The 915,770-nt window shown below is 61.3% G+C and carries 808 protein-coding genes, 7 tRNA genes, 6 rRNA genes, 9 pseudogenes and 2 riboswitches (1 of these 832 cut by a window edge); of the genes and pseudogenes, 473 read left to right on the top strand and 357 right to left on the bottom strand.

All coding sequences use genetic code 11. From position 1 onward, the window contains the following. Nucleotides 1-158 precede the first annotated feature (158 nt). The 4 genes from ACOSV0_RS36030 to ACOSV0_RS36015 all read left to right on the top strand — a co-directional run bounded on the left by ACOSV0_RS36030 (nucleotide 159) and on the right by ACOSV0_RS36015 (nucleotide 4,867). Nucleotides 159-818, top strand: a complete 660-nt coding sequence (locus ACOSV0_RS36030) for a sugar dehydrogenase complex small subunit (RefSeq protein WP_434112750.1) — start codon at nucleotides 159-161, stop codon at nucleotides 816-818. Between the two features lie 113 nt (nucleotides 819-931). Then, a complete protein-coding gene (locus ACOSV0_RS36025) occupies nucleotides 932-2,533 on the top strand; it encodes a GMC family oxidoreductase (RefSeq protein WP_434112749.1) in 1,602 nt (533 codons plus the stop codon). A 20-nt stretch (nucleotides 2,534-2,553) separates the two neighbouring features. Continuing rightward, nucleotides 2,554-3,981, top strand: coding sequence for a c-type cytochrome (locus ACOSV0_RS36020; protein ID WP_434112747.1), 1,428 nt, complete (start codon nucleotides 2,554-2,556; stop codon nucleotides 3,979-3,981). Nucleotides 3,982-4,129: 148 nt separating this feature from the next. Beyond that, nucleotides 4,130-4,867, top strand: a complete 738-nt coding sequence (locus ACOSV0_RS36015) for a metallophosphoesterase (RefSeq protein WP_434112745.1) — start codon at nucleotides 4,130-4,132, stop codon at nucleotides 4,865-4,867. Between the two features lie 13 nt (nucleotides 4,868-4,880). Here ACOSV0_RS36015 and ACOSV0_RS36010 read toward each other — a convergent pair whose 3' ends face one another. Both ACOSV0_RS36010 and ACOSV0_RS36005 read right to left on the bottom strand, forming a co-directional pair. After that, entirely contained in the window at nucleotides 4,881-5,582 is a 702-nt protein-coding gene (locus tag ACOSV0_RS36010) for an RES family NAD+ phosphorylase (protein WP_434112744.1), read from the bottom strand. After that, nucleotides 5,579-6,016, bottom strand: coding sequence for an MbcA/ParS/Xre antitoxin family protein (locus ACOSV0_RS36005; RefSeq protein WP_434112742.1), 438 nt, complete (start codon nucleotides 6,014-6,016; stop codon nucleotides 5,579-5,581). The genes ACOSV0_RS36010 and ACOSV0_RS36005 overlap by 4 nt, the downstream gene beginning before the upstream one ends. Nucleotides 6,017-6,128: 112 nt before the next feature. Here ACOSV0_RS36005 and ACOSV0_RS36000 point away from each other — a divergent pair, with 112 nt between their 5' ends. Continuing rightward, nucleotides 6,129-6,734, top strand: coding sequence for a hypothetical protein (locus ACOSV0_RS36000; RefSeq protein WP_434112741.1), 606 nt, complete (start codon nucleotides 6,129-6,131; stop codon nucleotides 6,732-6,734). Between the two features lie 38 nt (nucleotides 6,735-6,772). Here the strand turns inward: ACOSV0_RS36000 and ACOSV0_RS35995 are convergent, their stop codons facing one another. Continuing rightward, nucleotides 6,773-6,922 carry a hypothetical protein gene (locus ACOSV0_RS35995; protein WP_434112739.1) on the bottom strand — a complete coding sequence of 50 codons (150 nt, stop codon included), beginning with the start codon at nucleotides 6,920-6,922 and terminating at the stop codon, nucleotides 6,773-6,775. Then, a complete protein-coding gene (locus ACOSV0_RS35990; protein WP_434112738.1) occupies nucleotides 6,903-7,754 on the bottom strand; it encodes a LysR family transcriptional regulator in 852 nt (283 codons plus the stop codon). The genes ACOSV0_RS35995 and ACOSV0_RS35990 overlap by 20 nt, the downstream gene beginning before the upstream one ends. 100 nt (nucleotides 7,755-7,854) lie before the next feature. Here ACOSV0_RS35990 and ACOSV0_RS35985 point away from each other — a divergent pair, with 100 nt between their 5' ends. Next, a complete protein-coding gene (locus ACOSV0_RS35985) occupies nucleotides 7,855-8,238 on the top strand; it encodes a tautomerase family protein (protein WP_171927053.1) in 384 nt (127 codons plus the stop codon). Nucleotides 8,239-8,421: 183 nt separating this feature from the next. Next, complete coding sequence (locus tag ACOSV0_RS35980; protein ID WP_434112735.1) at nucleotides 8,422-9,258, top strand: TOBE domain-containing protein; 837 nt, start codon at nucleotides 8,422-8,424, stop codon at nucleotides 9,256-9,258. A 100-nt stretch (nucleotides 9,259-9,358) separates the two neighbouring features. Here ACOSV0_RS35980 and ACOSV0_RS35975 read toward each other — a convergent pair whose 3' ends face one another. The 4 genes from ACOSV0_RS35975 to ACOSV0_RS35960 form a co-directional block, all read right to left on the bottom strand. Further along, nucleotides 9,359-10,060 carry a sulfate/molybdate ABC transporter ATP-binding protein gene (locus tag ACOSV0_RS35975; protein ID WP_434112733.1) on the bottom strand — a complete coding sequence of 234 codons (702 nt, stop codon included), beginning with the start codon at nucleotides 10,058-10,060 and terminating at the stop codon, nucleotides 9,359-9,361. 1 nt (nucleotide 10,061) lies between these two features. Then, nucleotides 10,062-10,736 (bottom strand): molybdate ABC transporter permease subunit, encoded by a 675-nt coding sequence (modB, locus tag ACOSV0_RS35970; protein ID WP_325042973.1) that lies wholly within the window; start codon nucleotides 10,734-10,736, stop codon nucleotides 10,062-10,064. Between the two features lie 18 nt (nucleotides 10,737-10,754). Continuing rightward, nucleotides 10,755-11,528: a molybdate ABC transporter substrate-binding protein gene (gene modA, locus ACOSV0_RS35965; protein WP_434112732.1), complete on the bottom strand. Its 774-nt coding sequence runs from the start codon at nucleotides 11,526-11,528 to the stop codon at nucleotides 10,755-10,757. Nucleotides 11,529-11,695: 167 nt separating this feature from the next. After that, on the bottom strand, nucleotides 11,696-12,397 hold the full coding sequence (locus ACOSV0_RS35960; protein WP_434112730.1) for a phosphatase PAP2 family protein: 702 nt from the start codon (nucleotides 12,395-12,397) through the stop codon (nucleotides 11,696-11,698). 357 nt (nucleotides 12,398-12,754) lie between these two features. Between ACOSV0_RS35960 and ACOSV0_RS35955 the strand changes: the two genes are divergently transcribed. Together ACOSV0_RS35955 and ACOSV0_RS35950 are read left to right on the top strand one after the other, a co-directional pair. Then, nucleotides 12,755-13,948: an extracellular catalytic domain type 1 short-chain-length polyhydroxyalkanoate depolymerase gene (locus ACOSV0_RS35955; protein WP_434112728.1), complete on the top strand. Its 1,194-nt coding sequence runs from the start codon at nucleotides 12,755-12,757 to the stop codon at nucleotides 13,946-13,948. A gap of 107 nt (nucleotides 13,949-14,055) precedes the next feature. Further along, nucleotides 14,056-14,232 (top strand): DUF3563 family protein, encoded by a 177-nt coding sequence (locus tag ACOSV0_RS35950; RefSeq protein WP_434112726.1) that lies wholly within the window; start codon nucleotides 14,056-14,058, stop codon nucleotides 14,230-14,232. A gap of 156 nt (nucleotides 14,233-14,388) precedes the next feature. On the opposite strand, the gene ACOSV0_RS35945 is transcribed toward ACOSV0_RS35950, so the two are convergent. From ACOSV0_RS35945 to ACOSV0_RS35920, 6 genes are all read right to left on the bottom strand, one after another. Then, a complete protein-coding gene (locus ACOSV0_RS35945; RefSeq protein ID WP_434116192.1) occupies nucleotides 14,389-14,514 on the bottom strand; it encodes a hypothetical protein in 126 nt (41 codons plus the stop codon). A 351-nt stretch (nucleotides 14,515-14,865) separates the two neighbouring features. Further along, the gene (locus tag ACOSV0_RS35940) at nucleotides 14,866-15,285 is read right to left on the bottom strand and encodes an organic hydroperoxide resistance protein (RefSeq protein WP_434112724.1); all 420 of its coding nucleotides are present in this window, start codon (nucleotides 15,283-15,285) and stop codon (nucleotides 14,866-14,868) included. A 172-nt stretch (nucleotides 15,286-15,457) separates the two neighbouring features. Continuing rightward, nucleotides 15,458-15,910, bottom strand: coding sequence for a MarR family winged helix-turn-helix transcriptional regulator (locus tag ACOSV0_RS35935; RefSeq protein ID WP_434112723.1), 453 nt, complete (start codon nucleotides 15,908-15,910; stop codon nucleotides 15,458-15,460). A 313-nt stretch (nucleotides 15,911-16,223) separates the two neighbouring features. Beyond that, nucleotides 16,224-17,030: a BPSS1780 family membrane protein gene (locus ACOSV0_RS35930; RefSeq protein ID WP_434112720.1), complete on the bottom strand. Its 807-nt coding sequence runs from the start codon at nucleotides 17,028-17,030 to the stop codon at nucleotides 16,224-16,226. Beyond that, entirely contained in the window at nucleotides 17,021-18,016 is a 996-nt protein-coding gene (locus tag ACOSV0_RS35925) for a homoserine kinase (protein ID WP_434112719.1), read from the bottom strand. The genes ACOSV0_RS35930 and ACOSV0_RS35925 overlap by 10 nt, the downstream gene beginning before the upstream one ends. 296 nt (nucleotides 18,017-18,312) lie before the next feature. Beyond that, a complete protein-coding gene (locus tag ACOSV0_RS35920) occupies nucleotides 18,313-18,708 on the bottom strand; it encodes a hypothetical protein (RefSeq protein WP_115778934.1) in 396 nt (131 codons plus the stop codon). Nucleotides 18,709-18,908: 200 nt separating this feature from the next. Here ACOSV0_RS35920 and ACOSV0_RS35915 point away from each other — a divergent pair, with 200 nt between their 5' ends. Beyond that, nucleotides 18,909-20,435, top strand: coding sequence for an AMP nucleosidase (locus ACOSV0_RS35915; RefSeq protein WP_434112717.1), 1,527 nt, complete (start codon nucleotides 18,909-18,911; stop codon nucleotides 20,433-20,435). A gap of 130 nt (nucleotides 20,436-20,565) precedes the next feature. Here the strand turns inward: ACOSV0_RS35915 and ACOSV0_RS35910 are convergent, their stop codons facing one another. Both ACOSV0_RS35910 and ACOSV0_RS35905 read right to left on the bottom strand, forming a co-directional pair. Continuing rightward, entirely contained in the window at nucleotides 20,566-21,096 is a 531-nt protein-coding gene (locus ACOSV0_RS35910; protein WP_434112715.1) for a chromate transporter, read from the bottom strand. Continuing rightward, on the bottom strand, nucleotides 21,093-21,665 hold the full coding sequence (locus ACOSV0_RS35905; RefSeq protein WP_434116025.1) for a chromate transporter: 573 nt from the start codon (nucleotides 21,663-21,665) through the stop codon (nucleotides 21,093-21,095). The genes ACOSV0_RS35910 and ACOSV0_RS35905 overlap by 4 nt, the downstream gene beginning before the upstream one ends. Nucleotides 21,666-21,762: 97 nt before the next feature. On the opposite strand from ACOSV0_RS35905, the gene ACOSV0_RS35900 reads away from it, so the two are divergent. Further along, nucleotides 21,763-22,680 carry a transcriptional regulator GcvA gene (locus ACOSV0_RS35900; RefSeq protein ID WP_434112713.1) on the top strand — a complete coding sequence of 306 codons (918 nt, stop codon included), beginning with the start codon at nucleotides 21,763-21,765 and terminating at the stop codon, nucleotides 22,678-22,680. Nucleotides 22,681-22,766: 86 nt separating this feature from the next. Here the strand turns inward: ACOSV0_RS35900 and ACOSV0_RS35895 are convergent, their stop codons facing one another. Beyond that, complete coding sequence (locus ACOSV0_RS35895; protein WP_073428625.1) at nucleotides 22,767-23,510, bottom strand: TIGR00730 family Rossman fold protein; 744 nt, start codon at nucleotides 23,508-23,510, stop codon at nucleotides 22,767-22,769. 1 nt (nucleotide 23,511) lies between these two features. On the opposite strand from ACOSV0_RS35895, the gene polA reads away from it, so the two are divergent. The 3 genes from polA to ACOSV0_RS35880 all read left to right on the top strand — a co-directional run bounded on the left by polA (nucleotide 23,512) and on the right by ACOSV0_RS35880 (nucleotide 28,744). Then, a complete protein-coding gene (gene polA, locus ACOSV0_RS35890; RefSeq protein ID WP_434112711.1) occupies nucleotides 23,512-26,253 on the top strand; it encodes a DNA polymerase I in 2,742 nt (913 codons plus the stop codon). Nucleotides 26,254-26,428: 175 nt separating this feature from the next. Continuing rightward, nucleotides 26,429-27,778 (top strand): NAD(P)/FAD-dependent oxidoreductase, encoded by a 1,350-nt coding sequence (locus tag ACOSV0_RS35885; protein ID WP_434112709.1) that lies wholly within the window; start codon nucleotides 26,429-26,431, stop codon nucleotides 27,776-27,778. Between the two features lie 93 nt (nucleotides 27,779-27,871). Next, entirely contained in the window at nucleotides 27,872-28,744 is an 873-nt protein-coding gene (locus ACOSV0_RS35880; protein ID WP_434112707.1) for a dienelactone hydrolase family protein, read from the top strand. A 165-nt stretch (nucleotides 28,745-28,909) separates the two neighbouring features. Here the strand turns inward: ACOSV0_RS35880 and ACOSV0_RS35875 are convergent, their stop codons facing one another. Together ACOSV0_RS35875 and ACOSV0_RS35870 are read right to left on the bottom strand one after the other, a co-directional pair. Then, the gene (locus ACOSV0_RS35875) at nucleotides 28,910-29,779 is read right to left on the bottom strand and encodes a sulfurtransferase (protein ID WP_434112706.1); all 870 of its coding nucleotides are present in this window, start codon (nucleotides 29,777-29,779) and stop codon (nucleotides 28,910-28,912) included. 188 nt (nucleotides 29,780-29,967) lie between these two features. Further along, complete coding sequence (locus ACOSV0_RS35870; protein WP_434112704.1) at nucleotides 29,968-31,074, bottom strand: aromatic ring-hydroxylating oxygenase subunit alpha; 1,107 nt, start codon at nucleotides 31,072-31,074, stop codon at nucleotides 29,968-29,970. Nucleotides 31,075-31,360: 286 nt separating this feature from the next. Here ACOSV0_RS35870 and ACOSV0_RS35865 point away from each other — a divergent pair, with 286 nt between their 5' ends. The 4 genes from ACOSV0_RS35865 (at nucleotide 31,361) to folE2 (ending at nucleotide 35,639) form a co-directional block, all read left to right on the top strand. Continuing rightward, nucleotides 31,361-31,669, top strand: coding sequence for an exodeoxyribonuclease VII small subunit (locus ACOSV0_RS35865; RefSeq protein ID WP_434112702.1), 309 nt, complete (start codon nucleotides 31,361-31,363; stop codon nucleotides 31,667-31,669). Further along, on the top strand, nucleotides 31,666-32,547 hold the full coding sequence (locus tag ACOSV0_RS35860) for a polyprenyl synthetase family protein (protein ID WP_434112700.1): 882 nt from the start codon (nucleotides 31,666-31,668) through the stop codon (nucleotides 32,545-32,547). The genes ACOSV0_RS35865 and ACOSV0_RS35860 overlap by 4 nt, the downstream gene beginning before the upstream one ends. Before the next feature lie 85 nt (nucleotides 32,548-32,632). Beyond that, entirely contained in the window at nucleotides 32,633-34,540 is a 1,908-nt protein-coding gene (dxs, locus tag ACOSV0_RS35855) for a 1-deoxy-D-xylulose-5-phosphate synthase (protein WP_434112698.1), read from the top strand. 292 nt (nucleotides 34,541-34,832) lie between these two features. Next, nucleotides 34,833-35,639: a GTP cyclohydrolase FolE2 gene (gene folE2, locus ACOSV0_RS35850; RefSeq protein ID WP_434112696.1), complete on the top strand. Its 807-nt coding sequence runs from the start codon at nucleotides 34,833-34,835 to the stop codon at nucleotides 35,637-35,639. Here folE2 and ACOSV0_RS35845 read toward each other — a convergent pair whose 3' ends face one another. Together ACOSV0_RS35845 and tsaD are read right to left on the bottom strand one after the other, a co-directional pair. Then, entirely contained in the window at nucleotides 35,640-35,810 is a 171-nt protein-coding gene (locus ACOSV0_RS35845; protein WP_434112694.1) for a hypothetical protein, read from the bottom strand. A 25-nt stretch (nucleotides 35,811-35,835) separates the two neighbouring features. Continuing rightward, nucleotides 35,836-36,864: a tRNA (adenosine(37)-N6)-threonylcarbamoyltransferase complex transferase subunit TsaD gene (tsaD, locus tag ACOSV0_RS35840; RefSeq protein WP_434112692.1), complete on the bottom strand. Its 1,029-nt coding sequence runs from the start codon at nucleotides 36,862-36,864 to the stop codon at nucleotides 35,836-35,838. A gap of 120 nt (nucleotides 36,865-36,984) precedes the next feature. On the opposite strand from tsaD, the gene ACOSV0_RS35835 reads away from it, so the two are divergent. From ACOSV0_RS35835 to ACOSV0_RS35800, 8 genes are all read left to right on the top strand, one after another. Next, on the top strand, nucleotides 36,985-38,202 hold the full coding sequence (locus ACOSV0_RS35835; RefSeq protein ID WP_434112691.1) for an NAD(P)/FAD-dependent oxidoreductase: 1,218 nt from the start codon (nucleotides 36,985-36,987) through the stop codon (nucleotides 38,200-38,202). A gap of 68 nt (nucleotides 38,203-38,270) precedes the next feature. Beyond that, entirely contained in the window at nucleotides 38,271-38,483 is a 213-nt protein-coding gene (rpsU, locus tag ACOSV0_RS35830; protein ID WP_120348843.1) for a 30S ribosomal protein S21, read from the top strand. A gap of 261 nt (nucleotides 38,484-38,744) precedes the next feature. Beyond that, nucleotides 38,745-39,191 (top strand): GatB/YqeY domain-containing protein, encoded by a 447-nt coding sequence (locus tag ACOSV0_RS35825; protein WP_028196181.1) that lies wholly within the window; start codon nucleotides 38,745-38,747, stop codon nucleotides 39,189-39,191. Nucleotides 39,192-39,269: 78 nt separating this feature from the next. Beyond that, entirely contained in the window at nucleotides 39,270-41,141 is a 1,872-nt protein-coding gene (gene dnaG / locus ACOSV0_RS35820; RefSeq protein WP_434112689.1) for a DNA primase, read from the top strand. A gap of 93 nt (nucleotides 41,142-41,234) precedes the next feature. Next, a complete protein-coding gene (rpoD, locus tag ACOSV0_RS35815) occupies nucleotides 41,235-43,625 on the top strand; it encodes an RNA polymerase sigma factor RpoD (RefSeq protein ID WP_434112687.1) in 2,391 nt (796 codons plus the stop codon). Between the two features lie 154 nt (nucleotides 43,626-43,779). Beyond that, nucleotides 43,780-43,867: transfer RNA gene (locus ACOSV0_RS35810), tRNA-Ile, on the top strand. A 1,378-nt stretch (nucleotides 43,868-45,245) separates the two neighbouring features. Further along, complete coding sequence (locus ACOSV0_RS35805; protein WP_434112685.1) at nucleotides 45,246-46,388, top strand: porin; 1,143 nt, start codon at nucleotides 45,246-45,248, stop codon at nucleotides 46,386-46,388. A 269-nt stretch (nucleotides 46,389-46,657) separates the two neighbouring features. Further along, the gene (locus ACOSV0_RS35800) at nucleotides 46,658-47,011 is read left to right on the top strand and encodes a transposase (protein WP_434112683.1); all 354 of its coding nucleotides are present in this window, start codon (nucleotides 46,658-46,660) and stop codon (nucleotides 47,009-47,011) included. Between the two features lie 5 nt (nucleotides 47,012-47,016). Here ACOSV0_RS35800 and ACOSV0_RS35795 read toward each other — a convergent pair whose 3' ends face one another. Further along, a complete protein-coding gene (locus ACOSV0_RS35795) occupies nucleotides 47,017-48,573 on the bottom strand; it encodes a methyl-accepting chemotaxis protein (RefSeq protein WP_434112681.1) in 1,557 nt (518 codons plus the stop codon). A gap of 257 nt (nucleotides 48,574-48,830) precedes the next feature. Further along, nucleotides 48,831-49,577, bottom strand: a complete 747-nt coding sequence (locus ACOSV0_RS35790) for a Crp/Fnr family transcriptional regulator (RefSeq protein WP_434112679.1) — start codon at nucleotides 49,575-49,577, stop codon at nucleotides 48,831-48,833. Between the two features lie 156 nt (nucleotides 49,578-49,733). Between ACOSV0_RS35790 and ACOSV0_RS35785 the strand changes: the two genes are divergently transcribed. Further along, a complete protein-coding gene (locus ACOSV0_RS35785) occupies nucleotides 49,734-51,365 on the top strand; it encodes an acyl-CoA synthetase (RefSeq protein ID WP_434112677.1) in 1,632 nt (543 codons plus the stop codon). Nucleotides 51,366-51,460: 95 nt separating this feature from the next. Here ACOSV0_RS35785 and ACOSV0_RS35780 read toward each other — a convergent pair whose 3' ends face one another. The 3 genes from ACOSV0_RS35780 to ACOSV0_RS35770 form a co-directional block, all read right to left on the bottom strand. Continuing rightward, nucleotides 51,461-51,685, bottom strand: a complete 225-nt coding sequence (locus tag ACOSV0_RS35780) for a hypothetical protein (RefSeq protein WP_434112676.1) — start codon at nucleotides 51,683-51,685, stop codon at nucleotides 51,461-51,463. A gap of 290 nt (nucleotides 51,686-51,975) precedes the next feature. Beyond that, on the bottom strand, nucleotides 51,976-52,179 hold the full coding sequence (locus ACOSV0_RS35775) for a cold-shock protein (RefSeq protein ID WP_007178877.1): 204 nt from the start codon (nucleotides 52,177-52,179) through the stop codon (nucleotides 51,976-51,978). 304 nt (nucleotides 52,180-52,483) lie between these two features. Then, nucleotides 52,484-53,119 carry a LysE family translocator gene (locus ACOSV0_RS35770; RefSeq protein WP_434112675.1) on the bottom strand — a complete coding sequence of 212 codons (636 nt, stop codon included), beginning with the start codon at nucleotides 53,117-53,119 and terminating at the stop codon, nucleotides 52,484-52,486. A 462-nt stretch (nucleotides 53,120-53,581) separates the two neighbouring features. Between ACOSV0_RS35770 and ACOSV0_RS35765 the strand changes: the two genes are divergently transcribed. Beyond that, nucleotides 53,582-53,845, top strand: a complete 264-nt coding sequence (locus ACOSV0_RS35765; RefSeq protein ID WP_434112673.1) for an H-NS family nucleoid-associated regulatory protein — start codon at nucleotides 53,582-53,584, stop codon at nucleotides 53,843-53,845. Beyond that, nucleotides 53,846-55,054 (top strand): serine hydrolase, encoded by a 1,209-nt coding sequence (locus tag ACOSV0_RS35760; protein WP_434112671.1) that lies wholly within the window; start codon nucleotides 53,846-53,848, stop codon nucleotides 55,052-55,054. Between the two features lie 154 nt (nucleotides 55,055-55,208). On the opposite strand, the gene pcaG is transcribed toward ACOSV0_RS35760, so the two are convergent. Together pcaG and pcaH are read right to left on the bottom strand one after the other, a co-directional pair. Next, on the bottom strand, nucleotides 55,209-55,796 hold the full coding sequence (gene pcaG / locus ACOSV0_RS35755) for a protocatechuate 3,4-dioxygenase subunit alpha (protein WP_434112669.1): 588 nt from the start codon (nucleotides 55,794-55,796) through the stop codon (nucleotides 55,209-55,211). A gap of 3 nt (nucleotides 55,797-55,799) precedes the next feature. After that, nucleotides 55,800-56,504, bottom strand: a complete 705-nt coding sequence (gene pcaH / locus ACOSV0_RS35750) for a protocatechuate 3,4-dioxygenase subunit beta (RefSeq protein WP_434112668.1) — start codon at nucleotides 56,502-56,504, stop codon at nucleotides 55,800-55,802. A 107-nt stretch (nucleotides 56,505-56,611) separates the two neighbouring features. Between pcaH and pcaQ the strand changes: the two genes are divergently transcribed. From pcaQ to ACOSV0_RS35730, 4 genes are all read left to right on the top strand, one after another. Then, entirely contained in the window at nucleotides 56,612-57,610 is a 999-nt protein-coding gene (gene pcaQ / locus ACOSV0_RS35745; protein WP_434112667.1) for a pca operon transcription factor PcaQ, read from the top strand. A 352-nt stretch (nucleotides 57,611-57,962) separates the two neighbouring features. Then, complete coding sequence (locus ACOSV0_RS35740; RefSeq protein WP_434112665.1) at nucleotides 57,963-59,090, top strand: 4-hydroxyphenylpyruvate dioxygenase family protein; 1,128 nt, start codon at nucleotides 57,963-57,965, stop codon at nucleotides 59,088-59,090. 178 nt (nucleotides 59,091-59,268) lie between these two features. Continuing rightward, complete coding sequence (locus tag ACOSV0_RS35735) at nucleotides 59,269-60,306, top strand: DUF1338 domain-containing protein (RefSeq protein ID WP_434112663.1); 1,038 nt, start codon at nucleotides 59,269-59,271, stop codon at nucleotides 60,304-60,306. A 51-nt stretch (nucleotides 60,307-60,357) separates the two neighbouring features. Continuing rightward, entirely contained in the window at nucleotides 60,358-63,378 is a 3,021-nt protein-coding gene (locus tag ACOSV0_RS35730; RefSeq protein WP_434112661.1) for an FAD-binding and (Fe-S)-binding domain-containing protein, read from the top strand. Nucleotides 63,379-63,480: 102 nt separating this feature from the next. Here ACOSV0_RS35730 and ACOSV0_RS35725 read toward each other — a convergent pair whose 3' ends face one another. Further along, nucleotides 63,481-64,113 (bottom strand): helix-turn-helix domain-containing protein, encoded by a 633-nt coding sequence (locus ACOSV0_RS35725; protein WP_434112659.1) that lies wholly within the window; start codon nucleotides 64,111-64,113, stop codon nucleotides 63,481-63,483. Between the two features lie 272 nt (nucleotides 64,114-64,385). Here ACOSV0_RS35725 and ACOSV0_RS35720 point away from each other — a divergent pair, with 272 nt between their 5' ends. Both ACOSV0_RS35720 and ACOSV0_RS35715 read left to right on the top strand, forming a co-directional pair. Continuing rightward, the gene (locus tag ACOSV0_RS35720; protein WP_434112658.1) at nucleotides 64,386-65,258 is read left to right on the top strand and encodes an AraC family transcriptional regulator; all 873 of its coding nucleotides are present in this window, start codon (nucleotides 64,386-64,388) and stop codon (nucleotides 65,256-65,258) included. A gap of 64 nt (nucleotides 65,259-65,322) precedes the next feature. Further along, on the top strand, nucleotides 65,323-66,348 hold the full coding sequence (locus ACOSV0_RS35715) for an alpha/beta hydrolase (protein ID WP_434112656.1): 1,026 nt from the start codon (nucleotides 65,323-65,325) through the stop codon (nucleotides 66,346-66,348). Between the two features lie 94 nt (nucleotides 66,349-66,442). Here ACOSV0_RS35715 and ACOSV0_RS35710 read toward each other — a convergent pair whose 3' ends face one another. Further along, a complete protein-coding gene (locus ACOSV0_RS35710; protein WP_434112655.1) occupies nucleotides 66,443-67,645 on the bottom strand; it encodes a porin in 1,203 nt (400 codons plus the stop codon). Between the two features lie 876 nt (nucleotides 67,646-68,521). On the opposite strand from ACOSV0_RS35710, the gene ACOSV0_RS35705 reads away from it, so the two are divergent. From ACOSV0_RS35705 to ACOSV0_RS35685, 5 genes are all read left to right on the top strand, one after another. Beyond that, nucleotides 68,522-68,935, top strand: a complete 414-nt coding sequence (locus ACOSV0_RS35705) for a GFA family protein (protein ID WP_434112653.1) — start codon at nucleotides 68,522-68,524, stop codon at nucleotides 68,933-68,935. Nucleotides 68,936-69,239: 304 nt separating this feature from the next. Continuing rightward, nucleotides 69,240-69,698: a cupin domain-containing protein gene (locus tag ACOSV0_RS35700; RefSeq protein ID WP_434112652.1), complete on the top strand. Its 459-nt coding sequence runs from the start codon at nucleotides 69,240-69,242 to the stop codon at nucleotides 69,696-69,698. Nucleotides 69,699-69,884: 186 nt separating this feature from the next. Further along, nucleotides 69,885-71,330 carry a DEAD/DEAH box helicase gene (locus tag ACOSV0_RS35695; RefSeq protein ID WP_434112650.1) on the top strand — a complete coding sequence of 482 codons (1,446 nt, stop codon included), beginning with the start codon at nucleotides 69,885-69,887 and terminating at the stop codon, nucleotides 71,328-71,330. 162 nt (nucleotides 71,331-71,492) lie between these two features. Next, nucleotides 71,493-72,014: a shikimate kinase gene (locus ACOSV0_RS35690; RefSeq protein ID WP_434112648.1), complete on the top strand. Its 522-nt coding sequence runs from the start codon at nucleotides 71,493-71,495 to the stop codon at nucleotides 72,012-72,014. 133 nt (nucleotides 72,015-72,147) lie between these two features. Continuing rightward, nucleotides 72,148-73,827 carry an ABC-F family ATP-binding cassette domain-containing protein gene (locus ACOSV0_RS35685; protein ID WP_434112646.1) on the top strand — a complete coding sequence of 560 codons (1,680 nt, stop codon included), beginning with the start codon at nucleotides 72,148-72,150 and terminating at the stop codon, nucleotides 73,825-73,827. A 506-nt stretch (nucleotides 73,828-74,333) separates the two neighbouring features. Here the strand turns inward: ACOSV0_RS35685 and ACOSV0_RS35680 are convergent. From ACOSV0_RS35680 to ACOSV0_RS35645, 8 genes and pseudogenes are all read right to left on the bottom strand, one after another. Further along, nucleotides 74,334-74,475, bottom strand: a pseudogene (locus ACOSV0_RS35680) (DUF2182 domain-containing protein); the annotation flags it as partial. Further along, a pseudogene (locus ACOSV0_RS35675) lies at nucleotides 74,472-74,597 on the bottom strand (DUF1326 domain-containing protein); the annotation flags it as partial. The pseudogenes ACOSV0_RS35675 and ACOSV0_RS35680, both read right to left, overlap by 4 nt. 194 nt (nucleotides 74,598-74,791) lie before the next feature. Then, nucleotides 74,792-75,055: a DUF4148 domain-containing protein gene (locus tag ACOSV0_RS35670; RefSeq protein WP_434112645.1), complete on the bottom strand. Its 264-nt coding sequence runs from the start codon at nucleotides 75,053-75,055 to the stop codon at nucleotides 74,792-74,794. A 286-nt stretch (nucleotides 75,056-75,341) separates the two neighbouring features. Next, complete coding sequence (gene pstS / locus ACOSV0_RS35665; RefSeq protein ID WP_434112644.1) at nucleotides 75,342-76,526, bottom strand: phosphate ABC transporter substrate-binding protein PstS; 1,185 nt, start codon at nucleotides 76,524-76,526, stop codon at nucleotides 75,342-75,344. Between the two features lie 167 nt (nucleotides 76,527-76,693). Continuing rightward, nucleotides 76,694-77,281 (bottom strand): LuxR C-terminal-related transcriptional regulator, encoded by a 588-nt coding sequence (locus ACOSV0_RS35660; protein ID WP_434116023.1) that lies wholly within the window; start codon nucleotides 77,279-77,281, stop codon nucleotides 76,694-76,696. A gap of 58 nt (nucleotides 77,282-77,339) precedes the next feature. Beyond that, the gene (locus tag ACOSV0_RS35655) at nucleotides 77,340-79,010 is read right to left on the bottom strand and encodes an MASE1 domain-containing protein (protein ID WP_434112642.1); all 1,671 of its coding nucleotides are present in this window, start codon (nucleotides 79,008-79,010) and stop codon (nucleotides 77,340-77,342) included. 518 nt (nucleotides 79,011-79,528) lie between these two features. Next, a complete protein-coding gene (locus ACOSV0_RS35650) occupies nucleotides 79,529-79,969 on the bottom strand; it encodes a hypothetical protein (protein ID WP_434112641.1) in 441 nt (146 codons plus the stop codon). Between the two features lie 283 nt (nucleotides 79,970-80,252). Continuing rightward, the gene (locus ACOSV0_RS35645) at nucleotides 80,253-80,873 is read right to left on the bottom strand and encodes an NADPH-dependent F420 reductase (protein ID WP_434112639.1); all 621 of its coding nucleotides are present in this window, start codon (nucleotides 80,871-80,873) and stop codon (nucleotides 80,253-80,255) included. A gap of 160 nt (nucleotides 80,874-81,033) precedes the next feature. Here ACOSV0_RS35645 and ACOSV0_RS35640 point away from each other — a divergent pair, with 160 nt between their 5' ends. Further along, on the top strand, nucleotides 81,034-81,486 hold the full coding sequence (locus tag ACOSV0_RS35640; RefSeq protein ID WP_434112637.1) for a winged helix-turn-helix transcriptional regulator: 453 nt from the start codon (nucleotides 81,034-81,036) through the stop codon (nucleotides 81,484-81,486). Nucleotides 81,487-81,717: 231 nt separating this feature from the next. Here ACOSV0_RS35640 and ACOSV0_RS35635 read toward each other — a convergent pair whose 3' ends face one another. Beyond that, nucleotides 81,718-82,287, bottom strand: coding sequence for a cysteine dioxygenase (locus tag ACOSV0_RS35635; RefSeq protein WP_434112635.1), 570 nt, complete (start codon nucleotides 82,285-82,287; stop codon nucleotides 81,718-81,720). A 92-nt stretch (nucleotides 82,288-82,379) separates the two neighbouring features. Then, nucleotides 82,380-83,036: a peroxiredoxin gene (locus ACOSV0_RS35630; protein ID WP_434112633.1), complete on the bottom strand. Its 657-nt coding sequence runs from the start codon at nucleotides 83,034-83,036 to the stop codon at nucleotides 82,380-82,382. A gap of 203 nt (nucleotides 83,037-83,239) precedes the next feature. On the opposite strand from ACOSV0_RS35630, the gene ACOSV0_RS35625 reads away from it, so the two are divergent. The 4 genes from ACOSV0_RS35625 to ACOSV0_RS35610 all read left to right on the top strand — a co-directional run bounded on the left by ACOSV0_RS35625 (nucleotide 83,240) and on the right by ACOSV0_RS35610 (nucleotide 87,052). Further along, nucleotides 83,240-83,857, top strand: a complete 618-nt coding sequence (locus ACOSV0_RS35625; protein WP_434112631.1) for a response regulator transcription factor — start codon at nucleotides 83,240-83,242, stop codon at nucleotides 83,855-83,857. After that, a complete protein-coding gene (locus ACOSV0_RS35620; protein ID WP_434112629.1) occupies nucleotides 83,841-85,583 on the top strand; it encodes an ATP-binding response regulator in 1,743 nt (580 codons plus the stop codon). Before ACOSV0_RS35625 ends, ACOSV0_RS35620 begins: the two co-directional genes overlap by 17 nt. A 332-nt stretch (nucleotides 85,584-85,915) precedes the next feature. Beyond that, entirely contained in the window at nucleotides 85,916-86,665 is a 750-nt protein-coding gene (locus ACOSV0_RS35615) for a nicotinamidase (RefSeq protein ID WP_434112627.1), read from the top strand. 156 nt (nucleotides 86,666-86,821) lie between these two features. Then, nucleotides 86,822-87,052 (top strand): DUF3592 domain-containing protein, encoded by a 231-nt coding sequence (locus ACOSV0_RS35610; RefSeq protein ID WP_434112625.1) that lies wholly within the window; start codon nucleotides 86,822-86,824, stop codon nucleotides 87,050-87,052. A gap of 224 nt (nucleotides 87,053-87,276) precedes the next feature. On the opposite strand, the gene ACOSV0_RS35605 is transcribed toward ACOSV0_RS35610, so the two are convergent. Then, complete coding sequence (locus ACOSV0_RS35605) at nucleotides 87,277-88,527, bottom strand: MFS transporter (RefSeq protein ID WP_434116021.1); 1,251 nt, start codon at nucleotides 88,525-88,527, stop codon at nucleotides 87,277-87,279. Nucleotides 88,528-88,640: 113 nt separating this feature from the next. Here ACOSV0_RS35605 and ACOSV0_RS35600 point away from each other — a divergent pair, with 113 nt between their 5' ends. After that, entirely contained in the window at nucleotides 88,641-89,552 is a 912-nt protein-coding gene (locus ACOSV0_RS35600; RefSeq protein WP_434112623.1) for a LysR family transcriptional regulator, read from the top strand. Between the two features lie 516 nt (nucleotides 89,553-90,068). On the opposite strand, the gene ACOSV0_RS35595 is transcribed toward ACOSV0_RS35600, so the two are convergent. The 4 genes from ACOSV0_RS35595 to ACOSV0_RS35580 all read right to left on the bottom strand — a co-directional run bounded on the left by ACOSV0_RS35595 (nucleotide 90,069) and on the right by ACOSV0_RS35580 (nucleotide 95,849). Then, complete coding sequence (locus tag ACOSV0_RS35595; RefSeq protein ID WP_434112621.1) at nucleotides 90,069-91,103, bottom strand: DUF3466 family protein; 1,035 nt, start codon at nucleotides 91,101-91,103, stop codon at nucleotides 90,069-90,071. A gap of 467 nt (nucleotides 91,104-91,570) precedes the next feature. Continuing rightward, nucleotides 91,571-92,236 carry a glutathione S-transferase family protein gene (locus ACOSV0_RS35590; RefSeq protein WP_434112619.1) on the bottom strand — a complete coding sequence of 222 codons (666 nt, stop codon included), beginning with the start codon at nucleotides 92,234-92,236 and terminating at the stop codon, nucleotides 91,571-91,573. Nucleotides 92,237-92,608: 372 nt separating this feature from the next. Beyond that, complete coding sequence (locus ACOSV0_RS35585) at nucleotides 92,609-94,786, bottom strand: alpha-galactosidase D (RefSeq protein ID WP_434112617.1); 2,178 nt, start codon at nucleotides 94,784-94,786, stop codon at nucleotides 92,609-92,611. 301 nt (nucleotides 94,787-95,087) lie between these two features. Continuing rightward, a complete protein-coding gene (locus ACOSV0_RS35580; protein WP_434112615.1) occupies nucleotides 95,088-95,849 on the bottom strand; it encodes an alpha/beta fold hydrolase in 762 nt (253 codons plus the stop codon). 105 nt (nucleotides 95,850-95,954) lie between these two features. Between ACOSV0_RS35580 and ACOSV0_RS35575 the strand changes: the two genes are divergently transcribed. Both ACOSV0_RS35575 and ACOSV0_RS35570 read left to right on the top strand, forming a co-directional pair. Beyond that, nucleotides 95,955-96,764: an AraC family transcriptional regulator gene (locus ACOSV0_RS35575; protein ID WP_434116019.1), complete on the top strand. Its 810-nt coding sequence runs from the start codon at nucleotides 95,955-95,957 to the stop codon at nucleotides 96,762-96,764. Between the two features lie 265 nt (nucleotides 96,765-97,029). Beyond that, nucleotides 97,030-97,216, top strand: a riboswitch (yybP-ykoY riboswitch). 10 nt (nucleotides 97,217-97,226) lie between these two features. Then, entirely contained in the window at nucleotides 97,227-97,817 is a 591-nt protein-coding gene (locus tag ACOSV0_RS35570) for a TMEM165/GDT1 family protein (protein ID WP_434112613.1), read from the top strand. 143 nt (nucleotides 97,818-97,960) lie between these two features. On the opposite strand, the gene ACOSV0_RS35565 is transcribed toward ACOSV0_RS35570, so the two are convergent. From ACOSV0_RS35565 to oxlT (ACOSV0_RS35530), 8 genes are all read right to left on the bottom strand, one after another. Continuing rightward, on the bottom strand, nucleotides 97,961-99,175 hold the full coding sequence (locus tag ACOSV0_RS35565) for an acyl-CoA dehydrogenase family protein (protein WP_434112612.1): 1,215 nt from the start codon (nucleotides 99,173-99,175) through the stop codon (nucleotides 97,961-97,963). A gap of 11 nt (nucleotides 99,176-99,186) precedes the next feature. Next, complete coding sequence (locus ACOSV0_RS35560; protein ID WP_434112610.1) at nucleotides 99,187-100,191, bottom strand: NrtA/SsuA/CpmA family ABC transporter substrate-binding protein; 1,005 nt, start codon at nucleotides 100,189-100,191, stop codon at nucleotides 99,187-99,189. A 34-nt stretch (nucleotides 100,192-100,225) separates the two neighbouring features. Continuing rightward, the gene (locus ACOSV0_RS35555; RefSeq protein WP_434112608.1) at nucleotides 100,226-100,969 is read right to left on the bottom strand and encodes an ABC transporter ATP-binding protein; all 744 of its coding nucleotides are present in this window, start codon (nucleotides 100,967-100,969) and stop codon (nucleotides 100,226-100,228) included. Next, complete coding sequence (locus ACOSV0_RS35550; RefSeq protein WP_434112606.1) at nucleotides 100,966-101,805, bottom strand: ABC transporter permease subunit; 840 nt, start codon at nucleotides 101,803-101,805, stop codon at nucleotides 100,966-100,968. Before ACOSV0_RS35550 ends, ACOSV0_RS35555 begins: the two co-directional genes overlap by 4 nt. Before the next feature lie 349 nt (nucleotides 101,806-102,154). Continuing rightward, the gene (locus tag ACOSV0_RS35545) at nucleotides 102,155-102,586 is read right to left on the bottom strand and encodes a PAS domain-containing protein (protein WP_434112604.1); all 432 of its coding nucleotides are present in this window, start codon (nucleotides 102,584-102,586) and stop codon (nucleotides 102,155-102,157) included. Nucleotides 102,587-102,703: 117 nt separating this feature from the next. Beyond that, entirely contained in the window at nucleotides 102,704-103,954 is a 1,251-nt protein-coding gene (frc, locus tag ACOSV0_RS35540; protein ID WP_434112602.1) for a formyl-CoA transferase, read from the bottom strand. A 25-nt stretch (nucleotides 103,955-103,979) separates the two neighbouring features. After that, nucleotides 103,980-105,722 (bottom strand): oxalyl-CoA decarboxylase, encoded by a 1,743-nt coding sequence (gene oxc / locus ACOSV0_RS35535; RefSeq protein ID WP_434112600.1) that lies wholly within the window; start codon nucleotides 105,720-105,722, stop codon nucleotides 103,980-103,982. A gap of 63 nt (nucleotides 105,723-105,785) precedes the next feature. After that, complete coding sequence (gene oxlT, locus ACOSV0_RS35530; protein ID WP_434112598.1) at nucleotides 105,786-107,117, bottom strand: oxalate/formate MFS antiporter; 1,332 nt, start codon at nucleotides 107,115-107,117, stop codon at nucleotides 105,786-105,788. Between the two features lie 460 nt (nucleotides 107,118-107,577). Here oxlT (ACOSV0_RS35530) and ACOSV0_RS35525 point away from each other — a divergent pair, with 460 nt between their 5' ends. Together ACOSV0_RS35525 and ACOSV0_RS35520 are read left to right on the top strand one after the other, a co-directional pair. After that, on the top strand, nucleotides 107,578-107,967 hold the full coding sequence (locus ACOSV0_RS35525) for a hypothetical protein (protein WP_434112596.1): 390 nt from the start codon (nucleotides 107,578-107,580) through the stop codon (nucleotides 107,965-107,967). 194 nt (nucleotides 107,968-108,161) lie between these two features. Further along, a complete protein-coding gene (locus ACOSV0_RS35520; protein WP_434116017.1) occupies nucleotides 108,162-108,593 on the top strand; it encodes a DUF1801 domain-containing protein in 432 nt (143 codons plus the stop codon). Between the two features lie 88 nt (nucleotides 108,594-108,681). Here ACOSV0_RS35520 and ACOSV0_RS35515 read toward each other — a convergent pair whose 3' ends face one another. Then, nucleotides 108,682-109,587: a LysR substrate-binding domain-containing protein gene (locus ACOSV0_RS35515; RefSeq protein ID WP_434112595.1), complete on the bottom strand. Its 906-nt coding sequence runs from the start codon at nucleotides 109,585-109,587 to the stop codon at nucleotides 108,682-108,684. A 192-nt stretch (nucleotides 109,588-109,779) separates the two neighbouring features. Here ACOSV0_RS35515 and ACOSV0_RS35510 point away from each other — a divergent pair, with 192 nt between their 5' ends. The 9 genes from ACOSV0_RS35510 to ACOSV0_RS35470 are packed head-to-tail and all read left to right on the top strand — an operon-like array spanning nucleotide 109,780 to nucleotide 118,079. Continuing rightward, a complete protein-coding gene (locus tag ACOSV0_RS35510; RefSeq protein WP_434112593.1) occupies nucleotides 109,780-110,820 on the top strand; it encodes an ABC transporter substrate-binding protein in 1,041 nt (346 codons plus the stop codon). Between the two features lie 11 nt (nucleotides 110,821-110,831). After that, nucleotides 110,832-111,902 carry an ABC transporter ATP-binding protein gene (locus ACOSV0_RS35505; RefSeq protein ID WP_434112591.1) on the top strand — a complete coding sequence of 357 codons (1,071 nt, stop codon included), beginning with the start codon at nucleotides 110,832-110,834 and terminating at the stop codon, nucleotides 111,900-111,902. After that, nucleotides 111,895-112,815 carry an ABC transporter permease gene (locus ACOSV0_RS35500; RefSeq protein ID WP_434112589.1) on the top strand — a complete coding sequence of 307 codons (921 nt, stop codon included), beginning with the start codon at nucleotides 111,895-111,897 and terminating at the stop codon, nucleotides 112,813-112,815. The genes ACOSV0_RS35505 and ACOSV0_RS35500 overlap by 8 nt, the downstream gene beginning before the upstream one ends. Before the next feature lie 4 nt (nucleotides 112,816-112,819). Next, the gene (locus tag ACOSV0_RS35495) at nucleotides 112,820-113,614 is read left to right on the top strand and encodes an ABC transporter permease (protein ID WP_434112587.1); all 795 of its coding nucleotides are present in this window, start codon (nucleotides 112,820-112,822) and stop codon (nucleotides 113,612-113,614) included. An 8-nt stretch (nucleotides 113,615-113,622) separates the two neighbouring features. Continuing rightward, on the top strand, nucleotides 113,623-114,750 hold the full coding sequence (locus tag ACOSV0_RS35490) for an NAD(P)/FAD-dependent oxidoreductase (RefSeq protein ID WP_434116015.1): 1,128 nt from the start codon (nucleotides 113,623-113,625) through the stop codon (nucleotides 114,748-114,750). Beyond that, complete coding sequence (locus tag ACOSV0_RS35485) at nucleotides 114,740-115,099, top strand: (2Fe-2S)-binding protein (RefSeq protein WP_434112586.1); 360 nt, start codon at nucleotides 114,740-114,742, stop codon at nucleotides 115,097-115,099. Before ACOSV0_RS35490 ends, ACOSV0_RS35485 begins: the two co-directional genes overlap by 11 nt. Continuing rightward, nucleotides 115,089-116,537 carry an NAD(P)/FAD-dependent oxidoreductase gene (locus ACOSV0_RS35480; protein ID WP_434112584.1) on the top strand — a complete coding sequence of 483 codons (1,449 nt, stop codon included), beginning with the start codon at nucleotides 115,089-115,091 and terminating at the stop codon, nucleotides 116,535-116,537. Before ACOSV0_RS35485 ends, ACOSV0_RS35480 begins: the two co-directional genes overlap by 11 nt. After that, entirely contained in the window at nucleotides 116,534-117,688 is a 1,155-nt protein-coding gene (locus tag ACOSV0_RS35475; protein ID WP_434112582.1) for an NAD(P)/FAD-dependent oxidoreductase, read from the top strand. The genes ACOSV0_RS35480 and ACOSV0_RS35475 overlap by 4 nt, the downstream gene beginning before the upstream one ends. Before the next feature lie 37 nt (nucleotides 117,689-117,725). Then, entirely contained in the window at nucleotides 117,726-118,079 is a 354-nt protein-coding gene (locus tag ACOSV0_RS35470; protein ID WP_434112580.1) for a RidA family protein, read from the top strand. Between the two features lie 89 nt (nucleotides 118,080-118,168). Here the strand turns inward: ACOSV0_RS35470 and ACOSV0_RS35465 are convergent, their stop codons facing one another. Then, nucleotides 118,169-118,777: a LysE family translocator gene (locus ACOSV0_RS35465; RefSeq protein WP_434112579.1), complete on the bottom strand. Its 609-nt coding sequence runs from the start codon at nucleotides 118,775-118,777 to the stop codon at nucleotides 118,169-118,171. Nucleotides 118,778-118,910: 133 nt separating this feature from the next. Here ACOSV0_RS35465 and ACOSV0_RS35460 point away from each other — a divergent pair, with 133 nt between their 5' ends. Then, nucleotides 118,911-119,810: a transcriptional regulator GcvA gene (locus ACOSV0_RS35460; protein ID WP_434112577.1), complete on the top strand. Its 900-nt coding sequence runs from the start codon at nucleotides 118,911-118,913 to the stop codon at nucleotides 119,808-119,810. Between the two features lie 29 nt (nucleotides 119,811-119,839). On the opposite strand, the gene ACOSV0_RS35455 is transcribed toward ACOSV0_RS35460, so the two are convergent. The 5 genes from ACOSV0_RS35455 to ACOSV0_RS35435 form a co-directional block, all read right to left on the bottom strand. Beyond that, the gene (locus tag ACOSV0_RS35455) at nucleotides 119,840-120,259 is read right to left on the bottom strand and encodes a cupin domain-containing protein (RefSeq protein WP_434112575.1); all 420 of its coding nucleotides are present in this window, start codon (nucleotides 120,257-120,259) and stop codon (nucleotides 119,840-119,842) included. Nucleotides 120,260-120,332: 73 nt separating this feature from the next. Further along, nucleotides 120,333-121,409: a polyamine ABC transporter substrate-binding protein gene (locus tag ACOSV0_RS35450; RefSeq protein ID WP_434116014.1), complete on the bottom strand. Its 1,077-nt coding sequence runs from the start codon at nucleotides 121,407-121,409 to the stop codon at nucleotides 120,333-120,335. Between the two features lie 817 nt (nucleotides 121,410-122,226). After that, nucleotides 122,227-122,532 (bottom strand): DUF4148 domain-containing protein, encoded by a 306-nt coding sequence (locus ACOSV0_RS35445; protein WP_434112573.1) that lies wholly within the window; start codon nucleotides 122,530-122,532, stop codon nucleotides 122,227-122,229. A 172-nt stretch (nucleotides 122,533-122,704) separates the two neighbouring features. Further along, nucleotides 122,705-123,790: an aldose epimerase family protein gene (locus ACOSV0_RS35440; RefSeq protein ID WP_434112572.1), complete on the bottom strand. Its 1,086-nt coding sequence runs from the start codon at nucleotides 123,788-123,790 to the stop codon at nucleotides 122,705-122,707. A 33-nt stretch (nucleotides 123,791-123,823) separates the two neighbouring features. Further along, the gene (locus tag ACOSV0_RS35435) at nucleotides 123,824-125,041 is read right to left on the bottom strand and encodes a XylR family transcriptional regulator (RefSeq protein ID WP_434112570.1); all 1,218 of its coding nucleotides are present in this window, start codon (nucleotides 125,039-125,041) and stop codon (nucleotides 123,824-123,826) included. Nucleotides 125,042-125,314: 273 nt separating this feature from the next. Here ACOSV0_RS35435 and xylA point away from each other — a divergent pair, with 273 nt between their 5' ends. The 4 genes from xylA to ACOSV0_RS35415 all read left to right on the top strand — a co-directional run bounded on the left by xylA (nucleotide 125,315) and on the right by ACOSV0_RS35415 (nucleotide 130,693). Further along, nucleotides 125,315-126,637 (top strand): xylose isomerase, encoded by a 1,323-nt coding sequence (xylA, locus tag ACOSV0_RS35430; RefSeq protein WP_434112569.1) that lies wholly within the window; start codon nucleotides 125,315-125,317, stop codon nucleotides 126,635-126,637. Between the two features lie 174 nt (nucleotides 126,638-126,811). Continuing rightward, nucleotides 126,812-127,840 carry a D-xylose ABC transporter substrate-binding protein gene (xylF, locus tag ACOSV0_RS35425; RefSeq protein ID WP_434112567.1) on the top strand — a complete coding sequence of 343 codons (1,029 nt, stop codon included), beginning with the start codon at nucleotides 126,812-126,814 and terminating at the stop codon, nucleotides 127,838-127,840. A gap of 88 nt (nucleotides 127,841-127,928) precedes the next feature. Next, nucleotides 127,929-129,497, top strand: a complete 1,569-nt coding sequence (xylG, locus tag ACOSV0_RS35420; RefSeq protein WP_434112566.1) for a D-xylose ABC transporter ATP-binding protein — start codon at nucleotides 127,929-127,931, stop codon at nucleotides 129,495-129,497. After that, nucleotides 129,494-130,693 carry a sugar ABC transporter permease gene (locus tag ACOSV0_RS35415; protein ID WP_434112564.1) on the top strand — a complete coding sequence of 400 codons (1,200 nt, stop codon included), beginning with the start codon at nucleotides 129,494-129,496 and terminating at the stop codon, nucleotides 130,691-130,693. The genes xylG and ACOSV0_RS35415 overlap by 4 nt, the downstream gene beginning before the upstream one ends. 85 nt (nucleotides 130,694-130,778) lie before the next feature. On the opposite strand, the gene ACOSV0_RS35410 is transcribed toward ACOSV0_RS35415, so the two are convergent. Next, on the bottom strand, nucleotides 130,779-132,200 hold the full coding sequence (locus tag ACOSV0_RS35410) for an aldehyde dehydrogenase family protein (RefSeq protein ID WP_434112562.1): 1,422 nt from the start codon (nucleotides 132,198-132,200) through the stop codon (nucleotides 130,779-130,781). A gap of 100 nt (nucleotides 132,201-132,300) precedes the next feature. Here ACOSV0_RS35410 and ACOSV0_RS35405 point away from each other — a divergent pair, with 100 nt between their 5' ends. Continuing rightward, the gene (locus ACOSV0_RS35405; RefSeq protein ID WP_434112560.1) at nucleotides 132,301-133,188 is read left to right on the top strand and encodes a LysR family transcriptional regulator; all 888 of its coding nucleotides are present in this window, start codon (nucleotides 132,301-132,303) and stop codon (nucleotides 133,186-133,188) included. 272 nt (nucleotides 133,189-133,460) lie between these two features. Here the strand turns inward: ACOSV0_RS35405 and ACOSV0_RS35400 are convergent. Further along, nucleotides 133,461-133,733, bottom strand: a pseudogene (locus ACOSV0_RS35400) (helix-turn-helix domain-containing protein); the annotation flags it as partial. Continuing rightward, entirely contained in the window at nucleotides 133,730-134,065 is a 336-nt protein-coding gene (locus tag ACOSV0_RS35395; protein WP_434112558.1) for a type II toxin-antitoxin system RelE/ParE family toxin, read from the bottom strand. The pseudogene ACOSV0_RS35400 and the gene ACOSV0_RS35395, both read right to left, overlap by 4 nt. 412 nt (nucleotides 134,066-134,477) lie before the next feature. Here ACOSV0_RS35395 and ACOSV0_RS35390 point away from each other — a divergent pair, with 412 nt between their 5' ends. Then, on the top strand, nucleotides 134,478-136,748 hold the full coding sequence (locus ACOSV0_RS35390; RefSeq protein WP_434112556.1) for a molybdopterin cofactor-binding domain-containing protein: 2,271 nt from the start codon (nucleotides 134,478-134,480) through the stop codon (nucleotides 136,746-136,748). A 26-nt stretch (nucleotides 136,749-136,774) separates the two neighbouring features. Continuing rightward, a complete protein-coding gene (locus ACOSV0_RS35385; RefSeq protein WP_434112554.1) occupies nucleotides 136,775-137,236 on the top strand; it encodes a (2Fe-2S)-binding protein in 462 nt (153 codons plus the stop codon). A gap of 298 nt (nucleotides 137,237-137,534) precedes the next feature. Here ACOSV0_RS35385 and ACOSV0_RS35380 read toward each other — a convergent pair whose 3' ends face one another. From ACOSV0_RS35380 to ACOSV0_RS35355, 6 genes are all read right to left on the bottom strand, one after another. Then, a complete protein-coding gene (locus ACOSV0_RS35380) occupies nucleotides 137,535-139,061 on the bottom strand; it encodes an efflux transporter outer membrane subunit (RefSeq protein WP_434112553.1) in 1,527 nt (508 codons plus the stop codon). Continuing rightward, the gene (locus ACOSV0_RS35375; RefSeq protein ID WP_434112552.1) at nucleotides 139,058-140,089 is read right to left on the bottom strand and encodes an efflux RND transporter periplasmic adaptor subunit; all 1,032 of its coding nucleotides are present in this window, start codon (nucleotides 140,087-140,089) and stop codon (nucleotides 139,058-139,060) included. The genes ACOSV0_RS35380 and ACOSV0_RS35375 overlap by 4 nt, the downstream gene beginning before the upstream one ends. Then, complete coding sequence (locus ACOSV0_RS35370; RefSeq protein WP_434112550.1) at nucleotides 140,086-140,295, bottom strand: DUF1656 domain-containing protein; 210 nt, start codon at nucleotides 140,293-140,295, stop codon at nucleotides 140,086-140,088. Before ACOSV0_RS35370 ends, ACOSV0_RS35375 begins: the two co-directional genes overlap by 4 nt. A gap of 43 nt (nucleotides 140,296-140,338) precedes the next feature. Continuing rightward, nucleotides 140,339-142,441 carry an FUSC family protein gene (locus ACOSV0_RS35365; RefSeq protein ID WP_434112548.1) on the bottom strand — a complete coding sequence of 701 codons (2,103 nt, stop codon included), beginning with the start codon at nucleotides 142,439-142,441 and terminating at the stop codon, nucleotides 140,339-140,341. 6 nt (nucleotides 142,442-142,447) lie between these two features. After that, complete coding sequence (locus tag ACOSV0_RS35360; RefSeq protein ID WP_434112546.1) at nucleotides 142,448-142,906, bottom strand: MarR family winged helix-turn-helix transcriptional regulator; 459 nt, start codon at nucleotides 142,904-142,906, stop codon at nucleotides 142,448-142,450. 100 nt (nucleotides 142,907-143,006) lie between these two features. Then, the gene (locus ACOSV0_RS35355; protein WP_434112545.1) at nucleotides 143,007-143,915 is read right to left on the bottom strand and encodes a LysR family transcriptional regulator; all 909 of its coding nucleotides are present in this window, start codon (nucleotides 143,913-143,915) and stop codon (nucleotides 143,007-143,009) included. A gap of 201 nt (nucleotides 143,916-144,116) precedes the next feature. On the opposite strand from ACOSV0_RS35355, the gene ACOSV0_RS35350 reads away from it, so the two are divergent. The 4 genes from ACOSV0_RS35350 (at nucleotide 144,117) to ACOSV0_RS35335 (ending at nucleotide 148,737) form a co-directional block, all read left to right on the top strand. After that, nucleotides 144,117-145,172 (top strand): porin, encoded by a 1,056-nt coding sequence (locus ACOSV0_RS35350; RefSeq protein ID WP_434112543.1) that lies wholly within the window; start codon nucleotides 144,117-144,119, stop codon nucleotides 145,170-145,172. A gap of 77 nt (nucleotides 145,173-145,249) precedes the next feature. Next, entirely contained in the window at nucleotides 145,250-146,326 is a 1,077-nt protein-coding gene (locus ACOSV0_RS35345) for an alpha/beta hydrolase (RefSeq protein WP_434112541.1), read from the top strand. Further along, nucleotides 146,323-147,681, top strand: coding sequence for an MFS transporter (locus tag ACOSV0_RS35340; protein ID WP_434112539.1), 1,359 nt, complete (start codon nucleotides 146,323-146,325; stop codon nucleotides 147,679-147,681). Before ACOSV0_RS35345 ends, ACOSV0_RS35340 begins: the two co-directional genes overlap by 4 nt. Before the next feature lie 42 nt (nucleotides 147,682-147,723). Next, entirely contained in the window at nucleotides 147,724-148,737 is a 1,014-nt protein-coding gene (locus tag ACOSV0_RS35335; protein ID WP_434112537.1) for an alpha/beta hydrolase, read from the top strand. A gap of 90 nt (nucleotides 148,738-148,827) precedes the next feature. Here ACOSV0_RS35335 and ACOSV0_RS35330 read toward each other — a convergent pair whose 3' ends face one another. Beyond that, nucleotides 148,828-149,412 carry a histidine phosphatase family protein gene (locus ACOSV0_RS35330; RefSeq protein WP_434112536.1) on the bottom strand — a complete coding sequence of 195 codons (585 nt, stop codon included), beginning with the start codon at nucleotides 149,410-149,412 and terminating at the stop codon, nucleotides 148,828-148,830. An 87-nt stretch (nucleotides 149,413-149,499) separates the two neighbouring features. Continuing rightward, nucleotides 149,500-149,589: riboswitch (adenosylcobalamin (AdoCbl) riboswitch) on the top strand. A gap of 52 nt (nucleotides 149,590-149,641) precedes the next feature. Between ACOSV0_RS35330 and ACOSV0_RS35325 the strand changes: the two genes are divergently transcribed. Both ACOSV0_RS35325 and ACOSV0_RS35320 read left to right on the top strand, forming a co-directional pair. Next, nucleotides 149,642-149,863, top strand: a complete 222-nt coding sequence (locus tag ACOSV0_RS35325) for a CbtB domain-containing protein (RefSeq protein ID WP_434112534.1) — start codon at nucleotides 149,642-149,644, stop codon at nucleotides 149,861-149,863. Between the two features lie 11 nt (nucleotides 149,864-149,874). Further along, nucleotides 149,875-150,621: a CbtA family protein gene (locus tag ACOSV0_RS35320; RefSeq protein ID WP_434112533.1), complete on the top strand. Its 747-nt coding sequence runs from the start codon at nucleotides 149,875-149,877 to the stop codon at nucleotides 150,619-150,621. A 375-nt stretch (nucleotides 150,622-150,996) separates the two neighbouring features. Here ACOSV0_RS35320 and ACOSV0_RS35315 read toward each other — a convergent pair whose 3' ends face one another. Together ACOSV0_RS35315 and ACOSV0_RS35310 are read right to left on the bottom strand one after the other, a co-directional pair. Further along, nucleotides 150,997-152,913 carry an FUSC family protein gene (locus ACOSV0_RS35315; RefSeq protein WP_434112532.1) on the bottom strand — a complete coding sequence of 639 codons (1,917 nt, stop codon included), beginning with the start codon at nucleotides 152,911-152,913 and terminating at the stop codon, nucleotides 150,997-150,999. 412 nt (nucleotides 152,914-153,325) lie between these two features. Beyond that, complete coding sequence (locus ACOSV0_RS35310; RefSeq protein ID WP_434112530.1) at nucleotides 153,326-154,150, bottom strand: 2OG-Fe(II) oxygenase; 825 nt, start codon at nucleotides 154,148-154,150, stop codon at nucleotides 153,326-153,328. A gap of 253 nt (nucleotides 154,151-154,403) precedes the next feature. Between ACOSV0_RS35310 and ACOSV0_RS35305 the strand changes: the two genes are divergently transcribed. Next, the gene (locus ACOSV0_RS35305; protein WP_434112528.1) at nucleotides 154,404-155,246 is read left to right on the top strand and encodes an FAS1-like dehydratase domain-containing protein; all 843 of its coding nucleotides are present in this window, start codon (nucleotides 154,404-154,406) and stop codon (nucleotides 155,244-155,246) included. A 77-nt stretch (nucleotides 155,247-155,323) separates the two neighbouring features. On the opposite strand, the pseudogene tssM reads toward ACOSV0_RS35305, so the two are convergent. Next, nucleotides 155,324-157,657, bottom strand: a pseudogene (gene tssM / locus ACOSV0_RS35300) (type VI secretion system membrane subunit TssM); the annotation flags it as partial. Here tssM and tssE point away from each other — a divergent pair. From tssE to ACOSV0_RS35230, 14 genes are all read left to right on the top strand, one after another. Then, nucleotides 157,655-158,212, top strand: a complete 558-nt coding sequence (tssE, locus tag ACOSV0_RS35295; RefSeq protein ID WP_434112526.1) for a type VI secretion system baseplate subunit TssE — start codon at nucleotides 157,655-157,657, stop codon at nucleotides 158,210-158,212. The pseudogene tssM and the gene tssE sit on opposite strands and share 3 nt — an antisense overlap. A 55-nt stretch (nucleotides 158,213-158,267) precedes the next feature. Then, nucleotides 158,268-160,148 carry a type VI secretion system baseplate subunit TssF gene (tssF, locus tag ACOSV0_RS35290; protein ID WP_434112524.1) on the top strand — a complete coding sequence of 627 codons (1,881 nt, stop codon included), beginning with the start codon at nucleotides 158,268-158,270 and terminating at the stop codon, nucleotides 160,146-160,148. Next, on the top strand, nucleotides 160,148-161,191 hold the full coding sequence (gene tssG, locus ACOSV0_RS35285) for a type VI secretion system baseplate subunit TssG (RefSeq protein ID WP_434112522.1): 1,044 nt from the start codon (nucleotides 160,148-160,150) through the stop codon (nucleotides 161,189-161,191). The genes tssF and tssG overlap by 1 nt, the downstream gene beginning before the upstream one ends. Before the next feature lie 15 nt (nucleotides 161,192-161,206). Next, the gene (locus ACOSV0_RS35280) at nucleotides 161,207-162,301 is read left to right on the top strand and encodes an ImpA family type VI secretion system protein (protein WP_434112520.1); all 1,095 of its coding nucleotides are present in this window, start codon (nucleotides 161,207-161,209) and stop codon (nucleotides 162,299-162,301) included. A 377-nt stretch (nucleotides 162,302-162,678) separates the two neighbouring features. Beyond that, entirely contained in the window at nucleotides 162,679-164,178 is a 1,500-nt protein-coding gene (gene amaB / locus ACOSV0_RS35275) for an L-piperidine-6-carboxylate dehydrogenase (protein WP_434112518.1), read from the top strand. A gap of 155 nt (nucleotides 164,179-164,333) precedes the next feature. Next, the gene (locus tag ACOSV0_RS35270; RefSeq protein WP_434112516.1) at nucleotides 164,334-165,506 is read left to right on the top strand and encodes an NAD(P)/FAD-dependent oxidoreductase; all 1,173 of its coding nucleotides are present in this window, start codon (nucleotides 164,334-164,336) and stop codon (nucleotides 165,504-165,506) included. 125 nt (nucleotides 165,507-165,631) lie between these two features. Then, nucleotides 165,632-166,837, top strand: coding sequence for a PLP-dependent aminotransferase family protein (locus tag ACOSV0_RS35265; RefSeq protein WP_434112514.1), 1,206 nt, complete (start codon nucleotides 165,632-165,634; stop codon nucleotides 166,835-166,837). A gap of 481 nt (nucleotides 166,838-167,318) precedes the next feature. After that, nucleotides 167,319-169,109, top strand: coding sequence for a DUF2138 domain-containing protein (locus tag ACOSV0_RS35260; RefSeq protein WP_434112512.1), 1,791 nt, complete (start codon nucleotides 167,319-167,321; stop codon nucleotides 169,107-169,109). Nucleotides 169,110-169,265: 156 nt separating this feature from the next. Continuing rightward, a complete protein-coding gene (locus ACOSV0_RS35255) occupies nucleotides 169,266-169,967 on the top strand; it encodes a DUF1175 domain-containing protein (protein WP_434112510.1) in 702 nt (233 codons plus the stop codon). Beyond that, nucleotides 169,964-174,763 carry an alpha-2-macroglobulin family protein gene (locus ACOSV0_RS35250; protein ID WP_434112509.1) on the top strand — a complete coding sequence of 1,600 codons (4,800 nt, stop codon included), beginning with the start codon at nucleotides 169,964-169,966 and terminating at the stop codon, nucleotides 174,761-174,763. The genes ACOSV0_RS35255 and ACOSV0_RS35250 overlap by 4 nt, the downstream gene beginning before the upstream one ends. Nucleotides 174,764-174,774: 11 nt before the next feature. Then, a complete protein-coding gene (locus ACOSV0_RS35245) occupies nucleotides 174,775-176,667 on the top strand; it encodes a DUF2300 domain-containing protein (RefSeq protein WP_434112507.1) in 1,893 nt (630 codons plus the stop codon). A 158-nt stretch (nucleotides 176,668-176,825) separates the two neighbouring features. After that, on the top strand, nucleotides 176,826-177,650 hold the full coding sequence (locus ACOSV0_RS35240; RefSeq protein WP_434112505.1) for a YfaP family protein: 825 nt from the start codon (nucleotides 176,826-176,828) through the stop codon (nucleotides 177,648-177,650). A 22-nt stretch (nucleotides 177,651-177,672) separates the two neighbouring features. Then, a complete protein-coding gene (locus ACOSV0_RS35235) occupies nucleotides 177,673-178,470 on the top strand; it encodes a DUF2135 domain-containing protein (protein ID WP_434112504.1) in 798 nt (265 codons plus the stop codon). A gap of 429 nt (nucleotides 178,471-178,899) precedes the next feature. Next, entirely contained in the window at nucleotides 178,900-179,280 is a 381-nt protein-coding gene (locus ACOSV0_RS35230) for a hypothetical protein (protein ID WP_434112502.1), read from the top strand. Nucleotides 179,281-179,377: 97 nt separating this feature from the next. On the opposite strand, the gene rpoD (ACOSV0_RS35225) is transcribed toward ACOSV0_RS35230, so the two are convergent. After that, complete coding sequence (gene rpoD / locus ACOSV0_RS35225; protein WP_434112501.1) at nucleotides 179,378-181,372, bottom strand: RNA polymerase sigma factor RpoD; 1,995 nt, start codon at nucleotides 181,370-181,372, stop codon at nucleotides 179,378-179,380. Nucleotides 181,373-182,178: 806 nt separating this feature from the next. Between rpoD (ACOSV0_RS35225) and ACOSV0_RS35220 the strand changes: the two genes are divergently transcribed. From ACOSV0_RS35220 to rrf (ACOSV0_RS35200), 5 genes are all read left to right on the top strand, one after another. After that, nucleotides 182,179-183,709, top strand: a 16S ribosomal RNA gene (locus tag ACOSV0_RS35220). Nucleotides 183,710-183,786: 77 nt separating this feature from the next. Continuing rightward, a tRNA-Ile gene (locus ACOSV0_RS35215) sits at nucleotides 183,787-183,863 on the top strand. 69 nt (nucleotides 183,864-183,932) lie between these two features. After that, nucleotides 183,933-184,008 (top strand) — tRNA-Ala (locus ACOSV0_RS35210). A 340-nt stretch (nucleotides 184,009-184,348) separates the two neighbouring features. Beyond that, nucleotides 184,349-187,227: ribosomal RNA gene (locus ACOSV0_RS35205) — 23S ribosomal RNA — on the top strand. Between the two features lie 196 nt (nucleotides 187,228-187,423). Continuing rightward, nucleotides 187,424-187,536: ribosomal RNA gene (rrf, locus tag ACOSV0_RS35200) — 5S ribosomal RNA — on the top strand. The 16S, 23S and 5S rRNA genes sit together here with 2 tRNA genes alongside, the layout of an rRNA operon. A gap of 308 nt (nucleotides 187,537-187,844) precedes the next feature. Here rrf (ACOSV0_RS35200) and ACOSV0_RS35195 read toward each other — a convergent pair. Together ACOSV0_RS35195 and ACOSV0_RS35190 are read right to left on the bottom strand one after the other, a co-directional pair. Continuing rightward, the gene (locus tag ACOSV0_RS35195) at nucleotides 187,845-188,309 is read right to left on the bottom strand and encodes a hypothetical protein (protein WP_434112499.1); all 465 of its coding nucleotides are present in this window, start codon (nucleotides 188,307-188,309) and stop codon (nucleotides 187,845-187,847) included. 481 nt (nucleotides 188,310-188,790) lie between these two features. Beyond that, nucleotides 188,791-189,636, bottom strand: a complete 846-nt coding sequence (locus ACOSV0_RS35190; RefSeq protein WP_434116012.1) for a FadR/GntR family transcriptional regulator — start codon at nucleotides 189,634-189,636, stop codon at nucleotides 188,791-188,793. 265 nt (nucleotides 189,637-189,901) lie between these two features. Between ACOSV0_RS35190 and ACOSV0_RS35185 the strand changes: the two genes are divergently transcribed. The 9 genes from ACOSV0_RS35185 (at nucleotide 189,902) to dhaK (ending at nucleotide 199,678) form a co-directional block, all read left to right on the top strand. Then, nucleotides 189,902-191,110, top strand: a complete 1,209-nt coding sequence (locus tag ACOSV0_RS35185; protein ID WP_434112498.1) for an ABC transporter substrate-binding protein — start codon at nucleotides 189,902-189,904, stop codon at nucleotides 191,108-191,110. 92 nt (nucleotides 191,111-191,202) lie between these two features. Continuing rightward, nucleotides 191,203-192,063, top strand: a complete 861-nt coding sequence (locus tag ACOSV0_RS35180; RefSeq protein WP_434112496.1) for a branched-chain amino acid ABC transporter permease — start codon at nucleotides 191,203-191,205, stop codon at nucleotides 192,061-192,063. Next, complete coding sequence (locus ACOSV0_RS35175; protein WP_434112495.1) at nucleotides 192,060-193,124, top strand: branched-chain amino acid ABC transporter permease; 1,065 nt, start codon at nucleotides 192,060-192,062, stop codon at nucleotides 193,122-193,124. Before ACOSV0_RS35180 ends, ACOSV0_RS35175 begins: the two co-directional genes overlap by 4 nt. Continuing rightward, on the top strand, nucleotides 193,121-193,888 hold the full coding sequence (locus tag ACOSV0_RS35170; protein ID WP_434112493.1) for an ABC transporter ATP-binding protein: 768 nt from the start codon (nucleotides 193,121-193,123) through the stop codon (nucleotides 193,886-193,888). The genes ACOSV0_RS35175 and ACOSV0_RS35170 overlap by 4 nt, the downstream gene beginning before the upstream one ends. Beyond that, complete coding sequence (locus tag ACOSV0_RS35165; protein ID WP_434112492.1) at nucleotides 193,885-194,586, top strand: ABC transporter ATP-binding protein; 702 nt, start codon at nucleotides 193,885-193,887, stop codon at nucleotides 194,584-194,586. The genes ACOSV0_RS35170 and ACOSV0_RS35165 overlap by 4 nt, the downstream gene beginning before the upstream one ends. A 32-nt stretch (nucleotides 194,587-194,618) precedes the next feature. Further along, the gene (locus ACOSV0_RS35160) at nucleotides 194,619-195,899 is read left to right on the top strand and encodes a Zn-dependent hydrolase (protein WP_434112490.1); all 1,281 of its coding nucleotides are present in this window, start codon (nucleotides 194,619-194,621) and stop codon (nucleotides 195,897-195,899) included. After that, nucleotides 195,896-197,386: a M81 family metallopeptidase gene (locus ACOSV0_RS35155; RefSeq protein ID WP_434112488.1), complete on the top strand. Its 1,491-nt coding sequence runs from the start codon at nucleotides 195,896-195,898 to the stop codon at nucleotides 197,384-197,386. Before ACOSV0_RS35160 ends, ACOSV0_RS35155 begins: the two co-directional genes overlap by 4 nt. 124 nt (nucleotides 197,387-197,510) lie before the next feature. Next, nucleotides 197,511-197,587: transfer RNA gene (locus ACOSV0_RS35150), tRNA-Val, on the top strand. A 357-nt stretch (nucleotides 197,588-197,944) separates the two neighbouring features. Next, nucleotides 197,945-199,678: a dihydroxyacetone kinase subunit DhaK gene (gene dhaK, locus ACOSV0_RS35145; protein WP_434112486.1), complete on the top strand. Its 1,734-nt coding sequence runs from the start codon at nucleotides 197,945-197,947 to the stop codon at nucleotides 199,676-199,678. Here the strand turns inward: dhaK and ACOSV0_RS35140 are convergent. Further along, nucleotides 199,582-200,496, bottom strand: coding sequence for an amidohydrolase family protein (locus ACOSV0_RS35140; RefSeq protein WP_434112485.1), 915 nt, complete (start codon nucleotides 200,494-200,496; stop codon nucleotides 199,582-199,584). The two genes, dhaK and ACOSV0_RS35140, sit on opposite strands and share 97 nt — an antisense overlap. 2 nt (nucleotides 200,497-200,498) lie before the next feature. Next, nucleotides 200,499-201,797, bottom strand: a complete 1,299-nt coding sequence (locus ACOSV0_RS35135; protein WP_434112483.1) for an MFS transporter — start codon at nucleotides 201,795-201,797, stop codon at nucleotides 200,499-200,501. A 155-nt stretch (nucleotides 201,798-201,952) separates the two neighbouring features. Between ACOSV0_RS35135 and ACOSV0_RS35130 the strand changes: the two genes are divergently transcribed. Further along, a complete protein-coding gene (locus ACOSV0_RS35130; protein WP_434116010.1) occupies nucleotides 201,953-202,696 on the top strand; it encodes a GntR family transcriptional regulator in 744 nt (247 codons plus the stop codon). A 180-nt stretch (nucleotides 202,697-202,876) separates the two neighbouring features. Next, nucleotides 202,877-204,187 carry an MFS transporter gene (locus ACOSV0_RS35125; protein ID WP_434112481.1) on the top strand — a complete coding sequence of 437 codons (1,311 nt, stop codon included), beginning with the start codon at nucleotides 202,877-202,879 and terminating at the stop codon, nucleotides 204,185-204,187. A 156-nt stretch (nucleotides 204,188-204,343) separates the two neighbouring features. On the opposite strand, the gene ACOSV0_RS35120 is transcribed toward ACOSV0_RS35125, so the two are convergent. The 3 genes from ACOSV0_RS35120 to selD form a co-directional block, all read right to left on the bottom strand. After that, nucleotides 204,344-205,399, bottom strand: a complete 1,056-nt coding sequence (locus ACOSV0_RS35120; protein WP_434112479.1) for a permease — start codon at nucleotides 205,397-205,399, stop codon at nucleotides 204,344-204,346. Between the two features lie 29 nt (nucleotides 205,400-205,428). Further along, nucleotides 205,429-206,496 (bottom strand): tRNA 2-selenouridine(34) synthase MnmH, encoded by a 1,068-nt coding sequence (mnmH, locus tag ACOSV0_RS35115; protein WP_434112478.1) that lies wholly within the window; start codon nucleotides 206,494-206,496, stop codon nucleotides 205,429-205,431. A 129-nt stretch (nucleotides 206,497-206,625) separates the two neighbouring features. Then, on the bottom strand, nucleotides 206,626-207,690 hold the full coding sequence (gene selD, locus ACOSV0_RS35110; RefSeq protein WP_434112476.1) for a selenide, water dikinase SelD: 1,065 nt from the start codon (nucleotides 207,688-207,690) through the stop codon (nucleotides 206,626-206,628). Nucleotides 207,691-207,944: 254 nt separating this feature from the next. On the opposite strand from selD, the gene fdnG reads away from it, so the two are divergent. From fdnG to ACOSV0_RS35075, 7 genes are all read left to right on the top strand, one after another. Then, entirely contained in the window at nucleotides 207,945-211,013 is a 3,069-nt protein-coding gene (gene fdnG, locus ACOSV0_RS35105; RefSeq protein ID WP_434112474.1) for a formate dehydrogenase-N subunit alpha, read from the top strand. A 9-nt stretch (nucleotides 211,014-211,022) separates the two neighbouring features. Beyond that, nucleotides 211,023-211,955 carry a formate dehydrogenase subunit beta gene (gene fdxH, locus ACOSV0_RS35100; protein WP_434112472.1) on the top strand — a complete coding sequence of 311 codons (933 nt, stop codon included), beginning with the start codon at nucleotides 211,023-211,025 and terminating at the stop codon, nucleotides 211,953-211,955. Continuing rightward, nucleotides 211,942-212,607 (top strand): formate dehydrogenase subunit gamma, encoded by a 666-nt coding sequence (locus ACOSV0_RS35095; protein WP_434112470.1) that lies wholly within the window; start codon nucleotides 211,942-211,944, stop codon nucleotides 212,605-212,607. The genes fdxH and ACOSV0_RS35095 overlap by 14 nt, the downstream gene beginning before the upstream one ends. A gap of 127 nt (nucleotides 212,608-212,734) precedes the next feature. Then, nucleotides 212,735-213,730: a formate dehydrogenase accessory protein FdhE gene (gene fdhE, locus ACOSV0_RS35090; protein ID WP_434112468.1), complete on the top strand. Its 996-nt coding sequence runs from the start codon at nucleotides 212,735-212,737 to the stop codon at nucleotides 213,728-213,730. 24 nt (nucleotides 213,731-213,754) lie between these two features. Then, complete coding sequence (gene selA, locus ACOSV0_RS35085) at nucleotides 213,755-215,185, top strand: L-seryl-tRNA(Sec) selenium transferase (RefSeq protein WP_434112466.1); 1,431 nt, start codon at nucleotides 213,755-213,757, stop codon at nucleotides 215,183-215,185. Beyond that, the gene (selB, locus tag ACOSV0_RS35080; protein ID WP_434112464.1) at nucleotides 215,182-217,095 is read left to right on the top strand and encodes a selenocysteine-specific translation elongation factor; all 1,914 of its coding nucleotides are present in this window, start codon (nucleotides 215,182-215,184) and stop codon (nucleotides 217,093-217,095) included. Before selA ends, selB begins: the two co-directional genes overlap by 4 nt. Before the next feature lie 79 nt (nucleotides 217,096-217,174). Beyond that, a tRNA-Sec gene (locus ACOSV0_RS35075) sits at nucleotides 217,175-217,270 on the top strand. Nucleotides 217,271-217,272: 2 nt separating this feature from the next. On the opposite strand, the gene ACOSV0_RS35070 is transcribed toward ACOSV0_RS35075, so the two are convergent. Next, entirely contained in the window at nucleotides 217,273-218,178 is a 906-nt protein-coding gene (locus ACOSV0_RS35070) for a LysR family transcriptional regulator (RefSeq protein ID WP_434112462.1), read from the bottom strand. Nucleotides 218,179-218,273: 95 nt separating this feature from the next. On the opposite strand from ACOSV0_RS35070, the gene ACOSV0_RS35065 reads away from it, so the two are divergent. The 6 genes and pseudogenes from ACOSV0_RS35065 to ACOSV0_RS35040 form a co-directional block, all read left to right on the top strand. Further along, nucleotides 218,274-219,224 carry a ketopantoate reductase family protein gene (locus ACOSV0_RS35065; RefSeq protein WP_434112460.1) on the top strand — a complete coding sequence of 317 codons (951 nt, stop codon included), beginning with the start codon at nucleotides 218,274-218,276 and terminating at the stop codon, nucleotides 219,222-219,224. Beyond that, the gene (locus ACOSV0_RS35060) at nucleotides 219,221-219,613 is read left to right on the top strand and encodes a VOC family protein (RefSeq protein ID WP_434112458.1); all 393 of its coding nucleotides are present in this window, start codon (nucleotides 219,221-219,223) and stop codon (nucleotides 219,611-219,613) included. The genes ACOSV0_RS35065 and ACOSV0_RS35060 overlap by 4 nt, the downstream gene beginning before the upstream one ends. 1 nt (nucleotide 219,614) lies before the next feature. Beyond that, nucleotides 219,615-220,073, top strand: coding sequence for a MaoC family dehydratase (locus ACOSV0_RS35055; protein ID WP_434112456.1), 459 nt, complete (start codon nucleotides 219,615-219,617; stop codon nucleotides 220,071-220,073). Continuing rightward, the gene (locus ACOSV0_RS35050; RefSeq protein WP_434112454.1) at nucleotides 220,073-221,293 is read left to right on the top strand and encodes a CaiB/BaiF CoA transferase family protein; all 1,221 of its coding nucleotides are present in this window, start codon (nucleotides 220,073-220,075) and stop codon (nucleotides 221,291-221,293) included. Before ACOSV0_RS35055 ends, ACOSV0_RS35050 begins: the two co-directional genes overlap by 1 nt. After that, a complete protein-coding gene (aroE, locus tag ACOSV0_RS35045) occupies nucleotides 221,293-222,126 on the top strand; it encodes a shikimate dehydrogenase (protein ID WP_434116008.1) in 834 nt (277 codons plus the stop codon). The genes ACOSV0_RS35050 and aroE overlap by 1 nt, the downstream gene beginning before the upstream one ends. 19 nt (nucleotides 222,127-222,145) lie before the next feature. Next, a pseudogene (locus ACOSV0_RS35040) lies at nucleotides 222,146-222,226 on the top strand (type II 3-dehydroquinate dehydratase); the annotation flags it as partial. On the opposite strand, the gene ACOSV0_RS35035 reads toward ACOSV0_RS35040, so the two are convergent. Next, nucleotides 222,222-225,149: an FAD-dependent oxidoreductase gene (locus ACOSV0_RS35035; protein WP_434112452.1), complete on the bottom strand. Its 2,928-nt coding sequence runs from the start codon at nucleotides 225,147-225,149 to the stop codon at nucleotides 222,222-222,224. The pseudogene ACOSV0_RS35040 and the gene ACOSV0_RS35035 sit on opposite strands and share 5 nt — an antisense overlap. Nucleotides 225,150-225,293: 144 nt before the next feature. Between ACOSV0_RS35035 and ACOSV0_RS35030 the strand changes: the two genes are divergently transcribed. Genes ACOSV0_RS35030 through ACOSV0_RS35010 form a run of 5 tightly spaced genes read left to right on the top strand, consistent with a single transcriptional unit; the run spans nucleotide 225,294 to nucleotide 230,102 of the window. Then, nucleotides 225,294-226,187, top strand: a complete 894-nt coding sequence (locus tag ACOSV0_RS35030) for a dihydrodipicolinate synthase family protein (protein WP_434112450.1) — start codon at nucleotides 225,294-225,296, stop codon at nucleotides 226,185-226,187. A 26-nt stretch (nucleotides 226,188-226,213) separates the two neighbouring features. Next, nucleotides 226,214-227,056, top strand: coding sequence for an ABC transporter substrate-binding protein (locus ACOSV0_RS35025; RefSeq protein WP_434112448.1), 843 nt, complete (start codon nucleotides 226,214-226,216; stop codon nucleotides 227,054-227,056). Between the two features lie 42 nt (nucleotides 227,057-227,098). Then, nucleotides 227,099-227,848 (top strand): amino acid ABC transporter permease, encoded by a 750-nt coding sequence (locus ACOSV0_RS35020; RefSeq protein ID WP_434112447.1) that lies wholly within the window; start codon nucleotides 227,099-227,101, stop codon nucleotides 227,846-227,848. A gap of 25 nt (nucleotides 227,849-227,873) precedes the next feature. Further along, nucleotides 227,874-229,316, top strand: coding sequence for a dihydropyrimidinase (hydA, locus tag ACOSV0_RS35015; RefSeq protein WP_434116006.1), 1,443 nt, complete (start codon nucleotides 227,874-227,876; stop codon nucleotides 229,314-229,316). A gap of 36 nt (nucleotides 229,317-229,352) precedes the next feature. Then, nucleotides 229,353-230,102 (top strand): GntR family transcriptional regulator, encoded by a 750-nt coding sequence (locus ACOSV0_RS35010; protein WP_434112445.1) that lies wholly within the window; start codon nucleotides 229,353-229,355, stop codon nucleotides 230,100-230,102. Nucleotides 230,103-230,425: 323 nt separating this feature from the next. Here ACOSV0_RS35010 and ACOSV0_RS35005 read toward each other — a convergent pair whose 3' ends face one another. Continuing rightward, the gene (locus ACOSV0_RS35005; protein ID WP_434112443.1) at nucleotides 230,426-231,556 is read right to left on the bottom strand and encodes a porin; all 1,131 of its coding nucleotides are present in this window, start codon (nucleotides 231,554-231,556) and stop codon (nucleotides 230,426-230,428) included. A gap of 826 nt (nucleotides 231,557-232,382) precedes the next feature. Here ACOSV0_RS35005 and ACOSV0_RS35000 point away from each other — a divergent pair. Then, on the top strand, nucleotides 232,383-233,378 hold the full coding sequence (locus ACOSV0_RS35000; RefSeq protein ID WP_434112441.1) for a LysR family transcriptional regulator: 996 nt from the start codon (nucleotides 232,383-232,385) through the stop codon (nucleotides 233,376-233,378). A gap of 171 nt (nucleotides 233,379-233,549) precedes the next feature. On the opposite strand, the gene ACOSV0_RS34995 is transcribed toward ACOSV0_RS35000, so the two are convergent. After that, complete coding sequence (locus ACOSV0_RS34995; RefSeq protein ID WP_434112439.1) at nucleotides 233,550-233,903, bottom strand: hypothetical protein; 354 nt, start codon at nucleotides 233,901-233,903, stop codon at nucleotides 233,550-233,552. A gap of 262 nt (nucleotides 233,904-234,165) precedes the next feature. Between ACOSV0_RS34995 and ACOSV0_RS34990 the strand changes: the two genes are divergently transcribed. The 7 genes and pseudogenes from ACOSV0_RS34990 to ACOSV0_RS34960 all read left to right on the top strand — a co-directional run bounded on the left by ACOSV0_RS34990 (nucleotide 234,166) and on the right by ACOSV0_RS34960 (nucleotide 240,384). Next, a complete protein-coding gene (locus ACOSV0_RS34990; protein WP_434112437.1) occupies nucleotides 234,166-234,408 on the top strand; it encodes a transposase in 243 nt (80 codons plus the stop codon). Between the two features lie 178 nt (nucleotides 234,409-234,586). Further along, nucleotides 234,587-235,057, top strand: a pseudogene (locus tag ACOSV0_RS34985) (Tar ligand binding domain-containing protein); the annotation flags it as partial. 21 nt (nucleotides 235,058-235,078) lie between these two features. Beyond that, nucleotides 235,079-236,179, top strand: a pseudogene (locus ACOSV0_RS34980) (methyl-accepting chemotaxis protein); the annotation flags it as partial. Between the two features lie 639 nt (nucleotides 236,180-236,818). Next, entirely contained in the window at nucleotides 236,819-238,033 is a 1,215-nt protein-coding gene (locus ACOSV0_RS34975; protein ID WP_434112435.1) for a diguanylate cyclase, read from the top strand. 331 nt (nucleotides 238,034-238,364) lie between these two features. Beyond that, on the top strand, nucleotides 238,365-238,583 hold the full coding sequence (locus ACOSV0_RS34970; protein ID WP_434112433.1) for a hypothetical protein: 219 nt from the start codon (nucleotides 238,365-238,367) through the stop codon (nucleotides 238,581-238,583). Between the two features lie 298 nt (nucleotides 238,584-238,881). After that, nucleotides 238,882-239,172 (top strand): hypothetical protein, encoded by a 291-nt coding sequence (locus ACOSV0_RS34965; protein WP_434112432.1) that lies wholly within the window; start codon nucleotides 238,882-238,884, stop codon nucleotides 239,170-239,172. Nucleotides 239,173-239,178: 6 nt separating this feature from the next. Then, complete coding sequence (locus ACOSV0_RS34960) at nucleotides 239,179-240,384, top strand: MFS transporter (protein ID WP_434112430.1); 1,206 nt, start codon at nucleotides 239,179-239,181, stop codon at nucleotides 240,382-240,384. A gap of 307 nt (nucleotides 240,385-240,691) precedes the next feature. Here ACOSV0_RS34960 and ACOSV0_RS34955 read toward each other — a convergent pair whose 3' ends face one another. Next, the gene (locus ACOSV0_RS34955) at nucleotides 240,692-241,033 is read right to left on the bottom strand and encodes a zinc ribbon domain-containing protein YjdM (RefSeq protein ID WP_434112428.1); all 342 of its coding nucleotides are present in this window, start codon (nucleotides 241,031-241,033) and stop codon (nucleotides 240,692-240,694) included. 295 nt (nucleotides 241,034-241,328) lie between these two features. On the opposite strand from ACOSV0_RS34955, the gene ACOSV0_RS34950 reads away from it, so the two are divergent. After that, nucleotides 241,329-241,538 (top strand): twin transmembrane helix small protein, encoded by a 210-nt coding sequence (locus tag ACOSV0_RS34950; RefSeq protein WP_133665215.1) that lies wholly within the window; start codon nucleotides 241,329-241,331, stop codon nucleotides 241,536-241,538. Between the two features lie 105 nt (nucleotides 241,539-241,643). Here ACOSV0_RS34950 and ACOSV0_RS34945 read toward each other — a convergent pair whose 3' ends face one another. Beyond that, complete coding sequence (locus ACOSV0_RS34945) at nucleotides 241,644-241,976, bottom strand: hypothetical protein (protein WP_434112426.1); 333 nt, start codon at nucleotides 241,974-241,976, stop codon at nucleotides 241,644-241,646. A 352-nt stretch (nucleotides 241,977-242,328) separates the two neighbouring features. On the opposite strand from ACOSV0_RS34945, the gene ACOSV0_RS34940 reads away from it, so the two are divergent. Then, nucleotides 242,329-242,859, top strand: a complete 531-nt coding sequence (locus ACOSV0_RS34940) for a universal stress protein (protein WP_434112425.1) — start codon at nucleotides 242,329-242,331, stop codon at nucleotides 242,857-242,859. Between the two features lie 147 nt (nucleotides 242,860-243,006). On the opposite strand, the gene ACOSV0_RS34935 is transcribed toward ACOSV0_RS34940, so the two are convergent. Genes ACOSV0_RS34935 through hyfB form a run of 6 tightly spaced genes read right to left on the bottom strand, consistent with a single transcriptional unit; the run spans nucleotide 243,007 to nucleotide 250,169 of the window. Beyond that, entirely contained in the window at nucleotides 243,007-243,534 is a 528-nt protein-coding gene (locus ACOSV0_RS34935; protein ID WP_434112423.1) for an NADH-quinone oxidoreductase subunit B family protein, read from the bottom strand. After that, nucleotides 243,534-245,096 (bottom strand): NADH-quinone oxidoreductase subunit C, encoded by a 1,563-nt coding sequence (locus ACOSV0_RS34930; protein WP_434112421.1) that lies wholly within the window; start codon nucleotides 245,094-245,096, stop codon nucleotides 243,534-243,536. Before ACOSV0_RS34930 ends, ACOSV0_RS34935 begins: the two co-directional genes overlap by 1 nt. A 3-nt stretch (nucleotides 245,097-245,099) precedes the next feature. Next, a complete protein-coding gene (locus ACOSV0_RS34925; protein WP_434112419.1) occupies nucleotides 245,100-246,560 on the bottom strand; it encodes a hydrogenase 4 subunit F in 1,461 nt (486 codons plus the stop codon). After that, the gene (locus tag ACOSV0_RS34920; RefSeq protein WP_434112417.1) at nucleotides 246,553-247,212 is read right to left on the bottom strand and encodes a formate hydrogenlyase; all 660 of its coding nucleotides are present in this window, start codon (nucleotides 247,210-247,212) and stop codon (nucleotides 246,553-246,555) included. The genes ACOSV0_RS34925 and ACOSV0_RS34920 overlap by 8 nt, the downstream gene beginning before the upstream one ends. After that, nucleotides 247,213-248,163 (bottom strand): respiratory chain complex I subunit 1 family protein, encoded by a 951-nt coding sequence (locus ACOSV0_RS34915; protein ID WP_434112415.1) that lies wholly within the window; start codon nucleotides 248,161-248,163, stop codon nucleotides 247,213-247,215. Then, nucleotides 248,160-250,169, bottom strand: coding sequence for a hydrogenase 4 subunit B (gene hyfB / locus ACOSV0_RS34910; RefSeq protein ID WP_434112413.1), 2,010 nt, complete (start codon nucleotides 250,167-250,169; stop codon nucleotides 248,160-248,162). Before hyfB ends, ACOSV0_RS34915 begins: the two co-directional genes overlap by 4 nt. A 690-nt stretch (nucleotides 250,170-250,859) precedes the next feature. Between hyfB and ACOSV0_RS34905 the strand changes: the two genes are divergently transcribed. The 7 genes from ACOSV0_RS34905 to ACOSV0_RS34875 all read left to right on the top strand — a co-directional run bounded on the left by ACOSV0_RS34905 (nucleotide 250,860) and on the right by ACOSV0_RS34875 (nucleotide 254,792). Then, nucleotides 250,860-251,621, top strand: a complete 762-nt coding sequence (locus ACOSV0_RS34905) for a YoaK family protein (protein WP_434112411.1) — start codon at nucleotides 250,860-250,862, stop codon at nucleotides 251,619-251,621. A 366-nt stretch (nucleotides 251,622-251,987) separates the two neighbouring features. Beyond that, nucleotides 251,988-252,434 (top strand): hypothetical protein, encoded by a 447-nt coding sequence (locus tag ACOSV0_RS34900; RefSeq protein ID WP_434112409.1) that lies wholly within the window; start codon nucleotides 251,988-251,990, stop codon nucleotides 252,432-252,434. Nucleotides 252,435-252,492: 58 nt separating this feature from the next. After that, nucleotides 252,493-252,756 carry an HPr family phosphocarrier protein gene (locus tag ACOSV0_RS34895; protein WP_434112407.1) on the top strand — a complete coding sequence of 88 codons (264 nt, stop codon included), beginning with the start codon at nucleotides 252,493-252,495 and terminating at the stop codon, nucleotides 252,754-252,756. Between the two features lie 66 nt (nucleotides 252,757-252,822). Beyond that, nucleotides 252,823-253,590: a fused MFS/spermidine synthase gene (locus ACOSV0_RS34890; RefSeq protein WP_434116004.1), complete on the top strand. Its 768-nt coding sequence runs from the start codon at nucleotides 252,823-252,825 to the stop codon at nucleotides 253,588-253,590. An 81-nt stretch (nucleotides 253,591-253,671) separates the two neighbouring features. After that, nucleotides 253,672-253,899 (top strand): hypothetical protein, encoded by a 228-nt coding sequence (locus ACOSV0_RS34885; protein ID WP_434112405.1) that lies wholly within the window; start codon nucleotides 253,672-253,674, stop codon nucleotides 253,897-253,899. 168 nt (nucleotides 253,900-254,067) lie between these two features. Then, a complete protein-coding gene (locus tag ACOSV0_RS34880) occupies nucleotides 254,068-254,265 on the top strand; it encodes a ribbon-helix-helix protein, CopG family (protein WP_085481413.1) in 198 nt (65 codons plus the stop codon). A 185-nt stretch (nucleotides 254,266-254,450) separates the two neighbouring features. After that, nucleotides 254,451-254,792: a hypothetical protein gene (locus tag ACOSV0_RS34875; protein ID WP_434112403.1), complete on the top strand. Its 342-nt coding sequence runs from the start codon at nucleotides 254,451-254,453 to the stop codon at nucleotides 254,790-254,792. A gap of 146 nt (nucleotides 254,793-254,938) precedes the next feature. Here the strand turns inward: ACOSV0_RS34875 and ACOSV0_RS34870 are convergent, their stop codons facing one another. Continuing rightward, on the bottom strand, nucleotides 254,939-255,766 hold the full coding sequence (locus tag ACOSV0_RS34870; RefSeq protein ID WP_434112401.1) for a fused MFS/spermidine synthase: 828 nt from the start codon (nucleotides 255,764-255,766) through the stop codon (nucleotides 254,939-254,941). A gap of 32 nt (nucleotides 255,767-255,798) precedes the next feature. Continuing rightward, on the bottom strand, nucleotides 255,799-256,008 hold the full coding sequence (locus ACOSV0_RS34865) for a hypothetical protein (protein ID WP_434116190.1): 210 nt from the start codon (nucleotides 256,006-256,008) through the stop codon (nucleotides 255,799-255,801). Between the two features lie 137 nt (nucleotides 256,009-256,145). On the opposite strand from ACOSV0_RS34865, the gene ACOSV0_RS34860 reads away from it, so the two are divergent. Next, on the top strand, nucleotides 256,146-256,307 hold the full coding sequence (locus ACOSV0_RS34860; RefSeq protein ID WP_434112399.1) for a hypothetical protein: 162 nt from the start codon (nucleotides 256,146-256,148) through the stop codon (nucleotides 256,305-256,307). 76 nt (nucleotides 256,308-256,383) lie between these two features. Beyond that, nucleotides 256,384-258,513, top strand: a complete 2,130-nt coding sequence (gene rpoD, locus ACOSV0_RS34855; RefSeq protein ID WP_434112397.1) for an RNA polymerase sigma factor RpoD — start codon at nucleotides 256,384-256,386, stop codon at nucleotides 258,511-258,513. 186 nt (nucleotides 258,514-258,699) lie between these two features. Here rpoD (ACOSV0_RS34855) and ACOSV0_RS34850 read toward each other — a convergent pair whose 3' ends face one another. From ACOSV0_RS34850 to ACOSV0_RS34840, 3 genes are all read right to left on the bottom strand, one after another. Beyond that, a complete protein-coding gene (locus ACOSV0_RS34850) occupies nucleotides 258,700-259,299 on the bottom strand; it encodes an NADPH-dependent F420 reductase (protein ID WP_434112395.1) in 600 nt (199 codons plus the stop codon). A gap of 45 nt (nucleotides 259,300-259,344) precedes the next feature. Then, nucleotides 259,345-259,506, bottom strand: coding sequence for a hypothetical protein (locus ACOSV0_RS34845; protein ID WP_434112393.1), 162 nt, complete (start codon nucleotides 259,504-259,506; stop codon nucleotides 259,345-259,347). A 102-nt stretch (nucleotides 259,507-259,608) separates the two neighbouring features. Then, nucleotides 259,609-260,343: an SDR family NAD(P)-dependent oxidoreductase gene (locus ACOSV0_RS34840; RefSeq protein WP_434112391.1), complete on the bottom strand. Its 735-nt coding sequence runs from the start codon at nucleotides 260,341-260,343 to the stop codon at nucleotides 259,609-259,611. A 129-nt stretch (nucleotides 260,344-260,472) separates the two neighbouring features. On the opposite strand from ACOSV0_RS34840, the gene ACOSV0_RS34835 reads away from it, so the two are divergent. Next, nucleotides 260,473-261,048 carry a TetR/AcrR family transcriptional regulator gene (locus tag ACOSV0_RS34835; RefSeq protein WP_434112389.1) on the top strand — a complete coding sequence of 192 codons (576 nt, stop codon included), beginning with the start codon at nucleotides 260,473-260,475 and terminating at the stop codon, nucleotides 261,046-261,048. A gap of 117 nt (nucleotides 261,049-261,165) precedes the next feature. Here ACOSV0_RS34835 and ACOSV0_RS34830 read toward each other — a convergent pair whose 3' ends face one another. The 6 genes from ACOSV0_RS34830 to ACOSV0_RS34805 form a co-directional block, all read right to left on the bottom strand. Further along, a complete protein-coding gene (locus ACOSV0_RS34830) occupies nucleotides 261,166-262,437 on the bottom strand; it encodes an RNA polymerase sigma factor (protein ID WP_434112387.1) in 1,272 nt (423 codons plus the stop codon). After that, nucleotides 262,434-262,805, bottom strand: a complete 372-nt coding sequence (locus ACOSV0_RS34825; protein WP_434112385.1) for a YciI family protein — start codon at nucleotides 262,803-262,805, stop codon at nucleotides 262,434-262,436. The genes ACOSV0_RS34830 and ACOSV0_RS34825 overlap by 4 nt, the downstream gene beginning before the upstream one ends. Before the next feature lie 209 nt (nucleotides 262,806-263,014). Next, the gene (locus ACOSV0_RS34820; RefSeq protein WP_434112383.1) at nucleotides 263,015-263,410 is read right to left on the bottom strand and encodes a cupin domain-containing protein; all 396 of its coding nucleotides are present in this window, start codon (nucleotides 263,408-263,410) and stop codon (nucleotides 263,015-263,017) included. A 78-nt stretch (nucleotides 263,411-263,488) separates the two neighbouring features. Beyond that, on the bottom strand, nucleotides 263,489-264,646 hold the full coding sequence (locus ACOSV0_RS34815) for a 2Fe-2S iron-sulfur cluster-binding protein (RefSeq protein WP_434112381.1): 1,158 nt from the start codon (nucleotides 264,644-264,646) through the stop codon (nucleotides 263,489-263,491). Nucleotides 264,647-264,656: 10 nt separating this feature from the next. After that, nucleotides 264,657-265,913, bottom strand: coding sequence for an aromatic ring-hydroxylating oxygenase subunit alpha (locus ACOSV0_RS34810; RefSeq protein WP_434112379.1), 1,257 nt, complete (start codon nucleotides 265,911-265,913; stop codon nucleotides 264,657-264,659). A gap of 142 nt (nucleotides 265,914-266,055) precedes the next feature. Then, nucleotides 266,056-266,985 carry a LysR substrate-binding domain-containing protein gene (locus ACOSV0_RS34805; protein WP_434112377.1) on the bottom strand — a complete coding sequence of 310 codons (930 nt, stop codon included), beginning with the start codon at nucleotides 266,983-266,985 and terminating at the stop codon, nucleotides 266,056-266,058. Nucleotides 266,986-267,531: 546 nt separating this feature from the next. Here ACOSV0_RS34805 and ACOSV0_RS34800 point away from each other — a divergent pair. The 19 genes from ACOSV0_RS34800 (at nucleotide 267,532) to ACOSV0_RS34710 (ending at nucleotide 290,517) form a co-directional block, all read left to right on the top strand. Next, nucleotides 267,532-268,821 (top strand): quaternary amine ABC transporter ATP-binding protein, encoded by a 1,290-nt coding sequence (locus tag ACOSV0_RS34800; RefSeq protein WP_434116002.1) that lies wholly within the window; start codon nucleotides 267,532-267,534, stop codon nucleotides 268,819-268,821. Further along, nucleotides 268,818-269,714 (top strand): ABC transporter permease, encoded by an 897-nt coding sequence (locus tag ACOSV0_RS34795; protein WP_434112375.1) that lies wholly within the window; start codon nucleotides 268,818-268,820, stop codon nucleotides 269,712-269,714. Before ACOSV0_RS34800 ends, ACOSV0_RS34795 begins: the two co-directional genes overlap by 4 nt. A 112-nt stretch (nucleotides 269,715-269,826) precedes the next feature. Next, nucleotides 269,827-270,708, top strand: a complete 882-nt coding sequence (locus ACOSV0_RS34790; RefSeq protein ID WP_434112373.1) for a glycine betaine ABC transporter substrate-binding protein — start codon at nucleotides 269,827-269,829, stop codon at nucleotides 270,706-270,708. Between the two features lie 165 nt (nucleotides 270,709-270,873). Further along, the gene (locus ACOSV0_RS34785; protein ID WP_434112371.1) at nucleotides 270,874-272,175 is read left to right on the top strand and encodes a serine hydroxymethyltransferase; all 1,302 of its coding nucleotides are present in this window, start codon (nucleotides 270,874-270,876) and stop codon (nucleotides 272,173-272,175) included. A 156-nt stretch (nucleotides 272,176-272,331) separates the two neighbouring features. Next, on the top strand, nucleotides 272,332-273,222 hold the full coding sequence (locus ACOSV0_RS34780; RefSeq protein WP_434112369.1) for a dihydrodipicolinate synthase family protein: 891 nt from the start codon (nucleotides 272,332-272,334) through the stop codon (nucleotides 273,220-273,222). 5 nt (nucleotides 273,223-273,227) lie between these two features. Next, on the top strand, nucleotides 273,228-274,559 hold the full coding sequence (locus ACOSV0_RS34775) for an NAD(P)/FAD-dependent oxidoreductase (protein WP_434112367.1): 1,332 nt from the start codon (nucleotides 273,228-273,230) through the stop codon (nucleotides 274,557-274,559). Nucleotides 274,560-274,576: 17 nt separating this feature from the next. Continuing rightward, the gene (locus ACOSV0_RS34770) at nucleotides 274,577-276,070 is read left to right on the top strand and encodes an aldehyde dehydrogenase (protein ID WP_434112366.1); all 1,494 of its coding nucleotides are present in this window, start codon (nucleotides 274,577-274,579) and stop codon (nucleotides 276,068-276,070) included. A gap of 151 nt (nucleotides 276,071-276,221) precedes the next feature. Continuing rightward, entirely contained in the window at nucleotides 276,222-277,220 is a 999-nt protein-coding gene (locus ACOSV0_RS34765) for a LysR substrate-binding domain-containing protein (RefSeq protein ID WP_434112364.1), read from the top strand. 83 nt (nucleotides 277,221-277,303) lie between these two features. Beyond that, entirely contained in the window at nucleotides 277,304-278,344 is a 1,041-nt protein-coding gene (locus ACOSV0_RS34760; protein ID WP_434112362.1) for a GlxA family transcriptional regulator, read from the top strand. A 245-nt stretch (nucleotides 278,345-278,589) separates the two neighbouring features. Beyond that, entirely contained in the window at nucleotides 278,590-279,441 is an 852-nt protein-coding gene (locus tag ACOSV0_RS34755) for an N-formylglutamate amidohydrolase (protein WP_434112361.1), read from the top strand. Between the two features lie 71 nt (nucleotides 279,442-279,512). Continuing rightward, nucleotides 279,513-280,514, top strand: coding sequence for a LysR family transcriptional regulator (locus ACOSV0_RS34750; RefSeq protein WP_434112359.1), 1,002 nt, complete (start codon nucleotides 279,513-279,515; stop codon nucleotides 280,512-280,514). Between the two features lie 241 nt (nucleotides 280,515-280,755). Next, nucleotides 280,756-282,366 (top strand): L-glutamate gamma-semialdehyde dehydrogenase, encoded by a 1,611-nt coding sequence (gene pruA / locus ACOSV0_RS34745; RefSeq protein WP_434112356.1) that lies wholly within the window; start codon nucleotides 280,756-280,758, stop codon nucleotides 282,364-282,366. Between the two features lie 430 nt (nucleotides 282,367-282,796). Next, the gene (gene dapA / locus ACOSV0_RS34740; protein WP_434112354.1) at nucleotides 282,797-283,822 is read left to right on the top strand and encodes a 4-hydroxy-tetrahydrodipicolinate synthase; all 1,026 of its coding nucleotides are present in this window, start codon (nucleotides 282,797-282,799) and stop codon (nucleotides 283,820-283,822) included. A gap of 28 nt (nucleotides 283,823-283,850) precedes the next feature. Then, on the top strand, nucleotides 283,851-284,921 hold the full coding sequence (locus tag ACOSV0_RS34735) for a polyamine ABC transporter substrate-binding protein (RefSeq protein ID WP_434112352.1): 1,071 nt from the start codon (nucleotides 283,851-283,853) through the stop codon (nucleotides 284,919-284,921). A gap of 56 nt (nucleotides 284,922-284,977) precedes the next feature. Then, nucleotides 284,978-285,814 carry an ABC transporter permease gene (locus ACOSV0_RS34730; RefSeq protein WP_434112350.1) on the top strand — a complete coding sequence of 279 codons (837 nt, stop codon included), beginning with the start codon at nucleotides 284,978-284,980 and terminating at the stop codon, nucleotides 285,812-285,814. Next, on the top strand, nucleotides 285,811-286,665 hold the full coding sequence (locus tag ACOSV0_RS34725; RefSeq protein ID WP_434112349.1) for an ABC transporter permease: 855 nt from the start codon (nucleotides 285,811-285,813) through the stop codon (nucleotides 286,663-286,665). The genes ACOSV0_RS34730 and ACOSV0_RS34725 overlap by 4 nt, the downstream gene beginning before the upstream one ends. 14 nt (nucleotides 286,666-286,679) lie before the next feature. Next, on the top strand, nucleotides 286,680-287,861 hold the full coding sequence (locus ACOSV0_RS34720) for an ABC transporter ATP-binding protein (RefSeq protein ID WP_434112348.1): 1,182 nt from the start codon (nucleotides 286,680-286,682) through the stop codon (nucleotides 287,859-287,861). Between the two features lie 7 nt (nucleotides 287,862-287,868). Continuing rightward, the gene (locus ACOSV0_RS34715; protein WP_434112347.1) at nucleotides 287,869-289,311 is read left to right on the top strand and encodes an FAD-binding oxidoreductase; all 1,443 of its coding nucleotides are present in this window, start codon (nucleotides 287,869-287,871) and stop codon (nucleotides 289,309-289,311) included. Nucleotides 289,312-289,320: 9 nt separating this feature from the next. Next, the gene (locus tag ACOSV0_RS34710; protein ID WP_434112346.1) at nucleotides 289,321-290,517 is read left to right on the top strand and encodes an alpha-hydroxy acid oxidase; all 1,197 of its coding nucleotides are present in this window, start codon (nucleotides 289,321-289,323) and stop codon (nucleotides 290,515-290,517) included. Between the two features lie 115 nt (nucleotides 290,518-290,632). On the opposite strand, the gene ACOSV0_RS34705 is transcribed toward ACOSV0_RS34710, so the two are convergent. The 8 genes from ACOSV0_RS34705 to dapA (ACOSV0_RS34670) all read right to left on the bottom strand — a co-directional run bounded on the left by ACOSV0_RS34705 (nucleotide 290,633) and on the right by dapA (ACOSV0_RS34670) (nucleotide 299,284). After that, nucleotides 290,633-291,562: an electron transfer flavoprotein subunit alpha/FixB family protein gene (locus ACOSV0_RS34705; protein WP_434112344.1), complete on the bottom strand. Its 930-nt coding sequence runs from the start codon at nucleotides 291,560-291,562 to the stop codon at nucleotides 290,633-290,635. Then, on the bottom strand, nucleotides 291,563-292,312 hold the full coding sequence (locus tag ACOSV0_RS34700) for an electron transfer flavoprotein subunit beta/FixA family protein (RefSeq protein WP_434112342.1): 750 nt from the start codon (nucleotides 292,310-292,312) through the stop codon (nucleotides 291,563-291,565). Nucleotides 292,313-292,395: 83 nt separating this feature from the next. Beyond that, the gene (locus tag ACOSV0_RS34695; RefSeq protein WP_434112340.1) at nucleotides 292,396-293,583 is read right to left on the bottom strand and encodes an NAD(P)/FAD-dependent oxidoreductase; all 1,188 of its coding nucleotides are present in this window, start codon (nucleotides 293,581-293,583) and stop codon (nucleotides 292,396-292,398) included. 131 nt (nucleotides 293,584-293,714) lie between these two features. Continuing rightward, nucleotides 293,715-294,737, bottom strand: coding sequence for a LysR family transcriptional regulator (locus ACOSV0_RS34690; protein ID WP_434112337.1), 1,023 nt, complete (start codon nucleotides 294,735-294,737; stop codon nucleotides 293,715-293,717). 162 nt (nucleotides 294,738-294,899) lie between these two features. Continuing rightward, nucleotides 294,900-295,670 (bottom strand): pyrroline-5-carboxylate reductase, encoded by a 771-nt coding sequence (locus ACOSV0_RS34685; RefSeq protein WP_434112335.1) that lies wholly within the window; start codon nucleotides 295,668-295,670, stop codon nucleotides 294,900-294,902. Between the two features lie 88 nt (nucleotides 295,671-295,758). Continuing rightward, complete coding sequence (locus tag ACOSV0_RS34680) at nucleotides 295,759-297,201, bottom strand: FAD-binding oxidoreductase (protein WP_434112333.1); 1,443 nt, start codon at nucleotides 297,199-297,201, stop codon at nucleotides 295,759-295,761. An 86-nt stretch (nucleotides 297,202-297,287) separates the two neighbouring features. Continuing rightward, on the bottom strand, nucleotides 297,288-298,334 hold the full coding sequence (locus tag ACOSV0_RS34675) for an ABC transporter substrate-binding protein (RefSeq protein ID WP_434112331.1): 1,047 nt from the start codon (nucleotides 298,332-298,334) through the stop codon (nucleotides 297,288-297,290). Nucleotides 298,335-298,360: 26 nt separating this feature from the next. After that, nucleotides 298,361-299,284, bottom strand: coding sequence for a 4-hydroxy-tetrahydrodipicolinate synthase (dapA, locus tag ACOSV0_RS34670; protein ID WP_434112329.1), 924 nt, complete (start codon nucleotides 299,282-299,284; stop codon nucleotides 298,361-298,363). Nucleotides 299,285-299,641: 357 nt separating this feature from the next. Here dapA (ACOSV0_RS34670) and ACOSV0_RS34665 point away from each other — a divergent pair, with 357 nt between their 5' ends. The 5 genes from ACOSV0_RS34665 (at nucleotide 299,642) to ACOSV0_RS34645 (ending at nucleotide 304,342) form a co-directional block, all read left to right on the top strand. Next, nucleotides 299,642-300,793: a porin gene (locus tag ACOSV0_RS34665; protein WP_434116000.1), complete on the top strand. Its 1,152-nt coding sequence runs from the start codon at nucleotides 299,642-299,644 to the stop codon at nucleotides 300,791-300,793. A 247-nt stretch (nucleotides 300,794-301,040) separates the two neighbouring features. Further along, nucleotides 301,041-301,823: an ABC transporter substrate-binding protein gene (locus ACOSV0_RS34660; protein ID WP_434112327.1), complete on the top strand. Its 783-nt coding sequence runs from the start codon at nucleotides 301,041-301,043 to the stop codon at nucleotides 301,821-301,823. Nucleotides 301,824-301,915: 92 nt separating this feature from the next. Then, nucleotides 301,916-302,815: a dihydrodipicolinate synthase family protein gene (locus tag ACOSV0_RS34655; RefSeq protein ID WP_434112325.1), complete on the top strand. Its 900-nt coding sequence runs from the start codon at nucleotides 301,916-301,918 to the stop codon at nucleotides 302,813-302,815. Between the two features lie 16 nt (nucleotides 302,816-302,831). Further along, nucleotides 302,832-303,551 carry an amino acid ABC transporter permease gene (locus ACOSV0_RS34650; protein ID WP_434112324.1) on the top strand — a complete coding sequence of 240 codons (720 nt, stop codon included), beginning with the start codon at nucleotides 302,832-302,834 and terminating at the stop codon, nucleotides 303,549-303,551. Nucleotides 303,552-303,556: 5 nt separating this feature from the next. Then, complete coding sequence (locus ACOSV0_RS34645) at nucleotides 303,557-304,342, top strand: amino acid ABC transporter ATP-binding protein (RefSeq protein ID WP_434112322.1); 786 nt, start codon at nucleotides 303,557-303,559, stop codon at nucleotides 304,340-304,342. A gap of 127 nt (nucleotides 304,343-304,469) precedes the next feature. Here ACOSV0_RS34645 and ACOSV0_RS34640 read toward each other — a convergent pair whose 3' ends face one another. Continuing rightward, on the bottom strand, nucleotides 304,470-305,108 hold the full coding sequence (locus tag ACOSV0_RS34640) for a TetR/AcrR family transcriptional regulator (RefSeq protein ID WP_434115998.1): 639 nt from the start codon (nucleotides 305,106-305,108) through the stop codon (nucleotides 304,470-304,472). A gap of 227 nt (nucleotides 305,109-305,335) precedes the next feature. On the opposite strand from ACOSV0_RS34640, the gene ACOSV0_RS34635 reads away from it, so the two are divergent. Continuing rightward, the gene (locus ACOSV0_RS34635; protein ID WP_434112320.1) at nucleotides 305,336-305,737 is read left to right on the top strand and encodes a nuclear transport factor 2 family protein; all 402 of its coding nucleotides are present in this window, start codon (nucleotides 305,336-305,338) and stop codon (nucleotides 305,735-305,737) included. 40 nt (nucleotides 305,738-305,777) lie between these two features. Beyond that, the gene (locus ACOSV0_RS34630; RefSeq protein WP_434112317.1) at nucleotides 305,778-306,533 is read left to right on the top strand and encodes an SDR family oxidoreductase; all 756 of its coding nucleotides are present in this window, start codon (nucleotides 305,778-305,780) and stop codon (nucleotides 306,531-306,533) included. Between the two features lie 116 nt (nucleotides 306,534-306,649). On the opposite strand, the gene ACOSV0_RS34625 is transcribed toward ACOSV0_RS34630, so the two are convergent. After that, nucleotides 306,650-307,654 carry an aldo/keto reductase gene (locus ACOSV0_RS34625; protein ID WP_434112315.1) on the bottom strand — a complete coding sequence of 335 codons (1,005 nt, stop codon included), beginning with the start codon at nucleotides 307,652-307,654 and terminating at the stop codon, nucleotides 306,650-306,652. A 544-nt stretch (nucleotides 307,655-308,198) separates the two neighbouring features. Between ACOSV0_RS34625 and ACOSV0_RS34620 the strand changes: the two genes are divergently transcribed. From ACOSV0_RS34620 to ACOSV0_RS34605, 4 genes are all read left to right on the top strand, one after another. Beyond that, complete coding sequence (locus tag ACOSV0_RS34620; protein ID WP_434112314.1) at nucleotides 308,199-308,918, top strand: carboxymuconolactone decarboxylase family protein; 720 nt, start codon at nucleotides 308,199-308,201, stop codon at nucleotides 308,916-308,918. A gap of 199 nt (nucleotides 308,919-309,117) precedes the next feature. Beyond that, complete coding sequence (locus ACOSV0_RS34615) at nucleotides 309,118-310,020, top strand: LysR family transcriptional regulator (RefSeq protein ID WP_434112311.1); 903 nt, start codon at nucleotides 309,118-309,120, stop codon at nucleotides 310,018-310,020. 122 nt (nucleotides 310,021-310,142) lie between these two features. Beyond that, nucleotides 310,143-310,904, top strand: coding sequence for a glucose 1-dehydrogenase (locus ACOSV0_RS34610; RefSeq protein ID WP_434112309.1), 762 nt, complete (start codon nucleotides 310,143-310,145; stop codon nucleotides 310,902-310,904). A 52-nt stretch (nucleotides 310,905-310,956) separates the two neighbouring features. Further along, nucleotides 310,957-311,751 carry a shikimate dehydrogenase family protein gene (locus ACOSV0_RS34605; RefSeq protein WP_434112307.1) on the top strand — a complete coding sequence of 265 codons (795 nt, stop codon included), beginning with the start codon at nucleotides 310,957-310,959 and terminating at the stop codon, nucleotides 311,749-311,751. Between the two features lie 142 nt (nucleotides 311,752-311,893). Here the strand turns inward: ACOSV0_RS34605 and mug are convergent, their stop codons facing one another. Then, a complete protein-coding gene (mug, locus tag ACOSV0_RS34600) occupies nucleotides 311,894-312,481 on the bottom strand; it encodes a G/U mismatch-specific DNA glycosylase (RefSeq protein ID WP_434115996.1) in 588 nt (195 codons plus the stop codon). 175 nt (nucleotides 312,482-312,656) lie between these two features. Between mug and ACOSV0_RS34595 the strand changes: the two are divergent. Continuing rightward, nucleotides 312,657-312,749: pseudogene (locus tag ACOSV0_RS34595) on the top strand (helix-turn-helix domain-containing protein); the annotation flags it as partial. A 253-nt stretch (nucleotides 312,750-313,002) separates the two neighbouring features. On the opposite strand, the gene ACOSV0_RS34590 reads toward ACOSV0_RS34595, so the two are convergent. Beyond that, nucleotides 313,003-314,454 (bottom strand): MmgE/PrpD family protein, encoded by a 1,452-nt coding sequence (locus ACOSV0_RS34590; RefSeq protein WP_434112305.1) that lies wholly within the window; start codon nucleotides 314,452-314,454, stop codon nucleotides 313,003-313,005. Between the two features lie 137 nt (nucleotides 314,455-314,591). Between ACOSV0_RS34590 and ACOSV0_RS34585 the strand changes: the two are divergent. Further along, nucleotides 314,592-315,940 (top strand): annotated as a pseudogene (locus ACOSV0_RS34585) (MFS transporter). Continuing rightward, nucleotides 315,940-317,172 (top strand): amidohydrolase family protein, encoded by a 1,233-nt coding sequence (locus ACOSV0_RS34580; protein ID WP_434112304.1) that lies wholly within the window; start codon nucleotides 315,940-315,942, stop codon nucleotides 317,170-317,172. The pseudogene ACOSV0_RS34585 and the gene ACOSV0_RS34580 overlap by 1 nt, the downstream one beginning before the upstream one ends. A 108-nt stretch (nucleotides 317,173-317,280) precedes the next feature. Here ACOSV0_RS34580 and ACOSV0_RS34575 read toward each other — a convergent pair whose 3' ends face one another. From ACOSV0_RS34575 to ACOSV0_RS34545, 7 genes are all read right to left on the bottom strand, one after another. Further along, nucleotides 317,281-318,570, bottom strand: a complete 1,290-nt coding sequence (locus ACOSV0_RS34575) for a hypothetical protein (protein WP_434112302.1) — start codon at nucleotides 318,568-318,570, stop codon at nucleotides 317,281-317,283. A gap of 54 nt (nucleotides 318,571-318,624) precedes the next feature. Further along, the gene (locus ACOSV0_RS34570) at nucleotides 318,625-319,575 is read right to left on the bottom strand and encodes a glycosyltransferase family 9 protein (protein WP_434112301.1); all 951 of its coding nucleotides are present in this window, start codon (nucleotides 319,573-319,575) and stop codon (nucleotides 318,625-318,627) included. Then, nucleotides 319,572-320,555, bottom strand: a complete 984-nt coding sequence (locus ACOSV0_RS34565) for a glycosyltransferase family 9 protein (RefSeq protein ID WP_434112299.1) — start codon at nucleotides 320,553-320,555, stop codon at nucleotides 319,572-319,574. Before ACOSV0_RS34565 ends, ACOSV0_RS34570 begins: the two co-directional genes overlap by 4 nt. Before the next feature lie 100 nt (nucleotides 320,556-320,655). Continuing rightward, entirely contained in the window at nucleotides 320,656-322,971 is a 2,316-nt protein-coding gene (gene bamA / locus ACOSV0_RS34560) for an outer membrane protein assembly factor BamA (RefSeq protein WP_434112296.1), read from the bottom strand. 103 nt (nucleotides 322,972-323,074) lie between these two features. Further along, the gene (locus ACOSV0_RS34555; protein ID WP_434112293.1) at nucleotides 323,075-323,473 is read right to left on the bottom strand and encodes a hypothetical protein; all 399 of its coding nucleotides are present in this window, start codon (nucleotides 323,471-323,473) and stop codon (nucleotides 323,075-323,077) included. 340 nt (nucleotides 323,474-323,813) lie between these two features. After that, nucleotides 323,814-324,578 carry an amino acid ABC transporter ATP-binding protein gene (locus ACOSV0_RS34550; protein ID WP_434115994.1) on the bottom strand — a complete coding sequence of 255 codons (765 nt, stop codon included), beginning with the start codon at nucleotides 324,576-324,578 and terminating at the stop codon, nucleotides 323,814-323,816. A 14-nt stretch (nucleotides 324,579-324,592) separates the two neighbouring features. Further along, nucleotides 324,593-325,261 (bottom strand): amino acid ABC transporter permease, encoded by a 669-nt coding sequence (locus ACOSV0_RS34545; RefSeq protein ID WP_434115992.1) that lies wholly within the window; start codon nucleotides 325,259-325,261, stop codon nucleotides 324,593-324,595. Between the two features lie 545 nt (nucleotides 325,262-325,806). On the opposite strand from ACOSV0_RS34545, the gene ACOSV0_RS34540 reads away from it, so the two are divergent. Continuing rightward, on the top strand, nucleotides 325,807-326,481 hold the full coding sequence (locus ACOSV0_RS34540) for an aspartate/glutamate racemase family protein (RefSeq protein WP_434112291.1): 675 nt from the start codon (nucleotides 325,807-325,809) through the stop codon (nucleotides 326,479-326,481). A gap of 82 nt (nucleotides 326,482-326,563) precedes the next feature. Here ACOSV0_RS34540 and ACOSV0_RS34535 read toward each other — a convergent pair whose 3' ends face one another. Then, nucleotides 326,564-327,400 (bottom strand): transporter substrate-binding domain-containing protein, encoded by an 837-nt coding sequence (locus ACOSV0_RS34535; protein ID WP_434112289.1) that lies wholly within the window; start codon nucleotides 327,398-327,400, stop codon nucleotides 326,564-326,566. Nucleotides 327,401-327,680: 280 nt separating this feature from the next. On the opposite strand from ACOSV0_RS34535, the gene ACOSV0_RS34530 reads away from it, so the two are divergent. Beyond that, nucleotides 327,681-328,874, top strand: a complete 1,194-nt coding sequence (locus tag ACOSV0_RS34530; protein ID WP_434112287.1) for a phytanoyl-CoA dioxygenase family protein — start codon at nucleotides 327,681-327,683, stop codon at nucleotides 328,872-328,874. Between the two features lie 8 nt (nucleotides 328,875-328,882). On the opposite strand, the gene ACOSV0_RS34525 is transcribed toward ACOSV0_RS34530, so the two are convergent. Both ACOSV0_RS34525 and ACOSV0_RS34520 read right to left on the bottom strand, forming a co-directional pair. Beyond that, nucleotides 328,883-329,524, bottom strand: a complete 642-nt coding sequence (locus tag ACOSV0_RS34525; protein WP_434112285.1) for an MAPEG family protein — start codon at nucleotides 329,522-329,524, stop codon at nucleotides 328,883-328,885. Nucleotides 329,525-329,927: 403 nt separating this feature from the next. Next, complete coding sequence (locus tag ACOSV0_RS34520; protein WP_434112283.1) at nucleotides 329,928-330,218, bottom strand: hypothetical protein; 291 nt, start codon at nucleotides 330,216-330,218, stop codon at nucleotides 329,928-329,930. Between the two features lie 110 nt (nucleotides 330,219-330,328). On the opposite strand from ACOSV0_RS34520, the gene ACOSV0_RS34515 reads away from it, so the two are divergent. Then, nucleotides 330,329-331,294: a GlxA family transcriptional regulator gene (locus ACOSV0_RS34515; RefSeq protein WP_434112281.1), complete on the top strand. Its 966-nt coding sequence runs from the start codon at nucleotides 330,329-330,331 to the stop codon at nucleotides 331,292-331,294. Between the two features lie 28 nt (nucleotides 331,295-331,322). On the opposite strand, the gene ACOSV0_RS34510 is transcribed toward ACOSV0_RS34515, so the two are convergent. From ACOSV0_RS34510 to ACOSV0_RS34500, 3 genes are read right to left on the bottom strand one after another with little or no spacing between them, the layout of a single operon-like run. After that, on the bottom strand, nucleotides 331,323-332,225 hold the full coding sequence (locus tag ACOSV0_RS34510; protein WP_434112279.1) for a metal-dependent hydrolase: 903 nt from the start codon (nucleotides 332,223-332,225) through the stop codon (nucleotides 331,323-331,325). Nucleotides 332,226-332,265: 40 nt separating this feature from the next. Next, nucleotides 332,266-334,080: an SDR family oxidoreductase gene (locus ACOSV0_RS34505; RefSeq protein ID WP_434112277.1), complete on the bottom strand. Its 1,815-nt coding sequence runs from the start codon at nucleotides 334,078-334,080 to the stop codon at nucleotides 332,266-332,268. Nucleotides 334,081-334,091: 11 nt separating this feature from the next. Then, the gene (locus tag ACOSV0_RS34500) at nucleotides 334,092-334,964 is read right to left on the bottom strand and encodes a M24 family metallopeptidase (RefSeq protein WP_434112275.1); all 873 of its coding nucleotides are present in this window, start codon (nucleotides 334,962-334,964) and stop codon (nucleotides 334,092-334,094) included. 276 nt (nucleotides 334,965-335,240) lie between these two features. On the opposite strand from ACOSV0_RS34500, the gene ACOSV0_RS34495 reads away from it, so the two are divergent. Continuing rightward, nucleotides 335,241-335,594 carry a DUF1428 domain-containing protein gene (locus ACOSV0_RS34495; RefSeq protein ID WP_408392867.1) on the top strand — a complete coding sequence of 118 codons (354 nt, stop codon included), beginning with the start codon at nucleotides 335,241-335,243 and terminating at the stop codon, nucleotides 335,592-335,594. A 50-nt stretch (nucleotides 335,595-335,644) separates the two neighbouring features. Here the strand turns inward: ACOSV0_RS34495 and ACOSV0_RS34490 are convergent, their stop codons facing one another. The 3 genes from ACOSV0_RS34490 to ACOSV0_RS34480 all read right to left on the bottom strand — a co-directional run bounded on the left by ACOSV0_RS34490 (nucleotide 335,645) and on the right by ACOSV0_RS34480 (nucleotide 339,137). Next, nucleotides 335,645-336,730, bottom strand: a complete 1,086-nt coding sequence (locus tag ACOSV0_RS34490; RefSeq protein WP_434115990.1) for an alpha-hydroxy acid oxidase — start codon at nucleotides 336,728-336,730, stop codon at nucleotides 335,645-335,647. A 184-nt stretch (nucleotides 336,731-336,914) separates the two neighbouring features. Then, nucleotides 336,915-338,339 carry a pyridoxal phosphate-dependent decarboxylase family protein gene (locus ACOSV0_RS34485; protein WP_434112273.1) on the bottom strand — a complete coding sequence of 475 codons (1,425 nt, stop codon included), beginning with the start codon at nucleotides 338,337-338,339 and terminating at the stop codon, nucleotides 336,915-336,917. 105 nt (nucleotides 338,340-338,444) lie between these two features. After that, nucleotides 338,445-339,137, bottom strand: a complete 693-nt coding sequence (locus ACOSV0_RS34480; RefSeq protein ID WP_434112271.1) for an NnrU family protein — start codon at nucleotides 339,135-339,137, stop codon at nucleotides 338,445-338,447. A gap of 430 nt (nucleotides 339,138-339,567) precedes the next feature. On the opposite strand from ACOSV0_RS34480, the gene ACOSV0_RS34475 reads away from it, so the two are divergent. Next, nucleotides 339,568-340,236, top strand: coding sequence for an RraA family protein (locus ACOSV0_RS34475; protein ID WP_434112270.1), 669 nt, complete (start codon nucleotides 339,568-339,570; stop codon nucleotides 340,234-340,236). A 164-nt stretch (nucleotides 340,237-340,400) separates the two neighbouring features. On the opposite strand, the gene ACOSV0_RS34470 is transcribed toward ACOSV0_RS34475, so the two are convergent. From ACOSV0_RS34470 to ACOSV0_RS34460, 3 genes are all read right to left on the bottom strand, one after another. Next, entirely contained in the window at nucleotides 340,401-341,435 is a 1,035-nt protein-coding gene (locus ACOSV0_RS34470; protein ID WP_434112269.1) for an L-idonate 5-dehydrogenase, read from the bottom strand. Between the two features lie 366 nt (nucleotides 341,436-341,801). Beyond that, nucleotides 341,802-342,914: a porin gene (locus ACOSV0_RS34465; RefSeq protein WP_434112266.1), complete on the bottom strand. Its 1,113-nt coding sequence runs from the start codon at nucleotides 342,912-342,914 to the stop codon at nucleotides 341,802-341,804. A gap of 123 nt (nucleotides 342,915-343,037) precedes the next feature. Further along, complete coding sequence (locus ACOSV0_RS34460) at nucleotides 343,038-344,246, bottom strand: aspartate transaminase (RefSeq protein WP_434112265.1); 1,209 nt, start codon at nucleotides 344,244-344,246, stop codon at nucleotides 343,038-343,040. 273 nt (nucleotides 344,247-344,519) lie between these two features. Here ACOSV0_RS34460 and nac point away from each other — a divergent pair, with 273 nt between their 5' ends. From nac to ACOSV0_RS34390, 14 genes are all read left to right on the top strand, one after another. After that, the gene (gene nac / locus ACOSV0_RS34455) at nucleotides 344,520-345,446 is read left to right on the top strand and encodes a nitrogen assimilation transcriptional regulator NAC (protein ID WP_434112263.1); all 927 of its coding nucleotides are present in this window, start codon (nucleotides 344,520-344,522) and stop codon (nucleotides 345,444-345,446) included. A 223-nt stretch (nucleotides 345,447-345,669) separates the two neighbouring features. Continuing rightward, nucleotides 345,670-346,170, top strand: a complete 501-nt coding sequence (locus ACOSV0_RS34450; protein WP_434112261.1) for an acetyl-CoA carboxylase biotin carboxyl carrier protein — start codon at nucleotides 345,670-345,672, stop codon at nucleotides 346,168-346,170. A 6-nt stretch (nucleotides 346,171-346,176) separates the two neighbouring features. Beyond that, the gene (gene accC / locus ACOSV0_RS34445) at nucleotides 346,177-347,529 is read left to right on the top strand and encodes an acetyl-CoA carboxylase biotin carboxylase subunit (protein WP_434112259.1); all 1,353 of its coding nucleotides are present in this window, start codon (nucleotides 346,177-346,179) and stop codon (nucleotides 347,527-347,529) included. 83 nt (nucleotides 347,530-347,612) lie between these two features. Further along, nucleotides 347,613-348,284 (top strand): 5-oxoprolinase subunit PxpB, encoded by a 672-nt coding sequence (pxpB, locus tag ACOSV0_RS34440; protein ID WP_434115988.1) that lies wholly within the window; start codon nucleotides 347,613-347,615, stop codon nucleotides 348,282-348,284. Then, nucleotides 348,281-349,297: a biotin-dependent carboxyltransferase family protein gene (locus tag ACOSV0_RS34435; protein ID WP_434112258.1), complete on the top strand. Its 1,017-nt coding sequence runs from the start codon at nucleotides 348,281-348,283 to the stop codon at nucleotides 349,295-349,297. The genes pxpB and ACOSV0_RS34435 overlap by 4 nt, the downstream gene beginning before the upstream one ends. Before the next feature lie 23 nt (nucleotides 349,298-349,320). Next, nucleotides 349,321-349,764 (top strand): biotin/lipoyl-containing protein, encoded by a 444-nt coding sequence (locus ACOSV0_RS34430; protein WP_434112256.1) that lies wholly within the window; start codon nucleotides 349,321-349,323, stop codon nucleotides 349,762-349,764. Nucleotides 349,765-349,849: 85 nt separating this feature from the next. After that, entirely contained in the window at nucleotides 349,850-350,617 is a 768-nt protein-coding gene (locus tag ACOSV0_RS34425; RefSeq protein ID WP_434112254.1) for a LamB/YcsF family protein, read from the top strand. A 228-nt stretch (nucleotides 350,618-350,845) separates the two neighbouring features. Continuing rightward, nucleotides 350,846-351,604, top strand: a complete 759-nt coding sequence (locus ACOSV0_RS34420) for an SDR family oxidoreductase (protein WP_434112251.1) — start codon at nucleotides 350,846-350,848, stop codon at nucleotides 351,602-351,604. Nucleotides 351,605-351,764: 160 nt separating this feature from the next. Next, nucleotides 351,765-352,775 carry a 2-hydroxyacid dehydrogenase gene (locus ACOSV0_RS34415; protein ID WP_434112249.1) on the top strand — a complete coding sequence of 337 codons (1,011 nt, stop codon included), beginning with the start codon at nucleotides 351,765-351,767 and terminating at the stop codon, nucleotides 352,773-352,775. A 336-nt stretch (nucleotides 352,776-353,111) separates the two neighbouring features. Then, nucleotides 353,112-353,813 (top strand): amino acid ABC transporter permease, encoded by a 702-nt coding sequence (locus ACOSV0_RS34410; protein WP_434112246.1) that lies wholly within the window; start codon nucleotides 353,112-353,114, stop codon nucleotides 353,811-353,813. A gap of 1 nt (nucleotide 353,814) precedes the next feature. After that, nucleotides 353,815-354,564: an amino acid ABC transporter permease gene (locus ACOSV0_RS34405; RefSeq protein ID WP_434112244.1), complete on the top strand. Its 750-nt coding sequence runs from the start codon at nucleotides 353,815-353,817 to the stop codon at nucleotides 354,562-354,564. A gap of 27 nt (nucleotides 354,565-354,591) precedes the next feature. Continuing rightward, on the top strand, nucleotides 354,592-355,320 hold the full coding sequence (locus tag ACOSV0_RS34400; RefSeq protein ID WP_434112242.1) for an amino acid ABC transporter ATP-binding protein: 729 nt from the start codon (nucleotides 354,592-354,594) through the stop codon (nucleotides 355,318-355,320). A gap of 102 nt (nucleotides 355,321-355,422) precedes the next feature. Further along, nucleotides 355,423-356,271, top strand: coding sequence for a transporter substrate-binding domain-containing protein (locus ACOSV0_RS34395; protein ID WP_434112239.1), 849 nt, complete (start codon nucleotides 355,423-355,425; stop codon nucleotides 356,269-356,271). A 111-nt stretch (nucleotides 356,272-356,382) separates the two neighbouring features. After that, complete coding sequence (locus ACOSV0_RS34390) at nucleotides 356,383-357,138, top strand: glucose 1-dehydrogenase (RefSeq protein ID WP_434115986.1); 756 nt, start codon at nucleotides 356,383-356,385, stop codon at nucleotides 357,136-357,138. Between the two features lie 54 nt (nucleotides 357,139-357,192). On the opposite strand, the gene phnY (ACOSV0_RS34385) is transcribed toward ACOSV0_RS34390, so the two are convergent. Together phnY (ACOSV0_RS34385) and phnA (ACOSV0_RS34380) are read right to left on the bottom strand one after the other, a co-directional pair. Continuing rightward, nucleotides 357,193-358,647: a phosphonoacetaldehyde dehydrogenase gene (gene phnY / locus ACOSV0_RS34385; protein WP_434112237.1), complete on the bottom strand. Its 1,455-nt coding sequence runs from the start codon at nucleotides 358,645-358,647 to the stop codon at nucleotides 357,193-357,195. Nucleotides 358,648-358,660: 13 nt separating this feature from the next. After that, entirely contained in the window at nucleotides 358,661-359,896 is a 1,236-nt protein-coding gene (gene phnA, locus ACOSV0_RS34380) for a phosphonoacetate hydrolase (protein ID WP_434112235.1), read from the bottom strand. Nucleotides 359,897-360,170: 274 nt separating this feature from the next. Here phnA (ACOSV0_RS34380) and ACOSV0_RS34375 point away from each other — a divergent pair, with 274 nt between their 5' ends. From ACOSV0_RS34375 to ACOSV0_RS34355, 5 genes are all read left to right on the top strand, one after another. Then, nucleotides 360,171-361,181 carry a putative 2-aminoethylphosphonate ABC transporter substrate-binding protein gene (locus ACOSV0_RS34375; protein ID WP_434112233.1) on the top strand — a complete coding sequence of 337 codons (1,011 nt, stop codon included), beginning with the start codon at nucleotides 360,171-360,173 and terminating at the stop codon, nucleotides 361,179-361,181. Between the two features lie 140 nt (nucleotides 361,182-361,321). After that, a complete protein-coding gene (locus tag ACOSV0_RS34370; RefSeq protein ID WP_434115984.1) occupies nucleotides 361,322-362,437 on the top strand; it encodes a putative 2-aminoethylphosphonate ABC transporter ATP-binding protein in 1,116 nt (371 codons plus the stop codon). Next, on the top strand, nucleotides 362,434-364,161 hold the full coding sequence (locus ACOSV0_RS34365) for a putative 2-aminoethylphosphonate ABC transporter permease subunit (RefSeq protein WP_434112232.1): 1,728 nt from the start codon (nucleotides 362,434-362,436) through the stop codon (nucleotides 364,159-364,161). Before ACOSV0_RS34370 ends, ACOSV0_RS34365 begins: the two co-directional genes overlap by 4 nt. A 34-nt stretch (nucleotides 364,162-364,195) precedes the next feature. Then, nucleotides 364,196-365,326, top strand: coding sequence for a 2-aminoethylphosphonate--pyruvate transaminase (locus ACOSV0_RS34360; RefSeq protein ID WP_434112230.1), 1,131 nt, complete (start codon nucleotides 364,196-364,198; stop codon nucleotides 365,324-365,326). 106 nt (nucleotides 365,327-365,432) lie between these two features. Further along, entirely contained in the window at nucleotides 365,433-366,821 is a 1,389-nt protein-coding gene (locus tag ACOSV0_RS34355) for an FAD-dependent oxidoreductase (RefSeq protein ID WP_434112228.1), read from the top strand. A 146-nt stretch (nucleotides 366,822-366,967) separates the two neighbouring features. Here the strand turns inward: ACOSV0_RS34355 and ACOSV0_RS34350 are convergent, their stop codons facing one another. Beyond that, nucleotides 366,968-367,681: a phosphonate utilization associated transcriptional regulator gene (locus tag ACOSV0_RS34350; RefSeq protein ID WP_434112226.1), complete on the bottom strand. Its 714-nt coding sequence runs from the start codon at nucleotides 367,679-367,681 to the stop codon at nucleotides 366,968-366,970. A gap of 104 nt (nucleotides 367,682-367,785) precedes the next feature. Between ACOSV0_RS34350 and ACOSV0_RS34345 the strand changes: the two genes are divergently transcribed. Beyond that, nucleotides 367,786-368,184, top strand: coding sequence for a DUF302 domain-containing protein (locus ACOSV0_RS34345; protein ID WP_434112224.1), 399 nt, complete (start codon nucleotides 367,786-367,788; stop codon nucleotides 368,182-368,184). Nucleotides 368,185-368,300: 116 nt separating this feature from the next. On the opposite strand, the gene ACOSV0_RS34340 is transcribed toward ACOSV0_RS34345, so the two are convergent. Continuing rightward, nucleotides 368,301-368,594: a DUF1330 domain-containing protein gene (locus tag ACOSV0_RS34340; protein ID WP_434112222.1), complete on the bottom strand. Its 294-nt coding sequence runs from the start codon at nucleotides 368,592-368,594 to the stop codon at nucleotides 368,301-368,303. Nucleotides 368,595-368,890: 296 nt separating this feature from the next. Between ACOSV0_RS34340 and ACOSV0_RS34335 the strand changes: the two genes are divergently transcribed. From ACOSV0_RS34335 to ACOSV0_RS34300, 8 genes are all read left to right on the top strand, one after another. Then, a complete protein-coding gene (locus ACOSV0_RS34335) occupies nucleotides 368,891-370,054 on the top strand; it encodes a porin (RefSeq protein ID WP_434112220.1) in 1,164 nt (387 codons plus the stop codon). A 78-nt stretch (nucleotides 370,055-370,132) separates the two neighbouring features. Then, the gene (gene dapA, locus ACOSV0_RS34330) at nucleotides 370,133-371,020 is read left to right on the top strand and encodes a 4-hydroxy-tetrahydrodipicolinate synthase (protein ID WP_434112219.1); all 888 of its coding nucleotides are present in this window, start codon (nucleotides 370,133-370,135) and stop codon (nucleotides 371,018-371,020) included. 52 nt (nucleotides 371,021-371,072) lie between these two features. Continuing rightward, nucleotides 371,073-372,242 (top strand): iron-containing alcohol dehydrogenase, encoded by a 1,170-nt coding sequence (locus ACOSV0_RS34325; RefSeq protein ID WP_434112217.1) that lies wholly within the window; start codon nucleotides 371,073-371,075, stop codon nucleotides 372,240-372,242. Then, nucleotides 372,239-374,569 carry a 4-hydroxythreonine-4-phosphate dehydrogenase PdxA gene (gene pdxA / locus ACOSV0_RS34320; protein ID WP_434112215.1) on the top strand — a complete coding sequence of 777 codons (2,331 nt, stop codon included), beginning with the start codon at nucleotides 372,239-372,241 and terminating at the stop codon, nucleotides 374,567-374,569. The genes ACOSV0_RS34325 and pdxA overlap by 4 nt, the downstream gene beginning before the upstream one ends. A gap of 129 nt (nucleotides 374,570-374,698) precedes the next feature. Further along, nucleotides 374,699-376,114: a sodium:solute symporter family protein gene (locus ACOSV0_RS34315; protein WP_434112213.1), complete on the top strand. Its 1,416-nt coding sequence runs from the start codon at nucleotides 374,699-374,701 to the stop codon at nucleotides 376,112-376,114. Nucleotides 376,115-376,139: 25 nt separating this feature from the next. After that, nucleotides 376,140-377,327 carry a sialidase family protein gene (locus tag ACOSV0_RS34310; protein WP_434112212.1) on the top strand — a complete coding sequence of 396 codons (1,188 nt, stop codon included), beginning with the start codon at nucleotides 376,140-376,142 and terminating at the stop codon, nucleotides 377,325-377,327. A 150-nt stretch (nucleotides 377,328-377,477) separates the two neighbouring features. Continuing rightward, nucleotides 377,478-378,245: a DeoR/GlpR family DNA-binding transcription regulator gene (locus ACOSV0_RS34305; RefSeq protein WP_434112210.1), complete on the top strand. Its 768-nt coding sequence runs from the start codon at nucleotides 377,478-377,480 to the stop codon at nucleotides 378,243-378,245. A gap of 45 nt (nucleotides 378,246-378,290) precedes the next feature. Further along, the gene (locus ACOSV0_RS34300; RefSeq protein ID WP_434112208.1) at nucleotides 378,291-378,986 is read left to right on the top strand and encodes an SDR family NAD(P)-dependent oxidoreductase; all 696 of its coding nucleotides are present in this window, start codon (nucleotides 378,291-378,293) and stop codon (nucleotides 378,984-378,986) included. A 157-nt stretch (nucleotides 378,987-379,143) separates the two neighbouring features. Here ACOSV0_RS34300 and ACOSV0_RS34295 read toward each other — a convergent pair whose 3' ends face one another. The 3 genes from ACOSV0_RS34295 to ACOSV0_RS34285 form a co-directional block, all read right to left on the bottom strand. Then, nucleotides 379,144-380,454 carry an MFS transporter gene (locus ACOSV0_RS34295; protein ID WP_434112205.1) on the bottom strand — a complete coding sequence of 437 codons (1,311 nt, stop codon included), beginning with the start codon at nucleotides 380,452-380,454 and terminating at the stop codon, nucleotides 379,144-379,146. A gap of 122 nt (nucleotides 380,455-380,576) precedes the next feature. Next, on the bottom strand, nucleotides 380,577-381,479 hold the full coding sequence (locus ACOSV0_RS34290; RefSeq protein WP_434112203.1) for an HpcH/HpaI aldolase/citrate lyase family protein: 903 nt from the start codon (nucleotides 381,477-381,479) through the stop codon (nucleotides 380,577-380,579). Next, a complete protein-coding gene (locus ACOSV0_RS34285; protein WP_434112201.1) occupies nucleotides 381,476-382,708 on the bottom strand; it encodes a Zn-dependent hydrolase in 1,233 nt (410 codons plus the stop codon). Before ACOSV0_RS34285 ends, ACOSV0_RS34290 begins: the two co-directional genes overlap by 4 nt. 141 nt (nucleotides 382,709-382,849) lie before the next feature. Between ACOSV0_RS34285 and ACOSV0_RS34280 the strand changes: the two genes are divergently transcribed. Beyond that, nucleotides 382,850-383,803 carry a LysR family transcriptional regulator gene (locus tag ACOSV0_RS34280; protein WP_434110116.1) on the top strand — a complete coding sequence of 318 codons (954 nt, stop codon included), beginning with the start codon at nucleotides 382,850-382,852 and terminating at the stop codon, nucleotides 383,801-383,803. A 112-nt stretch (nucleotides 383,804-383,915) separates the two neighbouring features. Here the strand turns inward: ACOSV0_RS34280 and ACOSV0_RS34275 are convergent, their stop codons facing one another. The 4 genes from ACOSV0_RS34275 to ACOSV0_RS34260 form a co-directional block, all read right to left on the bottom strand. Next, nucleotides 383,916-384,842 (bottom strand): 2-hydroxyacid dehydrogenase, encoded by a 927-nt coding sequence (locus ACOSV0_RS34275; protein WP_434112199.1) that lies wholly within the window; start codon nucleotides 384,840-384,842, stop codon nucleotides 383,916-383,918. A 22-nt stretch (nucleotides 384,843-384,864) separates the two neighbouring features. Beyond that, complete coding sequence (locus ACOSV0_RS34270) at nucleotides 384,865-385,641, bottom strand: class II aldolase/adducin family protein (RefSeq protein WP_434115982.1); 777 nt, start codon at nucleotides 385,639-385,641, stop codon at nucleotides 384,865-384,867. Between the two features lie 137 nt (nucleotides 385,642-385,778). Further along, a complete protein-coding gene (locus ACOSV0_RS34265; protein WP_434112197.1) occupies nucleotides 385,779-386,432 on the bottom strand; it encodes an RraA family protein in 654 nt (217 codons plus the stop codon). 9 nt (nucleotides 386,433-386,441) lie between these two features. Further along, nucleotides 386,442-387,800 carry an MFS transporter gene (locus ACOSV0_RS34260; RefSeq protein WP_434112195.1) on the bottom strand — a complete coding sequence of 453 codons (1,359 nt, stop codon included), beginning with the start codon at nucleotides 387,798-387,800 and terminating at the stop codon, nucleotides 386,442-386,444. A 298-nt stretch (nucleotides 387,801-388,098) separates the two neighbouring features. Here ACOSV0_RS34260 and ACOSV0_RS34255 point away from each other — a divergent pair, with 298 nt between their 5' ends. From ACOSV0_RS34255 to ACOSV0_RS34210, 10 genes are all read left to right on the top strand, one after another. Beyond that, complete coding sequence (locus ACOSV0_RS34255; RefSeq protein ID WP_172313504.1) at nucleotides 388,099-388,440, top strand: PadR family transcriptional regulator; 342 nt, start codon at nucleotides 388,099-388,101, stop codon at nucleotides 388,438-388,440. Then, nucleotides 388,437-389,597, top strand: a complete 1,161-nt coding sequence (locus tag ACOSV0_RS34250) for a DUF1700 domain-containing protein (RefSeq protein ID WP_434112193.1) — start codon at nucleotides 388,437-388,439, stop codon at nucleotides 389,595-389,597. Before ACOSV0_RS34255 ends, ACOSV0_RS34250 begins: the two co-directional genes overlap by 4 nt. A gap of 56 nt (nucleotides 389,598-389,653) precedes the next feature. Further along, a complete protein-coding gene (locus ACOSV0_RS34245) occupies nucleotides 389,654-390,451 on the top strand; it encodes a BPSS1780 family membrane protein (RefSeq protein ID WP_434112191.1) in 798 nt (265 codons plus the stop codon). Nucleotides 390,452-390,574: 123 nt separating this feature from the next. After that, nucleotides 390,575-391,570 (top strand): ABC transporter substrate-binding protein, encoded by a 996-nt coding sequence (locus ACOSV0_RS34240; RefSeq protein WP_434112189.1) that lies wholly within the window; start codon nucleotides 390,575-390,577, stop codon nucleotides 391,568-391,570. Nucleotides 391,571-391,865: 295 nt separating this feature from the next. Beyond that, complete coding sequence (locus tag ACOSV0_RS34235; RefSeq protein WP_434112187.1) at nucleotides 391,866-392,585, top strand: FadR/GntR family transcriptional regulator; 720 nt, start codon at nucleotides 391,866-391,868, stop codon at nucleotides 392,583-392,585. Between the two features lie 90 nt (nucleotides 392,586-392,675). After that, nucleotides 392,676-393,443 carry an SDR family oxidoreductase gene (locus ACOSV0_RS34230; protein ID WP_434112184.1) on the top strand — a complete coding sequence of 256 codons (768 nt, stop codon included), beginning with the start codon at nucleotides 392,676-392,678 and terminating at the stop codon, nucleotides 393,441-393,443. Between the two features lie 80 nt (nucleotides 393,444-393,523). Continuing rightward, nucleotides 393,524-394,816 carry an MFS transporter gene (locus ACOSV0_RS34225; protein ID WP_434112182.1) on the top strand — a complete coding sequence of 431 codons (1,293 nt, stop codon included), beginning with the start codon at nucleotides 393,524-393,526 and terminating at the stop codon, nucleotides 394,814-394,816. 107 nt (nucleotides 394,817-394,923) lie between these two features. Then, entirely contained in the window at nucleotides 394,924-396,252 is a 1,329-nt protein-coding gene (locus ACOSV0_RS34220) for an MFS transporter (protein ID WP_434112180.1), read from the top strand. Nucleotides 396,253-396,310: 58 nt separating this feature from the next. Beyond that, the gene (locus ACOSV0_RS34215) at nucleotides 396,311-397,351 is read left to right on the top strand and encodes an L-idonate 5-dehydrogenase (protein ID WP_434112178.1); all 1,041 of its coding nucleotides are present in this window, start codon (nucleotides 396,311-396,313) and stop codon (nucleotides 397,349-397,351) included. A gap of 55 nt (nucleotides 397,352-397,406) precedes the next feature. Next, nucleotides 397,407-398,654, top strand: coding sequence for an enolase C-terminal domain-like protein (locus ACOSV0_RS34210; protein WP_434112177.1), 1,248 nt, complete (start codon nucleotides 397,407-397,409; stop codon nucleotides 398,652-398,654). A gap of 14 nt (nucleotides 398,655-398,668) precedes the next feature. Here the strand turns inward: ACOSV0_RS34210 and ACOSV0_RS34205 are convergent, their stop codons facing one another. Continuing rightward, nucleotides 398,669-399,241 (bottom strand): chromate transporter, encoded by a 573-nt coding sequence (locus tag ACOSV0_RS34205; RefSeq protein ID WP_434112176.1) that lies wholly within the window; start codon nucleotides 399,239-399,241, stop codon nucleotides 398,669-398,671. Between the two features lie 2 nt (nucleotides 399,242-399,243). Continuing rightward, nucleotides 399,244-399,810, bottom strand: coding sequence for a chromate transporter (locus tag ACOSV0_RS34200; protein ID WP_434112174.1), 567 nt, complete (start codon nucleotides 399,808-399,810; stop codon nucleotides 399,244-399,246). Between the two features lie 268 nt (nucleotides 399,811-400,078). Here ACOSV0_RS34200 and ACOSV0_RS34195 point away from each other — a divergent pair, with 268 nt between their 5' ends. Then, nucleotides 400,079-400,792 (top strand): alanyl-tRNA editing protein, encoded by a 714-nt coding sequence (locus tag ACOSV0_RS34195; protein ID WP_434115980.1) that lies wholly within the window; start codon nucleotides 400,079-400,081, stop codon nucleotides 400,790-400,792. A gap of 28 nt (nucleotides 400,793-400,820) precedes the next feature. Beyond that, nucleotides 400,821-401,675, top strand: coding sequence for an AraC family transcriptional regulator (locus tag ACOSV0_RS34190; protein ID WP_434112173.1), 855 nt, complete (start codon nucleotides 400,821-400,823; stop codon nucleotides 401,673-401,675). 134 nt (nucleotides 401,676-401,809) lie between these two features. Here the strand turns inward: ACOSV0_RS34190 and ACOSV0_RS34185 are convergent, their stop codons facing one another. From ACOSV0_RS34185 to ACOSV0_RS34130, 12 genes are all read right to left on the bottom strand, one after another. Further along, nucleotides 401,810-402,208, bottom strand: coding sequence for a hypothetical protein (locus ACOSV0_RS34185; RefSeq protein ID WP_434112172.1), 399 nt, complete (start codon nucleotides 402,206-402,208; stop codon nucleotides 401,810-401,812). Nucleotides 402,209-402,365: 157 nt separating this feature from the next. Next, complete coding sequence (locus ACOSV0_RS34180; protein ID WP_434112170.1) at nucleotides 402,366-403,046, bottom strand: RraA family protein; 681 nt, start codon at nucleotides 403,044-403,046, stop codon at nucleotides 402,366-402,368. Then, nucleotides 403,043-404,083, bottom strand: a complete 1,041-nt coding sequence (locus ACOSV0_RS34175) for an amidohydrolase family protein (protein ID WP_434112169.1) — start codon at nucleotides 404,081-404,083, stop codon at nucleotides 403,043-403,045. Before ACOSV0_RS34175 ends, ACOSV0_RS34180 begins: the two co-directional genes overlap by 4 nt. 96 nt (nucleotides 404,084-404,179) lie before the next feature. Then, nucleotides 404,180-405,502 (bottom strand): MFS transporter, encoded by a 1,323-nt coding sequence (locus tag ACOSV0_RS34170; protein WP_434112168.1) that lies wholly within the window; start codon nucleotides 405,500-405,502, stop codon nucleotides 404,180-404,182. Nucleotides 405,503-405,745: 243 nt separating this feature from the next. Beyond that, entirely contained in the window at nucleotides 405,746-406,645 is a 900-nt protein-coding gene (locus ACOSV0_RS34165) for a LysR family transcriptional regulator (RefSeq protein ID WP_434112166.1), read from the bottom strand. Beyond that, the gene (locus tag ACOSV0_RS34160; RefSeq protein ID WP_434112164.1) at nucleotides 406,642-407,583 is read right to left on the bottom strand and encodes a LysR family transcriptional regulator; all 942 of its coding nucleotides are present in this window, start codon (nucleotides 407,581-407,583) and stop codon (nucleotides 406,642-406,644) included. Before ACOSV0_RS34160 ends, ACOSV0_RS34165 begins: the two co-directional genes overlap by 4 nt. 29 nt (nucleotides 407,584-407,612) lie before the next feature. After that, nucleotides 407,613-408,329 (bottom strand): EthD family reductase, encoded by a 717-nt coding sequence (locus ACOSV0_RS34155; RefSeq protein WP_434115978.1) that lies wholly within the window; start codon nucleotides 408,327-408,329, stop codon nucleotides 407,613-407,615. A 2-nt stretch (nucleotides 408,330-408,331) separates the two neighbouring features. After that, entirely contained in the window at nucleotides 408,332-408,904 is a 573-nt protein-coding gene (gene hpaC, locus ACOSV0_RS34150) for a 4-hydroxyphenylacetate 3-monooxygenase, reductase component (RefSeq protein WP_434112162.1), read from the bottom strand. Nucleotides 408,905-408,913: 9 nt separating this feature from the next. Next, nucleotides 408,914-410,131, bottom strand: a complete 1,218-nt coding sequence (locus tag ACOSV0_RS34145) for an acyl-CoA dehydrogenase family protein (protein ID WP_434112161.1) — start codon at nucleotides 410,129-410,131, stop codon at nucleotides 408,914-408,916. Nucleotides 410,132-410,203: 72 nt separating this feature from the next. Beyond that, entirely contained in the window at nucleotides 410,204-411,553 is a 1,350-nt protein-coding gene (locus ACOSV0_RS34140; protein ID WP_434112160.1) for an MFS transporter, read from the bottom strand. A 286-nt stretch (nucleotides 411,554-411,839) separates the two neighbouring features. After that, a complete protein-coding gene (locus tag ACOSV0_RS34135; protein WP_434112158.1) occupies nucleotides 411,840-413,312 on the bottom strand; it encodes an NAD-dependent succinate-semialdehyde dehydrogenase in 1,473 nt (490 codons plus the stop codon). A 269-nt stretch (nucleotides 413,313-413,581) separates the two neighbouring features. Further along, the gene (locus ACOSV0_RS34130) at nucleotides 413,582-414,601 is read right to left on the bottom strand and encodes a LacI family DNA-binding transcriptional regulator (protein WP_434112157.1); all 1,020 of its coding nucleotides are present in this window, start codon (nucleotides 414,599-414,601) and stop codon (nucleotides 413,582-413,584) included. Between the two features lie 205 nt (nucleotides 414,602-414,806). On the opposite strand from ACOSV0_RS34130, the gene ACOSV0_RS34125 reads away from it, so the two are divergent. The 6 genes from ACOSV0_RS34125 (at nucleotide 414,807) to ACOSV0_RS34100 (ending at nucleotide 422,446) form a co-directional block, all read left to right on the top strand. Beyond that, nucleotides 414,807-415,946: an ABC transporter ATP-binding protein gene (locus ACOSV0_RS34125; protein ID WP_434112155.1), complete on the top strand. Its 1,140-nt coding sequence runs from the start codon at nucleotides 414,807-414,809 to the stop codon at nucleotides 415,944-415,946. 108 nt (nucleotides 415,947-416,054) lie between these two features. Then, nucleotides 416,055-417,308 (top strand): ABC transporter substrate-binding protein, encoded by a 1,254-nt coding sequence (locus ACOSV0_RS34120; RefSeq protein WP_434112153.1) that lies wholly within the window; start codon nucleotides 416,055-416,057, stop codon nucleotides 417,306-417,308. Nucleotides 417,309-417,383: 75 nt separating this feature from the next. Next, nucleotides 417,384-418,289: a carbohydrate ABC transporter permease gene (locus tag ACOSV0_RS34115; RefSeq protein WP_434112151.1), complete on the top strand. Its 906-nt coding sequence runs from the start codon at nucleotides 417,384-417,386 to the stop codon at nucleotides 418,287-418,289. A 19-nt stretch (nucleotides 418,290-418,308) separates the two neighbouring features. Then, nucleotides 418,309-419,160: a carbohydrate ABC transporter permease gene (locus ACOSV0_RS34110; RefSeq protein ID WP_434112149.1), complete on the top strand. Its 852-nt coding sequence runs from the start codon at nucleotides 418,309-418,311 to the stop codon at nucleotides 419,158-419,160. A gap of 37 nt (nucleotides 419,161-419,197) precedes the next feature. Continuing rightward, a complete protein-coding gene (locus tag ACOSV0_RS34105; RefSeq protein WP_434112147.1) occupies nucleotides 419,198-421,162 on the top strand; it encodes a beta-galactosidase in 1,965 nt (654 codons plus the stop codon). Nucleotides 421,163-421,285: 123 nt separating this feature from the next. Next, on the top strand, nucleotides 421,286-422,446 hold the full coding sequence (locus ACOSV0_RS34100; protein ID WP_434112146.1) for a glycoside hydrolase family 53 protein: 1,161 nt from the start codon (nucleotides 421,286-421,288) through the stop codon (nucleotides 422,444-422,446). An 84-nt stretch (nucleotides 422,447-422,530) separates the two neighbouring features. On the opposite strand, the gene ACOSV0_RS34095 is transcribed toward ACOSV0_RS34100, so the two are convergent. The 5 genes from ACOSV0_RS34095 to ACOSV0_RS34075 form a co-directional block, all read right to left on the bottom strand. Continuing rightward, nucleotides 422,531-422,860, bottom strand: coding sequence for a hypothetical protein (locus ACOSV0_RS34095; RefSeq protein WP_434112145.1), 330 nt, complete (start codon nucleotides 422,858-422,860; stop codon nucleotides 422,531-422,533). Nucleotides 422,861-422,995: 135 nt separating this feature from the next. After that, nucleotides 422,996-424,354 (bottom strand): MFS transporter, encoded by a 1,359-nt coding sequence (locus tag ACOSV0_RS34090; protein ID WP_434112144.1) that lies wholly within the window; start codon nucleotides 424,352-424,354, stop codon nucleotides 422,996-422,998. A gap of 322 nt (nucleotides 424,355-424,676) precedes the next feature. Then, nucleotides 424,677-425,021, bottom strand: a complete 345-nt coding sequence (locus tag ACOSV0_RS34085) for a cupin domain-containing protein (RefSeq protein WP_434112141.1) — start codon at nucleotides 425,019-425,021, stop codon at nucleotides 424,677-424,679. Between the two features lie 34 nt (nucleotides 425,022-425,055). Then, nucleotides 425,056-426,057 carry a succinylglutamate desuccinylase gene (locus ACOSV0_RS34080; RefSeq protein WP_434112140.1) on the bottom strand — a complete coding sequence of 334 codons (1,002 nt, stop codon included), beginning with the start codon at nucleotides 426,055-426,057 and terminating at the stop codon, nucleotides 425,056-425,058. 45 nt (nucleotides 426,058-426,102) lie between these two features. Further along, on the bottom strand, nucleotides 426,103-427,185 hold the full coding sequence (locus ACOSV0_RS34075; protein ID WP_434112138.1) for a tartrate dehydrogenase: 1,083 nt from the start codon (nucleotides 427,183-427,185) through the stop codon (nucleotides 426,103-426,105). Nucleotides 427,186-427,329: 144 nt separating this feature from the next. Between ACOSV0_RS34075 and ACOSV0_RS34070 the strand changes: the two genes are divergently transcribed. Then, nucleotides 427,330-428,271 (top strand): LysR substrate-binding domain-containing protein, encoded by a 942-nt coding sequence (locus tag ACOSV0_RS34070; RefSeq protein WP_434112136.1) that lies wholly within the window; start codon nucleotides 427,330-427,332, stop codon nucleotides 428,269-428,271. Nucleotides 428,272-428,339: 68 nt separating this feature from the next. On the opposite strand, the gene ACOSV0_RS34065 is transcribed toward ACOSV0_RS34070, so the two are convergent. Then, entirely contained in the window at nucleotides 428,340-429,044 is a 705-nt protein-coding gene (locus ACOSV0_RS34065; RefSeq protein ID WP_434112134.1) for a response regulator, read from the bottom strand. 4 nt (nucleotides 429,045-429,048) lie between these two features. Beyond that, the gene (locus ACOSV0_RS34060; RefSeq protein WP_434112132.1) at nucleotides 429,049-430,719 is read right to left on the bottom strand and encodes an ATP-binding protein; all 1,671 of its coding nucleotides are present in this window, start codon (nucleotides 430,717-430,719) and stop codon (nucleotides 429,049-429,051) included. A 424-nt stretch (nucleotides 430,720-431,143) separates the two neighbouring features. Between ACOSV0_RS34060 and ACOSV0_RS34055 the strand changes: the two genes are divergently transcribed. Continuing rightward, the gene (locus ACOSV0_RS34055; protein WP_434112131.1) at nucleotides 431,144-431,341 is read left to right on the top strand and encodes a DUF2866 domain-containing protein; all 198 of its coding nucleotides are present in this window, start codon (nucleotides 431,144-431,146) and stop codon (nucleotides 431,339-431,341) included. 122 nt (nucleotides 431,342-431,463) lie between these two features. Beyond that, entirely contained in the window at nucleotides 431,464-431,802 is a 339-nt protein-coding gene (locus ACOSV0_RS34050; RefSeq protein ID WP_434112129.1) for a hypothetical protein, read from the top strand. Between the two features lie 270 nt (nucleotides 431,803-432,072). Here ACOSV0_RS34050 and ACOSV0_RS34045 read toward each other — a convergent pair whose 3' ends face one another. Together ACOSV0_RS34045 and bamA (ACOSV0_RS34040) are read right to left on the bottom strand one after the other, a co-directional pair. Next, the gene (locus tag ACOSV0_RS34045) at nucleotides 432,073-432,855 is read right to left on the bottom strand and encodes a winged helix-turn-helix domain-containing protein (protein WP_434112128.1); all 783 of its coding nucleotides are present in this window, start codon (nucleotides 432,853-432,855) and stop codon (nucleotides 432,073-432,075) included. 322 nt (nucleotides 432,856-433,177) lie between these two features. Continuing rightward, entirely contained in the window at nucleotides 433,178-435,487 is a 2,310-nt protein-coding gene (gene bamA, locus ACOSV0_RS34040) for an outer membrane protein assembly factor BamA (protein ID WP_434112126.1), read from the bottom strand. 337 nt (nucleotides 435,488-435,824) lie between these two features. Here bamA (ACOSV0_RS34040) and ACOSV0_RS34035 point away from each other — a divergent pair, with 337 nt between their 5' ends. From ACOSV0_RS34035 to ACOSV0_RS34025, 3 genes are all read left to right on the top strand, one after another. Then, nucleotides 435,825-436,007: a hypothetical protein gene (locus tag ACOSV0_RS34035; protein WP_434112124.1), complete on the top strand. Its 183-nt coding sequence runs from the start codon at nucleotides 435,825-435,827 to the stop codon at nucleotides 436,005-436,007. Further along, entirely contained in the window at nucleotides 436,000-436,398 is a 399-nt protein-coding gene (locus tag ACOSV0_RS34030) for a hypothetical protein (RefSeq protein ID WP_434112122.1), read from the top strand. Before ACOSV0_RS34035 ends, ACOSV0_RS34030 begins: the two co-directional genes overlap by 8 nt. A 146-nt stretch (nucleotides 436,399-436,544) precedes the next feature. Further along, entirely contained in the window at nucleotides 436,545-438,830 is a 2,286-nt protein-coding gene (locus tag ACOSV0_RS34025) for an LPS-assembly protein LptD (protein ID WP_434112119.1), read from the top strand. A gap of 14 nt (nucleotides 438,831-438,844) precedes the next feature. Here ACOSV0_RS34025 and ACOSV0_RS34020 read toward each other — a convergent pair whose 3' ends face one another. The 4 genes from ACOSV0_RS34020 to ACOSV0_RS34005 all read right to left on the bottom strand — a co-directional run bounded on the left by ACOSV0_RS34020 (nucleotide 438,845) and on the right by ACOSV0_RS34005 (nucleotide 442,787). Beyond that, nucleotides 438,845-439,342 carry an Lrp/AsnC family transcriptional regulator gene (locus tag ACOSV0_RS34020; protein WP_115778119.1) on the bottom strand — a complete coding sequence of 166 codons (498 nt, stop codon included), beginning with the start codon at nucleotides 439,340-439,342 and terminating at the stop codon, nucleotides 438,845-438,847. 53 nt (nucleotides 439,343-439,395) lie between these two features. Beyond that, on the bottom strand, nucleotides 439,396-440,793 hold the full coding sequence (locus ACOSV0_RS34015) for an aspartate aminotransferase family protein (RefSeq protein WP_434112117.1): 1,398 nt from the start codon (nucleotides 440,791-440,793) through the stop codon (nucleotides 439,396-439,398). Between the two features lie 182 nt (nucleotides 440,794-440,975). Then, nucleotides 440,976-441,902 carry a 2-hydroxyacid dehydrogenase gene (locus ACOSV0_RS34010; RefSeq protein ID WP_434112116.1) on the bottom strand — a complete coding sequence of 309 codons (927 nt, stop codon included), beginning with the start codon at nucleotides 441,900-441,902 and terminating at the stop codon, nucleotides 440,976-440,978. Nucleotides 441,903-441,908: 6 nt separating this feature from the next. Further along, nucleotides 441,909-442,787, bottom strand: a complete 879-nt coding sequence (locus tag ACOSV0_RS34005) for a GNAT family N-acetyltransferase (RefSeq protein ID WP_434112115.1) — start codon at nucleotides 442,785-442,787, stop codon at nucleotides 441,909-441,911. Nucleotides 442,788-443,065: 278 nt separating this feature from the next. Here ACOSV0_RS34005 and ACOSV0_RS34000 point away from each other — a divergent pair, with 278 nt between their 5' ends. The 11 genes from ACOSV0_RS34000 (at nucleotide 443,066) to ACOSV0_RS33950 (ending at nucleotide 455,640) form a co-directional block, all read left to right on the top strand. Beyond that, complete coding sequence (locus ACOSV0_RS34000; RefSeq protein ID WP_434112113.1) at nucleotides 443,066-444,556, top strand: aldehyde dehydrogenase family protein; 1,491 nt, start codon at nucleotides 443,066-443,068, stop codon at nucleotides 444,554-444,556. A 279-nt stretch (nucleotides 444,557-444,835) separates the two neighbouring features. After that, entirely contained in the window at nucleotides 444,836-445,504 is a 669-nt protein-coding gene (locus ACOSV0_RS33995; protein WP_408198843.1) for a haloacid dehalogenase type II, read from the top strand. Between the two features lie 39 nt (nucleotides 445,505-445,543). Next, nucleotides 445,544-446,818, top strand: a complete 1,275-nt coding sequence (locus ACOSV0_RS33990) for an NAD(P)/FAD-dependent oxidoreductase (protein ID WP_434112110.1) — start codon at nucleotides 445,544-445,546, stop codon at nucleotides 446,816-446,818. A gap of 80 nt (nucleotides 446,819-446,898) precedes the next feature. Continuing rightward, nucleotides 446,899-448,515, top strand: a complete 1,617-nt coding sequence (locus tag ACOSV0_RS33985; protein WP_434112108.1) for an ABC transporter substrate-binding protein — start codon at nucleotides 446,899-446,901, stop codon at nucleotides 448,513-448,515. A 123-nt stretch (nucleotides 448,516-448,638) separates the two neighbouring features. Beyond that, nucleotides 448,639-449,592, top strand: a complete 954-nt coding sequence (locus tag ACOSV0_RS33980) for an ABC transporter permease (protein WP_434112106.1) — start codon at nucleotides 448,639-448,641, stop codon at nucleotides 449,590-449,592. After that, nucleotides 449,589-450,545, top strand: a complete 957-nt coding sequence (locus tag ACOSV0_RS33975) for an ABC transporter permease (protein ID WP_434112105.1) — start codon at nucleotides 449,589-449,591, stop codon at nucleotides 450,543-450,545. Before ACOSV0_RS33980 ends, ACOSV0_RS33975 begins: the two co-directional genes overlap by 4 nt. Next, nucleotides 450,545-452,389, top strand: a complete 1,845-nt coding sequence (locus ACOSV0_RS33970; RefSeq protein ID WP_434115976.1) for an ABC transporter ATP-binding protein — start codon at nucleotides 450,545-450,547, stop codon at nucleotides 452,387-452,389. Before ACOSV0_RS33975 ends, ACOSV0_RS33970 begins: the two co-directional genes overlap by 1 nt. After that, nucleotides 452,386-452,700: a (2Fe-2S)-binding protein gene (locus tag ACOSV0_RS33965; RefSeq protein ID WP_434112103.1), complete on the top strand. Its 315-nt coding sequence runs from the start codon at nucleotides 452,386-452,388 to the stop codon at nucleotides 452,698-452,700. Before ACOSV0_RS33970 ends, ACOSV0_RS33965 begins: the two co-directional genes overlap by 4 nt. Then, on the top strand, nucleotides 452,685-454,055 hold the full coding sequence (locus ACOSV0_RS33960) for an FAD-dependent oxidoreductase (RefSeq protein ID WP_434112101.1): 1,371 nt from the start codon (nucleotides 452,685-452,687) through the stop codon (nucleotides 454,053-454,055). Before ACOSV0_RS33965 ends, ACOSV0_RS33960 begins: the two co-directional genes overlap by 16 nt. Further along, the gene (locus ACOSV0_RS33955) at nucleotides 454,052-455,221 is read left to right on the top strand and encodes an NAD(P)/FAD-dependent oxidoreductase (protein ID WP_434112099.1); all 1,170 of its coding nucleotides are present in this window, start codon (nucleotides 454,052-454,054) and stop codon (nucleotides 455,219-455,221) included. The genes ACOSV0_RS33960 and ACOSV0_RS33955 overlap by 4 nt, the downstream gene beginning before the upstream one ends. Continuing rightward, a complete protein-coding gene (locus tag ACOSV0_RS33950; protein WP_434112097.1) occupies nucleotides 455,218-455,640 on the top strand; it encodes a helix-turn-helix domain-containing protein in 423 nt (140 codons plus the stop codon). The genes ACOSV0_RS33955 and ACOSV0_RS33950 overlap by 4 nt, the downstream gene beginning before the upstream one ends. Here ACOSV0_RS33950 and prpR read toward each other — a convergent pair. Continuing rightward, a complete protein-coding gene (gene prpR / locus ACOSV0_RS33945; RefSeq protein WP_434112095.1) occupies nucleotides 455,597-457,561 on the bottom strand; it encodes a propionate catabolism operon regulatory protein PrpR in 1,965 nt (654 codons plus the stop codon). The two genes, ACOSV0_RS33950 and prpR, sit on opposite strands and share 44 nt — an antisense overlap. A 290-nt stretch (nucleotides 457,562-457,851) precedes the next feature. Between prpR and prpC the strand changes: the two genes are divergently transcribed. The 3 genes from prpC to prpF all read left to right on the top strand — a co-directional run bounded on the left by prpC (nucleotide 457,852) and on the right by prpF (nucleotide 463,239). Beyond that, entirely contained in the window at nucleotides 457,852-459,021 is a 1,170-nt protein-coding gene (gene prpC / locus ACOSV0_RS33940) for a bifunctional 2-methylcitrate synthase/citrate synthase (protein ID WP_434112092.1), read from the top strand. Between the two features lie 395 nt (nucleotides 459,022-459,416). Continuing rightward, nucleotides 459,417-462,014, top strand: coding sequence for a Fe/S-dependent 2-methylisocitrate dehydratase AcnD (gene acnD, locus ACOSV0_RS33935; RefSeq protein WP_434112090.1), 2,598 nt, complete (start codon nucleotides 459,417-459,419; stop codon nucleotides 462,012-462,014). 40 nt (nucleotides 462,015-462,054) lie between these two features. Beyond that, nucleotides 462,055-463,239: a 2-methylaconitate cis-trans isomerase PrpF gene (prpF, locus tag ACOSV0_RS33930; protein ID WP_434112089.1), complete on the top strand. Its 1,185-nt coding sequence runs from the start codon at nucleotides 462,055-462,057 to the stop codon at nucleotides 463,237-463,239. Nucleotides 463,240-463,309: 70 nt separating this feature from the next. Here prpF and ACOSV0_RS33925 read toward each other — a convergent pair whose 3' ends face one another. The 3 genes from ACOSV0_RS33925 to ACOSV0_RS33915 all read right to left on the bottom strand — a co-directional run bounded on the left by ACOSV0_RS33925 (nucleotide 463,310) and on the right by ACOSV0_RS33915 (nucleotide 466,335). Further along, on the bottom strand, nucleotides 463,310-463,696 hold the full coding sequence (locus ACOSV0_RS33925) for a hypothetical protein (protein ID WP_434112088.1): 387 nt from the start codon (nucleotides 463,694-463,696) through the stop codon (nucleotides 463,310-463,312). 526 nt (nucleotides 463,697-464,222) lie between these two features. Continuing rightward, nucleotides 464,223-465,047: an SIR2 family NAD-dependent protein deacylase gene (locus ACOSV0_RS33920; protein WP_434112086.1), complete on the bottom strand. Its 825-nt coding sequence runs from the start codon at nucleotides 465,045-465,047 to the stop codon at nucleotides 464,223-464,225. Between the two features lie 487 nt (nucleotides 465,048-465,534). Further along, nucleotides 465,535-466,335: a helix-turn-helix transcriptional regulator gene (locus tag ACOSV0_RS33915; RefSeq protein ID WP_434112084.1), complete on the bottom strand. Its 801-nt coding sequence runs from the start codon at nucleotides 466,333-466,335 to the stop codon at nucleotides 465,535-465,537. Nucleotides 466,336-466,447: 112 nt separating this feature from the next. Here ACOSV0_RS33915 and ACOSV0_RS33910 point away from each other — a divergent pair, with 112 nt between their 5' ends. Further along, complete coding sequence (locus ACOSV0_RS33910; protein ID WP_434112082.1) at nucleotides 466,448-467,542, top strand: alcohol dehydrogenase catalytic domain-containing protein; 1,095 nt, start codon at nucleotides 466,448-466,450, stop codon at nucleotides 467,540-467,542. A gap of 198 nt (nucleotides 467,543-467,740) precedes the next feature. Here ACOSV0_RS33910 and ACOSV0_RS33905 read toward each other — a convergent pair whose 3' ends face one another. Further along, nucleotides 467,741-468,352: an NIPSNAP family protein gene (locus tag ACOSV0_RS33905; protein ID WP_434112080.1), complete on the bottom strand. Its 612-nt coding sequence runs from the start codon at nucleotides 468,350-468,352 to the stop codon at nucleotides 467,741-467,743. Between the two features lie 115 nt (nucleotides 468,353-468,467). On the opposite strand from ACOSV0_RS33905, the gene ACOSV0_RS33900 reads away from it, so the two are divergent. Then, nucleotides 468,468-469,358 carry a LysR family transcriptional regulator gene (locus ACOSV0_RS33900; RefSeq protein WP_434112078.1) on the top strand — a complete coding sequence of 297 codons (891 nt, stop codon included), beginning with the start codon at nucleotides 468,468-468,470 and terminating at the stop codon, nucleotides 469,356-469,358. Between the two features lie 181 nt (nucleotides 469,359-469,539). On the opposite strand, the gene ACOSV0_RS33895 is transcribed toward ACOSV0_RS33900, so the two are convergent. Together ACOSV0_RS33895 and ACOSV0_RS33890 are read right to left on the bottom strand one after the other, a co-directional pair. Beyond that, the gene (locus ACOSV0_RS33895; protein ID WP_434112076.1) at nucleotides 469,540-469,890 is read right to left on the bottom strand and encodes a DoxX family protein; all 351 of its coding nucleotides are present in this window, start codon (nucleotides 469,888-469,890) and stop codon (nucleotides 469,540-469,542) included. Next, complete coding sequence (locus ACOSV0_RS33890; RefSeq protein WP_434112074.1) at nucleotides 469,887-470,810, bottom strand: NAD-dependent epimerase/dehydratase family protein; 924 nt, start codon at nucleotides 470,808-470,810, stop codon at nucleotides 469,887-469,889. The genes ACOSV0_RS33895 and ACOSV0_RS33890 overlap by 4 nt, the downstream gene beginning before the upstream one ends. Nucleotides 470,811-470,938: 128 nt before the next feature. Between ACOSV0_RS33890 and ACOSV0_RS33885 the strand changes: the two genes are divergently transcribed. Beyond that, a complete protein-coding gene (locus ACOSV0_RS33885) occupies nucleotides 470,939-471,544 on the top strand; it encodes a TetR/AcrR family transcriptional regulator (protein ID WP_434112072.1) in 606 nt (201 codons plus the stop codon). Between the two features lie 132 nt (nucleotides 471,545-471,676). After that, on the top strand, nucleotides 471,677-472,240 hold the full coding sequence (locus ACOSV0_RS33880) for an isochorismatase family protein (protein ID WP_434112070.1): 564 nt from the start codon (nucleotides 471,677-471,679) through the stop codon (nucleotides 472,238-472,240). An 860-nt stretch (nucleotides 472,241-473,100) separates the two neighbouring features. Here ACOSV0_RS33880 and ACOSV0_RS33875 read toward each other — a convergent pair. Both ACOSV0_RS33875 and ACOSV0_RS33870 read right to left on the bottom strand, forming a co-directional pair. Beyond that, a complete protein-coding gene (locus ACOSV0_RS33875; RefSeq protein ID WP_434112068.1) occupies nucleotides 473,101-473,700 on the bottom strand; it encodes a hypothetical protein in 600 nt (199 codons plus the stop codon). Nucleotides 473,701-474,062: 362 nt separating this feature from the next. Further along, the gene (locus ACOSV0_RS33870; protein WP_434112066.1) at nucleotides 474,063-474,983 is read right to left on the bottom strand and encodes a LysR family transcriptional regulator; all 921 of its coding nucleotides are present in this window, start codon (nucleotides 474,981-474,983) and stop codon (nucleotides 474,063-474,065) included. 258 nt (nucleotides 474,984-475,241) lie between these two features. Between ACOSV0_RS33870 and ACOSV0_RS33865 the strand changes: the two genes are divergently transcribed. Beyond that, nucleotides 475,242-476,015 (top strand): SDR family oxidoreductase, encoded by a 774-nt coding sequence (locus ACOSV0_RS33865; RefSeq protein ID WP_434112064.1) that lies wholly within the window; start codon nucleotides 475,242-475,244, stop codon nucleotides 476,013-476,015. Nucleotides 476,016-476,377: 362 nt separating this feature from the next. Here the strand turns inward: ACOSV0_RS33865 and ACOSV0_RS33860 are convergent, their stop codons facing one another. Further along, nucleotides 476,378-476,923 (bottom strand): arsinothricin resistance N-acetyltransferase ArsN1 family B, encoded by a 546-nt coding sequence (locus tag ACOSV0_RS33860; protein ID WP_434112062.1) that lies wholly within the window; start codon nucleotides 476,921-476,923, stop codon nucleotides 476,378-476,380. A 185-nt stretch (nucleotides 476,924-477,108) separates the two neighbouring features. On the opposite strand from ACOSV0_RS33860, the gene ACOSV0_RS33855 reads away from it, so the two are divergent. From ACOSV0_RS33855 to arsH, 6 genes are read left to right on the top strand one after another with little or no spacing between them, the layout of a single operon-like run. Next, nucleotides 477,109-477,441: an ArsR/SmtB family transcription factor gene (locus tag ACOSV0_RS33855; protein WP_434112060.1), complete on the top strand. Its 333-nt coding sequence runs from the start codon at nucleotides 477,109-477,111 to the stop codon at nucleotides 477,439-477,441. Beyond that, a complete protein-coding gene (locus ACOSV0_RS33850; RefSeq protein WP_434112058.1) occupies nucleotides 477,438-477,878 on the top strand; it encodes an ArsI/CadI family heavy metal resistance metalloenzyme in 441 nt (146 codons plus the stop codon). The genes ACOSV0_RS33855 and ACOSV0_RS33850 overlap by 4 nt, the downstream gene beginning before the upstream one ends. A 27-nt stretch (nucleotides 477,879-477,905) precedes the next feature. Further along, a complete protein-coding gene (locus tag ACOSV0_RS33845) occupies nucleotides 477,906-478,427 on the top strand; it encodes an arsenate reductase ArsC (protein WP_434112057.1) in 522 nt (173 codons plus the stop codon). After that, on the top strand, nucleotides 478,414-479,499 hold the full coding sequence (arsB, locus tag ACOSV0_RS33840) for an ACR3 family arsenite efflux transporter (protein WP_434112056.1): 1,086 nt from the start codon (nucleotides 478,414-478,416) through the stop codon (nucleotides 479,497-479,499). Before ACOSV0_RS33845 ends, arsB begins: the two co-directional genes overlap by 14 nt. Next, complete coding sequence (gene arsC, locus ACOSV0_RS33835) at nucleotides 479,496-479,918, top strand: arsenate reductase (glutaredoxin) (RefSeq protein ID WP_434112054.1); 423 nt, start codon at nucleotides 479,496-479,498, stop codon at nucleotides 479,916-479,918. The genes arsB and arsC overlap by 4 nt, the downstream gene beginning before the upstream one ends. Next, on the top strand, nucleotides 479,918-480,682 hold the full coding sequence (gene arsH, locus ACOSV0_RS33830; RefSeq protein ID WP_434112052.1) for an arsenical resistance protein ArsH: 765 nt from the start codon (nucleotides 479,918-479,920) through the stop codon (nucleotides 480,680-480,682). The genes arsC and arsH overlap by 1 nt, the downstream gene beginning before the upstream one ends. Before the next feature lie 451 nt (nucleotides 480,683-481,133). Here the strand turns inward: arsH and ACOSV0_RS33825 are convergent, their stop codons facing one another. The 3 genes from ACOSV0_RS33825 to ACOSV0_RS33815 all read right to left on the bottom strand — a co-directional run bounded on the left by ACOSV0_RS33825 (nucleotide 481,134) and on the right by ACOSV0_RS33815 (nucleotide 482,939). Further along, on the bottom strand, nucleotides 481,134-481,442 hold the full coding sequence (locus ACOSV0_RS33825; RefSeq protein ID WP_434112050.1) for a hypothetical protein: 309 nt from the start codon (nucleotides 481,440-481,442) through the stop codon (nucleotides 481,134-481,136). A 296-nt stretch (nucleotides 481,443-481,738) separates the two neighbouring features. After that, nucleotides 481,739-482,245, bottom strand: a complete 507-nt coding sequence (locus ACOSV0_RS33820; RefSeq protein ID WP_434112048.1) for a GNAT family N-acetyltransferase — start codon at nucleotides 482,243-482,245, stop codon at nucleotides 481,739-481,741. Nucleotides 482,246-482,282: 37 nt separating this feature from the next. Next, a complete protein-coding gene (locus ACOSV0_RS33815) occupies nucleotides 482,283-482,939 on the bottom strand; it encodes a GntR family transcriptional regulator (protein ID WP_434112046.1) in 657 nt (218 codons plus the stop codon). Nucleotides 482,940-482,971: 32 nt separating this feature from the next. On the opposite strand from ACOSV0_RS33815, the gene ACOSV0_RS33810 reads away from it, so the two are divergent. From ACOSV0_RS33810 to ACOSV0_RS33800, 3 genes are all read left to right on the top strand, one after another. After that, on the top strand, nucleotides 482,972-484,129 hold the full coding sequence (locus tag ACOSV0_RS33810) for a pyridoxal phosphate-dependent aminotransferase (RefSeq protein ID WP_434112045.1): 1,158 nt from the start codon (nucleotides 482,972-482,974) through the stop codon (nucleotides 484,127-484,129). A 159-nt stretch (nucleotides 484,130-484,288) separates the two neighbouring features. After that, on the top strand, nucleotides 484,289-484,717 hold the full coding sequence (locus tag ACOSV0_RS33805; RefSeq protein ID WP_434112043.1) for a RidA family protein: 429 nt from the start codon (nucleotides 484,289-484,291) through the stop codon (nucleotides 484,715-484,717). Nucleotides 484,718-484,889: 172 nt separating this feature from the next. Beyond that, nucleotides 484,890-485,300: a GFA family protein gene (locus ACOSV0_RS33800; RefSeq protein WP_434112041.1), complete on the top strand. Its 411-nt coding sequence runs from the start codon at nucleotides 484,890-484,892 to the stop codon at nucleotides 485,298-485,300. Nucleotides 485,301-485,309: 9 nt separating this feature from the next. Here the strand turns inward: ACOSV0_RS33800 and ACOSV0_RS33795 are convergent, their stop codons facing one another. After that, complete coding sequence (locus ACOSV0_RS33795) at nucleotides 485,310-485,717, bottom strand: GFA family protein (RefSeq protein WP_434112040.1); 408 nt, start codon at nucleotides 485,715-485,717, stop codon at nucleotides 485,310-485,312. Nucleotides 485,718-485,984: 267 nt separating this feature from the next. On the opposite strand from ACOSV0_RS33795, the gene ACOSV0_RS33790 reads away from it, so the two are divergent. Beyond that, entirely contained in the window at nucleotides 485,985-486,695 is a 711-nt protein-coding gene (locus tag ACOSV0_RS33790) for a hypothetical protein (RefSeq protein ID WP_434112038.1), read from the top strand. Nucleotides 486,696-487,676: 981 nt separating this feature from the next. Here ACOSV0_RS33790 and ACOSV0_RS33785 read toward each other — a convergent pair. After that, a complete protein-coding gene (locus ACOSV0_RS33785; protein WP_434112036.1) occupies nucleotides 487,677-488,438 on the bottom strand; it encodes a hypothetical protein in 762 nt (253 codons plus the stop codon). 298 nt (nucleotides 488,439-488,736) lie between these two features. On the opposite strand from ACOSV0_RS33785, the gene ACOSV0_RS33780 reads away from it, so the two are divergent. Together ACOSV0_RS33780 and ACOSV0_RS33775 are read left to right on the top strand one after the other, a co-directional pair. Next, entirely contained in the window at nucleotides 488,737-489,156 is a 420-nt protein-coding gene (locus tag ACOSV0_RS33780; protein WP_434112034.1) for a hypothetical protein, read from the top strand. 1,207 nt (nucleotides 489,157-490,363) lie between these two features. Next, complete coding sequence (locus tag ACOSV0_RS33775; protein ID WP_434112032.1) at nucleotides 490,364-491,404, top strand: S66 family peptidase; 1,041 nt, start codon at nucleotides 490,364-490,366, stop codon at nucleotides 491,402-491,404. Between the two features lie 102 nt (nucleotides 491,405-491,506). Here ACOSV0_RS33775 and ACOSV0_RS33770 read toward each other — a convergent pair whose 3' ends face one another. Further along, nucleotides 491,507-492,130 carry a LysE family translocator gene (locus ACOSV0_RS33770; protein WP_434112030.1) on the bottom strand — a complete coding sequence of 208 codons (624 nt, stop codon included), beginning with the start codon at nucleotides 492,128-492,130 and terminating at the stop codon, nucleotides 491,507-491,509. 238 nt (nucleotides 492,131-492,368) lie between these two features. Between ACOSV0_RS33770 and ACOSV0_RS33765 the strand changes: the two genes are divergently transcribed. Further along, nucleotides 492,369-493,682 carry an MFS transporter gene (locus ACOSV0_RS33765; protein ID WP_434112028.1) on the top strand — a complete coding sequence of 438 codons (1,314 nt, stop codon included), beginning with the start codon at nucleotides 492,369-492,371 and terminating at the stop codon, nucleotides 493,680-493,682. A 206-nt stretch (nucleotides 493,683-493,888) separates the two neighbouring features. Further along, nucleotides 493,889-494,374 (top strand): GNAT family N-acetyltransferase, encoded by a 486-nt coding sequence (locus ACOSV0_RS33760; RefSeq protein ID WP_434112026.1) that lies wholly within the window; start codon nucleotides 493,889-493,891, stop codon nucleotides 494,372-494,374. Nucleotides 494,375-494,594: 220 nt separating this feature from the next. On the opposite strand, the gene arsN2 is transcribed toward ACOSV0_RS33760, so the two are convergent. Further along, nucleotides 494,595-495,038, bottom strand: a complete 444-nt coding sequence (gene arsN2 / locus ACOSV0_RS33755; protein WP_434112024.1) for an arsenic resistance N-acetyltransferase ArsN2 — start codon at nucleotides 495,036-495,038, stop codon at nucleotides 494,595-494,597. Nucleotides 495,039-495,299: 261 nt separating this feature from the next. Here arsN2 and ACOSV0_RS33750 point away from each other — a divergent pair, with 261 nt between their 5' ends. From ACOSV0_RS33750 to ACOSV0_RS33735, 4 genes are all read left to right on the top strand, one after another. After that, nucleotides 495,300-495,851, top strand: a complete 552-nt coding sequence (locus tag ACOSV0_RS33750; RefSeq protein WP_434115974.1) for a GNAT family N-acetyltransferase — start codon at nucleotides 495,300-495,302, stop codon at nucleotides 495,849-495,851. Between the two features lie 103 nt (nucleotides 495,852-495,954). After that, the gene (locus ACOSV0_RS33745) at nucleotides 495,955-496,581 is read left to right on the top strand and encodes a tyrosine-type recombinase/integrase (RefSeq protein WP_434112022.1); all 627 of its coding nucleotides are present in this window, start codon (nucleotides 495,955-495,957) and stop codon (nucleotides 496,579-496,581) included. A gap of 837 nt (nucleotides 496,582-497,418) precedes the next feature. Continuing rightward, nucleotides 497,419-498,003: a hypothetical protein gene (locus tag ACOSV0_RS33740; protein WP_434112020.1), complete on the top strand. Its 585-nt coding sequence runs from the start codon at nucleotides 497,419-497,421 to the stop codon at nucleotides 498,001-498,003. A 179-nt stretch (nucleotides 498,004-498,182) separates the two neighbouring features. Further along, nucleotides 498,183-498,527, top strand: coding sequence for an antibiotic biosynthesis monooxygenase family protein (locus ACOSV0_RS33735; protein ID WP_434112019.1), 345 nt, complete (start codon nucleotides 498,183-498,185; stop codon nucleotides 498,525-498,527). Nucleotides 498,528-498,734: 207 nt separating this feature from the next. Here ACOSV0_RS33735 and ACOSV0_RS33730 read toward each other — a convergent pair whose 3' ends face one another. Continuing rightward, entirely contained in the window at nucleotides 498,735-499,244 is a 510-nt protein-coding gene (locus ACOSV0_RS33730) for a dihydrofolate reductase (RefSeq protein WP_434112017.1), read from the bottom strand. 207 nt (nucleotides 499,245-499,451) lie between these two features. Here ACOSV0_RS33730 and ACOSV0_RS33725 point away from each other — a divergent pair, with 207 nt between their 5' ends. The 4 genes from ACOSV0_RS33725 (at nucleotide 499,452) to ACOSV0_RS33710 (ending at nucleotide 503,875) form a co-directional block, all read left to right on the top strand. Continuing rightward, nucleotides 499,452-499,847, top strand: coding sequence for a VOC family protein (locus ACOSV0_RS33725; protein WP_434112015.1), 396 nt, complete (start codon nucleotides 499,452-499,454; stop codon nucleotides 499,845-499,847). Nucleotides 499,848-500,217: 370 nt separating this feature from the next. Beyond that, on the top strand, nucleotides 500,218-500,682 hold the full coding sequence (locus ACOSV0_RS33720) for a hypothetical protein (protein ID WP_434112014.1): 465 nt from the start codon (nucleotides 500,218-500,220) through the stop codon (nucleotides 500,680-500,682). 398 nt (nucleotides 500,683-501,080) lie between these two features. Continuing rightward, the gene (locus tag ACOSV0_RS33715; RefSeq protein WP_434112012.1) at nucleotides 501,081-501,602 is read left to right on the top strand and encodes a cysteine hydrolase family protein; all 522 of its coding nucleotides are present in this window, start codon (nucleotides 501,081-501,083) and stop codon (nucleotides 501,600-501,602) included. 710 nt (nucleotides 501,603-502,312) lie between these two features. Continuing rightward, complete coding sequence (locus ACOSV0_RS33710) at nucleotides 502,313-503,875, top strand: FAD-dependent monooxygenase (protein WP_434112010.1); 1,563 nt, start codon at nucleotides 502,313-502,315, stop codon at nucleotides 503,873-503,875. 37 nt (nucleotides 503,876-503,912) lie between these two features. On the opposite strand, the gene ACOSV0_RS33705 is transcribed toward ACOSV0_RS33710, so the two are convergent. The 3 genes from ACOSV0_RS33705 to ACOSV0_RS33695 form a co-directional block, all read right to left on the bottom strand. Next, entirely contained in the window at nucleotides 503,913-504,686 is a 774-nt protein-coding gene (locus ACOSV0_RS33705; protein ID WP_434112008.1) for an ABC transporter substrate-binding protein, read from the bottom strand. 87 nt (nucleotides 504,687-504,773) lie between these two features. Next, complete coding sequence (locus ACOSV0_RS33700; protein WP_434112006.1) at nucleotides 504,774-505,889, bottom strand: DUF2817 domain-containing protein; 1,116 nt, start codon at nucleotides 505,887-505,889, stop codon at nucleotides 504,774-504,776. 4 nt (nucleotides 505,890-505,893) lie between these two features. Next, nucleotides 505,894-506,973 carry a Rieske 2Fe-2S domain-containing protein gene (locus tag ACOSV0_RS33695; RefSeq protein ID WP_434112004.1) on the bottom strand — a complete coding sequence of 360 codons (1,080 nt, stop codon included), beginning with the start codon at nucleotides 506,971-506,973 and terminating at the stop codon, nucleotides 505,894-505,896. A 154-nt stretch (nucleotides 506,974-507,127) separates the two neighbouring features. Here ACOSV0_RS33695 and ACOSV0_RS33690 point away from each other — a divergent pair, with 154 nt between their 5' ends. Beyond that, nucleotides 507,128-508,078, top strand: a complete 951-nt coding sequence (locus tag ACOSV0_RS33690; RefSeq protein ID WP_434112002.1) for a LysR substrate-binding domain-containing protein — start codon at nucleotides 507,128-507,130, stop codon at nucleotides 508,076-508,078. A 147-nt stretch (nucleotides 508,079-508,225) separates the two neighbouring features. Here ACOSV0_RS33690 and ACOSV0_RS33685 read toward each other — a convergent pair whose 3' ends face one another. Together ACOSV0_RS33685 and ACOSV0_RS33680 are read right to left on the bottom strand one after the other, a co-directional pair. Further along, the gene (locus tag ACOSV0_RS33685; RefSeq protein WP_434112001.1) at nucleotides 508,226-508,783 is read right to left on the bottom strand and encodes a DapH/DapD/GlmU-related protein; all 558 of its coding nucleotides are present in this window, start codon (nucleotides 508,781-508,783) and stop codon (nucleotides 508,226-508,228) included. Beyond that, a complete protein-coding gene (locus ACOSV0_RS33680) occupies nucleotides 508,773-509,132 on the bottom strand; it encodes a sugar ABC transporter ATPase (RefSeq protein ID WP_434112000.1) in 360 nt (119 codons plus the stop codon). The genes ACOSV0_RS33685 and ACOSV0_RS33680 overlap by 11 nt, the downstream gene beginning before the upstream one ends. Nucleotides 509,133-509,436: 304 nt before the next feature. Here ACOSV0_RS33680 and ACOSV0_RS33675 point away from each other — a divergent pair, with 304 nt between their 5' ends. Continuing rightward, nucleotides 509,437-511,059 (top strand): methyl-accepting chemotaxis protein, encoded by a 1,623-nt coding sequence (locus ACOSV0_RS33675; protein WP_434111999.1) that lies wholly within the window; start codon nucleotides 509,437-509,439, stop codon nucleotides 511,057-511,059. 91 nt (nucleotides 511,060-511,150) lie between these two features. On the opposite strand, the gene ACOSV0_RS33670 is transcribed toward ACOSV0_RS33675, so the two are convergent. After that, nucleotides 511,151-512,065: a hypothetical protein gene (locus tag ACOSV0_RS33670; RefSeq protein WP_434111996.1), complete on the bottom strand. Its 915-nt coding sequence runs from the start codon at nucleotides 512,063-512,065 to the stop codon at nucleotides 511,151-511,153. Nucleotides 512,066-512,461: 396 nt separating this feature from the next. Here ACOSV0_RS33670 and ACOSV0_RS33665 point away from each other — a divergent pair, with 396 nt between their 5' ends. Further along, nucleotides 512,462-512,914 (top strand): MarR family winged helix-turn-helix transcriptional regulator, encoded by a 453-nt coding sequence (locus tag ACOSV0_RS33665; protein WP_434111995.1) that lies wholly within the window; start codon nucleotides 512,462-512,464, stop codon nucleotides 512,912-512,914. Between the two features lie 102 nt (nucleotides 512,915-513,016). Beyond that, nucleotides 513,017-513,346 (top strand): hypothetical protein, encoded by a 330-nt coding sequence (locus ACOSV0_RS33660; protein ID WP_434111993.1) that lies wholly within the window; start codon nucleotides 513,017-513,019, stop codon nucleotides 513,344-513,346. A gap of 100 nt (nucleotides 513,347-513,446) precedes the next feature. Here the strand turns inward: ACOSV0_RS33660 and ACOSV0_RS33655 are convergent, their stop codons facing one another. Beyond that, nucleotides 513,447-514,448, bottom strand: a complete 1,002-nt coding sequence (locus ACOSV0_RS33655) for an AraC family transcriptional regulator (protein ID WP_434111991.1) — start codon at nucleotides 514,446-514,448, stop codon at nucleotides 513,447-513,449. A gap of 251 nt (nucleotides 514,449-514,699) precedes the next feature. On the opposite strand from ACOSV0_RS33655, the gene ACOSV0_RS33650 reads away from it, so the two are divergent. The 9 genes from ACOSV0_RS33650 to ACOSV0_RS33610 all read left to right on the top strand — a co-directional run bounded on the left by ACOSV0_RS33650 (nucleotide 514,700) and on the right by ACOSV0_RS33610 (nucleotide 523,438). Continuing rightward, a complete protein-coding gene (locus ACOSV0_RS33650; RefSeq protein WP_434111988.1) occupies nucleotides 514,700-515,755 on the top strand; it encodes a 3-keto-5-aminohexanoate cleavage protein in 1,056 nt (351 codons plus the stop codon). Nucleotides 515,756-515,813: 58 nt separating this feature from the next. Continuing rightward, nucleotides 515,814-517,157 (top strand): MFS transporter, encoded by a 1,344-nt coding sequence (locus ACOSV0_RS33645; RefSeq protein ID WP_434111986.1) that lies wholly within the window; start codon nucleotides 515,814-515,816, stop codon nucleotides 517,155-517,157. Between the two features lie 90 nt (nucleotides 517,158-517,247). Beyond that, nucleotides 517,248-518,228, top strand: coding sequence for a quinone oxidoreductase family protein (locus ACOSV0_RS33640; RefSeq protein WP_434111984.1), 981 nt, complete (start codon nucleotides 517,248-517,250; stop codon nucleotides 518,226-518,228). Between the two features lie 10 nt (nucleotides 518,229-518,238). Further along, nucleotides 518,239-519,087 (top strand): TauD/TfdA dioxygenase family protein, encoded by an 849-nt coding sequence (locus tag ACOSV0_RS33635; RefSeq protein WP_434111982.1) that lies wholly within the window; start codon nucleotides 518,239-518,241, stop codon nucleotides 519,085-519,087. Between the two features lie 97 nt (nucleotides 519,088-519,184). Beyond that, nucleotides 519,185-519,745 (top strand): RBBP9/YdeN family alpha/beta hydrolase, encoded by a 561-nt coding sequence (locus ACOSV0_RS33630; protein WP_434111981.1) that lies wholly within the window; start codon nucleotides 519,185-519,187, stop codon nucleotides 519,743-519,745. Further along, nucleotides 519,732-520,106 (top strand): Rieske (2Fe-2S) protein, encoded by a 375-nt coding sequence (locus tag ACOSV0_RS33625; protein WP_434111979.1) that lies wholly within the window; start codon nucleotides 519,732-519,734, stop codon nucleotides 520,104-520,106. The genes ACOSV0_RS33630 and ACOSV0_RS33625 overlap by 14 nt, the downstream gene beginning before the upstream one ends. Before the next feature lie 42 nt (nucleotides 520,107-520,148). After that, nucleotides 520,149-521,777 carry a 3-(methylthio)propionyl-CoA ligase gene (locus tag ACOSV0_RS33620; protein WP_434111977.1) on the top strand — a complete coding sequence of 543 codons (1,629 nt, stop codon included), beginning with the start codon at nucleotides 520,149-520,151 and terminating at the stop codon, nucleotides 521,775-521,777. 98 nt (nucleotides 521,778-521,875) lie between these two features. Further along, nucleotides 521,876-523,021 carry a porin gene (locus ACOSV0_RS33615; RefSeq protein ID WP_434111975.1) on the top strand — a complete coding sequence of 382 codons (1,146 nt, stop codon included), beginning with the start codon at nucleotides 521,876-521,878 and terminating at the stop codon, nucleotides 523,019-523,021. A gap of 30 nt (nucleotides 523,022-523,051) precedes the next feature. Beyond that, nucleotides 523,052-523,438, top strand: a complete 387-nt coding sequence (locus ACOSV0_RS33610) for a BON domain-containing protein (RefSeq protein ID WP_434111973.1) — start codon at nucleotides 523,052-523,054, stop codon at nucleotides 523,436-523,438. Between the two features lie 129 nt (nucleotides 523,439-523,567). Here the strand turns inward: ACOSV0_RS33610 and ACOSV0_RS33605 are convergent, their stop codons facing one another. Then, nucleotides 523,568-524,251, bottom strand: coding sequence for a class I SAM-dependent methyltransferase (locus ACOSV0_RS33605; RefSeq protein WP_434111971.1), 684 nt, complete (start codon nucleotides 524,249-524,251; stop codon nucleotides 523,568-523,570). A gap of 24 nt (nucleotides 524,252-524,275) precedes the next feature. Beyond that, nucleotides 524,276-525,184: an NAD(P)-dependent oxidoreductase gene (locus ACOSV0_RS33600; protein ID WP_434111968.1), complete on the bottom strand. Its 909-nt coding sequence runs from the start codon at nucleotides 525,182-525,184 to the stop codon at nucleotides 524,276-524,278. Nucleotides 525,185-525,459: 275 nt separating this feature from the next. Here ACOSV0_RS33600 and ACOSV0_RS33595 point away from each other — a divergent pair, with 275 nt between their 5' ends. Continuing rightward, nucleotides 525,460-525,774 carry a 3-phosphoglycerate dehydrogenase gene (locus ACOSV0_RS33595; protein ID WP_434111966.1) on the top strand — a complete coding sequence of 105 codons (315 nt, stop codon included), beginning with the start codon at nucleotides 525,460-525,462 and terminating at the stop codon, nucleotides 525,772-525,774. 102 nt (nucleotides 525,775-525,876) lie between these two features. After that, nucleotides 525,877-527,529, top strand: a complete 1,653-nt coding sequence (locus tag ACOSV0_RS33590; protein WP_434111964.1) for an alkaline phosphatase family protein — start codon at nucleotides 525,877-525,879, stop codon at nucleotides 527,527-527,529. Between the two features lie 100 nt (nucleotides 527,530-527,629). Here the strand turns inward: ACOSV0_RS33590 and ACOSV0_RS33585 are convergent, their stop codons facing one another. Next, nucleotides 527,630-528,223 (bottom strand): TetR/AcrR family transcriptional regulator, encoded by a 594-nt coding sequence (locus tag ACOSV0_RS33585; RefSeq protein ID WP_434111962.1) that lies wholly within the window; start codon nucleotides 528,221-528,223, stop codon nucleotides 527,630-527,632. Nucleotides 528,224-528,357: 134 nt separating this feature from the next. On the opposite strand from ACOSV0_RS33585, the gene ACOSV0_RS33580 reads away from it, so the two are divergent. Further along, a complete protein-coding gene (locus ACOSV0_RS33580; RefSeq protein WP_434111960.1) occupies nucleotides 528,358-529,422 on the top strand; it encodes a saccharopine dehydrogenase family protein in 1,065 nt (354 codons plus the stop codon). Nucleotides 529,423-529,483: 61 nt separating this feature from the next. Here the strand turns inward: ACOSV0_RS33580 and ACOSV0_RS33575 are convergent, their stop codons facing one another. Next, a complete protein-coding gene (locus ACOSV0_RS33575; RefSeq protein WP_434111959.1) occupies nucleotides 529,484-529,921 on the bottom strand; it encodes a MerR family transcriptional regulator in 438 nt (145 codons plus the stop codon). Between the two features lie 70 nt (nucleotides 529,922-529,991). On the opposite strand from ACOSV0_RS33575, the gene ACOSV0_RS33570 reads away from it, so the two are divergent. Then, a complete protein-coding gene (locus tag ACOSV0_RS33570) occupies nucleotides 529,992-531,227 on the top strand; it encodes an NADH:flavin oxidoreductase/NADH oxidase family protein (protein ID WP_434111957.1) in 1,236 nt (411 codons plus the stop codon). Between the two features lie 10 nt (nucleotides 531,228-531,237). Here the strand turns inward: ACOSV0_RS33570 and ACOSV0_RS33565 are convergent, their stop codons facing one another. The 5 genes from ACOSV0_RS33565 to ACOSV0_RS33545 all read right to left on the bottom strand — a co-directional run bounded on the left by ACOSV0_RS33565 (nucleotide 531,238) and on the right by ACOSV0_RS33545 (nucleotide 538,733). Further along, nucleotides 531,238-534,291, bottom strand: a complete 3,054-nt coding sequence (locus tag ACOSV0_RS33565; RefSeq protein WP_434111955.1) for an efflux RND transporter permease subunit — start codon at nucleotides 534,289-534,291, stop codon at nucleotides 531,238-531,240. Between the two features lie 12 nt (nucleotides 534,292-534,303). After that, entirely contained in the window at nucleotides 534,304-535,455 is a 1,152-nt protein-coding gene (locus ACOSV0_RS33560; protein ID WP_434111953.1) for an efflux RND transporter periplasmic adaptor subunit, read from the bottom strand. Nucleotides 535,456-535,567: 112 nt separating this feature from the next. Beyond that, complete coding sequence (locus ACOSV0_RS33555; protein WP_434111951.1) at nucleotides 535,568-537,076, bottom strand: efflux transporter outer membrane subunit; 1,509 nt, start codon at nucleotides 537,074-537,076, stop codon at nucleotides 535,568-535,570. A 424-nt stretch (nucleotides 537,077-537,500) separates the two neighbouring features. Continuing rightward, nucleotides 537,501-537,761, bottom strand: a complete 261-nt coding sequence (locus tag ACOSV0_RS33550) for a hypothetical protein (protein WP_434111949.1) — start codon at nucleotides 537,759-537,761, stop codon at nucleotides 537,501-537,503. A 117-nt stretch (nucleotides 537,762-537,878) separates the two neighbouring features. Beyond that, nucleotides 537,879-538,733, bottom strand: a complete 855-nt coding sequence (locus tag ACOSV0_RS33545; protein ID WP_434111947.1) for a helix-turn-helix transcriptional regulator — start codon at nucleotides 538,731-538,733, stop codon at nucleotides 537,879-537,881. A gap of 208 nt (nucleotides 538,734-538,941) precedes the next feature. On the opposite strand from ACOSV0_RS33545, the gene ACOSV0_RS33540 reads away from it, so the two are divergent. After that, on the top strand, nucleotides 538,942-539,697 hold the full coding sequence (locus ACOSV0_RS33540) for an SDR family NAD(P)-dependent oxidoreductase (protein ID WP_434111945.1): 756 nt from the start codon (nucleotides 538,942-538,944) through the stop codon (nucleotides 539,695-539,697). 16 nt (nucleotides 539,698-539,713) lie between these two features. On the opposite strand, the gene ACOSV0_RS33535 is transcribed toward ACOSV0_RS33540, so the two are convergent. The 3 genes from ACOSV0_RS33535 to ACOSV0_RS33525 all read right to left on the bottom strand — a co-directional run bounded on the left by ACOSV0_RS33535 (nucleotide 539,714) and on the right by ACOSV0_RS33525 (nucleotide 544,822). Beyond that, nucleotides 539,714-542,824: a bifunctional diguanylate cyclase/phosphodiesterase gene (locus tag ACOSV0_RS33535; RefSeq protein ID WP_434111943.1), complete on the bottom strand. Its 3,111-nt coding sequence runs from the start codon at nucleotides 542,822-542,824 to the stop codon at nucleotides 539,714-539,716. Then, nucleotides 542,821-543,615, bottom strand: coding sequence for a substrate-binding periplasmic protein (locus ACOSV0_RS33530; RefSeq protein WP_434111941.1), 795 nt, complete (start codon nucleotides 543,613-543,615; stop codon nucleotides 542,821-542,823). Before ACOSV0_RS33530 ends, ACOSV0_RS33535 begins: the two co-directional genes overlap by 4 nt. 346 nt (nucleotides 543,616-543,961) lie before the next feature. After that, the gene (locus ACOSV0_RS33525; protein WP_434111940.1) at nucleotides 543,962-544,822 is read right to left on the bottom strand and encodes a class I SAM-dependent methyltransferase; all 861 of its coding nucleotides are present in this window, start codon (nucleotides 544,820-544,822) and stop codon (nucleotides 543,962-543,964) included. Nucleotides 544,823-545,192: 370 nt separating this feature from the next. On the opposite strand from ACOSV0_RS33525, the gene ACOSV0_RS33520 reads away from it, so the two are divergent. From ACOSV0_RS33520 to ACOSV0_RS33485, 8 genes are all read left to right on the top strand, one after another. Continuing rightward, on the top strand, nucleotides 545,193-545,702 hold the full coding sequence (locus ACOSV0_RS33520; protein WP_434111938.1) for a DUF1993 domain-containing protein: 510 nt from the start codon (nucleotides 545,193-545,195) through the stop codon (nucleotides 545,700-545,702). A 93-nt stretch (nucleotides 545,703-545,795) separates the two neighbouring features. After that, a complete protein-coding gene (locus ACOSV0_RS33515; RefSeq protein WP_434111937.1) occupies nucleotides 545,796-546,278 on the top strand; it encodes a cupin domain-containing protein in 483 nt (160 codons plus the stop codon). 141 nt (nucleotides 546,279-546,419) lie between these two features. Next, entirely contained in the window at nucleotides 546,420-547,061 is a 642-nt protein-coding gene (locus ACOSV0_RS33510; RefSeq protein ID WP_434111935.1) for a DsbA family oxidoreductase, read from the top strand. A gap of 305 nt (nucleotides 547,062-547,366) precedes the next feature. Beyond that, a complete protein-coding gene (locus tag ACOSV0_RS33505) occupies nucleotides 547,367-548,878 on the top strand; it encodes a sugar ABC transporter ATP-binding protein (protein WP_434111933.1) in 1,512 nt (503 codons plus the stop codon). Nucleotides 548,879-548,902: 24 nt separating this feature from the next. After that, nucleotides 548,903-549,928, top strand: a complete 1,026-nt coding sequence (locus ACOSV0_RS33500; RefSeq protein WP_434111932.1) for an ABC transporter permease — start codon at nucleotides 548,903-548,905, stop codon at nucleotides 549,926-549,928. A 94-nt stretch (nucleotides 549,929-550,022) separates the two neighbouring features. After that, a complete protein-coding gene (locus tag ACOSV0_RS33495; RefSeq protein WP_434111931.1) occupies nucleotides 550,023-550,964 on the top strand; it encodes an ABC transporter substrate-binding protein in 942 nt (313 codons plus the stop codon). Between the two features lie 172 nt (nucleotides 550,965-551,136). After that, the gene (locus tag ACOSV0_RS33490; RefSeq protein WP_434111930.1) at nucleotides 551,137-552,435 is read left to right on the top strand and encodes an L-fuconate dehydratase; all 1,299 of its coding nucleotides are present in this window, start codon (nucleotides 551,137-551,139) and stop codon (nucleotides 552,433-552,435) included. 87 nt (nucleotides 552,436-552,522) lie between these two features. Continuing rightward, nucleotides 552,523-552,975: a hypothetical protein gene (locus tag ACOSV0_RS33485; RefSeq protein WP_434111928.1), complete on the top strand. Its 453-nt coding sequence runs from the start codon at nucleotides 552,523-552,525 to the stop codon at nucleotides 552,973-552,975. 45 nt (nucleotides 552,976-553,020) lie between these two features. Here ACOSV0_RS33485 and ACOSV0_RS33480 read toward each other — a convergent pair whose 3' ends face one another. The 4 genes from ACOSV0_RS33480 to ACOSV0_RS33465 all read right to left on the bottom strand — a co-directional run bounded on the left by ACOSV0_RS33480 (nucleotide 553,021) and on the right by ACOSV0_RS33465 (nucleotide 556,994). Then, a complete protein-coding gene (locus ACOSV0_RS33480) occupies nucleotides 553,021-553,404 on the bottom strand; it encodes a hypothetical protein (RefSeq protein WP_434111926.1) in 384 nt (127 codons plus the stop codon). A 119-nt stretch (nucleotides 553,405-553,523) separates the two neighbouring features. After that, a complete protein-coding gene (locus ACOSV0_RS33475) occupies nucleotides 553,524-554,981 on the bottom strand; it encodes an NCS1 family nucleobase:cation symporter-1 (protein WP_434111925.1) in 1,458 nt (485 codons plus the stop codon). A 317-nt stretch (nucleotides 554,982-555,298) separates the two neighbouring features. Next, entirely contained in the window at nucleotides 555,299-555,745 is a 447-nt protein-coding gene (locus ACOSV0_RS33470; protein WP_434111923.1) for an SRPBCC family protein, read from the bottom strand. Between the two features lie 163 nt (nucleotides 555,746-555,908). Continuing rightward, nucleotides 555,909-556,994 (bottom strand): helix-turn-helix domain-containing protein, encoded by a 1,086-nt coding sequence (locus tag ACOSV0_RS33465; protein ID WP_434111921.1) that lies wholly within the window; start codon nucleotides 556,992-556,994, stop codon nucleotides 555,909-555,911. A gap of 203 nt (nucleotides 556,995-557,197) precedes the next feature. On the opposite strand from ACOSV0_RS33465, the gene ACOSV0_RS33460 reads away from it, so the two are divergent. Then, the gene (locus tag ACOSV0_RS33460; protein WP_434111919.1) at nucleotides 557,198-558,820 is read left to right on the top strand and encodes a tetratricopeptide repeat protein; all 1,623 of its coding nucleotides are present in this window, start codon (nucleotides 557,198-557,200) and stop codon (nucleotides 558,818-558,820) included. A gap of 55 nt (nucleotides 558,821-558,875) precedes the next feature. Here ACOSV0_RS33460 and ACOSV0_RS33455 read toward each other — a convergent pair whose 3' ends face one another. The 6 genes from ACOSV0_RS33455 to ACOSV0_RS33430 form a co-directional block, all read right to left on the bottom strand. Then, nucleotides 558,876-560,300 carry an efflux transporter outer membrane subunit gene (locus ACOSV0_RS33455; RefSeq protein WP_434115972.1) on the bottom strand — a complete coding sequence of 475 codons (1,425 nt, stop codon included), beginning with the start codon at nucleotides 560,298-560,300 and terminating at the stop codon, nucleotides 558,876-558,878. 191 nt (nucleotides 560,301-560,491) lie between these two features. Further along, nucleotides 560,492-563,815: an efflux RND transporter permease subunit gene (locus tag ACOSV0_RS33450; protein ID WP_434111916.1), complete on the bottom strand. Its 3,324-nt coding sequence runs from the start codon at nucleotides 563,813-563,815 to the stop codon at nucleotides 560,492-560,494. Further along, nucleotides 563,812-566,943: an efflux RND transporter permease subunit gene (locus tag ACOSV0_RS33445; RefSeq protein ID WP_434111913.1), complete on the bottom strand. Its 3,132-nt coding sequence runs from the start codon at nucleotides 566,941-566,943 to the stop codon at nucleotides 563,812-563,814. Before ACOSV0_RS33445 ends, ACOSV0_RS33450 begins: the two co-directional genes overlap by 4 nt. 15 nt (nucleotides 566,944-566,958) lie before the next feature. Beyond that, nucleotides 566,959-568,263, bottom strand: a complete 1,305-nt coding sequence (locus tag ACOSV0_RS33440; protein ID WP_434111910.1) for an efflux RND transporter periplasmic adaptor subunit — start codon at nucleotides 568,261-568,263, stop codon at nucleotides 566,959-566,961. Between the two features lie 656 nt (nucleotides 568,264-568,919). Then, on the bottom strand, nucleotides 568,920-570,896 hold the full coding sequence (locus tag ACOSV0_RS33435) for a DUF3857 domain-containing protein (RefSeq protein ID WP_434111908.1): 1,977 nt from the start codon (nucleotides 570,894-570,896) through the stop codon (nucleotides 568,920-568,922). Nucleotides 570,897-571,147: 251 nt separating this feature from the next. Next, nucleotides 571,148-571,588, bottom strand: a complete 441-nt coding sequence (locus ACOSV0_RS33430; protein ID WP_434111906.1) for a DUF3761 domain-containing protein — start codon at nucleotides 571,586-571,588, stop codon at nucleotides 571,148-571,150. A gap of 478 nt (nucleotides 571,589-572,066) precedes the next feature. Between ACOSV0_RS33430 and ACOSV0_RS33425 the strand changes: the two genes are divergently transcribed. From ACOSV0_RS33425 to ACOSV0_RS33415, 3 genes are all read left to right on the top strand, one after another. Further along, complete coding sequence (locus ACOSV0_RS33425; RefSeq protein WP_434111905.1) at nucleotides 572,067-572,189, top strand: hypothetical protein; 123 nt, start codon at nucleotides 572,067-572,069, stop codon at nucleotides 572,187-572,189. Between the two features lie 254 nt (nucleotides 572,190-572,443). Continuing rightward, complete coding sequence (locus ACOSV0_RS33420) at nucleotides 572,444-573,085, top strand: MHYT domain-containing protein (RefSeq protein WP_434111903.1); 642 nt, start codon at nucleotides 572,444-572,446, stop codon at nucleotides 573,083-573,085. Between the two features lie 123 nt (nucleotides 573,086-573,208). Further along, nucleotides 573,209-574,960, top strand: a complete 1,752-nt coding sequence (locus ACOSV0_RS33415; RefSeq protein WP_434111901.1) for an IlvD/Edd family dehydratase — start codon at nucleotides 573,209-573,211, stop codon at nucleotides 574,958-574,960. Between the two features lie 71 nt (nucleotides 574,961-575,031). On the opposite strand, the gene ACOSV0_RS33410 is transcribed toward ACOSV0_RS33415, so the two are convergent. Continuing rightward, nucleotides 575,032-575,970: a LysR family transcriptional regulator gene (locus ACOSV0_RS33410; protein WP_434111899.1), complete on the bottom strand. Its 939-nt coding sequence runs from the start codon at nucleotides 575,968-575,970 to the stop codon at nucleotides 575,032-575,034. A gap of 98 nt (nucleotides 575,971-576,068) precedes the next feature. Between ACOSV0_RS33410 and ACOSV0_RS33405 the strand changes: the two genes are divergently transcribed. Continuing rightward, the gene (locus tag ACOSV0_RS33405) at nucleotides 576,069-576,572 is read left to right on the top strand and encodes a hypothetical protein (protein ID WP_434115971.1); all 504 of its coding nucleotides are present in this window, start codon (nucleotides 576,069-576,071) and stop codon (nucleotides 576,570-576,572) included. 76 nt (nucleotides 576,573-576,648) lie between these two features. On the opposite strand, the gene ACOSV0_RS33400 is transcribed toward ACOSV0_RS33405, so the two are convergent. The 3 genes from ACOSV0_RS33400 to pcaB form a co-directional block, all read right to left on the bottom strand. Continuing rightward, the gene (locus ACOSV0_RS33400; protein WP_434111897.1) at nucleotides 576,649-577,488 is read right to left on the bottom strand and encodes an alpha/beta hydrolase family protein; all 840 of its coding nucleotides are present in this window, start codon (nucleotides 577,486-577,488) and stop codon (nucleotides 576,649-576,651) included. A gap of 138 nt (nucleotides 577,489-577,626) precedes the next feature. Then, nucleotides 577,627-579,042, bottom strand: a complete 1,416-nt coding sequence (locus ACOSV0_RS33395) for a cation:dicarboxylate symporter family transporter (RefSeq protein WP_434111895.1) — start codon at nucleotides 579,040-579,042, stop codon at nucleotides 577,627-577,629. Between the two features lie 34 nt (nucleotides 579,043-579,076). Next, nucleotides 579,077-580,447: a 3-carboxy-cis,cis-muconate cycloisomerase gene (gene pcaB / locus ACOSV0_RS33390; RefSeq protein WP_434111893.1), complete on the bottom strand. Its 1,371-nt coding sequence runs from the start codon at nucleotides 580,445-580,447 to the stop codon at nucleotides 579,077-579,079. A 165-nt stretch (nucleotides 580,448-580,612) separates the two neighbouring features. On the opposite strand from pcaB, the gene ACOSV0_RS33385 reads away from it, so the two are divergent. Further along, the gene (locus ACOSV0_RS33385; RefSeq protein ID WP_434111891.1) at nucleotides 580,613-581,344 is read left to right on the top strand and encodes a GntR family transcriptional regulator; all 732 of its coding nucleotides are present in this window, start codon (nucleotides 580,613-580,615) and stop codon (nucleotides 581,342-581,344) included. A 145-nt stretch (nucleotides 581,345-581,489) separates the two neighbouring features. On the opposite strand, the gene ACOSV0_RS33380 is transcribed toward ACOSV0_RS33385, so the two are convergent. Continuing rightward, complete coding sequence (locus ACOSV0_RS33380; RefSeq protein ID WP_434111890.1) at nucleotides 581,490-582,629, bottom strand: MBL fold metallo-hydrolase; 1,140 nt, start codon at nucleotides 582,627-582,629, stop codon at nucleotides 581,490-581,492. 83 nt (nucleotides 582,630-582,712) lie between these two features. On the opposite strand from ACOSV0_RS33380, the gene ACOSV0_RS33375 reads away from it, so the two are divergent. Beyond that, the gene (locus tag ACOSV0_RS33375) at nucleotides 582,713-583,327 is read left to right on the top strand and encodes a TetR/AcrR family transcriptional regulator (RefSeq protein WP_434111888.1); all 615 of its coding nucleotides are present in this window, start codon (nucleotides 582,713-582,715) and stop codon (nucleotides 583,325-583,327) included. A 162-nt stretch (nucleotides 583,328-583,489) separates the two neighbouring features. Here the strand turns inward: ACOSV0_RS33375 and ACOSV0_RS33370 are convergent, their stop codons facing one another. The 3 genes from ACOSV0_RS33370 to eno form a co-directional block, all read right to left on the bottom strand. Further along, a complete protein-coding gene (locus ACOSV0_RS33370; protein ID WP_434111886.1) occupies nucleotides 583,490-584,887 on the bottom strand; it encodes a hypothetical protein in 1,398 nt (465 codons plus the stop codon). Between the two features lie 500 nt (nucleotides 584,888-585,387). After that, nucleotides 585,388-585,909, bottom strand: coding sequence for a PH domain-containing protein (locus ACOSV0_RS33365; protein ID WP_434111884.1), 522 nt, complete (start codon nucleotides 585,907-585,909; stop codon nucleotides 585,388-585,390). A 288-nt stretch (nucleotides 585,910-586,197) separates the two neighbouring features. Continuing rightward, a complete protein-coding gene (gene eno / locus ACOSV0_RS33360) occupies nucleotides 586,198-587,496 on the bottom strand; it encodes a phosphopyruvate hydratase (RefSeq protein ID WP_434111882.1) in 1,299 nt (432 codons plus the stop codon). Between the two features lie 255 nt (nucleotides 587,497-587,751). On the opposite strand from eno, the gene ACOSV0_RS33355 reads away from it, so the two are divergent. Next, nucleotides 587,752-588,621: a LysR substrate-binding domain-containing protein gene (locus tag ACOSV0_RS33355; RefSeq protein WP_434111880.1), complete on the top strand. Its 870-nt coding sequence runs from the start codon at nucleotides 587,752-587,754 to the stop codon at nucleotides 588,619-588,621. 88 nt (nucleotides 588,622-588,709) lie between these two features. Here the strand turns inward: ACOSV0_RS33355 and ACOSV0_RS33350 are convergent, their stop codons facing one another. Beyond that, nucleotides 588,710-589,858 carry an acyltransferase family protein gene (locus ACOSV0_RS33350; protein WP_434111879.1) on the bottom strand — a complete coding sequence of 383 codons (1,149 nt, stop codon included), beginning with the start codon at nucleotides 589,856-589,858 and terminating at the stop codon, nucleotides 588,710-588,712. 427 nt (nucleotides 589,859-590,285) lie between these two features. Here ACOSV0_RS33350 and yfcF point away from each other — a divergent pair, with 427 nt between their 5' ends. After that, on the top strand, nucleotides 590,286-590,918 hold the full coding sequence (gene yfcF, locus ACOSV0_RS33345) for a glutathione transferase (protein ID WP_434111877.1): 633 nt from the start codon (nucleotides 590,286-590,288) through the stop codon (nucleotides 590,916-590,918). Nucleotides 590,919-591,099: 181 nt separating this feature from the next. Continuing rightward, complete coding sequence (locus ACOSV0_RS33340; RefSeq protein ID WP_434111875.1) at nucleotides 591,100-591,825, top strand: transporter substrate-binding domain-containing protein; 726 nt, start codon at nucleotides 591,100-591,102, stop codon at nucleotides 591,823-591,825. Nucleotides 591,826-591,829: 4 nt separating this feature from the next. On the opposite strand, the gene ACOSV0_RS33335 is transcribed toward ACOSV0_RS33340, so the two are convergent. Next, the gene (locus ACOSV0_RS33335) at nucleotides 591,830-591,970 is read right to left on the bottom strand and encodes a hypothetical protein (RefSeq protein WP_434111873.1); all 141 of its coding nucleotides are present in this window, start codon (nucleotides 591,968-591,970) and stop codon (nucleotides 591,830-591,832) included. Nucleotides 591,971-592,055: 85 nt separating this feature from the next. Here ACOSV0_RS33335 and ACOSV0_RS33330 point away from each other — a divergent pair, with 85 nt between their 5' ends. Next, the gene (locus tag ACOSV0_RS33330) at nucleotides 592,056-592,775 is read left to right on the top strand and encodes an ABC transporter substrate-binding protein (protein WP_434111871.1); all 720 of its coding nucleotides are present in this window, start codon (nucleotides 592,056-592,058) and stop codon (nucleotides 592,773-592,775) included. Nucleotides 592,776-592,808: 33 nt separating this feature from the next. Here ACOSV0_RS33330 and ACOSV0_RS33325 read toward each other — a convergent pair whose 3' ends face one another. Then, entirely contained in the window at nucleotides 592,809-593,693 is an 885-nt protein-coding gene (locus tag ACOSV0_RS33325; RefSeq protein ID WP_434115969.1) for a LysR substrate-binding domain-containing protein, read from the bottom strand. 251 nt (nucleotides 593,694-593,944) lie between these two features. Here ACOSV0_RS33325 and ACOSV0_RS33320 point away from each other — a divergent pair, with 251 nt between their 5' ends. The 6 genes from ACOSV0_RS33320 to ACOSV0_RS33295 all read left to right on the top strand — a co-directional run bounded on the left by ACOSV0_RS33320 (nucleotide 593,945) and on the right by ACOSV0_RS33295 (nucleotide 599,587). Beyond that, complete coding sequence (locus ACOSV0_RS33320) at nucleotides 593,945-594,712, top strand: ABC transporter permease (protein ID WP_434115967.1); 768 nt, start codon at nucleotides 593,945-593,947, stop codon at nucleotides 594,710-594,712. Nucleotides 594,713-594,716: 4 nt separating this feature from the next. Then, nucleotides 594,717-595,763 carry an ABC transporter ATP-binding protein gene (locus ACOSV0_RS33315; protein ID WP_434111870.1) on the top strand — a complete coding sequence of 349 codons (1,047 nt, stop codon included), beginning with the start codon at nucleotides 594,717-594,719 and terminating at the stop codon, nucleotides 595,761-595,763. Between the two features lie 30 nt (nucleotides 595,764-595,793). Beyond that, nucleotides 595,794-596,894, top strand: a complete 1,101-nt coding sequence (locus tag ACOSV0_RS33310; RefSeq protein ID WP_434111868.1) for an extracellular solute-binding protein — start codon at nucleotides 595,794-595,796, stop codon at nucleotides 596,892-596,894. A 10-nt stretch (nucleotides 596,895-596,904) separates the two neighbouring features. Continuing rightward, nucleotides 596,905-597,735 carry an ABC transporter permease gene (locus tag ACOSV0_RS33305; RefSeq protein WP_434111866.1) on the top strand — a complete coding sequence of 277 codons (831 nt, stop codon included), beginning with the start codon at nucleotides 596,905-596,907 and terminating at the stop codon, nucleotides 597,733-597,735. Between the two features lie 58 nt (nucleotides 597,736-597,793). Beyond that, the gene (locus tag ACOSV0_RS33300) at nucleotides 597,794-598,282 is read left to right on the top strand and encodes a TIGR00725 family protein (RefSeq protein WP_434115964.1); all 489 of its coding nucleotides are present in this window, start codon (nucleotides 597,794-597,796) and stop codon (nucleotides 598,280-598,282) included. Between the two features lie 105 nt (nucleotides 598,283-598,387). After that, the gene (locus ACOSV0_RS33295) at nucleotides 598,388-599,587 is read left to right on the top strand and encodes a porin (RefSeq protein WP_434115962.1); all 1,200 of its coding nucleotides are present in this window, start codon (nucleotides 598,388-598,390) and stop codon (nucleotides 599,585-599,587) included. A gap of 56 nt (nucleotides 599,588-599,643) precedes the next feature. Here ACOSV0_RS33295 and ACOSV0_RS33290 read toward each other — a convergent pair whose 3' ends face one another. After that, nucleotides 599,644-599,835, bottom strand: coding sequence for a hypothetical protein (locus ACOSV0_RS33290; protein WP_149667994.1), 192 nt, complete (start codon nucleotides 599,833-599,835; stop codon nucleotides 599,644-599,646). A gap of 231 nt (nucleotides 599,836-600,066) precedes the next feature. Between ACOSV0_RS33290 and ACOSV0_RS33285 the strand changes: the two genes are divergently transcribed. Next, nucleotides 600,067-601,923: an ABC transporter transmembrane domain-containing protein gene (locus ACOSV0_RS33285; RefSeq protein WP_434111865.1), complete on the top strand. Its 1,857-nt coding sequence runs from the start codon at nucleotides 600,067-600,069 to the stop codon at nucleotides 601,921-601,923. 294 nt (nucleotides 601,924-602,217) lie between these two features. Continuing rightward, nucleotides 602,218-602,679: a CHRD domain-containing protein gene (locus ACOSV0_RS33280; RefSeq protein ID WP_434111862.1), complete on the top strand. Its 462-nt coding sequence runs from the start codon at nucleotides 602,218-602,220 to the stop codon at nucleotides 602,677-602,679. Nucleotides 602,680-602,723: 44 nt separating this feature from the next. Here ACOSV0_RS33280 and ACOSV0_RS33275 read toward each other — a convergent pair whose 3' ends face one another. The 6 genes from ACOSV0_RS33275 to ACOSV0_RS33250 all read right to left on the bottom strand — a co-directional run bounded on the left by ACOSV0_RS33275 (nucleotide 602,724) and on the right by ACOSV0_RS33250 (nucleotide 608,218). After that, a complete protein-coding gene (locus tag ACOSV0_RS33275; RefSeq protein ID WP_434111861.1) occupies nucleotides 602,724-603,416 on the bottom strand; it encodes a cytochrome b/b6 domain-containing protein in 693 nt (230 codons plus the stop codon). Between the two features lie 169 nt (nucleotides 603,417-603,585). After that, on the bottom strand, nucleotides 603,586-604,662 hold the full coding sequence (locus tag ACOSV0_RS33270; protein WP_434111860.1) for a LacI family DNA-binding transcriptional regulator: 1,077 nt from the start codon (nucleotides 604,660-604,662) through the stop codon (nucleotides 603,586-603,588). A 140-nt stretch (nucleotides 604,663-604,802) separates the two neighbouring features. Beyond that, nucleotides 604,803-605,762: a dihydrodipicolinate synthase family protein gene (locus tag ACOSV0_RS33265; protein ID WP_434111858.1), complete on the bottom strand. Its 960-nt coding sequence runs from the start codon at nucleotides 605,760-605,762 to the stop codon at nucleotides 604,803-604,805. A 48-nt stretch (nucleotides 605,763-605,810) separates the two neighbouring features. Continuing rightward, entirely contained in the window at nucleotides 605,811-607,130 is a 1,320-nt protein-coding gene (locus tag ACOSV0_RS33260) for an MFS transporter (RefSeq protein ID WP_434111856.1), read from the bottom strand. 389 nt (nucleotides 607,131-607,519) lie between these two features. Further along, entirely contained in the window at nucleotides 607,520-607,918 is a 399-nt protein-coding gene (gene copM, locus ACOSV0_RS33255) for a CopM family metallochaperone (protein WP_434111854.1), read from the bottom strand. Between the two features lie 102 nt (nucleotides 607,919-608,020). Then, the gene (locus tag ACOSV0_RS33250) at nucleotides 608,021-608,218 is read right to left on the bottom strand and encodes a heavy-metal-associated domain-containing protein (protein WP_434111853.1); all 198 of its coding nucleotides are present in this window, start codon (nucleotides 608,216-608,218) and stop codon (nucleotides 608,021-608,023) included. Between the two features lie 463 nt (nucleotides 608,219-608,681). On the opposite strand from ACOSV0_RS33250, the gene ACOSV0_RS33245 reads away from it, so the two are divergent. Then, nucleotides 608,682-609,650 carry a hypothetical protein gene (locus ACOSV0_RS33245; RefSeq protein WP_434111851.1) on the top strand — a complete coding sequence of 323 codons (969 nt, stop codon included), beginning with the start codon at nucleotides 608,682-608,684 and terminating at the stop codon, nucleotides 609,648-609,650. Nucleotides 609,651-609,812: 162 nt separating this feature from the next. On the opposite strand, the gene ACOSV0_RS33240 is transcribed toward ACOSV0_RS33245, so the two are convergent. Beyond that, nucleotides 609,813-611,414: a hypothetical protein gene (locus ACOSV0_RS33240; protein WP_434115961.1), complete on the bottom strand. Its 1,602-nt coding sequence runs from the start codon at nucleotides 611,412-611,414 to the stop codon at nucleotides 609,813-609,815. Between the two features lie 307 nt (nucleotides 611,415-611,721). On the opposite strand from ACOSV0_RS33240, the gene ACOSV0_RS33235 reads away from it, so the two are divergent. From ACOSV0_RS33235 to ACOSV0_RS33215, 5 genes are all read left to right on the top strand, one after another. Then, nucleotides 611,722-611,973: a hypothetical protein gene (locus ACOSV0_RS33235; RefSeq protein WP_434111850.1), complete on the top strand. Its 252-nt coding sequence runs from the start codon at nucleotides 611,722-611,724 to the stop codon at nucleotides 611,971-611,973. A gap of 858 nt (nucleotides 611,974-612,831) precedes the next feature. Next, entirely contained in the window at nucleotides 612,832-613,377 is a 546-nt protein-coding gene (locus tag ACOSV0_RS33230) for a fimbrial protein (RefSeq protein WP_434111848.1), read from the top strand. A 131-nt stretch (nucleotides 613,378-613,508) separates the two neighbouring features. Beyond that, the gene (locus ACOSV0_RS33225; protein ID WP_434111847.1) at nucleotides 613,509-614,243 is read left to right on the top strand and encodes a fimbrial biogenesis chaperone; all 735 of its coding nucleotides are present in this window, start codon (nucleotides 613,509-613,511) and stop codon (nucleotides 614,241-614,243) included. 2 nt (nucleotides 614,244-614,245) lie between these two features. Then, the gene (locus ACOSV0_RS33220) at nucleotides 614,246-616,873 is read left to right on the top strand and encodes a fimbria/pilus outer membrane usher protein (RefSeq protein WP_434111846.1); all 2,628 of its coding nucleotides are present in this window, start codon (nucleotides 614,246-614,248) and stop codon (nucleotides 616,871-616,873) included. Then, the gene (locus tag ACOSV0_RS33215; protein WP_434111844.1) at nucleotides 616,870-617,910 is read left to right on the top strand and encodes a fimbrial protein; all 1,041 of its coding nucleotides are present in this window, start codon (nucleotides 616,870-616,872) and stop codon (nucleotides 617,908-617,910) included. Before ACOSV0_RS33220 ends, ACOSV0_RS33215 begins: the two co-directional genes overlap by 4 nt. 76 nt (nucleotides 617,911-617,986) lie before the next feature. Here ACOSV0_RS33215 and ACOSV0_RS33210 read toward each other — a convergent pair whose 3' ends face one another. Beyond that, nucleotides 617,987-618,610: an ABC transporter ATP-binding protein gene (locus ACOSV0_RS33210; protein ID WP_434111843.1), complete on the bottom strand. Its 624-nt coding sequence runs from the start codon at nucleotides 618,608-618,610 to the stop codon at nucleotides 617,987-617,989. 328 nt (nucleotides 618,611-618,938) lie between these two features. Here ACOSV0_RS33210 and ACOSV0_RS33205 point away from each other — a divergent pair, with 328 nt between their 5' ends. Beyond that, nucleotides 618,939-620,249 carry an MFS transporter gene (locus ACOSV0_RS33205; RefSeq protein ID WP_434111841.1) on the top strand — a complete coding sequence of 437 codons (1,311 nt, stop codon included), beginning with the start codon at nucleotides 618,939-618,941 and terminating at the stop codon, nucleotides 620,247-620,249. On the opposite strand, the gene ACOSV0_RS33200 is transcribed toward ACOSV0_RS33205, so the two are convergent. Then, on the bottom strand, nucleotides 620,173-621,288 hold the full coding sequence (locus ACOSV0_RS33200; protein ID WP_434111839.1) for a helix-turn-helix transcriptional regulator: 1,116 nt from the start codon (nucleotides 621,286-621,288) through the stop codon (nucleotides 620,173-620,175). The genes ACOSV0_RS33205 and ACOSV0_RS33200 overlap by 77 nt on opposite strands. Before the next feature lie 294 nt (nucleotides 621,289-621,582). Here ACOSV0_RS33200 and ACOSV0_RS33195 point away from each other — a divergent pair, with 294 nt between their 5' ends. After that, nucleotides 621,583-621,864 carry a hypothetical protein gene (locus tag ACOSV0_RS33195; RefSeq protein ID WP_434111838.1) on the top strand — a complete coding sequence of 94 codons (282 nt, stop codon included), beginning with the start codon at nucleotides 621,583-621,585 and terminating at the stop codon, nucleotides 621,862-621,864. 284 nt (nucleotides 621,865-622,148) lie between these two features. On the opposite strand, the gene ACOSV0_RS33190 is transcribed toward ACOSV0_RS33195, so the two are convergent. Together ACOSV0_RS33190 and ACOSV0_RS33185 are read right to left on the bottom strand one after the other, a co-directional pair. Next, entirely contained in the window at nucleotides 622,149-622,943 is a 795-nt protein-coding gene (locus ACOSV0_RS33190; protein ID WP_434111836.1) for a TSUP family transporter, read from the bottom strand. Between the two features lie 193 nt (nucleotides 622,944-623,136). Next, nucleotides 623,137-624,321 carry an acyltransferase family protein gene (locus ACOSV0_RS33185; RefSeq protein WP_434111834.1) on the bottom strand — a complete coding sequence of 395 codons (1,185 nt, stop codon included), beginning with the start codon at nucleotides 624,319-624,321 and terminating at the stop codon, nucleotides 623,137-623,139. A 233-nt stretch (nucleotides 624,322-624,554) separates the two neighbouring features. On the opposite strand from ACOSV0_RS33185, the gene ACOSV0_RS33180 reads away from it, so the two are divergent. The 7 genes from ACOSV0_RS33180 to ACOSV0_RS33150 all read left to right on the top strand — a co-directional run bounded on the left by ACOSV0_RS33180 (nucleotide 624,555) and on the right by ACOSV0_RS33150 (nucleotide 632,127). Further along, entirely contained in the window at nucleotides 624,555-624,830 is a 276-nt protein-coding gene (locus ACOSV0_RS33180; protein WP_434111832.1) for a hypothetical protein, read from the top strand. A gap of 77 nt (nucleotides 624,831-624,907) precedes the next feature. Next, nucleotides 624,908-626,014: an OpgC domain-containing protein gene (locus ACOSV0_RS33175; RefSeq protein WP_434111830.1), complete on the top strand. Its 1,107-nt coding sequence runs from the start codon at nucleotides 624,908-624,910 to the stop codon at nucleotides 626,012-626,014. A 101-nt stretch (nucleotides 626,015-626,115) separates the two neighbouring features. Beyond that, nucleotides 626,116-627,708 (top strand): tannase/feruloyl esterase family alpha/beta hydrolase, encoded by a 1,593-nt coding sequence (locus tag ACOSV0_RS33170; protein ID WP_434115959.1) that lies wholly within the window; start codon nucleotides 626,116-626,118, stop codon nucleotides 627,706-627,708. 206 nt (nucleotides 627,709-627,914) lie between these two features. Next, the gene (locus ACOSV0_RS33165) at nucleotides 627,915-628,841 is read left to right on the top strand and encodes an ABC transporter ATP-binding protein (protein ID WP_434115956.1); all 927 of its coding nucleotides are present in this window, start codon (nucleotides 627,915-627,917) and stop codon (nucleotides 628,839-628,841) included. After that, nucleotides 628,838-629,599: an ABC transporter permease gene (locus tag ACOSV0_RS33160; protein ID WP_093633049.1), complete on the top strand. Its 762-nt coding sequence runs from the start codon at nucleotides 628,838-628,840 to the stop codon at nucleotides 629,597-629,599. The genes ACOSV0_RS33165 and ACOSV0_RS33160 overlap by 4 nt, the downstream gene beginning before the upstream one ends. Nucleotides 629,600-629,854: 255 nt before the next feature. Beyond that, on the top strand, nucleotides 629,855-631,636 hold the full coding sequence (locus ACOSV0_RS33155; protein ID WP_434111827.1) for a type III effector HrpK domain-containing protein: 1,782 nt from the start codon (nucleotides 629,855-629,857) through the stop codon (nucleotides 631,634-631,636). A 23-nt stretch (nucleotides 631,637-631,659) separates the two neighbouring features. Further along, nucleotides 631,660-632,127 (top strand): GNAT family N-acetyltransferase, encoded by a 468-nt coding sequence (locus tag ACOSV0_RS33150; RefSeq protein WP_434111825.1) that lies wholly within the window; start codon nucleotides 631,660-631,662, stop codon nucleotides 632,125-632,127. Between the two features lie 54 nt (nucleotides 632,128-632,181). Here ACOSV0_RS33150 and ACOSV0_RS33145 read toward each other — a convergent pair whose 3' ends face one another. Together ACOSV0_RS33145 and ACOSV0_RS33140 are read right to left on the bottom strand one after the other, a co-directional pair. Next, nucleotides 632,182-632,421, bottom strand: coding sequence for a hypothetical protein (locus ACOSV0_RS33145; RefSeq protein ID WP_434111823.1), 240 nt, complete (start codon nucleotides 632,419-632,421; stop codon nucleotides 632,182-632,184). Nucleotides 632,422-632,426: 5 nt separating this feature from the next. After that, nucleotides 632,427-633,428, bottom strand: coding sequence for an autoinducer binding domain-containing protein (locus ACOSV0_RS33140; protein WP_434111821.1), 1,002 nt, complete (start codon nucleotides 633,426-633,428; stop codon nucleotides 632,427-632,429). Between the two features lie 184 nt (nucleotides 633,429-633,612). Here ACOSV0_RS33140 and ACOSV0_RS33135 point away from each other — a divergent pair, with 184 nt between their 5' ends. Further along, nucleotides 633,613-634,524: a helix-turn-helix domain-containing protein gene (locus ACOSV0_RS33135; RefSeq protein ID WP_434111819.1), complete on the top strand. Its 912-nt coding sequence runs from the start codon at nucleotides 633,613-633,615 to the stop codon at nucleotides 634,522-634,524. Between the two features lie 1,045 nt (nucleotides 634,525-635,569). After that, complete coding sequence (locus ACOSV0_RS33130) at nucleotides 635,570-638,410, top strand: YadA-like family protein (RefSeq protein ID WP_434111817.1); 2,841 nt, start codon at nucleotides 635,570-635,572, stop codon at nucleotides 638,408-638,410. 94 nt (nucleotides 638,411-638,504) lie between these two features. Here the strand turns inward: ACOSV0_RS33130 and ACOSV0_RS33125 are convergent, their stop codons facing one another. The 3 genes from ACOSV0_RS33125 to shiA all read right to left on the bottom strand — a co-directional run bounded on the left by ACOSV0_RS33125 (nucleotide 638,505) and on the right by shiA (nucleotide 641,837). Beyond that, nucleotides 638,505-638,633 (bottom strand): MFS transporter small subunit, encoded by a 129-nt coding sequence (locus ACOSV0_RS33125; protein ID WP_408441073.1) that lies wholly within the window; start codon nucleotides 638,631-638,633, stop codon nucleotides 638,505-638,507. Between the two features lie 10 nt (nucleotides 638,634-638,643). Then, nucleotides 638,644-640,047 carry an L-lactate MFS transporter gene (locus tag ACOSV0_RS33120; protein ID WP_434111815.1) on the bottom strand — a complete coding sequence of 468 codons (1,404 nt, stop codon included), beginning with the start codon at nucleotides 640,045-640,047 and terminating at the stop codon, nucleotides 638,644-638,646. A gap of 461 nt (nucleotides 640,048-640,508) precedes the next feature. Continuing rightward, on the bottom strand, nucleotides 640,509-641,837 hold the full coding sequence (gene shiA / locus ACOSV0_RS33115) for a shikimate transporter (RefSeq protein WP_434111813.1): 1,329 nt from the start codon (nucleotides 641,835-641,837) through the stop codon (nucleotides 640,509-640,511). Nucleotides 641,838-642,203: 366 nt separating this feature from the next. Between shiA and ACOSV0_RS33110 the strand changes: the two genes are divergently transcribed. From ACOSV0_RS33110 to ACOSV0_RS33090, 5 genes are all read left to right on the top strand, one after another. Next, nucleotides 642,204-642,425, top strand: a complete 222-nt coding sequence (locus tag ACOSV0_RS33110; protein WP_434111811.1) for a hypothetical protein — start codon at nucleotides 642,204-642,206, stop codon at nucleotides 642,423-642,425. Continuing rightward, nucleotides 642,403-643,122: a GntR family transcriptional regulator gene (locus ACOSV0_RS33105; RefSeq protein ID WP_434111810.1), complete on the top strand. Its 720-nt coding sequence runs from the start codon at nucleotides 642,403-642,405 to the stop codon at nucleotides 643,120-643,122. Before ACOSV0_RS33110 ends, ACOSV0_RS33105 begins: the two co-directional genes overlap by 23 nt. A gap of 546 nt (nucleotides 643,123-643,668) precedes the next feature. Beyond that, nucleotides 643,669-644,916: a formyl-CoA transferase gene (gene frc / locus ACOSV0_RS33100; RefSeq protein ID WP_434111809.1), complete on the top strand. Its 1,248-nt coding sequence runs from the start codon at nucleotides 643,669-643,671 to the stop codon at nucleotides 644,914-644,916. Nucleotides 644,917-644,947: 31 nt separating this feature from the next. Beyond that, nucleotides 644,948-645,733 (top strand): fumarylacetoacetate hydrolase family protein, encoded by a 786-nt coding sequence (locus tag ACOSV0_RS33095; RefSeq protein ID WP_434111807.1) that lies wholly within the window; start codon nucleotides 644,948-644,950, stop codon nucleotides 645,731-645,733. Next, nucleotides 645,730-646,407, top strand: a complete 678-nt coding sequence (locus ACOSV0_RS33090; protein ID WP_434111805.1) for an NAD(P)(+) transhydrogenase (Re/Si-specific) subunit beta — start codon at nucleotides 645,730-645,732, stop codon at nucleotides 646,405-646,407. Before ACOSV0_RS33095 ends, ACOSV0_RS33090 begins: the two co-directional genes overlap by 4 nt. Before the next feature lie 59 nt (nucleotides 646,408-646,466). Here ACOSV0_RS33090 and ACOSV0_RS33085 read toward each other — a convergent pair whose 3' ends face one another. Continuing rightward, nucleotides 646,467-646,772, bottom strand: a complete 306-nt coding sequence (locus tag ACOSV0_RS33085) for a hypothetical protein (protein ID WP_434111803.1) — start codon at nucleotides 646,770-646,772, stop codon at nucleotides 646,467-646,469. Between the two features lie 108 nt (nucleotides 646,773-646,880). Further along, nucleotides 646,881-647,828 (bottom strand): LysR family transcriptional regulator, encoded by a 948-nt coding sequence (locus ACOSV0_RS33080; protein ID WP_434111801.1) that lies wholly within the window; start codon nucleotides 647,826-647,828, stop codon nucleotides 646,881-646,883. A 385-nt stretch (nucleotides 647,829-648,213) separates the two neighbouring features. On the opposite strand from ACOSV0_RS33080, the gene oxlT (ACOSV0_RS33075) reads away from it, so the two are divergent. The 3 genes from oxlT (ACOSV0_RS33075) to ACOSV0_RS33065 are packed head-to-tail and all read left to right on the top strand — an operon-like array spanning nucleotide 648,214 to nucleotide 652,012. Continuing rightward, nucleotides 648,214-649,554 (top strand): oxalate/formate MFS antiporter, encoded by a 1,341-nt coding sequence (gene oxlT / locus ACOSV0_RS33075; RefSeq protein ID WP_434111799.1) that lies wholly within the window; start codon nucleotides 648,214-648,216, stop codon nucleotides 649,552-649,554. Nucleotides 649,555-649,590: 36 nt separating this feature from the next. Then, nucleotides 649,591-650,571 carry a LysR family transcriptional regulator gene (locus ACOSV0_RS33070; RefSeq protein ID WP_434111797.1) on the top strand — a complete coding sequence of 327 codons (981 nt, stop codon included), beginning with the start codon at nucleotides 649,591-649,593 and terminating at the stop codon, nucleotides 650,569-650,571. Then, entirely contained in the window at nucleotides 650,561-652,012 is a 1,452-nt protein-coding gene (locus ACOSV0_RS33065) for an aldehyde dehydrogenase family protein (RefSeq protein WP_434115954.1), read from the top strand. Before ACOSV0_RS33070 ends, ACOSV0_RS33065 begins: the two co-directional genes overlap by 11 nt. Nucleotides 652,013-652,105: 93 nt before the next feature. Here the strand turns inward: ACOSV0_RS33065 and ACOSV0_RS33060 are convergent, their stop codons facing one another. Next, complete coding sequence (locus ACOSV0_RS33060) at nucleotides 652,106-653,083, bottom strand: 2-dehydropantoate 2-reductase (protein WP_434111795.1); 978 nt, start codon at nucleotides 653,081-653,083, stop codon at nucleotides 652,106-652,108. Nucleotides 653,084-653,418: 335 nt separating this feature from the next. Between ACOSV0_RS33060 and ACOSV0_RS33055 the strand changes: the two genes are divergently transcribed. From ACOSV0_RS33055 to ACOSV0_RS33015, 9 genes are all read left to right on the top strand, one after another. Then, nucleotides 653,419-654,828 (top strand): undecaprenyl-phosphate glucose phosphotransferase, encoded by a 1,410-nt coding sequence (locus tag ACOSV0_RS33055; protein WP_434111792.1) that lies wholly within the window; start codon nucleotides 653,419-653,421, stop codon nucleotides 654,826-654,828. 205 nt (nucleotides 654,829-655,033) lie between these two features. After that, on the top strand, nucleotides 655,034-656,188 hold the full coding sequence (locus tag ACOSV0_RS33050) for a polysaccharide biosynthesis/export family protein (RefSeq protein WP_434115952.1): 1,155 nt from the start codon (nucleotides 655,034-655,036) through the stop codon (nucleotides 656,186-656,188). Continuing rightward, nucleotides 656,185-656,691, top strand: coding sequence for a low molecular weight protein-tyrosine-phosphatase (locus ACOSV0_RS33045; protein ID WP_434111791.1), 507 nt, complete (start codon nucleotides 656,185-656,187; stop codon nucleotides 656,689-656,691). The genes ACOSV0_RS33050 and ACOSV0_RS33045 overlap by 4 nt, the downstream gene beginning before the upstream one ends. 31 nt (nucleotides 656,692-656,722) lie before the next feature. Continuing rightward, nucleotides 656,723-659,011 carry a polysaccharide biosynthesis tyrosine autokinase gene (locus tag ACOSV0_RS33040; RefSeq protein ID WP_434111789.1) on the top strand — a complete coding sequence of 763 codons (2,289 nt, stop codon included), beginning with the start codon at nucleotides 656,723-656,725 and terminating at the stop codon, nucleotides 659,009-659,011. Next, nucleotides 659,011-660,246: a glycosyltransferase gene (locus ACOSV0_RS33035; protein ID WP_434111786.1), complete on the top strand. Its 1,236-nt coding sequence runs from the start codon at nucleotides 659,011-659,013 to the stop codon at nucleotides 660,244-660,246. Before ACOSV0_RS33040 ends, ACOSV0_RS33035 begins: the two co-directional genes overlap by 1 nt. Further along, nucleotides 660,246-661,400, top strand: coding sequence for a polysaccharide pyruvyl transferase family protein (locus ACOSV0_RS33030; protein ID WP_434111785.1), 1,155 nt, complete (start codon nucleotides 660,246-660,248; stop codon nucleotides 661,398-661,400). The genes ACOSV0_RS33035 and ACOSV0_RS33030 overlap by 1 nt, the downstream gene beginning before the upstream one ends. Nucleotides 661,401-661,412: 12 nt before the next feature. Next, the gene (locus ACOSV0_RS33025) at nucleotides 661,413-662,708 is read left to right on the top strand and encodes a polysaccharide biosynthesis protein (RefSeq protein ID WP_434111783.1); all 1,296 of its coding nucleotides are present in this window, start codon (nucleotides 661,413-661,415) and stop codon (nucleotides 662,706-662,708) included. Then, entirely contained in the window at nucleotides 662,698-663,837 is a 1,140-nt protein-coding gene (locus ACOSV0_RS33020) for a hypothetical protein (RefSeq protein ID WP_434111782.1), read from the top strand. The genes ACOSV0_RS33025 and ACOSV0_RS33020 overlap by 11 nt, the downstream gene beginning before the upstream one ends. Further along, complete coding sequence (locus ACOSV0_RS33015) at nucleotides 663,834-664,826, top strand: cellulase family glycosylhydrolase (RefSeq protein WP_434111780.1); 993 nt, start codon at nucleotides 663,834-663,836, stop codon at nucleotides 664,824-664,826. The genes ACOSV0_RS33020 and ACOSV0_RS33015 overlap by 4 nt, the downstream gene beginning before the upstream one ends. 12 nt (nucleotides 664,827-664,838) lie before the next feature. Here ACOSV0_RS33015 and ACOSV0_RS33010 read toward each other — a convergent pair whose 3' ends face one another. From ACOSV0_RS33010 to ACOSV0_RS32995, 4 genes are all read right to left on the bottom strand, one after another. Beyond that, nucleotides 664,839-664,973: a hypothetical protein gene (locus tag ACOSV0_RS33010; protein ID WP_434111778.1), complete on the bottom strand. Its 135-nt coding sequence runs from the start codon at nucleotides 664,971-664,973 to the stop codon at nucleotides 664,839-664,841. Nucleotides 664,974-665,006: 33 nt separating this feature from the next. Then, entirely contained in the window at nucleotides 665,007-665,630 is a 624-nt protein-coding gene (locus ACOSV0_RS33005) for a LysE family translocator (protein ID WP_434111777.1), read from the bottom strand. A gap of 156 nt (nucleotides 665,631-665,786) precedes the next feature. Then, nucleotides 665,787-666,329, bottom strand: a complete 543-nt coding sequence (locus ACOSV0_RS33000; RefSeq protein WP_434115950.1) for a hypothetical protein — start codon at nucleotides 666,327-666,329, stop codon at nucleotides 665,787-665,789. A gap of 177 nt (nucleotides 666,330-666,506) precedes the next feature. Continuing rightward, on the bottom strand, nucleotides 666,507-667,091 hold the full coding sequence (locus tag ACOSV0_RS32995) for an IMPACT family protein (protein WP_434111775.1): 585 nt from the start codon (nucleotides 667,089-667,091) through the stop codon (nucleotides 666,507-666,509). 158 nt (nucleotides 667,092-667,249) lie between these two features. On the opposite strand from ACOSV0_RS32995, the gene ACOSV0_RS32990 reads away from it, so the two are divergent. After that, the gene (locus tag ACOSV0_RS32990) at nucleotides 667,250-667,876 is read left to right on the top strand and encodes a LysE family translocator (protein ID WP_434111773.1); all 627 of its coding nucleotides are present in this window, start codon (nucleotides 667,250-667,252) and stop codon (nucleotides 667,874-667,876) included. A gap of 64 nt (nucleotides 667,877-667,940) precedes the next feature. On the opposite strand, the gene ACOSV0_RS32985 is transcribed toward ACOSV0_RS32990, so the two are convergent. Beyond that, entirely contained in the window at nucleotides 667,941-668,309 is a 369-nt protein-coding gene (locus ACOSV0_RS32985; protein ID WP_434111771.1) for a hypothetical protein, read from the bottom strand. Between the two features lie 358 nt (nucleotides 668,310-668,667). Continuing rightward, complete coding sequence (locus ACOSV0_RS32980) at nucleotides 668,668-669,348, bottom strand: TetR/AcrR family transcriptional regulator (RefSeq protein WP_434111769.1); 681 nt, start codon at nucleotides 669,346-669,348, stop codon at nucleotides 668,668-668,670. 65 nt (nucleotides 669,349-669,413) lie between these two features. Here ACOSV0_RS32980 and ACOSV0_RS32975 point away from each other — a divergent pair, with 65 nt between their 5' ends. After that, entirely contained in the window at nucleotides 669,414-670,052 is a 639-nt protein-coding gene (locus tag ACOSV0_RS32975; RefSeq protein ID WP_434111768.1) for a glutathione binding-like protein, read from the top strand. A gap of 22 nt (nucleotides 670,053-670,074) precedes the next feature. Here the strand turns inward: ACOSV0_RS32975 and ACOSV0_RS32970 are convergent, their stop codons facing one another. Further along, nucleotides 670,075-670,332 carry a DUF2866 domain-containing protein gene (locus tag ACOSV0_RS32970; protein WP_093632986.1) on the bottom strand — a complete coding sequence of 86 codons (258 nt, stop codon included), beginning with the start codon at nucleotides 670,330-670,332 and terminating at the stop codon, nucleotides 670,075-670,077. Between the two features lie 320 nt (nucleotides 670,333-670,652). Here ACOSV0_RS32970 and ACOSV0_RS32965 point away from each other — a divergent pair, with 320 nt between their 5' ends. After that, on the top strand, nucleotides 670,653-671,780 hold the full coding sequence (locus tag ACOSV0_RS32965) for a diguanylate cyclase (protein ID WP_434111765.1): 1,128 nt from the start codon (nucleotides 670,653-670,655) through the stop codon (nucleotides 671,778-671,780). Between the two features lie 61 nt (nucleotides 671,781-671,841). Here the strand turns inward: ACOSV0_RS32965 and ACOSV0_RS32960 are convergent, their stop codons facing one another. From ACOSV0_RS32960 to ACOSV0_RS32950, 3 genes are all read right to left on the bottom strand, one after another. Further along, nucleotides 671,842-673,305 (bottom strand): catalase, encoded by a 1,464-nt coding sequence (locus ACOSV0_RS32960; RefSeq protein WP_434111764.1) that lies wholly within the window; start codon nucleotides 673,303-673,305, stop codon nucleotides 671,842-671,844. 187 nt (nucleotides 673,306-673,492) lie between these two features. After that, nucleotides 673,493-675,307, bottom strand: a complete 1,815-nt coding sequence (locus ACOSV0_RS32955) for a peptidoglycan D,D-transpeptidase FtsI family protein (protein WP_434111762.1) — start codon at nucleotides 675,305-675,307, stop codon at nucleotides 673,493-673,495. Between the two features lie 771 nt (nucleotides 675,308-676,078). Then, the gene (locus ACOSV0_RS32950) at nucleotides 676,079-677,620 is read right to left on the bottom strand and encodes a methyl-accepting chemotaxis protein (RefSeq protein ID WP_434111761.1); all 1,542 of its coding nucleotides are present in this window, start codon (nucleotides 677,618-677,620) and stop codon (nucleotides 676,079-676,081) included. A 416-nt stretch (nucleotides 677,621-678,036) separates the two neighbouring features. Between ACOSV0_RS32950 and ACOSV0_RS32945 the strand changes: the two genes are divergently transcribed. Further along, the gene (locus ACOSV0_RS32945; protein ID WP_434111759.1) at nucleotides 678,037-678,276 is read left to right on the top strand and encodes a hypothetical protein; all 240 of its coding nucleotides are present in this window, start codon (nucleotides 678,037-678,039) and stop codon (nucleotides 678,274-678,276) included. A 350-nt stretch (nucleotides 678,277-678,626) separates the two neighbouring features. Here ACOSV0_RS32945 and ACOSV0_RS32940 read toward each other — a convergent pair whose 3' ends face one another. After that, entirely contained in the window at nucleotides 678,627-679,016 is a 390-nt protein-coding gene (locus ACOSV0_RS32940) for a hypothetical protein (protein ID WP_434111758.1), read from the bottom strand. Here ACOSV0_RS32940 and aepX point away from each other — a divergent pair. The 3 genes from aepX to ACOSV0_RS32925 are packed head-to-tail and all read left to right on the top strand — an operon-like array spanning nucleotide 678,995 to nucleotide 682,958. Then, nucleotides 678,995-680,716: a phosphoenolpyruvate mutase gene (gene aepX / locus ACOSV0_RS32935; RefSeq protein ID WP_434111756.1), complete on the top strand. Its 1,722-nt coding sequence runs from the start codon at nucleotides 678,995-678,997 to the stop codon at nucleotides 680,714-680,716. The two genes, ACOSV0_RS32940 and aepX, sit on opposite strands and share 22 nt — an antisense overlap. Next, nucleotides 680,713-681,879, top strand: a complete 1,167-nt coding sequence (aepY, locus tag ACOSV0_RS32930; protein ID WP_434111754.1) for a phosphonopyruvate decarboxylase — start codon at nucleotides 680,713-680,715, stop codon at nucleotides 681,877-681,879. Before aepX ends, aepY begins: the two co-directional genes overlap by 4 nt. An 11-nt stretch (nucleotides 681,880-681,890) precedes the next feature. After that, entirely contained in the window at nucleotides 681,891-682,958 is a 1,068-nt protein-coding gene (locus ACOSV0_RS32925; protein WP_434111753.1) for a 2-aminoethylphosphonate aminotransferase, read from the top strand. 72 nt (nucleotides 682,959-683,030) lie between these two features. Here the strand turns inward: ACOSV0_RS32925 and ACOSV0_RS32920 are convergent, their stop codons facing one another. From ACOSV0_RS32920 to ACOSV0_RS32880, 9 genes are all read right to left on the bottom strand, one after another. Continuing rightward, nucleotides 683,031-683,183, bottom strand: a complete 153-nt coding sequence (locus ACOSV0_RS32920; protein ID WP_165614491.1) for a hypothetical protein — start codon at nucleotides 683,181-683,183, stop codon at nucleotides 683,031-683,033. Between the two features lie 141 nt (nucleotides 683,184-683,324). Beyond that, nucleotides 683,325-684,032: a PIG-L family deacetylase gene (locus ACOSV0_RS32915; RefSeq protein ID WP_434111751.1), complete on the bottom strand. Its 708-nt coding sequence runs from the start codon at nucleotides 684,030-684,032 to the stop codon at nucleotides 683,325-683,327. Between the two features lie 335 nt (nucleotides 684,033-684,367). Beyond that, nucleotides 684,368-685,921 (bottom strand): UdgX family uracil-DNA binding protein, encoded by a 1,554-nt coding sequence (locus ACOSV0_RS32910; RefSeq protein ID WP_434111750.1) that lies wholly within the window; start codon nucleotides 685,919-685,921, stop codon nucleotides 684,368-684,370. A 143-nt stretch (nucleotides 685,922-686,064) separates the two neighbouring features. Beyond that, nucleotides 686,065-686,652, bottom strand: a complete 588-nt coding sequence (locus ACOSV0_RS32905) for a nucleotidyltransferase family protein (protein ID WP_434111748.1) — start codon at nucleotides 686,650-686,652, stop codon at nucleotides 686,065-686,067. 104 nt (nucleotides 686,653-686,756) lie between these two features. Beyond that, nucleotides 686,757-688,979: a xanthine dehydrogenase family protein molybdopterin-binding subunit gene (locus ACOSV0_RS32900; protein WP_434111747.1), complete on the bottom strand. Its 2,223-nt coding sequence runs from the start codon at nucleotides 688,977-688,979 to the stop codon at nucleotides 686,757-686,759. Next, nucleotides 688,976-689,977 (bottom strand): FAD binding domain-containing protein, encoded by a 1,002-nt coding sequence (locus tag ACOSV0_RS32895; RefSeq protein ID WP_434111745.1) that lies wholly within the window; start codon nucleotides 689,975-689,977, stop codon nucleotides 688,976-688,978. Before ACOSV0_RS32895 ends, ACOSV0_RS32900 begins: the two co-directional genes overlap by 4 nt. Before the next feature lie 13 nt (nucleotides 689,978-689,990). Then, nucleotides 689,991-690,752 (bottom strand): 2Fe-2S iron-sulfur cluster-binding protein, encoded by a 762-nt coding sequence (locus ACOSV0_RS32890; RefSeq protein WP_434111743.1) that lies wholly within the window; start codon nucleotides 690,750-690,752, stop codon nucleotides 689,991-689,993. A 372-nt stretch (nucleotides 690,753-691,124) separates the two neighbouring features. Next, the gene (locus ACOSV0_RS32885) at nucleotides 691,125-691,214 is read right to left on the bottom strand and encodes a hypothetical protein (RefSeq protein WP_434111741.1); all 90 of its coding nucleotides are present in this window, start codon (nucleotides 691,212-691,214) and stop codon (nucleotides 691,125-691,127) included. Between the two features lie 9 nt (nucleotides 691,215-691,223). After that, complete coding sequence (locus ACOSV0_RS32880) at nucleotides 691,224-692,135, bottom strand: LysR family transcriptional regulator (RefSeq protein ID WP_434111740.1); 912 nt, start codon at nucleotides 692,133-692,135, stop codon at nucleotides 691,224-691,226. A gap of 90 nt (nucleotides 692,136-692,225) precedes the next feature. Here ACOSV0_RS32880 and ACOSV0_RS32875 point away from each other — a divergent pair, with 90 nt between their 5' ends. Beyond that, the gene (locus tag ACOSV0_RS32875; RefSeq protein ID WP_434111738.1) at nucleotides 692,226-693,314 is read left to right on the top strand and encodes a zinc-binding dehydrogenase; all 1,089 of its coding nucleotides are present in this window, start codon (nucleotides 692,226-692,228) and stop codon (nucleotides 693,312-693,314) included. Nucleotides 693,315-693,332: 18 nt separating this feature from the next. Here ACOSV0_RS32875 and ACOSV0_RS32870 read toward each other — a convergent pair whose 3' ends face one another. Both ACOSV0_RS32870 and ACOSV0_RS32865 read right to left on the bottom strand, forming a co-directional pair. Next, nucleotides 693,333-694,796: an amino acid permease gene (locus tag ACOSV0_RS32870; RefSeq protein WP_434111737.1), complete on the bottom strand. Its 1,464-nt coding sequence runs from the start codon at nucleotides 694,794-694,796 to the stop codon at nucleotides 693,333-693,335. Nucleotides 694,797-695,036: 240 nt separating this feature from the next. Further along, on the bottom strand, nucleotides 695,037-696,329 hold the full coding sequence (locus ACOSV0_RS32865; RefSeq protein ID WP_434111735.1) for an aspartate carbamoyltransferase: 1,293 nt from the start codon (nucleotides 696,327-696,329) through the stop codon (nucleotides 695,037-695,039). Between the two features lie 420 nt (nucleotides 696,330-696,749). Between ACOSV0_RS32865 and dapA (ACOSV0_RS32860) the strand changes: the two genes are divergently transcribed. The 5 genes from dapA (ACOSV0_RS32860) (at nucleotide 696,750) to ACOSV0_RS32840 (ending at nucleotide 700,115) form a co-directional block, all read left to right on the top strand. After that, complete coding sequence (dapA, locus tag ACOSV0_RS32860; RefSeq protein WP_434111733.1) at nucleotides 696,750-697,694, top strand: 4-hydroxy-tetrahydrodipicolinate synthase; 945 nt, start codon at nucleotides 696,750-696,752, stop codon at nucleotides 697,692-697,694. 229 nt (nucleotides 697,695-697,923) lie between these two features. Continuing rightward, nucleotides 697,924-698,133 (top strand): hypothetical protein, encoded by a 210-nt coding sequence (locus ACOSV0_RS32855; RefSeq protein ID WP_434111731.1) that lies wholly within the window; start codon nucleotides 697,924-697,926, stop codon nucleotides 698,131-698,133. Further along, nucleotides 698,133-699,110 carry a M23 family metallopeptidase gene (locus ACOSV0_RS32850; RefSeq protein ID WP_434111729.1) on the top strand — a complete coding sequence of 326 codons (978 nt, stop codon included), beginning with the start codon at nucleotides 698,133-698,135 and terminating at the stop codon, nucleotides 699,108-699,110. The genes ACOSV0_RS32855 and ACOSV0_RS32850 overlap by 1 nt, the downstream gene beginning before the upstream one ends. Continuing rightward, a complete protein-coding gene (locus ACOSV0_RS32845) occupies nucleotides 699,103-699,501 on the top strand; it encodes a hypothetical protein (protein ID WP_434111728.1) in 399 nt (132 codons plus the stop codon). The genes ACOSV0_RS32850 and ACOSV0_RS32845 overlap by 8 nt, the downstream gene beginning before the upstream one ends. A gap of 182 nt (nucleotides 699,502-699,683) precedes the next feature. Further along, nucleotides 699,684-700,115: a bactofilin family protein gene (locus ACOSV0_RS32840; RefSeq protein WP_434111727.1), complete on the top strand. Its 432-nt coding sequence runs from the start codon at nucleotides 699,684-699,686 to the stop codon at nucleotides 700,113-700,115. A 16-nt stretch (nucleotides 700,116-700,131) separates the two neighbouring features. Here the strand turns inward: ACOSV0_RS32840 and ACOSV0_RS32835 are convergent, their stop codons facing one another. Beyond that, nucleotides 700,132-700,938: a hypothetical protein gene (locus tag ACOSV0_RS32835; RefSeq protein ID WP_434111726.1), complete on the bottom strand. Its 807-nt coding sequence runs from the start codon at nucleotides 700,936-700,938 to the stop codon at nucleotides 700,132-700,134. A 116-nt stretch (nucleotides 700,939-701,054) separates the two neighbouring features. Continuing rightward, nucleotides 701,055-703,124 (bottom strand): putative bifunctional diguanylate cyclase/phosphodiesterase, encoded by a 2,070-nt coding sequence (locus ACOSV0_RS32830; protein ID WP_434111724.1) that lies wholly within the window; start codon nucleotides 703,122-703,124, stop codon nucleotides 701,055-701,057. A 486-nt stretch (nucleotides 703,125-703,610) separates the two neighbouring features. On the opposite strand from ACOSV0_RS32830, the gene ACOSV0_RS32825 reads away from it, so the two are divergent. From ACOSV0_RS32825 to ACOSV0_RS32750, 16 genes are all read left to right on the top strand, one after another. Continuing rightward, entirely contained in the window at nucleotides 703,611-703,892 is a 282-nt protein-coding gene (locus ACOSV0_RS32825) for a hypothetical protein (RefSeq protein ID WP_434111722.1), read from the top strand. 334 nt (nucleotides 703,893-704,226) lie between these two features. After that, nucleotides 704,227-704,805, top strand: coding sequence for a glycine zipper 2TM domain-containing protein (locus ACOSV0_RS32820; RefSeq protein ID WP_434111721.1), 579 nt, complete (start codon nucleotides 704,227-704,229; stop codon nucleotides 704,803-704,805). A gap of 371 nt (nucleotides 704,806-705,176) precedes the next feature. Continuing rightward, on the top strand, nucleotides 705,177-705,872 hold the full coding sequence (locus ACOSV0_RS32815) for a phosphatase PAP2 family protein (protein ID WP_434111720.1): 696 nt from the start codon (nucleotides 705,177-705,179) through the stop codon (nucleotides 705,870-705,872). Between the two features lie 249 nt (nucleotides 705,873-706,121). Continuing rightward, nucleotides 706,122-706,301: a hypothetical protein gene (locus ACOSV0_RS32810; protein ID WP_434111719.1), complete on the top strand. Its 180-nt coding sequence runs from the start codon at nucleotides 706,122-706,124 to the stop codon at nucleotides 706,299-706,301. Nucleotides 706,302-706,495: 194 nt separating this feature from the next. Beyond that, the gene (locus ACOSV0_RS32805) at nucleotides 706,496-706,750 is read left to right on the top strand and encodes a hypothetical protein (RefSeq protein ID WP_434111716.1); all 255 of its coding nucleotides are present in this window, start codon (nucleotides 706,496-706,498) and stop codon (nucleotides 706,748-706,750) included. A gap of 176 nt (nucleotides 706,751-706,926) precedes the next feature. Then, nucleotides 706,927-707,337, top strand: coding sequence for a rhodanese-like domain-containing protein (locus ACOSV0_RS32800; protein WP_434111714.1), 411 nt, complete (start codon nucleotides 706,927-706,929; stop codon nucleotides 707,335-707,337). A gap of 132 nt (nucleotides 707,338-707,469) precedes the next feature. Next, nucleotides 707,470-708,435 carry a transcriptional regulator FtrA gene (gene ftrA / locus ACOSV0_RS32795; protein WP_434111713.1) on the top strand — a complete coding sequence of 322 codons (966 nt, stop codon included), beginning with the start codon at nucleotides 707,470-707,472 and terminating at the stop codon, nucleotides 708,433-708,435. A gap of 154 nt (nucleotides 708,436-708,589) precedes the next feature. Then, nucleotides 708,590-709,543 carry a hypothetical protein gene (locus tag ACOSV0_RS32790; protein WP_434111711.1) on the top strand — a complete coding sequence of 318 codons (954 nt, stop codon included), beginning with the start codon at nucleotides 708,590-708,592 and terminating at the stop codon, nucleotides 709,541-709,543. A 9-nt stretch (nucleotides 709,544-709,552) separates the two neighbouring features. Then, nucleotides 709,553-710,320: a hypothetical protein gene (locus tag ACOSV0_RS32785; RefSeq protein WP_434111709.1), complete on the top strand. Its 768-nt coding sequence runs from the start codon at nucleotides 709,553-709,555 to the stop codon at nucleotides 710,318-710,320. A gap of 52 nt (nucleotides 710,321-710,372) precedes the next feature. Next, entirely contained in the window at nucleotides 710,373-711,590 is a 1,218-nt protein-coding gene (locus ACOSV0_RS32780; RefSeq protein ID WP_434111708.1) for a DUF2252 domain-containing protein, read from the top strand. A 286-nt stretch (nucleotides 711,591-711,876) separates the two neighbouring features. Further along, the gene (locus tag ACOSV0_RS32775) at nucleotides 711,877-713,286 is read left to right on the top strand and encodes a GH1 family beta-glucosidase (RefSeq protein WP_434111707.1); all 1,410 of its coding nucleotides are present in this window, start codon (nucleotides 711,877-711,879) and stop codon (nucleotides 713,284-713,286) included. 122 nt (nucleotides 713,287-713,408) lie between these two features. Then, nucleotides 713,409-714,650, top strand: a complete 1,242-nt coding sequence (locus ACOSV0_RS32770) for an ABC transporter substrate-binding protein (RefSeq protein ID WP_434111705.1) — start codon at nucleotides 713,409-713,411, stop codon at nucleotides 714,648-714,650. A 9-nt stretch (nucleotides 714,651-714,659) separates the two neighbouring features. After that, nucleotides 714,660-715,601 (top strand): carbohydrate ABC transporter permease, encoded by a 942-nt coding sequence (locus tag ACOSV0_RS32765; protein ID WP_434111703.1) that lies wholly within the window; start codon nucleotides 714,660-714,662, stop codon nucleotides 715,599-715,601. After that, nucleotides 715,601-716,512 (top strand): carbohydrate ABC transporter permease, encoded by a 912-nt coding sequence (locus tag ACOSV0_RS32760; RefSeq protein WP_434111701.1) that lies wholly within the window; start codon nucleotides 715,601-715,603, stop codon nucleotides 716,510-716,512. The genes ACOSV0_RS32765 and ACOSV0_RS32760 overlap by 1 nt, the downstream gene beginning before the upstream one ends. Nucleotides 716,513-716,527: 15 nt before the next feature. Continuing rightward, a complete protein-coding gene (locus ACOSV0_RS32755) occupies nucleotides 716,528-717,718 on the top strand; it encodes an ABC transporter ATP-binding protein (RefSeq protein ID WP_434111699.1) in 1,191 nt (396 codons plus the stop codon). A 62-nt stretch (nucleotides 717,719-717,780) separates the two neighbouring features. After that, nucleotides 717,781-718,842: a LacI family DNA-binding transcriptional regulator gene (locus tag ACOSV0_RS32750; protein WP_434111697.1), complete on the top strand. Its 1,062-nt coding sequence runs from the start codon at nucleotides 717,781-717,783 to the stop codon at nucleotides 718,840-718,842. A 106-nt stretch (nucleotides 718,843-718,948) separates the two neighbouring features. On the opposite strand, the gene ACOSV0_RS32745 is transcribed toward ACOSV0_RS32750, so the two are convergent. Next, entirely contained in the window at nucleotides 718,949-719,806 is an 858-nt protein-coding gene (locus tag ACOSV0_RS32745) for a PA4780 family RIO1-like protein kinase (RefSeq protein ID WP_434111695.1), read from the bottom strand. Nucleotides 719,807-719,992: 186 nt separating this feature from the next. After that, the gene (locus ACOSV0_RS32740; RefSeq protein ID WP_434111693.1) at nucleotides 719,993-720,358 is read right to left on the bottom strand and encodes an antibiotic biosynthesis monooxygenase family protein; all 366 of its coding nucleotides are present in this window, start codon (nucleotides 720,356-720,358) and stop codon (nucleotides 719,993-719,995) included. 472 nt (nucleotides 720,359-720,830) lie between these two features. Here ACOSV0_RS32740 and ACOSV0_RS32735 point away from each other — a divergent pair, with 472 nt between their 5' ends. Beyond that, on the top strand, nucleotides 720,831-722,543 hold the full coding sequence (locus ACOSV0_RS32735) for a SulP family inorganic anion transporter (protein WP_434111691.1): 1,713 nt from the start codon (nucleotides 720,831-720,833) through the stop codon (nucleotides 722,541-722,543). Between the two features lie 31 nt (nucleotides 722,544-722,574). Here ACOSV0_RS32735 and ACOSV0_RS32730 read toward each other — a convergent pair whose 3' ends face one another. Then, nucleotides 722,575-722,961 carry a hypothetical protein gene (locus ACOSV0_RS32730; RefSeq protein ID WP_434111689.1) on the bottom strand — a complete coding sequence of 129 codons (387 nt, stop codon included), beginning with the start codon at nucleotides 722,959-722,961 and terminating at the stop codon, nucleotides 722,575-722,577. 68 nt (nucleotides 722,962-723,029) lie between these two features. Continuing rightward, nucleotides 723,030-723,668, bottom strand: coding sequence for a LysE family translocator (locus ACOSV0_RS32725; protein WP_434111687.1), 639 nt, complete (start codon nucleotides 723,666-723,668; stop codon nucleotides 723,030-723,032). 565 nt (nucleotides 723,669-724,233) lie between these two features. Between ACOSV0_RS32725 and ACOSV0_RS32720 the strand changes: the two genes are divergently transcribed. The 5 genes from ACOSV0_RS32720 (at nucleotide 724,234) to ACOSV0_RS32700 (ending at nucleotide 732,445) form a co-directional block, all read left to right on the top strand. Beyond that, a complete protein-coding gene (locus ACOSV0_RS32720; RefSeq protein WP_434111684.1) occupies nucleotides 724,234-727,473 on the top strand; it encodes an efflux RND transporter permease subunit in 3,240 nt (1,079 codons plus the stop codon). Nucleotides 727,474-727,508: 35 nt separating this feature from the next. Beyond that, nucleotides 727,509-728,732, top strand: a complete 1,224-nt coding sequence (locus tag ACOSV0_RS32715) for an efflux RND transporter periplasmic adaptor subunit (RefSeq protein ID WP_434111681.1) — start codon at nucleotides 727,509-727,511, stop codon at nucleotides 728,730-728,732. 35 nt (nucleotides 728,733-728,767) lie between these two features. Next, on the top strand, nucleotides 728,768-730,258 hold the full coding sequence (locus ACOSV0_RS32710; RefSeq protein ID WP_434115949.1) for an efflux transporter outer membrane subunit: 1,491 nt from the start codon (nucleotides 728,768-728,770) through the stop codon (nucleotides 730,256-730,258). A gap of 79 nt (nucleotides 730,259-730,337) precedes the next feature. After that, entirely contained in the window at nucleotides 730,338-731,024 is a 687-nt protein-coding gene (locus tag ACOSV0_RS32705) for a heavy metal response regulator transcription factor (protein ID WP_007176723.1), read from the top strand. After that, nucleotides 731,021-732,445, top strand: a complete 1,425-nt coding sequence (locus ACOSV0_RS32700; protein WP_434111678.1) for a heavy metal sensor histidine kinase — start codon at nucleotides 731,021-731,023, stop codon at nucleotides 732,443-732,445. Before ACOSV0_RS32705 ends, ACOSV0_RS32700 begins: the two co-directional genes overlap by 4 nt. Before the next feature lie 42 nt (nucleotides 732,446-732,487). Here the strand turns inward: ACOSV0_RS32700 and dinB are convergent, their stop codons facing one another. The 15 genes from dinB to ACOSV0_RS32625 form a co-directional block, all read right to left on the bottom strand. Then, a complete protein-coding gene (gene dinB, locus ACOSV0_RS32695) occupies nucleotides 732,488-733,633 on the bottom strand; it encodes a DNA polymerase IV (RefSeq protein ID WP_434111676.1) in 1,146 nt (381 codons plus the stop codon). A gap of 118 nt (nucleotides 733,634-733,751) precedes the next feature. After that, on the bottom strand, nucleotides 733,752-734,624 hold the full coding sequence (locus ACOSV0_RS32690) for a LysR substrate-binding domain-containing protein (protein ID WP_434111674.1): 873 nt from the start codon (nucleotides 734,622-734,624) through the stop codon (nucleotides 733,752-733,754). 92 nt (nucleotides 734,625-734,716) lie between these two features. Beyond that, a complete protein-coding gene (locus ACOSV0_RS32685) occupies nucleotides 734,717-735,958 on the bottom strand; it encodes an NAD(P)/FAD-dependent oxidoreductase (RefSeq protein ID WP_434115947.1) in 1,242 nt (413 codons plus the stop codon). A 66-nt stretch (nucleotides 735,959-736,024) separates the two neighbouring features. Next, nucleotides 736,025-737,314 (bottom strand): MFS transporter, encoded by a 1,290-nt coding sequence (locus ACOSV0_RS32680; RefSeq protein ID WP_434111672.1) that lies wholly within the window; start codon nucleotides 737,312-737,314, stop codon nucleotides 736,025-736,027. Nucleotides 737,315-737,426: 112 nt separating this feature from the next. Further along, nucleotides 737,427-737,912, bottom strand: a complete 486-nt coding sequence (locus ACOSV0_RS32675) for a flavin reductase family protein (protein WP_434111670.1) — start codon at nucleotides 737,910-737,912, stop codon at nucleotides 737,427-737,429. A gap of 44 nt (nucleotides 737,913-737,956) precedes the next feature. Further along, a complete protein-coding gene (locus tag ACOSV0_RS32670) occupies nucleotides 737,957-739,291 on the bottom strand; it encodes an LLM class flavin-dependent oxidoreductase (RefSeq protein ID WP_434111668.1) in 1,335 nt (444 codons plus the stop codon). Between the two features lie 306 nt (nucleotides 739,292-739,597). Further along, the gene (gene rfbB, locus ACOSV0_RS32665) at nucleotides 739,598-740,623 is read right to left on the bottom strand and encodes a dTDP-glucose 4,6-dehydratase (RefSeq protein WP_434111667.1); all 1,026 of its coding nucleotides are present in this window, start codon (nucleotides 740,621-740,623) and stop codon (nucleotides 739,598-739,600) included. Nucleotides 740,624-740,854: 231 nt separating this feature from the next. Next, nucleotides 740,855-741,418 carry a dTDP-4-dehydrorhamnose 3,5-epimerase gene (rfbC, locus tag ACOSV0_RS32660; protein WP_434115945.1) on the bottom strand — a complete coding sequence of 188 codons (564 nt, stop codon included), beginning with the start codon at nucleotides 741,416-741,418 and terminating at the stop codon, nucleotides 740,855-740,857. A gap of 2 nt (nucleotides 741,419-741,420) precedes the next feature. After that, nucleotides 741,421-742,317: a glucose-1-phosphate thymidylyltransferase RfbA gene (gene rfbA / locus ACOSV0_RS32655; RefSeq protein WP_434111665.1), complete on the bottom strand. Its 897-nt coding sequence runs from the start codon at nucleotides 742,315-742,317 to the stop codon at nucleotides 741,421-741,423. A gap of 84 nt (nucleotides 742,318-742,401) precedes the next feature. Beyond that, complete coding sequence (locus ACOSV0_RS32650) at nucleotides 742,402-743,784, bottom strand: MFS transporter (RefSeq protein ID WP_434111663.1); 1,383 nt, start codon at nucleotides 743,782-743,784, stop codon at nucleotides 742,402-742,404. Then, nucleotides 743,781-744,500: an ABC transporter ATP-binding protein gene (locus ACOSV0_RS32645; protein ID WP_434111661.1), complete on the bottom strand. Its 720-nt coding sequence runs from the start codon at nucleotides 744,498-744,500 to the stop codon at nucleotides 743,781-743,783. The genes ACOSV0_RS32650 and ACOSV0_RS32645 overlap by 4 nt, the downstream gene beginning before the upstream one ends. Continuing rightward, entirely contained in the window at nucleotides 744,497-745,282 is a 786-nt protein-coding gene (locus tag ACOSV0_RS32640) for an ABC transporter ATP-binding protein (protein WP_434111659.1), read from the bottom strand. The genes ACOSV0_RS32645 and ACOSV0_RS32640 overlap by 4 nt, the downstream gene beginning before the upstream one ends. Continuing rightward, nucleotides 745,279-746,166 carry a branched-chain amino acid ABC transporter permease gene (locus tag ACOSV0_RS32635; protein ID WP_434111657.1) on the bottom strand — a complete coding sequence of 296 codons (888 nt, stop codon included), beginning with the start codon at nucleotides 746,164-746,166 and terminating at the stop codon, nucleotides 745,279-745,281. Before ACOSV0_RS32635 ends, ACOSV0_RS32640 begins: the two co-directional genes overlap by 4 nt. Continuing rightward, a complete protein-coding gene (locus ACOSV0_RS32630) occupies nucleotides 746,159-747,052 on the bottom strand; it encodes a branched-chain amino acid ABC transporter permease (RefSeq protein ID WP_434111655.1) in 894 nt (297 codons plus the stop codon). The genes ACOSV0_RS32635 and ACOSV0_RS32630 overlap by 8 nt, the downstream gene beginning before the upstream one ends. Nucleotides 747,053-747,078: 26 nt before the next feature. After that, nucleotides 747,079-748,182, bottom strand: a complete 1,104-nt coding sequence (locus ACOSV0_RS32625; RefSeq protein ID WP_434111653.1) for an ABC transporter substrate-binding protein — start codon at nucleotides 748,180-748,182, stop codon at nucleotides 747,079-747,081. Between the two features lie 305 nt (nucleotides 748,183-748,487). On the opposite strand from ACOSV0_RS32625, the gene ACOSV0_RS32620 reads away from it, so the two are divergent. The 10 genes from ACOSV0_RS32620 to ACOSV0_RS32575 all read left to right on the top strand — a co-directional run bounded on the left by ACOSV0_RS32620 (nucleotide 748,488) and on the right by ACOSV0_RS32575 (nucleotide 757,030). After that, the gene (locus ACOSV0_RS32620) at nucleotides 748,488-748,835 is read left to right on the top strand and encodes a RidA family protein (protein WP_434111651.1); all 348 of its coding nucleotides are present in this window, start codon (nucleotides 748,488-748,490) and stop codon (nucleotides 748,833-748,835) included. 11 nt (nucleotides 748,836-748,846) lie between these two features. Next, on the top strand, nucleotides 748,847-750,091 hold the full coding sequence (locus ACOSV0_RS32615; RefSeq protein ID WP_434111649.1) for a D-amino acid dehydrogenase: 1,245 nt from the start codon (nucleotides 748,847-748,849) through the stop codon (nucleotides 750,089-750,091). Then, nucleotides 750,088-750,879: a maleate cis-trans isomerase family protein gene (locus tag ACOSV0_RS32610; protein ID WP_434111647.1), complete on the top strand. Its 792-nt coding sequence runs from the start codon at nucleotides 750,088-750,090 to the stop codon at nucleotides 750,877-750,879. Before ACOSV0_RS32615 ends, ACOSV0_RS32610 begins: the two co-directional genes overlap by 4 nt. A gap of 81 nt (nucleotides 750,880-750,960) precedes the next feature. Continuing rightward, entirely contained in the window at nucleotides 750,961-751,674 is a 714-nt protein-coding gene (locus ACOSV0_RS32605; RefSeq protein ID WP_074296133.1) for a GntR family transcriptional regulator, read from the top strand. A gap of 143 nt (nucleotides 751,675-751,817) precedes the next feature. Then, complete coding sequence (locus ACOSV0_RS32600; protein ID WP_434111645.1) at nucleotides 751,818-752,702, top strand: glycosyltransferase family 2 protein; 885 nt, start codon at nucleotides 751,818-751,820, stop codon at nucleotides 752,700-752,702. Nucleotides 752,703-752,807: 105 nt separating this feature from the next. Then, nucleotides 752,808-753,743 (top strand): dihydrodipicolinate synthase family protein, encoded by a 936-nt coding sequence (locus ACOSV0_RS32595; RefSeq protein ID WP_434111644.1) that lies wholly within the window; start codon nucleotides 752,808-752,810, stop codon nucleotides 753,741-753,743. A 48-nt stretch (nucleotides 753,744-753,791) separates the two neighbouring features. Next, nucleotides 753,792-754,970 carry an L-rhamnonate dehydratase gene (rhmD, locus tag ACOSV0_RS32590; RefSeq protein WP_434111642.1) on the top strand — a complete coding sequence of 393 codons (1,179 nt, stop codon included), beginning with the start codon at nucleotides 753,792-753,794 and terminating at the stop codon, nucleotides 754,968-754,970. Nucleotides 754,971-755,004: 34 nt separating this feature from the next. Continuing rightward, nucleotides 755,005-755,787, top strand: a complete 783-nt coding sequence (locus tag ACOSV0_RS32585) for an SDR family NAD(P)-dependent oxidoreductase (protein ID WP_434111641.1) — start codon at nucleotides 755,005-755,007, stop codon at nucleotides 755,785-755,787. Nucleotides 755,788-755,797: 10 nt separating this feature from the next. Then, on the top strand, nucleotides 755,798-756,112 hold the full coding sequence (locus tag ACOSV0_RS32580) for an L-rhamnose mutarotase (RefSeq protein ID WP_434111639.1): 315 nt from the start codon (nucleotides 755,798-755,800) through the stop codon (nucleotides 756,110-756,112). A 21-nt stretch (nucleotides 756,113-756,133) separates the two neighbouring features. Next, the gene (locus ACOSV0_RS32575) at nucleotides 756,134-757,030 is read left to right on the top strand and encodes an amidohydrolase family protein (protein WP_434111638.1); all 897 of its coding nucleotides are present in this window, start codon (nucleotides 756,134-756,136) and stop codon (nucleotides 757,028-757,030) included. Nucleotides 757,031-757,135: 105 nt separating this feature from the next. Here the strand turns inward: ACOSV0_RS32575 and ACOSV0_RS32570 are convergent, their stop codons facing one another. The 3 genes from ACOSV0_RS32570 to ACOSV0_RS32560 all read right to left on the bottom strand — a co-directional run bounded on the left by ACOSV0_RS32570 (nucleotide 757,136) and on the right by ACOSV0_RS32560 (nucleotide 761,014). Beyond that, a complete protein-coding gene (locus ACOSV0_RS32570) occupies nucleotides 757,136-758,284 on the bottom strand; it encodes a substrate-binding domain-containing protein (protein ID WP_434111636.1) in 1,149 nt (382 codons plus the stop codon). 130 nt (nucleotides 758,285-758,414) lie between these two features. After that, on the bottom strand, nucleotides 758,415-759,416 hold the full coding sequence (locus ACOSV0_RS32565; RefSeq protein WP_434111635.1) for an ABC transporter permease: 1,002 nt from the start codon (nucleotides 759,414-759,416) through the stop codon (nucleotides 758,415-758,417). Then, the gene (locus tag ACOSV0_RS32560; protein WP_434111633.1) at nucleotides 759,413-761,014 is read right to left on the bottom strand and encodes a sugar ABC transporter ATP-binding protein; all 1,602 of its coding nucleotides are present in this window, start codon (nucleotides 761,012-761,014) and stop codon (nucleotides 759,413-759,415) included. The genes ACOSV0_RS32565 and ACOSV0_RS32560 overlap by 4 nt, the downstream gene beginning before the upstream one ends. A 250-nt stretch (nucleotides 761,015-761,264) precedes the next feature. Here ACOSV0_RS32560 and deoC point away from each other — a divergent pair, with 250 nt between their 5' ends. The 7 genes from deoC (at nucleotide 761,265) to ACOSV0_RS32525 (ending at nucleotide 770,828) form a co-directional block, all read left to right on the top strand. After that, on the top strand, nucleotides 761,265-762,275 hold the full coding sequence (gene deoC, locus ACOSV0_RS32555) for a deoxyribose-phosphate aldolase (RefSeq protein ID WP_434111632.1): 1,011 nt from the start codon (nucleotides 761,265-761,267) through the stop codon (nucleotides 762,273-762,275). Nucleotides 762,276-762,291: 16 nt separating this feature from the next. Beyond that, nucleotides 762,292-764,685: an aldehyde dehydrogenase family protein gene (locus ACOSV0_RS32550; protein WP_434111630.1), complete on the top strand. Its 2,394-nt coding sequence runs from the start codon at nucleotides 762,292-762,294 to the stop codon at nucleotides 764,683-764,685. Nucleotides 764,686-764,859: 174 nt separating this feature from the next. Continuing rightward, on the top strand, nucleotides 764,860-765,822 hold the full coding sequence (rbsK, locus tag ACOSV0_RS32545) for a ribokinase (RefSeq protein ID WP_434111628.1): 963 nt from the start codon (nucleotides 764,860-764,862) through the stop codon (nucleotides 765,820-765,822). Nucleotides 765,823-765,868: 46 nt separating this feature from the next. Next, complete coding sequence (locus ACOSV0_RS32540) at nucleotides 765,869-766,939, top strand: ABC transporter permease (RefSeq protein ID WP_434111626.1); 1,071 nt, start codon at nucleotides 765,869-765,871, stop codon at nucleotides 766,937-766,939. A gap of 112 nt (nucleotides 766,940-767,051) precedes the next feature. Next, nucleotides 767,052-768,056, top strand: a complete 1,005-nt coding sequence (locus ACOSV0_RS32535; RefSeq protein ID WP_434111624.1) for an autoinducer 2 ABC transporter substrate-binding protein — start codon at nucleotides 767,052-767,054, stop codon at nucleotides 768,054-768,056. A gap of 120 nt (nucleotides 768,057-768,176) precedes the next feature. After that, complete coding sequence (locus ACOSV0_RS32530; protein WP_434111622.1) at nucleotides 768,177-769,754, top strand: sugar ABC transporter ATP-binding protein; 1,578 nt, start codon at nucleotides 768,177-768,179, stop codon at nucleotides 769,752-769,754. A 15-nt stretch (nucleotides 769,755-769,769) separates the two neighbouring features. Beyond that, entirely contained in the window at nucleotides 769,770-770,828 is a 1,059-nt protein-coding gene (locus tag ACOSV0_RS32525) for an ABC transporter permease (protein WP_434111620.1), read from the top strand. A 57-nt stretch (nucleotides 770,829-770,885) separates the two neighbouring features. Here the strand turns inward: ACOSV0_RS32525 and ACOSV0_RS32520 are convergent, their stop codons facing one another. From ACOSV0_RS32520 to ACOSV0_RS32500, 5 genes are all read right to left on the bottom strand, one after another. Then, nucleotides 770,886-771,611 (bottom strand): DeoR/GlpR family DNA-binding transcription regulator, encoded by a 726-nt coding sequence (locus tag ACOSV0_RS32520; protein ID WP_434111618.1) that lies wholly within the window; start codon nucleotides 771,609-771,611, stop codon nucleotides 770,886-770,888. 194 nt (nucleotides 771,612-771,805) lie between these two features. Further along, nucleotides 771,806-772,417, bottom strand: a complete 612-nt coding sequence (locus ACOSV0_RS32515; protein WP_434115944.1) for a hypothetical protein — start codon at nucleotides 772,415-772,417, stop codon at nucleotides 771,806-771,808. Nucleotides 772,418-772,918: 501 nt separating this feature from the next. Continuing rightward, nucleotides 772,919-773,497, bottom strand: coding sequence for a YceI family protein (locus tag ACOSV0_RS32510; protein ID WP_434111616.1), 579 nt, complete (start codon nucleotides 773,495-773,497; stop codon nucleotides 772,919-772,921). A 46-nt stretch (nucleotides 773,498-773,543) separates the two neighbouring features. Continuing rightward, a complete protein-coding gene (locus ACOSV0_RS32505; protein WP_434111614.1) occupies nucleotides 773,544-774,107 on the bottom strand; it encodes a YceI family protein in 564 nt (187 codons plus the stop codon). Nucleotides 774,108-774,247: 140 nt separating this feature from the next. After that, a complete protein-coding gene (locus tag ACOSV0_RS32500; protein WP_434111613.1) occupies nucleotides 774,248-774,802 on the bottom strand; it encodes a cytochrome b in 555 nt (184 codons plus the stop codon). Between the two features lie 275 nt (nucleotides 774,803-775,077). Between ACOSV0_RS32500 and ACOSV0_RS32495 the strand changes: the two genes are divergently transcribed. Further along, a complete protein-coding gene (locus ACOSV0_RS32495) occupies nucleotides 775,078-776,328 on the top strand; it encodes an arsenic transporter (RefSeq protein ID WP_434111611.1) in 1,251 nt (416 codons plus the stop codon). A gap of 6 nt (nucleotides 776,329-776,334) precedes the next feature. On the opposite strand, the gene ACOSV0_RS32490 is transcribed toward ACOSV0_RS32495, so the two are convergent. Both ACOSV0_RS32490 and ACOSV0_RS32485 read right to left on the bottom strand, forming a co-directional pair. Beyond that, entirely contained in the window at nucleotides 776,335-776,580 is a 246-nt protein-coding gene (locus ACOSV0_RS32490) for a hypothetical protein (protein ID WP_434111609.1), read from the bottom strand. Between the two features lie 379 nt (nucleotides 776,581-776,959). Next, nucleotides 776,960-777,298, bottom strand: coding sequence for a hypothetical protein (locus ACOSV0_RS32485; RefSeq protein WP_434111608.1), 339 nt, complete (start codon nucleotides 777,296-777,298; stop codon nucleotides 776,960-776,962). A gap of 443 nt (nucleotides 777,299-777,741) precedes the next feature. Here ACOSV0_RS32485 and ACOSV0_RS32480 point away from each other — a divergent pair, with 443 nt between their 5' ends. The 3 genes from ACOSV0_RS32480 (at nucleotide 777,742) to ACOSV0_RS32470 (ending at nucleotide 780,249) form a co-directional block, all read left to right on the top strand. Further along, on the top strand, nucleotides 777,742-778,035 hold the full coding sequence (locus tag ACOSV0_RS32480) for an EF-hand domain-containing protein (RefSeq protein WP_434111606.1): 294 nt from the start codon (nucleotides 777,742-777,744) through the stop codon (nucleotides 778,033-778,035). 112 nt (nucleotides 778,036-778,147) lie between these two features. Further along, nucleotides 778,148-778,861 carry a response regulator gene (locus ACOSV0_RS32475; protein WP_434111604.1) on the top strand — a complete coding sequence of 238 codons (714 nt, stop codon included), beginning with the start codon at nucleotides 778,148-778,150 and terminating at the stop codon, nucleotides 778,859-778,861. Next, nucleotides 778,858-780,249 (top strand): ATP-binding protein, encoded by a 1,392-nt coding sequence (locus tag ACOSV0_RS32470; RefSeq protein WP_434111602.1) that lies wholly within the window; start codon nucleotides 778,858-778,860, stop codon nucleotides 780,247-780,249. Before ACOSV0_RS32475 ends, ACOSV0_RS32470 begins: the two co-directional genes overlap by 4 nt. Here the strand turns inward: ACOSV0_RS32470 and ACOSV0_RS32465 are convergent. The 3 genes from ACOSV0_RS32465 to ACOSV0_RS32455 form a co-directional block, all read right to left on the bottom strand. After that, nucleotides 780,194-780,460 carry a hypothetical protein gene (locus ACOSV0_RS32465; RefSeq protein ID WP_434111600.1) on the bottom strand — a complete coding sequence of 89 codons (267 nt, stop codon included), beginning with the start codon at nucleotides 780,458-780,460 and terminating at the stop codon, nucleotides 780,194-780,196. The genes ACOSV0_RS32470 and ACOSV0_RS32465 overlap by 56 nt on opposite strands. Nucleotides 780,461-780,821: 361 nt before the next feature. Further along, nucleotides 780,822-781,181 carry a tautomerase family protein gene (locus tag ACOSV0_RS32460; protein ID WP_434111599.1) on the bottom strand — a complete coding sequence of 120 codons (360 nt, stop codon included), beginning with the start codon at nucleotides 781,179-781,181 and terminating at the stop codon, nucleotides 780,822-780,824. Between the two features lie 105 nt (nucleotides 781,182-781,286). Then, nucleotides 781,287-782,087 carry an acetoacetate decarboxylase family protein gene (locus ACOSV0_RS32455; protein WP_434111597.1) on the bottom strand — a complete coding sequence of 267 codons (801 nt, stop codon included), beginning with the start codon at nucleotides 782,085-782,087 and terminating at the stop codon, nucleotides 781,287-781,289. 524 nt (nucleotides 782,088-782,611) lie between these two features. Here ACOSV0_RS32455 and ACOSV0_RS32450 point away from each other — a divergent pair. The 4 genes from ACOSV0_RS32450 to ACOSV0_RS32435 all read left to right on the top strand — a co-directional run bounded on the left by ACOSV0_RS32450 (nucleotide 782,612) and on the right by ACOSV0_RS32435 (nucleotide 788,035). Beyond that, nucleotides 782,612-783,178 (top strand): fimbrial protein, encoded by a 567-nt coding sequence (locus tag ACOSV0_RS32450; RefSeq protein WP_434111595.1) that lies wholly within the window; start codon nucleotides 782,612-782,614, stop codon nucleotides 783,176-783,178. A gap of 93 nt (nucleotides 783,179-783,271) precedes the next feature. Next, nucleotides 783,272-784,015, top strand: coding sequence for a fimbria/pilus periplasmic chaperone (locus tag ACOSV0_RS32445; RefSeq protein WP_434111593.1), 744 nt, complete (start codon nucleotides 783,272-783,274; stop codon nucleotides 784,013-784,015). 230 nt (nucleotides 784,016-784,245) lie between these two features. Further along, nucleotides 784,246-786,891, top strand: coding sequence for a fimbria/pilus outer membrane usher protein (locus tag ACOSV0_RS32440; RefSeq protein WP_434111592.1), 2,646 nt, complete (start codon nucleotides 784,246-784,248; stop codon nucleotides 786,889-786,891). Between the two features lies 1 nt (nucleotide 786,892). After that, entirely contained in the window at nucleotides 786,893-788,035 is a 1,143-nt protein-coding gene (locus ACOSV0_RS32435; protein WP_434111591.1) for a fimbrial protein, read from the top strand. Between the two features lie 240 nt (nucleotides 788,036-788,275). On the opposite strand, the gene ACOSV0_RS32430 is transcribed toward ACOSV0_RS32435, so the two are convergent. From ACOSV0_RS32430 to bcsD, 7 genes are read right to left on the bottom strand one after another with little or no spacing between them, the layout of a single operon-like run. Continuing rightward, nucleotides 788,276-793,057: a cellulose synthase subunit BcsC-related outer membrane protein gene (locus ACOSV0_RS32430; RefSeq protein ID WP_434111589.1), complete on the bottom strand. Its 4,782-nt coding sequence runs from the start codon at nucleotides 793,055-793,057 to the stop codon at nucleotides 788,276-788,278. Next, nucleotides 793,048-794,256 carry a cellulose synthase complex periplasmic endoglucanase BcsZ gene (gene bcsZ, locus ACOSV0_RS32425; protein WP_434111587.1) on the bottom strand — a complete coding sequence of 403 codons (1,209 nt, stop codon included), beginning with the start codon at nucleotides 794,254-794,256 and terminating at the stop codon, nucleotides 793,048-793,050. Before bcsZ ends, ACOSV0_RS32430 begins: the two co-directional genes overlap by 10 nt. Nucleotides 794,257-794,266: 10 nt before the next feature. Next, the gene (gene bcsB, locus ACOSV0_RS32420) at nucleotides 794,267-796,834 is read right to left on the bottom strand and encodes a cellulose biosynthesis cyclic di-GMP-binding regulatory protein BcsB (protein ID WP_434111585.1); all 2,568 of its coding nucleotides are present in this window, start codon (nucleotides 796,832-796,834) and stop codon (nucleotides 794,267-794,269) included. Between the two features lie 3 nt (nucleotides 796,835-796,837). Further along, nucleotides 796,838-799,042 (bottom strand): UDP-forming cellulose synthase catalytic subunit, encoded by a 2,205-nt coding sequence (gene bcsA / locus ACOSV0_RS32415; protein WP_434111584.1) that lies wholly within the window; start codon nucleotides 799,040-799,042, stop codon nucleotides 796,838-796,840. Then, the gene (bcsQ, locus tag ACOSV0_RS32410) at nucleotides 799,039-799,827 is read right to left on the bottom strand and encodes a cellulose biosynthesis protein BcsQ (protein ID WP_434111583.1); all 789 of its coding nucleotides are present in this window, start codon (nucleotides 799,825-799,827) and stop codon (nucleotides 799,039-799,041) included. The genes bcsA and bcsQ overlap by 4 nt, the downstream gene beginning before the upstream one ends. Next, entirely contained in the window at nucleotides 799,824-800,603 is a 780-nt protein-coding gene (gene bcsP / locus ACOSV0_RS32405; RefSeq protein ID WP_434111581.1) for a cellulose biosynthesis protein BcsP, read from the bottom strand. Before bcsP ends, bcsQ begins: the two co-directional genes overlap by 4 nt. A 60-nt stretch (nucleotides 800,604-800,663) precedes the next feature. Beyond that, nucleotides 800,664-801,119, bottom strand: a complete 456-nt coding sequence (gene bcsD / locus ACOSV0_RS32400; RefSeq protein WP_434111579.1) for a cellulose biosynthesis protein BcsD — start codon at nucleotides 801,117-801,119, stop codon at nucleotides 800,664-800,666. Between the two features lie 543 nt (nucleotides 801,120-801,662). Between bcsD and ACOSV0_RS32395 the strand changes: the two genes are divergently transcribed. After that, nucleotides 801,663-803,993, top strand: coding sequence for an EAL domain-containing protein (locus tag ACOSV0_RS32395; RefSeq protein ID WP_434111577.1), 2,331 nt, complete (start codon nucleotides 801,663-801,665; stop codon nucleotides 803,991-803,993). Nucleotides 803,994-804,832: 839 nt separating this feature from the next. On the opposite strand, the gene hpaI is transcribed toward ACOSV0_RS32395, so the two are convergent. From hpaI to ACOSV0_RS32360, 7 genes are all read right to left on the bottom strand, one after another. Beyond that, nucleotides 804,833-805,636, bottom strand: coding sequence for a 4-hydroxy-2-oxoheptanedioate aldolase (gene hpaI / locus ACOSV0_RS32390; protein WP_434111575.1), 804 nt, complete (start codon nucleotides 805,634-805,636; stop codon nucleotides 804,833-804,835). Between the two features lie 20 nt (nucleotides 805,637-805,656). Continuing rightward, nucleotides 805,657-806,460: a 2-oxo-hept-4-ene-1,7-dioate hydratase gene (gene hpaH, locus ACOSV0_RS32385; protein ID WP_434111573.1), complete on the bottom strand. Its 804-nt coding sequence runs from the start codon at nucleotides 806,458-806,460 to the stop codon at nucleotides 805,657-805,659. Between the two features lie 254 nt (nucleotides 806,461-806,714). After that, a complete protein-coding gene (locus ACOSV0_RS32380; protein ID WP_434111571.1) occupies nucleotides 806,715-807,113 on the bottom strand; it encodes a 5-carboxymethyl-2-hydroxymuconate Delta-isomerase in 399 nt (132 codons plus the stop codon). 21 nt (nucleotides 807,114-807,134) lie between these two features. Then, nucleotides 807,135-807,998, bottom strand: coding sequence for a 3,4-dihydroxyphenylacetate 2,3-dioxygenase (gene hpaD / locus ACOSV0_RS32375; RefSeq protein ID WP_434111569.1), 864 nt, complete (start codon nucleotides 807,996-807,998; stop codon nucleotides 807,135-807,137). A gap of 61 nt (nucleotides 807,999-808,059) precedes the next feature. Then, the gene (gene hpaE, locus ACOSV0_RS32370; protein WP_434111567.1) at nucleotides 808,060-809,517 is read right to left on the bottom strand and encodes a 5-carboxymethyl-2-hydroxymuconate semialdehyde dehydrogenase; all 1,458 of its coding nucleotides are present in this window, start codon (nucleotides 809,515-809,517) and stop codon (nucleotides 808,060-808,062) included. 102 nt (nucleotides 809,518-809,619) lie between these two features. Next, entirely contained in the window at nucleotides 809,620-810,378 is a 759-nt protein-coding gene (locus ACOSV0_RS32365) for a fumarylacetoacetate hydrolase family protein (protein ID WP_434111565.1), read from the bottom strand. After that, entirely contained in the window at nucleotides 810,375-811,148 is a 774-nt protein-coding gene (locus tag ACOSV0_RS32360) for a fumarylacetoacetate hydrolase family protein (RefSeq protein WP_434111563.1), read from the bottom strand. The genes ACOSV0_RS32365 and ACOSV0_RS32360 overlap by 4 nt, the downstream gene beginning before the upstream one ends. Before the next feature lie 171 nt (nucleotides 811,149-811,319). On the opposite strand from ACOSV0_RS32360, the gene hpaR reads away from it, so the two are divergent. Next, a complete protein-coding gene (gene hpaR / locus ACOSV0_RS32355) occupies nucleotides 811,320-811,727 on the top strand; it encodes a homoprotocatechuate degradation operon regulator HpaR (protein WP_434115943.1) in 408 nt (135 codons plus the stop codon). 63 nt (nucleotides 811,728-811,790) lie between these two features. Here hpaR and ACOSV0_RS32350 read toward each other — a convergent pair whose 3' ends face one another. From ACOSV0_RS32350 to ACOSV0_RS32340, 3 genes are all read right to left on the bottom strand, one after another. Continuing rightward, entirely contained in the window at nucleotides 811,791-812,927 is a 1,137-nt protein-coding gene (locus tag ACOSV0_RS32350; RefSeq protein ID WP_434111561.1) for a DSD1 family PLP-dependent enzyme, read from the bottom strand. Beyond that, nucleotides 812,924-813,610, bottom strand: coding sequence for an HAD family hydrolase (locus ACOSV0_RS32345; RefSeq protein ID WP_434111559.1), 687 nt, complete (start codon nucleotides 813,608-813,610; stop codon nucleotides 812,924-812,926). The genes ACOSV0_RS32350 and ACOSV0_RS32345 overlap by 4 nt, the downstream gene beginning before the upstream one ends. A 129-nt stretch (nucleotides 813,611-813,739) precedes the next feature. Continuing rightward, nucleotides 813,740-814,645, bottom strand: a complete 906-nt coding sequence (locus ACOSV0_RS32340; RefSeq protein WP_434111557.1) for a LysR family transcriptional regulator — start codon at nucleotides 814,643-814,645, stop codon at nucleotides 813,740-813,742. A gap of 343 nt (nucleotides 814,646-814,988) precedes the next feature. Here ACOSV0_RS32340 and ACOSV0_RS32335 point away from each other — a divergent pair, with 343 nt between their 5' ends. Beyond that, nucleotides 814,989-816,128 (top strand): hypothetical protein, encoded by a 1,140-nt coding sequence (locus ACOSV0_RS32335; RefSeq protein WP_434111555.1) that lies wholly within the window; start codon nucleotides 814,989-814,991, stop codon nucleotides 816,126-816,128. A gap of 182 nt (nucleotides 816,129-816,310) precedes the next feature. After that, nucleotides 816,311-817,834: a CoA-acylating methylmalonate-semialdehyde dehydrogenase gene (locus ACOSV0_RS32330; RefSeq protein WP_434111553.1), complete on the top strand. Its 1,524-nt coding sequence runs from the start codon at nucleotides 816,311-816,313 to the stop codon at nucleotides 817,832-817,834. 149 nt (nucleotides 817,835-817,983) lie between these two features. On the opposite strand, the gene ACOSV0_RS32325 is transcribed toward ACOSV0_RS32330, so the two are convergent. The 5 genes from ACOSV0_RS32325 to ACOSV0_RS32305 all read right to left on the bottom strand — a co-directional run bounded on the left by ACOSV0_RS32325 (nucleotide 817,984) and on the right by ACOSV0_RS32305 (nucleotide 823,231). Further along, entirely contained in the window at nucleotides 817,984-819,324 is a 1,341-nt protein-coding gene (locus ACOSV0_RS32325; protein ID WP_434111551.1) for an MFS transporter, read from the bottom strand. Nucleotides 819,325-819,376: 52 nt separating this feature from the next. Further along, nucleotides 819,377-819,940 (bottom strand): isochorismatase family protein, encoded by a 564-nt coding sequence (locus tag ACOSV0_RS32320; RefSeq protein WP_434111549.1) that lies wholly within the window; start codon nucleotides 819,938-819,940, stop codon nucleotides 819,377-819,379. Nucleotides 819,941-819,956: 16 nt separating this feature from the next. After that, the gene (locus tag ACOSV0_RS32315) at nucleotides 819,957-820,421 is read right to left on the bottom strand and encodes a MarR family winged helix-turn-helix transcriptional regulator (protein ID WP_434111547.1); all 465 of its coding nucleotides are present in this window, start codon (nucleotides 820,419-820,421) and stop codon (nucleotides 819,957-819,959) included. Between the two features lie 151 nt (nucleotides 820,422-820,572). Next, the gene (locus ACOSV0_RS32310) at nucleotides 820,573-821,715 is read right to left on the bottom strand and encodes a porin (protein ID WP_434111545.1); all 1,143 of its coding nucleotides are present in this window, start codon (nucleotides 821,713-821,715) and stop codon (nucleotides 820,573-820,575) included. A gap of 607 nt (nucleotides 821,716-822,322) precedes the next feature. Continuing rightward, nucleotides 822,323-823,231, bottom strand: coding sequence for a LysR substrate-binding domain-containing protein (locus ACOSV0_RS32305; protein ID WP_434111543.1), 909 nt, complete (start codon nucleotides 823,229-823,231; stop codon nucleotides 822,323-822,325). Nucleotides 823,232-823,352: 121 nt separating this feature from the next. On the opposite strand from ACOSV0_RS32305, the gene ACOSV0_RS32300 reads away from it, so the two are divergent. From ACOSV0_RS32300 to ACOSV0_RS32280, 5 genes are all read left to right on the top strand, one after another. Beyond that, the gene (locus ACOSV0_RS32300) at nucleotides 823,353-824,240 is read left to right on the top strand and encodes a HalD/BesD family halogenase (protein WP_434111541.1); all 888 of its coding nucleotides are present in this window, start codon (nucleotides 823,353-823,355) and stop codon (nucleotides 824,238-824,240) included. A gap of 40 nt (nucleotides 824,241-824,280) precedes the next feature. Next, entirely contained in the window at nucleotides 824,281-825,507 is a 1,227-nt protein-coding gene (locus ACOSV0_RS32295) for a M24 family metallopeptidase (protein WP_434111539.1), read from the top strand. Nucleotides 825,508-825,601: 94 nt separating this feature from the next. Further along, entirely contained in the window at nucleotides 825,602-826,639 is a 1,038-nt protein-coding gene (locus ACOSV0_RS32290) for an ABC transporter substrate-binding protein (RefSeq protein ID WP_434111538.1), read from the top strand. A gap of 104 nt (nucleotides 826,640-826,743) precedes the next feature. Continuing rightward, nucleotides 826,744-827,712, top strand: coding sequence for an ABC transporter permease (locus tag ACOSV0_RS32285; protein ID WP_434111536.1), 969 nt, complete (start codon nucleotides 826,744-826,746; stop codon nucleotides 827,710-827,712). Nucleotides 827,713-827,745: 33 nt separating this feature from the next. Beyond that, a complete protein-coding gene (locus tag ACOSV0_RS32280; protein ID WP_434111534.1) occupies nucleotides 827,746-828,573 on the top strand; it encodes a quaternary amine ABC transporter ATP-binding protein in 828 nt (275 codons plus the stop codon). Nucleotides 828,574-828,578: 5 nt separating this feature from the next. On the opposite strand, the gene ACOSV0_RS32275 is transcribed toward ACOSV0_RS32280, so the two are convergent. Beyond that, on the bottom strand, nucleotides 828,579-828,710 hold the full coding sequence (locus tag ACOSV0_RS32275) for a hypothetical protein (RefSeq protein ID WP_434111532.1): 132 nt from the start codon (nucleotides 828,708-828,710) through the stop codon (nucleotides 828,579-828,581). A 319-nt stretch (nucleotides 828,711-829,029) separates the two neighbouring features. Between ACOSV0_RS32275 and ACOSV0_RS32270 the strand changes: the two genes are divergently transcribed. The 7 genes from ACOSV0_RS32270 (at nucleotide 829,030) to ACOSV0_RS32240 (ending at nucleotide 836,965) form a co-directional block, all read left to right on the top strand. Then, nucleotides 829,030-829,239 (top strand): DUF3311 domain-containing protein, encoded by a 210-nt coding sequence (locus tag ACOSV0_RS32270; RefSeq protein WP_434111531.1) that lies wholly within the window; start codon nucleotides 829,030-829,032, stop codon nucleotides 829,237-829,239. Nucleotides 829,240-829,257: 18 nt separating this feature from the next. Continuing rightward, nucleotides 829,258-830,643: a sodium:solute symporter family protein gene (locus ACOSV0_RS32265; RefSeq protein ID WP_434111530.1), complete on the top strand. Its 1,386-nt coding sequence runs from the start codon at nucleotides 829,258-829,260 to the stop codon at nucleotides 830,641-830,643. A gap of 38 nt (nucleotides 830,644-830,681) precedes the next feature. Beyond that, complete coding sequence (locus ACOSV0_RS32260; protein ID WP_434111528.1) at nucleotides 830,682-832,343, top strand: amidohydrolase; 1,662 nt, start codon at nucleotides 830,682-830,684, stop codon at nucleotides 832,341-832,343. Then, nucleotides 832,336-833,301 carry a CobW family GTP-binding protein gene (locus tag ACOSV0_RS32255; protein ID WP_434111526.1) on the top strand — a complete coding sequence of 322 codons (966 nt, stop codon included), beginning with the start codon at nucleotides 832,336-832,338 and terminating at the stop codon, nucleotides 833,299-833,301. Before ACOSV0_RS32260 ends, ACOSV0_RS32255 begins: the two co-directional genes overlap by 8 nt. A 155-nt stretch (nucleotides 833,302-833,456) precedes the next feature. After that, entirely contained in the window at nucleotides 833,457-833,861 is a 405-nt protein-coding gene (locus ACOSV0_RS32250; RefSeq protein WP_434111525.1) for a nuclear transport factor 2 family protein, read from the top strand. Between the two features lie 19 nt (nucleotides 833,862-833,880). Further along, nucleotides 833,881-835,296 (top strand): NAD(P)/FAD-dependent oxidoreductase, encoded by a 1,416-nt coding sequence (locus tag ACOSV0_RS32245; protein WP_434111523.1) that lies wholly within the window; start codon nucleotides 833,881-833,883, stop codon nucleotides 835,294-835,296. Nucleotides 835,297-835,537: 241 nt separating this feature from the next. Then, nucleotides 835,538-836,965 carry an amino acid permease gene (locus ACOSV0_RS32240; protein WP_434111521.1) on the top strand — a complete coding sequence of 476 codons (1,428 nt, stop codon included), beginning with the start codon at nucleotides 835,538-835,540 and terminating at the stop codon, nucleotides 836,963-836,965. A 99-nt stretch (nucleotides 836,966-837,064) separates the two neighbouring features. Here ACOSV0_RS32240 and ACOSV0_RS32235 read toward each other — a convergent pair whose 3' ends face one another. Then, nucleotides 837,065-837,916, bottom strand: coding sequence for an IclR family transcriptional regulator (locus tag ACOSV0_RS32235; protein ID WP_434111519.1), 852 nt, complete (start codon nucleotides 837,914-837,916; stop codon nucleotides 837,065-837,067). A gap of 219 nt (nucleotides 837,917-838,135) precedes the next feature. Here ACOSV0_RS32235 and ACOSV0_RS32230 point away from each other — a divergent pair, with 219 nt between their 5' ends. From ACOSV0_RS32230 to ACOSV0_RS32215, 4 genes are all read left to right on the top strand, one after another. Continuing rightward, nucleotides 838,136-839,797: a GMC family oxidoreductase gene (locus ACOSV0_RS32230; protein WP_434111517.1), complete on the top strand. Its 1,662-nt coding sequence runs from the start codon at nucleotides 838,136-838,138 to the stop codon at nucleotides 839,795-839,797. Between the two features lie 201 nt (nucleotides 839,798-839,998). Beyond that, nucleotides 839,999-841,303: an MFS transporter gene (locus tag ACOSV0_RS32225; RefSeq protein ID WP_434111516.1), complete on the top strand. Its 1,305-nt coding sequence runs from the start codon at nucleotides 839,999-840,001 to the stop codon at nucleotides 841,301-841,303. A 178-nt stretch (nucleotides 841,304-841,481) separates the two neighbouring features. After that, the gene (locus ACOSV0_RS32220; protein WP_434115942.1) at nucleotides 841,482-842,468 is read left to right on the top strand and encodes an AAA family ATPase; all 987 of its coding nucleotides are present in this window, start codon (nucleotides 841,482-841,484) and stop codon (nucleotides 842,466-842,468) included. Then, on the top strand, nucleotides 842,468-844,405 hold the full coding sequence (locus ACOSV0_RS32215; RefSeq protein ID WP_434111515.1) for a cobaltochelatase CobT-related protein: 1,938 nt from the start codon (nucleotides 842,468-842,470) through the stop codon (nucleotides 844,403-844,405). Before ACOSV0_RS32220 ends, ACOSV0_RS32215 begins: the two co-directional genes overlap by 1 nt. Before the next feature lie 123 nt (nucleotides 844,406-844,528). Here the strand turns inward: ACOSV0_RS32215 and pta are convergent, their stop codons facing one another. The 5 genes from pta to tauA form a co-directional block, all read right to left on the bottom strand. Further along, on the bottom strand, nucleotides 844,529-845,569 hold the full coding sequence (gene pta / locus ACOSV0_RS32210; protein ID WP_434111513.1) for a phosphate acetyltransferase: 1,041 nt from the start codon (nucleotides 845,567-845,569) through the stop codon (nucleotides 844,529-844,531). Between the two features lie 167 nt (nucleotides 845,570-845,736). After that, nucleotides 845,737-847,539, bottom strand: coding sequence for a sulfoacetaldehyde acetyltransferase (gene xsc, locus ACOSV0_RS32205; RefSeq protein WP_434111512.1), 1,803 nt, complete (start codon nucleotides 847,537-847,539; stop codon nucleotides 845,737-845,739). 486 nt (nucleotides 847,540-848,025) lie between these two features. Further along, complete coding sequence (locus tag ACOSV0_RS32200) at nucleotides 848,026-848,946, bottom strand: ABC transporter permease subunit (protein ID WP_434111510.1); 921 nt, start codon at nucleotides 848,944-848,946, stop codon at nucleotides 848,026-848,028. After that, a complete protein-coding gene (locus ACOSV0_RS32195; protein WP_434111508.1) occupies nucleotides 848,939-849,754 on the bottom strand; it encodes a taurine ABC transporter ATP-binding protein in 816 nt (271 codons plus the stop codon). Before ACOSV0_RS32195 ends, ACOSV0_RS32200 begins: the two co-directional genes overlap by 8 nt. Nucleotides 849,755-849,786: 32 nt before the next feature. Beyond that, on the bottom strand, nucleotides 849,787-850,821 hold the full coding sequence (gene tauA / locus ACOSV0_RS32190) for a taurine ABC transporter substrate-binding protein (protein ID WP_434115940.1): 1,035 nt from the start codon (nucleotides 850,819-850,821) through the stop codon (nucleotides 849,787-849,789). Between the two features lie 323 nt (nucleotides 850,822-851,144). Here tauA and ACOSV0_RS32185 point away from each other — a divergent pair, with 323 nt between their 5' ends. Further along, nucleotides 851,145-852,671, top strand: coding sequence for a PLP-dependent aminotransferase family protein (locus ACOSV0_RS32185; protein WP_434111507.1), 1,527 nt, complete (start codon nucleotides 851,145-851,147; stop codon nucleotides 852,669-852,671). 173 nt (nucleotides 852,672-852,844) lie between these two features. Here ACOSV0_RS32185 and ACOSV0_RS32180 read toward each other — a convergent pair whose 3' ends face one another. Beyond that, the gene (locus ACOSV0_RS32180; protein WP_434111505.1) at nucleotides 852,845-853,597 is read right to left on the bottom strand and encodes an IclR family transcriptional regulator; all 753 of its coding nucleotides are present in this window, start codon (nucleotides 853,595-853,597) and stop codon (nucleotides 852,845-852,847) included. Nucleotides 853,598-853,833: 236 nt separating this feature from the next. Further along, nucleotides 853,834-854,598, bottom strand: coding sequence for an IclR family transcriptional regulator (locus tag ACOSV0_RS32175; RefSeq protein ID WP_434111504.1), 765 nt, complete (start codon nucleotides 854,596-854,598; stop codon nucleotides 853,834-853,836). 201 nt (nucleotides 854,599-854,799) lie between these two features. Here ACOSV0_RS32175 and sauS point away from each other — a divergent pair, with 201 nt between their 5' ends. From sauS to ACOSV0_RS32145, 6 genes are all read left to right on the top strand, one after another. Next, the gene (gene sauS, locus ACOSV0_RS32170; RefSeq protein WP_434111503.1) at nucleotides 854,800-856,245 is read left to right on the top strand and encodes an acylating sulfoacetaldehyde dehydrogenase; all 1,446 of its coding nucleotides are present in this window, start codon (nucleotides 854,800-854,802) and stop codon (nucleotides 856,243-856,245) included. After that, complete coding sequence (locus tag ACOSV0_RS32165) at nucleotides 856,242-857,912, top strand: AMP-binding protein (RefSeq protein WP_434111502.1); 1,671 nt, start codon at nucleotides 856,242-856,244, stop codon at nucleotides 857,910-857,912. Before sauS ends, ACOSV0_RS32165 begins: the two co-directional genes overlap by 4 nt. A gap of 143 nt (nucleotides 857,913-858,055) precedes the next feature. After that, a complete protein-coding gene (locus ACOSV0_RS32160) occupies nucleotides 858,056-859,438 on the top strand; it encodes an MFS transporter (protein ID WP_434111501.1) in 1,383 nt (460 codons plus the stop codon). A 163-nt stretch (nucleotides 859,439-859,601) separates the two neighbouring features. After that, a complete protein-coding gene (locus ACOSV0_RS32155) occupies nucleotides 859,602-860,063 on the top strand; it encodes a VOC family protein (RefSeq protein ID WP_434111499.1) in 462 nt (153 codons plus the stop codon). Nucleotides 860,064-860,066: 3 nt separating this feature from the next. Next, nucleotides 860,067-860,405, top strand: a complete 339-nt coding sequence (locus tag ACOSV0_RS32150) for an ArsR/SmtB family transcription factor (RefSeq protein ID WP_434111498.1) — start codon at nucleotides 860,067-860,069, stop codon at nucleotides 860,403-860,405. Further along, the gene (locus ACOSV0_RS32145) at nucleotides 860,402-860,899 is read left to right on the top strand and encodes an SRPBCC family protein (protein ID WP_434111496.1); all 498 of its coding nucleotides are present in this window, start codon (nucleotides 860,402-860,404) and stop codon (nucleotides 860,897-860,899) included. The genes ACOSV0_RS32150 and ACOSV0_RS32145 overlap by 4 nt, the downstream gene beginning before the upstream one ends. Nucleotides 860,900-861,093: 194 nt before the next feature. Here the strand turns inward: ACOSV0_RS32145 and ACOSV0_RS32140 are convergent, their stop codons facing one another. Further along, nucleotides 861,094-861,741, bottom strand: a complete 648-nt coding sequence (locus tag ACOSV0_RS32140) for a VTT domain-containing protein (RefSeq protein ID WP_434111494.1) — start codon at nucleotides 861,739-861,741, stop codon at nucleotides 861,094-861,096. Between the two features lie 153 nt (nucleotides 861,742-861,894). Between ACOSV0_RS32140 and ACOSV0_RS32135 the strand changes: the two genes are divergently transcribed. Further along, entirely contained in the window at nucleotides 861,895-862,422 is a 528-nt protein-coding gene (locus ACOSV0_RS32135) for a GNAT family N-acetyltransferase (RefSeq protein WP_434111492.1), read from the top strand. A 191-nt stretch (nucleotides 862,423-862,613) separates the two neighbouring features. Here ACOSV0_RS32135 and ACOSV0_RS32130 read toward each other — a convergent pair whose 3' ends face one another. From ACOSV0_RS32130 to ACOSV0_RS32120, 3 genes are all read right to left on the bottom strand, one after another. After that, the gene (locus ACOSV0_RS32130; protein ID WP_434111490.1) at nucleotides 862,614-863,675 is read right to left on the bottom strand and encodes an alkene reductase; all 1,062 of its coding nucleotides are present in this window, start codon (nucleotides 863,673-863,675) and stop codon (nucleotides 862,614-862,616) included. Between the two features lie 85 nt (nucleotides 863,676-863,760). Continuing rightward, nucleotides 863,761-864,063, bottom strand: coding sequence for an ArsR/SmtB family transcription factor (locus tag ACOSV0_RS32125; RefSeq protein ID WP_325044586.1), 303 nt, complete (start codon nucleotides 864,061-864,063; stop codon nucleotides 863,761-863,763). Nucleotides 864,064-864,296: 233 nt separating this feature from the next. Then, a complete protein-coding gene (locus ACOSV0_RS32120) occupies nucleotides 864,297-865,058 on the bottom strand; it encodes a CerR family C-terminal domain-containing protein (protein WP_434111489.1) in 762 nt (253 codons plus the stop codon). 177 nt (nucleotides 865,059-865,235) lie between these two features. On the opposite strand from ACOSV0_RS32120, the gene ACOSV0_RS32115 reads away from it, so the two are divergent. The 3 genes from ACOSV0_RS32115 to ACOSV0_RS32105 are packed head-to-tail and all read left to right on the top strand — an operon-like array spanning nucleotide 865,236 to nucleotide 869,450. Continuing rightward, the gene (locus ACOSV0_RS32115) at nucleotides 865,236-866,378 is read left to right on the top strand and encodes an HlyD family secretion protein (RefSeq protein WP_434111487.1); all 1,143 of its coding nucleotides are present in this window, start codon (nucleotides 865,236-865,238) and stop codon (nucleotides 866,376-866,378) included. Then, nucleotides 866,371-867,966 (top strand): MDR family MFS transporter, encoded by a 1,596-nt coding sequence (locus ACOSV0_RS32110; protein ID WP_434111486.1) that lies wholly within the window; start codon nucleotides 866,371-866,373, stop codon nucleotides 867,964-867,966. Before ACOSV0_RS32115 ends, ACOSV0_RS32110 begins: the two co-directional genes overlap by 8 nt. Before the next feature lie 17 nt (nucleotides 867,967-867,983). Continuing rightward, nucleotides 867,984-869,450 (top strand): efflux transporter outer membrane subunit, encoded by a 1,467-nt coding sequence (locus tag ACOSV0_RS32105; RefSeq protein ID WP_434115938.1) that lies wholly within the window; start codon nucleotides 867,984-867,986, stop codon nucleotides 869,448-869,450. Nucleotides 869,451-869,603: 153 nt separating this feature from the next. Here ACOSV0_RS32105 and ACOSV0_RS32100 read toward each other — a convergent pair whose 3' ends face one another. Next, nucleotides 869,604-871,610 carry a VTT domain-containing protein gene (locus ACOSV0_RS32100; protein ID WP_434111484.1) on the bottom strand — a complete coding sequence of 669 codons (2,007 nt, stop codon included), beginning with the start codon at nucleotides 871,608-871,610 and terminating at the stop codon, nucleotides 869,604-869,606. A gap of 128 nt (nucleotides 871,611-871,738) precedes the next feature. Then, a complete protein-coding gene (locus ACOSV0_RS32095) occupies nucleotides 871,739-872,449 on the bottom strand; it encodes a glycine zipper 2TM domain-containing protein (RefSeq protein WP_434111482.1) in 711 nt (236 codons plus the stop codon). A gap of 286 nt (nucleotides 872,450-872,735) precedes the next feature. Here ACOSV0_RS32095 and ACOSV0_RS32090 point away from each other — a divergent pair, with 286 nt between their 5' ends. Beyond that, the gene (locus tag ACOSV0_RS32090) at nucleotides 872,736-873,080 is read left to right on the top strand and encodes a hypothetical protein (protein WP_434111481.1); all 345 of its coding nucleotides are present in this window, start codon (nucleotides 872,736-872,738) and stop codon (nucleotides 873,078-873,080) included. A gap of 15 nt (nucleotides 873,081-873,095) precedes the next feature. On the opposite strand, the gene ACOSV0_RS32085 is transcribed toward ACOSV0_RS32090, so the two are convergent. Further along, the gene (locus ACOSV0_RS32085; protein ID WP_434111479.1) at nucleotides 873,096-873,737 is read right to left on the bottom strand and encodes a GntR family transcriptional regulator; all 642 of its coding nucleotides are present in this window, start codon (nucleotides 873,735-873,737) and stop codon (nucleotides 873,096-873,098) included. Nucleotides 873,738-873,846: 109 nt separating this feature from the next. Between ACOSV0_RS32085 and ACOSV0_RS32080 the strand changes: the two genes are divergently transcribed. Then, nucleotides 873,847-874,323 carry an OsmC family protein gene (locus ACOSV0_RS32080; RefSeq protein ID WP_434111477.1) on the top strand — a complete coding sequence of 159 codons (477 nt, stop codon included), beginning with the start codon at nucleotides 873,847-873,849 and terminating at the stop codon, nucleotides 874,321-874,323. Nucleotides 874,324-874,471: 148 nt separating this feature from the next. Here ACOSV0_RS32080 and ACOSV0_RS32075 read toward each other — a convergent pair whose 3' ends face one another. The 3 genes from ACOSV0_RS32075 to ACOSV0_RS32065 all read right to left on the bottom strand — a co-directional run bounded on the left by ACOSV0_RS32075 (nucleotide 874,472) and on the right by ACOSV0_RS32065 (nucleotide 878,119). Continuing rightward, nucleotides 874,472-876,148 carry an NRAMP family divalent metal transporter gene (locus tag ACOSV0_RS32075; protein WP_434111475.1) on the bottom strand — a complete coding sequence of 559 codons (1,677 nt, stop codon included), beginning with the start codon at nucleotides 876,146-876,148 and terminating at the stop codon, nucleotides 874,472-874,474. 1,204 nt (nucleotides 876,149-877,352) lie between these two features. Further along, the gene (locus tag ACOSV0_RS32070) at nucleotides 877,353-877,586 is read right to left on the bottom strand and encodes a hypothetical protein (RefSeq protein WP_097396989.1); all 234 of its coding nucleotides are present in this window, start codon (nucleotides 877,584-877,586) and stop codon (nucleotides 877,353-877,355) included. A 65-nt stretch (nucleotides 877,587-877,651) separates the two neighbouring features. Beyond that, the gene (locus ACOSV0_RS32065; RefSeq protein WP_434111473.1) at nucleotides 877,652-878,119 is read right to left on the bottom strand and encodes an Lrp/AsnC family transcriptional regulator; all 468 of its coding nucleotides are present in this window, start codon (nucleotides 878,117-878,119) and stop codon (nucleotides 877,652-877,654) included. Between the two features lie 156 nt (nucleotides 878,120-878,275). On the opposite strand from ACOSV0_RS32065, the gene ACOSV0_RS32060 reads away from it, so the two are divergent. Both ACOSV0_RS32060 and ACOSV0_RS32055 read left to right on the top strand, forming a co-directional pair. Beyond that, the gene (locus ACOSV0_RS32060) at nucleotides 878,276-878,905 is read left to right on the top strand and encodes a LysE family translocator (RefSeq protein WP_434111471.1); all 630 of its coding nucleotides are present in this window, start codon (nucleotides 878,276-878,278) and stop codon (nucleotides 878,903-878,905) included. A gap of 145 nt (nucleotides 878,906-879,050) precedes the next feature. Beyond that, the gene (locus ACOSV0_RS32055) at nucleotides 879,051-879,371 is read left to right on the top strand and encodes a YnfA family protein (RefSeq protein ID WP_011491341.1); all 321 of its coding nucleotides are present in this window, start codon (nucleotides 879,051-879,053) and stop codon (nucleotides 879,369-879,371) included. A gap of 139 nt (nucleotides 879,372-879,510) precedes the next feature. On the opposite strand, the gene ACOSV0_RS32050 is transcribed toward ACOSV0_RS32055, so the two are convergent. Further along, the gene (locus ACOSV0_RS32050; RefSeq protein ID WP_434111469.1) at nucleotides 879,511-880,020 is read right to left on the bottom strand and encodes a DUF1993 domain-containing protein; all 510 of its coding nucleotides are present in this window, start codon (nucleotides 880,018-880,020) and stop codon (nucleotides 879,511-879,513) included. Nucleotides 880,021-880,326: 306 nt separating this feature from the next. On the opposite strand from ACOSV0_RS32050, the gene ACOSV0_RS32045 reads away from it, so the two are divergent. The 6 genes from ACOSV0_RS32045 (at nucleotide 880,327) to ACOSV0_RS32020 (ending at nucleotide 885,826) form a co-directional block, all read left to right on the top strand. Beyond that, nucleotides 880,327-881,883, top strand: coding sequence for a S53 family peptidase (locus ACOSV0_RS32045; protein WP_434111467.1), 1,557 nt, complete (start codon nucleotides 880,327-880,329; stop codon nucleotides 881,881-881,883). A gap of 210 nt (nucleotides 881,884-882,093) precedes the next feature. Further along, entirely contained in the window at nucleotides 882,094-883,755 is a 1,662-nt protein-coding gene (locus ACOSV0_RS32040; RefSeq protein WP_434111465.1) for a S10 family peptidase, read from the top strand. A gap of 261 nt (nucleotides 883,756-884,016) precedes the next feature. Further along, nucleotides 884,017-884,676: a hypothetical protein gene (locus tag ACOSV0_RS32035; RefSeq protein WP_434111464.1), complete on the top strand. Its 660-nt coding sequence runs from the start codon at nucleotides 884,017-884,019 to the stop codon at nucleotides 884,674-884,676. A 100-nt stretch (nucleotides 884,677-884,776) separates the two neighbouring features. Continuing rightward, complete coding sequence (locus ACOSV0_RS32030) at nucleotides 884,777-885,127, top strand: hypothetical protein (RefSeq protein WP_434111463.1); 351 nt, start codon at nucleotides 884,777-884,779, stop codon at nucleotides 885,125-885,127. A gap of 277 nt (nucleotides 885,128-885,404) precedes the next feature. Beyond that, a complete protein-coding gene (locus tag ACOSV0_RS32025; RefSeq protein WP_434111461.1) occupies nucleotides 885,405-885,551 on the top strand; it encodes a hypothetical protein in 147 nt (48 codons plus the stop codon). A gap of 5 nt (nucleotides 885,552-885,556) precedes the next feature. Further along, nucleotides 885,557-885,826: an RNA-binding protein gene (locus ACOSV0_RS32020; RefSeq protein WP_434111460.1), complete on the top strand. Its 270-nt coding sequence runs from the start codon at nucleotides 885,557-885,559 to the stop codon at nucleotides 885,824-885,826. Between the two features lie 125 nt (nucleotides 885,827-885,951). On the opposite strand, the gene nadE is transcribed toward ACOSV0_RS32020, so the two are convergent. Continuing rightward, nucleotides 885,952-886,812, bottom strand: a complete 861-nt coding sequence (nadE, locus tag ACOSV0_RS32015; protein ID WP_434111458.1) for an ammonia-dependent NAD(+) synthetase — start codon at nucleotides 886,810-886,812, stop codon at nucleotides 885,952-885,954. Between the two features lie 330 nt (nucleotides 886,813-887,142). Here nadE and ACOSV0_RS32010 point away from each other — a divergent pair, with 330 nt between their 5' ends. After that, on the top strand, nucleotides 887,143-888,267 hold the full coding sequence (locus ACOSV0_RS32010) for a L,D-transpeptidase (protein ID WP_434111456.1): 1,125 nt from the start codon (nucleotides 887,143-887,145) through the stop codon (nucleotides 888,265-888,267). 138 nt (nucleotides 888,268-888,405) lie between these two features. Here the strand turns inward: ACOSV0_RS32010 and ACOSV0_RS32005 are convergent, their stop codons facing one another. Both ACOSV0_RS32005 and ACOSV0_RS32000 read right to left on the bottom strand, forming a co-directional pair. After that, nucleotides 888,406-889,278, bottom strand: coding sequence for a DMT family transporter (locus ACOSV0_RS32005; RefSeq protein ID WP_434111454.1), 873 nt, complete (start codon nucleotides 889,276-889,278; stop codon nucleotides 888,406-888,408). A gap of 138 nt (nucleotides 889,279-889,416) precedes the next feature. Further along, entirely contained in the window at nucleotides 889,417-890,976 is a 1,560-nt protein-coding gene (locus ACOSV0_RS32000; protein WP_434111452.1) for an ABC1 kinase family protein, read from the bottom strand. A gap of 181 nt (nucleotides 890,977-891,157) precedes the next feature. Here ACOSV0_RS32000 and ACOSV0_RS31995 point away from each other — a divergent pair, with 181 nt between their 5' ends. Further along, a complete protein-coding gene (locus ACOSV0_RS31995; protein ID WP_434111450.1) occupies nucleotides 891,158-891,913 on the top strand; it encodes a DeoR/GlpR family DNA-binding transcription regulator in 756 nt (251 codons plus the stop codon). Between the two features lie 188 nt (nucleotides 891,914-892,101). On the opposite strand, the gene ACOSV0_RS31990 is transcribed toward ACOSV0_RS31995, so the two are convergent. Beyond that, complete coding sequence (locus tag ACOSV0_RS31990) at nucleotides 892,102-893,214, bottom strand: 2-aminoethylphosphonate--pyruvate transaminase (RefSeq protein WP_434111449.1); 1,113 nt, start codon at nucleotides 893,212-893,214, stop codon at nucleotides 892,102-892,104. Between the two features lie 357 nt (nucleotides 893,215-893,571). Here ACOSV0_RS31990 and phnS point away from each other — a divergent pair, with 357 nt between their 5' ends. The 13 genes from phnS (at nucleotide 893,572) to rrf (ACOSV0_RS31925) (ending at nucleotide 907,692) form a co-directional block, all read left to right on the top strand. Further along, nucleotides 893,572-894,663 carry a 2-aminoethylphosphonate ABC transporter substrate-binding protein gene (gene phnS, locus ACOSV0_RS31985; RefSeq protein ID WP_434111447.1) on the top strand — a complete coding sequence of 364 codons (1,092 nt, stop codon included), beginning with the start codon at nucleotides 893,572-893,574 and terminating at the stop codon, nucleotides 894,661-894,663. An 87-nt stretch (nucleotides 894,664-894,750) separates the two neighbouring features. Beyond that, entirely contained in the window at nucleotides 894,751-895,851 is a 1,101-nt protein-coding gene (gene phnT, locus ACOSV0_RS31980) for a 2-aminoethylphosphonate ABC transport system ATP-binding subunit PhnT (protein WP_434111446.1), read from the top strand. Then, a complete protein-coding gene (locus ACOSV0_RS31975; RefSeq protein WP_434111445.1) occupies nucleotides 895,829-896,770 on the top strand; it encodes a 2-aminoethylphosphonate ABC transporter permease subunit in 942 nt (313 codons plus the stop codon). The genes phnT and ACOSV0_RS31975 overlap by 23 nt, the downstream gene beginning before the upstream one ends. After that, nucleotides 896,760-897,623: a 2-aminoethylphosphonate ABC transport system, membrane component PhnV gene (phnV, locus tag ACOSV0_RS31970; protein WP_434111443.1), complete on the top strand. Its 864-nt coding sequence runs from the start codon at nucleotides 896,760-896,762 to the stop codon at nucleotides 897,621-897,623. The genes ACOSV0_RS31975 and phnV overlap by 11 nt, the downstream gene beginning before the upstream one ends. Before the next feature lie 85 nt (nucleotides 897,624-897,708). Beyond that, nucleotides 897,709-898,443 carry a phosphonate utilization associated transcriptional regulator gene (locus tag ACOSV0_RS31965; protein WP_434111441.1) on the top strand — a complete coding sequence of 245 codons (735 nt, stop codon included), beginning with the start codon at nucleotides 897,709-897,711 and terminating at the stop codon, nucleotides 898,441-898,443. Nucleotides 898,444-898,498: 55 nt separating this feature from the next. Beyond that, nucleotides 898,499-899,758, top strand: a complete 1,260-nt coding sequence (gene phnA / locus ACOSV0_RS31960) for a phosphonoacetate hydrolase (protein WP_434111439.1) — start codon at nucleotides 898,499-898,501, stop codon at nucleotides 899,756-899,758. Continuing rightward, the gene (gene phnY, locus ACOSV0_RS31955; protein ID WP_434111438.1) at nucleotides 899,755-901,206 is read left to right on the top strand and encodes a phosphonoacetaldehyde dehydrogenase; all 1,452 of its coding nucleotides are present in this window, start codon (nucleotides 899,755-899,757) and stop codon (nucleotides 901,204-901,206) included. The genes phnA (ACOSV0_RS31960) and phnY (ACOSV0_RS31955) overlap by 4 nt, the downstream gene beginning before the upstream one ends. Nucleotides 901,207-901,210: 4 nt before the next feature. After that, nucleotides 901,211-901,771, top strand: a complete 561-nt coding sequence (locus ACOSV0_RS31950) for a phosphonate degradation HD-domain oxygenase (RefSeq protein WP_434111436.1) — start codon at nucleotides 901,211-901,213, stop codon at nucleotides 901,769-901,771. Nucleotides 901,772-902,334: 563 nt separating this feature from the next. After that, a 16S ribosomal RNA gene (locus ACOSV0_RS31945) occupies nucleotides 902,335-903,865 on the top strand. A 77-nt stretch (nucleotides 903,866-903,942) separates the two neighbouring features. Continuing rightward, nucleotides 903,943-904,019, top strand: a tRNA-Ile gene (locus ACOSV0_RS31940). Between the two features lie 69 nt (nucleotides 904,020-904,088). Continuing rightward, nucleotides 904,089-904,164, top strand: a tRNA-Ala gene (locus ACOSV0_RS31935). A gap of 340 nt (nucleotides 904,165-904,504) precedes the next feature. Then, a 23S ribosomal RNA gene (locus tag ACOSV0_RS31930) occupies nucleotides 904,505-907,383 on the top strand. A gap of 196 nt (nucleotides 907,384-907,579) precedes the next feature. Then, nucleotides 907,580-907,692: ribosomal RNA gene (gene rrf, locus ACOSV0_RS31925) — 5S ribosomal RNA — on the top strand. A 229-nt stretch (nucleotides 907,693-907,921) separates the two neighbouring features. On the opposite strand, the gene ACOSV0_RS31920 is transcribed toward rrf (ACOSV0_RS31925), so the two are convergent. Then, on the bottom strand, nucleotides 907,922-908,863 hold the full coding sequence (locus tag ACOSV0_RS31920; protein ID WP_434111435.1) for a LysR family transcriptional regulator: 942 nt from the start codon (nucleotides 908,861-908,863) through the stop codon (nucleotides 907,922-907,924). A 199-nt stretch (nucleotides 908,864-909,062) separates the two neighbouring features. Between ACOSV0_RS31920 and ACOSV0_RS31915 the strand changes: the two genes are divergently transcribed. From ACOSV0_RS31915 to ACOSV0_RS31905, 3 genes are all read left to right on the top strand, one after another. Next, nucleotides 909,063-911,234 (top strand): FUSC family protein, encoded by a 2,172-nt coding sequence (locus tag ACOSV0_RS31915; RefSeq protein ID WP_434111433.1) that lies wholly within the window; start codon nucleotides 909,063-909,065, stop codon nucleotides 911,232-911,234. Nucleotides 911,235-911,403: 169 nt separating this feature from the next. Next, nucleotides 911,404-911,619 (top strand): hypothetical protein, encoded by a 216-nt coding sequence (locus ACOSV0_RS31910; protein ID WP_434111431.1) that lies wholly within the window; start codon nucleotides 911,404-911,406, stop codon nucleotides 911,617-911,619. A 189-nt stretch (nucleotides 911,620-911,808) separates the two neighbouring features. Beyond that, the gene (locus tag ACOSV0_RS31905) at nucleotides 911,809-913,323 is read left to right on the top strand and encodes an acetyl-CoA hydrolase/transferase family protein (protein WP_434111430.1); all 1,515 of its coding nucleotides are present in this window, start codon (nucleotides 911,809-911,811) and stop codon (nucleotides 913,321-913,323) included. Nucleotides 913,324-913,388: 65 nt separating this feature from the next. On the opposite strand, the gene ACOSV0_RS31900 is transcribed toward ACOSV0_RS31905, so the two are convergent. Together ACOSV0_RS31900 and ACOSV0_RS31895 are read right to left on the bottom strand one after the other, a co-directional pair. Further along, nucleotides 913,389-913,643, bottom strand: a complete 255-nt coding sequence (locus tag ACOSV0_RS31900) for a GlsB/YeaQ/YmgE family stress response membrane protein (protein ID WP_028197420.1) — start codon at nucleotides 913,641-913,643, stop codon at nucleotides 913,389-913,391. 162 nt (nucleotides 913,644-913,805) lie between these two features. Beyond that, nucleotides 913,806-914,513, bottom strand: a complete 708-nt coding sequence (locus tag ACOSV0_RS31895; RefSeq protein ID WP_434111427.1) for an MgtC/SapB family protein — start codon at nucleotides 914,511-914,513, stop codon at nucleotides 913,806-913,808. A 663-nt stretch (nucleotides 914,514-915,176) separates the two neighbouring features. Between ACOSV0_RS31895 and ACOSV0_RS31890 the strand changes: the two genes are divergently transcribed. Continuing rightward, a complete protein-coding gene (locus tag ACOSV0_RS31890; protein WP_434111426.1) occupies nucleotides 915,177-915,701 on the top strand; it encodes a hypothetical protein in 525 nt (174 codons plus the stop codon). A gap of 15 nt (nucleotides 915,702-915,716) precedes the next feature. Here the strand turns inward: ACOSV0_RS31890 and ACOSV0_RS31885 are convergent, their stop codons facing one another. Next, nucleotides 915,717-915,770, bottom strand: partial view of a metallophosphoesterase gene (locus ACOSV0_RS31885; protein WP_434111424.1) — the 3' portion only. Its footprint extends 1,110 nt past the window's final position; the window shows 54 of its 1,164 coding nt (coding positions 1,111-1,164); the start codon falls outside the window, past its right edge; the stop codon is at nucleotides 915,717-915,719.

The raw sequence follows: 915,770 nt of genomic DNA, 5'->3' as shown, positions 1-915,770 counted from the left end.
TGCGGCTCGCGTTGGCATCGCGCGGCCATACAAGATCGCTTAAGCGGCGCCAGACCAGATTTTGGGGTAGAGAACGACGCAACGCGTGAACGGCATCACGCCACGGCCGCGTTGCTCGTTGAGAATGACTCACGATCGACTCACCATCTGGAGCCCCCATGACAGATGTTCCTGAGAAAGAAGATGCGCACCACGAAGTGACGCACTCGACCAGGTTTTCGTCACCAGTTTCGTCCTCGCGGCTTTCTTCGCCGAGGTCCTCGCAGTCACCTTCGTTGCACGTCTCGCGTTCATTTCCGTTCTCGGCCTCGCGCAGAACATGGGTGCTGGGCGCATGCGCCACGGCTGTCGCGCTCGCGTTTGCCGGCGCGGGCCGCTCGCTCTCGTGGATTGCCCCGGCGTTCGCTGATACGCCCGCAGGCGGCGGACTCGATGCCTTCCTTGCACTCTCGCAGCGTCTCACCGGCCACACGGGCTTTGACGCCGTGCTCGGCAAGCGGGTCTATGAGGCTCTCGCCAGATCCGACAGTCAGTTCTCCCAGAACGTCGCCGCACTCAACACGTGGCTGCAAGGCCATGGCGGCGTGCCGTCCGATACCGTCACGCAGGCCTTGCAGGTGGACCAGCCGGCGCTCGCGAAATCCGTGAGCGCGATCATGCGGGCGTGGTATCTCGGTCTCGTGGGCGACATGCCGCATGTGGACGTGGTTGCTTATGAAAAGGCGCTGATGTTCGAGCCCGTCAAGGACGTGCTGACGATTCCATCTTATTGCCGCGACGTGCCGTTCTACTGGACGCAGAAACCGGTGGTCGCCTGAACGAACGACGTGCCTCTCGCGCGTGCCTTGTCGCCGTATCGTCTGATTGAGTAGTTCGACGAAACGCCGGTACGCGAAATCAGCAAGCAACGATAAGCCAGAAGAGGGCAGCAATGGCAAACTCAAATTCCGCCGACATCGTCGTGGTCGGGTCGGGCGTGGCAGGCGGACTGGTCGCGCATCAGATGGCGCTGGCCGGCGCGTCGGTGATTCTGCTCGAAGCCGGGCCGCGCATTCCACGCTGGCAGATCGTCGAGAACTTCCGCAACTCGCCGGCCAAGTCCGACTTCGCAACACCCTATCCGTCCACGCCGTACGCGCCGCATCCCGAGTACGCACCCGCTAACAATTACCTGATCCAGAAGGGCGACTATCCCTACAACTCGCAGTATGTGCGGCTGGTCGGCGGCACGACGTGGCACTGGGCCGCCGCGGCGTGGCGGCTGTTGCCGTCGGACTTCCAGTTGCACAAGCTGTATGGCGTGGGACGCGATTGGCCTTATCCCTATGAAACGCTGGAGCCCTGGTATTCAGCGGCGGAAATGCAATTGGGCGTTTCCGGTCCGGACAGCACGATCGATCTCGGTTCGCCGCGCTCCAAACCGTACCCGATGAGCGCGTTGCCGCTGTCGTACATGGATCAGCGCTTTAGCGACGTGCTCAACGCGCAAGGCTTCAAGGTCGTGCCCGAACCGGTGGCGCGTAACAGCCGTCCGTACGATGCGCGGCCCACCTGCTGCGGCAACAACAACTGCATGCCGATCTGCCCGATTGCCGCGATGTACAACGGCGTGGTGCATGCGGAAAAGGCCGAGCAGGCCGGCGCAAAACTGATTCCCCAGGCGGTCGTGTACCGTGTCGAAGCGGACAACAAAGGGCTCATCACCGCAGTCCATTACAAGGATCCGAACGGCAACAGCACACGCGTAACCGGCAAGCTGTTCGTGCTCGCCGCGAACGGTATCGAAACGCCGAAGCTGATGCTGATGTCGACCACCGACAAATTCCCGCATGGCATCGGCAACAGTTCCGACCAGGTGGGCCGTAACCTGATGGATCATCCGGGCACGGGTGTCACCTTCCTCGCGAACGAACCGCTGTGGCCTGGACGCGGGCCGATGGAGATGACCTCGATCGTCAACTTCCGCGACGGCGCATTCCGCTCCGATTACGCGGCGAAAAAGCTGCATCTGTCGAATGGCGTGCCGACCATGAGCGTGACCGCCGACCTGTTGAAGAAAGGCCTCACCGGCGCCGAACTCGACCGCCAGATTCGCGACCGCGCGGCACGCACGTTGAACATCAACAGTTTTCACGAGCATCTCGCGGAGCCGCAGAACCGCGTGGTGCCCTCGGCGGATCACAAGGATGCGCTCGGCATTCCGCAGCCCGAGATCTACTACTCGATCAACGACTACGTGAAGAAGAGCGCGGCGAACACGCATGAACTGTATGCGCAGATCGCCTCGCTGTTCGGCGGCGCCGAGGTCTCGTTCGACGATACGTTCGCGCCGAACAATCACATCATGGGTACCACGATCATGGGCAGCGATCCTGGGGATTCGGTCGTCGATGCGGACTGCCGCACACACGATCACTCGAATCTGTTTATCGCCAGCAGCGGTGTGATGCCGACTGCCGCCTCCGTGAATTGCACGCTGACGATCGCGGCCTTGTCGCTGAAACTGGCCGACAAGCTCAAGCGTGAAATCTGAGCCCTGAACGGAGAGCCACAATGACGAAGAACACCTCTCGCGTGCAGCCGGCCGATGCGCTTGTTCAGGGCGCGCGTCGCCGCCACTTCCGGGTGGCGACGCTGGCGGCCGCCTTTTCGCTGTTTGCACTGTATGTCGCCTGGCACGAAGCGCACGGGCCAACTGTGCGACACAACGACGAGCTGCCGATCACGCAGGCTCACGCGGACGACGCCTCGCAACCGGCCGTCGCGGTGGTCACGCCGGCGCCGGAGGCCAGCAGCGATCTCGTGAAACGCGGTGAATACCTCGCGCGTGCCGGCGATTGTGTCGCGTGTCACACGGCTGACAAGGCACGCCCGTTCGCGGGCGGCCTGCCGATCAATACGCCGTTCGGCACGATCGTGACACCGAACATCACGCCTGACCCGGACACCGGCATCGGCCAATGGAGCGACGCCGATTTTCTGCGCGCGATGCACGAAGGTATCGGCAAGGGCGGCGAGCGGCTTTATCCCGCTTTCCCGTACGCGGAGTACACCAAGGTCACCGATCGAGACGTGCTGGCAATTCGCGCGTATCTGAACACGCTGACGCCGATCCATTACGCGCCGCCGAGCAATAACCTGAAGTTCCCCTTCAACCAGCGTTGGCTGATGGTGTTCTGGAATCTGTTCAATTTCGATGAAGGCCGCTTCGTCCCCGATCCGAAACAGAGTGCCGAGTGGAATCGCGGCGCGTATCTGGTCCAGGGTCTCGCGCATTGCGAGGAATGCCATACGCCGCGCAATTTCACACAGGGATTGAAGACCAGTTCACGCTTTTCCGGCGCGATACAGGCCGGCTGGCACGCGTACAACATCACGCCGGACAAGAACAGCGGCGTGGGTAACTGGAGCGATGACGAACTGGCGGCGTATCTGTCGACCGGGGCGGCGCCGGGCCGTGCCAACGCGGCGGGTCCGATGGCCGAAGTCGTAGCAGACAGCACGCAGTATCTGACGCACGAGGACGTCGGCTCGATCGTTACGTATTTGCGCTCGGTGCCGCCGATCAGTGGCGGTGAATCGCGTCCGCGCGACCAGTGGGGCAATCCGGCCGTCGACGACGTCACTGCGTTGCGTGGCACCACGATCAATGCAGTAAATGGTGCGCAACTGTTCATCGCCAATTGTGCGACGTGCCATAACTGGACCGGTCAGGGTGTGGGCGCCAGTGCGCCGGGCGCGTATCCGTCGCTGATTCATAACTCGGCGGTCGGCGCGAGCGACGCCAATAATCTCGCGATGGTGATCCTGCACGGCGTCAGTCGTACGACGAAACAGGCTGACGTGTTGATGCCCGCGTTCGGCACCCAGCTCACCGACGATCAGGTGGCCGCCATCACCAATTACGTGACCAAACAGTTCGGTAATCCGCAGTCCACCGTAACGGTGGATCAGGTCGCCAAGCTGCGCACACAGCAATAGTGACGGTGCGGAGGGCGCGTTTTCCGGCAAATCCTGCCGGCGACGCGCCGTTTTCGCGTCGTTTCTACGCTATTCGAGCGACACGGGACGACAGGATAAGATAGGCAGCGCGCATACGCACTTGCGGATGCCGAACTATCATGAGCGAATGGCTTCCGTACTCGTCAACTCCGTCCAGCATCATGCGGCCAATAGGAGCGGCCGCGACTTTGTCGTCGGCGATTTGCATGGCTGTGTCGACGCATTGCGCTATCTGCTGCGCGATATCGCGTTCGACCCGGCGCACGACCGGCTCTTTTCGGTCGGCGATCTGGTAGATCGCGGCGAACATTCCGAGCAGGCTTTGGCCCTGCTCGACAAGCCGTGGTTTCACGCGGTGCTCGGCAATCACGAAGACACCTTGTGCGCCGTCGCCGATGGGCGCTTGCGGCGCCAGTGGTGGTATGGAATTGGCGGGATATGGGCGGCAAATTTGTCGGACGAACGGTTGCAACACTATGCCGAACGTCTGCGGCCGCTGCCGCTCGTGCGTGTGGTCGGCAGCGGCAAGGAGCGCTTTAACATTCTGCATGCCGAATTCTTCGGCACGGACGCCGAACTCGATGCCGGTAATTTTTCTGCCGAAGCGCGGCAACAATTGCTGTGGGGGCGCGATCTGGCCTTGGGCAATGGCGATCCGGAGCGGCAGAAGGGTCTTTCGCTGACCTATTGCGGTCACACGCCGATGCGCGAAATCCAGCAGATCGGCTCGCAGATTTTCATCGACACGGGCGCGTTCGGGCCTGGCGGCAAGCTGACGATCGTGGAGCCTCAGGCGCTGCGGCGCTGGTCGATCTCGGTTGAGGCGGCGCGGGAGAGCGGGGCGGCGGCGTTGGCGCTGCCTTGATGATTGCGATTGCCTAGCCGACCTGGTTGAGCTCGAACACCACATCGATGCTCGTGCCATTCCAGTTGTATTCCAGGTACGCCGCGTGATGGCAGTCGCGCAGTAGCGTGGTCCTGAACGCGGCGAGGCACTCGCCTTCGTCATCCCGCACCGACGGATACACGATGCCCGGCGCACCGGCCTCGCGCACGGCACGGCCGAGCGATTGTCCGGCGACATAGTCGTCGGGCGACAACACCGCGAGATCGAGCGATACATCGGCGCGAATATCGACCACGTTGCCTTGCGCCACGACCGTGTAGAGCCGCATCTGTTGCCGCATGGGCGGCTCGGCGGTCGCCTCCAGAAACTTCCCCGTGTGATAGCGCGTTTCAGCGATCGCAGTGGCACGAGAGCGGGCGCAATAGAACACGCCATACGTGCCGTCGGAGAAGCGGCTGCCGAGCGGATTCAGGTGCGTCAACGCGGCCATGATCGGCCCATAGCCCGGACCAAAACGGCGCTCTTCGCGCGGGATGAGATCGAGTTCGCCGACTTCGGTGCGCAGGCGATCATTGGTCATTGCTTCGAGCGCGTACAGGGCGTCGAAATCTTCCGGCGATGCAACCCGGTCGAACAGATTGACGGCCGGAAAACGCGTTGGAATCACGCGATACGCGGGCGACCAGTCGAGCGGCGCGCTGCGCCAGCGGTGCTGCCAATGCGGTTCTGTCACGCCCAGCCGCCTCGCATCGCGTCGAGATACTGGCGTACGGCCACGAGGTCGCTGATGTTGCCGGCCAGCATGCGGTCCAGCGCGCGGCGGCCGCCGAACGGCGGCGCGCTGTTGGGACGCTTGATCCAGGTGTCGGCGGCGTTGGGTTGCGGCAGCAGGATTTGCAGCGCCTTATAGATGCCGAGCAGCAGCGACAGGCGTTCCAGCGTGTCGCGCCCCAGACGTGCCGTTCCCGGTGCGGATTTCCATTTGAAGTAGGTGGAGCGGCCCGGGGAGCCGAGCAACACGATCTGCTCTTCGGCGCTCAAGTCCCAGTCTCGCGCGATGTTGAAGAACGCGCGCAGACCCGCCGCCGACATCTCCGTAAGCGTGGGTTCCGGAACCGGCCGACGGATCGGCGGTTCGGGCTGAGTGGCGCGGGCAGCGTGAGCCATGATGGGGTGAGTCCTTATATGTACTTGTTGTTGATATTAGTCTAAAAATGGATTTTTGCAAGGGAATATAATCCCGGCTCGTTATAAAGCCGAAGATGAGGAGAAGCAGGAGATGTGGGTTCGAGCAGTCGCAACAGCAGTTGCAGTGTGGTGTGTGTCCGGTGTGGCAATGGCTGCTGGTTATACGGAAGTGTGGAATCCGCCCGAGTCGGCTGGGCATACGGCGAAGCACGCCGGGAAAACGGCGGGTGCCGCCAAGGTCAAGTCTGGCGCCGGTGTGAAGGCGGTTTCGAAGCACGCGGCGAACAGTCAGCATGGGGCGCAGCGGGTCGCGTCGGCGTCGAAGAGTGGCGCCAGGCCGGTAGCGCACGGCAGCGTGAAGAAGGTCGCGGCCGGGAACGTTACCCATCGGGGCGTAGTCAAGGGTACGGGCAAGCCTAAGTCGAAGGCCGCCGTGATGGCGCAGGGTAAAAAGCCGGGCGCACGGGTTGCGCAGGCGAAACCGGGTCAAGGCAGGATCATGCGCGCCAACCTGGTTCAAGGCCATACGGCGCATGCCCACGTGGTCAAGGTGGCGGCGAAAACCGGCGCAGCCAGGCCTGCCGTGGTCCACACGAATGCGCCTGCCAAAGCTGCAAACGTGACGGCGAGTCCCGCGGCTGCAGCCGTAAATCCTGCTACCGCCGGTAGCGGCTCGTTGCCCCCGATTCTCCACTGAGATCCGGCTCAGGCGGCTTTGCGTGATGCTGAGCCGCCTCACGCAGCCTTTCGCGGACGGCCACCTTTCTTGCCGTTCTCGCGGGCAGCCGCCGACTTCGCTTCGGATTTCACGCTGCCGCCGCTGCGGCCGATCTCGCGCATCCATGCGATGAATCCGTCGAATACCTCAACTGCCGTCCAGCCCATTCGTCACCAACCGCAACGTCTCCAACGATCGCTTATCCCTCACCCGCGCATGCAAGGTCACGCGTGATTCCGGCAGCGGCGGCAAGCCCAGCCGCGCGCCGACATCGACCAACCCTCGCGGCGCGACTCTGCGCGCCAGCGGCGACACCGCCAGGCCGGCCGCAACCGCGGCGCCGACCGCTGCTACGCCTCCACCGACGAACACCTCCTGCCAGGCAAGCCCCGCGTCATTGAGCGTTTGCAGCGCGACGTCGCGCACATTGCATGGCGGACTCAGCAGCGCGAGCGCCAACGGCTCGCCGACGCGCGGCAGCCAGTCCGGTGTGGCCAGCCAGCCCAGCGGCTCGCTGAACAGCACCTGTGCGTCGTCACGCGGTGGTTCATCGGCGCCATAGCGAACGATCACTGCGTCGAGGCGCCGTTCGTCGAACTGCGCGAGCAGTGCCGCGGACATGCCCAGATGCAATTCGACCACCAGCCCCGGATCGTGCGCGTTGAGTCGCGCAAGCAACTGCGGCAAGTTCGTTCCCGCGACATGTTCGCTCAGCCCCAGCGTGAGCCGCCGACGTTCCACCGACAGCGAGCCCAGCGCCCGCTCGTGCGCGTTCAGCAGATCGCGGGCCGCGCCGAGGAACGCGTTGCCGTCCGCGGAAAGGCGCACGACGCGTGGCGTACGCTCCAGCAATTGCTTGCCGAGGTGCGCCTCCAGCCGCTTGAGCTTGAGACTGACGGCGGATTGCGTGGTGTCGAGCGCGTCGGCGGCCCGCGTGAAACTGTGCAGATCGGCGACCAGCACGAAGGCGCGCACCGCATCGAGATCGAGGACTTTCATTTCAGATGAATATAGATGAAATAGCCAGTGATGGCTGTTTATTATGACTGAGCGCGCCTAAGCTGTGTTTACCCAATCACTGCAACCAAGGAGTTTCATCATGCCGCTCACACGAATCGCATTGCGCGCCGGCAAGCCGGTGGAATACCGGAAGGCGCTGACGGAAAGCATTCAGCGTTCACTGGTGGAGACCTGCAATGTGCCGAAAGACGACATCTTCATGCTTATCACCGAGCACGAAGCCGGCAATTTTGTGTATGACAAGCAGTATCTGAACATCGAACGTAGCGACGATCTCGTGGTGATTCAGATCACGTTTAACAACACGCGCACGCTCGAACAAAAGAAGGCGCTGTACAAGCGCATGGCGGATGAACTGGCGGAGTCGCCGGGGCTGCGACGAGAGGATGTGTTCATCAATCTCGTCGAGGTGCTGAAGGAGAACTGGTCGTTTGGAAATGGGATCGCACAGTACGCGGTTTGAGTGGCGGATGGACGCGTTGATCCGAGCTCATTTGAGGCGAGGGAGTGAATGCGCGGGGCTGCACCGGTGGCCGCCGGTGCCTGCGACGTGGCACGTGCGCGGTCGTTAACGGGGCGCTGTGGGGGCGTTGCGTCGCTATAATGGTTCGCTGTCCTTTTCTAACTCACCGAGCCGTCTGCCGCCATGACATCCGATCGCGTCGATCCGTCCCATGAAGCCCTTGAGATTGGTGGCTCCGTCTGGTTTCAGGCGGGCGCGCAAACGCTCGGCGGCGCGGCGCGGATCGCGCTGCTGGCGGCGATCGGCGAGACCGGTTCGATCACCAGTGCGGCGAAAGCCGTCGGCATGAGCTACAAAGGTGCGTGGGACGCCGTCGACGCGATGAACAACCTCGCCGGCGAGCCACTCGTCGTGCGCCTGACCGGCGGCAAAGGCGGGGGCGGCACGACGCTCACGCCGCGCGCGGTGAAGCTGATCGATACGTTTCGGGCGGTCGAGCGCGAGCATCGGCGGTTTCTCGAACGTGCGGGCGCGGCGATCGAAGGCTTTGCGACGGATTGGGATCTGATCGGCCGCATCGGCATGAGAACGAGCGCGCGCAATCAGCTTTATGGAACGGTGTCGGCGATCACGCGCGGAACGGTCAACGACGAAGTGTCGCTGGCGCTGCCGGGCGGCCATACGATCGTCGCGGTGCTCACGCATGAAAGTACCGAGACGCTGGGGCTTGTGACGGGCGAGGCGGCGTTCGCGTTGATCAAGGCGTCGTGGGTGGTGCTGGTCGTGGAGAACGAAAACGGTGCGCCGTTGAAACTGTCCGCGCGCAATCAGCTACGCGGCACCGTGCAGAGCGTGAAGCGCGGGGCGGTCAACGCGGAGGTGTCGTTGGTGCTGGACGGCGGCGCGGTGATTACCGCAGTCGTCACGAATGAAAGCGTCGATACGCTTGGGCTGGTGGAAGGCGGGACTGCGGTCGCGGTATTCAAGGCGTCGAGCGTGATTCTCGGCGTGAAGGATTGAGGGTTGAGGGGTTTGGCTCCAGGCTCTTGGGTTCGGAGTTCGGAGTTCGGAGTCCAGAGTCCCATAGATCCCTGACAGCTCCGATGGCGCCCGCTTAAACTCAAGACTCGCTGCGCGCATAGCCCGCAAACGCCTGATTCTCGCGCACGCAACCATCGCTGACCTGCACGACCTGATCGCCGAACGCGGCGACATCGTCGGGATCGTGCGTGATCAACACCATCGGAATATCGAGCCGCGTTTGCAGGTCCGATAGCTCGCTCCGCATACGCTGACGCAGTGCGCTATCGAGCGCGGAAAACGGTTCGTCGAGCAACAGCAACTGGGGTTGCGCAACCAGCGCTCGCGCCAGCGCCACGCGCTGTTTCTGTCCACCCGAAAGCTGCGCCGGATGATTCCCCGCCACGCTTTTCAACTCGAGCGCATCGAGCCAGTAGTCGACTTGCGGATGCGAGATCCGCGCGCGCGGATTGAGCCAACCCTGCCGCAACCCGAAGCCGATGTTCTGCCGCACGTTCAGATGCGGAAACAGCGCGTAGTCCTGAAACAGATACGCAATCTTGCGCGCCTGCGGTTTCCGATCGATGCCGCGCGCGCTGTCGAATAGCGCGTTGCCATGCAGCGTGATCGCGCCTTCGTCGGGACGCAGCAGGCCGGCGATGGCCTGTAGCGTCAAACTCTTTCCCGCACCGGACGGCCCGAACAGCACCAGGCGCTGCGTGGTCGCCTTGAATGAGACGTCGAGCGTGAAATGACGCTCGGCGCTCTCGAAAGTCTTGCGGATGTCGACGGCGAGCGGCATATCAGCGGGACGCCAGAAGCGTGTGCTGCGGCACCAGACGGCCCGCGAGCAACAGAATCACGACGCACGTCACCGAAGTCACGAGCACGAGGAAATTGGCGGTGCTGTCGTCGCCGGCTTGCACGGCTGAATAGACCGCGACCGAAAGCGTCTGGGTGCGCCCCGGCAAGTTGCCCGCGATCATCAGCGTTGCGCCGAATTCGCCAAGCGCCCGCGCAAACGCCAGCAGGCCGCCGGCGAGAATGCCGCGCGCGGCGAGCGGCAGCGTCACGCGAAAGAAGATCGCCGTCTCGCTGACGCCGAGCGTGCGTGCGGCTCGCTCGAGTTGCGGATCGACGGCTTCGAAGGCGGCGCGCGCCGATTTCAGCACGAGCGGAAACGCCACCACCGTCGACGCGATCACCGCACCCTGCCAGGTGAACACCAGCTGGATATCGAAGCGGTCGAGCCAGCCGCCGATCACGCCGCGCCGGCCGAGCAACACGAGCAGGTAGTAGCCGAGCACGGTGGGCGGCATCACGAGCGGCAACATGAGCAGCGAATCGATCACGTCGCGCGCGCCTGAGCGCCAGCGCGACAAACCGAAACCGGCCGCGACGCCGAATACCAGATTGAGCGCGGTGGCCCAGCCCGCCACTTTCAGCGAGAGCAGGAGCGGGATCCAGGCCTGTTGCATGAGCGTGCGGTACCTGAATTAATGCGCGGGCTTGAAGCCGTACTTCGCGAGCACGGCCTGGCCGGCCGGCGAAAGCACGAAGGCCATGAAGGCCTGCGCGTCGGCCGCGTGGCGGCTGCCTTCGACTTGCGCGATCGGATAGGTGATCGGCGTTTGCGTCGGCACGTTCATCGCGACCTTGACCTTGTCCGGCATGACCGCGGCGTCGGTACTGAACACGAAGCCGGCGTCGACTTCGCCACGCGACACGTAGTCGAGGCTCTGGCGTACGTTCGATGCCAGCACGGCCTTCGCATTGACCGCGTCCCACACGCCCGCGGCCTGCAGCGCGCCTTGCGCATAGCGGCCAATCGGTACCGAAGCCGGATCGCCGTAGGCCACACGCTTCACATTCGCCGACGTCAGATCGTTCAGCGAGGCCGGCGCGAAATGGCTGTCAGTCGGCACGATCAACACCAGTGAATTGGCGGCGAAGTCCTTGCGCGTGGCCGGAACGATGACTTTTTCCGCGGCGGCTTTGTCCATTGCTTTCTGATCCGCGGAGGCGAATACGTCGGCGGGTGCGCCTTTGGCGATTTGCTGCATCAGCACGTCGGACGCGCCGAAGTTCAGCAGCACTTTGGTACCGGGATGCTGCTGTTCGAAGACCTCGCTAACCGCTTTGAAGGCGTTGGTCAGGCTGGCGGCGGCGGAGACTACCAGTTCGTCGGCACGTGCGTTGGCGCTGACGGCAACGGAGATGGCGCTGGCAATGAACAGCGCGTGTTTCGCAAGGCGGCGGGACAGAGTCATGGAGGCTGGGATGTCCGGTGTGGGCCGGAGTGGCGGGTTAAAACGCTATCGTAATATATGAAAGGTTATAGCGGTACCCATGACTGTTATTCAGTTGCGCGCATAAAGCGCGCATGAGCCGGCGGGCTGGGTTTCAGCCGGACGGGCAGCAATCAGCCGGGTGTGCTTCAGATATCCGACGAAGGCGGTGGCGTCAGCGTGTTGAGCGTCTGCGACAGCGGCGCCGTGGCGGGGCGCACGTCACGCACGGCCCGCCACTTGGCACGGATGAACGGCCGGTCGTGACCGGACACCTTCAACGCGATATGCGTGACCCAGCGCTGTGTCGGCACGTGCACGCCGTGCATCAGTATCGCGAGGACCATCAGACTTGCGGTGACGGGCAACGCCGACAACCGGCCCGGCTCGAGATTCCACGCCATGCGCACGAAGAACAGCGCCGCCAGCGCGCCGACCAGGCAGCCGGTGACGGCCTCAGAAGGCGAGTGAGCGCTCAGCACGACGCGCGATAAGCCGACCGCGATGCCTGCAGCCAGACCCAGTAAAACGCCAAGCAGACGAATCGACGGACGCGCCGGCAGCAGCATCAGGAACAGCGCGACCGGATAGACGGCGGTAGACAGCATGGCGTGACCGCTGACGCCGGTGAAATCCAGTTCGCGCACGCCGACGCCCCAGCCGAGAAAGGCCAGTTTGGTCACGGTCACAATGCCGATGGCCGCGCCGAGCAGCAGCAACCAGCCGGCAGCCATGCGCCACGTGTAGCCGAGCGCCAGCCAAAGCGCGATAGCGATCGCAAGCGGCAGCGTCATGCCGGCGCCGCCGAGGCTGGTGATCGAGTACCACAGATGGACGGGTAAATCGGGCATGGCAAAAGAGCGACCAAGGCCGCGTAGAATCGGGTTGGTAATGGGTTAACGCGCGAACGGCATGAAACGCCGACGCAGCCGGGGCGTGTATCGAAATTATTTACCCGCCAGTATAGACGGGTGCTACGAGCCCGATTCGCCAGGCGCCAAGCTTTTTGTGACGGGGCGTGGGCTGGCGAACAAGCTTTGCAACGGTTTGACGTTGGTATGGCTGCAAGGTTCGCCCGGCGGAAAATTCGGTGTCCGGCAGCGGCTCGGGTCTCCAGCATCGCATGAGGATTGGTGTTATTGTGCATTGCACAACAAAGCGTCGTTCTATCGAACGACACCTGTCCCTTTTTGCGAGGTTACCCGCCGATGGCAAAAAGTCTATCGAAAATCTGGCTGCGCGGTCTTAAGCGGCTGCTCGCCATTCAAACCGAGCAGGCGCACACCACCAGGCGCGCTGCCACGCGACCGGCACGAACTGCCACCAGCAAGCCTTCGGCCAAGGTCCGTCCTGCCAAACCGGTGGCTGCGCTGCGCGCATCCGCGAAACGCGAAGCGCCGCGCGTGGCGCCACGGGAGTCGCGGGTTCGTCCGCGTGCTTCGGCATGGGCAAGCGGTTCGTGGACGCGCTCGTTCCATTCGGCGCCTGTCGCGCCCGGGCGGCTCGTCAATCACCTTCAGTACGGTTTGTATATCCCGTCCGGTCATGCGGGCGAGTCGATGCCTCTGGTGGTGATGCTGCACGGCTGTACACAGTCGATTGATGAATTCGCCGAAGGCACGCGGATGAACGTGCTCGCGGACCGGTTCGGCTTTGCCGTGGTTTATCCGGAACAGTCGAAGCACGTGCACTCGCATCGCTGCTGGCACTGGTACGACGCCAGCGACAGCGCCGGCGGCGCCGAGGCGCGTGCGGTCGTCTCGCTGGTGGACTCGCTGGTTGCCCAGCATGGCTTCGACAGCGAGCGTGTGTATGTCACGGGAATCTCCGCCGGTGCCGGCCTGACGGCGCTTCTGGCTGTCAACTATCCGGAGCATTTCGCCGCGGTCGCGTTGCATTCCGGCCCGGCTTTCGGGGAAGCTCGCTCCGGCATTGCGGCGATGGACGTGATGCGACGCGGCGCGCGACGCGAACCGGCCGAGTTAGTCGACGAACTCGTTAACGTGGCGGAATACCCCGGCATGCCGGCCATCATCCTTCATGGCGACGCCGACCATGTGGTCGCGCCGGTCAATGCGGACCAATTGGCGGAGCAGTTTCTCCGCCTGAACCGGATCGTCGACGAGAAAGGCGCGCGTAAATCCGGTGAAGTCAAGGAGGAGCGCAAAGGTGGCGTGGTGATGCGCGACTATCTGCGTGGCGGCCGACGCGTGGTGCGGCTGTGCCGTGTGCAAGGACTCGCGCACGCCTGGAGCGGCGGCGACGACGCCGTACCGTTCCATTCCGCCAAAGGACCGGACGCAAGCGCTCTGGTGTGGGAATTTTTCAGGCACCAGCGCCGTGTTGGGGCCGGCAGTGCCGCTGAAAGCACCGTCACAGAAGCCTCGGCGGCCGTACGGTGACGTTGGGGCAACACTTCGAAATGAGTGTTGGCACAATCCTAGGGTTTTCCCTATAATACGGGTTATCCCTTAGGTGTAAATGCCTAAACTCATTGTCGAGGTCGACCATGTATCTGCTTAGCCGCCTGTTTCTGTTCCTGACCAAATCGCCCGATCAACTCGCGAAAGAACGCGCTGACGCTTTCCTCGCAGAAGCAACGGATCTGTACGATCTGGAATTCCGTATGCGTAAGTTGGATCGCGAAGCGACCACCCGCCAACCGGCGTGGATGAGCCAGCACTAAGCTGCGCAAGTTTGAAGCATCGGCGCGTAGTGAAGAACGCCGATGTTTGGGGCGCGGCGCCCAAGCTCCCACAAGTTGCTGGAAGCAATGCCGACCTGCACATCCATCAGTTAGTCTCTTTCAGACGCTCTTGATCGAATCGGTGTGAGCACACGCTTACTTGCCGAAACGCGCCAGCGTGCGCTGCCGTGCTTTGGCATGGCCGACGATCGGCGCTGGATAATCCTTGCCCAATATCACGCCGAATTCCGTGAGCCGCGCTGTGCCCGCGAGCCACGGCATGAGATCGGCGCGGATCGCCGTACGGTACGACGAGGCGCGCCACCTTTGGCGCGCAAGGTTTCGTCCAACTCCCCCAACGCAGCAAGAATGAACTCAACGCGGCGGTCCTGCACTTGCGTGTCCGGATGCTGAACTGCGCGTTTACTCACAAAGCGACGGTCGAAGTCGCGTGACGGCAGATGATGGGCCGAACCGGTGACGCACATTGCGTGCCGCGTCCGCGAATGCCTGTTGCGCCGCCGAATGGCACAACGCCCGCGCCTGGTTTGCAGGATGCGGGCGTTGTTCATGACGGCGCGGTTGTGCCGCGCGTCAACGATCCATTGGCAATTCGTTCAAGCCGCCAAGACCTTACGCGACTTGCAGGCGCACCGCGACGTTGTTGCGCGTGGCGTTCGAGTACGGGCAAACATGATGCGCTGCGTCGACCAGTTCCTTGGCTGCATCGGCAGCGAGGCCCGGCAACGAGATCCGCAGATCGATGTCGAGCGCGAAGCCGCCGTTGTCGTTCGGGCCGATCCCCACTTCTGCCGTGACTTGCGTGTCAGCCGGCAAAGCTTGCTTGCGCTGGCCGGCGACGAACTTCATCGCGCTCAGAAAACATGCCGAGTAGCCGGCGGCAAAGAGTTGTTCCGGGTTCGTGCCCGCTGCGCCATTGCCGCCCAGTTCACGCGGGGCCGCCAACTTCACGTCCAACGCATTGTCCGACGATACTGCACGGCCGTCACGGCCACCGGTGCTGGTTGCGCTTGCTTTGTAGAGGATGTTCATTTTGCTGCTCCTTAGTCTGGATTGTCAGGGTCTGCAGGTTTGCCGCACCTTGCTTGCCCGCCTCTTTGGCGGCGCGCTATCGAAGCGGCACGTGATAAAGATAGTACACAAATCATTTGTGTGCAAATGAATTTTTGCATCACGCCGATAGCGTGCCTTTGGAGCAAGGCGGCTAGTGGTCCATGTAATCGTTCAGCGTAGTGCGCAGACGTGTCAAATCGTCACGTAGACGAAGCAGGAATTCCGGCGTCTGCTGGGTCGCGCAGAAGATTTCCGCCGGCACTTCGCGTGCCTGACGCTTCAGCGCGGTGCCTGCTTTGGTGAGCCGGATATAGACGAGCCGCTCATCTTCGACGCCGCGTACCCGTTCCAGGTAGCCCTGCGTCTCGAGGCGCTTGAGCAGCGGCGTGACCGTTGCCGAGTCGAGATTCAGCCGCGCGGCCATGTCCTTTACCGTGACGTCGTCGGCTTCCCAGAGCACCAGCATCGCCAGATATTGCGGATAGGTGAGTTCGAGCTTGTCGAGCAACGGCTTGTAAGCTTTCGTCATCGCAAGCGAGGTCGAATAGAGTGCGAAGCAGAGTTGCTCGTCGAGCGTGAAGGGCAAAGCGGGGCGCTGGGTCATGATGCATCTCGTCTAAAAAGAGCGTGCAAATCGATTGCACGCAAACCATTGTGCCGCAAGTCGAGGCGAATTGCCGGGTGCGGATGGTGATTTGACGAAGCGACGGAAGCGGAAGGTGCCCTGAAACCGATGTGCCGAGGGCGTTAGGGCGGGGAGCGTCTAGATCCCAAAGACTGGCGCGTGGGCCGCCGGGGCGGGACTGCGGCGGGAGGGCGCCCAGGCGAAAGCGGGCGGACAGTGCGCTGGATGACTGAAACCACTCAGGCGCCGAAAAAGCGTCCGCGCCTGACCGCAGGCCGCGCCTAGCCGACGCTCAAGCCGCCGGCGTGGTCGGCAGGTCCGGTGCCTCGGGCGTTTGCACGCCGAAGCAGCCTCGATAGGTCGCGTAGAACGAGCAATACAGCATGGTCGTGACGATCATCGTGGCGGGCATCAGGATCGCGAACGCGAAGTCGCCCGCGCCCAGCGCCTGCATCAGCGCGGACAAGCCGAACGAGACCGTGGTCGCCACCGCGAACCACAATGCGCCGAACACGATGAACGCGCCGCGATTGCGCCAGCAACTGACGATACTGAAGAACATCGCCTTGACGGGCGGCACGTCGTGCCACGCGATGAGAATCGGCGAGAACCAGAAAATCATTGCTACCGGGATGTAGAGCGCGAATGCGGCGATTACCGCGAGCGGGATATTGCTGTTGGCGATCGCGTCCTGATCCATTGTGGCGGCGCCAAGCATGACTTTGAGCAGCATGCCGCCGTCGGCGAGCGCCGAGCCGGCCAGTACCAGCGCCATTGCGACGACATACAGCACGCCCAGTACCAGCAGACGTTTGGCGACCACGGGGCCGTACGAATGAAAGCCATCCACCAGAATGGTCGGGAACACCGGCTTGCCCGCGATGGTGTTGCGGCACGCCGCCATGAAGCCGACCGCGACACCCGGAATGAAGGCGAGCGGCAGCACGCCGCCGATTACCGGAATCTGCGACATCAGCGTCATGACCAGCAGATAGGTGAAAAACAGCGTCAGAAACGCGAGCGGGTTCTTGCGGAACAGCCAGATACCCTGCCGGAACCAGACATAGCCGGTTTTCGCGGGGACTTCGATCAGTTGCATGAGGTATGAATGCCTGGAAGTGCAACGCCGGACAGGCGTTCGCGCAGAATGCGTTCGAAATGGCCGGGGTCGTGCGGTTTGAGCAACTCGGCCGCGCGCGGCAAATGAAAATCATACAGGCGCGAGACCCAAAAGCGGTAAGCGCCCGCACGCAGCATGTCGCCCCAATGGCGGTTTTCTTCGACGGTGAACGGGCGCACGGTCTGGTACGCGCGCAGCATGGCTTCGGTGCGCGCGTCGTCCAGCTTGCCGGTGGCGAGGTCGACGCACCAGTCGTTGACCGTTACCGCGACGTCGAACAGCCATTTGTCGCAGCCGGCGAAATAGAAGTCGAAGAAGCCGCCCAGGCGCACCTCGTGACCGGTGTCCGGCGCGGCATGCGCGAACAGCGCGTTGTCGCGGAACAGGTCGGCGTGGCAGGGGCCTTCGGGCAGCGCCGCGTAATCCGCCGACGCGAAGAAAGCCTCCTGATGCGCCAGTTCGGACGACAGCAGGTCGCGTTGCGCGCCTTCCAGGAACGGCAGGATGGTCGGTACGGTTTCCTTCCACCACGGCAGGCTGCGCAGATTCGGCTGATAGCGTGTGTAATCGCGCCCCGCCAGATGCATGCGCGCGAGCATGTGCCCGACCTCGATGCAGTGTTCGACCTGCGGCGCCAACTCCGGCGCGCCTTCGAGCTTGGTCACGATAGCGGCGGGCTTGCCGTGCAGCGTGCCGAACAGCGCGCCGTCTTCGCGCGGCATGGGATCCGGCACGGGCACGCGGTGCGCGGCCAGATGCTGCATCAGATCGAGATAGAACGGCAGTTGCCCGGCCGTCAGCTTTTCGAAAATCGTGAGGACGTATTCGCCGCGCGTCGTCGTCAGAAAGAAGTTGCTGTTTTCAATACCGGACGGGATGCCGCGAAACTCGACGACGTCGCCGAGATCGTAATGACGCATCCATTCTGCTAGTTGGGGTTCGGTGACAGCGGTGAAGACAGCCATGCGGGAAACGTCGGATCAGGTTAGTCGGGCTGGCGCGATGCGGCCAGTGCGAGGTGCGGCAAATACGTTTCAGGCAGCGCGATCAGGGTCAATCCGGGCAGCAGATCGCGGCCACTGGTTCTAGCCACCCGTCCCGGGCATCGGTCAGGGCCGCAAAACGCCGCGGCAATTCAACGCGGTATCGCCGAGCTGCAGGCGAGGCTGAAAGTTGGCCAGCAGGATGAAAGCCCGAGGTGACACCCGCGGGCCGTACGGATTCGGGGGGCGGCTCACGCCGTGCCGCCGCCCGGCACGCATCAATAAGTCAGATTCACCGACGGCAAACGCGTGCTTGCACGACCGTTGTCGCGCACGGTAGGCGACGTGTCGAGCGGCGCGCTCATCTGATAGCGTGTGCCGAGATTCGAATGCACGTTGATTTCAACGGGCTTGCCTTTATCGCGGTATTCGGTGATTTCGGTGCCGTTAGCGCTGCGTTCATAGAAGCTCGGCGTGCGCGGGACGTTGATTTCGACCTTCGAGCTGACCTCGGCGGCCGGACGATTGATCTTCTCCAGGTCGGGCAGGCCGGCCCGTTCATTGGCGGACTGGGGCGCGCCGGCGGGCGGAGTGTCATCGACAGGCTGGGCAGCCATCGCGGCGTTGCCAAAGGCGAAGGCCAGTGCAACGGCGACGGGAAGGAGCGGCTTCATGGTGATTCTCCAATATGGTGCCCCGATTCTAGCAAATCCAGCCTTGCCTACGGGCGCGATCGCCTTATTTTGCGCCGCTTTCGCGCGACGTGCGCGCAATCTTGCGACCGCTGTTGCGGCAGTTATGGTAGGCGCCGCGAGGTCATTTGGTGATCACGGGTTCCGTGGTAATGTCATCTCATCAATAGAGGTGAATGAAGATGAACAACGATACCAATCAACGCGCGGTGCAGACTCCCGCCAACAGCTTCCCAACCGAATCCTTCGACGACGCGACCGACGCCGTCACGCGTCTATCGGCGATTTACGAAGCGAATACCTCGTTCCTGCGCGATGCCTTCGCGCGCTATCGCCGCAACGAACTGTTCGAAAGCCGGGTGCGTGCCTGCTATCCGTTCGTCCGCGTGCGCACCGAAGTCAACACGCATATCGACTCGCGCCGCTCTTATGGTTTCGTCGCGGGTCCGGGCGTGTTCGAGACTACCGTCACGCGGCCGGATCTGTTCGGCAATTACTATCGCGAACAGTTGCGTCTGCTGGCCAAAAACCATCATGTGCAGATCGAGGTTGGCGTGTCCGATCAGCCGATTCCGATTCACTTCGCGTTCGCTGAAGGCATCCACCTCGAAGGCGATCTGGATCGCGAGCGCCTGTTCCTGATGCGCGACGTGTTCGACACGCCCGACCTCGCGCTGCTCGACGACCGCATCGTCAACGGCACGTACGAGCCGCCGCCGGGCGAGCCGCATCCGCTCGCGCTGTTCACGGCGGCGCGGGTGGATTTTTCGCTGCATCGGCTGAAGCATTACACCGCGACTTCGCCCACGCATTGCCAGAACTACGTGCTGTACACGAACTACCAGTTCTATATCGACGAGTTCGTCAAACTCGGCCGCACGATGATGGCCCATACCGACGACGAAGAGCTGCGCGCCTATCGCAGCGAATACACGTCGTTCGTCGAACCGGGCGACGTGATCACGTACAACGAGAATCTCGGCGAGCAGGCGCAGGAAGGCACGGCGCCGCCGCGTTTGCCGCAGATGCCCGCGTACCACCTGAAGCGTGCCGACGGCAGCGGCATCACCATGGTCAACATCGGCGTCGGGCCGTCGAACGCGAAGACGATCACCGACCACATTGCCGTGCTGCGTCCGCATGCGTGGATCATGCTCGGCCATTGCGCGGGTTTGCGTAACACGCAGCGTTTGGGCGACTACGTGCTGGCGCACGGCTATGTGCGCGAAGATCACGTACTCGACGACGATTTGCCGCTGTGGGTGCCGATTCCTGCACTTGCCGAAGTGCAGGTGGCGTTGGAGCGCGCAGTCGCGCAAGTCACGCAACTGGATGGCGTGGAGTTGAAGCGCGTGATGCGCACGGGTACGGTGGCGAGTGTGGATAACCGCAACTGGGAACTGCGCGATCATCGCGAACCGGTGCAGCGGCTGTCGCAAAGCCGCGCGGTCGCGCTCGATATGGAAAGCGCGACGATCGCCGCCAACGGGTTTCGTTTCCGCGTGCCTTACGGCACCTTACTTTGCGTGTCGGATAAACCGCTGCATGGCGAGTTGAAGCTGCCCGGCATGGCGGATCAGTTTTATCGCGCGCAGGTCGATCAGCATCTGCAAATCGGCGTGAAGGCGATGGAGTTGTTGCGGATGAATGGGCTGCATCGTCTGCATAGCCGCAAGTTGCGCAGCTTTGCGGAAGTGGCGTTTCAGTAAAACGATTCTTCGGGCAAGGCGTGCGCCGGTTCCGCTCGCCTTGCCCGCAGTTCGATAAACCCGATGCCTGATGGGAATTGACAGTCCACAGCATCGGCGATCCGCGCAAAGCTCGTGTAAAGCGTGACGGCTAGAGCTGCCCAAACCCCGTCAACCCGATCAAACTCCCGGCCGCCAGCAACCACAGCGGATGAATGCGCGTTTTCAACGCCAGCACCGCGGTAAACGCGCAGATTGCCCACGCAATCGCCGTCGGGTTCGACGCCTCGGCGATCAGCGCCGCGCTCGCCGCGACGATGCCTGCCGTCACCGGCACCAAGCCCATTTGCGCGTAACGCCGCCACGGACGGTCCTTGAACCGTTCCCACGCATGCAGCGCGAGAATCGTCACAAGCGAAGACGGTCCGAACTTCGCCACTGAAGTCACCAGCATCCCGGCCCAACCCGCCACGTGCCAGCCGACCAGCGTGACGATCATCAGATTCGGCCCCGGCGCCGCTTGCGCGAGTGCGAACAATGCGCTGAATTCGCTGGCCGGCATCCAGTGATGCACGTCCACCACCTGACGCTGCATCTCCGGAAGAATCGTGTTGCCGCCGCCAAACGCCAGCAGCGAAAGCTGACTGAAAATGATGGCAAGAGAAATGAGCGTGTCGTTCATCGTGCGGCCCTCGACGCGATGTAGATGCTGAGCGGTGTAAGCACCAGCATCGTAGGCAGAAGCGGCAGTCGCATGATGGCGATCGCGATGAAGCCGAGCGCCGCGATGAGCGCGGCGATCGGTTTATCCCGCAGCGGTAGCAGAATTTTCACGGCCATCGAGATCAACAGACCGGACGCGGCCGCCGCGAGACCGGCAAACAGATGGCGAACATGCGGGTCGTTTTGTGTGTGTTCGTACAGCACGCCAAGGCCGATTACCATCAGCGAAGGTCCGGCGATCAACCCGAGCAGACCCGCCAACGCACCGGGAACGCCGCGAAAGCGCATCCCGATCGCCACGGAAAGATTGATCACATTGCCGCCCGGCAAGAATTGGCACAGACCGAGCAAGTCGGTGAATTCCGCACCGGTCAGCCAGCGCCGTTGCTCGACCAGAGCACGCCGCGCCAGCGGCAGTGCGCCGCCGAACGAGATCAGCCCGAGGCCGAGAAAGCCGCCGAAGATTTCCCGCAGTGTGGGCTTGGGCGCGAGGGCAGCGGCCTCGGTCGAGGTGAGTTCGTGATCCATGTCGTTAAGCATCCAGTTCAAGCCCAGCAGGTTAGCGCCGAACCGGCGGTGAGCAAAACGATTTTTGAGCGTGCCTTTGTGATCTAGAATCACAAGCATGGCTCGCAATCTTCCTCCCTTTCCGGCGCTCCGTGCCTTCGAAGCTGCCGCGCGGCATGAAAGCTTCACCGCCGCCGCGAACGAATTGCATGTGACGCACGGTGCAATTAGCCGGCAAGTCGCGGCTTTTGAAACATGGCTCGGCGTGCAGGTATTTCATCGCCGCGGCAAGCGCGTGCGTCTGACCGACGACGGCCGCCGCTATCTGGGCACCGTCCAGGCCGCGTTCGACAGCATCGCGCTTGCTACGGACCAACTGCGCGATACGGGCGTCGTCCACGTCTTAAGGGTGAATGCGTTGCCGACCTTCGCGATGAAATGGCTGTTGCCGCGGCTTCATCAGTTTCAGCGCAAGGTGCCGAATGTGGAATTGCGCCTGTCGACTTCAAATGCGCCGGTCGAAACCCTGGACAGCTTCGACGTCGCCGTGCGGCGCGGGCCGGCGCATTGGCCGAACTGCGTGAGCGGTCATTTCCTTGGTGAAAGCGAGCTTCCGGTGTGCAGTCCCGCGCTCCTGCAACGCTCGCCGGTCAACGTTGCCGACGATCTCGCGAAGCACGTGCTGCTGCACTCGGACACGCGGCCCGACGCGTGGAGCAACTGGTTATCGGCAGCGGGCGTAACGGCGAAATGCCGGAAGAAGCAGTCGTTCGATCACTTCTATCTGGCTTTGCAGGCGGCGGTGGATGGTCTCGGCGTAGCGCTCGGTCCGCTGCCCTTGCTGTCCGATGAGCTGGCATCGGGGCGGCTCGTCGTGCCGTTGGCCGGCCCGCGTATCGATGCACGCGGCTATTGGTGGGTGGCGAGGCGGGAGGTCGCGCAGGCGCCGCTCGTGGCGCTGTTCTGCGAATGGCTGCAAGCGCAAGGGGATCAGACCGATGTCGCGGAAGCGAGCGACCTGGAGGCCGCCCGCTAGCATTTGCGCGCGTTGCTCAAAGCGTCTGCAACATCGCCCGCTTGCTTGATGTGCTTACTTCGCGCACGAGGCGCGAAGATCCGGCATTACAGATAGAACATCCGGTCTTCATCCGACTTGGCCGGATGCGGCTCGGCTTCTTCGCGGTCTTCGTAGAACTTCAGCACCGCTTCGAGCACCTGATCAGGATCGTCGATCACCTGCATCAAATCCATATCCGTCGGATTGATCAGGCCCATCGGCGTGAGCGAGTTTTTGAACCACGCAAGCAGGCCTTCCCAGAACTCTGCGCCCACCAGAATGATCGGCACGTGGCGCGACTTCTTGGTCTGGATCAGCGTAAGGACTTCGGCGAGTTCGTCCAGCGTGCCGAAGCCGCCCGGCATGACGATCACCGCATCCGAGTTCTTCACGAACGTGACCTTGCGCGTGAAGAAATGGCGGAAGCGCAGCGAGATGTCCTGCCATTGATTGCCCGATTGCTCGTGCGGCAGTTCGATGTTCAGGCCGACCGAAGGAGCTTTGCCCGCATGGGCGCCCTTGTTGGCCGCTTCCATAATGCCCGGGCCGCCGCCGGAGATCACCGCGAAGCCGGCGTCCGACAGCTTGCGCGCGATTTGCGTGGCGAGTTTGTAGTAAGGCGAGTTCGGTTTCAGGCGCGCTGAACCATAGATGCTGACAGCCGGACGAATCTCCGAGAGGTACTCGGTCGCCTCGATAAACTCTGCCATAATCGTGAACATCTGCCACGATGCGCGGGCCTTCTTAGCCGTAGCGCGCTCTTGATCTGCGAGTGATCGCAGACTCGGAATCACTTTTCTCTTAGTCATAATGCCTGAAGAACGAAGCCTTGAAGGTAAGACCCTGCTATTGGTAGACGGTTCGAGTTATCTGTACCGGGCCTACCATGCGATGCCTGATCTGCGCGGACCCGAGGGCGGGCCGACGGGTGCGCTCTATGGAATGATCAACATGCTGCGGCGCATGCGCAAGGAAGTCACAGCAGAGTATAGCGCGTGCGTGTTCGACGCCAAGGGCAAAACATTCCGCGACGACTGGTATGCCGACTATAAGGCGAACCGCCCGTCCATGCCGGACGATCTCTCGCGCCAGATCGAGCCGATTCACGTCGCCGTGCGCGCGCTCGGCTGGCCGCTGCTGATGATCGAAGGCGTCGAAGCCGACGACGTGATCGGCACGCTCAGCACCGCAGCGGAAAAGCGCGGCATGAAGGTGATCGTGTCGACTGGGGACAAGGATCTGGCGCAGCTCGTGTCGGATCATGTCACCCTCATCAATACGATGACCAACGAAACGCTCGACCGCGAAGGCGTGATCGCCAAATTCGGCGTGCCGCCGGAGCGCATCATCGACTACCTGTCGTTGATCGGCGATACCGTCGACAACGTGCCGGGCGTCGAGAAATGCGGCCCGAAAACCGCGGTCAAATGGCTCGCGCAGTACGAGACGCTGGATGGCATCGTCGCACATGCGGGCGAGATCAAAGGTGCGGTAGGAGACAATCTGCGCCGCGCGCTCGATTTTCTGCCGATGGCGAGGAAACTCGTCACGGTCGAGCGCAATTGCGATCTGACCGGCCATATCGTGTCGATCGAAGAAAGTCTGCCGAGCCGGCCGGAGTCGCGCGAAGAACTGCGCGACGTGTTCACGCGATACGGCTTCAAGACGTGGCTGCGCGAGGTGGAAACCGCTGAGGCGGAGGAAGGTCCCGGGACCGACGTGCCGCCGGCGCTCACCGTGGATGTCGAACGTCACTACGACACCGTGCAGACGTGGGAACAATTCGATGCATGGCTCGAGAAAATCAACGCCGCCGAGTTGACCGCATTCGATTCGGAAACCACCTCGCTCGATCCGATGACGGCGCAAATCGTGGGCTTGTCGTTCTCGGTTGAACCGGGCTATGCCGCATATGTGCCGGTCGCGCATCGCGGCCCGGACGCACCCGTGCAACTGCCGCGCGACGAAGTTCTCGCGAAGCTCAAACCATGGCTGGAAAGCGCCGAGCACAAGAAGGTCGGCCAGCACATGAAGTACGACGAGCAGGTGCTGGCGAACTACGGCATCGAAATGCGCGGCGTCGAACACGACACGATGCTGGAATCGTACGTGCTCGAATCGCATCGTACGCACGACATGGACAGCCTCGCGCTGCGCCATCTCGGCATCAAGACGATCAAGTACGAAGAGGTGGCGGGCAAGGGTGCGTCGCAGATCGGCTTCGATGAAGTCGCGCTGGAAACGGCCGCCGAATACGCTGCGGAAGATGCCGACATTACCTTGCGTCTGCATCAGGCTTTGTACCCGCAAGTGGCCGCGGAGAAAACGCTCGACTACGTGTATCGCGACATCGAAGTGCCGACCTCGCGTGTCTTGCGCAAGATGGAGCGCACCGGCGTGCTGATCGACGCCGAGAAGCTGCGCACGCAAAGCAGCGAAATCGCCGCGCGTCTGATTCAACTGGAAAGCGAAGCGTATGTGCTGGCCGGCGGCGAATTCAATCTGGGTTCGCCCAAGCAGATCGGCCAGATTTTCTTTGAGAAGCTCGAATTGCCGGTGGTCAAGAAGACGCCGAGCGGCGCACCGTCCACCGACGAAGAAGTGCTGCAAAAGCTCGCCGAAGACTATCCGTTGCCGAAGATTCTGCTTGAACACCGTGGCTTGTCGAAGCTGAAATCGACCTACACGGACAAGCTGCCGCGCATGGTCAACGCCGAAACAGGCCGCGTGCATACGAACTATGCGCAGGCAGTGGCGGTGACGGGGCGGCTGGCGTCGAACGATCCGAACTTGCAGAACATCCCCGTGCGCACTGGCGAGGGCCGCCGCATCCGCGAGGCGTTTATCGCGCCGCCGGGCCACAAGCTCGTCTCCGCCGATTACTCGCAGATCGAATTGCGCATCATGGCGCACATTTCCGGCGACGAATCCCTGCTGCGCGCGTTCTCGCAAGGTGAAGACATTCACCGCGCCACCGCAGCCGAAATTTTCAGCGTGACGCCGCTCGAAGTGTCGAGCGATCAGCGGCGTGTCGCGAAGGTCATCAACTTCGGCCTGATCTACGGCATGAGCGCGTTCGGGCTTGCCGCGAATCTCGGCATTACACGCGACGCAGCCAAGCTGTATATCGACCGCTACTTCGCCCGTTATCCGGGTGTCGCGCGTTATATGGACGAAACGCGCTTGAGCGCGAAGGCCAAGGGTTACGTGGAAACGGTGTTCGGCCGCCGCTTGTGGCTGCCGGAGATCAACGGCGGTAACGGTCCGCGCCGTCAGGCAGCCGAGCGCGCAGCCATTAACGCGCCGATGCAAGGCACGGCCGCCGACCTGATCAAGCTGTCGATGATCGCGGTGCAGAAGTGGATCGAAGACTCGAAGGTCGGTACGCGCATGATCATGCAGGTGCACGACGAACTGATTCTCGAAGTGCCGGACACGGAATTGTCCGAGGTACGTAAGCGCTTGCCGGAACTCATGTGCGGTGTCGCCGCGCTGAAAGTGCCGCTGGTCGCCGAAGTGGGCGCCGGGATGAACTGGGAAGAAGCGCATTGACGTGCATGTGACGGAGCGCATGATCGGCGATAACGTCGTGCGCATGTCACATATGCGTATTGATGGCTTGTGACAACCCGTGCCGCTCACGGACAATCGATAGAACAGACGGCGCGCCGCATGTTTCATGCGCGCCGTCGCGACGCATAACCCATCGGCAAATACGGAGAGTTCAATGCATCGATTTATCGTGGTTGGCGGGGGCGCGGGGGGACTGGAGTTGGCGACACGTTTAGGCGATCGCTATGCACCCCACAAGAACAAAGGCGGCGTGCGTGCGCAAGTGACGCTCGTCGACCGTAATCCAACCCATATCTGGAAGCCGCTGCTGCATGAAGTGGCAGCCGGCAGCATGGACCCGTTCACCCAGGAACTCGAATATGCGGCGCAAGCGCGCTGGCACGGCTTTGAGTTTCAGCAGGGCGAGTTGACCGGTCTGGACCGTGCGAACAAGCGTCTCACGCTCGGCACGGTGCTCGACGACGATGGCGCCGAACTGCTGCCCACGCGCGAGCTCGAATACGACACCCTGATTATCGCGATCGGCAGCACCACGGCGTTCTTCGGCGTGAAGGGCGCGCCGGAGTTTTCTCTCGCGCTCGATACGGTCAGTCAGGCGGAGCGCTTCCGCAAACGCCTGATCGCGGCCTGCATGCGCGCGGAGCATCAGGTGCATGAACCCGTCGAAACGGGATCGGGCACGTCGCCTTCTTCGGAGCCGCGCATCCAGGTGGCGATCGTCGGCGGCGGCGCGACGGGCGTCGAACTCTCGGCTGAATTGCGCAATACCGCGCAGGTGTTGTCGGCGTACGGCTTGCATAAGCTCGATCCGCGGCACGATGTCGGCATCGTGCTGATCGAGGCGGGACCGCGCATTTTGCCGGCCTTGCAGGAGCGCGTGTCGACGGCCACCGCCGAATTGCTTACCAAGCTCGGCGTCAAGCTGATGACCGGCGAGACCGTAGCCGAGGTTGCGCCCGGCATGATCCGCACGGCCAGCGGTAAGACCGTGCGTGCCGATCTGACGGTGTGGGCGGCGGGCATCAAGGCACCCGCCGTCCTGAGTCAGCTGGATGGCTTGCCGGTCAACCGTCTGGGGCAACTCATCGTGCGCCGTACGCTGCAAACCGAAATCGACGACAACGTCTTTGCGCTCGGCGATTGCGCGGCTTGCCCATGGCCGGGCAACGAGCGCAACGTGCCGCCGCGTGCGCAAGCGGCTCACCAGCAGGCGAGCTTCCTGATGAAGGCGCTCGCGGCCCGGCTCGACAACAAGCCGCTGCCTGAATTTACCTACCGCGACTTCGGCTCGCTGGTGTCGCTCGGGCACTTCAGCGCGGTCGGCAATCTGATGGGCGGCGTGATCGGCGGCAATATGCTGATCGAAGGCCTGTTCGCGCGCTTCATGTACATGTCGCTGTACCGGCTGCATATCGCGGCGCTGCACGGCTACGCGCGGATGGTGCTCGATACCTTCGCGCACTGGCTGCGGCGCACCACGCTGCCGCGGGTCAAGTTGCACTGAAGAAGGCCGGCCGCGCCTGAGAAGGTTGCAGGTGCAACAGGACACAGACGAAGCGTATCCTGTTGCATCCAACCTTCACCCGAGGAGCGCCGCATGCTGAAACCCGACATCGACAGCCTGGTCCCGCACGTTCCCTTCAATCGCCGTACTTTCATCAAAGCCGCGCTCGGCACCGGTTTCGCCGCGGCCGTTCTGCCCGTGTCGGCACAAACCATCTATACCGATAGCGACGGCCTCGAAGCCGGTGAGATCGGCGTGCGTTCGGGCGACACGCTCGTGCCGGCGTATCGCGCGCAGCCGAAGGGCAAGACGCATCTGCCGGTAATCATCGTGATCCATGAGGCGTTCGGCGTGCACGAGCATATTGCCGACGTGTGCCGGCGTTTTGCCAAGCTCGGTTATCTGGCGATCGCGCCGGACCTGTTCGTCCGTGAGGGCGATCCGTCGACGCTGCCGACCATCCAGCAGATCAGCAGTCAAATTCTGAGTAAAGTGCCGGACGAGCAGGCGCTGGACGATCTCGACGCCACGGTCGCGTGGGCGGGCGAGCACGGCGGCGATCTGAACCGGCTCGGCGTGAACGGCTTTTGCTGGGGAGGACGTATCGCGTGGCTGTATGCCGAGCACAATCCGCGACTGAAGGCGGCCGCGGCATGGTATGGCCGGGTCGGCGGCGATCACAGCGCAACGAACCCGGCGAACCCGCTCGATCGTGTGGCTGATCTGCACGCACCGGTGCTGGGTCTATACGGCCGCCAGGACCAAAGCATCCCGCAAGACACGCTCGAGCAGATGAAGCAGGCCATCGCGCAGGGTCCGCAGGCGGGGCGCGGCTCGCAATTCGTTGTGTATGACGATGCAGGCCATGCGTTTTTCGCGGACTATCGGCCGAGCTATAAAAAAGCAGACGCTGAAGACGGCTGGCGCCGGGTGCTGGTGTGGTTCAAGCAGCACGGTGTTGCTTGATGAGCACAAGGACACGTGTTCGCGTGGCCTGGCGCGTTCAACACGGCCGCTAACGCATCGTAAGGATGTGCCGATGTGTTCGGCGTATCTAATAAGTGAAAAAGGCCGTAACCGCTGAGCAGCGGCCACGGCCTTTTTTATTAATCGGCTCGTTTGATCGGCCGATTAAGGATTCGGGCCCGTAGCAACCGGCCGCTTCGGGTCAGAGCTCCATTCGCTCCAAGATCCCGCATACAGCGCTGCGCCATGCATGCCGGCGATCTCCATGGCGAGCGCGTTCACACATGCCGTCACGCCCGAGCCGCATTGCAGCACGACGTGTTCCGGCGACGTGTCGCCCAGCAACGCATGGAATTCCTCACGCAGCGTGTGTGCCGGTTTGTAGCGGCCGTCGGCGGTGAGGTTGTCCTTGAAGAACCGGTTGAGCGCGCCAGGAATATGGCCGCCCACGCGATCCAGCGTTTCGTTCTCGCCACGATAACGATCGTTCGCGCGCGCATCGACCACGACGCGTTCTTTCGTGCCGAGATTACGCTCGACGGTCTGCGCATCGACGGTGACAGAAAGCGGTGCGGCCGCTTTGAAGTCGCCGGTGTTCTGCGCCGGGACGTCTTGCGTCAGCGGGTGACCGGCGGCCTGCCAGGCTTGCAGTCCACCGTCGAGCAGCGCAACCGCGTCGTGGCCGAGCCAGCGCAGCAGCCACCAGGCGCGCGCGGCGTACATGCCACCCTGCGCGTCATAGGCGACGACCTGCTGACCCTGCTTGAGCCCGCGAGATTCCAGCGTCTCCACCAGCCGCGCACGATCTGGCAGTGGATGGCGGCCATTGCTGCCGTTTTTCGGTCCTGACAGATCGCGATCGAGGTTCAGATAGTGCGCACCCGGCAAATGCCCGGCCAGATAGGCTTTCTCGCCTGCTCCGGTGTCGGCCAGATCGAAACGGCAATCGACGACGAACACGCTGCCCGGCGCGGCGGCCAGCCGTTCCGCGAGGTTGGTTGCGGAGATGAGAGTGGTGTAGTGAGTGTGGGGCATGACGTCTCCTCAAGCTGGCGATTGCGGCGTTTGCCGGCGGTTTGGCGCCGTTAGCAAATGACCGAACGATACTGATAGTCTAAACAAAAAAAGACGGGCCGAAGCCCGTCTTCCATGTTTTGATGCAGTTCGCGCAAGGGTCGGCTCAAATGCCGATGCATGCGGAGCATGCGCAGGCCGCGCGCGAATCAGATCGCGCCGAGCTCACGCCGCAAGAACTCGTGGAAGTGCTGCATGCCGTCTTCCATCGGGCTCTGATACGGGCCGACCTGCGATTCGCCGCGTTCCATCAGCGCGCGGCGGCCGGCGTCCATGCGCTCGGCGATCTCGTCGTCTTCGCGGGCCGTTTCCATGTAGGCGGCGCGCTCGGCTTCGACGAACTCGCGTTCGAACAGCGCGATTTCCTCAGGGTAATAGAACTCCACCACATTGGTGGTTTTCTGCGGACCACGCGGAATCAGCCACGACACGACCAGCACGTGCGGATACCACTCGATCATGATGCCGGGGTAGTACACCATCCAGATCGCGCCGAAATCGGGCGGATTGCCGCCGCGGAAGCGCAGGACCTCGTCGTGCCACTTACGGTACGTCGGGCTGCCCGGCTGCTCCAGATCCTTGTGAACGCCGACCGTCTGCACGCTGTACCACTCGCCGAACTCCCACGTCAGATCGTCACAATTGACGAAGCTGCCGAGGCCCGGATGGAACGGCGCGACGTGGTAGTCCTCCAGATAGACCTCGATGAAGGACTTCCAGTTGTAATTGCACTCGTGCACTTCGACGTGATCGAACATGAAGCCCGAAAAGTCGAAGTGTTGCTTGGTGCCAAGTCGTGCCAGATCCCGCGCGACGTCGCGCCCCTGCGTTTCGAACAGCAGGCCTTGCCAGTTCTGAAGCGGCGTGGCGCCGAGATTCAGGCAGGGGTTATCCGCAAAATGAGGCGCACCGAGGAGCTGGCCGTTCAGGTCGTACGTCCAGCGATGCAGGGGGCAGACGATGTTCTCCGTCTGGCCGCGGCCGTTGAGCATGATGGCTTGCCGGTGGCGGCACACGTTCGACAGCAGTTCGACTTGCGACTGCTGGTTACGGACGAGCACACGCCCTTCGCTCTCGCTAGGCAAAGCAAAATAATTTCCCGCTTCGGGCACCATGAGATCGTGGCCGATGTAGCGAGGACCTTTCTTGAAAAGGGTGTCGATTTCGCGCGTTAGAAGCGCTTCGTCAAAGTAAGCCGTGACTGGCAGCTGGCTGTGGACAGACCGCAACTGCAATGCATTGCTCAGATTGGACATTCCCACTCCCGTGAAGACGTGAAAGCAGTGAACAACCCAACCATCGATAGATTCGATTTAGGGAGCCCGCGATTATACCCGATTCCCCTTCCCCGGGGCGCTTAAGTGCCTGATTTGGGTCAAAAATGTCAGGGAAGTTCACGGTTTTCGCCGCAGACCAATCGATTTTTTTCTGCGAGACTGAAGGGCCGGTACGGGGGCAAAGGCGGGGCGTGGGCGGGCGATGAGATCGGAAATGTCGCTTTTGCCGTAGAATGTCCGACTTGTTTTAATTTTGCGACTATTCATGGCGAAGACCGCGTCGAAAGATACTGCTGCCACGCCTGCGGAAGGCGTCGACACCACGCCGTTGCCCGAGAACTACGAGGCGGCTCAGGCCGAGCTGGAAGGGCTGGTTGCGCGCATGGAAAGCGGCAATCTGAGCCTCGAGGAGTCGCTCGGCGCGTATCGGCGCGGTGCGGCTCTCGTCGCGTTTTGCCAGCAGCAGCTCGAGAAGATCGAGCAGCAGGTTCGCGTGCTCGATGGCGAGACGCTCAAGCCGCTGCCTATGAATACCGCAGGCACAGCCGCTACTGAAAGCGGGGACGACCTATGACATTCGAACAATGGACACGCTCGGTGCTCGAGCGCGTCGAATCGGCACTAGAACATTACCTGCCCACGGAAGCGACCGAGCCGGCCAAACTGCACGAAGCCATGCGCTACGCGGTGCTGGGCGGCGGCAAGCGGGTGCGCCCGCTGCTGTGCCATGCGGCCGGCGAGCTGACCGGCGCGCGCGCCGAATGCCTGGATGCGGCAGCGGCAGCGCTGGAAATGATCCATGTGTACTCGCTCGTGCACGACGACATGCCCTGCATGGACGACGATGCACTGCGTCGCGGTAAACCCACGGTACACGTCAAGTATGACGAAGCCACGGCGCTGCTGGTCGGCGACGCATTGCAGTCGCAAGCGTTCGTCGCGTTGACCTCGGACGTGCTGGCGCCGGCGCAGCAGGCCTCGCTGGTGCGTGAACTGGCCCTGGCGAGCGGCTCGATCGGCATGTGCGGCGGCCAGGCTATTGATCTCGCGAGCGTCGGCCATACGCTGACGCGCCCGCAACTGGAAACCATGCACCGGATGAAAACCGGCGCCTTGCTGCGCGCCGCGGTGCGCATGGGCGCGCTGGCGGGTGAAACGCCGAATGCGGACGCCATGCGTTCGCTCGACGCGTATGCGGCCGCTGTCGGCCTCGCGTTTCAGGTTGTCGACGACATTCTCGACGTCACGACCGATTCCGCGACGCTTGGCAAGACGGCAGGTAAAGACGCGAAGGACGGCAAGCCGACCTACGTGTCGATTATTGGGCTGGATGCGTCACGTGCGCTCGCAGCGCAACTGCGCAGCGACGCCCACGCTGCGATTGCGCCGTTTGGCGCGCGCGCGCAGCGTCTGGCCGAATTGGCCGACCTGGTGGTGAACCGGGTTAGCTGAACGCGAAAGCCCGCCGCCGCGCACCTTTGCTACGGGGTGCATGTATGAAGTGCGGGCGCGTAAGTTTTCCTACAATGGAACGACGATGTACGACTTGCTGAAAACCATCGACGACCCGGCTGCCCTGCGCCGCCTCGATCGCCGCCAATTGCAACCGCTTGCAGACGAGTTGCGTGCCTTCGTGCTCGACAGCGTATCGCAGACGGGCGGCCATCTTTCGTCCAATCTCGGCACGGTCGAGTTGACCATTGCTCTGCACTATGTGTTCGACACGCCACGTGACCGGATCGTATGGGACGTCGGCCATCAGACCTACCCGCACAAGATCCTGACGGGCCGCCGCGACAAGATGCACACGCTGCGTCAGTTGGGCGGCATCTCGGGCTTTCCGAAGCGTGATGAGTCGGAATACGACACCTTCGGCACCGCGCACTCCAGCACGTCGATCTCGGCTGCGCTCGGCATGGCCGTTGCCAGCAAGCTGCAGGGCGAGAACCGCATGGGCATCGCCGTGATCGGCGACGGCGCGATGACGGCCGGCATGGCCTTCGAGGCAATGAACAACGCCGGTGTCGAAGACGACGTGCCGCTGCTGGTCATCCTCAACGACAACGACATGTCGATTTCGCCGCCGGTCGGCGCGCTGAATCGCCATCTGGCGCGCCTGATGTCGGGCCGTTTCTACGCTGCCGCGCGGGCGGGTGTGGAACGCGTGCTGCGCGTCGCGCCGCCTATGCTCGATCTGGCCCGCAAGCTCGAAGAGCACGCGAAGGGCATGATCGTGCCGGCCACGCTGTTCGAAGAGTTCGGTTTCAACTACATCGGTCCGATCGACGGTCATGACCTCGATTCGCTGATCCCGACGCTGCAGAACATCAAGGAACTGCGCGGTCCGCAATTCCTGCACGTCGTCACGAAGAAGGGCCAGGGCTACAAGCTGGCCGAAGCCGATCCCGTGCTGTACCACGGCCCGGGCAAGTTCAATCCGGCCGAGGGCATCAAGCCCGCCACCACGCCGTCGAAGAAGACCTACACGCAGGTGTTCGGCGAATGGCTGTGCGATGCGGCCGAGCTGGACCATCGCGTGATCGGTATCACGCCGGCCATGCGTGAAGGCTCGGGCATGGTCGAGTTCGAGAAGCGTTTCCCGGATCGCTACTTCGACGTCGGCATTGCCGAGCAGCATGCGGTGACGTTCGCCGGCGGCCTGGCCGCGGACGGCATGAAGCCGGTGGTCGCGATCTACTCGACCTTCCTGCAACGTGCTTATGACCAGCTGATCCACGACGTCGCGCTGCAAAACCTGCCGGTGGTGTTCGCCATCGACCGCGCGGGTCTGGTCGGCGCGGACGGCGCAACGCACGCGGGCGCTTACGATCTGGCGTTCCTGCGCTGCATTCCGAACATGACGGTGATGGCGGCATCGGACGAAAACGAATGCCGTCAGATGTTGTACACCGCATTGCAGCAGCCGAATCCGACGGCGGTGCGCTATCCGCGCGGCGCCGGCACCGGCGTGGCCACGGTCAAGCAAATGACGGCGCTGCCGCTCGGCAAGGGCGAGATCCGTCGCGAAACGTCGCAACCGGCCGGCAAGCGGATTGCGATTCTGGCCTTCGGTACGATGGTCGCGCCGTCGCTGGCGGCGGCCGAGCAACTGGACGCCACGGTGGCGAACATGCGCTTCGTGAAGCCGCTGGATGCCGAGCTGGTTCGCCAGCTGGCCGAAACGCACGACGCCATCGTCACGGTCGAAGAAGGCTGCGTGATGGGCGGCGCGGGTTCGGCTTGCGTCGAAGCCCTGCTTGAGAGTGGGGTTATCCGGCCCGTACTACAATTGGGCCTCCCGGATCGCTTCATCGATCATGGGGATCCGGCCAAGCTGCTCGCTGCCTGCGGTCTGGACGGTGCGGGTATCGCCAAGTCGATTCGCGAGCGCTTTCTTTCCACCGGCGCGGTTGCCGGTCAAACCTCGGTGAAGCGCGTCGCCTAGTTGTGTCGCCGAGCCGCCCTGCCGTGTGCTATGTCGCGGCTATGGCGGCGATAGCGATCTCCAACTTGAATCGATGAACCTTCGGGTTCATCATCCAACGCCGGCAAGGGCCGGCGTTTGCCGTTGCGCGACCTGATTCGCACGGTCGCTCAAAGCCCTCAAACGTGTCGCTTTGCGACACCCTCTGATGGGGCAATCCTCCAATCCCTGAAGGAGACTTTCTTCGGTGCGGGGGACTTCCCGTGGAGCGGAAAACGTGGGACGGCCCGACGTTTCCTGAAAGGACAAGAATATGAACCAGATGAACCCCGCCTTTGTGATGCCCGACGTGCAGAGCACGCCCGATACGCGTCAGATTCCGATTCAACGAGTCGGCGTCAAGGCAGTGCGTCATCCGTTGACGGTGCGCACGCAAGGCGGCGAAGTGCAGCCGACGGTCGGCACGTGGAATCTCGACGTGCATCTGCCCGCCGATCAGAAGGGCACGCACATGTCGCGCTTCGTCACGCTGCTTGAAGAGAACAAGGCGCCGCTCGAGGCCGCCACGCTCCGCACCATGCTCGCCGCGATGCTCGAAAAGCTCGAGGCCGAGGCGGGTCGCATCGAAGTGTCGTTCCCTTACTTCGTGAATAAGACCGCGCCGGTGTCGGGCGTGCAAAGTCTGCTCGACTACGAAGTGACATTGACGGGCGAGACCCGCAATGGCGCGACGCGTCTGTTCCTGAAGGTGCTGGTGCCGGTCACGAGCCTGTGCCCGTGTTCGAAGAAAATTTCGCAGTACGGCGCGCACAATCAGCGCTCGCACGTCACGATCAACGCCGAGCTGGCGGGCGATGTGGCGGTGGAAGAACTGGTGCGTATCGCCGAAGAAGAAGCTTCGTGCGAACTGTGGGGCTTGCTCAAGCGTCCGGACGAGAAGTTCGTCACCGAACGTGCTTATGAGAATCCGAAGTTTGTCGAGGACCTGGTGCGCGATGTCGCGCAACGTCTGAATGCGGACGAGCGCATTGTCGCTTATGTGCTTGAGGCCGAGAACTTCGAATCGATTCACAATCACAGCGCGTATGCCGTGATCGAGCGGGATAAGCGGGTGGCGTGATCACGTTTTAGCTTCCTGCTTGCCGCAAATAGAAAAAGCCGCTTTCGAAGCGGCTTTTTCTATGGAGTTGCCATCGCCATCGCCATCGCCATCGCCATCGCCATCGCCATCGCCATCGCCATCGCCATCGCCATCGCCATCGCCATCGCCATCGTCTTGCCCGGTATGCAACGGGCGCCGCGGACTCGCTGCGCGCTCAGCGTGCGAGTGAAGTCAGGTCCCAGCGTGGCTTCACCGTGAACGCGTAGTCTTTGCCCGATTGATCGGGCCAGCGCTGCAATCGCAATGCGCCGGCCAATGCGATCATCGCGCCGTTGTCCGTACACAGCGACAAATCCGGGTAGTGCACAAAGAAATTGCGCTTCTTCGCCGCGGCGGAAAGCGCCTCGCGCAGTTGCCGGTTCGCGCCCACGCCGCCTGCCACCACCAGTCGATTGAGCTTGGTGCGCTTGAGCGCGGCCAGCGATTTCGCTGCCAGCACGTCTACGGCAGCGTCGACGAAACTGCGCGCCAGATCCGCTTTCGCCTGCTCGCAGATATTCGCGCCGCCGAGCTTCTTGGCGTGTGTGAGGACAGCGGTCTTCAGCCCGCTGAAGCTGAAATCGAGGTCGCCGGAATGCAGCATGGGGCGCGGCAGGACCACGGCGCCGGGCGTGCCGAACTCGGCCATCCGCGACACTTCCGGGCCGCCCGGATAGCCGAGGCCCAGCAGCTTGGCGGTTTTGTCGAAGGCTTCGCCGGCAGCGTCGTCCAGCGTTTCGCCCAGTGTCTCGTAGACGCCCACGTCAGTCACGCGCATCAACTGCGTATGGCCGCCCGACACCAGCAGCGCGACGAACGGAAACGGCGGCGGCTCGTCCACCAGCAGCGGCGACAGCAGGTGACCTTCGAGATGGTGGATGCCGATGGTCGGCTTATCCCACGCCATGGCCAGCGAATTGGCGACGCTCGCGCCGACCAGCAGCGCGCCCGCGAGGCCGGGGCCTTGCGTATAGGCGATCGCGTCGATGTCGCTGCGTACCGCGCCGGCACGTTCCATCACTTCTTCGAGCAGCGGCAGCGCGCGCCGGATATGGTCGCGCGACGCCAACTCCGGCACCACGCCGCCATACTCCCGGTGCATCGCAATTTGCGAATGCAGCGCGTGCGCGAGCAGGCCGCGCTCTGTGTCGTAGAGCGCGAGACCGGTTTCATCGCAGGAGCTTTCGATGCCGAGAACGAGCATGATGGGTCGCTTGAACAGGCGCGTGAGTGAAGACACCCGGCGCCCAAAAGTGAAAAGGCAAGCCTGAGAGTATAGCAGCGCGGGCAGGGCGCCGCAGACGCGCAGGTACAATGCGGCCCCATGGAATCCTTTGATATCGCAGTGATCGGCGCGGGCGCGGCCGGCATGATGTGCGCGGCCGTGGCCGGGCAACTCGGCCGCCGCGTGGTGCTGATCGACCACTCGCAGCGCCTCGCGGAGAAAATCCGCATTTCCGGCGGCGGCCGGTGCAACTTCACGAATCTGTACGCCGGGCCGGCCAATTATCTGTCGGCCAACCCCCACTTTTGCCGCTCGGCGCTCGCGCGCTATACGCCGCGCGACTTCATGGCGCTGCTCAAGCGTCATCACGTGACGTGGCACGAGAAGCACAAGGGGCAGTTGTTCTGCGACCAGTCGAGCGACGCGGTCATCAATGTGCTGAAGAGCGAATGCGACGCGGGCCGGATTGCGTGGCGCACGCCGCTGGCGATCGAGCAGGTCCGCCATGATGCCGAAGGACGGTTCACGCTGGACACCCACTCGGGTCCGATCGTGGCTCGCGCGCTCGTGGTGGCGACCGGCGGGCTGTCGATCCCCAAGATCGGCGCCACCGATTTCGCCTACCGCCTGGCCAAGCAATTCGGCCACAAACTCATCGACACCCGCCCCGCGCTGGTTCCACTGACCTTTGCCCCGGCCGACTGGGAGCCGTTTGCGGCGCTTTCCGGCGTGTCGCTCGAGGTGCAACTGGCGACCGGCAACAAAAAGACCGGCGCCGAGTTCAACGAAGACCTGCTGCTTACGCACCGCGGGTTATCAGGCCCCGGAGTTCTGCAGATTTCGAGCTACTGGCAGCCCGGCGAGCCGGTCCACATCAATTTGCTGCCCGAGCAGGACGCCACGAACGCCTTGCTGGAGGCCAAAACCGGCACGAAGCGTCAGATCGCCAATCTGCTCTCGGAATGGGTGCCGCAACGGCTCGCCCATGTCTGGCTGGAAACCCACCAGATTCCAGCCGAAGCGCGCGTAGCCGACCTGCCGGACAAGACGCTGCGCCGCGTCGGCGAGGCCCTGTCGCGCTGGACGCTCACCCCAAACGGCACCGAAGGCTACCGCAAGGCCGAAGTCACGCGCGGCGGCATCGACACGCGCGACCTGTCGTCGGCGACGATGATGAGCGCCCGCACGCCGGGTTTGTACTTCATCGGCGAGGCGGTCGACGTGACCGGCTGGCTCGGCGGCTACAATTTCCAGTGGGCGTGGGCCTCCGGCGTGGCGGCCGGCCAGGCGGCCGCGGAGTACGTTCCAGGGGCTTGACGGCGCATTAGCTTTGTGAGAAAGCTCTGCTATACTCCTGAACCTTTACAAAGTTCCGTTATTGAAAAATGACGACCATCCTCGTAAAAGACAACGAGCCGTTTGAAGTTGCCATGCGGCGCTTCAAGCGCACGATGGAGAAAAACGGGTTGCTGACGGAGCTTCGCGCCCGCGAGTTTTACGAAAAGCCTACGGCTGAGCGCAAGCGCAAGAAGGCGGCTGCGGTTAAGCGTCATTTCAAGCGTCTGCGCAGCCAGATGCTGCCAAAGAAGTTCTACTGATTCTGGCGTTGCCGCGGTTCCCGTCGAACGGAGCGGCGACATCCAACGGTGACGGCACAGCAGGTGCCGTTGCGGAAAACACGGCCCTTCGGGCCAGCCGGCAGGGTCGCATCCATTACGCAAAATCGCGCTAACCCGCTTGAGGAAGCAGTCCCAAGCGGGCGTTTGTGTTGGATTCGGCGCCTTGACGCAGCGTATTGGCGCGGCGCACGGGTACCGTCAGCGGCCGGTTTCTAAATTTTCAACGCATTCAGGTGAGTGATGAGCCTCAAGGACCAGATCAACGACGACATGAAAGCTGCCATGCGGGCGCGCGAGACCGAGCGTCTTGGCACGATCCGCCTGCTGCTCGCCGCGGTCAAGCAACGTGAAGTCGACGAACGCGTCACCCTTGACGACGCGGCGATCACCGCCGTCATCGACAAGATGATCAAGCAGCGCAAAGACTCGATCAGCCAGTTCGAAGCCGCTGGCCGCACGGATCTCGCCGACAAGGAAAAGGCCGAACTGGCCATCCTGTCCGCCTATATGCCGGCGCAGATGTCCGAAGCGGAGATCGTTGCCGAAGTTCAGGCCGCGGTCGCGCAAACCGGCGCTGCCGGCCCGCAGGACATGGGCAAGGTGATGGGCGTGCTCAAGCCGAAGCTGGCCGGCCGCGCCGACATGACCGCTGTCTCGGCGCAAGTCAAAGCCGCGCTCGCGAAGTAATTCCTGTATTTCCGGTCTGCGCGCACCGTTGTTCGACGGCGTGCGCAGCCTTGAGCTTTTTAGGTAGCGTCATTCACTGTGATTCCACCGTCATTCCTGCAGGACCTGCTCAACCGCGTCGATATCGTCGACGTGGTCGGCCGGTATGTGCAGTTGAAAAAGGGCGGCGCGAACTTCATGGGGCTGTGCCCGTTTCACAACGAGAAGAGCCCTTCGTTTACGGTTAGTCCGACTAAGCAGTTCTATCACTGCTTCGGCTGCGGCGCGCACGGTACGGCGATCGGTTTTCTGATGGAGCACGTCGGTTCCACGTTTCCCGAGGCGGTCAACGAACTCGCGCAATCGGTCGGGTTGGCCGTGCCGAACGAGCCTTCGCCGGGCTATGGCGGCGGTGGCGGCTCCGGCGGGTATTCGCCGGGTGCGTCCAAGGCGGTCACCACGGCGCTGTCCGATGTCATGCAGACTGCCTGCGATTTCTACCGCAAACAGCTACGCGGCGCGCCGGTCGCGATCCAGTATCTGAAGAAGCGTGGCCTGACCGGCGAAATCGCCGCCCGTTTCGGGCTGGGCTATGCACCGGACGGCTGGCAGAACCTCGAGCCTGCATTCCCCAATTATCGGGACGATGCGCTGGTCGAATCAGGTCTTGTGATCGTCAGCGAAAAGTCGGATGCGCAAGGTCAAAACCGCCGATACGACCGCTTCCGCGAGCGGATCATGTTCCCGATCCGCAATGTGAAGGGGCAGGTGATCGGCTTCGGCGGGCGCGTGCTGGACAGCGGTGAGCCGAAGTATTTGAATTCGCCGGAAACGCCTCTATTTAACAAAGGCAGCGAGCTTTACGGGCTGTTTGAGGCCCGTCTGGCGATTCGTGAACAGCATTACGTGCTGGTGGTCGAAGGCTACATGGACGTGGTCGCGCTGGCCCAATTGGGGTTCCAGAACGCGGTAGCCACGCTCGGTACGGCCTGCACGCCGATTCATGTGCAGAAACTGATGCGCCAGACCGATACGGTCATCTTCAGCTTCGACGGCGATTCGGCGGGGCGCCGCGCCGCGCGCCGTGCGCTGGACGCCTGTCTGCCCCATGCGGCGGATAACCGGACTATCCGGTTCCTGTTTCTGCCGTCGGAGCACGATCCGGACAGCTACGTGCGCGAATTCGGCACGGAAGCGTTCGCCGAGCAGGTCGAGCGAGCCATGCCGCTGTCGCAGTTCATGCTGAATGAGGTGCTGACCGGTAAGGAACTGGACCAGCCGGAAGGCCGCGCCCGCGCACTGTTCGATGCAAAGCCGCTGCTGCAGCAACTGCCGGCCAATGCATTGCGCGCGCAGATCATGCATATGTTTGCCGATCGGCTCGATGTGCCGTTCGACGAAGTGGCCGCCTTATGCGAAGTCGACGCACGGATTGCCGCGGCCGCCCGATCGGCGCCAGCCCGCAAGGACCGGCGCAGTGTGACCGGGATCGAAGAAAAAACGCTGCGCAATCTGGTGATGTATCCGCGGACGGTGGCGGTGCTCGACGAGGAAGCCGAACAGGCGCTTCTGAGCGTCACACGGCATGGCGAACTGTTCGAAGAAGTGACGACGCATGCGCGTGCGCTGGGCGATTCGGCGGAGTTTCAGTTGCTGTCCGACCTATTGCGAAACGGCGCAAATGCCCCAACTTTCGAGGAAATCTTTCGCAAAATTCTAGACTATGATGAAAACGTCCGGGATTTGCTGCTGAAGGACCCGGAGGATGCGACCGTCATCGAGGAACGGCGCGAGCAGGAACGGATCGTCGGCGAGGAGCTGAAAGCGGCGATTCTGAAGATGCGATACGACGCTTACTGCGATCGCCTCGAGCAGCTTTCGCGGCAGTCCCGGCACACGCCGGAAGAGTTTGCGGAGCTGACGGGCCTGAATCAGAAGCGGGCCGAGATGAAGCGCCAGCTCGGGCTGTAAGCGGGATGGCAGAAAGCTGAGTGCTATAATAAAAGGTTTCTAGCGGTTTGTTTTTTCAATGGTTTTCCTAGCAAAGGCGAAAAGGCGATTGCGATGGCAAAGACACCAGGCGGAAAAAAAGCAACGGGCACAGGTTCGAACGAGCCGACCAGAAAGGTCACCGAGGCCAAGTTAGCTTCTTCCCCCAGAAAAACGTCTGCCGCGAGCGTCACACCTGCTGCCGGGAAGAAATCCTCGACCACTTCCGCTGCGCGAGCGGAACAGGTCAGGGCGGCGAAAGCTGTACCACCACCGGCCACAAAACGGCCGGGTGTCAGAAGCGCAAGGGAAGCGCCTGCCGCGCAGGACGATGCGGTAGAGCGTGAGACTCCAGTATCCACGGTTCAGCCGGCTGTTGTCCAACAGCCGCGAGTCGAGACTACAGCCGGTACGACGAACTCCATGACGAAAAAGCTGAACGAAACACCCGTCGACGACGACGCAACCCAAAGCGAAGAAACCCCTGCGGCCGTTCCCGGCAAGGTGGAAAAGGTCAAGGCTCGCGATCGTCGTGCAAAGGAAAAAGCGCTGCTGAAAGACGCGTTCGCGTCATCGCAGCCGGGCACCGTCGAGGAACTCGAAGAGCGCCGCGCCAAACTGCGCGCGTTGATCAAGCTCGGTAAGGAGCGCGGCTTCCTCACGTACGCGGAAATCAACGACCACCTCCCGGACAACTTCACCGAGACCGAGGCGATCGAAGGCATCATCAGCACGTTCAACGACATGGGCGTGGCCGTGTACGAGCAAGCGCCGGATGCCGAAACGCTGCTGCTGAACGACAACGCACCCGCCGCTTCGTCGGACGACGAAGTGGAAGAGGAAGCGGAAGTCGCGCTCTCCACTGTCGACTCCGAATTCGGCCGCACCACCGACCCGGTCCGCATGTATATGCGTGAAATGGGTACGGTCGAGCTGCTTACGCGCGAAGGCGAAATCGAAATCGCCAAGCGGATCGAAGACGGCCTCAAGCACATGGTGATGGCGATCTCCGCGTGCCCGACCACGATCGCCGACATTCTGGCGATGGCTGAGCGCGTCGCGAACGAGGAAATCCGTATCGACGAACTGGTCGACGGCCTGATCGACGCCAACGCGGAAGATGCGGACGGCTTCTCGGCGCAGGAAGCGGAAGCGATCGAAAGCGAAGACGAGGAAGCCGAGGAAGAGGAAACGGACGACGAGGAAGAAGACGACGGCGCGGCACAAGCCACGGCCAACGCAGCGCAGATGGAAGCGCTCAAGCGTGCGTCCCTCGAGAAGTTCGCCCTGATCAGCGAATGGTTCGACAAGATGCGTCGCGCGTTCGAGAAGGAAGGCTATAAGTCCAAGTCGTATCTGAAGGCGCAGGAAACGATCCAGAACGAGCTGATGACGATCCGCTTTACCGCGCGTACCGTCGAGCGTCTGTGCGACACGCTGCGTGCACAGGTGGACGAAGTGCGTCAGGTCGAGCGTCAGATCCTGCATACGGTGGTCGACAAGTGCGGCATGCCGCGTGCGGAATTCATCGCGCGTTTCCCGGGCAGCGAAACGGATCTCGAGTGGTCGGAAAAGATCGTCGCTGAAGGTCATGGGTATAGCGCAATCCTCACGCGTAATATTCCGGCCATTCAGGAACAGCAGCAACGCCTGCTCGATTTGCAGGCGCGTGTCGTGCTGCCGCTGAAGGATCTGAAGGAAACCAACCGTCAAATGGCGGCCGGCGAACTGAAGGCGCGTCAGGCCAAGCGCGAAATGACCGAGGCGAACTTGCGTCTCGTGATCTCGATCGCGAAGAAGTACACGAACCGTGGTCTGCAGTTCCTCGACCTGATTCAGGAAGGCAATATCGGCCTGATGAAGGCGGTGGACAAGTTCGAATATCGTCGTGGCTACAAGTTCTCCACGTATGCAACGTGGTGGATCCGTCAGGCCATTACACGTTCGATTGCTGACCAGGCGCGTACGATCCGGATTCCGGTTCACATGATCGAAACGATCAACAAGATGAATCGCATCTCGCGTCAGATCTTGCAGGAAACCGGTCTCGAGCCGGATCCGGCAACGCTGGCCGAGAAGATGGAAATGCCGGAAGACAAGATCCGCAAGATCATGAAGATCGCGAAGGAGCCGATCTCGATGGAAACGCCGATCGGTGACGACGACGATTCGCATCTGGGCGACTTCATCGAAGATACGAACACGGTTGCGCCGGCCGACGCTGCTTTGCACGCCAGCATGCGCGATGTCGTGAAGGACGTGCTCGACTCGTTGACGCCGCGCGAAGCGAAGGTGCTGCGCATGCGTTTCGGTATCGAGATGAGCACCGATCACACGCTCGAAGAAGTCGGTAAGCAGTTCGACGTAACGCGTGAACGGATCCGTCAGATCGAGGCGAAGGCACTGCGCAAGCTGCGTCATCCGAGCCGTTCGGACAAGCTGAAGTCGTTCCTCGAAGGGAATTGATCGAAGCTGGCGGTCGCGGGAAATGACGTAGCAGTTTGAAGGGGCCTTTTCTGGTTGTTTCGCTTAAGCGAAGCGGTTGCGAAGGCCCCTTTTTCGTGTAGTATGTCGGCCAATCAACGAATTGGCCCGGCCTTCATGACCGGGTCTTTTTCTTGGGCCGGACGCCGTGCTGGTTGCAGGCAGCGGACTCATAATCCGCCTCCGAAAGGACACCGTCGGTTCGACTCCGACCCGGCCCACCAAAGTTGTGAAAAAGGGTTCCGAGTTTTCGGAACCCTTTTTTGTTTTGTGGTGAGAATCCAATATCTGATGCGGCAATATGCCACTTCCACTGCACTATTAATCTGGTCGAGTTGAATTCGGCTCAGTTTGCTGGAAAGACGCTGGCCGCAGTCTCGGGCGGCTTGGAGGATGTTCTCAATCCATCTTCTTTGGCTCGATCGCGCGTATTAAGCGTTGCATTTCCTCTCCACGGCACTTTCGCGATTCGTTTCATTCGGCATCGCGGCAAAATTCTCACGATCTAATCGCCTTCTTCCGCCGTTCAGATGAATTTGAATTATGAGCGAGTAACGCGCGCTCCTGAAGTGCAGCGGACAGTGAGTGCCGGCTGTCGACGCTGCGTCGGTTTCGCGCGATGCGCCATCGAGGTGGCGACCAGGAAGTAGGGAAACTCCGTGTAAAAAAGCGCACGGCTGTGCCGTTAAATAAATACGGAAGGCGGTTCGATCTATGCCGTCCGCTTTCAGCACGGGTCTTTGTCACGCGGCGGTCGGCGCCGCAGCTCACCTCCGGGCAACGCCCGTGCTGAAGCTTCACTTTCTCCGTGGGACGGGCTCTGTAGAACAAGCGCTCTGCCGGCAATGCTCTAACAAGAATTCATAAACCGCCTGACGGCGGTTTTTTGTTGGCTGATTCATCAGGCCATGTTGTCTGCAACGGTGCGAAGCACGTCGACCGGGAGCGCGTGGCGGCGGTCAAGATCAAGAAGATAAGAGTTGGGGCCGGCATCGGGCTAAGCACTGCATCCAATCCTGTTCACCGTGTTCTCCGGATAAAGCCATGCGGCAATTCGTCGCCATTTTTAATTCATAGCTAATGCGGAGATTCGCTGAGCGAAGAGCCATTCGCGCCTCGCAAAATAGACGACTGCATTAAATCAATTAAGTTCCCACTTTTCTTAAATAAATTTACATCGCGTGGAATTGAACCTATTTCAATTGCCTGATTTCCGGGCAATCAGATGTATCTCAGTTTTCAAACGTTCCGACCCGATTACGTCATTCATATTAAATGCTGTTGCATACACACAACTTTAATATTGAGATGTTGCAAATAACTTTTGTCCAGCGTGGATGTGACGGAGTCGTGATTTCACGATAAATGTCTGAAAAACAAAGACTTAATGCCGATCACGATTTGATTGTTGCGGATTCTGAAAAATCCTGTTGTGTAAATTGCGGACGTCGCTACCAGGGTGTCCCCCTACACTCACGCTTCGTTTAAAGGGTGCCCAGCTGATCCGGAAACGGTTCGGCAAACGGGTGGCAGCGAATGATGGTTGCGCTGCTGAGGCAGGTCCCGCTCCCCGCGTAAATTTATCGAACTGGAGTCCCACGCATGAAAAAGAGTCTTATCGTTGTTGCGGTTGCCGCATCGTTCGCTTCCGTCGCTCACGCACAAAGCAGCGTGACCCTGTATGGTCTGCTCGACGCGGGCCTGACGTACACCAGCAATGTCAACCACAATGCAAAGTGGGCAGAAGGTAGCGGCGGCATCAACCAAAGCATGTTCGGTCTGCGTGGTTCGGAAGATCTGGGCGGCGGTCTGAAGGCAATCTTCACGTTGGAAAGCGGCTTCAACATCAACAACGGCAAGTTCGCTAACAACAATGGCATGTTCAACCGTCAAGCGTTCGTCGGTCTGTCGAGCGCGCAATTCGGTACGGTCACGCTGGGTCGTCAATATGACGCAGCACAAGACTACCTGGCACCGCTGACCGCAACGGGCAGCTGGGGCGGTACGTACTTCGCGCACCCGTTCAACAACGACAACCTGAGCACGAACGGCGGCCTGTCGGTCAACAACTCGATCAAGTACTCGAGCGCTAACTACGCTGGCTTTACGTTCGGCGGCACGTACGGCTTCTCGAACCAGGCTGGCGCATTCGCAAACAACCGCGAATACAGCGTTGGTGCTGCATACCAGTTCCAAGGCCTGCGTTTGGGCGCTGCTTACGCACAGCAGAACAACCCGGCTGCAAACGCCAGCGGTTCTTCGGATGGCGTACTGGCGAACACGTCCGGCGTCATGACCGGCAACTTCCGTCAACGTGAGTTCGGCGCAGCTGCTTCGTACTCGTTCGGCCCGGCTACTGTCGGTGCGGCATTCACGCAATCGCGTGTGGACAACCTCGTCGGCGCAGCTGTGGGCCAACGTCAAGGCCGTTCGAACAACTACGAAGTCAACGCCAAGTACAACCTGACGCCGGCTCTCGGCCTGGGCGTTGCTTACACGTTCACGGACGCACGTGGTTATGGCGTCAATGCTGACGGTAACGACATGAAGACCCGTTACCACCAGATCGGCGTGCAAGCCGACTACGCGCTGTCGCGTCGTACGGACGTCTACGCTCAAGCCGTGTACCAGCACGCAATGGGCGACGGCGGTGTCGCTTCGATTTACAGCGGCGACAATTCGCAACTGCCGTCGTCGTCGAAGAACCAGACGGCTGCTACGATCGGTCTGCGTCACCGCTTCTAAGCTTCAGCAGAAGCTAGTTGTAGTTGTTGAAAAAGGTGCCGTTCGCGGCACCTTTTTTTATGAGCGCGCGGATAGCAGACCGCCGCCTTCATCGCGCACTAATCCCTGTGTACGAAAACGTGCCGCGATTCCTGACAATTGCGCACACGAGCCTGACAATAATTGACTTTCGCGAAAGCGAGCTTGGGGTAGTCTGAAACGGTTAAGTTATAGACACTATTTTTCGCGGTGACGCTAGCACGTGTGCTGCAGCTGCGCGTTCCTACTGCATGAATACTCCCGCTTCAAACCCACTGGCTCGCTCGCCAGCCATTCAGGATCTCACCGACGAGCAATGGCATCGCATCGTGCCGCTTCTGCCCGAAATGAAAGACCACGGGCCTCGGCGCGGCCGCCCCAGCATCGACATCCGTTGCGTGGTGAACAGCGTGCTCTGGGTGCTGCACACGGGCAAACCGTGGCACGCGATGCCTGACCGGTATGCGCCTTATCAGACTGCGCATCGCTACTATCTGCGCTGGAAGAATTCGGGCGTGCTGGCCAATATCGCTTTTGCGCTGTTCGACACCGATGCCATGCTGGCGCGGCCTGTCACTCGCAGGAGCGGTCCGCGCACTGCATAGCAGGCTCAGTGTTGTTCGACCTTGAACACTGCAACCGCATTTCGCAGACGTTCGGTCTGCTCATCGAGTGAACCTGCCGCAGCCGCTGCCTGCTCGACTAACGCGGCATTGCGCTGCGTCACGTCGTCCATCTGGCGGATCGCCAGATTGACTTCGCCGATACCCGAGCTCTGCTCTTTCGAGGCCGCGGAGATCTCGTTCATGATTGCAGTCACGCGACGCACGGCGTCGACCACCTCGCCGATCGTGCTGCCGGCCGTGCCTGCCAGCACCGAGCCTTCGCCGACCTGCGTGACGGACTGATTGATCAGCACCTTGATCTCCTTGGCCGCCGTCGCGCTGCGCTGCGCGAGATTGCGCACCTCGCCCGCGACGACCGCGAAGCCACGACCCTCTTCACCGGCGCGCGCGGCTTCCACCGCGGCATTCAGCGCCAGGATATTGGTCTGGAACGCGATACCTTCGATCACGCTGATGATCTCGCCGATCTTGTGCGAACTATCGGTGATGCCAGCCATTTTCTCGACGACGTCGTTGACCACCTGGCCGCCGCGCGCGGCGATGTTCGATGCGTCCGCCGCGAGCTCCGACGCGGTCGCTGCGTTGTCGGCGTTCTGCGTGACGGTCTTGGTGAGCTCGTCCATGCTGGCGGCGGTTTGCTGCAACGAAGCCGCCTGTTCTTCGGTACGGCTCGACAGATCCAGGTTGCCCGCGGCAATCTCTTTCGAGGCGATCGTGATCGTCTCGGCGGATGTCTTGATCCGCGCGATGGTCGCGGCAAGTTGGTTGCGCATCTCGCGCAGCGAGAACAGCAGGCTTGAGTTGTCGCCATGACGCAAGTCGATGTGAGTGCCAAGATCGCCGCGAGCGATCTGCATTGCAATCGCCGCCGCTGTAGAGGGCTCACCACCGATTGAGCGCGATACGTTGCGCACCACGCGCGAGGCCACGAACGACACCAGCACGCCCAATAGCACCAGCATGCCGGCAGAACGCTCGAGGGTTGCGTAGAACTGCGCCTGGATGTCGTCCATATAGGCGCCGGCGATAAAGTCCCAGCCCCACGGGCCGAAGCGCTTCACATAGCCGATTTTTTCGCTCGGCGCCGTCTCGCCGGGTTTCGGCCACCAGTAGCGCAGATAGCCCGCGCCGGCCGCCGAGCCGCCTGCCTGTGCGATGTCGTGATACAGCGCGTTGCCCTTGGCGTCGCGGAAACTGCTCATGTCCTTGCCGTTCAGCTTCGGGCTGATCGGATGAGCCACCATGACCGAATCGCTGCGCACGATCGTCACGTAGCCCGACGCGCCGTAGCGTTGCGCATTGACGCGGGCAATGGCCTGTTGTTTGGCCTCGTCGACCGAAAGCTTGCCCGTGTCCGCCTGTTTCGCATAATCCGCGACGATCGATACCGCCATGTCGGTGACGTCGGCTAGATCCGCGCGCCGTGCGTCCATTTGGGCGTTTCTCGCATCGAATGCGTTCACAACGGTAACGATCAGGAGCGCTACCCAGCAGAGCAGTATCGGCACCCACAATTTCTGTTTTAGTGTCAGACGGTTCATTATCGGTTTCGACAATACGTTGAACTCGGAATAGGGAGGATCTGCAATCTACGTTGCATAGTCGGCATAACGGCTGTGGCTGCGGATTCTTTATTCGGGTATCCGAAATTCCGGCCTGGAACGCGAACGTCCGCTCTGAAGCGGTTGATGAAAAGCGGGGAACGTCGAGGAAAATCGAGGAAAGTGGAGCCAAACCCGTAGCAACTCACAGGAAGCCGCGGCCGGGCTGAAGCAGGGCCCCGGTGCACGCGTTGGTGCTAGATCTGTTCCTGACCAAACGCGCACAGACGTTCGAGGTCCAGCACGTCGATCTGGTTGTACGAGAGGCGCAAAATCTGCAGCTTTTCGAGGTTTTGCAGTGCCTGGTTGATCCGTTGCCGCGACACGCCCGCGAGCAGGCCGACTTCTTCCTGCGAAATGGCCAGCGTCCGTCCGGTGTCGGGATAGAGGTCGGGATTGAACAGTTGTGCGAGCGACTGGGCGACGCGTGCGTCGACGTCCAGCAACCGGCTATTCTGGATCGACGCGATGAATTCACCCATGCGGTTGTTCAACTGCCGGATCACAAAACCGGTGAACGGCAGACTCGAGTCGAGCAGCGCATGAAAAGTCTCCGATGGCACGAACATCACGAGCGAAGGTTGAATCGCGGCGACGTCGTACTTGCGCAATTCGCGCTTGATGACACTGCCTTCGCCGAACCAGCCGCCGGGCGGCACGCCGGAGAGGGTGCAACTCCGTCCAGAGGCGTTGTAGATGGCAAGTTTGATAAGGCCGGAATGGACGCCGATCCAGTAATCCGACGGCTCCTGGCGGCGCGCGATCCACGCGCCGCCTTCCAGACGCTCCGCGTGCGCGCTGGCGAGGACCATGGCCTGATGCTCGGCGGCGAGCGCCCTGAACCAGGCGCAGGTGCCGAACAGCCGCGGCAGATCGGTGCGCGGAACCCGTTCCGGCCGGTGCGAGCCGACGTCTGGGCGGGCGGTGAACGGAGCGTCATCCATAAGCGGCCGGCGTGGGGTATGCGGGTGGAGTCGGTTGAGAAGCGTCAGGGCGCGCCACTCTGTCATTTGAATGACAGACAGTTCACCATGACAGTTGCTAGGCTAGCTTACCAATCAAAAAACCGACGGCGCAGGCAGCGCCTCAGGAGACAGGCGATGAAGCATATGTTCGAAGAAGGCCTCCAGCGGCGCGAGGCCAACTATGTCCCACTGACGCCCATCGATTTCATCGTGCGCGCAGCGGAAGTCTACGGTGAGCGGCTGGCGGTCGTCCATGGGGAGATTCGCCGCAACTGGCGCGAAACCTACGAGCGCGCGCGGCGTCTGGCCAGCGCGTTGCGGCAGGCCGGTATCGAACGTGGCGACACGGTTGCCGCGCTGCTGCCGAATATTCCTCCGATGATAGAAGCGCATTTCGGCGTGCCGATGGCCGGGGCCGTGCTCAATACGCTGAATACGCGCCTCGACGTGCCGTCGCTGCTCTTCATGTTGCGTCATGGCGAGGCGAAGGCGTTGATCGTCGATACGGAGTACAGCGAATTGGCGCACCGCGCGGCGCTGGAATTCCCCGAGTTGCGCGTGATCAGCGTAGCGGACGCGATGCCCGCCGACGCCGGCAAGTTCATCCGCGCAACCGACTACGAAGCGTTCCTGCAAACCGGCGATCCCGAATTCGCCTGGACTTTGCCGGCTGACGAGTGGGACGCTATCGCGCTCAACTACACCTCGGGCACGACCGGCGATCCGAAGGGCGTGGCCTACCACCATCGCGGTGCCTATCTGAATGCGCTCAGCAATATCCTCGAATGGGATATGCCCAAGCATGCGGTCTACCTGTGGACCTTGCCGCTTTTTCACTGCAACGGCTGGTGTTTCCCATGGACCGTTGCCGCGCGTGCCGGCGTCAACGTCTGTCTGCGAAAATTCGACGCGAAGACGGTGTTCGAACTGATTCGCCGCGAAGGCATCACGCATTATTGCGGCGCGCCGATCGTGCAAAGCGCGCTCGCGAATGCACCCGCCGAGTGGCGTGACGGCATCACGCATCGCGTGTCGACGATGGTGGCCGGCGCGGCGCCCGCGCCGGCCGTGATCGCCAAGATGAAGGAGATTGGCTTCGATCTGACGCACGTATATGGATTGACCGAGACCTACGGCCCGGCCGCTGTCTGCGCAAAACAGGAGGAATGGGAAACGCTTGACGACAACGCACGCGCAGAAATGAACGCGCGGCAAGGTGTGCGTTACCACCTGCAGGCAGCGATAGCGGTGCTCGACCCGGACACGCTCGCCCCCGTGCCTGACGACGGCGAAACGCTCGGCGAGATCATGTTCCGCGGCAATATCTGCATGAAGGGATATCTGAAGAACGAGCGCGCCACGGAAGCGACCTTCCGCGGCGGCTGGTTCCACACGGGAGACCTGGGTGTGCGGATGCCTGACGGTTATGTCCGCATCCGCGATCGCAGCAAGGACATCATCATTTCAGGCGGCGAGAACATCTCGAGCATCGAAGTCGAAGACACGTTGTACCGTCATCCCGCGGTGTCGGTTGCCGCCGTGGTGGCGATGGCCGATCCGAAGTGGGGCGAGGTACCGTGCGCCTTCGTCGAACTCAAGGAAGGCGCTCAGGTGAGCGCCGAAGAGATCATTGCGCACTGCCGGCTGTTTCTTGCGGGATACAAGTTGCCGAAAGCGGTGCGCTTCGGCGAATTGCCGAAGACGTCGACGGGAAAAATTCAGAAGTTCGAACTGCGCGCGCGGATCAAGGCGGAAGAAACCGAATAGACCGCGCGCAATGGTCTGGCGCGCCTCATGACGCGCCATGTCGTGTTGAACGATGCAAGCGCGGTGTTCCCGCGCGCATCAGGGGTGACTCGCGCTTAACCGCGCGTGTCGACCCAGTGGTGTGCCCAGCGTGCCGAGTGCTGCAGTGCCTGTTCTTCGTTCGTGAAGTAGTCGAGCGAATAGAACTGGTAGCGCCCTTCGGTACGCGCGCTGTCAGCGCGTTCGAGCAACAGGTTGGATGAAAAGCTACCGTCGGGCAAGCGATGCGCCGAGGGTTTGACGGCATAGCCGTTGTAATGATGAATATGTTTGTTTTGCATTTTATATTTTAATAATGTTCGAGTGCGCGCCTGCCGTGCGAGCCGTTATACGGGTCACGTGGACGAGCTGATTCAAGCCATTGCGAGCCGAATCCAAACGCAGTCGGAAAGCTAAAAAGGGCGTTAAAGCCAGAGGGGGAGAATGAGGTGCAACGAGGCGTTTGGCGCTTAGGGCTTGCTGCTGAAAAACACATGCAGCTAAAAGCGATCGCGCCAACTGTGGGAGACAAAGCTCCGCGAGGATGTCGCTGCAGCCCGATGTCCGTTGCCGGACACCGAGCCCTTCAAACTTACATCGGCTTGATGTTAGCCGCTTGCAGACCCTTCGGGCCTTGCTTCGTTTCGAAGCTCACCTTCTGATTTTCAGCCAGCGTCTTGAAGCCGTCGCCGCTGATTTCGGAGAAGTGCGCGAACAGGTCGTCGCCGCCCTTGTCCGGGGTGATGAAGCCAAAGCCTTTGCTGTCGTTGAACCACTTAACGGTACCGGTATCCATAAAGAATCCTTGAGTAAGAATAGAAAAATTTGCTCTGTTGAGGAGCGCGGGAAGCGTCAAGGAGGGAGAGGACAACGAATACCGCTGAGGAGCGAGACATTGATGAACAGCAATCGAACTTCTTGAACTTCGGACGCCACAGTAACCGCCGGGCCTGTAAGCGTCAACACTTATCTTGTAACTGTTTTGTCACGCCTGAATTGCTCAGCCTGGGCGCGTGACGATGCGGCCCTCGTTGTCGGCTTGCCGTGTCCGTACCGTGCTGGGTGGCACAACAAGCCGTTCAAGCGGGATTTCAGCGTCTTCAGATGCCCACTTTATGTGCCGTCAGGATCAGGCGCAGTCCGAGCGCGGCAACGGCGCTCGCGGCGACGCGATCGATCCAGGCCTTCCACTGCAGATAGACTTCGCGCGGCCGCTTGCTCGAAAAGCACATCGCGACCACCGTGTACCAGCCGGCTTCAATGGCGAAGATCGCAGGGGGCAACGCAAAGTAGCACCACAGCGGCGGATGTTGCGGAAGCAAGGCCGCGAAGATACTGCCGTAGTAGACCGCGGTCTTCGGATTGCTGAGTTGCGTGCTCAATCCGACCCAGAAGGACTTGCGCACATTGGCGGTGGCGGCTTGCGTTGCATCGAACGCGAGCGGTTTGGCCGCACCGCGCCAGATCTTCGACGCAAGGTAGATCAGATAAAGGCCACCGGCTACTTTCAGGCCAACGTACAGCCATTCCACCGTCGCCAGCACAGTGTACAGACCGAGCAGGGCGATGCCGCTGAAGAACACGCCGCCTATTCCCATGCCTGCGGCTGTCGCGAGACCGTCACTACGGGAAAGTCCAATCGCATTGCGGGCAACGATGACGAAGCTGGGTCCAGGGCTCATCGCACCGAGTAGCAGTGCGGCCAGGATTGTGACGATGGCGGTCGAAGCGGGCATTTTTGTGTGTCTCCTGAGGCGGCGATGCGGATCACTGAAACATAGCATGAGCGGACGGTAATTTGTTTTTCGACCCGTACCAATAGAACCGGTAAGAACCGGCAAGAATCGAATAGACCCATGCCGAATGCAATCGGAATGACAAGGAAAGCTGATCGTCGCAGGAGGCGATCAGTTGCTGCAGGCAGCGGAAATTGGATGCTAGAATCACTTTCCATACGCTGAAGCAGCCTTGGAACACCGAGGCCAATCACGGGCGCGATCCGAACCGTTTGCCGTCGAATTCCCCTCAATCCAGGATTTATTGGACATGAATTCCAGATGCGAGTTGTCATGCATCGGGAGAGGCATCGTGAGTTCGATTTGCACTCAAGCCATCTGATTCACGCATAGGCTTCGCGTTGTTTAGCGAAGCCTTTATTTTTCGAACGCGCGCGTTATCAGCCGCGAAACCGGTACGTTATGAAAGAGCGAGAAGAACAACGGCTGTTCGACCTCGACGGGAATGCGCGTGAGCGCCTGATCGTGTGGATCCGCCGGCGCATGGACGAATACGGCATCACAATGGAAGCGCTCGCCGAATCGATCGAGGCCGACAAGACCGCGATCCGGGCCGTGATGTATCGCGACGCCTACGGTAATACGTGGGACGGCCACGGCGACAAACCGGACTGGCTCGCGCGCGCGATTTACGCTGGACAGAACATCGACCATTTCCGCTGTTAAGTGACTTCAGTTTCCTCCGCCAATCGTTCTCCTGCGTGGCTCCGCTACATCGTGTTGTTCGGATTGGTGTGGCTGAATATCGGCTGGTCGTTCGGTGCGGCCCATGAGCCTGTGCGCCATCCGTCCGCCCGCATGAGCCGGCACGTTACGCCACCCACCAGGCACACGTCCAAAGCAAAAGCGAAAACGCCAGGCAAAGCGAACAGGCAAACCGCCGGCAAGGCACGGCGGCGTGTCGCGCACAAGCGAAAGCAGGTGGCGACTGCAGAGCAGCCGATGCATATCAGCAAGCTCACTGCAAAACAGCGCCGGCAGGCTGCGCGCAATGCGCGAGAACCGCGCGGCGCGAGGCGTCCCGTGGGGCTGGCAGCGGAGCGCCGTGCGCAGCCCACAGCGGGGTCCCGTTCATCTTTGCATTCATCGCTTCGTCTATTGGCGCGTTGCGGCTATACGCCTAAATCGCGCGCATTGCTCCGTGCCAAAGCCGTTTATGTCGTCGACGAGCGAACGCATACCGTGCTCACTGAAAAGCAGGCTGATCGAGTCCTGCCGATTGCTTCGATATCCAAACTGATGACCGCCGTGGTGTCGCTCGATGCAAAGCATGCCCTGAATGCACCGCTCAACGTCACTGTTCAGGATCAGGATTTCGACAAGTTCACCGGCTCCCGGTTGAGTGTCGGGTCGAGATTGTCGCGTCATGACATGCTGCACATTGCGCTGATGTCATCTGAGAATCGCGCCGCCGCAGCACTCAGCCGCGACTACGCGGGTGGGCGGCCGGGTTTTGTTGCAGCGATGAATGCGAAGGCGCGCGCACTCGGAATGCGGCATACGTCGTTCGTCAATGGCACGGGGTTGTCGCCGCGGAACGTTTCTACCGCGCGGGATTTGTCGTTGCTGGTTGCGGCTGCGAGCCGGTATCCGCTGATCAAGGCTTATTCGACCGACTCTGCGCAGGTTGTCGCGCCGGGCAGCGGCCGGGCGCGGTTGAGTTATCACAATTCGAATGCGCTGGTGAGAGGTGGCGATCGGTCGATCGTGCTGCAGAAGACGGGCTTTATCAATGAAGCCGGACATTGCGTCGTCGTGCGCATGCTGGTGCATGGCCGGCCGGTCGATATCGTCGTGTTGGGCGCGCCAGGCGCGCGGGACCATATCGCCGACGTGGTGAGGATTAGCCGCTGGTTGCGGTGTTCCCTGAAGTGAACGGCGTTGCTGTACAGACGCAGCGGAAACAACGCAGAAACGAAAAAAAAGCCCGCGCGGGGCGGGCTTAACTACTCGGAGTTTCGCGATCCAGTCGCTAGACGGATCATCTTCAGTGTATGTGAAAGCTAGATGAAAGTATAGAAAATCCGCATCACAGGTCGAAAAACACGGTTTCCTTGTCACCCTGCATATAGATATCGAACCGGTACACATTGGCCGTATTCGGGTCGCGGCGTGCGATCAGCGTGCCGCGCCGGTCCGCTGGAACCGCTGCCAGCACAGGATCCTGAGCGTTAGCCTCGGCTTCGTCTTCGAAATAGATGCGTGTGAAGGTGTGCAGCAGCATGCCGCGCATGGTCACGATCACATTCAGATGCGGCGCTTCGTCCGGGTTTGCGCGGCCCGGTTTCACCGTTTCGACGACAAAGCGCTTCTGCGGGTCCGTCCCCGTACCGACGCGGGCGAAGCCACGGAAACCCGTCTTCAGGATTTCCTCGCGTGATTCCGGATAGTGGCCTTGCGCATCCACTTGCGACACTTCCAGCATGGCGTCGCCGACCACCTTGCCGTCGCCGTCGAACAGTTGGCCGACGATCGTGATGTGCTCGCCGGCCGCTTCGCGCTCAGCCAGAACCGGCGTAAACAGGCTCTTGAAATCGAAGTCGTATTGCTGCGGGCACAGACCGTAGGCGAAGTACGGTCCAACCGTTTGCGAAGGCGTTTGCTTGAGGGTCGTCATGGCTTAGCGCTCCATCGGGGTTTCGTTGCGGCCGCGCAGCACGATGTCGAAGTCGTAGCCGAGCGCATAGGCCTCTTGCGTCGTATCGAGCGAGAAGTTTGCAATCAGGCGGTCGCGGGCGTGTTCAGGCGTGCCCTGGAAGATCGGATCGAAGGCCAGCAGCGGGTCGCCGGGGAAGTACATCTGCGTGACGAGGCGCGAGCCGAAATGGTCGCCGAACAGCGAGAAATGAATATGGTTCGGACGCCATGCGTTCGGGTGATTGCCCCAAGGATAAGCGCCCGGTTTGATCGTCAGAAAGCGGTAGCGGCCTTCGTTGTCGGTAATACAGCGGCCGGCGCCGAGAAAGTTCGGGTCGAGCGGCGCGTCGTGCTGGTCGTTCTTGTGCACATAGCGGCCGGCAGCGTTCGCTTGCCAGATCTCGACCAGCGTATTGCGCACCGGACGGCCGCCTTCATCGAGCACACGGCCCGTCACGATGATGCGCTCGCCGAGCGGTTCGCCGTTGCGCACCGCATTGCGCGTCAGATCGTGATCGAGCGCGCCGAGATCCTCGGTGCCGTAGACCGGTACGCGTTGATCGCGCAGCTTTTCTTTCAGCGGAATCAGCGGACGTGTCGGGCCGCGTTTGACCGAGGAGCCGTAGCCGGGATAGATATAAGCGGGGTGCGACGCGAAGTCGCGCGCGGTGAGAAAGGACTCGTCCATCAGTGTCTCCTTCGAGAATTGTGGGATACGGCTTTATGGAGCGACTTTATCTAACCTGAGAGGTTATGCAAAATGACGTTTTCGCTCATTTCGTATAACCTGTCGTTATGCAACGCAGCCTCGCGGACAGCCGCGTCAAATTCCGTCATCTCCAGTGCTTTCTGGCTGTCGCCCAGTTCGGCGGCGTGCAGCGGGCCGCCGAGAGTTTGTCCATCACACAGCCCGCGGTCTCCAAGACGGTCGCGGAACTGGAGGCGATTCTCGGCGTGAAGTTGTTCGAGCGCGGCCGCCACGGCGCCGTGCCGACCCGCGAGGGACAGCTCTTCATGCCGCATGCGAGCGCCTGCGTCAGCGCGTTGCGCCAGGGCGTCGATTTGCTGGCGCACTCGGAAGGCGCGGCGGCGGCCACGCTGGAAATCGGCATTCTGCCGACCGTCGCGGCTGCACTGGTGCCGCCGGTGCTGAAGCTGTTCGCCCCGCTTTGGCCGCGCGTGATCGTGCGCCTCGCCACCGGTGCCAACCCCGAATTGCTCGAACGGCTGAAGGCCGGCACGATCGAATTCGCGATCGGGCGTCTGGCGGATCCGGAACGGATGGTCGGGCTGAGTTTCGAGCAGCTTTTCAGCGAGCCGTTGATTGCCGTGGTGCGGGCGGGGCATCCTTTGGCGCGAGGGGCGGGTTTGCCGGCGACGTCGCTGGAAGATTTTCCGGTTGTGTTGCCGCCGTTCGGCACGCTGATCCGGCAATCGGCCGAGAGCCTGTTGAGCGCGTGGGGCGTGCCGCCGTTGTCTGGGTTTGTCGAGGTGCTGTCGGTGTCGACGGGGCGCGCGTTGACGCTCGAGAACGACGCGGTGTGGTTCGTGCCGCTGAGCGCTGTCGAATATGAACTGGCGCACGGCATGCTGGTGCGTTTGCCCTTGCCGTTCGCTGGCACCGGCGAGCCTGTGGGGCTGATCCGGCGCTCGGACACGCAGCCGTCGCCGGTGGGGCGAGCGTTTATCGACGCCGTGCGCGAGGTCGCGCAGCAACGCATGGCGGCTGCCGCTGGCAAGCCGGCGGCGAAACGGGCGTCGAAGCGCAGCCGCGGCGGCACGCCCCAAACCTGACGCACGCCGCCAGGCAAAGGCAAAACAAGAACCACCAGAACCAGGGCAGCCGCGAGAGAAGCAGGAGAAGCAGGAGAAGCAGGAGAGGCGGGAGCAGCGACAGAAGCACAAAGCGCAGCAAACGCACGCAGCGGCCCGATCCACCACGCGTGAACCATTCAGTACAAAATGAAGGTTGCGAACGCCCGGCTACCCGGTGTACAAACACGGTGCAAAAGCCGTCGCACGCAGCATTGCTGCGACACACCACGCACGCGGTGTCACACTGCGGACAATTGACGGCCTGCGCCAAACAGCAGAAACATCACGAACACCCGCAACAGCGTACGAACGACTGTACAAGGAGATTGCCATGCCCAGCGACTTGCCCACTCCGGACGCCGCGCTGCGCGCCGTGTCGGCGCCTGAGCACAATCCGCTCGGCACCGCCGGCCTCGAATTCGTGGAGTTCGCCTCGCGCGAGCCGAAGGCACTCGGCGAGACCTTCACGAAACTCGGCTTCAAGGCGATTGCGCGCCATATCAGCAAAGACGTCACGCTGTATCGCCAGGGCGAGATGCATTTCCTGATCAACGCCGAGCCGGATTCGTTCGCCGAGCGCTACGCCGAAGAATATGGCGCGGGCATTTGCGCGATCGGCATTCGCGTAGCCAACGCGCAGCGCGCCTTCGACCGCGCGATCGAACTCGGCGCATGGGCGTTCGAAGGCGAACGCCTCGGCGCGGGCGAACTGCTGATTCCGGCGATCCAGGGCATTGGCGACTCGCACATCTATTTCGTCGACCGTTGGCGCGGCCGCGGCGGTCAGCGTGGCGGCCTTGGCGACATCTCGATCTTCGACATCGACTTCCGTCCGATCGAGATCGATACCGCGCACGCCGATCTGAGTCACGTGGGCACCGGGCTCGTCGCAGTCGATCATCTGACGCAAACGGTCGGGGAGGGCCGGATGCAGGAATGGCTCGATTTCTATCGCGACCTGCTCAACTTCCGGGAGATTCACGAACTGCACGCGAACTGGCATGTGTCGGCGGAATCGCGCGTGATGGTGTCGCCGTGCGGCGCGATCCGCGTGCCTTTGTATGAAGAAGGCACGCGCCGCACGAATCTGATGCACGAGTACCTGCCGGATCATCCGGGCGAAGGCGTGCAGCACATCGCGCTCGCCACCGACGACATCTTTGCGTGCGTCGAGCAACTTCTGGCGAACGGCGTCGAATTCGTCGAGCCACCGCCGCGTTATTACGCGCAACTCGATGCGCGCTTGCCAGGGCATGGTCTCGATGTCGAGCGGCTCAAGCGCACGCATGTTCTGGTGGATGGCGAGATCGGCGCCGACGGCGTGCCGCTGCTGTTCTTTCAGACCTTTGTACGTCGGGGCGCCGGCGAGATCTTCTTTGAAATCGTGCAGCGGCAAGGGCATCACGGGTTTGGCGAAGGCAATTTGAGCGCGCTGGCGCAGGCGCGCGCAGAATCTTGAACGTTCGCACGTTAATTCCAAAAACGCATCAAGTGGCGATTTAATCTCGCTTTACGGCGGCGCGGCGGATTTGAATAATCGTGTATCCAACGATATCGCGCTTGCGTCTTGAAGCCTGGCCGGCAGGCTGTCTTCAAACACACGAACGCGCGTTCACCGCACTCCGCCGGGAATCAATATGCGAAACATCAAAAATGCGAATGTCGAACAACTCCTGCTGAAACTGCTTGGCGCCGAGAAAACCGCGAGACTCTTCGCCACGCTAAACCATCCGCAGATCCTCAACGAATGGGAAGACGGCGCCGTCACACGTGCTGAACTGGCCCAGGCGCTGAACATGGTGCTATTCGAAGGCCTTCTGGCGCGCTCGGCGAATGGCCGCCAGTACACCGAGGAGACGATCGCCGCCGGCGGCAGCGTCTATTTCGACCACGGCGCACTGCGTACGGTGCGCTGGGCAGAGAGCGGTGCGTTGCCACCGGGCGAAGCCGCTTTCTCACGCATCTTGCGTCCGCTCGGTTTCAGCATCAACGGACGTTATCCGCTTGATCGTCTCGGCATGACCGGCCGCGCCTGGGCGCACGACGATGCCCCTGACGAGATCGCGCAGTTCTTCCTCAGCGAATTGCACCCGGAGCGTTTCTCGGCGGAATTCCAGCAGGCGGTGACGAACGTGATCGGCGACTCGCGCGATCCATTGACGCCGCAAGCCGTCGGCCAGCTGTGGGAACTCGAACGTGACGGCGTGTTGCCGCTCGAGGCGGCACATGCCTTGCTGCCGGTGATCGTCGGCGCGTTCGCGCGTCAGCACGAGACGCCACGCGAAACCGATTACGAAGTATTGTTGAAAGAGTCGGCGGAAATGGCGTGGATCGCGACCGAAGGCAACGCCTTCAATCACGCCACCGATCGCGTCGCCGACGTATTCAAACTTGCCGACGACGAAAAGGCGAAAGGTCGTCCGATGAAGCCGGAAGTAGAGCGCTCGCGTTCGGGCCGCGTATTTCAGACCGCGTATCGCGCGGATATCGTGCGGCGCGAATTCCGTGCGGCCGACGGCAGCACCGTGACGCGCGACGTGCCGGGCTCGTTCTACGAGTTCATCACGCGCAAGCGGACTTTCGATCAGGATACGCGCCGCTGGGAAACGGACCTGCGTTTCGACGCGGGCAACGCGCAGGGCATCTTCAAGATGACCGCGAACCAGGCTGCGTGATGTGCAGCTTAGGTCGTCGCGCGGGCGTTGGACATGAGACGTGAGGGAGCAGTGGGAACGTCATTGGATGAAGCGCCGCAAGAAGGCGTGAGTGCCTCGCAGAGCGGTGCAGCGGATAGGATGTCGATGGCACCGCGCGTCGCCGCCACGCCCTTTTCGGGTACCGCTGCCGTCATGCACGCGCTCGAAGCAGATTTGCGCCGGCACGTGCGCGGCGAAGTGCGTTTCGACCAGGGATCGAAAGCCCTGTATGCGGCGGATGCGTCGAACTATCGGCAAGTCCCGCTCGCGGTGGTGGTGCCGGCGGACGTCGACGATTTGCTGGAAACGCTCGCTGCGTGCCGCCGCAATGACGTGCCGTTTCTCCCGCGCGGCGGCGGCACCTCGCAGAATGGCCAGTGCGTGAACGTCGCGGTGGTGGCCGACGCGAGCAAGTATGTGAACCGCGTCGTGTCGGTCGATCCTGTGGCGGGCGTAGCGATCGTCGAGCCGGGCGTGGTCTGCGATACCTTGCGCGATGCCGCCGAAGAGCACGGTCTCACCTTCGCGCCCGATCCCGCGACGCACAGCCGCTGCACGCTCGGCGGCATGATCGCCAACAACTCGTGCGGCGCGCATTCGGTGATGGCCGGCAAGACGGTCGAAAACGTCGAGGCGCTGGAAATCGCGACCTTCGACGGTGCGCGTTTCTGGGTCGGGCCGACATCCGACGACGAACTTGAACGAATCATCGCCGCAGGTGGCCGCCAGGGCGAAATCTACGCCGCGCTCAAGCAACTGCGCGACACCTACGCGGACCAGATCCGCGCGAAATTCCCGCAGATCAAGCGGCGCGTGTCGGGCTTCAATCTCGATCAACTGCTGCCGGAAAACGGCTTCAATGTCGCGCGTGCGCTGGTCGGCACCGAGGGCACCTGCGCGGTGACGCTGCAGGCGAAAGTGCGGCTCGTGAAGAGTCCGGCGAAACGCGTGATCGTCGTGGTCGGCTTCGCGGATATCTATACCGCCGCGGACGCCGTGCCGCATTTCATGCACTGCGGGCCGATCGCGATCGAGGGACTCGACCGCGCGATCATCCGCGGCTTGCAGGCGCGTGGTTTGAAGAAGGACGAAATCGCATTGCTGCCGGAAGGCGACGCCTGGGTCGTGCTCGAATTCGGCGCGGATACGCAAGACGACGCCGTGCGCCAGGCGGAAACCGCAGCGGCGTATTTTTTGTCGGGCGAAGCAGGGCCGAACGTATCGGCGATGCTCGTTGAAGATCGCGCGTTGCAGGCGAAGGTGTGGTCGATCCGCGAGACGGGCGCGTCGGCGGTGGCGTTGTCGGTGGAGTCGGGCACGCCCGATCCGGTGGTCGGCTGGGAAGACGCGGCGGTTGATCCGATGCGTCTCGGCGACTATCTGCGCGCATTTCAGGCACTGGTGGATCGTTACGGCTACGAGACGAGCCTGTACGGCCATTTCGGCGATGGCTGCGTGCATGCGCGTATCACCTTCGATTTGCGCAGCGTGGAAGGCGTCGCAACGTGGCGCAAGTTTCTGCGCGAAGCGGCGGAACTGGTGGTCGAATTCGGCGGCTCGCTTTCGGGCGAACATGGCGATGGTCAGGCCAAGGCCGAATTTCTGCCGATCATGTATGGCCCTGAGCTGATGCAGGCCATGGAGCAGTTCAAGGCGATCTGGGACCCGGCCAATCGATTGAATCCCGGCAAGGTGGTGCATGCGTATCGCGCCGATGAAAATCTGCGCATGGGTCCCGCCTACAAACCGGTGACGTTGCAAACGAAGCTCACGTTCGCGAGCCAGGAGGGCGACGGTTTTCAGCGCGAGATCGAACGATGCATTGGCATGGGCAAATGCCGTTCGCTCGAAGGCGGCACGATGTGCCCGAGCTATCGCGCGACACGCGAAGAGAAATATTCGACGCGTGGCCGCGCGCATCTGTTCTGGGAAATGTTGCAAGGCGACGTGATCGTCGGCGGCTGGCAAAGCCGCGAAGTGAAAGAGGCGCTCGATACCTGCCTCGCGTGCAAGGGCTGCAAATCCGATTGCCCGACGCATACGGATATGGCTTCATACAAGGCGGAATTTCTTTCGCATTACTACGAGACGAATCGCCGTCCGCGGCAGGCGTTGTTCATGGGGCGGATCGGCGAATGGGCGCCGTGGGCGGCACGGTTTCCCAAGCTGACGAATTTTATGACGTCGGCGCCGGGCCTGGCTTCGGTTGGGAAGTGGGTTGCCGGAGTGGCGCAGTCGCGTGAATTGCCGAAGTTCTCCGTGCAGACGTATCGGCAGATTGCGCGGCGCTCGCCTCAGGCTGTGCGCGCTGTCCGCTCTGATGACGAGATCAGGAAAGTCATCCTATGGGTCGATACCTTCAACGACCACTTCACGCCCGAGATTGCGCAGGCCGCTGCCGATGTGCTGACGCAAATGGGCTGGCACGTCGTGCTGCCGAAGAACCGTTTGTGTTGTGGACGTCCGCTGTATGACTTCGGTTTGCTCGACCGTGCGCGTGAGTTGCTGACCACGATTCTCGATGACCTCGGGGACGATATAGCCGCTGGCGTGCCGTTGGTCGGTCTTGAGCCTGGTTGCTTATCGGTATTCAAGGATGAACTGCTGAAGCAGTTTCCAGGTCATGCTTTAGCGAAACAACTGTCGGCGCAAACCTTTCTGTTTTCCGATTTCGTCGCCCGTCAGCCGTTCAATTGGCCGACGCTTGCAGCGGACGTGATCGTGCACGGGCATTGTCATCAGAAAGCGCTTTTTGGCATGCAAGGCGATACCGCGCTGCTGAACAAGCTCGGCGTGAAGTGGACATTGCTCGATACGGGATGCTGCGGCATGGCGGGATCGTTCGGCTTTAACGAAGCGCATCACGCGCTCTCGGAGAAGATCGGCGAGGACACGCTGTTTCCTGCCGTGCGTGCCGCCACTGCTGCGAACGCGGAGACGATTGTGCTGACCAACGGCTTCAGTTGCCGTGAGCAGATCGAGCAGGGCACCGGGCAACACGCGATGCATATCGCGCAACTGGCGCAGCGGGCGTTGGCGGCGCGTTGTTAACGCGCTTTAACGGTGGCAGTCGCAGTGGCACTAGCGCTGCCGTCGGCACTGGTTTTCGCCTGTGGCGGTGACAGGTTTTGTGGCGCGGTCCACGCACCTCGGCTATTTCTTTGCCGGTTCGGCGGTGGCCGCTGCTTGCGGGACGTCGACGCTGGTCGCCATCCACAATACTTCGGCGTCTTCTTCGCTTGTGGAGACCGCGGCGTGGCCGGTGCGGCTGTCGAAGTACAGACTGTCGCCAGCATTCAGATGCGTCGGCGCGTACAACTCGGAATACAGGCACACGCTGCCGCTGATCACGTACAGGAATTCTTCGCCTTCGTGGCGGCCCCAGTCATCGAACGCGTCCAGTGTGTGCGCCGAGATGCGGATGCGGAACGGCAACATCGCTTTGTGCGCCAGATCCGTGGCGAGTAGCTCCATCTGATAGCCGCGGTAGGCGTGGCGCTGGCCTTCGTCTTTGCGGGTCAGTGCGCGACGGCCGCTGGCGCTGACTTTGGGTGTCGAGCCGAACAGCTCGCCGATTTCAATCTTCAGTCCGAGGACGATTTTCTGCAGGACGTCGAAGGTGGGGGACATCAGGCCGTTTTCGACTTTCGACAGCGTCGAGCGCGAGACGCCGCAGAGGCGGCTCGCGGTTTCGAGCGTCAAATCCTGTGCCTGGCGGGCGGCGCGGACGCGGCGGCCGAGGTCGGTTGTCGATGGGTCGGCGGGTTTGGTGAGATGAGTGTCCATGGGGTCCAACGGCTTGATTGCGCGCCTTGGTCGGCGGGTCGTGTTTCCGATAATAACATTTGAGAAGGGCCGGCCTGGGTAGCGCTCGGTTCAGGCGATCAGCAAGGGGGCTTTCCCATCGGAAACATGGCGCTGCGAGATTGATGTGGTCTGTTCTAATCTCGCGTGGCGATATCAGAAACACCGCCTGAAGATCCAGCAAGAACGGCTAGGTGCAACGTCCTCATTCTGAGCGACCATATTGCAAATCGCACGATCCAGACATCCAGACCATGCAAGCTCACGCCGACGCCTTACGCGTCTACACGCAGCGCTTCGACGCCGTACTCGCTTACGTTGATACGAACCTCGAGGGCGACCTGTCGGTGGACGCGCTGAGCCGCATCGCAAACTTCTCGAAGTTTCATTTTCATCGCCAGTTTGCCGCTTATGTGGGGATGCCGGTTGCACGCTACGTGCAACTGATGCGCCTGCGCCGAGCTGCCCATCGCCTCGCCTCGCGCGAGTCCTGCTCGGTGCTCGATGCCGCGCTCGACGCGGACTTCGACAGCCCTGAAGCCTTCTCCCGTGCGTTCAAGCGTGCGTTCGGCACCACGCCAAGTTTGTTCCGGCGGCATCCGAACTGGCAAATCTGGAGTGCGACATTTGTTGTCCCCTATCTCTCAAGGAAACTGGCCATGCAAGTGCGAATTGTCGATTTTTCTGCAACGCGTGTCGCCGCGCTTGAACACTGTGGACAGATTGGACTCGTCAACGAGAGCGTGCGCAAGTTCATTGACTGGCGCAAGCAATCTGGGCAATCTCCGCCGCCATCGAGCAGGACCTTCGGCATCCCGCGCAGCAACCCGGATACCACACCGGCGGACGGGTTCCGCTTCGATATCTGCGGAGAGATTGACGAGCCGGTCGCGCCGAATGACTACGGCGTTCGCGAACTCGTCATTCCAGGCGGTCGATGCGCGGTGGTCCGGCATGCGGGATCGACCGACCATATTGGCGAAACGATCTATCCGATCTATCGCGACTGGCTTCCTGCAAGCGGAGAAGAACTGCGGGATCAGCCATTGTTTTTCCACTACCTGAGCGTCTATCCGGACACGCCGCAGGATCAGTGGCAGACCGACATCTACATTCCCCTCGTGTGAGGCGCACTGTTTGTTGCCGCGAGCGCTGCGCTCGCGACAGCTCAATCGGAAGCCGGAGGTACCTTTGACGCTTTTACTCGGAATGGCAATCCTCGTTGCCGTGATGGTGTCGGTCGTCGGTATTGCGGTGGCCATGGTAGCGACTTCGCCGAGTCCGGAGCCGGAGGAGAAAGACGTTTTCGGCTTTGCTTCCTTGCAACCGACGCCCGACTCCAGCTTGCCGCCACTTCTCCGATACCCCGCCCGAGACGGCGAACAACTTGCCTATCGTTTCTATGATTCTTCAGCGGACCAGTTGCTGATTTTCGTGCATGGTTCGTCCCATCACGGACGCTCCTATCATGCGCTAGCTTCAGCCGTGAGCGCATCCGGTGCAGCGAAGGTCATACTGCCGAACCTCCGTGGCCACTATCAATCCGGCCGCCATCGCGGAGACGTTGGATACGTCGGCCAGTTAGAAGACGATATCGCCGATCTGATTGCCGAGTTGAGAAGACAGGACCATCGAGGCGCCGTCGTCCTCGGCGGGCATTCCAGCGGCGGCGGATTCGTTATCCGCTTCGCGGGCGGCGTGCACGCCCCTCTCGTTTCACGGTTCCTGCTATCGAGTCCCGTCATCCCGCGTTCACCGACGCTCAGAGGCGGTTCAGCCGGCGGTTGGGCCCGCGTCCATATGCGTCGCCTCATTGGCCTCACTATCCTGAACGCATTTCACATTCGTGGGCTCAATGGACTTCCGGTCATAGACTTCAACAAACCCGTACGCTTCTGGGACGGCACCGAGACGCTTTCCTACTCCTATCGTCTTACGGTGTCGTTGCACCCTCGCGATCGCTACGTGTCGGATGTGCGAAAGTTGGCGGCCGGCGCAGCCGTTTTTATTGGGGAGGATGACGAGGCCGTCGACGCTCAGCGCCTGAGAAAGTTGTTTGATCGAGAATCTCCTGCAACTCAGTTCAACATCCTCTCCGGCACGAACCACTTCGGCATCTTCACGAGCGACCGCGTGCTCAACATGCTGACCGGATGGCTAACAGGTGTTGAAACTCAACCATCGGTCAAGGCGGTCAATACTGTTGATCTGGCGTAGCCGATTTACGGCTATTCGGCGATATCTCTTCAAAGACATCCGAAGATCGGCATCGCTTTGAACACCGGCCGCTCGAGAGCGGCCGGACTCCTGATTAGAACCGATGCGTCATGCCGACGATACCGGCGAGTTGGTGGTTGTTGCCCGAGTAGGCACTGCCGTTAAGATCGGCAACGGCCTGCTTACCCGTTGAGTCGATACCCGAAGCCGTTTCGTAGAAACCGATCGCGTAGAACGACGTGCGCTTCGACAGCGCGTAGGTCGCGCCCAGGTTGAACTGGTTATATTTCGCGCTGCCCAGGTTGTCCGCACCGCTGTTGTGCGTGTAAATGTACGCGCCGGCGAGTTGCAGCGCGGGGGTCACCTGATACTTCAGGTTGATTTCTCCCGAGTTGAAGGTTGCGGTGCCGCCCGTGTACTTCTGGCCGGCAATCGCGCCGACTGCATTGACCGAACCAAGGTTCTGGAACTGCGTGTTCGAATACAGCAGGCCGATGGTCGCCGGGCCGAGTGCATATGAACCACCCGCCACGATGATCTGTTGCGAACCAGCCGACGCATAGCCGCCGAAGATCTTGTTGTTCATGTTGTCGTTCGCGCCCGTGGCGGAAGACGACGGTGTCGACGAATTTCCCTGATTGCCGAACGTCGCGTAATACGGATCCTTGACGAACGTATAGCCGGCGCCGAGGCTGAGCGGGCCGTTCGTGTACGAGACCGCTGCGTCCACGACCGAGTTCTGCGAGAAATTGCCGGCCTGGCCGCCCAGGCTGTACAGCACGCCCACTTGCAGGCCATGGTAGTTCGGGCTCATGTACTTGATCGAGTTCTGAACGCGGTTCGAGGTATCGACGTTATCGACGTCGCTCGCGCGCGTGCCGTAGCCGAGTCCGGAAGCGGCCCAGTCGGCGCCCGACGCGAACGTGGAAGTCAGATCGTTGCTTGCCGAATACTGACGACCAGCCGTTACCGTACCCCAGTCCTTGCTGCTCAATCCGACGAAAGCCTTACGGCCGAACAGAAGGCCGCCCTGGCTAAGCGTGCCGGTGCCGGAAGTAAAGCCGCTCTCGAGGGTGAAGATCGCAGAGAGGCCACCGCCCAGGTCTTCCACGCCCTTCATGCCCCAGCGCGACGACGTTGCTTGCGAGAATGCGTACTCGTGCAAACCTTTGATGTTGTTGTTGAAAAGAATGCCTGTATCGACAATGCCATACAGGGTCACGCTGCTTTGTGCGTGCGCTGCGCTACCGAGCGCGCCAAGCGTGAGGAAGGCCACCGTAGTCTTGGTCAGTTTCATCTGTTTTTCACTTTATTTGGGTATGGGTCCATCGCTCCCGTAGTGAGCGTGACCCGATTGATTTTGGTGGCTTGATGCAAGTATCGTAAGGAATGCCACATAAGCTACTTGCACTAGCCTACCTTCTACGCACAAGAACGAACCAGCATCGGTCTTGCTATTCCCGTTCGCGCTCGAAGCGCTGACGTTTTCGATTGGATATGCTGCGTCGCCAAATCAAAACTCGGCAAAAATAGCCCACGCTGAATTGTTTAGGGAGCGAAATTTTTGCCTTGTCTGATGCTCGCAACGGACGCGAAACGGATCAAATTTTTCACCATGTGTGATGCAATAGCGTCACAAAAGGCAGCTATAAGCGCGTGCGCGTCAGTGGACGTTGGTGGATAGGCCAACGCCGATGAGCGTATGGCGGCTTCGACTGAGCACTGCCTACCCTCGTCCTACCACCTCTTGTCCATTCGGCTAAAACAAACATTTCGCCTACAGGATTGAAGGCGAGCGAGGTGGTGTTGTACCAGGTGATCGCACTCGATGCGAAGGCTGTGGTGCACAGCCGTCTCACTGCAAAGCAGGTGGCAAACCTGCTTGCGGAGGCGTCGTAGAGAGCGAGGGAAGCTGACGCCACTGCAAACGTTCCGGAAGACAAAAACTCGTCATCAGGAAGCACCGCAACGTCAAAGGCGGATGTACTGCAGCGATCGGTTGTAACGGCGCACTGAGCTATCGGGAAGGTCGACGCGCGGTGGAGGGGGTGTCCGAATCGTTCGGAGGTTCGTGCGCTGAGACGGTTGTTGTCCGTCTCAGTGCGGCCAGAAGCGGCCATTACAAAAAGTTGTAGACTCGCGGCTAATCTAGCTATCGATTGACGAGCGCAATATGAATATTCCTTTTTCAGGCGGGTGCGCATGCGGATCGGTTCGCTATGCATGTGTGCGGGAGCCCGTAGCCATGATCAACTGCCATTGCAGAGACTGTCAGCTCTCAAGCGGCGCTCCTTTCGCGTCAGGCGTCATCGTCAAGACTGCCGACCTTGAGATCAGTGGTAAGCCGAAAACATATGCAGTTCCTGCAAGCAGCGGTGGTCTTACCACTCGTAGTTTTTGCCCTGACTGTGGAACCCCTTTGTTCACGCAAAGCGCAACTTATCCTCAAGTCACTTCTATCCGATTTCCCTCGCTAGATGACACCTCTGACTTTAAACCAACGCTAGACATATATACCGCTAGTGCGCAACCGTGGGTTTGTTTGGATCAAACAATTCCTCACTTTCCTCAGTCACCGCAGCAGTGAAAAGAACCTGCTGTCTAACTGGGTTTTTACCAAACCACGTTAGATCGATCCTATTCCGATGGTGCATGCCAACGTCCGCTTGCCAGTATCTGCCTTATCTAAGGTCGCGCGGTATTGATTGCGGTCGGTCAGCGTTCGGCCAATACCGACCTTTCGCCGCTCACGTACAAAATACGTTCCTCAGAGGCGCATAATCATTCATTGAATTGCGCTTCCTTCGGTCGCCAGAAGCGGCCGCAAGCAGCGCACCCTACCTGCTGCATTTGCGGAACGGCGAGAATCCTCAATTTGAAGGAGTCTGAGAATGACTATCAGCGGCGTGGCGCCGGGCGAGCCAATCAACGTTGGTCAATTGAGCATTCAGTACCTGATTGATGGAACCGCCACAGGCGGGATGGGCGTTTTTGAGTTGACTGTGCCCCCTACCTCGCAAGTTCCGCCGCCACACAGCCACACACATAACGAAGAGTGCGTCTATGTGCTGGAGGGCATGCTTCGGTATTCGGTCGACGGGGTAGTCCGGGACCTAACGCCGGGAGAATGGATGTTTACCCCACGCGGATCGGTCCATCACTTTAGCAACCCGCACAATGGCACGGCCCGCGCGCTGATCGTCTTGACGCCCGACATTGGTGCCCAATATTTTCGTGATGTCGGAGCAATCGTAAATACCGGCGGCCCGCCCGACCGCGAGAAGCTTATCGGTGTCATGTCCAGGTACGGACTCGTGCCGGCGCCGCCACCGCCGCCACCGCCACAATAAACAGCGGTCACCCAACGATTGCCTGCAGAGGACTGCGGCTCCGCGGAGCCTTTGAACCCAGACGTCGGTCGCCCGGCACCGCTACGTTTTTCAGTGGCGATCAACGTCGATCTTTTTGACCATTGATCTGCGCGGTGCAATCAGGCGGTAACCGCTAGAATTGCGGCTTTAGCCCGGAATACGCCAATGTCTTTTGCCTCGCTTGGCCTGATCGATCTCTTGCTGCGTAATGTGCAGGACCTCAATTACCAGACACCTACGCCGGTGCAGGCCAAGGCGATTCCTGCGGTGCTCAGCGGCAAGGACGTCATGGCTGCAGCACAGACCGGCACTGGAAAAACGGCGGGTTTTGCGCTGCCGCTGTTGCAACGGTTAGTGCAACACGGCCCGGCGGTGTCCAGCAACCGCACGCGTGTTCTGGTGCTGGTGCCCACGCGTGAACTGGCCGAACAGGTGCTGCAAAGCTTTATCGTTTACGGCAAAGGCCTCGATTTACGATTTCTGGCCGCTTACGGCGGCGTGAGTATCAACCCGCAGATGATGAAGCTGCGCAAAGGCGTGGATGTGCTCGTCGCCACGCCGGGCCGTTTGCTCGATCTCCATCGCCAGAACGCAGTGCAGTTTGATCAGGTACAAACGCTGGTGCTGGATGAGGCCGACCGCATGCTGGATCTGGGCTTTGAGCGCGAACTCAACGCCGTCTTTGCTGCCTTGCCCGCTCAGCGTCAGACTCTGCTGTTCTCTGCCACGTTTTCCGACGAGATCCGCGCGATGGCGGCGGGCATTCTGCGTGGCCCGATCAACATCAGCGTCAGCCCGCCCAACGCCACGGCCAGCAAGATCAAGCAGTGGGTGGTGACGGTGGATAAAAAGAACAAGCCCGACCTCTTCATGCACCTTGTGGCTGAGAACAACTGGGAGCACGCGCTGGTGTTCGTCAAAACCCGCATTGGCGTGGATTATCTGGCGGCCATGCTGGATGATGCGGGCTATGCGGTCGACACCATCCACGGCGACAAACCGCAGCCTGCGCGCCTGCGTGCGCTGGAGCGCTTCAAGACGGGCGAAGTACATATGCTGGTCGCCACCGATGTGGCTGCGCGCGGGCTGGATATCGACGACCTGCCGCTGGTGATCAACGTTGATCTGCCGATCGTGGCGCAAGACTATGTGCACCGTATTGGCCGTACCGGCCGCGCGGGGGCCAGCGGCGTGGCGGTGTCCCTTGTGTGTGCCGATGAAGCGCCGCAACTGGCCGCGATTGAGGCATTGATCCGGCAGACGCTGCGCCGTGAAGAAGAGCCGGGCTTTGAAGCCGAACACCGCGTGCCGCAAACTAGCGCGACGGGCCAGATCATCAAGAAACCCAAAAAGCCTAAGAAGCCGAAAGTGCCGCAAGCTGCGCCGGGCGCCACGCAGGTGCTCAGCAACAAACCGCGTCCGCAAAGTGGCGAAAACAAACGCAAGCCAGCAGCGCAACGCGCTGTGGCCGAAGGTAGTAGCACAAGCTTTACAAGCGGTAGCCCGTTCAGCGTGCAAAAGCCGCGCAGCAAACCCGCCAGCAAGCCCGCTGCGGGTTCACATAAGCCGGCTGGCAAACCCGCTGGTGGCCGCGGCAAACGCCAACCCTGATCCGTGGGGATGAGTAACGCTAGCCCTGGAACAGGCTGGCGGTTTGCGGCCCGCTGGCAGACAGCGGCGCGGCTTTGGCGTGCATCAGGTCAAATTTGAACCGATTTCTCACGATGGTCACGTTCCGCGTATGGCGCAGCTAACCTGGTTAAAAAATCCGCTATGAATACGGCACCTGATCTCGAAGATGGCAGGGCGCTGTCCGTGATCCACATAAATGGTCCGATCAACAGCGGTAAATCGACTGTAGCGCATGCTCTCGCGTTAATACTGCCCAACGCAAGATTCATTGACGGTGATGACCATGACGCAGTAGCGATGCACCCCGGCACCAACAAATGGGCGGCCGCCATAGCGCGTATTGAACGCCAGATCGAGATCGCCGACTGTCGATATCTGGTGGTGGCGTATCCCATCGACGATGAGGAGTTCGAGCAGCTTCTCGCCACCTGCAAAAGGCGTTCAGCTCGATTCTTTGTGGTAACGCTGAATCCGCCTCTTGAGACAGCGTTGTCTGATCGAGGCGCGCGGAAGCTTACCGCGTGGGAAAAGAAGCGAATTGTTGAAATGTACAAGGAAGGTTACCAGGCACGTGCGTTCAGCAGTTTGCTTATCGATACTTCTTGTCGCTCGCCACAGGATTGTGCAAGGACAATTTCAAGCTATGTCGAGGGGGCTGATTAGCGATTGAGGTTGCTCGATATGCGGCCGGTGGGCGCCGCAAAGCGCAAGCGGCTTTGCACTCGTGCGGCCGGAAAAGAGACAGCCCTGTACGTCCGGTGGGCTATCATGCCTATCCTCTCCGAAGTAGCTCCTTATGATTTCCATCCGTAATGTCACGCTGCGCCGTGGCGTCAATGTCGTACTCGACCGCGCGTCCGTCACCTTCACCCCCGGCGAAAAGATTGGCCTTGTCGGCCGCAATGGCGCCGGCAAGTCGTCTTTCTTCGGCCTTCTCAACGGCACGCTGCACGAAGACGGCGGCGAGTTCTCGATCCCCGCTGCATGGAAGATGGGCCAGGTCGCGCAGGAGATGCCGGAAACCGAGCAGAGTGCGACCGACTTCGTCATCGACGGTGACACCATCCTGCTGGCCGCGCAGGCCGAAGTAACCGCCGCTGAGGCCAGCGACGACGGCATGCGCATGGCGCACGCCTACATGGCCCTGCACGACGCCGGTGCACATGATGCCCCCGCGCGTGCCCAGGCGCTGATCCTGGGCCTTGGGTTCAGTGCTGCGCAGCTTAGCCAGCCGGTCAACAGTTTCTCGGGCGGCTGGCGCATGCGACTGCAACTGGCGCGCGCGCTCATGTGCCCGTCCGACTTGCTGCTGCTCGACGAACCGACCAATCACCTCGACCTGGACGCGCTGGTCTGGCTGGAAGCGTGGCTCAAGCGCTACGAAGGAACCATGGTCGTGATCAGCCACGACCGCGAATTTCTCGACGCGGTGACGCAGGTGACCGTGCACGTCGACAACGCCAAGCTGGTGCGTTATGGCGGCAACTACAGCAAGTTCGAAGAGATGCGCGCCGAGCAACTGCTGTTGCAGCAGGCCGCGATGGCCAGACAGGCGGACAAGATCGCCCACCTGCAGAAATTCATCGACCGTTTCAAGGCCAAGGCCTCGAAGGCGAAGCAGGCGCAGAGCCGGGTCAAGGCGCTCGAACGCATGGAGAAGATCGCACCGGTGCTTGCCGACGCGGAGTTCACCTTCGAATTCAAGGAGCCGCTCAACGTCCCGAACCCGCTATTGTCGATGCTGGACGCGAGCTTCGGCTATCCCGCGCCGACCGACGCAGCGCCGGACACGCCGCCGACGCTCATTGTGCGGGGCATCAACCGCTCCGTGCTGGCCGGGCAGCGCATCGGCATTCTCGGCGCCAACGGTCAGGGCAAGTCGACACTGGTGAAGACGGTGGCGCACGAGCTGGCGCCGATTGCCGGCGAAATCAGCGAAGGCAAAGGCCTGAACATCGGCTACTTCGCACAGCAGGAACTCGACGTGCTGCGTCCCCTCGACACGCCGCTGGAACACATGATCCGCCTTGCGAAGGACACGCCGGCGCACCTGCGTGCCCCCGGCCAGAGCGGCACCGAACAATCGCTTCGTACCTTCCTCGGCACCTTCAACTTCAGTGGCGACATGGTCCATCAGGCGGTCGGCACGATGAGCGGCGGCGAAAAGGCGCGGCTCGTGTTGTGCATGATCGTGTGGCAGCGCCCCAACCTGCTGCTGCTCGACGAGCCTACCAACCACCTCGACCTGGCCACACGCGAAGCGCTAGGCATGGCACTCAACGAATTCGAAGGCACAGTGATGCTGGTCAGTCACGACCGGTCCCTGCTGCGCGCGGTATGTGACGAGTTCTGGCTCGTCACCAAGGGTGGCGTCGAGCCCTTCGACGGCGATCTGGACGATTACCAGCAGTTCCTGCGCGACGAAGCCCGTCGCATGCGCGAGCAGGCTGCCGGGGAGCAGAAGGTCATCGCCTGAGTTACTCCCTGCAGTTCCAGTTTGGAAGCTGCCATAGCGCTCGCATCGAGTCGAATGGCCGCTTAGGGCCGTCCTGAGCCGGTCATCATCGGGCTCAATTCGGCCACAAGCGGTCATTCGCCGGCGCATTCGGCCGGCCGCTGGAACGTCCGGTGCGCCCCACGCCGTTGCCGTTTGCGAAAGTGGATGATAGCGCCGTGACGTTGCGCCTTGTGCCGTTCAGGTTTTCATCGAACGGGAGTTCTCAGCTTCAAGCTTCGTCGAACCGGCGCCACACAATCCTTCGGACGTCCACAGACTGGGTTCTTACAGGGACGCGTAACACCGACCGGGAGAGGTCCGATTTACGTAAAGCGCCGAAGCCACGCCAGATCGTCTGGGTATTTAATGAGGTCCTGTGTGGCGGGACACACCTCTATTAACAGTCCAGCAGTTTGGTCATTTGAATGACCGTGTGCGACGAGAAAAGCCGATCACACCAGCAAGGTGACGTCTGCCCAGGCGATCAACGCGACGGCCGTCATCTCGAGTGCGGACATGCCGATTCCGGCGCCCGTCCACAAGTAGGCCCACGACAACGCGACGACGGCGACGATGCCGAGCGGTGATGACGCGCTCACGTCCGAGGATATTTTCGACGCTGCTCATGCGGCAGCGCGATGCCGGATCGGCCCTTTGTTATTCAAGTGCAGTCGCGCGAACTGCACGTGAGTCTCCTTAAGATCCAGTGCGATGTTTCCTTGCGAACGGCGGGTACCGGAGCCGATTTCGCCAGGGCACGGATAGGCGAGAAGCACAGTGAACGTCTTGATCATCGGGTAACCTCCGATTCGGACGCGCACACGTTGAGCCACCAGCGAAGCACGACAAAGCGGGTGAAAGCCGTCATGCCAGAACGGCTTCACCCATTGGCAATAATCATCATTGTGGTGAGCAATCAGGGGCGGGCATTCCGTGCCTCTGCTCACTGCCCGCCGTAAAGCGCGTTCAAGCGATCCAGCGTGCCGTCCTTCTGGGCGCGCTGCAATTCCTGAATGACTTCCGCGCGAGTCTTGCCATGGATGGCGCCGCTCCCGCTACTGCCCGCGGGCGTACCGCCGACGGCGTCCGACGTCATCGCTGCGTTGCTGTCGGAGGCCGTGCTGGATGTGTCAGTGGTGTCGCCCGCATAGGCGAGCGTGGTGCACAACGTCAATGCGGCAATCGGGATCAAAGTCAGAGTGTTCATCGTATTCTCCACATGGTGCATGACATGCCCGACGCCAATCGAATCACGCATTGCGCCGGGATTTCGTGCCGCCTCGAAAGGCATCGAAGGCTCTTGCGAGGACGTGGCACGCTCTTGCAATACCAGGGCAGAATGTCCTTTATTCTCGAGTTATCTCCTTTTTTATCTCCTGCAACTTGCTGCCTTGGTGTCTATGGATGTTCTGCTGGTTGTTTTCGCCGGAACGATTGTGGAATTATTTGTCTGATCCGTAAGCAGAACGTTGGTGTAACTGGCGCAAGCCAACTCAAGGCGCCGTCCCGATGGGCAAGTCAAATCTCCCACGGCCCATCATGCCTGTCCGGCTCTTCGGCGAGCCGACGGCTGCGACTCCGATAACTTGTCCATTGGTCAGGTTCTGGGCCCAATACGCTTCTATTTTCCCGACCAGGTCCGGCGGCGGGGTGCCGTAATTTTCAACGGCTGCCTCTCCCCGGCCCTCAATGAGAGCCCACCGGAAGAACGCTAGTGCAGCGTTCGCATCAGCCTTGTCCTTGGAGTCGGCTTTCAGCAGGATGAATACGACGCCAGGAATCGGCCAGGCCCGGTCGCCCGGCGGATTGGTGACGAGCTGGTAGAAATCATCCGCACGGCCCCACGCCACTGTTTCCACCGCAGCCCTGAAACTCGCGGCCGATGGCTCGACAAACGCGCCAGTTTTATTCTGAACGGTTGCATAGGTGAGGGGCGCGGGACCCGTGTAGGCTAGTTCGACATAGCCGATCGCGCCTGTGATCCGCTTGACATAGGTGGCGACGATCTGGCTGCCTGAGGCGTTGAGCCCCACGGGCCATTTGACCGTCAGGCCGCTGCCCACCTGCTCGCGCCATTGCGCACTCACGGCGCTCAGGTAGCTCGTCCAGTTGAAGGTCGACCCGGACCGGTCACCGCGATGCACCACGACGATTTTCAGATCAGGGAGCGCGAGCCCGGGGTTGACTGCCTTGATGGCCGGGTCGTTCCATTCGGTGATCTTGCCCAGATAGATGTCCGCCAGCAGCGCACCCGTCAAGCGAAGCTGTCCCGGCGCAATGCCATCGAGGTGGACCACCGGCACGAGGCCGCCCGCCGCCACCGGAAATTGGATAAGTCCGAATGTGCGCAATTCGTCGGGTTTCAACGGCATGTCCGAGGCACTAAAACTCACCGTAGCCGCTTTCAGCTGATCAATGCCGTTCCCGGAGCCAGTCGGACGAAAACTCACCTGCTGGCCGGTTTTGTCGTAATAGGAGGCGGCCCATTTCTGCGCCAGGGGATCGAAGAAGCTCGAGCCGGCGCCCGTGATACCTCCTGCGGCTTGCGCGGCCAGCGCATGACTCGCGACGAGGCATGCAACCGCGATCCGACGAAACACCGGCCGCAGGTCGCGGGCCGTTCCAGCAATAAGTGCGGAGATGAGAGCGACAACAGTTCGCTGGAATCTGGCGTTCATGGCGGCGACCCCCATCGAGATTTTGGGCTACGCCTGCCCACCCCGCTCAAGGATTGCGGCACGCCGGCAGGTACCCCTGCACTGTATGCGCTGACCCCATTCGTATTAATAAGGCAACCTTCCTAAACGAGGCTAGGGGATTGCCTTATTCGGTAACCGGGCTCCGCCTATTGGCTCTCGATCCATTGAATTGCGAAGCGCATCAGCTCCTTGCCGTTACGGATATTCAGCTTTTCTTTGATGTTGGCGCGGTGTGCCTCGATGGTCTTGACGCTCCGATTCAGTTTCTCGGCGATTTCGCGGGTACTGAAGCCGAGTCCGATCAGGTGCAGGACCTCGAATTCCCGTTCCGAAAGGCTCGCAATTGGGCCCGCCGGCATTCTTCTGGGGCCCGCAAGAGACCGCGCCAGCGTTTCATGCATGGCGGCGCTCAAATAAATATTGCCGGCCAGCACTTCGCGGATGGCGCTCACGACATGCTCTGTGGCCTCGAGTTTCATCAGATACCCGTTTGCTCCGGCTCGTAGTGCGCGTTCGGCAAACAGGCTTTCGTCATGCATGCTGAGGACGAGGATGGCCAGATCGGGATAGCGGTGGCGGAGGGTTTTGACAAGATCCACGCCGGAGTCCGATTGCAGACTGATGTCCACAATGACCATGTCGGGCTGGCAGGTCATCGCCGCCAAGGCTCCTTCGGTGCTGCCGGCCGCGCAGCAGACGTGCAGATCCCCTTGCAGATTCAGCAAGTGCGTCATCCCCTCCCGGATGATGGGGTGGTCATCCACGATCAGAATTTGAGTTGCACGGCCAGGGCTAGACGATTTCCCGTGCATGGTCCGGACCCTCCGGTAGCGGATAGCTGATGGCGACCGTGGTGCCGCCCAAAGCATTGCGGGCCACCATGCAAGAGCCGCCTAGAAGGCTCGCCCGGTGACGCAGGTTGTGAAGTCCCAGTCCTGAGGCTCGCCCCATTTGCTCCGGGCCGACGCCCAGCCCGTCGTCACTGATCGACAGCGTCTGCAAACTGCCTATGCGCTCCAGGTCGATCCAGATGTGACGGCCTCCGCTATATTTCAGCGCGTTGTTGACTGCTTCCTGTGCGGCACGGTAGAGGTTGATCTGCGTCGGCGCATCCAGCAAGTCCACATCTGGCCTGATCCGAAGCACGCAGTCTATGCCATTGAGCGTGCGAGCCGTCTCCGCCAGCGCATGCAGTGCGGCCGCAAGGCCACCATATTCCATGGCGACCGGGTCCAGGCCATGGGCAATCCTGCGGGTCATCAAGGACGCCTGCTTCACCAATCCGACAATGGTAGCGGCATCGTCGGCGGCCGGGTGGCCTTGCATCTGCAATTTCTGATTCAAGGCGGTGCTGTACAGACCCAGGCTGGTCAGGTGTTGCCCAAGTCCGTCATGCAGTTCCCGGCCGAAGAGTCTCTGCTGCTGATCGCCAATCTGGATCAGTTCTCCTTCCAGTACACGGCGCCGCGCCATCTCCTCCTTTAGTTCGTTGTTTGTCTTCTCCAGGTCTTCGGTTCGCTCCTGGACGCGCCGCTCCAATTCGATATGGGATGCCTGCAGCAGGCTATGGACGCGCTGCTCCTGGGCACGTACCGCCACCAGCAGCAGTCCGGTTACCGCCATGACGTTCGCGAAGGTGCACCACCTCACGAGGCTGTCCACCGGAGATTCGGCGGCGAAGGGGCCCGTGCCGTGGGTGGTACCCCAGATGGCCACGACTGAGACCATCAAGGTCGCGATGCTGGTGCCCAGGTGATCGAAGCGCAGAGCCGCCCAGATGATGAACGGAAAGATCGCCAAGGCTGCGGGATAGTAGCCGTGACCGGCAAGTTGCGGGGCGCCGAAGATAAGGTAGCTCACCCAGAAGGTCGCAATGGTCAGCCCGCACGCCTCTACGATCTGCTCCGCGGAGCGGACAGGGTTCGAATACGTGAGGAAGCTGAGCAGAGGCGGGGCCACGACCAGGACCCCCATCATGTCACCGAGCCACCATTTCAGAAACGCTGCGCCGTACTCGGTGAGCGGCACCAGACCGCCTCCGAATAATGCGGTCGCGCCAATTAGCGCACTCACGGCCGTGCTGAGCGTCGCCGCCAGGACGATGAGGGCTAACACGTCCTTGATGCGGTCGAGGGTGATCTGGAATCGGGCTACACGGTTCAGCAGTATTGCTGCAGTCAAGGCTGCAACTGTCGCGCCGGCGCTAATCGCCGCGGCCACTGGCAACGGCACGCCCACCGACACGTTGGCCAGGAAGGAGCCAATGACGATTCCGGGAGCAATTTCGAAGCCCAGAGCGAGCAGCGCAACAAGGGCGATGCCGCTGGAAGGCCACACCAGAGACACTGCGCCGCCCACTACCGCATAAGCAAGTCCTACTTTTGCGCCGGCGTAGTACACCAATGCCACGAGCCCGGTGTGCAGGAAGAGCCTAAACCCGGAATTGCTCCGAATAATGACCATTGTTCGCTTCAAACCCTCTACGCGAGCGACGCCTCATGCGCCGCGGCACAGCCAGCAAGCAGCAATCCTGAGGAACCTCTCAGTATGGCGAATTTGATGCCGGGATGACGCAGGTCACACACCTCATATCTACTATGAACCTACGTCAGAATTCTTCTGCGCGCCATCGCACATGCGAGGGGTCATCATGGCAGTGCAAGGTGAGTTCGTTCAGGCGGATGTCATTCCGCCTGACCAGGACTTCGGGATCGAGAGACGGTGATTTCCGATCAAGGGGCCATGCCCGGATTCGAGGCGGCGCCGGATAATCGGGAAGAGTCGCCAAAGTCGGTTGCCTCGTGGCCGGGCAAAAGACATGCGAGTTACCACCACTCCTCGTGATGGCGATTGAAGAGGCTGGCGTGGTTCATCAAGCGCAGGTTCCGGCTCACTTGTGAATCGCCCCTGCAGCGCTGCGAAAGGTATTCGCCGTTTCGGGCTTAACCTTTGATTGAACCACGCCGTTTTTTACTCAACGTTCAGTCATGGTGGCGACGTTTGTGATGGCGCTTGTCCGGTCGGTAGCCGCGGGCATAGTCGTCCGCGTACGAATTGGACCGCGACATGTTGCCGCCAAGTGCTGAACCCGCGCCGCCGCCCACCGCCGCGCCGACGAGGCCGCCTGTGCGGCCGCCCATCGCATTGCCTGCCGCAGTGCCGGCACCGCCCCCGAGCGCGCCACCGATGATGGCGCCCGTGCGCTCCCTGCGGTTTGACGTGACTGCGCCGCCGGCGCCGCCGCCGACTGCACCGCCAATGACGGAACCCGTGCTGCCGCCTACCGCGCCACCCAGGGCAGCGCCGGCTACGCCGCCGAGCGCGCCGCCAAGCGCATTGTTCATATCGCTCGCCACTGCCGGTAACGATGCTGCAGTGGAGAGCGCTGCAATGGCAACCATCTGGAAGATTCTCTTCGACATAAAAGGTCTTTAGTTTTTGGGACGGCGCCGAGTATAACTGCTCTCCGAAAGGTTTTTGTAACTTGCCGGCTAGGACCCCGGTAAGAGGTGTAACAAAATGATCCGACGGCTTTTTAGTGAAACGCTTTCGGCACCATTGGCGTCAGGCAGCCAGGAAGCGACCTTCACTGGAGATCCGTCACGGACACTGGAATGGCCGTTACCACGCCAAACCGTGGATAGGCGCGACGGCCACGAAGATAAATAACGGCAGGTCAATGCGAAGCGCCACGATTCCACCCGGTCAGTCGATCGTAGGGAGGACGAACCGTTCACTGAACGTAAGATTAACCCCCACGAGCGGTCCGCCGAGTTGCTGAAGCCGGCCGCCCTCTGCGAGAGAACCTAGATTGAGACTGTAGAAACCGATCTCCTCAATCAGGTCGCTCACCGTCTTTTTGGCGCCGGTATCGTCCCCGGACACGAAGAACGCGGTCTTCCGCTTTGACGGCGAGAAATCCGAGATCCAGGACATCGGAACGGTGTTGAACGCCTTGACGACCTTCGCTCCCGGCGCGAGATCGGCGACGATCTCGCTCGACGTCCGACCGCTTATGTCGCCCAGCATCAAAGGCTGAGCGCTGGCAACGCGGTTGGTTGTATCCACGAGGATCCGGCCCGTCCAGTCGCCGACCGAAAACAACGCCGCCTGTACGTTCCACCATTTGACGGCAAGCACGACGAGGTCCTGCTCCGCAGCCTCTTTCGCCGTTCCGGCGGTAGCGCCGGAGCCCAACTCCGCCACAAGGGCGGCGAGTGAATCAGGCTCACGCGAGTTGCTGAGTACAACCTGGTGGCCTGCCAATAGGGCGTGCTTGGCGATCGTTTGGGCGACAGGCCCGGCGCCGATAAAGCCGATTTTCATTTCGAATTTCCTTGCTGATATGGGGTTGATCATTCATGGAGTGCCGGCGCAATCCGGCGACCGCGCTCAACGTTCAAACCATGCTAGCCATATTACTTGCAAAAAACAAGTAAACAACGGAAATTTACTTGCGACGTGCAAGTGATGTTAGGATCTATCCATGAAGACGACATGCAAAGAAGACGTTCGGTCCCATTGCGCCGTGAACTACGGCGTGGAGATCTTCGGCGACCGGTGGTCGCTCCTGATCGTTCGCGACATCGTTTTTGCTGGCAAGAAGACGTATGGCGAGTTCCTGAAATCGGAAGAGGGAATCGCGACCAATGTCCTTGCTTCCCGCCTTGCCTTTCTTGAGGAGCAAGGGATTCTATCGAGGGCGCCCAACCCCGACGACGGGCGCAAGGACTTCTACACTCTGACCGAGAAGGGCCTGGACCTCATTCCCATCGTGCTTAACATCGTCCTTTGGAGCGCGAAGCACGATTCGAAGTCGTACGTGCGGCGCAGCAAGCAGTTCGTCGCTCGATTAAGTCGAAACCCCATGCAGGCGAGTGAAGAGGTGAAGGCGCTGGTCCGCAATGGCGGATGTATCTTTCCTGAGAGCAAGGAATGAGCAAAACGGCAAGCACGTCCCGTCACATCCCACGAACGATATGCACACATCACCGGCTACAAGGTGCGGCGACTAGCGGGGCCGATGTCCGAAACGGTCCTGGAAACCGCCATTAATGTTTCACCAACCCCAGCGGCTGTTCAGGGTCGAAGTGAGCCGGTTATCATCGGGCAGGGTTCGGCCAGTTACGGTCATCCGAAGGGGCACTCCGACCCAACGTGAGCACTCGGGCTAGCTCTCGTTATGCGCGACCGTTATGCGGCGACGGGTGCGGGCCTCAACGTCGTACATGTTGAAGTCATTCATCGTTCTGCCATAGAGGTGCAGGCCGACTGCGCGAGAGCGCTCTTTTGGTACACCGGTAACGTGAATGTGATCGGGATTGGGTACGAAGCTGGTTACTGAACCGTGCCGTAGCAGGACAATGCCCCCACGCACCAGGTCGATTTCTTCGTCGGCTCCGCGATCTGGTGACAGCCTCACATAACTACGTTCCTCCAGAACGCCTTCGACCACGCCAACGACACCCCAACTCCCGTGATCATGCACTGGCGTCCACTGACCAGGAAGCCAAACGAGCGAGTACAGTGAGAGACCTTTGTCCGGGGCCTCGTAGATGAGGTTACGGGTATAGCTCACGTCGCTGCTTCGATAGTGACGGGGTTGCAGAAACGTACCGGCATGGTCGATCAGATCGAGCATCAGCGGCGCGAGCGCGAGCACACAGTCGGCCGGGATTGACTGTAGATGGCTTTGAGCGGTGGCCTGGTTGAAGAAGCCTTCGAGAACGTGAGAGGTCATGGGTAATTGGTGGCTCCGGCCGGTTTGCGGGCGACTCGCGACGCCAGGTGGTCAGCGGCGCGACCCGCGCCGTTGACTGGCCGTCATCGGCGTTATGTCGGCTGCCTGGTGATGCGCAAGTAGGGCTTGATCGTCTTGAAGCCTGGGAAAGTCTTCTCGGCTTCTTCGTTGCTGACCGCCGGTGTGATGATGACATCTTCTCCTTGCTTCCAGTTCACCGGCGTCGCCACTTTGTGCCTGGCGGTGAGCTGCATCGAATCGAGCACACGCAGGATCTCGTCGAAATTGCGGCCGGTTGTCATCGGGTAGGTCAGCATCAGCTTGATACGCTTGTCCGGGCCAATGATGAACACCGAGCGCACCGTTGCATTGGTGGCGGCGGTGCGGCCTTCAGACGTGCCTTCTTCCTCTGCGGGCAACATGTTGTACAGCTTGGCAACGGCAAGATCGGTATCGCCGATCATCGGGTAGTTGACCTTGGCACCCTGCGTTTCTTCGATATCGGCCACCCATTTGCCATGGCTTTCGACTGCATCGACCGACAGGCCAATCAGCTTGGCGTTGCGGCGCGTGAACTCCGGCTCGATGCGGGCCATGTAGCCCAGTTCGGTCGTGCACACCGGGGTGAAGTCCTTGGGGTGCGAGAACAGGATGGCCCATTGATCGCCGATCCAGGCGTGGAAATCAATCGTCCCCTGGGTGGTATGGGCGGTGAAGTTGGGCGCGATGTCGTTGATGCGGAGTGACATGGTAGTTTCCCCCATGGAGTGCGCGGGTTTGAACGAAGCAGCCAGGCATGCGTGGTGCAATACAGTTCAGGTGCGTGCGGAGGTGCTTGCGGCAGCTGACGAAGCCTTCTCGCCAGAACCAAGGATATCGGTTACGAGCATCTTCGGACACGGTCAAAATTGACTGATTGACTTTCTTTATACCCAGGTGGTGCAATGCTCCCATGCCTGACTTTCGTCTGTTATTAATCGATGACCATGCCTTGTTTCGAGAAGGGCTCTGCCTGGTCTTGCGCCGGCATTTTCCTGAGGCGAGCATTGTCGAAGCGATTTCCGTGACCCAGGCGATTAACCTGGTGAAGGATGCGCCTGATGTGATCCTTTTGGACATCCTGTTGCAGGGGCCGGACGGCATCGAAGGCGTAGCGATATTTCGTCAGCGCTGGCCTCAAGTGCCGGTGATCATGCTGTCATCGATGGCAGCTCCTGAGACTATTGCGGAAGCTTTGGAGCGCGGTGCGTTTGCATTCGTTTCGAAAGCCGACAGCAGTAGTGCAATTGTCCAGACTGTTGAGCGCGCCCTTGTGGCGACCGAACCGGGCATCGCCCGCGATAGCGCGGTTTCTTGCGCAGGCGAGAATCAGTTGATCAGGCTGACGGCCAGACAGTCGGAAGTTCTGCAGCTTTTATGCGATGGATTGCCAAACAAGGTCATTGCCAGACGCATGTCACTATCCGAATTCACCGTGCGTGGCCATGTGCAGGCAATTTTCGGTCTGTTGGGCGTCACCAGCCGCACCCAAGCCATCGTCTCTGCGCGCAAGCATGGACTGGTCGCCTGACTTACGAAAACTCTGGAAGTTGCCGGAGGACCGCCTGCTGGTTGAGCAGTTGCGGCTGTTGTATGGCAACGTGGGCGTGTCCGTCATCCCAGCAATCTTATTGGCGCTGTTACTGGTTTACGCCCTGCAAAATGATGTGAACTACCGGGCCTTGATGCTTTGGTGCCCAGCCGTAATCTTTTCCAAGCTCTACGCTGCATTCGACGCTCGCAAGCGTCTGGCCGGTGTCATCGCACCCGCTCAGGCCCGCAAGCTGGTCATCAACCTGGTCGTCATGCATGCCGTGGATGGCGTTGCATGGGGGGCGCTGGCGTGGGTGGCCCTGGGTAGTACGACCACGACCGGAAGCATCATGGTGCTTGCGGTACTGACGGGCATATTGGGCAGTTCGATGTCCTTGCTTGCCCCGGTATTGCCCGCCTTCTTCTCATTCTCGTTGGCCGTGATATTGCTGGCGACGTCGTGGCTATGGCTGTCGGGGGACTCGGCTTATCGGGCACTGTCACTGACAGGATGGCTATACGCGGTCAGCCTGGTTGGGCAGGCCCGTAACAGCAATGTCGCGGCGTTGGCCGCCATCAGGCTGCGCTTCGAAAATCTTGACCTGATCAGGGCCGCCGAGGACGCTAGACGCACGGCTGAATATGCAAATCTGGCCAAAACCAAGTTTCTCGCCGCCGCCAGCCACGACCTGCGTCAACCGATTCACGCGCAGGGCTTATTTCTCGATGTCCTGGCGCACAGTGGACTATCGATGCATCAAAGTGACGTGCTGAACAGTGCCCAATCCGCCTGGCAGGCATCCAGTGACATGCTTGATGCATTGCTCGACTTTTCCCGCATTGAAGCAGGCGTGGTTCAGCCATGCCGCCTACCCTTCGATCTACAGGGCCTATTGAACAAGGTTGAGAATGACCTGGCCCCGCTGGCCGATGCCAAAGGCCTGGTTTATCGTTCGCGCGAGACCAGCGTGACGGTGGACTCCGACGCCCGCCTGGTTGAAATGGTTCTACGCAACCTCGTCTCGAATGCGATCCGCTACACGGCGCATGGTGGCGTTCTGATAGCGTGCCGTCGCCGGGCGCAGCATGTCCAGGTGGAGGTTTGGGACACCGGGGTGGGCATTGCTGAGTCTGATCAGCAAGATATCTTTCGCGAGTTTCATCAGCTTGGTAATCCGGAACGGGACCGCAACAAGGGGCTGGGCCTAGGCCTGGCTATCGTACAGGGCTTATCTACCGCAATGAACCTGGAGCTCTCGCTTTCTTCGCGACCTGGTAAAGGGAGCGTATTCAAGTTCGTCTTGCCATTGACTGAACTGGATTCGCCACTACAAGCGCCAGGGCCCCTCGGTACGTTGCCTAAAGATTTGCGTGTGCTGGTGATCGACGATGACGAAGCGGTCTGTTCGGGCATGGTGCGTTTGTTGGAGAGCTGGGGATGCCAATGTCAAGCGGCAAGCTCTGTTAAGGACGCGATAGCTGCTGCACGTGTGTGTGCACCGTCGATCATCATCAGCGACTATCGACTTCGCGAACAACAGACTGGGGCACAAGCCATTAGTGCTTTGCGCGCCGCAGCAGGGATGAATCTACCGGCATTGATTATCACGGGAGATACGGCTCCCGAGCGACTTCGCGAGGCGTCCGCAAGTGGCGACCCACTGCTGCACAAGCCTGTTAAGCCCGAACAGCTTTATCAAACATTGATGAGACTCGTTGTTTGAATTCGGCGCGCGCCTCGGACTGAGTCAGCTTGATCAGGCGATAGGACGTGTTGCCGAGCGCTACGTACGCGAACAGGTTGCGCGGTCTGGCGGCTAGCGCGGTCTGGCAGGCGCGGTTTGCCAGGGCCGGCAAATCGTGTGCGTTGAGGCCAGCGTACTGTTCTGTAGACCGTATTAATACTATCTCTGTCGCGACAATAAATTTGTCAACCGCGGAGCCTGGTGCCACTGGACCAGGCGGCGGGATTCGTCGAGGCAGATGAATCACGATGAAGTCTCGAATAAATTTGGCGCATCTATGATTGTGCTTTCAATCAAAATGGAGATACACCATGGGAGAGAACCATCGCAGGACACTGATCAAGTCGACCGCGGCGCTCGGTCTGGCCCATCTTTGTGGCCTTGGAAGCCTGAGCGCTTTGGCAGCGTCGGCTGTGTCGGGCAAACACATCAAGCCCGGGAGCAACTCTGCATTGATCGTCGTGGACGTGCAAAATTGTTTCATTGATGGCGGAACGCTGCCCGTAAAAGGCGGCGCCGAGGTCGTTCCACTCATCAACGAGTTGGCTGGCAAGTTCGAGAACATTGTTATTACGCAGGACTGGCACACGGCGGGACACGCGTCGTTCGCCAGTTCTCATCCCGGTAAGAAGCCGTTCGAGACGGCGCAGTTATCGTACGGTACCCAGGTCTTGTGGCCGGACCATTGCGTGCAAGGCACCGACGACGCCGCACTCGACAAGGACCTCAAGCTGCCGACTGCACAGATAATCATACGCAAGGGTTTTCACAAGGACATGGATAGTTATTCCGCATTTGAGGAAGCCGATCACAAAACAGAAACCGGCCTCTCGGGATACCTGAAGCAGCGGCGTATCGACACCGTGTTTGTGACCGGACTGGCGACTGACTTCTGCGTTGCATGGACAGCAATGGACGCCCGCAAGGCGGGGTTCAAGGCTTATGTCATCGAAGACGCAACGCGTCCGATTGACCTCAACGGCTCCCTTGCGGCTGCGCGAAAAAACATGGATCGCGTGGGCGTAAAGCGGATTCAGTCAAAGGATATCTTGTCGACGTGAGCGGACGGCTCAGATTACTGCCCTGGATATCGCACAACCTTGCAGGCTAAGGTTGTGCCTTGGGTGTCGGACGTGTCCAGGAATGCTTCAATATTTGGATGGTAGGTTGTCGGCGGATATCAGGCCGAAAGCACCGCCATTGCTTACGGCTACGACGTGAACTGGTACGACTTCGAATCAGCTGCCGCCCGTGACGGTTCATCCCGAGCGGTCGGATCCGCCGTCCATGCCTATTACGATCCGGGTAACCCGTCACGCTCCATGTTGGACCGGGCTACGTTTGACCTGGTGGACGCGATAAATATGGGGATCTTTATTCTGGTGCTTGCCAGGACTGTGGACTTTCTGCGCTCGGGGCGACGGCGTACCGAACGCCGGTCCCGTTGATGTAATGCGCTAGTTCCGTTCGCCCGGCCATTGGCTCAGTTGGCGGCGATCAATGGCTGCTTTGCGGCACGGCGAAAATGGTCGGCGCAGGTTGCGGCTGCCAATCGCTGGCAGGCAGAGTTCGGCCACAAGCGGACCTTTGCGTTAACCTATTGAATTGTCGACAATTCCGAATTTTGTTTCGCCGCCTGATGCGTACTACCGCAAACTGCGTGCGCCCGCAGTCAGAGGGTGACCTCGGTGCCTGCAGCCGCACGTGTACGCCCATAGGCGAGCAACATCATAAAACTGAGCAGGAAACTGAACCCGCCGATCAGCAAGAGGCCAATCTCCCCAAAAACGGGTAGCAGATTTGTCAGAAACCCCGTGACAACCCATGCGATCGCCATTATGGATCCCGCAACGCCGAGCGCCCAACCCTGCCGGTCTTCACTGACCGCGTCAGAGAAAGCCGTGTACATCGTCGTGTAGGCAACCATGTCGAAACATCCGACCAGTGCCGCGAGACACCAGAGCGCTATCTCATGAGGAAACAACGCGGAGAGAATCTGGCAGACGCCGGCGATCAACAGCCCGGTTTTGGCAATCTCGACCACGCTCCAGAAGCGAAGCATCAGTCGCACGATAAACAGCAGCCCGAGCACAAAGCACAAGCCGATCAATCCGCTAAACAGGCCGAGCCCGGAGCTGGTGTAATGGAACTTCGCTTGCAACAGCAGCATGATCGTCTGCAGGTAGAGCCCGTAGCCGACTTGCATCAGGAAGAACACGATCGAGAGAAATGCGACGCTCCTATGCATCGCCGCCTGATAAATGATGCGCAACGGCAGCATCAGGTCGATGTGAACCCTTCCAGACGCCGGTGCGGTGTCCCGATAGGATACGGCTGTCCAGATCGCACAGACAATCGAAAGCGCCCCCACAAGCAGGAAAGGCGTTCCGTAGTTGAAGATCGGCGCGATGGTCCTGTCCGACGCTATGCCGCCTAGTACTGGTCCGACGATCACGCCTGCACTGAAAGCTAGCGACATGATGCTCATGTTGTACGCTTTGTTCTCCCGCGTGCTGAGGTCGGTGATGGCCGCCTGCGCAATTCCCTGACATCCAGCCATCAAACCGCTCAAGCCGCGACCGATCAGCAGAAGCCATACACTCGGCCATAGAACTCCGAGCGCCATCAGGAAATAGCTGACGGCCAGCCCTGAAACGCAGAGAAGCAGGATCTTTCGACGCCCGTAGCCATCGGAAAGCTCGCCCATCAACGAAGATCCGAAGAACATACAGAACGGATAAATGCCATAACCAAGCCCAAGATAAAAGTTGCGCGCTTGCGGGCTGGAGCCGTTGGCAAGCATGCCTGCGTGCGGATCGCTGAATATGGCCGACATCATCGGATAGACCAATCCAAAGCCCATAGCGTCAATGGCGATCGCTAACAGGCACGGACCGAGGAGTTTCAGGTTGAGTTTTGACATGTGCGTTTTGTCGGGCGTGTAGATGTTGTTCGCTACAGTAGCGTTCACTCTGATCGCCCGGTAGCCCTTCACGAGCGATAACGCTTATCAGAGAAACTGATAGGATCAACGGCATGGATATATTGGCGGCGATGCGGATATTTGTTCGGGTGGTAGAACGCGGCAACATGTCGAGGGCTGCGCGCGACCTGGGAATTGGACAACCCGCGGTAAGCGATCGTATTGACCGATTAGAGAAACATCTTGGCGTGAAACTGCTTCGCAGAAGCACGCGAGTCGTGTCGTGCACTGACGAAGGCACCCTGTTCTACGAGCGCAGTAAGCAGGTCATCGAAGCCGCGGAAGAAGCCTGTGCAGTGGCGTCGCATCGGGATCGCACGCTTCAGGGGGTATTGCGAATCGCTGCCCCGCAGGGACTTGGCGAAGTGGTTATGCCGCACATCCTGATGGGGATACGCGAGGAGCACCCGAAACTCAATCTCGATCTGATCCTGAACGACCAGATCGTCGACCCTATCACCGAAGGTGTCGATATCTCCTTGCGACTCGGTCAGCTTGGCGAAGGCAGCTATATCGCCCGTCGGATTGGCCATGTTCGAAGGGTGCTCGTCGCATCGCCAGACTATCTGGGACGCACTGCCGAGCCGCATGGTCCGGAAGACCTCATTAGTCACCCGTTTATCCGGGTGATGGGCGTGTTCGGCGACGGCATCCTTCGTCTCGTCGACCCACGGGATCGCCTCGTTCCAGCTCGTATCAAAGCAGCGGTCAACATGAGCCACTGGCGCCCTGTCTACGAGTCACTAGTCGCTGGCGCCGGCATTGGCGTACTGCAAGAGCCGGTTTGTGCACAAGCGATCGCCAGCGGCCGCCTGGTTCGATTACTCCCCCGGTACACCGTGCCGGGTTTTGACTTGCATGCTCTGGTTGCGCGTCCCGTTTCTTCAAAGACGCGCACCATCATGACAGTGCTTGAAAAGGAATTGCAGGCGGCCCTCCAACGCCTTACCTCTCAATCAGAATAGCTTTCGATTCAAATGTAGTTCGAAACTCTTGCGTGGATGAGGGGCATCCCGTTGAGCGATCTCATGCGGGTGATGAGCCAGTGAATGTGCCACGTCTGCAGACGCCCAATCAGCGAGTGCCGTTGCGCTTCGTATGATTGCGGTTGCAGATCCGATGGACACGGTCTGAGTCGAGGTCGTGAACTGAAGCGTTGAACGACCGCTATCGGAAGTCGCGAACATCCCTAACGGGTCGATCAGAACCGGTCATCATCGGGCAGAGTGCGCTCAACTACGGTGCGCTGGCACCAACTTCCGCGCGGACATGTGAATGGCAGCTTCGTCCGGAAAACGGCCCGCCGCATTTCTACCGCAACTGCCGCGCCGTCAGCCAAAGCATCCCGCCTGGGTGTGAAAGGTAAGCGGCGGCCACTGACCGCTCCACACACAGCACGTCAGAGCGAAAACGCTGCGAGACCACGCGCCATACTCGTCCCGCGACTTCAACATGATTCGTGAACCACTAGAAACCGGCAATCATTTTTCTCGTGTCCAAAGAATAGCGTGCAATGTGGAGTTACCCGCGATGTCGCCGCGCCCGGTGATCCCGACACCTTCGCTGAAATTGTCCCCGGGGAGCGTGCCCAGATCGGTCATCGCCCCGCGTTCAAACAGAAACGCGTGCGGCAAGTACGGGTTGGTTCCGGCATCCGACTCGCCGACCACCTGGCCGCGGTTGTTGATCCCGAAAGCGTTACTATTGCTGCGGCCTGGGAGCGTGCCCAGATCAGTCATCGTCCCGTTTTCGTACAGAAAGCCGTGCACGTCCCCGTTTGCGGTAGACGATATGCCGACCACCTGGCTGCGATCGTTGATCGCCTGAGCATGGCTGAGTCCGGGACTCTGGAGCGCGCCCAGGTCGGTCATCACCCCGTGGTCATACAGAAAGGCGTGCGCGTATCCGCTTGCGGTGGACGAATAGCCGACCACCTGGCCGCGGTTGTTGATCGCCAAAGCCCCACTGTCGCTGCCACCGGGAAGGGTGCCCAGATCGGTCACCACTCCGTTTTCAAACAGGGCAGCGTGAACGTACCCGCGCAGGTTGGACGCGGAGCCGACGACCTGGCCGTGTTCGTTGATCGCGGTAGCGGAGCTGACGTTGCCACCGGGGAGGGTGCCCAGGTCGGTCATGACCCCGCGTTCGAAGAGAAAGGCGTGATCGTTCCCGCGTGCGTCGCTCGAAGTACCGACCACCTGGCCGCGATTGTTGATCCCGCTAGCTGAGCTGTAGCTGCCACCAGGGAGTGTGCCCAGGTCGGTCACCACCCCCTTCTCAAACAGACAGGCGTGCATGTACCCGGCCGCCGTGATCGAGAAGCCGACCACCTGATCGCGTTCGTTGATCGCGAGCGCGTTGCTGTAGTTATATTCACCGGGGAGCGCGCCGAGATCTTTGATGACGAGGCTTTGGCCTGCGGCAGGCTGGAATGCAGCGACCGCGATCAGAGTGAAAACAATCAGAGCGCGGCGGACATACCGCACATGGCCAGTCACTTTGCATGCGAGTTGCATAGTGATCTCCTTTCCTGGAATAAAACCCGGATCGAGATAAATTCATATACAACATAACGAGGCACAACTTGCGTCTCGATATAGGTACAGATCGAAATAAAGTCGAGTCTTTTGCAGAATAAAAATCTGCTATAGATTCCTCTCGCACCTCTCTATCAGGATAGATTGCGCTGGCTTGCAGCGGAAAGCGGCCATGGTTAGTTCGGATTACTAGCCGACACAACTTAAGCACTAGAGCTGGTCCGCCGAAGGGCACAGTGATCAATGACGCGATTGCCTGTTATCCGCTTTCGGCGTTGGAGATTCGAATAGGTATGCAGATGGAAGTTACGGATCACTCTAGTCTATGGAATGCCTTGTTTCAACTTATTAAATAGCAAGGCAAATTAATGACAATGCAAAATTGCGATGAGCGACCGGTCGACATGACCGCGTAAATGACAATATTGAGGCAGAGCTGACCTTCATCAGCCGCTCGGTGGCGTGCCGGTGAAAACCGCCAATTGCGCGTCGAAAGCGCGCTTATACGCGGGCCGGGCCTCGCCGCGGGCAACATAGGCGGAGAGGTTCGGATATTCGTCGAGCAAACCCGATGCTTTCAACCTGAGCAGCACGGATACCATCATCAGGTCGCCCGCGCTGAACGCACCGTCGAGCCAGTCGGCGCTGCCAAGGCGATCGGAAAGCTCGCCGAGCCGGTCACGGATGCGATCCTCGACAATAGGCAGGCGCTGCTCGTACCAGGTCTTGTCGCGCTCCATGAACTTTGTGGTTTGGAGATCGAGAATCGGTGGCTCAATCGTGTTGAGCGCGGCAAACATCCATGTGATCGCGCGAGCCCTGGCATTCGCATCGTCAGGTAGCAGGCCTGCATGGCGCTCTGCGATGTGGAACACGATTGCCCCCGATTCGAACAGGACAAGATCGCCTTCTTCATAGGTCGGAATCTGCCCAAAAGGATGAAGCGCTCGATGCGCGGGTTCCTTCATGGCACTGAACGAAACAAGGCGAACCTCGTAAGGCTGGTTCACTTCTTCAAGCGCCCAGCGAACACGCGTGTCGCGCGCTAGTCCTTTGCCGCGATCGGGCGACCGTTCAAAGGCGGTGATAATGGGGAGCAGTGGAGAGGTCATGCTGATTTCTCCTTGGTCGGATGTCTAGTTTAGTGCCGGATGCGCAATCCAGCGCATACCTGCTCGACGTTCGAGATCGGGCTAAATCGACATCCCCGGACTGCTTTTTTATCGGCTTCAAATCAAATTAGACAACCCAATTGCAGACCTTCGTGGCAGGCAGGTCAGGGTCGGCTTTTGTCCCAGACCTCACGTCGTGCTTCGGTTCCATACGGGCGCAAGTTGGACCCCGCAGACGCAATTGCGCATACGAAGAGTGAGCGGCAGCTCACCGCCCGCGGTCCCGCAGGTAGCGCTCCCAACGTTGCCTGTTTCCCTGGTTTGGCGTTTGCGCCGCCGCTGGAGACGGCGGCGCAGGCTCTTCAGCTGAAGCTATTGCGCTACCGGCGCGCCAATGCCGTCGATATCCGGTGCCCAACCCGAAGGATTCGAGAAGATCAGCGCGTTGGTGTTGCCCGACTTGAATGTACCCGTCACGGCGAGAGTCGAGACGGTGCTCCACCCACCGCTCGGCGGAAACGACACGGTGACAGGCGTTGATCCGTTAAAGCTGATGTCCGCGGAGCGCGGCGCCGAGTCGCCGTTCGCATAACCTACCAACACGGTATAGGTGCCATCCGCGGGGACGCTGATGTTGTTGATCGTCAACGTCCCGCCGTTGCCGATATAGCCGACGTCCGAGCCGCCCGAACAACTGCTGCATGCCGAAATACGCGCGCCACCGGCGAGTACGCTGCTCGACGCTTCTGCCTCGTAGGCTGCCTTGAACGGCGGTAGCGTGACCGGGCCGGCAACGACAGAGACTGTGCCAATCTCGGGCGTAGGCGCGGTGCTGTCGGCGCTCGACAGCGTCAGCGAGTTAGCCCCGGACTGCAGCGGCACGTAGACCGTGATTGTGCCAATGCGCCCTTCGCCGCCGGTCGGTGGAAATGCCACGGTGGTCGCCTGGCCGCCGTTTGTCGAGAGTTGCGCGGTCAGCGTTTCGCGAGAGCGGTTCGCATAGGCAATTTCAACGTAGCCGCCGGTGCCGGTCGATGCGACGTTGCCGAAGGTGACAGTGCCAAGTCCCCGAACGATCTTGCCACCGTCGCAGTCCGAGCAGTGCGTATACGATGCGCCACCGCCAAGCGAGGTCGGCTGGTACGTCGTCGCGGCGACATCCTGTCCGCTTACCGAGAGCATCACGACGCCGCCCGCCGGCACTGTGGGTGCCGTGTACGAGTTGGCAAACGAGCCGAGTTGCTTGCCGGCCCACAGATCACGCACGCTCGCGCGCGCGTTCGGCACCAGGCCGAGTTGCTGCCACGTGACCGTCATCGGCGCGTCCGTCGTGCCGTTGTTGAACAGCACGACAGCACGCTGTCCCTGGCCGGCCAGAAGCTTCGCCCATACCTGCTGTGCGCCGGACTGTGCGACCTTCACGCCTTGTGTGCCAAGCAGGTCCTGGTCGACCGCAATGACGTCGGTGTTGGTCATCAACTGCGTAGCATCCGCGGTTAGCGGCTTCGACAGGTCGTTGCCGAGAATCAGCGGTGCGCCGGCGATCGCCCACAGGCTCATATGCGCCTGATCGTGAACCGCCGTCATGCCCATGCCGACCACCATCATGTCGGGGTCGTTGTAGAAGCCGGTGTGCTGGCCCTCGGGGTGATAGTTGCCAAGAAAGTTGCCGGTTACGCTACCGAAGTTCGGCGCGCCGCTGTTCGGCCCATAGATGTCGCCCGTCGTTCTCCACATCCGGCCAACCCCGGCGGCCCACGCCCACGGTCCCTCGTTGAAGTCGGGGTACGTGCTGTTATTGGCGATGGTTCCCCAGTCGCAGATGCTGAGCGTCACGCGGTGGCCGGTCTGCACGTATGCCTTGTCGATCGCATCGGCGATGGCGGTATAGGCTTGCTGCGGATCATAGCCGGCTGCGCTGCCCCCGCAAAAGTCGACCTTCACGAAGTCGAATCCCCACTGCGCGAATTGCAGGAAGTCGTGATCGTAGTGCGCGAAGTCGCTACCGACGAAATGCGTGCCGTTGGTTCGCGTGCCGCAACCCTGCGGGCCGGCGTCGATGTAGATGCCCGCTTTCAGTCCCTTGCTGTGGATATATTGCGCGATGGCCTGCATGCCGCCCGGCCATTGGGTATTGTCGATAACGAAGTTGCCGTCGGCGTCCCGTGTTCCTGAGGTCCACCAGCCTTCATCGGTGTTCACGTACTCGTATTGCGCACCGGATTTTATCTGCGCATTCAGTGCGGAAAGACCATCGGCTTCGGCTTTGATCGTGTTGTAATTCACGTTCTCCGCAAGGCTGTTCCATGACGACCATCCCATTGGCGGCGGCACCACGGCGATTTGACGCGAGAGGCGGCGGTTTTGCTGCGCCGCCGCGGATTCGCTTTGCGCGGCAGCGGCCGCCGCGGTTTGTTGACTCTTCAGCGATGCGGCGGCGCTACTGCCGTCCGACGCATCGCCGCCACAACCCGATAAACCCAGCGACACACTCACGGTTAATGCGGTTAACAGCGAAATGACACAACGTCTGTACATGAGCAGGTTCATGTCTGTCTCCTGGTTGAACGCTTGACTCTTGCGGCAGGGCTGTTTTCGGGAATGACTATATTCAGGTCTGCTCGGGAATTCCAAAATTTTTTTGTTATCCCAGCACGTGGGAATGTTTAGGGATACATAAATATATGCATAAAGGATAAAAGCACACGTATTTGATTGATCGGCGCGGTGACGTTATTCGAGCGACAGGATGTGCTCGAAACGATGAGGGTGTTTAACGGGAATGTCCGTGGCAGTTCGCCCCGATATCTCTTTTCACCAGCGGTCTGCATTCGCCAACAACGCGGCTTCGCTATTCCCCTTGATCCAGGAGAAATCGCTCAATGAGTTGTGCCAATGCCAGCGGTGTTTCGTTCATAGGGTAATGTCCAGCATTGCCGATCACCTCAACGCTGGCGAGCGGATACCGGCGCAGATACGTTTTTGCCATCAGTTCCATATTGAATATCGGATCATGCTCTCCAACTAATACCTTGGTGGGATGGCGTCCAGTAATCTCACTGCTGAAGTCTGTATCCGCCCATGCACGCAGGTATGCTGCGAACGCTTTGCTGGAAGAGCGTGTCGACGAATATGCCGCTTTCCATTTAATCCACGATGAGGGCAGGCGATTCCCCGTGCTGCGATCGATAATCGTCTCCCGGTATGCCTGTCGATTGGCAGCGCCGTCGAACAATGCACGCCCGTCACTATGGAACTGGATGCCGCCGCAAGGCACAGGCGTCACAGGAACAAGAGCCCGCACACGCTGAGGTGCGATTACCGCGATCCTTTCGATCGCCATTCCGCCCATTGAGTGACCAATCAGGCTGAACCTGGAAAATCCGAGCTCGTCCGCAAGGGATAGCGCGTCCAGGGCTATCTCGTCGATGGAGTATTCGCCATCGGCATCCTTCATCCCACCGTAACCCCGGTAGTCCATGAAGACATAAGTGAACAGATCTCCTGATAGCCACGCCTCAATGGGCTCGAAGGCGCGCGCGTCCCCAAACCAGCCATGCAGCACAAGGACGCGATGGGGACCATTCCCCACCTGGTGGTACGTATTGGGCATGTCGACTCCAGACAAAGAAACTGCGTGAGCAGCGAGTTCTCAATCGTAGCGATCTCCCAACTGGCCCGCTTTCGGCATCAGGCCAAAAAATGTAGAGTTTGGGCCATGCGAAATACACCACTAGATCCTCACGAAGACATTCCCAGAAGCGTGGTCGTGACCGCAAACGAGTATCCACCCGGCTTCACGTTCCCCGCGCACTCGCACCGGCGAGGGCAATTTGCGTTTGCCTCTCATGGCGCAATCACGGTCGCGACATCAGAGGGAAACTGGCTGGTTCCACCCCTGCGGGGTTGCTGGGTGCCAGCGGGCGTCGTCCACGAGATGACTATGAGCGGTAAGGTAACGATGCTGAATACGTTCGTCTCGGACCAGGCCGCGCAGACGGTAGGGCTGGCAGCACGATGCGGCGTATACGGCGTTTCGCCGTTGCTGAGGCAATTGCTCGAGGACGCCGTAGATCTGCCGGCGCTATACGACGAAGACGGGCGTGATGGAAAGCTGATGGCATTGCTGGTCGCAGAGATAGCGGACATGCCGCAGCTATCCCTGAATGCCCCATTACCCGGAGATCAGCGTCTTGCGCGAGTATGCCGACGCATGTTCGCGGAACCCTTGATTACGCTTGGTCTCGAAACCTTCGCGGTCGAAGCAGGAATGAGCCGGCGGACCTTCACCCGTCTATTCCGCGAGCAAACAGGCGTGAGTTTTGGAGAATGGCGCCAGCAAGTCTGTCTACTGGCCGCGATCGAGCGGTTGAGTTGCGGGCAGTCGGTAACCCAGGTTGCACTGGACCTGGGATATTCAAGTCCCAGTGCCTTTGCGGCTGCATTCCGCCGCGTACTCGGCGAAGCGCCAAGCCAATACATCGGCACGCTGCGACGACAGACTTCAAATCCTGTTGAGGAAAGCTGACCCGATTCGAGTTCGCCAGGTCTCGGACAATGCGGTAAATCGCGCCCTTGGGACCGGGTTCGATGAATCACAACCGATAGGGAACGTTGCGACGAGCACATTGCGATCGAAAGCAATATGTAATGACTTTCATGTGACACGCGGCGCTGCGATCCGCGGTATCGGGCTATCTGACGAGGTCGTCCAGCCGAGGCGTAACTTTCGTCACCGCTACGAATTCCAGACCGATCGACTTGATTCTGCAACGGGCGCTGCGATAGAATCGCGACTTCTCATTGGGGAGTAGCCGCCTCGAACGCGATGTTCGGGGGCGCACGTCAACATACTTGGCGGGTCGCAAGACTCATCATGGCGTGCGCAGCTTAGTGCCTGGCAAGACCGATGACACACATTCCGACCTAACCGGGTCGCCGGAATGTGCGTCATCGCGTTTTTCAGCGCGGCCCGGGTACAACATTCCCCATGCAATCGTTCCTCGTCTCAGCCAGCGTTGTCGGCCTCGCCGAAATTGGCGATAAAACGCAACTCCTGTCCCTCGTGCTCGCCGCGCGATATCGCAAGCCGATTCCGATCATTCTGGGTGTCCTTGCCGCCACACTCGTCAATCACGCCGCGTCCGGCGCTCTGGGTGCGTGGCTCGCAAGCATTTTGAGTCCGAACATTCTGAACTGGGCGGTCGTCGCTTCGTTTGCGGTCATGGCAGTGTGGATTCTCATTCCAGACAAGCTGGACGACGCCGACTCGGTGTTGACCAAAGATTCGATGGGCGTATTCGGTGCGACGGCGGTGACGTTCTTTCTCGCGGAGATGGGCGACAAGACACAAATCGTGACTGTGGCCCTGGCCGCACGCTTTCACGAGTTCTTCGGTGTTGTCGCCGGTACGACGCTCGGCATGATGCTGGCGAATGTGCCCGTTATCTATCTTGGCCACAAATTCGCCGACCGTTTGCCGACGAAGGCGGTTCACGTCCTCGCCGCCATTATCTTTGTTGTGCTAGGTGGACTGGCGCTGCGAACGGCGCTCTATCCGACAGCGCACCCGCTGTTTTAACTAGCCTTGTTCGCCCCGGGCGGATGCAGGAACGGCTGCTTCATCTCGAGAAGCGGCCGGTCCTTATCAGGCAACGAATGACGCTTCGGGGTCGCGTGTCGTTCGAGGGTCCCGGCTATCTGCACGCGCGACGGGTTGTGCGATCAGAAGAACGCGCCGGTGGGCGGAAGCTGTCCGGTCAGCAGGTTCTGCCCGAGTAGCCGTTCTTTGTATAGACGCGGATTGTGCGAAGCAATCACCTTGATGTTGCGCCAATGCCGGTCCAGCGCGCCCGTGCGCGATACGACCGAGCCCGATCCAAGGTCGATCAGCCAACTGGCGATCTGCGGGGCGAGATCGTCGATCACGACTTTGGCTTCCGCCGCCGAGAGCGTGGCGGCCAGCGTGGTGTCGTATTCGTCGGCCGTCTCATAGTTATCCCAGGCATGCTGAAGCGCGGCCACAGCACGATCGGCAGTTGCCTCGACGCTGGCTGCATAGGCGCGAATGCGGCCAAGCAGCGTTTGCAGGACAGGCTCGTCGGCGGGATGCACGGCGTCGCCGTGATAGAAATTGCGCCCGCGTGCACGCAAAACGTCGACGGCGTCCAACGCTACCCGCCGCACGATACCTGCGATGCAGTTGGTCAGATAGACCTGATGAAAGGTGTATCCCCACGGCGCCGCTTCGTTCGTGCGCGGCGGATCTGTCGCATAGACGTGCGTCGCGGGCACCGTCACCGCATGAAACTTCGCCGTGCCTGAGGCCGTCAGGCGTTGACCGAATCCCTGCCAGTTGTCATCGGCGCCGACACCTTCGCCGCGGTCGAGCACGTATTGCACAGTCCGGCCTTCGCGGCTTTCCACCGCGAGCCCAACGAATGCGTCGTTGTAGAGGTTGCCGGTCGCGTAGACCTTCTCGCCTGAGCCGATATACGTACCTCGCGCTTCGTCCCATTCGAGCCGGCTCAGCACCTGACTTGGACGCGCGCCGGCCGCCACGGCATCGGTGTCCGTGAAACTGAGGCCGACGGTTTTCTTCTTGCTGCTCAGATCGAGAACGTGCGCATGAAACGGGTGCCCCCGATGTCTGAGCGCCGATTCGACCTGCCACAGATGATTGCGAAAAGCGTGGGCGATGTTGGAATCCGCCGCCGCAACGTCGCGCGCTACGACGAAAAGCTCACGCAACGACACGCCGTGCCCACCGGCGTCGGCCGGCAGGCGCAGCGCGCCGAAGCCGAGCGCCTTGAGCGTCGCGATCTCCTCGTGCGGCAAACGATGATTCCGTTCCCGCTCCGCGGCGGTCAAGGCGATATGGGCGATGGCTTCAGCGAAGCCGAGCGTGGCCGACAATGGCGAGACGAGCGTGGTTCCCATCGTATGTCCAATCAAACCTTGACGCTGTAATCAGCGACCTTGATTCGCGATTTGATGATCTTGCGTTCCGCGAGCCAGTCGGCGGCGCGTTGGAACTGCGCGATGAACGCGGCATCGTCGGGTTCGTGGAACTGATTCACGCGCTTCAGGCTCGTCAGATAGTCGCGCACCTGATCCGGATATTTGGCTTCTCTCTGTACGAGCTGTTCGGATTCCGCAGAATGCGCCGACTGCCACGCGCCTTCCACGTAGTACGCATCGATCACGGCGCGAATCAGCTCGGAATTCTCTTCGGTAAATTTTCGACGCGTCACGAGCGAGCTGTAATCGATCAGGAAATCGAGGTCGCGTCCTTCGTTGAAAATGTCCTTGGCGTCGTTCGCATGGCGTGCGATGTCGACGGCCGGCGACCACATCGACCACGCGTCGACCACGCCTTGTGCGAATGCCGGCGCGGCATCGGGTGGATTCAGGTAGACGAACTCGACCTTGCTGCGGTCAATGTGGTTCTTTTCCAGCGCTGCAATCAGCAGAAATTCACCCAATCCCGACCGGTTGATCGCGACCTTGCGGCCCACGAGATCCGCCACCGAATTGATCCCGCTCGATTTCTTCACGATGATTGCAGTCGAGCGCGGCGAATAGATGTCGAACGCATTGAAGACGAGCGGCGAGCCGGCCAGCATCGCGGCCAGCGCCGGTGTTGTCGATCCCCAGAAGCCGAAATCCGCGCTACCGCCGACGACCGCCTGAATCGACGGCGCATGATTCGGGAACGGCCCGACCCATTCGACCTTGATGCCCTTTGCAGCCAGCGTCTTTTCGAATACACCACGCTGCTTCGCAATGTCCGGCAGGGCACCGTAGCCCCATCCGACGCGAACCGTATCGGTGTTGCGTGTCAGCTTGCGCGGCTCGGCTGCGCGAGCCGGAAACAGGCTGCCGGCGGCGGCACCGGCCAGCAGTCCACCCGCCGCGCGCAACAGTTGGCGGCGGCTCAGCGAAGAATCGTTCATTCTTGTCAGGTCCTTGGAGTCATGCGGAAAACGCTCAGTGAGACTGAACGCCGAGTTCTTCGAGCAGAATCGGCCGCAGTGTCTGCGGCGTGTGGTTGTTGGGTTGGAAGGAAGCCGCGATGCGTCCCGAGCGCATGACGAGGATCCTGTCGGCGAGCGTAAGCGCTTCGTCGACGTCGTGCGTTACGAGCAGCACACCTGGGTGATGGCGCGCCACCAGTTCCTTGACGAGTGCGTGCATCTTGATCCGCGTGAGCGCGTCGAGCGCCGCGAACGGTTCGTCGAGCAGCAGCAAGGCGGGATCGCTGACGAGGCCACGCGCCAGCGCCACGCGTTGCGCCTGACCGCCTGACAGATTGCGCGGCCAGTCGTCTTCCCGGCCGGACAGACCGACTTCGGCCAACGCATGCGCTGCTCCGGCACGGCCGACTGTCGTTTCATGACCGAGCGCTACGTTTTCCCACAGCGTCGCCCAAGGCAGCAGGCGGTGCTCCTGGAATACGACGGAAGGACGTTCGGGCGCGCGGATCTGGCCGGCGTCGGGCAGATCGAGCCCGGCCAGCGCACGCAACAGGGTGGTCTTGCCACAGCCGCTTTCCCCAAGCAGCGCGACAAATTCACCCTCATGGATATCGAGGTCCAGCGTATCGATGACGACACGGCTGCCATAGCGGCGCTGCAGGCCACGCACCGAGACAGCGAGCGGCGGCCGGTTCACTTTCTCTTCGGTGAAAGCCGGAACCGTGGCGTCCCGGGACAGTGCAAGATTAGCGCTCACGTGCGCGCTCCTTTAGTGTAGTTCGCGTGCCACGAGAGGAAATGCGCTTCGAGCAACCGCACCAGCGCGTCCGCCACGACGCCGATGATCGCGTAGATGATCATGGTCAGCAGAATGACGTTGGTCTGGAGAAATTCGCGGGCATCCATCGCCAGAAAGCCGATGCCTTTTGTCGTCGCGAGCGTTTCGGCAATGACCAGCGCGAGCCAGGCATGAGCGAGCGCATAACGCACGCCGGTCAGGATCGACGGCATGGCGCCGGGCAGAATGATCCGCCGCACGACCGCGGTCCAGTCCAACCCGACCACTTTCGCGAGTTCCATCAGCTTTGGATCGATCTGTCGAATCCCAAGCATCGTGTTGATGTACATGGGAAACAGAACCGCCAGCGCGACCAGAAAGATTTTTGCCACTTCGCCGACCCCGAACCAGACAATGACGAGCGGCAGCATCGCAAGGAAAGGAATGGCGCGCACCATCTGGATCGAGCGATCCAGCAGCGCCTGCGCGAGCGGCGAGAAGCCGACCAGGATGCCGAGCGCAAGTCCGATCGTTCCACCGATTGCAAACCCCGCAGCGGCACGCAGCAGCGAAACGCCGAGGTGAACGAAGAGTTCGCCGTTGCTTGCCAGTTCCAGCGCGGTTGCCGCGACGCTGCTCGGGGCCGGAAGCACCTGAGGGGGAATCAGCCCAAGGCGTGCCACTACTTGCCACAACACGAGCAGCAGGGCCGGAACGATCCAGGAAAGCCACCTGTAAAACGTCGCTTTCGAAACCCCGAGATACTGCCGGGTCGAAGCGACATCGCTGTGGCGAGAATAAGTGACGTCGGCCATACCGGTCCCGAATGAGCGATGGAAAAGGATTGCCCCGAGATGGTGCGAGTGCAGGCCAGCACACCTCAGGGTGGATTCACTTTGCCCAGCGATCCGGATAGCGAACATCCGTCGGCGAAAGGCGCAGCCTCGCGAATGCGAGCTTGCTATTAAAGGCCGACTGGTATCGAGATGACAAACAGTTTTTTATGCTTTGCTTTTTCGTTCTGACGCATTGTTCGATGTGGCCGGTACCTACCGCCTGACGACGGGGTCGTTGCGGTAGGGGGCGGCTGTTCGCACGCCGAGGCTCAAGTAGCGCAACGCTCGCTTCGCGTTCAACGCCCCGGCTTGCGTTAGCGTTTGCCGCTCACGCGCCTGCGGCCGCTTCCAGTTCCGCAAGACGCTTGCGCAGCAAACGGTCCTCCTGGAATCGGCTGGTTTCGTCACGGATCACGGCGACGATGCCGGTGAGTTCGTTCTGCGGCGAATGCAGCAACGCCACCGTAAAGGCAATCGACAGCGACCGCCCGTCCTTGTGCGCGGCGGGGACCCGCAGTAAGTCGTTGCCATAACGGGTTTCGCCCGTTGCCATGGTCTTGTGATAGCCGTCCCAATGGCGGCCGCGCAAGCGTTCCGGAATGATCAGGTCCAGTGATTTTCCCAGTGCCTCGCTTTGCGTAAAGCCGAACATGCGTTCGGCCGCGGGGTTCCACAGCGTAATGCTGCCGCCGGCATCGGAGATGATGACCGCGTCGCCGATAACATTGACGAGTTGCTCGAAGTCGATAGCATTTTTCATGACGCTCCCCGAATATAAAAACGCAAATCCCTGGATCGGGTACGGCGCCTGTGAGAGTGACGGACACCGTACCCACCACAGGCCCGAGTATTCAAACGGGCCTGTGGCTTAACTCCGTTACACCGCTCTGATTTCACGCAGGTTGAAGATATCCTGCTTGCTGTAGCCGAGGCTCGCCAGCACTTCATCCGTGTGTTCGCCAAGCAGCGGCGACGCGGTCACTTCGGGCTTCATATCCGAGAACTTGATCGGACTGCCGACCGTCAGATACGAGCCGCGTTTCTTGTGCGGCACTTCGACGATCGTGCCGCTCGCGCGCAACGACGGATCGTTGGCCAGTTCCTTCATTGTCAACACCGGCGCGCACGGAATGTCGAACTTGCGCAAGATGTCGACCGCTTCAAACTTGGTCTTGTCGGCGAGCCACGCTTCAATGGTTCCGAAGATCTCGAAGATATGCGGTTGACGGGCTTCAGCGGTTTTGTAGGCGGGATCGTCGATCCATTCGGGTTTGCCGAGCGCCTTGCAGATCGGCTCCCACGCATGGCCCTGGATCGTGAAGTAGATATACGCGTTCGGATCCGTTTCCCAGCCCTTGCACTTGAGCACCCAGCCCGGCTGGCCACCGCCGCCCGCATTGCCGCCGCGCGGCACCACGTCGCTGAATTCGCCGTGCGGATACTGCGGATATTCCTCGAGATACCCCACGCGCTCCAGCCGCTGCTGGTCGCGCAGCTTCACGCGGCACAGGTTCAGCACGCTATCCTGCATCGACACCGCGACCTTCTGGCCCTTGCCGGTTTTATCGCGTCCCAGCAGCGCGGTCAGAATGCCGATGGCCAGATGCATGCCGGTGTTGCTGTCGCCGAGCGCCGCGGCGCTGATGGTCGGCGGGCCGTCCCAGAAGCCGGTGGTGGAGGCCGCGCCGCCCGCGCATTGCGCGACGTTTTCGTAGACCTTCAGGTCGTCGTAGTGATGGCCGTCGCTGAAGCCCTTCACCGAAGCAACGATCATCTTCGGATTGAGTTCGTTCAGGCGTTCCCATGAAAAGCCCATCCGGTCCAACGCGCCCGGGCCAAAATTTTCGACCAGCACGTCGGATTCGCGAATCAGTTTTTCGAGTACTTCCTTGCCTTCGGGTTTTTTCGTATCCAACGTCAGCGACTTCTTGTTGCTGTTGAGCATGGTGAAGTACAGCGCGTCGGCGTCGGGGATGTCGCGCAACTGGTTACGCGTCACGTCGCCCGAACCCGGCCGTTCAACCTTGATCACGTCGGCGCCGAACCAGGCGAGCAACTGGGTGCACGCAGGGCCCGCCTGAACATGGGTGAAGTCGATGATCTTGATGCCTTCGAGAGGTTTGGTCATTTGCTATCTCCGTGGTTACGGTGGATCACTTTTTCATTGCCGCGCTTTGCGGATTCAGATTGGTCAGGCGACCGCTTTCGGTGCCGGCCGCTTCATCGATGACGGCATTGATCAAGGTCGGCTTGCCCGATGCAATCGCTTCAAGCAGGGCTTTCGTCAGTTCTTCCGGGGTGGTCGCGTTGTAGCCGACGCCGCCGAATGCCTCGATCATCTTGTCGTAGCGCGCGCCCTTCACGAATACGGTCGGTGCGACGTCTTTGCCGCCCGTCGGGTTCACGTCGGTGCCGCGATAGACGCCGTTGTTGTTGAACACGATCGTGCAAACCGGCAGGTCGTAACGGCAGATGGTTTCGAGTTCCATGCCGCTGAAGCCGAACGCGCTGTCGCCTTCGATCGCGACAACCGGTTTGCCGCTCGTCACCGCTGCGCCGATCGCGAAGCCCATGCCGATGCCCATGATTCCCCACGTGCCCGAATCGAAGCGTTTGCGCGGCTCGTACATATCGATGATGCTGCGCGCGTAGTCGAGCGTGTTCGCGCCTTCATTGACGACGTTGATGTCCGGGCGCGTCTTCAGCACATCGCGGATCGCACGCAACGCACTGTGGAAATTCATCGGCGACGGGTTCTTGGCGAGTGTCTCGGCCATCTTCGCGAGGTTCTTGCTCTTGCGCTCGGCGATCGCGCCGGTCCATTCGGCGGCCGGCTTTGCGTAGCTCGCATCGAGGCCGGCACGCAATGCGGCCACGCACGAACCGATATCGCCGATCACAGGCGCGGCAATCGCGACGTTGCTGTCGATTTCGGTCGGCGAAATATCGACCTGGACGAACTTCTTCGGCTCCGCGCCCCACGTCTTGCCCTTGCCGTGCGAGAGCAGCCAGTTCAGACGCGCGCCGATCAGCACGACCACATCCGCTTCCTGCAGCACGAACGAGCGTGCCGCCGACGCCGATTGCTCGTGCGTATCGGGCAACAGGCCCTTGGCCATCGACATCGGCAGATACGGAATGCCGCTTTGTTCGACGAACGCGCGGATCTCGGCATCAGCCTGTGCGTACGCCGCGCCTTTGCCGAGCAGGATCAGCGGACGCCTGGCGCTCCTCAGCACATCGATCGCGCGCTTGACCGATTCCGGCGCCGGCAACTGACGCGGCGCGGCGTCGACAACCTTGACCAGCGATTGCTGCGCCTTCACGACATCGAGCGTTTGCGCGAGCAGCTTGGCCGGCAAATCCAGATACACGCCACCAGGGCGGCCCGACACCGCGGCACGGATCGCACGCGCCACGCCGATGCCGATGTCTTCCGCATGCAACACGCGATACGCGGCTTTCGCGTACGGCTTGGCCGCATTCAGTTGATCCATCTCTTCGTAATCGCCCTGCTGCAGATCGACGATTTCGCGCTCGCTCGAGCCGCTGATCAGGATCATCGGGAAGCAGTTGGTGGTCGCGTTGGCGAGTGCGGTCAGGCCGTTCAGAAAGCCCGGCGCCGACACGGTCAGGCAGATGCCGGGCTTCTGCGTCATGAAGCCGGAAATGGCCGCTGCGTTGCCCGCATGCTGTTCATGACGAAAACCGATGAACCGCATCCCTTCCGCTTGTGCAAGTCGCGCGAGGTCGGTGATCGGGATGCCGACCAGTCCAAAGATGGTGCTGATGTCGTTCAGTTTCAGCGCGTCGATGACGAGATGGAATCCGTCGGTCGTTTCGGCTGCCTGTTGTGTCGGGCTATCTTCTACTGTTTGCCGGTCGGCTTCTGCCATGATGTTGCTCCTTGGTCGCGGGACGTTATGGGTTCGTCGTGAGTGGCGGGCTCACGTTGTGGTTCATTCAGGCGAGCCGCCGGACGATGGCTGCAGGCGCGCTTCAGCGACGGCCACGCCGGCTGTCGCGCCCGAGTTTTCGATCCAGCGTTTTCTCATGGGTGCGAGGATGAATTTGGCGGATACGGCTGCCGCGATCGAGATCACCGCCGCCGAGATGAACACCGTGCTCCATCCGCCGTTCGCGGACAGCACCGATGCGATCGGCACCAGCATCGACGCGGTACCCTTCGCGGTATAGAGCGTCCCCGCATTGGCCGCGGCGTATTTGCTACCGAAGGTGTCCGCGCAGGTCGCCGGGAAAATCGAAAAGATCTCGCCCCAGCACAGGAACACGGCGGCGGCGAAGAACATGAATGCGTAGGGGTTGTGGCCGAACTGCATGAGTCCCAGCAGCGCGACGCCTTCGCCGAGAAAGATCATGAACATCGTGTTTTCGCGGCCGATTCTGTCCGACAGAAAACCGCACAACGGACGTGTGAAGCCGTTGCACAGATTGTCGATCGACAGCGTCATCGTGAGCAGCGGCAGCGTGATGCCCAGCAGACTCACCGGCAGTTTGGCAAAGCCGTATTCCTTCGCGATCGGACCAAGCTGCGCGGTCGCAATGATGCCGCCGGCCGCGACGAACACGAACATCAGATACAGCACCCAGAAGAGCGGTGAACGGATCATCTCGCCGGGCGTGTAGTCGATCTTGCTTGCGACCACGCGTTTGGCCGCGACCGCGAATGCGGGCGGCTTCGGCCGTACCAGCATGGTGGCGAGCAGCAGAATGCAGACGCCCTGGAAAATGCCGAAGAACATGAACGTGTGCTCGTAACCCGAGCGCTGGATCATATTGGCGATGGGAATCACGGTGACGGCCGCGCCGGCGCCGAAACCCGCCGCGGTCAAACCTGCTGCAAGACCGCGCTTGTCCGGAAACCACTTGAGCGCCGTGCCGACGCAGGTGCCATACACGCAACCGGCACCGATACCGGCGATCACGGCCGCGATGTAGAGCTCGGCGAGACTGCTCGCATGCGCGTCGATAATCCAGCCGAGTGCCGCGCACACCGAACCGCCGATCACAACCGGGCGCGGCCCGAACTTGTCGACGAGCCAGCCTTCTATCGGCACGAGCCAGGTTTCAGTGACGATGAAGACCGTGAATGCGGTCTGAATGGCGGCCTGGCCCCAGTGGTGGGCGTTGTCCATCGGTACAACGAACAGCGTCCAGGCATATTGCAGATTCGCGACGAGGCCCATGCATACGATGCCGATCGCTAGTTGCACCCAGCGGTTTTGCCGGAACGGCGTACTGCCTGTCCCGGATACGTTGGAAAGTCCCATGTCCTTCGTCTCCTGTATATTCCGTCGCGCTCGAGCGGCGCGTTGGACTTACGTGATCGAATCGCTTCATCGCCGGTTTGTCTGTTGGCAATCAAGCGCCAGTGGTCGGCCAGAGGGAATTGCACTGACGAAAATCCTTGCCCGTCGATCTCACGACAACTGGGTAAAAGGCGTTTCGCGTGGAGCGCGTCTGAAGGATGCTGCGCGCGAACAGCAATAAGAGAAAGTTAAAACATTTTATGGTTTGTATTAGGCATGCCTAATAGCTGGGTCTGACACTTCTGGCTGTGGGGATTGTGAGGAAGGCGGTGGGGCTGTCCAGGCACCGGATTCCGTTACTGTCGTTTACGAGGAGTTGATGTATAAACAATAGATTATTGTTTTTCGAAATAACTTTAACTATTGTTTATTGATGCCTCGGCCTATTCTTGGTCATGCCTTTTTCCTTGAGGAGACGACCATGAACCCGTCCCAGTTCGATGTTTGCGACAGCGCGCATGATGCGGAAATCGAGGCGCAACTGTGCGCCTACAACAGCACATTTGATGAACTTGGCCTGCGCTTCCGTTGGGATGCGAGCACGCTGGCGTCACTGGCCACGATAGACGGCGAGGAGGCGCGGATTGCTGCGTATATCGAAGCACACCATCCACACCTGCTGAAAGCGTATAGCGCCGGGTTTCTGAGCCGGGCCATTCTCGAGAAGAAAAACGCTCGCTATCCCGCGTGCGTATCGATGCGCGTCGAAAGCGCGCCGCCACTGAACCATGTGGAACGTCAGCCGCAGACGAGCAGCCGGCGCGAGCGCGTGTCGTACGAGATCGCGCTGCCGGCGCTGGCTGGTGTTTAGACGCGTCGCGCGCCGTGCGCGAAAGCGAGAGCGAGGAGATTGAAGTGCATTGAAGGGCAGGGTCCGGTCCAGCGATTACAATGGCCAAGCCGTCGACGTCCCCCGCAGCTTGCGTCTCATCGGATCATGTAGCTGCTGCATGATCCGATTGTGATCGCATAGAACGAGACCGGAATTCAATGCAAAAAGACGAAATGAATCCATCGGAACGTATTGACCAGCTGATCGCAGGAATCACAGACTGGCGGGGCAAGACGTTCGCCAGCGTTCGCAAGAGCATCCTTGAGGCCGACCCCGAGATCATCGAGGAATGGAAGTGGATGGGCAGCCCGGTGTGGTCTCGCGACGGAATGATCGCGGTCGCCGACGCCCACAAGGGGAAGGTGAAGCTGACCTTTGCCCACGGCGCAAGCCTCGCGGATCCCGACAAACTCTTCAATGCGGGCTTCGAAGGCAACGCGAGACGGGCGATCGATTTCCTCGAGGGCGACAAGGTGAATGAGCGCGCGCTGAAAAATCTCGTCCGTGCCGCGATCGACTACAACCAGAAGAATTTAAAGAAGAACGCGCCTGCGATCACGCGAGCAAAAGCAGCCGCGAAGGTATCCAAAAGTCAAAAGGCCTGAAGCACTCGCAGCAACACGCTGTGCAGGAAGCTATGAACGCGTGTCAATTTGTGCCACGCGCCGCCTGTTGTGCTGCGAGCTAAAGCCCCTACAGCATTGCATCCTTCGGCAACTGTGCGTGCGCAAACGCTCGCACATGTGCCACAAACTTCTTCACCAGCAACGAAGGCGGCCGTTGCGATGGCAACAGCACGGAGAAGTTCGTGCCGATCACCGGCTCGAAGCGCCGGAAGACGAGATCCGTGCCGCGATACTCCAGCGCGGTGACCGGATCGATGATCGCGACGCCCATGCCCGCGGAGACAAAGGCGCAGATGCCCGCGGACGTCTGCGTCTCCACCATCAGCTTGCGCTCGACACCATGCGAGGCGAATAACGCATCGGTTTCATAGCGCGATTGGAGACCGCGCCAGTGCGACACGAATGGTTCGTTGCGCAGATCCTCAGGCACCACCGTGGTTTTCGCGGCGAGCCGATGGGTTGCCGGCATTGCGCAGACCATGCGGGTTGTCATCAATAGTTCGCCATGCGCGCTTGGCGTGCTCAACGCCAGAATCACAAAGCCGACGTCGCAGCGATGTTCGACCACCAGGTCGAGCACGTTACGCGACGCATGCGCGGCAAGCGAAATCTCCACACCCGTATGCATCGCGCTGAACTCCGCAATCGCGCGAGGCAGAAACGATAGCGCCAGCGCTGGCGCACTCGCGATCTGCAGCATGCCGCGCTGCGCCGCGCGAATCTCCTGCGCGGCGCGTTCGATCCGCTCCACGCCGACCAACGAGCGCTGCACTTCTTCGTGCAGCGCAAACGCTTCGGGCGTCGGCTGCAAACGTCCGTGTGTGCGGTCGAACAGCGCAAAACCGGTGCTCTCCTCCAGATCGCTGACGAGCCGGGTCACGGCAGGTTGCGAGACATGCAGCATCTCCGCCGCGCGTGTGACGGTGCGGCACACCATGACTGCATTGAACGCTTCCAGCTGCCGGATCTTCATGAAGGTTACCGCTCAAAATGTATAAGCGAATGTTATACGACACAGAAAAAATTCGATTTCACGCCGCTTTTTTTTCTCAATAAGCTGGGTTCGCTGCTGGATTCGTGGCGTATTCACGACATGGCATGACGATAACTTGGTGATATCCCTGATGAAACTGGCGTGCTACGGGCGCCGCTGAGGAGAAGAAAGATGGCTACACGTTTGAGGTGGGTGCTGGGTGCCGTCGGTGGTCTGGTCGCCGGTTGTGCATTGCCCGCACTGGCGACGCCGACGCTGTATCTCGGCTCATACGGCGGTTCCACGCAAGACCTGTTTCAGAAGAAAATCATCCCGGCGTTCGAGGCCAACCACGACGTCAAGATCGTCTACGTGCCGGGTAACTCGACCGATACGCTTGCCAAGCTGCAGGCGCAAAAGTCGAAAGAGGAACTCAATGTCGTCCTGCTGGACGACGGCCCGATGTATCAGGCCACGCAGTTCGGTTTCTGCGACAAGTTGCAGGATGCGCCGGTCTACAAGGACCTGTACGACATCGGCAAGATGAACGCGAATGCGACGGCGGTGGGCGTGGTGGCTACCGGTCTCGTCTACAACACGGAAGCGTTCAAGAAGGCCGGCTTGCCGAAACCGGATTCGTGGGAAGCGCTAACCGACAAACGCCTGCGCCAGAAGATCGCGATTCCGCCGATCAACAACACCTACGGCCTGCACACGTTGCTCACCTACGCGCGGCTGCGCAAAGGCAGCGATCACGACATCGATCCGGGTATGACGGCGCTGGCGAAGGAAGTCGGCCCGAACGTGCTGGCGTGGGAACCGTCGCCGGGCAAGATGACGGAGATGTTCCAGAACGGCGACATTACCCTGGCCGTATGGGGCAGCGGCCGCGTCGCGGCGCTGAAGGCCACCGGGTTCCCGGTTGAATTCGTCTATCCGAAAGAGGGCTCCCCCGCGATGTTCATCGGGGCGTGTCCGGTCGTCCAGAACAATGTCGCCGCGCTCTCGCAGCAGTTCGTCCAGTTCCTTTTGACGCCGCAGGTGCAGGCATGGCTTGCCGAAGGACAGGGCTGGGGGCCCGTCAACAAGAACACGAAGCTCACGCCGCAAATTGCCGCGACCGTGCCGTACACGCCGGAGCAGATCGGCAAGCTGGTGAAAACCGACTGGCCTTACGTCAACGAAAAGCGTTCTGACTGGACCAATCGCTGGAATCGCACCGTCGAACGGTAAGGCATAACACCATGAGCTTCCTCACTCTGGATGGCCTCGGCAAGGCTTACGGCGAATTCAACGCGGTGGACAGTATCAGCCTGTCGATCGAACGCGGCGAATTCGTTTCGCTGCTCGGCCCGTCGGGCTGCGGCAAGACCACGACGCTGCAGATGGTCGCGGGTTTCGTCGACCCGACCCGCGGCCGCATTCTGCTGAACGGCGCCGATATCACGCGTGAGCGGCCGGAAAAGCGCGGCATGGGCATCGTGTTCCAGAGCTACGCGCTGTTTCCGCACATGACGGTCGGCAATAACGTCGGCTTCGGTCTCGACATGCGCAACGTGACGCGCGGCGAACGCGCCACGCGCATTGCCGAAGTGCTCGAGATGGTGCGGCTCACCGGCCTCGACAAGCGCTATCCGCGTGAACTGTCGGGTGGGCAGCGGCAGCGCGTCGCGATTGCCCGCGCGCTGGCGATCCGCCCGCAAGTGCTGTTGCTGGACGAGCCGATGTCGAATCTCGACGCCAAGCTGCGCGAAGACATGCACGTGGAACTGCGCGCGATCCAGAAGAAGCTCGGCATTACGACGATCCTCGTCACGCACGATCAGGTTGAAGCCATGACGATGAGCGACCGCATCGCGGTCATGCACGGCGGCCGTATCGTGCAAACCGGCTCGCCGTTCGATGCCTATGAAAAGCCGGAGTCGGTGTTCGCTTCCGGTTTTCTCGGCAAGACGAATGCCTTGCGCGGCACCGTCGAGCAGATGAACGACCGTTGCGCAGTGGTGCGGGTTGGTGCGAGCGTGATGAAGGTGCCGCATGGCGGCCGACGCTTCGAGGGTGACGTGCAGTTGTATGTGCGGCCCGAACGCGTGGCGTTGACCGATTCGTCGGCAGCCGATGCGACGCTGCAAGGCCGCGTGACGACCTGTCTGTTCCTCGGCAACCACTGGATGCTGCAGATCGAGACGCCGCTCGGCATGGTGCGCGCGAGTTTGCCGAATCTCGGCACCACGCCGCCGGGCGAAGGCGAAACGGTGGGCGTGCATTGGTCCGACGACGCCGTGCGGATTCTCGCGGAGACCGCGCATGGCTGATTCCTCGCATTCGCCACTCCCGGCGCCGGTTCAGGCTGCGCCCCGGTTGAACGCCGAGCGGGCCAATGCCGCGCCCTGGCTGCTCGCCGGTCCCGCACTGCTGCTGTTCTGCGGCCTCCTGCTCGTGCCGTTGCTGCTGACGGCCGTGCTGTCCTTCCACGCATTCGACGGTACCCGCGGCGTGTTGCCGACCTTCACGCTATCGAACTACGTCGAAGTATTGAGCGACGGCTACTACCACGAGATCTTTCTGCGCACGGGCGGCATGGCGCTCGCGGTGACGCTGCTATGCGTGGTGCTCGGCGTGCCGGAGACCATCATTCTCGCGCGGATGAAGAGCCCGTGGCGGTCGATCTTCTTGATCGTGATTCTGGGTCCGCTGCTGATTTCAGTGGTGGTGCGCACGCTCGGCTGGGCGATCCTGCTGGGCAACAACGGCTTGCTCAACGGCGCGTTGCAGGCGCTCGGCATTACCAGCGAACCGGTCAAACTGGTCTTCACGATGACCGGCGTGATTATCGGCCTCACGCACGTACTGGTGCCGTTCATGGTGATCGCCGTGTGGGCCACGCTGCAAAAGCTCGATCTGCAAATCGAAAATGCCGCGCGTTCGCTGGGTGCGCAGCCGTTCGCGGTATTTCGCCGGGTGGTGTTACCGCAATTGCTGCCGGGCGTGCTGTCGGGGTCGATCATCGTGTTCGCGCTGGCGGCGTCCGCGTTTGCCACGCCGGCGCTGCTCGGCGGCCGCCGTCTGAAGGTCGCCGCGACCGCGGCCTACGACGAATTTCTCAATACGCTGAACTGGCCGCTCGGCGCGACCATCGCGGTGCTGCTGCTGATTGCGAATATCGTCATCATTCTGGGCTGCAACCGCTGGATCGAGCGGCGCTTCCGCGCGGTCTTCGAGGGCTGACGTCATGCGCAAAAACAACTGGCTCGCGCTGTGCTATCACACGCTCTTCGTGCTCTTCATCGTTGCACCGTTGCTGGTGGTGATCGCCGTGTCGTTCACCGACAAGGGCTACATTTCGATGCCCACCACGGGGCTGTCGCTGCGCTGGTTCCGCGCGATCGCCGACGCGCCGGACATCATCGACGCGTTCTGGCTCTCGCTGCGCCTCGGTCTCGCTTCGGCAACCGTAGCCGTGCTGTTTGCGGTGCCGAGCGCGCTGGCGCTGACGCGTTATCGCTTCCGCGGACGCGGCGCGCTGTCGGCCTTCTTCCTGTCGCCGCTGATGATTCCGAACGTGGTGCTCGGCGTGGCGTTCCTGCGTTTCTTCACCACCGCGGGCATGTCCGGCTCGTTCTTCTGGCTGACGCTCACGCACGTTACGGTGATCTTCCCGTACGCACTGCGTTTGACGCTGGCCGCCGCTACCGGTCTCGATCGTGACGCGGAACGCGCGGCGCTCTCGCTCGGCGCGAAACGCTTCACTACCTTTCGTCGTGTGATTCTGCCGATGATCCTCCCCGGCGTCGTGGCAGGCTGGATGCTCGCCTTTATCCAGAGCTTCGACGAATTGACGATGACTGTATTCGTTGCGACGCCAGGCACCACGACGTTGCCGGTGGCGATGTACAACCAGATCGCGCAAACCATCGACCCGCTCGTCGCTTCGGTGTCGACCGTGTTGATCGTCGGCACCGCGATTCTGATGGTGGTGATGGACCGCATTGTCGGCCTCGATCGCGTGCTGATCGGCAAAAACTGAAACAGATGATGAACTCTTCCGATGTACTGGTGATCGGCGGCGGCCTGGTGGGGACGGCCGTTGCCTATGGACTTGCCCGCGAGGGGCTGAAGGTTGGCGTACTCGACGAAGGCGACGACGCATTCCGTGCGTCTCGCGGCAACTTCGGGCTCGTGTGGGTGCAGGGCAAGGGCTATGGCATGTCGCCGTACGCGACATGGACGCGCGGTTCGGCGACCCGTTGGCCGATGTTGCGCGAATACCTGCTCAACGACACCGATATCGACGTGCAACTGCAGCAACCCGGCGGCTTCCATTTCTGCTTCAGCGAAACGGAGTGGCAGGAACGCGCCGCGCGGTTGCAGGCAATCCGCGACGATCTGAACGGCGACTATCCGTTCGAGATGATCGATCACGCCGAATTGAAACGCCGCTTGCCCGCGATCGGCCCGCAGGTGATCGGCGCCAGCTATTCGCCGATGGATGGCCATACGAACCCGCTCAAGTTGCTGCGCGCGCTGCATACCGCGTGCGGCAAGCGGGGCGTGACGATGACGGCGGGTGTCCGCGCTCAACGTATCGAACGCGATGGCAGCGGTTTTGTCGTCGATACAGGCGGGCAGCGTTTTCATGCGGGACGTGTGGTGCTGGCCGCGGGACTCGGCAATCGGGCGCTGGCGCAGCAGGTCGGCATTCATGCGCCGGTTGCGCCGAATCGCGGGCAGGTGTTGATCGCCGAACGTGTCGCGCATTTCCTCGATTTCCCCACCACCTATGTGCGGCAGACCGACGAAGGCACCGTGCAGATCGGCGATTCGATGGAAGACGTCGGCTTCAACGACGGTGTGACCGCCGACGTCGTGAGTCATATCGCGTGGCGCGGTGTGCGCAGTTTTCCCGCGTTGGGCGAAGTGAAGCTGGTGCGTGCATGGGGCGCATTGCGCGTGCTGAGCCCCGACGGCTTTCCGATCTATCAGCAATCGGCCACGTGCCCAGGCGCGTATGTCGTGACCTGCCATAGCGGCGTCACGCTCGCGGCAGCCCATGCATTGCGCGTTGCGCCGTGGATTGCGAAAGATCTCGTGCCTGAAGGTATCGAACATTTCTCCGGCGAGCGTTTCTTGCAGACCGACAAGGTATTCACACATGGTCACTGACAGTCTTTTCAAAGTGTTGCCCGCGGAGGCCAAGAGCAGCGCAACCGGCACCGTCACTATCTCGTTCGACGGAAAGCCGCTGCGTGTGCCGCAAGGCGCGAGCGTTGCCGCCGCCTTGCTCGCGGCCGGTGTCGAGCGTTTTCGCACGACGCCGGTGAGCGGCGCGCCCCGTGCGCCGTATTGCATGATGGGTGTGTGCTTCGAATGTCTTGTCGAAATCGACGGCGTGGCGAACCGGCAGAGCTGTCTCGTGCCGGTGGCCGAAGGCATGACGATCCGTTCGCAGCTCGGCATGCGCGAACTGAACGACTTCATTACGTTGGCAGGAGACACGCGCGATGAACGCTAATTACGCCGATCTGGTGATCGTCGGCGCGGGGCCGGCGGGTATGGCCGCCGCCACCGTCGCGGCGCAACGCGGTTTGAGCGTGACCGTGCTCGACGAGCAGGCCGCACCCGGCGGGCAAATCTATCGCGCGATCACGCAGACCAATGCGCGGCGTCTGAATATTCTCGGTCCGGACTATGCCGCGGGCAGTGAGCTGGCAAACGCTTTTGCCGCGAGCGGTGCGAAGCACGAACGCGGTGCTTCGGTATGGCAGGTGACGGCTGAGCGCAGCATCGATTACGTGCAGGACGGTGTCGTGAAGTCGCTGCAAGCCGGTTCGATCATTCTTTGCAGCGGCGCGATGGAGCGGCCGTTTCCGATTCCGGGCTGGACACTGCCGGGCGTGCTGACGGCCGGCGCCGCACAGATTCTGTTGAAGAGTGCCGAGGTCGTGCCGTCGCAGCCGGTCGTGCTGGCGGGCTGTGGGCCGTTGCTGTATCTGCTTGGCTGGCAGTATCTGCGCGCGGGTGTGCCAATCCGCGCCATTGTCGATACGACTGCGAGTACCGACTATCGCCGTGCGCTCGCGCATCTGGGCGGCGCGTTGAAGGGTTGGCGGCAACTTGCGAAAGGGTTGAAGCTGATGCGCGCATTGAAGCGCGCCGGTGTACCGTTTTATCAAGGTGCGACGAACCTCGCGCTCGAAGGCACGGACGCGCTCACCGCGGTACGTTTCACCGTCGGCGGCAATGCGCAGCGTATTCCCGCCGAGGTCGTGCTGTTGCATCAGGGCGTCGTGCCGAATACGCAGATCAGCTGGTCGTTGCGCGCGCAGCATAAGTGGGACGACGCGCAACTGTGCTGGATACCCGTTACCGACGCATGGGGCGAGCTCGACGTGCCCGGCATCTACGTGGCGGGCGACAGCCGCGGTATTGGCGGCGCGCAGGCTGCGGCGGAACAGGGCCGGCTCGCGGCGCTGGAGATCGTGCATCGGAGCGGCCGCATCGACGAAATCACGCGCGACGCGTTGGCCGCACCGGTGAAGCAGGCATTGCGCGAGACGTTGCACATCCGCCCGTTTCTCGATGCACTTTACCGGCCGAAGGACGCCAATCGTATTCCCGCGGACGAAGTCACCATTTGCCGTTGCGAAGAAGTGACCGCGGGACAGTTGCGCGACTTCGTGAAGCTCGGCTGCCTTGGCCCGAATCAGGCAAAGTCGTTTGGCCGTTGTGGCATGGGGCCATGTCAGGGCCGTCTTTGCGGACTGACCGTTACTGAGGTGATAGCTGACGCGCGGGGCGTATCGCCTGCCGAGGTCGGTTATTACCGTGTGCGTCCGCCGATCAAGCCCGTCACGCTCGCCGAACTCGCGGCCGCGCACGACGCGGCGCTGCAGCGCGCGGCGCGGCCGGCTGCCACGTCCGCCGAAGCCCACGACACCGCCGCACGATGAACAGCGCGACCGGAGCCGTGGGTGCCGATGTCGTGGTGATCGGCGGCGGCTTGCATGGCTTGTCGAGCGCGTTGCATCTGGCGCGGCGCGGTGCCAGCGTGGTCGTGCTGGAGAGTGACGTGTGCGGGCGCCATGCATCGGGTGTCAATGCGGGTGGCGTGCGTACGCTCGGACGTCACGACGCCGAGATTGCGTTGTCGCTGGCTTCGCGTGGCCTGTGGTTCAGACTCGCCGAACTGATTGGCGACGATGCCGGTTTCGAGCCTTCAGGTCAGTTGAAAGTGGCTGAGAGCGAAGCGGAGCTTGCGGCGTGCCGCGCACGCGTTGCGCATCTGCAAACGCTTGGTTTCACGCACGAAGTTATGGTCGATGCGAGTACCGTTCGAGACCTCGTACCGAGTCTTGCGCATCACGTTGTGGGTGGAGTTTGGGTCGAACACGACGGCCACGCATTGCCGTTTCGCGCGGTCACGGCATTTCGGCTCGCGGCGCAACAAGCGGGTGTCGAGATTCATGAGCAATGCGCGGTCCGCAGCATCGTGCGCCGCGATGGGCAATGGGATATCGAAGCAGCAAACGGACGATGGCGTGCGCCGCACGTTGTCAATGCCGCGGGCGCGTGGGCAGGCGAATTCGCACGACAGGCGGGCGAGCCGGTGCAGGTCGAGCCGCGCGGCTTGATGCTGATGGTGACGCAAGCGGTGCCGCCTTTCGTCAAGCCGGTGCTCGGCGCAACGGGACGTCCGCTGTCGTTCAAACAGTTCAGCAATGGCACGGTGGTGATCGGCGGTGCGCTCGAATGCACTGCAGATATGAGTGCACGGCAATGTGCGCTCGATTTTCCGCAGTTGGGCAAAAGCGCGCGCACGGTCACCGATCTGTTTCCGCACTTGCAGCATGTCGTGGTCAACCGTGCATGGGCCGGTATCGAAGGATTCATGCCTGATGGCATTCCAGTGATTTCCCGTAGCGGCACGCAAGATGGTCTCGTGCACGCGTTCGGCTTTTCGGCGCACGGGTTTGAGCTTGGACCGATTGTCGGCAGCGTGGTAGCCGAGTTGGTGTGCGATGGACGCAGTACGCACGACGTCGGCGCATTCCGGATTGGCCGCTTCGCGGCATTGGCGCGTGCGCAGTCCGAAACGCATTAGATCTCTTCATTTTTTCAACCCACTCAAGAACCAGACAATGAGCGATATTCAACGTTTCGAAACCAATCCGCGCCTCTCGCGCATCGTGATTCACAACGGCACGGTGTACGTTGCCGGCCTGACGGCGACCTCGCGCGACGGTGACGCGAAGGCGCAAACCGAGGAGATCCTGAGTAAGCTGGACGGGCATCTGAAAACCGCCGGCACCGATAAAACACGTCTATTGTCCGTGCAGATCTGGGTGGCCGATATAGCGCGCGACTTCGCTCCGATGAATGCCGCGTGGGAAGCCTGGGTGCCGGCCGATGCAACACCGGCGCGTGCGACTTGCGAAGCCGCGTTGGCTTCGCCGGATATTCGTGTGGAAGTGATCGTGACCGCGGCGCTGTAAGCGCGTAGGTTGAATTGCGCGGTTGAATTTTGCGGAGCGCGCGCTGGGGGTAGCGGTTGCGCGCTTCACTTACTGCGTTGCGTTGCGCTTCAAGCAAAAGCGACATAGCCCGCCACGAGAATCATGCAAATACCGAACACATATCCCTGAACCTGCACTGCGCGTGCTGATCGAAACCGGCGGAGAATCAACTGGCCGCCATAGATCCACGGAAAATGGCAGACCACACATACGACGAGAAACGCAGCCGCGAATTGGAAGACTTGTGCCGGGAGCGGTTTTGCCGGGTCGAGAAACTGCGAAAACATCACGAGAATCATCGAGTGAATCTTGGGATTCAGCGCCACGGATAGAAATCCATCCCCGATGCGCAGGCGTGAACTATCCGGCTCGCTGCTGTTTGCGGATCCAGCCGACGAACGAACAAATCCCCAGGCAAGATAGAGCAGATAGACGGTACCCGTCCATTTGAGCACCATCTGGATCTCCGGGTGGCCATGCAATACCCTGCCCAGGCCCATTCCGTAAATGAGGCACAACGCCAGATTCGCCAACTCGAAGCCGGTCCAGAATGGAATCGAACCCGTCACGCCGAAACGACCGCCAGCGGTTGCGAGGACCGTGTTGCCGGGGCCGGGGCTCACGACCATGGGTATGGTGTAGCCGAGAAACAGGACCCAGATGTTCCATGCAATCATCAATCAGCCTCATGTCGGCAGGGCGCCGGGGCAGCGGGTCTGCCCTGGGACTGTGTGATTAGATGCGACTTCCTCCGGCGTCACAAACGGGTTATCTTCATGCTCTCGATAAAATAAAGTAATCGACAAGCCCATGCGACGCCTGCCTCCGCTAGGTGCGCTGCGTGCCTTTGAGGCGGCGGCGAAGCACCTGAGCTTTACCCGCGCTGCCGCCGAGCTGTGTGTGACGCAGGCGGCCATCAGTCATCAGATCCGTCAGCTCGAAGATTGGCTAGGCATCCGTCTTTTCGAGCGTCGTGGGCATGCGCTGACGCTCACCGCAAAGGGGCAAACCTATCTTCCGGAACTGACCGGCGCGCTCGATCGCATCGCGGCGGCGACGCTGCGTTTGATGGAGCCTGATGAGCGGCCGTTGCGCATTACCGTTCTGCCGTCGTTCGCTTCGCGATGGCTGGTGCCGCGTCTTGAAGCGTTTCGAGCCCTGCATCCGGAAATCGACGTGCGCCTCGATAGTTCGGCCGAGGTCTGGTCGTTTGCAACGGAGCGCTTCGATCTTGGCATTCGCTCCGGACTCGGGAAATGGACAGGTCTGAAGACTGACCTGATCGCCCGTGAAACACTGAGTCCGGTCTGTAGCCCGATGCTTGTCAACGGACCGCCCGCCATTCGTGTTCCGGCTGACTTGCGACATGTCCGCTTGCTGCATGACACGCCGCGGGAAGCGTGGCGACGCTGGTGCGACGAGGCCGGGGTGGAAGGATTCGATCTGGATGCGGGGGCATCGTTTAACGACGCAAGCCTCGCCTTGCAGGCCGCGGTGGATGGCCAGGGGGTTGCGTTAGGCCGACTCGTGCTTGCCGCCGACGATCTGCGTAGCGGCAAACTGGTACGACCTTTCGACCTTGTGCTGCGCAACGACTACAGCTATTGGCTTGTCTATCCGTCTGCAGCGCTGGAACGCCCTAACGTCCTGGCTTTCCGGACATGGCTGTTGTCGGAGGCGAAGCAGCGGGAGGAGCCGGTTCCGGTCTAGGATCGGTGGCTGCTCCAGGTCGCGAAGCACTACCCCTTAAACTCAACCGAAACAAACACCTTCTTGCACGGCTCAATCACTTCCCACGTCCCCTTAAATCCCGCCGGAATCAAAAACCGGTCGCCGGCACGCACAGTCTTACCCGTGCCATCCGCATCGCGAATCACGGATACGCCCTCAAGAATCTCGCAGTATTCGCTCTCGGTGAAGTTCACCGTCCACTGACCGCAAGCGCCCTCCCAAACTCCCGCTGCGAGCTGCCCGCACGGACTGGCAAAATGCGTGTGAACCGCTTGCAAAGGATGGCCGGCAAGAACCGCTTCCGCCTTCGGCAAGTACTCAACACTTTCCTTGGCAGGCAGCGAAAAATCTACAATGTTCAAAATGCTCATAATGGCTCGAATGCAAACGAAGTTAAAAATAAAGGCTTCAAAAAGGGCGTAGCGCACACACCCACTGCATGCGCCACGCTCAAAAAAGGAGACACCTACCGGCAACAGACCACAACAGCTAAACCCGAATTCAGGTTCCCGACTTCAACTGCGCCCACAGCCGGTTCTCAAGCCGCATGATCGGCGCAGGCTGCGGCCGCATCAGCGTCATTTTGTTCAGCACAGCCTCAGGCGGATACACATTCGCATCCTGTTCAATAGCCGGCGTCACAAACTGCCGCGCGGCCCGATTCGCCGTCGGATAGAAGACTTCGTTGGTAATCGCTGCGCTTACCTTCGGATCTTCGATGTAGTTCATCCATTTCATCGCCGCTTCCGGATGCGGCGCATCTTTCGGAATTGCCATCACGTCCATCCAGATGAGGCCCGCATCCTTGATGTTCGAAAAGCGCACCTCGTACGAGCGCTTGGCTTCCGATGCGCGTCGCCGTGCAATCCCAACGTCACCCGAATAACCCAACGCCACGCAGATATCGTTGTTCGCCAGATCGTTGATATAGCCGGAAGAATTGAACTGCGTGATATACGGTCGAATTTTCTTCAGCATTTCATACGCGGCCTGGTAGTCGCCGGGATTGGTGCTGTTCGGGTCCTTGTGCATGTACTGAAGCGCGGCTGGGAAAACGTCCGCCGCCGCGTCGAGGAACGACACGCCGCAGCTTTTCAGCTTGGAGAGATTGGCCGGGTCGAACACGAGAGACCAGCTATCCAGTGGCGCATCGGGGCCGAGCGCTTTCTTCACGGCCTGAACGTTATAGCCGACGCCGTCCGTGCCCCACGCCCACGGCACACCGTATTGATTGCCGGGGTCCGCGTCGGCAATCAGTTTCATCAAACCCGGATCGAGGTTCGCGAGGTTCGGCATCTTCGATTTGTCGATCTTCTGATACACGCCGGCTTCGATCTGGCGCGCCATATAACTCGATGTGGGCACCACGATGTCATACCCTGAACTGCCCGCAAGCAGCTTCGCCTGCAGCGTGTCGTCGCTATCGTAGCTGTCGTATTTCACCGTGATGCCGGATTGCTTTTCGAAGCCGGAAATCGTGTCTTTGGCAATGTAGTCCGACCAGTTGTAGACGTTGATCGTCGTATCCGCGGCGTGTGCAGCGTTCATCGGGGTTAAAGCGGTCAACGAGCACAGCATCGTGCCGGTGAACGAGAGAAGCTTGGCATGACGAATCTTCATTCGACTATCTCCTTGGTTTCGATCTTCAGTTTTCGCCGCAGCGTTGGCCCCGATACAGGGGCGTGACGACCCGCACGTCCGTACATCTCGCAGGAATGCGCACGAGAAAGAGACGCGACGCCGCCTGCCGCGACGCAAGCGCACAGCAGAGCAAAAAGGAACGCAGAGAGGCGAGCGCTATAAGCCGGCCAACGCTGGCAAGACAACTTGCCAGACGCGGACAGGCAAACGCATTGCAGACAACCGACCGCTAAAAGAACGGTCTATTGCGTGCAACGCGGGCTCGCGAAAAGAGAAGGGGGCTAAGGCAGAAGCGACGCGATTTCGTCAGTTCGCACGCCAATGGCTGCGGGCGCTGCAATGACGTTGTGCCGGCGCACGGAGCGACGCGACAACACGGTATCGATAGACAGGGGGCGGGATGGCGAAGCGCAGTTGCTCCCCTGATGAGCGATCGAACAGCCGGACAGGAAGGTTCTTTCCCGACCAGGCTGGTATCTCACCAATGGACCACGGACTTTCACGATGGAACCCGAAGCGACGTTGAGTAGAAGTCCTCGCTGATGCAGACGCCGTTACCGATCGACCGCGCTGCGAGAACCACCAAACTGCCGCCTTAGGATATATGAGCCATTATTTTCGTCAAAGGATTTTCTGACATTGTGCCGTCATAGTCGCGCAGACCGGAACGCGTTCATGCGAGCGCATGCTTCAACATGCATGGCTCGCATCGGACGATACAACGACAGACCCAACGACAGACAACGCTAGCGTTTTACTGACCGTCCATCGGCGCGGGTTGAGCCGGCATCGCGGGCGCGGTTGTGCCGGTTTGCGACGACCCGTTTGCCGAGGAACCATAGCCGGTGTCATGCTGTGCCGCTACGCGTGCTTCAGCCGCCTGAATGTCGGCGGGGTAGGTCGAGTCGGTTGCAACAGCGGGGTTGTAGCCGGCCTGTTCAATCTGAACCAGTTGCGCCCGGACTTCCGCGCGCGTCAGCGGTTGTTCCGACTGTGCGAACGCAGCCACCGGGGCTGCGAAAACAACGAGCAGTGCGACTGCTTTGACCAGTGATTTCATGATGCTTCCCTCCGAGAATTGTTTTGTGGCGCCGCAACAGGTGTTCGGCGACCTATGGAGGGATTCTAGGAAGCGGGTGATCTAGGGCAAACCCCTAAACGGGTAATTCAGTCTTGCAGCAAACGATAAGTCGGCGTTCTGTAATGAACTTCGTAAGATATGAAAAATCGTTTCAGACTCCAGAACGTACGCCTACTCGATACGCCGTCACCTGCCGGTATGCGCTGCCCGGCCGTACGATGACCTGTTCCTGCGCGGCCATATTGACTTCGTTCGGAAAGCCGCCCGCTTCGAGACAAAGTCCGGCGTGCGCCTGGTAGGCGATACCGCCGCGTCCTGTGTCGCCCTTCAGGAAATTGCCGGTGTAGAACTGTAAGCCGCGCTGATCGGTCGATACGGTTAATTCGCGCCCGCTACCGGGGTCATAGGCGCATGCAACCGGACGTACCTGCGGCACGCGGTCGGCCATCGTGGCGTCGGCCGTGTCACGCAGCATGTAGCAGTGATCGAAGCCGCCGGCTTTCGCGAGCTGTGCGTGCGGCCAGTCGAGCCGTGCGCCGATCGGCGCGCTCTGCCGGAAGTCGAACGCATTGCCTGCTACGTCGGCAAGCTCGCAAGGAATCATCGACGCGTCGACTTCGAAGAACCGGTCGGCATCGATCGACAGCACATGTCCGCGAATATCTGTACCCCGCCGGCCCGTCAGGTTGAAATAGGGGTGGCTCGTCAGGTTGAGCGGCGTCGCTGCGTCTGTAATGGCTTCATAGGCGATCGTCAACGTGCCGTTGTCGTCGAGCGTGTAACGCACTTGCACCGTTACGTTGCCCGGAAAGCCGGCGTCGCCTTCGGGCGATTCCAGACGCATGACCAGCGCGCCATTGTCTTCGCTTACATCCCACAGCGCACGGTGAAAACCTTGCGTGCCGCCGTGCAGCAGATTCGCACCTTCGTTGCGATCGAGCGTGTACTCGATGCCGTCGAGCGTGAAGCGTGCATCGGCAATGCGATTTGCCCACCGGCCGATCAGTCCGCCCATGTAGGTTGTGGCCGCAACGTATTCGGCGGGCGTGTCGTGGCCGAGCAGAATATCGCCGAGACGGCCCGCGCGGTCCGGCGCATGCCACGAGATCAACGTTGCGCCCAGGTCGCTGATGGCGACTTTCATGCCGTGCGCGTTGCGCAGCGTGAAAAGCCGCACACGATCGCCACCGGGCAATGCGCCCCATGGCTCAGAAGAAAGAGGTGCGATGCTGATCATGTCGTTGGTGGAGAGAGAAGATGAAAGGCATGCTCAGCCTGGCTCGGCCGTCGAATTTACGCGGTCCTGGTATTCGCGCGGCGTACAGCCGAGTTCGCGGCGAAACACCGCGTACATGTATTGCAGCGACGTGAAGCCACAACGGATCGCTACCTCCGCGCTCGACGCATCGCGTTTCGCAAGCAGCGCTTTCGCGACATCGAGTTTGTGGCGCAGGATTTCCTGATGCACGGTGCACTGCCGTTCGCGCCGGAAGTACTCTTCGAGCGACGAACGCGACACGCCCACGTAATCGGCGACCTGCTCGGTACGAATGCCCTGACACGCATACTGGCGGATGAAGTGCCGTGCGCGCATCACATATGGACTCGCCAGCGGCTGATGCTTTGTCGATTCGAGCACATTGATACCGACCGGCGGCACGAGAATGCGCCGCCCCGGAAAACGCGCGCCGTGCAGCATCTGATGCAGCAAGTGAGCCGCCGTGCGGCCCATTTCCTCAGTGCCTTGAATCACGGAGGAAAGCGGAATACGGGTCAATGTACGCGTGAGCGGATCGTTGTCGATGCCGATGATCGCCACTTCTTCAGGTACTGGGATACCCGCGATCAAACACGCTTGTAGCAGATGCCGCGCGCGGGCGTCCGTCACGGCGATGATGCCGACCGGCTTCGGCAATTGGGCGAGCCATGCAGTGAGTTGCTCGGTAGCCTGATTCCATGAGGGGGCGCTGGTCGACAGGCCGCGATAGATCTCGGTGCCGATCTGCTCGGCGCTGTGGCCGTCCGCGCTGCGCAGATGAGCGAAGGCCAGTTCACGTTGTTGCGCCCACCGATTTTCCTGCGCTTGCGGAAGGCTATACAACGCGAAGTGCTCGAGTCCCGCGCCGATCAGATGCGTGTAGGCGAGTGAAACGAGCTTCGAATTATCAGTTGCGATATAGGGTAAGTCCGGAGGGTAGTGTGCCGGATCTTCGAACGATGAACCGACCGCCACCACCGGCAACGGACAATCTCGCAGCGCTTCGCCCACAGCGGGATCGTCGAAATCCGCGATGATGCCGTCGCCGTCGAAACGTTCGATACCCGTCAACCGGCAGCGGAAATCTTCTTCGAGAAAGAGATCCCAGGCCACGCGCGTCGACAGCAGGTAGTTGCCGATACCGGTAATGATCTCGCGGTCGTAGACCTTGTTCGCGTTGAACAGCAGCGCGATCCGGTGGGTCGTCTGTGGTGTTTGCGGACGGGTCATGGCAGTGGGCGTGGTGCGGATCGTTGGACTCGCAACGCGATCGTCTCCTGTTGAGTGCGCTCCGAAGGTGGCACTGTTTTTAAGCGTCTGGTTATTCTAGGCCGCGAACCTCGCGCCCGTGTGAAACAAACGCATGGGCGGTAAGAAACATCAAGCACGCTGCGCAATTTCGCAATTGCCGATGCATCGGGCAAGCGGCAGCATGGCGTCACCTTGTCGACCGGCGCGGCGACGTCGCACGGGTTGCAGTGCAGCATAAAACTGGAGACGCTGATGTCCTATTTCGAACACATTCCCGAGATCCGTTACGAAGGTCCGCAATCGGATAACCCGCTTGCGTATCGCCATTACGACAAGAGCAAGCGCGTACTTGGCAAAACACTCGAAGAACATCTGCGCATTGCGGTGTGTTACTGGCATACGTTCGTCTGGCCCGGCGTGGATATTTTCGGGCAAGGCACTTTCAAGCGCCCATGGCAGCAAGCCGGCAACGCGATGGAGCGGGCGCAGCAAAAGGCGGATGCGGCGTTCGAGTTCTTCTCGAAGCTCGGTACGCCGTACTACACGTTCCATGATACCGACGTCGCGCCGGAAGGCGACAGCCTGAAGGAATACAGCGAGAACTTCACACGCATCGTCGATTATCTGGCGCGCAAGCAGGAGAGCACGGGTATCAAGTTGTTGTGGGGCACCGCGAATCTGTTCTCGCATCCGCGTTATGCGGGTGGTGCGGCAACCAGCCCCGATCCGGAGATTTTTGCTTTTGCTGCGACCCAGGTTCGTCATGCGCTCGATGCAACGCAACGGCTCGGCGGCGACAACTACGTGCTATGGGGCGGCCGCGAAGGCTACGACACGCTGCTCAATACCGACCTCGTTCGTGAACGCGACCAGCTCGCGCGGTTCCTGCATATGGTCGTCGAACACAAGCACAAGACCGGTTTCAAGGGCGCACTGCTGATCGAACCGAAGCCGCAGGAGCCGACCAAGCATCAATACGACTACGACGTGGCGACCGTACATGGCTTCCTGCTGCAGCACGGGCTGGAAAAGGAGATTCGCGTGAACATCGAGGCCAATCACGCGACGCTTGCCGGCCATTCGTTTCATCACGAAATCGCGACGGCCTACGCGTTGGGTATTTTCGGCAGCGTCGACGCGAATCGCGGCGATCAGCAAAACGGCTGGGATACGGACCAGTTTCCGAACAGCGTCGAAGAACTCACGCTGGCCTTCTACGAAATTCTCAAGCACGGCGGCTTCACCACCGGCGGCATGAACTTCGACGCGAAAGTACGGCGGCAGAGCGTCGATGCGGAAGATCTGTTCTTCGGCCACATCGGTGCAATCGATAACCTCGCGCTCGCCGTCGAACGAGCCGCGACGCTGATCGAAAATGACCGGCTCGAACAATTCAAACGCGAGCGCTACGCGGGCTGGGAGTCGGAGTTCGGCCGCAAGATTCTGGCGGGCGACTTTTCGCTCTCGGCGCTGGCTACGGACGCATTGACGCGTGACCTGAATCCGCAGCACGCGAGCGGCCGGCAGGAGCAGTTGGAAAACGTTGTTAATCAGGCGATTTATAGCAGGCGCTAAAACGCGGTCACGAAGTAACGCCTGAAAGAAGGCACGCAGTACACAAAAAAAATCGCGCGGCCACGCTGATCGCGCGAATCAGAAAAAGCTTTGGGTTGTCGCTTGTCCGGTTCTGTGGCTCGCAGCACAGACCGTCCAATCCGGTATTCCGGCTATCAGAACAAGGAGTGAGACATGAAATTTGCAACGCGTCGTACTGTGCTGAGTTCGTTCGTGTGTGGAGCGGTGCTCGCCAGCCTGTCGCTTGCGGCGCCGCTCGCGCATGCAAGCAAGGACCACCCGGAAATCGGGTTCTGTATCGACGATCTGCGCGTCGAACGCTGGTCGCGCGATCGCGACTATTTCGTCGCAGCAGCAGAAAAACTCGGCGCCAAGGTGTCGGTGCAGTCCGCCGATGCGAGTGAAGAGCGACAGATTTCGCAAATCGAGAACCTGATCTCGCGCGGCGTGGACGTGATCGTGATCGTACCGTTCAATTCGAAGACGCTCGGTAATGTGGTTGCCGAAGCGAAGAAAGCGGGTATCAAGGTCGTCTCGTATGACCGGCTGATTCTCGACGCCGATGTCGATGCCTATATCTCGTTCGACAACGAGAAGGTTGGCGAACTGCAGGCACAAGGCGTCTACAACGCTCAGCCGAAGGGCAACTACTTCATGCTCGGCGGCGCGCCGACCGACAACAATGCAAAGATGCTGCGCGAAGGCCAGCTCAAAGTGCTGAAGCCCGCGATAGACAAGGGCGACATCAAGATCGTCGGTCAGCAATGGGTGCCGGAATGGAGCGCGTCGACTGCGCTGCGTATCGTTGAAGATGCACTTACGGCGAACAACAACAAGATCGACGCGATCGTTGCCTCGAACGACGGCACCGCGGGCGGCGCGATTCAGGCGCTCGCTGCGCAGCACATGGCGGGCAAGGTACCGGTGTCGGGACAGGATGCCGATCTGGCGGCGGTGAAACGCGTGATCGCCGGTACGCAGACGATGACCGTGTACAAACCGCTGAAGCTGATCGCCGGCGAAGCGGCGAAACTTTCCGTCGCGCTTGCGAAGGGCGAGAAGCCGGCCTTTAATGCACAGTACGACAACGGCAAGAAGAAGGTCGACACGGTGCTTTTGCAACCCACGTTGCTTACCAAGAGCAATGTTGATGTGGTCGTCAAGGACGGCTTCTATACCCAGGCCCAGCTCGCGAGCCAATGAGCGTAACGTGTGCGCAGTAAAAGCCGGTGTGCCTGGTATGCGTCAGGCACATCGGCGCGACCGCGCGCCCTGCAGCGAGGCATAGCGAATGAGTGAACCATTACTGACGATGCGCGGCATCGTCAAAGCGTTTTCCGGCGTGAAGGCGCTCGACGGCATCGACCTGACCGTGTCTCCAGGCGAGTGCGTGGGCTTGTGCGGAGAGAACGGCGCGGGCAAATCGACGCTGATGAAAGTGTTGTCCGGCGTCTATCCCCACGGCACCTGGGACGGCGAAATCACCTGGGAAGGCGAACCTCTGAAAGCCGCGAGCATAAGGGACACCGAACGCGCCGGTATCATCATCATCCACCAGGAGTTGATGCTGGTGCCGGAGCTTTCGGTCGCGGAGAACATCTTTCTCGGCAACGAAATCACGCTGCCCGGCGGCAGAATGAATTATGCCGCGATGTACCAGCGCGCCGATGAATTGCTGCACGAGCTCGGCATAAGCGGAATCAACTCCGCACAACCGGTGATGAATTACGGCGGCGGCCACCAGCAGCTGATCGAGATCGCAAAGGCCCTGAACAAGCGCGCGAAACTGTTGATCCTCGATGAACCGTCGTCGTCGCTGACCGCTACGGAGATACACATTCTGTTGGACATCGTGCGCGATCTGAAGCGGCGCGGTGTCGCCTGTGTGTACATCTCGCACAAGCTCGACGAAGTAGCGGCCGTGTGCGACACGATCAGCGTGATTCGCGACGGCCGCCATGTTGCGACCGAGCCCATGCGCGCGTTGACCACCGACCGCATTATCTCCCTGATGGTGGGCCGTGAAATCAAGAACCTGTTTCCGCGGGAACCGCATCCGATCGGCGACGTGATCTTCGAAGCGCGTCACGTGACCTGTTTCGATGTCACCAATCCGCGCCGCAAGCGGGTGAACGATGTGTCGTTTGCATTGCGGCGTGGTGAGATTCTCGGCGTTGCCGGTTTGGTTGGCGCTGGACGCACGGAGCTGATGCAGGCGATTTTCGGCGCCTATCCCGGTGTGAGCGAAGCGACTGTGCTGATGGAAGGCAAGCCGCTGAAAATTCGCGCACCTGTCGACGCGATTCGTGCCGGCATCGGCATGGTGCCGGAAGACCGCAAGCGCCACGGCATCGTGCCGGGCCTGAGCGTCGGTCACAACATTACGCTGGCCGTATTGCAACGCTTCGCGAAGGGTGGCCGGATCGATTCCGCCGCCGAACTCGACACGATCCATACGGAGATGAATCGGCTATCGGTGCGCGCGGCGCATCCCATGCTCTCGATCGCGAGCCTGTCCGGTGGCAATCAGCAGAAGGCCGTGCTGACGCGCATGTTGTTGACCGACCCGAAGGTGCTGATCCTCGACGAACCGACGCGAGGTGTCGACGTTGGCGCGAAATTCGAAATCTACAAACTGATTTTTCAACTGGCCCAGCGCGGCATGTCGATCGTGATGGTGTCGTCCGAATTGCCCGAAGTGCTCGGCATCAGCGATCGCGTGCTGGTGATCGGCGAAGGCGAACTGCGAGGCGATTTCGTCAACGACGGCCTCACACAAGAGGACATTCTCAGCGCTGCAATCCGTCCTGTGCAGCGATCCCTCAACCCGAACGCATCAACCGCAGCGAGTGCCGCATGACTCCCGACGTCACTTCCCAATCCGCAGAAGGCGCCGCGCCGCGAGGCGCATTCGGCGGCACGCAGCGTATCCAGCAACTGTTCGCGCGCTACAAGATTCTCGCGTTGCTGATCGCCGTGGCCGTGATCTGGATTTTCTTCTCCTTCCTGACGCACGGCGCGTTTGTGACGCCGCGCAATCTGTCGAATCTGCTGCGGCAGATGTCGATTACCGGCATGCTCGCGTGCGGCATGGTGTTTGTGATTATCGCCGGTGAAATCGACCTGTCGGTCGGGTCGCTGCTCGGTTTGCTCGGTGGCGTGGCGGCGATTCTCGATGTGAACCGGCACTGGCCGATCGGCGTCACGGTGCCTGTGGTGATGCTGCTTGGCGTGCTCGTCGGCATGTTCAACGGATGGTGGTCGACGTACCGGCGTGTGCCGTCGTTCATTGTCGGCCTGGGCGGCATGCTGGCGTATCGCGGCATTCTGCTCGGCGTCACTGGCGGTTCGACGATTGCGCCGGTCTCGGACAGTTTCGTGTTCGTTGGCCAAGGGTATTTGCCGCGTCTTGCGGGCGATACGCTGGCGGTCGTGTTGTTTGTGGTGCTGGCGTTTCTGACGATAAGGCAGCGAAGCAACCGCGAGCGTTACAAGCTGCGGGTGGTGCCGATCTGGCAGGACGTAGTGAAGGTGGTCGGCGCGGGCGTGATTCTGGCCGGGTTTGTCGCGACGCTCGATCGTTACGGTGGGATTCCGGTGCCGGTTCTGCTGCTGCTCGCGCTGCTGGGCATTTTCACGTGGATCGCGACACAAACCGTTTTCGGGCGGCGCATCTATGCGGTGGGTTCCAACCTGGAAGCCACGCGGCTTTCCGGCGTGAATACCAATCGCGTGAAGCTGACCATCTTCGCGCTGATGGGACTGATGTGCGCGTTCGCCGGGATCGTCAATACGGCGCGGCTCGCGGCTGGTTCACCGTCGGCGGGATCGATGGGGGAACTCGATGCGATTGCCGCGTGCTTTATCGGCGGGACGTCGATGCGCGGTGGTTCCGGAACGGTCTACGGTGCGTTGATCGGCGCACTGGTGATGGCGAGTCTGGATAATGGCATGTCGATGCTGGATGTCGACGCGTACTGGCAGATGATCGTGAAGGGCAGCATTCTCGTGCTGGCCGTGTGGATCGATGTGGTGTCGGGATCGAACCGGCGATGAAACCGCAGGCGGTGCGTCATACAAATGCCGACGCACCGCCTGCTGAGCAATCAGACGCTCCCGTCCAATCAGCAGGGCGCTGTCTTTAGTTCACGCCGAGCAACGACTTCGGCTCCATGAAGGCTTCCAGCCCGAACGTGCCATATTCCCGCCCGATGCCCGATTGCTTGAAGCCGCCGAACGGTGCGGCCGGCTCGTGTGCCAACGTGTTGATCATGACGCGTCCTGCGTCGATGCGAGTGGCGACTGCGCGAGCTCGCGCTGCATCGGCCGAGAGTACGTAGGCTTGCAGCCCGTAGCTCGTGTCGTTGGCGATTGCAATCGCTTCCTCGGTATCGCGATACGTAATGATCGACAGCACCGGCCCAAAAATCTCCTCGCGGGCAATCGTCATGTCGTTGCTGACGCCGCTAAATACGGTCGGACGCACGAACCAGCCGTGCTCCACGCCTTCCGGCCGGCCCTCGCCACCGGCAATCAAGCGCGCACCTTCGCCGATGCCGATACCGATGTAGCGCTGCACGCGCTCCCACTGCTTGCGGCTGACCATCGGACCGATCTGCGTAGCCGGATCGCGCGGATCACCGGCTTGCGTGCGAGCAACTTCAACGCGCACCTTCTCTTCGAATTCCGCAAGGCGGCTCTGCGGCACGAGAATCCGCGTACCGGCGATACACGCCTGACCGCTGTTCATGAACCCTGCCTGGAGCGCCAACGGCACCGCTTCCGCGAAATCGGCGTCGTCGAGTATGACCATCGGCGATTTGCCGCCCAACTCCAACGTGACGCGTTTCAATGTCTCCGCGCCGGTGCGCAGGATCGTCTTGCCGACAGCCGTCGATCCGGTGAAGGAAATCTTCGCCACGTCCGGATGCGCGCTGATTTCCGCCCCCACCGTGTCGCCCCGGCCCGTGACGATATTGAACACGCCCGCGGGCAAGCCGGCTTCGTGCAGCGCCTCGGTAATGATGCGTGTCTGGATCGCGCTCATTTCGCTCGGCTTGATGACGGCCGTACAGCCGGCTGCAATCGCCGCAGCCAGTTTCCCGCAGATAAAGCCGCCGTTGCTATTCCACGGCGTGATCAATCCGGCGACGCCGAGCGGTTGCATGACGACGTCGGCCGTGCCGGCGCGTCGCGTGAAATCATAGGTCCGCAAGACCTTGATGACTTCCGCGAGTACGTCCGCGGGGTATTTCGCCATCCAGCGCGCGCGTGACATCGGCGCACCGTATTCCTCGACGATTGCTTCGAACAGGTCGTCTTCTCTCGCCTGAACCGCGGCGTGCATGCGTTCGAGCAGCGCGATCCGCTCTTCCTTGCTGGTGCGGGAAAACGCTGGGAAGGCGCGTTTGGCGGCTGCGATCGCGCGGCGGGCGTCTTCCGCGTCGGCCAGACGCACCTTGCCGATCACCGTTTCCTTAGCCGGGTTGTGAAGATCGAACCACTCTTCGCCGTGCGGCGTGACGAACGCGCCGTCGATATAAACCTTGTCGATTTGTTGCATGAAAGCTCCTACCCAGGAAGTTGTTGCCTCAAAGATAGGTCCAATGGATTAAGCCGACTAGCCATATAATCAAGGATGATTCGTTGAGCAGGATGGGATAATGAAGACGCCTGGTTTGAGCGAACTGGAAGGCGTGCTTGCGGTGGCGCGCCATCGCAGTTTCCGCGCAGCGGCGACGGAGCTTGGCGTGTCGACTTCGGCGCTGAGCCATGCGATTGCGGCGTTGGAGGCGCGCATCGGCGTGCGGCTCTTTAATCGGACCACGCGCAGCGTGTCGTTGTCCGAAGCGGGCGCGCAATTCGTCGACAGTGTGGCGCCGGCGTTGTCGACCATCCGCGTGGCCATCGAGCAGGCCGGCAGCTTTCGCGACACGCCGGCGGGCACGCTGCGCATCAATACATCGACGGGCGCGGCGCGGCAAGTGATGCCTGTACTGCTGGAATACCTTAGGCGTTATCCGGAGATGAAGCTGGATCTCGTCACCGAGGGGCGCATGATCGACATCGTGGTGGAGGGCTTCGATGCCGGCATTCGGTTGGCTGAGATTGTGCCGCAAGACATGATCGCGGTGCCGTTCAACCTGCCGCAGCGTTTTGCAGTCGTTGGGAGTCCCGCCTATTTCGCCGAAAATCCGAAGCCGCGCAAGCCGGACGATCTGCGTGCACACCGCTGTATCCGCATGCGCTTGCCGAGCGGGCGTATTTATCACTGGGAGTTCGAGCGGCGCGGTCAGGCAATCAGCGTGGATGTGCAGGGCATGCTGACGCTCGACGAGCCGCTGCTCATCATGGAGGCGGTCCGCGAGGGCTTCGGGCTGGCGTACATGACCGAATGGAATGTGGCGGCGGATCTGGAAGCGGGCACGCTGCAGCGAGTGCTGGAAGATTGGACGCCGGCGTTTGATGGATTGTGTCTTTACTATCCTGGGCGGCGCCATGTGCCGGCAGGGTTGCGGGCGTTGATTGAGATGATTCGGGAGGGCAGGTGAATTTGGGGGCGTTGGGTTGTATTTAGTACTTGGGTATCTAGTGACAAACATGCGGCCTTGACGGACAAGACAATGTTCAGGCTCTAGCGCCTGCCCCGATGAGTCACTGGTCAGCGAGGATGCGCGATAGCTGCGCCGTCTTTCTTACTGCGTCGGGCTGGTGCCTTAGCTGCGGCCTTCTTTGCCGCCACCGGATCTTTGGCCGGTAGTGTCGGCTTCTTGCGTGCTGCCGTCTTGACGCTCGCGACGCCGGCACCGCGCTTCGCGGGTGTGTCCGACACGCGCATCTCGATACGCATATTCGCCGCTGCCGCCATATTGACCAATGCATCGAGCGCGAACAGGTTGATCTTGCCACGCATGAGGTCAGACACGCGCGGCTGGGTGACGCTGAAATGCCTGGCAGCTTCTGCCTGACTCATTCCGGCACGGGTGATATGGTCTTTGAGCGCGATCATCAGGACCGATCGAAGCTTCATGTTTTGCGCCTGTTCTGGCGTATCTTCGATTGCGTCCCAGACGCTGGAAAATGTTTGGTTGCTCATGGCTTAACCTCTTTCAATTCACGGTAGCGCGCGGTGGCTAGATCAAGATCAGTTTTGCTGGTCTTCTGCGTCTTTTTCTGGAAGCAATGAAGCACATAAACCGCGTCGGCGAATTTGGCCAGGTAGATGATCCGGAATGCGCCGTTCACATCTCGAATCCGGATTTCCCGCACCCCTGGGCCTATCGTGTTCACTGGTTTCCAATCGTCGGGATTTCGACCGCGCTGCACTTGATCGAGTTGATGGCCTGCGTCACGCCGAGCCGGGAGCGGGAATTCGCGCAAGTCGTCCAGTGCGCTACCGCAAAACCTCAATGGTTTCGCATCGATCATATTGGATTATACAAAAATTTGTATGAATGGAAAGCCGGCTTAGCCGGGAAGCCGTTGTTTATATCCCGGATGTATGGGGTGTGAGGGGCGTGTATGGACTCCATTTGCGGTCGATCAACTATGTCGCCGTCGGCGGAATACGCCGTGTCTTGCCCATGCGCAGATTGGCGAAGTTGCATTGCAGCGTGTCGCCGCGTGACAAATGACGTTTAATGAAACAACACGCGGTTTGTGCCCTGCGTTTGTAGCTTCCACCGCTCTCGTCCGTACCTGCGGCACCGAATGACTTAAACATCCGAATTTAAGTCGCACACTCACTCGCACGTCTTACTACTGTTCTGATGTACTAACCCCGGCGGTGCCCACGCCGTTCCAACGTCACCGCCACCGTGCAAGCTGATCGAGCCATACGATGTTAAAGCGCAGAACCTTCCTGCTAGGCGGCGCCGGCGCGCTCGGTGCGCTGCTGGTCGGCTGGTCGGTGCTGCCGCCGGGGCAGCGTCTGACTCCCGCTACGCCGCTGCCGGCTGAAGGCAACCAGGCCGCGCTCAACGGCTGGGTCAAAATCGCCGCGGACAACACCGTGACGATCGTGATGTGCAAAGCGGAAATGGGGCAGGGGATCCACACCGGTCTCGCCATGCTGCTGGCCGAAGAACTCGACGCCGACTGGTCGCAGGTTCGCGTGGAAAACTCGCCGATCGACAAGATCTACAACAGCGTGCAGAACGTCGTCGACGATCTGCCGTTTCGTCCCGACGACGACAGCACCGTGAAGCACGCCACGGTCTGGATGACCCGCAAGCTGGTGCGCGACGCCGGCACGATGATGACGGGCGGTTCATCGAGCATCAACGATCTATGGACACCGATGCGCGAAGCCGGCGCCTCGGCGCGCGCGATGCTGATCGGCGCGGCGGCGGCGCAATGGAAGGTGCCGTCCAGCGAATGCCGCACGGAAGGCGGCTACGTACTGCACGCTTCGGGCCACAAGGCGAGCTTCGGCGAACTGTCCACGATGGCCGCGCAGCAACCGCTGCCGCGCAAGGTTGCGCTGAAAGATCCCGCGGACTTCAAACTGATCGGCAAACCGATGCGACGCATCGAAGCCGCGTCGAAAATCAACGGCACGGCGCGCTTCGGCATTGACGCGCTACCCGACGGACTCATCTACGCAAGCGTGGTGATGTGCCCCATCTTAGGCGGTACCGTGGCGCATTTCGACGCCTCGCCTGCCAGGAACATGCCCGGCTTCATCAAGGCGTTTTCGCTGAAACCCTACGCTGGCGGCAGCGGCGCCGTCGCGGTCATCGCGGACAATCCCTTCCGCGCGATGAACGCGGTCAGCGCGATCAACGTGACATGGAACGACGGCCCCGCAGCCGCGCTGTCGAGCGCGAGTGTGGACGCCCAGCTCGCGCAAGCACTGGACGACAGCGACGGCCACGCCTATTACCATCGCGGCGACGTCGACGCCGCATTGAGCCGCGCGGCGCGAACCCTTACCGCCGAGTACCACGCGCCGTATCTCGCGCATGGCGCGGTCGAGCCGGTGAACTGCACGGTGCAGGTCGCTGACGGCGCGGCCACCGTTTGGGTCTCCACGCAGATGCCGGCTCTCGCGCGGCTGCACGTCGCGAAAGTGTTGAACATCGATGCCGGCAAGGTCGACGTGCAGGCACAACTGCTCGGCGGTGCTTTCGGGCGCCGTCTCGAGCTCGATTTCATCGCGCAGGCTGCGGCGATTGCGCGCGAGGGCGGCGGCCGTCCGGTGCAAACAATCTGGTCGCGGGCGCAGGACTTTACTCACGATTTCTATCGTCCGGCGTGCGTGTCGCGACTGAAGGCCGGTTTCGACAAAGACAATCAACTGGTCGCGTGGCACGCCACTTCAGCGAGTCAGGCGATCGTGCCGGAAGCGCTAGCGCGTTACTACGGTGTGCCGCGCATTCCCATCGACAAAACGACCTGCGAAGGCGCGTTCGATCAGCCCTACGAATGGCCCGCCGCGCGCGTGGCGCACAAGATCGTCGAGTTGCCGGTGCCGGTTGGGTTCTGGCGGTCGGTCGGGCATTCGCATCAAGCGTTTTTCACGGAGGGTTTTACCGACGAACTCGCCGTAGCCGCCGGTCAGGACCCGATTGCGTTTCGCGCGGCGCTGCTCGCGCAGCATCCGCGTCATCTGGCGGTGTTGAAGCGCGTGGCGGCCTTGTCGGATTGGGCGCATCCCATAGCGCGTGCCGCAGACGGCACAAAGCGGGCACGCGGCGTCGCGCTGCACGAGGCGTTCGGCAGTGTCGTCGCGCAGGTGGTGGAGGTATCGGTTGGCGCCGGCAAACAGATCCGCGTGCATCGCGTGGTCTGCGTGATCGACTGTGGACTGCCGGTGAATCCCAACCTGATTCGTCAGCAGATGGAGAGCGGCATCGTGTTTGGCCTCTCGACAGCATTGCAGGACGAAATCACCATCACCGGCGGGCAGGTGACACAGAAGAATTTCGTCGATTTCCCCGTCGTGCGGATGAACGATTGTCCGCTGATCGAAACCGACATCATGCCGAGCCAGATGCACCCGCAGGGCGTCGGCGAAGTGGGTGTGCCGCCGGTCGCGCCGGCGGTGGCCAACGCAGTGTTTGCGCTGACTGGACAGCGCTTGCGCGCGTTGCCGTTGAGGCTCGCGTGAAACGCGCCGGATTGACGGAGAAGAACATGGGATCGCTGAACATCAACGGCCGGGCAGTGGCCGTGCAAGCCGAACCGGACATGCCGCTTCTGTGGGTGTTGCGCTGCGACCTCGGCATGACCGGCACCAAGTTCGGCTGCGGCGTGGGCATTTGCGGCGCGTGCACGATTCATCTGGACGGCAAGGCGGGTCTCGCCTGCCAGACGCTTATGTCGAGCTTGCACGCACAGAAGATCACGACCATCGAAGGCGTGCAGGGTGCCGAAGCGCAAGCGCTGAAAGCGGCATGGATCGATCTGGACGTGGTGCAGTGCGGTTATTGCCAGAGCGCGCAACTGATGGCCGCCTGCGCGCTGCTCAAGCAGAAACCCAATCCCACCGATGCCGACATCGACGCGGCGATGTCCAACATCGTGTGCCGTTGCGGCACGTATCCGAGGGTTCGGGCCGCGATTCATCTGGCGGCCGCGAAACGTCGGCCCGCTTAGGGCCGACAACGCTGCGGCAGGTGCGGGAACCTGCGTAAGCCGATCACTCGCCAGTCATGAGCCAGTGACGAGGAGCTTGTGACGGCCCACCGGGCTCAGTTCGCCAGCATCTCCACAACCGCGACAACTACCGTAAAAACGCCGATACAGCCGCCCAGTGTGGCTGCGCCTTGCATGAATTGCGACATACGTGACCCCGTAACGTGTGGTGTTGAGGCTCGTATTTAACCTGAATTGAAAGGCAAAAGAAAGCTTGTCAATAATAGCGATTTACCCGGATGAGGCGAAGCGACGAGGTTTAGGGCGCTTTGGCCGCCGCCGTCGGCATCGCTTTAGCCGGTGCGGTAGCAGCAGAAGTCGTAGCGTTAGGCAACGCCGCTGCCGGCGCCGTCTGCGCATCCGTCTCCCATCCACCGCCAAGTGCGAGGAACAGATTGACCTGATCGATTGCCACCTGGCCTTCCGCGGCCGCGACTTGAGATTTCGTCGATGTCAGCGTGCGGGTCGCGTCCAGATCCGAAATGAACGACTCGCGTCCGGCGCGGTACAGCCGATGCGTTTCATCCGCCGATTCGCTGGCTGACTTCAACGCGGCACGCAAAGCATCGGCGCGGGCATAGTCGGACGCATAGGTCGCGAGGCTGGTTTCGGTTTCGCGCAACGCGGTCAACACCACGCCGTCGAATTTCGCGAGCGCCACGTTGCTCGACGCTTCAGCCTCGCGCACACGGCCTCGCGCGCCATTGGTGGGGAAGGTCCAACTGATTAGCGGACCGAAGCCCCAGCGCGCCGTCGGCGACGTGCCAAGGTCTTCCAGGACCCCCGTCAAGCCCGCCGATGCACCGATGCTCACCGTCGGATACAACGCGCCCGTTGCCACGCCGATTCGCGCCGTCGAAGCCGCCAGTTGACGCTCGGCTTCGCGCACGTCCGGGCGGCGTTTGAGCAGCGCAGCGCCGTCGCCGACCGGAATCGGTTGACGGATCTGCGGCAGCTTGCTGCACGCCAGAACCGCGGGCGGCAAATCGGACGGTGCACGGGCGAGCAGCGCCGCGAGCCGGTATTGAGCGATCTGTCGACGCGCCGTGTAGCGCGGAATATCCGCTGCCAGGGTGTCGACCTGAGTTTGCCCGCGCGTCACGTCAGGCTGATTGCCACGACCCGCGTCACGCAAACGGCGCGACACGTCCACCCGCTGTTTCTGCAATGCCAGTGACTGCTGCGCGATCCTGAGTTCCTCGGCGGCCGAGCATTGGTCGACATACGAGCGTACTACGTCTGCAACCACGGTGATCCGCGCGAGATCGCCGGCTGCCTGGACGGATTCCGTATCGGCCGCCGCCGCTTCGACACCACGCCGCAGCTTGCCGAACAGATCGATTTCGTACGAGATGCTGATACCGATGTCGCCTTCATTGACGACCGGCAGTTTCTCGGTAAGCAGGTACTGCTCGGCCGATTCCTGCGCCCGTTCGATAAGCGCTGAGGTCTTGCCGGAGAACCCGCCTTGCGCCTGCGCAACACCCAGCGCTTCGCGCGAACGCGCGAGGTTCGCCGCTGCGACGCGCAAGTCGGTATTCGATTGCAGCGCTTCGTCGACGAGGCTGTTCAGCACGGGATCGTCGTAGAGTTTCCACCAGACCTCGGGCACGTTCTGCCGCGTGGTCAGTTTGGCATCGGCGCCTTCGATCGGTGCATTGGCAAGCGGTGCGTTGATCAGCGCCTGCTTCGGCAGCGAGTAGTTGGGACCGACGTTCATGCAACCGTTGAGCGCGACGGCTAAAGGTAACAGCGGCAATAAGGGCAGGGCGCGCGACAGCTTCATTGCGAGGCGCCCGAAATAACCGCAGCCGACGCCGGTTGCCTGGCAGAAGCAGCCGAGGCAGCCGGAACAGCGGATGTAGCCGAGGCCGTAGCCGCCGTCGAAGCCGCTGACGCATCCACAACACCCGACGCACCGGCAGCCGGATGCTTCTTGCCGTTCGGCGACAGATCGCGCACCGACACTGTCGCGGTGCGTCCGGCGATCATGCGGAAGTCGGCCGGGACTTCGTCGAGTGCGACCCGCACCGGAATCCGTTGCGCGAGCCGCACCCAGCTGAACGCCGGGTTCACGTTCGGCAGCAGATTCGACCCTTGCGTGCGGTCGCGATCTTCAATCCCCGCGACGATGCTTTGCACGTGCCCGCGCAGCACGTTCGGCTCGCCCATCACCTGGATATCGACCGCCTGGCCGATGTCGATGCCGCGCATCTTGGTCTCTTCGAAATAACCGTCGACGCGGAACGAATGCATATCCACCACCGCCACCACTGCGCGGCCCGCGGAGACGAATTCGCCGGTACGCGGCGCGCGGTCGTTCAGATAACCGTCGACCGGGCTCACGATGGTCGTGCGTTGCAGATTCAGCTTGGCGGTATCGATTGCGACGTTCGCGTCGGCGAGCGCGGCCTCTGCCGTTTCGACGCGCGAGCGGCTTTCTTCGGCGACTTCCGCCGCGACGAGGTTGCCGAGCTGACGGTTACGCGCGTCTTCGCGGCGCGCCTGATCGAGCGTGGCGCGCCGCTGCAGCGCGGTGGCCTCCGCCTGGCGCAACGCGAGTGCATAGCGGGCCTGATCGATCACGAACAGCACCTGGCCTTGCTTGACCTGCTGGTTGTCCACCACCTCGACCGATGAAATCAGCCCCGAGATATCCGGCGCCACCTGGATCACATCGGCGCGCACGTGTCCGTCGCGAGTCCACGGCGCGAACATGTAATACGCGACCAGTTTCCACAGCACGAAGGCTGCAACCACGACGACGACCAGGGTCAGCAGAATTTGACCGACGGAGAACCAGGTTTTTTTCACGTTATTAGTCTGTGCGAAACGACGACGACAAGGCCCAGCACCAGCACATAGATGCCGAGATCGAAGATGGAACGGTGCCAGACGAAGCGGTAGAAGCCGATGCGTGCGAACACCGTGCGAATGGCCAGGTTGATCAGATAGGCGATCAACATCAGCACGAGCACAGCCGGCACGAACACGCCGAAGATATCGATTTCACCGATCATCGCGGGAACTGGCGGAGAGAGATTGGATTGCGGGACGGGCGCATCAGGCAGCGGTCTCCGGTTCGGGCGGCGTGGGCGTGACTAGCGTGGCCGGAAACAGCGAAAGACGCAAGCCGACCAGCGCGTGCAGCGCCTCGCGCAATCTACGCGCCGAGGTTTGCGCGGTCGGGCTCGGCGCGCCGGCATTGGCGAGCCCTTGTGCCGTGACGTGCGCCACGGCTGCGTCGATGGACGACATCAGACTCGCCGGCACCGGTTGACGCACGCGCCGGTCGATGCAGGTTTCGAAGTATTGGCTCACATCTTCGAGCACCTGATCGATGGAGGCCGGCGCTTCGCCGCCGAGCTTGCGCGTCAGGCGGCGCAGATCGAGCGCGTTGAAGGCGATGCGCAGATCGCGGAAACTTTCGATCGACGGATGGCGATGGTCGTCGGTCGCGGCAAGGCGCGGGATCAACTGCATCAGGCGGTCGAGCATGCGTGCGGCAAGATTGCGCGGGTCTTCGATCGTTCGCGTGGAGGCGGTCAGCGCCACGTCGGCCCAGCTCGAGCGCAGCAGCCGCGAGGCCGCGAGTTCAGCGCCGAACGGGCGCGTCACACGGGTCCACAGATAGGCGTAGAGCAAGCCCGCGAGACCGGCGAGATTGCTGTTCAGGAAGATCAGGAAGTCGGCCGAGTAGGCATCCTGAATGCTGATGAAGGTGGCTGTATTGACGGCCACCAGCACCGTCACCATGTTGAACTGCGGGCGCGGGATCAGCGTGCCGACAAAGATGAACGGCGCGGCGAACAGGACGACCAGCATCGGGAAATCATGCACATGCGGCAGCACGGCGAACAGATAGATGCCGGCGGCCACCACGCTGATCGCCGTGGCGACGAAGAACTTGAACACCATGGGCGCGGGTTCGTCGAGCGCGGCGAAGAAGCAGCAGGCGACCGCCGCCAGCGTCACTGCACTGGCGCCGTCAGCCCAGCCCGAGCTGATCCACAGACTGCATGCAATGATGACCGCTGCGCCTGCGGAAACCGTCGAGAACAGCATGATGCCGCGGTCGAAGAACCGCTCGGTGCCGCCCAGCCGCCAATGGCGAAAACGTGGCCGCCATGAGCCTTCTTCGCGCGTGATGATGATGCGCAGCGAGCGGCAGTCCTGCCACACGTCGATCACCTGTTTCATACGCCACAGCGCGTTCGAAAGCAGCGCGCCGTCCCATTTCGCGAGCGCGGCCGGCAGTGGTTGCATGGCTGCGATGCGCGCGCGTAGCGCGTCGGCAGCGGGGTCGGGGTGATAGCCCTCGCTAGCCGGGGAAAGCGGCGCATTGAACCATTTGATGACGTCGCCGAGCAACGCTTCGAGCCCCTCGGGCCATGTCTGCCGGCCGCTGTTGTAGAGGGCGACGAGCGGATCGGCGAGTGCGGACATCATTGGCAGCAGGAGTTGCATGCGCCCGCGCAACTCGTGAGCACGGGCCAGAATGTCCGGCCGGGTATGGTCGTAGGCAAGCTGGCTCAGCAGCAGTTCCAACCCGTTGATCGTGGCTGCGATCCGCTGGCGGGCCCCCGAGATCGCGGTGCCCGCAATGCGTCCGGACAGCGTTTCGGTTGCGTAGAACGCGGCGTCGCGAAACCACGCGTCGGTCCGCTCGATGATGGTGGGTGCGAGCCGGCTGGGAAACAGCGAACTGCCGACAATGCTCGCGCATACGATGCCGAGCGTGATCTCTTCGGTGCGGCTGATCGCCAGATCGAACACGCCGCCCGGATTGGTCACCGAAGGCAACGCGATAATCGGCATGGTGTAGGCCGCCAGCATGAAGACATAGCTGCGCGCGGTGCGGTCAGCCACTGCCAGATACAGCAACGTGCCGGTCCACAACGCGACGACCACGCTGAACAGATACGGCGATTCGACGAACGGCGGCACCAGCAGCACCGCGGCCGACGCGCCGAGCGCGGTGCCGAGCGCGCGATAAAGCGCCTTGGAGCGGGTCGCGCCGACAAACGGATTCGACACGATGTAGACGGTGGCCATTGCCCAGTATGGCCGCGGCAACTCGAGCGAGAGGCCGATGTAGAGCGCGATCATCGCCGCGGCAAACGTCTTGACAGAGAACAGCCAGTCGCGGATGGAGGGATAGACCATAGGCCGTTACTCGGAATTCCCGGCATTGGGCGGCGCTGCCTCGGCCGTGAAAGCGGCCAGCACCCGCAAGGTCGCTTCGAGATCGCTGCGCGAAATACCTTTCAAAGCTTGCGCACGCAACGTAACGAGCTCTTCTTCCATTCTAGCGGTAACGGCGCGGCCTTCATCGGTAAGCGTTACGGTCTTGGCGCGCCGGTCTTCGGGGTCTTCGTCGCGGCGCATGAGGCCGGCCGCGCACAGTTGATCGAGCAGCCGCACGAGCGAAGGTCCTTCAATACCGATGTGATCGGCCAGCGTGACCTGCCGCACTGCTTCGCCGAGGCGGCTGGCGGCGAGGAGCGGTGTGGCGCACGCTTCGGAGACATTGAAGGCCGCGAGCACGCCATGACTCGTGCGCCGCCATTTTCTGGCAGCGACGATCAGCGTGCTGCTGACGGTGCGGCGCAAGGCATGGAGATTCGACATGGCCGCTATTGTATTTCCTAAATATTCGTTAGCAAACTATTGAATTTGAATTTTTCGTGAATGTGTCTTCGCGGTTGAATGCCGCGAAGACTTGCAGCGCTCAACCGCGAGCACGCTCCTTCACCAGTTCGATAAAGCGGGTCGCCGCGCTATTGCGCAGTCCGGCAGGGTAAGCAAGATGCAGCGGCGCGCTCAACTTCGAGGGATCCGTCAATGTGCAATACACGGTCCCCACCTGGTCGTATCGTTGCATCGAGGCCGGCACGAGCGTCACGCCCAACCCGGCTGCCACCAGATTGATACCCGACACCATGCGCGGCACCTCGCGCGCAATCCGTGGTACGAACCCGGCCTGTCTGCAAGCTGCGAGGATATCCGCATACATGCCGGGCGCCCCTGGCCGGCGCACAAGAATGAAATCCTCCTGCGCCAGCGCTTTCAACGACACCTGGGGCCGTCTCTTACCCGCGCTCTTCAGCAACGGATGTCCGACCGGCAGCACCACCACCATCGGTTCGTCGAGCAGTAACTCGAATGCCACGCCTTCGCGTACATCGACCGGTTTGCGGAGAAATGCGGCCTGAATCTGTCCTGCGGCCAGACGCTCGATAATCTCCGCCGCGTTGAGCTCGGCAAGCTCCACGGCGACTTCAGGACACACGGCGCGAAAGGCCCGGATCGCCTCCGTCGTGAAGGGATGGAACGCCGCCGAACTGGTGAGGCCGATCGAGATCGTGCCGAGCTCGCCGCGCGCAATCCGGTGCGCTTTGTCTACCGACTGCTGCAGGTCTTGCAGCAAACGTTGCGCGTCTTCTGCAAAGGCTTGGCCCGCAGGTGTCAACGTGACGCCGCGCGGCAGACGTACAAACAGCTCGAAGCCGACCTCTTCTTCCAGCGTTCGAATCTGCTGCGAGAGCGGCGGCTGTTGCATGGCCAGCCGCTCGGCCGCGCGCGTGAATTGGCCTTCCTCGGCAACGGCCAGGAAGTAGCGCAAGTGACGAAGCTCCATCGTGTTCCATCTCCTTGACCGTGTTCTGCACGCTATTTCCATCCATATTTTATAGATATGGATGGTGCATAAAACAGGTATTTTACATTTACCACGCCCAATCCTACGATCTCGTCCATCGCATCGACCGAGGCTCGCGTTGCTCACGGCAATCAGGCTCGAACGCATGACGACATACAACAACATCGACAGGAGACGGCAGTGAAAAAACAATGTGCGGTGGCCGCATTGGCCTTGGTGGGTAGCGCGGGTGCACATGCGCAGGCGTCGGTCACGCTGTACGGTTTGATCGACACGAACATCGAATTCCTCAACCATGCGGGCGCAAGCGGTGGCTCCATGGTCCGGGAAAATTCCGGTGGACTGAGCAATTCGCGCTTCGGTTTTCGTGGGACTGAAGACCTTGGTGGCGGCAACAAAGCGTTTTTCATTCTCGAAGCGGGCTTCAACGGCAACGACGGCACCAACGCAACCGCCGGCGTGCTATTCAATCGGACTGCTGCGGTCGGGGTATCGAATGATGCATTCGGTGCGTTGTCGGCCGGTTTGCAATACACGGCGATGTACGACACGTTGATCAAATACGATCCGATGGTGTTCGGCCAGCAATACACATGGATGCCGACCACCGGTTCCGCGGACGGTTTTTCGTTCAAGGCGCGCGTGAACAACTCGGTCAAGTACGTGGGCCGCTTCGGCGGATTGACGGCGACAGCGGATTACAGTTTCGGCGGCACGGCCGACTCGTTCCAAAGCAGCGCGGCATATGGCGGCGCGCTTGACTACGATGCTGGCAGCTTTGCCGCAGCGGTGGCCTACGACTACCGCAACGGCGCCATCAATTCGACCGGCATGTGGACCAAGTCGCGTAACTGGAGCGCCTCGGCGCGCGAGCAGATCGGCGACGCAACCATCATGGGCGGCTACGAACACTATCTGTTCAACCCGACCAAGGGCAAGACGGTGTCGTCGGCGTTGTGGTTCGGCGGCGTGCGCTATCTGATCGCGCCGACGTTTCGCGTGACCGTCGCCGCGTATTACCAGAGCAACAAGGCGGACAACGTGTCGAACTCGTTGATGGGCGTGCTCGGGACGGACTATATTCTGTCGAAGCGAACCGATGTGTACGCAACCGTTGCCTATGCCGCTTCCACGCGCTATGCCAACGGCCAATACACGCCAGTCGGCTTGACGAGCGATACCGCGTTCGGCCCGAACCAGACGGGCGTGACGCTTGGCATCCGGCACAGGTTCTGAGTTTCTGCATTATTAAACGACGGATTTGACGATGCGCCGCGTTCAAGACAGTGCACGGGCTATCAGGAGCAAGTTGCATGACATTCAAACTTTCACGACGGTTGGCGATGGGATGCGTGACAGCGGGCGCCGCGACGCTGGTATTGCTCACGCAACCGGCATTTCCGGCGAATCCCCACGGCTCTCATCTGAAACCCGTGGCGACGATCTCGGATACCCGATTCACGATCGACACGCCGCAAGGGCAAGCTGAATTTCCGCTGTATCTATCGAAGGATTGGACCGTCGCGCAACCGCAGGTGACGCGTGCGGTGATCGTGATTCACGGCAAGCTACGCAATGCGGACGTGTACTTCCGCACCGCGCAGAATGCACGCGAGGCGGCGCATGCGGACGCCGGCAGCACGCTCCTGATCGCGCCGCAATTCCTCGCCACGCTCGACTTGCGCGTGCACGACGAACCGGCCGATATGCTGCGCTGGACAGGCGACGCGTGGATGGGCGGGGAAGCGGCGCGGGCGCCGTTGCCCATCAGTTCATACACGGTGCTGGACGCGATTGTGACGCGCCTGGCGGATCGCACGCTGTTTCCGAATCTGCGGCACGTGGTGATTGCAGGCCATTCAGGCGGCGCGCAGGTTGTCCAGCGCTATGCGGTAGCGGCGCGTAACATCGACGTGCTGACGCGTGAAGGCATCGACGTACGCTACGTGGTGGCGAACCCATCCACGTATGCGTATTTCGACGCGCAACGGCCGAATGCGCAAGGCGTGGCAGCGCCGTTCGACGCCGCGCAATGCGCTGACTTCAACCAGTGGAAATACGGCATGGACAATCGGCCGCCCTATCTCGACGACCGCTCGCCCGCGCAACTCGAAGCGGCTTATGCGTCGCGCCGGGTTGACTACCTGGTCGGCGGCGCGGACGACGATCCGCAGCAAAGTGCGCTCGATAAAAGCTGTGCCGCTGAAGCGCAAGGTCCGCAGCGCTTCGCGCGTGCAGAAGCGTATTACCGGTACATCCAGTCGCGTCATCCGGAAGGCCTGAAACAGAGCTTGCATATCGTGCCGGGCGTCGGCCACGACGGCGCGCGTATGTTGACGTCGGTCTGCGCATTGTCGGCGATGTTCGACACTAAAGGGTGCGAGCAATGAGCGAGGCGAGCGTGAACCAGCATGACGGTGCGGCGTCCGCCACGGAGGCATCGAACGGCTTGAGCCCGTCGATGGTGCGGCGCGCGATCTTCGCCTCGGTGCTCGGCAACGGGCTTGAATGGTTCGATTTTCTGATCTACGGCTACTTCGCCAAGATCATCGCGCAGGTGTTCTTTCCCGGCGGTAGCGGCTTCGTGTCGATCATGCTGACGCTCGCCACGTTCGCCGTCGGCTTTATCGTGCGGCCGATCGGCGGCATTCTGCTGGGCATCTATGCGGACCGGGCAGGGCGGCGCAAAGCGCTCTCGCTGCTGATCATCTCGATGGCGGCGAGCACGCTGTTGATGGGCCTCACGCCGGGTTATGCCAGCATCGGCATCGCGGCGCCGTTGCTGGTGGTGTTCGCGCGCCTGTTGCAAGGGCTCTCGGTGGGCGGGCAGTTCGCGACGGCCTCGGCGATGCTCGTCGAGTACGCGCCGCCGCACAAGAAGATGTTCTACGGCAGTTTCAACATGTCGGCGCAGGCGTTCGCGTTGCTGCTTTCGTCCGGTGTCGGTTATCTGCTGACGACGCAACTCACGCACGAGCAACTCGTGGCGTGGGGCTGGCGTCTGCCGTTTCTGTTCGGCGCGCTGGCGGGACCGTTCGGCTTTTATATCCGGCATCGCGTGGCCGAGTCGCCGGAGTTCGAGCGCCTGCTCGATCAGAAGGACAAGCCGCCGCGCGTGACAGTACGCCAGTTCTTTCGCGACAACGGCGACGCGGCGATCTGTGCAATGGGCGTGATCATCATCGGCGCGGCGACCAACTATGTGTGGCACTCGTATCTGTCGGTGTATGTCGAGCGGCAATTGCATCTGCCGCTGTCCACGGCGCTGCTCGGCGCGTTCGTCTCGGGCGTGCTGAATCTGTTCCTGTTTCCGCTGTCCGGCAAGCTTGCCGATCGTTATGGCGCATACCGGCTGTTCTATCCGATCGTGATCGCGTGGATGGTGTGCGTGTATCCGCTTTACCACTTCGTGGTGACGAATCCGACGCCGGGGCATCTGTTCATCGCGCAGATGGTCGCGACGGTGTTTCTCGCCGCCATGTCCGGTTCGCATCCGGGCATGCTCGCGACGCTGTTTCCAGTGCGTAGCCGTTCGGCGGGCGTGGCGCTCTCGTACAACATTGCGGTGACGCTGTTCGGCGGCATGGCGCCGCTCACGATTACCGGCTTGACGCATCTGACCGGCAGCAGTTTGACGCCGGCTTTCTATCTGATTTTTGCCGGTTTCGTCTCGCTCGCGATGGTGTATTTCACGCGCTCGGGGCGCGAACCGGGTGGCGCAGCGGCGCAGTTCGTCACGCGTTAGACGCATCTTGCCGGATTCATTGAATTAACCAGAGCTTATTGCATGACCCAGCCTTTGATTACAGACGACGAACGCGCGCCGAATGAACGTCCGGTCGCCGTTGTCGCCAGCCGGCATCTGAGTGTCGAAACGCATGCGGGCAGTGGCACCGTGCCGGTGTTCGCGAACGGCGACTGGCTTGCGCCGACCCGTGATGTCAGGCGTGCGGTGATTCTGATTCACGGACGTTTGCGCAATGCAGACGCGTACTTCGATCTGGCGGAGCACGCGTGCGCGCTGGCAGGTGGCGATGCTGCCGATACGCTGCTGATCGTGCCGCAGTTTCTTGCCGGCGCCGACGTTAGCGCGCATGCGCTGCCACCGTCCACGCTGCATTGGGAATGGACTAGCTGGATGGGCGGCGAGAACGCCGAAGGGCCGGCGCCGATCAGTTCATTCGATGTACTCGACGCCATTCTGCAGACGCTGGCATCGCGCGAGCAGTTTGCGTCGTTGAGCGAAGTGGTGATCGCCGGGCATTCCGGCGGCGGCCAGGTGGTGCAACGTTATGCCGTGGTGGCCCAGGGTGAGGCGCCGCTCGTCGCGCGTGGGATCGCGCTGCGCTATGTGGTCGCGAATCCTTCGTCGTATGTGTACTTCGATGCAATGCGGCCGACCGCATCCGGCGAGTTCGAGACTTTCGATGCGATGGCGTGTCCGTCGTTTAATCGCTGGAAGTATGGGCTCGAAGATTTGCCTGCGTATGCTTCGAGTAGAGGGCGCGCGGGTTCTGCTGACGCGCTCGAATCGCGCTATGCGCGTCGCGAAGTCACTGTGCTGCTCGGCGGCGCGGATTGCGATCCGCAGCATCCTGCGCTCGACCGGTCATGCGCGGCGCAGACCCAAGGTGCGCATCGGCTGGAACGAGGACTGGCTTACGCGCGCTATATGGCGTTGCGGCATCCGGACGCGGCGGCGAGGCATCACACCTTTGTGATCGACGGCGTCGGGCACGATGCGAAGGGGATTTTTGCATCCGCGCCTGGGTTGGCGGCGTTGTTTGGTGTTGGTGGTTGAGGTGAGTTCTTGAGGCGCTTATCGAGGCGTGCGGCTATTCAGAACGATGGACTTCGCTCGGCGGACGTTGCGACCGCCCCATTACTGTGACTATGACGCCGGCCACCATGTCCAGCCGCGCAGCGAGCGTCGCAACTCGACTGTCGAGAGCGGCGCGATTTCGATGCGCGAAAACACAGCGGGCGATGCCGCGAGCGCATAAACGATGGCGGCCCGGATCACCGGCGCGTGCGTGACGGCGATCACATTTTGCGTTTTACGCGATTCTTCGCTTGATGCATCGTCTAGCGTATCGAGCCACCGTCCTACCCGTTTCACGAGTTGACTGAAGGACTCGCCGCCATGCGCGGCAGCGTCGGGATCGTGTGTCCACGCGCTGAGGTCCTGCGGCGCTTCGAGGGCGAGATCGGCGAGGCGGCGTCCATGCCATAGACCGTAGTCCACATCCGCCAGTCCCTGCTGGACCGTGGCGCTAAGACCCAGAGCCGATGCCGTATCGCGTGCGCAGGCGGCCGGGCTGACGAAAACCGCTGCGTCGTCCGGAATCGACAGGCGTTCCCGCGCGGCGGCTGTTTCGGCGAGGCCGCGTGCATCGAGCGGATCGTCGGCGGGGAAGCGGGCCGCGCGCATCGCTGCGGTCGATGCGTGGCTGATCAGTAACAGCCGTATGTCCATTCAGTTCATTTCCATAAAGACCGGCCTGAGACGAGACGCATGCTTTGCCTTGCCGGAGCATAAAGTTTAGCGCGTAGAATAGCGGCACTGCGAAGCACGGAAGCCGGTGAGAGCCCGGCGCGGTCGCGCCACTGTAATCGGCATTCACAAGCCGAAAGCCAGACCTGAGCTTCGTAGCATCCCTTTTCGATCGACTATCGGGGCGCGTTACCCCCAGGAGATGTCCACTATGACTCACGCTGTTTTCGATTCCGCGGCTCAGCCCGTCGCCCAACCCACACCGATTCCGCTGCGTGAACTGCTGCCCTGGATCGTGTTCGGCGGCCTGCTGCTGTTGCTCGCGATTTATTTCGTTGGTGCGGAAGAAGGCGCCACCTCGCTGGTGCCTGGCATGTATGTGCACGAATTCGTGCATGACGGCCGCCATCTGCTCGGCTTTCCCTGCCACTAACGGAGTCGAACATGGTCGGTAAATTGTTGGTACGCGGGATGCTTGCAGGCATCGCCGCGGGATTGCTCACGTTCGGCTTCGCCAGACTGGTGGGCGAACCGCAGGTCGATCAGGCGATTTCCTTCGAGGAAAAGGCCGACGCCGCCAAAGGCGAAGCACCCGAACCCGAACTGGTGAGCCGCGATACGCAAGCGGGCCTCGGATTGCTGACGGGCGTGGTGACGTATGGCGCAGCGTTCGGCGGGCTGTTCTCGCTGGTGTTCGCGTATGCGTACGGCCGCGTCGGCGCACTGAGTGCGCGCGCGTTGTCCGCATGGCTGGCGCTTGGCGCGTTTATCGCGCTGGTGATCGTGCCGAACATCAAATATCCGGCGAATCCCCCCTCGGTGGGCGACCCCGAGACGATCGGAATGCGCACCGGCTTGTTCTTCCTGATGATCGCCATCTCGCTCGCCGCGCTGGTGTTCTCTCTGAAGGTGCGGCGCCGCGCGGCGCTGAAGCTGGGCGCGTGGAATGGCTCGATCGTGGCCGGCATGGTGTTTGTCGCGATCATTGCCGCTGTGCAATTTTCGATGCCGACGATCAACGAAGTGCCGGCGGCTTTCCCGGCAGTGCTGTTGTGGAAGTTCCGCGTCGCGGCAATCGGGATGCAGGTGATTATGTGGACGACCATCGGGCTGCTGTTCGGCGCCCTGGTCGAGCGGAGCAAACTGCTGGCTCCCGCGACCCGCAGCACGGCGAAGTCCGCTTATCTTTAATGTGAACGGCGTGATCGCGTGAGCCGCGGTGAAGCTGCTTACTCCTCAGCGCAAAGGGCGTGACCGCGCAAACGGTCACGCCGACGTGCAGTGCGCAAGAATATAAATACATCAAGCACTTGGCGCGTTTGCCCGAATGTTATCCACAGGCTTGCGAACAGAATCTGTGGATAAGCCGCCCCTCCGCACGACACCCGTCCTCGCGACCCGCATCGTCGTTCACCGCTGCATCCCCTCGCGCCGCAAGCAACAAACCGATTTGCGTCAAGCACTTAGGTGCGTAGCCCCGTTGTTATCAACAACCCTATGAACATTTTCTGTGGACAAGTTCCGTGGCCGCAATCGCACGCATGGCGCGTGGTTCGAGATCGCCGCCTAAGCGCTTTTCCCCCGGAGGGCCCAATTGAACATCTGCCGCGTTTCGGCAGCCGGCTGCGTCAACCGATCGAACAACTGTGCGACGGCGCCATCTAGCTGAGCCAGTGCCGTTGCTTTTGCCGGATCGACATCGACGGCGGCAGTCACCGGCACACGCTCATCCAACTCGCCACGTGCGGAACCCGCTGCGCCACTGCTATACCGCGCGATCAACGAATCCAGTCGCGCCACAATCGATTCCAGATGCGCCGCGCCGGCATCCACCGCATTGCGCGCTGCATCTTCCGACGACGCGCCGTGCCGCGAAGGATCGCTCAACACCCGCGCCCAGTGCAAACAACATAGCAGCGAACCGGTGGCAAGCTCGACGCCGGGATTCCACACCACTACGCGCTGCGTCTGCAGCGGTTTCAGCGCGATCCGCAGATCATGCCAGGTGCGATCGAGCTTGCGCATGGCCGGCGCCGTCCCGGACGTTTGAGCGGCGGAGCCCGCAAGCCGTACGACCTCGCGCAGTGCGCCAAGCACAGCTCCAAGCCTCGTTTCGACATGCCGGGTCGCCGCAAGCGGCATCATCAACATCGCCACGGCAAACGACACGAGACAACCGATCAGCACTTCCTCGATCCGCAATTCGACCAACGGTCCCATCGCGAAACCCAGCTCGCCATACACGAGCCCGACGAGCACGGTGATGAAGAACACGCCCGGCGCGTACGCACTCAGGATGTAGTAAGCCCAGCCGAACACGCACAGCACCATCGCAGCCACGAGCAGCACGGGCGAGTCGTGTAGCGGCGCGACCAGCAACACGCTGACGAGCGCGCCTGCCAGCGTTCCCACCAGGCGCTGCGCGCCGCGATAAACCGTGTCAGCACGGGAGCGCGTACCGAGAAACACCACGAACGTCGTGATGACCGCCCAGAACCAGCGCTCCGGAGACAGCGAGTGGCCGATCAGCATCGCGAGAAAAGCTGCAGTTGTGGCGCGTGTGGCGGGCAGCCAGCAGAGCTTTGCGCGCCAATCGGCAAACCGTTGCGCCACGGATATGGCGCCTGCACCGTCAGGCGTCAAAGGAGACGCGCGTCGTTCATGGTCCCGATGCGCGATCCCTTTGAGCCGCGCAATCGCGTGACGCAGCACGTCGGCACTTGCCTGCGCGCCGCTATGTGCCGGCGCGGAAGCAAACGCGTGCTGCCCAGCCGCGACTTCCACTTCGACAATTCGCTCGCGAATCGTCTCGGCATCGGGCGGATTCAGCAACGCCAGTTGTTCTTCGAGCGAGAGCGCCGCTTCGTTCAACGCTGAAAGATGCGCTGCACCCGGTGCGGCCAGTACACGCGATGCGCGCAGCGTCACCGTGTGAATGGCGAGCCGGAAACTGGCAGTGGCCCGCATCGGCACGATCACACGGCCGACCAGCGCGACTATCAGCGGGCCAAAAGCGGACAGCAACAGCGATTGCACAATGTGCAAGGACGAGGGATGCAGATACAGCCCAAGATAGAAACACACTACGCCCAGCATGGCGCAACCCAGCGCGCGCGGACCGCACGCCTGGACCAGCATGCCGACGAACATCACGATCAGAAAACCCGCGTCGCCGGCGAGCGGATAACGGCTCAGCACGCCCGCTGCGGCGAAGCATGCACAGGCGTAGAGATAAAGACAGAACAGTGTGCCGAACCAGGCCGGCCGCCGCGCATCGCGCACGAACAGGGGCGCCACCATCGCAAAGAGGATGCCGGGCGCGGCGAGGGTAATCGGTTGGTGATGCAAGACGGTCCACGTGACGCTGGCAATGCCGGTTAGCAGGCAGGCAAGCGCGACACGCAGCGCGGTATGGAGACGCACGAGTCCCGGATCCGTAACCAGCAGGCGGTCGGCGACGCGCGAAAACGCGGCAGCAATCATGATCGATGATATCCAGGCTAAATGGCCGCCACCGGCTTTTGGCCGATTGCGACAGAGCGGGCATGCGAGCCCGCCAGCTTCGTATCGTCGAATGAGGCCGCCATACCGGGATCACCGGTTGAAAGCCCCGTCCGACGACGGGCGATAACACTCGAACCGTCATGCCGGGCGCGCTGCAAAGGGTGGCGCAGCGCATCCAGCGGGTTCGGGTTTTCCCGGATGATACCGGTTCAAAATTACCGTTGTCGAATTTTTGCGGCGGCGCAGCAGCGGCGCGGACGGGGCGTCGATGCCCGGCGAGCAGAAGCGCTGCGCCGGTAAGGACGACGCCAGCCCAGCGGATCGCTCCGTGGCTCGGCGGCGCGTTCATCGAGACCGAGTGGCGCCGTGTCGAACTCAATCAAGTACTCAATCAGGCCGCGTCGTGGAAAATCACGCCGAGCGTGTGCCGGTGGCCTGAACGCAGACGGCTCACGCCGTGTCGCAGATTCACGCGGTACACGCCGCGCGTACCTTGCACCGGCCGATGATGAACCGCAAACACCACCGCGTCGCCCTTGCCGAGCGGCACGACTTCCGTGCGCGACTGCATCCGCGGACGCTGCTCCGTCATGACGAACTCGCCGCCCGTGAAATCCTCGCCCGGCTCGGACAGCAGAATCGCGACCTGAAGCGGGAACACGTGCTCGCCGTATAGGTCCTGATGGAGGCAGTTGTAGTCGTCCGTGGCGTATTGAAGAATCAAGGGCGTCGGGCGCAACTGACCGGCGGCGTGACAGCGCTCGACAAAGTCGGCGTGCACGGCCGGATAGCGCACATCGATATTCATCGCTTCATTCCAGCGATTCGCGACCGGCGCAAGGCGCGGATAAAGCGCCGTGCGCAAATCCGCGACCGTTTGCGGCAGCGGGTACGCAAAGTACTTGTATTCACCACGACCGAAACCATGCCGGGCCATCACGACACGGCTGCGATACAGGTCTTCACGCGGATAGAGCGCGGTCAGCGCGTCGCATTCCTGCGCACTGAGCAGGTTGGGCAGCATCGCGCAGCCGTAGCTGTTCAGTTCTTCTTCGGCGTCGAACCAGTCGATTGCGTCGACACGTCGCGCAAGCGGGCCGATGACGGTGCCGGAGTCCGCCTCCGATACCTCGGCATGTTTCGGTTCGGGCGCGAATCCGAGCTCCAGTTCCAACGCCGTCGAGTGCGAGTGCCTATTCTTCGCGACCGTATTCATGAGCATTCTCCGTAGGGCGATTTATCGAGCGATGACGGAGTGTACGCACGCGTCGAAGGCCACGCACTCCGACTCTTGCTCTCCAATTCCCGTATTGTTATGGCTGCGCCACTCGTATCCGCCGCGCGGATGCCCGAGGCGTCTGATGCAAGAGAAACAACCTGATTCGAACATGCAAACCTCGCAAAACCCGCGGCGAGGTTCATCGTAGGACCCAGTTCAGCCCCATAAGCGCATCCGGAGATTTTTGCCCATGTCTGACTCCCCAGAGAAACTCGACGACTGGCTCGACAAAGAGGAGGTAGTCGACGACGACATCACCGCTTTTCCGCTGGCAGCCATGGCGGCCACTCTGGACCGGGAGGAAAGCGGCGATGCGGTGCCACCGCTCTGGCACTGGCTGTACTTTCTGCCGATTGGGCCGCTGTCCGATGCCGGTCTGGACGGGCATCCGAAGCGCGGCGAATTTCTGCCGCCGGTACCGCTGCCGCGCCGCATGTGGGCCGGCGGCCGCCTGACGTTCCACGCGCCGCTCAAAGTCGGCGAGCGTGCGAAACGTACGTCGACCATTGCCAATATCGAGGACAAGACCGGCCGCTCGGGCCGTCTCGTGTTCGTGACGGTGCAGCATGCGATCGAAGCCGGCGGGGAGCTGAAGATCGAGGAAGAGCACGACATTGTTTACCGCGATGCGTCGCAGGAGGGCGCCCGTCCGCCGCAAGCGGCGCCTGCGCCTGAGGGCGAGACGTGGAGCCGCACTGTCGATGCGGATGCTGTGATGTTGTTCCGTTATTCCGCGCTGACCTTCAATAGTCATCGCATCCACTACGACTACCCGTACGTGACCGGAGTGGAGGGCTATCCTGGTCTGATCGTGCACGGCCCGCTAATCGCGACGCTGCTGGTCGATCTGGTGCGCCGTGAGCAGCCGGGCGCGACGCTGCAAAGCTTCGCGTACAAGGCGGTGCGGCCGACTTTTGCCGGCCAGCCTTTCACGGTATGCGGTAAACCTTCTGCCGACGGGAAGACCGTCGATCTGTGGGCTAAAGACCACGAGGGGTATCTGACCATGCGCGGTACGGCAGCGCTTGCCTGAGATGCGCGGTGGTCGGTGTTGGTTGCGCGCGAGGCATGATTGGCCGTATGTCGTGCCGCGCGGCTGCCGGTCCTACTTCAATCTCCCGCGTGTGTCGAAGGCAACCCTGGCGGCAATCCCACCGGCGCTCCGCTATCCGGCAAATTGAACATGGCCATCGAACTGGGACATTGAAATCCCCGCAGAACATCGCCCGTCAGCGGATTGGCGACGCTGCCCGCGCTCGCAATATCGAGCACGACCTTGCGTCCGTCGAAATCGAATTCAACGCGCGTGCGGCCACGGGTCGCCGTATTAATTAGCGTCCCTTTACCTAGCAGACGCAGCAGCGCCCAGGGGCCGTCGGTTGCGATCGCTGAGGTATTCGAACGAACGCGCGGGTTCGCTGAGATTTCCGCATGTGCGCCGCCGCGCGGTCCGGGCCACGTGATGGAAAACGGCCGGACGGGGCCGTGCTGGTATTGCTCGCTCTGACCGTCGATATCGAGCACGAGCCCGGTGATCGTCGGATCGAGTTCAGGGATGGTGATGTCGGCCTTCCACGCGAGCTTTTTCTGCCCTGGGTCGGTGAAGAACACGTCGCGGATGGCTTTCGCTCGTTCGAATGGCGCCAGACTCGGCCCTTGCACCGGCTCGGTTGCGCCCGGAAGCGTTTTATAGCGCCACGGTTTCGCCGACGTATCGACGAACGGCGCCAGCGTCTTTGCAAAGAAGTCGTCGATTACGCCGCCCTGCGCGAATACGCGCGTGAAGTCATCGGTGTTCACGTCCTGTTTGCTTTCGGACGCAAACGGATAGTTGCCGTCGACTGTCACCCGGCATGCATCGCCAATGGTCGCGATCATCTGACGCGACAGCAGTTGACCAATGCCCTGATTCACTTCCCGCGAACCCTGGATGGCCAGATCCCGTATGACGTCCCGAAACGGGGCGGGCAACGTGTCCGCCGTCAACTTGAGTTTCACCGCGGCGTCGCTGGCGGGCGGCATGCTGTTGTTCGTCAGCGCATTGTCGGCGACCGTCAATACCGTGTAGTAGTTGTTCAACTGACTCGTGAGGCCGTCGAGTTGCGGCGGCGCGCTCTGCGTGGTGGGTTGAGCACCTGTCTGCGCCGACGTTTGCACTTCGCCGCTACCTGTCACCACTTCGCGCAACGCCGCAAAGCGATCGTCGACCATCTCGCGTTCCAGACGCTCCTCGGCGCGGATGCCCAACGTCTGATCGGTCTTCTGTCCCAGTTGCCCTGTGGCCTTCTGCAAAAACGACTTCTCGTCGCCAGCGGGCGTGCGGGTTAGCGTCGTCTCCCTGACTGCTGCGCGTGCAAGCCTTGAGAGCGGCGAATCAGGCGCTGCGAAGCTGCGCAATATCTGGAGGTTAAACGCGAGACTCGTCCCCGTCACGGTGCGGATAGTCGATAGGAATGTGTCCCAGCGTTGTGCGTATTCCGTTAAATATTGACGACGGATTTCTTCGGTAAGCGGATCGTCACCTATGCCGGCACCGCTCGCAATTTCAGACGTTTTTTTTTGAGCATCGCCAAGTAAGCTGTGGCCCATCACCCATGCATCGTCGTCGCGCGCCAACTGGACGAATTCCGGCAGACGTTTGTCGAACAGGTTTCGATAACCATCATAGGTAAACAGACCCGGAATGCCGCGCGCAAGCGGCTCGCCATTAGCTCGCGTAAAGACGGTACCCGCCTGCGGGCCGACCGCACGCAGCAGCGTGAACTCCTCGGGGGCTTCTTTCTGCATGGCCGCTTTCGCCCGTTCATAGAGACGTTGGGTCGCATTGTTTGTGTCGAGAAACGCGCGAGCCTGCTGGATCAACGTGTCGTTCCTGACGAAGGGCGATTGCACGATGCGCTCCCCGGAGAAGAGCTGCGTGACGTGTTCGACCATCGAAGCACGTCCGCCGAATACCGATGCGCTGTCCGTTCGGGCCCAGTCTGACAGCACCCATGCCTTGACGTCGTCGGCGTTGTATTTGGCCTTGTCCTGCAACATCAGATACGCGCGCAAGGTTCGATAGGCCGTGTTGGCGTCTTTGCCGGCAATGGCTTCCGACAGAACCGTTTCCATGCGGCGCACGATCTGCGGCAGCAGCAGATTGTCTTCAAGCGCGTCATAGATGTGATGGCTCTCGGTCATCACTTGCGTGCCTGTAAAAAGACCGTAGCGATACGCGCCGTCCGGTGCTGACAGATCAAGTCCCGGATACGTCGCGAGATAACGGGCATCGGTGAGCGTGTCGGGCACGGCTTCGGGTTTTGGGGTCTTGTAGAGCGAAGTAACCTTCGCCGAAAGGGCCTGAGTCTTACGAGCGACTGCGTCAAGATAGGCGCGGTTGTGTCCGAGGCTTACCCACACTCCGCTGGCAAGCCATGCAAACACCAGTAGCGCCAACGCGTGCCGGCGCCTAAGAACAATCGTCGTGCGCTCACGGGCGAGTCAATCACCGCGCCACGCCGCGCCAACACGCGTCTGCTGCCGACCTTGCTCGACCGTCTGCGCGACGACGCGCCGCAACGGCAAGCCGAAACCCCCGACGACTACGCTGTGACTCGCGGACAAATGCGCGACATTTTGCAGCGCGATCTCGCCTTCCTGCTCAACACGACCAGCATCGAGGACCAGCTCGATCGCGTGCGCTATCCCGAGGCGGCCGCTTCGACGATCAATTTCGGTGTGCCGCCGCTGTCCGGCGCCTGGCTCGCCGCGCGTAAATGGGCCGACATCGAACAGATGATCCGCCGCGCGATCCGCGAATTCGAACCCCGCCTGATCCCGGGCACGCTTGTTGTGTTGCCGCTCGTTAAGGAAGATGCCGAAAACATCTACAACGTGTTGATGTTCGAAGTACGCGGGATGATTCACATGGACCCGTATCCCCTGGCGTTCATGGTGCAAAGCTCGCTCGACCTGGAAACCAGTCGTATGAATGTCGCCAGCGTACGCGTGAGCTAGGTGTCGTCGTCACACGTCGTCCTAACAACAAACCAACCAGAACGAAACCACCATCATGGACCCGCGACTGCTCGACTACTACAACCAGGAACTGATCTACATGCGCGAGATGGCGGGCGAATTCGCGCAAGCCCATCCCAAGATTGCCCGGAGGCTGGGCATGCAGACAGGGGATGTGGCCGACCCTTACGTCGAACGGATCATCGAATCGTTCTGCTTCATGTCCGCGCGCATGCAGATAAAACTCGACGCCGAGTTTCCGCGCTTTACTGAACGGTTGCTCGAAGTCGTGTATCCGAACTACGTTGCCCCGACACCTTCGATGGCTGTTGCACGACTGTTCCCAAGCCGCAAGGAAGGCAAACTCATCGAAGGCTTTTGCGTTCCGCGCGGTTCCGCATTTACCGCACGTGTTCCGGATGGAGAGCAGACCGCCTGCCAGTTCCGCAGCGGTCAGGACGTGACGCTCTATCCGCTGGAGATCGTCGATGCGCGGCTCACGGGCATTCCGCCCGACGTGCCATCACTTGATCGCTACGTGCCGGCCCACACCCAGGTGCGCGGTGCGTTACGTTTGCGCTTGCGTATGACGAGCGATGCGAACATCGCCGATCTGAAAGGTCTCGACACGTTGCCGGTGTATCTCGCTGGCGACGAACAGGTTGCGTCCCATCTGTTTGAACTGTTGCACACGACAAGCGTTTCGTCACTGACCGGTACGCCCGGCGACATTGGCCGCGCACCTCACGCGGTAACGTCGAATGCGGTTAGCCACGAAGGACTTGAACCGGATCAGGGGCTGCTGCCTCTAACCTGGGCGAGTTTTCACGGACACAACCTGTTGCACGAGTATTTTGCATGCCCGAGCCGGTTTTATTTCTTTTCGCTAAATGGTCTCGAAAGCGGTCTGCGGCGTATTACCGGCAAGGAAGTCGAAATTGTCGTTCTGCTGGACAGGGCGCCAGATGCGCTCGCGAATCTCGTCGACGCATCGCGCTTCGCACTCTTTTGCACACCCGTCATCAATCTGTTCCGGCAACGTACGGACCGTATCGAATTGACAAAGCGCGACACGGAATTTCATCTGGTTCCAGATCGACTGCATCCGCTGGACTACGAAGTGTTTTCCGTCGAGTCCATGACTGGCCAAGTCGCCGCTACGTCGGAACAGTTCGGGTTCCGTCACCTGTATCAGACGCTCAACAATGACGAAGGCAACTACGGGCGCTACTTCTCGATTCGCCGCGAGCGCCGGCTGATGTCCGACTCCGCGCGCCGCTACGGCACGCGTACACCGTACGTGGGTACCGAAACGTTCGTGTCGCTGGTCGACCAGAACGAAGCGCCGTATGCCGAGGCGATTCGATATCTGTCGGTTGACGCCTGGCTGACCAACCGCGATCTGCCGAACCTCGTGCCGCGCAACGGCGAACAGGATCTCTTCGTATCGGAATCGGCTCCGCTCGAGGGCATCGGACTGATCCGCGCGCCCAGCGCGCCGAAAGCACCGTACGCCGAGCGCGAAATGGCCTGGCGGTTGATTCGCCAATTGAATTTCAACTATCTGCCCCTGGCGGAACTCGATCATCGCGCCGGTGGGCAGGGGTTGCGAGACATGCTGCGGCTGTTCCTGACGGGCGACGACGAAGCGCAGCGCCGGCAGATCGAGAGTCTGGTCGGGGTGAAGACACGACCGGTGACCCGGCGTCTGCCCGGAGGCGGTCCGCTTGTTTTCGGGCGTGGTATTGAATGCTCGTTGACGGTCGATGAAACTGGGTTCTCGGGCACAAGTCCTTACCTGTTCGGTGTGGTTATCGAGCATTTTCTGGCGCGCCATGTCTCGATCAACGTCTTTACGCAAACCCAACTGCACTCAATGCAGCGGGGGCACGTTGCGCGCTGGGACGTGCGCATGGGTACGCGAGGCGCTGCCTGATGGATCGCGCTCCGTTCCCGGCCGTGATGCGCGATGCCGTGCTCTCACCCGAGCTGATCGAGCGGCTGCGCGCCGAACCGTGGCGTTATGGTTTTCTGAGTCTGCTGCGGCGCCTTGGAGCAAATTCGCGCATCCCACCGATCGGGTGTGCGCGGCGTCCGCAAGTGGAACCCTTTCGCCTGGGGCAGCAACCGAGCCTGGCTTTTGCACCTCGTGAGATTGCCGAGGCAGGGGAGATCGACGGCCGTCTCAAGGTGAAGCTGTTTGGTCTCGGCATGCTCGGCCCCAATGGACCATTGCCCATCCATGTCACGGAAATCGCGCGGGATCGCCAGGAGAGCAGGCGCGACAATACGCTTGTCGATTTTCTGGACATTTTTCACCACCGCTACCTGACGCTGCTCTACCGTGCCTGGTCGTCCGCGCAGGCGGCAGCCGGCCTGGATCGTCCAGACGACGAGCGGTTCTCGTTCTATGTTGCAAGCCTGTTTGGGCAGGACACGGATGAGATAGGCCGGAATCGGCTGCCAGCCCATGCACGCATGTCGGCTTCAGCCCATCTGATACGCGAAGCACGCAATCCCGATGGGCTTCGGGCCACGCTTGCGCAGTTCTTCGGCGTCCCCGTCGCAATTGAGGAACACGTCTGGAACTGGATCGAGGTCGACCCTGCCGAGCACAGCAAGCTTGGTGCGCCAGGTGCGCCTTCGGTGATGTCCGAGGGTGCGATGCTCGGCGAACAGGTTCCTGACCGGCAGCACAAGTTTCGGATCGTCGTCGGGCCGCTCGATATCGACGAATACCTGCGCTTCACTCCGCAGGGCAATGATCTTCCATTGCTGGTGGAGTGGGTCAGGGCTTTCATCGGCTATGAATTCGCCTGGGAACTCGAGCTGCGGATCGAAGCGCAGAGCGCACCGCCGGCCGTGATTGGGGGTGCGGAACGGCTCGGCTGGTCGGGGTGGCTCGGCCATTCGCGTACGGGAGAGCCGATTACGGGAATGCGCTTCGAACCCGAACACTACGCGCTGGTGGCGCAATAAATCGCAGATACTTCAATGAACGCGAAAAAACACAACGCGGGGAAAGCACGGAACCTCGATGTCGTTATCCATGACTGGCTAGGCCCCATTTCCGAGGACGCACCCTGTGGCGGCGACCTCGAATATGACCCGGAGTATGTCGTCCTGTCCGCGAAGACAGCCGCGCAACCGGACGCACAGTATGGCAACTTTGTCGGATCGCCGGAGCCGGTCAACTGGAGCGATATCGATCGCGATTGCCGCAGGCTGATGCTGCGTAGCAAGGATATTCGGCTAGCGGTACTGTTCGCGCGCAGCAGGACACGATTGACTGGCTGCGCGGGTTTTGCGGAGGGCATGTCTTTGCTGAGGCGCTGGCTCGACCTGTACCCCGACGCGATCCATCCACAACTCGTAGTGGACACGGATTGCGATGCGGCGTTGGAGATACGCTCGAACGCTCTCCAGGCATTGACCGACGCCGATGGTCTGCTGTCGGATCTGCGCGAAATATGCCTCGTGAAATCGACCGCAACGCGCTTGCAGGTGCGGGACGTGGAACGCGCGTTTGCCAGGCCACGCCTCGCCGATGCGCTGTCGCAGGATTCGGTGCGGCAGCAACTGGACGACCTGCGGGCACAGAGTCCTACAGTGTTGAGGGAATTCGATCAGGCGCTGGCAAGTTTCGAGGGCATCGAGGCATGGGCGGCATTGCATCTGCATTCATTTGCGCCGGACCTGTCCGCGCTGGGTAGATTGCTGCGGCTATTCGCGCGGCCAATTGAAAGTGACGCTGCGCACGACGCCATTCCGGACGACGAAACCGCCTGTGAGGCGCGGTTCGGTGCAGTGGATGTGCCATTCGACGACATAACCGCGGCACAAGCTGCGACGATGCCGGACATTGCCGAGCCGGTTCAACCCATGCGGAGAACCGGCTCGCATGTCACCGACCGGCAGGCCGCGCTGGACGCGATACGCGAGGCGCGGCACTGGTTCGAAACCCATGAGCCGAGCAGTCCGATCCCGGTTTTGCTCCGGCGCGCGGAGCAGTTCGTCGGCAAGCGCTACGCCGAGGCGGTGCAGGCAATCCCGCTGGAACTGCTGGTGCAGTGGGATGCCGAGGCGTGAACGTCGCATGCTCGTCGGCGCTTCCTCCGTGGCCATCGTCGTGCATTTCGATTTCATTTTTTCGCTTTGGGTGGTTATTGACCGCCCAAACGAGACTACACATGGACGAGTCAAGCATGTGTCGCGGTGCTTTTGAGTCGGGCCGGTATTTCCAATAAGAAACGGATAGACGGACGACGATACACCGCCGTCTGACCGACTGGCGCGTGCGCGGCAGCCATCGGGGCCGGAGCATTTCGGCGCTTATGCCAGGCACAGCAAGCCCGGCTGAGCATTCAGACACGCCGCCCCAGCCAAATACCCTTGCCGCCATAAAATCCCGCGTGTATAGTTTCCTAACTTACTCTTGTTTCGTATCGGAAATTAAAGGGATTCTCATGGACGCTTCCACCATCCTCGCCGACCTCGGCATCGCCCACGCGGCGCAAGCCGGCGATATCGCGGTTCATTCGCCGATCACCGGCGAACTCATCGGCCGTGTGGCCAGCAACACGGTGGCGGAAGTCGACGTGGCCCTCGCCAATGCGAAAGAGGCGTACACCGCCTGGCGCAACGTCCCGGCGCCCCGCCGCGGCGAACTGGTGCGCCTGCTCGGCAATCGTCTGCGTGAAAAGAAGCAGGCGCTCGGCAGCATCATCACGCTCGAAACCGGCAAGATCCTGCAGGAAGGCATGGGCGAAGTGCAGGAAATGATCGACATCTGCGATTTCGCGGTCGGTCTGTCGCGCCAGTTGTACGGCCTGACGATCGCGTCGGAACGCCCGGGCCATCGTATGGCTGAAACATGGCACCCCATGGGTACGTGCGTCGTGATCTCGGCATTCAACTTCCCGGCGGCGGTATGGTCGTGGAATGCGGCGCTGGCGCTGGTGTGCGGCAACGCGGTGATCTGGAAGCCGTCGGAAAAGACGCCGTTGACCGCGCTCGCCGTCAATCAGATTCTCAGCGAGGCCCTGGAGGAATTCGGCGATGCGCCGGCCGGCCTGACCGCGCTGATCAACGGTGGCCGCGATGTCGGTGCGAAGCTGGTGGCCGACCCGCGTGCGTCGATCGTCAGTGCGACGGGCAGCACGGAAATGGGCCGCACGGTCGGCGTAGAAGTAGCGAAGCGTTTCGGTCGCTCGCTGCTCGAACTCGGCGGCAACAATGCGGGTATCGTCGCGCAAACCGCGGATCATGAACTCGCGATGCGCGGCATCCTGTTCTCGGCGGTGGGTACGGCGGGGCAACGTTGTACTTCGCTGCGGCGTCTGTTCGTGCACGAGAGCGTGTACGACAAAACCATCGAACGTCTGAAGCAGTTGTACAGCAAGGTGCCGATCGGCAATCCGCTCGAAAAGGGCACGCTGATGGGGCCGCTGATCGACAAGCAGTCGTATGCTCGCATGCAGGAAGCGTTGCAGCAGGCCACGGCGGAAGGCGGCAAGGTGTTCGGTGGCGAGCGCGTCGAGGTAAGGGGTTATGAAGGCGGTTACTACGTGCGCCCGGCCATCGTCGAAATGCCGTCGCAAACGGCGGTGGTGCTGAAGGAAACGTTCGCCCCGATTCTGTATGTGCTGCGCTATTCGGATTTCGCGGATGCAGTTGAAGCGAACAATGCGGCGGTGCATGGTTTGTCGTCGTGCGTATTCACGACTGACCTGCGCGAAGCCGAACGCTTCCTGTCCGACTCGGGCAGCGACTGCGGTATCGCTAATGTGAACATTGGCCCGAGCGGCGCGGAAATCGGCGGCGCGTTCGGCGGCGAGAAGGAAACCGGCGGTGGTCGTGAGTCGGGTTCGGATGCGTGGAAGGCCTATATGCGCCGCGCGACCAACACGGTCAATTATTCGTCGGCGTTGCCGCTCGCGCAGGGCGTCGACTTCAATATCGGCTGATCCGGTCAGTAGCCACACAGCAAAAAACAATCAGGCGGTAGAGCATTAAGCAGAACGCAGCGGCGCATTCGTGCGCCGCTGTTCACAACCTCTTTCAGCAATCCGTTTGCGCCGCCCGCCGTTTCAGAGCGGCCACGCTACTCGTGGAGTAAGACGTGAGTTCCAAGGTCGTGATCGTCGGCGGTGGGGTGATCGGCAGCTCGATTGCGTATTTTCTGCGGCTTAATGATCCGTCGGTTAGCGTCACGGTGATCGAGCGTGACCCGACTTATGCGCGTTCGTCGTCGGCATTGTCGGCGGCATCCATTCGCCAGCAGTTTTCTACGCCGCTTTCCATTCAGATGTCGCTATTCGGCATCGAGTTTCTGCGCTCGATCGGCGAGCGGCTCGATATCGACGGCGCGAAACCGTCGATCGATCTACACGAAGGCGGTTATCTTTTTCTTGCCACGCCTGCCGGCGAGACGACGCTGCGTGAAAATCACGCACTGCAAAAGCGTCTCGGCGCCGACATCAGTTTGCTCGACAAGGGTGCGTTGCAAGCGCGCTTTCCCTGGCTCAATACGGAAGACCTCGTTGCCGGTGCTTATGGCGAAAGTGGTGAGGGCTGGTTCGACGGTTATGGTTTAGTGCAGGCGCTGCGAAAAAAAGCGCAGGCGCTTGGCGCGCGCTATGTTGCCGCCGACGTCACCGCACTGCATCGCGAAGGCAAACACGTCACGCAAGTTCAAACTGCGAATGGCGAGGTCCACGCCTGCGATTTCGTCGTGAACGCTGCCGGCGCCTGGTCGCGCAAAGTCGCACAGATGGCCGACATCGATCTTCCGGTGTTCGCACGGCGCAGAAGTATCTTCAACGTCACGTCGCCCGCGCGGCTCGAACATTGTCCTTTGCTGATCGATCCGAGTGGCGTGTATTTCCGGCCCGAGGGTGCATCGTTCATCTGCGGGACGTCACCGTCAGCGGATAACGATCCGGATGACTTGCCGCTCGACGAAGTCGATCACGCCCTATTCGACGACGTGATCTGGCCGACGCTCGCACACCGCGTGCCGCAATTCGAAGCGCTGCGCGTGCAGAATTGCTGGTCAGGTTATTACGAATACAACGTGCTCGATCAGAACGCGATCATCGGCTATCACCCCGACGTCGATAACTGCATTTTTGCCAATGGGTTTAGCGGGCATGGTCTGCAACAGGGCCCGGCAACCGGTCGCGGCATCAGCGAATTGATTCTGCATGGCCGCTATACGACGCTCGATCTCGGTTCGCTGAGCTTCGCCCGTGTGCTCGAAAACCGGCCGATCGTGGAGAAGAACGTGGTTTAGCCGGTGCGCTGGAGGTGATGCGGAAAACGCAATATGTCGTGCATAGATATCGTTTGCCGCCCATCCGAACGATGGCCACAATCGATGCCGATCTTCCATCGATAAGATATAAGCGGCCCGCCACTATGTTCACGTTCAACCCCGCATTCGAAGCGCCGGCCGGTTCGCCGATCCGTGAGCTCTTCAAGTATCTGGCGCAGCCCGGCATGATTTCGTTTGCCGGCGGCTATCCGGCAAGCGATCTGTTCGACCGCGAAGGTCTCGACGCGGCCGCGGCGCGTGCGTCGCAGCAGACTACGCTCTGTCTGCAATATGGTCCAACGGATGGCCTTCCCGTTCTCAAGGAACAACTCGCGCATCTGATGACACGGCGCGGTACGCCGTGTACGCCGCAGGCATTGCTCGTCACGACCGGTTCGCAGCAAGGTTTCGATCTGCTGCTGCGCGTGATGGTCGCGCCCCGCGACGTGGTGCTGGTCGAGCAACCCGCTTATCCGGCGACCTTGCAGGCGCTGAAACTGCAGGAGGCCGATGTCGTGACCGTGCCGGTCGATCACGACGGGCTCGATGTCGCCGCGCTGGCCGCGTTGCTCGAAGCGGGCACATTGGCGCGGCCGCCGAAGCTGCTCTACACCGTCCCGACCTTTGCGAATCCAACTGGTGCAACCTTGTCGCTCGAGCGCCGCAAGGCGTTGTTGAAGCTGGCGGCGCGCCACCATTTTCTGATCGTCGAAGACGATCCCTATGGCGACCTCCGCTTCAGTGGAGCGGCGTTGCCGTCGCTGCTGGCGTTGAGCGATCAGGTGCCCGGCTCGCGCGACTGGGTTGTGCATTTTTCGAGTCTGTCGAAGATCGTCGCACCGGGTCTGCGGGTCGGCTGGATGGTCGCGCATGCGGAAATCTTGCGCCGTTGCGTGGTCGCCAAGCAAACGGTCGACCTGTGCAGTTCGCCGTGGACTCAGGCGATCGCCGCCGAATACCTCGCGAGCGGTGCGTTGGAGCGTCATCTGCCGCGGATAATCGATGCCTACTCCGTGAAGTGCCGCGAGCTATGCGACGCGCTCGATGAACATCTGGGCGACGCCATCGCGTTTCATCGTCCCGCCGGCGGCATGTTCGTGTGGGCGCGATTGAAGGGCGGGCAAAACGCGTCCGATTATCTGCATGCCTGTATCGAGCGCAACGCCATGTTCGTGCCGGGTGTCGCGTTCTATAAAGACAATATCGATCTGGCGGCGCTGCGCTTGTCATTTGCCGCGCCCGGTGTCGCTGAAATCGAAACCGGTGTGCAGAGAATGAAGCAGGCGCTAGCCCTCTTCGATAACGGCTAACTCGGCTAACGTGGCATTGGCGGAAAAGCAGTAAGGGCAATGCCTGAAATAACCCGGTGAGCACTCAGTGCGCAGCCGGGTTTTTTATGCAGGCGCTAAATCGCGGAGATTTAGCATAACGATCCCGATCCGGTAAAGCAGTGTAAGTCCACGCACGGCCGGACTATGTTCGCAGGCGCTCCTCCGCGGTGTTCGGGGCGGCAGGGGGCGTAAGCGCCACCATCCTTGTATGTCGTAGTCGCCTTCGCCTGCCGCTTATCTCAATCCGCCGCTTCGAATGGAAGCGCTTTCAAATAATTCAATCCCGCTCGTTCTGTATTTGCGTCAAACTCCTGAAACATGGCTGAATGTTAAATGGAGAGCGTCACTGGTTTTGGGCTAAAAATATCGGTTATCATCGCTGCCTTCGGCGAATGATTTCGATGAGTTAATTCATCGGGCATCCACGTTAATACCGTCGCATCGAACCAGAAAAAATCAGATGAAGATGTCGCGCAAAAAGATTGCAATCCTGGTAGTCGGTCTTCTGGTCGTGGCCGGCGTGGTCATTCAGGCGGTATGGCGTCCATTCGCGCATCGCAAAGCCGCCGAGACCGCCGAAGTCGTGCTCGATATTCATCATCCGGACGCGGTGATCGACAGCGAAGCGCTCTCGCGTTTACCGCGCGACATTTTGCGCGTACCGCTGTTGCACGACGTGCTGACTCAAGACTTCGTCGACTATTACGAATCGAACGACACGCGGCTGTCCGCAGAGGGCGCGCTCCGGCGTCTCGCGTTCGAACATCAACTGGACTGGCGCGATGAATTGATTCGCCGTGTATTCGACGAACCCGCGCATGTGTTGCTATGGCGCTCGCCGGACGGCCGCCTCGGCTACTGGGTGATGTCGATGCACCGTAACGGTCTGGCGAAACTGCTGCAGGGCTTCGGCAACGTCGCCGCCAGCGATTCGCAGTTGAGCCAGGTCGCCAAACTCTCCGGCGACGTACCCGTCTATGCACTGAAGCTGGCCGTTGGCCGCACGATTCTGTTCGCGACGAAAGACGACCGCCTTGTCGTGATGTCCGCGCCCGGCGTGCTGCTCGACGCGAAAGGCAGCTTGCTGAGCGAGCGGGCCGATGCGGTGTCCGGGATGCTTTCGTCAGGCGGCGACGATGCAGCGCGCGCCTATCACCTGGACGCGCCTGGCGATGCGCCGAAGGGGCACCGGCTGGTGGTGTCGGCGAATTATCTGTCGTTTGGCTATCAGGCGTTTTTCTCCGGTATCGACGCACTGCGATTCGATTTTTCGACCAACGGCAATGCCGCGGCGAACTGGCAGACCTCCGCGCTGATCGAGCCGGGCAAGCTGCCTCAGGAGTGGAATAGCGCCGACTTGTGGCGCGCATTGCCGGCCAATCCGGCGGCGTGCGCGAGCTTGCCGGCCGACTGGAAAGAGGCGTCGGGTCTGTTGGGCAAAGTTGCGGCTGTGGGCGCGGATGGCGCCGCTGCGATCGGCGATCAGCTCGCCGGCCCCGCGGCCGTCTGTTGGTACGCGAAGTCCACGCTGGTCGCGCCGGTCTTCGTCGCCCGCCTGAAGACTCAAGACACGGCGAGCATCGCTGCGCTGAAGACCGCACTCGATAAGACCTTTGGCGACGTGATCGGCGCGTACGAAGCGAAGGCCGCCAAATCCGGCGACGCTGATTCGGGCTATCTTCGCTTGCCGGTCACGAAGCACGATCAGGGCGCCGACGTCACCGTGTGGCAACGGCCGGTCAGTGCGCGCTCGGGTACCGCTGTGTCCAGCAAGGCGCCGTTTGCCGCGCAACTGTCGGCGGAGCGCTACTTCCCGGTGACGCTCGCTTTGGCGCACGGTTATCTGATTTTCTCCCCGGATTCGCGTCTTGTCGACGACACGCTCGCCGTGCTCGACAAGCGTTATCCGGCGCTCGCCGATACGCTCGCACCGCAGCGTCTGCCGCGCACGATTCTCACGCTGACGCCTTCGGCAGCGGCGGCGTTGATCGAACGCGAAGCGGGCGCGGCGTTGCCGGCGGATCAGGAAGCGGTGTTCCGCAATGCGTCGCGCACTCATCTCGTGCCGAAACTGCATGCGCTCGCCCATTACCCGCCGGTTTCACTGACATTGCCGCAGAACTTGCCCGGTTCCACGGGTTGGGTGCCGGTGGAGTGGTGGTTCGATCGTGCGAAGGCGGGTGCGGATTCCGGCGCCACGGCGGGAGTGGCAGATTCGCCTGCGGATCAGCCCGGCACCGAGGGCGATTAAGTGCGCCGCCTTCACGTCCCCGACGTGGCATTCGCGACGAATGCGTGCGCGCAGGCGTGGGCACGTAAGGGCGCGTCTGAATCCGCACATGTTGCGCATTGGGTGACAGACACCTTTGATACTTCCGCCACGACAAGTGCAGGCGCTACGCCGCGCATGTCTCATGCTGCTCGCACATCACGCCGCGTCTGGCTGACTCGCGCGGCTTCAGCGCTTGTCATGGCCGGCCTCGCGCCTTATGCAAACGCGCTCACCAGCACCACGGCATCGCTCGATCCCGATGCGTTTTCACCGCAGCAATCCGCCGCGTTTCGCGCCTGGTTCGTGCGTATCGTCGACCAGCAAATGCGCCGCGGCCCGACGCCGCGCTGGACGCAACGTGATTGCGCAGGCCTTGTGCGCTTTGCCGTCGGCGAGACGCTCAAACCGCATGACAGCAAATGGCTGCGCGCCAACGGCATGACCAGTCTCGCGGATGCCAGCAGCATGCCGCCCGAACTGCAACTGTCCGCATCGCAACGCGGAATCGCGAATCGCTGGACCCAACTCGACGGTTCCACCGGCGCGTACGCATCGGCGATCGCACTGATTCAACGCAATAGCCGTTTTGTTTCGAAGGACGTGAATCAGGCGCTGCCCGGCGACCTGCTGTTCTTCGACCAGGGCGACGACCAGCATCTGATGATCTGGCTGGATCGCTACATCGCTTATCACACAGGCACCGTTACGCCGACCGATACCGGTTTGCGCGCCGTGGCCGTCTCCGACCTGATGCAATGGAAAGATTCCCGCTGGCAGCCGCTCGACGGCAATCCGAATTTCGTTGGCGTGTTTCGTTTGGACTTTCTGACACCATGACCCGAATGAACTTCGTCACTGCGTCGCGCGCCTGGCTCGGCAATTTACATCGTCGCGCGGGCATTGCCGCGCTCGCGGTTCTCGCGGCCATGGCGTTCGCCATCGCACCGGCGGCCCATGCCGACGACGACGCGTCGAGCACCGCCGCCGATACCAACATCGCCGCGAATCCGACGCTGCAAACGGCGCCGTCGAGCAACTTCGCGTCGCAGAAGGTCGACGGTCAGCCGTTCTTCCTGCTCTCGGACGCGAGTTTCGGCAGCGATCAGTTGGCGCTGGTGCGTCTGGAAGCGCCCGGCCGCGAGTTCAAGGATGCGCTGCAAGCGTATGGCGGCGCGGACATCGTCGTGTATCGCGTGCCGAAGCCGTTGGATTTTTTGAAGGCGCAGAAGAATCTGCATCGCCTGAATGTCGCGCCGAACTATCAGGGCGAAGGGCTGGCGAATACGCTGGCTTATCTGTGGGACCGCTGGTTCACCGAAGCACGCCGCGCCTGGCAACGCGTGCTGTCGTTCGCGACACGTAGCAAGGCGACGGAAGCCGAACCGCAATTCAAGCTCGGCGAGCAGACCGGCAAGCAGACGCAATTCCAGCAGAACTCGCAATTCGCGCCGCTGAAAGGCTACGACATGGTTGCACGCTTTCGCTATCCGATCTGGGACGCGAAAGTGATTGCGCCGCCGAAGGGTGTGAATCTCGAAGGCAGCAGCAGTAACTTTATCGAGGCGAGTTCGGGCAACGTGATGATCCCGGTCGGCAAGCTGCCGCCGGGGCTGTATATCGTCGAGGCGGTGATCGGCAACTATCGCGCACATACCTTGCTGTTCGTGTCCGACACGGTCGCGGTTGTGAAAGCAGCGTCGAGCGGCATGCTGGTGTGGACGGCGCGGCGCGATAACGGCAAACCGGTTCCGAATACCGACATAAGTTGGACTGACGGCGTAGGCGTGCTGCAAAGCGGCGCCACCGGCAGCGACGGCGCGTTGGTGCTGCAACATGTGAGCCCCGAGCGCAGTTACGTGCTCGGCACCGATCCGCAAGGCGGCGTGTTCGTCTCGGAGAATTTCTATTACGACAGCGAGATCTACAACACCAAGATCTACGCGGTGACCGATCGCCCGATGTACCGTCCGGGCGATGCGGTGCACGTGAAATTCATCGGCCGTACATTCCAGAATGCGACGCAATCTACCGCGCCTGCCGAGGCCGATATCAAGCTCGACGTGCTCGATCCGAACGGCGCGCCGGTGGCGACCAGCAAGGTGCATTTCGCTTCCGATACGGGCGCGGATACGTCCTTCACGTTGCCCGCCGATGCCACCGCCGGTGGCTATACGCTGCGCTTCGACTACAACGGCGATGTATACGGCAGCGCATTTCGCGTCGCCGAATATGTGAAGCCGCACTTCGACGTCAATCTATCGATGGATAAGGCCGATTACGCAACCGGCGAGCAACTGAAGGGCAAGATCCAGTTGCGCTATCCGGACGGCAAGCCGGTGCGAGATAGCAAGATTTCAGTCACGCTGCGCGCGCAGAAAGTGACGATCGTCGATGGTGAACTGCGCTATGCAGGGCTGTTTCCGGTGAAGCTGGAACAACAGGAACTCACGACCGACAGCGACGGCAACGCAAGCCTCACACTGCCCGCTGCGAAAGAACCGAGCCGTTATGCACTGACGCTGTTCGCGCAGGATGGCGCGGCCTACAAAGTGCGTGTGACGCGTGAGGTGCTGATCGCACGCGGCGCGACGCCTTATCGTCTGTCGACAGCCAAGTCGTTTTCGCAACCGAAGGAAGCGGTCAATTTCGATCTGCAAGCGCTCGGCACGATCGATCCGTCGTCACATGCGCCGGCCAGGTGGGAATGGACGCGCCTCGAATCGCAAACTCACGGCGAAGGCGCGCTCAAAGGCGCAACGGCGGGCGGCAAGCTGTCCTTCCCGGTGCAATTCGACGAGCCGGGTTCGTACATGCTGTCGGTCAAGGACGACACCGGCAATCTGCTCGCCGCCGCGAGTCATTGGGTGGCGGGCGACGGTTTGAAGGCGATTCCTGGCAGCGTCGAGATCGTGTTCGATCGCGACAGGTACAAGATTGGCGATACCGCCGAGGCGCTGATCACGTTTCCGATGCCGGTCGACGATGCCTTGCTGACGCTGGAGCGCGACAACGTCGAACGTCGTGCCTTGCTGACAGCAGGCGGCGACTGGTTGCAACTGCAACGTGTAGCGCCCACGCAATGGAAAGCGCGCATTAAAGTGGGCGAAGCATTCGCGCCGAACATGACGTTCTCGGTGCTGTACGTGCATGCCGGCGAATACGTGTTCCAGAACGCGGGCATCGTGGTCGCGCAGCCGCAGATCGAACTGAATGTGAAAAGCGACAAGCCGGTGTACGGTCCGGGCGATACGGTCACGCTCAACTTCGACAGCACGCTGAACGGCAAACCGGAAGCGGCGAATCTGACGGTGAGCGTGGTCGATGAAATGGTCTACGTGCTGCAGCCGGAAATCGCGCCGAATATCGTCGATTTTTTCTATCATCCGCGCCGCAACAATGTGCGGACGTCGTCGAGTCTGTCGTTCATTACGTACGACCTTGCACGCTCGCCATTGAAGGGCGCGCCGGGCGGTCCGCAGCGCGCCAACTATAACGAGCGCGGTGTGAAGGTGCTCGAACGGCCGCGTCGTGACGATCAGGACACGGCCGCGTGGGAAGGCACGCTGAAAACCGACGCGAGCGGTCACGCCACCATGACCTTCAAGATGCCGGATTCGCTGGCGCGCTGGCGCGTCACCGTGCGCGCGGCGGCGCCGGATGGCATGGTCGGTCAACGTACTGCGTATGTGCGTTCGGACAAGGCGCTGTATCTCAAGTGGAGCGGACCGTCGCATTTCCGTGTCAACGATCAGCCGGCTATTGACATGATCGCCTTCAATCAGACCGACGCGGATATGGATGCCGAGTGGGTGGTCGACGGCGGCGGTCTCTCGTTGAACCAGAAGGTCACGCTTAAGCGCGGTGCGAACTATTTGCGTCTGCCGACCGGCGCATTGAAGGCGGGGGTGATCAATGCGAGCTTGCGGCGTGCGGGTAAGGACGTGGACCGTCTGCAGACCACCATTCGGCTCGATGCGAGCGGCTGGCTCGATCTGCATCAGAACACGGTGGCGCTCGACGGCTCGAACAAGCCGCTCAATCTGCCGCAAGATGCGCAGGACGTCAGCGTGCGTTTCATCGGCAGTGCCGCGAGCCAGTTCTCGCGTGTCGCCGACGATCTGATCAATTACCCGTACGGTTGCGCCGAGCAGACGTCGAGCCGCCTGATTCCGCTGGCACTCGCGCACGATGCCATCGGCCGCGGCCTCAGTGGTGACGGCGTCGCGAGTTCCACGCCGGGGCTCGAAGCGCTATTGCGCAATCAGCGGCAGCGTCTGGCGATGCTGGCGGGTGTCGGCGGCACGTTCGGCTGGTGGGGCGATACGACGGGCGGCAGCTCGCTGATCACCGCCTATGCGTACTACGCGGACTGGCTCGCGAGCCGCAGCCTCGGCATTACGCTGCCCGCCGACAACTGGCAGCATGCGATGGATGTCTATCGCGATGCCGGTGCGAAAGAACCGCTGCTGCATCGCGCGCTGGCGCTCTGGTTCATGCAGCAGATGGGCTTGCCGGTCGCGACGCCGGTGTCGGGTGTTGCGGCGGATTTGATGAGCGATGCGGCGGCCACGGGCAAAGCGGCGTCTGGTAACGCCACGTATGGCGCGTCGGACAGCATCGTGTTCGCGCAAGCCGATTCGCCGCGCGGCAAGCAGATGGCGACGTTACTGATCGCCAACATGGCGCGCGGCGCGAGTGCTCAACTGCCGGATGGCTTCGATGTGGCGGCGAGTGCTGCGCGTACGGCATTGGCTAACGATCCTGCGCCGCTCGTGCAGAGCCTGCTTTACATGACAGGCGGTGACAGTGGCGCTGTGATTGATGCATCGGCCCTGCTCGCGAAGAGCAGCGCGGACTATCCGACGCTCGATCGTGCGCTCACGTTGCTGTGGGTGCGCAAAGCGCTCGGTGGCGATGTGGCCGTGGCTTCACTGCCTTCGCTGCAAGGCGCGGGCTGGACGCGTGCTGCGACTCCGACCGGCACGCCGCTGTGGAAGTGGAGCGGTGCTGCTTTGCCGGCCACGCTCGATGCAGGCGCCGCGCGTACCGATGTCAACGCGCTAGTGTCGTTCCGCAGCCATACGAGCGAGGACAGTCGCTTGAACATCACTGTCGCGCGCCGGTTCTACAAGCTGGAGCCGCTTGAAGTGAAGGCCGATCCGAAGAAGTCCGGCGGTGCCGAAAGCCAAATGGGCCGCTCGGCATTCACCGCGCGGCTGGTAAAGCCAGGCGACGCGATCGACAGCAATGCGCTGTATGTCGACGAAGTCACGCTCACGCCACGCTCCGGCAACGCATACCACTACGGTCTGCTCGACGTGCCGTTGCCGCCGGGCGGCGATGTCGAGGCGACTAGCTGGGGTGTTTCGATCGACGGTTTGCCGGGCGAGAAGGAAGGCGTAAGCGGTCCGCAGCCGTTCGCGCGTGCCGCTTCGTATGAGATGGGCGAGTTGGCCTATCACCAGCCGGTGCCCTTGCTCGATCGTCCGGTGACGCTGCGGCAACTGGTGCGCTTTGCGTTGCCGGGTACGTTCGCATTGCCGCCCGCGCGCTACTTCCGCATGTATCAGCCGGACGCCAAGGCGTTCGAAGGCGGCAAGAGCGATCGCGTGACGACCCTGCGTATTCAATAGGCGGGATCGCTATGTTCTCCGCTCTTTGGCACTCGCGTGATCGTCTTGCAGCTATGCTGCGGATTGCGCTCGTGGTGGGAGCGGGGTGTGTTTTTGGTGGTGCGGGTGTGGCTGCGGCGATGGCATCGTCGACTGGATCATTGGCTGTGGGAGCAAGTTCATCGCCGACCGCATCGCTAAATGTGCCGTCAACGTTGTCGCCAGGCACACTGCCAAGGCCGACGCCGACCGCGTCGCCAATCTCGTCATCCACTGCGTCGTCCGCCGCGTCCTCGGCGCTGCACTTCGCCTGGTTGCGCGACGGTCAGGCGCAGCTTTGGCAGTTCAACGCTGGTGGCGCTGCAGACGGCCTCGCGCCACAGTCCGCACAGCCCTTGCCGGCGACGCTCGAGACGCCGCTCGGCAGCGTGTGGAAGCTGTTCGTCTACGGTTATCTGGTCGATCGCAATATCGCCACGCCGGATTACACCTGCAGCGGCGGCGATCCTGAAGAAGTGTATTGCTGCATGACGGGTGGTCACATCGATCGCGAGCATGCGCTGGTGCAATCGTGTGGACGATTTTTCGAACCCGCGCGCCTGCAACTCGATCCCGCCGATTGGCGCAAGTATTGGACGGCCGCGCATGCGCCCGCCTGGCTGCGCGATCTGCACGCGATGACGCCCACGCACCGCGTGCCGGTGACCGACCTGCTCGCGGCCCTGCAAGCGATGCCGGCGAAGCCGCGCGAAGCGGCGGCGAGCACGCTGGTGTCGGTGCTGACGAGCGGACGCGGCGAAGGCACCGTGTCGCTATACGGCAGCGTGCTGCGTGCCAAAACATGGACGATGCCGGACCCCGCGCGGCCTGGCGCCTCGATTGGCGGCGCGGCAGGCTGGCTCGCCGACGGCACGCCGGTGTGGCTGGGCGGCCCCGGCGGCAGCGTGCGCGTACTGGCCGCCGCAGCGCCGCGCATCGCACCCTTGCTCACGCAAATCACCATACCGGACGACAACGCGTGCGTGCTGGTCGATTTCTTCAGCCGCTATCCGATTCGCCAGGTGCTCGGCGACAAAGGGCCGGCAGCGGTGCCGGATGGGCCGCTGCGTGGCGATTTCCGGATTGGTTTCGTCAACGGCAACTGGGCGCGCGTGGAAAGCCGCGGCGAACTGCGGCTCGATCGCGATGCTGCAGGTGCGCCGCAAGTGGTCGGACGCTTCGGCATGAATGACTACGTCGCGCGGGTGGTCGAGCGGGAAGGCGACACGAGCCAGCCGGAAGCGGCGAAAGCGTTGGCGGTGGCGGCGCGATCCTACGTCGTGCAGCATGGCAATCACGATCACGGCTGCTTCCGCATCGACGACAGCAGCAGCACGCAGCGCGTCCTGCCGCGCGCACCGACCGCTGCGGCGCGCCGTGCGGCCGATCTGACCGACGCGCTGGTGCTCACCGGCGTGCCGGTTCAGTATCACCACGACAAGGCGGCGCCCGGTCAGATGAGCTGGCTTGCCGCGAAAGCGTCGGCGCAAACCGGTCTCACATTCGACGCCATTCTGTCCCGCACCTGGCCGCAGGCGACCTTGACGTCGTTCGAGAGCCCGTTGTCCGGCGATTGCATCCAGGTGGCCGGCGCTCAACAGTGGCTGCAGCGCAACGCGCCGTTGTGGGCGCGCCGCATGGATGGCGCGGCCGGCTACGAGACGCCTGATCTGCCGGCCGTGTGCGCGGTGCGTGAGGGGCGGCCCTATGCGGACGCGCAGCGCAATCGCGTGTACGTGTATCGCCTGCAAACCGAAGAGGACCGCATCGCATTGGCGCATGAATATATTCACCTCGCGTTCCAGCATCATCCGCGTGGCCTTGATGAGGCGTTCGTCGAGCGTACCGCGCGCACGCTGATTCGTACCGATAATCCGATCCAATGAATACCGTCTCGCGCTCGCTTTCTGTCGTGTTCCGCGCGCTTCCTGTGATGCGCAGCGTTCGAATTCCTGCGGCCGTTGCTTTGGCATCTCTTATGCAGTGTGTTCGAGTTCGCGTGGCAGTTAGCTTGCCACCTCATATGCAGAGTGTTCGAGTTCGCATGGCAATCGCCATGACCTCGGTTGCACTGGCGGCGAGTCTGGCGACGAATGTGCAAGCCGCTGGCGCGGATGACGGCGGCAGTGGCGGCGCGCTCGCCGACCTCACCGGCGCGTTCGGCGGCTGGCGTCACAGCGGGCTGACGAACGAAGGCGAGCACTTCGTCGCGGCGTATCCCCGGCCGCCCGTCGACCGAGGCGCGCAGCGCTATCGCACGCTGATCGAAGGGCGCCTGAAACATATCGACAAACACGCGCGCAGGCCGCCGACGCTGGTCGTCAACGGCAACCCCACACCGCTCTATACCGACGACGAAGGCGCATTCGCGCGGCCGTGGGCATTCGGCGCGGGTTCGAACAGCATCGAACTGATTTCCGCCGACGGCAAGCAGCGCCAGCGCATGCAGTTCTACGAAGCCGATCGCAGCAAGCCGCAGGCGAAGCTGCGCGCGATCGTCACGTGGGGCGATCCGAAAGCGCAGGTGGATCTGCACGTGATCACGCCGGACGGTCTGCACGCGTTCTTCGCCAACCCGACGCTCGAAGACGGCAGCGGCTTCGACGTCGATTCGGTGGACGGCGCGGGGCCGGGGATATTTTCATCGACGGCGCCCGAGCACGGTACGTGGCTGTTCTTTCTGAACTACTGGGGCAACTTCGATTCGACCGGCTACAACTTCGACGCCGCCGCGCACGAGCGCGACGTGATTACCGCGACGTTGACGCTGGTGTTCAATGAAAACACGCCGAACGAGCGGCGTGAAACGATGGTCGTGCCGCTGCGCAAGATCGGCGACCTGCAGCTCGTGAAAAGCGAGCGACTCTGACAGCGGGATGGGAGCAGTGACGATGAAGGTCAAGACGACGGGTTGGGTGAAGGCTGGCTGGATGGTGCTCGTCGTCGCCTGTTTGCAGGCTGCGACGCTGGCGCACGCGAGCGACATCGACTTCGGCGCGCCGCTGAACGGCTGGCGCAACACCAGCGGCGACAGCGAGCGCTATACGCAGGACGTGCATTACCCGGCGGTGACGGTCACGACGCCGGAAGGGCAGTCGAAGTTCGCGCTGATCGAGGGGCAAATCCGCAACGCGCCGAAGAAGAAGGGCACCACGGTGGGTACGCTGGTGGTCGACGGTACGCCGTTGCCTCAGCGGGTGGAGGAAGACGGCAAGTTTTCGCGACCCTACGCGTTTCCGTCCGGCAGCAATAGCGTTGAACTGCGCGCGCCGGATGGTTCGCGCAAGCGCGTGCAGTTTTACGACGCGTACAGCGGCAAGACCCAGCCGAAGTTGCGCATCGTGCTTGCATGGGACACCGACGGGACCGATCTGGATTTGCATGTGGTCTCGCCGGACGGCGTGCATACCTGGTATGGCGATCGTGTGGCGCCAAGCGGCGGCGCGCTCGACGTGGATGTGACGACCGGCTATGGGCCGGAGATTTACTCGTCGGCGGCGCCGTTGAAGGGCACTTATCTGGTGTACGTGAATTATTACGGCAACGGGAACAGCGGCAGCGATATCACCGTCGCGCAGGTGACGATCATCACGAACGAGAATACGCCGGACGAGAAGAGCGAAACGATTCGCGTGCCGATGCGTAAGCCGGGCGAGTTGACGCTCGTGAAGACGTTTGTGATGCCTTAAGCCTCTGAGTCCTGAGTCCGCGTATTTTGCCCGCGGAGCCGTATGCTCCACCGCTTTCGACCTCGTGCGAGCAGAGGGTGAAATCTCAACATGCTCAACGACTTGTGTGAGTCTTGCGCAGGATATCCACAGGCTTGCGAACAATTTGTGTGGATAAACGCGAGCGCTACCGGTGGAAGCTACGCTGCCCGGTTGGCTCGGATCGGTTACGCACGCCGTTGATACGCACGTTGTTCGGCGGACCGAGCGTGGCCGGAATTGCGCTTACCTTTCCTTACCGATGCTCAAGATCTGGCTGGCGTGCGCCGATAGACCTCGTAACCGGCTGTGTGTCGAGTCGTGATTTCGTGCAGGCATATGTGCGTGCTTGTTTGAACTGTGACCCTGGATCAGGCGGTGCATGCCTTGGGTCAAGTAGAGGAGGTTGTGATGCAAATCGACAGTGCGTTGCCGTCAACACTGCCGGCTCCGGACCGCGCAATCACGAAAAGCGTATCTGAGGACGACGGCACGGCCAGCCAGAGTGCATTGTCTGAAGAACCCGGACAGGACTCCGCTGTTCATATCTCCGCCGAGGGCGCCGCGGCGGCTGCACAGGACGCGAGTGCGGCTCAGGGCGATGCTTCGGGTGATTCAACGGGGGAGAGCGCTTCGACTAGCGACGTGTCGGCGGCGAAGTCGTTTGCATACGGCACGCTCGGCCTCGAGCGGCCGGATCAGCCGCAGGAAACGCACAATGCGTTTTACACGGCAGGGCGTTGGCTGGCAGCGGGCCTTACGATAGGCGGGATCATTTCTTTGCTTGCTTGAGGCGCCGCCGTCGAGCCGGTCGACGCGCCATGCATTTGTGCATTTGTGTACGGCATGCGCTTGCCGTGCATGATGCACGACAAGCGCAACGACCTGCTTAACGGTCGAGGAACGACTTCAGGCGATCTGCGCGGCTCGGATGCATCAGCTTACGCATTGCCTTGCTTTCGATCTGACGGATCCGCTCGCGCGTGACGTCGAACTGCTTGCCGACTTCTTCGAGCGTGTGGTCCGACTTCGTGTTGATGCCGTAACGCATACGCAGCACCTTTGCTTCGCGCGGCGACAGCGAATCGAGTGCGTCGTCGATGGCGGCGCGCAAGTCGGCCTGCATCGCTGCGTCAGCCGGCGAGGAAGCGGCCGAATCTTCGATCATGTCGCCGAGCGTGGCGTCGCCGTCGTCGCCGACCGGCGTTTCCATCGACACCGGCTGCTTGGCGATCTTCAGAATGCCGCGCACTTTCTCTTCCGACAGTTCCATGCGTTCTGCCAGCACCGACGGATGGGCTTCCTGACCGGTCTGCTGCAAGATCTCGCGCGAAATGCGGTTGAGCTTGTTGATCGTTTCGATCATGTGCACCGGCACGCGAATCGTGCGCGCCTGATCGGCGAGCGAACGCGTGACAGCCTGGCGAACCCACCACGTTGCATACGTCGAAAACTTCCAGCCGCGGCGGTATTCGAACTTGTCCACTGCCTTCATCAAACCGATGTTGCCTTCCTGGATCAGATCGAGGAACAGCATGCCGCGGTTCACGTACTTCTTCGCGATCGAGATCACGAGACGCAGATTCGCCTCGATCATTTCGCTCTTGGCCTTGCGCATCTTCGACTCGGCCGCGACCATCTGACGATTGATCTCTTTCAGATGCTTGAGCGGCAGCGAAACGGTTGCTTCGATGTCGATCAGCTTCTGCTGTTCCGACTGGATTGCCGGCAGATGACGCTCCAGCGCCGCACCGAATGACGACGCACCGCGCGCGGCACGTTCGGTCCAACCCAGGTCGGCTTCATGACCCTTGAACGATTCGATGAACTGCTCGCGTGGCATGCCGCTCTTCGTCACGACGATTTGCAGAATGTTGCGCTCGATCGCGCGAACCTGCGCGACCTGGCTTTGCACGTCGCCGCACAGGCGGTCGATGGTGCGAGCCGTGAAGCGGATCTTCGCGAGGTGTTGCTGGATCTCTTCGCGGGCGCGCAGGTAGGCCTTCGAGCTGACGTCGCCGCGCGTGTGCGAGGCGTTCTGCTGGTCGGACAGGATGCCGACTTGCGCGAAGATTTCCAGGCAGTCGCTCGTGAGTTGCTTCAGGCGTGCTTCGTCTGCTGCCGAGGAGTCGGCCGGACCGGCGTCGTCTTCTTCGTCATCGTCGCTGTCTTCGTCTTCGGTTGCGTCGGCGTCGACATCTGCCGTGTCCGCGCTCGTGTCTTCCGCGGCGACCGTCTCTTCGTTCAGACCGTCGACCAGTTCGTCGATTCGCAGCTCGCCGTCAGCGACTTGCTGGGCGCTCGCCAGAATGGCGGAGATCGCGAGCGGGCAAGCGGCAATCGCCTGCACCATTTCGTGAAGACCGTCTTCGATGCGCTTGGCAATCGCGATTTCGCCCGCGCGGGTCAGCAGCTCGGTTGCGCCCATTTCGCGCATGTACATGCGCACGGGGTCGGTCGTACGGCCGAACTCGGAATCCACGGTCGACAACGCGACTTCGGTTTCCTCGTCTGCCTGATCGTCCGACACCACGGCGGGGGCGTTCGAGTTGAGCAGCAGGGTCTCCGCATCCGGAGCCTGCTCGTAGACCGCCACGCCCATGTCGTTGAAGGCGCTGACGATGCTGTCGATCGCCGCCGTCTGCGCGAAGTTGTCGGGCAGGTGGTCATTGATCTGCGCGTGGGTCAGGTAGCCTTGCTCCTTGCCCAGCTGGATCAGCGCGCGCATCTGGCGCTGGCGCTCTTCGGCTTGTTGCGGCAGCAGTTCAGCCGCTACGGGGATCGCCTTGCCTGCGCCTTTGCCCTTGGCTGTACGGCCGGCGGGCGCTTTGGCAGTGTATCCGGCAGTTTCGTGTTGCGAATCTTCGCGATCAAAAGGGTTCACGTATTCTCCTCTAGAGGCTTCGCTATGAGACGCAAGACGCTACCGTCAGGCGTTTCGAGCATGGCTCAACATCACCTGAGTGACTCAACGCGGTTGTTTGGCTGTGCTCTGGGGAGCAAAAAAGATGAGCCCGCACTAAGCGGGCCGATAGAAATGTGCGAAATTCGCGCGGCTCGCATTATATACGACCTTGCGCCTTCGCGCTCATTGTGAACACACCATTTTGTCGGGCACTCTTGTTGCAGGCTCCCTCGCGTCCCGCTGGTCATGGGCGGGTGCTCGGTACGAGCGGCGTGCAGACCATTCGTCGCGCCTAACGACAAGCTTCCTACTATAGATGAACTCACGCACCCTCACACGGCGTGCTCGCATTTTGCCACCTCGCTATATATAGGGGCGCCGTAGCAGGATGCAAGTTATGGCGTTGATTCGCTCTTGACCCAAAGAAAATTCACAAAAGGGGGTTGACGACCTGCCGACCGTTCTCCATAATCTCGTTTCTCTGCTGCAGATGCAGCGACGCAGAACGAAGCGGTGCCGGTGGTTGTTGTGTATGCGACACGGTGCGGTTTTGGTGGTGAATGCGGATCGATCTTTAAAAATTAACAGCCGATAAGTGTGGGCGCTTGATGCGCGACGCGCGCCGGAGCCTTCGGGGTCCGGCATAAGCGAAAGTATCAAGTCTCACACTAGTATTAAAGGAAGGTTTTCCTGTCGGGGTGGATTCACGCCGATGGGATGATCATTCGTCAGTACGTTGAGTGAGCGACCGGGTTCGAAAGAGCCCGAAAAACAGTAACAGGTTTGAACTGAAGAGTTTGATCCTGGCTCAGATTGAACGCTGGCGGCATGCCTTACACATGCAAGTCGAACGGCAGCACGGACTTCGGTCTGGTGGCGAGTGGCGAACGGGTGAGTAATACATCGGAACGTGTCCTGTAGTGGGGGATAGCCCGGCGAAAGCCGGATTAATACCGCATACGCTCTACGGAGGAAAGGGGGGGATCTTAGGACCTCTCGCTACAGGGGCGGCCGATGGCAGATTAGCTAGTTGGTGGGGTAAAGGCCTACCAAGGCGACGATCTGTAGCTGGTCTGAGAGGACGACCAGCCACACTGGGACTGAGACACGGCCCAGACTCCTACGGGAGGCAGCAGTGGGGAATTTTGGACAATGGGCGCAAGCCTGATCCAGCAATGCCGCGTGTGTGAAGAAGGCCTTCGGGTTGTAAAGCACTTTTGTCCGGAAAGAAAACCTCCGCCCTAATATGGTGGGGGGATGACGGTACCGGAAGAATAAGCACCGGCTAACTACGTGCCAGCAGCCGCGGTAATACGTAGGGTGCAAGCGTTAATCGGAATTACTGGGCGTAAAGCGTGCGCAGGCGGTTCGCTAAGACAGATGTGAAATCCCCGGGCTTAACCTGGGAACTGCATTTGTGACTGGCGGGCTAGAGTATGGCAGAGGGGGGTAGAATTCCACGTGTAGCAGTGAAATGCGTAGAGATGTGGAGGAATACCGATGGCGAAGGCAGCCCCCTGGGCCAATACTGACGCTCATGCACGAAAGCGTGGGGAGCAAACAGGATTAGATACCCTGGTAGTCCACGCCCTAAACGATGTCAACTAGTTGTCGGGTCTTCATTGACTTGGTAACGTAGCTAACGCGTGAAGTTGACCGCCTGGGGAGTACGGTCGCAAGATTAAAACTCAAAGGAATTGACGGGGACCCGCACAAGCGGTGGATGATGTGGATTAATTCGATGCAACGCGAAAAACCTTACCTACCCTTGACATGTATGGAACCCTGCTGAGAGGTGGGGGTGCCCGAAAGGGAGCCATAACACAGGTGCTGCATGGCTGTCGTCAGCTCGTGTCGTGAGATGTTGGGTTAAGTCCCGCAACGAGCGCAACCCTTGTCCCTAGTTGCTACGCAAGAGCACTCTAGGGAGACTGCCGGTGACAAACCGGAGGAAGGTGGGGATGACGTCAAGTCCTCATGGCCCTTATGGGTAGGGCTTCACACGTCATACAATGGTCGGAACAGAGGGTTGCCAAGCCGCGAGGTGGAGCCAATCCCAGAAAACCGATCGTAGTCCGGATCGCACTCTGCAACTCGAGTGCGTGAAGCTGGAATCGCTAGTAATCGCGGATCAGCATGCCGCGGTGAATACGTTCCCGGGTCTTGTACACACCGCCCGTCACACCATGGGAGTGGGTTTTACCAGAAGTGGCTAGTCTAACCGCAAGGAGGACGGTCACCACGGTAGGATTCATGACTGGGGTGAAGTCGTAACAAGGTAGCCGTATCGGAAGGTGCGGCTGGATCACCTCCTTTCTCGAGCTAACGTGTCAATGCGTTGAGCGCTCACGCTTATCGGCTGTGAATTAGGACAGTAAGTCAGACAGACTGAGGGGTCTGTAGCTCAGTCGGTTAGAGCACCGTCTTGATAAGGCGGGGGTCGATGGTTCGAATCCATCCAGACCCACCATTGTCTTGTCTGCGATGGCTGCGCTAGTCGATGAACCCTGAAGTGTGATGATGCTATCTGTGCATGACTGGGGGATTAGCTCAGCTGGGAGAGCACCTGCTTTGCAAGCAGGGGGTCGTCGGTTCGATCCCGTCATCCTCCACCAATCTTCAATGCCGGTTTTACTGCGGCAAGCCCTGAAAGGGGTTTGCGGTGTAGTGAAACAGGCATTGGCGATTGAGCCAGTCAGAGTGATACGCGGTTATAGCAATCGTGATATCGGCTGTCGTTCTTTAACAATCAGGAAGAAGTAGTAAAGAGATTCACGAAAGCATACTTAGAGATGGGTGTGTGAGTAGGTGAATCAGGGTTGTGATTGTATCAATGTATTTTTAAGTGATCGAAAGATTGCTTTGGAATACGGCGCAACACGAATACTCAACCTGTAGCGATTGTGGCGAAGGTGGCATTCCCAGTGAATGACACATGAGACACACCCGTTATAGGGTCAAGCGAACAAGTGCATGTGGTGGATGCCTTGGCGATCACAGGCGATGAAGGACGCGGTAGCCTGCGAAAAGCGACGGGGAGCTGGCAAACGAGCTTTGATCCGTCGATGTCCGAATGGGGAAACCCACCTCTTTTGAGGTATCCGTAACTGAATACATAGGTTACGTGAAGCGAACGCGGTGAACTGAAACATCTAAGTAACCGCAGGAAAAGAAATCAACCGAGATTCCCAGAGTAGTGGCGAGCGAAATGGGATCAGCCTGTACTCTTTATTCTTATTGTTAGTCGAAGGCTCTGGAAAGTGCCGCCATAGCAGGTGATAGCCCTGTAGACGAAAACAGTTTGAAAGAACTAGGTGTACGACAAGTAGGGCGGGACACGTGAAATCCTGTCTGAAGATGGGGGGACCATCCTCCAAGGCTAAATACTCGTGATCGACCGATAGTGAACCAGTACCGTGAGGGAAAGGCGAAAAGAACCCCGGGAGGGGAGTGAAACAGATCCTGAAACCGCATGCATACAAACAGTCGGAGCCTCGCAAGGGGTGACGGCGTACCTTTTGTATAATGGGTCAGCGACTTACATTCAGTGGCAAGCTTAACCGATTAGGGCAGGCGTAGCGAAAGCGAGTCCGAACAGGGCGTTCAGTCGCTGGGTGTAGACCCGAAACCAGGTGATCTATCCATGGCCAGGATGAAGGTGCGGTAACACGTACTGGAGGTCCGAACCCACTAACGTTGAAAAGTTAGGGGATGAGCTGTGGATAGGGGTGAAAGGCTAAACAAACCTGGAAATAGCTGGTTCTCTCCGAAAACTATTTAGGTAGTGCCTCGTGTATCACCTTCGGGGGTAGAGCACTGTCATGGTTGTGGGGTCCATTGCGGATTACTACGCCATAGCAAACTCCGAATACCGAAGAGTGCAATCACGGGAGACAGACATCGGGTGCTAACGTCCGGTGTCAAGAGGGAAACAACCCAGACCGCCAGCTAAGGTCCCCAAATATTGCTAAGTGGGAAACGAAGTGGGAAGGCTAAAACAGTCAGGAGGTTGGCTTAGAAGCAGCCATCCTTTAAAGAAAGCGTAATAGCTCACTGATCGAGTCGTCCTGCGCGGAAGATGTAACGGGGCTAAGCAATATACCGAAGCTGCGGATGCACATTTATGTGCATGGTAGGAGAGCGTTCCGTAAGCCTGCGAAGGTGCACTGGAAAGTGTGCTGGAGGTATCGGAAGTGCGAATGCTGACATGAGTAGCGATAAAGGGGGTGAAAGGCCCCCTCGCCGTAAGCCCAAGGTTTCCTACGCAACGTTCATCGGCGTAGGGTGAGTCGGCCCCTAAGGCGAGGCAGAAATGCGTAGCTGATGGGAAGCAGGTTAATATTCCTGCACCATTGTTAAATGCGATGGGGGGACGGATCGCGGAAGGTTGTCCGGGTGTTGGAAGTCCCGGTCCTTGCATTGGAGAAGGCGCTTTGGCAAATCCGGGCGCGGAATTCAAGGGTGCGAGGCCATTCACTTAGGTGAAGAAGCAACTGGAAGTGGTTCCAAGAAAAGCCTCTAAGCTTCAGTTTAACAGGACCGTACCGCAAACCGACACAGGTGGGCGAGATGAGTATTCTAAGGCGCTTGAGAGAACTCGGGAGAAGGAACTCGGCAAATTGGTACCGTAACTTCGGGATAAGGTACGCCCCTGTAGCTTGACTGGCCTGCGCCAGAAGGGTGAAGGGGTTGCAATAAACTGGTGGCTGCGACTGTTTAATAAAAACACAGCACTCTGCAAACACGAAAGTGGACGTATAGGGTGTGACGCCTGCCCGGTGCCGGAAGATTAAATGATGGGGTGCAAGCTCTTGATTGAAGTCCCGGTAAACGGCGGCCGTAACTATAACGGTCCTAAGGTAGCGAAATTCCTTGTCGGGTAAGTTCCGACCTGCACGAATGGCGTAACGATGGCCACACTGTCTCCTCCCGAGACTCAGCGAAGTTGAAGTGTTTGTGATGATGCAATCTCCCCGCGGCTAGACGGAAAGACCCCATGAACCTTTACTGTAGCTTTGCATTGGACTTTGAACCGATCTGTGTAGGATAGGTGGGAGGCTATGAAGCGTGGACGCCAGTCTGCGTGGAGCCGTCCTTGAAATACCACCCTGGTTTGTTTGAGGTTCTAACCTTGGTCCGTTATCCGGACTGGGGACAGTGCATGGTAGGCAGTTTGACTGGGGCGGTCTCCTCCCAAAGTGTAACGGAGGAGTACGAAGGTACGCTAGGTACGGTCGGAAATCGTGCTGATAGTGCAATGGCATAAGCGTGCTTAACTGCGAGACCGACAAGTCGAGCAGGTGCGAAAGCAGGTCATAGTGATCCGGTGGTTCTGTATGGAAGGGCCATCGCTCAACGGATAAAAGGTACTCTGGGGATAACAGGCTGATACCGCCCAAGAGTTCATATCGACGGCGGTGTTTGGCACCTCGATGTCGGCTCATCTCATCCTGGGGCTGTAGCCGGTCCCAAGGGTATGGCTGTTCGCCATTTAAAGAGGTACGTGAGCTGGGTTTAAAACGTCGTGAGACAGTTTGGTCCCTATCTGCCGTGGGCGCTGGATATTTGAAGGGGGCTGCTCCTAGTACGAGAGGACCGGAGTGGACGAACCTCTGGTGTACCGGTTGTCACGCCAGTGGCATCGCCGGGTAGCTATGTTCGGAAGAGATAACCGCTGAAAGCATCTAAGCGGGAAACTCGCCTTAAGATGAGATATCCCCGGGGCTTCGAGCCCCTTGAAGGGTCGTTCAAGACCAGGACGTTGATAGGTCAGGTGTGGAAGCGCAGTAATGCGTTAAGCTAACTGATACTAATTGCCCGTAAGGCTTGATCCTATAACAGGTGTGTTTCGTTTCGGGTTGCGCTTTAGCGCTTAGCCGAAACAACCCCCGCAGGGGGCAGCACACAGGTTGAGATCAGTGTTGTGCCGGAAACAACACAACCCCCGAATCTCCCTCTGGTGAGCATCACCAGAAACTACTTCTTCCAGATTGGCTGTCTTGCCCCAAGGCACTACAGCAACAAGTCATGCCTGATGACCATAGCGAGTCGGTCCCACCCCTTCCCATCCCGAACAGGACCGTGAAACGACTCCACGCCGATGATAGTGCGGATTCCCGTGTGAAAGTAGGTAATCGTCAGGCTCCCCTGCAGCAACAGAAACCCCACCCCGCAAAGGTGGGGTTTCTGCGTTTACGGCGGCAGCAACCGGCCCGGAAAAGCAGACCCGGAAAGCAGATCCGCTACGCGGCTGCACCATCACGGCTGCCACGCCAGGGCTACGCGCCGGTTCCCCGGCGCTCACTCCTTCCCGATCCGCAACACGTTCGCGTAACCCGTCAGCCCGGATAAACGTGCCTGATCCCAGTAGCGTGTCACACACAGACAAAGACACGCACGACGACACGCGGCATACAGGCCGTCGACCAGATCCATTCAGCCGTACTACCGGCTAAGCCCGTTTCCGTACCGGCGCCTGATACGACATGCCCGCGGTAAAGCGGTCGAGTCGTTCGCTGGCGTCAGTGACCGCCCAGAGAGGCGCGCTGTGCAATTGTCGATCGTAATTCGTTGCGATTTCGGCGAAAAGCGTGAAGCCCGTGCTGTCCAATTTCCACTCGCCGGTCTCACGGCCGGCATCAAACACCGCTGCCACCGCACGCTCCGCCGCACCGAGTTGTTCGCCAGTCATCGAGCCGAAGCCGGATTCGGCCAGAAAGCCCGTCAACAGCATGACCTGCGTGAGCGTTTGCGCGTCGCTCGTGCTGCCGGTGCCGCGGTGCAAGGCGTCGAGTGCCAGATGCACGCGCAGTGCGAGGTCGTCCGCGATCTGCCGGGCGATCGGCAACAGCATGGCTTTGCCATGCCGCGCACGCGCCACGCCGGCGTTACGGGAGAATGGAATAGCTTGTGCCATGAAGGTCCAATGTTTATGCCTGTGCAGATGCAATAACGGCGTGGACGGCAAAAGGTTGAGGCCCCGACTGCAACGGTCGTATAACTAACCGGCAGTCGAGCCCGACAGCCGGTCGCTTCGAAGGCGGACCACCGTAGCGCACATCACGTACGTGAGCTTTCATTCCACTCGTCTGCTAGCTTTCGATTTCCCACTATCCGGCCGTAGCGTTTCGTTGAACCGCTTGCGGAACCACCGATGTCCCACATCACTGTGGTCTCCGGCGTATCGGAACAGTTGCCTGGTCAGATCGGGCTATTTCGTCGGCAGCAGGTCCGATGTCGTCATGAGGCTAAGCAGCGCTGCAGCTACTCGGGCCGGCATCCGCGACACCACCGGTACCGGACAACTCGACGTCATACCCGGAATCAAGCCCACGCCCGCACAGCACCCCCATCGGCATCGAACAACTCAGCATCACAGCGAGGACTAAGCAAACGCTCTAATCCTCCACCGCATCATCAGCCGGTGCGACACTACGCGCCCTCACGCGCCGGCGAATCTCAGAGTCGAGAATCAGCCGGCCACGCAACTTGCCCTTCATCCGCTTCACATAGCGTGGCGCTTCGGTCATGTGGACCACCATCAACTCGCGTACCTTTTCCACGTCACGTTCGCGCGCCGCTTTCGTGATCGCTTTGTGAATCTTCACGTTGGCGAGGCCGAAGCGTTCATGTTCGGCTTGCGGCGTATCGTTACGAAACTCGATCAATTGCCGGATCATTTCGTTGATCAGTTCGCAACTGAAGCGCAGAAACGGATTCGGATTTGCCGCCGCGAGGATGTCGTGAAAATTCACGTCTTCCTGACGTTGCCGCACGATGTCCTGCCCTCCTTGCGACGAAGCTGGCCGATCGCAGCATGCAATGCTTGCTTCGAGTGCCTCGAAATCCTGCTCCGTCAGATGCGGCACAGCACCTGCCGCCAACTCCGGCTCCAGCAATTTGCGTACGGTGTAAATGTCGTCGATCGATACATCCTTGAAGAACAGGTAGTTCTGCAAGAGCTGTAACGTGCGATCAAGCGGCACTTCGACCACCATGCCGCCGCCGCTTGGACCCGTGGTCACCTTGATGAGACCTTGCACCTCGAGCGACTTCAGCGCCTCGCGAATCGTGCTTTTGCTCACCGAAAAGAGCTGCTGTAGTTCCACCTCGCGCGGTAGGCGGTCGCCCGGTTTCAGATCCTTCTCCGTGATGAGCCGCTTGATCTCCTCGGCGACCAGATCGCCGCGCTTTTGCTGCTTGATCTCAATCGCGGCGCCAGCCTTGGCGCGGTCCATGGCCATTTTCGATGCTCCCATTTTGTCCTGCCTGCTCTTCCAACGAGTCCGTCATGGCACGGAAAGCCGTGCCGTCGCCGCCAGGAATTTTGCCTTATTGACACTCGAATTTATTGTACCTACGATCGAGTCCAACCTATTTATCATGATAAATAGAACAAAACCGGAGTGGTGGAAAACTTCTCGGTGGCCAGCAAGCTTCGTAGTCGTTCGTACAGTCTTTCAGTTTCGCAGCCGGTCAGTGCGTGTCTCTTTCTTAAGGAGCGTCATTTTGAATCGCCGAAATATGTTGAAGCTGGCCGCGTTGTCGGCCGTTCCGGGGACGTTGGGCTCGCTGGTTGCGCGAAGTGCGTTCGCGCAGGCCGGGGCCCTGCAGTTTGCCTGTCCGGTGCCGATGTCAGGCCCATTCGCCGCGAACGGCAAGTACGCCGATCTCGGCATGAAGCTCGCTATCGAGCAGTACGGCAAGGTACTCGGCCAACCGCTCGCGTACACGGTGCTCGATACCGAAGGCAAGCCCGCGACGGCCGTGCGTCGCGTGCAGGAAATCGCACAGCAGAAGAACGCGCGCTTCTTCGCGGGCGGTATTCTGTCCTCCGAAGCTTTGGCAATGGGCAAGGAAGTGCAGAAGGCCGGCGGCATCTTTATCACCACGGCAGGCGCGGACGAAATCACCGGCAAGGACTGCAACGACGCGACTTTTCGCTGGTCCGTGCCGACCTACGGTGCAATCGAACAGACCGTGCGCCCTTTGATTCAGATGATGCCGAAAGCAAAACGCTGGTACACCATCACGCCGCAATACGTATTCGGCGACGGTCTGCTATCGGCGGCCAAGGCGATTTTCAAGGAGAAGGGTATTGAGCATGTGGGCAATAGCTACCACTCGCTCAACGAGAAGGAATTCAGCGGCTATCTGACCAACGCAGTCGCCGCGAAGCCTGACGTCCTGCTGATTCTGAACTTCGGATCGCAATCGTCCGATACGTTGCGCCAGGCCGTGAGCTTCGGCATGAAGAACAATTGCACGATTCTGCTCGCATGGGCTTCCGGCCTGGAGCAGTTCGAATCGCTCGGGGCGGATCTGTGCGAAGGCGTCTATTTCGGCGCACAGTATTGGCATGACATCGACTCGCCGCTCAATCGCGATCTCGTCAAACGCAGCAATGCCGCGTTCAAGGCCAATCCCAATTACAGCCTCGCAGGTTCTTACATCTGCACAAAGATCTTGCTGGACGGCATTGTGAAAGCGGGCACGGTCGATCCAAAGAAAGTGGTCGCGACGCTCGAAGGTATGAAATATGACGGCTTGACCGGTCCGGAAGAAGTCCGCAAAGGCGACCATCAGGTACTGAAGAACTACTATCTGTTGAAGGGCAAGGCGAAGAACAAGATGAAAAACGCCGACGACTACGCGGATATCGTGAGCTCCGGCCAGTCGTTCCTGTCACTCGACAAGACCGGCTGCAAGATGACCTGACGCACCCGCGCCGCAGTGCCGCAGTGCCACACACGAGAGCACGGCACGCCCATGAGCGAAAACCCCATCGCTACCCCCTTTAGACGGACGCCATGAACGTTTATCTCCTGCAGATCGTCAACGGCATCGGAGTGGGAATGCTGTATTTCCTGCTCGCAGTCGGTTTGTCGATCGTGTTCGGCTTGCTACGCTTCGTGAATTTCGCGCACGGCGCGTTCTATCTGCTCGGCGCGTACTTCTGCTATCAGGCAATGCAGTGGTCGATGAATTTCTGGACCGCGCTCGTCGTCGTGCCGATCGTTGTCGGCGCGTTTGCGTGGGTCGTCGAAAAGCTGATCTTGCGGCACGTCTACGCACAGCAGCACGAGTTTCATATTCTCGTGACGGTCGGCCTCGCTCTCGTCGTGCAGGAATGCGCGATTCTGATCTGGGGCCCGCTCGGCGACAACGTGCCGGTTCCCGACATGCTGAACGGCGTGGTGATCTGGGGCAGCTTCGTGTATCCGAAATACCGTCTGTTCGTGATCGGATTCACGGCCGTGCTCGCCGCGCTGTTGTGGTGGGTGCTGGAAGGCACGCGACTCGGTAGCGCGGTGCGTGCCGGCAGCGAATCGACGGAGATGGTGTCGCTGCTTGGCATCAACGTGACGCGCGTCTTCAGCCTGGTATTTGCGCTGGGTGCCGCCACGGCTGCGTTGGCGGGCGTGCTCGCCGCACCGATTCGTGGTGTCGATCCGTTCATGGGCATCGAGGCGCTCAGCGTCGCGTTCGTGGTGGTAGTAGTCGGCGGGATGGGCAACTTTCTGGGCGCGCTAGTCGGCGGGTTGCTGGTCGGCATTGTGCAGAGCGTGATGAGTACGCTGTGGCCGGAGGGTGCGCGGCTGATGATCTATGTCGCGATGGCCGCGGTGCTGTTATTACGCCCGAACGGCCTGCTCGGGAGAGCGGCATGATCGATACCTCGAAACCTGCTGTTCATGACGCATCTTCCCGATCGGCTCAGCGCAGCTTGAAGCGCGCGTTGCATCGTTATCGCTTCCTATTGCTTGCGTTGCTGGTCGTGTGTGTACTGCCTCTCGCGCTGCGCTCCGGATCGCTTGCTACGGAAGTGCTGGTGTTCGCGCTCGCCGCACTCGGATGCAATCTGCTGCTCGGCCATACGGGTCTGCTTTCCTTCGGGCAGGGCATCTTCTTCGGGCTCGGCAGCTATTGCGCGGGTCTTGTCCTTACCAAAACGGCGATGCCAATACCCGTGGCGCTTCTTGCTGCGATCGTGATCGGCGCGGCTGCCGCCGCACTGGTCGGCTGGTTTTCGATCCGTCAGCGTGGCACGTACTTCGTGATGTTGACGCTCGCATTCGGGCAACTCTTCTACTTCCTCGCCTATACCACACCCGATCTGACCGGCGGCGACAACGGCTTGCTCGACATCCCACGCCCGGCACTAGGGTTGTTCGGCAAGGCACTTGTGCCGTTGACCTCGCCGTGGCAGTACTACGGTTTCGTCGCCGTGCTATTCCTTGTGGTGTTCTGGTTGCTGATGCGCGTCTCACATTCGGTATTTGGCCGCACATTGCTGGCGACTCGAGACAATGAAGCGCGTGCAGCCGCAGTCGGCTACGACGTCAAACGCTTCAAACTCATGGCGTTCGTGATCTCCGGCGCGGTGACAGGTCTCGCCGGTGCGCTGCATGCACTGATGACCGGCATCGCGCCACTGTCCAACATCGATTACCACACGAGCGAGATGATTCTCGTGATGACGGTGATTGGCGGTACAGGCAATCTGTTCGCGTCGGTGCTGGGCGCGGCGTTCTATGTGTTGTTTGCCGATTGGCTTTCCACGCTGTGGCCGCGCTGGCTGTTGCTGCTCGGCATCGTGCTGATCGCGGTTAGCCTTTTCATGCAACGCGGACTATGGGGTTTGGGCGAACGAATCTGGCAAGCACGGCGGCGCAACCCGTCCGCCGATACTGACGACGCAGGCAACCACACCGCCAGGGAGCGCGTATGAGCGAAGCGATTCTGCAGGCGAGCGGCGTGGTGAAACGGTATGGCAAATTCATCGCGCTCTCCGACGTCAATTTGCGCGTCATGCCACGTACCGTGCATTCGGTGATCGGTCCGAACGGCGCGGGCAAGACGACGCTGTTTCACGTATTGACGGGTACGTTACCCATCACCGAAGGAAAGATTGTCTTCGACGGTCATGACGTCACGCACGAACCCGATCACAAACGCGTGCGCCGTGGCGTCGCGCGTTCGTTCCAGGTGACGAGTCTGTTCGCCAATCTGAGCGTGCGCGAAAATTTGCGACTCGCCGCGCAAGGTGTCGACGCAGTGCGTGCGTTGAACGCGTGGACGCCGCCACATGGCGTGCTCACTCATGCGGACACGGTCGACGGTGTGCTCGAACGCCTCGCGTTGCAGCGCTTTAGCGAGTTGCCTGCAGGCGCGCTGTCGCACGGCCAGCAGCGCAGGCTCGAAGTCGGTATGGCGCTCGCTGCACGGCCCAAGGCGATCTTTCTGGACGAGCCGACGTCCGGCATGGGCATCGACGATCTCGACGACATGAAGCAACTGATTCGTGGTTTGCGCGACGATTACACCGTCGTGCTGATCGAACACAACATGGGCATCGTGATGGACATCTCCGACACGATCACCGTCATGCAGCAAGGGCGCGTGCTGGTGGAGGGGCGTCCGGACGATATTCGCGGCGACGAGCGTGTACGCAGCGCCTATCTCGGCAATATGATCACCGGAGGCCGTGCATGATTCTCGACGTGCAGAAGATTCACGGTTTCTACGGCAAGAGTCACATCCTGCAAGGTGTGTCCCTGCAAATCAACGATGGTGAAACGGTCACGCTGCTGGGTCGCAACGGTGCTGGTAAGTCGACTACGCTCAAAGCCATTGCCGGTGTCGTCGCACCGCAGCAAGGTACGGTGACGTTCAATGGCATGACAATCAACGGCATGCCGCCGCACAAGATCGCTTCGCGCGGTGTGTGCTTCGTGCCCGAACATCGCGGTGTGTTTCGTCTGTTGACGGTAGAAGAAAACCTGCGGCTCGGTGCGCGCAAGGATTCGCCGTGGCAACTCGACGATATTTACCGAATTTTCCCGCGCCTGAAAGAACGGCGCACGAACGGCGGCGCACAACTTTCCGGCGGCGAACAGCAGATGCTCGCGATCGGCCGTGCGTTGATGAATCATCCGCGGCTGTTGATGCTCGACGAACCGGTTGAAGGTCTCGCGCCGGTGATCGTCGAAGAGATCGTCGCGCAACTCAAGTTGATCCGTGACGCGGGCGTCGCGATTCTGCTGGTCGAGCAGAACCTGGAAGTCTGCACACAACTCGCGGATCGCCACTACATCATCGAACAAGGCGTGATCGTCTACGAAGGCAGCAACGCTTCGTTTGCCGCCGACGATTCGATCAAGGACCGTTATCTCGGCGTCGGCGTCGTCTGACGCGCACGCTGTCTCACCACGAGGAAGCATCGATGCAAGTTCATGAATCAACATCCGTCGGGACGCTCGCTGATCTGCGTATCGACGGCGCGCGGCTCTGGGACAGTCTCATGCAACTCGCGCAGATCGGCGCGACGGATAAAGGCGGTGTGTGCCGCCTCGCGTTGACCGAACTGGACCGCAAGGCGCGCGACCTGTTTATCGCGTGGGCGAAGGAGATCGGCTGCAGCGTGCGGATCGACGCGATCGGCAATGTCTTCGCGCGTCGCGCGGGTTTGCATGACGATCTGCCACCTGTGATGACCGGCAGCCACATCGATACACAACCTACGGGCGGTAAATTCGACGGCAATTATGGCGTGCTGGCCGGTCTCGAAGTATTGCGCACGCTCGCTGATGCCAACGTACGGACGCTCGCGCCGCTGGAAGTCGCGGTATGGACCAATGAAGAGGGCTCGCGTTTCGTGCCGGTGATGATGGGTTCAGGCGTGTTCGCCGGCGCGTTCACGTTGGAACATGCGCTCGAACAACGCGATCGCGAGGGAATTTCGGTGCGCGACGCGCTCGCGTCAATCGGTTATGCGGGCGAAAACGGCAAGCCTCATGCAGTCGGTGCGTATTTCGAAGCGCATATCGAACAAGGGCCGGTGCTGGAAGCACATGACACGACGATCGGCGTCGTACAAGGTGCGTTAGGCCAACGCTGGTACGACGTGACGGTGCACGGCATGGAAGCGCACGCGGGCCCTACGCCGATGGAGCTGCGACGCGACGCGTTGCTCGTCGCCGCGGATCTGATTCATGCGGTGAATCGCATTGCCCTCGATTACGCGCCGCATGGGCGCGGAACGGTCGGCTGGCTCGACGTGCATCCGAATTCGCGCAACGTGATTCCAGGCCGCGTCACGCTCACGGTCGATCTGCGGGCGGCCGACGATACGTCGCTCACTGAAATGGATGCCGCACTACGCGCAGCTTGCGCGGCCGCCGGTAAGCAGACAGGCATAAGCATCGACGTCGAGCAGGTGGTGTATTTCCCGCCCCAACCGTTCGCTGCAGAATTGGTCGCAGCGGTTCAGCAGGGCGCGGACACGCTCGGTTTTTCGTCGATGAACGTTATCAGCGGCGCCGGTCACGACGCCGTCTATCTCGCACGCGTCGCACCCGCCGCCATGATCTTCGTACCGTGCAAGGACGGCATCAGCCATAACGAAATCGAAGACGCGCGTGCGGATCACCTGGAAGCCGGCTGCAACGTGTTGTTGCAGGCCATGCTGAATGCCGCGCAAACGGCAGGGAGCACGCAGGTATGAAGATCCTGATTGCAAGGATGAATCACGAGACCAACACGTTCTCGCCGGTGGCTACGCCGCTGGCGGCGTTCGGCCGCAACGGCCCGAGCTACGGCGAAGACGCGTTCAACGAGAACAAGGGCATGCAGACGGCAATGGCCGCGTTCATCGACGCAGCCGAGCGCGAGCATGCCGAGATCGTGACGCCCATTTCCGCATCGGCGAATCCGAGCGGCCGGGTCGAGGCCGCCGCTTACAACGCGATCTGCGACGCGATCGTTGCGGCCGCAACGGGCTGCGATGCCGTGATGCTCGACCTGCACGGCGCGATGGTCGCCGGGAATTCGAACGACGGTGAGGGCGATCTGCTCGAACGCGTACGCGCCGCCTTGCCCAATGCGCCGATTGCGGTTGCACTCGATTTGCATGGCAACGTCACGCAAAAGATGATCGACAATGCCAACGTGATCGTCAGCTTCAAAACTTATCCGCACGTCGATATGTATGAGACCGGCGCGCATGCGGCGCGTCTGATGTTCGACCTGATCCACGGCAAGGCGAAGCCGGTGATCGCATGGCGCCAACCGCCGTTGCTCACGCATACGCTGCGCAGCGCCACTGCCGAAGGCGCGATGAAACGTGCCGTGGATGCCGCTCGCGCAGCGGAGGCTGACGGTATGCTCGCGGTGTCGGTGTTGTCAGGCTTCTCGCTAGCCGATATCGAGGCGCCTTGTATCAGCGTCGTGGTGGTGGCGAACGGCGAGCTTGAGCAGGCGGAAGCGGTGGCGGAACGCATCGCGCGGCAGATCTGGAGCGAGCGCGAGGATTTCGTTTATCGCAGCGCGCCGCTGGCGGAGTCGGTGGCGCAGGCCGCAGCGCTCGCGCAGGGCGCGGACAAACCGGTGCTGTTGCTCGATCATGGCGACAACTGCATGTCGGGCGGTACGTGCGACACGATGGATCTGCTGGAGGAAGCGCTCAGGCAGAAGCTCGAAGGAGTCGTCAGCGGGCCGCTGTGCGATCCGCAAGCCGTCGCGGCGCTGATGGCTGCGGGCGTCGGCAGCACGGTGACAGTGACGATCGGCAACAAGGTCGCAGACAGCGCGGTGACCCCGCGGCCGCCGGTTGCCGTGACCGGTGTGGTGCGAGCGCTGACCGATGGCGAGTACGTCATCAGCGGCCCGACCTACACGGGTCAGCGTGCGTTCATGGGGCGTGCAGCCGTGCTTGACACCGGCACGGTCAAGCTAGTGATGACCGAGCGCACTCACGAACCATGGGACCTCGGCGTATTCGAGAGCGTCGGTATCGATCCGCGCCGTGCGCGTTTTCTGTTGCTCAAATCACGCATGTACTGCCGGCCGGTTTTTGTACCGATCGCCGCTGCGTTGGTGGAGTGCGATAGCCGCGGCGTGACGAGTTCGGATTACGGGCTGTTCAAGTTCAAACACGTGAGGCGGCCGGTTTTTCCACTGGATACGCAGACCGAGTGGGCGTCGACGAACTGAAGCGAGTTGCGTGAAGAACCGCTCGGCGAACTGCGCGACGAAACGATGGACACCCGTTCGTGAACATACTTGCCGTGCGGGACTTGTGCGACGCGTTCGGAGTCTCTATAATTCGCGCCTCTAAAGGCTCGTAGCTCAGTTGGTTAGAGCACCACCTTGACATGGTGGGGGTCGTTGGTTCGAATCCAATCGAGCCTACCAACGCATAGATGACGCAGACGAAAACGGCTCCGCTTTCGTCTGCTGTCATGTTCTCGCGTTCCAGCCGCACATCGTCGTCGTGCGGCCGTTCTGTCAGTCTCTCCCTTCCGCATTGCCAATATTTCCCCACCGCTTGACTCGTTCGCTGATGTTTTCGCGTGCTCGCTGTCGTTGCATGTCGATGAGATTTCACTAGCGCGCGGTGGTCAGCATGCTGCGGGATTTGCGTGAGTCCGGCCGCCGCTTCACGTCGCATTCTTCCAATGCTTGGTACAGTTGAGCCTTCAGGTCTCGCAACTGCATAAACTGCCGTGAGCTCGCAGCGCAGAGCCGGCAGCTTAATAGGAAGCTGACGCAATGAAGAAGCTCATCAACCAGGTCTCCGCCGTCGTCCCCGACATGCTCGACGGACTCGCGGCGCTCAATCCCAATCTCTCGTTGTTGCAAGGCAGCACGATCGTCGTGCGCGCCGATGCTGAGTCCGTTGCCGTGCGTGGCGAAGTCGCGTTGATCTCGGGCGGCGGCTCGGGCCACGAACCGGCTCATGGCGGCTATGTGGGTCATGGCATGTTGAGCGCCGCGGTGGCGGGCGAGGTGTTCACGTCGCCCTCCACAGATGCCGTGCTCGACGCGATCCGCGCCGTAGCCGGCCCTGCGGGTGTGCTGCTGATCGTGAAGAACTACACGGGCGACCGCTTCAACTTCGGCCTTGCCGCCGAGATCGCACGTGCGGAGGGTATCCCCACCGAAATGGTGATCGTCGCTGACGACGTCGCCCTGACGGCGAGCGGTGATCACGCGGGCCGTCGCGGGCTCGCGGGGACCGTGCTGGTTCACAAGATTGCCGGCGCGGCTGCCGCAGCGGGGCGTCCGTTATCCGAGGTTGCACAGATTGCGCGCGACGTGGCCGCCTCGCTCGGCACGATGGGTGTCGCGCTCACGCCATGCACCGTGCCGGCGGCCGGCAAACCGGGTTTCGAACTCTCCGATGGCGAAATCGAATGGGGCCTCGGCATTCACGGCGAACCCGGCGTAGAGCGTGGTGCGATGGAACCGGCCGATGCGATCGTCGAAAGACTGCTGGCGAAGATTGCCGGCGACTTGTCGTTGCAACCGGGTGCGCGGGTGGCGTTACTGGTGAACAATCTCGGCGGCACGCCATCGAGCGAATTGAGCATCGTGGCCGGGTCCGCGCTTCGTTATCTGGGGGCACGCGGCATTCAGGTGGAACGTGCGTGGGCCGGTACATTCCTGAGCGCGCTCGAGATGTCGGGCGTTTCGTTGACGCTGCTGCGCGTGGACGACGAGCGGCTCGGCTGGCTCGACGCCGCCGCGCACACCAGCGCATGGCCTGCGCTGAGCGGTCGCGTCGCGCAGGTTTCCGTGCGGCCCGCACCCGCTACGCCCGATCGTACACACGGCGCGACGCTCACGCGCGAGGCGACGTTGCGTCATGTTATCGAAGCCGTTTGTGCGTGCCTGCTCGAGGCCGAGCCTATCTTGACCGACATGGATCAACGCGTCGGCGATGGCGACCTCGGCATCAGCCTGTCGCGTGGGGCGCGCGGCATTCTCCATGAACTCGATACCTATCCCGCGGAAACAGCACCGGGCGCGGTGTTGCGCAGTATGTCCGCAACAGTGCGGCGTGTGGTCGGCGGTACCTCGGGTCCGCTTTACGCCGTGATGTTGTTGCGCGGCGCGGTTGCGCTCGAACAAACGGGTGGGACGTCGGCGAAGGCGTGGTCGGCGGCGTTCAGTGAGGGTGTCGCCGGCTTGATGGCGTTAGGCGGGGCGCATCCGGGCGACCGCACCATGGTCGATGCGCTGAAGCCGGCTGCCGATGCGCTGCAAGCTGCGCTCGCCAAGCCGGAAGACAAGCTCGATGCGGCACTGAAAGCCGCGGTCGATGCAGCCACCGAAGGTGCGGCGCAAACAGCGTCGATGCATCCACGGCGCGGTCGGTCGAGCTATGTTGGCGATCGCGCGCTCGGTCACGTGGACCCAGGCGCGCATGCCGTGGCGTTGTGGCTCGCTGCGATTCGCGGAGCGCTCGCGCAGCCGTTTCCAGATTCCCGCTCGAATCCGTAGAACGCGGCAGGGGTTGTGCATAGAATCGTGTCGAGCACCGCTGTATCCAGACCGAGTTCCACTAGCGCCGATAACGACTGGCCGTAATTCATCACCTGTTCGTACTGAGTGTGGGGCCAGTCGCTTCCCCACATCAGCCGCTCGGCGCCGAAGTGCTCGACAAGCTGATTCGTTGCCTCACGCATAAAACCAGAACCGGGAGCCGCGCATCGGTAAGCGCCCGAGACCTTGACCCACACGCGACCGGTTTTGCCATACCCGAGCAACGTCTTGAAGCCGGGATCGTGAATCCCTTTCTCAAGGTCGGGTCGTCCAAAATGATCGACGACCACAGGTATCCCGGCCTCCAGCAATCGGTCGAGCATCGGCGGAAGGTCCTGTGCATTCCGGTGTAGTTCGACGTGCCAACCTAGTCTCGACAATCGCTCGAGCAACGGTTTCCATGATTGCGCTGCGAGATCCGGCAATGCCTGTTCGATCAGGTTGAGCCGTATCCCCGTTATGCCTTGACCATGCAGTTCGGCCAGCTCTTCTTCGGAAACATTGGGCGCGACCACTGCTACGCCTCTCAAGCGGCGCGTGTCTCGGGACAAGGCTTGCAGAAGGTAGCGATTGTCCATTCCAAGAAAGCTCGGCTGCACCAGAACCGCGCGCCCGATGTCGTGCGCGTCAAGCAGTTGCAAATAGCTGTCGAGCGTTGCGTCGTAGCCAGGTGCGTAGCGCCGGCCATCCGTGAGCGGCAAACCTCTCTGAAAAACGTGCGCGTGAGTATCCACGCGGCAAGACTGAAGCGGGGCGAGCGATGCGGGCGCACTCATGGTCAGCTCCGCGGCGGGTCCAGAGTCAACCGCGCATTGTCGACAGCATCGGGTGTGGATTCAGGCGCCACGCCACGCAGACGCTTGCCGCGCGTTTCGGGAAGCAGCAATACAGTGATCATCGCGAGGCCGTAAGCAATGGCCGCGTCGATGCCGATTGCCATACCGAGCGACATCGAATGACTCATGTAGCCGACGAGAACAGGAAAGCCCGCCGAGGCGATCCGTCCGAAGTTGTAGCAGAATCCGACGCCCGTGCCGCGCATGTCGGCCGGATACAGTTCGTTGAAAAGCGGGCCGAGGCTCGCCGGGATGCCCGCGGCGAACAAGCCGAGTGGGAAGCCCAGCACGAGCATTTGCGTGTTGGTCAGCGGCAGCATCACGTAAGCGAGAACCGTAACGATGCAGCAGAACGCGAAGAGGGCGATGTTGCGCCGGCGGCCAATGCGGTCGAGCAGATAGGCGCTCGCCATACAGCCGCACCAGAAAGCCACGATCACAACCGCCAGATAGCCGCCGGTGTTCAGGACCGACAAGTGCCGTTCCTTGGCAAGAAAGGTAGGCAACCAGCTCATGATCGCGTAGTACCCGCCGTGAGCGCCGGTGCCTAGCACGGCGCCGATCACGGTAGTCCGGAGCACGCGCGGCTGGAAGACCTGGGTTATCTGCATGAGCACCGAGGTCCTGGGTGCCGAGCTTGCCGGCGCGACGCGTGCCGGTTCCTTCAGATTGCGGCGCACGAATAGCACCAGGCCGGCCGGCACCAGGCCGACAGCGAACATCACGCGCCATGCCGTATCCGACGGCAGCCAGGAGAACACGGCGGCATACACCAGCACGGCCGCGCCCCACCCAACCGCCCAGGCGCTTTGCACGGCACCCATCGCCTTGCCGCGGTGTTCGGTGCGAATGGTTTCAGCCATCAGTACCGCACCTGCCGCCCACTCGCCGCCGAATCCGAATCCTTGCAGCGCCTTGAGAATCAGGAGTTGCGGGAAGTTCTGGGCGAACGCGCAGAGAAAGGTGAAGCCGGCGAACCAGAGGATCGTTATTTGCAAGGTCCGGACGCGCCCGATGCGGTCCGACAACGCCCCTGCGATCCAGCCGCCGAGTGCCGACGATATCAACGTCACGCTGCTGATCGCGCCGGCCTGCGTATGGTCGATGCCGTACGCGGCAATGATCGCGGGGATGGCGAGCGTGAACATCTGCACGTCGAGCGCGTCGAGTCCCCAACCCGCAAAGCACCCCCAGAAGGTGTTGCGTTCGAGGGGCGTGCCTTGCTTGTACCACGTGAACATAGCCGTCTCCGTCATGCTTATCATGTAGTCATATATATGACTGTATGAATGGTGGCCGCAAAGCCGGGAAAAGTCATTGAGTATTAACCCTTGCTCACGTTGCCGCGGCGGGATGTTGTACAGTAGTTACTCCTCTGAACAACTATATGATTACTATGGAAACGGCTTCTTTCGTAACCAAGCCGGATGGCCGGTTGCCCCGTTATCAGCAATTGCGCGACGACCTGGTTGGCCGTATCGCCGCAGGTGAATGGGCGCTGGAGGAAGCCATCGCCACAGAGGCCGAGTTGGGCCAGTTCTATAACGTCTCCACCGGAACGGTTCGCAAGGCGATTGATCAGCTCGTTGTCGACGGCGTGCTTACGCGCAGCCAGGGCAAGGGCACTTTCATTCGCCGGCCTCGCTTCGATTCGTCGCTGTTTCGCTTCTTCCGTTTCAAGTCGCGCGATGGCGAGCCGGTGCGGCCGACCGCGCGCGTGCTCAAGCGTGAAATCGTGAAACCAGGCGAAGAAATCCGCTCTACGTTGCGGATGAAGGCCTCCGAGAAAGCGATCCATCTATCGCGTGTGCGCCTGATCGAGGGCCAGGCGGTTCTCTCTGAAGAAATCTGGTTGCCGCGCGCGCGGTTCGAACCTTTGGCCACGTTGCCGCTCGGCGATTTCGAGGACTTGCTGTATCCGTTGTACGAGCGTCTTTGCCGGCAGATCGTGGCGTCCGCTACGGAAATTCTAAAAGTAGAACAGGCCACTTCCGATGATGCCTCGCTTCTCGATGTAGCGCCCGGCAGCCCTGTGATTCAGGTCCACCGTATCGCGTCCGACTTCGCGGGCACGCCGTTCGAATGGCGCAGCACGCGCGGAGCCGCCACGACGTTTCAGTATCAGGTGGAAATTCGCTGAGCCAGCGCCGCCAGGATCGCCGGGGACTACGCGCCTATTCGGGTATCACCTCATGGTGTCCGATGCCAATTCATATAAACATATATATGACTACATCATATCTGGCCGTTTTCTCGACGTAGCGGCTGCGATGCCGCCTGGCGAGTGTCGATGGCGGCCGGCGAGAAAACCGGAGCGGACATGTCTACGCAGGCAGGATTTGAGCAGCAGGTAATGAGGAAGATGGCGTGGCGGCTGATGCCGCTTCTGATCGTCATGTTTCTGATTTCGTTTATCGACCGCCAGAACGTCGGTTTTGCCAAGCTGGAGATGGTGCACGCGCTCGGCATGACGGAAGCTTCATACGGGCTGGGGGCCTCGCTGTTCTTCATCGGCTACCTTATCTTCGAGGTGCCGAGCACGCTGGCGCTGCATCGCTTCGGCGCGCGGACGTGGCTCGCACGCATCATGATGACCTGGGGCGTGGTCACGGTGCTGATGGCGTTCGCGCGCTCGCTACCCGTCTTCTATTCCTTTCGCTTTGCGCTGGGCGTGGCGGAAGCCGGTTTTTATCCCGGCGTCATCTACTACCTCACGCAGTGGTTCCCGCAAAGCTATCGCACCAAAGTGCTGGGCTTCTTCACGCTGGGCAGTTCGCTCGCCAACATGCTGGGCTCGCTGGTCGGGGGTCTTCTGTTGACGCTGGGCGGCACGTGGGGCTTCGCAGGCTGGCAGTGGGTGTTTATCGCCACCGGCATTCCTGCGATTCTGGTTGCGTTCGTCGCGCTCAAATTCTTGCCGAATTCAGTGCAGGACGCGCCGTTCCTTTCGCCGCAGGAGAAGGACGTCGTCATCGCCGCGCTCAAGCGGGAAGCGTCGGATGAGGCCAAGGCGACACGGCCCTGGGGCGCGTTGCTCGATCCGAAGGTTCTCATGTTCGCGTTGACGTATATGCTGATGTCGACGTCGCTGTACGGGGTGACCTACTGGATGCCGACGCTGCTGAAAAGCGATGGCGTGTCGTCATCGCTGAACGGCGTGTTGAACATGATTCCGTGGGCGCTTGCGACACTGCTTCTGCTGTGGCTGCCCGGCAAGCTCAAGCGTGAGCGCGTCGTCCTGAAGGCGATGAGCGTGGTGGCCGGCATTGGTGTTGTTTGCTTCGCGTCGAGCCTCGTTCTGCCGACCGCGTCGATGCGCTTTGCCGCGCTGTGTCTGGGCGGAGCGTGTATTCCCTTGCTCTATCCGTGTTTCTGGTCGCTGCCGCCGCGGTTCTTCTCCGGCGCAAGAGCGGCGGCGAGCGTGGCGGCGATCAACGCGATCGGCAATCTCGGCGGCTTTGCCGGGCAGAACCTGATGCCTTATGTCGGCAAGGTGGCGCACAGCCATGTTGCACCGATGCTGGTGCCTACGGCGTGCCTGTTCGTGTTGGGGATCGGCACGGCGCTCGCCGCGCTGATCGGCGCACGTCGCAGGATGACGCTCGAATCGGCGACGATTCGTTCGACGTAGGTTGCTTCGTCTGCTTCGTCAGGGACGGAGCAGATCGAAGCCGGCCAGCGCGACGACTCCGCTAACGACGATCAGGGCCACCGAGTGCTGTCCGAAGTAGAGAAGCCCCGCGGCCGACCAGCTCGTTAGGCAGAATGCTGCAATACGTTTCATCGTTTAGAAGCCCAAAGCGATAGCCAATAACCCACTGACTACTCCGCAGACAACCACTGCCAGCGTCACCACCGTCAGCACGCGTCTGGGAAACGAGCGGCCGAGCATCGCCATGGAAGGCACGCTGATCAGCGGCAATGTCATCAACAACGCGCCGGCTGGTCCGGCGGCCATGCCGAAGGAGAGCATGGCCTGAATGATCGGCACTTCGCCGGCGGTCGGAATCACGAACAACGTGCCCGCGATCGACAAGGCAATGATCCACAGCAGACTGTTGTCGATGCTGGGTCCGATGTGCGGGAACAACCATGCCCGCGCTGCGCCGAGAATCAGCACCAGCACGATGTACTCAGGAATCAGCCGCAGCGTCATGGTTCCGAGGATTTTCACCCAGCGCGTGAATGCGGTGCCGGGATCGTCGCTGGTAACCAGTTGCGCGATGGCTTCGCGCGACGCTTCGGCTTCCTTCGGCGTGACCATGCGGTTCACCAGATAGCCGAGGCCGAACACCATTACGAGGCCCAGCGCGAGCCGCAAGCCCATCCATTGCCAGCCGAGCACGAAGCCCATGAAGATCAGCGTGGCCGGATTCAATGCAGTATTGCCCAGCCAGAACGCGATCGCCGCGCCCGGCGCCGCCTGGCGGGCGCGCAAGCCGGCCACGACCGGCGCTGCGCAACACGTGCACATCATGCCCGGCAACGACATCAGGCCGCCTTTCACCACGCTGCTGAAGTCGGTCCGGCCGAGCGCCCGCGCGACCCACTGCGGCGGAATCAGCGCCTGTACCGCCGAGCCCAGCAGAAGGCCCAGCACCATGGCTTGCCAGATCGCCTTGCCGTAGGCCAGCGCGTAATCGAGGGCCGCTTGCCACGACGCCGCCGGCGCGCTCGACGCCGTGCCCATCAGGATCGACTTGCCGATCGAATGCTGGCTCGCGGCGACGAAGGCGCGGTTGTAGTACGGAAACCACTTCACATAGAAAAGGCCGACGACGGCGATCAGCAGAAACACGATCCAGCCAAGGGCGACACGGGGCTGCCGAAGGGTTGATTGCATGATGAATGGTCTTAAACGTTGGTTTTTAGTCAGATGACAGCGAGCGAGCTGTTATCGAGCTGGGCAAGCAGAGCCTTTGCCTGCTCGACGACATCGGCGTCGTTGGGCCGAAAATTCATGTGCAACGCGCGCGGCAGGTGAACGAAATGCTGATGGCTGCTGCGCGCATAGGCCGGATCGTAGTGCCGTTCGATCAGCTCGCGAGCCAGTTCGGCGCGGCTATTTTCATCGACGAGATGTTGCCAGCCCGTCACCCGCTCCCGGCTATGCAAACCGATCATCTTCTGCAGTTGCGCTTTCAGCGATTCGGGATCGTCGAACAGGTGCGCATAATCGCGCAGCAGGAACGCCGCGCGGTCTTCGTGGCTCGATGATACTTCGACGCAGGCGCCCTGATGAAACGTATCGAGGAGCGCGAGCGGCAGCGCAATCGAACCGATCCGCCGGCTCTCCGCTTCGACGAATACCGGCCGTTTGGGGTCGAACGTGCGCAGGGCGGTCACCAGCAGCGTGTCGAAGCGCTTTTGCGACGGTTGCGCAATGCCTGCCCATGCGCCCAGCAGCGAACCGCGATGCGCAGCCAATGCCTCGAGATCCAGCGTTTGCGCGCCCGCCTGATTCAGCGCGTCGAGCAGGCGTGTTTTGCCGCTGCCGGTCGGGCCGACCAACGCGATGTAGTTGAACTTCTTCGGCAACGAATCGAGGGTGTCCAGTGTCGCGCGCCGATAGCTTTTATAGCCGCCGTCCAGTTGACGTGCCGGCCAGCCGATCATATTGAACAGCGTCGTGACCGAACCCGAACGTTTCCCGCCGCGCCAGCAATAGATCAGCGGCCGCCAGTTGCGCGGCCGGTCGGCGAACGTCGTTTCCAGGTGATGCGCGATGTTGCGCGCAACCAGCGCCGCGCCGATCCGCGTGCCTTCGAAGGGCGAGACCTGCTTGTAGGTCGTACCGACCAGGACGCGCTCTTCGTTGCTCAGTACAGGCGCATTGAGCGCGCCGGGGATATGGTCTTCGGCGAATTCGAGCGGCGTGCGCACGTCGATGATTTCATCGAAATCACCGGCTTGGTCGAGGCTGACGAGTAGATTTTTCAAGGGGTTACGAACGAAACAGACCGGCGGGAGAAGCGAAATTATCGCATGCGCGGTGAGTACGGGCCGGCGGGCGGCTCAGCCTGGCTTCCAGCACCTACGGTTCGCTCCGTCTATCAGCCGGTTTGCTTCTCAGATCACCTCGACCTGCTTTTCTCCGCTGACCATTTCGCCGATCACGCGCGCTTCGTCGAAACCGTCGGTGCGGAACAGGGCGAGCACCTCGTCGACCGCTTCCGGCGCGCACGAAACCAGCAGACCGCCGGAGGTTTGCGGATCGGTAAGCAGGGTGCGGGCAGTCGAGGGCAATGAGCCGGGCAGAACAATGTCTTTACCGTAAGCGTCCCAGTTGCGCCCGGAAGCACCGGTGAAAATGCCGGCTTCCGCAAAGCTGACCACCTCCGGTAGCCAGGGCAGATCCGCATAGCGCACGCGGGCGGTCAGATTCGACCCGCGCGCCAATTCCAGCGTATGGCCCAGCAAGCCAAATCCGGTGATGTCCGTGAGGGCATGTACGCCGTTGAGCGCGGACAGCGCCGCGCCGGGCCGGTTGAGCTTGGTCGTGGCCGCGATCATCGCGGCATAGCCGTTTGAATCGAGCCGGTCTTTTTTCAACGCCGCCGACAGCACACCCACGCCCAGCGGCTTGCCGAGGATCAGCACGTCACCCGCCCGCGCGCCGTCATTGCGTTTGACACGCCGCGGATCGACCACGCCGATCGCAACCAGGCCGTAAATGGGCTCCACCGAATCGATCGAATGGCCGCCGGCGAGCGGAATGCCGGCTTCGGCGCAGACGGACTCGCCGCCCTTCAGCACCGCCGCGATCACGTCGTGCGGCAGCACATTGATCGGCATGCCGACAATCGCCAGCGCCATGAGCGGCTTGCCGCCCATGGCGTAGACGTCGGACAGCGCATTGGTTGCGGCGATGCGGCCGAAGTCGAACGGGTCGTCGACGATCGGCATGAAGAAGTCGGTGGTGGCGACGATCGCCTGTTCGTCGTTGAGCCGGTAGACGGCGGCGTCGTCGGCGGTATCGTTGCCGACCAGCAGATCGGGAAAGAACGGCAGCGGCGCGCTCCGCTTGAGCAGATCGGCGAGCAGGCCGGGGGCGATCTTGCAGCCGCAGCCTCCGCCGTGCGACAGGCTGGTCAGGCGGGGCGAATGGCTTGCGGCGGGGAGGATATCGGTCATTGTGGTGCGGATTTCGGGCTTCGAATGATCGCATTATGGCGGTTGTTCACGCGCGGCGCAGAACATCGGTGCCCGCGGCGTTAGCCGTTGCGGACGCAATCAACTGATGCAAGGGGAATAATGCCCGGTTTCGTCTAAACCGGTTGTGGTATTTCATATTTGACGGTATGAATTAGGTGGGCAGTCTCGCTGCAGGACTTCATATGGGCTTCTATAATCGTTATCAGTATCCCGAAAAAAGCCGAGGCCAATACATGACCCACATGTCCCGGCGACAGTTTCTGAAGGTCTCCGCCACCACGCTCGCCGGATCAAGTTTGGCCCTCATGGGCTTCTCTCCGGCACCCGCGCTAGCTGAGGTCCGTCAGTACAAACTGTCGCGCACAACTGAAACTCGCAATACCTGCCCGTATTGTTCGGTAGGCTGCGGCATCCTGATGTACGGACTTGGCGACAACGCCAAGAATGCAAAATCCAGCATCATCCACATTGAAGGCGATCCCGATCACCCGGTGAATCGCGGCACCTTGTGCCCGAAGGGCGCGAGCCTGATCGACTTCATCCACAGTCCGAGCCGTCTGAAATACCCGGAGTACCGCGCGGCCGGATCGAACGAGTGGAAGCGGATTTCCTGGGAAGACGCGCTCGACCGTATCGCCAAGCTGATGAAGGAAGACCGCGATGCTAATTTCGTCGAAACGACGGAAGACGGCAAGAAGGTCAACCGCTGGCTGACCACCGGCATGCTCGCAGCATCGGCCGGTAGCAATGAGGTGGGATATTTGACGCACAAGACTGTCCGCAGTCTTGGCATGCTCGCGTTCGATAATCAGGCACGTGTCTGACATGGCCCGACGGTGGCAGGTCTTGCCCCGACGTTTGGCCGTGGAGCGATGACGAACCATTGGGTCGACATCAAGAACGCGGACGTGATTCTCGTGATGGGCGGCAATGCGGCCGAGGCGCACCCGTGCGGTTTCAAGTGGGTCACGGAGGCGAAGGCGCATCGCAAGGCAAGATTGATCGTGGTCGATCCGCGCTTTACGCGTACGGCATCGGTCGCGGACTACTACGCGCAGATTCGAACCGGCTCGGACATCGTGTTCCTGGGCGGGGTGATCAACTATTTGCTCACCAATGACAAGATTCAGCACGAGTACGTCAAGAACTACACGGATATGCCGTTCATCGTGCGCGAGGATTTCTCGTTCACGGATGGCCTGTATTCCGGCTACAACGCGGATAAGCGCAGCTACGACAAGGGTTCATGGGATTACGAGCGCGGCGACGACGGCTTTGCCAAAGTCGATCCGACGCTGCAGGATCCGCGCTGCGTCTACCAGTTGATGAAGCAGCATTACTCGCGCTATACGCCCGAGCAGGTCGAAAAAATCTGTGGTACGCCGAAGGAAAAATTCCTGAAGGTGTGCGAGATGCTGGCGTCGACAGCCGTTCCTGGGCGCGCCGGCACGATCCTGTACGCGCTCGGCTGGACGCATCACTCGGTCGGCTCGCAGATCATCCGCACCGGCGCGATGGTGCAATTGCTACTGGGCAACATCGGCATTGCGGGCGGCGGCATGAATGCGCTGCGCGGCCACTCGAACATCCAGGGCTTGACCGACCTCGGCCTGATGTCGAACCTGTTGCCAGGCTACATGACCTTGCCGATGGAAGCCGAGCAGGACTTCGACGCGTACATCAAGAAGCGCGCGAGCCAGCCGTTGCGCCCGAACCAGCTCAGTTACTGGCGTAATTACCGGGCGTTCCACGTCAGCTTCATGAAGTCGTGGTGGGGCGATAACGCGACCGCCGAGAACAACTTCGGGTTCGACTATCTGCCAAAGCTCGATAAGTCATACGACATGCTGCAGGTCTTCGAGCTGATGAATCAAGGCAAGATGACCGGCTACATCGCGCAGGGCTTCAATCCGCTTGCCGCGGCGCCGAACAAGGCGAAGATCGGCGCGAGTCTGGCCAGGCTGAAGTGGCTCGTCGTCATGGATCCGCTCGCCACCGAGACCTCCGAATTCTGGAAGAACTTCGGCGAATTCAACGACGTCGATCCGGCGACGATTCAGACGGAAGTATTTCGATTGCCGACCACGTGTTTCGCGGAAGAGCGCGGCTCACTCGTCAGTTCCAGCCGCGTGTTGCAGTGGCATTGGCAGGGCGCGGACGGCCCGGGCGAATCGAAGAGCGACCTGGAGATCATGTCGGGGCTCTGGCTGCGCATTCGTAAGGCTTATAAGGAGAACGGCGGCAAGTATCCCGATCCGATTCTCAACATGAGCTGGCCGTATTCGAACCCGGAAAGCCCGACGCCTGAAGAAATCGCCATGGAGTTCAATGGCAAGGCACTGGCTGATGTGACCGACGCCACCGACAAAACCAAGGTGCTTGCCAAACAGGGTGAGCAGCTGGCGGGCTTCGCCCAGCTTCGGGACGACGGCAGCACCGCGAGCGGCTGCTGGATATTCTGTGGTGCGTGGACCCAGGCGGGCAACCAGATGGGCCGCCGCGACAACTCCGACCCGACCGGCATCGGCAACACGCTGAACTGGGCGTGGGCGTGGCCTGCGAACCGGCGGATCCTGTACAACCGTGCTTCGTGCGACGTCAGCGGCAAGCCGTTCGACTCCACGCGCAAGCTGATTGCGTGGAACGGCAAGGCGTGGACCGGAGCGGATGTGCCCGACTTTAAGGTAGACGAACCGCCTGAAAACGGGATGAATCCGTTCATCATGAACCCGGAGGGCGTCGCACGTTTCTTTGCGCGTGACGGTTTGGTGGAAGGGCCGTTCCCCGAACACTACGAACCATTTGAAACGCCGCTCGGGTACAACCCGCTGCATCCCGACAACAAGGCGGTGGTCAGCAATCCGGCGGCGCGCGTGTTCCCGGACGATCGGGCCGCCTTCGGCACGCATGAGAATTTCCCGCATACGGCGACCACTTATCGTCTGACCGAGCATTTCCACTACTGGACCAAGCACGCGCGTTTGAATGCGATCGTGCAGCCGCAACAGTTCGTGGAGATCGGCGAGGATCTGGCGAAGGAGGTGGGCGTGGTTGCGGGGGATCGAGTGAAGGTGTCGTCCAATCGCGGGCACATCATCGCCGTGGCGCTCGTGACCAAGCGGATAAAACCGCTCATGATCGAAGGGAAAAAGGTCCAGACAGTCGGGTTGCCGCTGCATTGGGGCTTCAAGGGGCTCGCGAAGCCGGGCTATCTCGTCAATACGCTGACGCCTTCCGTGGGCGACGGGAATTCGCAAACACCGGAATTCAAGTCGTTCCTCGTCAAGGTCGAAAAGGCATAAGGAAAAGAGATGGCACTGCAATCACTGGACATCAAACGCCTCTCGGCCACGACCTTGCCTGAACCGCAAGTGCGTGAGCCGGTGACGGGCACAGTCGCCAAGCTTATCGATGTATCGAAGTGCATCGGCTGCAAGGCGTGTCAGACAGCCTGTATGGAGTGGAACGATCTGCGTGACGAGATCGGCACGACGACCGGCATCTATGACAACCCGCGCGATCTGTCGGAGCATTCGTGGACCGTCATGCGGTTCTCGGAGTACGAGAACACCGAAGGCGATCTCGAGTGGCTGATCCGCAAGGACGGCTGCATGCACTGCGAGGATCCGGGCTGCCTGAAGGCCTGTCCTTCGCCGGGCGCGATCGTGCAGTACACGAACGGCATCGTGGATTTTCACGAGGAAAACTGCATCGGCTGCGGCTATTGCATTACCGGTTGCCCGTTCAACGTGCCGCGCATTTCGAAGAAGGACAACCGCGCATACAAGTGCACGTTGTGTTCGGATCGCGTGGCTGTCGGTCAGGAACCGGCATGCGTGAAAACGTGTCCGACCGGCGCGATCATGTTCGGCACCAAGGAGGATATGAAGCAGCAGGCGGCGGATCGGATTGTCGATCTGAAGGAGCGCGGTTTCCAGAACGCCGGCCTGTACGATCCTGCCGGCGTGGGCGGCACGCATGTGATGTACGTGCTCCATCACGCCGACAAAGCCAATCTGTATCACGGCTTGCCGCAGAATCCGAAGATCAGCGCGATGGTTTATCTGTGGAAGGGGCTGGCGAAACCGCTGGCGCTGGCCGGTATCGCGTTTGCCGCGTTGGCGGGGTTCTTCCACTACACGCGCGTCGGCCCGAACGAGGTGACGGAGGCGGATGAAGCCGAAGCACAGCACGAAGCCGATGAAGCACGCCGTTCGCGGGAGGCATCCGATGAAGCACGCTGAAAATCACGAGCACGTAGTGCTGAAAGACGCGAAGGGCAACAGTCTGATCCAGCGCTATACGCCGAATGAACGGACAAATCACTGGATCACCGCCATCACGTTCGTCTTGCTGGCGCTGTCCGGCCTCGCCATGTTTCATCCGGCGATGTCGTGGCTGTACGCGATCTTCGGCGGCGGGCAATGGACGCGAATTCTGCATCCGTTCGTCGGCTGCGTGATGTTCCTGTCGTTTCTGATTCTTGCGTTGCGTTTCTGGCACCACAATTATCTCGACCGCGCGGACATTCAGTGGATGAGGCAGATCGACGACGTGCTCAACAATCGCGAGGAAAAGCTCCCCGCGATCGGAAAGTACAACGCCGGTCAAAAGCTGCTATTTTTCACGATGGTGGTCTGCCTGCTGCTGTTGCTGGCGAGCGGCATCGTGATCTGGCGGCGCTACTTCTCGTTCTATTTCCCGATCGAGATTATCCGTCTCGCGGCGCTGGTTCATGCCGCGGCGGCGTTCGTGCTGATCGTGGGTATCGTCGTGCATATTTATGCGGCGCTGTGGATCAAGGGATCGATCGGCGCGATGACGCGTGGTACCGTGACCTACGGTTGGGCGAGAAAGCATCATCCGAACTGGTTCAAGGAAATAATCGACAAGTAGGATCGGTAGAGGATAGGGGAAAAAAGCGCGGCGCAACTTGCCGCGCATAGCACGCCGAGCCGCCGCCCTTGTTCGATGAACGGTGGCGGTTCTTCAGTTCCCAGCGCAGTTTTCAGAGGTCGACACTTTGGTTCAACGCATTCTTGAAGCCGGCGATATCGAATCGCTCGATCACACCGCGATTCCCCGCATCCGTACGCCGGAACGGCTGGTGGTTTTTTCGGCGCGCGCCGCGCGGTTGCGTCAGCTCGCCGCGCGCAGCAATCCGATTGCCGGCTATTTGCGCCTGATGGCCGTGCTGGCGGATGCACAGCAAGCCGTGATCGCCGGCTTCAAGGCGAAGCCGCTCAGTGCAGAACTGATCGCGAGCGCGCAACAACATTCCATGCCGCTGATTCCCGCGCTCTCCGGTGTACGCGATCCGGCGTGGCGCGACGTGCTGCGTCAATTACTCGACAAGGTGGAAGCCGCGGGTCCGCTCACGCCGCCGCTCGAGGCGCTCGTTGAAAAGCTGCGAACGCTCGATCAAGCCACGCTCGACATCCAGGCCGACGCGATCTTCGCGCAGCGTTTCGGGGAGGTCGATCCGGCGAGCGCACCGTTCATCATGGCCGCACTGCAAGTGGTATGGACCGACCTCGCTGCCGATATCGACAAGCGCGAAGTGCCGTACCTCGAAACACCTGGCCTGTGTCCGGTGTGCGGCTCGCATCCGGTGGCGAGCATGGTGCGCGTGGGCGGCGCGTATGACAATTACCGCTACCTGCAATGCGGTCTGTGCGCGACAGAGTGGCACATGGTCCGTTCGAAATGTTCGAATTGCGACTCGACCAAGGGCATTGCCTATCACGCCCTCGGCTCGCAAGACGCTGACGAGGCCGCCCGGGAAGCCGATTCGAGGAATGCGTTTCTGAAGGCGGAATCGTGCGACGAATGCCATACTTACCGGAAGATCGGCATTCAGTCGAAGGACTACGATTTCGAACCGTTCGCGGACGATCTCGCGAGTCTCACGCTGGACCTGCTGATGGGAGCGGAAGGTTACCGGCGCGCGTCGCCGCATCCGTGGCTATGGCCGGAGCAGGCCGACAGCGCGGCTGAGTCTTCCGGCGTATCGGGCTGAAGCGCGACAAAAAAGGATTGCCTCGTGAGCGATGTAACCGGCTCTGAATTGCGCGCGCTGATGGCGCGTGTACCGTCGGTGGAGAAAGTGATAGCGTCGGCTGAGTTTGCGGCGTTGCTGACGGAGTTCGGCCGCACGCAGGTGCTGGGTGCCCTGCGTCACGCGCTCGATACCTGGCGCGCCAGCGCGCAGTTGGGTGCCGCGTCGGTGAGCTCACTCGATGTCGCGCAACTGCAGGTATCGGTCGAGACCACGCTGCGCCGGCGCAACGCCGCTCGCTTGCGCAGCGTCTTCAATCTGACCGGCACCGTGCTGCATACCAATCTCGGCCGCGCATTGCTGCCGGACGAAGCGGTGCAGGCTGTGATGAAAGCGCTCACGCAGCCGGCCAATCTCGAGTTCGATCTGAGCACCGGCAAACGCGGTGACCGCGACGATCTGATCGACGAACTCATCTGCGAACTGACCGGTGCTGAAGCGGCGACCGTGGTCAACAACAATGCCGCCGCGGTGTTGCTCACGCTATCCGCGTTGGCGTCGAAGAAAGAAGTGATCGTATCGCGCGGCGAACTGGTTGAAATCGGCGGCGCGTTTCGCATTCCCGACATCATGAGCCGCGCGGGCGCCAAGCTGCGCGAAGTCGGCACCACGAATCGCACGCACCTGAAGGACTACGACGAAGCCATTGGTCCGCAAACCGCGCTGCTGATGAAAGTCCACGCGAGCAATTACGCGATCAACGGATTCACCAAAGAGGTCGGTGTCGGCGCCATCGCGCCGCTGGCCCACTCGCGCGGTCTTGCCGTTGCCGTCGACCTCGGCAGCGGCACGCTGGTCGACCTGACGCAATGGGGCTTGCCGCGCGAGACGACGGTGCGCGAGACCATTGAAGCCGGCGCCGATCTCGTCACGTTCAGCGGCGACAAGTTGCTCGGCGGCCCGCAGGCCGGGTTGATCGTCGGCCGGCGCGATCTGATCGCAAAGATCAAGAAGCATCCCCTCAAGCGCGCGCTGCGGGTCGGCAAACTGACGCTCGCGGCACTGGAGCCCGTGCTGCAGATGTACCGCACACCGGAGAAGCTCGCTGAGCGGCTGACTACGCTGCGTTTGCTCACGCGCCCGAGCGACGACATCCGGCTCGCCGCGGAGCGGGTGCAGCCCGCGTTGCAGCGTGCGGCCGGAGAGCGCTATGTCGTGGTGGCCGAGCCCATGTTCAGCCAGATCGGTAGCGGCGCATTGCCCGTCGACGTGCTGCCGAGCTATGGCCTTGTCGTCAGGCTTGCCGACGGTAAGCGCGGTGGCCGTCAATTGCTCGCGCTCGAGAAGCAATTGCGCGAAATGGCGCGTCCGGTTATCGGCCGTATCGCGGACGACGCGTTGCGTCTCGACCTGCGCTGTCTCGAAGCCGCCGACGAAGCGCAACTGATCGAGCAACTGAAGGGCATGCACGCATGATCGTAGGTACGGCCGGGCATATCGACCACGGCAAGACGAGTCTGGTGAGAGCGCTGTCGGGCGTCGATACGGATCGACTCAAGGAAGAAAAAGCGCGCGGTATTTCGATCGAACTGGGCTATGCGTACGTGCCGCTCGAAAACGGCGACGTGCTTGGCCTGATCGACGTGCCGGGCCACGAAAAGCTCGTCCACACCATGACTGCGGGCGCGAGCGGAATCGATTTCGCGCTGCTCGTAATCGCTGCCGACGACGGCGTGATGCCACAAACGCGCGAACATCTGGCGATTGTGGAACTGCTTGGCATCAAGCGTGGTGCGATAGCGTTGACCAAGGTGGACCGCGTCGACGCGCAGCGGCTGCAGGAAGTACACGGCGAGATCGCGGCGTTTCTGAGCGGCAGCGTGCTGCAGGATGCACCCGTGTTCGACACCTGCGCGACGCGCGACTACGATCCTGGCGTGGCTGCCTTGAAGGCGCATTTGCACGCAGCGGCAGCAGCGTGGCGTATGAAGCGCGACGACGGTCTGTTCCGTCTCGCAGTCGACCGGGTCTTCACGCTTTCGGGTCAAGGCACGATCGTGACAGGAACCGTGGTATCGGGACGCGTCGCGATAGGCGATACGATGCTGCTCGCGCCGAAAAACGAGCCGGTGCGCGTGCGCAGCATTCATGCGCAGAATCGCCCGGCCGAGATCGGGCGCGCCGGCGAGCGCTGCGCGTTGAATCTCGCGGGCATCGACAAAAGCGCGATTGATCGCGGCGACTGGATCGTCGATCCACGTCTGTCGCAAGCTTCGGAACGTATCGACGTCGTGCTGACGCTGCTTGCCGATGCGCCGTTGACGCTGGAGCATTGGGCGCCGCTGCATGTGCATCTGGGCACGCAGCATCAGGTGGCGCATGTCGCGTTGCTCGATGGCGAGACGCTTGGCGCAGGTCAGCGGGCACACGTGCAACTCGTGTTCGAGCGTCCGGTGTGCGCGCTTCCCGGCGACCGCTTTGTGGTGCGTAATGCGCAGGCCGATCGCACGGTTGGCGGCGGTCACGTGCTCGATCCGTTTGCACCTGCACGCAAGCGTCGCTCCGCTGAGCGGCTGGCGTGGCTCGACGCGATTCAGATCATGCTCGATACCGGCACGCTGGATCCGCTTCTCGCAAGAGCGCCGCATGGACTGTCCCGATCGTTGCTGGAAAGGCTGACGGGCATGCAGGCGGGCGCGCTCGAGTTGCCATCCAACACGCGCGTCGTGGCGCTTTCCGGTAACGACGCGTTGTTGATCGCGGATGCGTCATGGCGAGCCTTGGCTGCGCGGCTGACTACGGCACTCAAGCAGTACCACGAACGCTCGCCGGACGAACTGGGCCCGGATGGTTCGCGCTTGCGCCGGATTGCAGCGCCGCTCGTTGACGATGCTTTGTGGCGTGCATTAGTCGACGATGCGGCGGCGCGCGGCGAGATCGTCCGACGCGGGCCCTGGTTGCATTTGCCGGACCACGCGGTGACGCTCGACGACGCCGATCGCGCGCTCGCGCCGGTGTTGCTGCAGGCACTGAAAGACGGACGTTTCGATCCACCATGGGTGCGTGATCTGGCCAACGCGCATGGCGTATCCGAAGACCGCGCGCGGCAGTTGTTGCGCAAGCTCGCCCGGCAGGGCGAACTGTTTCAGGTCGTGCGCGATCTCTTTTATCACCAGGAGGTGATTCGCGAACTGGCTTCGATCGCGGCTTCTGAAGCGCAAAAAAACGCGGGTACCGTAGCGGCTGCGCCGTTTCGCGATGCCACTGGTCTTGGCCGAAAGCGCGCGATTCAGCTTTTGGAATTCTTCGACCGGGTTGGATATACTCGCTTTCACCGTGGCCTGCATCTGATGCGCACGGATAGTCGCTGGCTCGATCTGCTTTGATTCAGCGTTTGAGTTGCGATGGGCAGTTTATGGTTCCTGGTTCTGTCGTTCAGGTACTTCAGGTAGTTCAATCACCGTAGGAAGGCATTCGCGTCCGGTGGCGCGGCTGGGCTTCAAACCCAGTTGAGGGCGTCAGACGCTCTCAGGTCGGTTCGACTCCGGCTGCCTTCCGCCAGGTCAGTCCGAGCTGCGAAACAACTGCACGACCAGCCCGCGCAGCCAGCGATTTCCCGCTTCATGGTGATATCTGGCGTGCCAGTGCTGCCGAACGGCGAAGCCATCCACGGGAACCGGGCACGGATGAACTGCCAGATCATTCACTTTCGCCAGAGTCTCACCAATGTGCCGCGGCAGCGTGGCAATCAGGTCGGTCGTTTTGATGATCGCCCCGAGCCCCAGAAAACCCGGCAACTCAAGCACCACGTCCCGTTCGATGTGCTCGCGCACCAGCGCCTGTTCCAGCAGTTGCGCGCCTGTGCCCGCCGTAATCGCAACGTGTCCCGCCGCGCGGTATTGCTTCAATCCAAGTTTTGCTCCCAGCCGCGGGTGATGACGATGCGTCAGACATACCCAGTCCTGCATGTATAGCTGCTGCTGGTAAATTCCGCCGCCCAGCCAGGGTACATGGCCGATTGCAAGGTCGGCCTCACCGGATTCCAGCGCGCGTTCGGTGTTGCCGTCGATCCGCGCGGCTTCGAGGCGTATGCCCGGTGCCTGCGCCCGCACATGCGCGAGGATGCGGGGAAGCAGCGTGATGTGACTGGCGTCGGTCATGCAGATACGGAAGCGCCGTTTTGCGGTGGTGGGATCGAATGCAATTTCCCACGCAGCGAAGCGCCGCAACGATTCGAGAATTTCCCGGCACGGCCCGATCAGCGCGTCCGCTTGCGGCGTCGGCGCCATGCCTCCCGGCGTGCGGACGAACAACGGATCCTGCAGATGCTCGCGCAAACGCCCCAGCCAGATGCTGACGGTTGGCTGGCTCTGTCCAAGCTGCTCTGCGACGCGAGTCACGCTACGGACATCGTAAAGAAGGTCGAAGAGTTGCAGCAGCTTCAGATCGGGGAGTTCGACTGGATTCATAGCGTTATTGTTTGGAGCAATGAGGCTATTGTATCCATTGCATTGCCGATATGAGCGCCGGCTCGTATCTTGGTCTCCATATTGAGGAGACGGCAGTGAAGATTGCGATTCTGGGCGCGGGTGCCCTGGGCTGTGCCATCGGCGCGGCGCTCACTGAGGGCGGCAACGAGGTGTGGTTGCTGAACCGCTCGGCGGCACACGTGGAGGCGATGCGGCGCGATGGCCTGCAGGTGGACGATGTCAACGGCTCGCGTCGTGTGAAGGTTCGGGCCACCACACAGGCCGACGAAGCCGGTCGCGTCGATCTGGTCGTCGTGCTGGTCAAGTCATTCCATACCGATGCGGCGATGCGGGGTGCGCTGGCACTCATCGGACCGGAGACGCGGGTCTTGTCGTTGCAGAATGGCCTTGGGCACGAGGATGTCCTTGCGGACATCGTGGGTCGCGAGCGTGTGCTGGCCGGCAAGACCTATGTCGGCGGCGTGATGCGCAACCCTGGGCATATCGAGTCAGGCGTCGTCGGCAAATCCACCTACATCGGCGAGTTGGATGGTCGGATCACCCCACGCGCGACGGCAATTGCCGCGACCTTCAACGCCGCCGGACTGGCCACCACGGTCAGCGGCAACATCGTCGGCACGATGTGGGACAAGCTGCTGGTCAACGTCGCAACCGGCGCACTGACGGGAGCCACCGGCCTCACCTACGGGCAACTCTACGACGAGCCACTTCTTAAGACGACCGCGCTCGCGGCAGTCGCGGAAGCGATGGCGGTCGCACACGCAGCCGGCGTGACACTCTCCACCACCGATCCCGAACGCCCGTGGACACTCGCCGGTGAGGGGCTTCCCCCGACCTTCAAAACCTCGATGCTGCAAAGCCTCGAAAAAGGCTCCATCACCGAGATCGACTTTATCAATGGCGCAGTCGTGCGCTGGGGACAACGGCAAGGCGTGCCGACCCCGGTCAACGCGACGCTGGTGGCCTGCATCAAGGGCATCGAGCGCGCCATGGCCGACCGACAACGCAAGGAGACAACCGTATGAACACCACCAGGGCCTATCTGGAGCATGTCGCCATCTGGGTGAAAGACATTCACTGGCACATCCGTTTTTTCGAAGACGTCCTCGGCATGACCATGCGCGAGGTGGACGGCAGCCGCGAGGAGCCCCGGCAATACTGGACACTTGGCGGTCTGCAATTCATCCATAACCCGAACTACGAAAGTCCCGAGGGCCGGCTTGCCCATCTCGGCGTGATGTGTGAAGACATGGAAGCCGCGCTGGCTGCCGCGCAGCGGTATGAAGTCAGCGAGATGCCGCAGGGGCGCAACTGGATTCGCTTACCGGACGGCCTCGCCGTCGAACTGATCCAGGCGAGGCCCGTCTCGTGCGTGGCGACGGCACTGGCGATCAACCCACGCGCGGAGGCTTGAGATGACGATCGTCGATAAATACTGGGACGATGCATGCGAGGGCGACGAGTGTGTGAGCCCGAACTACACGGTGACCAAAGAGCGCATCCTGGCCTACGCCGACCTCACTGGCGATCACACACCGGTGCACGTCGATGAGGAATACGCGAACGCGAGCCACTTCGGCTCGATCGTCGCGCACGGGCTGTTCGGCTTGTCTATCGCAGATGGGCTCAAGACTCAAAGTGACTACCGTTTCGTTCCGGGGATGTCGCTCGGCTGGACGTGGGACTTCAACCTGCCGATCAAGGTCAACGACATGCTGCACGTGAAATTCCGTGTGGGTGCGATGCGCGTGAGCAGGAGCCGCCCCGGTTGGGGCATCGTCGTGTTGCCTTCCGAGCTGATCAATCAGGACGGTCAGGTCGTCCAGCATGGTGAGCATCGCCTGATGGTGCCGCGCCGACCGGGAGCCTTCTGATGCAAGCACGTCCTCTCGAAGGTATTCGCGTCGTCGACTACAGCCACTTTCTGGCCGGCCCGTATGTTGGGCGCTGTCTCGCGGCGCTCGGAGCCGAAGTCATCAAGGTCGAGCGCCCCGGCAGCGGCGACGCGGGCCGCCAGCACGCCACCGTGCTCGACGACGGGCAGAGTGGCTATTTCCTGCAGCTCAATATGGGCAAGCGTGGTGTCAGCGTCAACATGAAGGACCCGCGCGGCAGGGAATTCATGCAGCGCCTGTGCGACTCGGCGGACGTGTTCGTCGAGAACTACCGGCCCGGCGCGCTGGACAAGTTGGGCCTGAGCTATACGGAGTTGTCCGCGCGAAATCCGAAGCTGGTCTATTGCTCGATCTCGGCCTACGGCCATACGGGACCGGATGCACATCGCGCCGGCTTTGGCCTGATTGCCGAAGCGAAGAGCGGGATCATGCAGATGATCGGTAATCCCGGCGAGCCGCCGCCGCTGATGCGCATCTCGCTCGGCGACATGTACACCGGCATTCACGCGGTGGCGGCGATCAATGCTGCGCTGCTCGGTCGCGTGAAGAGCGGCCGGGGCCAGCACATCGATATGGCGCTGTACGACACGCTGGTGTCGATGCACGAATACGCGGTGCAGTGCTACACGCTGCAAGGGATCGTTCCTGAGCAGACCGGACACGACATGCCCACGTCGACGTTGTATGGCGTGTTCCGTGCCGCCGATGGCGACCTGGTGATCGCAGCGCAGGTGGACGACGCGTGGAAACGCTTCGCCGCCCTCGTCGAGTCACATGGCGGACCGTGCGGCTTTGGAACCGACACGCGTTTCCACACCGTCGAGGGACGCAATACCCACCGGACGGAGATTCTGTCAGTGGTGCGGCCCTGGGTTGCCGGCCGGCCGGTGGCACAGGTGCTGAACCTACTCGATGGCATCGACGTGCCTTCCGCGAAGGTGCAGCGCATCGACGAAGTTCTCGCCGATCCGCAGATCATCGCGCGGGGCATGGTGGTCGAGCAGGAGCATCCGCGCTACGGCAAGTTGCGTATGCCGAATCTACCGTTTCGCTTCTCGGACTGCGACACGACGATCCGCGAGGTCGCGCCCGATCTTGGCCAGCACAACGCGGAAGTCGCGCAGTCATTGGGCTTTGGTGCAGCCGAGATCGACGCCATGCAGACCGACGGCGTTCTGTATTCAAGGGCGAGGTCATGATGACGGATCAATACGCAGTGGTCGGCAATCCGATTGGTCACACGAAATCCCCCTTGATTCACGGTCTGTTTGCGCAAGAGACGCAGCAGGACATGGCTTATACGGCCATCGAGGGCCCACTGAACCCGCAAGAGGCGTTTGCCGGGACCGTGAACGCTTTCAGGGCTGCGGGCGGCAAAGGCATGAATGTGACAGCGCCCTTCAAGCTGAAGGCGTTCGCGATGGCCGATGAACGCAGTGAGCGGGCAGAGCTGGCCGGAGCGGCTAACGCGCTGAGGTTTGAAGACGGTCGGATCGTGGCGGAGAACTTTGACGGCGTGGGACTGGTGCGCGATATCGAAGTCAACCTCAATCTGCCGATGAGCGGAAAGCGCGTGCTGGTCCTTGGCTCTGGCGGTGCGGTGCGTGGTGCGTTGCTTCCGTTCCTTGCGGCGCGGCCTGCTGAACTTGTTGTCGCCAACCGCGACGTGTGCAAAGCCGAGACGCTGGCGGCGCAGGTCGGCGCGCCGGGTCTGCTGCTCGCCTGCGGCTACCGGGACCTGGAAGCGATGGGGTGCTTCGACCTGGTGGTCAACGCTACATCGGCCAGCCTCACCGGCGAGTTGCCGCCCGTTCCGCCTACTGTGTTCAGCCCGGTAGGCACGGCCTACGAACTGGTCTACGGGAAGGGGCTCACGCCCTTCCTGCGTCTCGCGCGTAATGCGGGCGTGCTGGGCATGGCGGACGGCGTTGGCATGCTGGTGGAACAGGCGGCAGCGGCCTTTGAATGGTGGCGCGGCGTTCGACCCAGGACGCGAGCCATCATCGACCAGCTGACGGTTCCCCTCAATTGAACACATGGGGAAGATCCAGATGAAGACGGTCCTGATGCTACACGGCATCAATCACAACATGTTTGGCAAGCGCGATCCGATCCAGTTCGGAACCATCACGCCGACGCAAAGCGGTTGAGCAAAAAGGGTGCGACGTCAAGTTCGGGCGTACGTTGGAGAATGAGATCGGTGACCAACTGCGACACGATTGGCGCAAGCGTGTAACCGTTCGACGTCACCGCATTGAAGAAACCAGGAACACCTTCAACGGGGCCGGCAATGGGCGCGCCGTCGATGTCGATATTCATGCCGGCCCAGGCGCGCACCATGTGCATTCCCTTGAGCGCGGGCAGCACATGGCTTGCGACCCAGGCATTGCCTTCGATGCTCTCGCGCATTGCGTGATTCATGCGCCGTGCGGGGTCGAACGCGGCGGTCCAGCCGCCGCCGATCAGGATGCCGCCAGTTGCGGTCTGCTTCAGGCTCAGGTGGCGGTCGGCATGGGCGATCAGATGGTCGACGAGCTTCGGCGCGGGTTCCGTGGCGATCATCTGCAACGGCGCACCTGCCACCGGGACGTGCACGCCGAGCATCGCGCCGATCTCTTTCGCCCACGCGCCGGCAGCGTTCACCACGACACGTGAGCGAATCCGGCCGCGGCTCGTGTCGACAGAAAAGCCGCCGCGCTCGCGCATGATCGCCGTGACGTTGGTCGCACGCTGGAAGCGCGCGCCCTGCGCGCCGGCAAGGCGCATGACGGCATACGTTGCGCGCAGCGGATTGATCTTGCCTTCCATCGGGCAATATTCCGCGCCGAGCAGTGCGGGAGAAAGATGTGGCGACAACGCAAGCAGGCCGCGTGCATCGAGCAGTTCCGCTTCAATGCCGAACTGTTTTTCGAGCGCGATCTTCTGCTCGAGGAAGCGCATGCCTGCCTCGCTGTCGGCCACCATCAAACCGCCCGTCACGCGGATTTCGAGGTTGTCGCCGCTTTCGCGTTCGAGCTGCTGCCACAACCGTACTGACGCAGGGCCGAGTGCGAGCGTGTTGGCTGCGGGCGTCCCGCCCGCGCGCGCCTTCTTGCCGAAATCGAACGACAGCAGTTGCACGTGCAGGCTGCCCGCGTTCGCACCGGACGCTTGCAGGTTGAGATCGTCGCGGTCTACCACCAGCACGTCGCGGCCGGCACGGCTCAGAAAATGAGCGAGACATGCCCCCATCACGCCACCGCCGATCACGAGGACGTCGGTAGTCTGATCGCCCAGTGCGGGTTCTTTGACAGGCCGCGCAATGTTCGGTGTGGACGCCTTGCGATGGCCGCCCCATTCGGGCTTCTCGAACGCGAGTGCGGCAAGCGGCGTGGGACGTACTGGCACTCGCGGCGCGAGAAAATGCGTGACCTCGCGGGCACGGCCGGTCGATTCCTCGATCAGCTTCGCGCAACTCGCCGCGCAATTGCGGCCCTGGCAGCGGCCCATGCCGAGGCGGGTGTTGCGCTTGATCGACGCAAGCGTGTCGTGACCGGCGGCGAGCTGGTCGACGATCGCGCCTTGCGTCACGTCCTCGCATCGGCAGACGATCGTGTCGCGCGGCAAATCCGCAAGGTGCGGCACCGGTGCGGCGAAAATCTTCCACAGCGCGGTCTGGAACCGGTCCGCGTGCCCCAACGCGCGGCGTGCCGCAGCACGCGATCGCTCGGCGTCCGCGTTGGATTGAAGACGTAGCGCATCCGCCGCCGCGTGGCCCGCGAGCGTCCCACGCGCGAGCGCGACCCGGGCGCCGCCGATGCGCGCGCCGTCGCCTGCCGCAAACACGCCTGCGATGCTCGTCTGCCCGTTTGCGTCGATGTCGGTGGCGAGATGACCGATGCCTCTGTCGACGAACGAATGCGTGCAGCCGAGCGTCCGCGCGATATCGGTCGTCGGTGCGAAGCCGTCTCCGACGCACAGGGTGTCGCAGGAGAGAGTGACGGTTTTGTCGTCGCAACTGTAGGTAATTTTTTCGAGCCGCTGCTTGCCATGCGCCGCGAGCCCGCGTGCGTTCCAGATGACCGGCACGTTCGTGGCGCGCAGCGTAGCGAGGTAAGCGGCGCCGTCGCGAATCAGGCTGGGCGCTTCGCGGGTCGCTACCAGCAGTTCGCGCCACCGGCGCAAGCCGGGCCGCGTTGCACGTTCGAGAACCGCCACGACGTTCGCGCCGCCGGTCACCAACTCGGCGGCGAGTTGCAGGTTCAGCGGCCCGTTCCCCGCAATGACGATCCGCTCGCCCGGCGCCACGCGATACGCCCGCGCCAGCGTTTGCGCGCCGCCGGTGCTCATCACGCCGGGCAGGGTCCAGCCCGGGAAGGGCGCGGTGTATTCGTACGCGCCGGGAGCAAGCACGATCTGCTGCGGGCGGAACACGACACTTGCGCCATTCACGATCACGCCGATTTCGTGCGGGCCGAATGCGCCCCAGACGAATGCCTCCGGCGTGAGCGTGACGCCCATCGCGCGAGCACGCCGGATCAGCGCTTCGCCTTCGCGGAACTGTCGATCGAGTTTGATGGCCTGGTGGCTCGGGGCGATCTGCTTGAAAAACTGGCCGCCCGCCATGGGGCGCTCGTCGATTACCTCGACCGATGCACCACGCGCGCGGGCCGCGCACGCCGCCGATAGCCCTGCGGGACCGGCGCCTACCACTAGCACGTCGACGGCGACCTCGCGCGGCTGTGCGCTTTCAGGTGTCGGGGCGAGCGGCACATGATCGCCGGCGTTCGTGCGCTCGGTGCCCTGTGCGGTGACCTGCATGCCGTCCGCTGCCTTTGTCATGCAGGCGCGTTGTCCCTGTTTGCCGTCCACGCACACGAGGCACTCGAAGCAGTTGCCCATACCGCAATACAGGCCGCGCCGTTCTCCGTCGCGGGTCTCCCGGTACACCCCGCAGCCGGCGTCGGCAAGCGCCGCGGCAATGGACTCACCCTCCAGCGCGCGGACGTGCTCGCCGTCGTATTCGAACGAGATGAGCTTGCCGGATGGCGTGATGTGCGAGTTTTTTAGACGCATCAGAAACCTTGTTGCATTGGGCTTTGCAAGCTTCCAGACGGTGGCCGGAAATTGAAAAACTTGACGTATAGAATTTGTATACAAATGCTATACAAACAATATGCAAGTTCAAAGCGCTCAAAAAAACCGGACTCCAGCTCTACGATGAAAACTTTTCGCGGCACCTACACCGTTCTGATTACACCCTTTACCGCCGACGGCAAGCATGTCGACGTGCCCGCTCTGCGCAAGCTTGTGAACTGGCAGATCGAAGAGGGGATTCATGGGCTCATTCCGCTCGGCAGCACGGGCGAATTCCTGTCGCTGAAGGACGCGGAGCGGATCGAAGTGGCGCAGGCCGTGATCGAAGCGGCGGCGGGCCGCGTGCCGGTGCTGCTCGGTACGGGGATGGAATGGACCGACGATGCCATTGCCCGTTCGCGGGAGGCGCAGGCACTCGGTGCAGACGGCGTGATGGTCATTCCGCCGTTCTACAGCACGCCGACCGAAGACGAACTCTTTGAACACTACCGTCGGATCGGCGAGTCGATCGATCTGCCGATCATGATCTACAACAATCCGGCCACGGCGAACGTCGACCTGAAGCCGGAACTCGTCGCGCGCCTGTCACACATCGACAACGTGAGCTACATCAAGGAATCGACGCTGGAGGTCACGCGGGTACGCGACATCGTCGAATTGTGCGGCGACCGCATGACCGTGTTTGCGGGGATTCTCGGTTACGAGTCCATGTGCGTCGGTGCGCAGGGCTGGGTGGCGGTGTGTTCGAACCTGCTGCCGAAACTGTCCGCGCGGCTTTACGAATGCACGGCTGTCGAGCGCGATCTCGACGCGGGACTCGCGATTTATCGCGAGATCTTGCCGATCGTGCGTTGGGTTGGCGGTCACCGCTATGTCTCGGCAAGCAAGGCCGGCCTCGCGATGATGGGCTTGCCCGTGGGCGCGCCGCGCGCGCCGCGTCTGCCGCTGCCGCAAGCCGATCGCGAACTGCTACGCGCCGATCTCGCGGCGCTCGGCGTCCTGAACACGCTGTCCTGATTCTTTTTTTCCTCCTGGAGAATTTCATGTTTTTCCGCTCGCTTGCCCGTCCGTTTCTGCTTTCAGGCGCACTCGCGCTTGCTGCTGCGTCGACCGTTCAGCCGGCCGCTGCCGCGTGCACGTCGTCGATTCCCGCCGACGCGCTGATCAAGAAAGGCGCGCTCATCATGTCGACCAACCCGACGCTGCCGCCGCTGCAATACACCGACGGTTCCGGGCAACTGAAGGGCATGCGCATCGAATTGGGTGAAGAGATCGCGAAGCGTCTGTGCCTCACGCCCGAATACGTAAAGATCGATTTCGACGCGATGGTGCCGGGTCTGCAAAGTGGTCGCTGGGATGTCATCAATACGGGCATTTTCGTGACCGACGCGCGTACCCGCATCATGCAGATGATCCCCTACGAGAACCAGGCGATCAGCATTTCCGCCACCTCGTCGAATCCGTTGAAGATCACGAAGACGGACGACCTCGCGGGGCACACGGTGGGCGTCGAGATCGGCGGCTTCGAAGAGGCGCAGGCGCGCGCGATGATGAAAGACATGACGGCGCGCGGGTTGACGCCTTTCACGCTGCGCACCTTCGACACGTTCTCGATTGCTTATCAGGCGCTGGGCGCCGGGCAGTTGGACGCGGTTGTCTCGATCGATGCGGTAGCCGGCGAATACCAGAAGCGCGGCGGCTTTGCGCGTGTCGTGTCCGGCATTCATCCGACGCCGGTCGCGCTTGCGGCGAAGAGCCCGGCTCTCGCGAGCGCGATCGCCGGCGTGCTCGACGAGATGCAGAAGGACGGCAGCTACCAGAAGCTGTTTGCGAAGTACGGCATGAAGCCGCTCGATGCGCCGATCGCAATCGCACAACCGAAGTGATCGCCGCACGAACACGTTGATTACTTCTGCAGGAGTCAGGCAATGAGCAAAGGATGGAGCTGGGACGGTTTCGCCTCGTATCTGATCAGCCCGTACTTGATCGGCGGCGCGTTTCAGACCATCTGGCTGACGCTCGTGGCGATCGCGGGCGGCCTTGTTCTTGGTTCGCTTATCGCGGTCGCGCGCTTATCCGGAAAGCAGTGGCTATCGGCGCCGGCTGCGTTCTACGTATGGGTTTTTCGCGGGACGCCGCTGCTGGTGCAACTGATCATCCTGTACACGGGGCTGCCGCAGATCGGGCTGCGTTTCTCCGTGATCGAGGCGGCGCTCATCGGCTTGATCCTCAACGAGGCGGCATATCTTGCCGAGATCATTCGAGGGGGCATTGTCGCGGTGCCGCGCGGGCAGACCAGCGCCGCGAAGGCACTCGGCCTGACGGGTGCGCAAACCATGCGCCAGATCGTCTTCCCGCAAGCGATGCGGCTTATCGTGCCGTCGCTTGGCAATAGCGTGAACGGCCTGCTGAAGACGACCTCGATCACGTCGGTGATCTCGGTGGAAGAACTGCTCAGACGCACGCAGGAACTCATCCAGGAACGCTTCATGGTGCTCGAACTGTTTATCGTGGCCGCGCTTTACTACCTGCTGATGACGACGATCTGGAGCTTCTTCCAGCGCAAGATCGAATCCTATTACGGGCGGGGCTATGCCGCGCACGACACAGGCCGAAGCGGCTGGCGCGCGTGGCTCTCGGCGCGCCGCACGCCGCGCGTGGCAGCCCGCTCGCATTGATTACGGAGAAACACGCGTGACCGCTATGTACCAGCCCAGCTTCGACACGGTGATTCTCAACGCACGCATCGCCACGGCGGCCGATCTCTATACCGCCGATATCGGTATTCGCGATGGCGTTATCGTTGCGATCGGCCGCGATTTGCCCAACGGCCGCGAGGCGATCGATGCCAAGGGCCGCTTCGTCACGCCAGGCGGCGTGGATGCGCACGTCCATCTCGATCAGCCCACGTCCGACGGCTCGAAAATGGCGGACGATTTTCTGACCGGCACGCGCTCGGCAGCCTGCGGCGGTACCACGACGGTCATCCCATTCGCCCTGCAGTTCAAGGGACACAGCGTGCGCGCGGCGGTCGAGGACTATCACACCCGAGCCGAGGGTAAGGCATCGATCGACTATGCGTTCCACCTGATTGTGTCGGACCCGTCAGAGGCTGTGCTGAAGGACGAACTGCCGGCACTGATCGCGGACGGCTATACGTCGATCAAGGTCTATATGACCTACGACGACATGAAACTCGACGACCACCAGATCATCGACGTGCTCGCCTGCGCGCGCGTTCATGGTGCGATGACGATGATCCATGCGGAGAACAGCGACTGCATTGGCTGGTTGACCGAACGGCTGCTCGCGGCCGGGCTCACCGCGCCGAAGTATCACGGCGATTCGCGGCCGATGCTGGTCGAGCGGGAAGCGACTCATCGGGCGATTGCGTTGTCCGAGGTGACGGAGGTGCCGATTCTGATTGTCCACGTCTCCGGACGGGAGGCAATCGAGCAGATTCACTGGGCGCGCGGCCGGGGTCTGCCCATCTTCGCGGAAACCTGCCCGCAGTATCTTTTCCTCAGCGAAGAGGACCTCGCGCTCGAAGGCTTTGCCGGCGCGAAGTGCATCTGCAGCCCGCCGCCGCGCGACAAGGCGAATCAGCAAGCCGTATGGACCGGATTGCAGAACGGCATGTTCACGATCGTCTCGTCGGACCACGCGCCCTTTAACTACGACGATCCGCACGGCAAGATGCTGCATGGTGCCGCTGGCGGATTTCATCAGGTGCCCAACGGCATTCCGGGCCTCGAAACACGGCTGCCGTTGCTGTTCTCGGAAGGGGTGCTGGCAGGCCGGATCGACATCAACCGCTTCGTGCAGCTCACGTCGACGAACGCGGCGAAACTGTACGGACTGTATCCGCGCAAGGGTGCGATCGCGGTCGGCAGCGACGCCGATCTGGTGATATGGGATACGGATATTGAACGTACGATCCGCAACGACGAGCTTCACCATGCAGCCGATTACACGCCCTACGAGGGGCGCGAAGTGCGGGCATGGCCGGCGAGGACGCTAAGTCGAGGCGTGACCGTCTGGCTTGACGGGCAGTTCCGCGGACAGCCAGGTCATGGACGGTTTCTGCGATGCGAGCGCCCAGAGGTTGTAACATCGCGGATCAAAGCCGGGGTATCCACCATCTGACGGCGGGTCCGGCGAATACAGGCACTACGCGTAATCATGAAAAAGACAGACACCAAGCCCGCCGTAACGGGCGTGAAGAAGGCGACGAGGAAATCGACAGGCAAGCTGCCGCAGCCGGATGCATCGCCCGTACAGGCAGAGGAAACGCTTTCCGAAACGCGTGTCGCGAGCCTTGGCGAACGCGCCTACCGGCGCTTGCGCGAGATGATCCTGGATCGTGAGCTGGAGGCGGGCGCGCTGCTCAATGAGCTGCGTGTCGCCGACCAGCTGGAAATGTCGCGCACACCCGTTCGCGAAGCGCTGATCCGGCTCACCGGCGAAGGCCTGCTGGTGCGTGCCGACGCGCGCAGTTTTGCGGTGCGCACGGTGTCTACCCGCGAGTTTTTCGAAAGCATGCGGGTTCGTGAAGTACTCGAAGCACAGGCGATCGACCTCGGCATCCAGCGGCTCACGCTCGCGGCGATCGAGGCGCTGGAAGAGAAGGTCCACGCGCTCGAGGTAGGCAAGCATACCGAAGTCGAGCATCGTGAACTGGATGATCTGCTGCACAGGACGATTGCGGAGGCGTCGGGCAATGCCGTACTCGTCCAGATGATCACGATGATGCGGCTGAACGCGCGGCTCTTTCGTGTGACGAGCCATCTTCACCGCCAGCAGGAGAATCACGTCGAACATCTGGCGATCCTCGCCGCGCTCAAGTCGCGTGACAAGGTGGAAGCGCGCAACGCAATGATCAGCCACATTCGCGGACTTCAGGACGACGTTATCCAGGCGATAACGGGGTAACTGCCGCTGGGCCTTATCTTCGAAGGTCCGAATTAAAATATGTATAGTTAGTATATCTATTGAAAAAATAGAAAAGGCGGTTGTTTTGACTAAAACCTCCGTCAATTCGAAGTCGTCAATCCACTGAACAAAGTTACAGTTCCACTTCTCTCAGCATCGCACCGATGATGCTGAACTATCTGCGCGTGGAAAACCCGAATGCAAATGAAAAGGCTGAGCCCTGTGCAATACAGGACCCAGCCCAGTCAACTTTGGCTTTGCGAATCATCCAGCTTTGCGAGGGCCCGTTCGACAACACGGGCTTCTCGTTAAGCCGGACTCAATCAGAACCGGTGGCGAATACCCACGGTCACGGTAGCCTGCTTGCTCGAACCTGAATCGCCCGTTGCCGAACCGATGACTGCTACAGCAGCCGTGCCCGACGCGTCTTGCGTGCCTGATGCAGTCGTGTACGCTGCCCATGCGTAGAAGTCCGTACGCTTGCTGATCGAGTAGTCCGCAGCGACCGCGAACTGGTTATATTTTGCCGAGGAGCTGCCGCTCGACTTCAGGTACACGTAGCCAATTTCGGTCTGCAGCGGTGCCGAGACCTGCCATACGGCGTACACCGAACCCGTGTTGTACTTTTCGGCCGTCGTGAACTTCGAGCTGCCGTCTGCCGTGTATTCGGCGTGGCTGAAGTAGCCGCCCAAGGTCACCTTGCCGAATACGTAGTTGCCGCCGATACGTGCATTGTTGATCGCCGCGGCGGTGGAATATGCGGAGTTGACCGAGGTGTTGAACAGCGAGTCCCACGTCGTGGTGCCGCGGTTCGAGCCATTGCCGTTGCTCAGGTGATAGTAACCCGCTGCCAGGTTGACCGGACCGTTGCTATACGCGGCTGCAGCGGCATAGCTCTGACCCGAACCCAGTGCGCCTGCCACCCCACCCAGCGAGTACATGGTTTCGAACTGGAAGCCGGACCAGGTCGGCGAGGTGTATTTGAGCGAGTTGTTCACGCGCGCGCTGTTGTCGGCGTTGTCGATGTCGCCCGGCGAGATGAATACGCCACCGAGGAAGCCATCGCCCTGAACCGGCTGAACCAGATCAACCAGCGGATCGTATTGACGCCCAGCCGTGAGCGTACCCCACGTGTCGCTGCTCAGGCCGACGAACGCCTGGCGACCGAACATGCGGCTACCTTGACCGAGCTTGCCGGTCGTCGAGTTGAAGCCGTTTTCCAACTGGAAGACTGTCTTGAGGCCACCACCGAGGTCTTCAGAGCCTTTCAGGCCCCAACGGCTGCCGGATTCGTTACCCGACGACATGCTGATCGACTTGCTGCCGCCGTCGTTGGACACGTACGTCAAGCCCGTATCGATGATCCCGTAAAGCGTGACGCTGTTTTGTGCGTGAGCTACGCCGGTTGCGCCGAGCATGGCCAGCGAGAGAGTTGCCAGTGTGGTCGTCTTCATCTGCGTCCTTGAGTTTTGGTTGAAGTGCGGCGTGCAGAATATCCGTCAACAAAATCTTCAAAAAATAATGTTGGCTAAAAACAACCTTAGGTTAGGAATGGAAACTATCTGAATCTTTCCGCTACGAAAAAGAAACCATGCAACGTTGCACAACCAGGACTCCTTCCTCCATTGAATCCAGTAACCGGGCATATGAAGGATCAATGCAACGTACCTTCCCTAACTCCTTCAGCTTCGATGAGAAGGATTTCCCTATAACAGGTACGAGAATTCCTACATGCAACGTCGGGAATATGCAGGAGGAAACGATCGGATGGAGTGGAGCCAGAGGGCATCACCCGGATTCACAAAGTCTCTTCCAGGAAAGGACGCTGATGGAAATTACATGGTGTGAAAGTACTCAATGACGTTAAAAATAAGACGTCAGTACATAAGACAGACTATGTAGGTTTATGGATTGCAGTAGGTCGGGGTATTCCTACACAAGAATCATCCGAAACTTGCTTGGATCAAGTAAACGAGAAGGTAAGAATCACAGCGTGCAAGATAGTGAGAGGTGTTTTTGTTCTGTCAAACTTGGGCTCCCATGTGAGACGGAGTGAGAACGCATAGACTTGCGGGGTTCGCTCCTGAAAGGGCGGGTGACCCTCTCGCTTCAGTTCATACCTTCCCGCACAACCGGGAAATGATTAGTCATAGAATTTCCTCGCATCCTCCAAGCATGGGAAATGCTCATGCCGAGCGGAGTCTGCATACTTGCCTACTACCTGCTGTGTGGTCGATCGGACATGAGGTCGGGGCTTACCTGAATTGCCGAAGAATGTGAATGGACATATTGCAAAGTATCCGCGCCTTCGTGGCCGTCGCGAATGCAAACAGCTTTACCGCCGCAGCGCGACAGATGCGAGTCGGGACGCCACAGGTATCGCGCGCCATCGCGGAGCTGGAGACGCACCTGGGTTTGCGCCTGCTACGCCGCACAACCCGCAGCGTGGCATTGACTGCCGCAGGCGATCGATACCTTGTGCATTGCAAGTTCATCCTTGACCGGTTGGAACTGGCGGAAGCCGAGGCGGCGGGTCTGTGCGCCAAGCCGGCTGGCACGCTACGAATCGGCGTGGATCCGACGTTCGATGCTCACCATCTCGCATGGCTCATTCACGGCTATCAAGCGCGTTATCCCGAGGTAACGGTCCAAACGTCGCTCCTGAGCGGGAGTCTGGATGCAGCTTTGGATATTCACGACACGATACTTCTCTGCAATCCCGTCCCGCAAATCGAGCGCATCGTGTATGAGCGCGTCGGTGCAACCAGTACCGTACTGTGCGCGTCACCGGTTTATCTGGCGAGCCATGGTGTTCCTGAAACAATCAGCGAACTTCGCAGCCACAGGTGTTTGCAAGTCAAACATATGGACGATGATGCCTCCGAGCAATGGCTGTTCGAAGGACTTGCCGGACCCGAAGTGTTTTGCTGCGATCAGGCGCGGGTATTGACTGACACGACCGACGTACTGGTCAACGTAATACAGGAAGGGGGTGGCATCGGGCAGCTATCTCTGGCGCGGGCGCTGCCGGCATTGCGCAGCGGCGTGCTGGTCCGGGTTTTGCCCCAATATCGACTGGCAGCCCGAAACGCATACGTGCTGTGTCCTTCTGCCCGCCATGGCGAGCCTAAGGTTCAGACGTGGTTCGAGTTCGTCAAGGCCGCTTTACCGGGAAGGCTTGTAGAAGATCAGGTTTCGTTGATTTCCCACAATTCGAACATCTCCGAATCGTCCAGGGCTGTTGAAGCTGAGGTCGCCGCGGAGGTCCAGTCATAAAACGTAGACCGTACCAAATCTGTGGCTCTGTCATGTAGGGGGATGACCTCGGTCGGTACGCGCAGATTCCTATCATAAGCGTCCGGGTTGTATAAACCGAAGGTTTCATTTTTTACGGCACTTCCGCGGGCGGCCGCGCCCAAGCCTGACCCAGGTTTTTCCATTACGTCATTACGCCGGCTGCCGTTCGGCGGCAGCAGTGATTACCGGCGCGGAAGCATTGGTAATCGACACCGTCTTTGTCCCCGGTATTCGTCCATTTCGCGCCGAATCGCGCTGGCTACACTCGTCTCTGCGTTTTCGCGCTTGCTTAGACCATCGGGGAAAGAGGGGAAAAACATGAACCACAGTAGTCGACACTGCCTGGTTGCGCGCAACCACGTCCGGCAAATTCTTCTGGCCGCTGCGCTGGTATTTGCCTGCAGTCTGCAAGGCTGCGCCACGTCGCTCGAGACGTTCGGGCTCGGCGCGGGTGTGGGAATAGCCGGCGCGTTCGGCCTGATTAGCTGCGCTATCGGATGCCATTGAGCATCGTCATAGTTCGAGTGACAGTCCGTCGTGTGCCGCCGTGCTGCGGGCAGGTGGCATTGCCGTTCGGCATGCGGAATATCCGTTGATCAGGAATATCGTGAACTGTGGCATGTGAGCAGGATACAGGTCAGTGCGCTCGCTAAGGTGTAGGCATGCTCAAACTTTCGACTGACAGGCGGACAGGCGGGAGACTGTCCTGAAGCGCTGCCTTTGCCCGGCGAACTGCAACCTGCAAGCGTCGCGGCCGATAAGGCTTATGACACCGGCGATATCATCGCGCATCTGCAGCACCTTTGCCGTGCAAGCCGTCATTCCAGACCGTGCTAATCGGCGCATACAGCGTTCGCTGGACAAACAGCTGCATCGCTCCCGAAATCTCATCGAACGCTTCTTCTGCCGCATCATGCAACTCCGCGGCATCGCCACTCGCTGCGACAAGCTCGCACAGCGTTTCTCATCATTTTCCGCTCTGGCCGTTGCCGCCGTCTGGCTAGTCTGAAGGTCAACAGACCTCAGAACGAGGTGCGCGCACGCTTGGCGTCGATCCGTGCCAATGATAATTCTGCCGTTTGAGTTAACCATAAACTCAACGCCCGTTAACCGAAAAAACCGTTAAGAACAGCATCGTCAGGCCGTAAATAAAGGGGTTGCACGATATATTCGTTAAACTAAGGAATATGATGATGCGTCTTTCCATAAAATCGCGGCTGGCTTTGGCGATGGGTTTGTTATCCGCGTTGCTGCTCGTTGTCGGCATCTTTGGTATTGCGGGTATGACCTATAGCAATGACGGAAATCTCGACACCTACACGAACAAACTGCCGAGCGCCAATTTCATCGGTGAAGCGGAGCTGAGCCTGCAGCGCGAACGCACAGCACTTCTGCGCGCCGCGATCGACACATCGTCCGACAAGAGCATCCGCGACAGTGTCGAACACGAAAAGAACTTTCGCGTAATGGCCCGCGCCGCACTTGAAGCATATATGAGGCTGCCCCAGTCGAAGCGTGAGGCCGAACTGGCGCGCGAGTTGATGGTGCAGCGCGCGGCAATGGACAAGGGCGTCGATGAATTCGCGCAGGCGGTGCTCGCCAAAGACGCCCCGCGCATCATGCGAGCAGCGATTGAAAACAATACGCTGTACGGCAGATACCATGACAGCAGTGTCAAGCTACGCGAGTTGCAGATACGGGAAGCACGGCAGGAGTTCGAGACTGAGCAACACTGGTATAACGTTCTGCGCTTGGTTACCGTTACCTCGCTGGCGCTGGGCTTGCTGACCGCCGTCGGTAGCTTTCTGAGTTTGCGCAATGCCATCGCCCGGCCGCTGGGTGCTGCACTTGAACATTTTGAGCGGATCGCGCACGGTGATCTGACACGCTCTGTCTCGGTTGGATCGCATGACGAGATGGGGTTGTTGCTGCGAGGCATCGCAGATATGCAGGAGCATTTGCGGCAGACCGTGCGCAGTGTCCGGCAGGGCAGTGATGCGATTGTGCTGTCTACCGGCGAACTGGCCGCGGGTAACCAGGATCTGTCGGCACGTACCGAGGAACAGGCCGCTTCGCTGGAAGAAACGGCGGCCAGCATGGAGGAGCTGACTTCAACTGTCAGACACAACACCGACAATGCGAAGCAGGCGAGGCAACTGGCCTCCACCGCACGCGAAGTCACCTTGTCCGGCAGCCTGCTGGTGAAGGAGGTGGTTCAGACCATGACCGGCATCAGCGATAGCGCGATCAAGATCGCCGACATCACCAGCATTATCGAAGGCATTGCTTTCCAGACCAATATTCTGGCCTTGAACGCCGCAGTGGAAGCCGCGCGTGCCGGCGAGAACGGCCGCGGTTTCGCGGTGGTGGCCTCGGAAGTGCGCTCGCTGGCGCAGCGCTCCAGCGTCGCAGCGAAGGAGATCAAGGCGTTGATCGGTACCTCGGTCGAGCGCGTTCGGACCGGTAACGAACTGGTGGTGCGCAACGGCACGACCATGGACCAGATCAGCGTATCGATCCAGCGTGTGTACGACATCGTCGGCGAGATCGCCGCTGCGTCGCAGGAACAGAGCCTCGGCATCGAGCAGGTAAATCAGGCGCTCTCGCAAATGGACAGTGTCACCCAGCAGAATGCGGCACTGGTCGAGCAAGCCGCGGCCGCCGCCATGTCGCTGGAAGACCAGGCAAGCAAGCTGCGCAAAACCGTGATCGGTTTCAAGACCGAATTGGCCGCAGGCGAGGTTTTGTCAGATCGGGTCAGACAGCCGGCGCCATCGCCGGTGTTCGCGTTAGCTCGTGAAGCCGTATAAACGGGCAGGGTTGTTGACCGGCATTTCTCGCAATGCCGCATGGCGGTAGAACATCGAACAGGGTCTGTGCCGTCGTGCACCGGATGACTCATTAAGCGCCTTCGTTGAAGGCGATGACTGCAAGCAGGCCACACTACTTCCCGAATGCGTCGATGACTATACGGGCATGTGATCTGAACGACATCGGCGTATACGCTCCCCAACCGCTCACCTCTGCATCGCGGAAGAAAGATCTATTCACCACAGCCAACTTTGTCTACGTGGCAAAAAGCGATGCGTATCGATGTCCTGCCCGCCATGTTCGATTTGTGCAACTCGCCGTACAAACTCGACCGACCTGACCGGCAATCGCCGTGCTCAGCGGCAAAAATGGAGTTTCCGTACACTCTGGACCCAGAAGCGACGCTGGCCGTGCCCAAAAGAAGACGCTTGAGTTGTAATGCGGCTCTGGTAGAAGGCAGGCTGGATCCACGCGTCGTTATGGCATGCGGCTATTCCAGCCTGGGTGCATGCGTTCGAATCCGCGTCGAGGTTTGCTGCTAGCATCGCAGGGCGGAACGCTGCCACTACCGGCGTTATCGGCGCATTTCAGTTACATGGGATAGCCAGGTGATTCTCGATATCCGGACGCTCTACGTTGTCACGGCGGTTGCCTGTCTCGTGCTCGGCGCGCTGCAGCTGGTCGCGTACTGCACGCAGCGGTTTGAGCGCTGGCCGGCATGGTGGGGCCTCAGCAATGTGCTACTGGGATTGGGGACGCTCGGCGTCGCGCTGCGCGGCACGACGCCCGATTTCGTGACCGTGCAACTGGCGAATGTCGTGACGGTAGCCGCTTTCCTGCTGCTGCTGGTGTCCGTGCGTGCATTCGCGCAGCGGCCGCCGCTGCCCTGGTGGGTGGTGACAGGCACTGCCGTATCGCAGGTGCTGCTCTTCGCACTATGGTCCGCGCCAGACGACTTCCGTGCGAGGATCGCGTTCGAATCCATGTTGTTCGCGCTATTCGACTCGGCGGTTGTCCTCGAAGGCGTGCGGCTTGCGCGGCGGCATCGGCTGAAGTCAGCGTGGCTGCTCGCCGGCTGCTTCGGCGCGACTGCGCTGCTGTTTGCGATACGTGCGGCGATGACGGTACGCGGCGCGATCGGCGGCACGACACTGTTTTCTTCGCCCACCGCGACCTACCAGTGGATGGCGGTGACCGGCGAGGTGTTCATCACGCTGCGCGGCTTCACACTGCTGCTGATGGCTGCCGAGCGTAGCCATCAGTTACTGTTTGATCATGCGCAGCGCGATCCCTTGACGGGTGCGCTGAATCGCAGCGGATTGCATCTGTCGTATGGACGGGTGGCGGCCGCTCGCCGTGCGGCGCGACAGGACGACGACGTGCTGTCGGGTGTGGTGTCGCTGGTCGTGATCGATCTCGACCACTTCAAGACGATCAACGACACGCATGGCCATTCGATGGGCGACGATGTGCTGCGATTGTTCGCGACTACTGCGCGCGGCGATCTGCGCACCGGCGACACGCTCGCGCGCTATGGCGGCGACGAATTCGTCGTGCTGTTGCCGCGCACCGCTGACGGTGAAGCCTTTGCGATCGCCGAGCGAATCCGCGTCGCGTTCGCGAACGCGACCGGCTCGCTTGGTGCGCTCGCGGTTCAGCCGACGCTAAGCATCGGCATTGCCGCCGGCAGCCTCGCCGACGACACCCTCGACACGATCCTGCAACGCGCCGACGAGGCGCTCTACCGTTCGAAGCGGGAAGGCCGCAACCGTGTGCGCGTCGCGACGCTGTGTACCGGGGACGACGGACCCAGGGCAGGTTGATCCGGCCCGCAGTGCGAAGTTAAACGGACAGGTTGGGGGGGCACAAAACTCCACATGCAAGGCGGAACCGGACGTTGGACCTTGCAGAATCTCCACTGGGAGTGGGCCGTGAGTATGTGCGCCTTGCGCCGCTAACAGAAACGAATCGCCTCCATTGACCAGGAATGCTCTCACTTCTCCGGATCCATCATATTTTTCAAAATTGTGACGTTCAATGATTTGACATTTTTTATCATAGGCGCATATTGCAACGCAGCAAACTGCGTATAGACTGGAAGAAGAGCGTCTGCATTTGTGCACGCCCAGTTTTGATATAACGGAAAAATGCGCCATGACGACTTTCCAGTCTTCATATACCCCAACTGTCCCTGCATTGCATGTCTTCGAGCAAGCCGGTGGCTGGCATTGGGGCATCACGGTCCCGAGAGTGCTGGGATGCGGATTCAAGTTGATTGCGTTCAGTGAGAGAACCTTCCCGGGTGAGGCCGCCGCACGCACCGACGGAAGGCAGGCGCTGGCCAGCCTTGGAGATAACGGCGCGCACAACTGACTCGCCGCAGTCGCAGCTTGTAACCAATCTTCAATGGGAGAAGCAGTTCCCGGCCGCGCTGGACGGTTCTTCATTGGGGTACCATGACAGGTAGCCGGACTGTACCCTGTACCCCGCTACTTTCCACCTCCTTCACTCGTCAGCGATGCATAAGGACGCCTTGTGCCGGTGCCGGGAATGCGCCCGCAAGCAATACGCGTTGCGTCGCCTGCGTCTTGCAACCGACTGTCTCATGTTCGCAGATTCGGACGTCGAGAAAACTCGCGCTGCTCGTGGGCAAATGCCTAGGCGAGTGAAATTGGCGATCGCCACTTTTCTGCATTCGTCAAAGGACACCCGGGACAGATCGGATCGCCAGATAGCTGACTTGCGGTGTCAGTTCGTGGCGGCGGCCGATGAACAGCAAGCGGCGCCGACACACGTCGCGGCGCTGCAAGAGTGGAATATTCCGTTAGTGCCGTACCGCTTCGATCTTCCGATTCAGTATTGCCGGATCTTCGCCGGTCCGGCAGTCGTCAACAGGGCGACTCGCATGTTCCGCTCGCCAGCTGGCAACGGTGTGTCGCAATCGGACTCCCTCTACGTGTGACACGCTATGACTCCGGACACATCTTCCGCCACCAGGATCGCCATTCCCCGCACGGTTTGGGCGCTCGGCTTCGTGAGCCTCTTCATGGATCTGTCGTCCGAACTCGTGCACGCGTTACTGCCGATTTTCCTTGTGACCACAATGGGCATGAGCGTAACCGCGCTCGGGGTGCTCGAAGGCGCGGCGGAAGCGACCGCACTGATCGTCAAGGTGTTCTCCGGACCGCTCAGCGACTGGCTCGGGCGACGCAAGGGGTTGCTGTTGCTGGGCTACGGGCTGGCGGCGCTGACCAAGCCGTTGTTCCCGCTCGCGACCACACCCGCCTGGGTCGTCACGGCCCGGCTGCTTGACCGCGTCGGCAAGGGCATTCGCGGTGCACCGCGCGATGCGCTGGTCGCCGACGTGGCGCCGCCGGAGATCCGGGGCGCCTGTTTCGGTCTGCGTCAGTCGATGGATACGATCGGCGCGTTCCTCGGACCCGCGCTCGCCATCGCGTTGATGTTCTGGTTTGCTGACCACATTCGTACCGTGTTGTGGTTCGCGGTCGTGCCTGCTTTCATCGCAATCGGTCTGATCGCGTTCGGCATCCACGAATCGGGCCATGCGCCGGCAACGCGTACCTTCCGCTCGCCTTTGCACTGGCGCGCGCTGCGCGAGTTCCCGGCGCGCTACTGGTTCATCGTCACCATCGGCGCAACGTTCACGCTTGCGCGCTTCAGCGAAGCGTTCCTCGTGTTGCGTACCCAGCAGACGGGTCTGGATCTCGCGTGGATTCCCGGCGTGATGGTCGTGATGAGCCTCGCCTATTCGCTGTCGGCCTATCCGGTCGGGGTGCTCTCGGACCGGCTGGATCGTCGTATCCTCCTGGCACTCGGCATGCTGCTGCTGATCGCCGCCGATCTGCTGCTCGGCATGGGCCAGTCGGTTCTGTCGGTATTTATTGGCGTCGCCGTGTGGGGCCTGCACATGGGTTTCACGCAGGGTATCCTCGCCGCGATGGTGTCTGAGACAGCTCCCTCTGCGCTGCGCGGGACCGCATTCGGCGTGTTCAACCTGGCGTGCGGCCTGTGCATGCTGCTCGCGAGCGCGCTGGCCGGCTGGCTGTGGGACCGTTTTGGCGCATCAACAACCTTTCTCGCCGGCGCGGCGCTCGTCGTGGTGCCGCTGCTGTTGTGCTGGTACGCGCCGCGACAGGCAGCCTCGCGAATCTGATCGGGGCGCGCTGGCTCGGCGGGGTCATTGTGCTGGCAGGCGTACTGGTCGCCTAGACGCGGGGCTTTCTCGGGGTTCACTTCCCGCCGGACATGCCAGGCGCGGTCGTGGTGGCGGGTGTGGGTTTCGACGCAGTGCTTGCGACTGAACTCGAATTTCGCGGTGACCGGTTCCCTGGCCGCCTGGCTTTGCCGAACTGTTGGGGGCCGGCGAAAGAGCAGCGGCCGCATCGACGTCAATTTTCACTACACGAAGCTTGACGACGACACGGCGCTAGCGAACCACATTCATGTGCTGCGGACCTGGGTCACGCCTTCTTGACGAATTCCGATTTCAGGCTCATGGCGCCAAAGCCGTCGATCTTGCAATCTATGTCGTGGTCACTGTCCACCAGCCGGATATTTTTTACCTTTGTGCCCATCTTGATCACGCCAGCCGAACCCTTTAGTTTCAGGTCCTTGATGACAGTGACAGTATCTCCATCCTGCAAGACATTTCCGGCTGAATCGCGATAAACCTTGTCAGCCGTTTCGGCCTGCGCGGCTGCTTGCGCCGACCATTCATGCGCGCACTCCGGGCAGATGTAGACACCCCCATCTTCGTACGTGAACTCGGAATTGCATTTTGGACAGGGAGGCAAGGCGCTCATTTGAAATCCTCGGTGCCAGACGACGGCAGTGAAAACGTAAAAGTATAGCGCTGTCCGGTGGCTTGTTCATCCCCGCCACGCTTACGGTGCCAATGTGATTGCGCACTTTGGTCGCTGCATCGTCAGTTCGGCTGGCAGTGAGGGGAAACACAAGATCATTCTCTCTACCCGTCGTGACCGGCCGATGGATAGGCGGTGCGGCATCGCGTCACGGGTACGCTCGCACGCGGACCCTATAATGCGATCCTGATCTTCCTGTCCCGGATCTGCCTCGTTCCACTAAAGCTAGCAAACCATGCATATTCTCGTCCCTATCGCGTTCGTTCTGATCATTGGCAGCATGGTTTCGGCGCTGTACTTCATGATGCATGATCGAGGCACGACGCAGAGAATGGTCTGGTCACTGGCGACGCGTGTCGGTCTGTCGATTACGCTTTTCCTGTCGATCCTTTTTGCCCACTGGATGGGCTGGATCCAGTCCACGGGAATTCCTTTTGGCCGCTAGTGTGCGGCGTCTGGACGGCCGGAAAAAGCTATCGAACCCTATCTGGTCCGGATTCAGCGATGGCCGCCAGCAGGCTGCTCCCGGAGTTTCAGCCAGTAGCCTGACTCAAAGCCGGTCTGCCTTCACGAGCGCGACCAGTCTTGCCCGTTCCGCGGCAACGTCTGCCTTGTTTTCCGGTGGCCACTCAAGAGTAAGTCCGTCGTCAAGCGACTGCCGGACTAGCGACGAATAATCCCATTTACTCAGCCTCCCCGACTTTAGTGCATCCGCAATATCGCGCCGGAGATCGAGGGGGAAGCTCGTATAGGCGCTCGACAATGCCGCGTACTGTCGCGCATCGATTTCGGCCGACGCGTGAAACGAGGCCCAGAACACGACGGCGACAATCGCCATGAATGGCACCGCCGTGTAGCGGAGAATGAACTTGACGGGCGTCATGACGGATTTTCGGAAAGACGCTCGAGCCATCACTGTGCTGGCTCAACGTTTCGTTTTGCGTGTGACATCGGCAGGCGTCAACCGATGGAAGGACGGCCTGCGACAAGCCGCAGGCCGTGAGTCAGGCGCACCCCGATCGGACTGGAAGCGACACCTAGCCTCGCTGGAATATATCCAACCTTGGGCCGGTTCGTGCGCGGCACTTTGTCACAGAAATCAAACAACCTGCTGGACATTTTCAAGCTGACTATACTGAAAGAAATCGCCTTGATTCAGAGGCGTGCGTGCCTGAGACGCGGCAGACTTTCAAACAGGACGTAAGGCGATTTGGCCTGGCCGCTGGGAGAAACGTATGTTCAAGCATCTGCTGGTGCCGACTGACGGGTCGGCCCTTTCCGACGCCGCGATCCAGATGGCGGTGAAGCTTGCCACAGAAAGCGGCGCCAAGGTCACGGGGCTCCATGTCATCCCCGAATTTCATGTCCTGGCGTATGGCACCGAAATGATCGCGGACACCGAGGACCAGTTCATTCAGGTTACCCGACAGCATGCGGATAACTATCTTCTGGTCGTCACAAAAGCGGCCACCCAGGCCGCTGTCGAGTGCGATACGGTTATCAGGAACCACGCTCACCCGTACGAGGCAATTATCAACGTTGCAGCGCAACGAAACTGTGATCTCATTGTCATGGCGTCCCACGGCCGGGGCGGCATGCGTGCCTTGCTGCTCGGCAGTGAGACCCAGAAGGTGCTGACGCACTGCCAGATTCCTGTTCTCGTCGTCAGGGAGACGACGCAAACCGGCGCGAGCCACAGTGTGGAATCCGGCACGCCCGCCACCAACACAAAACCTTCTCCGCCCTCGACGTTCATCGTCGCCTGAGGTTTGCCGGCCGGCACGTTCAGTCCGCGTGCCTGCTGGTCCCCGCGTCCACGCCGCCACGATCACGATGGCGCCGGGGACCGGGGCGCTACTCATGCTCGACCGCCAGGACGCGGGACAGCGCGGGAGGTATGTCATGGCCGGTGATCATGGCGCGAGCGTCGTGCGTTTCACACGAAGCGCGGCAAGAATGCCTCTCAGGATATCGACGGGTGGCGGCGGGCAACCCGGTATCGTGACGTCGACAGGAATAAAGTTCGAGAGCGGTCCGCACACAGCGTAGCTTTCCCTGAACATGCCACCGGTGCAGGCGCACTCGCCGGCAGCGACAACCAGCTTCGGATGCGGTGTTGCCTCGTAGGCCTGCAATACCGCTTCCTTCATGTTCAATGTCAACGGGCCGGTGACCAGCAGCATGTCGGCATGCCGGGGACTCGCGACGAAGCGGATACCCAGACCTTCGATGTTGTAGTACGGATTGTTGAGTGCATGGATTTCCAGTTCGCATCCGTTGCAGGAACCCGCGTCGATTTCACGAATGCACAGCGCCCGGCCGAGCACGTCGAGTATTTCCTGCTGGATACGGTGGCCCTCGGCCCGCCATGCATCATCGCCCAAGGGCACGCGTTGATCCGGCGTGCCGGTTTTCGCGATCTGTTTGAGAAGTTGCCACATTACAGGTCGTGTCCCGCGTAGTTCAGATTGAACGACTTGTTGATCAGCGGGAAATCGGGAACGATGTTGCCGATGATCGCGTGTTCCAGAGCCGGCCAGTTCTGCCACGACGGATCATGGCAGTGACAGCGCAAAATGGTTCCGTCGGCTCCGGTCTCGAGTGCGACGAAGACATCACCGCGCCAGCCTTCGATCCAGCCGACCCCACAGGATGGCGAGCCGCCGTATTCAATCCGGGAGACGATTTCACCGCCCGGCAGATCGGAGAGGAGGGTCCGGATCAGCCGGATGGACTCGTAGATTTCGTTGAACCGGACCGCGACCCGTGCTGCCACATCGCCCCGGTCATCGCTGATTATCTGCGGTTGAATCTCCTGGTATGGCGCGTAAGGGTGATCAACACGCACGTCAATTTTCCTGCCGCTCGCCCGCCCGACCAGCCCACACACACTGAAGTGCTCCGCCACTTTCGTGGAGAGTACTCCCGCGCCCGCGAAGCGGTCCTGCAGACCCGATTGATCGTCGTAGATACGCTGCATCTCATGCACTTGCGCGTCAATCTGGTCGCACTGCGTCTGCAGTGCCGTGATGAACTGCGAGTCGAGGTCCGATGCCACGCCCCCGGGAACGATCCGGTCCATCAGATAGCGATGCCCGAATGCCCGATCGTTCAGGCGCAACCAGTCTTCCTTCAGCCGGGAAAACTGTGCGAGGCCATACGCGAATCCCGCGTCGTTGCCGAGCGCTCCAAGATCACCCAGGTGGTTTGCAATGCGCTCGCGCTCGAGCAACAGCGCGCGCAGCCACTGCGCGCGTGGCGGAATCCGCCCATTCAACGCGCGCTCGACCGCCATGCAATAGGCCCACGTAAAGGCGACCGTGGTGTCTCCGGCGATGCGTCCCGCGAGACGGTGTCCGTCGAACGCGGGCACGTGCTCGAACAGCCGCTCGACTCCCCGGTGCGCATAGCCCAGCCTCTCCTCGAGGCGCAGCACCTTTTCGCCGACGACCGAGAAGCGGAAGTGTCCGGGCTCGATCACACCTGCGTGGATCGGACCGACGGCAATCTCGTGGACACCGTCGCCATCGACGTGGACGAACGGATAGTCCGCTTCCTGGGATTGAAACCGCTCGGTCCCGGAGGACAATTTTTGCAACGGAAAGTAATCGGCAGGCCAGTTGCCATGATTCAGCCACGGCCGTGTATCTTCGGCGCCGATCGCTCGCAGCCCGACCAGATCGTAGACGGCCCGTTGCATGCGGGTCGCGCATGGAAAGATCGCCGATATATCCGGGTATCCGTCGCTGTTCCCATACCCGTCGCCTACCCGCAACTGAAGCCACAGAATGCCGTCTTCCAGCGCGTAAGCCGCGGAGATCGCGAATGTGCCCGGAGTTTCTTCGGCACCCCAGAGGGAGATCAGACGCCCCCCCGTCTCGCGCACGGTGCTGGCGGTGCGGGTCCACGTGCCGGAATCGACACGCGCGAGAAAAGCCGACGACTTGCCCGCAAACGCGGACAGGCGGACCTGGTCGGGAAACCCGAATGTCTCGATGCGCATATGTCACCCCGCGATCATGGCCGCCGCCTGCCGATACCACGTCGCAAGATAGGGCGGAATGTAGAGTCCCAGCATCAACCCGATGCCAAGATGGACAAACACCGGCAACAACGCCGGCGGGTGTTCAAGAACCTTGGCCGTCGTGTCCCCGAACACCATACCCTGCACGCGCACGAAGATAGCCGCGAATGCCACCGCAAGCGCGAGCAACAGGAAGGGCGTGGCCCACGGGAGTTTGCTCATTGCGGTCGTCAGGATCAGGAACTCGCTTGCGAAGACGCCGAACGGCGGCATGCCGAGAATCGCGAGCGCGCCGAGCATCATGCCCCACCCGACGGTTGGGCTCACGCGCAACAAGCCGCGGATGTCGTCGATCGCCTGGGTGCCGGCCTTCTGGGCCGCATGCCCGACAGTAAAGAAGATGGCCGACTTCACAAGAGAATGCACCGTCATGTGGAGCAGACCCGCAAAGGTCGCGAGGGGGCCGCCAAGCCCGAAGGCGAATGTCATCAGGCCCATATGTTCGATCGACGAATACGAAAAGAGCCGCTTGACGTCTTTCTGCCGGAACAGTGAAAAGGTTGCGATCAGCACCGAGACCAATCCGAAGCCGACCAGCAGGTGCCCCGGCAGGCCGTTCTGGAGTGCGCCATCGGCCAGCACTTTGCAGCGCAGCACCGCGTAGAGCGCGACGTTGAGCAGCAGCCCGGACAGCACGGCTGAAATCGGCGTGGGGCCTTCGGCATGCGCATCGGGCAGCCAGTTGTGCATGGGCACGAGGCCGACCTTGGTGCCATAGCCGATCAGCAGGAACACGAACGCGAGCGAAATGATGGTTGGATCGAGGTTCCCTTTGACCGCGTTCAGACTGGTCCAGAGCAGTGCATCGCCGCCGCCGAGCTGCCGGCTCGCGGCGAGATAGAGAAGGATCGTGCCGAACAGCGCCTGCGCGATGCCGACGCCGCACAGGATGAAGTACTTCCACGCGGCTTCGAGACTTGCCGCGGTGCGATAGACGCTGACGAGCAGGACCGTCGCGAGCGTGGCGGCTTCCATGGCGACCCAGAGGATGCCCATGTTGTTGGTGAGCAGCGCGAGCAGCATCGCGAAGATGAACAGCTGATACATGCTGTGGTAAAGGCGCATGCGCGGGCCGGTCATCTTGCCCCGATCCCGCTCGATGCGCATGTACGGCCGTGAAAAGATCGACGTGGTCCAGCCGACGAACGCCGTCAGCGCAACGAGAAACACGTTGAGCGGATCGACGAAGAACAGCTTGCCCAGCGCGAACGCCGGCCCGTGCGCCACGGTTTGCACGGCGAGCAGCGCGGCGGCCGCGAATGTGAGGAAGCTGAAGCCGACGTTCAGCTCGGCCGCGACATGGTGCTGTCCCACGAGCGCGAGGCAGACGCCTGCGAAGAGCGGGATTCCGAAAACCAGCAACAGTACCCAGGCTTCAGTCATCTTTGAGTTTTTCAAGGTGATGAATGTCCAGACTGTCGAACTGCTCGCGGATCTGGAACATGAACACGCCGAGGATCAGGATGCCCACCAGCACATCGAGTCCAATGCCGAGCTCAACGATCATCGGCATGCCGTTCGTGGCCGCGGCCGCAGCAAAAAACAGGCCGTTTTCCATCGACAGGAAGCCGATTACCTGAGGGATCGCCTTCGCGCGCGTAATCATCATCATGAACGACAGCAGCACGCAGGCGAGTGCGATGCCGAGCGTGCCGCGCGCGACCGACGAGGCAAGCTGGCTGATCGGCGACGCGACGTTGAACGCGACGATCACGAGCACGATGCCGATCAGCAGGGTGGCGGGAATGTTGAGAAGGGACTCCACATCCGTTTTGACGTTGAGCCGTTGCACGAGTCTGTAAAGTATCCAGGGAATCAGGCCGACCTTGAGCGCCAGGGTCAGTGCGGCGGAGATATAGAGGTGTACGTCGGCGGTGACATATCCCAGGATGACATTGGCTGACACGAGTGTCAGGCCCTGCAGCGTGTACAGATGAATCAGCGACAGGATCCGGCGCTGGCTGAGCATTGCAAACGACAGCAGCAGCAGGATCGCGGCGAGGAAGTTGATGATCTGCGTGGCGAATCCGTGCATTCACGCCCCCAGCAGAAAGTGAACGAGCATCCCGATGACAGCCAGCAGGAACGCTGTCGCGAGAAACTCCGGCACGCGGAAAATGCGCATCTTCGCGTTGGTCGTCTCGACTACCGCAAGCGCCGCGCCACCTATCAGTAACTTGATGAACAGCGCGGGTATCGCGAGCAGCAGCGCTGTCGGGTTGCCGGCCTCCGCGATGCCCCACGGGATGAACAAGGCGAGCCCGATGCAGGAGTACGCGAACAGTTTGAGGCTCGCGGCCCATTCCATCAGCGCCAGATGCCGGCCGGAATATTCGAGGATCAGCGCCTCGTGGATCATCGTGAGTTCGAGGTGCGTGGTCGGGTTGTCGACCGGCAGACGTGCGTTTTCAGCGAGCGACACCATCGTGAACGCGATCCCTGCAAACGCGAGACTCGGATAGATCGCCAGTTCGCGATGGCTAAGCGTGGCGACGATGCTGGTCAGCAAGGTCGACTGCGTGATCAGCGACGCCGAAAACAGGACCATCAGCAGCGCAGGCTCCGCGAGGAAACCCACCAGCATCTCACGACGCGCGCCGAGCGTACCGAAGGCGGTGCCGATGTCCATCGCGGCCAGCGAGATCGTCACGCGAGCCAGCGCGAAAAGCCCCACCAGAGCGATCGCGTCCGCGGCCGGCGAGAGCGGCAGATCGGTCGAAAGCGTGGGCACGATCGCGCAGGCGAGCGTCATGCATGCCCAGACGACATACGGCGCGCCGCGGAATATGGGGCTGGCATGGTCGGCGACGACCGACTCCTTGTTGAACAGCTTGTGAAGCATCCGGTAAGGCTGCCAGATGCTCGGCGCCCGGCGGTTCTGCAAGCGGGCGCGGCACATGTTGACCCAGCCCGTCAGCAGTGGGGCCGCCGCCAGAGCAAGCAGGATCTCCAGCCCCTGGGAGAGCAATCCGGAGAGCGTAATCATCGTCTCACCAGCATCAGCAGCACGATCAGCACGAGAAAGCTGTGCATCAGATAGACGGCGATGCGACCTGTCTGGAGCAACCCGGCCAGTGCCGCGACGCGCCTGACCAGCCGCTCGATCGGCGCATAAATCAGCGCCCACGCCCGATCCGTCACGGTGACGCTGTACACGGGGTGGCTGTCGAATGGAGAGGGTAGCTGCCGTTCGATCCTGAACAGCGGAGTGAAGATCTCACGGATCGGCTGCCCGAAACCTTCTGCCGTGTCCTGCATGCGCGCGTTCACGAACGGAAAGCCACAGGCCCAGGGTGCCGCCCGCCGCAGGCGTCCATGGTAAAGACGGCGAACCAGCAGCCACCCGAGCCCGCAACAGGCAAAGAAGAACAGCAGGAAAACCAGCGGCATGTAGCTGGCACGGCCCACACTGGTGGGTGCGAGCAGCAGCCAGCCGTTCCGTGCGACGGTGGATCCGATGCCCGCGCCAACCAGCATCTGCGTGACGCGATCCAGAACGATCACGAACTGCACCGGCAACAGCCCGAGCAGCACGCATGTCGCTGCGAGCCACGCGAAGCCGACGCGCTCCCACGGACTCGCATCCCGTGCCTCGCGTAACTTCGCTTCGCGAGGTTGACCGAGAAAGACGATGCCGAAGAACTTGACCATCGTGTAGCCCGCGAGCGCGGCCACGAGAGCAATCAGCGCGGCCACGAGCGGCACCACCATATTCAGGAACGGGTCAGGCAGGCCGGGGGTGAACAGAAAGCTCTGCAGCAGCAGCCATTCGGAGACGAAGCCGCTCAATGGCGGCAGGCCCGCACTGGCAAACGCGCCCACGAGAGCGGCCCACGCCGTCCACGGCATGAAACGGATCAGGCCGCCCAGGCGCCCGAGATTGCGCTCGCCTGTCGCGTGGAGCACGGAACCGGTGCCGAGAAACAATAGGCTCTTGAAGGCCGCGTGGCTGGCGATCTGGTAGAGCAGGGCCGTCATCGACAAGGCGGCCAGCGCGTTCATCCCGTACGCGCGAAACAGGATCGCCAGCCCCATGCTGACAAACATCAGGCCGATGTTGTCGATCGACGAGTACGCAAGCAGCCGCTTCATGTCCGTCTGGATGGCGCTGAATACCACCCCGAACAGCGCGGTGAAGAGTCCGAGCATCAGCATGAGCACGCCCCACCATGCGATCTGTACGTGCAGCAGGTCGAACACGGTGCGCAACACGCCATACAGGCCGGCTTTCAGGACGAAGCCGCTCATGAGGGCCGACACCGGTGACGGTGCTGCCGGATGAGCCTCAGGAAGCCAGACATGCAGCGGAAAAATGCCCGCCTTTGCGCCGAAACCGAACAGCGCCAGCAGAAACGCGACGGACGCCCAGAACACGTCCAGATGCTGCTCGCGCATATTGGCGAACGTGTAGTTGCCGGTATTCGCCTGCAACAGGCCGAAGCACAGCAGGAGCGCGAGTGCGCCGACGTGGGAGATCAGGAAGTAGAGCCAGGCCGCCCGGCGGATTTCAGCGACGCGGTGACTGGTCATCACCAGGAACGTGGCCGACAGCGTCATCGTCTCCCATGCCACCATGAAGCAATACGCATCGTCGGCCAGCAGCAGTACCGCCATGCTCGCGAGGCACACGTGATATTCGAAGCACAGCAATCCGGGTGGCGTGCCTTCGCCCTTGCGGAAATAACCGGCGGAGAACGCGCTTACGCCCGTGCTCACCACGCCGAGCACAGTGAGGAAATACGCTGACAGGCTGTCGAGCCTCAGATGAAACGGCAGATCCGGCAAGCCGAGCGGCAGAACGGCCTGCTGGGGATTTGAGAAAACGCCGGTCAGGCCCAGCCCGCACAGAAGCAGACCGAATATGGCGCCGAGTGGAAACAGGCCGTGTGCCACCACGCGTGTGCGGCGCAGGTTCGCGAGTCCCAGAACCCCAACTACCAGCCAACCTCCGACCACCAGCAGCATGTAATGGACGACCAGCAGATGTTCCATCGGCGTTGTCTCCGGTGCCGTCAGACGTCCTGTTCGACGGTCAGTGTGTTGGGCGAGGGGTATCCCGGAACGGCCTCTGCCCGCTGATGACGTTCCATTTTTCTGACATACCGGTACAGGCCGAGTCCCATCGATTTCGCGATGGCTTTCGCGCGGGCGTAGAGGTCGAGCCATCCCGGTACGGTCTTATGACGACTTTCACGCGCCCGGGCATCCTGCCTCGCATCCCGCTACATATCCCCTTACGCAACGAGATGCCCGCTATGCGGTGCTTTTCAAGCGTGTCATCAAACGGCATGGCACATCTCCTCAATGCGGCGCGCCTCGGCGTTCATCCGGCTGCCGGGCCCCCGCCGTCCCCGTCACCATGAACCGCGTCGCCGCTGCATCGTGCTGCGACGTATGCAACCGCGGCATCCCGCGCGTTGACCACCTTCCGGAGGGGTTCTCCAACAGGGACATCAAGTTAGCAGTTAATGATAATTGCGTTATCATCCTAGCAGCTTTATTGTTCCGGTTCCACACGTGATGATCCGTCGACGTGAGCGGAGAACATGCCGCGCTCGTTCAGGACGCGCCGGAAATACAGGTTTCACCCTACGCGTGGAATTTCAGAAAACAGCTTGCAGCACCGGTCTCCGCTTATACCGAGGCGCGGTCCGGATACGCGGACACACGAGTCGATACCTGATGCCAGCACACTATTTCCGGACCCTGACGGGAAAGGATCGCAGCACGGAGGCCAACAGGCGGCTTGGCTTCTCGCTTGCGTTCGTGGCTGGCGCGACCAACGCCGGCGGCTTCCTGGCAGTGAGGCAATACACATCCCATATGAGCGGCGTGGTCTCTGCGATTGCCGACCAGGCCGCACTGGGCGATCTTTCACTGGTTCTGGCGGGTATCGGATCGCTGATCTCGTTCCTGCTGGGCGCCGCCTGTTCCGCCGTGCTCGTCAACTGGGGGCGGCGCCGGCGGCTGAACAGTCAGTACGCGTCGCCGTTGCTGATCGAGGCTGTCCTGCTGCTCTGTTTCGGGTTGCTCGGCAGCCATCTTGCCCTGTGGGAAACCCTGTTCGTGCCGGCAACCGTCGTGCTCCTCTGCTTCATCATGGGTCTGCAGAACGCGATGATCACGAAGCTGTCGGGTGCGGAAATCCGTACCACCCACATGACGGGCATCGTGACGGATATCGGCATCGAGCTCGGCAAGCTTTTCTACTGGAATTCATCGAGGGGCGAACCCACTGAGCCGTTTGTGCTGGCGAACCGGGCAAAGCTGAAAGTACACATGACGATGCTGGCGATGTTCTTTCTCGGGGGCATCACAGGGGCCATGGGATTCAAGCACATCGGCTACGCCGCGACGGTGCCGCTTGCGGGCTTGCTGATTGTGCTGGCCATCGTACCCCTCGTTGACGACCTGCGCGCGCGCGTTTATTGGCTGGACCGGTAGGCAACGCGCAAAGGCGGCCACGCCGGCGACGAGCCAGCCCCGGCAAGCGAGTTTGCGCACGCAAGGCGATACCCATCGACTGGCACTTCAGGCCACCGCTCAAGCGAGGGGATCGGTCCACGCTCGGTTGCGGTGCCACTCAACGCCGGAGGCACCCGGTTTCGCGTGGAAATTCCATCGGCAGGCCCGGGACTACTGGTAGTAAAAGTAGGCGGCAAAAGCGTCAAATCATGATAATGAAATTATCATTGACTTATCCTGAAATGGTAATAATAATGCGCGATTAGGCGGGAATCCTGCCGGTCACATTGCGGGCCGGGCTTGCGCGAAACGGGGTATATGCCTGCGCACGGCAGGGAGGTTGACGTGATCGATACGAGTGTTCCACTACTGTCCCATGACTACACGCACCTGTATCTGCGGGACGTGATGGGCCGCCGCGGGCTGATCGTCATCGGCGTGGGCAAGGCGGGCGAACGCGGATTCCAGATGCTGTACCGGTTTTCTGATATCTGCGATCGGCTGGAGGAATGCGGGATTAACGTGATCTTCGTCTATCAGAAGGAATCTGCTCGGCACGTTCAGGATGCGACCTCGTTGTTCGGCGCCCGCTACAGGCAAAGGCCGTGTCTGTTTCTGGACGATGACGGGCAGTTCTTTGTCGGCCCACCGCGCCCCAGATCGCTTCGCGCGGTGTATCTGGACCGGGAGATGAGGCGGCTCGACACGGCCGAAATTGCACTACGCGATGAAACGTGGGATTCACTGCTGCGCGCCTTCTTTATCGAGGTCGCAGCAGGTTTCATGCACTGAGCGCGACGACGTGGGGGCGGAGCGCCCAAGGTCACGAATTACGCACAAGGGGAGCGGGTTGGTCGAGGCATTGATTCAGGTAGACGGGCGATGGGGTTTGAACGGGCATGAGTCGGCGCGGCTCGCGGTCAATGCCGCCCGGTTTGCCAGCGATATCGTCTGCATGGCGAACGGTCGGTGCGTCAACGCCAAGGACGTCATGTCAATCATGTCGCTTCGGGCCAGACCCGGCGCGCATGTGCGCATCCTGGCGACGGGGCCTGACGAAATCGTGGCGGTTGAGGCGCTTTCGGCCATCCTGCGCTTGCAGGAAGCGTGCTGACCGGCCGATGCGAAACACAGCGCACACCCCCGCCGATTGCCGCCGCATCGGTTTTCGACCACACACATGAAAAGAAAGAGGAAGGCGAGCAAGCCGCTGGTCATAGAGAACGACCAGGTGGTTTCACTGTACTTCGATGCGCGCGGGGTGCAGAGCACCATGTTGCGGCGCGATCCGTATGCCCTTGCGCTGGGTTATACGCGCACCATGATGGGTTTCCTGCTGTTCCAGCCATTCCCGCGCCGCATTTCGATGATCGGTCTGGGTGGCGGCTCGCTGGCGAAATACTGCTATCGCCACTTGCCCGACACCGTGATTGCCGTCGTCGAAATCGACCCCCAGGTGATCGCGCTGCGCGACCGGTTCCATGTGCCGCGCGATAGCGAACGCTTCAGGGTGGTTTGTGCCGACGGCGCGCAGTACGTCACGGTTCCGGATTACCGGCCCGACGTGCTGCTGGTCGACGGTTTCAATGCCGACGGACTGCCCGCCGAGTTGGGTAGCAAGACGTTCTACGAGGCCTGCCGTCGCCGGTTGAGTGACAACGGGGTCATGGTGGCCAATCTGGTGACGGACGAACCGGATTTCCATCGCTACCTTCGCTCGCTCAGAGAAGTCTTTGCGGGCGCGGTGACGCTGGCGCCCTCCGAAGGCAGCGAACACAACGTCACCGTTTTTGCGTGGAAAGGAGCGGATGAGCTTCCGTCCCTGGCAACGATGCTCGACCGGGCGCGCGCGCTCGGTTCCACGCATGCGGTGAATCTCCATGCGACGGCCACGCGCATCGAGTACGGCAAGAGGTTTAACTGGAACCGATACGGACAGGCGAGCTGAGTGCACTCAATTGCGATGTATTAACAATGGCACCAGGCCAATCCGCGCTTTTTCAAGCAGGCGCGTTCCCGAGGAAAGAAGATGACGGCAGGAAGCGACAACGAACGCAGCACCTTGACCCACGCGGCCGTCTGGGCGCTGGAGCGTCTGGCCCAGCAACGATACGGCCGCGATGCGCCTACGCTAAACTGGTCGGTCGCGCAGGAGCTGCGTAACGCCGGGTTGGTGTCCGTCCCCGCGAATGGGCGAGGCGGTGTGTCGATTACCCCGGCAGGCCAGAACTACCTGCGGGACAGGGCCGTACGCTAGTGCGGAGATGGCCTGCCCCTCGAAGTGCTTCGAGGCCGTTCATTGGCGGCGTATAGGCGAGCGATTCATGAATCGACGGCGCGTGGTGGGCTCGTGGCGTCAAGATGGTGACCCGGATCACGTCGTGTATTATAATTCGATTAACATACTTGGATGTCGCTCCCCATCATGGAAACGAAAAGCGCGCGATTCACGATTCTGATCGATCCTGTGAAGAAGGAGGCGTTCGAAAAACTGTGCGCAGCGCAGGATCTGACGCCCTCACAGGTGGTGCGCCAACTGATTCGCGAATACCTTGAGCAGCATGGCGTCACCTACAAGACAAAGAGCGCCGTTGGCGCCCGCCCACGTCGAAAAACGGCCTGAGGTATATCCGGCTCGGGCCCATGGCGCGATCCGGCGGAGAGGCCGCGGCCCGTTCACCTATGCTGACTTGCTGCCGGGAACTCTTTCGAGCGGCTGCTTTTACAGCGCGCCAATAAATCACGAATCTTCAGATGTGCGCGACGACGCACGGTCGCCAGCGTCGCGACGATACTACGGATTGTGACATGCACCGCCTGGAGCTGAAAACAGAGCTGCTCTGTTTCCTCGCGTTATCTGAAATCTTTGCCTTCTGCTCCAGGGGAGCATGGCTGCAGATCGATCATCTCGTCGAAAGCACAAGGATCTGGCTGCGGCGCCACGATCATCACGCCGAGTGGCACGAGCGGATCCAATTGAGTCGGATGGCTGCCGATCTCGCGCGGCAGCTTGTGGACGCCGGCGACATCGTGCACGGTCAACGGGATGCATACTGGTTTTTTACCAGTGACATGCAGATCAATTTCGCGTCACCGCGAGTCATCGCCGTCTACGCTCAATGCGTGAATGCTCTGGCGCGGCGCTATTAGAGGCTGTGCGGCACAACCAGCCTGAAGTGCCAGGTTCCCATGGAGGTCGGTGCACAGGATGCTTGCAGCGACCTCCGTCCGCGTCGATAGGTTGGCAGCGCGCGTAACGCGGCGCTTCTATCCAGGCCACGCAAATCTGCTGCCTGTCAGCTGTTTCGTTCGCTGGTCAGCTTCTGCTCGAATGTCCAGTTCGAGGCGAGCCCCGTGCCTTGCTTCAGGCGACGTGCGGCTCCGCGCAAGTTCAGGGGATGTACCGTTGCCAGGGCGCGTGCACGCGCGAGCAGCGTATCCCGGGAGGGCAGCCGTGGCCCGCCTCTCCAGGCGAACAGCGTGTAGTTGCAACTGTCCTCAGCCATGAAAATGGAGAGCGACTCACCGAACGCTGAACGCGCCTCTTCCAGGTAGTAGGGAATATGAGGATCGTCGGCGACGAAATTGGCGACCAGCACTCCGTCGTCCGCAAGCCGTTTGTGGCAAGCCGAGTAAAAGGCCGCGTTACCCAGTTGTGCGGGCATGCCGTGTGCCAGAAAGCCATCCACCAGAATCACGTCCGGGCGCGCATCGTGACCCCGCACGTATTCCGCCCCGTCCGCGCAGATCACCTCGAATCGCTCGTCATCGGGCGGGATATGGAATGTGTCGCGCAATGCGATTACTTCGGGATCGATTTCGATGGCCACGATCCTCGTATCCGGAAGATGCCGGTAACAGTACTTGACTAGCGACCCTCCACCCAGGCCGATCATGGAAATTCTGCCCGGCGCCGGTTGCAGCAGCAGGAATCCCATCATCGTCCGGGTATAGCCGAGCACCAGCCTGTCGGGCTCACGCCGGGACATGAAACTCTGTGTGGCCAGCAGATCGAAGTGCAGCGAAAGCGCGTGCTCGGTTTCCAGCACCACAGGCGTACCGTCTTCAGATGGCTCGGCAAGAAACTTCATATAGGCGTCGAAGGACGCGTGAGGGTGATCCATGCGGCAGTCCAGACGATACTTGTGTTTGGTCCCTAGCCCGCCGGTCGCGCTGCGATGACCTTAACGGTGGTGCCATCGGACCCAATGGCGGCTCGCAGACGCTGCCGGGTCCAGAAGGTCGGTTCCAGCACGGCGATCACCTCGATCAGCTTGGTCGGGGCGATTGTGATCTTGTCCGGCGTCGGGAACTCGTGATAACCGGGAGCGGCTTCGCGGAGTTTGCCCCAGGCTGAGCTCGGCATGATATCTCCCGGTTAACGGAATTTACAGATAATGATAATGATATTATCACGTCAGCGACATGCTCAGAGGCGCTCGACACCAGGCCCGACGGTGCCAGGCAGGACCACGGACAGAAATGAATCAAGGGAAAGCCCAGATGAACTCAGCCCCACGCAACTCCGGCCTTGGGCGTCTGCGCCTGTATCACGATCAGCGATACAGCGATCGTCATGCGGCGGGTCCCGAACAGGCGGTCCGGTACGAGATTTCGGTATCTGAACCTGTCCGGCTGATCAGGGCGCATGGTGCGCGCCTCTGAGATGGTCCATCACCTCTCGAAGGCTGCTGCACGTGCTGCGCGCCAGCCCTGACCACAAATCCCAAGGAGCGACCGCGTGACGAAAAAGAGTGTGAAGAAGCGGACACTGGACGTGGTGCCGGACAACCTCAATGTGAAGGGTGGGCCCGCCGCCACGAACGTTACGGATAGCGCAAGCACGTCAGCCGCAATCACAGCGCGACCAGCGAGCTCCTCGACGCAGGACGGAGCGCAGGACTCCGGGTCTGCGATCGCAACGGTTCCATCGGCGACCGGTTCACGTCGAATGAAAGCAAACGCACGTGTGTACGACGCCGATGCCGCGCTACCGGATGAATCCACTGGAGAAAACGACGACGGCCGCTCGGGCCTGCGCGCGCTGATCAAGCTCGGCAATGAGCGCGGTTTCGTCATTCGCGGGGAGATTAGCGATTACCTGCCTGAGCGCCTTGCGCAACCTGACGCAATCGAGAACGTGATCAGAGCCTTCAGCGACATGGGTATCGCCGTATTCGAGCAGGCGCCGGACGCGGAGTCCATGGTGATGCACGATCACGCTGTCGCGGTTTCGTCCGACGAGCAGGCCGAGGAAGAGGCTGTGGCGGCAATTTCCAGCGTAGACGCGGAGTTCGGCCGCACCACCGATCCCGTGCGTATGTACATGCGCGAGATGGGTACCACTGAACTCCTCACCCGCCAAGGGGAAATTGCGCTTGCGCGGCGAATCGAAGAGGGCCGCAACGACATGATCCGGGTCATATCTTCGTGCCCGACAACGATTGCGGAAATACTGGCGATCGCTGACGCTGTTGCCGGCGGTGCAACCCCCGTCGAAGAGTTCGTCGACGGGATGATCGATCCCGCAGCAGTGGAAACAGATGACATGGTTGCTGTCGTGGAGGAAAGCGTCGACGGCGATCCGGTCCTCGACGAGGATCAGGGCGACGAAGATGATGGCGGTACTGAAACCGCGTCGGCCAATCTGCAGAGTGAAACCCTGAAGCGTGACGCGCTGGCGAAGCTGGCGACGGTCGCGGACTGGTTCGAGCAATTGCGGGATGCCTACGAAACGGAGGGTTACGGATCGGGGCGCTATCGCGCCGCACAGGCGGCGATCGAGAGCGAACTGATGACGATCCGCTTCACGGCGCCCACGATTGAGCGTTTGACGAGCGCGTTGCGAGTATCCGCCGACGGGGTCCGGACCATCGAGCGCGAAATCGCGCGGATCGTTGTTGACCGGTGTGGTGTGCCTCGCGACATGTTTGTCGCGCATTTTCGGGGCAACGAGACCAGCCCGGCGTGGCAGCAGCAACTCATCACGGCAGGACACCCGTTCAGTGGCGCGCTGGAGCGAAATCTCCCTGCGATCCAGCTGGAACAGGAGAAGCTGCTTGCTCTGCAAAAGCGGGTTGTGCTGCCGCTCGATGAGTTCAGAGAGGTCTGTCGCGCAATGACTGCAAGTGAAGCGAAAACGCTGCGCGCGAAAGGTGAAATGATCGAAGCGAATCTTCGACTGGTGATTTCGATCGCGAAGCGGTACGTGAACCGCGGCCTGCTGTTTCTCGATCTGATACAGGAAGGCAATATCGGTCTCATGCGCGCCGTCGACAAGTTTGAGTATCGCCGTGGCTACAAGTTTTCCACCTACGCGACCTGGTGGATCCGGCAGGGCGTCAGCCGGGCGGTCGCCGATCAGGCGCGCACCATTCGCGTCCCTGTTCACATGATCGAGTCGATCAACAAACTGAAACGGATCTCGCGCCAGATCCTGCAGGAAACCGGACGGGAACCGGACGCCACCGTGCTGGCGGAGCGGATGGAGATGCAGGAAAACAAGGTTCGGGCAATGCTGCGGATCGTCAGGGAGCCGGTTTCCCTGGATGCGTCCGTCGGAGAAAATGATGACACGTCGGTAGGCGACCTGATCGAGGACCCCGCTGCGATTTTGCCCGACGATGCAGCGCTGCACGCCAGCATGCGGGATGCCGTCAGCGAGGCGCTCACGACATTGACGCCGCGCGAAGCGAAGATTCTGCGCCTGCGTTTCGGTATCGAGAGCGGCAGCGATCACACACTGGAGGAACTTGGACAACAGTTTGAGGTGACGCGCGAACGGATCCGTCAGATTGAAGCCAAGGCACTGCGCAAGCTGCGGCACCCGGCCCGGTCCGCGCGATTGAAGTCGTTCCTGGGCGAGGAGTAGAAACCGGAGGCGATACACGGCCCTGCGGGGCGGGTACACCGGATGAAAGCCCGAGCGCTGCATTGATACGCAATTTCGACAAACTGCGCGGCCACATCACGGCCGCATCACGGCCACATCGGGACGGTTGAGGTTGCGGTGGCGCCCAGGTCCTGGGCGACCGTTGTTCATTGTCGTGACGCGCCTCTATTTGAACTTGACGAGGTCCTTGAAGATCAGTTCAGCCCAGGTATTCCCCCTGGCCTGAACAAGCGAGCCGCCATCCTTGAGCGCTCCTAGCGCAATCGGCGCGAAACCGAGTTGTTCGGCCAGAACCGCGACCGGCGCCACCGCATCTTTGTCATCGCTCGACAGGAACACGACGCGGCTGCCGCCATTCACGCTCGGATCAGCGGCCAGAACGGCAGCGGGCAGATGGTTGAAGCCCTTTACGAACCTGGCGCCGGAAAACGCTTTGGCGACAACCGCGGACGACGGCTGACCTTCCAGGTCTTCAACGGGAACACCGAAAGCATTCGTGGTGTCGATGATCGTCTTGCCCTGCCAGGTTGTGATCTGTTTCGCGACTTCGCGATGTTCCCAAAACGGAACCGCCAGGAAGATCGTGTCGGACGCGATTGCATCCCGCAGCGCCCTGGGGATAACGGTGGGGCCGATCGCTTGTGCCTGCTGCCTCAACGTCTCGGGCGGGCGTCTGCTGGCGACGGTCACATCGATGTTCTTTCTTGCAAACGCTCGGGCGAGTGCCTGGCCTACCGCGCCGAAGCCAATAATCGAATAGCTCATGCGAACTCTCCATTCAGGGTCCGTGTTGATCATCACGGACCCATGTCAGTTGGTAACCGGGCGTACGGGACCGTCGCCCGCGTCAGGCGGCCCGCTGCGCGCGATGCGCCACGCGACCCACCGCAGACACGCGGAGCCGAGCAGCGTCATCGCCGTTTCCAGCGACCGCAGCGCGAGCCGGCGTGACAATACCCGCTGGACAATCATTGAAGTCAATCCCATTTATTGATAAGGATTCCCTATTTACAGGAAAACTCGGATCGTCTTCGTCAGATTGATGGGCCCGCTTATACGCCTCTCGGTGCGATTTCAGATAGCCGAGGTGCCGCCGTCGACATACAACTCCACTCCATTCACAAAGCTCGAATCGTCTGAAGCGAGAAACAGCGCGACCGTCGCAATTTCCTCGGGACGCCCCATCTTTCCCCGCGGGACCAGGGATTCGAACTGCCGCATCGTCTCCTCGTCGAAAAGTTGCTCCTGAATCGGTGTGGCGATCTGCCCCGGGCTCAGCACATTCACCCGGATATTCCTGCCCTTCAGTTCGTTGAGCCACCCGCGTGCGAATGCGTGCAACGCCGCCTTGCTCGCTGCATACACGCTGAAACCAGGAAAACCTTTCACCGAAGCAATGGACCCGGTCATGAAGATCGATCCGCCATCGTTGAACAGCGGCAACGCCTTCTGAACCGTAAACAGCGTGCCGCGCGCATTCAGGCCGAAGGCCGTATCGAAGTGCTGCTCGGTAATCTCGCCCAGTGGGACGGCTTCGCCCGTGCCAGCGCTCGCGAACAGGATGTCGATCTTGCCCTTTTCCCGCTTGACTGTATCGAACAGGCGGTCGAGGTCGTCGAGGTTGGCCGCGTCGCCGCGCACGCCGGTCACGTTCCGGCCAATCAGCTTGACAGCCTCGTCGAGCGCCTCCTGCCTCCGGCCCGTGATAAACACATAGGCGCCTTCTTCAACGAACCGCATGGCGCTCGCCAGCGCCATGCCGCTCGATCCACCGGTGATGACTGCAACCTTACCCTCAAGCTTTCCCATCACTTCTCCTTTCGTGGTGTCGGACCGCGTCTCTGTACCCATTTGCACAAATACGCTGTATCTTATGGATCACTGATCCAGATCCCGATTCAAATATATGGATCACTGATCCATTTGTCAAGAAAATCGATGCGAGCCGACGCCAGAAAAAATTACAGCCATCTCCTTGCAGTCGCGCGTGAAGTCGTCACCGAGCATGGTGCCGATGCGTCCATGCGAGATATCGCCCGCCGGGCCGACGTCGGGTTGGCGACACTGCTTCGCCATTTCCCGACGCGGGAAGCCTTGTTCGAAGCGTTGCTGCGTGAGAATCTGGACGCACTGACGCAGAAGGCAAGCGAACTCGAAACGTCGAATCCACCTGACGAAGCGCTCGTGTCCTGGTTTCGCGAAGGGGTGGCATTCGTTCATAGCTATAGCGGGGTTGTCGCCTTGATGGCGAGCGCCCACGCGGACCCGGAGTCCGCGCTTTACGCTTCATGCTCAGCGGTGCATTCAGCGGGCGCACGGCTACTGCTCCGTGCTCAGGCCGAGGGAACGGCGCGCGCCGATATGGATGGGGTCGACCTGTTTGCTCTGATGTCGGCGCTTGGTTGGCTCGTCGACCAACCCTCATTCGCGCCACGCGCCGATCATCTCTTTCACGTTATCGCGAGCGCCATCCTCACAAATCGGCCTGGCGACGATGTCAAGGAGGCAACGTAACAGCGTGCAATGAATTCCGGTTGAAACGGAACGCTCCAGACCGCGCAACGCAGCGCGGCGTCTGAGCTGCGTTAGCGCGCGGCTTGCAACCTCGCGCGGCAAACGCAAGGCGCCAATCTAACTTCCTGCCTGTAACAGCTCAGTGCGCTTGCGCTGCAGGAACCGGCGCACGGCCGGATCGCGCTCGAGTCCGATCGCGAGATCGTACGCGCCGAGCGCTTCGTCTATCGCACCTGCGCGCGCGAGCAGATCGGCACGCGCGGCCCAGTACGGCTGGTAGTCGGCCAGCCGCGGATCGTCCGCATACGGCTCGAGCGCGTCGAGCGCTGCCTGCGGGCCGTCCCGTTCCGCCAGCGCGAGCGCTCGGTTCACCGCGACCACCGGCGACGCCGCAATCGCGAGCAGCGCATCGTAGAGCTGCACGATCTCGTCCCAGTTCGGATGACGCGTCCGGCAGCGGTAGATGTGCGCCGACTGCAGCGCGGCCTCGAGCTGAAAGCGTCCGATTGCGTTGAATGTACTCGCGTGTCGCAGCAGCGCATTGGCTGCGTCGATCATCGGCGTGTTCCATGTCGCCGGATCCTGAGCCGACAGCGGCACGTAGTCGCCGGCCGCATTGCGTCGCGCATCGCGCCGCGCCTGCGCGTACAGCATCAGTGCAAGCAAGCCCAGCGTCTCCGGCTCATCGGGCAGCAGTTCGACGAGCAGGTGTGCAAGAAACAGCGCCTCGCCGGCGAGGTCGCTCCGCTCGCTATCGCCGCCGACCGGATCGGTCCAGCCTTCCGCATACGCCGCATAGACCGCTTCCAGCACCGCAGCGAGCCGGCCGGGCAACTCCTCGCGCTCGGGTACGCTGAACGGAATGCCCGCTTCGCGGATCTTGTTCTTCGCCCGTACAAGGCGCTTGCTCATGGCGGCGGGCGACATCAGGAACGCGGACGCAATCGTCTTTGCTTCGAGCCCCAGCACCACCTGCAGCATCAGCGGCGTGCGAATCGCGGCCTCGAGCGCAGGGTGGGTACACGCGAAAAGTAGCGCAAGCCGCCGGTCGGGCAACACGCCTGCTTCACGCTCGTCGATCTCGTCGGCGAGGATCGCGAGCTGGTTCACGACCTCGTCGCCGACCCGGCGATGGCGCGCGCCGTCGAGCGCCCGGCGGCGCGCCACCGTCATCAGCCACGCTTCGGGGTTCGCGGGGCAGCCTCGCTTCGGCCAGTCCGCGAGCGCGGCCGCGAACGCGTCGGCCAACGCGTCCTCGGCCGCGGCGACGTTGCGCGTGCGCATCGCCAGCAGCGCGACGAGTTTGCCGTAACTGCGGCGAGCGACCGCCTCGGCAATCGAACGCGCGGCGCCGTCAGCGTCACGGTCGCCGCCGCCGGACGGACTCATGCGGCAGATGGTGCGTCGTAGGGGGCAGTCCAGACCGGGCGCACTTCCATGAGGCCGTGCGCCGCGCCGGGACAACGCGACGCCCACGCAATCGCCGCGTCCAGGTTGGGCGCGTCGATCAGGTAGTAGCCGGCGAGCTGCTCCTTCGAATCGGAATACGGTCCGTCAAGCACCTGCGGTTTGCCGTCGACGAGGCGCACTGTGGTAGCCGTGCTCGTCTGCTGCAGCCGGTTGGCGCCTACCAGCACTTCCGCTTTCTTCAACGATTCGGTGTACGCGTGATAGGCGGCAACCCCTTGTTGCCGCTCGCTGTCGGTCATCCGGTTCCAGCCGTTTTCTTCCGAATAGATCATCAATAGGTATTGCATATGAGCCTCCGTCATGGGGTTAAGGCGGGTGAATCACATCGGGCCGCCATGACAATGACGCTCGGGCCGCATGCTGACGGACAGACAGCGTCGAAAAAATCACGAACGGCGCACCGGTCTCAATCGTTCGCCTCCGTCGAGGATCTGCGCCTGTAAGCGACAAAATGACAGAAAAGTGCAGGTTATGCATGATCTTTCCCGTCGCCGCATCATTCCACCAGATGTGAACCGGTTCGGGCGACGACCAGAACGGTGCAACCGTTTTCGGACGAACTCGAGTGGCTCGAGCCTGCCGGGTACGTGATCACACACCCGGCTTGAAAGTGAACGCCGTCGCTGTCGGTGAAAATGCCGTCTGCGACAAAAATTAACTCTGTCGTATCGTGCAGATGCATCGGGCCTTGTGCGCCCGGCTCGATTTTCATCCAGTAGCTCGACCATCCGCCTCCCTCGTCGTCCGACAAGGGAATCCAGAAATAGCCGGGAATAGCCGTTGCGCCGATTTGCAGGGGACGCCAGTCGTCGTCATTAATCTTATAGCTGCGGCGGGCGAAGGGACCGGACGAATCAAGTGGCGGTGTTACGGCGCTTTTTGCTGAATCCATGGTTGTCCCGGTGTGGAGTCGGTTTTGAAGGCTTGTTGTGCTTATCCTGAGTCGGGACGTTATGCCGATGCTCTTTCGCTAGAGGTCGAGCACAAGATCCGATTGCGGGCGGCTGCAGCAAAGCAGCCGCAGTCCTTTGTCGATTTCCCGTTGCCGGATGCCGCCGTTATGCTGCATGTCGACGTCGCCCTGCAGGACAGCGGTTTTGCAGGTGCCACAGAGACCTTGTCCGCAGGACGATGGAACAGGCACCCCCGCTTTGCGAGCGGCGGCGAGGACGGTTTCGGTGTCGCTCATGGTGAAGCTTTTCCCCGAGCGCGCCAGCCGAACGCTGAACGCCGGCCGAACGCCGGCTGTAGCGTTGGAAGGCGAAGCCGTAGCGGCCGTCGTTCCATCGTCAGAACCGCCGGCTGTAATGTCAAAGCTTTCCTGATGGTATCGGGCCGGGTCGTGGCCGCCTTCCGCGAGGATTTTTCTGACTGACTGCATGTAGCCAGCGGGCCCGCACGTGAATACCTCGCGTTCCCTGAAGTCAGGTACATAACGTTCCATGAGCTCCAGCGAAAGTCGCCCTACAGGGCCGCGCCAGTCCTTTTCAAGGCCGGCGCTCTCGCATAGGTGGACGACCCTGAGCCGGACCGCGGACGCACTTAGCTGAGACAACTCGTTGCGAAAGATGATGTCCGCGGGTGTTCTGGCACTGTGTAAGAACACGACGTCACGGTTGAGCCCAAGGTCATGGCCGGCGCGCGTCATCGACATCAGTGGCGTCACGCCCGAGCCGGCGGAAAGGAAAAGTGATTTGCTGGCTGGATGCGACGAAAGCGTAAACACGCCGGCAGGCCCATAAGCCATCAATGTGCCCCCAAGCTGGAGGTGTTCATGCAGCCAGTTAGACACGGCGCCGCCGGGCACGCGCTTGACCGAAATGGAAAGCGTGTAAGGCCGTGTCGGCGGCGAGGATATCGTGTAGCAGCGCGACAGCATCTGCCCGTTGACTTCGACCGAAATCGTAATGAATTGCCCTGGCTCGAAGCTGAATAGAATGCCGTCTGCGGCGCTGAGAACAAAGGTCTTAACATCGGGCATCTCGTCGATGATGCGACAACACACCAACTTCTTCTTCTCGGCGCTCGTCCAATGAGCACCACTATGTTCCCAAAGAGTACGATCGTTCAGCCGATCTGCGAAAGCATTTGGCGGGGGTACGTCCACGTTTGTTTCAGTAAGAATCATGGCAATTCACTCAAACGCCGTGTGCAGTCAATCGGGCCGCATACCATTGCGAAAAGAGATCGAGGTATGTCTCTGTAAATTCGGAGAATGGACCTGGCTCGTAGGCCGGATCCTGAGTTCCGCGATAGTTGATTGAAACGAGATTGGCGTCTTGCGCGTTCGTCGCCACCCAGACTTCAGTCAATGTGTTCAGGTCGTAGTCGACGCCTTCCACGGCGTCTTCATGGACCAGCCATTTGGTTCGCACGAGCGTCTTATCGGGAGCAAGTGGAACGATGTAGGAAATGACCGCGTGGTCACTCATCACGTGTGTCCACGAATTGTGGGTCCACAGATGCACATCACCAAGGTCTCGACGCGTTAAGTTGCCGAACAGTTTTTTGCTCGCTACTTTGGTATCCATAGTTTGCGACTCGCCGTTTCCCGCGATAACCAGGCGCTGTGTCCGGAAGCCAGTGGCCGCGTCGGGGCCGAGCCGTTCTACCGTGCTGCAAATCAGTCCGTCCTGTTCCCAACTGGAGACACTCGCGGCGTTGCGTGCGTGATAGGCATCCAGCGCACGTTGCGACTCTTCGCTCAAACCGTGTGGACAGAATCCGAAATCTTCGGGAAGGAACGACGCCGTCAGCTCCGGGTGAGTGGCGCCACAGTGATAACACTCCCGGTTGTTCTCCATCACGAGTTTCCAGTTCCCGTTTTCGACGATCTCGGTTTCATGTGCAATTTTGGACCGCGTCAGGTCGTAGGGCGCAAACCTGGGCACCATCGTTTCTTCGAGGACATCTATGTCGGCGGGTGCGTCGTTTGATAGGCACACAAAAATGTGAGTGCCCACCACGCGTGTTTTGACCGGAATAAGACTGCGGCACGAGCGGTCGAAGTCGACGCCCATATGGGTCGTGTGCTTCAAACTGCCATCCAGGTCGTAGGTCCACTGATGGTAAGGGCACACCAGCATTCCCACGGTGGACTTTCCCGCGTCTTTGAGCCGTGCACCGCGGTGCCGGCAGACGTTTCGGTAAGCGCGAATGGCTTCATCGTCGTCGCGCACGATGAGAATCGACGCCAGGCCGATGTCGACGGTGGACACGTCGCCGGGTTCAGGAACGTCGGCCGAGACGCCGACCAGAATCCAGTGTTTGTGGAAGAACACGTCGACATCCGTCCCGAACACGTCCGGGCGACCAAAAAGCTCGCCCCGCATGCCGTGACCGGGTTTGCGACTGTGTATCAGTTCACGGTGAGTCATCAGGTTCGCCACCAGCATCGATTGCCTCTTGAATGGATTGATCGGCGCGATGCGATTGCATCGACACGGTGAATCCAGTATTGAATCGACGATATGGGGCGTCAATGCGCTTTATTTTTTCTATCGCATTACGACAGGTTATGCGAAAGGACCGGCGACACTAAGCGGATGCCGCACCGCCACGCAGCCATTCAATCACGCTGTTCGTGGCCGGCGTGATCATGTGCCCGTGCGGAATGACGACGAAGTAAGCATCGCGAACCTTGACCGACGCCTCCGTGATGCGCACCAGTTCGCCGGCGTCGAGCAGACCCGTCAGCAATCGGCGCCAGCCGAGCGCGATGCCTTGCCCGTGGCGTGCAGCTTCAATGGCGTCCGTGTACAGGCTACAGCGGAGCGCATATTGCAACCGCGGCGGTCGCAAACCTGCAGCGTCGAACCAGGCCTCCCAGCCCATCCACCCTTCGGACGTCGAGTCGGACCCGATCAATTGCGCTTTCGCAAGTTCGGCTAGCGATTGCGGCGACGCGTTCGCCTCCAGCCAGGCCGGCGAGCAAACTGGAAACACTTCCTCATCGAACAGGAGGGACGACGTGCCATCGCGCCATGTGCCATTGCCATACCGGACGGCAATGTCTACCTCGTTGTGGCGCAGGTCGGCGGTGAACATCGTCGTCGTGAGACGAAGCTTCAGTTGCGGCTGAATACGCTTCAACTCAGGCAGTCTCGGCAACACGCGGAAATGCGAGAAGGCCGCTGTGGTGGCCAGCACCAGTTCCTGTTCCTCACCGCCATTCGAGAGCCGGTCGTAGACGCCCGCGATCCGCTGCATCGACTCGGCCACCACGAAATAGAGCGCTTCGCCTTCGCCGGTGAGCTTGATCGAACGGTGCAGACGATGGAACAGGCGTACGCCGAGCGATTCTTCGAGGAATCGCACTTGCCGGCTCACGGCGGCCTGTGTGACGCCGAGTTCGTTCGCGGCCAGCGTGAAGCTGCTCAAGCGCGCGACGGCTTCGAATTCCACCAGGGCGGTCAACGAAGGAATGAGCCGTCGATACCCCTTTGCGTCTTCAGTGACCGGTTTCATGTTCTGGTTTGGATGGATAAGGGCAGCCGCCTTGGGAATCGATGATATTCGAAAAGTTTTCTTTGCTTGGCAGCGTTGAATGTCCCTGATTGGGATTTGCCCTATGTGCGAGACGCGCAGCGTTCGGCGCCCACGCGTGATCAGTTCGGCCAAAAGCCACACCAGGTCTGGCTTTTCGCGGAAGGCCCCGGCATCCTCCGCGGTTTGGCTGCGTCATTCCATTACCAGAGGTAGGGCAAAGAGCGCAGAAAATGTAGCTGGAACGCGCTAATTGGCGGGGTACGCTGTCATCACTGCAACAAACATTGCTGAAACCCGATTCGGTGATGAATGTTTTTAAGTTTCGCGCGAAAAGTCGCGTTTTATTCGACTGCGCGAGGCTAGCTGTCTTTGCTCGTGAAAATGGCTTTCCGGCGCGCAAGCGTCCGACCGCCGCAATGCTCATCCCCGACCTGCGAATGACGACGCAATCGTGTGCGCTTGCGGTGCATGTCTGCGTCGATCGCCGGCCTACAGGTTTTTGAACTTGCCAGTTGGAATGACAGAATGTCCCCAAACCTCACCTTTGCATCGGACGAGGCGGTTTATCCGAGCGTCGCCAGTTCCAGCGCTGTTGCTTCGGCCGCGACACCCGCGTCCATAACCGCGAACGAAATCCTCACGGTTCAGAATCTTTCGAAGATATTCGGTCCTAAACCCGAACGTGCGGCTGACATGTTGCGGCAGGGTCTCGGGCGCAATGAGATATTCCAGCAGACCGGCAACATGGTGGCAGTTGACAACGTCAGTCTTGGAGTTCGGGCGGGCGAGATTTTTGTGATCATGGGACTTTCCGGCTCGGGGAAGTCCACACTGGTCCGGCTTCTGAATCGTCTGATCGAACCGACCTCCGGCAAAGTTGTTCTCGAAGGCCGTGATATTGCGCCAATGTCCACCCCGGAGCTACGGGAAGTGCGGCGTAAAAAAATGGCCATGGTTTTTCAATCATTCGCGCTTCTTCCCAATCGTACGGTCATCGAAAACGTTGCCTACGGTCTCGAAGTTGCCGGCCAGAAGAAGACTGAACGGTACGAGGTTGCACGCAAGGCACTCGTTCGCGTTGGCTTGGGCTCGTACGAGAAGCTTTATCCAGGCGAGTTGTCGGGCGGTATGCAGCAGCGCGTCGGGCTGGCGCGCGCGCTCGCCGTGAATCCGTCCGTGCTGTTGATGGACGAAGCTTTCTCCGCACTGGATCCGCTGATTCGCTTCGAAATGCAAAATGAACTTTTGCGACTGCAGAAAGAGGAGCAGCGGACCGTTGTTTTCATTTCGCACGATATCGAAGAGGCCATCAAGATTGGCGGCCGCGTCGGTGTCATGAAGGACGGCCGGTTGGTGCAGGTCGGCACACCTGCTGAACTCATTCAGACGCCCGCCGACGATTACGTTCGCAACTTCTTTCGCAATGTCGATATCTCGCGATTCCTCAAGGCATCCAGTCTCCTGAGCAAGGTCGAGAAAGGCCTGTTCATGTGCGATACGGGTGCCTCATCCGAAGGTTATCTGAACCAGCTCATCGACTCTGGCGTTGACTGCGGATATGTCTGCGACGAGTCGGGCAGATACCAAGGCTCGGTCACGCCGGCATCGTTGCGTCAGTGTGGGAAGGGTCCCATTCGAGACGCGTTGCTTCGCGACATTGCTACGGTTGCTCCCGATACGGATTTGCACGATTTGTCCGCGATCGCGCTGAGTCAGACCCACGACGTGCCGGTTGTCGACACAGCAGGGAAACTCGCGGGCGTGGTGTCGTGCCGCACGATTCTGAAACAGGTTATGCAACGGAGGGCGGCATGAACTCGTCATTTATCGGGCAGGCAGCCGAGCATGCGGTCAACTTCCTTTTTCAGCATTTTCGAGGGGGTTTCGACGCCTTTTCGGCCGCCCTCGACGCTGTCATCAAGCTCCTTCAGGACGGCCTCGGTGCGATTCCGTTCGTCGTGATGCTAGTCGGGTTTGTGGCAATCGCGCTGTGGCGCAAAAGCCCCTTGTTCGCTGCCTTTGTCGGCATTGCGATTCTGACCATTCACTACATGGGGCTGTGGACACAAACCGTGTCGACACTTGCACTCGTGATTGCCGCGACATTCTTCAGTCTGCTGATTGGAATTCCGCTTGGAATCTGGGGCGCGCGTAACGGCCGTGCGGAAATCGTATTGCGCTCATTGCTGGATTTCATGCAAACGATGCCTGCTTTCGTCTACCTGATTCCAGCGGTCATTCTGTTCGGACTTGGCCGCGTGCCGGCGGTTATTGCAACGATCGTCTTCGCGATGCCGCCCGTGGTTCGCCTTACCACGCTCGGAATCAAGCAGGTCAGAGAGGAATTGATGGAGGCGGGGCGATCGTTTGGCAGTACGGACTCGCAACTCCTATGGAAGATTCAACTGCCTAATGCGCTGCCGTCAATCATGGCCGGGATCAATCAAACCATCATGATGGCGCTCTCCATGGTTGTCGTTGCCTCGATGATTGGCGCGGGAGGATTGGGCGAATACGTTCTCAGCGGAATTCAACGGCTCGACATTGGCATTGGATTCGAAGGGGGTCTCGGTGTGGTGCTGCTCGCCATCATTCTGGACCGGATAACGGAGAGTTTCGGCGTTAAGTCGGCAAAGAAAAGGACCCAAGCCAAAGTGCAGATATCGAAAGGTTCTGCAGGAGACGCGAAGGAGACGGCCCAAACGTAGTCATAGCGGACTTTGCACGGAGGAGTTGGCGGCCTCCGCGCAATCAGACATCAAGTCAGGAAATTACCACACGGAAACGCAAGAAAATATTTCAATAAACAAGGAGTACTAGATGAATACCGGGATGTTCAAGTCTTTTGTTGTGAGAATTGCCGCGTCGGCACTTTGTGCTGTCAGCCTTTATGGCGGTGAAGCGGTAGCGGCCGAACCCGTGAAGATCACGATCACAAACTGGGCTGACGTTCTGGCTGTTGCGAATGTGGCGAAGTATGTCATGGAGACCAAGCTTCAGCAGCCCGTGCAGTTTGTTCAAGCTGATATTGGTATCCAGTACCAGGGCGTCGCTCGTGGTGACGTCGACCTGATGGTGGGTGGATGGTTGCCGGTTACGCACGCGACGTATTACGCGCGATACAAGAACGACATGGATGACGTCGGCATCATCTACACCGGTGGAAAAAACGGTTGGGCGGTTCCTGCGTATGTACCCGAATCCGAGCTGTCGTCGATTGACGACCTCAAAAAACCGGACGTAATGAGCAAGCTGAACGGCACGATTCAAGGTATCGAGCCGGGCGGCGGTCTGATGCAGGCGTCCGAGAAAACAATCAAGGATTACGGCCTGACGGGCTACAACCTGCAGTCTTCGAGTGAAGCAGGGATGCTGGCTTCGGTACAGCGCGCGTACCAATCCAAACAGTGGATTGTCGCCACGGTCTGGAGTCCCCACTGGCTCTTCCAGAAGTGGCAGATGCGTTATCTGAAAGACCCGAAGGGCACGCTGGGTGGCGAAGAGCAGATTCACGCGTTCGGTTCAAAGCAGTTTGCCGGCAAGTTTCCGCGCGCGGATGTGTTCATGAAGCATTTCAAGCTCACGCTTGCCGATGTGGAGGCGATTGAGTTCGAGGGCAACAATACGAACGACTACGCCGCCGCGGCGAAAAAATTCGTCGACTCGCATCCGGACAAATTGAAAGCGTGGCTGGAGAAATAACGCCGGAAACTGGACGCGTACGGGAACGCCGTCGGCTTCTGTTCGAGGAGCCGTCGAGCGTCACTTAATGCGGCGCGATGAATCGAGGGCCGTGCGTGTCCAGTACACCGATGCAGATGTCCGATCGATCCTTAGAGAAACACCGCTTTATGACTATCACGGAGTATGTCTGTGACCGATAACGTTCGATTCTTCTCAGAGAGCCTGCAAGACCGTGACCCGGTTATCTCGTCGGAGATCGCGCTGGAACTGCGTCGTCAGCAATCGCAGATCGAACTGATTGCGTCCGAGAACATCGTCTCGGCAGCAGTGATGGAGGCGCAGGGAACCGTTCTGACAAACAAGTACGCGGAGGGCTATCCGTCGAAGCGTTACTACGGCGGATGCGAACACGTCGACCGCATTGAGGCGCTCGCGATGGACCGCGTCAAGGCGCTATTCGAATGCGAATTCGCCAACGTGCAGCCGCACTCAGGCGCTCAGGCGAATGGCGCGGTAATGCTCGCGCTTTTGAAGCCGGGCGACACGGTTCTTGGAATGTCGCTCGATGCAGGTGGCCATTTGACTCACGGCGCCCGCCCGGCATTGTCCGGTAAATGGTTCAATGCTGTTCAGTACGGCGTCAACCGGGATACCCTCAGGATCGACTATGAGGAAGTAAGGCGGCTTGCCGAGGAGCATCGCCCCAAGCTCATTATCGCGGGCTATTCGGCCTATCCACGCTCGCTCGATTTCGCAAAGTTTCGCGAGATTGCCGACAGCGTGGGTGCGATGTTGATGGTCGACATGGCGCACATTGCCGGGATAGTTGCCGCCGGCCGTCACGAGAGCCCGATTCGTTTCGCCGACGTCGTGACCTCCACGACACACAAAACCCTTCGCGGCCCGCGCGGCGGTTTTATTCTCACGAATAACGGCGATATCGCCAGGAAAATCAATTCCGCTGTTTTCCCCGGCCTGCAGGGCGGTCCGCTCATGCATGTCATCGCAGGAAAAGCAGTTGCATTCGCCGAGGCGTTGCGTCCGGAATTTGCAACTTACATTGACCAGGTTCTGCAAAATGCCCAGGCGCTCGGCGAAGTGTTGAAGCTGGGCGGCGTCAACCTCGTGACCGGGGGCACCGACAACCATCTACTCCTCGTCGACTTACGCCCGAAGGGACTGACCGGAACGCAGGTTGAAAAGGCGCTCGAACGGGCTGGCATTACCTGCAACAAGAACGGAATTCCATTCGACACCGAAAACCCGACTGTGACATCCGGCGTCCGCCTCGGTACGCCGGCTGGAACGACGCGCGGTTTTGGCGTCACGCAGTTTGAAGAAATCGGCGCCCTGATCCTTGAAGTACTGTCGGCGCTCGAAAAACAGCCAGGCGGTGACGAACTCGTTGAGCGTTCTGTGCGAAGCCAGGTTCGTGACATATGCAACCGCTTCCCGATTTACTCGCATACGGAAACGTTGGTTTAAGTCGGGCCGCTAGTGTCCTTGAATGGACCGCGTCGAGTATTCGAAGAATTGATTTTTAACATGACGTCACGGAGTCGGCGGCATTGCTGCATTTAACGCTCGTGTAAGCGACGGTGCGGATGTCCGCAGTGACAGTCCAGATTGGGAGAGAAACTGATGAGCTTCGAAGGAGTACACGCACCGTTGGTCACGCCGTTCAAAGCTGACGGCGAGATCGATCATGAACTGCTGGCGCAGCACGCCGTTGATCTCGCCGGACGGGGGCTTGCGGGCCTCGGCATTGGCGGGACGACGGGCGAATATTACGCGCTCAGTTTCGAGGAACGTGTGCACACGTTTCATACAGTGGCCGAAGCTGCTGGCGGAAAGACGTTTCTGACGGCGGGAATCAACGCCACGACGACTCGTGAAGTTCTCCGGTTAGGAGATGCAGCGAAAAAGGCAGGCCTGTCCGCGTTGCTGGTAGCCGCTCCGTACTACGCTCAACCTACGCAGGACGAACTGTTGCAGCACATGCTCGCGATTGACGACAGTCTCGACATGCCCATCATGCTTTACAACTTTCCGGCGCGCACGGGAACTGAAATCGGTGACCGCGTGTTGGAAGAGCTACTTGCTCGTCCGAATTTCATCGCCATGAAGGAAAGCACGGGCGATATCGCGCATCTGCATCACCTCGCCACGCATTTCCGGAAGAAGCTGGTTCTTAGCTGTGGCATGGACGACCAGGCGCTCGAGTTCTTCGTTTGGGGCGCCCGGAGCTGGGTCGCGGGTGCGGCGAATTTCCTCCCGGAAGTGCACGTGGAGTTGCTCGATGCCTGTGTCAAGCAACATGATTTCGTCACGGGCCGTGAGTTGATGACGCAACTCCTGCCGGTTCTCGAACTGCTCGAACGGAGCGGCAAATTCATCCAGTACGTCCGTTATGGATGTGAACTGGCGGGCCGGCCGGTAGGCGACGCGCGCGCGCCACTGGGTGTGCTCACGGACAGCGAGCGCCGCGACTTCGCGAAGCTCGTTCAGCCACTGCTTCGCAGCGGGCGCTGATTTGCATGACCTCGAAATTCGAATTCGCTCGGCTACCTGCGGCTGATGGTGTCAACGGTTGGTGGGAGTGTCTGCCGCCGCCGTCAGCCGCGAACCCTTTCCAGGGCAACAGGCAATTTGATTTTGTTGTGGTTGGCGGAGGAATCACGGGGCTTTGTGCGGCCCGGCGCCTGGCCGAACTGGCGCCTGAGGCATCGATTGCCCTCGTCGAGGCCGATCGTATCGGCAGGACGACCGCGGGGCGCAATTCGGGTTTCTTCGTCGACTTGCCACACGACATCAGCAGCGAAAGCTACTCGCGGAGCGTCGATGCGGATAAGGCCGACGTACGAATGCAGCGTCACGGCATCGATTACGTCAGGTCGGTTGTTCGCGCGCAGGGTATCGAGTGCGATTGGCGTGATGACGGCAAATATCATGCGTCGGTGAACAAACGCGGCAAGGAGGCGCTAAAGCATTTTGCCGAAGGCCTGCAGCGCATCGACGAAAAATTCGAGTGGCTGGACGAGCCGGCAATCGCGAAGGTAACCGGTACTTCGTTTTACCACAGCGCGATATTTACCCCTGGATGCAGCACAGTCCAACCCGCTGCATTGATGCGCGGGCTGGCGAGCACCATGCCGTCGAACGTAGCGGTGTTCGAGTTGAGTGCAGTCAGACGGCTGGAATGCGGCGCGTCTGGGTACGTGCTTTCCTTTGCGGACGGAACGATAACGGCGGGTAAGGTTGTCTTCTGCACCAACGCGTACGCGGCGACCTTTGGTGGAAGCCCCAACGGCTTGTTGCCGGTGTACACCTTTGCGTCGCTAAGCCGAAAGATGACGCAGTCCGAGGTCAAGGCGCTGGGCGGAATGAATTCATGGGCGCTGATTCCAGCAGACCCAATGGGTACAACTGTTCGGCGGCTGGGCACGGATCGCATCTGTATTCGCAATCACTTCGCGTTCCGCCCGGAGTTGGCGGTGTCGCAGTCTGATTTGCGCAAGGCCAAGGTACTGCACCAGCGTTCTTTCGAGCGGCGCTTTCCAATGCTCAAGAACGTCGAGCTCGAATACACGTGGGGTGGGGCGCTTTGTCTTTCGGCAAACAGCGGTGCGCTTTTCGGCAGAAGGGACGACGGCATATATCAGGCGATCGGATGCAATGGTTTAGGGCTTAGCAGAGGTTCGGCATCGGGAAAGGTGATCGCCGAATATGCATTGGGCCATTCGAACGACATGACTCGCCAGCTTCTGAATCAGCCGCAACCCCGCCCGTTGCCCATGCGCCCAATTGCCGACATGGCGGTATCCGCGGCCATATGGGTCAAGGAGTTCTCGGCGGGTGCCGAACTTTAATCGATTGAGGATACGAAATGACGACACTTGAGGAATGGACGAAGAAGGCTGACGCCCTGACGCTGGATGGACGCGCCTTTATCGGCGGAAGACGTTGTCCGGCGGCGTCGAACGAGACATTCGAGACCTTGAATCCCGCGAACGGAAAGGTGCTTGCCGATATTGCGCGCTGTGACGCGCGAGACATCGATCAGGCAGTCGCCGCCGCGCGGGACGCGTTCGAGAGTGGCATCTGGTCGAAAGCCGCACCATCGCATCGGAAGGCGGTATTGCTGAAGTTGGCGCAGCTGATTGAAGACCACACCGACGAACTGGCGATACTTGAAGCACTCGAGGCGGGCAAGCCGGTTTCGGAGTGTCTGGGTCTGGACATTCCGGAATCCGCCGCATGCATTCGTTGGCACGCAGAAGTCACGGACAAGCGATACGACGCACTCTCGCCATCGGGCGAGAACGTCGTCAGCATGATCACGCGTGAACCGATCGGCGTCGTCGGCGCCGTTCTTCCGTGGAATTTTCCTGCACTCATGCTGGCGTGGAAAATCGGCCCGGCGCTCTCGGTTGGCAACAGTGTGATCGTGAAGCCGGCAGAGCAAACCTCGCTTGCGACTTTGCGCATCGCCGACCTCGCTCTGGAAGCCGGCGTTCCGGCAGGTGTGTTCAGTGTAGTAACGGGATTCGGAGAGAGTGCCGGGCAGGCACTCGGCCTGCACCCAGACGTGGACCTCATCGCATTCACGGGTTCAACCGAAACGGGCAAACGCTTTCTTCGGTATTCGGCCGATACGAACCTCAAGCGCGTCGTTCTCGAATGTGGCGGAAAGAACCCACAGGTCGTGCTTCCGGACGTCGCGGATCTGGACGCCGTCGCGGAGCAGGCGGTCGCCGCAGCGTTCTGGAACATGGGTGAGAACTGCAGCGCGGGTTCGCGTCTGCTGGTTCCTGCCGGCTTGAAAGACGCGTTGATCGGCAAAATTAAAACCGTCCTCGAAGGATGGAAGACGGGTCAACCACTCGACCCCGAAATGAAACTCGGTGCGTTGATCGAGCAAAAGCACTACGAGAAGGTTCTTGGCCACATCGAGAAAGCAAACGCGGAGGGTGCGCGGCTCGTGCATGGCGGTAATGCTGTTTTGCTTGAGAGCGGTGGCTGGTTCGTCGAGCCGACTATATTCGATAACGTGACACCGCAGATGAGCATTGCCAAAGACGAGGTCTTCGGGCCGGTGCTCTGCGTGATCGAGTACAGCGACATCGACGAAGCGGTCCAGATTGCCAATAACACCTGCTATGGACTTGCGGCCTCCCTGTGGACGGATAACGTCAACAACGCGCACAAGGTCGCATCCAGAATCCGTGCCGGGACGGTGACCGTGAACTGCTTCGGCGAAGGCGATCTGTCGACACCGTTTGGCGGTTTCAAGCAGTCGGGGTTTGGTGGCCGGGATAAGTCAGTGTACGCACACGACCAGTACTGCGAGTTGAAGACCACGTGGATCAAGCTCAGTTGAGCTAGCAGGAAGATGAGTTGCTGACCTCTGGATGCAGGCGGTTTGTCACCGGCAGGATGGGATAAGTCGATTTTGTCGGTGTAAAGTTTGAGTAACCGCCTGCCAATGGTTTGCGGTCTTTCCGAGTTCGGCCGCTTTGAAGGTGAGAACCATGCAGAAGAAGCAACTGTTCGCCGACAGACTACTGGCGCAAATGCCGTCATTACGGGCGTTGCGATGTTTCGTCACGGCTGCGCGCTACGAGAGTTTTACCCAGGCGGCGGAGGTGCTATGCGTGACACAGGCTGCTATCAGTAGACAAATCAAGGAGCTTGAGGATGTGCTGGACGTCCCGCTGTTCGAGCGGACCGGACGGCACATTGCACTGACCGACTCGGGCCGTATCCTGTACAACGCGTCGTACCTGTCGATCATGAATATCGCCGAGGCCGCCGAGGCGGTACGACGCTCGGACAAGCAGGCGTTGAACCTCTGCATTACCCACACCTTCTCCGCGTTGTGGCTGTCGCCGAGATTGCCGCGGTTCCGCAAGCGATTTCCGGAAATCAAACTCAACGTCACCGTCACCGAGCACTTCATGGAGCTCGACGAGCTCATGCAGCCGGACGTGATCATCACGAAGAATCCGCCGCGCGAACCGGAATACGACGTAGAGCCGTTGTTTCACGATGTCGTGTATCCGGTGTGCAGCCCGGGATTCTTCGAAGGCCACTTTCAGGGCAAAACATTGAAGCCGCTGGATCTCTTCACGCATCCTACTCTCCACCTCTCGATGCTGGGACGCGGGCAGATTTGCGAGCACGTTGACTGGCGTGTGTGGAGAAACTGGTTCCAGCAAGGAGATGGTTCCGAACGGTTCGCACCGGAAAACCATTTCGAAAGTAACGACTACCGGTTGCTTGTCTCATCGGCAGAAGCCGGGGAAGGAACGCTTCTTGGCTGGCATCATCTGGTTCATCGTCAGCTTGAGCAGGGAACACTGGTTCGACCGGTGCGGGATTCTCTGGTTTTCCATGACCGGCACCACTACGTGATAACACATAAGAATGCGAGAAGCCGGCCGGAGTACGAGCAGTTCAGACAATGGATGGCAGAAGAGGTCGGCGAAATGATGAAGGACTGGCCGAAGGGTCCAAACGGTAGCATGTAGTGGATCTACACGTGCCGAATGATCATTCATTCGTGACCTCGACCGCTGATTCGAAGAGCCAGTCATTTCAATCTGAGTGAGATATGCAGAACATGGCAGCGGGGCCGCGCAGCGAGTCCCGGGGCGGCCAGATAGCGCCGGTGCGATTTGGCATCGTACTGCTTCCGAATTTCACACTGACGGCTTTCTCCGGTTTTGTCGACCTGCTTCGCCTCGCCAGCGATGAAGGTGATTTGAGCCGGCCGGTACGCTCTGCGTGGAGCATTATCGGTGAATCGCTAACGCCGATCCGGGCAAGCTGCGGAATCCAGGTCGCACCGTGGATAACTTTTGCCGAAGCCGGCGAACTGGATTATCTCGTCGTGGTTGGCGGATTGCTGCACGCCGGTTCGTCCGTCAGCAATGCAACGTTGCAGTTCATCCGCAAGTATGCAGAGACTTCGGCAACCATCGTCGGCATCTGCACCGGTGCGTTTGCGTTGATGAAAGCGGATGTGATGACCGGTTATCGCCTGTGTGTCAGCTGGTTTCACTACTGGGATTTTATCGAGCGCTTTCCGCACGCGGACGAACGCAACCTCGTCGCCGACAGGCTGTTTGTGATTGACCGGCGGCGCATCACCTGTTCAGGCGGGCGTGCGTCAATCGACGTCGCGGCTGCAATCCTCCTCCGGCATTTTGATGCGAGCGTTGTCCAGAAAGCACTTCGTATCCTGCTGGTTGACGACGTGCAGAAGGGAAACGCGCCGCAACCTCACCCACCTGGTCTTCGGCCTGCCGTACACCCGAAGGTAAGGCGAGCCATATTGCTGATGGAGCAACATATTGGACAGCCGCTAAATCTGAGCGAGCTGGCGCACCGCCTCGAGATGTCAGTGCGGCAACTCGAGCGCCTGTTTAACAGCGAAACGGGGACGCCGCCGCTTACTTACTGTCGTCAGCTTCGCTTGCGAACCGCGGCCTGGCTTTTGACCAGCTCCGATCGGACTGTCACCGAAATCGCGTCCTCATGTGGATTTTCCGATGCATCCCACCTCGGTCGAGAGTTCAAGAAGGAATATCAGGAATCGCCGCACGCCTTTCGGACTCACCGCGTTCAGCAGGCGGCCTGCCTGTCCGCGTAGGCTTGTTGTTACGCTTCTCACGGCATGGCAATTGCCGGCACGCGGCATGAATATTAGGGCGGGTTGCGGGCCGGCAGGGTTTGAACTTCGTAAGCGCCGCTTATAGATAGATCAACCCGCGCTTACGGTGCGCTCGTCCGGAAATCTGTTCGGGTACCGTCGTCGACATCGCGTCGCGGTTTTATACGCTGGCGCGCGAGGACCGCACATTCAATGCGAGTCGATGCGAACCCGAGGGTACTCACATGCAGAACCTGCCGTACGGCCAGATTTCACAAGGCGACTCTCCCGTTCTGGTCGTTACGCCCCATACCGGAACGTCGATCCCGGCGGAGTTACTGGTGAATCCCGCATGGGTGCCGGTCGAGGGACGCCAGGCGGACCCCTTTGGCGCGATCTTGCATGCCGCTGCGCTGAAGCGGGGAATGACGTGCGTTTCAGCCCGCTATCATCCCTGCGTGATCGACTTTAACGTCGCGCTCGATAATCGACCGCTTTCGTCCAGGCTCAACCGGGTCGGCTTGTGCAGAACCCATACTTCCCGAGGTGAAGCGCTGTATACGGAAGGACGCGAGCCTTCCGAAGCCGATGTCAACGCGCGCGCGGACCTGTACTGGAAGCCGTTCCACGCTGCATTGACGAAGGAGCTTCTGCGGCTGCGCAGCATCCACGGTAATGTTCTGCTTCTCGTCTCGCACGCCAGTTCGTGGTTGTCGCCTTATCGGGAGCAGCCGGGTGCGGCGGACTGCAACATAGGCACCAATCGCGGCGCTGCGTGCGACAGACGCCTGGTGGCCGCCATCACGGAGTCGGTGCAGGCATTCAATCGCTCATGGGTGGTCAACGGCAAGCTCGCGGATGCCTTTGCCGCTCAGCACTACGGCACGCCGCTGACTGGAATTCACGCGATCGAGGTCGAAGTGGCCGGACGCTGGCGGCTGGATTGCGAGCCGCGAAGCATTGCCCCGCCGGATAGCGGAACGGATGCGGATGCAGCGATCGACACGGTGCTGGGGGCGCTCGAAGCCGTCTTGCGCACGTTGCCCAGCAAAGAACAACCTGTTCAGGTGGGTTCCGAACCCGGGGAGCGCTGCTAAACTTACGTCAGAGGAGTCGCTCCGACCTGGCGGCCGTCTAACATCATCCCGCTACTACTTCGCCGCCCACCATGAAAGAGAGCGTACCCGAACAGTATCCAGATTGGGACCTGCTTGCGAGCTGGGTAGCGGTGGTAGAAGCCGGCTCCATTTCAGACGCGGCAAATCGGCTCGCCATTTCGCAGGCCGGGGTTTCCCAGCGCATCAAGGCGTTGGAGACAATACTCGACACCACGCTTCTCGACCGTGCAACGCGGCCTGCGCGGCCTACCGCTGCGGGCCAGCGGCTCTTCGAACATGCAACCGTGCTGTTGCAGGGCGCGGACCAGATGGTCGAGAGCGTTCGTAACGTAACCCGGGCCAAGCGCGTTGTCGTGCGATTGGGTTGCGTCGATTCGTTTGCCGCTACGATCGGCCCGATCATCATCAAGGCATTGACCGGCACCTCTCATCAGATTCGCTTGTGGTCCGGCATTACGCCCACGCTCGACGCTCAACTCGAAGCACGCCAGCTCGACATGGCCGTCACGACGACAGGCCTTGGGCAAACGCCAGGCATTCGCCGGCAAAAACTTTTCTCCGAACCGTATTTCGTGGTCTTGCCGAAGAGCTTCGAGGTGGATCGCTTCACCACGCTGGCAGACTTGAGCCGGCATCTTCAGTTCATTCGCTACAGCGCCCGGTCGGTGATCGGCCAGCATGTCGACGCCTATCTGGCTGCGAACTCGGACAATGTCGAACGTACCTGTGAATTCGACGCGACCGATCCGATGCTCAGTCTGGTGGCCGCGGGCCTTGGCTTCGCCATCACCACGCCGTTGTGCGTCTGGCAGTCCCGGCATTACGTGCCGGATTTGCGCGTCGTTCCCCTGTCGGCCTTCTCACGGCAAGGTCGTCCTTATGCCGGACTCAGCCGCTCGTTCTTTCTTGCATACCGGGAAAACGAACTCGGCCATCTTCCCGCCGACTTATACGACCTGCTTCGACGGGCATGCGAGCGACAGGTGTCGCGCGATATTGCGAAAGCACTCTCCCTCACGTCTGGAGATGTTTTCTTGCCGGAGGAGGCATAGCGCACGGTTGCGTCCCGGCGATCACGCGGCTAGCGTAGATATCCGCTTTCATAACGATGTCAGATTCAGTTCATAACCGCGGGTTGAATTAAAAGTGCCGCATTTTGCAGGGACTACTCTCGAAACTGTAGTTCTCCGTCGCAGCAAGTTGGGCGCAGAGCCCCACCTGGGAAGGGATGCGCCACGGTAGACGCCAGGTTTGCCCTGCGGTTCATTGAATCGATTATCTTAAGGAGTAGGCGTGATTTCAGGTCCACAATTCCCGTTGCCGGCTAACGAGCCGGAAGTGCACTTCGGCCACGGAACAGCGGCGGCCCGCGAACTGACCCAGGCACTCGAACAACGCGATGTCGTTGAAATCCCGACTGTCATTGGTGGCAAGCGCTATTTCTCGAACGACGTCGTGGAAGTGCGCGCGCCACATGACCACCAGCGGCTCCTCGCCCGCATTCACCGGCCGTCCGAAGCGCAGATCGCCGAGGCAATTGCCAGCTCGAAGAGCGTTGCGCGCGATTGGGCGAATCTGACACACGCAAGCCGCGCGACGATTCTTCATCGGGCCGCTGAAATAGTTGCGACGCGCTCACGTATGAGGATTAACGCGGCAACAATGCTAGGCCAGAGCAAGACCGTGGAAGAAGCCGAACCGGACAGCGCCTGCGAGCTCATCGATTTCCTGCGCTTCAACGCCTATAACGCGCAGCGCGTTTACGCGGAGCAGCCGATGTCGGTTTCGACCGCGGCGAACCGCATCGACTGGCGTCCTCTGGAGGGTTTCGTTTACGCCGTGTCGCCGTTCAACTTCACGGCCATCGGCGCAAATCTGACGACCGCACCCGCGATCATGGGGAATACGGTTCTCTGGAAGCCGTCTGAGAAGTCGGCACTGGCCAACTACATTTTCTTCGAAGCACTCGAAGAAGCGGGTCTGCCGCCTGGCGTGATCAACTTCGTACCGGGTGAAGCCGAATTGACGACACGCGTCGCACTGTCGTCGCGTGACCTCGCGGGCATTCACTTCACCGGTTCGTCCGCTGTATTCCAGTCACTGTGGAAGGGTGTTGCGTCGAAGGTGGATGCGTTCCGGACGATTCCGCGTCTGGTCGGCGAAACGGGTGGCAAGGACTTCGTTCTGGCCCATCCATCCGCCAATGTTTCCGAAGTCGCAATCGCTTTGATTCGCGGCGCTTTTGGATATCAAGGCCAGAAGTGCAGCGCGGCGTCGCGCGCGTATCTGCCGAAAAGCCTGTGGCCCGCAGTCGAGCAGGAGTTGCGTGACCGTCTTGCGCAACTCAAGGTCGGAGATGTCGCCGATTTCAGCACCTTCATGGGCGCCGTGATTTCGCAGGCTTCGCATCAAAAGCTCAGCCGGGTCCTTTCTGCAGCGCAGGAAGACTCCGTGGTCAAGGTCGTCTCAGGTGGCAAGACCTGGTCCGAACCGGGCTACTTTGTCGAGCCGACCGTGCTTCAGGTGACAGACCCGAAGCATGCGTTGATGACCGAAGAACTCTTCGGCCCGATTCTCTCGGTGTTTGTGTACGAGGACAACGCCTGGCCCGAAACCCTGGAACTCATCGATGCGACAAGTCCATACGCGCTGACAGGTTCGATTTTCTGCACTGACCGCTTCGCACTGCATCAGGCAGAAGCCGCACTCGTGAATGCAGCGGGCAACCTGTATCTGAACGACAAGCCGACCGGCGCCATGATCGGTCAACAGCCGTTCGGCGGTGGCCGGGCAAGCGGCACCAATGACAAAGCCGGCTCGTATCTGAATCTGCTCCGCTGGGCATCGCCGCGAACCGTTAAGGAAACGTACCTGCCAACGCGCGATTGGCAGTTCGGCGGTTGAGCATACTGCGCGGTTATTGTTGAAGGCGCGGAATGTCTCGAACGATTCACTCGCCAGACACGGCTGCTTCCTTCGGAAAGCAGCCGTGCCGCTACCAGACGAAGTGCGGTCGCGCCGTCTTTCCCACCGCCCGTCCGCGCGACACGGCGCACCACACCGGCATCGCGCAAGACGTGCTGCTGAAAACGGATAGCCCATTCACCCGTTCGGCTCGATGACGCTCATCAGCCGCGACACCACGGTGAGCTCGAACGGTCCCCCGAAACAGAACATCAGCCGAAGTCGCGGCGCGGAGACAGCGCGGAATCGGCAGTTGCGAGCAGCGCGGATATCCCTCCTCGAGTCTGCCTGGAATGCCCGCGGCTGAGGGTTTATCCCAGTGGAAGAATCACTCGATGGTGCGTCAAGGTCGATTGGATAACCGCGTCTTATGAAGATGGTAACTGGCACTGATGGTGCAGCCCGCGTGTTTTTGGCTTCCTATCGTGCTAACTATGCGAAGTACAGCGACCAGTCGACGATCGAAGTCAATTTTCATCAGAAGAAGGGCGTACAGATGAGCATGAGACACCAATACGCGGGCATTCTGACCGCGGTCCCTACCTCGCTCGACAAGGAGGGCCGATTCCAGCCGGCACCTTTGCATCGGCATATTCAGCGCCTGGCGTCCGCTGGTGCGGACGGCGTCGTGCCACTGGGCGGGACGGGCGAATACACCGCGCTGTCGGCGAGCGAGCGTCTGCGGGTGGTCGAATGCTCGATCGAGGCGGGCGCGGGCAAGCTGCACGTCGTACCGGGCATTCTGTCGCCGGGCATCGGCGACGCCGTCGATAACGCAAAGGCTTTCGTGGCCGCTGGCGCGAAGGCGCTGATGGTGGTCACGCCGTACTACTTCCGCCCCACTCAGGACGGGATTGTCGACTACTACAAGAAGTTCGCCGACGAAGTGGATGCGGACATCATCCTCTACGAGATTCCATATCGTACCGGCGTTTCGCTTCACTACGAGACGGTGGCGCGGCTCGCGGAGATGACCCGGGTCGTCGGTATCAAGGCATGCAATCCGGATCTCGCGCAACAGATGCGGGTAGCTGAACTCGCGGCGTCGAAGATTGCGATCCTGAGTGGTGAGGAAGACGTGTTGCCGTTGCACGTGGCGATGGGCGCAGTCGGTGGGGTCATTTCGAGCTCCAACCTGATTCCGCGGCAATGGGCGAAGGTTTTGTCGCTTGCATCCAGTGGCCAGCTGAAAGAAGCGGTCGAACTGCATGCGACTTTGCGGCCCCTCATCGACGCAATTTTTGCGGAACCGAACCCCGCACCCGTTAAAGCGGCGCTCGCCCTACAGGGTTTTGATTTCGGCGACGTTCTACCGCCGATGCTACCTGCGTCGGATGCGCTACGGCGCCGCCTGGCGACCGTCATCGCACCCATCGTCGCACGTGAAACCGAGTAGACCACTCATCACATAAAAGGCCAAAGCCATGTCAGCTGATTCCAAAATCGCCTTGCCTCGCCGCCGATTCCTGCACGCCGCGGGCACGACGCTGCTCTCGACCGCCATCGCCGCGCCGATGGTCATTACCTCACGCAAGGCCATGGCGGCCAGCAACCTGACGGTTGTGAGCTGGGGCGGTAACTATCATGCGGGCGTGGAGGTGGCGCTCGCGAAGCCATTCGAGAAAGAGTTCGGCGTTCACGTGACCCTGGTAGACACCCCGGACCTCGCGAAAGTGAAGGCTCAGGTGATGACGAACAATGTCCAATGGGACGTGTTCGACGCGGTAGGCCCGATGGCAATGACCGGCTCGAAAAACGGTTATTGGGAACCTCTTGACCCAGCGCTGTTCAACCGGAGCGATCTCATCGCGCCGATGACGAAAGACGCTGTGCCGCTCTATGGCTACACCGGCGGCATCTGTTGGGACAACAGCAAATTCCCCGATGGCAAGCACCCGCAGACCTTTGCGGAATACTTCGACGTCAAGAAGTTTCCAGGGCAACGGACGCTGCGCAACCGGGCAAGCGAGACGCTGGAAATCGCCTTGCTCGCCGACGGGGTCGCTCCAGACAAGTTGTACCCGTTGGACGTCGAGCGAGCGTTCAAATCCCTCAACCGTATCAAGCCGTTCATCGGTAACTGGGTAGACCAGACGCCGCAAACCGTTACGCTCGTCGAGACCGGCCAGGTCGACTTCAGCTACACCTACTCGACGCGCGTCAAGGCGGCTCAGGAAGCCAACAAACCCATCGACTTCTCGTTCAAGCAGAACCTGATTGGCCTCGAATATCTGGTGGTTCTGAAGAACTCGCCGAACAAGGCCAACGCCATGAAGTTCGTGCAATTTGCGCTGCGCCCGGACCGGCAAGCGGCGTTGATGAACGAGCTCGGCAATACACCGGCGAGTCGCAGCGCTTTGCCCATGATTAAGCCGGAAGTCCGGAAGTGGCTGTCCGATCCTGCGAACAAGATGAACGTTGTTAGCAACGACGCATGGTGGGCCGATCACTACGACGAATTGACCTTGCGATTCAAGGAGTGGGTGCTGGGCTGATTGCACTATCCCCGGTGCGCGTCGATGGGTGTCGGCGTCTGCGTTAAGGAGCGGTTATGAAATCACGTGTTGACGGACTGCTGTACGTTGGGCCAGCAACCGTATTCCTGTTTTTCGTATTGTTCGTCCCACTCGCCTACGTCGTCTACACGAGTTTCTGGATTGATGGCGGCCTTTCGCTGTCCGCCTATCAACGACTCCTCGGCAGCGAGCTGTTCCTTCGCACGCTCTGGTCCACGTTCCAGATCAGCATCACCGCGTCAGTGGCCAGCCTGTTGTTGGGGTATCCCATCGCAATGCATCTGGCCAAACAAACGCCGCGTAAGCGCGCCATTTACATGGTGTTGGTGCTCGTTCCGTTCTGGACCAGTATTCTCGTCAAAAGCTATGCCTTCACCATCCTGCTGGGACGGGACGGACTGGTGAATCAGTTGCTATCGGCGGCGTTCCACACTCGCGTGCAGTTGCCGTTGCTATTCAACCGGTTTGGCGTGATGGTGGGGATGACCAACTACCTGATTCCGTTTATCGTGTTTCCGGTGCTCGCCAGCCTTCTGTCGATCGACAAGTCGTTGTATCGGGCGTCCGAGATCATGGGGGCAAAACCACCGCGTATATTTTTTCGCATCACACTGCCGTTGAGTCTGCCAGGCGTCGCAGCCGCCGTCCTGAGCACGACGGTGATGTCGATGGGATTCTTCGTCATACCGGCCCTGCTCGGCGGGCGACGGGACGCGATGATGTCCAACCTTGTCGACTTCTACACACGGGAGACGATGGACTGGAATATGGCCTCTGCAATCGGTGTGATTCTGCTCGCCATCGTCACGCTGGCGGCGATGGGAGCAGAACAGTTTCAGCGGCGCGACGCGAAGAGGAGGGCGATGGCATGACAACCTCCATTGATATGGCACATTCTTCCGCCGCGCCTGCCGGCGTGGTGATCGATGTGCAGGAACGGCGCTATGTACGGCTTCGCAATGTCATCGCATTTGCGGTCTATGCGTTCATCCTCGTGCCGACCTTGATCGTCATTCCGATTTCGTTCGGTGGCAATGGCGAGTTGACGTTTCCGCCGCGAGTCTGGTCTCTTGACCTGTATGAGCAGTTGTTCACTTCGTCTTCGTGGATGGGGACGATCCTGCAGAGCCTCAAGGTCGCCGGATTAACGATGGTGATCTCGATGCTGATCGGCGTTCCTGCGTCGTACGGTCTCGTGCGTTTCGAATTCCCCGGCAAGCGGTTCGTGATGCTGCTTCTCATGAGCCCGATTCTCGTACCGGTTATCGTGATTTCGCTCGGCCTATACCTCTATTTCTCGCGGCTTCATCTCGTCGGGACGACGGCGGGCCTGGTGGTCAGCCACGTCGCGTATGTGACGCCGTTCATGATGATGACGGTGATGGCCGGTGTAAAAAAACTGGACCCGGCATTGGAGTTCGCGGCAACCATCGTGGGTGCTAACCGCCGGACCGTTTTTTTCAAGGTTGTGTTGCCGCAGTTGCGGCCATCGATTCTGGCGGGAGCTCTGTTCGCATTCCTCGTGTCGTTCGACGAGGTCGTTATCGCATGGTTTATTACGAGTCCGACCACGACGACTTTGCCAGTCAAGATGTACAGCAGCATTCAATGGGATATTTCACCCGTTATTGCCGCGGTGTCGGCGCTTCTCACGGTGCTCTCGCTGGCGTTCTGTTGTATTTCGGTGTTTCTGCAGCCAGCGGCAACTGAATCGTCACATTGAGGTCGGAGACAAGCATGTCACATGTACTGCTCGAAAAAAATGGACGGCCTTCGGCCCAAACAGGTTCATCGGTCAACGGAAATTTGAATAGCATGTCGACCTCAACAGCCGCCGGGGACAACATGATTGTTTTCCGTGGTATCAGCAAAAGTTACGGGAGTTCTGTCGCTTTGCACAGCACCGATTTTTCGGTGCGCAAAGGCGAGTTTTTGAGCCTGCTGGGTCCAAGTGGCTCAGGCAAAAGCACGATCCTCAATATCATTGCGGGAGCCGTGGCGCCTTCCACCGGCAGCATTCTGCTCGACGGAAAGGACGTATCGACGGTCCCACCGCGTGAACGCGGACTCGGGATGGTTTTTCAGAACTATGCGCTGTTGCCGCACCTGAACGTATTCGACAACGTGGCATTTCCGTTGCGTATTCGAGGCATTGGCAAGTCGGAGATTCAACAACGCGTTCGCAATGCGTTGGAGCGGGTCGGCCTGACGGGTTACGAAAACCGGAAGCCGCGCGAAATGTCCGGTGGTCAGCAACAGCGCGTGGGCATTGCGCGTTGCATTGTCTATTCTCCATCGGTCATCTTGATGGACGAACCGTTGGGCGCACTGGACAAGAAACTTCGTGACCAGCTTCAGGGTGAAATCAAGCGTTTGCATCGGGATCTGGGTACGACGCTCGTGTACGTCACGCACGATCAGGAAGAAGCGCTGAATCTCTCCGACCGCGTGTGCCTGATGAACGGCGGGCGCATTGCACAACTCGGTACGCCGGACGAATTGTATTTCGAACCGATCAGCGAGTTTGTGGCGGATTTCGTTGGCGAATCCAATCTGCTTGAAGGTGTCGTTCAATCGGATGATACGGTGCTGGTGAACGGCGACTGGGCGCTCAAGGTGCGAAGTACGGAAGGGCATGCTACCGGTTCTAAGGTAAAGGTACTGGTGCGGCCAGAAAAGATCTCCGTGCTTGAAGGCAAGGAGTCGAATGCGCCGGGTGCTGGAGACATGAATGAGTGCACAGGCGTTATTTCACAGATTTCGTTTGTCGGTGGCATGACACGTTTCGAACTCACCACTGCCACGGGTTCGACGCTGCTGGTCAAGACAATTTCTGCGCGCGCGGCCGAGCGTTCGCCTATGGGTCGTCCTCTCACCGTTTGCTGGTCGGCACGCGATAGCGCGGTTCTGAAAAAGTAACCCCAATATGAATGCAAATAGCCTGATCGTCGTAATGAAGGAGTTGGTGGGCAACGCCAATGTGGTGGACACACCGTCCGACATGGAACCGCATCTGATCGACTGGCGCAAAAGGCATTCGGGAAAGGCGGCTTGCATTGTGTTTCCCGGGACGACCGAGCAGGTGTCGAAGGTGCTCGCATTCTGCAACGACAATGCCATCAAGGTGTTTCCGCAAGGTGGAAACACGAGCGTGTGCGGTGGCTCAGTGCCGGACAATAGCGGCCAGAGTGTGCTGCTGAATATGCGCAAGATGAATCGCATCATCGAGTTGAATCCACGGAACAACTCGATGGCCGTCGAAGCAGGCTGTGTGCTCGCGGATATCCAGGCCGCGGCGCTGGAAGCCGACCGCCTGTTCCCGCTGACGCTTGGAGCCGAAGGGTCGTGCCAGATAGGCGGCAACATCGCGACAAACGCGGGTGGCACGAACGTGCTTCGTTTCGGCAATACGCGGGATCTGATTTTAGGTGTCGAGGTGGTTCTCGCAGACGGCCGCATCTGGAACGGTCTGCGCTCATTGAGAAAGAACAATAGCGGCTACGATCTGAAGAATCTGTTTATCGGCTCGGAGGGGACGCTTGGCGTAGTGACTGCCGCAACGCTGAAGCTTTTCCCGCGACCCCATGCGATCGCTACGGCGATGCTTGGCGTGGAAACCGTCTCGGCGGCGGTCGACGAAGGGCTCAAACTCCAGGCAGCATTTCCGGGCGAACTCGTCGGCCTTGAACTGATTTCGCAAAGCGAGTTCGATATTTCGCTGCGACACGCCGCCAACTCGCGAAACCCGTTTCAGACAACGCCAAACTGGACGGTTCTCGTCGAACTTGCCGCCGCGACCGGCACGAGTGAATCGCTCGCTGACAGACTGACAGAGGCATTGAACGATTCATTTAGCAATGGCGTGGTGCAGGACGCAGTCATCGCGTCGAATGAGCAGCAACGTGGAGAACTCTGGGGTATCCGCCATCATGTTACCGAGGCGAACGGCCGGGAGGGTATGGGGCTCACCCATGACATCGCCGTGCCGACTTATCGTATTCCCGATTTTGTTGACCGCGCAGGCCGTGCGTTAGCGGAGCATTATCCAACGGCTGTCCCCGTGATTGTCGGGCACATGGGTGATGGGAATCTCCACTACATCGCAATGTTCACGCATGAATACTGGGCCGGTGTCGAAGACAAGGCGGCCGTGCAACTGAAGCTGAACCATCTGCTCTATGACATTTCGGCCGAAATGGGTGGTACGTTCAGCGCCGAACATGGAATCGGCTCGCTGCATGTTGCGGAAATGGAAATATATAAAGATGCCGCGGAAGTCTCGCTTATGCGGGAATTCAAGCAATTGCTCGACCCCAGGAACACGATGAATCCGGGTCGCGTGCTTCCCAAAGCAGCGGTAGCGCACTAGAGCGAGTGTATGGAATTTGCCAACATTGCAGACTACCGCGCCGCGGCAAGGCGATTTTTGCCGAGGTTCGCATTCGCTTATCTTGAGGGCGGTTCTGAGGATGAAATAACTCTGCGGCGCAACCGGCGCGCATTCGAGCGTGTGATGTTTGCGCCGCGGGTGCTGGTTGACGTCAGCACGGTGAGCACAACGGCGAGGCTTGCCGGTTGCGCCGCAGCCTGGCCGGCGGTCGTGGGCCCGACTGGGTTAAATGGGCTTTACCGTCGTGAAGCTGAAGAGACATTGGCGCGGGCCGCTGGTGCTGCAGGTTTGCCATTCGTTCTTTCCACCGCATCGACGAGCCTCCTTGAAGACGTGCGCAAGGCCTCGGATGGCGAACTCTGGTTGCAACTCTACGTGCAGAAGGACCGGAGAATCGCTGAGGATATGATGGCGCGCGCCAGAGCATCCGGCTTTTCGACGCTATTGCTGACGGTGGATACACCCGTTACCGGCCAACGCGATCACTATGTCAGAACGGGTTTCAAGTTGCCGCTCCGATGGACCCGGCAATTGCTGTGGGATATCGCCACCCATCCACGCTGGATTGCGGCGGTCGGCGTGCATGGTGTTCCCCAATTGGTGAACCTTGCTCGCAGCGCAAGACTGGAATCCGGCATTGAGGCGCAAGCCGCGGCGCTGAGTCGTCAGATGGATATGTCGCTGAACTGGGACGACCTTGCGTGGGTGCGTCGCCATTGGCCGGGGAAACTGTTCGTCAAAGGCATACAGACTGTTGCCGATGCGGTCACGGCGTCGCGTCATTGCGTTGACGGTGTGGTGCTCTCCAATCATGGCGGTCGTCAACTCGATGGCGCACTGAGCTCAATGGACATTCTCGCGGACACGGTGTCCTCCACACCGGCGGGATTCGAGGTTTTGATCGATGGCGGTATTCGCCGGGGAAGCGACATTGCGAAAGCGGTGGCGCTGGGCGCCAAGGGCGTACTGCTCGGACGTGCACCTCTTTACGGTCTCGCCGGCGCTGGTGAGAGCGGAGTGAATGACGTGCTGTCGATGCTGAGAAACGAACTTGAAATTTGCTTGCGACTTCTCGGATGCCCAGACATCGGTTCACTCGACGCGAGCTATCTCGTCGGTGGGCGAGAGCCGTGTATCGGGGCGATTCGACAGGAGGACGCTGAAACGATGGAAATCAAGTTGTGATTGAAGCTGGGTTTCGATTTCGCAAGGTTACTTTGCTACTGCTGATTTCCATTCCGAACCTGCGGTGACGTCGCATTTGACGACGTCACCGCATTTTACGTCTTTCAGAAAACGTCTACAGCGATTGCGTGAACGTGGGCAGTACTTCGAACAGGTCACCGACGAGCCCATAGTCAGCGACGCTAAAAATAGGCGCGTCCGCATCCTTGTTGACCGCGACAATAACCTTCGAGTCCTTCATGCCGGCCAGATGCTGGATGGCACCCGAGATGCCGACGGCGACATAGAGTTCCGGAGCAACGATTTTTCCGGTCTGTCCGACTTGCCAGTCGTTCGGCGCAAAGCCCGAATCCACCGCCGCACGCGAGGCGCCGACAGCGGCGCCGAGTTTCTCGGCCAGCGGATCGAGAAGGGCGAAGTTCTCCGCGCTGCCCAGACCGCGGCCACCCGATACGACAACGCGCGCTGCGGTGAGCTCGGGCCGGTCGCTCGTAGCGAGTTCACGGCGAATAAAAGTCGAAAGGCCGGAATCGGCGACAGCGGGGGCCGTTTCGATCGCGGCGTTGCCACTGTCCGCGCGGGCTGCATCGAACGCCGTCGTGCGGATCGTCGCGACTTTCACCGGGTCGCTCGACTGCACGGTGGCGATAGCGTTACCGGCATAGATCGGGCGCTGGAAGGTGTCGCCGGATTCGATCGCAATGATGTCGGAGATCTGTGACGCATCGAGCTTTGCGGCCACGCGAGGCGCCGTGTTCTTGCCGGCGGCCGTGGCGGGAAACAGGATATGCGAGTAGCTATTTGCCAGCTCCAACACCTGGGCCGCGACGTTCTCGGCCAAACCATCCGCGAATTGTGGCGCGTCGACGAGGATCACCTTGTCGACGCCGGCAATCTTGCTAGCCGCTTCTGCTGCAGATTGCGCGCCGCTGCCCGCAACAAGTACATGGACGCCATTCGAAAGCTGGGTCGCTGCCGCGATCGTATGAAGTGTCGAGGTTTTGATCTGAGCGTTGTCGTGTTCCGCAATAACGAGCGTTGTCATTTAAATTACCTTTGCTTCGGTTTTCAGTTTTTCGATAAGCGTTGCAACATCCGGTACTTTCACCCCGGCCTTGCGGGCCGGTGGTTCGACAATTTTCAGGGTCTTCAGGCGTGGCGACGGATCGATGCCGAAGTCAGCAGGTTTGACCGTCTCGATCGTCTTCTTCTTTGCTTTCATGATGTTCGGCAACGTCACATAGCGTGGCTCGTTCAGACGAAGGTCCGTAGTGACGATAGCCGGCAGACGCAGTGAAATCACCTCAAGTCCGCCATCGACTTCGCGCGTGACAGTGGCAGTGTCGCCATCGATTTCGATGTTGCTGGCAAAGGTGGCTTGTGGCCAGTCGAGTAGCGCGGCCAGCAATTGGCCAGTCTGACCGGCGTCGTCGTCGATTGCCTGCTTGCCCAGGATGACCAGTTGCGGCTGCTCTTTTTCAACCACGGCCTTCAGCAGCTTTGCCACGGCGAGCGGCTGCAACTCTGCGTCGGTTTCGACCAGCACTCCGCGGTCCGCGCCGATAGCCAGTGCGGTACGCAGCGTTTCCTGGCTCTGCGGCAGACCGCAAGACACGGCGATGACCTCAGTCGCTTTGCCGGCTTCTTTCAAACGCGTTGCCGCTTCCACAGCGATTTCGTCAAAGGGATTCATCGACATCTTGACGTTGCCAATGTCTACGCCGCTTTCGTCGGCCTTTACGCGGACTTTCACGTTGTAGTCCACGACGCGCTTTACGGCGGTAATCACTTTCATCTGATCTTCCTTATGGTTTCAATCGTTTGTGCAGATACCGGATGGCTCGATCGTGACGAGCACGAGTGGCGTGATCCTTAACCTCAGGACACTGCGCCGAGACCGTATTTGCCGGTCAACAATTCGCCTGTCGTAAAGCGCTCGATGGAGTACGGCTTGAGCGACACATCGGTCGGCAGACCCAGTGCCTCCTGGGCCAGTACGCGACCGACCGTCGGCGAAAGTTTGAAGCCGTGGCCGGAGAACCCGTAGCCGACAACCAGTCCCTCAATGCCGGGCAATTTGCCGAGAACCGGATTCCAGTCCGGCGTCACGTCGTAGACACCGGTCCACGAGGACGCGATCCCGGCGGTTTCGTATTCGGGGAAGCGCTCGGCAACCTGAGCGCCAACTTCCACGACATAGTCCATTGGGATGTCGCCTTGCTCCACTTCGGTCGTGTTGAGTGTCTCCCCGACCACACCTTCGCTGACGAGCATCTGGTTGCCGCCGTAGCTGCGGTAATAGAGCATGCCTCGCGACGCAAGGTCCTTGAAGACCGGCATCGAGAATGTGTACTTTGCGGCCGCGCACTCGAGCGCCAGCACAGCGTGGCGTTCCGGCATGACGGGCAGGGATTGGCCGGTCCAGCCAGCCAGTTCCGGCGTCCAGATGTTCTGGGTGCTGATCACCATCGACGTAGCGAAGTCGCCGATACTGGTAGAGACGCCAACAACCTTGCCGTTTTCGATGAGAATCCGGTTGACCGAAGTGTTCTCGCGAATGGTCACACCGCCGCGCCGCGCCGCACGCGCGAAGCTGGTGGCGACCAGATAGGCATCCGCAAAGCCGGCTTCGGGCTCGTAGCCGATCAGGGCGGCGTCGCTGAACTGCGCGATGGGAAGCAGTTCGCTTGCCTGTTTCCGGTCGAGTAGTTCGAGGGGAATACCTTGCTCTTTCTGCTGATTCAGCGACGCGCGCAGCGGTTCGAGTTTGTCGCCCTCGGCGGCGGCGATCATGTATCCGCATTTCACCAACCCGCACGACGCTTCGTCGTCGCCCAGATAGGACGCGAAATTGTTGAAGACGTCCCACGATTTGCGCGCCAATTCCACGTTTTCCTTGACCGAATAGTGGGTGCGCAAGATGCCCGACGATTGCGAGGTTGTTCCAGCCCCGATCGTGCCCCGGTCGAGCACGAGTACGTTTTTTGCCCCCAGCTTTGCAAGCTGGAATGCCACCGAACTGCCGATAACACCCGCCCCAATCACGACCACATCATATGTATTCACGTTCAGCTTCCTTTTGTGCAAGGTGTGAGTGAAGTGTGATGTGGCAAAAACCAGAGGCCGGAAATATAAGCGGATTCGATTTTTAGCAGAAGCGCCTGTCAGGGTGCGGGTGTTCGCCTGGCCTGGCGATCTCAGCTTGGCAGGCTCATCGTGGCGTCTTCTTCCATAAAGAAAACGGCACGCGGGTCCAGCGAGAGGGCGGTGGCGATGTCATAGGCCACCTGACGTTCAAATGTGTTCCGGAACAGATCGTACAGATTCGAAGGCAGGCTCCCCAATTCGTTTTCCCGATACGCGAGGTAAAACGACCGGTGTAGTTCAGTGAGAGGGCGTCCGTACCGGGAAAACGAGCTGAGTGGAACAACCCTTACAGCCGGCAGATAGTGCCGGGATTGCCAGAGACAGAGCGGCGTTGTAAGGGCGAATCCGAGTCCTGCTGCTACGAGGCTGAGAAGGGGATCCGTTGCATCGAACTCGCATGTGCGCTCGATATTCTCGGCGTTCGAGTTCAGGTAGGCGTCGACCTGCTGTCCGTTGATCGAGCGTGAACTGTATCGCACGAACTGCAAGTGCTTGCTCAATTCGGTCAGCGTTGCGAGTTGATGCACCTCGAATGCCTTCGGCAAGACAACGAAATAGGGCTCTGAAAAAAGGCGCAGTCTTCGGATTTCGGGTACGCGAGAGTAACCGTTCATTGTGACCGCAACGTCGAGCTGACGAGCTTCGAGCTGGGCGTCCAGGTTCGGCGTGATACCGGACCATAGGCGAATCTGATGGGCCGACCCGGCGAGGGCCTTGGTCAGGATCGGTCCAATCATCGCGGCAAAGGAATCAATGCAGCCTAACCGTACGACCGTGCGTTTGGCGCGCGTAACGTTGCGCACACTCTCGACCATCTGGTCCGCACTGCGAAGAAGGTCGGTTGCATGTTCGAAAAGACGCCGGCCTGCGGCAGTGGGGCGCGCCGGACGGGATGCCCGGTCGAGAAGATTGGTGTCCAGAAGACTTTCGAGCGTCTTGATACGTTGCGAAACGCCGCCTTGTGAAATACCCAGGCGAAACGCAGCGTCGGACATGGAACCCGCGTCGACGACGCAGACCCAGCTTATCAGCAGGTCCCAGTCTGGATAGTGTCCTGCCGATAGCGTATCCATACCCGGCGTTTCCCAGTTGTGAGCGTGAAGTATTGCTACTCGATGCGATCAAGCGTAGCAAATTTTGAAGGCGTACGGTTGATAAAAAATGAGGACACGGAGCGGTTTCCGCGTCCTCACCGCGCTCTGCCGGCGCTACGTACAGAGCGTGCCAGGCAAGCTCTAGATCTTTCCTTCGATCCGCTCGAGCACGCGGTTCAACGCCATCTGATACTGCTCGTAGTTGCCTTTCGAGCGCAATTCGAAATGCAATTGCTCGTTGATGCCGCCAGGTGTCATCGATTGATCGATCAGATCGGAAAATGACGCGGCACTATTCTTCGTACCATGGGCAAGCCCGAGGCAATACGCTGACAGGAATGAGCGCGCCTTGCTGTAGGCAAGCCCTTGACTGGCCAGCCAGGTCGCCTGGCTTTCGAGCACGGCGTAGAAGCTCGCCATGGTTGCGGTGACAGCGGACAGGCAATCGAACTGCTGTTCGCTTTCCGCCTCCACCGCTACGCCGACATGCGAGAAAAGCGCATGGGCGACGACGTCTTGCGGGTAAAGCGCTGTGCTGCCCAGCGCGTCAGCCACGGCCGGAAGCGGAATGGCACGGACGATTTTGTCCACATTGCGCATCAGCCTGGAAAGCTCGTCCATCTTCATTCCCGCCACAAAACTGATGACCCGATGAGAGGGCGAGAACTTGAGTCCTGCAAGAACGTCGTGAGCAATTTGCGGCCTGATCGCAAGGCAAACCACGTCGGAAGAGTCCAGCACGTCCTGATTCGTTTGACAGACGGTCACTCGCGAATCGAGCGCTGCGAGACTTGCCGCAGTATCGGCATTGCGATTGGAAAGTGCAATGTGATCGAATGGTGCGCCGACCCGGACCAAACCCGTGACGATTGCCTGCGTGATAACTCCAGTTCCAACAAATCCTAGTCGCATATCATTTCTCTCAATCAACGTACGTTCCGCTGTGTCTGGGAACGGTACAAAAAGCTATAAATAGGTGGAATTGGCGTGCTGCCGGCGATCACGCATCGGCGTGAGGCAGCGGTACCACTCTGCCGGGATTCATCGTGTCGAGAGGATCCAGCAGGTTTTTGATCGCCTGCATGAGTGTCAGCTCGATTGGGTCCTTGTATTTGGACATTTCGGGGATGTGCAATGCGCCAATGCCGTGCTCGGCGCTGAACGTGCCGCCCATTCCTGCCGCAATGTCGTAGAGCAGATGGCTCAGTTCAAGCTGGGTTTTTCTCTTGTCAGCGACGTGGGACCAGTTGTCGTGGCTGAACATGGCGATGTAGTGAAGATTGCCATCGCCCATATGACCGACTACAACGGGAAGCACTTCCGGATAGTGCGCCTTCAGCGCATCGCCTGCCTGCTGAATGAAATCGGGAATCCGATAGGTCGGTACGGCAATGTCGTGGGTGAGCCCCATTCCTTCTTTGACATTGGATTCCGTTACGCTATGGCGGATTTTCCAGAGATCTGCGCGTTGCTGCTCGCTGGATGCGACGACGGCATCCTGGACGATCCCTTCCTCGAAGGACTCGCGTAAATACTCCGTCATTCGATCGGTCAGTGCTTCGCTCGACCCGGAGGTCGCGGCCAGTTCGACCAGAACGATCCAGTTTGGCGTGGCCTCGAAAGGATTGCGCGTTTTTGCTGCGTGCCTGAGCGATATCTCGAACTCGCTCAGGGAGATCAGTTCGAGACCAACGAGTTCGCTGGTGAACTGCGTCTGGAGCTTGATGCCTTCGCTGACCGCGTCCTGCACATCGGAAAAGCCAAGCATCGCGGTTGCTCTTGCGCAGGGACGTGGATAAAGCTTCAGGCTCGCTGCGGTCACGATTCCAAGTGTCCCCTCTGCACCGATGAAAAGGTTCTTCAGATCGTAGCCACTATTGTTTTTTCTGAGCGTGCGAAGACCGTTCCATATCCGGCCGTCGGCCAGTACGACTTCGAGTCCCAATACGAGGTCGCGTGCATTGCCGAACCGCACGACATTCGTTCCGCCTGCGTTCGTGGAGATGTTTCCCCCGATCTGGCATGAGCCCTCGGCACCCAGCGTCAGCGGAAAGAGCCGGTCGGCATCGAACGCCGCCGCCTGTATGTCTGCAAGAATGCACCCTGCCTCGACGGTGATCGAATTGTTTCTCGCATTCACCTCCATGATGTGATTCATTTTGGCCAGGTTCATCAGAATGCTTCCACCGACTCCATCGGGAACAGAGCCGCCGCATACGCTCGTGTTGCCGCCTTGCGGAAATACCTTGATGCGATGTGCGTTGCAGTGCGCGAGTACCTTTGAAACGTGTCCGACGTTGCGGGGAAATACAACGCACGCCGCGATTCCCGAATGACGTTTCCGCCAGTCGATCATGTGAGGCGCGATGTCTTGTGGATCGGTCAGAACATCTGTTTCACCGACAATCGACCGCATTGCACTAACAATTTCATCTGTTTTCATGGCTGGTTTATTCCATCCGGTTGCGGGCCGGATTTGTCTTTAACGATTGCCAAGGCTCTATCGATATCGGGATTCGATCTGGTTCGTCAGCCAAGCGCCCATTCCTTGAATCGGAGCGTCAACTCGTCGTAGTGATCTGCCCACCACGCGTCGTTGATGACCGCATTCATCTTGTTTGCCGGGTCCGATAACCACTTTTGCACTGCAGGGTCCATCATCGGCCGCGCGCTTTTACTTGCCGGCGTGTTCCCCAAATGATTCATCAAGGCGGCCTGGCGATCCGGTCGCAAGGCAAACTGAAGAAACTTGATGGCGTTTTGCCGGTTCGGCGCATTTTTCAGAACGACCAGATACGACAGTCCGGTTAGCGTCTGTTTGAAAGAGAAGTCGATAGGCTGTTTGACTTCCTGCGCCGCTTTGACACGAGTTGAATAGGTGTAGCTGAAGTCGACTTGTCCCGTTTCCACCAACGTTACCGTTTGCGGCGTTTGCTCCACCCAGTTCGCAATGTGGGGCTTGATACGGTTCAGGGCGCGGAAGGCGCGGTCGACATCGAGCGGGTAAAGCTTGTCGGGCGCTACGCCGTCCGCAAGCAAGGCGATCTCGAGTGTCTCGAACGCCCGATTCCGCAACGTCCGCTGACCTGGAAAACGCTTGAAATCGAAGTAGTCGGCGAAAGTTTGCGGATGCTTGCCGTCCGGATATTTTTTTGCGTCCCAGCAAATCCCGCCAGTCCAACTGTAGAAGGGGACGGCGTCCTTGCCGACAGGCGCGATCAGATCGCTGCCATTAAAGAGGGCAGGGTCCAGGGGTTCCCAGTAGCCGTTCTTCGAGCCTGTGCTTGCCATACTGCCGGGTGCGTCGAAAACGTCCCATTGCACGTTGTTGGTCATGACTTGCGCTTTCACCTTGGCCAGGTCGGGCGTATCCACAAGCGTGACGTGGATGCCGAATTCCTTCTCGAATGGCTTGGCCAGTGCATCTTCAACGCCCTGGTGATAGTTGCCGCCCCAACTGATCACGGTCAGATTATTTGCGGCGACCGCTTTCCGCGACGTGATGATCATCGGTGCGGCGACAATCGCAGTGGCGAGGGTGGAGCCCGCGACTTGCAGGAAATGCCGCCTGTCCATGGTGGGTTTTATGTTTGACGACATGACTATCCTCGATGGGTGACGGGCTTCAGTTCGGATTCTCTTGCGATGAGGGGCGGAAGCACTTCGGCGAGGCGCTTCTGCAATGCGCCGGACGCGGGATGCAAGGGCGCGAGCACACCGCCAAAATCGAGACCCGTCAGGCCGAGCGCTGCCTTCAGGGGCGCCGGATTCGGCTCGGCGAATAGTGCGTCGATGAGCGGCCGGAACGTCGCGTGAAGAGCGAGCGCTTCCTTAAGCTGGCCTCCCATGGCAAGGTCGAGCACGCGTTTCCATTGCCTCGGGATAAGGTTCGAACTGGAAATGATGCCGCCAACGGCGCCCATTGCTACATGCAGGGGCAGCACGTCTTCTTCTCCGCTGAGTATGGCCATCTTCGACGCGGATTTTTCGGCGACGCGCATCTGCTGGGCCAGGTCGGGATTGCATGCCTTGATTCCGACGACGCGGGTCATCTCAGCGAGCCGGTTAACCGTCTCGTAGTGGAGGGAAACACCGGTCCGATAGGGAATCTCGTACAGGATGATGTCGGCGTCGACCCGGTCCGAAATGCACTTGTAGTAGTCAATGACGCCTTCCTGTGTCGGCCGGTAGTAATACGGCGTGACAACCATGACCGCCTTGGCGCCCGCCGCTACGTAGGACTTTGCATTTTCGATGGCATCGTTGATCCCGGCCGAAATAATGCCGGGGATAACCGGACAGCGTCCGTCTGCGGCCTCGAACGAGGCCTCGACAACCGCCAGCCGTTCGCTGAAGGACAGGGAGATATATTCGCCGGTTCCGCCGATCGGCACGATCGCGTCCGCGTCCGCTTCAATCAGGTTATTGATCAGCCGGCTCAGAACGGGGGCATTGAACTTGCCTTCCCGGTCGAGAGGCGTGGGGACCGATGTCAGGATGCCTGCGTACTTGTGGCTGGTGCTCATTGATTCCTCTGGGGATGAATGTTCACGAAGTGGACCGTCGTGCAAATGGCCGCTTTGTTGAACAGTAGAGAAATAAAAAACACATGATCCAGAGCATCATCGCCGCTAAACAAATCTATAAGGGTCGCTAAACCTATCGACCGGAACGACGCTTCGTCTTGTGCGTTGCAACGGCCCAACTTAAGCGCCGCTAATTTAAAACGTTAGCGCGGGAGCGCCCTGCACGATCTGTTTTTTTGAGTTGCCTACGCTGCGTTCGGGGTCAAGCCTTGAAGACAGGGTATGGCCGCCGTCGACCGCTACGTGACTGTTGATTTTGGCGGTCCGATTCGTCACTTCTCGAACAGGTACAACCAGATGAAAGAAAAGCTCATTGTTCTAGCCGCGGTTGCGGGTTTCTCGGGACTCGCGCACGCACAAAGCTCCGTCACGCTATACGGTCTCATTGATGTTGGCGTGCTCTATGCAAACAACACAGGCGGACATAGCCTGACCCAGATGTCGAGTGGGAATATCAACGGAAGCCGTTGGGGGCTGCGCGGCACCGAAGATCTCGGTGGCGGACTTCAGGCGCTCTTTGTCATCGAGAGCGGCTATAGCCTGAACAATGGCAAATTGGGGCAAGGGGGCGACCTGTTCGGACGTCAGGCCTACGTCGGGCTCTCGTCGTCAAGCCTCGGTACGTTGACGATTGGCCGCCAGTACGACTCGCTTACGGACTATCCGGGGCCGTTCGAAGCAGCGAATCAATGGATGCCTTACTTCGGCGCACACCCCGGCGATCTGGATAACCTGAATGGCACGAATCGCATCAACAACACCGTCAAGTTCAAGAGTCTCTCGTATGGCGGTTTCTCCTTTGGCGGTATGTATAGCCTGGGTGGCGTGGCCGGCCAGTTCACGAGAAATCAGATCTGGGCGCTAGGCGCGGCATATAAGAGCGGGCCTGTCGCGCTGGGCGTCGCCTACCTGAACGTCAGAGATCCGAACTATTCGCTGTACGGTAATAATGCATTGTCCAGCACGACCGCATCGAACGTGACGAACCGGGTCTTCTCGGGTTATGCATCGGCGAAAACGCAACAGGTCATTGCCGCAGGCGGATCGTACACATTCGGTCTGGCAACCGTCGGCGCGACCTATAGCAATACGCAATTCAGGAGCATTGGGTCGGAATCGGGTCTGCCGGCGACCAATATCGGCGGCACGGCGATGTTTCATAACGCCGAGCTCAACTTCAGATACCAGTTGACGCCAGCATGGTTGCTCGGGGCTGCGTACGACTATACGAAGGGCTATGGGGTCAACGGCGCGACATACCAGCAAGGCATGTTCGGAACGACATATTTCCTTTCCAAGCGCACCGATGTCTACGCGGCCGCCATTTATCAGCATGCGTCGGGTACCGACTCAACCGGGGCGGCCGCTGTCGCGAATCTGAACGGCCTGACAGCCTCGTCGACGGCGAACCAGGTCCTGGGCATCGTCGGCATGCGTCACCGTTTCTGATCATTGCGCCACGAGCCGATTGACCCGGCAGATTTGTCGATAACCTTGCGCGCGATTGCCCGACGTTACGTGAGCGCGCATTTCCCAAGTATTAGCGGCAACGATACTTAGCTGAAGCGCTTCTCGTGGTTCTAGCGCCACATTTTTGCATGGCGCAACTATTTGTGTGTGAACAGCCTGGTACGACGAGAACGGGCAAAGACCATTCGTGTGTACGTTCTATAAAACAGAAGACTGGAGAAATGCAATGCGACGTATGAAGTTGATCGCCGTGAGTCTCTTCGCGTGTCTGTCTTTAATCAGCACGGTAAAAGCAGAGACTCCATCCCACGTGCTCAGGGTGGGAACGTCGCTGACGCAGGTGCCATGGGGTTTCTTCGATGACGACCGGAAGCCAACCGGTGTCGACGTCTCGATGTGCGGCGCGTTGGCCAAACAGATGGGAACCTCGGCCGAATTCGTCAACCTCGACTTCAAGGGATTGATTCCGGCACTGCAGGCCGACCGCTTCGATATTGTGTGCGCTGCCATGTATGTCACGCCGGAGCGGCAAAGCGTGATCGACATGGTGCCGTATATCGAAGCGTCCCAGACGGTCATCGTCAAGCGGAATTCCAGCATTGGGGGCCTTGGTGAGTTATGTGGCCACTCCGCCAGTGTTCTGCAAGGATCCGGCTCATTGAAGGTGCTTCAGGGCGAAAGTGAAAAGTGCCGTACCGCCGGAAAGCCGCCGATCACCATCCAGGCCTTCGATACTCAACCCGTCGCGCTACGGGCACTCGAGAACGATAGCGTGGACGCATTCATCGCGACGGATTCGTTGATTTCCTACTTCATGAACCATAACGACGGATTCAAAAAGATAGCCACTGGGATCAGTCCCATGACGTTGGGTATCGGCGTGGCAAAAGGACATGAGGATATTGTCGCCAGGGTGAAGAAGGCGATCAGGGAGATGAAGTCGAACGGCACCTACGATGCCATCTTAAGAAAATGGGGCATTGAAAACGCCGCAATGAAGGACTTTTGACCGGTCTATAGCGGAACTGAGCAATTGATCCACTTGCCGTCGTCGTACGGACTGTTGCGGTAATCACATCATCACGATTCAAGGACATCCCTATGAAGCAGGAACTGAAAGGCATTCTGAGCGCCATCCTCACACCGTTCACGCACGACCGCAGCGCGATCGACGAGAACGCGTATGTGCAGTTGATCGAACATCAGATAACCGCTGGAATTCACGGCGTCGTTCTTAGCGGATCGACTGGCGAGCATCCGGCGTTGAGCGTTGCCGAACGCAAGCGTCTGTTCGAAATTGGATGTGAGGTAGCGAAGGGCAGGACCGACGTCATTGCCCACGTCGGCTCCAGTAACGTTCGCGACACGCTTGATCTGACGCGATACGCGAAGGAACTGGGTGTTGATCAGATGCTTGTCGTTACGCCCTATTTTGACCGGCTCAAGTTCGCCGACGTCCAGCGATTTCTGGAGCAGGTCGTCAAGATTGCGGGCGGTCCGATTATCTACTACGACACACCTGGGATTACCGGTCTGGACATCACCGAAGCACAAATGGTGACGCTGCGACGTGAAGGCCTCGTCTCCCATATCAAGGACAGCCCGGCGAATTTCACGAGAACGATGCGCATGCTGAGCAATCCTGATGCGCCGACTGTTCTCGCGGGTTCCGATCCCGCATTGCTGGCTGTTCTCGGACATGGCGCTCCGGGTTCGATTATCGGTGCATCGACTTTTATCCCCGAGCTTTGCGTCGAACTCTACAACGCGGTCTCGCTCCACCGGGATCTGCCTGACGCACTGAGCGTCTGGGCGAAGCTGTGGCCCATTCTCGACTTCATGCTGTTGAATGGATATGTCTCTCTTGCCAAGGCGGGCGCAGCGCTTCGAGGCCTGCCGCTCGGAGAGCCTCGCGAGCCGCTCGCTCCGTCGTCGGAAGAACTTCGAGGTAAATTGAAGTCCCTCCTCGACAGTGCGCTCGTGAAACCGGTGTCTCGCTAAAAGAGGGGAAATAGTAATGGCTGTCTGGGACTGGTCCGTTTTCCTACGCGACCTTGGTGAGCCATCGATCCTGGCGGGGCTGTGGACGACTATCTGGCTAACCATTGTTACCCTGATGCTGGCAATCGTGCTTGGGACGCTGGTTGCGCTAATGGGCGGCGTGAATAGTCGACTGACAAAGGGTTTGTATCAGGGCTACGTGGCTTTTTTCAGGGCAACGCCACTTCTCGTTCAACTGGTCTTTCTCTATAGCGCGATGCCGCAGTTAGGCGTTCGATTCTCGGTGCTGGAAGCCGCGATCATCGGGTTGATGTTTTCGGAGAGTCCTTATGTGGCGGAAATCGTGCGCTCGTCTCTTTCAGCCGTTCCGATTGCGCAGTGGGAGGCAGCACGCGCAATTGGCATGAAGCCTTTCACGATCATGCGTTCGATCATTTTTCCGCAAGCGTTGCGGATCGCCATTCCGCCCTTGGGAAATGAGTTCGTCAGACAGTTGAAGAATACATCTCTCGTCTCCGTTATTTCGATGACGGAGTTGTTCAGGGCGACGGACAATCTGACCCAGTCGGATTTTCGCGTACTCGAAGCCTTGACCGTTGCGACGATCTACTACCTCGGTGTTACCGCGATCTGGACGCTGCTGCAGGCCGCCTTCGAACGGCGCAATTCCAGATGGTTTGCCGATTCCAGAAGCGGAGCGGCCTCGATCAAGACATCATTGGTAGAGCAACGGTGAAGACAATGCAGCTTTCGAACGACAGGTTTTTGCGAGTCTCCGGTGTGGTCAAAACGTACGGAGACTATATTGCACTGAGGGCGGTGTCTCTGGACGTAGGGAAGGGAAGTTCTGTTGCCTTGATCGGTCCCAGCGGCTCGGGGAAAAGCACGTTGCTTCGTTGCATCAATGCGCTTGAAGAAATCTCGGACGGAACGATAGAGGTCGGCGATTTCGAGGTCGGTTATCGGCGTGCTGGACATCACCGGCGCCGGCTAGGCGCATCCGCACTCGCCGCGCAGCGTGAACACGTTGGCATGGTCTTCCAGAGTTTCAATCTTTTTCCGCATATGACCGCCTTGGACAATGTCATGTCCGGACCCCTGCTCGTACGAAGGGAAAGCGTGGATACCGCCCGAAAGAAGGGGATGCAGTTGCTCGAAAGAGTGGGACTGGGTAGCAAGGCTTCCAGTTTCCCAAGGCAACTGTCGGGCGGTCAGCAACAACGTGTGGCGATCGCAAGGGCGTTGGCAATGGATCCTCAGATCATGTTGTTCGACGAACCGACATCGGCTTTGGATCCCGAAACCGTTCAGGAAGTACTGAACGTGATTCGGGATGTACGCGATTCGGGTATGACCATGCTTATCGCAACACACGAGATGGAATTCGCACGTCACGTATCCGATACCACCGTTTTCATGGAGACGGGACAGATCGTCGAGCAGGGCGAATCCAGCAAGGTTCTGTTTTCTCCGGAAACTGGGCGTTGCAAACGCTTCCTCGCCGGATTGACGGGGCAACCGGCATAGTTGCGCAAATGCGTGTTTGAGGGTGGGACGTTGAATTGGACTCGGCTGCCTTCCGCCGGAACGGCCCCCAAGCGTTCATACAGCCTCTCGCCGACGCGCGCGTACTCCGCTGCTCCAGAACATCGGGCTACCGTCGGCGCGATTGTTTGCGCATCTGAACGCCAGGTTGCTTGTCCACGACGGCAAGAAGATGCTGGCGTCCCTCGTCGAGAATTTCATCTGCGAGCGCCGTGTCAACGTCTGCAACAGCGCGCGAAAGCAGCAGCGTGCCAACCATCTGACTGAACAGCGTGATCGCCTTCTTGCGGCTGCCTTCACTGCTCCCCTCTGATTCTTCGATAACCTTCGCGAATCGTTCGAGGTTCGCCGCAAGACCTTCCGCATAAGAGCCGCGCGCCACATCGCCGAACCGGCGGGCGTCGCCGACAAAACCCGACAAGGGACAACCTGCCTCGATATTCGCGCGATGCTCGGGTGACAGATACCACTGAATGTTTTGCTTGACCGGGTCGGCGTCGACGGACCTGGCGTTTTCGATCTGGGAGGTGAACGCTTCTCCTCCCTCTTCCATGGCCTTCTCCATCACCGCGGCGACCAGCGCGTCTTTTGATTTGAAGTGGTTGTAGAAACCGCCTTGCGTAAAGCCCGCCGCCTTCATCAGCTCGGCGAGCCCGACCGCGTCGACACCGCGCTCGCGAAACAGCTTCTCGGCGGCGGCCACGATCGCGCGCCGGTTTTCAACCGCCTGTTGTCTGGAAACACCCACTTTCCCTCCCTTTGGCCGGCAACGACCCAATCAGATCCATCGAAAAATACAATGTCGATCACCATTGACATTGACCGGGCGGGCGCCCAGAATCCGTTTCAATGACAATGTCATTCACCATTGTCTTAAGTATAGCCTTCTTTACCTGAACGGTCAGGCAACAGGGGGCAAACGGTTATCCGATGCCGGATGGCGTCGCCACCTGACTCTTTAAAGAGGACCGCAACATGACGAAGACAACCCCCGAACAGAACAAAGCGATCGCGCTGGAAGCATTCGAAACGCTGTTCAACAAGCGCGACTACGCTGCAGCCGAACGCTTCTGGTCCGACCGCTACATTCAACATAGCGCCCATATCGCGCCGGGCCGCGACGGCCTGTTCAACCTGGTTCGCGCGCTGCCAGACACCGCGCGCTATGAGAACCATCTGATGGTGGCCGAGGGCGATTACGTCATCGCGCATGGCCGCTTTTCTGCGATCGGCAGGCCCGCTGCGTGGATTGCAGCGGACATCATCCGCTTTGAAGACGGCAAGCTCATCGAACACTGGGACGTCCTTCAGGACGAAGCGACCAAGGCCGAATCCGTAAGCGGTCTGCCGATGTTCGGCGACCGGTTCCCGGCCTGACAGCGAACCGTACGTACAGCAATCTCAACAGGAAACGATCATGAAACTCACTGGAAACACGATCTTCATCACGGGCGGCGGTTCGGGCATTGGCCGTGGGTTAGCCGAGGCGCTCCACAAGCGAGGCAACAAGGTCATCATCAGCGGCCGCCGGCGCAGCCATCTCGACGAGGTGGTGGCGGCGAATCCCGGTATGGCGGCCATCGAACTCGACATTGCGGACCCGGCCAGCATCGAGAAGGTAGCGGCGCAACTGATCGCGGACTATCCCGATCTCAATGTATTGATCAACAACGCAGGGATCATGCAACCCGACCAGGCGGGCGGTCACATTGACGACGCGCTGATGGTGTCCACCATCACGACGAACCTGATGGGTCCGATCCGCATGACGTCGGCACTGATCGATCATCTCAAGACGCGGAACGATGCCGTCGTCGCCTATACAAGCTCGGTGCTTGCCTTCGTTCCGTTGGCCGTGACGGCAGTGTATTCATCGACCAAGGCGGCATTGCATTCGTATATCCTCTCGCAGCGCTTCATGTTGCGGGACACGAAAGTGCGCGTACTCGAGATCGCACCGCCCTGGGTGCGCACGGACCTCATGAACAGCCGCGAAGCCGAACAGGCAATGCCGCTCGACGCCTTCATCGACGAAACGATCGCTGTTCTCGGAACGGACGTGGATGAGGTGCTGGTGGAAGGTGCGAAGCAGTTCCGTGAGAACCCGGGACCTGGTGAGCATGCATTCGTCAATGGCCTGAATGCGCAGATGGTGGAAGTGCTGGGTGGGTGAGTCGGGACGTGATGGCGAATCACGCCAACATGGCAGCTATGCCAAAAGAGGTAGGTAATAAAGAACCGGGCTGAGGGAAAACACACGGCGTTGTCCCCCAAGCCCGGCTCCTGACTTCAGAAGGCTCTACGTCCTTCAACCGGATATCCCGGGTCCGTATAACCTGGGGTCGATGCGTGGCCAGGCGGCACCAGACTGTCCACGAACTTCTCGTCTTCGGGTCCCAGTTGCAGATTCAGCGCTTGAACGTAACTATCCCAATGAGCCTCGGTACGAGGACCGGCGATAGTCGAGCTAACAAGTTTGTTCTTGAGCACCCACGCCAGGGCGAAGGCGATTGAAGTCGTACCGCGTGCCTCGGCGTGAGCGGCAACTTGTTGTGCGATGGCCAGCGATTCAGGCCGCCATTCAGTTTGCTGAATGCGTTTGTCGCCGCGCCCTGCGCGTGAATCTGACGGCGGCGCGCCATCCAGCGCATATTTGCCGGTCAGCACGCCTCGGGCCAGCGGGCTATAAGGCACGACGCCGATGCCATAGTGTGCTGCCGCGGGCAGTTGCTCGACCTCGGCGGTGCGGTCCACCATGTTGTAGAGCGGTTCACTTGCCACTGGCCGATCGATACCGAGTTGATCGGCCAGCCGCACAATCTCCGCAATGCGCCAGCCGCGGAAGTTGGACAAGCCGAAGTAACGGACCTTACCCTGGCGAATCAGATCGCCAACCGCACGGACACCTTCTTCGAGCGGCGCATCGAGCAGCGCGCGATGGAAGTAGAGGATGTCGATGTAGTCGGTGCCCAGACGCTTGAGGCTGGCTTCAACCGACTGGATGATCCACTTGCGCGATTGGCCTTGTTCGTTTGGACCCTGAGCCGTCGGATAGCCAAACTTCGTGGCGATCACCCAACTGTCGCGCCGTTCGCCAAGCGCACGGCCGACGATTTCCTCGGAACGGCCGGCGTGGTAAACGTCTGCCGTATCGATGAAATTGACACCTTGATCGAACGCTTTATCGATGATGCGCTTCGACGTGGTTTCGTCCGTTTCGCCACCGAACATCATCGCGCCGAGGCACAAGGGCGAAACCTTGAGGGCGCTGCGGCCCAGATATCGGTAATCCATGATCTTTCTCCATACAGGCTATGCCTGCGGTTTGTCGGGGACGTCCATCGCGCTGTGAAGCCGTCGATGGGAGATTCCTTGATCAGCTCTCGCGTGGTCCCGAACTCAAACTCCAGCATGCCGGTCACGTGGTTTGATGCTGCTTCGGATGAAATGATAGACACATACCGTCTATGGATTAAGACCATTAAACGGCAAGCTGTTATGAGTGAGATTCATGAATTTAGGTGCATGCCTGAACAAAAACAGCATCCGGAGATCATGTCGATGGAAGCAGGTAAACCACGAAGATTCGTTGGATTTAATGAGCCTGTTTCATAAGTGTTTGCGGATTTCAGTGTCTAGTCACGCGCGCGCGAGACGGTTAGATTGGCAGGGAACTCGCAAGCATCAGCCCAAGGACTACGGGTCCAACGCAACCGGCCCGAGTTGCTTCATGCGCGCACCCATAGAACGGAACCGAAAGATGAGATTTCTGACTGTAGCGGCTGCAGCGTTTTCCTTGGCGCTCTGTGCCTGTTCGCAAATGGAAAGGACAACCGATATGAAACACTCAGACTCGCTTCCGCTGACATCCACACTCGAAGATATGCGCACGGTGTCGCCGTCGCTCGAGCACTACACGCAAGGTGTGCTCCTTGGCGATCTTTGGAAGCGCCCACAACTGTCTTCGCGGGATCGCAGCATCGTCACTGTGTCCGTGCTTATCGCGCGAAATCAGACAAGCGAGATGCCGTATTACCTGAACCTGGCGCTCGACAACGGCGTTAAGCCGGAGGAACTCTCCGAGATCATTACGCATCTGGCGTTTTATTCCGGCTGGGGCAATGCCGCGTCGGCGGTTGTAGCAGCAAAAACCGTGTTCGATAAGCGCGGAATCACGCTTGCAAAGCTTCCAGCCATACCGGCCGAACGCATTCCTATCGACGAGGCCGCGGAGGCTCAACGCGCAACCGCTGTTGAGCACAACTTCGGCGCGGTGGCGCCAGGTGTCGTGCATTACACAACGGAGGCCCTTTTTCATGATCTCTGGTTGCGTCCGGGTCTGGCACCCCGCGATCGCAGTCTCGTAACGGTGAGCGCTCTTGTCGCCAACGGACAGGTCCAGCAATTGACTTATCACCTGAACCGCGCAATGGACAACGGCTTGACGAAAGCACAGGCATCCGAAGTGATGACGCAGTTAGCCTTCTACGCCGGTTGGCCGAACGTATTCTCCGCGCTGCCGGTTGTGAAAGACGTGTTCGAGAAGCGGCCCAGCTAGTTTATGTGACATGCCGGTGGCCGCACAGGCGCAGTGTCAATGCATGGTGCGCTGAGGAAACCTGCATCCATCGTTCGCTCAAAACAGCAGTGTGACTATTGTCGAAATGCAGGCTAACATTGACCTTGAAAATTTAACCGGTGTGTTCATGTGCGGCTAGTGGTTAAGTTCCGCAAACACCTATGAGGTCAGTTCATTAATGCCGCGCGAAAATTTCAACGACCTGCTGGCCTTCATCGCTGTTGCGCGCGAGCGCAGTTTTACTCGCGCGGCTGCACAGCTAGGCGTGTCCCAATCGGCGTTGAGTCATACGATCCGCGCACTCGAAAGCAGACTCGGGTTGCGGCTGTTGACGCGAACCACGCGCAGCGTGGCGCCAACCGAGGCAGGTGAGCGCATCTTGCGGACGGTGGCGCCGCGCTTCGAGGAGATCGAAGCTGAACTGACGGCCGTAACCGAACTTCGCGATGTGCCTGCCGGCACGATTCGCATCACGGCGACAGACTACGCGACGAACACGATTCTGTGGCCCAAGCTCTCCAAGGTGCTCCGAAAATATCCGGAGATCAAGGTTGAGATCGTGACCGATTATGGTCTCACCGATATCGTGGCGGACCGCTACGACATTGGGATCCGTCACGGGGACCAGGTTGCGAAAGACATGATCGCGGTTCGCATTGCACCGGCCATGAAGATGTCGATCGTTGGCTCGCCGGCGTACCTGGAAAAGCAATCGCTGCCGAAAAGGCCTCAGGACCTGATGGCGCACAACTGCATCAATCTGCGTCTGCCGACACATGGGGCGTTTTACGCATGGGAGCTGAAAAAGGGAAGCCGGGAAGTTCAGGTCCGCGTGGAGGGCCAGCTTTCTTTTAACGGCACCTATCACATGCTCGACGCCGCGTTGGCTGGCTACGGCCTTGCATACTTGCCGTCTGACCTGGCGCAGCCTCACGTTGCCGCCGGGCGTCTCGTTCGTGTTCTCGACGATTGGTGTCCGACGTTTCCAGGCTTGCATGCGTACTATGCGAGCCGTTCCGAATCCTCGCGAGCCATGGCGTTGATTATCGATGCGCTGCGCTATCGGCCGAAAACGAACTAGATCCACAGCGACCTTCCGGGACTCATGACTCTGGCTCATGACGGTTTGCCGTTTCGTGGGCTTAATCAATAGAACACATCTCCCTATCATCTGGCTAACTAAACGATCGAAGCGAGCCAGATATGAACATTACTTTCGAAGGTCAGGTTGCGCTTGTGACGGGAGCGGGTTCCGGCATGGGTCTAGCTACTGCAAAAGCATTTGCAGAGGCCGGGGCAGCGGTTGTTCTTGCGGACTATAACGAAGAGGCAGTGCGTGCCGCCGCGCAGGAGCTCGTATCGAACGGCCACCAGGCTATTGCAGTGCGATGCGACGTGGCCGACGAGGCGCAGGTCAAGGAGATGGTCGATCAGACGATGTCTACTTTCGGCCGCCTGAATGCGGCGTACAACAATGCCGGGATCAATAGTCCGGTTGCCGAGACCGCCGACGCGAGCAGTGAGGAATACGATCGCGTAATGGCGATCAATCTGCGCGGCGTCTGGAACTGCATGAAATACGAATTGCTCCAGATGCGCAAACAGGGAAGCGGCGCGATCGTCAACTGTTCATCGCTGGGCGGCCTCGTGGGGATTGCCGGCCGCGGCGTTTATCATGCGTCCAAACATGGCGTACTCGGATTGACCAAGAGCGCGGGACTTGAGTACGCTGCCCGAGGCATTCGCGTCAATGCGATTTGTCCTGGCATCATCGCGACGCCGATGGTCACCGGCATGATCGAGCGTGAACCCGAAGCGATGGACGCGTTGATGAAGGAGCAGCCTATCGGGCGGCTGGGGCGGCCTGAAGAAATTGCGTCCGCGGTACTCTGGCTTTGCAGTCCCGGCGCCAGCTTTGTGATCGGTCACGCGCTGGCTGTCGACGGTGGCTACACGGTGCGGTAAGAGAGTGGGGGATACCCCCCTGTCTGATGCTTCACGCTGACGGAATAACAGAATGCTCGAAAATTTGAGCGGTGAGACGCGACTGTTCCCCATCATTGGAGACCCGATCGTATTCGCCAGGTCGCCGCAACGTTTGACCAACGGTTTTGCGGCACGTGGCCACAACGGCATCTGCATACCGATGCAGGTGCCGGACGGTGCGCTGGAGGCCGTCATGCAAGGGCTGACACGCACGCCGAATGTCGACGGGCTGCTTGTCACCATGCCGCACAAATTCACCGCGTTTACATATTGCGCGACCAGTTCCGAGACGGCGAGGCTGCTCGGCGCTGTGAGCGTGATGCGTCGTAATCCTGACGGTACATGGCATGGCGGCATGCTCGACGGCCTCGCTTTCGTTAAAGCCCAGATAGACGAGGGTGCCAGGCCGGAAGGCGCGCGCGTACTGCTGGTCGGTGCCGGCGCGGCGGGCAGCGCAATTGCGATCGCGCTGCTCGAGGCGGGCGTCCGTGAGTTAATCATTCACGATGCCAATGAATCTCGCGTTGCGCAGTTAGTGAGCGTCGTAGCAAATCTGGGCCGTGGGCGGGTGACCATCGGTCCGGCAGATCCGGTGGGCTGCGATATGGTGTGCAATGCCACGCCCATGGGCATGGCTGCAGACGATCCGCTTCCCGTTGCCGCGGATCTGCTGACTTCTTCGATGTTCGTGGGCGATGTGATTGCTGGACATGGAGCGACGCCGTTCTTGCGGGCGGCCCAGGCCGCCGGTTGCAAGACGGCGAACGGCGTGCAGATGGTCGAGGCCGTGCAGGAGATGATGCTCGACTTTATGCTCGCGAAATGACCGGATACAGGCTGCTTGCAATTCCAACAGGCCGCATATTGGGCCATCCGATATTGCAGTTTTGCCAAACTCCTCACGGAATCCTTGGCAGCACGTCGATCCGCAAACAGGGCGTGCCGATGTGCAACCCTGAACGCGCGAGCTAATCTACTGAGTCTATTGAGCGAGTCCCCAACGCCACCGCTGCCGGCATAACCGCAACACGAAGCTCCCGATAGGTCGTCACCAGCGCGTCTAGGCTGAAGCCCCGGTTCAGCCCGCTCGGATTTGGCAGCACCCACACACGCGCGCCACCAAACATTGCCGGTTGCAGACCCCAATCGATATCGCGCTTGCCCGACATCGCGCAGAGCGCCATCTTTCCGAGGAAGGCAACGCACTTCGGCGCATATCGTTCGACCTTCCGCTCGAATTCCACCGCAGCCGCTTTGAACTCCCATTGTGAAAGTTCGTCCGCTCGCGCGGTTGGACGCGAGACTGCGGTTGTCAGGCCGCAACCGTACTGAAGGAGAGTGCGATCGTCCTCAGGAGAAATCTGTTCAGGCGTAAAACCCGCCAGATGCATGGTCCGCCAGAACCGGTTGCCCCGGCCGGCAAAGTGGTGGCCTGTCGATGCCGCAAGGACGCCCGGATTTATGCCGCAAAATACCACGGACAATCCAGGTTCGAGGATATCGGGAAGCGATTGAAGTGAATCGGAGTGAGTCACGGATGGTGCAAGCCTTTTCATGAAGTGCATTCGAATCGCCGGGCGGCAACAACAGACCACCTCGGCGACATCGTCTTCTGATTGCATTGAGATACTCTCACGGAAGGGCCTGGAACCACGCCCGCCTGTTTCCCCATTGGGGGAGGCCTCTCACGAGAGCCGTTCGAGTCGACATTGAGAACCCTACGCTAAAAATATGGACAGGATCGATGCAATGAAGGTGTTCGTGGCCACGCTGGACGAAGGCAGCCTGGCTGGCGCCGGACGTCGGCTCGGGCCAAGGGCTCCTATAGGTATGAAATCCAGGCGCATTGGCGCCGAATTCGAATACCCGCCATGGACAAACAGTCGTGCTTGCCAGGTGCAAATGCATCCTGTGACGGCTGCGCCCGTCGGCCAGCCGTGGTGCATCAGCATCTGGAGAAATGAGCGCGAGATCCGTCGGCATTCGCTGGGCGTTCACCTCGCATCGAAAGGCCAATAGTGTGGGCTATTAAGGCTTTGACGAAGCACGGAGCGGCTCATGCAACCGCGCCGAAGCTTCACGTAGTGAACAATGGCCGCAACTCGCGAATATCCTTGACGGCTTCCAGGCCGTTGATCCGTTCGATGAGCCGTTCAGTCTTCGCCGCGCCAAGGACCGGCTGCATCAGGTCCCGCGCCTTGGCGTTGACCGCTTCGGTATTCAGCGGGTTTTCCTTGGTGCCGGGCGGGTACTTGGTGAAGTGATCGACTTTCCTTCCGTCGGTTAGCGTGACTTCGACGATCGCGCCGCGCGGTGCGGCCGGGTCCATCAACGCGGCGTCGGGCGCCACACTCACCTTGGCCCGCTGCGCGAGGATTTGCGGGTCGTGCATGAGCGCCACGTCGTGACTGTCATTGAACGAGACCGCGCCTTTGACGAGCGCGAGCGCAACGAGATGCTGGCAATTGACGTCGGGCATCGCGCTCTCGCCGACAATACCTATCGCATCGGTCGGGAGTTTGACGAGAATGCTGCGGACATTGTCCGGGCTCAGGTTGTATTGCTTGCGCAGCGTCAGGAGCGCGTCGAGCGGCGACTGGATCGGATAGCCCACCGAGTAGGTCTTGATCGCGGTCTCGGTGACATAGAAGCGGCTGCCGAGGCCGGCGAGCATCGCTTCGGGGTCGGGATGCGTGGACAGCGCGATGAAAAGGTTGTGAGTGCCATCGAGCACATCGTCGACGCCCGTCATACCGGATTGCACCATGCCGACCGCCTGCACGCCATTGCGTGCCCCCATGCCGGCGAAGTCGAAAGCCTTTTCGATGTGGTCCTTGTCTTTCACCCAGCTCCACAACCCCGATACCTGTTGGGCGGAATAGGAGATCGCGTAGCGCGTGCGTTGCTCGTCGAGTTGCGCCAGTAACGCTGCCGCGCCAAGCGCGCCGAAGGTGGAAGCGGTGCCTTCCGCGCTTCGGTGCGAGCCGCGCACCAGATCGGGACCGAGCGCCATCAACAGACGGCAGGCGAGATCGTAGCCGAGCGCTACCGCGCGAATCATCGCCTCGCCGCTGCGTCCCTCGCTTTCGGCCATCGCCAGCGCGGCCGGGACGACCGAGCTGCCGGGATGTGCCTTGGTGACCGGTTCGAAATCGTCGGTCTCGTCGGAATGCGCGCACATTGCGTTGGCGAGCGCGGCGTTGACGGTTGTCGTGCGAAACGGCGCGCCCATCACCGAGGCCTGTTCCGTGCCGCCGAGGCTGCGCACGTAGTTCACGGCCATCTCGCCGGGTTTCATGCGCGAACCGGACACCATCGCGCCGAACGTATCGAGAATGCGGTGTTTGCATTCAAGCAGCACGGCATCGGGCAGCGGGTTGTCGCGCGCCGCCACCATGTAGCGGGCGAGCCGGCCCGTGACGTCGGCGCTTTGCGCTGCGAACAGGCGTCCCGGCAACACCGCAAGGGCGGCGATGGCGCCCGCATAGTGCAGCACACGGCGGCGCGACAGCAGTTGATCTTCTGACATGCGGTTCCCTTGAACGTCGATCGTGTTTGTGGTTGGCCGGTTTATGCCGATTTCTGCACGTTACAAGCCGGATGAGACCAAGACGGCCGTTTTTGGCGTTTCTATCATTAGGGCACTTTGGTTACCGGGGGGGAAGTATGCAAAGCGCTGTGGAAGTCAACATGCTTAGGCCAGAGGCGCTAGGCGCGCACCGCCGCAAAGCTATTGTAGCGACGGTTATCGGAAACGGTCTGGAGTGGTTCGATTGGACCGTATACAGCTTTTTTGCTGTAACGATTTCCAGGCAGTTCTTTCCTACCGGGAACGATCTCAACTCTTTCCTACCGGGAACGATCTCAACTCTTTGCTACTGGCTGTTGCGACTTTCGGCGTTGGATTTTTCATGCGCCCGGTTGGCGGAATCGTACTCGGTATCTGCTCCGATCGGATCGGTAGAAAGTTTGCGCTATCCCTGACGATTGTTCTAATGGCACTGGGTACGGGCATCATCGGCCTCACGCCGAATTACGCACAGATCGGCATGGCCGCGCCGATTCTCGTGGTGGTCGCCCGTCTGCTTCAAGGCTTCTCGGCCGGTGGCGAAATGGGCGGGGCAACCGCGTTTTTAACGGAGTATTCACCGCCGGAGCACCGTGCGTACTACTCGAGCTGGATCCAGTCGAGCATCGGCTTCGCGGTTCTTCTTGGTACGGGTATCGGTGTGCTCACCACTTCCATGCTCGACACCGAATCGCTCAACAGCTGGGGCTGGAGAATACCGTTCCTGTTGGGGATTCTGATCGGGCCTGTCGGCTATTACATTCGCCAACGCATCGATGAGACGCCAGTTTTTAGTGCGCTGGTTGAAAGCGAAAAAACGAATTCGCCTCTCAAGGAAGTGGTACAGAACTACCCCAGAGAAACGTTCGTTAGCTTCTCGATGGTTATTCTCTGGACGGTGAGCAGCTACGTGTTTCTTTACTACATGCCGACTTATACCGTGCGTGCGCTGCATCAACCGCAGTCGTTTGGCTTGATATCGGGCATGGTAGGCGGCGCGGTCATGTTGTGCGCCTCCCCGATCATCGGGCGACTCGCTGATATTTACGGACGCCGGCCATTCCTGATCGGCGCGACGCTTGCGTTTCTTTTCCTCGCGTATCCGATGTTCGCGTGGATCAATCGCTCGCCTGGTCTGCCGTCGCTTCTTGTCTTTCAAGCTGTCTTTGGATTGTTGATTGCCGCGTATACGGCGCCGATTCTCGCTGCATTCGCGGAGCTCTTCCCAGCAAAAGTACTGTCCACTGGATTGTCCGTGGCCTACAATTTTGCCGTGATGCTGTTCGGCGGCTTTGCGCCTTTCTTCATTACGTGGCTCATTGCAAAGACGGGTAGCAACATGGCGCCTGCCTTTTACGTAATATTTGCTTCGCTTGTCAGCTTGACCGGAATGGCGTACATGAAAGGCGCTCGGGAAAAAGCAACGGCCAGGAATCGGAAAATCTGATGACCATCACTGTAATCAAAGGCGGGAACGTACTCGATATCGAGAAAGGCGTTTTCCTTGAAGGGCATAGCGTCGTTATTGAAGGAGATCGGATCGTCGAGGTGACGGATCGCGAACCTGATTTCGCTGAAGCCGTCATCATTGATGCTCGCGGCAAAACGGTGATGCCAGGATTCATCGACTGTCACGTTCACGTTCTCGCCGCGAATGCCAACCTGGGAGCAAACGCTGCGCAACCCAATATCCTGGCGACTATTCGCGCGCTGCCGTTGCTAGACGCAATGTTGCGACGAGGTTTCACCACGGTGCGCGACGCAGGCGGAGCAGATTGGGCTTTGCAGCAGGCGGTGGAGACGGGGTTGATTCCGGGCCCTCGAATTTTCCCTTCGGGCAAGGCGTTATCGCAAACAGGCGGCCATGGCGACTTCAGAGCCCGTAGCGATCTGCTGGACCCCTGTTCGTGCTGTTTCCGGGTAGGCGCTATAGCCCGCGTTGTCGATGGCGTAGACGCAGTGCGCCTCGCGGCCCGGGAGGAGATTCTGAAGGGGGCGACGCAGATAAAGATCATGGCGTCGGGCGGTGTCGCTTCTCCCAATGATCCGATCGCGAACACTCAATATTCGGAAGACGAAATTAGAGCGATCGTTGGCGAAGCAGAAGCAGCGAACACCTATGTCATGGCGCACGCCTATACCAGTCGCGCTATCATGCGCGCCGTGCGTTGTGGCGCTCGTACCATTGAACACGGTAATCTGGTCGACGAGGCCGCTGCCCAGGTCATGCGCGAGCACAAGGCCTATGCGGTGCCGACGCTCGCCACTTACGACGTACTGGCCGATGAGAAATACGGTCTGCCGGCTGATTCGCGAGCGAAGGTCGCGGCAGTGCAGCGAGCGGGCAGGGAGTCGCTGAGCATCTTCCACAAGGCAGATGTGCCGATGGGATTTGGCTCGGATCTGCTAGGGGATATGCAGGCATTCCAGAGCAACGAATTCCGAATCCGCGCCGAGGTACTCGGCAATCTGGAGGTTCTCCGCTCCGCAACGCTTATCGGCGCCGAAATTCTGAATATGAAGGGACAACTCGGAACGATTTCTCCCGGAGCCATTGCGGATGTGCTGGTTGTAGACGGCGATCCCCTCGTTGATATCGAGGCGGTCGCTCGTGGAGCCGAGCGAATTCACTACGTGATTCAGAATGGGAAAATAGTCAGTCGGCTTGACCAGGCTTGAACGATCCAATGTGTCTATGTCGGGGCCGCGCCCCGTCATTGCATTGCGACGATCGTTAGTGGAAAGCTGTCTTGGGTGAGCGATGCGGTTACGCAGTGCTCGCTCCCTTCATCTGCCGTGTGTGGAATTCGCGGAACGTTTCGGCGAGCACAACTGACGCACCGATTCCGTCAGGCGCTGGAACGGCGAACGCCGCAGGCTGGCAAGCTGTTGCCTCGCTTCTCCCAAAGCCGCCCGTGTCGACGCGAGTTCGCCTGCCAGTACCGTGTCAAATCCCGCACCGTCGATCAACGCGATATCCACGATACGTGTAGCACGGTGCAGTGGCACCTGCGTTTGCGGCCAGTTCGCCTGCGCACCGAAGGCCAATACCTGCGTGGCCTGCGCGAGTTTGCTGGTCCAGAGCGAAAATGTATCGGGATGCACGGCGCCGCTGCGCACCATCTTCTCGCCGAATTGCATGGCTTCCAGATGGATCTTCAATCCTTCCGCCGCATCGAACCCGCAGTAACGATCGTCCACACTCGCCTGGCGCACGGTTCCGAACGATGGCTCAAGTCCCGTTAGATCAGTTATCCAGCGTTCGGCGGCCTGCGTATAAGCTGGCGACCTGGCGGCGAGGTCGCAATCGAAGATCGCATGTGCATGGGTTGCCGCATGCTGCAACGTAAGCAGCCAATGTCCAAGAAACGCGCGATACGCCGTGGCGGGTGCAACATTCACGGCATGTTGCTTGAAAAAATCAAGGTAGGGTCCAACCGCTTCTTCTTCAGACTTCCGCGATACCTCCGGCAGATCGATATGTAGTGCATCGAGCATCTGCTTGACCATCGGCGTATGTCTGTTCAATGCCAGAACGGCAAACGGTACGGCCACAAAATGAGGGTTTCCATGCGTGGCGAGCAGATCCCAACAGGACAGCCATTGAGAAATCGGATTTTTCTCGACCACGATATGCACGGCGTCCGGGAAGGTGCCGCGGAACCACTGAAGCCGACCTAGCGATCGACAGAACTTGAAGACAGGTACGCCGTCCTGCTCATGAGCCGCACCGATCAGGTCGCGTAGATAGCGCTCAAGCCGGTCAGCCCCGTCGGGAGTTTGTCCGGTGAAGCGATCGATTGAAAAGCGTTCCTCGTAGCCGGGGATGCCTCGCCCATCCGATCCAAGCAAATGAGCGAATTCGGCGAAATACGGTTTCTCCAGTTGCGGATGACCCGAATGCCAACTGTCAGCCGTACTCGTAGCCAGACTTGCCGAGTCGATCGTCGACAACATCTCGTGCAATGGCTCGTAGTAGGCGATGACCTCGTTGAGACGGCGAAAACACGACCATAGCCATGTGCCTGCCGTTCTGTATCCGGCATGCAAAAACACTGCTTTGGTTTCTGATGTCATCGAGCGTAATGCAGGTTGAATTCTGGTCACCGGATTGTGAATCCTCGCGTTGCGCTACAACTGACCTGTACCAGGTTTCGCTGCGTTGCCGTCGTCTCGAACCATGCGCTGAAATGCCGACAATACACGCGCGCACGTGAGTGTTTGACGCCAGAATTTTTCCTTGAGTCGCGCAGTTGGAACCCATTGCCAAGGCAAGACGACGTTGACCGTTCCCCACGCTGGGCGCCAGCGTTCAGATACGCGGCGCCGCCGGAACAGGCTGATGGTCGGGATGCTGAGATTTGAAGCAAGATGCCCGACACCGGAATCGTTTCCGATAAACCAGCCTGATTCGTATAGCCAGCATGCCAGCTCATGAGGGTTGCTAAATTCCGGCGCGGGGATGCCCCATTTTTCCAGTTCGAACCAGCGCTCGCGTTCGTGTGGTGCAATCACGAAGTTGACGTCATAGCCGCGACGACGCAAATGGCGGGCTAATTTCACGAAGCGTCGCGATAGCCAGCGCTTGTCCTCCGTGCTGGCCTCGGGATGAATCGCGATCCGGCGAATGTGTTGGCGGTGTCGCAGCGCGGGTGGAGGCGTGATCCCGTTGTGCAAACCGACATCCGATAGTCCGAGTTCGTCGCGGCAGAAGTCGGCGAAGCGTTCCGCCATACACCCTGAGCGATCCCCGAATACGACCTTGTCCAGATCAAGAACACAAGGGTGGGCTTCCGGCAGGCGTGGCATCGGCTGATTCCGATGCATTTGCAGAACAGTGTCGTACGGCGCCAGTATTGTCTTGGCATCCGCTTCGTCCGGCAACGGTTGAATCGTGACTTCGGGGAACCAGTGTCGCAACGCATGAGCCGGGCGCCCGAATACCGTGACATCAATGCCGTTTCTCAAAAGATTTTGCACGATGACCATCAATACCAGTGTGTCGCCGATTGCATTCGACATGACCACGGCGATGCGCTTGGGTCCGTCTCCGCTCATGCTGGGAAAGGGGAGCGCATTCATGCGAAATTGGCGCGTAGTTGCTCGAATGCCTGAGTTACTTTGCCGACGGACAACAGATATTTCCAGTAGCGCTCCTTCAGACGTCCCGTGGGCAGATAGGTGCCGCCGATCAGTACCCGTCCGGTCCCCCAGTCGGGGCGCCACGTGCGTGCGATACCGCGGCGCATGAACAGTGAGACGGTGGGAATCTGCAGATTGGATGCAAGATGACCGATTCCCGAATCGTTGCCGATGAACCACCCGCACTCGAAAAGCCACGCGGCGACGTGATCGAGCGACGAGAGCTCAGGCAGCGCGATGCCCAAACGCTCGACATGTTGCCAGTCCGCACGCTCGTGCGGCGCCACCACAAACTGCGGGCTGAACCCCTGATCGAGCAGTTCCACGCCCAGTTGAATGAAACGTGACGCCAGCCAGCGTTTGTCCACCGTGCTTGCCGTTGGATGAATGGCGACGCGAAGCGGGTATTTACGGTGCAGAAGTCCTGGCGGCGGTGTGATGCCGTTACTTTTCCCGGCATCCGGCAGACCGAATTCATCGCGACAGAATAGTGCAAGCCTGTCGGCCATCGATTCCGACGAACGGGCGCGACAGATGTGATCGAGCAGGATCACGCGGGGATGCAAGCGATCCAGCCCCGCAAATGGCCTGTTGGCGTGCATCTGAATGACCGTATCAAAGCGGTGCAGTTTCTCCGCAAGACGATCTTCGCCCAACTCCGCCTGTATATCGATACCTGGAAACCAATCGCGCAAAGCATGCGCATGTTGGCCAAACACGGTGGCCGCGATGCCGTTTTTCTGGAGGTTATGCGCAACCGTCATCATCAACAGCGAGTCGCCCACTGCCGGTGAAAGAATCAGGGCCACACGAGATACTGGCTGGGTCGCCTGCCACATAGATACATCCGATTGGCGCGCTTCGAGAAGTTGGCGAAGCGCTTGCCAGGTCATGAACGAGTACCGCTCGTTGAATTGCACACAGTCTAGATTCCGCGCACGTTACTTGAGTTACAAATTCCATTACCGAGGTTTACTCCCGCTGTATAGCCGCCGATAGGCAGCGCCGCGATTGCAGGCGTTAGAACGACGTCCCGATCTGGAACTGGAATTTCTGATACTGGTCGCCGGCGTGCTTCACGATCGGCAGACCGAAGTCGAGCTTCAGCGGACCGATCGGGGAAATCCATTCAAGACCCACGCCATAGCTGTAACGCAAGCCGTTGGCGCCGGTACTATTGCCTTCCGTGCCCCAGACGTTACCGCCGTCTACAAAGGTGAAGACGCGCAGCGTGCGGTCGTAGCCCGTGCCCGGCAGCGGGAACGTGAGTTCCACATTGCCGACGATCATCTTCGAGCCGCCGATCGGGTCGCCCGTCGTTGCGTCGCGCGGACCCAGCGAGCTCGGCTCATAGCCGCGCACCGACCCGATACCGCCGGCATAGTAGTTCTTGAAGATGGGGTAAGGATCGCCGCCGAGCCCATTGCCGTAGCCGCCCTGGAAGTTCAGACCAAGCACAAAGCCGCGCGCGAAGGAGTAGTAATACTGGGCTTGCACATCGGTCTTGTAGTAGTTGGTTCGCGCGAGCGGTGTGCCGTATTCGGCGTTGAACTGTGTGAAGTAGCCGCGGCTCGGCACCAGCGCGCTGTCGCGGTTGTCGCGCGACCAGCCCACGGTAACCGGCACGTTATTCGACACACGGCCGAACGAGTTGACGTAGTCGATATAGCTTTTCGGCGTATTCGCGTCGACATCCAGGCGGTTCTGTTCAATGCCTGTGCCGAAGTACACCATGTCCGATTCGGAGAACGGGATGCCGAATTTCAAATCCGCGCCTAACGTGATGACACGGAAACTCGTGTCGGTCACGTTCGAGTAATACAACGGCTCGCTCGTCCGGTAGTAGACGTCGGTAATACGCTTGATGCCGTCCACCGTGAAGTAGGGATCGACTTGCGTCACCGTCAGCGTGCGGAACGTTGTTGCGGTATTCACGTTCAGCGCGAGGCTCGTGCCCGAGCCGAACACGTTGTCCTGCGACACGCCCGCTGAAATGATCGGACCTTCGCCTGAGCCGTAACCGAGACCCAGCGAAATCGAGCCGGTTGGCTTTTCCGTGACCTTCACGTCGATGTCGACCTGGTCCGGCGTGCCTTCAACCGGCACGGTTGTCACGTCGACATCGGTGAAGTAGCCGAGGCGATTGATACGGTCCTTCGACAGTGCAAGACGGTTCGAATCGAACCACGAGCTTTCCATCTGACGCATTTCGCGCCGGACCACTTCGTCGCGCGTGCGCGTGTTGCCGATGATGTTGATCGAGCGTACATAGACGCGGCGGCTCGGATCCACCTGTAGCGTCAGATCTACCTTATGGTGTTCCTGATCGATCTGCGGCTGCGCATTCACGGTGGCGAACGCATAGCCATACTCGCCGAGCTTGTCGACGACGGCCTTGGTGGCATCTTTCAGCTTTTGAGCCGAGAAACGCTCACCTGGTTTGATCTTGATGAGCTTCAAGAGCTCAGCCTCGCGGTTCAGCAGGTTACCTGCCAGATGAATGCCGGAGATCGTGTAAGGCTCGCCCTCGTGAATCGTGAGCGTCAGATACATGTCCTTGCGATCCGGCGACAGCGATACCTGGGTCGACTCGATGTTGAACTCGAGATAGCCACGGTCCAGGTAATACGTGCGAATCTTCTCGAGATCGTCGGCGAGCTTGTCTTTCGAATACAGGTCGTTCTTCGTGTACCACGAGAACCAGTTCGGCGTGGACAGCTCCATTTCATCGTGGAGTTCGCGGTCGCTAAAGACCTTGTTGCCGATAAAGTTGACCTGACGAATCTTCGCGCTCGGACCTTCGATGACGGAAAACAGGACGCCTACGCGATCGCGATCGATTGGCGTGATGGTTGTGGTGACTTCAGCAGCGTAGTAACCGCGCGTCAGATATTGACGCTTGAGCTCCTGCTGCGCCCGGTCGACGAGCGACTTGTCGTAGTAACGACCCAGCGACAGCCCAACCGCGTTCAACGCTTTGACGAGGTTGTCCTTGTCGAATTCGTGGACGCCGGCGAAGTCGATCGTGCCGATCGCCGGACGCTCCTGCAACTGCACGACGACGACGTCGCCTTCGGCCGAAATCCTGACGTCGTTGAAGAAACCCGTGGCGTAAAGCGCACGGATCGCGTCCGATGCCTTGTTCGCGGTGAACGTATCGCCCTGCTTGATAGGCAGATATGAAAAAACCGTATTGGGCTCGATGCGTTGCAAACCTTCGAGGCGGATGTCGCGCACCACGAACGAGTCTGCGGCGAAACTCGGCGCTGCTGTCACGCTCAGGCCAATAAATGTTAGCGCCCGGGCGCTGCGGGTCAGGAGAGTTTCAAAGTTCATACAGACAGACAGGAGGGATGCACAAAAGGGAGGGCGCAGACGCATCTTGGGCTTACGCCTGCCTTGCGCAACGCGGGTCAACGGGGTGTAAGTGCGGGACGCACTATTGAAGTTTGCTGCAAGGTGTTTCCTTTACTCTGGTCAGCCCCGTTACGAGCGAAAGCACTTCAGTCATGTGACGCGCCTCGGCGCGATGCATTCGAAACGACAGTTCGGCGCCGCCGGGCAGACGAAATGTCAGGACCAGATGAGAGGATTCGTTTTTGTCTCCGCCGATCGCCCATGCCTCGCACGGCATCGCGAATTTCATGTCGTCTTTTTTCCGGCGAACGCGTTGTGACCAGCCGATAGCATTGGAGAGTGCGGCCAGGAGTTCGTGCATGACCGAGTAGTGCAGGGCAATAACTTCGGGCTGATTGCCCTTGAACATCAGGTACTGGCCGTCCGCGGTCAATTCAAACGAGTTCAGAGAATGAATCTCTAATGCGACTGGCGGTGACATAGGGCGCTCCCGGACTACGTTGATTGCGCAGTGTAGGAGAGTGAGATCGGTTTTCCGTTACGTGTTGTTTACCGATTGTTGGTGGGGAAAGTTACGATAGGTGACAAGAAAAAAACGTTAGCGACGTTAAGTTTATGGAAAGCACAACTTAAGTTTTACGTCATGAAAATGGCAGTTTTGTAAGGATGCCGATGTCCATACCAACTTGACTTACAAGTTGGTAATTCGAGTTTTACAAGCACAATCGGATTACGCACGCACTTCTAATACGGATAAGAAAAAAGCATGCCCTCCGGAGAGGGCATGCTTCGATACAGCGAGAGAAACAGTCTATTAATAGCTAGCGCGATACCTGAGGTCCATTGAAGCGGGACAGAAACGAGCGTGTGGCCGGCTGCAACGGATTGTCGATTACTTGCGATGCCGGCCCTGCTTCAACCACGACGCCGTCACGCATGAAGATCACCTGATCCGCCACTTCGCGCGCGAACGCAATCTCGTGGGTGACGAGAATCATCGTCATGCCTTCTTCGGCCAACGCCTTCATGACTGCCAGCACTTCGCCGACCAGTTCGGGGTCGAGTGCGGAAGTCGCCTCGTCGAACAGCATCACTTCCGGGCGCAGCGCCAGCGCTCGCGCGATAGCCACCCGCTGCTTTTGTCCGCCGGAGAGCTGGTCGGGATACGTCTCCGCCTTGCTGTCCAACCCAACGCGAGACAACAGCTCCATGGCATAGGCTCGCGCTTCCGATTTGGGAAGCTTCTTCACGGTGACCATGCCCTCCATCACGTTTTGCACGACGCTCATGTGAGGGAACAGGTTGAAATGCTGGAACACCATGCCTGTTGTAGCGCGATAGCTGGCGTAGTCTTTCTTGTGCAGCCCCTCGGCCCGGCCATCGCGAAACTGCAGGCTGCGCGTGCCAACCCGGATCTGTCCGCCATCGGGAATGGTCAGCAGATTGATACAGCGCAACAGCGTGGACTTGCCTGAACCGGACGGACCGATCATCGCGACGACACCACCGCGGTTCACCTTCAGGCTAATGTCTTTGAGAACGACGTGTTCGCCGAACCGCTTGCTCAGGTTGCTGATTTCAATCATCAACTCGCTCATTTTCAACTCCTTCGTTGCTTGGCGAGACGGTTCTCAAGTCGCTTCGACCATATCGTGGCGGGGAACAGCACGATGAAGTAACACACCGCGGCGACGGTGTAGAGCTCGAGCGGCCGATATGAATCGTGAGCCGCGGACTGTGCCTGATACAGCAAGTCCGGAACAGCGAGCACGGAAAGCAGCGAGGTATTCTTCAGTTGCATGATGGATTGGCTCATCAACGGTGGCACCATCCGGCGAAACGCCTGGGGCAGAATAACCCGGCGCATGATTTGCGCACTGCGCATTCCCATCGCCATACCGGCTTCTGTTTGCCCCCATTCAATGGACAGAATACCTGCCCGCACGATCTCCGAATAAAATGCGCCGCCGTAAAGCGACAGCGAGACGACTGCCGCCGCCGCGGGGGACATTTCGATGCCCGTCAGGATAGGTAAGGCGTAGTAGAACCAGATCAGTTGCACAAGTACCGGTGTGCAGCGGAACACTTCGACGTATGCCCGGAAAATGCCGGCGACCGGTTTGGGACCCACAACGCGCCCCATTCCAACAACCAATCCGATCAACAGGCCCAGCGCAACGACGATCAGGGTATACAGCAGCGTGTAGCCCAGCCCGCTCAACAACAGGTAGCGATAGACCCAAATTGCGCCAAAGTTCCAGTGATACACGTCCTCTCCTTTACCTTTTACGTTATCAATGCGCTTGAGCGCACGAGCCTGGCCGGAGTGAGTCAGTGCCCGCCCGGCGAAGCAAAAGGGGGATCTCTGCGTCGGGTAGCACGGCCTGCTTTCCATGAGCGCCTCTTCAGCCTCGCTTTGAGCCGATTGTCGGGACTCGAAACGCCTGCGGCAACCGATAATAACTCACCGTATAGTTCGAGAAAAACATCGAGTCTTAATTTTTTACCTTGCTCGACGTGCCAATTCCCATTGCTATTCCCGCATCGTCTATCACCATGTAATTTGATACGTTAAACTAAGCATATGTCGTTTGTGGTGTTCTGAATTGGCTGCCCGGCGCATTCGCTCATAATGGTCTGGTTCTGATCGACGTCGTGGTTGAAGAGATCGTCGGCGAACTGCCCCCGGTCTATAACTGGATGAAGGCGACTGGGCGCGATCAGCTCATTACTGTATAGACCCACTGCCGCCACGCGCGGTGGAAATTTCGCCGGAATATTCGTTGCTCGTTTGTATGTGATTCGAAGATGACCATGAAACCGCTAGGTATATTGATGCTGGACACCCGATTCCCTCGGCCACGAGGCGATATCGGGAATCGGGACACGTTCCCTTATCCCGTCGTCTTCAAGGTCGTGTCCGACGCGTCGCCCACCCGGGTGATTCATCAGCAAGCCGAAGGACTGGTCGACGCGTTCTGCCGCGAGGCCCAGGCTCTGGAGACGGAAGGATGTGGGGCGATCGTGACCAGTTGCGGCTTTCTCGCCCTTCATCAGCGGCGTCTTGCGGATGCTGTTTCAATTCCGGTCGGCACTTCGTCGCTGCTTCTCATCCCGCTTCTGAAGACGCTGCTCGGCCACGCCCTGAAAGTCGGTGTGCTCACGGCGTCCCGTCACGCGCTGTCGGGCGATCATCTCGACGCTGCCGGCGCGCCCCGCGATACGCCGATTGTGGGCATGCTGCCTGACGGTGAGTTTGCTCGCGTGATAATCGGCAATCAGACAGAAGGCGATTTCGGCCTGATCGAAGAAGAGGTCGTGCAAGCCGCTCGCGACCTCATTGCGCAGACACCCGAACTGGGCGCCGTCGTTCTTGAATGCACGAACATGGGTCCGTACCGGGCGGCGATCTCCGCCGCCTGTGGCAGGCCGGTATTCGATCTGGTCGATCTGGCGCACTTCCTGATGCAACACGCGCTGGTGCGCTGAGGCGGTACGCCACTCCGAAGCGGCGATATTTCATCGGCGTACGACGCTGGCGGTGGACCGTCCGCTAGTGTCGTAGCGGATATTAAAGCGTCACTTCTTTCGGGAACGATTTCGGGTCGACCCCAACCAGCTTCTGCATGTTCGCCAGTACCGTGCTCTTGATTTCTCCGGCTGCGCGCTTTTTTGCGAGCCAATCATTCACATACGTCACGAACGCCTGGTCATCTTCCTTCTGCACGCCAACCGCCGTTGCCGCGGCAGCGTGCGGCGTGGGCACGACCAGATGGCCGAGCGACGGAGATTTCGCCAGCACCGTCACGCCCAGCAGCGCCACCAGCACTTGCGCATCCACACGCCCTGTTTGAAGAGCAAGCGTCGCATCGCCCGAGGTATCGAAGCGGCGTACCGACGCGTTCTTCAGAGTCTGCGTCGCGAAACTGTCCTGGTTCGAGCCGACGTCTACCGACAGCTTGACCTCGGGCTTGTTCACATCGTCCCATGTCTTCGGCTCGAAGCCTTTGCGCGCGACGAGCGTGAAGGTGTTCTCGAACAGCGGCGCGGTAAAGCCGACCATTTTCTTGCGCTGCTCGGTCGGCGCCATGCCGAACATGCAGTCGATCTTGTTCGATTGCAGATCGAGAACCGCATTGCCCCAGGTCGTATCGACGATTTGCAACTGTACGTTCAGCGACGCTGCCAGTTGTCGCGCAAAGTCGGCGCAGAATCCTTGCCACTCTCCCGTCGCGACCGATTTGGCGAAATAGGGTGCTGCACCCGCAACGAATCCGGTGCGCAGAACTTTCGTGCGCTTGATTCGGGCCATCGTCGATTCATTGTTCTGTGCGAGCGCGGCAACGGATGTCATCGAACCAATTCCAGCCGCGCACAAACCCGTGACAAACTCCCTGCGTGTAATCATCCTGGTCTCCAAAACCCACAAAAAGCCCGGCCTCGACGAAGTGTCCGAGCCGGTCGACAAGCCCGCATTCAGAATGCGTTCAGGGTCATTCTACGTGCCCCTGTAGCCGGGCAAAAACGCGAGATTAACCTGATTCCGTCACTCGCCCGTCGATTTGACACCATAACCGGACAAAATGGCGTATGGGGTGTCAGAGAGGGTTGAGGTATTTTTGAGGTGTTTATCGTGCCGCAAGCGCCTGCTGGAAGGCTATTGTTGTGGCAAGACAGAAGGAGACACCATGAAGGCCACCGACTCGCATCACGCCGCCCCGATACGCCATGGCTACCGGGAGCAGGATTGCAGCCTCCAGGACTTCGCCGCTGCACTTCGGCCCCGTCCTGATGACGACCGCCTGAGGTTCGCCGCTGCGATCGTCGACCACATTCCGGTGTACGACTGCCGTGAGCTTGGCCGTGCCCTCGAAGATGCATCGCGACGCGCGGACCTGCAGAGCGAGTGGGCGAACGTATTGAACGTAGGAGCGGGCGTGCTCGTGCTGAAGCGCGTTTATGCCGACACAGCACCGGTCGATGAAGCGACAAAGGTCTTCGAGTCGCTCATCCGGGAAGAACGCGAAGCAGGCAGCGCCGCGGCAGACCATTTCGCAAAAGCGGGCGCGAATGACCGTATCTGGAATGCGCAAGAAAAGCTCTGCCTGCGCGCGCCTGCGGTGTTCTCCCGCTACTTCGAGGCCACAGCGCTTTGCGCGATCGCCGAGGCATGGTTGGGGCCGCACTTTCAGATGACCTCGCAGGTCAACGTCGTACGACCCGGTGGACAGGCGCAACAGGCCCATCGGGATTACCACCTTGGATTCCAGACCGTGGCGGAAGCCGAGCGCTATCCGCCTCACGTTCATGCGATATCCCTCTTTCTCACGCTGCAAGGGGCGATTGCTCACAGCGACATGCCTGTGGAAAGCGGACCGACCAAGCTGCTCCCATACTCGCAACGCTATGCCGAGGGCTACCTCGCATGGCGTCGTCAGGACTTCCGCGACTACTTTGAAACGCACTACGTGCAGTTGCCGCTCGAAAAGGGCGATGCGCTGTTTTTCAACCCCGCGCTCTTCCATGCAGCCGGTTCGAACCGCACGACTTCTGTTCAGCGCATGGCCAATCTCCTGCAGATTTCCTCGGCCTACGGCCGGGCGATGGAGTCGCTGAATCGCACGAAGATGTGCGAGGCGCTGTATCCGGTCTTACTGGACCGGATGCGTACAGAAAACATCACACAAGAAGGGGCCGACGCGGTGATTGCGTCGTGCGCCGAAGGTTATCCGTTTCCGACAAACCTCGACAGGGATCCGCCGCAAGGTGGGCTGGCGCCGGAGAGCCAGCAGGGACTATTTCGACGTGCGCTGGCAGAGCGTTGGAACGCGGACAGATTTGCAGCGGCCATTCGTGAACAGGCTGAGCGGCGCGAGGCTTGAGGATCGAATCAACTCTCTTTCACCGGCCGCGTCCCCCAGAACAGCACGGCCTCGACCGCGAAAAACATGGCAAGCGGTACGATCGCCCCCACGGTCCCCGCGATCTCGTGCCCAAACCGGCTCGTTACATAAAGCAGCACGATCATGCTGAGCGCCATGCCCGGCGCCCCGAGTCCGCGCATCGCCGCGCTGCGATGGTAGCCGAGCCAGAACGCGGCACGCGCGACGATCCAGACCACGGTTGTGGCCACGACCGCGCGCATGGACGCGCCGTCGGGACAGTAAGCGGCGAGGCCGAAGAGCGATGCCGCAAACACGATGATCTGTTCCACTGTGTTCTGCAGGTATCGTTGATTGATGCGCAACCTGTGTGTCTCGTAGCCCACTAGCGGATCGAACGCGGGTGAGGTCAGGCGCTCATGCGCGACGGCTTCGACGCCCGTCACCAGGCAGAACAGCACGGCAACACAGAAGCATTTGAGCGTCAGCAGCATTCGCGCGCCGAGGCTGTCCATGCCCTGCAGCGGCGACATCAAAGAATCGACGCCAAGCCACAGCGCCAGGGCAAACAGCGAGGCGACCGCGATGCCGGCAATGCCGACAGCGCGCTGTCGGCGAAAGTCGGGCGCGGGATGGGCCGGAGCAGTCATGGATTGTTCCTCCTGGCGTTTCGTAGGGCGGCATCGGGCGCGGTCTGCGCGTTTGCCTCGTGCGATCGCTAGTGTATTGCGTCGCCCCTGTGCTGTGCACCTTGCGAACTGAGGGAGTTTAATCTGGCCCGAACCCGGCTTCCGTCTTGTCGAGGATCTAACTAAAACAGCTTTCGCCACGGGTCCTGTTTCTGCATATCGGCTCGCGTATTCACTTCGATCAGGACGCCACCAGGCGAGCGTAGTCGGGACCCACAGTTGGGCCCGACTACTGGTGCCGGAACTTACCCGGCGTCAAGCTGTTCGGCGTGAGCGCATGCAAACCCGCCGCCTTCCTCAACGCGGAGGTTCTGAGGATTTACAAGTCCAGCGCCAGACTGGACGACACTCATGGCGTATGAGTTCACTGGTTCTGAATCAGCCGGCCAAGTGGGGCAAGCGGGCCGACCTGCATCAGTTCGTAGGTCATGAGGCCGTCGGCCACCAGTGGCAGCATATTCAGTGTCGCCCTGGCCTGCTCGATCGACTCGACGTTCATCAGAAAGATCGGGCCGGCCTTGTCGCGAAACCAGAACTGCTCGACTTTGCCCTCGAGATAGAGCTTGAGTGTGGCCGGGACCTCGTTCGGCATGTGCTGCTGGAGCTTGTCGGGTGTGAGGGTCGGTTGCGCGGATGCGATGGCAAAAACTTTCATGAGCGATCTCCTTGGTCAATCTTCGTTGCGACGTGCAACGGGAGTCACTGTAGCCTTCGAACGCAAAAAGCTGTATCGTCGTAAATGACAACTTTAAGGTCATTTACGCCATGCGAATTTCCATACTCGTCCTCGAAGGTTTGTTCGACACGGGCCTTACCGTCTTGCTCGACGCGTTTTCGCTCGCGAATAAATTCTCGGCCGGTCAAATGGGCGGAACACCTCATTTCGATGTGTCGATCGTAGGCATGCGCAAGCGGGTCCGGACCGCACAGGGACTGATCGTTCCCGTGCAAGCTGTCACGGCAGGCCTGACGCCGGACTGGGTGGTCGTTCCGGCGCTGAGTACAGGGACGCCGGAGCAACTGGTCCCGGCACTCGGGCGAGCGGATGTGAGGAGCGCCAAGGCGCAACTGTTGAAATGGCATGCGGAGGGCGCGCGTATCGCCGCGTCCTGCATCGGGACGTTCCTTCTGGCGGAAACCGGGCTTCTCGATCATCAGGAAGCGACTACGACCTGGTGGCTCGGTCCGCTGTTTCGGCAGCGCTACCCCAATGTTCTGCTCGACGAATCCCGCATGCTTGTGCCATCAGACGTGGGGGTGACGGCCGGCGCCGCGATGGGACATCTCGATCTCGCCCTGTGGTTGATACGCAGGGCCAGCCCGGAACTGGCGGCCGTCGTCTCACGCTACCTGCTTGCGGACATACGCTCGTTGCAAGCGCCGTACATTATTCCCAATCATCTGGCGCAGGCCGATCCGCTCATTCTGGGTTTCGAGAAGTGGGCGCGTGACCATCTCAAGTCCGGGTTCTCGCTGCAGGATGCCGCCGGCGCATTGGCAACGAGCGCGCGCTCATTGCAACGCCGTTGCCAGGAGGTGCTCGGCAAATCGCCGCTGGCCTATTTTCAGGACCTGCGTGTCGAACGCGCGCAGTCTCTATTGCATGGCAGCGGCATGGATATCGAGGCCATCGCGGCCGAAGTCGGTTACGTCGACGGGGCGACGTTGCGCACACTCTTGCGCCAACGTCTGGGAAAAGGTGTGCGCGATCTTCGCGCCGACCTGCGCTAACCGCTTGATTCGAGGGTAGTGCGCCGTATCAATTCGCCTCGCGCACCCAGTTGCCTCCATGCGCCGCAGCCTGTGCAGCCGGCGACGTTGCAAGATAAGCCAGCGCCTGCTCGGTGGAGCCTTCGTGATGCGGCGTATAGCGCGGATTGAAATAGCGTAGCGCTGCCGCGATCATTTTCCAGAACGACGGCAGGCAACCGCGTCGCGAGCCGGCGCGCCAGGCGAGGATAAAGCCTCGGTACGGGCCGGCCTCGGGATCGCGCTCATGCATGAAGCGCGCGCCGCGGGTCAGAAAGTACAGCAGAAGCATGACGGTCGAGAGCATGTGAAAGCACCGTTCGAAGTAAGTGCCGCCCATATGCCGGAAGATGTCGAAGGCGACGGTGCGGTGTTCGACTTCTTCGGCGCCGTGCCAGCGCAGCAGGTCGAGCATGGTCGGATCGGCGTGCGCGGCATCGAGCCCGTCGGCGTTGAGCACCCAGTTGCCGAGATAGCCAAAGAAGTGTTCCAGTGCGGCGATAACGCCAAGCTGCTGGCGCAGCCAGAAACGCGTTTTGCCGATTTTCAGCCCAAGCGGTTGCTCGCCGAGCAGCTTGCCGAACAGCCAGTCGAGTTTCCGGGTGAAGGGCTGTGTGTCGATGCCGTGGGCCTTGTAGTAGTGCGTCAGCACCCCGCCGTGCGAGCGCGAATGCACTGCTTCCTGTCTGAGGAACCCTTGTGCGTCGTCGTGCAATGCCGGGTCGGTGATGAGCGGCAGCGCCTTGTTGTAGACGCGGCAGAACCACAATTCGCCGGCGGGGAACAGCAGGTTCAGCACATTGATGATGTGCGTGCTCGACGGGTCGCCGGGAATCCACTGGATTGGCGTTTGGCTCCAGTCGAACTTCACATGGCGAGCCTTGATCTTGTATTGCATTTGTTCCTGGGTCATGACGGTCTCCGGCGTCCGGTTGGCGATGTCCGCGCTGATCTCAGCGCGGCACCATGCTGATGCGGGCGAGCACCCGGCCGAGCCAGGGCAGATGGCGCGAGATGAAACGCATGGAATGCGCTTCGATGCCGATCGCCACCACAGGCTTGTTGCGCAATACCGCGCGGAGCGCTGCCTTCGCCACCGTCTCGGGTTGCAGGCCGCGCATCTGATAAAGCTTCGTGGCTTTCTGGCGCATGCGTTCCTGGTCCTGGGCGCTGGTGCCGACGTATTGGGTCGAGGCCATGATGCCGGTCTCGGCGAAGCCCGGGCAGATCGCGCTGACGCCAATGCCGTGTTCGGCGAGTTCTCCGCGCATGCATTCGCTCAACATCAGCACGGCGGCCTTGGTGGTCGCATAGGCGGGAAGGTCGCGCGAGGGCGCGAAGGCTGCGGCTGATGCGGTGTTGACGATGTGGCCGCCCGTGCCGCGCCTGACCATCTGCCGGGCGAACAGGCGTGCGCCGTGAATGACGCCCCACAGGTTGACGTGGAGAATCCGTTCCCAATCTTGTGCCGAGGTATCGAGCACGCCGCCTGCCATGCCAATGCCTGCGTTGTTGACCACGATATCGGCACCGCCCAGTTCCGTCCCGACCCAATCCGCCAGCGCTTCCATCTGCTCGGCGCTGCCCACGTCGACCTTGCGTGCGTGGGCCTGTTGGCCCAACAACCTGACGAGCGTGGCGGTGCGTTCCGCGCTGACGGTGTCGATATCGACTGCCACTACCGACGCCCCTTGCTTCGCGAATTCCAGTGCAATGCATCGTCCAATACCGCTACCCGCGCCGGTCACGACCGCGAGCTTGCCGCCCAGCGCTTTGCGTGAGGCGTCCGAACTCGCGGCGTGCATACGGGCGCGTTGCAGGGTATCCGGTTCGGGGCCGCCTTCGGCGTGATGGACGAGCTCGCGCACCATCTGCGCCATCTGTTCGGAATGGGTGACCGGCACCCAATGCCGCGCGACCAGTTCGCGGCGCCAGTATGTCGGCACCCATCGCGAAAGATCTTCGGACAGCGCCGGGCTGACGTATTTGTCCAGCGTCGGCACGATCACCTGGACCGGTGCGTGCGCGTAGCGCTTGCGCGGCGTGAACAGGCAGCGGATGAAGTTGGCGCGGTACAGCGATACGCCACGTATGCCGTCCTGCGTTTGTGTCGGCCGAGGCACGATCGCTGTCTTCTCCACACGACGCAGCACTCGCGGCCACGCGCGGCCGAGCCACAAGCGCCAGGTCAATCCAGGGAGCACCGGCAAGTGGAACAGCAGGACATACCAGGAGCGCATCAACTGACCCGCGAGCTTGCCGATGGAGCGTGGAGTGGGGCGCAACAGCCGCGCCCGTATCCAGTAAGCGACGTGGTCGAGACACGGACCGGAACACGACGTGTACGAGGCAATGCGTCCGCGCAGGCGTTCTTCGGTGACGAATTCCCAGCCCTGGATCGAACCCCAGTCGTGCGCGACCAGATGGACGGCGCGTTGAGGGCTCACGGCGTCGATGACGGCGATAAAGTCGTCGGTGAGTTTGTCCAGCCGGTATGCCGATGTCCGCTTTGGCGCGGTGGATTGGCCCGCACCGCGAACGTCGTAGGTAACCACGTGGAAATCGTTTGCCAGCAGCGTGGCCAGCGCGTTCCAGACTTCGCTGTTGTCGGGGTAGCCGTGCACCAGCATCACGGTCGGCCGGGTGGGATCGCCCCACGCTCTCGCGGCGAGCGTGACGTCGCCCGAATGCACGGTGAAACGGGTGGAACGTGCGGCCGGCGCCGCCTCATAGAGTGCGGGCGGCACGGGTTCGCTCAGGAGCTGCATGCGGGCCTCCATCATGCAGCGACCAATGCCTGCCTGCGCTGCGCCCAGCGGCGCACGTGCGGCAGGTCGTCGTCGAGCCAGTAGGCGTCGTCGTCGGTGATGACGAGCAGTTCTTCGAACTTGGCGCCCACCCCCTGAAAGCCGAGATGCGGCTCGACAGCCCACAGGCCCGGCGTCGGCGAATGATCGGAGCGGCGATCAATCGACCACAACGGCGACCAGCCTTCTTTCCTGCCCGCGCTAACCTGGTCGAGCACGAGATTGCGCGTGGCGTTCAGGCCGAAACGCGCGACGAAGCGCGGCTTGGCGGGGTTGTGCAGCTTCGCGACACGGTGCGCAAGGACCTTGAACGGATAGGCCTTGTGGCGCGGCTCCACACCCTGTTTGCGGCACAACTGGTCGACCGCGCGCGCTACGTCCGCGAGCGTGCGCCGTTGTTTCACCATGCTGACGATCAGCTCGCGGTGTTCGGCCAGATCGTCTTTCAGTTGCTCGAGAATGGGATTCGTGCCGACGCAGGTGGCGTAGCCGACATCGGCGATGACGCCGTTCAGCACCGGCGCCACGTCGAGAATGACCGGCATGTTTTCTTCCAGCCGGCGCGAACTCGGAAAGAACGCCAGGTTGAAGCCGGCCATATGCGACAACCCCGAAAACCCCTCGAAGGCGGTACGGTCGCCGAACCAGGCGAAGGGTTTATGTAGCCAGTCGCGCACGCCGTGATCCTGCAACCATTCGGTCAGCAGGCGAGCCGCGTCTTTTTCCGTCATGCCCGGCTGGAGCATGCCGCCGACGCTCTCGACGCACCGATAGGCCAGTTGCTGGACTTCGCGGAACTGCGCCAGTTCGTCCACGTTGACGTCTGGAATGGCTTTATCGCCCATACCTGCCTCCCGAATATGCTGTCCGACGGCGTGTGGCGATCCGTCATGGTGACATTTTTTATTGTTACATTGATTGATGTAACGATTGGATGCTACACCATGAGGCTTGCCCGTCCACTAGTTGTTTCCCCTGGGGCCAGGCGGAAGACGGCACGACTGCGGTCGATTTCGCCGGCTCTCGTTCGTCGTGCTTATAGGACGGTGGTGCGGTGATGTCAGATGAGGCGTTGCCGCTTTCCGCCCCTATTCGACTGTTAACCAGAAAGGAGCGCGTTCATGACTTACGTCGATGGATTTGTCGTGCCGGTAGCCACAATCGACCGCGAAAAATACATAAAACAGGCCGCCATGGCCGCGGGCGTCTTTAAGGAGAACGGTGCGTTGCAGGTGGTCGAGTGCTGGGGGGACGACGTGCCGGAGGGAAAGCTGACTTCGTTTCCGATGGCCGTCAAACGCAAGGATGACGAAACGGTGGTGTTTTCGTGGGTCGTCTGGCCGTCGCGTCAGGTGCGGGATAAAGGCATGAAAGCCGTGATGGAGGACCCGCGCTTGCAGCCAGACGTGAACCCGATGCCTTTCGACGGCAAGCGGTTGATCTACGGCGGCTTTGAGGTAATCGTGGATGTGTGAGGGGAAAACGGGCTGTGCCGGTCGGCTTCCGGCACAGCCTTTATCGCGTTTTAACGGCTGCGAGGCAACAGGATTCGCCCGTCCACCTGACGGATATCGGTGTGGCCGCAAAAGGCCATGGTGATGTCCAGTTCCTTCTGGATGATCTGCAGGCACTGCGTGACACCTGCCTCGCCCATCGCGCCCAGACCATACAGAAAGCTGCGGCCGATCAGCGTTCCCTTGGCGCCGAGCGCAACGGCTTTCAGCACGTCCTGTCCGCTGCGAATGCCGCCATCCATCCACACTTCGATGCGCGAACCGACTTCGCTCGCGATCTCGGGGAGTGCGGAGATCGACGAGGGCGCACCGTCGAGTTGACGGCCGCCGTGATTGGAGACGATCAACGCGTCAGCGCCGCTGTCGGCGGCAAGGCGCGCATCTTCGACATCCATGATGCCTTTCAGGATGAGCTTGCCGCCCCACAGCTTCTTGACCCACTCGACGTCCGCCCAGCTCAGCGACGGATCGAACTGCTCCGCGGTCCACGAACCCAGCGACGACAGATCGCCCACGCCCTTCGCATGACCGACGATGTTGCCGAAGGTGCGCCGCTTCGTGCCGAGCATGCCGAGGCACCAACGCGGCTTGGTCGCGAGATTGACGAGGTTCGCGGCGGTCAATTTGGGCGGCGCCGACAGCCCGTTCTTGATGTCCTTGTGGCGTTGGCCGAGGATCTGCAGATCCAGCGTCAGCATCAAGGCGCTGCATCGCGCCGCGCGAGCACGCTCGATCAAACGCACAATGAAATCGCGGTCGCGCATCATGTAAAGCTGGAACCAGAACGGCTTGCCGGTTGCAGCGGCAACGTCCTCGATCGAGCAGATGCTCATGGTGGACAAGGTGAACGGCACGCCGAACTTTTCCGCCGCGCGCGCCGCGAGGATTTCGCCGTCGGCATGTTGCATACCGGTGAGTCCCGTCGGCGCGATCGCGACGGGCATGGCGGCCTCCTGGCCGACCATTTCCGTGCGCGTGCTGCGGCCGGCCATGTTGACCGCGACTCGCTGGCGCAGCTTCAAGTGCTGGAAATCGCTTTCATTGGCGCGGTAAGTACCCTCGGTCCACGAGCCGCTGTCGGCGTAGTCGTAGAACATGCGCGGTACACGCCGTTGGGCAAGCTGGCGTAAATCTTCGATGCAAGTGATGACAGGCACGGTTTCTCTCAGCGCGGGGAACAACGGCGAGTGTAGCAGTCACTACAGCCGGCCTGAAGGGTGACGTTCAAAAGACAACGCTCGAGGTCTGGCTTCTCACAGTCTGAGACGTCCGGTGCCGATCTCACGCGCTGTTCCGTTCTCGCAATACCCGCGCTACTGCTGCGACTGCCCGCGCCACATCCTGCGCGTTGGTTTGCCAGTTGCACACGGACACCCGCATGCAACGCTTGCCTCGCCAGGTCGTGTTGCTGAATAGCGCTTCGCCGCTTGCCAGCACCGCGCTGGTGACGGCGTCGGTCCATGTGTCGTGGTCTTCTTCGGTGGCTTCTGGGCGCTGGTCCAGAAAGCGGACCAATCCCTGATTGATTTGCGGCTCCCACACCAACTCAGCGCCCGGAAGCGCGGCGATACCCGTCGCCAGACTATGCGCTGCATCGCAACAACCGTCGATCAGCGCGGCGACGCCGTGACGGCCCAGTTGCCGCAGCGCGGCATAGGTCGCCACACCTCGCCCGCGACGCGACCAATCCGGATTCCAGTCTTTCTGTTCGCGAACCTGATCGTTGTGCGAGATATAGCTGGCCTCGTAGGACATTGCATTGCGATGCGCCTCAGGATGGGCGACAAAGGCAAAGCCGCTGTCATACGGCACGTTCAACCATTTGTGTCCATCCGTTGCCCACGAATCGGCATGCTCGACGCCGGCCAGCAAATGTTTATGGCGCGCGCTGACGTTGGCCCACAGGCCGAACGCACCGTCGACATGCACCCATGCGTTGTAGCGATGCGCGAGCGGGATCAGGTCGGTGAAACGGTCATACGCGCCAATGTTGAGGTCGCCCGCCTGCAGCAAGACGATCGTCGGCGTGTCGGGGGAATCCCGCAGCGCCTGCTCGAGCGTTGCCGCTTCCAGTTGACCGGCGTGATTGACCGGCAGTCCTGTCAGCACGCCTGTTCCCATTCCAAGCAGGCGCGTTGCGCGCGTGATGCTGCCGTGAAATTGATCGCTGCTCAGGATGCGGATTTTCGGTGCGCCGAACAGGCCGTCTCGTTCGACGTCCCAGCCCCGGCTCGTCAGCAATGCGTTTCGTGCTGCCGCCAGCGCGGTGATGTGTGCCATCTGGCAACCGCTGGTCAGCGCGAAACTGGCGTGAGCCGGTAAGCCAAGCAGATCTTTTAGCCAGTCGCCGCAGGCTTCTTCAATAACCGCCTGGGCCGGGCTGCATGCGTACGATGCAGCATTCTGATCCCAGGCGCTGGTCAGCCAGTCCGCCGCCAAGGCGGCAGGCAACGAGCCGCCGATGACCCAGCCAAAAAATCGGCCACCCGCACTGCCTGCGATACCTCCGGCTGTGTCGGCGACCAGTTCGTCGATCACCTGCTCGGCTGGCATGGCCTCGCTGTTGAGCGGCTTCAGCAGACGTTCGCGCAGCGTTTGCAGACTTGCGCCGGCCGCAACAGGACTATGGTCCAGACTGTCCAGATGCTCCAGCGCGTGGCTCAGCGCATGCTCAAGTGCCGGGCGAAAAGCGGAGGTGTCGTTCATGCAAATTTCCAGATTCCAGAAAAGATGTGGCGACGCAATAACGTGCATCGCCGGCGGCGCGCTACCGTTGTATTGCCTGACAGCTTGAATTAGCTTGAATTGCGGCTACAGCCAGCGCCAGATGCCCGCAGCCCAACCGGCAGCGGGGATATGCGCCCAGGTCGCCACGAGCCAGACGACGAGGCCGCCCAACAGCGCGTGCAAACCGAACCCGCCCAGCCGCGCGCGGCCGGCGGCGATCGCGGCGAACGGCAGGTAACTCGTCTTCGATTCCCAGACGGGCCACAGATCGGGCTGGAGCTGTTCTTTCTTCCGGTCCTGCAATGCAGCGCCGACGAGCGCGAGGACGACGATAGCCGTTGCGACAATGATGTTCTTGGTCACCGGGAACACGGCGATGTGGCACAGCCCCCAGAGTGCGAACGACCACATCATCGGATGACGCGTCACCGCGTACACGCCGAGCGCCACCTCCGGGAACGGACCGGGCTTGCCGCCGGTGGGCAGCGCCGGGTTGCGGATCAGAGAGCCTAGCAGGAGGATTGACGCGATCAGCATGAGCACGGTCGCAACTGCCCAGAGTCCGTTGCCGACCGGCCAGAGCGATTCCGTCAGGGGCGCCTTCCGGTAGGCCACGACCAGCCAGCCGAGCGTCAGGAAAGCAACCAGCGAATAGACGACCGTGAACCCCAATTCGCCGATTGCGCGGACCAAAGGCTTGCGCAGCGGATGGGACAAGACAAAGTGACTACCTACGAAGGCGATTGCCGCCGCCGCAACTGCGTTGGTGCTTCCCATTGGCCCGGCTCCTTAAGTCATGTCGCCGGCTGACGGTATTGCCTATTGTCGACGGCGTGGTCGTGGTAAAGGAATTTCCAGTTGCCCTTGTCTTTGATCTTACCGCAATGGAGCCTGGAAAAATGACGGCTGCGTTCACAATGCGACTCAACCGGCAACTCGGCCTGAACGCTGATCTCAGCGCCTGACCTTCGCCGCGCCAGATCACGATTGATCTCGCGTCTGCCATGTCCTCGCGCACATCGAACAGCAACGAAAGCGTGCGTTTCATAAGCGTTTCCTATCGTGCAAGAACGAACCCGTCTTGGCGCGATTGGCAGGGGCGATATACCGTTATATCCGTGTTTCAGCGGCTGCAAGGAAGGCAGTGGAGAGCGCTTCGCTATCCTGCACGAGCCGCGCCCCTTACATTCAGACGCGAAGATCGACCATGTACAAAGCCATCAGGAAAAACCCTTCGGCGCCTCAGGCTGCCGACGCGGTGCTTACCGCATTGCGTGACATCCCCGTCTCCGCGCTCAGCGATAACATGCATCGCAACATCGGCAGTGTGGGACTCCAACCGTATCAACGGCCCGGCAAGAAGACGATGGCCGGCACGGCAGTCACGGTGCGTTCGCGAGGCGGTGACAACCTGACTTATCTGCGCGCCCTGGAGTTTTGCCGTCCGGGCGACGTGCTGGTCGTCGACGCGGGTGGTGATCTCAACAACGCGGTGGTCGGCGGCATTCTGTCTTTTTACGCTGCGAGCATCGGTGTTGTCGGCCTGGTGATAGACGGTGCGATCCGCGATGTCGCTGAAATCCGCGATCGGGATTTTCCGGTTTACGCGCGCGGCGTCACGCACCGTGGACCGTATAAAGATGGTCCCGGTGAAATCAATGTGTCCGTGTCGGTAGGCGGGATGGTGGTCAATCCGGGAGATATCGTTGTCGGCGATCAGGACGGCTTGCTGGCCATTCCGCAGGACGACGCCCAGCATGTGATTGAAAAGGCGCTAGCGGTTCTGGAAGCCGAAGCCGAAACCATGCGGGCGATGAAAGAAGGCCGCTGGAACCGGGCGTTTATCGACGCGCTCGAAGCGCGATGCAATAACTGAGCTGAGCACCGGTTGGAGAATAGGGCAAGAGCCGGCGTTTGCAACATGCAGACGCCGGTTTTTTTATGCGTGGACTATGCCGGTAGACGTGAGCGTGGTCGATACGAATGGCGTGGCGACGATCGCGAATGACCGCATGATCGCCGCCCTATACCTATACGCCGTCAGTCGAACGTCATCAGCACTTTCATGGATTTGGAGCGATCGCCCGCGGTCTGGAACGCTTTGACCGAATCCTGATACGGAAAAATGCCTGAGATCAGGGGCTTTACGTCGATCAAACCTTTGTTGAGCAGCTCGACGGCAACGGCGAATTCTTCGTGGAAACGGAACGCGCCGCGCAGATCGAATTCCTTCGCGACAATCACGTTGATCGGCAAGGCGATGTCGCCGCCGAGTCCGACCTGGACGATCACGCCGCGTGGCTTGAGCACGTCGAATGCGCCGCGCAATGCTGCTGCATTGCCGCTCGCCTCGAACAGAACGTCGAAGCTGCCCTTGTCGGCTGCAAACGGTTTGAGTGCGTCCGGTGTCTCGGCGATGTTGATCGCGATGTCGGCGCCGACCTTTTTCGCGCTGTCGAGCGGTAACGTATTCACATCGGTCACGACGATCGTCGCAGCGCCGGCCCTGCGCGCGGCAGCCACGATCAACGCGCCGATCGGCCCGCAACCTGTCACCAGCACACGCTTGCCGAGCAGCGGTCCCGCGCGTCGTACAGCATGCAGTGCAACAGAGAGCGGCTCGGCCATGGCGGCTTCCGCATCGCTCAACGAGTCCGCTACGACGTGCGCCTGTGAACGGTCGATCACGATCTCCTGCTGGAAGGCGCCTTGCACGTGCGGCGTGCGCATGGCGCTGCCGTAGTAGCGCATATCCAGACAGTGATTCTGCAGCCCTTGCTGGCAGTACTGGCACAGGCCGCAAGCCCGGCTGGGACTGATCGAGATCCGCGTGCCGACCGGCATGTCCGTCACGCCGGGCCCCACCCGCGAAACGGCGCCGGAGACCTCGTGGCCGAGCACCATGGGTTCCTTGATCCGGATCGTGCCGAAACCGCCGTGATTGAAGTAGTGAAGATCGGAGCCGCAAATGCCGCCCGCGCGAACGCGGATGAGCAACTGGTTGGCTTCCGGTTCGGGCGTCGGGATGTCCTCGATGCGCAAATCGAGCGGTGCGTGAATGACAAGTGCATGCATGGTAGGGGCCTGTAACGGTGAATGCGGGATCAGCACGCTATACGTTAGCGTCCCGGCGCCCAGTCGACAAAGACCAAAGTTGTCTGGGCCGATAGTCGTCGCTTATGGATGCTCGTTCGTGCGCCGTATGGGCCTCCAGAATCGGCATGCAGGCGATCGGCGACGCTCGCAGGATACTTCTGCTTCGGCACGCAGATGAGCGGGACGGGCGGGATGGGCGGAATTGACGGATCGAGGTCCAGCTTTTGATGCATGGGATCGTGCATGGACGATCGGGACAAGGCTGCGTGTCCCGATACGGGTTGACTTTCGGAGCGGTCTGATCGGCATCGGGCGACACCGGTCAGACCTTCAATACAGTCAGTTTTAGAACTTGTGACGCAGACCGATGCTTGCTTCGAACAGCGAGTTGTAGCCATAAAACGGCTGGTTCGAACCGGACGCGGCGGCGAGGGTCGTCCATGCGCCGGTGAGGTGGTTGTAGTCCACGCCGACATAGACGTCGGTGCGCTTGCTCAGGAAGTAATCGAGCGTCGGACCGCCGGTGATGCGCGTGCCACTTTGACCCGCATGATGGACGAAGTCGATATAGAACGGCAGATCGAGCACGAGTGCCGGCGTGATGTAGTACTGCACCGCGGTGGAGAACGAGTCGTTGCGATAATCGGCCGGGTAGACGTGGCTATAGATATACGAACCGAACACCTTCGCCGCGCCGAATTTATAGGTTGCGCCCGCGGTGAAGATCTTTTGCGAGCTGTCCGGGATCGTCACGCCGAAGTAGGTGCTGCCGTAGGCGGTTGTCGCAGGCGTCAGGCCGCCGATGTCGTTGACGACCTGATAGGCCGCGCCGACGCTCAACGGACCGTGGTCATAGGAAAGGCTGATGGCCGGCGACGAGTTCTGGTGAACACTGCCCGCTACCCCGCCAAACGTATACGCGCTCTTGAGGGTGAAGCCGGCGAGCGTCGGCGAGGTATAGCGCACGGTATTGTCCAGACGGCCGCCGCCGGTCAATCCCGCGCCCTGAAAGCCGAGGGTGGCGGTGTAGTTGGCGAACGCATAGATATCGTGCGTCCAGCCCATTTCATGCACCAGCGTGTATTGCCGGCCCAACGTCAACGTGCCGTAGCTGGTGCTGCTCAGCCCCACCAGCGCGGTGCGGCCGAACAGACGCGCCGTACCCGACGGCGTGGACTGTTGGGTCACACCGGTATTCGGTGTGAAGCCACCTTCGAGTTGGAAAATGGCAGCCAGGCCGCCGCCGAGATCCTCGGTTCCCTGCAAGCCCCAGCGGCTACCCTGGATTTCTCCGCCGCTGCCCATCGTGAAAAGCTTCCCGCCGGATTTGTTCTGGTGGGTGTCGAAACGCACCGCTTCATCGATAATGCCGTATAAGGTGACGCTCGACTGCGCATGCGCAACTCCGGAGAGTGCCAGTCCAATTCCAGTTAGTATGCCTAAAGTATATTTTTTCACGAATAGATCCCCTTGCAGATTGACGAAAAGTAGAAAGCTCCAAACCGACTGCCGCGTCCTATCGGCGCGGCATGTCTTTTTTGCAAAACGGCGACGTTAGTGAGTCACGTCGCCGCCATACTCTCAGGTCAGTGCGGCGACGGCGGCCGCAATCTTGCTGCAGCCTTCGTCGATGATCTCGATGCGCGTGGCGATCGACATCCTGAAGAAAGGCGAGACGCCATAGGCCGATCCGGCAACCAGCCCGACACCGGCGTGTTCGAGCAGATACAGCACGACGTCCGCATCGCCTTCCAGGCGCTTGCCTTGCGGCGTGGTGCGGCCGATCATGCCGCCGCAATTCACGTACAGATAGAAAGCGCCGCCCGGCGTTTTGCAACTGATGCCGGGAATCGCGTTGAGCGCTTTGAGTGCGTGATCGCGGCGCTCCTTGTAGATCCGCACGGATTGCTGCACGAAGGTCTGGTCGCCGTTCAGCGCCGCGAGCGCCGCGGCCTGGCTGATCGAGCAGGCATTACTGGTGGATTGGGACTGAAGCGTGTCCAGGGCCGCGATCAGGTCGGCGGGGCCGGCCACGTAGCCGATGCGCCAGCCGGTCATGGCGTAGGTCTTGGACACGCCGTTGACGACCAGCGTGCGCGAACTGAGTTCGGGTTCGATCGACAGCAGGTGCTGTGAGGCCTCGCCTTCGAAGCGGATGTGTTCGTAGATGTCGTCCATCATCACCAGCACGTGCGGGTGACGCAGCAGCACGTCGGCGAGCGCGCGCAGTTCTGCGGCGCTATACGTCGCGCCGGTCGGATTGGTCGGCGAATTGATGATCAGCCAACGCGTGCGCGGCGTGATCGCGGCTTCGAGCGTGGCGGGTGTGAGCTTGAAGCCGTCTTCCTCGGTGCAGGGCACGACGATCGGCTCGCCGTCGCAGGCGAGCACCATGTCGGGGTAAGACACCCAGTACGGAGCGGGAATCAGGACTTCGTCGCCGGATTCCACGGTGATCGCGAGCGCGTTGAAGATGGCGTGTTTGGCGCCACACGTCACGATGATGTGTTTGGGATCGTATGAGAGACCGTTCTCGCGTTGCAGCTTCGCGGCGATGGCGGCGCGCAGCGCCGGTGTGCCGGCCGTTTGCGTATAGCGTGTTTCGCCGCGCTCCATTGCTTCGAAGGCGGCCTGGCGAATATGCGGTGGCGTGTCGAAATCGGGCTCGCCAACCACGAGGTTGACGATGGTCTTTCCCTGCCGCCGCAGTTCTGCGGCCCGGTCGGCCGCGGCACTGCTCGGCGAGGGTTTGATTCGCTGGACGCGGGCGGCAATTCGCGATGCACTCACACTTGACTCCTCAACGGCTTTTGACGAGCCTTCACATTAAGCGCGCGAAAAAGTTCAAGCCAAGATGTCTTTCCGCTGGCGCAATAACATCCGCTTATGACGCGACGATTTACGTGTGTGTCCGGCCTGGCGGGCTGAAGTCGATGCGGGAATACGCTGATACGCGGGGCTTTTTCGCGTGACGAAGGAGGGCAACACGTTTTTGAGCACTGTGCGGCGGGCGGCGCTTGCCCTATCATTGTTGCCATCCCTTAACGTTGAGACGCGACTACCGTGAACCTGCGGCGTTTGAAGTACTTCGTGAAGATCGTCGATATCGGCAGCCTGACGCAGGCCGCCGAGGTGCTTCACATCGCCCAGCCGGCGCTGAGCCAGCAACTGATCACGCTTGAGGACGAATTCCAGCAACAACTGCTCGTGCGCACCAAGCGGGGCGTCACGGCCACCGAGGCAGGCGCGACCCTCTATCGTCACGCCCAGTTGATCCTGCGCCAGTACGAACAGGCTCAGGCCGACGTCAAGAGCGCGGGGCAGACGCTGTCGGGCCAGGTGTCGGTGGGGCTCGCGCCCGGCACCGGCGCGTCGGCGTTATCGTTGCCGCTGTTGCGCACCGTGCGTGCGAGGCATCCGGACATCCTGCTCTATATCAACGAGAACTTCGGCACCACGCTCAGCGAGCTGATCATGAACGGCCGTATGGACATGGCCGTGCTGTATGGCGATAAGCCCGTACATGGCCTGTCGTTCCAGCTTCTGATGAACGAGGAACTGTTCCTCGTGGCGCCGCGCAGCATGGGGATCACGCAGGAGCAGATCGGCGTGACTGAATTGCGCGACGTGCCTTTGCTGCTGCCGCGTCCGTACAACTATCTGCGCAAGTACGTCGACGAAGGATTCGCGCGCAAGCAGATGGTCCCCAAGGTCGTGGCCGAAATCGAATCCGCGTCGACGTTGTCGGCGGCGGTGAGCGCGGGGATCGGCGCGACCATCCTGCCCGATTCCACCGCACGGGTCGTGGCCGCGGCGGGCGATATCGTGCAATGCCGTATCGTTTCGCCCGTCATCAAGATTCCTCTTTCGGTCTGCCTGTCCGACCATTTACCGCTTTCCGAGCCCGCCGCGGCCGTCAAGGACATCCTGCTGGAACTGGCCGGCGACCTTGCGCTCGACGTGCACTTCGAGTCCGGCGCCGATACATAAGCGCGCCTTATCGCTACAAAGCCAAACCGTCTTGGCGCAATTTTTATGCGCCGGATACATTGAGTCCATCGTCGATCGCCCCGGTTCGCACCGATCCGGAGCGACGAGGCTAGCCGTCATGCGGGCGGGACAACCGGGATCGAATCGGGTTGCCGTGCCGCCCCAACGGCGCTTCGCGCACGCCAGCCGACCGGCGCGCGTCCAACCGGCTACGGACTCAAAGATGGATCTCCAGAAGATTAAGGCGCTGATCGACCTGCTGGCGGACTCTCCGCTCGCCAAGCTCGAAGTCATTGAGGGCGACGAGCGGGTCAAGCTTGTGAAGGCGAAACGGCGCGGTAAACGAACCGGTGCGTCTTCAGGCGATGAGCGTGCGGCCGCGATGCCTGCCTCGCATGCTCAAGAGGCCAAAGAGGCCCAAGTGCCGCTCGCCGGGCCGGTGCAGCAATCAATCGACGCCACCCGCGCAGCCTCGGCCATCGTCAATGAACCGAAACTCGTTTGCGCGCCCATGTTCGGTGTCGTCCACTTGACCCCGGCGCCCGGCGAGGCGCCGTTCGTGACTCTCGGCGACACGATCGAAGAAGGGCAGGTGCTCTGCACGATCGAGGCAATGAAGATGTTCAACGCGATCGAATCCGAGCTCAGCGGCGCCGTGCTGGAGATTCTGGTGGCGCCGGGCAGCGAAGTGGAATCCGGGCAACCGCTCTTCCGGATCGGTTGATCGACTATGTTCAACAAGGTACTGATTGCCAACCGTGGCGAGATCGCGCTTCGAATCCAGCGCGCCTGCCGTGAACTAGGTCTGAAAACGGTTGCCGTCTATTCAGAGGCCGACGCCGACGCACGCTATGTGCGGCTCGCCGACGAAGCGCTGTGCATCGGCCCGGCGGCGCCTGGGCAGAGTTATCTGAACCGGGCCGCGATCCTGTTCGCGGCGCACGCGAGCGGCGCACAGGCGATTCATCCCGGTTATGGCTTCCTGTCGGAAAACGCGGACTTTGCCGCGCAGGTCGAGGCGGCGGGCATGGCCTTCATCGGCCCCGAACCCGAGTCCATCAGGACTATGGGCGACAAGGTCGCCGCCAAGCGGGCCATGCGTGCGGCCGGCGTGCCCTGTGTGCCGGGCCCGGACGGCGGTTTGCCGGACGATCCCGCGGAGATCCTGCGGGTCGCGCAGGAGATCGGCTATCCGGTGATCGTCAAGGCGGCGGGCGGCGGCGGCGGGCGCGGCATGCGCGTCGTGCCGGGCCCCGAGCAGTTGCTCGAGGCGGTGTCCGTGACGCGTGAGGAAGCACGTCGCGCCTTCGGCAAACCTGAGCTCTATGTCGAGAAGTTTCTCGAGCATCCGCGTCACGTCGAAATTCAGGTCTTGTGCGATACGCACGGCAATTCACTGTGGCTCGGATCGCGCGACTGTTCGCTGCAACGGCGCCATCAGAAGGTACTGGAGGAGGCGCCCGCACCCGGCATCGACCCGGAACTGATCAAGCAAGTGGGCGAGCGCTGTGTCGAAGCCTGCCGGCAGACGAATTACCGCGGCGCGGGCACCTTCGAATTTCTGTTCGAGAACGGTCAGTTCTACTTCATCGAAATGAACACGCGGCTGCAGGTCGAGCATCCCGTGACGGAAATGACGTCGGGCGTCGACATTGTGCGTGAGCAGATTCGCATCGCTCAAGGGCGCGCGTTGACGATTCGTCAGTCGGACATTCGCACGCTGGGTCATTCGCTGGAATGCCGGATCAACGCCGAGGACCCGTTCACTTTCGTCCCGTGCCCGGGCAAGATTTCTGTTTGGGAACTGCCTGGCGGCAATGGCGTACGGGTGGACTCGCATATGAGCGGCGGCGCTGTCGTGCCGCCGTATTACGATTCACTGATCGCCAAGGTGATCACCCACGGCGCCACTCGTGAAGAGGCGCTGGCGCGCATGCGTATCGCGCTCTCAGAGATGCGTATCGAAGGTATTCGCACTAACGTGCCACTGCATCAGGCCATGCTCGAGGACGAAGGATTCGGTGAAGGCGGCGTCGACATTCATCATCTGGAGCGTTGGCTCGCAAAGAGGAAACAGGCATGACGCTGACCGTTGAGCATGCGTCGATCGCGCACGCGGACGCAGTCGAACGGCTCCAACCCGATTCACAGAGGACTGTCGTTGCAATGAAACAGGATGAATCGGAGCAACCGCTTTGCATCAGCATGCTGGGTACCACGGCGATGCTGTTCGAAGCGCCGGGCGCACTCGATCTGCGTGCGCAGCGCCGTATCTGGACGCTGGCCCGCGAGGTCGAGACATGGCCGGGCGTGCGTGAAGCGGTGCCGGGCGTGACCAATCTGATGCTGACGTTTTCCACGCCGCCTGCCGATCCGGATTCCCTCGGCGCTGCGTTGCGCGACGCGTGGGACGCGGCGAGCGAGTTGGAGATCGAAGGCAAGGTGGTGGAGTTGCCGGTGCAATACGGCGGCGAGTTCGGCCCGCATCTGCAGGACGTGGTGAATCACACCGGTCTGTCCATCGATGAAGTCGTGCAATTGCATTGCGCGCCGCTTTACACGGTCTACGCGCTCGGCAGCCATCCGGGCTACTGTTATCTGGGTGGAATGGACCCGCGTATCGCCACGCCGCGGCGCAAAGTGCCGGTGCTGGGGCTGCCTGGCGGCGCGGTGTCGATCGGCGGCGTGCAGACGGGAGTCTCGGCATCGACGGGACCGAGCGGCTGGAACACGATCGGCCATACGTCGATGTCGTTCTTCGACCCCACGCGTGATAACCCGGCCACGCTCGCTCCAGGCGACATGATCCGTTTTCGCGTCGAGAGGATTGTTCCATGATCGAGATCTTGTCTTCGTCCGCGCTCGCGACGGTGCAGGACCAGGGGCGTGAAGGCTATCTGCGCTACGGCGTCGGAACGGCCGGCGCGATGGACCGGTTGGCGCTCGCGGTCGGCAATCTGCTGCTCGGCAATCCGGACGACGCGGCCGGCATCGAAATCCCGATGTTTCCCTTCCGTATCCGCTTTCTCGAAGATACGGCGTTCGCTATCACCGGCGCCGACTGTGCGGTGCGGCTGGGCGACCGGCCCGTGCTGCCATGGTGGACCGCGCAGGCGAAACAGGGCGACGTGCTGATGATCGGCGTGCCGACCAGCGGCACGCGCTGCTATCTGTCGCTCGCGGGCGGCGTGGATGTACCGGTTGTGCTCGGCTCACGCAGCACGCAGTTGCGCGGGCAGTTCGGCGGATATAACGGTCGTCAGTTGCAGAAAGGCGATGTGGTGAAGGCCGTTGGCCTGGCCGGCCAGGTCGAGCAGGCTGCGTTGCGGGATGCGACGAATACCGCAGGTTTCGGCACTGTGCCGCCCGAGTACTCGTTGCCGGCTCCCATTTCCCTTCCCGCCGCTGAGGCAGGCGAAACCGTGGTACGTGTGCTACCCGCGGCGGAATACGACTGCTATGAGCCGGAGTCGCTGGAAGCGTTCTGGCGCGATGGCTGGAAAGTGACGCCGCAGAGCGATCGCTACGGATATCGCCTCGCCGGTCCGACCTTGATCGCGACGCATGCGCTTGAAAAGCGCTCGCATGGGATCGTGCCGGGTGTGATTCAGGTGCCGCATAGCGGACAGCCGATCATCCAGCTTCGGGACGCCCAGCCGTCCGGCGGCTATCCGAAGATCGGCACGGTGATCGAAGCGGATTTGTGGCGGCTCGCGCAGGCGCGCATCGGCACGAAGATTCGTTTTGTTCAGACCACGTATTCGGAAGCCGTCGCCGCGCTCGAAGAACTGGACAGCTATCTCGTCAAAGTACGCAATCTCGTTGCCCTGTTCCGTCCTTCCCGACACTGAAACACATGACAGAAAAAATCGAAGTGGATATCGGCGAGCTGCGGCAAATCACGTCGTGGCTCGCGGCGGTCGATATCGGGTTCATCGAAATCAGCAAGCCCGGGGCGACGGTTCGGTTGACGATGGAGCGGGCAGCAGATGTGGACTTGCCTGTACAGGCAGCTTTGCCTATCGTCCGCTCTGAACGAGCTGGGACGGCGGCGGAATCGTCGCTGGACGCGCAGGCTGTCAGCGTCACCGCGAAGTCGGCTGGTATTTTTTTGACCACGTATCCGGCGCGTTCGACGCCGTTAGTCAGCGCGGGCGCACATGTCAAACTGGGCGATATCGTCGGCTTGCTGCAGATCGCGCAGTTGTGCGTCCCGGTCGTCGCGCCTGTGGATGGCATGGTCACGCAGTTGTGTCACGCGCATGGAGCGACGGTCGGATACGGAACCCCGTTGCTGGAGCTCGCGCCCTCGGCGTAGACGTGTATCGACAGATAGACGCTGAACTGGTGTTGTCCGCTGCGGATTGCTCGTCGCAGATCGCTTGAAGAATGGAGAGTGGATTGTGGAAATCGACCTGAACGCGGATCTCGGTGAAGGCTTTGGACCCTATCGAATGGGCGAAGACGAAGCCATGCTCGATATCGTTTCGTCCGCCAACGTCGCATGCGGCTATCACGCGGGCGATCCGGTCATCATGGACAAGACGGTGCGCATGGCGCTGGCGCGCCAGATCGACGTTGGCGCGCACGTCGGTTTTCCCGACCTGATGGGCTTCGGCCGGCGGCAGATTCAGGCCGACCCGATGGAACTGGCGAATTACGTGGTGTACCAGATGGGCGCGCTTGCGGGCATCGCGAAGCGGGCCGGACATCGCGTCACGCATATGAGTTTTCACGGCGCGTTGGGCAACATGGCCGCGGCATCGTATGAACTGGCCGAGCCGATGGTGCGGGCGCTCGCCGAATTCGATCGCGATCTGATCATCAGCGTGTCGACGAATACGGAAATCGAACGGGCCGCCGATCACGTCGGGATGCGCACGGCCAACACGTTTCTCGCCGACCGTGCGTACGACGACCAGGGCGCGCTTGTGTCGCGCAAGCTGGACGGTGCGGTCATCAAAGACCGCGCGGCTGTCCTCGCGCGCGTCAAGGAGCTGCTCGAAGAGGGCACCATCACGACGATCACGGGCAACAAGCTCAAGGTCGCGGTCCAATCGATCCTGCTGCACGGCGATACGCCGGGTGCCGTCGAACTGGCGCGCACGGTGCGTGGTGTGATCGAATCGGCGGGCGGCCGGGTTGTGCCGGTGTCGAAACTCGTTCGTTAGGCGGCGCATCGCGCCAGAGCGCAGACAGCACCTGTCTTGAGTTCGGACCGCGAGTTCGACCACCGTTCTCGCGCCGCAAATTCAACCCGAAAACTCAACCATAAGCCGGTCTTATCGCGACAAAGCCAATTCGTCTTTGCCCCGCGTTTTCCCGGCGTATACATTGGTTACAGGCTTATCGCACGCCTCAAAAGGGCGACAGTTCAGAACTATAGATAGAGGTCATTCATGCCGTTTTCAGACTATAAGACCGCGCTGGTGACAGGCGCTTCGACCGGAATGGGCGCGGCAATTGTCGAGCGCTTCTGCCGTGAAGGACTCGAAGTGCACGCGCTCGCCCGCAATGCGGATCGTCTGAATGAGCTGGCGGAGCGAACCGGTTGCATTCCGCACGCGATCGACGTGTGCGATCTGGCGGCCGTCACGAAGCTGACGCAGGAGGTGCCATTCGATATCGTCGTGAACAACGCCGGCGTATCGCGCAAAGGTTCGATTCTGGACGCCGGTGTCGAAGACATCGACGTTCAGGTGGAAGTGAATTTGCAAGCCGTTCTGCATCTTGTGCGGCTCACCATGCCGGGCATGGTGGCGCGCGATCGCGGCCATATCGTCAACATCAGTTCGATCGCGGCGATCTACAACTTCAACGGCAACTCCATTTATCACGCGACGAAGGCCGGCATTCATGCGCTATCGCGCCAGTTGCGAGTGGACGCGACCGGCAAGCGGGTACGTGTGACGGAGATCTGCCCGGGCCGTGTCGCCACCGATATTTTCGGCCACGTGCATGGCGATATCGAAGAGGCGCGCAAGAAGTTTATCGACGGCTTCGAATTGCCGCTGCCGTCCGATATTGCCGATGCGATCGCCTTTGCCATCGCCGCGCCGCTCGCGGTCAACATCAGCAATATGGAAATCCTGCCGACGCTGCAGGTGCCGGGCGGCCTGACCACGATCAAACGCGATCCGGCCGACCACAACGAGTAAATGCGGGCAAGGTCTCCGGATCTTGCCGCACGCAACCCGCATTCCTGAGTTCGCGCTGCGTCCGGGCATGACGACGGAGGGCACAGCGCGATCGTCGGTCTCGCACGAGCGAACCCTACGCACGCGAGATCATCACCAGAGCCCCACAAGGAGGTTTTTCATGCGTGCATCGGTACTGGTTACCCGTGCTTCATTTCCGGACATCGTCGATCGCCTGCGCGCGAACTTCGACGTGACCGACAATCCGGACGACACGATCTGGACGCAACCGGAGCTGATTGCCCGGCTGCAAGGCAAGACGGGCGCCATGACGGCGGGCAGCGACCGGATCGACGCGACCCTGCTCGACGCTTGCCCGCAGTTGAAGGCGGTGTGCAACATCGGCGTGGGCTACAACAACGTCGACGTGGAAGCCTGTACGGCGCGCGGCGTGCTGGTGACGAATACGCCGGACGTCCTCACGGATACGACCGCCGACTTCGGCTTCGCGCTGATGATGGCGACCGCGCGGCGCATCACCGAGTCGGAACATTTTCTGCGCGCCGGCGAATGGACCAAGACCGGGCGCTACGACATGTTCGTCGGCGGCGACGTACATGGTTCGACGCTTGGCATTCTCGGCATGGGACGTATCGGGCAGGCTATCGCGCGGCGTGGCGCATTTGGTTTCGGCATGCGCGTGATCTATCACAATCGCTCGCAACTGGCGCCGGATGTCGAGGAGAGCTGCCGGGCCCGCTATGTCGACAAGGAGACGCTGTTGCGCGAGGCGGATCATCTGATCATCGTGGTGCCTTATTCGGCCAGCTCGCACCATGCGATCGGCGCGGCCGAACTCAAGCAGATGAAATCGTCGGCCACGCTCACCAATATCGCACGCGGCGGCGTGGTGGACGACGCCGCGCTCGCGGTGGCGCTCCACGAAGGCAGCATTGCTGCGGCCGGTCTGGATGTTTTCGAGGGCGAGCCGGTTATCTGCCCAGCACTTCTTGCGCAGAAGAATGTGGTGCTGACGCCGCATATCGGCAGCGCGTCGGTCAGCACGCGGCGCGCAATGGCCGCGCTTTGCGCAGACAATTTGATTGCCGCGCTGGGGCAAGGCGCATCGGCCGGCAAACCGCCGACGCCGGTCAATCCAGAGGTACTGACGCGCTCGACAGCCGCTGCCTGAGCGATGGCCGGCGCGGCATGCCGCGCCGGTTTTGCTTCACAAGAGTCAGCGCGCCGATAGAGGCGCGCACCCACCGATGAGGCGCCCGCAGAGGCGCCGCATACTGGAGACAAACACCATGCAGAACCCCGCCTGTTCCGTTGCCGGAAGCCGTCCCGAGTCATCATTCCCGAAACTTATTGCACCAGAAGAAAGGCATCTGCAACGGCCTTTTTTTGCGAGCTAGTATCAATTCAACACGGAAGTCAACGATGGCTTCCGGCGGGATAACGATGACGCCGCAGGTCGAACCAGACCGGGATCATCGCCTCGATCCGAATCATTGGGACGTGCAACATGAAACTTCATTTTGACGTGGCGACGGTGCTGCAAGGCGACTATGGCGCGCTGTTTCTCCATGGGATCGAGCTCACTCTCGCGATGGCGGCGCTGGCGTGGATTCTCTCGTTGATCGTGGGCCTGCTTCTCACGCTGATCCGCCTGACCAACAACCGTCTCGCGACGGCCTTCGTCTCGGCGTTCGTGGCCTACCACCGCAATGTGCCGATGCTGGTTCAGATCCTGTTCTGGTACTTCGGCATTTCGAACATCTTGCCGGACCCAGTGCAGACGCTGCTGAACCACTACAACGGTCAGTTCATTTTTGCCGTCGTGGCGATCGGTTTGTGCAGCGGGGCCTATCTTTCCGAGGACATCCGCAGCGGCTTGCGTGCGATTCCCTACGGTCAGTACGAAGCTTCACGCGCGCTGGGCCTGAACTTCCTGAACGGCATGCGTTTCGTCGTTCTGCCGCAAGCACTGCGCAATGCGATTCCGCCGATGGTCAATCACGCGGTCCTGCTGTTCAAGAACACAAGTCTTGCGATGGCGATCGGCGCGGCGGAGCTGACCTATGTCACTCGCCAGGTCGAGAACGAAACCTTCCTGTCGTTCGAGTCGTATTTCGTCGCCACGGTGGTGTATCTCGGCCTCTCCCTCGTCATCATGTTGTGCGGCGCCAGGATCGCAATGCACTACCGCATTCCGGGAGTGAAGTGACATGTTCGAGATCCTGCGCGACAACTGGACACTGCTGCTCATTGGGCAGTATCCGCACGGCCCGCTAGGTGGCATCGTGCTGACGATACTGCTGTCGCTTTCAGCGCTCGTCATTGCATTCCCGTTGGGGATTCTGGTCGCACTGGCCCGCATCAGCCCTTTCCCGTTTCTGCGCGGGCCGGCCACCGGTCTCGTCTACATGGTGCGGGGCGTGCCGCTCCTGATGGTGATCTTCTGGGTGTACTTTCTCGTGCCGGTTCTGACCGGCTACCCGGTCACCGGGTTTGTCACGATGCTGTGCGCGCTCGTTATCTACGACTCGGCTTATCTCGGGGAAATCATCCGCGCGGGTATCGAGGGGCTGCCGAAAGGGCAGGCTGAAGCCTCACGGGCGCTCGGCATGAGCTACATGAAGACCATGCGTGCCGTGATTTTGCCGCAGGCGCTTTACAACGTGGTGCCGAGCATGGTCACGCAGTTCGTATCGACCATCAAGGAGACCTCGCTGGGTTACATCATCAACGTCCAGGAGATCTCCTTCGCGGCGGATCAGATCAACAACCGCCTGCTGACGAAGCCCTTTCCCGTGTATCTGATTCTCGCCCTGAGCTACTTCGCCCTGTGTTACGCACTGACCCAGCTTGCGCAGTATCTGGAGCGGCGCGTGACGCGCAAGCGGGCCGGTGCCGTCGCGAAGACGCGCAAGGCCGGTGAGGTTGGGCTGACCGATCCGCTGCCCACCGAGAACTAGGCGCTCATTCACTTCGAGGTACTTCGCATGATCAAGTTTTCCAGCGTCAACAAATGGTACGGCGAATATCACGCTCTCGTGGACGTGAATGCCGAGGTTCGCAAAGGCGAGGTCGTGGTGGTCTGCGGGCCGTCCGGGTCGGGTAAGTCGACCTTGATTCGCACCGTCAACCGGCTCGAGGAAATCAACCGTGGGCAGATTTTCTTCGACGGTCAAAATATTCACGACAAGAAGCTGGGTCTGAACGCGTACCGCAGCCGTGTCGGTTTCGTGTTTCAGCAATTCAACCTGTTTCCGCATCTGTCGGTGCTGGATAACATCACGCTTTCGCCGATGCGCGTGAATGGCCTCAAGCGCGCGGATGCCGAACGCAAAGCGGCCGATCTTCTGTCGCGCGTGGGCTTGTCGAACAAGGCCAGTGCTTATCCTCCGCAATTGTCCGGCGGTCAGCAGCAGCGCGTGGCGATTGCGAGAGCACTGGCGATGGATCCGCCGGCCATGTTGTTCGATGAACCGACGAGCGCGCTCGACCCGGAGATGGTCGGCGAAGTGCTGAGCGTGATGAAGAGCCTCGCGCAGGAAGGCATGACGATGATGTGCGTCACGCATGAAATGGGTTTTGCGCGCGAGGTTGCCGATCGCGTCTGGTTTATGGACGCCGGGAAGATTCTCGAAACGGCCGAGCCGGAGGAATTCTTCCTGCGCCCGAAACACGCGCGAGCGCAGCGATTCCTGTCCGATCTCCGGACGCATTGAAGCAGGTAAGCCGTATAGCTTTCGCGATACAGATTGAGATTCAGATTGACCACCTTTGATCAGCAGTCGATGGCTTTACACATAAACTTCAGGAGCATCACGATGCAGGTAAAGAAGATTTTCACGGGGATGTTGGTCGTTGGCGGTGCACTTGCATCGATTGCTCCGGCTCACGCTGATCAATTGGCCGATATCAAGAGTCACGGCGAACTGAGCTGTGGCGTGTATTCCAACGTCGAGCCCTTCTCGTATCCCAATGCGCAGACGCGTCAGCTCGAAGGCATGGACGTGGACCTGTGCAACGCCGTGGCAAAACAGTTGGGCGTGAAGGCGAAGCTCGAACCGCTGGCCGTCGAGGCGCGCATTCCGCAACTGAAGCTGGGCCGTGTCGACATCGTGGTCGCCAATCTCGCCTACACCAAAACACGCGCCACGCAGATTGCCTTTAGCGACTCGTACTACTCGACCAAGGAAGTGCTCGTCGTCAAGAAGGCCGACGCGACCAAGAAGCTGACCGATTTCACGGGCCAGAAAATCAGTGCCGCCGACGGCTCCACGTCTGCGCAATCGATTCCAATTTCGATCAAAGACGGCCAGGCGGTGACCTTTCACGATACCAGCTCGGCGTTCCTCGCGCTCGAGCAGAACAAGGTCAAAGGCTTCGTCACCAATCAGATGACCGCCACGAAGATCGCGAAGCAGGTGGACGGCACGGACGGCGCAGTGGCGATCGCATCGGAGCCGATGCTGATCGAGCCGATCGCGGTGGGCTTGCGTCTGAACGAACCGGCCATGCTGACGGCAGTCAACAAGGCGTTGGCGGCGATGGAGCAGAGCGGCGAGATGAGCAGCATCTTCGACAAGTGGCTCGGACCGAAGACGCCGTATGGTCTGACCCGCACCGACAAGGTCACGCCGATCGACAAGCTCAAGTTCACGCCGGTATCCTGAGGCAAAACGTATGATGTAGCGGCGCACGCATACTGGTGCGCCGCTGCACGTCGAGTGGACGGCGGTCGAATCAGGTATGAAAGAGGAGTTGAGTTGAACAACAATCTGCAGATGTTTGATCTATCGGGGCGGCGCGCGCTGGTCACCGGATCGAGTACCGGAATCGGCTACGCACTGGCAAAAGGATTGGCCGGTGCGGGTGCTGAAGTCATCCTGAATGGCCGCAACGAGGCCCGGCTTGCCGAGGCCGTCAGCCGTTTGCGCGAAGAAGGAGCGACTGTCCATGCCGCAAGTTTCGACGCGACGTCCGCCAGCGAGGTGGAAACGGCAATCGCCGATATCGAGCGCGAAATCGGTGCGATCGATATTCTCGTCAATAACGCCGGCATGCAGCGTCGTGCGCCGCTCGAACAGTTCTCCCATGATCAATGGCAGGAGCTGATGAAGACCAACGTCGACAGCGTGTTTCTGGTCGGACAGGCCGTGGCGCGGCATATGATCGAGCGCCGGCGTGGCAAGATCATCAACATCTGTTCGGTGCAAAGCGAACTAGGCCGTCCCAACATTGCCGCTTATACCGCAAGCAAAGGTGCGGTCAAGATGCTGACGAAAGGGATGGCGATCGACTGGGGGCAATACGGAATTCAGGTCAATGGCCTTGGGCCGGGCTACTTCAAGACTGAGTTGACCGAGGCGCTCGTCAAGGACGAGACCTTCAGCAAGTGGCTGATCGGACGCACGCCGTCACGGCGTTGGGGCGATGTCGAGGATCTCGTCGGCGCGGCAGTCTTCCTGTCGAGCAACGCTTCGAACTTTGTCAACGGCCACATCCTTTACGTGGATGGCGGGGTGACCGCCACGCTGTAGTTGACGGAAAACGTGTCGGGAAACGCGTGAGCGCTTCCCGATTTCACTCCACCGTCACCATGGCAGCGAGTAGGTCTTCGTATTGGTAAAGCTCTTCATGGCTTCCTGTACTCCTTCCTTGTAGCCGAGTCCCGAGTCCTTCACGCCGCCGAACGGCGTAAGTTCAAGCCGGTAGCCGGGCACCTCGCGCACATTCACGCTACCCACTTCCAGTTCGGTAATGAAGCGCGTGATGTAGTCGAAACGATTCGTGCAGACCGACGACGACAACGCGTAGTCCGTGCAGTTCGACATGCGGATCGCTTCGTCGATGTTGGCAAAGCGCATGATCGGCGACACCGGCCCGAACGTCTCATACTTGACGAGCGGCATATCGGGCGTAACACGGTCGACTACTGTCGGCGAATACAGCGCGCCGTCGCGGACGTTGCCCGCCAGCAGACGGGCGCCGCGCGACAAGGCGTCGTTGACCTGGCGTTCGCAGAACTGCGCGGCCGCTTCGTCGATGACCGTTCCCATATCGACCGAACCATCCGCCGGATTGCCATATTTCCACGCGAGCGTCTTTTCCACGACGAGATCCGTGAAACGGTCGGCAACCGCCTCATGGACCAGCATGCGTTTGATGGCGGTGCAGCGCTGGCCCGAATTCTTGTACGAACCCGATACGGCGAGCGAACTGGCTTCGTCGAGATCGGCGTCTTCCATCACGATGATCGGGTCGTTGCCGCCCAGTTCGAGCACGGCGCGCCGGTAGCCCATTCGCGAGGCAATAGATTTGCCGATCGAGACGCCGCCGGTGAACGTGATGAGATCGACCGCGGGGTTCGTGATCAGTTCGTCGGCAATGACGCTCGGGTCGCCCGTCAATACCTGCAGCATCTGCACCGGCAAACCCGCTTCATAGAGGATCTCGGCGAGCAGATAGCATGACAGCGGCACTTTCTCCGAAGGCTTCACGACGATGCGATTGTTCGTGGCAATCGACGGCACGATCTTGTGCGCGACCTGATTCATCGGATGGTTGAACGGCGTAATCGCGGAGATCACGCCCAGCAGCGGATCCCGTTGCGTGTAGACGCGCCGTTTCTTGCCGTGAGGCGTGAGGTCGCACGAGAAGATCTGGCCGTCGTCTTTCAGCACTTCGCCGGCGCCGAACACCAGCACGTCTGCAACACGGCCGGCTTCGTAGGTCGAATCCTTCTTGCACAAGCCGGCCTCCGCCGTGATGACGGCAGCGATTTCTTCGGTGCGTGCACGCACTGCATCGGCCGCGCGCCTCAGGATCGCGGCGCGCTCATAGCGCGTCAGCGCGGGGCGATATGCTCGCGCGAATTCGAACGCGCGCCGCACGTCTTCGAGCGTCGCTTTAGGAACGGTGCCGACGAGCGACCCATCGTAGGGGTTGCGCACTTCAATCACTTCGTCGCGAAAGATTTTTTCGCCGCCGATACGTAGCGCTTCATGACGCACCTGAAATTGAGTCTTCATTTCAGCAACAGCATTCATTTCCGATCCCCGTTCATTGAAGGTGATTGAGCGCGATATCGATGATGTCGAAGTTGCGCAGCCGAGCCCGCTGCGTGACTGACTTCGCGACCGGCTGATTGAACAGAAGCGGCACGATCTGCTCGGCAAGGCCGCCATGCGAGCGCAGCGGCACGTCGAGTCCGGACAGATCGTGCTTGATGCGTCGCGTGCCGAGCACCACGTCGCGCGTCGAGATCACGATGAGGTCGCCCATGCGCGCAGGCGGCAGCTCGAAGCGCGCGCAGCCTTCGGCGCCCGTCAGCACGACTTCGATGCCGGGTTCCGCGGCGAGCCGGCGGCGCATGGCTTCAAGGTCGGCTGAGGCGGGCAGATAGACTGTCGCGAACGATCCGAGCGCACCGTGATGCACGACGTAGGGATCCGTGATCGGCAGGATCACGCGAGCAGCGTCTTCGCCGAGCCACTCGTCGAAGCGCTCCTGCAGATAGATCACGTTGGGCTCGCCGTCCTCGTTGTGCTTCGCATTCATGCCGTGGTCGGCGGTGAGCGCGACGACCGCACCCAGCTCGTCGAGCCGCTGCAGATAGCGGTCCATCATCTGATAGAACGCGTTTGCGCCGGGGGTGCCGGGGGCGCACTTGTGCTGCACGTAGTCGGTGGTCGACAGGTACATCAAATCGATGTCGCGGGTTTCGAGCAGCCGCACGCCGGCCGCGAACACGAACTCGGACAGCTCCGCGCTATAGACGCTCGGCACCGGCTTGCCGACCAGTTCGATCAGGTTGTCGATGCCGTTCTCTTCGAGCGTCGCTTCGTCGGCTTTCTCCGCCGAGAAGCAGACGCCCTTCAGACCTTTACCGAGCAGCCGGCGCAGTTTGTCTTTTGCCGTGACCACCGCAGCGTTCGCGCCCTGTTCGGCGAAACCGGCGAGCACGGTAGGGGCGACCAGGTACTTCGGATCGTTCATCAGCACCTCGGTGCCGCTCTCGCGATCGAAAAAGTAGTTGCCGCTAATGCCGTGCACGGCGGGCGGCACGCCCGTCACGATCGACAGATTGTTCGGGTTCGTGAAGCTCGGTACGACGCAGTCGCCCTTGAGCGACGTGCCGGGGCGCAGCAGTTTGCCGATAAAGGGCGCGACCCCCGCCGCAGCCGCCATCTCCAGATATTCATACGCGCAGCCGTCCACGCAGACCACGACGACAGGTCTGCGCATCCAGTTGTAGCTGCGGCCGTTCACTTCAATAGAAACCGGTGTTTCGCTCATGACATGTCCTCTGGGCTAGGGGTAATTCGGGTGATTGTGATGAGGCGTTGTGTGGCAAAGTGTGGCAATACTTGACATTAAAATTGATACTTTGTAGATTGTCAACAACAGACAACAAATCACACATTCCTGAGGATGTGTCGTCTGGAGGGTTGCAACACGCAGGGGTCCCGTAGCACCGGTCGTTTTCGTCGCTGGCCGCGACGCCACTTTTTGAAGGGGTCTGGAAATGAAGGAAAGGTCGGGGTTTAAAGCTTGCAGAGGCCGTCTGAATATGGCGCTGCGCTGTCTGGTCGCCACCGCCGTCACGCTCGGCGCGGTTCAGTTCGCGTACGCAAAGACGCAGTTGCTGGTCTATACGGCGCTCGAAGACGAAGCGATGAAGCCCTATAAAGACGCGTTCGAAAAGGCCAATCCGGATATCGAAATCCGCTGGGTTCGCGATTCGACCGGCGCGGTCACCGCAAAGCTGATCGCCGAAAAGAACAATCCGCGTGCCGACGTGGTGCTGGGACTCGCGGCATCCAGCCTGACGCTGCTCGATCTGCAGGGCATGCTGATGCCGTACGCGCCAAAGGGGTTCGACAGCCTGACGCGCAAATACAGCGACGCGAACACGCCGCCGCATTGGGTCGGTATGGACGTATGGGGCGCGACGGTCTGCTACAACCGCATCGAAGCGGAGAAGCGCCATCTGCCTAAGCCGACTTCATGGGAAGACCTGACCAAACCCGTCTACAAGGGCATGGTCGTGATGCCGAGTCCGGTGTCGTCCGGCACGGGCTATCTGGACGTGACCTCGTGGCTGCAAACCTTCGGCAAGGACAAGGGCTGGCAGTACATGGACGCGCTGGACAAGAACGTTGCGCAATACGTGCACTCGGGCTCGAAGCCCTGCACGCTGGCGGGTACGGGCGAATTTCCGATCGGCATTTCGTTCGAATTCCGCGGCCACGAGTTGCAGGCGCAAGGCGCGCCCATCGACCTGATCTTCCCAAAAGAAGGGTTGGGCTGGGATATGGAAGCGACCGGCATTATGAAAACGACAAAGCAGCCGGACGCGGCCAAAAAGCTCGCGGACTTTATGGCGAGCAAAGAGGCCAATGAGATCACCGCGCAATGGTGGGCGATCGTTGCATACCCCGGTGTGGCGAAGAAACTCTCGGGCATTCCCGATAACTATTCGGACCTGCTCGTGAAGAACGATTTCGCATGGTCCGCGAAGAACCGCGACGCCATTCTCGCGGACTGGCAAAAGCGCTACGGCGACAAGGAACAGAAATAAGGCCGGAATCAGCCAGTTTTGGCTACAGATTTAGCCAGGTTCAGGCGAGCGCCGGGACACGCGCTGCGTGGCCCCGAACGATGCGGCGATGCAATGGCAGTGCATCGCCGCCATGCGGATAAGCGGTACCGGAGGAGATGATGACAGCGTATTTGAGCGTGCAGCAGGTCTATAAGCGGTTCAACGACACGCCGGTTCTGGAGGACATCAATCTTGGCGTGAAGAAGGGCGAGATGCTCTGTTTTCTCGGCCCGTCGGGGTGTGGCAAGACCACGTTGCTGCGGATCATTGCCGGACTGGAAACACAGAGCGCCGGCCAGATCATGCAGGACGGCCGCGATATTTCGCGCTTGCCGCCGCAGCTTCGCGACTACGGCATTGTGTTTCAGTCGTACGCCCTGTTTCCCAATCTGACCATCTTCGACAACGTGGCCTATGGCCTGGTGAATCGCAAGATGAAGCGCGCGGCGATCGCCGACCGTGTGAACGAATTGCTCGCCCTGGTGGGCTTGCCGGATGCGCAGCGCAAGCATCCGAACCAGTTGTCGGGCGGCCAGCAGCAGCGAATTGCGCTGGCGCGCGCACTGGCTACGTCGCCGGGTCTGCTTTTGCTCGACGAACCGCTCTCGGCGCTGGACGCGCGCGTGCGAGTGCGGCTACGCCAGGAAATTCGCCAGTTGCAGCAACGCCTCGGCGTGACCACGATCATGGTGACGCACGACCAGGAAGAAGCGCTTTCCATGGCCGACCGGATCGTGGTGATGAATCAAGGCGTGATCGAGCAGATCGGCACGCCGCACGAAATCTATCGCGAACCGGCTTCGCCGTTCGTGGCCGATTTCATCGGCAAGGTCAATCTGATTCCGGCAGAAGTGGCGCGCGACGGCAGCCTCAAGGCGGGCGCCATAGCGCTGCGCTACGGGTGCGGATCGGAGCGCGCGGTGCCGGGGTCGAAAGTGTCGGCGTTCGTGCGGCCGGAAGACATTCACCTCAGTGTGCCGGGTGGTGCGCCGGGTAGTGCGCCAGGTAGCGAGGCGGACAACCTGCTGCCTGCCTCGGTCGAAAAACTGGAATTTCTCGGTGCATTCTGCCGGGTCAGCTTCAAGGTGGACGGGCTCGGCGTGCAAGAGATCGTCGCGGACCTGTCGTTCCACGAAATGAACCGTACCCGCCTGCAACCGGGGTCGCGCTTCAATCTGGCCATTAATCGCGAACACGTGTGCGTCTTCTCCGCCGCGAAGGAGCGACTCCAATGAGCGCCGTTCTGATCGAGCGCCGTAGCGGCGAGGAAGGTCATGCCGAGGTGCGCCAGAAGAGCCATTGGCATGACCGGATCGCGCAGTTGGCCCTGCTGCTGATGTTCGCGTTTCTCGGCGTGTTTCTGCTGGTGCCGCTGGCATTGGTGATCGGCAAATGTTTTGTCGATGCGGATGGCCGTTTCGTCGGACTCGCCAATTTCACCGGCTATCTGGTGAATTCGGGCGTGTGGACGTCGACACTGCATTCAGTCACGGTTGCCTGCCTCGTGACGGCGATCGTGATTCCGATGGCTTTTACGTTTGCATACGCGCTGACCCGCTCGTGCATGCCGATGAAGAACGCCGTCCGCACCGTCGCGTTGCTGCCATTGCTCGCGCCGACGCTGCTCTCCGCCGTGTCGTTCATCTATTGGTTCGGCAACTCGGGCATCCTGAAGCCCTTGCTTCATGGGCACTCGATCTATGGGCTGCCGGGGATCGTATGCAGTCTGGTCTACGCCTCGTTTCCGCACGTGCTGATGATTCTCGTGACGGCGCTGTCGCTGTCCGACGGCCGCTTGTACGAAGCGGCCGAAGCGATGGGCACACGCCGCACGCGTAAATTTTTCACGATCACGTTGCCAGGCGCGAAGTATGGCCTGATTAGCGCGACGATGGTGTCGTTCACGATCTGTATCAACGACTTCGGCGTGCCGGTGGTGATCGGCGGACCGTATTCGGTGCTTTCCACCGACATCTATAAGCTCATCATCGGCTTGCAGGACTTCAACCGGAGCGCGGTGGTCAGCCTGCTGCTGCTTTGTCCGGCGCTGGTTGCGTTCGCCGTCGACTTCTTCATTCGCCGCAAGCAGCAATCGCAACTCGGCGCGCGCTCGACGCCGTATCAGCCGAAACCCACGCGCGGCTTCGACATGGCGATGCTCGGCTACTGCGGCTTTGTCTGCCTGCTGCTGTTGGCGGTGGTCGGCATTTCGGTGTTTGCCTCGTTCGTGAAGTTCTGGCCGTATCAGATGAGCCTCGGCTTGCAGCACTACAAGATGGGGCTGATCGGCGCGGGGATTTTCGATGCCTACAAGAACAGCCTGAAAATGGCCGCGTGCGTGGCGATCGGCGGCACCGTCATCGTGTTCGGCGGCGCGTATCTCGTCGAGAAGACGCGTGGGCCGCGCTGGCTACGCGGCTTTATCAATCTGTGCGCGATTCTGCCGATGGGCGTGCCGGGTCTCGTGCTCGGCATCAGCTACATCTTTCTGTTCAACTCGCCCGCCAACCCGTTGAACGGCCTTTACGGCACGCTCGCGCTGCTCGCGATCGTCACGGTCGTGCACTACTACTCGTCGAGCCACCTGACCGCGGTTACCGCGCTACGTCAGATCGACAACGAGTTCGAAGCGGTCTCGGCTTCGCTGAAAGTGCCTTTCTACAAGACGTTTTTTCGCGTCACCGTGCCGGTGTGCCTGCCGTCGATCCTGCAGATCGCGCGTTATCTGTTCGTCAACGGCATGACGACGGTATCCGCGGTCGCATTTCTCTATTCACCCGATACGCAGCCGGCCTCCGTTGCCATTCTCAATCTCGACGACGCCGGACAGATTGGACCGGCCGCCGCAATGGCCACGCTCGTGCTCGTCACGGCGGCGTTCGCCTGCGTGCTGTTTGCCGGCGTGTCGCATGGCGTATTACGCAGAACCCAGGCATGGCGCACCTCGCGCCGTGGCTGAAACAAGTGTTCATCAGGATCTATAAGGAGCTACTGTGAATCTGCCCTCCCAACCCATTCTGCTCACTCCCGGTCCGCTCACGACCTCCGACCGCACGCGTCAGGCCATGCTGCGCGACTGGGGATCGTGGGACGGTGACTTCAATCAGATCACTGCCCGTGTCCGCCAGCAGACGCTGCGCATCGTGCATGGCGAAGACACGCATGAATGCGTGCCCTTGCAAGGCAGCGGCACGTTCTCGGTCGAAGCCGCGATCGGCACGCTGGTGCCGCGCGATGGACATGTACTGATACCGAACAACGGCGCGTATTGCCAACGGATCGCGAAGATCTGCAAGGCGCTCGGCCGTCGTCACCAGACGCTCGACTATCCCGAGGACACGCAGGTCAAGGCGGCCGATGTCGATCGTGCACTGGCAGCCGATCCGGGCATCACGCACGTTGCGCTGGTGCATTGCGAAACCGGTGCCGGCGTGCTCAATCCGCTGCATGAGATTGCGGTGGTTGTCGCCAGGCATGGCCGCAGTCTGATCGTCGACGCGATGAGCTCGTTCGGCGCAATCGACATCGACGCGCGCCAAACACCGTTCGACGCCGTCGTGGCCGCCTCCGGGAAATGTCTGGAAGGCGTGCCCGGCATGGGCTTCGTGATCATTCGCCGCAGCACGCTGGAGCAATGCGAGGGCAATAGTCCGTCACTCGCCATGGATCTGTACGATCAGTGGACCTACATGAACCGCACGACGCAGTGGCGCTTCACGCCGCCCACTCACGTTGTCGCTGCCCTGGATCAGGCGATCGCGCAATACGTGGAAGAGGGCGGTCTCGAAGCGCGCGGCGCACGCTATGCCGGCAATTGCCGGGCGCTGATCGAAGGCATGGCCGCGCTCGGTTTTCGAACCTTCCTCGATCCGGCGATTCAGGCACCGATCATCGTCACGTTCCATGCGCCCGACGACCCCAGATACGACTTCAAGACGTTTTACACGGAAGTGAAAAAACGCGGCTATATCCTCTACCCGGGCAAGCTCACCCAGTTGGAAACGTTCCGGGTCGGCTGTATTGGACACTTTGGCGAATCCGGCATCCCCGGCGCGGTCGCCGCGATCGCCGATACGTTGAAGGCGATGGGGATCACGCGGGTATCGGCGCAGGCAGTGGCCTGAGTTGGCCTGACCCTGTCCACGTGCGAAGACTTCTTGCCGCTGGCGCGGGAAGAAGTCTTTCTTTTCGCTGCGTGGCGTTAATTCGTTGTATCAATGCGAGCAATTCATGCGTCCGTTCTGGATTGAACAAGCACTCTTTGCCGATGGATCACTGGCGCCTGCATTGCAAGGCGCGACCACTGCCGATGTTTGCATTGTCGGTGGCGGTTTCACGGGTTTGTGGACAGCCATCCAGGCGAAACAGAAGAAACCCGATCTCGACATCGTGATCATCGAGAGCGACTTATGCGGCGCGGGCGCAAGCGGCCGCAACGGTGGCTGCCTGCTGACGTGGTCGACGAAATTCTTCACGCTGCGGCGTCTGTTCGGCGAGGCCGAAGCGATCCGTTTGGTGAAAGCGTCCGAGGCTGCGGTCGGACTGATTCGTGACTTCTGCGTCGAGCACGACGTGGATGCGGAACTTCGGCTTGACGGCACACTTTACACCGCGACTTCGCGCGCGCAAATCGGCCTGCTCGATCCGGTGATCGCCGCGCTGAGCGAGCATGGCATCAATTCATATCAACATCTTTCGCCGGACGAAGTGGCGAGCCGTTCAGGTTCCGCGCGCAATCTCGGCGGCGTGTATTCGCCGGTCGCGGCAACGGTTCATCCGGGCAAACTCGTGCGCGGCTTGCGGCGCGTCGCGATCGAAATGGGTATTCGTATTTACGAGCGCACGCCGATGCTCGATTTCACTTCCGGCGAATGCGTGACCGTCCGCACGCCGGCCGGCAGCGTGACGGCTGCCAGAATGGTGCTCGCGATCAATGCGTGGATGGCGAGCCGTTTCCGGCAGTTCGAACGCACGCTTGCCGTGGTCTCCAGCGACATGATCGTCACCGAGAAATGCCCGGAGTTGCTGCAGCAGATAGGTTTGAAAGACGGCGTATCCGTACTCGACTCGCGCATCTTCGTTTACTACTATCGCAGCACGGCGGACGGCCGGCTGATGCTCGGCAAGGGCGGCAATACCTTTGCGTGGCGCGGCCGGATCGCGCCGGTGTTCGATCAACGCTCGCCATACGAAGCCGATCTGACGCGCAGCCTGCACGATTTCTTCCCGGCGTTGCGCGATGTGCCGGTGACGGCAAGCTGGAACGGTCCGTCGGATCGATCGGTCACCGGCTTTCCGTTTTTCGGCAGGCTCGACGACGCGCCGAACGTGCTCTATGGATTTGGCTATTCCGGTAACGGTGTGGGACCGACCTATATGGGCGGCCAGATCCTGTCTTCGTTATTGCTCGATCTCGACAACGAATGGACGCGCAGTCCGCTGACGAGCGGACCGTTGGGCTATTTTCCGCCTGAACCGATCCGGTTCGTCGGCTCGATTACCGTGCGCGACGCGATTCGTCGCAAGGAACGCGCGGAAGACGAAGATCGGCAGCCGTGGCTGGTGGACCGATTGCTGAGCAAGCTCGCCAACGCTGCGGGGAAGTCGGATAAAGCGTAGGACGTGGTTGCGGGCCTGCTGACTGGCGGGTCCGTAATGCAGAGCGTGTTGCGTGTTGTGAACTGCGTATCGCGTGTTGGGTGTTGAATGTTTGTACGCGCAACGCGGCGCAGCGCCACGCCGCGTGCGCAACCGTTCAACTCGCGTCAGTCCTGACCGGTATTCCTTGCGGACGCTACCCAGTGCTCATGGGCATGCCGCATTCTCGCGAGACCATGAGCGACGTGTTCACGCACCAGCGTGACGGCGAGTTCCGCATCGCCTTTCGCGAGCGCGTTGACGATTTTTTCGTGTTCCGTAACCGACGTCGCCAGTGCACTCTTTTCCGATTCGATTGCAGCCTGACGGAGCAAACCGAGCTGACGGACGAGATGCCGATAGGTTGCAATCAGGTGCTGGTTCCCCACGCCCGTCACCATCGCATCGTGCAACTGGACGTTCAATGCCGTATAGCGAGTGAGATCATGATCTTTCTTCGCGGCTTTCATCGACGTGATGATGCCTTTGAGCGTTGCAAGCGTTTCGGGCGTCATGCGGTTGGCGAGCGCGCGCACGACCGATTCGTCCAGCATGGCACGGACTTCATAAATCTCTTCGGCTTCGCGTAGCGACAGCGCCCGCACCGTGACACCGCGGTTCTTCTCCGTCTTCAGCAATCCTGCCTGTTCCAATGCACGGAACGCCTCACGCAATGGTCCGCGCGATACATTCAAGCGCGTGGAGACTTCCACTTCGTTCAACTTCTCCCCGGGGGCGAATTCCCCTGAGACGATGCTGCGCTCGAGCGTTTCCTGGACGAGTGTCGCGAGGGAATGCCGCTGCAGCAGTTCGATAGCGCTAGATGTGGTTGACGTGCTCATGATCGGCGATTAGAACAAAGAATGGGATAAAAGACCGTCGGCTTCTTTGACCATAGCGTGCCAGCTTGTCTATTGTCAACAATCTTCAATGCCCGGAGAAATCCATGTCCACTCACACAGCCGATCACGGCATCGTCACCGTGCCCACGCAACGCACGGTCGAGCAAGCCGCCGACACCCTCGCTTTGCTGATTGAAGCGAAAAACATCGTCTTGTTCGCGCGCATCGATTTTGCGGCGGATGCGCAGCGCGCGGGGCTTGCAATGCAGCCGTCGCAGTTGCTGGTGTTCGGTAATCCGCGGGCAGGGACGCCGCTGATGCAAGCCGTGCCGACCGTGGCGCTCGATCTGCCGCTCAAGGTGCTGGTCTGGCAGGACGACGATGGCCGGGTGTGGCTCTCGTATAACGCAACGAGTTATCTACAGGCGCGGCATGGCGCGCCTGCGGAACTGATGAAAGCCGTCGACGGCGTCGGCGCGCTCGTGCAGGCCGCCGCCGGCTGAGCGGATGCGTAGGTCGGGCGCGGCAGCTAACCTACGCATTCGCTGCGAGACTTTGCTGTCCGATCTGCCCGGGAACGCAACGCTTCACGCCGGTCACGTCCGTCGCGTCGTATGCGTTACTCCGTGCCGCGAACGATCCGCAGATCGCGCTCGACGGCGTCGCCCAATGCTTCAAGCGCTTTCTTGTAGCCGTCGCTGTCATATGCGGCAATGGCCTGCTCATAGGTCGGAAATTCGACCACGACAGTCCGCTCCTTCAGGCCTTGTTCACGAACCTCCTCGGCTGCCCCACGCACGATGAATTTGCCGCCGGCGGCGGTCAAAGCGGGTGCGGCCAACTGTGCATACGCCGCCAGCTTCGACGGGTCCTTCGTCGCGCGGTAGACGGTTACCCAATATCCCTTGCTCATGTGTATCTCCTTGTTCTGCGGCGAAAAAGTAGTAGTCGCGTTGCAAGCAACGACGACGGGATTATGTCATTTCGGGAAACCCTGCAGCGCTCGTTGTCTCTCGGCAGATGATTTGATCGATTCAATCGTTTTAGTGATTGGATCGAAAAAAATCCTTGCAAACGACTGATTCGATCATTATATTGACTGAACCGGTCGTTTTGGCTGAGCGAAACGCTCAAGTTGGTGAGCCCTGACCGTCATCCAAATGGCCGAAGCACCATGGCCTGCCATCAAGAAAAATCATGGAGACACAATTGAAGAAGCGTTCCTTTCAGGTCCTGGCCACATTGGGCGTACTCGGTGCGGCCACGACTGCCGCACACGCGCAAAGCAGCGTCACGCTGTATGGATTGATCGATACCTCGCTCGTCTATTCGAACAGCCAGAAGGGGCACTCGAATATCCAGATGTCGAGCGGTACCTTGTCCGGCAGCCGTTGGGGACTGCGCGGTCAGGAAGACCTGGGCGGCGGCCTGAGCGCGCTGTTCGTCCTTGAGAACGGTTTCAGCAGCACGACGGGCACGCTCGGTCAGAACGGCCGCGAGTTCGGACGGGCCGCTTATGTGGGTTTGAGCGGTGGTTTCGGTAAGGTGACAGCAGGGCGGCAGAACGACACCGCCGCGGATTTTCTGGGTGCGCTGACGGCGGCCAATCAGTGGGCCGGCGGTCTGGGCGCGCATCCGGGTAATACGGACAACCTCTACGTGAACGAGCGGATCAGCAACAGCGTGAAGTTCACCAGCAACGACTACGCGGGCTTTCGTTTCAGCGGCCTGTTCAGCTTCGGCGGCACGGCCGGCGATTTCTCGAACAATCGCGTATGGGGGCTCGGCGCCACTTATGCGAACGGTCCGTTCGTGGTCGCGGCGTCCTACGTGAACGCCACCACGCCGAATACCGGATTGTTCGACGGCACCGCGGGTGCGGCAGCGATCTCGCCGAACAACACGCCGATCTATTCCGGCTACGCATCCGCGCGTACGCTGCAGATAGCGGCGGTGGGCGGCGCGTACACTTTCGGCGCGGCCACGGTCGGCCTGATCTACTCGAACTCGAAGTTCAAGGATCTGGGCTCGGGCGCGGCTTCCGCACCGGTGGCGCGTTTCGTCGGCGATACCGCGACGTTCGACAACCTCGAAGCCAACTTCCGCTATCAGTTGTCGCCGGCCGTGCTGCTCGGCGTCGCGTACAACTACACCCGCACGCATGGCGCCGGCGACGCGCACTACAACCAGGTGAATGCAGGTGCGGACTACTTCCTGTCGAAGCGCACCGACGTGTATCTGACCACCGGCTGGCAGGCGGCGAGCGGCATCGATTCGACGGGGCATGCGGCGACCGCGGCGTTGTGGCCGATCACGGCGTCGAGCACGTCGCACCAGTTCGTGACGGCGCTTGGGTTGCGCCACAAGTTCTGAACGATTCGGGCAATTTGATCAAACAGGAAGGCTTCAGAGGAATACCTCGAGCCTTCCTTCGTAGAAGTGGAGTCGAGCATGACAGTCTTGTTCAAAGGGATCATCCCCGCACTCATCACGCCGATGACGGCATCGGAAGAAGTCGATGAAGCCGGGTTGCGCACGTTGATCGAACGCCTGATCGAGGCAGGCGTGCATGCGCTGTTCGTGCTCGGCACCAACGGCGAGTTCATCGCTTTGAACGAAGCGGAGAAGCTGCGGATCGCGAAGATCGCGGTCGACCAGGCGCGCTCGCGCGTGCCGGTGATTGCCGGCACCGGCGCATACGCCACGCGCGATGTGATCGGTCTGAACAGCAAGATGCTCGACGTGGGCGTGGATGCCGTCTCGGTGATCACGCCGTATTTCAACGGCGCAACGCAGCAGGAACTGTTCACGCACTATGAGCGGATTGCGCAGGCCACCACCTTGCCGGTGATGCTCTACACGATTCCCGCCAAGGCCGGCATCACGTTGACCGTCGATACGGTGCGTCGCCTGTCGGAAATTCCGAACATTCGCGGCATCAAGGATAGCGGCGGCGACTTCGATCGTCTGCTGCAGCTGATCAATCTGCGCCGCGACGACTTCGCGGTGTTCACCGGCACCGATTCGATGATTCTGTGGACCCTGATCGCGGGCGGCGACGGCGCGGTGGCCGCGACCACGAACGCGGTGCCGGGTGTCGTCACGTCGATCTGGAAGCACTTTCAGGCCGGCGATATCGCGGCTGCCCGCAAGGCACAGGAGTCGCTGCGCGCGCTGCGCGACGCATTCGCGCTCGGCACGATGCCGGTGGTGCTGAAGACCGCGGCGGAAATGCTCGGCATGCCGGCGGGTCCCGCGCGTTCGCCCGCGCAGCCGCTCGATGCGCAGGCCCGCGCGCGTCTCGAACAGGCGCTCGCGGTGTACCGCGGCTCACGCTGAAACGCGCAGAAGCACATCGGCCACGCCACTTTATTGCCCACGACATACCGCCATGACCACGACTTATCACTTCCAGACCGTCAAGCACATTGTGCACGGCGCGCACAGCCTTGACCTGCTGGCGGACAAACTTGCCTTGCTCGACACGCCCGTCAAGCGCATCGCGTTGATCACCCAGCCCGCGATGGAGGCGCTCGGCGTGATCGATCGCGTGACGGCTGCGCTCGCCGCCAGAGACATCGAAGTGCTGATCGTGCGCGATGTCGAACCCGAGCCGACCATCGGTAATGTGGAAAGCGTGTTCAGCGAGCAGATCGCGCCGTTCGCGCCGCACGCGATCCTGTCGATCGGCGGCGGCAGCGTGCTCGACGCCGCCAAACTGTTTGCCGTGCGTTTGACCAACGAGCAGCCGTTGCGCGAATGGCTCGGCATCGATCTGATCAGGAAGCCGGGCGTACCCCTGATCCTTGTACCGACCACCGCGGGCACCGGCTCGGAAGTGACGCCCAATGCAATCGTCACGTTGCCGGACGAGGAACTGAAGGTCGGCATTGTGAGCCGCCATCTGTTACCGCAGATCGTCATTCTCGACGCCGCCTTGACGCTGAAATTGCCTAAGGCGATTACCGCGGCGACCGGCATGGATGCATTCGTACACTCGCTCGAATCGTATATCTCGACCAAGGCCAATCCCGTCAGCGACATGTTCGCGATGGAATCGATGCGGCTGATCGGCGCGAACATTATCGAAGCCTACGAGCACGGCGAGTCGATCAAGGCGCGCGAAGCCATGATGCTCGGCTCGATGTACGGCGGCCTCGCGTTGACGGCAGCCGGCACGGCCGCGGTGCATGCGCTCGCGTATCCGCTCGGCGGCATGTTCAACATCACGCACGGCGTGGCGAACGCGATGCTGCTGCCGCACGTGATGGCGTTCAACATGGATGCATGCGCGGGCCGTCTCGCCGACGTCGCGCGTGCGTTGTCGCTCTGCGCGCACGACGACGATCAGGAGGCCGCCGCGCAGAAGCTGATCGAGCGTATCAATGAATGGACGGCGGCCGTCGATATTCCTCAGGACCTGCGCAAGTTCGGCGTCAGCGAAGACGATCTGGACGCGCTTTCGGTGGCGGCCGCGAAAGTGAAACGGCTGCTCGGCAACAACCCGAAGCCGCTTTCGCTCGACGACATGAAGGCGATTTATCGCCGCCTGCTGCCATGACCATCGCCCGCGAACGCCGCGTGCGGCTCCTGATTATCGGCGACGATCTGTCGGGCACGGCCGACTGCGCCGTGACAGGTGCACGCCTCGGCTTGCGCAGTGTCGTGACGCTGGATGCAAGCATGCATTCGGCGGCCGAGACGAACCGTTCAGGCGAAGCGGTCGATGTGCTTGCCGTCGATGCCGATTCGCGCCGGCTCGACGCTGCTTCAGCGGCGCGCAGTAACGCAGACGTGTGGCACGAACTCGGTCACGCGGAGACGAAGCTCTACAAGAAAGTCGATTCGACGCTGCGCGGCAATTTCGCTGCCGAAGTGGCGGCGCTCGTGCCGCTCGCCGGCATGGCGATCGTGGCGCCGGCGTTTCCGGCCGCCGGCCGCACGACACGCGACGCACGCCAATGGCTGAACGGCGTGGCGGTGGAAGAAACGGAGGTGTGGCGTAACGAGGGGATCGGCGGCGAGGCGAACATTCCGGCGATGCTCGAGCAATACGGCATGCGCACGGTTGCGCTGACGTTGGCCGAGGTTCGTTCGGATAATGCCGTGCTGACAGAGCGACTCGATACGCTGCGTCACGCGGGTATTCAGGCGGTGGTGTGCGACAGCGAAACGGAAGACGACTTGCAGCGAGTCGCTCGCGCGTCCGCATCATTGCCCGGCGTGTTCTGGGTCGGCTCCGCGGGACTCGCGCGCGATCTGATGAGCGCATTGAATCTGGCTGAGGTCACGTCGCCCACCGCACCGGCACATCGCGCTCCGAGTCTGCCGGTACTGACTGTAGTCGGCAGCATGTCGAGCGTTTCGCATGCCCAGGTCGAGCGGCTTAAAGCAGAAGCGGGCAGCACGCTTGTTTCATTCGAAGTCGATACGAAGACATTACTCGCCGAACCGCCGACGGAAGCGCATGCGAATCTCACGCGCAAGGTCAGCGAGGCGCTTCAACAGGGGCGGCACGTTGTCGTCTCGCTGAGCCAGTCCGATCGCACGAGCGTCGCCGACGGGCTTCTGTTTTGTCAGCGTCTCGCGGCATTGCTCTCGCCGGCGTTGCCGTTTGCCGGCAGCGTGATCGCCACCGGCGGCGAGACTGCGCGCGCATTGCTGTCCGCTGCCGGCATCGGCCAGTTGCGGATTGTCGAAGAAATCGAAAACGGCGTACCGCTGCTGCACGCGGAGCACAACGGCCGCCGTCTTTGCGTCGTCACCAAAGCGGGCGGCTTCGGCCACCCCGGCACGCTTCATCTTGCCTGGCGAACACTCGCCGGCGTTCAACGTATCGCCCGGCCTAACGAGGCCACCATCAAAGGACTCACCACAATGACCTATCGTCCAGTTATCGGCATCACCATGGGCGATGCTACCGGCGTCGGCCCGGAAATCGTCATGAAGGCGCTGGCCCATGCCTCCGTCTACGAACAGTGCCGCCCGCTCGTGATCGGCGACGCGGCGCGTCTGCGCGATGCGGGCAAACGCGCGGGAGTCGCACTCGAAGTGCGCTCGATCGACAGTCCCGCGGACGCCGGCTTCGAATGCGGTGTGGTCGATTGCATCGACCTCGGCCTGATTCCCGCGGATCTGCCCTACGGCAAGCTCTCGGCGATCGCGGGCGATGCGGCGTATCAGTACATTGCGCGCACCGTCAAACTGACCTCGGCCGGCGAACTGGATGCGATCTGCACGGCGCCGCTGAACAAGGAAGCGCTGCACGCGGGTGGCCATATTTTCCCGGGGCATACGGAGATGCTCGCGCATCTGACCGGTATCGACGAAGTGTCGATGATGCTCGTCGCGCCAAAGCTGCGCGTGATTCACGTGACGACCCACATCGGCTTGCTCGATGCGATTCGCCGTATCGAACCGGGTCTCGTGCAACGGACCATCGAGCGCGCGCATGAGACGCTGGTGCGCGCCGGTATCGACAACCCGCGCATCGGCGTCTGCGGGATCAATCCGCATGCGGGCGAGAACGGCCTGTTCGGCTATGGCGAGGAAGAGGAAAAGATCATTCCGGCCGTGCAGGTACTGCAGGCGCGCGGCTGGGATGTCGAAGGTCCGTTGCCCGCCGATACGCTGTTTTTCCGCGCCGGCCGCGGCGACTTCGACGTGGTGGTCGCGATGTATCACGACCAGGGCCACGGCCCGGTCAAGGTGATGGGGCTCGAAGCCGGTGTCAACGTGACAGTCGGTTTGCCGGTGATTCGCACCTCGGTCGATCACGGTACTGCGTTCGACATCGCCGGCAAGGGTATCGCCGACGAAGGCAGCATGCTCGAGGCGCTGAAGCAGGCACTCGATCTCGCCACGCGGCGCTCCGAACTGGAAGCCTGAGCGCGCGCGAACCGGCTGAGCCGGGCCGCTGCGGCGGCAGTAGATTCTCGGCCGCCGAGAGGGTGGGTACACGCCCGGCGGCCGGATTTTTCGATGCGAAGACGTCGTTAAAAAAATATTGGAGACACCATGGCAACGTTTGACTACTGGGACACGGCGATCATCGTCGGGATGGTCGTGATCTACATTCTGCTGACCAGCTGGTTCAGCGTACGGCTGCGCAGCCGCAATTCCGAACAGTTCATGGTGGCGTCGCGCTCAATGCCGGCCGTGGTCGTGGCGGTGTTGCTGATGTCGGAATTCATCGGCGCGAAGTCGACGGTGGGCACCTCGCAAGAGGCGTTCAGTGCGGGTATCGCGGCGTCGTGGTCGGTGATCGCCGCTTCGATCGGCTTTCTGTTTTTCGGCCTGTTCATGGCCAAACGCCTCTACAGCTCCGGTGAATTCACCATCTCCGGCTTCATTGCCATGAAGTACGGCAAGCGTGCGAAGCTCGTCGTCTCGGCGATCATGATCTACGCGCTGTTTCTCGTGAACGTAGGCAATTATGTAAGCGGCGCGGCGGCGATTTCCACCGTGATGCGTATCAATCTGCCCACCGCCGCCGTGATCACGGCAATTGTGAGCACGGCTTACTTCGCGTGGGGTGGCTTGAAGAGCGTTGCGTATCTGACCATCGTGCATAGCGCGGTCAAGCTGATCGGCATCGCCATTCTGGTGTACGTGGCCTGGCAAATGACCGGCGGCATCAAGCCGATGATGGCGCAAATGCCCGAGCACTACTTCACCTGGAACGGTTCGCTCAGCAACGGTACGATCGGCGCGTGGATCATCGGCACGGCGGGCGCGATTTTCTCGACCCAGTTCATCATTCAGGCGATTTCCGCGACCCGTTCACCGGCGGCGGCGCGCAATGCATCATTGCTGGCCGCGGCGTTATGCGTGCCGATCTCGCTCGCGCTCGGCTTTCTCGGCGTGGCGGCCAAGTTTCTGTTTCCCAACATCAAGAGTCTCTATGCGTTGCCGGTGTTTCTGCAGCATATGAATCCGCTGCTGGCCGGTGTGGTGACGACCTCGCTCGTGGCGTCGATTTTCGTCAGCGTGTGCACGGTGGCGCTTGCGATCGCCTCGCTGGTCGTGAAGGATTTCTACGTGCCGCGCTACAACCCGGCGCCGGATGTCGAACTGCGCATGACGCGCTGGATTTCGCTGGTGGTCGGACTCGTGCCGCTCGTGTTCGTGCTGTTCGTGCCGCAGATTCTGGCGCTGTCGTTCTTCACGCGGGCTTTGCGCCTGACGGTGTCCGTGGTGGCCTTGATCGGCATCTATCTGCCTTTCTTCAATAGCAGCCGTGGTGCCATGGCCGCGCTGATCATAGCGACAATCTCGACGACGGTGTGGTATCTGCTCGGCAATCCGTTCGGCATCGACAACATGTATGTGTCGCTCGTGACGCCGGCCGTCGTAATCGTGCTGGAAAAGCTGCTGTTTCCGTCGGGTTCGAAACCCGTCGGCACCAACGGCGAGCGGCTCCAATCACATTGAAGTGACGTAATCAGGAGAACACTGGATGACTTCCATCCTCGCAGAAGCCCCGACCTCGGCAACGTGGGACAGCCACGTGCGTGTTGCGTATGCCGACGCGCAGCGGCGCGATGCCTATTTGCCGTCCCCGTGTGTGCAGAACCATGCGGCGAATCTGCATGTGCTGCCCAACGGCGATCTGTTGTGCGTCTGGTTCGGCGGCACGCAGGAAGGGATTCCCGACGTGTCGGTCTACATGTCGCGCTTGCGTGCGGGCACCGACGTCTGGTCCGAGCCCGAGAAGCTGTCGAACGACCCGACGCGCTCCGAGCAGAACCCCGTGCTGTTCACCGCGCCCGATGGCCGTTTGTGGCTGACTTACACCGCGCAGTTGTCCGGGCATCAGAACACCGCGATCGTGCGGCGGCGTATCTCTGCCGATGGCGGCGTGACCTGGGGGCCGATCGAGACGCTGTTCGATCGTGCGGGCACTTTCGTGCGCCAGCCGATCGTTGTGCTGCCGGACGGTGCATGGTTGTGCCCGGTGTTTATGTGCCGTACCGAACCTGGCGAGCGCTGGGTCGGCAACAACGATATCAGCGCCGTGCTGATCTCCGAGGACGAAGGACGCTCGTGGCGCGAGCATGAAGTACCCGATAGCGTGGGTTGCGTGCATATGAACGTGCAGGTGCTCGCCGACGGCTCGCTGCTCGCGCTGTTTCGCAGCCGGTGGGCGGACTTTGTCTATGCGAGCCACTCGAAAGATGGCCGCACGTGGAGCGCGCCGCAAGCCACCACGCTGCCGAACAACAACTCGTCGATCCAGTTCGTTGCGCTGAAGAACGGTCATCTCGCGCTGGTATTCAACGAGAGCGACGCGTCGCACAGCACCGGGCGGCGCGCCTCGCTATACGACGATATCGAAGATTCCGAAGACAGCGGCGAGTTGCGCGACCAGAGCGCATCGGCGCGCGGCAGCGCATTCTGGGGTGCGCCGCGCAGCCCGATGTCGCTGGCTATTTCCGAAGACGGCGGTCGCACATGGACGCGCCGGCGCAATCTGGAAATCGGCGACGGCTACTGCCTGACGAACAACTCGGCCGAGCAGCGTAACCGCGAGTATTCGTATCCGTCTATCGTGCAATCGGCCGACGGCGCATTGCATATTGCTTTCACGTACTTCCGCCAGCGAATCAAATACGTGAGCGTCGACGAGTCATGGGTGCGTGGTTGAAGCGATAGGTGACGCGGCAGGGATGGAAGAGCCGGTTTTGAGCGGACCGGAAAGGGACACGGCGTACGAATGGAAATTCGCTACACTAGGCACACTTTTTCGCGCGCCGATGGCGCGCTGTCGCTTAACCGGTTCCTCCGATCCAAAACCATGAAAGTTGCGAAACGCCGCGAGGCGATGCTTCACGCTGTGCTGGGCGGGATGACAGATGTCGGGACGCTGTGCGAGCACTTCGGCATGTCCGAAGCGACCGTGCGGCGCGATTTGCGGGCGCTTGCCGAAGGCCGGCAGATCCTGCGCACCTATGGCGGGGCGGCGGCGGTTGGCGCTCACGAACCCGAAGCGTCGCTCGACGAGCGCAGCGAGAGCTTTCGCGAGCAGAAGGATGCGATTGCGCGCGCGGCGCTCGCGCATGTCCAGGAGGACGACACGCTGTTTCTCGACGGCGGCACGACCACGGCGGCGCTTGCGCGGCAATTGGCCGGGCATCGTTCGATTCATGTCGTGACGAATAACCTGCTGGTGGTCGGTGCGCTTGCTTCGAGCAAGGTGCGGGTGACGCTGATCGGTGGCGATATCCGCTCGTCGAGCATGAGCACGCTTGGGCCGCTGGCGCAGCTCGCGCTAAGCCGCCTGAGTTTCGACAAGGCATTTCTCGGCGCCGACGGCGTGACGGCCACGCGCGGTCTGTGTGAGGCGACCGCCGAGCAGGCGTATCTGAAGGAATGCGTGATCCGCCAGGCGGCGAGCGTGTTCGTGCTGGTCACCGCCGACAAACTCGGCCGCGCGAGCCAGCAACACTGGACACCGCTCGAGCGCGACTGGACGTTGATTACCGATAACGCGGCAGAGCCGCAGGAACTGGCCTTGTTCGACGAACGAGGCGAGGTGACGGTGGAAACCGCGGCGGTTCGATAAACATCCGCGACGTTTCTCCGCGACCGATTTTCGAGGGGACACGGAGTGACAGCGGAATCTGTTGTGCAAAAGCATGCGGTGGTGACGGGGGCGTCGTCTGGAATCGGCGAGGCGATCGTTCAGCGTCTGCTCGCAGAGGGATGGCGCGTGACGGGCCTGTGCCGGACACCGGCAACGCAAACGGTCGAACGTTTAAGTATCGTGCCCGTCGACGTGACGGACTTCACCGCGCTCAAACCGGTTCTGGATGCAATCGGCGCTTGCGACGCGTTCGTGCATGCGGCCGGATTCATGCGTACCGCGCCGCTCGGCGAACTGGCCGCGGACGATGGTGCGGCGATGTGGCGGATTCACGTCGACGCGGCTGCTTTTCTCGCCAATGCGTTGCTGCCGAAGATGTCCGCGGGCGGCCGCATCGTGCTGATCGGCAGCCGCACTGCAAACGGTGCGGCGACCCGCAGTCAATACGCCGCGACCAAAGCGGCGCTGGTCGGCATGGCCCGGTCCTGGGCCGCCGAACTTGCGCCGCGTGGCATCACGGTCAATGTGGTGGCGCCGGGCGCCACCGATACGCCGCTACTCAACCATCCCGCGCGTGCCGGAACACCGCCTAAATTGCCGCCGATCGGCCGCTTCGTCAAACCGTCGGAGGTGGCGGGGCTCACCGCCTTCCTGCTCGGCGCCGATGCGGGTGCGATTACCGGGCAGCAGATCGTGATGTGCGGGGGCGCGTCGCTTTAGCCGCCTGACGTCGATCAGCGGCTCATCTCTCTGGTCTCCTGACCTCGGTTCGCCGCTCGTCGCGCTAGTGCCGCGACTTCGATTTGCGGCGCTGTGCTGGTTCGGTTCGCGATCCATGCCGAAATCGGACTGGCTCATGAGCCCACTTCGGCCACCCTCAGTTAGCCAGCACCGCAGCAGATCCCTCCGAACGTATCCCTTTTCGATAACGCCCAAGCCCCACGATTCCCATCAACGACACAGCCGAAAGCACGCTGAAGAAAATCGCCAGCGGCAACCACTCGCCTTTGTAGTTCTGCGCGAGCATCGTACCGATCAATGGCGTCGTCCCGCCGGCGATCGTCGCGCACAGTTGATAGGCGATTGAAATGCCGGAGTACCGGACCTGCGTGGGAAATGCCGGCGTCATGAAACCGGCGATGACCGCATAGACAGCTGACAGCACCACCACCGCGAGCGAGATGCCCGCCACGATCGCGACAGGATTCTGCGTCTTGACGAGCAGGAACATCGGGTAGGGCGTGAGCATGGACAGCACCGCGGCGCAGGTCAGAAAGCGGGTTTCGCCAACACGTTGAGCCAGCAGCGCCGAAATCGGCTGGGACGCCAACTGGATGATGGTCACGACAAACAGGCAATCGAGAATGAACGACTTCGACATGCCGAGGTAACCGGTGACATACGAAATCATGAACGTGTTGGTGAAGAAGAACCCGGCCGAGCCGATCGTCGTCGCCATCGCCGCCATGACGATCGGATACCACGCGGTGCTCAGCACTTCCTTGACGGGCGACTTCAGCACCTCGCGATTCTTGCGAAGCTGCTCGAACTCGGGCGACTCTTTCACGCCGAGACGGATCGCCATGCCGATCACGAGCAACACGAAGCTGGCGAGAAACGGCAGGCGCCAGCCCCAGGCAACGAAGCTTGCGTGATCGAGTGAAGTGACGAGCCGGAACGACACGAGCGAAAGAATCAGGCCGGCCGGGCTGCCCATCTGCGGGAACGATGCGAAGAACGTTTTGCGGCCGGTTGGCGCATGCTCGCTTGCCATCAATACTGCGCCGCCCCATTCGCCGCCTACGGCAATGCCCTGGAGAATTCGCAGCAGCACGAGCGAGATCGGTGCCCAGATGCCGATGCTGGCGTAGCCGGGCAGCAGGCCGATGCCGGTCGTGGCGATCCCCATCAGAAACATGGTCAGCAGCAGCATCTTCTTGCGGCCCAATTTGTCGCCGAGATGCCCGAACACCGCGCCGCTCAATGGGCGCGCAATAAAGCCCACAAAGAACGTGCCGAACGACGCCATCGTGCTGAGAAAGTGATTGCTGCTCGGGAAGAACACCTCGCCGAGAACGAGCGCGGCGGCGGTCGCATAGGTGTAGTAGTCGTAAAACTCGACGGCCGTGCCGATAAAAGCCGCGGTGGCGGCGCGCACCGGCTGATGAGTCTGTTCAGAATGGGACATGGGGAATCCTGTTGATGGACGAACAGCGTTGGCTTGACTGCCGTCTTTATCGGTCGCCGAAATACGCCCGCAAAATTCGCATTTTTAATCTTCACTATCAAGGCGGCTAATGCTCGCCCCGCTTATGCGTTGCCGCTTTCGTCAAAGGCGTGGAGGCGTGCGGCACGTGCGATCAGGCGTTGCGCGTTATTGCGCTCCGGGTAGTCGATCCATGTCGAACCGGCAGAGGGGGAATTCGCCTGCTGCGCGGCATGCGCGTCGATGAGCGCACGCGCGGCCTGCACGTCTTCCGCGGAAGGTGTCAGCGCGCGGTGAATCGCGGGCACGTGTTCGGGAAACACGACGCTTTTCGACGTGAATCCGAGTTGCGTGGAGATGTCCAGATCCTGTCCAAGCACCTGCGCCGACCGGTACGTACAAGGGAGATCGATCGGCACGCAGCCGGCGGCAACGCACTCGATCAGAAAGCGGCTGCGTGCGTAAAGCAGTTCGTGACCGCCCGGCGTACGGCGGGCGCCGAGATTCGCCGCCAGGTCTTCCACCGCCAGCATGCAGCACTTTATCCGTGCACCCACCTGAAGTAGCGCTCCCAGATTGACCAGACCCTGCGCGGATTCGATAACTGGAACCACCTCCGTCGAGCCCTCCGGAATGCCCAGCTTGCGCTCGATGACGGCCAGCGCATCGTCGAGCGCGGCCAGTTGCGCCGCGCTTTCCGCGTGCGGCAGAAAAATCGCCCGTGGGGTGCCGGGCATGATGCCTTCGAGATCGGCATGGCCGTCGTGCTCCAGTTTGTTGATCCGCACCGAACCGAACGTGCCGGCGCGAGCCGCCTCGCGCAATAGCGTGACAATGCGTTCGCGTGCCTGCGGCCGGTCTTGCGGCGAAGTCATCTCTTCGAGGTCGGCGACGATGGCATCCGCACCGCTTTGCAGCGCGACTGCGTGAGCCCCGGACTGATTGCCGGGTACGAAGAGCCATGTGCGCCGGATGCCTGGCGGGCGCGGCGTTGGATGAGCGTTCATGCGGCCTTTCCCGCGCGTGCCAGCATCGCGTGAAGCAGCACGTCCGTGCCACGCGTGACGTCCGCCGGCAACGCGTCTTCGGCTTCGTTATGGCTCAGGCCGTCGACACAGGGGATGAAAATCATCGCAGTCGGACAATGCTTCGCGAGATGAATTGCGTCGTGGCCGGCCCCGCTGACGATGCGTTGATGCGGATAGTCCAGCGTCTCCACCGCGTTGCTGACGGCAGCAATGCAGTGCGGGTCGAACGGCGTAGCCGGACTGACCCAATGCTGCTCCACCTCGACGGTGAGGCGGCGGCGCTTTGCAATGACTTCGAAGCGCTCGCGCAGCGCGGCTTCCATTTTTTCGATCATTGCGTCGTCGGGGTGGCGCAGATCCACCGTGAACGACAGATCCGCCGCGATCGTATTGCGCGATGCATTGCGTATGTGCAACTCGCCGATGGTGGCGAGACCTTGAGGAAAGAACTCCGCCGCGATGCTCTCCAGTTCCGCGGCCATTTCCGCGCTCGCGAATAGCGCATCGCGGCGGTACTGCATCGGCGTCGTGCCTGCGTGCGCAGCCTGCCCACGCACGCGCACATCGAGCCAGCGAATCGCCTGGCCGCCCGTGACGACGCCGATCGGCACGCCACTTTCCTCGAGCACCGGACCCTGTTCGATATGCGCCTCGAAATAGGCGTCGAAGACGATGCCGGGCACGGCGCGCGCACCGGCATAGCCTGTTGCTTGCAATGCCTGCTCGACGGATGTGCCTGCCGCATCGCGCGTGTTCAATGCCTGGGCCAGCGGCATGACGCCCGTGAAGGCCGCCGAACCGAGCATGGCCGGCGTGAAGCGCGCGCCTTCCTCGTTGGTCCACACGACGATTTCGATGGGCTTGTCGGTTTGAATGTCCGCATCGTTCAGCGTGCGGACCACTTCGAGTGCGGCCAGTACGCCATAGACGCCGTCGAAGCGGCCGCCCTCGGGCTGCGTGTCGAGGTGGCTTCCGCTTGCTACGGGCGCAGCGTCGTTTCGTTTGCCGGCGCGCCTTGCGAAGAGATTGCCGACCTGGTCGACCGACAATGTAAGCCCGGCGTCGACGCACCATTGCGAGAAAAGCGCCCGGCCTGCCGCATCCTGTTCGGTCAATGCGAGACGCCGCACGCCGCCGCCTGCCGTGGCGCCGACCGCAGCCATGTTCATCAGGCTCGTCCAGAGCCGCTCACCATTGATCTTTAGCATCACACACTCCTGAAGCCGCGGCGAGAGGGCCGCGTCGGGTTGGTCGTGATGCCTTTATCCGCAATCAAAAATGATAAGTCTAATTTCTAATTCTAATCCTAAGTATAATTTTGGCGGATGATGAAAACAGTGAGCCTCATCGTGAGCAAAGACCGCCCGGACACCTATCTGAACGACCGCCTCGACTGGAACCTGCTGCGGACTTTTCTCGCCATTGCGAAAGAGGGCAGCGTGAGTCGCGCGGCGACGAAGCTGCATCTGACGCAGCCGGCCGTGAGCCAGGCGTTGCGCCGGCTGGAGGAACAGTTGGGACTGCGCCTCGTGGATCGCCACGGTCCGCGCATCGAGGTCACGCAGGCCGGCATCGAAGTGAAGCAGATTGCTGAAGACGTCTATGGCACGATTTCGCGACTCTCGCTTGCCGAGGTGGATCGCGATCACGATATCTCCGGCATGGTGCGCGTGAGTACCGTCAGCGGCATCGATTTTCCGGCCTACGACACGTTTCTCGCGGAGTTCCATCGCACGTATCCGCGCATTGAACTCGAAAGCCAGGAAATGCGCAGCGCCGATGTGGTGAACAGTCTCCAGCAAAAATCCGCCACGCTCGGACTGACGCCGCGGCGCGCGTTGCCTAAACGGGTTGATAGCCGCGTGTTTCTGCGGCAACGGTATGCGCTTTTCTGCGGACGTCATCATCCGCTCTTTGGGCGCGAGGATCTTCGGGTCGCCGATCTTGCCGGCGAGAAGTTCGTCTCCTTCACCGGCGACAAAGTGGGCGACCACCTGTCGCCGCTCACATTCTTTCGTGACGAGATGGGCTTCACCGGGCGCGTGGTCGGTTCATCGTCGAGCATGACCGAGGTGAGGCGTTTTATCTTCGCGGGCTTCGGCATTGGCTGCCTGCCGGAACACGTCGTACGCGACGACATCGCTCAAGGCCGCCTTCAGCGGCTGCCGCCGGATGAAGGCGTGGCTGACCTCGATATCTACATGCTGTGGTCACAGGACCGTAAGTTGAGCGCCGCTGAAGCCGCGTTTATCGATGCTTTGAATGTGTTTATCGACGGTCAGGCGGAAGGTGCTGGCGGCTAACGCAACGCTCTACAGCCGCGCGTCATGTCGGCCACGTTCTGCAGCGGTTCACCGCGGATCGGCCTGCGCGCGTTCTGCGCCACTTCTCTCACGCTGCGCTCCACAACCTCGCTCAATAGCCGCGCGTAACGTCGACCACGTTCTGCAGCGGTTCGCCGCGGATCAGCCTGCGCGCGTTGTGCGCCACTTGTGTGCCGATCGTCTCCGAGCTGGCCACCGACGCCATATGCGGCGTCACGATCAGATTGGGCGCGCGCCATAAATGATCTTCGGGTGGTAGCGGTTCGGTCGGAAACACGTCGACGATCGCGCCGCCGATGTGCCCGTTCGTCAGCGCCGCGATCAGATCCGCGGGCACCAGATGTTCGCCTCGGCCGACGTGGATCAGTTTCGCGCCTGGCCGTAAGTGTTCGAACGTGTTCGCGTTGAGAATCCAGCGGGTTTCGTGCGTGAGCGGCAGGAGACACACGAGGATGTCCGTCCCCCGAAGGAATGACTTGAATTCCTGCGGACCGGCGAAGGTCGTCACGCCCGGCAGTTCACGGGGCTTGCGCGCCCAGCCGCGCACCGCGAAGCCGAAGCGCTGCAAATCCGTGGCGACGCGACTGCCGATTTCTCCCAGTCCCATGATGCCGACTGAGCATTCGGACGCATCGCGCTGATCGTGGCGGAACCAGCGATCGAGGCGCTGATTGGCGAGCACGCGGTCGAGTTGACGATGAAAGTGCAGTACCCCCCATGTGACGAACTCGCTCATTCCGCGTGCGTGTTGCGGATCGACGACCCGGCACAGCGGCACGGCGGGCAGGGCAGGATCGGACAGAATGTTGTCGACGCCCGCGGCGATGCTATGCACGAGCCGCAGTTTCGGCAGCGCCGCCAATGCACCGGCCGGCGGGTTCCAGCACACGGCGATTTCAGCGTCGGCGGCGGCGTGCTCGCCGTGCATCACGACATCGAATTCAGGGGCGGCGCGCAGAATCGGCTGTGCCAGGTGTGACATGTTGTAGTCACGGCTCATCAGAACGAGTTTGGTCATTGCATCGAATCGGAAAACGGGCTTAGCTGCGGTAGTCGGATTGCGGGTCGTCGATCAACCGTAACGCCGCGCGCCACGCCAACTCCGAAATTCCCGCGGAGTCGTCGCGAGCGAACTGGCTCGCGGTCAACTCGCACACTTCCCGCGGCGGGATGCGCAGCGCGCTGCCGCCGGCCAGCGCCTGGATTTGCGCCTGACAGGCCCGCTCGAGGAAATAGATCTCGTGGAACGCTTCGGCTGCCGTGGCGCCTGCCGCGAGCAAGCCATGGTTGCGCAGGATCATCGCCTTGCAGGAACCGAGGTCGCGCACCAGACGCTCGCGCTCGCCGAGTTCGAGCGCGATACCCTCGTAATCGTGATAGGCGAGCTTGCCGTAGAACTTCAACGCATGCTGACTGATCGGCAGCAACCCCTGCTCCTGGGCCGATACGGCTGTTCCGGCGGCCGTGTGCGTATGAATCACGAAATGCAGATCGTCGCGTGCAGCGTGGATGGCCGAATGAATCGTGAACCCCGCGGCGTTCACGCGAAACAACGCCGGGTCGCTGTGCGCCCGCTCGTCGATGACGTTGCCGAGATGATCGATCTTCACGAGGTCCGACGCACGCATTTCGTGAAACAGCACGCCATAGCGATTGATCAGAAATGCCGGCGGCTCACCCGGCGAGCTGGGCAGGCGCGCCGTGATGTGCGTGTCGATCATGTCGGTCATGCGGAAGTGAGCGGCCAGCCGGTAGAGCGCCGCCAGTTCTTCCCGTACCTGCTGTTCGGCGCCGATCGGCGCCGGCTTGTCGCTCATGCGATCGGATGTGGGTGTGGATTGCATTTCAGAAGACTCCCAGGTTCTCACTTGCTGTCGTGCACGTAGTGTTCGTTAGCGCGTCAGTGTCCGTCAACTTGATTGTTCTAATGCTGATCATTAGCGGCGTGAATACTTTACGACGTGAAGCATTGCAGGACTTCGTGGAGCGGCGCCTTGGCGTTAAGCCGAGCCAGTAAGGCGGGCTCCGCGTGGTCCGAGGCCAGTGCCGGATCGATCACGGCGGCGAGGGCCGACGCTTCGGCGAACAGCACGCCGTTGTCGTCCGCCAGCACGATGTCGCCCGGGCGCACCACGACCCCGCCACACACCACGGGCTCGTTAAACAGGCTCGACATCGTGTCGCGCTTTTTGGTCGTCAGCAATGACGTTCCGCGCGCGAATACCGGTAACCCCGTGCTGCGTAGTTCGAGGAGATCGGTTACCACGCCGTCCACGATGACGCCTCTTGCGCCGGCGTTGAGCGCGGCGCATGCCGTGACCGCACCGACCGGCGCATGCGAGTGGTTACCGCTCATGTCGATCACCAGCACGTCGCCGGGTTTGAGCTGCGACAGGGCGCGGTTCACGGGAATGGCGTCGGGCGACAGCAGCTTGAGCGTCACCGCGCGCCCGATCACCTTCACGTTGGGGACCATCGCACGAAGGCGATGGTCCGCGAAGCCGTTTTCCATGAAGTGCCCGAGTGTCGGGAAGCTGACGGATTCGAGGCTGCGCAGTAAGGATGAGTCTGGCGTGGCTTGCATCAGAGCGGCATTTTCCGTTTTCATATCAGGTCTTCACGAAAGGCTCGCGGTGGCGGCATTGGCGCGCGCCGCGGATGAGATATCGCGGCGCAGTGTCTCCGCGAGCAGCACGAGCGCGAGTACCGAAACAGCCGCCGAGCCCATCATGTACCACGCCACCGACGAACCGCGGCCGGTAGCCGACAACAGCGCGGTGGTGACAATCGGCGTGGCCGCACTGCCGAGCAGCCCGGACAGCATATAGCTTACCGACAGGCCGGAGTAGCGAACCTCGGTGCCGAACAGCTCCGCGAGGAAGGTGGCGATGGGGCCATAGTTCGCGGCGAAGGCGGTCATCATCAGCAGATAGCCGAGCAGCGCAAACGGAAACTCGCGCGTATCCAGCAGCCAGAAAAGCGGAAAAGCGAGCAGGGCCTCGGCAACGATGCCGCCGATGATCACCGGCTTGCGGCCCACGATATCGGATAGCTTGCCGAAGGCCGGCAACAACACGATGCAGAGCGCGCAGGCAATCAGTGCAATGGAGAGCATCGCGCCGCGTGAGAAGCCCAGCGTCTGTGTCCCATAGGTGAGTCCGAAAGCGACGATCAGATTGAACGAGGTGCCCGTCGACATCGTTGCGATGCCGCCCAGCAGAACCTGCTTCCAGTATCGGGTGAGGACCTCGGCGATCGGCAGTTTGACCTGCGCGTCGGCCTCCTTGATCTTGCGGAACGACGGCGTTTCCGATGTGTTCAGACGGATATAAAGCCCGACCCCCACGAGCAATGCGCTTGCCAGGAACGGAATGCGCCAGCCCCAGGAGAGCAGGGCGTCGTTTGATAACGTGGCATTGCAGACCAGAAACGCGAGATTGGCGATCAGGGTGCCGGCAGGCACGCCGATCTGCACCCACGAGCCATACAGTCCGCGCTTGCCGGCAGGGGCGTGTTCCACCGCCATCAGCACGGCGCCGCCCCATTCGCCGCCGAGCGCGAGTCCCTGAATGACGCGCAAGGTGAGCAGCAGAATGGGCGCCCAGATGCCGATGGATGCGTAATTCGGCAGTAGCCCGATCGAGAACGTCGCGATGCCCATGATGATGAGCGAGACCAGCAGCATCGCCTTGCGTCCGAGGCGGTCGCCGAAATGGCCGAACAGGGCGGCCCCGACAATGCGCGCGAGATAGGCGGAGGCGAACGTGCCGAACGCCAGCAAGGTGCCCACCAACGGGACGAAGCCGGGAAAGAACACCTTGTTGAAGACGAGTGCCGAGGCGGTGGCGAACACGAACAGGTCATACCATTCGACGGTCGTGCCGATCACACTCGCCACCGCGATCTTTTTCATGTTGGCCGGGGTGCCATCTCCTGGCAGTGGCGGTGGCGTGTCCGCGAGACGAGAGGACGTCATGAGTTTCTCCTTGGTGCATGGCGGTTTCAGTGGATGAACGCAGCCATTGCGCGCATGGCCTGGTGCCTTTATCGGAAGCCAAAAACAATAAGTAAAAGTCTGATTTCTAATCCTTTGTATTAACGCGGCGAATGATCGGACGGCCTGCCCGGTGAGTTGGCGTGTCCTGTGCATAAAACAGTACCTTGCATTAAACAATACTGAATGCTAGAGTTCGTTCGTCACCAAGCGGATCGGTGCGCTCCGCACCAGTGCATAGCAAGGTACCGTGCCATGCACGCTAATGTAATGGAATTGAATGAAAACGCAGCTCAAGAAGGGAACCCTCGACATGTGCGTGCTGGCTGTCCTCGCCGGCGGCGACAGCTACGCGTACGAGCTCGTCTCGACGCTTTCCGAAACCATGGAAATCAGCGAGGGCACGATTTACCCATTGATGCGCCGGCTGCAGGCCGAGGCATGGGTGTCGACCTATTTCGTCGAATCCAGCTCGGGGCCGCCGCGCAAGTACTACTCGCTGACGGCGGCAGGCCGCAGCAGCCTGGCGGAAATGCAAAGCGAATGGCGCAGTTTTGTCGATGAAGTCAACGGTGTGCTGGCCTTGTCCGGCACGCCCTCAGGAACAGGGGAAAAGCAATGACGCAGGACGCATTCATCCAGCAATTGCGCCAGGAGCTGCGGAGTTTGCCGAAGCAGGTGGTCGACGAAATCGTCGCCGACTATCGCGAGTACTTTGGCGACGCGCTTGCAGCGGGCCGCAGTGAGGCCGAGGTGGTCGCCGCGCTCGGCGACCCGGTCAAGCTCGCACGTGAGCTGAAGGCGCAGGCGACATTTCGCCAGTGGGAAACGCGGCGCTCGTTCGGCAATCTGATGCGGGTGGTCGCATCGATCGCGGGGCTCGGTTTGTTGCAATTGTTCCTGCTGATTCCGTTCATGGTCTATCTGCTGATGCTGACGATCGGCTACGTGGTTTCCGGCGCGCTGACCGTTGCCGGGCTCGTGACGGTGATCGCGCTCGGCAGTCATCATCTGTTCGGGTGGCCGTCGTTCCATTCGGTGCCGTTCACCTTCGAGAACAGTGACTGGATATCGGATCAGCACGCGAGTGGCAAAGGCAACGACAGCGCCGCGAAAGACGACGCGGATGACACCTCCGTACAAGGCGACCCGCGCCTCGCAACCGCGAATATGAAGGTATTCCGGGTGGTCGGCGACCGCTTCCTGCTGCGGCCGGATGCAGCCAGACGGATTTCGGTCGTGACGCGTGCCGGTCCGATCGACGTGAAGAACGACAACGGCAAGCTCAAGATCAATTCCGTCGGCGGCGCGCGCGATCTGTTCACAGTCGACCCGGACGGCACATGGTCTATCGCATCCGCCGACATCATCGCGCTCGATCTTAAGGATGGCGAAGGGGACAAGATCTCGGTCGCGCGCATCGGAACCGGCGCGAAGTCGATGGCGTGGGACATCAGGAATCACGGCGACCATGTGTCCTTCGTGCAGGGCGCGGATGGCGGCGGCAAGAGTCTGGCGATCCGCAGCGGGTCGGATTCGGTCGTGTTCGATCGTGACCACATTTCGATCAAGGACGGTTCAGACGGCCTCGTGATCGTCGGGTCGCACGGCTCGGGCATCGGCGCGATGATTTACGGATTCGCGATGCTGGTTGCCGGCATCGTCGGCTTATGGCTGTGTTTGTGGCTAACGCGCATCACGTGGCGCGCGTTGGTTCGCTACGTTCAGCGGCAACTCGCTCTCATTACTGCTCGACTCGACGAAGGGCAATCCGCCTGAAGCACGGCGCAGGTTGGCAGACGTCGCTCTCCTCATTCGATGAAAAGGAAACGGTCATGAATATGCATTATTCAGGCGGTACGGCAGTTCCGGCACGTCCGCAACCTGCGTCCTGGCTGCGCTATCCGGATAGTCGTGTGGTCGGCGTGCAAAGCGTTGGAGGCTGGCTCGCGGAAGGGATGCGTATCGCTCGTGCGAATCCTGTGCTGTGGTTCGTGGCGATTCTCGGTTGCGCCGATCTGGTGACGCTGTTCGAACTGGCGCCGCCGTTGCGCGTGCTGGCGGTGCTCGTCGGGCCGGTCCTCGCTGCCGGCCTGGTGCTGATGCAGGAACGTGCGAGCAACGCGCGCCCGTGGTCGATCCGCGAGACGATCGAAGCCGTCAACGTGCATCGCAATGCGTTGATCACGATCGGGCAGTGCGGCGCTGCCGTTGCCTATGCGGGTCACCTGATCGCGTTTGTGGCGTTTCATGTGTCGATGAGGACATCGGTTGCATCGAACGGCGTGCATGATCTGACGATCGTCTACGGCGCGCATAACGGCACGGGCAATGCGCTCGAACCGGTGCTCAATCTGCTGGCCTATGCGGTCGCGGCTTCGCTGGTATGGTTCGCGCCGGCGCTGGTTGTGCTGAACAACGTTTCGCCTCTGAACGCGATGGCGGCGAGTCTGCGTGCCGTGGCGCGTAACTGGCGCGTCGCGTCGGTGTTCGGCATTGCCATCGCGGTCGATGTGTGGCTTGCCACTTTCGCGCCGCTTTTATTGCGCGGATTGCTGGTGACGCCGCTGGTCAGCGCGCTGATCGTTCTGTCGATGTACGGCGGCTATCGCGGCATATTCACGAAGTCGTAGGCGACAGGTTCGTGCGTGGGTGAAAAAGATAGCTGCCCGGTCGAGATAACGATATCGGAATTGAATCATTCTCACGGAGCGTCCTGATCGCTACGCTTGCAGACATATTGCAAGCGAGGACATATGGCCGTATCTGTTTCCACGTCTCTTTCCGCGCGGCGGCGTACGCTGAAACTGCTCAGTGCGGTTCCGGCGCTCGCCGCAACCGGCGCGCTTCATTCACGCAGTGTGCAGGCCGCCGATCTGGCGTCGACCACGATCGTGCTCGGCGACCAGGCCGGTGGCACACGGGCGCTCGCCGAAGCGGCGAAGGTACTCGACGGCACGCCCTACGCATTTCGCTGGGCCAACTTCCAGGGCGCGGCGCCGCTCTTCGAGGCGCAACGTGCAGGCGCGGTCGATCTTGCTCCAGCGGGCGACCTGCCTGTGCTTGCGGCGGCTGTCGGCGATCCAACTTTGAAGATCGTCGCGACGCGAGTGGGTTCGGGCGCGCAACTCGGCATTCTGGTGCCACGCGATTCGCCGATTCGCACGGTGGCGGATCTGAAGGGGCGCACTGTGTTCGTGTCGTCGGCGCGCGGCAGCATTTCGCAATTCCAGTTGTATGGTGCGCTCGCTGAAGCCGGACTCTCGAAGGACGATGTCCAGGTCCGTTTCATTCTGCCCGTCGATGCATTTGCCGCGTTCGCCTCCGGCTCGATCGACGTATGGGCGACGTTCGATCCGTACTACGGCATCGCTGTCCAGCGCGGCGCGCGCATTTTGCGTGATGGGTCGGGCATCAATAGTGGCCTCGGTTTCATCACTGCATCGGGTGCCGCGCTTGCGGACGCGCGCAAACGCGCGGCCATGGCGGACGTTCTGCTCCGGTTTCAACGCGCGGGTGATTGGGCGCTTGCGAACCCCGATGCCTACGCGCAGGTTTACTCGGCATTGACGCGCTCGCCGCTCGAAGCCGCCAGGCAGATCACGCAGCGCGCGTCGTTGAAACAGCACTTCGTGACCGAGGCGGATATCGCCGCGCTTCAGAAAGTCGCCGATAGCGCGAACCGCGACGCTATTCTGCCGCGCCGCATCGACGTTCGCGCGATCTCCGAGACGCACATCGCGAAGGGTTGAGGGGAAGGGTGGGGGTGTGCCTCGCGCCTCACGGCGCGCGCTGCTCGGCGCCTGCCGAAGCCGCAGCGCGTTTGCCGGCGCCTTCTGCGCCGGCAACCACTCCCACCACAGCGCCCCCTTCCACCACAGCAACCCCTCTCACTGCGGCATTCCCCCCACCGCGACACCCCCTCCAATTCCGGCTACCTCCCCACCGGCAACCCTTTCCGGCCAGCACTACGGGTGAACCCGTATTGCCACGATACCTCCTCACGCCTATCTTTCTACATCATACGTATGACATAGAGAGCAAATCGTGGCAACTTTGCACAGGCAGGTCCTGAATCAGATGGGCGAGCAGATCTGTTCAGGCAAATTCATGCCCGGCGACATTCTTCCCGCCGAGCCGGTTCTGGCCGAGCAGATGCAGGTGAGCCGCATCACCATCCGCGAGACGATGAAGTCGCTCTCCGCCAAGGGCATGCTGCAGGTGCGCCGCCGTTACGGCACGGTGGTGCTGCCGCGCGCGCAATGGCAACTGTTCGACCCGGACGTGATCATGTGGCGCGCGCGTGCGAGCGCCGTCGAGCCTGGCCTCATCGAAGATCTGATGGAGCTGCGCATGATCATCGAGCCGAACGCAGCCCGGCTTGCCGCGAAACGCGCGACTGACGAAGACCGCCTTGCGATCCGGCGCGCTTTCAAGGCAATGGAGCGCGCGGTCGCCGGCCACGGCGAATACGTTCCCGCCGACCTCGCGTTTCACGGCGCCGTTCTTATTGCCTGCCACAACCAGTTCGTCCAGCAGATGCAGAACGCGCTGTCGGCGATTCTGCGCACCAGTTTCGAACTCAGTTCCGAAATTGCCGGAGGGCCGGCCCGTTCGCTGCCGATGCACGAAGCACTGTGCGTCGCGATCGAGAAGGGCGATCCCGAGGCGGCAGAAGAGGCGGTGCTCACGCTCATCAAACGCGCCGAGCAGGACTTCGAGGATCGCGCTCTGCTGAACCGGACTGCTAACGACCAACCTGCGTAGCGATCTCCGTAACCCATTTCATCGCGACCGTCATCGGCATCGCGAGGGGCGCACTCGCGCCTCGTTTCTGAACGTCGAAAGGAAAAACGCATGACACAGTTATTCGATCTGAGCGGCCGCACGGCGCTCGTTACCGGCTCGGCGCGCGGTATCGGTTTCGCGCTCGCAGAGGGACTGGCCGCTGCCGGTGCGAACGTGATCCTGAACGGCACACGCGCCGATACGGTCGCCGAAGCGGCCGCGCGTTTGAGCAGCAAGGGTTTCAAGGCGCAAGGCCGCGCCTTCGACGTGACCGACGAAAGCGCCGTCGCCGAAGCGTTCGCGCAGTGGGACAAAGACGGCGTGCAGGTCGACATCGTGATCAACAACGCCGGCATCCAGTTTCGCAAGCCGCTCGTCGAGCTCGAACTGAGCGACTGGCAGCGCGTGATCGACACCAATCTGACGAGCGCCTTCATCGTCGCGAAACAGGCCGCACGCCGCATGATCGCGCGCGGCACGGGCGGCAAGATCATCAACATCGGCTCGCTCACGAGCGAAGCCGGGCGCGCCACAGTCGGTGCGTATACGGCGGCGAAGGGCGGCATCAAGATGCTGACCCGCGCCATGAGCGCCGAGTGGGCGGCCTCGAACATTCAGGCGAACGCGATCGGGCCGGGCTACATCCTGACCGACATGAACAAGCCGTTGATCGAAAACGCGGCCTTCGACGCGTGGGTCAAGAGCAGCAATCCTTCGCAACGCTGGGGCAAGCCGGAAGAACTCGTCGGCACGGCGGTGTATCTGGCTTCGCCGGCATCGAGCTATGTGAACGGTCAGATCATCTATGTCGACGGCGGCTGGCTGGCCGTTCTTTAAATGCAGGTTCACGCGAGTCGAGCAAAACAAATAACCACTCGCGCCAGATAGTTCGTGCGCCGTACCGATCCGGAGACATCATGGAAAGCGTCAAACCCGTAGCAACTCAAAGATGGTGGTATCTGATGCCCATCATCTTCATCACGTATAGCCTCGCCTATCTCGACCGCGCGAACTACGGTTTCGCTGCTGCAGCCGGAATCGACCGGGACCTCGGCATCTCGCACGGTACGTCTTCACTGATCGGCTCGCTGTTTTTTCTGGGTTACTGCCTGTTTCAGGTGCCCGGCGCGATTTACGCACAACGCAATAGCGTGAAGAAGCTGATCTTCTTCAGCCTGATTCTGTGGGGACTGTGCGCGGCGGCGACCGGCATGGTAAGCAATATTCCGATGCTGATGGCGTTGCGCTTCGTGCTCGGCGTAGTGGAGGCCGCCGTGATGCCGTCGATGCTGATGTATATCAGCCGATGGTTCACGCGCAGTGAACGTTCGCGGGCCAACACGTTCCTGATTCTCGGCAATCCGGTGACGGTGCTGTGGATGTCGGTGGTGTCCGGTTATCTGGTTCGCAGCTTCGGCTGGCGCGAGATGTTCATCCTCGAAGGCCTGCCGGCGATCGCATGGGCGGTGGTCTGGTGGTTCACGGTGAAGGACCGTCCGGCCGACGCGCCCTGGATGAGCGACGCAGAAAAGATCGAACTCGAAGCACGTCTGACGGCCGAGCAAGCCCATATCGCGCCGGTGCGCAATTACAAGGCGGCGTTCCGTTCGTCGATCGTGCTCAAGTTCTGCGCGATTCACGCGCTGTGGAGCATCGGCGTGTACGGCTTCATTATGTGGCTGCCGTCGATCATCAAGGCTGCCTCGACGATCGATATCGTCTCGGTCGGCTGGCTCGCCGCCGTGCCCTATCTCGCCGCGATCATCCTGATGCTGCTCGCTTCGTGGCTTTCGGACAAGACGCGCAATCGCAAGCTGTTCGTGTGGCCGCTGCTGCTCGCCGGGACTATTGCGTTCGTTGCGTCCTATCTGATCGGTGGTTCGCACTTCTGGATTTCGTTCGTTTTGCTGGTCATTGCGGGCGCAACGATGTATGCGCCGTATGGCCCATTCTTCGCACTGGTGCCGGAGCTGATTCCGGGCAACGTGCTGGGCGGCGCGATCGGTCTTATCAACGCTTGTGGCGCGCTCGGCGCATTCCTCGGATCATGGGTAGTGGGTTATCTGAACGGCCTCACCGGCAGTCCTGCGGCCTCGTATATTTTCATGGCGGGCGGTTTGCTGCTCTCGGTGATCCTGATGATGACCGTGCCCGCGAATGCCGACGAACACGCGAAACGTGACGCTTCATTGTCGTTGCATCGCACGTAACGCCTGATGAATTGCGCGCACCAGTCCAGCGTTCCCGGCGCTTCGATGCGGGCAGGACTGGCAGACGCCTGCCCGTGCGGCAGGCCACCCAATCAAATGGACTGCTGATGAAACTCCAGGGCACTTCCACCTTGAGCACCGGGCCGGCGCGTTCAGCGGTCGCGGCCAAAAGCACGAAAAAACGTTTCATTGTCGGTTTCCTGCTATTCCTCGGCATCGCCGTCAACTACATGGACCGCAGCAATCTTTCGCTGGCGGCGCCGCTGCTTGGACGCGATCTGAATCTGAGTGCTGTGCAACTCGGGTTGATTTTCTCGGCGTTCGGCTGGTCGTACGCGATTCTGCAGATTCCCGGCGGCATGCTCGTCGATCGTGTGAAGCCGCGTGTGCTCTATGCGATCCTGTTGTGCGGATGGTCGGTGGCGACCTGTCTGCAAGCGGCAGTGAACGGTTTCTCGGCCCTGTTCGGTCTGCGCGTGATGCTCGGCACGTTCGAAGCGCCGTCGTATCCGATCAATAACCGCGTCGTCACCACGTGGTTTCCCGAACGGGAGCGCGCCACGGCGATTGCGTTCTACACCTCCGGGCAATTTGTCGGCATTGCGTTTTTCATGCCGCTGCTCGTCTATATCCAGGCGACGTTCGGCTGGCGCGGCATGTTGTTCTTCACGGGCGCCGCAGGTGTGGTGTACAGCATCGTGTGGTTTATCTTTTATCGCGATCCGAAAGACAGCAAGGCCGACGAAGCCGAACTCGATTACATCCGGCAGGGCGGCGGTCTGGTCGATGCCGGCGAGCAGGGCGGCACCCGCAAAGGCGGTTGGGCCGATTTCAAACACGTGCTGAAGAACCGCAATATCTGGGGCGTGTTTATCGGGCAGTTCTGCCTGTCGTCGATCCTGTGGTTCTTCCTCACGTGGTTCCCGACCTACCTTGTCAAGTATCGCGGAATGACGACCATCAAGATGGGCTTCATGGCGTCGGTGCCGTTCCTCGCGGCCTATGTCGGCATTCTGTGTTCGGGTTTCCTGTCGGACTTCCTGCTCAGACGCGGGTTTTCGGTCGGTTTTGCGCGCAAGGTGCCTATCGTTTCCGGACTGGTGCTCGCAACATCGATCATTGGCGCCAACTACGTGCAGGACCAGACCGCCGTCATTCTGTTCATGTCGTTGGCCTTCTTCGGTAACGGCATGGCGTCGATCACCTGGGCATTTGTCTCGGCGCTCGCGCCGAAGAGCCTGATTGGCCTGACCGGCGGAATGTTCAACTTCATGGGCAATCTGTCGGCCATTGTCGTGCCGATCGTGATCGGCATGCTGGTCAAGGACGGGCACTTCGAATCGGCGCTGGTGTTCATCGGGTCTCTCGCGCTCATCGGGGCGCTGTCTTATGTATTTATCGTCGGCAAGATCGAACGTATCGTGTTGCCCGAATGATTCGCGTGAAGTGGCGTGGTCTTCGCGGTCAACGAAACTATTGAAACAGGAGTCGGTTATGGAAGCGCGCGCCTGCGTTTTGCACGCAGAAAAGGATTTGAGAATCGAAGCCGTCGATGTGGCGGACATCGGCGAGAACCAGGTGCTGGTTCGCATCGGCGCAGGCGGAATTTGCGGCTCCGATCTGCACTATTACCTGCATGGCGGCTTCGGTGTCGTGCGCGTGAAGCAACCGATCGTGCTCGGTCATGAAGTCGCCGGGACGGTCGAGGCTATCGGCAGCAACGTCACCCGCGTCAGGCCGGGCGATCGCATCGCGCTGAATCCGAGCCGTCCGTGCGGACATTGCAAGTTCTGTCTTGCGGGAGAACAGCAGCATTGCACCGACATGTGGTTCTACGGCAGCGCCATGCGAGTCCCGCACAGTCAAGGCGCGTTTCGCGAGCTGATCGCCGCGGAGGAATATCAATGCGAACCGGTCGGAACTGCGGTCTCGCTGGGCGAGGCGGCGTGTGCCGAACCATTGGCCGTGGCGCTGCATGCCGTCAGCCAGGCCGGCTCCGTGACAGGCAAGCGCGTACTGGTGACCGGCTCAGGTCCGATCGGCGCGCTGGTCGTAGCGGCCGCCCGCCATGCCGGCGCGCTCGAAGTAGTGGCCACCGACATCCACGACGCACCCTTGAAGAAAGCCACGGAAATGGGCGCCACCCGCACGCTCAACGTATCGGTCGAGCCAGGTCTGAAGGCGGATGAATTCACCGCGGAAAAAGGCTATTTCGATGTCGCGATCGAATGTACCGGGGCGGCGGCGGTGCTGAAGGACGTGATTCCCGCATTGCGTCCGCGCGGCACCATTGTGCAGGTCGGCGTCACGGGTGACGTGCCGATTCCGATCAACGCGCTGGTCGGCAAGGAAATCCGTTTGCAGGGCGCGTTTCGCTTTCACGGCGAGTATGCGCTGGCCGCGCGGCTCATCAAGGAAGGCCGTATCGACGTGAAGCCGATCATCACCGCCACGCTGCCGATCGAGCGCGCAATCGAAGCATTCGATCTCGCGGCGGATCGCAGCGCGCAGATGAAAGTGCAGATCACGTTCTGACGAACAACCCGGCAACGCGCGTCCGATTCATTGATTCGATTTTGGCAGACAGAACATGGCAACCCTGATTACCGATGTAAAGGTCATCCTGACCGCGCCGGAAGGCATCAACCTGATCGTCGTGAAGATCGAGACCAACCAGCCCGGCCTGGTGGGTCTTGGCTGCGCGACGTTTGCCTACCGGCACGTGGCGGTGAAATGCCTCATCGAGGAATATCTGCGGCCGTTGCTGATCGGCCGTGACGCCGAGGCGATCGAGGAACTGTGGCAACTGATGCATCAGAACGCGTACTGGCGCAATGGCGCGATCGAGAACAACGCGATTTCCGGTGTGGATATGGCGCTGTGGGACATCAAGGGCAAGATGGCGAACATGCCGCTCTATCAGCTGTTCGGCGGCAAGTGCCGTGAAGGCGTGCCGATCTATCGCCATGCGGATGGCCGCGATCTGAATGAGTTGTGCGAGAACATCCAGCGGTATCGCGAGCAGGGCATCACGCATATTCGTTGCCAGAGTGGCGGCTATGGCGGAGGCGGTTTCGGCAAGGCGCCCGCGAGCGCGCCTCAAGGCGCGGCGGACGGCGTCTACCTCGACAGCAGGAAGTACATGCGGGAGACGCTCAAGCTGTTCGACGGCATTCGCAGCAAAATTGGTTTTGACGTCGAGTTGTGCCATGACGTGCACGAGCGTCTGAAACCGGTCGAGGCGATCCGTTTCGCGTGCGAGCTGGAACAGTACGAACTGTTCTTTCTCGAAGACGCGATTGCGCTCGAGGAAGGCGAATGGATGCGTCAGCTACGCGCCAAAACAACCACGCCGTTGGCGCAGGGCGAGCTGTTCAACAACCCGTACGAATGGCGGTTTCTGATTACCGAGCGCCTGGTTGATTTCATCCGCGTGCATCTCAGCCAGATCGGCGGCATCACGGCGGGACGCAAGCTGCAGATCTTTGCCGAGCAGTTCGGGGTAAGGACCGCATGGCACGGCCCGGGCGATATGTCGCCGCTGGCGCATGCGGCGAACATCCATATCGATCTCGCCGCGCGCAATTTCGGTGTGCAGGAATGGTCGGGGACCGAGCCGCCGAACTTCGTGATCCAGGAACTCAAGGGGCCGCGAGAGGCTCTGTTGGATGTGTTCCCTGGCTTGCCCGCATTCAGGAACGGCTACGTTTATGCCAATGACAAACCGGGCCTGGGCGTCGACCTCGACGAGACCGAGGCAGCGAAATATCCGTGCGAGAACACCGTGACGACGTGGACGCAAACGCGCTTGAAAGACGGCACGCTGCAGACGCCATGATGAAAGCCCACACGCTAGCTCGCGATATGCACCTGAAGCATAGCCGGCAGGGTGGCGCCGAGTTCGGACAGGCCCAGCAACACCAAGGCGCCGCAAAGCAATAGAAGCAGCGGATTGATTCGCGTGCTGAGCAGCGTTGCTACTGAAACGAGGGCAATCGCTTTGGCCGGGAGCCCGCCGTCGAGCGACTTCAGCAGAACCCAGCCCGCGGCGAGGATCATGCCGGAGGCAACCGGCCGTAGTCCGCGCTCGAGCGCCAGTTGCCATGCCGCGCCCTGATAGCGTGTCCAGATGTGGGTCACGCCGTAGATCAGGATGCCGGTAGGCGCGAGCAATGCCAGCGTGGCCACGACAGCGCCCCAGAAACCCGCGATCTGCCAGCCGATCAAGGTAGCCAGCAGCGAACCGGGGCCGGGCGCCATGCGCGAGATGGCAAAGTCGACGGCGAACTGGGCATGCGTCATCCATCCATGCACGTCGACAACCTGCCGCTGGATATCGGCAATGATGGCCTGGCCCCCGCCTATCGTGACCAGTGACAGGGGCGCGAAAACTGCCGCTAGCTGTAGAAGAACGCGATTCGACATGGCTAGGCTTTGCGTAGTTTGATGTATTCGGCCAGCACGCTCAGGCCGCCGGCGCCTGCCACGACCCACACCAGCGGCAGGCGCAAGATGCCGACCGCGACGAAGGTGCCCGCAAGGAAGAGCAGCGGAAGGAGTCTGCGCCGCACCCGGAGCGCGGTTGTTACACCCATCGACAGCGACAGGCCGGTGGCCGCGGCGGCCGCGCCCGCGAGCAGTATGTGAGCGACCGGGAACTGCAGCAGATGACTGAAAAGCGTGCCGAGAACAATGATGAGAATAGCGGGCGGGACGATGATGCCGGTGACCGCCAGCAGCGCACCGCGCCAGCCGAGCAGACGGTGGCCGATCCAGATCGCCATGTTTTTGACGTTGATGCCCGGCAGCGCCTGAGAAATGGCCAGGCCGTTCAAAAAGTCTTCTTCACTGATCCAGTCGCGATCCTGGACAAATTCACGCAGGAGCCATCCGCTCAGGCCGCCGCCGAAACTGGTGAGCCCGATACGGCTGAATATAAGGAAAAGCCCGGTAAGGGTGGGTGCTCGACTCGCGTTAGCGATTTGTTTGGACATCGAATCTTCCAGTCAGATTGGCGTATGACGGGCGAAATATGGGCTCATGGCGAGCTTGCCCGGTCATGTGCGCCCGGAAAATTATATCAATCGGCGCTTTGTTTCCGGACGGCGAAATCGAGGTGGCTGCGCGCGCGATGGACGTGGCGAAGACGGGCGGCCATGATCCGGCCCCAGCCGTAAAGGGCATTTTTAACCAAGACGGCCCCCCGCGAGACTGGGTATGCTAGGCAACATCAGCCATTTCATTTCATGCGGGGACATCAAGGTGGCGCACTATCTTTGCCATGAGCAGCCGGATTTACTCGAGTTCGAAACGAGCGTGATCGCCTCGCGGCCCGGCGCCGTCGTGCTGGGCCGCACGGCCTTGCACCCGGGCGGCGGCGGCCAAGTGTCGGACGCCGCGACGCTGACGCACGCGCACGGCGCCGTCCGCATTACCGGCGTCGCGCCGGAAGGCGGCATGCTATGGCATCTTCTCGACGAGCCGCTCGAACTGAACGGCAACGTGCACGTGGCCGTCGACGCGGCCCGGCGCGCCACCGTCGCCCAGCTTCATACGGCCACGCATATTCTCAACGCCCTCGTGTATCAGCGCTTTGCCGGCGCGCTCGTGACCGGTGCGCAGATTAATGCCGACGGCACTGCCCGCATGGACTTCGATCTGCCCGAAGCGGATAACGACGCGCTGCGTCTGCTGGAGGAGCCTGTCAACGAGGTGATCCACAGCGCCATGGACGTGCGCACCTACTACGTGAGCGCAACGGAAGCGAAGTCGACCCAGGGCCTGATCCGCAGCCTCTCGGTGGCGCCGCCGCCGACATCCGACGGCACGGTGCGGATCGTCGAAATCGGCGACCTGGACCGGCAGGCCTGTGGCGGCACGCACCTGACCAATACGGTGCAATCGAGACCGATCCGCATCGTGAAGATCGAGAACAAGGGGCGGCGCAATCGCCGGGTCAGAATAGAATTGGTCTAACAGGCATCCAGGACAGCAGAGAGCGGCCATGGACACATCGGATAAAAGCGAACCGGAGGTGGTGTGCTGGCGAGACGGCGCGCTCGATGGCGCCTGCCTCGCGAGCGCCCGCTACGGCGAGCACAAATTCGACCGGCATCTGCATGACGAACTCGTCATTGTCATGACGCAAACCGGCGCGGGCCAATGTCATACGCGCAAGGGCAGCGACGTCGCCGGACCTGGCAGCGTGCTGGTGTTCGGGCCGGGCGAATATCACAGCGGCGAGGTGTGGGAAGGCCGCGAATGGATTTATCGCGCCATCTATCTCGACATGGAGGGTTTGGGCGCGCTGAGCGCCGTGTTCTCACCCGACTCGCGTCCCGACAAACCGCTTCTGATTCCGCCGGGGCTCTACCAGGATGCGCACCTTGCCGGTCTGCTGACCAAGGCGCATGCCAGTCTAGACGACCAAGGCGCGGTCTCGCTGATGGAGCGGCAGGCGAACTGGTGGGCCGCAATGGGCATGCTGGTCGGACGATATGGGCAATCGCGGCTCGAACTCGGCGAAGGGCGGCGCGAAGCCCGCAAGATGGCGCAGGTGCGCGAGTACGTCGCCGCCAACTATGCGCGCGATATTCCGGTCGACGAACTGGCGGAACTGGTGGGGCTGAGCCGCTATTACCTCACGCGTGCCTTCTGTAAAGAGTTTGGATTGCCGCCGCATGCCTATGCAACGCAGGTGCGGTTGCTCGCGGCAAAACGGATGCTTGCAGCGGGACATAGCGCGGCAGCGGCCGCCGCTGCGGTGGGCTTTTACGATCAAAGCCATCTCAACCGGCTTTTCAAGCGGGCCTATGGGATTACGCCGGGGACGTATGCGGCGCTGAGGCCTGGGCATTAGACGCTTTAGGTTCCCGCTGCCGGAATGCTGTGCGTTGTTACTCGGCCCTCATGGCCGCTGCGAGCGTGACTGCAGGTTACTTCAAGTGACTGGGAAGACGATCGGGCGTCACTGGCGAAGTACCGCCTGCCGATTTATTCAGGCAGCGGGACATCCTCGATCAGTATCGACTGCAAAGCGCGAATCCGCCGATCTACGAAGTAGCCACCACCCTCGGTGTACCGCAGATAAAGACGGCTGCACAACGCGCACTGCCAGACAGTACAGCGGTTGTACGGGAAGTAACGCGGCGCGATGGGTGCGTCAGCGGACCAGTAGCTCGTTTTGCCCGGCAGATACTCGCTGAACGTGGGCTCAGGATCGTCATCCGGCGCAAGCGTGCCGACTTCCTTCAATTGTGTTTCATCGAGAGAAAGCGGTTGCGATAGCCAGCCGTCCAGCGGTGTTCTGGTACACGTGCATGGCACAGCGGTGTGCTGTTCCGCATGTTGCGCGAGTTCAAGGAGCGTTGCTGCGTTCAGATGTTCCACCATGAGGGTCACGATTCCTGCGGGTTGGGGCGATGTTGGCCGATTCGCCGCGATTCATGGTACGCGACTCATGCGTACGCAACTTAGTACGCAACCTGGTACGCAACTCACTACGCAGCGAACCAGCAACATCATGCACGCTCCGGCGCCGCGCGTGAAGTCAGTTGTTCATCATCCGGTCGCGATGCGGCACGACCCACGAACGATCGAAACTGCCATTGGCGATCGACTTCAACGCCGCCGTTTCCTTCGCATGCTGACGCCGTGCGCCTTCGATCACCGCTTCCACGTCAGCGGGCGAGATCGCGAGCAAACCGTCTTCGTCGCCGACGATGATATCCCCCGGATGAACCACCATGCCGCCGACCGTGACCGGCACGTTGATTTCGCCAGGCCCGTTCTTGTACGGCCCACGATGCGTCACACCACGCGCATAGACCGGAAAATCGCGCTGACGTAGTGCACCGACATCGCGAATCGCACCGTCGATAACGAGGCCTTGCACGCCCAGACTCTCTGCGAAACTGGACATGATTTCGCCCATCAGCGCTTGAGTCAGGTCTCCGGCGCCATCGATCACGAGCACGTCGCCGGGCCGGCAAAAATCGAACGCGCGATGAATCGCGAGGTTGTCGCCGGGGCGGGTGTGGACCGTGACCGCGGTGCCGGCCATCGGCTTGGGCAGATGATATGGCCGCAAGCCGACCATGCCGGCCGCGCGCGCCATGTTGTCGCTGAGCAGCGAAACGGCCAGTTCACGCAATGCGTCGAGTGTTGCGGGGTTTGCCTGAGGCGCGGATTCGTGTTCGCGCCAGCCGATTGGATTCGTAGCGGAATTCATGACGTTGCTCCTTGCGTGGCGAATTGTTGCTCGAGTTGACGGGACAGCCGCGGGTAGACCGCGCGGGCGTTGTCTTCGTAAATACGCTGACGGTCCGCGTCGCTGAGCCATTCGATCGCGTCGATGTAGCGCCGCGTGTCGTCGTAGTGGTGGCCGGTTTCCGGATCGATACCCTGAACCGCGCCGATGGTTTCCGAGGCGAACAGGATGTTCTCGACCGGAATGACTTTGGCGAGCAGTTCGGCGCCGGGCTGGTGATACACGCAGGTATCGAAGAACACGTTCTTCATCAGGTATTCGCTGAGCAGCGGCCGCTTCATGTCCTGCGCGAGCCCGCGATAACGTCCCCAGTGATAGGGCACCGCGCCGCCGCCGTGCGGAATGATGAAGCGCAGCGTCGGGAAGTCGGCGAACAGATCGCCTTGCAGCAACTGCATGAACGCGGAGGTGTCGCCGTTGATGTAGTGCGCGCCCGTCGCGTGAAAATTCGGATTGCACGAGGAGGACACGTGAATCATCGCGGGCACGTCGAGCTCCACCATCGCTTCATAGAGCGGGTACCACGAGCGGTCCGTGAGCGGCAGTCCTGTCCAGTGGCCGCCGGACGGATCCGGATTCAGATTGCAGCCGATGAATCCCAACTCTTCCACGCAACGCCGCAATTCGGCGATGCAATTGGCCGGCGCCGTACCCGGCGCTTGCGGCAACTGGCACACGCCGACGAAATTGCGCGGGAACAGCGACACCACACGATGGATGAGGTCGTTGGATTCGCTCGACCAGACCGCATTGGCATCGGCCGGGGCGAGGTGGTGCCCCATGCCGGCGGCGCGCGGCGAAAAGATCGTGAGGTCGGTGCCGCGTTCTCGCTGGATGCGAATCTGGCCGGTTTCGATGCCCGCGCGAATTTCGTCGTCGGTAATGACGGGGCGCGGTGGCGGCGAGCCGCCGTCCTTCAGCGCGGCGATCTGCTGCGCGCGCCAGGCTTCGTGCTGTTTCGGCGAGGTGGTGTAGTGGCCGTGGCAATCGATGATCATGGTGTGAAAACCCGTTGGGTATCCTTGAGAGTGCTTAACTTTGCTTGCTATGTGCTCATAGGTCCGCGTTGTGCGTTACCTATTTCGCCACCAGGTTCATCCGCGCGGCGCGGGGTCGCCGGTTGCGAGCGAGACGTCGTCTTTTTCAGCCGGCGTGACGCGCATCACGAGTGCGATGATCGTCGCGACCACCAGAAACGCGGCGATCGTCAGCAGGGCCAGCTTGAAGTTGCCGGTCGCACTGCGCACCAGGCCGATGCTCCAGGGGCCGACCAGACCGCCGAACTGCGCGATGGTATTGATCAGCGCAATGGTCGCGGCACCCGCGGCACCGGTTCTGAACGACGACGCGAGGCTCCAGAACAGCGGGTTGCCCGCGTAGATGAACAAGCCGGTCAGACACAGCAGTGCGTAGGCGATCACGGGATTCGGCGCGTAGGCGCTACCGGCAATCGCCAGTGCGCTCATGCCGTACACGAAGGCGAGGTGCTTCTTGCGGTCGCCGGTGCGGTCGGAACTGCGGCTGATCAGGAAAGTGCCCAGCACGCCGAGCAACGGCGGCGCGGCGGACAGAAAGCCGACCTCAATATTGCTCAGATGACCGAGACTCTTGACGATCTGCGGCAGCCACAGGAACAGGCCATAAATGCCGACCAACGCGCAGCCGAACAGACACGCGAGGCTCCATACGCGGATGTCGCTCGCCACGCGCAGCAGCGGGAAGTGGGTATTGCCGCCGACAGCCTCGCGTTCGGCGGCGAGCGTCGATTCGAGCCAGCGCTTTTCGTCGTCGGAAAGCCAGGCGGCGTCGGCGGGACGTTCGGTCATGATGCGCAGCGTCAGCAGACCGAGCGCCATCGCCGGAACGCCTTCGAGGATGAACATCCATTGCCAGCCCTGCAAACCGAGAATGCCGTTCGCGTAGGTCATCAACGTGGTCGAGATCGGCCCACCCAGCACGGCCGAAAACGAACCTGCGATGATGTAGCCGCCCACCGCGCGAGCCCGGTAGCGCACCGGAAACCATTTGGTCAGATAGACCGCCACGCCCGGCAAAAAGCCCGCTTCCATCACACCCAGCAGAAAGCGCAACACGTAGAAGCTCGAATCGTTGAAGACGAAAGCGGTGGCTGCCGCGACCGCGCCCCACGTCAGCAGAATGCGCGCGATCCAGCGGCGCGCGCCGACCCGGTGCAGCAGCAGATTGCTCGGCACTTCCAGCAACATGTAGCCGAAGAAGAAAATGCTGCCCGCGAAACCGAACACAGCCGGACTGAAACCCAGCTGCTTGTTCATGTCCAGCGCGGCGAAACCGATATTGATCCGGTCGAGATAGTTGAAGAACATCATCGCGAAGAGCAGGGGCATTAATCGCCCGTACACCTTGCGCATGGTTGCGGTTTCATCGAATGAGGTCATGCTGTCTCCTACCTTGCAGCGACGGCCGGAGCCGTGGCTGCGTTCTTATGGTCGGCCTGCCGGATCGAATGCCGGCAGTGTCCGCTGGCCGCGCGTTTGGCGGCCGGATTTCAGGGGTCGCCGCCCGTGTCTGCATGAGCTGACGCGCTCATGAACGGGCGGGGCTGAAGCAAAGAACTTCATGATAAGAACGCGCGGACAGCGAGTCCAAGACCGCTTGCTTATGCTTGTATAGGTTTTTACTTATAGTGTGACGCCGGCAAGCGGCGCGGGGAGGCAGGTCAGGAAGGCGCGCAGATGCGGTGAAGCGTCGTCGGTGCGAAAGGTGGCCGCGAGCGTGGAGCGGTACGACGAGCCGGGACCGCTGAGGTGGCGGAATGCGACGTCGGTGCGTCCGTGCCGCGCCACCGATTCGCCGATGAACGTGACGCCCAGGCCCGCCGCCACGAGCGCGATCGCGGTCTGGATTTCATAGGCCTGGTGCGCCACGACCGGCGTGACGCCCGCGTCGCGATAGAGCGTCTGCACCGAACGTTTGAACTGCGCGTTCTGGTGCTTCGGATAGAGAATCAAGGGCGTATCGGCGAGATCGGTAATCCGCACGGTTTTGCGCGCCGCAAGCGGATGACTCGGTTCGAGCGCGACCATGACGCGCTCGCTCAGCAGCGGATAGGACGTGCAGCCGTCAATTGCCAGCGGTTGCCGCCCAATGCCGATGTGTATGCGCATATCGCGCAACGCATCGGTTTGCTCTTCGGTGAGCAACTCGAAGAGCTTGAGTTCGACCTGCGGGAACGCGTTGTGAAACGCCTTGAGCGCGGGCGGCAGGATGCTGTACATCGCCGAGCGCGTGAAGCCGATGCTGAGCCAGCCGCGCCGGCCGACGCCGATCTCCTGCGCCACGAGGCTCGCCTGTTCCAGCGAGCCCAGTATCTGACGCGCCTCCGTGCAGAGATAGTGGCCGGCCTCGGTCAGACTCAGCGGGCGCCTGGCCCGGTCGACCAGTTTCGTGCCGAGCCGTTCTTCGAGTGAACGGATCTGCTGGCTGAGCGCGGGCTGCGCGATATGCAGGCGTTCGGCGGCGCGGCTGAAATTGAGCTCCTCCGCCAGAATCACGAAGCACTGTAACGCCCTAAGATTCATGAATGTCTCGTCTCCGTGCCGGCCGGCGGCTGATGAAACAGGGTGTAAATCACATCGAGCAGCCACGCAATGCCCGGGTCCGCCGAGAATTGCGAGTGCGAATGAACCTGAATTTCAATGGGCGGCAGCGAGAACGGCAACGGCAGGATACGAAAAGCCTTGTTGCGGTTAAAGCGCTGCGCGATGCTCCTCGGGAAGATGACGGCGAGATCGGTATGTTGAACGATCTCGGGCGCCACCACGAAATGGGGCAGGCGCAAGACGATATCCCGGCGGAGATTCAGTTCCTCCAGCCATTGTTCGACCATCCGGTGTCCGGTGGCGTTTGTGCTGGCGTAGACGTAGCGCAAGCCCGCGAGGTCTTCCTTGGTCGGTTTCTGTTTGCGCAGCGGGTGGCCCGCGCGTACCACGCAGACATGTTCGTCGACGAACAGCGTCTTGCTCACGCAACCCGGATCGAGGCCGGGCACGTAGCCGAGCGCCAGATCGATCTTGCCGCTGCGCATGGCGGCGCTCACCGCGTCGACCGGGAAGTTTGCGATCTCGATACGAATGCCACGCGCGTTCTGCTCGAGCATCGTGAGAAGCGGCGGCAGAAAATAAAACTCCGACATATCCGACATGGAAACGTGGAAGACACGTTGCGCGGTGGCGGGGTCGAATTTCGCCAGTTGCTGGACCGCGACGTTGATGATGCCGAACGCCTGCGTGAGGGGCGCGTGCAAGCGCAACGCGGCGTCGGTCGGGAGCATGCCGGTGGGCGTTCGAACGAACAGCGGGTCGTCGAACAGCACACGCAAACGGCGCAGCGCATGGCTGACCGCCGGTTGCGTAAGACCGAGCCGCTCGCCCGCGGCGGTCAGGCTGCGCAGATCGGAGATAGCCAGAAACACGCGCAGCAGATTCAGATCCGTAATGCCGGGCTGCGACTTTGTCATGACGTTGGAATCCCGGCAATAAGCGGTGTTTATGTCGGTTTCAGATTACCGTAAATGCTGCGCATAGGGAAATGCGGGGTGGCCCCGCTGTACGGCGGAAATGCGTTGAAATCCTGCTTCATGTGCGCACGGATCGGCGCCGCCAGCGCCGCCACGAGCGCTTCGGGCGTGTCGAAGACAACCTTGTTGCGCTGCATCGCGACCGCGCGTGGAATGGTCAGGCCAGAGCGGAAATCGAGCCGCGTGTAGATTTCCAGTTCGCGAATGCCGGGCAGTTGCGCCATTAGCGGCGGATGATGGGTGATGTAGTGTGTGAGCCATGCGTTGAAATCGTCCGCTTCACCTTCGTAGCTGACGAGGTAGGTGCATCGTTCAGCACGAGGGTTTGTGTCGACTGGGCTCGGTGTGGCGAATGGCCTGACTGCCATGACCTGCTGTGCAAACGTAAGATTGGTACCGGCCGCATTCGCCATGCGATCGACGATCCTGTGCATCGCGCCGCCGGTTTGCAGCGCTGCTTCGAGCAAACCGAGATCGTCGAAATAGCATTGCAATGCGCAGCAGGGGCTCGACGTGTGGTTCTTCGACAGCGGGTCGCTATCCGGCAGTTCCACAGGAAGATGAATCACGCAACGCGTCAGCCCTTGTATTTCCCGCGACGCTGCTTCGAGCAACCAGGGATCGACAGGGGCGCGTGCGTTGCCTGTGCCGTCGCCGTAGGCGAAAAGAAAGAAGCAGACCTCCACGTTCACCTCGCGCCGTGCGCGGTCACGGACGGCGTTGCCGATGCCGGCCGTGTCAGGCAATGAAACTGCCGTCCGAAATAGATGAGCCCGTCGCCATCGGAGCGCAGCGCAATGTGCCGGATCTGCGCGAACATGACGGAGTGCGAGCCGACCGTCTTGATGTCGACGATTTCACCTTCAAGACTGGCAATCGCGTCCGCGAGCACAGGCGCCGAAGCATGTCCGCTCGCCCATGCATGCCGTCCGAACCGCTCGTCCATCGAACACGCCGTCATGCCCGCAAAATCACGCGCGAGGTCCTGGTACCCGGCGGCGAGCACATTGATGCATACGTTGCGGTTGCGATGCAGTACGTCGTGGACGTAGCTGGCCTGATTGATACAGACGAGCATGGTCGGCGGCGCGTCTGTCACCGAGCACACGGCGCTCGCTGTGATGCCGCAGCGACCGCCTGGCCCGTCCGTAGTGATGACGTTGACGGCGGCGGGCAGGCACGCCATGGCGTCGCGGAAACGCTTTCTGGTGTCTTCAGTCGTCACGTTCTGTGCCTCGTGGTTGGGGAGTGCAGGTCGCATCGGCAGGCATCAGGGAAAAGGCGTGACTGGCGGCACGCCGGCGAACAGCGCGCCGGACGCGTCATAAGTCCCTTCGCCAAGAAACGCGTGCTGCGTCACGACGATCGAATCCCGCACCAGACGTTGCAGCCGGTTCTCGCGATAGATCGCGGCTACCCCTGCCATCTGGTAAGCCTGCATCACGACTTCGGCACCTAGCTGCGCGGCATGCGTCGCACTTAAGCGCAGCAAATTGGCCTGTTCCTGCGTGACGGAATCGCCGGCCACGATGGTCGTCCATGCTGCCTCGGCGGACTCGTAGAAGAACGCGCGGGCACTGCGCCAGTTGGCTTCCGCTTTCGCAAGGCCCGAGCGGTAATAGCCTCGATCCGCGAGACGCGGCGCGCCGGTCGTGGTTTTGGTCGCGCCTGACATGCCCGTCAGCAGGTCGAGCGCCGCGCGCGCGAGGCCGATATTGACGGCGGCGTGCACTTGCGCCTGATAGGCGACGGCGGGGTAGCGATAGAGCGGCTCGTCGATCAACGGCTGGCCGCCGCGTACAAAGGTCCATTGCGTACCGACGAATTTGTCGTGCAAGCGCAAATCGTGGCTGCCGGTGCCCTGCATCCCGACGACGTTCCAGTTCTCGACGATCTCGACCTCATGCGCGGGAAACACCGCGGTGAATGGCTTGCCCGCGCCCGCATTGCCTGAATTGGCGGGCGTGCCGCCGATTCCCACGCCGATCCAGTCCGCGCCCTTGCAGCCGCTGGCGAATCGCCATTGGCCGCTGACCGTGAAACCGCCGGCTGCCTGGGTGGCCGGTTGCAGCGGATAGAGGCCGCCGGCGAAGACCTGGTCCGGGCCGGTGGCATAAATGTGCTGCTGCGTTTCGATCGGCAGCGCGGCGAGATACGTGTTCGCCGAACCGAATGCGGCGACCCAGGCGGTCGAGCCGTCGGCGATGGCGATGCGCTCGAGGATGCGCAGAAATTGCGGCGGCGGCAGCGCGTCGCCGCCGAAGCGTTGCGGCGTACTCGCGCGGAAAATTCCCGCGCGTTTCATCTTCGCGACCATGTCGCGCGGAACATGCGACACCTGATCGAATTCGTCACGGCGACGCTCGATCTCGCCGATCAGCGCGTCGAGTGTAATCGGACCTGCGTACTCAGGATAAGGATCCGCGTGACCGATCGCGCGAGGTTCGTAGGCGTACGTCGAAAGACTGCTTGTCTGGAGGCTTTGCATGATGACAACGTAAGAAGATGAAGGAGAGGTGCAGGCTGACGTGGCGCGGTGTGGTGTAGCAGCCGCTGGACGTCAGGCGTTGTCCTGCTCGTTGCGTTGCGCCTGAAGCCGCAACGCTTTGGGGAAGGTCTCGGGTGCGAAACACGTCGCGAGCACGGTGATCAGGCCCAGCACGACGAGATAAATGGCGACTGGCGTGGCGCTGCGGTAATGGGCGAGCAAAGCGGTCGCCACCATCGGCGAGAGGCCGCCGCCGAGTACGGAAGAAATCTCGCGGCCGATGCCGAGGCCCGAGAAGCGCAGATGAACAGGCAGCAATTCGCTGATAAAGGCCGGTTGCGCGCCTTCGAGAATGCCGAGCGTGATGCTGTTGGCGAGCACGAGCGCCGCGATGACTTTCCACAGCACGCCGGAGCCGAGCAACGTGAAGTACGGATACGCGACCAGCACCATCGCGATCGCGCCGGCGAGATAGACGGGTTTGCGGCCGACTTTATCGGTGAGGCGTCCCATCAACAGCGATACGGGGATCATCAGCAGCATCGACAGAGTCAGGCCGCCCAACACCCAGCTCGATTTGATGCCGACGAACTGGCTGTAGGCGATCGAGAACGCAAAGAAGATGTATGACGCGGCTCCTTCGCCGAAGCGCAGGCCGAACACCGTCAGCACTTCACGCGGACATTGACGCAGCACCTCGACGATCGGCATGCGGCTGTCGCGGCGCGCGGCCTTCACTTCGGCGAACTCCGCGCTTTCGTCAACTGAGCGGCGCATCCATAGACCGAGCGCGACCAGCACGGCGCTGCAGAGGAACGGAACACGCCAGCCCCAACTATGGAAATCGGAAGGTGACAGCGTCTGCACGAGCAGGAACGCAGCGGTCGACAGCACGAAGCCGAACGCCGCGCCGCACGGGCTCCATGCGGCCAGCGCACCGCGCTTCGAGGCGGGCGCGCTCTCGTGAATCATCAGGATGCTGCCGCTCCATTCTCCGCCTGCCGCGAGGCCCTGCAGTATGCGCAGCAGCACGAGCAAGACGGGCGCCGCGATGCCGATCTGCTGGTAGGTCGGCAGAAGACCCATGCAGACGGTGGCGGTGCCCATGACCAGCAGCGTCAGCATCATGACGGTCTTGCGGCCGTAGCGGTCGCCGATATGACCGCACAGAACGCCGCCGATCGGCCGCGCGATGAAGCCCACCGTAAAGCCGCCGAAGGCCGCGATCGTACCCGTCAGCGGATCGCTGCCGACCGGAAAGAACAGCTTGCCGAACACCAGCGCGGCGGCGGTTCCATAGAGAAAGAAGTCATACCATTCGAGAATCTGGCCGAGCACCGCGGTCGTCACCGCGCGACGAACCTTGCTGGTTGGACGAACGGCGGACAGGGGTGTGAGAGCGGCGGTCGCGTCAGAGTTCATGGCATGGGAAGGGTCACGATGTTGAGGGTTCCGCATCCCGGTCATGCTGATCGGCGAGAGCGGCGATACGAATCCGGCAGGCATGGCCGAACCATAGGGCCGCGAGAAAACCCGGTCAAATTAGGGACAAAAATGGGCGTCATGAATGGGCTGCATGACGAGGGGAAGACGACGGTTTGCTGGGGAAGCAAACGCGGAATGCAGACTTCTCGTACAGCCGCGCGTTACATGCGTTATGCGCGGCTGTACATGCGAGGTGATGGATCCTGAAACGCGCGGCGGGTCGTTAATCCAGACCGCCCTGGCACATGTACTTGATCGACATGTAGTCGTCGAGGCCGTACTTCGATCCTTCGCGGCCGTAACCGGATTCCTTCACGCCGCCGAACGGAGCGGCTTCGCTCGACACGGCGCCTTCGTTGATACCGATCACACCGGCTTCCAGCTGCGCGGCGACGCGATTGATACGCCGCACGTCCTGCGTATAGAAGTAGGCTGCGAGGCCGAACGGCGTGTCGTTGGCGCGGCGGATCGCTTCGGCTTCGTCGTCGAAGCGGAACAGCGGCGCCACCGGCCCAAAGGTTTCTTCGCAGCAGAAGATCATGTCTTCGCGCGCGTCGGTCAGCACGGTCGGCGCATAGTAGTTCGGGCCGAGTTCGGTCAGGCGCTTGCCGCCCGTCAGCACGGTTGCTCCGTGCTGGATGGCGTCTTCTACGTGGCGGGCAATCTTGTCGATGGCGCGTTCGTTGATCATCGGGCCGATCTGTGCGGCGGGATCGGTTGCGGGTGCAACCTTCAGCGCCGCCACGCGTTTCGCGAGCAGATCGGCGAAACGCGCGTAGACACCGCACTGCACATAGACGCGGTTCGGGCACACGCAGGTCTGACCGCCGTTGCGGAACTTGGCGGCCATCAGACCCGTCACGGCCGCGTCGAGATCGGCGTCGTCGAATACGATGAAGGGCGCGTTGCCGCCCAATTCCAGTGACAGCTTCTTCAGCGTGCCAGCCGATTCGCGCGCGAGATGCTTGCCGACCGGCGTCGAGCCCGTGAACGTGATCTTGCGCACGCGTCCATCGGCAAGCCAGTCCGCGACCGCCGCAATGCCCTGTTCGCGCGAAGCCGACAGCATGTTCAGCACGCCGTCCGGCAAGCCCGCTTCCTGGGCGAGCGCTGCGAGCGCGAGTGCGGTGAGCGGCGTGTCTTCGGCGGGTTTGGCCACGACCGTGCAACCGGCCGCAAGCGCGGGCGCGATCTTGCGCGCGATCATGGCCAGCGGGAAGTTCCACGGTGTGATCGCCGCGACCACGCCGACCGGTTCCTTCACCGCGCTCATGCGTTTGCCGCGCTGTTGCTGCGGGATCAGATCGCCGTAGATGCGGGTCGCCTCGTCGGCGAACCAGGCGACGTACGAGGCGCCATAGGCGACTTCACCGCGGCTTTCCGCGAGCGGCTTGCCTTGTTCCGTCGACATCAGCTTCGCGAGGTCTTCGGTATTGGCGACGATCAGCGCGTGCCAGCGGCGCAGAATCTCCGCGCGTTCGCGCGGCAGCTTGTCGCGCCATGCGGGGAATGCGCGGGATGCGGCGTCGGTGGCGGCGCGTGCGTCTGCTGCGCCGCTGTTCGCGACTTCGACGATCAATTCGCCGGTGGCCGGGTTGGTGACCGGGAAGCGGGCGTCGTCGGCGGCGTCGATCCACTTGCCGTCGATCAGATTCTGCGGGTGAATCAGGTCATTGCGAGTCAATGCGAGAGACATCGGGTTGCTCCTTCGGGTTGCGCTCGACGAGGCGAGCGCGAGTCATCGATGCGGCGGCACGGCCGCATACATAGGGCGGATTGCGGACGATTAACACGTTGATGCTACGCGCACGCCGCAGTCAATGAAATCATCCCATGGGGGGCTCGACGGTGCACGGCGCCTGTTTTTCGCGCCGCCACAGCATTTTCTGCTGCGGTGGCGGTGGAACGGGGAAATTCAGGTCAATTAGTCTGCGCGCCCGGCACGGGATGGATGCGCTTTCCGGTTCAGCCACGCGCACATGCTGGTCCCGTCGAAGCGCGTACGACGAGTTGCGGCGGCGGCGCGAGCACCATCGACGGTTGCTGTTCAGGCGCCTGAATCAACCGGATCAGACTCTCGACCGACAACTCCGCAACGGCCGCCGTCTGGATCGCAACCGTCGTCAAAGCAGGATGCACCTGGTGCGCCAGTTGAATGTCCGTAATGCCGATGACCGACACATCGTTCGGCACGGCGCGGCCCAGCGTGATCAACGCCTGTGCCGCACCGATCGCGAGCAGATCGTTGGTCGCGAAAATCGCCGTGAGGTGAGGGCGGCTCGCCATCAACTGCATGCAGGCGGCGTAGCCGGCGTCGATCGAGTCGCGGATCTGCAGCACCGCGGCAGCGTCTGTTTCGATCCCGGCTTCGTGCACCACCGCGCGAAATCCGTTGGAGCGCGCATCCTGCAAACCGCCGCACCCGTCGCCGATCAGCAGACCGATCTCGCGGTGACCCAGTTCGAGCAGATGCCTTGCGGCAAGCGCACCCGCATGAGCAAAATCCACGGCGATGCAGGGCAGGGCGGGCGGCGCCTCAGGGTGTTCCCACATCGCCAGCAAGATCGGCGCGCTGTGCCTGGCCGACGCACACAATTCGTTGAACTTGATGTCCGTGTTCATCACGAGGACACCGTCCGCGAGTGTGCCGGCGATCTGGTTCAGATACGCACGGCCGACCTCCGCATCATCGTCAGTATTGCAAACCATCAGGAAGTATCCCGCTTTGCGTGCCGCCCGCTCGGCGGCCAGCACGAACTCGGGGTAGAACGGGTTCGAGATGTTCGACAACATCAGGGCCAAGGTCGACGAGCGGCCCTCCGCCAACGCGCGGGCGTTCAGATTGGGGCGGTAGCCGAGATCGGCGATCGCCTTGAGCACGCGTTCGGCCGTTTCCGGGCGGACCTTCTCGCGATTGCGCAGGACGTTCGAAACGGTGGCGGCAGTGACGTGCGCGCGCTTTGCTACTTCGGACAGGGTGACCATTTTGTGTTTATCCCATATTCAGGGAGTGCAATTCAAATGTTGCAAGCAACCGGCGACGTTGATAAGTTTCTGGAAAACACACAGGAGACACCCACCATGACTTTTTCCTTCGAGTTCGAATTTAAGCGATTAAATGCCTGCTGCACAAGAGCTGGCCGTTTATTTTTCATAGAAATTTAAGCGGTTAAATCCAGGAGGCGGCAGCATGGCAACGATTCGTCTTACGGATGTACAGAAGTCGTACGGTGATCATCCGCCGGTGATCCGGCGTGTGAATCTCGAGATCGCGCAGCACGAGTTCTGCGTTTTTCTGGGGCCTTCGGGTTGTGGCAAGTCGACCCTGCTGAGAATGATCGCCGGTCTCGAAGACCTGAGCGAGGGCGAACTGCATATCGGCGGCCGTCTCGTGAACGACGTGCCCGCCGCCGGGCGCGGCGTGGCGATGGTGTTCCAGAGCTACGCGCTATTCCCGCACATGACCGTGTTCGACAACATGGCGTTCGGCCTGAAACTCGCGAAGCAACCCAGGGACGTCATCGACCGGAAGGTGCGCGAAGCCGCGCGCATTCTGCAACTGGACGCCTTCCTCGATCGTTATCCGAAAGCGCTCTCGGGCGGGCAGCGGCAACGCGTGGCGATCGGCCGTGCGATCGTGCGCGAACCCGGTGTGTTCCTGTTCGATGAACCGCTGTCGAATCTCGACGCCGCGTTGCGCGGCCAGACGCGCGTCGAAATCGCCCGCCTGCATCAACGCTTCGCGAACGCGAGCGTGGTCTATGTGACCCACGATCAGGTCGAAGCGATGACGCTTGCCGACAGAATCGTGCTGCTGCACGCAGGCGCCGACGCGGAGCGCTTCGGCAGCATCGCGCAAACCGGCGCGCCGCTGGAGCTGTATCACCATCCGAAGTCGCGCTTCGTGGCGGGTTTCATCGGTTCGCCGCGCATGAATTTCATCGATGCGGTGGTCGATTCGATCGAGGTGGGCAAGGTGACTGTCACGCTGACCAGGAGCGGCGAGCGGCTGACGGCGAATGTCGACGGCCAGCGTCTTCAACGCGGCCAGCCCGTCACGCTCGGCGTGCGCCCGGAACATCTGCGGCTCACGGGAGACGATCAGTTCATTCAGTGCGTCACGGTGCTATCGGAACGGCTCGGCGAGCACAGCTACATCCACGCGGATCACGAGGCCGGCACGTTGATCGCCAAGGCCGCGGGCGATACGCCGATCGGTTCGGGCGAGCGCATCTGCATTCACGTTCCGCCTTCGGCGTGTCATCTGTTCGACGCGGAAGGCGTCGCGCTGCGGCGTAGCACGTTCGAGCCCGAGCGGATCGCCGCTTGAGGCGCTCGCAGCACCACCGGATTCACCCAGTCCTATTCCGCCACAGAGCGGGCACATCGTCTGGCAGCGAGTTGCTGTCAGCCAACAAGGTAGTCAAGGAGACATAAGATGATTTCTCTTCGCCTTCGCCGTCTGGCATACGCGTCGATCGCCGCCGCGCTGGTTGCAGGCACACTCTGCGCCACTGCGGCCGACGCGGCCACGCTGACCGTCAACGTATCGGCGCGCGGCAATCAGCGTTCGACCTGGCAGGACGCGTTCGACAAGTTCAAGAAAGCCAATCCCGATGTCGACCTTAAAGTGACCTATATCACCGAGGAAGCGTACAAGGTGCAGATGGGCGGCTGGCTCGCCACCGATCCGCCGGATGTCGTATCGTGGCACGACGGTGAGCGCATGGCGTATTACGCGCAACGTGGGCTGCTTGAAGACCTGTCGTCGGACTGGAGCAAGAACGGCTGGTCGCAGCAATATGCGTCGGTTAAAGACGCGTCGACGTATAAGGGTAAGCAGTACGCCGCGCCGCTCGGTTACGACGCCTACGGTTTCTTCTATCGCAAGGATCTGTTCGAGAAGGCCGGTATCAAGGGCGAACCGAAAACGTGGGATGAATTCCTCGACGCCTGCAAAAAGATGAAGGCAAGCGGCGTTGCGCCGATTGCCGTTGCCGCACGCGATAGCTGGACGCTTGCCGCGTGGTTCGATTATCTCGACCTGCGCATCAACGGCAACGCATTCCACCAGCAGTTGATGGCCGGCGAAATTCCGTACACCGATGCACGCGTGAAAAAGGTCTACGCCGCGTGGAAAACGCTGATCGACGATCATTACTTCATCGATAACGCGCTCTCCTACGACCTCGATTCGATTGCCCCGTTCCTCGTGAACGGCAAGGCCTCGATGATGCTGATGGGTACGTTCTTCTCGGCGAGCATTCCGCCATCGGTCAAGCCGCAGACCGGTTTCTTCCGCTTCCCGGTGATCGACGCGAACGTGCCGATGGCCGAAGACGGTCCGGTCAACGTGCTGCTGATTCCGGCGAAGGCGAAGAACAAGGCCGATGCGCGCAGACTGCTTGCCTTCATGGAACAGCCGCAGATCAACGCCGATCTCGCGAAGGGTTGGGGGACATTGCCGTCGAACAGTCAGGCGGCCGAACCTGACGACGAGATTTCCAAGGTCGGTTTCCAGACGCTTGCCAACACGAAGGGCGGCATCGCGCAGTTCTACGATCGCGACATGCAGAAGGAAATGGCTGACGAAGGCATGAAGGCCATGCAGCAGTTCTACAGCGATCCGTCGCAACTCGACGCCGTGCTCGTGCGCCTCGAGGCGATCCGCAAGCGCATCTACAAGAAGTAAGCTCCGGCGCGCCAGCGGAGCGGCAACCGCTGGCGCTCGCCTTCGATCTCCTTCGATTTTCGACCAGGCCCGATCATGTCTCAATCCGCAGCGCGCCGCCTCCCCGCGGCGCGGCACCGGCACGTCTCCACGACACGCCGTCATCAGCATCGCGCGGCGCTTTTCTTCCTGTTGCCGGGTTGTGCGTTGTTTTGCCTGTGCGTGATCTATCCGATCATCAGCAGCATTTCGCTCAGCTTTTACAACTGGGACGGCATGACGCCGAAGACGTTCGCGGGCTTCGATAACTACATCGAACTGTTCCAGGCGGACACCTTCTATACAGCGCTCAAGAACAACCTGATCTGGCTCGGGCTGTTCCTGCTGGCGCCGCCGCTCGGACTGCTGTTCGCGTTGTATCTGAACCAGCATATCCGTGGCATGCGCGTTGTGAAGTCGCTGTTTTTCGCGCCGTTCGTGCTGTCGGGCGTGGTGGTCGGCCTCGTGTTCAGCTGGTTTTACGATCCTGGCTTCGGCCTGTTGCGGTTGATTGTCGGCCACGGCATTCCCGTGCTCGGCGATCCGCAGACCGTCACCTTCGGCATTATTTTCGCCGCGCTGTGGCCGCAGACGCCGTTCTGCATGGTGCTGTATCTCACCGGTCTGACGGGCATCAATCCCGAAGTGGTCGAGGCGGCGCGCATGGAAGGCGCAAAGGGTGTACGTCTGCTCTGGCACGTGATCCTCCCGCAACTGCGGCCCGCCACGTTCATGGCCGTGGTGCTCACCGTGATCGGCGCGTTGCGCAGCTTCGACCTGATCGCGGTGATGAGCGGCGGCGGTCCGTTCGATAGCTCCACCGTGCTCGCCTATTACATGTACGACCAGGCGATCAAGTACTACCGCGAAGGTTATTCCGCGGCGATTGCCGTCGTGCTGTTCGCCATCATGCTCGTCTACATCGTGTTCCATCTGCGCCGCATGCTGCGCGAAGAACACTGATTTCCAGGAGTCACGTGTCATGTATCCCCTTCCCGTCGAACGCTGGAAACCGTTCAATCGCGCGCTGTACAAAGCGTCTTTGCCGCTCGCGCTGCTGATCTGGCTGCTGCCGATGCTGGCCGTGCTCGTTACGTCGATCCGCTCGTCGGATGAATTGTCGCGAGGCGATTACTGGGGCTGGCCCAGGCATTTCGCGTTGATCGAAAACTATGGCACGGCGCTCACGCAAACGCCGATGCTGCATTACTTCGCCAATAGCGTGCTGATTACGGTGCCATCCGTGATCGGCGCGATCGTGCTCGCGTCGATGGCCGGCTTTGCGTTGGCGACCTACCGGTTCCCAGGCAATACCGCTGTGCTGTTTGCGTTTGTAGCCGGCAACTTCGTACCGATCCAGATTCTGATGATCCCGGTGCGCGACATGGCGCTGAAAGTGGGTCTCTTCAATAGCGTGTGGGCGCTGGTGATTTTTCATGTGTCGTTTCAGACCGGTTTTTGCACGCTGTTTCTGCGCAATTTCATCAAGCAGTTGCCGTTCGAGATGATCGAGGCGGCGCGTGTGGAAGGCGCGAGCGAATGGACGATCTACTTACGCATCGTGCTGCCGCTGATCCGGCCCGCGCTCGCCGCACTCGGCATCCTCGTATTCACGTTTGTCTGGAACGACTACTTCTGGGCGCTATGCCTCACGCAAGGCGACGAGGCCGCGCCGATCACCGTGGGCGTCGCCGCGCTTAAAGGCCAATGGACCACGGCATGGAATCTCGTCGCCGCTGGTTCGGTGCTTGCCGCGTTGCCTTCCGTGCTGATGTTCTTCCTGATGCAGAAGCATTTCGTCGCCGGCCTGACTTTCGGTGCAAGCAAGGGTTGATTGCCTGTTTGCCGCCATTTACCAAAGAGAGCTTCTTATGCAACTTGGTGTTTGCTACTACCCAGAACAATGGCCGCGTGCAATGTGGGCCGACGATGCAAAACGTATGGCCGAGCTCGGCATCACGCATGTGCGGATCGCGGAATTCGCGTGGAGCCGGATGGAGCCGCGCGCCGGCGAATTCGAGTGGGGCTGGCTCGACGAAGCCGTCGAGACGCTGGCCGCCGCGGGACTGAAACTCGTGCTGGGTACGCCGACCGCGTCGCCGCCGAAATGGCTGATCGATGCGTACCCGGATGTGTTGCCGGTGCGTGCGGACGGTACGCGCTGGAATTTCGGCTCGCGTCGCCATTACGATATTTCCAGCGAGATATATCGGCGTGAGTGCGTGCGTATCGTCACCGCGATGGCCGAGCGCTATGGACCGCATCCGTCGATCGTCGCGTGGCAGACCGATAACGAACTCGGTTGTCACGATACCGTGCCCAGCTATTCGAGCGCCGCGCTGACGCGTTTTCAGGCGTGGCTGCAGCATCGCTACGAGAGCGTCGATGCGCTGAACGAGGCGTGGGGCAACGTGTTCTGGAGTATGGAGTATCCCGCGTTCGAGGCGATCGGCTTGCCGAACCTCACGCCCACGGACGCTAATCCGATCCATCTGCTCGACTTCCGTCGCTTCATGTCGGATGAGGTGGCGAGCTTCCATCGCGAGCAGATCGACGTGCTGCGTGAGCATGCGCCCAAGGCGGATTTGCTGCACAACTTCATGGGCTTTTTCACGACCTTCGATCACTACCGCTTTGCCGACGACAATGCGATCGACGTGGCGGCGTGGGACAGCTACCCGATCGCGCGCACTGAATCGATCGCGCTGCCGCAAGAGCAGAAGGCGCGTTACGCACGCACCGCGCATCCCGACGTTTCCGCGTTCGATCACGACCGCTATCGCGCGATCGGCGGCGGACGTTTCTGGGTGATGGAGCAACAAGCGGGACCGGTGAACTGGGCGTCGTGGAATCCGGTGCCGGCGAAAGGCATGGTGAGGCTGTGGGCTTACGAGGCGTTCGCGCACGGCGCGGAACTGGTGTCGTACTTTCGCTGGCGTCAATGCCCGTATGCGCAGGAGCAGATGCATTCCGGCCTGAATCTGCCGAACAACGAGTTGTCGCCGGGTGGCCTTGAAGTGCAGCAGGCGGCGCGCGAGATTGCTTCGTCCGCGGCGTTGTCCGGACTTGGCGCGCCGCTGCGCGCGGCCGTGGCGATCGTATTCGACTACGAGACGCAATGGATGTTCGAGATTCAGCGCCATGGCAAGACCTTCGATTATCAGACGCTGGTGTTCGACTACTACGAAGCGTTGCGCGAACTCGGCCTTGATGTCGACATCGTGTCGAGTAAGGCGGATTTGTCGGCTTATCGCCTGGTCGTGGTGCCGAGCATCGCGGTGGTCGATGATGAATTGGTCGATCAGATCGAAAGGAGTTCGGCGCAATGGGTATTCGGTCCGAGGAGCGGTTCGAAGACCACAACCTTTGCCATTCCTTCCAGCCTGCCACCCGGCGCGTTGCAACGCGTTCTGCCGATGCAGGTGCTCGAAGTCGAAACGCTGCGCCCGACGCTTGCGCCCGCCGTTTCTGTCAATGACACGCAAGGTATCGCGATGCATTGGCGCGAGCATGTCCGTGCCAATGGCGAGACGAAAGTCGATGCGCAATTCGACGATTCATGGCCGGCGGTTCTCACTCACGGAAGCGTTCGCTATGTGGCGGGTTGGTTGTCGCATGCATTGCATCGCGAGGTTTTGCTGCAGGCAGCGAAGGATGCGGGCATCGAGACGCAACGGCTCGCTGACGGCTTGCGCATTCGCCGGCGCGGCGATCTGACCTTCGCATTCAACTTCGGTCCGGCGCAGGTGCAAGCGCCCGCGCCGGCTAATGCGACTTTCGTGCTGGGACATTCACAGTTGAAAACCGGCGACGTTTGCGCCTGGAGGAACGCATAAGCCTAGGCGTCAGTGGGCCTATGCAAGCGGAAGAGAGTGTTATCGGCAGCAGAAATTCAAGCGCTTCAACCCGGAACAGGCGGCCTCGAGAAGAACCGCCATTCAATCGATGGAGGATGACAGATGAACAGAAGAGAAATGCTCGGATGGCTTGCATCTGCTGGAGCCGCGGCTGGTGTTGGCGCTATGGTCGGCGCGCCGGCTGTTGCGGGTGAACTCGACCTGACAGGCCGCGGCAACCGGTTCGCGAAGGGCGCGGACGTGTCGACGCTGCTGGAACTGGAAGCGAACGGGGCGAAGTTCTACGAGCACCATATGGCGCAGGACTGTCTCTTCATTCTGAAGAGCCACGGTGTCGATTCGATTCGCATCAAGGTGTGGAACGATCCTGGCAATCCGAACTTTTTTCCAGCGAATCAGAGTCCTCCTGCCGGTTACAACAACGCCGAACATGTGCGCGTATTGGCTCGCCGGGCTGCCGCGCTCGGTATGCGCGTGCTGATCGATTTCCATTACAGCGACTGGTGGGCCGATCCGGGCAAGCAGTATCCGCCTCACGACTGGGCCGGTAAGGATATCGTGCAAACCTGTGCACTGTTGTCCGAATACACGTCGAAGGTTCTCACGATGCTCAAGCGCGACGGCGTGCATCCGGAGTGGGTTCAGGTCGGTAATGAAATCACGGGCGGCATGTTGTGGCCGCTCGGCAAGTACGACCAGTGGGACAACCTCGCGCAGCTACTGAAGGCAGGTCACGACGCGGTCAAATCGGTCGACGATCGGATTAAGGTCATGCTGCATCTCGACAGCGGCGGCAACAATGCAACGAGCCGCTGGTGGTTCGATAGCGCGGTGCAGCGCGGCGTCACGTTCGACGTGATCGGTCTTTCCTACTATCCGCAGTGGCAAGGTTCGCTAAGCGACTTGCAGAACAACGCGAACGATATGGCGACGCGCTACGACAAGGATGTGATGGTCGTGGAGACCGCGTATCCATGGACCACTAGCGACGGCGATTCGGAACCCAACTCGATGACCAACACCGGGTCCACGACTTTCCCGCAAACACCGGCCGGGCAGGCGCAGTTTCTCGGCGCGGTGACGGATATCGTGAAGGCGATCCCCGGCGGCCATGGCAAAGGCGTGTTCTGGTGGGAGCCCGAATGGATCCCGACGCCGAACGTCGGATGGAAAATCGGTGCCGGTGACCAATGGGACAACAACACGTTGTTCGATTTTCACGGCAACGCGTTGACGTCGCTGGATGCGTTTCGCAAGCGGTAACGGTAAAGGTAGCGATATCGGCAAGCGTAACGGCAGCCGGACCGTAGCGGTAGCGCGGTGAAATATCCGCGCGAACCGCAGGTATTACTGCGCGGGTGCCTGCGGTTTGTGCTGTTCGGCGCAGTCCGACGTGAACGCCATGCTGGCCTGATCGGGTGTCATGTGTGGCGCACCGGGACTGTAGATTTTATCGATGATGCCGAAGACCGCCTGCCGGTCGGATTCATTCTTGTAGTACTTCGCCGCCTGATCGAGCGCTTGCGCTTTTGTCTTCTTGTGCGCGCGCCACGACGCCACCTGGCCGGCGATATCGCCGATCGCAAAACATTGGTTGCTGACTGTCTGTGCAAGGGCTTCAACTGCCGGCTGGGCGAGGCACACCGCGAGCACGGCCGATACAACTACGCGTTTCATTACCTGAATCCTGTCGTTAGATGAGCGGCGGTGCGAAGCGACGGTATTCACCCTCGCCGCGCCCGCACGAATCAATAACGGCGTAGTTTATCGGGAAGTGACGCGCGCTGCCTTGCACTCGCCCCTCCCGCCTGCTCAATGTCCAAACGACTCCGCTTTCGCCCCAGCCGCCGTGGCCACGTGCGGCCGGGCCGCCTGCTTGATCAGCAAGGCCACGCAGGAAATCAGACCCGCCACCGCGACCATCGCGAAGATGCCGCCAAACGTGAAGTGGCGGCGCGTCAATTCGGCCACGAGGAACGAACCCGCGATCCCGCCGAAGCGCCCGATACCGAGCATCCACGCCACGCCCGTGCCGCGTCCTTCGGTGGGATAAAACGCCGCAGCCAGCGCGGGCATCGACGATTGCGCGGTGTTCATCAGCACGCCCGCGACGAACACGATGAACACCAGCGCGCCGACATTGCCGACCGCCTGGCCGATAAAGTACACGCTCACCGCGGTCAGCGCGTAGCAGGCCGCGATGATGCGGTTCGCGTTGAAGCGGTCCATCAGCACGCCGCATAGCACGGCGCCCACGCCGCCGAGCGGGAACAGCGCGGAAATCAGCGTCGCGCGTTGCGGCGTGAGTCCGGCGTCCTTAAGCAGAATCGGCATCCAGTTGATCGACGCGTAGAAGATCACGAGGCCCATGAAATAGGTAATCCACAGCATCACCGAGCCGATGATGTACGAGCGCGACAGCACCACGCTTATGCCCTTGCCACCGGTTTGCGGCGCGGTTTCCGTCATGACGAAGCTGCCGGCCTGCGCGGCGTCGCTCGAAATACGCGCCAGCGCGGCACGGATCCGCTCGGCCGGCTTACTGTTGGCCACCATGTAGCGCACCGATTCCGGCATCTTCACGACCAGCACGATCAGCAGCAGTAGCGGCGTGATGCCGCCGAGCAGCAGTACGCTGCGCCAGCCGAAGTGCGGAATCATCCACGCAGCGAGAAAACCGCCGAAGGCCGCCCCCAGCGGGAAGCCGCAGAACATCAGATTGATCACGGTCGCGCGGCGGCGATCCGGGCAGTACTCGCCCATCATCGTCACGGCGTTCGGCATGGCCGCGCCGAGGCCGACGCCGGTGATGAAGCGCAGGATCGTCAGGTGTTCGATGCTGTTCGAGAACGCCGAGGCAAGGCACGCCACGCCGAACAGCAGCACCGAGCCGAGCAGCATCGAGCGACGTCCGAGCCGGTCAGAGAGTGGCCCCGAGCCAAGCGCGCCACACGCGAGGCCGAACAGCGCCGCGCTGAGCACCGGCGCGAGCGCCGGTCTCGTGATACCCCATTCGGAGAGCAGTGAAGGCGCAATGAAACCGATCGCCGCAGTGTCGAAACCGTCCAGCAGGACGATGACGAAACACATGAAAAAGATGAGCCACTGGAACGGCGAGAAGGGATGTTCGTTGATAAACGTTTGAACGTTCACGGCGGTGCTGCGGCTCATGATGGTCTCCTGATTGCTAAAAAGGCCCGTCGTGACGAGCCTTCCTTTCTTTTTGCGATCCTACGCCGTTTGGACGCGGTGCACGCTGCCTACGCCGGCAGTGGATTTTGTTCGTATATAGAACGCACATTCTCAATACGAACGGCGAAACTGTAAGTAATTGGACAAGAACGGGCAAGGCGGGATAACCCGGCTGTCCTGCGGATAGCCATCGGGGTGGAGAAAATCGAGGGGGGAATAGCTGGGGACGCCGCGGCGCATCGGGTGCGCCGGAACGGGGGGAGAGGGGGCGAGCGCCGGGAGCCGGCGCCCGGGGCCGTGCTCAGAAGATCACATAGATCTTGCGCATGGTTTCTTCGACTTCCCAAAGCCCTTCTGTATTGGCTTCGAAAAAGAGCGTGTCGCCGCTTTCGAAATGGATGGTCTCTTCGTTATCGGGCGTGAAGCGGCCGCGCCCCGCGATGAAATGCATCACCTCGGCCTGTTTGACCGAGCGGCGGTACGTGCCCGCCGTGCATTCGAAAATACCGGTGTCGATCGCTTCGCTGCCCTTGATCACGCGCTGCACGCCCGACACCTGAATCGGCGTCGTGCCGGGCAGTCCGGCCGTGCCCCAGTCCTCCAGATTCTGCAGATTCACGCTTTGCTTGATGCTTTGAACCTTCATGTTCACGTTACCTTTTGAATGTGTCTGAGCCGGTTCACCGGCCGTTCGTGTTGGTGTTTGCGCCGGCGTTCGTGACGGTTTGTTCGATCTTGCCCAGCCGCACGACGGTGACGCCGGGGCGTAACTGCCGCAGCGACGGCATCACGAGCATGCAGTTGTCGTAAGGCGTGACCACCGCTTCGCCGTTCGACCAGCCGATCACCGCGCCGGCATCCGCAAAGATCTCCAGGCCGGTGTAGGGCGCCGCGAAACGAAAATCCATGCTGGTCGCGACCACCGGCTGCGTCACGCAGACGATGTGCTGAACGGGCGGCAACGGCGCCAGCCAGCCTTCCGGCAGATCGGTTTCGTCGATCACGCCGGCCAGCAGCAGGAAGCGCGCGGTCGTGTCGCGCGCCACGGTCACCGCGCTGCGTTCCCAGTGCTGTCCGCATTCGATCAGCAATGCGTTTTTGGTGCTGCCGGCGTTGCCGAAACCTTCGTAATCGCGCATGCGGCGGCCTTCGGGATGGCCCTCGTCGCAGATCACCGTGGCGGGCGTGCCGAGACGCACGGCAAGATCGATGCCTTTCTGCAGCGGTCCGGCCACGATCAGCGGCTTGCATTTCTCATGCATCGAATGCAGATCGAGCAGTGCGTCGACCGTGTCGATCACGGGGCGCATCTCGCGTGCACGGGTCAATTCGCTCGACGTGCGCGACGTATCGTCGAGCACCGCGGCGGTCCACACGCGATTGAAGTCCTGATCGACGAAGCGGGCCGCATCGGGCTTCGCGGGATCGAAGCGCCGGTAGGCCGCGACGTTCGCAAAGGCAAGCGTGAGGCGTCCGCGACGCGGCCGCAACGCGCGGCGCAGCAGGTCGTCGACGACGATCGCCCCGCACACTTCGTTGCCGTGCGTGAGCGCGTTGATCATCACATGCGGTCCCGGTACGCCGGAGTCGAACGTATGAACGTAGGCGATGCCGGTCGACGATTGCTCGTGAACCGAAATATCGGGGAATTCGACTTCGATGGGATAGGCTTCCATGCTCATTCGAACGTGTCCTCGCAGAAGGTTGGGATCGACAGATCGTTAGACTCAGACGAGTTTCGCCGCGATCGCCTGACCGACTTCGGTGGTGTTCGCCTTGCCGCCGAGGTCGCCGGTATGCGGGCCTGCGATCAGCGTTGCTTCGATCGCCGCGAGAATCGCGTCATGCGCCTCGCGTTCCTTGCCTTCGTGATTGCCGAGGAAGTCGAGCATCATGGCGGCCGACCAGATCATCGCAATCGGATTGGCGATGTTCCTGCCGGCGATGTCGGGCGCCGAACCGTGCACCGGTTCGAACAGCGACGGAAACTTGCGGTCCGGATTCAGATTGCCCGAGGGCGCGAGGCCGATCGTGCCCGTGCAGGCGGGACCAAGATCGGACAGGATGTCGCCGAACAGATTGGTGGCGACCACCACGTCGAAACGATCCGGGTTCAGCACGAAGCGGGCGCAGAGAATGTCGATATGCTGCTTGTCCCACGTCACATCCGGATACTGTGCCGCGATACCGGCCGCGCATTTGTCCCACCACGGCATGCTGATCGCGATGCCGTTGCTCTTGGTCGCCACGGTGATCTTCTTGCGTTCGCGCCGTTGCGCGAGATCGAACGCGAACTTCAGCACGCGCTCGCTGCCGTGCCGCGTGAACACGGATTCCTGCAGCACGAACTCACGTTCGGTGCCTTCGAACATCACGCCGCCCACCGACGAATATTCGCCCTCGGTGTTTTCGCGCACGATCCAGAAATCGATGTCGCCCGGTTTGCGGCCCGCGAGCGGCGAAGGCACACCGGCGAAGAGCCGGGCAGGGCGCAGGTTGATGTACTGGTCGAATTCGCGCCGGAACTTCAGGAGCGACCCCCACAGCGAGATATGGTCGGGCACCGTGTCGGGCCAGCCGACCGCGCCGAACAGAATCGCGTCGGCGGATTGCAACTGGGCTTTCCAGTCGTCCGGCATCATCTTGCCGTGCTTTGCGTAGTAATCGCAGCTCGCCCATTCAATGTGCTGATACTCCAGCTCGATGCCAAAGCGCTTTTTCACCGCGTCCAGCACGCGAATGGCTTCCGGCATCACTTCGACACCAATACCGTCGCCGGGGATGACTGCAATCCGATAGGTCTTCGACATGTTCCTGCTCCTCCATTAAGGCGTTCGATGTTTCGACGATTCGATCGGGCTTATTTTATTCCTGCTGTTTGAGCATAAAATAGTCGCTTTAGTTAAGCCACTGTGCACGATTCGTGTACAAACCCATTTGCGACCAGGCGACCTATGAATGCCAATCCGTCACCCGATCTCGGCGATTTGCGCGTGTTTTGCGAGGTGGCGCGTAAATCGAGCTTCAGTGCGGCGGCAGAGGCGCTGTCGGTGTCCGCGGCATATGTCAGCAAACGCATCAACGTGCTCGAGACTACGCTCGGTACGCGTTTATTGCATCGCTCCACCCGGCGCGTTGCGATTACGGAGGCCGGCGAGCGCGTCTATACGTGGGCCGAAAAGATTCTCGACGACGTTGACCAACTGGTGGAAGACGTCTCCACCACGCGCCGAATTCCCGGCGGCAAGCTGCGCATCTCGAGCAGCTTCGGGTTTGGCCGCCGTTTCGTGGCGCCCGCGCTGGCCCGGTTTTCCGAGCGCTATCCGCAACTGAGCGTGCGGCTCGATCTGTTCGACCGTCTCGTCGACGTGGGTGGCGAAGGCTTCGACCTCGATATCCGCATCGGCGACGAAATCGCGCCGCATCTGATTGCCAAACGGCTCGCGTCGAATCATCGCGTGCTGTGCGCGTCGCCCGGTTATCTCGCGCGGCATGGCACGCCGCGGCAGCTGGCCGATCTGTCGTCGCATGCGTGTCTCGCGATCAAGGAGCGCGACCATCCGTTCGGTCTGTGGCGGTTGAATGTGCGCGGCGAAGCGGTGTCGATCAAGGTCACAGGACCGTTGTCGACCAATCACGGCGAAGTGGCGGTGCAATGGGCGATGGCCGGGCGCGGGATCGTGCTGCGCTCGATGTGGGATGTGCGGCCGTTGCTCGACAGCGGCCAGTTGCAGCAGGTTCTGCCCGAGGTCACGCAGCCGGCGAACCTGTGGGCGGTGTACCCGGCGCGGCTCGCGCAGTCGGCGAAGGTGCGGGTATGTGTCGACTTTCTGAGCGAGGAGTTCGCGCAATGGAGCCCGCCGCCTGAGACGCCGGGGGCGGGGCCGACGGGGTAAGCGGCCTGGATTCGAGCACGCCTCGCGCCGGATCAGGACGGCACTGAGGCATTCATCGGCCCTATCGATCAGATTTCCAGACGGTAGCCGACGCCGTACACCGACGCGATCGGCTCGCTATCCGGCCGGGCGCCCTGCAGCTTGCGGCGCAGGTTCTTGATATGACTGTCGATCGTGCGGTCGGTGACCACCCGGTGATCCGCATAGAGATGGCTCAGCAGGTAGTCGCGAGGGAAAATGCGGCCCGGCGATTTCATCAGCAGCGCGAGGAGCCGCAGTTCAAGCGGCGTGAGCTTGAGCTCCTTGCCGTCGAGCAAGGCGCGATGAAACTGCTCGTCGACTTCGAGACCCTGCGGCGCCGGTGGCAAACCGTCCGCAGTCGGCGTTGCGACAACAGGCGTTGCACGGCGCAGGATCGCCTTGACGCGCGCCACCACTTCGCGTGGGCTGAACGGCTTGCAGACGTAATCGTCGGCGCCGATCTCGAGACCCAGCAGACGGTCGATTTCGTCGATACGCGCGGTCAGGATAATGACGGGCAATGCCGAAAACTGCCGTAGCTCGCGGCAAATATCCATGCCGCTGCGCCCGGGCAGCATGAGGTCGAGCAGCATCAGCGCCGGCGGTGTGGAGCGAATGAATGGCATCACCTGATGGCCGTCGTCGATGATCGTGGTGGCGAAGCCCTCCAGGTGTAAATACGCTTCGAGCACGGCGGCGAGCTTGGGTTCATCCTCGACGATCAGGATGTGCGGAGGCTGCCCTTCGATCATGTTCTCAATCTCCTTCCGGTGGAAAGCAGGCCGTGATCCAGACGCCGCCCAGCGGCGATTCTTTGGCGTCGATCGTGCCGCCATGCGCCGTCACAATGGCGTGGCACAGCGAAAGGCCCAGCCCCGCGCCACCGTTCTGACGGCTGCGTGATTCGTCCACGCGATAGAAACGGTCAAACAGATGTTTGAGCGCGGCCTCGGGCACGCCGGGCAGCGAGTCCTGCACGTCGAGTTGCCAGCCGCTCGCGCTCTGCGAAAGCGATACCTGCACGTGGCCGTCCGGATCGGTATAGCGCAAAGAATTCAGCAGCAGGTTTTTCAGCAGTTGGACGAAGCGCGCGGGATCGACCGCGAAAGTGGTGCTGGCCATTTCCGGCGAGCAGGTGAGGTCGAGTGCAATTCGTTTCGCCTTGAACGACTCCCGCATGGCATCGATCGAAGACCGCGCCAGTTGTGCGACATGGGTCGGCGTCTTGCGATAGCTCAGGGCGCCGACGTCGCTCAGGGAGAGTTCGTAGAGATCCTCGATGAGCTTGTTGAGCATGTTCACTTCGGTTTGCAGCGAAGTGAGCGAATCGCGATTGAATACATGGACGCCGTCTTCGATGGCTTCCAGCTCGCCGCGCAGCACGGCGAGCGGCGTGCGCAGCTCATGTGAAATATCCGCGATGAAATCGCGCCGCGAGCGCTCGGCTTTTTGCAGCGAATCGGCCAATACGTTGAAGTCGCCCGCAAGCCGGCCAAGCTCGTCGCGTCTGCCGGCCGGCACCCGCGTTGTGTAGTCGCCGCCGGCGAGGCGGTGGGTTGCATTCATCAGGCGCTTGACCGGCGCGAGAACGATACGTGCGAGGATCAGCGCGACCAGCGCCGCGAGCACCACCGCGACGCCTGCGATCTCCCAGGTCGAGCGCTTCTGCTGCGCCTGGAATGCGATGTCCGCCGCGTCCGAAAGGGTGTCGGGCCCATTGACGGCAAGCCAGCCCACTACTTTGCCGCCGTAGACAACGGGCCGCATCGTGCTTCCGGGGGGCGGCGGCTGACCGGTGCTTGCCACGAGTTCGTGGCCGGCATCGTAGAGGGTGACGGGCGGTCCCTCGGGCGGCGTATCGCGCGCCGTACTGTCACGCGACGGCGGCAAGGCGGGCGGCGGCAAGGACGGTGGCGGCATCAAAGGGGCCGGCGGGGGCGCCCGGTCATAACGCGTGTCGCCGCTCACGACACCGCTTGCCGATACACGGTCACGGTCCATCGAGATGTCCGCATTGGACGACGGCGAGGGCGGCAGGCGCATACCCCAGTGCGGCCCTTCAGACGGACCCGAAAGCGGCCCGAGCAGTTGCTGGACGCTGCCGCTCCCGGGAAAGGTGCGCCAGCCCGGCAGCTTGCCCGTCTGGGCGGTGGCGAGTTCTTCGCGCAGGGCGTCGTGTGCGGCGCCGTCCAGCAGCGCGAGCCATGCGTCGGGGTGCTCCCGCAGGAAATTCCAGTTGCCGTGAGCGGCGTATTCGCTGGTGACCTTCGCCATGACGGCTTTGATGCGCCCGGCGTTGCGCTCCCGAACGTAGTGCAGAAAGCCGTTTTCGAAGCTTACGCGCAGGGCGTAGCCCATGGTCAGGGAAATCGCCAGACAAGCGATCAATACCGCGAGGAACATCTTCCAGGTAATGCCAAAGCGCATGCTGAGCCGGTGCTGCAGCCGCACACGCGAAAGAAAGGTCCCGAAAGGGCGGCCTGGACGAATTCGGATGGTTTCACTTTGCATGGCTGAATTTTAGATGAATGCCAGGTCAATCCGCAGTTGCAGGCGAATCTCCACAACTTCTCCATCCTTTCTACGCGGTGTCTGCGCGTTGTCTGGCTATGATGGTACGGCACTTTTACGATGGCCTGACAAAGCGGCCATCTCCGGTGGTCAGTTCCGTCAGTGGAGCAATCTCATGCAAGTCGCCTCACCTGTGAATCGCGCCGAGTCGCGCGGTTTCCGGCCCGGCCGAAAGTCAACCGCCTCTGCCGGCGCTCGTGGCAAGGCTGAAAATGGTGTTAGCGCACCACGCGCTGCAGACGTCGTGAAAATACGCGGTTGCCGCGTTTCCGCGCCGCTCATGCAACTGTGGGGCGAGTGCTGTCGAATCGTCGAGTGGATCAATCGCAGCGGCGAGTATTCCTGCATTGCCGTGCGCGGCGATGCGACCGTGGCCGAGATCAGGGAGTGCGTGCGCCTGCATCGTGGCGGTCAGCGTCACACCCTGAGAGACGACCCTTCTGCACCCGCGGGCCGCGTGCGTCTGCGGCGCGGCTGAGTGCTGTCGAATCTCGGCGCCGCAAGTATGTCAGTGCAGCGGGAAGGGATTGTAATTTAGCCGAAAAACTTCGGTGTCCTATAGCTGTCTGACTCTCAGGATCAACTTCTAGCATTTCCCTTATGCGTATCTTCGTACTCGTTCTGGCTGTGGCGTCGATCTGTTCTCCTTCGATTCTGAATGGATTGCGCCTGGAAAGCGTCAATGCTGTTGCGCCCGGTAATGGCAGCGGCCCGCCGGGCATCGCGGATGACCTGCGCGGGCGCGCCCAACAGGCTCACTATGCCTCGGGGTTCAGGCCAATCGTGCCGGCGGATTTCCACTATGGGTTCGGTGGCCTGCTGGCGGCAACCGGTGATCTGTATTCGGATTATTTCGGCGACTCCGACATCATCGACGTAATCGATGCGGCAATGACGTTGCCCATCATGCAGATTGCCGTGGCGGAAGGTGGAAAGTAGGATTGCAAGGCAGCAAGGCAGCAAGGCAGCAAGGCAGCAAGGCAGCAAGGCAGCAAGGCAGCAAGGCAGCAAGGCAGCAAGGCAGCAAGGCAGCAAGGCAGCAAGGCAGCAAGACAACACAGCAACACAGCAACACAGCAGCGTGCACGCAAAGCGTTATACGATCCCGCGCGCGGGCATCTCTCAGTACCCTTCATCATGCAACGTAGGCGTCATAGCTTCTCTACGACGCGAGTTGCAAATCAATCCCTCTTCATATCGCCCCGGCCGTTATATGGCCCCGATACTTCGTTCGCCAAATTCTCTGTGCACGGCAACACTCGCGCTTTCTCGCGCAGCAGCGTGTGAGGCCGGCGTCTCCGGCGACGGTACGAACATATAGCCTCGTCCACGCAAGGTCTGAATGAATCGGGGCGCGGACGGATCGGTCTCGATGACGCCACGCAAGCGGCAGACTGCAACATCCAGACTGGCTTTCTGGCTCTCCGCTCTGCCTAGCTGGCTGTTGACCATCGAACGGGTCAGGATTCGCATCGGATTGCTTGCGAATAGCTTGAGTAACGCGAACTCGCCGGATCGCAGCGGGATTTCGCAGCCATTCCTGATCAGACGCCGCGTGGCGAAGTCGATCTGGTAACTGCCGAACGACACCTTTTCGCGGATTTCCGGCGCATCGCACAGCGCCCGGTTGCTGCGTTGCACGGCGCGCTTGATTCTGGCGGTCAATTCGTAGGGATCGATGGGGTCGACGATATAGTCGTCCGCACCCAATTCGAAAGCGACGATTTTGTCGACGATCTCATCGGACGTGCTTTGCACGAAGATGGGCATGTCGTAGCCCCCCAGGCGCAGTTGCCGCAACGCCTCGCGCGCCTCGGCCATCGGCGACTCGGCACGCAACAGAATCGCAGACGGACACTCCAGTTCCACCCGGCTGACAAGCTGGGTCGCGCTATACAGCACGGAGAGCGTGATCTGATTCTTGTGAAGGTGGGAGCGCAACTGATCCCGGACTGATTGATCCGGCTCGACTACAAGAAGGCTGATAGTCATAAATCTGCAATACCTCCAAACCGGAATCGACGGTTGCGGTCCGCGCAATGCTCACGGCCGGCAACTCGCCACTTTGGAACGACATATCGAACTCGGAAAGCGGACCGCATGCGGTCGCGCTGATGATGAGCAAATGATAAATATCAATGTCGCAGCAACGATGGCGAATTTGAGGAGACTTTGTGAAGTCGGTGCAGGAGAGCGAAGATGCGGCGCTCTGAATGGGCCGCGAAGCGATTTATGCGAGGCAGGCGCCTTGCAATACGGCAGAACGGTGCAGGTGATGCTCGCGGCCGTTATCCAACGGCCGCGGCGCAGACGATCAGAACGATGTGCCGATCTGGAACTGGAATTTCTGGTACTTGTCGGTGGAGTGTTTGATGAGCGGGAAGCCCAGCGACAGCTTGAGCGGGCCGATCGGCGAAATCCACTCGAGACCCGCGCCGTAGCTGTACCGCAAGCCATTGGCGCCGGTGCTGTTGCCTTCGCTGCCCCAGACGTTGCCCGCGTCCATGAAGGTGAAGACCCGCAGCGTCCGGTCCCAGCCGCTGCCAGGCAACGGGAAGGTCATCTCGACGTTGGCCACGGCCATGCGCGAGCCGCCGATAGGATCGCCGGTGGTTTTGTCGGTCGGTCCGAGCGAACCCGATTCATAGCCGCGTACCGAGCCGATGCCGCCCGCGTAGTAGTTCTTGAAGATCGGATACGCCTTGCCGGCAAAGCCGTTGCCGTAGCCGCCCTGAAGATTCAGGCCGAGAATGAAGCCGCGTGAGAAGGAATAGTAATACTGCGCCTGAAGGTCGGCCTTGTAGTACTCGGTGCCGCCTGCGGGTGTGCCGACTTCGCTATTGCCTTGCAGGAAATAGCCGCGGCTAGGCACGAGCGCACTGTCGCGATTGTCGCGAGCCCAGCCTGTCGTGAGCGGTACGTTGTTCACCACATGGCCGAATTCGGCCACGTAGTCCTTGTAGCTCTGAGGCGTATCGGAATCGATAGACAGCCGGTTCTGCTCGAGGCCCACGCCGAAATAGACAGTGTCGGCCTCGGAAAACGGAATGCCGAACTTCAGATCCGCGCCCACGGTAACGATCTTGAAACTCGTGTCCGTGTAGTAGTAGAGGGGATAGCTGGTGCGGTAATAGACGTCGGTGATCCGCTTGATGCCGTCCACCGTGAAGTACGGGTCGACCTGCGTAAGCGTCAGCGTACGGTACGTCTTCGCGGTGTTCACGTTCAAGGCGAGACTCGTGCCGGAACCGAATACGTTGTCCTGCGAGATACCGGCCGACAACACCACCTTGTCCGTCGACGAAAACCCCGCGCCCAGCGTGATGGCGCCAGTCGGCTTTTCGGTCACTTTCACGTCTACGTCTACCTGATCGGGTGAGCCTTCCACCGGCACCGTGGTCACGTCGACATCGGTGAAGTAGCCGAGGCGGTTGACCCGGTCTTTCGACAGCGTGAGGCGGTTCGAATCGAACCACGAGCTTTCGAGCTGGCGCATTTCGCGGCGCACCACCTCGTCGCGCGTGCGCGTGTTGCCGACCACGTTGACGTGGCGCACGTACACGCGGCGGCTCGGGTCCACTTGCAGCGTCAGATCGACCGTATGATGCTGCTGATCGATCTTCGGCAACGCGTTGACCGTGGCGAACGCATAACCATATTCGCCGAGCTTGTCGACGATGGCTTTGGTGGCGGCCTGAAGTTTTTCAGCGGAGAAACGCTCGCCGGGTTTGATGTTGACCAGCTTGTTCAGTTCCGCCTCGCGATCGAGCAGGTTGCCCGCGATCGTGATCGACGAAATCGTATACGGCTCGCCTTCGTGCAGCGTGACCGTGAGGTACATCTCTTTCCGGTCCGGCGTCAGCGATACCTGGGTCGACTCGATGTTGAGCTCCAGGTAGCCGCGGTTCAGGTAGTACGAGCGAATGTGCTCAAGGTCGCCGGTGAGCTTGTCTTTCGCGTACAGGTCGTTCTTGGTGTACCACGAGAACCAGTTCGGCGTGGACATCTGCATCTCGTCGCGCAACGTGTCCGTGCTGAATACGTTGTTGCCGATAAAGTTGATCTGGCGAATCTTCGCGCTCGGGCCCTCGGCCACCGAGAACAGTATCGCCACCCGGTTGCGGTCGATCGGCGTGATCGTGGTGGTGACTTCGGCGGCGTAATAGCCGCGCGTCAGGTACTGGCGTTTCAGTTCCTGCTCGGCCTTGTCGACCAGCGCCTTGTCGTAGTAACGGCCTTGCGACAAACCGACCGCGTGCAGCGCCTTGGTCAGGTTTTCCTTGTCGAATTCATGAATGCCGGCGAAGTCGATCGTACCCACTGCCGGACGCTCCTCGACCTGAACGACGACGATATTGCCCTCAGCCGAGATGCGTACTTCGTTGAAGAAGCCGGTGGCATAGAGCGCGCGAATGGCTTCCGAAGCCTTATCCTCGCTAAACAGGCTGCCTTGCTTGATCGGAAGATAGGCCAGCAGGGTGCCGGGTTCGATGCGTTTGAGCCCCTCGATCCGGATGTCTTTCACGACGAACGGCTGTGCCGCGTGGGCCGACCCGGCGGTCAGCGTGATGCCGGCGAGCGAGAGCGCGCCCACGATACGGCTCGTTAAAGCTTGAAGATTCATCTTGGGGTTCTGTCCTGATGCAGCGCGCGAAGCGCAAACGAGAACGCTCGACAGCGAGCGATGCATTCGAAACGACGTTCCATTGCTCGGGAAAGCGCGAAGTATAGGTTCGTGTTTCCGTGCTAACCGCTGCTGAAAACTTTCCGTCCCTTAAGCGTGCCGACGTGCGCGGCGCGCCGGTGGCTCAGGCTGGCGGGGATTACAGGAGGCGCGTCGAAATAATGCGTTACAGATCCAAAGGGGGTGTAGTGCGCACGTAACCCGGCGCCGTGTTTGCGCTGGTATCGTGGAATCGTCAACTTCCGCTACCTTCGTAGCACTCTTTGGAGAGCTGATCATGATCGAGTTTCTTTCACCTGCGGTTCTTTCGGCTGTCCTGCGCGTCAGCTCATCGCCGATCTTCTCAATGCATCTGGCAATGGCGTCGATGCGCACGCTGCGCGACGTGTCCGGCAGCGTGGCGGAGGGCCTCGCGATTGACCGCTCCGTGGGCACGCAGGAGGGCGCGCACCGTGTCTGAGCCGTCGACCTTCACGCTGAATTCGATCACCGACATGCAACTGACGGCGGACGGTCAATATCTGCTGATACACGGCAATCAGCCCACGGCGGCACTTCACCGTTCGGTGCTCAATGAGCTGCTGGTGGCACTCCCGAATGCAATCGAGCACGCCGACCGCGTGATTCATAACAATCAGGAAATGGGCTTCGCCTTGCACTGCCAGGGCTGGGAAGTCGGCAGACTGAACGGTATGGAAATGGTGGTGATCCGGTTCCGCCTATCCGGTAGCGCGGGGCTGTCGTTTTCGTTGCCCGCGGACCAGATTCCCTATCTGTTGCAAGCGCTGGGTGGCGCAGCGAGCGGGGCAGGCGGGGTGGAACCGCGCGCTGGCGACGTCACGCTGCAATAGCGCCACGCACATTCGCCGCTGTTCATCCTGACGCAAGTCAGAGGCTCTGTTCGCCTTACCGAATCTGTCATCCTTTCCAATACTTCCCTGTTTTGATACTACGCGGTGTATTTCGACGCCTACGCTTGAGGCCTCTCGTTTCAATCATGCTGGGTACGGCTGGATGCGTGCCGTTTGCCGGATATGCACAACTGGTCGGTGCGTCTGCGATCCCGGAGCCGCTCGACGGCGTCTGGAGCCTGCGGCTCGATCCGCAGCTGACCGAACAACTCCTGCGGCCGGGCGACAAACCCGTTACCTCGGCCATTGCCGATTCGGTGACCACGACGACCGACACGGACGTTTCGCTGAAAGGTCACGCGCAACTGCGGCGCTACGAGTCGATCGTCAAGGGCGATGCGCTGCACTACGACGTGGAGAGCGACAAGGTCGACGCTTACGGCCAGGTACAACTGGTCAACAATGGCGATGTGTTCGAAGGCCCCGACGCGCATTTTTACGTCGCCGCCAATGAAGGCTATATGAGCGTGCCCAAATACCGGTTTCATCTGACCGGAGGGTGGGGCAGCGCGCAGCGGGTGGACCTGGTCGATAACGAGCGCACGGTCGTTCATCACGGTACGTATAGCACCTGCCAATGCGAGTCGGATCCCGCGTGGTATCTGAAGGCGTCCGAATTCGACATGGATACCGGCAGTGACGAGGGGATCGCACACAACGGCGTGCTGTTTTTCCAGGGCGTGCCGTTAATGGCGAGCCCGTGGCTGTCGTTTCCCTTGTCCGGCGCACGGCGCAGCGGTTTTCTGCCGCCGACGTTCTCGATGAGTTCGACCAACGGTGTCGACGTCGCGTTGCCGTATTACTTCAACCTCGCGCCGAACTACGATTTGACGCTAACGCCGCGCATCATGTCGAAACGAGGCGAGATGTTGACGGCGGACTACCGCTATCTGCAGCCGAACGATTCAGGGACGATTTCGGTCGCGTGGTTGCCGCACGACGAGATCACGAAAACCAACCGTTATTCGATTGCGCTGAATCAGACCTGGAAACTCGGCTCGGGCTTTGGCGCCTACGTGAACTACAACCGGGTGTCGGACTCGACGGTGGTGACCGATCTCGCTTCGGGCGTTGCGTTTCCGACGGGGTCCACCACGCTGTATCAGCAGGAAGCGGGTTTGACTTATTCGAACGGGCCGTGGAGTGTGCTGGCTCGCGAGCAACGTTGGCAGGCGTTTACAAGCGACTCGACCTATAACCGCGAGCCGCAGGTCAATGTTAAGTACGCGCGTTATAACGTGGGCGGCTTCGACTTCGGCGCCGAAGCGGATGCGACGCGCTTCACGATCTCGTCGGCCGATATGACGCAGGGCAGCCGTTTCGTTTTCAACCCTTACGTCAGCTATCCGATCGAGCGTCCCGGCTGGTTCATCACGCCGAAGCTTGCATGGCATTTCGCCGCGTACGACCTGACAACGATCGGATCGGATGCGCCTGCCGGGCAGCCGAAGACGTTCGACATCAACGTGCCGACCTTCACGCTCGATTCGGGCATGCGTTTCGAACGAAACGTGCGGCTCTTCGGGCAGTCGTACATTCAGACGCTCGAACCGCGGCTGTTCTATGTTTACACGCCGTACCGCAACCAGTCGTTCGCGCCGTTGTTCGATACGGCGACGGCCGATTTCGGGCTGGCGGAACTGTTCATGCCCAACAGCTTTGTCGGCAATGACCGGGTGTCCGACGCCAACCGCGTCACGGCTGCACTGACGACGCGTTTCATCGATGCGTCGAGCGGCGACGAGCGAGCCCGTTTCGTCCTTGCGGAGCAGTACGACTTTCGCACGCCGCGGGTAACGCTCAACACGGACGATCCAATCGGCACCGTGGCGCGCACGAGCGTGATTGCCGGTGCGTCGTACAAGATAGGCCCGGGTCTTTCGGCGGAACAGGCGGTGGAATACAGTCAGGCCAACCACTACCTGACGAATGCGGAAGCCGGTTTTGGCTGGTCGCCGGCCTCGAAGCAGGTGCTGAATGTCGCGTACCGCTATACCCGCGCCAATAGCACGCTCGACTATCAACCGGTCAACCAGTTCATCGTGTCGGAGCAATGGCCGCTATTGCACAACGTGGTCAGTGTCGCGCGTGTCAATTACGACATGAGCACCCATCGGCTGATCGCCGGTTTGCTGGGACTTCAATACGACGCGGATTGCTGGTCGCTCGGTGTCGCGTTCGAGAAATACACGAATGCCACCAGTTCGACCACGTCGCCCAGCACCGGCACGCGCGTGTTGATGCAGCTCCAGCTCAAAGGCTTTTCGCAGGTCGACAACGGTTTGCTCAATCAGTTTCGCGCGAACGTGCCGGGTTATACGCCGGGGACAACGGAAAGCGAACCGACGTCCCGGTTTAGCGACTATCCGTAAAACAGGCCATGGGTCTAGCTGTGGTTCTGCGAGAACAACGTTTCGAGCGGGTAGTGGCTCTTCACGAACGGCGACTTGATGATCACGTAGCTGAAGTACTTCTCGATGCCGATATCGCGCTCCAGCAGGCCTTCGATAATGCTTTGATAATGGCTCACGCTACGTGTGACGAACTTCAGCAGATAGTCATAACCGCCGCTTGCCAGATGGCACTCGACGATCTCGTCGACGTCTTTGATCGCGTTCACGAACTTGATGAAGTCTTCCCGCCGATGATCGGCGAGCGTGACTTCGGTGAAGACGATCTGCACGTCGCCGAGTTTTTCGAGCTGGATCTGCGCGCCGTAGCCGATGATATAGCCGGCTTTCTCCAGACGCTTGACGCGAATCAGGCAAGGACTGGGCGAAAGGCCGACCGCGTCGGCAAGCTCGACGTTGGTTATGCGGCCTTTCTTCTGCAACTGGGAAAGTATGCGCAGGTCAATCCGGTCCAGCTTGCTGTCGCTGCTCATCGTAAACTTATCGCTCCGGCGATGGGTGAAAGGGTCTCGAACGACCCTCTACTCTAGCACGCAGTGGCATGGTTTTTGACCTTCAGCGCGGCCCGGACATCGGCTTGTGCGAGAACGTCGTCGAGGGTTTTTTCGAGGCGCTCGAACATCAGATCGAACTCGGCTTCCGTGTACGACAGCGCCGGGGCAAAGCCAAGAATATTGTCGCCGAACGCGCGGAAAATCAGGCGGTTTTCATACGCGGCGGTAGCGATCCGATCGGACAGTTTCAACGCGGGATCGAAACCGGCCTTGCTGTCTTTGTCCGATACGAGTTCAAGCGCGCCGAGCAGGCCGCGATGGCGCGAGTCGCCCACGAGCGGATGCTCGAGCAGCGCGTCGAGGCCGCGTGCAAAACGCGGCGCACGGGCCACGCCGTTCGCGAGCAGGCCGCCTTCGTGATACAGGCGCAGCACTTCAAGACCGATTGCCGCGCTGACCGGATGCGCCGAATACGTATGACCGTGGCCGACTACCGCTTCCGCGTCGCTATCGGCCAGGCCCTGATAGATTTCGTCGGACATCAGCACGGCGCCCATTGGCGCGTAGCCGGCGGTCAAACCCTTTGCCACCGTCATCAGATCCGGTTCGACGTTTTCGCCCTGGCACGCGAATAGCGGACCCGTGCGGCCGAAACCGGTGATGACTTCGTCGGCGACGAACAGAATGCCGAGCTGGCGGCACCGCTCGCGCATCGCTTTCAACCAGCCGACCGGCGGCACAACCACGCCGCCCGAGCCCTGGATCGGTTCGCAGAAGAAGGCCGCAACGTTATCCGCGCCGAGTTCTACCACTTTGGCGTCGAGCGCGGCAACCGAGGCGGCGATCAACGCGGCGTCGTCGGCGAAATTGCTGCGGTACGCGTACGGCGACGGCAAATGATGCTGGTTCGGCAGCGGCAGATCGAAATTGCGGTGGAACGCGGGCAACGCGGTGAGCCCCGCGCCCATCGTCGACGAGCCGTGATAGCCGCGTTGCAGCGAGATGATGTGCTTCTTCGACGGCCGTCCGGTCGCATTGAAGTAATGCGTGATGAAACGAATGGCCGAATCGACCGCATCGGAGCCGCCGAGCGTGAAGTACACGTGCTGCAGCGAAGCGGGCGACACTTCCACCAGTTTTTGCGCCAATTCGATCGCCGGGGCCGAGCCGAAATGGAAATAGCCGGTGGCGTAGGGCAGTTTCTTCATCTGCTCGGTGGCGGCGTCGACAATGCTTTGCTGGCCGTAGCCCACATTGACGCACCACAGGCCGGAGAAGGCGTCGAGCAGCTCGTTGCCGGCCGCGTCGCGCAGGAACGCGCCGCTGGCCGATTCGAGGACGGTAACGCCGCGGGCTTCGTGCGTGCGGTAATTGATGACCGGGTGAATCAGATGCTTGCGGTCGGCTTCGATGAGCGAATGGATCGGCATGATGGGTTCTCGTCGCGGAAAGGGACTGTTGACCGCTCCATACTACTGACCCACGACGATCGCCTGCTCACCTAAACAATTGCCGGAAAAGCGCGTCCGACGCGTTTTGACCTACAGCCTTAGCATTTTCTGCTGCGGACGCTGAAAAGCCGCGCCGGCAGGCGTTTCGTTCAGTGCCGCGCTCAGTATCCCTGGGTCCGGTCAACCTGACCGAGCATCGGCAGGCCTTCGCGATGGCGGCGCAGGTTCTCGAGCACCACCTCGACGGCGCTTTCAGGCCGCGTCGAGCTGGCGATATGAGGCGTGATGCGTACGCGTGGATGCGTCCACAACGGATGGCCGGCGGGCAGCGGCTCGGGATCGGTGACGTCGAGAATGGCGTTGCGCAACTGGCCGCTGTCCAGCGCCGCCAGCAGATCGTGCTGATTCAGATGCGGACCGCGGCCCGTCTGAATCAGCGCCGCGCCGCGCGGCAGCTTCGCGAACAGGTCGGCATTGAGCAGGCCGCGTGTGGCGGGCGTCAGCGGCAGCAGGCAGATCAGGATGTCGGTGCGCGCGAGAAACGCATCCAGCGCGCCTTCGCCCGCATAGCAATCCACGCCCTCGATCTCCCGCGGCGAGCGGCTCCAGCCCGCGCAGGCAAAGCCGAACAACTTCAGCCTTTCCAGCACGGCGGTGCCCAGCACGCCGAGCCCAAGCACGCCAATCCGGCGAGGGCTGTCCAGCCCAAGCGGCAATTCATGCCAGATCTGCTGTTGCTGCTGCAAAGCGTAGTCGAACAGATTGCGATGAATCGTCAGCACGGCTTGTGTGACGTACTCGACCATGCCTTCAACAATGCCCGGTTCGATCATCCGCACCACCGGCACATGCGCCGGCACGCCCGACAGGTCGAACTGGTCGATGCCCGCACCCACGGAAAACACGATTTCCAGGTTAGGGAAGGTGCGGGTGGGATCTTCCGGCGGCTGCCAGGCGACGAGGTAGCGCACCGCGGCGGGGTCGCCAATCTCAGGCCATACGTGAAACGGCAGATCCGGCGCCTTCTGCGCGAACAGTTTGGCCCATTGCGCGCCGCGCGCCGGGTCGGCTTTATAAAGGAAGGCCATATTGGATCAGCAGATCGCCTGGTTGATGATGCCGTATTGTCGATAGGGCGCGCCCTTGCCGGCGGCGGTATCGCTTACGCTTGCCGGCGCGGCCTGCCGAACCATTTTGACGACCGTGTCCACGCGCGGCAGCCCCAACTGCTCCAGCCATTCGGTCAGCCCGCTCTCGCCCGGCGTATCGATACGTACGAACACGCCTGCGTTGAGCGCCAGCCAGTGGCTGATCAGTGCCTTGGCGCGGCTCGAATCCTTCGAGGCGGGCGTGACCACCGGGCCGATCGCAAAGCCCCGTCCAAAGCGGCGAAACAACGCGAAGCCGACCAGCTCGCCGTCGCGGTCGAGGGCGATGCCGTCGGCGGCGCTCAACAGGGCGGGCAAGACTTCGCCACGGTCCAGACCGCTCGCCTGCGACGCCAGTTCGACCAGCCGCGCCGTATCGCTCGAACCGAGCGGGCGCAGGCGTTCCCCCGGCGGCAACGACACCAGCGGCGGCTGGAATGCGGCGCCCTGATGCTGGTCGAGCGTGCCGACCGCGCGAAAGCCGAGCTTCTCATACAGAGGCTGGCCCGCCGGAGTGGCGTGCAGGAACGTGACCCGGCTGCCGAGTTCTTCCAGCACCAGATCCATCAATTTTCTACCGATGCCGCGCCCTTGCCGCTCGGGGGACACGATCACCATGCCGAGCGAGGCGCGGTCGGCGCCGTACTTCCAGCACAGGGCGGTGCCGATCACGCCGCTCGCATCTTCCGCGACGAAACCTACGCCCAGTTGCGCCACGAATCGCCAGTCGTCCGCGCGATGCGGCCATTTGAGCTCGACTGTCAGCGCGTGTGCGGCGGCGATGTCGTCGTGGGTGAAGCGTCTATAGGTAATCGGATCGGACACGCCGTACTCCCTGAATGGCTGAAGGCTTACGCCGTCACTTTGTCATCCGGTGCGCGGTGTGACTAGGACGATCTTTTTATCCGGGGCGTTCGAAAGGGCCGCATCGCAAATCGATGCAAAACGCCCCGTTTGATCGCTCATTACAGGTGCGTTCTGCTGCGTGGAGATTTTTGTCGGCGACATATGCCACGCCCGCGGCCCTACGATTTTGTCATGGCGGCGGCGTTGTCAAAAAACCCCCGCGCGGACCCTCAGCCAGTCACAAGGAAACTTTTCTCATGGACAGCTTCAATCCGGACGACGTCGCGATTCGCAGCGGACATTTCATCGGCGGCGAGTATCTCGATGCCGATGGCGACCGTATCGAGGTGGCGCGCCCCTCGGATGGCGTGGTCTATGCCACCGTACCGCGTGCCGATGCCGGGATGGTGGACCGCGCGGTGGAGAACGCATGGCAGGCTTTCAGAACGAGCGGCTGGGCGCGTATGGCGCCGCGTGAGCGCGCGAAGATCCTGCGCCGTTTCGCCGAACTGGTCGAAGCCGATGCGCCGTTTTTAGGCCGTCTGGAAGCGGTGGGTTCGACCCGCCCGATTGCTCAGGCGATTGGCTGGGACGTGCCGTTCACCGCCGAAGGCATCCGCTTCTATGCCGAATTCGCCGACAAGCTGGGCGGCGACGTGGCGGCGACCGATCACGACCATCTCGGCATGACGATCGCCGAACCGTACGGCGTGATCGGCGCGATCGCGCCGTGGAATTTCCCGCTGGTGATGGCGTCGTGGAAGATCGCGCCCGCGCTCGCGGCGGGCAACGCTGTGGTGCTGAAGCCTTCGGAGATGACGCCGTTCTCGGTGTTGCGGCTCGCCGAACTGGCCGTGCAGGCCGGCGTGCCCGCGGGCATCTTCAACGTGATCCAGGGCGATGGCCGTGTCACCGGCGACGAACTGGTGCGCCATCCGAAGATCGGCAAGGTCACGTTCACTGGCTCCACGCAAACCGGCGCCGCGATCATGGCGGCCTGCGCCCATAGCGGCACCAAGCCGGTCACGCTCGAACTCGGCGGCAAGAGCCCGCAAATCGTCTTCGCCGACGCTCCGCGTCTCGACGACGTGGCGCGCCGGATCGCCGGCGCCATTACCGGCAACGCCGGTCAGGTGTGCGTGGCGGGCTCGCGCCTGCTGGTCGAGCGCAGCCTCGCCGAGCCGCTGGCCGAGCGCATCGGCAAAGTTTTCGCCGAGTTGAAACCCGGTGCGACGTGGGCCGCCGGCACCACGTTGTCGCCGATTATCTCCATGCCTCAGGCAGCACGCATCGAAGGGATCGTTGGACGCACGCTCGAGGCGGGCGCGACGTTGCGCTACGGCGGCGTGCGTGCCGACGGCGGGGCGGGCGGTGCGTCGAGCGGCGCGTTCTATACACCGACGCTGCTCACGGACGTCACCGCTCATTCGGAAGCCGTGCGCGAGGAGGTCTTCGGTCCGGTGCTGACGCTGCAGACTTTCGACACGGAAGAAGAAGCGCTCGCGCTCGCCCAGCATCCCGAATACGGCCTCGCTGCCGGCGTGCACACCGCCGACCTCGGCCGGGCGCTGCGCTTCGTGCGTGGCCTCGAAGCGGGGACGGTCTGGGTCAACCGCTATGGCCGGACCTCCGACTTCATGATCCCCACCGGCGGCTACAAGCGTTCCGGCATCGGCAAAGACCTCGGCCGCCAGGCCTACGAAGCAAACCTGCGTTTCAAGAGTGTGTTGATCGACCTGCGGGTCTGATTCCCGCAACGACCCCGCAACGCCAATACGGACGGGGCTTTCAGCCCGTCCGCCGCAGACTGTGCTGCGCGGCGGCCTCAAAACGCATGGTTTGTGTCATCAAGGGCGCCCGAATCAGGAACATCTATGTTTTTGCGCTGATTAAATCTTTAACAGAAGTGAGCTTTAGCCGTCGATCGGAGTGAGTGCAAAGCACTGACGCCGATCTCATGCAACACCGTTGCGCTTGTTTTCGTCACTGAACTCACTGTGAGTTCACCACAACGATAGGACTGCACCATGATCGAATTCGAACCGAAATACATCACCTTCGACTGCTACGGCACGCTCACGAAGTTCCGCATGGCCGACATGACCCGCGAAATGTTCGGTCACGTGCTGCAAGGCGACGACCTGGAAAAGCTGGTTGCGTTCTACTCCGGCTATCGCCGTGACGAAGTGCTCGGCGCATGGAAGCCGTATCGCGACGTGGTTGTCAACGCATTGCGCCGCGCCTGCAAGCGCATGAACGTCGAGTTCAATGAAGTGGAAGCAGAAAAGATCTATACGGCTGTGCCGACCTGGGGTCCGCATCCGGACGTGCCGGAAGGTCTCTCGCGTCTGGCGAAGAAGTACAAGCTGGTGATTCTGTCGAACGCTTCGAACAACCAGATCCAGAGCAACGTCGACAAGCTCGGCGCGCCGTTCCATGCAGTCTTCACGGCCGAGCAGGCGCAGTCGTACAAGCCGCGCATGCAAGGCTTCGAATACATGTTCGATCAATTGAACTGCAATCCGGAAGACGTGCTGCACGTGTCGTCGAGCCTGCGTTACGACCTGATGACCGCACATGACCTGGGCATCAAGCACAAGGCCTTCGTCAAGCGCGGCCACGAACCGTCGACGCCGTACTACCAGTACTACGAAGTCAACGACATTCCGCATCTGGCCGCGGAACTCGGTCTGTAAACGTCGCTTGCTCCATTGCTTCTCTCAAGGACAGACCGGATGAAGCTCGATTCCTATTGGCTCGACACCGCACCGCCGTTCGTTTCAGCGTGCGAAGGTCCGGTTGAAGGTCAGACCGATGTCGTCGTGATCGGCGGCGGCTTCACCGGGCTGTCGGCGGCGCAGGCGTTGGGCAAGCGCGGCGCCTCGGTGACGGTGCTCGACGCTGGGCGCATCGGCGGCGGCGCGTCCGGGCGCAACGGCGGGCAGGTCAATACCGGTGTCGCGCAGGACTTCGTCGCGCTGGTCGCGCAACTCGGTGTGGAACGAGCCAGTGCCTGCTACCGCGCGTTTTCGGATGCGGTCGATACGGTCGAGCGTCTGATTCGCGAGGAGAACATCGACTGCAATTACAGCGCGACCGGCAAGCTGAAGCTGGCGTCGAAACCGCATCACCTTGCGCATCTGGAAAAGACGGCGGAGTTGATCCGGCGTGAAGTCGATACGGATATCGAACTAATTGGGCGTGAGCGGATTCGCAGCGAAATCCAGTCGGACAGTTTTTACGGCGCGCTGCTGCAACGGCATGGCGGCCAGATGCATATGGGCAAGTTCACGGTCGGACTCGCCGATGCCGCGGTTCGCCGTGGTGCGAAGCTGTATGAAAACGCGGCGGTTAGCGCGATCGCGAAAGACGGCGCCGGCTTCAAGGTCACGACCGCCCGCGGTGAAGTGCGCGCGAAGCAGGTGCTGATCGCAACCGGCCCGTCGCGGCATGGTCCGTTCGGCTGGTATCGGCGGCGTCTCGCGCCGGTCGGTTCGTTCATCGTCGTGACGGAGCCGTTATCGCCGGAACTGCTCGCGCAAGTGTTTCCGAACCGCCGCGCGTATACCACCACGCGGCTGATGCACAACTACTTCCGCGTGACGCCCGACTCGCGTTTGCTGTTCGGCGGCCGGGCGCGCTTTACGGCGTCCGAGCGGCCGTCCGATGCGAAGAGCGGACGGATTCTGCAGCAGGGTCTCGCCGCGATGTTCCCGATGCTGGCCAACGCCCGTATCGACTATTGCTGGGGCGGCCTCGTGGACATGACCGCGGATCGCCTGCCGCATGCCGGGCAGCACGACGGGATTTACTTCTCGCTGGGTTACAGCGGCCACGGCACGCAGATGTCGACGCACATGGGCCAGGTGATGGCCGACGTGATGGACGGCCACGAAGAGCGTAATCCGTGGCGCGAGTCCGAATGGCCCGCCATTCCAGGCCATACCGGCAAGCCCTGGTTCCTGCCGCTGGTAGGGACGTACTACCGCATCAAAGATATTTTTTACTGATTCCCCCTGTTGTACTTGTCCCACTGGTACTTGCCATTAAAACCACGCAGCTATCCCTGTCACCCTCGCGGAGATGTTCGATGAATAAGGAAAACTCGCAATATGACGCTCTTCAACTCGGCACGGAGTTGGAGCGATTGACGTCAAAAGGCACGTCGCGGCGCGGCGTGCTGCGCGCGATGGCCGCAGCCGGCATGATGTCGGTGACGGGCGCCGGTCTGTTGACCGCGAGCGGTGCGGCGCTTGCTCAGGCGAAACCGAAGCAGGGCGGCAAGATCCGGGTGGCGACGCAATCCGCTTCCGCGGCCGATACGCTCGACCCCGCGAAGGGCGCGCTCGGGACGGACTATGTGCGCGGCTTCATGTTCTACAACTGCCTGACCGAACTCGATTCGCATCTCGGCGCGAAGATGGCGCTCGCCACCTCGCTGGAGACGACGGATGCAACGGTGTGGGTCGCCAAACTGCGCCCCGGCGTGCAGTTCCACGACGGCAAGCCGCTCGCGCCGGCGGACGTTGTGTATTCGATCATGCGCCATAAGGATCCGGCGACGGCATCGAAAGCGAAGACGCTGGCCGACCAGATCAAGGAAGTAAAGGCGACGGGCCAGAACGAAGTGACGATCACACTGGAAGGTCCGAACGCCGACTTGCCGGTGATTCTCGCCACCTCGCATTTCCAGATCATCAAGGACGGCACCAAAGACTTCAAAACAGCGGTCGGCACCGGCCCGTTCAAGGTCAAGGAATTCTCGCCGGGCGTGCGTACCGTCGGTGTGAAGAACGCGAATTACTGGAAGCCGGGCCTGCCGCATCTCGACGAAGTCGAGCTGATCGGTATCGGCGACGAATCCGCGCGCGTGAACGCGCTGCTTTCGGGCGACGTGCAACTGATCAACGCGGTGAGCCCGCGTTCGACCACCCAGATCAAGGGTGCTGGCGGTTTCTCTGTATTGGAGACGAAGACAGGCCTGTACACCGACCTGGTTGTTCGCGACGAAGGCGGCATTACCGGCAACGACGATTTTCGTCGAGGCATGATGTACCTGCAGGATCGCGAGCAGATGCGGCGGGCGATCTTCCAGGGTTACGGTGCGATCGGCAACGATCAGCCTATCGATCCCACCAACAAGTACTACCTGGCCGGTTTGCCGCAACGTGCCTTCGATCCGGACAAGGCGAAGTTCCATTTCCAGAAGGCCAAGGTCGGCAGCGCGCCGATCCAGATCTTTGCGTCGCCGGCAGCGGAAGGCTCGGTTGAAATGGCGATGTTCCTGCAGCAGGTCGCGCCGCAAGCCGGTCTGAATCTGCAGGTGTCGCGCGTGCCGTCCGACGGTTACTGGTCGAACCACTGGATGAAGCATCCGTTGGGTTTCGGCAACGTCAACGCGCGTCCGAGCGCCGACGTGATCTTCACCCAGTTCTTCAAGTCGGACGCACCGTGGAACGAAGCGAACTGGAAGAGCCCGAAGTTCGACCAGATGCTGCTTGCGGCACGCGGCGAACCGGACGATGCGAAGCGTAAGAAGATCTACGGCGACATGCAGGTGCTCGTGCATGAAACCGGTGGCATCGGCATTCCGCTGTTCCAGAGCTCGCTGGATGCCTACACGTCGAAACTCAAGGGCCTCGGCTCGATTCCGCTGGCCGGTTTGATGGGTTTCATGTTCGCGGAAAACGTCTGGCTGGATGCTTGAGTTGGCTGTGCCTGATGGACAGTAACAAAGGGTTTCCAGTCTGACGAACTGGGAAGTTGAACCCGGCAATACGCACGCCGCTCATCGAGCGGCGTGCGGCTTCAACCCAAGAGGCGAAATTCGATGAAAGCACATGCGCAACGACTCATCGCCGCGCGCCTTGGCCTCGCGCTGCTTACGCTGCTGCTGGTCTCGGCGGTCGTGTTCGCCATCACCGGGCTGCTGCCCGGCGATGCCGCCCAACAGGCGTTAGGCCAGGCGGCCACGCCGGAAGCCGTCGCGGCATTGCGGCATCAATTCGGCCTCGATCAGCCGGCGCTGCAACGCTACTTCGAGTGGCTCTTTCATGTTGTCAGCGGCAACTTCGGCACCTCGCTGTCGAACAATCTGCCCGTCAGCGAGCTGATCGCCACGCGCCTGCCGAATTCGCTGGTGCTGGCCGGGCTGACGGCGCTGGTCTCGGTGCCCGTGGCCTTGCTGATCGGGATTTCGTCGGCGATGTTCCGCGGTTCGCTGCTCGACCGCACGCTCAACGTGCTCACGCTGTCGACGGTTGCGGTGCCGGAGTTTCTGATCGCCACCATCGCGGTGCTGATCTTCGCCGTCAAGCTGCGCTGGTTGCCCGCGCTGTCGTATCTCTCGGAGGTCCATTCGTTCGGCGCGCTGCTGCGCATCTACGCGATGCCGGTGATGACGCTGTGCTGCGTGATCGTCGCGCAGATGGCGCGCATGACGCGGGCCGCGGTGCTCGATCAGCTCAATTCGTCGTATGTGGAAATGGCCGTGCTCAAGGGTGCCTCGCCCGCGCGCGTGGTGTTGCGGCATGTGTTGCCCAACACCATCGGGCCGATTGCCAATGCGGTGGCGTTGAGCCTGTCCTATCTGTTCGGCGGCGTGGTGATCGTGGAATCGATCTTCAACTATCCCGGCCTCGCAAGCCTGATGGTAGATGCCGTCACCAACCGCGACATGCCGCTCGTGCAGGGCTGCGTGATGGTGTTCTGCGCGGCGTATCTCGGGCTCGTGCTGATCGCCGATCTGTGTCAAATCGTATCCAACCCGAGGCTGCGTCGATGATGAGCCAACCTACCAATCCCCACGTTCCTCATATTCCTCACGCCGGCACGGAGCTGTACGACATGAGCCACGATGAACCCGCCGTCGAGCTGCCGGTCGTCGAAGCGGCCGCGCTGAAACAGGGCGTGTTGAAGCGGCTGGTGCATCGTTTTTCCGTGCTCGGTCTGATTGGCCTCGTGCTGGTGGCGTTCTGGCTGATCGTCGCGTTCATCGGGCCGCTGGTTGCGCCGTATAAAGGCGGAACGCTGACGTCGACGGAAATTTTCGGCCGCTATAGCGCGGCATATCCGCTCGGCACCGACTATCTCGGCCGCGATATGTTGAGCCGCATTCTCTACGGCGCGCGCTATACGGTGGGCCTCGCGCTGGCTGCCGCGGTGCTCGCCAGTCTGATCGGCACGTTCTTCGGTTTGCTGGCCGCGGTGTCCGGACGCTGGGTCGATGAAATCCTGAGCCGTCTGTTCGACGCGCTGATTTCGATTCCGAGCAAGGTGCTCGCGCTGGTTGTGATCGCGGCGTTCGGTTCGTCGATCACGATGCTGACGACCGTTGCCGCTTTGGCCTATATCCCCGGTGCATTCCGTATTTCGCGCTCGCTCGCGGTGAATCTGATGGGTCTGGAATACGTACAGGTGGCGAGAGCGCGCGGCGAAGGCATCTTCTATATTGCGCGCGTCGAAGTGCTGCCGAACATGATTCATCCGATGCTCGCCGATTTCGGCCTGCGCTTCGTGTTCATCGTGCTGCTGCTGAGCGGGCTGAGCTTTCTCGGCCTCGGCGTGCAGCCGCCGAATGCGGATTGGGGCTCGCTCGTGCGCGAGAACATCGGCGGTTTGTCGGAGGGCGCGCCTGCTGTGTTGATGCCGGCCGTCGCGATCGCGACGCTGACCATCGGCATGAATCTGCTGATCGACAACCTGCGGCGTCGTGGCCGTAGCCATGGAGGTGCATGATGGCTGAGCGGGACATGATTGAAGTAAAGGGCCTGCGGGTTGTGGCCGGTGCGGCGCCGGGGCCGGTGACGGAGATCGTCAAGGGTGTCGACTTTTCGGTGAAGAAGGGCGAGGTGCTGGCGCTGATCGGCGAGTCCGGCTCGGGTAAGACGACCATCGCGTTGTCGTTGCTCGGCTATGCACGAGCGGGATGTTCGATCAGCAGCGGCTCGGTGCGCGTGGGCGAGGTGGATGTGCTGTCGCTCGATGCCAAAGGCCGTCGCGCGTTGCGGGCGCGCACTGTGGCGTATGTCGCGCAGAGCGCGTCGGCAGGATTCAATCCGGCGCGCACGATCATGGATCAGGTGACCGAGCCGGCGTTGCTGCATCACCTGATGTCCGCCGAAGCGGCGCGCACGAAAGCGATCGGTCTGTTCCGCGCGCTTGCGCTGCCCGCGCCGGAGACGATCGGCGATCGCTATCCGCATCAGGTGTCCGGTGGTCAATTACAGCGCCTGATGGCCGCGATGGCGTTGATCACCGATCCCGCTGTCGTCGTGTTCGACGAACCGACCACCGCGCTCGATGTCACCACGCAGATCGAAGTACTCGCGGCCTTCAAGAAAGTGATTCGCGAACTCGGCACCACAGCCGTGTACGTGTCGCACGATCTGGCTGTGGTCGCGCAGATGGCGGACCGCATCGTCGTGCTGAATGGCGGCGCGGTGAAAGAGAACGGCGTGGTCGCGCAAGTGCTCGATGCGCCTGTGGATGCTTACACACGCCAACTGCTTGCGGCGACACGCCGCCCGGAAGTGGAGCTGGACACGCCGCAGAGTCTCGGCAATCACATTCCACCGCTGCTCGAAATTCGGGGACTCTCGGCGGGTTACGGACGGATCGATCGCTTCGGCAATCCCGCTGTGCGCGTGCTCGACGACGTCAGTTTGTCGATTCCGCGCGGCAGCACGCTCGGCGTGATCGGCGAATCCGGCTCCGGCAAAACGACGCTCGCGCGCGTGGTCGCGGGCCTGGTCGACCGCGCAAGCGGCGAGGTGTTCTTCAACGGCAAGCCGTTGCCCGCGCAACTGTCGCGCCGCACGCCGGAGCAGTACCGGCAGATCCAGATCGTGTTCCAGAACGCCGACACGGCATTGAACCCGAGCCATTCGATCGCCGATATCCTCGGCCGTCCGCTTGCGTTCTATCACCATCTCAGTGGCTCGGCAGCGAAGAAGCGGATGCTGGAATTGCTCGATCTGGTGCAACTGCCGGCATCGATCGCCACGCGCACGCCTGCCGGACTGTCCGGCGGCCAGAAGCAGCGTGTGAATCTGGCGCGCGCGCTGGCCGCCGATCCCGCCTTGATCCTGTGCGATGAAGTGACTTCCGCGCTCGATACGGTGGTCGGTGCGGCGATTCTCGATCTGCTGGCCGAATTGCGGCGCGAACTCGGCGTGTCGTACATGTTCATCAGCCACGACATCTCGACAGTGCGCGCCATCTGCGACGAAGTGATCGTGCTGTACGCGGGGCATCGCGTGGAAGCCGGGCAGCGCGACGTGCTCGCGGCGCCGCCGTATCACCCGTACACCGAATTGCTGGTCGACTCGGTGCCGGCTTTGAAACCCGGCTGGCTCGATGCGCGCCGCGAGATCGGCTGCGTGGCGTTGCCGGCGATGGGCGAGAGCGCCGATATTCCCGAGTTGTGCGCGTTCCGTGCGCGCTGCCCGGTGCGTATCGACGGCATGTGCAATATGACGCCGCCGTCCCTGAAGAAATTGCCTTCGGGCGCGGAGATTCTTTGCCATCATCCGGCGGCCGAATTGAATCGCTTGCAGACCATGGAGGCGACCCCGGCATGAACGGACGATTTGTGCGCCTCGCGGAGACGGGCCGCAAGACCTTTCCGATCACGGTAGACGGTGTCGTGCGCGAAGCCGCGGAAGGCGACACGTTGATGGTCGCCTTGCTGACCGGCGTGAACACGCTGCGCGATTCCGAATTCGGCGACGGCCGCCGCGCGGGTTTCTGTTTAATGGGCGCATGCCAGGATTGCTGGGTCTGGACGGCGCAAGGCGAACGGGTGCGGGCGTGCAGTACGCCTGCGGCGCCGGGCATGTCGATCGTGACCAGGCTGGCCGAAACCACGGAGGGCGTATGGCCCCGCGTGTAGTGATCATCGGCACCGGGCCGGCGGGCGTGCGTGCCGCGCAGGCGCTGGTCGAGGCCGGGTTGCGGCCGACGGTTATCGACGAAGGGCGGCGTGACGGCGGCCAGATTTATCGGCGGCAACCGGAGGGGTTCTCGCGCAGCTACGAGACGCTGTATGGCACGGAGGCGGAGCGTGCTGCGTCGCTGCATCAGAGCTTCGACGCGCTGAAGGACAAGATCGATTATCTGCCGGAGACGCTGGTCTGGAATATCTCGCCGAACACCGTGCATCTGGCGAGCGGTACGCGCTATCAGGCGCTGAGGTTCGACTCGCTGATTGTGTGCAGCGGCGCGACGGACCGGCTGATGCCCGTGAAGGGCTGGCACCAGGCCGGCACATATAGCCTCGGAGGCGCACAGGTCGCGTTGAAATCGCAGGGCTGCGCGATCGGCTCGCGCATCGTGATGATGGGCAGCGGTCCGCTGCTGTATCTCGTGGCGGCGCAATACGTGAAGGCGGGCGCGCAAGTGGCGGCGGTGCTCGATACGTCGACCTTCATGCAGCGCGTGGCTGCACTGCCGCGTTTGCTGGCGATTCCTGCCGCGCTCAAAAAAGGCATTGCATTGACGCGCGTGCTTGCAAAGGCTCGGGTGCCGATTCATCGCGGCGTGCAGCCTCTGGAAATCAAAGGCTCGCCGCAAGACGGCGTGAGCGGCGTCGAGGTGGCGTTGTCTGGTGGCAAGCGGCTCGAACTCGCGTGCGATGCCGTCGCGCTCGGCTATCACCTGCGTCCCGAAACGCAGCTTGCGGATCTCGCCGGGTGCCGCTTCCTGTTCGACGACAATACGCAGCAATGGCTTCCACAAATCGACGAGGACGGCCGCAGCAGTATCAAGAGCGTCTACCTGGCGGGCGACGGCGCAAGAGTGCGCGGTGCGGATGCAGCCGAACGTTCAGGCCGTCTCGCGGCCTTGGCGGCGTTGCGCGATCTCGGCATGCATGTTGGTGGCGTCGAGGAGTTGCGCGCCGAACTCGCACGCTTTACGCGTTTCGCCGCGGGCTTGCGAGAAGCCTTTCCGTGGCCGGCGAAATTCGCTGCGTCCCTGCCGGATGAAACGATTGTCTGCCGCTGCGAAGCGATTACAGCTGGCGAGCTGCGCCGTGTCGTACAGGCGACCGGCGCGCAGGAAGCCAATCGCGCGAAGGCGTTTTCGCGTGTCGGCATGGGCCGTTGCCAGGGACGTTACTGTGGCCACGCCGGCGCGGAAATCATCGCTGCGGCGGCTTGTGTACCGCTGTCTTCAGTGGGACGGTTGCGCGGCCAGGCGCCGGTCAAGCCGCTGCCCGTGGCGCTTACCGAGGAGGTGAGCGAATGAGCACGACGACCCGCAACGAAGCCGATGTCATTGTGATCGGTGGCGGCATCATGGGGACCACGACAGCTTTCTTCCTGCGGCAGCGCAAGCGTTCCGTGATTCTGCTCGAACGTGGACTCACGGGGCAGCAGGCGAGCGGCGTGAACTTCGGCGGCATTCGCCGGCAGGGCCGTGCGTTGCCGCAACTGGCGATGGCGAATCGCGCGCTGCGCACATGGCAACGCTCCACGGAACTGCTTGGCGACGACATCGAGTTTCTGCCATCGGGCCACACACGTGTGTGCTATCACCAGAAGGACGTCGAGAACTTCGACCAGTACGCAATCGATGCTCGCGCTTACGGTCTCGACCTCAACGTGCTGCATGGCGAGGCGGTGTTCGAGCGCTTTCCGTTTCTCGGGCGCGAGGTGCTGGCGGCGTCGATTTCACCACTCGACGGTCACGCCAATCCGCGTCTCGCGGCCCCCGCGTTCGGTCGAGCCGCCGCTCGACTCGGCGCCCAGGTGATCGAGAACACCGAGATCGTGCGTGTCGAAAAAGACGGTGACCGGTTTCGTGTGGAGAGCGCGCGCGGCGAGGTGTATTGGGCCGCGCAACTCGTGATCTGCGCGGGCGCCTGGGCGAGCCGTCTCACCGAACAATTCGGCGAACCCGTTCCGCTCGTCGCGAGCGGACCGCAGATGGCCGTGACCGAGCCGGTGCCGTATGTGTTCAAGTCGTCGATGGGCGTGTTCACATCGATCAAGGAAGAAAGCATCTATTTCCGCCAGATTCCGCGCGGCAATATCATTGTCGGCGGCGGTCCCGCTGGGCCGGCGGACGCCGTGACGTGCCGCGCCTCGGTTCTGCCGCGCAACACCGTACGGCAAGTCGCGCAGTTGCGCCGGCTCGTACCCGCCATGGCGCCGCTGCATGTGATTCGCGTGTGGAGCGGCGTGGAAAGCTATCTGCCCGACGGCGAACCGGTGATCGGGCCGAGCAGCAAGGTCGACGGTCTTTACTATGCATTCGGTTTCTGCGGCTCGGGTTTTCAGATCGGCCCGGGTGTCGGCGAGACGCTCGCTGAGCTCGTCGGTACCGGCCGCACGGAGATTCCGCTCGACGTGTTTTCCGTCACGCGATTCGCGCAGCAACCCACGCCCCGCCCGACCATCGCGACATCATGAAACAGACCCTCAGCCTCAACACCGCGCGAGCATTTATCGAAGCCCATTTCGACGAACCGGTGACACTCGCGCAACTCGCCGCGTTGTCCGCGCTCAGCGTGTCGCGTTTCGCGACGGTGTTTCGTCAGCAGTACGGTTCGTCGCCGTATCGTTATCTGTGCGGCCTGCGGATTCAACGGGCGCAAACCTTGTTGCTCGAAGGCGTGCCAGGATCGGTCGTGGCGACCGAGGTGGGGTTCTTCGATCAAAGCCACTTCGGCCGGCATTTCAAACGATGCTGTGGGATGACGCCCAGCATGTTCATCGAACGCGCCGGAGCGAAGGCGGCGAAGCATGCTGTGAAGAGCGCTGTGAAGCGTGGCGGCGCGGTTCAGGCTACTGCGCCGCGTTCAGCTTCCGCCATAAGGTCGTCTTGCTGATGCCCAGGGCCTGGCACACGGCATCGCGATCGCCGTCGCATGCGGCGAGCGCGGCGCGGATTTCGTCTGCTTCCACGTGACGGCTGCGTTCGCGTAACGTTAGCGGCGCTTTCTTCGTGCGCGCCTGCGCTTGCTGGAAAATTTCAGGGGCGATGGTGCGCAGGACGTCGCGCGTAAAGACGGTTTCTGCGGCGCCGTTCGGGCCCATGTCCGTATCGGCCAGTTCAACCGCAATCCGCTCGATCACGTTCTGCAATTCACGTACGTTGCCTGGCCACGGGTAACGCTGTAGAGGCTCACTGAGCGTAGCGAGGATGCGCCTCGCCGCATTCGCATCGGGCAGGCGAGCCGCCAGCCTCGGTTCACGCGACGCGGCCTGCAGCAGCAGTTCGACCGCGAGCGGCAGCAGATCGGTTGGCCGCTCGCGCAGCGGTGGCAGGGCGATGCTCAGAATGTTGAGCCGGTAGTACAAGTCCGCGCGGAAACTGCCCGCTTCGATGCCCTCGGTCAACGCACGATGCGTTGCCGCGACGACCCGGATATCCACACGCGTCGGCTCCGTCGAGCCGAGCCGCACGACTTCACGCTCCTGCAGCACGCGCAATAAGCGGCTTTGCAACGACAAGGGCATCTCGGCGATTTCGTCGAGAAACAGCGTGCCGCGGTGCGCCACTTCGATCAGTCCCGCCTTGCCGCCTTTGCGTGCGCCGGTGAACGCGCCTTCCTCGTAACCGAACAACTCGCTTTCCAGCAATGCCTCAGGAAACGCGCCGCAATTGATGGCGACGAAGGCGAAGTCGCGCCGCGCGCTCAGCTGATGCATGCTCTGCGCGACCATCTCCTTGCCGGTGCCGCTTTCGCCGAGAATCAGCACGGTCGCATCCGATCTGGCGTAGCGCTGCACGAGCGTGCGAACCCGTTCGATCGAATCGGCCGCGCCGACGATATCGTCGAGCCGGTAACGCGCGCTGAATTGCTGCACGCGCTGCCGCGAGCGCAAGGTGCGGTCGAGCCGTTCGACGGCACGCGATTCCTGAAACGTCAGGACGGTGCCCGCCGCCGAGTTGCTGCTCGCGAGCGGCCCGCGATGCACGACGTAACTCACGCCCCGCACCGTGCAGAATGCGTCGCCATCCGAGTCCGGCAAGCTGCCCGCGAGATCGGGCGCGAGGTCGAGCAGCGCGCGGCCCACGGCGTGTGCCGCGTCGATGCCGAGCACAGTGGCGAGGCGCTGGTTCATCGCTTCGACGCACCCTTGCGCGTCGAGCGCGACGACGCCGTCGCGCAGATGCTGCAGCAGATTGTCGAGCCGTTGACGGCGCACCGTTTCGCGGCGCGTGGCCTGCGCGACTTCGAGTGCGGTATCGAACGCGGCGCGGACCGACGCGCGTGAATAGAGAAACACCGCGCCCATGCCGGCACTCGCCGCAAGATCGGTGACGAGCCCCGGGCCGACCACGACGTCGATGCCTCGATCGCGCAGATCGAGAACGACGCTCTCCGCGTCCTGGGCCGACTGATACGACGCGAGCGTGACGTCGATGCCGTACGCCGCGATGAAACGGCGCACTTCGTCGGGCGTGTCGCCGTGCGTGACGAGCGCGACCTTCGCGCCGTCGCGCCGCGCTCGCGCGAGTGCGTGCATGACGTCGAAACCGGTCGGGTTGATCAGCACGACCGGAACGCTGACGCGTGTTTTCAGATACGCGCCGTTGGAGCCGCCGGCAATGACGACATCCGGACGCCCCGCGCCGACTGCGTCGAGTTCATGCACGGCATCTTCGAAGCCATGCGCGACGATGCGCAGATCGGCGCGTTCGACATACTCGCCGGCAATGTCGAAGAACAGATCGCGCAGGCGGCTGATGCTGGCGGCCCAAATACGGGGGCGTTGCGCGGGATCGAAGGGGGGCGTGCTCACGGCGGGCGGCTCGTTGTCTGATGAGTGGGGCGTGACGGATCGGAAGCCCGCCCATTATGCACGCGTTGTTTTCGAATTTGAAATTCGTGATTTCACTTATGAAATCGGCGAGCGCTGTGGTCAGGCAGTGATTTTTTGTTAAATCAGGCACTTAGCGGCTCGTGCTGCGCATGGCCCATTCTTTGCGTTATTGGGTTCCGTTTTCACCGGTCACCGCATTGAAACCTTGAAAGCCAGGCTCGGCGCGCTGATTGCCGCACGAACGCAACCCCGCAGTTGGAGACGAAACTATGAGTGAAGCCGATAACAGCACGCCGAACGCAGGCGCCTTCAAACCGAAGAAGTCCGTGGCCCTGTCCGGCGTGACGGCTGGCAACACCGCACTGTGCACGGTCGGCAAGACCGGCAACGATCTGCACTACCGCGGCTACGACATTCTCGACATCGCCGGTGCCTGCGAATTCGAAGAGATCGCGTATCTGCTGGTTCACGAAAAGCTGCCGACGCAAGCTGAACTCACTGCTTACAAGACCAAGCTCAAGGCGCTGCGCGGCCTGCCCGCAAACGTCAAGGCCGCGCTCGAATGGATTCCGGCCGCCGCTCATCCGATGGATGTGATGCGCACAGGCGTCTCGGTGCTGGGCACCGTGCTGCCGGAGAAAGACGACCACAACCTGCCGGGCGCACGCGACATTGCCGACAAACTGATGGCCTCGCTCGGTTCGATGCTGCTGTATTGGTACCACTACTCGCACAACGGCAAGCGCATCGAGGTCGAAACCGACGACGATTCGATCGGCGGCCACTTCCTGCATCTGCTGCACGGCGTGGAGCCCTCGAAGGCCTGGGTCGATGCCATGCATGTGTCGCTGAACCTGTATGCCGAGCATGAATTCAACGCGTCGACTTTCACCGGCCGCGTGATCGCGGGCACGGGCTCGGATATCTACTCGGCGATTACCGGTGCAATCGGCGCGCTGCGCGGCCCGAAGCACGGCGGCGCGAACGAAGTCGCGTTCGAGATCCAGTCGCGCTATCAGACGCCCGACGAGGCTGAAGCCGATATCCGCAAGCGCGTCGAGAACAAGGAAGTGGTGATCGGTTTCGGCCACCCGGTGTACACGATCTCCGACCCGCGCAACAAGGTCATCAAGGAAATCGCGAAGAAGCTGTCGAAGGATGCGGGCAACACCAAGCTGTTCAGCATCGCCGAGCGTCTGGAATCGGTGATGTGGGATGCGAAGAAGATGTTCCCGAATCTCGACTGGTTCAGCGCGGTTTCGTACCACATGATGGGTGTGCCGACGGCGATGTTCACGCCGCTGTTCGTGATCGCGCGCACGGCAGGCTGGAGCGCACACATTATCGAGCAACGGATCGACAACAAGATCATTCGTCCGAGCGCGAATTACACCGGTCCGGATGATCTGCGATTCGTGCCTCTCGCCAAGCGCGTTTAAGGGTATCGAAGGAATCGAAGGTCTCGCCGGGTGCCGAAGCAGGTTTGCAAAGCTCGGAAAGGCCTTTGACCGTGTAAGCGCAAAGCCGCAAGCGTTTCTCCTCCATTGCGTCTCATGAGCGCGACGTAATGAAGCTTGGGCCTTGGCTCGCTGGAACCCCGAGCCAAGGCTGTTTTTTTACAGCGCGCGGTGCAGTGTTTGTTGTCGTGCGTTGTGCGGTACGTTGTGCGGCGCATCAACGAAATACACAGCAAGCCCGCGCATCACCGCAAGCTAAACTACACAGACTATCCGATTGATGCGCCAGCGTTGCGCCGCTTGAAAGAGGGGCAGTGGAATGTGAAGCACGTCTGCCGCCATCGTCACCGGATCATAATTGTTTTGTCCCCTACGCCATGAATACTGCCAACCGCAAACGCCTCCCCGGCACCCAGCTGGATTTCTTCGACACGCGTGCCGCCGTCGATGCGATCGAACCCGGCGCCTATGACAAGCTGCCGTACACCTCGCGCGTGCTGGCCGAAAACCTCGTGCGCCGCTGCGATCCGGCGATGCTGACGGCGTCGCTCAAGCAGATCATCGAACGCAAGCGCGAGCTGGATTTTCCGTGGTTCCCGGCGCGCGTGGTGTGTCATGACATTCTTGGCCAGACCGCTTTGGTCGATCTCGCCGGTTTGCGCGACGCGATCGCGGCGCAAGGCGGCGATCCCGCGATGGTCAATCCGGTCGTGCCGACGCAACTGGTGGTGGATCACTCGCTTGCCGTCGAGTGTGGCGGTTTTGATCCGGATGCGTTCGCGAAGAACCGCGCGATTGAAGATCGCCGCAATGAAGACCGCTTCGATTTCATCAACTGGACCAAGCGCGCGTTCAAGAACGTCGACGTGATTCCTCCGGGCAACGGCATCCTGCATCAGATCAACCTCGAGCGCATGAGCCCGGTGGTGCAGGTGAAAGACGGCGTGGCCTTCCCCGATACGCTGGTCGGTACCGATTCGCATACGCCGATGGTGGATGCGCTCGGGGTGATCGCGATCGGCGTGGGCGGTCTCGAAGCGGAGAGCGTGATGCTGGGCCGCGCATCGTATATGCGGCTGCCGGATATCGTCGGTGTGGAACTCACGGGCAAGCCGGCTGAAGGCATTACGGCAACCGACGTGGTGCTCTCGCTGACCGAATTCCTGCGCAAAGAAAAAGTGGTTGGCGCGTACCTCGAGTTCTACGGAGAGGGCACCGCTAACCTGACGCTCGGCGATCGCGCGACCATCGCCAATATGGCGCCCGAATTCGGCGCGACGGCGGCGATGTTCTACATCGACGAACAGACCATCAAGTATCTCAAGCTCACAGGCCGCGACGATGAACTCGTCAAGCTGGTCGAGACCTATGCAAAGGAAACTGGCTTGTGGGGCGCTACGCTGAAGCACGCCGAATATGAGCGCGTGTTGACGTTCGATCTGTCGACCGTGGTGCGGACGCTGGCGGGGCCGTCGAATCCGCATCGTCGCTTGCCGGTGTCCGAACTGGCCTCGCGCGGTATCAGCGGCAAGGTGGAGAACGAGCCGGGCCTGATGCCGGATGGCGCGGTGATCATCGCGGCGATCACGAGCTGCACGAACACCAACAACCCGCGCAATATGATCGCCGCGGGTTTGCTGGCGCGTAACGCCAATCAACGCGGATTGACCCGTAAGCCGTGGGCGAAGACCTCGCTCGCGCCTGGGTCGAAGGCGGTCACGCTGTATCTGGAAGCGGCGGGCCTGCTGCCGGAACTGGAGCAGTTGGGTTTCGGCGTGGTCGCGTATGCATGCACGTCGTGCAATGGCATGTCGGGTGCGTTGGATCCGGTGATCCAGAAGGAAATCGTCGATCGCGATCTGTATGCGACGGCTGTGCTGTCCGGTAACCGTAACTTCGATGGCCGTATTCATCCGTATGCGAAACAGGCTTTCCTGGCTTCGCCGCCGCTGGTGGTGGCTTACGCGATTGCGGGCACGATTCGCTTCGATATCGAGAAGGATGTGCTTGGCGTCGACGCTGACGGCAACGAGGTCAAGCTGAAGGACATCTGGCCGTCGGATGAAGAGATCGATGCAATCGTCGCTTCGAGCGTGAAGCCGGAGCAGTTCCGCAAAGTGTATGAGCCGATGTTCACGGTGTCCGTCGATACGAGCGAGAAAGCGGATCCGCTGTACGACTGGCGTCCGATGAGCACGTATATCCGCCGTCCGCCGTATTGGGAAGGCGCGCTGGCCGGTGAGCGCACGCTGAAGGGCATGCGTCCGCTGGCGGTGCTGGGCGATAACATCACAACCGATCATCTGTCGCCTTCAAATGCGATTCTGGCGGATAGCGCGTCGGGTGAGTACCTCGCCAAAATGGGATTGCCCGAGGAGGACTTCAATTCGTACGCGACCCACCGTGGCGACCACCTGACCGCGCAACGCGCCACCTTCGCGAATCCGACGCTGAAGAACGAGATGGTGCTGGAAGACGGCAAGGTGAAGGCGGGTTCGTTGGCGCGCATCGAGCCGGAGGGCAAGGTGACGCGCATGTGGGAAGCGATCGAAACCTACATGGAGCGCAAGCAGCCGCTCATCGTGATTGCCGGGGCCGACTACGGTCAGGGCTCGTCGCGTGACTGGGCGGCGAAGGGCGTGCGACTTGCCGGTGCGGAAGCGATTGTGGCTGAAGGATTCGAACGGATTCACCGCACGAATCTGGTGGGCATGGGTGTGCTGCCGCTGGAATTCAAAGCGGGTGTGAATCGCCTCACGCTCGCTATCGACGGCACCGAAACCTTCGACGTGATCGGTGAACGTAAGCCGCGCGCTGACCTGACGCTCGTGATTCATCGCAAGAGCGGTGAGCGCGTGGAGGTGCCGGTAACGTGCCGGTTGGATACTGCGGAAGAGGTTTCCATCTACGAAGCCGGCGGCGTGCTGCAACGCTTTGCGCAAGACTTTCTTGAATCGACGAAGGCAGCGGCTTAAGGTTTTTTAAACCCTCCGCTCTCATCAGGACACTACTTTTATGGCCCACAAACCTCAGATCAAGATTCCGGCGACGTATATGCGCGGCGGTACCAGCAAGGGCGTGTTCTTTCGGCTGCAGGATTTGCCGGAGGCTGCCCAGGTGCCGGGCGCCGCGCGCGATGCGCTGCTGATGCGTGTGATCGGCAGTCCGGACCCGTATGGCAAACAGATCGACGGCATGGGTGGCGCGACGTCGAGCACGAGCAAGACGGTCATCATCGCGAAGAGCAGCAAGCCGGACCATGATGTGGATTACCTGTTCGGGCAGGTTTCGATCGACAAGGCTTTCGTCGACTGGAGCGGCAACTGCGGGAATCTGTCTGCTGCGGTGGGGCCGTTTGCGATTAGCGCGGGTCTCGTCGATGCAAGCCGTATTCCGCACAACGGTGTGGCGATTGTGCGCATCTGGCAGGCGAATATCGGCAAGACGATCATCGGGCATGTGCCGATTACCGATGGCGCCGTGCAGGAAACCGGCGACTTTGAACTCGATGGCGTGACGTTTCCGGCGGCTGAAGTTCAGCTTGAGTTCATGGACCCGGCTGCCGAAGAAGAGGGCGCCGGCGGCGCGATGTTCCCCACGGGGAATCTGGTCGACGACCTCGATGTGCCGGGTGTCGGCACGCTGAAGGCGACGATGATCAATGCCGGCATTCCGACCATTTTCGTGGATGCGGAATCGATCGGTTATAAGGGTACCGAACTGCAAGACGCCATCAATAGCGACGACAAGGCGCTGGCGATGTTCGAAACCATTCGTGCGCACGGTGCGGTGCGTATGGGTCTGATCAAGAACATCGATGAGATCGCGACGCGGCAGCATACGCCGAAGGTGGCGTTCGTTGCGAAGCCTGCCGACTACGTTGCGTCGAGCGGCAAGCGGGTTGCCGCGGGTGACGTCGATCTGCTGGTGCGGGCGATGTCGATGGGCAAGCTGCATCACGCGATGATGGGGACGGCCGCGGTTGCGATTGGCACGGCCGCTGCGATTTCAGGAACCTTGGTGAATCTGGCGGCGGGTGGCGGCGCGCGGGAAGCGGTGCGCTTCGGGCATCCGTCGGGAACGTTGCGAGTGGGCGCCGAGGCGCGCGAGGAGGGCGGGGCGTGGACCGTCACCAAAGCGATCATGAGCCGTAGCGCGCGGGTGTTGATGGAGGGCTGGGTGAGGGTGCCGGGGGAATGAGTGAGCGGTTGCCGAGACCGGCGACGGCCTCGGTGACACGCGTGTTTTTCGACGACGGGCTTTTGTTCTGTCACGCGTCTGCGGCGGCTATGTCTTCTTCTGCCCGCTGCAATACCTCTTCTGCAAGCAGGTTCGCTGCATGGCGCGCCGTGATGCGGCTTTGCGGAACGCCTTTTGCATCGAGCGCAATCACCTGATATAACTCGCGATCGCATTCGAGTTCCTGCTGGTATTCCTCCGTTTTGTCCACCAGCAATTCAAGAAGCGTCTGACGACGTCGTCTTTCTTCAAGTGTGATGGAAGGATTCCTACATATCGAGGACGCAAGTGTGATCAGCGTATCCAGTTGACTCAGGTGCCGGTTGCATAAATCGAATGCCGACAGGGCAAGCTTTTCGTACTGGAGTGCGTCGACAGGCGGACGTGAAGCAGATTGATTTTTTGTGGACTTGCTCATGGTGCGATCTCCCTGTTGCTTATTGGATCGCCCGACACTCGTTTGGGAAGGGTGAGCGGGCACGAAGCGGGATTGGAAGACCGGGCTTGAACCAAACCGGCGAGCCTTGCGGCTCCCCCACAACAGCCCGCCCATTGCAAAACAACAGACGTGCAGAGGTAGACGCACGACCCGCCTGAGCGGGTGTGCGGGTTCAGCTAGCAGGCTTCCAAACCTGGTCGTCGGGTGTTTCCTGACGACTTCGTAATTATAAAGCAGGGCACCCAAGTTACGTTCAATCTTGTAGGCCAAATGTTTGATTTGGCCGAAAGGATAAGGGGGCGTAGGACGAGGGGACGGGGGGGCTCCGTCGATGCGGCTATTTGCGCATCGGCGTTGGTCAGGCGAATGCGTGATATCGTTTAGGTTTCGTTCATCGACCCAAACGAGTCACGCGCTCCTCGCGAGTGAACGTCTGCTGTTACGCTGTAGGCGGCCGGTTACATATCTTCTTCTAAGACGGCGCAACGTCATTGCCTGGGAATAGTTACACTCCGTTCAAAGCGTCGTCTAGTAGCGAGAGAGTTTGAAGTGCTCCGCCAGCGAATCCGATCCCACGATGCGCAGCAATTCCTGAATCTTTTGGGTTGATGCGAATGACGCGGGCTCCCACTCTTTCACTGAAATTTCGAACTGTCGGAATGGTCTTGCCCGCGCCAACTTCCACTACAACAGGTCGTTCGACGGACGCAAGCCAGGCATGCAGGCGGGATTCCTGAGCCTCGGTGCGCAGTGCAATCCAGTCATAGTCCCCGAACATAAGAATATTGGGTCGTGCAGTAGCGCCACAATGCGGGCAGGACGGAACTGCGTTGAGCAGAAGACATTCTGTCTCATTCACGACCGGCTCAAAAGCGTCCGCCGACCACACAGCATCAGTACAAACCTCAGAGCACTGCATCCAGTGGATGGAGCCGTGGCATTCCGCGACGATGTCGGCGCGAAAACCCGCCTTCTGAAACTGGCCGTCAACATTGCTGGTGAAAACAGCAGCGCCCTGCGGCATATTCTCGGCCCAGCGGAGAAGGACCTGAAACCCGCTGTGAGGTTCGGTTCGCCGGTAAAGCTTAAGTCGGTGACCATAGAAGCCCCAGGATAATGTGGGCGATTTGACGAGTGTCCGCGGATTCGCCATATCCTGGAACGTCAGCCGATGCTTACGCAGCGCTGGATAGGCGCGCCAAAACCCGTCCGCACCTCGAAAATCGGGGAGCCCTGAATCAACGCCCATACCAGCCCCGGCCGTTATGAGCAAACCATCTGCTTCGCGGAGCCATGAAGCCACACGCTTGAACTTATCGACTTCGTCCATAGAGTAATTTCTGCAAAATTGGCTCGGCGTGCGCGGAGCTTATATGAGCGGAGGCTTAACAACTGCAATGATCCGATGCAGATACCGATAACGCAAGGTCGTCGAATTCCTGTGCACCCGAAATAGGCTCGAAAGCAGCCGTCTCGGTGAATCTCGCCGAAGGTCTCTAGATGGCCGAAGGACTAAACCGCTCGCGCGGTAGGGGCTACGGTCAGACGCTGGAGGTCAGGGAGAGGCCGGTCACGCGGCTTTATGTTGGCGAATGAGGCAATCCGCCTCGTTCTTCAACAGGAGCCGAATCATGACCTCCTTACCGGCAAACACCAGCCCCTACAGCGCGAGCGGTTTAGTCCATCGACCCGAAACGGACGCCGGACCGGGCGTCGCCTCATCGGCAGCTGTTGGTCTGCAGTCCTCGCAGATGGCATGTCGCACGCGTGGATTTCTAAATTCCAGAGCTGCGGATTCGACTATGTTTCGGGCGAGCTTAATCGCTGCTGGCGCCGGCATCGGCGCTAACCGGCGTATAGATCGCGAGCTTTAGCGCGGGATCGTCGTTCGCCTGAAACGTCGCGTATTCGTAGCGCTGCGTGCCGCGCTGCGCATGCACGAACACTTTCTGCCCCGACACTCCGCTGCGCACGTCGTGTGTGCTCCACCACTTCGCGAACTCGCCGCTGTTTGCGCACAGACGCTCCACCAGTGCGACGAACGCAGGGTCGCCCGCATGGAGATCGTGGCTCGCGCGAAACAGTGCGATCATGCGGCGCGCCTCGTCGGACCAGCTCGCAGCGAAAAGCCGCCGCGCTTCGGGCTCGACGAACATGTAGATCAGAATGTTGCGGTCCGCTTCGGCGAGGCGATCGAAGCCGAGCAGGTCCGCTGCGGCCGCATTCCACGCGAGGAGGTCCCAGCGCCGGCCGGTCACATAAGCCGGCAGGTCGAGACTCGCGACGAGCCGCTCGATGGTGGGCGGCACGCTTTCCCGCACGAAGGCGCGCGGTTCGTCGTGCCGCGCGAGCGCGCGCAGATGGGCTGCTTCGGCCTTGTCGAGCCGCAACGCCCGCGCAAGCGCGTCGAGCGTCGACGCTGAAGGGCTGACGACGCGCCCCTGTTCCATCCGCACGTACCAGTCGACGCCGATGCCCGCCAGTTCCGCGACTTCTTCGCGCCGCAGGCCGGGAGTACGGCGGCGCCGTGTGCCGTTCAGGCCTGCTGCATCGGGTGTCAGCTTCTTGCGCCGGGAGCGCAGAAAGTCGCCGAACGGGGTTCGAGTCGTGGCGATCATCAGGTTTGTTTCGTGCAGGGTGGTATCGGGCAATCCTGGGAGTGTGCCGGGCCTTGTTGCCAATTCTAAGCCTGCCAGAATCGCCCCGTCTCCCACACCTGACGGAAAAACCATGAAAGCTGCGATTCTGAAGACGCTCGGCGTTCCACTCGCGATCGAATCAATGCCGGATCCTTCGGCCGGCACCGGCGAGGTCATCGTGGATGTCGTCGCGACGCCGGTCCTGTCCTATGCGCAGGAGGTGTTCAGCGGCGAGCGCCGCTATCCAATTGAGCTGCCGATCGTGCCCGGCTGCGGCGCGATTGGCCGTGTCAGGACGACGGGTCCGGACGCGACGCAGTTGCAGCCGGGCGACTGGGTGTTCTGCGATCCGACCGTGCGCTCGCGCGACGATGCGCTGATGCCCGACATCGTGCTGCAAGGCTGGAGCTCGCGCGGCGAGGGTGGCAAGCTGCTGCAGCGCTATTTTCACGACGGCCCGTTCGCGGAGCGGTTGCGGGTGCCGACTGAGAACGCGGTGCGCATCGGCGACATCGAGCCGGCCGACGCCGCCCGCTGGTGCGCGCTCAACACGCTACTCGTACCGTATGGCGGGCTGCTCGCGTCCGAGTTGCGGGCGGGCGAGATCCTGCTCGTGAGCGGCGCAACCGGCAACTTCGGCAGCGCATGCGTCGCGGTGGCGCTGGCGATGGGCGCGCGGTGCGTGATCGCGCCCGGCCGCAACGCACAGGCGCTCGCGGATCTCAAGCGCCGCTTCGGCGAACGTGTGCGCACCGTTGCACTGACCGGCGACGAGGCCACTGATCGCGAACGCATGCAGCAGGCGGCACCGGCACCGATCGATTGCGTGATGGATCTGATGCCGCCGTCGGTGCCCGCGACCACGGTGCGTGCCGCGGCGATGGCGGTCCGCCCATATGGGCGCGTGGTGCTGATGGGCGGAGTCGGCATGCTGGGCGGTGCGGGACTCGAGCTGCCGTATCCGTGGATCATGCGCAACGACATCACGCTGCGCGGCAAGTGGATGTACCCGAAGGAAGCGGTGACGTTGATGACGGGGCTCATCCGCAGTGGGCTGCTGGACCTGGGACATTTCGATGTGACGACTTTTGCGCTCGATGACGCGAACGAGGCGGTCGCGCATGCTGCGGCGAACGGCGGGCCGTTCAGGATGACCGTGATAACGCCGCATAGCGGTGCGCGGTGATGCGGCTTTGCGGAGCGCCTTTCGCATCGCGCAATCACCTGGTACAACTTGCGGTCGTGTTCGAATTGCTGGTGGTACGGCTCCGCCGTGTCCACCAGCAATTCGAGCAGCGTCTGATGACATCGCCTTCTTCAAGCGTAATGGAAGGATTCCTGCAGCGTGAACGTTCGTTTCGAAGAGAGAAATCGCCCGGACAGTTCACCGCAGCGGTGACCTGTCCGTCGGTATCCAGATAGTGGATGTCGCCTCATAGAATTGATCGGGACCTCCCTTCGGCGGCCAGATTCCGTCAGCGTAAGACTTTGCGCGTATCGCGACGCGTTCATCGAGGCTTTCCCAGGGCCATATGTGCGTGATGCGCGGTACGCCATCAAGCGCGTACATGTTGACCGTCAGACTTGACCGTTTTGAGCGCTCAGGCATCGCAGTCTCCCAGGCCTTGATGGTTGGCGTCAGGCCCCCTGGCCTTAGCCAGTAGGTACGAAACTCGTAGTACTTGCCGAACGAACCCGGCTCGACGGGAGGCAGGAATGGAAAACCGGCATAGCTCTCCATCTCGATCGTACACTCGCTGTCGGCCGCCCCGAACGGGTTAGCATGATGTAGTGCACGCACTCTTTCTTGCGCCAGTTGCGCTTCGTCGGTGAACCCGCGGAGGATACGCACACTCCCTAGCCGTCCATTTTCCGAGGTCCATGCACCGAGCCAGCGCCCTGTGGTTTCTGAATGAGCAAGGTAAGCCTCCGCGTTCGCGATCACCTGGGCCAGCTTGAGAATATGCGACGACAGGGTAGTCAGCTCGTAGAACATTCATTTCTCCAGAGTCAGTAAGGAACCATCGGACGTCCGCTGAAGGACAAGATTAGACTTAGCCCTTCTGCTTGAGAATTCCCTATTTGTTCACAGTCTCTGTCAAAAATTAGATATGTTCGATTGGCAAGATTTGCGTTACTTTCTCGTGCTGGCGCGCACCGGATCGCTCTCGGGCGCCGCAAGCGAGCTGTCTGTCGAACACGCTACCGTTGGTCGGCGTGTCACGTCGCTAGAGACTGCGCTCGGGTTGAAACTGATTCATCGGCTGCCCCGTAGCAGCCGTTTGACCGAGGATGGAAAAACGCTCGCCATGCTGGCGGGACCGATGGTCGACTGCGCGCAGACAGTCGAGGCCTATGCGCTGCGGGCATCGTCCGCCCTGTCTGGAACGGTCCGTCTCAGCGTGCCTCCTACGATCGGTAGCTATTGCATCTCGCCGCACATGCGCTCGTTCCGCGAGTCGCATCCGTCCGTGAAGATCGTCATGGAGGGCTCTCCCGACATTGCACCGCTGGACCGAGGCGTCGCGGATATCGCCATTCGTATGGTCAAGCCACAGGAAGGCAGCCTCGTCGCACGACGGATAGGCACGATCCGATTCGGTCTATATGCCAGCCTGGCCTATGCGGCTCGTCCTCCTGAACAATGGGAGTTCATCGCGTATGACTCGTCGCTGGATCACGTGAGACATCAAAGCTGGCTGCGGCAGTTTCTGGACGGGCGACCCATCGTATTCGAAACAAACGATGTGATTGGGCAGCAGATGGCGGTACGCAACGGCGTCGGCATTGCGGTCCTACCCACGATGATCGGCGATACCGACGCTGAACTGGTCAGGCTTCGCGTTGGGTCCGAGCCGCCGGAGACGGGCCTGTGGCTGGTGACTTATCCCGATCTGCGCCGTACGCCGGCTATCAAGGCTGTGATGGACTTTTTGGTGCGCTGCATTGGCCGCGAACCGCATTACGCAGATAATGTCGCGAGCACCAATTGTCGACGGTGATCTGCGGCAGGCGACCCAGAGCGTCCAGCCATCACCACAAAAAGCGGACGCATGGCGCACGTGATGAAGTTGGCATTGCTCCAATGCCGCTATCCGTGCGCGTATTTCAGGTACCTGCGGTACGGATTGCCCGCGCGGCCTGTTAGTGTCCCGGGCTCACTCGCCTCGCGGCGAGCAAGCCTCAACCACGGAGCGCCACGGTAGTCACAACGAGCGCCGAGAAGACCAGCGCAGGGGCGATATGCTGGAGCGACTCCCGGTTTCGTAGCAACGTGAAGAGCACGGCGACCAGGATCGCACTGGCCAGCGCGAGGCCCAGGACTCTGGTTTGTGGTCCAAAAAGAAGTGCCGCGCACAACAGCTCAAGCGCGCCGCAGAGCAAATGAAACCATGCCGGGTAACCCCAGCGCGCGAAGTCGCGCTTCACCGCGCCGAGTCCCGTGAGATTGACCACCCCGGCAATCGCGAACAGAACCGCAACGATCATCGCGAGAATCGATTCGACAGATGCACTGTTCCACACCATGGTCATGCTCCGTTGCTTTGCTGAAAGTGCTTTGGTGCGGAGAGGTCCGCAATCAGGCCGGGGCCATCGGGCTTCCACGCAAGAACTTGCCGGGCATGCTGGCCGCTGACTGTCTGGTCGAGCGCCAGTGCGTCGGCGAACGGTCCAAGCGATTGGCGAGCATTGTCGAGCGGCCAGGGTTCGACGCGATCGGCACCGACCGAGACCCGAATCGCTTCACCCATTTCGGCAACCGCAACGGCATCTTCCGTGACCACGTTGAAGATCTGTCCCGCGACCCGGCCGTCCCCGCTTGCCGCCCGCTCCATCGCGCTCAGGTAGGCCGTGGCGAGATCGTCGACGTGAACGGCAGGCCAGTGGTTGCGGCCATCGCCCACGATCCTCACACTGCCGGTCTGACGGGCCATGCCGGCAAGCATGCCGAAGACACCGCCGCCGTAGCCGTGCACCATCGCCGGCCTGAGGATTACTGCAGCAATCGAGCGGCGGGCTGCTAGCGCCAGTACCTGCTGCTCCACTGCGGGCCGCCAGGCGATGAGAGGTGTCGGGTTCAGCGCCGATGCTTCAGTCGCGGGCTCACCCTCCGTATTGCCGTAGACCCAGGTGCCCGACGTATAGACAAACGCCGCGCCCGGATGCAAATGCGAAAGCATCGCTACAACCGCGGCTTCATCGGCAGCAGCGGCGGAAGCGTCGTTGGTCGATGCGGTGTGCACCACGCCATCGGCGGCACCGGCAGTCGCAGCGAAAGACTGCGGCTCGCGCAGGTTGCCGGAATGCAGTGTCACACCGAGACGTGCCAGCGCGCCGGCGGCCGCCGAGCTGTCCTCGCGCACCAGCGCCGTCACCCGATGGCCGAGGCTGATTGCCTTGCGCGCGACCGCTTGCCCGATGAAGCCGGTACCACCTGTCATGAACAGTTTCAAAGCGTTCTCCAATGATTGCCTGCGAAGTTGAATAGTCATACAAACGAGACCCATCAGTCTCGTTTTGGCAAATCTAAACGAGACTGACCAGTCTTGTCAACTACTCGATGATCTGTTATTTATCTCGCATGGACACTTCTTCTCTCCCCGGCCTGAGCCCGCTGCAATGCCGCAAGCGGTCCGCAATCCTCGACGGCGCGAAAACCGTTTTCTTACGCGAGGGTTTCGGTTTTGCAACGATGGACGACGTCGCCTCGGCCGCCGGCGTCGGCAAACAGACGGTCTACCGCCACTTCAAGTCGAAGGAGGCGCTGTTCGTTGGCGTGGTGAGCGCGATGTGCGCTCAGGTGGGCGCGCTGCTTGCCGGCGCTCAGGGCGAACAATCCGATGGCGCCCCCGAGGTTGAGTTGCGCGAGTTGGGATGGGTGTTGGCGCAAATCCTTATCGCGCCGGATTATCTGCGGCTCTACCGGGCTATCGTTGCGGAGGCCGAGCGTCTTCCGGAACTCGGTCAGGTGTTTTACGAAAATGGTGCAAAGGGCGTACGTGCCTTCGCCGCAAAAATTCTGCGCAAGCGATTTGACGAATCGACTGCTGCATTGCGGGCTGCGACATTCGTTCAGTTGGTGCTAGGCGACGCGTATCTGGAACTGTCAGTGGGCTACACGGTGCCCGACGTTGAAGCACGCTTTGCGCTGCAGATCGACGAGGCGGTGGCGGCTGCACTTCGCTAAGGAGCGCCGCATAGGATGTCGAGTCACTGCATGCGGAACGCAACAGCGTGTAGCGCGGGAAGCAAGGCGGCCCTCGCATTGCGAGCAGTAAATCCCGCTAAGATATGCTCTTTCCTCAGGAGGTCTCTGCTCGTGACTACGATAGCCGATCGCCCCAACACCGCACTTGTCGTTATCGATCTTCAAAATGAAGTCGTCGCGAATGCATATCGGCGTCATGAAGTGCTCAACGCAGTCAACATGCTCGTCGAGCGGGCACGCACCGCGAACGTGCCGGTTATCTGGATTCAGCACGCCGACGAAGACCTCAAGGCGGGCAGCGAAGCATGGCAGATCGTTGCCGAACTTGCTCCGGCGCCAAGGGAAGCGATTGTCGCAAAAAGCTATCGAGACGCGTTTGAAGGCACCGATCTCGAGGAGGTGCTATCCAGCCTCGGCGTAGGCAAACTCATTGTGACCGGAGCGCAGACGGACATGTGCGTACGCTCGACTCTGCATGGCGCACTCGCGCGCGGTTATGACGCGGCCCTTGTCAGCGATGCCCATACGACGGATGACATGACGGAGAGGGGCGCGCCGCCACCGGATGCCGTGATCAGGCACACCAATCTGTACTGGAGCAATCAAAGGGCGCCAGGCCGCTCGGGCGGAGTCATCGAGAGTAAAGACGTGGATTTCACGCTCTGCGGTTCCTGAATTCGGCGCGCAACTGGTCAAGCCGAATGCAACTGTCCGCTGGGCGGCCGGCGTCCGCGTAATTCGGACATTACGTTTACGGCTCCGGGTGACCGCTCATGGCCGAACCAAGCACGATGGCGAGTCGTGCACCCGAAACAAGCCTTTTGACCCGCGCCGTACCCTGTTCGCTCAGGAGAAACGCCGAAGCCAATTCCCGGGGCGTGCCGGATGCCTGTCTGCGGGGGCTGAAGATATCGAATGCTCGCTGGCCGACGATAGTGAATGGCTGTCTGTCGTTGCGGGAACCAGGATGTTGGATGCCTGGTAAAGACAGATCCACTCGGTTCTCTCCCGCTCAAGCGGATCTGATTCACGTATCCAGTTGAAGCCGCAGTGTTTGCAGCGATAGCGATGAAGAACAACTGGCGGCCGGCCGAAAGGGCGAAGAATCGATGGGGCGCGATATGCCAGCAACCCGTCGTGGGGAGCGTCTGAATCGCCAATCAACAATTTCTGGCACGCTTCGCAGGACATGGGATCCAGAAGCCAATGAGGGCGAGCGTCGAAGATAGCACGTCTGCGGAGACGGACAAGATATTCTTTCGAAAAAATACCCACTTGGTGGCGGGCTGAATCCATATCTGACAGGGCCTGCGCGTATGATTCCTTTCCTCGACTATCGCTGATCGAAAGACCCGGCAATGTGATTTTGAACGGTTCAGATCGATCCGAAGCGGCCTTCAACGATTCTCTGGAACGGACATTCACGCACGGGCAAAAATTCGAACCTTCCAGATGAATTACAAGATGAGCCAACCCTACGTGTTTGGCTGACTCACCGATGCTCAAGTGGCACTACGCAATTTCTACCGCCAGCTCTATCGCTCGGTTCTACCCTTTTGGTTCTCTGACGTCCGTGAGTATGCCTTCTTCGTCGTCTCACTCATGACGCGAAACAGAAGGTCTTTTCCTTTCTGTTCAATTCGTTCGAGATCATCCACGGTCAGAATTGTTATTTCATCTTTGAATGAATTCAGGAGTGCCTCGGTGTCGATATCGGTCTTGTTTGGCACCTCGACAATGAATTTTGAGAGTGTTGCCATCGGCATGCGATACACAATATCAAGCTTATCCTCGCACGATCCCCATAGGCCGTGGGCAATGGCATTCCGCTCCTCGGCGTACGAAAGCACGTCTTTCATCAACTCGTCGAAGTCGTGTCGAAGCGACACATCAAGAACCTCCTTGCCGATTCGCCTGACAGCCTGGACCCTGCTGCTGTTGTTTTTGAAGGTTTCAAGAATTGCGAGCGCCGCACGATGGTCGTCGTGCATCATCAACCCTAACAGGCCCGTGATGGAACTTTCGATCAAGGACCAGCTTGTAAAAATGCGGCCGAGTATGGCTGCATGAGCAGGGCGATCCACCAACGCTAGTTCGCTAAAAGCGATTCCTTCGATTTTGATCCCGATCGGCATAGGTTCCTCCAGATAGTCGCGGCTTACGCGACTCAATAGCCTGCGCAAGAGTCAAGGGTTGTTTCGTGCAAACTGAAAGCCGGCTGCGCTCGATAACGAGGATCGCCAAGCCATTCCTTGATTGTCAGCGATCCAGTTGATGCTGTCGATCGGCTGCTTTTTGCCGAACTCTGCCCATGAAGACCGGCTCGGTTCGCCCCGACGCGGTCTATGGTCTATCGCGATAAGCCCGTTAGCGTCCGCATTCTGGATTGGAACGGACGCGTGAACCGCGCCTCCATGGTATTCGTCCTTGCCAACCAACTGCTGTCAAAAATGTTCGCCGCCGTGCGAGGAAGAATCGACACCTGGATCGGCCGGCTTCATTTTCTTCCGCCCGAATCGCAAATGAGTTGCTCTTTCAACAGCGCATCGAGCCAGTCGGCGAACACCTGAACCCTGCGCGACAGATGTTGCCGATGCGGATAGAGCAGGTTCATCGGCATGGGCGCGGCCCGGTATGCGGGCATCACCTCGATCAGTTCGCCCGCACGCAGATGTTGCTGCACGTCATAGGCAGGAATCTGGATCAAGCCGAGTCCTGCAAGACAACATGCGATATATGCCTCCGCGCTGTTGACCGTCACGCGGCCTTGCGTTGTCAACGTCCTTGCGGTTTCGCCGTCGAGCCATTCCCAGGGCCCGATACGTCCGTTCGATGGCGACGCATACTGAACGACCTGGTGGGTTCCCATGTCGGCCGGCGTGTATGGCGTACCGTGATGCGACAAGTAGAGAGGGCTCGCAACGTTGATGAGCGGCAGATTGCCAATGGGACGCGCGATCATGCCGGAATCCTGCGGCTTACCTACGCGCAGCACGCAGTCGACGCGTTCTTCGACAAGGTCGATCGCGCGATCGGTCAGGCCGAGCGCGATGTCGATGTTCGGATAGGAAGCGAGGAATCCCGGCAGTGCGGGCGCGATGATCAACCGGCCTATACGGCCCGGCACGTCGACGCGTAGCGTGCCGCTCGGTCCTACCGAGGTCTGCCGGAACAGGTTCTCTGTCTCCTCGACATCGGCGATCAGGCGCAGGCAGCGCTCATAGAGCGCGGCGCCGTCCTGCGTCGGCGACACCTTACGCGTTGTCCGATGCAGCAAGCGGGCGCCGATCCGTCCTTCCAGCTCCTGAATCGCCGCGGATACCGACGAACGAGGCAAGCCGAGCGTGTCCGCCGCGCGCGTGAAATTCGCGCATTCGACAACGCGCGCGAAGACGCGAAACAGGTCAATACGATCCACGTTCGCTACCGCCTTAGTAAGCGCGCAGCTCGACGTCGTGCCGAGCTTTCTGCGCGGGATACCGTAGTCCATCGGTCCGGCACGTGTACGCGTACGCGCCGCCAGTCTCGTTCGCCGCCATGTCCAGGCACGCCTTTCTACTGTTCGACTTTTCTGACCAGTGATGTCAGAAACAGCAGGTTTAAATGGTTTTTCTGGAATATATCATCCAGCAGGATGAGAGGCTGCATAGGGCGGCTTCAGCACCGGGGACGAACCATGGCAAACCACAGCATCAAAGGCAAGACCGTCGTTATTGCGGGCGGGGCGAAAAATCTCGGTGGGTTGATTGCACGGGATCTCGCTGCACAGGGCGCCAAGGCAGTGGCGATCCACTACAACAGCGCGAGCTCAAAGGCCGCGGCGGACGAGACACTTGCGGCGATCGAGTCGGCAGGCGCCACGGCAGTCGCTTTCCAGGCCGATCTGACCTCGGCAGGGGCGGTCGAGAAACTGTTTTCGGATGTCGTCGCGGCCGTCGGCCGCCCTGATATTGCGATCAATACGGTCGGTAAAGTATTGAAGAAGCCGTTCGTCGACATCACCGAGGCTGAATACGATGAAATGACGGCGGTGAATTCCAAGTCCGCGTTCTTCTTTCTCAAGGAGGCAGGCAAGCACGTCAACGACAACGGCAAAATCGTCACGCTCGTCACGTCGCTGCTTGGCGCGTTCACACCGTTCTATGCTGCCTATGCGGGTACCAAGGCGCCGGTCGAACATTTCACGCGCGCGGCGGCCAAGGAATTCGGCGCACGCGGCATCTCGGTGACAGCCATCGGCCCCGGGCCCATGGACACGCCATTCTTCTATCCCGCCGAAGGCGCGGACGCGGTGGCTTACCACAAGACGGCCGCCGCACTCTCGCCGTTCTCTACGACTGGCTTGACCGACATCGAGGATGTGGTGCCCTTCATTCGCCATCTGGTCAGCGACGGATGGTGGATTACGGGGCAAACCATTCTGATAAACGGCGGCTATACGACCAAGTAAGTGCGCGAATGAAATCTCTCTTTCGAATTTCGTTATCGAATGAGTGAGGCCCGAGACATCTTCGAACGTGACGACAACTTGATGAAGGTTCGCTTTTCCTGGTCTTCTCGAGTGCGCAGATCGATGCCGATTGTCAACGATTCCGGATCTTCCATCGGGCGTCTCCTGTTCCCGTACTGAGTCTGACGGCGACCGGTTCAGGTCGCCTCACGACTGCCTGTCGCGGCGTCTCAAGCCGGTCGCAAAGCTGACGCTCGGAGCGGTTCCTGGACGGGAGCGCAATCGGATTACGACAGCACGGAACCACGTGTCCCTCACACGCTTGGCCAGGTCGATATTATTTTTGTAGTCAACCGAAGCTTTCAGAAATTGCCGGATGCGTCAAAAGCGCTCGGCGCGACAGGTTCACTCGCATAGGAACGCAGCGTCTTTTGCCACCAACCGACATCTCGCCATGCGCCGAGCTTGAAACCGACCTTTTCATAGACGCCGATATGTTTGAATCCAACCGCTTCATGCAACGCAACACTGGCGGCGTTCGGTAGTGCGATGCCTGCGAACGCCTGCGCGTAGCCGAGCTTCGTTAGCTCCATCAGCAGGCCTTCGTACAGTTTGCGCCCGACACCTTGTCCTCGACTGGCTGCGCGGACGTAGACCGTCGTATCGACCGACCATTGGTAGGCCGGCCTCTCCCGATGAGTACCGGCATAGGCATAACCACTCACCAGACCCGCATCATCGAGACTGACCAGCCACGGGAACCGTCGCAATGTCTCGATTAATCGCCGGTGCATCTCGGCCTCTGTCGGGGGTTCAAGTTCGAAAGAGATGGCGGAGCCTGCTACTACCGGAGCGTAAATCGTCGAGATGGCCTCGGCGTCGTCGGGCGTCGCGATGCGTAGTCGCATGGGGCCTCCATGTCTGATGGATGGAAAGGATCTGATTTTGGAACGCCAATTATCGAACGTACATTGCGCGCCCTGACCAGCCGAACCTCAGCGCAACGTAGGTGACGCGTTCAGGATCAGCGGCATTCACTTCGATATTTCAATAATACTTGAAATATCGAAGTGAATGATCTATTGTTCCGGGCATGGACTCAAACCTCGTTGTACGCGCCCTGAGCGCGCTCGCCCATGAATCGCGCCTTGCGATCTTCCGCCTGCTGGTTGTCGCAGGCCCGGATGGCATGGCTGCCGGCGAAATCGCGCAGCAGGTAGGGCTATCCCCCTCAAGCCTGTCCTTCCACCTGAAGGACCTGTCACATGCTGATCTGGTGAAGCCGCAACAGCAGGGGCGGTTCGTCATCTACACGGCGAACTTCGACGCCATGACGGGCCTGATTGGCTTCCTGACGGAGAACTGCTGTGCGGGCGCGACCTGTGCCGCGAGCGATCTCCCCAACTGCTGCGGAGACACACCATGAAGCGTATGCATATCCATGTTGCGGTCGAGAACCTGGGCGACAGCATCCGGTTTTACCGTGCCATGTTCGGCGACGCAGAGCCGACGGTCTTGAAGAGCGATTACTGTAAGTGGGAGTTGACCAATCCGGCCGTCAACTTCGCTATTTCGCAGCGTGGGGCGAAGCCGGGTGTTGACCACCTTGGCATTCAGGTAGAAACCGACGCGGAGCTGGCCGAGATGAATGCACGCTTCGCCGCCGCGGAAATGCCAGTCCAGCCACAGATGGACACAACCTGCTGCTATGCGCGGTCGGATAAAGCGTGGACGACTGATCCGCAGGGCGTCGCGTGGGAAACGTTTCGAACACTTGGAGCCGCACCGGTCTACGGTCATTCGCGCGACCAATCGCAAACCCTTGCGCAATCGTCGGCCGCATGCTGCATAGCGGCCAAGTAATTCCATCGTGATCTTCAGGAGCCGCCAGTGAGCGACAAACCTTACTCGATTCTCATTCTTTGCACGGGCAACAGCTCGCGCAGCATCATGGCCGAAGCGCTATTCAACGTGCTGGGAAAGGGTAAGTTTCAGGCGTATAGCGCGGGTAGTCATCCATCTGGGGCAGTGAATCCGTTCGCCGTCGAGCGGTGCGAAGCGTTGGGCTATGACACCGCGAAGCTGCGTAGCAAGAGCTGGGATGAGTTTGCTACCCCTGACGCCCCGCACATGGATTTCATTATCACGGTGTGCGACCAGGCTGCGGGCGAAGTCTGTCCGATCTGGCCAGGCCACCCGATGACTGCGCATTGGGGCTTCGAAGACCCGGCAGCATTTGAGGGTAGTGATGACGAAAAGCGGAAGGTCTTCAGTAAGGTTTATCGGCAGATCATGAACCGGGTGAGCCAGTTTGTGAATCTGCCATTGCATGTGCTGGACCGCAATGCGATTCAGCGCGAAATGCGTGCGATCGGTGAGAAGCCGGCAGAGGAGTCAGATGAGCAGCACTGATACAGCAATCGCCAGTACACGGCCGGCGATTGGATTTTTCGAGCGTTACCTGACCGTCTGGGTCGCGCTCTGCATCGTTGGCGGCATCCTGTTCGGACAGGTATTTCCTCAACTCTTCCAGGCAATCGGCCGCATGGAAGTGGCACAGGTGAATCTTCCGGTCGGCGTGCTGATCTGGGTGATGATCATCCCGATGCTGGTCAAGATTGATTTTTCCGCGATGACCCAGGTTAAGAGCCAATGGCGCGGCATCGGCGTCACGCTATTCGTGAACTGGTTCGTCAAACCATTCTCGATGGCATTGCTCGGCTGGATCTTCATCCGCCACGTATTCGCGCCGTGGCTTCCTGCCGACCAGCTCGACAGCTATATCGCCGGCCTGATCCTGCTGGCCGCCGCCCCCTGCACGGCGATGGTGTTTGTGTGGTCGCAACTCTGCAAGGGCGATCCGTACTTCACGTTATCGCAAGTCGCACTCAACGACTCGATCATGATCGTCGCCTTCGCACCGCTCGTTGCGCTGCTGCTCGGCCTGTCGGCAATCACGGTGCCGTGGGATACGCTGATCATTTCGGTTGTGCTGTACATCGTCATCCCGGTCATCCTCGCCCAGTTGTTGCGCCGACGTCTGCTGACCAGAGGCGAAACGTATTTCCGGCAAGCGGTTGCCCATCTCGGCCCGTATTCGATTAGCGCACTGCTCGCGACTCTGGTGCTGCTATTTGCGTTTCAGGGGCAGGCGATCGTTAAGGAACCACTGGTTATCGCCATGCTCGCGGTACCGATCTTGATCCAGGTGTTTTTCAATTCGGGCCTCGCGTACCTCCTGAATCGACGGCTCGGCGTTGCGCACTGTGTTGCCGGTCCGTCGAGTCTGATCGGCGCCAGCAATTTCTTTGAGCTGGCGGTCGCCACGGCAATCAGTCTGTTTGGTTTCCATTCCGGTGCAGCGCTTGCAACGGTGGTAGGCGTACTGATCGAAGTGCCGGTCATGCTGTTCGTCGTTGGCATTGTCAATCGCTCCCAGCATTGGTACGAAGCAAATCACGGCATTAAGGGACAGCAGTTATGAGCGTCACGATTTATCACAACCCCGATTGCGGCACGTCGCGCAACTCGCTGGCAATGATCCGCAATGCGGGGATCGAGCCGGAAATCATCGAGTATCTGAAGAACCCGCCCGATCGCGCTACGTTGAAAAGTCTGATCGAACGCGCGGGCCTCACCGTGCGCGCCACGCTGCGCGAGAAGGGCACGCCGTATGCCGAACTCGGCCTCGCCGACACCTCGTTAAGCGATGACCAGTTGCTCGACGCAATGATGGAACATCCGATCCTCATTAACCGCCCGTTTGTTGTCACGCCGCTTGGTGTGCGCCTTTGCCGGCCCTCGGAGTTGGTGCTCGACATCCTGCCTGCTGGACAGAAAGGCGCATTTACGAAAGAGGACGGCGAGCAGGTGGTCGATAGCGAAGGAAAGAGGCTTCTCTAATGACGCAAGATATTCCGAACGTCAGCGCCCCACACCTGGACACACCTGATTTGCAGAAGCTGGACTCACGCACGGTTTCGCAACACGCGCCGAGAATCCTTTTGCTGTTTGGTTCGCTGCGCTCGACCTCATACAGCCGCCTTCTCACGCTTGAAGCCGAACGCATTTTGCGCCACTTCGGCGCGGAAACCCGGGTGTTCGATCCACATGGCTTACCGCTTGTGGACAGCGTGCCGGCCGATCATCCAAAGGTGGTCGAGCTGCGCAAGCTCTCGGAGTGGTCGGAAGGGCAGGTGTGGTGCAGCCCGGAACGTCACGGAACCCTGACGGCGGTATTCAAGAACCAGATCGACTGGCTACCGCTTGAAAGCGGCGGCGTTCGTCCAACGCAAGGTCGCACGCTTGCGGTGATGCAGGTGTGCGGCGGCTCGCAATCGTTCAACGCCGTGAACGCGCTGCGCATTCTCGGCCGATGGATGCGTATGGTGACGATCCCGAATCAGTCGTCAGTGGCAAAGGCCTGGCAGGAGTTCGACGCCAATGGCCGGATGAAACCATCCGCCTATTACGATCGCGTCGTCGACGTAATGGAAGAGTTGTACAAGTTCACGCTGTTGGTACGCGACCGGTCCGACTATCTGACCGATCGCTACAGTGAACGGAAAGAAGCGCATCCGGAGCTTGCAACGGCACTGGCAGCCGCCGCCATGAATCAGGAAGCAGTGACCGCCAATGCAGACACTGACGACAACGAAACGGAGTGACAGCGACGGCGGGCGGGGTGCCATTGCGACATGGGCGCTGACCTGAACAAGATCTAATTTCAACGGCTCCTTTGGGCCGAGCCGGGACGAAAGCCGACCGGCCCAGCTCGGTCCTTCGCTTTTTCGCGAGGCGATCATTTAGCGTTGGGACGAATTCGGCCATCTGGCGCGTTATGGCAGGCTAGGCCAGCTGCTGTTATACGGGCATGCAATCAGCCGGTGTGCCGTAAGCCGCTGCCAGGAAGCGGCCAGAACGAGGCCAGAACGAGACCAGGGATAGGCCAGGAAGAAAAAAAGACCGCTGCCCTTACGGACAGCGGTCTTTTTTACGATGTGCGGCGAATAAAGGACTCGGCTAGTCGCGAACCTGTGGCGTCGGTCACAACTACAACTGCGCCTCACGCGATCGAGACGCCTCGTCAGTGCGCCTGGTTGTCACCTCCAACAACTGTTATTGGCCGGCGGCCGGCGACACTACGCTCGGGGTCGCCAGCGTGTTGTGGCTTCCAGGAAGGTTGGTGAGGGACGTCGAGCTATTGTTCGTGCCATTCGGCATGCCCGAGTTCGGCGACCCGGCGCTCATGCCGCTGTCCGAGCTGGTGGCACCCGGCGTGCCGTAGCCGCTTGTTGCATTGGCCGGCGATACAGCGGCCGGCGACACTACGCTCGGGGTTGCCAGCGTGTTGTTCTGTGCATAAGCGCCGCCCGACAGCGTGAGTGCGGCGACGGTTGCGATTAACGTGCTGGTTGCCTTTTTCATGATCTGTTCCTCCTTAATTGGATTGGAGTTTCTATGCAGACGATCCATCCGTATTTTTCATAGCTGCCCTTACCAAGTTTAGGGAAACAGCCGCTGATAATTAAGCGCGTTGTTCGCAAGGATGAATTTCGATTTCTGGAATTACCGCTAATGGGTCCTGGTCCCCAATCTGGGGCTGGCGTGGTTCGGCATTGCGCGGCGCGGGCGCCGCGCAATACGATGCGATGCGACGAAAGCGTCATCCGATTCATTCCGCATGTCGGTGACTTCAGCTTTCATGGCCGTCTGGTGGAAAGCTAGTGGACCAGTTTCTCGTACAACGACCAGACATAGCCGCCGGGTTCTGGCTCCGGGTACAGCCCTGCGCGGATAAAACCGAGCGACTCGTAGTAGGCGCATAGTTTCGCGTTGTGGACGGGGCAGTCGAGTCGAACAAATCGCCGGTTCAGGCCGCTCACCTTGATAGCGCACCAGTCAAGCATGAAGCTGCCGAGTCCACGTCCGTTAAAGCCGTTCCGCACACAAAGCCCATGCACATAACCGGCGATCGGTTCTTGCGGTCCCCAGTGCTTTTCATCGTCCAGATCGAGCAAAAACGTTCCGACCGAAGTGCCGTCCAGTTCAACGACATACACGTCTCTTTGAGAGACATTGTTTCGCACCCACTTCTCGGAAAATCCGTCTCCTTCCTTGCCCCATACATAGTCGCCGTGCGCCACCTTCATTGCGTGTGCATCGTTGCGGATTTGCGTGAGAGCCGGCACATCCGATTCGCCCGCCCTACGGATGATTCTTTTTGTCATCACGTATGCCTTTGATCGCTACGGGAGTTTCTTCGTCTTACGCTTGCCGGGCTTCGCGCAGCGCGTCCTGCATCACGACGCCGGCCGCCTCGATATGCGCTTTCGTCAGGCGCTTCGCGGCGCGCCGGTCATGAGCGAGCACTGCATCGAGGATCGCATGATGCTCCGCGAGCGAGATGCGCTGGTAGCGCTCCAGTTGCCAGACGAGTCGCAGATAGCGGTCGGTCTTGCGCCAGATTGCTTCCAGCGTTTCCAGCAGATGCCGCTTGTCGCCCGGCCGATAGATTGCGCGATGAAATGCCCAGTTGTCGATCGACCAGTGCTCGACCTCGTGCGCGTTCTCGTCGCGCTCGAGAATTGCGCGGACCGTGGTCTCGTCGTCCGCACCGAACGCATCGATAGCGGAGTCGAGTGCCAGCAGTTCGAGCGCGATTCGCATCTCCGTCAACTCGGCGGCTTCGGGCCGCGTCATTGCGGAGACGAATGCGCCCCGGTTCGGCACGATCGTGACGAACCCGCTCGCTTGCAACTGCACGAACGCTTCCCGCACCGGAATGTGACTGGTGCCGAATTCCTTCGCAATCAGATCCTGCCGTAACTGCGTTCCCGGCACCAGGATGCCGTTCGCGATGCGCTCACGCAGGAGATCGGCGAGCGAAGTCGAAGAGGGCTTGCTATCTGCGGATTTTTTCACTTTAATATATTAAAACCATATTGGAGGTCCGTGTGACAGTATCTCGCTTAAGAAATATTCCCGGCATTGGAGTCGACCGTATCGGCGACGCGGCGGATTCTCTGCACGACGCGGACATTCTAAGGCTTGAAAATCTCGATACCGACCTGCGGCCGCCGGCGCTGGCGCTGGTCCACACGCACGAGGCTATCGACGACGACGCGGCAAACAGCTACCTGCCTTTCACAGGGCAGGGCGCGTTGCGCGAGGCGGCGGTAGAGCGGGTCGGCCGCGCCGCGGGCGTCGCCTACGACGCCGCGAGCGAATGCATCGTGTCGGCCGGCGGACTTGCGGGGATTTTCAACGTGTTGCTGTCGATTCTCGAGCCGGGCGACGAGGTCGTGCTGACGGATCCCACCTACGCCGGGCTGATCAACCGGGTGCATCTGGCCGCAGGCGTGCCGAAATTCGCGCGGCTGCAGCCGGGTGCCGACGGCTGGCGGCTCGATCTCGACAGTCTTGCCGCCGCGATCGGGCCACGCACGAAGGCGCTGCTGATCATGTCGCCTTCGATGCCGGGCGGCTACGTCGCATCGCGGGACGAATGGCTTGCGATTGCAGAACATTGCACGCGCCATGGCATCTGGCTCGTCTATGACGCGGCGATGGAGCGCATCCTGTTCGACGGGCGCGACGTCATTCATCCCGCCGGTTTGCCGGGCATGCGCGAACGCACCATCACCGTCGGCGCGGTTTCGAAGGAGTATCGAATGATCGGATGGCGCGTCGGCTGGATCGTCGGACCCGCATCGATCATGAACGACGTACGTCTCGTGAGCTTGTCGAACGTGGTGTGTCAGGTTGGAATCGCGATGCCCGGCGCCACCGCCGCGCTGACGGCAACCGACGACGGCGTGGCTGCGGCAGTCGCGGAATGGGAGCGCCGTCGCGACTTCCTGATGGACGCGCTGGCTGACCTGCCGGTGATCCGTCCGCACGGCGGCTGGTCGATGCTCATCGATACCCGTGAGCTGGGTCTGGAGCCACCCGAGGCGTCGAAGCTGCTGCTCGAACGCGGCAAGATCGCGGCGACGCCGATGACGAACTGGGGACCCGGTGCGGCCCGTTATCTGCGTTTCGTTTTCTCCAACGAATCCGTGTCGCGCCTGCATGACATGCGCGAGCGCATACGCCGGTCGTGGCAGATATGACGCAATGAAAAATTCGAGCCGGTCGCGCTTCGAAGCGGCCGGCTTAAACTTCCGCAATTGACCCTGAACGGAACGTTGCCCATCCCGATCGCGCCAATCGATGACCACATCGTCGGCCATGTATGATTGCCGGCGGCACCTCGTCAAAGGAACACGGCAATGGCAGATGCAGTGAACCCGGCGGAAGTTTGGGCACCGTTTGGCCCGTTCTCGATGGCGGTGATTCAGGGCAACGGGCATATCGTGCACCTGAAAGGCCAGGTATCACTCGATCGGCACGGGCAAGTCGTCGGGCAACACGACATCCGGGCACAGGTACGACAGGTTCTGGAGAATATTCGCAGCGTCATGGCGTCGATGGGCGGACAGATGGCCGACGTAATTTCGTTGGTTCAATATGCCACGGACATCGAGGCCTTCATGACCACTGGAGACATCCGGCAAGAATTTTTTGCCGTGCCGTATCCGTATCCGGTTACAACGACCGTCCAGGTCGAACGTCTATACCGGCCTGAACTGATGATTGAGATCACGGCGGTCGCCGAAATTCCTCGCTCACGGTTTCGCCACCCCGAGCGGGGCAACTAGGCGCTACCTGAGTACCCGTCTGTTATGACAACGTCCGCGGCGCGCCCGGTCAATTCTGTCAAGGTTGCGTGGGGTTCCGCTTCATGAAAGCGAGTGTCGCCACAATGTATGGGAATGGCGTCGCAACTTCCCGCCAGACAAATCGCACGATCATTTCAACTGGAAAGGATCCATGTCAAATCTCTGGATCGGGCGTTGCCTTTGCGGCGCGGTGCAATACGAAGCTGGGGGCGCTTCACTCGCGCAACTCATCTGTCATTGCCGGGATTGCCAGCGCGCTTCAGGCTCGGCAGGGTTGCCTGTCATCGTAGTGAGAGCCGCAGACTTCTTATTCAAAGGTGAAATCAGGCCTTATACGATGATCGGTGGCAGCGGGATGCCAACCACGCGCAATTTCTGTCCTCATTGTGGCAGCCTGCTGTTTGGAACACCGCATCATGCGCCGGAAATCGTGACCATCTATGCCGGAACACTTGATGATCCTTCACGGTTTAAGGCCGAATTCGTTCAATTCGCGTCTGAGCGCTATCAGTTGGACGTCCACCAACCAGAAATTCCCCAGCATTTGGGAAGAGCGCCGTGACCGGTAAAATCAAAGATGCCGGGTTTCCGAAGGGGGATTGCCCCAATCATTCTGCAGGCCATTCTGATAAGTAACCGGCGCACTCACCGCTTCGTCGACGTTGAGTTCGTCGAGGCACGTGATGTTCACATTGATATAAGGGTAGCCCGTTCCGTTTGGTGTATCCACGCGATCAAATACATGAACACCGCACGCTTTGCAAAACGGGTGATGCGCTACCGGGTTTTTACCCTGATATTCCGTAAGTGCAGTTTCACCGGAAAGAAGACGAAACTCTTCCCGACGAACCTGGACGTGCCAGAAGCGCAGCATGCTACAAAAGCTGCAATTGCATTTCAACGTGCCATTCTCGAAATCAATCCGGGCTTCAAACCTCACGAGTCGGCAATGGCAACCGCCAAGATACGTACGCAGCATTGGGCTCTCCCATGTTCATGGATACACTCGGCACGATTTTTGAGTTTATCAGGCTGATCGCGCGGATTGAAGAACGTCGAAAGACGGCGGTATCGGCCATTCGTGGCTGATTATCCAGATTCGATTACAAGCACGGCTGGTTTCCTTTCGCGCACTTACAAAACATCAAGTCTCGCGCGATGGTCCCGATAACTCGATTGCACGTCGTTACCGTGCGTTCGATTTTCGACCGTCTCGCCAGGTGCGGGACAAAGGAAACGTCAGCCCATGTCGCCTGATCCGATCAACACGAACACGTCAGTCGCCACACCGCCACCGCCCGAGCCTCCTCCATCAAAGGACGCAGCGTCGACAGCCAGCACCTCTGACCGCAGCAATGACGCACTGATAGCAGCGCTCAAGCAGACCTTGACGCGGCTCGGTATCGACGCATCAACGGGCTTAACCATCGGCGATGGCAACAACGACAGCGCCGACGCCTCGTCGTTGCGCAAACGCGTGAGTGCGTCGAGCGCGTCACTGATCGCGGCGCTCTATCAGGCGCTCGAGTTGCAGCGGTCAATTGCTGCGGCTAATGGCCTGAACATGTCGGGTAACGAAACGACGGACACGCTTTCCGCCGCGACAGATACCCAGTCATCTAGTTCGGCCGTAAATGGCTATCGCGATCTCGGCGCTCAGATTGCCGATCTGGCGAAGACGTCCGGCGCGGTAGCAAGCGACGACGATGGCGATACGGACGAATGGGATTTCGGTATCGACGAATCCGAAAACACGTCGAGCGCGGCCACAGAGTCGGGCGATCCGATGACTGCGGCAATCGGGCAATTGAATCAGGCGTTACGGGATCACGTCGCGACGCTCACGCAGAATGCGAACGCGAAAGTCTCGCTAGCTGCAGTACTCGACGGATTGTCGGACGAGACGAAGGGCGTCCAATGGCGGCCGCTCGGCGTGCTGATCGACGTGCAGGTGTAATGCCCGATCGACGCCGCCGTGCCGATCTCGCATCCACTGCTTATCACGGCGGCTTTGTTCGATCGGGCAGTTGTAACGCGTTCAGTCGTACGGCGTGGGATCGACAGCGAGTTGCGCTCCGTCGTCGAGCGACCGCTTGTGGCGGCACGCTGCCTGATGATGACCAACCCGGTTTCGAACCGAAGCAGTCGGTCGCGCTGGCAGGGGTTTAAGCGCGGGTAACCGAGTGCTCCGGTCATCCAGACCGGGTTCTCAGGGACGGCAGTTAGGCCTTTGACGACATTCCGGAATCGACGTTAGTGAGGCGGCTCCAAGGCGCCTTTCGGACGTTAGCACCTCAGCTTGTGCTAATTTTTGACATACGGGCAAAGCGTCGGGATCGGGGCGTCCTGCGATGTGTATCTCACCGCTGGACAGTAGAACCCGAATCTGTGGTGATGCCTGAGTCTCATACGAGGCGCCTGAGCGAAATCTGGCGCAGGGATGCAGCGTATCGCGAAAGGCGAGCTGGTAGCGATTCTTTGACCACCTCCTCAGATATAGTAGATATGACGCATATCCATGCGTAGGTTGAACGGCGACTCGCAGAGAGTTAGCAGGTAGCTGCCTCAGGACCCCGATGGCTCAATGGTATCCGGGTGAGGAGATGACGGCAGAGGCCGCGCCGCTGCCACCGCGCAAACCGCAAACCGACGTACCGGGTCCATTGCTTCGACGGCGATAGCCAGTCAACACGCGCCTTCGTACCTTACGCGATTCGGCGACAAGCTTGCCGGTAGCGGGTTGTCGCGAAGCCATCGTGCCATATCCGATAGGGGCGTCAATTCCTGAACTACTGCGACGTTTATGATCTCGACTGCGAGAGCTCGCAACGAACGGGAAAGGGTTGCTATCTGAGCATGATCGATTCAGTCGCGATCCGGCACATCGGGAGGATTTAATCGTTTCCCGGGCGGCCACACGCTGGTATTCCTCATTGCCCTAATCCCTGAAGCCCTCGCCTGGGTATGGTTGGGACGGAATGGGTGCTGGCAGTGGCTTTGCCCCAGGTTTCGGTTGTGGGTCTAGATACGGTTCGAACGTTATCTCGATTTTGTTGTTGTTATCGTTGTCCGTCGCCCGCGATCCACTTACGCTTAAAATGGCATAAGTAAAATCGATACCTACTTGGCCTTTTGTCTCAATGTCCATGATGAAGGAAATGGTATTGCCGACAGGCTTTGGGTCCGGTCTTAAGTGGTAACACGGCAAGGTACCAGACTGATTGAGAACGGCTTGTCTCGCGCCTATAAGCGCTTCTGCCAAGGGCGCATCCTTGTTGATCGCAACGAAATCATCTGACAACTCTTTGGCCGACATCTGACCCGCGCGTTCTATCGGAAACACGGACAAGCTGAGCGTTTGAGTATTTTTTGATATGTGATGGCCACCAGCCGAAAGCCCCAATTTGTACCCCGTAGGCAAAGGCGGTCCTATCGATGCGCTTGCAGCGAGGTCAACCATTCGCATGGTTTGCAGTGTCATCTGCACCTTGGTGATATGGAAATTGACGTACCCGTTACATGCATTTCCTTTAGGCAAATCCGCCCGGTGCTTTATCTCATAGTCTTGGTAAAGACCAACCTCTAGCTTGACACGTTTTATGACGTCTTCTAGCGCAACGCCATTCGCGTCAGCCACTTGGCTTGGCGGTGGAGTGCAGGCTGCAACCAGAATTGGGACGAGCACGAGAGCGTATCGCATGGCTTTATTCCTTCTGGCGTGAAGTAATTGCTGCCCCGCTTGGATATTGGCCGGTCTTACAATATTAGCGTTACTACATGTTTTTCAGACGCCAAAGCGCATAGGTGATTATACTAACTGGTCCAAACTTCGAATGGCATGGCCGTTCGACATAATGGCGAAATTTGCCGATAACGTTTGCTGCGGGAAATGCAGTGCAGGGAAAACGGGTTTGCCTATCCGCTCGTTGCCGACGACCCTCTAATTGTCAACGCGCTTGCGGGATCACCTCAACACAACAAGACAACAGGAAAAACCTATGACATGGGATTGCACGGTGGGCAGGATTGCTTTGGAAAACCGGATTTCTAAACTGGCGGCGACTAACCCCGGGTCATCACAGGATATTCTGGCAGTTCTTGATTTCATGAAGAACTTGTTTGACTCGCTGAGTGAAATCTTTGTGCAGGCCGCGCAGAATCAGCAATCGATCGAGCAAGCTATTCAGGCACAGACGATAGCCATTGTTGGCGCGGCTAATTACCAGAACACCTTTAACAACATGACACCCGCCCAGTTCGCGGTTCATTTGCAGCAGCACTTCAATGCTATTGGCGTTCAACCCCCGAGCTGGGGCGAGGTCGCAGAGATTGCCTGCGACAGCCTGCTAACCTTAACGAACGACCCTGACGGCAAAATACGCGAAGCCATCAAAAGGTCGCTGATTACCAAGATCTAGAAAAATGGCTGCTCCGAATGCGTCGAACTCGCGTGCAAACGTGTCGAGTGACACGGAAAGCGAAAAACGCCGTGCTGAAGCCAAACGGATTTTTCATTAACAGTGGCACGCATACCCTGGCTGGTGCCGTGGAATGTGAAAATTCCTGTCGCTTGCGCCACGAATAGTGAAAATTCCCGCCGTTAGGCAACCGGTCGGAATTGAGCGAAGCGGATTGAAAAACTATGCAACCGGCGTGCCGCAATAATCGGCCAGTTAGAGACGTTCGATAGCAGGCCGTAAATTGGCGACAATCCCCATGCTCGCCACGGCGAGAAGCTTGAGCGCGCGATCAAGTTAAGAACGGTGCGGATGAAGTCCCGGGCGACAGCGCAGCATCGTCGCGCGGAACTTCAACACGTTAGTCAATCCGGCGACTGCTTGCCGGATAGCGCAGATACGGCTCTTCCGGTGGCCCGGACCCTATGGGTCGCCAGCCGCCACAGACGGCCCACACTCGCAAGAATGCCAAAGGGGGATGGCCCTGTCGTTGTCGGCGAGTCATCATCTGAAGCCATCGAAATGACTGTCCGGCCGGAGTGGGCCTCCTGCATCGGAAGACTCCAGTACTCGTATGGGTGCAACATCCGGGCGAGGCGAAAACGCGCATCGCACCCGCCATCGTGCCATTCGACGGGGGTTTCGCAGCGCATTGCCGACACCGGGCCACGTGTTGGATAGATTGTGGTATTTGCCAAGCGGTCTTTGCTGCAATCGTCGGTTGCAGGTAAACCGGATGGTGCCAATTTTGGGCTTCTTTCGTCCATGGTCATCTCCGCTGGTGATGCCGATCACGGAGACGCCACAAACAAAAAAGGCCTCATCCGTATTTCCGGCGAGGCCTTCGAGCTGCGCTCCTACTTTTCTAACGCGTATCGGCCTCCGATGGCATGTCCGAACGGACTGCCATGTGGTATTGAATCGCGAAAGAAAAGAGGTTTAGCGTCAGCATGACATCAAGCTTCTTTGCAATTGGAACATATGTCAACGCATGTGCGTTGCGTCAGGCCGACAGCTCGTTTTTCGTTGATCTACTTCCAAAGAGGGGGCCCAGATGCATATCGCATCAGGCGGCGTTCGCCAGTTTGGGACATTCGACATGGACTCTTGAATCGCCGACAATTCAACCAGAACGGATGGGGCATGCTCTGACAACTTGGATAGAACGGTGAATATTCGCTTCCCTAAACCGCTTGCTCATGGTGATCTCATCGCGATAACTGCACCTTCATCCGGTGTGCCCGCGTCTTTGCACCCACGCCTCGACCGGGCAATCGACGCGTTACGCAAGCGGGGATACCGGGTGATCGAGGGTGAATGTCTTCGCCGGCAATACAAATCTGCCAGCGCCACGCGCGAACAACGTGCTTCGGAGTTGATGCGATTTCTCACGGAACCCGGAGTTGCAGCGGTGATGCCGCCGTGGGGTGGTGAACTCGCAATGGAGTTGCTTCCGCTCCTCGACTTCCATGCACTGGCGGAGGTGCCGCCCAAATGGTTCTCTGGCTTTTCCGACCTTAGTACGCTGCATTTCCCTCTCACTACCATTGCAGGCTGGGCGACGTTGCATGGCCCCAATCTGATGCAGCTGGGGGGTGCCGATACCGATGCTGTCACGGCTGCGATCTGGGACGTCCTGACCGTGCAGTCCGACACTCCTTTCTCCCAGAGCACTTCGCAACATCATCAAAGCAAGGATGCGAAATCTCCGGCTAGGTTCGATGCCGCTCCTTCGCTCGACGAAGAGACAACCTGGAAGCGATTGGATCGCAGGAAGTCTGATCTCGCGCTCTCCGGGCGACTCATTGGAGGGTGTCTTGACACCATTTCGAGACTCGCCGGCACATCGTTCGGCAACGTGCCAGGCTTCGTCAAGTCATCTTTGCCCGACGGGATGCTCCTCTATTTGGAAAACGCGGAGATGAAGCCCTGCGATCTGGCTCGCTCTCTTCTGAGCCTGCGCTTGAACGGATGGTTCGACGGGCTGTCAGGAGTCTTGATAGGACGGAGTGCAGCGCCGGATAGCGTCCAGTCCGATGAATTGAGCTATATCGATGCGTTGCAATCGGTTCTTGGCGACATTCAGTGCCCCGTTATATATGACATGGATATTGGGCATGTCCCTCCGCAACTGTCGCTCGTCAATGGCGCGTTGGCTCAAGTCAAGCTACGCGATGGAAGCGGAACCGTGGTTCAGCGACTAGCGTAACCAAGCCACTAGACCGATCACTTTGCCCGACGTGAGACAGAGTTCGGCCAGTTTGAGTCATTCGGCATCGTTTGCCAGATCGTCAACAATCGGCAGGCATCGTTAGATTTTCTCTGTTGCCAACTTCAGACCTAGCCCGACGAACAAGGCGCCCATGGTCTTAGTCAACCATGCAGAAATAGCCTGGTTACGACGAAATGCGCCTGTCATTCTCGCCGCAAGGAACACGTAGGTGATGCTCATGGATATTCCGACCATATTGCCAGTCACCCCCAACGCAATGAGATGTTTCACAGGACTCGGGTCGTGTGCGCTCATGAACTGGGGAAGCAATGCGATGTAAAACAGAGCGACTTTTGGGTTCAGGACATCACTGAGAAAGCCTTGCCAGAAGATGAGGCGCAGAGCTTTTTTCTTGGCATCGCCAACAGGGAGGGCGACTCCCCTGGAGCGCAATGCTCCCCAGCCAAGGTAAATGAGGTAAGCCGCGCCCACCCACTTCACAGCAGTGAACGCCGTCGCTGATGCCAATACAAGCGCCGACAGACCCGTTACCGCCGCGAGTAGATGCACGTAGGAACCGAGATTAATTCCGAACGCAGCACATAACCCTGCCGCACGTCCCTGAGCAATCGTCCTTCCAAGCAGGAACAACATATCGGGTCCGGGGACGAGAGACAGAACAAGACTCGCGCCGACAAAGAGCATGTAGGTATGCAGACTCATGGTTTCTCTGGTTCAATGTCCGATGGGAATTGACGATGAGTATATCCGTCGCTGTTCAGCCATGAACGGCCAGTCGACATACTTCCGTGAATTGCTGACAATCGCTACCCGAAGCGTCGCCAACCGTGAATCGACCGTGTACGGCGTCCACTAGCGAAACGTCGGCCTCTGGAGACGAGCATCTAAACGGCGAGAAAAATGTTGAGGTAGCATCATCGAACTCAACAGGGGGAATACGGTGGTTCGGGAAATCAAGGCTTTCGTAAACTCGATCGGCGTCCCTCTTGCCAGTCTGCTTCTCAGCGATCTGATGAGGATCCTGGCAGAAATGGTTGGCTATATCACGCTCCCTTGGTGGATCGTTCACCGGGGCGGCGCGCATGACTTGGCGATCTACAGCGTAAGCATCGCCATCACCACGATTTTTGCAATGCCACTGCTTGCACCACTCGGGGATCGCTACGCAAAGAGACAGCAGATTGCATGGGGTATATGCGCCCTGATGGTCGTCGCCTTCACCCTCGCGACGCTCGCCTTGCTGTCCGACTACCGACTCGTACTCATCATCTGCATAGGCGTGGTCACCGTTATAGCGAAAGCTTTCGTTGATCCGGCCAGCTCCACCATTTCGGCTGAACTTGTTCCGGTGAATCGTTTGGCCGAAGCGCTTCGTCTTCGAAAATCGACGCAAGCGGCTGGCCGTGCCTTAGGTCCAGCATTGGCTGGCGCGACACTGGCCTTGGGCGGTATCGCCGCAACATTCTGGATGAACGGCATTCTGCTCGGCGTCGCTGCTTACGTGACTTTGCAGCTTCCATCCCAATCTCAGCATCGCGAACATCATCGCGGTTTAGCCCGTTGGTGGAAAGATCTGCGCGCCGGACTGCATGCTAAATGGATCGTCCCGTTGGAGCGCGGTTGGACACTTGTGAACTTTCTCGTCTGGATATTCCAAGGCCCCGCGGTCGGCATGCTGATCCCGCTCAAAGTTCAATCACTCGGGCTATCGGGTCTCTGGCTAGGTGTTTGCGAAGCTGCCTTATCCATAGGTTTGCTAGTCGGAAGCTTTCGTGGTTCTGATGTACTAGTCAGTCGTTTCGGCCGTTTTAACGTCCGGGTGGGGGCCGCTATGTGCGAAGGGCTGGCACTTGCTGCTTCGGGCTGGGCCCACTCACCCTCCGTTCTCGTATTGACGCTTACATGTGTAGGTTTCGCCAATGCATCGATGGGACTCGTTGGCGCGACTCACCGCTCATTGGCTATCCCGCAGAATTTCCGCGTGCGCATTCTCGCTGCGAGCATGATGACCACGCAGATTGCGGGCATTCTTGGCCCGATGGTCGCCGGCGCGGCGCTCACGCATTGGGCAGTGGGCAAGGTCTATACATGCTTCGGTCTCGCCACCTGTCTGCTCGCTTTTGGTTTTGTCTTGATACCGCGATCGCGCGAATTCTTTGCGCTCAACCACGATCAGGTGAAAGATTGGTTTCGTCACGAATATCCCCATGCATTCGCATCATCCGCGGTGCCCGAATCGAGACAGACTATGTAGATCACGGCACGGCAACGGTCAGGAAATGCCACGCCGCTCAGGCGTCGCGTGTTGCCGATCGCCGTGGGCGAGATCTTGCGATGTATGCGGTTCGCATGAGACAGCAGCCGGCCAGTTGCGGTCGGCTACTAAGGTGGTCCGAATTGGCGGCAATTTTTTCTGAAGTACTCTTGCAGCGTGCCTCTCCATTATCCTGGACTCCCCCTATGTCGCATTCTGTCGAAGAACTTCTCGCGCTTGACGTACTTACGTTGCGTGAGCACACAGAACGAGCTGGCGACTTTTTTGACGTAGACGAGCACCGGGAAAAATTGCGCGAGTCACTCGAGATTAATGAGGTGTGCACCGTGCGACGGGACGGGAAACTCGTGGCCTATGCAATGCTTCGCCCGGAAGCCGGAGCGTGCTGGTTCGTTGGTGCTTTTGGTACGCATCCCTTGCATCGAACGTGCACCGTAGTAAGTGAACTGTTCGCGAAGATCGCGACTCTGGCGACCGAACGAGGAATCAGTGAGCTACGAAGCCATGTCTACAAGACCAACCGATTGTCTATCGCGTTCCATCGCAAACTTGGATTTCTGGTGACGCGTGAAAACGACAAGGGCTTCGAGTTCTTTACCACTCTGGATGAACTAGTAACGAAGCCAGCGGTACGGCGTGTCACTGCCCGAGCGACATCCCACTCGGAGTAAGGCGCAAAGCAGCTGTGCTCGATCGTAACGAGAGGCGCATCTCCCCTGAGAATGCATCTAAACGGCGGTCACCAGGAGCGCACGCTACCACCTCTGAGGGTCCGCTTCCGGGAAGCGTGACTGACCGGTCCGGGTCGGTCACTGTCTGTTGTCGATCGGCTGCACGCGACCCGAGCGCAACGATCGACTCGGCGCAAAGCAGCCGGTCGATATGCATCATTCACAGGTTCTTGATCATGCAGGTTGCCGATGCAGGGCAAAGAGACGCAAATTGCGAAGTAGATTGTAATTGGTCCGGCACCAGGCGCCTGTCGAACCTGCGATATCCGATGGCTGTGAAATAGTCGGCTGCGGTTGTCGTCAGCAAGAACAAGTGACGGACGCCATTGATTGCAGCATCCCGCTCCAGTATCTCCACGAGCGCGTGACCAAGCCCTTGTCGTCGTGACCCGTCAGCGACGGCAAGAGAGCGCAGCAGTGCATCAGATCTGAATTGCTCAAACGCGATGCATCCCAGGAGACGTGCATCCCCGAGAGAGGCGACATAGAAGCGGGGTATTTGCTCCACGGTGACATCCTGGGTTGGCAAACCTTCGCTTTCGAGCAGCGCACGTATAGAGCGGTAGTCGCCGGAGTGCGCTGGACGGATGACATGAGCGTTCATAGGGTTATCCAATCCGTCTTCTTGTCTTTACTGCCCGAGCACAGCGTTGGATGTCTCGGTATATTGTCCACGAACTTCATAACGATGTCGAACGCCCGATATTGGTCGAACTCAGCCGGATGGTGACCGGCTCAGTTCGACCCACAAGAGACAGATGGGTTGCGCCGAAACGGACATACATAGGCAGCGCTGCAACGCGGTTGTTGACACTCGGGCCGCATGTTTTAATTGGATTCCAACGTGCTCATCTTGCCCAACGTCATGCCATTTTTTAAGCCTGTCACGCTAACCACGCCTCGTCTCACTATGCGGCCGCTTCGTAGCGAAGACGCACAAGCACTGTTCGACATCTGGTCGGATACGGATGCGATGCGCTATTTTCCGTTTCCGGTGATGACTTGCCTAGAGCAAGCGACGGATCGCGTCGCGCGTAAGCTCAGGACTTCCGCTAACGGCGAAGACCTTATCTGTGTGCTCGATTTACGAACAACCGGCGAAGTGATCGGGGATTGCGCTCTCTTTAAGGCGGACGAGCAATCCCGACGCGCGGAGATAGGTTTTAGTCTGCGACGCACTCGTTGGGGAGCCGGATACATGAGCGAGGCGGCTTGCGCGCTGGTTGAGTACGCATTCGGCACGCTGAACCTACGCCGAATTGAGGCGGACATCGACCCGCGCAATGTGGCCTCGGCACGTCTCCTCGATCGGCTTGGATTTGTCCCAGAAGGGCTGTTGCGTGATCGCTGGATGGTTGGCGGGGAAGTGTCGGATAGTGCGTTGTACGGCCTGCTCGAAAGTGACCGTCGAGTATGACGTTTGCCAACTTATGCTGCGCGCTGACGGACTGTAGTTGGCCGGTTATCGCCTCCGACGGTTCGCGCAGACTGGTACTCCCTTCACTCGAAAGGAGATCGTCATGGAAGCTACTGCCGCCGCCAGCCCGGCACACGTACCCTGGAACAAAGGCAAGCTTACGGGGCAGAGACCCCCGTTAAAACTGAAAGAGATCTGGGCGATACGGATTCGTCTGCAACTGGCGGCGAGAACCCGCGACCTTGCAATGTTCAACCTGGCCATCGACAGCAAACTGAGGACATGCGATCTGGTAAGGCTACGCGTGCGTGATGTCTGCCTTGGCCAGCGTCTAGCGTCACGGGCGATGGTCATGCAGCAGAAGACTCAACGTCCGGTCCACTTTGAAATCACCGAACAGACCCGCGATAGCGTGGAGGCCTGGATCAAGCTGGCGAAGCTGGTGCCGCCCGACTTTCTATTCCCGAGCCGCATTCACGGGTCGCCGCACCTGTCCACGCGCCAATACGCCCGTCTGGTGCATCGCTGGATAGGGTCGATCGGCCTTGACGATACCGCATACGGAACGCACACGATGCGTCGAACCAAGGTGTCGCTAATTTACCGTCGAACGAAAAACCTGCGAGCGGTACAGTTGCTGCTTGGTCACACGAAACCGGAAAGCACAGTTCGATACCTCGGCATCGAAGTCGACGATGCACTCGAGATGGCAGAGCAGACCGAGATTTGAGCTACGGACAGGCCAAATGGTAACGGTCGCTGTCCGGCCATGAAGGGACCGTCGACGCGCATAGCTAAATCGTCGACAATCTACGTCGATATGTCGACGACAGGGAAGTTTGAAGGATCTAGCCATACGGCAACCATAAGGCTCCAATGCGAAAAGTATGCGTACTCGTTGCTTTGGCGGTAACCACTTCGGGAGCAATAGCAAACCCGTCAGTCGCTGCTTTTTTGGGCTTGGACTCGCCCTCACGGATTGATTGCCCCCGTCGAGGATGATTCGGGGCGCGCTGCGCACGCAAGCGCAGACGTGTTTCGAACGACCGGCAGCGGAAGAGATGATCCGCTCCGAGCGGCTGTCCACAGACCCATTGCAAAGCCTGTCGCCCTCTCTTGGGATCTTCGGGTTCCTGCTGCGTGGCTGCAATCGACGTGCTCCCTAGTCGCCAATTCCATCTAAAGCAGCGATCGAACAGTGGATGGAACGCCAAGGCCCACGACGCGCGCGTGAGGGTGTGATGCACGCGACCGCGAGGCCGCAAGCGCGGATCCAAACGAAACGGTCGAACGCATAGGGCGAATAATTGTTGATGTACGGACCAATGGCCGCTTTTGGGCATGTCGAGAGACCGCTCCGGGTCGCGTACTGTCGATTGCGACGTTGCGAAGCTCAGGCTGCGTATGCAATCTGCATAGGGCGGTGACCGGCGACAACCGGACGGTCGACGTCAATGCTTGGATCGGTGACAATCGGTTGTTCCGCATAGCAAAGAAAACGGGCGTGTGGTGACTGAAAATTACCCAGAAAACCCATATAACTCGGACGATAGCCAAGGGAAACCTCATGGCGATACTTAGATCTCACTCATATGTCCACTGGAACTACTTCCTCGCACTTGAGGAGGATTTGGATCGCCTTTCTCGCTATGTGGACTTCGCAGGAGGCAATGACGCGACCTATTCGATTGAGATTGCGCGCCTGTTTCTCGGCGCGAGTTCAGAGGTCGATGTGGTGCTCAAGCAGCTCTGCCGGAAGCACAATTCAGAATCAACCGCAGCAACCGTTAACGCCTACTTTGGGGCAGTCTCCGAGACGTGTCCGAATTTCATTGGATTTGAAGTTCAAATTCCCCGATATGGCCTGACTCTTCGCCCTTGGAGCGATTGGGGGGAAGGGAGGCCGCCGATTTGGTGGCAAGACCATAACAAGGTCAAGCACCACCGCGATGAACACTTTTCAAAAGCGAACCTAAAGAACTGCCTCAACTCAGTTGCCGCGCTCTTTGTCGCAGTGTTACACCTCTACGAAGAGCTAGGACGCAACGGCGAGCTTCTTCAACTGCCGCGGCTACTCAACGTCGGCGACCAGCATTTTAAGGGAACCATGATGGGGCGCTACGGAAACAGCTTTAGATACGAAATCCGGTGACGGCCAACAGGTCAATCGACACGGATGACTGGCAGCAATGGGCCGGTTATGTTTCGGCGTCAGGCGCTAGTCGGCCATGATGAGACGTTCGACGTCGATGGATAAATTGTCAACAATCGAGAAGTTTACGTTTCCACTCGTTATAAAAGGCTACTTGGGCCTCGTCTTTCGGAGTCGCGATGTCATCGGAAAATCCTACCCATCTACCTGGCTTCGTTGTCCTCTATCGGTGGCGCCTGCATCCAGGTACTGAGGATGTTTTTATCCAAGGCTGGTCGCGCCTTTCGGATCTACTTCGATCACGCGGCTCTCTGGGATCAAGGCTTCATCGCGGTTCAGACGGGCTTTGGTACAGCTACGCTCAATGGCCAAGCGCTCAAGCACGTGAGCACGCATTTTCTCCTGGAAATGTCGACGAGACTGCAAACGCACAGATGCACTCCGCTATCGCTGAACAGCTTCCCGAGATCATTCTCGATCCAATCGCGGACTACATTGTCCATCCCATCAATGTCGGCACCTAAGCATTCATTTAGACTGCGCAATTTCGCAGCACGACTCAATTCAGGCATAGAACGTTTGTTTCAGGGATAGCGCTCTAATTTCGTGTAGCCGCGCTTTGGATCCGGCTACGGCGGTTCGGTGTGGGACCGGGTGCGGCCAGGAAGGGACACTCGGCGCCACCTTCTACATCGTCAACAATCGACCGGCAACATGGGCTGGCTGAACCATCAAGGCAACTTGTCGCAGTGATCGACGGCACGGCGATAGGTAAAGAAGGTGTAGCTAGTCGGACCACTAACGTCGACTCTTTCTGCACAATGGAAGTCCGCCGGCAAATCCGGAAACGTTGTATCGCCTGCCGGCTCCAAATCGAGCTCTGTGAGATACACCGTATCTGCATACGGCAAAAACAGACGATAAATTTGTTCACCGCCTGCGATAAAAACCTCTTCTCGCAGATCGCTTGCGATGATGTCAAGCGCACTCTGCAACGTGGTGCACGTCGATACTCGTTCAGCGGCGATAGACTGCCTTCCAATCACCAAGACGTCCCGGTTTGGTAGCGGTCGGCCTATCGACTCGTATGTGCGTCGCCCCATCACCACCAAGTGCCCTTCGGTCAGTTGGCGAAACCGCTGCTGCTCTCCCGGCACCTGCCATGGAATATCGTTGGCCGCGCCAATCACTCGATTTTTCGCCATCGCAGCTATCATTGAAATCGTTTTGCCGTTCAACATTCGCTCATCTCGCTGTTGGCTTGTGAGTCTATTCTAACGGCGACAAAAGTAGTCGGCTGCGGGTGGCGGTTGTCGAGGAAACCAAAGGGTTGTATCGACATGCGTCCGACCCGTCTGGCAGTACGCGAGCCACTTTCGGGCGTTCGACAGCTCCGTCGAAATTAACGACAATTGTCGGTATTCGTTGCCAGACCGGGGAAGACTTATATGAAAAACAAAGAGATGCAGATGCGGCCAGCATTAAACCGGATACTTCTCTATGCCAAAGATATCCAGAGGACCTGTGCGTTCTACGTCCGACATTTTGGGTTCGCATGCGAGTTGGATACTGACGGGAGGATAGCCGAGTTGGTATCACCGCACGGCGGCGCCATCATCATGGTTCATCAAGCAGGGAAAGGAGTGAAGTCCGGCCAGGTGTTGGTGAAGCTCGTCTTTGACGTTGAAGACATCGAGAGCTTTAAGAGTCAGTGTGCGCAAGGCGGACTTGATTTCGGTGCTTCCCATCAAACGAACGGCTACAGTTTCGCTAATGCAAAGGACCCTGACGGCAATTCCATTTCAATCTCTAGCCGGAGTTTCGCTGTTAGTCGGGAGCGCTGAGCGACCGGCTTTCGGCCGCCCGAGTAAGAAACGGCATCAGACAGTGATCGGCCAGAAGCGGGCAATCGACATCGCGGCTCGAATCGTCGACAATTTCGGCGTCAGCGGAAGCCTTATGGACTTTGTCTGATAACGGCGTCAAGCTTCGGGTCGTCGAAGTCGCAATTCCGCCAACAAGAAAAATTGATTTCTCACTATATATGAACGCGCCACGCGAAGAAAAGATCGCTTCCAAATATCTATTTTTCGAAAGTTTTTTTGGACGGCAATTCTCGTTGCGCTGGCCCTGTCGATATCCCTTGTGATCTCCGTGATATTAATTGACTTTGTTCACGGAAACCAAAATAGGTCAAAGGGCAACGCAGGGGTAATGATGGTTTTGTTCCCGCTGATAATTTTTATTGTCGCTCCGATCGGCATATTTATTGTGTTTTCTTCATCCCAAATGATCCAGGGATTTATGATGCGTGCCCTTCACCCTCGTCTCGGCCGCTACTCGTACGCCTTTGTCGGACTGTCAGTGCCATTGATTTCGATAGTGACTTGGTACTGTTACGACTACCTGACGCCTACAAATTTCAACCCAGGAATAAACGAGGGGGCAGACTGGGTACCGTACCAGCACGGGATCAACCTCAGCAGATATCTGGCGGCGTTTGCCACCCAAGGATTTGTAACGATATTCACTTTACTTTATTTTGAAGCTGCGGTCCGCTATCGTTCCCGAAAAATCGTCATTCTGAGCGCATTGTTCTTGGCAATTATCATTGGCGTGTTCTTGGGTTATCGAGAGGCGATGAATCAGTACCAATTCATCGATCATTTTTCTCGGTAGTCCGCTTTTGACTGGCCGCTTTCGGAAGCTGGTACCGTCCGCTTGGAGTCGACAAGGGAAATTCGCACCGAGGCCCATCTGGTGACTGACAGGCGCTGCTCGAACTTCCGGGATCGGCCATCTGCGGCGTTTGGTCAAGTTTTCGGTACGGACATCTGAATGTCTGCTTCACCTTGGACACCTGTCGCACGTGTGCAGACTGTACCGGTCGGGTTGATGCGCGAAGACGATCGTCGCGATGCCCGTTGCGTGGTACCGCGCGGTCGCCGTGTTGTAAAGTCTGTATCAGCCAGATCCGTCGGCATAACATTGTCCTCTAGATCGATTCGAAAATTCATTTATCTGCAAACATGGGCTCCTCACTCCCTTCTCCTGGTACAGTACTCCTGCTGATTGACTTGCAACAAGCGATTGATCATCCGAGTTGGGGAGCGCGAAATAACCCGGATGCCGAGTGGCAAGTCAGCCGATTGCTTGTCCATTGGCGCAGCCAAGGTTGGCCGGTATGGCATGTTCGGCACGATTCCACAAACCCGAACTCTCACTATCGGCCGGGTCAGTCGGGACATGAATTCAAGCCAGAGGTCGCGCCCGTGGCCGGTGAGCCAGTCATCCCGAAACAGACGAACAGTGCGTTCATCGGAACCGATCTGGAAGATCGGCTTCGCGTTGGGGGCCATGACACGTTGGTCGTGGCAGGCGTCATCACGAATAATTCAGTCGAGGCAACCGTTCGCATGGCCGGTAACTTGGGTTTTCAGACCTGGCTCGTTGCTGACGGCTGCTTCACGTTCGCCCGGACCGACTGGAACGGGACGCCGCGAAGCGCCGAGGATATTCACGCGATGTCGCTAGCCAACCTTGACTCTGAATACTGCGCCGTTACTACTGTCGATGCGCTGTTGGGTGCCTCAAGCTGAAGCGAATGTGCAACGACAGCTTGACTTCTGGAAGGTGACATTCGAAGGTTGATCGGCCGTAAGTCCGCTCGGGGTCGATCAGAGACGGACACGGACGGGCGAGTCCCCGCGAGAGTGTCGGCCGCCCGGATTTTTGCACGAACTGTGGCAGTAGTTTTTCACTCACCTGGCACAGTTTTCACTTTCTGTGGCATCCGACAAAACGGAGGCCCTGTTCGCTGGAAGCCACTTCTGATACTTGAACCTATGGAGGCGCCTGGTTCAATGTCGGCAAAGGCTGAAAAGTAACGTTTTCCTTTTGCGGTCCAGTGGCCGTTTACAGGCCTGAGCCGACGTCTGAGCGGCCGACCGATGGTCTGCGCGAATGAGGCCCCATGGTCAAACGCTGCCTGACGATGGCCAACCCGGTTTCGAACCGAAGCAACCGCATGCTTCGCTCATAGTCCGCAAAGCCCTCAAAGCTCAATCGCACGGCACTGACCGCCGCCGCGTGTTGCCGTCTCATCGGCTCAATGTTATAAAGCCATGTCGGAAAAGGCAGACTTGGTTTGGTAAGCCCAAGTCCTTTCGGTAACGAAAGCTCTGGTCTTTGGCCTTGTGCATGAGATCCCCACGACGAACATCTGACGCTGTCCAGGCGTCCAAACGTTCGTCCGTGTGGTTCCCAACTTGAGGAACGCTCCGGTCGAACATCGACTGAGGAGTAGTTCATGCACAAGCATCATCCAGATATCCATGACGTCGTCATTGCCGGGGGCGGCCCCGTCGGCCTGTTTCTCGCCTGCGAGCTGCGCCTGTTGAACCTGTCGGTCCTGGTGCTGGAGCGCGCCGAAGACCCGCACTCTCCCTTGAAGCGCCTTCCGTTCGGAATGCGCGGCCTTTCGGCCCCCACTCTTGAAGCCCTTTACCGTCGTGGATTGCTGGACGAGTTAGTCGCGGCGCAGCGTGTTGATGAGGCCGCCGGCAAGACCGCAGCGGCCGCGCATTGGATGCAGCAATCGCGCCGGCCAGCCGGTCACTTCGCAGGCATTCAGTTCTATCACGACGACATCGACACCTCGAACTGGCCGTATCGGCTGCCAAGTCCGGCCGGCACCAGCATGGCGGTCACCTTGGAGGCACTCGAAACCGTCCTCGCCCGCAGAGCCAGCGCGATGGGGGCCGAAATCCGGCGTGGTTTCAGCGTCGACGATTTTCTTGCGTCAGACGAAGGTGTGACCGTCCACGCCGGCGGGGAGACTTTTCGCGGACGCTGGCTTGTCGGGTGCGACGGCGGCCGCAGTTCGATTCGAAAGGCAGGCGGCTTCGAATTCGGCGGCACCGATCCTGAGTTCACGGGCTATTCCGTCGAAGTCGAGATGGCCGATCCGGAAGCGCTCCGTCCCGGCCGGCACTATACGCCGACCGGCATGTACACCTATGCGCGGCCCGGTACGATCGCGATGGTGGAATTCGACGGCGGCGCCTTTCACCGGATCCAGCCGGTCACGCTGGCACATGTGCAGGCGGCGTTGCGTCGCGTGTCCGGCACAGCGGTCACCCTGACGAAGCTTCAGCTCGCGACCACGTGGACGGATCGCGCCTACCAGGTGACAGCGTATCGCAAAGGACGGGTACTGCTAGCGGGCGATGCCGCACACATCCATTCTCCCCTGGGCGGTCAAGGGCTCAATCTTGGGCTCGGGGACGCAATGAACCTGGGTTGGAAGCTGGCATCCACGATTCGTGGCGACGCGCCCGCCGGTCTGCTCGACAGCTATCACCTGGAGCGGCATCCCGTGGGAGCGCGCGTTCTCGATTGGTCGCGTGCGCAAGTCGCACTCATGCGACCCACCCAAAGCACGCGCGCGCTCGAAGCCATCATCCGTGATCTCATCGGGACTCGCGATGGCGCGACGTATTTCGCCGAGCGGGTGTGGGGCGTTTCGCTCCGCTACGACCTGGGCAGCAGTCATCCGCTGGTAGGCCGCAGCGTTCCTGATTTCGAATGGGTCGACGGAACGAAGGTCGGTAGCCTCCTGCGCGAAGGAAAGGGCCTCCTCCTGGACTTCGATCCAGGCGCATCGCTTCAGGCGCTGACGAGCCGTTGGCGAGAGCGGGTTACTTATGTTGCTGGCGACGTCAGGGATCGGCTCGGTTTGCGCGCCGTACTGGTGCGTCCTGACGGGATTGTCGCCTGCGCGAGTGAAGCCGCCTCTGACGATGAGGAGATTGCCCAGGCCTTATCGCGATGGTTCGGCAAACCTGAGGATGCCAGTGAACCCGCCCGGTAGAGGAGGGTCATGTTGCGGCATCACTGGTTGCCTGCGATCAACTTCCGTGAATATCGATGTCGAAGTACTTCTGCTCAATGCGCTTGTACGTGCCGTCTTTCAGCATCGAATCAATTGCCTGATCGATCTTGTGGCGCAGTGCGGGGTCGTCCTTGCGAAAGCCGATGCCCGCCCCTTTGCCAAGTGTTTTCGGATCGCTAACATCTTGTCCGGCAAAACCGTAACCGCTGCCCTGCGGGGTCTTTAAAAAGCCGTTGATGCCTGCAAGCGCATCCGTGAACGTCGCATCGATGCGACCGGAGCGCAGATCCGGATATACCTGTTCCTGATTCGCGTACGACACGACGTTGATGCCCGCCGTCGCCCAGTTCGCCTTCGCGTACGCTTCCTGTGTCGAACCTTGAGCGACGCCGACGGCCTTGCCCCGCAACGATTGAACGGTTGGTTGCAAACCGGAGCCATCTTTGGCGATCAGGCGGCTCGGCGTGTTGAAAAGCGGCTGGGAGAATGCAACCTGCTCTTCGCGCTTCGGCGTAATCGACATCGCCGACATGATTGCGTCGAATTTTCTGCCTTGCAGAGCAGGAATGATGCCGTCGAAGCCTGTTTCAACCCATACGCAATGCATCTGCAAGCGTTTGCAGATTTCGTTGCCCAGGTCGATCTCAAAACCGACGAGTTGCCCCGAAGGCGATTTCGATTCAAACGGTGCGTAGGTCGGGTCGACGCCAAAGCGTAGCTCCGTCATATCTTTTGCCTGTGTGGCCAGCGCGGCAATTGCCAGCACGGCACCAAGAATGATGCGTTTCATATGCGCTCCCGTTCGTGTGTTACGCCGCGGACGTTTGCCGCCGGCGCGTGGGGTGAAAGAACCGTGTCGTGCGAAACTCTTCGCGGACTACCTCTTCGCCAGTGCGTCGAGTGCGCGCTGCCAGATCTGCCGCGTGCGCAGCGCGATCAGGTCGCGCCAGTCGGCGTCAGCGGGATAGAAGTGTTCTAGCAGCGCGGCCTTGATCCGCCGCCCCGTTGCGTCGAAAGGATCGCCGTGCAGATGCAGCCAGTGGTCGTCACGCAGCAAGGTGTGTCCGCGCGCACCGTCGTATGTGCCGCATTCGATCACGAGTGGCATCAGATCCACGTCGGTAAGCTGGTCGATCAGTGCCTGCGAGGTATAACCGGTCGCCGTAGCCGCGACGCCGCTGTCGGACGATGCGTCCGCCGCAGTGAGGATCCTGTACAGCCAGGGACCATACAGCGATTGCGCGGCGTCGTGCGCGGATACCTTGCGCCCGGCAATTGCCATCAGCATCGGATGTCCGTACGCGCCCGCGCCGGTGTGCAGATCGAAGGCGATGGCCGTGCGTGCACCCGCGACATGCGCCTGCATGATCTGACGCACCGTGCGGTTCGTCCACGTCTGCTCTGTGCCGCCAAAGAAGATGCCGTCCGGATGCCGGTACTGTCCCGCTTCGATGATATTGCGCACGCGTGCTTCTCCGAGATTGCGCATGTGCATGGCGAGTTGTTCATCCGCGCGCTGACGCCCGGGTCCGTCGAGATCGCGGCATAGATAGATCTCGTGCAGCGTTTCATATGCCGTATTCGCGGGTGGTGCGTGCGTAAAGTCGATGTAGTTGCGGTTGACGTCGGCGTTGTCTTCATTCACCCGACGCAGCCACGCCGTGCCCCATGGGTTGACGAGGTGCACGAGGACGACGCAGGTGTCTTCAGGTAAGGCACGGTCCCGCAGATTGTCGAGTAACGCGATCTGACTGTCGGAGCCGTAATAACCCTCTACGCCATGCGTTCCCGACAGCAGCACGAGGCGCTTTTGCGCGCCGGCGGGGCCGACGATCGCGACGTCAGTGGAGAGCGCCTCGCCGCGTGGCCCGTGCATCGGGTGAGGATAGGCGACGTGAGTGGCCTTGACGCGCGCCGCGGCTTCGAGAAAGCGCTCGCGCTGATTGGCGAAATTCATCGAGAAACTCATCGAGAAACTCATCGAGAGATTCATTGCATCACCTCGCCGGTTGATTCGTTGCCGGAGTCGGCAGGCGCACAAGCGGCGCATGTTCCGACGCCGCATGCTCGGCATCGATCAGCTGCTGCACTCCGCGACGGAACCTGAGTGGTCCGGCGTCGATGCCAAGATCGAGATTCGGCGTGCGCCGGTTTGCCATGCCTTCATGCACGGCTTCAAGGATGACGCGGTCTTCGTCGAACGCATGGCGCACGTCCTCATTGAATTGCCGCGACACCGCTTCGTCCTGCTGGTCGAAATTACGCATCTGAAACCAGAAGTAGCGCGTATGTGATTCGTCGACCGGCGTCATGAAGTTGTATGAGTTCATCAGGAACACGTGGTCGTGCTGCGAGCCGTCGTCGGTACCCGTACCCGCCGGCGTGAAGATTGCCTTGATGATCGCGTGGGAGGGAAACCGGACCTCATAGTGCTGCTTGCGGTCGCAGCGTCCCGAGAATTTGACGAACTTCGCATAAAACGGCGCGACATCGACATCGCGCATCCAGCGCGAAACGGTCACGCCGACATCGTTTGCAACGGTTTTCAAGGGCTCGGCTTCACACGCGGCGTTGCCGAACGAGCCCGGATGCACCCACGCGACGTGCGACGGATCGAGCAGGTTGTCCGTCACGTAGAGATAGTGGCAGGCCACCGTCATCGCGTCGCCTTCGTTCAAGCCCCATGCCGGATCGCCCCATTCGGGAACCTGAAAAATCCGGGCCGTGTCGGCGAGTCTGGCCTCGCCCATCCAGATCCAGACGAGACCATAACGCTCTTCGACGGGATAGCTGCGTACCTGCGCCGCCCGTGGAATACGCGCCAGGGCCGGCGCGCGCACGCATGCACCGGCGCAGTCAAAGGTCAGGCCGTGATAGCCGCATTCGATTCGATCGCCAAGCAATCGACCCATCGACAACGGCAGCTTGCGATGCGGGCACGCGTCTTCGAGCGCGGCCACGGCCCCATCCGGTGTGCGAAAGAGCACGACCCGTTCGCCGAGCAGTTTCAACGGCATGAGGCACTGCTGGACTTCGGCGCTGCGCGCCGCAACGTACCACGCGTTTCTGACGAACATCGCTGCTTCCTCTGGTTTCGTTGCCACCGGCCCTGCGCGCGACCCCCACGCAGTCTTTGCATTGACTGTAAAAAGTCAAAATAGAAAAGAACAGCAGTTAGAAAGTGCGATTTACTTTAGAATTTCTAAATCGTATTTGTCGATCGAACTCGATATGAACACGCTCGCACCGCTTCGCGCGATCCAGATTTTCGAAACACTTGGCCGCTGCGACGGCCTTGTCGAGACTGCGCGCAGACTCGATATCTCTCCCGGTGCGGTCAGTCAGCAAATCAAGCTGCTCGAAAATGCGCTCGGCGTGAAGCTCGTCACTAAAGAAGGGAAACGGATGCGCTTGAGCGCGACGGGCCGCCGATATCATGAGAGTTGTCTCGCGGCGTTCGAAACTTTGCGCATCGCCCAGGACGACATCGAGCGCTCAAAAAACGTGCGCAGCCTCAACGTCAGCGCCTTGCCTTCGCTGCTATCGAAGTGGCTTGCGCCGCGCATCAATGCCTGGCAAAAGGCGCACCCGGACATCAGCGTCTATCTGGATGGTTCGCATTCGGAGCCGTCGCCGGATGCTCACGAGATCGACTTTCGAATCAGCTACGGCGATCGTATCGACGACGCAGGCACCTCCATCGAACTGTTCCGCGATAGCGTCGTGCCGGTATGCAGTCCGCGGATCCTGCCGCGCAAGGGCAAGGTCGCGCTTAAGCCCGCCGATCTCGCCGCGTTTGAATTGATCGCGGTTGACTGGCTGCCAAAGTTCGCTTCGCCGCCGTCCTGGCGCGACTGGTTCGCCGCGAACGGTGTCGAGACGATCACACTGCATGAGCCGCATCAGGTGCATTCCCTGTCGAGCGTCGCGATTCAGGCTGCGATCGACGGCCATGGTTTCGTGCTGGCCCAGTGCTCGATGGTCGCGGACGATGTGACGGCGGGGAGGCTCGCAATGCCTGTTGTTTCGGCCATTCCGTTGCCGTGGCCGTATTTTCTTACCTGGCGCGAAAGTACGTTCGATCGTCCGCAGTGCCGCGCCTTCCATCGCTGGCTGCTCGCGAGGGCAAGGGAACAGCAGCGCAGTATCGATCTGTTGGCACCTCGCGCGTCAGAGACGTGAGGGTATTGGCACGGTATGAGTTTCCGCAATCTGGGCGGCCGCTTCCAGACTTCTTTCGGCCATTCCGTTTCGGCGTATCAATGTCCCGTTTGGTCCGGGTGCCGCCGAATGCGTGAGCGCCCGACTCACCGCCTTGTGGACGTTTCCTTACTCAGCAATCGAACGAATGACCTTCGCCGGATTTCCACCGACAAGCGTATTCGGTGGAACGTCTTTGGTGACTACCGATCCTGCCGCAACAACCGAGTTCTCGCCGACTGTTACGCCGCCGATGATGATCGCGCCGGCTGCGATCCAGACGTTTCGCTCAATCACAATGGGCTTTGCAATTACGCCGTCGCGCCGCCGGGAAGGTTCAATGGGATGGCCTGACGTGATGATGCTCACGTTCGGCCCGATCATCACGTCGTCGGCAATGTCGAGCCCGCCCAGGTCATAGAAGGTACAGTTCTGATTGATGAAGACATTGCGCCCGACACGGATATCGACCCCGCCGGTTGTGTAGAACGGCGGTATCAATAGAAAGCTGTCGTCCACCTTCTTGCCGATGAGATCGCTGAACAAGGCCCGGATTTCATCGGCATCGTTGAACGTCAACCGGTTGAGCGTGGCGGTGATCGCCATTGCCCGTTTGACGTTTGCCGACATGGCCGCCGATTCCGGCGTTCTCCTGGGAATTACCACGGTGCGGTCATCATTCGCCATTCGCTATTTTCTCCCGGACTTTGCCGTCCACCAGTAGTACGTGTTTATCTGCGGTGACGATGTATTGCACCTTCTGCGTTGCCGTCACGCTGCCATACGACTCGCCGTTCACGAAAACGGAGCCGTTTTTCAGTTCGATGGTGTCATTGCCGATACGGGCCTTTCCCTGCGTCCCGATGAGCGTCGCTTCGCTTCGATCCGGTGTAGACGAGCTGCTGACGGACGTACCTGTTTCGGCGGTACTTGAACTGCACGACGTCTGGCAGCCGGCGACGATCGATGCGGCAAGCATAGCCATGATGACAGAGATACCTTTCATCGCGTGCTCCTTTCCTGAATGACAGCTCATCCTACTATCCGAATCGGGCCGGTGCCTGACGCCGTTGGCGGCCACGGCTTCCGGCCGGCCTGATCGAAGGCACGCCCTGGTCAGCGAAAACGGGCGTTGGCCGGGCTTCGATTTTCCTCGCCGGCAGCGGCAAGGTGGGACCGAGGGTTTCACAGGATGAAACTCTCGCGCGTATCCGCCGATAACTCTGGCAGGAACCACCCGGACGCCGATTAGTCCACCGGCGCCACCTGGCGCGCCTACTCACGTGCCGCTTCGCACGACGGCCCTGCGCGATTTCCATTCGTTTGCACGAGGACTCAGGATGCACAAACTCAGTTTTACGCAGAAACTGTGGCTGCCGCTGATCATCAGCCTCGTCGCCTTGCTCGCGGTCTCGGTGTCGGCGGCGTGGCAGTCGCGCGAGACGCGCATCGAGGAACGCAAGCACGATCTCACGAACGTCGCACACGTCGGACTCGGCATTGTGACCGAGTACGCGGCGCTGGCGCAAAGCGGCGTGCTGCCGGAGGCGGATGCCCGCAAGCAGGCGCTCGAGCGCCTGCGCGGCATCCGCTACGGCGAAGACGGCTACTTCCTCGTGATCAACTCGAAGCCGCAGATGGTGATGCATCCGATCAAGCCGGCGCTCGAAGGCAAGGATCTCGCGGGCAGCGCCGATGCCGACGGCCGTCATCATTACGTGACGTTCGCGTCGGTCGCGCAGGCGCCGGCCGGCGGGTTCGTCGATTACGTGTTCCCGCATCCGGGCGCGGCGCCGGCTCAGGCGGTCGGCAAGATCGGCTACGTGGTGCGCTATGCGCCGTGGGACTGGATCATTGCGACGGGCGCCTACGTCGACGATATTGACGCTGCGTTCATGACGTCACTGTGGCTGATCGGGGCGATCTTCGTGACTGTGTCGGTGGTGCTTGTGACGCCCGTCGCGCTGACGAACCGCAGCATTGTGCGCACGGTGGGCGGCGATCCGGCTTACGCGGCGAACGTGGCGGAGGCGATCGCATCGGGCGACCTGACGGTGGCGATTCGCACACGCGACGGCGACACGTCGAGCCTGCTGCACGTCATGCAGCGGATGCGCGACGCGCTGACGGGCACCATCTGCCAGATCAAGCATGCGTCCGACAACGTCGCGTGCGGCGCGAACGAGATCGCCAACGGCAATGCAGACCTGTCGTCGCGCACCGAGAGCCAGGCGGCGTCGTTGCAGGAAACGGCGTCGAGTATGGAGCAGATGACGGCGATGGTCCGCCAGACCGCGGACAACGCGCGCACCGCGAGCGAGCTTGCGGCCGGCGCCGCGACTATCGCGAACCGCGGCGGCGACATGATTACGCAAGCCGTCACGGCGATGAAGGCCATTTCGAGCGAATCGGGCCGCATGGTCGAGATCATCGCGACGATCGAGGGCATTGCGTTCCAGACCAACATCCTCGCGTTGAATGCGGCGGTCGAAGCGGCGCGCGCGGGCGAGCAGGGCCGCGGCTTCGCGGTCGTCGCGAGCGAGGTGCGCAGCCTCGCGCAGCGTAGCGCAACCGCGGCGAAGGAAATCCGCGCGCTGATCAGTCATGCTGTGGGCAGCGTCGGCAGCGGGGCGACGCTGGTCGAGAACACCGGCTCGACGATCGACGAAGCGCGCGACGCGATCATGCGCGTGACCGGCGTCGTGCAGGAGATCGCAGCGGCAGCGGCGGAGCAGAGCGCCGGCATCGACCAGGTGAATCTCGCGGTTACGCAGATGGACAGCATGACGCAGCAGAACGCGGCACTTGTCGAGCAGGCGGCCGCCGCGGCTCAGTCGCTGAAGGAGCAGGCGATAAGCCTGCAACGCGCGGCCGCGGCTTTCCACGTGGAAGACGCAGACGCTGGCGGCGCACCGTTCGCACCGGCTTCGACTTCGGTACCGCGCCGAGGCGCGTTCGCGTAAGGGGCGGCGCCGCGAACCCGCCATTCCACGTTCAGCACGATCAATGGTTTGCCCGCGACAGCAATGACGACGTCATCGACGACTACGCGCTCTACGTGTTCCTCGTAGCATCAGACATCGAAATATTTACTGTCTTGCTCGGGTCCCCGGCCAAACCCATCGCAGCCGCATCATCGGTCGGGTTCATGTAGGCTCTGATCGAGTCGCCATCACCCGCCGTCCGTCCATCGGACAAGGTGACCGTCATATTCTCATCGTTGCCTGCAAAATCCTTGTCGCCGTCCACCTTGCTCACGTCGGGGTTGCCGGCACCCGCTGCCTGGCCGTTGTCTGCGCCGCCATCCTCGTACAGAACTTCATTCGGGTGCGTGTTTCCGCTGGCATCCGACGGTGAAATACGCACGCCGATGTCGCCCGATCCGGCGGTGAACGCCCCTGTCTGACCCGGCGCCAAAGTTATGGTCCCCTTGTTGGCGCCCTGGACGGAATAGGTGAACGACTCCGTGCGATTCGTATTGTTGGTGACATTGAAAGTCTTGTCGCTGCCCGTACCCGTATTGACCGTCTGGGTCGATGCAGGATTGACGCCGCTGATCGCGGCGGCCTGAGGTACGCCGCCGGCATTATTCGAGGCGGTGGCAGGAACAGCCGCGGCAGGCTGCGGTGTGGCGCTATATCCGCTCGACGGCGGAGTCGAACTTGCCAGGCTGTTCACCGGAGGCGTGCCAGCCGGCGAAGGCGTTCCGCCTGCTGTGGGTGTCGCGGCAGACGGGGCGCCGCCCGCAGACGGCGCGCCGCCACTATCGGATTCTCCGCCGCTCGAATTTTGCAGTGCCTGCTGGAACAACGCGAGCAGTTCCTGGAGGAATTGCATGATCTGCTGTTCGCTCATCGCGCCGCTCGAACCGCTGCCGTTCAATTCGGACGTTCCAGACAGAGAATCCAGATTGCTCAGATAGTCCATCGGGCTGGCCGAATAATTGCCTTGAATCGCTACGCCGGACATCGCCTTCTCCGTGTTAGGAGCTGTCGCAAAGTGTGGTTAGAGCGCGCCTCGAAAGGGCCCTTCGTTCGGTCAATATAGGTTTTGCGGCATCGGCGTCCGAAGTGTGACTGGAAGTTATGTACACCGATGCGAAGTGTTTTTTGCCACACATGCTCAGAACTGCACCGGATGACCTATCCGAAAACCTGCGTCCATACCTCCCGAACGCGACGTGCGCGATCTTCGAGAGACACGATGCGGACCGACTCGAAGCGACCATTGAACGGATGTTCACCTTCGCAACCTTTCTCGGCTCGAAGATGCGTTGCCCTGGCGACACGCTGAAACCCAGCTTTGCCGTGCATATATATACAGCTAAACTGTACAGATTGACTGTATATATGCTATTGTCGGCTGATGGTCAAACAATCACGCACACCCGAATCTCCCCAGTTGGCCGCGCTGGCCGGTGAGCTGCGCATTTCCGTGAGCAAACTGATTCGACGGGTGCGGGAACAGGCGCATCCGGGCGACTTCACCTCCGCTCAGAAGTCGGTTCTACTTCGCCTGGATCGTGACGGCCCTGCAACCGTCTCAGCCCTCGCGCGGGCGGAGAGTGTGCGTCCGCAGTCCATGCGCGTCACGGTGGCCGGTCTGGAGGCGATGGGAGCCATCAGCGGCCAGCCCGACCCGAGCGATGGCCGGCAAACCCTGATCGCACTGACTCCCACTTTCCGGAAAACCGTCAAGGCCAGCCGGGCCGCCAAAAATGACTGGCTGGTCCGTGCCTTGCAAGCGCAACTGTCTCCTCAAGAACAGGACACACTCGCGGCCGCGGTGAAGCTGCTAGAGCGGCTCGCCGATTTCTGAGTCATTCCCAGATTCTTTCAGGAAAAACATGACCCTCACCACGCTTGACCCAAACACCGTACTTATCGTCGTCGATCTGCCTGGAAAGAGGAGCGTCTGACAATGGAATGGCTGAATCTCGTGTCTTATTTCTTCGGCGGTGCTTTTCTCACGAACGCCGTGCCGCATTTTGTCAGCGGCGTGATGGGCGAGCCGTTTCAGAGCCCATTCGCCAAGCCGCCGGGGCAGGGGCTTTCGTCCTCGACCGTGAACGTGCTTTGGGGTTTCTTCAATATCGTCGTCGGCTACCTGCTCGTCTGCCGCGTCGGCGATTTCGGATTGACGATCACGGGCGATGCCGTTGCATTCGGGCTCGGCATCCTGGCCATGGGGCTGCTTTCCGCGCGGCTATTCGGCCGCCTGCACGGCGGCGATAGGCCGGAGCGTTCGTGAGCGCCACGGACACGGGTGTTCGCTCCGTTCCGGCAGCGCGTCCGGGGGTACGCCGATTGGCTCGTGACCGGAATCTTCGAGGGTCCGGGGCGCAACGCGATCATTTCAAATGGTTGTTGCGCCAGTCACGCGGCGTCACGCCAAAGCGTGAATTAAACCAGTTGGTGAAGGACCCCTGCTGTGAATAACCGAGCAGTGCGGAAACCCGCCCAATGGGATAGCGTGGGTTGCTCATATAGCGCACGGCGAGCTCGCATCTGACTTCCTCGACCAGACGCGAGAAGCTGGTATGCGCCGGCTCGAGCTGACGCTGCATGGTGCGAACGCTTAGACGTAAATGACGGGCGACCATCTCGACGCTGGCTTGTTCGAGGGGCAACAGCAAATAGATTGCCTTGCGCACTTCCAGCGCGGTCGAATCGGCTCCCGCCACGTTGAGTGAATCCGCGAGACTCTCGGCATATCGCACCAGCTCCGGGTCAGCGGCGGGATTCGGGTAGTCGAGCTCGGCGGCCGCGCACACAAAGCCATTGAAATCGCTGCCGAACTCCAGCGGACAGCCGAAGAACCGTCGATGAAACGTCAGGTCCTTCGGTCCCTGGTGAACGAAATGGACGGAGCGTGGTTTCCAGTGATCGCCGAGCAGGGCGCTGGAGTGGCGCCACAGAACACCGACCGCGAGTTCGATCGCCTGATTCGTTGGCGTACCTGGTTCGACGACCATTTCTTCACGGATGGTGACCGTTTCGCCCACGTCCTCGACGTACACGGCCAGGGCTTCGTTCAATAAATGCCGGTATTGGGCTGTGGCGAGCAATACCTCGCGCAGCGTGCGTTTGTGCGCGAGCAGGACATTGACCACACCCGTACCGAACTTCTGCCGGGTCTCGGCCATCTGCAGCGCGAAAGTCGGGCACGCCGCTATGTCGGCCGTGATTTCCAGCAGCCTGCAGGCGGCGGCTGCCGGAATGCGATCGTCAGGATTGGCGAGTGCCGCAGCATCGATCCCGACCTGCTGCGCAAGCTCGACCGGGTTCAGTCCGACCCGCCGGGTTACATCGAAGTAGCCGCTCATGGCTACCGAGCGCAGCATCGATTCCATCGTTATGTCTCCGCATGCACCTACCTGACGTGCTGCCGCTCACGATCCGGTGGTGAAAATGCCTGCTGCGCACGAATATTGGTGTTAACGCGCAGTGGCATGAAATGCTAAAAGGATGGCGTCCAATCACAAAAGTGTAACGCAGGATTGCCGTATCGTGCGATCTCAACGGTTCATCATGTTCCGACCAGTTTTGATGCGGCCAGCGGTGCCACGAGCGTCGGAATACCGTCCCCCTATTGGAGAACACGATGCAATTCCTCGACGATTCGCTGCACCCCGAGAACCAGCACAAGGTTGTCATCACAACGGCTCCGTATGGCCCGGAATGGATGCCCGAGGATTTTCCTGAGGACATTCCGGTGACGATGGAGGCGCAGATCCAGAAGGCGGTCGACTGCTACAACGCCGGCGCGACCGTCCTGCATCTGCACGTGCGTGAACTGGATGGCAAGGGCTCCAAGCGCCTGTCGAAGTTCAACGAACTCATCGCCGGTGTACGCGCCGCTGTGCCCGATATGATCATCCAGGTCGGAGGCTCGATCTCGTTTGCACCGGAAGACGACGGACAGGCCGCGAAGTGGCTCTCCGACGACACGCGTCACATGCTGGCCGATCTCGACCCGAAGCCCGATCAGGTGACGGTCGCGATCAACACCACGCAGATGAACATCATGGAGTTGCTGTATCCGGCGTACCTGGAAGGCACGTCGCTGTCTAATCCCGCGCTTATGGCCGCCTACAGCGAAATGACGGTGCCCGCAGGTCCGGCCTGGGTTGAGGAGCACCTGCGTCGTCTGCAAGCCTCGGGCATCCAGCCGCACTTCCAGCTCACCGGCATCCATGCGCTCGAGACACTCGACCGCCTCGTGCGCAAGGGCGCTTACAAGGGGCCGCTCAACCTGACGTGGATCGGTATCGGCGGAGGCTTCGATGGCCCGAACCCGTTCAATTTCTTCAACTTCGTGCACCGCGCGCCGGATGGTTGCACGCTCACGGCCGAGTCGCTGCTCAAGAACGTACTGCCGTTCAACATGATGGCGATGGCGATGGGCCTGCATCCTCGCTGCGGCATCGAAGACACGATCATCGACCAGCACGGCAACAGGATGACTTCGGTGCAGCAGATCGAACAGTGCGTGCGTGTGGCGCGAGAACTGGGCCGCGAGATCGCCTCAGGCAAGGAAGCACGCGACATCTACCGCATTGGTGTGCAGTACGGAACGGCCGACGAGACGCTCGCGGCGAACGGCATGGCGCCGAACCGCAAGGCCGGCGTGAAGAACCTGCCACTGCAGGCGGCGTAAGGGATCGGAGCGCGGCACGCGCTTCGCGGATACGAGCTGGACACGAAGGAGACGACTCATGTTCACGCATGCTGAGCCCACAACGGCCGATGTTTCGACGACGCAAAAAGACGTGTGCGTGTATGCGTGGGTGGTATTTGTCCTAACCGTGGGGTTGCTGCTTTCCGACTACATGTCGCGACAGGTGTTGAACGCGGTGTTCCCGATGCTCAAGGCCACATGGAACCTGTCGGACACCCGGCTGGGTTCGCTAAGCAGTGTGGTCGCGCTGATGGTCGGCGTGCTCACGTTTCCGCTGTCGGTGCTCGCCGATCGCTGGGGCCGCGTAAAGAGCATTGTCCTGATGGCGGCGATGTGGAGTCTCGCGACGCTCGGCTGTGCGCTCTCGACAAACTACAACGAGATGCTGCTCGCGCGCGCCTTCGTCGGTGTCGGTGAAGCCGCCTATGGCAGTGTCGGCATCGCGGTCGTTCTCAGCATCTTTCCGGCACGGCTGCGCGCCACACTCACCGCCGCGTTCATGGCCGGCGGCGCGTTCGGTTCAGTGCTGGGCATGGCGCTCGGCGGGGCAGTCGCGGCCCACCTCGGATGGCGTGCGGCGTTCGGCGCAATGGCGGCCCTGGGGATCGTGCTGGTCGTGCTCTACCGGGCTGTCATCAGCGAAAAGCGGCTCGCTCCGCTGCAACCGGCAAATGCGGACCGTCAGACGCAGGGCACCGGTGTATGCATGAGCTTGCGCAGTTTGATGCGAGGACTCTTTTCGACAAAGTCGGTGGTGTGCGCTTACGTCGGCAGCGGCATTCATCTGCTGGTTCCTGCCGCCGTATGGGCGTGGATGCCCAGCTTCCTGAATCGCTACTACGGCATGTCTACCGGCAAGGCGGCCATGAGCGCGGCCGTGTTCGTGCTGGCCACTGCTTTCGGCATGGTGGTGTGCGGAAATCTGACCGACCGGCTCAGCAAGCATCAGCGGGAAAGGAAGTGGAGCACGGCCATCGCCTTCTGCCTGATCTGCTTCGTGTTGCTCACGATCGGTTTCCGGATGTCGGCGGGACCGGCACAGCTCGTCGTGATCGGCGCCGGTATGTTTTTCTGTGCAGGTGCGACCGGTCCCTCGGGCGCGATGGTGGCTAACCTCACCCCACCGTCGATTCATGCGTCGGCGTTTGCCACTTTGACGTTGGCGAACAACCTGCTGGGGTTGGCACCTGCCGCCGTGCTGACGGGCGTCGTGGCCGACCGGATCGGGCTGCTCGGCGCGTTGCAACTCGTGCCGTTTGCGCCGCTTGTCGCGGCGCTCGCTTTCTTCATCGGCAAGCGGAACTATCGCGTCGACCTCGATCGCGTGAGTACCCTGCGAGTACGGGCCGGTACCGGCGCAACGGCCACCGGCAAGCGCTAGGTCCGGCAAACGAACCTGGGAGCGGGGCGGACAGCACCGTCACCGACTCGATATAAATGTGCAGTTCGAATAAAGGATGGGAGATTCGATATGGCTAAAGCGGTACGTTTCCACGAGACGGGCGGTCCCGAAGTCTTGCGCTATGAAAACGTCGAAGTGGGCGACCCAGGTCCCGGACAGGTTCGCTTGCGCCATGAGGCCGTGGGTCTGAATTTCGCCGACACCTACTTTCGCACCGGCCTGTACCCCGTGCCGCTCCCCGCGGGCATGGGTGTCGAGGCGGCGGGTGTGGTCGAGGCAGTAGGCTCCGAGGTGACCAATGTGGCGGTGGGCGATCGCGTGACCTACACCGGTTTTCTCAACGTGCTCGGCGCCTACAGCACTGAACGCCTGGTCCCGGCGGCGCCGCTCATCAAGCTGCCCGATGCGATTTCCTGCGAAACGGCCGCCGGCATGACAATGCGCGGCCTGACCGCGTCGTACCTGATGCGCCGCATTCACGATTTCAAGGCGGGCGACGTCATCCTGTTGCATGCCGCCGCCGGCGGCGTCGGCCTGATCGTGTCGCAATGGGCCAAGCTACTGGGCCTCACCGTCATCGGCACCGTTTCGAATGAGGCCAAGGGCGAAGTGGCTCACGCGCATGGCTGCGATCACATCGTCTACTACAGCCGGGAAGACGTCGCGAAGCGTGTGCGCGAACTGACGGGCGGCGTTGGTGTGGACGTCGTGTTCGATAGCGTCGGCAAAGATACTTTCGACGCGTCGCTCGATTCCCTCAGACGCCGTGGCCTGATGGTCTGCGTCGGCACGGCGTCGGGGCCGATCCCGCCGTTCAATCCGCAGATTCTGGCGATGAAGGGCTCGCTCTATCTAACGCGCCCCGCGCTGGCGGACTATATCGCCGATCCCGCCGAGAAGGACACGCTCGCCGGAGAACTCTTCGGGCATGTCGCGGCAGGGCGCATCAAGATCGAACTCAACCAGCGTTACGCGCTGGAGGACGCGGCGCAGGCCCACCGCGACCTTGAATCGCGCAGGACGACTGGTTCGTCGGTCTTCGTCATCTGAGGAGAAGGCCATGCGAGTCGAACAACTGACATGTGCCATCGGCGCCGAACTGGTCGGCGTGAATCTTGCCGATGCGATTGGCGATGACGGCCTGTTTACCAGTATCCGTGCCGCGCTGCTCAAGCACCGGGTGCTGTTCCTGCGCGACCAGAACATCTCGCGCGCCGAGCATGTTGCGTTTGCGCGCCGTTTCGGCGAACTGGAAGACCATCCCGTCGCCGGCAGCGACCCGGAACATCCGGGCCTTGTGCGCATCTACAAGAACCCGGAGCAGCCCAACGACCGGTATGAAAACGCGTGGCACGCGGATGCCACCTGGCGCGAAGCGCCGCAGTTCGGCGCTGTCCTGCGCTGCGTGGAGTGTCCGCCCGTCGGCGGCGACACGATGTGGGCAAACATGGTCCTCGCCTACGAAAACCTGCCGGACCACATCAAGGCCCAGATCGCGGATCTGCGCGCCCGCCACAGCATCGAGGCGAGCTTCGGCGCCGCGATGCCGATCGAAAAACGTCTCGCTCTCAAGGCGCAGTTCCCGGACGCCGAGCATCCGGTTGTGCGCACGCATCCGGAGACCGGTGAGAAGGTGTTGTTCGTGAGCGCCTTCACCACCCATTTCACCAACTACCACACGCCGGCGCGCGTGCGCTTCGGGCAGGATGCCAATCCGGGCGCGGGTGACCTGCTGCGTTATCTCATCAGCCAGGCTTACATCCCCGAGTATCAGGTCCGCTGGCGCTGGCAACCCAACAGCATTGCGATCTGGGACAACCGCAGCACGCAGCACTATGCCGTGATGGACTATCCGCCGTGTCATCGCAAGATGGAGCGCGCTGGAATTGTCGGCGACAAGCCATACTGATCAGGCCGAAACCCGCTTGCATGAGATCGGTGTAAGTGCTTTGCATAGGACCGGCGTAGGCGCTGAAACGCTGACCCCGGTCGACAGGAACCGTTCGATGACGCTCGATATGACACCGACCATACTGATGGTGCCGGGCTTGCGCGACCACGTCGCGGAGCACTGGCAAACGTTGCTGGCGCAGAGGCTGCCCAAGGTGGCCTCGGTGGTGCCGCTCGAGCACGACAAACTCAGTTGCGCAGCACGCGTCGCGGCGCTCGATGCCGCACTCGCGAAAATCGACGGCCCGGTGATTCTGGTCGCGCATAGCGCGGGCGTGATGATCACGGTGCATTGGGCGCAGCATCACAGCCGCAAGATTCACGGTGCGCTGCTCGCTGCGCCGGCCGACCTCGAAATGCCGCTGCCGGCAGGCTATCCGGCCTTCGATACGATTGTTCAGAACGGCTGGCAGCCGATTCCACGAAAGCTGTTGCCGTTTCCGAGCATTGTCGGTGCGAGTCGCAACGATCCGCTTGCGCAGTTCGAGCGTATCGCGGTCATGGCGAAAGACTGGGGCAGCCGGCTCGTCGACCTTGGCGAAGTCGGACACCTGAACCCTGCTGCAGGGTTTGGCGAATGGCCGATGGCGGAGACACTGATCCATGAACTCGTCTGATCGGGTATCGGTTGGCGCGGTCGATGAACTCGGGCCTGGTCAGCGCAAACTGGTTTTCGTCGATGGCCGCAGCATGGTCCTGTTCAACGTCGGCGGCGCCCTCTACGCCATCGACAACGCGTGTCCCCACAACGGGGCGTCGCTCGCGAACGGTCATCTCGACGGCTGCGTACTGAGTTGCCCGGCGCATGGTCTGCGCTTCGATCTGCGCACAGGTTGCATGCCAGGCGCGGGTGGACTGAATCTGACGACTTTCCCGGTCCAGGCCATCGGCGTCAAGCTGTTCGTGAGTCTCGAAGATCCGGGCGTCAATCCTGCCTCGGCATCGGCATCGGCATCGGCATGCAATGCGGCGCCGTGATCCGGGCCGCGCGGGAATAGGCAGTCATTCAGGGGAACAAGGATGCAAGGTTTGATGATGCAGCAACCGCTACTGGTTGCGTCGCTGCTCATGCACGCTGAACGCCACCATGGCGAACAGGAAATCGTGTCGCGACGGGTCGAAGGCGACATTCACCGGTATCGGTACCGGGAATTTGCGCAGCGCGCACGCCGCATGGCCAATGCCCTCGCAGGCCTCGGCATCCAGCCGGACGAGCGGGTCGGAACGCTCGCGTGGAATGGCTACCGCCACATGGAGCTGTACTTCGCCGTGTCTGGGGCCGGGTCCGTGTTGCATACGCTCAACCCGCGTCTGCATATCGATCAGCTCGCGTACATCATCGAGCATGCGGAAGATCGCGTCGTGTTCTTCGATTTGACGTTTCTCCCGCTGATCGAGAGCGTTGCGCCGCGAGTCAGGAGCCCGAAGGTTTTCGTCGCCATGACCGAGCGCGCACATATGCCACAAGACCATGGCTTGTCCGGAAAGCTGCTGTGCTACGAAGATCTGATCGACGGTCACAGCGATGTTTTCGATTGGCCACGCCTCGACGAAAACAGCGCGTCGTCGCTGTGCTACACGTCCGGGACGACGGGTCATCCGAAGGGGGTGTTATACAGCCACCGCTCGACGCTGCTGCACACCTACGCGGCAGCACTGCCGGATTCGCTGAACTGTTCGGCGCGCGATGTGATCCTCCCGGTCGTGCCGATGTTCCATGTGAACGCATGGGGACTGCCGTATATCGCCTGCATGGTGGGTGCGAAACTGGTGTTTCCGGGACCGGCACTGGACGGCAAGTCGCTCCATGATCTGATCGAGGACGAACAGGTCACGTTGTCAGCCGGCGTGCCGACAGTCTGGCAGGGACTGCTTGCGCATGTCGACGCGGTCATGGGGTCGTTTTCGTCGATGAAGCGCACGATCATCGGCGGCGCTCCCTGTCCTACTGCGATGACGATGGCGTTCCAGACGCGCCATCGCGTCGACGTACTGCACGCATGGGGCATGACGGAATTGAGCCCGGTTGGCACCGTCTGCAGTTTCAAGGCGCATCAGGTGTCGTTGCCCGTGGAAGACCGCTATGCGCTTCAGGCAAAGCAAGGGCGCCCGGTATTCGGCATCGACATGAAAATCGTCAACCAGGAAGGCAACGATTTGCCGTGGGACGGCATCGCAACTGGCGACCTGCTCGTGCGTGGTCATTGGGTCGCGCAGGAGTACTTCAGCCATGACGGCAGCTCGCCGTTGCGAGACGGCTGGTTCCCGACCGGCGACGTGGCAAAGATCGATCCCGATGGCTTCATGCAGATCACGGATCGCAGCAAGGACGTCATCAAGTCCGGCGGCGAATGGATCAGTTCGAGCGACATCGAAAACGTGGCGTATCTGCACCCCGAAGTCGCGACGGCGGTCTGCATCGCCGCGCGACATCCGAAGTGGGACGAGCGACCCTTGCTGCTCGTCGTAAAGAAGCCTGGCAGCGCGCTCGCCGCGGCCGAACTGCTCACGTTCTTTAACGACCGGGTTGCGAAGTGGTGGAAGCCGGACGCCGTGGTGTTCGTCGACTCGGTTCCGCTCGGTGCAACGGGCAAGGTGCTCAAGAACCAGTTACGGGATCAGTTCGGCGATTACTACCTGTCGGCCTGAGGCGCCGACCGGCAACAACCCGATTTCATTCGAGCAATAGGTCGTAAACCATAAGCTGCCGGGTCCACCCGGCGCACCTCAAATCTGGAGGAGACGCAATGAAATTGAAGTCGAGTATCCTGGCAGTGCTGATAGTTTTTTCCACCGCAGGCCATGCCCAGTCGTCGGTTACGCTCTATGGCGTACTCGACACCGGATTCCTTTATCAGAGCACCTCGGCCGCGACGTTTCAGCCGAACGCGCGCAACCTCGGACATGTCTATCAACTCAAGGACGGTGGCATCTATTCAAGCTACTGGGGCTTGAAAGGCAGTGAAGACATCGGTGGCGGCTACAAGATCACCTTCAAGCTGCAAGGCACGTTCAACACCACGAACGGCAAGACCGGGTTGTCCGACACGCCGGGCGCGACCGCACTCTTCAATCAGTATGCGACGATCGGCGCAACCGGGCCGTTCGGCACGTTCGACGCCGGTCGGCAGATCGTTCCGATGATCTACGCGATGGCGGAAACGGACGTACGCGGCGCACAGTATTTCGGCAGCATCCTGACTGCGTGGCTGGGCGTCAATCAGGCGGCCGGCTGGCCCGGCACCAGCACGAACGCTCCGATCGGCGCCCTGTATGACAGCAACGCACTGGTCTACACTTCGCCGAAATTCTATGGCGCTTCGCTTGCGCTCGAGTTCGCTCCGGGTGGGGTCGCGGGACAGTTTCAGGGCGGCACGCGCGAGTCGGCCGTGCTCAAGTATTCGAATTACGGCCTGAACCTGTCCGCGGTGTACTACAGCGGGCATGACACCAACCCGTATCCGCTGACTTATCCGGCTGCTCCGGCTGTACCTGCAACCGGCTCGAACAATAACCGCTTCTACTATTTCGGTGCGATGTACACGATCAGCGGTTTTTCGGTGTCCGCCTCGTACGCTATCGGCAGGAACCCGGCAAGGAGCAATACCGTCGACTTCGAAATGGTGTCGGGCGGCCTCGGCTACCAGTTCAGTTCCGCCTTCAAGATCACGTCCGGCTACTACTATCTGAAGGATCGGAACAATTCAGCGAATCACTCGAGCGAATTCGCCATAGGCGCGGAATACAACCTGTCTGCGAGGACCAAGGCGTATGCGCAGGTCGGCTATGTCAACAACAAGGGGACGATGAACCAGACGATTATCTATGGTGCTCCGGTTGCGCCGGGTATCTCCACGACTGCGGCAATGGTCGGTATTCGCCATAGCTTCTGATTCCATCACCTTCATGAACCGGAGTAATCCATGAAAACAACCAGGGCACTTGAGCTGGTAATCGCCGCGTGGCTCGTTGTAACTTCCACCGCGGCGTGGTCCCAGGGTGGTGAAGCGGCCAGTGCAGCCTCCAATGCACAGGGTGCGTCCGCGATGGCGGCATCGGGCGCGGTGATTCCCTCTGGCAGGAAAGCGGACCACGCCCTGCGCCGCAGGGTTTATGCCGCCATCGGGAAGGACAAGGAAATCAGCGCCGGAGACATCAGTGTCGTCGCGAAAAACGGCGCGGTGACACTGAATGGCACCGTCACGGAAACTGCTCAGATCGGCAAGGCTGAAGCGATCGCCAGGAGCGTTTCCGGCGTGACGTCGGTGACTAATAAGCTGACGGTGAAGAAACCGTTTGGCGGCATGTAAGCCCTCGTAGTGAAGGGCGGCAGTTTCCTGTGCGGACCCTGCATCGGGATTTCCGGGCTTCAGTGCAAGCGAATGGCGCTTCGTGAGCGCTGTCGCTTCAGCCGCGGTGTTTAACGCCGCGGCCCTCGACTAACGTCGTCCTTGCGCACGAAAAATCACTGATGCCGGCCTGCCGGTTTGCGGATGCAAAGGCTCTCGCATTTCCCGAAGCGTCAGTCCGCTGATCCACATCAGTTCGATCCATGAGTGCACGGTCCGGAAATACCAGGGCGGGGCATCGCTAAACGCCTCGTCGAATCCCGCCCACGAACCCGTTCGCCAGCCATCCGCGTAGGGCAGATCACCGCATGCAACCAGGGGATGCAGCGTTTGCACGATCAGGGATCCGCCCGGTTTGAGCAACGCTGGAATAGTGCGCAGCAGACCTTCCACCGACTCCTTGCCGAGCAATGAAAAATTGCAGACTACGACGTCGGCGCTCAATTTGAGTTGTCCCGCTGCGATCGCCTCATAGGACAGAACCCTGCCGTCGATCACTCCGGCTTGCGTCGCGGCGAGCACCAATGACGGCACCACGTCCACCGCCGTGACGCCGATTCCCTCGCGCTGCAGTGCGAGAGCAAGCCAGCCTTCACCGCAGCCCAGATCGACGACGGTAGCCGGGTTGCAAGCCAGCACCGCATCCAGCACGGCTCGATCGGTGACCAGCCGCCTGCTCTCGATTTCCCCGTCGCGTACCGCTTTCGTCCAGGGCAAGGCGTTGCGCTGCCATGAATCGATGATCTTGCTGTCGCTAAGCGGTTCGATAGTCATCGCGCGTTTCATCCACTCTGTCGATCACTCTGCGCGCTTTGCATTGCCCCGCGCCTCGGTGCGTGCTTCGATTGCATGCACGACGGCCACCATATCGGCGTGACCGTGACCCAAGCCGGCGGCCTCGGTGTACAGGCTAAAGCAGACATCCAGCATCGGCGATGCGAGATTTGCATCGCGCGCCGCCTCGGCCGCGAGCCGGTTGTTTTTCAGCGCGTCGAGGACCGAGGCCTGCACCGCGAAATCCTCGTTCACGAGCTTGTCGACCTTCACGCGCGATACGTTGCTCGCCATCGGGCCGGCGTCGAGTACGGCCTGGAACTGCTTCATGTCGAGCCCGTAGCGCCGCGCGAGATGCGCCGCCTCGGCAAGCGCGGTCACCATCGGAATCAGGAACGCGTTGACCGACAGCTTCATCAGAAGCCCGGTGGGCACTGCCCCGCAGACCACCGTTTCGCGGCACATCGGCTTGAGGAGCGGACGCACTTCTTCGACCGCCGACGGTTCACCCGCCAACATCGCCACCAGTTGCCCCGCTTCGGCCGGCTTGCGTGAACCCGAGACGGGCGCCTCGACGTACCGTCCTCCCGCCGCGCGGATGTCGGCTTCGAGGCCAAGCGAATAGTCGGCCGATGTCGTTCCCATGTGCACAATCGTGTGCTGTGCGACGTTCGTCGCGAAATCCGCGGTGTGGCGGCCGAGCACCGCGTCGAGCGCCGTATCGGTCGCCATCATCAGGATGACGATGCGAGCCTGCCGGAAGACGTCAGCGGCGCTGTCCGCAACCTGCGCGCCTGCGTCGCGCAACACGGCGCAATGTTCCGGCGTGCGGTTCCACACCACCAGTTCGGTGCCGGCGCGCGCGAGGTTGAGCGCCATCGGTTGTCCCATCACGCCGAGGCCGATGAATCCTGTTTTCATGCGTGTCTCCATTCGTTAGCCGCTGCTTGTGGCTGCGGGTCGGCGGATCGGATGCGCGGATGCACACGACAGCGTGGCGGTCGCTTTGGCGCACCCCGTTACGCTTTCCCCGAACGCTATCGATGGCGTTCGGCGCCGCCGTTCAGTCTATCTAAATCGCCGTAATCATGCCTGCACGCCGGGTGTCGATTTTCATAAGAAAAATGCACCAATTCTTCAAATAATTTCATTTTACGGTTCGCGATGCTGCGTTCAGGATGAGGGCACAGCAAGAAAAGGTGACCACCATGAACACGACAATACTGGACGGCGGTTTCGACACACTACGCGATCCCATCGAACCACTGATCCTCGACCTGCTGGAATGGATTGGGCCGGGCGCACGGCCGTACAGTGAAGCGATCGAAGTCTGGCGCACTTCCTGTCCGCGGCTGCCGGTCTGGGAGGATGCCTGCGCACGCGGCTATCTGACGCGCACCCATTTACCCGGCGGCGTGGCCGAAGTGGCGCTCAGCCAGGCCGGCGCCGCCTATCTGCGCGCCAGCCGCGGCGTCCCCCTGCCACCGCAAGCGCACCATGCACGGTTACGAGGATCCTTGTAATAAAATGTAATTGAAAGTCGAAGTTCATCGCTTGGACGTAATTTGCCTGCAAATTGCACCTCGTTTCACACGATTTCCCCCCACGAGCAAACGAGGTGAACGATGAAAGCGACACGGAGGTGGTCAGCGGGTGTGGCAGCGCTTGGTGCAAGCGCACTCGCTTTAGGTGGTGCACTCGCGCCTGCACAGGCGAGTGAGACGGATGGTGTCAAACATGTCTTGCTCATCAGCTTCGACGGCTTGCACGAGCAGGATGTAGCGCGTTGCATAGCCGGCAATACCTGTCCGAATCTCGCGCTCCTTGCGAAATCGGGCATTACGTACGCAAACGCATTTACGCCTGGACTTTCCGATTCGTTTCCGGGCCTCACCGCACTCGTAACGGGCGGCTCGCCTAAATCCGCCGGCCTCTTCTATGACGTTTCATATGACCGCACGCTCTACGCGCCGATCGACACGGGCTGCGTCGGCAAGCAGGGCTGGAACGTCGTGTTCGACGAAACCACCGGCAAAGACGGCGAAAACGGCGGCCCGCTCGTGCACCTCGACGGCGGCGGCGCGTTCAATCCGCAGGCCATTCCGCGTGCGCGCGTAGGCGCGAAGTGCGTGCCCGTCTATCCGCACGACTACGTGAAGACGAATACGATCTTCGAGGTCGTCAAGGAAAACATGCCCAATTCGTACACCGCGTGGGCCGACAAGCACGCGTGGGGCTACGACTGGCTGAACGGTCCGTCGGGCCGCGGCGTGGACGATCTGGCGCGCACCGAGATCAATTCGATCGACCCCGCCACCAACACGTACTACCTCGACACGTATACGCATACCGAGAAGTTCGATGACTATCACGTGCAGGCGCTGATCAACGAGATCGGCGGCAAGGACTCCACCGGCACGCGCGACGAACCGGTGCCGACGCTCTTCGGCACGAACTTCCAGACGCTGAGCGTGGCGCAGAAAGCCACAGTGGCGACGGGCGGCGGCTATCTCGACGCCTCCTTCACGCCGGGTCCGCAAGTGACGGGCGCAATCAGCTATCTCGACAATGCGCTCGGCCGCGTCGTTGCCGCGCTCCAGCAGCAGAATCTCTACTCGTCCACGCTCATCATCGTGACCGCCAAGCACGGCCAGTCGCCCACCGATCACACGAAACTCGTGAAGAACGGCGACACGCTCACGAAGTTGCTTGAAGCGAACAACTATCTGGATCCGAACGGCAACTTCGGCCAGAACAACACGAAGAGCGGCAACCTGAACGACGGCACGGGTCTCGTCAACACCGGCTTTGTGCAGACCGACGACGTCGGCCTTATCTGGCTGCGCAATCAATCGCAGCGCGACGCAGTGGTCTCGACGCTCAAGAAGAATCTCTCGTGCAATGCGCCGGGCATCTGCGCGGACGGCCCGCAGGCGTACATACTCTACGGTCCCGCCCTGGTGAACCGCTTCGGCGATCCGGCGCAAGGCCGCACGCCCGATATCATCGTGCAGCCGAATCCCGGCGTGATCTACACGTCGAGCACGGCGAAGGATGAAGAGCACGGCGGCAATGCCCCCGACGACAGCCATCTCGGCCTCGTCGTTTCGTATGCGGGGCTGCACCACCCCGGCCGCAGGGTCGATGAGCGCGTCACGACCACGCAGGTCGCGCCCACCATCCTGAAGGCGTTCGATCTCGATCCGCACCTGCTGCATTCCGTTGCCCTGGAAGGCACGCGTGCGCTGCCGGGCCTCGGCTTGAGAAGCGACGAGTAACACGACGAGTAACACACGTAGAAGCACAAATAGCAGCACACGTAGCAGCGCGGGCCGGCATTTCTCACGAAACGCCGGCCCGCGAATCAGGATGCACCGGTCACTTCCTGGTTTTCTTCGGAATCAGCAGTTGCGCCAATTCCTGCAGGAACCGCACGGGGCCCTCCGCGTGCAGCGCGCGCCCGCTGCTTAGCGCGCCGTCAATGATGGTTCCGAGCCGTAACGCAAAAGTCTCCGGCTCTTCAATGCGCAAGGCGCGCGCCAGATCCGCGAGCCGCCGCCGCAGTTCCCGCTTATGCGCCACCGCAACCTTGCGGGCGGGGTGGTTATCGTCCGCATATTCCGCGGCGATGTTGATCTGCGGGCAGCCGCGATAACCCGGACGCGCAATGCGTTCGCCGATCCATTGAAGTTGCGCGTTCAGTTCTTCACGCGGCGCGCCCTTGTGCAACGCGGCAACCTCATCCCAATGCCGCCAGAAGTCTTCGTCTTCGAGGAGAAGAAAGGCTTCGATCAGATCGTCTTTCGTTTCGAAGTGACGATAAAGACTCGTCTTGGCGACGCCCGCCTGCGCCACGATCAGGTCGACGCCGACGGCACGCGTACCTTCCCGATAGAAAAGCTCGCTGGCGGTCCGCAGAATGCGCTCCCGCGTATCAACCACGGGTTCGCGCGCTGATTCTCTCTTCTTCATTCAGACTCAACCTCAAAAATTGTCATGCTGAAACGCTTTCTTCGATCTTAGCACTCGAAGATTGACGACGCTACAGATCTGTATTATAAAACAGACAGGTCTGTAGCGTAATCAACCATGTACTGGAGTCAGCGATGAGCGACCGAATGACTGTTGCGGTTTACGGGGCCACTGGCCACACGGGAAACTTTGTTGTCGCGGAACTGAAGCGGCGTGGCATGAGCGTTGTCCGGATCGGGCGAGATGCCGGGCGGCTGAGGGAAAGCGACACCGGTGACTCGACTCCATGGCGTGTTGCGGCCATCGACAACCCTGCGCAACTCGACGCGGCGATCCGTGGTACGGACGCCGTCATCAATTGCGCCGGACCTTTTCTCGATACCGCATTGCCGATCGTCGACGCGGCGTTGCGCGCCGGGATTCCTTACCTCGACGTCGCGGCGGAACAGCCCGCGCTCCAGATGCTGGTCGAGCAACGCGATGCGAGCGCGCGCAACGCGGGGGTGGCGCTCATTCCCGCCGCGGCGTTCTATGGCGGACTCGCCGATTTGCTGGTTACGGCGCTTGCAGACCAGGACAAGCCGCTCGACAGGGTCGATATCGCCATTGGTCTCGACAGTTGGCGTCCCACGCGGGGGACGCGCCTGACCGGCGAACGCAATCGCGCGAGACGGCTCATCCAGACGGCGGGGAGACTGGCGCCTATCCCGCAGCCTGCGCCCGAAGGCGTGTGGTCTTTCCCGGCGCCGCTCGGCACCATGGACGTGGTGATGCTCCCCTTCACGGAGGTGCTCACCGTCTCGCGTCATCTGCGCATCGATGCGATCGAGTCCTGGCTCGCGCTCTCGGCTTTGCGCGATATTCGCGATCCCAATACGCCGACGCCCCAGCCACACGACGAGCAGGGGCGATCGGCTCAGCAATTCATCGTGGATGTGGTGATCGAACAGAGCGGGGCAACGCGCCGTATCACGGCAACGGGACGCGATATCTATGCGGTCAGTGCACCGATCATCGTGGAGGCGACTGAGCGCTTGCTGAGCGGCAAGGCTGCGCCAGGCGGTGGTGTTCTAAGTCTTGGCGGAATTTTTGACGCAAAGGATTTTCTCGCCGCGCTCGATACGGTGACGGTTTCCTATGACGCCGTATCGAGCCCGATATTGACAAGGAAAGACGAGCACGAGCGGAACGTTGAGTAATACGAACCGCCGCCTCTGCATCGCGCGCGTCTGTCCCTTTCTCAGGCGGCTTTGCCGCGGGCTACCGCGCGCGACGTTTTGATCGGCCTGACGGCTCCTGCTGCTGCGCCAGGAGACGGCCGGCCAACTCAAAGCCGTCGACACAATCTCCTGCTGCCCAGGTGTCGGAGAGGGTGGTGCGAAGCGTGCGCAGCGTTTTTCGCTGCGCACGCAGGGCGATCATGAGCTGCTCGATTTCGTCGAGCCGCGTGTCGAGTTGGCGCAGCAAATCATCTTTCGGATAATTCTCGTGACTGGCGAATGCCTCGCGCAGTTTGTCGAGCGGGAAGCCCAGATTCTGCGCCAACTGCACCATGCGCAAGCGCCCAACGGCCATGTCGGAGTAGACGCGATAACCGTTGGCAGTACGCTCCGGCGCGGGAAGCAAGCCGCTCTGCTCATAAAAACGGATGGCGGACGGCGCGAGGCCGGTTTTTTCCGCGAGTTCGCCGATTCTCATAGCGCTTGACCTTCAAGTTGACTTTAATCTTAGTATAGCGGCATCGTTCATCTTTCGTGCTGACTTTGCCATGACTACATCGCTGTTTACGCTCGTGCAACTGCCCAACGGCACCTGGCTCCCCAACCGTCTGGCCAAAGCGGCGATGGAGGAAAATCTTGCCGACGCGGGGCAACTGCCTGGCGAGACGATCCATCGCCTATACCGCTCGTGGGCCGAAGGCGGCGCGGGCCTTATCGTCACGGGCAACGTGATGATCGACGGCCGGGCGCTGACCGGACCCGGCGGGATTGTGCTCGAGGCCAATACGCCGCTTGCACCCTTCATACAATGGTCGCAGGCGGCGCGCAGCAAAGGTGCGCAGGTGTGGATGCAGATCAATCATCCGGGCCGGCAGGTGCTGGCCGCGATGGGCGGAAACGCATGGGCGCCCTCGGCGATTCCGATGGATCTCGGCAAACACAGCAAGCTGTTCGCGCCGCCAAGCGCCATGAGCGAGGACGAAATCAGCGAGACCATCGGCCGTTTTGCGGCGACGGCGTACGCCGCCGAGCAGGCTGGGTTCACCGGTGTGGAAATTCACGCCGCGCATGGTTACCTGATCTCGCAGTTTCTTTCACCGCTGACCAATCGCCGCGCCGACCGTTGGGGCGGCGATCTTGCCAACCGTGCCCGCCTGCTGCTGGATGTGGTGCGTGCGGTCCGCGCAAAGGTCTCGCCGGGCTTTTGCGTGGCCGTCAAACTGAACTCCGCTGACTTTCAGCGCGGTGGCTTTTCTGAAGACGATGCGCGGCAAGTCGTGCTGTGGCTGAATGAACTGCCGGTCGACCTGGTCGAGCTATCCGGGGGCAGCTATGAGAGCCCCGCGATGCAGGGCGATACCGCTGACGGGCGCACCCTCGCGCGCGAAGCCTATTTCCTCGAATTTGCGCGGGATCTGGCCGGCGTCGCCACGATGCCAGTCATGACGACCGGAGGCATCCGGCGCCGCGCTGTGGCTGAACAGGTGCTGAACAGTGGCGTCGCCGTCGTCGGCATGGCCACGGCGCTCGCCGTGATGCCCGATCTGCCTGCACGCTGGCGGGCAGGCGCGGATCTGGGGGCGCACATTCAACCGATCGAATGGCGCGATCGGGCACTCACGGGGCTCGCCCGCATGGCGCTCGTCAAACGCCATTTGCGTGCTCTCGGCGCGGGACGTACGGGCTCTGCCCGCTATTCCGCGATCCTGACATTGATCTTCGATCAATTGCGCACGCGCTGGCTGACGCGGCGTTATCGGCAATGGAAACAGCAGCACGCGTGACGCTTCAGATCTAACCCGCCTTCGGCGCGCCAGCTTCCTGGTGATGGTCCGCGGCGAGGAACATATACATCGCGGGCACCACGAACAACGTAAAGAGCGTGCCGATCGAGAGTCCCGTGAAGATCACGAGGCCCATCGCATTGCGGCCCGCCGCGCCCGCGCCCGAGGCGATCACGAGCGGCAGGACGCCGAGCACCATCGCCGCCGTCGTCATCAGAATCGGACGCAGCCGCACGCCCGCTGCCTCTTCCAGGGCTTCGCGTTTCGATTTACCGGCGTGTTGCAATTCGTTGGCGAACTGAACGATCAGGATGCCGTGCTTGCTGACGAGTCCCATCAGCGTGACGAGCCCGACCTGCGTGTAGATGTTCAGCGTCGTCAGGCCGATGTTGATGAAGATGAGCGCACCGAAAAGCGCCATCGGTACCGACACCAGGATCACGATCGGATCACGGAAACTTTCGAACTGCGCCGCGAGCGCGAGGAACACGATGATCGTCGCGAACAGCAGCGTGATGACGAAACCGCCGGACTCCTGCACGAATTGCCGCGATTGCCCCGAGTAGTCAGCCGAATATCCCGCCGGCGCGGCCTGAGTGGTTGCCTGGCGCAAAAACTCGAGCACCTCGCCTTGCGACACGCCCGGCACGGTCACGCCCGAGATCGTCGCCGAATTGAGTTGCTGGAAGTGGTTGATCGACTCCGGCACGACGTTGTGCTCGATATGCGCAATCGTCGAAGCCGGAATGACGCTGCCGTCCGGCGTGCGCAGATAATAATCGAGCACCTGCGAAGGATTCAGACGGTCGGTCTGCAGCACCTGCGGAATCACCTTGTATGAGCGCCCGGCGATCGAGAAGTAGTTGACGTAGCCGCCCCCGAGCGCCGACCCGAGCGCTTGCCCGACATCGCTCTGCGATAGCCCGAGTGAGGCGACCTTGTCGCGGTCGACAATGAGCGTGGCTTCCGGCTTGTCGAGCTTGAGATCGCTGTCGACAAAGAAAAACATCCCGCTCGCGCGGGCTTTCTGCAGCACGGCCTGCGATACTTCATTGAGGTTCTCGAAGGGCTCGGTCGTACTGATGACGAATTGCACCGGCAAACCCTGCGAGCCCGGCAGCGGCGGAAACTGGAACGCCGCGACGCGAGCGCCGGCAATCTGATTCCATTTCTGCTGCAATTCCTGCTGCAAAACGGTCGCTCCCTTGCTGCGCTGATCCCATGTCTTGAACAGCACGCCGCCGATCCCCTGGTTGAGCGTCGGCGCGCCGGTGAGCTGGAACATCTGCGAGTATTCGGGCAACGCTTTCGAGATATTGAATACCTGGTCCGCGTAAGTCTGCATCTGCTGGATGGTTGCGTTCGGCGGCCCCTGGATCTGCGACAGGACGATCCCCTGATCCTCCTGCGGCGCGAGCTCCGATTTCGACGTCATGAACAGGTAGACCGTGCCGCCGAGCAGCAGCGCCCCCATGATGGTGAACACGGGCCAGGTGTCGAGCGTCGCGTGCAACAGACGGCCATAGCCACGATGAACCCGGTCGAACTGGCGGTCGACGAAACGCGCGAAGCGCCCGGATTCCTGCTCCACGCGAAAGAAGCGCGAGCACATCATCGGCGACAACGTCAGCGCGATCACACCGGAGACCGTCACCGCGCCGGCGAGCGAGAAGGCGAACTCGGTGAAGAGCGCGCCGGTGAGGCCGCCCTGAAAACCGATCGGCGCATACACCGCGATCAGCACGACGGTCATCGCGAGAATCGGCCCGCCGAGTTCGCGCGCGGCGATCAGCGCGGCATCGAATGGCGCCTTGCCTTCTTCCTTCATATGACGATCGACGTTTTCGACGACGATAATCGCATCGTCCACCACGAGCCCGATCGCGAGCACGAGCGCGAGCAGCGTCAGCAGATTGATCGAATAGCCGAGCAACTGCATCACGAAGAACGTGCCGATGAGCGACAACGGCATGGCGATCAGCGGCACGATGACGGCGCGGAAGCTGCCGAGGAACAGGAAAATCACCACGGTGACGATCAGCAGCGATTCGACCAGCGTCTTGATGACCTCGACGATTGCCGTGTTGACGAAATCGGTCGCGTCATAAACGATATCGCCCGTCATGCCGATCGGGAACTGCTTCTGCAGCCCGGGAAAGACGGCTTTCACGCGCTTGGCCACGTCGAGGATGTTGGCGTCCGGCGCGACCTTGATGCCGATGAACACCGAACGCTTGCCGCTGAACGCGACGTTGAAGTCGTAACTGTCGGCGCCGAGCACGACGTTCGCCACGTCTTCGAGGCGCACGATCGCGCCGTTCTTCTGTTTGATGACGAGTTGCTTGAAGTCGTCGACGGTATGCAGATCCGTGCCCGCGTTCAGGTCGACGCTGACCATTTGCCCCTTCGTCGTGCCGAGCGTCGCGAGGTAGTTGTTGTTGCCGAGCGCCGTGAAAACGTCGGTTGCCGTCACGCCGTGCGCGGCGAGCCGCGTCGAATCGAGCCACGCGCGCAACGCGAACTGCCGGCCGCCGAGGATTTCCGCCGTCTGCACGCCTTCGATCGAATCGAGCTTGGGCTTGATGACACGCAGCAGGTAATCCGTGACGTTGTTGCTCGGCAGCACATTGCTATAAAAGCCCATGTACATGGCGTCGGTGGTCTGCCCGGTCTGAACCGTCAGCACCGGCTGCTGTGCCTGCGGCGGCAACTGGTTGCGTACCGAGCCGATCTGCGTGTTGATTTCGGTGAGCGCGCGATTCGCGTCGTAATTCAGGCGCAGCGTCGCGGTAATGGTCGACACGCCGGTGCTGCTCGTCGACGACATGTAGTCGATGCCTTGCGCCTGAGCAATCGCGGCCTCGAGCGGCTGGGTGATGAACCCGGCGATGGTGTCGGCGTTCGCACCGTAGTAAGCCGTGCTGATCGTCACGACGGCGTTTTCGGTCTGCGGATACTGGCTGACTTTCAGGGCCGCCAGCGAGCGCAAGCCGAGCACGAGGATCAGCAGGCTGACGACCGAGGCAAGCACAGGCCGCCGGATAAAGAGATCGGTGAATGTCATCGCGCGGTCTCTCTATTGTTCCTGAGGCGTCGGGTTCGGACTGTCCGTCGGCTGCACGCTGTTATTGATGATGAGCGGCGTGCCGTTCTTGAGTTTGAGCTGACCGCTTGTCACGACCTGCGTGCCTGCTTCGACACCTTTGAGAATCGCAACCTGATCGCCGCGCGTCGGCCCTGGCGTGACAAATACCTGCTGCGCGACGGGTAACGTCTTGCCCTGCGCGTTGGCTTGCGTGCCTGGCTTGACGATGAACACGGTCGCGCCATAGGGGTTGTAGGTGATGGCCGTTTGCGGCAGCGTCAGGTGGCGCTGTCCGGCGCCCGCGTCGATCTTTACGTTCGCGTACATGCCCGGCAGCAGCTTGCGCTCGTGATTGTCCACGCTGGCTTCGATCTGCACGTTGCGCGTGGCGCTGTCGACTTTCGGGCTGACCGACTGGATTTTGCCCACGAACGTTTGCCCGCTGTACGCATTGGTGTCGACCACGATGGTCTGGCCGATCGCGAGCAGGCCGAGCTGCTGCTGCGGCAGGTAGAAATCGGCGTAGATCGGATCGATCGCCTGCAACGTGACGATCGCATCGCCCGGATTGATGTACTGCCCCGGATTGATCGTGGTGATGCCGAGGCGTCCCGCAAACGGCGCGCGGATGGTCTTCTTGTCGACGAGCGCGGCCTGTTGCGCGACTTGCGCTTTCTTGCCCTTCAGGTCGGCGGCGTCCGCGTCGAGTTGCGCCTTGGCGATCGCCTTGATGTCGTACTGCGCCTTGTCGCGCGTGTAGACCGTCTGGGCGAGTTCCGCTGCGGCCTGGAGCGACTGGAGCAGCGCCACGTCGCTATCGGCGTTGAGCCTGACAAGCACTTGCCCGGCTTTCGCTTCCTGCCCCGAGCTGAATGCCACCTCGCGCACGAGGCCCGCGACTTCGGTGGTGACGTCGACGCCACGCACGGCGCGCAGGCTGCCGACCGCCGCAAGCTGCGGCTGCCATGACTGATAGCTGGCGACAACCGCCGAGACGGTAGCCGGCGGCTCCGCGTTGCCCGCCATGAACTTCGCGATCATGTGCGAGCGGAACAGGTTGAAACCGACGAGTGCGGCCAGCAGCAGGCCGACACAGATCAGCATGATCACCATCCGCTTTGTCATCGGTTTTCTTTCTGTCATCGTGATGTCCTTGCACAGCATTGGCGCGAGGCGCCGGACGTTGCGTTCCTTGGCGTTTCAGACAGCGCGTGTTGCAAAGAGCAGTGAAGCGAGTGTTCCGTCTGGCGACGGGTCAATGCGTCGTTGCGGCGGCAGTGGCCGGCGCAGCGGCGTTCCACCAGCCGCCGCCGAGCGCCTGGAAGAGGGCCGCGGTATCGGCATAGCGCGACGCCTGTGCCTGCGCGAGACTCACCACCGTTTGCTGGTACTGGCGTTGTGCATCGAGAAGCGACAGGTAGCTCACGCCGCCGACGCGATATTGCCCGCGCGTCAGTTCGAGCGAATCGCTGGCCGAGCGCCAGGCTTCCGTCTGCGCTTTCAGGCCGGTCGCATCGTGATCGAGCGCGCGCAGCGAATCCGCGACGTTCTGGAACGCCAGCAGCACCGTTTCGCGATATTGGGCGTCGGCCTGTTCGTACGCCGCTTCGGCCGCGCGCTTCTGCGCACTCAACTGCCCGCCGTGAAAGACCGGTTGCAGCAGACCGGCGCCCAGGCTCCAGATCGTGCTGCCTGCCTTGAACACCTGGGCCGGCGTCAGCGCCTCGGCGCCGTAGCTGGCGGACAGCGTGATCTGCGGATACATCGCGGCGGTCGCCACGCCGATTTGCGCGCTGGCCTGATGCAGCACGGCGTCGGCAGCGAGGATGTCGGGCCGCTGCTGTACGAGTGCCGACGGAAGGCTGACCGGCAGCGTCTCGGGCAACGAGAACATATCGAGCCTGAATTCGGGCAGCGTGGCGTCGCTGGGCAGTTTGCCGGCCAGCACGGCGAGCTGGTGGCGCACCTGGTCGAGTTGCTGTTGCAGCGGCGGGAGCGTGGCGCGGGTCTGCGCCAGCAGGGTCTGCTGCGCGAGTACCGCCGTACGGCCGACGCCGCCCAGCTCGAACTGTTTGCCGAGTACGCCCAGTTGCTCGTCTTCTTCCGTCGCGATCCGCTCGGTTGCCTCGATCTGCGCACGCAGTGACGCTTCCTTGACGGCCGCTGTCACGATGTTGGCCGACATCGCGAGATAGGCGGCTTGCAGCTGGAAGCGCTGGTAGTCGATTTGCGCGTGCAACGCTTCGAGTTCGCGCCGCGCGCCGCCGAACACGTCGAGCTTGTACGACACGTTGACGGATGCGTTGTAGAGATTGAACTCGTCGATCACGCCAGGCTGGCCGAACGCGATGCCGTTCACTTTTTCGCGCGTGGCGCCAAGTTGCGCGTCGACGCTCGGCAGAAGGGAGCCGCCGGCTTGCGCCGAGAAGTTTTCGCGCGCCTGCCGTAATGCGGCTTGTGCCGCGACGATGTTCGGACTGTTGACGAGAGCCTGACGGATCAGCGTATCGAGCGGTTCGCAATGAAACAGCGCCCACCAGGCGGCGGGAATGTCCTGTCCCGGCACAAAGCGCTGCGGCAAGCCGGCAGCCCCCGGAGAAGAGGCCGTCTGCTCGGGCATCGGCGCGGCGGTGTAGGTGTCGGTAGGGGGGGCGGCGGGCGTGCGGTAGTTGGGACCGACCATGCAGCCGGCCACTGCGGCGGCGCCGCAAAGCGCGACGCATATGCGCAGCCGCCGGACAATACGCTGGTTCAAGTCGATCATCGATCCACCTTATATCGCCTGCGCTTAGCCTGAGCGAGCGGAACGGGTGGGCACATTCAGTGCCACCCGAGCTTTCGATGTTTCTTTTCCTGACGGCGGAATTTACCACGCGAAACGATAGCTGCGCTTAGCCTAGCATGGTCGATTGTTGCGTCTGGGCACGAGATCACGTAGTCCATGCGCCTGGCAGGCCTTCGGGCAGGCCGCCTGCATGGCAAGGGATTTCCCTGGGGCCGGGGCACTGACAATGCCGCCTGGGTAACTGCCGCCGATTGATGGTTAAAAAATCGGCCGGAGCCGCGCCAGGCCAAGCGCGTTTGCTGAAAATAGCGCGGCATCCCCGACCCCAGGTTGAGGATGCGTGCAGCGGGCGCAGGCCATTGCCACGGTTCGCCATGCGCAGACGGCAAGCGTGCGGCGCCCGTTACCTTTTGTGGTGGCTCCACCAGACAGCATGTGAATGCTGCGGATCGGTTTGCCAGTCCGGTTTCCGTTCCCGGGCACGTCCACCTGGTAGATGCACGAGCAGGATGCCGGTGAGAAGAATAAGACCAGCCAGTCCGGCAAGGATGTCGATGAGATCGGCAACGGACTCGTATGACTGGGTGCGGAACACGGATCCAGCCAGACGGATAGCGACGCTTACAAATTCATTCATGGCGCCTCCCGATGCGAACAGGGCCATGAATCTATTCTAGTTATTTGAACGGGCGCCGTCATGGGGAGCGAGGTCGACAACGAAGAAAACCATCCAGCGCCAACCGCCGCGGCGGAAGGCCCGGCGATGGCGGTGCCGCCGGTCTCACTCCGCAGCGATTGCCGGCGTTCGCTCGAGCAGGGACCGGATCAGTTCCTGATCGGCCGGTGTCGCCGGGTTGTAGACGACCATCTGAAGATCCGGCCGCCCGTCGATCGCGAACGACGAGAATTCCAGCGAAATCGGCCCGAGCACGGGGTGGTGCAGGTGCTTGACTCCGTCGCCGTGGATTTGTACCTCGTTGTCCTGCCACATGGCGGCGAACTCCGGACTCGACCGGCACAGTTCGTCGACCAGCGGCGCCACTTCGGCATCGGCGCCCGCGCGCGCGGCATCGATCCGGAAGGCGCTCACCACGGCGCGGGCCACGCTTTCCCAATCGAACTGCGCGGCGCGGACGTGGGGATCGCTGAAGATCATGCGCAGGATGTTGCGTTTTTCAGGTGGCAGCGTGCCGTAGTCGGTGAGCACGGTCGCGGCCGCGCGATTCCAGGCCACTACGTCCCACGTCGCAGTCCTGACGATCGCCGGGCTATAGGGCAGGGCATCGAGCAGGCGCTGCAGTCGCGGCGTGATCGCGTCGCCGCCGCGATAGTGGACTTCGGGCGGATGGCCGAGGCCGAGCAGGAACACGTGTTCGCGTTCCACCTCGGTCAGCATGAGTGCTTTTGCGATGCGGTCCAGCACGTCCGCTGAAGGATTGCCGCCGCGCCCCTGCTCCAGCCAGGTGTACCAGGCCGCGCTGATGTTGGCGCGCTGCGCCACTTCTTCCCGGCGCAGTCCCGCCGTTCGCCGCCGTCCGCCGAAAATGCCGAAGGACGCGGGATCGAGCTTCGTCCGCCGGTTCTTCAGATAGTTGCCGAGCCGATTGCCGTTCTCGTCGTCGTTCACGTGGGCCATGCGTAACCTCTGAGCACGTATACCTGAATAATGTTACTACTTTAACAGGATGATTTTGCTGCGTACATTGCACGCGATCGTCTGAACTCGTGTGATTCTGGGTACCCGAATCCGCCTCTGGCTGAAGCCCCGTATAAGCGCGAACGCGGGCCCGCGTGAAATCCCGGCTGGTAGCATGACGTTCACCTTATTTGCACAAGAGAACGACATGAGACTGAAAGATCGCGTTGCCCTGGTTACGGGTGCCCAGCGGGGCATCGGACATGCAATCGCGACGCGGTTCGTGGCCGAGGGCGCAAAGGTGGTGCTCGCCGATGTGACGGACGCGAGCGCCGAAGCAGACGCGCTTTGCGCCTCGGGCGGCGAAGCCTGCTACGTTCGTGCGGACGTATCGCAGGAATCCGACGTGAGTGAAATGATTCGCCTGGCCGAAGCCCGGTTCGGCAACGTGGACATCCTGGTTAACAACGCGGGCATCGAATTCGCGAAAACCGTTCTCGACACGACCGTTACGGAATGGGACCGGCTGATGGCGGTCAACCTGAAAGGCGTTTTCCTGTGTTCGAGAGCCATCATCCCGGCGATGCAAAAGCGCGGTCAGGGCGTCATCATTAACATTGCATCCGAACTGGGACTCGTCGGTGAAGCCAATGTTGCCGCTTACTGTGCGTCAAAAGGCGGGGTGGTGATGCTGACAAAGGCCATGGCGATCGATCACGGCCGCCAGGGTATCCGGGTGAACTGCCTGTGTCCTGGTCCGGTCGCGACGCAATTGCTGGAAGATGTGTTTTCCAGCAGTCCCGATCCGGCCGGTTTGCGGCGCGCTTTCGAGGCCGCGACGGTGTTGGGGCGGATTGGTTCGCCTGACGAAGTTGCCGCTGCTGCGGCTTTTCTGGCGAGCGACGATTCGGCCTTCATGTCGGGCGCGAATCTGGTTATCGACGGCGGATGGACGGCGCGCTAAATCCGGCGTTTTGTGGTCATTCGGCTACGCACTGGCTCGACTCGAGCCTGCTGAAAAACGCTTCGAAATCGTCGATGGGAAGCGGGCGGCAGAAATAGTATCCCTGGTATGCATGACATCCCGCGGCAGCGAGGAAGTCTCGCTGAGCCTCGGTCTCCACACCCTCGGCGATGACACCCAGGCCGAGGCTTTGCGCCAGCGCTACGATGGTCCTCGCAATCACGGCGTCGTTGGGATCGATCAGCACATCACGCACGAATGACCGGTCGATTTTCAACTGGTCCAGAGGCAACCGCTTCAAATAGGACAGCGACGAATACCCGATACCGAAATCGTCCAGTGAGAAGACAACGCCTTTTGCCTTGAGCGCAGCCATCTTCTGGATGATGTCCTGCGCGTTGTCCACCAGCACGCTTTCCGTCAGCTCCAGCTTCAACCTGTCCGCTCTCGCGCCGGTCTGCCTGATGGTGGCCAACACCTTGTCCACGAAGTCGGCTTCGCGGAACTGCTGGACGCTGACGTTGACCGCAATCGTGAGATGGTCCATCTCGGGCCGCGTTGCCCATTGCGCCAGCTGCGTGCAGGCCGCTTCCAGGACCCAGCCTCCCAGCGCAAGAATCAATCCGGTTTCTTCTGCCAGCGCAATGAAATCGGCCGGCGACACGATACCGCGCAGGGGATGTTGCCAACGCACCAGCGCTTCGACGCCCGTGACGCGCGCGCCGTCGACCTGCGCCTGGTAATGAAGCAGGAACTGATCTTCCTGAATTGCGTTGCGCAGTCCCGCTTCGAGCGCGGCGCGCTCCACGACGACCGTTTGCATGTCCGGATCGAAGAAGCACACGGCATTGCGTCCTCTCTCTTTCGACTTGTACATCGCGAGGTCGGCCTGTTTCAGGAGCTCGTCAATGGAAGCCTGCTGTCCCATGAATACCGTGGCGCCGATGCTCGCGGTACTGCGGTATTCAATCTCGCCAAGCTGATACGGCATGCCAAGGACCGAGAGAATTTTTTCGCCCTGGGCCTCGGTCTGGCTGGCCGCCTCCTGGCGATTTTCATGCAAGCTTCCCAGCACCACCACGAACTCGTCGCCACCCACCCGCGCCACAGTGTCGTTCTCGAGCACGCTGGACGCCAGACGTTGCGCCACTTGCTGCAGGAGCAAATCGCCTTTGTCGTGGCCGAGCGTGTCGTTCAATGTCTTGAAGTGATCGAGGTCGATGAACAGCAAGGCGCCGCACGCTTCGCTTCGGGCGCTGGAGGTGATCGCCTGCTTCAGTCGATCCAGCAGCAGGGTGCGGTTGGGCAAACGGGTCAGCGCATCGAAGAACGCCAACTCCTTGATTTTTTCCTCCGCGATCTTGCGTTCGGTAATGTCGTGATGCGTGCCGACATAGTGACTGACGACGCCGTCTGCTCTCATGACCGCGGAGATCGTGAGCCATTTGGGATACACCTCGCCGTTCTTGCGGCGATCCCAGATTTCCCCCTGCCATCCGCCGGTCCGGTGGATGGCTTCCCACATCTCGCGGAAAAAAGCTCTGCTATGACGGCCAGATTGAAGGATTCGCGGCGTTTGGCCGACAATTTCTTCGGCCGTATAGCCGGTGCATTCGGTGAAAGCCGAGTTCACGCGCAGGATTTTGGCGTTGGCGTCGGTGATCATCATCGGCTCCTGCGAGTCGAAGGCGACCGCGGCGATTCGAAGTTCGGTCTCGACCTGCTTGCGCTCGGTAATGTCGCGCCCGCTCGTGCGAAAGCCGATGAAGTCGCCCTTGGCATCGCTGATTGGAACCCACGAAACGGAAAGCCAGACCAGCGAACCATCCTTGCGAATACAACGAAACTCGAGGTCATCTCCGCGAAAACCCTGAAGTCCTTTCAGAAACTCAGGGGCAACGCGGGCGCGATCTTCCGGATAGATCAGGGTGCCGGCAAAGTCGGACATGGCCATGCATTCTTCGACCGTATATCCCGTGTATTCCCGCACCGATGGGTTGATCCAGCGAGGCTTGCCGTCCGGTCCCCACCAGACCTCCCAGTTGACCGTGCAATCGGCAATGGCGCGGAACTTTTCCTCGTTCTCGCGCAATTCCTGCGTCATCGCGGAGGCGAGCCGCATCGCGCGGCCGCGGCCGGTCATCATCAGCCAGGTGAGCAGCGCCAGCAGCAGGCTAAGGCCGATACCGGCACTGGCGATCAGCAGTTCCGCGTTACGGCCGAAACGGGATTTGAAATCGTCCTGGGCACTCATTGAAAGCGTCCAGTCGTGTCCGGCGACGACCAGATATTCGTTGGCCGAGATGATCGCGGGGGGATGCGGCCCGGCTGCGACAGGCGTCTTGTGCAGCAGTGCTGCGGGGGACGGGTCGATGCCGTCGTAGATGGCAATGGTGAGTCCGGGCGGCTGCTCGCCGTACAGACTGGCGATGACGTCGTGCATGCGGAACGAGGCATAGACCCAGCCGATCAGATGCGCCCGGCGCTGGGCGACGCTGTCCTGCGATTGCCCTTGCGCGTAGATGGGCAGATACATGATGAAACCGGGGCGAGCGTTGGCCTCGGTATCCACCCAAAGACGAACTTTCCCGGAGATGCTCGCCATACCGGAATCGCGCGCTTTTTCCATGGCTTGCCGCCGCACCGGATCGATCCAGGCGTCGAGACCTAGCGAGGCGCGATTGAGACCAATATACGGCTCACGCTGGATGACGGGCGCATAGTCTTCGCGCGAGCCCTGAGGCTCGATGGTGTAGCCGGCCAGGCCCTGCCGGCGCATGGTGGCCACATGGATATCCTTCTCCTTCTCCGGCACCCATTCGATGATGCCAATGGCCTGGATGCCGGAGAAGTTGGCGTCGAGATTGAGCGTGCCGACGTAGTTGCGGAACTTGTCACGGTTCATGTCGCCGGTGGCGGAGAACAGGCTCTGCACGCCGCGCAGCATGAGCTCATAGGTCGCCATACGCTGTTCGACCCGGCTGACTGCATCGCCCAGCGAGAAGTCGAACTGGGTGAGCAATTCATGGCGGGCGGCTTGCCGTTCGTGGTCCCAAAGTATCCAGGTAACGCTCAGCGAAGCGGACAGGACCATTAACGGGAGCAGGACAAGGCGCGTCCAGCTCACGGCGGCGTCTGGAAGTCGACCATCGAATTGGCGAGGTCGGGTTTGAAGTACTTCTCGAAGATCCGCAGGACGGTGCCGTCCGCGCGCATCTCATTCACCAGGGCGCGCCACTTTTCCCGCTCGGCCGCCGGCAGCGCCCGCTTCGACATGATCAGGCCGTGCGGGATGGCGGGGTCATTGAACTCCACGATGGTAGTCACGTCCCGGATCTTCTTTTCATCGAGCGCGGGATAGTCGAAGGGTTCGATAATCATGCCCTGGATGCGCCTAAGGATCAGTGCCTGATACAGCGGATCGAGGCCGCCCGCCTGGCTGACGCGGTTTTCAGCCGACAGCTTGTCGACCAGCCGGTTGGCGGAGTCGCTGTAACGGAAGCTGCGGATAACGCCAAGCTGAAACTGGTTGTTGTGCTCGAAATCCGTCAGTTGACGGATGCCGGCATCCTTGCGCACCAGCAAATAATATTTGTTCCGGAAATACCAGGCGAAATCCGCGTACTGATTGCGCTCGTCGTTGGCAATGCCGGACAGGCTGAAATCGAGTGCGCCGGACTCGATCAGTTTCCAGATGCGGGCACGCGACATGAGGCTGACCCGGATCTGGCAGCCGCTGCGGCGGATGAGTTCGTCGGCGAAATCCTTGTCGATGCCGGTGTCGGTGTCGAGGGAATAGAGCAGGCCGTGATCGTGCAACGCGAGCGTAAACGATCGCGAGCAATCAGGACCGGCCGCCATTGCGCGGCCAAAGATGCATAGCGTAAGCAGCAAACCGCCAAGGCCATGTCGAATCACAGTGTCTCCAGCGCGAGAAGGTGGTTTGAATATAACCTTCCATTAAACTGACGTCCCCCTGGACGCCAGGCTCAGCCGTTCTATCGCTCTGTCTTTCTGGCGGCGAGCGAGGCGGCTGGATTCTTGAAATTCGCCTAGCTTACACCTGGACGCATGAATCGTTGAAGACATTCAATTTGTCGAAGGGCACGGCGGGGGAGCGCATGGCGAGAGGGGCGCGATTCGACTGCCGAAGTGCTATTCCCGGCTGCAGAATGTCAACGCGTTTTGCGTTGCCGCAATGGAAAGATTGAGCATGTATGGTCAGTGATAGACAAGGCGGTTATCGAGGCCCGGCTTTAAGCAGCTATGTATTGGCGACCAGCAGTTCCTCGGCATTGTTTGGCGGACGCAGGCCATCTGTTCTTCCCGCGAAGTAGCGCCGGGTCAGATCGGCCGCCGACACGTGCCGTGCTTCCGTAAAGCCCGTTTCGTGGGCCAGCGCCAGGATCTCCGGCGGGGTGAAGAAGCTGATAAACGGTGTACCGCTGGCTCGTGCTCCCTTCTCCGCCATCTCAAGCCCGGGACGTATCTCGGGGTCCGCCAGTTCCAGCGGAAGCAGGAAGGTCATGGCGAGCGTCGATCCTGGGGCGAGGGCCGCGACCTGGCGCAGCGTGGCCGCATTCGCTTCCTTGGTGAGATACATGCTGACGCCCGTGGAAACCACGATTGCCGGTTTGCTGTCATCGAAGCCGGCAGCCGTGAGCCCGTCCCGCCAGGTTCCCCCGGCCTCGAAATCGACCGGCACGAAGCGCAGCCAGTCCGGAACGCCGAAACCGAGTTCGATCAGACGTTCACGCTTCCAGGCCTGGGGGCCGGGCTGGTCGACCTCGAACACCTTGAGACGGGACGCGATCTCCGGCCGCCGCTGGGCGAGGGTGTCAAGGCCCGCGCCGAGAATGACGTATTGACTCAGCCCGCGGCCGGCCTGTTCCACGACGAGATCTTCGATGAAGCGGGCACGGGCTACGATTGAAGCGCGGAAGGGGCGCGTGAACTGCGGGTTCATGTCTCCGCGGCTGCGCCAGTTCTCGTCCGGCGCGAGCAGCTTCAGGCCGATTTCGTCTTCCAGCACATGCGGCGGGGAATCTGCCTGGAGATGCAGCGCGCGCCACAAGGCGACGCGTGCTGCCGTGCTGTCTGGCGCCACATCTTGCCTGTCGTTCATGACTCTCGATCCTGTTTGTTCGTCTTCGCCTGAAGCCGATCGATCAGTACTGTGCCAGATGATGCAGGTGATGCAGGAAAGCGTTGTTGCTTCGCGCCCTGGCGATCGGTCAGAAACGTTTCACACGTGCATCCGCGTGTGGAAATGCAGTGAGCAGCAAGAATATCACCTGCGCGAACCCGGCGACGGAGCGCGTTAGCCCCGGACTCGCCGGCAGGGTTGCGCCAACGTTCGACCCAGGACGATGGTAATCTTCCCCCCGCTTCAGCCTGTCGCACGACGTCCAACCAGGTCGATCGCCAGCCAGACATTAAACCGGCCGACGCGGTATCTTCCGCGCCGGTATCACGCATCCATCGAAAGAGTGATCATGACGAGTTCCATCTACAGCGCATCCGTTCCAGTTTTCAAGCAAATGCTGACCGCATTGTCCGAAGTGCTGAAGAAAACCGAAGCACACGTCACCGAAAAGAACATCGATCCGAACGCGCTGCTGCAGGCGCGTCTGTTCCCGGACATGTTTCCCCTCGTGCGCCAGGTGCAGATCGCGGCCGACTTCGCCAAAGGCATCAGTTCGCGCCTGGCCGGCGTCGAAGTGCCGTCGTGGCCCGACACCGAAGTCACGTTTGCGGATCTGCAAGCGCTGATCGCCAAGGCGTTGACGTACATCGGCGCGCTCGAGGCCGCCCAATTCGACGGCAGCGAGAACAAGGAAATCGTGCTGCGTCCGGGCACGCCGAAAGAGAAAAAGCTGGTCGGCAGCGCCTATCTGCAAAACTACGGCTTGCCGCAGTTCTTCTTCCACGTTACGACGGCCTACGCGATTGTGCGTCACAACGGCGTGGATATCGGCAAGCGCGACTATATGGGAACTTACTGATCGTCGGCGCGGATTTCCGTTGCGCGTCCGGATACGTTTCGTTCTTTGTGCAAGCGGCTATCATCGATTGTCATTCCTGAAGGAGAACACGCGATGAGCCGACCCGATTTCATCAAGCACTGGACGGAACTCGAAGAGCCGGATGCGCATTCCTATCGCGGCGATACCGAGAAAATGGCGCTGGACGCGCCGCTTTCCGCCGCGCTCGGCATCACGCGGATTGGCATTCACCATGTGAGGCTTCTGCCTGGCCGGCGGACGTCCTATCCGCACGCCGAAAGTACCGAGCAGGAGTTTGTGTACGTGCTCGAAGGCAAGCCCGATGTCTGGATCGACGGCGTGCTTCATCCCATTGCTGAAGGAGATTCCGTCGCGTTTCCGGCGGGCACGGGGATCTGCCACACCTTCATCAACAATACGAAGGACGAGGTCCGATTGATGGTGATCGGTGAGCGTCCACGCGACGACAACCGTATTCGCTATCCGCGCAATGAAGCGTATGAACTGACCCGCAAGGACCGCTGGGTCGATTGGCCCGCGAGACCGCTCGGGGGTCATGACGGGATGCCGGATTGAGGCGTCGTAGGCGATCCGATGTGGTGTACGTCCGGAGCGCTGTCCTGCAGATATTGGTGATTCAGGCTAGGCTACTCCGTGGGCCGCCTTTGCGTCACGCCGAGACAACCCGCCACACACTATTCCCGTCAGGAAAGAGCAATGACTCAACAACTAACAATCGATTTCGTCTCCGATATCGCATGCCCGTGGTGTGCAATCGGCCTGTCGTCGCTCGAGCTTGCACTATCGCGTCTCGGTGACGCGGTCGATGCCCAGATAGTGGTACATCCCTTCGAGTTGAATCCGGAGATGGGCTCGGACGGCGAGGCCATTGTCGATTATCTCGGCAAAAAATATGGGCGCACGCCGGCGCAGATCGCCGAAACGCAAGCAATGATCCGCGAGCGCGGGGCAAGCGTCGGCTTTACCTTCGGGCCGCGTACGCACGTCTACAACACTTTCGATGCGCACCGCCTGATGCATTGGGCCGGGATCGAAGGCAAGCAGCTGCCGCTCAAACTGGCGCTGCTGCGTGCCTATCATTCCGAAGGCAAAGACCCGAGCGATCACGAAGTCCTGGTCGACGCGGCCCGATCCGTAGGGCTCGATGCCGAGGAAGCGGGCAGGGTGCTGCAAAGCGGAGCCCATGCCGACGAGGTTCGTGCGGAAGAGCGGGAATACCAGGCGAAGGGCATTCAGTCCGTGCCGGCGATCATCTTTAACGGCCGCTATCTGGTGAGCGGCGGACAACCCGTGGAAACCTTCGAGCAGGTCATCCAGCAGATTCTGGCCGAAGCGTAGTGCGCGGCGTCGAGCGATTCCATCGGTAGACGAAGGGCGGGGTTCATTGGCCGCATACTGAATCCCGCTGCATTTGCCTAACGATACCAGGGAATGCCTAATTGAGCCGCCGCTGTTCAGCGGCGTAAAATCGTGGCACATCGGTTTGGGGGCCCAGCAATGTGTCTGGCTTCTCGTTACGATTTCAGCCGCGATTTCAGCCTCACTGCCCGGCGAGACCCGGTGCCGCGGCGTGCGACGCATTTTCAAGCCGTTCCTCGCAATGAGGCCAGCGGTGGTTGCGGAATCGCCGTTCAATCCGCACCATGACCCCTCTTATTTCCGTCAAAAAGCTCAACAAGAGCTTTCCCGGCGTGAGGGCGCTTCACGAAGTCCAGTTCGAGCTCATGGCGGGAGAGGTGCACGCGCTGATGGGCGAGAACGGCGCCGGCAAGTCGACGCTGATGAAAATCCTCGCCGGTGTGTACACCCGGGATACGGGCGAAATCCTCTATGACGGTCAGCCGGTCGAGTTCCTGAGTCCGCGCGAGGCGCAGACCCTGGGCGTCGGCATCATTCATCAGGAACTCCAGTTGATGAATCATCTGACTGTCGCCCAGAACATGTTTATCGGCCGCGAACCGCGTGGACGCCTCGGCCTGTTCCTCGACGAAGACAAGCTCAACGCACAAGCGCGCGACATTCTTGCCCGCATGCATGTGAAGCTCGATCCGCGCGCGGTTGTCAGCACCCTTACGGTCGCCAGACAGCAGATGGTCGAGATCGCCAAGGCGTTGTCCTTCGACTCGCGCGTCCTGATCATGGACGAACCCACCTCGGCGCTCAACGACGCCGAGATCGCCGAGCTATTCCGCATCATCCGCGAACTGAAGAACCGGGGCGTGGGGATCGTCTATATCTCGCACAAGATGGACGAGCTGAAGCAGATTGCCGACCGCGTCACCGTGTTGCGTGACGGGGAATACGTGGCCACCGTCAGCGCCAGGGACACCAGCGTCGAAACGATTATCGGCATGATGGTCGGGCGAACCTTGACTGACGTTGTACCTTCCCACAGCGAGTCAGGCAAAGGCGACATCGCACTCGAAGTCAGCAATCTGAATGCCGGCCCGTTGGTCAGAAACGTGAGCTTCGCGCTGCGCAAAGGCGAGATATTGGGTTTTGCCGGCTTGATGGGCGCGGGTCGCACGGAGGTCGCCCGGGCGGTGTTCGGCGCCGATCCGATCGAATCCGGTGAAATTGTCGTGAAAGGCGTGAAGGCGACGATCAGGAATCCGAGCGATGCGGTAGCGCGCGGTATCGGCTATCTCTCGGAAGACCGCAAGCGCTTCGGTCTTGCGACCGGCATGAGCGTCGAATCGAACATCGTGATGTCCAACCTGCGCAAGTTTCTGTCGCTCAACTTTTTCCTGCGCCGTGCCCAGATACGCCGGACCGCCTCCCATTTCATCAACCTGCTCGCCATTCGTACGCCTGCCGCGACACAGGAAGTGCGGCTGCTTTCGGGCGGCAATCAGCAGAAAATAGTCATTGCGAAATGGCTCGAGCGCGACTGCGACGTGCTCTTCTTCGACGAACCGACGCGCGGCATCGACGTCGGCGCCAAGAGCGAAATCTACAAGCTATTGCGCGCGCTCGCCGATCAAGGCAAGGCGATCGTGATGATCTCGTCGGAACTGCCGGAAATCTTGCGCATGAGCGACCGGATCGTCGTGATGTGCGAGGGCCGCATCACCGGCGAACTTCTGGCGACAGAGGCGACGCAGGAGCGCATCATGCACCTGGCGACGCAGCGCGAAACCTTGAAAGCGGCGTGAGCCTGAAGAGGAGACGTTCAGTTTATGACCCTGCCATCGGATACTTCGGCGCTCGCCAACGAGAGACGCTTGTCCGGCCTGAGAGCCCGCGTCTTTACGCCGACCGCGCTGCAAAAGCTGCTCGCCTTCGGGAGTCTGATCCTGCTGCTGGTGTTCTTCAGCTTCGCGTCTCCCGCGTTCATGCAGATGGACAACATGCTCGGGATTTTGCAGGCGACGGCAGTCAACGGTGTTCTTGCAATTGCCTGTACGTTTGTCATCGTTACCGGCGGCATCGATTTGTCAGTCGGCACGTTGATGACTTTCACGGCGGTTATTTGCGGCGTGTTTCTGACCTACTGGCATTTGCCGATGTGGACCGGCGTCGTGGCGGCGATCGGCACGGGCGCAATCTGCGGGACCATTTCGGGCACCCTTACGGCGAAAATGAAGATACCGCCGTTCATTGCCACCTTAGGCATGATGCTGCTGCTGAAAGGCCTTTCGCTCGTCGTGTCGGCAGACAAACCGATCTATTTCACCGACACCGAAAACTTCTACATGATCTCCCAGGATTCGCTGATCGGCTCGATTGTTCCGAGCTTGCCGGTGCCGAACGCGGTCCTGATTCTGTTTTTCCTTGCGGTGGTGAGTTCGATCACGCTTAATCGCACGGCGCTCGGCCGCTACACCTTTGCGCTCGGCAGTAACGAAGAAGCCGTGCGTCTTTCCGGCGTGAATGTCGACCGGTGGAAGATCGCCATTTACGGCCTCGCCGGCGCCATTTGCGGCATCGCGGGGCTGCTTATCGCCTCGCGTCTGAATTCGGCGCAGCCGGCGCTAGGCCAAGGTTATGAACTCGAAGCGATCGCGGCGGTGGTGATCGGCGGGACCTCGCTCAGCGGTGGTTCAGGCACGATTCTGGGCACGATCATCGGCGCGTTCATTATGAGTGTGCTGACCAACGGTCTGCGCATCATGTCCGTCGCCCAGGAATGGCAGATCGTGGTGACCGGCCTCATTATCATTCTCGCGGTCTATGCCGATATTTTGCGGCGCAGAAAAGGCTGACACTGCGCGGAACAAGATCAAGATCAAGAAAAGGGAGCGCCAAAGGCTCCCCCAACGGCTGAAAGTTGATGGCCAACTTAGGAGGAGAAACCCCATGTTGAAAAGAAGACTAATCGGTGTCGTGGTCGGCGTTGGCGCGCTCATTGGCGGGACGAGCGTGACGTACGCGCAGGACGTCTACATCCCGCTCATCTCGAAGGGCTTCCAGCACCAGTTCTGGCAGGCCGTCAAAGCCGGTGCGGAACAGTCGGCCAAGGAGCACAACGTCAGGATTACTTTCGAAGGGCCGGAAACCGAGGCCATGGTCGATAAGCAGATCGACATGCTGTCGGCGGCGCTCGCCAAGAAGCCCCAGGCGCTCGGTATCGCCGCGCTCGATAGCAAGGCGGCCATTCCGCTGTTGAAGCGGGCGCAGGCCGCCAAGATACCGGTCATCGCCTTCGACTCGGGCGTCGATAGCGACATTCCGCTGACGACGTGTGCGACCGACAATCTTGCCGCGGCCGCGCTCGCTGCCGACAAGATGGCCGAGGCGATCGGCAATGCCGGCGAAGTCGGTCTGGTCGTGCACGATCAGACCAGCCGCACCGGTATCGATCGCCGCGACGGTTTCCTGAACGAGATGAAGGCGAAGCATCCGAACATCAAGATCGTCTCGGTCCAGTACGGCGGCGGCGACCATCTGAAGTCGGCGGAAATCGCCAAGACGATGATCCAGGCCAATCCTAATCTCAAGGGCATTTTCGGGGCGAATGAAGGCTCGGCGGAAGGGGCTGCGATCGGCGTGAAGGAATCGGGCAAGAAGCTCGTGCTGATCGGTTACGACTCAGGCAAGGAGCAAAAGGACGACATCAATTCGGGTTTGATGGCCGGCGCCATTACGCAGAACCCGGTCGGTATCGGTAAATGCGTGGTCGACTCCGCGGTGAAAGCGTTGAAGGGCGAGAAGCTGCCCAAGAAAGTCGACACGGGCTTCTACTGGTACGACAAGACCAATATGAGCGATCCGAAGATCGCCGCCGTGCTCTACGATTGACCGGCGCCGCCTGAGGTGAAGGGAGAGGAGGGGGCGTGGCGCTCCCTTTTCTTTTCTCGCCTGGCTTCGTGTCCGCCTGGAGAGAAAGTGGCTGCAAAGAGGCCAGGTGAGTACGTGGGGCCTCTTTGTTGATAAGCAGAAGTCGATTGCTGTTCGTAGAGGAGAGGGTTCAATGCCCACGATCACCAAGCTGTCCGTTCGCGACATCCGGTTTCCCACCTCGCGTTCACTCGACGGCTCCGATGCGATGAACGCCGCGCCGGATTACTCCGCCACCTATGTGACGCTCGAAACCGATTCGCCGGAGGCGCTGACAGGCCACGGCCTCACGTTCACCATCGGACGCGGCAACGAGATCTGCGTGAGCGCGGTGCATGCGCTTGAGCCGCTCGTCGTGGGCAAAACGCTTGAGGATATCGCGGCGAACATGGGCGCGTTCTGGCGCATGCTGACGTCGGATAGCCAACTGCGCTGGATCGGCCCGGACAAAGGCGCCATTCATCTGGCGACAGCGGCTGTGGTGAATGCGGTCTGGGACCTGTGGGCGAAAGCGGAAGGCAAGCCGGTGTGGAAGCTGCTCGTCGACATGAGCCCCGAAGAACTCGTGCGTTGCCTCGACTTCCGCTACGTGACCGATGCGATCACGCCGCAGGAAGCCATCGCCATGTTGCACCGCCACGCAAAGACCCGCGGTGAGCGCGAAAAGGACATGCTCGCGCACGGCTATCCGGCCTACACGACGTCGGCCGGCTGGCTCGGTTACGACGACGACAAGATCCGCCGGCTCGCACGTGAAGGCGTCGCGCAGGGCTGGACGCATTTCAAGCAGAAGGTGGGCGGCAATCTCGAAGAGGATATGCGCCGGGCCCGCATCCTGCGTGAAGAAATCGGCGAAAACCGCAAGCTGATGATGGATGCGAACCAGGTGTGGGATGTCGACGAAGCAGTCGCGAACATGCGGCGCCTCGCGCAATTCGATCCGTGGTGGATCGAGGAGCCCACCAGTCCCGACGACATTCTCGGCCACGCGGCGATCCGCCAGCGGATTCGGCCGATCGGCGTGGCGACGGGCGAGCACTGCCATAACCGGGTGATGTTCAAGCAGTTGCTACAGGCGCAGGCCATCGATTTCTGTCAGGTCGATAGCTGCCGTCTGGGCGGTCTGAACGAGGTGGTCGTCGTTCTGTTGATGGCGGCGAAATTCGGCGTGCCGGTGTGCCCGCATGCGGGAGGCGTCGGTTTGTGCGAGTACGTGCAGCACATTTCGCTGTTCGACTATATCTGCGTGTCGGCTTCGCTAGAAAACCGGGTGCTCGAGTACGTGGATCATCTGCATGAGCATTTTGTCGATCCGGTCGTGATCCGGAATGGCCGCTATATGCCGCCGCAACGTTCGGGCTACAGCATTGAAATGCACGCGGCGTCGCTCGATCAGTATGACTTTCCCGATGGACCGGCGTGGCGGGTTTGAGTGCGGTTGATTCAGGTTGATTTCGCCTTCGCCGGATGATGCGCAAACCATCGTCGGAGTAAGTCCAGCAGTCTTACAGGAGACGGTATGAGCACGAAACACAGCAAAAAAGAACATCTCGAGGCCGCGGCGTCACATCATGAGCAGGCCGCGCAATATCACCGCGGGGCGGCGCGGCATTTCGAGGCCGGCAAAGATTATGCTCATGCCGCGCACCAGGCGATGGTGGCTCACGGCCACACGTTGCACGCAATCGATGAGGCACACGCCGCAGGCGCGCACAGCACCGGCGCGCCGCCGGCAACACCTGCATCGACCGGTCCCGGCACAAACAGCGAAGCGGCAAAACAGCACACGGCGGCAGCGGAGCTTCACGAACAGGCGGCGCAGCATATGCGCCACGCCGTCAAGCATTTCGATCAGGACCGTAGCGCAGTCGCTCACGACGCGCAGCTAGCGCTCACCCTTGCATTGCGCGCTTTGTCGCACGGCAACGAAGCGGCCCGACTATTCGTCAAGCTCGCTCCTGCCGACGCTTAAAGATTCGCGCACGGTGAGCGCCGCTGATCCGGCGCTCCGTGCGGACTAGGCTTTCCGATGCAGCAAGTCTGCCGCAATGGACTTCGCATGCGCAACGGCGGCGTGCGCGTCTGGGAATACACCGAGCTCTTCCCAATTTTCTTCGACCGCGTAAGTGCCCTTCGTGCCGAGCGCTCTTTGTACGCGTAATTGCGCCGCATACCTGCCGTCCTCCAGAGGACGAGCCGTTGCAATCACTTTGTGTGGGAGATCGGATCGCTCCGGCTGGATCAACTCGACAGGACCGCCCGGCGCGCCGATAGCGTTTAACGTGTTCCTCGCTTTGCAGTCTGGACAGTAGAAGCACCATCCCTCGTTCTCTTGAATGGATCTGACCTGCCCGCGGGCCAGCACGGCGCGGCATTCAACGTTTTCGCAGATGAACGGCATAGCAGTCTCCGGAGTTGTTTGAGGAAATCCTAGCATGACCGGAGACAGCCAGCCATCGGCATTGTTGCCGTACCTGTTTCGCGCGCTTTCCGCACCGCGATAGATTCCTCAGCGAACCCTCAGGCGCCGGTCGGCGCGACCGCGGCACGCGGGCGCAGCGTCGCCATAATCAGGTACATGCCGCCGCCGATCACCACGCCGAAGAACCATCCATAGGTATTCCACCAGACCGGCAGCAGGCTGGTGAAATTAGGCAGGAAAGTCGAAAACACGCTGCCGACCGCTGCGGAGACCAACGCGTTGACATTCCAGCCGCCTTCGTAGCGGTATTCACCGTACTCCTGATAGAGCGCCGCGACGTTGATGTTGCCTTTGGCCACCAGGTAGTAGTCCACCAGAATGATCCCCAGCAACGGGCCCATCGTGGCGCCGATGGCGTTGACGAAGTGCGCGGCGTTGCCTTCCCACGGCGCGAACGGGTAGAGCACCAGCGCAATAGCGGCAGCGATATAGCCGCCCTTCCTGAAGCTGATCAGTTTGGGGAAAACATTGGAGATGTCGAATGCCGCCGAGACGAAATTGGCCACCACGTTAATGCCCAGCGTGGCGACCGCGAAGGTCAGCGCCGCGATGAGCGCCAGCACCCAACTGTCGAACTTGGCCGAGATCTGCTCCGGGTGGAGCAGCACTTCGCCATACACCTTGAAGGCGGCGATGGTCGTGACGCCGGCAACCAGCGAGAACGCGATCAGGTTGACCGGCAGCCCCCACAGATTGCCTTTTTTCACTGCGCCGCGATTTTTTGCGTAGCGCGAGAAGTCGCAGAAATTCAGGTAGAGCGCCGCGAAGTAGGTGATCCAGGTCGCGCCCACTGCCATCAGCGCCCAGAACGAACCCGGCTCGCCGCTGACGCCGGCGTCTTTGGTCTTGTCGAGCAGTACGTCCATCGGAATGCCGCTGGTGAAAGAGAAGCCACCGGCCTTGATGCACAAGCCGATCGCCAGGATCAGCATCGCGACCCATACCGCCGGACCGGCCCAATCCTGGAATTTACGCACCGTCTCCATGCCCTTCTGGATGATGAGCAACTGGAGCGCCCAGATGATCACGTAGCAGATCACTTCCAGCCCCGAGTGGCCGAGGAATTGCGTGCCCTTGTGGAAAGCCATCAGGCTGTCGCTGCGGATCAGCAGCGCGACCATCGCGCCCGAGGCGGCTGCCGTCTGTGCGCCGTACCAGAAGCAGGCCACCACGGCGCGCACCAGTGCGGCCAGGTTGGCGCCCCACACACCAAACGAGGCGCGCGCCAATACCGGATAAGGCACACCGGTCTTCTCGCCCGCGTAGCCGATCAGGTTCATGAGCGCGAAGATCACCAGCGAGCCGAGCCCGATTGCCAGCACGAAGTTGATAAAGCTGCCGCACAGCAGGAACAGACTGGCGGCGAGGTAGTAGCCCCAGAGGCTGTGCACGTCCGAGGTCCACACGTTGAAGATGCTGAAGGCCCCCCAGTTGCGCTGCCTGGCGGGCGCGAGATCTTCGTTGTAGAGGCCGGAGGAAGGATCGCGGATGTCCATCTGTCATCTCCTTTGAGTTCGTGGAACTGAGGAAACACCGCTGGACACTCCGGGGTGGAGAGGCTCCCGCGTCTGAGGCCAACTGGCATGCAACGTATGTGCGATGCAGCATCGCTCAGAATGGGTTAACCCTGATCGAAATGCATGCTGGCGCAAACGGGACGCCCAGTACTCCGCACGATGGGCGTCATCGCAAAGTCGCCGTTGTCACCGTTGTCACCGTTGTAATTCGCATGACCATCCGGCGAAGTTATTATTGCCCGAGCAAAAAAACGATGACAAGTCGGGCAACGGCGTGCATGCCTTTGCCTGCGGTTTCAGTCCGGGATGACGGGCTCGACCAGCTTTGCCAGTTGAACGAGCGACTCCTGCCAGCCGAGGTAACACATCTCCACAGGGATGACCTCGGGTATGCCCTCCTGCACAACGGTGAGTTCGGTTCCGCACGATACCTGCCGCAATGAAACCGTGACGTGCATCTGGCCGGGCAGGTTAGGGTCGTCGAATCGGTCCGTGTAGCGGATCTTCTCGAACGGCACCAGTTCGACGTACTCGCCGCCGAACGAGTGGCTGTTGCCGGTGCCGAAGTTGCGGAAAGACATCTTGTGGGTGCCGCCAACGCGGGCATCCATGTGGTGAACCTGGCAGGTGAACCCGTAGGGCGGAAGCCATCTCGCGATTGCATCGGGTTCGAGGAAGGCCCGATAGATGCGTTCGGGCGTCGCGCGCAAGACGCGGTGGAGATGGACGGTTCCAGTAGTCATGGTGTGCTCGCCTTTGCAGAGTAGTTGGACATACCCTTACGACGATTCGACAATGCCTGTATCGACAGAGGTTGAGATCGGGAAAAACCCGTAGGCGGTAACAGGTTTCGCCCGCTGTCGAGATCCGACGCCGCACCAGGACAAGTGCCCGCACATTGCCTGTCTAGGTAAAGCGCTCCTGCCTTGCCTGTCCGCGCTGGAGCAACGGTGCATATTCGTGCAATTCCGATGGCGCGATGTCGAAGGCGCGACGGAACGCACGCGTAAAGGTCGACGCATCATTGAAACCCAACCCGGAGGCAATGTCCTGTACCTCCATGTGCGGAAAGCGCACCAGCTCATCGGCCGCCATTCGCAGCCTGCGGTTGCGGATATAAGCGGCCAGGCCGCCTTCATGCTCGAATATGCGGTACACGCTGGCGCGCGAGAGATGCAGCGATGCCAGCACGCTGTCAGGCGACAGGTCCGGATCGTGCAGATGGGTCTCGACATGCCGCCGCACCTGTCCATAAACGGCAGCACGTACTGCCGCGCGGCCATTGCCGGAAAGACCCGCATGACGGCTGAAAGCCGCGACGATTAATTCCACCGCAGTGAGAAAGGACTGACGCGCTTCCTCCTTGCCCAGTCCGACGATTTGCCGCTTTAGCGCCACCAGATGTTCAATCAGCATGCGTGTCAAAGGGGTGGTGGCATGAACCCAGCGGCCGTGCAGCGAGGCAGGCTCAGGGAACGATCTTTCTACCAGCGCGCGTGGCACAAAAAGGAGCAGTATCCGGCCATGAAAGCTCTGGATTGTGCAGGGCTGGTCCATGTCCAGCGCGAGGATACTTGGCACGTGCGGTACGTGCGGCGCATCGAGCCCGGACTTGCCGCCGAGGAATTCTGCAGGCCGCCCTTCAAGGAACACGCTGAAGCTGATGTCGCGAACGCTTTCGGTCGACACCCGGCCCAACGATCGCACGGCCAGGTTCGGCCCGGTGCGAAAGTCGAAGAGGCTCAGATTGTCGATCGTGTAACGTAACAGGGATGCATTGAACGTATCTTCAACTCGCTTTGACGGAGGCTGTATATCGTAGACAGGACTCATACGCTCCTGCCAGGCGAGGAAGCTTTGACGGGCGTCGCCTTGAACGCTAAAACTGCTGTGTACGATGCCGGGCGCAAGCGTCGGCGGCTCCGGTGGCAACAACAAGCGGCCTGGCAGTGTGGCGGTGTGTAGCGGGTCGTCGTTCAATGCAGTGCTCATCGCTGGTTTTCGTCCAGTTTCGATCCGCCCCGTGCGGCTGAACTTTATATTGAGCCACTAGCCCGCTCGGTGCGCGCCAGTGCAGGTTGCCAAGCATATCAGTACTTGTTTTGCTTTGGCGGATGGCGAACAATTCGCCGGAGAATCGTTTGTTTCAGTACTCGAAAATCACACAGACATGCAACTGAGCAGACCGACCCACTATGCGTTCACTCTCTGACGGCGAGCCTACCGACGCGGGTAATAACGCGCCGATAGCGCAACCAGATCAATCGGCAAGATTCGCCGATGCGTTGGAGAAGGTGAAGCCGCTGCTCGAGATGCAACCGCCGTTAGAGGACACGCGCCTCGCTGAGGCGTTGCAGATCGCAGCAGTCAGTTCGCTCGGCCTGGGTCTGCTCGACGATGCCGAGTCGTATTGGCGCCGTTCGATCGAAGCGAATCCAGAATTCGTCGACGCGTACATGAATCTCGGTACTTTGCTGAAAGGACTCAACCGCCTGCATGACATGGCGGCGCTTTTCCAGCAATTGCTCGAAGTCCGCCCGGATCTTGCCGATGTCCACAACCAGCTCGGCTCAGTGCTGCAGGACCTCGGGCGCTTGTCCGAAGCAGAGGCGGCTTATCGGCAGGCATCGCTCATTCGCCCTGATCGCGTTGAATTTCATTACAACCTCGGTGTCGTGCTAAGGCCGCTCGGTCGTTGGCACGAAGCCGCGGAAGCGTATCAGCGGGCAATTGCAATCAGCCCTGGCTTCGTCATGGGCTACAGCAACCTTGGCAATGTCTTGAAGGAGCTCGGACGCCTGCCGGAAGCCGAGGCCGCCTACCGGCAGGCGCTCGCGATTCGCGGCGATTACCACATGGCGAAGTTCGGTCTGGCCACACTGTTGATCAGCATGGGCCGCTTCCAGGAAGGATGGCGCTTATACGAGGAGCGTCACGCCAATCCTGAATCGATGCAGCATAAGACGCAGAAAGTCATCAACCGTCCCCGTTGGCGTGGCGAAGCGCTGACTGGAAAAAAGCTGCTGATCTGGCAGGAGGGTGGACTCGGCGATGCGATTCATTTTGGCCGCTACTTTTCGTGGCTCAAAGCGCAAGGGGCGGCCGAAATCGCATTCGCCTGCGCTCCGGCACTGCAACGACTTTTCGCAGCGGTAGAGGGCGCCGACGTGGTGCTGACTCACGAGGCCGGATGGACGGCCTCGGCGAAATACGACTACTGGGCGAGTCTGTTGAGCGCGCCGCTGTACATGGGCACAACGATCGAAACGATCCCGCCGCCCGTCCGATTGGAGCTGACTCCGTCGCTCGTTGAATCGTGGCGCACGCGTCTCGCGGGACTTCCTCCCGGTCGCAGGATTGGTCTCGTCTGGAAAGGCAGCGCCCAACACCAGAACGATGCAAACCGGTCGCTGCAATCCCTTGCGATGCTGGCGCCGCTCTGGCGCATCCCCGGCGTGAGCTTCGTGAGTTTGCAAAAGGGGGAAGGCGAGGACGAGGCCCAGGCGCCGCCCGTCGGTCAACCGTTGCTGCATCTCGGGTCTGACGTAGCGGATATGGCCGACAGCGCCGCGATCGTCGCGCAACTCGATCTCGTCATCTGTGTGGATACGTCGATTGCGCATCTCGCGGCATCGGTTGGTACGCCGTGCTGGGTCATGCTGCCGGCACAGGAAATCGACTGGCGCTGGATGCACGAACGCACCGACTCTCCCTGGTATCCGGATACGATTCGCCTGTTCCGCCAACCTCTGGGCGGAACATGGCCTGCGGTTATCGAACAGGTACGGCATGCGTGTGCCGAGGCATTCGCGGGGTAAAGGGAGGCGAGGCGTTGATGACGTCAGAGAAGCTGACCCCCGCGACCCCTCGAAATCACTGCGCCTTCGTGTCGACCGTCCCCGCCGCCGCCTCTCCCGTTTGCGCAGGCGCTGCCTGCCTGTCCGGATGCCGTGGATCATGCAACTGATCTGCCGACCAGCCGCCGCCCAGGTCGCCGAATAGCGACGCCGAATCCAGCAGGCGCGTCTCCTGAACATTCAACGCGGTCTGTTGCGTGCTCAACTGGGTGGCCTGCGCGGTCGCCACCGTCGTGTAGTCCACCGTACCGGCCTGATACTCGTTGAACGCGATTTCCGCGCCACGGGTTGCGTCTTTCACGGCCCTCTCCAGAACGGCCGATTGCTCGGCCAGGATTCGCAACCCGCTCAAGTCGTCTTCGACATTCTGGAACGCGGTCAGCACCGTGCCCCGGTAGTTGGCGACGGCCGCATCGTAGGCGGCTTTCGCCACGTCGACGTCGGCGCTGCGCAAGCCGCCGTCGAAAAGCGTTTCGGTGGCGCTGCCGCCCAGCGACCAGACGTAGTTGGCCACGTTGAACAGACCGGACAACGGCGACTGCGTGAAGCCGGCCAGTCCGGAAAGGGAAATCGACGGGTAATACGCCGACACCGCCACGCCGATCGCCGCGTTTTGCGCCGCCATCTTGCGTTCGGCGGCGGCGATGTCGGGTCGCCGTTCGAGCAGCGTGGACGGCACGCCGACAGGCACGCCCGGCAGCGTCGGCATCGTGGTGCTGTGCGTGATCGACAGCTCTTCAGGATTCTTGCCCACCAGCACGGCGATCGCGTGCGCGTCTTGCGCGCGCGCCACGCCGAGCGCGATCAGGTTGGACTGCGCCGTCTCGAGTTGCGTGCGAGCCGTGATCACGTCGGACGGCGCGATGGTGCCCGCCTGATCCTGGTCGGACACGACGTCCAGAAAGTGCTGATAGGCCACGACGGTCTTCTGCAGAAGATCGATATTGGCGTCGCTGGTGCGCAGTTCGATGATCGCCGTGGCCAGCGCCACCTGCTCGGAGAGCGTCGCATTGGCGAGCGTCGCTTCGCTTGCTTGCGCCGTCGCGGCGTTTTCTTCGATCGTGCGCCGCACCTGGCCCCACAGGTCAGGTGCCCAGCTAACGTTGCCTTCCAGCGAGCCCGAGTTGATCACGTTGGCGGCATTGCCGCTCCCGCTACGCGCCTTGGTAGCCGAACCGGTTGCGCCGATGGTCGGAAACAGGCTGGCATGCGCCACCCGCACTTCTGCCAGCGCTTCCTGGTAGTTCGCGTAGTCCGCGCGCACGGTCTGGTTCGATACCGACACCAGCGGTTCGAGCTGGTCGATCAGTGGGTCGTTGAAGGCCGTCCACCAGTCGCCTTTCGGTTTTTCCGCCGAGGGCTCGGCTTGCGTCCAGCCCGGCAACTCGGAGTAGGTCGCGGCCACGCTGACTGGCGGGCGATGGTAGTCCGGGCCGACCATGCAGCCGCTGGTCAGCAGGGCTAATGCCGCAACGGCCAGCGGCCGAAGCAGGCCAACGCGGCCAATGCGGCCAATGCGACCAACGTGGTCACCTTGGCCAACGCGGTTAAGTGGGCCGCGAAGCGGTGCGCCAAGCGGCCTGCCAGGCGGCTCACTTAGCGTCCCAAAGCGGTTACGGGAAATCTTCATCGTCATGCCCTCGTATCCGGTTGTCCGGGTTGCTGCGTGTCGCGATTCCATGGCAGGTTGGCGGACCATCTGACCAGCTTGAAACGCAAGCGGTCGAGGTAGAGGTAGATCACCGGCGTCGTGTACAGGGTAAAGACCTGACTCAGGATCAGGCCGCCCATTACCGTGATACCGAGCGGCTGGCGCAGCGACGCGCCCTGGCCAATGCCGATTGCGAGCGGTACCGCGCCGAGCACGGCCGCGAAGGTGGTCATCATGATCGGCCGCAGACGGACCACGGCGGCCGAGTGAATCGCCTCCTTCGCCGGCATGCCCTCGCTGCGCTGCAATTGAATCGCGACGTCGACCATCATGATGCCGTTCTTCTTGACGATACCGATCAGCAGGATGATGCCGATCATTGCGATCACCGAGAACGGCGTGCCGAAAATCAGCAGCGCCAGCGTCGCGCCGATGCCCGCGGACGGCAGCGTCGACAGAATGGTCAGCGGGTGGATCGAGCTTTCGTACAACACGCCGAGCACGATATACACCACGCCGAGCGCGGCCAGGATCAGCAGCGGCACCGTTCCCATGGACTGCGAGTAGGCCGCCGCCGCGCCGGCAAACGATCCATGGATGCTGGCGGGCATGCCGATCTCGCGAATCGTATTGTTGATCGACACGGCCGCCTTGCTCAGCGAACCGCCCGCCGGCAGGTTGAACGAAATCGTCGCGGCCACGAGGCCGCTCTGGTGGTTGACCTGCGTCGACGTATGGCTGTTCGAGTACGAAGTCAGCGCCGCCAGCGGCACCATGGTTTCAGCCGAGGTGCTGTCCGCACTGCCGGTCGAACTGCCGCCCTTGCTGTTGGCGATGCTGTTGGTGGTCGCGTTGGCCTGCGCGTTCGAGTTGAGCGAGTTCGTGCTCGACGAAGTGGTGGTAGTGGATTCGGTCGCCACCGTCACGCCCGACACCGTGGCGCCCGGCATCTGCGTACCCGCCGTGCCGGTGGCGTTGCCCGACGCCGTGCTCAGGTAAATCTGGTTGAGCGCTTGGGGGTACTGCCAGTACTCCGGCGCCACTTCCATCACCACGAAATACTGGTTGAGCGGGTTGTAGATGGTCGACACCGTCCGCTGGCCGAACGCGTCATACAGCACGTTGTCGACCTGGTTCGGCGCAAAGCCGTAGCGCGCCGCTGTGGTGCGATTGATATGGACGTAGGTCTGCAGACCGTTTTGCTGCAAGTCCGAGTTCACGTCGAGTATCTGCGCATGCTCCTTGGCGAGCGCGGCGACGAGCAGCGGTGTCCACTTGAACAGCGCGGCGGAATCGTCGCTGGTGAGCGTGTACTGATACTCGGCGGCGGATTGCCTCCCGCCGATGCGCAGATCCTGCTGGGCCTGGATAAAGAGCCGCGCACCCGAGACCGCATTGAGCTTGGGCCGCAGGCGGTTCACGACGTCGGTGGCCGTGGCATGGCGTTCCGCCAGCGGCTTGAGTTCGATGAACACGTTGGCGGTATTGAGCGCGCGGCCGCCGGTAAAGCCGGCGACCGAGGCCACGGCCGGATCCTTCTGCACGATCTCCTGCAATTGCGTGAGCTTCTGCTGCATCGCCGGGAAGGAGATGCTCTGGTCGGCGATGATCTGGCCAATCAGGATGCCCGTGTCCTGCTCGGGGAAGAAGGTGGCCGGCACCAGCTTGAACAGGAACACGTTGGCCACCAGCAGGCCGATCAACAGCAGGATGACCAGCAGCGCATGGTCCAGTACGGCCGTGAGCGAGCGCGAGTAGGCATCCTTGAAACGATCGAACTGCTTCTCGACCCAGAGCGCCCAGCGGGCTTTCGAATGCCCGGCGTTGTTGCGGCTCAGCACGTAGGCGCACATGGCCGGCGTGACCGTCAGCGAGATCAGCAGCGAGATCAGGATGGCGACGGACAGCGTGACCGCGAACTCATGGAACAGCAGGCCGACGACGCCCGGCATCAGCATGATCGGGAGGAACACGGCGATCAGCGAAAGACTCATCGAGATCACCGTGAAGCCCACTTCGCCGCTGCCTTTCAGGGCCGCCTCTTTCGGACTGAACCCCAGTTCCATATGACGCACGATGTTTTCCAGCACCACCACCGCATCGTCGACCACGAAGCCGGTACCGATGGTGAGCGCCATCAGCGACAGGTTGTCGATGCTGTAGCCGAGCAGGTACATCGGCCCGAAGGTGCCCACGATCGAGAGCGGCAGCGCGACGGCGGGCACCAGCGTGGCGCGCGGCGACTGCAGGAAAATGAACACGACGCCCACCACCAGCAGCACGGCGATGAACAGCGTGCGCTCCGTGTCGCCCACCGACGCTCTGACCGACTCCGAGCGATCGATCGCGATGCCCACGTGCACACTGCTCGGCAGCGTCGCTTCGATTGACGGCAGGACCTTGCGAATCTGCGCGACCGTGCTGACGACATTGCTGCCCGGCATCGGATACACGATCACAAGGATGGCCGACTTGCCGTTGAAGAGCCCGGCGTTGCGGATATTTTCGTTCGAATCCCTGACCTGGGCCACGTCGCGCAACTGAACCGGCGCGCCGTTGCGATAGGCGACGATCAGGTCGCGGTACGGCGCGGCGTGTGTGATCTGATCGTTGGACGTGACCACGTAGCGTTGATCGCCTTCGTCGAGATGGCCCTTCGCGCTGTCGGCGTTGGCGGCGCTGATCGCCGCGCGCACGTCTTCGAGGCCGATGCCGTAGCTGTTCAGTTTGCCCGGTTGCAATTCCACCCGTACCGAGGGCAACGCGCCGCCGCCGAGTGTGATCTGGCCCACCCCCTGGACTTGCGAGAGTTGCTGCTGGATCACCGAATCTGCGGAATCGTAGAGCTGTGCCTTGGTGAGCGTGTCCGACGTCAGCGAGAGCACCATGATCGGCGCATCCGCCGGGTTGTACTGGCGATAGCTCGGATTGCTGCGCAGCGTGGTCGGCAAGTCGGCGCGCGCCGCCTGAATCGCCGCTTCGACGTCGCGCGCGGCGCCGTTGATGTCGCGCTTCAGCCCGAACTCGATCACGATCATCGACGTGCCGACGGAGCTGATCGAAGTCAGTTCTTCAACATCGGCAATCGTGGCGAGCCGCCGTTCGAGCGGCTCGGCCACCGTGGTGCCCATGATGTCCGGGCTCGCGCCCGCCATGTTCGCCTGCACCACGATGACCGGAAAGGCGATGTTCGGCAGCGGCGCAACCGGCAGCCGGAAGTAGGCGAGCGTCCCGGAGATCAGGATCGCGATGGCCAGCAGCGTGGTTGCGACGGGCCGCCGGATGAATAACGCCGAGATGTTCACGGCGTATCCTCCGCGCCGCCGGGAGTCGAATTCTCCGGTTTATTGCGGTTGCGCCAGCGTCTCGTGCGCTCGGCCATTCTGTCGAAGAACAGATAGATCACGGGCGTGGTGAAGAGCGTCAGCATCTGGCTTAACGTCAGACCGCCGATGATCGCGATCCCCAGCGGCCGGCGCAATTCCGAACCGGTGCCGGTGCCGAGCAGCATCGGCAGCGCGCCGAGCATGGCGGCGAGCGTGGTCATCAGGATCGGCCGGAAACGCAGCAGCGACGCCTCGAAGATCGCCTCGCGCGGCGGCTTGCCGTGATTGCGTTCGGCGTCCAGCGCGAAGTCCACCATCATGATGGCGTTCTTCTTGACGATACCGATGAGCAGCACGATACCGATAATGCCGATCACATCCAGGTCGCTGCCGGCGATCATCAGCGCGAGCAACGCGCCGATACCTGCCGAGGGCAGCGTGGACAGAATCGTCACCGGATGGATGAAGCTCTCATACAGCACGCCGAGCACGATATACACCGCCACCAACGCGGCAATCAGCAGATAGACCTCGCTCGACAGCGAATCTTCGAATGCCTGGGCCGCGCCCTGCAGCGACGAGGTGATCGACGGCGGCAGGTTCACCGACTGTTCGGCCTGATGGATCGCTTTGACCGCCGTGCTCAACGACGCATCTTTCGCGAGGTTGAACGAGATGGTGACCGAGGGGAACTGCGCGAGATGGCTGATCACGAGCGGCGACTTCGTGATCTGGATCTTCGCGATGCCCGACAGCGGCACCTGGCCCGTGCTGCTGGTCTGGCTCGGCAGATACAGGTTGCCGATCGACTGCACGTTCGGCAACGACTCCGGCTTGGCGACGAGGATCACGCGGTACTGGTTCGACTGCTCGAAGATGGTTGAGACGATCCGCTGGCCGAGCGCGTCGTACAACGCATTGTCGATCGTCGCGGGCGTAATGCCGAAGCGTGCGGCCAGTTGCCGGTTGACTTCGACGTTCACGCTGAGGCCGTCGGTATTCATGTCGCTTTGCACGTCGGCGAGCGAGGGGATCTGCTTGAGCTTCGCCACCAGTTCCGGCACGTACTTCTGGAACGCCTGCTGGTTCGGTCCGCGCAACACGAAGCTGTACTGGTTCGGCGAGACCGTCGTGTCGAGCGTCAGATCCTGCTCAGGCTGCATGTAGAGCTTGACGCCCGGCACGTTGGCGACTTCCTGTTGCAGACGCCGGGCAATCTCTTGCGCCGTGTCGGAACGCTGGTCGTGGTCGCGCAGATTGATCAGGAAGCGGCCATTGTTCAGCGTCGAGTTGATGCCGTCGATACCCACGTAGGAGGTCAGCGAGGTGACGTCCGGGTCTTTCAGGATCGCATCGGCGAGCGCGGCCTGGCGATTCACCATCGCGGTGTACGAGACCGAGTTGTCGGCCACGCTGATCCCTTCGATCACGCCGACGTCCTGCACCGGGAAGAGGCCCTTTGGAATCACCACGTACAGGATGCCGGTCAGCACGACCGTGCCGACGGCCACCACGAGCGTCAGCACCTGGTGATCCAGCACCCAGCGCAGGCCGCGTTCATAGGCGCCGAGCGTTTTGTCGAACAGGCCCTCGCTGATCCGCTCGAAGCGGCTCGGATGACGTTCGGCCTGCGCGCGCAACATGCGCGCGCAGAGCATCGGCACCACGGTCAGCGATACGACCGCGGAGATCACGATGGTGACGGCCAGCGTCACCGCGAATTCGCTGAACAGACGCCCGATCACGCCGCCCATGAAGAGCAGCGGAATCAGCACGGCAATCAGCGAGACGGTCAGCGACAGAATCGTGAAGCCGATCTGGCCCGCGCCTTCCAGCGCGGCTTCGAGCGGTGTCTTGCCTTCCTCCAGATAACGCACGATGTTCTCGATCATCACGATCGAGTCGTCGACCACGAAACCGGTGGCGATGATGAGCGCCATCAGCGAGAGGTTGTCGATCGAGTAATTCATCTGGTACATCACGGCCAGCGTGCCGATCAACGAAACCGGCACCGAGACGCTCGGAATCAGCGTGGCCGGCACGTTGCGCAGGAACACGAAGATCACCGCGATCACCAGCACGATGGCGAGGATCAGTTCGAACGCCGCGTCGTGGACCGACGAGCGGATCACGCCCGTGCTGTCCGACACCACGGTCACTTTCATGCCGGCCGGCAGCGTGGATTCGAGCTGCGGCAGTTGCTTCATGATCTGGTCGACGGTCGCGATTACGTTCGCGCCCGGTTGCCGCTGCACGTTGAGCACGATGGCCGGCGAGCCGTTGTACCAGGCGCCGCGCTCGACGTCCTGGGCAGCCTGACTGACCCGCGCGACGTCGCGCATGAACACCGGGGCGCCGTTCTGGTAGGCGATCACCGTGTCCAGATAGTCCTTCGGATCGGTGATCTGATCGTTGCCGTTGATCGTGTAATCGAGCTCCGGGCCGTCGAAATTGCCCTTCGGCTGGCTGACGTTGACATAGCTGAGCAGCGTGCGCAGATCGTCGATGTTCAGGCCGTAGGCGGCCAGCTTGTGCGGGTCCGCTTCGACGCGGATGGCCGGTACGTTGCCGCCGCTCGTCGTGACCACGCCCACGCCCGACACTTCGGAAATCTTGGTGCCGAGACGGTTGTTGGCGACGTCTTCGAGCTGGGTCAGCGACATCGATTTCGAGGTGACCGCGAGCGTCAGGATCGGCTGGTCGGCCGGATTGACCTTGGCATATGTCGGTGGCGCGGGCAGGCCCGAGGGCAGGTAGCTGTTGGAGGCGTTGATGGCCTGCTGGACGTTCTGCTCGGCGATGTCGAGGTTCAGCGACAGATCGAACTGCAGCGTGATGACCGACGCGCCGTCCGAGCTATACGACGTCATCTGTTGCAGGCCGGGGATCTCGCCCAGCTGCACTTCGAGCGGCGCCGTGACGGTGGTGGCCATCACGTCCGGGCTCGCGCCCGGATAGAAGGTCTGCACCTGAATGGTCGGATAGTCGACGTTGGGCAGCGACGAAACCGGCAGCACGCGCATGGCGACGAGGCCCACCAGCACGAGGGCGATCATCAGCAGCAGCGTGGCTACCGGTCGAAGAATAAACAGGCGGGAAATATTCATCGGCGCGCGAGCCTGCTACGACGAAGCGGCATTGGCCGACGCCGCCGCGGATGCGGCAGCGGGTTCGGAGGCGGCGGGCTCGGCGGCGGCACCGCTTGCTACACCACTTGCTGCACCACTTGCCGCGCCGCTGGGCGGCGCGCCGGCGGCGGCCGTGCCGGACGCGCCCGCGGCGGCCTTCGGCTTGGCCGGCTGGATTTTGGCGCCGTCGTTCAGGCGGTCTGTGCCGTCCGTGACCACCTGATTGCCCGCGGCAAGGCCGGACACAATGACCGTGTTCTTGCCGTCGCTCGGACCCAGCTTGACCTTATGCACGGAGACCGTATTGTTCGCGTTGACCAGATAGACGAAGTCGCCGGGCGCACCGGTTTGCACGGCGGGCGTGGGCACCAGCACGGCGTTCTGCATCGTATCGACCAGCAACCTGACGTTGACGAACTCGTTGGGGAACAGCGCTTCGTCTTCGTTGGCGAACGTGGCGCGCAAGGTGACGGTGCCGGTCGCCGTGGCCATCTGGTTGCTGACTGCGTAGAGCGCGCCGGTGGCGATTTCGCGCGCGTTGTCGCTGGAATAGGCGGTGACCGGCAATTTGGCGCCGCCGTTCAGGCGCTGCACGATGGAGGCCAGCGCGTCCTGCGGCACCGTGAACTGCACGGTAGTCGGCTTGACGGTGGTGATGACGACAATCCCCGTCGACGACGACGCCGTCACGTAGTTGCCCGGGTCGACCAGGCGCAGGCCGACTTTGCCGGAGACCGGCGCGATGATGCGGCAATAGGTCAGGTCGAGATCGAACTGGGCGATGCTGGCGAGATCGGACTGGACCGCGGCCTCATCCTGCTGCACGAGGAATTGCTGATCCTCGAAGGTCTGCTGGGCGATCGACTTGCGTTCGTTCAACTGCGTGAAGCGGGCAAGATCGGCACGCGCCTGGGCGAGCGACGCGCGGTCTTTGGCGAGTGTCGCCTGAGCCTGCTGCTTGCTGATCTGATACTGGCGCGGATCGATCTGGGCGAGGAACTGGCCTTTCTGTACTTCCTGGCCTTCGTGATAGCCGACTTCCGTGAGGTAGCCGCTTAGCTGCGGCAGCACGGTCACCGTGGCGGTCGGCGTGACCGTGCCGAGTTCGCTCAAAGTGACGGGCATCGAACCGAGCGTGGCGCCCGCCACGGTGACGACGATGGGCGCGACGTTGGTCGCGGGTTTCTTCTTGGTCAACAGGTGCACAAGGACAAGCGCGATCAGCGCCAGCACGACAATCGCAAACAGAATGAGCCCGCGTCGGGAGCGCTTTGGTTGCTTGGACACGGCTTCGCTCATAGGTATCTCCGAAAACAGATGCTGCCGTTGATGATCGGTTGGGGAGTCATTCTCTGCCGGGATTTTGGGAACATGCCACGGTTCTCGTGCGTTGTCACAACTCAATGAGTTTTTGCAAGGTGTTAGCTAATCGCAAGCAAAGCGATTGCACAAAGTACGTCACGCCGTGACCGGCGTAAGGCGATGTGGTGGCCGGGTGATGGGGTCCGTGACGATGAACACGCTTTGCAATCGGCGGTAATGTTTTGTCGAGACGGCCCGGCGGGATAGGGCGTGCGGCGCATTGCCGGCTATCGGGCGGGTCTTGCTGACAGACTGTGTGTTGCTCATGTTCGCCTTGATGGAAGCGGGTGGACAACGATTGGGACGAGGCATGGCGTCAATGTACCAGGTGCGCGCAAGGCTTGAGTTACCGGCTTGAAACATGTTGAGGGCTGGAACACGCCGTCAGATGTTTTTCGGCCTGCAGCCTGTGACAACGGACGGTTGAACATGGGCGTTTTCCGGGGGCGATGGTCACGGCGAGCGGCAATACATATCGAAAGCTGGTTGAAATTATTCGGGCAGCGTTATTCCTCAATCGACTGCGCGGCCCAGCCATTGATCTACTTCGGCAACGCGTCATTCATGTGACGGATCTGAACGCAGCCGAACCGCTACTTCGACGCCGTTGCTGCCGGTGTCCGTTCCGACGACGGCAGATAGACTGCCTGCTCCGAGAAGCTCGCGACAATCCGGTCGACCACGGCTTTCTGCTTGCGATAGTCCGCTGCCGGGCAATCCATCTTCGCGCTGTCGATCCGGAAGGTGCGTGTCACGGTCAGTTGATGCGGTTTGGTCACGTAGGCCGCGTGCCATGAAATGCCTTCGCCGGATATGTCGGCATTGGCCGGAGGGACGACGGTGACGTTGTCGGGGAAGTCGATCGTCATGTGTTCCTCGAGTTGCCGCGGTGCGCACCAGTATGGCTGCGATCGGCCGGCAGGCTGGTAGACGTTGAACGCACTGTCGCTCACCACGACCGGGCCTGACGCGGCCGGCAAGGTGTTCAGATAGACCGCGCCGTGCGTCGACTGCAGAAACCGCGTGACGTGTGAGCGTACCCATTCGCGCGCGGGCGCGTCGGCTGAAGCCGGCAAGCGGAACGCGTAGTCGGCGAGGCCGTCGTACCTGCCGATATGAAGGGCCGCCTTGACCCACTTGCCGTCGCCTGGCGCGCCGAGCTGGCGCGCCCGCGAACGCAGGTCGTTGGCCGCCACGCCGGAGGCCGTCACGACGGTCTCGACCTGTGCCGATCCGTCGGCCTGCACGGTGATTTGCGTGGAGCGGGTTTCCGTCATGTCCGATGCCGTCGCAAGCGGCGTGCGTGTCAGACCCACGCGTTCGCCGGCCAGCAGTGCGGGCTTGCCGGTGTCGACGTACGGAAGCACGCCGAACGGAACCTCCGGTACGGTCGTGTCCGCGTAGAGATCGAGCGAGGGCAGATAGGTGATCACGTGATTGAATGCGTCCGTGATGGGTACGGAAGGCAGCACGTAATTCGTTTTGTCGGCTCTCAGCAGCACGGGATCGCTGTCGATGCCCACCGATCGCAGCAAGGCCTGGAACAATGCCACGTGATCCTTGCAATCGCCATAGCCGGTACGCAGCACTTCGTCGGCCGGCCGGGGGACCCAGGCGCCGATCCCTGCATAGGACGCAACGTAGCGGATATTCGCACGTACCCAGTCGTAGATCGCCGCAGCTTTTTCGCGGGGATCCGTGTGCCCATGCGTGATCTGTTTTGCCAGCGCCTGCGTGCGGGCAGTGGGCGCGGCGGGGGCCTGCGCATGCTGCCAGTAAATTCGGCCCAGCGTGTCGTAGTCGCCGATCGTGGCCGTGTAGACGTGCGGGATCGACGTCATCGTGTCGACCGCGCCGAAGGTGCCGTTATACGCCGACGAACCGCCGGCATAGGTCCACGCATACAGCGTACGGTCGCCATGTCGGTCGACCTGCTCGGTGAAGTGGTTGAGGTCGGCGTGAAGCGTCTCGTTGCTCGGGACGTCCATCGTCATCCTGGCGTCCGGGGCGTTGCTCGATCCCGTCGCCGTCATCGACGCCGAGAGCATGCCGTCGAGCCACGAGAGGTCGCCGGACACGCGATAACGGATCGTGACGATGTCCCCCTTGGCCACTTGCGGGAATGGCACGACGTCGACGCTGATGTCCGAATAACTGGCTGCGTCGCCGGTTCCCGCGATGCCGGCCTGCCGCACGATTTCGCTGCGCTCGACCGGAATGCGCGTGCCGTCCGGCTTCTCGGTGTATGCGTCCAGAATCGTCAGTTTCTGCAGACGCGAGTCGTAGCTGATCGGGTACTTGCCCGCCTGTTCGATGTCGCCTTCGGTGGCGATTCTCACCGAGGACTCCGTTGTAATCGAGCCTTCGCTGCCGTGGTCGATGTGTCCGTCGATATGCAGGCGTTTGAACCATTCCTTTTGCGGCGGCGCGGGCGCCGTGCCTGGGGTCGCGCCGAAAGCGCGTGCGCCGGCGAGCAACTGCGTGGCAAGCAACAGGGTCTGCAGGCACCGGGCAGCATACTTGCGACGACCTGAGTGCGTGCCGCTTGCGGCGCCGATTCGCATGGACATGTGCTCTCCTTTCTTCGCTTCGTGGTCACGCAACTTGCCCGGGACGGCAGATCCTTATTGAGGACGGTTTCAAAGCATAAAAAGTTAATGTGTCGCGGGCGGGTGTCAGATAACCCTGTGTTCCGCCTTACATTCCGCTGTCGTGGCGATGCTGACGGGAGAAACGATCGTGAACGGCAGGAAGGAGGACGTTGGTATAACGCGCACGTCCGGGTGTAAGACCCGGACGTGCGCGGTTGCCGTTGCGATATTTACTGGCAGGCTTTCCCGTGATCGGCGTGGAAACCCTTTGCTTTTGCATCTGCCTCGGTCATGTATGCGCCATTCTTCGTCTTGCCGTAGTACTTGTCGGTCGGACAATGGTAGACCTTGGTACTGGTGTTCACCCAGACTTGGCCAGGGCCGCCACCGGCGGCAGCCGGTTTTGCGCTGCTTGCGGCGGCCGGAGCGACCGCAGGGGCTGCGGCCGCGGGAGCGCTAGCGGCCCCCGCCGCGGCACCCGAGGCGCCGTACCAGGTCTTGACGCCCTTATGACCAGCGCAGGCGCCTTTTTTCGACGCGCCCGAATAGGACGTGCCGTCCTTGCAGAGGGCTGTCGACCCGGCCGGCGCGCTGGCCGGGACCTGCGCATAGCTAGCAGTTGCAACGAGCAATCCGGCCGCCACTGCCATGGAAAGAAACGGTGTTTTCATCGCTGATCCTGTAGGTATGAGACGAGAGAGTGTCGATCAGTGTCGCGCGACCGCACGACACTGATTGATATAACGCTACGTTCGCGCATCCCGCTGACAGGTTCAGACAGGCAATCTTTAAATCTTGCAAAATCGAACCGGCGATTGACTTTTTGCTGCCCGGCTACACGTTCCCCCGCGTCAGGCTCCGATATCGAGGAGAAGAGCAGGCGATACCGGATGCGATGCATGCATGAGCGTTGCGTCCGGCTTTGGAAGCATGCGTCAATGAGTGCTCTGTCAACCCGCTCTAAAATCAACGCCGCTTTACCGTAATTCGTATTGCATCCACACTCAGCGGTATAGAGGGCATTTCGATTTTCATTAAAACAGAGTCGGTATAAATAGAATTTCATCGATGTCGCAATATGCGGCCCAATCCCGTACTGCCGGACTGCAGAAGGCGTTCGCTAAATCCTGCTCGCTTTTCGGACCAATAATGGCGAAGATGATGTCGGCGGAAATAGCGGCGGCGATGCAGCGCGCATTACCGGCAAATCGATTTACTGGTAATGCGCATGTCGTGGACGTGATTCCAGCGCAAGAGACTCAGAATGAATGACCGCACAGGCCAGTGCGATGGAGAGCTCAGTTTCGGCGGCGGAGAGGCCGTGCGAGGCTGTTAATAACCACTAATCGAGCTTTTGTAAGAAAGCCGCCCCTCCTATGCAAAGCCACTACAACCTCGGGTTAGTCGCCATTTCCTTTATCGTCGCGACGCTTGCGTCCTTCACGGCGATTGATCTCGCAGACCGGCTTTCCATACTGGCGTACGCGCGTGCCCGGCACTTATGGCTGGCGGCGGGCGCATTGGCGATGGGCGTCGGCATCTGGTCGATGCACTTCATCGGGATGCTCTCGTTCTCGCTGAGTATCCCGATTGGCTACGATCTGGCGCTAACCTGTTACTCGCTTGTGATCGCCGTACTCGTCTCCTGGTTTGCGTTGCATGTCGTCACGCGAGGACGACTCAGTCTGATCCATTTACTTGCAGGCGGGGTCCTGATGGGATTGGGTATTGCCGGCATGCATTACATGGGGATGGCCGCGATGAAGATGAACCCCGCGATCCGTTACGAACCCACTGTCTTTACCGGGTCAATTCTCATTGCGATCGTCGCCTCCACCGCGGCACTGTGGGTCGCAAACACACTCCGCGGAGCGGATCAGAACCATGTGATGCGCAAGCGCATTGGCGCGGCCTGTGTCATGGGCATTGCCATTGCAGGCATGCATTACACCGGTATGGCCGCAGCGAATTTCCCCGTTGGATCGGTTTGCGGTGCAGCGAACGGCATTAAGCCTCAATGGCTCGCTGCTGCCGTCATTCCGTTTGCGTTCGCGATTCTCATTGTGACGCTGCTTCTTTCCCGGCTCGATGCCCGGGTCGCGTTTCTGGCCAATTCGGTTGCCCGGCTCAATGATCAGATCGACCGCGTGCGAGGTCCGATCGTTTGACCGGTCTGCCCGATAATCGTAGAACGGCGACCGAACGGACGAACGAGCGGACGAACGAGCAATCAGCTTCAGCCTCCCGCCAGGCTATGCTGCTTTTTCATTCATTTTATGCCGGGTTTCTCCATGTCCAGGACCAAACCAGAAGATTCGTCCGCCGCACCGGCCACCGGGATCCGTAAGGGTCTCACCAACTATGGCGACAGCGGCTTCTCCCTGTTCTTGCGCAAAGCATTCATCAAAGGAGCGGGCTATACCGACGAAGCACTGGATCGTCCGGTTGTCGGCATCTGCAACACCGGCAGCGCCTACAACCCGTGCCACGGCAACGCGCCGCAATTGATCGAGGCAGTCAAGCGCGGCGTGATGCTGGCCGGCGGCTTGCCGATGGATTTCCCGACCATTTCCATCCACGAAAGTTTTTCGCAGCCGACCAGCATGTACCTGCGCAACCTGATGTCGATGGATACCGAGGAGATGATCCGCGCCCAGCCGATGGACGCAGTCGTGCTGATCGGCGGCTGCGATAAGACGGTGCCGGCGCAGTTGATGGGCGCTGCATCGGCGAATATTCCCGCCATCCAGTTGATCACGGGCTCCATGCTGACGGGCTCGCACCGCGGCGAGCGCGTGGGTGCGTGCACCGATTGCCGCCGCTACTGGGGCAAATTCCGCGCCGACGAGATCGATAGCGAGGAAATCGCCGCCGTGAACAACCAACTGGTGGCGAGCGTCGGCACCTGCTCGGTGATGGGCACGGCCAGCACCATGGCTTGCGTGGCCGAAGCCCTGGGGATGACGGTGCCGGGCGGCGCATCGCCGCCGGCCGTGACGGCCGACCGTATCCGTATCGCCGAGGAGACCGGTGCCCAGGCGGTGCGGATGGCGCGCAGCGGCCTGACCATCGACAAGATCCTGACCGCCGACGCATTCGAGAACGCCATCCGCGTGTTGCTTGCAATCGGCGGCTCGACCAACGGCATCGTGCACCTGACCGCGATTGCGGGCCGCATGGGACTGGACGTCGACCTGAAGGCGCTGGATCGCATGGGGCGCGAAACGCCGGTGTTGCTGGACCTGAAACCGTCCGGCCAGCACTACATGGAAGACTTCCACCATGCCGGCGGCATGGCGACGTTGCTGCGCGAACTCAAGCCGCTGCTCAAGCTCGACGCAATGACCGTCACCGGGCGCACCTTGGGCGAAGAGATCGAATTGGCCGGTCCCGGTTTCGAACAGGATGTGGTGCGCACCATCGCCGATCCGATTTATCCGCAAGGCGGCATTGCCGTCTTGCAGGGCAACCTCGCACCTGGCGGCGCGATCATCAAGCAATCCGCCGCGGATGCCAGACTCATGCAGCACGAGGGACGCGCTGTGGTGTTCGAGAACGGCCAGGACATGGCCGAGCGCATCGACTCTGACGACCTCGACGTCACGGCGGACGATATTCTGGTGCTGAAAAACATCGGTCCGAAAGGCGCGCCGGGGATGCCCGAGGCCGGTTATATTCCGATTCCGAAAAAGCTGGCGCGTGCCGGTGTCAAAGATATCGTGCGTATTTCCGACGGGCGCATGAGTGGTACGGCCTTTGGCACCATCGTGTTGCACGTGACGCCTGAGGCGGCCGTTGGCGGGCCGCTAGCCTACGTTCAGAACGGCGATCGTATCCGGCTAAACGTGGCCGCCCGCGAAATTGCGCTGCTTGTATCGGATGCCGAACTGGCACGTCGCGCAGCCGCCGCGCCCGTGGCAATACCGAGCGCCGAACGCGGCTACCGGAAACTGTTCCTCGACACGGTGCTGCAGGCCGACAAAGGCGTCGATTTCGATTTTCTGCGCGCGGCCAGGATTCACGATACGACGCCGAAGGGTTAGCTCGAGCCTTCATTGCGGCGCGCGTGATGAACCGCTGAGGCTCGAGTTCCCGCAACCCTGCACGTCAATCGTCATCGTGTACCGGGGACATTGCCCTGGCTGGCCTGCTGGCTCTTCACATGATCGATGAAGGCGCGCAGCTTCGGCATGATCTGCCGGCGGCCTGGATAGTAGAGAAACACGCCCGGTATCACCGGCGCGAACGGTTCCAGCACGTGCACCAGTTTTCCCGCTTTCAATCCTTCGGCGGCCATCGGCTCAGGTAGCTGGGCAAGGCCCATGCCTTCGACTGCCGCGCCAAGCATGGTGGAAAAATCGTGGGCGATGAGGGGACCGGATACGGCGATCTCGACCGCCTCGCCATTGTCGTTGAATGACCATAGCGCGAGCGCGCCGCTGGATTTGCGCCATCGCAAGCAGGCGTGCTGGCGCAGATCGTCCGGGTGCGTGGGCCGGCTGCGCCCGTCGAAGTAGGCAGGGCTGCCGACGACGATAAGACGAAACGGTGGCGTCAACGGTATCGCGACCATGTCGGCGTCGACGAACTGACCCAGCCGGATACCTGCGTCGAAGCCTTCAGCTGCAAGATCGATCAGCTCCTTGCTTGCGGCGATCTCCACTTCGACCTCGGGATAAGCCTGGCAGAAGGATGCAATCAGGGGCTCCAGCAGGATTGGCACCACCGCGCGCGGCACTGAAAGACGCAGCAATCCGGCGGGCCGCTGGCCAAGTCCGCGCGCAACATCGCTGGCCGCGACAAGTTCTTCGAAAGCAGGCTTGGCCCGCGACAGAAACCGCTCGCCGGCTTCGGTCAGGCCGACATTACGCGTGGTGCGGATGAAGAGCGTTGCGCCAATGCGTGCTTCGAGTACACGCACTGTCTGGCTGACGGCCGACGGCGTCACGCCGAGTTCCGCGGCCGCCCGGCGAAAACTGCGATGCTGGGCAACGCTCAGGAACACTTCCACGCCGTCGAGCGCGCCCTGTCTGACTGTGAAGTTTTGCTTCATAGCCCGTCAACATTGTGATGAATAGTCACTCGCGAGAGGCCATGGTACACCTACGCCTGCTGATGAAGCGTCACGCCGATGTCGACACAGGAGGCACCATGTCACAGGAACTTGTCTTCCAATTGCATCTCGTTCTGGGGTACGTTGCCTGGCTGCTTTGCCTGCGCGTATACGTCTGGCCCAAGTTCAAGTCGATGGACGCATTCGACGTGCACCGCGCCATCGCCACTTTGCACAGCTTCCGTTTCTTCGGGCTGGTTTTCATTCTGCCGGGTGTCGTCAGTCCGCTTCTGCCAGCAAGCTTCGCCGAATTCGCCGCATATGGTGACTTCGCAACGGGCATTCTGGCGATGCTGGCGTTGCTCACGACACGAATCCGCCCACTCTTCTGGTTGTTGGTCGTTGCCTTCAATCTGCTGGGCGTGATCGACCTCATCGTCGACTATTTCCACGCGATCCAGGCCGACCTTCCTGCGCATGCGGCAGAATTTGGCGCTACGTACGCGATTCCGGTCATCTACGTGCCTGTGCTGATGATTACGCATGTTGCCGCCTTCTATCTGCTGTTGCGCCCTCAGCTCAAGGTGGCCCGGAGTTATTGATCTTTCCGTACGTCGTGTCATTGCTGACACGCAAGCTGCTTGCGCCAGCCGCATACGGCCGCGTCAAAACGACCCGCTAATGCGGCGGCACGGTTCCAACCGAACCCGGATCGTCGAGCCACCGTGAGATCGCGGACAGCACCTGCGTCTCGATGCCGAGAAATCCATGCGGCGACCGCGCGCCGCATTCAACGGCGCGACCCTGGCCGCGCTCGTTGCTCGATACCGCCAGGAACTGCAGGTGGTTGTCTTCGGCGAGCGCACGGGCCGCGTTGAACGGTGAAACCTGGCATCCGTCGTTTTCGTTCGACACCACCAGGACCGGTGTGGCGCCGACGTCCCAATGCATGCCCGACAGCCCGGACTCGCCACGCATGCCGATAGTGACAGGCGAGGTCAGTACATACGCGTCGGCGAGCCGGGGTTCCCGTTTGAGCACATTGCCGACTGAGATCGTGCCGCGGCTGGTGCCCACCAGTGCGATCTTCGCGGTTGGAAAACGCTGCCTGAGCGCAGCGACAATGACGTGTAGATCCTGAGCGTGAGCTTCGCTTAAACGGAACGCGTCGTTCATGCCGGACGATCGATCCGACGGCGTATCGACGATAGCGACCGCATCGCCCACGGAAGTCCAGTATCTGGCGGTCCGCAGGACGAAATTTGCCTTCATTGTCGTCGGGCCGGTCCCGTCGAGGGCGATCACGCCGTCGTCGCCGGCAAACAGGACGATGACCCATGACGGCGCGCCGGCCGGCTGTTCGATGAAGACTGCCTGAGTCTGCGACTCCCGAACCGGCACTTGCAACAGTTCACCCGAATACGCCGGCAACGCGGTTAGGACCGTGCATGCGAACGCGCAGACCGGGACTGCAAACTTACGCAACGGTTTCAGGAGCCTTTTGCTGAGACAGGTCATAGATCTGACTCGTATCGATATCTGATCGCTCATTCTCAAGACCCCCTGATTATTCCGTTCGCAGCCTATGTGAGTTGGATCTAAAGTGCAGCAGCGATAAGGTTCAGTCGACCCCGCTCATTCGCTGCCCGGACGCTATTACTGCGAAGTGCCTGCGCGCTTCAATGTTATTCCACCCGGATGCGGATTGGCATCGCTCATATCTTCCGGCAGCAGATTGCCGTCCCCGAGACTCGCATCCGCGCGCGCGGTTTCCGGGTAGCGCTCGGGATACAGATGCCGTTCTGCAACGCTGGCGTCGAACGTTCGCGACCATCTGGCGATCACCACCGTGGCGAGACTGTTGCCGATCGTATTGCATGTTGCGATGGCCATCGACATGAACCGGTAAACACCGAAAATAATCGCGAGCCCTTCCACCGGCAAAATGCCCGTCGAGGTGACGGTGGCGGCGAACACCACGAACGAGCCGCCGGACACCGTTGCCGCGCCTTTGGACGTCAGCAGCATCAGCAACAGCAAACCGATCTGATGCTCCAGCGTGATCGGTACGTTGTACGCATGCGCGATGAACATCACGCCCATCGACATGAAAAGCGACGTGCCGTCGAGATTGAACGCATAGCCGGTCGGCAAGACGAGCCCGACGGTCTGCTTGGCGCAACCGAGTCTTTCGAGCTTGATCAGGAGGCGCGGCAGCGCGCTTTCCGATGACGCCGTGCCGAGCACGATAAAGATTTCGTCCTTAATGTAGCGCAGAAAGCGCCACAAACTGAACCCGGCCAGCTTCGCGATGAGACCCATCACGACGACGATGAACAGCACCACCACCGCGTAGAAACTGAAGACGAGTTGCGCCAGCGCGATCAGCACGGCGGTGCCGTTGCTTCCGACCGAATAGGCCACCGCGCCGAGTGTGCCGAGCGGGGCGAGTTTCATCACGAGATTGATGAACGAGAACAGCACCTCGGAAACGAGATCGAGCCCTTCGGTGATTCTCACGCGTCGCCGCTCCGGAATCGCGAGAATGCCGATCCCGACCATCACGGCGAGCACCACGACCTGCAGCAATTCTCCTTTGACAAAGGCGCCGATGAAGTTGTCCGGCACAAGATGCATGACGAACTCGGTGAAACCTTGCGGCGCGGCTTTGGCCGCCGTTGCCGGCACCGCGCCAACCGCGACGGACGTCATCCCCTTGCCGGTTTGCAGCAGGTTGCCCGCGAGCAGGCCGATCATCAGTGCGATAGTCGAGACGACCTCGAAATAGACGATCGAGCGCCAGCCGACCCGCCCGGCGCTTTTCACGTCGCCGGCCGATGCAATGCCGTGCACGATGGTGAGGAACACCAGGGGCGCGACGCCGGCTTTGATGAGCGAGAGAAAGATGTCGCCCAGTATCTTCAACTGAGCGCCGAACTTCGGGAACAGCAGACCGACAGCGATACCCAATACCAGCGCGAGCAGTACCTGCATGCCCAGCTTGCGATACCACGGCCGCTTTTTTAACGGGGCGACGATCGCTTCGTCGCGTGATGCATTTGCGTGATTCATCGTGTGCTCCTCCACGTCTTGTGAGCGGACGCGTTTAGAGATCGCTCGACAGCTCTACTGCGCGGTCCACCATGCGCGGTGCGAGGCCGAGGTAGTTGGCGGGATCGGTCATCCGCTCGATCGCCGCGCGGTCGAAATGCGCCGTCACCGCCGGCAGGGCAACCAGTGCGTCGGCGAGCGTGCCGCCGTGCTCGTTCACCGTGCGGCAAGCGTCGTAGACGATGTCGTGAGCCTGCTGGCGGCCGGTGAAAGGCGCCATCTCCATCATCACGGCCTCCGCCACGATCAGCCCTTTGCTGATGCCGAGGTTGTGCTTCATGCGGTCGGTGTCGACAATCAGACCGCCGAGGGCGAACTTCGCCTGATGCAGCGCGCCGGCCGCAAGGATGAAGCTCTCGGGAATCGCGATCCACTCGGCGTGCCACGGGCCGGTTGCGCGCTCGAAATCCTGGATCATCGCGTCGACCATCAAGCCCGCATGCTGGCGCACTGCTTTGGCCGCGGCCAGCATCAGCTCGCTGGAAATCGGATTGCGTTTTTGCGGCATCGTGCTGCTCGCACCGCGACCTTTGACGAACGGCTCATACACTTCGGCGAATTCCGTCGAGGCCATGATCATGATGTCGAACGCGATCTTGCCGAGCGATCCGGTTACGAGCGCCAGCAGGTTCACGGCCTCGGCAAAACCGTCGCGCGCCACGTGCCAGGTCGTGGCGGGTACGCCGAGCTTAAGTTCTTCGGCCAGCGCCTTCTGTACTTCAAAGCCCTTGTCGCCGAGCGAGGCGAGCGTGCCCGCCGCACCTGCGAATTCGACGACGGCCACGCGCGGGCGAAGTTGCGCGAGGCGTTCCTGATGCCGGTCGAACATGGCCAGCCAGATCGCGACCTTGTAGCCGAACGTGACCGGCAGCGCCTGTTGCAAATGCGTGCGGCCGGCCATCGGCGTGTCGCGGTGTTTTTTCGCCAGACCGGCGAGGATCGCGCGCAATTCGCGTATGTCGCCGTCGATCACGTCGAGCGCGTCGCGCACCTGAAGGGACACCGCGGTATCCATGATGTCCTGCGTCGTCGCGCCCCAATGGACGTACCGGCCGGCCTCGCCACACATCTCGACGAGCTGGTGCACGAGCGGCAGGATCGGATAACCGACGATGTCGGTCTCCTCGCGCATATGGTCGAAATCGATGCGCTCGATACTGGATTCGCGCGCAATCACCTCGGCGGCTTCAGTGGGAATCACGCCGACGCGTGCCTCGGCTTTCGCCAGCGCCACTTCAACATCGATATAGCGCTGCACGAGCGCGTAATCCGAAAACAGCGCGCGCATCCTCGCAGTGCCGAAGGCATCGCGAAACAGGATGGAGTCGACCACGGTGCTGGCCATCGGGATAGTGCGGTTCGTCATTGCGACCTCTTGAAAATGCGGAAAAAGGGGACGGGATGAAGGCCTGATGGAAACGGTCCTTTGTCAATATGTCCGGACATATGTAAACTTAATATGTTCGAACATATGGAACAAGCTATGATTTACCCTGGCGTCCCAAAAACACGATTCCCACCCGCAAAAGAGATGAACAGACCGCACTTCGCCGATATCGCGCGCGACTTGACCGAAGGCATTGCATCCGGCCGTTATCCGGTCGGCTCGGTACTCCCGACCGAACTGGAACTGCGCGATCAGTACCAGACGAGCCGCCATACGGTGCGCGCCGCGTTGCATGAATTGCAGCAGTTGGGGTTGGTGTCGCGTCGCAAGAACGCGGGTACGCGCGTCGAGTCCGCGCAGCCGAGAAACGACTTCAGGCCGTCGCTTGCGTCGGTGGACGACGTGGTGCAGTTCGGCTCCGAGCACTTGCGTCTGGTGCAGTCGACGGAGGAAATCGTCGCGACCGGCAAGCTTGCGAAGACGCTGAAATGTGCGAACGGTTCGCGATGGCTACGTGTGTCGAGCCTGCGAATCGACGGCGACAGGGAGAGTCCGCCAGTCGGCTGGACGGATGTGTATATCGACCCGGCTTACACGGAGGTCGCGGAGGCCGCGCGAACGCAACCGGATACGTTGATCAGTGCATTGATCGAAGCGCGCTATGGCCGCTGCATTGCAGAGATCCAGCAGGACGTGCGCGGCGCGCTGATTTCAAAGGAGATGGGGCACAGGCTGAAGGCCGAGGAGGGCACGGCGGCGCTCGAGATCGTACGGCGTTATCTCGATTCCGCGGGCGAGACGTTCGAGGTGTCGATCAGTGTCCATCCGGCGGAGCGTTTTTCGGTGTCTATGCGGCTGAAGCGCTCGGACGCATAGACCCGGCGATCACCATCAGGGACACAAATTTGCATCGCGCGAGCATGGCGCTCGCCGCGATCAAGAAATGCCCGCTGCCGATCTCAACGTTCTCGACCGGACAGATTCCGGGACTCGAGACCAGACTCGCAGCGGGCGTCGGTGCCTAAGCGTGTTCGTTCTTACCGTTGCACGAGGACAGCCAGCCGCCAAAGCGCCGCAGTGGCGTTACGGGCTCCTGAACACGCTCCGCAACCTCGCGCCACCACTTCCCGCCGCGGTGCGGCGCATCCAGATTCAGCCGTTCTCCCATGCGGGGCGTCGCAAGCTGAATGCCGCGCGCGGCGGTGAGTCCGACCACGCGTTCGTACGGTTCTTGCCAGCGATGCATCGCCAGATCGAACGTGCCGTTGTGAACCGGCACCAGCCAGCGGCCGCGCAGATCGACGTGTGCCTGCACCGTTTCGTCGGGTTGCATGTGCACGTACGGCCATTGGGCATCGTAGGCGCCGGTTTCGAGCAGCGTCACATCGAAGGGACCCAGCCGTTCGCCGATGGTCCTGAATCCATCGAAGTAGCCCGTGTCGCCGCTGAAGAACATGCGCAAAGCGTCGTCGACGATGACCCATGAGGCCCACAAGGTGCTGTTGCCGTCGAACAGGCTCCGGCCGGAAAAATGCTGCGCCGGGGTAGCCGTGAATGCCAGGCCGTCGACCTCGACGCTCTGCCACCAGTCGAACTGGCGGACCTTCGACGCGTCGATACCCCACTCGATCAGGCGGTCGCCGACACCTAGCGGCGTCAGAAACACGCCCGTCGTAGCGGCGAGCGTCAGCACGGTCTCGCGGTCCAGGTGGTCGTAGTGGTCGTGCGACAGAATCACGCCGCGCAGCGGCGGCAAATCTTCGAGTGCAATGGGCGGCGCATGAAAGCGCTTTGGACCGAAGCGCCGGAACGGCGATGCCCGTTCAGCGAAGACCGGGTCCGTCAGCCAGAACTGACCGCGCAGCTTGAGCAGCATGGTCGAATGCCCGAGGCGATACAGGCTCCGATCAGGCGCGGCTTCGAGCTGTTCACGCGACAGTGCGTCCACGGGCAGGGCGGCCGCCGGCACCGTGCCGTCCGGCTTGTTCAGCAAGATATTCCAGACGATGCTCAAGGTCTTGCCGATTCCTTCGACAGGACGCGGTTTGACGTTACGAAAGCGCTCGCCGTCGTGCTGAGCCGACGTGTCGAACGATTCACGCCCGCGTCGCGCGGCCGTCAGGCCCAAGGCGCGGCGAATAGAACCGGTGAACGATGTCATGCAAACCGCCTCGAAACAGAAAGTAGACTGTTGAGTGTAGATTATTTTCGAGAAAAGTAAACTCCCCGGTGTAAAATTTGACGATGGACACCAGCAATACTCCTCTGCGTCTGACCGACCGCAAACGCGCCGCCGTCATTGAGGCCGCTATCGAAGAATTTCTCGCGGCCGGCTTCGACGCGACCAGCATGGACCGCATCGCAGCGCGCGCGAGCGTCTCGAAGCGTACGGTCTACAACCATTTTCCGAGTAAGGAAGTACTGTTCGCCGCGATCCTGCGGCAGTTGTGGGAGTCGAGTGACACGGAGGCGGCGCCGGCTTATTCCGCCGTGCATCCGTTGCGCGCGCAGTTGCTGCAGCTTCTGTTAAAGAAGCTGAGCCTCCTGAATGACGAGGCGTTTCTATCCCTCGCGCGCGTTGCGATTGCCGCGGGCATTCATTCGCCGGAGCGGGCGCGCGACATGGTGGCGCGCATGGGCGAACGCGAGGAAGACCTGACGGTATGGATTCGCGCGGCCGCTGCCGATGGCCGCCTCAAGACGTCGGACCCGGTGTTCGCCTCGCAGCAATTGCAGAGCCTGGTGAAAGCGTTCGCTTTCTGGCCGCAGGTGACGATGGGCCAGCCGACTCTTAGCGCGGATGAACAAAGGCACGTCGCGGAATCTGCCGCCGATATGTTTCTTGCGCGCTATGCGTGATTGGTTGGCGACGGGCGTTCTGACTATGGTTCCTCGCTCGTTGCCGCTTCTGAGCGTGCGAGTTGTGCAAGCGCAGTCGTCGGGAACGCGCAGTGGCCGCTGCTCATTGCAAAACATCTGAAGTCGGGTAGAGGTGCCCCGAGGGGCACCTCGCGCTACGGGTTAGTGCTTGGGTGTGAGCGGGCTGCTGCTGCCGCCGAGTCCACCTGTGAGGCCGCCGAGCAGGTTCGTCAACGGAGCTAGCGGAGACGAGCTGCCGCTTGTGCCGCCGAGTACGCCGGTAAGCGTGCCGGCTACGGTACCGACCAGGTTGGTCAGCGGGGCTGTCGGGCTGGTCGCGGAGTTCGACGATCCGTGCGAGGTGCCGCCTCCCAGGACTCCGGTTAGTCCGCCGAGCAACGTGGTAACCGGTGCGAGCGGGCCGCTGCCTTGCGAGGTGCCGCCGCTCAAGGTGCCGGTCAGTCCGCCGAGCAGCGTCGTAACCGGTGCGAGCGGGCCACTGCCTTGTGAGGTTCCGCCGCCCAAGGTGCCGGTCAGTCCGCCGAGTAGCGTGGTAACCGGTGCGAGCGGGCCGCTGCTGCCTTGCGAGTTGCTGCCCACCGAGCCCACTGACAGTCCGCCGAGCAACGCTGTCACAGGTGCCAGCAGGCCACTGCTGTCATGTCCGCCCGATCCGCCTGTCACGCCTCGTGAACCACCGGTTGTGCCGTTGCCCACGCCGTTGCCGTTTCCGCTACCGCTGTTGTTGCCCAGGGTGATCGGCACAATAGGCACGCTGACCGCGCCGACGTTGACGACCAGGTTCAGGATCGGGTCAAGAAGGCCGCTGGTGGTCTGATTGCCGCTGCCGTTGCCGGAACCTGTTCCCCCAGTGGAGCCGCCGGAGCCGCTGTGGCCACCGTTTCCAGGGCCGCCGCCGTATCCGCCACCACCCGAACCGCCGTGGCCTCCGTCTCCGGAGCCGCCGCCGTACCCGCCACCTGAGCCACCAGATCCACCCGAACCGCCTGAGCCGCCCGAACCGCCCGAACCGCCCGAACCGCCCGAACCGCCCGAACCGCCGTGGCCGCCGTCTCCGGAGCCGCCGCCGTACCCGCCACCCGAACCACCCGAACCACCCGAACCACCCGAACCACCCGAACCACCCGAACCACCCGAACCACCGTGGCCGCCGTCTCCAGAACCACCACCGTTTCCATCGCCCGAGCCGCCGTAACCGCCACCACCGTAACCACCCGAGCCACCGTAACCGCCAATGCCACCGCCCGCAAAACCGCCGCCGTACCCTGAGCCGGAAACCGAAACGCCGCCCCAGGACGAGCTGCCGCTAAAACCGGAGCCGCTGCTAACACCCGAACCGCTGCTGGTCCATCCGCTGGGAAGGCCGCCGCCCGTCCACGTGAATCCCGATCCCGGTTGCCCGGTGGTAGTCAATCCGCTGCCTTGCATGAACGAGGCAGGCGGTGTGGACGTGACGTCTGCAGCCTGACACGAAGTGGCTAACGACCACCATAGGAGTGCGCTCGCCGATGCAACAAGAGTGTGTTTGAAGGGAGCCATGATTAGTCCTTTCGCGATGAAATCGCGTCCTGATTGGTCAAAGGTGTAATCAGTGCCCCCGGAAAACCGCTGATCGGTCTTTCAGAAACGATGCTTCGTGCCCGACGTCGCGTTTGTGCGCGTCGCCTTCGTTTAGTTTTAGAGCCGGTGCGGTAGCGCCGTGCTCGAATATGGCTCGCTCGGGCAGTCGATAGCTGCAAGTTCTGAGCCAACGCACCGGCGATGGAGCGTGGCACGAAGTGCTGGAATTGAATGGCGCGCGGGACGGAGAAGCGTGGGTCTTGCAGGACGGATGGAGCGGGTGAAGTGCGGCGTGCCGTTACGGCAACGCGCGGCGCGTGTTACGCGATAGGTGTTACGTGTTCCCGCCACGTCGAACGTAACGTTACTGCTTCATTTCGCGCTGCACGTATAGTTCAGACAAAAGACGGCACCGTCATAATACGGAGTCCGATCTATCAGATCGCGCGTTGGAAACTCGCGTTTAGAACTGAACCGGTTCAAACACTGCGGGCCTGAGAATAACCAGGGGCGTCTGGATCATACGTGTTGACGGGAGCAAGCCGTTCGCGACGCGCAGCGATCGCTTCGTCAAGCAACTTGCGGAGATGGTCCGCGTCCCTGATGGCCGGCAAACGCCTCACAGGGTGCGCCAGATCGTCGGTCATCAGGATGAGCGTGCTGGTGCCGAACAAACGCTGCCACCAGGGTTGGATCGACGTGATGTGCTGAATCCGGGAAAGCTCGAGAATCGACGCACGCCGATGCAGAATGCCCTGCGTCCAGGTAATGCGTGCGGTATCGATGACGATTCGGGTGAACGCCGTCTTGACGAACGGCAAGCTGACACCGATCAGGACCGCGCCGGCTTGTGCAAGCAGCACATGCCACTGAAACGGGAAAGCGTTCGACGCGCAAACATGTATCGCGCCGATCATTGCCATGACGGCGCCACCCTTCAGGAGTGCCGGAAGGTTACAGGCCTGCGACGGCGCACCGCTGAAAATCACTTGATTGGCCATCGCACATATCCTTTTTTCTGATCCACGGCTCTATTCGTCCGTCCAAAAAGGCGGCGTTGCCTGATTCGGTTGCGCGCGGTGAACTGACTGCTGGCCGGCGACAATGTCATGTCCCTTGCGCCGGGCACACCTGTGCGCCGGCCTGGCGGGACACGCTTCAAACGTTTGGAGACGGTGCGACGCATCTTCGACGCGTCGGTCACGGAAACAAGCGTAGTCAAATCGCACGCCACTATTTTCAGGTCGCCGCGGCACGGCTACGTGCCGACGGTGTGCCCAGTATAGCCTTTACGGCGCAGGCCGTCCGCGACGCGCCGCGAACGGCGCCGCGCCGGCAAACGTTGCCTGCGAGCCCAGCTCACGCTCGATACGGATCAACTGGTTGTACTTGGCGGTGCGGTCCGTGCGGGACAGCGATCCCGTCTTGATCTGACCGGCGTTTGTCGCGACGGCGATGTCCGCAATGCTGACGTCTTCGGTTTCTCCCGAGCGATGTGAGATGACCGCGCTGTAGGAGGCGCGCTGGGCCGTGCCGACGGTTGCCAGCGTTTCGCTGAGCGTGCCGATCTGGTTCATCTTGACGAGTATCGAGTTGCCAATGGATGCGTCGATGCCATCCTGAAGCAGGCGCTCGTTGGTGCAGAAGATGTCGTCGCCGACGAGCTGGCATTGCGCGCCGAGCTGGGACGTCAGCAACTGCCAGCCGGTGTAATCGTTCTCGGCCATGCCATCCTCGATGGAAATGATGGGATACGCGGCCACCAGCCTCGCCAGATAATCGACTTGTTCCTCGATGCTGCGCTCAATGCCCTCGCCGCGATAAACATAGCGTCCGTTGCTGAAGAACTCGCTGGAAGCCGGGTCGATCGCCAGCGCGATATCGACGCCGGGTTTATAACCCGCTTTTTCGACTGCGCCGGCAATCAGGTCGAGCGCTTCCTCGGCGGTGCGCAACGTGGGGGCGAAGCCGCCTTCATCCCCGACATTGGTATTGAAACCCGCGCGCTTGAGCGCTCCACGAAGCGTATGAAAGACTTCGGCCCCCATGCGCACGCTGTTGGCAAACGAGGTCGCGCCGATCGGCAGAATCATGAATTCCTGGAAATCGAGCGGATTGTCGGCATGTGCGCCGCCATTGATGATGTTGATCATGGGAACCGGCAGGACCGACACCTGCAACCCGCCAAGGTATCGGAACAGCGAGATCCGGTTGAAAGCGGCCGCGGCGTTCGCTGCGGCCATCGAGCAACCGAGAATCGCGTTCGCACCGAGACGCTGCTTGTTGCCGGTGCCGTCGAGCTCGATCATGGTTTTATCGATGTCGCGTTGATCCATTGCGTCCATGCCGAGCAGCGCATCCCGCAGTTCGGTATTGACCGCATTGACGGCCGTCATGACGCCTTTGCCCAGATAGCGGGCGGGGTCGTTGTCCCGCATCTCGACGGCTTCGCGCTCCCCAGTTGAAGCGCCGGACGGTACCGTCGTCCGGCCTTTCGAACCATCGTCCAACATGATTTCCACTTCAACCGTGGGATTGCCACGGCTGTCGAGGACTTCGTAACCCATGACCTGCGCGATCCGGCTCATCTTTTGAGCTCCTTTACGATAGAAAAACTGTCCCACCGGACAAACGCGATTGGCGTATATCCGTTGAATGAATGCCCGAATGATTTACGGAAAGACGAAGCGGAAATTTTGATAAATTGAAATTTCTCGCAACATAGCGTTGAATTGGTACCGGAAGTAATTTTCACTGAGTGCGAAGATACGCACTTGTGTAGCATTCGAAAACCGAGTTTTATTGCGAACTTGGTCAGTTTATTTAACGAAGGGATTGTTGAAGTGCGCACATTGCCTCCGCTATCTTTGCTACGCGCGTTCGAAGCAACGGCCAGGAACGGTTCCGTGACCAAGGCGGCTGAAGAGCTGTTTCGAACCCATGGCGCTGTGAGCCGTCAGCTGAAGCTGCTTCAGGAGCACGTCGGCTCGGCGCTGTTCGACAAGGAAGGCACGGGTTTGAAGCTGAATCAGCACGGGCAGGACCTCTATGTGCTCGTCAGCTCGGTGTTCGAGCAACTGGAGCACGGCTACGCGAGGTTGCAGGCTCAGGTGCAGGGCTCGGGCCTGCACGTGGCATGCAGTGCGACGTTTGCCATGCGTTGGCTGGTGCCGAACCTGGCGGATTTCTATCGCACGCGTCCGGACATCCGTATTCGCCTGTCCATGACTTCGGCGCGAGAGATCAGGACCGAAGGCGCCGATCTTGTCATTGCGTGGGATCTCACTTCGTATCCGGAGTCAGACCGTTCCCGTGCGATCCCGTTGGCGCCTGTTGCATTTGGGCCGGTATGCACGCCCGGCTACAGGAAGTCGGCAACCACGGGGACACGTATCGCGCACGACTTCACATCGAGTGCATGGACGCATTGGGAGGCGCAGACGGGCACCCGAATTGGCACCGGTGGCCAGATTACGTTTCCCCATACGCACCTGTGCATCGAGGCGGCGCTGTCTGGCCTCGGCGTAGCGCTTGTCGAGAAACGGCTGATAAGACGGGAGTTGGACGAAGGGCTGCTGGTGGCGCCGTGGGGATTTGTTCAGCTTCCCTTCAGATTGATGGCTTTGCCGGCCGCGGGTCGAACGCTGCCCAGGAATCTCGATGAATTCACATCGTGGCTACGCGCCCGGCTTGAATATAAGGACGCAAGCTAAGACAGCTATGCGATGGGCTGTTCCATCGGATAGCCGCCTTATGCCTGATTTCGATCCGGAGAGTGCAGCATGAACGCAAAGGCCCGGCTTAAGCAGCCGGCGCAGCCGGTGCGTTCGGCGTGTATTTCCGCAGTCGCTGGGAAATCAGATGCGAAGGCCTTTCGATCATCCGGTAAAACGCATAGCTGATGGCGAACGCCAACGCCACCTGGACGAACCATGCGAATCGCGATGTATCGTCGAATCCAGTCATTTCCAGAAGGGCAAGCGCCATCTTGTGGCAAAGATAGAGGCTGTAGGACCACGCTCCGAAAGTCGCCAGCCGGGACCAAACGCTGCTTTGGGACGGAGTGGCCGTCTCCGCTGCGATCCAGATTGCCGCGAGGAACTGAAATAGCGGGAGTGTGATGTCGGGCGTAATCAACGGCACGATTGCCGGCTTGAGATTCGATTCGGACAACAAAATCATCACGGCCGCCCCGGCCGCGACAACCGTCACTCTCAGCGCGACCAGATGGCTCGACAGGTAATGCGTACTCCGATCAAGGCCGCGTTTGATCATCATGGTGAGCGGCGAATACGCACCACGAACATGGAACTGGTCCGCATTGCGCTGGATTTCCGCGATCAGGCAGCCGAAGATCCATCCCGCCGCATACAGTAAGGCCGTACCCGGAACGCCATACGTCTCAATCACGCAACCGTGGCAAACCGGGTGTCCTGCCAGGCGAACCACGGCCACCATCACGCCTGCCGCAAGCGTGCAGCCAACGATCATTTCGCCGATGTAGCGAAACCGTGGGCGCAAGATCGGATAAGCGGCGTAATACATCATCTCGCAGTAAAGCGACCACAGCACGGACTCCAGATAATTTTGTCCCGTCGGCAATGGTTGAACGAGGCACAGCAGGATGAGCAGCGGCAAGCCGATACGGATGAATCTGGACGCGTAATAGTTGATCGGCTTGAGCGTGACATCTCTTTGATATGCGTTGTGGATGCAATAGCCGGAAATGACGAAGAACACGATGACGGCAGCGGGACCCGCAAACAGCGCTGTCGATCCTGACCACAATGCGCCGCCCAGGGAGGCAAGCCGATGGGGCAGAAGTTCTTTAAACGCGGGCGGACGAAAGTGATACATCAAGACCCAGACAGCCGCGAGGAATCGAATGGCGTCTATTTTCAGGGACTTGTTCAGACTTGCGGACGCTGACAGATTCAAGGTGATCGCCATTTTTTGCCCCTTCTTCTATTCAGGCAGCGACGATCTTACCTCTGCGTTAAGCAACAAAAATACCGACAAAAATCGAAAAAAATTAGGGAAATTAATGTTCGTAATGCCTTGTGGATGCCGCATGCGGTGCACGATCGAGGCGCGGGAGGCAGTGTGATTGGGCTTGAACGGCATTGCTGCGCCGCGAGGCGAGTGAATACGTTATGGGCGCAACGGCATGACGGGGACTTTACCCGTGCGGTAGTTTCATTTCGATGTTTTCCGTTCCCGCATTCGCCGATTTGTTCGTCCGTATCAGGATCGTCGATAATAAAAACGGAGAGTGATGTTTGAAACGAACGCGGGCCGAAAGCGGTCAGTAATGCGAGGGCCCTATCAGTCGCGCCCGCGACGAATATCGAATGCCGTGTGCAAACAGGAGAATACCTTGCCGTCAACGAGTCTGCGCCTCTACGCCGATGCTCAATTCGCGAGTCCCTATGCAATGTCCGCCTTTGTGGCGCTTCACGAAAAGGGCTTGCCATTCGAGCTTTTAACGGTCGACTTGAACAGGCATGCGAACCGCGAACCTGGTTACGCTGCCAGCTCGCTTACGCAGCGCGTGCCTACGCTGGTTCACGACGACTTCGCTTTGTCCGAGTCGTCCGCGATAACCGAGTACGTCGACGAAGTTTTTCCTGGCACGCCGTTGTATCCGGCAGATCCGTGCCGTCGCGCGCGAGCACGTCAGGTCCAGGCCTGGTTGCGTAGCGATCTGATGCCGATCAGGCAGGAGCGTTCCACCGAGGTCGTGTTTTACGGGGCCTCCGCGGCGCCGCTTTCTGATGCGGCACGCGCCGCGGCTGAGAAACTATTCTCCGCTTGCGAGGCACTCCTCGCCGGCAGCGCGTTGAATCTCTTTGACGAGTGGTGTATCGCAGACGTGGACCTCGCGCTCATGCTCAACCGTCTCGTTCTGAACGGTGACGCTGTGCCGCCAAGGCTGGCCGACTACGCGAAGCACCAGTGGCAAAGACCGTCTGTTCAACTTTGGGTTGGGTTGAATCGGCCGCCGCTATGAAAAGCTTTGAATCGGCGGCGAGCGGGCCCAATGCGTCGTCAACGCCCGCCGTTTGAATGGAAAGGCCGCTCGAAAAAGCCGACGTTCGCTGAGACACACTTGAAGCAAGTAGAATCGTCGGCAGCCGGTTCCATGGATCCTGTGGACCGCATTCTGACCGTTCCGCTAGCGAGGCGAAGCAATGAAGGTGACGATCGCGTACATCGAAGAACCCCCATTCGGCTGGACGGAATCGAATCAGCCGACGGGAGCGGACCTTGATCTGGCGGAAGTCATCCTTCGGGCGATCGGCGTCACCCATATTGAGCATCACCTGACTACGTTCAGTGAACTGTTGCCCGGCGTCGAGGCGGGCCGCTGGGATATGAACGTTCCACTTTTCGTTACGCCTGAACGGGCCAGCCGGGTTGCGTTCAGTTCGCCCGTGTGGGCGATCGGCGATGGTTTTCTGGTCCGCGCAGGAAATCCGAAAGCGCTCAATAGCTATGCCTTACTTGCCGAACGCCACGATGCCCGGCTAGGTATTATCGCCGGACAGGTGCAACACCAGTCGGCCAGAATGTCGGGAGTGAGGGAGGATCAGATCGTTATCTTCGAGCAGCAGTCCGATGCAATAGCGGCGCTTCGCTCAGGAACGATCGATGCCTACGCCAGCACTGCGGTGGGAAATCGCGTGGTGGCCGGCCGTATCGGTGGCTCGGTGCTGGAGGCTGTTGAACACGACATCGTAGAGAACGGTAAGCAACCTCTCCCGGCCGGCGCGTTCTCGTTTAACAAGAACGCCGGTGATCTGCTTAAGGCGGTGAACGAGCAACTTCGCTTATATCTGGGCTCTCCCGACCACCGGACTCGCATGTCGAAATTCGGTATCACGCGCAGGGAGATCGACCCAGTGCTAGTCGTTTAGCTTCTCAGGAAACCCGGGAATTGCTGACCGCTAACTCAAGGCCATCCAGGATGACGCAGCTTTCAATCACTACCCAATGCCGCAGCACGGTTTTCAGCAGGCTGGCAGCCGTGCTCGCATGGGCAGTCATCTTGCCCTTGTCCATTTCGTCGCCCGCTTTCGCGCAAACGCAAGGTGCGAGCGCCTCACAAACAACGGGTTCACAACCGGCCAATTCGAAGGGCACGTCAATGACAAAAATATTCGCACCGAGTGGCACGTTGCGCGCGTCGATCAATCTCGGCAATCCGGTCCTCGCGAGTCTCGATCCCGCAACGGGAAAACCGGTCGGCGTATCCGTCGATCTCGCCACCGAGTTCGCCAAACGACTTGGCGTGCCGCTGCAACTGGTCGCGGTCAAATCGGCGGGCGCTTCGGTTGAAAACGTGAATCAGGACAAAGCCGACATCGGTTTCTTCGCCGTCGATCCAAAGCGCGGAGAGGAAATCAGCTTCACGAAACCGTATGTGTTGATCGAAGGCTTTTATCTTGTTCGCGACGCGTCGCCGATCACGGCCAACGAGCAGGTCGACCAACCCGGCGTGACGGTCGCGGTCGGCAAAGGCAGCGCCTACGATTTGTTCCTGACGCGAGAATTGCATCGCGCGACGATCGTCAGGATTCCGACTTCGCCGGCGGTTGTGCAGGGCTTTCTGGATCAGCATCTGGACGTGGCCGCAGGCGTCAAACAGCAACTGGAAAAAGACGCGGCCAAAGCGGGCGGATTGCGCTTGCTCGATCAACGCTTCATGGTGATCCGCCAGGCAATGGGTGTGCCGAAAGCAAGAGGCGACGAAGCGGCCGCCTATCTCGCGAAGTTCGTCGAGGACATGAAAGCGTCGGGCTTCGTCGCGGATTCCCTCGCGCGTCATGGCATCGCGGGTGCGGCTGTAGCAAGAGACAATGATTAGAGAAGTGCGGACCGGCGGGTAGTTCAGATTCAATCAGACCCTGGACAACATCCAGTCCCGGAAACGCTTCAACCCCGGCTGTGTTTCCATGCGCCCCGGGAAATAGCAGAGATAGTGTCCATGATCGACGTCGATCGGAGCCGTCAGCGGTTCGACGAGGGTGCCGGCAGCCAGGTTATCGCGCACAAGAAAAGCGGGGATGAGCGCGAGTCCCAGACCGGCCTGAGCGGCTTGGATCAGCACGGAGTATTGCTCGAAACGTGGGCCCGCGAGCACATGCATGTCACGTACATCGTAGAAATCGGCCCATTGACTCCATACCTGTTCAGCCTGGCTGTGCAACAGTCGGGGCACGCGCGCGACATCCTGCAACCGTCGTAACGCATATCTTTGCTGACATTCCGGTGCGCAGACCGGCAGAAATGTACGCCCGTCGATGTAATCGCATTTGACACCCTCCCAACTTCCATCGCCATAGCGGATAGCCGCGTCCAGATCCAACGGAAACGGATCGCCGTGCGCCAGGTGGCGGCTGAAGCTGATCGTGAGTCCCGGGGTGCTCGACAGGAATTCCGGCAGCCGGGGAATCAGCCATTTGGTCGTGAATGTGGGCACGCTCGCGATCGTCAGCACGTCGCTCTGTCCGGCAGCGCTCATGAGTTCGAGCGACGCATTGCCGAGGTCGCGCAACGGGGTGGCCACGCGCGCGAGGTAAAGGCTGCCCGCCCGGGTGAGCGCAAGATTGCGGCCGTCCCGAATGAAAAGCTGCACGCCGAAAGAATCTTCCAGGCTGGCGATTTGCCGGCTGACTGCGCTGGGCGTCAGTCCCAGTTCGCGCGCCGCTCTGGAGAAGTTCAGATGCTTGGCGGAGCTTGTGAAGGCGAGTAATTCGGTGACGTTCGGGTAAAGGTGTTTCATCGGTCTAGCGTCGAAGTATTCCGGATGCGCACAGCGCAATGCGTGTTTTGTACGTTTTTTTCATGACGACGCCATGTCGTATCCGCACACTTGCAAGCAAATCGAAATCTTGCACCCCGTCCTGTCAAGGCGCGCGAGTTTCAGTCCGCTTCACGAGGAAAGCTTGCATGCAAACGCCTGCCGCACCGGTTATCCAGCCCCATGTTCCCACTCGTCACAGTAGCGGGCGCTTTGCGTCGATCCAGCGCGTCATGCTGCAGGCCGTCGTGGTGCTCTTTGCGATCTACATGCTGCTGCCGATTGCTCTGCTGCTGATTGGTGCATTCGGTGAAACGTGGACCAACACAGTGCTGCCGACCGGCGTCACCGGACACTGGTTCGCTGACCTTGCCGCCAACACGAGTTTCCGGCGTGCTTTTGGCGTGAGCCTGATGGTCGCATTGGCCTGCTGCTGCGCGGCCGCGGTGATCGGTTTGCCGCTCGCGTACGCGCTGCACTATCGCTCGCTCTCCGGGCGCGGCATGACCGCGCGGCTGGTCGCGTTGCTGCCGGTCGGCGTGCCCGCGCTCACGCTGGGTTTCGGTTACATCGCTATCTTCAGCGGCGACACGCTGCCATGGCTCGGATCGTTGCCGTTGCTGATTGCCGCCCATACGGTACTGACCTTGCCGTACCTCACGCAAACGCTGCTTAGCGACTTGCGCCACCTCGATATCGCGCGCCTCGAAGCCTGCGCCGCGACGCTCGGCGCCACACCGCTGCGGCAGTTCTTCACGATCGTCTTGCCCAATCTCCGGCAGAGCCTGTTCTCGGGACTGGTCATGGTGGCCGCATTGTCGATCGGCGAATTCCAGGTGTCCAACCTGATCGCCGGCTTTCGGTACCGGAACTATCCGGTGGTGCTGCTGCAGGCGTTTTACGGTGCGACCGGCATGGCGTGCGCCGCCACCGTGGTGCTGCTTTGCCTCGCCGTGATCGCGACTCTGGTATCGATCAACACTGTTCAACGACTGAAGTAAAACGATGAGCCTCCATTTCGACAACGTGAGCTTTACTTATCCCGGCGCGCAACACGGTATCGAAGCCGTGACGCTGTCGGTCACGCCGGGCGAACTGCTCGCGGTGATGGGCCGCAGCGGTTCCGGCAAGTCGACGATCCTGCGCTTGACCGCGGGTCTGCTGAACGGCTATCGAGGACGGATTGCCATCGATGGACGCGACGTGGCGGGCGTTCCGGTGTGGCGCCGCGAGGTCGGCATGGTGTTCCAGCAATACGCGCTTTTCCCGCATCTGAACGTGCTGGACAACGTGGCCTACGGGCTGCGGATGCGTGGCATCGATGCCGCAAAACGCCGAGCTCGCGCGCTCGATATGCTCGAACGGGTCGGTCTTGCCGAACATGCCGGGCGCCGTACGACCTTGCTGTCGGGCGGGCAACAGCAGCGCGTCGCACTGGCTCGCGCGTTGGCGTTCGAACCGAAGGTGCTGCTGCTCGACGAACCGCTTGCCGCGCTCGACGCAGGTATTCGCCAGCAGCTACGCGACGAGATTCGCACGCTGCAACGCGCATGCGGCGCGACCACTCTGCTGGTCACGCACGATCAGGATGAAGCCTTGAGCCTTGCGGACCGCGTGGCGGTGGTCGACGGCGGGCGAGTCTTGCAGGTGGATACGCCTGAACGTCTCTACGAGCAGCCGGTATCGACCCAGGTCGCGCGTTTCGTCGGTCATTCGAGCGTGATGCCGGGACGCGTGATAGCAAATGGCACAGTCGACGTTTCCTTTGCGTTGCTGTCCGCCGATACCCGTGCTTTCCGCCCCGGCGATCAGGTCGACGTGCTGCTTCGTCCCGAGCACGTGCAGCCCGATCCGCCGTCGAACGCGGTCAACCGGCTCGCCGGTCGCCGCGCCGAGGTGCGCTACTTCGGGGCGACGTGCCGCTACGACTTCGTTCCGGATTCCTCGCAGAAGCCGCTTCTGTGCGAAGGGCGCCATCTTGCCGAGCACGCCATTGCGATCGACCCCGGGCATTTGCGCGTGCTGCCCGCGCGGACCAGTCAATTTTGCTAATTCACCTTCCTTGTTTGACGGAGAACCAGAATGTTTGCAGGACTTAGTTTTTTGTCGCGAGTCCGCCGTATCGCCGGAGTCGTTTGTGCGTTGTCGGTACTGACTGCCGCGTCGGGCGTGCATGCCGCGCCGGACGCACCGCTTTACCCCGGAGAAGAGGCGTTGTACGCGAAGGCGGCTGACGAGGGACTCGTCGTGTCGTTCGACACCGGTCCCGAATGGGCCAACTGGAAAGCGCTGTTCGCCGAGTTCAGAAAGCGCTATCCGAAGGTCGAGATTACGTACAACGACATCGGCTCGGCCGCGACGGTCGTGGCGCTGGATAAGTCGCGGCGTCGTCCGCAGGCCGACACCGCGTACTACTTTGCCGCGTCCGCACTGGATGCAGTCAACAAGGACGTGGTGGCGCCGTTCAAGCCGATCAATTTCGACAAACTGCCGCCGGTGTTTCGCGAGCGCGATGGCCGCTGGTTCACGGTTCATTCGCTGAATATTGCCCTGCTGGTCAATCGCAAGCTCGTCAAGGACATCCCGCACGGCTGGGCCGATCTGCTTAAGCCCGAGTACCGGAACTCGGTGGTCTATCTGGATCCGCGCTCGACCGGGCAGGGACAGGTCGCGGTCTTCGCAGCGGCTTATGCGTTCGGCGGCAGCGTCGACAATCCGAAGCCGGGTGCGGAATTTTTCGGCAAGTTGCGCGAGGCGGGCAACGTGATGCGCGTCGAAGGCACCACCCCGTACGCGAAGTTCGTCAAGGGCGAGATTCCGATCCTGATCGGCTATGAAAACGACGGCCTCAAAGCGAAGTACGCCGATGGCATGGGCGACGCCGTCGAAGTGGTGATTCCGAAGGAAGCGACGGTGTCCGCGCCGTACGCCATGAGTCTCGTGAAGGACGGCCCGAATGCGAACGCGGCGCGTCTGTGGTTGAACCTGGTCATGAGCGACGTGGGTCAGGCGCTGTTCGCGCAAGGCTACGTGCGTCCCGCGGTGCCTGACGTGCAACTGTCTGCTGACATCCGCGCGAAGATGCCCGACGTGCCGCAGATGCATCCGCTCGACGTGGTCAAGGCCGCGGCGAAGAAGGCGGAAGTCGACCAGTTGTGGGCGCAGGCTGCGCTCGCAAAGTAAGGGGCGGCAGATGGTGACTTCCTCGATGAACGAAGGGATCGCGCGACGTTTCGGCGCGGTTCCGGCGGGCCTTCTTCTCGCCCTGTTCTTTGCGTTGCCGCTCGGCGCATTGCTGGTCTCGGCGGCCGAGGGGAACGGCGCGGCCTTCGTGCGCCTGGCTCATGATCCGCTGGTGGTCAGCGCGCTCGGTCACTCACTCGCGCTGGCGTTTGCCGCCGGCACCGTGTCGCTCGCGGTAGGGCTGCCGCTTGCGATGGTGCTGGCCGGACAGCCGCCGCAGCGGCGCGGCTGGTTGCTCGCGCTGCTCGGTGTGCCGTTGGCGTTTTCCGGTCTGGTGATTGCGTACGGGTTCATTCTGGCCTTCGGCCGTGCCGGCTTCGTGACGAGCATCTTGGCTCGCCTGGGCGCCGACCCGGCCACGGTCGGAGCACTGATCTATACGACCGCGGGACTGGTCGCGGCTTATGCGTACTACCTGATTCCACGCGTGGCGCTGATGCTTTATCCGGCGATCGCCAACCTGGACCGCCGTCCGATCGAGGCCGCGTTGACACTGGGCGCGTCGCCGCTGCGGGCGCTCTTCGACGTGGCGTTGCGGGAACTGTGGCCTTCGATCGCCGCGGCCTGGTGCCTCGTCACGTCGATTGCACTGGGAACCTACGGTACCGCACTCGCGCTCGCCGGGACGCAGATCAATATCCTGCCGCTACTGATGTACCTGAAACTTTCGGACGGACAGACGGATTTCCCGCAGGCAGCCGCGCTTTCGCTGGTGTTGATGGCGGTCTGTACGTGCGTTCTGGCACTAGGAGAATGCCTTGCACGGCAACGACGACACTGAATGGTCCGACGCAGCGTATCTGGCGTTGCAGGGATTGACGGTTCACCAGGCGGGACCCATGCGGCATGCGATGCCGGTCGGACTGATTGGTCCACGGGAAGCCACACCGGAACAACTGCAGGCAGCGAGAAACCTGGGCTACGCGTTGGCGGGCACCGGCATGACGATTCTCTGCGGCGGCAAAGGCGGGGTGATGGAAGCGGCCGCATTCGGCGCGAAACGCGCGGGCGGCATTGTGATCGGCCTGCTGCCTGAGGACGATGCAAACGAGGCTAACCCGTTTCTTACCGTGGCGCTGCCAACCGGGCTGGGTATCACACGAAATGCGTTGATTGCGCGCGCCTCACTTTGCCTCATCGCGATAGGAGGCGGGCTGGGCACGCTGTCTGAGATGGCGCTGGGTCTGCAGTGGAACAAGCCCGTCTTTACCCTGTTAGGCGCACCTTTGGTACGGGGGGCCGAAGTGTTCGACGATGTCGATACGCTCGTCGCTCGCGTGGCGAACTGGCTCGTAACCGCGAGACAGGCGCAGACAGCTAAAGATTGAAACGGAATACGGGCGCGAGTGACCGACTCGCGTCCGAGGCTCTGATGTAACAGGTATCCAGATTAGTCGGTCACTTCTCTCAAATAAATAGGCATCCTTATCATGATGAAAAAAACCACCGTGACAATGCTCGCATTGAGCAGTCTGTCGCTTACCGCGCACGCTCAGAGCAGCGTGACACTTTACGGGATTGTCGACGCAGGTCTAGGCTATACGAGCGGCCAACGTGTCTTGCAGACCAAGGGCGCGTCAGGCAAGCCGGCCGTCTACAGCAATGCATCGAATTATGGCTTTGCGAGCGGCACCTGGTCAGGCGATCGCTGGGGGCTGAAGGGCAACGAAGACCTGGGTGACGGCCTGTCGGCGGTGTTCCAGCTGGAGAACGGTTTTAACATCGGTACGGGGCAACTCGGCCAGGGCGGCCGCGAGTTCGGTCGTCAGGCATGGATGGGGTTGTCGAGCAACAAATTCGGCAAGCTCACGCTGGGCCGCCAGTACGATCCGATCGTCGACTTTGTCGGCAGCATCAGCGCGGGCACTTTCCTGACGGGCATGGGCGCGCATCCTGGCGATCTGGATAACATCGACAATCAGGCGCGCGAGAACAACTCGATCAAGTACACGAGCCCGGTATTTTCGGGGCTTCAGTTTGGCGCACTGTACGGTTTCGGCGGTCAGGCGGGCAGCATCAAGAACCAGAACACGTGGAGTCTGGGCGGCCAATATACCCGTGGTCCGTTCGCCATCGGCGCGGCCTACATGCAGGCGACCAACGCCTACGGCGCCAATGGCGGCGCCTGGACCAGCGCGTATGACGGCACCTTCGCTTCGTCGATCAACGAAGGTTTTGCGTCGGCAAAGAACCAGCAGATCATTGCAGCTGCAAGCACGTATCAGATCGGCTCGGTGACGCTCGGTGTGTCATACAGCAACACGCAATACCAGGGCGGCAGCTTCTCGTTGTTCTCCGGCAAGGAAACGTTCAACTCGGCGGGCGCGACGGTGTCCTGGCAGGCGACGCCGGCACTGCGCCTCGCCGCAGGTTATGACTACACGCAGGGCAGTTCTATCAAGGGCGAGTCGGCGCCGAAGTACAACCAGTTCAACCTCGCGTCGTATTACTTCCTGTCCAAGCGCACGGCACTCTACGGACTGGTCGGTTACCAGAAGGCGAGCGGCAAGACGCTCGATGCATTCGGCAATACGGTCAATGCGACGGCCTCGGTGGGCGACGTGGGGAACGGCATTTCGTCGGCGAGCAATGCGCAAACCCTTGTTCGCGTGGGTATCCGCCAGACGTTCTAAGGGGCCGTGGGTGCGTGCCCGCAGTGCTGCGTTCCGCAACGGGAGAACCTCGTCGTCTAGCGACGCCCGCTGCGGCCCCACACGTAACGCACCCACCGTTGCCATCTGCTGCGCTGAGGAGCGATAGCGTTGCGCGAGGCCTGCTCTTCGCGGTCGCGCTCGACGCTCTTCTGCACCTGTTCGTGGATCTGGCGCAACGTCAAACCGCCGGGGCCTTTCAGTTTGTCGGGATCGGAGTCGTCTGTCATGGGTATGGCCTGTTCCGGATGAGTCGACTTGATCTTGATACAGATGGGCACTCGCGGCAAGTATGCGGAAGCTGTCCAACGGCGCCTGGCCGGAAAGACCGTCAGTTCTTCAGGACTGTGTGCGGCAGACACAGAAGCGCTGATGGAGCAGCATCAGGCTTTTCCATAACCCGACGTCGAATCCGCAGGACTGGCACAATCTGGTGACCTTCGAGTCGCTTGGGAATCCTCATGCCAGACGCTGTTCCGCTTTCGCCGCCTTCATCACCTTCATCGCCTTCACCGTCTTCAACGCCCTCAAAGCGTATTGGCCCCCTGTTTGCGCTGTTTCCCTTCCTGCGGCCCTATGCCGGCCGCTGGGCGCTCGCGTTTCTCGCGCTGGTGACGTCGGCGGGCGCCACCCTGGTGTTGCCGGTGGCGTTCAAATACCTGATCGATCGTGGCTTCGCGGGGGGCGACCCGGCGCACATCGATCGTTATTTTCTGGCGCTTTTTGTCGTTTCGCTGGTACTGGCCGCCGCCACGGCATTGCGCTTCTATCTCGTGTCATGGCTGGGCGAGCGGGTCACGGCCGACTTGCGGCGTGCGGTTTACGACCACGTGCTAGGCATGAGTCCGCAATTCTTCGAAACCACACAGACCGGCGAGGTGCTATCGCGGCTCACTACCGACACTACGTTGATCCAGGCGGTAGTCGGCACCAGTTTGTCGTTGGGGCTGCGCAATTTCTTCCTGTTGATCGGTGGCGTGGCGATGCTGGCGGTGACGAGCCCGGTGCTGTCCGGCTACATCATCGCGACGTTGATCGTCGTGGTCGCGCCTATTGTGATCTTCGGCCGGCGCGTGCGGCGGCTTTCGCGCGCGAGCCAGGACAAGATCGCCAACACGAGCGCGTTGGCGGGCGAAGTGCTCAATGCCATGCCGACCGTCCAGTCGTACACGCAGGAGCCCTTTGAAACGCGGCGCTTTGCCGGCGCGGTGGAGACAGCCTTTGAGACGGCGCTCACGCGCATTCGCGCGCGTGCCTGGCTGACCGCCGTGGTGATCGTGCTGGTGTTCACCGCCATCGTGTTCGTGTTGTGGCTCGGCGCGCAGGCGGTGCTGGCCGGGCGGATGACGGCGGGTCAACTGTCGCAGTTCATTCTCTACGCGGTGTTCACGGCCGGCGCCGTGGGCGCGGTTGCCGAGGTATGGGGCGACTTGCAACGCGCTGCCGGTGCGACCGAACGTCTACTGCAATTGCTGGCGGCGCGCTCGCCGGTGGTACAGGCCGAGACTACCGTCGCGTTGCCCGTGAAAGGCGAGGGCATCCGCTTCGACAACGTCAGCTTCTCGTATCCCTCGCGCCCTGGCATTGCGGCGCTTTCCGCACTCTCGCTCGATGTCCGTCCGGGCGAACATGTCGCTCTGGTCGGACCGTCCGGCGCGGGCAAAACCACGCTGTTTCAGTTGCTGCTGCGCTTTTACGATCCGCAGTCCGGCAGCATTCTGATCAACGGCGTGCCGACGCGTGACGTGCCGCTCGTCGAATTGCGCAAGGAAATCGGCGTGGTGCTGCAGGAGTCGGTGATCTTTTCAGGAAGCGTGCTGGACAACATCCGCTACGGCGCGCCGGAAGCCACGCTTGCGCAAGTGCAACGGGCCGCCGACATGGCTGCGGCGGCCGGCTTTATCGAAGAATTGCCGCAAGGCTACGACACGTTTCTCGGCGAACGCGGCGTGCGGCTGTCCGGCGGACAGCGTCAGCGCATCGCGATCGCTCGCGCGATCCTGAAGAATCCGCCGATCCTGCTGCTGGACGAAGCCACGAGCGCGCTCGATGCCGCCAGCGAACGGCTGGTGCAAAAGGCGCTGGATAATGCCGCGCAGAATCGCACCACGCTGGTCATCGCGCATCGTCTCGCGACCGTACAACAGGCCGATCGTATTGTCGTGCTGGAACAAGGGCGCATCGTCGCGCAGGGCCGTCATGCCGAGCTTCTTCTGAGTTCGCCGCTTTATGCACAGCTCGCTGCGCTGCAGTTCGGCGAGCAGTTGGGACAGACAGCGCCGCGGGGCGCTGTGAGCGATCCTGTTGGGTCTGCGTGAAGCAGCGGATAGTGCGTCGAGTCCGTATCGATGGAGCACCAGGCAAACCCATCATTAGTTTTGCCTGGCCTGCTGCATCTTCTCGTTGCACAGAAAAGCGCGAACGTGCGCGCTGGTTGATCGCAGGCGCGGACACTTCAAATGCCAAGGCGTCCGGAACCCCACCTGGCGTTCCCGGCGGCTTGCGCCTATCCTTGTCTCACCGCTTCGGCTGCCGGCGGCGACGGTAAGATCTTCCGTACTCTTCGACCATGGCTGCCGCCCAGCAAGAGCAAACCCAAAGGAGAAAACCAAATGTCACGATCCATCTCGCAGCGCGCTTTCATGGTGTTCGGTGGCCTGGCCTTGGCGGGTACGCTGACCTTGGCGCAAGCGGCGCCGGTCTCATTTCAGGTGCCGTTGACGGGCGCCCAGCAGGTTCCGGCGGTACAGACGCCAGGCAGCGGCAGCGCCGACCTTACGTATGACGCCAGCAGGCGCGTCGTCACTTGGAACGTCAGCTTCAGCGGCTTGTCGAGTCAGGCCACGATGGCGCATTTTCACGGACCCGCCGCGGCCGGTAAAAATGCCGGGGTGAAGGTCTGGCTCTCCCAGAAAGGCAGTATGGAGATGACGAGCCCGTTCAGCGGTCAGGCCACGCTGTCCCCGGACGACGCCAAGATGTTCGAAGCCGGTAACATGTACATCAACGTTCACACCAAGAACAATCCGAATGGCGAAATCCGCGGCCAGGTGGTGCCGCCGAAGAGCAATTGACACAACCATTGAAGCGGCACCGTGAGATCAGGTTCGCAGCACGCTCATAGATAAGCTGCAAGCAGCATCACCACGGCAGCGCCGACGCCGAGCGGCAGTAGCGCCAGCAGCGCCGGCGTCTGCCGCGGCGCATCGATGGACGGGGGCAGCAACTTGTAGCCGGTGAGCATCGGGCGCAGCAGGTTGTGTCCCTTCGCTACTGCGTAGAGCGCGATCACGAGCACGTGCAGCGCCACCGCGGCGAGCAGCACATCCCAAACAAGTCCGTGCAGCGTCGAGATCGCGTTGGCGAGCCATGCAGGCACCACTTCGCTCAGCGGCCCTTCGTCGGCGATGTCGTTGTTGACGTAGAGCCCGCTCAACGTCTCGATCAGCAGCAACGCGAGCAGCAGCAAGACCATCCATCCACCGGCCGCATTGTGGCCCACCTGCATGTCCGGCTCGCGGCGAAACAGGTGACGTAGATGACGAAGCGCAGCCGCGGGCGACGCCACGAAACTGCGAAAGCGCGCGGTCTCACTGCCGAAGCAGCCCCACAGCAGCCGGGAAATGACGAGAGCAAGCAGCGCCTCGCCGGCCCGCACGTGCCAGTCGATCCAGTTCAGCTTCAAGGTGACATAGGCGGCTGTGACCAGCACGACCACCAGCCAGTGAAACAGTCGCACTGGCGCATCCCAGATCAGCACCGGGCGGCGCGCAGGTTGTGTCGGCCGCGTGACAGGTTCGTTAGCATCCATGTGTCGCGCCTCCGTCCGCAAATGGCTGGAAGAGATTCAGGTCCGGCATGAACACCGCGCAGGATAATCGCAGAATCGCAACGCGGTGACGCCGTAGCCCATGATGCCACCACCACCGAACAGGGCGAGCACCATGGCGACATTGACCACAGAGAACCGCGCCGCGAAGCTATCTCGCGCTCGGCCCGGTCGATTGTCTGAGCTGGAATAGTGCATGTACTTCGTGTCCGTGCTGCGGGTGCTTGCCGTCGAGCACATCGAGCAGATACTGCGCGGTAAGCCGCCCGATCTCATACGTGTCGACGCGCATGGTCGTGAGCGCGGGGCGCAGTTCTTTCGCGATCTCAAGATCGTCGAAGCCCGTCACGGATAATTCGCTGGGAATCGCTATACCCAATTCCTCCGCTTCGCGCAGCACGCCAAGCGCGATGTGATCGTTGCCGCAGATGATCGCGCTCGGGCGTTCGCACGGCGCTTGCCAGATCGCGCGCAGACTGCGCCGCCCGAATTCGATCGTCGATTTGCCTTCGAACATATGCTCCGGCCGCACCGCGAGGCCATGGCGTTCGAGCGTCGAGCGGATGCCCGCCATGCGCGCCTGTACGCGATCGTTGTCGCGCATCGGCTGGATGCAGACCGCGAACGAGCGATGCCCGAGGCCGATCAGATGCTCGGTGATCTCCGTGTAGGCCGCGTGATTGTCGAAGCCGAAGCAGATATGCGGGCTGTCCTTGCGATACGCATACGTGACCGCATAAGGCACGCGATAGTGTCGCAACGCCTCGAATAGTTCAGCCGGATGAGCCTCGCCGACGACCGCCATCGCCTCGACGCCGCGTGCGAGCATGGCGCGCACCTGCACGAGCGCCTGCGCGGGATCGTAGTTCGAGCAGCCCAGCACGAGTGTGATGCCGCGTGCCGCGAACGCCGCCTGCATGGCGCTCACCTGCGAGGCGAACACCTGGTCGTCCAGCGTTGGGATGATGATGCCGGCAATGTGACTGCGCGTGGACGCGAGCGCGCGGCCCGCCGCGTTGGGAAACCAGTTGAGTGTGAGCGCGGCGTGTTCGACACGCTCGCGCACATTCGTCGAGACCTTGTCCGGCTCGTTGTAGACCCGCGAGACGGTTGCCGTCGACACGCCCGCGAGTCTGGCGACATCGGCAAGCACGGTGCGGCCCGTGTTGCGGCGAACACGGTTCGTCTGGGTTCGGGCTGTGGCCGGAGAGTCGGGGGCGTCGGGCATCGGGTCAGAAAGCAAAGGGGGAATCGGAAACCGCCCGACATCTTACCGCCACGTGCGCGCGCAAAGTGCGAGCATGCGTGGCAGCGGATGCGGGCGTTTCGATCATCATCGGACGTTCCCAACCGCTGATGCCCGCGAGCCTAGCGGCGCTGACCGAGCGCGGCGATGCGCGCGCGGAAATGCTCGGTGCCCGCGACGATCTTGTCCAGCACCGCGTCGAGCGCCCAGAAGCGTTCGCGCACGTCATAGTCGATCACGCGGCAGCGAATCGAGTCGAACGTGCCGATGCGCTGGTGGTAGATCTTCGCCAGCGCGGGGTAACCGAGCGACTCGGATACGGCGGCGAGCACGAGAAACGTCGCGAGTTCTTCCGCGAGAGCCGGGTCTTGCGCCGCATCGTTGCGCAGCCAGTTGTACAGATCCGGGTGGAAGTTCGTGAAGACACCGTTGAAGCCGGCAGAACCGGCTTTCATGGCGTCCCACGCGATGGCTGCGTTGGCGTTGAGGATTTTCAGCGGCGAACCTTGGGCGAGCGCGACGCGCCGTTTGACGGTAGCCAGATCGCAACTCACGTCCTTCAACATGATGAAGCGGCCGGTGTCGATGCAGAGCTTCAATTCGTCGTCGGACAGCAGTCGCCGGTAGGGGGCAGGGCATTCGTACAAACCGAGCGGCATGTCGGATGGCAGTCGCGCGAGGAGCCGCTTGAGATTCGCCGCGAAGGCTTCCGTTCCCTGCCGATCCGGATCGAGCCGGTTCGTCACGAGCACGACGCCTTGCGCGCCGGTGGACGCGGCAACGTTCAGCTCTTCGGCCTGGGCATCGGCATCGTCGCTGATGTGGCCGGAGACCACGACAGGAATGCGGCCCGCAACCTTCTCGACCACGAAGCGTCCCAGCGCGCCGCGCTCGGCGAGCGTCAGAAACTGCATTTCACTCGATTGGGCGACGGCGAACAGCGCATTGGAACCGTGCGCGATGTACCACTCGATCAGACGCTCGAGCCCGGCGTAGTCGATTGCGCCGGAGTCGTCGAACGGCGTCAGCATCACGGGGACGATCCCTTCGACTGAAGTCCTGGTGTGCTCGGTGGTGGTCATGTTTTGATCTCCCGGAAAGGATTCGATGAATTGGCGCGGCGCCCGCTTTCAGGCGGGCGCGCGCAGGGGTTCAGTGGGGGCCTGCCGGTCGTCGATCGGTTTGCGCACCAGCAGGAGGTAGCTCATTGCGCCGACAAACGCGATGCCCGCAGCGGTCAACAAAGCAGGAACGAACGACCACGTTTGCGCGATGTAGCCGGTGAGGATCGGTGCGAGGGCGCCGCCCAGAAAGCCGCCGAAGTTCTGGATCGCGCCGAGCGAGCCGACGCGGTTCGGCGGCGCGGCGGCCGTGGCGAGCGCCCATGAACTGGCGGAGGCGGCGTTCGCCAGAAAGATCACCACCGAGATACATACGATAGCGATCGTATTGCTCTCGACCAGCGCCGCCGGAATCGTGAACGCGACCATGCCGAGCATCGCGATCACCACCGCGTTGCGGCGGCTGGTAACCGGGTTGGTGCTGCGGCTCGTCATGAGATCGGAGAACCAGCCGGCTGTGAGCGAGCCCAGAAAACCGCAGAAGAACGGCACCGATGCCGCGACGCCCGTGTGCATCAGGCTCATGTGCCGCTCCATCGTCAGATAGCCGGGTAGCCACGTGAGGTACACCCAATTCAGGTAGACCGAGCCGAAGAAACCGATCAGCATGCCCCACGTGGTTCCGTATGAAAACAGCGAACGCCAGTCGGCGAATGTGAGTGTGGGCGCCGGCTTGCGGTCCGGTTCGTCGCCTTCGAGATAGCGCCGTTCCGCTTCGGTCATCGTGGCCTTGGCGGGATCGCGATACATCGCGAGCCATACAACAGCCACGATCAGACCAAGCGCGCCCGTCACGATGAATGCCCAGCGCCAGTGAAACTCCACTACGAGGATCGATAGACATAGCGGTGCGAGCGCCGAGCCGAGTGGGGACGCCGAGTTGAAGATACCGGTCGGCTTGCCACGCGCACGCAGCGGAAACCAGTTGCTGACAACACGTGCCGCCGACGGAAATTGCGGCGCCTCGCCGATGCCGAGCACGATCCGCGCAAGAATGAACCAGCCGAACGTCGAGACGAATCCGCCGGCGCCCTGCGCGATTGACCAGACAATCAGGCCGAGGCCGAGCAGCTTGCGCGGTCCGATCCGGTCGACGAGGCCGCCGACCGGCAACTGAAATAGCGCGTAGCTCCAGGAAAAGGCGGAAAGCAGCAGACCCATCTGGCCGAGCGACAGGCCCAGGTCGTGCCGGATCAACGGATTGGCAACCGCGAGCGTTCCGCGGTCCAGATAGTTGACGATGCCGCTCACCATCAGCAGCGTGAGCGCCACGATCTGGGCGCGGCGAATTCTCGGTGGAGCCTGCTCGAGGCTCGGGGTTGCGCTCATGTTCGTTGTCTCCGTTTCATGTCTTTGTTTGGGGTGGGGCGCGCTGATGCGATGTCAGGCGGCCGGAAGATCAGCGTCCTTCAATTGCGATGCTCATGTCATGTTAGCGCTTACATTTATTGTGTTGGCCAAGTTGCAGGTGGCCATTTCATCCCCTTAAAGGGGAATGGTCAAAATGATAGCGCTTACATTTTGAGCCGGATTCCGGAGAAGTGGCAAGCGTCAGAGTGGATTTGGCGGGTAAACCCCAGTCATTCGCGGCCGGAGTCCGGCTCCGGCCGACATAGACGTTGAACAGATCCAACTGGAACCTGACGTTGCGTGAGGATCAAACGCGACGTCAAAGCGTCCAGGCGTTCAAAGCATTCAAGCGGCGAGGTTGCCCCTTGTCACTTCACACCGTGCTTGGCCTGCCAGCGTTGCATGAACGCGATCTCATCGTGTTGTGCCTTGATGATGTTGCGGGCCAGGCGTTTCAACTCGGGATCTTTACCGTATTTCAGTTCGACCTGCGCCATTTCGACCGCGCCCTGATGATGCGGAATCATGTGGGCCACGAAGTCCTTGTCGGCATCGCCGGTGTAGGCGGGCGCGTCCATGGCCTGCATCATTTTCTCGTCGGCGTCCTTGAATGCCTGTGTCGATGCACTTGACCCGGCGTCTGCCGAACCGGACATGTCCATGCCGGGCATCGACGCACCTTGCTGCGCGTGGACGGGCGCCGCGGCGACAGCAAACACAATGCCGCTGAAAAGGCACAAGGCACGAAATGCGCGAAGATTTTTCATGTTGGTTTTTTCCGTTGGGACAAAAGTTATTTCGGGCGGCCATGATGCCGCAAACAGGTCGTGAGACTGAAGCGGCAGAGCTGGCCTGATGATGCGATCGGTTTAGCGCTTGAGCGAAGGATGAAAGCCCGCTTCCTCGATTGCCTCGATGATGCGTGCCGACGGCAACGTCGACGTGACCGTCACGATTTTAACGGGGACATCGACCTCGAGCTGCGCCGCGGGGTCGAGGCCGGTCACTGCACGCGTAATGGCATTGGCGCAGCCGCCACATGACATATCCGGGATTTCGAGTTCCATTTCTTGCCTCCAATGAGAAATCAGAACTCAAGCCTGGGCCTTCCCATGGTGGGAAGGTCAAGCATATAGGCCGAATTTGTTGTGGTCGCCAACCTTGCTCATATCGAAGCAGCCTGTATCCGCGCGGGAGAAGTTCACATACACGATGGGCCTATGGGTGGCATGTTCAGCGTCGTAAAAGTGCGAGAGGGATTAGGGCGCAACGACTACCGCGATCCGGAGTGGTTCAGGCATCCCAGGGGGGAAGGTGGCCTATGAGTACACCGGCGAGATGCCGGATTGAGCCGGCAGTGCGGCTCGTCTATCCAGGGAAAACCTTACCGGTTCTTTGTACGGTAGCTCACTAAGATGAGCCAGACTTACTGGGTCCGAATTTTTGAACTGCTATGCTGGGGCAGCCATACCTTCGCAGCAAACAGGTGCATGCCATTTCAAAGAATACCTAATTAATTAGGAGTCAGGTATGTTAAGAAAGGTGTTCGACCGCGCGAAACGATTCCGGCGCAGCGAAGGATTCAAGCATTCCGTGGCTACGCCGCGCCGGATTTCGCTTCATGCGACCCAGCGCCTGAACAGGGGCATTTTTTCCATCGAGATTCAGGAGAACTCCGGTTTTTTCTCCGTGATGCAGATGGTCCTGTTTATTCTGATGTATTGCGATGAGAAATGCCTCACCCCGTGCATTAGCGCACGCGGTGGGTTATATGGCGATGCCGACGGAAAGCTGGACTGGTTCCCGGTTTTCTTCGAGTCTGTGTATCCCGCATCGGGCGCCGCTGTCACCCATAAGGTGAGAACGTCGACCGTTCGCGACCTGGTCCAGTTGGGCTTTCGTCAGCGTTATGAGGCCCGGCTTCGACTCAGAAGCGCAAGCGAACTTTTCTTCGCGCACTATCGGCCGGCCGCGCATATCTACGCAGAAGTCGACTCGATCTGCCAGAAGCTCGGGCTCGGCACATCGACCCTTGGCGCGCATTTTCGAGGTACCGATAAAACGTTGGAAGCCGTCCCGGTTTCATGGGGAAGCTTTTGCCGGCAGGTGGAATCGACGCTCGCGGAAAACCCGCAGCTCACCAACATTTTCATCTCGAGCGACGAACAGGCGTTTATCGACTTCTTTGTCGTCTGGCCATTCGGCAAACCAGTCAAGGTAGCCCCGGCAAAACTCCTTGCACATGGCAGCACACCCGTTCACTTCAGCGGCTATCCGGGACTCGAAATCGGCCGCGAAGCGCTGGTTTCCAGCTTGCTGCTGGCCAATTGCGGGTTCCTCGTGAAGACGCCGTCGTATCTGTCCGCATGGTCGAAAATATTCAATCCGTCCCTTCCGGTCAGGCTCGTATCGCCGCCGCGCCCGGACGCATTCTGGTTTCCCGATAGCCAGCTCTGGCTCGAGCAGGCCGCGCACGATAAAGCAGCTAAAGCGGCATAGGCGGCATAAGCGGCATAGGCGGTTCGAGTGGCATAAGCCACATAAGCCGCGCACGCGGCGGCCGTTTTCAAATAACAGTACGAACGCCTGAAAGTCTCCCGGCAAACCCATGCCGCTGCGCTAACCCGCCAGTCCCTCACATCACGTTCATCGGCAGCATCGCTATTGCCCTGTATAACCCACAGGTGTCGTGTACTTGCCTTGTATCGCACTCGGATTCGCCAGTACGACGTAAATCGGCGACTCGGTCAGCGTGAGATTCACGACGCCGTTCGTATAGGCCACCGAGGTCACATTGCCCATCATGTCGATGACGCTCACGTTGCCGTTCGTGCCGGTCGAGTTCACGGTCAATGCATAGCCGGTGCTATAGGTCGAACTGTATGTACCCGACGATGTCGGCCAGTTCGAATTATTGTGTGTCCACAGCGCCGCGATCACCGCGCCTGAATTCAGTTGCTGAAACGCGTAGCCATAAACCATCGAGGGAAGTCCGTTCAGGACTCCAAGCGTTTGCGTTCCGTCCAGAACGCGTGTCAGTGCGGCGAATGCGAGCGCTTCTGGTTTCGGGCTCAGATTCGTTGCACCGTACTGCCCTTGAGGATCGGTGAGATCGAAGAACGTACCGATGCCGACGTCCGCTGGATAATCTGCGCCGTAAAAGAAGTAGGTGACCTGGGCGCCTTCGCCGAGCATGATCAAATGCGCGCGCAATGCGACGGCGGCCTGCCCGTATAGCTGGTTTGCCGGCGGATAGTTCGCGCCATAAGCCGCGCCGGAGTCATAGGTGATGCCGAGTTCGGTCACCCACAGGCGCATGTTCGGCTTGACCGTCTGCATTTGCGAGCGCAATGACCTCATCTGCTGATCGAGCGCGTTCGCGACATTCGCGGGATTCGGATCGGTGTCGTATTGCTCGGGAGGATGCGCCGCGAACGTGCCGGCATTGTAGTAACCGTGTGTCGTCACGCCATCGATGTATTTGCCGATGCCCAACGGAGCGTACGTGGCGAGATATCCCTGCGTACATTCCGTCTGGCAGTTTGCGGGAAAGACATTGGTCGTGCCCATCACAACCGCATTGGGATCAGTCGAATGCAGACCCGCATAGACGGCCGCGTACATCGCGATGAAATTGGCGGTCGAGTCGACCCATTGAGGCTCCCACGTCACCTGGTAGTAGTCGTTTTGCTGATTGGGAAAATACTGCTGCCGGATCGCGGCGCTATCGGTGCCCACGCGCGCCATATAGTTCTGATAGTAGGTTTCGTTGGTCGGCGCGTTGGTATCGTCCTGAAAGGCACCCGTCGGACTGGCCCACGCGGGAATGCCGTCCAGCCGGATGAGCCGCATGATCTTGCCGTTCGTGTAGAACGGATCGAGATCCGATAGGGCCGGCGTCCACGTATTCGCGGCATTGGGCTCCATGGCGGACAGTTCGCGGTCGTCAATCGTTTGGGAGATGCCGAGCGCCGTGAGCATTGCGCCATTGTCGTTGAAGCCTTGCATGCCGAAGCGGTGCTGCTCCTGATGCGCGTAGCTGACCGCCGGTATCGTGCCGGACAGGTTCGGCAAGATGCCGAATGTGGCGATGCCGGTTGGACGCGTGCCCGATTGCGGCAACGTGCCGCCCGCGTGCGACAGTGTCGCCGTGATCGCGAAGTAACCCGCCGCGGTGCTCTGGCACGATAGCGTGCTGGTCTGTGTCCCGCTCGGCACGGCGAACGAACCGCTACCCTTGATGTTGCCCAGTTGGTCCTGCATTGACCAGACGACTGTGTCTGCCGAATTCGCGGCGGTGACGAACGACACCTGAAAGCTGCTGCCTCGATTGAAGAGGCGTGTGCCGTCGCTGCTTGGCGTGTCGGCGGAGATCAGGCCGTTGGCGGTGCCGCCGGTTGTTGTCGTTGGGGCCGCGCAGGCGATGGCGGACGTTGGTGTAGGCGTGGGTGTTGGAGTTGGAGTTGGAGTTGGAGTTGGAGTTGGAGTAGGTGTAGGTGTAGGTGTAGGTGTAGGTGTAGGTGTAGGTGTAGGTGTAGGTGTAGGTGTAGGTGTAGGTGTAGGTGTAGGCGTGGGCGTGGGTGTGGGTGTGGGTGTAGGTGTTGGTGTAGGTGTTGGCGTAGGCGTGGGTGTTGGTGTTGGTGTTGGCGTCGGTGTTGGTGTTGGCGTCGGTGTCGGCGTTGGCGTCGATGCAGGTGCCTTCGGAATCCAGCAGTACTTCGAAATCCCAAACGCCGGATCAGTGCCAAAAGCCGTGTTGCTGCAAGTCGTGCCGTTGGTGAAAACTTTGGTCACGTTGTTTGCAGTCGTGCTCGCGCCATAAAGTACGGTCATCTTGCCAGTGAACGAACAGCGCGCGTTTTCGACCGCGCATTGGGTCCAGGCAGGCGCCGGCGTTGGAGTGGGTGTTGGAGTCGGCGTGGGCGCCGAGGTGCTTCTGTACCAGCAACTCTTCCCATACCCGAATGCGGGATCCGTACTCGATACCGCTCCCGTCGAGCATTGCACTCCGCCCGTGAACGGGCCATTGATGTCGTATTGAAGCGTAGGCGAAGTCGTGCCGTAGACGACATTCGCCGTGCCCGTGAACGAACAGAATTGCCCCTCGGCGGCGCAGTACGTGTACGTGTTTCCGCCAATCGTCAACGAGCTTTGCGCATGGGCGGTGCCAACCAGCATCCCGCCGACGGGCGCGAGCATCAGAAGCGCGCGTTTCATTTCGGACTCCACGAATAGATGTCGTCAGAGATACCCGCGCGGCAATTGAATGCGTCGAGGTAGTCCGGGGCGTGATCACTGCAGGGGAGAGGCAACGAGCTTTAGTTAAGTCGATTTGCCAGTTCATAAACGGACAACAAAAAGCTCTTTCCGGCAAATTCGACTTGTCCTCGCTCAATAACCGTATATTTTGCTTAATCTAGGTTATTCGTATGAACAAAACCGGTAGCGTAGACGCAATTTTCAAAAGCGCAGTACCCGTTTAAGTTGCTTTTACTTCAGAAATTGTCCGGTTTGACATTGTTTCAATCTTTCCCCGTTATCCCTGACATTGATTGACTGTCCCTTTTTGGCGTCGTCCCGATAATTGGCCCCGGCGCGGTTGGTTTGAGCGCAACGCCATTGCTGAACCCGCCACACACGGTCTTTTAATACGACTCACTATTTATCAATGGGGATAACCATGAAATTCACGCGCTCAGGCGTACTCGCTACGGCCATTGCTGCCGCAGCTGCCATGCCGGCTATTTCGCAGGCGGCAGATGGCACCATTACATTCACCGGTCAGATTACGAGCCAGACCTGCACGATCAGCGGCAACGGCGGCGGCAAGAACTTTACCGTCACGCTGCCGACCGTCTCGACATCGGCGCTCGCTACCGCAGGCACGACCGCCGGCCGCACGCCGTTCAACATCGCACTGTCGAACTGCACGCCGAACTCGGGCAATGTGTCGACCTACTTCGAACCGGGCGCGACCGTCGATACGACGACCGGTCAACTAATCAACGCTTCGGGTACCGCGACCAACGTCGAAATCGGCCTGCTCAACGGCGACAGCAGTGTTATCACGCTGGGCGCCGCTCAGGCCTCGCAGAACTCGAAGGCCGTCGCGCTGGCGAGCGGTGCGGCCACGCTCAAGTACTTCGCGCAATACGTGGCGACGAATGGTGCGTCGACGGCGGGTACGGTCAACACGACCGTCATGTACTCGATCGTCTACCAGTAAAAGTCAGACGCTACGGGGTGGTAGCCGGTGCCCGCGAGAGGCGCCGGCTGTCGAGGAGATCAGAGCGAACCACGAGTTCGCCATGTAATAAGGATAACAAAATGATAATGCGAAAGATTTTATCTAGGGCGATGACGGTTTTCGCATTGTCGTGGTTGATGAGCAGTGCGCATGCGGGTGTCGTGATCAGTGGGACACGCGTGATCTATCAGGCCAATGAGCGCGAAGTGACCGTCAAGCTCAATAACGAAGGCGACGCACCGGCACTGGTGCAGGTGTGGCTCGACACAGGCAATCCGAACGCGATGCCGGACGAATCGAAGGTGCCGTTCACCTTGTCGCCGCCGCTGTTTCGTCTCGATCCGAAGAAAGGGCAGAGCCTGCGCCTGATCTATACGCAAGAGCCTTTGCCGCAAGACAAGGAGTCGCTGTTCTGGCTCAACGTGCTCGAAGTGCCGCCGCGCGCGGACGCCAGCGCGACAGCGGGCGATCCGAATTCGCTGCAACTGGCGTTCCGTTCGCGCATCAAGCTGTTCTTTCGTCCGGCGGGTCTGCCGGGCAATGCCGACGAAGCGGCCGCGAAAATCAGCTGGAAATTCGTGCGCAAGGACAACGGTGGCTACGCGCTCGAGGCGACCAATCCAACGCCTTACCACGTGACGTTCAGCAAGATCGTGGTGAGCGAGAACACAACGACCTGGACCAGCGAAAAGGGCGGCATGGTCGATCCGGGCGCGACTGCTGACTTCGACGTCGGCAATGTTGCACCGCTCGCCGTCGTGCCCGCACAGGTCGACTACACGTTCATCAACGACTACGGCGCCGGTGTCAACGGCAAAACGCTGCGCGACGGGACCCGCAAGTAATCATGCGCACCCGGGAACACACTTCACGGCCGCGAGCCGGACACTGGTTCGCGCTCAGGCGCAGCCACGCTGTGATGCTCGGCGCGCTGGCCGCCTGGGGCACGACGCCTGCATTCGCCGACGCGACGATGCTTGCCGACGTGCAGTTCAACAGCGAGTTTCTGATGAAGCCGAAGGGTCAAAACGTGGACGTGTCGCGTTTCGAGCGGGGCAATCCGGTGCAACCCGGCGAGTACACGGTCGATCTCTACGTGAACGGCAACTGGGTCGGGCACGACACGCTGCGCTTCGTGGCGCGGGAAGGCGCGGGGAGCGCCGTACCGTGTTTCAGCAAGGCGCTGATCGAGCGCCTCGGTCTGGACTTTTCCGCACTGTCGGACAAGAGCCGTGGCGAGCTTGCAAAAGCTCAGGCGGGTGAGTGCGCGAACCTCGCCGATCTCGTCGACGGTGCGTCGCAATCCTTCGACCTGTCCGATCTGCGGCTCGATTTGAGCATTCCGCAGGTGGCGCTGCTGCGCAATCCGCAAGGCTACGTGAGTCCCGAGTTCTGGGACGAAGGCGTGACGTCGGCCACCTTGGGCTACAACCTGAATTCGTTTCGCGTGACCGGTTCTGGCTCAGGGAATACGCAGACCTATCTCGGCCTGAATAGCGGCGTCAACGTCGGTAGCTGGCACTTTCGCCAGAATTCCGCGTTGACGTGGCAATCGAACGGACCGCGCACCTATCAGAACATCGCGACCTACGTGCAGCACGATCTGCCGTCGATTCGCAGCCAGTTGACGCTCGGCGATGCCTTTACCGATGGCGCCGTGTTCGACAGCATCGGCATTCGTGGTGTGGAACTGGCGAGCGACGACCGCATGTTGCCCGATTCGCTGCGCGGCTATGCGCCGCTGATTCGCGGCGTGGCGATGACCAATGCGCGCGTGAGCGTCACGCAGAACGGCAACAAGCTGTACGAGACGACCGTCGCGCCGGGCGCATTCGAGATCAACGATCTGTATGCCACCGGCTATGGCGGCAACCTGCTCGTCACGGTCACGGAAGCCGACGGCAGTCAGCATAGTTTCTCGGTGCCCTATGCGTCGGTCGCGCAGTTGTTGCGTCCGGGCATCACGCGTTTCAATGTCGCCGCGGGCCAGCTTCGCGATGCGCAAGTCAATCAGCACGACAACCTTCTTCAGGGAACGGTGCAGCACGGTTTCAACAACGTCATCACCGGTTACGCCGGGACGATCGTTGCCGAAGGCTATCTTGCAGGGCTGCTCGGCGCGGCGGTCAACACGCCGTTGGGCGCGGTCGCATTAGATGTGACCGAGGCGCGCGCCAATATTCGCGGCGTGACCAATACCACCGGCCAGAGCGTGCGAATCAGCTACAGCAAGCTGGTGCCGTCCACCAATACGAACTTCACGGTTGCCGCTTATCGCTATTCGTCGAGTGGTTTCTGGGCGTTGCGCGACGCCATGCTGGCGCGCAGCGCGGTGGCCGCGGGACAGGACCCGAGTTCGGTCGACCGTCAGCGCAATCAGGTCCAACTGACAATGAACCAGAGCTTCGGCAATGGCTGGGGCAATGCCTATGTGGTCGGCTCGACGCTCGATTACTGGAATCGCAGCGGCACGACCACGCAATTCCAGATCGGCTACAACAACGTGTTGCGTGCGCTCGGCACGAACTTTAGCTACAACGTGTCGCTCTCGCGGCAGCGCGACGGCCTGACCGGGCAGATGAACAACCAGATCTTCGCGAGCGTGTCGATTCCGCTCGGCACCAGCCAGCATGCGCCGACCCTGTCGACCAGTTTCACCCACAACAATCAGAGCGGCTCGTCCGAGCAGGCCATGCTGAACGGCTCGGCCGGCGTGGACAACGAATTCACCTACGGTGTGACGGCGAACCATGCGCCGGGTTCGAGTACGGGCGGCGTAAACGGCCAGTACCGCAGCCCGTACGCGACACTTGCCGCGAGCGCGAGCGGTGGCTCCGGCTACTCGCAGGTGTCGGCGGGCGTGACCGGGGCGATCGTCGCGCATCCGGGTGGCGTGACCTTCGCGAACGATCTGGGCGACACGATCGGTGTGGTCGAGGCGAAAGACGCGAAGGGTGCCCGCATCACCAATTCGTCCGGCGTGCGCGTCGACAACTTCGGCTATGCCGTGATTCCGTATCTGACGCCGTATAGCCTGAACACGGTCGAAATCGATCCGAAGGGGATCCCGCTCGACGTCGAGTTCAAGTCGACCAGCCAGCAGGTGGCGCCGCGCGCCAACTCGGTGGTGATGATTCATTTCGGCACGGTGACCGGCAGGGCGGCGGTGATCTCGGCTCGCTTGCCGAACGGCGCACCGTTGCCATTCGGCGCGACCGTGTACGACGCGAAAGGGCAGAGCGTCGGCGCGATCGGTCAGAACAGCCGGATCTTCGTGCGCGGCGTGGCCGATGCAGGGGCGCTGACCGTGAAGTGGGGCGATGGCGCGGATGAACAGTGCGGCTTCGGTTATCACTTGCCGCCGAAGGGTGAAGACCGCGGCGCTTATGCCCATATCGACGCGGTATGCGGTGCGGCGGCCGGCGTGGCGAACGAAGCAGCGGCGGGTTCGTCCGCCGGAGGAAATACGCAATGAAGATGTCTTTCTCATACGATGCCGTGAAAAAAAGCTTCGGCATCCTGATGCTCTACGTTGCAGGCTGTGCCGGCTTGATCGTCAGCGCGCCCGCCCACGCGGCGTTGCAATGCACGATTACCGGCTCGGCGGCGATCAGCTTCGGTACGATCACTGTGCCTCGCGACACGCCGGTCGGTACCGCGATCGGCCCGGTGCAGTCGTCGACCGTATCGGTTAACTGCCCGTCGAATCCCGGTACGGTGCCGCCGTATAACAACGGTTGGTATATCCAGTACTATCCGCAATTGACGGGCAGCCCGGTTGCGGGTGTGTGGAATACGGGAATCGCAGGCATCGGCATCAAGGTCGTAGACGTTACGTATGGCAACAAGACGCTGTCTACGCTGAACGTTGGCGGTTGGGGCGATTTCGGCGCACCGATCACGACGACGGCTGCATTCCAGGGCAGTTTCACATTCACCTATCAGCTGGTCAAGACCGCCGCACAGGTGACGACAGGCGGCGCCGTGAATATCCCACAGTTGTTCACCCTGGTCAGCCACAATATTCCGGTGAATGTAACGTCGCCGGCTCTGGTGACGATCTCGGTCAACAACACGTCGATCGTGGCGACCACCTGCACGGTCACCACACCGTCGGTCAGCGTCGCGCTGCCAACTGTCAATGCCAGTGCATTGAGCCCCGTCGGCACGACCGTCGGCAACACGAATCTCAGCATCGGGCTATCGTGCCAGGCCGGTGCGAATGTCTACGTGACGCTGACCGACGCAACCGCTCCCGGCAACACGACCAGCAATCTGACGCTTGCGAGCGGGTCGACCGCGACGGGTGTCGCGCTACGCCTGCTCAATAGCAGCGGCTCGGTAGTGAGCTACGGACCGGATTCAGCGGTAGCGGGTAATCCGAATCAGTGGCTTGTCGGTGCATCGGCGAGCACGACCCGCATCCCATTGACCGCGCAGTACATCTCCACCGGCGCGGTAGGACCGGGTACGGTGAAGGGGCTTGCCACTTTCACGATGAGCTATCAGTGAGCGCTCGGTGAGCGCTCGGTGAACCATGAGTGGGGTTTGAGCGCCCGGTGCATCGACTCACCGGCGCAGAGACCTCCTAGCCACGCATCCCCAGGTCCGCAAAGCTGATGGTCCTCGCCGCACAGGCTTGCGTAAAGGCCGTGTCATAGCTTGAGAAAAAGACTGTGCGGGTGTCGGCCAGCATCTTGAACAGATCGACCAGCACGGCACGCGCCGAGGCGTCGAGTCCGCCGACCGGTTCATCCGCGATCACAACTTTCGTCTCGCCGATTACTGCGCTCGTCAGGAAGATCTTCTTACGCGTTCCAAACGACATCTGCTCGAAGCGTTTGTCGAGATGCGGTTCGAGTCCGAAGCGATTGGCAAGATCGAGTGTGTGGCTGCCGACCGTTGTCTTTCTCTCCGACGCCACGCGCGCCAGATACTCTCGGCCGGTCTGGTCCGGATACGTCATGCAGTCTTCGGGCACATACGTGAGCACGGATTGCGCCTCGTGCGGCGCGGTGCGCAACGAATGGCCGCCGAGCCACACCTCGCCGGCGTCGGGCTCGATCGTGCCGGCGAGGATGCCGAGCAGTGTCGACTTGCCGCTGCCGGATTCATCGTCGAGCGCGACGCAACCTGTGGCGCTGTCGTAATGCAGCCCCTGAAAGATGACGCGTTCGCTATAGCGCTTGCTGAGATTCTCGAAACGAAGCATGGGGTGTAGAGGGTTTCAACCGAAGAGTGTGCCGCGTACTGCCGACGCGGATGACGTTCAACGCGATGCAGGACGGCGAGGTTTCTTCGGGAAGTTTGTGGTCCGCAAGTGTAGCAGCGCGCCCGGATGCTTTCACCGCGTCTGATAATTGCGCCACCCGCACGCCACCCGCCAGTCACCCGCCAGTCACCCGCCAGTCACCCGCCCGAAGCGAGAATTCGCGCACTCAGTGTAAAGTTGCATGGTTTTGCGCCGTAAAAGAAAAAAGCCTTACCGCCATTCTGCCAATCTCCTGAATACCTCGACGCTCCCCCGTCGACCGCAATCCATGCAAACTGCTGCCCGCAAAGCGGCCCAACCGTCTCCCGCCGAACTCAGGCGCATCGTCATTGCAATTGTTATCGGTAACGGCTTCGTCGCATACGACTTCACCGTCTACAGCTTTTCCGCGGTCATTATCGGCAATTTGTTCTTTCCGTCGAGCAATCCTGTGGCGTCGCTATTGCTTTCGCTAGCCACTTTCGGCGCGGGCTTCGTGATGCGTCCACTCGGCGCGATCATGATCGGCCATATCGCCGACAGCCGTGGCCGCAAAGCCGGCCTCACGGTTTCGCTCACGCTCATGACCCTTGGCACATGGCTGATCGCGTGCCTGCCGGGCTATGCGTCGATCGGTCCTGCGGCGGCGGTGTTGATGGTGCTCGCGCGTCTGATGCAGGGGCTCGCGGCAGGGGGCGAGATCGGGCCGGCATCGGCTTCGCTGATGGAGTCGGTCGCCTACCGGCACCGTTGTTTCATGGTGAGCTGGCGCGGCGCGAGCCAGGGCGCGGCCGCCTTCGCTGCCGCGCTGGTCGGCGCGAGCACCACGGCGCTGCTGTCGCCTGCCGCCATGCATGACTGGGGGTGGCGCGTTCCGTTCGTGCTGGGCGGGCTGATCGGTCCGGTCGGCTGGTATCTGCGCCGCCGGATGCCGGCGGCCGCGCCGACGCAGCCTGCGCGGCTCAGCCCACGGCGTATGTTCGCGGAGTATCCGCGTCCGCTAGTCTGCGGTCTCCTGATGATGGCGGCGCCTTCGGTGGGCATCTACCTCACCGTATTCTATATGCCGGCCTATCTGGTTCGTATGCTGCATCGGCCGGCGGCAATCAGCCTCCTGACGGCCTGCCTGTCAGGGCTCGTGATCCTCGTGGCGACGCCGCTCGTGGCACTCGCCGCCGATCGCTGCGCGAGCCGCAAGACGCTGCAGTACGCGGCGCTCGTGGCTTCGCTGGCGCTCACGTGGCCGGCATTCTGGGCGCTGACCCACGGCGTGGGCGACGTCGCCGCGCTCGTCATCATCACGGCGTACGTGGCGCTTGCGGTCAACAACGCGGGGCCGAGTTCCGTGCTGATGATGGAAGCTTTTCCCGCGCATCGGCGCGCGGCGGGACTTTCGGTGATTTACAGCTGTGGCGTTGTCCTGTTCGGTGGATTTTCACCGTTCCTCGTGACGTGGCTGATCGACCGGACCGGCGATCCGATGATGCCGGCGTGGTATCTGATGGCCGCGACCCTGCTCACGCTTATCGCGCTGCGAGCATTTCCCGAGGCAAAAACGCCGGATGCGTGCGTTGCCAGTGCTTCGCAGCCGTCGGCGTAAGCTCCCACGCGCTGCTGTGCTGCAGGTCCAACGCGCGCATCCGCATATCCTGCGGGCTCATGTCGAAAGCGCGGCGAAATGCGCGGGTGAAATCGGACGCGCTCTGAAAACCGAGTCCGTAAGCGATTTCCGTTACCTGAAGACGCGGGAAACGGACGAGTTCATCCGCCGCTTCCCGCAACCGGCGATTGCGGATGTAAGCGCCGAGGCCGCCTTCATGTTCGAACCAGCGATAGATCGTGGCGCGTTTCAGTTGTAGCGCCTGAACCACACTGGTCGGCGTGAGATCGTCCTGGTGCAGGTTGGCGTCGACATAGCGCCGCACCTGTCCCATCACGGCAGCCTGCAGCGCCGACCGGCCCGCGCCAGTCAGACGTGCGTCCTTGCGGAAGGTGGCGAGCAGCAGTTGGGCGCCGGCATGTAAGGCATCCGCCGCGGCGGCCGGTTCGAGCGTGGGGATTTCCCGCGCGACGGCCGCCAGGTGGTCCAGCACGAGTCCGGTCAGCGGTGCGCCCTGCTGGACAATCCGGCCATGAATCGCCGCGCCGTCGCGCAGTTCCTCGTCCACGATCGCGGACGGGACAAACAGGCTCAGGAGCCGGCATTCGGGCCGTTCGGCCCGAAACGGCTGGTTCAGATCGAACGCGACGATGCCCTGTACCGAGGCCGGCGCGCTGCGTTTCCTGCTCATGCCTGACACGTGGCCGATTTCGCCTTCCACGAACAGTTGAAAGACGTAATCGCGCCGCGAGTCGGTGGAAACCCGCGCAACCGACCGCTCCAGTAGCATCGAATCCGTGCTGCAGTCCGTAAATACCATCCCGCCGACTGCATACAGATCGATTTCACCGCGAAATCCCCCGGCGATCTGCTCTTTCGACGGCGGCGCATCGATTACATGCCCCACGCGCTGCCGCCAGGCCAGAAACTGTTCCTCGGCGGGAAGCGCGTGCGTGCTGAAACGGCTCGTGGAAATGGCGGAGCGCGAGTCAGCTGCGGCGGCAGCGGCCAGGTGTGGCGGCAGGGTGCGCTGGTTCATGGATCGGTTGCTGCGAACTGGGAGATGCGGTTCTGATCAGGTAGCGATAGTAACCAAATATTTAACGCGCTGCCTTCCAGAATTGAGACGTACGGTAAAGCCAAACAAAAAACCTGCGGTATTGTCGGATGATTAGATGTGGATCGATTTTGTCGACGGCGCAATAAATCCGTTTAAAACACGCCCCGTTCTGGAATCGCTACCGCACGTAAAAAGAGCGCCGATCGGCATTCGCGGCGCAATGGGTGCGAGGCCCAGGCTTTGCCCGACGGCCAATTTACGGGGTATCAAAAGATGAACGGCACGAATAAGCCTCCGCCCGCCCAGCGCGGGCGGCGTCCGGCCAATCTGGTAGACAGCCAGTTGGAACATCTTGAGAGCATGGTTCAGTACGTGACGCGTGGGGACGCGGTGAGCGTACAAGTCACGCTCGACCATGAGTACTGGGAAAAACGCGTTCGCGCGCTGGAAGAAACGCATGAGTTGATTGCCAGCCAACGCAAACGGATTATCAAGCTTCTCGACCAGCTCGGGAGTGAAGCGCAGGTCAAGCTGAGTCGGCGTACCGCCGCCTGAGTCTGGATCTGTTGCAGGGAAGGGTTGCGAGGATCGGGGGTAGTTGCGGGAGAGCGACCGGTGTCTTAAGGCACTGGCGATAAAAAGAAGGACCTGAGAGTGCGGCGAGCTGCGGACGGACCCATTAGAGGCCCGCCGCCTGGTTGCAAAAAAGATGGGCGTCTTGCCCATCGGACGTTCGGGGGTGTGGCAGCATGCGCCTCCAGACTTGGCCGAGCGACCGGTCGAGGGTGGCACGTCAGTGCCGTCCTCGCCGGGCGCTCGCTCGGCTGATCCCCAGTCGTTTATAAAACCCCGGATTTCCAGACCATCTGCGCAGCGGCTGCCAGAACGAACACCAGAACCAGAACGCGAAACGCGCCCGGCGGCAATCTGTCTCGCAGCGGTCTCACCAAGATCATCCCCACGATCACCGGCACACTCGCACAGGCCGAAATGGCCAGATCGCTCCAGCTGGCATGCGCGCCGCCACTAAACGTGGCGACCAGCGTGATGATCGAAACCACCAGAATAATCGCGATCTGCTTCGTAAAAGTTTTCCCCGTGGCGCCCGTGGCGATCAGATACATCGCCAGTAAAGGCCCCGGCACCGAAGCGATGCTCTCCATCAAGGCCGCACCGAATCCCAACACGAAGCCTGCGGGCTTCGCCCATGCCGGCGTCAACGTCAGCCGCGGCGAAAACAACAGGAGCAGCGCTGCGACGATCAGCAACACGCCCGCGGCAGCCTGCGCGCGATGTGGCGCCAGTGAGATCAATACGCTCACGCCGACGATGTTGCCGATCACCGTGCCGATCAATGGCGCGGCAATGCGCCGTATCGTGGGCAGCATGTCGCCGCCTTCCAGCGCCTGTGGAATATTGCCGAGAATGATCGGCATCGACAGCAATAGAACAGCCTCCTTGATCGGCATGAACTGGCTGAGTATCGGCATCGCAACCAGTGGCACGCCGATACTCACCACCCCCTTGACCATGCCACCCAGCAACAGTGCCGCCATGATGCCAAGCAGTGCGTAAAGGCTGAGCGTCTGCAGGCTCGCGCCAAGCACGCCGTCGGCGAAACTGAAATGAACCATTGTTGAAGTCCGCGAGCCAACCGCGCGGACCGGATAGATGGACCGGAGTGCGCGGGCAGTGGCTTGTTTTTATCGTTCGGTCTGTTCAGTGCCCGCGTGTCGCGCAAGGTTCGAAGCAGCCGGCTAAGTGAGGCCGCATGATACCGCGCTCTTAATCCAGTCGCCTGCAAGCGGAACGTAAGGCGTGGCTCCTTCAAACGGCATCTGAAGTGGCGTTTTCATTTCTCGTTGCACGCTCATTGCGAGCGGTCAACGTGGCCGGCGTTTGCGGTGGTGCTGAAGTCGTGGCGTCCACCGGCGTGCGTCGCGTTTTCAGGCGAAGCATCGGTGCTTCGATCAGCCGCCAGGACAGCATGGCCATGCCCAGCGAAATCAGAAACGAAGCGACAATTCCGGCGGCGTGTGCCCACAATGGCACGGTTCCGCCGAAGAGCGCCGTGGCGTGGCGATTGCGGGTCAGGTCCGGAATCAGATTGTGATAGAGATAAAAGCCGTAGCTGATGCGCCCGAAGTTCATCAGCCAGCCGGTTTCCAGCAAGCCGATTACTGTCGCGTTACGGCAGCACGCGATCGAACACACAAGCGCGGCGATGCAGACGCCATACAGCGCGCTGACCATTGTGAAGGCAAGTGAGCTGCCCAACTGACTCCACCTTGGCTCAGTCGCACACAACCCTGCAACGCAAGCACTCAAAACGAATAGCGTCATGCCATGTCCGAGCACGACTCGCCAACGGCTCTCTTTTGCGGCGATCATCAAGCCGCCAATCCCGCCCAACGCCAGCAGCCAGAAGTTGCTCAATGGATGCGTATAGATGGTGATTTCCGGCCACTGCGCTGCGCGCATCGTCAGCAGCGAAACGAGTCCGACCGCGATGATCGCGAGACACACCGCGCGATGGCGTCGCGCCGCAACCAGCAACAATAGCGGCGCAAACACGAGATAAAACTGCTCTTCGATCGCGAGACTCCAGAGATGCGAGTAGCGCCCAGGCCAGTAATGCAGCACGGAGCCGATCCAGAAGTTCGACAGATACGCGAAATGAAACGGCATGCCGCTGGCCAGTTCAGGACTCGCCACGCCGAACGCCATCAGCACGCACATCACAACCAGCATCAGGTAGTAAACGGGAAATATGCGCAGCGTGCGGCGAAACAGAAAGCGCTTCAGTTCAGCACCGAAGCTGCTGCCGTTTCTTTCAATGCGCGTGCGTTGCGCGGACAGAATACCGATGATCAGAAAGCCGCTCAGCGCGAAGAAGATCCACACGCCGAGGTGACCGATCTCTCCAATTTCGCCGAATAGCCGGTGTTGAAAAAATACCATCACGACTGCAATCGCGCGCAATCCGTCGAAGCCGGCAATCCTGTTGTTCATGTGGATGTCTTCCAATGCGAAGGTGGCGCGCAAGGCGCCGCCGTTCAGGGCGATTGTGGAAGGACCGGAGCGCATTGGCGACGGCAAGGTCAGCCACAGCAAATAGAAGGCGTCGCACTGACGCTCAGCAGGCCAGGAGATCGAAGATCAGTCCGGCAGCCTGTCCGGTCCACATGAGTGGCCGCCGTCGAAGGGTGGCATCGCGCGAAACGCGAGATGCCCGGCGGGTGTGCATGAATTCATCCTACGATGAAAAAAAGCAAAAAAAATCGTGCGTCGCAATCAGTGATTTTTTTCTGCGGCTCTTACCGATTGCACTCAAACGCGATGCATTAAAACCGCAAAACTTGCCGCAAGACTTTCCGGAAAATCGAGGCGTGACAATTCAGTTTTACCGTACGCCGACAGATGTATTTCGGATTGCTGCCATTTCACATGCGTTTAGAGGGTGCTTGTCAGCGTACGTCGACGTGATGCGCGGCAATGTTGGGAACGTTTTATTGTTATGAAGTTCCTACCGGAAACAACGGCATACGACCGCTTTTCACGGCGTATTGCATGCACGCACCATCTTGCGAGAACCTGAATGGACATCCGCCGCGGACGCTCGATCGAAGTGGATTTTTTCCGCGGCGTCGTACTGATCGTCATCGTGTTGGACCACATTCCCGGCAGCACGCTATCGCATCTGATGTTGCACGCCTATGCCTTATGCGATTCGGCTGAAGTGTTCGTGTTTCTCGGCGGCTATGCGTCGGCGGCAGCGTATACGGCGGTGCTCGCGGGCCGTGGCGAGAATGCGGCGAAGATGCGTTTCGTCAGGCGCTGCTGGGAGATCTATCGCGCCTACTTATTAACGGCCGTATTGACGCTGTTATCCGGCGCCGTCCTCGCGTTCCTGCATCTGAACCAGCCGATGGTCGACCTTACCGGCTGGCAGCCGTTCGCGGTGCAACCATTTCGCGAGGCGTTCGATATTGCTCTGCTGCGGCGCCAGCCCTATCTGTCGAGCGTACTGCCCATGTACGTTATCTTTGCGCTATTCGTTCCGTTCGTCGTGCCGCTGGCGCGCCGCTCGTCGTTCGCGGCGCTGGGCCTGAGCGTGACGATCTGGGTGCTCGCCCGGCCATTGGCCGCACTATTCAGCATTGACGACGTGGCCGACTGGGCTTTTAATCCGTTTGCATGGCAACTGATGTTCGTGCTCGGTATTCTGTGCCGGGTGCAACCCGTCAGTGAGCGCTTTCACGCAACTCCCACGGCGCGCTGGTTCACGCGGGCCGCGGTGGTTGCAGTGCTGGCGTTCGCCATCGTCAAACTCTTTGTGCTGACGCAACCGCTGCCCGGCACGCTTAAACAGAACCTTTCCGTGGACCGTGTGATCAACTTCATCGTCATCGCCTGGGTTGCCGCGCAGTTCGTGCGCATGGGCAGCATCGCGTGGCTCGCACAGCGGTTGCCGGCCGTGGTGACGGTCGGCCGTACCGGGCTGGTGTGTTTCGTTACCGGCACGCTGGTGTCGTTGCTTGTCGATACGGCGACGCCCCATACGTTCCACGGTTTTCGCGGCACGCTGATCGGACTCGGTGGCGATCTGGTCGCCATCGGCGCCGTGCTGATGATCGCGCGCGGCTGGAACGACTGGAGAGGGCAGCAGTCGCGCCCGGCCGCCAACGGCGCGGGTTACGGATGAGGGCGCGGCGGGTGCGCCATATGCGCTACGTGCGCCATGTGCGTCGTTCCATGCTGGGTTCACGCACGGCTGTCACGGCCGTCGGCGCGGTGCTATGGCTGATGAGCGGCCCGGAGGCATTCGCCGCGCCGAAAGACGCGCTACTCGCCATGCGTTGCACGGAATTCGCCGGCGCGGTATTGCCGCCGGAGTTGATTGCCTTGCCCACTGCCGGCGTGCAGATCGAAAGTGCGGCGATGGTGGCGGCCACCGCGCCCGGCAATCAGCAGGGCGGCGAATATTGCCGCATTACCGGCCGCATCAAGGCGCTCAAGGCCAGCACGCCCGATATCCGCTTCGACCTGAATTTGCCGCGCCGCTGGAACGGCCGCGCGCTGCAGATTGGCGGCGGCGGTTATAACGGTGTGGTGGTGAGCGGCACGGGCGTCATGCCGTTCTCTCCGGATCGCGCACCGCTCGCGCAAGGTTATGCGACCTTTGGCGACGACTCGGGGCATGTGGGGAATTCATCGCTCGCGGTCTTCGGTCTCGTCGACGAAGCGGTGACGAATTTTGGCTACGCGCACCTGAAAAAAACGCACGACGCCGTGCTCGCGCTCATTGCGCGCGCCTACGGCCGCCCGCCGCAACGGATGTATTTCGCCGGCGGCTCGACGGGCGGCCGCGAAGGCTACACGGTGATGCAGCGTTATCCCGACGACTACGACGGTGTGATCGCCAATTCGCCCGCGCTCAATTTTTCCGGCGTGCGTTTGATGGGCGTGAAGCTCGGTCAGGCGGAATACGCGACGCCCGGCGGTTTTATTCCGCCGCTATTGCTCGAGCGCGTGTATCAACGAACGCTCGCGGTTTGCGACCGGCTCGACGGCGCGGCGGACGGCATCATTAGCGACGTTGCCGGGTGCAGGGAACACGAAGCGGAAATCGTCGCCTCGTTGCGTTGCGCAGGACGTGAACCCTCGCATGACGAGTGCCTCACCGACCCGCAAATCGCCACGCTGATGGTGATGCGCGACGGCCTCTCGTTACCCTACAAACTGGCGTGGGACGTCACGGGTTATCGCGGCTACAACATTTTTCAGGGCACACATTTGAACGGCATGCTTGGGCTGGCGCATCAACCCGAGCGCTTGCCGATGCCAACCTTCTTTGCCAACGGCTACCTGTTCGCGCAGGGCGACGGCTATATCCGCTATTTCGTGACGCGGGACGCGGAGTTCGACTCGCTCAGGTTCGACCCGCAGCATCCCGGTAAATATCGCGGGCAACTGATCGCGCTTTCACAGACGATCGGCGCGATGAACCCCGACCTCGCACGCTACATCGCGCACGGCGGCAAACTCATCACGCTGCAAGGCCTCGCCGACGAAGTCATCAGCCCGAATCAGACAATCGCTTACTACGAAGCGCTGATCGATCGCTACGGCATCGACCAGGTCAATGCGTTCATGCGGCTCTACATGGTGCCGGGTTTTCAGCACGGCAGCGGGGTGTTCATTCCGTCGGTCGATCTGCTGGGTGCGCTCGACAATTGGGTGACGCGTGGCGTATCGCCAGAAACCTTGACCGCGACCGATATTGCGGCGGCGACCAACGGACGTTCGCGTCCGTTGTGCCGTTACCCGCTGTTTCCCCGCTACAGCGGCAAGGGCAATGTGAACCTCGCCAGCAGCTTCGCGTGCGCCGAACCATGACAGGATCCGGTATATCCGGCGAAAACCACCGCGGGTCCTGAATGGCAGGCATGCCGCGCCGGCGGACCTTGCTGCGGCCTGTCGGTGTTTTCGGAATCTCGTGGTTACGCTGCACGCTTTCCCACTTTCATTTACATTGCGGGTGCGGTCGCGCATTCGCACCGCCTCCCTCCAATCAAATACCGGTGTCTGCCATCGTCGAATCCATGCAGCCAATCGTCTCGGTCACGAACCTGTCGAAAACCTATGCCACGGGTTTTCATGCACTCAAAAATATCAATCTGGAGATCAATCGCGGGGAAATCTTCGCCTTGCTGGGCCCGAACGGGGCGGGCAAAACCACCCTCATCAGCATCATCTGCGGCATCGTCAAGGCAAGCGTCGGCGGCGTGACGGTAGATGGCCGCGATATCGCGGTGGACTATCGCGGCGCGCGCTCGCTGATCGGCCTCGTGCCGCAGGAACTCACCACCGACTCGTTCGAAACCGTCTGGGCGACTGTTTCGTTCAGCCGCGGACTGTTCGGCAAGCCGAAGAACCCCGCATACATTGAAAAGGTGTTGCGCGACCTGTCGTTGTGGGAAAAGCGCGATAGCAAGATCATTACGCTGTCGGGCGGTATGAAGCGCCGCGTGCTGATTGCAAAGGCGCTCTCGCACGAACCGCGCGTGCTGTTCCTCGACGAACCCACGGCCGGTGTCGACGTGGAGTTGCGCCGCGACATGTGGAAGCTGGTGCGCTCGCTTGCCGCGAGCGGTGTGACGATCATTCTCACCACCCACTATATCGACGAAGCCGAGGAAATGGCGGACCGCATCGGCGTGATCAATGCGGGCGAGATCATGCTGGTGGAAGAGAAGACGGAGTTGATGCGCAAACTCGGCAAGAAGCAGTTGACGCTGCAACTGGAGAGCCCGCTCGCGGAAGTGCCGCCGGCGCTGACCGGTTATGGACTGGACGTCGCCAAGGGCGGCAACGAGTTGATCTACACGTACGAGGGCGAGGGTGGACGCACGGACATCATCGCGCTGCTCAAAGCGCTCGACGACGCCGGCATCCGCTTCAAGGATCTGCATACGACGCAAAGTTCGCTCGAAGACATCTTCGTCAGTCTGCTCCGAGGTGACCAATGAATATCTACGCAATTCGCGCAATCTACAAGTTCGAGATGGCGCGCACCTGGCGCACGCTGATGCAGAGCATCATCGCGCCGGTGATTTCGACTTCGCTTTACTTCGTCGTATTCGGCGCGGCAATCGGTTCGCGTATCAAGGAAGTGGACGGCATCAGCTACGGCGCGTTCATCGTGCCGGGTTTGATCATGCTGTCGCTACTGTCGCAAAGCATTTCGAATGCGTCGTTCGGGATTTACTTTCCGCGCTTTACCGGCACGATCTACGAGTTGCTGTCGGCGCCGGTGTCGTATCTGGAGATCGTGGTGAGCTATGTGGGTGCGGCGGCCACCAAATCGATTCTGCTCGGCTTGATCATCCTGGCGACCGCCGGCCTGTTCGTGCCGCTGCAAGTGCAGCATCCGTTCTGGATGATTCTGTTCCTGGTGCTGACCGCGGTGACGTTCAGTCTGCTCGGTTTCATTATCGGCATCTGGGCGGATAGCTTCGAGAAGCTGCAACTCGTGCCGCTTCTGATCATTACGCCGCTCACGTTCCTCGGCGGCAGTTTCTATGCGGTCAATATGCTGCCGCCCTTCTGGAAGGTCGTGACGCTGTTCAATCCGATCGTTTATCTGGTCAGCGGATTTCGCTGGAGCTTCTATGGTCTCGCCGATGTGGATGTCGGTGTCAGCCTCGGCATGACCGCGCTGTTTCTGGCCGTGTTTCTCGTGATCGTTGCCTGGATCTTCAAGACCGGGTATCGGCTCAAGAGCTGACAGCGTTAGCGACTCAAATCCAGCTGTCGTCGAATCACTAACACGACGCCTTGTTCTGACAGGCGTCGTTCGTGGACCGCTTGCAAATCTTCGCAAATCTTCGCAAATCGCAACAGGTGTTCGGTAGCCGCTGCATAGCCGGCTGCTCGTGCCAGGGATAATGGGACACCCCTCGATGAGGGCGTGGTGGCGTCGCCCCGGCGTTAGGAGGCGCTTCCCGTCCCGGCGAGTACTTATGCATGGAGCCCTGCCGTCATGAGCAAGTTATCGATCGCTTTCGCCCCCGATCTGTCATCCCGCACGTTGTCGGGCATACCGCGGGAAGGCCTGAACTCGTCGCAGAGCGGCGAAGACGCGAATTTCATTACTGAGCTTCAAACCCTGCTGGCTAACGTGATGCACAAGCAGATGCAGGAAGGGATCACGCAGTCTGCCCCGGGTCAGACAACGAACCCGCAGCAAACAGGGCGGCCCGTTTCGACTGCGAACGCGAACGCGGGCGGTGGCGCCTATTCCGAGCTGGATAGCTACACGGCGCAGAACGACTCGTCGGATCTCGGCAAATGGTCGGACCTTGCGGCAAGCAGTCAGGGCGTCTCGCTCGAGCGGCCACTCGCGGCAATGCAGATCCTGTCAGGACAGCCGGGCGCGAATGGACAGCCGCCGACGCCGGCGCAAAAGCAGGCCGCCATGCAGTTCGTCAATGACAATCCGTCGCTGAAGAGCGCGATGCAGAACGCGGGTGCGCTGAATTCCGATGGCAGCATCGACCAGAAAAAGCTGAAGGGCCTGCTGAATTCGGTCAATACGAATCTCTCGCAAGCGGATAACAACGTTAAGGCGTACCTGAAGAAACATCCCGACGCCGATGCGGCCTCGCTCAACAAAGTACGGTCTGCCGGATTGCTGCAGGCGTACAACGCGATCGCAGGAGAGTCGACCGGCCATCAGGGCGGCAAAAACAACAACAACTACAGCGGCGGGAAAAACAGTGGCGGGATAACGACGAAGCAGCAGGTTGACAAGCTGCAGGACAACGCGGGCTTCAGCTCCGCGCTGAAGAGTGCTGCCCAGGCGTGGTCGACAAGCGGCGCATTCGATGCGCTCGATCGTGCCGGCGACGACAAGGCGACCAGCAAGGCCGACGGAAAAATCAGCGACGACAATCTCACGAGTTTCATCACGAACGACGCGCCCAGCAGCGCATCGAGCAACCAGAGTTTCCTCGAAGATGCCAGCCTGCAGAACATCACCGCGAACACCGATACCAGTAACCTGAATCAGGACATCTTCGCCAATCCGCAGAACTACACACCGCAGCAGAAGGCCGCTGTCATGGTGAAGCTGATGCAGACACTCGTGAACGTGCAGGCGGGCGGATCGGACGGTCTGCGCAATGTCAGCAAGACGGTGAGCGCACTGACTCAGGACATCCAGACGCTTGCCGGCGATCCGGCGACGCAGGCGTACCTGCAGCAAGCGGTGCCGCCTGCGATGCAGAACCTCGACGGTGAATTCGCGCAGGCGGGCGGCCTCTCCGAGGCGAGCGGCGACGGCGGCGCCGACGCTGGCTCAGCGGTAGGCGGTTCGGGCGGTCAGTCGCAGTCATCCTCCTCGAACGTTGCCGATCAGGTGCATGACGGCCTGAAGGATGCCAAAACCGTGACGCAGTCCCTTAGCGATCTCGCCAAAGGAGAGGGTTTCATGGGCATCGGCGGCGACAGCGCCGCAGCCGAAGCCGCGGGCGCGGCGGGGGCCGCGGGTGGGGCGGAAGGTGCTGAGGGGGCAGTGGCCGGGGCCGATGCCGCGGTCGCCGGTGCGGAAGGCGGCGCGGCGGCAGCCGACGGCGTGATGGGCGCAGTGGCAGGCGGCCTTGCGGCCGCGGCGCCGGTGCTGGCCGTCGGTGCGGGCATTGCCGGTATCGCCGGTATCGTCATGGCCATCGTCCAGGCGGTGCAGAAAAAGCATCACCAGAACGAGTTCGCCGATAACGTCAATCCAACGCTGAAACAGTTCGGCATTCCGCTGCCGAGCTGAGCAGCCTGAAGCAAGGTCATACGATGCGCCGCGTTCTATTCGACCGGAAGGAAGAGGTCATGCGTTTCGTCGCAAGGCAAACCGGCGAAAGCCGCTACGACGATTGCTCGACGATCGGGCTCGAGAAGAATGGCGAGATCGTTGCGGGCGTCGTCTATCAAGGGCACAACGGGCCGAACATACTGATGCATTTCGCGCTCGGCGGCTCGCGCCATCTGATCACGCCGGCGTTCGTTTCTGCCGTGTTCATGTATCCATTCCAGGTGTTGCAATGCCATCGCGTGACCGGCCTCGTGCGGGCCGACAATGCCGGTGCCCAACTGCTCGACGAACATCTCGGCTTTGTGCGTGAAGGCGTGATGCGCGAAGGTGCGGGCGATCGCGAGGACTTCATCATGTATGGGATGCTCGAGCGGGAGTGCCGGTTTTTACACGGCCGATATTTCACTGCACTGCAGCGGGAATTGAATCGCAGCGCCATCGCCGCGTGATTGACGGCAAAGGCACTTGTTTTCCGAAAGTGGCCCTATGCGTCAATCAACGAATCAGCGGTCGGCATTCAGATCGTCTGTAAGCCGCGTGGCGAAGCGGCGCTGTTGTCCGCGGCGCGCGCGATCGAAGAGGTCGTTGCGTTGGGATGTGGTCTGTGGGTAAGCCGCTTCGGCGATCGCCCGGCCCGGCGCGATACTGAAACCGGTCACGACGATTGGCAGACAGGCGGCTGTGATGGACAGGGTTGCTGCGGCCGGCTCGACATGCGCGCCGGCCGCAGCGTTCTTTGACACCTCGCTTACGTCACATACCCCTGCGCGACATTGATCAACTGCACGCGATTGCGCACATTGAACAACTGCCGCAGGCGCCGCAGGTGATAGTCGACGTTATGCGGCGACAACCCGAGGAAGTACGCGATTTCCTTGTCGCGCTGCCCTTGCACCACGGCCTTCAGCACCGCATGCTGCAATTCGCTCAGCGTGACGCGCTGCTGCTGCGCGGGCGCGATCCCGATCACGCTTTTCGCGTGCGTCCAGATGAACTCGTGGATCGTGTGCGCGAACATCAGCGTCTCGGCCACGATCGATTCCGTCATCCAGCGCGGGTTGCCGATCTCCGAGTTGAAGCACAGGCTCGCGCTCAGCTCCGGCTCGGGCAGCGGCATCTGCGTGAGAATTCCGCTTTTGCGGCCGTTGGCCTCCAGCATGTCGATCAGCCCGCCGAGCCGCTCGCTGCGCATCTGGGCTCGCGGCAGGTCGGCGCGCATATCGGCCGTGCTCCAGAGGAGCGGCATGCCGGTCGGCGACGCCAGCGCCACGCGCGGATCGAGCTCGAAATAACGCTCGCGGAAATAACGCGTGAGCCATGCCTGCGACTCGTAGCTGGTCAGCACGAACATCGACTTGTGATGCGCGGTGGTGCGCGTGGCCGAATAGCTGAACGAGTCGAAGCCAAGTTGCTTGATGCGCCGCCGCACAAATTCGATGCGGTCCTGCGCGCTGCCGAATCGCACCAGCGGACTGATTACGGGTGCGGCCCGCCGGGCGGCGGGCGAGGGCGTGCCAATCTCCTCCTCGGTGAAGAGCGTGAGAAAACCCGCGGGCACGATGCCTGATGCGGTGCGGGTAGATGCCCTGGATGCTTCAGCCGCGTGGGCTGATTTCTCGGGTTGCCGCGTGCCGGCCGGGTAAGCCGGTTGTGCGGTAACCACTGAGTTGTAAGCCGCCGACACGTGACTGGCTTCGCTTTGCGGCGAACCAGTCAGCCAATGCGGCAGCGTATCGCATTCGTGTTCCATGAAACGGTAGCTCCAGCGTTCGAAACGCGTGATGGACGACAACCTGGATGATTAACTATTTCCAAATATTACGGTAGCCGGTTCCTTGCTATCATTTTTGAGATCTTGCGCTGACCTCTAACCGGCGACGCGGGTGTGACAGGCTTTGTTCATGTTCATACGGGACCTCCCAGAAAGAGACGTGATGGCAAAAATTCCAAGGCTGACAACGACGCTCGCTTACGACCGCTATATGGCGGGCCAGAAACTGGTGTCGAGCGAGAATCGCCCGTGGCGGCATCTGGTGCTGCGCTCGTATCTCGAACCGGCCGAGCAGGAACTGCTGGAGGCGCCCGGCCTGCAGGACGTCACACTGATGACGCTCGGCAGCGGTGCCGAACACCTCGAGCGCAACCTGAACGGGCACTGGGAGAGCGCCGACCTGCGCGTGGGCGACGTCTGGTTCGTGCCGCCCGTGCCGATCTCGTGGCGCTGGCGCTCGATCAGCGATGAGCCGCTGTCGACCGTCCATTTGCACCTGGAGCGCAGCCTGATCGACAGCGTCGCCGACCAGATGGAGCTGGGCGGCTCACGCGAGCTGTCGCTGGGCGACGCGATGCAGTTTCACGATCCACTGATCGCCGCGATGCTTGGCGCATTACATCGCGCCGCGAGCGACCCTGCCGACTCGCGGCTGTATGTCGACGCGCTGGCTCACGCGCTCGCCGCTCATCTGTTGCAACATTACTCGCGCGGCCGTCATGCCGAGGCCGGCCTGCCGCCGCAGCCCGAGCGGCTGGTGCCGCGCCGCATTCGCCGTGTAACCGATTACATCCGCGCCAATCTTGCCGCCGATCTGGCCATTAGCGAACTGGCCGCGCATGCCGGGTTAAGCAGCTTTCATTTCGCTCGTGTGTTCCGCCGCGAGACGGGTGAAACGCCTCATCAGCTTGTCACGCGCTTGCGGCTCGAGGAAGCCGCGAGGCTGCTGCGCACCACCGATCAGCCGGTGCTGCAAATCGCCATTGCGGTTGGTTTCGAAAACGCCAGTCATTTTTCCGTGCAGTTCAAGCGTAGCTACGGCGTGACACCGCTTGCTTACCGGCTGCGCGGCTGAGAGTCGGGTTGCGCGGCTGGATCGTGTGGGTGGCTCGCTGTGTGCGATACCCAGGCGGCAGACGGTTGACGGCACGCAGGCGTTTGCCGGCGTCGACACTGAGCAGCACGGGATTGCCTGGCCGCCGCGTGGCTAGTGTATCGAGGCTGGCCGCGGTGGGTCGTCGAGGGCAAAGTTGGTTGAATCGCCGAAACGGGAATCACGCACTTTTCGCAGTTTGCTGTGCATTGCGCGCCTTGCAAACTACGAACTTTCGTGGCGAGGTTGGAGATCGACCTGGCACGGGTGGGCCTTGATGCTGTTCCGACCGCCCCTGGCGGTGCGGGCCTCACTATACGGTGTGGTACGGCGGCGAGGGAAACCATTGCGCCTGCGGGCATTTTTTGTAGTTTGCGGCGGGTTGCCATGAGCGGGCGACGGCCTGCGCGAGGTGCGGTTGATGCGGCTGGTCTAACTGGACTGACCAGTTGCGTGGCCATTGTATCTGTCGAAGCATTGCATCCGCCGACAGAATGCCGCCGACAGAATGCTGCGCCCACAGTTTTGTTTTAGCCGGCGTCCGACTGACTCGTCGTCGACGCAGCAGGGCGAGGAAACGGTTTTCGAAATTACGTTTCCGACGCGCCTCGACATTTCATTTAGCCAGTCTCTCTCCGTGAGTGGTATCAAACTGTCCGCTGATTTTTCTCGCTCGATATCCGTGTCACGCACGATGTCACGTCATAGGCTTAATGCCTGTCTTTAAGGTTTGAGAAACGCTAAGAGCGTATCTCGGCATGGCCTAAAAATAACTCCGTTTATCTAAGACGTTTGGCACTTTGCGTCCTAAACAGGGTATGCCGTTTGTACTTATTTAAGCTAAAAAATTGCTTTTAAGAGTTTGCGTATTCGCTGCATTAAAAGCTGACGGCACACTATGAGCGTCGCGTTTGCCGATCAGGTGAAAGCGCGATGCATTCTTAAGTTTCTCTGCATTTAAGAGAAATATTTAGGATGTCTTAAGAAGAATCTTGGTGGCTGAATTCGATAAAAGAGATTGGGAGGAATGTTGAATAACATCTGCAAAACTGTCTGGAATAGAACGACTCGCACGCACGTGGCCGTGTCCGAGGTAGCGAAGAGCCGTGGCGCGAGGGGCGCGTCGGCATGTGGCGTGCTGGTGGCCGCCAGCGCGGGATTGTTGGGCGCATTGGCGTTTCCGTTGCCGGCCGGCGCTGAAGAATGCGGGGTGAGTCATAATGATTGCGCGGCGGCGGGGGGAACGTTGCTGTCGGCGTCCGTGCTGAATGACAACGAGTCGAAGAAGCCGCTCAATGCGATCATGAACGGGATTGACGGAACGGCGTCTGACCTGCTGGCCGCAGTTTCGCCGCCACTTGCATCCACGGTAAACAGTCCCAGGTTATTGAGGGCGGACGCTGTGGCTTTATCAGACGATGTACCGGTCACGCAGTTCATCGCTGTGAGTCCGCTGACCACGCCAGCTTTGACAACGACTGCACTCTATGGAGAGAACGCCATGGCGGTCGGTGTTGGCGCGACCGCACTGGGTGATGATGCGCTGGCGGTCGGCGCGAGGTCGGGCGCGTCGTTGAATGGCACCACGGCGGTGGGTTCAGCGGCGGCGGCACTTGCAGTGAATGCAACAGTGGTGGGTGCCGGCGCTACGAGCAGCTCCAAGGCCGATAACGGCGTGGCAATTGGGTATCTCGCGAAGGTACAAAATGTCAACGCGCTGGCTATCGGCACGAACGTTCAGACCAACGCGGAAGATTCCATCGCAGCGGGCAGCAATGCATTCGTTACCACGCCGGCGAGCAGGGCGATTGCGTTCGGCTCCGGTGCGACCGCCACGGCCGAGGGCTCCGTGGCGCTGGGCGCCGATTCCCTGGTTGACCAGGCCAACGTGATTTCGGTGGGCAACAGCACGCTGCAGCGGCAGATTGTGAATGTCGCCGCTGGTGTGCAGAATCATGACGCCGTCAATATCGCGCAATTGAAAGGCGCGCTGGCTGGGATCGGCGGCGGTGCGGACGTTGCCGGCGACGGCCAGATCACCAGGCCCACGTACGCCATTGGAGGCGCAACCTACAGCGACGTCGGCTCGGCGCTTTCTGCACTGGCCATCAAGGGCGCAGCGACTGCGGCGGATGCGGTCCAGTACGATACTACGGCGCACGATAGCGTGACCTTCGGTCAATCCGGCACGCCGGTGCGGATCACCAACGTACGGGCCGGGGCACTCGCGGCCGACAGTCTGGACGCCGTGAACGGTTCACAACTGTTCGCGACCAATCAGGCGGTGGCGCAGAACACCAGCGACATCGCCGCCAACACCGGCAGCATCACCGACCTCGATCAGCGTGTCACGAACAACACCACGCAGATTACCAATCTCGACGCGCGCACCACAACGGTCGAAGGAGACGTGAGCAATATCACGAATCAGATCACGAATGGCGAGATCGGCCTTGTCCAGCAGGATCAGGTATCGCGCAATCTCACGGTCGCCAAAGACCTCGACGGCGCTCGTGTCGATTTCACCGGCACAGGCGGGGCACGCGAACTGACAGGCATCGCGGCGGGCACCACGGATACGTCCGCGGTCAATGTCGGCCAGGTCAAACCGATCGTGGCTGCGCTCGGCGGCGGCGCGCAGATCAATGCCGACGGTTCGTCCACCGGTCCCACCTATCACATGCAGGGCGGCACGCAAACCACCGTCGGCGACGCGCTCGGCTCGCTCGACAGCGGGCTTACCACTTTGCAGCAAAACATGGAGACCGGCGGGATCGGCATCGTCACGCAGGATACTGTGTCGCGCGTCATCAACGTCGGTGCGGCGACGGACGGCAGTCTGATCAACATAGCCGGCACAGCAGGCAACCGGGTGCTCACCGGTGTGGCGCCTGGCGCGGTCAATGCCGCCAGCACCGACGCGATCAACGGGGCGCAACTCTATACGCACGCAGCGAGTACGGCGGTGGCGCTCGGCGGCGGCTCGACGGTCAATCCGGACGGTTCGGTGACGGCGCCGTCGTACAGCGTGGGTGGCACGGTCGTGAACAACGTCGGCAGTGCGATCAGCAATCTGGACGGCCGCGTAACGCAGAACACCAGCGATATTGCCGGACTGCAAACCACGATCAGCAACATCAGCGGATCGGTGGCGAACGCTGTTCAGTACGACACTTCCGCGCACGACAAGGTTACGCTCGGCGGCACGGCCGCCAATGCGCCGAAGGTCGCACTCACCAATCTGCAGGATGGCGAAGTATCGGCGACCAGCAGCGATGCCGTCACCGGTGCGCAACTTTGGAACACCAATCAGCAGATCGGCAATCTCGGTCAGCAGATCGGAGACCTGGGTCAGGCCGTGAAGAATACTCAGGCCACAGGCACCTCATATGTCGCTATCAACAGTTCAGGCAATGCGGCGCAGGCGATCGGCAACAGTACGGTGGCGATCGGTGGCGGTGCAATAGCGAGCGCGCCGAACTCGGTTGCGATTGGCGAGGGCTCGGTTGCCGATCAGTCGAATACGGTTTCGGTCGGGTCGGCTGGCAACGAGCGCCGCATCACGAACGTCGCGGCGGGACAGGCGCCTGGCGACGCCGTGAACATGCAGCAGTTTCAGGGCGGCATGAACGAAATCGCGCGCAATGCGTATTCGGGCACGGCGTCGGCGATTGCGTTGACAGCGGTTCCGGAGGTCGACGCGAACAAAAACCTGGCGATCGGTGTCGGCACGGCCGGCTATAAGGGCTATCAGGCGGTCGCGGTCGGTTTGTCGGCGCGCGTTACGCAGAGCTTCAAGGTGAAGCTCGGGGCAGGGATCAGTTCTGCCGCGACGACAGTCACCGCCGGTGCGGCGTACCAGTGGTAGCCGGGGAGGGAGGGTAGGAGAGCGCGCAGTCGCGCGCCTCGATAAGCGTCTCCCACACCCCGCACGTTCGATTGTGCGGGGTGTGGCACAGCACTTACTTGAACAGCTTCATCGCTTGCGTGAGCGTATTGATCACGCCCCACGCGAGCGGCAGCATCACATACAGCCAGAAGACGGCGAGCTTGACCTTGTTGGTCGGATGAACGGCTTGAACGGTCGACATGCGAGTCTCCTTAGGCGCCTTTGGCGAGTTGTGCGTCGGTCATGTGGTGCTTGTCGTCGACACGCTTGACCAGCAGATTGCAGACGAAACCGATCACCAGCAGCACAACCATGATGTGGATCGTCATCGTGTAGGCATCCGCCTTTGCCACGCCGTGCGCCACTTGATACGCACGAATGTAATTCACCAGCACGGGACCCGCGACACCGGCCGCTGCCCATGCGGTCAGCAGGCGGCCGTGAATACCGCCGACGAACGCCGTGCCGAACATGTCCGCGAGATACGCGGGCACCGTGGCGAAGCCGCCGCCGTACATCGACAGGATCACGCAGTACGCGAGCACGAACAGGGCGATCTGGCCGGAAGCCGCGAAGCCGGGCACGAGGTAGTACAGCACGGCGCCGAGCGCGAAGAAGATGAAGTAAGTGTTCTTACGGCCGATCCAGTCCGAAGCCGAGGCCCATACGAAACGGCCACCCATGTTGAACAGCGACAGAAGACCGACGAAACCAGCCGCCGCGGCAGCCGTCACGGTGTCCTTGAAGCTCTCCTGGATCATCACCGAGGCCTGGCCGAGAATGCCGATGCCGGCCGTCACGTTCAGGAACAGCACGAGCCAGATCAGATAAAACTGCGGCGTCTTCAACGCCTGATCGATGTGCACGTGGTTACGCGAGATCATCTTCTTCTGGCTGGTCTCGGGCGGTGTCCAGCCGGCCGGCTTCCAGTCCGCCGGCGGCACGCGAATCGCCAGTGCGCCGATCGACATCGAGATGAAGTACGCAATGCCGAGCACCACGAACGTCTCTGCCACGCCGATGCTGGTCGCGCTGCGGAAATGGTTCATCAGTGCCACCGACAACGGCGCGGCAATCATCGCACCGCCGCCGAAGCCCATGATCGCCATGCCGGTCGCCATGCCGCGACGGTCCGGGAACCAGCGGATCAGCGTCGACACCGGCGAGACGTAACCAAGGCCGAGCCCGATCCCGCCGATCACACCGTAGCCGAGATAGAGCAGCACGATCTGATGCAGATACACGCCGAGCGCGGAAACCAGGAAACCGCCGCCGAAGCAGCACGCAGCGGTGAACATCGTGCGGCGCGGGCCGACATGCTCGAGCCACTTGCCGGCAAACGCCGCCGACAAACCCAGGAACACGATCGCCAGCGAAAAGATCCAGCCGAGCGAGGTTAGCGACCAGTCGTCAGCGGCGGATTGCGTAATGCCGATGACTTTGGTCAGCGGGCCGTTGAATACGGAGAAGGCGTACGCCTGACCGATACACAGGTGAACAGCGAGCGCTGCGGGCGGAACCATCCAGCGCGAAAACCCCGGTTTCGCAATGGTGGCCTGTTTGGAAAAGAATGGTGCTGAGCCTGAATTCCCGCTCGGCTCGGTGATACTGCTCATGGTCGGTCTCCGGTGTGACGAATGCTTTGTTATCGGCGTTTCTTACGGAATGCTTTAGTGTCGCGGCGTAAAAATTGCAGATTTATGTGGTCTTGATATATGTATTTTTATTTCATATGGTGAGCGCTAAATTCCGACAAAACTCGCTTCGTCGAACGATAGGGCGTGAACCTGGCGTTTGCAATATGAGATATAAATGCATAAGGCATTAGCCTGGTGAAATGCGACCGTAATTTGCCGAAATGCGGCAATGCGGCACGAACGCCAGGAACGGCCTACTGAATGCGGGGTAATCAGCATCCGGAATCGGCAAAAAGCGGGGTGTTGAGGGAGATGAGCGAGGAGGCATGAAGCGGATGACGTACCGCCACCCGCGAGAAATCCAGCATCCGTTCAAAAGCCGACGGGCCGGCTGTGGCACCTTTGCCAAGCCGGCCCGTCGCAATTCTTATCGGCAGGAATCAGGCGACCGCGCGCCCCGTCTTCATCTTCGCCGCTACCAATACAGAGATCAGGCAGCCGATCGCCAGATAGGCCGCGACCGGATGCCAGGAGCCGCCGGCAAAGCTGACCAGCGCCACCGCGATAAACGGCGTGAAGCCGCCGCCGACCACGCTCGCCACCTGATAACCGACGCCCGCGCCGCTATAGCGGTACTCGGTGCCGAACAGTTCGGTGAACATCGGCTGCTGCACGCTCACGACCATGTCGTGCGCGACGTTGGCGAGCATGACGGCGAAGATCACGATCCACACCGTGGAGCGGGCTTCGAGTGCGAGAAAGAACGGCACCGCGCTGAACATGCCGATCAGCGCGCCGATGATATACACGCGCCGGCGGCCGAAACGGTCCGCCAGCCAGGCAAAGCAGGGAATCGTCACGCAGCTTACCGCGCCGACCAGCAGACCGATCGAGAGGAAGAACTCACGCGGCATGTGCAGATTGGCCGTCGAATAGTTCAGTGCGAATGCCGTCACGATATACATCGTGAACAACTCGGCAAGCCGCAGCGCGATGATCAGCAGGAAAGCCTTGGGGTGCTTCAGCAATGCCTCGACGATCGGCAGCCGCACGCTGCGCTCGCCGTGCGCGCCGACTTTCTCGACGAACTCCTTCGATTCCTCCATGCTCGAGCGGATCCACAGCGCGATCAGCACCAGCACCACACTGAAGAGGAAGGGCAGGCGCCAGCCCCAACTCAGAAACGACGCGTTGTCCATCGAGCGGCTGATGATCGCGACCAGGCCGGTCGAGAGCACCAGACCTACGCCATAGCCGACCTGCACGCCGCTGCTGTAGAACGCCTTCTTCTTCTCCGGCGCGCTTTCGACCGCCATCAAGGCCGCGCCGCCCCATTCGCCGCCGACCGCGAAGCCCTGAATCGCGCGCAATGTGACGAGCAGCACCGGCGCCCACCAGCCGATGCTGGAGAAGGCGGGCAACAAACCGATTGCCGCGGTGGAAAGACCCATCATCATCACTGTGAGAACCAGCATGCGCTTGCGTCCGAGCCGGTCGCCGTAGTGGCCGAACACAAAGCCGCCGAGCGGCCGGAACAGGAAGCCGACGCCGAAGGTCGCGAATGCGGCGAGCGTACCCATTGCCGGGCTGACCTTCGGGAAGAACTCGGCGTTGAAGACGAGCGCGGCGACGATGCCGTACAGCAGAAAATCGTACCAGTCGACTACGGCGCCGACGAAGCTGCCAAGCGCCGCCTTGCGTGCCTGGCTGCGCGCCGAGCGGTTATCGGCGACGGCCGTTTTCGGCGCTTTTGGGATGGTGGTACTCATGACGGGTCTCCTTGGAATTCTGAAGTGCTGTCTGGAAGCGCGCAGCAGGTGCAGGGCAGTGGCCGCCGCGGGCTCATCACAGGATTCCCCGAAGGTTAATGATCAGAAGCGCTTCCCACAATCCGCATTCAGGCGAAATTGCGCGATCATCGAACGCAACTGCGCGCATAGCGCGCGTTTTGCGCGTTTACACGGAGCCTTACCCGTTTGCGCAAGCTGGGGAACCGCCTGCGCGCTACCCGTGCTACCTTGAACATGCAATCCTAAAAACAACATCGACTGATATACTACATACGGAATATTGATTTTTGCGGCATTGCAGCATATGATTGAGCCCTCTGTTCACTCAATCATTCGGAGCTACAAATGGAATTTGTTCCTCTCGCGCTGCTTGCCGTTGCCGTCGTAGGTTTAGGCTCTGCCGCCACCGTCTTGTTGACCCGCTGGATCCCGCAGCCGGTTGCGCAGCTCGCAGCGCAACATGGCCGGTTCATCGGTCTCGGTGAGCAAGGCAGCGGAATGACTGCGGCGCCGTATCGTGCTCATGTTCAACAAGAGGCGATGAATGTCGTCAGAACTTCAAACTGAAGCAGTGGCCACACCTTTGACGTTGTCGTTGCAACCCATCGGCGCGAGCGCGAGCTTGCGCGATCAGGCGTATGCCATGCTCCGCCAGGCCATTGCCGACGCGGATATATACCAGACCCGCGAAGAAATCCGCCTCGACGAGCGCGTGCTGAGCGAATCGCTCGGCGTGAGCCGCACGCCGGTGCGTGAGGCAATGACGCTGCTCGAACAGGAAGGTTTTCTGCGCATGGTGCCGCGCCGCGGTATCTACATTGTGCGCAAGAGCAAGCGCGAGATTGTCGAAATGATCCAGATGTGGGCCGCGCTCGAAAGCATGGCGGCGCGTCTTGCCACACTGCACGCCACGGACGAGGAAATCTCCCGCCTGCGCCACATGTTCGACAATTTCCGCGACGCCACGCCGGCCGAGCACATCGCCGAATATTCCGACGCCAACATCGCGTTTCACCAGGCGATCGTCGAGTTGTCGAAGTCGCAGATCATTCTCGACACGATCAAGAACATCTTTATCCACGTGCGGGCGATTCGCCGCATGACCATTTCGCAGAGCGATCGCGCGTCGCGTTCCATCGTCGACCACCTGCGCATTATCGAGGCGCTGGAGAAGCGCGATACCGAACTGGCTGAGCGGCTGACGCGCCAGCATTCGCTCGATCTGGCGGCGTTTGTGGAAGCGAATTGCGACTTTCTGGATTGACGGCGGTTTAGGCGCCGGATTGGCGCAACGAATGAAAGGGCCCGCGGTGATGACATCACCGCGGGCCTTTTGTTTTTCCGATCCGCACGCGTGTATAGCGGTCCGGTAAGGACATAGCTCAACACCGCGCCGCTGGAATCATTTTCCCGGCACCGCATTCAGCCGGCGCCCTTGGCCCATGCTCACGAGCGTTCATCATTTCTTTCCTCACCGATCGCCGTCGCTGGGGATAAGCCCAGCTTGACGGTCCATGAAATATGGTATGTGATATATCAAAGACGATCGAAACAAGCGGCGTCTCGGTGTTTTCCCTCGAATCAAGCAGTCCGGCGCGACATTATTTTGCTGTAACGCAGGCCTGACGGGCATTCAGGACAGAAATCCCGAAGCAGTCACAGGTTGAGATCGCTCTTGATCGAATGTGATATATCACATACCGTATGTATCCGGACTAACCAGACATCCGCGCGAGCGGACGTTATCGAAGCGGGCACGTCGGTCGATAACCGTTGCACACAACTGACTGATCAGGACAGGAGACTTGACATGAGCAAAGCACTCGACGGCGTGCGCATTCTCGATTTCACGCATGTGCAATCGGGCCCGACCTGCACGCAGTTGCTCGCGTGGTTCGGCGCGGACGTGATCAAGGTGGAGAGGGCCGGCGCCGGCGATATCACGCGTGAGCAACTGCGCGATATTCCCGACGTGGACAGCTTGTACTTCACGATGCTCAACCACAACAAGCGCTCGATCACGATCGACACCAAGAACCCGGAAGGCAAGGAGGTTCTCGAGACGCTGATCCAGAAATGCGACGTGCTGGTAGAGAATTTCGCCCCGGGCGCGCTGGACCGGATGGGTTTCACGTGGGAGCGGATTCAGGAATTGAATCCGCGCATGATCGTGGCGTCGGTGAAGGGTTTCGGCCCCGGTCCCTACGAGGACTGCAAGGTGTATGAGAACGTCGCGCAATGCGCGGGCGGCGCGGCCTCGACCACCGGCTTCGACGATGGTCCGCCGGTGGTGACCGGCGCGCAGATCGGCGACAGCGGCACGGGTTTGCATCTGGCGCTAGGCATTGTCACGGCGCTGTATCAGCGCACGCAAACCGGGCGTGGTCAGAAGGTGCTCGCGGCGATGCAGGACGGCGTGCTCAACTTGTGCCGCGTGAAACTGCGCGATCAGCAGCGGCTCGAACGCACTGGTACGATGAAAGAGTATCCGCAATATCCGAACGGGACGTTCGGCGAAGCGGTGCCGCGCGCGGGGAATGCTTCGGGCGGTGGTCAGCCGGGCTGGATTCTGAAGTGCAAGGGCTGGGAGACGGATCCGAACGCGTATATCTACTTCATCACGCAGGCGCCGGTGTGGGCGAAGATCTGCAACGTGATCGGCAAGGAAGAATGGGCCACCGATCCGAACTACGCCACACCTGCCGCGCGCTTGCCGCATCTGAAGGACATCTTTGCCGAGATCGAGCGCTGGACCATGACCAAGACCAAGTTCGAGGCCATGCAGATTCTCAACAAGTACGACATTCCTTGCGGGCCGATTCTCTCGATGAAGGAAATCGCCGAAGAGCCGTCGCTGCGCAAAACCGGCACGATTGTCGAAGTGGATCATCCGACTCGCGGCAAGTATCTGACGGTTGGTAATCCTATCAAACTGTCGGACAGCCCGACCGAAGTCACACGCTCGCCGCTGCTGGGTGAACATACCGACGAGGTGATGACCGAACTCGGCTACTCGCCCGAGCAGATCAGCGCGTTGCGGACCGCCGGCGCGATCTGAGCGCTCAATCTGAAGGTTCAAGGAGCGACGTATGGATACGTGGATGCGTTTTATGTCGAGCGACGGTGGTATCGTGTTCGGCCGGGTGGAAGGCGGCTATCTGCACGAGTATGAAAGTCTCGATCAACCGGTGCCGACCGGTGCAGTATTGTCGACACGTGCGCTCACGCCGCTCGCGCCTTGCGCGCCCGGCAAGATCGTCGCGTTGTGGAATAACTATCATGCGCTCGCGGCAAAGCTCGACAAGCCTGTGCCGGCGCATCCGCTATTTCTGTTGAAGCCGGCAGGCTCGGTGATCGGTTCGGGTGAACCGATCCACCGGCCGCTCAGTTACGCGGGCAAGATCGTCTACGAAGGCGAACTCGGTATCGTGATTGGGCGGCGCTGCCGCGATGCGAGTGTCGAAGAGGCTGCGGAATCGATCTTCGGCTACACGCTGGTCAACGACGTGACCGCCGCCGATCTGCTCAACGAGAACCCGCACTTTCCGCAATGGTGCCGTGCGAAGGGCTTCGATACGTTCTGCTGCATCGGTCCCTCGATTGTCTCCGGTTTCGACTGGCGCGCAGCGCGTCTCGTGACAATGCTCGACGACGTGGAACGGCAGAACTATCCGCTTGCCGATATGGTGTTTTCGCCTGCAGAACAGGTGAGTCTGATTTCACAGGACTTAACGCTCGAACCGGGTGATGTGATTGCATGCGGCACGTCAGTCGGCGTCGGCTCGATCAAGGACGGCGCGACGGTGACGATCTCGATCGAGGGGATCGGTACGCTAAGCAATACGCTGACTGTTGCGCATGAGGTAGCGGCATGACGCGACGGCCGCGGCTCGTTGCGTTGCTCGGCAGCGTGATAGGGCTTGCCGTCATGTCGGGCGCATTTGCGTGTTATCTGTCGGCGGCGGCTCAGGCGAATGACGAGCGCATCGAACTCTATGCCGCGGTGTTCATCGGCGCGCTGATTTTCGCCACGTCCGCGATCGAACTCTGCAAACTGCTTGGCGCGTTGGAGTTGAACATGGCTGCCCGCCCGGGCCACGGCATTGTCAATGTGCTGACGCTGCTGTTGTGCGGATGGCTCGGCTATGGCTTCGTCACTGAACGCGTGCAGCCATTCGGACTCCCCGCGTTGCTTGCGATGAGCGCGCTGGCCGTGGCACTAGGCGCGCATCTGATGGTGAGTCGCGCCTATTCCGGCCGTGTCTATTCCAGCAATCCCAGCGCCCACGCATTCGCTGGACGTTGTCACCACGCGCTAACGTCGGAGCGGTTGGAGCGGCCGGACCGGCGCGAATTGCTGGCACGCATTGAATGGCACGGTGGCGAAGAACAGGCATGGACGCTGCGCGAGACGACAGCGCGAGGCTTGGTGCGCGCGGCAGCCTACCGGCACCGCCGCGGCTGGCATAACACTGGAAGTATGAGTGTGCAAAAGCGTGGGTCTGTTCGCCAACGTTCCACCCATCGCGCGACGTGCCGTCAAAGATGAATACACAAACGCGTCGACCGGTAAATGAAACGAATGACGGGACTGTCCCGTCGAAACGCTCAATCGCCGCTCGCCGCGAATTCGCTGTAGTACTTGGCCTTCTTGCTCAGAATCATCTGGGCAAGAAACTCGGCGTCGTACGCGCTGTGAAGATGGGCGTGAAACCGCTCGATGTAGGCAGTGATGCGTGCCGCTTCGCTGTTGAATTCCTTCAGCACGTCGAGTGTGGCCTGGTCCCAGCGGAATCGCAGGCCAAGGTCGCTGAAGGCGGCGTTGTATGCGCTCAAATGGGCGTCGTCGGGACTATCCATGGTCACGCCTGCTGTACGCGTGCCGGCATGAGACTCAACCGAAGCGTGGTTCATGATCGGCCTCCTGGGCTGACAAGTGAGAGAACTAAGGGAAGAACTCACTTGCAGCATAGGGATACTGACCAATCCGCAATAGTTAAAGTTTTATTGGTTTTCCATAGCCTACTGCTTATAGACGCTCAATTCCTTCACGCGCGTGATCTTCTCGATGAGACCCGCGCCTTCCTCCATCAAAAAGCGCTTGAACGCGACCGCAACCGGCGGCAGGCGCTTGTTCTTCCGATGTACGACGTACCAGTTGAGCATGACGGGAAAGCTCTCGACGTCGAGCACGACCAGATGGCCGAGCTGCAACTCGAGACTGATCGTGTGCGCGGACAGAAATGCGATGCCCATGCCGGCGATCACGGCCTGTTTGATCGTCTCGGTGCTCTTGATCTCCATCGCGATCTTGAGATTGGCGAGACGGCCGGCGAAGCCTTCTTCCATCGAATTCCAGGTGTCCGAGCCGCGCTCGCGCACGATGAAGGCCTCGTTCGCCAACTGGCTCATCTTGATGTTGCGCTTGTGCGCGAGCGGATGCGTGGGCGCCGCCACGATCACGTAAGGGTGCGGTGCGAACGGTTCGTTGGTCGCGTCGGTTTCGTGCGGCGGCCGTACCATCACGGCGAGATCGGTCTGGTTGGTCGCGAGTTGATGCAACAGTTCCGCGCGATTGTGTACCGCGAGATTGAGCGCGACACCCGAGTAGCGCCGCGTGAATTCAGCCAGCAGGCGCGGAAAGAAGTAGTCGCCGGCGCTGATCACCGCGACGTTCAGCTTGCCGCCGGAGACGCCCTTGAGCTGGCCCATCGCTTCGTCGACTTCGTGGAACTGCTGAATGATCGCGCGGCTGTAGTGAAGCATCTCGGTGCCGGCCGGCGTCAGATAGATTTTTTTGCCGAGCTGCTCGAACAGCGGCAGCCCAGCGTGCTCCTCGAGTTGCCGGACCTGGGTGGAGACGGCGGGCTGCGTCAGATGCAATTCTTCCGCGGCGCGCGAGAAGCTCAGGTGGCGCGCCACTGTTTCAAAAACCTTCAATTGCCGCAGAGTCGCATTGCGCATCGTCATGGCCGATGTATAAGCAAATATGAATCGACATGATAACAAACTTTAATTATTAGTTATTCAGCAATGACCCTAGCATGGGGCTGAATAAAAAGCGGAATTGTCGGCGATGTACTCGGCGCAATACTCGGGTTAACGCTTGGATTCGAGGCGCAGCAGCGGAAATGATGAAACGTTGATGCAGTGCCAATACTTAATTGGTCGGAATAAAGAACCCGTCTGAAAAACGATGATTCAGGCAGGAACAGGCCTTAAAGAATTCGAATTAAAGACGCAAATATTAAATATTCCCGAATGGCCAGGCTGTTCGGGCCATAAGCACAAGGTGAGACGCATATAGTGCGGCGTGACGGCCGGCCGCACTCAATAAATAGCGGAGACAAGGCTCATGGACGATATCACTCAGCAAGCCACGGCGCGCGTATTCTGGGCGAACCGCTGGTGGCAGCTCGTCATCGGCATGATGTGCATGGCATTGGTAGCCAATCTGCAATACGCATGGACGTTGTTCGTCACGCCGATGAATTCGCGGCATCACTGGGGTGAAGCGTCCATTCAGCTCGCGTTCGCTATTTTCATTCTCACAGAAACGTGGCTCGTGCCGGTGGAGGGCTGGCTGGTCGACAAGTTCGGACCGCGCCCGGTGGTTGCCGGCGGTGCGGTATGCGCCGGCCTTGCGTGGGTCATCAATTCGTATGCGACGACCTTGCCGACGCTGTATGTGTCAGCGGTCATTGCGGGGATCGGCGCGGGCGGTGTGTACGGTACCTGTGTCGGCAACGCGTTGAAGTGGTTTCCGGATCGCCGGGGTCTTGCGGCCGGTTTGACTGCCGCGGGTTTTGGCGCGGGCGCGGCTGTGACCGTCATTCCGATTGCCAGCATGATTACGCGCTCGGGCTATGAGCACACCTTCTTTTTCTTTGGCATCCTGCAGGGCGTGTGCATACTCGCGCTGGCGCTGCTATTGAAGAAGCCGAACTTGCGCCAGCAAGCCGTACCGAAGAAGAAGTTCGCGGTTACCAAGGTCGATTACACGCCGGGTCAGATGATCAAGACACCGGTGTTCTGGGTGATCTACGTGTCCTTTGTCGCGGTGGCTGCGGGCGGCCTGATGGCGACCGCGCAAATCGGTCCGATCGCCAAAGACTGGGGGCTCGCACGCATTCCGATGACGATCTTCGGCATGACCCTGCCGCTGCTCACGGCCACGCTTTCCATCGACAATATCTGCAACGGTTTTACCCGTCCGCTGTGTGGCTTCATCTCCGACAAACTCGGCCGTGAGAACACGATGTTCGTGATCTTCATCGGCGAGGGGCTCGCTTTGCTCGGTCTCATGCAGTACGGCAGCAATCCGTATGCGTTCATGACGTTCGCCGCGTTGATCTTCCTGTTCTGGGGCGAAATTTTCTCGATCTTCCCGGCGATTTGCGCCGATACCTTCGGCAGCAAATATGCGGCGGCGAATGCAGGCACGCTGTACACCGCGAAGGGCACGGCCTCGCTGCTGGTGCCGATTGCTTCGGTGCTGTCGGCCACCGGTGGCTGGAGTCTCGTCTTTATCGTTTCCGCCGTCGTCACGATCGTCGCGGGCATTTCGGCGAAGTTCATTCTTGCGCCAATGCGTTCGCGCTGGATCGAAGCGCACAACGAGCCCCAGGGCGTGCTGGCCGTTGCCGGCAGCAAGGCTTCGCGGCTTAGCCACTGGCCTGAGCAGTCAGGGGAGTAGGGTGACCTACCCACACACCCACCCGGCAGTAACGTCATGAATGTTTCGCTGCAGCAACTCAAGGTGTTTGTCGCCGTCGCGCGTGAACGAAGCTTTACGCGCGCGGCGCGCGAGTTCGATCTGACTCAGTCGGCGGTGAGCCGTTGTGTGCGCGAACTTGAAGACGCCGTTGAATTGAAGCTGTTCGACCGCACCACGCGGCAGGTGGAACTGACCCATGCAGGCGCGAGTCTCGAGCGCAGAATCGGCCGCCTGCTCGATGAAATCGAATTGACGCTGCGCGAGGAGCGTGCCGCTTACGACGGACACACCGGCGTGGTCGTGCTGGCGAGCAATCCCGTGTTGTCCTCGAGTTGGGTGGCGCAGGGGCTGGCGCGTTGCGCGTCGGCGTTTCCCGAGCTGATCGTGTCCGTCAAGGATCAATCGCAAAACAGCGTACTCGCGAGCGTCGAACAGGGGGAAGTGGACTTCGGCGTGATTTCGGTGGCGGAGCCTCTGGTCAGCGATCAGTTGCACGCGCAAGTCGTGTTCACAACGCCGCTGCATGTGGTGATGCCGCCCGCGCATCCGCTCGCGCGGCAAGCCAGCGTCGCATGGTGTGCACTGCACGAGTGGGCACTCGTCACATTGAATGCCGACGCGGGTGTGCGCGCCGCGCTCGATCTTGCCTTCAGTTCGCATGGCCTGAAGCGACGGCCCGTGCAGGAACTCGGCCATGTTGCGGCCGTGTCGCGCATGATCGAATTGGGCCTTGGCGTCGGCGTTTTACCCGTCGATGGGCATTGGCCCGCACCCGGCACGTCGCTGATGAGCCGGCCGCTCGTTCCCGAGACAAATCTGACGACGCTGCTCGTACATCGCCGCAATCGCTCCCTCAGACCCAACGCCGCAGCGGCCTGGGCGCAGTTTGCCGCGCTCGCCGAGGTGGCTTCGCCTGCCGCCGGCGCGGCACCGGCAGACTCGCTGCCGGTCAGCCCACGCAACATTCCAAGCAAGGAGCTTCATGATGGAAACTGACACCGACCTCAGGCGCCATGATCTGCTGATCGACGGCAAGCGTTTGCCGCCCGGTACCGGCGAATATTCCATCGATATCAGCCCGGCAACCGAAGAGCCGATTGCGCTGGTGGCGCAAGGCAGCGCCGCCGATGTCGACACCGCGGTGCACGCGGCGCGCGCCGCGTTGAAGGTATGGAACGCGATACGGGCAGCCGAACGAGGCCGCATATTGATGCGTTTCGCCGGCCTGATGCGCGCGAATCTGGAAGAACTCGCCGCGCTCGAAAGTCTCGACGCCGGCAAGCCGATTTCCGCGGTGATGCGCCAGGATATTCCTGCAGCGATAGATACGCTCGAATACTACGCAGGCTGGTGCGACAAGATCAATGGGCAGGTGGTGCCGGTGCGTCCCGATGCCTTGACATACACCTTGCGTGAACCGGTCGGCGTGGTCGCCGCGATCGTGCCGTGGAATTTCCCGCTGATGATCGGCATGTGGAAAATCGCGCCCGCGCTGGCGTGCGGTTGCACGCTGATCGTCAAACCCGCAGAGATTACGCCGCTGAGCGCGTTGCGCATCGGCGAACTGGCGCTCGAAGCGGGCGTGCCGCCGGGCGTACTGAATATCGTCACCGGCAAGGGACGGGTGGTGGGCGATGCGCTGGTGGCGCATCCCGGCGTCGACAAAGTGACTTTCACGGGCTCGCCTTCCGTCGGGCGCGGCATTCTGCAAGGCGCGGCCGGCAACTTCAAGCGTGTCACGCTTGAGCTCGGCGGCAAGTCGGCGAACCTGATCTTCCCGGATGCGAATCTCGACAATGCGGTGCGAGCCGCGGCGTCGGGCATCTTCTTCAATACCGGCCAGGTATGTTCGGCGGGCTCGCGCATTCTGGCTCATCGCGATGTCTACGACGAAGTGGTCGAGCGTCTCGCGACGCGTGCGAAGGCGATCAAGGTCGGCGACCCGGCGGCGCGTGAAACCGCGATGGGACCGCTGATTTCCGCCGCGCAGATGAAGACCGTGCTCGGCTATGTCGAGACCGGGCGCTCCGAGGGGGCATCGCTCGTGACTGGCGGGGCACGGGTGGGCGAGCGTGGTTTCTTCGTCGAGCCGACGGTGTTCGCCAACGTCGAGCATGAAATGCGCATTTCGCAGGAGGAGATCTTCGGGCCGGTGGCGAGCGTGATTCGTTTCAACGACGAAGCCGATGCGATCCGTATCGCCAATGGCACGTTGTATAGCCTCGCGGCCGGCGTATGGAGCGCGGATATCGGCCGTGTGCATCGGGTTGCGCGGGACCTGAGAGCGGGCACGGTGTGGATCAATACCTACGGCTATACCGACGTGCGCCTGCCGTGGGGTGGTTCCGGCGATTCCGGGTTTGGCCGCGAACACGGCGACGTGGCGATTGAAAACTTCACCGAGCCGAAAGCGGTGTGGCTGGCAATCGATCAATAACGAAGAGAAAAAGGATCGAACGCGTGGCGTTCGATCCTTTGGTTTCCTGAACAGAATTTTGCGGGACGCAGGGCGTCACTCGCGGACGCGTGCTCAATCGCCCTGCAATGCCATCCGCTCGCGCAGCTTGACCAGTGCGAGCACGACGTCGATAGTCGGGGTGGGTTCGGCGACGAGACGGCCCATTTCCTGCACTACCGTCAATAGCGGATCGATCTCCATCGGACGGCGGTTCTCCAGATCGACCAGCGTCGAGGTCTTATGCGCGCCGACCGCGCCCGCACCGTCAATACGCTTTTCCACGTCGACACGAAAATGCACGCCGAACTGATCCGCGATTCGCTTGGCCTCGAGCATCATCGTGCGTGACACCGCACGCGTGCCGGGGTCGCTGGTGAGGATGTCGAGCGTGGCGTGAGTCAATGCGCTGATCGGATTGAAGCACAGATTGCCCCACAGCTTGAGCCAGATTTCGTCGCGGATATTGTCGCGGATCGGCGCGTCGAAACCTGCTGCTTGCATGATCTCGTGCAACTGTTGAATACGTGGTGTGCGTTCACCGCTCGGCTCGCCGATCGGGAATTTTTTGCCGTACACGTGTTTGATGACGCCCGGCTCGACGATCTCCGCGGCGGGATACAACACGCAGCCGATCGCGCGTTCGGGGCCGAGCTTCGTCCATTGGCTGCCGTCCGGGTCGATGCTGGCGAGGCGCGTGCCGGCGAATTTTCCGCCGTGCTGATAAAAGTACCAATAGGGAATGCCGTTCACGCCGGTGACGACGGCCGTGTGCTTGCCAAGGAGTGGCTGCATCGCGTCGACCACGCCGGGCAGTGAGTGTGCCTTCAGCGTGATGATCACGAAATCCTGCACGCCGAGTTCGCGCGGGTCGGACGTACAGCGCACCGGCGCACTGTACGTTTCGCCGTCCATGATCAGGCGTGCGCCGTGTTCACGCATCGCGGCGAGATGCGCGCCGCGTGCGACGAAACTCACCTCCGCGCCGGCGCGCGCCAGTTGCACGCCCATCAAACCGCCAATCGCTCCTGCTCCGAAGATACAGATCTTCATGATGCCGCCCCTGTGCCTATGAGAAGTCGCTTGCCCGATGCCGCGTATCGTCTTGCCGCGACGGCAGGTCACTCCCCGAGCATAAGTCTGTGCAGCGATTGCAGATAGTTAAAGTTTCTCGGCCGGTGTATTAGGAATTGGTTATAGACGCGGTGCACTCGGGTTTGCCGGAGAAAGCTCCGACTCGATAAGAAATTGGCGTGATCCGGCTGAAAAATGCTGCGATGCATTAGGAAACTTCTCACTCCAGAACACAAATTGTAAGAGCAGAATGCGCCTTCGTTGAAAAGTGATGCATTCAGGTGGCATTGCAAACGGTTATTGGGAGCGATGCCATGAGGGTTCGTCACACTGCGGGTCGCGATTTCGCGGAAATGGAAAGCGTGCTGGCGCGTCTGCTCGACGTGATGCTGGTCGCACTGGGTGCGGCGTTTGCTTCATTCCTGCTCGCAACCGGTACGGCCCAGTCGGTTCTCGAAGGCGCTTTCGTAGCGCTCGACATGGCGTTGGCGATTGTACTGTTGCCCTGGTTCGGCATCTACGGTTCGTGGCGCGGCCGCTCGACATGGCGTCTTGTCTTGAACGTTGTGTTCGGCTGGATGGCAGTGCAGCTTTGCGGCCTTGCGATCATGTTTCTGCTTCACCGCACTGCGTCGGTGTCGCGGCTCTGGTGTGTGAGCTGGACCGTGACAACCGCGGCCGGGCTCGTCGTATCGCGGTTGCTCTTGCACATGGGGCTAGGCCGGATCAGGCGCACCGGGCGCAATCTGCGCATGGTCGCCGTCGTGGGCGCCGGTGCGAATCTCGATAGCGTGATCGGCAACATCGTGAGTTCGCCGGACGCCGGTTTTCGAGCGGTTGCCACGCTCAATACCCGGCCAGGCAGCGAGCCGGACTTTCCGGGTTTGCCGTCGTTCTCGTGTCTGCACGAATTCGCGGCCTGTGTGCGCCGCGAGCAGATTGAGGAGGTATGGCTCTCATTGCCGATGTCTGAAGAGGACACGGTGTTGAAGGTCCTCAACGAATTCAATGGCGACCTCGTCAACCTGCGTTTCATTCCCGATGTACGTAGTCTCGCGATGTTCGATCGAAACGTAGTCGATCTGATTGGTGTGCCGGCTATCAATCTGATGGCGTCGCCGATGACTCCGTATTCACTGGTTCAGAAAGCGATTTTCGACAGGCTATTCGCAGCAACCGCGTTGCTTGCCCTGGCGCCCGTGATGCTGTCGATTGCCGTGGCGGTCAAGGTGACCTCGAAAGGTCCCGTGTTGTTTACGCAGCTGCGCAAGGGCGCTGACGGACGTGTATTCCGCATTTACAAGTTTCGTTCGATGCGCGCGCACGAGCAACAGTCCGGTGTGCTTCGTCAGGCTACTCGTGGGGATCCGCGCGTCACGCGTGTCGGCGCGTTTTTGCGCCGCACGAGCCTCGACGAGCTGCCGCAGTTTCTGAATGTGTTGCGAGGGGACATGTCGGTGGTCGGACCACGGCCGCACGCAATAGAACACGATGACCGATACCGGCGTGTCGTCGACGGTTATATCCACCGTTACAGGATCAAGCCGGGCATTACCGGCTGGGCACAAGTGAACGGTTTCCGCGGAGAAACAGACCGGATCGAAAAGATGCAAAGGCGTGTGGAACACGATCTGTATTACTTAAGAAACTGGTCGTTCTGGTTGGATATGCGCATCGTCGTTGCGACGGTGTTGAAGGGGCTGGTGCATCGCAACGCGTATTGATCCGTCGTTGCCCGGCGTTCATGGAGAACGCCGGCTGGTGTGGCAGTACCAGCTGTCAGGTGGTTTCCGTCCCAATGGAATATGAATCCTGTCTGCCCGATGTTGGGCAGCGAGAGCAGCGCTATGGCGCGCTCGCATGAAGAATAGGTTGAATACGATGTTAGCGGTATTTCAAACGAGGCCGGTCTATCGGCTCGGTGCATTGATGGCGGCAGTAGCCCTGTTGACGAGCGCATGCGCGGGCGCGCCAGGGATGCGGATGGAAACGTCCCGTGTTCAGAAGACGCCTGGTATTGACGGTGCATCCACTCTGACGGGAGAAACCGGTGAAGATTCGGCAATTGAGAAAGCCGATGCGACTTCCGGCACGCCGGATATTGCAATAACCGAGGTCAATGCGTCACTGATCTCGCGCCTCGCACAAACGCAGAAGCAACAGCAAGCCGAGCTTTCGCAATTGCTGTCCGGTGTGCCCGAGGCTTATACCATCGGGCCTGGTGACGTGCTGCAAATTGTCGTCTGGGATCACCCCGAGTTCGCGGCCGCGCTGGGCTCTTCGCAGACGCAGTCGTCGGCGCGACCTGGCGATCCGCTGGCGGGATTCATCGTCGATCAGAACGGCAGTCTGACCTTTCCGTATGCAGGCACGCTGCACGTGGCCGGTCAGCGTACCGATGAGATTCAGCAGCGCCTGACCGGCGCGCTGGCGAAGTACTTCGTCAAACCCCAACTGACTGTGCGCATGGCCTCTTACCGGGCGCATCAGGTCTATGTCGACGGTGAAGTACATAGCGCGGGCGCGCTCGCGGTCAACGACGTGCCCATGACGTTGTACGAAGCAATCGGCCGCGCCGGTGGCTTCAGCGAAACCGCCGACCAGAGCGACCTCGTGCTCGTGCGCGACGGCGCATCCCATCGTGTGAATCTGACGCAATTGCTGGCGCAAGGCGTGAGTCCGTCGCGACTCTATCTGAAACCCGGCGATCTGCTGCGCGTCGCATCGCGTGACGAAAACGACGTGTATGTGATGGGCGAGGTCAACAAGCCGATCTCGGCGATTCCCCGCAAAACCGGCCGCATCACGCTCGCGGATGCGCTCTCGCAGGCTGGCAGTGTGAATGCGTCCACCGCCGACGCCGCGCAGATGTTCGTGGTTCGCGGCTCATTGTCGGGCACGCCACAGGTGTTTCACCTCGACGGCAGGTCACCGGTCGCAATGCTGCTCGCCAAAGATTTCGAGTTGCAGCCCAAAGATGTCGTGTATGTCGACGGCAGCGGCCTCGTTCGCTTCAATCGTGTGCTGAGCCTGTTGATGCCGTTGATCAGCACGGGTTTGACGGCAGGGGTGATCGCGAAATGATCAAGCGCGTGCTGGTTGTCTGCGCGGGAAACGTCTGCCGCAGTCCGATGGCGGAAGCCCTTCTCGCGCGGCGTCTCGAGTCGGTCACGGTGGAGTCCGCCGGCATCACGGCGTTGATCGGTCACGGAGCCGATCCCGTTGCCGTCAGCCTGATGGATGAACGAGGTATCGATATACGGTCCCATCGCGCACGTCAGCTGGTGACGTGGATGCCCGCTGCCGCGGACCTTGTGTTCGTCATGGACCGTCTTCAGCGGCAGCAGCTCGAGCATCGGTTCGCGTCCCTTCATGGACGCGTCTATCGACTCGGCGATATGCCGGCGTCGCCCCGCCATTCGGACGCGGGCTTCGATATTCCCGATCCGTATCGCAAAGGCCGCGCGGCATTCGAAGAAAGTCTGAGGCTCATCGAAGCCGGAGTCGAAGGATGGGCCGCGCGCATCGCGGGACTATCCGGCGGGCGCGTGGTGTCTGCTCCCGTTGCCGGCGAATTGTCATCCTGACAGCCGGTAAAAAAACCTATCTTTACGCACAATGAAACCGTTGCAATTGCCCGAAAACGAGGCGTTAAAACAAGATGATGTGATTGACCTGATCGGGGTACTGGATGTGTTTGTCGAGTACCGATGGGTCATTCTCAAGATTTGCCTCTGCTGCCTCGCGCTTGCGACGGTATTCGCCTTTCTGTTCCCTCCGCGTTATCAGGCGGATATCTCCGTTCAGGTAGAGGACGGCAGCGGCTCGGCTGCCGCGCAGAGTTTGCTGGGGGACGTGTCGTCGCTCTTCGACTACAACTCGCCGACGTCGGCCGAGCAGCAGATCATGGCGTCGCGGCTCGTCGTAACCAGTGTCGTCGACGAATTGCGCAGCTATATCGTCCTGCGTCCACGCCGGTTTCCGTTGATCGGTAATTTCATATCCGGATTCAATGACACGGTGATGCGTCCCGGTGTGCTGGGTATCGGAGGGTGGGCATGGGGCACGGAAAGTGCCGAGATCGTTCAGTTCGACGTGCCGAAGCGGTTGGAAGGTGATCAGTTCGCGCTCACGGTGCTTTCCGGCGACCGCTACCGTCTGTCTGGTTGGGACCTCGATGGGGCCGTTACCGGAAGGCTTGGCGTGGCCGAGGTGTTCCAGACGAGCAGTGGGCCAATGACCTTGCTCGTGAAGTCGTTCAATGCCACACCCGGCACGAAGTTCAAGCTGACCCGGAAATCGCGGCTCGACACGATCACGAGCATGCAGAAGGACCTGGAAATTCAGGAGAAGATCAAGTCGTCGGGTGTTCTCATCGCAACCCTCACGGCAACCGATCCCGTGTTGGTTCGGGACCAGTTGCAGGCGATCGGCCGCTACTACGTGAAGCAGAACGTCGAGCGCAAAGCCGCTGAAGCGGCGCAATCGCTGGCGTTCCTCGATACGCAGGTGCCGCTGCTCAGAAAGCAGCTGGAAGACGCCGAGGCGCGTTACACGCAGATGCGAAAGAAGCAGGGCACCGTCGATTTGCCGGAAGAAGCCAGGATAGCTATACAGCAGGCCGCGGATTCCAGAACGCGCATGCTTGAATTGCAGCAGAAGCGTGATGAGCTCGCTTCGCGGTTCACGAGTTCGCATCCCGACGTAGTCGCGCTCAACGCGCAAATCGCCACCCTTCGTTCTGGGCAAGGTGCGTTTGATCGGCAGATGAAACTCTTGCCTGACGTGCAGCAGGACGCGGTACGTTTGATGCTCGATGTCAAGGTAGCGACCGATCTCTACACGGCGTTGTTGAACAACGTGCAGCAGCTGAAACTGGTCAAAGCAGGCAAGACCGGAAGTGTGCGCGTTGTCGACACGCCTGTTATTCCCGAGAACGTCGCATTTCCTAACCGGCCCGTCACGATCGCTGCGGGTGCTTTGCTCGGATTGCTATTGGGTGTCGGCTTTGCGTTCGTGCACAACTTTCTGTTCGCGGGGATTGCCGAAGCGGACGAGATTGAGCGTCATGCCGGTTTGCACGTTTACGCGACGATCCCGGAGTCACGCCAGCAACAGCAGATCAAGCGGAGCGGCGTTGACCACGCATCGGCCATTCGCCTGCTGGTTGAGGCCAATCCTCGCGAACCGGCTGTCGAAAGCCTGCGGAGCATGCGTACGGCACTTCAGTTCGCGATGTTGAACGCCAGAAATAATGTGATCCTGATTTCCGGTCCCACGCCTGGCGTCGGCAAATCCTTCGTATCCGCGAATTTCGCGGCACTGCTGGCAACGAGCGGAAAGCGGGTGCTGGTCATTGACGGTGACCTTCGCAGGGGCTATCTCCACGAATACTTCGGTCAACAACGCGCGCGCGGTCTGACAGACGTCATTACGGGGGCGCTCTCCCCGGATCAGGTTATTCGCCGCAACGTTGTTCCGAATCTCGACTTCATCGCCACCGGTGCGCTGCCGCCTAGCTCCGCCGAGATACTGATGCACGAGCGCGTGGGCCAACTTCTTGAACATAGCGCACGCGATTACGACGTGGTGCTCGTCGACTCGCCCCCGGTTCTGGCCGCGGTCGACGCAGTGGTGATGGCGGCGCATTGCGCGACCGTGATGCTCGTTGCCCGGGCCGGTCATACGCGTATTGGGGAACTGACGGAGTCCGTGAGGCAGTTCGCGCACGCCGGAATCACGGTTAGCGGTGCGCTGCTCAATGGTCTCGATCCAAAGTCCGGACGACGGAGCTACAACCGTAAGAATGGTGGTTACCGATATGTTCAGTATTGCTACGAAGAGCCTCGCCCTGCATTGACGAGCCGCTGGCGTGAGCTGCTTACCCGTCGTGGCCGGGGGCAGTGATGCAAGTCAGTACGGAAGGTGTCGCCGAGCGGTCACGGTCGGTGGATGCCGGCAATTTTATGGACGCATCGCCGGTTCGTCGTGACCTGAGATCGCCTCCTTTGCGGGTGGCGCTGGTCGTTGAAGCGGCCGGCGGTGGCGTGGCGGTCCATATTGCCGACATGGTGCGCGGCCTGCGCGCTTGCGGTGGCGTCGACATTCATCTGATTGTTCCGATCGGCGCCCGTTTCGACGGCGTGATTCTCACCGAGGACCTGCTCGCGCAATGCAATACGGTTCATCGTGTGTCGATGCACCGTTCGGTCGGCAGCTCGGACATGACCGCCTTCGCTCAACTATCCAGGTGCCTGCACCGGATCAGGCCGGACATCGTTCACAGCCACAGTTCGAAGGCAGGGGCGCTCGCGCGGATGTGCATTGGACCGTGGAAGCAGGTCTACACGCCGCACGCCGTCTACACGCTGAATCCCTATTTGCCGCGGGCACAACGGCGGTTTTACGGGCTGATCGAAAGTTTTCTCGGCCGTTTTCGGAGCGACCGCATCATCGCGGTTTCCGTCGACGAAGCGGAACATTTGCAGCAGGTGTTGCGTATTCCAGCGGATCGAATCGAAACGATTTTCAACGGCGTGCCTGCACCGGCGTTGCTCCCGTCGATTGAAGCGCGCGCGGCGCTCGGGTTGCCGCATGACGCTATCGTTGTCGGCTTTGTGGGCCGTCTGGACTTCCAGAAAGGCGTTGACCGGCTCGTACGGGTCGCACGGTGCCTCCTCGAGCGGGGCATGGATAACGTCATTTTTGCGGTGATGGGGCCTGGTGACTTCGGCAGCGCGTCAGGCGTGAACGACGAGAGCATTCCCTCGAACTTACGCTTGCTTGGACTGATTCCAGAAGCACGCCGCTACTTCTCCGCTTTTGACGTCTTTGCACTTCCAAGCCGTTACGAAGGTTTTCCTTATGTCGTCCTCGAGGCCATGGCGGCCGGCATCCCGATTGTGTCTACCAGAGTGTCCGGAGCGGCGGAACTGATCGACGCGGAACAGATCGGCTTTGTTGTTCCCAATGAAGACGACACGCATCTTTTCGCGGACGCGACAGCGGCGCTTGCCCAGAACCCGGCGATGCGCGAACGCATGAGCCGTAATTGCGAACGCGCCGTCGAACGATTCTCCGCTACCGCAATGGTCGAACGGACCGTCAATCTTTACCAGCGTCTGCTCAAGGAGACCCATTAATGTCAAACAGCACGCATGTGGTCCTCCTTCACGCGTACAGTTCGAAGAACTCCGGAGACGGTCTGCTCGTCGACCTGTCAATCGATCTCCTGAAGCAGGCCTTTGGGGAGGCGACGCGAGTATCGATCGTCGCTGCCGATCCGGCTTCTTTCTCCCAGTACCCCGACGTTTATCCAGCGCCGGTTCTTGCAGAAGCGGGGATCGCCCGTATTGCCGGAGCGGTCGGTATGGCATTGCCGATCGGCAAGAATCGCCGGACGCGCGAGTTGTTGCAAATTCTGTCCTCGGCTGATCTTCTCGTCGGTGTCGGCGGGGGATACTTGCGTGCGCGCAACTGCATGGAAGCCCTCAAACTGGAAGCGGGTCACCTGCTTCAGATGCGTGCAGCGTGTCTGTCGGGCAAACCGACCGTGTACTTGCCGCAAAGCATTGGACCTTCGATGCCGGCACAACCGTTGCACGCACATCTCTCGAGAATGCTCGCAAGGTTTTCATGCGTGTTCGTTCGTGACGACCGTTCGGTCGCCTTCCTTGCTCACAACGCGAACACCCGTCGTGCGCCTGATCTCGCTGTGCTGGACTTCGAGCGGCGCAGCGCACAGATCATGGCGCGAGCGGAGAAGGCTGGCACCCGTGTGGCTCACGTGGCATTCGTTCTACGGCGTGCGCCGAAATGGTCGAAGCGGCAGCGGGAACGGTACGAGAGCTCCACGCGGCAACTGATCCAATTGTTGAGGCAGACATGCCGCATCAGCTTTGCTGTGCAGAGCAGGGGACGTGGCAATGACGATCTCGCGTACTACCGCAGCATCGGCGTCGACGGCGACCTTGTGTCGCTGAAAGAGATGCTCGCCACGGATACGCCGGATTTCGTGGTATCGGTCCGCTTGCACGGCTCGCTCGAGTCAGTGCTGAGTGGCGTTCCTTCTTATCACCTTAGCTATGAACGCAAGGGCTTTGGTGCATATTCCGACCTCGGACTGGACGGTTGGGTTGCCAATGCGGCCGACTTCGACGCCGAGAAAGTCGCCGCGGCGATCCTCGCGCCCGGTGCGATTCGCAATTTCTGGGCGGACACTTCCTCTGGCTTCGAGCGTATCCGTGCTGCACGGGAACGGATACTGGTCGAGCTCCGGGCCGCGCGAAGCTTATAGCACGGGATGGTTATGCACCTGTTCATCCGGTTCGCCTTTCGCATTACGTCGCTAGCGCTGAAATTCGCGCTAACGGTCGTCGTCGCCCGTATGCTCGGATTTGCGGCAGTGGCTGACTACGGTCTGGCGCTCGCGGTGTCGGTTGTGTCGTCCAAATTGCTCGGACTGGGATTCAGCACCGAAATGAACCGGCGATTGAGCGACGTGAACCCGGGCGGCGCGATTCAGGCCGCGCGCCGTTTACTCCTGCTCTATTGCTTCGTTTACGCGGTGATCGCCGTCGTCGTCTTGATTGTGCACAACGGTGCCGGCTTCGACGGGTTTCGTCGCATCCCACCCGGCGTTCTCTGGGGCGTGATGTTGGTGGCCTTCTCTGAGCATATCGGGCTTGAGACGACTTCTTATGTTTTTTCACTGCATCGGCCACGCCTGGGCGCGCTGCTGCTTTTCATTCGCACGGGTGCGTGGGCCGGTGTCGCGATTCCTGGTTTGCTCACCGGCATGATCGTATCTATTGAAACGATCTTTACGCTCTGGTGGGGGACGAATCTGATTGCCGCGCTCGCGGCATGCTGGTGCATCTGGCGTCGGGGGCGTGAGATACGGTTGGAGCAGCCGGTGTCGCGCAAGGTGGGTGGCGTTCGCTCAGTGTGGGTGGCGGGTTTCCCGTTCTTTGTGGCGGCAACCGTGCTGTCCGGTCTGCAATACGGCGAGCGATTTCTCGCGAGCAGTGCGATCTCTGCTGATTCGCTCGGTCGCTACGTGTTTGCATGGTCGATCGCGAACGCTATCCAGACGATCGCCTATGCCACGATCGTGGTGACGGCCGGGCCACGGCTGGTACGTTCGTTGAGCGGGACCGGCCGCGACTTCTGGGCGACATTGCGAATTTCGATGCACTCGGCCCTTGGCATCACGATTATCGCCGCGGCTGCGATTCTGATCGCTTATAAGCCGATCTTCCATGTGGCCCGCGAACCCGCCGGCAGCCGTGAACTCACGATGTTGAGCATTCTGCTTGTCTCCTTCGTTCTCCGGTCCATCGCCGACGTTTATTGGAGTGGCGCGGTCGCATTGCGCCTGGGCAAGCAGGTTGCCATTGCAATGGCTGTCGTGGCGGCTATCGGCATTCCGGTGGAGTGGCTATTGGTGACGCATCTAGGCGCAATGGGCGCGGCGCTGGCGCACCTGGCAGCGAGTACTGGGATCGTGGCGATATTGGTGTTTCTCGTGATGCGTGTCCGTGCTGCAACCGAAACTGCACCCGAAGCTGCAGCCGTCAACAGAGAGGCTATCCATGTTTCTTAAAGTACTCAATACCGGCCCACGGCTTAGCAAGGGTGTCGTTCGATTGATCGCCGGCTTTGCGATCCTGTTGTATATGACGATGTACTGGAAAGCCAGCATGTTCCTGCCTGAGTTCGTGTTCCGCGACTCAGACAAGATTCAGTCGCAGATTGGCGGGTCAAGCACTTATCAGGACACCTCTTTCGACGCGGTCGCGAAGTTTTATTCTTCGCTTGGCAATGTCGGCACGAACCTTTTCGTTGTGGGTGTCGGCGCTTTGTTTATCTGGCTAATGTTCGGATACTCGAAGCGGCTTGGCGGTTTGCTGCTGAATACCGTACTGATCGCGCCGTGCGTGTTCTTCAATTTATTCGTTGCCAGCAAGGACACGATCGTCGTTCTGATGTCTATCGTGCTTATTCTGATCGGCAGAAGATGGGGCATGCGGAATCTCATAGTCGCCGCAGTTGCGCTCTATGCGGGGTATGCGTTGACGGTGCGGATCTATTTTGCACTGATCCTTGCGATTGCCATTGGCGCGTGGATATTCCGTCGAGCATCGCTGCGACTGAAGACGGTTCTCATCCTCGCGGTTGTGGTGGGGCTGTATATGTTGCCGGATGCCGCGTACCACGTGCTGTTGCATCCGCGCGATATGGCGGTCGACTACCTCGTCGCCGGTTCGCCCTATGGTGCGCGCACAGGTTTCTACAACCTGCTCGAACCGGATTCGTTTGCGGCTTTCTGTGTGGACTACCTCTACGCAATCCTGAAGCTGAACGTTCCGGTTCTGTTTTATCCGGGGCCAAAGGAATTCCTGATGCTGGTTTTCGTATGGATTGCGCTTGGCTCTGCATTCGGCTCTGTATGCGGCCGAACGTCTGGCCGTCTGGAGGGAGCCGGGACGGGTGCCGTGGATGTGCTCGCAAGCCTGGTAATCGGTCACATGGCGGTTTCGATGTTATTCGAGCCGGACCTGGGAAGCTACATTCGACACCTGTCGAGCATTGCGCTTTTTTGCGCATGGCGGCTCAACTCATTAGGATGCCGATCAGGTTTATCGCGTAGATTCGCATTGATACATCGTGCCCGGGGTTCTTCTGAAGCACCCGTTCAGGCAGCCGAAACCCGTGCACCGCATCTCGCATGATTTCATTTAAAAATCTGTTGAAGACGGGCGTAATCGTAATCGCGCTTTGCATGGTCGGCATAACCATGAAAGCTCAGGCACAACAGTTCGGACAGCGGGTGTTCGATAGCGAAGGTCCCTTAAACGTAGGCACGCAAGTCAAGGTCGAGCGTTTCACATCGACATCGGCGATGCAGATCAAAGCTGCGGGATTTGGCTTTGTCCGTTTTGGCGTATGGGTGAATTCGATGCAGACCGCTGAATATCGGAAGCGGGTAGCCGGCGCGTTCGCCGCTGCCGAGAAGGCGGGTTTGCCGGTCCTTCTTACGGTGCGCTCGACGATCCCTCTTGCACAGTCTTCGCAGTCGGATGAAGCGGCTCGCAATGCGCAACTGCGCGACGCCGCGCAGCAACTGATTCACGTAGTGAACGATCTGGTTGGCACTTACAGGAACAATGTGCTTGCCATTGAACTCTGGAATGAACCGGAGCTGCCTGCATATTGGCCAACCGGCGATGTTGAGACGACGTTTCCGGTCTATATGCGGATGGTATGCGCCGGACTGAAAAACGTTCACGCATGGAAGCCTGTGATTGGATTCGGCTTCGCGAGGGCTCCGGCATCCGGCTCCCGCTCGGACAAGCTATTGCAGAGCCTTCAATCATCGTCGGACCATTGCATCGACGCTGTTTCGTACCATGCATACGGAATGAGCGAACGGCAGATTCAGGACGCGTCCGCATACGTTCTTTCCCGCTATGGACTGCCGGCACTGATTACGGAGTGGGGCGTCTCGTCTGGCGCAAAGGGAGGCATGACCGGTCAGGCGGCAAACATCCAGGCATTTCTCATGAAGCGTGCTTCGATGAAGACACCGCTGATCTCGATCTACGAATGGCAGGACACAGCCAATGGCAAGAATGCGCGCGAGCGCAATTTCGGCTTGGTAGACGCCTCAGGGACACCGAAGCCGGCGCTCGGCGCGACGTTGGAAGCACTGCGCAAATAATGCCGCGCCAGCTTAGCGCGGCGGCCGCGATTTGCCGATCCGTTCCGTCAGCTTGCACATCAGTGCGGTCAGGAGCATGAGACAGACGAGTGCCTCACCCGCGACGAAGGCGAAAGCCGTCTCCAGGTGACGTCGAATCTTATCCATGCGCCGCTCCGGGGCGTTATCGCAGCGGTTCTATTACTGTCCCCGCCGAACCAGCAGAAAGCTCACGCCGATCGTCGCCAGAAACGCCCCACAGCAGCGATTGAACCAGCGGCGAACCCTGGCGCGGACCAGCCACTTGCCAAGGTGCATGCCGGCCCAGGAATACAGCGCGATCGCCACCCATTCGAGTACCAGAAAGCTCGCGCCAAGCACGGTGAATTGCGGCAGCATCGGTTTGGCGATATCGACAAACTGCGGCAAAAATGCCGTGAAAACCAGAATCGCCTTCGGGTTACCTGCCGCCACGAGACATTCCTGCCGCGCAATCCGCCAGAGCGATGCGTCGTCCTGCCGGGTCGTGTCGATAGCCGGCGCGTCGCTGCGCCACAACTGGATGGCAAGCCAGATCAGATAGGCAGCACCGGCCAGTTTGATCGCAAGAAAGAACCACTCGGACGCGTGCAGCACAACGGCGAGGCCCGTCGCGGCCAGCACCAGCATCACGGCGAACGCGACTAACCGGCCGGTGCCGCCGACGAACGCCGTCATGAAGCCGTGACGCGCGGCAACGTTGATCGATAGAAGATTGTTCGGGCCGGGCGCGAGGTTGATCGCGAAGCAGGCGGGCAGGAAGAACAGCCAGGCGGTTATAGACATGACGGCTCGCACTGAGAAGAGGGCGGGACGGGGTTGCGCAGTCTGGAGCATGAAACGGCTGGCGCCAATGACGCCCCGATTCCGCGCGATTCTGCGTTTCCTCGCTATTTCCCGATTGTAGCGAATCGGCGCACCGTGCCGATTCGGTCCGTCTGCTCAATTCACCGACTTAACGAAGCCTGGGTCGCTGATCAATGCATCGACGCTCAGCCTGACCGTGTCTTCGATGGCGATGGTATTGCTGGTGAATTTAGGCGACTTCTGCCGGACCGTCTTGGTGGTTGAGAACACAACGTTCTGGGTCACCGTATCGGTCACGACATAGCGCATTTTCAGTGTCCAGAATGTTGGGGACCGCGAGTCGTCTACCGTGAACTGCTCGATGCTGCCGCTCAGAACCTTCCTGTCTCCGGTGAGATGAAAACCGGCAATCCGCAAGCTGCTGACGACGCCGTTGCGCACGGCCTCGCTGATATCGGTTTTCAGGATAATGCCGGTCATCCCCGTATTTTCGATCCGGTTCGGCGAAACCAGGCCGTTGCGAGCCGGCACATAGACGAAATCGCTGGCGGGGGCGATGCTGAGCCAGCCGGTTGAATGCGCGGCCGCGGCGCGCGGTGGGCTATTCAGACCGAACCACGACCACGAGCAGGCCGATAGCATCAACGGCAAGGCGACGACGCCGCAACCCTTGAGCACAGCGGATCTCAAGGCCGGACGCGTGGCACCGAACGGCGGCCGCAGAGACTGACTCTGTTGCGGCGACTCGGACGCTGTGCTGGAAAATGCGGCAGTCGGGGTCAGAGGAGTTGCCTTTTAGGTTGAGTCATCCCGGGACAGAGCAGCATGGTAACAGCGAGTGGGGCGGGCAAACGATCAAAAAAAACCGGCTTTGCCCTGAGTCATATCCACCAGGGCCAGCCGGGCATCGTCCACCGCGTTGACGGGCAACCGGACGGTCATCTTCACCAGCATCCCGTAGGCGCTTTCCACGAGTCCATAACCTTCAGCCTCGATCCATCGGCGCACCTTTGCTTCGTCGGCGTAACTCACTTCGACGGTCAGCGTAACCTGCGCAATCCTTTCCACTCGCGGCGCGTCCAGTAGAGCCGATGCAATCGCATCGGTGTACGCGCGCACCAACCCGCCGGCGCCCAGCTTTACGCCACCGTAATACCGCACGACGGCGGCCAGCACGCCGTCCAGGTCATGGTGCCGCAGCACTTCGAGAATGGGCCGGCCCGCGGTTCCGGACGGCTCACCGTCGTCGGACATGCCTGACTGGCCACCTGCCAGCAGCGCCCAGCACACATGCGTCGCGCCCGGATGTTCGTCGCGCAGACGGCGCAACTCGATCATGGCGGCGTCGCGGTCGGCGACCGGTATCGCATGCGCGATGAAACGGCTCTTGCGAATTTCGAGTTCCGCGGACAGCGGCGCGGGCAAGGTATAGGTGGGCAAGGCAAAGACTTCGGTGGATGGAAAAATGCAGACCGCAGGTGAGTCTCACGCGGCCTTGTGCCCGCCATGGTAACGGATCGCGGGTGGATATTCGTCTACAATCGTCCGCTGAGACGCGTGCCTCTCTGTTGAGGCGGGAGCGCCACCAAGGAGATCACATGCTCGATTTTTCCACGCTGGGAACGTTCGTTGCCGTTGTACTGGGGCTCTTTCTGATTCCGGGGCCGGCTGTCTTGCTGGTTTTGACGCGCACGGTGCATGGCGGGCGCAAGGCCGGCATTCTCACCGGCCTTGGCGTGGCGGCTGGCGATTTCATCCACACGTTAGCTGCATCGGTCGGCCTGTCGGCTCTGCTGATGACTTCGGCACTCGCCTTCAATGCCGTGAAATTCGTTGGCGCCGCCTACCTGGTTTATCTGGGCATTCGCGCCTTGCGCGAAAAACAGGCGAGCGCGCATTTGCCGGCAGTTCCGCAGGTATCCGCCTCTCAGGCCTTCTTTCAGGCGATCCCTGCCGAAGTGTTGAACCCCAAGACCGCGCTGTTTTTCCTCGCGTTTCTGCCGCAGTTCGTTCACCCCGAGCACGGTTCCACATTCCTGCAGTTCGCAACGCTCGGGCTGATCTTCGTCGGCATGAGCGCGCTTTATACAACGCTGATCGTGCTGACCATTCGTCCGCTGGGCAAACTCGTGAAGCGCCTGACATGGCTGAGCCGCTGGCAGAACAAGATCATCGGCGTGCTGTTCATTTCGCTCGGTTTGCGCGTCGCCACGCAAACGCGCTGACGAATCTGCTTGCCGCCGCGCGCCGCTTCGTCCGGGCGCGCGGAAACGTGCAGCCACGCCTGCATTAGATATTCCGGCGTTGCCGCCTCAAGCGGCCTTCGCGTGCGTATTCCATCTGTCCCTCTGTTCGCACGGCGAGCTTTTCCTGCTCGGCGCGGCCCATTTGCTGGGTATCGTCGATGTCACCCGCACGCAGTACCTCCTGTGCGATCCGTATCCGTAACGTCATTAATGGCTCGCCGCGTTCGACCAGCGTGCGGTCGGCTGCGCGCGCCTGCTGGACGCCGCTATCGATCAGGTTGCGCAATTCCAGCAACGTGAGCCGCTGGCGCTGGATCTCGAGGATGAGCCGCTGGATGGCCTGCTCGTCGCGCGTGCGCCACCAGCTGCGCAGTTCGGCAAGCGTGGGAGGATCGAAAGGAGGAAGACGCATTGTTCAGACGAAAAATACTGTATATATGTACAGTATATCCCGTCTTTTCACGAAACCGCGTAGCGCGCGTTGAGTGGCTCGCCGGCCCTGCAAATAGGGCGATTTTGCGCAATGCGCAAGTTATGGCGCTCAGGTGAGCGTGAGCATGATGGAGGTGGAGACCACAATGATGAAAAGACAGGCGGCGGTCAGTATGTCGTACGGATAGCTCATGTCGAAATCACAATGTGTCGGGCGGAAGTTCCATCATAGGCATAGCCGGTTTCCACGACTGTTAAGTCTTGCAAAGGCGCCGCTATCGGGCTGCCTATGGTCTGGTGCGTAAGCACTGAACCACGCGGGGAGAAACACCTTCTACCTAGCGCCCACGTCCCTTCGTTGCGGTTTTGCCCGTTGCCGGCACGGGTGCCTCGCCCGCACTGCCGCATATCAATGCCACCCCCGCAACCGCCGTCGCTCGCAGCGATGCGCGTGAATCGCCCGCGCGGGCGCGCAACGCGAGGCTGTGCAAAATCGCCGACGCGAGCTTCGCGAGAAGGGGCGGTTGTGCTTCGGCGGCCAGTTCGCCTGCGGCTTGCGCGAGCTTGAAGCGTTTCTCGAAGGCCTTGTCGTAGGTTCGCAGTCCTTCTGCAAGGGCTTCGCGTACCTCGGTGTCATCCACCGCTTCGACCGCGGCCGTGCCGATCATGAAGCAGCCGAGCGGATCGCCGTCGGCGGGCAAGTACCATGCGAGCGCGCCGTCATAAACACGCAGCAGTGCTTGCGGCAATGGCAGGTCCTCTCTGAGCGCATCGACCATCGCGAGCCGGCCGGCCTCGATATAACGTTCGAGCGTGGTCAGATACAACGCATGTTTGTCGCCGAATGCGCCGTACAGGCTCGGGCGGTTCATGCCGGTCGCGGCGCTCAACTGATCCAGCGAGGTGCCCGCGTAGCCGCTGCGCCAGAACACGTTTCTTGCATCTGCGAGCGCCTGGTCGGAATCATAGGCGCGTGGGCGGCCGCGGGGGCGTACTTCTTTTTTTGTACTGGTCGGCATAAAAATATGGCGTAAGTGATTTATATGCAATATAGTACAAAAACTTCAACGACAGAGGATTCCCCATGGATCTGTACTTTTCTCCGTTAGCGTGTTCACTGGCCACCCGAATCTCGCTGTACGAAGCAGGGGCACAGGCCGGGTACATTCAGGTCGATACGAAGTCGAAACAATTGTCGGATGGCTCGGATTTTTATCCGATCAGTCCGCTTGGGCAGGTGCCGGTACTGCGTACGGACGAAGGCTGGCTGTTGAGCGAGAACACGGCGATCCTGCCGTATGTCGCCGATCATTTTCCGGCTGCACGGCTTGCGCCCGCCGCAGGCACGGCACAACGCGCACGGCTGCAGCAATGGCTGGGATTTATCAGTACGGAGTTGCACAAGGCCGTGTTCGTGCCGCTACTCGATGCGCGCGCGCCGGAAGACGTGAAGCGCTATGCGCGCGACAAGGCTGCGTTGCGGCTGGGTGTTCTGCAGGATCATCTGGCGCACAACGAGTATCTGCTCGACGCGTTCAGCGTGGCTGACGCCTACCTGGTCACCGTGCTGAACTGGGCATCGTTTGGCGGCATCGATCTGTCGCAGTGGCCCGCGGTTGCGGATTACTACAAGCGCTTGATGCAGCGCCCGAGTGTCGCAAAAGCCGCTGCGGAAGAGGTCGCGCTGTTTCAGGAAGAAGTAGCGAAGCGCGCGAAAAACTGAGCGAAGGTTGCCGGTTGCGCGATTAGTCGTCGCCGTGCTGGCAGAAGCGGCGCCCCGGAATGTGCGATACCACTGCCTGCGCGATTTCGAGTGGCGTGCTTTCCGCCGGCACCACGCGGCGACTCGATTCGGGGGTGTGCTTCATGGTCCATTCAACGAGTCTGTACGAGCGTCCCCAAGGGGGTTGCAAGGGGTCTGAGACCTTGCACGAGTGGATCTGGCGCACCCATTCGTTGCCGGGCATTGCGCGCAAATGCTCGAATACCGTGTCTTCCACCATGGTTTGACTCCTTCTTCGCAGGCATGCTGTCCATCTATCGGTGCCTCGGCGACATCCCTCGATAAAAAAAGCGCCGCCGATGTTCTGGCGGCTCAACAGGGGATGTTGTGTGCCATATTTACAGGTAAGAATTAAGCCAAACTTAAGATCGCGCTGAAAATTTTCGCGCTTGATCTCTCTGCTCGATTTTCGATTGCCCGGCTCAACCGCTGTTTTGCGTACGCGGTGATCCAACCCTCAAGACCTTGCGGAATTGGCCGTTATTACAGCGGTTGGGGCCGCCGCTCCCGCTTCGCTTCCGGGTCCGCATCATTGATAACGTGACGAATCTCGCTCAAACGCCGCTTTCAGACCGGCTTCGCTCGCTCGTCGATACGGTGCAGCACAACGAACGTACGCTGCGCCGCTTCCAGAACGTCGAGTTGAGGTTGATCGGCGCGCAGAGTTTTCCGTCGTTTCTCGACACCCTGTTCAGTCATCTGCCGCAGGAATTCTCGCTGGCGAGCGTGACGTTGTGGCTCGATGACCGCGCGCCCATGTTGCTCGAACTCCTCGAGCAGAGCGCCCTGGATGCGCTCGATCAGCCCAATCTGAGAACCTCGCACGAAGGCGGTCTTGCCGCCCGTGGCCTGTGCGGCGAGGGACGGCCGTGGCTGGGCAAACCGGGCGAACTGGATGAAACGGCCCGTCGCGCATTCTTCGGCGACGCCGCCGCGCCGGCGAGCGCGATCTTGCTGCCGCTTGCCGCCGGCGACACCGTCAGCGGCTATCTGTGCCTGTGCAGCGACGACCCGGCGCGTTTCGGCGAAGGCATGGCCACGGACATTCTGGAGCGCTTTGCGAGCATCGTCACGGCGAGTCTCGACAATGTCGCGCATCGCGAGCGATTGAAGCAACTCGGTATGACCGATTCGCTGACCGGCCTCGCCAATCGCCGCTACTTCGACGAACGCTTGCGCGAGGAGATCACGCGCGCTGCCCGTTATGGCGTGCCGGTAGCGTGTCTTTTCATCGATATCGACAGCTTCAAGCGTATCAACGACACCTACGGACATCGAACCGGCGACCGGGCGCTCGCGGCGGTGGCGGCCTGCGTGCGGCAGCAGGTCAGGTTGGGCGACACCGTGGCGCGCTACGGCGGCGAAGAGTTCACCGCCTTGCTGCAGGGCGACCAGTCCGATGCGCTGACGGTCGCCGAGCGCGTACGGCTGGCTGTCGAAAGACTGGATTTGCAGGACGATCACGGCGAACGTATCGCCTTGACCGTGTCGATCGGCGTGGCGGCGCGCACGATTACCGGGGCGCCCGCCGAGGCGGCCGCGAACGGCCACGCGATACTGGAAGAAGCCGATCGGGCGATGTACCAGGCCAAACGCAATGGCCGTAACCGCATCGAGGCGCTGGCCGGGGCGCCGGTGAAAGCGGGCAGCGACAAGGTGCCACGCTAACGCTTACAGGAATCGCCCTGCCAGTTGCAGGCAAACCGGCAGGGCGCGTTGCCGCAGATGGTTAAGATAGCGCCGTTTCCGAAGCCGGCGGCGTCTTGCCGAGTTCTTTCTTCACACCTTCCGCATAGCTCGGATCGACCTTTTCGAACAGCGCCAGTTGCCGGTCGACGATTTCCTTCGCCACACCTGCCATCGCCTCCGCGATATTCCGGAAGAAGCGCTCGCGCTGCGCCGCGTCGAACAGCTTGTACAACGCACGCGCGTAGCTGTAGTAGTCGTCGTCCTCGCGATGGTTGTAGCGCTCGATCGATCCTTCCACGGCGAGCGGCGGCTCGTTCACCGACGCATCCTGCGGGAACGCGCCAAAGCGGTTCGGCTCGTAGTTCACCGTGCTACCGAGATTGCCGTCCGTACGCATGCCGCCGTCGCGGTGATACGTGTTCACGTTCGGCGTACGCGGCGCATTCACCGGAATCTGGTGGTGGTTGATACCGAGCCGGTAACGATGCGTGTCGCCGTACGAGAAGAGCCGGCCCTGCAGCAGGCGATCCGGCGAGAAGCCGATGCCCGGCACGACATTGGCCGGCGTGAAGGCCGACTGTTCGACGTCTGCGAAATAGTTCTCCGGGTTCCGGTTCAGTTCGAGCACGCCGACATCGATCAGCGGATATTCCTTGTGCGACCACACTTTGGTGATGTCGAACGGATTCTCCTTGCGCGCGTGCGCTTCGGCTTCCGTCATGACCTGAATGCAGAAACGCCATTGCGGGAAGTTCTTCTTTTCGATCTGTTCGAACAGATCGCGTTGCGCGCTTTCGCGATCGCGGCCGATCACTTCGTTCGCCTCGGCATTCGTGTAGTTTTCGATGCCCTGTTTCGACTTGAAGTGAAACTTCACGTAGAAGCGCTCGTTCTGTGCGTTGATCAGCGAGAACGTATGCGAGCCGAAGCCGTGCATCTGGCGATAGTTCTTCGGAATGCCGCGATCGCTCATCAGGATCGTGACCTGATGCAGCGATTCCGGATTGCGCGACCAGAAATCCCACACTGCATTCGCGTCGCGCAGATTGGTTTGCGGATTGCGCTTTTGCGTGTGAATGAAATCGGGGAACTTGAGCGGGTCGCGGATGAAAAACACCGGAGTGTTATTGCCGACGATGTCCCAGTTGCCTTCTTCGGTATAGAACTTGATCGAGAAGCCGCGCACATCGCGCTCTGCATCTGCCGCGCCGCGTTCGCCGGCGACGGTTGAGAAGCGCATGAAGGTCGGCGTGACCTTGCCGACTTCGAAGACTTTGGCTTTGCTGTAGCGGGTGATGTCGTGCGTGATGGTGAGCGTGCCGAATGCACCCGAGCCTTTGGCGTGGACGCGGCGTTCGGGAATGACTTCGCGGTCGAAGTGAGCGAGCTTTTCGATCAGCCAGAAGTCTTGCAGTGTGATCGGGCCGCGCGGGCCGACGGTTTCGGAGTTCTGGTTATCGCCGACCGGCGCACCGGCCGCGGTCGTCAACGTTCGATTCGTCATGGCTATTCCTTGGCTTGCTTGCGGGGGAATGCGCCGGCCGTCGTAGCGGCCGATGCGCAACGGGGCGCTGGATGCCAGTTCGTGCAGCGCGAGGGCTAGTCTAACAAGGCTTGCAACGCGCCGCTCGATGAAACTTTGAAGACAACAGGCGCGTCATGCAGAGTGCATTGCACCCTTTCATGGTCCCTCACGCATCCGGCGGCACCCCGAGCAATTGCAGTGCGCCACCGGTTACCGCACCGAATACCGGGCCGGCTACCGTCCCTCCATAGAATGCCTTGCCGGCCGGGTCGTCGATCATAACGGCGACGATCAACCGTGGATCGCTCATCGGCGCCATGCCGACAAACAGGGCGCGGTAACGGTTTTTCGCGTAAGTTGCGCCGACCTGTTTGCGGGCCGTGCCGGTTTTACCGCCGATCCGGTAGCCTTCCACCGCCGCTGCGCGTCCTGTGCCGCCAGGTCCGGTCGCCATTTCGAGCATCGAGCGGATCGCACGCGCCGTGGCGGGTGTGGTGACCGAATGGCCCTTGCCGGTGGCGTGTACTGTGCTACCCGCACCCGCACCCGCACCCGCACCCGCACCCGCACCCGCACCCGCACCCGCACCCGCACCCGCACCCGCACCAGCGTTCCCGTCTGCCTCTCTATCTTTGTGCAACAAACTCACCGGATGCAGAGTGCCGTCGCCCGCATAGGCCGTGTACACCTGCGCCATCTGCAGCAGCGAAGTAGACAGGCCGTAGCCATACGCCATGGTGGCCTGTTCGATCGGACGCCAGCGCTTGTACGGACGCACCTTGCCCGACGCGACACCCGGAAAGGTCAGCTCGGGCCGCAACCCGAGCCCGTATTCCTGATACTTGTTCCAGATCGTTTCGGCGGGCAGATTCAGCGCGAGCTTGGCAAGCGCGATATTGCTCGACTTCTGCACGGCTTCGGAAACCGTCATTGCGCCGTGATTCGACGTGTCGTGAATCACGGCCGGGCCGATCTTGTACCAGCCCGGCGCCGTATTGATGACGCTTTGCGGCCGTACCTTGCCTTCGTCGATGGAGAGCGCCACCACCACCGGCTTGATCGTCGAGCCCGGCTCGAAGGTGTCGACGACCGCGCGATTGCGCAGTTGCCGTCCGGTCAAACGGGCGCGGTCGTTCGGATCGAAGCTCGGATAGTTGGCGAGCGCGAGAATTTCGCCGTTGCGCGCATCGAGCACGACCACGCTGCCGGCTTCGGCGTGATGTTTGGCAATGGCGTCCTTCAGTTGTGCGTAGGCGAGCTGCTGAATGCGCCGGTCGATCGTCAGGTGGATGGTGTCGCCGTTCTGCGCGGGCACGAGCGGCCGGGTCTCGGACACCACCCGGCCCAGGCGGTCGCGGATCACTTCGCGCTGGCCCGGCACGCCGAGCAATTGCTCGTTGGCGGCGAGTTCGACGCCTTCCTGGCCGTTGTCCTCGATATCCGTGAAGCCGACCACGTGCGCCGCCGATTCGCCTTCCGGGTAAAAGCGCTTCGAATCCGCGATCTGCGTGATGCCGGCGAGGCCCAGCTTGTTGAGATGATCGGCCGTGTCGGCGTCCACCTGGCGCTTGAGCAGCACGAAGGTTTTGTCGCCGTTCAGACGCCGGCGCAGTTCCGCCAGCGGCAGATCGAGCAGCTTCGAAAGCGGCGCGAACGCGGCTTCGTCGAGCAGCTTGGGCGAGGCCCAGATCTCGTAAGTGGCGAGGCTGACGGCGAGCAGCGAGCCATTGCGGTCGACGATGCGCCCGCGCGTTGCATCGAGTTCGATGGTGCGCTGATAGCGTTTTTGCCCCTGATCGACGTAGAAATCCTGATTGACCACTTGCACCCAGAACGCGCGCCCCGCCAGCGACGCGAACGCGCCGAACACCAGCAGGACGACAAGTTTCGAGCGCCACATCGGCAGGCGCGCGGTCAGCAACTGGTTCTTCGCGACGGGCGCGTACGGATCGTGCGACTGCGATTTCTTCTTTGGGATCATGGGTGCGGATAACGAACAGTGGTGCGTGGCGAGCTGGAACCGGCAACGCCGGCGGCTGGTTGCGCGTGACTGTCGAGCGTGCTCCTCGAGTGAAAGCCGCACGCGCGTGGCGTGCAGCGGGATTAGCGTGCGCCGCCCGAAGCGGCGGCGGTGAATACCTTGCGTGGCCGATGAAACTGCACGGCCGGCATACGTGGCGCGAAGCCGGCGCTGCCCAGATTGTAATAAGAACGTAATCTAGATGCGAGGGCCATGCAAGCGGAGAGTGGGCGGGGCGCGCGCCGCGCACTGTGATGCCGCCCGATGCGGTTTGACCTGAATGAGGGATCGGGCGAGGTAAGCGTCCGCTGAACGGGGCTTCGACGATACCGTTGCAGACGCAGACGCAGACGCAGACGCAGACCTAGCCGTAGCCGTAGCCGTAGCCGCAAGACGCAAGACGCAAGACGCAAGACGCAAGACGCAAGACGCAAGACGCAAGACGCAAGACGCAAGACGCAAGACGCAAGACGCAAGACGCAAGGCACAGGCACAGGCACAGGCACAGGCACAGGCACAGGCACAGGCACAGGCACAGGCACAGGCACAGGCACAGGCACAGGCACAGGCACAAAAAAGCCGCGCGGACTTAAAAATCCGTGCGGCTGGTTCGTTCGATTGATGCGTCGACTCCGACGCGGCGTGTTAAAGAGGCGCTCTCTGCCTGTCGAGCGCCTTCTTTTTTCGCCTCTTTTCTCCTGACGTTCCGCCGCCAGAAAAGCGCCGCCCGCTTCAGGCCGGCAAAGCGAAACTCGAGATTGCCTCGCGCAACACGCCCACCTGATCCTTCAGCGAATGGGCCGCGGCGGCGGCTTGTTCGACGAGCGCCGCGTTTTGCTGCGTGACCTGATCCATTTCGCCGACTGCGCGATTGACCTGTTCGATCCCTGCGCTCTGTTCGCGCGACGCGTTGCTGATCTCCTCCAGAATTTCGTTCACGCGACGCACCGACTGCACGATCTCGCCCATGGTCGAACCGGCGTTGGCGACCAGCGACGCACCCGCTTCGACGGTATGGGTGGACGTCTCGATCAACGCCTTGATTTCCTTCGCGGCCGTGGCCGAGCGCTGCGCGAGACTGCGCACTTCTGCTGCGACCACCGCGAAGCCGCGGCCCTGTTCGCCCGCGCGGGCCGCTTCGACGGCGGCATTGAGCGCGAGGATGTTGGTCTGGAACGCGATGCCGTCGATCACGCCGATGATGTCGCCGATCTGTCGCGAGCTGCTGGTGATTTCGCCCATAGTGCGGACCACGTCGTCGACCACGCGGCTGCCGCGCGTGGCCACATCCGCGGCCTGGCCGGCGAGTTGCGCCGCTTGCAGCGCGCTGTCCGCGTTCTGCTTCACGTTGACCGTCATCTGATCCATGCTCGACGCCGTTTCGACGAGTGCCGCGGCCTGTTCCTCGGTGCGCTGCGACAGATCCGTGTTGCCGGCGGCGATTTCGGTCGCGCCGATATTGATGTTTTCGGTGCCGAGCCGCACGCGCGAAACCGTATCGACGAGACCCGCCTGCATGGCGTGGAGGGCGTGCAGCAGACTGCCGGTATCGTTCGTGTGCACCGGCACGCGCGTGGAGAGGTTGCCGCGCGCCATCAGTTGGGCCGCTTCGACCGCGACTTCGAGATCGCCCCCGAGCGTGCGGCGGATGCTGCGCAACACCAGCAGCATGACGACGGTGGCAATCGCGCCGAGCGTCAGGGTGATGACGAGCCAGCGCAACAGACTGGCGTAGAACGCGTGCTGCACGTCGTCCATGTACATGCCGGTGACGAGATACCAGTCCCACGGCGCGAAGTGGAGCGAGAAGCTGGTTTTCGCTACGGGTTTGTCGCTGCCGGGTTTGGACCAGAGATAGTCGACGTAGCCACCGCCGTCGTGATTGCCTGCGTCGACGATGTCGGTGAACAGATGATTACCGGCCGGGTCGGTGAATTGCGCCATGTTCTTGCCGACCAGTTCCGGCTTGATCGGGTGCATCAGCATGACCGATTGCGAGTTGTTGACGGAGATGTAGCCGTCTTTGCCGTAACGCATGGCGGCGAGTGTTTCGAGCGCCTGTTTTTTGGCTTCGTCTTCGGTGATCGTGTGATGTTGCGCGAGGGTGTAGTAGCGGTTGACGATGTGATTGGCCTGATCAATCAGCGCGGTGAGTTGATCGCGACGGTCCGAGATCATCGACGCGCGGTTTTGCCATGCGCCGAAGCCGCCGATCAGAATCAGGCCGATCCAGAGGATCGTGATCATTGAGGCTAGTTTTTTGTTCAGAGTCATGGCAGTGAGGGTTTGCTTTTTTCACTTTCACTTTCGCTTTCGCGAGGTGGGCGGTAAGGGGGGATCTTTCGCTTGCAGCGGTTGGCTTTTTACTTACTGTGTTTACGGCTTGTTGTTGTTTGCTCTGCAGGGGAGGGGAAACCCGTTGTTCTTTTGTCTGATTAATTGGGGTTTGGGTTTGTTTGTTTTTTTTTTGCCTGTGCGGCGCTTATTGTTGTGCTTCTGGCGTTGGCCTTTCCTTGAATTCTTATTGGTTTATTAGCGTCGCCCCTGTGCGGGGCAGGCACCTACTTTTCTTTGCCTGCTGCAAAGAAAAGTAGGCAAAAGAAAGCAGCTCACCCCGCCAGCTTATAAGCGGGTCCCCCGCACAGCCACGGTAGTGGTGCATCTGGAATCTGTGTTCTCGCACATTCGGCGTGAGTGACAAAGCCGTCATACTTCCGGCGGCGCTGCGCGCGCCGCAGCGGTACTTCATCAAACCGCCCGCCATTGCCAACGCCCAGCCGTGTCTCACCGAACAGCTAACTCTTGTCGACATTCAGCGTCACCTCATCAAACCACGCGCCAATGCCAATGCTCAGCCGAGATTCGGCAAACCATCGGTTGTCCTCGGCTGCTTCTCTCGACCAGGAGTTACGACCGGCGTAGAGGCGTGAGGACGCTGAGGAGAATGTACGCGACGGCACTCCGCAACGAAAATCGCAACATTTTCAGCATCCCGCCGAGGCGAAGCCGATGGCCCCCACCACGCCCAAACGAAGTCATTAGGTTCACGATGGACCCTCCCGGCGAGCACGTAGTGCGAGGCGGGAAGCATGATGGCTTTGTCACTGAGGCCGAATGCGCGAGAGCACTGACTCCAGATGCACCACTAATGTAACTGTGCGGGGGACCCGCTTAAGAATTAGCGGTGTGAGCCGCTTTCTTTGCTTATCTTTCTTTGCGGCGGCAAAGAAAGTAAGTGCCGCCCCGCACAGGGGCAAACGCTAATATACCAATAGCGCAATTAATCCATAAACCAAGCAGGCAAACCAAACAGGAAAACCAATAACCCAAATAGATATAAACCAAAACCCAGATAAACCCAGATAAAAACAAACAAAACCAGATAAAACAAAACCCCCACAACCCCAAGCCCCGCAGGGCCCAAATCACATTCCTCCACATAACGCCAAAAAACCGCAAACACTCCATCGCCTTGCATAAAAACAAAAAACAGCACATTTCCCCACTTAACGACAACATAAAAACCCCAAATCCCACCTGCACGCCGAATAAAAACGTTTTCAGCTATAGTCGCCATTTTCCAGTCGCCAGCCGGGCAAAAAAGAGCACCAAAGCGCATCAATAAGCCCGCCACCAGGAGTAAAGAAAATGAACGCCCGCGAACCCGCATTTATCTCCGCGTCCCGCAGTGCGCGTCTGCGCCAGATGCTCGTCAGCAACGAACTCGAATTCATGATGGAGGCCCACAACGGTCTCTCCGCCCGCATCGTCCGCGAAGCCGGCTTCAAGGCGATCTGGGGCTCGGGCCTCGCGATCTCCGCCCAATTCGGCGTGCGCGACAACAACGAAGCCAGCTGGACGCAAGTTGTCGACAACCTCGAATTCATGGCCGATGCCAGCGATCTGCCCATCCTCCTCGACGGCGATACCGGCTACGGCAATTTCAATAACGTGCGCCGTCTCGTCCGCAAACTCGAACAACGCGGCATCGCCGGTGTCTGTATCGAAGACAAACAATTTCCGAAAACGAATAGCTTCATCAATGGCGAAGCGCAGCCGCTCGCGGATATGGACGAGTTCTGCGGCAAGATCAAAGCCGGTAAAGACTCGCAGCTGGATGAAAACTTCTCGATCGTCGCGCGCGTCGAAGCACTGATCGCCGGCTGGGGCATGGACGAAGCGCTGCGTCGCGCGGAAGCCTATCGGCAAGCAGGCGCCGACGCGATCCTGATTCACAGCAAGCTCTCGCGGCCCGACGAAATCCTCGAGTTCGCACGCGAATGGGCGGGCCGCGGGCCGCTCGTCATCGTGCCGACCAAGTACTACAGCACGCCCACCGAAGTGTTCCGCGAGGCCGGCATCAGCACGGTCATCTGGGCGAATCATCTGATCCGCGCGGCGACCTCGGCGATGCAGGCCGTCGCCAAGGAAATTCACTCGAGCGAAACGCTCGTCAACGTCGAAGACAGCATCGCCGCGGTCAACGAAATTTTCCGTCTGCAAGACGCCGACGAATACTCGGAAGCCGAAGACCGCTATCTGTCGAGCGGGCGCGCAGCCGGCTCCGCCGTCGTGCTCGCGGCAAGCCGCGGCAAGGGCCTCGAAGCCGTCACCGAAGATCGTCCGAAAGTCATGCTGCCGATCGCGGGCAAGCCGCTGTTGCGCTGGCTCGTCGACGCGTTCAAGAAACAGAGCGTCAATGACATCACTGTGGTCGGCGGGTATCGCGCCGACGCGATCGATACGGCCGGCATCAAGCTGGTCGTCAACGAACGTCACGCGCAAACCGGCGAACTGGCGTCGCTCGCCTGCGCAGCCGACAAGCTCACGGGCGACACCGTCATCTCGTACGGCGATCTGCTGTTCCGCAGCTACATCCTGCGCGATCTGGTCGAGAGCGAAGCCGCCTTCAGCGTGGTGGTCGATTCGTCGCTGACCGATGCGGAAAACGCCAGCGTGCGCGACTTCGCGTGGTGCTCGGCAGGCGACGATCGCGGTCTGTTCGGCAGCAAGGTCACGCTGCGTCACGTGTCGAGCGGGCAGGAAGCAACGTCCGCCATCGCTTCGCAAACGCCGCATGGCCGCTGGGTCGGCCTGCTGAATGTGCGCGGCGAGGGGCGTGAACGTCTGCAAGCGGTACTCGGCAAATTGCAGGCGCGTCCCGATTTCGATTCGCTCGACATGCCCGCGCTGCTGAATGCGCTGATCGAAGCGGGTGAATCGATCGAAGTGCAATACGTGCATGGCCATTGGCGCGGCGTGAACGATCTCGAAGATTTCCGCCGCGCGGGCGATTTCGCGCATGCGCAAGCGCCGTTCGCGGCAGCGGTCGGCAGCAAGACGAACGAAGCGAGCGGAGCTGCACAATGATCGAGGCAGCACAGTTCGTCGAGGCGGCTCGCGAGCGTGGCTTCGACTGGTATGCAGGCGTGCCGTGCTCGTATCTGACGCCGTTCATCAACTACGTCTTGCAGGATGAATCGCTGCATTACGTCTCGGCAGCCAATGAAGGCGATGCGGTTGCGTTGATCGCGGGCGTCACGCTCGGCGCGCAGAACGGCCGGCGCGGCATCACGATGATGCAGAACTCCGGCCTCGGCAATGCGGTGAGCCCGTTGACGTCGCTCACGTGGACCTTCCGTTTGCCGCAATTGCTGATCGTCACGTGGCGTGGGCAACCCGGCGTCGCGGACGAGCCGCAGCACGCGCTGATGGGTCCGGTTACGCCCGCGATGCTCGACACGATGGAGATCCCCTGGGAGACCTTCCCGACCGAAGCTGACGCAATCGGTCCGGCGCTGGATCGCGCGATTGCCCACATGGATGAAACCGGCCGTCCGTACGCGCTCGTGATGCAAAAGGGCAGCGTGGCGCCGTACGCGTTGAAAGAGGGCAATGCAGGCGCTCGCCGCGTGCCGGTTGCACCGCGTTCGCAATTCGGGAACGTGGCCGAAAATGAACTGGCTTCGCGTCACGACGCGCTGCAGAAAGTGATCGCGCACACGCCGCTCGAATCGACGGTGGTGCTCGCGTCGACCGGATTTTGCGGCCGCGAACTCTATGCCATCGACGACCGTCCCAACCAGCTATACATGGTCGGCTCGATGGGTTGCGTGACGCCGTTCGCGTTGGGTCTTGCCCTCGCGCGTCCGGATCTGCACGTGGTCGCGCTCGACGGCGACGGCGCCGCGCTGATGCGCATGGGCGCGTTCGCGACGCTCGGTGCGTACGGTCCGTCGAATCTCACGCACGTGCTGCTCGATAACGGCGCACACGACTCAACTGGCGGCCAGACGACGGTATCGTCGCAGGTGTCGTTTGCGGGTGTCGCCGCGGCTTGCGGTTATGCGTCGGCAGTCGAAAGCGACGACGTCAAGGTGATCGACGAACTGTTCGAATCGGCGCCGTCGCCCGATGGCCCGCGTTTCGCGCGACTGGCGATTCGCCGCGGTACGCCCGATGGTCTGCCGCGTCCCACTATCACCCCGCCCGATGTGAAAACGCGCCTGATGCGCCACATCGGCGCCGCTTAAGGAGTGCACTCATGTTGCTGCTCAACCCCGGCCCGGTGACGCTCACCGAACGCGTCCGCAACAGCCTGTTGCAAACGGATCTGTGCCACCGCGAAAGCGAGTTTTTCGACTTGCAGGAAGAGGCGCGCACACGTCTGGTCGATCTGTACGGCCTCGACGCAAAGGAATGGCAAGCGGTGCTGATGACCGGTTCCGGCACGGCCGCTGTTGAAAGCATGACCGCCGCGCTGGTGCCGCAAAACGGCAAGCTGCTGGTCGTGGAAAACGGTGTGTACGGTGAGCGTATTTCGCAGATCGCCACGCAATACGGTATCGCGCACGAGTCGCTGAAACACGACTGGATGCAGGCGCCGGATCTCGCGAAGATCGCCGAACGCCTCGACGCGGACAAAGCGTTCACGCACATCGCCGTGATTCACCACGAAACCACGACGGGACGCCTGAACGATCTGCAGGCGCTCGGCGCGCTGTGCCGCGAACGCGGTTTGCGTCTGCTGGTGGATGGCGTCAGCAGCTTCGGCGCGGAAGCGATCGATTTCGCCGACGTCAGTCTCGACGCCGTCGCGGCAACCGCGAACAAGTGTCTGCATGGCGTGCCGGGCGCGTCGTTCGTGCTGGTGCGGCGCGCGGCGCTCGCGCAGGCGGCGAGCCGCACGTATTACCTGGACCTCGGGCGCCTCGCGCGTTTGCAGGATCAGCGCAATACGCCGTTCACGCCGTCGGTTCATGCGTATTACGCACTGGTCGAAGCATTGCGCGAACTCGCCGACGAAGGCGGTTGGCAAGCGCGCCACGCGCGTTACGCGGCGCTCGCCGAGCAGGCTCGTGCGGGCCTGGCTGAGCGGGGCGTGGGCAGCGTGTTGCCGCCGGAGCAATCGTCGGTGGTGCTGCGCGCGTATCGCTTGCCTGACGGCGTGTCGTATCCGCAACTGCACGACGCGCTGAAAGCGCGTGGTTTCGTCATTTATGCGGGTCAAGGCGGGTTGTCGGCCGAACTGTTCCGCATCTCGACGATGGGCAATATCCACGCCGCCGACATCGACCGTCTCCTGCAAGGCTTTAGCGAACTGACGCGCTAACGCGCGCGCTCACTTACGTGTTCACTTACGCCTTCACTCGCGCGTCCCCGTCCGGTAACAATCCGTACGGCGTCACACCGGGTCTTTGTCCGGCGGTCCATCGGGCCGCTGCGGCTCCTCGGTGTGATGACCGGGCGACGGGGGCACCAGTGGATCGGCTTCCGGGTCGCGATTCGGATCGGCGTTCGGGTCGGGAATCGGACTGGTATGCATGTCGTAGCTCATTGCATCACCTCTTTTAGTTGGGAAGAGGGCTTGAAAGCGGACCGGGAAGCGGGCTAAAAAACCGACGGTACAGCCGGTCGAATGCGCATAAGCCCAGGTCGTTCTCCTCAAGCGTAGGCGATCCGGCGCGCGGCGCGGTCCTTACTTTCTTCGCGCGCGGCGGCCCACGCTCAATTGCCAGTAACGTTCGGTGGCGAAAACGTCGTCGTAATCGCCCGCGCCGAAGGCGCGCAACTGGCTTTCGTAAGCGTTGACCGCTTCGCGTTTGATCTGGGTGCGGCGCTGGAGATCGATCGTATGGCCGGCGCTCGGATAGGCCGGTGTCGCGACGATGCCGCGCTGCGCGAGGTCGGCGAGCCGCGCCTGCACGACACCCGGCGTGCGACGGTGAATCGCATCTTCATAGGCGAACCACGTGAGATGCGACAGGCGCGGCAGGATTTCGCAGCAGGCTTCGAACACCCGGACATGATCGTCGTGATGCAGACCGAGCGGCATCAGCAGCGTGTTCGCGGTCGTGCGGTAGATGGTCTCTTCAAGCATTGCAGCCAATCTGCTGATCGACGGCGAGTCCATGTATTGGCCGTCGCGAAACGGCATGCGCAGCGGAATCGCGTCGAGCACTTCCAGCGCGAGGTTGTCTTCGCGCGTGCGGGCGTGGATGGCCTGATGGGCGCTCGTGAAACCTGACTTTTCATCCCATTCGGTATGCATTTCCTGCTCGGGCGGCGCGGCGAATACTGTGCAGACCGCGGCGTCAGGATGGGCGGCGAGTAAGGCGCCGCAACTGAAGACGGCGTCGTCGAAATGGGGCGAGACGATAAAAAGGCGTGGGCTGGTTTCGCTCATGGACGTGTGGTGGTTTCGAAGCGCGCGGGGCCGCATTCGAAGCTTCAATATTGCGCGAGACAAGCTTGCTGGATGTGCGGCGTCACATCAGCTTAGGCGGAATCGGCGTGGCTTGTGTAACCGTTGTGATCGACGCAAACCGCATGCCTGACTGGGCTGATTCCGTGGAGGCTTCCCGCAGAGGCTCACCTTTGTGCATTGGGCATATCCCGAACCTGCTCACCTTTAACGGACCTGCTGTCGGGCGTGCGGCGTGTACGCGTAACCGTCTGGATATGAGCGATTAGCTGGATTAATCGCTTGCCTGCGAGCGGTTGCGGTCTGGGTTCTGCTGGTTACGCGTTGTTGGCCGCCAGCGCCGCCGCGCGGCTGAACGCCGTCGCAATCGTCGCCACGATGTCGTCGCGCAAGCCGGCGTCGGCCGTTCGTAGCGCATACGACGGATGCCAGGCCGGCACGATCAGGCGTCCGTCATGGGCGATGGTTTGGCCGAGGTATTCAGACAGACTGACGTGCGTGCCGGTCAGCGCTTTCAGCGCGGTTGCGCCGAGCGTGACCACCACACGCGGCGCTATTCGCGTCAGTTCCTTTTCCAGCCAGTACTGGCAAGCCTCGACTTCACGCCGCACGGGCGTTCGATGGACGCGCTCCTGGTCGAGCGTTTCCCATTTGTAATGCTTGACGGCATAGGTCAGATACAGCGTCTCCCGTTTCAGACCGGCGCGCGTAAGCACGGCGTCCAGCACTTGACCTGCCGGCCCGGTGAAAGGCTCGCCGTGCTGGTTCTCGTATTCGCCGGGCTGTTCGCCGACCACCATGATCGCCGCATGGGCGGGCCCGGCGCCCGCAACCGCCTGCTTCGCATTGCGCCATAACGCGCAGCGGCGGCAGGTGGCGAGCGGGCCGGTGGGCTCCACTAAGGGGGGCGTCACCGCTGAATACTCGACCGGCGGTTCGGGCGGGACAGTGATGGCGGCGCTTTGCGCGCCGAGACGGCTGCGTTCGAGCGCGAGATGGGCGGGCAGCGGTGGACCCGCGGGCGGCGTTCTCCAGTAACGCAACGGCACGGGCGAGGGCCGGCCGTTGAAGGCGCTGGCGTAATACGCGAGCCAGAGCGCTTCCGTGGGCATGCTGGTGACGGGTTCGCCGGTCATGGCGCTTTCCGGCAGCACCGGCGTGGTCTGCTGGTCTTTCCCCGCCAGAGGCCGGTCGATGCGCAGCAGCATGCCGTTCCAGAACACCGCACCGTGCGGCGTGGCGAGCATCCACGTGGAGTCGCCCATGGACGCGGCGAACAGCGCGGCGGCGCGCTCCAGCACGTCGTGATGCGGCTCGTACCAGCCGACGAATTCGGGGCATCCCATCGACGGATCACGCCGCCTGAACAAGGTGAGCGTCTCCAGATCGGCGGTTTCGCGTTCGATCGCCTTGATGCGTTGATCGAGCAACGCGCCGTCGGGGTCGTCGAGATCGAAGACGTTGCGCTCGGCGTGTATCCAGCGCCAGAGGACGCGGTACAGCAGCGACCAGCGATCCGGCGCGCGGAAGCAGGCAGCGGTTTTGAGCCAGGAGAGCAGCTCGCGTGGAATCGCGGGAGTGGCAGCGATACCTGTGCCACCAGTGCGAGTGGACCCGGCGCTTGGCGCGGTTGGCACGTCTGGTACGTTTGGCACGCCGACAGCGGCGGTGCTGGAAACCCTGTCAGCTACTAACGTTGCCGAAGCTTGCGCAACGTGCTCCGAACCATGGCTATCCCGACTACTTCCGGCCGCCGCTGCATGCCCGGACTCAAGCCACTCGATCTGCGACGGCTCGACACCTTCCCGCAGCGGCGCCCGCGCAGCACGCCGCCATGCGGCGAAAGTCGGTTCAATTGAAATACTTTGCATGCTGACGCGCCATGGATGCGCGCAGCGTCATGCCGTCACGCGCCAATCCATGCGTTCAAAATACTGTATGGATATACAGTATGCGCCTAAACACCAGCCCGGATCAAGCTCGCCGGTTCACAGGCGCGGCGCTCGCGCCAAGGTCAAACGTTGCGCAGATCTTCCGGCGTATCCACGTCGCGCAGAATGCCGGGGTCGTCGACGTCCAGCCGCATCACATGCTGCGACATCAGCAGCATGCGAGCGCCGGTATCGCCGTCGAGCGTGATCAGTGCGTCCCGATGTTCGACGCCGAACCCGACCGGATGGCCGCGCTGTCCCTGATAAAACGGCGCGACGATTGACGCGCCGCCGTCGAGCGTGCGCGCCACCGCTTCGATCGTCGTGGTGGCGATGCGCGGCATGTCGGCGAGCGCGACGAGCCAGCCCTCGGCGTCGTCGCTGGCTTCGATGCCGGCGGCGAGGCTTGCACCCATGCCACGTTCGGCATTGGCGGTGAACACCACGTCGCACCCGGCGTCGTTCAGGAGGCGGGCGAGGGCGTCAGAACCCGGCCGCACGACGGCCAGCACCCGGCTGACAACCCGCAACAGCCGATGCGCGGCTTCGTGCGCGACCGGCGTGCCGTCCGGCATGTGCGCGAGCAGTTTGTTGTGCCGGCCGTCCGGGTCGAAGCGTGAGCCGAAGCCGGCGGCGAGCAACACGCCAGTGGCGAGCGAGGCATAGGCCATGGACGGGCACCGGTAGAAAGGATGAGACCGATTGTGCGTTGCAACGCATCGGCAGGCAAGCGGCAATCCATGCCTGCATCGCTATCGTCCCATCATCATCGCGTTCACACCTGCACCGCTCCCATCACCTTATCGAGCGTCACCGGCAGATCGCGCACGCGCACGCCGGTCGCGTGATACACCGCATTCGCAATCGCCGCCGACACGCCCGTAATGCCGATTTCGCCGATGCCGCGCACGCCGAGCGAATTGATATACGGATCGGGCCGATCGATGAACGTGATATCGAGCGAGCCGATATCGGCATTCACCGGTACGTGATACTCGGCGAGATTCGCGTTGGTGAAGCGCCCATAGCGTGTATCGAGTGAGGTTTCCTCCTGTAGCGCCGCCCCCACGCCCCACACGATGCCGCCTAACATCTGGCTGTGCGCGGTCTTCTGATTCAGCACGCGCCCCACGTCGTACACACCCACCACGCGTGCCACGCGGATCGTGCCGAGGTCCGCGTCGACATGCACTTCGGCGAATACCGCGCCGAACGAATGGAGCGAGTACTTCTGCTTTTCTTCGCCCGGTTTGACCGTCACGGTGGCTTCGACCGGCTTGCCGCCCGAGCGCGCGATGATCGCCGCCGCCGGATCGCGCTTCGTGGGCTGCGAGCGGCTCGTGACCCAGCCGTTTTCAACCGTGATGTCGTCGGGTGCGATGCCGTGCACCGGCGAGGCCGTGTCGGCGAGCGCCAGCGCGATCAACTGATTACGCGCCTGGGTCGCGGCATCGCGCACGGCCGGCGAGACGCTGGCCGCCGATTGCGAGCCGCCTGACCCCGGCGCTTTCGGCAGCGACGAATCGCCGAGCGCGAAGTGGATGTTTTCAGGCGCGAAGCCAAGTGCATCGGCCGCCACCTGGGTCATCACCGTGTAGGTGCCGGTGCCGAGGTCTTGAGTGCCGGAGGCGATCATCGCGGTGCCGTCCGGCAAAATCCGCGCGATGGCCGCGGCTTCGTTGCGATTGGCCGGGTAGGTCGCGGTTGCCATGCCCATGCCGATCAGGATGTTGCCGGCACGCATCGAACGCGGCGTGGGTGTGCGCCGCGACCAGCCGAATTTCTCGGCGCCGATCCGATAGCACTCGCGCAACGACTTGCCCGACCACGGCTTGTTTTCCTGCGGATCGGCGTCAGCGTAGTTCTTGAGGCGCAGCGCGAGCGGGTCCATTTTCAACGCGACCGCGAGTTCGTCCATGGCCGATTCGAGTGCGAACGAGCCGGTTGCCTCGCCGGGCGCGCGCATGAAGGTCGGCGTGCCGACATTGAGCGGCACGATGCGGTGCGTGGTGACCTGATTGGGCACCGCGTACAGCATGCGGGTGACCATGCAGCAGGTCTCGGTCCAGTCTTCGATCATCGAGGTGTTCGAGATGCTGTCGTGACGCATCGCGGTCAGCGTGCCGTCGTGGCGCGCGGCGAGCACGAAATGCTGCTCGGTGCGCGGACGTCCACCGACCGGACCGAACATCTGCGGCCGCTCCAGCACGAGCCGCACTGGACGTCCGGTCTGTTTTGCCGCCATCGCGCACAAGGCCACGTGCGACCACGACGAGCCCTTGCAACCGAAGCCGCCGCCGATAAACGGTGAAATCACGCGCACATCGCCCGCCGCCATGCCGAACGTTTTGGCAACCGCCTGCGCCGCGTTGCTGACGCCTTGCGTCGAGTCGTAGAGCGTGAGTTGCGGACCGTCCCAGCGCGCCATCGTCGCGTGCGGCTCCATCGGGTTGTGGTGCTCCATCGGCGTTGTGTAAACCGCGTCGACGTGCACTGTGCCGCTGCGCATGCCGTCCTCGAAGCTGCCGCGTTGCGTGTCGGTGGTGCGGCCTTGCGGTTTGTCGGGCGCGTGTCCGTTCGGCTTGGCCTGTGTGAAGTCGAGTATCGCGGCCGTGCCTTGATAGCTGATGCGCAGTTGGCGGGCCGCGTCGGTAGCATGTTCCAGCGTATCGGCGACCACCACCGCGACCGGCTCATTGTTGTAGTGAATCTCGTTGTCCTGCAGCAGCGACAAACGGCGGCCGGCCGGTGGCGCCAGCGCGGGTTTGCCGCCGTTCGGCAGGCGCGGCGCGTTCTGGTACGTCATCACCAGCAGCACGCCGGGCAGCGCCTGCGAGCGGCTCGCATCGACCGATGCGATCGTGCCACGCGCAATCGTGCTGGTGACGAGCACCGCATGCGCAAGCCGCGCTTCGGGAAACTCGCCGGCATAGCGCGCTTCGCCGGTGACTTTCAGCAGACCGTCGATGCGGTCGAGCGGTTGACCGATCAGATTCATGCGACACCTCCGGCGCGGCCCGCGGCCTGGTTCACTGCGCGCACGATCGCGCGTTGCGCGAGCTGCACCTTGAAACGATTGTCGTGCTGGGGTCTGGCATCGCGTAGCGCGGCGGCAGCAGCGTTATGCAGCGCCGCCTGCGTGAGCGGCTGGCCGTTGAGCATCTGCTCGGCGGCGCTCGCGCGCCACGGTTTGTGCGCGACGCCGCCTAATGCGATGCGCGCGGTTGTCACGTGATTGCCGTCCATCTGTAACGCGGCCGCTACCGAGACCAGCGCAAATGCGTAACTGGCGCGGTCGCGCACTTTCAGGTAGTGGGCGTGCGCGCTGAACAAAGGCGGCGGTAAATCGACGGCGGTAATCAACTCGCCCGCTTGCAAGGTCGTATCGACATCGGGCCGGTCGCCGGGAAGCCGATGAAAGTCGGCAAACGGAATGGTCCGTTCGCCTGCGGGGCCGCTTACGCGCACGACGGCGTCGAGCGCGGCGAGCGCCACACTCATATCCGACGGGTTCACGGCGATGCATTGCGGACTCGCGCCGAGAATCGCGTGCGTGCGATTGTGGCCGTCGAGCGCCGCGCAACCGCTGCCGGGCATGCGCTTGTTGCACTGTGTGAAAGCGGTGTCGTAAAAGTAGCCGCAGCGGGTGCGTTGCAGCAGATTGCCGCCCACAGTCGCCATATTGCGCAGTTGCGACGAGGCGCCCGCCAGAAATGCCTGCGATAGCAACGGGTACTGCTCGCGCACCAGCGCATGATTGGCCGCATCGCTATTGCGCACCAGCGCGCCGATGCGGATGCCGCCATCCGGCAGTGTAGTGACCGTATCGAGCCCGTTGATGTGCGTGATATCGATCAGGCGCATCGGCCGCGCCACGCCGCCTTTCATCAGGTCGAGCAGATTGGTGCCGCCGCCGATGAACACCGTACCCGGTTGCTGCGCCGCGCGCACGGCGCCGGCGACATCGCCGGCGCGTTCGTAAGAGATCGCATCCATGCTGGTCGCTCCGTCAGGCGTTGACGCTGCTATCGCGGCCGCTGCTGCCGCTGTGACTGCCGGCGCTTGCGCTGTTCTGCGCGCCGCCCTCGTGCACGGCGCGCACCGCCGCGACGATATTCGCGTATGCCCCGCAGCGACAAATATTGCCGCTCATGCGTTCGCGGATTTCGTCGTCGGAAAGTTGCGGCGGACGGCTGCGGACATCGGCGGTCACGGTGCTGGCCGAGCCGTTACGGAATTCGTTCAGCAGGGCAGTCGCGGAACACAACTGCCCGGGCGTACAGTAGCCGCACTGGAACGCATCGTGTTCGATGAAGGCGCGTTGCATCGGACTCAGCACGCCGTTGCTGGCGAGTCCTTCAACCGTGGTGATGTTTTCGCCTTCATGCATCACGGCAAGCGTCAGGCAGGAATTGATGCGGCGGCCGTCGGCGATCACCGTGCAGGCGCCGCATTGCCCGCGGTCGCAGCCTTTCTTCGTGCCCATCAGACCGGCGTATTCGCGCAGCGCATCGAGCAAGGTCACGCGTGGCTCGAGTTGCAGCGTGTAAGCGCGGCCGTTGACGGTCAGCGTGACCGGACGGGCCGGCACAGGTGCGTGGACTTCGGCGGGCGGCGGCGTGGCGGGGCTTTGTGTTTGCGCGCGCAAATGCGGCGCCACGCCGACCGTGGCGGCAGCGGCAGCCGATTGCAGAAAGCGGCGGCGTGACGGTTGCGGTGGCGTGGCGGCGGGTTCGTCGCCCGAGTCCTGACGTTTGTTTTTCGTTGACATGACGGTTTGCTGGCTCCATTGAAAGGTCAATGCAGGCATGACGACATGCGGGTCACCGACATGCGGGGCACCGACGTGCCGGCAACCGATGCGTCGGCATCCGAAGCATCGCGGTCTATCTCATCACACTCGGCAATTTCGGTGCCGTTGCGAATGCAACGGTAGGTCGGCGCGGCACAACGGGGTCTGCCATGACCCGCTAGTGAGTCACGGTGAATCCGATCGAATCGTGGAGCGCGCCGCTAAAGATGCAGTGGCGCGCATCAACCACGCACGTTGCGCTTAACTAACGGGAAAGTAAATACATGGACGCGCCTTCTTTCTGGGTGCAAAAAGAAAGACTGTTTTGTGCGGGACGAGGAGTCCGTTCAATCAGGTGTCGGCCCAGCAGCGCGGCAGATTGTGATAGATGCCGGTGAGCGTGACTACGTTGCATCGTTCGAACCTTGTCGGCAGATGCACCTTGATTGCCTACTCGGCCGCCAACCCGGCCAGCGTCTCCCGCAGCCACACGAGCGCCGGATCGGCCTGGTTGCGCGGATGCCATCCCGCGTACAACGTGAAGCCGCGCGCGTCGAACGGCAGCGCAAAGGTATCGAGCCGATCGACATAGCGTGCCGCGAAGCGCGACGGCAGCGTCGAAACATAGTCGGTGTTCGACAGCAGTTCCGGCACCAGTGTGAAGTGCTGGACCGATAGCGCGACGCGCCGCTCGCGGCCGAGTTCGTCGAGGTGCTCGTCCATGAAGCCGTGAAAGCTGCCGCCGCTGGTCGACACCAGAACATGAGCGAGCGCGCAGTAGGTGTCGAGGTTGAGCGGGGCCGTGCCGCGCGGATGCCCCTTGCGCTGCACGAACACGAAATGCTCGTCATAGAGCTTGCGGACTTTCATCGACGGCGGAATCATCCGGTCGGAACCGAGCAGCAGGTCGATCTCGCCGCTGTCGAGCCGTGACGCGGCGGTGGGCTGATCGCCGATTACAAACGCCACGCGCACACCCGGCCCCGCCAAGGCCGGCAAGCGTTCCATCAGGCGCATGCCGAGCACCGCGGTGGCGTTGTCGTGTGCGGCAATCACGAAGCGCCGCGTGTCGGTGAGTGGATCGAAGACCGGTTGGTGGCGCACCACCACTTCGAGGTTCTTCAACGCTGCATGCAGCGGCTCCATCAACTCCAGCGCCCGGGCCGTACGCGTCATGCCGCGGCCGGTTTCGGCGGGCAGCAGCAGCGGATCGCCGAAGATCTGCCGCAAGCGCGAAAGCTGCGTGGAGACGGCCGGTTGCGTCAGATGCAGCCGCTCGGCCGCGCGCGTGACATTGGACTCGGCGAGCAGCGCGTCGAGCGAAACCAGTAAATTCAAATCGATGCCGCGCAGATCAATCATGTTGATAGGTCGCATATGAGTAATTGATTTCTAGAATACGTACCGCGCTTCTACAGTTCAAGCACCGAAACGAACTGAAGGAAGCTCAACATGAAAGCCTGGATGCTGGAAGAACCCGGTAAGCCGCTGGCCCTGCGCGACGTGAGCCAACCGCAGCCGCGCCGTAACGCCGTGCTGCTGCGGATGGAGGCAGTGCCGCTGCTCAGTTACACGCGCGACTATGTCGAAGGGAAGTTGCCGTATGCGTACCCACCGGGACCGTTTTCGCCTGGCACCAACGGCGTTGGCCGGATCGTCGCGGTTGGCGACGGCGTCGTGGCGTTTCGTGCCGGTCAACGGGTTGCGGTGAACCCGTACTGGATTGCCGACGAAACCGTGCGCGAGCCCGCGCAAGCGCTACTGGGGCTCACCGGCATCAGCGCTGACAGCGGCGCGTTGCTGGCCGAGTTTCCGCACGGCACGTTGCGCGAACTGGCTGAATTCCCGGCCGCGACGCTGATCGCGCTGGACGGCCTGGACGAGATCGATGCCACACGCCTCGCGACGCTGGGCAAATTCGCGGTGCCGTTCGGTGGTTTGCGCCGCGGCCGTCTGTCGGCGGGCGAAACGGTGGTGGTCAACGGCGCGAGCGGTTATTTCGGCTCGGCGGCCGTGCTAGCCGCGCTGGCGCTCGGCGCAAGCAAGGTCGTCGCGCTCGGCCGGCGCCTGGAACCGTTGCAGGCGCTGGTCGAGCAAGGACGCGGACGTGTGATGCCCGTCGTGCTGAGCGGCGATACTGGGCAAGACACAGCAGCGATTCGCGCCGCAAGCGGAGGCGGCGCGGACCTCGCGTTCGACATGGTCGGGCAGGCCGCCGACGCGAACGCGACCCTCGCCGCATTGCACAGCCTGCGCCGCGGCGGACGGCTCGTGCTGATGGGCAGCATGCAAGTGAACTTGCCGATTGCGTACAGCGAGATGTTGCTGAACAACTGGGAATTGATCGGCCACTTCATGTACACGCGCGCCGACTATCTCGCGCTGGTTTCGCTCGTCACGTCCGGGCAGATTTCGCTCGAGGCGGTCGAGCTGAAGTCGTATCCGTTTGCCCAGCTCGAAGCGGCCATCGACGCTGCCGGCCGCATGTCGGGTCTGCAATGCACGGTCGTGGAAGGCCGGTCCCCACAAGCGTGGGGTTGAGCACGAGCCGTTGGGATCTCAGTCGCGAGCCTGTTCCGGATGGCGAAGGCGCGAATGATTGCGGCCGTAGATCCCGTAGATGATGAGTCCGATGATCAGCCAGACGAAGAGCCGCAACCACGTGACGAGCGGCAGCCCGGCCATCAGCAGCAGGCAAAACAGAATCCCGAGGATCGGGATCACCGGCACGCCCGGCGCGCGGAACGGCCTCGTGGCGCTCGCGTCGCTGCGGCGCAGATAGATCACCGCGCCGCAGACGAGAATGAAGGCGAACAGGGTGCCGATACTGACCATCTCGCCTAACACGTTGATCGGCGTGAACGCGGCCACAATCGCGACGATCGTGCCGATCATCATCTGGCTCAGATGCGGTGTTTGCAGACGCGGGTGCACTCGCGCAAACAGATGCGGCAGGAGGCCGTCCTGCGACATCGTGAAGAAGATGCGGCTCTGGCCATACAGCAGCACGAGTATCACGGTCGTCAAGCCGGTCAGTGCGCCGATCTTGATGAGCACGGAAAACCAGGTGACGCCGATCACATCGACACCTTTCGCGATCGGATCCGGGACGTTGAGCGCGGCATACGGAACGAGTCCGGTCAGCACGCCGGCGACCGCGATATAGAGCACCGTGCAGATCACCAGCGAGCCCAGAATACCGATCGGCATGTCGATCTGCGGCTTGCGTGCCTCCTGGGCCGCGGTGGACACCGCATCGAAGCCGATGAAAGCGAAGAATACGACCGCCGATCCGCGCAGAATGCCGCTCGCGCCGAAATTTCCGAATTCGCCGGTATTCTGCGGAATGAACGGATGCCAGTTGGCCGGATGCACGAAGAAGGCGCCGATCACGATGAACGCCAGCACCACGGTTAGTTTGATCGCCACCATGATGTTATTGAGCCGCGCCGACTCCTTGGTGCCGAGCACGAGCATGATGGTCAGCACGGCGATAATGAAGACCGCCGGCAAATTGACGACGCCGGCCACCGTGCTGCCGTCGGCGAGCGTCACCGTGGTGCCGGGTGCAGCCGCCATGGTGGGCGGAATGTTGATCCCGACGTTGTGCAACAGACTCACGATGTAGCCTGACCAGCCGACCGCAACGGTCGCCGCGCCCATCGCATACTCGAGGATCAGATCCCAGCCGATGACCCACGCGAATAATTCGCCGAGCGTGGCATAGGTGTAGGTATAACTGCTGCCGCAGACCGGCAGCATGGCAGCCAGTTCGGAATAGCAGAGTCCGACAAAGGCGCAGGCAATGCCGCCGAGGATAAACGAAAGAATGATGCTCGGCCCCGCATAATGCGCCGCGGCCGTGCCGGTCAGAACAAAGATGCCGGCACCGATGATCGCGCCGATACCCATCGCCGTAATGCTGAGCGGGCCCAGCGATTTCGACAGATGGTGCTCACCGCCTTCCGCGCTTGCGACAATATCCGCGACGGATTTGCGCGCCATATAACTTGTGTCTGCCATGATGAGTCGTCCAGTTCGTATGTTGGTGAATCCGGAATCGAATCGATTCGTGACGCACTGCAATAAGCGACTGCTTTTAAGGCGACTGGCATTGTTGATATTGCGGTTGAGGAGGGAACTGACGAATTCAGTCTAGTCCGGATTTAATCGGGTGGGTACTGGAGATCGGTGCTGCACATGCTAAAACGGCCTTGCGGGTGAGCCGCAAGGCCGTCTTTCAATTCAATCGTGGAATCCTGATCAATCGATGCCGTGGAATATCGCATCGTCCGGACCGAGATACACGGGCGGGCGCCACGCGGCGTCGCGCATCGAATGCTGGACCAGCTTTTCGACACCCAGCAGTACCGCGAAAATCGCCATCCGCACCGGAATGCCGTTATCGGTTTGCCGGAAAATCGCAAGGCGCGAATCGTGATTCAGATCGACGCTCAGATCGTTCGCGCCCGGCCGGCTGTCACGTGGCAGCGGGTGCATGATCAGCGTGTCGGCGCCGCAGACGCTGTCCATCAGCGCCTGATTGATCTGGAAATCCGGCGTGTAGCCTTCGAACGATTCGTCGGTGAAGCGCTCTTTCTGAATGCGTGTGGCGTACACCACGTCGGCGCCGCGCAGACCGGCGGTGAGATCGTGGGTCTGTTCGATCACGTGGTCGTTGCGCGAAATCTGCTCGATGATGTAGCCCGGCATTTCGAGCATGGGCGGCGAGATCAGCGTGAACTTGATGCCGCGGTACAGCGCCAGCAGTTTGACCAGCGAATGCACCGTGCGGCCATATTTCAGATCGCCGACCAGCGCGATATGCGCACCGTCCACGATCTTGCCCAGCCGCGAGAATTCGCGCTGGATCGTGTACAGATCGAGCAGCGCCTGGCTCGGATGCTCGCCCGGTCCGTCGCCGCCGTTGATCACCGGCACGTTGGTGGCGCGCGCGAATTCGGCCACCGAGCCTTGCTCCGGATGGCGGATCACCAACGCATCCACATAGCCGCTCATCACGCGGCTGGTGTCGTAGATCGACTCGCCCTTGGCCATCGACGAAAACGTGAAGCCGGTGGTGTCGCACACCGAGCCGCCGAGCCGGCAGAATGCCGCGCCGAAGCTCACGCGGGTCCGCGTGCTGGCCTCGAAAAACAGATTGCCGAGCACCGCGCCTTCGAGCACGCGGGAGATTTTCCGGCGCCGCGCGATCGGCTGCATGATGTCGGCGACGCGAAACAGCGCCTCGACCGAGTCGCGCGAGAACTGATCGACCGACAGCAACTGCGGCTTGCCCTCGAACAGCATCTGGCTCGCGAGCGACTGTGAGTCTACGCTTTGCGTATGTTTTTCGCCCGGCTCGCCCTGCACCACGATTTCCGACACGAAGCGCTCCACGATCTCCGGCATGGCCCGCGATTCCTGCGAATCGTCCGGCAGCAGCCACGTGTCGAGCGCGCGGCGCGACACGCCTATACGGCTCGCGAACGTCTCGCGGGTCATGTTCATGCGACGCATCGCGTCGCGCAGGAAAGCTTGTTGTGGGACGCTCATGCGGGCACCTGTCGGGAAAGGGCTGCATACTGGATATGTACGCGGTGCGTATATTAGTTTCCCTGTCGCAGAAGTCAAGCAATTTTGCGAGTTTGGCCAATCCGTGGGCCGGCCGCTTTGCAAACCCGCTTTGCCAACTCGGGCCGGAGGCGGTTACACTGCGTTTCATGCATCCCGGCCAAACGCTCCGACTCCGTCCGTCAACCATCGCACGCCTCGCTTTTGCGGGCGTCGTGGCCGCACGCGCGAATTCCGCGAGTGTTAGCGCCAAAGCCAAAAAACAGCCGCTCATCTGACCGGAGCCGCTGTTCCGTCAGATGTTGCGACGGAACAGCCGGTCAACGCCCTCTGCGGCATTCCCTGTTTTTCCTCCCTCGCACCGCTGATCGGAATCGATACGGTCGTCATCGAGGTAAAGACATGTCTATTTTTTCGGGTATCTGGGTTCCGCTCATCACACCGTTCGCCGATGGCGCGGTGGATCATGCCGCGCTGCGCGCGCTGGTGCGCCGCTATGCCGACGCGGGCATTGCCGGGCTGGTGGCGCTCGGCACGACCGGTGAGCCGGCCGCGCTCGACGCCGCCGAACAGGACGCCGTGCTGGCGACGATTCTCGACGAAGCGCAAGCGTACGCTGCCGCCCGCGGCGTGGATGCGCCTGCATCCGCATCGGCATCCGCACTGCCGGTGCTGGTCGGGGTGTCAGGTAATCACACGGAGAGCATGCGCGAGCGCATCGGGCAACTGAATTCACTGCCGATCGCCGGCGTGCTGATGGCCGCGCCGTACTACATCCGGCCTTCGCAAGCGGGCATCGTCGGGCATTTCATGGCGTTGGCCGATGCGAGCGACAAGCCCGTCGTGCTGTATGACATTCCCTATCGAACCGGCGTGCGGCTCGAACTCGACACGCTGCTGACGCTCGCCGCGCATCCGCGGATTCAGGCGGTGAAGGATTGCGCCGGTTCGCTCGACACCACGCTCGCGCTGATTCGCGACGGCCGCTTGCAGGTGCTGACCGGCGAAGACATCACTATCTTCAACACCTTGTGTCTGGGTGGGAGCGGGGCGATCGCGGCCTCGGCGCATCTGCGGCCGGAACGGTTTGTCGCGCTGTATCGTGCGTTGTCAGCGGGACGGCTCGACGAAGGACGGCGCATTTTTCATGCGCTCGTGCCGCTGATCCAGGCGTTGTTCGCCGAACCGAATCCGGCGCCGGTGAAGGCCCTGCTCGCCGCGCAAGGTCTGATACGCGACGAGTTGCGCATGCCGATGACGCGTGCCGGCGATGCGCTGGTCGCGCGGCTCAGGGAGTTGGAAGGGCTTGGTCGGATCGAGCCGCACGCGGTGGCATCGTCGGCTTGAGTGCGGGTGGGATGCAGGTGCGGTTGAGCTTGCCGTGCGCGTCGATGCGCAACGCGCACGGCAAGTTCGCTGCGTTTGGAAACCGCGTCCGCATCCTATGTGGCATCGTGACATCTCGTATTGCTGTCTGTATTTGAGATGATGGTTCGTGATGCCAGGCGATAATCGGCGCCCTTTGTTCATTATCGCCACCGGTATTTTGTCCGGTCGATGCCGCATGCAGTTAGCCTTGTCCACCAATTTCCTGTCCCGCTTCAGCACATCTGGCACGTCCAGCAAGCTCAGCAAGCTCAGCAAGCTCAGCAAGCTCAGCAAGCTCAGCAAGCTCAGCAAGCTCGCCACGTCCAGTACGCGGGACGCGTCCAACACACCTACCGTGTGTCATGCCGCCCGTACGCGGCCCTGCACGGGCCGCATGGCGCGTGCCTGGAGCCGCTGATGTCCTCCATGTTTCGCGCCGGCCGTCGGCTTTCCAGCGGCTCGCTCAGTTTCGTTACGCGCCGCACCGCGCTGACCATCGCGGTTGCCGCGGCGTTCTGCGCAGCCGCGTTGGCGCTCGCCGCCGGCATCGCGATCGGCATGCATTGGCCGGCGCACGGCGGCTCCGGCGATCAGGCGGCGAAGCGCGTCGAGCACGACTATGCAATCGATCAACTCGGCAAGCTGAATGCGTCCATGGCGCAGATCGAACCGCGCATCGCGCGCCTGACGGCGCAAGTGGGCGCGTTGAGCGATTTCGAAGCACGACTGAATACCCCGCGTCCGGCGCCACGCGCACCGATCATGCCGGCCGCGCCGGGCGCCGCCTCTGAACCGAACCCACCCGCTGCCGACAGCGAAGGCGAGGGCGGCCCTTCATTGCCGCCGCGCCGCTGCACGGAGGTCATGCCGCAACCGGCCGGTCATGCCGATGCCGGCCGCACCGGCCAGCAACTGGATTGCATCGCCGCAACGCTGTCCGCGCTCGAGCAACAAACCGCCGACCACGCGATCGCGTACGCCGCCTTCCCCGGCCGCATGCCCGCCGATGGCGCGCGCTTCGGCTCGCCGTTCGGCAACCGGACCGATCCGTTCACGCACCGTTTGAGTTTTCATCCGGGCATCGACCTGGTCGCCAAAACCGGTACGCCGATTCTTGCGGCAGCGGGCGGCCGGGTGATCTTCGCCGGCGAGAAGCCGGGCTATGGCAACGCGGTCGAAATCGATCACGGCAATGGCCTCGTGACCCGTTACGGCCACGCGTCGCGCATTGTCGTGCGTGTCGGCGATCTGGTGCTGCCGCGCCAGTATGTCGCCGATATCGGCTCGACCGGCCGCTCCACCGGACCGCATCTGCATTTCGAGGTGCTGGTCAACGGCGCGCCGGTCGATCCGGCTGCCTACCTCGCGCTATTCGCGCCTACGCCTCATGGTTGAACGACGTTTTTCCCGCGATGCGGACAATCTGACCCATCGTGCCTATACGTTGCAGCCTGCGCGGCCGCTCGTCCTTCGCGTGACGGTGTGGGTCCTCGTGTGCGCGCTCAGCGCGGCGGGTGGCGCAGCGGCCGTTGCGGCGTGGCACACGCAGCGCCCGGGCAGAACGGCTGATCCATGCAACGCGGCACCCGTCGACGCAGGCCGCGAACAGACGGAACTCGCCCGCACGCGGCTTGCGCTGGCGCAGGAATCGGCGGCGCGCGCCGCAGTACAAAAAACCGCGGACGGCGCGGCTGCCGACGTCGCGCGATTGAACGCCGAAGCGCAATTCCTGCGCGGCCAGAGCAAGACGAAGCCGCCGGCGCAAGCGGGGGCGCCACGCCGCTAACCGCGGATGAACGGTCCCGTGAGCGGCCTCGCGCCAAACCATAGTCAATGCCGTACCGAGCCGACACAGGCAGCCCCGCAACGCGGCAAGCGCCGCAATTGATCGACCGACTGAGCAACCCACTCCCGGATCGTCGCCCGGAAAGCATCACGCGACGAACATTTTCATTTTCAGGAAAACTTATGTTCAGCAAGAAAAAAGCCGCGGGCATCCAGCGGACCAAGCTCGCCACTCTTATCGCTCACGACGTGCGGATCACGGGCGACCTCCTGTTCAGCGACGGCCTGCGCATGGACGGCCACGTGAAGGGCAATGTCAGCGGCGCGCCGGACAGTCAGACGCTGCTCGTATTGAGCGACCGCGGCTCGATCGAGGGCAACGTGCATGGCTATGACGTGGTGGTCAACGGCAGGATCGTCGGCGACGTGATCGCCGATCACTTCGTCGAGTTGCAGAGCCATGCGCATGTGACCGGCAACATCTACTACCAGCAGTTGCGGATGGATTGCGGCGCTTCGGTGGACGGCAAGCTCACCCGGTGTGAGGCCGCTCAGACAACACCGGTTCTTGCGTCCCTGGCCGACGCCGTACGCGAGGAGCGCGAGGCCGGCTAAGCGGCCGCGCTCTGCGTCAAACCGATCCCGGCAGCGACTGGCGTTGCATGGGCGCATCGTGGCCGAGCACATCGCCGTGAGGCGAGCGCGCTTCGCGCAGGCCGCGTATTTCCCGTGATTCGGCAAGACGTTCCAGCGCACCGCGGTCGAGTGTGGCGAGCATGTCGCGTTCAAGGATCAGTTGGCGCAAAGCCAGCACGATCAGGCCGATAGCCAGCAGCAGATCGCCGGCAAACACGACGGCGTAAACCGCCGAGGTGGTTCGAGGATTGCCATACATCAGTGTCATGTTGGCGCGGTCGAGTGCCACGAGTATGAGCGGCACGATGGCATTGAGCGTCGCAATGGCGCTGCCGATTGCCACGAGCATCCGTGCCGGCCCGAGATGCGGACGGCGCCGGCGGTACACCTCATACAGCGTCGCTGCCCGGCACGGCGCGAAAAACAGCGCCAGCAGGCTGGCGCGGACCAGCAGCGGCGCATCCAGGGCCAACACGATTCCATGCAGCACGCAGAACACGGCAGTGACGGCAAGGCCGGCACGCCACGGTGTCGAAGCACCGAACAGATCGCGCGTGCCGACCCAGATCAGAATGCGGCTTTGCAACGCCAGGGTCGCGGTGGCAAGCAACAGCAGATCGGTGTGCCAGATCGCGTGCAACGCGAAGCAGGCCGTGGCGGAGGCAAGCAGATAAAAACCGATGGCCCAGAAGCGGAAGGCGCCGACATGCGCGAACATGCGCGAAAGCGCCGTCGTAATGAGGGCGCTGCACAAAAATGTGATCAGCCAAACCGTTTGGAACGTTGCTACGTCAATTTTCATGAAATCTCCAGCAGCCAGTCTGCCTGTTCCTGCTTATCGGTAAAACGAGGCTGCGCCGCGGGCGCGCCCGATGAACCACTGAACCGCGTAGTCCTACGCGTTGCAAATCCGGATGCCTAGGCGGCCACCATTCTTTCGCGGAGCAGCTCGCCGAAGGCGTCGGCGGTGAGCGGCTTGCCCAGCAGGAAGCCCTGCATCTCGTCGCACATCATCGACTTGAGCATGTCGAACTGCGATCTGGTTTCGACGCCTTCGGCTACCACGTCCATTTCCAGCGAGTGAGCGAGCGCGATTATTGCCGAAACGATCGCGCTGCCTTCCGGACCATGCTCGTCGAGCCCGTTGGTGAAGAAACGGTCGATCTTCAACTGCTTGACGCGGAAGCGTTGCAGATAGGCGAGGCTGGAATAACCCGTGCCGAAATCGTCGATGGCGATTTCAAAGCCGCTTGCCTGGAATCCGCGGATCATCTCGATGGTTTTCGGCGCGTCCTGCATCGCGACGCTTTCCGTGATTTCGAACATGATCTGTTCGCATTGCACGCCTTCGGCTTCTACGATCTCGAGCATCGTCGCGACAAGCTTCGGTTGCGACAACTGGCGCGGCGACAGATTGATCGCCACTTTCATCGACGGCAGGCCTTGCTCGATCCAGCGGCGAATCTGCTGGCACGTTTCGCGCACGACCCAGTAGCCGATCTGCACGATCTGGCCGGAGCGCTCGGCAAGCGGAATGAACTCGAGCGGCGCCAGCGTGCCGAGTTCCGGATGATGCAGGCGGATCAGCGCTTCGGCACCCGCCAGCGAGTCGCCGCGGCCGTGAAACTTCGGCTGGAAATGCAGCGAGAAATGTCCGTCGGTGAGCGCCTCGTGCAGCGCGTGTTGAATTTGCAGCGCGCGCGTCGCGGCTTCATTCATGCTTTGCTCGAAGAAGCGATAGGTGCTGCGGCCCGCGCGCTTGGCTTCGTACATGGCCGCGTCGGCATGCTTGAGCAGCGTGTCGACGGTATCGCCGTCGTAGGGAAAAAGCGCGATGCCGATGCTCGGCATCACCTGCAGCGGTTGCGAATCGGTCCATACGCCCTGGCGCATCCGGTCGAGCACGTCCTCGGCCATCGTGCCGGCGTCTTCACGCGACGCCAGGTTCTCGGACAGCACGACGAACTCGTCGCCGCCGAGACGCGCGACAGTGTCGCTCGCCCGCACGCACAACAGAAGACGCTGGGCGAAGGCGGACAGCACTTCGTCGCCGGCCGAGTGGCCGAGCGAGTCGTTGATGGTCTTGAAGCCGTCGAGATCCATGAACAGAATGGCGAACAGCGAGTGCTGCCGGCGTGCGTTATGGATTGCGCGGTTGATGCGATCGGTGAGCGTGCTGCGGTTGGGCAGGCCCGTCAGCGTGTCGATCGTGGCGAGCCGCACGATCTGACCGCTCAGCGTCGACACCGAGCCGATCAGAAAGCTGGTGCGGGCATCGAAACGCGACAGGATCAGCGTGACGATCAGAATCGCGAACGTGAACAGGATCACCGAAGTGGCGAGCCACGCGGCGTCCACGCCTCTGGCCGCGCCGCACACGGCGCCGGGCGGAAACTCGGCGGCCGCCATGCCGGCGTAATGCATGCCGCTGATCGCGACGGCCATCACCAGCGCGGCGCCGAAGCGCTTGCGCACCACGTGGTGGGCGTCGTCGTTGCTGAGTGCGCGCGCCATCCACAGCGCAGCGGTCGACGCACCGGCCGCGATCGCAAGCGAGCCGGCGAACCAGCCCGGCCGATAGTGGATGCCCGGGGCCATTTGCATTGCAGCCATGCCGGTGTAGTGCATGCCGGCAATGCCGGCGCCCATCAGCACGCCGCCGGCCACGAGCCGAAGCGGCGTCAGCCGCGCTTGCGTCGTCACGACCAGCGCCAGATACGACACGCCGATCGCGAGTCCAAGCGAATAAGCGGTGGTCGCGAAGTCGTAGCCGAGCGGGATCGGCAGCGAGAAAGCCAGCATGGCGACGAAGTGCATCGACCAGATCCCGACACCGAGCGCAGCGGCGCCGCCCAGGCGCCAGGCGTGCCGCAGACGTGCCGAGGCCAGCAGGAAGATGCGGCCGGTCAGATCGAGCGCCGTGTAAGACGCCAGCGCCGCGACGACGAACGAGATGGCGACCAGCCAAAAATTGTATGAGCTCTGCATGTTAGGTCCAACCGCGGGAGAGGTGCGGCTGAACCTGTTATCGACAGTTCGTGGCGTTTATTTAATTGATTTTCAATATCTTAACCATAGGTGTCGAGCACCTCCCGGCTGGCCGGGGGTTGCGCAAGGGTGAGCCCTTCGCCGAGCCGGCCCGTGATGCCGCCGATCATCAATCTGGCGGGCCGCCCCGGATCGGACGGTGGCTCCTGCCGGCGCGAAAACTTTGTAACTGACAGTCACGCTAACGTACAGCGGTGCAAGGCGATGGGTGATTCGCCAGCGGCAAAAAGCGATTGCATATTTGGACGCCTCGTTTCCATGCGATGCGCGTCCTGGCCGGCCGGTTAGCGATCACAAGAACAATTCGTTACAAGTTCGCGTTGAAGCAGACGTAGCAACGATCCACACTGCGTTCGATCAACAAACGATGGCCATGCGTGACGTGGCCGGTATGCAGCGTATTGCTGCTTTTTCTCGGGGGATAACATGAAACGTTTCTTCATTGCCGCGGCTTTCGCGGGTTTCGGAATCGGAGCGTCGGGTCTGGCGAATGCTGTCGACGTCGGGGTTGGCATCAACATTGGCACGCCGCCGCCCGTCGTGATTGCTCCGGCACCGGTGGTGGTCGTGTCGCCAGGTTGGCACGGCGACCGTTACTGGGACGGACACCGCTACTGGGACCGCGACGAATGGGAAGAGCGTCATCACCATCATGGGCCTGGGCCCGATCACTGTCCGCCGGGACATGCGAAAAAAGGTGAGTGCTGATCAGCGTTTCGAACTGCGGCCGCGAGGAAGCACGTAAGCGCGTTCCAGCGGCTGTGTTCGGACACGTCCGTTTGTTTAGTGCCCGGCACGCATCAGGCGATCGATTCAACGTGACGCCGCGACGCCGCTCATCCGTCGAGCGAAGCGTCCGGGGATGCGTCGCAGACAAACTTCACAAGTCAGCAAGGCGATGTGTTTGACTTGAGCGTTGGCAGCGGAACAACTTACACACTGTTACGCGGCGCAGTGAAAAAATTCGGTAACGCTTCCTTATACTCGATGCCGAACTTCAACTTCGCCCGCTGACATGCGGCGTCAAGATGTCGAGAGCATCATGTACAACACGCAATTTGCCAAACCAGTCTTTTACATCGCGCTGTGCGCAGCTTTATCCCTGAGTGGATGCGTGGTTCCTGGCGCGAACATGCCGTACGGTGCGAGTTCGGCTCAGCCCGCCTATGCGCAACCCGCCTATGCCCAGCCGGCGTATGCGCAGCCAACCTATCCACAGCCGGTTGGCAGCGCAGGGGCCTATGGCAGCGCGCCTCCTGCAAGCTCCGGTTACGGACTTCAGTATGGGGTTATTTCGGAAATTCAGCCTCTCGCCACCTCCAATGCGATGAGCCCGGGCAGTGTAATGGGCACGGTGGTCGGTGCGGTCGTCGGTGGTGTGGTCGGCAATCAGTTTGGCGGCGGGCATGGCCGCGACGTGGCGACCGTAGTGGGTGTGCTCGGCGGCGCGGTGGCCGGAAATCAGATCGGCCAGCAGTACAGCAATGCGGCCCCGAGCGCGTATCGAATCGTTGTGCAACTCAATGACGGGTCGTCACGCTCCTTCGACGTGCCTTCACCCGGCGATCTCCGTCCGGGCGACCGCGTGAGGATTGACGGAAACCGGCTGGACCGTTCCTGATCGATCTGCTTGACGGTATGGCCGGCGCCTTGCGAGTTTTTTCACTGGATAGCCAGTCGTTTCGCCGCAGCATGCGCCGGCCTGTATTTCCGGACCCTGGGGCGACGTGAGTTGCCCGCGTCTGCATACTCGTTGACTGGCGTGCGCCCACGCCAGGATCGCATGCTCGTATAAATCTGACCGAAATCAGATAGCAGTTAATCCGGCTTCGCTTCTGCGCACCCGATCTCGCCACTTTGCATGTGAGAATCGCCAGAATCTGTAGTTATTCTAATCATTTAATCGCCTGATGGCGACGCACATCGAGCAGTTCGATTCAAGTCGGTTAACCCGACAAACTTACTGCCGCGCATCGAAACGGAGGTGTTGAAATGAACAGTTTCGATACATGGATCCAGGTTTTCCTGACGGACAATGTTCTTCGCTCGGCTGCGATGAATCACGCAATAAGGGTGATCGCGGGCCAGATAATGTTCAAGGGTCTCATACTCATACCAATCTTGTGCTGGTTATGGTTCAGGCCCAGTCAGCGTGCTGAATGGGAACGTGAGATGGTCGTCGCGACGATCGCGAGCGGCCTTCTATCGCTCGCTGTAGGCAGACTCCTTGCGGACTATTTACCGTTCAGGGTGAGGCCGCTCTATAACGCCGAGCTGCATCTGAACTTTCCGTCAGTCGGTCTGCAGGAGGCCGCAGTGCGTACATGGAGTTCATTTCCGAGCGACCATGCGCTGCTGTGGATGTCGATTGCGACGGGCATCTTTCTTATCAGCCGCCGTGTCGGTGTGCTCGCGCTGCTGTACACGGCCGTTTTCATATGCTTGCCGCGCGTTTATCTCGGGTTGCACTATCCGACCGATGTACTCGCGGGAGCGGCACTCGGTGTAGCCATTACCTATATAGCGACTCGGGATTCCATTAGAGCGCGCTATGCGGCGCCGGTCCTGCAATGGATGAACAGGTATCCCGGGTTAGGTTACACGCTGGCGTTTCTTTTGTGTTTTGAACTGATCACCCAGTTCGACGAACTGCTTCTGTTCATGCGGGCAGGCTTAAAAGCGTTATGAACGTGTGGAATTGCCGTGCCGACGAGGCCTCGGTGATCGTGGACAAGAAGCTGTCGCGGGCAGAGTGCGACGCAGAATACCGACGGCTACTGGATAGCCGGTCGGGATGAAGTATGAGTGACCGGAACGGATCGACTTCTGCCTGTCCTTGTCTGCCGCCGCGCGAGCGCACGACGGGTTACGTTCGGACACACTTCGTTGCGAATCAAAATACGTCCGCCATCTACAATCCGCGCACGGAGAAAGAACATGATCAGACTTTTGTGTGTCGTTGCGCTTGCGGCCAGTTTGTCAGGCTGCATTGTCGCTCCGTACGGCTATGCGCCTGCGCCGGCCTATGGATATGGTTATGCGCCAGGGTACTACGCAGCGCCTTCCGTCGATGTCGGCATCGGTTTCGGCGGTTACGGGAACGGCTGGCGAAGATAGCTTCGTTGCGCCCCGGCTTCGTTGACGAACGTGTCGCGTGTCGCTCGAGCCGAATACGGTTGCCCCGGATCTCGCTATCGATTGGCGGCCGTCTGCTGACCATCGGGCTAGGCGCCACCGTACTGGATGCAGGCGGCGTTCTCAAGCTGTCCGGCTGCCTGTCGTGCGCACCAATCTTATAGGGGAAAGTCAGAGTGAAGAAGAATACGAAAATTTCGATCGTCCTGTTCGCGCTGGTCGTGCTCAGCCCGCTGGCGCATGCGAGCCTGGCTACAGGCGCCCACGAATTCAAAAACGACGTCAAGACGGCAGGAAAGAAGAGCGGGCATGCTGTGCGCGATGCCACGCATGCGGTCGGGCGCGGTGCCAAGACAGCAGGCCATGCCGTTGCCGATACAACAAGGCACGGCTATCACGCGACGAAAAAGTTCGTGACGGGACACGGGTAAAGGTCGCCGCGCTGTGACTCGCCACCCTGTCGGATAGCATTGAGTGCAACGACACGGTTGAGTGCGAAGGCGATCGCGTGGCGTGATGTTACCGGAATATGTCGATTGCGCCGCTAGCCGATCGTGCGGGAGAACGGGACAATGCGTTGCCCTGATACACGCATGAGGAGCTCGATATGTCACCCGTCTCAGCCGTTCCGCCTGCCGACAGCGCTGCGGCGCTCGCTCACTTCAATACTTTGCTTTCGTTCGAAACCGATTGCGCTGACGTACACGCTGCACTTGCAAGCGACAACCCGATTTCCGTCGATTTCGTACTGCTCGACGTGCGCAGCCCCGCACTTTACGCGCGCGGCCATGTGCCTGGCGCCGTGAACCTTCTGCACGGCAAGATTGTGGCGTCCAGGCTCGCTGAGTATCCGCCCGATACGCTCTTCGTCACCTACTGCGCGGGTCCTCACTGCAACGGCGCAACGCGCGCCGCAATCAAACTTGCCCAGCTTGGCCGCCCGGTCAAGGTAATGATCGGCGGCATGACGGGCTGGATCGACGAGGGTTTCCAACTGGCTATCGGCAACGAGTCGTGATCCATAAGCGATTCGCGAGGCGAGCCAGTCTGAACCTTGCGAATTGCGTGTGGCGACGCCTGTATTGCGTATCCGCGACGCCGCATATGCCGGGTAAGCGGCGCAATCGTCAATCTCCGGTAACATCGCGCCATGCACAATCATCTTGTCGTCGCACTGGCTTACGATCGGCTCTGTACGTTCGAATTCGGCTGTGTGACCGAACTGTTCGCGCTCGAACGTCCTGAACTCGGCGTGGACTGGTATCGCTTCGCCGTCTGCGCGAGCGAGCCCGGTCCGATTCGCGCAGCCGGCGGCATTACCGTCGCGGCGCCGTACACGCTCAAGCTGCTGGATCGCGCCGACACCATCGTCATTCCCGGCTGGCGCGATGCTGACGAGGTGCCGCCCGAGCCCCTGCTGAAGAAGATTCGCGCCGCTTATAAGCGCGGCACGCGCCTGTGTTCGATCTGCTCCGGCGTGTTCGTGCTGGCGGCCTCCGGGGTGCTCGACGGCAGGACCGTCACGACGCACTGGCGCTACGCCGACAAGTTGCAGCAGCGTTATCCGCAATTGCATGTGCAGCCGGATGCGTTATATGCCGATGAAGGGCAGATCATCACCTCGGCGGGATCGGCGGCGGGGCTCGACATGCTGCTGCATCTGGTGCGGCGCGATCACGGCAGTGCAGTCGCCAACCGGGTCGCGCAGCGGCTCGTGGTGCCGCCGCATCGCGAGGGCGGTCAGGCGCAGTTCGTGCCGCGGCCCATGCCGCAAGACGAAGGCGGCCGCCTTGCGAAGCTGATGGACTGGGTGCGCCGCCATCCCGCGTTGCCGCATACCTTGCGTTCGCTCGCCGAGCGGGCGGCCATGAGTCCGCGTACCTTGCAGCGGCAGTTTCACGATGCCACCGGCATGGCGCCCTACGAATGGCTGTTGCGCGAACGCGTGGCGATCGCGCGAGATCTCCTTGAAGCGCCAACTCCGCTGCCGATGGCGCGTGTGGCCGAGCTGGCGGGCTTCGGTTCCGAAGAATCGCTGCGGCGGCACTTCCGGCGTATCGCGCTGACGAGCCCGGGTGCGTATCGTAAGAAATTCGGGCCGCAGGCCGGGGTGTAGGCTGTGAGGTAGATGCGCATCGCTTAAGGGTTCGCGCAATTGCCGATTTTCTGTCAGCATCACGGCCAGCGTCCTTGGCAATCTACGTCAAACGTACCGCGCATACGGCTACTTGAAGCGCATGTTCGAAATGCGTCATGGCCCTCTCTTTCTCATGAACGTCAAAACTGCCGTCACTGCTGCCGTTATCGTCTCTGCTGCTGTTGCCGCGCTCATGCCTGTGCTCGTCGCGGCGCAAACGGAAGCGGTCGATTCGCGCGCCGAACTTTATCGCCGCAACCTGCTGGCGGGCAAGGACGTGCCGTGTCGCACAAATGCGTCGTGCGCGGCGTTGGGTGTGGCCGCGCTCGAAGCGGGGCGCATCAAGGACGCGCAGACGCTGGTCGAAATGGAAGCCGTGCTCGCCGAGGCCACGGCCATGCAGGCCGGCGAGGCGAATTCGCCGAAAGCAACCAGTTCGGCGCGGGCGCGCGTGGCGATGGCGCTGGTCCATCAGGGCGACGTGCAACTGAAGCTGGGCGCGTTGCCGGATGCGCGTGCGTACTACCGGACCGCGATAAGCCGCGGTGACGACTATCCCAACGACGCGCTGCTCGGCCGTGCCGTAGCGGCCGCGCGTCAGCGTCTCGAGTCGATCGCCGGTAAGGGGGTAGTGAGCGGTGTGCCGCCGGGCGGCGCGCGTTTCGCCAGTTATATGTTTTTCGGTGCGTGGAACAGTATCGAGGTGAAGCCGGTGAAAGGGCGGCGCGGCGTCTATCGGATCGACGGCGATTTCGTGTATCCGACCGTGGGCGCCGACGGCCAACCGAGCGCGAACATGGGCAGCCTGTCGGCTTATGTGCGCTTCTACGACGGCGTGGCACGCGTGCCGGTAACCGATGGCGGCGGCGATGCGCCGCTCGACGCCACCGCCAGGATCAGCAACCTCGCGCCTTATGACAAAAACGCGGACAAAAACGCGGACAAACATGCCGACAAATGTCTGATCGAGTTCAAGCTCTCCGCGCCGGAGACGCTCGATGTGGCGACGCATGGCTCAGTGACCGAATGCGGTTTCGGTTTCAACGTCACTGCGGACGGACGTTACTATCTGATGACAGGCTCCTGACGCTCGCTTATGCCAAACATTCTCGATTATCCGGTACTTGTCTTTATCGCCTGCTTCGCTGCGATGTGGCTGGCGGCGCGCATCGGCGCGTCGCTGTTGCGCAGATTCAGAAAAATCGACGAGGCTGCACGTGACGACTTCAGCGTCATTCAGGCCGCCACGCTGACGCTGCTCGCGCTGATCATCGGGTTCACGTTTTCGATGGCGGTGGGCCGCTACGATCAACGCAAGAACTACGAGGAAGAAGAGGCGAATGCGATCGGCACCGAGTACATCCGCGCCGATCTGCTGCCCGCCGCGGATGCGGCGACCGTACGCGGCTTGCTGAAAACCTATCTCGACGAACGCGTGCTGTTCTACACGACGCGCGACGTCGCCGAGCTCGCCAGAGTCAATGCCGAGACATCGCGCCTGCAGGATGCAATGTGGACAGTGGTGAAGAATGCCGCGGCCGCGCAGCCCACACCGGTGGCCGCGCTTGCTGTCGCCGGCATGAACGATGTGCTCAACACGCAGGGTTACACGCAGGCCGCGTGGTGGAATCGCATTCCCGACGCGGCGTGGGTGTTGATGGTGCTGATAGCCGCGTGCGCCAATGTGCTGGTCGGCTACGGCGCGCGCGGTTTGAAAGCGGGAGCCGGGTTGTTGCTGATCGTTCCGCTGATCGTGTCGTTGTCGTTCATGCTGGTCGCCGATATCGACAGTCCGCGCGGCGGTGTGATTCGTGTGAAGCCGCTCAATCTCCATGCACTCGTGGCTTCGATCCGCTCGCATTGAACCCGTACTGAATCCATACTGAACCGTAACGCGCCGCTTGAAGGGAAACCCCATGTCCGATATCGCACAGACCATTGCCAGCTTCAATACCGGTCGCGATCCTGAACGTCTCGCCATGAAATACAAGCTCATGCGCGGCTCGCCGTTCGTGTTTCTGCGCGGCACCTGTCATCTGTTTTACGCGCGTCTGCCGCGCGACAAGGTGCTCGACGATGCGCCGCCGGTGTGGATTTGCGGCGATATGCATGTGGAAAATTTCGGTAGCTATAAGGGCGACAACCGCCTCGGCTATTTCGACAACAACGATTTCGACGAAGCCTGTCTCGCGCCGAATCTTTACGAACTGGTGCGGCTGCTCACGAGCGTGCTGGTCGGCGCGAGCGATCTCAAACTGAGCCGCGCAGAGGCACTCGCGCTTTGCCACACCGCGGTGGATGCCTACGGCGCGGCGCTCGCTTTCGGCAAGGCGCGCTGGATCGAAGCGGAGACGTCGACCGGGATGGTACGCGATCTGTTCGATGCACTGGTGAATCGCACGCGCGCCGCGCATCTCGACCGGCGCACCACGCTCAAGGGCAAGACCCGCGTGCTCAAAGTGGACGGCAAGAAAGCGCTGCCGGTAAGCGACAAGGCGCGCGCCGACGTGACCGCGTTCATGGATCGGTTCGCCGCCGGTGAACCCAATCCGGACTTCTATCGCATCCTCGACGTGGCGCGGCGGATTGCCGGCACCGGCAGCCTGGGCGTGGACCGCTACGTGATTCTCGTCGAAGGCAAGGGCTCGCCGGACGGCAACTATCTGATCGATCTGAAAGAGGCGTTGCCTTCTTCGGTGACGCCGCATGTACACACGCCGCAGCCGAAGTGGCGGAGCGAGGCGGAGCGGGTGGTTGAAATCCAGCGGCGCAATCAGGCGGTTTCGCAGGCGTTCCTGCATGCGGTGGATTTCAATCAGCGCTCGTATGTGCTGCGCAGCTTGCAGCCGTCGGAAGACCGTGTGGCATTGAGCGACTGGGACGGCAAGCTGCCGCGGCTCGAAGCGGTGGTCAACAGCATGGCCGAGTTGAGCGCGTGGGGGCAACTGCGCAGCAGCGGGAGGCAGAAGTCGTCGATTGCCGACGAGCTGATCGCGTTCGGTAATCGCAAGGATTGGCAATTGCCGTTGATCGAACTCGCGACGCAGTGCGAAGCGCAGGTGCAGGCTGATTGGAAGGCGTATTGCGAGGCGTATGACGGCGGGGCGTTTAATTTGCCAACCACCAAGCCTTGAAATTTGCGATGCTGGCGGCGGCTCAGCGCCGATTACACACGCTGCATGGCGTCTGTAGCGGCGTTACCGTCATACCCCGCCTCGCGTTTCTTACGTCGTTCGTCACGTTGTTCTAAACATCTCCCATGCGCGGCGCATCGCAATGCCGCGCATGCCAGCAAGCCCTCCAGACAAACCCTGATTGCTGCGCTGAATCTCGCACTGCTATCGTTCGCAGGTCTTGTGGAAGCGCTTCCACTTCGGCTTCCGCCTTACGGTTCAACGACCTCAGTGCAGGAGAGAATCCGTGGCAAACGACGCATTCGCTGTATCCGACACAATATCCCGAGACCTCGGCGCGCTTGCCGATCCCTTCACCCCGCCCGCGGACTCTTCGCTGTGGCGCAAAAACTTCCTGTTTGGCGCCGCCACGGCTTCGTACCAGATCGAAGGCGCCGTGAATGAAGACGGCCGCCTGCCGTCGATCTGGGACACCTTCTCGGCGAAGCCCGGCAAGGTGCTGGCCGGCGACACCGGCGAGGTTGCCTGCGATCACTATCACCGGTGGGAGGCGGACATCGATATGCTGGCCTCGCTCGGCCTCGAAGCCTATCGGCTTTCGATCGCATGGCCGCGCGTGATGGACGCGGCAGGCGCGCCCAATCGCAAAGGGCTCGACTTCTACAAGCGCCTCCTGAACCGTCTGAAAGAGAAGGGCATCACGACCTTCGTGACGCTTTATCACTGGGACTTGCCGCAGCATCTGGAAGATCGCGGCGGCTGGCTCAATCGCGACACCGCTTACCGTTTCGTCGACTACGCCGACCTGATGAGCCGCGAACTGGCCGGCACGGTCGACGCCTGGGCGACGCTCAACGAACCATGGTGCTCGGCCTATCTTGGCTACGGCAACGGGCACCACGCGCCGGGTCTCGCCGACGGACGCTTTGCAACGCAGGCAATGCATCATCTGCTGCTCGCGCATGGCCTTGCGATTCCGGTATTGCGCGCCAACGATCCGGGCTCGCAGAAAGGGATCGTCGCCAACGTCGGCCGCGGTACGGCCAATAGCGACAGCGCTGCGGATCAGCGTGCAGCGCATCTGTTCGAAGTCCAGCACAATGCGTGGATTCTCGATCCGCTCTTCAAGGGCGCGTATCCGCAAGACCTGTTCGAGTTGTGGCCAGGCACCGAGCCGCTGGTGCTCGACGGCGACATGCAGACCATTGCCGCACCGCTCGACTTTCTCGGTATCAACTATTACTTCCGGACCAACGTTGCGAGCGACGGCGCGCACGGATTCCGGGACGTGCCGCTGGAAGGCGTCGAACGCACGCAGATGGGTTGGGAGGTGCATCCCGATGGTTTGCGCGATCTGCTGACCGGTTTCGACCGCACCTATCGCAACCTGCCGCCGATCTATATCACCGAAAACGGCATGGCCTCGGACGATCAGGTGATCGACGGCCATGTTGTCGATACGCAGCGCATCTCGTTCCTCAAGCGCCACCTCGCGGCGGTCGATCAGGCGATCAAGGCCGGCGTGGATATTCGTGGCTATTTTCTGTGGTCGCTGATGGATAACTTCGAATGGGCGTTCGGTTACGAACGCCGCTTCGGTATTGTGCACGTCGACTACAGTACACAGAAGCGCACAGTCAAACGGAGTGCGGAATTGGTGGCGAAGTTTTTGAAGGAGCGTAGGGCAGAGGTTTAACGGCAGGTCGACAGCTTTGCATGGGACCGGAGTAAGTGCTAAAGCACTAACTCTGATCGACAGCTTTGCATGGGACCGGAGTAAGTGCTAAAGCACTAACTCCGGTCGACACAGGAGACGGAATGAACAGCAGAAAAATGGCCCTGAAAGGCGTCGTTTCAGCACTGATGTTATATGGCGTCGTCGCGCATGCGGCCGAACCCCTGAAAGCCAACGTGATTCACTGGTGGACTTCGGGCGGCGAATCGGCCGCGATTCGCCAGTTCGCCGATGCATACAACAAGGCCGGTGGCCAGTGGGTCGACAATGCCGTGGCCGGCGCCGATCAGGCACGCTCCACCGCGATCAACCGGATCGTCGGCGGCGATCCACCCACCGCCGCGCAGTTCAATACGTCCAGGCAGTTTCACGACCTGATCGACCAGGGCCTGCTGAACAATGTTGACGAGGTCGCCGCGAAAGAAAACTGGAACGGCGTGTTCCCGCAATCGATCATCGACAGCATCAAGGTGAAGGGTCACTACTACGCCGCGCCGGTCGACATTCACATGCCGGCCTGGTTCTTCTACTCGAAGCCGGTATTCCAGAAAGCCGGCATTGCCGCCGAGCCGAAGAGCTACGACGAATTTATCGCCGATCTCACCAAACTGAAAGCCGCGGGCGTAATTCCGCTCGCGCTGGGCGGTCAGCCGTGGCAGGAAAAGATCACGTTCGACGCGGTCTTTGCCGACGTCGGCGGCCCGGATCTTTATCTGAAGGTGTACCGCGATCGCGACATGAATGCGGTCAAGTCCGATGCGTTCAAGAAAGTGCTCGCGCAGTTCAAGCGCTTGCATGACTTCGTCGATCCGGGCTCGCCCGGCCGCAACTGGAACGATGCCACCGCGCTGGTGATTTCCGGCAAGGCCGGTGTGCAGATCATGGGCGACTGGGCCAAGGGCGAATTCTCGGCGGCCAACCAGATGGCCGGCAAGGACTTCGGCTGCTTCCCGGGTTTTGGTCCGCACTCGCCGTATCTGGTCGCGGGCGACGTATTCGTGTTCCCGAAAACCGACAATGCCAACGCAATCAAGGCGCAGAATCTGCTTGCCACGGTGATGACCTCGCCGGCCGCGCAAGTGGCATTCAGCGCGAAGAAAGGCTCGATTCCGATTCGTCCCGATGTGGACGCCAGCAGTCTCGACATCTGCGCGAAGGAGGGCATGGCGATCATGAAGGACAAGTCGCGTCAGTTGCCGAATCCGGAAATGCTGCTCTCGCCTGACACGCAGGGCGCGTTGATCGACGTCATCACGAACTTCTGGAACAAGAACCAGTCGGTCGACGACGCGCAGAAGGCGTTTGCCAGTGCGTTGAAGAGCTAGGCGCTCACCATGCAAGCGCTCAAGCTGCAAGCCGACGGCGCCAGGCCTCGTAAAGGGCCGCTGAAAAAGCCGCTAAAGAAGCGCTTGCCGATAGCAGCATGGGTAGCGCTTCTGCCGATGGTCCTGACCGTCGTGTTCGCGTATCTCGGCACGATGGTCTGGACCGCGCGCGTGTCCCTCAGCAACTCACGCACGTTTCCTTCCGGCGACTTCGCGGGCCTCGCGCAATACACGCGGCTTTTCAATAACGACCGCTGGCTGCTGTCGCTGCAAAACATCGTGGTTTACGGCGCATGCTTCATTGTCGCGTGCATGGTGATCGGTTTGTTGCTGGCGATTTTTATCGATCAGCGCGTGGTGGCGGAAGGCGCGTTGCGCACGGTGTTTCTCTATCCCTATGCGATGTCGTTTGTCGCGACGGGCCTGGTGTGGCAGTGGATTCTCAATCCGGAACTGGGCGCGCAAGCGGTGTTGCACAAGCTCGGGTTCGTGCATGCGCGCTTCGACTGGATCGTCGATCAGGACTGGGTGATCTACACCGTCGTCATCGCGACGGTGTGGCAGGCGTCGGGTCTTGTGATGGCGTTGCTGCTGGCCGGCTTGCGCGGTATCGACGACGAACTGTGGAAAGCCGCGCGTATCGACGGCATTCCGCGCTGGCGTGTGTACGCGAGCATCGTCGTGCCGATGCTCGGGCCTTCCATGTCCACCGCGTTCGTGCTGCTCTTCGTGATGGTCGTCAAGCTCTACGACGCGGTGGTCGCGATGACGCAAGGCGGCCCCGGCACGGCCAGCGAAGTGCCGGCGAAGTTCATCATGGATTACCTGTTCGGACGCGCAAATATCGGCCTCGCGTCGGCAGCGTCGATCGTGCTGCTGGCCACGGTGCTCGCGATTCTCACGCCGTTCTTCTATGCCCGCAGCCGCGCCGCGTTGCGCAAGGAGGTGTGATGAACACGCTGAGCCCTCCGCTGAAGGGCGGCACACCGAGCCGTACGCGGCGCCGCCGCAGGGCGTTTACACCGGCACGCCTGGGCGTCTACGCGTTTCTGATCACGGCGGCGTTGTTCTTCCTGTTGCCGCTTTACGTCATGCTCGTCACCTCGGTCAAACCGATGAGCGAGATTCGCCTCGGCAATCTGCTCGCTTTCCCCACGCATTTCACACTCGACGCATGGAGCGCCGCATGGCAATCCGCCTGCACCGGGCTCGATTGCAACGGCATTCAGGTCGGCTTCTGGAATTCGGTGCGGATTGTCGTGCCCAGCACGGTGTTCTCGATCGTGATCGGCGCGGTGAACGGCTACGCGCTGTCGTTCTGGCGGCCGCGCGGGGCCGGGTTGCTGTTCGGCGTGCTGCTGATGGGCGCGTTCATTCCCGTGCAGGTGATGGTCTATCCGCTCGTGCGCGTGCTCGCGAGCGTACACCTGTTCAGCTCGCTGCCGGGCATCGTGGTGATTCACACCATCTTCGGCATGCCGGTGATGACGCTGCTGTTTCGCAACTACTACGCGTCGATTCCGCAGGAGCTGTTCAAGGCGGCGCGTATCGACGGCGGCGGTTTCTGGCGCATCTTCCTGCAACTGATGCTGCCGATGTCCACGCCGATCATCGTCGTCGCGCTCATCATGCAAGTGACGGGCATCTGGAACGACTTCATACTTGGCCTGGTGTTCGCCGGCACGAAAAACCTGCCGATGACCGTGCAACTGAATAACATCATCAACACGACGACCGGCGAGAGGCTCTATAACGTCAATATGGCGGCGACCATTCTGACCTCCATGGTGCCGCTCGCGGTCTACTTCATTTCGGGCCGCTGGTTTGTGCGCGGCATTGCGTCCGGCGCCGTCAAGGGATAGGTCAAGGAATACGGCATGACAAACGTGGCGAATACGGCAGATGCGGTGGCACATCCGGTGGCCGGCGCGGCAGACGTAGCTGAAGCCGGCAATGTGGCGGATGCGGCGGGCCTCGCGCATCCAGCCAACGTGTCGGTGCGCAATCTGAAGATCCAGCTCGGCGCGAATACGGTGATCGAGAATCTCGATCTCGACGTGCGAGCGGGCGAGTTCGTGGTGTTGCTGGGCCCATCGGGCTGCGGCAAATCCACCTTGCTGCACAGTATCGCGGGCTTGATCGACGTGAGCGACGGCAGCATTGAAATTGCGGGCGTTGACATGACCTGGGCCGACCCGAAAGATCGCCGTATCGCGCTGGTGTTTCAGTCGTATGCGTTGTATCCGACCATGAGCGTCGAGCGCAATCTGTCGTTCGCGTTGCGCATCAACGGCACGCCGAAGGCGGAAATCGAGCGGCGCGTGACGCGGGCGTCCGAGATGCTGCAACTCGGCCCGCTGCTCAAGCGCAAGCCGGCGCAACTTTCGGGCGGCCAGCGGCAGCGTGTGGCGATCGGCCGTGCGATCGTGCGCGAGGCCGACGTGTTCCTGTTCGACGAGCCGCTGTCGAATCTCGACGCCAAATTGCGCACCGAATTGCGCCGCGAACTCAAGCAATTGCATCAGCGTCTGGGCGCGACGATGATCTACGTGACCCACGATCAGGTCGAAGCGATGACGCTCGCCACGCGCATGGCCGTGATGCGCGGCGGCGTGATCCAGCAGTTCGGCACGCCCGCCGAAGTCTATGCGCGGCCGAACAATCTGTTCGTCGCGACGTTTCTGGGCTCGCCGGCGATGAATCTGCTCAAGGGCACGCTCGAGACGCATGACGGTTCGCTCTACTTTTGCACGGCGCATTTGCGGCTCGATGTGTCGGCTTATCCTTTCAAAAACCTGCCTGCGGATCGTCTGCCTTGTGTGCTCGGCGTACGGGCTGAAGACGTGCACGTGGGCGAAGGATCTAGCACAAAAATAAGCGGGCACGCGAACATTTCACTGATCGAGCCGATGGGCAACCACCGGGTCATCTGGCTCGATTATCATGGAGAGCAAATCGCGTCGATCGACCAGACGAAGACGCCAGCAGCGGTAGGGGATGCCGCGGCGTTCTCGTTCGACGGCGCGCATATTTCGCTGTTCGACGAAGCAGGCGGCGCGCGTTTGTAGTGAATGTTTGTAGCGACTGCATGCAACGTCGTTGAATACAACAGGGCTTGACGGAGAACCGCGTGGCAACACTCAAAGATGTTGCGGCACTGGCCGGCGTCGGCATGTCGACTGCGTCACGTGCCATTTCCGGCAAAGGCCCCATTTCCGCCGATGCCGCCGCACGTGTGAAGGCCGCTATCGAAGCGCTGAATTTCCGGCCGTCGTCCATCGGCCGCGCCATGGCGACGCAATCGCTCGGCATGATCGGCATCTTCGTGCCGACCTTCTTTGGCTCCTACTACGGCACGATTCTCAAGCAGACCGACACCGAACTGCGCGCGGTGCGCCGCCACGTGGTGGTGGCCACGGGTTGCGGAGAAGTGTCGCCGCGCGAGCAGGCCATCGAGGCGGTGCGTTTTCTGATCGGCCGCGATTGCGACGGCGTGGTGGTGATCAGCCACGATCTGCACGACGAAGATCTGGACATGCTGCATCGCATGCATCCGAAGATGGTGTTTCTGAATCGCGCGTTCGATCAGTTGCCGGAAGCATCGTTCTGCGCGGATCATCGGCGCGGCGGTGAACTGGCGGCGCGCACGCTGCTCGATCATGGGCATCGGGACATTGCGGTGATTTCCGGGCCGTTCAGCGCGTCGGACAATCAGATCCGGCTCGAAGGCTTCTTTGCCGAGTTGTTGCGGGAGGGCATCGCACGCGAGGACGTCACGCTGATCGAATCGGACTTCTCGCCGGAAGGCGGCTACGCTGCCGCGCAGAAACTGCTCGATTCGAAGCGGCGCTTCACCGGCCTTTTTTGCGCGAACGACACGATGGCGGTGAGCGTACTGGCGCGCTTCCATCAGGCCGGCATTGCCGTCCCGGACGAAGTCTCCGTGATCGGCTACGACGATGATTATTCGGCCGCCTACGCCGCGCCTGGACTCACCTCGGTGCATATCCCGACGGCGGAGTTGACGCAGAACGCGGTGCGCTGGCTGGTCAATCAGTGCTATCGGACCTCGTGGGAAATCTTCCGTGAGTTTCCGGTGAGCGTGACGATGCGGGAGTCGGTGGGGCCGGCGCCGGGTGTGGCGGCTTCATCGGTCAAGGTCGCGTCGGCCGGTTTCAGTGGCACGCCGTAGTCTCTTTGCCTCTTGCCTCTTGCCTCGTTGCCACGCGAGCGGCGCGCAGGTGAGCAACCAGGTCCCGCTAATCAGATTGGCCGCTCATACGTTGCGTAGCGGCGGCTCAAGTGCCGCTGCGCAGCGATTCCTCATAGCGCAGACGCGCTTCTTCGTCGAGCCGCGTATCTTCGAGTTCCTGTAGCACGGCTTCGAGATCGATCGGCGTGGTGTCGAGTTCGACCTGGCCGGTGAGTTTGGCATCCACGTGCAATGCGCCCGCTTCGTACAGCGACCAGATTTCCTTGCCATAGTGCGTGTCGAGCAATTCCGGCGCAAAGCGGCCGAAATACGTGGCGAGGTTGTTGACGTCGCGCTCCAGCATGGCTGGCGCTTCCAGATTGCCGGCGGCATTCACGGCTTGCGGCAGGTCGATGATCACGGGGCCGTCCGCGGCGAGCAGGATGTTGTATTCGGACAGATCGCCGTGAATCATGCCGGCGCACAGCATGCGCACCACCTGGTTGAGCAGCAGCGCGTGCAGTTCGAGCGCGCGCGCCTCGGTCATTTCCACGTCGTTCAAACGTGGCGCGACGTTGCCGTCTCCATCGGTCACCAATTCCATCAGCAACACGCCGTCGGTGCAGATGAAGGGCTGCGGCACCCGCACGCCCGCATTGGCGAGCTGGAACAGGGCGTCGACTTCCGCGTTCTGCCACGCCTGTTCCTGCACCTCGCGGCCATAGCGGCTGCCTTTTTCCATTGCGCGCTGCTGACGGCTGTTCTTGACCTTGCGGCCCTGCTGATAGGACGCGGCCTGGCGGAAACTGCGCTGTTTCGCGTCTTTATAGACCTTCGCGCAGCGCGTGGATTCGCCGCTGCGGACCACATAGACGGTGGCTTCCTTGCCGCTCATCAACTGCGAGACGACTTCGTCGATCAGGCCTTCTTCGACCAGCGGGAGCAGACGTTTGGGTGTTTTCATGCGGCCGCCGTGAGGGGGAGGGCGGTGCGGCGGCCGTGGGTGGCCGCTTGCGGAAGCGTATGGAGGGAGATTCGGATCATGCCGGATTATACGGGGTAGCGGAGAAGCGGCCTGTCTCAGCGGCAGAACAGATGCGTGATCGCACATCCGACGGCAACGGCGTCACCGGCAGACAGCGCCGGACTTTCACGGCGCGGGCGGCGCGGCTTCGACAGCCGGTCCACCTTGTGCCCGATGGACCGCTGCCGGATGCGCAAAACCTGCATCGCCATAAGTGCGCAGCACTTCGGAGATGATCACCTGATAGCCGGCGAGCCAGTTCGCCTGCGCCGCTTTCGCTTCCAGATGAGCGGGATGCTCCATCAACGCCTGCAATGCATCGAGCGACGCCCAGTAATACACATTCGACGTCAGTCCGGTCGACGCGTTTTCCCATGCCTCTTCGCCGAGATAGCCGGGAATGGCTTTGGCAGCGGTGGCAATGATCTCGTCGAGCCGGTAGAAACGCTCGTCTAATTGCCTCGTCGCGAAGATGAAAGTTGACGTGTACATGGCGTAACCAGTTTGTAGGTGGGCGAACGTTTGCGCATCATAGCGCGATGTGTCGAATGCGCTATTTTGGTGCGATTTACCGCGTTTCAGGGGGTATTTTCACGCGCCGGGCTCCCTTGGGCAGTAACGACGTTGTAATACGCCGCAACAGTGTTTTGCGTTTTCCCTCATTCATTTCGCACGGCAATCGCTTAAACTTGCAGTAACAATTTGTTACGGGGTGCAAGATGTTGGCCGTGTTCATCATCGCCTGTCCGATCTGTATCGCCGCATTGTTTGGTTTCGCGCGGCACGTGGATCCGCTCACAGGGCAGTTCAAGCGTTAAGCCAAAGTGGTGCGGTAACGGCGGCGGGTTCGGAACGATTGCCGCTTGCAGCTATTTTCTTTTGCCGATAAGAGCCTCAAACCTTGCCTTTGAGTGCGGAGTCACGGCACGATGCGCGATAACCTAAGTTCGGGGCACGATCGCGTATGCGGGATTTTCTGGCAAACATTACTACGCGCTTTGGCGTATTGAAGGGCGTACTTCCTCTGAGCCGTGCCGCGGCGGCGCGCGATGCGCTGGCCGGCGTGCAACTGGCGTCGATGGATATTCCACAGGTGCTCGGCTACGCACGCATTGCCGGCATGCCTGCCGTCACAGGCCTTTACACCGTCTTTCTGCCGCTTGTCGCGTTTGCCTTCTTTGGCGCATCGCGGCACCTCGTAGTCGCTGCCGACTCCGCCACCGCCACCATTTTCGCCAGCCGGCTCTCGACCATGGCGCCGGCTTCGAGCGCCGAATATGCGGCGCTCGCCGGGATGGTCGCCTTGCTCACGGCCGTGCTCCTGCTTATCGCGCGGATTTTCAAGCTCGGTTTTCTCGCTGACTTTCTCTCGCGCACGGTGCTGGTCGGCTTCCTCGCCGGCGTCGGCGTGCAGGTCGGCATTGCCATGCTGGGCGACATGGTCGGCATATCGGGCCATGCTGCGAGCAGCGTCGGCCAACTCGCGCTCGTGGTGCGCGAGGCGGCGCAGATCAACATGCCGACGCTCGCCATCTCCGTGCTGGTGGTGGTCGCCATTCTGGTTTTCAAGCGTTTTTTGCCGCGCCTGCCGGTACCGTTGATCGCGGTAGTGGCGGGCATTGCCGCAAGCGATATTTACGGGTTCGCGGCGCACGGTATTTCCGTGCTGGGGCCGGTGGCAGGCGGACTGCCACCGCTGCGGATGCCGTCCGTCACATGGCAGCAGATACTCGATCTATTGCCCGTCGCCGCCTCGTGCTTCGTGATGATCGTCGCGCAAAGCGCTGCCGCGAGCCGCGTATTCGCCGAGCGTTATCACGAATCGGTCGACACCAACGCCGATCTGCTGGGTATCGCCGCTGCCAATGCGGTGGCGGCGTTGTCGGGTGCCTTCGTGGTGAACGGCAGTCCGACGCAGACCGCCATGGCCGATCGCGCCGGTACGCGCAGCCAGTTCGCGCAGATCGTCTTCGCCCTCGTGGTGGTCGTGGTGCTGCTGTTTTTCAGCCGGTTTTTGCAGTACCTGCCGCATTGCATCCTGGCCAGCATCGTGTTTACGATCGCCGTCGGCCTCGTCAATCTGAAGTTGCTCTTCTCGATCCGCCGCGAAAGTCCGGGTGAATTCACACTGGCCCTGTTCACCGCGGCGGCCGTGGTGTTGATCGGTGTCGAGCACGGCATCCTGGTGGCGGTGGCCTTATCGCTGTTGCGGCATGTGCGGCACAGCTATCGGCCGCACACCATGATTCTCGCACCCGGAGAAGACAGCATCTGGGTGCCGGTGCCGGCCGCGCCCGGGCTCCAGACCGCGCCGGGGCTGATCGTCTATCGCTTCGGCGCCGACCTGTTCTACGCGAACGACCACTTTTTCGTCGACGATACCCGCGACCTGATCGATCGTGCGCCGAGCGCGGTGCGCTGGTTCGTGATCGACGCGAGCGCGATCACCGACCTCGACTATTCGGCGGCGCGTTCAGTCGGCGAATTGTGCGAGACGCTGAAGCGCGGCGGCATCGAGGTGATTTTCGCGCGGGTGAACCGTTATTTGCGCTCGGATATGGACCGGCATGGGATCACGCCGATCGTCGAGACACGCTGCATTTTCAGCACCTTGCATGAGGCGCTGCGCGCGGTGGGCGTGGAGCAGCCTGGCCAGCACGTGAAAGAAGCGACCTAGATGCAGGGTTGCCGGGGCGCGCCGGAATGCGTTAGCCCTGCGGCTTGTGCGGTTCGTGCGGTTCCTGCGGCTCACTATCGGCAAAGAAGTAGCCTATAAAAAAGCATGCGCCGGCGAGCAGGACGCCAAGCACGGCCACCGTATAAGCGAGCGCCGTACCATGCCAGAGACCGTCGAACCACTGATGAAGCTGTGCCATCAGCACGGCCGCATTCCCGCCGATGCGCTGCAATTCGATCTGATAGCGCGGGTCCACGATGCCGTACATGGAGACGGCGCTGTCCGGCGCAGGAGCCGTTGCATAGATGACCGCCGCGGCGATCAGCGCGGCGAGCGCCACCACGGCGCCCGCCAGATAAAGCCGCTTTTGAAATGGCGAGTGCTTCGCTGCCGGATTCAGGTCATTGCCACCGCTCATCGTGTTCGCTGCCCGCTCGAGTCATAAGAGCGACAGTATCGCAGAGCGGTCGCGCACCAAAGGCGCGGCTAGTTTTTCGACGTCAGCAGTTTGATCCCGGCAATACCGAACATGATCGCCAGCGAGCCGTCCAGCCAGCGACGGATCGCGACATAGATGCGCCGTGCGGACGCGGTTGAAAACAGCACCGCATAGCTGCTGAACACGGATACGCCGATGCACATGCAGCCGAGCACCACCGGCGCGGTGTGCGACGTGCCGCCTGCCGGCGACATAGCGAGCGAAACGATCGAGAGCCACACCAGAATCGCTTTCGGATTGGTGAGATGCAGCAACAGGCCACGCAGATAGAGCCGTTTGAACGGTTCGCCTGCGCGTGCGGAATGGGTGGGCAGTTTTTCCGCGCTGAAGGCGGAGCGCGCGGATTTGAAACCCAGCCACAGCAGATAAAGTCCGCCGGCAATCTTGATCGCCACAAGGCATTCCGAATAAGTGGCGAGTACCGCCGACAAACCCAGCGACGCCAGCAAGGCCCAGAAGAACGAGCCGGACACCACGCCGAGCGCGAAGGTCAGCGCGGATTTTCTGCCGGCACTCATGGCGAGCGACATGATCGCGAGATTGCTCGGCCCCGGGCTCGCCGTGCCTACGAAGTAGGCGCTATAGGCGATCAGGACATCGGCGGTGAGGAATGGGCTGGCGGTCATGGGCGGATAAACCTCGGCGGCAGGAAAGCTGTGCGGCTCGACGCGGCACAGGCGAATCGCGTGGATCGATGCGCGAACAACGATTCTGCTCGCCCGCCTGCAAATCTCACAGAGACAGTTGACGGCCTGTGCAACAGCACAATCTTTCCTGGGCGAGTCGCTGTCGCTGTACGCACAGGCACTTAAGGTATTAGCATTGCGCAATAAATTCTAACGGTATATTTCATACGAACCGGTGAGATAGGCCTTTAACCATACCCTTAAAAGCGCTGATCTCCCTCCCACCAAACGTTTGCGCCGCTTCAACCCGCAAGTGTTTGAAATGCCGCCCATCCTTACATTAGCCTTCCTGACAATATCGCCATTTTGGCGCCATGCAGGCGTTGGTGCTACCGATCTAGCATAAGGCCTGATTCACCGGGAGAGGCGTGGGCATTGGCCCCGGCAACGTGTTCGCATGTTTGCCGGCATTCAGCATGTCGAATGCTGAAACAGCGCGACCGTCCCGTCACGGCGATTCAATTCCTTTTCGGCATTCTTTTCGGCATTCTCTCGGGCGCGTTTCATGTGGATCGTCAACGTTGCGCTTAAGCGGCCATACACGTTCATCGTGATGGCCATCCTGATCTTGCTGGCGACGCCCTATGTGCTGTTGACCACGCCGGTCGACGTGTTGCCGGAAATCAATATTCCGGTGGTCAGCATCATCTGGAGTTACACCGGCTTGTCGGCCGAAGACATGGCCAACCGCATCACGTCGGTCAACGAGCGCAGTCTGACCACCACGGTCAACGACATCGAGCACATCGAATCGCAGTCGCTTGCCGGCATCACGATTCTCAAGGTGTTCCTGCAGCCGAACGCGAACATCCAGACTGCGATCGCCCAAACGGTGGCCGTCGAACAGGCGCAGCTCAAACAGATGCCGCCCGGCGCCACTCCGCCTCTGGTGATCAGCTATTCGGCCTCGAGTATTCCGGTGATCCAGCTCGGCCTGTCGAGTCCGAAGCTCTCCGAGCAGGCGCTCAACGACACGGCGCTGAACTTCCTGCGTCCGCAACTGGTGACGATTCCGGGTGCGGCCGTGCCGTATCCGTACGGCGGCAAATCGCGTCTGATCTCAGTGGACCTCAACACGCGCGCCTTGCTCGCCAAAGGTCTGACGCCATCCGATGTGGTCAACGCGTTCAATGCGCAGAACCTGATTCTGCCGACCGGCACGGCCAAGATCGGGCCGAAGGAATACACGATCAACATGAACGGCTCGCCCCCCACGGTGGAAGGGCTCAACGACATTCCCGTGCGCACGCTCAATGGCGCGACGACGTATCTGCGTGAAGTGGCGCACGTGCGCGACGGTTTCTCGCCGCAGACCAATATCGTGCGGCAGGACGGACATCGCGGCGTGCTGATGTCGGTGCTGAAGAACGGCAGTGCGTCGACACTCTCGATCGTCAATACGCTGCAAGGCTTGCTGCCGGCGGCGCGCGCCGCGTTGCCGCCCGATCTGCACATCACGGCGCTGTTCGACCAGTCGGTGTTCGTGAAAGCGGCGGTGCAGGGTGTGGTGCGCGAGGCCCTGGTTGCCGCCGCGTTGACTGCGGCGATGATTCTGCTGTTCCTCGGCAATTGGCGCAGTACCTGCATCATTGCAATTTCGATTCCGCTGTCGATTCTTTCTTCGCTGATCGCACTGCACGCGCTTGGGCAGACCATCAACATCATGACGCTGGGCGGTCTCGCGCTGGCGGTCGGGATTCTGGTCGACGACGCGACGGTGACGATCGAGAACATCGAGCGGCATCTTCATATGGGCACGAATCTGCACGATGCGATTCTCGACGGCGCGGGTGAAATCGCGATTCCGGCACTCGTGTCGACGCTGTGTATCTGTATCGTGTTCGTGCCGATGTTCTTCCTGACCGGTGTCGCGCGTTACCTGTTCGTGCCGCTCGCCGAAGCGGTGGTGTTCGCGATGCTCGCTTCGTACGTCCTCTCGCGCACGCTGGTGCCGACCTTGGCGATGCTGCTGATGGGCCACGCGCATAAGCCCAAGACCGGTGCCAGGCCGAATCTGTTCATGCGGCTCTATCATCGCTTCGACGCCGGTTTCGAGCGCATGCGCAGCGCGTACATTGTGATTCTCAGCAGCGTGCTGGTGCGCCGCGGCCGGTTCGGCGCAATGTTTCTCGGTTTCTGCATTGTGTCGATGGGACTGGTTTTCGTGCTCGGCGAAGACTTTTTCCCGAGTGTGGACGCGGGCGACATTCGCCTGCATATGCGCGCGCCGACCGGTACTCGCATCGAGGAAACCGCGCGTCTCGCGGACGAAGTCGAGAAGGTGATCCGCGAGGTCGTGCCGCCTAAAGATCTCAGCACGATCCTCGACAATCTCGGCTTGCCGTATAGCGGTATCAATCTCTCGTATAGCAACGCCGGCACGATCGGCACGCTCGACGGCGAAATTCAGGTGGCCCTGAATGAAGGCCACAAGCCGACGCAAACCTACATGGACAAATTGCGCGCGGTCTTGCCGCAGCGCTTTCCGGGCGTCGAGTTCTTTTTTCAACCCGCCGACATCGTCACGCAGATTCTCAACTTCGGCTTGCCCGCCGCCGTGGACGTGCAGATTTCCGGTGCGGATCAGCAAGGCAACTTCGATATTGCACGCAAGCTGTTGAAGCAGGTGCGGATGATTCCCGGCACCGTCGACACGCACATCCAGCAGAAACTGGACGAACCGGCCATCAATCTGCAGATGGACCGCACGCGCCTGCAGCAACTCAATCTGAACGCGAACAACGTGGCGCAAAACGTGCTCATTTCCTTGTCGGGCAGTTCACAGACTTCGCCGGGTTTCTGGTTCAACAACAAGAACGGCGTCGAATACAACGTCGCGGTGCAAACGCCGCAGTATCAGATTTCGTCGATCGACGAGTTGTTGCGCACGCCTGTGTCGGGCTCGGCCAACGGACCGACGCAACTGCTCGGTAACCTGGTGCGGGTCTCGCCGCAGACGCAGTTCGCGGAAGTCACGCACTACAACATCAGGCCGGTGATCGACCTGTACGTGAGCGTCGAGAAGCGCGACCTGGGGAGCGTCGCGAACCAGGTCGACAAGCTGGTGAATAACGTGCGGGCGTCGCTGCCGCGCGGCAGCCAGATCACCTTGCGCGGCCAGGTGCAGACCATGCGCAGTTCATTCTTCGGTCTGGGTCTCGGTGTGGCGATGGCGATCGTGCTGGTGTACCTGCTGATCGTGGTGAATTTCCAGTCGTGGGTCGATCCGCTGATCATCATCAGCGCCTTGCCCGCGGCGCTGGCGGGCATCGTATGGATGCTGTTCCTGACCGGCACGCATTTGAGCGTGCCCGCATTGACCGGCGCGATCATGACGATGGGCGTCGCCACCGCCAACAGTATTTTGATGGTGTCGTTCGCACGCCAGCGGCTTACCGCCGGTGCGCCGCCGCTCACCGCCGCGCTCGAAGCCGGTGCGAGCCGGATCCGGCCGGTGCTGATGACGGCGTTCGCGATGATCATCGGCATGATTCCGATGGCGCTGGGTCTCGGCGAGGGCGCCGAGCAGAACGCGCCGCTCGGCCGCGCGGTGATCGGCGGCTTGCTGTTTGCCACCGTGTCCACGCTGTTTTTCGTGCCGCTGGTGTTTGCGGGCATTCATACGCGCCTCGCGCGGCGCCACCGCGACGATGACGACACAGATACGACGGGTAGCCATGGCGGCGGTGGCCACGGCAATGACGGCCCCGCACCGGACCACGGCGGCGAAGCCAAGCCCGCGTAACGTTAACTGACGGCTGACTGAGATGGCTGACTGAGATGACCGAAAAAACTCATGCATCGCTGGCGATTCCCTCGCGAGAAACCGACGGCGGCCATGCCTTGCCGCCGCGCAATCGGGAATGGAAGCGCGCCAAAATTGCTATCTGGATCGTGCTGGCGCTGCTCGTCGTCGGTGCGTTGCGCACGGTGATCGCGGATGTTCTGCAAAACCGCTCGGTTGCCGAAACGACCCGGCAGAACGCCGCGCAATATGTGAACGTGGTGAGTCCGACACAAACGGAAGGTGGCGGTAACACCTTGTTGCCGGGTACGTTGCGCGGCAATGTCGAATCGCCGATCTATGCACGCTCGACCGGTTATCTGCTGCACTGGTACGCCGATATCGGCGCGCGCGTGAAGCAGGGGCAATTGCTCGCCGATCTGGATACGCCGGAAATCGATCAGGAACTTGCGCAGGCGTTGGCACAGCGTCAGCAAACCAGTTCGAGTCTCGGCCTTGCCAGGAGCTCGCTGGATCGCTGGCAGCAACTGCGTCAACGCGATGCGGTTTCGCAGCAGGAACTCGACGAACGGCAGAGCACGTACACGCAGGACGTCGCCAATCTCGCCGCAGCGGACGCCAACGTGAAACGCCTGCAGCAACTCGAATCGTTCAAGCGCATCGTCGCGCCGTTTGCGGGCGTGGTCACGCAGCGCAATGTCGATGTCGGCGACCTGATCGACGCGGGCAGCGGCACGAGCCGCGCGCTGTTCGCGCTGGCGCAGTCGGATCCGCTGCGGGTCTATGTGCAACTGCCGCAGGCCTACGCGCAAAACGTGTCGGTTGGACAGAATGTCGTGGTCACGCAGGCCGAATTGCCGGGTCAGCAATTCCACGGCACGATCACGCACATCTCCGGTGCGATCGATGTGCCGACCCGCTCGCTGCAGATCGAAGTGACTTTGCCGAATCCCGACGACAAGCTGCGGCCCGGCGCTTATGTGCAAGTGGCCGTGCCGGCGGTCGCCCATGCACAATGGATGGTGCCGGGCAATGCATTGCTGTTTCGCGCGGAAGGCCCACGCGTCGCCGTGGTCGACGCGAACGGCAATGTGGCGTTGCGCAAGATCGTGATCGCGCAGGACCTGGGGCAGTCGCTCGAAATCGAAAGCGGGATCGAGGCGAACGATAAGATCATCATCAACCCGAGCGATTCGATCGCGGACGGCGATCACGTGCAGATCGCGCAGCCGCAGAAAAACGGCAAGGGGGCGTCGTGATCGCGAAGCAGGCGAGCGCTGATCGGGCAGTAACGGTGCAGACGACGCTGAAGGCACTGGCGGCCGCCGCGAGCGCGGCCTTGCTCGCCGCGTGCACAGTCGGTCCGGATTATCAGCGTCCGCAAGCCGAAGTGCCGCCCACCTGGCAAACCGATTCGTACTGGCGCGTCGCGGCTCCGTCGCATGCGCCGATCTCGCCCGACTGGTGGAGCGCGTTCGGCGATTCGACGCTCGCCACGCTGGAAACGCAGGCGCTCGCGCAGAATCAGACGTTGGCCGCGGCGAGCGCGCACTATGAGCAGGCCAAAGCCACGCTCGCCAACACGCGTGCGCAGCAGATTCCCGAAGTCGATCTGAGTGCGACTGGCTCGCGCTTCCGGATTTCGAAGGACCGCCCGCTCACCAATTACGGCACGCCGACCACGTCGACGGTGCAGAACAATCTGCAACTCGGCCCGACGATCAACTACGACACCGATCTATTCGGACGGATACGCCGCGAAGTGGAAGGCGCCACGGCCTCCGCGCAGCAATCGGCGGACGACCTTGCCAACGCGCGGCTCGTCCTCACCACCGATCTCGCCACCGACTATTTCTCGCTGCGCGAGCTCGACGCCGAGATCGACGTGCTGAATCAATCGGTGAAATTGCAGCAGAAGGCGCTCGATTACGTCACGAGCGAGCACGACCTCGGCTCGGTGTCCGGGCTCGACGTCTTGCAGCAGAAGTCGCTGCTCGATTCGACCCGTGTGCAGGCGCAACTCCTGTTGAATCAGCGCGCGCAGAACGAACATGCGATTGCCGCGCTGGTCGGCGTGCCCGCGCCGCAGTTCGCGATCGAACCCAAAGTAATCGACGCGGGAGTCCCGTCGATTCCGCTCGGCTTGCCGAGCGACGTATTGCAACGCCGCCCGGATATCGCATCGGCGGAACGCGCGATGGCCGCGGCGAACGCGCAGATCGGCGTCGCCAAAGCAGCGTTCTTTCCGAGCCTGACGCTGATGCCGGGCATCGGCTGGGAAAGCACGCAGTTCGCCAGCCTGCTGAGCGCGCCTACGCTGATGTGGACGCTCGGCGCGACGGTCGGCCAGGTGCTGTTCGACGGCGGCCGCCGTGCGGCAAATGTGAAATTCGCGAGCGAAGGCTACAAGGCGACCGAGGCGAATTACCGGCAAACCGTGCTGACCGCGTTCCAGCAGGTGCAGGACGGCATCACGGGCCTGTCGGTGCTGGACGGCGCGGCAAAGCAGTCGCACGAGGCGGTGATCGACGCGCAGCATCTGCTGTCGCTTGCCAACGACCGTTATTCGGGCGGCCTGGTCGCGTATCTCGACGTCATCACGGCGCAGCAGTCGCTGCTGACCAGCGAGCGTCAGGACGTGCAGATTCACGGCCAGCAGATGACGCTGTCGGTTTCGCTGGTGAAGGCGCTGGGCGGCGGCTGGGACGACGGCACGAAGCTATCGGGCGCGCAGGCGCCTGGCGGCGCGGCGGATACGAAGGAGGCGATGGCTCCCGCGAAGTGAGCCGCCCGACAATGACACGGCCAGACAGGAAAGAGGAAAAACGAGGCGTTTCGTATAATGCAGATACAAGGGGACGCGCATGAAATTGCTGATCGTTGAAGACGAGCATAAGGTGGTGGACTACCTGCGCTCCGGTTTGACAGAGCAGGGCTGGGTCGTCGACGTCGCGCTCGACGGCGAGGAAGGCATGCATCTCGCTACCGAATTCGATTACGACGTCATCGTCCTCGATGTCATGCTGCCCAAGCGCGACGGTTTTAGCGTGCTGAAGGCGCTGCGCATGCGCAAGTCGACACCGGTGATCATGCTGACCGCCCGCGACCACGTGAACGACCGCGTGCGCGGTCTGCGCGAAGGTGCCGACGACTACCTCACCAAACCCTTTTCCTTTCTCGAACTGGTCGAACGCTTGCATGCATTGGCGCGCCGCACGCGTTCGCAGGAGTCGACGCTGATTTCCGTGGGCGATCTGTTCGTCGACCTGATCGGCCGGCGCGCCACCCGCGACGGCGTACGCCTCGATCTGACCGCCAAGGAATTCCAGTTGCTGAGCGTGCTGGCGCGCCGGCAGGGCGACATTCTCTCGAAGACCGCCATTACCGAACTCGTGTGGGACGTCAACTTCGACAGCCATACCAACGTGGTCGAAACCGCGATCAAACGATTGCGCGCCAAACTCGACGGCCCGTTTCCCTCGAAACTGCTGCACACCGTGCGCGGCATGGGCTACGTGCTCGAAGTGCGGGAGGAGGCAGAACAATCATGAACCGTTCTATCGCGCGCCGCCTTGCGTTGATGTTCGCGCTGGTGGCGCTGTTCGTATTCACGCTGGTCGGCACGGGGCTGTTTCTGATTTTGCGCACGCAGCTCGAACACCATTTGCGCGAGTCGCTCGACGATCGCACCGAGATCGCGCGGATTATCGTTTATCACGCGGTGACCCCGGAAAAATGGCGCATGGCCCGTGAAAAGCTCACGGACATGATGCCGCACGACGGCAGCACCGTGTACGCGGTATCGAGCACCGATCCTTATTTCCATTACGGCAAGCCGATCGAGGGACCTGTGGTGTCGAGCTGGCCGGGTGGCTACGAGCGGGTTTCACCGGTGGGTGGCGGCGCGGACATGCTGACCATTACGGTGACGATACCGGCTTACGCGGCTCGGCCGCCTGTGCAATTGCAGGTCGCCGCCAGTTGTTCGCCGAACACCCGCACCATGCGCGTGTTCGGGGCGGCCCTCGCCGCATTGTCCGCGTTGGGCAGTCTCGCCGTGCTGCTGCTGAGTTACTCGGTCACGCGCCTCGGTCTTGCGCCGCTCACGCGGCTGACGAAAGATGCGTCCGCGGTGAGCCCGAATAACCGCTCGCAACGTCTGAATACGGCCTCGCTGCCGCTCGAATTGAACGATCTGGCCAACTCGTTCAACGGCGCGCTCGAACGCCTGGATGGCGCATACGGGCGTCTCGAATCGTTCAATGCGGATGTGGCGCACGAACTGCGTACTCCGGTGACGATTCTGATCGGCCAGACCGAAGTGGCGTTGACGCGCAACCGTTCGGTCGAGGATTTGCGTCATACCTTGCAATCGAATCTCGAAGAGTTCGAGCGCATGCGCGCGATCATCAACGACATGCTGTTCCTCGCCCGCGCCGATCAGGGCGAGCGCGCGACGGGCCTCGTCGAAGTGTCGCTGGCCGCGGAAGTCGCGCATACGCTGGAGTTTCTGGAGATTCCGCTGGAGGAAGCGCGCGTGCATGCGCAGCTGCGCGGCGATGCCGTGGCGCGCGTGAACCGCTCGCTGTTCGGCCGCGCCTGCACGAATCTGCTGATGAACGCGATCCAGCACTGCGCGCCGGGCGCGGCGATTACGGTGACGATCTCAAATGTGGCGGATCAGTTGCGCGTAGCGGTGGCCAACCCGGGTGAGCCGATCGAGCCGGCCGTGCTCGAACACCTGTTCGACCGGTTCTATCGCGCGGAAGTGTCCCGCACCAATAGCCGCGAAAACCATGGGCTGGGTCTTGCGATCGTGAAGGCGATTGCGGAAATGCATCGCGGCACGGTGTCGGCGGAAAGCGCGAACGGAGTCAATACGTTTGCGTTTTCGATTGCGGCGTCGAGCGTGGAAACCGGCTTGCCGGAGGCACGCACGAAGGCCGGCGTGCCTGCGGAAGCAGCGGGTTAGTCGCTGCTGGTAAAAGGCAGGCATGGCAGCCGTGTCCGGGTGCTAAAAATCCAGCGTGAACTGTGGCGACTCGTCGTTTGACATCTCCGCGGCACGTTGGAGGTTACCGGCCTTGACGCCTAACAGCCTTATCGATTTAACGAGCTCGATTCTTTTCAGACACTGAGTCGCCGCGCGACGCAACGCTTTGGCGTCGGCAATAGGTTCCGCAAGCGTGACGTCACGCGTTACCGTCTTGAAGTCATTGAAGCGCAGCTTGATGCCGATCTTCCGCGCCAGGTAGCCTTTTCGCTGCAGATCCAGCGCCAGCTGCTCGCACAGGCGCGTAAATGCAGCGCCCAGTTCCTGTCTATTCCGCACGGCGTGCAGGTCCTGCTCGAAGGTGGTCTCCCGGCTCATCGAGACGGGCTCGCTGTACGTCACCACAGGTCTGTCGTCGAGACCATGGGAGACCCTGCTAAGCCACGACCCGTAGCTCCGCCCAAAGTGTTCGATGAGCCAATGCTCGTCGCGCGCGGCCACCTCGCCGATCGTCGTTATTCCGAACGACTCCAGCTTGACGCGGGCCTTTGGACCGATCCCGTTGATCTTGCTCGCAGCCATTGGCCAAATCTTGGACTGCAAATCCTCAAACCTCAGGATCGTGACACCGTCTGGCTTTTGCATGTCGGAACACAGCTTTGCCAGCAGCTTGTTCGGCGCAATGCCGACCGAACAGGTGAGGTTCGTCGCGTCGAACACGGCGGACTTCAGGTTGCGGGCAATTTTCTCCGATTCGTCATTCAGGTGTGAGACGTCGGCGTAGACCTCGTCGATTCCAACGTCCTGGATGGTCGGACTGACTGACCGGACCGCATCCTTGAACAGGCGCGAGTAGGTTCGGTACAGTTCAAAGTTCACGGGCAGGAGAACGGCGTTCGGCGCTAGCCGCGCCGCTTTCATTGCGGGCATGCCAGAGTGAACGCCGAGCGCTCGTGCTTCGTAGGTTGCGGTCGTCAGGACGCCTCTACCCGTATAGTCGCGTAACCGGGCGAATTCACGCGTGCCGTCCGGGTTGGTTCGCGGAGCATCCGAACGACGGCCGGCGACTACCATCGCCTGACCTCGTAGCTCGGGGTACTGCGACAGTTCACAAGACGCAAAGAACGCGTCCATATCGATGTGAGCTATGCGCCTGTCATCTGGCATGCCTTGATACTCGAAAATTGGCGTTGAATTGTTTCGTCAGGCTAACACGATGCTCATCGGCTGCAGAGTGTCCAGGTGACAGTGCATGCGGATTGCGGCACGGGAGGTCGAGGCATTCTTATCCTTCGGGTGTTGTCCGGCATCGGGCGGCGACCTCGGCGATCCACTGATCCCGGCACTCCTTCATGAAGGACACGAAGGTCCGACCGACCTTCGACAGCGGACGATGCCTGGGGTACAGGAGGCCGACGCGAAACCTGATGCAGGGATCGACGGGTCTCGCGTCGACCCGGTCGAGGTACGCATGAACGGCGAACGGATCGACGAAGCCGATGCCCAGGTCGAGTGCCGCCATTTCGCAGGTGGAATGCGAGAGCGATGTGTCGATGCGCGTGATCCGATTCACGTCGTGACTTTCGAAGAAGCGGTCGACGTGTGGCCGGGGCTGATAATGCCCTGTCATCGATATGAACGTCCGCCCGTCGAAGTCGGATGGCGACAATACGGCTTTCTTCGACAGTTCATGCCCCTTCTTCATGACGGCGTAGTAGGGCACGTTGCAGAATTCGTCGACGGTGAGTTCGGTGTGGTCGGCCGGCACTTCCGCCAGGCCGAAATCGATCTGCTGCGCGGCGATCCAGTCTTCGATCTTGGTCGACATCTGAACGTCCAGAGAAATGTCGACCTGGGGATGCGCCTCCCGGAACCGGGCGATCACGGCGGGCATGAATGTAATGCCGAGGGCCGGCATGCATGCGATCGAGATGCTTCCCACGCGCAGCTTCCGGACGTCCGCCGCAAGCTCGGCGATGCGCTCGTACGAGCGCATCGTCTGCTCGACCTGCTCGTGAATCATTCTGGCTTCCGGCGTCGGCACCAGCCTGCCGTTGGCGCGATCAAAGAGTGTGACGCCAAGGGCGCGCTCAAATTCGTTGATCAGCCGGCTCACCGAAGGTTGCGAGAGCCCAAGCAGATCCGCGGCGCCGATCACCGTCCCCACCTTCATCGTGGTCTGGAATGCTTCGAGTTGCCGGATGTTCATGAGCGTGACGGTGGCGCCGCTGTGCGGGAGAAGCCACCATCCTATGAGGAAAACCGCTCCAAGGCAAAGTCGGCCAGATCGACGCGGGGACGCTCGCCGGTCACGAGCTCCGCGAGCACGTGACCGGCGGCAGGCCCGATGCCGAAACCATGCCCCGAGAATCCGGATCCCAGATGGAAACCGGGCAGGCCTTTCACCGTTGAGATCACGGGCAGTGCATCTGGCGTGACATCGATCATGCCGGCCCAGGCGCGGACGATCGACGCGCCGGAGAAACTGGGGAAGGTTTTCTTCAGCTGATCCAGCGCGTCGTTCAGCATGTCGAGGTTGGCCCTGGGGTCCAACGTTCTGCACGCCTCGAAGGGCGACGGGCGATCGAGGCCGAAGCGGCGGGGAATCCTCAATTCGTCGAAGAATCTTTGGCCGATCCTGAGTTTCAGGTACTTCCGCTCGTTCAGCCAGGCTCGCATGAACTTCGCACTGAGCCGGATGCTGTCAGGCGTCAGGTCGGCGACCGACGCGCCCAGCTTCGAAACGGTGTATCCGCCATCGCTGCGCTTGCGACACGTGAAGTCGCCGCCGTTGATGGTCACGTCCAGTCCTGCGTCGATGGGCGCGGTCTGCAGAACCGATGCGTGCACCTTGAGCTGTGGAAATTCGATTGCGTGATTTCCGCAAAACAGACGCGACCAGGCCCCGCCGGCAAGCACGACGTCCGCGCATTTCACGAGCCCGCGTTCCGTGACGACGCCCGACACGCGTCCCGCGGATACGTCGAGTCCACGCACCGCGCAGCCTTCGAAAATTCGTGCGCCACTGGCGACGGCCAGCCCGGCAATGCCCCGGGTCGCCTCCAACGGCTCCGCGACGCCATCGCATTCGCTATACAAGGCGCCCACCCATGGCCGCTTCGATACGGGAATCAGCTTTGTCAGCTCTGCCCTGCCGAGCAGGCGTGCCCGGGCGCCCGTGTCGCGCGCCGCGTCGAGCCACTTCTGGTGGCCGGCGAGTTCGCCCTCCGAGGCGGAGAGATAAGCGAGGCCTGTTGGCCGATAGCCGACGTCGATCTGCGACTGGACGTCTTTCCAGATGTCATTGGCCAGCATCGACAAGGGCAGCTCCTTGACGTCGCGACCGACACTGCGAATCCATCCCCAATTGCGCGACGACTGCTCGCCCGCGACGGTTCCCTTTTCGAACACGGCGACGTCGACACCCTTGCGCGCCAAGGCAAGCGCGCAACTGATTCCGATGATTCCACCGCCGACGATGGCGACGGACACCTGCTTGGGTAATTCGGGCTTCAACGAAACTTCTCCTTCATTCGGGCGTGGTTCGGCCGGCTTCAGTCAGATGACGCGCTTTCTGCTTGCAAACAGGCCATACAGCGCCAGCGCCGAGATCACGACCAGGTACCAGGCCGGCGACATGATGCTGCCGGTGGACTTCACCAGCAAGCTGGTCACGACGGGCGTCAGGCCGCCGAACAACGTCATCGCGATGACATAGGCGAGCGAGACGCCTGTCGTGCGGCAGGCGGCCGGAAACAGTTGCGACAGCAACGACCCGACCGGCGAGTAATAGAAGCTGTAGAACACCAGCGACAGGATGCACTGGAAAGCGATCAGCGTTGCCGGACTGGGCGCGTGCGTCAGCATGTAAAACAGCGGCAGAATCAGCACCATGCCGGACACGAGCGCGGCGCGCATGACCCTGACCGTTCCGAACCGGTCCGCCGCGGTTCCGCCGATCATCGGGAACACGACGCACACCAACCCGCTCAGGATGGCCGAAACGAATGCCGCATCCTTGCTGACGCCGAGATTGTTGATCGCGAAGGTCGGCATGTAGATGTTCGTGAAACTCGCCAATCCGCCCGCGCCTGCAATGATCGCGCCGATCAGCACGCCGGACTTGTGCGACCGGACGGTTTCGCGCAGCGGGGAATGCGCAACGTCACGCGCTTCTTCAAAGGCCGATGTCTCGCTCACCTTGCGACGGATGTACAGCCCGATCGGCCCGATCAGACAGCCGAAGACGAACGGCAACCGCCAGCCCCAGGCATTGACCTGTTCGGGCGACAGATAGTGATTCACGCCAAAGGCGAACAGCGACGACGTGAGCACGGCCAGTCCTGACGCCGAGAATTGCAGGCTGCCGAAGAAGGCCATGCGTTTTTTGTCCTGCTCGGTTAGGAACGAATTGGCGGCGCCAAATTCGCCGCCCGCCGAGAAGCCTTGCAGCAGACGTCCGGCCACCAGGATGACGGGCGCAAGCAGACCGATACGGTCGTAGGTCGGCACGACGGCGATTGTCGCCGTGCCGAGCAGCATGAGGAAAGCTGCGAGGCTCAGGGCGAAGCGCCGGCCGCGCCTGTCGGCGAGGATGCCCAATACGATTGCGCCGACCGGGCGGATGATGAAGGAACTCGCGAAGGTCAACAGGCTGAGCAGCAGCGCGGATTGTTCGTCGCCGGTCGGAAAAAACAGCTTCGAGACGGTGAGCGCGAACATCGCGTACACCAGCAGATCGAACCATTCGAAGAACGTGCCGAAGTTTGCGGCGACGACATCCCGTATCCGGCTGACGGCGGGCCTCGGGACAATGGGGGCGTCAATGGTGCTGGCTTTGTTCAGCATTTCTATCCTTCGCGGTCGTTGCCGGCCGGTGCAGCCGCCGGATGCCATTACACAAACGCGCGCATGCGCGTCACTGTTCGATCAACGAGGTATTGCAGGAGAACCGTAAAACCTAGACGCACAATGGCATGCTGCGAGCGAAGCCGCGTGCGTGCCATAGCAGGCAACTGGAATGGACGTTCCGTCGACACGATATCTGTTCGATGACCCCGACAAAAATCGAATGCGTGAAGCCGTCATGGCGTTTGCCAAGCGTGCAGTCGAGGACGACGGCTGCGTCGGCGAGCACCGGCGCGCCCGTGGTGAGCGTGGTCCACTGGCCGGCCTCGAAGCGTTCGGGGCCCTTGGCCTGACGAAACCGGTCGACAACGTCGCATTGATCCACGGAGAGCAGATTCACTGCGAACTTGCCATGAGCGACGATCGCATCGTGTGCAGAAGCGTTCCTGTTCACGCACACGATGATCGACGGCGGGTCGGAGGAAAGACTGCACACCGATGTCGCGATCAGGCCGGCGGGGCCGTCGTCGCGCATCGTGGTGACGACGGTCACGCCGGCCGCAAACAGCGACATGGCGTTCTGAAAGGCGTGCGTCATATCCAGGGTTTCCATCTCTGTCCCTTGCTGCATGATGTCGGACCTCAACGCTGCTTGAACACGTTGGGCTTGAGACCGAGGTTGGCTCGCAGCGTGGTTCCTTCGTATCGCGTGCGGAAGAGTCCGCGTCGTCTGAGTTCCGGGACGAGAAAATCGCTCATGTCGTCCATGCCCGCAGGCAGAATCGGCGGGCAGATATTGAAACCGTCGGCGGCATCCTTCCTGAACCATTCTTCCATTTCGTCGGCGATATCCGCTGCGGTTCCGATCAGCAGGTGTACGCCGAAAGTCGACGCGACGCGTTGATACAGTTGCCGGATCGAGAGGTTTTCGGCGCGGGAGAGTTCGAGCAGGTTGCTCGCGATGCTCGCGATATTGTGCGACCTCTGATCCCGCAGATCGGGCACGGGACCGTCCAGCGGATATTGCGACAGATCGCCCATCTGGTTGTAGAGCGCCGCGAGGCCGCTGAGCGGATGAATCAGTTCCTGTAGCTGGTCGTATTTGTCCTGCGCCTCCTGACGCGTCGCGGCAACGAATGGCACGATGCCCGGCATGATCAGCAGGTCGTCCGGTTCGCGCGCATGAGCGGCGAGCCGGCCTTTGAGATCGAGGTAGTAGCTTTGCGCGCTCTTCAGGTCGTGAGCGTTGCTGTAGACCACGTCGGCACAACGTGCGGCGAGTTGGCGGCCGGCTTCCGAAGCGCCGGCCTGCACGATGATCGGCTGGCCTTGCGGCGTGCGAGCCGAATTGAGCGGACCTCGCACCTGGAAGTGCTTGCCCTTGTGATTCGCAACATGCAGCCTGGCTTCCTCGTAGAAGAGGCCGGATGCCTTGTCCCTGACGAAAGCGTCGTCTTCCCAGCTATTCCACAGCGCTCTGACGACATCGACGAACTCGTCGGCGCGCTCGTAACGGTCCGCGTAGGCGAGCGTCTCGCTGCGGTTGAAGTTCTGGGCTTCTTCGTCGGACCAGGAGGTGACGACGTTCCAGCCCGCGCGACCGCCGCTGATATGATCGATCGACGCATACTTGCGCGCGATGTGAAAGGGTTCGTTGTAAGTGGTCGACGCCGTCGCAACGAGACCGATATGCGTCGTCGTGGCGGCGAGCGCCGCGAGCAGCGTGAGCGGCTCGAGTTCCGCGTTGCGCATGTCCCTTGCCAGCGAGCCTTTCGGATTGTCGTTGGCGCGGATGCCGAGCCCATCCGCGAAGAAAATCATATCGAAATGGGCCGCTTCCGCCTTGCGCGCGGTATTGAGGAAATGCGCGAAGCTGAGCGCGCCGTCCGCGGGCACGGACGGATGCCGCCATGCGGCCACGTGATAGCCCAGATATCGCATCGAGAGGCCAAGCCTCATCTTTCCGTCCTTCGTCATGCCGCCGCCTCCATTCCCGTCTCCATTCCTATACGTTCGCGTCACCGCCACACAGCGCAAACCGGTGCTGTGCAAAGCATGGTGGGCTAGCCGGTCGGCGGACTCAATGCCGTCAAAAAAGGTCGGCTATTCGAAAAACGGATAGGGGGTAATCCCCTGGTGAACGGGCTCTGGAAAAGAAGGCGTCAGGCGAAGATGGTTTGGCGCAGGCTGCGGGAAGTGCGCTCAGGTACAAAAGCGCGGTAAACGGAGAGGTCGTCGGACCGTGTGATTGGACCGGGCTTCGGATGCCGAAGCCCGGTCCGGTCATGATGACCTTTGTACCAGCCACGCCAGCGTTTTTGCGATTCCCGTCTCGAAGCTCTCGAACGGACGCCATTGCAATTCGCTCAATATCTTCGTGGCATTGATCGCGTAACGCCAATCGTGACCGGGGCGGTCGGCAACGAATGTCACGAGGCGCGCGTGTGGCGCGGCGTCAGGCCGGTGCCGGTCCATCAACGTGCAAATGAGCGCCACGATATCGATGTTCTTCCATTCGTTGCAACCGCCGACGTTGTACGTTTCTCCCACGGTGCCATGGGCGATGACGGCCTCGATCGCACGGCAGTGATCTTCGACGTACAGCCAGTCGCGGATATTGGTTCCGTTGCCGTACACCGGGATGTCCACGCCCTCAAGGCAGCTTCTGACGACGGTCGGGATGAATTTCTCGCTGTGCTGATAGGGGCCATAGTTGTTCGAGCAGTGGGTCGTTGATACCGGCAGGCCATACGTATGAAAGTACGCCCGCACGAGGTGATCGGAACCCGCCTTGCTCGACGAATAGGGCGAATTGGGCGCATAGGGCGTGCGTTCGGAGAAGGCCTCGTCGTCCGGCCCGAGCGTGCCGAATACCTCGTCGGTGCTGATATGGTGAAAGCGCCGCTGCGCCTGGGCATCGGCTGCGCTCAGGCGCTGTTCGTTCAACCAGTATTGCCGCGCGGCCTCGAGCAAGGTCCAGGTGCCGACGACATTGGTGCGCACGAACTCGCCCGGTCCCGTGATCGAGCGGTCCACGTGGCTTTCGGCGGCAAAGTGGACGATCGTGTCGATCGCATGATCGCGCAGCACGGATTCGACGAGCGGCTGATCGGCAATGTCGCCGTGTACGAACGTATGGCGGCCGTCGTCGGGCAGGCCGGTGAGATTGTCGAGACTCCCCGCATAGGTCAGCAGGTCGAGATTGACGATGCGGACCTGCGGATCGCTGGCGAGCAGGTGGCGGACATAGTTGGCGCCAATGAAACCGGCGCCGCCCGTGACGAGAACCTGTTTGGATCGATAGTTCATGGGGTTCGTTTCCAGGTGTTGAGGGACTCACGCAAACCGGCGATCCACGGCGTCGGCTCGATGCCGAAGCGCATGCGGATCAAGGTGCAGCCGAGGGCAGAATGTGCCGGACATGCCGCCGGCAACGGATACGCTTCGGTCGGGATCGGATGAACCGGCGGCGCGTGCGCCGGCAGGCCGGCATCACAAGCTCGCGTCCGGCCTGGCCGCCCGCGCCTGTCACGAGAATCGTCATCGCGCCCGCCGATAGGACGGAAGAGATTGCGGCGTCCGCTCCGCGAGGCACGGATGCTGCAAATCTTTGTCGGACAGCTGCGGTGCGGCATCGAGCGCGGGCCAGTCGATGCCGAGCGCCGGGTCGTCCCAGCGCACGCCGGCATCCGAGGCCGCATCGTAGTATTGCGTGCATTTATAGGCGAAATCGGCTTCGTCCGACAGCACGCAGAAGCCGTGCGCGAAGCCGGGCGGAATCCACAGCAGCCGGTGCGACACGTCGTCGAGGCGGGTGCCGAACCACTGGCCGAAATACGGAGAGTCGCGCCGGATGTCGACCGCCACGTCGTAGACTTCGCCGCGCGCGGCGCGCACCAGCTTGCCCTGCGGATTGACGCGTTGGTAGTGGAGGCCGCGCAGCACGCCGCGCCGCGAGCGGGACTGGTTGTCCTGCACAAAGGTGGCATCGATGCCGGCCTGCGCAAGCCAGCTTGCGCGAAAACTCTCGACAAAAAACCCGCGTGAGTCGCCGAAGACGCTCGGCTCGAACAGCAGCACGCCCGGCAAAGGTGTTTCGACGATATTCACGCGACCGCCTCCTTGCGCAGGATGTCGAGCAGGTACTGGCCGTAGCCGCTCTTCGCGAGTCTGTGGGCAAGTGCTTCGAGACGATCCGCTCCGATCCAGCCAAGCCGGAACGCGATCTCTTCCGGGCAGGCGATCTGCAAACCTTGCCGCGCCTGCATGACCTGGATGAAGTTGGCGGCGTCTAGCAGCGATTCGTGCGTACCGGTATCGAGCCATGCATAGCCGCGCCCGAGAATCTCGACATTCAGCGTGCCGCGTTCGAGATAGGCGCGATTCAGATCGGTGATCTCGAGTTCGCCGCGCGCCGATGGGCGCACGTCCTTCGCCAGATCGACAACATCGTTGTCGTAGAAGTAGAGCCCGGTTACCGCATAGTTCGATTTGGGCTGCCTGGGTTTCTCTTCGAGATCGATGGCGCGGCCCGTTGCGTCGAACGACACGACGCCGTAGCGCTGCGGATCGCGAACGTAGTAGCCGAACACCGTCGCGCCCTCCGGACGTGCGGCTACCCGCTGCAGTAAGGCCGACAGCGCCGGGCCGTGATAGATGTTGTCGCCCAGCACCAGCGTGGCGGCGTCGTGGCCGATGAATGGCGCGCCGATCACGAATGCCTGCGCGAGGCCGTCCGGATGCGGTTGAACCGCATAGGAGAAGTTCATGCCCCATTGGCCGCCGTCGCCCAGCAGTTGCTGGAACGCCTCGAGATCGCGCGGTGTCGAGATGATCAGCACGTCGCGGATGCCGGCCAGCATGATCGTGCTGAGCGGGTAGTAGATCATCGGCTTGTCGTACACGGGCATCAACTGCTTGGATACCGAATGCGTGAGCGGGTGGAGGCGGGTACCGGACCCGCCCGCGAGGATGAGTCCTTTCCGGGCAGTTGCTGTGTTCATGAAATCCTCGATGTGATCGAAACTTTCGAAAATGGAAACGTCCGTCGCGGGCGCTTCACGCACAGGCAGCACGCGCGATCCGCCTCAATCCGGCCGCAATGACCTGAACACGAGTCCGAAACCGCCCGCGTAAGCGGCCGCGATCACGGCGAAACCGATGGCTGTCGCGAGTTGCTGGTCGACGATCGAATGCAGGATCACCGAGGCGATCGCGACGCCCAGCAACGAGCCGATTTGCCGGCTGGCGTTGAGCGACGCGGCGGCAAGGTTGGCGTCCGCCGGCCCGGCCGACTGCATCACCGTGAGGTTCATCGCGGGAATCGCCTGCCCGGCGCCGAAATTGGAGACGCCGATCGCGAGCGCGAGCATCCAGTACGGCATCTGCGCGATGTCGATCAGCGCCACCGCGCCGAGCGTCGCGAGCCCGAGCCCCGAGAGCAGCGTGCCGCGCGCGCCCAGACGGGCGCTGACGCGTGCCGACGCAAGATTGCCGGCACCGAACATCGCCATCAGCGGAAACAGGTGAAAACCTGTCTGCAGCGGGTTCTCGCCGCGTTGCTGTTGCAGGTAGAGACTGATCAGGAAAATCTCGGCGAGAATCGCGAAATTGATCGCGAGCCCGAGCAGGCTGCCCGTCACGAATTGCGGATTTCCGAGCAGGGCTTGCGACAGGATCCGGTGGCGCGCGTGCCGCTCGCGCACGATGAACGCGGCGACGGCACCGAGCGTCGCGAGCGCGCAGCCGACGATCGCCGGCGACGTCCAGCCGGTGCTCGGCCCCTGAATCAGCGTGAAGCTGAGCGCGGCCAGTGCCGTTGCGCCGAACAGATGGCCCACGCCGTTCAGCGGACCGGCATGGCGCGGCGAGCGCGCGACATGCCGGTGCGTCAGCCACAGGCCGATCAGGCCCACCGGCAGATTGACCCAGAAAATGCCGCGCCAGCCGATGGCGTTCACGAGCACGCCGCCCACGAACGGGCCGAATGCCATTGCCGCGGACACCAGCGCGCCCCAGATACCGATCATCCGCACGCGCAGCGGCCCGGGCGGAAACGCGAGCGTCAGCAGGCTCAACGAACTCGGCATGAAGAGCGCCGCGCCGACGCCTTGCAGCAACCGGGCAGCGATCAGGATGGCCGGCGTCGCCGCCGCCGCGCACAGCAGCGATGCCGTCACGAAGATGACAAGACCGGTCTGATAGATCGTTCTGGAGCCGAAGCGGTTGGCGAGCGCGCCGCCCCACAGCAGCAGCGCCGCGAAGCTCAGCGTATAGGCGTCGACGACCCAGACCAGCGCGGTCAGCGACAGGGACAGGCTGTCCTGCATCGCCTTCAGCGCGACGTTGACGATGGTGACGTCGAGCATCGCCATCACGAAGCCCGACGCGACCGCGATCATGATCGTAGCCGGCCGGGCGCCGGCGGCGCCGGTTCCAGCCGGGGCGGCATCCACGGCGGGAGGATTCATGCGGCTCTCCCGCCGAGATACAACCGGCGCATCTCGTCGCTCTCCAGCAGCTCTGCGGCGGGCCCGGCGAGCGCCACGCGTCCCATTGTCAGCACGACGCCGCGGTCGGCGATACGCAGTGCTTCGATCGCGTTCTGCTCGACCATCAGGACGCCGATGTGTTCCGCGTCGCGCATCTGAACGATGGCGTCGAACACTTCGTCGACCATTTTCGGCGACAGGCCGGCCGACGGTTCGTCGAGCAACAGCATCACGGGCCTCGGCATCAGCGCGCGCGCGAGCGACACGATCTGACGCTCGCCGCCCGACAATGCCGAGGCGGGAGAGCGATAACGCCGGCGCAACACGGGATACTGCTCGCACAGCTCCTCGATGCGTGCCTCGCGCGGGAACGACGACATCGCGTGGCCGCCCAGCATCAGGTTCTCGCGCACGGTGAGCGCGCCGAATACGTTGTCGGTCTGCGGCACGAAGCCGATGCCATGCTCGCGGACCTTGCGATTGACGGGGACGCGCGCGAGATCCCCGCCCTGCATCGTGACGCTTCCCGAACGCGGCAGCAGGAAGCCCGCGATCGCCTTGAGCAGCGTCGATTTCCCGCAGCCGTTCGGACCGAGGATCGTTACGATGTCGATCGGCCCGACGCGCAGCGATATCCCGTGCAGGATGTCGACTTCCGGCGTGTAGCCCGCAAACAGATCCCGGACCTCGATCATGGCGTCTCCAGCGGTCGGGCGGCGCGATGCGCGCGGCCCAGGTACGCATCGAGCACGCGGCGGTTCTTGTCGAGCTCGGCGGGCTTGCAGTTCGCGATCGCGGCACCCCGGTCGAGCACCACGCAGCGCTCGCATAGCTCGCGGATGAAGTGCATGTCGTGCTCGATCACGACGAGCGTCACGCCCAGGCCGTGAATGCGCCGCAGCTCGTCGATCAGCTCGCCGCGCAGGTTGGGGTGAACCCCCGCGGTCGGCTCGTCGAGCAGCAGCAGTTTGGGTTCGGTCATCATCGCGCAGGCGATGCTGAGGAGTTTTTTCTGCCCGCCCGAAATCGACGCGGCGGGCAGGTGGGCGACCGCGGTGAGCTTCAACTGCTCGAGAAGGGCGCTGGCGCGCGCATGGGTGGCCTGTTCGATGCGGCGGGTCGCGCGGCCGCGCAACAGCGCTGCGCACAGTTGATGATGCTCGGACGACGCGGCCATCGTCAGTTCGAGTACCGACATGCGGGTGGGCATCGACGGCAATTGAAAAGTGCGGCGAATCCCGCGTTGCGCGATGCGATGCGGCGCGAGCGGGTCGATGCGGCGCCCGTCGAAGCGGATTGCGCCGCTCGCGAGCGGCGTGAAGCCGGTGACCGCGTTCAGCACCGTGCTCTTGCCGGAGCCGTTCGGCCCGAGCAGGCCGACGATCTCGCCGCTGTCGATCGACAGCGTGAGACCCGACAGCACGGTGTTGCCGCCGTAGCGGATGGCGATGCCGTCCAGTTCGAGAAGGGCTGTCATGAGAGCGTCTCCAGGCGTTCCGGCAGCAAGCCGCGCGGCCGCCACAACAGACAGGCAAGCAACATCAGACCGACCAGCCCGAGGCGCACCGCGCCGGCCAGGTCGCTGCTGACGCCGAGCCAGTCTTTCAGGAACGGCGCGAACGAATACACGGACTGGACCAGCAGCCCGCCGAGCAGCACGCCGAGGTTGCTGCCGAGGCCGCCCACCATCACGATGGTCCAGAGCGCGAAGGTTTCGGAGGGCACCATGACGTCTGGGCCGACGTAACTGATGTAGTAGGTGAGCAGCCCGCCGGCGAGCGCGGCGGGAAGCGCCGCGGCGACCGACGCGCGCATCTTCAGCGACACGGGGTCGTAGCCGAAGCACACCGCAAGCGATGTCTCTTCCCGCATCACTTTGAGCGCGCGGCCGAAGCGGCTGTGGATGATGCGCGCGTAGCCGCCGTAGACGAGCGCGAGGCAGAGCGCGGCGAGCGCAAGAAACGCGAGGTCGCGCCACGGTGCGGGAAGGTCCGCGAACAGCGGGCGGATGCCGCCGATGCCTTGCGCGCCACCCGTCAACCAGGACTCGTTGAGTGCGACCGTGCGCAGAATCTCCGCGATCGCGAGCGTCGCGATGCCCCAGTAGTCGGACGATAGCTGGCGGCCGAGCCGGGCGGTCGCGACGGCGAGCACGGCCGCCGCGACGAGAGCCAGCAGCAGTGCGGCGGGCAGCGGCCAGCCGAGCTGCGACGCGATGCCGGCAGCGTAGGCGCCGAGACCCGCGAACGCGATGAAGCCGAAGTTGACCATCCCGGCGTAGCCGGCTTGCAGATTCAGACCCAACGCCATCATCGCGTACAGGCAGACCAGGGTCAGCAGATGGATCAGGAAGCTAGACACGCCGCACCTCCCGGTCGAAGATGCCGTACGGACGGACCATCAGCGTGACGAGCAGGATCAGGAACGAGACCGCGCTCACGTAGGCAACCGGGAAGAACTGCATCGAGCGGCCCACCAGCGAACCGAAATCGACGTTGATGACGAGCGTCTCGGCAAGCGCAATCAGGAGCGCTCCGGCGGCAGCGCCGAGCGGGTTGCCGAGGCCGCCGAGGATGGCGGCCGAGAACACCGGAATCAACAGGTTGTTGCCGAGATTGACGTGCACGCTTTCGGTGAGGCCGAGCATCGTGCCGCCCAGCGCCGCCAGCACGCCGCTCGCGAATGTGATCAGGTTCGTTACCCGGTTCGCGTCGATACCGGAGGCGAGCGCGAGCGGCCGGTTCGATGCCAGCGCGCGCATCGAACGGCCGAGGTTGGTTCGATACAGCAGCACGGAAAAGATCAGCAGCGTGAGCGCACCGCACGCAATCGAGCCCGCCTGCGCGGACGACACCGCCACCCCGCCGAGCGTCAGGGGCGCGCTGATGTCCTGCGTGTATTGCAGCGGCCGGGAACCCGCCGTACCGAGTACGAGCGCGACGGCAATCAGCGATACCGCGAGCGAGCCGATCATCGCGACGGCGCTGCCGGAGCGCAGCAGTCGCATGAAGACGAAGATATTCAGCAGCACCGCGAGGCAGCCGACGAGCACGCACGACAGCGCGGCCGCGAGTCCGAGGGGCAGGCCCGCGCGTTGCCCGGCGAGCGACAGGAACGCGCCCAGCATGGCGTACTGCACGTGCGCGACATTCGGGAAACGGATCAGCGAATAGAGCGTCGACAGGCCGACCGAGACGAGCAGTAGATCGGACGTGCGGATCAGAACGTCGAGAAGAAACTGCAGCATGATGGGCTCCGGTAGCGCCGCCGCCCTTACTGCGCGGCGACGGTTTGCTTGAACGACACCTTCTCGTAGGGCTGGGCAATGCGCTGGCCGTCGCTGTCGAATGAAATCGCGCCTGTCACGCCCGCATACGCCTTGCCGAGGGCGTCGAACGCCGCGCGGATTTTGGCCGGATCGGTCGAGTGCGCGTAGTTGATCGCCGCGGCCGACAGCATCGTCGCGTCATAGGCGTAGCTGCCGAAGGCGGAACGCGGCTCTTCCTTGTAGGCGGCCTCGTAGGCTTCTTCGTACGCCTTTGCACCTACGCCGCCCGAAGCGACTTCGAGACCGATCTGGCCGCGCGCGATCTGCGGCGGCGTATCGCTCGTGCACATCGTCAGGTAGATGCCGTACCACGGGCTCTTGTTCAACTGCATGTCATACGCCTGGCGGTTGATGGTCGCCGCTTCCTGGCCGTACGCGCTGTAGACGTAGGCATCGGGATTGGCGCGCGCCATCTGCTCCAGTTCGCGGCGATAGGTCGATTGCCCTTCGGTATAGAGCACGACGGCCGCGACTGTGCCGCCCAGCGCCTCGAAGCGCTTCTTGAATTCGTCGGCGATGCCCTGGCCGTAGCCGTTGTTGGGCGCGATGAACGCGACGCGGCGCAACTTCCGGTCGAACACGTCCTGCGCGGCGAAGCGCGCGGACAGGTTGTCGAGGCCGATCACGCTGAACGAACCGGGGCCGATCTTGCGAATCTGCTGGCTCGACGAACCGATATTCACGTGCACGTCGCCCTGACGCACCAGGAACTGGCCGACCGGAATCGTGATCGACGACGAGAATTCACCGAGCACGACCGGCACGTGATCGACCGTGGCGAGCTTGCGGGCGGCGTCCAGCGCGGTGTTCGCACCGCCCCCGGAATCCTCGATCCTGACCTGCAGTTTCTGGCCGAGCACGCCGCCCTGAGCGTTGATCTTCGCGACGGCGAGTTCGATGCCGCGGCGCTGATCCTCGCCGATCGACGCGCTCGATCCCGTTAGCGGCAACACGGCGCCGACGCTTGCGTCGGCGTGCGCATCGGGCAGATGAGACAGGCCGAAACACAGTGTCACGAAGGCTTCGATTCCCCAGCGGCGCAGCTTCATTGTCGTTCTCCAAAAGCGTCGATAGTTGTGATTGATATACAGAAGTGTCGACAGAATCACAGAACAAAAAACGTTTGGGAATTTTTTTAAACGGCTGCGTCTGAAATTTTCAGGCACGCTATTTTTTCGTATAAATCCCTGTTTTAAAGCATGTTTGCACAAGGATTGAGAAATCCGGCGCACCACGATAAGGATCGCGAATCGAAGTGGGGAATCGGCGTAAATTGATTAAAAAAGTGTATACAGTGTTGAATTTTGATGGCTAGAATGCATTCAACCTGAATCGATTGGCGGAGGCTCGGAAGATGGACATCAAGCGCTATGGAGTGGGCGACAGGATGAGTCAGATGGTCGTGGTCGGCGGGCTGGCATTCATTGCCGGGCAGGTTGCCGGCGACAGCAGTCTCGATGTAGCCGGTCAGACGCGTCAGATCCTCGACAAGATCGACAGCCTGCTCGACAGCGTAGGTGCGGACAAACGCCGGATCGTGTCGGCCAGCATCTGGCTGGCCGACTACCGCAGCTTCGCGGATATGAACCGGGTCTGGGATGCATGGGTGCCCAAAGGCGACGCGCCGGCGCGCGCCTGCGTGGAATCGAAGCTCGCGTTTCCCGAGTACACGGTAGAAATCGCGGCGATAGCGGCCCTATAGGAGCGAGGCGGATGAAAACGGTCGTTCTGGGCGGCGGCATCGTTGGTGTGACCACAGCTTATTTCCTCGCGAAAGCGGGCGACGAAGTCGTCGTGGTTGATCGATGCGAAGGTGTCGCGCTCGAAACCAGTTTTGCCAATGCGGGCTTGATCGCGCCGGGCCACTCGTACACGTGGGCGTCGCCGCGCGCGCCGAAAATTCTGTTGAAGTCGCTCTTCGCGGAGGGGCAGGCGTTGCGGCTCAAGTTGAATGCGGACTGGCGGATGTGGGCCTGGTGCTGGCTGTTCCTGCGCAACTGCACGGTTGAGCGTTCGCGTTTGAACACATCGCGCAAGGTGCGCCTGTGCCGCTATTCGCAGCAACTGCTGCAGCAGACAACCCAGGCCGAGCGGCTGACATACGACCGCATCAGCCGCGGATTGCTGTATCTGTACCGTGATCCTGCGTCGTTCGAGCGTGGCGTGTCGAACATGTCGATCCTGGCCGATAGCGGGCTGCCGCTCCTGACGCTGGACCGGCACGCGGTGATTGCGCGGGAACCGGCGCTCGCGGCTTCGGCGAGCGGCATAGAAGGCGCGATCTACTGCCCATCCGACGAAAGCGGCGACGCGCATTTGTTTACTCGCGAACTCGAACGGCGATGCCGGGAACTCGGTGTCGAGTTCCAGTTGGGCACGACGATCCGCGAGGTGCGCGCGAGCGCGGACCAGATTGATTACGTCGACACATCGCGAGGCCAGGTGAGCGGCGATCGTTATGTGCTCGCGCTAGGTTCATATTCACCGTTCCTCGCACGCCGGCTCGGCTATCGTCTGCCGATTTACCCGGTCAAGGGCTATTCGGTCACGCTGCCGATCGACGCGTCGCACGAGCCGCCGACGCTCGGTGGCGTCGAGGAGAGCCAACTGGTCGCATGGGCGCGGTTCGGGCAACGCTTGAGGCTGACGGCGACGGCGGAGTTCTGCGGGTACGACACGAACCATTCGCCGGCGGATTTCTCGCACATGCTGCAGACCTCGAAGGCGCTGTTTCCGAACGGCGCGGATTATCAGCGTCCGTCGTACTGGGCGGGCCTGCGGCCAATGACGCCTGAAGGCACGCCGCTGATCGGCCCGACCCGGCATCGCAACCTGTTCTTCAACACCGGGCACGGTCATATGGGCTGGACCATGTCGTGCGGCACCGCGAAGATACTCGTCGACCTGATGAGTGGTCGACGCCCCGACATCGACATCACAGGGATGACACTGCAGTGAGCGAACTTCAATCGAGCCTTATCGACTCTCCTCCGGGCGCATACGCGCGCTTCGGTTTTTCGCTGGACGACGGGATCGCGGGGCGCGCGGCGATCGGCCTCGTCGTGCTGGCGACCGATCATACGATCGAGTTTGAGTGGCGGCGCATGCTGTCGTTCGACGGTGTGGCGTTCTACGAAAGCCGGGTTGCCAATTCGGCCGAGATCACGGCTGAGACGCTCGCCGAGATGGACGGCCGGATCGCGGCGGCGGTCGAGCTGATTCGCCCTGGCGAGCATCTCGATGTGGTCGCGTTCGGTTGCACGTCGGCTTCGATGGTGCTGGGCGAGGAGCGGGTGTTCGAACGTATCCGCGAGGCGCGCCCGGGCGTCGCCTGTACGACGCCCATCACCGCCGCGCGCATCGCGCTCGACGCGCTCGGCGCCCGGCGGGTGGCGTTGCTGACGCCGTATGAGCGCCCGATCAACGACGCAATGAGCCATTACCTCAAGGCGCGCGGCGTCGATGTGGTCAGTGTCGGCTCGTTCGAGCATCGCGACGACAACGAAGTGGCCCGTATCGATCGCGCCTCGCTCGAACACGCGGTACTCGAACTGGGCCGCGATCCGGACGTCGATGCGGTGTTCGTTTCCTGCACGAGTCTGCGGCTCGCCGACGCCATCGCCGAGATCGAAGCAAAGCTGGGCAAGCCGGTTTTGTCGAGTAATCATGCATTGGCCTGGCATGCGTTGCGGCTCGGCGGCGTCGAAGACCGCTTGCCGCAGTTTGGCCGGCTATTTACGATTTGAACGAATGTGGAGGCGGCGGCCATCGGGCGGCCGGCAGGTGTAGTCGATAATGAGCTGTAGCGAAATGAACCAGGAGACACGATGGCTGCGAATTCCGTGATGGTGCGTCCGGGGGCGCGGGAAACCAGCGCGCCCAAGCGGGCAGGACTGACGGTAAACGAGATTTACGAGCAGTTGAAGCAGATGGCGGTGCTGTACAAGATCCGCCCCGGCGAGCGGGTCAACGAACTGGAACTGGCGGAGCGCTTCGACGTCAGCCGTACGCCGATCCGCGAGGCGCTTAACCGGCTGGTGGCGGAGAACCTGTTGACCTTCGTGCCGAACCGGGGTTTTTTCATTCGGGAACTGGATGGGAAAGAAGTGTTCGATCTTTTCGAGTTGCGCCGCACGATCGAATCGACCGCGGTGATGCTGGCTTGCGAACGGGCGTCGGACAACGACATCAAGACGTTGCGCAGGTCGTGGAAGCAGGTGATGAAGAGCGCGGAGCGGATGCCGTCCGACGAGCTCGTCGTCAAGGATGAGACGTTTCACCTGGAGCTGGCCGCGCTGTCGGGCAACGCGGAAATCGGCCGGGTGCTGCAGGGTATCAACGCGCGGATCCACTACGTGCGGTGGGTGGACGTCGACCAGCGGCGCAACGAGGCGTTCACCGAGCATCTGCATATCCTCGATGCGCTGGCGGCACGCGACGTCGAACGTTGCATGGCGCTGACGGATACGCATATCCGCTGGCGGATGGAAGAGATCACGCGCGTCGTGCATGCGAGCGTGATCAAGCTGTACGCGAAATAACGGGCGGGCCGCGGGGTTTCCAGACAAGTGGGGAAACGCCGCAGCGCACCGTGCCGGTACGGGACGCAGTCGATCGACAGGAGGACGGACTCGCTCGCAGGCAGGGGCGAGAGACCATCATCTCTTCGCAACGAGGCGCCGTCATGAAGCATGGCACACTGATCACGCTTTACAAACCGACCCAGGAGCAGGTCGACCATCTGGTGGATTTGCCACGATTGAGCCCTGTGGTCGTGGCTGTCGATAACTCCCCGAGCGTGGACGAGCAACTGCACACGCGGCTAAGAGCGCATGGCGTCGACGTGGTCGTCAACCGGAATCGTGGCGGTATCGCCGGGGCGTTCAATGCGGGCGTTCAGTTTCTGATCGATCGCGGCTGCGATGTCTTTTTCATTTTCGACCAGGACTCCTATATCCCGGACGATTATTTCGACCGCATGCTGGAAGGATGCGCCGCGGTGGGCGATCGCCGGTTCCTGGTCGGGCCGCGAATATTCAACCTGAACTTCAACCGCGATCTGCCGCTCTTCACGGTGCGCCGCTGGTCGGCGCAGATCAAGCGGATCAACGACGGCGCGCACGGCCTGCTGCGCTGCTCGGTGATCATCTCATCGGGAACCGCCATCTCGCTGGAAGCGTACCGGGAGCTCGGACAGTTCCGCGAGGATTTTTTCATCGACCACGTCGACGCCGAATACTGCATGCGCGCGCAGGCTCACGGCGTGCCGGTGTGCGTGAACGCGGACGTGTCGCTACCGCATGAGCTCGGCAAGCCGCCGGCGCACCAGCATTGGCCGCAGGTCGACATCTTCGATCAGAGCGCCTTGCGCCACTATTACGCGGCACGCAATTGCATTCTGGTGGCGCGCGACTACTGGCGCCGCTATCCGGCAATGTTGCTGATCAACCTGATCACGTTGAAGCATGTCGCGTTCATTTTGCTTCACGCCAAGGAAAAGCGCACGAAACTGCAGGCGATCCTGTGTGGCGTGACCGATGGGTTGCGTGGACGGTACGGCCGGGTCTGACGTTCGCCGGAACCGTTCTTTCCTGTCGTGAATCTTCAACGTGATATCTGATAGATACGATTGTATAGATAAATACGGAATGCTAATCAAAATTAAGGAGCCACAATGAACCGAGTGTCGCCCGGCGTACGCCGTTACACAGGAGCGTATTCCGTTGCTCCGACGATCTTTACCGAACAGGGGAACCTCGATCTCGAGGGCCAGAAACGCTGCATCGATTTCATCATCGACGCCGGTGCGGATGGTCTCTGCATTCTCGCGAACTACTCGGAGCAGTTTTCGCTGTCGGACCCCGAACGCGAGCGCCTGACCGCGACGATACTCGATCATGTGGCCGGGCGCGTGCCGGTGATCGTGACCACGACGCATTTCAACCCGCGCATCTGCGCGGAGCGCAGCCATGACGCACAGGCGCGTGGCGCGGCGATGGTCATGATCATGCCGCCGTATCACGGCGCCACGATCCGGTGCGGCGAAGCGGCGATCCATGCGTTCTTCAGCGACGTATCGGAGCGCATCGAGATTCCCATCATGTATCAGGATGCGCCGATGAGCGGTACCCAGGTGTCGGCTGCTTTTCTTGCGCGGATGGCACACGAGATTCCTAACCTGAGCTACTTCAAGATCGAGGTACCCCAGTCGGCCGCCAAGCTGCGCGAACTGATCGAGCTGGGCGGCGACGCCATCGAAGGGCCGTGGGACGGCGAAGAAGCGATCACGCTGCTCGCGGATCTCGACGCGGGCGCGACCGGCAGTGTGCTGGGAGCCGGCTACCCGGACGGCTTGCAGCCGATCATTCGCGAATACCTGGCGGGCAATCGCGAGGAGGCGGTGCGTATCTACGAGAAATGGCTGCCGTTGATCAACTTCGAGAATCGCCAGTCCGGCCTGATGGCGTGCAAGGCTTTAATGAAGGAGGGCGGGATTATCGCCTCCGACACGCCGCGCCGGCCGCTGACGCCGCTTCATCCGGCTACCCGCCAGAGTCTTGTCGAAATCGCACGGCGCCTCGACGCACTTGTGCTGCGCTGGGCGCACTAAGCCTCGCCGCCCGTTGCGATCCGGTCTTTCGTATATGGAGTGACGTTCATGAGCATGCCCACCATTCGACACATCCGCGCGCTGACGGTTCGAGGCGGCGGCGCCGACTATCACGACCAGGGCAGCGGCCATTGGATCGACGATCACATCGCGACGCCGATGGCGCGTTATCCGGAGTATCGGCAAAGCCGCCAGTCGTTCGGCATTAACGTATTGGGCACGCTCGTCATCGAGATCGAGGCGAGCGACGGCACCGTGGGTTTTGCCGTGACGACGGGCGGCGAGATCGGCGCGTTTATCGTCGAGCGGCACCTGGCCCGCTTTATCGAAGGGCAGCGCGTGACCGACATCGAAAAGATGTGGGATCAGATGTATTACGCGACGCTCTATTACGGACGCAAGGGTGTCGTGCTGAACGCGATCTCCGGCGTCGATCTGGCGCTCTGGGACCTGCTGGGAAAGATTCGCGGCGAACCGGTGCATCAACTGCTCGGCGGCAAGGTTCGGGACGAACTGCAATTCTATGCGACCGGTGCGCGGCCGGATCTCGCAAAGGAAATGGGTTTTATCGGCGGCAAGCTGCCGCTGCAGCATGGTCCCGCGGAGCAGGAGGATGGGCTGCGCCGCAATCTCGAGAAGCTGGCCGACATGCGAAGCCGGGTCGGCCCGGACTTCTGGTTGATGTACGACTGCTGGATGAGCCTCGATCTGCCGTACGCGACGAAGCTCGCGCATCGTGCGCAGGAATTCGGTCTCAAGTGGGTCGAGGAATGCCTGCCGCCCGACGATTATTGGGGCTACGCGCAACTGCGCGCTAACGTTCCGCGCGGCATGCTGGTAACGACGGGTGAGCACGAAGCCACGCGCTGGGGTTTCCGGATGCTGCTCGAAATGGAGTGCTGCGACATCATCCAGCCCGACGTCGGCTGGTGCGGCGGTATCACCGAACTGATCAAGATCTCGGCGCTGGCGGATGCGCGGGGCGTGCTGGTGATCCCGCATGGTTCGTCGGTTTACAGCTATCACTTCGTGACGACGCGTCACAACAGTCCGTTCGCCGAGTTCCTGATGATGGCGCCGGATGCCGGCCGGGTCGTCCCGATGTTCGCGCCGCTGCTGCTGGACGAGCCCGTGCCCGTCAACGGCAGGATGAAGGTGCCCGACACGCCGGGTTTCGGCGTCAGGCTGAATCCAGAGGTGCACACCCAGCGGCCGTATGCACGTTGATCCCGGCTCGTGGCAGGCCACTGGAGGGGCATCCATGCTGCTCAAAGACAAGGTCGTGGTGGTGACGGGCGGGTCGCGAGGCATCGGGCGCGCGATCGCGCTGGCATGTGCGCGGCACGGCGCTCATGTCGTGCTGAACTACTGGAGCAATCCGCTGCTGCCGGGACAGCTCGATCATCAGATCGACAGCCTGCTCGACGAGATCCGCGGCGCCGGGCGTGAAGCGATCGCTGTGCCGGGCGATATCGCGCGTCCGGAGACGGCTGTGGACCTCGTGGCTCGCGCGGTCGATGCATTCGGACGAGTCGACGTGCTCGCGAGCAACGCCGGCATCTGCCCGTTTCACGCGTTTCTCGATCTGCCGTCCGAGCTATTGCAGCGGACCATGGAAGTCAATCTGCATGGGGCGTTCCATGTCGCGCAGGCGGCGGCGAAACAGATGGTCCGGCAAGGCGGGGGCGGGGCGATCGTCGCGACGAGCTCGATCAGCGCGCTCGTCGGCGGTGCGCTGCAGACTCATTACACGCCGACCAAGGCCGGCGTGCACGCGCTAATGCAGTCGTGCGCGGTCGCGCTGGGGCCGCACCGGATCCGTTGCAATTCGGTTTTGCCGGGCACGATCCGGACCGAGATCAACGAGGCCGACCTGAGCGCGCCCGGCAAGACCGCCTATTTCGAGCGGCGGATTCCGCTCGGCAGGCTCGGGGAGCCGGACGACGTTGCCGACTGCGTGGTGTTCCTCGCCTCGGATATGGCGCGCTACGTGAACGGCGCGGCGCTGCTGGTCGACGGAGGCCTGTTCGTCAATCTGCAATGAGCGAGGGTGCATGGAAACGATCGCATTCCGGATGCAATTGAGGCCAAGCGAAGAGGCGGCTTATCGCGCGCGGCACGACGCAATCTGGCCAGAACTCACGCAGATCTTGCGCGATGCGGGCATCGCCGACTACTGGATATTTCTCGACGACGAGACTCATCACCTGTTCGCGGTGCTCAAGCGATCTGCGAATCACACGATGAACCGGCTTGCCGACGAGGACGTGATGAAGCGCTGGTGGGCCTATATGGCGGATCTGATGGCGACACATCCTGACGGGCGCCCACGTGAGCACCCGCTTAAACCGATGTTCCATATGGCGTGACGCCGCAGACAGGGGAGAGCCATGCAAGTAGTCGATCCGCACATTCATTTCTGGGACGCCGATACGTTGCGCTACAGCTGGCTGGATGCTGCCCAGCCGGCGTTTTCGGGCGATACCGCCCGGCTGCCCAGGGTGTACGGACCCGATGCGTTGTTCGCCGACAGCGCCGCGGAGATCGACGTGCTGAAGGTCGTGCATGTCGAGGCGATTCATGACGCGTGGACGTCTCCGACGGAAGTCGACTGGCTGCAGGCGCTCGCGGACGATCCGCTGTCGTCGGGCAAGCCCGAGGGTATCGTCGCGGGTGTCGACCTGCTGCGCGCGGATGCGGGCGCGCTGCTGGCCGATGCGGCGGCCCACCGCAACGTGCGGGGCATTCGTCAGGTGCTCAACCGGCACGGCGATCCCCGGTATAACTATGTCGCGCTCGATTATCTGAGCGAACCGCGCTGGTTGGAACACTTCAGACTACTGAGGGAATTCGGGCTGTCCTTCGATCTGCAGTTATATCCCTCGCAGGTGGATGCGGCGTCGACGCTGATCGAAGCCAATGCGCAGACGCCGTTCATCGTCAATCATGCGGGCATGTTTGTCGACCGGGACACCGTGGGCGGTTATCGGGCATGGCGCGACGGCTTGCGCCGCCTTGCGCGCCACGCGAATGTATCGGTGAAGATCAGCGGGCTGGCCATGTTCGATCACCACTGGACGGTGGAAAGCTTCCGTCCCTATGTACTCGAGACAATCGATGCGTTTGGCGTGCCGCGCTGTATGTTCGCGTCGAATTTCCCTGTCGATCGGCTGCATGCCAGCTATGCGGCGTTGTGGAATGCGTATGCGAGGATCGTCTCGGGCGCGACAGCCGCCGAGCAGCGTGCTTTGTTTGTGGAGAATGCGGAACGGATTTATCGCATTTGAGTTTGCCGTATACGAGGCAACGGACAAGCGCATAGTCCGTGTTTGCGGAAAGCCAGACCGTATGAGTACCTTGCTCCACCGGAGCAAGGTACCGTGCCGAGAGTTTTACCCGCAAGCCGGCTTGGCTTTCTTGCACGCGTCCGCAAGCTGGGGCGGCGGGTCCTTCTTGAACACCGTCTTATACGACTCGAGCACATTCGACTGAACCACCGGCAGAGACTGAACGCCGATCCACGCCGGCGGCGTCTGGCCGATCAGCGCCTTCATCATCGCCATGGCTTCGGCTACGCCTTGATCGTATGGGCGCTGCGAGCCGGTTGCCTTGAGCGGTCCGCCTTTGGCAATCTCGATCGCGGACTGAAGGCCGAGATCGACCGTCGTGACGGGAATATTCACGCCTTGTGCCCGCATCGACGTCAGCGTGTCGAGCGCCGGTTGATCCCAAACGGCGAACAGCCCCTTGACGTCCGGATTCCCGGTGAGGAAATCGCCTGCGATTTGCCCGACCTTCGACGGATCCGTAAAGGCAACCTGCTTGACCTTGATGTCCGGGCGATTTTTCTTGATCCAGTCGTTGACGGCCTTGGTGCGTTCCGTCGTGCTGAAGTAATCCACGCCGAAATTCACGAGCCCGATGGTGGCCCCCTGTGGAACGCACGAAGCGAGCACTTTCGCCGCGATCTGGCCGTTGCCTTCGCTGTCGGCGGAAATCATCGACGCGTATTGCTCAGGATGCTTGAGGCCGGTCGGCACGTTGTCCATGAACACGAGTTTGATCCCGGCTTCGGACACTTTCTTGTAGGTGGCGGCCGTGGCCGTGCCGTCGACCGGAATCGAGATGATGCCGTCCGGATGGCGCTGGATGGTGTTCTCGATATCCGCGATCTGCTTGTCGACCTGGTATTCCGCCGACGCCGTGCCGATCACTTCCACGCCGTATTTCCTGAGCGTATCCGTGATGCCTTGCACCTGCAATTGCGACCAGTCGAGATTCATGGTCTGCATCGAAATGCCGACCTTGAATTTGCCGGCCTTGATTTTGGCGATGTCGGCGTCGCTCAGCTTCACGGCATCCACCGAAGCAGCTTTTTCGCCGTTCGGCCCTTGCCCGACAATCGTCTTCGGTCCGATCGAACCGGCCGGCAGGCTGGTCACGCATTGCGCGTAAGCGCCCGACGCTGCCAGCGCCATGACGGCGGCCGCCGTCGCGATGACGCTGGGTAGAACACTTCCTGAGCCACGACGATGTTTCATGATTCTTCTCCGTTGGTCTTCATGTTTGTGTTACGTCTCCTGCCATTCACGAACAACGCGGGCACATGACTTCACGTGTGATCGACGTGCACCTCGTTACTTCCTGGGTTACTTCGTACTCACTTCCAGCTCATTTTCTGGTGAAAGCCACAGCCGCGACGATGATCGCCCCCTTGATAACCAGCTGCAGCGATGAACTGACGCCGAGCAGAACCAGCCCGTTATTGAGCGTGCCGATGATGAGACTGCCGAGCAGCGTGCCGAGTACAAAGCCGCGGCCGCCGAACAGACTGCAGCCGCCGAGCGTCACCGAAGCGATCACATCGAGTTCGAGTCCTTGCACGACGTCGGGCCGTGCCGCATGCGAGCGCGCGGCGAGCACGAGCGCGGCGAGCCCGGCCAGCGCACCGGTGAGAATGAAGGCGAGGGTGGTCACGCGCCGCGTGTTGATGCCGGAGTAGAGCGCCGCCGTTGGATTGCCGCCGGCCGCATAGATCTGCCGGCCGAACACGCTGTAGTGCAGCAGCAGGATGCCGGCGATCACGGTCAGCACCGTCCAGATAATCGGCACCGGCACACCGGCAATGTCACCCTCGCCGAAGATCGAGATGAACGAGTCGTTGGTGATGATCTCGGGCCGCGTTGTCGTCACCATCAGCGCGAGTCCGCGTGCCGCGCTCAAGGTGCCGAGCGTCACGAGAAACGAGGGAATGTTCAGCCGCGTGGTCACGACCCCGTTGATCGCGCCGACGATTGCGCCGGTGCCGATGCCGGCAATCGCGCCGATGATCCAGCTGTCGCTGACATGCGACATGGCGAGCGCCGCGGACATGCCCGACAGTGCCAAGGTCGATCCCACCGACAGATCGATCTGCCGCGCAATGATCACGAAGGTCATGCCGATTGCGACGATCGACACGAGTGCAGTCTGGCGGCCGATATTCAGGAAATTGTCGACGGAAAGAAACCAGGGCGAGGCGAAGCTGAACACCACCAGCAGGATCGCGAACGCGCCGTAGAGCGCGTAGGGGCGGTCGCCTTGCAGCAGCAGTTGCGCGATACGCCGCATACGGCTTTTCTGCGGTGGCGATGCCTGCCGTTCAGACGTCAGCGGCGAGACGGAGTCGTTCATATTGCGTGCTCGATGGAAGAACGGGACAGTTGGATCAGGTGATGAAGCGCCTCGGCGTTGGCGAGTTCGGCGCGTTCGACCGTCTTGACGATCGAGCCGTCCGCAACGATCGAAATCCGGCTGCACAGGCGCAACAGTTCGTCGAGGTCCGAGGACACGACGAGCACGCCGGTGCCCGCCTGCGCGGCGTCATGGACCACGCCGTAGATTTCCTCGCGGGCGCCGACGTCGACACCGACCGTCGGTTCGTCGAGCAGAAGAATCTTGGGGCGCGGATGGTTCCACTTTGCAAACACCACTTTCTGCTGGTTGCCGCCGGACAGGAATTTAACCGCGGTCGACGAGCCCGGTGCCTTGACGGACAGCTCGCTCATCGAGCGCTTCGCCTGGTGGACGGCCGCCTGGCTGCGCAGCCATCCCCAGCGGGAAAATTGCGGCAGGCGCGGCAAGGTCAGGTTGCGCTCGATCGAATGTTCGAGAACGAGCCCTTCAAGATGGCGATCTTCGGGTACCAGCGCCACGCCGAGCTGGATGGCTGCGGCGGGCGTGATCCGCGTGTGGGATTGACCGTCGATCACGATGGCACCCGCCTCGATCCTGCGAATGCCAAAGATGGTTTGCAGTATTTCCGTGCGCCCGCTGCCGATCAATCCCGCGAGCCCGTGGATCTCGCCACGGCGAATTATGAGGTCGACGTGGTGAAGCCGGTCGTTGCTGACGTTCGACAACTTGAGCATGGGCGCCGCGGCGGCATGGAACGTGGCCAATGTGTGCCGCTCGAGCACAGACTCTTCACTCGCCATGCCGGCAGCCGTCCGCTCCCTCGCCTGCAACGCGGCGTGGCCAGGGCCCACGATCGCCGCGACCAGTTGCTTCATATCGGTCTGCGCCGTCTGGAACACACCGGCATTGGCTCCGTCGCGAAACACGGTGACACGCTGCGAAATCCGGAACACCTCGTTCAACCGATGCGTCACGTAGATCACGCCGACGCCGCGATTCGTGACCGTGCGAATCGCGTCGAACAGGATCTGCTCTTCACCGCCCGTCAGCGCTGACGTGGGCTCGTCGAGGATCAGCACGCGCACGTCGCCCATCAGCGCCTTGCAGATTTCGGTCATTTGCCGGTACGCGAACGGCAACGTGCCAACCGGTGTGCGCGGATCGAGCGGAATGCCGTGCGAGCGGAGGAAGTCGCTGACGGTCGCCATCAGTTGCCGGTTCTTTACGAAACCGAGACGCGTGCGAGGCTCGCGTCCCAGCATCAGATTCGCGCCGACCGACAGCGATTCGACCAGGCTCAGATCCTGGTAGACCACGGCGATGCCCGCTTCACGCGAGCGCGCCGGCGAATCGAACGCCACTTTCTCGCCGGCGATTTCGATGACGCCGTCGTCGTAGGTATGAACGCCGCTGAGAATCTTGATCAACGTGGATTTGCCCGCGCCGTTTTCGCCGAGCAAGGCGTGGACTTCGCCCGGCAACACGTCAAGGCTGACGCCGCGCAGCGCTTGCACGCCGCCAAATCGCTTGGTGACGCCCGCAACGCGGATCAATGGAACCTGAGGCGATGGCGCGACCGCAACCGGCTCACTCATGTGGCATGTCTCCTTCGTCGAGACGACGAAATTTTTCTCTTTGTATGGTGCTGGCGGTCGAAACCGTGTTGTGATCTTCGCATCATGAATATGGTGCGTCAATAACATCACGGCCCATAACAGGGCTTAAGCACCCATTTATGTAACGATTGCATCGCAAAGCTTGTTATGATTCTACCAATCGATGTAGCATAAGTGCGAATAACTTGTCGGCGGATGTTGTGCGCCGCGTCAAATTTCCGGATGTCTTATGCCTGAAGCCCCAGTGCTGTCTTCTTCGGTCGTCGCGTTGCGCGGCGGCCCGCTCGTCCATCCGGTTCGCAATCCGGGCATGCCGTTCGACGCGTCCTGGCTGGACGGCTTGCGCGTCAACCAGTCCGCGGTCGAGCGGCGCACGGCCACGCTCGGAACGCGCCGCAGCGTCAAGAAAGATGCGCAGGCGGCCTGGCTGCTGAAAGCCGTCACCTGCATCGACCTCACCACGCTCAACGGCGATGACACCGAAGGGCGCGTGCGCCGTCTTTGTGCGAAGGCGCGTCAACCCGTGCGGGCCGATCTGCTGGAAGCGCTTGGCATCGCGCCGCGCGGCATCACGACGGGCGCGGTCTGCGTGTATCACCGCTTCGTTGCGGCGGCGGTGGATGCGCTGCAGGGCAGCGGCATTCCGGTCGCCGCGGTATCGACAGGATTTCCCGCCGGGCTGATTCCGCATCCGCTGAAGCTGAAAGAGATCGAGGCCTCGGTCGCGGACGGCGCACAGGAAATCGACATTGTCGTCACGCGTGAATATGTGCTGACCGGCAACTGGCAGGCGCTTTACGACGAAGTGCGCGACTTCCGCGCGGCCTGCGGCCCGGCGCATCTGAAGGCGATTCTGGCAACCGGCGATATCCGCACGCTCTCCAACGTGGCGCGCGCCTCGATGGTCTGCATGATGGCCGGCGCCGACTTCATCAAGACGTCGACCGGCAAGGAAGGCGTCAACGCCACGCTGGACGTTTCGCTGGTGATGGTGCGCATGATCCGCGAGTACCAGGAGCGCACCGGCGTGCCGATCGGCTTCAAACCGGCGGGCGGCGTGTCGAGCGCGAAGTCCGTGCTGTCCTATCAGATCCTCATGAAGGAGGAACTCGGCCGCCCGTGGCTCGAACCGGAGCTGTTCCGTATCGGCGCGTCGAGCCTGCTGGCCGATATCGAACGTCAGCTCGAACATCACGTGAGCGGCCGTTACTCCGCTTTCAACCGTCACCCCGTAGCCTGAACAGAAGACCGATCCCATGAGCGTAGCTGAGTATTTTTCATCGATGGAGTACGGTCCCGCACCCGAGGACGATCAACCCGCGCGCGCATGGCTCGCGCAGCATGAGGCGGGCTTCGGGCATTTCATCGGCGGAGCGTGGCAGGCGCCCGCCGCCGGTGAGCGCTTTGTCTCGCACGCCCCCGCCACGGGCGAGCGGCTCGCCGCACTTGCCCAGGGCGACGCGGCCGATGTCGACGCCGCGGTAGCCGCCGCGCGCGCCGCGCAGCCGGGCTGGCTCGCGCTCGGCGGCGCCGGGCGGGCGCGGCATCTGTATGCGCTCGCGCGCATGGTGCAGCGTCATAGCCGCCTCTTTGCCGTGCTCGAGGCGCTCGACAACGGCAAGCCGATTCGTGAAACGCGCGATATCGACGTGCCACTCGTCGCGCGGCACTTCCTGCATCACGCGGGCTGGGCGCAGTTGCAGGAGAGCGAATTCGCCGATTACGCGCCGCTCGGTGTGGTCGGCCAGATCGTGCCGTGGAATTTTCCGCTGCTGATGCTCGCGTGGAAGATCGCACCGGCGATTGCGACGGGTAACTGCGTCGTGTTGAAACCGGCTGAATACACGCCGCTTACCGCGCTACTGTTCGCCGAACTTGCCCATCGAGCGGGTTTGCCGGCGGGCGTGCTGAACGTCGTGACGGGTGACGGCCGCACCGGCGCCGCGCTCGTCGAGCATCCGCAAGTGGACAAGATCGCTTTCACCGGTTCGACCGAAGTCGGACGCCTGATTCGCGCGGCCACGGCCGGCTCGGGCAAATCGCTGACGCTCGAACTCGGCGGCAAGTCTCCGTTCATCGTGTTCGACGATGCGGATCTCGACGGCGCCGTCGAAGGTGTGGTCGACGCGATCTGGTTCAACCAGGGGCAAGTCTGCTGTGCGGGCTCGCGCCTGCTTGTGCAAGAAGGCGTCGAAGCGCGCTTCATCGCGAAGCTGAAGCGCCGCATGGAAACGCTGCGCGTCGGCACGTCGCTCGATAAGAGTATCGATATCGGCGCGATCGTCGATCCGGTGCAGCTCGAACGCATTCAGTCGCTGGTGGAAACCGGGCGGCGTGAAGGCTGTGCGGTGTGGCAGTCGCCCGATAGGACGATGCCCGCCGGCGGCTGTTTCTATCCGCCCACGCTCGTGACCGGCGTGGCGCCGGCTTCCATTCTCGCGCAGGAGGAAATCTTCGGACCGGTGCTGGTCACGATGAGCTTTCGTACGCCGGATGAAGCGATCGCGCTCGCCAACAATTCGCGCTACGGGCTCGCCGCGAGCGTGTGGAGCGAGACCATCGGCCGTGCGCTGGATATCGCGCCGCGGCTTGCTTGCGGCGTCGTATGGATCAACGCGACCAATCTGTTCGATGCGGCGGTCGGCTTCGGCGGTTACCGCGAGTCGGGCTATGGTCGTGAAGGCGGTCGTGAGGGCATCTACGAATATCTGAAACCGCGTGCCTGGCTCAATCTTCCTGTCCGTCAGGCCGTGCGTGCTGAACCGGCAGGCGGTGCCGGCGAGCGCGATCCGTTGTCGAACGTCACGCTGATCGATCGCACCGCGAAGCTCTTTATCGGCGGCAAGCAGGTGCGCCCCGACAGCGGCTATTCGTTGCCGGTTCACGCGCCGGATGGCACGCTGGTCGGTGAAGTGGGCGAGGGGAACCGCAAGGACATTCGCAACGCGGTCGAAGCGGCGCGCGCGGCGCAGAAATGGTCGCAGGCGAGTACGCATAACCGCGCTCAGGTGCTGTTCTATCTCGCGGAGAATCTGGCCGTTCGTGCGGACGAGTTCGCTCGGCAACTGGTGACGAGAAACGGTGCAACGGAAGCCGCGGCGCATGCCGAAGTCGAGGCCGCGATGGCGCGTCTCTTCACGTACGCGGCGTGGGCCGACAAGTTCGACGGCGCCGTGCATACGCCGCCGCTGCGCGGCGTCGCGCTGGCCATGCACGAGCCGCTTGGCGTGATCGGCATCGCCTGTCCGGACGAAGCGCCGTTGCTCGGCTTCGTGTCGCTGGTGGCGCCCGCGCTGGCCATGGGCAATCGTGTGGTGGTGTTGCCGAGCGCGGCGTGTCCGCTCACCGTGACCGACTTTTATCAGGTGGCCGAGACCTCGGATGTACCGGTCGGCGTGCTGAACATCGTCACGGGTGAGCGTGGCGCGTTGCTTCCCGCCCTCGCCAAACACGACGATGTCGATGCTGTCTGGTGTTTCGGCAAGGCGGCGGATTCGACGCTGGTCGAGCGCGAGTCGATCGGCAATCTGAAGCGTACGTTCGTCGATCACGGCCGCCAGTTCGACTGGTTCGACTGTTCGAGCGAAGGCCGGCCGTTTCTGCGTCAGGCCGTACAGGTGAAGAACATCTGGATACCGTACGGAGACTGACCGACGGACCGACCGGATGTCGGAACAACATGCACGCCAACCAGAAAATGAAGGAGACAACGTGCTGAAGTATCTGGATCTGCAGTTGAAGGCCGTCATGCTGTGCGCGGCGAATGCCTCGCACGGCTGTTTCCCGATGAACGCGCTGCAAACGGAGCGCCAGGGAGAAGGCGAATGAGCACGTCTTTACAACGAAACGGGCGTGTCGTCATTCTCGGCATCTACGTCACGGACCTGACGTTTCGCGCCGCGCGTATGCCCCTGCTCGGCGAGACGATTACCGGCACGGCGTTCGCGATGGGGCCGGGCGGCAAGGGCTCGAATCAGGCGGTGGCAGCGGCGCGCGCCGGCGCCGAGGTGGTGTTCTGCACCCGCATCGGCAACGACGCGTTCGGCGAGATCGCACGCGCAACGTGGGCCAAGGAAGGCATCACGGCGCGCGCCTCGGTGATCGAGGGCGTGTCCACAGGGGCGGCGCATATTTTCGTCGACGACACCACGGGCGGCAACGCGATCATCGTCGCTTCCGGCGCGGCCGGCACGATGAATGCCGCCGACGTCGATGCGATCGAAGCCGACATCGCCGCCGCGCGCGTGTTCGTCACGCAGCTCGAGCAGCCGCTCGCTGCCGCGCGCCGCGGCCTTGAGGTCGCGCGCCGGCATGGCGTGGTTACGGTGTTCAACCCGGCGCCCGCGTTGCCGCTCGACGACGACATCTTCCCGTTGTGCGACTACATTACCCCTAACGAAACCGAAGCCGCCGCGCTCACCGGCGTGCCGATCGCGAATGCCGACGACGCGCGCCGTGCCGCCGATGTGCTGCTCGCCAAAGGTGTCGGCGCGGTCATCGTCACGTTGGGGGAAACCGGCGCGCTGCTGCACTCGGCCACTCAATCCGTGCTCGTGCCGGCGTACCACTGCGGCCGCGTGGTGGAGACCGCCGGCGCCGGTGACGGCTTCACGGGCGGCTTCGCGGCCGCTCTCGCACGCGGCGACGACGCCATGACGGCGCTGCGTTTCGGCTGCGCGCTCGCGGGCATTTCCGTCACGCGTCCGGGTACGGCGCCTTCCATGCCGACCCTCGACGAAGTGAACCGCGTGTTGAATCAGGCGGCCGGAATGTCCCAGCCATCCTGACCGCTGTCCTGACTATTCGCGAAGGCTGAAGGAGATCGTGCTCACCATGAAGTCCTCGTTTTCCGCTGGAAAAATGTTCGGCGACCGCCAGCTGAATTTTCTGCTGATCGTCAACGTGCTCGTCGTGCTGGTCGCGACATGGCTCTCGCACGGGCAATTCGTCGATATCGACAACTTGCAGTCGATGGGCGGACAGTTGCCCGAACTCGGCCTGCTTGCGCTCGGCATCATGTTGTCGATGGTGTCGGGCAACGGCGGGATCGACCTCTCGGGTGTCGGGCTCGCTAACCTGTCCGGAATGGTCGCCGCGCTGGTCGTGCCGCGTTTCGTCAACGGCGACGACTCACCGGCGCTCTACACGTCGCTCTTCTGCGTCATCGTGGTGGTGATGGGGCTGCTCGGCGGTCTGCTGAACGGTGTGGTCATCGCGCGGCTCAGGCTCACGCCGATTCTTTGTACGCTCGGCACGCAACTGCTGTTCACGGGGTTTGCGGTGGTGCTCAGCAATGGCGCTTCCGTGCATGTCGACTATGTCGACCCGTTGTCGAATATCGGTAACGGTACCGTGTTTCAGGTGCCGATCGCGTTCTGCATCTTTATCGCCGCGGTGGTTGTGTTGGGATGGCTGCTCAAACGCAGCCCGTTCGGTTTGCGTCTCTATCTGATGGGCACCAATCCCAAGGCCGCGTTCTACGCCGGTATTCCGCGCGCATGGATGCTGATCACGACTTATGCGATGTGCGGCGTGCTTGCGTCGCTCGCGGGTCTGATCAGCGCGACGCATACGTCCAGCGCGAAATGGGACTACGGGAACTCTTATCTGCTGATCGCCATCCTGATCGCCGTGATGGGCGGCGTGAATCCTGCCGGCGGTCACGGCCGCATCATCTGCGTGTTTTTCGCGGCTACCGTGCTGCAGTTTCTCTCCAGCCTGTTCAACCTGTTGGGCGTGTCGCAGTTTTTCGGCGATTGCGCATGGGGTTTTCTGCTGCTGTTGTCGCTTGCATTTGCGGGCGGCGAGCGGGTGCGCGCGATTTTCGGCTTCGGCGCGAGCGGTGGCGGTGGCGGTGGCGGTGGCGGCAGTGCGGCGAGTTCCGGCACAGCGTCGAAAAATTAGCGCGCCGATCTGACGCGAAGCGTCATCAGGATTTCAGTACGTGGCGGACAACGAGCCCTGACTGTCCGTGATGGTGGAGTGGGGCGACATCGAACGATAGAGGAGACATTGCATGAAATTGACTCGACTGGGTACCGCGCTTGCAGCAGGCGCTCTTACAGTGGGCGTGATCGCCGCGGCACACGCGGCAACCAACGAGACGATCGTCACGGTCGTCAAGGTGACCGGTATCAACTGGTTCAACCGGATGGATGACGGCGTCAAGCAATTCGCGAAAGACAATCCGGGCGTGACCGCGTATCAGACCGGTCCGGGCCGCGCGGATGCCGCGCAGCAACTGAAGATCATCGAAGACCTGATCGCGAAGAAAGTCACCGCGATTGCGGTGGTGCCCTACGATCCGCCGACGCTCGAACCGGCGCTGAAGAAGGCGATGGATCGCGGCATCAAGGTCGTCACGCACGAGGCCGACAACGCGAAGAACACGATGGTCGACATCGAAGCGTTCGATAACACCGCGTACGGCGCCGGCCTGAACGAGCGCCTCGCCTCGTGCATGCATGGCGACGGCAAGTGGGTGGCGCTGGTCGGTTCGCTCGGCAGCCGTTCGCAGGTGCAATGGGCGGACGGCGGGATCGGCAACGCCAAGGCCAAATATCCGAAGATGGATCTGGTGGAGCCGAAACTCGAAACCAATAACGACGGCGAGCGCGCCTATGAAGTCGCGAAGGAAGTGCTGCGCAAGCATCCGGACCTGAAAGGCTTCCAGGGTTCGTCCTCGCTCGACGTGATCGGTATCGGCCGTGCGGTGGAAGAGGCCGGCATGCAGGGCAAGATCTGCGTCTACGGCACGGGCCTGCCGACTGAAGCCGGCAAGTTCCTCGAAAGCGGCGCGATCAACGGCATTGCGTTCTGGGATCCGAAGCTGGCGGGCATTGCGATGAATAAGGTTGCGCAGATGCTGATCGATGGCAAGACGGTCGAGAACGGCGCCGATCTCGGCATTCCGGGCTACACGAAAGTCACCGTCGCGAAGGGGCCGGGCAAAGGGATCATCGTGCGCGGCCAGGGTTGGGTGAATGTCGACAAATCGAACTACAAGCAGTATCCGTTCTGATCGAGCCTGTGTAGGTTGGTTTGTCTTTTGTTTCATGCTTCATGTGTCATGACGTCTCTTCACGGGGACTTCTTTCGGGGCGTGCCTGCGCGGGCACGCCTTAACTTGCGACTGGCCATCATGAATCAAGACTTAACGTCACCGCGGTCACAACAGTCACAGCAGTTACCGCGATCCGACGCGTCGCAACCGTTCTTGGAGGTTGTCGGCGTGCACAAGCGTTTCACCGGTGTGCATGCATTGCGTGGGGTGAGCCTGTCGTTCGAGCGTGGTCAGATCTATCATCTGCTCGGCGAGAACGGCTGCGGCAAGAGCACGTTAATCAAGATCATCTCCGGCGCGCAGCCGCCTGATGAAGGCGAACTCGTGATCGAAGGCGTTCGGCATGCGCGGCTTTCCGCACTCGAATCGCTGGCTGCGGGAATCGAAACGGTCTATCAGGACCTTTCGTTACTGCCCAACATGAGCGTGGCGGAAAACGTCGCGCTTACTGCCGAGCTGGCCACGCATGAAGGCCGGCTCGCACGTACCTTCGACCGGCGCGCGCTCGCGCGCACGGCAGCGCGCGCACTGGAATCGGTTGGCTTGCCTGGCGACGCCGAATTTCAGGCGACCCTCATCGAGCAATTGCCGCTCGCCACGCGTCAGCTCGTCGCCATTGCCCGCGCGATTGCCAGCGAAGCGAAGTTTGTGATCATGGACGAGCCCACCACGTCGCTCACGCAAAAGGAAGTCGACAATCTGATCGCCGTGCTCGCGAATCTGCGCGCGCAGGGCGTGACGGTGCTGTTCGTGAGCCACAAGCTCGACGAGTGCTATGCCATCGGCGGCGAGGTCATCGTGCTGCGCGACGGCCAGAAAATGGCGCAGGGACCGATCGCGGAATTCACCAAAGCGCAGATCAGCGAGCTGATGACCGGGCGCCATCTGTCGAACGAGCGCTATCGCGAAGGCGCGTTTGGCCAGGACGTCGTGCTCGACGTGCGCGGCCTCACGCGCGTGGGCCAGTTCAGCGACGTGTCGTTCTCGCTGCATGGCGGCGAGATTCTCGGCGTCACCGGGTTGCTCGATTCCGGGCGTAACGAACTTGCTCGCGCACTCGCCGGCGTTGCGGCAGCGCATTCGGGGCAAGTGATGCTCGACGGCAAGAGCATTTCATTGCGCACGCCATCAGATGCGAAACATCATCGCATTGGCTACGTACCGGAAGACCGCCTGAATGAAGGGCTGTTTCTCGACAAGTCGATCCGCGACAACGTGATTACCGCGATGATCTCCAGCTTGCGCGATCGTTTCGGCCAGATCGATCGCACGCGCGCACAGGCGCTCGCGGAACAGACGGTGAGCGATTTGCAGATCGCGACGCCCGGTGTCGACAAGCCTGTGCAGTCGCTCTCGGGCGGCAATCAGCAGCGCGTGCTGATCGGCCGCTGGCTCGCCATCGATCCGCGCGTGCTGATTCTGCATGGACCGACGGTCGGCGTCGACGTCGGATCGAAGGACATCATCTACCGCATCATGCAGCGCCTGTCGCAACGGGGCATTGGCATTATCCTGATCAGCGACGACCTGCCTGAACTGCTGCAGAACTGCGATCGCATCCTGATGATGAAGAAGGGACGTGTAGCCAGCGAATATCAGGCCGACACGTTGAGCGAAGCCGACCTGTATCACGCGCTGCTTTCGGAAGCTGCATAAAGGACGTCGATATCCATGAACTCGCGCATCCAGTCGCGCATGAACCAGACCATGACCACGCCGACCATCGTCGAAGTTGCACCCGAGGTCAAGCCGCCCACCTTGCGGGCCAGGCTCGCGCGCAACCCCGAATGGTTCACCGTTGCGTTGATCGCCGCGACGTGCCTGATTGTCGGCGCGATCAATCCGCGCTTCTTTCAGCTTGCGACGCTATTCGATCTGCTGCATTCGGCCACCACGATGTCGCTTTTTGCGCTGGGCACGCTTGTTGTGCTGGCGTCCGGCGGCATCGACGTCTCGTTCACGGCGATCGCCGCTTTGACGATGTACGGCATCACGAAGGCAGTGTTCGCCTGGTGGCCGGACGCGCCGTTCGCGCTGATCCTGATCACCGGCGCGCTGGGCGGCGTGCTGCTCGGTCTTATCAACGGCTTGCTGGTGCATCGTTTGAAAGCGCCTTCGCTGATCGTCACGATCGGCACGCAGTATTTATACCGCGGCCTGCTGTTGACGTTCATCGGCACGACGTTCTTCATGAACATTCCGCACAGCATGGATCATTTCGGCCGGATTCCGCTGTTTTTCTATCACACCAATGAAGGCCTGCGCGCGGTGCTGCCCATTTCGGTGCTGGCGCTCGTGGTGGCCGCTATTGTCACTTGGTGGCTGTTGAACCGGACCATGATGGGGCGCGGCGTCTATGCGATGGGCGGCAGCCTCGCAATCGCCGAGCGGCTCGGCTACAACTTGCGGGCGATTCATCTGTTCGTGTTCGGTTACACAGGCATGCTGGCCGGCATAGCGGGCATTCTGCACGTGTCGAACAACCGGCTCGCGAATCCGTTCGATCTGGTGGGCTCGGAACTCGATGTGATCGCCGCGGTGATCCTGGGCGGCGCGCGCATTACGGGCGGGACCGGCACCGTGGCCGGCACGTTGCTCGGCGTGGTGCTGGTGACGTTGATCAACAGTGTGCTGATTCTGGTTGGCGTGCCGAGCACCTGGCAGAAGGTGATTATCGGCGCGTTCATTCTGATCGCCGGGACGTTGTTCGCATTGCAGCGCAAAAGCTGACGCTGAACGCAGGCCGCGTGGGCTTGCTCGACGGCGCCGCGCCGCCGCCAAGCGCATTTATTTGCGCTTGCGGTGCTCCTGGCCGTTTTCGGTGATGATGGAGTCGAAGTCGTCGATTTGCGAGAAGCGCACCGCCTTGACGACGCCGAACTTGCTCTGGTCCACCACCAGATGCCGTTCGACGGCATTGGCCATGGCCGCCTGTTTGAGCGCGACTTCGTGAAAGTTCCAGCAGGTCACACCACGTGCGTTATCTACACCGCCCGCGGAAATAAATGCTTTATTGATGCCCATACGGCGCAGCATCTCCAGACTCTCTTCACCCGCAAACGAATCCGAGGAAGGCACGTAGACGCCGCCCAGCAGAATCATCCGCACGTTCGGCTTGCGCCGCAGAATCTCCGCGACATTCAGCGAATAGCAGACTACGGTGACGTGACGTTCGAGCGGAATCAGGCGTGCAAGCGTGGTGAGTGTCGTGCCGCAATCGATGAAGATCGTTTCATGATCGACAACGAGCTTCGCCGCAATCGCGGATGCTTCCGCCTTGGCTTGCGCGAAATGATCCTTCTCTTCTTCAAGCGAATAGCCGGCGTTGTTGGGTACGTCGGTCGCGCTGACGATATAGCCGCCGAGATACGTGAATCGCTCCGGACTGCCTGCGATATCGCGCCGGACAGTCATCTCCGATACATCCAGCAGGCTGGCGGCGTCGCGCAGTCGCATTACGCTCTGCTTGGCCAGCGCATCGGCGAGGGCGCGGAGGCGGTCGGGTTTCAGCATGGAGGTCCTGTCGCGCAGTGGGGAGGAACGTTATGTTTTGTTCGACTTGGTGAGAGAATTATAACAAGAGGTCGTCTGCGCGGCGAGCCTGTTTGTGCCTCGAATGTGAGGACTTTTTCGTGCCGGGAACGACAAACGGCCTTTATCCCATTGGGCTAAAGGCTCATTGCCGACGAATCAGGACGTGAGTCTGATTAGAAGCGATAGCTCACACCAATTTGCACGACCGGATACAGCTTGTAGCGCTCGATCTTGTTGCTGATGTTCTGCTCCTCCTGATCGATGTTCGCCTGCGTCGTGAGGAGCGAATAAATCTGCGGCACGTTGTATGTCGTGTGCGGACGGCCGTAGGCCACCCCGAGATCGAACGTCAGACCGAATCCTTTCGAAACCGGCTTGTGGCCGTAGCCGATGCCGAGATAGGGCATCACGTGCGGCAGCGTGGCGGTGGTTGAGGGCGCTGCGCCCACGGCCGGCACGAAATCGTCGCCGATCTTGTAGTTGCCTTGCGCGTTCGGCACCGCGTGGGCCGTCAGCTCGTCGTCGTTGATCAGCGCGCCGGCCGTCACGCGAAACCCGCTCGATGCAAACGGGAACAGATCGATATACAAGCCGCCTTGCAGCAGCTTGAGGTGTCCGTCGTATTCGTTTCCACTGACGTTGAGCGAATGCGAGAAGCCGAGTCCTTCGAATTCCGCATGCACGCCGGCCCACGAGGTCAACGGCAACGCAGCGCCGACGCCTGCGCCGAGTGTGCCGCCGTGGACATAAATTTCCTGGGCGTGTGTGGCTCCCGCCATCGACATCACCACTGCCGCCGTCGCGACCAGAGCCGCATTTTTCACCTGATTCACCGCGCCGTCCCCAGCAAAGAGTCATGTCCGTGCTGGCGACTTTACGGTTTAACCATGCGGTTTGAATCGGCGAAAAGCGGGCAGTTATGGCGACTCTTCGCGCTCAAGTTTTCGTGCGGACGAAAACTGGAAGCGTCGACCCGTAAGTCCTGCCAAACAGGCGATTAAATTCGGCTTGGTGAACAGATCAGGCCTGTTTTAAGGGACTATTTGTTGGGATGTGCGAATTGTTCAGACAAAATTCCGGTTAGCGCAGCGATGATCTCGAATGGACAGATGCGGCGTTATACGGAAAATGCAGATGATTTCCGTTCGCGAGCGGAGGACAGAGCGAAGACGTGCTTTGGCGCTTGAACGTGAGAGCAGGTTGCGGCAACGCGGCGATCTTTTCCACCGGTTGCCGCAACTGCACCTGCCGCGAGCGCCTGGCGCAAGCCGCAGGGAAACCGGCTATTACTGCTTGATGCCTTCGGCCTGAATATGCAACGTGGTCTGCATCTTGAAGCCATAGGTCTTGCCGAAGTCGACGCCGAAATCGTCGCGATTGAACGTCGCGGTCGATTCGGTGCCGCACACTTCACGCTTGAGCATCGGGTTCATGATGCACTTGAACGATTCGATCTTCAGGTTGACCGGCTTGGTTACGCCATGCAGGGTCAGCGTGCCGATCACTTCCACCGGCTTATCGCCGTCGAAGCGGATCTGCGTGCCCTTGTAGGTCGCGGTCGGGTACTTGGCGGCATCGAAGAACTTCTCCGTGACCAGTTCCGAGTCGAGCTTGTCGTTACCGATATCCACCGAGCTCATATCGATCGTCACGTCCACCGTGCCGGTCTTCGCCGCGCGATCCAGTACCACGGTGCCGCTGCTCTTCTTGAACTTGCCACGCCAGATCGAGAGTCCGCCGAAGTGATCGGTTTCGAAGCTCGGGTAGGTGTGCGTCGGATCGAGTTGATACGTATCGGCGGCCATTGCGTTGAACGACATGGCTGCGGCCAGCGCGCCTGCGGCGAGCAAGAATTGTTTCTTCAAGAGATTCTCCAGGGTTCAGAAAGTGCTGTGACGCTTCGGTGTCGAGTTACTTTTTCGAAGCGACGATGTGAAATTTGATAACGACTTCGTCGGCGACAACCGACGTGTCTTTCCATTCGCCGGTGCCGACATCGAACTGCGAACGTTTGATCGGCAAGGTGCCGTCGAAGGTTTGGGTGTTGCCCTGGCTGGCAATCGTGACCGGCACGACGACGGTCTGCGATTTGCCCTTGATGGTCAGCTTGCCGGTGATCTTGTACTGATTGCCGCCGGCCGGTGCGATCGCGTTCGAGACGAACGTCGCGGCCGGATAGGTCGCGCTATCGAACCATTCCTTGCCTTGGGCCTGCTTGTTGTAGTCGTCCGCGCCGAGGTCGTAGCTGCCCGTATCGATCGAGACGTTGGCGGTGCCGGCAGTCGGCTTGGCCGGATCGAAATTCAGCTGGGCCGAGAACTTTTTGAATTTGCCGTCCACCGGCACGTTCATCTGCTTCGTCGTGGCAATGACGCTGCTTTTGCTCGTGTCGACATCGGCATGCGCGAGACCTGCGCCGAAGAAAGAGAACGCGGCAATGCCGGCCAGAATGGAGTGGTAGAAGTTTGATTTCATGGTGGTACGCATCCTATCGAACCCATGCGCTGTGATTGCACACCGCTGGGAATTAAATTGCCAACAGGCCGTAGCCAATCGATTGCTACGTACCTGCCTTACGCCTGGTACCTGTCTGGTAGTTGGCTGGTACCTACGTGTTATCTGAGGAACGGAATCATCCGCGCGAGCAATCCGTCGCGGTCGACAAATTGATGCTTGAGCGCCGCGAGTACATGCATGGCAACGAGTGCCAGCAAGGTGTAATTGAGCAGCACGTGGACCGTGCGCAGGCTTGCCTTAAGCGCCTGGTCCGGGCCGATGAGAGTAGGCAGCGGCACGATGCCGAGGTACACCACCTGAATCCCCGCGGCCGAGCTATAGAAGTAACCGGACAGCGGAATCGCCAGCATCAGAACGTAGAGCACGCCATGCACGAGGTGGGCTGCAGCCTTCTGCCAGGTGGGCGTAGCGCTATCGAGCGCCGGCGCGCGGTGAGTGGCGCGCCATAGCACGCGTGCCACGGCCAGCACGAAGACGGTCACGCCGATCCACTTGTGCCACGAGAAATACTTCAGCTTGGTGGGCGTAAAGCCGGGAATATCGGTCATGATCCAACCGATGTAGAACCCGCAGCAGATCAGCAATGCAATGAGCCAGTGCAGGGCGACGGCAGGGCCGCTGTAATGCTCGACGTCTGAAGAGCGGGGTTTCATGGATTCATGCTCGCTATTCCTGGTGTTGCCGCGCGCGGTAGGTGGCGTATCGCGGGTGAATGCGGATAGTAGGGACGTCAATGAAAACTGAATAGCCAGTGAGAAGAGAACAGATTGTTCTAGCCGTGACGCTAATGTGGATGGAATAAACTCGCGTGGCAGCGCAAATTGTGTGGGCACACAACTTGCGCTCGACTCGTGCGGCATCCCGGTCATGGGTTATGCTGCGCTCCATTCCCGCGCGTGCGCATGATCAGAATCCAGGAACCTGTCTGGTGAACTCAGTCTTTCTCTCTTGGGGTATCGCGATAGCCGCCACGGCGGGCGTTATCGCCCGGCCGTTCAAATGGCCCGAGGCCGTGTGGGCCGTCGCCGGCGCGTTACTATTGGTATCGCTGGGCCTGCTGCCCGTCGATCTGGCAGTCGAGGCGGTCGGCAAAGGCACGGACGTCTACCTCTTCCTGTTCGGCATGATGCTGCTATCGGAGGTCGGGCGCCGCGAAGGTCTGTTCGACTGGGTTGCCGTATTCGCGGTCAACCACGCCAAAGGCTCGCCGCGAAAGCTCTTCCTGCTGGTCTATCTGGTCGGCGTGGTCATCACGGCCTTTCTTTCCAATGACGCCACCGCGGTCGTCCTCACGCCGGCCGTTTTTGCCGCTGCCAAAAAAGCGAAGACGCACCCGTTGCCCTTGCTCTTTGTCTGCGCGTTCATCGCGAATGCCGCGAGCTTCGTGTTGCCGATCTCGAATCCGGCCAACATCGTGCTGTACGGCAATCACACGCCCGCACTTGGCGCCTGGCTGATGCGCTTCACGCTGCCTTCGCTGCTCTCGATCGTCGCGACCTACGTGTTGTTGCGCTGGACCCAGCGCGACGCGCTCGCCGGTACGTGCGAGGCCGATCTTGAACCCCTCGAGTTGTCGTCGAGTGGACGCGTGGCGCTCGCGGGTATCGCGGTGACGGCCGTGGTGTTGCTGACGGTTTCCGCCTTCGACGTACCGCTCGGCCTGCCCACTGCGATACTCGGTGCTTTGACCGCCGTGGTCGTGCTGATCCAGGAGCGCAAATCGCCGCTGCCGATGATCCAGGAGATATCGTGGAGTGTGCTGCCGCTCGTCGCCGCTTTATTCGTGCTGGTCGAAATGCTCGATCACACGGGTGTCATCAAGACACTCGTCGCTCAACTGCAAGCCGCAACCCAGCATAGCGAAATCGCGACGGCCGGCTGGGCCGGCACCCTCATCGCGATCGGCAGCAATCTGATGAACAACTTGCCGGCGGGTTTGATCGCCAGTTCGACCGTGATGCAGGCGCATAGTCCCGAGCGGGTGATCGATGCGCTCCTGATCGGCGTCGATCTGGGTCCGAATCTGTCGATCACCGGCTCGCTTGCAACGATCCTCTGGCTCAACGCAATTCGCCGTGAAGGCGAAGACGTGAGCTTCCTGAAGTTCCTGAAAGTGGGCGTGGTGGTGATGCTGCCGGCCCTCGCGCTGGCGCTTGCCGCGCGGATTCTGACCGGTTGAGCGGAGCTATGGCAGTGTGCCGGTCTTGCGCATCGGTGGCTCGGCCATCAGCTTTTGCGCGGACTGTTCGAGCGAGCGCAAAGCGGCTTCGAGCCGAGCGAGGCGCGCCCGTTGCGTCGGCATCAGCAAGGTTCTGGGAAGCATGCGCAGGCGATTGCGCCAATACGACAGCGGGATGCGGTCGTTGGTGGATATCAGCACGAATACGCGTTCGAGGTGGGCGATCTCTTTGTCTATATCCTGATAGCTCATCTGACGTTCCAGAAGAAGAGATGGATGGGCCACGAAACGGGGCAAGCGGTACGGCGGCAATTGGGCCGATATGTCCAATTAATGAACACGCCGTGACGCTAGAGCGATCAGCAAGGACCGTACCGCGCGCCGCGATGTTGAGTTGACATCAAGCTTTCAGTCGCGGTGTATTTGTCTGATATATCGGCGTCGCCCAGTCAGGACGGCGTGTGGAGGCGGCATGGATGCCGTCGGTTTTAATTCGCGCAACGCGTGGCGGAGTTCCAGGAACGCGAGTTCATCCCACCTCTCTGCCTGTAAGAATCGTGGCGTAGAACATTAGTTACCAGCCGGTGGCCATGTCTTGCCTGAAGTCGTCTGATGAATCGCTTCGGCAGCTTTAGCGCGGCACCGCCATCACGGGTTGCGCGTAGGTGACGGCAGGGGCGGGTACGACCGCGTAGTGGGTCGGCGCAGGCACCACGACGGTCGCGTACGGGACGACCGAACGTGCCGGCAGCAGCACGGGCGTGCCGACCGCGACAGCAACGGGAACCGGCGCCGGCGGGGGCGCCGTCACATAGACCGGCCTGAGCGGCGCGTAGTAATAGACAGGGCGTGGCGGCGGTGCATAGACCACGGCGGCGGGCATATAAACGACCACCCGGGCAAACGCCGTCGACGAACAGGCGAGACCGATGGCGGTGAAGGTAGAGGCACAGACGAGACGAATACTCACTTGATACTCCTGGGACGAAGAACTATGCGGCGCATTTTCCGGTGAAGATGCAGGGCGGCTGGTTCGGAATGCTTGAGAGTTATGCCGAACTGTTGAGGCGCCGCTTGTGCTGCATGTGGAACCGATGGTGCTGATGATGCTGATGGCGCCGGCAGACGAAAGATACGCAAACTGCCATTAAAACGGCAGCGCGAACTTATTTCATTCCATGTCGCGAGAGAGCGGACCATGAGGGCATAAGCGTGCAGGTGCCGGGAGCGCGTGCCGGATAACGACGACAGCGCGTGTACCTGCCATACCGGCGTTACTCAGCACCATGACATATGGCGACACGATTCTGAAATTGCCTTCCGTTGGCACTTGCACAAGAATTCGGCCTGTCATCGAACGGATCGCGGCGGTTTGCAGGCGACGCACGATGAGTCCAATCGAAGGAGTCAGTCATGAAGAAGTTGATCGCGGTTGTGCTGCTGTGCTGCGCGTCCACTGTTACGTTCGCCCAGAGCGCCGCGCCGCAAGGTGGCAATCCCCAGCGCATGGAACGCATGGCCCAGCAGTTGCAAATGCGTTTTTCGAATGCCAACACCACGCACGACGGCAAGCTCACGAAGGAACAGGCGGCTGCGGGCATGCCGATGGTCGCGAAGCATTTCGATGAAATCGACACGCAGAAAGCGGGCTACATCACGTTGCCGCAGATCGTGGCATTCATGCAGGAACGCGGCGCAGCGCACTGAGCCGCGCGGGCATCGGCGGGATCGTAGAATCTTTAAGGCTCGAACGCGCGACGCAATCTGCCAGGTCCTGCACGCCGGTGCACTGCCCGCCGCTTAACCGAGGAGCTTTCGTATGGATCGCCCCGCCAAAATCATCGTGCTCGACGACGAAGCCGAACTGCGCAACATGCTGCAGCGCTTCCTGCGCGGTCACGGCTTCGACGTACGGATCGCGGAAGACGGCAAGCGGCTCGACCGTTATCTGGAACGCGAACCGTTCGATCTGCTGGTGCTCGATCTGATGATCGGCGAAGAGGACGGCCTCGCCATTTGCGCCCGCTTGCGCGAGCAAGGGCAGACGTTGCCGATCCTGATGCTGACCGCGAAGGGCGACCCGCTCGACAAGGTGGCCGGCCTCGAAACTGGCGCTGACGACTACCTCGCCAAACCATTCCTGCCGCGCGAACTGGTGGCGCGGATCAATGCGCTGCTGCGCCGCCAGAAGATGGCCGCGGGCGATGTCACCGTGACCTCGCAGAGCGTGCGCTTCGGCGATTTCAGTCTCGACGTCGGCAAGCAGCAGTTGTCACGAGGCGGAGAGTTGCTCGAGATTCATTCGGCGCAGATGCTGTTGCTGGTTGCGCTGGCGTCCTCGCCGAACCGGCCCGTGAGCCGTGACAATCTGCTGGCGCGCGCCCGTGGCCGTGAGCACGACGCGCTCGATCGCAGCATCGACGTGCAGGTGCTGCGGCTGCGGCAGATCGTCGAGGACGATCCCTCGAAGCCGCGCTTCATCAAGACCGTGTGGGGTGTCGGTTACATGCTGGTCGCGGACGTCGACTCATGACGCGCTCGCTGCTGCAGAGGGCGCTGCCGAAAACGCTGCTGGCGCGCAATATCGTCTTGCTGATCGCCTTGCTGATGCTGAGCCAGATATGCGTACTCGGTGTCTTGCTGCACTATGTGCAGCGGCCTCGCGTCGAACGGGCGGCGGCGGTGTTCGCCACTTACGTGACGACGCTCGACAATCTGCTTCAGGCTACGCCGCCTGGCGCGCGTGCCGATTTGACCGCACGTCTCGACGCGCGCGCGCAACTTCCCGCCGAAGCGGCTGTTAAGCCGCCGCCTGGTCTGATGCATGCCTATCGCACGTATCAACGCGGTGTGTTTTTCGATAGCTTGCGCGCGCATTTGCCCACCGATATGCCGGTGAGCTGGCAATCCGAAGGCGGTCAGCGCTTGTGGATTCGCATGCACGCGCCGGCCGACGCACCGCACTCGCCATACTGGATTGCACTGCCGATTCCCGAGGACGCGCAAGGCGCCGGACTCGACGCGGCGATCCTGCTGTCGCTCGGGTTGGGCGCACTGGCCGCGCTAACCGGCTACGTGATCCAACGCCACCTAAACCAGCCGCTCCAGGAGTTGGCGCGGACGGCACGTCGCGTGAGCGCCGGAGAAACGCCCGCGCCGTTGCCGACCGACGGTCCTGCCGAGATCGCCTCGGTAAGCAGCGCATTCAATCAGATGACGCATGCGTTGCAGCAAGCTGAAGCGACGCGCGCGCTGATGCTGGCGGGCATCTCGCACGACATTCGCACGCCGCTCACCAAACTGCGCCTTTCGATGGCCATGGCGATGCCGGACGGCAGCGACAGCAGCTTCGTGGTCGCCGCCGAGTCGTACCTCGATCAGATCGAGACGATCTTGCAGCAGTTCATGGATTACGCGGGCAGCGGCGAACGTGAGGCCGCCGCGCCTGGCGATCTGAATGCGTTGATCGAACGGTTAGCCGGCGATTTCGCGGGGCTGGGGCATGAGTTCGAGTTGTCGCTCGCGAACTTGCCTGCTGTGGCCTATCGGCCGATCAGCATGATGCGGCTCCTGATGAACCTCATGCAGAACGCAATCGTTTATGCCGGCACTGGGCTCGCTGTACGGAGTTGGGCTACAGGCGAAGCCGTGTATGTGGCGGTTGGCGATCGCGGGAAAGGGCTTTCGGCGGAGGAGTTGGAGCAGTTGAAAGCGCCGTTTCAGCGTGGCCGCAATGCCCGCACGCATAGCGGTGGAACCGGGCTCGGGCTTGCGATCGTTGAGCGGATCGCGCGGCTGCACGGCGGCAGCCTGCAGTTTCACGCGCGCGAAGGCGGCGGTCTGGAGGTATGGGTGGTGTTGCCGTTCACTTCCGATCCAGCCACGCATCCAGCCCCACCCGGAAGGCCACGCCCGCGATAACCGGCACGGTCAGCATGAGAATGATGCCGAAGTTGGGAATCTCGTCGCCGTAAGTGATCGGACCGTAGAGCACGACCGTCGCCACGATCGCGAAGACCACGACGCCGACCGCAACCATCATGAGATTGCGCGCCACAATGGACAGTTCCTTGCGCTTTGCCTTGCCCGGCTCGGTGCTGGTAGTGGGGACTTCGTCGTGTTGGGCGGGCATGATGGTTCTCGTGACGGGAAGAAGTGCCGCGCAGGACGCGGCAGCCAATGCAATTTCAAAGCACGTTACAAAACGCTACGACAAAGCGCAGCGGCGAACTGAATGCCGACCAGTGCGTGATCGGCATCATACCAGGGGTTGTTCGTGCTGCGCATATCGGGCTGCGCCGGCCGGTAATTCCGCGGCGGCGATCAGATCACCGGCATGAGGGCGGCAATTGCGCCGAACCGATAGTCGCGTTGATGCAGGAACGTCCCTAACATCAATATAAGCCGCATTATCGGCAGTGGGATGAAAAGTGCGATGCCGACGGTCACTCTATGCGTGACCGTCGGCGATGGTAGCGGCGATCTCTTTTGCCTTATTCGCTCGCGACGTCCGGCATGACTTGCCCCATTTCCATCGCCTGACTGGCTGGCAAATCCTGAATGCCGATGACAATCTGGTCATCGGGCGCGCCCGTCGCCGTCTGAACCAGTTTCCAAAGACGCTGTATCAATTCCCGCTTGTATTCAGGTGACCGCCCGGCTCGCATCAAAACCGTGAGCGCGGCAGTTGCAGCGGGTTCTCCGGCGGTGAACCCGCTGCCCGGCGCATAGTCCTGAAACACGATATGCACCCAATTCTTCGGCACACCCGCATAGTCGGAATGCAGGTTCGTCAGTTCCATCGCGAGCCGGGCCTTGGCGTCATTACTGAGTGAGCCGTCCTGCGTAATCAAGGTATAGAGCGGTATGAGAGCGACTCCTGTACTGACGTTTGATAGGTCCTTGACGGTGGGTGGCCCACATGGGTCTTTTGCAAACTCCCAGGGCCGCCCGGCCAATCACCCGGCGTAGTTCTTCAGAATGCGCAGGTCGGTCACGGAGTACGCCATGCCGAGCCGATAGCCTCGCCCGACGCGCACGGGTGCAATCAGGTGCATGTCCTCGCCGTCGACCTCGGGAATCTTCAGTTCCGCCGACCCGGTCCAGACATCCACGATCGCGAGATTGTCCGTGAGCGACATGGTGAGTTCGTCGACGGGTGGCTTCTCCTGTTGTCCCGCTGCGAGCTGGGGAAAGTAACGGCGCATTGTTGTAGGTCGATTGAAAACTGTTGTCGGGTCGGCGACAGGTTCCTCGAGCTGGATCCGGGCGGTCGCCAGCCGCTCTCCGTGCGCGGACACACTGGCGCCGAAGCGGCTTCCTTTGGCAAGGGGCGCAGCCGCCAGACTGGGCGCGGAGAAACTGCGCGTCTGATAGACGCTGGCGAGTTTCTTTGGAAACCCCTGTGCCCATCCTCGGGCGATGGCGGCATCGTTGTCGACAAAGATGTATGGGCAGTAGTTGACCGCAATGCCTTCGAAGACCGCCTCGACCAGAACGAAGGCCTCGCGATATTGATACCGGGCCGGGTCCGTCAGTTCGTCATTGGAGCCCGTGAACTGCCAGTCCAGAAACCAGAAGAAGGCGCGGCCGCCGGATTTCTCGTCCACCGTGACGCCTGGCGGGAGGAGCGCCGCGATCGCCTTCTGATCGGCCCAGTATTCGATGGCGAGACAGTCGCTGGAATAGTGCCACGGCGGCAGCGTTGCCAGCGCGGACTTTCCTTGTGGCGTAACAGGAACCGAAAACGCTTTAGGCATTTGCTTTCTCCTTGATCGGGGCGACGGGACGTCGCTGCACATGGAATCCTTGCGTTGCTTGTGAACGCTGCGTATGGCCTGACGACGACCGTTCGAGGGCATAGCTCGCGGCCAGGACGCGATCCGCGGTAGCGTTCGATCTGGCGAGCCGCGCGTGCGGCAATAGTGCAGTGCCTTGTCTGCTGATGCTTTCGAAATCGCACGTTCTGACTGGGATCTCTCTCAATCCGAGCCGGGTGTCGCGTCGCAATAATAATTTTGTTGACCTGCAGAGCCTTTCCAGACAAGCCGTAACGCCAACTTACTGATCCTGAATTTATCTCGTTATTTTAAGAATCGTCCGAGCGACGTGGGCTTCGCGTTTTTTTAAGATTGTGTCCATGGTGATCAGCGCTTCAACGGTTAAGAAAACGAAGCACCGGTAAAGCAGCGATTGCCCCGAGCGGCCCATGTGATGACACGAATCGACCGCCAAGTTTATGGAAGCTAATTTTTCTAATTAATTGAATTTCTGGAGTGTTCAAATGAAACGCAAGATTCCCGCACTTATCGCTGTCGCACTGACCTCTGTCGCCGTTATGTCGATTGACGCTCATGCTGCGGACGGCACCATCACCATCACCGGCACCGTGTCGGACACAACCTGCTCGATCAACGGCGCCACGTCGGGCAGCCCGGCCGACATTGCTGTCACGCTGCCGACCGTTCCGGCTGGCGCGCTCGCAACCTCGGGTGCAGTCGCCGGCATCTCGGGCGCAGGCAATATCCAGATGGTTCTGAGCGGTTGCAGCGGTACGGCGACGAAGGCTGTCGCACGTTTCGAAAACGGCTCGACCGTCGATCAGGCCAACGGCTATCTGCAAAACCAGGCAACGGGCACGCCGGCGAAGTACGTCGAGGTCCGCCTTCTGAACGCCAATATGCAGCCGATCAACATCGTCAGCGGCATGAATAACGACATCAGCACCAATGCGGCGACTATTGTCGGCGGTAATGCGGTGGTGAATTACTTCGCGCAGTATTACGCGACCGGCAAGGCGCAAGCCGGTTCGGTGGCGACCTCGGTGCAATACACCATGCAATATCAATAATGGTGTGATTCAGAAGGTGTTTGTCCCGGCGAGCACCTTTCTTCAAGCAATTCCGTGATTAATTGATTAAGCTTGGCAACAAAGGAGTGGGTGATGAAACCGATGCGTCGATGGATGGCGGTGCTGGGTCTGGCGAGTGCGCTGTTGGCCGGCGCGGCGCAGGCGAGCGTCACGGTGGGCGGAACGCGGGTGGTGTATCCGCTCGACCAGCGGGAAGTCACGGTCAAGCTAGACAACGACAGCCGCAACCCATCGCTCGTGCAAGTGTGGATGGACGACGGCAACGCGGACTCGAAGCCCGGCGAAAGCAAGGTGCCGTTCGTGATTACGCCGCCGATTTTCCGGATGGACCCGCAAAAAGCGCAGACGCTGCGCGTGATGTACACCGGCGAGGCGCTGCCGCAAGACCGCGAGTCCGTGTATTGGCTGAACGTGCTGGATATCCCGCCGAAAGCGGCCAGTACGGCGGACAGCAACACGCTGCAGTTTGCGTTCCGCACGCGTATCAAGGTATTCGTCCGACCGCCTAAGCTGCCTGGCCGACCGGAAGAAGCGCCGCGTCAACTCGACTGGAAAGTCGTTCCGGCGCCGAACGGTAAGGGCCAGGTGTTGGCGGTCACCAACCCGACCGCGTATCACGTGTCGTTCAGCGCGATCGACGTCGCGGCCGGCGGACGCACCTATAAGAACGACAGCGGCGGCATGGTGGCGCCTCGCGGTACCGGGATCATTCCGGTTCCGCAAATGACCGGCGTGCAGGCCGGCGCCAAGGTTCATTACACGGCAATCAACGATTTCGGCGGTGCGATCGAAGGCGACGCAACGCTGACTCAGTAACGCGGGTCAAGCTTCTCTCATTTCCGGGCGGTAGCCATCCGCTCATTCCCAGCTTCTTCTCTGCCTTGTTCAGCACGTATCGCATAAGCCGCGATACGCATGTGCGCACGCGTCGTGGTTGGCTGTCTCAATATTCAGACTCGTCCTAGGTACTCCTATCTCGTAAATCCATAACATCGACTTGTACCTCATCAAGAGCGAAACATTTCACAAGCGATGTTATCTGGATCATGAAACCCTCACGCCAAACGCAGTCGGATGCATACATCGGTACCGATGCTGTTGTCTTCGGTTTGAAGCCGGTTACGGCGCTCGTGCTGTCCGTATTCGCGATGCTGGGTTATATGACGCCGGATAATGCAAGCGCCGCGGACGCCGGCCAGACGGCCGAAGCCGTCACCTTCGATACCACCTTCCTGCAGACCGATCCGAAACAGACCGTGGACGTTGCGCGCTTCGCACGCGGCAATATCGTGTCGCCGGGTGTCTATACCGTCGACGTGTGGGTCAACGATGCGCGCGTCACACGCGACAGCATCCGCTTCATCGCGACGCGCGACGGCGAAAGCGCGCACGCCTGCTTCGATCGCAAGATGCTCGAAGGCTTCGGTGTCGACTTCGCCAAGGTCGAAGCCGAAGTCAAGCAGAGCGCGGCGACATTCGCCGCAGGCGATTGCATCGACGTGGCCGCGGTTGTGCCCGAAGCCAGCGTCCAGTTCGACTTTTCCGAGCAGAAGCTCGTCATCACGGTGCCGCAAAAATTCATGCGCAATTCGGCACGCGGTTATGTGCCGCCGGAGTTGTGGGACAACGGGGTGAATGCCGGCTTCGTTAGCTACAACGCGAACGCATATCGTTCGGATAGCGGCGGTGTGCATTCGTCGCAGGAGTATCTCGGTCTGAACGCCGGTGTGAACATCGGCGGGTGGCATTTCCGTCATCAGTCGTCGGTGACGGCATCGACGGGTCAAGCGACGCAGTTCGACAACATCGCCACCTACGTGCAACACGACGTGGCGAAGCTGCGCTCGCAGGTGACGCTCGGCGATGCCCAGACCACGGGCGACGTGTTCGACAGCGTGTCGTTTCGCGGCGCGCAGATCGCGACCGACGACCGCATGCTGCCCGAATCGCTGCGCGGCTACGCACCTGTCGTGCGCGGCACGGCCGATTCGAATGCGCGCGTCACGGTGCGCCAGAACGGTCAGGTGATCTATGAGACGAGTGTGTCGCCGGGACCTTTCGAAATCAAGGATCTCTACGCAGCAGGCTCCGGCGGCAATCTCGACGTGACGATCACGGAAGCCGATGGCCGCACGAAGAGCTTCACCGTGCCGTACGCCTCGGTGGCGCAATCACTGCGTCCAGGCACGACGCGCTTTGCTGTCACTGCCGGCCAGTTGCGCAACGATTCATTGCAGACCAAGCCCGGCTTCATGCAGGTCACGGTTCAACGCGGCCTGACGAATCTCGTGACGATGTACGGCGGCGCGATCGCGTCGACTGGTTATGTTGCGGCGAATGCCGGCGCGGCGCTGAACACGAAGGTCGGTGCGTTCGCAACCGACATCACGACCGCGCGCACCGAAGTGCCGGGTCACGAGTCGCAGCATGGCAGCAGCCTGCATATCGGCTACAGCAAGTTCATCGATCCCACCGGGACCAACATTGCCGTGGGCGCTTACCGCTTTTCCGACGCCGGCTACCTCAACTTCGCGGATGCCGCCACCTTGCGTGACGCAGCGCTGCACGGCGGCGACGTCAACGCGGCGGACCGCGAACGCGGCCGTCTGCAACTGACGGTGAACCAGAGTCTGAAGAACGGCGGCTCGGTGTTTCTGACAGCGTCGTCGCAGCATTACTGGAATCGCCCAGGCAACGACGTGTTTTATCAGGCGGGTTATTCGAACAGCTACAAGTTCGGCACGTACAGCATCACGGCTGGCCGCACGCGCAGCGCGGACGGTACGCTGTCGAACGAGATCATGCTCAGCACGACGATTCCGCTCGGTCACACGCAACATGCGCCGATGCTGTCGACGAATCTGAACGCCGGTAGCGGCGCGGCGACGATGCAGGCGAGTATCAGCGGCTCGGCCGGCGATCAGAATCAGTATTCGTATAACGCGTACGGCACGGTCGGGCAGGGTTCGTCGTCGGCGGCCAATGCGAACGCCGGCGTGAGCGGCGTCTATCGCGCGCCGCATGCGCAGGTCACGGCGTCGGCAAGCGCGGGCACGAACTCGACGCAAGTATCGGCGGGCGTGAGCGGCTCGATCGTCGCGCATCCGGGCGGCGTGACGTTCTCGCAGACGGTTGGCGATACATTCGGCATAGTCGAAGCACCGGGCGCGGCGGGTGCGACGATATCGAGCGCAACGGGCGTGAAGCTGGATAGCCGTGGCTATGCAGTGGTGCCATACTTGACGCCGTACAGCATGAACACGGTCGACATCGATCCGAAGGGCACGTCCAGCGACGTCGAGTTCGCCTCGACGTCAGAGCATGCGGTGCCGCGCGCCGGCTCCGTCGTGATGCTCAAGTACAGGACGGTGACGGGCCGCGCGGCGTTGATCCGCGCACCGCAACTCGGCGGCGAGGCGCTGCCGTTCGGTGCGGACGTGCTGGATGCAAAGGGCAATCACGTTGGCGTGGTCGCGCAGGACAGCCGGATTTTCGCGCGTGGTATCGACGACAACGGCACGCTCGTGGTCAAGGTTGGCGAGAAGGAAGGGGATGTATGCCGGATTCAGTATTCGTTGCCGGTGAAAGGCGATAAGGAAGAGGCGGCTTTTGCGTCTGTTGAGGGGCATTGCGTGGGTTCCCAGCCGGTGCGCGCTGATGGCGGCACTGTTGTGCAGAACCAGGCGCACTGAGATGGAAACTCAGATGTTCTCTGGGGATTACGCGATGAATCAATGCTGCTCTGCTTGCATTTGCCATCGGACGTTCGGTGACGAATCCCGCCAATCCGGTATCGTCACCTGGTTGGAAGCGTTCTTTTTGCGTTTGGTGGTGGTTCTGCTCGCCGGATTGTTTTGCGTTACAGCCCACGCCGCCATAACTTGCGGGACCGGCAACGTCAATAAATCCCTTGCGGTTGGAACAATCGCGGTACCGGTGAATGCTCCAGTCGGAATGACGGTCGGCACTCTTGCACCCGATACGTTTCAATTGAGTTGCCGCTTTATCAGCACCACAAGCCCAGGTAATGTCACTTCCGCGGCGTTGTATTCGGATTTCAAAACTACGGCTTCGCTTGCCGCAGGGTTCAACGACATCTATCAAACGGGAATTGCGGGTCTTGGCGTTCGCTACACCTTCAATTCGCCGCAATGCAATGCTACCAGCGTTATTCTCGTCAATGGTACGGTTCGCCTTTCGTGCCCGTTTAGTGGACCGTTAGACGGGCCATATACGTCCGCGAATGTGACTGTCACGGCTACTTTGGTGGTCATCGGCCCACTTGCGTCCGGTGCTTCCACGCTTTCGACCGCGCCCGCGGTGACGATTGGCTATGCCACGTCGGACCAGTCAGGTTACTGGAACCAGACACCTCTCTATAACGGCAGCGCGACCGGTGTTCTCACGCATGCCACGTGTTCCGTCAATCAAACGAACGTCGCCGTGCTCATGCCTACCGCCGACACTCACGCCTTTTCGTCCGTCGGGGCCGTGGCTACTCCGCAGCCGTTCTCTCTGTCATTTTCCTGTGCGACGGGCGCAAAAGTCTTGATCACGTTGACAGATAACGTGAATCCTTCGAATCGAAGCACTGCGCTGCAACTGTCGTCGGATTCGACCGCGCGAGGTATCGGCGTACAAATTTTGAACAGCAGCGGCACGCCCGTGTCCTTCGGTCCGGATTCGGCGGCGCCCGGCAACACGAACCAATGGCTGATCGGAAACTCGCCGAACGGTATGTTGCAGGTGCCGCTAACCGCCCGCTATGTGCGCACGGGCGCTGTCTCCGCGGGTACCGTCAAGGCGCTGGCGACCTTCACGATGTCGTATCAGTGATTGCAGCGGCTGACCGCCGGCACGGGCATCGATAACAGCGCCGAAGTGTTGCCAGTCCCGATGGTGACTGGGCCCTTCAAGTCCAACTAGCCTGAAGCGGACACGCGGCGGCGTGCTCCCTTGGGAGCACGCCGCCGCCGCCGAGCATGGAGGCCGCACCACCAGACCATGGAGAAACGTAAGACTCGCGACCTTCGGTCGGCAGCCCACGTAAAGGCCGCCGCTTCAGGCCACAACCAATCAGTTAGACAACGACATATACGGCGAACTCAACGGCGTCGGCGGGAACGGCTGCAACCCCGTCTGCTTGCTGAAGCTATACCGCACATAAACAGCCGCGAGCCACTCGCGATATTCATAAGCATTACCGAGCGAAGCCGTCGCTCCGAACGCCAGTTGCGGCGCCAGCTGATATTCGCCGACTGCGCTGAGCGAATACGACACGCCGGTCTTGCTCTGCCCGGGATAGATCGCGCCGCTGTCCACGGTAGCGCTAACCTTAGCCGCATTGGCCGCCGCGTCACCCTGCCGGGTGCTGCCATCGTTGAGCGGGAAGTAGTTCGACGCATCCTGCCGGTAATGCTGCACGCCGATCGACCCCTTTACGTCGTAGGTGAACGCGCCATTGCGCCCGGTCCATTCGATCGGCAAATTCAGGATCACATACTGTTGCGGGCTGAAATAGCCGCCCTGACCATATGTGAAGTACGACAGGTTCCTGTTGTAGTGCATGAGCGTCGTGTTCACGCCCACCGTGAGGGTCTGATCGGCGTCCTTCAGCAGGCGTGTGTACACGCCGCCGCCGCCCTTGACAGCGTAATTGCTCGTGACGTGATGGCCATCGTAGTACTGGTATGCAGTGTTCACGTACAGGCCACTGGAGCCGTCGTCCCATGCAAGGCTGCCGAGGCCGCCGTTGGAGGTGACGCCACCCCATTCGAGGCCGGCGCCCGCGTCGCGCGCGCCGGCGTAGGAGAGCAGACTGTCGGTCACCGCGCGGCGCGCGACGGCGAGCGAATACGACACCTTGTCGGTAATGCTGCCGTCGTATTTCGCTCCGGCCACGATGTTCGTTTCGCGGAAACCGAGCGGCGTTACGCCGATGTCCCCGCTGATATTGCGACCTTCGTACCCGACCGACAGACCCACGCCGCTTTCAGTCTGGCTACCGTAGGTGTTGCCGCCCGAGGATGAGGACGAGCCGCTCGTGCCGTTGGACAGCCCGGCGCCGAAACGCGCGAGCGTCGACACGGCGGAGGACGCCGTGCCCGCATCGAGTGTGACGGGAGTCGCCGTCACGACGATGTGGCCGTTGCCGGCCTTGATGCGCCCCTGAACGGGCGCTTCGATATCCGTCAACGTCGACAGACCGTCCTCGCCCTCGCGATTACGGAACACGATCCCGCCCGACACGGTGCTCGACTGCTCGCGATTGACCTGCGCCAGTTCTTCGGCGACACCGAGCGTCTGCGTGTTGGCGACGTTCGGCTGCGGGTAGCTGCCGCCGTTACCGTTCGTGCCGGGTTGTTGCGGGTAATACGGCTGCGCATAACCGGTCGGCGGCTGCGGGATGTACGGCTGCTGTTGCTGCACGTAATAACCCGAGCCCTGATTCGGATACGGCTGATAAGGCTGCTGGCCGTAAGCTTGCTGCGGCGGAACCGGTTGGTAAGGCTGCTGCGCGTAACCCTGCTGCTGAGGATAAGGCTGCTGAGGATACGGCTGCTGGCCGTAATAAGGCTGTTGTTGCTGCGGATAGCCTTGCTGCTGCCCATACGGCGCTTGCGCATAAGCTTGCGCGTTGGCTTTACTCTTCGACGCGCTTTGCTTCTTGCTGGTCGAGTGTTTTGCACCCGTGCCGGTGTTCGAGCCGGTGTAACGCGGTTGTTGCATCGAACTTGCATTGGCCTGCGCTTCGCGTGCCGCGGGCGACATCGGCCAAGGCGTGGGCGCATAGCCGTCCGGCTGTTGCTGGTATTGCGCTTGTTGCGGGTAACCGGCCTGCTGGGGATATCCAGCTTGCTGCGGGTAGCCCGGCTGCTGCGAATACCCGCCGTTGTACTGCTGCGGGGCCTGCTGCGTCTGGCCTTGTCCCGGATACGGTTGCAACGGTGCGCCCGACTGGCTCGACCCGCTGGTCTCCTGGCCGTAGCCACCCGTGCCGGTATCGGGCCGCGGCGTGTTATAGGGAACGGCGGTGGGCGCGGAGCCTGGCGAATACGGTTGCGCGGGCGTCGTATAAGGCGCGACGTAAGGCGCGGGCTGCGAAGGAGGCGGATAGTTCGGCACGGTCTGTGACGGCAAGGAGGACTGCGAGTACGGAAGCGGCGCACGCGGGGCATTGAAGCCACCGCCCGCAAGCGCCGCATTGTCTGCGTCGGTCGGCGTGACCGTGGCGGTTTTACCTTCGAAGGGATTGGTGCCCGGCAGCGGCGTCGCGCCGATCCGGCGCATCGCGACTTCCCAGCCGCGCGGCACGTTGCCCGCTGCATTGGCGCGCGGCGCGTTGGCCATCAGCGGTGTATTGGCCGCGACGAGCGAGCGCTGCAGATAAGTCGACGCGAGCGACAGCTTGCCTTCGGCGCGATACATGCGGCCCACTGCGGCCAGCACGCCCGGGTCGCCCGGCGCCGCGGCGAGCGCCTGTTTGGCGAGCGATTCGGCGTAGCTGAACTGTTTCGCACCGACCGCCGCGGGGATCGTCGCTTGCAGCAGGTTCAGGTCGTCGGGCTTGCGTTGCAGCGCGACGCGGTAACTGGCGAGCGCATTGCGGTCGTCGCCGGCGCTCGAATAGAGGCGGCCGAGGGCGGCTTGCAGATCGGGATTGTCGGGCATCGCCGCCAGCCACGGCGCGATCACGTCGTAGGCGCTGGCAAGATCGCCGCGCTGACGCACCGCATCGCATTGCTTGATGACGATACCCAGATTCAGATTGCCGAAATCCGTGCGCTGCTGCGGCGTCAATTGCATCGACGCAAGCCGCCGCATCACCGTGCCGAGTTCGGCGTCCTGCTGCGTGGCGGACAGAATGCCCGCATATTGCAGCAACAGATCGGTGTTGCCGGGCGCCGCGTTCATCGCGCCGCGCACGAGGCCCAACGCGCGATTCGGGTCGCCCGCCTGTTGATACGCGGAGGCGATCACGCCGATCAGTTCTGGACTGTTGCCCGCGACCGGTTCGGCCGCGTACAACGTCGCCCGCGCTTGTTGCGACTGGCCGTTGCGCGCCATCCGTGTCGCGAGGTCGGCCTGCTGATGCACCCACAAGCGGTGCTGCAAGGTCGTCATCGCGTCGGTACGTTGCGCGACCGGAATCCGTTCGAGTTGCGCGAGGCCGGTTGACCAGTCCTGTGTCTCCGCCGACAACAACGCGCTCGCATACAGCGCGTCGGTCATGTCGGGATGCGCGGCGAGCAGTCCGTCCATCATGCTGCGCGCATTCGCAACCGCGCCCTGGCGCACGTAAATGCGCGCGAGATCCAAACGCAGCCAGGGATCGTCGGGATCGTTCAGCAGTGCGTCTTCGAACAGGCTGCGCGCGCTGCCGAGATCGCCGCGCGCTTCGGCAGCGCGTGCCTGCGCGGCCTGCGCTTCGCCACGCAGACGGTTGATGCCGCCGGCCTTCGATTGTTGTTCGGTGTTCAACTGATTGGCGAATTGCAACGCTTCGTCGCCGCGGCCCTGTGCGGCGAGCGCGCCGACGAGTCCGCGAATCGCATCGGGATTGTCGGCCTGGCGGCGCAGTGCCATCCGGTAAGCCTGCTCCGCGCCGACCGGGTCGCCGTTCGTCAACAGCATTTCGCCGAGCAGCACCTGCGCGGTGACGTCGGACGGATTCAGCGCGATCGCGCGTTCGAACAGCGCCTTCGCCTTCGCGAATTCGCCATTGCTGCGCGCGCCGATGGCGTCGCTGGTATAGGTCCAGTAAGTCGCGCTATCGAGCGCGGTTTTCCAGCGTGAAGGATTGCCGTTGCGCGACGCGCGTTCCAGATAGTTGCGGGCTTCGGCAAACTTCTCCTGCTTCAACGCGGCGATACCCATGCCGCCGAGCGCGTCGGTGTCGTTCGGACTATTCGCCAGGACTGACGAAAACTTCGCGCGCGCCGTGCCGAGGTCGCCGCGATCGAGCGCGGCAAAACCGTCGGCGACGGTGCGGCCGCGGACGTCGACGGCAGCATTTTCCTGGGCGCGATCGCGGGCCGTCTTGTCCTGCTGAACCATCGACTCGAAGCGCGCCTTGACCGCGGCGTCGTCGGTTGCGCCTTGCAGATACGCTTCGTACAGCGCGGCGTCGGAGGGGCGTGCGTCGAGCCACAATAACGCCTGACGCCAGCTCTTTTTTGCCGACGCGCCGACCGTGCTGTCGGCGGCAAGCTTCTGCAGCCGCGCAATGCCGTCGCGGCGCGTCACATCGCGATACGTCAGATGCTGCGCGTAGGCGAGGGCGTAGCGCGGGTCGTCGGGGTTATCGCGTGCGAGCTGTTCCAGCCCACGGCGCGCCTGATCCCAGCCTTGCGGCGTGGCCGAGAGCGCCTGGTAATACTCGAGTTGCAGCGCGGGCGTCGCCGGTTTGCCGTTCAACGCGCGCTGATATTCCTGCACGGCGCTCGCGCTTTGACCGCTTTGCGCCAGGCGTCTCGCGTCGTTGACGGTCTGGTCGCGCAGGCTCGATTCGCCGAGACGTCGACCCAGTTCGTCCAGATTCGGATAGTTCGGCGCGGCCGCTTTCAGACGCGCGAGATATTGCTGCGCACCCGCACCGTCCTTGCGGTCGGCGAGCACCATACCCATGCCGTAGAGCGCGTCGGGTTGCTTCGGATCGATGCTCAGCACTTTCTGCCACGCCTGCTCGGCGAGGTCGCCACGGTGATGCGATTGCCAGTACTTGCCCTGATCGATCAGCACGTTCAAAGGATCTTTCGACGCCTGCGCCAACGCGTCAGGCGAAGCCGTCGCTACACAGCAGACGACCGTAAGGCTCAGCGCGAACCGCAATGAAAACGCGAGGGCGCTCAATCGCATGCATTTCTCCAACTCGGCACGAGACGGCCAGCTTCGTCGAAACGATAGCGGCCGTCGATGAATCCGGTGCCGAACAAGCCCAGCACACGATCGTAATAAACAGGTTCACGGCCCGGCACGCTGGTGTCGAGCGCGGCGAGATGCGTGCGCGCGAGACCGAGGCCGTGCTCGTCGCCGAGCGCCTTGAAGTACGGCGCGAGCGCGCCCCAATAGCTCAACGGTCCTTCGCCGCTCGCCGTGCCGGTGGTCGACGAGACCTTCTCGGGCGGAATGCCGTTTTGCGCGACCTTCGCGCGCATGCCGCCGAGCGCCGCGAGCCAGGGCCTGGCGAGCGGATCGGCGGGCGAGGTGAGGCCGGCCCACAGATAGACGCGGATCGCGTCATAGCTGCCGGTGTCGCCTTCTTTCGGATCGACCACGAACTGGCCGTTCTGCCACGCTGCCCAGTCGGGCGCGAAGCCTTGCGGCGCGGTGGTCCTGATCAGCTTGTAGGCGCTGTCGGCGAGCTTGGCCCACGGGCCGTTCTGCGTCTCCTTGGCGAGTGCGCGCAGCACCGGCAACGGCAGATAGCTTGGATTCAGGCGCGTCACGCCGCCGTCCTTGAAGCCCTGAGGTCCGGGCAGCAGCATCGGGCCGACGCCCGGCAGCGTGGTCATTTCCTGGCGCGCAATCTGTGCGGCGAGCGCCTGACCGAGTTGCGTATAGCTGGCCTCGTGCCACAGGCGGCCGGCTTGCAGCAGATCGTAAGCGATCCACAGGTCGGAGTCGGATGCGGAATTCGGATCGAGCACGCCGAACGAGCCATCCGGTTTCTTGCCCCAAAGCCACGAGGGCAGCCGCACGTTTTGCGGATCGAACTGGTTGCCTGCGAGATTGGCGCGGGTCCAGTTCAGGAGCCGGTCGAAGGTGGCGCGGTCGTTTGCGACCAGCGCGAAGAACAGGCCGTACGACTGGCCCTCCGAGGTGGTTTTCAGTTGCGGCGAGGAGTAATCGATCACGCGGCCGTCGGCCTGCACGAAGTGTTCGACGAACGTGCGGTATGCCGGCCAGTCGCTGTTGCACGGACCCGTCTGAGCGGGCGTCGGCGTGGTCTGGGCCACCTTGACGATATTGGCGAAACACGTGGCCGCCGTGAGGACAAGTCCAAGGCCGAGCCCGAGCGTCAGCGCCACGCGTGTCTTATTGGTTCGAAGCCGCATATCAGTCCTATCAGTCCCTTAGGCGGCGCGCGGCGATCGAACGCAGCGTCCGGTAGAAGAGGCCGGCGATGATCAGCGCGGCGAGCACGCCGCCCAGCATCAGCAACAGCGGATGCGACGACAGCGCCCAGCGCAGATACTCCTGCGGCGACAAATGACCGACGTAATACGCTTCGCCGTTCGACGTGATCGTGACGGTGCGGCCATGGATCACGGCCATCGCGCCTTGAATGCCCTGCAGCACGTCGGCATCGAGCAGGGCGGTGGACAGATCGGCGTCCGACTGGCCGGCCGCGCTCACCAGCGCGACGGCGCTGCGGTTTTTCTGCAGCGGCGATTCGAAACCGGTCAGGAGCGCGTCGCCGTTCGAACTCACGAGCGTCAGGTCGGCGCGCGCCGGCGAGCGTTCGACGCCGCGCTCGCCATGCCACCAGTCTTCGAGTTTGAAGACGACATCCGAGAGCGTGAAGGTGCGCGAATCGCCGTCGCTGGAGAACGGCATCGACTTGGCCCAGCGCTGCAGCAGCGGCTGTTTGCCCGGCGCGCCGAAAATCAGCAGATCCTTGTTGGCGTACTTGTCGACGTCGTCAGCTGTGCCGACCATGACGCCAGTCACCGGATAACCCGTCGATGCACCCATGCGGCCCATGGTCAGCAGGAACAGACTGTAGTCGCTCGAATCGGCCTCGTTCGGCAGGACCACCGCGGTCTCGGAGAGGTCGGCCATTCGTGTGAACGGGAAGCCGCTGTTGGCGAATGCAGCCAGGTCGGGCAGCGCCATGTAATGCGGGAACGACGAGAGGTCGATGGTCGAGTTCGGATCGATCGCACCGACCACGTTTTCCAGCAGACGGCCGCGACATTCGCCGGTGTTCGGAATGTCGTAGAAGAAATGCAGGCGCACCTGCGCGCGCGGCGTCAGCAGCAGCGGCGGAATATGCACGGTGCGGCGTGCTTCGGCGGTCCTGTCCGGCAACACGCGCGCGAAGTAATGGCTGAGCTCGAATATGGAGGCCGACTCGGCCGGAATCGGCAGCGCCTGCACGAAGCCGTCGTTGACGCTGACGTTCAGCGACGAACGGTCCCGCTGCGGACGCACGGTGTAGCGGTAGCGCAGATCGATCGGCGCGCCCTTGGTGTGCCACATGAACAGATCGGGCGGGACGCGCAGATTGACCCGCACGGCGTCGGCGTCGTAGCCGGACACGGTCAGGTCGCGTGCGTCGGCGAGTTCGCCGAAACGCACCGGGCGGTTGGTCGGCAGCCAGTTCGGCGCGTCGTACGGCGTACGGCGCGCGAGTTCGTTCAATTGCGTGATCGTCGCGCTTTGGCCGCTCAGCGTGTTCTGGCCGATGCCGAGCGCCGTCGCGGCGGTTTTCAGTTCGGCTTCGGTGCGGCCGAGCACGAGCAGCAGCTTGCCGCGTGCCGGCGCTTCACGGTCCACCACGGCGATCGTCGGGCCGGAAATCGCCGGAATCGTCACGCCGGCCGGGCGCAGGTCGTCGGTTGCGAACACCACGGCGTTGCCCGACAGCGGCGCGTTATCCAGTTGCGCCGGAAACAGCGCGCCGCGATAGCCGGCGAGCGCACCGAACCATGACGCGACGATGCCGCCCGCTTCGAGCATCGCGGCGCCGGGTTTTTGCGGGAACACGAACGGCAGCTCGAGACGGCGCACGTCGCGGCGGTCGAAGAACGGTTGCGGCAGCGCGGCGAGATCCGGCTTGCTGGCAAGCGACGCGTAGGTCAGGTCGAGCGAGCTCGCATTGCTGACCGTGGCCCACAGCGATGAATTCGCCGGGTCTTCGCAGCTCGTCGCGTAGTGGCCGATCAACTGCACGTTAAGGTGGTTGAATTCGGTGATGAAGCGCGGATCGATCGAGACGTCGCGCGCCACCAGCATGCCGGCCTGCTCGTGCGGCACCGGCAGCGTCGCGGCGACTTCGCCGTTCAACAGCACTTTCAACTGGGAAATATTCGCGAGCAGCGCGGGCGAATAGCTATAGACCAGATGCAGAATGGCGCCGGTCACCACCTCGTCGCCGCGCACGGAAAACGCGACGCCGTTCTGGCCGTCGGTGCCGCGCAGTTGCAGCGGATCGTGCGCGCCGAGGTCGGCGAACGTGAGCGTTTGACGGCGGCCGCCCGGCACCAGCGTGCCCGGTTCGGCGGTGGTCGGGGTTCTGATACCCAGCGCTTTCGCCGACGACGGAGCGAGCGCCGGCGTGGGCGTGGCCATCTGCGCCTGCGCGATGGTGTTCGGATCGTAGACGACGGCCGCGCTCGGCGCGGGCACGTTGCCCACGCCGGTAGCCACGCGCGCAGCCGGCGCGGCCTGGGCTGCTGCCGCATGGCCGGTTTGTGACGCACTCGCGCCGCTCAAGGCCGCCGCGGCCACTTCAGCCGCCGAGGCCAGCGGCGCCGCCAATGCGGTCTGCAGCGCGAGCCAGCAGGCAAGCCCGCGCATCAAGCGTTGCGAAGAGGAGCGTCCGGACCGGCGCAGACGTGCCTCCGATTCCATCCCACTGCGCTCGTGATTCGAGCGTTCGACGTTTGCCTTCGCCATCCTGTTGCCCATAGATCAGTCTTTGGTTTTTAGCTTCTTGACGTCCACCGGACGGCTTTTCATCGAGCTTCGAAGGTCGGCATAAAGATGCTCGAAAAGACCCGCAATGCCGCGTGCGCCGACCATCAGCACATGCGACAGGCCGCGCAGCGGCGTGTCCTGCTGACGCCCTTCGGCCCAGCCGGTCCATGCGTCGGCACGGGCGAACGTGGTCTTGACGAACTCGTATTCCTGTTCCCGCGTCATGGCCGAGAAGCGCAGGCCCACGCGGCCCGGCTCCGTGAAACCGACAGTGGCGGGGAAGGCGTATTCCTCGTCGCCGCGAAACAGCGACACGGTCACGCGTTCGTGCATCGGCACTTCGATCTTCGCGGGCAGCGCCACGCCGACGCCGCCTTCCGAGTAGTCGATGGTTTCGCAGGCGAGCGTGCGGCCAGTCGAGAACTTCAGCATCACCGGCATCGTCATCGCCACGCGGTGCACCGCGCGAATCTGCCGGCGCTCGCTTGCCGCGGCCACGCTCGCGCCGAGAATCAGCATGTTGTAGGTGGTCCAGGCGAGGTTCAGGATGGTCGTGTTCACCACGCTGCGAATGTGCAGGTTCAGATAAATATGCACGATGCCCACGAAAAAGCCGATCAGGTTCAGCAACAACAGGAACAGATACGGCCGCGAGATCGCCCAGTCGAAGTAGTTCTTCTCGATCTGGCCGCCCTTGGCCGTTACGTTGAATTTGCCTAGCTTCGGATTGATCAGCGCGAGCAGGGTAGGCGCGGTGATGTACGACGCCAGCACCGATTCATAGACTTCGGCCCAGAACGAATGGCGGAACGAGCGCTGCATCCGCGAGTTGGTGATGCTCGCGTGGAACATGTGCGGCAGCGCGTAGATCGCGATCGTGCTGGCGGCGGCTTCGATCACGTGCGCGCCGAAGAACAGATACGACAGCGGCGCGGTCAGGAACACCAGGCGCGGAATGCCATAGAAGAAGTGCATCATCGCGTTCAGATAACACAGCCGCTGACCGAGTTTGAGACCCTTGCCGGTCAGCGGATTGTCGATCCGGAAAATCTGCGTCATGCCGCGCGCCCAGCGAATCCGCTGGCCGATGTGGCCGGAGAGGCTTTCGGTGGCGAGACCCGCCGCCTGCGGAATCGCCAGATACGCGGTGGTGTAGCCGAGGCGGTGCAGTTTCAACGCGGTGTGCGCGTCTTCGGTGACCGTCTCGACGGCGATGCCGCCGATCTCTTCGACCATGGTCCGGCGCAGCAACGCACATGAGCCGCAGAAGAAGGTCGCATTCCACAGATCGTTGCCGTCCTGCACGAGGCCGTAGAACAGTTCGCCCTCGTTCGGCACCTTGCGGAAGGTGCCGAGATTGCGTTCGAACGGATCGGCGGAAAAGAAATGGTGCGGCGTTTGCAGCATTGACAGCAGCTTGTCGCGCAGGAACCAGCCGAGGCCGATCTGCAGGAACGAGCGGGTCGGAATGTGATCGCAGTCGAAGATCGCGAGATACTCGCCCTGGGTGATCTTCAGCGCTTCGTTGATGTTGCCGGCCTTCGCATGGCGGTTGTGCGTGCGGATCGTCCAGTTGACGCCGACTTCCTCGCAGAATGCCTTGAACTCGGGACGGCGGCCGTCGTCGAGCACGTGGATCGCGATCTTGTCGGCCGGATAGTCGAGCGCGAGCGCGGCATAGATGGTCGGCTTCACCACCGAGAGCGGCTCGTTGTAGGTCGGAATGAACACGTCGACGGTCGGCCACAGTTCGCGCGAGGCGGGCAGCGGCATCGGTGTGCGCTTGAGCGGCCAGGCGGTCTGGAAATAGCCGAGCATCAGCACGACGGTCGAATAGACTTCGGCCGACACCAGCAGCAGACCCCATGCGGCGTCGAGCGGATGCTCCCAGTAAGTCGTCGAGGTCAGCCGCCAGTACATATAGCGGCCCGACGTAACGACCGAGAGCATGATCATCACCATCGTCGCGTAACGGCCGGGCAGGCGGCGAAATAGCAGGGCCGTGATGAAGCAGCAGGTTGCGAACGTCAGTTGCTCGTAGAACGCGAGCGGCACCGTGAACACGAAGTACAGCATCGTCAGCGCGAACAGCGTGACCAGGCCGGTCACGATGCGGCTGTTCCAGAAGCGCGCGTCGACGAAGCGTTCGAGCCGCGACGGTTCGGCGTCTTCGAGGCCCGGTTGAGAGGACGTGCTCATGCGACATTCCTTGGCGAGACGGCGATCGCGTCGACTGCCGCCATCAGCCAGTTGCCGCACGAGCGAAAGTCGGCGGCTGCCTGGCTGAGTGGGTCGTAGTGAATCAGCGTGGTGTCGCAGGCGAGCGCTTCGCTCACGCCTTCGTCCAGATGGATCACGCCTGGAAAGAGCTTGTCGCCTAGCATCTGGCGCAGGACCTTGAGGACGTCTTTGGTCAACTGGCGTGACTGGTCGATCTGGTTGACCACGTAACCTTCGCCGCCGAACTCGGGACGCGGCGCGGCGTATGTTTCAATCAGCCGTTCCATTAACGGAATGGCCGCGTACGAAGCCGCGTCGGCCAGCACCACGTTCAGCGTGAAAGTGGCCGCGCACAACGCAGTGCGTACATACACGGACGAACCGGGCGGCGTATCGATGACGACGATGTCGGACGCGTCGAGCCGCAGCCTTTGCAGCGATTGTGCGAGCCATCCCGGCTCATGGTCGATATGCGCTTCGAAGCGGCGGCGGTCGTCTTCGAGCACCGCGCCATAGGGCAGCACGGTCACGCCGTCTACGCCGTCGAACATCACCGATTGCCAGGGATCGCCCGTCAACGTGGCGCGCGACAAACCGTCGATGCTGTCGAGCGGCACACCGAAATGCAGACGCAGCGCATTCTGCGGATCGAGGTCGAGGGCAATCACGCGCCGGCCGCTGGCGGCCAGCACAGACGCGAGATTGGCGGCGAGGGTGGTTTTGCCGACCCCGCCTTTGGCGGACACGACCGCGATGACTTTCATGAGCGACGAGGGCCGTTGACCAGCCACGAGTTGGAGGCGGCGGGCGTGGCGACGCGAGGGGCGCTGGCCGGCGCGGCCGCCGTTTGCGCGGGCGTGCCGCGCAGACGGTCGAAGACCGATTGCAGCGGCGCGGATTCGCTTTGTGGGGCCGCGGGCCGCGGCGGCGCGGGTTCGGGTTCCCGGGCGAACAGTTTGCCGAGGATCGAAGCGGGCGGCCTGGGCGCCGTGGGTTGGGTGACCGGGGGTGCCGGCGGGCGGAACTGGGCCATCGGCGGAATACTTGCGGGCGGCGCGAGCGGAGGAATCGGCGCCGTAGCGACCGACGCCGCCGGCGCCGTGGCAATCGGTGCAACCGGCGCTGCCGGTGCGGATTGCGCCGCTGCTTTATCGGTTGTTTCGAGCGCGCCGAAACGCGACGCGCCACTCGTCGCGGCGGGCTGAGCGGCGGGTTGAGCGGCAACGACCACCGGCGGAATATCCCGCCGGTGCGACCGGCTAAACAGCGGCGCCTTCGCGCGGGTGACCGAAGTGGCGTCTTTGGGCGTGGTGTCCTGACGGTCGGCAGCCGGCGCCGCGTCATGCGCCAATGCCTTACCGGCAGGCTCGCGGCTTTGCCCGATCGCGGGAATCGCCGGTTGCGTCAGATCCAGTGTCACCAGCAGCGGCCACCGCGTGCGCGCCGAACGCGCTTCGTTTTCTCGGCCGATTTCCTGGTACGCGCTGGCGTCGCCACCAAAATGATCGAATAGTTTCTCGATGTCGCTCGATGAACTCATAGTGCCGCCGTCTCGTTCATGACTTGCGTTGCCCCAATCTTTTTACTCATTCCGCTCTACTCAAACTTGATGCCGGCCCAGCCGAAACTCGATCGAGGTATCCGTGCCGTACTCGCTCGTTTGCGCCACCGACAGGCCCTGCGCGCCCAACGCGCTCAGCCAGGTCTGATAGACGCCTTCGAGAAACGCAGGGGTCCATGCGAGCGCCGTGTTGCCGAACGCTTGCAGCGGCGCGCAGTAATGCACGATGCGCAGCGATTCGGCTTCGTCGGACAACTCGACATAGCCCCAATCCATGTCATGCCAGCACAGATTCAATGCCTGAGCGAGTTCCGCGGTTGACCCGCAAGCGGGCAGTTGATGCGCCGCGGCAAACCGGCAGCCTATGCGGTACATCAGCTGGCGCAGTTCGTCGCGACCGATCTGCGCTTCGAACTCTGTTGCCAGGGCAGTCAGCATGCCGCGCCATTGCGGCGAGATCTGGCGTTCCAGCAGGTAATCGAGAATTGGGACCATGTTTTCCGGGAAATGGCCGTTGCTTCGGCCGTGTAAAAAAAACGGGTGCCGACGGTCGAATGCAAAGTGAAAGTGTTACGGAAAGCCGCGCATTGCACGCGTCCAAGGTTATTTTCACCGGGCTGTCTAGTCTGTCCGCCACACTTCGGAGGAGTCTACTTAAGACAGTAAGTTTTAGCCACTTTACATTCGTCTGAGTTATGCGCGCAAACGATTGCCGTTGATGCCGATTAGTTACGTAATTTTTACTGGCTGAATCTCTTTTCGCGCTTCCTTACCGTGGATGTCCGCAGCAAAGTGTTTGTAATCGATGCCGTTATGCGCAGGGCATTTCTCACGCGTCCCGGATAGCGTGGGTATGCGCTGGAGTCCGGCTTACGGAACGCTTTGCTGCCGCCGAGGGGCGAAACGAAATCGCGTGATGGCGGTGCAGCCCTTACTGGGTGGGGCGCAATTCTATTTGCGGGTAGGGCATAAATATTTGTCAGATGTTTGCCGTTATACATGGGCCGAGTGACCGGAGCCAGCCTGATATCTATCAATATGCTTTCCACCTCAACGAAGCACCTGTCCGATTCGGGTTTGCGCGATCGCTTTCATAAACGATCGCTGGAACATCAGCGTCCACTTTCGATGGTGACGATGGCGTTTACCGTTGTCGCGTTCCTGTGTTTAGTGGGGGCGCGCAATCTGGTCAACGGGCCGGCGACGCCGCTTGCTTACCGGCTCGCCTGTGCGCTGGTGCTCACGCTGCTGGTGATGGCGATTCCACGCGCAGGCTCGACCTGGACGTTCGGCGCAATCGGAGTCGCGTACTCGCTGGTGCTGGTGACCGGTCTCGCGCTGAACGTCTCCGGCGTCGAACAGCCGTTGTTGTGGATCGTGCCGGCCATGGTCGCGATCCCGATCTGCGCCGCGCCGCTGTGGTTGACGCCGATGCATTTCCTCGCCGGCAGCGGGATTTTCTATGCGGCAGCGCTTGCCTTTCTGTTCGGCGAGCCGCGCACGCGTGATGTCAATGTGGTCGTGTGGATGTGGATCGTGGCGATCGGCATACCGACTTCCGCTGTGTTTCACTTCAGCTTCTACCGGTTCCGGCGCAACCACTTTCTGCTCGAGAGCCAGTTGGCGCAACTCGCCGCGACCGATCCGCTGACCGGCCTGCAAAACCGCCGCGCGTTCGTGAAGCAGGCCGAGCGTCGCCTCGAGGCCATGACACCCGATGCGCGGGTCAGCGCGATTTTTCTCGACATCGACAGTTTCAAATCGCTGAACGACCGCTTCGGCCACGCGGTCGGCGACCATGCGCTGTACCAGGTGGCCCAGGTATTGATGGAGGAGACCGCCGCGGACGACAGCGTGAGCCGGATCGGCGGCGAGGAGTTCGCGGTGCTGCTGCGCGACGGGCTGGCCGGCGCACTGGCGCTAGCCGAGCGCCTGCGCGGCGCGATTGCCGTTATCGAGCGCCCCGACGGCCATCTGACCGCGAGCTTCGGCGTGGCGGAGCACCGGAGCGGCGAAAGCATCATGATGTTGCTCGATCGCGCCGACGAAGCTTTGCTGCGCGCCAAGCACTCAGGCAGAAACCGCGTGTGCGCCGAACGCGCGTTGCCGCTCGACCCGCTAAAAATGCTCTCCGCCGGTGGGCTAGCGGAGGGTGAGGCGGCGCCCCGGCATCTCTGGGATGACTATTACCTGACTTCTCACTTCCAGCCGCTCTACAGTTTGTCGCATCAGAAGCAGATTGGCTTCGAGGCGCTGCTGCGTGGCGAGCAGAACGACGGCACGCTGGTGCCGCCCGTGGTCATGTTCGCGCCGAAACCGTCCAGCGACGAAGGCGCGCTCGATCGCGCGAGTCATGCCGTGCATCTGGCCAATGCGCGCAAATTGCTGCCCGGCGACGCGTGGCTGTTCCTCAACATTTTGCCCGCGACATTTATCGCCGAAGGCTACGCGGATCAGCTTGCCATGATCGCGCGGGCGGTGGGGCTCGACCCTGAGCGGGTGATTCTCGAGATTCTCGAATCGCACGGCGGCAGCGTCGACGACATGTCGCGCGCGGCGGCTTTGTACCGCGAGCATGGCTTCCTGATCGCCGTCGACGATTTCGGCGCGGGTCAATCGAACCTCGACCGGCTGTTGCGGATCCGGCCGGATATCGTGAAGCTCGATGGCGAGCTGATTCGCGCGACCAGTCACGGTTCCGGACAGCCGATCCTGCCGAAGCTCGTTTCGCTGCTGCATCAGGCGGGGATGCTGGTTGTCGTGGAGGGCGTGGAGACCACGGAGGAGCTGATTCTGGCTGTTGAGTCGAATGTGGATTTCGCGCAGGGGTATCTGCTCGGACGGCCGGCTGCGGAGATTGCGCCGCCGGAGTCGGTGCATCGGCGGATCGACGATGCGTTCGATGTGATTGCCCAGGGGAGGGCGCATCAGTATGCGTTGTTCGAGTCTGAGGTCGAGCCCTATCGGTCGGCCTTGAGCCGTACGGCTGATGATTTGCTGGCCGGCGTTTTGATGGATCAGGCGTTTGCTTTGCTGGCTACGTTTGAGCGCTGCATCAGTTGTTTTATTCTGGATGATTCGGGGCGGCAGATTGGGCATGAATTGCGGGGACCGGCCTGGAGTAGCGAAGCGGCGTCGCTGCATCCTGTGGCTAATCCTCGCGATGCGAGATGGGATCATCGGCCTTATTTTCGTAATGCGGTTTTGTTGCCTGGGGTGGCTGTGGCTAGTAATCCTTATCTTTCTTTGGCTAGTGGGCGGCCTTGTATTGCTGTTACTTTGGCGTTGCCGTTGGCTGTTGGGAGGTCTGTTATTGGGGTGGAGCTGGATTGGTCGGCGGTGGGGTTGCCGTGGCCGGCGGGGGAATGACGGTTTTGGGTTTTTTTTTGCCTGCGCGGCGCTTTATTTGTATGTCTGCGGGGGGCTTGTTTGTCTGTTTGCCTACGGCGTTGGCCTTTCCTTGATCTGGGTTCTTTGGGCTTTGGTTTTTGGTTTTTGGCCTTTCCTTGAATTGTTATTGGTTTATTAGCGTCGCCCCTGTGCGGGGCAGGCACCTACTTTTCTTTGCCTGCCGCAAAGAAAAGTAGGCAAAAGAAAGCGGCTCACACCGCCAGCTCATAAGCGGGTCCCCCGCACAGTCACGGTAGTGGTGCATCTGGAATCTGTGTTCTCGCACATTTCGCGTTCGTGACAAGGTAGTCATTCTTCCGGCGGCGCTGCGCGCGCCGAAGCGTATTTCACAGAACCGACCACCGTGTTTTTGCACTCGTGCTTCCATCGGCTCCGCCGAGGCGGAGCCGATGGCCCCCACCACGCTCAAACGAAGCTCCAGGTTTCCTTGGCAGACCCATCCGCGACGCACGCAGTGCGGAGTGGGAACGAATGAGCCCTTTGTCACTAGCGCTGAATGCGCAAGAACACGGATTCCAGATGCGCCACTACCGTGGCTGTGCGGGGGACCCGCTTAAGAGTTAGCGGTGTGAGCCGCTTTCTTTGCTTATCTTTCTTTGCGGCGGCAAAGAAAGTAAGTGCCGCCCCGCACAGGGGCAAACGCTAATAAACCAATAAGTAATCAAGGAAAGGCCAACGCCATAGGCGCACAACCGCACAACCGCACAACCGCACAACCGCACAACAATAAGCGCCGCGCAGGCAACCAGATCAAGGCAAGCCCAACGCCGTAGGCAAACAAACCAACCAACCCCCCCTCAATACCCGCCCTTCACGGGCACAACCACTCCCACAGTCTTCTTATACGAGGCGGCCAGATCAGCCGCCGCCCGACTCAACAACCCCGTATCCGTCCCCACCGCCACAAACGTCGCCCCCGCCGCCATATACTCGGCGGCAATCCCCGAATCCGGCGCAAGCACACCTGCCGCTTTACCGGCGTCCCGCACCTTCCTGATGCCGTTGCAAATCGCCTCGCGTACGCTCGCGTCCCCGGGCTTGCCCAGCAATCCCATCGATGCACTCAGGTCCGACGGACCAAAAAACACGCCGTCTACGCCTTCCACTGCCGCAATCGCGGAAAGATTCTCCATCCCCTGTACCGTCTCCACCTGCACCAGTACACACAATTCGTCTGCCGCCGTGCTCAGGTAGTCCGGTATCCGGTTCCAGCGCGATGCCCGTGCCAATGCGCTGCCCACCCCGCGAATGCCCTGCGGCGGGTAGCGCGTGGCCGCTACGGCGTCCGCGGCCTGGTCCGCTGTGTCGATCATCGGCAATAACAAGGTCTGTGCGCCTATGTCGAGCAATTGCTTGATCAACGCGCTGTCGCTGCGTACCGGACGCACCACCGGATGCGATGCATACGCGGCCACGGCCTGTAATTGCGCCAGTGTGCTGCGCACGTCGTTCGGGGCGTGCTCGTTGTCGATCAACAACCAGTCGAAGCCGGCGGTAGCCAGCAACTCGGTTACGTAGGCATCGGCGAGCGCGGCCCACAGGCCGAATTGCGGCTTGCCCTCGGCCAGCGCGCGCTTGAAGGTGTTTTGCGGTGGGGACATGTTGATTAACTCAAATGAGCTCAAATGAAATTCAAACCGATGCCGCCCAGCGGACCATAGTCGACGTGGAACGTGTCGCCCGCTCGCGCAGGGATCGGACTCGTGAACGAGCCGCTCAGGATTACGTCGTTCGCGTTCAGGACTTCATCGTAGGGAGCGATCTTGTTCGCGAGCCAGGCAACGCCAGTGGCGGGGTGATTCAGCACTGCGGCAGCGAGTCCGCTCTCTTCAACGGCTCCGTTCCTGTAAAGCAGGGCGCCAACCCAGCGAAGATCGACGTCCATCGGACGCACCGGACGGCCGCCTAATACGATGCCGGCATTGGCCGCGAAGTCCGAGATGGTGTCGTAGACCTTGCGCGGCGCCTTCGTCTCGCGGTCGAATTGTTCGATACGCGCGTCGATAATTTCCACGGCCGGGGTCACGTAGGCGGTGGCGTCCAGCACGTCGAATAGCGTGACGCCAGGACCCTTCAATGGCTTGCTCAATACGAAGGCCAATTCGACTTCCACGCGTGGTGCAATGAAGCGGTCGGCGCGGATGTCGTGGCCGTTTTCGATGAACATGCTGTCGAGCAGCGGCGCATAGTCGGGCTCGTCGATCTGCGAGGAACGCTGCATCGCGCGTGAAGTCAGGCCAATTTTGCGGCCCTTGATCACGTGGCCCTCGGCCAGTTTGAGTTTCACCCATTCGCGCTGGATCGCGTAACCGTCCTGTACGGTCATCTCGGGATACTTGGCCGAAAAGTGACGCAGTTGGGTGCGCGTCTTCTCGGCGTTGTCGAGTTGCGCGGCGAGGTCGCGGATTGTCTGTTCGTCTAGCATGATGGATTCTCTATAAGCGGCTGCCAGGTCCAGCTACGGGGTCGGAAGCACCAGGCGTGGGCTTTGGGCCCAGGTTTCAGGCCCGAGCCTCAAGCCCCGAGTCCTAGGCCTCAAGTCCAAGGTCCCAGGTCCCAAGACCCAAGACCCAAGACCCAAGACCCAAGACCCAAGACCCAAGACCCAAGACCCAAGACCCAAGACCCAAGACCCAAGACCCAAGACCAAGCTCCAAGACCAAGCTCCAAACCCAGGTATCAGACCTTAAGCCGCGCGTGCAAATTGTTATGCTTCCATGTACCGGTTTCGCTGAATTCATTGATCTCCAGCGACAACGCCAGGCCGTGTTTTTCAAACTCAGCGGCGAAGTGCTGCTTGATCACTTCAAATAGCGCATCGCCGGTCGTCTTTTTTGCGGCATCCGAGCGGCCCGCGGCGATTTTCAGGTTCGCGTGCAGAAACGCAGCGTCGGCCCGGCCGTCCGCAACGCAGTATTGCTCGCAGCGCAAGGCGCGCACGCGGATGCCGCCGAGCGGATAAATGCGTTGTTCGTTCTCGCGTTGTGCATCGAGACAGCTGGCAAGCGATGTGCAAAGTCGTTCGATGCTTTCTTCGCCGGCGAGATTGGCGCTGTATTCGAGTGTCAAATGCGGCACAGTAGTCTCCTCACTCAAAGCTTAAGCAGGCAGGGGCGTCACAGGAAAGATCGCGTTGATCTGGCCGGTGCCCGAACTGCCGAAATACGGCGTGACGACTTCAACCTTGCCGTCGTAACGGTCCCATCCGAGCGCGCCGAGCAGCATCGCGGTGTCGTGCATGCCGCCTTCGCCCCAGCATTTCTCGTTATAGAGCGGGAGCATTTCGCAGAAGGTCTTCCAGTCGCCGGCTTCCCACAACTCGACCACCTTGCGGTCCATCTGTTCGAGAAACGGGCTCCACACCTTGTGCATGAACTGCTCGGCCGTGCCGTTGTTGGCGAAGTGGTGGCTCAGAGAACCGCTCGCCAGAATCGCTACGGTGCCGCCGTAATGTTCCTCGATAGCCTTGCGTACCGCGAGGCCGAAGCGAGCACTGGTTTCGAGGTCGTGCCACATGCACCAGCCGGCTACCGAGACGGTCTTGAAGTGCTGGTCGCTATTCATATAACGCATCGGCACCAGCGTGCCGTACTCGAGTTCGAGCGTGGTCTGGCTGTGCGCGCGGCTTTTTACGCCCATCCCGTTCGCGACTTCCGCGATCAGATCGCCGAGTTCGACATTGCCGGGATACGCGTACGGCATGTTCTTGATGAAGTGTGGCAGCTCGTTGCTCGTATAGACGCCCTCGAACTTCGGCGCGCAATTGATGTGGTATTCGCTGTTCACCAGCCAATGCACGTCGAACACGACGATCGTATCCACACCCAGTTCGCGGCAACGCCGGCCGATTTCATGGTGTCCGTCGATTGCAGGTTGACGGCAACCCTTATGCGGACCGTCGAGTTCGGACAGATATAACGACGGGACATGAGTGACTTTTGCTGCCAACGCGAGTTTGCCCATCGCGGTCTCCTATTCTGTGTCGCACGAGGCACGATAGCCCCGCGCGCAAATGACCCGTGTTTCAGACGCCCCAACGCGGAATATGATGCGAGCCGAGCGACACGCACACGTTCTTCGGTTCGAGGAACACTTCGTAGCTCCACGTGCCGCCTTCGCGGCCCACGCCCGATGCCTTCGTACCGCCGAACGGCTGGCGCAGGTCGCGCACGTTCTGGCTGTTCACGAAACACATGCCGGCTTCCACGACCGCGGCGACGCGAAGCGCGCGGCCGGTGCTCTCCGTCCAGATGTAGCTGGAGAGACCGTATGAGATGTCATTGGCGAGTTTGATCGCGTCGGCTTCGTCGTCGAACGGAATCAGGCAGGCAACCGGACCGAAGATCTCTTCCTGCGCAATCCGCATGCGGTTGTCGACGTCGACGAATACCGTCGGCTGAACGAAGTTACCTTTGCGCATGGCTTCGGGCAAGTCGGGTACATCGAGTCCGCCGCATGCAAGCGTGGCGCCTTCTTTCGGACCGAGTTCGATATAGCTGCGTACTTTCGCCAGGTGCCCCTGGCTGATCATCGGGCCGACGATCGTGCTGTCGGCCAACGGATCGCCCACCGTCAAACGCTTCGCGCGTTCGACGAAACGCTCGGCAAAGCGCGCGTAAATCGAGCGTTGCACCAGGATGCGCGAGCCCGCCGTGCAGCGTTCACCGTTGTTCGAGAAGATCATGAACACGGCGGCGTCGAGCGCACGTTCGAAATCGGCGTCGTCGAAAATCACGAATGGGGACTTGCCGCCCAGCTCCATCGAAAATTTCTTCAGGCCGGCGGTCTGCACGATGCGATTGCCGGTTGCCGTCGATCCCGTGAACGACACCGCGTGCACGTCCGGGTGTGCCACCAGCGGTTCGCCGGCGTCTTTGCCGAAACCGTGCACGACGTTCAGCACGCCGGCCGGAATGCCTGCTTCCAGTGCGAGATTGCCGAGCATCGAGGCGGTTAGCGGCGACAGTTCGCTCATCTTCAGCACGGCGGTATTGCCGAACGCGAGACACGGTGCGACTTTCCACGTTGCCGTCATGAACGGCACGTTCCACGGCGAGATCAGCGCGCAGACGCCGACCGGATGAAACAGCGTGTAGTTCAGATGCGTATCGGTGGGATACGTATGGCCGTCGACACGCGTGCACATCTCCGCGAAATAGCTGAAGTTGTCGGCGGCGCGCGGCACGAGTTGCTTGCGCGTTTGCGAGATCGTCTGACCGGTGTCCTTCGTCTCGGTCTCCGAGATTTCGGGCACGTTCTTCGCGATCAGCTCGCCGAGCTTGCGGACGATTTTTGCGCGTTCTGCCGCGGGTTTTCCTGCCCATGCCGGAAACGCCTCTTTGGCCGCGCGCACGGCGGCGTCGACTTCTTCCGCCCCGCCGCGGGCGACTTCGGCGAGCACGTCTTGCGTCGCCGGATTGACCGTCTCGAAGTAGTCTTTCGCGGCGCTCGATTTGCCGTTGATCAGATGTTCGATTCGCATTGTCTTGTCCTTTCTCGTTAGCTGTCGACCAGAGTTGGCGCTTTAGCGCCTTACCCGGGTCCCATGCAAAGCATTTACTCCGGCCCCGTGCAAAGCAGTCGATCAGGCGCGGCCGAAGTCCGCGTCGGATGCAATCGTATTGACGAGACGGCCAAGGCCGTCGATTTCGCAGACCACTTCGTCGCCCGCGTTGACGTTGACGATGCCTTCCGGCGTGCCGGTCAGGATCACGTCGCCGTGTGCGAGGGTCATGAAGCCGCTCAGGTATTCGATCAACGCGGGGATATCGGTGACGAGGTCGCGGGTGTTGCCGTGTTGCTGCTGCGTGCCGTTCACGAACGTGCGCAATTCGAGTTGCGTGACGTCTTCGACGTCGGCTGCATCGACGAACCAGGGGCCGAGCACCGTACCGCCGTCGCGATTCTTCACGCGCAGGTTGGGGCGGTAATAGTTTTCCAGGTAGTCGCGGATCGCGTAGTCGTTGGCGATCATGTAGCCGGCCACATGCTGCATGGCGTTTTCGCGCTTGACGTTCTGCGCGGTTTGACCGATTACGACTGCCAGTTCGCACTCGTAGTGCATGAAGGTGACGTCGGCGGGACGGCGTGTGAAACCACGGTGACCGATAACCGCACCCGGGCCCTTGAGAAAAACCAACGGCTCTTCCTGCTTGTTGAACTGCAATTCCTTCGCGTGCTCGGCGTAGTTCAAGCCGAGCGCGAAGATCGTGCCGACTTCGATCGGTGCGAGCCAGACCACCTCATCCTCGCGACGCACCCGGCCGTCGGCGAGGCGCACGCCGCCGGCATCCGGATAAGCCTCGTGAATCGCTCCTGCATACGCAACCCGGCCGCGCATCATCGCTGTTCTCCATCGTGTTCTTCCGCGCCGGCAAACGACACCTCGAGCGGCGGCAAATTGCCGATCGATAGCGTGGCCGTGTCGCCGATATGCGCAACCGGCGAACCATGAGGCACGCCAAGCGTAATGACGTCACCGGCGCTGAGCGTCATGAAATCGGTCACGTCCGCAATCAATTGAGCAACCTTGCGTACCGAAGATGCCGTACTCGCACTGAAAACCTCACGTCCGGGCAGCGACACCCTGATAGTCAGATTGTCAGGCGCAGCCACATGGCGCGCGGCAACTACCGCCGGACCGATCACACAAAACCCGTCGCGTGCCCGAAACCGTACTGAAGGCCGATACACGCTCGCGTGCGGCACGCTCAGATCGGCGACCAGCGTGTAACCGGCGATGTAGTCCAGCGCCTGAGCCACGCTCACGCGTGTTGCAGTGCGGCCAATCACGATGCCCAGCGAAGCGCCAACCTCCACGCCCAATGCGTCGTCAGGCACGGCAACCCGTGCGCGATGGCCGGCGAGCGTGTTGCGCGGCTTCAGATAGAGAACCGGCGCTTTGGGCGGTGCTTTATAAGGAGCCGCATGCACCGCGTCGCCTAATGCTTCCAGCGCGGCGCGGTCGTTCAGCAAGGTTCCATAAACCGCGCCGGAGACGGGTGCGCGGCAGGCCACGCCGCGTGCGAGCAGCGCGGCAACGGTGTGCGCATCCGTATCGCGAGGCAGCGCGTCGCCTTCGGGGTGCAGCAGGTGATCGGCAAGTGCAAACATAAATTAGCTGCCTCTTGGAGAAAACACTAACATGTTAGTATTGTTGCGCTTGATATCATCCACGGTCAATAGCCTGTCGGCTGATCGCGGGTTTTCCCTTAAGCTTCGACGGCTGCTTTTAACTTATCCACCATGTCCGCTTCTACCCGAGTTTTGCACCGCAACCTGCCGATGCTGTTGCTGCGCGCCAGAGAAAAAATGATGGAGCGTTTCCGGCCGTTGATTACCGCGCACGGGCTGACCGAACAGCAATGGCGCGTGATTCGCGCGCTCAATGAGCACGGCCCGATGGAGCCGCGCCACATTTCCGATATCTGTACGATCTCGAGCCCGAGCATGGCGGGTGTGCTCGCCCGCATGGAGAGTATGGAACTGGTGACGAAGGAGCGTTTCGCGGAGGACCAGCGCCGCGTGCTGGTGTCGCTCACCGAGACGAGCGTGGATCTGGTGCGCGTGATCTCGAAGGATCTCGAGGCACACTATCGCGAGCTGGAGCGTAAAGTGGGGCCGGAAATCGTCGAACGCGTGTATCGCGCGGTCGACGATCTGCTTGCCGGCCTTGAAGAAGAGGAGGAGTGAAGTAACGCGCTATTTGACAGGCCCACGCGATGAGCGGGTCTCGCGCAGGCCCCGGCCGTTCTCTTACCAGCCTTGAAAACGCCTCCACTCGACGCTCTCGCCATTCGCTGAAACGGCGTGATATTCGGGGAACTGGGCGCCGGTCGCGCAGGCATGATTGGGCAGGATGCGCAGTTTCATGCCGATCGGAAAGCGCTGTGCGATGTCACCGGCATGCGCGTCTTCTTCCGACGACGACAGAATCCCATGCTCCTGATTGGCGCCACTCACCACATAACCGCCGAGCGGTGTTCCGTTCAGCAGACAGGGCTGACCGTAGCCGAAATCGTGTGCCTGCTTCGAGGTGCCGCGATCGCGGCTCATCGCCATCCAGCCCGCGTCGAGAATCGCCCAGCCTTTATCCGCCTGATGGCCGATCACGGTGGCGAGCACGCTGAGCGCGATATCTTCAAGCGCGCACACGCCGACATTGTGCATGACCAGATCGAAGAAAACGTAGACACCGGCTCGCACCTCGGTCACGCCGTCCAGCCGCCCGGCGGCGAGCGCTGTGGGCGTCGATCCGACGCTGACGGCCGGGCACGGAATACCGGCGTCGCGCAGCCGTTGCGCGGCGCGCACGCAGCCCGCGCGTTCCTGTTCCGCCAGCGCGGCGAGCGCCTCCGGCGTATGAAGCTCGTAGCTGGAACCTGCGTGGGTCATCACGCCGCCCACCTTGACGCCGTTCTCATGCAGGATCCGGCCGACTTCGAGCAGCGTGTCCTGCTCCGGCGTAATACCCGAGCGATGGCCGTCCGTGTCCACCTCGATCCACACATCGAAGGATTCGCCGTGCTGGTCCGAAAATGCGGCGATGGCTGCGGCAGCGGTCGGATTGTCGACCACCAGCTTCAGATCGCAACCCTGGCGGCGCAACGCCAGCGCGCGCGGCAGCTTTGAAGGGGCGATGCTGACCGCGTAGAGGATATCGCTGACGCCCGCCGCAAAGAAAGCCTCCGCCTCTTTCAGGGTCGAAACCGTGATGCCGCGTGCACCGGCGGCAATCTGCGCGCGAACCACGTCGAGGCATTTGGTGGTCTTGACGTGCGGACGGAATGCAACGCCCAGCGCGTTCATACGGCCCTGCATTCGCGCGATGTTCTTCTGCATCCGGGGGATGTCGATCAGCGCGGCAGGAGTGTCGATGTGGTCGAGTTTCATGTGTTCACCGGAGAATGGAGTGGCGTAAGGATCTGGCCGAAGCGGCTAAGCCATGGGATTAGCGAGTCGAGCGTCGGCGCCGCGATCTCGGGCGGCTGTGCTCCGGCCACCAGCGGCAGACCCACGCGGTTGTGCCAATAGGTCCGCAAGCCGACCGCGGCCGTGCCGAACATGTCGTAGCTGGAACCCGCCACGAACGCGGCCTCGTGGGCGTCTACGCCAAGTTTGCCGAGCGCGAGCCGGTAAGGCAACGGGTCCGGCTTATACATACCCGCTTCTTCCGCGGTGACGATAGCGTCCCAGTGGATTGGAAAAATGTTGGCGGCCTGCGTGCCGAGGCGGATGGAGCAGTTGGTGACGATCGCCAGTTTGCAATGCGGGCGGAGTGCCTGCAATGCGTCGAGGGCGCCACGCCAGGGAGCAAGCTTCAGCCAGTCGGTTTCGAGCGCGGTTGCCGCGGATTCCGGCAGTCCAACTTCGGCGGCGGCCTCGCGCACCAATTGTTCATACGCAATGTATTGGCCGCAACCGTACGTCAGGCGCAAATAAGCCGCACGCCATGCACGGCCGGCCTGGTCGGAGCCTGCGGCGTGATTCCATGACGTCCACGAGTCGAGCAGGGCAGTCAGGAGATCGAAGAGGACTGCCTTGGGGTAGGCGCCCGGAGTCGAAACGGAAGTCATGATCTGGACCGGTGAGAGACGGTGAATCAATTATAAAGTTTCGCCGGTCACGCGGAGTTCAGCTGTAGTAACTCTTAAATTCAGTTTTATTGAACATGGTATTTTCAGTGTGACTTGCCACGTTTGCGCTTATCTTCTCCACGGCGGCAACGGCCTGAATCTGCCCTGCAAATACTGCATGAAATGCCGCGTGCGCGCCGGCAGTCCCACGCGCTGATGCGTGAGCGCGATCACGTTGGCGTCCGGCGCCTTCCAGCCTTGCAGCAAGCGTACGAGTTTTCCCCTCGCGATGTCGTCGGCCACGTCCCATTCCGAGCGCAGGATCACGCCGCGGCCTTCGCAAGCCCATTGGCGGATCACGTCGCCGTCGTTGCAGCTCAAACGCGGAGAAACGCGCACGCTGTGACGCGTGCGGCCTTTGCCGAACTGCCATAGCGAGACATCTTCGTTGTTCTCGCGCAGCACGATGCACGGCAGTCTGCTCAATTCTTCCGGCGACTCAGGCTGGCCAAACCGCTTGAGCAGCGCCGGCGCGGCGCAGACGAAGCGCGCATTCGGTGCAATTGCGTAGCCGACCAGATTCGATACCGGCAACTCGCCGATATGCACGACGATATCGAAGCGATCCATCGTCTCGGTCAGCGGCTGGTCGGATAGCGTGAGCGCCACGTCGATATCCGGGTTCTGCTGCTGGAAATCGGCGATGGCGGGCGCCAGGTGGCGCCGGCCGAATCCCAGCGGCGCATTGATTTTCAGCGTGCCGACCAGACCGCCCCGGCGCGTCTGCAGATCGTCGAAGAGCGAGTCGAACTGCTGGACCAACTCGGCGCCGCGTTCGCACAGGAGCGCACCTTCTTCCGTGAACCGCAAACGGCGCGCCGTGCGATTCACCAATTGCGTGCCCAGTTTCTTTTCCAGTTGCTGAAGACGCTGGGTCACCGCCGAGGGCGACAACCCCAGTTTCCGCGCCGCGGCGATCAGGCTGCCACTTTCGCGGATGGTCAGCAGAAACCGGATATCGGCTGAGTCGTTCATGGCAGCAGGTTTCGAGTTCGGGAGTCTGGCAGCTTAAAGCGTTTAGGTGCGCTGTTCCAGTGCGGCGAGGCATCGGCAATGCCGTGAGCGCTGTAAGTGCTGTAAGTGGCGGCCGGTATATTCAGGCGGGATGAACGAGCTAAAGGCGGCCGGACGTCGCGCGTACCAACGAACGCGAGGCGGCGTTACAAGAAGTCATTGCAAGGTAAACTCATACTTCTGTAACGGAGGCGACAGCTTGACCCGCTAAAGTGTGTGCTTGGGCGTGCACTTGAGCCGGAAGGGACAGGCAGCGCCGCCCCGTCCATCGATTCGTTGTCGCTTCCATTTGAAGAGAAGTCCAATGCCTTTGTCACATGGGCCGTCGAGCAGTCCGTCCAGCGCCGCTGACGGATTGACCAGCAAGTCGAATGATCCGGCGTCTCTGCCAGCCGAAGATTCACAGGAAAGCCCCCTGAAACAGGGCATATTTCTGCACACGGGCTGGCGCAGCGCGGGAACGTGGATCTGGTCGCGTCTGCGCGCACTCGATTCCGTGACCGGATTCTATGAACCGTTCAGCAACGTGCTTGCCAATCTGAGCCTCGCCGACGTTTCCGCGTCACGTCCTACACTGACCTCCGGACATCCGCCGCTCGCCGCGCCGTATTTCGAAGAATACAGACCGTTCCTGCAAGAGGGCGCACGCGGCGTAGCCGGATACAGGAAACGCTTCGGCACCGATCGATTCTCCGATACACCGGACGCGGAATTCCCCGCATTGCAAGCCTATCTGGCCAACCTGTGCGAGCGTACCGCCGGGCACGGCAGCGTGCCCGTCTTCAAGTTTTGCCGTTCATCGGGCCGGCTGCCGTGGCTCAAGCGCGCATTCCCGCAAGCCATGCACGCCGCCGTGCTGCGAAATCCTGCTTCGCAATTTGCCTCGGGGTGGCTGCTCAACCAGCAATGGAGCAATCCGTTCTTTGTGGCCGCACCGTTTCGCGTGCTGGGGCTGAACCAGTCGGAGCCCGTGGTCCGGCAGGCCATTGAAATCTGCGGTGTGAGCTTGCCGCCTGCCGTGCCGGCTTCGGATGACGCCTACGCCATGGCCTGCGAGCAATATGCGCGCACGGTGGCAGGCGACAACGCGTATCGGGCGTTCGTCGCGTTGTGGATTCTTTGTGCGTTGCGGATGGCGGACGGCGTCGATCTGATGATCGACGTCGATCGCCTGGGGCAGTCGCCCGACTACGCGGCCGGATTGCGCGCCGAATTCCAGGCGCAGAGCGGTTTGTCGCCCGACTTCGGCAATGCACGCGATCTGGTCGAGGAAACGCGTCGCAGCGCGGCGCGCATGACGGGGATCGACGGCCGCTCGATGCGGACGGTCCATTCCGCGGCGTTGAAATTCCTCAAAGCGCAGAGCGGTGTGGACGCCGGTTTGAGCGAATTCGTCCGCGAAAAGATGGTGCTGGCCAACGAACTGACCGAACAGTGGCGCTGATGTCCGAGCGAAGCATCGACCGTGGACGCAACCGGGTTTTCGAGTAGCATCGGCACATCGGCCAATACAGTTGTCGCGTGAAAAACAATACAGTGAGGCGCGGTTTTATTGTGCTGTATCGGGAATATGGCCGGTACCGTCGATACAGTTCTAGCGGCCTATCCCGAACTCGAGGTAACGAAATGAATGCAGTGAACGAACAAGCGAAGCTGTCGGTGCAGCAGTTGGGCCATTACATCGACGGCGCGCCGGTTGCGTCGACCAGCGGCCGCGTCAAGGACGTGTTCAATCCCGCTACCGGTCAGGTGACCGGCTCGGTCGCTTTGGCTTCGGTCGAGGAAGTGGACGCCGCGGTTAAAGCCGCCAAGGCCGCCTTTCCCGCCTGGAGCGAAACCGCGCCGATCAAGCGCGCACGCATTCTGTTCAAGTTCAAGGAACTGCTGAACAGGCATCACGACGAACTCGCCATGCTGATCACGCGCGAACACGGCAAGGTGTTCACGGACGCGCAAGGCGAAGTGGTGCGCGGTATCGAAGTCGTCGAGTTCGCTTGCGGCATTCCGAATCTGCTGAAGACCGATTTCACCGACCAGATCGGCGGCGGCATCGACAACTGGAATCTGCGTCAGGCGCTGGGCGTGGTGGCAGGGATCACGCCGTTCAATTTCCCGGTGATGGTGCCGATGTGGATGTTCCCGGTTGCGCTCGCCTGCGGCAACACGTTCGTGCTGAAGCCGTCGGAACGCGATCCGTCGGCCTCGTTGCGCATTGCCGAACTGCTGAAGGAAGCCGGTTTGCCCGATGGCGTGTTCAACGTCGTGAACGGCGACAAGGTGGCCGTGGATGCACTGATCGAACACCCGGATGTTGCGGCGCTCTCGTTTGTCGGTTCCACGCCGATCGCCGAATACATCTACACGGAAGCGTCGAAGCGCGGCAAGCGCGTGCAGGCGCTCGGCGGCGCGAAGAATCATCTGGTGGTGATGCCGGATGCCGATCTGGACCAGGCTGTCGACGCATTGATCGGCGCTGCGTACGGTTCGGCAGGCGAGCGTTGCATGGCGATCTCGGTCGCGGTGGCGGTCGGCAATGTCGCCGATGAACTGATCGCGCGTCTCGTGCCGCGCGTGAAGTCGCTGGTGATCAAGAACGGCGAGAACCTGGACGCCGAAATGGGTCCGTTGGTTACCGCGGAACATAAGGCCAAGGTGGCCGGCTATATCGACTCGGGCGTGGCGGAAGGCGCGAAACTGATCGTCGACGGCCGTGCACATCCGGTCGTGAACGAAGACGGTTTCTTCATCGGCGGTACGCTGTTCGACCAGGTCGGTACGGAGATGAAGATCTACAAGGAAGAAATCTTCGGCCCGGTGCTGGCGGTGGTCCGCGTGCCCGATTTCGCGAGCGCGGTCGAGTTGATCAATGCGCACGAGTTCGGTAACGGTGTGTCGCTCTTCACGTCGGATGGCGGTGTGGCGCGTGCGTTCGGCCGGCAGATTCAGGTGGGCATGGTCGGCATCAATGTACCGATCCCGGTGCCGATGGCATGGCATTCGTTCGGTGGCTGGAAGCGTTCGCTGTTCGGCGATCACCATGCATATGGCGAAGAGGGCGTGCGCTTCTATACGCGCTACAAGAGCATCATGCAGCGCTGGCCGGACAGCATCGCGAAGGGCGCTGAATTCACGATGCCTGTTGCGAAGTAACCGACAGAACAGTATTGCCGTAATAAAAAACCGCGCCTGATTTCAGGCGCGGTTTTTTTATGTGTCGTCGAATTCGCATCAGATGGTGGTGCGGGTTGCGATCACGCATTTGTTCGGATACACCGCCACCGCTTATCGCGCCACGGTCCTTAAACGCCAGTGGACGAATCCTCTTCCGCTTCGCTCAACACGGCATTCTGCACCGCGGTTGCCGGGCTGACGTAAAGCGGCGCCTGACGCGGGCTGTCGACGCTGTAGCGCAACCAGCCTCCCTCGACATACACGCGCAACTGACGATACTTCACCAGATAGATCAAACCGACGATCGCCGCCGCGAAACCCGATGCAGCGCCGACGCCGAGCGCCCAACGCGGGCCGAAACGATCCGCCACCCAGCCCACTACCGGCGCGCCGAGCGGCGTGCCACCCAGCGCGATGGCCAGCAGGATCGCGATGACCCGGCCTCGCATGGCAGGCTCGGTGGAAAGTTGCACGAGGCTGTTTGTCGAAGTGGAGAACGTCTGTGTCGATATGCCGATGACGACGAGCGCCAGCCCGAACAACACATAGTTCGGCATCAGCGCGGCCACCGTGCAGCCCACGCCGAAAATCGCCGCTGCGCCGAGCAGCAGAGCCATGCGAGGTTTCGCTCTGCGCGCGGCAAGCAGCGCGCCGGTAACGGAGCCGATCGCCATGGTCGAGCTCAACACACCGTATTGACTTGCGCCCGCGTGAAACGCGGTGACCGACATGGTCGAGATGAAGATCGGGAAGTTCAGCCCGAAGGTGCCGATCAGAAACAGCATGAGCAGCGCGGCCTTCAGATCAGGACGCGCCCACACATATTTGAAGCCTTCTACAAAGCTGCCGCGCGTGCGTGTCGCGCGGGGTTTCAGATTCAGTTCATTGAGGCGCAGCGTACGCAGCGAACCGAGCACGGCGACGAAAGAGAGCGCGTTGATCAGAAACACCCAGCCGGTACCCACCGAGGCGATCAGGAGCCCCGCGACGGCGGGTCCGATCATGCGCGCCGCGTTGAACGAGGTGGAGTTCAGCGCGACAGCGTTCGACAGATCGGCTTCTCCCACCAGATCGGAGACGAAGGTCTGACGCGCCGGTGAATCGAACGCGGTGACGCAGCCGAGCAAACCCGCAAACACATAGACCTGCCATAGCTGCACAAGGCCGGTAACGGTGAGAAGCCCGAGGCACAGCGCCAGGGTGCCCATTGCCGCCTGAGTCGCGAACAGCATCTTGCGGCGGTCGAAATGATCGGCCGCGTAGCCGGTTAGGGGCAGCAGGAGCATTTGCGGCCCGAACTGCAGCGACATCACGATGCCCACCGAGGTTGCATTGTGATGCGTGAGTTCCGTGAGCACGAGCCAGTCCTGCGCCGTGCGCTGCATCCACGTGCCGATGTTGGAGACGATCGCGCCGCTGGCCCAGACCCGGTAATTGAACGTGCGCAGCGAACGGAATGTGCCACTCATCGGGACATCCCCGTGTGGACGATCTGCGCCGCGCAGCAGTTCAAGCAAGGGCTCATGCGCGCGACTTCTCGAGCAGATCGAGGACGTCTTGCGTCGTGCCGGTTTCGCCGAGGCGCGAGAAGATTCGCGTGATGCTGTTGGCGTGCGCGTCGGGGTTCATGTCCGTCATTGCGTCGATCGCGAACGTGATGTTGAAACCGAGTTCCTGCGCGAACCGCGCGGTGGACTCGACACCGATGCTGGTGGCCACGCCGGCGAGCACCACCTGCGTGACGCCTTGCTGGCGCAGATATGCTTCGAGGTCCGTGTTCGTGAACGCACCCCAGGTGCGCTTGGTCACCAGATGATCCGACGGCTGCTGATTCAGTTCAGGAACGAGGTCTGCAAAGCCGGCGGGGAAGTTTCCGGTAGGGCGTGACTGTTCCGCGCGTCCCGGCGCGCCGCCTGCAACATTGACCAGCACCACCGGCAGACCATGACGGCGAAATGCCTCGGCCAAACTGGCGGAGCGCTTGACGATCTCGCCGGTGGGGTGGGCGGTGGGCAGCGCGACGATGCCTTGCTGCAAATCGATGACGACCAATGCGGTCTTTGCGTCGAGCGTGGTGAGAGCCATGATGTTTTCCTTAGCGTTACGAATCGATGAGGCGTTTGAGCAAGTCGACGCCAATCGCGAGTTGTTTCTGTTCAGCGGCGGAGAAGCGGGTTTGCATGGTGCGGAATAGCCAGTCTTCGCGTGCCGCGCGGCTTGCCTTGATCTTCTTGCGGAAGGTGGGCGTGAGGGAGAGTACGGTTTGCCGCCCGTCGTTCGGATCTGGTGCGCCGCTCACGAGCCCGGCAGCTTTCAGAACCGAAAGCGTCTCGCCCATGGATTGCGGACGCATGCCGTGAAGGCGCGCGAGCGTAGTGACCGTGGCCGGACCTTCGCGTTCCAGCAGGATGAGAACCTGCACCTGCGAGGGCGTGAAATCGCCCACATGCGATTCTTCGCGCAACCGGCGGCGCAATTTGCCGACGAGTACGCGCAAGTCTTCCGCCGTTGCGTGGAGGGCGTCGGAATCGGAGGGGCGGGTGGGCTGAGTGTCGTTGCTGGACATACCGGCATATGTGAAGGTTACCTTCGTAGGTTACCTTCGCATATGCCGGGAGTCAAGTTGGCTGAGTTGGCAGCGGACTGCGAGGCGAGCCGCGCAGTCCGGGTAGAGCTTGAGTGATCGGGTTGAAGCGAGGCGCGCGGCGACGCGCCTTTTAGAACTTATGGCGAAGTGCCACGCGCGCCACGACCTGATTTTGCGTCGATGAGGGAGACTGGGTGCCGGGGATGAAGGCATCGTCGAGAATCGAGTTGGTCGAACTGCCGGCGACCTTCTGATACTCGCCCTGAATGTAGACGTCCGTGCGTTTGGACAGGTTGTAGTCCGCCATCAGGCCGACCGAGTGGATCTTGGGTTTCACGCTGCCTGTCGAGGCATCGTAGGTCTCCATCGTGTAGACATACTGCGCCCCGACGAAGAATGCGGGTGTGATCTGGTATTTGCCGTTCACTTCGAAGTTCTGGTATTTCAGCGTATTCAGCAGGACGCCGGTCGCGGCGAGCGGGATGCCGATATAGCCGTTTCCGGTGGGGTCTTTGTAATTGGAGTTGGTATACGCGAAGCCGACGGTCGCTGAGCCGAACGTGTAGTTGATACCGCCGCCGAACACGCGCATGCGTCCGGCGATGAAGCTTGCATCGTTCGCGGTGATTGCACCGTTCGAACCCACGCCGGGATTATTCGCTTGCAAATAGGCCGCTGCGACCAGCAGACCGCCGTTTGCGTATTGAGCACCGAAGCTGTACTGACGATTGTTGGCGAAATTCGTATCGTTGCTGAAGCTGTACGTGCCACCGAACTGGAACCCTGAGATATCCGGGCTGGCGTATTTGATGGTGTTATCGACGCGGAACGAGTTATCGGTATTGTCGTTATCGTAGGGGTGCGCAAACAGATAGCCGGCCCAATTGCCGTTGGCGGTGGTTTGCGCGAGATAGTCGACCACCGAGTCATATTGACGGCCTAGCGTAACGGTACCGAAACGATCGCTGCTCAGCCCCACATAGGCTTGCCTGCCGAACATGCGACCGCCCTGATTGAGCTTGCCGGAATTCAGATCGAAGCCATTTTCGAGTTGAAAGATTGCTTTAAGACCACCGCCGAGATCTTCCGAGCCTTTCATGCCCCAGCGGCTGCCTTGAGCGTAGCCGCTGGCGAGTTCCACGACGCTACCGTGCCCGACATTATTGGTGTAGTCGATTCCCTCATCGATGACCCCATAGAGCGTCACGCTGCTCTGTGCAAAAGCGGGGGACGCGGCGCCTAGCAGCGCGAGGACGATGACTTTCTTGTTCATAAGATCTCCGGAATGTAATGGGCAGGTGGCCGACGCATGATTTTCCGGCCAATACTTTTTGCAAAGCGAGGAATTCTGATGGCATCAATCGGAAACACCGATGGAGCAGGCGCAGGAGACGTGACAACCGCATTCCAGAAAATTTGCTATCCGAATGATTCACTTGAAGATCGAAAAAACAATGGCGAGACAAACCCGACCAAACCAACGCAAGGCGAAGCAAGGCAACCCGGCTCAACGCGAGGCGAGGCGCGACCAGACGAAACCGGACGAAGTGAGAAGAGTGGACGAGACAGATGGTTTTCGAAGTACGCTTCGGCGCGCGGAGCGCCGCCGGAAGCATGACGGCCTTGTCACCATGGCGGAGTGCGCGAGGGCACGGATTCCAGATGCACCACTACCGCGACTGCGCGGGGGCCCCGCTTAAGAGCTAGCGGTGTGAGCCGCTTTCTTTGCTTATCTTTCTTTGCGGCGGCAAAGAAAGTAAGTGCCGCCCCGCACAGGGGCAAACGCTAATAAACCAATAACAATTCAAGGAAAGGCCAAAAACCCAAATCAAGAACCCCCAAAAACCACAAAAAAAACCCAACCCCAAGCGAAGCTAAAACTAAACAGCAACAACAACATTCCTCCTTTCCTCCACCATCTCCTCAATCAAAGCAGCAAGCACATCCACAGCAGGATCCCGATTAACAGAAGCCCGATGCAACTCCAGATCCGCCGGAGGCAAAACCGGCAACCCATCCCGAACCCCCAGCACCCGCCAGTTATCAGGCAACGTACACCGATCAATAATAGTGACAGCCGCCCCATGATTAACGGCAACCTTAATCCCAGTAGGACTCTGACTGGTATAAACCACCTGATACTGCCGCTCAAGCGCGGCAAGCGCCTCAAGCCCCCGTTGCCGATAACAGCAAGTCTCAGGAAACAAAGCCAGCGGCACAGGAGCACCAGGCTCCAGAACAAAATCCCGATGCGCCGCCCACACCACTTCCTCGCGCCCGAGATGCCGCCCACTGGTCTGCGACCCATGCCGCACCACTAAGGCCAGATCCAGTTCCCCAGCCTGCAACCGCTCCAGCAACTCCAGCGACATCCGGCAATGAATGTGCGGCCGCGCGCCCGGCCTCAGCGCATAAAACTTCTTGAGCAACTCGGGCAGCCACAACTCCGCATAGTCCTCAGGCAGCCCAAACCGGATCACGCCGTCACTATGACTCCGGTTCAATGCGGCAATCGCCTCGTTCTGCACCTGAATAATCCGCCGGGCGTGAATCAGGAAATTCTCGCCATCGCGCGACAAAGCCAGCCGCCGGCTGTTACGCAGAAACATATGCGTTTCCAGGCGTTCCTCCAGCGTGCGGATCCGCAGGCTGATGGTCGACTGTGTGCGGTGCAGCAGTTTGGCCGCCGCGGTAAACCCGCCGCTGTCGACCACGGTAACGAATGCCCGCACCAGTTCGGGGTCCAGAGAACTCAGTTTCGACCAATCGGGTCCGCTGATGGAAGCCATCGGAATTACTCGCTTTCCAAAGAAATTTGGCGATCAAAACATGGGGGCGTCAGTGAGGTGATTGTTGTCGAAAACAATTCGCGTCACAAATCAGTCCGAACCCCTAATCTGGAGTCCCGCCGTGGCAGTCAGTCTTCCTCTTGCCGATGCCGAATGCAACGATCTGAGCGACATCGTCGATACCGGGCGCTATCCCTTGCACGATCCGGACCATCCCCGTATGCGCGAGCTGATTGCGAGCTGCCGCGCCCACCTGGCGGGCAACGGGAGCGCCGTACTGCACGGCTTCCTGCGGCCCGAGGCGCTCTCGCAGGCGCGGGCCGAAGGCGTGGCGCTGGCGGCCAAGACCTACTTTTCAACTCGTAAGGTCAACGCTTACTTCACGGCGGACGACCCGTCGCTGCCCGCCGACGATCCGCGCCGCGTCTTCATGGACCGCACCAGCGGCTTCGTCACCCGCGATGTCATTCCCGCCGACGCGATCGTGCACCGCATCTATGTGGCCCAGGCGATGAAACGCTTCGTGGCCGCCTGTCTCGGCGAGGCGCGTGTCTGGGAATACGCGGACCCCTATGCCGGACTGGTCCAAAACGTCATGCCGCCAGGCACCGAACAGCCGTGGCATTACGACACCAACGAATTCATCGTCTCGATGATGACGCAACAGCCGGAAGCGGGCGGCGATTTCGAGTATTGCCCGAATATCCGTTCGCCCCAAGGCGAGAACTATGGCGGCGTGGGCAGCGTGGTGCGTGGCGAGACGCGCGCGCCGGTCAACGTGATCACGTTGCAGCCCGGCGATCTGCAACTGTTCAAAGGACGCTTTTCGCTGCACCGCGTCACGCAGGTGCGGGGTGGAATCGACCGGCATACGGCGATCTTCGCGTACTCGCAGAAGCCCGGCGTGATCGGCCGGCTCGAACGCACGCGCCAACTGTATGGACGCGTGTCCGAAATGCATCTGGAAGCCGAGCAGCGCCTCGTGCGCGCCGACAACCTGGTCGATTGAAGTTGTTTTTCTAAAACCATCCCACGTCCCCTTCAAAAACATGACGATTATTCGCCCGACTCACCGTCCGGAAGATTGCGAACCGACCGCGGAAGAAATCGCGCAGATCCAGCGTGACCGGCTTGCCGCCGTGCGCCGCGAACTGAAGAAACGCGATCTGACCGCCGCGATCCTGTTCGATCCCACGCATATGCGCTATGCGACCGGCTCGCGCAACATGCAGGTCTATTCGATGCGCAATCCGGCGCGCTATCTGTTCGTGCCGGCCGAAGGCAAGGTCGTGCTGTTCGAATACGCGGGCTGTGATTTTCTCGCCGACGGACTCGATACCGTCGACGAAGTGCGGCCCGCTACCGCGATTTCCTACTACTTCTGCGACGACATGCTGGGCCGCGTCACCGAACGCTGGGCCGATGAAATCGACGAACTGGTCAAACAGAGCGGCGGCGGCAAGCGCATCGCCATCGAGAGCGCGACGTCGGCGGCGGCCTTTGCATTGCAGGCGCGCGGCTATCAGATCAGCGACGCACAGGAACCGCTCGAACGGGCGCGCTCGATCAAGGTGCCCAACGAGATCAAGATGATCCGCTCATCGTTGCGTGCCGCCGAAGAGGGCGTGCGGAAGCTGGAAGCGGCCCTTGTGCCCGGCATCAGCGAAAACGAACTCTGGTCGCATCTGCACAAGCACATCATCGAAACGGACGGCGACTACGTGGAGACACGGCTGATCAGCTCGGGGCCGCGCACCAATCCGTGGTTTCAGGAGAGCAGTCCGCGCAAGATCCAGGCCGGCGAGCTGGTCGGGCTCGATACGGACGTTGTGGGGCGTTTCGGCTATTACGCGGACTTCTCGCGCACGTTCCTGTGCGGCGATGCTCCCGCCACGACAGCACAGAAAACGCTCTACAAACTCGCCTACGAACAGGTCCATTCGAACATGGAGAACGTGCGCGCAGGCACGACCTTCCAGGAGTTCATCGCGAAGGCCTGGAAGATTCCCGGCCCGTACCAGGCGCGCCGCTATTTCGCGCTCGCGCACGGCGTCGGCATGACTGGCGAGTATCCGTACATCGTCCATCGCGAGGACAACGACGCAAAGGGCTATGACGGTGTAATCGAGCCTGGCATGACGCTGTGCATCGAAAGCTATATCGGTCATGAAGACGGCGGTGAAGGTGTCAAGCTCGAAGAGCAGGTGTATGTGCGCGACGACGGCCGCGTGGAACTGCTGTCCGACTATCCGTTCGAGAAGCGTCTGCTCGCCTGAGCACATGGCGTGTCCTCACCGGCATGTGAGGCAGAGGTTCAGCCCCTCGTGCATGCCGGCTCAATGCAATTCAACGCTCCAAGGGTGATCGACAATGCAATTCAGACAACTTCGGGCGGTGTTGTGCGCCGCCGCCATGGCTTTGACCGGTGTTAGCGCGCACGCAGCGGATAGCTGGTGCGCGCAGGGCAAGACAGTGCATTTCGCGGGCATTACGTGGGAAAGCGGCTCTTTCGCGACCGAGGTGTTGCGGCAGATTCTGGAGAAGGGCTACGGCTGCAAGACGGATGTCGTGCCAGGCAGTACGGCGGCGACTGAAACCGCGCTCGCGCACAACGACGTGCAGGTGTGGGCCGAACAATGGACCGGACGCAGCGAGATCACCGCGAAAGCCGTGGCCTCGGGCAGCGTCAAACTGGTCGGCGACACCTTGCCCGGCGGCACGAAGGAAGGCTGGTTCGTACCCGAATACGTGGTGAAGGGCGATCCCAAACGTGGTATCAAGCCAGTCGCCGCAGGCCTCGTTTCGGTGACCGACCTGCCAAAGTACAAGAGCGTATTCGCCGACGACGAGGAACCGGACAAGGGCCGCTTTCTCAACTGCCCGACGGGTTGGGATTGCGAACGGGTCAACACACGTTTGCTGAAGGTGCTGAATCTCGATGCGAGCTACACCAACTTCCACCCAGGCACCGGCGCCGCGCTCGATGCCGCTATCGCTTCCGCGTACCAGCGCGGCGCGCCGATTGTGTTCTATTACTGGGGCCCGGCTGCGCTGATGGCGAAGTACAGATTTGTCGAACTGAAAATGCCCGCCTATAACGACGCGTGCTGGAAGACCTTGCGTGATGAAAGCAGTACTTCGCAATGCGCCTCCTCGTACATGGTCTCGCATGTCACGGTAGGCGTGTCCACTCCGTTCTACGATGCCGACCCGCAACTCGTGTCGATGCTCGGCAAGGTCAAGTTTCCGATGGACTTCCTCAACAGCACGATCCTCGAAATGAGCACGAAGAAACTCGACGGCTCGGCCATGGCCACGCAATTCCTGCGCGAGCATCCGGAAATGTGGAAGCAATGGGTGCCTGCCGACGTTGCGTCGAAGGTGCAGGCCGGACTTGCTGGCGCCTGACAGGCGGCAACGTCAGGCAGATTTCGACGGCACGAGGTCCTGCGGCTTCGTGCCGGACAGCAGGTTCGTGCAGCCTGCTGCCCACCTGCAGGGGAGGTTTGATCATGCATTCGTTTTTTCTGCATCTTTCGATTGCCGACTGGGTGAACGACGCCGTGCAATCGTTCGTGACCCGCTACGGCGACAGCTTTCACCAGTTCAGCATTGCGCTCTTGCGTTACGTGCTCGTCCCGCTCGAAGGCGCACTGCGTGCCTTACCGCCGTGGCTGATCCTGCTGGCGGTCGGTGTGGTGACGTGGAATGCGACGCGGCGCCTGAGCATTGCCGGCTTCTTCATGCTGCTGCTCTACGCGATCGGTTGCTTTGGCCTGTGGGAAAAGCTGATGCAGACCCTCGCGTTGATGCTGGTGGCAACGGTGCTGTCGGTTTCGCTAGGCGTGCCGCTCGGCATCCTGACCTCGCGCAGCGCATGGCTGCGGCGGGTCCTGTTGCCGACGCTCGACGTCATGCAAACGCTGCCCAGCTTCGTCTATCTGATTCCGGTGCTGATGCTGTTCGGCCTCGGCAAGGTGCCGGCGATTTTCGCCACGATCATCTATGCACTGCCGCCGCTGATTCGCCTGACCGATCTCGGCATTCGTCACGTGGACAGCGAGGTGGTCGAGGCGGCGCGCGCATTCGGCACGACGCGCTGGCAGCTGCTGATCAACGTGCAGATGCCGCTGGCCCGGCCCAGCATCATGGCCGGCATCAACCAGACGACGATGATGGCGCTTTCGATGGTGGTGATCGCCTCGATGATCGGTTCCCGCGGCCTCGGCGAGGATGTACTCGCCGGCATTCAGACACTCGATGTCGGCAAGGGGATGCAGGCGGGTATTGCCATCGTGATTCTCGCCATCGTGATCGACCGTATCAGCCAGGGCTATGGGCAGGACCGCCGTGCGCGACGGGTATTAGCGCAGCGCAGAAAGGCCCGGGCGGCTTCGCGCATTCCTTATCGTGTGAGCAGCACGAATACGGACGAAACATCGGCGGCTGAAGGCGGGCTCGAAACCCGCACGGCCAAATGACGGGAAAAAGCAGGAAAAAGCGAGGAGAGCGACATGGCAGCGATTGAAGTCAACCACGTGTACAAGCTTTTCGGGCCGCCGACCAGTCATGCGCGCGTGCTCGACCTGTTGCGAAGCGGCAAGGGCAAGGCCGATGTGCTGGCCCAAACCGGTTGCAATGTCGGTCTGAACGATGTCAGCCTGAATATCGGTGCGGGTGAAATTTTCGTGATCATGGGCTTGTCCGGTTCAGGAAAGTCGACCCTGGTACGGCATTTCAACCGGCTGATCGAGCCGACGTCGGGCGAGATCGTGATCGACGGCTCGGACGTCATCAAGCTCGGTGCACAAGGTTTGCGTGACCTGCGCCGCTACAAGGTCAGCATGGTGTTCCAGAATTTCGGACTGTTGCCGCACCAGACCGTACTCGACAATACAGCGTATGCACTGCGTGTGCGTGGCGAGAGCAAGTCGGAGGCCAATGAAAAAGCCCGTGTCTGGCTCGGCAAGGTAGGTCTGAACGGTTACGACGAACACTATCCGGACGAGTTATCCGGCGGCATGCGTCAGCGTGTCGGGTTGGCGCGCGCGCTTGCGGCGGATACGGACGTGCTGTTGATGGACGAAGCCTTCTCCGCGCTCGATCCGTTGATTCGCACGGAAATGCAGGACCAGTTGCTGCAATTGCAGGTTACGCTGAAGAAGACCATCGTGTTCATCACGCACGATCTCGATGAAGCATTGCGGATCGGCAACCGCATCGCGATCCTGCGCGACGGAAAACTGGTGCAGGAGGGGACGCCCAACGAGATTCTGACGCGCCCGGCGGATGATTACGTGAGGCGTTTTGTCGAGCGCCGCCCGGATCGCTGCGCGGCCTGAGACCTTCAGGCCGGTTCGCAAGCCTCTCGCGCGATGTCGAAGTGTTCCTTGAGTCCGTCCCAGCCGAGCGCTGTGACGGTCACCGCCCGCGTGGCGGGCGATTTGCGCACCCAGCCCCACGCAAGGAAGGCGTCCATCGGGCTCGAACACCTCATGAGCGCTTTGCCGCTCTGTTCCGGGCTGATCGCCCTGGTCACATAAAAACGCGTAAAAATGACGTTGCCACGTCCGGGCAAACGGGTGCAATGCCCGGCTCTGTCCCTCATGTGGACCAGGCGATTTATTATCGCTGGTACTAGTCAGGCGCATTTTCGGCCACCGATACTGAAATCGTCTGCTATGGCTGTCATGCCACATCCGCTCGCCGCGGACCTTCGCCACCGGGCGCGGTCTTTGAATGGCGGACGGAGTCGGCAGACATGATTTCATCGCTCACAAAAAGCAGACGGAGACTTCATGCTCAAGTTCCTGATTGGGATCGGCATCCCGTATATCGGCGTGATAGGCCTGCTGCCCTGGGTCGCTTCGGTGGATAGATATGTCCTGGGCGTGCCGTTCATTTACGCGTGGATCTTCGCGTGGTTCGTCCTGACGTCGCTCTGCCTGCAGGTGTGCTGGCGTCTGTTCGATCGCCGCGCGGACGATGCATCTTCGCAAACCCACTGAAGCAGCAGGAGAGCCCGGATGTCCACCGTTGTCTTTCTCGGTTTGATTCTCTTTTCGCTGTATCTCGCGATACGGTCCAAAAAGGGGCATGGCGCGCAAAGCGTGCATGACTTCTTCGTCGCGTCCCGGCAGTTCGGCGCGTATCTGGTTTTCTTCCTCGCTGCGGGCGAAATCTACAGCATCGGCACGATGGTCGGCTTTCCAGGCGGCATCTATGCCAAGGGGCCAACGTACGGGGTCTGGTTCCTGGGTTATATCCTGCTGGCGTATCCCGTCGGCTATTTCATCGGACCGAAAATCTGGGAAGCGGGGAAACGGTATAACGCCATTACGCTGCCCGATCTGTTCAAAGGCCATTACGGCAGCCGCGCGCTGGAGGTGATCGTTGCCGGATCGGCGATCCTGTTTCTGCTGCCTTGGGGCGAGTTGCAATTCACCGGGCTCGTTGCCGCGTTCAAGGGCCTCGGCTGGAATTTCCAGCCGCTCTATCTGATTCTGATTTCAGCGATGCTGGCCTTTACCTACATCGCCATTTCCGGCGTGCGGGCATCGGCGTACATTGCGATCCTGAAAGACGTGCTGATGGTCGTGGCGATTGTGATCACCGGGCTCGCGGTCTCGTGGGAATCCGGCGTCACGGAAGTGTTTCATGCCGCGAGCCTGCACGTCAGCAACAGCATGAACGCGAGCCAGCTGACGTTTTCGATGAGCACCATGCTGTTTCAGTCGTTGGGGTTCTATGTGATGCCGTTCGCCGTGCAGGTTTTCTTCACGGCCACGAGTCCGGATACGATCCGGCGCACTCAGGTTGCCATGCCGCTGTACATGCTGATGTATCCGTTCCTGGTCGTCGCTTCGTACTATGCGATCAGTCAGAACCTGCACCTTGCGTCGCCGAATGAAGCGTTCTTTGCGGCGGCGATCCGTTTGCTGCCGGGCTGGTTGCTGGGTCTGGTCGCGGCCGGCGCCGCGCTATCCGGTCTGTTGGTGCTGACCGGCATCTGTCTCGCCATCGGTCCGCTCGTGACGCGCAATCTGTTGCCGAAGATGCCCGAGAGCAGGCAGAAAGCCACCGCAAAAACGGTGATTGTTATCTACCTGCTGGTCTCGATCGTCATGACCTTGCTGACGCCGAATCTGATGCTCACGCTGATCAATACCGCGTACTACGGCGTGACCCAGTTTTTCCCGGGCGTGATGATCATTCTGTTTTCGCTTCGCGTCAAACCGGCCGCCGTTGCAACGGGTATTCTGACTGGCCAGATACTCGCGATCATCCTTTACATCTTTCATGCCGATCTCGGCGGATTCAACCTGGGCCTGCTGTGTCTCGTGATCAATATCGCGGTGACCGCCGTGCTGAACTATGGTTGGAAGCGCAAGCCGGTGCATGCGCTGTCCTAACCGGCCGGTCCGCATCCTAAATCAAACAACGCCTATTTATGAATTCGATCGAACGAGGTCCCATTACAGTCTTCGTCGCCAGAAAGATTTTGACGATGAATCCGGCCCAGCCGCACGCCACGCATGTGGCCGTGCGAGACGGCAGAATCCTCTCTGTCGGCAATCTGGAGGAGGTCAGCCAGTGGGGCGAAGCTGAAATTGTCGACACGTTCAAAGACAATGTATTGATGCCGGGTCTCGTCGAAGGCCATTGCCATCTGATGGAAGGCGCCATGTGGGACGCCGTGTATCTCGGCTACTACGACCGGCGCGGTCCGGACGGCAAACTGTGGCGAGGCCTGAAAACGCTGCACGAAGTGATCGAGCGGCTGGGTGAAGCGCAACGCACCATGACCGACGCGGCAACGCCGCTACTCGCGTGGGGCTTCGATCCGATTTTCTTCGGCGCGAGCCGTTTGTCGGTCAGAGAACTCGATACCGTTTCTGCGAGCCGGCCCATTGTCGTGCTGCACGCGAGTGTGCACCTGATGAACGTCAACAGCGCGATGCTGGCGCTCGCCGGTATCGACGGCGACACCGACATCGACGGCATCGATAAGGATCGCGACGGCCAGCCGACCGGCGAGCTGCAGGAATTTGCGGCGATGTTCCCGGTGTATCAGGTGATCGGCAGCCAGCTTTCCATTGCGGCGAGTGAAAAGAAAGAGGCGATCTGGAATTTCGGCAAGGTCGCACAACTCGCCGGCGTGACCACGGCGACGGATCTGGTCAACGATCTGTCGGCGCTGGGTAATCGCAATCTGCGTGAAGTCACGGCCGACCCGCAATATCCGGTCAGGATCGTGCCCGCGTTCGCGCCGCAGCGAAGCCCGGACAATGGCGTCGAAAAAGTACTGTCGGCCATTCGCGACAGCACGGAAAAATTGACGTTCGGCCCGGTTAAATTCATCGTCGACGGGTCGATTCAGGGCTTTACGGCGCGGCTCAAATGGCCGGGTTATGTCGGCGGGCAGCCGAACGGATTGTGGCTGATTCCTCCGAGTCAGTTGCAAGAAGTGTTCACGCCGTTTCACCGCGCGGGGCTGCAACTCCATATTCACACCAATGGAGATGAAGCCACCGAGGTCGTATTGAATGCCCTCGAGAAGATGCTCGACGCCTGTCCGCGCAGCGATCACCGTCACACGCTGCAGCACTGTCAAATGGCCGACGCGAGCCAGTTGGCCCGCGCCGCGAAACTCGGCCTGTGCATCAATTTTTTCTCCAACCATATCTACTACTGGGGCGACGCTCACTACGCGCAGACCATGGGCCCCGACCGGGCGAACCGGATGAACGCGGCAGGCACGGCGCGGCGGCTGGGCATTCCCTTTGCTTTTCATTCGGATGCGCCGATCACGCAATTGAGTCCGCTGTTCACCGCCTGGTGCGCGGTGCAGCGCAAGACTGCCACCGGTCGTGTGCTGGGCGCGAGCGAGAGCATTCCCGTGGCGGACGCGTTGCGCGCGATCACGCTGGGGGCGGCCTATACGCTCAGGATGGACCATCTGATCGGCAGTATCGAAGTGGGCAAATTCGCGGACTTCGCGGTGCTGGCAGACGACCCGAGCGAAGTTCCGGCTGAGCAGTTGAAAGACGTCGAAGTGTGGGGCACGGTGCTGGGCGGCCGCGTTTTCAAGTCGCCGGAAAAAAATGAATGACACCGCGGCCGCGAGCGTGCGGTCACCCATTCCGTTGGTCGTGCTCGGCGGTTATCTCGGCGCCGGCAAGACCACCTTGCTTAACCATGTGCTCTCGAATGCAGGGCAGCGCAGAGTGGCTGTGCTGGTCAACGATTTCGGCGATATCAATATCGATGCCGCGCTGATCCGTGAGCGCACGGACGACGTGATCAATCTGGAGAACGGTTGCGTCTGCTGTTCGATCGGCGGACGCCTTGTCGATGCGCTCGTGAAGATCGGCGCGCGGCCCGAGCGTCCCGAGTTGTTGATCATCGAAGCCAGTGGTGTTGCCGATCCCGTGAAGATCGCGCAGATCGGCTTGCTCGACCGGGCATTCAGGTTGGTCGGGATTATCGTTGCCGTGGACGCGGAGCGGATCGGCGCAACCCTGCTCGACCCGTACGTCGGCGATATGGTGCGTCGGCAGATCGCGGGCGCGACGGCCCTCGTGCTCACCAAGACCGACCTCGTGAGCGAGCAGGAAAAAGCGGCGGCGACAGAGGCGGTGTTGCCGCTCGCGACTACTTCCATTCTGCTTGAATCGGTAAGCGGATCTATCCCGCTTGAGCTGATCTTCGACGCCAGTGTCGCGCCTCGCCGTCGCGCCGGCGGGTTGACTCTCGCGGCGAGCGGGCGGATCGATAATCATCAGGACATCTGCAGCTTTTCCTTTCGCTCGGACTTTCGTCTCGACAGGAAAAAACTCAGGGACGCGTTTCGCGGTCTGGCTGTTCCGCTACTGAGAGCGAAGGGCATCGTCTGGCTGGACCAGGACGCTTCTCCGCAGGAGCTTCATGTGGTTGGTGGCCGCATCCTGATCACGCCCTTTGTGGGGCATGCAGCGGGCGAGTCGACGATCGTTCTGATCGGCCGCTTTAGCGATGAAGACGAGCGTACCGTGAGGCGCTGCCTCGAAGAGACGCAGGTGCTGAACTAGCAACTGCCTCACACCTCCCCAACACACGCTGCACCAGGCGAAACCAACGCACTGGCCCTACCGTCGCGTGGACACGAAACTTACACTTTTCCATAAGAGATCGCCGCTTAGGCCAGCTCAAGAGCTTCACCCAATTAACCAGGCAGGAGACATGCATGACCACAACAGAAACGTCCGCATCCAGGGTCACCGCGGATACGCTCGCTGCATTTTCCGCTGCGTTCAATCGTCACGATGCGAATGCGCTGATGGGCTTCATGACCGAAGACTGTGTGTTCGACGCAGCGGGCGGAAGCGAGGTCTACGGTGCGCGCTTCGTCGGTCGCGACGCAGTACGCGCGGCATTCGAAGCGGTCTTCAGGACCTTTCCGGATGCGCATTGGGGCAAGGGCCGTCACTACGTCATCGGCGAGCGCGGCGTGTCCGAATGGGTGTTCACGGGTACGCATGCGGAAGGCTGGCGCATTGAAGCGGAAGGGTGCGATCTTTTCGAGTTCCGCGATGGTCTGATCGCAGTCAAGCGCGCGTTCCGCAAGGAACGTCCGAAGCAGAACGTTTGACGCCGACGAGGAGCTTCACATGGAGCAAAGTGTCATCACACGGGTCGGCGAAAGTCCATCTTCAGCGCGCGACCGCGCGACGCAATATGATCCGAGATACGACCCGCTAGTCTCGCCGGGACCTGGGCACGGCAAGCAGTACGCACCCACCTATTGGGCCGCGACCGCCGGCACGCCGCCGCCCGACGATGGTCCGATCACGAAAGATATCGACGTGGACGTGGCGATCATCGGCGCAGGGTACACCGGGCTCGCGACGGCGCTGTGTCTCGCGCGCGAGCATGGCATCAAGGCCGTGGTGCTCGAGGCCAATAAAACCAGTTGGGGTTGCAGCAGCCGCAATGGCGGACAAGGGCAGAATGCGTCGGGACGTCTGTCGCGTTCCCAGTGGATCGAGCGTTGGGGTAAAGACGTCGCGTTGAAAATGCACGACGAGATCCAGGAAGGCTTCGACAACTTCAAGTCGCTGGTGGCCGAGATCGATTGCGATCCGCAGCCAGGCGGCCACTTTCTGATTGCGCACCGGCCGCGCATGATGGCTAAACTCGCCGCTGAAGCGAAAGTCTGGAAAGACGTTTTCGGTTACCCGTCCGAACTCATCGACCAGGCCACGTTGCGTCGCGAGTATGTCAACGATAGTGAGGCGGCCGGCGCGCTCCACGAACCCGAAGGTATCGGCATTCACGCGTTGAAACTCGCGTATGGCTATCTGCGGCTGGCGCGTGAAGCAGGCGCGAGAGTGCACCCGGCGAGTCCGGTGACCGGCTGGGAGACCGTCAACGGCATTCATCATCTGCGTACGCCGGGCGGCGTTGTGCGGGCTCGATCCGTGGGCATTGCGACCGGCGCGTACACGGCGCCGGACCTTCATCCTTCGCTGACGAGCAAGGTGATGCCGATCCTGTCGAATTCGATGGTGACGCGTCCGCTCACGCAGCAGGAAATCGCCGCCTGCAATTTTCGAACGACGCAGGTGCTCACCGACACGCGCACCTTGCGTTTCTACTATCGCTTCCTGCCGGATAACCGGTTGCAGATCGGCAGCCGCAGCGCGATCACCGGTGCGGATGCGCCGAATCCACGTCATTACGAGCTGCTTATCGAAGGAATGGGCCGCAAATTCCCGGCGTTGCGCGGCGTCCAGATCGACTATTCGTGGTGGGGCTGGGTGGATGTGAGCCACGACATGATGCCGCGCGTGTGTCAGCCGGATCCGAAGCAGTCGGTGTTTTACGCACTGGGCTATGGCGGCAACGGTGTGTCATATTCGCAGCAGGCGGGTCGCCGGCTCGCCGAACGGATCGCGGGTAAAGGAGCGAAGCAGACGCTGCCGATCTTCACGTCCCCGCTGCCCGGCCATCCGTTCGCACCGTTCCGTCGCATCGGCCAACGGATGCTCTATCAGTTGTATTTCCGGCGCGACGAGAAACCTTGAGCGCGGCCTGCGTGCCGCGCCACCCGCGGCACGTTATTCGCCAGTCGCCGTGCGTCACGTGCACGGCGTTGCGCCGCGCAGACACGTCTGCGCGTTAAATCATAAGAAAAGACCCGATGCAGCGAGACGCGCCAGCGTCCTCGCTCGATCCGAATTGACGGCGCCCAGGTGCCGGGAATGCGCGCAGTTTTGCACGCAACCCGCACGACCGGCGCCGGCATCAACAGGATGTGGAGGTGACATGCAAGTATCGAATCAAAGTGAACTGAAGACGGGCCTCAAGGAGCGGCACATGACCATGATCGCGCTGGGCGGCGTGATCGGCGCGGGCCTGTTTGTCGGCAGCGGCGTCGTGGTCCAGCAGGCCGGCCCGGCGGCGGTTCTGTCGTTTTTGATTACCGGTGGTCTGATCGTGCTCGTCATGCGTATGCTCGGCGAAATGGCGTGCGCGATGCCGGCAGTGGGCTCGTTTTACGAATACGCGCGTCTCGCCTTTGCCGGCAAGCGCGGCCCAGGCAAACTGGCCGGCTTTCTGACCGGATGGATGTACTGGTATTTCTGGGTCATCGTCGTGGCCGTGGAGGCGGTGGCCGGCGCGAAACTGGTTCAATTCTGGCTGCCGGAGATGCCGGCGTGGGCGATCAGTCTCGCGCTGCTGGTGGTGTTGACCGCGACCAACCTGATTTCGGTGGGCAGCTACGGCGAATTCGAATTCTGGTTCGCGTCCATCAAAGTCGCGGCGATCGTCGTGTTTCTGTTCCTGGGCGGTCTGTATGTGCTGGGGCTGTGGCCCGCGTCGATGCACACCACCTCCGTGATGCCCACGCTCCTTTCGCACGGCGGGTTGATGCCGAAAGGGATTGGACCGGTATTGAGCGGCGCCGTCGCGGCGACCGGTTTTTACTTCGGCGCGGAAATCGTCACGATTGCCGCCGCCGAAGCGCACGAGCCGGTCAAGGCGGTCGCCAAAGCCACTAACTCGGTGATTACCCGTGTGCTGATTTTCTATGTCGGCTCGATCCTGCTCGTGGTGGCGCTGGTGCCGTGGGATTCGCCGAAAATGGCGACACCGTATGTGAGTGCGCTCGACGCGATGGGTATTCCGGCCGCCGCGAACGTCATGAATGCGATCGTGTTGTCGGCAGTGCTCTCCGCGCTCAATTCCGGCCTCTACGCGGCCTCGCGGATGATGTTCGCGCTGACCCGCCACGGCGATGCGCCGGCTGCGCTCGCCAGGGTCAATCGCCGCGGCGTTCCGGTTCGCGCGATTCTGATCGGCACCTTGTTCGGCTATGTCTCGGTCGTCATGTCTTATGTATCGCCCGACACGGTATTCGCATTCCTCGTCAATTCGTACGGTACGGTCGCCATTTTCGTCTACGTGCTGATCGCCGTGTCGCAACTGAAGCTGCGCGCCCGGCTCGAACGCGAGGCGCCGGAGATGTTGCGCGTGAGGATGTGGTGCTATCCGTATCTGACCTGTTTCGCGATCGTCGGCATGGTCGGCATTCTGGTGGCGATGGCGTTCATACCGGACCAGCGCACACCGCTGTGGCTCGGCGTGGTGAGTCTCGGCGTGCTGTTCGTGGCGTATGCATGGCTAGCCCGGAAACGCAGTGCGGTTTCGAGTGAGCCGGAATTCGTGGAATATCGGCCCCACACGCATTGAGACCTGTATCACGCGTGCTGTTTGCAGTGCAGCAGGTGTCGCGAGCGACAACCGTTGCACTGCAACGGCACGTTACCGGCGGGCGCCGCTGCAGCCTCTTTACTTCGACACAGCCACGGTGGGCGTAGCCGCAGTATTCGCCGTTGCAGGTTGCAGCAGCGGTCCGATGCGCACAGCGATCTCCTTGAGCTTCGGTACCGCTTTCAGCAGATCCTCCAGACTCGAACGCGCAGTGGGCGAGTGCACGGCCAGCGCCGCGAGCACACGGCCATCCTCGACGTTGCGCACGGGCACCGCGACCGCCACCATCCCGCGCACGAACTCCTCGTTGTCGACCCCGATGCCGCGCATGGCGAGGCGGTCGAGTTCCGCTTCGAGCAGGTCGATGTCGGTCAGGGTGCGATACGTCATCGATTTGAGCGGCAAGCGCCGGATCACGAGTCCGCGCTCGGCCGCGCTCATCTGCGACAGAAACAGCTTGCCGCTGGCGGTGCAGTGCAGCGGCACGCGCGTGCCCGGTTGCGTATGCAGACGCAAGGGTTCGCTCGTCTCGACGCGTTCGACGTACAGCACGGTGTCGCCGTCGAGCACGGTGAGATTGCAGGTCTCGCCGAGCGACTCCACGAGCGTGCGCAGCAGCGAACGGCAGGCACGCGTAAACGTGCTGTTCGCCAACGTGGTCAGGGCGAGTTGCGCGGCGCGCGGTCCGAGCGCAATCGCGCGATCGGCGCCACGCGAGTCTGGCATATGCGTGACGTAACCGCGTGCTTCGAGCGACTCGATCAGGCGCATCAGGGTCGCCTTCGGAATCTGCAGACGTGAGGACAACTGGGAAAGCGAGGACGGTTGTCCGGCGGACGCAAGTTGTTCCAGCACGCTGAGCGCGCGCAGGACGCGGGTGTCGTCGGCGGGCTCGTGAGCAGGTGAGGGGAGATGCGTGGTGTCTCTCATTGTCCTTCCCGAAGCGGATGAAGGTGAATGCAGTCCGGACGGATCAGTGACAACCCGGATGAACGCGTGCGGACAGACTGAATAGTGAAACGAAAAAGTCGGTTTTCGTACCGGATTATTCAATCGTAACCGGATTCGCTTGAAGTCGAAACTGCCATCCAATAAATTGGGACGAAATGATCCAGTTTTAGAAGAAAAGACATCGGCACGGAGACATCAATGGTACGGAGTTTCGACTACGTGGTCGTCGGCGCGGGATCGGCCGGCTGTGTGCTGGCCAACCGGCTCTCGGAGAATGGCCGCTACTCGGTATGCCTGCTCGAAGCCGGGCCGCCTGACCGCTTTCTGTGGATCCATATTCCGATCGGTTACGGCAAGACCATGTTTCATCCGGTCTACAACTGGGGCTTTTACACCGACCCGGATCCGAACATGCACGATCGCAAGCTCTACTGGCCGCGCGGGCGCACGTTGGGCGGCAGCAGTTCCATCAACGGGCTGATCTACATTCGCGGACAACAGGAGGATTACGACCACTGGGCCGCGCTCGGCAATCGCGGCTGGAGCTGGAAGGAATGCTTGCCTTATTTCCGGCGGCTCGAACACAACGAACTCGGCGAGTCGCCGACACGTGGCGTGGGCGGTCCGTTGTGGGCTTCCACGATCAAACAGCGTCACGAACTCGTGGATGCGTTCATCGCCGCGTCGAATCGCCTGGGCGTCCCAACCGTCGACGACTTCAATCAGGGCGATCAGGAAGGCGTTGGCTATTACCAGTTGACCACACGGCACGGCTGGCGTTGTTCGACGGCCGTCGCTTACCTCAAACCCGCGCGCAGCCGTCCGAATCTGCAGATCGAGACCGACGCGCTGGCGTCGAAGATTCTCTTTGAGGGCACGCGTGCTACGGGTGTTCGCTATGTGCAGCACGGCAGGGAGCACGAAGTGCGCGCGCATCGCGAGGTGGTGCTGACGGCCGGCGCGCTGCAGTCGCCGCAATTGCTGCAGGTGTCGGGCGTCGGGCCGGCTAAATTGCTCAACGAGTTGGGTATTCCGGTGATCGCCAATCGAGCCGGCGTCGGCGAAAATCTGCAGGACCATCTGCAAGTACGCCTGACTTATGAAGTGACGCGGCCGATTACGACGAACGACTTACTGCACTCCTGGACGGGCCGCGCGAAGATGGGCCTGCAATGGGCGCTGTTTCGCGAGGGGCCGCTTTCCGTCGGCATCAATCAGGGCGGCATGTTTTGCCGCGCCTTGCCGGACGAGGCGAAAACACCCGACATCCAGTTTCACTTCTCCACGCTTTCAGCCGACACCGCGGGCGGCGATGTCCACGCATTTCCAGGCTGCACTTATTCGATCTGCCAGTTGCGGCCGGAGTCGCGTGGAAGCGTGCGGATTCGCACGAGCGATATGCGCGACGCCCCGTCGATTCAGCCGAATTATCTGGCGACCGATCTCGACCGCCGCACGACGGTCGCGGGGGCGCGTTTCGCGCGCCGCGTCGCCGCCACGGAGCCTATGGCGTCGCTGATGAAGCGCGAAGTGCGACCTGGCCGGGAAGCGCAAAGCGACGACGAACTGCTGGAATTTTGCCGCGAATACGGTCAGACGATTTTCCATCCGTCCGGCACCGCGAAGATGGGCGTCGCGAGCGATCCGGGCGCGGTGGTCGACGAACGATTGCGCGTGTATGGCACGCAAGGATTGCGGGTGGTCGATTGCTCGATCATGCCGACGCTGGTCTCCGGCAATACCAACGTACCGATCGTGATGGTCGCGGAAAAGGCGTCCAGCATGATCCTCGAGGATGCCCGCGCCGGCGACCGGCCGGCCGGGCACGTGCAGTCGCGGAGTATGGAAGCGCAGTATTGAGGCAGGAGTGGACGCAAAGGCAGAAGCAACGAAGCGAAGTGGCTACAAGAAGCAAATCGATCGCTACCTGACTCGCTGCATCCGAAGTCGATAACAGCAGCGTGCAGGCGGCGAAATTCGTGCCCCCAGGAGGAGACAGACAGGGGCTCAAAAGTGCTGCGTTGCCGGGACGGCACGCGGCCATCCATTGGAGGAGACGCTATGGCAATCGATAAGCGGGTTATCCGCCGCGTTGCATTCGCGAGCGTGATTGGAGCGACGGTCGAATGGTATGACTTTTTTCTGTACGGGGTTGTGGCGGGTATTGTCTTCAACAAGCTTTACTTTCCCGCTCACGATCCGCTCGTCTCGACGATGCTGGCCTATGGCACGTTCGCCGTCGGCTTTGTCACGCGACCGCTCGGCGGTGTGATTTTCGGTCACTTCGGCGACAAGATCGGACGCAAGTCGGCGTTGATCTGCACGCTCGTCATCATGGGGATTTCGACGGCGGGCGTCGCCTTTGTGCCGACCTTCGATCAGATCGGCATCTGGGCGCCGATTCTGCTGCTCTTCCTGCGCGTGTTGCAGGGTATCGGGCTCGGCGGTGAATGGGGCGGCGCAGTGCTGATGGCCTATGAATATGCCCCGCCGAACCGGCGCGGTCTGTATGCAAGTTTGCCGCAGATCGGTTTGTCGATTGGCTTGTGCCTCGCGTCGGGCATCGTCGCGGGTATTTCCCGGCTGCTGCCGGAAGCGGCGTTTCTCTCGTGGGGCTGGCGGGTCGCGTTTGCCGCTTCGTTGCTGCTCGTGGTGCTCGGCCTCTACATTCGCGTCAAGGTGATGGAGACGCCGGAGTTCCTCGCGCTCAAGCGTAACCGCCGCGACGTGAAAATCCCGTTCGTCGACATGCTCACGCGCTACCGCGGTTCGGTGCTGCTCGGCATGGGCGCGCGCTGGATCGACGGCGTGTTCTTCAACATCTTCGCGGTGTTCATGATCGGCTACCTCACGCAACGTCTTTCGATGAGCCGCACGGAAGCGCTCACCGGTGTGATGGTCGCGGCGATGGTGATGTGCTTCTTCATCCCGTTCTTCGGCAGGATGTCGGACCTGATGGGACGCGCGCGGGTGTATCGCTGGGGTTCGCTGATCTGCGGCGCCTCGGTGCTGCCGGCGTTCTGGCTGATGGAGACGCAGGCCGGCAATACCTTGGCCGTCTGGCTCGGCGTGGTGATTCCGTTCGGCATCTTCTACGCCATGGTCTACGGTCCGGAAGCGGCGCTCTTCGCCGAGCTGTTCGATCCGGAGGTGCGTTATACCGGCATCTCGTTCGTGTATCAGTTCTCGGGAATCTTCGCGAGCGGCCTCACGCCGATCATCGCGACGGCGCTACTGCGTCTGGACGGTGGCAAGCCCTGGTACGTGTGCGTCTACGTGATCCTGTCGGCGCTGCTTTCGGCATGGGCGGCGCGCGCGATGGAACGGCGCACGAAACCCTTCGACGAAATGGCGACCGCGCGTTGACGCCGCGGGCCGCCGGGGTCGGCGCGGACGAAGTGCCGCTCAAGGTGTGAGATTCTGTTTATAATAAAACGGAACAAATTGTACCGAAAAATATAGACGCCCGGCAGCGCCGAATGTAGATCCCCGCAGCGGGGAGGAGAATGAAGTGACTGATATCGTGACTGGCAAGCCCGACAGAATGGTCGCGGTGCGGACCGTTTTCGGCATCGATTCCAGCCTGATGGTGCCCGCGTTCAGCGAGCGCGACGACCATGTGCCGGAGATCGACGAGGTCTATCGTTTCAATCCGGAGGTAACGCTGGCGATTCTGGCCGGCTTCAGCCGCGATCGGCGGGTGATGGTGCAGGGCTTGCACGGCACCGGCAAGTCGACGCATATCGAACAGGTGGCGGCGCGGCTCAACTGGCCGTGTGTGCGCGTGAATCTCGACGGCCATATCAGCCGCCTCGACCTGGTTGGCAAAGACGCGATCGTGGTACGCGACGATCTGCAGGTCACCGAGTTTCAGGAAGGGATCGTGCCGTGGGCATTGCAGCGCCCGGTCGCTTTGATCTTCGACGAATACGATGCCGGGCGTCCGGATGTGATGTTCGTGATCCAGCGCATTCTCGAGCGCGACGGCAAGTTCACGCTGCTCGACCAGAATCGCGTGATTCATCCGCATCCGTACTTCCGCATGTTCGCCACCACCAATACGGTGGGGCTGGGCAATCTGAACGGTTTGTATCACGGCACGCAGGTGCTGAATCATGCGCAGATGGACCGCTGGAACGTGGTGGCCACGCTCAACTATCTGCCGCGCGCGGAAGAGGCCGGCATCGTGCTTGCGCGCGTCCCGGAACTCGCCGACGAGGCGGGACGCGCGCTGATCGAATCGATGGTGAGCGTGGCGGAACTCACGCGCAGGGGCTTCGCCAATGGCGACCTGTCGACGCTGATGTCGCCGCGCACGGTGATCGACTGGGCGGAGAACTGCCAGATCTTCCGCGATCCCGCGATGGCGTTTCGCCTGACCTTCCTGAATAAATGCGATGAGGCGGAGCGGTCGATTGTGGCTGAGTATTTTCAGCGCTGCTTCGGTACTGAGCTTGAGGCCGACGCCGACGCCAACGCCAACGCCAACGCCAACGCCAACGCTGAAACGCACGTGGCGGGCACCCGCTGATGACGTCGGACAGACCGGTGGTCTTCCCGCAATCGGACCTGGGCGACGCGGCATTGCGCCAGGCGGCCCAGGACGAGGCGGTCTGGCGGCAAGTACCCCCGAGCCAGGCGTCCACTGTCCAGGCACCCGCTATCCCTGCGCCCACTATCCCTGCGCCCGCTATCCAGGCGGCCCTTCGACAAGCGGCTCCTGACCAGCCGACCGAGCGGCAAGCGACGCTTCGCGCGGAGCAGCGCGAGTCCCTTTGTGCAGCGACCGTGCGCGCCCTCACCGGCGACGCGACCTTGCACTACCGCGACGGCCGTTTGTGCCGCGATCTGCGGCCTTTACCCTTGCACGCGCCGCATTTGCGCACCGACTCGCAGCAAGACGACTTCGCATCCCTGCGCGGCGCCGCCGACGGCGCGGCCTTGCGGCTCATGCACTCCGACGCGGTCTTGCACAGCAGTCTTTGCCCGACGGACTCCATCGAGCGCCTGGTGTTCGAACTGCTCGAACAGCTACGGTGCGAAACGCGGACGCCGCCCGGCATGCCGGGTCTCGTGCAGAATCTGCGCGAACGTTTCGAGGCCTGGTCACGGGCCTTCTATCACGCCGGGCTTGCCGAGGACGATCTCGGCATTCTGCTGTTCACGGTGGCGCAGATTGCGTGGTCGCGCCTGAGCGGTTGGCCTGTGCTCGAACAGATCGAAGGTTTGATCGAAGCCACGCGCGCGGCCGTCGTACCGGTGCTGGGGGTGTCGCTGGCGGGCTTGCGCCGGCATCGGGACGAGCAAGGCGCGTTCGCTGTTCATGCGTTGGAGTTGGCGCGGCGGGTGGCTGAGATGATTCGTGCCGCCCGCGCAGACGCGCGGGACGAGGCGCAAGACGACCCGCAGGAGAGCGACGACAAAGCCCCGCGCACGGCGTTCTCACTCTGGTTCGATGTCGAGGACGACGAATACAAGGACATGGCCGTTGCGCTCACCGGCAGGAGCCGCGTACTCGACGCATCGGAGCAGGGCTATCGTGCATACACCACGCGCTATGACCGCGAGATAGCACCCGGCACGCTGGTCCGCAAAGCCTTGCTCGACGAGTTTCGCGAACGGCTCGACGAGCGCGTCGCGGCTCAGGGCATCAACGTCGCGCGGCTCGCGCACGCGCTGAAGGCGGCGCTGGCGGTACGGCAGCGCGACGGCTGGTCGTTCGGTGAAGAGCATGGCCGCATCGACGGGCGGCGTCTCGCGCAACTGGTCAGTTCGCCCGCCGAGCGGCGTCTGTTCCGGCTGGAACGAAACACGCTCATTGCCGACTGCGTGGTCGGCTTCCTGATCGACTGCTCGGGCTCGATGAAAGCGCATATCGAGCCGGTGGCGGTTATGGTGGACATCCTCACGCGCGCGCTCGATCAGGCCGGCGTGACCACCGAGGTTCTGGGATTCACCACCGGCGCGTGGAACGGTGGCCGGTCGCGGCTCGACTGGCTGGCGCAGGGCCGGCCGCATCATCCGGGCCGGCTCAACGAGCTCTCTCACCTGGTGTTCAAGGACGCCGACCGGAGCTGGCGACGCGCCCGCGCCGATATTGCCGCGCTCTTCAAGGCAGACCTGTTTCGCGAGGGCGTGGATGGCGAGGCCGTCGACTGGGCCTGCTCGCGTCTGCTCGCCCGTGCTGAAGAAAGACGGATCCTGATCGTGATCTCGGATGGCAGCCCGATGGACAGCGCGACCGGTCAGGCCAATGACGCCTTCTACCTCGACAATCATCTCAAGAGCGTCGTGGCGCGCCATGACGCCTCGCGCGACGTGGAGGTGCTGGGTCTGGGTGTCGGGCTCGATCTCAGCCCGTATTACCGCCGTTGTCTCGCCGTGGACCTTTCTGTGCCGCCCGACATGAAACTATTGGCGGAGATTGTCGGCTGGATCGGCGCATGCGGGCAGGGTGGCGGGAGGTAACCGGTATAGCCGGGCTCACGGACTCACGGACTCACGGACTCGCGTTCGCCGCGTTGCATCCACGGCTTTACGTGAATACCGCGGCGTCTGTCGATGCGAGCTGGAACCACATCTCCGTGGTGATCACGATGCGTGATGCGGCATGGTGTGCGCGGTCGCGGGCTCAGCCGCGGTTTGTGCCTGCACGGCGGTCACCGCGATCACGTAGTAGATGTCGTCGGCGCTGCAGCCGCGCGAAAGATCGTTGGCCGGCTTTTTCAGGCCCTGCAACAAGGGGCCGATTGCCTTCGCATCGCCGATCCGCTCAGCCAGCTTGTAGCCGATATTGCCGGCCTCCAGGCTGGGGAAAATCAACACGTTGGCGTGCCCCTGCACCTGTGAATGATCGATCTTGCGCATGGCGATTTCGGAGACGAGCGCCGCGTCAAGTTGCACGTCGCCGTCGATCGCCAGATGCGGGCGCGCGGCTCTCACCTGGCGCGTCGCTTCCACGACCTTGTCGACTGCCGCATGCCGGGCGCTGCCGCTGGTCGAGAAGGACAGCATGGCCACGCGCGGCTCCTCCATCAGCAGGCTTTGCGCGCTGTCGGCCGCGGCCATCGCAATCTGTGCCAGCTCGCCGGCGTCGGGGTCCACCACCAGTCCGCAGTCGGAGAAAATCAGGCCGCCTTTGAGCGTGTGGAAGGGCTCGCACAGCATCATCAGAAAGAAGCTCGACACCAGTTTGAACGACGGATCGAGACCGATGATCTGGATCGCGGTGCGGACCACGTCGGCTGTGGTGTGGACGGAGCCGGCCACCGAGCCGTCGGCGTGACCGAGCCGCACCATCAGGTTGGCGAAGCAGAGCGGCTTGAGGATTTCCTGCTTCGCTTCGTCCAGCGTCATGCCTTTTTTGCTGCGCAGTGCGAAGAGCGCCTCGGCAAACGAGGGGCCGAGCGGCGAGGTCGCGGGATCCACCAACTCCATGCCGGACAGTTCGATGTTCTGCTCAGCCGCCGACGCGCGGATGCGCGTGCCCGGGCCCACCAGCACGATACGGGCGATGCCTTCACGCGTGGCGCGTTGTGCGGCCTCCAGCATGCGAGGATCTTCCGCTTCGCAAAGCACGATGCGTCTTTGCGAAGTGCGGGCGCGCTCGATGATGCGATTGATAGCTTTCATGGCACGGGGCAGCGGTCACGGTTGGGGAGACGGAAGCAGCAAACGGCAAACGGCAAACGGCAAACGGCAAACAAAGCGGCCGGAAACGGCAGGGAAAGCCCCGTTTCCGGTCCGCCGGACAGCAGGAACGCATCTCCTGCCGCCCGGACCTTCAGACAACGCACGGGTCAGACATAGTCCTTGTACTTGTCCAGCAAACGCACCGGCTTGGCCAGCGCATCGCGACGGAACGGGTCACCGAGTTCGCGAGTGCACATGACCTCGATGATGGTGGTCTTGCCGTGATTCATCTGCATATCGATCGCACGCTTGAGCGCGGGGCCGACGTCCTCGAGCCGGTCCACCGTGACACCCTCGGCGCCCATCGCGCGAGCGATGCCCGCGAAGCTCTGGTTGTCCAGCTCACCGGCGACGAAGCGGCGGTTGTAGAAGTCGACCTGGTTTTTCTTCTCGGCGCCCCATTGCCGGTTGTGGAAGACCACGGCGGTGACCGGAATGTTGTGACGCACGCAGGTCATGGTTTCCATCAGACTCATGCCCCACGCGCCGTCGCCGGCATAGGAAACAGCGGGGCGGTGCGGCGCCGCCACCTTGGCGCCGATGATGGTCGGAAACGCGTAGCCGCAGTTGCCCCAGCTCATCGCGGCGAAGAAGCTGCGCGGTTTGGTAAAGCGCAGGTAGCTGTTGGCCACGGAGTTGATGTTGCCGATGTCGGTGGAGACCATCACGTCTTCCGGCATGGCCTTTTCGAGTTCGCGCAACACCTGGCGCGGGTGCAGATAGTTGCCGCCGCCGGGCGTGCGTTCGTCTTTCTGCTCCTCGATCATGTCCAGGCTGTAGGGGTCGCGCTCGTGGGTCCAGCCGTCGAGTTCCTTCTCCCATGAAGCCTTCTCGGCGGCGATCTGGCCGGCGCGCTCTTCACGCGAGGCGTCGCAGACGAGCGTGCGGCCGGCAAGACGCTGCGTGAGCGCAACCGCGGCGGCCTTGGCGTCGCCGCAGATGCCCACGGAGATCTTCTTCACCAGGCCGAGCATCTTGTGGTCGGCATCGATCTGGATGATTTTTGCGTTTTGCGGCCAGTAGTCCATGCCGTGTTGCGGCAGCGTGCCGAACGGTCCCAGACGCGAACCGAGTGCGACCACCACGTCGGCGCGCTGGATCAGCTTCATCGCCGCCTTGGAGCCCTGATAGCCGAGCGGACCGCACCACAGCGGGTGGTCGGCGGGGAAGGAATCGTTGTGCAGGTAGCTGTTGACGACCGGCGCGCCCAGACGCTCGGCGAGCGCCTTGCATTCTTCGATTGCATCGGCCATCACCACGCCGCCGCCGGAAATGATCACGGGGAATTTGGCCTGGGCGAGCAGTTCAGCCGCTTCGTTCAGGCGCTGATCGCCGCCGGGGCCGCGGTCGAGGCGCTGCGGTTGCGGAATCTCCGCCTTGATCTGGCCGTAGAAATAATCGCGCGGAATGTTGAGCTGGGTCGGACCCATCTCGGCCAGCGCGCGGTCGAAGCAGCGTCCGGTGAATTCAGCCATGCGCGCGGGATGGGTGACGTGGCCCTGATACTTGGTGAACTCCTGGAACATGGGGAGTTGCTTCGCTTCCTGGAAGCCACCCAGACCGATGCCCATGGTGCCCGCCTCGGGCGTGATCATGACCACGGGGCTGTGCGCCCAATAGGCTGCGGCGATGGCGGTCACGCAATTGCTGATTCCGGGGCCGTTCTGACCGATCACCACGCCGTGACGGCCCGATACGCGGGCATAGCCGTCGGCCATGTGGCCGGCGCCCTGCTCGTGCACCACGGGGATAAGGCGGATGCCGGCGGGCGCGAAGATGTCCATGGCGTCCATGAAGGCCGAACCCATGATGCCGAACATGTCGGTCACGCCGTTCGCGGCCAGGGTTTCGACGAAAGCTTCTGACGGGGTCATGGCCTGCGGGCCGCTGACGGGTGTGTGATCGCTCATGAGGGCTGTCTCCGATGTTGTTGAAAATGGAACAAAACGTTCCGAAAAGATGTTTTATAAAATGTAGAGCATGCACCTGGGATGGTCAATAGGTGATGCGAAATAAACGGTCCAATTTGTCTCGAAAATTGATGATTGCGATGCGCGCTGCTCACTCGCGGTTCGGCCACGGAGCGCGTGATGTAGTCGCGGCGATTCGTGCGGACTGAAGACGGGCGTCCGTAGTCAGTCGAATTGGAAATTCATGCCGCGCGCCAGCGATAACGGACAGTTGAAGTATTGCGGAGGGCACTGCTATCGGCGTAGTGCCAGCCGGCGTCAATCGCTGAGTCCACGCCGGTGCCGGGGGCGGCCGGGCAGCGTGGGGGAGGCCTCACGCTGCGGTGACGGTACTTTCGGCGAGGGCATCGATCCTTGAGGACGATGACCTGCGCAACGTCCGGCTCCGGCAAAATCGAAGCGATGCAAATCGATCGCGCCTGGCGATTACACCCGGCCTTTCCACGGCACCAGCATGCGTTCGAGGTGGCGCATCAACAAATCAAAGCACAAGGCAAAGAAGCCAATGACGATGATGCCCATGATCACCACGTCGCTGGCGAGGAACTCTGCAGCGTTCAGCACCATGAAGCCGAGACCGCTCGTCGAGGCCACCATTTCCGCGGCAACCAGTGTCGTCCAGCCGACGCCGATGCCGATTCGCATGCCCGTAAAAATCTCCGGCAGCGCGGATTTCAGAATCACGTACAGCACCACCTGCGTGCGCGAGGCGCCCATCGAATAGGCCGCATGAATCTGTTCGATCGACACGGAACGCACGCCGGATCGCGCGGCGATGGCGAGCGGCGCGAAGATGGCGAGGTAGATGAGAAAGACCTTGGAGAATTCGCCGATGCCGAACCAGATGATGATGAGCGGCAGATAGGCGAGCGGCGGAAGCGGCCGGTAGAACTCGATGGGTGGATCGAAGACGCCCCGCGCAAAACGCGAGACGCCCATCATCACGCCGATTGGAATCGCGGTCACGCAGGCGAGCGCGAAGGCACCGAACACGCGCAGCAAGCTGATGCCGGTATGCTGCGCGAGCGTGGAGTTGGCGAAACCTTCCGTGGCGACGTAGATGAACTTTGCGTATACCGCCTGCGGCGACGGCAGAAAGAGCGGCTTGATCCAATGGAGGTTCGTCGCGACAAACCACAGACCGATAAACAGGGCGACCGTCACGAGGCTCGTGACCACACTGCTGCCCTGGCCGGGCACGCCGAATGTGTCGCCTGGTTTCGCGGGTTTCTTGGCGAGAATGCGGGGACGTCGACCGGGTGTGCGCGGTGGTTTCATCGGCGTGTCGGATTCGAGTGAGGCCTGCTGGCCGTGCGCGAGAGCATGTGCCCGTTTTGAACTAAACATGTGTCACCTCGGCTTCGGCGCTGTGCATTTTCTCGTCGCCGTAAATGATGCTGAGCACGCGTTCGCGCATTTCGATGAAGTCGGGACTCGACTTGATGGCGCGCGCGTCGCGCGTTTCCAGAAAGCGTCGATTGAAATCCAGCTCGTAGGTATGCGTGATGCGCCCGGGGCGCGGCGACATCACGATCAGGCGGCTGGCCAGAAAGAGCGCTTCCTCGACGCTGTGCGTGATGAAGAAGAACATCTTGCTGGTCTTCGTCCAGACGTCGAGCAGCAGTTCCTGAATGGTCTCGCGGGTCAGCGCATCGAGCGCGGCCATCGGCTCGTCCATCAGCAGCATGGCGGGATCGCAGGTCAGTGCGCGAGCAATGCCCACCCGCTGCTGCATCCCGCCGGAGAGTTGATAGATCATGTGCTTGTGAAAATCCTGCAAGCCGACCAGCGCCAGATTGCGCGCGGCGATCTCGCGCCGCTGCGCTTTCGGCACGCCCTGAAGCTTCAGGCCGAACTCGGCGTTGTCGATCACGTTGAGCCACGGCAACAGGGCATGCTTCTGGAACACGACGCCACGGTCCGAGCCCGGTCCCCCGACCGGTGTGCCGCCGAGCAGCAACTCGCCGCTGGTCGGCGCGATGAAGCCCGCCATGAGCGAGAGCAAGGTGGTCTTGCCGCAACCCGAGGCGCCGAGCGCGACGACGAAGTCGCCCGAGTTGACCGTCAGATCGATGTTGTCGAGCGCGTGCACCGTCTGGCCCGGCTTGCGCCCCGGAAAGACCACGCTCACATTCTTGACTCTCATGCTTTCCATGTTGCCTCCTGATTCGACGGAACCGGCCTGCGTCATTTGAGTTTCATTGCCGCTTCGGCGTATGCCGGGGTCACGAACTTCGAGTAATCGGGCAACACCGCGCTGATCTGTTTCTGATCCTTCAGGAAGGCCGCCGTGTCCTTCAGCGCGAAGGTTGCGCGGCCCGTACTGCCGCCGCCCAGCCATTGCGAGGAGGCCTGTTCCTGGATCGTCGGGAAGGCATAAAGCGAGAGCGACTCCGGCACATCCGCCGGCGAACCGCCGATCATCTTCGCGATGGCGGCCGCTTGCGGCGAGGTGGCATTCCATTGCGCGGTGTTCTTGCGATACTGATCGTCCGCATCGGCGATGGCTTTCACGAGCTTTGCCATGAAGTCTTTATGCGCCTCGCCCCACTGGCGATCGACGGCGATTCCGTCGAAGGTCGGTTTGCCGAGTTTCGACAGGTCGCCGGAGGTAATCAGGACCTTGCCGCTCTTCTTCAATTGCGCGAGCGCCGGGTCCCACACGTAGGCGGCGTCGATATCGCCGCGCTCCCATGCCGCGACCAGCTGGTTCGGCTGCATGTTGAGGATCTTCACCTCAGACGGATTGATGCCCCAGTGCTGCAGCGCGAACATGGTGTGATAGTGCGTGGTCGATACGAACGGCACGCCGATCGTCTTGCCCTTCAGATCGGCCGGTTTGGTGATGCCCGAACCATTGCGTACGACCATGGCTTCGGCCTGGTTGATGTTGTCCAGAATCCAGAAGAGCTGCAGGTCGAGACCCTGGCTGACCGCCGCGGCGAGCGGGCTCGAGCCGATCACGCCGACCTTCACGTCGCCTGACGCCATAGCAGTCGCAACCTTCGCGCCGGATTCGAATTGCCGCCAGTTGATCTTGTAGCCCGTCTCCTTCTCGATCGAGCCGCTGGCGATCGCGACGACCCATGGGTCGACGATCTGTTGATAGGCTATCGTGACCTCCTTGTCCTGCGCGTGGCCGGGTTGCGCCACCAGACAGGCAAGCGCGGCGAATGCCGCCACTGTCGCGCGGCGTGTCAATGCGCCGAACCAGCGGGACAACTTCGGTTGTTTGTCGCTTTTCATCGTAGGTCTCCAGAGTGGCCGTGCAGGCACGCGAGTACACGTGAATCCAACCTTCGCCGACGGGGGCTTGTCCCAATCGCCGACAATGGGGTGATGCGAGTATCGTCAGTAAAAAATAATGCGGGTTAGGGCCAGACGCGGCTGATCGTTGAGTCCACACCGCTGCACCAGAATGGGCTGCCGCGCCGGTCCCGCCGGCAGCCGTCCCAAGGCGGCTGGCAGGCGTTTTTTTGCGCGTCCACAATGCCGGTGTCCGTCTTCGCGCGGGCAGGCTCCGCCCACAAAAATCAGGAGAAAGCATGGCAAGTCGCACCTCGGTGGCTCTTTGGAGCCAGCGATTCCAGCGTTCACCCGAGTCGAATATGAGCCTCCAGGGCCAGATTCGCCAGATGCTGGTGGCCGCGATTCTGGACGGTCAGCTACTGCCGCATCACGCGTTGCCATCGAGCCGCGAACTGGCCGACCAGTTGAGCGTTGCCCGTAATACGGTCGTACTCGCTTATCAGCAGTTGGTGGAGGAGGGCTATCTGATCTCGCGCGAGCGGAGCGGGCATTTCGTCAATCCGGCCATCCTCGAAGGGCGGCACGCATTCTCGCCGCTGCAAACGGTCCCGACGCAGGCCGCCAACGAAGCCCTCGCGCGGCCGGACTGGGACCAGCGCGTCAGAAGAAGGCCGTCGTCGCAACGCAACATCGTCAAGCCGGGCAACTGGCTGAGCTACGAATACCCCTTTATCTACGGACAATTCGACCAGTCGCTGTTTCCGACCAACGACTGGCGCGAGTGCTGCATGAAAGCGCTGTCGGTCATGGAGATTCGCAACTGGGCGCCGGACCTGATCGAGCGCGACGACGATACGCTGATCCAGCAGATCCGCACACGTGTGCTGCCGCGGCGCGGCGTGTTTGCCATGCCGGACGAAATCGTCGTGACGATCGGCTGTCAGCAGGCGCTCTATCTGATCGCGGACCTGCTGGCGAGCGAGCGGACCACGATCGGCTTCGAAAACCCCGGCTATCCGGATGCCCGCAATATCTTCGAGAACCGCAATGCGCGGCTGCAGCCGCTGCCTGTCGATGCCGGTGGCGTGCGTCCGGCCGAGGACGCCGATCTGCTCGCGCAATGCGACTACGTCTATGTAACGCCAAGCCACCAGTGCCCGACCACGGCCACCATGCCGATCGAGCGGCGTCACGCGCTGCTGGAACAGGCACAGGCCCATGACTTCGTCCTGATCGAAGACGACTACGAAAGTGAAAACAACTTCTCAGGCACGCCGCACCCGGCGTTGAAGAGCCTGGATACAGCCGACCGGGTGATCTATATCGGCAGTCTGTCGAAGACCTTCGCGCCTGGGCTGCGGCTGGGTTATATCGTCGGGCCGCGTGAACTGGTCCGCGAACTGCGCGCGCTGCGGCGTCTCATGGTGCGCCATCCCGCCGCCTATATTCAACGCGCGTTCGCCACTTTTCTGGCGCTCGGGCACCACGATGCGTTGCTGCGGCGGCTCGCCCACGCCTATCGGGAGCGCGCACAGGCATTGATGACCGCGCTCGACACGCACCTTCCCGAAGCGCGCTATCTGCCGGTGGGCGGCGGCGCGTCGTGCTGGGTCGAGGGGCCGCCGTGGCTCGATGCGACACGCCTCGCCGCGGATGCGCAGGCACACGGCATTCTGATCGAACTGGGGCGGGTCTTTTTCATGACCGGACTTGAGCAGAACCACTGCTTCCGCATGGGCTTTTCGGCCATCAAGCTCGAAAAGATCGATGAGGGTGTGCGTCTGCTCGCGGAACTCGTGCGCGCGCAGCAGCCTGAGGAATAGGCGGTGGCCTAAGCGATGCCATGAGCGCTGCCGTAAGCGACGGCACGAGCGCTGCCGTAAGCGATGGCACGAGCGCTGCCGTAAGCGGCGGCATGAGCGCTGGTAGAAGCGGTGCCGCAAGCTATGGCATAACCCACTGCATAAGCGACCGCACAAGCGGCCGCCAAAGCGCGCTAGAACGTTTTGGCGAGCTGCTGGGCGGCTTCCTGCAGACGCGGCACGAACTCGAGGGCACGCGACAGCGGCGCCCGCGAGACCGGCGCATGAACGGCGATCGCCGCGATACAGGTGCCGTTCTCATCCGTCACCGGCGCGGCCACGCACGCAATGCCGGCGACAAACTCCTCATTGTCGATAGCGATCCGCTTGTGCGCGGTGCGGTCGAGTTCCGCTTCGAGCAGTTCGGGGTCGGTGATGGTATTCGGCGTGAAGCGTTCGAGCTTCAGCGTGCGGACGAGGGCGGCGCGTTGTTCGCGCGGCAGCATGGCCATCAGCAGTTTGCCGCTCGCGCTGCAATGCGCCGGCACGTGCGAGCCGGGCTTGAGATCGAGCCGCAACGGCCAGGGCGCTTCGAGCCGGTCGAGATACAGCACCTCGGTTTCATGCAGCATCGTGAGGTTGCAGGTCTCGCCGAGATCGGCGACCAGGTGAGCCAGGATCGCATGCCGCAGCCGGCGGGCGCCCGAATGCATCATGACGCCAAGACCGAGTTGCGCGAGGCGCGGGCCGATCACATAAGCGTTTTTCTGACCCGGCTCGCGGATCACGAGGCCGCTGGCTTCGAGCGAAGCCAGCATACGGTGCAAGGAAGCCTTCGGCAGATCGACGTCCTGGGCAATGTCGGCAAGCGACACCGGACCTTCGGCGCGCACGAGATGTTCTAGCAGGGCGAACGCGCGCAGGGTAGGAGTATCCGCTTTAGTCATGGGTGCCGTTCCGGAAAATGGATTGGCATCATTGTAGCGTGCGGCTTTGTCAGTCAAGGTTTTCGCCGGGCCGGAGCGGCTTTGAATCGCAATTTAAGCGCAGATCATCCCGTTTTTCGGAACGCGTTGCCGTGCGGCATGCTGGAGCGTGAATGCGCGCTCGAACTCTCTGATGAGCCAGTTTCGCCCGTGAGTTATCGATCACGATTCGCCGTTTGCCCGCTATTTCACCCGCACTATTGCCGGAATGTTTTGGCGGTTTCCTCGGCGGCCAGACGCAGATCGGGCAGGAAGGCCAGTAGATCGTCGAGTACGACGCGCCCGACCGGCGCCTGCACGGCGATGGCCGCGCAGGCGCGATTGCGATCCAGCATGACCGGCACGGCGATCGCGATGAGCCCCTGCAGATGTTCCTGATTGTTGATTGCGAGCTGGCGCCGCCGCGTCACGGTCAACTCCTTGCGTAACTGGCCACGATCCGTAATCGTCCGCTCGGAATAGGCGCGCAGCGGCAAGGTTTCGATGACCCGTTCGCGCCTCTCCTTCGGAAGAAAGCTGAGCAACAGCTTGCCGCTTGCCGAACAGTGCAGCGGCACATGCGAGCCGGGTTGCAGGTGCATGCGCAGCGGCCACTCGGTTTCCACCCGGTCGACATAGACCACGTCGTTGCCGGCCAGCATCGTCAGATTGCAGGTCTCGCCGATTTTGGCCACCAGTTGTTCAAGCAGCACATGGCGGGCTGCGGCCGGCCCCGCATGCATCAGCACATTGACCGCCAGCATCCGCACGCGCGGCGAGCACTCGTAGAGCCGGTCGCCGGCGCTGCGCGTGACAAGCCACGCGTCCATCAACTGCACCAGGATGCGATGCACGGTCTGCTTGGGCAGTTCGAGGGCATGGACGAGATCCGTCATGGAAAGCGGGCCGCTTGCCTCAGCCAATGTTTCGAGTACGCGAAATGCACGCACGGCCGCAGCATTCGATTGATTCGAAGTCGACACGCTGTCTCCTCAATGTCGTATTTGTAAGTTGGATTGTGCATCGGTCTGTTTAGTTTTCGGGACTATGGAAAGTCCCGAATTTCGCACTTTTCGATTCTCGCCGTTTCAGCGCGAGGGATAGTTCAAAAAACGGGACTCCGAAACAGGCACGGCTCACTAGATTGGTACCAATGCCAATCTTTTCAGTCCGGAGTGAACCGTATGAATGTTAGGGCCACAGAAGCGGAAGCCACGCACGCGGGCGCACATAGCGATGTCGAATGCGTCGTTGCGTCGATGGTTGCACGTGCGCGCGCCGCACAGCGCGGATTCGAGATCGCGGGACAAGACATGCTCGATGCCGCCGCCGACGCCGCAGCGTGGGCGATCATGGAGCCCGCGCGCAACCGGCAGCTTGCCGGGCTGGCGGTGCGCGACACCGGTCTCGGCAACGCGGACGACAAGTTTCGCAAGAACTATCGCAAGACGCTCGGGCTGTTGCGCGATCTGCGTGGGCAGAAGACCACGGGGGTGATCGAGCGCAATGACACTACGGGCATTGTCGAGATTGCACGCGCGGTCGGCGTGGTGGCGGCGATTACGCCGTCCACCAATCCGGCGGCCACACCGGTCAACAAGATCGTCAACGCGCTCAAATGCGGCAATGCCGTGATCGTGGCGCCGTCGCCGAAGGGCTATTCGTCGTGTGCGCTGCTGATCGAATTCATCCATGCGCAATTCGCCAAAGTCGGACTCGCGCCCGACCTCGTGCAGATGTTGCCCGCGCCGATCAGCAAGGCGGCTACCGCCGAACTGATGCGGCAGTGCGACCTGGTGGTCGCAACTGGATCGCAGGCGAATGTGCGGATGGCTTACGCAAGTGGGACGCCCGCGTTCGGCGTGGGCGCGGGAAATGTTGCTTCGATTGTCACGGCGTCGGCTGATTTGCACGATGCGGCGCACAAGATTGCACGTTCGAAAACGTTCGACAACGCCACGAGTTGTTCATCCGAAAACAGCGTGGTGATCGAAGCCGCGGTGTACGCGGACATGCTCGCCGAACTGACCGCCTGCGGCGGCGTGATGCTCGACGCAGCGCAAAAGGCGCGACTGCAGGCCGCCCTGTGGTCGAACGGCAAGCTGTCGGCACACTGCACCGCGCGCTCGGCCGCGGCGATTGCACGGGCGGCGGGCCTCGACGACATTGCCGCACGTGAGCCCGCATTTCTGATGGTGGAGGAAACCGGCTTCGGCGCCGACTACCCGTTCTCGGGCGAGAAGCTCGCGCCGGTGCTGACCGTTTATCGCGCGGAGACTTTCGATGCCGCCGCGGGCATCGTGCGCGGTATCTACGCCTACATGGGGGCGGGGCACTCGGTCGGCCTGCATTCCACCGACCCCGGCCAGGCGGTGCAACTCGGTTCGACGCTGCCGGTTGCGCGCGTGATCGTGAACCAGGCGCATTGCCTCGCGACCGGCGGCAACTTCGATAACGGCTTGCCATTTTCGCTTTCGATGGGATGCGGAACCTGGGGCCGCAACAATTTCTCGAGCAATCTTAACTTTCACCATTATCTGAACATCACGCGCGTGGCCTACCCGATCGAGGAGCGTGTCCCCGAACTGGACGACGTACTCGGGGATTTCTTCGGGAGGTATGGCAAATGAAGACGCCACATACGATCCGCGCGTTGATCGATGCGCGCGCCGCACAGTATCCCGACAAGCCGTTTCTGCTGGCCGCCTCGGAATGCGATGAGGAAGGCGGCGCGTCTGCGCCCGCCGACGTGTTGACGTTCGCAGCGTTACGCGACGACTGCCGCGCGCTTGAGGCGGTCTTTCACGAAGCAGGCTTGCAGGCCGGCGATGTTGTTTCGGTCTTCATGGGCAACGGTATCCATACCGCAAGGCTGTTACTCGCGGCGATGTACAGCGGGCTCGTTGCCAATCCGCTCAATCTGCTGTGCCAGCCGTCGCAGTTGCGCTACATCGTGGAGCATTCGGATACGCGCATGGTCTTTGTTTGCGCCGATACTCACGCGGCCATGTCGAGCGCGATCGCCGGATTACGCGAGCAAGGCATCGCACGCACGGTTGCGCTGATTCGTACTGAGCACGATGCGACCCTTGCGTCTGTGCTGGCCTCGGTGCCGGCTTGCGTCGAGCCAGTGCTGGCGGAAACGCCAGGTGTTGCTGCCGCGCAAGCGGGGTCGGCAAATGATTCGCGCTATGCGTCATCTTTAACCGCCTGGGATTCCACAGCGTTTCAAGGCGGCGAACCCGGTGCGGCCGATGTGGCGCTGCTGATGTATACATCCGGCACCACGGGTGCGCCGAAAGGCGTCCTGCTCGACCATCGGAACCTGCTGGCCAATGCTCGCAACATCTCGCGCGAACACCGGCTCGGCACCGGCGACCGGGTCTTCGCCGCGTTGCCGCTTTATCACATCAATGGGCTCGTCGTGACGCTGCTTGCGCCGCTTTTTCACGGCGGTTCGGTCGTCATGACACCGCGTTTTTCCGCTCGCACTTACTGGCGCGATGTCGCGCGGCACGGTTGCACATGGATCAACGTGGTGCCGACGATCGTCGCCTATCTGCTCAACAACGATGAGGCGTGCACCTTCGACCTGTCCGCGCTGAGGTTTTGCCGCAGCGCGTCGGCGGCGCTGCCCGTCGATCATCACCGCGCGTTCGAGGCGCGCTTCGGCGTCGGCATTATCGAAACGATGGGCATGACCGAAACCGCCGCGCCCGTGTTCAGCAATCCATACGATTCGGAGAGCCGGAGAATCGGCAGTATCGGCCTGCCTTCGGGCAGCGAAGCGAAGGTGATCGACCGTGACGGCCGCGAATGCGCGCCCAACGAATGCGGCGAACTGGTGCTGCGGGGCGAGCAGGTCATGCGCGGCTATTACAAGCGCGCCGAGGAAACGCGCGCGGCCTTCACCGCCGACGGCTGGTTGCGTACCGGCGACCTCGGCTATCGCGATAGCGACGGTTACTTCTACATCAATGGACGCGCGAAGGAATTGATCATCAAGGGCGGTGAAAACATCGCCCCGCGCGAGATCGATGAAGTGTTGCTCAAACACCCCGGCGTGCTGGATGCGGCCGCGGTGGGTGTGCCTGATGCCGCCTACGGGCAGGAGATCGTCGCCTTTATCGTGCCTCGTGTGGCGCACGGGCAGGGCGCGCTCGACATCGCGGATCTGCATGAGCACTGTCTGCGCGAACTGGGCCGCTACAAGACGCCGAAGGAGTTTCGTTTCGTGGGGGAATTGCCTCGCGGGCCTTCAGGGAAGGTGCAGCGTCTGAAGCTCGTGCCCACCTGACGGCACGCGCATCGGCGTAGCCGGACCGTGCCGGCAAGGACAGGAGAGCGGGCGTCGACGCGCACGCGACCCGGCGCGGTACGAAGTACGGATCGAACGACGACAGACGCCCCCGGCGTCACATAAGAGAGACAGGAGACAGCATGCAAACGCACAAGCGGCGCGTGAAGACACGCCACATTATCCTGGCCATCATGTGCCTGATGTATTTCATCTCGTACATCGACCGTGTGAATATTGCCGTGGCCGGCCCTATCATCCGGCACGAAATGGGGCTGACGACGGTCCAGCTCGGCCTCGTGTTCTCCGCCTTCGCCTATCCCTACGCGTTCATGCAGGTCATCGGCGGCTGGCTGTCGGACAAGTACGGGCCGAAGCTGGTGCTGACGGTGCTGTCGCTGATCTGGGGGGCGGCGACGCTCGCCACCGGATTCGCCGGCAGTGTGGCGATGCTCGTCGCACTGCGGTTCGCGCTGGGCATCGGCGAGGGCGGCGCGTTCCCGACGGCGACGCGTGCTTTCACCTACTGGATGCCGGTGGCGGAGCGTGGTTTCGCCCAGGGCATCACGCATAGCTTCGCCCGCCTCGGCGGCGCGGTCACGCCACCGCTCGTGCTCGCCGTGGTCGTGGCGGGCGGCTGGCGCGACGCGTTCATTCTGCTCGGCGTGGCGAGTCTCGCGTGGACGGTGCTGTACCTCTGCGTCTTTACGAACTCACCGGAGCAGAACCGGCGTGTGACGCCCGAGGAAACGGCCGAGATCGGCTATCGCGCGGGTGACTGCGAACGCGCCAAACGTGCGGCCACGCCATGGCGCAAGCTGGTCCGTCGTATGTGGCTCGTCACGTTCGTCGACTTCTGTTATGGCTGGCTGCTGTGGGTCTATCTGACCTGGCTGCCTTCGTACCTGAAGGAAGCGCGCGGCTTCGATCTCAAGCAACTGGCGCTGTTCACGGCGCTGCCGCTGCTCGCGGGCGTGATTGGCGATACGCTCGGCGGCGTCGTCTCGGACCGGCTCTATAAACGCACCGGCCGCCTGCGCTTTGCACGCTGTGCCGTACTGGTGGTGGGCATGGGCGGCTCGCTCGTGTTCCTGCTGCCGATGGTGTCCGCAACCAATCCGCTGATGGCGGTGGTGTTCCTGTCCGCGTCGTTCTTCTTTCTCGAGATCACGAATCCTGTGCTGTGGACTTTGCCGCTCGACATCGGCGGTCGCTACGCGGGCACCGCGGGCGGCATGATGAACACGGGCTTCGGCGTTGCCGGGATGATATCGCCCGTGGTGTTCGGTTATCTGATCGAGACAACCGGCAGTTACAACGTGCCGTTCACGATTTCCGCCTGCCTGCTGGGGGTGGGGATCGTGGCGGCGCTTTTCATCGATCCGGCGAGGACAGTCGAAGCCGACGAGGAGCGCGAGCGGCGCGAAGGTGTACAGATGGACGGCATGCCCGCGTTTGTCCCGGCGAGCGCCGCGGTGCGGCTGGAGCGGCATCATCTGCGCCGTCCGCTGCGCTGGCGCAGGTAAGGAGGGTTTAGAGGCGCGGGGGCGGACAGTGGGCGTCCGCTCCGCTCGCCCGTAGCGCTCGCTAGCCGGTGGTCCCGAATACGAAATATGCTCTCCTTGCTTTTCCGATTTGTTTAACTATGATGTTAAATATCAACCGGAAGGTTTATAAAAGGAGGCAATCGTGAACGAACCGTTTCATCGTCCTTCGCTGGGCGCCGCGGTGTTCTACAAGGACCCGTTTGCCGCGCTCGATTGGCTCGAAAAAGCGTTCGGTTTCGAGCGTCAGCTGGTAGTCACGGAGAGCGACGGCCAGTTGGGCCACTCGGAAATGCGCTTCGGCGACAGCTACGTGATGATCGGCCGCGAATGGTCGGAAGACATGGCGAGCCCGCTTTCGGTCGGCGGCAAGAATACGCAATCGGTGCACGTGCAATTGCGCGAGGGTATCGACGAACATTGTGCCCGCGCGCGCGCCGCGGGCGCCGTGATCACGCGCGAACCGGCGGACCAGTTTTACGGCGACCGCGTCTATGCGGCGCGCGATCCGGAAGGGCACGTCTGGAGCTTCGGTCAGACGGTTCGCGCGGTGTCGCGCGAGGAAGCCGAGCGCGTGAGCGGCCTGAAAATCGAAGGGTGGGTCTAGCCGATGGGACGGCCAGCCAGCGTCTCGCTCGACCGCACGTTGGCCGCGCTAGCCGATCCGAACCGGCGTCAGGTGGTCGATCTGCTCAGTCAGCAACCCATGCGCGCCGGTGAGCTTGCGCAAGCCACCGGCCTGTCGCCGCAGGCCATGAGCCGGCATTTGCGCGTGCTGCGTTCGAGCGAGCTGATCGAGGAATCGCATGACGGCGTCGACGCGCGCGTGCGTCTCTACGTGCTGCGCTCGGCGCCCATGAGCGAACTGAAGGCGTGGCTCGAACAGACCGAAGCTTTATGGTCCGAACAATTGCTGTCGTTCAAGGCGCATCTGGAGCAGGAGGAATGAGTTCGCGCGTGCTGGTGTCGCTGCGCGTCGCGGCAACGCCGCAGCGCGCGTTCGATGTGTTCACGCGCGAGATCGGCAGATGGTGGCGGCCGAACGGTCTGTTTCAATTCACGCCGCAAGGCGCGGGTGTACTGTCTTTCGAAGCCTCGCCGGAGCCGGGCGAACCCGGACGTCTCGTCGAAACGCAAGCGGATGGCAGTGTGTTCGAGATCGGCAGAATCACGGCCTGGGAGCCGGGCGCGCGCCTCGCATTCGGCTGGCATCAGGCCAGTTTCACCGATGCGCAGCACACGCATGTCGAGGTGCGTTTCGAAGCGGTGGGCGACGAAACGCGCGTGACGGTCGAGCATCGCGGTTGGGATACGGTGCCGCAGGACCATGTGGCGCGCCATCATTTCCCCGAGCGCGTGTTTCTGTTGCGGCACGGCGAATGGTGGCAGGCTTTGCTGGCGTCTCTACGTTCAGAGGTGCAAACCGCTGCGCCGCCGGACTGAAAACCGGCGCGTCGCGCCTGGCGTGCGGCGCGCAGCGCTCGCGGCGGCGACACCGGCCATCAAGGTGGCACTGGCGCGGTGGGTGAGCGCACAACTACCGCTTCGATGAGCGGCCAACCGCTGGTTCAGTGAGTGCGTAGCAGCTGACCCAATGGGTGGCTAACCTTTGGTTCAACGAGCGCGCAACCTTTGATTCAACGGGCGCGCAACCGTCGGTTGACGAAGCGCCACACGGCGCTTACCAGCAGCGATCCCACACCGAGCGAAACCCCCAGCAGCACGATCGAACTCATATGATCGCGCACCAGCGGCACGTTGCCGAACAGATAGCCTGCCGCCACCAGCGACCCGATCCACAGCGCTGCGCCGGCCGTGACGAACGACACGAAACGTGCAAACGTCATGCGTGAAACGCCGGCGACGAACGGTGCGAATGTACGCACGACGGCAATGAATGGCGACAGCAGAAAGGTGAGGCCGCCGCGTGCTTCGTAAAACGCGTGCGCCTTACGCAATGCATTCTTGTCGAGCCAGCGGTAGTCGGCGGTATAGACTTTTTCGCCGATCGCGCGGCCGATCGCATAGTCGACGATGCTGCCGGCCACGGTGGCGGCGAACAGCACGGGGATCACGAGCCAGACGTTCAGCGCGCCGGTGGCGGCAAGACCGCCACAGATGAAAATCAGCGGATCGCCCGGCAAAAAGAATAGCGGCAGGAAGCCGATCTCGACGAACACGACGAGGAACAGCATGGCGTAGACAGCCGTACCGTATTGCACGATCAAACCGCTCAGGTGCTGATCGAAGTGCAGGGCGACCTGCAGCACATGCATGAGATCCATCTTGGTTCGAAAGGGATTTGAGTGTTCAGGAGTTTAGTCCCGCTGTGACGCGAGCACTTGTTTATTTCGCGGTGGTGATGTCAATATCGAGGCCTGTCTGTCCGAACCACGCTTCAGCGCCCCACCTCAAAAGTCCCGACGAACGAAATGCTTATGCAACACGCTTCCAACCTGACGTTCCGCCTTGCCGAGCCTCACGAAGCAGACGCTATCCGCACGATCGAATTCGAGGCCGGCCAGCGCTTTGTCAGCGTCGGCATGACGGGTATCGCAGATGCACCGCCAATGGAGCTGGAACTCGTCTGCCGCAAGATCGATGCGCGGCAGATCATCGTCGCCGTGGCGGCCGATGCAACCTGTGTGGGGTTCGTGATGTTCGAGCCGCAGCCCGCGCGCTTCTACGTTCAGGAGGTCGACGTGCTGAGCTCGCATGCCGGGCAACGCATCGGTGCGGCGCTGATCGAGCAGGTCGCACAACTCGCGCTTGCGCAACAGGTTACGCAACTCACGCTGTCGACGTTTCGCGAGGTGCCGTGGAACGCGCCGTATTATCGGCGGCTCGGCTTTCGCGATATCGAGGAGACCGATCTCGACGCGGCGCTGATCGCGCGGCGTGCCGCGCATATCGCGCGAGGACTCGATGAATCGAAGCGTGTGTTCATGCGGCGCGATCTGGTATGACGGTGGGTTTGAGTTTGCTTGTGACGCGCGTTATGTGCGCCGCGCGCGACGTCCGTCCAGCGCATAAAAAAGCGCGGCGGGTGCGACCGGATAACGTTCCGGCCACACCCGCCGCGTGGTCCTGCAGCGTACGTACTACGGGTCACTCGCCGCTTTAACGCGGCGGCCCATGCTCCGCTGACTTCAGATCCTTATTCGACGGTTTCCAGCGTCGGATAGTCCACGTAGCCGGTTTCGCCGCGTGCATAGTACGTTGCCGGATTCGGCTTGTTCAGCGGTGCATTCGTCGCGAAGCGGCGCACCAGATCCGGGTTCGCGATGAACAGTTGACCCCATGCCACCGCGTCGGCTTCACCCGCGTCGAGCACTTGCTGTGCGGTTTCCTTCGTGAACTTTTCGTTCGCGATGTACGGGCCGCCGAATTCTTTCTTCAGTTGCGGGCCGAGGCGGTCGTCGCCGAGCGCTTCGCGTGCGGCGATAAACGCAATCTTGCGCTTACCGAGTTCGCGTGCCACGTAACCGAAGGTGGCCGCCGGATCCGAATCGCCCATGGCGTGCGCGTCGCGGCGCGGCGCGAGGTGAACGCCGACACGGTTCGCACCCCAGACGTCGATACAGGCGTCCGTGATTTCGAGCAGCAGACGGGCGCGGTTTTCGATCGGGCCGCCGTAGGCGTCGGTACGCTTGTTGGTGCTGTCCTGCAGGAACTGGTCGAGCAGATAGCCGTTCGCGCCGTGTACTTCCACGCCGTCAAAACCTGCCGCTTTCGCGTTTTCGGCGCCCTTGCGGAACGCGTCGACCACACCGGCGATTTCGTCGAGTTCGAGTGCGCGCGGCGTCACGTACGGACGCTCCGGACGCACCAGGCTCACGTGACCCTGGGCTGCGATGGCGCTCGGCGCGACCGGCAGTTCGCCGTTGAGGAACAGCGGGTCCGAAATACGGCCGACGTGCCACAGTTGCAGAAAGATCTTGCCGCCGGCTGCGTGCACGGCGTTCGTGACGATCTTCCAGCCTTCGACCTGTTCCTGCGACCAGATGCCCGGGGTTTCGGCGTAGCCGACACCTTGCGGCGTGACGGAAGTGGCTTCGCTGATGATCAGCCCTGCCGTGGCGCGTTCGGCGTAGTACTTCGCCATCAGCGCGTTCGGCACGCGGATTTCTTCGGCGCGTTGACGCGTGAGCGGCGCCATGATGATGCGGTTCGACAACGTAATGTCGCCAATCTGGAGCGGATCAAAAAGAGTCGGCATATGAGTTCACCTTGAGTGGCGGGCATGTGGCCCGAGCCTTAAAAAACTGCATGATGAAAGAAGCGCGGCGATGCGGATGACGCCTTCAGAGCCCGGTGTTCATGTGCTCGATAAACGCCTGAATGACGGCCTCGTTGCGTTTGAAAAACACCCATTGACCGACCCGCTTCGACGTGACGAGACCGGCCCGCTGCAAGGCGGCGAGGTGCGCCGATACAGTGGACTGCGACAGGCCGCAGCGCGCGTCGATCTTGCCGGCGCACACGCCGTAGTCGAGCGGCAGGTCCTGGTCGGAGAAATGCGCGTATGGCTCGCGCAGCCAGCCGAGAATCTCCCGCCGTACAGGGTTGGCAAGCGCTTTGTGAATCGCGTCGATATCGAGCGTCATGTGAATCGGTTTTCTGGTCATCGACAACAGGCAGGCGTGGCGCCGGTTAGCGGCCACGCATCTGCATCGCTACAAGACGAATCATATATCGGAATTTGACGATATGCTTGAAGCCATTACTGGCTATGGGGTTGATAGGTGTCGTTGATCGACGAGGCGGCCGCTCATGCATCGCTCGCGATGAGACAGGGCCGAGCTCGCGTCTCCGTGGTCGCTTCGTCGCACCGACCCAATCACGACTGCTTGCGTGCGCTTCCTTTGCCGGTGGTTTGCACTTCAGGCGCGCGCTCCTCGTCACGTTCGCGGCTCCACTGTTCAAGCAGCATGCGCGTCTGTCCGCGGATGGTCGACTTGATCTGCTCAGCCTTCTCGACATCGATGTTTTTCCAGCCGAGCAGCGTCAACGTCGAGCGATGCGCGACGTGAAAAATCACCAGTTGCCCATGCAGACTGAAGGTGCGGATCAGCGTGACGGGATCGTCGGCGGCGCGTCCGGAAATTCGCGCCACCAGCGCCGCGCTCGTATTGTTTAGCGGTTCACGGATACGGCAGCTCAGAATCTGCGTTGCACTTTCGGGTTCATATCCGGCCTGCTCGCGCGCGAAGAAAAGCCGCCGGCCCGGATTGTTCGCTTTCGCGAAAGCGCTGTCCGCAATCGCTTCCTGAATGCGGATGAAGGCATCGATCAACCCTGCCGTGTCGACATTTTCGCGCAGCGCTTCCTGGGCCTGCTCGATGGGCGGCCCGAATGTTTTCCATGCATTGTCGGCGAGCATTTCGACGCATGCGCGATACACCCCTTCCTTATTCTCGAAGTAGTACTGCAGCGCGGGCGCGTTGACGCCGGCGTGAGCCGCGATGTCGCGCGTCGACGCACCGTCAAAACCGTGCTCGCCGAACAGTTCGACCGCCGACTCGATGATCCGGTGACGCGTCTCGTCGCCGCGCGCATAGCCGCCCTCCGGCGGACGGCGCAGCCTCTTTGCGGTGTTCATGCCTTTCTCTCCGCATTGCTCTTCGTATTGCCTGCTCTTCATTACGCCCCGAAGGAAATCCTCCTGGGAGGGCGTTCCGAAGGGCGCTCTCATGGGGACATCTTCCGAAATATATCACTTGACACAAGTCTATCGAGTGGAATAATTGTGCCAACCGGAAATAATTGGATCCATACGATGTCAGCGACCGCAGGCTCTCCCTCCCGCCCGATACCCGCCGATGACGCACCCGCATCAGGCGCGAGGCGTCCCACCCGGCGAACGGTGCTGATCGCACTCGGCATCGTCGCGCTGATTGTCGGCGCGGTCTGGTTCGCCCGCTGGTGGACGGTGGGGCGCTTCATCGAAAGTACCGACGACGCCTATCTGCAGGCTGACAGCGTCACGGTCGCGCCCAAGATCGCCGGCTACGTCACGGAAGTTTACGTCGCGGACAACCAGGTCGTGAAACCGGGCGATCCGCTTGTCCATCTCGACGCGCGCCAGTATCAGGTCGCGCTCAACCAGGCGCTGGCCACGATCGACGCGCGCAAGGCCGACATCGAACGCGCGCAGGCCGATATTAAACAGCAGCAGTCCAACATTGCGCAGGCCCAGGCACAGCAGCAGGTGGCGCGCGTGAGCGCGCAGCATGCGAGCGACGAAGTGCGGCGCTACGCGCCGCTCGTCGCCACCGGTGCGGAAAGCAGTGAGCGGCTGGCGGAATTGACCAGCAGCCGCGATCAGGCCAATGCCACGCTCGCCGCGAACTCGGCGGCGGTCGAGGCAGCGCGTTCGCAGATCGGCTCGGCCACGGCGCAGCTCGGGCAGGCACGCGCACAACTCGAAGCGGCCGAGGCAAGCGCGCAGCAATCGCAACTCGATCTCGACAACACCGTGGTGCGCAGCGTCCTCGGCGGCAAGGTCGGCGATCGCACCGTGCGTGTGGGTCAGTACGTGCAACCCGGCACGCGGATGCTGACGGTCGTGCCGGTTCAAAGCACCTATTTGCTGGCGAATTTCAAGGAAACGCAGGTGGGCGGGATGCGCGTCGGTCAGCCGGTGGAAATGCACGTCGACGCGTTGCCCGGTCATACGCTGCACGGTGTGGTCGACAGTTTCTCGCCAGGCACGGGCTCGCAATTCGCGCTGCTGCCGCCGGAAAACGCCACCGGCAACTTCACGAAGATCGTGCAGCGGGTGCCCGTGCGGATTCGTATCGACACGGGGGCGGAGACGCGTAGCGTGCTGTTGCCGGGGCTGTCGGTAACCGTGGATGTCGACACCCGTTCCGCTCGCGATCGCGACGCGCGCATCGATAACGAGAATCATCGTGGCTGATGCGAACGCCGCGGCGCCGGCCGCACCGCATGCCGAAGAGCGTGCCAGCGTCGGCGACTGGATCGCCGTCGCCGCGGGCGCGCTCGGCGCCTTGATGGCGACGCTCGACATCTCGATCACGAACTCCGCGCTGCCGCAGATCCAGGGCGAAATCGGCGCCACCGGCACGGAAGGCACCTGGATTTCGACCGGTTACCTGATGTCGGAAATCGTGATGATTCCGTTGGCGGCATGGCTCACGCGCGTGTTCGGCCTGCGCAATTTTCTGCTGATAAACTCCGCGTTTTTCATTGCCTTCTCGATGATGTGCGGCTGGTCGCACACGTTACCGATGATGATCGTCGGCCGCATCGGGCAGGGCTTCGCTGGCGGCGCGCTGATCCCGACGGCGCAGACCATCATCCGCACGCGTCTGCCGCTGTCGCAACTGCCGGTCGGTATGACCATGTTCGGCCTGATTGTGTTGCTCGGGCCGCTGCTTGGACCGGTGGTCGGCGGCTGGCTCGCGGAGAACATCAGCTGGAGCTGGTGCTTCTTCATGAATCTGCCGATCTGCCTTGCGCTGATGACCCTGTTGATCGTCGGCCTGCCGTCGGACCGGCCGCACTGGGAGGCGTTTTTCAAGGCGGACTGGCTTGGCATCGTCGGTCTCGCGATCGGCCTCAGTTCGCTTACGGTGGTGCTCGAAGAAGGGCAGCGCGAGCGCTGGTTCGAATCGTCGATGATCGTGACGCTCACCTGCGTGTCGCTCTTCGGCATGCTGCTGATCGCCGCGTCGCAATTGACCGCGAAGAAACCGATCGTGCGTTTGAGCCTGATGCGCAACCCAAACTACGCAAGCGTGATCGTGATCGTGTCCGCAGTCGGCGCGGCGTTGTATGGCGTGTCGTATCTGCTGCCGCAGTTTCTCGGGGTGGTCGCGGGCTATAACGCGGAACAGTCCGGCGCGATCATGCTGCTTTCCGGGCTGCCCGCGTTCCTGATCATGCCGGTGCTGCCACGTCTGCTTGGCAAATTCGATTTCCGCGTGCTGGTGATCACCGGGCTGCTGTTGTACGCGATCAGTTGCATGCTCGACATTAACCTGACGGCGCAGAGCGTCGGGCACGATTTCGTGTGGTCGCAACTGATTCGTGGCACGGCCCAGATGCTCGCGATGATGCCGCTCAATCAGGCGTCGATGGCGGCGGTGTCGCGCGAAGATTCCGGCGACGCCGCCGGTCTCTACAACATGGCGCGCAACCTCGGCGGATCGATCGGCCTTGCGATCATCGGTACGGTGATCGACCGGCGCACGACGTTTCATACCGCGATGATCCGCGAATCGGTCAGCGCAAATTCGCTGATCGGCCAGGAGAGTCTGGCGGCGAACGCGGGGAACTGGTTCGCCCATACGGGGGACATGGCGTACTCGCAGATGCGCGCGCTCGGGCAACTCGGCGCGCAGATCGCGCAGCAGGCCATCGTGATGACCTATTCGGAAACCTTCTATCTGCTCGGCATCGCGCTGCTCGCCTGCATTCCGCTTGCGCTGCTGCTGAAAACGCCGAGCAGGAATGCGCCGCCGCCTTCGTCCGCGGGACACTAATGTCTTCTCCTCTCACCATGATGTCCAACCGTCCCTCGTGTTTTGCTCTAGCCGCCGCGCTTCTGTTCGCCTTGTCGGGTTGCACGGTTGGTCCGGATTATCACGGTGCGCCGCCGCTTGCGCAGGACGCCCACGGCAGCGCGACCTTCGTGCGTGCGCCGGCTGCCGGCACGGCTGCGACGCCTGCGCCGAGCCAGTGGTGGCTCGCATTCAACGATCCGCAGTTGAACGACCTTATTGCCGCCGCCTTTGCGCACAGTCCCGACGTGCATATCGCCCAGGCGCGGCTGCGGGAATCGCGTTCGCAATTGCAGCAGCAACGCGCGAACGCGTTGCCGAAGGTATCGGCGGATGCAGCCGCGCTGCGCATGCGCGAACCTGATCTGAGTTCGCTCAGTTCCGGAAGCTCGTCATCCGGCAGCAGTACATCGTCGGGTCGTGGCCCGCTGCAGCTCTATACCGCGGGCTTCGACGCCACGTGGGAAATCGATCTGTTCGGCGGCACGCGGCGCGCGATCGAAGCGGCCTCGGCGGATGCGGAAGCCGTCGACGCCGATCTTGCGGACACCCAGGTATCGCTCGCGGCCGAGGTTGCGCAAACCTACATCGAACTGCGCGACCAGCAGACGCGGCTTGCACTCGCGCAGCGTCAGGCGGATACCGAACAGAAAATGCTGACGCTCACGCAGCAGCGCCGGGAGCGGGGCACGGCAGCGGATATCGATGTCGAACGTCTGAACACGCAGGTCGAGAACACGCGCGCGACGCTGATTCCGCTCGACGCGCAACTGACCGATTCGCTCGACCGCCTCGCCGTGCTGACCGGCCGTGAGCCCGGCGCGCTGGACGAACAGCTCGCCGCTACGCGGCCGTTGCCGGCAATGCCTGAGACCGTGGCGATCGGCGATCCGTCGACGATGTTGCAGCAGCGCCCCGATATTCGCGCAGCGGAGCGGCGGCTCGCGTCGAGCAATGCGCAGATCGGCGAACACATTGCGGACTTTTTCCCGAAGGTGACGCTGCTCGGCGATATCGGCTTCAGCGCGAGCGATCCGGGTCACCTGGTGCGCAAGAACAATTTCAGCTGGATCGGCGCGCCGTATCTGCAATGGAATGTGTTCGATTTCGGTCGCACGCTGGGCAGCGTTCACGCCGCCGAGGCCTCGCGTGACGAAGCCGAGGCCCGTTATACGAAGGCCGTGCTCGGCGCGCTGCAGGACGCGAACTCATCGCTGTCGCGCTATGGGCATCAGCGCGAACATGTCGTCACGTTGCAAAAGGTGGAAGCGTCGGCCACGCATTCGGCCACGCTGATGCGGCAGCGCTATTCCGCCGGCGTTGCCACGCTGATCGATCTGCTCGATACGCAACGCCAGGAGTTCACCGCACAGCAGGATGTCGTCGCGGGGCAGGCTGAGTTGCTCAAGGACTTTGTGTCGCTACAGAAAAGCCTCGGCACCGGCTGGCAAGCGCAGCAAGGTTAGTGGGCGGACCGCATCGCTGCGGTTATCCACAGAAAATGTTCATATCCTTGTGGACAAGTCCTGGCCAAACCCGCCAAGTGATTGAGCGCAGAGCGATTTCCCGATTGATACGGCGAACACGCACCGCCAGGCAGACCGCTGGCAACGCGCTGCTCATTCCGCCGGAGCGGCCAGCAGCGACACCGGCACGCCATGGCAACTCACCCTTGCCACGAGCGCGGCGCCGAGGCCGGCGCTCATTTTTGTGTGGGCATCGAACGACGACACTTCTTTGTCGACGCGCAGAATATTGATCGGCCACGATGGCCGGGAGAGCCGTTCGTGCGCGAAGGCCCCGACCCACAGCGGCGTGGCCGACGCGCCGTTCTCCACGGCATAGCCGCTCGGCCAGAAGCGCAGGACATCGCGTTCGTCGCGGGTGTCGCCAGGACGCATGAAGACCAGCGACGAAGGCACGCCATTGTTCAGCTTCGGCAACACCGGCAGCGCCACCGCCGCGACGTTCGGCGACGCAAGCGAGAGCAGGCTGTGGGCGGACAGGTCCGTGCCCTCGACCCATCCCTGTGCGCGCAGTTGCCCTTTGATCGAGTCGAGGTTCGACACCCACTGCAACGTCAGCGGCTCCTTGTGATCGCCGCCCATATCCGAGCGATAGCATGGCAGCCGCTTCCATAGCGACGCCGTCCACTCTGCCTGCGTGACTAACACGGGTGCCGGGCGCAAGGTGCTGTCCGGTGGCGGCGCCGGTGGATTGACGCCCAGTTGCACACCCACACTGACGAGCATCACCGCCAGAATCACGACCGGCATGAGACGGCGCGTGGGCGGCACTTCCGGATGCCGCAACATCGCCGTCAACGAAACGATTGCCACCCAGATGTACGCGAGCGCGGCGCCGCCGATCGCGTCGGAGACCCAGTACCTGCCGAAGTAGAGTCCCGCCAATGCGACCACGATCACGACAACCGTACTCGCTGTCGCCACCAGCAAACCTTCCAGCATGCCGACCCGGCGCGCGAGCAGGAACGCCAGGAAACCGTAGACGATCACCGTCGCGGCGACGTGATTGCTCGGAAACACATAGGCGCCGGACAGGAATTCGTTGGGCGCCGCGCGATGCATGGCGAACTGCAGCGCGAAGATCAGCAATTGCGAAAATACGACCGCGGCGAGCCAGTAACCGATGGTGCGCCAACGCCGTTCCAGCAGCATCCATACCACCACTGTTGCGACCAGTGCCGTCAGCGTGAAGACGCTGCCGAGTGTCGCGAGTCCTGCAAGGACCGTGTCGCTCCAGGGCGTGCGCACCGATTGCAGAAAGTGATAGACGGATAGATCGACGCTGACCAGCGGATCGCCGCTGATGACGTCTTCGAGAACGCCGAAGAAGAGCGCGCCCGCCGCCAGCACGATCAGCGACGTCACCACGATGCTGCTGGCATCCGGCTGTTCGGGGTCCAGCAGCCGTCGCGCGAGACGGCCGAACGGCCCCGGGTGGCGGCAAGCCCAGCCTCCCAGATAGCGGCCCGCCGCGCTTGACCATGCGCTGGCGTGCGAGAGCAGGAAACGCATCGCGCGAAAGCTTAGCCAGACGATCGCCACCAGCAACGCGATGATAACGACGAGGCGGAACGACACGGCGCCCGCCAACAGCACCGAGGCGCCGAATACCACGCCCGGCAGGATATGCGCGGGTGCCCATAGCAAGGCCGACAGCACGTTCATCGCGTAAAAGCGCAATGGCGTCATGTCCAGCATGCCCGCCACCACCGGCACGATCGCCCGCACCGGTCCGATGAAGCGGGCGAACACGACGCTCTTGGCGCCGTGTTTCTGGAAGAAGCGATGACCGGCGTCGAGGATCTGCGGGTGTGTGCGGAACGGCCAGAGCTGGACGATCCTGGCCTTGTAGCGACGGCCGATCCAGAAGCTGATGCCGTCTCCGGCGACGGCGCCGGCGATTGCCCACAGGAATACCCAGCCGAGGCTCAGCGAGCCGGTGCCGGCCAGCGCGCCGGCGAGGAACATTGCAGTGCTGCCTGGGATGAAGGTGCCGATGACGGCGATGGCCTCCAGGAAGGCCGCAAGAAAGATGACCGTGAGCGTCCACGCCGAATGGCCGGCAAGCAGATGCAAAAGGTGAATGTAGGCATGCTCCATCGTGCGCGCTCAGGCGTTCTGGCGTAACGGCTGATCATAACGCGCACGGCATTGCCTGACATTTTCGCAAGCATTTTCGCAAGCGTTTTGGCAAGCCGGCATCGGGTGAGATGCCGGCTTGCAAGATCTCACGAAGCCGTCAGCGAATCGCCGGATACGTGGACCCGCTCGCCGATCTGGACATCCGGCTGCGTCGGGTAGCTGAAGTTGCGGTAGCTGCCGTCCTGCATGCGCACCTGAACCTGATAGGTGGTCTGCTTGCGCACCGCGTGCTCGATTCCATTGCCGGCCAGCCCGCCGCCGACAACGCCCGCGATCGTGGTGAAAATCTTGCCGCGTCCGCCGCCGATCTGATTGCCGACGAGGCCACCCGCGACCGCGCCGCCCAGCGCGCCGAGTCCGGTGGTCGGCTCCGGCGCCTGGACCGTGTTGATGGCGACGACTTCGCCCGCATAAGGATCGGCAACCGGCCTTGCCGGCGCGGATTCATACGGTGCCTGGTATCCCTGATTGTTTGCGTACCTCGGCGCGGCTGCGGCGGGCGTGCTGTGCGGGTGATACACGTGCGGCCGTGGCGGGGCGGCTTGCTGAATGGGTTGCTGAGCGGTTTGCTGAACCGGGCTCGCTTGAGGCACGGCGGCCGGCGCGCTCGCAACTTGCGCCGCGACCGTCGTGGCAGGAAGTGCGGGCTCCGTAACCGCATGCGAAGTAGGCAGAAGACCTGTCATTGCCGCGATGCCGGTGGCGCTCGCCAGAATGACGGCCACTGCCGCACCGGCGACCAGGGGGTGGATGCGGCTGCGCTGCGGATTGCTGGAAGTGAGGTTCGTGTTGTTCATTGCGGACTCCGCGGGTAGATGCTTGCAATAACGCCGCAGCAGCGCGGGTGGTGTACGTCGGACGTACACGGCTTTGTAAGTATTTGTACAACTTGCCGATCGGGATTGGCGCTCAGATTTCGTCGGTAAATTCGTCGATCAATCCCTGATTGTCAGCGATGAACAAACGCACCGGGAAATCGGTCTTACTGTTTGACCGGGCTCGTTTATGAGCGTCGTTTGCTCGATATCGCTACGACAGCGCGAGTGCTTCGGTCGGGCAATTCGACGGCATCACGGAGTGGCTATGAAAGTCGTGACCAGGGTGATTTTTACTTCGGCGCTGATGATAGGTCTGACGGGCGTGGCCGATGCCCAGTCGGCAAACCTTCGCGCCAGCGGTACGAACGGTTTGCAGGCAGGCGGGGGCAATAGTGCGGGAGCGGGGTTGGGAACAGGTTTGGGCACGGGGGCGGCCAGCCCGAGCCCAATGCCGGGCGCGGGCACGGTGGGCGGCTCGCCGGCGATTGGCGGAGCCGGCGGCATTGGATCGGGACCGGTGCTTAACAACATGCGAGCGAATGGCACCAGCCTGAATATGAGCCCGGATCCCCGGGCGCCGAACGTGACGGGAAAAGCGTTCGGACAGTAGTCAACAATCAGGTCGTCACTCAGCCCGAACCAGTTGCAGCACGATGCGCTTCGCGGACGCAAGATGCTCCACCGTCATCGATCGCGCGAGGCGCGCATTGCCGGCTTCGCATGCTTCGAGAATCTTGAGGTGTTCGTCCTGGAAGGCCGGCGTGTCGGCGAGCAACGTGCTTTGCAATCGTTCGTAGCGCTCGACCTGGGCGCGCAGCTCGCGGATCGTTTTCAGTTGCCGGCCATTCGCGCATGGGCGGTAGAGCAGTTCATGAAACTCGCGATTCAGTTCGCCCTGTCTTTGCGCTGTATCGGCATCTCCCAGCAGCCGGTGAACGAGTTCGGCGCGCGATAACGTTTCGCTGTCCATGCGTTTGACCGCGTGGAAGATGGCGTCGCCTTCGAGCAGCATGCGCAGGCTGTAAATCTCGTTCAGGTCGGACTCTGTCAGCGTGCGCACGACGGCGCCGCGATTGCGCATGAGTTCGACCAACCCTTCGCCTTCGAGCTTCTGGATGGCCTCTCTCATCGGCACCCGGCTCACGCCGAATCGATCCGCGAGTTCGCGCTCGACCAGCCGTGCGCCGTCTTCCAGCTCGCCGGCCGCGATCAGTTCGCGTAGCGAGGCCGCGATGGCGTCGGCCGTCGAATCCAGTTTGTGGTCCATGTGCATCGCGTCCTTGTCGTTTGGAATAATGGTATACCAAAACCGTGATGCGGATATAGAATTCACGTGTTGTGAATTCAATCCTCGGTCAACAGCAAAGGAGATGGGCATGGCGCACGGCGAGCACAAATACCAGGTATCGGTGCAGTGGACAGGAAACCTCGGCAGTGGCACTTCGGGATATCGCGAGTACGGCCGGGACCACATCGTCGCTGCGGGAAGCAAGCCGGACATTCCTGGCTCGTCGGATGCAGCGTTTCTCGGCGACGCGCGCCGGTGGAATCCGGAAGATCTGCTGGTCGCCTCGGCGTCCGCCTGCCACCAGCTCTGGTATCTGCATCTTTGCTCGGACGCGGGCATTGTTGTTCTGAGCTATCGCGACAATGCCGAAGGCACGATGCTCGATAGTTCGGAGCAAGGAAAATTTTCGCAGATCGTTCTACGTCCGCACGTTGTCGTTCAGGCCGGCGGCGACCTCGAACGGGCCGCGTATTTGCATCACGTGGCGCATGAGAAATGCTATATCGCGAACTCGGTCAATTTTCCGATTCTGTGCGAGCCGGTTATCGAGGCGGATGGGGTGTGATGGATGTGTAGTTGCGACTGGCACCTGCACCTGTGTCCGGCAGAGAGGTCGCAACGTAACTGACAAAGCAGTGCGGCGTGTGTAGGCCGAAGTCGGCCGTTTGCCCGCCGCTCGCCGAAACAACCGGGAGCGGGCGGGCAGTATCGATTCAATGCAGCAAAGTCATCTGCACGACCTTGACGATAACGAGGGCGACAGCCACGATCAGATAACCGCGCAGCACACCCATCCAGATGCGTTTGGACAGGGTCAGTTGCGGCGCCGGCAGCTCTTCCAGCGGCGGCATGCGCCATGTATTGCGGGCTTGTTCCGAAAACTGTTGCGCGGTATCGGAAACCATGGCATTCGCGGAACCCTCGGCATCCGCCGGTACGGGCCGCAGCCTGCGGACCGTCACGGTTGCCGCGTAGCCGACTACAGCCAGCAATGTGCCGCCGGCCAGTACTTCAATGATGGCTTCGCCGGTAATGTCCGGATACATCACCGATGCAGTCAGGATGATGGAAAGCATGACGAGTACCCAGACAACTGCGCCCGTAAAGAAATTGAGCTTCTTTGAGTTCACCCACGGACCGAGAACCGCGCGGTCGTTGCACAACAGCAGCAGAAACACCGTCGCACTCGGAAGCAGCACGCCTGCGAGCGTCTGCACCGCTTCAGTCAGTAGTCCGAGCGGGCTGCCGGGAATCAGTACCAGCGCCGCCGCGGCCGCGACAATACCGAAGTAGACGAGATAGAAGCCCTTCGCGTCCGTTACGCCACGATGCAGCGAGTGACGGATCTTGAAGACGTCGCCGATCGCATACGCGGTAGACAGCGAGACAGCGGCCGCGCCAATGATGCAGGCGTCGAGCAGCGCGACTGCGAAAAGAACCGCGGGTGTGCGTCCGGCATATTTTTCGAGGCCGGCGATCACACCGCCTGCATCCGTGAAGTTGCCGAACTCGGGCTTGCCTGCGTACAGCGCGGCGCAGAACGAGATCATGGCCACCGCACCGATCATCACGAAGACGATGCCGATCCACAGGTCGGCCTTCTCGTACTTCATAAAGCGCGGCGTGATGCGTTTATCCACGATATAGCTTTGCTGGAAAAACAGTTGCCACGGCGCAACCGTGGTGCCGACAATGCCGATCACGAGCAGCATCACGTCGCTCAGTTTCGAGTTGGCGGGCCAGTTTGGAATGAGGAAATCGTGCGTCATCTGCGCCACCGGCGGATGAATCGACACCAGTACCGGCACCAGCAGCAGGCTCAACAGACAGAGCACAACCGCGAAACGCTCGAAGCGCCGGAAGTTGCCTGTGCTGACCGCGGCCATCGTCACGGCCGCGGCAATGCAAACGCCGGTCACTTTCGAAATGCCGAAGAAATCCAGCACGAACGTGATGCCGATGAATTCGGTCACGATAGTGAGCGCGTTCAATATGAACAGGTCGACGACGCTGAATGCTCCCCAGAATTTGCCAAAGCGCTCGAAGATCAGCCGTGCATGACCGACGCCGGTTACGGCACCGAGGCGCAACACCATTTCCTGATTGACGAAGAGAACGGGCACGAGCAGCAGCATGGTCCACAGCAGCGTGGTTCCGTAATTCTGTCCCGCTTGCGTGTAGGTTCCGAAAGCGCCGGCATCGTTGTCGCCGACCATCACGATCAGGCCGGGCCCGAGGATCGCGAGCAGTGTGCGGATCCGGGCCCACCAGTTATTGCGCGGTGCGGTGTCGTGATGCGCGATCGTGCCGAGCGCGCCTTTGATGTCGCCGAGATGGGCTTCGTCGAGAACGGCGCTGCGTGGCGGTGAGACGTCAATTGGAGTGGACATTTCTAACCCCTTGAATGGGTGTGATTTGAATGCAGTAGCGCGCTTTCGTGATCCGCTGCGCGAGTGTCGTCGAATAAGCTCGGGCGACGAAGGCGCATGCGGATCGCGAAGGCGTGCGGGTACTGACCGTACGCCGTTAAGCTGAGTAGGAAGCCGGGTGTGAGAAGAGCGCTTTGACGCGGTGCCAGGATACGGCGAGCCAGTGCGGCTTGATGCTGTGAAGCGCGAGTGCAGCGTCGCTGTGGATAGGCGTTTGCTGCAGGGTCGGTACGAGGACGGCGATGTACATGATATTTCTCCATGCGTATAGCTTTACGCGGGTTGCGGAAAGCCAGCAGACATGGAGCGCGGCGGCACTATGCGCGCGGCGGCGAACGTCTACTCGCTTTCCTTAGGCAAAACAAAAATTGCGTGGCAATTGAGCGGCATAAGGGATAACTGTCACTGTCGGGCATGGCGGCTCCTTATCGATGTGGCCTATCGGCGTTGTTTATCGGCGTTGCCTATTGGCATGAAGTACGCACGTGTTGATCCACGCGTCCGGTCGCGCCGGCGTTCGAACGGATCGAACCGGCGTGAGCGAACGCTGCCGCGAGTGGATGCTCGCGACGCGATGCCATTCGGACGTGTGGACGCACAGACGCAGGACGTGCGTAAGCGCGGCGCGGCCGAATGGCGCTAGTTAAGGTGCACGGAGAGATTTACTGCGGCGCGCACCGTCTGCCTGTTGGCAAGACGGCGGCTGAGAAAGAGCGCGCGGGCGTCGGGCCGGTCAGGCAGTGAAACTGTTCGAAGATCGACTACTGCTGGAGTCCAAGGCAATGGCCCCGTTTGTGATGACGGGCGAATTTTAGGCACTCCCGTAAGCAGAAGTCAACATGCTTCGTTAAGCGAAGCAAATATTCTTCTTTTACGTGTGAGGGAGCGCGCTTTGTCATCGCTAGACGAGGCTGAGCCTTTCAGGAATGACAGGAAGGACAGGTGGATGAAGGACGCAGCCGCGTGTTGAAGTACTGACGATCCGGCAGGGGGAGGGGGCGATCCGGCGTTGCGTGAATTCCAGTTCCAGGACGTCAATACGCAACTAACGGTCAAGTCCGCCCGACCCCTCCAAATAACGCGACGACCGCTTCGGCGGAAACTGAAACGGCCGCTGCTCGCGTGCTGCACAGCAGCTATGCAGTGAAGGGACCGGCTATGTCACTCAGCGATTGCCGTCAAGCAGATCGCCGAGCAATTCGTCGAATGCGGCTTGGGCGTCTTCGAGTTCCTGCAACGCCGCGTCGAAAGTTTGCAGCGCGAATTGCGAAGGCTGGCCGCTGCCGGCCGGCGGGAATTGCGATTGCAGCGAGGCGAAGGCCGCCTTTACGCGCGTGGTTGCGGTCAATACGCGCTCCATCGCGGCTGTCTCTTCGGCTCGCGCCTTTTCGTGATCCATGAAAACTCCGTACTCGTCTGGTCGGCTCGCGCCGTATCAAATGGGTGACTATGCCACGTCCGCGTTCAGGACAGCGGCAGCCCGCCGTTAGCCTTGACTTCCCGCAGCGACAACGCCGACTCCACCGATGTCACGCCCGGCAGGCTGCGCATCTCGTCGCGCATAAAAGTGCCGTAATCGTCGAGATCGCGTGCGACCACTTGCAGGATGTAGTCTGCGCTGCCCGACACGTTGTGACACGCCAGAATTCGCGGGATTGCCTGCACCTCGCGCTCAAAACGGGTGGCCGTCTCGCGGTCGTGTACGGCAAAACGCACATAGACGAACGCGACAACCCCGAAGCCGAGGGCGGAGCGCGAAAGCATTGCGCGATAGCGGTCGATATAGCCGTCGTTTTCAAGACGCTTGAGGCGGCGTGCACAAGGCGTCTCGCTTAAACCGACCGTTTCGGCCAGCCGCGCATTCGACATGCGGCCGTCGTTTTGCAGTGCGGCGAGGATGGCGCGATCTGTTTTATCGAGGTCGGTTGTCATGGATTTGGAGGTGCTTGCTGTGCGCTAGCGGAAAACATGGCTTGGGAGCGGAATATTAGCGTATTCCGCCAAAGGATGTACGCTCGCCCTCGTATTTCGCCAGCAAACGCTCCGCCGACGATAGCAAGATAGAGCCCTTAAAAACAAGAGGCTTCTATGATTTCCGCACACCTTCTGGTCGTCTATATCGCTGCGTTGTTCGTGGTTTATGCGGTGCCCGGGCCCGACATGGCGTTGATTCTGCAAACGAGTATCGGACGTGGCATGCGCAGTGGCTTTGCCGCGGCCGGCGGGTTGGGGATAGCGCGTGCAACGCACGTCACGTTGTCGGCGTGCGGGGTGGCGGCGCTGTTGCGCAACGCGCCGTGGCTGTACGACGTGGTGAGGTACGGCGGCGCGGTGTATCTCGCGTGGGTCGGTATCCAGATATTCCGCTCGCCCGTATTCGCATTGCCTGAAGGCGGCACGGTGAGCGCCGGGTCGCGGCCGTTGCGGGCCGCTTTCGTCAAAGGCTTGCTGACCAATCTGTTGAACCCGAAAGCGCTGCTGTTCTGCTCGGTGCTCTTGCCGCAGTTCGTGCGCCCTGAAGCCGGACCGGTTTCGCTGCAGATGATCGAACTGGGTCTGGTGCTGCTCGCCATCGGCGTGTGTTTCGACGCCATGTACGCGATCGGCGCAGCGCGCATTGCCGGCTGGATGCGCGCTCACCCTCTCGCGCAGACACTGCAGCGTTGGACTTTTTCAGCTGCGCTGATCGGTTTTGCGCTGCGGCTTTCGCTGGATTGATTGCGCATGGCAGGTAGCGAACAGGACTCAAAGGCAACGACTGTTGCATGCGCCATGCCCGCACACAAAGTGGATGTGTTAATAAAGCCGATAGACAGCCGCGCACGGGGCCCGCGGCAACACAACCATTCGCTTCTATCTGTCGATGAAAACTTTTCTGCTTTATGCCGTTACCGCCGTTGCTGAAATTGTCGGGTGCTATTTGCCGTGGCGCTGGTTGAAGGAGGGCGGCTCCATCTGGCTGCTGGTGCCCGGCGCGCTCAGCCTCGCGTTGTTTGCCTGGCTGTTGACGCTGCACGGTACCGCCGCTGGCCGCGTGTATGCGGCTTACGGCGGTGTCTATGTGGCGGTGGCGATTGCATGGCTATGGTGCGTGGACAAAGTGCGCCCCACGCTGTGGGACGCGGCCGGCGTGGTATTCACACTGGCCGGCATGGCGATCATCGCGTTCCAGCCGCGGGTTTGATGCCGCGCACGCATTTCTCATGCGCTGCCTATGCACCTCTCAAGCACGGCCCACGCGTTGTTCACACGCGGCCAATGGGCGACTCACGTGCTGCGTGCGCCGCGCGCATAGCCGCGCTCATGCAATAGCGCGCGCCTTCTTACCTGATGCCGCCCAGATAGTCGAGCTTGCCAAGTTCGACGCCGTTGTGACGCAGAATGTCGTACGCCGTCGTGACGTGAAAATAGAAGTTCGGCAGCACGAAACCGAGCAGATATGACAGCCCCGTGAACTCGATCGGGCCGTTGCGCAATTTTAGCGTGATCGGACGCTCTTCCGATCCGTCGATCTGCTGTGCATTGAATTCCTTCAAATAATCAATCGTCTTTTGAAGGCGGGCATCGAGTTCCTCGAAGGTCTGTTCGACGTCCTCGAATTTCGGCGCTTCGACGCCGGCCAGGCGCGCGGCGCAACCCTTGGCCGTGTCGCTCGCGATATAGACCTGGCGCATCAAAGGCAGCATGTCCGGCGCGAGCCGGGCATGCGTGAGCACGGACGGGTCGATCTGCTTTTCGGCGGCGTGCGCTTCGGCTTTGCCGAGGATGACTTGCAGGTTGGTCATGCCGCGCACCAGCACGGGCAGTGATGCTTGATACATCGAAATTGACATGGGGTTCCTCTGATTCTTTGATCGTGCGCGCGGGCGGCGCGCGAGGCGCTGCAACGGCTGGATTGCCGCTTCAGCATCATAGCGCGGGTGCCGCACGATGCGCATTGATCCAACCTGGCGTTAGCCATTCGGACAACTGCCGCGCGCACCGGAACTGTGTTCGAATGCATGGGTCGGATGGTTTGGCGAAGTCCTTGAAACAGCAATTCGCCGCCGGTGCCGAGGCGGTGAGTTCGTGCAGGCGCGTGCCGTGCTTGGGGTCCACCTTGCGCTCCGCGCCGTCACGCTAACAGGAGAATCGACACCATGGTCAATAGACAACCGCTGCCGGGAAGCGAGCGAACGGTAGAGCAGGGTTCGAAGGTCGTTGGGCAATGTGATCCGTCAGAACGGATCGAAGTTTTCGTGATACTGCGCCGTCAGCGGCAGGCGCAGTTCGATGCACTGATGAGCAGGATCGAAGCAGGCGATCCGAGCGTCAAACCGCTTTCGCGCGAGGCGTTTGCAAAAGATTACGGGGCCGCGCCGGACGATATCGCCAAGGTCAAAGCCTTTGCCGTCGCACACGGCTTGACGGTGGTGCAGGAGGATCCGGCGGCCCGCTCGGTGTCGTTGAGCGGCACGATCGCGCAGTTCCAGACGGCATTCGGCGTCAAGCTGGAACATTATCAGCATCATACGGCGGGCCAGTTCCGCGGCCGCACCGGCACGATCAGCGTACCGGATGATTTGCACGGCATCGTGGAAGCCGTGCTCGGGCTCGATAACCGGCCTCAGGCGCGGCCGCATTTTCGTATCCGGCCGCCGTTCCAACCGGCTAAAGGGCATCAGGTTTCGTTTACGCCGCTGCAACTCGCGTCCCTGTACCAGTTTCCGCAAGGCGACGGCAGCGGCGAATGCGTCGGCATCATCGAACTCGGCGGGGGGTACAACACGTCCGACCTGAAGAGCTACTTTGCGAGCCTCGGCGTCGCTTCGCCGACGGTGAAAGCGGTCGGCGTCGATCAGGGCAGCAATCAGCCGAGCGGTGACCCGAATGGGCCCGATGGCGAAGTCACGCTCGACATCGAAATCGTCGGCGCGATTGTGCCCGGCGCGACCATCGCGGTTTATTTCACTCAGAACAGCGATGCCGGTTTCATCGACGCCGTGAGCCGCGCTGTGCACGACACAACCAACAAACCTTCGGTAATCTCGATCAGTTGGGGCGGACCGGAGTCGAACTGGACCAGCCAGTCGCTGCAAGCTTTCAACAGCTTGCTGCAAACGGCAGCGGCTTTGGGGGTGACGGTTTGCGCGGCGTCGGGCGATAGCGGTTCGAGCGACGGTTCCGGCGGCGATCAGGTCGACTTTCCGGCATCGAGCCCTTATGTGCTCGCATGCGGTGGCACGAACCTGACTGCGTCGGGCACGGCGATCTCGCGTGAGGTGGTGTGGAACGACGGCGCGCAGGGCGGCGCGAGCGGCGGCGGCGTGAGCCGTACCTTTCCCGTGCCGGTGTGGCAGCAGGGCCTGTCCGCTACTTCATCGGGCGGCGGCAAGACGGCACTCAGCGGGCGCGGTGTGCCGGACGTGGCCGGCGATGCGTCGCCTGTCACGGGCTACAGCGTGTTGATCGACGGCACGCAGACGGTGGTCGGCGGCACCAGTGCGGTCGCACCGCTGTGGGCGGCGCTGATTGCGCGGATCAACGCGGCGAAAGGGCAGCCGGCCGGTTTCATCAACCCGAAGTTGTACAAGGCGCCGGGCGCGTTTAACGACATTACCCAGGGCAACAACGGCAGCTTCGCCGCGTCGCCGGGCTGGGATGCGTGCACGGGACTTGGCAGCCCCAATGGTCAGAAGGTGGCGGCGGCACTATAGTCTGATGAGTCGCGGATCGGTTCGGATGGCCGCCTGGCTAGCTGTCAGATCAGGCGATCGCCAGCCGTCCGCGCTTGTCCGAAGGTGCGCTGCTTTCAGGCCGCAGGCGGTACGGTGCATGGTTTCAAGAGACGCAGGCAAAGCACGACACACGAGACATATCAGGACACACAAGACATATCAAGACGTTATCGAACCCATGGAGCGATCATGACGAACACCGAGTCAGCTTCTGTTAGTCCGCAGTCGTCACATAACACGCATGCTTCGCCCGCAACGGCGGCCAGCAGCGTGTCGCACAAAGCAGGAGATCAGCCGTTCTTCGATCCGGTTGCTTATGGCAACGGGCCGGACGATTCCGTCACCGATACCACTGAAACCGCTGCGGTGACGCACCATTCAACTACCATCGGCGGCCAGAAGATCAACTACACGGCGACGGCGGGTCACCTCGTGATTGTCGACCCGAGCAGTTCGCAGCCTGAAGCCAAGATGTTCTACGTGGCGTTCACGCAGGACAACCAGAAGGAGGAAACCCGCCCGGTAACGTTCTTCTACAACGGCGGCCCGGGTTCGTCTTCGGTGTTCGTGCTGCTGGGCTCGTTCGCGCCGCGCCGCATCAAGACGTCGATGCCGGGCTTTACGCCGCCCGCGCCGTATTCGATGGAAGACAACCCGGACAGCCTGCTCGACAAGAGTGACCTCGTCTTCATCAATCCGGTCGGCACAGGTTACTCGGCAGCTATTGCGCCGAAGACGAACCGCGCCTTCTGGGGCGTCGACCAGGATGCGGACTCGATCAAGCAGTTCATCAAGCGCTTTCTCACTAAGAACAATCGCTGGAATTCGCCGAAGTATCTGTTCGGCGAGTCTTACGGCACGGCGCGCAGCTGCGTGCTGGCTTACCGGCTGCACGAAGACGGCGTCGATCTGAACGGCATCACGCTGCAATCGTCCATTCTCGACTACACGCAATCCGGCAACCCGGTTGGCGCATTGCCCACCACCGCCGCGGACGCGTGGTATCACAAGAAACTCGGCATTGCGCCGCGGCCAACCGACCTCGGCACGTTTGCCGAAGAAGTGGCGCAATTCGCGCGCACCGACTATCTGGCGGCGCTGCGCAAGTTTCCGACTACGGATGCCGCAACGGTCGAAAAGCTCAGCGAATACACCGGTATCGACAAAACCACCTTGCTCGCCTGGAGTCTCGATATCGCGTCGTACGACAGCCGCGGCAATTCGCTGTTTCTGACCACGTTGCTGAAGGCACAGGGGCTCGCGCTCGGCGAGTACGACGGCCGCGTGACGGCGATCAACACCGGCATCGCCGGCAAGATCGACCCGAATTCCGGCGGCAACGATCCGACCATGACAGCGGTGACCGGCGTCTATACGACGATGTGGAACGTGTACCTGAACGAGCAGTTGAAATACACGTCGAATTCTGCGTTCACGGATCTCAACGATCAGGCGTTCCAGTATTGGGACTTCAGCCACATCGATCCGACCGGCGCGCAGAAGGGGCTCGACGCGAAGGGCAACATCATTCTGTACACCGCCGGCGATCTTGCCGCCGTGATGGCACTCAATCCCGATCTGAAGGTGCTGTCGGCGAACGGTTTCTTCGACTACGTCACGCCGTTCTATCAGACCGTGCTCGATTTGCAGCAAATGCCGCTTGTCAGCCAACAGGTCCGGCAGAACCTGTCGGCGCGTTTTTATCCGTCGGGGCATATGGTCTATCTCGACGGTGGTTCGCGTACGGCGCTCAAAGCGGATCTCGCCAAGATGTACGACACGACCGTGTCCGATACTCAGGCGCTCTTCCGTATCCGCGCCTTGCAGGCCCGGGTGGCGAAACCAGGCTGACGTGGCGTCGTAGCGTGCTGTCTGGGCGCCGCGCGCGAGCGGTGCCCGGACAGCGCGGCGTTTGCCTTTATCCTGCGGTTCGGCGCGATCCTGCAACGTGGCTTCATGCACGGCAAGGCCGCGCCGGTATTCACCTGCGAGTAGATCTGGACCCATCTTCACCAACCTGCGCAAGTGCACCTTTTTCACGCATGCGTATTGAATGTGTTTTAATTGGTCCGCGAATTGAACTATTGCGCGCCGCTGCCGGTGCGCCGACGAATGAACGCAGGCATTGCAGACAGGCGTCGCATCATCCATAACAGCGACGCAACCAGCGGCACATATCAGACGATTCCACCGACGCTCGCGCGCCGGTGTGGCGGTGCGCGTCCAGCCAGCAGGATGCGCGTGGTGTTCCTGCTTGGCTTTGCCGCGCTGCTCGCATTGCGCGTCGGTGAAGTCTGGGCTCAGGATTCCGCGATGCTCGACGAGCGCGTCACGCAGGAGTCGGTCAGCGAAACGATTTGCCGCCCCGGCTATGCGGACACGGTCGCACCGCCGTTCGACGAACTGATGGCCCACAAGGATCGCATGCTTGCCGCGCGCGGCATCGATGCCGACAAGGGTCCCGCTTTCGCGCTGGACAGGCGCGTGCCCATTGTGCTCGGCGGCTCGCCGAACGCACCCTCCAATCTCGATCTTCTGCCGTGGGCAGGCCAGCAGGGCGAGCGTCGCAAGGCGCGCGCCGCAGTCATGCTCAAACGTTGCGTTTGTGAAGGGAAACTGAGCCTCGCGGAGGCGCAAGCCGCGATTGTCGGCAACTGGTCGGTGGTCTATTCGGGCTTTAGCCAGACGTCTTGCGACGTGAGCCGTCTCGATGTCGCGACCGGCGATAGCAACGGGCGAAGCGACGGCCGCGACAGCGCGCCCGCGCCATGAGGCCGGCTGTTTTCGCCTGCGACGCTCTCGTTGTTCAATTGCGTGTATTCAGCCGCACCGCCCGCAGCGCGCTGCCCCCACTTATTCCTGGAGAATCGCCATGACCCATTCACGCCTTGCCGCACTGACACTCACTTTCGGTTGTCTGTTCGGCAACGCCGCGGCATTTGCCGCGGAAACCGCACATTGCGGCAGCGCCGACTCGCTGCAGATTCGCGGCGACGTGCCCGCTGCAATCAGTTTCGACGTGTACCGGCAACTGCGTCCCTTGAGCGCGCAGCGCGTTGCGCTGTTCCAGGCGGCCGGTGAGGTGAAACGCTTGCCCGACGGTTTAACGGTATGCGAAGTTGCCGACGACGGTGTCGACGATCCCTCCGCCGTGCTGGTTCACGTGCCGCATGGCAAGAATGCATGGTGGGTGAGTGCGGCCAACGTGCAAGCGGCGGACTGATCCCGACGATCAGTCCGCCCTTTGCTCACGTCCCCCGCAGGATGCCGTCGGCAATGCGTATCGCGGCCCGGTTTTTGCGCTCAGCGTCCGCGTCTGGCGCGTTTGCCGGGTCTGCACCACTGAATGAACATGTGTTTTGCTGTTTTTACCGCTGCTTATTCAGGTACAGTGCATTAACGGAAGTTTTAAAGTCCGTTTCACGACATTGTGTCGCATCGCTTTTATTGTCGAATGTGGCTATCCTGAAAACAGGACGAAATTCGAAGGGGAGATTTAAATGATTGCCTTCTATCTGTCATTGGCTGCTTTGGGTGCAGCCGGCGCTGCATTGATCCGCCAACTCGCGGCTGCCGAGGCGAAACAGCGTGCCGCGCTGCGCCCGGTGCGCGTGCATGTTGCGGACCGCCGCGCGCGCCGAGGGTAGGCGGCATGAACCTGATCGTGCGCAATATCGCGGAATCGTGCAGCGAGCAGGAAGTGCGGGAATTCCTTAAACGTGAACTTGGGCATTACGCGAAAAGCGTCGAGGTGATCGATGCCGGTAAGCCTAGCGCCTACGCCACGGTCGAGTTGGCCGCGAATGTGCCGTATGTGGGCGAGGTGATCGCGCGGCAGATTCACGGCAAGCATTTAGGCGGCCTGGCGCTCGAGGCGAGCGCCGATCTGTTTAGCGACGACGAGTCGCCACCTGCCCACTGAGGCCGTCGTAACTGCGTTTGCCGATTGCCTTGAGTGAGGCGCACGCGCTGCGGCTGACGCCGCTGAGCATGACGTATTTCTAACGTGCATCCTCCCTGCACATCCCGGTTGTTAGATTCGTTCTTTCAATCCCCGCCTTCTTTCACCGGCCAATCGAACGGCGTGTAGGGCAACGCCCGTTTGTGCCGTGTGACATCGTAGAAGCGTAAGACCGTCTCGCGCGCGGCGTCGCTCACAGGTTTGCCTTCCAGAAAGTCGTCGATATCGTCGTAAGGGATGCCATACGCGTCTTCGTCCGGCCGCAGCGGGCGCAACATTTCGAGGTCGGCGGTCGGCACTTTGTGCGCCAACGCTTCGGGCGCGCCCAAAGCTTTGGACAGTGCCCGCACACGACGCTTGTTCAGGCCCGTCAGCGGCAGCACATCGGCGCCGCCATCGCCGAACTTCGTAAAGAATCCCATCACCGATTCGGCCGCGTGGTCCGTGCCGATCACCACACCGGCTCGCGCGCCGGCTACCGCGTATTGCGCGATCATGCGCTGCCGCGCCTTGATATTGCCGTGGATGAAATCCTGCTGTGCGTCGTCGTTAAAGCGCATACCGCTGTTATCCAGCGCGGCGAGCATCGCATCGGCGGCGGGTTTGATATCGATGGTGAGATTCTCGTCCGCACGAATGAAACTCAAGGCCAGCTGTGCATCGGCTTCGTCTTTTTGCGTGCCATAGGGCAGACGGATCGCGACAAAGCGCGCGTCGTAGTGTTCGGCGCGCAGGCGTTCGACCGCGAGTTGCGCAAGCCGCCCGGCGGTGGTCGAATCGACTCCGCCGCTAATGCCGAGCACATAGGTTTTCAGGCCGTTACTACGCAGATAGTTCGTCAGAAAAGCAACCCGGCGCTCGATTTCCTGTGCGGTGTCGAATTCGGCGGCGATGTGCATTTCCGCTGCAATGCTTGCCTGGCGGGCGGCTGGGTCCTGTTGCGTCATGTTCCTTTCTTCTCCGTGTGCGGTGATACGAGTGCCGGCCATGAAGGCCCGCGCGGATTGCGTGAGCGCGGTGTCCGCGAACGGAATCGGTTCGCGCGCATGATGCGCGAATCGATCTCGCGGTTTTATCGCGGATATTGGCTTTAAATTCACTTTGCGCAGCGGTTAAACCGCTGCGCGAATAGTTAAATACTGACCGTCAATACAGTGATACGGGTGAATGAGCCGATTCTTCATCGACAGATACCAAAGTGCTTAGTAACATCTTCGTTCCGAGCGCCGCATGATTCGGCGAGCAGTCAATAATAATCAGGTTTGCTCAAATGCGCGATGAACTACCCCAATCGGCCAGGCCAGCCTGCGCCGAACCGCAGTCCTCCCGCATCGGTAGATCGTCAACGCGAAGTGGTGGGTATGCCGGATTTACGCTATGCGCCGTGGTCCGCGCGCGCAGTTCTTTCAGTACGCTATCCGACGCGTGCGTTGGCAGCCGTTCTTTGTGCGGTGTCGTGTAGCGTCGCTATAGCGGCTTCGGCTTCGGCTTCGAGTACGACCCCGGCCCCGGCCCCAGCCCCGGCTTCGGGCACCGCGTCCGTCCGGGCATCGGCATCCATAGCAGCGAAGCACCCGGCGCTCGCCGTCAACGCGTTGGCGGTGGCCGCGCCCGATGCGGCGGGGGTGGTCGATCCACGCCGCGCGTTCCTGCTGCGGGACGTGTTCGCGCAAGACGTAACGCGTCGGTTGAAAGTGCCGGCGGCGGAGCAGCGTGCCTATGCCGACCGCCTGCAAACGGCGCTCGGCCAGCATATGCTCGGCAACCTGTCGGGCGAGTATGTCGTTCTGGTCGACCGTAACGCCAACGTGCAGGCGCTGTTCATCTATTTCCGGGCAATCCCGGCCGATAGCTGGCAGATGATCGGCGCGTCGCCGGTTTCAACGGGACGGCCCGGCGAGTACGACCACTTCATCACGCCGCTCGGCGTGTTCGACCATACGCCGTCCAATATGGATTTCCGTTCCGAAGGCACGTTGAACGAAAACCGCATCCGCGGCTACGGCAAGCGCGACATGCGGATCTTCGATCTCGGCTGGGCCCAGGGCGAGCGGGGTTGGGGCAAGGGGGGCATGTCGCAGATGCGTTTCCAGATGCATGCCACCGACCCGGACCGGCTCGAGCCGCTACTCGGTATTCGCCATTCGAAGGGCTGCGTGAGGATCCCCGCGTCGCTCAATGCATTTATCGACCATTACGGCATTCTCGACGCCGAATATGCCACGCTCGTCGAGTCCGGCAAATCGCTGTGGGTGTTGAAAAGCGATCGGCAGGTGACCCCGTGGGCGGGGCGTTACATTGTCGTGGTGGATTCAGAGCGTAAAAGTCGTCCGGCCTGGTCGCCGGCTCCGGGCAGCAAGGTGCGCGCAAAAGTGCCGGCCGGCGCCGATACGGCGGATTGAGCCGCGAGTCGACCTTCGGGCGAGGGTGGCGGCGTATATCGAGCCGGCAACGCTCGCGCGACGGTAGCGGCCGCAGCGCCTGGAACGTGTGACGAACGCGTGTCGTACGTCCCCGGCCGGCGCGCGTCGGTCAAGCTCTCACGACCGCGCCAGCAGCACACCCACCAGCGCCACCGCAAATCCGGCGAGCTGCACCGGCAGCAGCGTTTCGCCGAAGCCGACATACCCTTCGAGCGCGGCGAGCGGCGGCGCGAGAAACATGAGCGCGGTGGCGCGCGCAGCCTCGCCGCGCCTGACCATCCACACCAGCAGGGTGACGCTGATTCCGGACAGCATCACGATGCCCCACGCAAGCGACCCCCACAAAGTGGCCGATGCAATCCAGCGATGCTCGCCGAGCGCGAGCGCAAGAACCGCGGCAACGACCGCCGCACCGAAATTCTGCACCGCACTTGCGCTGCGGATATCGGCCTTCGCCAGCGAAGTCTTCTGAAACAGCGTGCCCGCGGTGATCGCACCGATCGCGAGGATCGAGATGAGCACGACCAGCCACGGCGGCGCGCTGCCGTGTTGGGTGGACGGTGCAGCCGCGGCGAGTTTCGGTTCGAGAACCAGTACGACGCCCGCCAGCCCGAGCGCCATGCCGGTCCAGCCACGCCGCGAAAGCCGCTCACCGAATAGCGGCGCCGCGACGGCGGCGGTCGCGAGCGGTTGCAGCGCGCCGAGCAGGGCCATCACCCCGGCGCTCAAGCCTTGCGCGACGGCCCAGTAGCCCGCGCCGAGATAGATACCTTGCAGCAGCGCGCCCGCCAGCAGGTGCTTGCCAAGATCGCGGCCGGTCGGCCACGCGGCGCGTGCGCCGAGCGCGGCAAGCGCGAATATCAGCGCGGTGCCGCCAAAGCGTGCGAGGAGAAACAGATTGGGGTCGGCATAAGGTGTGATCGCCCGGGCGACGACAAACCCGGTTGACCACAACACGACAAATACGGCGGCGATTGAGGCAGCGAGCATCTGGGACAGGGTGGCATGAAAAGCCGCCATCTTGCCGGGACACGCGAGGCACGTCTTGTTCGAAGCTGCACTCGCGGCGCTGGCTCAATGGCACATTGCCTTAAGAGAGCCACGGCGCGTCCGCAACCTTTCCGGGCATCACCACATCAACAGGACCGTTCCCGCGCCGAGCACGCCACCGCATATCGCGCATGCCCACAGCAGCACACGCGTACGCCGATATTCACGGCTGATATCCAGCATCAGTTGTGCATTCTGCTGCGGCGTGCGGGCCCGATCGTGCTCATGTTGCAGGTAGCGCACGGCCAGTTGCGGCACGCGCGGCAGCATGTGCGCCAGATGCGGCAACTCGTGCGAGAGGCGTTTGATCCAGCCGCGGTGGTCCATGTCGCGCCGCGCAATGCCCGCCAGCACTTTGCGCGCGACGTTCCATGTATCGACACCCGGATGCAGCGCGCGCGCCAGCATTTCCGCCTGCTGAAACGAGCGCTGCGCCGTGGCGAGCCGGGCGGGGACAGCGCCGTCGAACGGATGCACCGCGTGCAGCAGATGATGAAATAGCGAACCCGCCGAGCGGTCTTCCGGCTCGGCTGCGAAGTGCGCTTCGGCGCGTGTGCGCAACTCGGCCTCGAGCATTTCCGTGCGCGTGTCGTGCGGCACATGTCCTGCATCGCGATGCAGCTCGGCTAGCCGGTTGTAGTCCTGGTCGAACAATGCCGTCGCTCCGTGCACGAAAAATTCGCGTTCGCCGGTCGACAGACTCGACATGATCGAAAACTCCGCCAGCACGAGGCGCCCCAGCGTGTCCGGTTCGACGCTCACGCGCACCCGGCGCGCATCGAGCGTTGCGTGGAAGAAGCCGTGCTCGAATGCCTGTTCAGTGACCACCTCGACGATATGCGCGGCGAGCGGCGCGAGCTTGATGTGATGCGCATGCAGGCCGGGCAGGTCGCTGGCCGGCAGCGTGTTGATGCGCTGCGTCGTCAGCGTGTGGTTGGTGCAGAGGTCCCAGATCACGTCCGGCACGACGATGCGCCGGTCGCCGTCGAAATGATGGCCGGTCTGGCTCAGATTGGCGGCTTCGGCACGGAGATCGAAGCGGCGCAGGACGTCGTCGGTGAAGGTTTGCGCGAGTGTGCGCAGTTGCAGGCGGCGGGCCGAGCCGGAAAGCTTCTCCAGCCAGCGCGCGACCCAGCGTAGAAGCGCGAGTTCGTCTCCTATCTGTTGCAGTTGATCGGCGCGCACCAGTTTGATGGCGACTTCGCTATGGCCGTTGACCGGCACGATGAGCCGCGCGAAGTGCGTCTGTTCGGCAAAGCCGCCGCGCACCGGCACCAGATCGACCGCGCTGAAGAGGGCGGCGAGCGGCCGGCCGAGTGCGCGAGCCAAAGCCTGTTCGGACTCCTGCGGCGGCAGCGGGGCTTCGAGGTGATCGATCGCGTCGATGGCGTCGTGCAGGGTGCCGGTCGCGAGTTCGGGCCGTTCCGCCAGCGTCTGCGCGAAGCGGCTCGCGAGCGGCCCGAGCGCGGGCAGCACACCGTGCAGGCTCGCGCCGCTACGCCCGGACGCATGCACGCGGCCGACCAGTTCGATCATCCAGTGCAGTTTGTGGTCGGGCGGGGCGGCGAGCCAGATCAGACGCGCGCCATAACGCAACGCGTGGAACAGCAGCAGTAAACGGCGAAACAGTGGCGGCATCGGCAGTTCGGTTGACGGATTGCGCGGCGTCGACGGATATCGGCGCGCGGCCAAGGGTAGTCAGGTTAGCAGGTAAGCGCGCGGGGAGGAGCATCCCCGCGCCGCGTGTAATACCGTAATACAATACGCCGGCCTTCCATCGTGGTGAAACTCAAGCGTGCCGGCTTCCGGCCCTCAACAGATGCTCGCAGAACAACGTCACCAATACATCCTGGCGCAAGTCGCCAAAACCGGCGCGCTCTCGGTTGCTGAACTGGTGCGCGAACTGAATGTGTCGCGCGAGACGATCCGCCGCGATCTGAATGCGCTGGCCGGGCGCGGCCTGCTGGTCACGACCCACGGCGGCGCGCTGTCCAGCGACCGGCGCGAGCCCGACCTCGATACGCGCGAGGCCGCCAACACCGGCGCCAAGCGCGCGATCGGCGAACGCGCGGCCGAATTCGTGCCGGACGGCGCCTCGCTGGTCATCGATTCGGGCAGCACCACGCAGGCGGTGGCCCGGGCGCTGCTCGACCGGCATCGCCTGTCGGTCTATACGAACGACTGGCGTATCGCGCTGCTGCTCGGCCGCCGGAATGACAACCGTGTGACGCTGCTCGGCGGCGAACTGTCGGATATCGAAGACGCCACCTTCGGGCTCGACACGGTCCACCAACTGACGCAGTACCACGCGGACTTCGCCTTCATCGGCGCGGGCGGCATTTCTCCGGACGGCTATCTGACCGACTACAGCCGCATGGCGGCAGAAGTGCGCAGCCGCATGATTGCCGCTGCCGACATGGTGGTGGTGGTCGCCGACCACTCGAAGTTCGGGCGCGTGACGCCGGTGCGCATCAACGGCATCGAGTCGGTACGTTATCTGGTCACCGAACTGGCGCCGGAGAAGCCGCTGGGCAAGGCGATCACGGCGCATGGACTGGAAATCCTGATTGCCTGAGTGCTTGACTGATTGACTGATTGACTGATTGACTGAGTGACTGAGTGCCCGGATGAGTGCCCGGATACTTTTGCATCCGGGCGGCTGACGGCTAGGGCGCATGAGTGAGGGCGTCGTGCACGCCGTGCATCTTACGCACCACGCTTACTTCGCACACCCCGCGCACCTCATGCGTCACGGCGCCCCTATCACTTCACACGAATCCCAAGCTGTTTCAGCGCACGGCCGATCGCCGCCACCGCGTTGTGCAATTCGTTCGCATCGATCGCCCCGATGCAACCCACGCGGAACGTGTCCACTTGTGTGAGCTTGCCCGGATAGAGCACGTAGCCGGCCTCGCGCACCGCAGCATAAAAGTTGGCGAAATTCCACGCGGGGTCGCGCGGCGCGTGGAACGTGACGATCACCGGCGCCTGCACCTCGGGCTTCAGAAACGGCTCGAAACCGAGCGCTTTCATGCCCTCTACCAACACCGCGCAGTTCTGCCTGTAGCGGGCGCCGCGCGCCGCTTGTCCCCCTTCCGCGATGAACTGATCGAGTGCCTGGCGCAAAGCCGCGACCACGTGAGTCGGGGGCGTGAAGCGCCACTGCGTCGTCTTCTGCATATAGGCGTATTGATCGTGCAGATCCAGCGCGAGCGAGGGCGAGCGTCCTTCGCTCTGCGCCAGCACGCTGCGCCGCACGATCACGAATCCCATGCCCGGCACGCCTTCGAGGCATTTGCCGCTGGCCGAGATCAGCGCGTCGATGCCGCCGCGCCGTAAATCGATCGGCAGCGCGCCGAACGAACTCATCGCGTCGACGATCAGGCTTTTGCCGTGCCGCTGACACACCGCGGCGATATCGTCGAGCGGATTGAGCAGACCGGCGCTCGTTTCCAGATGGACTTGCGCGACGTGGCTGATACGCGAATCGTGATTGAAGGCGTCTTCAATGGCGGCGGCGCTGACGGGTTCGTCGTCGCGCAGCGCCAGTTCGACATAAGCGATGCCCATTCGCTGCAATATCCTGATCAGACGGGCACAGTACGCGCCGTTGTTCGGAACCAGCACACAGCCTTGACGCGGCACCAGCGTGCCGAGCGCCGCTTCGACCGCGAACGTGCCGCTGCCTTGAAGCGGCACACATACATAGTCATTTTCGCCCTGTACGATTTTCACGAGGTCGGCGCACACGCTATGGGTCATACGGTTGAACGCGGCATCCCACGAACCCCAGTCGCGCAGCATCGCCTCGCGGGTTTGCGGCGAGGTGGAGAGCGGGCCCGGGGTCAGCAGGATTGGGTCGTTTCCAAGGATCACATAGCCTCCATCATCAGATGAATGTTCGCCGCCCGGTCTGGGCGACGAAAAGATTGACTTGGATATTATTGGCGAATTGTGTCATTTTTTGGAAATCGACAGAATAGTCATGGCGTTGTCATGGAAACCTGTGATTCTTGCCGTGCCCGTTCAGGCATGGCCGGCAGCGCGACGTGTAGGTGAGCTGTAAGTCAGGCTGAAGAAGCAGCAAAGTTGTCAGCAATCTGCAATCCATACGACACTGCATGACAGCTGGCTGCGGGCAACACGCAAGCGGCACGGCGCTACCGCCGTTCAATCACAACAGGTATCGGGTTATCCCGACCGTCTGGTTTTTTGCCTTTCGGAGAGAGCGACATGACAAAGACGAATTCCTTTCACGCCACGGCTGGCCTCGCACGCAAACTATTGCCGGCGCTGATCGCCGCGGCAGCGTTCGGCGGCACGGCGTTGCAGGCTCATGCGGCTGACGCCGTGGTGCTGTACACCGCTGACGGCCTCGAAAACCTCTACAAGGATGTGCTGCCGGCCTTCGAAAAGAAGGAGGGCGTGAAGGTCAACATCGTCACGGCAGGCAGCGGCGAAGTGGTGAACCGCGCCACCATCGAGAAGGATCAGCCGAAGGCCGACGTGATCGTCACCCTGCCGCCGTTCATCCAGCAAGCCGACCAGAGCGGCCTGCTGCAGGCTTATCAGAGCGCCAACTACAAGAATGTGCCGGCGATCGCCAAGGCGCCGAATGGCTCGTGGGCGACTTTCGTGAACAACTACTTCTCGTTCGCGATCAACCCGGACGTCACCAAGAACCAGCCGAAGACCTTCGCCGACCTGCTGCACCCGGACTACACCGGCAAGGTTGCTTACTCGAACCCGGCCACGGCTGGCGACGGTATGGCGGTGATCATCCTGACCACGTCGCTGATGGGTGAAGACAAGGCGTTCGACTATCTGAAGAAGCTCGAAGAAAGCGCCAAGTTCCACACCAAGGGCACGGGCTACCTCGACGTGCTGCTCTCGCGCAACGAAATCGCCTTCGCCAACGGCGACCTGCAGATGGATCTGGACGATGCAGCCAACGGCGGTCTGTCGCTCAAGCCGATCTTCCTCGCAGCCAAAGCCGGCGACAAGCCGACCACCTTCCAGCTGCCGTACGCGATCGGTCTGATCAAGAACGGCCCGAATCAGGCCGAAGGCAAGAAGCTGATCGACTACCTGATGTCGACCGACGTGCAAGCCAAGGTGCCGGACATCTTCGGTATCCCGGGCCGCACCGACGTGCCGCTTGCCGGCAAGAACGGCGAAGCAGTCAAGCAGGCGATCTCGGGCGTGAAGCTGATTCCGGTGGACTGGACGCAAGTGATGGCGAAGAAGGCTGACTGGACGGCACGCTGGAAGAGCGACGTGATCGGTTCGTCGGGCAAGCAGCTCGAAGTCGTCAAGCCGAAGTAAGCCGCAGTTCGCAATTGAGTCAGGCGGCGCCTCCTGTAATCGTGCGGGGCGCCGTATCAGCATTAATCCAGTTGGAGGATGAACCCGGTGAATACGGCCAGTCTTGCTCACCCCGGCGCGCTCGGCGCCTCACCGGACGCGCTCGACGGCGCGCGTTCGAACACGCCGGGCGGCGTGCAGATCGACCATCTGACGGTGCGCTTCGGAACGCGCACCGTGCTCGACGATCTGTCGTTGACCATTCAGCGCGGCGAATTGCTCACCGTGCTCGGCCGCAGCGGTTGCGGCAAGACCACGCTGTTGCGTTTCATCGCCGGGTTCATCGAAGCGGACGGACTGTCGGGTACCTTGACCGTTGCAGGTCACGACCTGACACATGTGCCGCCGCATAAGCGCAATCTCGGCTTGCTGTTCCAGAGCTACGCGCTGTTTCCGCATCTGTCGGTATTCGATAACGTGGCCTTCGGGTTGCGCGCGCGCCGCACGGCGTCGAAGGATGTCGCGCGACGTGTCGCCGATGCGTTGAAGCTCGTGCAACTGGGCGACGCCGGGCATCACATGCCGGCGCAATTGTCGGGCGGCATGCAGCAGCGCGTGGCCCTCGCGCGTGCGCTCGTGATCGAGCCCGATGTGCTGTTGCTCGACGAGCCGCTTTCCGCACTCGACGCCAATCTGCGCGCCTCGGTGCGTTCCGAACTGAAGGCGCTGCATGAGCGCCTGCCGAATCTGACGATCGTCTGCGTGACGCACGATCAGGACGACGCGCTGGTGCTGTCCGACCGCACGCTATTGATGCGTGAAGGCAGCATCGCGCAACTCGGCACGCCGCAACAGTTGTACGACACGCCGAACGACGGTTTCGTCGCGCGCTATCTGGGTGCGGCCAATCTGTTGCCGCCGCAGGTCGCATTCGGCATGGACGACGTGCGCTACAACGACCGCGAACGGGTTGCGTGTCTGCGTCCGGAAGCGCTGCGCATCGTGCCGCTCGGCGAAGGGCAATTGCATGGCGCGATCGCGTCGGTGGAGTGGTATGGCGCGGTGTTGTCGGTATCGGTTGTGCTGGACGCGATGCCCAATGAGCCTGTGCTCGTCACCATGCAGCGCGGCCACGGCATGATGCCGGAGAAGGGCGCGCGTGTTTCCCTGCGTTATGAGGCTGACGATGTCGTCCTTATCAACCCCTGATACGCCGAATTCGATGAGCGCTGCCGCCGATGCGCGCCGCAGCGCGAGCGCGGCCTCGCACACGGCGGCGGTGAAGCGACGCGAACGCGCGGCGCAATGGCACCTGCTGTTTCTTATGGTGGTCGTGCTGGGTCCGCTGGTGATCTATCCGCTCGTGCGTCTGGTGCTGCTGAGTCTCACCGGCCCGCACGGTTTGAGCGTGCAGGCTTACTCGGCGTTCTTCGGCAACCCGGAAACGAGCGGCGTGGTCGGCACGACGCTGTGGATTCTGTTTGCCAGCGCGGGCCTGGCCTCGCTGCTGGGCGTGGCGCTGGCGTCGATGCTGTTTTTCAAGCCGTTTCCCGGCGCGCGAATGATCACGCGGTTCCTCGAACTGTTCGTCGCGTTCCCGTCGTTTCTGGTCGCCTTCACGCTGATTTTTCTGTATGGCTCGCAAGGCTCGGTCAGCATCGGCTTGCAGCAGCTGTTTCATCTCGACGCACCGCCGCTCAATTTCCTGTTCGGCGTGGGCGGTGTGATTCTCGCGGAAGTGGTTTTCTACGCGCCGTTCGTCGTGCGTCCGACGCTGGCGTCGTTCGCCACGCTCGACATGCGCCTGATCGAAGCCGCCCGCAGTCTCGGCGCAAGTGGCTGGATGGTCGCGTTCAAGGTGATCCTGCCGCTCGCCTGGCCGGGCATCGCCGCGGGCACGATCCTGTGTTTTCTGCTCACGTTGAACGAGTTCGGCATTCTGCTGGTGCTCGGCAGCGCGCATCTGATCACGCTGCCGGTCGCGATCTACAGTTCCGCGACGGTCGACCTCGATCTGCCGACCGCCGCCGCCGGTGCCGTGGTGATGCTCATCATGTCGTTGTCGCTGTACGCGTTGTACCGCCAGGTCAACCGTCGCAAGGTGAAAGGAGCGGGCCATGGCCGTTGAACTCGACCCGACCGTTTTACCGGTCATGCACAAGAAGGCGCGGCCGGTGCGCCGCAGTCTGCCGGTGCGCATTCTCGGCAGTCTGTTCCTCGGCTTTGCCGCATTGCTGTGCTTCTGGTTGTTCGTCCTGCCGGTGCTGGTGGTCGCGCTGTCCAGCGTGGCCGGGCACTGGTCGGGCACGATCCTGCCGGACAGCCTCAGCATGCGCTGGTTCGAACGGCTGAGTTCCAGCGACTTCGACGCGCTGACAACGAGCCTCGAAATCGGCATGGGCGTTGCCGTGCTCGGCACGATTCTCGGGCTGTGGCTGGCGCTCGCCCTGGAAGGGCGCGACCGGCGCGGTCTCGGCGCGGTCGTCGACACCATCGCGATGATGCCCAACGGCGTGCCGAGCGTGGTGCTCGGGCTGGCCGTGCTGATCGCGTACCACAAGCGTCCGTTCGATCTGTCGAGCTCGGCGGCGATCGTCGTGTTCGTGCAGCTCGCGCTGGTGCTGCCGTTCTGTTACCGCTGCGCGGCTGCCGCGTTGCGTCCGGAACTGACCATTCTGCGCGAAGCGGCGGCGAGCCTCGGTGCGCCGCCGTCGATGGTGTTGCGCCGCGTCGTGCTGCCGCAACTGGTTCCGGCGATCCGCGCAAGTCTCGCACTCGGCTTCGCGCTTTCGCTCGGCGAACTCGGCGCCACGCTGACCGTGTACCCGCCGGGCTTTGCGACGGTGCCGATCGTCGTGGTCGGGCAGGTGGAGCGCGGCTATTACCTGCCGGCTTCGGCGCTGTCGCTGATTCTGCTGATGGTCTCGCTTGCTGCGCTCCTGTTGATTGCCGCGCGCGTCCCGCGCCGTCGAGCGGACTGACGGGCATCTTCTGATTCTTGTGTTTGTGTGCGCGCACCAGGCGGTGGGTGCCCAAACACAACTCGATGTGGCGAAATTTGTCAAAATGACCGAATATATGCAAACTGCTTCTGTCGATCCGATTGAGGTTGTGCGCAGGCATTCGCTGACGACGCTGGTCCGCGACGAAATCGAACGGTACATCGTCGAAGGGGCGCTTGCACCTGGCGACAAACTCAACGAAGCCGACTGGGCGGCGCGTCTGCAGGTTTCGCGCGGACCGGTGCGCGAGGCGTTTCGCGCGCTGGAACAGGCGGGCCTCGTGCGTACCGAGAAAAACCGCGGCGTGTTCGTGCGGACGGTATCGCTCGCGGAAGCGGACGAGATTTACGCGGTGCGCGCGGTGCTCGAAGAGGCGGCGTGCCGGATGCTGGCTGCGAGCATCGATGCGCAGAAGCTGGCCGTATTGCGCGAGTGGCTCGACGCGATGCGCGCGGCGCTCGATGCGCAGGACCACGATGCCTACACGCGCGCCAATGTCGCGTTTCACGACGCGATCGTGGCGGCGTCGGGCAACGTCAAGCTGTATGAGACGTATCGAAGGCTGGTGAGCGAGTTGAGCCTGTTTCGCCGTGCCGCGCTGGTGGCGCACGCCGGCGCGATGGAGCGCTCGCTCGCCGAACATCGCGCGATTCTGACGGCGCTGGCTTCGCGCGACGCCGAACATGCCGCCGCGCTGATGCATGCGCATGTGAACGGCGGCCGGCAGCGCGCGCATGAGGCGTGCGAATCGGCGGGGCCGTTGGGTGCGGTGCGGATGTCGGTGGCGTCGAATGATTGAGATGGGTTGCAACGAATTGACTTAGAGCACGCGTGCTCTTCACGCATGGAAGGTAATGATGGAAAACGCAAGCGAACGTACGATCGAAGTCAATGGCCGCAGCTACCGGCTACCCTCGCAACCGACGGTTGTGGTGTGCGTCGACGGCTGCGAATACGATTACCTCGAAGCCGCGGTTGCTGCGGGCGTCGCGCCTTTCATCGGCAAGATGCTGAAGGACGGTGCGGCCTTTAAGGGCGACTGCGTGATTCCGTCGTTCACCAACCCGAATAATCTCTCGATCGTGTGCGGTGTGCCGCCCTCGGTGCATGGCATTTGCGGCAATTACTTCTGGGACCCTGACGCGAACGGCGGCGAAGGCGCGGAAGTGATGATGAACGATCCCGCGTATCTGCGCGCCGGCACTTTGCTGGCAGCCGCGGCGGAAGCCGGCGCCGCAGTTGCCGTGGTCACCGCCAAAGATAAACTGCGCCGCTTGCTCGGCTGGCAGTTGAAGGGCATCTGTTTCTCGGCGGAAAAAGCCGACAAGGTGACACGCGAAGAAAACGGCATCGACGAGGTACTCGATCTGGTCGGCCTGCCAGTGCCTGATGTATATAGCGCGGGTTTGTCCGAGTTCGTGTTCGCCGCCGGCGTGCGGCTTGCCGAAACCCGCAAGCTCGACCTGATGTATCTGTCGACCACCGATTACATCCAGCACAAATGGGCGCCGGGCACCCAGGGTGCGAACGACTTCTACGCGATGATGGACGGCTATCTCGCGAAGCTCGACGCACTCGGCTGGGTGATCGGCCTGACTGCCGACCACGGCATGAACGCCAAGCACGATCCGAAGACCGGCGAGCCGAACGTGATCTATCTGCAGGACGTGCTGGACGATTGGCTTGGTATTCGCCGCGCCCGTGTCATCTTGCCGATTACCGATCCCTATGTCGTGCATCACGGCGCGCTCGGTTCGTTCGCGACGATTTACCTGCCGCACGATGTCAGCGTTACTCAGGTGATCGAACGGATCGGTGGATTGCAGGGCATTGAAGTCGTGCTCGACAATCGCGCCGCGTGCGAGCGTTTCGAGCTGCCGCATGATCGCGTGGGCGATATCGTCGTGGTCAGTACCCGGCATGTGGTGCTCGGCACGCGTCGCGATGAACATGATCTGTCCGGACTGACCGTGCCGTTGCGCTCGCACGGCGGCATCTCCGAGCAGGAAGTGCCGCTGCTGTTCAATCGCCGCATCGAGGGTCTGCCCACCGGGAAACGGCTGCGCAACTTCGATATCTTCGACGTCGCGTTGAATCACGTGTCCGCATCATGAACGCCGTGCTGCGTGACCATCCGGCATTTCGCGCGGAAGCGCTGCGCCTCAAAGGCGAGCGCGCGACGCGCTCGCGCACGCTCGACGTGCTCGATCCTTTTACGGGTACACGCGTGGGCACGGTGCCGTTGGCGAGCATCGACGACGTGCGCGCCGCGTTCGAATATGCCGCTGCCTATCAGGCGAAGCTCACCCGCTACGAGCGTTCGCAGATTCTCGAACGCGCTGCTGCGTTGCTGCGGGAGCGGACCGAGGAAGCCTCGGACCTGATTTCGCTCGAGTCGGGTTTGTCGAAGCAGGATTCGCGCTATGAAATCGGCCGCGTCGCCGATGTGTTCAAGTTCGCTTCGATCGAAGCCCTGCGCGACGACGGCCAGAGTTTTTCGTGCGATCTGACGCCGCATGGCAAGAAGCGCCGCGTGTTTTCGCAGCGCGAGCCGCTGGAGGGGGTGATCGTCGCGATTACGCCGTTCAACCATCCGATGAACCAGGTCGCGCACAAGATCGCACCGGCTATTGCAACCAATAATCGCGTCGTGCTGAAGCCGTCGGAGAAGGTGCCGTTGTCGGCGTTCTATCTGGCGGACATTCTCTATGAAGCCGGTTTGCCCACGCCGATGCTGCAGGTGCTGACCGGTGATCCGCGCGAAATCGCCGATGAACTGATCACGCATCCGTTGGCGGAGCTCGTGACCTTTACGGGCGGCGTGGCGATCGGCAAATACATTGCGGCGAAGGCGGCTTACCGGCGCGTCGTGCTGGAACTGGGCGGCAACGATCCGCTGATCGTGCTCGAAGATGCCGATCTCGATCGTGCGGCGACGCTTGCCGTGCAGGGCTCGTATAAGAACTCCGGCCAGCGGTGTACCGCTGTCAAACGGATACTGGTGCAGAAGCGTATCGCGGCGGACTTCACCGATCTGGTCGTGGAGAAGACACGCGCATGGACCTACGGCGATCCGTTCGACGCGTCGAATCAGATGGGCACCGTGATCGATGTCGCCGCCGCGCAGCTATTCGAGGCACGTGTCAACGAGGCGGTGGCGAGTGGTGCGCGCTTGCGCATCGGCAACCGGCGCGATGGCGCGCTCTATTCGCCGACGGTGCTGGATGGCGTCGACCCTTCAATGACGCTGGTGCGCGAAGAAACCTTCGGCCCGGTGTCGCCGATCATCACCTTCGACACGCTCGACGACGCTATCCGGATCAGTAACGGTACGCCGTTCGGGTTGTCGTCCGGTGTGTGCACGAACCGGCAGGACGCGATCACGCGCTTCATCAACGAATTGCGTGTGGGGACGGTCAACGTGTGGGAAGTGCCGGGATACCGGATCGAGCTGACGCCGTTCGGCGGCATCAAGGATTCCGGGCTTGGCTATAAGGAAGGTGTTCAGGAAGCGATGAAGAGCTTCACCAACCTGAAGACCTTTTCATTACCTTGGGAGTAAGAGCGTGGCATTGAGTCTGAGCGACATCCGTTCGTTATATGAGCAATACGGCAGCCTCGCCTATAGCGGCGAGCCGGTGACGCAGCTTGAACATGCGTTGCAAAGTGGTGCGTTGGCGGAAGAGGCGGGCGTTCACGATGAACTCGTTGCCGCCGCGTTTTTGCACGACCTCGGCCACCTGCTGAATCTGCAAGGTGAAACGCCGACGGAGCGGGGCATCGACGATCTGCATCAGTATTTCGCGCTGCCGTTCTTGCGGCCGGTATTGTCGGATGCGGTGTTGGAGCCGATCCGGCTGCATGTCGACGCCAAGCGCTGCCTGTGTGCAATCGACGATACGTATTTCGGCCAGCTTTCCCCCGATTCGGTACGGAGTCTGGAACTGCAAGGCGGTATCTTCAGCAAGGAAGAGGCTGAAGTGTTCTTGCAGAAGCCGTATGCGGAGGACGCATTGCGCCTGCGTAAATGGGACGATCGCGCCAAAGAAAAGAACCGTGCGACGCCGGGCCTCGATCATTATTTGAGCGTCGTCGAGCGTGTGATGCAGGAGCATGCGGCTGCCTGAACGAGGTAGTTGTCGGCTGGTATTCGGATGAACGTGTTGTACCATCTTCGCGCCATGTCTGGCGCAATCCATGTCTATCGAAATAACGCTTGCAAGGCGCGGTGCGGCTCGCTAGAATCTCGCTCTTTCGTGCTTCGGACAGCGAGGCACGGGAGGCGGGAGAGCCAGCAGTGGCAAGGCTTTGCGCGAAGTGAACGGGTTCAGGAAGTTATAAAAACCTGTTGACGGCGTAGCGGAAGTTCTTCATAATCTCGTTTCTCTGCTGCAGATGCAGCGACGCAGAACGAAGCGGTGCCGGTGGTTGCGAGGTATGCGGCACGGTGCGGTTTCGGTAGTGAATGCGGATCGATCTTTAAAAATTAACAGCCGATAAGTGTGGGCGCTTGATGCGCGACGCGCGCCGGAGCCTTCGGGGTCCGGCATAAGCGAAAGTATCAAGTCTCACACTAGTATTAAAGGAAGGTTTTCCTGTCGGGGTGGATTCACGCCGATGGGATGATCATTCGTCAGTACGTTGAGTGAGCGACCGGGTTCGAAAGAGCCCGAAAAACAGTAACAGGTTTGAACTGAAGAGTTTGATCCTGGCTCAGATTGAACGCTGGCGGCATGCCTTACACATGCAAGTCGAACGGCAGCACGGACTTCGGTCTGGTGGCGAGTGGCGAACGGGTGAGTAATACATCGGAACGTGTCCTGTAGTGGGGGATAGCCCGGCGAAAGCCGGATTAATACCGCATACGCTCTACGGAGGAAAGGGGGGGATCTTAGGACCTCTCGCTACAGGGGCGGCCGATGGCAGATTAGCTAGTTGGTGGGGTAAAGGCCTACCAAGGCGACGATCTGTAGCTGGTCTGAGAGGACGACCAGCCACACTGGGACTGAGACACGGCCCAGACTCCTACGGGAGGCAGCAGTGGGGAATTTTGGACAATGGGCGCAAGCCTGATCCAGCAATGCCGCGTGTGTGAAGAAGGCCTTCGGGTTGTAAAGCACTTTTGTCCGGAAAGAAAACCTCCGCCCTAATATGGTGGGGGGATGACGGTACCGGAAGAATAAGCACCGGCTAACTACGTGCCAGCAGCCGCGGTAATACGTAGGGTGCAAGCGTTAATCGGAATTACTGGGCGTAAAGCGTGCGCAGGCGGTTCGCTAAGACAGATGTGAAATCCCCGGGCTTAACCTGGGAACTGCATTTGTGACTGGCGGGCTAGAGTATGGCAGAGGGGGGTAGAATTCCACGTGTAGCAGTGAAATGCGTAGAGATGTGGAGGAATACCGATGGCGAAGGCAGCCCCCTGGGCCAATACTGACGCTCATGCACGAAAGCGTGGGGAGCAAACAGGATTAGATACCCTGGTAGTCCACGCCCTAAACGATGTCAACTAGTTGTCGGGTCTTCATTGACTTGGTAACGTAGCTAACGCGTGAAGTTGACCGCCTGGGGAGTACGGTCGCAAGATTAAAACTCAAAGGAATTGACGGGGACCCGCACAAGCGGTGGATGATGTGGATTAATTCGATGCAACGCGAAAAACCTTACCTACCCTTGACATGTATGGAACCCTGCTGAGAGGTGGGGGTGCCCGAAAGGGAGCCATAACACAGGTGCTGCATGGCTGTCGTCAGCTCGTGTCGTGAGATGTTGGGTTAAGTCCCGCAACGAGCGCAACCCTTGTCCCTAGTTGCTACGCAAGAGCACTCTAGGGAGACTGCCGGTGACAAACCGGAGGAAGGTGGGGATGACGTCAAGTCCTCATGGCCCTTATGGGTAGGGCTTCACACGTCATACAATGGTCGGAACAGAGGGTTGCCAAGCCGCGAGGTGGAGCCAATCCCAGAAAACCGATCGTAGTCCGGATCGCACTCTGCAACTCGAGTGCGTGAAGCTGGAATCGCTAGTAATCGCGGATCAGCATGCCGCGGTGAATACGTTCCCGGGTCTTGTACACACCGCCCGTCACACCATGGGAGTGGGTTTTACCAGAAGTGGCTAGTCTAACCGCAAGGAGGACGGTCACCACGGTAGGATTCATGACTGGGGTGAAGTCGTAACAAGGTAGCCGTATCGGAAGGTGCGGCTGGATCACCTCCTTTCTCGAGCTAACGTGTCAATGCGTTGAGCGCTCACGCTTATCGGCTGTGAATTAGGACAGTAAGTCAGACAGACTGAGGGGTCTGTAGCTCAGTCGGTTAGAGCACCGTCTTGATAAGGCGGGGGTCGATGGTTCGAATCCATCCAGACCCACCATTGTCTTGTCTGCGATGGCTGCGCTAGTCGATGAACCCTGAAGTGTGATGATGCTATCTGTGCATGACTGGGGGATTAGCTCAGCTGGGAGAGCACCTGCTTTGCAAGCAGGGGGTCGTCGGTTCGATCCCGTCATCCTCCACCAATCTTCAATGCCGGTTTTACTGCGGCAAGCCCTGAAAGGGGTTTGCGGTGTAGTGAAACAGGCATTGGCGATTGAGCCAGTCAGAGTGATACGCGGTTATAGCAATCGTGATATCGGCTGTCGTTCTTTAACAATCAGGAAGAAGTAGTAAAGAGATTCACGAAAGCATACTTAGAGATGGGTGTGTGAGTAGGTGAATCAGGGTTGTGATTGTATCAATGTATTTTTAAGTGATCGAAAGATTGCTTTGGAATACGGCGCAACACGAATACTCAACCTGTAGCGATTGTGGCGAAGGTGGCATTCCCAGTGAATGACACATGAGACACACCCGTTATAGGGTCAAGCGAACAAGTGCATGTGGTGGATGCCTTGGCGATCACAGGCGATGAAGGACGCGGTAGCCTGCGAAAAGCGACGGGGAGCTGGCAAACGAGCTTTGATCCGTCGATGTCCGAATGGGGAAACCCACCTCTTTTGAGGTATCCGTAACTGAATACATAGGTTACGTGAAGCGAACGCGGTGAACTGAAACATCTAAGTAACCGCAGGAAAAGAAATCAACCGAGATTCCCAGAGTAGTGGCGAGCGAAATGGGATCAGCCTGTACTCTTTATTCTTATTGTTAGTCGAAGGCTCTGGAAAGTGCCGCCATAGCAGGTGATAGCCCTGTAGACGAAAACAGTTTGAAAGAACTAGGTGTACGACAAGTAGGGCGGGACACGTGAAATCCTGTCTGAAGATGGGGGGACCATCCTCCAAGGCTAAATACTCGTGATCGACCGATAGTGAACCAGTACCGTGAGGGAAAGGCGAAAAGAACCCCGGGAGGGGAGTGAAACAGATCCTGAAACCGCATGCATACAAACAGTCGGAGCCTCGCAAGGGGTGACGGCGTACCTTTTGTATAATGGGTCAGCGACTTACATTCAGTGGCAAGCTTAACCGATTAGGGCAGGCGTAGCGAAAGCGAGTCCGAACAGGGCGTTCAGTCGCTGGGTGTAGACCCGAAACCAGGTGATCTATCCATGGCCAGGATGAAGGTGCGGTAACACGTACTGGAGGTCCGAACCCACTAACGTTGAAAAGTTAGGGGATGAGCTGTGGATAGGGGTGAAAGGCTAAACAAACCTGGAAATAGCTGGTTCTCTCCGAAAACTATTTAGGTAGTGCCTCGTGTATCACCTTCGGGGGTAGAGCACTGTCATGGTTGTGGGGTCCATTGCGGATTACTACGCCATAGCAAACTCCGAATACCGAAGAGTGCAATCACGGGAGACAGACATCGGGTGCTAACGTCCGGTGTCAAGAGGGAAACAACCCAGACCGCCAGCTAAGGTCCCCAAATATTGCTAAGTGGGAAACGAAGTGGGAAGGCTAAAACAGTCAGGAGGTTGGCTTAGAAGCAGCCATCCTTTAAAGAAAGCGTAATAGCTCACTGATCGAGTCGTCCTGCGCGGAAGATGTAACGGGGCTAAGCAATATACCGAAGCTGCGGATGCACATTTATGTGCATGGTAGGAGAGCGTTCCGTAAGCCTGCGAAGGTGCACTGGAAAGTGTGCTGGAGGTATCGGAAGTGCGAATGCTGACATGAGTAGCGATAAAGGGGGTGAAAGGCCCCCTCGCCGTAAGCCCAAGGTTTCCTACGCAACGTTCATCGGCGTAGGGTGAGTCGGCCCCTAAGGCGAGGCAGAAATGCGTAGCTGATGGGAAGCAGGTTAATATTCCTGCACCATTGTTAAATGCGATGGGGGGACGGATCGCGGAAGGTTGTCCGGGTGTTGGAAGTCCCGGTCCTTGCATTGGAGAAGGCGCTTTGGCAAATCCGGGCGCGGAATTCAAGGGTGCGAGGCCATTCACTTAGGTGAAGAAGCAACTGGAAGTGGTTCCAAGAAAAGCCTCTAAGCTTCAGTTTAACAGGACCGTACCGCAAACCGACACAGGTGGGCGAGATGAGTATTCTAAGGCGCTTGAGAGAACTCGGGAGAAGGAACTCGGCAAATTGGTACCGTAACTTCGGGATAAGGTACGCCCCTGTAGCTTGACTGGCCTGCGCCAGAAGGGTGAAGGGGTTGCAATAAACTGGTGGCTGCGACTGTTTAATAAAAACACAGCACTCTGCAAACACGAAAGTGGACGTATAGGGTGTGACGCCTGCCCGGTGCCGGAAGATTAAATGATGGGGTGCAAGCTCTTGATTGAAGTCCCGGTAAACGGCGGCCGTAACTATAACGGTCCTAAGGTAGCGAAATTCCTTGTCGGGTAAGTTCCGACCTGCACGAATGGCGTAACGATGGCCACACTGTCTCCTCCCGAGACTCAGCGAAGTTGAAGTGTTTGTGATGATGCAATCTCCCCGCGGCTAGACGGAAAGACCCCATGAACCTTTACTGTAGCTTTGCATTGGACTTTGAACCGATCTGTGTAGGATAGGTGGGAGGCTATGAAGCGTGGACGCCAGTCTGCGTGGAGCCGTCCTTGAAATACCACCCTGGTTTGTTTGAGGTTCTAACCTTGGTCCGTTATCCGGACTGGGGACAGTGCATGGTAGGCAGTTTGACTGGGGCGGTCTCCTCCCAAAGTGTAACGGAGGAGTACGAAGGTACGCTAGGTACGGTCGGAAATCGTGCTGATAGTGCAATGGCATAAGCGTGCTTAACTGCGAGACCGACAAGTCGAGCAGGTGCGAAAGCAGGTCATAGTGATCCGGTGGTTCTGTATGGAAGGGCCATCGCTCAACGGATAAAAGGTACTCTGGGGATAACAGGCTGATACCGCCCAAGAGTTCATATCGACGGCGGTGTTTGGCACCTCGATGTCGGCTCATCTCATCCTGGGGCTGTAGCCGGTCCCAAGGGTATGGCTGTTCGCCATTTAAAGAGGTACGTGAGCTGGGTTTAAAACGTCGTGAGACAGTTTGGTCCCTATCTGCCGTGGGCGCTGGATATTTGAAGGGGGCTGCTCCTAGTACGAGAGGACCGGAGTGGACGAACCTCTGGTGTACCGGTTGTCACGCCAGTGGCATCGCCGGGTAGCTATGTTCGGAAGAGATAACCGCTGAAAGCATCTAAGCGGGAAACTCGCCTTAAGATGAGATATCCCCGGGGCTTCGAGCCCCTTGAAGGGTCGTTCAAGACCAGGACGTTGATAGGTCAGGTGTGGAAGCGCAGTAATGCGTTAAGCTAACTGATACTAATTGCCCGTAAGGCTTGATCCTATAACAGGTGTGTTTCGTTTCGGGTTGCGCTTTAGCGCTTAGCCGAAACAACCCCCGCAGGGGGCAGCACACAGGTTGAGATCAGTGTTGTGCCGGAAACAACACAACCCCCGAATCTCCCTCTGGTGAGCATCACCAGAAACTACTTCTTCCAGATTGGCTGTCTTGCCCCAAGGCACTACAGCAACAAGTCATGCCTGATGACCATAGCGAGTCGGTCCCACCCCTTCCCATCCCGAACAGGACCGTGAAACGACTCCACGCCGATGATAGTGCGGATTCCCGTGTGAAAGTAGGTAATCGTCAGGCTCCCCTGCAGCAACAGAAACCCCACCCCAAAAGGTGGGGTTTCTGCGTTTACGGCGGCAACGAACAGCTCGGCAAAGCAGACCCGGACCGCGCTACGCAGCCGCGCCATCACGACCGCGACAGTCCGCCCACTGCCTTGCGCAGGCAAGATCTACCCTTCCTCTTCAAATCTGCCTCAGTGTGCAGCAACGTCCCAGCCCTCGGTACCAAGACTCCCACAGACGCCAAGCTATCCGTCCACCTGCCCGACCTCCGCAAGTAATGCCTCGTCGCGTGCAATCACCTTTGGCAGATGCGTACGGAAGAATTCGACCCACGTCCGCGTCTTCGCGTCGATGAATTTGCGTGACGGGTACAGTGCATAAACATTCGTCTTCTGCAGCGTATATTCGGGCAATACGCGGATCAACGTCCCGTCACGTAATCCGGTGATCGCGGCATACAGCGGTACCATGCCGATGCCCATTCCCTCGCGAATCGCGACGAGCAGCGATTCTGCGATGTTCACATGCACAGGACCGTTCACTTCCATCATCTCGCTGCCGTTCGGGCCGTCGAGTACCCATTCGTGGGGTGGAAATGCCGGCGTGTGCAGGATCAGACACTCGTGATGCGCCAGATCGCCCGGCAGTTGCGGCGCGCCATGCGCACGCACGTAAGCAGGCGATGCGCACAGAATGCTGAAAGTTGTACCAAGCGGGAGCGACACGAGATCGGAATTCGGCAGAGTCGAGGCGGTGATCACCGCGACGTCAGCGCTGCCTTCGAATAAATCGGGCATGCGCTGGGACAACGTCAGCTCGACGGTTACTTCGGGATAAAGCGCGCGATAGCGCGAGATGGCCGGCAGTACGTAATGTTGACCGATGCTGGCAAAGCTATGCATACGCAACGCGCCGCTCGGGCGTTCGTGCGCGCAACTTGCTTCTTCTTCGGCCGTATCGACATCGGCAAGGATCTGCTGGGATCGCTTCAGGTAACGCTCGCCTGCCGTGGTGAGCGCGAGTCGCCGCGTTGACCGGTTCAGCAGGCGCGTACGTAGATGAGCTTCGAGTTCTGAGACGGCGCGGGACATTGCGCCGGTTGTCGAATTGAGCGACTGCGCAGCGGCGGTAAAACTACCGGCTTCAACTACGCGCACGAACACTCGCATATTTTGTAACGTATCCATCAATCCTTCTATTTCACGGCTGAAGCCATATTGTCCGCTTGTCCCACATGCGCATTGTTGTTCGTTCTGGAAGGGACGTTCCTTGCCCGTCGTATTAATGTGGGTAACGCATGCTCCTACAATCGGCGCCTTGCCTGCCGGCGTGCGCAGAGTTCACCGGCGCTTCTTTCAGCGACAAACCGGGACGCGTTGATTTCTGATGAAACGTCAACATGCGATCAAACCGACGGCGGATTCCCGCCGGCAGTGGAGCGTCATGTTGCCAACGCTCAGTCTGGCGGTTCGAGACTGGGCGAATAGTGATGGTTTGATCTGGCTGCATCTGCTGAAGACGGTCACCGCGGGTCTCATGGCGCTGGGCATTGCGATGCTGCTCGATCTGCCGCAGCCGCGCATCGCGATGACAACGGTGTTTGTGCTGATGCAGCCGTTCAGCGGCATGGTGCTCGCCAAGAGTTTCTACCGGATTCTCGGAACCGCGGTGGGCACGATCGCGGCTTTGGTGCTCGGCGCGTTGTTCGTCCAGCAGCCCGAGCTGTACATGCTGGGCATGACTGGCTGGGTGAGCGCCTGTATCGCGGCAGCAGTCCGGTATCGGCATTTCAGATGGTACGGTTTCGTGCTGGCGGGTTATACCGCGGCCCTGATTGGCATTCCGAATGTCACGGCGCCTCACGACCTGTTTCTGGCGGCGTTCACGCGCGCGGCGGAGGTGGTGGTTGGCATCGTGTGTTCGAGTGCAGTGAGCGCACTGATTGTGCCACAGCGTTCCAGCCTCGCATTGCGGCGCGCGCTACAAATTCGATACGCAAATTTTACTGCGTTCGCTGCCGATGTGCTGGGTCGTGGGATCAAGCGCGGCCAGTTCGAGCGGCGCTTCGCGGACCTCGTCGACGAGATCGTCGGTTTCGAAGCGACGCGCACTTTTGCTGCCTTCGAAGATCCGGCCATGCGTTCGCGCAGTCAGCATCTCAGCCGTCTGAACGGTGAATTCATGGATGCATGTGCGCGACTGCACGCATTGCATCAACTTCTCAAGCGTCTGCGTGACAGCGGCCCGCGCCATATGATCGAAGCCATCACGCCATACTTCCGCGAGTTGTCGGCGCTGCTGGCGTCAACCGGGGACGAGAGCATCGATGCATCGCGCCTTGCAGTCCGTATGCGGCTCTTTCAGGCCGGCTTGCCGCGGCGTGTGCGCGAAACGAGACGGCCACTGGAAGCCGCGCCCGCTGAATCACTTGCGGACTTCGATACGGCCGCGGAATTGCTCTATCGGTTTGTCGACGAATGGATCCGTTACTCCGACACCTACGCCTCTTTGGTGCTGTCCAAACCAGGAGGCCGGCCGCGCACTGCGGGCCGCTACGAGAGCAAGACGAACGGCTTCGTGGTCGCATTCACCTTTGCAAGATCGGCGGCGGTCATGGCGATTGCCGGCTGGTTCTGGATCGCCACTGACTGGCCGAGCGGCGGTCTTGCGGTGATCGGCGCGGCGCTGGCTTGCGCGTTGACATCCACGGCGCCGAACGCGTCGAAAATGGCCGTGCAAATGGCAGTCGGCGCAGTGTTGGCGACTATGACCGGTTATCTTTTCACGTGCTACGTGTATCCGAACATCGACGGTTTTCCGCTGCTTTGCGCGATGCTCGCACCGGTCCTTGCACTCGGCGCCTTCATTGCATCGCGCAAGCTCATGGCTGGGTATGGCATCGGCTTTTCGGTGTTCTTCTGCCTGCTTGCCGGACCGGACAATGTCGTCACGTATGCGCCTGACCTGCTGATCAACAACGGGATGGCGATCACGGCGTCGCTCCTGCTTGCAGCGATCGCTTTCGCGGTGATCTTTCCTGCAGATATGCCGTGGCTCACCGAGCGAATCAAGGGTGATTTGCGTGCGCAAGCCGTGTCTGCGTGCAAAGACAAATTGCTCGGGCTCAATCAGCGCTTTCAGTCGAGCACGCACGATCTGACCTCGCAGTTGCGCATGCTGCTGCCTCACCGCTCCCGTCGCTCCCGCCGGCGTGATGCTTTGCGCTGGATGCTCGTCACCCTCGAAGTAGGGCAAGCCGTGATCGATCTGCGTAATGAAGCGGCGCATGCCGGTTACGCGCGCGCTCTTCATCCGCGCTGGAGCAGCAGCCTCACGAGAGCTTGTGACGACCTCGCGCGACTCTTCGAGCGGCCTGACGTGCGGAGTCTCGAGCGTGCACTTGTATCAGTGCGCTCCGCCACATGGATCGCGCAAGACGTCCTGGAAACCGTGCATGCCGAGCGCGACAAGCGGCACGACCTCCAGCGCATCCTGAGCTGCCTGCATTTCATCCGCACAGCGTTGCTCGACAAAGACGCGCCCTTCAATGCACGTTGACCGTGTGCGTCGAATCGGACGTACGTCCCGATCCTTCTGCCAGATGGAAAGATCACTTCCGCCCAGCCCGGTTTATCTGCGCATGCAGCGGTCATATAGTTTCATCGCTGCCACGCAATCCCCCAAGGGGAATTTCTACGGGGCGCAACCGTAAGTACTGGAGAACGAAATGAATGCGTTGAAGATTGTCCTGATTGCCTGCTCTTTGTCCGCTGTTGTCGCTCATGCACAAACGGCTCCGGCCGCCTCTGAACAGCAGGTCGCGCAAGCGAGTGCGCCACGCGCGGATAGCGTCGCTGCGCAACACCGCGTTGTTGCACCGAAGGCCAAAACTGAAGAATGCGTCGGGCCTGTGAGCTTCTGTAATATCTACTTCGGCAGCTAAACAGCGCCACGCGTATCACCTGCCGTACCTGTAGGACCCGTCGCGAGACTTTGCACGCGACGAAACACCTGGCCGCGATGCCTTGCTATAGAGGCGCTGCGGCGGGTGCGACAAGCCGGCTACTGAGCGAAGCACACCACAGACGTGCGCACCGGTAGGCTGGACTGGTGACCATGGAGAGACTCAGTCATGTACGAAGACCGGATTCGTTGTGCCGCGCTGCGCGGAAAGATCACTTCAGCCGCCGAGGCGGCGCTTCTGATTCAGGACGGCATGCGTGTCGGCGCCAGCGGTTTTACGCGCGCGGGTGACGCGAAGGCTGTCCCGGTTGCACTCGCCGAACGGGTGCGCCAGGAAGGCAAGCCGCTGCAGATTACGTTGATGACCGGCGCATCGCTCGGTCATGACGTGGACCGCATGCTTACGGAGGCGCACGTGTTGGCGCGCCGCTTGCCGTTTCAAGTGGACAAGACTCTGCGCGACGCAATCAACCGCGGCGAAGTGATGTTCGTCGACCAGCATCTGTCTGAAACGGTCGAGATGCTGCGCGCAAATCAGCTCGGCAAACTCGACATCGCGGTTATCGAAGCCGTTGCGATCACCGAAACTGGGGGCATTGTACCGACCACTTCAGTCGGCAACTCGGCCAGCTTCGCGATCCTCGCCGACAAAGTCATCGTCGAAATCAATCTTGCCCAGCCGCTCGCTCTGGAGGGGCTGCACGACATCTGGATTCCAGGCCGCAGGCCAAACCGCGAACCGCTGCCAATCATGCGTCCGCAAGACCGCGTTGGCACGCAAGCCATCGAAATCCCGCTTGAGAAAATCGCGGCCATTGTGATCACCGATAAGGCGGACAGCCCATCTACAGTGCTGCCCGCGGATGCGGAAACCGAACTGATCGCCAGCCATCTGATCGCGTTTTTCCAGCATGAAGTGTCGCGGGGGCGCATGTCCCCGCACTTGCCGCCGTTGCAGGCGGGTATCGGCACAATTGCCAATGCAGTGCTGGCCGGCTTTGTCGATTCGCCTTTCGAGGCTTTCGAAATTTACTCAGAAGTGCTGCAGGATTCGACCTTCGACCTGATGGACGCCGGCAAGGTGACGTTCGCCTCGGGGGCGTCGATCACGTTGTCGGCCGCGCGTCAGGCGCAGGTATTCGGTGAAATCGAGCGCTATCGCGAGCGCCTGGTGCTGCGTCCGCAGGAAGTCAGCAACCATCCTGAAGTGATTCGCCGGCTCGGTCTGATCGCGTTGAATACCGCATTGGAATTCGACATCTACGGTAATGTGAATTCCACCCACGTGGGCGGCACGCACATGATGAACGGCATTGGCGGCTCGGGCGATTTCTCACGCAATGCGTCATGCGCGATCTTTGCAACGAAGTCGATGGCGAAGGGTGGCCGCATTTCGAGTGTCGTGCCCATGGTCCCGCATTGCGATCACAACGAACACGATGTGGACGTGGTCGTGACGGAGCAGGGCCTCGCGGATCTACGCGGATTGGCACCGAGAGAACGCGCTACGCTGATCATTGAGAAGTGCGCGCATCCGCTCTATCGCGATCTGCTTCGCGACTACTATCGTGACGCCTTGCAATGGGGTGGGCAAACGCCGCATCGGTTGGACCAGGCTTTTGCCTGGCATACGCGGCTGCGTGACACCGGCTCGATGTTGCCGGCAGTAGAGGGGCGTCTCTAAACACCCGGTAAAGCCGGCGTCAGGTGGCATTCGCCCCTGACGCCGTAAGACATCAGGTGCAACGCTCAGGTACCACGCCGGACGAGCCGGATAAGAAACAGCAGAATGACGGCGCCGATCACAGCCGTAATGATCGAACCGATCCAGCCGCCGCCGAGCGAAATGTGCAACACACCGGCAAGCCAGCCGCCGATGAACGCGCCGACAATCCCGACAATGATGTCGACGATCAGGCCAAAGCCGCCGCCCTTGACGAGCACGCCAGCCAGCCAGCCGGCGATCGCGCCGATGATGAGCCATGCAATGATGCCGTGTTCCATAATCGAGACTCCATGGTTGAGTGTGAAAAATTCACGGTGACAGAGCTTAGTCGATGGTTATGGGACAGTCCATATTCAGGACGTGGAATTAACATTGTCTAAATCTATTGCAAGCTAAGTGTAGACGATGCGCGCGAATATGGGGAGCTTACGCGCAGTGACTCATTCCGGAGTCGGCTCCGCTTCTTTGGCTGTCCAGCTGACGCTCGACACGCCTTTTTCCATACTGACGCGGCTCGCCATCTGTTCGAGCTTCGGCTGATCTTTCGGATGCAGCTTTAATGTTGCCGTAACGCGGATGCGTCCGGCATCGCCTTCGACGTCTTCGCTCGTAAGGCTCTGGAAGGACAGCGGCGCCGAGTACATCGAGTTGGATACCGCGGTACGAATGTGAATTTCATCGGCTTCCCGGCAGACGATCGTCAGCACATACTCGCGCACGAGGTCGGCGTCCGAAACGGGCGCCGCGTTGATGGCACGGCTCACTTCACGCAGCACCGTATTGGTCAGCAGTACGACCGCGGTGCCGGCGAGGGCCGGGCCGTAGTGTCCCGCACCGCACAATACGCCGACCGCCGCCGAGCACCACAACGTCGCGGCGGTGTTGATCCCCTGAATGGAGCCCTTGTCGCGCATGATCACACCGCCGCCGAGAAAGCCGACGCCGGATACGACATACGCGGCAATCTGCGTAATGCCGGCGGTGCCGTTGCCGGTCAGCACGCCGAGCGTGACGAACAGGCAGGCGCCGCTGGCGACCAGCGTGATGGTGCGCAGGCCGGCATTGCGTTGGCGCATCTGCCGTTCGAGGCCGATCGCGACGCCGCAGCTGAAGGCGGCAAGGAGCCGCAAGACGAATTCAATTGTCATCGATAAGAAAGGTTGAGGCGCGTGTTCGCACAGTGTGGACCTTACGCGTGACAGCATCACGTAGTCCACACATGGAACGTGGCGGCCGTCAGGCGTGACGAGGCAAGCGAGCGCAAGGCTCGCGTGCTGAAAGTCATGGAGCAACGGCCTGGCACGGAGCCATGCAGCGCTTCACTGGCAGTACGAGGGTATAAACGACGTGCACCGTCGGGCCCGAAGGCAAGACGGCGACAGGCAAAGGCTGGCGCGGAAATCTTGCCGATCAGGCGATCGGGCGGATCGAAGCTCGACTGGTACTACTGCTACTGTCCAAGATCGTGATTCCGGTTAAATGAGCTGGGCGAATTTTAGGCAGCTCTGCAAAGTTAAGTCAAGCCGGGATAAAGCCGGGCGACGGAATGCGTTGTGGGATGTCTGCGGAATCTCTCACAACAAGCACGGAATTTTCCTCGCATAAATACGGACTCCGAATATTGACGATGTCCATCCCGGAAAACACACTGTTTGCACACTTCGAAACACGTCGTGGGTTTTGGTGCTCAATCCGCGCCTCACTTCTCACGGTTTCGCCCAGAAAATTTTCGGTTGTCCTTGCGCCATGCCGGGCGCATCCGATTTGCGCGGCATCGTCTCTTTTCCGCTGTTCACCCCATTGAGGAATGTATGAAAGATAAGGCTCTTGGCATCATTGCCGGTGCATTGATTACGGTTGCTCCGCTTATGTCGTTCGCAGCCGGTTTGCCGGCGCCGTTTGAAGGCAACAGCACGCTGCAGGCAGATGGCGTTGTGAAGTCGGTCGATCAGGCCAGACATTCGGTGACCGTGCTCGACGCACAGGGCGGCGAAGCTTCGTTCAATATCACCGATGCGAGCAACCTGGCGCAGATCAAGCAGGGCGGCAAGGTGCACGTCCGGATGATGCGCACCGCCACGATCAGCGTGACGCGTGGTGCCGACGGCCACGGCACGGCTGCTCAACCGGTACAGCAGAACACTGCGCAGAACGTGACCGCTGAAGTTCAGGCTATCGACCACGCGTCCGGCGTCATGGCCTTGAAGAGCCCGAATGGCGCCGTGTTTCATATTCAGGGGCGCGAGCCGGCAAAGGTCGCCGGCGTGACGCCGGGCATGCAGGTATCGGTAGCGTTCGCGCCGCAGGTCAGCGTGGCCGTGGCGCCCGCGCAGTAATTCAAATTCGGCGTTTCAGTCGGGCTCGCCGGGCACAAGGCGCAATCGCGTGATCTCCGAGGGGGCGCC

Source organism: Paraburkholderia caffeinilytica (genome assembly GCF_051027425.1).
Classification (GTDB): domain Bacteria; phylum Pseudomonadota; class Gammaproteobacteria; order Burkholderiales; family Burkholderiaceae; genus Paraburkholderia; species Paraburkholderia caffeinilytica_A.
The sequence above is the reverse complement of the archived record's forward strand: the minus strand, read 5'-3'. Positions and strand labels throughout refer to the sequence as shown.

Bases quoted from the DNA above. Each gene is read 5' to 3' on its own strand.
- ACOSV0_RS36030 (WP_434112750.1), top strand. From the start codon at position 159: ATGACAGATGTTCCTGAGAAAGAAGATGCGCACCACGAAGTGACGCAC.
- ACOSV0_RS36025 (WP_434112749.1), top strand. From the start codon at position 932: ATGGCAAACTCAAATTCCGCCGACATCGTCGTGGTCGGGTCGGGCGTG.
- ACOSV0_RS36020 (WP_434112747.1), top strand. From the start codon at position 2,554: ATGACGAAGAACACCTCTCGCGTGCAGCCGGCCGATGCGCTTGTTCAG.
- ACOSV0_RS36015 (WP_434112745.1), top strand. From the start codon at position 4,130: ATGGCTTCCGTACTCGTCAACTCCGTCCAGCATCATGCGGCCAATAGG.
- ACOSV0_RS36005 (WP_434112742.1), bottom strand. From the start codon at position 6,016: ATGGCTCACGCTGCCCGCGCCACTCAGCCCGAACCGCCGATCCGTCGG.
- ACOSV0_RS36000 (WP_434112741.1), top strand. From the start codon at position 6,129: ATGTGGGTTCGAGCAGTCGCAACAGCAGTTGCAGTGTGGTGTGTGTCC.
- ACOSV0_RS35995 (WP_434112739.1), bottom strand. From the start codon at position 6,922: ATGGGCTGGACGGCAGTTGAGGTATTCGACGGATTCATCGCATGGATG.
- ACOSV0_RS35990 (WP_434112738.1), bottom strand. From the start codon at position 7,754: ATGAAAGTCCTCGATCTCGATGCGGTGCGCGCCTTCGTGCTGGTCGCC.
- ACOSV0_RS35985 (WP_171927053.1), top strand. From the start codon at position 7,855: ATGCCGCTCACACGAATCGCATTGCGCGCCGGCAAGCCGGTGGAATAC.
- ACOSV0_RS35980 (WP_434112735.1), top strand. From the start codon at position 8,422: ATGACATCCGATCGCGTCGATCCGTCCCATGAAGCCCTTGAGATTGGT.
- ACOSV0_RS35975 (WP_434112733.1), bottom strand. From the start codon at position 10,060: ATGCCGCTCGCCGTCGACATCCGCAAGACTTTCGAGAGCGCCGAGCGT.
- modB (WP_325042973.1), bottom strand. From the start codon at position 10,736: ATGCAACAGGCCTGGATCCCGCTCCTGCTCTCGCTGAAAGTGGCGGGC.
- modA (WP_434112732.1), bottom strand. From the start codon at position 11,528: ATGACTCTGTCCCGCCGCCTTGCGAAACACGCGCTGTTCATTGCCAGC.
- ACOSV0_RS35960 (WP_434112730.1), bottom strand. From the start codon at position 12,397: ATGCCCGATTTACCCGTCCATCTGTGGTACTCGATCACCAGCCTCGGC.
- ACOSV0_RS35955 (WP_434112728.1), top strand. From the start codon at position 12,755: ATGGCAAAAAGTCTATCGAAAATCTGGCTGCGCGGTCTTAAGCGGCTG.
- ACOSV0_RS35950 (WP_434112726.1), top strand. From the start codon at position 14,056: ATGTATCTGCTTAGCCGCCTGTTTCTGTTCCTGACCAAATCGCCCGAT.
- ACOSV0_RS35945 (WP_434116192.1), bottom strand. From the start codon at position 14,514: ATGCCGTGGCTCGCGGGCACAGCGCGGCTCACGGAATTCGGCGTGATA.
- ACOSV0_RS35940 (WP_434112724.1), bottom strand. From the start codon at position 15,285: ATGAACATCCTCTACAAAGCAAGCGCAACCAGCACCGGTGGCCGTGAC.
- ACOSV0_RS35935 (WP_434112723.1), bottom strand. From the start codon at position 15,910: ATGACCCAGCGCCCCGCTTTGCCCTTCACGCTCGACGAGCAACTCTGC.
- ACOSV0_RS35930 (WP_434112720.1), bottom strand. From the start codon at position 17,030: ATGCAACTGATCGAAGTCCCCGCGAAAACCGGCTATGTCTGGTTCCGG.
- ACOSV0_RS35925 (WP_434112719.1), bottom strand. From the start codon at position 18,016: ATGGCTGTCTTCACCGCTGTCACCGAACCCCAACTAGCAGAATGGATG.
- ACOSV0_RS35920 (WP_115778934.1), bottom strand. From the start codon at position 18,708: ATGAAGCCGCTCCTTCCCGTCGCCGTTGCACTGGCCTTCGCCTTTGGC.
- ACOSV0_RS35915 (WP_434112717.1), top strand. From the start codon at position 18,909: ATGAACAACGATACCAATCAACGCGCGGTGCAGACTCCCGCCAACAGC.
- ACOSV0_RS35910 (WP_434112715.1), bottom strand. From the start codon at position 21,096: ATGAACGACACGCTCATTTCTCTTGCCATCATTTTCAGTCAGCTTTCG.
- ACOSV0_RS35905 (WP_434116025.1), bottom strand. From the start codon at position 21,665: ATGGATCACGAACTCACCTCGACCGAGGCCGCTGCCCTCGCGCCCAAG.
- ACOSV0_RS35900 (WP_434112713.1), top strand. From the start codon at position 21,763: ATGGCTCGCAATCTTCCTCCCTTTCCGGCGCTCCGTGCCTTCGAAGCT.
- ACOSV0_RS35895 (WP_073428625.1), bottom strand. From the start codon at position 23,510: ATGACTAAGAGAAAAGTGATTCCGAGTCTGCGATCACTCGCAGATCAA.
- polA (WP_434112711.1), top strand. From the start codon at position 23,512: ATGCCTGAAGAACGAAGCCTTGAAGGTAAGACCCTGCTATTGGTAGAC.
- ACOSV0_RS35885 (WP_434112709.1), top strand. From the start codon at position 26,429: ATGCATCGATTTATCGTGGTTGGCGGGGGCGCGGGGGGACTGGAGTTG.
- ACOSV0_RS35880 (WP_434112707.1), top strand. From the start codon at position 27,872: ATGCTGAAACCCGACATCGACAGCCTGGTCCCGCACGTTCCCTTCAAT.
- ACOSV0_RS35875 (WP_434112706.1), bottom strand. From the start codon at position 29,779: ATGCCCCACACTCACTACACCACTCTCATCTCCGCAACCAACCTCGCG.
- ACOSV0_RS35870 (WP_434112704.1), bottom strand. From the start codon at position 31,074: ATGTCCAATCTGAGCAATGCATTGCAGTTGCGGTCTGTCCACAGCCAG.
- ACOSV0_RS35865 (WP_434112702.1), top strand. From the start codon at position 31,361: ATGGCGAAGACCGCGTCGAAAGATACTGCTGCCACGCCTGCGGAAGGC.
- ACOSV0_RS35860 (WP_434112700.1), top strand. From the start codon at position 31,666: ATGACATTCGAACAATGGACACGCTCGGTGCTCGAGCGCGTCGAATCG.
- dxs (WP_434112698.1), top strand. From the start codon at position 32,633: ATGTACGACTTGCTGAAAACCATCGACGACCCGGCTGCCCTGCGCCGC.
- folE2 (WP_434112696.1), top strand. From the start codon at position 34,833: ATGAACCAGATGAACCCCGCCTTTGTGATGCCCGACGTGCAGAGCACG.
- tsaD (WP_434112692.1), bottom strand. From the start codon at position 36,864: ATGCTCGTTCTCGGCATCGAAAGCTCCTGCGATGAAACCGGTCTCGCG.
- ACOSV0_RS35835 (WP_434112691.1), top strand. From the start codon at position 36,985: ATGGAATCCTTTGATATCGCAGTGATCGGCGCGGGCGCGGCCGGCATG.
- rpsU (WP_120348843.1), top strand. From the start codon at position 38,271: ATGACGACCATCCTCGTAAAAGACAACGAGCCGTTTGAAGTTGCCATG.
- ACOSV0_RS35825 (WP_028196181.1), top strand. From the start codon at position 38,745: ATGAGCCTCAAGGACCAGATCAACGACGACATGAAAGCTGCCATGCGG.
- rpoD (WP_434112687.1), top strand. From the start codon at position 41,235: ATGGCAAAGACACCAGGCGGAAAAAAAGCAACGGGCACAGGTTCGAAC.
- ACOSV0_RS35805 (WP_434112685.1), top strand. From the start codon at position 45,246: ATGAAAAAGAGTCTTATCGTTGTTGCGGTTGCCGCATCGTTCGCTTCC.
- ACOSV0_RS35800 (WP_434112683.1), top strand. From the start codon at position 46,658: ATGAATACTCCCGCTTCAAACCCACTGGCTCGCTCGCCAGCCATTCAG.
- ACOSV0_RS35795 (WP_434112681.1), bottom strand. From the start codon at position 48,573: ATGAACCGTCTGACACTAAAACAGAAATTGTGGGTGCCGATACTGCTC.
- ACOSV0_RS35790 (WP_434112679.1), bottom strand. From the start codon at position 49,577: ATGGATGACGCTCCGTTCACCGCCCGCCCAGACGTCGGCTCGCACCGG.
- ACOSV0_RS35785 (WP_434112677.1), top strand. From the start codon at position 49,734: ATGAAGCATATGTTCGAAGAAGGCCTCCAGCGGCGCGAGGCCAACTAT.
- ACOSV0_RS35780 (WP_434112676.1), bottom strand. From the start codon at position 51,685: ATGCAAAACAAACATATTCATCATTACAACGGCTATGCCGTCAAACCC.
- ACOSV0_RS35775 (WP_007178877.1), bottom strand. From the start codon at position 52,179: ATGGATACCGGTACCGTTAAGTGGTTCAACGACAGCAAAGGCTTTGGC.
- ACOSV0_RS35770 (WP_434112675.1), bottom strand. From the start codon at position 53,119: ATGCCCGCTTCGACCGCCATCGTCACAATCCTGGCCGCACTGCTACTC.
- ACOSV0_RS35765 (WP_434112673.1), top strand. From the start codon at position 53,582: ATGAAAGAGCGAGAAGAACAACGGCTGTTCGACCTCGACGGGAATGCG.
- pcaG (WP_434112669.1), bottom strand. From the start codon at position 55,796: ATGACGACCCTCAAGCAAACGCCTTCGCAAACGGTTGGACCGTACTTC.
- pcaH (WP_434112668.1), bottom strand. From the start codon at position 56,504: ATGGACGAGTCCTTTCTCACCGCGCGCGACTTCGCGTCGCACCCCGCT.
- pcaQ (WP_434112667.1), top strand. From the start codon at position 56,612: ATGCAACGCAGCCTCGCGGACAGCCGCGTCAAATTCCGTCATCTCCAG.
- ACOSV0_RS35740 (WP_434112665.1), top strand. From the start codon at position 57,963: ATGCCCAGCGACTTGCCCACTCCGGACGCCGCGCTGCGCGCCGTGTCG.
- ACOSV0_RS35735 (WP_434112663.1), top strand. From the start codon at position 59,269: ATGCGAAACATCAAAAATGCGAATGTCGAACAACTCCTGCTGAAACTG.
- ACOSV0_RS35725 (WP_434112659.1), bottom strand. From the start codon at position 64,113: ATGGACACTCATCTCACCAAACCCGCCGACCCATCGACAACCGACCTC.
- ACOSV0_RS35720 (WP_434112658.1), top strand. From the start codon at position 64,386: ATGCAAGCTCACGCCGACGCCTTACGCGTCTACACGCAGCGCTTCGAC.
- ACOSV0_RS35710 (WP_434112655.1), bottom strand. From the start codon at position 67,645: ATGAAACTGACCAAGACTACGGTGGCCTTCCTCACGCTTGGCGCGCTC.
- ACOSV0_RS35705 (WP_434112653.1), top strand. From the start codon at position 68,522: ATGAATATTCCTTTTTCAGGCGGGTGCGCATGCGGATCGGTTCGCTAT.
- ACOSV0_RS35700 (WP_434112652.1), top strand. From the start codon at position 69,240: ATGACTATCAGCGGCGTGGCGCCGGGCGAGCCAATCAACGTTGGTCAA.
- ACOSV0_RS35695 (WP_434112650.1), top strand. From the start codon at position 69,885: ATGTCTTTTGCCTCGCTTGGCCTGATCGATCTCTTGCTGCGTAATGTG.
- ACOSV0_RS35690 (WP_434112648.1), top strand. From the start codon at position 71,493: ATGAATACGGCACCTGATCTCGAAGATGGCAGGGCGCTGTCCGTGATC.
- ACOSV0_RS35685 (WP_434112646.1), top strand. From the start codon at position 72,148: ATGATTTCCATCCGTAATGTCACGCTGCGCCGTGGCGTCAATGTCGTA.
- ACOSV0_RS35670 (WP_434112645.1), bottom strand. From the start codon at position 75,055: ATGAACACTCTGACTTTGATCCCGATTGCCGCATTGACGTTGTGCACC.
- pstS (WP_434112644.1), bottom strand. From the start codon at position 76,526: ATGAACGCCAGATTCCAGCGAACTGTTGTCGCTCTCATCTCCGCACTT.
- ACOSV0_RS35660 (WP_434116023.1), bottom strand. From the start codon at position 77,281: ATGACGCACTTGCTGAATCTGCAAGGGGATCTGCACGTCTGCTGCGCG.
- ACOSV0_RS35655 (WP_434112642.1), bottom strand. From the start codon at position 79,010: ATGGTCATTATTCGGAGCAATTCCGGGTTTAGGCTCTTCCTGCACACC.
- ACOSV0_RS35650 (WP_434112641.1), bottom strand. From the start codon at position 79,969: ATGTCGAAGAGAATCTTCCAGATGGTTGCCATTGCAGCGCTCTCCACT.
- ACOSV0_RS35645 (WP_434112639.1), bottom strand. From the start codon at position 80,873: ATGAAAATCGGCTTTATCGGCGCCGGGCCTGTCGCCCAAACGATCGCC.
- ACOSV0_RS35640 (WP_434112637.1), top strand. From the start codon at position 81,034: ATGAAGACGACATGCAAAGAAGACGTTCGGTCCCATTGCGCCGTGAAC.
- ACOSV0_RS35635 (WP_434112635.1), bottom strand. From the start codon at position 82,287: ATGACCTCTCACGTTCTCGAAGGCTTCTTCAACCAGGCCACCGCTCAA.
- ACOSV0_RS35630 (WP_434112633.1), bottom strand. From the start codon at position 83,036: ATGTCACTCCGCATCAACGACATCGCGCCCAACTTCACCGCCCATACC.
- ACOSV0_RS35625 (WP_434112631.1), top strand. From the start codon at position 83,240: ATGCCTGACTTTCGTCTGTTATTAATCGATGACCATGCCTTGTTTCGA.
- ACOSV0_RS35620 (WP_434112629.1), top strand. From the start codon at position 83,841: ATGGACTGGTCGCCTGACTTACGAAAACTCTGGAAGTTGCCGGAGGAC.
- ACOSV0_RS35615 (WP_434112627.1), top strand. From the start codon at position 85,916: ATGGGAGAGAACCATCGCAGGACACTGATCAAGTCGACCGCGGCGCTC.
- ACOSV0_RS35605 (WP_434116021.1), bottom strand. From the start codon at position 88,527: ATGTCAAAACTCAACCTGAAACTCCTCGGTCCGTGCCTGTTAGCGATC.
- ACOSV0_RS35600 (WP_434112623.1), top strand. From the start codon at position 88,641: ATGGATATATTGGCGGCGATGCGGATATTTGTTCGGGTGGTAGAACGC.
- ACOSV0_RS35595 (WP_434112621.1), bottom strand. From the start codon at position 91,103: ATGCAACTCGCATGCAAAGTGACTGGCCATGTGCGGTATGTCCGCCGC.
- ACOSV0_RS35590 (WP_434112619.1), bottom strand. From the start codon at position 92,236: ATGACCTCTCCACTGCTCCCCATTATCACCGCCTTTGAACGGTCGCCC.
- ACOSV0_RS35585 (WP_434112617.1), bottom strand. From the start codon at position 94,786: ATGAACCTGCTCATGTACAGACGTTGTGTCATTTCGCTGTTAACCGCA.
- ACOSV0_RS35580 (WP_434112615.1), bottom strand. From the start codon at position 95,849: ATGCCCAATACGTACCACCAGGTGGGGAATGGTCCCCATCGCGTCCTT.
- ACOSV0_RS35575 (WP_434116019.1), top strand. From the start codon at position 95,955: ATGCGAAATACACCACTAGATCCTCACGAAGACATTCCCAGAAGCGTG.
- ACOSV0_RS35570 (WP_434112613.1), top strand. From the start codon at position 97,227: ATGCAATCGTTCCTCGTCTCAGCCAGCGTTGTCGGCCTCGCCGAAATT.
- ACOSV0_RS35565 (WP_434112612.1), bottom strand. From the start codon at position 99,175: ATGGGAACCACGCTCGTCTCGCCATTGTCGGCCACGCTCGGCTTCGCT.
- ACOSV0_RS35560 (WP_434112610.1), bottom strand. From the start codon at position 100,191: ATGAACGATTCTTCGCTGAGCCGCCGCCAACTGTTGCGCGCGGCGGGT.
- ACOSV0_RS35550 (WP_434112606.1), bottom strand. From the start codon at position 101,805: ATGGCCGACGTCACTTATTCTCGCCACAGCGATGTCGCTTCGACCCGG.
- ACOSV0_RS35545 (WP_434112604.1), bottom strand. From the start codon at position 102,586: ATGAAAAATGCTATCGACTTCGAGCAACTCGTCAATGTTATCGGCGAC.
- frc (WP_434112602.1), bottom strand. From the start codon at position 103,954: ATGACCAAACCTCTCGAAGGCATCAAGATCATCGACTTCACCCATGTT.
- oxc (WP_434112600.1), bottom strand. From the start codon at position 105,722: ATGGCAGAAGCCGACCGGCAAACAGTAGAAGATAGCCCGACACAACAG.
- oxlT (WP_434112598.1), bottom strand. From the start codon at position 107,117: ATGGGACTTTCCAACGTATCCGGGACAGGCAGTACGCCGTTCCGGCAA.
- ACOSV0_RS35525 (WP_434112596.1), top strand. From the start codon at position 107,578: ATGAACCCGTCCCAGTTCGATGTTTGCGACAGCGCGCATGATGCGGAA.
- ACOSV0_RS35520 (WP_434116017.1), top strand. From the start codon at position 108,162: ATGAATCCATCGGAACGTATTGACCAGCTGATCGCAGGAATCACAGAC.
- ACOSV0_RS35515 (WP_434112595.1), bottom strand. From the start codon at position 109,587: ATGAAGATCCGGCAGCTGGAAGCGTTCAATGCAGTCATGGTGTGCCGC.
- ACOSV0_RS35510 (WP_434112593.1), top strand. From the start codon at position 109,780: ATGGCTACACGTTTGAGGTGGGTGCTGGGTGCCGTCGGTGGTCTGGTC.
- ACOSV0_RS35505 (WP_434112591.1), top strand. From the start codon at position 110,832: ATGAGCTTCCTCACTCTGGATGGCCTCGGCAAGGCTTACGGCGAATTC.
- ACOSV0_RS35500 (WP_434112589.1), top strand. From the start codon at position 111,895: ATGGCTGATTCCTCGCATTCGCCACTCCCGGCGCCGGTTCAGGCTGCG.
- ACOSV0_RS35495 (WP_434112587.1), top strand. From the start codon at position 112,820: ATGCGCAAAAACAACTGGCTCGCGCTGTGCTATCACACGCTCTTCGTG.
- ACOSV0_RS35490 (WP_434116015.1), top strand. From the start codon at position 113,623: ATGAACTCTTCCGATGTACTGGTGATCGGCGGCGGCCTGGTGGGGACG.
- ACOSV0_RS35485 (WP_434112586.1), top strand. From the start codon at position 114,740: ATGGTCACTGACAGTCTTTTCAAAGTGTTGCCCGCGGAGGCCAAGAGC.
- ACOSV0_RS35480 (WP_434112584.1), top strand. From the start codon at position 115,089: ATGAACGCTAATTACGCCGATCTGGTGATCGTCGGCGCGGGGCCGGCG.
- ACOSV0_RS35475 (WP_434112582.1), top strand. From the start codon at position 116,534: ATGAACAGCGCGACCGGAGCCGTGGGTGCCGATGTCGTGGTGATCGGC.
- ACOSV0_RS35470 (WP_434112580.1), top strand. From the start codon at position 117,726: ATGAGCGATATTCAACGTTTCGAAACCAATCCGCGCCTCTCGCGCATC.
- ACOSV0_RS35465 (WP_434112579.1), bottom strand. From the start codon at position 118,777: ATGATTGCATGGAACATCTGGGTCCTGTTTCTCGGCTACACCATACCC.
- ACOSV0_RS35460 (WP_434112577.1), top strand. From the start codon at position 118,911: ATGCGACGCCTGCCTCCGCTAGGTGCGCTGCGTGCCTTTGAGGCGGCG.
- ACOSV0_RS35450 (WP_434116014.1), bottom strand. From the start codon at position 121,409: ATGCTGTGCTCGTTGACCGCTTTAACCCCGATGAACGCTGCACACGCC.
- ACOSV0_RS35445 (WP_434112573.1), bottom strand. From the start codon at position 122,532: ATGAAATCACTGGTCAAAGCAGTCGCACTGCTCGTTGTTTTCGCAGCC.
- ACOSV0_RS35440 (WP_434112572.1), bottom strand. From the start codon at position 123,790: ATGATCAGCATCGCACCTCTTTCTTCTGAGCCATGGGGCGCATTGCCC.
- ACOSV0_RS35435 (WP_434112570.1), bottom strand. From the start codon at position 125,041: ATGACCCGTCCGCAAACACCACAGACGACCCACCGGATCGCGCTGCTG.
- xylA (WP_434112569.1), top strand. From the start codon at position 125,315: ATGTCCTATTTCGAACACATTCCCGAGATCCGTTACGAAGGTCCGCAA.
- xylF (WP_434112567.1), top strand. From the start codon at position 126,812: ATGAAATTTGCAACGCGTCGTACTGTGCTGAGTTCGTTCGTGTGTGGA.
- xylG (WP_434112566.1), top strand. From the start codon at position 127,929: ATGAGTGAACCATTACTGACGATGCGCGGCATCGTCAAAGCGTTTTCC.
- ACOSV0_RS35415 (WP_434112564.1), top strand. From the start codon at position 129,494: ATGACTCCCGACGTCACTTCCCAATCCGCAGAAGGCGCCGCGCCGCGA.
- ACOSV0_RS35410 (WP_434112562.1), bottom strand. From the start codon at position 132,200: ATGCAACAAATCGACAAGGTTTATATCGACGGCGCGTTCGTCACGCCG.
- ACOSV0_RS35405 (WP_434112560.1), top strand. From the start codon at position 132,301: ATGAAGACGCCTGGTTTGAGCGAACTGGAAGGCGTGCTTGCGGTGGCG.
- ACOSV0_RS35395 (WP_434112558.1), bottom strand. From the start codon at position 134,065: ATGATCGATGCGAAACCATTGAGGTTTTGCGGTAGCGCACTGGACGAC.
- ACOSV0_RS35390 (WP_434112556.1), top strand. From the start codon at position 134,478: ATGTTAAAGCGCAGAACCTTCCTGCTAGGCGGCGCCGGCGCGCTCGGT.
- ACOSV0_RS35385 (WP_434112554.1), top strand. From the start codon at position 136,775: ATGGGATCGCTGAACATCAACGGCCGGGCAGTGGCCGTGCAAGCCGAA.
- ACOSV0_RS35380 (WP_434112553.1), bottom strand. From the start codon at position 139,061: ATGAAGCTGTCGCGCGCCCTGCCCTTATTGCCGCTGTTACCTTTAGCC.
- ACOSV0_RS35370 (WP_434112550.1), bottom strand. From the start codon at position 140,295: ATGATCGGTGAAATCGATATCTTCGGCGTGTTCGTGCCGGCTGTGCTC.
- ACOSV0_RS35365 (WP_434112548.1), bottom strand. From the start codon at position 142,441: ATGGTCTATCCCTCCATCCGCGACTGGCTGTTCTCTGTCAAGACGTTT.
- ACOSV0_RS35360 (WP_434112546.1), bottom strand. From the start codon at position 142,906: ATGTCGAATCTCCATGCCTTGCGCCGCACCGTCAGCAGCACGCTGATC.
- ACOSV0_RS35355 (WP_434112545.1), bottom strand. From the start codon at position 143,915: ATGGAGCTTCGTCACTTGCGCTACTTCCTGGCCGTTGCCGAGGAAGGC.
- ACOSV0_RS35345 (WP_434112541.1), top strand. From the start codon at position 145,250: ATGACATTCAAACTTTCACGACGGTTGGCGATGGGATGCGTGACAGCG.
- ACOSV0_RS35340 (WP_434112539.1), top strand. From the start codon at position 146,323: ATGAGCGAGGCGAGCGTGAACCAGCATGACGGTGCGGCGTCCGCCACG.
- ACOSV0_RS35335 (WP_434112537.1), top strand. From the start codon at position 147,724: ATGACCCAGCCTTTGATTACAGACGACGAACGCGCGCCGAATGAACGT.
- ACOSV0_RS35330 (WP_434112536.1), bottom strand. From the start codon at position 149,412: ATGGACATACGGCTGTTACTGATCAGCCACGCATCGACCGCAGCGATG.
- ACOSV0_RS35325 (WP_434112534.1), top strand. From the start codon at position 149,642: ATGACTCACGCTGTTTTCGATTCCGCGGCTCAGCCCGTCGCCCAACCC.
- ACOSV0_RS35320 (WP_434112533.1), top strand. From the start codon at position 149,875: ATGGTCGGTAAATTGTTGGTACGCGGGATGCTTGCAGGCATCGCCGCG.
- ACOSV0_RS35315 (WP_434112532.1), bottom strand. From the start codon at position 152,913: ATGATTGCTGCCGCGTTTTCGCGCGTCGCCGACCGCCTGCTGGTTACG.
- ACOSV0_RS35310 (WP_434112530.1), bottom strand. From the start codon at position 154,150: ATGAATACGGTCGCGAAGAATAGGCACTCGCACTCGACGGCGTTGGAA.
- ACOSV0_RS35305 (WP_434112528.1), top strand. From the start codon at position 154,404: ATGTCTGACTCCCCAGAGAAACTCGACGACTGGCTCGACAAAGAGGAG.
- tssF (WP_434112524.1), top strand. From the start codon at position 158,268: ATGGACCCGCGACTGCTCGACTACTACAACCAGGAACTGATCTACATG.
- tssG (WP_434112522.1), top strand. From the start codon at position 160,148: ATGGATCGCGCTCCGTTCCCGGCCGTGATGCGCGATGCCGTGCTCTCA.
- ACOSV0_RS35280 (WP_434112520.1), top strand. From the start codon at position 161,207: ATGAACGCGAAAAAACACAACGCGGGGAAAGCACGGAACCTCGATGTC.
- amaB (WP_434112518.1), top strand. From the start codon at position 162,679: ATGGACGCTTCCACCATCCTCGCCGACCTCGGCATCGCCCACGCGGCG.
- ACOSV0_RS35265 (WP_434112514.1), top strand. From the start codon at position 165,632: ATGTTCACGTTCAACCCCGCATTCGAAGCGCCGGCCGGTTCGCCGATC.
- ACOSV0_RS35260 (WP_434112512.1), top strand. From the start codon at position 167,319: ATGAAGATGTCGCGCAAAAAGATTGCAATCCTGGTAGTCGGTCTTCTG.
- ACOSV0_RS35255 (WP_434112510.1), top strand. From the start codon at position 169,266: ATGTCTCATGCTGCTCGCACATCACGCCGCGTCTGGCTGACTCGCGCG.
- ACOSV0_RS35250 (WP_434112509.1), top strand. From the start codon at position 169,964: ATGACCCGAATGAACTTCGTCACTGCGTCGCGCGCCTGGCTCGGCAAT.
- ACOSV0_RS35245 (WP_434112507.1), top strand. From the start codon at position 174,775: ATGTTCTCCGCTCTTTGGCACTCGCGTGATCGTCTTGCAGCTATGCTG.
- ACOSV0_RS35240 (WP_434112505.1), top strand. From the start codon at position 176,826: ATGGCAATCGCCATGACCTCGGTTGCACTGGCGGCGAGTCTGGCGACG.
- ACOSV0_RS35235 (WP_434112504.1), top strand. From the start codon at position 177,673: ATGAAGGTCAAGACGACGGGTTGGGTGAAGGCTGGCTGGATGGTGCTC.
- ACOSV0_RS35230 (WP_434112502.1), top strand. From the start codon at position 178,900: ATGCAAATCGACAGTGCGTTGCCGTCAACACTGCCGGCTCCGGACCGC.
- ACOSV0_RS35195 (WP_434112499.1), bottom strand. From the start codon at position 188,309: ATGGCACAAGCTATTCCATTCTCCCGTAACGCCGGCGTGGCGCGTGCG.
- ACOSV0_RS35190 (WP_434116012.1), bottom strand. From the start codon at position 189,636: ATGGCCATGGACCGCGCCAAGGCTGGCGCCGCGATTGAGATCAAGCAG.
- ACOSV0_RS35180 (WP_434112496.1), top strand. From the start codon at position 191,203: ATGAACGTTTATCTCCTGCAGATCGTCAACGGCATCGGAGTGGGAATG.
- ACOSV0_RS35175 (WP_434112495.1), top strand. From the start codon at position 192,060: ATGATCGATACCTCGAAACCTGCTGTTCATGACGCATCTTCCCGATCG.
- ACOSV0_RS35170 (WP_434112493.1), top strand. From the start codon at position 193,121: ATGAGCGAAGCGATTCTGCAGGCGAGCGGCGTGGTGAAACGGTATGGC.
- ACOSV0_RS35165 (WP_434112492.1), top strand. From the start codon at position 193,885: ATGATTCTCGACGTGCAGAAGATTCACGGTTTCTACGGCAAGAGTCAC.
- ACOSV0_RS35160 (WP_434112490.1), top strand. From the start codon at position 194,619: ATGCAAGTTCATGAATCAACATCCGTCGGGACGCTCGCTGATCTGCGT.
- ACOSV0_RS35155 (WP_434112488.1), top strand. From the start codon at position 195,896: ATGAAGATCCTGATTGCAAGGATGAATCACGAGACCAACACGTTCTCG.
- dhaK (WP_434112486.1), top strand. From the start codon at position 197,945: ATGAAGAAGCTCATCAACCAGGTCTCCGCCGTCGTCCCCGACATGCTC.
- ACOSV0_RS35140 (WP_434112485.1), bottom strand. From the start codon at position 200,496: ATGAGTGCGCCCGCATCGCTCGCCCCGCTTCAGTCTTGCCGCGTGGAT.
- ACOSV0_RS35135 (WP_434112483.1), bottom strand. From the start codon at position 201,797: ATGTTCACGTGGTACAAGCAAGGCACGCCCCTCGAACGCAACACCTTC.
- ACOSV0_RS35130 (WP_434116010.1), top strand. From the start codon at position 201,953: ATGGAAACGGCTTCTTTCGTAACCAAGCCGGATGGCCGGTTGCCCCGT.
- ACOSV0_RS35125 (WP_434112481.1), top strand. From the start codon at position 202,877: ATGTCTACGCAGGCAGGATTTGAGCAGCAGGTAATGAGGAAGATGGCG.
- ACOSV0_RS35120 (WP_434112479.1), bottom strand. From the start codon at position 205,399: ATGCAATCAACCCTTCGGCAGCCCCGTGTCGCCCTTGGCTGGATCGTG.
- selD (WP_434112476.1), bottom strand. From the start codon at position 207,690: ATGACCGATATCCTCCCCGCCGCAAGCCATTCGCCCCGCCTGACCAGC.
- fdxH (WP_434112472.1), top strand. From the start codon at position 211,023: ATGGCACTGCAATCACTGGACATCAAACGCCTCTCGGCCACGACCTTG.
- ACOSV0_RS35095 (WP_434112470.1), top strand. From the start codon at position 211,942: ATGAAGCACGCTGAAAATCACGAGCACGTAGTGCTGAAAGACGCGAAG.
- selB (WP_434112464.1), top strand. From the start codon at position 215,182: ATGATCGTAGGTACGGCCGGGCATATCGACCACGGCAAGACGAGTCTG.
- ACOSV0_RS35070 (WP_434112462.1), bottom strand. From the start codon at position 218,178: ATGAATCCAGTCGAACTCCCCGATCTGAAGCTGCTGCAACTCTTCGAC.
- ACOSV0_RS35060 (WP_434112458.1), top strand. From the start codon at position 219,221: ATGAACACCACCAGGGCCTATCTGGAGCATGTCGCCATCTGGGTGAAA.
- ACOSV0_RS35055 (WP_434112456.1), top strand. From the start codon at position 219,615: ATGACGATCGTCGATAAATACTGGGACGATGCATGCGAGGGCGACGAG.
- ACOSV0_RS35050 (WP_434112454.1), top strand. From the start codon at position 220,073: ATGCAAGCACGTCCTCTCGAAGGTATTCGCGTCGTCGACTACAGCCAC.
- aroE (WP_434116008.1), top strand. From the start codon at position 221,293: ATGACGGATCAATACGCAGTGGTCGGCAATCCGATTGGTCACACGAAA.
- ACOSV0_RS35035 (WP_434112452.1), bottom strand. From the start codon at position 225,149: ATGCGTCTAAAAAACTCGCACATCACGCCATCCGGCAAGCTCATCTCG.
- ACOSV0_RS35030 (WP_434112450.1), top strand. From the start codon at position 225,294: ATGAAAACTTTTCGCGGCACCTACACCGTTCTGATTACACCCTTTACC.
- ACOSV0_RS35025 (WP_434112448.1), top strand. From the start codon at position 226,214: ATGTTTTTCCGCTCGCTTGCCCGTCCGTTTCTGCTTTCAGGCGCACTC.
- ACOSV0_RS35020 (WP_434112447.1), top strand. From the start codon at position 227,099: ATGAGCAAAGGATGGAGCTGGGACGGTTTCGCCTCGTATCTGATCAGC.
- hydA (WP_434116006.1), top strand. From the start codon at position 227,874: ATGTACCAGCCCAGCTTCGACACGGTGATTCTCAACGCACGCATCGCC.
- ACOSV0_RS35010 (WP_434112445.1), top strand. From the start codon at position 229,353: ATGAAAAAGACAGACACCAAGCCCGCCGTAACGGGCGTGAAGAAGGCG.
- ACOSV0_RS35005 (WP_434112443.1), bottom strand. From the start codon at position 231,556: ATGAAGACGACCACACTGGCAACTCTCTCGCTGGCCATGCTCGGCGCA.
- ACOSV0_RS35000 (WP_434112441.1), top strand. From the start codon at position 232,383: ATGGACATATTGCAAAGTATCCGCGCCTTCGTGGCCGTCGCGAATGCA.
- ACOSV0_RS34995 (WP_434112439.1), bottom strand. From the start codon at position 233,903: ATGGCATCCGATAGCGCAGCTAATCAGGCCGAACGCGCCGGCTATTCC.
- ACOSV0_RS34990 (WP_434112437.1), top strand. From the start codon at position 234,166: ATGACACCGGCGATATCATCGCGCATCTGCAGCACCTTTGCCGTGCAA.
- ACOSV0_RS34970 (WP_434112433.1), top strand. From the start codon at position 238,365: ATGACGACTTTCCAGTCTTCATATACCCCAACTGTCCCTGCATTGCAT.
- ACOSV0_RS34960 (WP_434112430.1), top strand. From the start codon at position 239,179: ATGACTCCGGACACATCTTCCGCCACCAGGATCGCCATTCCCCGCACG.
- ACOSV0_RS34955 (WP_434112428.1), bottom strand. From the start codon at position 241,033: ATGAGCGCCTTGCCTCCCTGTCCAAAATGCAATTCCGAGTTCACGTAC.
- ACOSV0_RS34950 (WP_133665215.1), top strand. From the start codon at position 241,329: ATGCATATTCTCGTCCCTATCGCGTTCGTTCTGATCATTGGCAGCATG.
- ACOSV0_RS34945 (WP_434112426.1), bottom strand. From the start codon at position 241,976: ATGACGCCCGTCAAGTTCATTCTCCGCTACACGGCGGTGCCATTCATG.
- ACOSV0_RS34940 (WP_434112425.1), top strand. From the start codon at position 242,329: ATGTTCAAGCATCTGCTGGTGCCGACTGACGGGTCGGCCCTTTCCGAC.
- ACOSV0_RS34935 (WP_434112423.1), bottom strand. From the start codon at position 243,534: ATGTGGCAACTTCTCAAACAGATCGCGAAAACCGGCACGCCGGATCAA.
- ACOSV0_RS34930 (WP_434112421.1), bottom strand. From the start codon at position 245,096: ATGCGCATCGAGACATTCGGGTTTCCCGACCAGGTCCGCCTGTCCGCG.
- ACOSV0_RS34925 (WP_434112419.1), bottom strand. From the start codon at position 246,560: ATGACTGAAGCCTGGGTACTGTTGCTGGTTTTCGGAATCCCGCTCTTC.
- ACOSV0_RS34920 (WP_434112417.1), bottom strand. From the start codon at position 247,212: ATGCACGGATTCGCCACGCAGATCATCAACTTCCTCGCCGCGATCCTG.
- ACOSV0_RS34915 (WP_434112415.1), bottom strand. From the start codon at position 248,163: ATGATTACGCTCTCCGGATTGCTCTCCCAGGGGCTGGAGATCCTGCTT.
- hyfB (WP_434112413.1), bottom strand. From the start codon at position 250,169: ATGGAACATCTGCTGGTCGTCCATTACATGCTGCTGGTGGTCGGAGGT.
- ACOSV0_RS34905 (WP_434112411.1), top strand. From the start codon at position 250,860: ATGCCAGCACACTATTTCCGGACCCTGACGGGAAAGGATCGCAGCACG.
- ACOSV0_RS34890 (WP_434116004.1), top strand. From the start codon at position 252,823: ATGAAAAGAAAGAGGAAGGCGAGCAAGCCGCTGGTCATAGAGAACGAC.
- ACOSV0_RS34885 (WP_434112405.1), top strand. From the start codon at position 253,672: ATGACGGCAGGAAGCGACAACGAACGCAGCACCTTGACCCACGCGGCC.
- ACOSV0_RS34880 (WP_085481413.1), top strand. From the start codon at position 254,068: ATGGAAACGAAAAGCGCGCGATTCACGATTCTGATCGATCCTGTGAAG.
- ACOSV0_RS34875 (WP_434112403.1), top strand. From the start codon at position 254,451: ATGCACCGCCTGGAGCTGAAAACAGAGCTGCTCTGTTTCCTCGCGTTA.
- ACOSV0_RS34870 (WP_434112401.1), bottom strand. From the start codon at position 255,766: ATGGATCACCCTCACGCGTCCTTCGACGCCTATATGAAGTTTCTTGCC.
- ACOSV0_RS34865 (WP_434116190.1), bottom strand. From the start codon at position 256,008: ATGCCGAGCTCAGCCTGGGGCAAACTCCGCGAAGCCGCTCCCGGTTAT.
- ACOSV0_RS34860 (WP_434112399.1), top strand. From the start codon at position 256,146: ATGAACTCAGCCCCACGCAACTCCGGCCTTGGGCGTCTGCGCCTGTAT.
- ACOSV0_RS34850 (WP_434112395.1), bottom strand. From the start codon at position 259,299: ATGAGCTATTCGATTATTGGCTTCGGCGCGGTAGGCCAGGCACTCGCC.
- ACOSV0_RS34845 (WP_434112393.1), bottom strand. From the start codon at position 259,506: ATGATTGTCCAGCGGGTATTGTCACGCCGGCTCGCGCTGCGGTCGCTG.
- ACOSV0_RS34840 (WP_434112391.1), bottom strand. From the start codon at position 260,343: ATGGGAAAGCTTGAGGGTAAGGTTGCAGTCATCACCGGTGGATCGAGC.
- ACOSV0_RS34835 (WP_434112389.1), top strand. From the start codon at position 260,473: ATGCGAGCCGACGCCAGAAAAAATTACAGCCATCTCCTTGCAGTCGCG.
- ACOSV0_RS34830 (WP_434112387.1), bottom strand. From the start codon at position 262,437: ATGAGTCCGTCCGGCGGCGGCGACCGTGACGCTGACGGCGCCGCGCGT.
- ACOSV0_RS34825 (WP_434112385.1), bottom strand. From the start codon at position 262,805: ATGCAATACCTATTGATGATCTATTCGGAAGAAAACGGCTGGAACCGG.
- ACOSV0_RS34820 (WP_434112383.1), bottom strand. From the start codon at position 263,410: ATGGATTCAGCAAAAAGCGCCGTAACACCGCCACTTGATTCGTCCGGT.
- ACOSV0_RS34815 (WP_434112381.1), bottom strand. From the start codon at position 264,646: ATGATTCTTACTGAAACAAACGTGGACGTACCCCCGCCAAATGCTTTC.
- ACOSV0_RS34810 (WP_434112379.1), bottom strand. From the start codon at position 265,913: ATGCTGGTGGCGAACCTGATGACTCACCGTGAACTGATACACAGTCGC.
- ACOSV0_RS34805 (WP_434112377.1), bottom strand. From the start codon at position 266,985: ATGAAACCGGTCACTGAAGACGCAAAGGGGTATCGACGGCTCATTCCT.
- ACOSV0_RS34800 (WP_434116002.1), top strand. From the start codon at position 267,532: ATGTCCCCAAACCTCACCTTTGCATCGGACGAGGCGGTTTATCCGAGC.
- ACOSV0_RS34795 (WP_434112375.1), top strand. From the start codon at position 268,818: ATGAACTCGTCATTTATCGGGCAGGCAGCCGAGCATGCGGTCAACTTC.
- ACOSV0_RS34790 (WP_434112373.1), top strand. From the start codon at position 269,827: ATGAATACCGGGATGTTCAAGTCTTTTGTTGTGAGAATTGCCGCGTCG.
- ACOSV0_RS34785 (WP_434112371.1), top strand. From the start codon at position 270,874: ATGTCTGTGACCGATAACGTTCGATTCTTCTCAGAGAGCCTGCAAGAC.
- ACOSV0_RS34780 (WP_434112369.1), top strand. From the start codon at position 272,332: ATGAGCTTCGAAGGAGTACACGCACCGTTGGTCACGCCGTTCAAAGCT.
- ACOSV0_RS34775 (WP_434112367.1), top strand. From the start codon at position 273,228: ATGACCTCGAAATTCGAATTCGCTCGGCTACCTGCGGCTGATGGTGTC.
- ACOSV0_RS34770 (WP_434112366.1), top strand. From the start codon at position 274,577: ATGACGACACTTGAGGAATGGACGAAGAAGGCTGACGCCCTGACGCTG.
- ACOSV0_RS34765 (WP_434112364.1), top strand. From the start codon at position 276,222: ATGCAGAAGAAGCAACTGTTCGCCGACAGACTACTGGCGCAAATGCCG.
- ACOSV0_RS34760 (WP_434112362.1), top strand. From the start codon at position 277,304: ATGCAGAACATGGCAGCGGGGCCGCGCAGCGAGTCCCGGGGCGGCCAG.
- ACOSV0_RS34755 (WP_434112361.1), top strand. From the start codon at position 278,590: ATGCAGAACCTGCCGTACGGCCAGATTTCACAAGGCGACTCTCCCGTT.
- ACOSV0_RS34750 (WP_434112359.1), top strand. From the start codon at position 279,513: ATGAAAGAGAGCGTACCCGAACAGTATCCAGATTGGGACCTGCTTGCG.
- dapA (WP_434112354.1), top strand. From the start codon at position 282,797: ATGAAGATGGTAACTGGCACTGATGGTGCAGCCCGCGTGTTTTTGGCT.
- ACOSV0_RS34735 (WP_434112352.1), top strand. From the start codon at position 283,851: ATGTCAGCTGATTCCAAAATCGCCTTGCCTCGCCGCCGATTCCTGCAC.
- ACOSV0_RS34730 (WP_434112350.1), top strand. From the start codon at position 284,978: ATGAAATCACGTGTTGACGGACTGCTGTACGTTGGGCCAGCAACCGTA.
- ACOSV0_RS34725 (WP_434112349.1), top strand. From the start codon at position 285,811: ATGACAACCTCCATTGATATGGCACATTCTTCCGCCGCGCCTGCCGGC.
- ACOSV0_RS34720 (WP_434112348.1), top strand. From the start codon at position 286,680: ATGTCACATGTACTGCTCGAAAAAAATGGACGGCCTTCGGCCCAAACA.
- ACOSV0_RS34715 (WP_434112347.1), top strand. From the start codon at position 287,869: ATGAATGCAAATAGCCTGATCGTCGTAATGAAGGAGTTGGTGGGCAAC.
- ACOSV0_RS34710 (WP_434112346.1), top strand. From the start codon at position 289,321: ATGGAATTTGCCAACATTGCAGACTACCGCGCCGCGGCAAGGCGATTT.
- ACOSV0_RS34705 (WP_434112344.1), bottom strand. From the start codon at position 291,562: ATGACAACGCTCGTTATTGCGGAACACGACAACGCTCAGATCAAAACC.
- ACOSV0_RS34700 (WP_434112342.1), bottom strand. From the start codon at position 292,312: ATGAAAGTGATTACCGCCGTAAAGCGCGTCGTGGACTACAACGTGAAA.
- ACOSV0_RS34690 (WP_434112337.1), bottom strand. From the start codon at position 294,737: ATGGATACGCTATCGGCAGGACACTATCCAGACTGGGACCTGCTGATA.
- ACOSV0_RS34685 (WP_434112335.1), bottom strand. From the start codon at position 295,670: ATGCGACTAGGATTTGTTGGAACTGGAGTTATCACGCAGGCAATCGTC.
- ACOSV0_RS34680 (WP_434112333.1), bottom strand. From the start codon at position 297,201: ATGAAAACAGATGAAATTGTTAGTGCAATGCGGTCGATTGTCGGTGAA.
- ACOSV0_RS34675 (WP_434112331.1), bottom strand. From the start codon at position 298,334: ATGGACAGGCGGCATTTCCTGCAAGTCGCGGGCTCCACCCTCGCCACT.
- dapA (WP_434112329.1), bottom strand. From the start codon at position 299,284: ATGAGCACCAGCCACAAGTACGCAGGCATCCTGACATCGGTCCCCACG.
- ACOSV0_RS34665 (WP_434116000.1), top strand. From the start codon at position 299,642: ATGAAAGAAAAGCTCATTGTTCTAGCCGCGGTTGCGGGTTTCTCGGGA.
- ACOSV0_RS34660 (WP_434112327.1), top strand. From the start codon at position 301,041: ATGCGACGTATGAAGTTGATCGCCGTGAGTCTCTTCGCGTGTCTGTCT.
- ACOSV0_RS34655 (WP_434112325.1), top strand. From the start codon at position 301,916: ATGAAGCAGGAACTGAAAGGCATTCTGAGCGCCATCCTCACACCGTTC.
- ACOSV0_RS34650 (WP_434112324.1), top strand. From the start codon at position 302,832: ATGGCTGTCTGGGACTGGTCCGTTTTCCTACGCGACCTTGGTGAGCCA.
- ACOSV0_RS34645 (WP_434112322.1), top strand. From the start codon at position 303,557: ATGCAGCTTTCGAACGACAGGTTTTTGCGAGTCTCCGGTGTGGTCAAA.
- ACOSV0_RS34635 (WP_434112320.1), top strand. From the start codon at position 305,336: ATGACGAAGACAACCCCCGAACAGAACAAAGCGATCGCGCTGGAAGCA.
- ACOSV0_RS34630 (WP_434112317.1), top strand. From the start codon at position 305,778: ATGAAACTCACTGGAAACACGATCTTCATCACGGGCGGCGGTTCGGGC.
- ACOSV0_RS34625 (WP_434112315.1), bottom strand. From the start codon at position 307,654: ATGGATTACCGATATCTGGGCCGCAGCGCCCTCAAGGTTTCGCCCTTG.
- ACOSV0_RS34620 (WP_434112314.1), top strand. From the start codon at position 308,199: ATGAAACACTCAGACTCGCTTCCGCTGACATCCACACTCGAAGATATG.
- ACOSV0_RS34615 (WP_434112311.1), top strand. From the start codon at position 309,118: ATGCCGCGCGAAAATTTCAACGACCTGCTGGCCTTCATCGCTGTTGCG.
- ACOSV0_RS34610 (WP_434112309.1), top strand. From the start codon at position 310,143: ATGAACATTACTTTCGAAGGTCAGGTTGCGCTTGTGACGGGAGCGGGT.
- ACOSV0_RS34605 (WP_434112307.1), top strand. From the start codon at position 310,957: ATGCTCGAAAATTTGAGCGGTGAGACGCGACTGTTCCCCATCATTGGA.
- mug (WP_434115996.1), bottom strand. From the start codon at position 312,481: ATGAAAAGGCTTGCACCATCCGTGACTCACTCCGATTCACTTCAATCG.
- ACOSV0_RS34590 (WP_434112305.1), bottom strand. From the start codon at position 314,454: ATGTCAGAAGATCAACTGCTGTCGCGCCGCCGTGTGCTGCACTATGCG.
- ACOSV0_RS34580 (WP_434112304.1), top strand. From the start codon at position 315,940: ATGACCATCACTGTAATCAAAGGCGGGAACGTACTCGATATCGAGAAA.
- ACOSV0_RS34575 (WP_434112302.1), bottom strand. From the start codon at position 318,570: ATGACATCAGAAACCAAAGCAGTGTTTTTGCATGCCGGATACAGAACG.
- ACOSV0_RS34570 (WP_434112301.1), bottom strand. From the start codon at position 319,575: ATGAATGCGCTCCCCTTTCCCAGCATGAGCGGAGACGGACCCAAGCGC.
- bamA (WP_434112296.1), bottom strand. From the start codon at position 322,971: ATGAACTTTGAAACTCTCCTGACCCGCAGCGCCCGGGCGCTAACATTT.
- ACOSV0_RS34555 (WP_434112293.1), bottom strand. From the start codon at position 323,473: ATGTCACCGCCAGTCGCATTAGAGATTCATTCTCTGAACTCGTTTGAA.
- ACOSV0_RS34550 (WP_434115994.1), bottom strand. From the start codon at position 324,578: ATGATTGAAATCAGCAACCTGAGCAAGCGGTTCGGCGAACACGTCGTT.
- ACOSV0_RS34540 (WP_434112291.1), top strand. From the start codon at position 325,807: ATGAAACCGCTAGGTATATTGATGCTGGACACCCGATTCCCTCGGCCA.
- ACOSV0_RS34535 (WP_434112289.1), bottom strand. From the start codon at position 327,400: ATGATTACACGCAGGGAGTTTGTCACGGGTTTGTGCGCGGCTGGAATT.
- ACOSV0_RS34530 (WP_434112287.1), top strand. From the start codon at position 327,681: ATGAAGGCCACCGACTCGCATCACGCCGCCCCGATACGCCATGGCTAC.
- ACOSV0_RS34525 (WP_434112285.1), bottom strand. From the start codon at position 329,524: ATGACTGCTCCGGCCCATCCCGCGCCCGACTTTCGCCGACAGCGCGCT.
- ACOSV0_RS34520 (WP_434112283.1), bottom strand. From the start codon at position 330,218: ATGAAAGTTTTTGCCATCGCATCCGCGCAACCGACCCTCACACCCGAC.
- ACOSV0_RS34515 (WP_434112281.1), top strand. From the start codon at position 330,329: ATGCGAATTTCCATACTCGTCCTCGAAGGTTTGTTCGACACGGGCCTT.
- ACOSV0_RS34510 (WP_434112279.1), bottom strand. From the start codon at position 332,225: ATGACCCAGGAACAAATGCAATACAAGATCAAGGCTCGCCATGTGAAG.
- ACOSV0_RS34505 (WP_434112277.1), bottom strand. From the start codon at position 334,080: ATGCAGCTCCTGAGCGAACCCGTGCCGCCCGCACTCTATGAGGCGGCG.
- ACOSV0_RS34500 (WP_434112275.1), bottom strand. From the start codon at position 334,964: ATGGGCGATAAAGCCATTCCAGACGTCAACGTGGACGAACTGGCGCAG.
- ACOSV0_RS34495 (WP_408392867.1), top strand. From the start codon at position 335,241: ATGACTTACGTCGATGGATTTGTCGTGCCGGTAGCCACAATCGACCGC.
- ACOSV0_RS34490 (WP_434115990.1), bottom strand. From the start codon at position 336,730: ATGTTCTACGACTACGCCGACAGCGGCTCGTGGACCGAGGGTACTTAC.
- ACOSV0_RS34485 (WP_434112273.1), bottom strand. From the start codon at position 338,339: ATGAACGACACCTCCGCTTTTCGCCCGGCACTTGAGCATGCGCTGAGC.
- ACOSV0_RS34480 (WP_434112271.1), bottom strand. From the start codon at position 339,137: ATGGGAAGCACCAACGCAGTTGCGGCGGCGGCAATCGCCTTCGTAGGT.
- ACOSV0_RS34475 (WP_434112270.1), top strand. From the start codon at position 339,568: ATGTACAAAGCCATCAGGAAAAACCCTTCGGCGCCTCAGGCTGCCGAC.
- ACOSV0_RS34470 (WP_434112269.1), bottom strand. From the start codon at position 341,435: ATGCATGCACTTGTCATTCACGCACCGCTCGATTTGCGCATCGAGGAC.
- ACOSV0_RS34450 (WP_434112261.1), top strand. From the start codon at position 345,670: ATGGATCTCCAGAAGATTAAGGCGCTGATCGACCTGCTGGCGGACTCT.
- accC (WP_434112259.1), top strand. From the start codon at position 346,177: ATGTTCAACAAGGTACTGATTGCCAACCGTGGCGAGATCGCGCTTCGA.
- pxpB (WP_434115988.1), top strand. From the start codon at position 347,613: ATGAAACAGGATGAATCGGAGCAACCGCTTTGCATCAGCATGCTGGGT.
- ACOSV0_RS34435 (WP_434112258.1), top strand. From the start codon at position 348,281: ATGATCGAGATCTTGTCTTCGTCCGCGCTCGCGACGGTGCAGGACCAG.
- ACOSV0_RS34420 (WP_434112251.1), top strand. From the start codon at position 350,846: ATGCCGTTTTCAGACTATAAGACCGCGCTGGTGACAGGCGCTTCGACC.
- ACOSV0_RS34415 (WP_434112249.1), top strand. From the start codon at position 351,765: ATGCGTGCATCGGTACTGGTTACCCGTGCTTCATTTCCGGACATCGTC.
- ACOSV0_RS34410 (WP_434112246.1), top strand. From the start codon at position 353,112: ATGAAACTTCATTTTGACGTGGCGACGGTGCTGCAAGGCGACTATGGC.
- ACOSV0_RS34405 (WP_434112244.1), top strand. From the start codon at position 353,815: ATGTTCGAGATCCTGCGCGACAACTGGACACTGCTGCTCATTGGGCAG.
- ACOSV0_RS34400 (WP_434112242.1), top strand. From the start codon at position 354,592: ATGATCAAGTTTTCCAGCGTCAACAAATGGTACGGCGAATATCACGCT.
- ACOSV0_RS34395 (WP_434112239.1), top strand. From the start codon at position 355,423: ATGCAGGTAAAGAAGATTTTCACGGGGATGTTGGTCGTTGGCGGTGCA.
- ACOSV0_RS34390 (WP_434115986.1), top strand. From the start codon at position 356,383: ATGTTTGATCTATCGGGGCGGCGCGCGCTGGTCACCGGATCGAGTACC.
- phnY (WP_434112237.1), bottom strand. From the start codon at position 358,647: ATGAATGCTGTTGCTGAAATGAAGACTCAATTTCAGGTGCGTCATGAA.
- phnA (WP_434112235.1), bottom strand. From the start codon at position 359,896: ATGAGCGAAACACCGGTTTCTATTGAAGTGAACGGCCGCAGCTACAAC.
- ACOSV0_RS34375 (WP_434112233.1), top strand. From the start codon at position 360,171: ATGGCGCTGCGCTGTCTGGTCGCCACCGCCGTCACGCTCGGCGCGGTT.
- ACOSV0_RS34370 (WP_434115984.1), top strand. From the start codon at position 361,322: ATGACAGCGTATTTGAGCGTGCAGCAGGTCTATAAGCGGTTCAACGAC.
- ACOSV0_RS34365 (WP_434112232.1), top strand. From the start codon at position 362,434: ATGAGCGCCGTTCTGATCGAGCGCCGTAGCGGCGAGGAAGGTCATGCC.
- ACOSV0_RS34355 (WP_434112228.1), top strand. From the start codon at position 365,433: ATGCGTCCGTTCTGGATTGAACAAGCACTCTTTGCCGATGGATCACTG.
- ACOSV0_RS34350 (WP_434112226.1), bottom strand. From the start codon at position 367,681: ATGAGCACGTCAACCACATCTAGCGCTATCGAACTGCTGCAGCGGCAT.
- ACOSV0_RS34345 (WP_434112224.1), top strand. From the start codon at position 367,786: ATGTCCACTCACACAGCCGATCACGGCATCGTCACCGTGCCCACGCAA.
- ACOSV0_RS34340 (WP_434112222.1), bottom strand. From the start codon at position 368,594: ATGAGCAAGGGATATTGGGTAACCGTCTACCGCGCGACGAAGGACCCG.
- dapA (WP_434112219.1), top strand. From the start codon at position 370,133: ATGACAGTCTTGTTCAAAGGGATCATCCCCGCACTCATCACGCCGATG.
- ACOSV0_RS34325 (WP_434112217.1), top strand. From the start codon at position 371,073: ATGACCACGACTTATCACTTCCAGACCGTCAAGCACATTGTGCACGGC.
- pdxA (WP_434112215.1), top strand. From the start codon at position 372,239: ATGACCATCGCCCGCGAACGCCGCGTGCGGCTCCTGATTATCGGCGAC.
- ACOSV0_RS34315 (WP_434112213.1), top strand. From the start codon at position 374,699: ATGGCAACGTTTGACTACTGGGACACGGCGATCATCGTCGGGATGGTC.
- ACOSV0_RS34310 (WP_434112212.1), top strand. From the start codon at position 376,140: ATGACTTCCATCCTCGCAGAAGCCCCGACCTCGGCAACGTGGGACAGC.
- ACOSV0_RS34305 (WP_434112210.1), top strand. From the start codon at position 377,478: ATGAAAGTTGCGAAACGCCGCGAGGCGATGCTTCACGCTGTGCTGGGC.
- ACOSV0_RS34295 (WP_434112205.1), bottom strand. From the start codon at position 380,454: ATGTCCCATTCTGAACAGACTCATCAGCCGGTGCGCGCCGCCACCGCG.
- ACOSV0_RS34290 (WP_434112203.1), bottom strand. From the start codon at position 381,479: ATGAACGCTCATCCAACGCCGCGCCCGCCAGGCATCCGGCGCACATGG.
- ACOSV0_RS34285 (WP_434112201.1), bottom strand. From the start codon at position 382,708: ATGCTAAAGATCAATGGTGAGCGGCTCTGGACGAGCCTGATGAACATG.
- ACOSV0_RS34275 (WP_434112199.1), bottom strand. From the start codon at position 384,842: ATGACCAAACTCGTTCTGATGAGCCGTGACTACAACATGTCACACCTG.
- ACOSV0_RS34270 (WP_434115982.1), bottom strand. From the start codon at position 385,641: ATGAGCGACAAGCCGGCGCCGATCGGCGCCGAACAGCAGGTACGGGAA.
- ACOSV0_RS34265 (WP_434112197.1), bottom strand. From the start codon at position 386,432: ATGAAAACGGAAAATGCCGCTCTGATGCAAGCCACGCCAGACTCATCC.
- ACOSV0_RS34260 (WP_434112195.1), bottom strand. From the start codon at position 387,800: ATGACGTCCTCTCGTCTCGCGGACACGCCACCGCCACTGCCAGGAGAT.
- ACOSV0_RS34255 (WP_172313504.1), top strand. From the start codon at position 388,099: ATGAAAACGCAGCTCAAGAAGGGAACCCTCGACATGTGCGTGCTGGCT.
- ACOSV0_RS34250 (WP_434112193.1), top strand. From the start codon at position 388,437: ATGACGCAGGACGCATTCATCCAGCAATTGCGCCAGGAGCTGCGGAGT.
- ACOSV0_RS34245 (WP_434112191.1), top strand. From the start codon at position 389,654: ATGAATATGCATTATTCAGGCGGTACGGCAGTTCCGGCACGTCCGCAA.
- ACOSV0_RS34240 (WP_434112189.1), top strand. From the start codon at position 390,575: ATGGCCGTATCTGTTTCCACGTCTCTTTCCGCGCGGCGGCGTACGCTG.
- ACOSV0_RS34230 (WP_434112184.1), top strand. From the start codon at position 392,676: ATGACACAGTTATTCGATCTGAGCGGCCGCACGGCGCTCGTTACCGGC.
- ACOSV0_RS34225 (WP_434112182.1), top strand. From the start codon at position 393,524: ATGGAAAGCGTCAAACCCGTAGCAACTCAAAGATGGTGGTATCTGATG.
- ACOSV0_RS34220 (WP_434112180.1), top strand. From the start codon at position 394,924: ATGAAACTCCAGGGCACTTCCACCTTGAGCACCGGGCCGGCGCGTTCA.
- ACOSV0_RS34215 (WP_434112178.1), top strand. From the start codon at position 396,311: ATGGAAGCGCGCGCCTGCGTTTTGCACGCAGAAAAGGATTTGAGAATC.
- ACOSV0_RS34210 (WP_434112177.1), top strand. From the start codon at position 397,407: ATGGCAACCCTGATTACCGATGTAAAGGTCATCCTGACCGCGCCGGAA.
- ACOSV0_RS34205 (WP_434112176.1), bottom strand. From the start codon at position 399,241: ATGTCGAATCGCGTTCTTCTACAGCTAGCGGCAGTTTTCGCGCCCCTG.
- ACOSV0_RS34200 (WP_434112174.1), bottom strand. From the start codon at position 399,810: ATGTCCAAACAAATCGCTAACGCGAGTCGAGCACCCACCCTTACCGGG.
- ACOSV0_RS34190 (WP_434112173.1), top strand. From the start codon at position 400,821: ATGGACACATCGGATAAAAGCGAACCGGAGGTGGTGTGCTGGCGAGAC.
- ACOSV0_RS34185 (WP_434112172.1), bottom strand. From the start codon at position 402,208: ATGGTGGAACATCTGAACGCAGCAACGCTCCTTGAACTCGCGCAACAT.
- ACOSV0_RS34180 (WP_434112170.1), bottom strand. From the start codon at position 403,046: ATGAATTCCGCTACGAATCCAATCGGCTGGCGCGAACACGAATCCGCG.
- ACOSV0_RS34175 (WP_434112169.1), bottom strand. From the start codon at position 404,083: ATGATCATCGATTGCCACGGCCACTACACCACCTCGCCGAAACAGCAC.
- ACOSV0_RS34170 (WP_434112168.1), bottom strand. From the start codon at position 405,502: ATGACCTCATTCGATGAAACCGCAACCATGCGCAAGGTGTACGGGCGA.
- ACOSV0_RS34165 (WP_434112166.1), bottom strand. From the start codon at position 406,645: ATGAATCTTAGGGCGTTACAGTGCTTCGTGATTCTGGCGGAGGAGCTC.
- ACOSV0_RS34160 (WP_434112164.1), bottom strand. From the start codon at position 407,583: ATGACAAAGTCGCAGCCCGGCATTACGGATCTGAATCTGCTGCGCGTG.
- hpaC (WP_434112162.1), bottom strand. From the start codon at position 408,904: ATGCGACCTGCACTCCCCAACCACGAGGCACAGAACGTGACGACTGAA.
- ACOSV0_RS34145 (WP_434112161.1), bottom strand. From the start codon at position 410,131: ATGCAAAGCCTCCAGACAAGCAGTCTTTCGACGTACGCCTACGAACCT.
- ACOSV0_RS34140 (WP_434112160.1), bottom strand. From the start codon at position 411,553: ATGAACTCTGACGCGACCGCCGCTCTCACACCCCTGTCCGCCGTTCGT.
- ACOSV0_RS34135 (WP_434112158.1), bottom strand. From the start codon at position 413,312: ATGTCTCTCGCATTGACTCGCAATGACCTGATTCACCCGCAGAATCTG.
- ACOSV0_RS34130 (WP_434112157.1), bottom strand. From the start codon at position 414,601: ATGGTCACCCTGTCCGAAGTAGCAAAGCGCGCGCACGTCACTGCCGCC.
- ACOSV0_RS34125 (WP_434112155.1), top strand. From the start codon at position 414,807: ATGGCAACGATTCGTCTTACGGATGTACAGAAGTCGTACGGTGATCAT.
- ACOSV0_RS34120 (WP_434112153.1), top strand. From the start codon at position 416,055: ATGATTTCTCTTCGCCTTCGCCGTCTGGCATACGCGTCGATCGCCGCC.
- ACOSV0_RS34115 (WP_434112151.1), top strand. From the start codon at position 417,384: ATGTCTCAATCCGCAGCGCGCCGCCTCCCCGCGGCGCGGCACCGGCAC.
- ACOSV0_RS34110 (WP_434112149.1), top strand. From the start codon at position 418,309: ATGTATCCCCTTCCCGTCGAACGCTGGAAACCGTTCAATCGCGCGCTG.
- ACOSV0_RS34105 (WP_434112147.1), top strand. From the start codon at position 419,198: ATGCAACTTGGTGTTTGCTACTACCCAGAACAATGGCCGCGTGCAATG.
- ACOSV0_RS34100 (WP_434112146.1), top strand. From the start codon at position 421,286: ATGAACAGAAGAGAAATGCTCGGATGGCTTGCATCTGCTGGAGCCGCG.
- ACOSV0_RS34095 (WP_434112145.1), bottom strand. From the start codon at position 422,860: ATGAAACGCGTAGTTGTATCGGCCGTGCTCGCGGTGTGCCTCGCCCAG.
- ACOSV0_RS34090 (WP_434112144.1), bottom strand. From the start codon at position 424,354: ATGAGCCGCAGCACCGCCGTGAACGTTCAAACGTTTATCAACGAACAT.
- ACOSV0_RS34085 (WP_434112141.1), bottom strand. From the start codon at position 425,021: ATGAAGGTTCAAAGCATCAAGCAAAGCGTGAATCTGCAGAATCTGGAG.
- ACOSV0_RS34080 (WP_434112140.1), bottom strand. From the start codon at position 426,057: ATGAGCATGGAAGCCTATCCCATCGAAGTCGAATTCCCCGATATTTCG.
- ACOSV0_RS34075 (WP_434112138.1), bottom strand. From the start codon at position 427,185: ATGTCGAAGACCTATCGGATTGCAGTCATCCCCGGCGACGGTATTGGT.
- ACOSV0_RS34070 (WP_434112136.1), top strand. From the start codon at position 427,330: ATGAATGCCAATCCGTCACCCGATCTCGGCGATTTGCGCGTGTTTTGC.
- ACOSV0_RS34065 (WP_434112134.1), bottom strand. From the start codon at position 429,044: ATGATCGAAGGGCAGCCTCCGCACATCCTGATCGTCGAGGATGAACCC.
- ACOSV0_RS34060 (WP_434112132.1), bottom strand. From the start codon at position 430,719: ATGCGCTTTGGCATTACCTGGAAGATGTTCCTCGCGGTATTGATCGCT.
- ACOSV0_RS34055 (WP_434112131.1), top strand. From the start codon at position 431,144: ATGCAACTGTGGGGCGAGTGCTGTCGAATCGTCGAGTGGATCAATCGC.
- ACOSV0_RS34050 (WP_434112129.1), top strand. From the start codon at position 431,464: ATGCGTATCTTCGTACTCGTTCTGGCTGTGGCGTCGATCTGTTCTCCT.
- ACOSV0_RS34045 (WP_434112128.1), bottom strand. From the start codon at position 432,855: ATGACTATCAGCCTTCTTGTAGTCGAGCCGGATCAATCAGTCCGGGAT.
- bamA (WP_434112126.1), bottom strand. From the start codon at position 435,487: ATGAATCTTCAAGCTTTAACGAGCCGTATCGTGGGCGCGCTCTCGCTC.
- ACOSV0_RS34035 (WP_434112124.1), top strand. From the start codon at position 435,825: ATGATCGAGTTTCTTTCACCTGCGGTTCTTTCGGCTGTCCTGCGCGTC.
- ACOSV0_RS34025 (WP_434112119.1), top strand. From the start codon at position 436,545: ATGCTGGGTACGGCTGGATGCGTGCCGTTTGCCGGATATGCACAACTG.
- ACOSV0_RS34020 (WP_115778119.1), bottom strand. From the start codon at position 439,342: ATGAGCAGCGACAGCAAGCTGGACCGGATTGACCTGCGCATACTTTCC.
- ACOSV0_RS34015 (WP_434112117.1), bottom strand. From the start codon at position 440,793: ATGCCGATCCATTCGCTCATCGAAGCCGACCGCAAGCATCTGATTCAC.
- ACOSV0_RS34010 (WP_434112116.1), bottom strand. From the start codon at position 441,902: ATGGCCTTCCTTTATAAAGCCGACCCGGCGCGCGGCGCGCAATGGGCC.
- ACOSV0_RS34000 (WP_434112113.1), top strand. From the start codon at position 443,066: ATGGACAGCTTCAATCCGGACGACGTCGCGATTCGCAGCGGACATTTC.
- ACOSV0_RS33995 (WP_408198843.1), top strand. From the start codon at position 444,836: ATGATCGAATTCGAACCGAAATACATCACCTTCGACTGCTACGGCACG.
- ACOSV0_RS33990 (WP_434112110.1), top strand. From the start codon at position 445,544: ATGAAGCTCGATTCCTATTGGCTCGACACCGCACCGCCGTTCGTTTCA.
- ACOSV0_RS33985 (WP_434112108.1), top strand. From the start codon at position 446,899: ATGAATAAGGAAAACTCGCAATATGACGCTCTTCAACTCGGCACGGAG.
- ACOSV0_RS33980 (WP_434112106.1), top strand. From the start codon at position 448,639: ATGAAAGCACATGCGCAACGACTCATCGCCGCGCGCCTTGGCCTCGCG.
- ACOSV0_RS33975 (WP_434112105.1), top strand. From the start codon at position 449,589: ATGATGAGCCAACCTACCAATCCCCACGTTCCTCATATTCCTCACGCC.
- ACOSV0_RS33970 (WP_434115976.1), top strand. From the start codon at position 450,545: ATGGCTGAGCGGGACATGATTGAAGTAAAGGGCCTGCGGGTTGTGGCC.
- ACOSV0_RS33965 (WP_434112103.1), top strand. From the start codon at position 452,386: ATGAACGGACGATTTGTGCGCCTCGCGGAGACGGGCCGCAAGACCTTT.
- ACOSV0_RS33960 (WP_434112101.1), top strand. From the start codon at position 452,685: ATGGCCCCGCGTGTAGTGATCATCGGCACCGGGCCGGCGGGCGTGCGT.
- ACOSV0_RS33955 (WP_434112099.1), top strand. From the start codon at position 454,052: ATGAGCACGACGACCCGCAACGAAGCCGATGTCATTGTGATCGGTGGC.
- ACOSV0_RS33950 (WP_434112097.1), top strand. From the start codon at position 455,218: ATGAAACAGACCCTCAGCCTCAACACCGCGCGAGCATTTATCGAAGCC.
- prpC (WP_434112092.1), top strand. From the start codon at position 457,852: ATGAGTGAAGCCGATAACAGCACGCCGAACGCAGGCGCCTTCAAACCG.
- acnD (WP_434112090.1), top strand. From the start codon at position 459,417: ATGAATACTGCCAACCGCAAACGCCTCCCCGGCACCCAGCTGGATTTC.
- prpF (WP_434112089.1), top strand. From the start codon at position 462,055: ATGGCCCACAAACCTCAGATCAAGATTCCGGCGACGTATATGCGCGGC.
- ACOSV0_RS33925 (WP_434112088.1), bottom strand. From the start codon at position 463,696: ATGAGCAAGTCCACAAAAAATCAATCTGCTTCACGTCCGCCTGTCGAC.
- ACOSV0_RS33920 (WP_434112086.1), bottom strand. From the start codon at position 465,047: ATGGACGAAGTCGATAAGTTCAAGCGTGTGGCTTCATGGCTCCGCGAA.
- ACOSV0_RS33915 (WP_434112084.1), bottom strand. From the start codon at position 466,335: ATGATCGCCACGACTCGAACCCCGTTCGGCGACTTTCTGCGCTCCCGG.
- ACOSV0_RS33910 (WP_434112082.1), top strand. From the start codon at position 466,448: ATGAAAGCTGCGATTCTGAAGACGCTCGGCGTTCCACTCGCGATCGAA.
- ACOSV0_RS33905 (WP_434112080.1), bottom strand. From the start codon at position 468,352: ATGTTCTACGAGCTGACTACCCTGTCGTCGCATATTCTCAAGCTGGCC.
- ACOSV0_RS33900 (WP_434112078.1), top strand. From the start codon at position 468,468: ATGTTCGATTGGCAAGATTTGCGTTACTTTCTCGTGCTGGCGCGCACC.
- ACOSV0_RS33895 (WP_434112076.1), bottom strand. From the start codon at position 469,890: ATGACCATGGTGTGGAACAGTGCATCTGTCGAATCGATTCTCGCGATG.
- ACOSV0_RS33885 (WP_434112072.1), top strand. From the start codon at position 470,939: ATGGACACTTCTTCTCTCCCCGGCCTGAGCCCGCTGCAATGCCGCAAG.
- ACOSV0_RS33875 (WP_434112068.1), bottom strand. From the start codon at position 473,700: ATGCCGATCGGGATCAAAATCGAAGGAATCGCTTTTAGCGAACTAGCG.
- ACOSV0_RS33865 (WP_434112064.1), top strand. From the start codon at position 475,242: ATGGCAAACCACAGCATCAAAGGCAAGACCGTCGTTATTGCGGGCGGG.
- ACOSV0_RS33860 (WP_434112062.1), bottom strand. From the start codon at position 476,923: ATGCGACTACGCATCGCGACGCCCGACGACGCCGAGGCCATCTCGACG.
- ACOSV0_RS33855 (WP_434112060.1), top strand. From the start codon at position 477,109: ATGGACTCAAACCTCGTTGTACGCGCCCTGAGCGCGCTCGCCCATGAA.
- ACOSV0_RS33850 (WP_434112058.1), top strand. From the start codon at position 477,438: ATGAAGCGTATGCATATCCATGTTGCGGTCGAGAACCTGGGCGACAGC.
- arsB (WP_434112056.1), top strand. From the start codon at position 478,414: ATGAGCAGCACTGATACAGCAATCGCCAGTACACGGCCGGCGATTGGA.
- arsC (WP_434112054.1), top strand. From the start codon at position 479,496: ATGAGCGTCACGATTTATCACAACCCCGATTGCGGCACGTCGCGCAAC.
- arsH (WP_434112052.1), top strand. From the start codon at position 479,918: ATGACGCAAGATATTCCGAACGTCAGCGCCCCACACCTGGACACACCT.
- ACOSV0_RS33825 (WP_434112050.1), bottom strand. From the start codon at position 481,442: ATGAAAAAGGCAACCAGCACGTTAATCGCAACCGTCGCCGCACTCACG.
- ACOSV0_RS33820 (WP_434112048.1), bottom strand. From the start codon at position 482,245: ATGACAAAAAGAATCATCCGTAGGGCGGGCGAATCGGATGTGCCGGCT.
- ACOSV0_RS33805 (WP_434112043.1), top strand. From the start codon at position 484,289: ATGGCAGATGCAGTGAACCCGGCGGAAGTTTGGGCACCGTTTGGCCCG.
- ACOSV0_RS33800 (WP_434112041.1), top strand. From the start codon at position 484,890: ATGTCAAATCTCTGGATCGGGCGTTGCCTTTGCGGCGCGGTGCAATAC.
- ACOSV0_RS33795 (WP_434112040.1), bottom strand. From the start codon at position 485,717: ATGCTGCGTACGTATCTTGGCGGTTGCCATTGCCGACTCGTGAGGTTT.
- ACOSV0_RS33790 (WP_434112038.1), top strand. From the start codon at position 485,985: ATGTCGCCTGATCCGATCAACACGAACACGTCAGTCGCCACACCGCCA.
- ACOSV0_RS33785 (WP_434112036.1), bottom strand. From the start codon at position 488,438: ATGCGATACGCTCTCGTGCTCGTCCCAATTCTGGTTGCAGCCTGCACT.
- ACOSV0_RS33780 (WP_434112034.1), top strand. From the start codon at position 488,737: ATGACATGGGATTGCACGGTGGGCAGGATTGCTTTGGAAAACCGGATT.
- ACOSV0_RS33770 (WP_434112030.1), bottom strand. From the start codon at position 492,130: ATGAGTCTGCATACCTACATGCTCTTTGTCGGCGCGAGTCTTGTTCTG.
- ACOSV0_RS33760 (WP_434112026.1), top strand. From the start codon at position 493,889: ATGTCGCATTCTGTCGAAGAACTTCTCGCGCTTGACGTACTTACGTTG.
- arsN2 (WP_434112024.1), bottom strand. From the start codon at position 495,038: ATGAACGCTCATGTCATCCGTCCAGCGCACTCCGGCGACTACCGCTCT.
- ACOSV0_RS33750 (WP_434115974.1), top strand. From the start codon at position 495,300: ATGCCATTTTTTAAGCCTGTCACGCTAACCACGCCTCGTCTCACTATG.
- ACOSV0_RS33745 (WP_434112022.1), top strand. From the start codon at position 495,955: ATGGAAGCTACTGCCGCCGCCAGCCCGGCACACGTACCCTGGAACAAA.
- ACOSV0_RS33740 (WP_434112020.1), top strand. From the start codon at position 497,419: ATGGCGATACTTAGATCTCACTCATATGTCCACTGGAACTACTTCCTC.
- ACOSV0_RS33735 (WP_434112019.1), top strand. From the start codon at position 498,183: ATGTCATCGGAAAATCCTACCCATCTACCTGGCTTCGTTGTCCTCTAT.
- ACOSV0_RS33730 (WP_434112017.1), bottom strand. From the start codon at position 499,244: ATGTTGAACGGCAAAACGATTTCAATGATAGCTGCGATGGCGAAAAAT.
- ACOSV0_RS33725 (WP_434112015.1), top strand. From the start codon at position 499,452: ATGAAAAACAAAGAGATGCAGATGCGGCCAGCATTAAACCGGATACTT.
- ACOSV0_RS33720 (WP_434112014.1), top strand. From the start codon at position 500,218: ATGATGGTTTTGTTCCCGCTGATAATTTTTATTGTCGCTCCGATCGGC.
- ACOSV0_RS33710 (WP_434112010.1), top strand. From the start codon at position 502,313: ATGCACAAGCATCATCCAGATATCCATGACGTCGTCATTGCCGGGGGC.
- ACOSV0_RS33705 (WP_434112008.1), bottom strand. From the start codon at position 504,686: ATGAAACGCATCATTCTTGGTGCCGTGCTGGCAATTGCCGCGCTGGCC.
- ACOSV0_RS33700 (WP_434112006.1), bottom strand. From the start codon at position 505,889: ATGAATCTCTCGATGAGTTTCTCGATGAGTTTCTCGATGAATTTCGCC.
- ACOSV0_RS33695 (WP_434112004.1), bottom strand. From the start codon at position 506,973: ATGTTCGTCAGAAACGCGTGGTACGTTGCGGCGCGCAGCGCCGAAGTC.
- ACOSV0_RS33690 (WP_434112002.1), top strand. From the start codon at position 507,128: ATGAACACGCTCGCACCGCTTCGCGCGATCCAGATTTTCGAAACACTT.
- ACOSV0_RS33685 (WP_434112001.1), bottom strand. From the start codon at position 508,783: ATGGCGAATGATGACCGCACCGTGGTAATTCCCAGGAGAACGCCGGAA.
- ACOSV0_RS33680 (WP_434112000.1), bottom strand. From the start codon at position 509,132: ATGAGCTGTCATTCAGGAAAGGAGCACGCGATGAAAGGTATCTCTGTC.
- ACOSV0_RS33675 (WP_434111999.1), top strand. From the start codon at position 509,437: ATGCACAAACTCAGTTTTACGCAGAAACTGTGGCTGCCGCTGATCATC.
- ACOSV0_RS33670 (WP_434111996.1), bottom strand. From the start codon at position 512,065: ATGTCCGGCGTAGCGATTCAAGGCAATTATTCGGCCAGCCCGATGGAC.
- ACOSV0_RS33665 (WP_434111995.1), top strand. From the start codon at position 512,462: ATGGTCAAACAATCACGCACACCCGAATCTCCCCAGTTGGCCGCGCTG.
- ACOSV0_RS33660 (WP_434111993.1), top strand. From the start codon at position 513,017: ATGGAATGGCTGAATCTCGTGTCTTATTTCTTCGGCGGTGCTTTTCTC.
- ACOSV0_RS33655 (WP_434111991.1), bottom strand. From the start codon at position 514,448: ATGGAATCGATGCTGCGCTCGGTAGCCATGAGCGGCTACTTCGATGTA.
- ACOSV0_RS33650 (WP_434111988.1), top strand. From the start codon at position 514,700: ATGCAATTCCTCGACGATTCGCTGCACCCCGAGAACCAGCACAAGGTT.
- ACOSV0_RS33645 (WP_434111986.1), top strand. From the start codon at position 515,814: ATGTTCACGCATGCTGAGCCCACAACGGCCGATGTTTCGACGACGCAA.
- ACOSV0_RS33640 (WP_434111984.1), top strand. From the start codon at position 517,248: ATGGCTAAAGCGGTACGTTTCCACGAGACGGGCGGTCCCGAAGTCTTG.
- ACOSV0_RS33635 (WP_434111982.1), top strand. From the start codon at position 518,239: ATGCGAGTCGAACAACTGACATGTGCCATCGGCGCCGAACTGGTCGGC.
- ACOSV0_RS33630 (WP_434111981.1), top strand. From the start codon at position 519,185: ATGACGCTCGATATGACACCGACCATACTGATGGTGCCGGGCTTGCGC.
- ACOSV0_RS33625 (WP_434111979.1), top strand. From the start codon at position 519,732: ATGAACTCGTCTGATCGGGTATCGGTTGGCGCGGTCGATGAACTCGGG.
- ACOSV0_RS33620 (WP_434111977.1), top strand. From the start codon at position 520,149: ATGCAAGGTTTGATGATGCAGCAACCGCTACTGGTTGCGTCGCTGCTC.
- ACOSV0_RS33615 (WP_434111975.1), top strand. From the start codon at position 521,876: ATGAAATTGAAGTCGAGTATCCTGGCAGTGCTGATAGTTTTTTCCACC.
- ACOSV0_RS33610 (WP_434111973.1), top strand. From the start codon at position 523,052: ATGAAAACAACCAGGGCACTTGAGCTGGTAATCGCCGCGTGGCTCGTT.
- ACOSV0_RS33605 (WP_434111971.1), bottom strand. From the start codon at position 524,251: ATGACTATCGAACCGCTTAGCGACAGCAAGATCATCGATTCATGGCAG.
- ACOSV0_RS33600 (WP_434111968.1), bottom strand. From the start codon at position 525,184: ATGGAGACACGCATGAAAACAGGATTCATCGGCCTCGGCGTGATGGGA.
- ACOSV0_RS33595 (WP_434111966.1), top strand. From the start codon at position 525,460: ATGAACACGACAATACTGGACGGCGGTTTCGACACACTACGCGATCCC.
- ACOSV0_RS33590 (WP_434111964.1), top strand. From the start codon at position 525,877: ATGAAAGCGACACGGAGGTGGTCAGCGGGTGTGGCAGCGCTTGGTGCA.
- ACOSV0_RS33585 (WP_434111962.1), bottom strand. From the start codon at position 528,223: ATGAAGAAGAGAGAATCAGCGCGCGAACCCGTGGTTGATACGCGGGAG.
- ACOSV0_RS33580 (WP_434111960.1), top strand. From the start codon at position 528,358: ATGAGCGACCGAATGACTGTTGCGGTTTACGGGGCCACTGGCCACACG.
- ACOSV0_RS33575 (WP_434111959.1), bottom strand. From the start codon at position 529,921: ATGAGAATCGGCGAACTCGCGGAAAAAACCGGCCTCGCGCCGTCCGCC.
- ACOSV0_RS33570 (WP_434111957.1), top strand. From the start codon at position 529,992: ATGACTACATCGCTGTTTACGCTCGTGCAACTGCCCAACGGCACCTGG.
- ACOSV0_RS33565 (WP_434111955.1), bottom strand. From the start codon at position 534,291: ATGACATTCACCGATCTCTTTATCCGGCGGCCTGTGCTTGCCTCGGTC.
- ACOSV0_RS33560 (WP_434111953.1), bottom strand. From the start codon at position 535,455: ATGACAGAAAGAAAACCGATGACAAAGCGGATGGTGATCATGCTGATC.
- ACOSV0_RS33555 (WP_434111951.1), bottom strand. From the start codon at position 537,076: ATGATCGACTTGAACCAGCGTATTGTCCGGCGGCTGCGCATATGCGTC.
- ACOSV0_RS33550 (WP_434111949.1), bottom strand. From the start codon at position 537,761: ATGGCCCTGTTCGCATCGGGAGGCGCCATGAATGAATTTGTAAGCGTC.
- ACOSV0_RS33545 (WP_434111947.1), bottom strand. From the start codon at position 538,733: ATGGCCCACGTGAACGACGACGAGAACGGCAATCGGCTCGGCAACTAT.
- ACOSV0_RS33540 (WP_434111945.1), top strand. From the start codon at position 538,942: ATGAGACTGAAAGATCGCGTTGCCCTGGTTACGGGTGCCCAGCGGGGC.
- ACOSV0_RS33525 (WP_434111940.1), bottom strand. From the start codon at position 544,822: ATGAACGACAGGCAAGATGTGGCGCCAGACAGCACGGCAGCACGCGTC.
- ACOSV0_RS33520 (WP_434111938.1), top strand. From the start codon at position 545,193: ATGACGAGTTCCATCTACAGCGCATCCGTTCCAGTTTTCAAGCAAATG.
- ACOSV0_RS33515 (WP_434111937.1), top strand. From the start codon at position 545,796: ATGAGCCGACCCGATTTCATCAAGCACTGGACGGAACTCGAAGAGCCG.
- ACOSV0_RS33510 (WP_434111935.1), top strand. From the start codon at position 546,420: ATGACTCAACAACTAACAATCGATTTCGTCTCCGATATCGCATGCCCG.
- ACOSV0_RS33505 (WP_434111933.1), top strand. From the start codon at position 547,367: ATGACCCCTCTTATTTCCGTCAAAAAGCTCAACAAGAGCTTTCCCGGC.
- ACOSV0_RS33500 (WP_434111932.1), top strand. From the start codon at position 548,903: ATGACCCTGCCATCGGATACTTCGGCGCTCGCCAACGAGAGACGCTTG.
- ACOSV0_RS33495 (WP_434111931.1), top strand. From the start codon at position 550,023: ATGTTGAAAAGAAGACTAATCGGTGTCGTGGTCGGCGTTGGCGCGCTC.
- ACOSV0_RS33490 (WP_434111930.1), top strand. From the start codon at position 551,137: ATGCCCACGATCACCAAGCTGTCCGTTCGCGACATCCGGTTTCCCACC.
- ACOSV0_RS33485 (WP_434111928.1), top strand. From the start codon at position 552,523: ATGAGCACGAAACACAGCAAAAAAGAACATCTCGAGGCCGCGGCGTCA.
- ACOSV0_RS33480 (WP_434111926.1), bottom strand. From the start codon at position 553,404: ATGCCGTTCATCTGCGAAAACGTTGAATGCCGCGCCGTGCTGGCCCGC.
- ACOSV0_RS33475 (WP_434111925.1), bottom strand. From the start codon at position 554,981: ATGGACATCCGCGATCCTTCCTCCGGCCTCTACAACGAAGATCTCGCG.
- ACOSV0_RS33470 (WP_434111923.1), bottom strand. From the start codon at position 555,745: ATGACTACTGGAACCGTCCATCTCCACCGCGTCTTGCGCGCGACGCCC.
- ACOSV0_RS33465 (WP_434111921.1), bottom strand. From the start codon at position 556,994: ATGAGCACTGCATTGAACGACGACCCGCTACACACCGCCACACTGCCA.
- ACOSV0_RS33460 (WP_434111919.1), top strand. From the start codon at position 557,198: ATGCGTTCACTCTCTGACGGCGAGCCTACCGACGCGGGTAATAACGCG.
- ACOSV0_RS33455 (WP_434115972.1), bottom strand. From the start codon at position 560,300: ATGGTCGGCCCGGACTACCATCGCCCGCCAGTCAGCGTGGCCGCGACC.
- ACOSV0_RS33445 (WP_434111913.1), bottom strand. From the start codon at position 566,943: ATGAATATTTCCCGCCTGTTTATTCTTCGACCGGTAGCCACGCTGCTG.
- ACOSV0_RS33440 (WP_434111910.1), bottom strand. From the start codon at position 568,263: ATGAGCGAAGCCGTGTCCAAGCAACCAAAGCGCTCCCGACGCGGGCTC.
- ACOSV0_RS33435 (WP_434111908.1), bottom strand. From the start codon at position 570,896: ATGTCCATGCGAATCGGCGCCGCAAGCGGCACGCACTCAGGTCGTCGC.
- ACOSV0_RS33430 (WP_434111906.1), bottom strand. From the start codon at position 571,588: ATGAAAACACCGTTTCTTTCCATGGCAGTGGCGGCCGGATTGCTCGTT.
- ACOSV0_RS33425 (WP_434111905.1), top strand. From the start codon at position 572,067: ATGGCGAAGATGATGTCGGCGGAAATAGCGGCGGCGATGCAGCGCGCA.
- ACOSV0_RS33420 (WP_434111903.1), top strand. From the start codon at position 572,444: ATGGGCGTCGGCATCTGGTCGATGCACTTCATCGGGATGCTCTCGTTC.
- ACOSV0_RS33415 (WP_434111901.1), top strand. From the start codon at position 573,209: ATGTCCAGGACCAAACCAGAAGATTCGTCCGCCGCACCGGCCACCGGG.
- ACOSV0_RS33410 (WP_434111899.1), bottom strand. From the start codon at position 575,970: ATGAAGCAAAACTTCACAGTCAGACAGGGCGCGCTCGACGGCGTGGAA.
- ACOSV0_RS33405 (WP_434115971.1), top strand. From the start codon at position 576,069: ATGTCACAGGAACTTGTCTTCCAATTGCATCTCGTTCTGGGGTACGTT.
- ACOSV0_RS33400 (WP_434111897.1), bottom strand. From the start codon at position 577,488: ATGACCTGTCTCAGCAAAAGGCTCCTGAAACCGTTGCGTAAGTTTGCA.
- ACOSV0_RS33395 (WP_434111895.1), bottom strand. From the start codon at position 579,042: ATGAATCACGCAAATGCATCACGCGACGAAGCGATCGTCGCCCCGTTA.
- pcaB (WP_434111893.1), bottom strand. From the start codon at position 580,447: ATGACGAACCGCACTATCCCGATGGCCAGCACCGTGGTCGACTCCATC.
- ACOSV0_RS33385 (WP_434111891.1), top strand. From the start codon at position 580,613: ATGAACAGACCGCACTTCGCCGATATCGCGCGCGACTTGACCGAAGGC.
- ACOSV0_RS33380 (WP_434111890.1), bottom strand. From the start codon at position 582,629: ATGACATCGTTCACCGGTTCTATTCGCCGCGCCTTGGGCCTGACGGCC.
- ACOSV0_RS33375 (WP_434111888.1), top strand. From the start codon at position 582,713: ATGGACACCAGCAATACTCCTCTGCGTCTGACCGACCGCAAACGCGCC.
- ACOSV0_RS33370 (WP_434111886.1), bottom strand. From the start codon at position 584,887: ATGGCTCCCTTCAAACACACTCTTGTTGCATCGGCGAGCGCACTCCTA.
- ACOSV0_RS33365 (WP_434111884.1), bottom strand. From the start codon at position 585,909: ATGGCCAATCAAGTGATTTTCAGCGGTGCGCCGTCGCAGGCCTGTAAC.
- eno (WP_434111882.1), bottom strand. From the start codon at position 587,496: ATGAGCCGGATCGCGCAGGTCATGGGTTACGAAGTCCTCGACAGCCGT.
- ACOSV0_RS33350 (WP_434111879.1), bottom strand. From the start codon at position 589,858: ATGGCGATCACCTTGAATCTGTCAGCGTCCGCAAGTCTGAACAAGTCC.
- ACOSV0_RS33340 (WP_434111875.1), top strand. From the start codon at position 591,100: ATGAAGGTGACGATCGCGTACATCGAAGAACCCCCATTCGGCTGGACG.
- ACOSV0_RS33335 (WP_434111873.1), bottom strand. From the start codon at position 591,970: ATGGACAAGGGCAAGATGACTGCCCATGCGAGCACGGCTGCCAGCCTG.
- ACOSV0_RS33330 (WP_434111871.1), top strand. From the start codon at position 592,056: ATGACAAAAATATTCGCACCGAGTGGCACGTTGCGCGCGTCGATCAAT.
- ACOSV0_RS33325 (WP_434115969.1), bottom strand. From the start codon at position 593,693: ATGAAACACCTTTACCCGAACGTCACCGAATTACTCGCCTTCACAAGC.
- ACOSV0_RS33320 (WP_434115967.1), top strand. From the start codon at position 593,945: ATGCTGCAGGCCGTCGTGGTGCTCTTTGCGATCTACATGCTGCTGCCG.
- ACOSV0_RS33315 (WP_434111870.1), top strand. From the start codon at position 594,717: ATGAGCCTCCATTTCGACAACGTGAGCTTTACTTATCCCGGCGCGCAA.
- ACOSV0_RS33310 (WP_434111868.1), top strand. From the start codon at position 595,794: ATGTTTGCAGGACTTAGTTTTTTGTCGCGAGTCCGCCGTATCGCCGGA.
- ACOSV0_RS33305 (WP_434111866.1), top strand. From the start codon at position 596,905: ATGGTGACTTCCTCGATGAACGAAGGGATCGCGCGACGTTTCGGCGCG.
- ACOSV0_RS33300 (WP_434115964.1), top strand. From the start codon at position 597,794: ATGCGGCATGCGATGCCGGTCGGACTGATTGGTCCACGGGAAGCCACA.
- ACOSV0_RS33295 (WP_434115962.1), top strand. From the start codon at position 598,388: ATGAAAAAAACCACCGTGACAATGCTCGCATTGAGCAGTCTGTCGCTT.
- ACOSV0_RS33290 (WP_149667994.1), bottom strand. From the start codon at position 599,835: ATGACAGACGACTCCGATCCCGACAAACTGAAAGGCCCCGGCGGTTTG.
- ACOSV0_RS33285 (WP_434111865.1), top strand. From the start codon at position 600,067: ATGCCAGACGCTGTTCCGCTTTCGCCGCCTTCATCACCTTCATCGCCT.
- ACOSV0_RS33280 (WP_434111862.1), top strand. From the start codon at position 602,218: ATGTCACGATCCATCTCGCAGCGCGCTTTCATGGTGTTCGGTGGCCTG.
- ACOSV0_RS33275 (WP_434111861.1), bottom strand. From the start codon at position 603,416: ATGGATGCTAACGAACCTGTCACGCGGCCGACACAACCTGCGCGCCGC.
- ACOSV0_RS33270 (WP_434111860.1), bottom strand. From the start codon at position 604,662: ATGCCCGACGCCCCCGACTCTCCGGCCACAGCCCGAACCCAGACGAAC.
- ACOSV0_RS33265 (WP_434111858.1), bottom strand. From the start codon at position 605,762: ATGACCACCACCGAGCACACCAGGACTTCAGTCGAAGGGATCGTCCCC.
- ACOSV0_RS33260 (WP_434111856.1), bottom strand. From the start codon at position 607,130: ATGAGCGCAACCCCGAGCCTCGAGCAGGCTCCACCGAGAATTCGCCGC.
- copM (WP_434111854.1), bottom strand. From the start codon at position 607,918: ATGAAAAATCTTCGCGCATTTCGTGCCTTGTGCCTTTTCAGCGGCATT.
- ACOSV0_RS33250 (WP_434111853.1), bottom strand. From the start codon at position 608,218: ATGGAACTCGAAATCCCGGATATGTCATGTGGCGGCTGCGCCAATGCC.
- ACOSV0_RS33245 (WP_434111851.1), top strand. From the start codon at position 608,682: ATGTTAAGAAAGGTGTTCGACCGCGCGAAACGATTCCGGCGCAGCGAA.
- ACOSV0_RS33240 (WP_434115961.1), bottom strand. From the start codon at position 611,414: ATGCAGGACCAACTGGGCAACATCAAGGGTAGCGGTTCGTTCGCCGTG.
- ACOSV0_RS33230 (WP_434111848.1), top strand. From the start codon at position 612,832: ATGAAATTCACGCGCTCAGGCGTACTCGCTACGGCCATTGCTGCCGCA.
- ACOSV0_RS33225 (WP_434111847.1), top strand. From the start codon at position 613,509: ATGACGGTTTTCGCATTGTCGTGGTTGATGAGCAGTGCGCATGCGGGT.
- ACOSV0_RS33220 (WP_434111846.1), top strand. From the start codon at position 614,246: ATGCGCACCCGGGAACACACTTCACGGCCGCGAGCCGGACACTGGTTC.
- ACOSV0_RS33215 (WP_434111844.1), top strand. From the start codon at position 616,870: ATGAAGATGTCTTTCTCATACGATGCCGTGAAAAAAAGCTTCGGCATC.
- ACOSV0_RS33210 (WP_434111843.1), bottom strand. From the start codon at position 618,610: ATGCTTCGTTTCGAGAATCTCAGCAAGCGCTATAGCGAACGCGTCATC.
- ACOSV0_RS33205 (WP_434111841.1), top strand. From the start codon at position 618,939: ATGCAAACTGCTGCCCGCAAAGCGGCCCAACCGTCTCCCGCCGAACTC.
- ACOSV0_RS33200 (WP_434111839.1), bottom strand. From the start codon at position 621,288: ATGAACCAGCGCACCCTGCCGCCACACCTGGCCGCTGCCGCCGCAGCT.
- ACOSV0_RS33195 (WP_434111838.1), top strand. From the start codon at position 621,583: ATGAACGGCACGAATAAGCCTCCGCCCGCCCAGCGCGGGCGGCGTCCG.
- ACOSV0_RS33190 (WP_434111836.1), bottom strand. From the start codon at position 622,943: ATGGTTCATTTCAGTTTCGCCGACGGCGTGCTTGGCGCGAGCCTGCAG.
- ACOSV0_RS33185 (WP_434111834.1), bottom strand. From the start codon at position 624,321: ATGAACAACAGGATTGCCGGCTTCGACGGATTGCGCGCGATTGCAGTC.
- ACOSV0_RS33180 (WP_434111832.1), top strand. From the start codon at position 624,555: ATGAATTCATCCTACGATGAAAAAAAGCAAAAAAAATCGTGCGTCGCA.
- ACOSV0_RS33175 (WP_434111830.1), top strand. From the start codon at position 624,908: ATGGACATCCGCCGCGGACGCTCGATCGAAGTGGATTTTTTCCGCGGC.
- ACOSV0_RS33170 (WP_434115959.1), top strand. From the start codon at position 626,116: ATGAGCGGCCCGGAGGCATTCGCCGCGCCGAAAGACGCGCTACTCGCC.
- ACOSV0_RS33165 (WP_434115956.1), top strand. From the start codon at position 627,915: ATGCAGCCAATCGTCTCGGTCACGAACCTGTCGAAAACCTATGCCACG.
- ACOSV0_RS33160 (WP_093633049.1), top strand. From the start codon at position 628,838: ATGAATATCTACGCAATTCGCGCAATCTACAAGTTCGAGATGGCGCGC.
- ACOSV0_RS33155 (WP_434111827.1), top strand. From the start codon at position 629,855: ATGAGCAAGTTATCGATCGCTTTCGCCCCCGATCTGTCATCCCGCACG.
- ACOSV0_RS33150 (WP_434111825.1), top strand. From the start codon at position 631,660: ATGCGCCGCGTTCTATTCGACCGGAAGGAAGAGGTCATGCGTTTCGTC.
- ACOSV0_RS33140 (WP_434111821.1), bottom strand. From the start codon at position 633,428: ATGGAACACGAATGCGATACGCTGCCGCATTGGCTGACTGGTTCGCCG.
- ACOSV0_RS33135 (WP_434111819.1), top strand. From the start codon at position 633,613: ATGGCAAAAATTCCAAGGCTGACAACGACGCTCGCTTACGACCGCTAT.
- ACOSV0_RS33130 (WP_434111817.1), top strand. From the start codon at position 635,570: ATGTTGAATAACATCTGCAAAACTGTCTGGAATAGAACGACTCGCACG.
- ACOSV0_RS33125 (WP_408441073.1), bottom strand. From the start codon at position 638,633: ATGTCGACCGTTCAAGCCGTTCATCCGACCAACAAGGTCAAGCTCGCC.
- ACOSV0_RS33120 (WP_434111815.1), bottom strand. From the start codon at position 640,047: ATGAGCAGTATCACCGAGCCGAGCGGGAATTCAGGCTCAGCACCATTC.
- shiA (WP_434111813.1), bottom strand. From the start codon at position 641,837: ATGAGTACCACCATCCCAAAAGCGCCGAAAACGGCCGTCGCCGATAAC.
- ACOSV0_RS33110 (WP_434111811.1), top strand. From the start codon at position 642,204: ATGGAATTTGTTCCTCTCGCGCTGCTTGCCGTTGCCGTCGTAGGTTTA.
- ACOSV0_RS33105 (WP_434111810.1), top strand. From the start codon at position 642,403: ATGTCGTCAGAACTTCAAACTGAAGCAGTGGCCACACCTTTGACGTTG.
- frc (WP_434111809.1), top strand. From the start codon at position 643,669: ATGAGCAAAGCACTCGACGGCGTGCGCATTCTCGATTTCACGCATGTG.
- ACOSV0_RS33095 (WP_434111807.1), top strand. From the start codon at position 644,948: ATGGATACGTGGATGCGTTTTATGTCGAGCGACGGTGGTATCGTGTTC.
- ACOSV0_RS33090 (WP_434111805.1), top strand. From the start codon at position 645,730: ATGACGCGACGGCCGCGGCTCGTTGCGTTGCTCGGCAGCGTGATAGGG.
- ACOSV0_RS33085 (WP_434111803.1), bottom strand. From the start codon at position 646,772: ATGAACCACGCTTCGGTTGAGTCTCATGCCGGCACGCGTACAGCAGGC.
- ACOSV0_RS33080 (WP_434111801.1), bottom strand. From the start codon at position 647,828: ATGACGATGCGCAATGCGACTCTGCGGCAATTGAAGGTTTTTGAAACA.
- oxlT (WP_434111799.1), top strand. From the start codon at position 648,214: ATGGACGATATCACTCAGCAAGCCACGGCGCGCGTATTCTGGGCGAAC.
- ACOSV0_RS33070 (WP_434111797.1), top strand. From the start codon at position 649,591: ATGAATGTTTCGCTGCAGCAACTCAAGGTGTTTGTCGCCGTCGCGCGT.
- ACOSV0_RS33065 (WP_434115954.1), top strand. From the start codon at position 650,561: ATGGAAACTGACACCGACCTCAGGCGCCATGATCTGCTGATCGACGGC.
- ACOSV0_RS33060 (WP_434111795.1), bottom strand. From the start codon at position 653,083: ATGAAGATCTGTATCTTCGGAGCAGGAGCGATTGGCGGTTTGATGGGC.
- ACOSV0_RS33055 (WP_434111792.1), top strand. From the start codon at position 653,419: ATGAGGGTTCGTCACACTGCGGGTCGCGATTTCGCGGAAATGGAAAGC.
- ACOSV0_RS33050 (WP_434115952.1), top strand. From the start codon at position 655,034: ATGGCGGCAGTAGCCCTGTTGACGAGCGCATGCGCGGGCGCGCCAGGG.
- ACOSV0_RS33045 (WP_434111791.1), top strand. From the start codon at position 656,185: ATGATCAAGCGCGTGCTGGTTGTCTGCGCGGGAAACGTCTGCCGCAGT.
- ACOSV0_RS33040 (WP_434111789.1), top strand. From the start codon at position 656,723: ATGAAACCGTTGCAATTGCCCGAAAACGAGGCGTTAAAACAAGATGAT.
- ACOSV0_RS33035 (WP_434111786.1), top strand. From the start codon at position 659,011: ATGCAAGTCAGTACGGAAGGTGTCGCCGAGCGGTCACGGTCGGTGGAT.
- ACOSV0_RS33030 (WP_434111785.1), top strand. From the start codon at position 660,246: ATGTCAAACAGCACGCATGTGGTCCTCCTTCACGCGTACAGTTCGAAG.
- ACOSV0_RS33025 (WP_434111783.1), top strand. From the start codon at position 661,413: ATGCACCTGTTCATCCGGTTCGCCTTTCGCATTACGTCGCTAGCGCTG.
- ACOSV0_RS33020 (WP_434111782.1), top strand. From the start codon at position 662,698: ATGTTTCTTAAAGTACTCAATACCGGCCCACGGCTTAGCAAGGGTGTC.
- ACOSV0_RS33015 (WP_434111780.1), top strand. From the start codon at position 663,834: ATGATTTCATTTAAAAATCTGTTGAAGACGGGCGTAATCGTAATCGCG.
- ACOSV0_RS33010 (WP_434111778.1), bottom strand. From the start codon at position 664,973: ATGGATAAGATTCGACGTCACCTGGAGACGGCTTTCGCCTTCGTCGCG.
- ACOSV0_RS33005 (WP_434111777.1), bottom strand. From the start codon at position 665,630: ATGTCTATAACCGCCTGGCTGTTCTTCCTGCCCGCCTGCTTCGCGATC.
- ACOSV0_RS32990 (WP_434111773.1), top strand. From the start codon at position 667,250: ATGCTCGATTTTTCCACGCTGGGAACGTTCGTTGCCGTTGTACTGGGG.
- ACOSV0_RS32985 (WP_434111771.1), bottom strand. From the start codon at position 668,309: ATGCGTCTTCCTCCTTTCGATCCTCCCACGCTTGCCGAACTGCGCAGC.
- ACOSV0_RS32980 (WP_434111769.1), bottom strand. From the start codon at position 669,348: ATGCCGACCAGTACAAAAAAAGAAGTACGCCCCCGCGGCCGCCCACGC.
- ACOSV0_RS32975 (WP_434111768.1), top strand. From the start codon at position 669,414: ATGGATCTGTACTTTTCTCCGTTAGCGTGTTCACTGGCCACCCGAATC.
- ACOSV0_RS32970 (WP_093632986.1), bottom strand. From the start codon at position 670,332: ATGGTGGAAGACACGGTATTCGAGCATTTGCGCGCAATGCCCGGCAAC.
- ACOSV0_RS32960 (WP_434111764.1), bottom strand. From the start codon at position 673,305: ATGACGAATCGAACGTTGACGACCGCGGCCGGTGCGCCGGTCGGCGAT.
- ACOSV0_RS32955 (WP_434111762.1), bottom strand. From the start codon at position 675,307: ATGATCCCAAAGAAGAAATCGCAGTCGCACGATCCGTACGCGCCCGTC.
- ACOSV0_RS32950 (WP_434111761.1), bottom strand. From the start codon at position 677,620: ATGACTCTGAACAAAAAACTAGCCTCAATGATCACGATCCTCTGGATC.
- aepX (WP_434111756.1), top strand. From the start codon at position 678,995: ATGAACGCCCGCGAACCCGCATTTATCTCCGCGTCCCGCAGTGCGCGT.
- ACOSV0_RS32940 (WP_434111758.1), bottom strand. From the start codon at position 679,016: ATGCGGGTTCGCGGGCGTTCATTTTCTTTACTCCTGGTGGCGGGCTTA.
- aepY (WP_434111754.1), top strand. From the start codon at position 680,713: ATGATCGAGGCAGCACAGTTCGTCGAGGCGGCTCGCGAGCGTGGCTTC.
- ACOSV0_RS32925 (WP_434111753.1), top strand. From the start codon at position 681,891: ATGTTGCTGCTCAACCCCGGCCCGGTGACGCTCACCGAACGCGTCCGC.
- ACOSV0_RS32920 (WP_165614491.1), bottom strand. From the start codon at position 683,183: ATGAGCTACGACATGCATACCAGTCCGATTCCCGACCCGAACGCCGAT.
- ACOSV0_RS32915 (WP_434111751.1), bottom strand. From the start codon at position 684,032: ATGAGCGAAACCAGCCCACGCCTTTTTATCGTCTCGCCCCATTTCGAC.
- ACOSV0_RS32910 (WP_434111750.1), bottom strand. From the start codon at position 685,921: ATGCAAAGTATTTCAATTGAACCGACTTTCGCCGCATGGCGGCGTGCT.
- ACOSV0_RS32905 (WP_434111748.1), bottom strand. From the start codon at position 686,652: ATGGCCTATGCCTCGCTCGCCACTGGCGTGTTGCTCGCCGCCGGCTTC.
- ACOSV0_RS32900 (WP_434111747.1), bottom strand. From the start codon at position 688,979: ATGAATCTGATCGGTCAACCGCTCGACCGCATCGACGGTCTGCTGAAA.
- ACOSV0_RS32895 (WP_434111745.1), bottom strand. From the start codon at position 689,977: ATGGATGCGATCTCTTACGAACGCGCCGGCGATGTCGCCGGCGCCGTG.
- ACOSV0_RS32890 (WP_434111743.1), bottom strand. From the start codon at position 690,752: ATGTCAACGAAAAACAAACGTCAGGACTCGGGCGACGAACCCGCCGCC.
- ACOSV0_RS32880 (WP_434111740.1), bottom strand. From the start codon at position 692,135: ATGATTGATCTGCGCGGCATCGATTTGAATTTACTGGTTTCGCTCGAC.
- ACOSV0_RS32875 (WP_434111738.1), top strand. From the start codon at position 692,226: ATGAAAGCCTGGATGCTGGAAGAACCCGGTAAGCCGCTGGCCCTGCGC.
- ACOSV0_RS32870 (WP_434111737.1), bottom strand. From the start codon at position 694,796: ATGGCAGACACAAGTTATATGGCGCGCAAATCCGTCGCGGATATTGTC.
- ACOSV0_RS32865 (WP_434111735.1), bottom strand. From the start codon at position 696,329: ATGAGCGTCCCACAACAAGCTTTCCTGCGCGACGCGATGCGTCGCATG.
- dapA (WP_434111733.1), top strand. From the start codon at position 696,750: ATGTCTATTTTTTCGGGTATCTGGGTTCCGCTCATCACACCGTTCGCC.
- ACOSV0_RS32850 (WP_434111729.1), top strand. From the start codon at position 698,133: ATGTCCTCCATGTTTCGCGCCGGCCGTCGGCTTTCCAGCGGCTCGCTC.
- ACOSV0_RS32845 (WP_434111728.1), top strand. From the start codon at position 699,103: ATGGTTGAACGACGTTTTTCCCGCGATGCGGACAATCTGACCCATCGT.
- ACOSV0_RS32840 (WP_434111727.1), top strand. From the start codon at position 699,684: ATGTTCAGCAAGAAAAAAGCCGCGGGCATCCAGCGGACCAAGCTCGCC.
- ACOSV0_RS32835 (WP_434111726.1), bottom strand. From the start codon at position 700,938: ATGAAAATTGACGTAGCAACGTTCCAAACGGTTTGGCTGATCACATTT.
- ACOSV0_RS32830 (WP_434111724.1), bottom strand. From the start codon at position 703,124: ATGCAGAGCTCATACAATTTTTGGCTGGTCGCCATCTCGTTCGTCGTC.
- ACOSV0_RS32825 (WP_434111722.1), top strand. From the start codon at position 703,611: ATGAAACGTTTCTTCATTGCCGCGGCTTTCGCGGGTTTCGGAATCGGA.
- ACOSV0_RS32820 (WP_434111721.1), top strand. From the start codon at position 704,227: ATGTACAACACGCAATTTGCCAAACCAGTCTTTTACATCGCGCTGTGC.
- ACOSV0_RS32815 (WP_434111720.1), top strand. From the start codon at position 705,177: ATGAACAGTTTCGATACATGGATCCAGGTTTTCCTGACGGACAATGTT.
- ACOSV0_RS32810 (WP_434111719.1), top strand. From the start codon at position 706,122: ATGATCAGACTTTTGTGTGTCGTTGCGCTTGCGGCCAGTTTGTCAGGC.
- ACOSV0_RS32800 (WP_434111714.1), top strand. From the start codon at position 706,927: ATGTCACCCGTCTCAGCCGTTCCGCCTGCCGACAGCGCTGCGGCGCTC.
- ftrA (WP_434111713.1), top strand. From the start codon at position 707,470: ATGCACAATCATCTTGTCGTCGCACTGGCTTACGATCGGCTCTGTACG.
- ACOSV0_RS32790 (WP_434111711.1), top strand. From the start codon at position 708,590: ATGAACGTCAAAACTGCCGTCACTGCTGCCGTTATCGTCTCTGCTGCT.
- ACOSV0_RS32785 (WP_434111709.1), top strand. From the start codon at position 709,553: ATGCCAAACATTCTCGATTATCCGGTACTTGTCTTTATCGCCTGCTTC.
- ACOSV0_RS32780 (WP_434111708.1), top strand. From the start codon at position 710,373: ATGTCCGATATCGCACAGACCATTGCCAGCTTCAATACCGGTCGCGAT.
- ACOSV0_RS32770 (WP_434111705.1), top strand. From the start codon at position 713,409: ATGAACAGCAGAAAAATGGCCCTGAAAGGCGTCGTTTCAGCACTGATG.
- ACOSV0_RS32765 (WP_434111703.1), top strand. From the start codon at position 714,660: ATGCAAGCGCTCAAGCTGCAAGCCGACGGCGCCAGGCCTCGTAAAGGG.
- ACOSV0_RS32760 (WP_434111701.1), top strand. From the start codon at position 715,601: ATGAACACGCTGAGCCCTCCGCTGAAGGGCGGCACACCGAGCCGTACG.
- ACOSV0_RS32755 (WP_434111699.1), top strand. From the start codon at position 716,528: ATGACAAACGTGGCGAATACGGCAGATGCGGTGGCACATCCGGTGGCC.
- ACOSV0_RS32745 (WP_434111695.1), bottom strand. From the start codon at position 719,806: ATGAAAACACCCAAACGTCTGCTCCCGCTGGTCGAAGAAGGCCTGATC.
- ACOSV0_RS32740 (WP_434111693.1), bottom strand. From the start codon at position 720,358: ATGTACACGTCAACTTTCATCTTCGCGACGAGGCAATTAGACGAGCGT.
- ACOSV0_RS32735 (WP_434111691.1), top strand. From the start codon at position 720,831: ATGCGGGATTTTCTGGCAAACATTACTACGCGCTTTGGCGTATTGAAG.
- ACOSV0_RS32730 (WP_434111689.1), bottom strand. From the start codon at position 722,961: ATGAGCGGTGGCAATGACCTGAATCCGGCAGCGAAGCACTCGCCATTT.
- ACOSV0_RS32725 (WP_434111687.1), bottom strand. From the start codon at position 723,668: ATGACCGCCAGCCCATTCCTCACCGCCGATGTCCTGATCGCCTATAGC.
- ACOSV0_RS32720 (WP_434111684.1), top strand. From the start codon at position 724,234: ATGTGGATCGTCAACGTTGCGCTTAAGCGGCCATACACGTTCATCGTG.
- ACOSV0_RS32715 (WP_434111681.1), top strand. From the start codon at position 727,509: ATGACCGAAAAAACTCATGCATCGCTGGCGATTCCCTCGCGAGAAACC.
- ACOSV0_RS32705 (WP_007176723.1), top strand. From the start codon at position 730,338: ATGAAATTGCTGATCGTTGAAGACGAGCATAAGGTGGTGGACTACCTG.
- ACOSV0_RS32700 (WP_434111678.1), top strand. From the start codon at position 731,021: ATGAACCGTTCTATCGCGCGCCGCCTTGCGTTGATGTTCGCGCTGGTG.
- dinB (WP_434111676.1), bottom strand. From the start codon at position 733,633: ATGCCAGATGACAGGCGCATAGCTCACATCGATATGGACGCGTTCTTT.
- ACOSV0_RS32680 (WP_434111672.1), bottom strand. From the start codon at position 737,314: ATGCTGAACAAAGCCAGCACCATTGACGCCCCCATTGTCCCGAGGCCC.
- ACOSV0_RS32675 (WP_434111670.1), bottom strand. From the start codon at position 737,912: ATGACGCACGCCTTTCAGAACGCCATGTCGCTGTTTGCGGCCGGCGTG.
- ACOSV0_RS32670 (WP_434111668.1), bottom strand. From the start codon at position 739,291: ATGACGAAGGACGGAAAGATGAGGCTTGGCCTCTCGATGCGATATCTG.
- rfbB (WP_434111667.1), bottom strand. From the start codon at position 740,623: ATGAACTATCGATCCAAACAGGTTCTCGTCACGGGCGGCGCCGGTTTC.
- rfbA (WP_434111665.1), bottom strand. From the start codon at position 742,317: ATGAACACAGCAACTGCCCGGAAAGGACTCATCCTCGCGGGCGGGTCC.
- ACOSV0_RS32650 (WP_434111663.1), bottom strand. From the start codon at position 743,784: ATGAATCCTCCCGCCGTGGATGCCGCCCCGGCTGGAACCGGCGCCGCC.
- ACOSV0_RS32645 (WP_434111661.1), bottom strand. From the start codon at position 744,500: ATGATCGAGGTCCGGGATCTGTTTGCGGGCTACACGCCGGAAGTCGAC.
- ACOSV0_RS32640 (WP_434111659.1), bottom strand. From the start codon at position 745,282: ATGACAGCCCTTCTCGAACTGGACGGCATCGCCATCCGCTACGGCGGC.
- ACOSV0_RS32630 (WP_434111655.1), bottom strand. From the start codon at position 747,052: ATGCTGCAGTTTCTTCTCGACGTTCTGATCCGCACGTCCGATCTACTG.
- ACOSV0_RS32625 (WP_434111653.1), bottom strand. From the start codon at position 748,182: ATGAAGCTGCGCCGCTGGGGAATCGAAGCCTTCGTGACACTGTGTTTC.
- ACOSV0_RS32620 (WP_434111651.1), top strand. From the start codon at position 748,488: ATGGACATCAAGCGCTATGGAGTGGGCGACAGGATGAGTCAGATGGTC.
- ACOSV0_RS32615 (WP_434111649.1), top strand. From the start codon at position 748,847: ATGAAAACGGTCGTTCTGGGCGGCGGCATCGTTGGTGTGACCACAGCT.
- ACOSV0_RS32605 (WP_074296133.1), top strand. From the start codon at position 750,961: ATGGCTGCGAATTCCGTGATGGTGCGTCCGGGGGCGCGGGAAACCAGC.
- ACOSV0_RS32600 (WP_434111645.1), top strand. From the start codon at position 751,818: ATGAAGCATGGCACACTGATCACGCTTTACAAACCGACCCAGGAGCAG.
- ACOSV0_RS32595 (WP_434111644.1), top strand. From the start codon at position 752,808: ATGAACCGAGTGTCGCCCGGCGTACGCCGTTACACAGGAGCGTATTCC.
- rhmD (WP_434111642.1), top strand. From the start codon at position 753,792: ATGAGCATGCCCACCATTCGACACATCCGCGCGCTGACGGTTCGAGGC.
- ACOSV0_RS32585 (WP_434111641.1), top strand. From the start codon at position 755,005: ATGCTGCTCAAAGACAAGGTCGTGGTGGTGACGGGCGGGTCGCGAGGC.
- ACOSV0_RS32580 (WP_434111639.1), top strand. From the start codon at position 755,798: ATGGAAACGATCGCATTCCGGATGCAATTGAGGCCAAGCGAAGAGGCG.
- ACOSV0_RS32575 (WP_434111638.1), top strand. From the start codon at position 756,134: ATGCAAGTAGTCGATCCGCACATTCATTTCTGGGACGCCGATACGTTG.
- ACOSV0_RS32570 (WP_434111636.1), bottom strand. From the start codon at position 758,284: ATGAAACATCGTCGTGGCTCAGGAAGTGTTCTACCCAGCGTCATCGCG.
- ACOSV0_RS32565 (WP_434111635.1), bottom strand. From the start codon at position 759,416: ATGAACGACTCCGTCTCGCCGCTGACGTCTGAACGGCAGGCATCGCCA.
- ACOSV0_RS32560 (WP_434111633.1), bottom strand. From the start codon at position 761,014: ATGAGTGAGCCGGTTGCGGTCGCGCCATCGCCTCAGGTTCCATTGATC.
- deoC (WP_434111632.1), top strand. From the start codon at position 761,265: ATGCCTGAAGCCCCAGTGCTGTCTTCTTCGGTCGTCGCGTTGCGCGGC.
- ACOSV0_RS32550 (WP_434111630.1), top strand. From the start codon at position 762,292: ATGAGCGTAGCTGAGTATTTTTCATCGATGGAGTACGGTCCCGCACCC.
- rbsK (WP_434111628.1), top strand. From the start codon at position 764,860: ATGAGCACGTCTTTACAACGAAACGGGCGTGTCGTCATTCTCGGCATC.
- ACOSV0_RS32540 (WP_434111626.1), top strand. From the start codon at position 765,869: ATGAAGTCCTCGTTTTCCGCTGGAAAAATGTTCGGCGACCGCCAGCTG.
- ACOSV0_RS32535 (WP_434111624.1), top strand. From the start codon at position 767,052: ATGAAATTGACTCGACTGGGTACCGCGCTTGCAGCAGGCGCTCTTACA.
- ACOSV0_RS32530 (WP_434111622.1), top strand. From the start codon at position 768,177: ATGAATCAAGACTTAACGTCACCGCGGTCACAACAGTCACAGCAGTTA.
- ACOSV0_RS32525 (WP_434111620.1), top strand. From the start codon at position 769,770: ATGAACTCGCGCATCCAGTCGCGCATGAACCAGACCATGACCACGCCG.
- ACOSV0_RS32520 (WP_434111618.1), bottom strand. From the start codon at position 771,611: ATGCTGAAACCCGACCGCCTCCGCGCCCTCGCCGATGCGCTGGCCAAG.
- ACOSV0_RS32515 (WP_434115944.1), bottom strand. From the start codon at position 772,417: ATGTCGATGGCGGGAGCCACACACGCCCAGGAAATTTATGTCCACGGC.
- ACOSV0_RS32505 (WP_434111614.1), bottom strand. From the start codon at position 774,107: ATGAAATCAAACTTCTACCACTCCATTCTGGCCGGCATTGCCGCGTTC.
- ACOSV0_RS32500 (WP_434111613.1), bottom strand. From the start codon at position 774,802: ATGAAACCCCGCTCTTCAGACGTCGAGCATTACAGCGGCCCTGCCGTC.
- ACOSV0_RS32490 (WP_434111609.1), bottom strand. From the start codon at position 776,580: ATGAGCTATCAGGATATAGACAAAGAGATCGCCCACCTCGAACGCGTA.
- ACOSV0_RS32480 (WP_434111606.1), top strand. From the start codon at position 777,742: ATGAAGAAGTTGATCGCGGTTGTGCTGCTGTGCTGCGCGTCCACTGTT.
- ACOSV0_RS32475 (WP_434111604.1), top strand. From the start codon at position 778,148: ATGGATCGCCCCGCCAAAATCATCGTGCTCGACGACGAAGCCGAACTG.
- ACOSV0_RS32470 (WP_434111602.1), top strand. From the start codon at position 778,858: ATGACGCGCTCGCTGCTGCAGAGGGCGCTGCCGAAAACGCTGCTGGCG.
- ACOSV0_RS32465 (WP_434111600.1), bottom strand. From the start codon at position 780,460: ATGCCCGCCCAACACGACGAAGTCCCCACTACCAGCACCGAGCCGGGC.
- ACOSV0_RS32455 (WP_434111597.1), bottom strand. From the start codon at position 782,087: ATGCCTAAAGCGTTTTCGGTTCCTGTTACGCCACAAGGAAAGTCCGCG.
- ACOSV0_RS32450 (WP_434111595.1), top strand. From the start codon at position 782,612: ATGAAACGCAAGATTCCCGCACTTATCGCTGTCGCACTGACCTCTGTC.
- ACOSV0_RS32445 (WP_434111593.1), top strand. From the start codon at position 783,272: ATGAAACCGATGCGTCGATGGATGGCGGTGCTGGGTCTGGCGAGTGCG.
- ACOSV0_RS32440 (WP_434111592.1), top strand. From the start codon at position 784,246: ATGAAACCCTCACGCCAAACGCAGTCGGATGCATACATCGGTACCGAT.
- ACOSV0_RS32435 (WP_434111591.1), top strand. From the start codon at position 786,893: ATGGAAACTCAGATGTTCTCTGGGGATTACGCGATGAATCAATGCTGC.
- ACOSV0_RS32430 (WP_434111589.1), bottom strand. From the start codon at position 793,057: ATGCGATTGAGCGCCCTCGCGTTTTCATTGCGGTTCGCGCTGAGCCTT.
- bcsZ (WP_434111587.1), bottom strand. From the start codon at position 794,256: ATGCGGCTTCGAACCAATAAGACACGCGTGGCGCTGACGCTCGGGCTC.
- bcsB (WP_434111585.1), bottom strand. From the start codon at position 796,834: ATGGGCAACAGGATGGCGAAGGCAAACGTCGAACGCTCGAATCACGAG.
- bcsA (WP_434111584.1), bottom strand. From the start codon at position 799,042: ATGAGCACGTCCTCTCAACCGGGCCTCGAAGACGCCGAACCGTCGCGG.
- bcsQ (WP_434111583.1), bottom strand. From the start codon at position 799,827: ATGAAAGTCATCGCGGTCGTGTCCGCCAAAGGCGGGGTCGGCAAAACC.
- bcsP (WP_434111581.1), bottom strand. From the start codon at position 800,603: ATGAGTTCATCGAGCGACATCGAGAAACTATTCGATCATTTTGGTGGC.
- bcsD (WP_434111579.1), bottom strand. From the start codon at position 801,119: ATGGTCCCAATTCTCGATTACCTGCTGGAACGCCAGATCTCGCCGCAA.
- ACOSV0_RS32395 (WP_434111577.1), top strand. From the start codon at position 801,663: ATGCTTTCCACCTCAACGAAGCACCTGTCCGATTCGGGTTTGCGCGAT.
- hpaI (WP_434111575.1), bottom strand. From the start codon at position 805,636: ATGTCCCCACCGCAAAACACCTTCAAGCGCGCGCTGGCCGAGGGCAAG.
- hpaH (WP_434111573.1), bottom strand. From the start codon at position 806,460: ATGCTAGACGAACAGACAATCCGCGACCTCGCCGCGCAACTCGACAAC.
- hpaD (WP_434111569.1), bottom strand. From the start codon at position 807,998: ATGGGCAAACTCGCGTTGGCAGCAAAAGTCACTCATGTCCCGTCGTTA.
- hpaE (WP_434111567.1), bottom strand. From the start codon at position 809,517: ATGCGAATCGAACATCTGATCAACGGCAAATCGAGCGCCGCGAAAGAC.
- ACOSV0_RS32365 (WP_434111565.1), bottom strand. From the start codon at position 810,378: ATGATGCGCGGCCGGGTTGCGTATGCAGGAGCGATTCACGAGGCTTAT.
- ACOSV0_RS32360 (WP_434111563.1), bottom strand. From the start codon at position 811,148: ATGTTTGCACTTGCCGATCACCTGCTGCACCCCGAAGGCGACGCGCTG.
- hpaR (WP_434115943.1), top strand. From the start codon at position 811,320: ATGCTGTTGCTGCGCGCCAGAGAAAAAATGATGGAGCGTTTCCGGCCG.
- ACOSV0_RS32350 (WP_434111561.1), bottom strand. From the start codon at position 812,927: ATGAAACTCGACCACATCGACACTCCTGCCGCGCTGATCGACATCCCC.
- ACOSV0_RS32345 (WP_434111559.1), bottom strand. From the start codon at position 813,610: ATGACTTCCGTTTCGACTCCGGGCGCCTACCCCAAGGCAGTCCTCTTC.
- ACOSV0_RS32340 (WP_434111557.1), bottom strand. From the start codon at position 814,645: ATGAACGACTCAGCCGATATCCGGTTTCTGCTGACCATCCGCGAAAGT.
- ACOSV0_RS32335 (WP_434111555.1), top strand. From the start codon at position 814,989: ATGCCTTTGTCACATGGGCCGTCGAGCAGTCCGTCCAGCGCCGCTGAC.
- ACOSV0_RS32330 (WP_434111553.1), top strand. From the start codon at position 816,311: ATGAATGCAGTGAACGAACAAGCGAAGCTGTCGGTGCAGCAGTTGGGC.
- ACOSV0_RS32325 (WP_434111551.1), bottom strand. From the start codon at position 819,324: ATGAGTGGCACATTCCGTTCGCTGCGCACGTTCAATTACCGGGTCTGG.
- ACOSV0_RS32320 (WP_434111549.1), bottom strand. From the start codon at position 819,940: ATGGCTCTCACCACGCTCGACGCAAAGACCGCATTGGTCGTCATCGAT.
- ACOSV0_RS32315 (WP_434111547.1), bottom strand. From the start codon at position 820,421: ATGTCCAGCAACGACACTCAGCCCACCCGCCCCTCCGATTCCGACGCC.
- ACOSV0_RS32310 (WP_434111545.1), bottom strand. From the start codon at position 821,715: ATGAACAAGAAAGTCATCGTCCTCGCGCTGCTAGGCGCCGCGTCCCCC.
- ACOSV0_RS32305 (WP_434111543.1), bottom strand. From the start codon at position 823,231: ATGGCTTCCATCAGCGGACCCGATTGGTCGAAACTGAGTTCTCTGGAC.
- ACOSV0_RS32295 (WP_434111539.1), top strand. From the start codon at position 824,281: ATGACGATTATTCGCCCGACTCACCGTCCGGAAGATTGCGAACCGACC.
- ACOSV0_RS32290 (WP_434111538.1), top strand. From the start codon at position 825,602: ATGCAATTCAGACAACTTCGGGCGGTGTTGTGCGCCGCCGCCATGGCT.
- ACOSV0_RS32285 (WP_434111536.1), top strand. From the start codon at position 826,744: ATGCATTCGTTTTTTCTGCATCTTTCGATTGCCGACTGGGTGAACGAC.
- ACOSV0_RS32280 (WP_434111534.1), top strand. From the start codon at position 827,746: ATGGCAGCGATTGAAGTCAACCACGTGTACAAGCTTTTCGGGCCGCCG.
- ACOSV0_RS32275 (WP_434111532.1), bottom strand. From the start codon at position 828,710: ATGGACGCCTTCCTTGCGTGGGGCTGGGTGCGCAAATCGCCCGCCACG.
- ACOSV0_RS32270 (WP_434111531.1), top strand. From the start codon at position 829,030: ATGCTCAAGTTCCTGATTGGGATCGGCATCCCGTATATCGGCGTGATA.
- ACOSV0_RS32265 (WP_434111530.1), top strand. From the start codon at position 829,258: ATGTCCACCGTTGTCTTTCTCGGTTTGATTCTCTTTTCGCTGTATCTC.
- ACOSV0_RS32260 (WP_434111528.1), top strand. From the start codon at position 830,682: ATGAATTCGATCGAACGAGGTCCCATTACAGTCTTCGTCGCCAGAAAG.
- ACOSV0_RS32255 (WP_434111526.1), top strand. From the start codon at position 832,336: ATGAATGACACCGCGGCCGCGAGCGTGCGGTCACCCATTCCGTTGGTC.
- ACOSV0_RS32250 (WP_434111525.1), top strand. From the start codon at position 833,457: ATGACCACAACAGAAACGTCCGCATCCAGGGTCACCGCGGATACGCTC.
- ACOSV0_RS32245 (WP_434111523.1), top strand. From the start codon at position 833,881: ATGGAGCAAAGTGTCATCACACGGGTCGGCGAAAGTCCATCTTCAGCG.
- ACOSV0_RS32240 (WP_434111521.1), top strand. From the start codon at position 835,538: ATGCAAGTATCGAATCAAAGTGAACTGAAGACGGGCCTCAAGGAGCGG.
- ACOSV0_RS32235 (WP_434111519.1), bottom strand. From the start codon at position 837,916: ATGAGAGACACCACGCATCTCCCCTCACCTGCTCACGAGCCCGCCGAC.
- ACOSV0_RS32230 (WP_434111517.1), top strand. From the start codon at position 838,136: ATGGTACGGAGTTTCGACTACGTGGTCGTCGGCGCGGGATCGGCCGGC.
- ACOSV0_RS32225 (WP_434111516.1), top strand. From the start codon at position 839,999: ATGGCAATCGATAAGCGGGTTATCCGCCGCGTTGCATTCGCGAGCGTG.
- ACOSV0_RS32220 (WP_434115942.1), top strand. From the start codon at position 841,482: ATGGTCGCGGTGCGGACCGTTTTCGGCATCGATTCCAGCCTGATGGTG.
- ACOSV0_RS32215 (WP_434111515.1), top strand. From the start codon at position 842,468: ATGACGTCGGACAGACCGGTGGTCTTCCCGCAATCGGACCTGGGCGAC.
- pta (WP_434111513.1), bottom strand. From the start codon at position 845,569: ATGAAAGCTATCAATCGCATCATCGAGCGCGCCCGCACTTCGCAAAGA.
- xsc (WP_434111512.1), bottom strand. From the start codon at position 847,539: ATGAGCGATCACACACCCGTCAGCGGCCCGCAGGCCATGACCCCGTCA.
- ACOSV0_RS32200 (WP_434111510.1), bottom strand. From the start codon at position 848,946: ATGTTTAGTTCAAAACGGGCACATGCTCTCGCGCACGGCCAGCAGGCC.
- ACOSV0_RS32195 (WP_434111508.1), bottom strand. From the start codon at position 849,754: ATGGAAAGCATGAGAGTCAAGAATGTGAGCGTGGTCTTTCCGGGGCGC.
- ACOSV0_RS32185 (WP_434111507.1), top strand. From the start codon at position 851,145: ATGGCAAGTCGCACCTCGGTGGCTCTTTGGAGCCAGCGATTCCAGCGT.
- ACOSV0_RS32180 (WP_434111505.1), bottom strand. From the start codon at position 853,597: ATGACTAAAGCGGATACTCCTACCCTGCGCGCGTTCGCCCTGCTAGAA.
- sauS (WP_434111503.1), top strand. From the start codon at position 854,800: ATGAATGTTAGGGCCACAGAAGCGGAAGCCACGCACGCGGGCGCACAT.
- ACOSV0_RS32165 (WP_434111502.1), top strand. From the start codon at position 856,242: ATGAAGACGCCACATACGATCCGCGCGTTGATCGATGCGCGCGCCGCA.
- ACOSV0_RS32160 (WP_434111501.1), top strand. From the start codon at position 858,056: ATGCAAACGCACAAGCGGCGCGTGAAGACACGCCACATTATCCTGGCC.
- ACOSV0_RS32150 (WP_434111498.1), top strand. From the start codon at position 860,067: ATGGGACGGCCAGCCAGCGTCTCGCTCGACCGCACGTTGGCCGCGCTA.
- ACOSV0_RS32145 (WP_434111496.1), top strand. From the start codon at position 860,402: ATGAGTTCGCGCGTGCTGGTGTCGCTGCGCGTCGCGGCAACGCCGCAG.
- ACOSV0_RS32140 (WP_434111494.1), bottom strand. From the start codon at position 861,741: ATGGATCTCATGCATGTGCTGCAGGTCGCCCTGCACTTCGATCAGCAC.
- ACOSV0_RS32135 (WP_434111492.1), top strand. From the start codon at position 861,895: ATGCAACACGCTTCCAACCTGACGTTCCGCCTTGCCGAGCCTCACGAA.
- ACOSV0_RS32130 (WP_434111490.1), bottom strand. From the start codon at position 863,675: ATGCCGACTCTTTTTGATCCGCTCCAGATTGGCGACATTACGTTGTCG.
- ACOSV0_RS32125 (WP_325044586.1), bottom strand. From the start codon at position 864,063: ATGACGCTCGATATCGACGCGATTCACAAAGCGCTTGCCAACCCTGTA.
- ACOSV0_RS32120 (WP_434111489.1), bottom strand. From the start codon at position 865,058: ATGAACACCGCAAAGAGGCTGCGCCGTCCGCCGGAGGGCGGCTATGCG.
- ACOSV0_RS32115 (WP_434111487.1), top strand. From the start codon at position 865,236: ATGTCAGCGACCGCAGGCTCTCCCTCCCGCCCGATACCCGCCGATGAC.
- ACOSV0_RS32105 (WP_434115938.1), top strand. From the start codon at position 867,984: ATGATGTCCAACCGTCCCTCGTGTTTTGCTCTAGCCGCCGCGCTTCTG.
- ACOSV0_RS32100 (WP_434111484.1), bottom strand. From the start codon at position 871,610: ATGGAGCATGCCTACATTCACCTTTTGCATCTGCTTGCCGGCCATTCG.
- ACOSV0_RS32095 (WP_434111482.1), bottom strand. From the start codon at position 872,449: ATGAACAACACGAACCTCACTTCCAGCAATCCGCAGCGCAGCCGCATC.
- ACOSV0_RS32090 (WP_434111481.1), top strand. From the start codon at position 872,736: ATGAAAGTCGTGACCAGGGTGATTTTTACTTCGGCGCTGATGATAGGT.
- ACOSV0_RS32085 (WP_434111479.1), bottom strand. From the start codon at position 873,737: ATGGACCACAAACTGGATTCGACGGCCGACGCCATCGCGGCCTCGCTA.
- ACOSV0_RS32080 (WP_434111477.1), top strand. From the start codon at position 873,847: ATGGCGCACGGCGAGCACAAATACCAGGTATCGGTGCAGTGGACAGGA.
- ACOSV0_RS32075 (WP_434111475.1), bottom strand. From the start codon at position 876,148: ATGTCCACTCCAATTGACGTCTCACCGCCACGCAGCGCCGTTCTCGAC.
- ACOSV0_RS32070 (WP_097396989.1), bottom strand. From the start codon at position 877,586: ATGGATCACGAAAAGGCGCGAGCCGAAGAGACAGCCGCGATGGAGCGC.
- ACOSV0_RS32065 (WP_434111473.1), bottom strand. From the start codon at position 878,119: ATGACAACCGACCTCGATAAAACAGATCGCGCCATCCTCGCCGCACTG.
- ACOSV0_RS32060 (WP_434111471.1), top strand. From the start codon at position 878,276: ATGATTTCCGCACACCTTCTGGTCGTCTATATCGCTGCGTTGTTCGTG.
- ACOSV0_RS32055 (WP_011491341.1), top strand. From the start codon at position 879,051: ATGAAAACTTTTCTGCTTTATGCCGTTACCGCCGTTGCTGAAATTGTC.
- ACOSV0_RS32050 (WP_434111469.1), bottom strand. From the start codon at position 880,020: ATGTCAATTTCGATGTATCAAGCATCACTGCCCGTGCTGGTGCGCGGC.
- ACOSV0_RS32045 (WP_434111467.1), top strand. From the start codon at position 880,327: ATGGTCAATAGACAACCGCTGCCGGGAAGCGAGCGAACGGTAGAGCAG.
- ACOSV0_RS32040 (WP_434111465.1), top strand. From the start codon at position 882,094: ATGACGAACACCGAGTCAGCTTCTGTTAGTCCGCAGTCGTCACATAAC.
- ACOSV0_RS32035 (WP_434111464.1), top strand. From the start codon at position 884,017: ATGAACGCAGGCATTGCAGACAGGCGTCGCATCATCCATAACAGCGAC.
- ACOSV0_RS32030 (WP_434111463.1), top strand. From the start codon at position 884,777: ATGACCCATTCACGCCTTGCCGCACTGACACTCACTTTCGGTTGTCTG.
- ACOSV0_RS32025 (WP_434111461.1), top strand. From the start codon at position 885,405: ATGATTGCCTTCTATCTGTCATTGGCTGCTTTGGGTGCAGCCGGCGCT.
- ACOSV0_RS32020 (WP_434111460.1), top strand. From the start codon at position 885,557: ATGAACCTGATCGTGCGCAATATCGCGGAATCGTGCAGCGAGCAGGAA.
- nadE (WP_434111458.1), bottom strand. From the start codon at position 886,812: ATGACGCAACAGGACCCAGCCGCCCGCCAGGCAAGCATTGCAGCGGAA.
- ACOSV0_RS32010 (WP_434111456.1), top strand. From the start codon at position 887,143: ATGAACTACCCCAATCGGCCAGGCCAGCCTGCGCCGAACCGCAGTCCT.
- ACOSV0_RS32005 (WP_434111454.1), bottom strand. From the start codon at position 889,278: ATGCTCGCTGCCTCAATCGCCGCCGTATTTGTCGTGTTGTGGTCAACC.
- ACOSV0_RS32000 (WP_434111452.1), bottom strand. From the start codon at position 890,976: ATGCCGCCACTGTTTCGCCGTTTACTGCTGCTGTTCCACGCGTTGCGT.
- ACOSV0_RS31995 (WP_434111450.1), top strand. From the start codon at position 891,158: ATGCTCGCAGAACAACGTCACCAATACATCCTGGCGCAAGTCGCCAAA.
- phnS (WP_434111447.1), top strand. From the start codon at position 893,572: ATGACAAAGACGAATTCCTTTCACGCCACGGCTGGCCTCGCACGCAAA.
- ACOSV0_RS31975 (WP_434111445.1), top strand. From the start codon at position 895,829: ATGTCGTCCTTATCAACCCCTGATACGCCGAATTCGATGAGCGCTGCC.
- phnV (WP_434111443.1), top strand. From the start codon at position 896,760: ATGGCCGTTGAACTCGACCCGACCGTTTTACCGGTCATGCACAAGAAG.
- ACOSV0_RS31965 (WP_434111441.1), top strand. From the start codon at position 897,709: ATGACCGAATATATGCAAACTGCTTCTGTCGATCCGATTGAGGTTGTG.
- phnA (WP_434111439.1), top strand. From the start codon at position 898,499: ATGATGGAAAACGCAAGCGAACGTACGATCGAAGTCAATGGCCGCAGC.
- phnY (WP_434111438.1), top strand. From the start codon at position 899,755: ATGAACGCCGTGCTGCGTGACCATCCGGCATTTCGCGCGGAAGCGCTG.
- ACOSV0_RS31920 (WP_434111435.1), bottom strand. From the start codon at position 908,863: ATGGATACGTTACAAAATATGCGAGTGTTCGTGCGCGTAGTTGAAGCC.
- ACOSV0_RS31915 (WP_434111433.1), top strand. From the start codon at position 909,063: ATGAAACGTCAACATGCGATCAAACCGACGGCGGATTCCCGCCGGCAG.
- ACOSV0_RS31910 (WP_434111431.1), top strand. From the start codon at position 911,404: ATGAATGCGTTGAAGATTGTCCTGATTGCCTGCTCTTTGTCCGCTGTT.
- ACOSV0_RS31905 (WP_434111430.1), top strand. From the start codon at position 911,809: ATGTACGAAGACCGGATTCGTTGTGCCGCGCTGCGCGGAAAGATCACT.
- ACOSV0_RS31900 (WP_028197420.1), bottom strand. From the start codon at position 913,643: ATGGAACACGGCATCATTGCATGGCTCATCATCGGCGCGATCGCCGGC.
- ACOSV0_RS31895 (WP_434111427.1), bottom strand. From the start codon at position 914,513: ATGACAATTGAATTCGTCTTGCGGCTCCTTGCCGCCTTCAGCTGCGGC.
- ACOSV0_RS31890 (WP_434111426.1), top strand. From the start codon at position 915,177: ATGAAAGATAAGGCTCTTGGCATCATTGCCGGTGCATTGATTACGGTT.